The sequence below is a fragment of the Enterobacter cloacae complex sp. ECNIH7 genome (assembly GCF_002208095.1).
GTDB classification, from domain to species: Bacteria; Pseudomonadota; Gammaproteobacteria; order Enterobacterales; family Enterobacteriaceae; genus Enterobacter; species Enterobacter cloacae_M.
Genome location: NZ_CP017990.1, coordinates 401,525 through 1,324,270, shown reverse-complemented (window position 1 = coordinate 1,324,270; position 922,746 = coordinate 401,525). Strand labels below are relative to the sequence as shown.

Sequence of the window (922,746 nt, the reverse complement as noted above, 5' to 3'; positions counted from 1 at the left end):
AGCGGATGGTGAGGGGCAAATTATAACGATAGCTAAAGTATCCGAGCGCCATGCCCATCAGGGCGTACATCGACCAGCCCGTCAGGCCGTAGTGGAACAGCGTCCAGACCATCGCCTGGCGCGCGGCCTCCATCGTCTGCCCTGCCCCTTCCGGCGGCTGCATATACTGCGTAACCGGTTCCGCCACGGAGAAGAACATCAGGTCGATGCCGATGCCCGCGGCAAACAGCATCGCGGCCCAGCTCAGCAGGCTGAACTCGGGCTTGGACTGCTCAGGCCCGAGCTTCACCGAGCCGAAGCGCGAGCAGGCAATGCAGACCACGAACACGATATAGAGCGTCGCGGCCAGCAGATAGTACCAGCCGAAGGTCTTCGACACCCAGTTCAGGGTGCGCCCAATCCACTCGGCAGAAAAATCACGAAAGAAGATGGTCGTCAGGGAAAACAACAAAATCAGCCCGGCGGAAGTATAAAAAACGACCGGGTTGATTTTGTCTTTTTCTCTGTCTTGTGAAAGGTCTGTCATCCAGTATCCCCACTGTTTTTGTAACTATTGAAATCCAAATCCGCAACAATTAAGACACATTTTATATTGAACGTCCAATCAAAAACCGCTTTAATGTATTACCAACGCTGATGAATGGAGTGGCAAAAATGCCCAAAGTGGGGATGCAGCCGATCCGGCGCAGGCAGCTTATCGACGCCACGCTGGAAGCAATAAATGAAGTGGGAATGCATGACGCGACGATCGCGCAGATCGCCCGTCGGGCGGGCGTTTCCACGGGGATCATCAGTCACTACTTCAAAGACAAAAACGGTCTGCTGGAAGCGACCATGCGCGACATCACCGGCCAGCTGCGCGACGCGGTTTTGAGCCGCTTACGCGCCCTGCCGGACGGCAGCGCGGAGCAGCGCCTGCAGGCGATTGTCGGCGGCAATTTTGATGAAACCCAGACCAGCGGCGCGGCAATGAAGGCCTGGCTGGCCTTCTGGGCGAGCAGCATGCACCAGCCGATGCTCTACCGCCTGCAGCAGGTGAGCAGCCGTCGCTTGTTGTCAAACCTGGTGTACGAGTTCCGCCGTGAGCTGCCGCGCGAGCAGGCCGAAGAGGCGGGCTACGGCCTGGCGGCGCTGATCGACGGGCTGTGGCTACGCGCCGCGCTGAGCGGCAAGCCGCTGGATAAGATCCTGGCGCAGTCGCTCACCAGCCACTTCATCAGCCAGCATTTACCGACCGAATAACCGAGGAGAATTTATGTCCCGAATGGCAGAACAGCAGCTTTATATCAATGGTGGTTATACCTCCGCCACCAGCGGTCGCACCTTCGAGACCATCAACCCGGCCAACGGTGAAGTTCTGGCGAGCGTACAGGCCGCCGGGAGAGAAGACGTCGATCGCGCCGTGGAAAGCGCAAAACGCGGGCAAAAAATCTGGGCGGCGATGACCGCCATGGAGCGCTCGCGCGTTCTGCGTCGCGCCGTCGATATCCTGCGCGAGCGCAACGATGAGCTGGCGAAGCTGGAAACCCTCGATACCGGTAAAGCGTATTCCGAAACCTCAACCGTCGATATCGTCACCGGCGCGGACGTGCTGGAGTACTACGCGGGGCTGATCCCGGCGCTGGAAGGCAGCCAGATCCCGCTGCGTGAGACCTCGTTCGTCTACACCCGCCGCGAGCCGCTGGGCGTAGTGGCGGGTATCGGCGCGTGGAACTACCCGATCCAGATCGCCCTGTGGAAATCCGCCCCGGCGCTGGCGGCGGGCAACGCAATGATCTTCAAGCCGAGCGAAGTGACGCCGCTCACCGCCCTGAAGCTCGCAGAAATCTACACCGAAGCGGGCGTTCCGGACGGCGTGTTTAACGTCCTGCCGGGCGTGGGCGCGGAGACCGGCCAGTACCTGACCGAGCATCCGGGCATCGCGAAAGTCTCCTTCACCGGCGGCGTCGCCAGCGGCAAAAAGGTGATGGCCAACTCGGCGGCCTCGTCCCTGAAAGAGGTGACGATGGAGCTGGGCGGTAAATCCCCGCTGATTATTTTCGACGACGCCGATCTGGATCTCGCGGCAGACATCGCCATGATGGCGAACTTCTTCAGCTCCGGCCAGGTGTGCACCAACGGCACCCGCGTGTTCGTGCCCGCGAAATTCAAGGTCGCGTTTGAGCAGAAAATCGTCGAGCGCGTGGGCCGCATCCGCGCGGGCGATCTGTTCGACGAACGCACCAACTTCGGCCCGATGGTCAGCTTCCCGCACCGCGACAGCGTGCTGCGCTACATCGCCAAAGGCAAAGAGGAAGGCGCGCGCGTGCTGTGCGGCGGCGACGTGCTGAAGGGCGAAGGCTTCGACAACGGCGCGTGGGTCGCCCCGACCGTGTTCACCGACTGCACCGACGAGATGACCATCGTGCGCGAAGAGATATTCGGCCCGGTGATGTCCATCCTCACCTATGAAAGCGAAGAAGAAGCGATCCGCCGCGCCAACGACACCGACTACGGTCTGGCGGCGGGCATCGTCACTGCCGACCTGAACCGCGCGCACGGCGCCATTCATCAGCTCGAAGCGGGCATCTGCTGGATCAACACCTGGGGTGAATCCGCCGCAGAAATGCCGGTCGGCGGCTACAAACACTCCGGCATTGGCCGCGAGAACGGCGTGATGACGCTGCAGAGCTACACCCAGGTGAAGTCCATCCAGGTTGAGATGGGTAAATTCCAGTCCATATTTTAACCGGGAGGTTTATTTGCAATTTGACTACATCATTATCGGGGCCGGCTCTGCCGGCAACGTGCTGGCAACGCGACTGACTGAAGATCCGAACACCACCGTCCTGCTGCTTGAAGCGGGCGGGCCGGACTACCGCTTTGACTTCCGCACCCAAATGCCCGCCGCGCTGGCGTTTCCGCTGCAGGGCAAGCGCTACAACTGGGCGTATGAAACCGAGCCAGAGCCTTACATGAACAACCGCCGCATGGAGTGCGGACGCGGTAAAGGGCTGGGAGGCTCGTCGCTGATCAACGGCATGTGCTACATCCGCGGTAACGCGATGGATCTCGACAACTGGGCCAAAGAATCTGGCCTTGAGCACTGGAGCTACCTCAACTGCCTGCCCTACTACCGCAAGGCAGAGACGCGCGACGTGGGGCCGAACGACTATCACGGCGGCGACGGTCCGGTGAGCGTCACCACCTCGAAACCGGGCGTGAACCCGCTGTTTGAGGCGATGGTGGAGGCGGGCGTGCAGGCGGGCTACCCGCGCACCGACGATCTCAACGGCTATCAGCAGGAAGGCTTCGGCCCGATGGACCGCACGGTCACGCCGCAGGGCCGACGCGCCAGCACCGCGCGCGGCTATCTGGACCAGGCTAAAAAGCGCCCGAACCTGACCATCCGCACTCACGCCATGACCGATCATATTATTTTTGACGGCAAGCGCGCGGTGGGCGTCGAGTGGCTGGAGGGAGAAAGCACTATCCCGTCCAGAGCGACGGCGAATAAAGAGGTGCTGCTGTGCGCAGGTGCCATTGCCTCCCCGCAGATCCTCCAGCGCTCCGGCGTGGGCAGCGCGGAGCTGCTGAAGCAGTTCGATATTCCGCTGGTGCACGACCTGCCCGGCGTGGGCGAAAACCTGCAGGATCACCTAGAGATGTACCTCCAGTACGAATGCACAGAGCCGGTCTCCCTCTACCCTGCCCTGCAGTGGTGGAACCAGCCGAAGATTGGCGCCGAGTGGCTGTTTGGCGGCACCGGCGTGGGCGCGAGCAACCACTTCGAAGCGGGCGGTTTTATCCGCAGCCGTGAAGAGTTCGAATGGCCCAACATTCAGTACCACTTCCTGCCGGTAGCGATTAACTACAACGGCTCGAACGCGGTTAAAGAGCACGGCTTCCAGTGCCACGTTGGCTCCATGCGCTCCCCGAGCCGCGGCCACGTGCGCATCAAGTCCCGCGATCCGCACCAGCATCCGGCGATCCTGTTCAACTATATGTCTCACGAGCAGGACTGGCAGGAGTTCCGCGACGCTATCCGCATCACCCGCGAGATCATGCACCAGCCCGCGCTGGACAAATATCGCGGTCGCGAAATCAGCCCGGGTATCGAATGCCAGACCGACGAGCAGCTCGACGAGTTCGTGCGTAACCACGCCGAAACCGCCTTCCACCCGTGCGGCACCTGCAAAATGGGCTATGACGAGATGGCGGTGGTCGACGGCGAAGGCCGCGTTCACGGGCTGGAAGGGCTGCGCGTGGTGGATGCGTCGATCATGCCGCAGATCATCACCGGCAACCTGAACGCGACCACTATTATGATTGGCGAAAAAATTGCCGACGCAATCCGCGGGCGCGAGCCGCTGGCGAAGAGCACGGCGGCGTATTATGTGGCGAACGGGGCGCCGGTTCGTCAGGCACGACAGAAAGTCTAAAATCCTGCCCTCTCCTTAAAAGGAGAGGGTTTTCAATACTTCCCTTCATTACGATAATATTTTTTCGCCAGCTATAAGAAATAAATATTAGCCTGCAATTATTTTGTTTATTTAAAAGTCGATTGACACTGTTCCCGCAACTCAACTATGTTTAATCAAATGTCGCTCCACCTGAAATATACAATATATTCAAACCTGAAATTAAAGATATTCTTATTATTCTTTAATTTGTCCCTGCCTTTATTTTTGCATCACACAACAGTGAGATAAGATCATGAATAATAGTGCAAACAAAGTTGTTGTTATCACTGGTGCCAGCAGCGGTATTGGTGAGGCCATTGCCCTTCATCTGGCAAATAAACCTTTTTCTCTGGTGCTGGTTGCCCGTCGTCTGGAGAGAATTAACGCCCTGGTGGATCGCATTATTCAGCAGGGCGGCCAGGCGATTGCCGTGAAGGCAGACGTGACCCGACAGGAGGAGGTTCAGCGCGCGATTGACGCTGCCGTTGCCGCATACCAGCGCGTCGACGTACTGATCAACAACGCGGGCTTTATGGCGATTGCCCCCCTCAGCGAGCTGAAAACCGACGAGTGGGACCGGATGATCGATACCAATGTCAAAGGCGTGCTGTACGGTATCGCAGCGGCATTCCCGGTATTCCAGCGCCAGGGGAGCGGACACTTTATTAACGTGGCCTCCGTGGCGGGTATCAAGGTCCTTGCCCCCGGCGGCGTGGTGTACAGCGCCACGAAATTCGCCGTCCGCGCCCTGAGTGAAGGCTTACGTCAGGAGGCAGGTAAAACCATCCGCACGACGCTTATTTCACCCGGTGCCGTCGAAAGCGAGCTGCAGTTTGGCAGCTCTGATGCCCCGAGCAAACAGTTCCTGCATGAATTTTATAAGCAGGCTATTCCGGCAGAGTCGATTGCCAGAGCCGTATTATTTGCTATCGAACAGCCTGGCGACGTTGATGTAAATGAAATAATTGTCCGTCCTACGCAGGAAGAATTTTAGCATGAGTTAAATAACGCTGAATGAGGTGTCATTATGATTAAATCATTAACGTCCATATCAGATTTAAATATGCGATCGGGTGCCGACATTCTCCTTGAAGTGCTGGAGAGTGAAGGTGTGGAATATATTTTTGGCAACCCCGGCACCACCGAACTCCCGCTCATTGATGCCCTTCTTCGCCATGAAAATATTCACTATATTCTGGCACTCCAGGAGAGCAGCGTGGTCGCCATTGCCGACGGCTACGCGAAAGCCTCCGGCAAGACCGGTTTTATCAATTTGCATACCGCCAGCGGTCTTGGGCACGGCATGGGGAATCTCATTAATTCGCGGATCATGAAAACGCCGCTGGTTGTCACCGTCGGGCAGCAGGATACCCGGCACTACGTGCGCGACCCGCTCCTGTACGATGACATTGTCTCCATTGGCTCGCCGGTGGTGAAATGGGCGCAGGAGGTCACCAGCGCCGATCAGCTCCCGGTTCTTGTGCGCCGGGCCTTTCACGCCGCCAGCTACCCCCCCGCGGGTCCGGTGCTGCTATCCCTGCCAATGAACGTGATGGAAGAGCTCAGCGACGCCGGGATACAAACGGCCTCTAAAGTGAACTACCACACCGTGGCGGGCTCGCTGGACGAACTGGCGCAGGCGCTCAGCGAAGTTACCCCCGGCAGGATCATGATTGTGGCGGGGGATGAAGTTCACTCCAGCGGCTCGACGCAGGAGATTGTCCAGCTTGCTGAAGCGCTAGGCGCCCACGTCTACGGCTCCTCCTGGCCGTTGAATTTGCCCTTCCCCACGCAGCACGCGCTCTGGCGAGGCAATATGCCCACCACCGCAAATGAAATCGCCAGCGTCGTTAATGCCTACGATGCGGTGTTTATCATCGGCGGCAGAAGCCTGATTACCATTTTGTATAGCGAGGGCGAGGCCATTCCGGAAACCTGCGCGGTGTATCAGCTCTCGGCGGATATGAACGAACTTGGCCGCACCTACGCCACCCGCCTCTCGGTGATGGGGGATATAAAACTCTCCCTGAAGGAACTGCTGCCGAAGCTTGAGCAGCGCCGGGTGGCAAGCAAATTGACGCATCAGCGGCTGCTCAAAGCGGCACGCGCTGAACGTGAAAAAGAGTGGCAACTGCAGGAAGAGCGTCTGGCAGCCGAGCGGCTGCGCCCGGCGATTTCGCCGATGGTCGCGGCCTACGAGGTGATAAAGTCCGTTCCGCCGGGCACCACGATTGTCGACGAGGCGATAGCAACGGCCAGACACGTTCGCCGGTTTATCTCCGACCAGCAGCACCCGCGCTACTACTTTATGCGCGGCGGCGGTCTGGGCTGGGGAATGCCTGCAGCAGTAGGGCACTCGCTGGGGCTGGGACGCGAGCCGGTAGTGTGTCTGGTTGGCGACGGCGCCTCCCTGTACTCGCCGCAGGCGCTCTGGACGGCGGCGCACGAAAATCTGCCCGTCACCTTTATCGTGATGAATAACCTGGAGTACAACATCCTGAAAAACTTCATGAAAGGACAGCCGGGCTACAGTTCGACAAAGCTGGGTCGCTTTATCGGGATGGATCTGATTAACCCGCGAATTGATTTCCAGTCGCTGGGCGCCGCGATGGGTATCCGCTGCTGCCGGGTGACCCAGGCCGAGGATATCGCCACGGCGGTGACGCAGGGGCTACAGTCCGGAAAAACGAATTTGATCGAAATTGCCATTTCCGCAGATTGATCGACCATTTCAGATGTACCCTACATAAAACACTTATAACCGAAACGCCTCAAGCCGCTTAATCTGCCGCCCTTCCCCGTCAAAATTCTCCGCCGCCAGCCAGGCGCGCAGCTCGGCGTCTCTTTGCGGCCACTCGCCGTCAATAATAGAAAGCATATCGCTGTCGCGGTTGCGCCCTTTGCGCACCAGCTTCTGGCGCAGGCGTCCTTCCCAGACAAACCCCAGCCGCTCCGCCGCGCTGCGCGACGCAATGTTCATGGAATCGCACTTCCACTCGACGCGCCGGTAGCCGTGCTCAAACGCATTTTTCAGCAGCAGCCACACCGTTTCGGTGCCCATCCGGGTTCCTTTCATCCTGCGCGACCAGGTCACGTGACCAATTTCCACCGACCCCAGCAGCCGCTCGTTAGCCATATAGCTCACCAGCCCCACCGCGCGTTCGGTGCGTAAATCAATGACGGCAAACGGCACCAGCTCATCGTCCATCACCTTGGCCACGATCCAGTGGGCGGTGGCTTCCACGCTCGCTGGCTGCGTGCTGGCAAGCCACGTCCAGTCGCTGTCGTCGCCCAGCGCGTAGGCCTCATAGAGATCGGCCGCGTGGCGATCGGCATCCAGCGGCTCCAGGCGGCAATACTGGCCGAACAGCGGCGTGCGGGTTAATACGCGCGCGCCTCTCCAGTCCGGAACGATATCGTTAACGGTTTGACCATGTTGATTGATTTCGGGCACGGCGGTGACTCCCTGAAAGGTAAGGAGTTTGTTATAGCAGGTTAAAAAGCGGGCGAAAAGCAGCGTATTTTAATAGCCCGAGCGCATGCGATATTCCCGCAAGATATAAGCAAAGCTGAATTTCGACTTTGCGGAATGTCAGAGTCGACCTAACGTAGCGGAGCATAAAACAATCACAATATATTCTTCTCAGGGATCGCTATGACGAAAAAACTGTTGCCGTTACTGGTGCTGGCTGCGCTCTCAGGCGCTGTCCACGCCGCTACTCCGCCCAACACGCTGGTTGTCGCCCAGGGGCTGGATGACATCGTGAGCCTCGACCCGGCCGAAGCCAACGAGCTTTCCAGCATCCAGACCGTTCCGAGCCTGTATCAGCGTCTGGTACAGCCGGACCGCGATAACCCGGAAAAAATCACCCCGATTCTGGCAGAAAGCTGGGAAGCGGACGCGGCAGCAAAAACGCTGACGATCAAACTTAAGCCCGATGCCAGATTCGCCTCCGGCAACCCGCTGCGCCCGGAAGACGTGATTTTCTCTTACACCCGCGCCGTGACGCTGAACAAATCCCCGGCCTTTATTCTGAACGTGCTGGGCTGGGACGCGAGCAACATCGCCAGCCAGCTGAAAAAGGTGGACGATCATACCCTCCAGCTTCACTGGATGGCGGACGTTAGCCCGTCGGTGGCGCTGAATATTCTCTCCACGCCGATCGCCTCCATCGTCGATGAAAAGCAGGTTGCGGCGAACGTGAAGGATAACGACTTCGGTAACGCGTGGCTGAAAATGCACTCCGCGGGCAGCGGCGCGTTCAAAATGCGCGTCTATCAGCCGCATCAGGCCATCGTGCTGGAAGCTAACGAATCGGCACCCGGCGGCGCGCCGAAGCTCAAAAGCATCATCATTAAAAACGTCCCCGATCCGGCCTCACGCCGCCTGCTGATCCAGCAGGGTGATGCGGACGTGGCGCGCGATCTCGGAGCAGATCAGATAAGCGCCCTGGACGGCAAGCCGGGCGTGAAGGTGCTGAGCATCCCGTCTGCGGAGCAGAATTACCTGGTGTTTAACACCGGCAACAGCGCCAATCCGCTGCTGAACAACCCGGCGTTCTGGGAAGCGTCGCGCTGGCTGGTCGACTATGAAGGCATCACCAAAAATCTGCTGAAAGGCCAGTACTTTGTTCATCAGAGCTTCCTGCCGGTCGGCCTGCCGGCCGCGCTGGAAGACAACCCGTTTAAGTTTGACCCGGCAAAAGCGAAAGCCATTCTCGCCAAAGCGGGTATTAAAGACGCGCACTTCACGCTGGACGTGGAGAACAAGCCGCCGTTTATCACCATCGCCCAGTCGATGCAGGCGAGCTTTGCTCAGGGTGGCGTGAAGGTCGATTTGCTGCCTGCCGCCGGGAGCCAGGTCTATGCCCGCGTGCGCGCGAAGCAGCATCAGGCGGCGATTCGTCTGTGGATCCCGGACTACTTCGACGCGCACTCTAACGCCAGCGCCTTCGCGTGGAACGACGGTAAATCCAGCACCGTGGCCGGGCTGAACGGCTGGAAAATCCCGGAGCTGAACAAAGCCACGCTGGCGGCGGTAGCCGAGCCGGATCCGGCGAAGCGTCTGGATCTTTACAAGAAGATGCAGGAGCAGCTGCAGCAGAATTCGCCGTACGTATTTGTCGATCAGGGTAAAACCCAGATCGTGGTGCGCGATAACGTGAAGGGGTATCAGCAGGGGCTGAACGCGGATATGGTCTGGTACGACCGCGTCACGAAGTAGCCCTTCTCCTTCTCCCGTGGGATAGGGTTGGGGTGAGGGCAACATCGCGCAACAGAGCCGCCTGTTTCCCCTCACCCCGCCCTCTCCCAAGGGAGAGGGGGCCGTCCGTGCTTATTTTCAGTTTTTGTAGGCCGGGTAAGGCGAAGCCGCCACCCGGCATGAAGAGATTTCCCATGCCACATCTTTCCACCCGCGTGCTTCAGGGTCTGCTGACCCTGCTGCTCACGCTCTTCGGGCTGCTGCTCGTCACGTTTGCGCTCTCAGCGTTTTCACCTGTCGATCGCGTGCTGCAGATCGTCGGCGATCACGCCAGCCAGTCAACCTACGATCAGGTTCGCCACCAGCTTGGGCTGGATCGTCCCCTGCCCGTGCAGTTCTGGCACTACCTGCAAAACCTTGCCCACGGTGATTTAGGCACCGCCAGCGCCACCGGGCAGCCGGTGCTGCAGGACCTGCTGCACGCGTTCCCCGCCACGCTGGAGCTGGCCACGCTGGCGTTAATCATCGGCGCCGTGCTCGGCGTGATTGCCGGAGTGCTGTGCGCCCGCTACGCCGGTTCGCCGCTCGATCTCGCCATCAGAACCCTCACCCTGCTCGGCAACTCGGTACCGATTTTCTGGCTCGGCCTGCTGATGCTGGCCCTGTTCTACGCGAAGCTGCAGTGGAGCGCGGGTCCCGGCAGGCTGGACGATATCTGGCAGTTCACCGTCGAGCCGCGTACCGGCTTTGCGCTGGTGGATACCTGGCTTTCCGGCGACCGCGAGGCGTTCCGCAACGCCCTCAGCCACCTGGTGCTGCCGGTGCTGCTGCTGGCCTATTACTCGCTGGCGAGCATCACGCGTCTGACGCGTTCCGCCTGCCTGAGCGAAATGAACAAAGAGTACATCCTGCTTGCCCGCGCCAAGGGCGCCGGGGAGATGACCATTCTGCTGCGCCACGTGCTGCCGAACATTCGCGGTACCCTGCTGACGGTAATCGCCCTCGCCTACACCAGCATGCTGGAAGGCGCGGTATTAACCGAAACCGTCTTCTCCTGGCCGGGGATCGGGCGCTACCTCACCACCGCCCTGTTCGCCGGAGACACCACCGCCGTCATGGGCGGCACGCTGCTGATTGGCGTCTGCTTTGTACTCATTAATAACCTTACCGACCTGCTCGTGCGGGCGATCGATCCCAGGGTGCGCTGATGCCGTTTTATCTTTTCTTACGCCGCCTGCGCCGCTCCCCTGCTGCGTTTTGCGGGCTGGCTGCCATCACGCTGCTGGTGGTTATCGCCCTGTTCGCGCCGTGGCTCGCGCCGCTTGACCCGAACTGGCAGGACGCCGCCGCGCGCCTGCAGGCACCGAACGGCCAGCACTGGCTGGGCACCGACAGCTACGGGCGCGACCTGCTTTCGCGCCTGATTTACGGTACCCGCCCGGCGCTCGGGCTGGTGGCGTTAGTCACCGTAATCACCCTGCCCGCCGGGCTGCTGGTGGGAATTTTGTCCGGCTACTACGGCGGCTGGCTGGAGCGCATCCTGATGCGTTTTACCGACGTGGTAATGTCGATGCCGCGTCTGATCCTCGCCTTCGCGTTTGTGGCGATGCTTGGCCCGGGGCTGGTCAACGGCGCGCTGGCGCTGGCCTTAACCACCTGGCCCGCCTACGCGCGGCAGGCGCGGAGCGAGATCCAGCGTCTGCGCCACAGCGACTACCTCGCCGCCGCCGAGATGATGGGCATTCGCGGCCCGCGCCTGCTGGTCGGCCATATTCTGCCCCTGTGCCTGCCGTCCGCGATTGTGCGGCTGGCGCTGGATCTTGCGGGAATTATTCTGGCGGCCGCCGGGCTGGGCTTCCTCGGTCTTGGCGCGCGTCCGCCGATGGCTGAATGGGGCGCGATGATTGCCGACGGTATGCAGGTGATTTTCGACCAGTGGTGGATAGCCGCCATTCCGGGCGGGGCGATTCTGTTTGCCAGCCTGGCCTTTAACCTGCTGGGCGACGGCCTGCGCGACGTACTGGAGCCGCAGCATGACTGAACAACGCGTCATCGTCGATGCGCTGAATATCGACTACCCCGCCGCGCGCGTGGTCAACAACCTCAGCTTCACGCTGGGCAACGAGCGGCTGGCGCTGGTGGGGGAATCCGGCTCGGGCAAATCAATGTCCGCCCGCGCCCTGATGGGGCTGGTGCGTAAGCCCGGCATCGTGAGCGCGAACCGGCTTAACGTGCTCGGCAACGACCTGCTGACCCTGAGCACCCGCCGCTGGCAGGCGCTGCGCGGCAACGGGATTGCGATGGTCCTGCAGGACCCACGCTACGCGCTGAATCCGGCGCAAAACGTCGCCGCTCAGCTCGATGAAGCGCTGACCCTGCACCAGCGCCTGCCCCGCGCCGAGCGCAGGGCGCGCATTCACGACGTCATCCGCGCCGTCGGGCTCAACGAACATGTCCTCACGCGCTACCCCGGCGAACTCTCCGGGGGCATGGGCCAGCGGGTGATGATTGCGATTGCTCTGATCAACAACCCGCAGGTGCTGATTGCCGACGAACCCACCTCCGCGCTGGACGCCCGCCTGCGCAATCAGATCCTCGAACTGCTGGTGCAGCAGAGCGAAGAGCGCCAGATGGCGATGCTGCTCATCAGCCACGATCTGCCGCTGGTGGCGGAGCACTGTGACCGCGTGCTGGTGATGTATCAGGGCGAAAAGGTCGATGAGATGGCGGCGAACAGGCTTCCGCAGGCGACGCACCCGTATACGCGTACCCTGTGGACCTGCCGTCCGAACGCCAACACCTTCGGCCAGATGCTGCCGACGCTGGACCGCTCGCAGCCGTGGAAGGAGGCCGATAATGGCGCTCGTTGAGGTTAACGATCTCCAGGTGAGATTCGGGGAGAAAACGGCAGTGTCCGCCGCCAGCTTTGGCATCGAGAAAGGTGAAACCTTCAGCCTGATCGGCGAATCCGGCTGCGGGAAATCGACTATTCTGCGCGTGCTGGCGGGATTGCAGCGCGAGTGGAACGGCCGCATTTCGATCCTGGGAGACGCGCTACGGCCAGGGCGCCGTTTTGAAGGCGAGCTTCGCCGCAACGTGCAGATGGTGTTTCAGGATCCGTGGGCGTCGCTGCACCCAAACCACACCGTTGCGCGCACCCTGTCGGAACCGTTAAGCATCCACGGCGAAACGCAGATTGCGGAGAAAGTGGCGGATGCGCTGCAGCAGGTGGGGCTTTTCGCCGATGCGGGCAGGCGTTATCCGCACCAGCTTTCAGGCGGCCAGCGCCAGCGCGTGGCGATTGCACGTGCGCTGCTGCTGCGCCCGCAGCTTCTGCTGCTGGACGAGCCGACTTCGGCGCTGGATATGTCCGTGCAGGCGGAAATTTTGAACCTGCTCAACCGCCTGAAGGCCGAGCACGGCATGACCTACCTGCTGGTGAGCCACGATGCGGACGTGATTGCGCATATGTCCGACCGGGCGGCGTTTATGGCGCACGGGGAGATCCAGAGGGTGTTTGACCGCGAGGCGATGTTACGGGGTGAGCACAGGATGGGGTAAGTGCGCCCGGCGGTGCCCGGTGGCGCTGCGCTTACCGGGCCTACGTTTCGTGCCGCGTAGATATGTTTCGTATATGCCCGGCGGCGAGCGCCGCGCGGGTTTTGCAAGCCGGGTAAGCGTCGCCGCCACCCGGCAAAACGTTACTTAAGCAGCTTCACCGTGGCGTCGATGTCGATCTCATCTTCGGTGAAGATCAGCGTCGTATTCTGGAAGGTGGTGATCGCCAGCTTCTTCACCGTGCGCATTTCGCCCGGCTTTTTCTCGGATTTCGGCTTGATGCTGTTCATCAGCAGCCCAACCGACAGCACCGCGTTCTCTTTGTCGATTTTTGTATCAGCCGGCTCTTCTTCGTTAAACACCACGAAGGATTTGATCGAGGAGAGCTTCACGCGCTCGCCAGCAATAAAGAGATGTTTGCTTTCGGGGATCACCTTCACCGCGTAGGCGGAAAGGCCTTTGTTGTTGGTAGTCGGCTCGAAGGTCACCGCGGCATCTTTCTTAATCAGATCGGGGTTCGCGACCTTAATCACATGAAAATAGCGGTTGTCGCCGTTTTCATCTTTGATAAATCCAAAGCCTTTATCTTTAAACCACGTTGTGATTGTACCGTTCATCGCTGTTACCGCCTGTCAGATCGTAATGACTAAAGTTTTGCAGCGCGCAGTGTAATGCACAATGACGGAGGAGACAAAAAAAAGCCCCTGCACGGGTGCAGGGGAAAACTCATGTCAGAGCTTATTAGAATTTAATTAAACACCATCCCACCATCGATGAGCAGAGACTGGCCGGTCATGTAGTCGGAATCCGGTCCTGCCAGGTATGAAACGCAGGCGGCAACATCTTCCGGCTCGGACAGGCGGCCAAGCGTAATGCGTTTGGCAAAGGTTTCGGTCCCGTAGCCGAGCGGTTTACCCGCCGCCTCGGAGACCTGACGGTCGATTTCCGCCCACATCGGCGTTTTGACGATGCCAGGGCAGTAGGCGTTAACGGTGATCCCCAGCGGCGCGAGATCCCGTGCCGCGGTCTGGGTTAAGCCGCGCACCGCGAACTTGCTGGAACTGTAGACCGCCAGTTCAGGGTTGCCGGTGTGGCCCGCCTGGGAGCAGGCGTTGATGATCTTGCCGCCGTGCCCCTCTTTGCGGAAGGCGTCAATCGCGGCCTGGATCCCCCAGATCACCCCTTTCACGTTGATGTTGTAAACCTTGTCGACAATGTCCGGCGTGATGGATTCGATGGGGGTAGACGGCGCAATCCCGGCGTTATTCACGATAACGTTAAAACCGCCCAGCGCGGTGCGCGCTTTCTCCACCGCCGCAAACACCTGTTCGCGGTCAGAGACATCGACCTTCACGGCGACGGCGTTGCCGCCGTTACGGATGATTTCATCGGCGACGGCTCTTGCCGTCTCAACGTTATAGTCGGCGATGGCGACGGCAAAACCGTCTTTCACCAGGCGAAGCGCGATCGCTTTACCAATCCCCTGGCCTGAGCCGGTTACGAGAGCAACTTTTTGCATTTCTCTGTCCTTATCGTGAGTCACAAAATCTGGCTGAGATGGAGCTGGCCCATCAGCAGCGGGTTATCGCTGTAGTCGACGGGAATGGCCACCACGGCCGGGCCATCCACATCCATCGCCGCACGCAGCGTCGGCTCAAGCGCCTCGGCACTCTCCACGGCAAAGCCTTTCGCACCGAAGGCGTCGGCATAGACTTTGAAATCGACCGGGCCGAACTCGACGCCGGAAAGACGCTGGTATTTTTTCTCTTCCTGAATGGCAACCATGTTGTAGCCGTTATCCACCCAGATGATGTGCAGCACGTTAGCGTTGAGGCGCACTGCGGTTTCCAGCTCCATGCTTGACTGCAGGAAGCCGCCGTCGCCGGAGACTGAAACCACCTTGCGGCCCGGGTTCACCAGCCACGCGCCAATCGCCCACGGCAGAGCAACGCCCATGGTCTGCTGACCGTTGGAGATCATCACCTGACGCGCCCTGAAGCTGTAGAGGTAGCGGGCGATCCAGATGTGGAAGCTGCCCATATCCACGGTAAGCGTCACGTCGTTATTCACGATGTCCTGCATGGCGCGCACGATGCGCAGCGGGTGCAGGGCAAACTGGTTGAGCGAGGCGCCGCGGCGGTCGAGCAGATCGCGCTGATGCTGGCGATCGACCAGAATTTCGGAGGCCCGATGGCTCAGCTCGAGCTTACGATCGATGCGGTTAGCGAGCAGGTTCAGCGTTTCGGCGATGTCCCCCACCAGCTCCAGATCCGGCACGTAGTTCCGCTCTTCATAGGCAGGCAGCACATCGATGTGCACCAGCGTCGCGTCGCCGCTGTTCCACATGGACGGCTCGTACTCCACCGGGCTGTAGCCGATGCAGATAATCAGGTCCGCCAGATGCAGCAGCCGGTCGCCCGCCTGGTTATTGAACAGGCCGACGCGGCCGGCGAAGCGGGTGAAGTGTTCCTGGTTTACCGCCCCGGCGGCCTGATAGGTGCTGGTCACCGGAATGCGGCTTTTTTCCAGCAGCTTGCGCAGCGCGGCGCTGTTTGCGGGCTGGCTGGCCATCAGGCCGAGTAAAATGACCGGATTTTTGGCGTTTTCGATAAGCTTCGCCACGTCGTTAATCGCTGACTCCGGTGCCGGGCCCATCAGCGCCGGGCCGCTGGCGGGTAAAATGGCCCCCGTCGCGGGCTGGTCGACGATATCCTGCGGCAGGCTGACGAACGCGCCCCCCGGCCTGCCGTGCTCGGCGGCGCGAAACGCGTTGGAAACCACCTCGGCAATCGCGTCCGGTGAACTGACCTCCACGGCGTATTTGGTGACCGGGCTGAACATGGCGACGGTGTCCATGCTCTGGTGAACCAGTTTGGCTTTATCCGCCCGCTTCACCGCCCCGCCCAGCGCCACCACCGGGTCGCCTTCGCTGTTGGCGGTGGCAATGCCGGTGATCAGGTTGGAGCAGCCCGGCCCGGAGGTGACCAGCGCCACCCCGGCCTTGCCGGTCAGCCGCCCTACCGCCGCCGCCATAAACGCCGCGTTCGCTTCGTGGCGCACCGGAATAATCTCGATGGAGGAGTCCAGCAGGGAGTCAAAGACCTTGTCGATTTTCGCACCCGGGATCCCGAACACCTGCTTCACGCCCTGCGCTTCCAGCTGGCCGACAACCATATCGGCGCCGTGCGCCCACTGACGTGACTGTTTCTCACTGTTCACGGTAGTTCTCCTGTTAGTTTTCGACGGAACGGATCGCTGCATCAAGATTGCTGGGGTGAAGGTTGGCCTGTAAGAACGCGCTGTCGGCGGGCAGGTCAATCATCAGCTTGTGAATTTCGCCGAAGGTGAGCACGCCGCTCTCCAGCTGATAGTCGAGCAGATGGCCCCCGCCCTGACGGTCGTCGGTGATGAAATGCTCGTGATAGCCGGCCACGTTAATGCCCTGCATGTGCTGCGGCGTGCGGAACCCGACCAGCACCCCTTCGCGCTGGTTAAAGCGGAACACCGGCTGGTCGTCCAGCACGTCGGTCATCGCGCGGTACGGCGGCTTCTGGCGCGGTACGGTGCGGGTGTGGGCGTGGCGGAAGTTGCCGTCGATGCGCAGCGCGCAGAACAGGTTGTCGGAGGGGATCTGCTGGTCGATGACGTCGTGGATCTGCTGACGGCTGACCGGCGCATCGAAGGTTTTACGGTACTGCGGCTGGAACCAGGTCATCACCGCGAACGGCGTTTTCTGCTCCGGCTTCGCGGCCCGGGCGCTGCCGTCGGCGCGCAGCTGGTACACCTGGCTGCTGAAGGCAATCATTTCACCGTCCAGCTCGTTGAAGGTGCCCAGACCAAAATCACCGTGTGCCAGCAGATCGGCGATGGTGGTCTCTCCTTCGTACACGCCGCTTAGCAGGGCGCTCATTAGCGATGTCTGGTAGATCACGCTGTCAGGATGCTGGGCGGAGAACCCGCGCAGGGTCTCGCACAGGCTGGCCTCACAGTCGCAGGCAGATGAATGCATCATCGTGCTCGTCCTCTTCAACTTTATTTAGAAAGGTTAAATAAATGTTGACCCGATTCAGCAGAGAGTTCCAATATAGAAACCATGCTGGTTTGAGACGTTTTAGATATGGAACTTCGTTATCTGCGGTATTTTGTCGCGGTTGCACGCGAGCGACACTTCACCAGGGCGGCCGAAGCGCTGGGTATTTCACAGCCTCCACTGAGTCAGCAGATCAAACGGCTCGAAGAGGAAGTCGGCACGCCGCTGTTCAGACGCCTGACGCGGGGCGTGGAGCTGACCGAGGCGGGAGAAGCCTTCTACGAGGACGCCTGCAAGATCCTGGCTCTGAGCGACGCCGCGCTGGAAAAAGCCCGCGGCATCGCGCGCGGGCTGAACGGCAACCTGTCGATTGGCATTACCAGCTCCGACGCTTTTCATCCCAAAATTTTCGCGCTGATCCGCCAGTTTCAGGTGCAGAACATGGCGGTGCAGGTTCATCAGGTGGAAGCCAATATGTCGTCGCTGACGACGATGCTGGCGGAGGGTGAACTGGATATCGCCTTCGTGCGCCTGCCGTGCGAGAGCAGCAAGGCGTTCGAGTTAAAAATCCTCGACCGGGAGCCGATGGTGGTGGCGCTGCATCGCGAGCATCCGCTGGCGGCGTGTGATTCGCTGGCGTTAGAGCAGCTTCGGGATACGCCGGTGGTGCTGTTCCCGCAGGAGGTCGCGCCGGGGCTGTACGAACGGGTTCACGGCTGCTGCGAACGGGCCGGGATTGACGTGCAGCACGCGCTGCAGTCGTCTCAGCTTTCCTCCTCCCTGAGCATGGTTTCCGCTGGCGGCGGGTTCGCGCTGGTGCCCAAATCCATGGCGGCCATTTCACCGCCGAATGTCACCTATCACTCGCTGAGCTCGCCGGAGCTTTATACCGATATCGCGCTCTGCTGGCGGCGTTTTGAACGTTCGCGAACGGTGAAGCGGTTTTTGACGATGATGAGCGAGGGATAGCAGTTGTGCCCAGTGGGATTGGTTGGTGGTTTTTGTCGGCCGGGTAAGGCGAGGCCGCCACCCGGCAATACCCTTCTGGAAGCCGCCTCGCAAACCTGCAAGCAACCTGATGTAATTCAGGGGTATCCCTTTTCATCCCTTCTTCGCGGTCGTAAAGTGCCTGCGTTGCGGCACATCCGTAACCGGGCGTAGGAACCCGTTTAACATGACTCGGCAATTATTTTTGTCGCGACAGCGCTCATCCCGTTAAAATACGGTCGCGCTGGCGGAGCAACCGAAAGGTTGGCCGTTATGTCATGTGCGGTATTCCTACCTCCGTCAGCGCTACCACCCATGAGCGTAGGAACTTATGTGGTGGTCTGGAGTATGTTTAAAAAGGAAAATCACATGACAACTATCCCTTCCCTGTCTTACGCGCTTTCTGAGGAAAGTGCTGTTCATCACCTTATTCACCTGCAACTTCCCGATTCTGCTGATCTCTTTGAGTTGGCTGACGCCTGCACTGCGTATGTTAGCGTGCTGGTGGACACTGACAATACGGTGACGTTTGCCACACTCTGCAAGCGATTGCTGGCTGCGCTTAAGCGGCTGCGTGAGTGCTGTGACTTGGAGCTTCCGTCGTATCTGGTTGAACAGTTGATCGCAGGGGAAAAGATTACCTCCTGTGTGCCGGACTGCTGGCAAGAGACGACGCTACAGGTGGACTATGCCGTAGCGTTAACGCTGGCGGTAATGGGCGGGACATTGCCTGCGAGCGTGGCGAAAGAACTCACCGGGCTACTGCATGATATGGTCTGGCTGTTGGCAGAGTTTGTGAAGGAGCCTTATATCCAGGCACACTGAGGCGGGTGATGGGAGGCCGGAGTTCTGCTGGGTAAGAAGCGGGATTTCGGCCTTACGCTAACGTTGAATGTCTGCAAAGATCGATAAGCAGACATGAAGCATCCAAAGAAAAAATACTTTAAACTTATGATTAAGTTGAGAGCATCAGTTCAATCCTGATAATGTATTTTTACACACAAAAAAAACATTCGATTTAATAAGCTTTTAATCATTCACCCACAAGACTTAAGATATTTGCCTTACCATATAATCATATTTGTCTTGCAAGTGAGACTCTTTAAACGTTCCTTTTATCGCCTGTCTTAAAAACACTTCTAAATCTTTAGTATTTAAGATTAGAATCAAACCACTTTTATTTCTATTGGCAATATTAGAAATATGTCTGAAATATTGTGATTTTAGCTCATCACCTCTGTAAACAATAATACCAAAATGTCCGAATGTATCATTCAAGTAATATCCCAGCTGATGAAAATCATCCGCGCTCAAATCAGTGTAATTTTTACACTCCCAGACAATCTGAGTTGCTCCATATTTGGCCCTAATTACTTCCCAAAAGCCATCCGATGCTCTATTTGAAGCTACCCAGTCTCTAACGGAGGTGTTATCGTGAGAACGAGCCTGAGGTTGAACATTGGTCAATGTTCTGAAGAAACACAAACGAATAACATTGCCTACAATATCTTCAAAATCTTTGGCCGACTCCTTTCCTGTTGGCAAGGCCTTCAGCTTATCCAATGTATCTTCTAAGGCCATTTTATACTCATCAAGTTTAAAACTATCTGGTAAATCTTCTAATACACCTTCGTTTCTTAATGTTGTTTGTTCTTTCAAATCATTTAACAAAACAGCCCTTAAATTTAAAGCCTGATGATAAGTTGGATGGATGTAAAAGGTAGATGAGTGTTCAAAGGAAGGTTTTGAATTAGAGTCTTTACCCGAATCTTTATATTCAATTGTATTTTTACGCCTAATACCTAAAAAACCAATACCATAAAGTAATTCTATGAACCTAAATGGGGTCGAAAAGTCGTAGAACCATGATTTACAATATTTAGAAATAGCATCATTAACTAAAAGTTTCTGAATAAAATCCTCTATGGCGACCAATGTAAACTCATTGCCAAGACCAAAGAAATACTCTATTACCAAACTAATATTTGGATAATTCTCAGCATATTCATCGCCTAAATCCTTAAGTCGGCTGGTACTATATCTTTTCGCAGCATAGACCAAATCATCTTCAGTGATTGTTTTATTATTACGGCTTATTGCTGAATCAATTGAATAACTTGTAAGCATTAATACATCTCTAGGACGATGCTGACAGATCTGCATAACCCGCTCTATACTTTTGTCTTTATCACCATCAAAAAAATGTCCCCACGCTTCCCCTCCTAATTTAGGTTTGGCTGTGAAAGGTCTCACAAGTCTTCTCTCAACAAGTTCTGTAAGCTTTTCAGTTGTCCACTCAAGAAAAACAACTGATGTTTCTAATCTTGAAAATTCGTTATCACGTGCACGAATGCGATCGTAAATATTCTCTCTAATGAACACATATGGCTTAACATAAGGCGTAGATGCTATTAACCTAACTGTGGCATGCATCAAAGCCATTAGACATATTATAGCTGAGTCCGAACCATCCCATGATTCATCAAGTCTATCAATCAAAAGAATAAAATTATGATTAGCATTAAGTTCTAAACTATTAACTTCTTGGATTAATTTTTTACTCCTATTTATTTGTCGCAACCATAGTTTTTCATTTTCTTTAGTGTAGGCCTCAAAAATTTCCTCAACTAAATTTAGTACTCGCTGGTCAAAGTCACAATCCTCAATAAGACTTCTTTCTTTTCGTATAGACTCAGGGGCCTTAGAGAAATCGAATCCTAATTTTTCATTCCATGCTTTTATTACTTCATCAATTAATGCTCTTTCCATTGAATGCATCAATGATTTGAACGGCCGTTGGCGAGTATCAAGGAACTCTTCATGTTGTAAAGGCAGTCTTAGCAAATCAAAAATTTGAGGAACTATGGTAATAGATTTAGATATCCGCCTCTCAACTTCAATTGTAATTGCCGTTTTACCTGCACCACGTCTTCCAATAAAAAAACAACTAGTATTATCTACGTTTAATGCAGCTAGTGTCGCGGGAGTTGATACAAAAAGCTCCGTTGATTTCCTAATAATGTCATACTCGGCAAAGGACTGGCCAAGCTGTACCCTCTGTAAAGCATCTTTAGGTAATTGAACATTTCCCACAAGCCACCCTCCGTAACATTATTATGCTCTGAAATAGTTCGTTTCAATCATAGACGGCAAAGTTTCTTATAGCATTTCTCACTGATTCTTATGAAACTATTTTTAGATTCTCTAATCTTATATTTAACAAACCACACCTAACCAACTGATATTGTTGACTAATTTAACTGCATTACTTAAAGATACATCTCCGTTAAACTCATCTCAACATTGAACTTTAATCAGTTATGAGCCAATAGGATCATGACGTGCTCTCTTTCGAACTTTTTTATCAATGTCTGCTCCTGGCACAAAACAGACATTCATACTCACATCTATCCCCCCACCGCCACGCTCGCCGACAGCCCCGCAAAAAGCTCAACGCCCTCCGGCAACCTGTCGATATGAATGCGCACCGGTACGCGCTGCGCCAGCCGCACCCAGCTGAAGGTGGGCTCGACGTCGGGCAGACCCAGCCCGCCCGTCTCGTCATTGCTGTCCCCGATCCCATGCCCGATGCTCTCCACGTGACCAGTGATGACCGGCTCGTATCCCATCAGCACAACCTGCGCGGCATCCCCGACGCGAATATGGCGCAGCTTGGTCTCCTCAAAGTACCCCACCACCCAGAAGCTGTGCGCATCGACGATGGCGACCTTCGTCTCCCCCGCCGTCGCGTAGTCTCCGGGGCGAAGCCGCAGGTGGGTGACGTACCCCGACACCGGCGCGCGCACGGTGGCGTGCGCCAGATTCAGCTCTGCCAGATCCAGCTCGGCCAGCGCGCCGTGATAATTGGCCGCCGCGACGTTCGCCGCGCTGCCGGTTTGCTGTAAATCCTCGCTGGAGATGGCGTTTTTAATCAGCGTACGGCGATGGGCCGCGTCCTGGCGCATCAGCATCTCATGGCGTTTCGACTCGACGTCCGCCTGCGCGCTGACCACCGCCAGCTTAAGCCAGCGCGGATCGATGACGTAAAGCACATCGCCCCGGTTCACCCACTGGTTGTCCCGCACGGCCACGCTGATGACCGGCCCGGAGACGTCCGGCGCAATCTGCACCACGTCCGCCCGCACGCGGCCGTCCCGGGTCCACGGCGTTTGTGCGTAGTGTTTCCACATCATAAAGGCCAGAAGCGTGGCCGCCGCGACGACGCTCAACGTCAGCGCATAGCGAGCCAGTAAAGAGAGCAGTGATTTCATGACAATAACCCCAACGCGGTCAGGCCCTGCATCAGCAGGAAAAAGGTGACAATCCAGGTTGAAACATCCATCAGCGGGCGAAACGGCAAGCGCCGGTAGAGCCTGCTGAGAGAGAAAAGCGCGACGAGGCCCAGCGTGCAGACCAGCGCCGCGAGGGCGACCGTCAGCAGCCCCGGAATAAAAACCCCGCCGAGATTGAGATCGTTAACCATGGTCTGGCCCCCGTAATGCACAGTGCAGATCCACCAGCCTGAAGACAAACTGGCGCGAGTGTTCATCTGCCTCAGGCAGATGGCGCTCGATAAGGGCGGCAATGCGTTCGCGCAAGGCGTTGCGGTCCGCGGCGTTTAACCGATGAAAAAGCGCGTCAACCTCCCTGCCGGACGGTGTGCTACTGCGGCGTAAATGCATGACCGACAGCCCCAGACGCAGCGCGTGCAGCAGCCGATCGAGCGCCTGCTCCGGCGCGCGCGCGCTGCGCTGCAGGCGCGGCAGCAACAGGGCGGTCCGGTCCATCATCAGGTTGATCCACTGCGTTTCATCAACCCGCAGCGTGCCCTTCACGCTGCGGCGAATGTCGCGCTGGCAGAGGTTCAGCAGACGCGTGATGGCGCCATCCGCCTGCACGGTTTGCAGCAGGCTCATGCTGATGACGGCAAAGCCGGTCGCGGCAAAGAGCGCGATGGCGGTGTTGACCGCAACGGCGAAGTCTCCGCTGTAGTGCGCCCCCAGCTCGCACAGAATGGGCAGCGTCAGGGTGATCCCCATCGCCATAAACGTGGTGGGCGGGCGCGCCTGAAGCGACCCGGCCAGCAGATACGCCGGGGCAAGCACCGCCACCAGCACCGGGAAATTGCTTACCAGCGGGAGCAGCGCAAAGCTGTAGAACAGGCTAATGACCACGCCCCAGAACGAGCCAATGATGTATTTCACGATGTGCGGCGCCGGGGTATCGAAGCTGCCAAACAGCGTGCAGCAGACCCCCAGAATAGACACCGCCGTGCCGCCATCCGACCACGCCGAGAAGATCCAGACCAGACAGCCGCTCAGGATGATGGCGAAAGCCCCCATCGCCGTGCGGGCGGCGGTAAGAGGATCGCGGTGGAAAACGTAGCCTTTCGCCGCGCGGGTTCGCATCTCCCCAAATACGGGTTTTGCACGGTGGATGGCCCCGGAAAGACGTTTGCACTGCTGCAGAAGCGCGACCGCCTCCGAGAGGTAGCGGATAAAGCTGACCTGCAGCGCGTCGTCAAACGTCTGCGCCTGCGCGGCATACCGATCGATGAGAAGCACACAGCGGAGCCGCAGCGACTCTGCCGTACTGCTGGTACCAGCGCCTTCAGCGGCCAGCCAGGCCTGAACGTCGCCCAGCAATGCCAGCACGTCGGCGGGCAGGGTTTCGATCGCTGGCAGGCGATCGTGCAGTTCACAGTTGACGATAACCAGCCGCGCCAGCCGGTCGTGGATCGCTTTTCTGGCCTGCCGCACCGGAGCTGAAAGGGCAAAATCATAGGGAATATGGTGGCTGATGCCCTGCAGGAACTGCAGCGCCAGGGCCAGATGCAGGGGGCCGGAAGCCGCGTCGGGTTTGCCCGCTAAGGTGTCCGCCACCCGCCCGCGCGCGGCCTCTAGCGTCTGGGATAGCTTAGCGTTGAACTGGCCTGATACGCGCGCGGGCAGCACGTAGCGGTGGATCAGCGCCGCGCAGAAAATCCCAATGGCGATCTCCTGCACGCGGACAATGGCGACGTTAAAGATGCCGCCGGGATCGGACACCGCAGGAAAACCAATCAGGCTCGCGGTGTAGCCCGCCAGCACAAAGGCGTAAGCCCGGGGCGTGCGTTCCAGCAGGGAGAGCCACAGGCAGAATACGATCCAGCCCGTCAGCACCACGCTGCACAGGACTGGCGTATTCGCGAAGGCAGGCACAATCACAACGGTCGCGCTGGCACCCGCCACGGTACCGGCCAGCCGGTAGAGGCTTCTGCTCAGCGATGCCCCGACCGACGTCTGCGACACGATGTAAACCGTAATAATGGCCCACGAGGGGCGCTCAAGACCGATCGACAGCGCGAGGTAATAAGCCAGCATCGCCGCGGCAAAACTCTTCGCGGAATAGATCAGCGCGCCCGCATCGTTTCGCAGCGCGGCGGGGATGTGCACGTGAAGTGAGAAGATTTTATTCATGCCGGGATTATTACCGGCTTGCAGACCCGCTTAAATACTCTATTCTGTCAAAAAATACCTAAATGTTGCCATAATCGTGAAGCCTCAACCTGCTACTACGCTGTATGACCCCGACTCTACCGCCAGCCCGGCGGTGGCGCGTCATCTGGACTTCATGGACTACGCCGCGGAAGTGCCGGTGCATACCCACCGCAAGGGGCAGCTGATTATTGCCCGATACGGCGCGGTTAGCTGTTACGCGGAGAATGACATCTGGATCGTGCCGCCGGACTGCGCCGTCTGGATCCCCGGCGGGATCCCGCACAGCGCCAAAGCGACCTGGAACGCGCATCTCAACTATCTGTTTATTGAGCCCGGCGCGGCGGCGCTGCCGGAAAAATGCTGCACGCTGGCGATCTCGCCGCTGATTAAGGAGCTGGTCGAACGTCTGACGCGCGAAAGCGTGGATTATCCCGCCGACGGGCACGTCGCGAGGCTGACCCGGGTCACGCTGGACGAGCTCGCCAGCATGCCGCAGCAGAGGCTAAGCCTGCCGGTCTCAACCAATCCGAAAATTCGCGCCATGGCGGACGCGCTGGTCAGCCGCCCTGAGGACAGAAGCACCCTGAAGGAGTGGGCGAAACGGCTCGCCCTCAGCGAGCGCTCGTTTGCCCGCCTGATGCAGCGCGAAACCGGGCTGAGCTTCGGGCGATGGCGCCAGCAGCTGCATTTGATTATTGCCCTGCGGGAGCTGGCAAGCGGCGTGCCCGTCCAGAACGTGGCAGCAACGCTCGGGTATGAATCCGTGAATGCGTTTATCACTATGTTCCGAAAAGCGATGGGCAGCACGCCCGCCCACTACTTTGCCGAACGGAAAAACAGCGGCCGTTAGCCCGGCCCCTCGCTCCCCGCCGCCAGCAGCGGTACCACCACGTCGCTGATGGGCACCGCAATCCCGTGCTTGCGGCCGTAGCGCTGGATCACGCCGTTGCGGATATCCCACTCCATCGGGCGATCGGCCTGACGGTCGGCCAGGATCGAGGTACCCAGGTCCTCAGGAGCACGCTGGAAGTTCGCCAGGATCTCCTGCGCTACGTCATCGTCCAGCTTCGCCCCTTCGGCGCGGGCAACGGCAAGCCCCTCGCGCAGGTAGGCCAGCGCAAGCTCGCTGATATCCTCGCGCCTGAACATCCCGGCGCGGCGGTTGGAAAGCACCATCAGCCCGGCGACCGCGTTTTGCAGAAGCTTGCGCCAGGCGACGGTGGCGAAATCTGCCGAGAGCTCAACCGCGCAGCGCGTACCGCGAAGCGCCTCCACCACCCGCTGCGCCTGGGGCACGTCCGGCAGCGTCAGGCGCGGCTTCGCCCGCAGCCACACGGAGGCATCCGGCTCGCGCTGGGCCGGGAACCACACCACCGATGGCAGCACCGTCGCGCCGTTTACCCACGGCTCAAGCTGGGCTTTTTGCTCCACGCCGTTTTGCAGCGCGCAGACCACGGTGTTTTCATCGCACAGGGCCCGCAGCCACCCGGCGCTGTCGGCATTTTGCGTCGTTTTTACCGCCACAAAAACGAGATCGACGGGGCGCGTGATGACGGCCGGATCGGTTAATACCGGACCGGGCACCACCGTTTCCCCCTCGTCATGGCGCAGGCGTAATTCCGGATGCGCGGTGCGCCCGCACAGCAGCGGCGTGCGCCCGGCGTCATGCAGCACCGCTGCGATGGTGGTCCCAATTGCGCCAGGCCCAATCAGCGCAATCACTGGATTGTCAGACATGGTTAACTCCCCTTTTCGCTAAGCCTGCTAACAGTTATACCATCCTGAAAAGTGAGCGCCACGTCGTTGTCTATACTCAACACACAACAGACAACGGAGTGCGCCATGCCTTTACCCGATTTCAAGTCCTCTGAACCCTTCACCCTCGGCATCGAACTCGAACTGCAGGTGGTTAACCCGCCGGGCTACGATCTGAGCCAGGACTCCTCCGCGCTTATCGCCGCCGTCAAAGACGACATCAAAGGCGGCGAGGTCAAACACGACATCACCGAAAGCATGCTCGAAATCGCCACCGGCGTATGCCAGAACATCGACCAGGCGGCGGCGCAGTTCTCGGTGATGCAGCAGAGCATCCTGCGCGCGGCGGCGGAGCAGCATATCCAGATCTGCGGCGGCGGGACGCACCCGTTCCAGAAGTGGCAGCGTCAGGAGGTGTGCGACGACGAGCGCTATAACGTCACGCTGGAGCGCTTTGGCTACCTGATTTTGCAGGCGACGGTATTCGGCCAGCACGTGCACGTCGGCTGCCGGACCGGGGACGACGCAATTTACCTGCTGCACGGCCTGTCGCGCTTCGTGCCGCACTTTATCGCCCTGGCGGCCGCCTCGCCGTATATGCAGGGCACGGACACGAAGTTCTCCTCGTCGCGGCTCAACATCTTCTCGGGATTTCCGGATAACGGCCAGATGCCGTGGGTCAACAGCTGGCAAGAGTTCGAGGGGCTGTTCCGCCGCCTGAGTTCCACCAGCATGATCGACAGCATTAAGGATCTGCACTGGGACATCCGCCCCAGCCCGCACTTCGGCACCGTCGAGGTGCGAGTGATGGATACGCCGCTGACGCTCGGCCACGCGATTAACATCGCCGGGCTTATCCAGGCGACCTCGCACTGGCTGCTGACCGCGCGGCCCTATAAGCATCAGGAAAAAGATTTTCTGCTGTACCGCTTTAACCGTTTTCAGGCCTGTCGCTACGGGCTGGAGGGGATCCTGACGGACGTGCACACCGGCGAGCACAAAACCGTGGCGGAAGACATTGCGTGGCTGCTGGAGCAGGTTGCGCCGTCGGCCGAGAAGCTCGGCGCAACGAGCGCAATCAATGAAATTGCCCTGCTGTTAAAGCAGGGCAAGAGCGAGGCGCAGCGCATGCGGGAGTTTATCGCCGACGGTGGCTCGCTGATTTCTCTGGTTCAGAAGCACTGCGAGCTGTGGGCGACGAGTCCGTAAGTCCGTGGCCCCACTCGCGCAGGCGCTGGAACAGCACGAACAGCGCGGGGATAAACACAATCCCCACCACGGTCGCCACCAGCATGCCGCTGAACACCGTGGTGCCGATGATGCGGCGGCTCTGGGCACCCGCCCCGGTCGCCAGCATCATGGGCAATACGCCGATAATGAACGACACGGCGGTCATCATCACCGCGCGGAAGCGGCGCGATGCCCCTTCCCGCGCGGCATCGACAATCGCCATTCCGTCCATGCGCCGCGCGCGGGCGAACTCCACGATCAGGATCGCGTTCTTGGCGGCAAGGGCTATCAACAGCACCAGACCAATCTGCACGTACACGTCGTTGGCGTAGCCCGCCAACCACAGCCAGACCAGCGCCCCGCCGATGGCGAAAAGCACCGAGAGCATCACGCTCGCCGGGAGCGTCCAGCTCTCGTACTGGGCAACGAGGAACAGCCACGCCATCACCACCGCCGCCAGCACGATCCACATCGCCTGATTGCCGGTCTGCTGCTCCTGATACGACATGCCGCTCCAGGCATAGTCGTACCCGGCTGGCAAGTTTTCCGCCAGAATCTCGCCCATCGCCGCCATCGCGGTGCTGCTGCTCACTCCTTCCGCCGCCGAACCGCTCACCGACACGGACGGGAACTGGTTGTACTGCTGCAGGAACGGCGCGCCGACGGTCGGCGTAATGGTGACGAGGTTGCTCAGGCGCACCCGCTCGCCGCTGTTGCTGCGCACGAACAGCTCGCCGATCTGCTCGGCGCGCTCGCGCCACTGCATCTCGTTCTGCATCACTACGTGGTAGACGCGGTTGTTGACGCTGAAATCCCCGGCGCGCGTGCCGCCAAAGGCGGTTTGCAGGCTGCTGAAGATGCGCGACACCGGCACGTCGAGGCGCGCGGCGCGCTCGCGGTCAACGGTCAGCGTCAGCTGCGGCACGTTGCTGCTCCAGGTGGTGAACACGCGACTCAGCTGCGGATGCTGGCTGGCTTTCGCCAGCACTTCACGCGTCACGCGCTCCAGCTCTGCCGGGCTCTGCCCCGCCTGCGCCTGTATGCGCAGGTCGAAGCCGGAGGCGTTGCCCAGCCCCGGCAGCGTCGGCGGCGCGAAGGTCATGATGGTCGCTTCCGGCAGGGCCAGCAGCTGGCGCTGCAGGGTACCCATCACCTCATCCAGCGGCGGACGCTCGCTCCAGTCTTTGAGCATGATGGAGATAAACCCGCCGTTGGAGGCGCTGGTGCCGTTGAGAATGTTAAATCCGGAGACCTGAATCACGTCTTCAACCGCCGGATTTTTAGCGATGAGTTCGCGTGCCGTGTTCATCACCGCTTCGGTGCGCTCCAGCGAGGCCGCCTCCGGCAGCTGAACGCTGGCAAAGAAGTAGCCCTGATCCTCCTGCGGCAGGAAGCTTTTAGGCATCGACGTAAAGCTGAACGCCACCACGACCGCCGCGCCTGCGGTGGCCAGCAGCGCCAGCCACGGGCGAAGGTTGAAGATAGTCACGATGCGGGTGTAGACGCCACGCGTGGCCTCCAGCCCCCGGTTGAACCCACGGAAAATCGCCGCGGGCTGCGCCGGGCGCGGACGCAGCAGCATCGCGCACAGGGCGGGCGTCAGGGTCAGCGCCACCAGGCTTGAGAGCGTCACGGCCGTCGAGAGCGTCACCGCAAACTGGCGGTACAGCTCGCCGACGATCCCCGGCAGGAGCGCTACCGGCACAAACACCGCCAGCAGCACCAGCGTCGTGGCGATGACCGGCCCGGCGATCTGGCGCAGCGCCAGCGCGGTCGCCGCCGTGCGGCTCTGCCCTTCCGCCATCAGCGTTTCGACGCTCTCCACCACCACGATGGCGTCATCCACCACCATGGTCAGCGCCAGAATAATGGCAAACAGGCTGAGGGTGTTGGCGGAGTAGCCGAGCGTGTAGAGCACAGCGAAGGTGCCCACCAGCGATACCGGAATGGCGAGCGCGACAATCAGCGTCGCGCGCCAGCTTTGCAGGAACAGGGAAACGACCACCACAACCGCCAGTAGGGTGAGCGCCAGCGAGACGCCGATCTCTTTAATCGTGGCCGCAACAAATGAGGTGGTGTCGAATTTCACCTCGTAGACCAGGTCGTCCGGGAAGCGCGTCGAGAGGCGTTCCAGCTCCGCGCGCACCGCGTCGGCCACGCGCAGGGCGTTGGCGGACGGCGTCGGGTAGATGCCGAGATAGGCGGAGTCGTGCCCGTTCAGCTGCGCGCCGGAGCTGTAGCTTCGCGAGCCGAGCTCGATGGTTGCGACGTCCTTCAGACGCACCAGCTGGCCCATCTCGCCCGCGCGGATGATGATATCGGCAAAGTCTTCGGCCTGGCTTAAGCGTCCCAGCCCGTTGATGGTCAGAGTCTGCTGCTGGCCGTTAAACACCGGCGGCGTGCCGACCTGGCCTGCCGCCCCCTGCACGTTCTGCTCGCGCAGCGCCTGCGCCACGTCGTCGGTAGTGACGTTCAGGGCGTTCATGCGGTCCGGACGCAGCCAGATGCGCATACTGTAGTCGCGCGCGCCAAACATCTGCACCTGCCCTACGCCCGGCAGGCGGGACAGCGCCTCGCGCACCTGGGTGCTGGCGTAGTTGCTGACGAACAGCGGCGTATGGATGTTGTTCGGTGAGTAAAGACTTACCCCCATCATCAGGTTGGTGGCGCGCTTGCGCACCTGCACGCCGTTTTGCTGCGCTTCGGTCGGGAGCTGCGCCACGGCCTGCGCCACGCGGTTTTGCACGTCGATGGCGGCGAGGTCCGGATCGGTGCCCGCCGCAAAGGTAATGTTCAGGCTGTACGAGCCTTCGTCCGAGCTGGTGGACTCCATGTAGAGCATGTGATCCACGCCGTTCAGCTGGGTCTCCAGCGGCGTGGCGATAGCCTCCGCCACGTCAGCCGAGCTGGCGCCCGGCCAGCTGGCAGACACATTCACCACCGGCGGCGCGATCTGCGGGTACTGCTCCACCGGGATAATCCTCAGCGCAATGGCCCCCACCAGGGAGATGACCAGCGCAATCACCATCGCGAAGCGCGGGCGTTTGATGAAAAACGTCAGCATGATGGCTCCTTAATTCAGTATCTGGACGGCAGCGCCTGGCTGCACGCGCTGCGCGCCGTCAGTAATCGCTCGCTCACCGGACTTCACGCCGGAGGTGATCCGGAACTGCTGGCCGATCTGTCCGGCGATCTTCAGCGGCCGCATTTCGGCTTTTCCGTCGGCGTTAACCACCCAGGCAAAGAACCCGTCGCCGTTCTGCTGGACCGCCGCCGCGGGTAGGGTCAGAACCGACAGCTCGCTGGCCGGGCGCAGCGTCACGTTCACGCTGCCGCCGGGCAACAGCTGATGGCGCGGGTTGGCAAACTCGGCGCGCAGCATCACGCTGGCGGTGCGCGGATCGATGCGGTTGTCCACTGAGGTGAGCTCGCCGCTGACGCGCTGGCCGTTGCTGTCAATGAACGCCTGCCAGGCCTGCTTCATGGCGCTGATATCCGCATGCTGTCCGGCTTTGGTGGCAAATGCGCCCTCTTCCAGAGCAAAGGCGATGCGAATGGGATCGAGCTGCACCACCTCCACCAGCACGCCGCTGGCAGGGTTGACCAGGCTGCCGACGTGGAACCGGCTGTGCCCCACGCGACCGTCGATCGGCGAGGTGATGCGGGTGTAGTTCAGAGTGACATTACGGGTTTCGAGCCGGGCTTTTGCCTGCTCCAGCGCGGCGCTCGCCACGTCCCGCTGCATGCGGGCGTTGTCCACGTCGTGACGGCTGATGGCGTTGCTGCTGCCCAGGCTTTCAAAGCGGGAAAGCTGCTGCTGCGCCTGGCGCAGCGTGGCTTCGGCGCTTCTTACCTCGGCCTGCGCCAGGCGCAGGGCGGCGCGCGGCTCGGCGTCGTCCAGCTCGAACAGCAGGTCGCCTTTTTTCACGTACTGCCCGTCGCGGAAGTGGATTTTGGCGATCGCGCCTTCGGTACGCGCGCGCAGCTCAACGGTGTGGATGGCTTCGATGCGGCCAGGGATCTGGCGCTCGGCGGCGTGGGCGGTCTGCTCCACGGTGGCGACGCGAACGGGGATGGCGGCGGCGAATACGGGTTGCAGGGTGCAGGCGAGAAGTGCGAACAGGAGTGGGAGTTTCATGGGAGTACCTCAGCGTTGTTTCTCCCCTCACCCGGCCCTCTCCCACAGGGAGAGGGAGGTCAGAGTCCCCTCTCCCTGTGGGAGAGGGTTAGGGTGAGGGCAAAAGGTTATGCAGCCTGACGGAACCTGCGGGTCAGTCGCTTCTCGACTTCGACGACGAAGAACATTACGCCCGCCACCGCCAGAGTCACAAACCAGTAGCGCAGCGGCAGGGCTTCGGTGCCGAACAACATCTGCATAAACGGCAGGTAGATAATCGCCGCCTGGAGCAGGAACAGCACGCCCGTCACCAGCCAGATCCCTTTGTTCGCCAGCAGGCCGCGGTTCAGGGAGAACCCTTCGGTGTTGCGGCAGTTAATCATGTACACCCACTGGGCGCAGACCAGCATCTGCAGCAGCACGGTGCGGATGAACTCCGCGCTGTGGCCGCGCGGGGCCAGCCAGGCTTCCAGCGCAAAGGCGGCGATGGCAATCATGGTGCCGACGAAGGCCACGCGCCACACGGCGTAGGCGTCCATCACGTGCTGCCCGGTCTGACGCGGCGGACGGCGCATGATGTTGCGCTCCGCGGCCTCAAAGGCCAGGCCGAAGGAGAGCGTGGCGGAGGTGGCCATGTTCATCCACAGAATCAGCACCGGCGTCAGCGGAATGATGTTCCCCGCCAGCAGCGCAATCACAATCAGCAGACCCTGCGCGAGGTTGGTCGGCATGATGAACAGGATGGTCTTCTTCAGGTTGTCGTAAACGCGACGCCCCTCTTTCACCGCGCTGGCGATGGTGGCGAAGTTATCGTCCGTCAGGACCATGTCCGCCGCCTCTTTGGTCACTTCCGTGCCCTTGATGCCCATCGCGATGCCGACGTCAGCCTGACGCAGCGCCGGGGCATCGTTCACGCCGTCACCGGTCATGCCGACGATTTCGCCCTTGTCCTGCAGCGCTTTCACCAGGCGCAGCTTATGCTCCGGGCTGGTACGGGCGAAGATGTCATACTTCACCGCCGCTTCCGCCAGCGCGGCGTCGTCCATTTTCTCCAGCTCGTAGCCGGTGACCGCCTGCTCGCTGTTGGTGATCCCCAGCATCTGGCCGATGCTCATCGCCGTCTGCGGGTGATCCCCGGTGATCATCTTCACGCGGATCCCCGCCTGCTGGCAGGCGTTAATCGCATCAATGGCTTCCGGACGCGGCGGATCCATCATCCCGGCGATACCGAGGAAGATCAGGCCGTGGCTCAGGTCGTCGTGCGTCAGTTCCTGCTCACCGTTCGCCGGCTTGAACGCCGCGGCGACCATGCGCAGCCCCTGACGCGCATAGCGCTCCATCTCGCTTTCCCAGTACGCGCGGTTGAAGGCTTCCACGCCGTTGCGGGTCTGCTGCTCGGTGCACAGGGAGAAAATCACGTCCGGCGCGCCGGTGATCAGGATCTGCTCCTCACCGCCAATCTGATAGTGGGTGCTCATGTACTTATACTGCGAGTCGAACGGGATCTTGTTAACCAGCGTGGTCATGACCGGCTCAAGGCTGGCCTTCGCCGCCAGCACCTTCAGCGCGCCCTCGGTCGGACCACCGGTGATGCCCCACAGGCCGCGCTCGTCCTGAATCAGCTGGCTGTCGTTACACAGGTCGATGGTGCGCAGGTACTGCTCCAGCACGGTGCCCGGCTGGATGTGGACCGGCTCGTCGCTGCCTTCCAGGTAGATATTGCCTACCGGCTCGTAGCTGTTGCCGTCCACGCGGTAGCAGGCGTCAGCGGTGATAATGGCTTTGACCGTCATCTCGTTCATGGTCAGGGTGCCGGTTTTATCCGAGCAGACCACGGTCATCGCGCCCAGGGTTTCAACCGTCGGCAGCTTGCGGATAATTGCCCGCTTGCGCGCCATCGCCTGCACGCCCAGGGAGAGGATGATGGAGATAATCGCCGGCAGGCCTTCCGGCACGGAGGCCACCGCCAGGCTAATCAGGGAGAGCAGCAGCTCGCCCATCGGGATCTCGCGGAACGCCAGGCTGAAGACAAACAGCGCGGCCATCATCGCCAGGATAATGGCGAAGATCGCTTTACCCAGCTTGTCCATCTGCACCAGCAGCGGCGTGCGGTGCTTTTCGATGCCCGCCATCATCTGGTTGATATGGCCAAGCTCCGTATCCTTACCGGTCGCGGTGACCACGCCTACGCCGCCGCCCGCGCTTACGGTCGTCCCGGAGAAGACCATATTGGTCCGATCGCCCAGCGGCAGTTCACCGCTCAGCGGATTAACGTGTTTATCCACCACGGTGGATTCACCGGTCAGAATCGCCTCTTCCACGCGTAAATTATGCGCTTCGATTAAACGCATATCCGCCGGAATACGATCTCCCGCGCGTAATACAATAATATCGCCCGGGACTATTTCAGTTGTGGGTATCGTTTCGTGGTTGCCGTTACGAATAACGCGCGCCTCGCTGGAGAGCATATTGCGAATACTCTTCAGGGATTTTTCCGCGTTGCTTTCCTGGATATGACCAATTAAAGCATTGATTACCGCCACGCCCAGAATAACCAGCGTATCAACCCAGTGGCCCATGATTGCCGTTAATACGGCGGCGGCCAGCAGGACATAAATCAGGACATCATTAAAATGGGCCAAAAAACGCAGCCAGGCAGGCTTGCCTTTTTTCTCCGGCAGCGCATTGGGGCCATGTTTTTGCAGACGCGCCTGCGCCTCTGCACGGTCCAGACCGCTGGCCTGGCTCTTCATGTGAGCAAGCACCTGCTCTGTGGTCTGCTGATATGCCAGCCCGCCGGAAGGCGGCACGTTTGGGGATAATTTTTTCTCGGTCATCGTATTTTTCCTTCAATATCCGGTGAAAAGAAGCCTGAATTCCTTTCGGGCATAAATAAATTCATTTTAAAGTCTTGCGGGTAAAATTGATCTACCGCAATATAATGACTTCTCGGTTATTCAAAACTGCTTAAAACTATTTTGATGAGCCAATTTTTACAAAATATTTCTAAACCAAATCTAAACGAGGAGGATCCATGTTTGGTATTTATCGCGGGCGTCGCCTGGCGTTATACATTATCGCAGCCATTGTTATTGCCACGTTAATTGGTTATAGCACTTATACATTTGTAAAATTATTTTCTTAACGCAGACATTTATTGACACAACACGATATTAATTTAATTGCCTGCAGAATATTATTTTATTTCTACGATTAACGCGCAGATAACGGTGTTTATTTTTCCGAAATCGGATGGGCGGGTTTATATTGCTTTACGTTCCGGGATGCCGGACAATGACATTTTTAACTGACGATTAACATTACGATGAAACACCCGTTAGAATCGCTGCTTACGGCAGGCGGCATTTTATTGCTGGCCCTGCTCTCCTGCCTGCTGTTACCCGCGCCGTCGCTGGGTCTGGTGCTGGCGCAGAAGCTGGTTCAGACCTTTCATATGGTCGATCTGAACCAGCTTTACACCATTCTGTTCTGCGTGTGGTTTTTACTGCTGGGTGCCATCGAATTCTTCGTCCTGCGTTTCGTCTGGCGCCGCTGGTTTTCACTGGCGTCGTAAGCCAATAAAAAAGCCGGGTGGCGACTTCGCCTGACCCGGCTTGTTTTGGTTTGCGTTCAATGCGTCCGACTGTGGTTCTCCTTGCGGTACGCACCAGGCGGCTGGTTGAACGTGCGGGTGAAGATACGGGTAAACGTCTGCTGCGAGTCAAACCCGTAACGCAGGCAGATGTCGTACACCCGGGCGTCGGATTCACGCAGATCGCGCGCCGCCAGCAGCAGCTTGCGTTCACGGATATAACGCCCCAGACTCTCCCCTTTGTACTGCATAAACAGCCGCTGCAGGTGCCACTTCGAGTAACCCGCGTGGCGGGCAATCTCTTCTATACGTAATGGCTGGTGCAGATTGTCGTCGATCCATTCGACGATAGTGTCGATGACTTGAGCGGAAATGGTCATGCTGCTGTCCCCCTCTGCTTCTCGCTTAAACATTATTCCCACCACGCGCGAAAGGTTTGCGTGGCGTCATTCACCCGGACGGGCTCGCCCAGCGCCGGCGTCAGTAGCCGATAATTTTTATCCTTGCTGGCTTTAGCCAGCTGGATCAGCGGATCGTTCCACGTATGTTTCGCCAGCACGAAGCGTCCGTTATGCCCGGGCACCACGGCTTTCGCGTTCAGATCCACCGAGGCCTGCGCCGTTTCCTCCGGGAGCATGTGGATGTACTTCCAGTCCTGGTCGTACTGGCCGTTTTCCATGATGGCGACATCCACGCCATCAAACTGCTCGCCGATGGCCTTAAAGTGCGGGCCGTAGCCGGAATCCCCGCTGTAATAAACCTTCTGCTCTGGCGTGACGAACATAAAGCTGCCCCACAGGGTTCGATCGCGCTTGATGCCGCGCCCGGAGAAGTGGCGCGCCGGCAGAACGTGCACCGTCAGTTCATCGCTGATGCGTACCGACTGGTTCCAGTCGCGCTCGGCAATAATCTCAGGCTTCATCCTCCAGTAGCGAAGATGGGATCCCACGCCCAGCGGCGTCACCACGCGCTTCACCTTCGGCAGTAGCGCCCTGATGGTGGCGTAATCCAGATGATCGTAGTGATCGTGCGAGATAATCAGCAGGTCGATTTCCGGCATGCTTTCAGCGCGCCACGGATACTCCCCGGCAAAGGCTTTATTCAGAAACGAGAACGGCGCGGCATAGTTGCTGAGCACCGGGTCAATCAGGATGCGTTTGCCCGCGAGCTGCAGGTACCAGGAGGAGTGACCAAGCCACACCAGGGTGTCCTGCTCCAGCGGCAGGCTCGCAAGATCGGTTTTCACCAGCGGCAGCGGCTGGGCCGGGCGCGCGTTTTCGGTTTTTTTGGTCAGAAAATCCCACGTCGCGACCAGCATGTTTTTGTCGCCGTTATAGCCCGGCGTTGGCAGCGTATTGTGGAATTTCCCGTCGCGATACTGGGGAGAGGCCTCCACTTCAGTGAGCTGCTCACCCTGCGGCGGCTGGCCGAATCCGGCATTCAGTACAAACGGTAAACTCGCAGCTGAAGCAATAATCATGATTAACACCACGCAGATGAAGAGAGGTTTGTTCATATCCAGACCCGAAAACGCGCCCCATCCGATAGTTTGCGCGGGGTAAACTTGATTATGAGTGAGTAAGCACTCATTATAGATATGATGATAAAGTCGTCAAGACGTTTTCGATCTTTGACATTCCGCGTTGCAGCGTGTCAAAGCACGTGTTTCAATCAGGGTTTTTATAATTGACAGGGGGAAAAATTTAGTGGCACGTCCGAAGAGTGAAGATAAAAAACAGGCCTTACTGGAAGCCGCAACGGTGGCGTTCGCACAGTCAGGTATTGCCGCCTCAACGTCGTTAATCGCCCGTAACGCGGGCGTCGCCGAAGGGACCCTCGCTACTTTCCCACTAAAGACGATCTGCTGAATGCCCTCTATCTGCACCTGAAGCAGGATCTCTGCCAGGCCATGCTGGCAAACCTCGATCGCACCATCACGCTGCCCAAAGAACATACCCGCAATATCTGGAACAGCTACGTGGACTGGGGTATTCGTAACCCCGTTTCTCATGCGGCGATCCGCCAGATCGGCGTCAGTGAAAAGCTGAGCGCCGAAACGGAACAGGCGGTGAAAGAGATGTTCCCGGAACTCCATGAGCTGTGCCGCCGCTCGGTGCGTCAGGTGTTTATGTCAGATGAATTTAAAACGTTTGGCGATGCGCTTTTCCTATCGCTGGCCGAATCTACGATGGAATTTGCCACTCGCGACCCTTCCCGTGCCGTTGATTTTAAAGCGCTCGGCTTTGAGGTGATGTGGCGCGGGCTTGCCCAGGAAGAGAACGATGGACAGTAAAGCATTGCAGGAGCATGCAAAACGCGTGGCGCTGGAGCTGCCGTTCACCGAACACTGCTGGCCGTTCGGCCCCGAGTACGACGTGTTTAAGGTGGGCGGGAAAATTTTTATGCTGATGGCCACCGTACGTGGACGACCGCACGTCAGCCTCAAGTCAGACCCAGAAAAATCCTTGTTAAATCAGCAAATTTATCGCGGCGTTGAGCCGGGCTATCACCTCAATAAAAAACACTGGATTTCGCTTTACGGCACTGACGACATCACACCTGAACTGGTCGCCGACCTGATAGCGGATTCGTGGAATCTGGTGGTCGATAAGCTGCCGAAAAAAGACCAGAAGTGGATCCGGCCGGTCTGATTGTTCGTCTGAGACGAACAGATTAAGCGCTCGAATTGCACTTATCTTTTTCCGCGTCCCGCTGTAATCTGCTTTCCTTTCGCGCCCGCGAGCGGGCGAATTTCATCACCAGGAGTTGTTATGGATATCATTTCTGTCGCCCTGAAACGCCACTCTACCAAGGCGTTCGACCCAGCCAAAAAACTGACCGCAGAAGAAGCGGAGAAAATCAAAACCCTGCTGCAGTACAGCCCGTCCAGCACCAACTCCCAGCCGTGGCACTTCATTGTAGCCAGCACCGAGGAAGGAAAAGCGCGCGTGGCAAAATCCGCCGCGGGCACCTATGTGTTCAACGAACGTAAAATGCTGGATGCTTCCCACGTGGTAGTGTTCTGCGCGAAAACCGCGCTGGATGACGCCTGGCTGGAGCGCGTCGTGGATCAGGAAGAGGCCGATGGCCGTTTCAACACGCCGGAAGCCAAAGCCGCAAACCACAAGGGCCGCACCTATTTCGCCGACATGCACCGCGTGGATCTGAAAGATGACGACCAGTGGATGGCGAAGCAGGTTTACCTGAACGTCGGTAATTTCCTGCTGGGCGTAGGCGCGATGGGTCTGGACGCGGTACCGATTGAAGGTTTCGACGCCGCCATTCTCGACGAAGAATTTGGCCTGAAAGAGAAAGGCTTTACCAGCCTGGTGGTGGTACCGGTTGGCCACCACAGCGTGGAAGATTTCAACGCCACGCTGCCGAAGTCTCGCCTGCCGCTGAGCACGATTGTAACCGAGTGCTGAACAAAACGGGCCGCGCAATGCGGCCCGTTACGCTTTACTGATGACTAACCTGCGATGTGGATGGACATCGCGATCGTATCCCCAGGCAAACGCAATCCAGCGCTCTTCCAGCTCGGCGTATGAACTCACCGGTGTTAAGTGCCACTCTTCGCCTACCGTACCGTCCGCCACGCTTATCTGATAATTCATACTGAACGCCCAGTCGATCATACGTAACCAAAACCGCTGCCCGTCTCCGGTTTGCTCGCTGTCAGAAACCACAATGTCGTATTCGCTTAGCACCCACTGGAAGAAGGATTGTGGTAAACCACTGATGACACGCTGATGAACCGCGCGTGGCGTACGCCAGACCATAACCTGTGTCGCAGCCCCGTGGGGAAAAGTAATTTCTTTATGAAACGTCAACTTAACGGCATACGCCGTATAAGGTTTTCCGTCGTCGGTAGTCACGAGACGATATTCATCGCCATAAAGCGATTTTAACAGGCGATATCCCACAGGCAGCATAAATCCGGGCAGGTGAAAATCCACCGTGCCTCGCGCAAGAAACGCTTCAGTATGTTCGACGTTTCGGGAGATAAGGCCTAATTTTTGGCTGAAATCTGCGGAATCAATCATCAGTGGCGACATGGTGGTTTCTCATGGCGTGAGTATAGACGACTTAACACCCCATCGAAATGATGTCGATTCATTCGAGGGGTTTACGTTAAACCCCAACTTACACCTGTTTCATCCATTCAGCAGACTCGGCTCTTACTCCCTGAAAGCACCTCGCAAAACTTATTTCCCCTGCTCCGCCAGCCATTCCATCGCCCTCTCTCCGGCTTCATCCACCGGCAGATACACCAGCAGTCGCGAGCCGTTTCGCGGCGCAGAGTACCAGTACATCTGCTGAAGCGTAAAATCCCCCAGCTCGGGATGAGTAAACAGTTTGAGCTGGTTCTCCACGCCGCGCACGTCGTTGCGCTGGTGCCACAGGGTTTTGAACTCTTCGGACACCGCAAAGAAGCGCGCCAGTTTGGCCTCCCACAGCGGGTCGCCCCGGTGTTCGGCCATCGCCGCGCGGAAATAGGAGACGAATATCGGCAGCACATCGTCGCGTCTGCCGAGACGCGCGCGCCACGCCGGGTGGGTGAGAAACAGGTAAATACAGTTACGGTCTTCCGGCGGGATTTCATTGAAATCGACGCCCATCAGGTGCCCGAAGCTGTCGTTCCACGCCACGATGTCGAAATTGGGCTTCTGGATGCTGGCGGGTTTCGGCAGCAGGGTGTCGAGCAGGCGGCGTGTGCCCTCGCTGATGCCCTCGCAGCAGACCGCCTGCGGCGCTTCGCCCGGCGGTAACCCCGCTAACAGAAACAGGTGTCGGGCCTCAGTCGGGGTACACTGCAGCGCTTTTGCCACAGCGGCCATCACCGCGCTGGACGGATTGACGTCCCTGCCCTGCTCCAGCCAGGTGTACCAGGTCACGCCCACGTCAGCGAGCATCGCCACCTCTTCCCGGCGCAGACCCGGCGTGCGGCGACGACCGCTGCGCGGCAGGCCGAGACGCTGCGGATCGAGGCTTTCGCGTCGCGCGCGTAAAAATGCCCCCAGCTGTTTTCGGGTGTCATCCTGAAGTGAGACGACGGGTTCAGACATCAAGGCCATAAATCCCCCTGCATGGTAGTGCCAGTACCAGTATAAGCAAGAACTGGTACCCGTTTATCAGATGGTTGATGCTACGACCATCTGTTGAATGACGCAATGGAGTTACCATGAATACGTCAGTTGTTTCACCGGGCCGCGCTGGCCTGATATTGCTGCTAACCGGCCAGATGCTGCCGATGATTGATACCTCAATCACCAACGTCGCGCTGGACGCCATCACCCATTCGCTGAACGCCACCGCCACCGAGCTGGAGCTGATTGTCGCCCTCTACGGCGTGGCCTTCGCCGTCTGCCTCGCGCTCGGCAGCAAGCTGGGGGACAACTTTGGCCGTCGGCGTCTGTTCATGTGGGGCGTCGCGAGCTTTGGCCTGGCCTCGCTGCTCTGCGGGATGGCGGGGAACATGGAACAGCTGCTGGCCGCGCGCATCGTTCAGGGGGCGGGAGCCGCACTGATCGTGCCGCAAATTCTTGCCACGCTGCACGTGACGCTGAAAGGTACGGCGCACGCTAAGGCCATCAGCCTGTTTGGCGGCATCGGCGGGATTGCGTTTATCGTCGGCCAGATGGGCGGCGGCTGGCTGGTGTCGGCGGATATCGCCGGGCTGGGCTGGCGTAACGCCTTCTTTATCAACGTGCCGATCTGTCTGGTGGTGCTGGCGCTGAGTCGCCATTTCGTACCCGAAACCCGTCGCGAGACGCCGTCACGCATCGACTGGACCGGAACCGTGCTGCTGGCGATCATTCTTTGCTGCCTGCTGTTCCCGATGGCGCTCGGCCCACAGTGGCATTGGTCGTGGCCGCTGAAGGTTATGCTTCTCGCCATTATTCCGCTGGGCTGGCTGACGGCGCTGAATGCGCGCAAAAAGGAGCGTGAGAATGCCCACCCGCTGATCCCGCCGCGCCTGCTGCAGCTTCGCAGCGTTCGCTTTGGCATTCTGATTGCGATGCTCTTTTTCAGCGTCTGGTCCGGGTTTATGTTCTGTATGGCGCTGACCATGCAAACCGGTCTGGGGATGGCACCGTGGCAGTCCGGAAACAGTTTTATCGCGCTGGGCGTTACCTACTTTATTTCGGCGTGGTTCGCGCCGCGACTGATTGCTCGCTACAGCACCAGTACCATTCTGCTGACCGGTCTGGCGATCCAGATTGCCGGCCTGCTGGCGTTGATCGCCACGTTCCGCGTCTGGGGAATGGAGAATACCGCCCTGACGCTGGCGCCCGCGACCGGGCTGGTCGGCTACGGGCAGGCGCTGATCGTGAACAGCTTCTACCGCATCGGGATGCGCGATATTCAGCCTGACGACGCGGGGGCCGCGAGCGCCATTCTCAGCACGCTGCAGCAGGCCGCGCTGGGGCTTGGCCCGGCCATTTTCGGCGCGATTTTGCTGCACGCGCTGCAGAACCATCACGGGGATTACACCCAGGCGGTGAACGTCTTCCTGATGGTGGAAACGGCGATGATGGTGGTGCTTGCCCTGGCGACGCTGCGCATCCGCCATCGCCTGTGCCTGCCGGTGGTAAAGGTCTGCCAGGCCACCAAATAAGCCCGTGAATTTGCATAATAGATCCGCAGCCGCCATTATGGGGCTGCATCAATACAGGAGACGTTATGCAGGAATTAATTGCTCAGGTTGAAGAGTTAGGCATTGAAATTAATCACACCACCTCTTTAGTGATTATCTTTGGTATTATTTTTCTTACCGCCATCATCGTTCATTTTATTCTGCACAAAGTGGTGCTTCGCGCGTTCGAAAAACGCGCGCAGGCCAGCAGCCATTTGTGGCTGCAGATCATTACCCAGAATAAATTATTTCACCGTCTGGCCTTCACCCTTCAGGGGATAATCGTCAACGTTCAGGCGGTACTGTGGCTGCAAAAAGGCAGCGAAGCGGCGGAAATTCTCACAACTTGCGCAAAGCTGTGGGTCATGGTGTATGCCCTGCTCTCCTTCTTCTCGCTGCTGGACGTGATTTTTAATCTGTCGCAGAAAATGGCCACCGCATCACAGCTGCCGCTGAAGGGGATCTTCCAGGGCATCAAGCTGGTGAGCGCCATCCTGGTGGGAATACTGATTATCTCTCTGCTGATCGGCCAGTCCCCGGCGATTCTGATCAGCGGTCTGGGCGCCATGGCCGCCGTTCTGATGCTGGTGTTTAAAGACCCGATACTCGGACTTGTGGCGGGGATTCAGCTTTCCGCCAACGATATGCTCAAGCTCGGCGACTGGCTGGAGATGCCGAAATACGGTGCCAACGGCACGGTGACGGACATCGGTCTGACCACCGTTAAAGTACGCAACTTCGATAATACGATTACAACCATTCCGACGTGGGCCCTGGTCTCCGACGCCTTTATCAACTGGAGCGGCATGTCGGCCTCCGGCGGGCGACGCATTAAGCGCAGCCTGAATATTGATACCACCAGCATTCATTTTCTCGACGAGCAGGAACAGCAGAAACTCATTCAGGCGAAGCTGCTGAAGCCCTATCTGGCCGCGCGACATGAGGAAATTAGTCTGTGGAATCAGAAGAACGGTGAAGGGGAGTCGGTATTAAACCTGCGTAAGATGACCAATATTGGTACCTTCCGCGCCTACCTGAATGAATATCTGCGCAACCACCCGCGCATTCGCAAAGATATGACGCTGATGGTGCGCCAGCTAGCGCCTGATGCGAATGGTTTGCCGATTGAAATATACGCCTTCACCAACACGGTGGTTTGGGCAGAATATGAGGAGATTCAGGCCGACATCTTCGACCATATTTTCGCGGTGGTGGATGAATTTGGGCTGCGTATTCACCAGTCCCCGACCGGAAACGATATTCGCTCGTTGACCCTACAGCATCGGTAAGGTGGGTTGCCGGGCGTGAAGGCAGGTGCAGTCTGGTGCCCTCACCCCGGCCCTCTCCCACAGGGAGAGGGAGAAAACCGCGCTACTTTTTGCGGGAAAGCTTAAACGCCACAAACAGGAAGATAACCCACACCGGCAGCAGCATCGCCGAAAGGCGCATCTCATCCATGGTGCACATCAGCACCAGAATCAGCCCCAGGAAAGCGATACAGATATAGTTCCCCGCCGGATAGAGCAGCGCTTTGAACTGCGTATCGCGTCCCTTGCGGCGCATCGCGGCGCGAAAGCGCAGGTGCGCCAGGCAAATCATGATCCAGTTCAGCAGCAGCGTAGCGACAACCAGCGCCATCAGCAGGCCAAAGGCCTCTTTCGGCAGCAGATAGTTAATCAGCACCACCAGCGAGGTGATAGCACCAGAAAGGAACAAGGAATTCACCGGCACGCCGCGACGGCTGACGCGGGTGAGGAACTTCGGCGCGTTGCCCTGTACGGAGAGGCCGAACAGCATGCGGCTGTTGGAGTAAACGCCGCTGTTATAGACCGAAAGCGATGCAACCAGAATGACGAAGTTCAGCGCCGAGGCCACCACGTTGCTGTTCAGATCGTGGAAAATCATCACGAACGGGCTGCTGTCGGACTTCACTTCCACCCACGGATAGAGCGCCAGCAGCACCACCAGCGAGCCGATGTAGAACAGCAGAATACGGTATACCACCTGGTTGACCGCTTTTGGAATGCTTTTATGCGGGTCGCGCGCTTCCGCGGCGGTAATGCCAATCAGCTCTAGTCCACCGAAGGAGAACATGATCACTGCCAGGGAGAGAATCAGCCCTTTCCAGCCGGTGGCGAGGAAGCCGCCGTGCTGCCACAGGTTGTCGATCGTGGCGCGCTCGCCGCCGTGGCCGGAGAACAGCAGCCACAGGCCAAAGCCGATCATCCCGATAATCGCCAGCACCTTGATCAGCGCAAACCAGAACTCGGTTTCGCCATACAGGCGCACGTTGACGAGGTTAACGGCGTTAATAATGATGAAGAAGGCCGCCGCCCAGATCCACGTCGGGACGTCCGGCAGCCAGTACTGCATGTAAATGCCTGCGGCGGTCAGCTCCGCCATCCCCACCAGCACGAACATCACCCAGTAGTTCCAGCCGGAGAGGAAGCCTGCAAACGGGCCCCAGTATTTATAAGCAAAGTGCGCGAAGGAGCCTGAAACCGGCTCTTCAACAACCATCTCGCCAAGCTGGCGCATGATCAGGAAGGCGATAATCCCGGCGATACCGTAACCCAGCAGCACCGCCGGACCAGCCATCTGAATAGCGGGGCCGATGCCGAGAAACAGCCCGGTACCGATCGCGCCGCCAAGGGCAATTAACTGAATATGTCGATTTTGCAAACCACGTTGCAGCGTCGGATTCTGATCCGACGAGGCTTCAGCGCTACCATGGCCTGAAGCGGATGACGCGTCTTTCACGTCCTACCCCTGTCTCATTTTTAGAAGGGGCACGTTTTAACACTTCATGCTGGAGGTAGCAAGGGATTGGGGCATCCCTGCCCCGGATAACGAGATGGAACGCTTAAAACGCGTAGCCAACCGAGACCTTAAAGGTGCGCGGTTCGCCCTGCGTAATATAGGTACCGGAATCGTCCACGCTGGCCCAGTAGTTTTCATTGGTGACGTTGTCGATGCCCGCGCGAACCGTCATCTGGTTTTCATTGCGGTTCACCGCGAAGCGATAGCGCACTCCCAGATCCAGCGTGGTGTAGCTGTCCAGCTTTTTGGTGTTTGCCAGGTCAGCGTACTGCGCGCCGGAATGGTTCACGCGGGCGGTGGCGGTCAGGCCGTCAACCGGCTTGATATCGTACTCTGCACCCAGCACGGCGTAAAAGTTCGGAATCCCGATCGCATCGTTACCCTGATTCACGCCATTTTTGGTTTTGGTCAGCTCGGCCTGCAGCCAGGTGGCGCTGGCGTTCAGGCGCATCCCCAGCGCGGGCTCACCGAAGACGTTCAGCTCCACGCCACGGTTTCGCTGCTCGGCATCCAGGCCGTAATGGCCGCTGTCGTCGAGGATCGCCGACGGCATTTTGATCTCAAACAGCGCAAGCGATCCGCCCACGCGGCCGAAGTCCGCCTTCACGCCCACTTCGTTCTGCTTAGAGTGAACGATACCGGTGCTCTGGCCGTAGTTGGTGGCGGTGTTAGGTGCAGTTTTGCCCGGCTGCAGCGCTTCGGTGTGGTTTGCATAGAGGGAAATCTCCTCCCACGGCTTGTAGACCACGCCGTAGGTGGGCATCCAGCGGCTGCCGTCGAAGCCGTCCGCCGCGTTTTCCGCACCGGTAACTTTGTTATATCCGCGAACGACTACTTTCTGATGGCGGGCGCCTGCGGTGAACAGCAGCTTGTCGTCCAGCACGCCCAGCGTATCGCTAAGCAGCCAGCCCTGGGTACGCGTGCGCCCGCTGGTCAGCGGATCGCTGTACTTCCCGCCAGAGCCGTTCAGGTTGGTGCTGTCCGGCATATCGACGCCGGTGTTGTGGTAGATGTTGGTGGTCGGATTATCCTTCGCCGCCGACATTTTCCACGCGATTTTTTCGTTTTTGGTCATCGCCGAATAGCCAACGTTGACCTTGTGCGAGACGAAGCCCGTAGTGAAGTTACCGCGAACGCCCGCCATGCCGCTGACGGAATCACTGATGCGGTTGGTATCAAGACGGCTGACCGTTGCCTTGCCGCTTTTATCCACCAGCTTCGGCGCGCTGTAGATGCCTTCCTCGTGCGCGTGCTGCGCGCCAAGACCGGTATAGGCCGTCCAGCCGTCGGTGATGTCGTACTCGCTGCGCCACATCCCAAATTCGTTTTCGATATTGCTGTAGGCCCACTTCTGCGAGAAGTTACGATCGTTTTTCGGCGGCTCGGGAACGAAATCCACCGCGGAAATATTGACGCTGGTCGGGCTGCCGTGGAAGGTTTTCTTCTGATAGCCCAGATCCAGCGAGGTGCGGAAGCGGTCGCCAGCGTAATCCAGGCCCGTAGAGAGCAGCGTGGTGCGGCGGCGGTCATTCGGTATGCCGGTTTCCCCTTCGCGATGAACCAGGTTCACCCGCGCGCCGAACTGGTCGCTGTCGCCGTAGCGACGGCCCGCATCAAGCGTAGTTCCAATCTGGGAATCCGAGGTGTAGTCTACGCCGACTTTGGCCTGCGGGAGTTCGCCCGCGTGTTTTGGCTCAAGGTTGATCATCCCGCCCACGCCGGAGCTTGCCGCGCCGTTCATCAGCGAGTTGGCCCCTTTGAAGATCTCGATGCGGTCAACCATCTGGGTATCCACCACCTGGCGCGGCAGCACGCCGGACAGACCGCCAAATGTCATGTCGTCGCCGTCGAACTTCAGGCCGCGGATGCGGTAGGTCTCCGCGCTGTTGCCGAACCCCTGAACGAACTGCACCCCCGCGTCGTTCGCGACGACATCGGCAATGGTTTTCGCCTGCTGATCTTCCACCAGCTTCGAGGTGTAGCTGATGATGTTGAACGGCACGTCCATGGCGTTCTGCTGGCCCAGCATCCCCATGCGCCCGCCGTTCGCCACCTGCCCGTCAAGAAAGGCAGGTACCAGCTGGTCGCCACCGGGTTTGAAATCGCTGGCAGGTTTAGCCTGGACAACGAGGGTGTCCTCTTTTTGATCGTCCGCCGCAATGGCGGAATGTGTCGCCGCGCCAACGGCGAGCGCCAGCAGCGTTTTGTGCATGATGGTGTTGTTCATCGTTAACTCATTTTAAAGTGCGCGCAAAAATGACCCGTTGTCGGGCCTTAGAATATGTTGAATGCAATGCAAATGAGAACTATACGCATTATCCATGCATTAGCAAGTGTAACCGCGTTCATGAGGAGATTTGGCGAGATAAGAGGGGGAACGGCCACCCCGCTTCGGGGGTGGCTGCAATGACGTTATTTTTTCTTGTAGATATTGGCCGTACCGTGAATTTTATTGTTGGTGTTCCCTGACGTGAGCACCAGGACATCGGCGCCTTGCTTATCGGCTTTCTCGATCAGTTCTTTTTTGGCGTCATCGATAGAGACTTCACCTGAGGTGTTTACCGTACCGATTTTCTGATACTGCGACTCAACTTTCTTAAACTCCTCCTTCGTCAGAAGCTCAGCAGCGAAGGCATGAGTCGTAAAGAAAAACGCAGTTCCCAACAAAACAGCAATCGTCTTTTTCATAACCTTTTTTCCTTGAGATTAATCAGCAACTACGAAAAAACTCACGCAGTGTGGTGAGGTTTTATGAGCATGGTAGAGAATCTCAGGAATTGCCATGCGTTCGGGAAAAATCTTTTATAACAACCCGTTGCATGAAATTACTAACGAATATTAAGAATATTCGAATACCCGCGCGGTGCCAGCAATATCAACGCGTACCGCCGTGCCCGGGTTCCATCCTGGCTGGCTTACGGTCTTCAGAATCACCGGCTGCTGCTGTCCGGCCAATCCCAGGGTGAGCGTCGACAGCTGGCCGGTGAAGTCCACGTCGAGAATCGAGATCGGACTTTCATGCGCTGCACATGCCGTCACGCGTAATTGTTCAGGGCGCATCATTACCCTGCCCTGTCCTGTCGCATGCGCGTTGTCCGTCGGCACTTCACCCAGCGCGCACACGGCATACCCGGCAGCGAGCTGAGCAGGCAGGATCACGGCATCGCCAAGAAACAGCGCCGTCTCTTCGTCAACGGGACGGGTGTAAACGTCATAAGGCGTACCGACCTGCGTGAAGCGCCCGGAGCGCATGACGGCAACCTGCGTGGCAAAGGACAACGCTTCGTTCTGATCGTGGGTGACCAGAATCGAGGCCACGCCCGCTTCGGCCAGCAGATCGGCCGTTGCCTTACGCGTCGTGGCGCGCAGGCCGGTATCCAGAGCCGAGAACGGTTCATCCAGCAGCATCAGTGAAGGCCGCTGGGCCAGCGCACGGGCAAGGGCCACGCGCTGCTGCTGTCCGCCGGAAATCTCGTGGGGCCAGTGCGTTGCGAGCTGCCTGTCCAGAGAAACCATCTCCATCAGCGCCTCAACGCGCTGGCGTTTCTCGTGGCGGGTGCCGTCCAGCCCCCAGGCGATGTTGTCTGCCACATTGAGGTGCGGGAACAGCGCACCCTCCTGAGGCACAAAACCAATCCGGCGCAGGTGGGCGGGAACAAAACTGTTTTCATCGAACAGCGTTCTCCCCTGCATGACAATGCGCCCGGTGTCAGGCGTTTCGAACCCGGCAAGAATACGCAGCAGCGTGGTTTTCCCCGACCCGGACGGCCCGACAATCGCCGTCCTGCTCCCCGGCGCCACGCTCAGGTTTAAGCTCTCGAGCACCTGCACATCAGAAAACGATTTAGAAATGGCGGTTAATTCAAGCATGTCATAGCCCTGCAATTTTTTTCGACTGCATATAGAGAATGGCGGTCAGCGGGAGTGAAATCAGGATCATCAGCATCGCGTAAGGCGCGGCGGCAACATAGTCAATTTCACTGGTCAGCGCCCAGAATCCGGTGGAGAGCGTGCGCGTGCCCAGCGGAGAGAGCAGCAGCGTGGCGGTCAACTCGTTGCTGACGCCGAGGAAAACCAGCGCGGCACCCGCCGCCGCGCCCGGCGCGGCCAGCCGCATCGTGACGCTCCAGAGCGCCTTCGCGGGCGTGCAGCCCAGGCTGCGCGCCACGTTTTCCAGCTCAACCGGCGCCTGCGCAATCCCCGCCCGCAGGTTGATGAGCGCGCGGGGCATAAACATCAGCAGGTAGGCAAGGAACAGGGTAATTTCCGTCTGGTAAATGGGACGGGCGTAATGAATGGTGACGGTGACCAGCGCCAGCGCCGTGACGATGCCCGGCAGCGAGCTGGTGATATAGATGCACCCTTCAAGCATCCGGAAGATGCGATGCGGATAGCGGATACCCAGCCACGCGATGGGGATCACGCACGCGGTCGTCAGAAGCGCACCGCCCACGCCGAGCATCAGCGTCTGGCGCAGGGAGTGCCAGAGATCGGCACTCATCCAGTTTTGCACGCCGCCGAGCCAAATCCAGCGACACAGGACAACTAGCGGCACGCCCAGCGCCAGAACGATCAGCACGATGAAAAACAGCTGGCCCAGCGCTGCGGCCGCAGGCTTCAGCGGCCAGCGTTTCTGCTCGCGCGCGGCCCCGGCGCCAATGCGCGCGTAGCGTGCTTTTCCGCGCGTCACGCCCTCCAGCATTAATATAGCCAGACAGCACAAGGCCAGCACGCCCGCCAGCATGTTCGCCGCCGGGCCGCTGAAGGTAGACTGGAACTGGTCATAAATTGCCGTGGTGAAGGTATCAAAGCGGATCATCACGTACAGGCCATATTCCGCCAGCAGGTGCAGCGCCACCAGCAGCGCGCCGCCGCAGATAGCCAGCTTGAGCTGGGGCAGCACCACGCGGAAAAAGACCCGCCACGGCGGCGTACCCAGCGAAGCGGCGACATCTTCAAGCGTCGGATCAAGGCGACGCAGCACCGCCGCAACCGGCATATAGATAAACGGATAGTAGGCAAGTACGGAGAGGAACACGCCCGCGGAAAGCCCGTGCATGGACGGGACAGCGCTCACCCAGGCATAGCTTTGCACAAACGCGGGGATCGCCAGCGGGGCGACCGCCAGTGCGGACCAGATCCCTCTCCCGGCAAGCTGCGTGCGCTCCGTGAGCCAGGCGATTGCCACGCCCGTCACGATACACAGCGGAACCGCTAAAGCCGTCAGCCACAGCGTGTTGCTGAGCAGCTCAGCAACACGCGGGCGAAACACCAGCGCCTTAATGGTTTCCCAGCCGGTCTCAATGCCAATGGCAATGATAAAACCCAGAGGCAGAAGCGCCATTAATGAAAACAACACAGCTAACGCCACCATCGGCAGTGCAGGACGCCTGCGGGCAGGCTCCTGCACTCTGTTTTTTCCGATGTCGAGACTCAGACCAGACATAAGACGTTCACTTTACTCTCAGGATCACAGCAGGCCGGCTTGCGTCATCAGCTCGATAACTTTTTTACTGTTAAGCGTTGAAGGTTCAACTTTCGGTGCATCAAGATCTTTTAGCGGGACCAGTTTCGGGTTCGAGGCCGCGTTCACGCCCACCGCATACTCAAAGGCGTTGTTGGTACGCAGGCTTTCCTGACCTTCTTTACCGGTAATGTATTTGATGAAGGCCTGCGCCTGCGCTTTATGCTTGCTGGATGCCAGCACGCCGCCGCCGGAGAGGCTCACAAACGCGCCCGGATCCTGGTGTTTGAAGTAGTAGAGCTGGGTATTTTTGCTGTTTTCACCGGTTTTGGACTGATCGACAAAACGGTAGTAGTGATAAATCACGCCGCCATCAATCTGACCGGCATTGACCGCTTTCATCACGGTGCTGTTGCCTTTATAGGCAACGAAATTGGCTTTCATCGCCTTGAGCCATTCCAGCGTGGCCTTCTCGCCTTTCAGCGCCAGCATCGCGCTCACGATGGCCTGGAAATCCGCGCCTGACGGTGATGCCGCCCAGCGGCCTTTCCACTCGGGCTTTGCCAGATCCATCAGCGATTCAGGCAGCTGCTGTTCGTTCAGTTTTTCCGGGTTATACACAAACACCGTGCTGCGGGCCGCGATGCCAATCCAGCGGCCGTGCGCCGGACGATATTCTGCCGGTACCTGCTTCAGGGTGTCTGCATCCAGCGGCGCAAACAGGTTGGCGTTATCCACCAGCACCATTGAAGGCGAGTTCTCCGTCAGGAACACGTCTGCCGGTGACGCGCTGCCTTCCTGAACCAGCTGGTTACCCAGCTCGCTGTCATCGCCATTACGCAGAGTGACTTTAATGCCGGTTTCTTTAGTAAAACCGTCCACCCACGACTTCACCAGGTTTTCGTGCTGCGCGTTATAAACAACGATACCTTCGCTGTTATCGGCCGCAACCGATTGTGTAAAAAGGAAAAGTGATGAAGACAACAAGGCAAGCGAGAAGCAGGACAGCAGGCGAGAATTCATGAACATATCCTTAATAGACCAACGGGATTAACGACTCATAGCTTTGTGGGACAGGATTAAAGCATACAACAACGCTAATGATAATTAGTATCAATCCAGTTTACGCGTAAAAGTGTAAAATTTCTTTTTAGAAGATTTTAGAATGATAAAAATCCAAATTTTAATGAGAGATAATTTTTAGATTAAGAAAACCTTAAGCCTGCTTAAAATGAAATTGATTAGCCTTCTATTCATTATGACGCGAAGGTAAATCTGTTATTCATGCGCCCGGAAGATATAAAAGCCCCGATTTTGCGGGGCTTTTTATGCTTATCCGGAGGTCGCTAAATTTATAAGGCGACTAATTTAAAAAGCATCACATAACCGCATGAGGGGCATACATCGGATAGGTGAAGAACAATAAATGCACGCAGTTCAGCCCAAAATGGAATAACGTCGCAACCCAAAGCCTGCCGCTCCACATCCACGCCAGGCCGTAAATAATGCCGGAGAGGCTGGCAAAAATAATCAGTAGTAAACCGCCGCTATAATGCATCAGTCCAAAGATGACTGAGGCAATCAACAGCGCGACAACAGGATGAATAATCCGGGACAAGCGTTGCTGCAGGTAGCCTCTGAACAAGGCTTCCTCAGCCAAAGAGACGAAAAAAATATTCGCAAGGGCAAATTGAGCGAACCATTCTGGCGCATGCGGCTCAATTCTAAGTCCACCCAACGCAACAGCCAGAAGTAACAGCGCGGGTATCGCAAGAACCAATATTCCCCAGCCGACCTTGCCCGCTTTATAGAGGGGTTTTGCTACGAATAACGTTGGCATGCACGTAATTAAAAAGAACGGCACCACTGCCTTGTCCATATTAAAGTACATACTGAACGGTATGCTTTGCGGACCTACGACGACAGCATCCAGCACTTTGAGGTTATGAAAACCCGGGATCACATGCAAAACCAGGGCAACGGCGATGGCCACGCACAGGCCTTCGACCAGATATGTATATTTATTATTTTTATTACGTAGCCATTCAACAGCAAACCAGCCAACGACGATTGATGCAATAACCAGCAGCGCCGGGGCGTAAAGAATACTCTGTTTCCAGCCGAGAAATGCCGTTAATCCCAGAATCAGGTAAGCCAGGCTTTTATTAAGGGAGAGTGCGGCAAGCGAAGTTGCGAGTAGATACCACATAAATGTCCTTCTTGACCGGTAAATTTTAGGGGCGATGTCCCAAATATGTCCCACAACGAAAATCAGGAGGATGTGAAGGAGGCGTAACTCTATGAAATGAAATGGCACGCCCTGTAGGATTCGAACCTACGACCTACGGCTTAGAAGGCCGTTGCTCTATCCAACTGAGCTAAGGGCGCACTGATATGCGTGTACTTCGCGGTGATGAAACGCGAAGAATTATACGGTCAATGGCAGGTGAGTCAATGCCTTTTCCGTTTTCCACGGCAATTACCGCTAGCCGATTGTAAATACGGCTATTTTCTCAACATTTCGTCCTGTTTCACAGTAAAATTTAGCGCTGCGAAAAGGCTTAGTTGCATTTAAGTAACGCCTGCTGTTTTCCTGAACGTCAGCTCGTCACACTAGAGTCAGGTATCCCGGCCGCCTGGAGGCTGGCAGACAACAGGACAATGGAGTGACAGCGCAAAACCTGATCGATACGCCCCCCCGGTTACAGTACATTTCTCAGGACATCGTCGGCATTAAGCTTGAGCCCATCGTCGCCCTTTCCTCCTTGCGCCTGGTTGGCGTGGAGGTACTTAGCGTTCTGTCCGACACGCGGCACAGCGAGGACTTTTTTTGCGAACGGTCCGCAGACTGGTCGATAGCGCTGCTTGAAGCGCAGCTTGGCGCGTTAAAAAATGCGCCGCACGGTCATAATCTTTTTATTAATCTGCCGATAACCGTCCTGACAGAGCCCGCGTCATTTCAGCGACTTATCCGGTTGCCAGGCGTGCCGCTCAATATTGAGATTGTCGACCTCGCATCCTTTTTAGCGCTGACCCTCGTCGAGAAGCAGCATGTCGTTCAAAATTTGCGGCAACTTAGCAGACAGGGACACGCAATCTGGCTTGATGACGTGGATGACGTCACCGTGCAGTCGTTTTTATCCTGCCGACTCCCGTTAAGCGGCATCAAAATAGATAAGGAAGCATTCTGGCGTTTACGCGACACCCCTGCGCTGAGGCAACTGGTTTCCCTTTGCTTTCAGCTTGCCGGGAAAGTGCTTATTGAAGGTATTGAGACTGAACGCGATCGTACCTGGGCACTGCAGGCAGGCGCAGACCTCGGCCAGGGATATTACTGGCCGTCCTGGACATGGCCGGAGGATTAAAAAGCCATTTCCAGGAGGGAGACCATGCGAATGACAGTGCGCCGTTACCGGCGGCGGCGTACAGGAAGTGATGCACTGGGATTTACGCGCTCACCTTTTACTCCCCCCTTTTTCGACCGGCTCGAATTTTTGAGCCAGTCTATCGGCCAGCCCCGCAAAACCGACGCCCCGTTTATCCTTCTGGTGACGGAGGATCACTACCTGCGCACCGGTTTTCTCAACGCCCAGTTTCCCCTGAGCAGCTGCTGCGACTACGCCACGCTGGACGACGCCCTTATCGCTCAAACGCAGTGGCCTTCAGCCCGCCTGGTCGTGGATATTGAAAGCCGGTCCACGGGGCTTCTGGAGAAACTGGATCAGTTGAGACGGCATAGCCTGTTTCCTCCGTTCCTGACGCCCTGGCTGCTGGTCCGGGCCGATAATTACGATACCCGCCTCTTCTGCAAAGCGGCGGGTCCCTTTCATGTGCTCGAACGTCAGCTGAGCGCCGCTGCGCTCCAGCACAGCCTGTTGGATACCCTACCTCCGCTGGGTACCGAGAAAGACTGGTTCTCGCGCAACGAATGGCCTATCCTGCAGGAGCTTTCCCGGGGCAGGACATTGCGTCAAATTGCCCTTATGCAGAATCGCCCCTATAGCCGCATTATCTATCGTCTCAGCTGCATCCTCCTAAAGCTGGGGCTAAGCCATCGCCAGGAATTGCTCCATCTTCTTAATAACCTCTCAGACTGCACGTTTTCACTTACCTCCTAACCCCTTATTTCCTAAAGCGGTTTAAGAATTTACTTACCACCTGCGTTGCGAAAATGTTAATTTTTAACAATAAAATCGAATTTATAACTATTCCTAATTTATGGGCGCGAACCTTGTGAAATGCCACAAATTAGCGGAACGGCAGCACTTTCCTCCATCCGTTAAGCGAATGCAGAAGGCGTTAACAAGATGATAATGATGTAAAAACAAGCAGCTTAACGACAACTGCCAGGAGTAAAAAGCGAAGCGGATAGCATGTTCTCCTGTGCACCAGACGCCGTTAGCCGGATCGGCGCAAGCACTTTCAGATGAAGGTCAGTCGGCCTGCGAGGGCAATTTTTAACCTCACGTTTGCGGGTTCGTCCCTTTTGAAGAGGCGTGTTTTTGTTAACAATTGATCAACATACAGCGATATCTGTTATTTTTTGTTATTACATAAAGATGAAAATATGCGGTAAATGGGATAACAGGACATTTCCGCTATTTTTAAAAAAATAGCGATTCATATCCAGAAGATAATACAAACCAATACCCTCATATTAATTTACAGGGTTTTCGGAAAAAACTTACCCTGTATAATAAGATGCGTATCAAATCTGAATAAGAAAAACCTTTTTGCCAACACCAGCCTAATGAGATGACCGCGCTGAGGCATAGTTCTTTTCATTACGTAAACAAGGATGCTTTCGCTCTTCCCAGGGAAATACTACGGTACAGGGATCTGCACATTATATCCTTCCGGCATTTCGAGAGTTTTACCAAACTCTGTATAACGCTTTTAACAATCTGAGGCATTAAAAATGAAACCGGCATCCGTTATCATTATGGACGAACATCCTATCGTCAGAATGTCGATAGAGGTCCTGCTACAGAAAAATAAGAATATCGCAGTCAAGCTCAAGTCTGGCGATAGCCATGAAGTCCTTGACTGTATCCGCAATCACCCTATCGATCTGGTGATCCTTGACATTGAACTCACGGGCACGGATGCCTTCTCTTTACTTAAGAGAATCAGAAACTTAAACAAAAACATTAAGGTTCTGTTCCTCTCGTCTAAATCAGAGTTATTTTACGCGGGTCGCGCCATTCGCGCCGGGGCAAATGGCTTCGTCAGTAAACGAAAAGATTTGGGTGAGATCTACAACGCCGTAGAAATGATCCTTATGGGCTATTCCTTTTTCCCGTCGGAAACCCTGAACTTTATAAACCACCTGGGTTCAGGGAAAGGGATGGCAGTCGATATGCCATTATCGAATCGCGAGGTCACGGTATTACGGTATCTGGCGAATGGATTATCCAACAAGGAAATTGCTGAACAGCTACTATTAAGCAACAAGACCATTAGCGCGCACAAATCCAATATTTATTCCAAGCTGGGTGTGCAAAGCATCGTAGAATTAATTGATTACGCCAAAGCCCACGAACTGCTATAACCTGAATTCACTCCCTGCAGCTTATCTGAGCTGCAGGGAGTGCGGTCAGTGCTAATTATAATTAATCATGAAGGTGGCATCCGCATCAGCCCGTCCGGGCTGAGGGTTATCGGCAGTGGCAATATAATTGGCATAAAACGACAGCGTCGCATTTCCCTGTGCGTCAACCGAAACCGGCTGGCTGGCCTGCTGAAGCGCCAGGCGAGTTTTATCCGCATCCCTGATCTCAACGGCGACATGGCTTGCAGTACTGGCGTCATTCAGCGCCAGCAAGCCGCTATTGCTCCCATCAGCTTTACCTGAAAACGTAATGGACGCCGCGCCCGGCGGGCAGCCGGTCAGCTTCAGCGTAAACGGCATAGGCTGCGTGCGGCTCCCGGTGGTGCTGAGCTGTTTCGTGGGCCAGGTGCCCAGCGGGACGGCCTTGTCGCTGTCGCTGCCCTCGGCAACGCAGGTAAAATCGACGATATTGCCGTAGAGCCGAATGTTAATTTCGCCCAACGCGGTGTCCGCCTGAGCCTGGGTGCAAAGCGCAAAGAGCGCTACGGTGATAAAACGGATCCCGTTTCGCATATCGGCTCCTTAGTCGTAATCCACGCGCAGGTATCCGCGCGAGGTGAAGCGCCCTTCCGCTGGTTTATTGCCCGTCACGCTCACCGGCCAGACCCGGATCCCCACCTGAGCCTGCGCGCTGTCGTCGAGACGGAACGGAATTTTGCTTGTCAGGTTGTTGGGCGTCAGCGGCGCCCCGCTCTCGTTGGCGATGATGAACCCCACGTCCGGGTTATCCGACACCAGCACATTATCAGAGACTTTTTCCGCCTCGACGCGCATCGTCAGCATGGCGTTCGCCTCCACGTTGGTGCATTTGATCGCAATGGTTTTGCTTTGCGATGAGACCCCCTCCGGTTTGTTACCTACACCCGCCTTGCTGAACAGGGAGGCGCCAATGTCGCCGAAATCAAACTCCACAACGTTACCGGCATTGATGGCGCAGCTTTGCGGCACCTGGATGGTACCGCTGTAGCTGATGGTATAGACCGGCGTGGTGAGCGGATCGGAAGAGGTAGTGGTGACGTAAACGCGGAACATGGTGGCGCGCGGGATCACGACCATGTTAATAAAACGCCGGGTCACCTTAAAACGGAAGACCAGGCTGGAGTCCTGCACGCCAAACGGTTTGTTTTTGGAGACGTTAGGATGGCTCCCCATCTGGATATAGTTTTTTGGCGGATAAAATACGCCAGCAAAGCTGTCCGTAATTTTCATCGCCCCGTCCAGATAGTCGTTAAGCTTCAGATATTGATAGCCATCGCTCGTTCCCGTTACCGGATAATCGGTCACATAGCTGCGCTTGGTGGTATTCCCGGTCGTGCCCTTTGGGCAGACGGCATTTACCCCTACCCACTGCGATTTCTCGCTGAGCGTCACGACCTGCCCAATCTGGTTATTCGAGCTGTTGAATTTATCCGTCAGGTCGTAATGCACCTCCGTCGGCACGCCTTTTTCATTGACGCACACGGTGGCTAACGCGTTTGTCGCGGGCAGTAACGCCAGAAGCGACAAGGCAAAGAGTTGGGTTTTATTCACAGCGAATCCCCTTCAGTGTGATCGCCTGTTGCAGGCTCTTTTCAGGCAAGCTGTAAGGCGCGCGACACTGGGACTGCGCCCCGTCGCCCCACTGGATCAGCAGTTCGCCCTCCAGCGGCAGCCCGCTCAGGTAAATTTGCCCGTCATCCCCCACCATGCTGGTCACGCCGCTTTTGGTTTCGCGTACCACCGCGCCGAACGGCACCGGCTGGTTGCCGCGCGTTACCGTCAGCAGGGCGCGCACGCCAATGCGGGTATCAAAGCTGGCGCGTACCAGCGCGCCTTTGGTCGGCACCACGCTGCTCACGTTGTTTTCGATATCGGTGTTGTTGCTCATGGTGTTGGTATCCAGCGCCACGCGGTTGTAACGATAGACGGTGGCATACGGCATCACCGCGTAGCCTCGCCAGTCGGTTTTCACGCCGGTCTGGTTTTCAATACTGACGCCCGATGCCCCCGGCGCTTTGATCAGCACGTTGGTGTCGCCCAGCGGCTGGCTGAAGGTCACGCCGTCGGCGTGGCCGACCACCCCACCGGAGAGCTGCCAGTTGAGATCGTGCTGATCGCGGGAATAGTTGTAGCCCACGCCCAGCGTGCCGTAGGTCGCCTGCCAGTTGGCGCTGGCGCTTCCGCTTGAGCCGTTGGTGCTGGCGTGTCCCTGAGTCACGCTGTAGTTCAGGTTGCGGTCCTCCAGCAGCGTTCCGCTGACGCCGGTTTGCCAGCTTGTGTCGCCATCGCTGTTTCGACTGGCGGATGCCGTAGCGTAGGCGCGATCAATCGCGCTCTCCCGGCGATAGCCCTGGCGGGTAAAGAGGCTGAACGGCACGGAGACGTTAAACGACGCGATCCGATCGGTACCGTCTATCCCCACGGATTTGTTCCACGACCACGAGACGGAGTAGTTGATCCCCTTCACGCCGCCCGCGTAGCCCAGCTGGTACCAGAGGTTCGTCTCGTCTGTTCCCCAGTAGGTCTGCTCGCTGCCGGAGATATAGACCGAGCCGTAGTCCCCGAGAGACTGAGAAACGTTGAGCTGGAAACGGCCTTTTTTATTCCACGTCAGGTTGTGATAGCTCTGCACGTCCGGCACATCGTTATCGTTCTGGCTATCGGCATACTGATAGCCCTCCATTGAGCGCCAGGCGACATCGTCGAGGGTGTAAAACCCTTTTGTGGAGTAACGGTAGCCCAGCAGCTGGAAGTTGGTGCCGAAGCCGTTAAGGGATTTCGCGTAGAGGAAGCGCAGAGACTGGCCTTCATGCTTGCTGTCGTCCGCGAGCTGGCTGCGGGCGTGGGTGATATCGAGCGAGACCGCGCCCCAGTCGCCCAGGTTTTTTCCGGCCCCTACGGCCACCGCGGTATAGCGTGACGCCAGCTGCGTACCGCCGTAGAGCGTGTAACCGTTGGCAAGACCGGTAATCAGGGTGCCCTGAGTGAAGAACGGCGTATCCTGATCGCTGTTACCGCTGCGGTAATCCCCGGCAACGAGATCATACTTCCAGCGCCCTTCACGCTGCAGTAGCGGGACGGTGGAGTACGGCACGGTATAGCGCTGCTGGGTACCGTCTTTCTCTTCGACCGTGACTTCCAGGTCACCGCTTGAGGAGGTCGGGTTAAGATCGGTAATCGCAAATGCGCCCGGCTGCACATAGCTTTGATAGATAACGTAGCCGTTCTGGCGAACCACTACTTTGGCGGGCGTACGGGCGATCCCGCGCACGGTCGGCGCGTAGCCCTGCAGGCTGTCCGGGTACATGCTGTCAGACGAGAAGAGCCGCCCGCCGCGGAACCCCATGCTGTCGAAGACGTCATTCCCGGTATTGCTGTCGCCCAGCACCAGTTCGCTTTTAAGCGGGATGACGGTGCGCTGTGCCCAGGTGCCAATATTTTGCCACTCGCTGTGCCGCTGCCCGTTATTCTGCGTGTACCGCCATGCGCCGTTGTTACGTAAACGCCAGGCGCCATAGTTCAGCCCGCTCTGCAGGTTCAGATAATAGCTGTCGTCTTCGCTTCCCCGGTTACCGGTGAAGCTGTAGTTCACCAGCGCGGCGGGAATGCCTTCATCCCACTGTTCAGGCGGAATGTAGCCCCGGGCGCTGTTTTGCAACGCCACCTGCGGCAGGCTGACGTCCAGACGCTGAGAGGCAAAGTTGAATACCGTTTCGCTGCCGGGTATGGCCGTGGTCAACGGAACGCAGGTATCGCCCTGCACCTTAGCCAGCTCGGGAAACGCCGCGACGTTGACGCCAAAGCGATCCAGCATCGCGCGCGTAATGCACGCCGACAAACCGCCCGCCACCGGCGGCGTGTTCTCGGCCTGCTCAAAACGCACGTCCTGGGTACCGATAAACTCATCGTTACGCCAGATATCCACGCGATAAACGCCGGGTGCCTGCTGGTGTCCTTGTTCAAAACGCGACAAATCCGCCACGCTGGCGGTGTCGTCCGACAAGAAGGCCGGGTTGAAATAACTTTCGCTCCAGCCAGCCTGCGGCCAGAGCGCAGCCATCAGCGCCAGCGCAACCGGGCAGTAACGTCCCTGGTGGTTTTTCATCGCCCTGACTCTACTCACAGGTTGACGCTACGCGCCGGGGTGATGGCACCGTAGTCATTCACGCTCTGCCAGGAAAGCGTGCCGCTGGCACCGGCTGGCAGCACCTGCTGTGCCGAGCTTTTCGGCGCAACCATCAGGTTTTCCAGCGTCTGCCCGCCCATCTTCAGATTGACGAGGGTGATGTAATACGGGGATGCGTTGCTGACCTTGAGATGGCTGCCCGCGCGCTCAAACCGCAGCTGGGAAAGCGCCTCTTCCGGCTGCATCGCCAGGTTGTTCGGGCGCACAAACAGCTTGATGCGTGAGAGGATCGCCAGCTGCAGCACGTTATTGTTTTCCGTTTTCGCTTTGTTCACCGACGGGATCGCCTTCACGTTCATGTAAAAGAGCGATTCACGATCGGCTGGCAGCGCTGGCCCGGCGTAAATAATACGCAGCGTGTTTTCACTGTTCGGCTCGCTGACAAACAGGGGGGGAGTGACGGCAAAGGTTTTTTCTTTTTGCCCGCTCGCATTTTCGATCCACGCGTTAATTAAATAGCGTTCCTGTTTGTTGCTGTTGGTGATCGCCAGCGACGTTTGCTTCGCCTCTGCGGGATAAATAACGCGCGTGGCCCCCAGCGCAATACCGCCGGAAGCATTTGCGCAGGCAGAAACCATCATCAAAATAAACGATAAAAAAAGTCCTGGTTTAATTAGGGTATTCATCACAACCGTACCTTTAATAATGTGTTCGCAGGTGTTATGGATAAATCAACGTAAACCAGACATCCGACTGAATTTTGCCTGGCTCGAGGTGTTCGGAAATAGCCCGATAGCGGGCGCTAAAATGGAACGCGAGCTCGCGGGTATCGATCGGCAGCCAGCTGACGGCCGTGGCGTTTGGGATAATCTGACGCTGCTGTTCGTCAAAGAGCGCCAGCCCCACGCCGCTGCTGACAGGCGTTTCCCCCGGCCGCGATGTCGCCAGAAAGACCTGCGGATCTTCTGCGGGCGTCACGCCCTGAAACTGGATCCCCACGGTGCGCGAAACATCAACGCTGCAGTCCAGCAGCCGCACGGTAAAAGGCACGTTAACCGTGGAAAAACTGCCCACACCGGAAAATGAATTGGTTCGGTACTGCCCCATGTCGATGCGCATATTCTGGCTGTCGGGCGCCACGGCACAGCCGCCGTTCACCAGTTCACCCCGGAGATGAACCTTGCCACCTTCGATCACCACGGTATGCGCCGATGCCGGGCAAGCCATCGCAAGGGTTAACAGCAGTAGTGTTCCAGTCCTTGTCATCCTTCGTTCCTGGCATTAGCGTATGACGGGCCTCGTCCCTGAGGCCTGAACATCCCTGTGCGGAGGAATTACTCGTATTTCATTACGAAGGTGGCGTCAGCGTTCGCCTGGCCTGGCTCAGTGGTGGCAGCCGTTGATTTGTAACGCGCGGTGAACTTCAGGGTGTTCGTCCCTTCGATCAGCGTCTGCGCAGCAGAGAAGGTCGCGCCGTCTGGGGTCAGAACGCTGGATTTGCTGTCGAGGATCTCGATACCCACGCCTTTCGCGGTGTTGTCGTTGTTACCGGAGGTCACGGCCAGCAGGGTTTTGTCGGTTGGGTCGATCTGACCGGTGAACGCAACAGCGGCAGTTTTGGCAACCAGCGGATCGCAATCATTCAGTTCAATGTTGAATGGAATATTAGAGGTGGTGTCGCCCACTTTGGTAAATTTCGCGGTACGATACTGACCCAGATTAACGGTCTGCTCGGAAGAATCAGTATTTACTGAACAAGCCGCGTTAACCAGCTCACCTTTAAAATGTACGGTACCGCCATTAACGGAAACCGGCGCAGCAGGATCTGCTGCATTTGCGGCACCTGCAACCAGGGCCAAAGTAGCAATAACAGTAGAAGCAATGTTGCTGAGTTTCATGTCTATTCCTTTAAAATGTAAATAACCCTTCCCGCGAATAATCGGGAATAAGAAATACGTTCAATTGATTAATTGAAAGCTTATTTCGGAGGAGACAAAGTAGCTCAGGACGCGTTTTTTAAATATGTCAAAACTCTGCCATTTCGCCAGGTCACATCCTAATACCGCCTAAGAAATTGACCATCCCCTAAGAAGGGTTTTTGCGTCTCACTGATAAAAACGCGTAAAGGGTGACTGACAGCGACGCTCGCTTCTGACAAAATACACGCCATCCCCCCTTTCAAACGTTACAGACGGAATCTTCTCTCTGATGGCAGCAAAGATTATTGACGGTAAAACGATTGCGCAGCAGGTGCGCTCTGAGGTCGCGGAAAAAGTGAAGGCGCGTAAAGCTGCCGGAAAACGCGCCCCCGGGCTGGCCGTTGTGCTGGTTGGCAGCAACCCGGCATCGCAAATTTATGTCGGCAGCAAGCGCAAAGCGTGTGAAGAGGTGGGCTTCGTCTCCCGCTCTTACGATTTGCCGGAAACCACCAGCGAAGCAGAACTGCTGGAACTTATTGACACCCTGAATGCCGATAAAGAGATCGACGGTATTCTGGTTCAGCTGCCGCTGCCTGCAGGCATCGACAACGTGAAGGTGCTGGAGCGTATTGCACCGGATAAAGACGTGGACGGTTTCCATCCGTACAACGTTGGCCGTCTGTGCCAGCGCGCGCCGCGCCTGCGCCCGTGTACGCCGCGCGGCATTGTGACGCTGCTGGAGCGCTATAACATCGACACCTACGGTCTGAACGCCGTGGTTATCGGTGCCTCCAACATCGTGGGCCGCCCGATGAGCATGGAGCTGCTGCTGGCGGGCTGCACCACCACCGTGACCCACCGCTTCACCAAAAACCTGCGCCACCACGTTGAGAACGCCGATCTGCTGATCGTCGCGGTCGGCAAGCCGGGCTTTATTCCGGGCGAGTGGATCAAAGAGGGCGCGATTGTCGTGGACGTTGGGATTAACCGTCTGGAAAACGGCAAAGTGGTCGGCGACGTAGTGTACGAAGACGCCGCGGCTCGCGCCTCTTACATTACCCCAGTACCGGGCGGCGTTGGCCCGATGACCGTAGCAACGCTGATTCAGAACACGCTGCAGGCGTGCGAAGAATATCACGACGTAGAGGACGCGTAAGATGGCGACTTTTTCATTAGGTAAACACCCGCACGTTGAGCTGTGCGATCTGCTGAAGCTGGAAGGCTGGAGCGAAAGCGGCGCGCAGGCGAAAATCGTTATCGCCGACGGGCGGGTTTTAGTCGACGGCGTGGTAGAAACGCGCAAGCGCTGCAAGATTGTCGCGGGTCAGACCGTGAGCTTTGAAGGACAGAGCGTAACCGTTACGGCCTGAGCCGTCTGATGCCCTCATCCCAACCCTCTCCCACAGGGAGAGGGAATATTAAATCCCCTCACACCCATCGCGGTTATTTATCGATCAACTTCAAATAATCACTATTTCATCTGTTGAAATATGAAAATTCTGTTGCGCGTTTTTCACTCTTTGCCCACGATAAGTAGAACGTTCTACTAAAACGTTATACTTACAATAACAGCGCCAAAAAAGCGCTACTCGGGGGAAATCAGCATGAGTCTGATATCAGGGTTTGTTAAATCGCTGTCTAAGTTATCGATGATTGGTCGCGCCTTAATGCTGCCAATTTCACTGCTTCCCGCTGCGGGCCTGCTGCTGGCCTTCGGCGATAAGTTCCATCTGCCGCTGATGATGAACGCGGGCGGGGTTATCTTTGATAACCTGCCGATGCTGTTTGCCATTGGCTCCGCCGTGGGTCTGGCGTCAGAATCCGGCATCGCCGCGCTGTCTGCGGCGGTGTCGGTGTTTGTCACGAATATCACCATCAGCACCGTGCTGAGCATCACGCCGGAAATGGCCTCCCAGGGCGGGAAATACGCCATGGTCGTCGGCATCCCGACGCTGCAGATGGGCGTCTTCGGCGGCCTGATCTGCGGTATTCTCGCGGCCTGGTGCTATAACCGCTTCCACACCATGCAGCTGCCGGAGTTCCTGGGCTTTTTCTCCGGCAAGCGCTTCGTGGCCATTGCAACGGCGTTTCTGTCGTTCCTGATGGGGCTGCTGCTACCGTACGTGTGGCAGCATATCCAGGCCGGTATCGACGCGCTCTCCGTGGTGGTTAACGGCGATAATCAGGCGGCATCGACCTTTATCTTCGGTCTGGTTGAGCGCGCGCTGATCCCGCTCGGCCTGCACCACATCTGGTATCCGTCCTTCTGGTATTCGTTCGGGGATTACACCACCCAGGCAGGACAGGTGATCCACGGCGACCAGACCATCTGGTTCAAGATGCTGGAAGAAGGAGTGAAATCCTTCAGCAGCGACACCTACCAGAATGCCGGTAAATTCATGCAGGGCGAATTCCCGCTGATGCTGTTCGCGCTGCCCGCCGCGTGCCTGGCGATGTATCACGAAGCCCATACGAAGAATAAGAAAATCGCCGCCGGTATTCTGTTCTCTGCGGCGCTGACCTGCTTCCTGACGGGGATCACCGAACCGGTCGAGTTTACCTTTATCTTCGTGGCGCCGATCCTGTACGTCTTTAACGCCATCATGGCGGGCCTGGCCTACATGACCATGTATCTGCTGCATGCGCATATCGCCAAGTCGTTCTCCGCAGGTTTTATCGACTATCTGTCATTCGGGATCCTGCCGTCCTTTAACGGTTATCAGACCAACTTCCTGAATGCCATCATCATCGGTATTCCAATGGGCCTGATTTATTACTTCACGTTCCGCTTTGTGATCCGTCGTTTCGACGTGAAAACGCCGGGCCGCACTGAAGTGACCGCCAACGCGGATGATAAGTCTGATTCAGAACTCGCGACCGAGATCATTACCCTGCTGGGCGGGGCGCATAACATCGACTCCGTCGGCTCGTGTATCACCCGCCTGCGCCTGGAAGTCGCAAAAAGCGAGGTGGTAGACAGAGACGGCCTGAACGGACTCGGCGCGCGCGGCGTGGTCTTCGTCGGCGACAACGGTATTCAGGTGATTTTCGGTGCCAGAGCACAGTTTATCGCCCAGACCATGTCCACCATGATCGGCAAATAATAAGATGCCTGAACGACGCGTCTCCTGTAGTCTGGGAGACGCATTGTCGTATCTGACTGATAATCGGTGAATTTCAGGGAGCGGTTTTGAAGAAAGTCAGCATTATTGATGTCGCAAAGCACGCGGGCGTGTCGGTCTCAACCGTCTCGCTGGTTTTGCGCCAGAAAGGGAAAATCTCAGAGGCAACGATCGAGAAGGTCAACGCTGCCATCAATACGCTGGGCTATGTTCATAACGTTGCCGCTGCCAATCTCCGCGCCAATACGTCCAATCTGATTGGCCTGATCCTCCGTGACTTTAGCGACAGTTTCTCCATCAAGGTGATGGCGAGCATCGTCCAGGATCTTGAAAAACAGGGGTATATGGTTTTTCTCGGCCAGCCCCAGAACGACCATGACCATCTTGAGCGCTGCCTGCTGTCGTTTAAGCAGCAGGGCGTCGCCGGGGTTATCTATCTGGCCTCCGATACCCGCAAGTCTACCCTGCCGGAGCAGATTCGCCGCTGCCCGCTGCCGCTGGTGGTGGTCTCGCAGTCGCTGCTGGATGAAAAATGCAATCTGGTGATGCGCGATAACCGTCAGGCGGCAAATCTGGCGGTGCGTTATCTTATCGAGCGCGGCCATCGCAATATCGCCTACATTGGCGGACGTGAAGGCTGCCTTATTCGCGAACAGCGCCTGCTCGGTTTTCGCAGCGCGATGACGCAGAACGGGCTGGTCTGGCGCGATGAATATTCTCCGGCCTGCAGCGATGACACCCTGGCTGCGGGTTTCGCCACCCGCCAGCTGCTGGAAAAAAACAACACCATCACCGCCCTCCTCTGCCACTCTCCGGATGCCATGATCGGCTCCATCTCCGGTATTCATCAGGTCGGACGAACGGTGGGTAAAGATGTGTTTCTGACGCAGCAGGTCGCGCTGGTCGGTTTCGAAGATATGCTCCACGTTAACCTCACCTCGCCGTCATTCACCTATGTGTCGTCCGCCAGCGAAGAGACCGGGCGTCAGGCTGCCGGGCTGATTATTCGCACGCTGAAGGAGCCGACGCTGCAAACCCAGCGCATTACGCTTTCCGGGCAGCTTATCGCACGCGAGTCGGCGTAAAAATAAGAATTTGACGCGGATCTGCCGGCGCGGGATTGCTGCTATATTTCCATGATTTGCCATGGATAATCGCAATGCCTACCGTTATTACTCACGCTGCTGTTCCGCTTTGTCTGGGCTTAGGCCTCGGAACCAAAGTGATTCCTCCCCGCCTGCTGTTTGCCGGGATTGTCCTCGCTATGCTGCCGGATGCCGACGTGCTGGCGTTCAAGTTCGGCGTCGCGTACGGCAATGTTTTCGGCCATCGCGGCTTTACCCACTCCCTGCTGTTCGCCTTTGTGGTGCCGATACTCTGCGTGCTGATTGGCCGACGATGGTTCCGGGCCAGCCTGGCGCGGTGCTGGCTGTTTTTAACCGTGTCTTTGCTGTCGCACAGCCTGCTGGATTCGATTACCACGGGCGGGAAAGGCGTCGGCTGGCTGTGGCCGTGGTCAGATGAACGCTTCTTTGCGCCGTGGCAGGTCATTAAGGTCGCGCCGTTTGCGCTGTCGCGCTACACCACGCCGTACGGGCATCAGGTGATCGTGTCAGAACTGCTGTGGGTGTGGCTGCCGGGAGTCGTGCTGATGGGGTTGCTGTGGTGGAGGAAACGTGCGCGCTGATGCCCTCACCCCGGCCCTCTCCCACGGGGAGAGGGAGAAAACCTAATAATCCCCTCTCCAGCGGGGAGAGGGAGAAAACCTAATAATTCCCTCTCCAGCGGGGAGAGGGAGAAAACCTAACAATTCCCTCTCCCTGCGGGAGAGGGTTAGGGTGAGGGGAAAATTACTTACGACGCCAGGTCGTTCCCTGCGGGCCATCTTCCAGAATGATGCCCATCTCGGTCAGACGGTTGCGCGCCGCATCTGCCGCCGCCCAGTCTTTTGCCTGACGCGCTTCCAGACGCGCTTTGATCAACGCTTCAATTTCCGCCACTTCACCGTCGTCCGCCTGCGCACCGCTCTGCAGGAACGCGTCCGGATCCTGCTCCAGCAGGCCGAGCACGGAGGAGAGCTTACGCAGATGGGATGCCAGCGCATTCGCCGCGGCCATATCTTCTGACTTCAGGCGGTTTACTTCGCGCGCCATGTCGAACAGCACGGAGTACGCTTCCGGGGTGTTGAAGTCGTCGTTCATCACCTCAACAAAGCGGGCTTCGAACGCTTCGCCGCCAGCAGCAGGAACAGACCTGTCGGTACCGCGCAGCGCGGTATACAGACGCTCCAGCGCCGAGCGCGCCTGTTTCAGGTTCTCTTCGCTGTAGTTCAGCTGGCTGCGATAGTGGCCGGACATCAGGAAGTAGCGCACGGTTTCCGCGTCGTAATATTTCAGCACGTCGCGCACGGTGAAGAAGTTACCCAGCGATTTAGACATTTTCTCGCGGTCAACCATTACCATCCCGGAGTGCATCCAGTAGTTAACGTACTCGCCGCCGTGGGCGCAGGTGGACTGCGCGATTTCATTTTCATGGTGCGGGAACATCAGATCCGAACCGCCGCCGTGAATGTCGAAGTGCTTGCCCAGCTGCTTGCAGTTCATCGCGGAACATTCAATGTGCCAGCCCGGACGGCCTTCGCCCCACGGGGATGGCCAGCTTGGCTCGCCCTCTTTGGACATTTTCCACAGTACGAAGTCCATCGGGTTACGCTTCACGTCAACTACGTCAACGCGCGCCCCGGCCTGCAGCTGCTCCAGATCCTGACGGGAAAGCGCACCGTAGGTTGGGTCCGTCGGCACGGAGAACATCACGTCACCGTTGTCCGCAACGTACGCGTGGCCGCGTGCGATCAGCTTTTCGGTGATCTCAATAATTTCGTGAATGTGGTGGGTCGCGCGCGGCTCGCTGTCCGGGCGCTGAATATTCAGGGCGTCAAAATCTTTATGCATCTCGACGATCATGCGATCGACCAGCGCAACGAAGCTTTCGCCGTTTTCATTTGCGCGCTTGATGATTTTGTCGTCGATGTCGGTGATATTACGCACGTATTTCAGGGTATAGCCCAGAAAACGCAGGTAGCGTGACACCACGTCAAAAGCGACAAAGGTACGGCCATGGCCAATGTGACAGAGATCGTAAACCGTAATACCACACACGTACATGCCGACTTCCCCGGCATGGATAGGTTTAAATTCCTCTTTCTGGCGCGTCATTGTATTAAAGATTTTTAACATCGAAGATTCCATGTAAACACGTGTGTGGTTGAAAACAGGCTATTCTACCCGTAATTCAAACCCGAAGCAGCACACAATGCAAGGTGATCGCATCCTGTGGTTATGCTATAACAAGCCCCTATAGATGACCCGAACGCGGGTCGACGTACCACAATAACGGAACAGGATGCAAAAATGGTTACTTTCCACACTAATCATGGCGATATCGTAATCAAAACCTTTGATGACAAAGCGCCTGAAACAGTTAAAAACTTCCTGGACTACTGCCGCGAAGGTTTCTACAACAACACCATTTTCCACCGCGTGATCAACGGCTTTATGATCCAGGGCGGCGGTTTTGAACCTGGCATGAACCAGAAAGAGACCAAAGAAGCGATCAAAAACGAAGCGAACAACGGTCTGAAAAACACCCGCGGTACGCTGGCAATGGCCCGTACTCAGGCTCCGCACTCTGCCACCGCGCAGTTCTTCATCAACGTGGCCGACAACGACTTCCTGAACTTCTCCGGCGAAAGCCTGCAGGGTTGGGGCTACTGCGTATTCGCAGAAGTGGTTGAAGGTATGGACGTGGTTGACAAGATCAAAGCCGTCGCTACTGGCCGCAGCGGTATGCACCAGGACGTTCCTAAAGAAGACGTTGTGATTACAAGCGTGACCGTCAGCGAGTAATTCGTGGCGACACTCTTTATTGCGGATCTGCATCTGCAAACAGAAGAACCGGCGATAACCGCCGGTTTTCTGCGTTTTTTACGCGGTGAAGCGAAAAGCGCCGATGCGCTGTACATCCTGGGCGACCTCTTTGAAGCCTGGATTGGCGACGACGACCCTAACCCGCTGCACCGTGAAATGGCAGCCGCCATTCACGCCCTCGTGGATTCCGGCGTTCCCTGCTACTTCATTCACGGCAACCGTGATTTCCTGATCGGCAAGCGCTACGCCCGCGAAAGCGGCATGACGCTGCTGCCGGAAGAGCAGGTGCTCGATCTCTATGGCCGCGGGGTCCTGATCATGCACGGCGACACGCTCTGCACCGACGATACTGGCTACCTGGCGTTTCGCGCCAAAGTCCACACCCCGTGGATCCAAAAGGTGTTCCTTGCGCTGCCGCTGTTTATCCGCAACCGCATCGCCGCCAGAATGCGCGCGGGCAGTAAAGCCGCCAACAGCAGCAAATCCATGACCATCATGGACGTGAACCCGCAGGCCGTGGTGAGCGTAATGGAAAAGCATGGCGTTCAGTGGTTGATCCACGGTCATACGCACCGTCCTGACGTCCATTCCCTTATCGCCAACGGCGAAGCGGCCCATCGCGTGGTGTTGGGTGCCTGGCACACCGAAGGCTCCATGGTCAAAGTCACGCCAGAGGGCGTGGAGCTGATCGCGTTTCCGTTCTAACCCCTCACACTATCATTCTATTTTTTTGAACAATATCGGCAAATTGTTTCGATTTTAATCAGCCCGTGGTCGGCTTATTATTTATCACATCAGGGCAACACGCCCTATCCCAGATAAAATACTTAAGGAATACGACCATGAAATCCATCAAAACTTTCGTTGCAGTTGCCGCTCTTTCCCTGGTTTCTTTCGGTTCTTTCGCTCAAAGCGTGAGCGCAACCGCCTCTACCCTTGACCGCGCAGAAGCGAAAATTGCCGCGCAGGCCGCCGAGCAGAATGCCTCTTATAAAATCACGAGCGCGAAGGTCAACAACCGCGTGTACATGACCGCAGAACTGACTAAATAAAAACCCTGATTGCCGTGCCGCCAGCTACGACGTGCGACAGCGACAATACGATGAGGAAGGAACAGAGAATGAAAAACATCAGCATCGTAAGTACCCTGCTGCTGGCAGTCGTGGTGTCCACAGGCGCACAGGCCGCGGAGAATCGCTTCTCCGTGCCAAAATCAGGCTCGAATGCCGACACCAGCATGGTAAATCATATCGATGTCAGCCGCGCGTTCGACAACGAGAACCTGTCCGCAGGGGATCTTCAGTAACATCACATAAAAGACCGCCATCGTGCGGTCTTTTTTGTTATCGCTTTCTCGCCATAACTGCTCACCTTTTAACCGCGCAACCGTTTTCCTTGCCCGTATAACATGCTATTCTCTGTGCCCTCGAAAGCAGTGTGTTTCGCACCACAGGAGTTTTAAGACGCATGTCTTCCCGCAATAATCCGGCGCGTGTCGCCATCGTGATGGGGTCCAAAAGCGACTGGGCTACCATGCAGTTCGCCGCCGAAATCTTTGAAATCCTGAATGTTCCGCACCACGTTGAAGTGGTCTCCGCGCACCGCACACCGGACAAACTGTTCAGCTTCGCCGAAAGCGCCGAAGAGAACGGTTATGAGGTGATCGTTGCCGGTGCGGGCGGCGCAGCACATCTGCCAGGCATGATTGCCGCCAAAACCCTGGTGCCGGTACTAGGCGTTCCGGTCCAAAGCGCCGCGTTAAGCGGTGTGGATAGCCTCTACTCCATCGTCCAGATGCCGCGCGGTATTCCTGTCGGCACGCTGGCGATTGGTAAAGCGGGTGCTGCCAATGCCGCCCTGCTGGCGGTGCAAATTCTTGCGACGCACGATAAAGCATTACACCAGCGTCTGGCGGAGTGGCGTAAAGCCCAGACCGACGAGGTGCTGGACAATCCGGACCCGCGGGGTGCGGCATGAAGCAGGTTTGCGTCCTCGGTAACGGCCAGCTAGGCCGCATGCTGCGTCAGGCCGGTGAGCCGCTGGGTATTGCCGTCTGGCCCGTCGGGCTGGACGCCGAACCGGAAGCCGTACCGTTCCACCAGAGCGTGATCACCGCCGAGATCGAACGCTGGCCGGAAACGGCTCTGACCCGCGAGCTGGCGCGTCATAACGCCTTCGTTAACCGCGACGTATTCCCGATCATCGCCGACCGTCTGACGCAAAAGCAGCTGTTCGACAAGCTCGGTCTGCCGACCGCGCCGTGGCAGCTCCTGTCCGATAAAAGCGAGTGGAATGACGTTTTCGCGATGCTGGGCGAGCTGGCAATCGTGAAGCGCCGCGTGGGCGGTTACGACGGCCGCGGCCAGTGGCGCCTGCGTGCAGATGAAACGGCAGAACTGCCGGACGACTGCTACGGCGAGTGCATCGTTGAGCAGGGCATCAACTTTAGCGGTGAAGTGTCGCTGGTTGGCGCGCGCGGGCACAACGGGCATACCGTCTTTTATCCGCTGACGCATAACCTGCATCAGGACGGCATTCTGCGCACCAGCGTCGCCTTCCCGCACGCCAATGCTGACCAGCAGGCGCAGGCGGAAGATATGCTCTCTGCCATCATGCACGAACTCGGGTATGTGGGCGTCATGGCGATGGAGTGCTTTATCACCCCGTCCGGTCTGCTGATCAACGAACTTGCGCCGCGCGTGCACAACAGCGGGCACTGGACGCAAAACGGCGCGTCCATCAGCCAGTTCGAGCTGCACCTGCGCGCGATCGTCGACCTGCCGCTGCCGCAGCCGGTGGTGAACTGCCCGTCGGTGATGATCAACCTGATCGGCACCGATCTGAACTACGACTGGCTGAAGCTGCCGCTCGTGCATCTGCACTGGTATGACAAAGAGGTCCGCGCGGGTCGTAAGGTCGGTCACCTGAACCTGAACGACAGCGACACGGGCCGCCTGAGCGCCACCCTGGAAGCCATGATCCCGCTCCTGCCTCCGGAATATGCGAGCGGTATTGTCTGGGCACAGTCAAAGCTCAAGTAAGACATCTGCGCCGGGGAGTTGACCTTCCCCTTCCCCGGCGTACAATCCCCGCCCATTGCTGCTGAGTTTTCTTCTGGAATAACCATGAACGATGGAACGGACTATCGCGCGATCCTCGCGTCTGATACCCCTTTAATCGACGTTCGCGCGCCGATCGAATTTGCCCAGGGCGCGATGCCTGCGGCGATCAACCTGCCCTTAATGAACGACGACGAGCGCGCCGCCGTCGGCACCTGCTATAAGCGCCAGGGCCCCGAAGCCGCGCTGGCGCTCGGCCATCAGCTGGTGAGCGGCGAGACGCGTGAGGCACGCATCAACGCCTGGCGGGAAGCAAGCCTTGCCCATCCTGAGGGCTTTCTCTGCTGCGCGCGCGGCGGCCAGCGCTCGCATATCTCTCAGGCCTGGCTGAAAGAGGCGGGCGTCGACTACCCGCTGATCCGCGGCGGCTATAAGGCCCTGCGTCAGACGGCAATTCAGGTGACCATCGAGCAGTCACAAAAGCCGATGGTGCTTATTGGCGGCTGCACCGGAAACGGTAAAACCCTGCTGGTGAAGCAGCACGCTCAGGGTATCGATCTGGAAGGGCTGGCGCACCATCGCGGTTCGTCGTTTGGCCGCACGCTCACGCCGCAGCTTTCCCAGGCGAGCTTTGAAAATCACCTTGCGGCTGAGCTCCTGAAAAAAGACGCCGCGCGCTGGGTGCTGGAAGATGAAGGCCGGATGATTGGCTCCAACCATCTGCCGGAGTGCCTGCGCGACCGCATGGTTGAAGCCCCTATCGTTGTCGTCGAAGACCCGTTTAACGTCCGTCTTGAGCGCCTGCGCGAAGAGTATTTCGACCACATGTGGGCGGACTTTTCTGCCGCCTACGGCGAGGAAGCAGGCTGGAGGGAGTACAGCGAGTACCTGCACCACGGCCTGTTCGCCATTCGCCGCCGTCTGGGGCTGCAGCGGTATGCAGAATTCACCGCGCTGTTAGATTCCGCGCTGCTGGAACAGCAACGCTCCGGCAGCACAGAGGCGCACTTCAGCTGGCTTGCGCCGCTGCTGAAGGACTATTACGACCCGATGTACGGCTATCAGCTGGAGAAAAAAGCGGAGAAGATTGTCTATCGCGGGACGTACGAAGAGATTGCTGAGTGGCTTGATCGCTAAAATAAAGTCGGATGGCGAGGTAAAAGCAAAACGGCAACCAGGGTTGCCGTTTTTAATGTTTGTTCCCTCTCCCGTGGGAGAGGGTCAGGGTGAGGGCATCATGCCGCACCCTACAAAACGACTTAGAAGTCGTAACGCAGACGCACCAGGTTCATGTCGCCCAGATTGTCGGTGCTGGAGGTGAACACGTGTTCGTAATCCACGCGGAAGCCGTAATCCAGCTGGAAGCTGATACCCACGCCGTTGTCGATGCGCTGGTAGTTACGGCCGTTCACGTACTCAATACGGTCACCCATGAAGTAAGGCTGGATGGATTTAACCGCGTACTGACCGACTGGGAACTTGTAGCCCGCAAAGTATTCAATACCCCATGCATCACCGGCGAAGTAGTCGTTAACAGACACTTTTTTGGTGGTCAGGAAGTTCTGATACCAGCCGCCGCCAGCGGAGAAGGTCCAGTTGTCCGGCGTCCAGCTCAGCGCGGTACCGAGGATGTTCTGGTCGTAGGTTTTGCTGTCGCCGTTGTCCGGGTTACGCATGTCCGCGCGGGTGTAGTTCCACGCCGCGCCCCAGGTCAGGTCGGTGGTCAGGTGGTAATCCAGACCCAGCGAGCCGCCGCCTTTACGCTTGTAGCGCAGGCCGTTGCCCGGCAGGTATTCGCTGTCTTCAAACAGGTAGGATGCATAAATATCGGCATCACCCACGGTTTTCTTATATTTCAGCATCTGGCGTGAACGGTAAGAACCGTCGTAATCGCCGTTGATACCGTTACCCGGAGCCTGGCCGATCATGTCGTAGTCCCAGATATCGGTTTTCGCGCCCACCACATCATAGTAAACGCTGTTCTGTTGACCGAAGGTCAGCGTACCCCAGGTGTCGCTCTTCAGACCGGTGTAGAGCATACGACGCGTGGTGTCGTGTGCGCCGTCGGCGTAGTGGTGATCCCAGTTAAACTGCGCAGGAATATTGACACCCAGCTCGTAGTAGCTGATCCAGCTGATGTCATCAAACAGGTAGTAATCTGCAGCGAAACGGAAGCGGGTGCCGCCGTCAAAGCCGTTACGCTTGTAGCTGTTTTTACCGTCGTCGCCGGTCATGTTCTGGAACTGAGGACGGATACTGCCGCCAACGGTGAAGTTCAGGCGGCTCAGCGGGTTACCCGCCTGAGGATCCTGCTTAAGAACGGTGATTTCCGCCTGAGAAGCGAAGGTAGTCAATGCCACTGCCGCGCCGATCGTTGCCGCCAGCGCTGATTTTTTTATAGTCATTATTTTTCCTTAATAGACACGCTGCTAAATATTTAGCGAGTGAATATTAACTGGAAATAATCAGGCTGTGGGGTCGGGTTTTTAATGTTTTGTGCTACTAAATGAGTGGGTATTGTCACTTTGTGCTATTCAAACATTACGCGCCGGTATTAAATCCCGGCGCGCAACTATCACTCTTCTAAATCAACTCGTAAACTGCCGGAACAGGGCTTTGCCCTTTAGCAGCCGCGTGCCGAGCCAGCCGCCGCAGAGGGAAAGCAGCGCAGCGCCGCACAGAGGCAGGGTCAACCAGAGACGCCAGTCAGGCTCCCACGGGAAGTCGAAGACCTTTGTCTGCAGCACCGCCAGCGCCGTTTCCGCGCCAATGGCCGCTACCAGACCCGCCACCAGCCCCAGCAGCGCAAACTCGCTCCAGAGCGTCATTCGCAGCAGCCGCTTACCGGCCCCTAGCGTGCGGTAGACAACCAGCTCCTGATGGCGCTGGCGCATGCCCACCTGTACCTGAGCCAGCAGCAACAGCACGCCGCAGATCGTCACCAGCACCACCATGACCTCCAGCGCGCGGCTCACCTGCTCCAGCACCTGCCCTACCTGCTTCAGGATCGCCCCGATATCCAGCAGGCTGACCGTTGGAAACTCCCGGTTGAGCTGGGTCAGCATGCCGTTGCCGTTTTCCCAGCGGAAGCTGGTCAGCCAGCTCTGCGGCTGCCCGTCCAGCGCGCCCGGCGGGAAGATAAAGAAGAAGTTTGGCCGCAGGCTTTCCCAGTCCACTTTACGCAGGCTGGTGACTTTCGCGGTAAAATCCTGGGTATCGCCGGTAAAGGTGACGCTGTCCCCGAGCTTCACGTTCAGCCGCGTCGCCAGCCCCTCTTCCATCGAGACTTCCCCCGCTTTCGGCGGCCAGGTGCCGGCGGTTATCGGGTTATGGTCAGGGCGTTTCTCCTGCCAGGTAAGGTTCAGCTCGCGGTTCAGCGACTCGTCCTTATTCCCCTCCGTTGGCTGACCGTTGATCTGCGTCAGACGCGCGCGCACGATGGGATAGAACGACTCAGGGATAATGTGATGCTCCGACAGGAAGCCCTTCAGCGGCGTGACCTGCTCAGGGGCAATGTTGATCAGGAAATAGTTCGGGCTTTCCGGGGGAAGCTGCTGCTGCCAGCGATCCAGCAGATCGCCGCGCAGCACTAACAGCAGCGCCAGCAGCATAAACGACAGCGAAAACGCCGACAGCTGGCTGAGCGTTGACCACGGCTGATGCAGCAGGCGGTTGACCGCCAGGCGCACGGGCAGGGATTTCACCGTGAGCCGCTTCAGGACGTTGAGCAGTATCCAGCCCAGCACGCCGCACAGCAGCGCCAGCACAACCGCCCCGGCCAGTACCGCCCACAGCAGCGTGCTGCCCCCCATCAGCCACGCCAGCAGCCCCACCGCCACGGCAATAATGACCGGAAGGTAGAACTTCAGCGGCCAGACGTTCGCCACAACATCGTTGCGAAGCACGCGCAGCGGCTGCGTCGCGAGCAGCAGGCGGTAGGGGCGTAACCCCACCAGCAGAGAAATCACCGTCATTGCGCCCATCGCCCACAGCCACGGCCAGAGGCTGGCCGGCGGCAAGGCGGCCGGGAGCACCGGCTTCAGCATCACCATCAGCAGTTTTTCAAACAGCAGCCCCATTATTCCGCCGGTCAGCGCAGACAGAATCAGCAGCATCAGCCACTGGCCGACAATCAGCTTGCGCAGCTGCGCCCTGCCCGCCCCCAGGGTTTTGAGGATCGCCACCAGGTCGTAACGGCTGCGGCAGTAATGCCCCATCGCCACGGCAACCGCCGCCACCGCCAGCAGCAGGGTCAACAGTGCCGAAAGCAGCAGGAACTGCTGAGAACGCTCAAGAGATTTACCGAGCGCCCCTTCGTCCTGCTCCAGCCCGTACCAGCGGTGCTCTGGTTTGAGCTGCGGCAGAAGCCATTTTTCGTACGCGTCAAGCTGGGCAGGCGTGCCGCCAAACTTATAGCGCCAGGTGACGCGGCTGCCCGGCTGAACAGCATGGGTTGCCGCAACATCCGCGGTGTTCATCAGCAGGCGCGGCGCAAGCTGGAAGGGGTTAAAGCCGGAATCAGGCTCCTGCACCACTTCCCCGGCGATTTTCAGCGTGGCGTCACCGACGTCGATACTGTCGCCGGGTTTCAGGTTCAGAAGCGCCATCAGACGTGATGCCAGCAGCACCGTGCCGGGCTTGGGCTTCAGCCCGGGCGGGCTGGTCTGCAGTTCGCCGTACATCGGGTAGATATCATCGACGGCTTTAACGCTGGCGAGCTGCGGCGTGTCGCCCGCAAAGGTCATGGTCTGGAAGCTTATCTGCTCCCCCACCTTCAGCCCTTCTTTACGCGCCTCTGCAATCCAGCCCGACGGCACCGGGCGGGAGCTTTGCAGCGCCCGGTCCCCCGCCATAAACTCCCGACTCTGCTGGCTGAGCCCTTTTTCCATGCGGTCGCTGACGCTGCCGAGCGCCAGCACGCAGGCCACCGCCAGGCTTAGCGCCAGCCAGACAATCAGCAGCGAGGGCGAGCGCCACTCGCGCCAGAACCAGCGGGTAATCATGCCTCCTCCTGAAGAATACCGTTCACCAGCCGCAGGCGTCGGTCGCAGCGGGCGGCGAGCTGAGGATCGTGGGTCACGAGGATCAGCGTGGTGCCGTGCTCGCGGTTGAGCGAAAACAGCAGGTCGGCAATCCGGTCTCCGGTTTTACGGTCAAGGTTACCGGTGGGCTCATCGGCAAACAGGACTTCGGGACGACCGTTAAACGCCCGCGCCAGCGCCACGCGCTGCTGCTCGCCGCCGGAAAGCTGTGCGGGAAGATGGTCGAGACGCTTGCCCAGACCGAGCTGCTCCAGCAGCGCCTTCGCGTGCGCCCGGCTTTCTCGGCTGTTTTCACCGCGAAGCAGCGCCGGGAGTTCGACGTTTTCCAGCGCGTTCAGGGTTGGGATCAGCATAAAGGACTGAAAGACAAAACCAACGTGACGCGCGCGCAGCGCGGCCCGCGCCTCTTCATCAAGCTGATGCAGCGGTTGCCCGACAAGATGGACCTCGCCGCTGCTGCCGTCGTCCAGACCGGCCAAAATCGCCAGCAGCGTGGACTTGCCGGAGCCGGATTCGCCAATGAGCGCGATGGTTTCAGCGCGTTTGACAACGAGTTCAACTCCAGTAAGGATGGAAAGCTCGTGTTCCCCCTGACCGACGGACTTCTTAAGATGATGAACTTCAACACTGTTTTCCGCTGGCATTTGCCCTTCCTGTTTTTGATTCTGATGACCTTCCGCGCGGCGGCAGCGGACACGTTACTGGTTCTCGGCGACAGCCTGAGCGCAGGCTATCGCATGGCGGCCAGCGCGGCCTGGCCCGCGCTGCTCAACGACAAATGGCAGAGCAAGACGTCGGTAATCAACGCCAGCATCAGCGGCGATACCTCGCAGCAGGGCCTGTCGCGCCTGCCTGCGCTGCTCAAACAGCATCAGCCTCGCTGGGTGCTGGTGGAGCTTGGCGGTAACGATGGATTGCGCGGTTTTCAGCCTCAGCAAACCGAGCAAACGCTGCGCACCATTTTACAGGACATTAAGGCGGCAAACGCCCAGCCGCTGCTGATGCAAATTCGCCTGCCCGCCAACTACGGTCGTCGGTATAATGAGGCCTTTAGCGCGATCTACCCTAAGCTTGCCAAAGAGTTTGATATTCCGCTGCTGCCATTTTTCATGGAAGAGGTGTATCTCAAACCCCAGTGGATGCAAGACGACGGGATCCACCCCAATCGCGATGCTCAGCCGTTTATTGCCGACTGGATGGCAACGCGGCTGGCTCCTTTAGTTAAACATGACTCCTGATTAAGCGGAGATCCTGACAGGTAAAGTTATGCAAAAATCGGTCTTAATTACAGGATGTTCCAGTGGAATCGGCCTGGAAAGCGCGCTCGAACTGAAGCGCCAGGGGTTTCGGGTGCTGGCGGCCTGTCGCAAACCCGACGATGTCGAACGCATGAACGGGCTGGGCTTTACCGGCGTGCTGCTGGATATGGACTCGCCGGAGAGCGTTGAACGCGCCGCCGATGAAGTGATCGCGCTGACCGACAATCGTCTGTACGGGCTCTTTAACAATGCCGGCTACGGCGTGTATGGTCCGCTGGATACGCTTTCCCGCGAAACGCTGGAGAAACAGTTTTCGACCAACTTCTTCGGCGTGCATCAGCTCACCATGCGTCTGCTCCCCGCGATGCTGCCGCACGGTGAAGGGCGCATCGTGATGACATCGTCAGTGATGGGGCTGATTTCAACCCCCGGCCGCGGCGCCTACGCCGCCAGCAAATATGCGCTGGAGGCCTGGTCCGACGCCCTGCGCATGGAGCTGCGCCACAGCGGCATCAAGGTTAGCCTGATTGAACCCGGCCCGATCCGCACCCGCTTTACCGAAAACGTGAACCAGACCCAGGCAGATAAGCCAGTCGAAAACCCCGGCATCGCCGCACGTTTTACCCTCGGGCCAGAGGCGGTGGTGGCCAAAGTGCGCCATGCTTTTGAGAGTGAACATCCCAAAATGCGCTATCCGGTAACGCTGGTCACCCACGCCGTAGGCTGGTTAAAGCGCCTGCTGCCGGGCCGGATGATGGACAAAATTTTGCACGGTTGAGTTGAAGCGACGACGCTCATCCCCATGTAAAGAACAAACCGACAAAAGAGAAAGCCGCATGTCCGTACAGAATATCGTCAATATTACAGAAGCTAACCTGCAACAGACCCTTGAACAGTCGATGACCAAACCGGTCCTGTTCTACTTCTGGTCTGAACGCAGCCAACACTGCCTGCAGCTGACGTCGGTGCTGGAAAGCCTTGCTGCCCAGTACAACGGTCAGTTCATTCTCGCCAAGCTGGACTGTGACGCCGAGCCGATGGTGGCGTCTCAGTTTGGTCTGCGCGCCATTCCTACCGTCTATCTGTTCCAGAACGGTCAGCCCGTTGATGGCTTCCAGGGGCCACAGCCGGAAGAGGCGATTCGCGCCCTGCTGGATAAAGTGCTGCCGCGCGAAGAAGAGCTGAAAGCGCAGGAAGGCATGGCGCTGATGCAGGAAGGTAAATACGACGAGGCGCTGCCGCTGCTCAAAGAGGCGTGGCAGCTGTCGAATCAGAATAGCCAGATCGGCCTGCTGCTTGCGGAAACGCAGATCGCTCTGCACCGTTCAGAAGACGCGGAAGCCGTACTCAAAACGGTTCCGCTGCAGGATCAGGACACCCGCTATCAGGGTCTGGTCGCACAAATTGAGCTGCTGAAACAGGCCGCGGACACCCCGGAAATTCAGCAGCTGCAGCAGCAGGTTGCCGACAACCCGGCCGACGCTGCGCTGGCAAGCCAGCTGGCGCTGCAGCTGCACCAGGTGGGGCGTAACGAAGAGGCGCTGGAGCTGCTGTTCAGCCACCTGCAAAAAGACCTGGCAGCCGCAGACGGTCAGGCGCGTAAGATGTTCCAGGAAATTCTGGCCGCGCTGGGCACCGGAGACGCGCTGGCGTCGAAGTATCGTCGTCAGCTGTACGCGTTGCTGTACTAACAAAAAAATGCCCGGTGGCGCTAACGCTTACCGGGCCTACAAAACAGGCTTAACCCGTTTTCTTTAATTGCGTCACCACTAGCTGGTGACGCGCGTTGTAGAACTTCCGATAGGTCAGGTAGCAGGCAATGATGGTTGACAGGCTTGCCGTGGAAAGCAGCATAAACGTCACCATGATCTGATACTTAATCGCTTTTACCGGATCGATACCGGCAAAAATCAGCCCCGACATCATGCCCGGCAGGCTCACCAGCCCCACCGTTTTGGCTGAATCGACCGTTGGGATCAGCGATGAGCGAATGCTCTCACGAATCAGCCGCGCCGAGGCCACTTTAGGCGTCGCTCCCAGGCTTAACTTCTCCTGAAGCTGCTGCTGTTCACTGCTGAATCGCTGGCCGAGATTGTTATAACACAGCCCAACGGCCACCATGGCGTTCCCCGCGATCATCCCTGAGATAGGGATAACCTGCATCGGCGTAAAGGCAATCGAGCCGGAGAGCACCAGCACCGCCAGCGTGAGCGCCGTCCCGGTGGTAATGGCGATAAACGACGAGATAAACGCCTTATCAATGTATTTACTGCGTTTTTTCGCATTCCACGCCGCGTTAAAACAGATAAAGAGCACCATCAGCAGCGTCAGCACAGCGTGGTTGACGTTAAATATATACTTCAGCACATAGCCGACGATAATGAGCTGAACCACCGCGCGGCAGATACTCCACACAATATCTTTTTCCAGCCCCAGCTTTTCCCGGTAGCTGACCACAATCGCAATCAGCACCAGCACCATCGAAAAGGCCAGCGATTCGTTGGTAATGTTGTGTTCACCCACGGTTTGCCTCCTGCATTTTCCCGCCGTGCGGCTGGAGCGTAATCACGTCATCCGCATGGGTTATTTCATTAGCGTCGTGCGTCACCCACAGCACGGCAATGTTCTGCTCCCGGGCGTAACGATGAATAATCTCGTTAACGTTGCGCTTGTTGACGTCATCGAGCGCGCTGGTGATTTCGTCCAGCAACAACACCTTCGGTAAAAACTGCAGGTTGCGGATCAGCGAGACGCGCTGCTTTTCTCCGCCCGACAGCGCAGCGATGGATTTGGTTAACGTCTCCTGCGCCAGACCAAAGCGGGCCAGATCGCTGATAAACTTTTCCGGCTCCGGCGTTTTATTGCGGATTTGCCACGGGAAAATCAGGTTGTCATAAACCGTATCGCCAAAAAGCGCGGGGGTTTGCACGCAGTAGGAGACCTGCTGGCGATAGTTTTCCGGGGACAGTGTTGCGATATCCTGTCCTTCAAACAGAAGGGTGCCCTCCGTCGGGCTGAGGAGTGAGGCCACAATTTTCAGCAGCGTGCTTTTACCGCAGCCTGAGGGGCCCGTGATTAATTTAAACTCGCCCGGCGACAGGCTAAACCTGACGTGCTGAAGAATAATGTTTTCTCCGGCACGAAATCCAATATCCCTGAGATGTAATAGTTCTTTTTTATCGTTCATTACGCTTCCGTTAACCGCTTCGTGTAATAACCGCCTGTAGCATAATCCTTTCGTGCGCACAGAGCGAATAGCCTCACGCTAAAGCAAGTGTTAAACTTTTTGTTTGTCATTTGTCTCCACCATCACTACAGGAAGTAAGCAGCATGGCACATATCTTTTATGAGTTTCCTTCCCTGAAGCCTGGTGTTCCTGATGTCGAAACATTAATGGAAGTCATCAAATCTTCGGAACTCACGCGTTTTGTCATTGGTGCAGAGGTGGTGGATTTTGTTAAGAAGGCGCTCATCGTGAACACCACGATTGGCAGTTTCAAAAATTGCTATTTCGCCTTCGGCAACGGGACACACTTCCTGGAATTTGACGGCAAGGGAAAATCAAAACGTTTCAATGAAGTACCCGACTGGTTCGTCTCTCCGGCTGAATTTTCTCGTACCCAGTGGCTTATCAACCACGATCTTGCGGATGTAAAGGCCACCCAATTCATTGACGTGCTGATGTCCTACCCGCTGAAAGAGCGCCGCGCGCACTGTAATTTGTTATTCGGACTGGAGCTGGAAAAGGTGAATGCAGTTCCGGCCGCAGCGTCAGCCGTAGGGAAAATCGGCAATAAAAACGGCAAAACGACCAAACCGCGCGTGACCGATCTGGGATCGTTTGAATTGTTCAGCCAGTTCTTTGCGCGCATGAAAACCGCCGTGCTGGCCGATGAGTTCCCTACTCTGCAGGTCCTGACGGGCATGGATAACCTGACAAAAGCGCCGCATAATTTAAAGCAGGGTATCAGGACGTGGTTCAAAGCCATCGCGGGCGACCTTCCTCCCAATAACAAACGCGTAGAAGCGGGGAATGCCGTTCTGTTCTGCGCCCCTATCCGCGAACAGATCCAGCGTATCGAAGCGCTGGGGCTGGAGAAGTACTACCAGGGATTATCGAAAGCCATTGCCGAAGCGGGTGATGGATTCATCTCTGACTTTACCTATACTTACGAGCAATAAACACACACTTTCACTCGTCACAGCATGCAAAACAGGAGGTTTTTATGCTTATCGTTGTTCCTGTCCTTATTTTCGTTGCGCTGGTTATCGTGGGCGCAGGCGTCAAAATTGTCCCTCAGGGTTATCAGTGGACCGTCGAGCGTTTCGGTCGCTACACCAATACCCTCCAGCCGGGCTTAAGCCTGATTGTTCCGTTCATGGACCGGATTGGTCGCAAGATCAACATGATGGAACAGGTACTGGACATTCCTTCTCAGGAGATCATCTCCAAGGATAACGCCAACGTCACCATCGACGCCGTCTGCTTTATTCAGGTGATTGATGCGCCGAAAGCGGCCTATGAGGTCAGCAACCTTGAGCTGGCGATCGTCAACCTGACGATGACCAACATCCGTACCGTGCTCGGCTCGATGGAGCTGGACGAGATGCTTTCCCAGCGCGACAGCATCAATACCCGCCTGCTGCACATTGTCGATGAGGCAACCAACCCGTGGGGGATCAAAGTCACCCGTATTGAGATCCGCGACGTGCGTCCGCCGGCTGAGCTGATCGCCTCCATGAACGCCCAGATGAAGGCCGAGCGAACCAAGCGCGCCTACATTCTGGAAGCCGAAGGGGTGCGTCAGGCGGAGATCCTCAAAGCGGAAGGTGAAAAACAGTCGCAGATCCTGAAAGCGGAAGGCGATCGTCAGTCCGCGTTTTTACAGGCAGAAGCGCGTGAACGTTCGGCAGAAGCGGAAGCCCGCGCCACTCAGATGGTGTCCGAGGCAATCGCCGCCGGTGATATCCAGGCCGTGAACTACTTTGTCGCGCAAAAATATACCGATGCGCTAAAACAGATTGGCACCGCGAACAACAGCAAAGTGGTGATGATGCCGCTGGAGGCCAGCAGCCTGATGGGCTCTATCGCCGGTATTGCCGAACTGATTAAAGACAGCGGAAACGAGCGTAAAAAATGATTGAGCTGATCGCTGCACATCCTCATGCCTTCTGGCTAAGCCTCGGCGGCTTATTGCTGGCGGCGGAGATGCTGGGCGGCAACGGCTACCTGCTCTGGAGCGGTGTTGCCGCCGTCATGACGGGCCTTCTGGTCTGGATCCTTCCGCTGGACTGGGCGTGGCAGGGTGCGCTATTTGCCGTGCTGACGCTGGTGGCCGCGTGGCTGTGGTGGCGCTGGCTAAACCGGCGGGTTAACGAGCAAAAACCGCTGGACGCGCACCTCAACCAGCGCGGACAGCAGATTGTCGGCAAGCGTTTTACGCTCGACACCGCGCTGGTAAACGGGCGCGGGCATATGCGCGTGGGCGACAGCTCGTGGCCGGTAGTCGCCGACGACGACCTCAGCGCCGGCACGCGGGTTGAGGTCATTGCTGTGGAAGGCATTACCCTGCGGGTGAAAGCCTGCTAAGCAGAAGCCTTACGATGACAGCAGCCGGCAAGATTGTCGATAATCGGGCAGTCGGCGCTGTCATCCCCCGGACAGGATTCCGCGAGCTGTAGCAGTTGTTCGCGCATCGCCTGCAGCTCGAGAATATGGCGTTCGATCTCTGCCACTTTTTCCAGCGTGCGTTTTTTCACGTCGGCGCTGTGACGCTTCGGATCGTTAAACAGGTTTACCAGCTCGCCGCACTCTTCCAGATTAAAACCGACCTGTCTTGCCTGGCGCAGCAGCGTCAGTTCATCCAGATGCAGCTGCGTGTAGCTGCGGTAGCCGTTTTCGCTGCGCAGCGGTGGCGTCACCAGCCCCTTCTCTTCATAAAAGCGGATTGCCTTGCTGGTTAAGCCGGTTTTTTTTGCCACGTCACTGATATTCACATTTCCCCCTTGACCTTCCCCTTGATGGTGGGATTCTGACAGGCGCAGCCCCGTAAGGTACTGCGCCGAATCAGTATTTTACAGACTTAACTAACCCGCAAATCCCCCGCTTTGCCTCCAGAGTGTGGACACAATGTGGACATTCCGCTGAGAGGATTATAGCTCACAGCGTCCAGCAAATAGTCTGGTGCGAAGTGTGCGTAAACCATCGTTTGCGAAATATCCGCATGGCCCAAGATTCGCTGTAAGGCAATGATGTTGCCCCCCTTCATCATGAAGTGCGTTGCGAACGTGTGCCGCAAAGCGTGAGCCGCCTGTCCATCTGGCAGGTTAGGTTTTGCTTCTTTCATCCTCAAGCGGAACGTCTTGTAACTCACCCGGAAAAGTCGCCCTGATTCCCTGTGTTTGATTATCCTGGCGATATCATCCGATATCGGAACAACGCGCCTTTCACCGTTCTTTGTCAGGGTAAACATAACCCTGTTACCGACAATATTTTCCGCTTTCAGATTGTATGCCTCCCCCCACCTCGCACCGGTAGCCAGCAGTAAAATCGCAATGCGGTAGTAATCACCAGAACATAACGACAAGAGCCGATCAACTTCGGTCTGGGTCAGGTATGACATTTCGGTTTTGGGTTCTTTCAACGCTGCAACCGACGTCACGGGGTTTTCTCCGTGGAACTCGTCGATCTCCGCCATTGACTTGAAAATCCCACTCAAGGCGAAAAGGTCGTGATTTATCGTTGAAGCCTTAATCCCCTGCCCCAGTCGGTATGCCCGGTAATCAATAATGCATCGTGCATCAAGCTGGTAAAGCATAGGGTCGCCCATATCCTGACAAATACAATTAACCGCACTTAGTCTGCGGTTCGCATAGTTTTTGTTTCGTCCAATCAGCTGCCACCAAAGCGCAATAAATTCACTCAGCTTTCGTTTATCAGCCGGTTTATTCAGATAATCATGATTCTGAAATTTGGCGATGATACTGCGCTCAAATGCGTGCGCTTCTGCCTTTCTGTCAAACTTCCGCCGAATGCGTTTTCCATCACGCCCGCGCGGCCTTACATCCACTTCATAGCGACCATCTTCGAGTTTCTTAACGGACATAAGAAGACCCTCCGATCGTCAGTTCACTATCTTGGTAACAAATAGTGAAAATGTAATGTTTATATATCGTTAGCCAATCTGTTTCCCGGAGGGGTCTGATTGTGTTGTTTCTTGCCCATAGTGTGCGAGAGCCGGTGCGATCTGGCCCCGGCTTGGGTCGATCCGGTCATACATAAACCAGTCTTGATACTTGTTAAATCGCGGATGTCCAAAGAGCTTGATAGCTGACTCAAGAGTCATTTTGGTCGTGTCGCGCTCATACCCGCCATAAGTTGAATAACTCAACCCTGTTAAATCAGTAAGTTGGCGTTTAGTAAGGCGTTCAGATTCCCTGATCAGGCTTAATTTCTCACCTTGTGTCATTGACATAATGCTTGGATCTCGTCATATTACCCGACAACGGTCATTTGGTACTTAACAAAGCACAATGACCACCTTTAGGCAAAGAGGCTACATTAGCCTCAAGATGCCTCAACGTTGGAGTCTAACAAATGACACAATCACGAGAAATCGAATTAAACGCGGGATCTCAACATTCACGCCAATTTCCGCTAGACAATGCCCGCATTGCCCGCACTTGCAAAATGACCACCGCGCAGGCTGAAAGCATCCGAGATATGAATACCGAAGAACTGCAAAAACAGATTTTCGTTACACCGGCTGAGTTCGCTTATCTGACCGGGCGCACACTCAAATCAGTTCGCAACCTGATGGATCGCGCGCAGCTTCCAGTTCATCGCGAAGGTATGCCAGGTTCAAAGCGCCCAAAACGTTTCATCATGCTGCAAGAATATTGGGATGCTGTTGCACATTGCCGCGCTCTGATCACCCCAGAAGAAAGGCATTACATCGACAGACTGATGCACGACAAAGCCACTTATCGACGCACAACCGGAAACAAACACAATGTGTTGAAGCGTAATAGCCGCAATACACTTTCGCATGGCCGGGCATAGGGAAAAGCAGACATGAAAAAGCGCTATTCACAAAATGGGTCACATGCTGGAAGCATTCCGGGTTTGGTTCAGGTAAGCAAAAACGTTTATGTCTTTAACGGCTTCACTATCCGCAAATCACCGCGCAATGCTTTTAACAGAAGTAATTCTTATTTGATAAATAAGCGGGATGATAACGGCGGTATTGATAATTATTATGGGCGTGACTTTGCCTTAGCTGAAGCAATGCGAACAATTGAAAGGTTGAATGGTGGAGGAAGTTATGAAAATTGAAATGATTATCGGACTTTCTATCTTTGCTGTTGTTGCATTGTATTTAATTCAATTTTTAATCCGCCTGCGGAGTAAAAAAGTAAAGCAGCAAAGAACTAAGGCGCTTGCTGAATATAAAGCCCGCCGTGAAGAAGTTGAACTAAAAGCCCGTAGGCAACTGTAGCAGGTACACGATATGAACGATAACGCCCCATCACTTGCCAGCCTGTTAAAGCATGGTTGCCAGGTAACGCACTACCGTAATACTCGCGGGTGGATTGAATGCCCGGACGGCCGTTTCTTTAAGCCGGAGCCGAACAAGGTACGTTTTATTAAAGGCATGAATAAGCCTTTTGTTTATACGAAAAAGATAAATAAAGGGCTATTGGCAACTCTGATAAGAGCGATAAAGAAACTCTTGTAACATCTTTGGGAGGTGCTTGCATGTTTACTGAAGAGAAAACATCGTGGGAGCGGGAAATGCTAATCCGCGAATCAATTGAAAGCGCAGAAAAAGGTTTTACCGTTCAGCTTAAAAATGGTTCGCGTATTTATATAACACCGGACAGCCCGATAATTGATTTGATTGTCTATGGCCTTGAAAAGGCAATCAGGGGAAATCATGAGCGTGCACGTATGACGTTCATTGATTTTCTTTATTACTGGCATGAAAGGTTATTCAGACAGATAAAAAGAAAACCTCGCACCACTCATTAATTAACCTGCATCAAAAAACATCGGCATTTTTTGCCGGGGCTTCGTTTTGCCTTTTTCAGGAGGTCGGTATGTCGGTCAAGTCAATAAAGCTGGATAGCGGAATAAGCGATCCAGAGTTTGTGGCAATAAGCGCCAGTGCCCGTAAGGGTGAGCGCGCTCACCTTCTTGGAATGCTGCGTATTTGCATGGGCCAGCTGAAAAAGGAAAACGCCACCTCAGAAGAGATTTTTTCATCAGTCGAGCGGTGGATCTGCAACCGCGAATTAGCCATCAATGAGGACAAAAATCAATGAACCACGTCATGTTAGATATCCGCGCTCTGGGTAAATCAACGGATGCTCCAATATTCGCCATTGAGTGCGTTTTCTTCGAACCTTCAACAGGTCAGATTGGCCCACAGTTTTATCGCGCCATTGATATCACCACGGTGGGCGGTATTTATCCTGAAGCGGTTTTACAGCTTATGAAAGGTGATTCTGAACAGCGTGCCGAGGTTATCAACGCAACCTGTAGCGCGATTGATGCCCTGTCCGGCGCTTGCAGTTTTATTAAGAAAGTCGCATCGAAACACGAAAAGCTCCTTTGTTGGTCGGCGGACAGTTCGCTGGATGTAGCAACGCTTGCACATGCTCTTTCACGTTATGGGCTGGAACCGATCTTGCCATCTTTTGAATTCCGCCACCTCTCAACACTAATCCACATCGCAGGCGTAACAGGGTATGCCCCGCATCCGCGCCGCTCTACTGCAACCTACATGCTGACCGATGCCGTTTATCGTGCTGAGCAGGTTTGCGAGATCTGGCAGCGGCTGACCAGCCCACTTATCGAATCGTTGTGAGGTTGAGAATGATTAAATCACCTCTTAAATGGGCTGGCGGCAAGACGCGTGTTATGCCGCAGCTGCTCAAGCATTTGCCGAAAGCTGATTGCCTGATTGAGCCGTTTGTTGGAAGTGGGACTGTGTTTATGAACACGGAATACCGCCGCTATGTGCTTTGCGATAGCAATCTGAATCTGATCAACTTTTTCCGTCAACTAACAGGCCGTCTGGAAGATACGATTGCCGGTTGCCGCTGGCTTTTCAAAGACGGAAATAATGCTGATGAATATTACAAGCGACGCGCAGAGTTTAATTCACTGACTCAAAAAGCGGACTCAGATCCAGACGCGGCGCTGCTTCTTGCTTCCTATTTCCTGTACCTGAACCGCCATGGGTATAACGGGCTATACCGCGTTAATCAGAAAGGTGAATTTAATGTTCCTTTCGGCAAGTATGCCGAGCCTTACTTCCCTGAAGAGGAAATGCGCCTTTTTGCTGAGAAGGCAAACGACACAAAAGCGATCTTTATCCATGGGGATTTTCGTCAAACCATCCCTGACGTTATGCAGCTCGCCTACGATGCAGTGATTTACTGTGACCCGCCTTATCTTCCGGTTAGCGACACTGCCAATTTCACTGCCTACGGCAAGCCTTTCACGCAGGACGACCACACGGATCTTGTCAACACGCTGCTGGCTGCACATAACCAGCATGGTGTGCGTTCGGTGATTTCAAACAGCGACACCCCCGAAACACGCGATATCTATTCCGCCTTTGCTCTTCACTCCTTTCGCGTACGCCGTTCTGTCAGCGCAAAAAGCCGTGACATGACCGGTGAGGTGATCGGTGCACTCCGCATATCTCGCAAATCTAAAGAGGTGGCGTGATGGTTATTGATTCCATTCTGTGCCAGTTGGTCAGCCACGATGAAGACGGTATTCCGGGTCTGAATATGCTTGTCACAACCTCGGACGAGGTTGAAATAGTTTGGTTTTGCCCTGCCGAAAAAGTGGGACTGAAAGGTTTGTGGGTGCATTGGCATCAGATGGCTTTTTCCGGGTTTGATGATGGGGTGCCGTTCTGATGGCCGCTATCGCTTACTACAACGAGATCGATCCCTTCGCCGCGCAATGGCTGCGTAACCTGATCGACGCTGGGCACATCGCCCCGGGCGTCGTTGACACTCGCTCAATTGAGGAAGTAACAGCAAATGACCTTAAAGGATTCAAGCAATGCCACTTCTTTGCCGGGATCGGCGTCTGGTCTTACGCCCTGCGCCGTGCCGGATGGCCCGATGATCGCCCCGTCTGGACAGGTTCATGCCCCTGCCAGCCTTTCAGCGCCTGCGGAAAGCGCCAGGGAAAAGACGATGAGCGCCACCTCTTCCCCACATGGTTTCGTCTTATATCGGAGTGCCGCCCTGACGTTATCTTTGGCGAACAGGTTGCGAGCAAAGACGGCCTCGGTTGGCTCGACGATGTACGCGATCACCTGGAAAGAGCGGAATACGCCTTCGCAGGTTTCGATCTCTGCGCTGCGGGCTTCGGTGCCCCGCACATCCGCCAGCGCCTCTTCTGGGTGGCCGACGCCGACAGCGAATTCATGGAAACACCCATCGAATGCGGGCAGGGAGGGAGGATTGAACTTGCAGACAGCGGCAGTCTTATCGGGGTGGACTACGCCAAGTGCGAGCGACGGAACACGGGGCGGAATCGGGATTACTCCGGGTATGTCCGGCAGCAGTCTGGCGCAATTAGTGAAGCTGGCCGGTTGGCCGACACCAACAGCAACGGACGGGAAAGGCGGCTATCAGGGTGGGAGAGTTCGAAACGGGAAGTTATCAACGGATCGGCTGGATGTGAAAGCGCAGCTCGTGGAACCAATGCGGTTAACGGTTTCTGGGGATCTGCTGACTGGCTCTTCTGCCGCGATGGAAAGTGGAGGCCAGTTAAACCCGGAATTAGCCCTTTGGTTGATGGGGTTGCCGGACGAGTGGGCCAGCTGCGCGCCTACGGTAATGCCATCGTTGCGCCGGTCGCGGAAGCGTTCATAGCTGCATATCTGGATTGTTCGCAATGACCACAGCAACCCGTGGCCGTCGCGCCCCTTCTCCACCTCCACCGTATCCGGGTAGTACTGACAATGCTATCCCTTACGCTTATGGCGGGAACAAACCATACCAGCCGATTGGCGTTGATGTAGCGCCGGGGCTGGATGGTTTCGACTATCTCACGCCGGACGGCACCCGCAAGCATATTGCGTTCAGTGAACTGGTAGCGGAGGACGAAAAGCCGGAACGCAGCAAGCTGCTGCGCCGCCGTCTGGCTTCTCTTCCACAGTATGTCCGCCGTCACTTTGCCGCGAAGCTTGATGCGCTGGACGCGAAAGACCGCAAAGCGGCAGACCACTGGCTGCTTAACACCTTTGAGCGCCACGTATTAACGCGTATTGATGGCGTGAACAGTATTTACCAGCCTGACACTGTGATGCCCGGCATTCTGCTGCCAATCCGCGATCAGCTTTTCCGTATGCTCTGGGCAGGGAAAAAAGAGTTAAAAAGACTGGCTTATACGCTTGCCGATATCTTTACGAGCGAGTTTATACGCGAGTCCGATCACCAGTTGGCGCGCACCGGCGATCCTGAGTTCGCGGCGATTTCTGGTTATGGCCGTATTGCGTCGCTGGCGGTGCATCTGAAAACGCCGATCCCCGGCTGGACAGCGTATTGCAATGAAGAACTGGAAGCGGAGGACGCATTACGCGCGGTACTTCGTCTTGAGTCACCGCAGTGGTGGTTAAACCGTTTGCGCCGTATCCATGCCCGCTGGCGTGAGCATTTGATGATCGCGGCGGGATACGTTCAGAAAAAATCCTCTCCATACAGCAGCGCCCCGTGCCTTACCGAATGGCTGGCCCAGAAAAAGGCTAACCGTGAATACCTTAAGGCTATGGAACTGGAAGACCAGGACACGGGCGAGCGCATTTCTCTGATCGATAAAGTCGCCGGCAGTGTTGCCAATCCCGCCAACCGTCGCCGCGAACTCATGACGAGAATGCGAGGATTTGAAGAGCTGGCAAAGCTGGAAGGGCTGGCCGGTGACTTCTACACGTTGACAGCACCTTCACGCTATCACGCTATGCAGCATAACGGGCACCGTAATAATAAATACTGTGGCGCGTCACCGCGCGAGACGCAGCAATACCTTTGCAAGGTCTGGGCGAGAACCCGCGCCGCGTGGAAGAGAAAAGGGATCCGTGTTTTTGGCTTCCGCGTGGTTGAACCGCACCATGATGCAACGCCGCACTGGCACTTACTTCTTTTTATGCGCCCGGAAAAGGTCGAACAGGCGCGCGATATCTTCCGTAAATATGCCCTGAGGGAAGACGGCAACGAGCCAGGAGCATGGGAGCACCGCCTTGAATTTAAGCCGATTGAGGACGCTTTAGGCAGCGCAACCGGCTACATAGCGAAATACATTTCGAAGAATATCGACGGCTTCGCACTGGATGGCGAAAGGGACGACGAAACCGGTGAAGATCTGAAAGAAATGTCACTCCGCGTTAGCGCGTGGGCGTCGCGCTGGTCTATTCGCCAGTTTCAGCAGATCGGCGGTGCACCGGTCACGGTCTATCGTGAACTTCGCCGCCTGGGTAATCGCGAACTGGTGTTACACCCTGAACTGGAAACTGCGCGTCAGGCCGCTGATGCAGGCGAGTGGGATAACTACGTATTAGCCCAGGGTGGCCCGTTGGTAGAGCGCGATAAGCTGCGCATTCGCCTGAACTATGAAACCACCGAAAACGGCAACGCCTACGGCGATGACGTCCAGCGCATCACCGGTATCTATTGCCCGATAACGGGCAATGACTCTTTGATCTTCACCCGCACCGCTCAATACAACATCGTGCCGAAGCGCCGGAGCGCTGACGGTGTGGCCGTTGACGTTGGTTTTTCAGGCGGCAGCGCCGCCCCTCGGAGTTCTGTCAATAACTGTACGCGGGATCCCGCGGCAGGTGCTGACGGTGTTGAACATGCCGCCAGCGAAGCTACAGGCCAGTCGGAAATGACTGTGCCAGCTGAGGGCGCGACGGTGAATTTTGATGCGCTTTCACGGCAGGAAAAGCGAGAACTGGCGCAGCGGCTTAGTGACGATGTGCGAAGTAAGCGTAAAAAAACGGCCACCGGACGGGAAGACGGGGCCGGGCTATCCGTGAAAGAGCAGCAGATTAGTGAACTGCTGGCGCTGCGTGGGATTGATGCCAGCGCCGGAATGGTCAGATCGATGATGGCCGGTGCGTCAGTGGCGTGCGGTGATCTTGTTATGACCTTGCAGGACGGGCGTTTGGTATCGCGCAACCGTGCCGCGTCCGGGCTGGATAAGCTGCCGTCGCAGGTGATGGCGGCGAAGAAAAAGACAAGCGACCTCGTGAACCGGATGAAGACCGCATTTTCGGGGCGGAAGTAAGACGCTGATCAGCATGGTCGGCTTTGACAGTGTGGTACCGCAATACCGCGATGGCCGGAATGGTCAGCTTTGACGGTGTGGTACCGGATTCCGGCAAATACCGTCATTTCCGGCAGTGTTGGCCATACATCGAGTACCGTCATTTTTAACAGTGCTGCAGGTTGTTAAAAATGACGGTGCCAGCTGGGGACAAAAGAGAATGAGCTATCTGGGAAGTAAAGCGGCAAGTGGGGTTTATCAGAAGATTATTGCTGAAATGCCACCGCATGATACCTACATTGAAACGCACCTGGGCAGTGGCGCGGTAATGTTTCACAAGCCACTTGCAGCCAGGACGATTGGAATTGATGTTGATGAAAATGCTTTTAAATTAACGCGCGAGCGCTGGTCAGATATGGGGCAAACACCGCCTAAGTTGCATCTGTATCACGGTGATGCTGTAGGCTTTCTGGAAAGAGAAAGCTTTACTCGACATGGCCGCGTGCTGGTTTATTCCGATCCTCCATATCTGCTTGAAACCCGCACCAGTCGCGCCCGCTACCGCCATGAATATACGGTTGCCGATCATGAGCGGCTATTGTCCTGCTTGGCCAGCCTGCCGAAAAACGTTTCCGTTATTCTGTCCGGCTACCCATCGCAGCTTTATGACGAACGGTTAACAGGCTGGCGCAGCAAAGAATTTCAGGCCATGACGCGCGGCGGCGTGCGAACAGAAAAAATCTGGATGAATTACCCGGAAGGGCGCGCGTATACCCACACGTTTGCCGGGAAAGACTACAACGATCGGCACCGTATTAAGCGCAAAGTTGAGCGCTGGCGCGCAAAATATGCGGCCCTTCCTCCTGCTGAAAGGCTGGCGATCATGGTGGCGCTCAACGAGGTAGACGCGGGGCAGTAAAAAAGCCGCCTGGCTGGCGGCTTCTTCAATAACGATAGTTACTTATTCTTCTTAAGCGGTTTGGCTTTCCACCGCTTAACCAACCATTCAAATTCTTGATAGGTCGTCTCTGACTTGATGTGCTCCCTGATGGCTTTGATCAGGGGTTCGGCAATATCGTAGGTCTCTATCACGGTGGTATACGATGTTCGTTTGATCATCTGCTCGTTATAAATCCCCTCGCGGATGCTCACGGCAACCCTTTCGTAAAAGTTCAGGATGTACTGAAATTTGCGACGCTCAATCATTTCTTCTTCGGTGATCGCTTTGCCTTCGCATGGAAAGACGTAAGCACGGAACGATTTTCCTGAACGATGAACTTGCTTAAGGACATGCAGGGACTCTATGTACTGCGTATCCTGGCGACTTTCGAATAGAAAGTTAGCCGTTTGAGTTTTCTTTGCGGTGCGGACGTTATAGATGATTGTCCAGATGGCAACGACAACGCCGAGAAGCACAATGGCGTTACTGATAATTTGCAGGGTATTGGCGTCTAATGTCATGTTTTTTATCCATAAAAAAGGCGGGGTAAGTTCCCCGCCTCGTAGAGGTTAGATTCAGCTTAAAAGCCGTCGAACTCATCAAACATTTTTCTCATAATAACCCCCTTTGAAAGCATTTCGTAGTTCACTGATTGGTGAAGGTTCACTTATTAGTGAAGTAATACGACAAAATTACCCTAAAGGTAATCGGTAGTCAAATTGATGGGCCTTTTGGAGCTGCACAATAGTGCACAAATTTGCACAATTTTTTTGATGCTGTTTATGCCCTTTCCGCCCTGTGGTGGCGCGGTCTGACCCCGGATCGGCAAATGCACAAAAAACGAAGCAAATATCGCGCGCAGGTGACGGGGGAACAGCCCACGCGACAGGGGGCAGTGAGGGGGTGCCTTTAAATGCCATTCTTCGGCCTTTTCCGCCTTCTTCGCGCGCTTTCTCGCTTCCGGATGTGATGAGGAGTCGATTGCAGTTTGCGCCTGCCAGAATGGCGCTCATGCGCTCTGAGTGAGGGGGCGTTAAAGGTCGTACCGGGTGGTGATCGGGTGGTGGCCGGTCATGCGAAGATTGAAAATTACTGAAGGATAACCGCCGCAGGATGTGCGGCGGGTGGTGTGGATCACTCGTCTTTGAGCAGAGCGTAGGGATTAAAGCGGATCACTTCCTGACCTAGCCAGTCATTGACGCCCTTCATGGCTTCCATCACGGGCAACATTTCGTTGATGGCGAAGACGCGCGCGGCCTTCTCAACATCACCCAGCGAGCCGTTGCCTTCCGGCATTGCGCCCATCAGTTGCGGCGGGATGCGGTGAGCGTCGCGTAAATCGTTGCGCGTTGCTGATTTGATGTTAAGAAACTCATCCTTTGCCGATATCTGGCTGAACGGCAACAGTTGCACGCCGTCTTTGCCGCCGCCCGGCGCGTGGATCAACACGTTTTTGAAGGAGCCTTTCCCTCTGGCCTGTGACAGCGTCTTTTGCACCACCTTTATGCTTTCCTGATCTACCTTCTCCGACCCGACATAGAGAATGCATCCGGCATGGGATCCGTTGTCATAGTAGAGTTTGCGGAACTTATCGGCGGAATGTGACAGGCTGGCGGACAGTAGCGCCCCCATGTATTCCGGCATACCGTAGATTTCCTGATGAATATCCGGGTTCATGATGTGGCAGACCTGACCCGGCTTAAACTCGTATTCATCTTTCCACTGCCGGATAAACCAGTACGTATCAAGATCGCTACCCCGTCGCGTGTTCAGCGCCGGAACATGCTGGAGTTTGAGCGGGGCACCCAAAAGGTTAGAGCGGCGTTCAAGATAGGCATTACCAAAGACAAACCAGTCCAGTGCAAAGGCAGAGAAGGCCTGACGTGACAGTAAGGGGTGAGGGATATAGCACCCGGTCAGCACATTGCGCTTGAAGTAAAGCGCCGACTGATGCAGCGGGGATTGTGCGAACGCACGGGTTAACCCCTTCCAGTCTATTGGCGTTTCGTAGTACCGGCCGTTATCGACGCAGCACATGCTGTCAAGCAGGTCATAGCCGTCCGTTACCGAATAGGGACCGTCAAACGTGAAGGCGCTGAGCGCCGGATCGCTTCTGAGAGCGTCAGAGATATCAGGCTGTCCGGCACTGCCACTGCTGGCAGCGTGATTGTTTTTGTAGGTGCGCTTCTTCATCAGAACTCCATAGCAAACCCGCCGCTGCCACTCTCCTGGCCCAGCGGTTCGTTAATAATCGCGAGCATATTCGCCCAGGCTAAATCCCCGTGGCTGACGCCGCGCGAGCGGTCAGTGTCATAGGTGATGAATCCGCCTGGCGTCTTTACCTTGCGAACAGAGTTAAAGGCGTTGATCAGGGCGCGCTCGCTGCGGTCATACTCCCATCGCCCGGCGCGGATCAGCTGTAGCATTTTCAGCACCAGGGCGCGCTTTGACGTCATTGACATGGTGTAGGGCATTGCCATCGGGAAGAACTTCTTCACTATCTGATAAACGGCTTCACCATTACCGCCCGTCACGTCGATGCCGACATGCTGCACGTTGTATTTGAAGGTGAAGTTTTCGATAACTTTCGCCTGCTCTTCAAACTCAAGGCCGCGTACCTGTTCCGTCTCCACCGTGCGGAATTTACCACCCGGCACCAGTGGCGGAACCACAACGCAAATCGCGCCGCTGTCACCGTTTCCGCTGCTGCCGTTGGCGTCATAGCCTATCCAGACCGGGCGATTACCCATCGGCCTGGACGCAAAAGGCTTCCAGTCCGGCCATTCGTCATAACCATCTGCCCCGCAGCCAATCAGTGCGTTAAGGTTGAAAGCTGACTCGCCATCGCGAACGAACTCGCACATGTACAGGTTGCGGAATTCATCCTCGCTGTTTTCATCCTGAATCTCTTCAAGGTCGGTATATTCCCAGCCGTGGTCTATCACATCCTTCAGGGTGACAATCTGACGCCAGGTTTTATCTGGGCATAACAGCCCGCTGTTCAGCGTTTTCCAGCCCACATCAAATGCTTTGCGCTGTGCCTTGGGGCGTTTCTCATTCCAGCGATCGCCCGTCCAGAACGGGTAAGCCTCATGGGTTTCACCTGACGGCGTGGAAAAGTAGGTACGCGTCAGCCCCTTCAGCGTTGCCATTGCACCCGCAACCTTTCGCAGGTTGGTGAAGTTGCTGACCCAGAAGAATTCATCGAACTTCAGGTTGCCCGTATATGACTGTGCCGTCGCTGCGGACGTGCCGAGGAAATGCAGCTCTGCGCCGTTACTCAGTACGATTTTGTCGCCGCCCTTAAGCTCAACGTCTACTTCTTCCGCTACCTTCTGAATGAACCCTCTGAACTGGTGAGCCTGTCGGCGGGATGCGGACAGAAATATCTGGTTGCGCTGGTACGGATATTTCACATCATCTCGCAGCGCATCCAACAACGCCTCGCGTGCAAAGTACCAGGTTGCGCCAATCTGGCGGGACTTCAGTATCATGCGGTTTCGGTGGTGGCGTTGCTCATACCAGCCGCGTTGATGCCATGAAAGGGAATCAAGTATTTTCTCCCGCAGCGCGACGATCTGTTCTTCGGTGAAGTGGTTTTTCAGCTTGCGCTTGCGCGGCTTTTTGCCCGCGCCAGCCCCTGCCGGTTGTCCATCAGACAGCTTTTTCAGTTGCCGGGTCAGCAGATCAATCTCCTTGAAGTCTCCCCCGGTCTTGTCTTTCTTGTCCGTAAGCTGGATGAGGCGGGCATCCATAGACTGGCTGACGCGCTGGACGGGCGGCGTTTCATCCCATTCATCGCGTTTCTTCCAGGCGTAAATTGTGTTCTGATTAATCCCCATCAGGCGCGCGATCTCCGCTGGCGGATAGCCCTGCCAGTAAAGTTGTTTTGCCCTCTGACGTACAAAAGCGTCCTGTATCATCTGCCCTCCACCGTTTATGGAGTGAAGATTACCCCGCGCGCGATCCCGCTATCGCCCCCTTTGTGGTCTGGCCTTCCTCCGACAACAAAACCTCGTTGAGACAGCAAGTTACGCTCTGCCATCATGGCCGTACAGAAACCACTCAACAGGATTATCGACATGGCTAGCGCAGCTAAACCAGCCCGTAAGAAATTCCGCGTTGCTGTCTCTGGTGCCACCGTTGACGGGCGTGAAATTCGCCCTGAGCACCTTCGTGATGCAGCAGCAAACTACAGCCCGGACGTGTACGGCGCACGCGTCAACGTGGAGCACTACCTTTCGCCATTCCCCGGCAGTGATTTCGGCGCGATGGGTGATGTGACGGCGCTGAGTGCTGAAGATATCAGCGAAGGCCCGCTCGCCGGACGCACCGCGCTTTACGCCGAAATTGAACCTTCTGAGCGCATGAAGAAGCTGACGGAGGAAGGCAAGAAAATTTATTCCAGTATTGAACTGCACCCGCAGTTTGCGCTTAACGGCAAGGCGTATGTCATGGGGCTGGCGATGACCGATACCCCGGCGAGTCTTGGCACCGAGCGGCTGAAGTTTGCCGCGCAGCAGCGTCAGCAGGTTATGTCCTTCAACAATCAGCAGGGTGAAGCCCCGCTGTTCACCGATGCCATTGAGGCCGAAATTATCGAACTGGCTGAGCAACGCAGCGATGAAGGTAAGCAGTGGTTCGGGCGCGTCATGGGGATCATCGGTAAAGGCCGGAAAGCTGACGGTGAACAGTTCAGCCAGGTGCGTGACGCCGTGGAGAACGTCGCCCAATCCCATGCCGATCTGCTGGACAGCTTCAACGACCTGAGCCGCGCCCGCGAACAGGACAGCCAGGCAATCCAGAAGCTGACCTCCGACCTTGCCGCGCTGACCAGCAAGCTGGGAAACACTGACGCCAATTTCAGCCAGCGGGAACCCGCAAACGGCGGCGCAAACGCGCAGCTTGCTGATTACTGATATCCACAACGAGAGCAAAGAATATGGAAAACACTACCCGCCAGCTGTTTGATCGGTACGTAGCCCAGCAAGCACAGCTAAACGGCGTTTCAACCTCCGCTATCGCAGCAAAATTTGCTGTAGATCCGACGCGCCAGCAGCGTATGGAACAGGCTGCACAGCAAAATGATTCTTTCCTGAGCAAAATTAACGTGTTCCCCGTCAACCAGCAGATCGGCCAGAAAGTCCTGATCGGCAGTAAAGGCCCGATGGCTGGTGTAAACAACGGCGTCACCAGCCGTCGCAACCCTGGCTCAAATCAATCAATGGAGCCGTTCGACTACATGTGCCGCAAGGTCAACTATGACTACGGCATCAGCTATGAACAGCTTGATGCTTGGGCGCATATGCCGGAGTTCCAGCCGCTGATCAGCAAGGCAATGGCCCGCCAGATGTCGCTTGACCGCATCATGATTGGCTTTAACGGTGTGAAGTACAGCGATCCGTCTGACCGCGCCGCTAATCCACTGTTGCAGGACTGTGGCATTGGCTGGCTGGAGAAAATCCGTAAGGAGGCACCGCACCGAGTCATTTCTAATGTGACGATCACCTCGCGTGATGAAGATAACAAGATTGTCGCAAAAGGTACTTACGGCAACCTTGGTGCTGCGGTGTACGACGCTAAAAACAGCCTGATGGATGAGTGGCACAAGCATAACCCGGATAACGTGGTAATTCTGGCGGGTGACCTGCTGACGACGAGCAATTTTTCGGCCATCAACGCCTTAAGCCAGACCAACCCGAATACCGAAATGTTGGCCGGTCAGCTGATTGTTGCGCAGGAGCGCGTAGGCAACATGCCGACCTTTATCGCGCCTTACTTCCCTGTAACTGGCGTACTGATCACGCCGTTCAAAAACCTGTCGGTGTACTACCAGCGCGGCGGTCTGCGCCGGACGATCAAAGAAGAGCCGGAATACAACCGTGTCGCAACGTATCAGTCTTCAAACGATGACTTCGTCATTGAAGACTACGGCAATGTTGCGTTCATTGACGGCATTCAGTTCGCCCAGGCCGAACAGGCTGGCGAGTGACAGACGCGGCGGGGGAATTCCCCCGCCATTACGGGGAGAAGTGACGATGTTAACACCGGCACAACGACATTTTCAGAGGGTCATGGCAGAACGCCGGGGCCAGGCGGATGAAGAATCCGATATCCAGCGCACTGCGCATGAGCAAATTCTGCATCGCCTGCGTATGGACTTGTCCCGCCTTAGCGGCGTGCAGTCCGAAGAAACCAAAGCCGAAATGAAAAAATCCATGCTGCCTGAATACGAGGGATGGATTGAAGGCACGCTCGACGGCGACAGCGGGCGGCAGGATGAAGTCATTACCCGGTTGATGGTCTGGGCGATTGACTGCCGTGATTATGTGCTTGTGATGAAGCTGGGGCGCTATGTGGTGCGCCACGGGCTGACGCTGCCGGATAACTTCAACCGCACGGCAGCAACATTCCTGACCGAAGAAATGAGCAAACCACTGTTGACGCTCGCGGCTGCTGATGCTGACGCTGATTTATCGTCCGGTATCGCTGTGCTTGACGAAGTGGCGGACATTGTCGCCGACAGTGATATGCCGGATGTGGTGCGCGCCAAGTTGTGCAAGGCCCGTGCGCTTGCCCGCCGTGGTGCGACTGATATCACGACCAAAGCGGAAGCGCTGGCGCTGTTCCGTGAGGCGCTGACGCGCAACCCCAACGCCGGGGTAAAAAAAGAGATTGCCACGCTTGCCCGCGAAGTTAAGAAGCTGTCTGCGGATAGCGGCACGGGGGAAGGCGACGCGGCCAGCACCGACAAAACTGACGGTACTGCAGAGCCTGTTCCGGAAAAGAGCACTACCGCCAGCGCAGCAGGTAAAACGGCGACGCGTAAAACCACGACTAAAACGGCAACAGGCAAAGCGACAAAGCGCAAGCCTGCCAACCAGAAAAAGAATTAACGACTTCGGCCCCGTCCGACAGGCGGCGCGGGTGGATATCTGCCCTTTTACGGTCTTTTAACCACCCGCCCACCGCCTGATTTATGGGAGATAAGTGCATGAGCAGCCTTGTGGCAAATAAGCGCGTGTTGCCTGCCGACAGCGATACCCCCGATGTTGATGATGGTGATACCACCGTCAGCGCCGGGGACTTCTGGCCGGTGATAAAACTGGCCGATCTCCGTCTGGCCGCACGCATTACAGGTGGTATCACCACGTCCAGGCTGATGCACGTCACCACGGAAGCGGTAGCCCATGTCACCGCGCAGTTGCTGGGCTGGCGCGCCGGTCAGGTCAGCGCAGGCTTTCACACGCTGGAAGATGTGCCTTCAGCCCTGCCGTCAGGTGATATGGAAAAGCTGGTTATCAACGGTGAAAACGTGAAGGTGTACCGCTTCCGCCGTGCAGTCTATTCGATTGCCAGGGCGCTGGTACTTGAAGGCTATCGCGACGTTGATACCACGGCGAAAGGCGACAAAGACGCCGCCGCGCTTGACCTGCAACGGGATGATCTCTGGCGGGATGCCCGCTGGAGTATCGCCGACATTCGCGACACGCCGCGCCTCTATGCGGAGCTTTGCTGATGAAAGTGAAGGCATTGCTGGGGGATACGGTGGATTTGCTTTGCTGGCGTCACTACGGCACCACGCAGGGCGTGACCGAAAAAGTGTTATCTGCCAATCCAGGACTGAGCCAGCAGGTTTTTCTTGATGCCGGTCAGGAGATTGAACTGCCGGAAATCGCGCGTAAAGCGACACAGGAGATGGTGCAGCTATGGGATTAAGTTTCTTTCAGCGCCTTAATGACTGGCTGACATTCATGATGTCAGCGATGGTCACGAGTATTGGCGTAATGACACTGAGCGAAAAGATTGCGCTGGCCGGTCTTCTCGTCGGGATGGTTTTTGGTGCCCGTGGATGGCTCTATCGCGCCCGCATCGAACGGGGGCAGAAGCGTCGCAACGAGCTGATTAACCAGATTCTGGAACAGGCAGAACACAGGCAAATGAGTGAGTCAGAGCGCCGGGCGCTTGACCTTCTGCAACAGAATGAGCCGGAAGATGAAACAGCTTATTAAAAAATGCTCCATTGCGGCCATTGTTGCGCTGGGTATCACGCTGAGTCCGGGCGTGTTGCGCACCACGCCGGAAGGCCAGCAGAAGATTGCAGGCTGGGAAGACTGCCGGAATACACCCTACTACTGCACGGCTGGCGTGCTGACGGTTGGAATTGGTTCGACGGGGCGCGTTGAGAAGCGGGAGTACAGCGACAGCGAGATCGCCGGCCGCTGGATTAACGATATGCGGCACGCTGAGAATTGTATTAACCAGAATTTTGAAGGCGGGCATATGCCGCAGTACGCCTTTGAGGCCATGACGGATGCCGCTCTTAATGTGGGGTGTACTGGCCTGATGTGGTTCACGGACAGCCAGAAGCGAAAGCAGCGCACGACCATCTGGAAGAAGGCGCAGGCGCATGAATGGCAGGCGATGTGTAACCGGCTGACAGACTTTGTAAACAGCGGCGGTAAGCGCAGCCAGGGGCTGGTTAACCGGAGAGCGGATTTTAAGGCGTGGTGCCTGCGGGACGTGGAGGCTGATAAATGAAGATTACAGCCATTTTATGCGCATTGCTGGCGCTGGCCTCTGGTGGCCTGCTCTGGCAGACACATCAACGCGGAAAAGACTCCGCTCGCAATGAAGCGCTTTCCCGCGAGGTGAAAAGTAATGGTGAGGTGCTGGATGAGCTGCGGGCACTGACTGCTGACGCACGCGAAGTGCTTGCACAATTGCGGGCAAACGAGCAGCAAAGAAACGCCGAGGGAGAAAAGCGACGTGAAAACATGCGCGATGCCATCAAAGACGATACGTGTGCCAATACTGTTGTGCCTGCTTCTGTCAGTAACGGCCTGCAACACCGCGCCGCCTCAGCCACAAATGAAAATCGTGTACGAACCGGTGCCGGAAAGCCTGACGGCAGCAACGCCAGCGCCGGGACTGACCGCCCCGGTAACTTGGGGCGCGATAGCTATCTGGAGTGATCGTCTGCGCGATGCGCTGGATACCTGCAACGCCGATAAGGCGGCGATAGCCGATCTCGACCTGCGCCGCCTGAAAAGACTGACTGACCACGCGAGGGCAACACAATGACCTTATTCGACTATCTGAGTGCTCACCCGTACTGGACGCTTATCTATCTGTTGATCATCGCGGCTGCGATTGAACGTTCTGGACGCTGAGAAGGTATCACCATGCTGAAAGCTGATTCACTGCGCGATGCCCTGACCCACGCAAACAAATGGTGCAGGGCAAATCCTGAGGCCTTCACCGTTTTTGTGGAAGAAGGGAATATCGAGACGACCGGCGAAACGCCGTCGTTTATGTACCGCTATACCCTGGTGCTGTTTGTGATGAACTTTGCCGGTGATATTGATGATTTCACGCTGCCGTTAATGGCATGGCTCTGGCACAACCAGCCCAATCTACTGCTGAACCCGGAGAAGAACCGGGACGTTAAATTTACGACCCTTATCAACAACGACGATACCGCCGACATTCTGTTTGAAATGCCGCTGTGCGAGCGCGTGAAGGTCACTCTGGATGCGAATGGCATTCCCCGGGCGGAGCATTTACCGGAACCTAAACCGCGCATCCCGTCAGCAGACGGCGACTGGAGCACCATCTTTGAGGATGTGACGTGGGAGGCTGACGCGCATGAGTAACGATCTCTTCCGTGAACTGGATCAGGTATTCAGCGACATACTCGCGGGCACCTCGCCGGGCGGACGTGTTCGCACCGCCCGCGCTGTTGGCCAGGCGCTGCGTAAGAGCCAGCAACGGCGAATAAAAGCGCAGCAAAACCCGGAAGGTTCGCCGTATCCCGCCCGCCGCCGCAGGGTGCTGCGTTCTCAGCAGGGTATTGTGTTTGTCTGGCAGGGTGAGATCCGTCGCCTGAAAAACTGGCACGGTGGCCGGGGGAAATACGGACGCACCATTACCGGCTTTGACGAAGAGCGCAACGATATTCGCACGTTTTACCGCAGCGATATTGAGCGTTACATCGAGATCAATACGCGCTCACTGCGCCGCAGCACTGCGAAGAAGGTGCCGATGTTTCAGCGGTTGCGCAGTTATCGCTTTCTCAAAATGCGCGCTGATGCTGGCGGTACTTCCGTGGGTTATGACGGCGTGGCCGCACGCATTGCGCGTGTACACCAGTACGGTCAGCGCGATCAGGTCGGGCCGGGTGCTTTTGCTAAATATCCGGTACGTGAGCTTCTGGGCTTTACCGCTGGCGATGAGCAGATGATTACGGAACAGGTGGTTAACAGCCTGGGGAGTGCCGCACGATGAGCGCTGAACTGATCCGCCTGCTGGAAAATATCCTGCGCGTCGGCGTCGTTATTGCCGTTGATGAAGAGAGCTGGCGCGTGCGTGTGCAAAGCGGCGAACTTCAGACTGACTGGCTGCGCTGGAACACCACGCGCGCCGGGGCATTCAGTATCTGGGTGCCGCCTTCAGTCGGTGAACAGGTCTGGCTGGGCTGTATCGGTGGCAACCCTGAAACAGCGGTCATTATTGGCAGTCTGTACAGCAGCGATCACCCTGCGCAGGGCAGCAGTCTGAAAGAGATTGTGCTGACAGCGCCGGACGGTGCCTCTTTTCGCTATGACGCAGAGGCCAGCGCGCTGGAAGCGCAGGGCATGAAAACAGCACATATCAAAGCCTCTGCCAGCGTCACGCTTGAAACTCCAGTGGTGGAATGCACCGACCATCTGAAAGCGCGGACGTTCGAACTGACGGAAGGCGGCGCGATGAAGGGCAATGTTACCCATTCTGGCGGCTCGCTTTCATCTAACGGGGTAACGGTTCATTCGCACGTGCATGGTGGTGTGCAGGGTGGAAGCAGCAACACAGGGGGGCCGAAATGACAGTCCGCTATACCGGCATGAACCCGGACGGAACGGGCCAGCTAACAGACACCGATCAGCTGTGGAATTCAGTGCGCGACATACTGACCACGCCGCTGGCAAGCCGGGTGATGCGGCGGGATTATGGCAGCATGATCCCCGACCTGTTGGATGAACCACAGAACGAAGTGACGCGCCTGCAATGTATGAGTGCGGCGGTGATCGCCCTGACGATGTGGGAGCCGCGTATTGCCCTGAACAGCATCAATATCAGTTATTCAAAAGATGGCGCTGTCACCGCTGAACTGGTCGGGATTATCACCGAAACCATGCAGGCGGCAGGCAGTTCGTTGACGCTGAGGAGTGGCAGCAATGGCAACAGTTGATTTATCGCAGCTACCGCAGCCGCAAATTATCGAAGTGCTGGACTTTGAAGTTATTCTCAGCGAGGTCAAAGCCGTCATGCTGGCGGCATTCCCGCAGGAACAGCAGGCTTCTGTTGCCGCCGCGCTGGAGCTGGAATCCGAACCGCTGAACGTGATCGCCCAGGTGGTTGCCTACCGTGAAATGATGCTCAGGCAGCGGATTAATGACGGTGCGGCGGCGTGCATGTTGAGCCATGCCGTATCGTCTGATCTTGATAATCTCGCGGGCAACCTGAACACCGAACGTCTGATTATCACCCCGGAGACGGCAACCACTGACGCGGTAACGGAAAGTGATACCGCACTGCGTTTGCGGGCGCAGGCTGCGTTTGAAGGGCTGAGCGTGGCGGGACCAACCGGCGCATATGAATATTTTGCTAAAAGTGCCAGCGGAAAAGTGGCGGATGCCAAAGCGATTAGTCCGTCACCCGCCGTGGTGGTGGTCTCTGTGCTGTCCACCGAAGGCGACGGCACCGCCAGCGCGGAACTGCTGGCGACGGTGGATAAGGCGCTGTCAGCTGACGACAAACGCCCCGTTGCCGATCGTCTGACCGTTCAGGCGGCAGAAATCGTGAACTATCAGATCAATGCGCTGCTGTATTTCTACCCCGGCCCGGAGTCCGAACCGATCCATACCGCCGCGCAGGATGCGCTTAAGTCCTGGCTTAATCAACAGGGCAAGATTGGTCGTGACGTTGCCCGCTCTGCCATTATGGCGGCGCTGCATGTTCAGGGCGTGCAGAGGGTGGAGCTGCTAGAGCCTGCCAGCGATATTGTGATCGCTGATACGCAGGCCGCGCGGTGTGAATCCTTCACGATCGAGACCGGGGGCACCGATGAATAACAACATGCTGCCGCCTTCTGCAAGCGGCTTTATGCGCAATACAGAGAAGGTGACGGGGCGGCTTACCGATATTCCTGTTGACCTGCGCAAGCTGTGGAACCCGGACGAATGCCCCGCTGATCTTCTGCCTTATCTCGCCTGGGCGTTATCAGTTGATCGCTGGGATAAGAACTGGTCAGAACAGACCAAACGGCAGGTAATTAAAGCCTCCTGGCTGGTTCACCGTCAGAAGGGCACTATTTCCGCTTTGCGCCGCGTCGTTGAACCGTTCGGCTTTCTGCTGCGGGTGATCGAGTGGTGGCAGAGCGGCGAAGAGCCGGGAACCTTCAAGCTTGAAATCGGTATTCAGGAGCAGGGGATTACGGAGGAAACCTATCTTGAGCTTGAGCGCCTTATTGACGATGCAAAGCCGAGAAGTCGTCACCTGACTGGCCTGTCCCTTTCGCTTCAGTCGCAGGGGGATATCGAAGTCGGGGCGGGATGTTATATCGGCGATACGCTGACCGTTTACCCTTATTTTCCTGAAACCATATCCGTGGGCGGTGGTGACTACACCGGCGCGGTGGTCCATTTAATTGATACCGTGGAGATCGCAAGTGGCGACTAAATATTTTGCCCTGTTAACCAATATCGGGGCAGCAAAACTGGCAAACGCCACGGCATTGGGTGTGAAGGTTGAGATCACCCAGATGGCCGTAGGTGATGGCAATGGTGCGCTACCGACACCTAACCCGGCACAAACCGCGCTGACGCATGAGCTGCGCCGCGCGCAACTTAACATGCTGACTATCGACCCGGTAAATACCAATCAGATCATTGCGGAACAGGTCATACCGGAAGACGTGGGCGGATGGTGGATCCGAGAAATCGGCCTGTTTGATAAAGACGGCGATATGATTGCGATTGCTAACTGTGCAGAGACCTACAAGCCGCAGTTACAGGAAGGCAGCGGGCGCGTGCAGGTTATCCGTGTGATCCTGATAGTCAGCAGCACTGAAGCGGTTACGCTAAAAATCGATCCGTCCGTGGTGCTGGCAACCCGTCAGTATGTCGATCAGATAGCTACAGGGATGCTTAAAAAATCCGAGAATGGTGCTGATATTCCTGATAAGACGAAGTTTTTACAGAATGTTGGGCTTTTCAATATCGTTAACCCAACAAGCCCAAATCAGACCGTGGTTTATACCCCGGATATGACGAAATGCCTGGTCATCCGTGAAGACGGATCATGGGGCGCAAGGGTGGTCAATAATGGCCAGGTGATAGCGCTGAAAGTGAATGAAGGTGGGACTGGGGCAATTACAGCAGAAGACGCAAGAAAAAATCTTGGTCTTGATATCCTGCTGAACGGTAAGCAGCCGCTGAACGAAGTGCTAACAGCCTTTGCCGGACTGGTGATGCAGCAGAACACCCTGCCTTATTTCACTGGAGATAAACAGGCGGCAGTGACCGCTATCAGTGAGTTTATGCGCGTGATGCTGGGGAAAGGAGATGCCAGCAGTGTTGCCGCTTATCTTGGGATGGGAAGTGGTGCGCCGGTTATTGGCTCTCCTTTCGCATGGCCTCTGGCGCAGATGCCGAGTGACGTGTTTGACGACATGAAAAACATGGTTTTTCTGAAAGTGAATGGCGCGCCATTTGATAAGAATAAATACAGCAAGTTAGGTGTTACATACCCGTCTGGCGTGTTGCCGGATATGCGCGGCGAATTCATGCGGGGTTATGACGACGGGCGAGGTATTAATCCATCTCAGGCGCTGCTCGGATGGGCGGCTGATGAATTCAAAACGCATGGTCATCCATTCATGGGGTCGGGCGGCGCAACTGGAAATAATACTGTGTTTGGCGTGGAGACGGGCATCAGGGGGATTTATACCAACGGAATTAACCAACCTGATGGGACTGTGGCACCTGCGTTTCAGAACCCGGGCGGTTCAGAGACAAGACCACGTAGTCTGGCATTTAATTTCATCGTGAGGGCGGCGTAATGACAAAAGCAACACTGAACAAAAATGGGATTGCCATAAAAGCCGGTAATGTCACTGTGTTTAACTACGATGGTCACACGCGCGAATATCTTTCTTCATCTGTTGAATATCTGCCAGTTGGTGTTGGTATTCCCGCCCACTCATGCTCTGACGCACCAGGTGATATCAGGAGTGGTTTCGCAGTTTGCCGGACAGCCGATTTGACCGCATGGGAATATGTTTCTGATCATCGTGGCGAAACGGTATACAGCACTGAAACAGGAGAATCGGTGATCATTTCTTTGCCTGGCGATTATCCCGATGGCACCACCACGCTGGCACCTGCAACGCCTTATGATACGTGGAACGGTAGCGAGTGGGTGACGGATAACGAAGCGCAGCACAAGGCAGACGTGGAGGCAGCGGAGCAACAGAAAGCTGCGTTACTTGCAGAGGCACAAACGACGATCAGCCTGTGGCAGACGGAATTACAGTTAGGCATCATCAGCGATGAAGACAAAGCCAGTCTGATAGCCTGGATGAAATACATCAAGGCAGTGCAGGCTGTTGATACATCGAAAGCGCCGGATATAACCTGGCCGGATAAGCCGGAATAAGTTTTCATTCCGGCACGCACTGCCGACTCTAACCGTGCTGGCCATGTGTATCGAGTGCAGTCATTTTTAACGGTGCTGCAGCACTGTCAGTTATGGCGGTGTATTCCGGAAGGTGAAGCGGGCAAATGCCCGCTTTAGTTTTATGTGGATGCCGTCAGAACAGGCCTGACAGCGTACTGCTGGCAGAGTTGTAGGCGGACGTGGCTTTATCCTTCAAGCCAGAAAGTAAATCGCCAACAGACGACGCTTGCAGGCGCTCGCGTAAATCTTCATCACAGCGCTGAAAGCTGATCGAGAACTCTATTTTTTTCGCCTTCCCGTAGCGGTCAAATTCTGTATGCGTGGCCTGTAGCCCGGTCAGCACATACATCCCGTAAATCTGCCCTGCGCCGCTGATTAAAGGCCACGGACGCCCGGTGTATGCCTGTGTTGCCAGAACGGTAAGAGACACGTCGCCGCCCGTAATTTCAGGGTAAAGCACGCCATCCAGGTTAATCTGCGTTTCCCCCGCGCCGATGTACTGCCATTTTGCCGATCGGTTAATGCGATCATTCTTCACATGACGCCAGTTCAGCGAGTGGCGCAGCTGCTGGTAAGGCAGTGTCTTCAGTTCAAAAACGAACATCCCGTATATCATCATCATAATTTTGCCTCCCCTTAATCTCTGTCTTTGAAACTGCCGCGATTGAGCCGTTCACGGCGGGCCAGTTCGGCACTTACTTGATCGGCGACAATCCGGCCAATTTCGCGCGCGTCCTGCCGGTCAACGCCGTGCAGGTGTACGTGGATTTCCCCCGTAAAGCCGCCAGCGGCAACCGGTATATTGCTGGCGCTGCGGCTGACTGGCGGGAGTTCAGCCTGTTTAACGGGAAGTGATGCCGCGACCACTGCGGGACGTTCACTTAATCGGCCTGCCGTAGTGGTACTGGCAAGCTGCGACTCCTTCCATTCACCACGAACGGCCAGCGCACGCGGCAGGTTTTTAAACACGATATCGCCGGGGCCGATCTTCTTCATGTTATCGGCTGTCGCTTTAGTGTTGCTGTCGATATTCTGCAACCGGCGCATAGTGCCGTTATCGCCGGTCAGCGGCGGTGTATATCCGGGGGGCATTGGTGGCCCAACAAACGGATTATTCCCTTTATCGTTTTTACCTGCGGAGATGGGAGACCAGTTCCATCCTTTTTGCACCATTTTTTTCTGTTGCGGATCCCACTCCCACATAACAGGGTCTTTTTTAAGGCTTTCAGCTTTCAGGCGTGCGGCTTCCAGACCAGAAGGGATAAGGTCGAGTTTTTCCAGAACCCAGCCAATGCCTTCCATCAGGGTTGTCAGCGGTAGCAGCAATAACTGAAGAGCGCCACCCAGGACTTTACCGAACGTTTCCCCAGCTGAAGCACATTTATCAAGGGATTCGCGGCTGCTTTCCACAGGCGATAAGAGTTTTACAAACCAGTCCCAGACTTCACCAACGACTTTGGCTATTGCTGAGAAGGCCAGCGTCAGGGGGAAAAAGGCATCACGGAAAGGAGCCAGTTGCTGCATAACTCCGCTGAAAAAACCGGTGAAAAAGGCTTTTATCGGTTCCCAGAACCTCCAGATTAGCAATCCGGCAGCGATAAACGCAGCGACAACCAAGCCGATAGGACTTAACAACAGGGATATTGCCGTACCCAGCACAGAGATTGAGGTTGTGATAATGCTCCATATTGTCGTAAAACCAGTCAGGCGAAGAGCGAGCATTCCAATGTTTTTGAACAGAGATCCTAATGCTGCCCCTGGTGCAAGAAATGCACCCAGAAGACCAGCGCGAATACCGGGCGTGATGAGTGATATGCCTCGCAGCTTAGTGAGCATTGATGTGAGAACTGGCCCCCACCCACGCACGCTAGCCATCGCCGGGCCTGAAGCTGTTCCTAGCGTTCGGATGGCGGATATTGTTCCGGTTGCGCCCCCTGTCAGCAGGGTAAAACCTAACTGGAGTTTAGCCAGTGGCCCCATCAGCAGACCGATAACCAGCGATGTGCCGCCAATGGCGGCGGTCAGTGCCAGAACGCTGCCACCGACAACCAGCAGGGATTGGGCGAGCTTCGGATTTTCCTTCGCCCACTGTGTCATATTCCCCACAACGTTGCTAAGCCCTTGTGTCAGGCCGCGAAGCTGATTGTTGACGAGATCGTTAATCTGGATGCGGAAGCCTTCCCAGGCGCTGTCCAGATTTTTAAGATCGCCGTCAAGGTTATCCGCCATTATTTTGGCGGCTTTCTGTGCCTCGCCTTTGGCATTTTTCAGTTCACCCAGCAGCTTCTGAAGTTCGCCACTACCTGCCGACATAACCAGAGCCTGGAATGATTTTGACGCTTCTTCACCGGCAATGTCTTTGAAGAAAGAGAGCTTATCGGTGTCGCCGTATTTGCTGATCTTTTTATAGAGGTCTGTGAGAACTACTTCAGCAGGGCGCATTTTCCCCGTTGCATCAGCGACCTGTACGCCCAATTCTTTAAGGGCATCTTTCGCCCTGCCGGTTGGCGCGGCAAGACGGGAAAATGTAGCCTGTAAACCAGTACCGGCGATACTCCCGCGCAGACCCACGTTCGCCATCACGCCGATCATGGCCGTTGTCTGTTCGACGCTGACGCCAAGGTTGGAAAGACCAGTACCGGCGTACTTCATTGCTTCACCGATATTTTGCAGATCGGTGTTGGTACGGGTGAACGCGCCAGTTAATACGTCACTGACGCGATCCATTTCTTTGGGATCCAGGCGGAACTGAGACAGGATATTTGAGCTGATATCGGCGCTTTCACCTAAATCCATACCACCGGCCAGCGCCATATTGAGTACGCCAGGCAGTGCTGCCTGGATGGCCTGCGGTGTGAAACCGGCCATAGCAAGGAATGCCTGACCGCTGGCGGCGTCAGTCGTGGTGAACTGCGTTTCAGCACCCAGCTTTTTGGCCTGATCGCGGAGTGCCGAAAAGTCTGCTGAGTTTTTATCTATGCGGGTCAGCGCCTGCACGCGGGACATTTCCCGGTCAAACCCAACAGCGGGGGATAAGAAGCGTCCCGCTGCGTAACCGGCAGCAGTGGCCCCGGCAACGGCCATCGTGCCACCGCCGCGAAGTTTGCCCGCTGTTTGCTGCATCTGGTCGTAGCGCGCCCGTGCCTGCGTGACAGCCGCAAGCTTTCGCCGTTCCCGCTCAAGCGTCTGGTTGTACTGCTCGGTGCGGCGTATGGCGCTCTGGATGGTGCGATCGCTGCCGACCAGCGAAACGCCGTGGCTGCGTAGTGCCTGTGAGGCTGCGCGCAGCTTAACCATTTCCTGCGTGCGGGCAGAGTTAAGGCGCTCCAGTTTTGCGGCCAGCGCTGCCATATGTGCTTTTTGCTTGTCTGTAAGCTGTGTACCTTCCCGCTGCGCCTGATTCAGACCTTCGAGCGTCCGGCTGGCGTCGTCAATTTTGCGGGAGGTCTTTTGTACGCTGTCGCGCAGACGGTTGAATGTGCGGGACTGGCTGTCCAGATCTTTAATGCTGGACTGCGTTTTTTTGAGGGATTCAGACAAACCGCCCGCACTCTGGCGGGCGGCATTGACCGGGCGGGTAAGTTTATCGATCGCGCTGAACGCGACGCGGATATTAAGGCTTTTCACTGTCACTGGCTCCACTTCGGACAGCCGCCCGCTCACGCCAGGCTATGACTTCGCCCAGTTCCATCGTGAAGATTTCAGAGGGCGGCCAGTTGAAAACAACCGCGATATCAGCAACCAGATCGTCGATCAGGTCGAACCGCAGGAGTGTTACTGATTCTCCGTCTCCGCCTCGCTCGACGCTCCAGACCCCGCAGGTGTCAAAAAAGGGACGAGCGCTTCAGACAGGCTGACAAAATCGCGGGTATCCATTTCGTTGATTTCGGTCTGCTTGAGGCGCGGTGACGTTACACGGGTCAGCAGTACCGCCACCGAATCCACATCCATATTCATCACGTTGACCAGCTTCAGACCACGCAGGGAGCCAGCCTGTTTGATTTCATCCGTGATCGCTACCTGAGTAATTTTTTCATCGCCGCGAATAACGGGTTTTGCAAGCGTAATCGCGTTATCGTTTTTTTTGCTCATTGTTGAATGCTCCGGGCGGCACGGCTGTGCCGCCACTTATCAGGTTAATCAGTTACCCATTCCCAGCGCAGACGTGATGCGATCAGGGTAGATATTCTTGCCGTCTTTCTTGTAGATGAAGTTCAGCAGATCAAACTCAAACAGCGGCTTATCGTCGATGGTGAGCTTGTAATAGGTGTTCTTCATCGTGTAACTGACGGAGGTGTCTTCTCCCTGCTTGCTTTCGCCGCCGTCCATTTCGGTGATCCGGCCGCGCAGTTCGACCTCTACCAGCAGGCTTTCGCCATCGGTGTAATACTCACCGGCGAAGCGGAAGCGGGTTTCGTCGATATCGCCGCAGTAGTTCAGCAAAAGCGACTGAACCAGACCGCCAACCACCATCGTGGTATCCAGTGCGCCACTGTCCAGGCCGAGATCCACCGCAGCGGAGCCAATCATCCCGCCGCCCTGAAAATCTTCAGTCTTACGGGTCAGCTTTGGCAGCGTCACGGAAGAGACTTTGCCGATGCAGTTGCTGCCGTTCACAAAGCAGGTGAACAGGCGCAGTTTGTGAGGAACCGCCATTTATGCACCTCCCAGGGAAGAAAACGCCGATTCGAAATACTCGTCCGTGAAGGTCTGGTAGAGCGTCAGATCTTCCATTGGCGGAACCGGTGTATATTTATAGCGAATACGTACCTGCCCCTGACGGAGACCGGTTGTCGGGTTATCCAGGATATCAAACCAGCATTCAGCACCAATTAGCCGCCCCTGCGTCACCAGTGAATTGAGTTTGCCGCTGATACCGCTGACCACGTCCTTAACGTTGGCAGGGCTTAGCGGTTCGTCCACTGATTCAAATTGCGCCTCAGCGATACTGTCAGCCAGAATCTGTGCCGTTCGGGTATAAACCTCAAAGATATAATCTTTGGTGTCCGTAACGCGGTTGCCCCAGAACCGGAAACCGTTACGCTTGATGAGCGTCGTGATCTCCTTGTTGTTCAGTTCGTTCGCGTCGCTGTCTTCGGCCTGAAGCGACCAGAAAACATCCTGAGAAATACCCAGCACGTTCTTGACCGCCACGTTGGAAAGCGATTTATGCCAGCCCTGATTGTTGTCAATCAGCGCACGCAGGCCGCAGGCATACGCCGGGGCCGGGAAGGTTTCGTTTTCTCCTGTCAGCGGGTTGTAGGCGATGAAGTCAGGCCAGATGAGCATTAGCTCGCGATAGGCGAAGGTCGCACGATATGCGGTGGCTTCAGCCATCGTTTTGCATCCATAGCAGCTGGCGTAGACGAATGCGCGCAGGTTCTGTGCAATGACGCACAGCGCGGAGGTCACTTCTTCCGTGTCGTAGCCCGGCACGGCCAGAATGCGCGGACGATAACCCACCTTCTGTTCGGCAGTTAGAAACGCGTACATGCCGGTATAGCTACCGTCTTCTGCTGTGCCCCCCATAATGAGCTGCGACTGCGTTTTAGCGCCTTCCTCTTCCTTGGCTGCGGCCACGCGCACAACGATAACCTTCGGGCTGGTCTGGTCAGCGATGGCTTTAAGAGTTTTGTACAGGGAGCCGGTTTTACCCGCCTTACCCAGCACGTTGTTAACCCGCGTCAGTAACACGGGGGTATTCAGGGGAAAGGTTTCCGCGTCGGCATCATCCGCCACGGCAACTACCCCAATGACACTGGATTCAATGTCATTGATGGCCGTTACCAGGTCGGTATTCTCCCGGACGCGTACACCGTGGAAACGTGTCTCTGACATGTTAGCCACCATTACGTTATTGAGTTCGCAGTGATAATCCCTCATGTCTGAACGCCACTCACGCTATTGCGGGTCTGGCCGGACGGCGACAACAAAAACCGATTTGGTCTCTCCCGCGCGCGTGGGATCCTTCGCCGGAAGAAGGGGGAAAGCATGGCATTTACAGACCTGACCAAATCACTTAACGACGCCGTAAGCAGTTATAACGATTCACTGACAGAGGCGGTAAAAAGTCCGGGATTCAGCATTACGATGGGCGGCAAGGTGCTGACGCAGCTTGATGATCGGATCATGTCGTTGTCACTGACGGACAACAGGGGTTTTGATGCCGATCAGTTGTCAATATCCATTGATGACAGTGACGGTATGGTTGCCCTGCCGCCGCGCGGGGCTGAGCTTGCCGTATCAATTGGCTGGCTGGGTGAACCGCTGATTTACAAGGGGCTGTACACGGTTGACGAGGTTTCCCACGAAGGCCCGGCAGATACCATTGGCGTTACTGCCCGCAGCGCTGATTTTCGTGAAGAGTTCAACGTAAAGCGCGAAGTCTCATGGCATGACGTGACCGTTGAGCGCGTTGTGTCAGCCCTTGCGCACCGCTACGGACTGAAGGCGCAGATCAGTGAAATGCTCATGGATATTGAGATTGATCACGCCGACCAGACGCAGGAAAGCGATATGTCATTCCTTACCCGCATGGCGGAAATGCTGGGCGCAATTGCCACCGTCAAGAACGGCAGTCTGCTGTTTATCCTGCCGGGTGGTGGTGTTACCGCTGACGGGAAGGCGTTACCTTCTGCCAGCATTGACCGCACGAGCGGCGACCGGCACCGCTTTCGTATTGCCGATCGGGATGCGTATACCGGCGTCAGGGCTTACTGGCTGGATCTGAATTTTGGCAAAAAGAAAAAGGTCAGCGTTAAGCGCCGCAAGCCTGCAAAGCCAAAAAAAGAGAAGAGCAACAGTCGTGAAGGCGATTACATGGAGGGCGCAGACGGTAACGTCTATGTACTGCGCAAAACCTACCAGAATGAAGATGCTGCGAAACGTGCGGCGGCGGCAAAGTGGCAACAGCTTCAGCGTGGCGCAGCAGAGTTTTCAATCACCCTGGCGCGTGGCCGCGCTGAGCTTTACCCCGAAATGCACGTGACGGTTAGCGGCTTTAAGGATGAAATAGATAATCAGGACTGGATCATTGCGCGTGCTGAGCACGTTATAGACGACAGCGGTTTTACCACCCGGCTGGAGCTGGAAGCAAAAATACCTGACTGGATAGCGGAAACTGAATAAAATGAAATGGAGTTCAACTCCCACAGGGGAGCCATCATTATGTTTAGATGTCCATTCTGCGGCGCTATGGCCCGCACCCGTACCAGCCGTAAAATAACTGATATGACAATCCGGCAATATCACCAGTGTCAGAATCTGGAATGTAGCCGGTCATTCACCACGCTTAACAGCGTGGAAAGGGAAGTAACAAAACGTGCAGGTACAGCACCGTTACCGCCTGATTTCATCCCACGCGATGCCTTCCCGGCGTCCCATTATGGAAGGGATCAATTAAGCCTTTCTCTGTGATAAAAGCCCCGTTAATTCGGGGCTTTTTTGATTTAACGCTTAGAAAATAGTAATAATAAAAATGCATCAGTGATTGCAAAACAATTCTAATGGTAGGGAAAGCATGAATAAATTACTCACAGCTATACTCATTTGCTCTGGTCTTTTGGTGTCTGGGTCGGCATTAGCCGCAAGTCTAAAGGGAGATTATCCCGCTTGTACTTCTGAAGATGAATTCAACAGGCTCCAGTCAATAATTCAACACAAAGATAAAGAGTCTTTGGAGGAAATTTTCAAAACGTCATGCTTGATGCCAAAGAAGGGACTGAGTGTCGATAAGGTAGTATCTATGGGTTGGACTAGCGGGATCGCTCACGTAAAAGTTTATGTCAAAGGCAACCTTTATGACCTTTGGACAAACACAGAAAATCTATCGGCAGATTAATCTAGCTCTAACAAAAATAAGCCCCGCTCTTAGCGGGGCTTTGTCTTTGTAATGTGGACACTTTTGTCGAAGTGTGGACGCTATGTGGACGCTGATTTTAAAAATCCCTTTCAATCAGCAATTTAAAAGCTTGACCTTCCCCTTGATGGAAGGTTTAACCTTCATAACAGTTAGCGAAAAGCGTTACTCCGGTCAACTACTGACCAGTTCATTATACGGGAGTTTTGTTATGTCTCACACTATCGACCTGACGCTGGACGGCCTCTCATGCGGCCACTGCGTCAAACGCGTTAAAGAAAGCCTGGAACAGCGCCCTGACGTTGAAAGCGCTGACGTGACTATCGATCATGCCGCCGTAACAGGCAGCGCCAGCGCGGATGCGCTGATTGATACCATCAAGCAGGCCGGTTACGGGGCGGAGTTAAGCCACCCAAAGGCTAAACCGCTGGCAGAGTCATCATCCCCGTCGGAAGCGCTGACAGCGGCCACTCCTGAGCTTCCGGCTGCTGATGATATTGACGACAGCCAACAGCTGCTGATCAACGGCATGAGCTGCGCCAGCTGCGTCTCCCGGGTACAAAACGCCTTGCAGGCCGTACCGGGCGTCGCGCAGGCACGGGTAAACCTCGCGGAGCGCACTGCGCTGGTGATGGGCAGCGCCTCCGCCGCAGATTTAGTGCAGGCCGTTGAAAAAGCGGGCTACGGCGCGGAGGCCATCGAAGATGATGCCGAACGCCGCGAGCGCCAGCAGGAAACGGCTATCGCCACCATGAAGCGCTTCCGCTGGCAGGCGATTGTCGCCCTGCTGGTGGGTATTCCGGTGATGGTGTGGGGCATGATGGGTGACAACATGATGGTCACCGACGACAACCGCACGCTGTGGCTGGTGATTGGCCTGATTACCCTTGCGGTGATGGTGTTTGCAGGCGGGCATTTTTACACTAGCGCCTGGAAGAGCCTGAAAAACCGCACCGCGACGATGGATACGCTGGTGGCGCTCGGTACCGGCGCGGCGTGGCTCTATTCGATGAGCGTGAACGTCTGGCCCCAGTGGTTCCCGATGGAGGCGCGCCATCTCTACTATGAAGCGAGCGCGATGATTATCGGCCTGATTAACCTGGGCCATATGCTGGAAGCCCGCGCCCGTCAGCGCTCCTCGAAAGCGCTGGAAAGATTGCTTGATTTAACCCCGCCGACGGCCCGCGTGGTCACGGACGAGGGGGAGAAAAGCGTCCCGCTGGCGGAAGTTCAGCCCGGCATGACGCTGCGCCTGACGACGGGCGATCGCGTTCCCGTTGACGGCAAGATAACCCAGGGCGAAGCCTGGCTGGATGAAGCGATGCTGACCGGCGAGCCCATTCCCCAGCAGAAAACAGACGGCGACGCCGTTCATGCGGGTACGGTGGTGCAGGACGGCAGCGTGCTGTTTACCGCCAGCGCCGTCGGCAGCCACACGACGCTGTCGCGTATTATCCGCATGGTGCGTCAGGCCCAGAGCAGCAAGCCGGAAATTGGCCAGCTTGCAGACAAAATCTCGGCCATTTTTGTGCCGGTGGTGGTCGGCATTGCCCTGCTGAGCGCGGCGATCTGGTATTTCTTCGGCCCGGCACCGCAGATTGTTTACACCCTGGTGATCGCCACCACGGTGCTGATCATCGCCTGTCCTTGCGCCCTTGGCCTGGCGACGCCGATGTCGATTATCTCCGGCGTAGGCCGCGCGGCCGAATTTGGCGTACTGGTGCGGGACGCGGACGCGCTGCAGCGGGCCAGCACCCTCGACACGCTGGTGTTTGATAAAACCGGCACGCTGACCGAAGGCAAACCGCAGGTGGTGGCCGTCACTACCGCAGGCATCGCGCAAGAGGAGGCGCTGCGTCTCGCCGCCGCGCTGGAGCAAGGCTCCAGCCATCCGCTGGCGCGCGCCATTCTCGATAAAGCGAATGCTTCTGCCCTGCCGCAGGTCAGCAATTTCCGCACCCTGCGCGGGCTCGGCGTCAGCGGTGAAGCAGAAGGCCACGCGCTGCTGCTGGGTAACCAGGCATTGCTCAATGAAAACGGTATTGATACCGCCGAGCTGGAAAGCGAGCTGAAGGCGCAGGCGTCTCGGGGCGCCACGCCGGTTCTGCTGGCGATAGATGGCAAAGCCGCCGCGCTGCTGGCCGTGCGCGATCCGCTTCGCCAGGACAGCGTGGACGCCCTGCAGCGTCTGCACCGTGCGGGCTATCGTCTGGTGATGCTGACCGGGGACAATCCGACAACGGCCAACGCCATCGCGAAAGAAGCCGGAATTGATGAGGTCATTGCAGGCGTGCTGCCGGACGGTAAAGCGGACGCCATCAAGAAGCTGCAAAGCCAGGGTCGTCAGGTGGCGATGGTCGGCGACGGCATCAACGATGCCCCGGCGCTGGCCCAGGCGGACGTGGGGATTGCCATGGGCGGCGGGAGCGATGTCGCCATCGAAACCGCTGCAATTACGCTGATGCGCCACAGCCTGATGGGCGTTGCCGACGCGCTGGCCATTTCAAAAGCCACGCTGCGCAACATGAAGCAGAACTTACTGGGAGCGTTCGTCTATAACACCCTCGGTATCCCAATCGCGGCCGGGATTTTATGGCCGCTGACCGGCACGCTGCTTAACCCGGTGGTCGCGGGTGCGGCGATGGCGCTTTCCTCCATTACCGTGGTGAGCAACGCCAACCGCCTGCTGCGCTTTAAACCGAAGGATTGAACCTTGTACCCGTACGCGCTAGCATGAACCTTTCCATTCATGGAGCGCGTATGGGTCTGTTTAATCGTATAAAAGCATCGTTTCGCGCCCTCTTTCCTCGCCGTTACGCCTGGCCCGGTCTGGATATCTCTCTCCCCGGCGGGCAGCACCTGCATCTGGTCGGCAGCATCCATATGGGTACACAGGATATGTCTCCCCTGCCACCCGGGCTGATTAAACTGCTGAAACGCGCCGACGCGCTGGTCGTTGAGGCGGACATTTCAGGCCAGGAGTCGCCGTTTGCCGGGCTGGAAAGCGATCTTAGCCTGGCGGAACGTCTGGATGATGCCCGGCTTGCCGAACTGACGCGCGTCGCGGATGAAACCGGCGTGTCGCTCTCCATGATTGACACCCTGCCGCTCTGGCAAATTGCGATGGTGCTGCAGGCCACGCAGGCGCAGCGTCTGGGACTGCGCGGTGACTACGGCATTGATTATCAGCTGCTGAACGCGGCAAGGGCGCGCAGCCTGCCCGTCATCGAGCTGGAAGGGACGGACAGCCAGATTGCGCTTCTGCGGCAGCTTCCCGACGACGGCCTGATGCTGCTGGATGATACGTTGACCCACTGGCACACCAACGCGCGCCTGCTGCAGACCATGATTGGCTGGTGGCTGGACGCGCCGCCTGAGGACGGCAAGCTGGCGTTACCGTCGACGTTCAGCGAATCGCTGTATGATGTGCTGATGAACGCGCGCAACAAAGCCTGGCGGCAGACGCTGCACGCTTTGCCCGCGGGGCATTACGTGGTGGCGGTTGGGGCGTTACATTTGTACGGAGAAGGGAATTTGCCGTCACTGTTGAAATAAAAAAATGGCCAATATTTCTATTGGCCCGTCAAAGAGGAATTTCATCGTTTTTATTATGCCGAAGGAGACCTTCGGTTGAGCCGATTGTCGCTCAAAGTGACCATCACTGCCAATACTATTGCGCAAGATGGTGCTATTTTTTAGACAAACGTCAGGCGTATGCTGTGGGCATGATTTGTCTGTCGTAAGAAGGATAGCTATGACTCCCGCCGTTAAATTACTCGAAAAAAACAACATTTCTTTCCGGATCCACACATACGATCACGATCCGAATGAGACTAACTTTGGTGATGAAGTGGTGCGCAAGCTGGGGCTGAATGCTGACCAGGTTTATAAAACGCTGCTGGTGGCGGTGAATGGCGATATGAAACACCTCGCCGTCGCGGTTACTCCGGTGGCGGGACAGCTGGATCTGAAGAAAGTCGCCAAAGCCCTTGGGGCGAAGAAGGTGGATATGGCGGATCCGATGGTGGCGCAGCGCACTACAGGCTATCTGGTGGGCGGGATCAGTCCGCTCGGGCAGAAAAAACGCCTGCCGACGCTGATCGATGCCCCTTCACAGGAGTTTGACACCATCTTTATATCCGGCGGCAAACGCGGGCTGGATATCGAGCTGGCGGCGGGCGACCTGGCGAAAATGCTGGACGCGAAGTTTGCGGATATTGCGCGGCGGGATTGAGAAAATTGCCCGGTAGCGGCTGCGAGGTAAAAGCAAAACGGTAACAGGCGTTACCGTTTTTTGTGTTCGCACCCTCTCCCGGTTGGAGAGGGTTGGGGTGAGGGCATCAGGCCGCACACCACTACTGCCAGCTCACCTCACCTTTCGGCTCGTAGGCATTCACGTCAATCGGCGAATTCTGCTCGATAAACTGCTTCAGCACTTCCGCATCAATAAAGCCGGTATTCACGTATCCCGGTTTGTTATCAATGTGCGGATAGCCGTCGCCGCCGGTGGCGTTAAAGCTTAACGTCGCCAGACGGTACGTTTTAGCCGGGTCAACCGGTTCGCCTTTGATCTTCAGGTCGTTAAGCTTTCCGTCTTTCGCCACAAAGCTGACGTTGGCAAACTGCGGATAGGCCCCGGAATCCGGCTTCATCTGCGCCACGGCGGTCAGGTAGTCAATCACCTCTTTCCCGCTCATGTCCGCATAGACCACCACGTTGCCGAACGGCTGCACCTTCAGGACGTCTTTATAGGTAATGTTTCCGCCCTCGATGGAATCACGAATACCGCCGCCGCTCATCACGCCGAAGTCAGCGCCGGTACGCGCCATTTGCGCCGCCAGCACCAGGTGCCCCATGTTGGTCTGCACGAAGCGAACTTTACTGCGGTCCCCCTCCAGACGACCGTTCAGCGTGCCGATTTTCACGTCCAGCTGCGCCTTGCCTTTGTTCTGGAACGGCGTCAGCAGGGAGAGCATCTGCTGGTTTTCAGCGATCTCTGGCGTGTAGTGTACGCGCTCACTTTTCCCGTCCGGGTAGGTGACTTTCTTCTTCAGGTTGACCGGGATGAGCTGATAATGAACCAGCTTCATTTCGCCGTTACGGAACTCGAAATCCGCCCGGCCGACGTATTTGCCCCACTCGTGCGCCTGAACAATCCAGATACCGTTCTGACGGTCCGGCGCGCACGGCGTGCCCGGCACGTAGTCCACCTGCTTTTTGTTCTCCGAGGCCATGCACACCGGATCCTGTGAGTGACCGCCCACAATCATTGCCAGCGAGCCCGCGGGCAGGCTGCGCGCCATTTCCACGTCGCCGGGCGCGTTAGAGCCGTGCTCGCCGTTGTCGTAGTGCCCCATATGCGTGGTGGCGATAATCACGTCCGGCTTTTCGTTTTGCTGCAGCTCCTGGATTACCAGCTTCGCTTCGTCTGCCGGTTTGCGGAATTCGATATCGGTAAAGAACTCGGGGTTGCCAATTTTCGCCGTATCGTCGGTGGTTAAACCAATGACCGCAATTTTCAGATCCTGGCGCTTAAACAGCGCCCACGGCTTAAACAGGCGTTCGCCGGTGCTTTTCTGGTAAATATTAGCGGAGAGGAAGGGGAATTTGGCCCATTTTTCCTGCTGACGCAGCACGGTCAGCGGATTATCGAATTCGTGGTTACCCACGGCCATCGCGTCGTAGCCAATCAGGTTCATGCCGCGAAAATCAGGTTCCGCGTCCTGTAAATCGGATTCCGGCACGCCGGTATTGATATCGCCTCCCGACAGCAGCAGCACGCTGCCGCCCTGGGCCGCCACCTCTTTACGAATGCCGTCCACCAGCGTTTTTTGTGCCGACAGTCCATATTCGCCGTATTCGCTGCGCCAGAAATGACCGTGGTGATCGTTGGTATGCAGAATGGTGATTTTATAGGTTTTGTCTTTTTCATACGCCTGCGCGGGCAGGCTTACCAGGCCCCATGCGGCGATGAGCGCCAGCGCGACGCCCCGCTTCATTAACTTCATCTTCTCTCTCCCTGACCAATAGACAAAGGCAAAAATTACAGTGACTAACAAGAATAGACAAATAAGTTTTCAGAATTGCGACTTTCTTCAAATGTCCCGGGCGGGTATGTTAGTCGGATAATAATTACACCCTGCATCTCTAATAACTAAAGACGTGGTACTTCTCTCTATGGCAATCAGTGAATCAACCCAGCCCGTTTCGGGCGCGCCGGCGTCGCGCACCTCCTTTAAAGTCTTAGGCGCAATCAGTCTCTCGCACCTGCTCAACGATATGATCCAGTCGTTGATTCTGGCCATTTATCCGCTGCTGCAGTCCGAGTTCTCACTCACCTTCGTGCAGATCGGGATGATCACCCTGACCTTCCAGCTGGCTTCCTCACTGCTGCAGCCGGTGGTCGGCTACTGGACGGATAAATATCCGATGCCGTGGTCGCTGCCGATAGGCATGTGCTTCACCCTAAGCGGGCTGGTGCTGCTGGCCATGGCGGGCAGCTTTGAAGCCGTGCTGATTGCCGCCGCGCTGGTGGGTACCGGCTCGTCCGTTTTCCATCCGGAGTCTTCCCGCGTGGCGCGCATGGCCTCCGGGGGACGTCACGGCCTGGCGCAGTCGCTGTTCCAGGTAGGCGGTAACTTCGGTAGCTCTCTGGGCCCGCTGCTGGCCGCGGTGATTATTGCCCCTTATGGTAAAGGCAACGTGGCCTGGTTTGTGCTGGCCGCGCTGCTGGCGATCATCGTGCTGGCGCAGATCAGCCGCTGGTATGCCGCTCAGCATCGCGTGAATAAAGGTAAACCAAAAGCGAAGGTTATCAATCCCCTGCCGCGCAACAAGGTTATCCTGGCGGTTTCCGTGCTGCTGGTACTGATTTTCTCGAAATACTTCTATATGGCGAGCATCAGCAGCTATTACACCTTTTATCTGATGCAAAAATTCGGATTATCGGTACAGAATGCGCAGATCCACCTGTTTGCCTTCCTGTTCGCCGTCGCGGCCGGTACGGTTATTGGCGGGCCTGTGGGGGATAAGATTGGGCGCAAATATGTCATTTGGGGCTCTATCCTCGGCGTGGCGCCGTTTACCCTTATTTTGCCGTATGCGAGCCTTGAATGGACGGGGATTTTAACCGTGATCATTGGTTTTATCCTCGCATCCGCCTTTTCCGCCATTCTGGTCTATGCCCAGGAGCTGCTGCCTGGCCGTATCGGTATGGTTTCCGGGCTCTTTTTCGGTTTCGCCTTCGGCATGGGTGGGCTTGGCGCGGCGGTGTTGGGGATGGTGGCGGATCACACCAGCATCTTCCTGGTTTATAAAATCTGCGCTTTCCTGCCGCTTCTTGGGATGTTGACTATATTCCTGCCTGATAACCGTCATAAAGCCTGAATTACGGGTAGCTAAAGTTTTACTTTGGCTACCTGATACCCTGATGCCATAAGGGTTTCTTCTTCATCCCCTCGCTTAATTTATCAAAACGCGCTTTTTTACGTGCATATTGCTGTTTTATTCAAACTTCAACAATAATTCATAAACATAAGGGTAAAAATTGTCATAAACTATTACTCGGTTTTTTGGTTTTCGCCAAAAAGGAACACCCACAACGAAAGGAGACGGAATGCACCACGCCACACCGCTTATCACCACCATTGTTGGTGGACTTGTGCTCGCTTTTATCCTCGGCATGATTGCCAATAAGCTGCGTATTTCTCCTCTTGTCGGCTATCTGTTAGCGGGTGTACTGGCGGGACCGTTTACGCCAGGCTTCGTGGCGGATACCAAGCTGGCTCCTGAGCTGGCGGAATTGGGCGTGATTCTGCTGATGTTTGGCGTCGGCCTGCATTTTTCCCTGAAGGATTTGATGGCGGTAAAGTCGATCGCCATACCGGGAGCGATCGCCCAGATTGGGGTGGCGACGCTGCTGGGGATGGCGCTTTCGGCGGTGCTGGGCTGGTCGTTAATGACCGGTATCGTATTTGGGCTGTGTCTCTCAACCGCCAGCACCGTGGTGCTGCTGCGCGCGCTTGAGGAGAGACAGCTCATAGACAGCCAGCGCGGGCAAATCGCGATAGGCTGGCTGATTGTGGAAGACCTGGTCATGGTCCTGACGCTGGTGCTGCTGCCAGCCGTCGCCGGGATGATGGAAAAAGACAACGTCGGCCTGACCTCGCTGGCGCTGGATATGAGTATCACCATCGGTAAGGTGGTGGCGTTTATCGCCATCATGATGCTGGTGGGACGCCGTCTGGTGCCGTGGATCATGTCCCGCAGCGCGGCAACCGGCTCACGCGAGCTGTTTACCCTCTCCGTGCTGGCGCTGGCGCTGGGTATCGCTTTTGGTGCCGTAGAGCTGTTTGATGTCTCCTTTGCCCTGGGCGCGTTCTTCGCCGGGATGGTGCTGAACGAGTCCGAGCTGAGCCACCGTGCGGCGCACGACACTCTGCCGCTGCGCGATGCCTTCGCCGTGCTGTTCTTCGTCTCCGTCGGGATGCTGTTTGACCCGATGGTCCTGATTCACCAGCCGCTGGCCGTGCTGGGCACGCTGGCGATCATCATCTTTGGTAAGTCGCTCGCCGCCTTCTTCCTGGTGAGAATGTTCGGCCACTCCCCTCGTACGGCGTTGACCATCGCCGCCAGCCTGGCGCAGATCGGTGAGTTCGCCTTTATTCTGGCCGGTCTGGGCATGGCCCTGAACCTGCTGCCGCAGGCGGGGCAAAACCTGGTGCTGGCGGGGGCGATCCTGTCGATTATGCTGAACCCGGTGCTGTTTGCCCTGCTGGAAAAATACCTCGATAAAACCGAAACGCTGGAAGAACAGACGCTCGAAGAGGCCATCGAAGAAGAGAAGCAGATCCCTGTGGATATTTGCAACCACGCCCTGCTGGTCGGCTTTGGCCGCGTGGGCAGCCTGCTCGGTGAGAAACTAATGGCGCAGGGCATTCCGCTGGTGGTGATTGAGACCTCACGCACCCGCGTCGACGAGCTGCGCGAGCGCGGTATTCGTGCGGTGCTGGGCAATGCAGCAAACGAAGAGATCATGAATCTGGCGCATCTGGACTGCGCGCGCTGGCTGCTGCTGACCATACCTAACGGCTATGAAGCGGGCGAGATTGTGGCTTCCGCGCGCGCGAAGTGCCCAACGATTGAGATTATCGCCCGGGCGCACTATGACGACGAGGTGGAGTACATTACCGAGCGCGGGGCAGATAAGGTGGTGATGGGCGAGCGCGAGATTGCCAACACCATGCTGACGCTGCTGGAGAAACCGCCGGTTGAAGAGGCTGTGACGGGGTAAGTTGGTGCGGCCTGATGCCCTCACCCTGACCCTCTCCCACGGGGAGAGGGAACAAACACTAAAAACGGCAACCACAGGTTGCCGTTTTGCTTTTACCTTGTGCGGCCTGATGCCCTCACCCAGGCACTCTCCCTCGGGGAGAGGGAACAAACACTAAAAACGGCAACCAGGGTTACCGTTTTGCTTTTATCTGTCCCAGTAGGCCTCTTCGAGGCTGTCTTCTCTTTCAGGCAGACCGCGCGTTAAGCGTGGGGAGTGCTGGTTCAGCACCTGATAGCTCACGCGGTTGGCATATTTACACACCTGCGCCAGCGAGGAATAGGTCAGCCAGCTGAACTTGTGCTTGCTGGAGTTCGGCACGTTGGTTTTGTGGTAGGCGTTCGCGGTGATGTCGTGCAGCAGCGCGGCCAGCGCGCCGTCGCCCGCACCGTTGGTGTTCATGATCTTCTCCGGCCCGCCCATGTATGGCGCGATATGAGAGTAGATACGCAGCGGATTCAGGCAATCTTTGTAGCGCATGCCGCGGCTGAACTCGTACTGGTTGAACTCGGCAATCGCACCGGGCAGCAGCGGGTGCTGGGTTTTGCGCTTGCTCTCTTCTTCCGTGAAGCCCGCCATGTACAGCCCAACCGGGCCGGCGGTGCAGAGCACCAGATCAACCCAGTCCAGCGCTTTGTCAGACGCCAGCAGCGGATCGCTTTCGCCGGTCAGCGCTTCGGCCTCTTCTTCGTTCATCGCCAGAATCGAGACGTGCTCTTTCAGGAACGCCTGCCACCACTCCGGGTTATCGGCGATAACAAATTTCGTGCCCAGCGTCAGAACGACAGGCACGTTGTATTTCTTCGCGTACTCGATCGCCTTCATGGTCGCTTCCGGCATCGGCTCGCCCGGCTTACAGCGCACCAGGTAGGAGGTCAGCACCAGCGCCGAGGCGCCCGCAATCACCTCTTCCGGAATACTCTCGGCGCGCAGCTTGTTCATATGACCCGGGCTGATGGCAAAAGTACGCTCGCCGGAATCGCTAATCAGCGTAAAGCAGCGGCCAATAGGCCCGTCGACGCCCTGAAGGTAGTTCAGATCGGTACGGCTGGAGGTGTTGCAGAGATAGCGGTAGGCATAGCCGCCGATTTCGATATTGCTGCACATCACGCCCAGCAGCACCGAGCGGTCGTCTGCCAGCACGGAGTAGTTGTGCATGGTATTGCCGATGGTGCCACCGGCGAACTGATGGGTAATCAGGTTTTCGCGCACCAGCTCCTGGTACAGCGCTTCGGCAACGTCGTCCTCAATCACCAGCGAGTGACCGGCGCTCAGACCGTAACGGGCGACAAACGCATCATCCACTTTCGCTTCAATGTCCACCAGCGTCTGATCGATACCGACGACCCATGCCGCGCTGGTTTCGTTTTCAGGCTGGATTTGCTGCAGGAGCGGATCGCGGGCATCGACGGGGAAGTAGTGTTTGGATTTGCGTTTACCGGGAAATTTCATGGTCTGAACTGTACGAAGAATATGGGCCGGGAATGGTAGCACAAACCCGGCCCGGAGTGCGATCAGCGGCTGTTCGTTACCAGCGAGACCATCATGTCGATATGCTCGGGCGAGTCGTTAAGCGCCGGAATGTACTCGTACTTTTCGCCGCCAGCCTCAAGGAAAAATTCCCGGTTTTGCACCGCGATCTCCTCCAGCGTTTCCAGACAGTCGGCCGAGAAGCCCGGCGACATCACCTGAATGTGCTTCACGCCCTTCTCACCCAGCATTTTGAGAGTTTCATCGGTATAAGGCGTCAGCCACGGCTCGCGGCCGAAACGCGACTGGAAGGTCATCATCACCTTCTCCGGCGGCAGGCCAAGGGCGGAGACCAGCTCGCGCGTGGTATCGCGGCAGCGCTGCGGATAATCATCCCCTTCATTGGCGAAACGCTGCGGGATCCCGTGATAGGAAAGGAGCAGCAGATCCGGCTCGCCGTGCTTTTCAAACGACGCGCGCACGCTGTTGGCGAGCGCCTTGATGTAGAGATCGTTATCCGCATAGTCGCGAATAAAGGTCACGCCCGGAATGCGGCGGCGGGTCGCCAGAATGCGGGCCAGCTCGTCCCAGACGGCGGCCACCGTCGAGCAGGAGTATTGCGGGTAGAGCGCCAGCACGACGATATGGTCCACGCCCTGCGCCAGCAGTGATTCCACCGCGCTTTGCAGGGACGGTTTTCCGTAGCTCATGCCGAGCGCGACGGGCATATCCGGCAGGCGGGCGGCCAGCGCTTTTTCCTGGCGACGGCTGTAAACCATCAGCGGCGAGCCCTCTTCCATCCAGACGGACTGATAGAGTTTGGCGACGCGCGGAGAACGAATCGGCAGAATGACGCCACGCAGCAGTGGCCACCACAGCAGTCGCGGGAAATCCACGACGCGCGTGTCGCTTAAAAATTGTCGCAGGTAGCGTTTTACCGCGTCTGATGTAGGTGCTTCTGGAGTGCCCAGATTGGCAAGCAGGATGCCGGTTTTCGCCTGACTCATTCACGCCTCTTAACCATTTGATAGGTTGTCAATTGTAGCGGAAATGCGTTTAAACGAAACCCATTGCTGTAATAGGTAAGATGAGAATATTTCTCACCCGGGAGCCCGGGTGAGAGGCGCGCGATTAGCCGAGGATTTTTTCCAGCTCTGCACGTACGTCAGCCACGGCTTTGGTGCCGTCAACTTTGGCGTATTTGGTGTTACCCGCCTGCGCTTCTTTGGTGTAGTAGCCGATCAGCGGCGCGGTCATCTGATGGTATTCCACCAGGCGTTTACGCACGGTCTCTTCCTGATCGTCTTTACGGGTGGTCAGCTCTTCGCCGGTCACGTCGTCTTTGCCTTCAACCTTAGGTGGGTTGAATTTGATGTGGTAAACGCGGCCAGAAGCAGCGTGTACGCGACGGCCAACGATACGGTCAACGATCAGCTCGTCCGGCACGTCGAACTCCAGAACGTAGTCCACGTTGATGCCCGCTTCTTTCATGGCGTCAGCCTGAGGAATGGTGCGCGGGAAGCCGTCCAGAAGGAAACCGTTACGGCAATCTTCCTGAGCAATGCGCTCTTTGACCAGAGCAATAACCAGCTCGTCGGTCACCAGCTTGCCTGCGTCCATGATGTCTTTCGCTTGTTTACCCAGCTCGGAGCCAGATTTTACAGCGGCGCGCAGCATGTCACCGGTGGAGATTTGCGGAATACCGTATTTCTCCATGATGAACTGAGCCTGAGTTCCTTTACCCGCGCCCGGAGCGCCAAGCAGAATAATACGCATTGCGAAAATCCCCTCAAAAGTCGTTTCAATTTTTCAAAAGCGCTAAACAATACCACCAGAACGGGCATCGCTCAAGGAAGGCGGGAAGGCTGAAACGGTTAACGAGGGGAGATTATTTGGGTTAGTGTGGTCTGGTGCCCTCACCCCGGCCCTCTCCCACGGGAGAGGGAGAAGGCCAGGGGAGGCGTGCTCAATTACGCCAGCAGCAGCGCATTCACACGTTTAATGAACAGGTTAGGATCTTCCAGCGTGCCGCGCTCGGCCAGCAGGGACTGATCCAGCAGCAGTTCAACCCACTCGGCAAAGCGGGCGTCGTCCTGGGTATCCGCCGCGCGTTTCACCAGAGGATGATCCGGATTAAGCTCAAAGATATATTTCACTTCCGGTACCGCCTGGCCCGCCGCAGCGAACAGCTTCGCCATCTGAGTACTCATTTCGTCGGCATCGGTGGTGACAATCGCCGGAGTGTCGGTCAGACGGTGCGTGAAGCGCACCTCTTTCACGCGCTCGCCCAGCAGGGTTTTCACGCGCTCAACGAACGGCTCCAGCGCCTTCTCGGCTTCTTTCGCGCTTTCGTCCACTTCATCCGCCAGCTTGTCGATGGATTCGTCGGCTTTGGCTACGGACTGGAACGCCTTACCGTCGAACTCGGTCAGGTAGTTCATCATCCACTCATCGATGCGGTCAGAAAGCAGCAGCACTTCGATGCCTTTCTTACGCAGCAGCTCCAGGTGCGGGCTGCTCTTCGCCGCCGCGTAGCTGTCGGCGGTGATGTAGTAGATCTTCTCCTGCCCTTCTTTCATGCGGGAGACGTACTCTTCCAGCGACACGGTCTGCGCGGAGGAGTCGGTGTGCGTAGAGGCGAAGCGCAGCAGTTTGGCGATGGTTTCAACGTTCGCGGTGTCTTCTGCCGGGCCTTCTTTCAGCACCAGGCCGAACTGTTTCCAGAAGGTCTGATATTTTTCAGCATCGTCTTTCGCCAGTTTTTCCAGCATCTGCAGCGCACGTTTGGTCAGGGCGTTGCGCAGGTTACGGGTGACGGTGCTGTCCTGCAGAATTTCACGCGAAACGTTCAGCGGCAGATCGTTGGAATCTATCAGACCGCGCACAAAGCGCAGGTAGTTCGGCATGAACTGCTCGGCGTCGTCCATGATGAACACGCGCTGCACGTACAGCTTCAGGCCGTGCTTGTGATCGCGGTTCCACATGTCCCACGGTGCCTGTGCCGGAATGTACAGCAGGCTGGTGTACTCCTGCTTACCTTCCACGCGGTTGTGGCTCCAGGTCAGCGGGTCGGTAAAGTCGTGGGCGATGTGCTTGTAGAATTCGTTGTACTCGTCGTCTTTAATTTCAGACTTGTTGCGCGTCCACAGCGCCTGCGCCTTGTTGATCTTCTCCCAGGAAACCACGGTTTCACCGTCTTTCTCTTCCTGTTTTTCAATCTCAACCGGCAGCGCGATGTGATCGGAGTATTTGCTGATGATGGAGCGCACGCGCCAGTCATTCAGGAAATCGTCTTCCCCTTCGCGCAGGTGCAGGGTGATTTCGGTCCCGCGATCCGCTTTGGTGATGTCATCAACGGTGTACTCGCCTTCCCCTTTGGATTCCCACAGCACGCCGTTCTCGGCGCTGTCGCCTGCCGCACGGGTGCGCACGGTAACTTTGTCGGCCACGATAAACGCCGAATAGAAACCGACGCCGAACTGGCCAATGAGCTGGCTGTCTTTCGCCTGGTCAGAGCCCATGGACTCGAGGAACGCTTTGGTGCCGGATTTGGCGATGGTGCCGAGGTGGTCGATCACCTCGTCGCGGTTCATCCCGATGCCGTTATCGGCGATGGTCAGGGTGCGGTTCTCTTTATTGAACGAGACGCGCACGCGCAGCTCGCCGTCGCCTTCGTACAGGTCCGGGTTAGACAGCGCGCGGAAGCGCAGCTTGTCCGCCGCGTCCGAGGCGTTGGAAATCAGCTCACGCAGGAAAATTTCTTTGTTGGAATACAGGGAATGGATCATCAGGTGCAGAAGCTGTTTTACTTCTGACTGGAAACCACGGGTTTCTTGTCCTTTCATCTATGTCGACCTCAACAATGCCATTTAATGGGGTTTTAAAACGTTGAGTGAGAGATGGGGATAAGGGGGGAAATTTTCAAGCGGAGGCCGCGCGCGCAGCCTCCGTTTGGTCAGAAAATAATCTTGTGACGTCCGGCCAGAGAGTGCGACAGCGTGGTGCCGTCGACCATTTCCAGCTCGCCGCCCACCGGCACGCCGTGGGCGATGCGGCTGGCGTCAACGCCGTACTGCGAGCACAGTTCGGCGATGTAGTTGGCGGTTGCCTCCCCTTCCACCGTTGGGTTGGTGGCGAGGATCACCTCTTTGATGGTTTCGGACTCAAGACGCTGTTCAAGGCGATCAAGACCGATATCATCCGGGCCAATACCGTCCAGCGGGGAGAGATGCCCCATCAGCACGAAGTAGCGGCCGGAAAACTGCCCGGTTTGTTCGATGGCGTAGATGTCCGCCGGACTCTCCACCACGCAAATCTGACCGTTTTCCTGACGACGCGGGTTCGTACAGATGTTACACACCTCCTGCTCGGTAAAAGTGCGGCAATCCGCACAGTGACCAATTTCTGACATGGCGCGGGTTAAAGCCTGCGCCAGGCGCATCCCGCCGCTGCGGTCGCGCTGCAATAGCGTAAACGCCATGCGCTGCGCCGACTTCGGGCCAACGCCCGGCAGGCAGCGCAGTGCTTCCATTAACTGCGTGAGCAGCGGACTGGTTTGCATCAGAATGGCATCTTGAAGCCAGGCGGCAGCTGCATACCGCTGGAAACAGAGGCCATTTTCTCTTTCTGAGTTTCGTCGATACGGCGAGCGGCATCGTTAAACGCGGCTGCAACCAGATCTTCAAGCATCTCTTTGTCGTCTTCGAGCAGGCTCGGGTCGATTTCCACGCGACGGCAGTTGTGCGCACCGTTGATGGTCACTTTGACCAGCCCGGCACCGGACTCACCCGTGACTTCCAGCTGAGCGATCTCTTCCTGCATCTTCTGCATTTTTTCCTGCATCTGCTGAGCCTGCTTCATCAGGCCACCCAGACCGCCTTTTCCACCAAACATAGGCTTCTCTCTTCTTTCACGTTTAAGGATTACAACCGTAAGTCAGACTCACGATCAAATGGGGCGGATACTCTCTTCATCCAGATCGGCGTCGAAGAACCGGCGCAGGGTCTGAATGTTGTTATCCGCAATAATCGCCTCGCGCGCCTGCGCGAGCTTTTCTTCATAAATGGCCTGGCGCCACTCAAGCGGCGTTTTCACTGCCGGATTATCATCTTCAATGATAGTCAATTCAACCGGTGCGCCCTGTAATGCGGTGAGCGCCTCCGCCAGCGCCTTTTGCGCGCCAGGGGAATTGAGGTGCCGCTGACCCGGACGCAGGTGCAAACGCACCTGATTGCCGTCCTGCTCTTTCCAGGCATTCAGCGCGACCTGCTCGACCAGCTTCGGCAGCTGGAGTTTGCTGACCTCGGCGGCCCAGGCGTCGCGCGCAATGGACTCTTCGGCAAGCTTCGCGGAAAGCTCCGGCGTTTTCTCATGCTCCAGCGCCTTTTTCAGCGCTTTCGGCGTGGCGACCTCTTCCTTCACCGTTTCAGTGATGGTGGTTGCCTTCCAGCGGTAAGCCTCTTCTTTCACCGGGGCTTTCTGCTCGAGCGCAGACGGTGCAGGACGCGACTGTACGCGCTCCGTTACCGAGGCCAGACGTTCAAGCGCGGCGTTGTTCACCGGCCGCGCTCTTCCTGGCGCTGCCGGTTCACTCTTTTTTGGTTTGGTTACTCCCTGCGCACGCTGCAGCTGGCTGCGTGCGGCAAGCACCGAACTGGTGGCATCCGACAGCGGAACGTTCTGCTGTGGCGGCGGCGTCGGCTGCGGCGGCACCTGCTGCGGCGACATCACCGCCGTAGGGGCGACCGGCGCGAAAGACTGCCGCGGCGCTTCCGGCTCCGGCAATGGCATGCGCGGATGGAATGCCAGCGCGCGCAGCAGCGTCATTTCAACGCCCATCCGTGGATCCGGCGCGAACGGTAATTCTTTGCGGCCTATCAGCAGCGTCTGGTAATACAGCTGCACGTCGGCAGGCGGCACGGTGCGGGCAAGCTCACGCATCCGCTGTTCAATAGCGGCCATATCCGCACCGATGGCGGACGGAGAAAGCTGCAGCATCGCCACGCGGTGCAGCAGGCTGAGCATCTCAACCAGCAGCCCTTCCCATTCGATACCCCGGGCAGCGGCGGCATTCACCTGCGACATCACGCGTTCGCCGTTGGCGGCGATCATCGCTTCGATAAGCGACAACGCCTGATCGTCATCCAGCGTGCCGAGCATGGTGCTGACCGCCTCGGTGGAGAGCTTGCCGTCACCGCTGGCAATCGCCTGGTCGGTCAGGCTGAGCGCATCACGCAGGCTGCCGTCCGCCGCGCGGGCCAGCAGCTGCAGGGCGCGCGGTTCGTGGACAATTTTTTCTTCATCAAGAATGTGCTCAAGCTGCGCGCGGATCTGCTCAACGTCCAGCGCCTTCAGGTGGAACTGCAGGCAGCGCGACAGGATGGTGACAGGCAGCTTTTGCGGATCGGTGGTCGCCAGCAGGAACTTCACGTGCGCGGGCGGCTCTTCCAGCGTTTTCAGCAGGGCGTTAAAGCTGTGGCGCGACAGCATGTGCACTTCATCGATCAGGTAGACCTTGAAGCGGCCGCGCGCCGGGGCGTACTGCACGTTATCGAGCAGATCGCGGGTATCTTCCACTTTGGTGCGCGAGGCGGCGTCGATCTCGATCAGATCGACAAAACGCCCCTGCTCGATCTCGCGGCAGTTATCACATACGCCGCACGGCGTGGCGGTGATCCCGGTTTCGCAGTTGAGACCTTTTGCCAGCAAACGGGCAATAGAGGTCTTACCTACGCCGCGGGTGCCGGAGAAAAGATAGGCGTGATGGATGCGACCTAGCGACAAGCCGTTCGCCAGGGCCGTCAGCACATGTTCCTGACCGACAACGTCAGCAAAGGTTTGTGGTCGCCATTTACGGGCTAACACCTGATAACTCATGGGCAGGCTCTGCAACGCTGGAAGGTGAATTTATGGAGGGGAATGCTATCACAACCTCACCCATTGAGCGAGGTTGTGAAAACCGGGATTAATGACCCGGGAAAGGCACCAGGCTGTAGCTGGTGATGCCCTGTTTTTCCAGGCGCTGTTCACCGCCGAGATCGAACAGGTTGATGATGAATGCCGCGTCGGTCACTTCCCCACCCAGACGACGAATCAGCTTCACGGTCGCTTCAATGGTACCGCCGGTTGCCAGCAGATCGTCGACCACAAGCACCTTGTCGCCAGGCTTGATCGCATCAACGTGGATCTCCAGCTGATCGGTGCCGTACTCCAGTTCATAGCTCTCAGCAATGGTTTCACGCGGCAGTTTGCGCGGCTTACGCACCGGCACAAAACCCACGCCCATCGCCAGCGCAACCGGTGCGCCAAACAGGAAGCCACGGGCTTCGGTACCTACTACTTTGGTGATCCCGGCGTTTTTATAACGCTCGACCAGCAGTTCAATGCTGAGCGCGTACGCTTTCGGGTCTTCCAGCAAGCTGGTGACATCACGGAAAAGAATGCCAGGCTTTGGATAGTCCTGGATGCTTTTGATGCTGTTTTTCAGATATTCAAGCTGCTGTGCAGTTGCGGTCATCGGTTTTGCCTAAATGAAACAGTGTTACTCACAGCGCGCAACGAGTCGGCCAAGGCAACAATTGTTTAACCTTTGACCAGGCGCACCTGTGCTCGAAAACGGTCGAATTTACTGGCTGTGCGCAATAATTGCAACAGTCATGATAAGGCTTCAGTGCTTTTGTTGCTTTTCATCAACCACGGGGATCCGCCACATGAAGATAAGCAGGCAGGAGAGGATCGCCAGCAGAAGAATACGTACCCACATCATTTTCACCAGCCATAATGAAATAGCGAAGGTGATGAGGATCACCGCGATCGCGCGCGGCTTCGCGCCGGGCGGCATGGCCCGGTGTTTTTGCCAGTGCCGTAGATAGCCGCCAAACCATGAGCGATAGAGCAGCCAGTGGTGAAAACGCGGCGACGAGCGGGCGAAGCACCAGGCAGCCAGCAGGATAAACGGCGTGGTCGGCAGCAAGGGTAAAAACACGCCCAGCGTGCCAAGCACTACCGCGAGCCAGCCAATGATGATTAAAATAATACGCTTCATAATGCGAATCGTTATCAAACTGAACGGCTACTTTACCACTGGAGAGCGCCTTGAAAACAGCACTGCTTCTTGAGAGGCTGCAAAATCAGCTCGTTGCTCTGCGGGAGCAGGCTACACCGTTGATGGGGCACGCCACGCTGAAACCGCGCTTTGACCGGCAGCTTTTTCGTACCCGCAGCACCGTCATTCAGGATTATCTGGCAGAAGCGCAGACCAACCTCGACGAGCTTCGCCATGCGGTTGAGAGTGAACAGCAGGAACAGGTGGCGTGGCTTGCGGAGCATCTCACAGAGCAGATCACCGCTCTGCATCGCGAAATCGCCGCCTGGCCGCTGCGCGCCTGGGACAGCGCCTCGCCGGGGCTCGGTAAATGGCAGCGCAAGCGGCTGGAGAACCAGGAGTTTGAGCGCCGGCTGTTTGAGATGAAGCGCGAGCGCGAAACGCGCCTGAACAACAGCGAAACGCTGGAAGAGCAGCAGCTATTGATGCGCGAGATTAGCGCACTGGAAGGACGCATCGTTCGCTGCCGTCAGGCGCTGGATGAAATTGAGCGCGTGATTGAACGCCTGACCCGTTAACAGGAGCCACATCTATGTCACTGGAAAATGCACCCGATGAGGTCAAGCTGGCCGTCGATTTAATTATGCTGCTGGAGAATCATGAGATCCCCGCCGAAACGGTACTTAAGGCGCTGGAGATTGTACGGCGGGATTTTGAAGGTAAATTACCCTCACCCCGGCCCTCTCCCTGAGGGAGAGGGGGAAAATCGTTCCCTCGCCCCTGAGGGCAGAGGGAAAATAGATTATGCAGGCGTAGGATCATCACCCTTAATGTCGCGCTTCACTTCCGTATGCTCATCACCTTTCTCGTTACGCAGGTGAACCTCAAGCTGGTTGAAGGCGATATTAATATCGTTTTCACGACACAGACGATCGATAGAGCGGTTAAGTTCATCCACCGTATAGCTGCGGTCGCGCAGCTCGCGCACGTATAAACGCAGCTCGTGATCCAGCGTGCTCGGCCCAAAGGTGGTGAAGAAGACCGCCGGAGCCGGATCGTGCATCACTTTCGGATGTTCTGACGCCGCCTTCAGCAGCACCTCTTTCACCTTCTCCAGATCCGATCCATAGGCTACGCCCAGGCGGATCACCACGCGCGTCACCGTATCGGAGAGCGACCAGTTGATCAGGCGCTCGGTCACGAACGCTTTGTTCGGGATGATCACCTCTTTGCGATCGAAGTCGGTGATGGTGGTGGCGCGAATACGGATCTTGCTGACCGTTCCCGAGAACGTGCCGATGGTGACGGTATCGCCGATTCGTACCGGACGTTCGAACAGGATGATCAGGCCGGACACGAAGTTACCGAAGATCTCCTGCAGGCCAAAACCAAGACCGACCGAGAGGGCCGCCGCCAGCCACTGCAGTTTATCCCACGAGACGCCAAGCGAGCCAAAGACCGTCATCGCCCCGACAATAATGATCACGTAGTTGAGGATCGTGGTAATGGCGTAGGACGCCCCCTGGCGAAGATTCAGACGTGACAGGAGCAGAACTTCGAGCAGGCCTGGCAGGTTGCGGATCAGCGCCCAGGCTACCACCGACGACACCAGCGCAAACAGCAGGCTGCCCATGGTCACGCTTTTCATGACCGCCGCGCCCGCTTCGGTACCGTTGTATTGCCAGAGGGTAATACTGTCGAGATAGGCGAAAACGGTAATAAGATCGGACCAGATAGCCCAGAACACCACCGCAAACAGGGCGATCATCACCAGCATGGTGATGCGCAGCGTCTGCTGGTTAACCTGCTCCAGCGCGATGGTCGGCTCTTCCTGCGGCTCCGCGCCTTCGGCCCCTTCTTTCACCTGATGCTGACGACGCGCGATAGCACGGCGATAGGCGATACGGCGAGCCGCCACGCTCAGGCCGCGCAGCACGGTCTGATAGAGCAGGTTCCAGACGATCACCAGATAGACCGTTTCAATCCAGCGCCCGGACAGGCGCAGCGTGGTATAGAAGTAGCCCGTTGCCGTCAGCACCATCAGCGCCAGCGGAATGATCGCCAGCACCGTTACGGTGGCCAGGCGAATATTGTGGGACTCTTTATCACGCCAGCTGTCGCGGCACATCGGCCACATCAGGATCGCAATCAGCAGCAGGTTCAGCAGGATGACCAGCTGGCCCAGCACGTCATCCATCAGGTGCAGCGGAGAAAGCTCAGAGACAACCGACCAGAAGTGCAGCGGCAGGAGCGCCAGGCTAATGCGCACAATCTGACGACGCCAGTGGCTGGTCAGCTGCGCTGGCATGTTGAAATGACGCACCGCCACGCCGTCTTTTTCCAGCACCTTCCAGCACACGCCAAACACCAGCCAGAACAGCGCCAGCTTTTTACTGAACGCCCACAGCAGATCGCTGACGTTGAGCTGCATGGTGAGCAGAATCAGGCCCACAGCCAGAATAATCAGGCACACCGGCAGAGCGCGGATGAGATCGATGAGAATCGCTTTTGGCGTATGGAGCTGGCTATCGTTGCGCAGCTGCCCCACTTCGGAGGCCAGCTTCGCCTGGTATTTTTTCAGCCAGCCCAGACGCCAGCGGATCAGGCCGGCAATCAGCAGCAGCGGTAAACCGGCCAGGAAAGCAATCATGACCGCAGGCCAGGCTTTCTCCCAGTTTACGGTGATCTTCATGCTCTTAATCTGCGTTTTCAGCGTCTCCGGGAAGGATTTGACCCAGTCCCAGTCCATCGGTTTATTGCTGTTCACCCAGAAAATCTGCTGGGTCAGGATCTCCTGCAGACTTTTCGAGACGCTCACCAGCTGCTGCTGGTTGATTTGCAGGTTAATGGCCATCATCAGCTGGTTGCCCAGCTGTTTGTTGAGCTGGTCCAGCAGCTCGCGACGCATATCGACGACCTGGAGCAGCGCGTCGTGCACTTCCGGGTTCACGTCGCTGGAATGCCCCTCTTCAATTTTGGCGACAAAGGCATCACTCTGGAAAAGGGCATCGCGCTGCTGGTTGACGTCAAACTGTTCCAGACGTAAATCCGCAATGCGGTTGGTCATGTCTTCCAGCTCATCGGCGGACGGGAGCGTCTGCTGCTGCTGGTAGAGAATACGCGACAGCAGGAGGCTGCCCTTCAGGACCGCAATCTGCTCTTTGATGTTGCGCTCAGCCTGCAGCGCGCGATCCAGCCAGTTCTTCACTTTGATATTTTGCTGAACCAGCGAGTTGCCGTTTTCCGTCGCCAGTATCAGGCGCTGGCTAAGCTGGTGGTTGGCCTCGAGCTCCTGTTTCACCAGCGGATTCGCCTGAATGCGGGCGGTTTCGTCAGGCGATACGGCCTCCTGGGCGGTTTTTTCCGTCAGGGTCAGGCGTTTGCTGTTTACCGCCTCCTGCAACAGCTGAAGCTGGTGTTCCAGGCGATTAATGTTCGCGGTGACGTAATCACGCTGTTTCTGAAGCGTGTCCTGCAGCACCGTATTACCTTCCAGGCTTTTACGCTGCTGTTCGATTTGCGCATTGAGCAAGGTCTGCTGAACCAGCAGCAGGCTTTGCTGCGTCGGGCGCAGCGTACCTTCGCCTACCGTCGTGCCGTTCAGACGGTTGCGGATCTGCTGCAGCTGCTGAGACGCGGCGTACATCGCGTTTTGCACGCGCTCGGGCTGGGTCTGCAGAGAGACAAGCTGGCTGTTATATGTTGCGAGATCCGACTGCGCGGTTTGCAGGTCGTCGAGCAGTTGTGCGACGCGGGACTCCAGCTGACGTAAGGAGAGCGTCGAGAGCGTCTTGCGCGTCTCGTCGTCGTTATCCACATCGCTGAGAGCATTCAGCGCTTCGGTGGCCTTACGCATGTTTTCAGGGGCCTGCGCCACCTTCTGGCGAAGCTGGACGGTTTCCGCTTTGATGCGTTCAATTTTATCCAGCGTTTCCAGCGTTTCCGTCAGATCCTGCTGGACGAGTTTCTCCTGAGGGGAGAGATCTTTTTGTTTGTTCAGCGTGTCGAGCTGCGACTGAACATCGCCGCGCGAGGGAATATCGTTGCTGTTATCGGCGCGGGCCCAGGTCAGCGGCGCCGTAGCGAAGAAAAACAGCATCGCAAAAAGCAATGCAAAAACAGGATGTTGCGAGCGATTGATGGGCAGCATAGTTGTGAATGATGTCAGAAGATGACCGAAAATAGTCCGGCGTGAAGAATATCACGCTCGCTGAAAGCAGAATAGCGCGAACGTTATCCTCTGAGATAAATCCTGGAAAGGGATCAGGCCGTTAGCGAAGGCGCGTCGCTGCGCAGCGTGGGGCAGAGCTGTAGCATTTCCAGTAAAATCGCCACGTAGCTGCGGGCTTCCTCTTTGAGGTCAAAGGATTGCGGCGCGAAAAGCCAGTTTTCCATCAGACCGGAAATGTAGCTGCGCATCAGGATTGCCGCCCGTCGGGTCAAGAGATTGGCCGGTAACAGTTTTGCCTGCATACAGAGGTTAAGATTCTGTTCAATACGATCATAGCTCTCCAGGCTAAGGCTGCGTTGCGCCTGCTGCACCACCGCCATCTCGCCCACAAACTCGCATTTATGAAAAATAATCTCCATCATTAATCTGCGACGTTCTTCAACTACCGTTGCTTCAAGGATATATACTAATATTTCTCTCAATACTGAGAGTGGATCGTCAGGGAATTTTGCCCGATACTCACTCTCGAGATCGCTAATGCTGGACTCTGAAAGCTCCCAGATTTCACTGAACAGATCTGACTTATCTTTAAAATGCCAGTAAATCGCTCCTCGCGTCACACCGGCAGCCTGAGCAATCTGCGCCAGCGAGGTGGATGAAACACCCTGCTGCGAGAACAAACGTATTGCCACATCCAGAATGTGTTGTCGGGTTTCCAGCGCTTGTTGTTTAGTTTTTCGTGCCATAGGTGGGTGAATTTACAGGAGTCAGATTTACATACATTTGTGAATGTATGTACCATAGCATGACGATAATATAAACGCAGCAATGGGTTTTTAGACTCAGGACCCTTGATCAATTTGAAATCGGACACTCGAGGTTTACATATGAACAAAAACAGAGGGTTAACGCCTCTGGCGGTCGTTCTGATGCTCTCAGGCAGCTTAGCGCTAACAGGATGTGACGACAAACCAGCTCAACAAGGAGCTCAGCAGGCGCCAGAAGTAGGCGTCGTGACGCTCAAATCTGAACCTCTACAAATCACCACCGAATTACCAGGCCGTACCAATGCTTACCGCATTGCGGAAGTGCGTCCTCAGGTTAGCGGCATTATCCTGAAGCGTAACTTCACCGAAGGCGGTGATGTGAAGGCCGGTGAGTCTCTGTATCAGATTGATCCAGCAACCTATCAGGCCTCTTATGAAAGTGCGAAAGGCGACCTGGCGAAAGCACAAGCCGCGGCCAAAATTGCTCAGCTGACGTTGAACCGCTACCAAAAGCTGCTCGGTACTAAGTACATCAGCCAACAGGATTACGATACCGCCCTGGCGGATGCACAGCAGGCTAACGCAGCCGTGGTGGCAGCCAAAGCGGCCGTCGAAACCGCGCGCATTAACCTGGCCTATACCAAAGTGACCTCCCCCATCAGCGGTCGTATTGGTAAATCTTCCGTCACGGAAGGGGCACTGGTGCAAAACGGGCAAACTACTGCGCTGGCGACCGTACAGCAGCTCGATCCGATCTACGTTGACGTGACGCAGTCCAGCAACGATTTCCTGCGCCTGAAACAGGAGCTGGCTAACGGCACCTTGAAACAGGAAAACGGCAAAGCCAAAGTGGAGCTGATTACCAACGACGGTATTAAGTTCCCGCAGGAAGGTACCCTGGAATTCTCTGACGTGACGGTCGACCAGACTACCGGTTCCATCACCTTACGTGCGATTTTCCCGAACCCTGACAAAAATCTGCTGCCAGGTATGTTCGTTCGCGCGCGTCTGGAAGAAGGAACGAATCCAACCGCACTTCTGGTTCCACAGCAGGGTGTCACCCGTACGCCACGCGGCGATGCGAGCGCGCTGGTTGTTGGGGCTGACGACAAAGTCGAAACGCGCAATATCACCGCCACCCAGGCGATTGGCGATAAATGGCTGGTGACGGAAGGTCTGAAAGATGGCGATCGCGTGATTGTTACTGGTTTGCAAAAAGTTCGTCCTGGCGCGCAGGTTAAAGCACAGGAAGTGAAATCTGACGATAAACAACAAGCTTCGGCCGCTGGCCGGTCAGAACAAACCAAGTCTTAACTTAAACAGGAGCCGTTAAGACATGCCTAATTTCTTTATCGATCGCCCCATATTTGCGTGGGTGATCGCCATTATCATCATGCTGGCCGGGGGACTTGCGATCCTGAAGCTGCCTGTCGCGCAATATCCAACGATTGCGCCACCGGCGGTGACAATTTCCGCAACCTACCCGGGGGCTGATGCGAAAACGGTGCAGGACACCGTTACCCAGGTTATCGAACAGAACATGAACGGTATCGATAACCTGATGTACATGTCCTCAAACAGTGACTCCACCGGTACGGTTCAGATCACCCTGACCTTCCAGTCAGGTACGGATGCTGACATTGCGCAGGTTCAGGTGCAGAACAAACTGCAGCTGGCGATGCCTTTACTGCCGCAGGAAGTACAACAGCAAGGTGTGAGCGTCGAGAAATCGTCCAGTAGCTTCCTGATGGTTGTCGGCGTTATCAACACCAACGGCACCATGACGCAGGAAGATATTTCTGACTACGTGGGCGCCAACATGAAGGACGCCATCAGCCGTACTTCCGGTGTGGGTGACGTGCAGCTGTTCGGTTCCCAGTACGCGATGCGTATCTGGATGGATCCGAACAAGCTGAACAACTTCCAGCTGACCCCGGTTGACGTGATCAGCGCGATTAAAGCGCAGAACGCCCAGGTGGCGGCCGGTCAGTTAGGCGGTACACCGCCGGTGAAAGGCCAGCAGCTTAACGCCTCGATCATCGCGCAGACCCGTCTGACCTCAGCCGATGAGTTCAGCAAAATTCTGCTGAAAGTGAATCAGGACGGTTCGCAGGTTCGCCTGCGTGACGTGGCAAAAGTTGAGCTGGGCGGTGAGAACTACGACATCATCGCGAAGTACAACGGCAAGCCGGCTTCCGGTCTGGGTATCAAACTGGCGACAGGCGCTAACGCCCTGGACACCGCCACGGCGATCCGCGCAGAGCTGAAGAGAATGGAACCGTTCTTCCCGTCAGGTCTGAAAATCGTTTACCCGTACGACACCACGCCGTTCGTCAAAATCTCGATTCATGAAGTGGTTAAGACGCTGATCGAAGCCATCATCCTGGTATTCCTGGTGATGTACCTGTTCCTGCAAAACTTCCGCGCGACGCTTATCCCAACGATTGCCGTGCCGGTTGTTCTGCTCGGGACCTTTGCGATCCTGTCGATATTTGGCTACTCGATAAACACCCTGACGATGTTCGGGATGGTGCTCGCCATCGGCCTGCTGGTGGATGACGCCATCGTCGTGGTCGAGAACGTCGAGCGTGTGATGGCAGAGGAAGGTCTGCCGCCGAAGGAAGCTACCCGTAAATCCATGGGTCAGATCCAGGGCGCGCTGGTCGGTATCGCGATGGTGCTGTCTGCGGTATTTATCCCGATGGCCTTCTTCGGAGGCTCTACCGGTGCGATTTACCGTCAGTTCTCCATTACCATCGTTTCCGCGATGGCCCTGTCGGTACTGGTGGCGTTGATCCTGACGCCAGCCCTGTGTGCCACCATGCTGAAGCCGATTCAGAAAGGCGGTCACGGCGAGCATAAAGGCTTCTTCGGCTGGTTTAACCGCATGTTTGACAAGAGCACGCACCACTACACCGACAGCGTGGGCAACATCCTGCGCAGCACCGGTCGTTACCTGCTGCTCTATATCATCATCGTGGTGGGCATGGCCTACCTGTTTGTTCGTCTGCCAAGCTCCTTCCTGCCGGACGAAGATCAGGGCGTGTTCCTGAGTATGGCTCAGCTTCCGGCGGGTGCGTCGCAAGAGCGTACCCAGAAAGTGCTGGATGAGATGACCGATTACTACCTCACCAAAGAGAAAGCCAACGTTGAATCCGTGTTTGCGGTTAACGGCTTTGGCTTTGCGGGTCGCGGTCAGAACACCGGTATTGCCTTCGTCTCTCTGAAGGACTGGTCTGAACGTCCGGGCAAAGAGAACAAGGTTGAAGCCATCACCGGCCGTGCAATGGGCACCTTCTCGCAGATTAAAGATGCGATGGTATTCGCCTTTAACCTGCCAGCGATTGTTGAACTGGGTACCGCAACCGGCTTCGACTTCCAGCTGATCGACCAGGGCGGTCTGGGTCACGAAAAACTGACGCAGGCGCGTAACCAGCTGTTTGGTGAAGTCGCTAAACACCCTGACCTGCTGGTCGGCGTGCGTCCAAACGGCTTGGAAGATACGCCACAGTACAAAATCGATATCGATCAGGAGAAAGCCCAGGCGCTGGGCGTATCCATCAGTGATATCAATACCACGCTGGGCGCAGCCTGGGGCGGTAGCTACGTTAACGACTTCATCGACCGCGGTCGTGTGAAGAAAGTGTACGTGATGTCCGAGGCGCAGTACCGTATGCTGCCGAACGATATTAACAACTGGTACGTTCGCGGCAGCAATGGTCAGATGGTACCGTTCTCGGCGTTCTCAACCTCACGCTGGGAATACGGTTCACCGCGTCTGGAACGCTATAACGGTCTGCCATCGATGGAGATCCTGGGTCAGGCTGCTCCGGGCCGAAGCACCGGTGAAGCCATGAACCTCATGGAAGAGCTGGCAAGCAAGCTGCCTGCGGGTATCGGCTACGACTGGACCGGTATGTCCTATCAGGAACGTCTGTCCGGTAACCAGGCCCCTGCCCTGTACGCCATTTCACTGATTGTGGTCTTCCTGTGTCTGGCGGCACTGTACGAGAGCTGGTCGATTCCGTTCTCCGTTATGCTGGTAGTTCCACTCGGGGTTATCGGTGCGCTGCTTGCGGCAACGTTCCGTGGACTGACCAACGACGTGTACTTCCAGGTAGGCCTGCTGACAACCATTGGCTTGTCGGCGAAGAACGCGATACTTATCGTTGAATTCGCCAAAGATCTGATGGAGAAAGAAGGCAAAGGTCTTATTGAGGCGACGCTTGAGGCGGTTCGTATGCGTCTGCGCCCAATCCTGATGACGTCGCTGGCGTTTATCCTCGGCGTACTGCCGCTGGTTATCAGCTCCGGTGCGGGTTCCGGCGCGCAGAATGCGGTAGGTACAGGCGTTATGGGTGGGATGATCACCGCGACCGTACTGGCTATCTTCTTCGTACCGGTGTTCTTCGTGGTGGTTCGCCGCCGCTTCAGCCGTAAAAATGAAGATATTGAGCACAGTCATTCGGTAGAACCTCACTGATACCGGTTCCACATGATAAAAAGGCCGCATTAGCGGCCTTTTTCATTTTCAGAAAAAATCATAAATTACGCTTATTGTGGCTCTATTTATTTTCTGCCATCTTAAATAGACATATCATAATTAACTGATACCTTAATCGGTGAATTCAGGATTTTTTTAATTTCATTTCCCCGCTTAAAGTATTAGGAATATTCCTAATAAGAAGTTCTTACAAAGATAAGTCTGAATCTGAACTTTTCTCATCATTTTTGCTAAGCCGATGAAACGTAAGGAAGCGATAAAAGCCCGTCGTTAATTTGGATAAAAACGTTGAGTCCAGGGTGACCATTTGCGTACACGCTCCCAGCCTGCGGATTTTATTTGTAATTTTTCGTAATAGCGCGGTGAAATCCAGGAAGGAGTGGCTTATAGTTAGGTTATCAGGAACACAGCACTCATGTAGCTAAGTCAGTTGTATCCATCCCGACAATGATGTTCGGTGAGTAAGAAATCACTCAGAAGGGGATGCGCTATGGACGAGTACTCGCCAAAAAGGCATGATATCGCGCAGTTGAAATTTCTCTGCGAATCCTTGTACCATGACTGCCTTGCCAATCTTGATGAAAGCAACCATGGCTGGGTAAACGACCCAACGTCTGCCATCAATTTACAGTTGAATGAGCTGATAGAGCATATCGCAACCTTCGCACTTAATTATAAAATTAAGTACAATGAAGATAATAAGCTCATTGAGCAAATTGATGAATACCTGGACGACACCTTTATGTTGTTCAGCAGTTACGGCATTAACGCTCAGGATTTGCAAAAATGGCGTAAATCGGGAAATCGGCTATTCCGCTGTTTCGTCAACGTGAGCAGAGCTAACCCGGTGAGTCTTTCCTGTTAAAATTATTACAATTACTAAGGTGAATTTATGTCTGATAAACCACTCACAAAAATCGATTATTTGATGCGCTTACGACGTTGTCAGTCAATTGACACGCTCGAGCGCGTCATTGAAAAGAATAAATACGAGCTTTCTGATAATGAACTGGCGGTATTTTATTCAGCCGCTGACCATCGTCTTGCTGAACTGACAATGAATAAGCTGTATGACAAAATCCCTACTTCTGTGTGGAAATTTGTCCGTTAATCTTTGAAGGGTGTCTGTAGAGTTCTACGCCTCGTTCTGAGTATTTACCTGTCCCGTTATGCTCCCTGTGCGTAAGCCAGGTCTCCGTATAAAACGTGTTCATCAGCAGCAATGTTGTGACGACAGTCACAACGGCTTTTCGGGAACGTTCCCCTTCTGGCCTGTTCCGATTACCCTGCGGTAATAACATCCAGAGAGGTTTCCAATGAGCTTAGAAAAACAGAAAATGATTGCCGGTGAACATTACCGCCCCGGCGATGAGACGTTACGGGCTGACCGACTGCGGGCCCGCCATCTGGTTTACCGCTATAACCACACCGCGCCTGATGAAAAAACAGAACGACAGAACATTCTGGCGGAACTTCTGGGACAAAGCGCAGGAGCTTATATTGAGCCGAGCTTCCGCTGCGACTACGGATATAACATTTATCTGGGCAAAAACTTTTATGCAAACTTCGACTGCGTGATGCTGGATGTCTGCCCTGTTCATATTGGCGATAACTGCATGCTCGCGCCGGGTGTTCATATTTATACGGCTACCCATCCCCTGGACGCGGAAGAACGAAACAGCGGCGTGGAATTTGGAAAACCTGTCAATATTGGCAATAACGTCTGGATTGGTGGCCGGGCGGTCATTAACCCCGGCGTCACCATTGGTGATAATGTGGTGGTGGCCTCCGGCGCCGTCGTGACGAAAGACGTCCCGGCTAACGTCGTCGTTGGCGGCAACCCGGCAAAAATCATCAAAACGCTGTGAGGTTGCGGGGAGTCAACTGTTATAGTCTTTTAGCACCAGACTGTTACTTTTTTCAGCCTGATGGCTCCCCTAAAATTGGCAGACACCCTGTATTGTCAACTCTCATGAAGGCAAAAAATGACCGAGATACAGCGCCTGCTTACCGCCACCATCGACGATCTCAACCTCCGCGAAAAGCGCGACAATCGCCCGCGCTTTAGCATTAGCTTTATTCGCAAACATCCTGGACTGTTTGTCGCCATGTATGCCGCGTGGCTGGCGACGCTGATTGTGATGCTGAAGTCCGAAACGCTGGTGGACTCCGTCTGGCTGCTGGTTGTACTGTTTGTCGTCTTTAACGCCTTTTTCTTTTTCGACGTGAATCCGCGCTACCGTTACGAAGATATCGACGTGCTCGATTTTCGGGTCTGCTATAACGGCGAATGGTACAACACGCGTTACGTGCCAGAAGAGCTGATCGAAAACATTATGCACTCTCCGGCGGTTGAAGCCGGGCAAAAAGAGAAGCTGCAGAAAATGGTCTCCACCAAAGGCCAGCTCTCTTTCTATGATGTTTTTACCCTTTCCCGCCCTGCTGCTGCGTAATTAACGCCTGCAGGCGTCGGATCCCCGGCGTAAACTGAGAAGCAGAGGTATTGCCGTAACCTAAAACCAGACCGGTTTGCCCCTGCTTCACCTCCAGGTAGTACCCGCTCAGCGCAGCGGGTGCCAGCTGAAACGCCCTCGCCTGCTCCACCAGCCTCTGGTCGTCAATACCGTCTATCGCCAGCGTCAGATGCATTCCACCTTCGCCAGCCAGAATGCGGTGCGGAGAATAAAGCTCTGCGCACAGCACCTCACGCAGCTGGCGGTAGCGCTTACGGTAGAGCCGACGCATGGCGGCAAGATGACGGGCGTAATGACCTTCTTCAATAAACAGCGCCAGGGTACGCTGCTCTGCACGATGCCCCCCGCGCAACAGCGAGCCGATGGCCGGGCGAGCCGCTTTCGCCAGCGCTGGCGGTAACACCATGAACCCCATTCTGAGCGATGGAAAAAGCGTTTTACTGAACGTACCCAGATACACAACGGGCGCATTATTGACCATTCCCAGCATCGCCGGTACGGGCTCACCGGCATAGCGGAACTCGCTGTCGTAATCGTCTTCAATGATCCACGCGTTGTGCTGCCGGGCCAGCTCCAGCAGCGCCAGCCGCCGCCGCGCGCTGAGCACGCTCCCGCAAGGGAACTGATGCGAAGGTGAGGTAAAAATCAGTGAAGGAGCGGGCGCATCCAGCCCTTCCCAGCACATTCCCTCGTCATCTACCGGTATTCCCGTCATTGCCAGGCCGGTTTTAACAAACGCACTCTTTGCCCCGCTATAGCCGGGGTTTTCTACCCAGGCGACATCGCCAGGCTCGCTTAACAGCATTGTGCAGAGATTGACGCCCTCAAGCGCTCCTTCGGTTATCACTATCTGGCTGGCGTCGCAGTCGATACCGCGAGACAGGGCGAGATGCCGGGCAATCGCGGCCCGCAGCGACGGCTCGCCGGCCGGGTCGCCATAGCCTAACAGGGCACTCCCCTCCTCGCGCAGGACGCGATCGTACAATCGCCGCCACAGCGGCAAGGGGAAATAGTTAATAGCAGGCGTTCCCGGCGTAAACGCCATCACCGGGGTGTCGCGCGGCACGGGCGCGGACAGCAGGGCGACCCGTTTTGTCAGCCTGACGTCAGGATCCGGCAATGCCCGGGCAATCGTACGATGAGCGAATTGCCCCACCCGCGTACCCTGACGGTTACGCAGCAAATAGCCTTCGAGCGCGAGCTGGTCCAGCGCCGCATTGACGGTGTTTAGGGAAACCGAGATCTGCTGCGCCAGCGTTCGCGAACCGGGCAGCTGGCTGCCGGACCGAAGCCTTCCGCCCAGTATGGCCTCCCGCAAAGCGAGATAGAGCGCGCGCTGGAGCGTCTCTTGCCCACGCTTTTTCAGCGCAGCATGGAGCAAAGCGTAAAGCTCATCACCCGGTATATTCATCTTCCCTCCTTGTGGTACCAGAAAAACATAGCCTGGTGGTTCTTTTTAAGGAACCAGCAATTCACTAATCTGGAGATCTTTTCAACGTCACAGAAATAAAGATGAATACATTCAATGCGTTTGGGCAGCCCGTAGGTGAAGCCCTTATCGACTGGCAGCCTCGTCAGCACCCGTCCCGGGTGGTCCTTCAGGGTCACTATTGTCGGCTTGAGCCGCTGCGCGTGGAGCATGCCCACGCGTTGTTCTCCGCCTATTCCCTGGCCGAAGATACCCGCAGCTGGACGTGGCTGCTGCGTGAACCCGATGCCACCGCAGAGGAGTTTGCCGAATGGGTGGCGAGCGTAAGTGAGTTATCCGATCCCATCCACTTTACCGTTATGGATAACCGGACCCAGTCTCCTGTCGGTACGCTTTCCCTGATGCGGATCGATCCTAAAAACGGGGTCGTGGAAGTGGGGCACGTTCACTTCTCTCCTCTGTTAAGCCGCACGCCAGGGTCGACAGAAGCGCAGTATCTGCTGATGCGGTACGTGTTCGATACCCTGGGGTACCGGCGCTATGAGTGGAAGTGCAATAGCCTGAACGAGCCTTCCCGCAAAGCGGCGCTGCGTCTGGGCTTTCAGTTTGAGGGGCGCTTTCGTCAGGCGCTGGTCATAAAAGGCCGTAACCGGGATACCGACTGGTTTTCGATTCTCGACAAAGAGTGGCCAGCGCTGGCTAACGCCTTTGAAAGCTGGCTTGCCACCGACAATTTTACTGCCGATGGCAAACAGAAAAGATCCCTGGAAAGCTGGCGAGAAACGCGCGTTTAGCGTCTTTTTTTACGTCCCTGAACCGCCTTAAAGCGCGGATTAGATTTGCAAATCACGTATAAGCGTCCCTTGCGTTTGACTATCTGGCAATCCGGGTGACGCTGCTTTGCACTGCGTAATGAGTTAAGTACCTGCATGGTTAGCCCCGCTTCGCATTGAGAAAACCGCCAAAACGCTTGCGGAAGCGCGCTGCGCTGCCGTCCGTGGAGAACGTTTTCTGCTTACCGGTATAAAACGGGTGCGATTTTGAAGAAACCTCGATGGTGATGTACGGATACGTTTCACCGTCGAGTTCAATTTCGCGGTCGGTTTTAATGGTTGAGCCGACTTTAAAGTATTCATTAGCGCTAGTATCGTGGAATACCACGGTGCGATAGGCTGGGTGGATATCGGGTTTCATCGTAAATCCTTTATGTTTTGTTATAACATAACAAAATAATATCCAGGCGAGGTTGAAAAAACAACCCCTCTCTTCTGACGATAATTTCTCGTTTGCCTGAGATAAAATGAAAACCATGTCAACCTCGTGCTATAACTATATCATTTCGCGGTAAAATCTTTCTCTTCAGGCAGGGAACTCAATGCCCAGGAACGGGTATACGAGGAAGGACACGACAGCATGAAAACCCGACATCTGGTCAGTCTGGTGACTGGCGTACTTATCTTTTCTGTGCTGGTCCCCATCTGCCTGAGCATCTGGCTGGCCCATCGCCAGGCGGAAGATAAATTCGCCGATGCGCTGGATAACTATGCCTCACGCGTGCTGGTACGTACCGACAGGGTTGTGGATCAGGCAAAAGAAGCACTCGATCACCTGCAGGCCTTTGAGGGAGTGCCGTGTAGCCCCTTGCAATTGCGGGAAATGCGCCGGGTCGCTTTCTCGTGGCGATATGTCCAGGAAGTGATTTATATCGACAACCTTCGACCGCTCTGCTCCTCCCTGGAGCAAACCAGCCATGCGGCCCCTTTCCCCCCTCCGATGCGTATTACCGAAGATGGTTACAGCGCGTGGCTGACCACGCAAAACGATCTTGGGTTTAACCGCTACATGACGGTGCTGGGAAAAGGCCACTACCTTGTCATGATCGATCCTGCCTCGCTGGTGGACGTGATCCCTTTCGGCGAGATAGCGATTGATGCCGCCCTGGTAGGAAGCACAACGCACCGCATATTCGCCAGCAGCAGTAAGCTTGATTCTCACATCCGCGACATGGTTCAGGAGCGGGGTGTGAAAAGCGTGCAGTACAACGGTTCAATGTACGTCATGAAGTCTGTACCTGAGCTTGGATTTACCGTCGTCGCATGGGCAACGCTCAAACCGCTCGCTGAAACCTGGCACCGGCAGCTTCTTTTCTGGTTACCGTTCGGCATGTTGATAAGCCTGCTCGCCGCACTGTTTGTCCTGCGGATCCTGCGGCGTATCCAGTCGCCGCGCAATCGCCTGCTGGATGCCATTCACAGCCGGGATTTTGTGGTTAACTATCAGCCCATCGTGGCACTCTGTAGCGGAAAAATCGTGGGCGCAGAAGCGCTGACGCGCTGGCCCCAGCCGGACGGAAGTAGCCTCTCGCCGGATATTTTTGTCCCCCTTGCCGAGCAAACGGGGCTTATTTCGCAGCTGACGCAGCTCGTCATCGAAAAGGTGTTTGAAGATATGGGCCACTGGCTACAACGCTATCCGGATCAGCATATCTCCATTAACCTCGCCCCTGCCGATTTAACCTCCGGCATCCTGCCGCCTCTGCTGAGTCAGCTCCTGAATAAGTGGCAAATCCATCCCCGACAAATCGCCCTTGAGCTCACCGAGCGCGGCTTTGCCGATCCCAAAATTAGCGCACCGGCTATCGCCGCATTCCGTCGTTCGGGCCACCCTGTCTATATTGATGATTTTGGCACGGGCTATTCCAGCCTGAGCTATCTGCAGGATCTGGACGTCGACACGCTAAAAATTGATAAATCGTTCGTGGATGCATTGGAGTATAAAAACGTGACGCCGCACATCATTGAAATAGCGAAGTCGCTGAAGCTGGCGATGGTAGCGGAGGGCGTCGAAACCGCAGGACAGCTCGCCTGGCTACACCGCCACGGCGTGCAGTACGGTCAGGGATGGTTTTACAGTAAAGCGCTGCCAAAGACGGAATTTATTCTTTGGGCGGAAAATAACCTCGGCATGCATTCTACTTAAGATAGGATTTCATCACCCGCAACACCACGCCAAGATCGGCTTCACGCTGCGCTTCTTCAGGCTCTTTCACCACATGATCGGTTAAATGCCCTTCGATCACCTGCATCATCATGCCATTGACCGCCCCGCGGATCGCCGCCAGCTGCTGTAACACCTCGGCGCATTCGTGATCGCTGTTGAGCATTTTTTCCAGCGCGGTGCTCTGCCCCTGAATTTTCTTCAGGCGAGTCAGTAACATCTTCTTGTCGCGAACGGTATGTGACATCTCTGTATTCCTTATTTTTTGGCTTTTAAAGCATATCACGCTCTACTCCCCCTGAGTATTTTTCTACTGGGGGGTAGTATTGAGCTACTGGGGGGGAGTAGTATCTCCGCACGCTTTCCACTCCGGAATTTCCCATGACCGATTTTGCTTCACTTCTTCAGCAGGGCAATGCCTGGCTGTTTGTTCCCAGCGCTATCCTGCTCGGTGCGCTACATGGCCTGGAACCGGGCCATTCAAAAACAATGATGGCCGCCTTTATTGTTGCCATCCGCGGCACGCTGAAACAGGCGGTGTTGCTCGGCCTGGCGGCCACGCTCTCCCATACGGCGGTGGTCTGGCTCGTTGCGATGGCGGGATTATGGTTTGGTCGTGGCTGGGATGCGCACACGTCCGAACCCTGGTTCCAGCTGTTCTCCGGAGTGCTGATCGTTGCAATCGCCCTGTGGATGGCGTGGCGAACCTGGAAAGAAAGCCAGCCGCACGATCATCATCATCACGATCATGATCACCACCACCATGACCATGACCATAACCATGACCATGACCATGACCACCATCATGATCATCATCCTCACCATGAACACTCGCTGGTTGAAGAAGAGTGGCAGGACGCCCACCAGCGCGCTCACGCGCAGGATATTAACCGGCGCTTCAGCGGTCAAAATGTCACCACCGGACAGATCGTGATGTTTGGCCTGACCGGCGGGCTTATCCCCTGTCCGGCGTCCATCACCGTGCTACTGATCTGCCTGCAGCTGAAGCATTTCGCCCTCGGCGCGACGCTGGTGTTCAGCTTCAGTATTGGTCTGGCGTTAACGCTGGTCGCTTCCGGCGCGATTGCCGCCTTAAGCCTCAAGCACGCGACCAAACGCTGGCCCGGGTTTAGCGAATTCTCCCGTAAAGCGCCGTGGATCTCCGCTGCGCTGATTACCGTAGTAGGGATTTACATGAGCCTGCATGGCCTGAGCGGCATTCTGGCGTAAGACTGCGGCCACGCTCTGTGGCCGCATCTTCATGGTCAGTTAAGGGTTCTGCTGCCAGCTGAAGGTATAGCGAAGCTGACGTGTCTGCAGGATGAATTCCGGCGATACGCTGGGGCTCCAGGAGTCGTCGCCGCCCACGCCCATATGGAACGCATCGAGGTTGAGCCAGCATCCCGGCTCTTCCCGCAGCAGATGATGATGGGTGGTCTCACGCAGCTGCTGCTGGCCGTAGCGGCTCACCGAGAAATGGAACCGGCCGTTCAGCTGATGCGTTCCCACCACAAGCTCCCGGGTATCGCAGCGCAAACCATTTTCCGTCGGGAATATATACGGCGTGTGCATGTCTGCAAGAGGTAATGTCCAGCGACCCTGCTGCGCCGCCAGCTTTCTGTCCGGGTAGTTTTCATGCGGCCCCAGACCCAGCCAGTGAACGTTTTCCGGCGTTTCGGCAAGATGAACGCTCAGGCCAACGCGCGCGGGTTCAGGAATATCAGACGCAACATCAATCTGAATATCGCCATGCAGAACGCCCCTATCGTCCACCCGCCAGACTTTACGACTCAGGAACAGCGCCTTGCCGCGATACTCAAGCGCGTGCTGGGTTGTGACCACCACCTCGCCTGCGTGCTGCTCAGCCTCACAGTGCAGCACGCGCGGGGTGAGATCGTACATGCCCGCCGCTTTCCAGCGTTCAACCCAGGCGTTCGGATCGATCTGCGTCGCTTCACTCACGCCAATGTCGTTATCCAGCGGCGCGCGGCTGACGTTGTCCGTCAGAGGTGAAAGGAGCGTTTCAACGCCGTTTCGCCACCACTGGGACAGGTTTCCGGTTGCGCGATCGAACTGCCAGCGCTGTTGACGATGGGCGATCTCCAGGATGCGATCGGTTTGCGTTAACACTGGAGGCTCGCCCGCCGGGACTGGCGGAGCAATAAAGAGCGGAGCCGGAAGCGGCCACTGCTCCCACGCGCAGCGATGGTCTGCCGGCGCCCACGGCGTTGCCCGCGGCTGGCGTACCTCAACGTTCAGCCAGATCTCACCCGGCCCGGCGTTCAGCGCCGGCAGGTCAATCTCCAGACGCTGGGTGCCTTCAGGCGCCATCGAGAGCGTCACCTCGCCCGCGGCCAGCACGTCCCCGTCCCGGGCAACCGTCCAGTTCAGCACTTCGTTATCGGTGTGGCGGAACAGGTAGCCGCTTTGCACCTCAATCACCAGCGGAGAGGTGCTGACCCGCGTAAAGGTAAAGAACTGCTGCGCGCGCTGCGCCTCGTACAGCGCCGGGTGCGGCGTGCGATCGGGGAACACCAGCCCGTTAAGACAGAACTGCCGATCGTTCGGCTTATCGCCGAAGTCTCCGCCGTAGGCCCAGAACGCGTCGCCCTTTTCGTCCCGTTTCGTCAGGGCCTGATCGACCCAGTCCCAGACAAACCCGCCCTGCAGGCGAGGATGGCTGCGAAACGCTTCCCAGTATTTCGCAAACCCGCCGAAGCTATTTCCCATCGCGTGGGCGTATTCACAGAGGATCAGCGGGCGCGTTTCGTCCGGCATGCCGATCCATTTCTTGATTGACCATTTAGGCACAGCCGGGAAGGGCTGATCCCGATCGACCCGGGCGTACATCGGACAGACAATATCGGTCGCCGCCGTGTTCGCGCCGCCGCCTTCATACTGCACCGGGCGCGTAGGATCGGTGGTTTTCAGCCAGCGGTACAGCGCATCGTGGTTCGCGCCGTGGCCCGACTCATTGCCCAGAGACCAGATGATAACCGAAGGATGATTACGATCGCGCTGCACCATGCGGGTCACCCGCTCGCTCATGGCGGGCAGCCAGCGCGGATCGTCAGCAAGGCGGCTCATCGGCACCATGCCGTGCGTTTCGATATTGGCTTCGTCAACGACGTACAGCCCGTAGCGGTCGCAAAGCCGGTACCACATGGGATGGTTCGGGTAGTGCGAGCAGCGCACGGCGTTGAAGTTGTGCTGCTTCATGATTTCGATATCGCGGCGCATGGTCGCTTCGTCCATCACCTGGCCGTTTTCCGGGTGATGTTCGTGCCGGTTAACCCCGCGGATCAGCAGCGGTTTACCGTTAAGCTTCAGCAGGCCATTGCTAATCTCAACGCGGCGGAAGCCCACGTCGCACGCCTCAACCTCCAGCACCTCACCCTGCGGGTTAAGAAGCGCAATCGTCAGGCGATACAGTTCTGGCGTTTCAGCGCTCCAGAGCGCGGGCTGGTCAACGGGGATCGCCGCCGTTAAGCGCTCTGCCCAGCTGCCGCGCTCGTCGACGATGGCCGATCCTGGACGCCGGGAAACGCTGGCGCATTTTTCACCCGTGCGCCACAGGGTCATGACCACCTCGCCGTCCGCAAAGCCAGCGCCTGCCAGCGCGACATCCACCTTCAGCACCGCGCGGTCCAGCTCCGCATTCAGGTCCGTCACCACGTGATAATCGGCAATCTGCGTCTCCGGTTTATGCAGCAAGGTCACATCGCGGAAGATGCCGCTCATGCGCCACATGTCCTGATCTTCCAGATAGCTGCCGTCGCACCAGCGCAATACCATGACCGCCAGGCGGTTCTGCCCGGGGCGTAATGCCGCCGAGAGGTCAAATTCAGCGGGCAATCGGCTGTCCTGGGAATAGCCCATCCACTGACCGTTGCACCACAGATGGAACGCCGAGTTCACGCCGTCGAAGATGATGCGGGTCTGCCCGCTCTGAAGCCAGGCATTATCCACCTCAAATGTGAGCGAGTAACAACCGGTCGGGTTTTCCTGCGGCACGAAAGGCGGGTTAACGGGAATGGGATAGGTGACATTGGTATAGATGGGCGTGTCGAACCCCTGCATCTGCCAGTTAGACGGCACGGGCATCGCAACGGCATCTGCGCAATCTTCGGTCACCCATTCCTGAGGAACCCGCTCCGGCGCAGAAAAATAGCTAAACCGCCATAGCCCGTTGAGAGAGTGCCTGCTGGCGGATCCAGCGTCCTCTCTGGCAGAGGGCTCATTGCGCCAGCTGTGCAACGGCGCGTGTGCGGCCAGACGATTCCACTGGGTGACGCCAGGATTTTCCCAGTCCCGACGGGCCAGAATGGCGCTGAGGGTCAGCGGTGAAGTGGTGGACATAATAACCTCTTTGCGAAGCGCTCACAATTTTGGTTAACATGCCCTGGTACCAGGCAACGGTAAAGCGTTCAATCGCGGGGTAGCGAGTCCGATCACAAAGTTTTATTTGCGGGCAATCTGCTCGGCAAGGAGTGCAAGGCTTCTGAGCTGCTGCGCCAGATCCTCGCGTTCAGCCTGCTTAGGGTTGCGCCGCGCGCTGGAATGACGGGTAACCAGCGTCACCGGCAGCTGAACCTGCCGGCACGCTTCGCCCCCGGAAGGTGCCAGCAGCCACTCCACGCTGCGTTCGCCCGCCTCGCGAAACGCCTGACGAATGGTCGTCAGCGGCGGGGAGAACCAGGCGCTGTCGGCCGTATCGTCAAACCCAACAACCGAAAGCTGGCCAGGGATCGCGATACCTTTTTCCGCGCAGGCGCGCATCACCCCGAGCGCCATCTGATCGTTCGCCACCAGAATCGCATCCGGTAATGCCGCCGCAGCCAGCAGCACATGTCCCTTCTCATAACCGCTGGCCGCGCTCCAGTCACCGTAGGCCACAGCCGCCGCGTTAAGACCCGCCTGCGCCAGCGTCGCTTTCCAGCCCGCCAGGCGCGCCCGCGCAGAGACCGAGCTTTCCGGCCCGCTCAGCAGGGCAATGCGCTGGTGCCCCAGCGAAAGCAGATGCTCAACGCCCAGACGCGCCCCCTGCTCCGCGTTAAACACGAGGCTGTTTACCCGCGCTGAGGGCGCCACATCGAGGAACAGCACCGGGACGGGTGACGCCAGCGCCCTGAGTTCTTCAGCGTGCGGATCGTCAAGCGGCACATTCACCAGCAGCGCGTCCACCCGCTGTGCCAGCAGCGTCTGAAGCGCGGCCTGACACTGCCGGGGTTGCTCCACCATGGAAATCAGGACGCTCGCCCCCTGTTCCGCCGCACGCGATTTGACCGCCGACACAATTTGCGAAGGCGCGTGCAGGGCCAGGTCGGTGGTGATGAGGCCCAGCGTACGGGTGCGTTTCCCCGCCAGCTGCTGCGCCCGAAGGTTAGGAACGTAGTGCAGCTCCGCCATCGCCTGCTGCACCTTTTCTCGCGTGCGGGCAGACACATGTTCCGCGTCGTTAATGACGCGGGAAACGGTCTGATAAGAAACCCCCGCAAGGAGGGCGACATCATAGAGAGTGATTGCTTTCATGCTTTCTGGCATCGCGCTTTTCGAAGCGTCTATTCTGGCACAGCGACGCCGTTAAAACATGTGAGCGCTTCGCAAAATTAAACAACCCGCTCCGGCTGCGGTATTTCCGCAATGCGTGGCTTCTGGCGGAACCAGGGCAGACAGAGCTGGATAAGCGAGCCAATGGTCAGGGCATACAGTACGGTTCCCACCCCAAACGTGCCGCCAAGCACGCACCCAATCAGCAGAACGGACACCTCAATTGAGGTACGCACGCTGCGAATGGACCACCCCAGCCGGGCGTGAATGCCTGTCATCAGGCCGTCGCGCGGGCCAGGCCCGAAACCGGCCCCGATGTACATGCTGGTCGCAATCGCGTTCATCACGATGCCCGACACCAGGAAAGCGATTCGAACGGCTAGCGAATCCAGTTCCGGGATAAGCGCCATGCTGGCGTCCGCCGCCAGACCGATACAAATCACGTTGCTGATCGTGCCAAGGCCCGGCATCTGGCGCAGCGGGATCCACAGCAGCAGCACCGCAGCGCCGGTCACAATGATTACCGTCCCGATAGTCATCCCCAGCTGCATCCCCACCCCGAGGTGAAACACATCCCAGGGATCGACACCCAAATCGGAACGAATAAACATCGCGGTGGAAAGGCCATACAGTCCTAAACCGACATAGAGTTGTAGCAGACGACGTACCATTTTTATCTTCTCCAGTGAACCAGGCTTTCATCCTGACCTAAAATGGCACTATGATTAATGTCCAGTTTTCAAATAGTGGACTGCATATGTCATCACGTCGTTTCGGAAGTCAGTCTCTGGTACGCCTTTTAGGCCACTGGCAGCAAGCCTCATCCCGCACCCCGCTCTGGCGACAGCTGGCCGACGCGCTGCGTTTGTTAATCCTCGATGGACGTCTGGCTTTGAATACGCGTCTACCGGGCGAGCGTGAGCTGGCCTCCGCGCTGGACGTGAGCCGAACCACCGTCAGCAGCGCCCTCGCCCACCTGCGTGAAGAAGGGTACCTTGAAAGCCGCCACGGCAGCGGGTCACGGGTCATTCTCCCTGACACGCGCGCCGTTCCTACCCTTTCAGCGGCGAGCGCCGCACTGGATCTCTCCACTGCCGCCCTGAATGCCGGGCCGGAGATCCATCAGGCTTATACCCATGCGCTCACGGCCATTACCCCGCATCTCTCGCTGACGGGCTACGATCAGCTTGGGCTGCCGACGCTGCGGGAGGCCATCGCTGCGCGCTACACCGCGCGGGGTCTTCCCACCCGCGCAGATGAAGTGATGGTGGTCAATGGTGCCGTCAGCGGCTTTGCGCTGGTACTGCGGATGATGACCGGGCCGGGGGACCGCGTCGTGGTCGATCATCCCACCTATCCGCTGGCGATTGCCGCCATTCAGGGGGCGCAATGTCGGCCAGTCGGGGTGTCGCTGCCGGAAACCGGCTGGGATACGGATGGCTTTGCCGCAACGCTTGCCCAGACGGCGCCGCGCCTGGCCTACCTGATGCCAGATTTTCATAATCCGACCGGGCGCTGTATGGATATCGCCACCCGTCAGGCCATCACGGATATTGCAGCCCAAACCCGCACGGCGCTGGTGGTGGATGAAACGATGGTGGATCTCTGGTTTGATGCGCCTCCCCCGCCGCCGCTGGCCGCCTTTAACCCGCAGGCCACCGTCATCACCTTAGGCTCTGCCGGTAAAAGCTTCTGGGGCGGGCTGCGTCTCGGCTGGATCCGCGCCTCATCGCGCATCATCGCCACGCTTGCCCAGACGCGGGATACCCTGGATTTAGGCTCGCCGCTGCTGGAACAGCTGGCAATGCAGTGGCTCATTAACAACAGCGAGACGTTTCTGCCCGCCCGTCGGAAGATGCTGGCAGAACGGCGCGATCGCTGTGGTGAGCTGCTGCGTGAACATTTCCCGGAGTGGAAATTCCACGAGGCGGAAGGCGGGCTCTCTTACTGGATAGAGCTCCCGGGCATGCTGGCGACACAGCTTGCCGCACGGGCAGAAATAATCGGGATTAACCTGGGAACCGGGACGCGATTTGGTTTATCAGGGGCGTTTGACCGCTATTTACGTATGCCCTTCTCGCTGGAATCGACAGAGCTTGAGCAGGCGTTACTGAGGATCAAACCGTTATGGCTCGCCCTGAATAAAAACGTGCCATCGTTAAAACGCAGCGTGATCTAATATTAAAATATTTGAAGCAGATCATAAAATAAAAACTGCTGACTGTAACATATGCAGTCAGCAGTTTTCACTGGTCAGGGTTTAATGCTGAGGTGGAATAGGAAAGCCTTTTAGTGAAATAACGAAGTTATCACCGTCTTTCTTTATTTTTGCACCCGTATCACACCAGTCAGACGCAATACGAAAGAACTCATCGCTTCCAACATTCCAGCCAAGACGTACATGCTTCACGTAGCCTGAACGCAACATATCGCAGGCCTCGTTGTAGTCACTGGCGGTTGACAGTTGTTGTTTCATTTTCTCTTCTTCAGAAGTTTACGTAGAGCCTTGATTTCTTTAGGAGTAAAAGGAGAAACACTCTCTTCTTCCGTATGCTGATTATCAATATCCTCTTCCGATACTCCCGCCTCTTCTACTGCTTCGAACGCCAGCAGCAGCAGTTTCTCTGTCGTCACGCTTAAATTCTCGTTATTGACTTCCGCATAGTGGCGAAGTCTTTCTTTTAGCGCGTCATCAATCTTAACGTTTAATACCGCTGTAGCCATGTTTGTCACTTCCCTTCGGAATAAGTACTTTATTTAATACACGAACTTAACAATGTTATCCAGATATATATTTTTTTGAGTTATGGAAGAAAATAACCGTCCGATTATAAAATGACAGTCTATTATTACAGGTTTATGACAATAATATTTCATTGCAATGAAATATATATTACACAATATAGACGTAGTTTTATTGTGGAGAAATGATGTAAGGGAGAGGTGAAGCAGAAGAATCTTATGAGGCCATAAATGGGTGGGGGCCCTGCCAGCTACATCCCGGCACACACGTCGTCTGCCCTGGCTGCTTCCTTCCGGACCTGACCTGGTGAACAGAGTAGCGTTGCGGGAGAACCAACAGAGCCCCCATTGAGAGCGTTGATAACCAACGCGCTGGCGCATTATCCCTGTGCTAAGACCCAATTGCAAGCGACCAGAAACCGGATGCTGGTTTCTTGCGCAAACAGGCGCAGCAATCATGAAGATCTTCGTTTACCATAGCTTTCCAGACACTCCCTACAGGTAAAGGTATGGACGAACACGACTCCTTTCCACAGCGCGTATGGCAAATCGTGGCCTCAATCCCGGAAGGCTACGTCACCACCTATGGTGATGTCGCGCGTCTGGCCGGTTCCCCGCGCGCGGCGCGACAGGTTGGCGGCGTCCTGAAACGGCTGCCGGAAGGCAGTACGCTGCCCTGGCATCGGGTGGTGAATCGTCATGGCGCCATTTCGCTCACCGGGCCGGATCTTCAGCGTCAGCGTCAGGCGTTACTTTCAGAAGGGGTGCAGGTGTCAGGGTCGGGTCAGATCGATTTGCAGAAGTTTCGCTGGGTGTATTGACCCCTCTCCCGGAGGAGAGGGGAAATGCAGAAATTACATCTGAGTCGGTGGGGTTGGCAGGGACGGCTGATTGGTCTGCGGTGCGACCGGCACTTCGGTCTGCTGTACCGGCACCAGGTTCAGGTCGATTTTTGTCCCACCGTTGTTGATCGCTTCCTGGACCGTATCGGTGATAAACACCAGCTTGCCGTTGATGGTTACCGCTGCGCTCAGCAGGATACGGGCGTTAGGCTGCACGTCCGACGGGTTATACGGCAACACGAAGCTAAACGGCGCCTGCTTGCCTTCAGTACGAACGGCACGCTGGGCCACCACTTTCGACGGTGCGTCGGCCAGAGAAGCATCAGACAGCGTTACGGTTAATACCGCATCCGGCGGCAGCGCAACTTTCTGTTTAATCCAGATGGTACCGGAAACATTAGGCTGCTGAATGGATTGCTGTGAAAGGGTATTAATCCCGTTCGGGTCGGCTGCTGGTACCGGCACCTGGGCACTCTTACCGGCACAGGCGGACAACGCCACCGCAATAGCTACACCACTTAGCATGGGCACGAGTTTCATTGAAGTCTCCTTATCAATGCACCAGCGGGATCGATCCCATCCGATGTCGTTTCAATCACATAACGTATCCAAGTGTGGCACAGATCACCGATTTATGCCTGAAAACGTGCCGATATTCAGATTATTCTACCCATCGGACCACTTTCATTTCTGCGTTATACTCTGCCTATCTTTCGCTACGGCGTTTATTGAGGACAACTATGAGTCAGGCACTGAACAATCTGCTGACATTACTGAATCTGGAAAAAATTGAGGAAGGACTCTTTCGCGGACAGAGCGAAGATCTCGGCTTACGCCAGGTCTTCGGGGGGCAAGTCGTTGGACAGGCACTGTACGCAGCAAAGGAGACTGTCCCGGCAGACCGTCTGGTGCATTCATTCCACAGCTACTTCTTACGCCCTGGCGATAGCGCAAAACCGATTGTGTATGACGTTGAAGTCCTGCGAGACGGCAACAGCTTCAGCGCACGCCGCGTAGCGGCCATTCAGAGCGGCAAGCCGATCTTTTACATGACCGCCTCTTTCCAGGCGCCGGAACCCGGCTACGAACATCAAAAGGTGATGCCCCCGGCTCCGTCACCCGACTCTTTAAAGTCAGAGACGGATATCGCCCGCGCGCTGGCGCATCTGCTTCCGCCGCAGGTCAAAGAGAAGTTTCTCTGCGATAAGCCGCTGGAGATCCGCCCGGTTGAGTTCCACAACCCGATGAAAGGCCATACCGCCGAGCCGAAGCGCCAGGTCTGGATCCGGGCTAACGGGACCGTGCCGGAAGATTTCCGCGTGCATCAGTATCTGCTGGGCTATGCGTCAGATTTCAACTTCCTGCCGGTGGCGCTGCAGCCGCACGGCGTTGGTTTCCTGGAAAAAGGGATGCAGGTTGCGACGATCGATCACTCCATGTGGTTCCACCGTCCGTTCAACATGAATGAGTGGCTGCTTTACAGCGTGGAGAGTACGTCAGCGTCGAGCGCGCGTGGGTTTGTGCGTGGGGAGTTTTATACTCAGGACGGCGTGCTGGTCGCGTCTACGGTGCAGGAAGGGGTAATGCGTAATCGCGGGTGATTGTGTACAGCCTGATGTCCTCACCCTGACCCTCTCCCATGGGGAGAGGGAATAAACATTAAAAACGGCAACCGAAGTTGCCGTTTTGCTGTTTATCAGGCGTTATACGCATTCTCGCCGTGGCTGTTGACGTCCAGACCTTCGCGTTCCTGCTCTTCCGGTACGCGCAGACCCACCGTCATATCCGCCAGCTTATAGCCAATGAAAGCGACAACGGCAGACCAGACAACGGTGATTGCAATACTTTCCAGCTGCACCAGCACCTGATGAACCATGGTCACGCCTTCTGCGTAGCCCACGCCACCGAGCGATTTCGCGGCGAAGATACCGGTCATGATACAACCCACGATACCGCACACGCCGTGAACACCAAACACATCGCATGGGTCGTCAACGCGCAGCACACGTTTCAGTGCGGTCACGCCCCACAGACCCGCCAGACCGGACACCAGGCCGACCAGCAGCGCGCCACCCACGCCGACATAACCACACGCTGGCGTAATGCCAACCAGACCGGCAATGGCACCCGAACAGGCACCCAGCAGAGACGGTTTACCGCGTACCGCCCACTCGCCAAACACCCAGGAGAGGATTGCACCGGCCGTGGCCACAACGGTGTTCACGAAGGCCAGCGCGGCGATTTCGTTTGCTGCACTTGCCGAGCCGGCGTTGAAGCCAAACCAGCCAAAGTAGAGGATAGCCGTACCGGTAAACACCATCGGCAGGTTGTGCGGTTTGAACGCTTCTTTACCGAAGCCCACGCGTTTGCCAATCAGGTAGGCGCCCACCAGGCCCGCGACCGCGGCGTTGATGTGTACAACGGTACCGCCCGCGAAGTCCAGCGCGCCGTGCGTTGCCAGCAGACCGCCACCCCAGACCATGTGCGCAATCGGCACATAGGATAGCGTCATCCAGACCACCACGAAGATCAGCACGGCAGAGAAACGAATACGCTCGGCGAGCGCGCCCACAATCAGCCCGACGGTAATACAGGCGAAGGAGCCCTGGAACGCAACGTGGATGTACTGATAGAAGCTGCCCATCAGCGCGGTCAGCTCAATATTTTTCAGCATCACCCAGTCGAAGTTACCAAAGAACGCGTTGCCCGTGCCGAACGCCAGCGAGTAACCGTAAACCACCCACAGCACGCAGACCAGTGCGAACGTCACGGCAACCTGCGTCAGCATGGAGAGAACGTTTTTGCCACGGATCAGGCCGCCGTAGAACAGCGCAATGCCCGGAATTGACATGAACAGCACCAGCGCGGTGCTGATCATCATAAAGGCGTTATCGGCTTTGTCGACCACCGCTGGGGTAGCAGCCAGCGCCAGGCCCGGCAGCAGCGCCAGCGAACCCAGACCCGTTTTGAGTGTTGCTATCTTCATTTTCTCGATCCCTATCACTGTGTGCCAGGAGTTACTTACAGAGCCGCTTCGTCAGATTCGCCGGTACGGATGCGAATGACGCGCTGCAGTTCGGCAACGAAAATTTTGCCGTCGCCAATTTTTCCGGTATAGGCCGCTTTGCTAATGACATCAATGACTTCATCAAGCTGATCGTCAGCAATCGCGACATCAATTTTTACTTTTGGCAGAAAGTTAACGCTGTATTCCGCCCCGCGATAAAGCTCGGCATGCCCCTTCTGACGACCAAAGCCTTTCACTTCGGTGACAGTCAGTCCCTGAATACCCATTGAAGACAACGCTTCACGCACGTCTTCGAGTTTGAATGGTTTGATTACAACCGTAACCAGCTTCATAGATCCCCTCCAGTCAGAATTCGGTAATGGCCGCAGCTAACGCAGAAGGTATTGCAAGGGGTGTGCCAGAAATGAAAACCAGGGGGAAAAGCGGCATAACGAGCGTTGCACGGTTCTGGTTAACGAACCGGTGAAAAAAAACGCACCATGCCGGTGCAGGGTGCGTTTCCGTTTTGCACCAACAGGAATGACTGTTAGCGCGTCGCCTCATTTTGGTGCATCAGGCGCTAAGCGACTCTTCATCGCGCACGCTGGCCGCCAGCTCTTCGCCCGCCAGCTGCAGCTGGTACATCTGCCAGTAGCGCCCTTTTGCTTCCAGCAGTTCACGGTGGGTACCGCGTTCAACGGCCTGTCCGCGATGCAGCACCAGAATGGTATCGGCATCGACGATGGTGGAAAGACGGTGGGCAATCACCACCAGCGTCGTATGGTCGCGTACGGCGGCCAGCGCCTGCTGGATGGCCTGCTCGGTGCCGGAGTCAATACTGGCAGTGGCTTCATCCAGAATCAGGATCTGCGGGGTTTCAATCAGCACCCGCGCCAGCGCCAGAAGTTGCTTTTGCCCGACGGAGAGATTGTTCCCTTGCTCGCCCAGTTTGGTATTGATCCCATCGCTAAACCCGCGCGCCAGCTCTGCCAGCTGCACTTTTTCCAGCACGTCCCAGACCTGCTCCTGGGAGTAGTCTCGGCCAAGGGTCACGTTCGCGTAGAAAGTATCGGCCAGCACGACCGGATCCTGCTGCACCATCGCGACGCCTTTACGCAACACGGTGTGGCTGAGAGACGCGAGCGGGCGCCCGTCGAGGCGGATTTCGCCGTGCGTGACCGGGTAATAGCCCATCAACAGGCTGGCGAGCGTGCTCTTACCGCTGCCGGTATGCCCCACCAGCGCCACGAAACCGCGCGACGGAACGTCAAGCGTGATGTCCTGCAGCACCAGCCGGTCTTCGCGATAGGCAAACGAGACGTTATCAAAGGCGATAGTCCCGCTTTGCAGAGGACGCTCGTCATTGCCGTAGGCCTGGCGCGGCCTGTCCATCAGCTCAAACACGCGCTCACCGGCGACCACCGCCTGCTGCAGCATCGATTGCTGGGTGGTGAGCTCTATCAGCGGCTCGTTGAGGCGTCCCAGATAGCTAATAAAAGCGTACAGCACGCCCACCTCAATAGTACCGTTTGAGCTCAGGCCAAAGAGCATCAGCAACCCACACAGCACCAGCGCTGAGAACAGGCTCAACAGCGGTCGCAGCAGGAAACCGTCCAGGCGCAGCGTCTGCATACGCGCCATATAGTGTGAACGGCTGGCTTCGCCCATGCGCTCGCCAAAGCGCGCCTGCTGGCGGAACTGCTGGATGACGCTCATGCCGTTAATCACTTCGTTGAAGCCATCATTGATGTCGGCCAGATAGGCGCGAACCCGACGCACAATCGGCGTGCTGTAACGCTGATAAATCACCATGACAATCAGCACCGCCGGGAAGATGGTGATCGCCACCAGCGCCATGCGCCAGTCGAGGCTGAACATCGCCACCAGCATCGCGCCAATCAGCGCCGCGCTGCGTAATACCGTCGCGACCACGGTGACGTACAGATCGCGGATCACCTCGGTATCGTTGGTCACGCGCGAGATCACCTGCCCGACCGGCTGGATATCAAACTCGCTGAGCGGCTGGCGAAGCGCCGCGTCCATCACATCCGTACGCAGTTGCTGAACAACGCCCACGGCAGCACGGTTAAACAGCAGCGACTGAGCATAGTGCAGCCCTGCCGCCGCCAGCTGAAGGCCAACGTAGGCCACGCCTAACCCCGCCACCAGCCCCAGGGGCAGATAGCTTTTGGCGACCATATTGTCGATGAAGTAGCTAATGAGCAAAGGACCGCTCACTTCAGCAATCGCCGCAATCCAGAGTAAAAGCACGGCAACGGAGAGCGGTTTACGCCACGGCGAGCCGTAGGCCAGCAGACGTTTGAGCGTCGGCCACATCGTTCCGAGCTTACGCATTGGCGGCCTCCTCATCTTCTTCCGGCGCATCGTCCAGCGCCGCCTCAAGCTGTTGATAGCGGTACATATCGCGATACCAGCCCGGCTGCTCGGCAAGCGTTTCATGCTGCCCGCGCTGGGCAATGTGCCCGTGCTGCAAGACCAGAATTTCGCTGGCTTCGGTTAGCGCAGACAAACGGTGGGCGCTGATAATGACCGTGCGTCCGTCGCCCCACTGGCGCAGGTTATGCAGAATTTGATGCTCGGTACGGCCGTCCACGGCGGAAAGTGCATCATCCAGAATCAGGATTTCAGCATTCAGCAGCAGCGCGCGGGCAATGGAGATACGCTGTTTTTGCCCGCCGGACAGCATGACGCCGCGTTCCCCGACTTCCGTCTCGTACCCCTGCGGCAGACGCAAAATATCATCATGAACGCTGGCCAGACGCGCCACGTGTTCAATCTCTTCCTGCGTCGCCCCAGGGCGGCCAAGGGCGATGTTGTTCGCCACGGTGTCCGAAAATAAAAACGGCGTCTGGCTGACGACCGCCAGGCGACCGCGCCACTCGTCCAGCAGCAGTCTGGTCAGGGGAATATCGTGGAAGCGGATATCGCCCTCGGTGACGTCAAAGTGGCGCTGAAGCAGAGAGAGCACGGTACTTTTGCCGGATCCCGTCGGGCCGCAGATGCCCAACATTTGCCCTGGCTGTAGGGTAAAGCTGACGTTCTCCAGCACCGGATGCTCCGTATGCGGATAGACAAACTTGCGGACGTCGACTGTCATGACGCCGCGCCCTTCCGGTAGGGCTTCGCTACCGTCGATGACCACCGGCGCTTCGGCCAGCATGGCGCGAATGCGGCTGTAGGCGGCGCTGCCGCGCTCCACGATGTTAAACATCCAGGCCAGCGCCAGCATCGGCCAGATCATGAGACCCAGATACATCGCAAAGCTGGTCAATTGCCCCAGGGTAAGCGTGCCCTGCACCACCATCCAGCTTCCGCCGCCAATGGCCAGCATATTTGCCATGCCGATTGCGATATAAATCGTCGGGTCAAAACGGGCGTCGATACGCGCGACGCGCATGTTTTTCGCCCCCGTGTCTGCCGCATCGGCGGCAAACAGCGCCGACTGCCGGTCTTCCAGGCCAAACGCTTTGATCATGCGGATGCTGGTCATGCTCTCCTGGGTGCGATCGTTCAGAGATGAAAACGCCGCCTGCGCCAGCTTGAAGCGCTCGTGCAGCTGTTCGCCATAGCGATTGATCGCCAGCGCCATGATCGGCATCGGCAGCAGGGCGAGAAGGGTCAGCTGCCAGCTGATCTGCGTGGACATCACGATCAGCACCGCGCAGCCCATCACCAGCGAGTCCACCAGCGTCAGCACCCCTTCCCCGGCGGCAAAGACCACGCGATCGACGTCGTTCGTCGCGCGGGCGATGAGATCCCCGGTGCGATGACGCAGATAAAATTCGGGATGCTGTCGGCTCAGCTGGCGGTAAAAATCTTCACGCAGCTCAACGGCCAGCTGATAGGACGCACCAAACAGCAGCACGCGCCAGACGTAGCGCAGCAGATAAACAATGACCGCCGTCAGCACCAGCGTGCCGACCCACATCAACACCCGTGCGGTGGTGTAATGCTGTTCGGTGACGCCATCCACGACGTATCCCACCACTTTCGGCGGGATCAGCTGCAGGATGGCAATAATAATAAGCAGGGCGACTGCACCGAGGTAGCGTTGCCACTCCCGACGAAAGTACCAGCTTAATTGGGCAAATAATCGCACGCGGTTTGTTCCTGAAGGTATTTTACGAAGTTATTCAATGGGTAATGCTGTGGTGTATTTAATCTGTTCCATGGCGAAGCTTGAGGTGACGTCCGACAAACCCGGTACGCTGTTCACCAGCCGCTTGTAGAAATCATCATAGCGCTTCATGTCGGCCACCTGGACGCGCATCAGGTAATCATACTCTCCGGCCATACGCCAGAAACCGAGCACCTCGGGCATCTCAGACACCTGAGTAACGAAGCGGCAATACCACTCGCTGCTGTGATGCTGGGTTTTTATCAGCACAAATGCCGTCAACCCAAGCCCCAGCTTTTCGGGATCTAACAACGCGACGCGCCCCAGAAGAATGCCGTCATCTTCCAGCTTCTTAAGGCGCTTCCAGCACGGAGTGGTGGTCAGATTAACGGCATCTGCCAGCGCCTGCAAAGAGAGGGTACAGTCATTTTGCAGCAATGAAAGGAGCTTGCGGTCAATTTTATCTAGCATACCCACCTCACAGAGAAAATTTTTCTCTCTTCATTCTATTTTAAAGGCCAGATAGCAACAATTTTTTCTGTGCTTTTCGCTATCCTAGGCACAAAATGACAAACGGATAACGATGATGAATAGCACCTGGGTTAAACATGCGATCAGCGAAATCAATGCCGACTATCAGCGCTCGGCGGATACGCACCTGATTCGCCTTTCCCTGCCGGGATTTGACGGCATTCAGCTCTATCTGAAAGATGAAAGCACTCATCCCACCGGCAGCCTGAAGCATCGCCTGGCGCGCTCGCTGTTTTTATACGGTTTATGTAACGGCTGGATTAAAGAAGGCACCACTATTATTGAATCTTCGTCCGGTTCAACGGCGGTGTCCGAAGCCTATTTCGCCCGCCTGCTGGGCCTGCCGTTTATCGCGGTGATGCCGTCCTGCACCGCAAAACGCAAAATCGAACAGATCGAATTTTACGGCGGACGCTGCCACTTTGTGGAAAGCGCCTGCGAAATCTACGCCGCCTCCGAAATGCTGGCCCGCGAGCTGAACGGCCACTATATGGACCAGTTCACCTTCGCCGAGCGCGCGACGGACTGGCGCGGGAATAACAACATTGCCGACAGTATCTTCCGCCAGATGACCCACGAACCGCATCCGGTTCCGTCCTACATTGTCATGAGCGCCGGTACCGGCGGCACGTCAGCCACGATCGGACGCTACATCCGCTGTCAGGGCTACGATACCCAGCTGATGGTGGTTGACCCGCAGAACTCCGTGTTCCTCGACTACTGGCAAAACCGCGATGCTGGCCTGCGCAGCCCGGTAGGCAGCAAAATTGAAGGCATTGGCCGTCCGCGCGTCGAGCCCTCTTTCATCCCCGACGTCGTGGATGAGATGATGCGCGTGCCGGATGCCGCGAGCGTGGCAACGGCGCACTGGCTGGAAACGCAGCTGGGCCGCAAAGTGGGCGCATCGACGGGCACCAATATGTGGGGCGCACTGCAGCTTGCCGCACGTATGCGCGAAGAGGGCCGCACCGGTTCCATCGTCACGCTGTTGTGCGACAGCGGCGAGCGTTATCTCGAGACCTACTACAACGCAGAGTGGGTGCAGGCCAACATCGGCGATATCGCCCCGTGGAAAGCGCAGATTGCAGACCTGGTGAAATAAAAAAAGCCAGACCGAAGTCTGGCTTGCTGGGAGGGTCTCACTATTCGGGGGAATACGGGAGATTGTTGTTGTCCAGCCAATGCGTCAAAAAATGGGACACTGCTTCATTGCGGCAGTGGCCAATAACCGGCAGATGGGGAAGTTCTGCTTTCAGCTGCGCCATCGCATTCCCCATGATCAGACCGCGACCTACGCTACCGAGCATTTCGCGGTCGTTCATCGCGTCACCAAACGCCATACACTCCTGCAGCGTTAAGCCAAGGTGGTCGCTCAGCACCGCCAGAGCGGAGCCTTTGTTACAGCCCACCGGCAGCACTTCCAGACAATCCACCGCCGAGAAGGTCAGGTGCGCCCGATCGCCCAGCGCCTCATTCAGCTGAATCCGTAAGCGGCACAGATCGTCATGATCGCCGCAGAAACAGATCTTGGTTACCGCATGGGCGGGGATCCGACGCAGATCGATGAGCTGGTATTTAAAGCCGCTGTAAACATGCGCGTGCAATAATTCCGGGATTTCGCTTCCGGTAAACCAGCCGCGATCGTTAAAGACGTGGACGCTGGCCTGCGTGTCCCAGGTGCTGTGCAGCACGATATCCGCGACTTCCGGGTTGAGATCCTGCCGGTGCAGCACATCCCCTTCTACGGAGTGAATTCGCGTCCCGTTGCCGGTGATCAGAAAAGCGTCGAGGGAAAACGCGCCCAGCAAATGGCGCATCTCCAGCACATGACGCCCGGTGGCAAACGTCAGGGTGACATCACGCTCGCGCAGGCGCTTCAGCGTGTTCAGGGTTTTTTCCCCTAAACGGTGATCCGGCATTAACAGCGTACCGTCCATATCAAATGCAGCGAGCCGAGCCATGATTACTCCCGAAATGTGATGCGGTTAACTTGTGCAACAGTATCGTGTGAGATATACGGAAGTAATAGTGAATAGATGAAAATTATTGTTCCGGGTTTTTTATGCGCCAGCTCAATCGACTCAACCAGTATCACCGCCTCTGGCAGCCTTCTCAGGGTGCAACGCAACAGGTCACCATCAGCGAGCTGGCCGCCCGCTGTTTTTGTAGCGAGCGGCATGTCCGAACCCTGCTGCGCCAGGCCCAGGAGGCGGGCTGGCTCAGCTGGCGAGCGCAGTCTGGCCGCGGTAAGCGCGGTGAGCTAACGTTCCATGTCGCCCCGGAGTCACTGCGCAATGCAATGATGGAGGAGGCGCTGAAAAGCGGGCAGCAGCATAACGCGCTGGAACTGGCCCAGCTTGCCCCTGAAGCGCTGCGGTCATTACTTCATCCTTTTTTGGGCGGGCAGTGGCAAAACGACACGCCGACGCTGCGCATCCCCTACTATCGCTCTCTGGAGCCGCTTCAGCCGGGTTTTTTACCGGGCCGGGCAGAGCAGCATCTGGCGGGACAGGTGTTTTCAGGCCTGACGCGTTTTAACGGTAACAGCAGTGAACCCGCGGGCGATATGGCGCATCACTGGGATGTCTCTGCTGACGGCCTGCGTTGGCATTTCTACATTCGCTCCACCCTGCACTGGCATAACGGCGATAAAATAGAAACGGCACAACTCCAGCGAAGTCTGACAGCGCTGTTGACGCTTCCTGCCCTGCGCACTCTGTTTCAGAGCGTCTTATGTATTGAAACAACGCATCCTCAGTGTCTGACGTTTACGCTGCATCAACCGGACTACTGGCTGCCGCACAGGCTGGCAACCTACTGTAGCCGTCTGGCGCATCCCGACCATCCTGCGGTTGGCAGTGGCCCCTTTCGGCTGGCCGCTTTTGAGCCCGACCTGGTTCGTCTGGAAAGCCATGAGCAGTATCACCTGAGCCATCCGCTGCTCAAAGCCATCGAATACTGGATCACTCCCCAGCTTTTTGATTACAGCCTGGGCACCAGCTGTCGTCACCCGGTGCAAATCGCGATCGGCGAGGCCGACGAGCTGGAAAGTCTGCGGCTGGTAAGCAGCAGCACCAGCCTGGGGTTCTGCTACCTCACGCTAAAACAGAGCGCCCGCCTGAGTGAGATTCAGGCAAAGCGGCTTATCAATATCATTCATCTCTCCAGGCTTCTTCACACACTTCCGCTAAACGAAGGGCTTATCACGCCCACTCAGGAACTGCTTCCCGGGTGGACCATCCCCGATTGGCCTGATTTATCGGACGTAACCCTCCCTGAAGCGTTGACGCTGGTTTACCATCTCCCTGTTGAGCTTCACACCATGGCCAGCCAGTTGAAGGCATACCTGGCGCTGCAGGGGTGTGAACTGACCGTCATCTTTCACGACGCCAAGACGTGGGACGGATGCCTGGAGCTTGCCGATGCAGACATTATGATGGGGGACAGGCTGATTGGCGAAGCGCCGGAATATACGCTTGAACAGTGGCTGCGCTGCGATGCCCTCTGGCCGCACGTTCTTAGCGCTCCGGCTTACGCTCATCTGCAAGCCACGCTGGATGCGGTACAGACACAGGCCGAGGCTCGGGATAGACACGCGGGGCTGCAAGCCATCTTCAACCGGCTAATGGAGAGTGCGGTGCTGACGCCACTCTTTAATTATCAATACCAAATCAGTGCTCCGCCTGGCGTGAATGGTATACGCCTCAACACCCGCGGCTGGTTTGACTTTACCGAAGCCTGGCTGCCCGCTCCCAAATCGTGAAGAAGCTGGTCGCCGTCGTGGTCAGACGGTAACATAACGTTTTTACCGTAACAGTCGAGATGATTTATGAAACGTGCCGTCGTCGTGTTCAGCGGAGGACAAGACTCTACTACCTGCCTGGTCCAGGCCCTTCATCAGTACGATGAAGTTCACTGTGTCACTTTCGATTATGGTCAGCGTCATCGCGCTGAAATCGACGTTGCTCGTGAACTAGCCCTGAAACTGGGCGCACGCGCGCACAAGGTGCTGGACGTTACGCTGTTAAATGAACTGGCCGTGAGCAGCCTCACTCGCGACAGTATTCCTGTGCCAGACTATGAACCCGATGCCAGCGGCATTCCGAATACCTTCGTGCCGGGCCGTAATATCCTCTTCCTGACCCTGACGGCGATCTACGCCTATCAGGTAAAGGCCGAAGCGGTGATCACAGGCGTGTGCGAGACCGACTTCTCCGGCTACCCGGACTGCCGTGATGAGTTCGTGAAAGCGTTAAACCACGCCGTTAATCTGGGGATGGCGAAAGAGACGCGCTTTGAAACTCCGCTCATGTGGCTGGATAAAGCCGAAACCTGGGCGCTGGCGGACTACTGGGGCAAGCTGGACCTTGTTCGCAGCGAAACGCTCACCTGCTATAACGGTATCAAAGGCGACGGTTGCGGCCAGTGTGCGGCCTGTAATCTGCGCGCTAACGGGCTGAACCACTATCTTGCCGATAAATCCGGCGTGATGGCCGCGATGCAGAAAAAAACCGGACTTAAATAGGGCTACTTGACCGTGCTGTCGAACAGTTTCACACCGGCAGCACGGGTGACTTTCATCAGCGTTGTCAGCGTTGGGTTTCCGTTGTCTGATAGGGTTCGGTATAGCTGCTGACGGGACAGACCTGCTTTGGCAGCGATTTCACCTATGCCGCCGCGGGATTCGATAACACGTCTTAACGCGATTAAATATGCAGGGATCCCCTGCTCTTCGTAAATCTCATCCAACGCAACCTGCAGATATAGCTGGGCACAGGAAGGGTCTTCACGAAGCATTTTTACGACGGCGTCATCATGGCTGATGGAACTAGAAAATTTTCGTTGGGTCTTGCTCATCCGGTTTATCCTTTTGATGATCTTTCCAGTAATCTATTGCCAGTTTCACATCAGTCTTTTGACTCTTTTTGTCACCGCCGATCAGCAACAACAGGATCTTCCGATGTTGTACCGCAGAAGGATCCGAAACGCTAACTCCGGATCCTTTCGCTTCATCTTCGTTACCCACTCCTCAAACGGTACTTTTCCGTCACGGGTTCGGTAGCGTTCAACGACATAGTCCCTGTCCATTATTCTATCCCTGAAAAATCCTTTTGTCTTTTATAAAAGACAAACTTTCTAAGCGATCATCAACTCCAGTTTTTCCCGCAATTCCCCTTCCAGCGGCAGCGCTTTCTGCGTTTTCAGATCGATACAGACGAACGTGATCAACGCATCTGCGACCATCTGCCCTTCTGGATCGAGCGTCACCACCTGGCTTAAGACCCCGCTTTTGCCATTGATCTGCTGCACCTGGCTGGTGACCGTGAGCACGTCACCCAGCACGGCCGGACGGCGGTAGTTGATGTTGATATTGACGACCACAAACGCGATGTTGTGCGCGGTCAGCCACTGAAAGCTTTCGCTATTTTCCAGCCCGTCCCAGCGCGCTTCTTCAAGAAACTCAAGATAGCGGGCATTGTTCACATGCTGATAAACGTCGAGATGAAAACCGCGTACTTTGATTTTTGTCTGCATAGCGCAATAGCCTTTACTGTTATTGTAGGAAGAGAGGTCATAACTGGTATGACCTCTTTATCCTGGCAAAATTTTGCCGCAGTGCAAGAAATTGCGTAATTACAACGTCAGGTGTGAGAGGTTGCGCTCAACCAGCGCGCTGCCCATGCCCGGCACCTGCCTGAGATCGTCGACCGTTTTGAAAGGACCATACTCTTCGCGGTAGCTGACGATGGCCTGCGCTTTTTTCAGGCCCACGCCATTCATCGCGCGGGCGAGATCTTCCGCTGAGGCTGAATTGATACTGACCCGCGTACCGTCATCATCCGCATTTTTACCAGCGTCTGTCGCTTTGGTTTGCCCTTGCACCGGCGCTGCCGCGTCGGACTTGCTCTGGGTAGCTTGTGTTTTGGCGGCGGGGGCCGACGCCATCGCACCCGCACTCATCCCGGTGGTGGCAATAGCCAGCGTAATTAACAGTGCTTTGATTCCACATTTCATGCTGTTATCTCCTTGTTTGTTGACAGCCACGTCACGATAGCCGCCAGTTAAAACCGGCACAAACAGCAGATTGCAGAAATGGAAAAGGCCGCGAAAGCGGCCTTTAGTTTTTGCAGAGCGTTACGAAAATCTGCGAGCAGACACGTAATTACTGCTGCTGAGTCATCACATCACCCAGCTTGATTTTGGCTTCTTTACGCAGGTTGCTCATCATGGCTTCGAAGGCAATCTGAGCATTGTTCTGGGTAATCCCCTGAACCATCGCTTTCTTCTGCGCTTCTGGCAGGGTACCGGCTTTCACTTCATCCAGCGCCAGCAGAACGACGTTACCCTGTGCATCGGTGGTGGTGCCGAAGCTTGGCTTGTCCTTGGCAGGCAGCGTGAGACCAAACGCGGCCTGGCTGATTGGGTCCTGGCCGGTACGGCTCAGCGTTTTCGCTTCACCGAAGCTCAGGCCAGCCGCTTTCAGCGCGTCTTCTTTACCCGCTTTCAGATCGGACAGAATCTTCTCAGCATCCAGTTTCGCCTGCTGTTCCGCTTTGTTGTGCTTAACCTGAGCGATAACCTGATCCTTCACTTCCGCCAGCGGTTTGACCGCTTCCGGCTTGTGTTCGCTGACGCGCAACACAAACGCACGATCGCCGTCGACGGTAATGATGTCAGAGTTACTGCCCGGCGTGCCGTTCTCACCTACCAGACCACCGTTGAAGATAGCATCAGAAACCGGTTTGAAGTTCAGCTCTTCCGGCAGGTTGTCACGACCAAACCAGCCCGTTTCAACCGCCTTCACACCCGCCGCCTGCTCTGCTCCTGCCAGAGATTCGTTGTCGTTGCTGGCAGCATCGCTCACCTTCTGCTGCAGCGCGTAATAGGCATCCAGCGCTTTTTCCTGTTTCACTTTCGCCGCGATATCATCGCGAACGTCAGCCAGCGGCTTGGTTTTCGCCGCAGTGATGTCGTCCAGACGCACGACCAGGAAACCAACGGAAGACTTAATAACGCCTGAAAGCTGACCTTTCTCTTTCAGACCGGCATTTTTCAGCTCGTCAGGGGTGGTCGCTTCTTCCAGCCAGCCCATATCACCGCCGTTTTTCGCAGAGATAATGTCGGTGGATTTCGCTTTAGCAACGGTCGCGAAATCAGCGCCTTTGTTCAGCTCATCCAGCGCCGCTTTAGCATCGGCCTCAGTTTTCGTCTGAATCACGCTGTAGCGGTTACGCTGCGGCTGAGTGAACTGATCCTGATGCTGATCGTAGTAAGACTGGATTTCAGCATCAGACGCGGTTTCCTGCAGCGCGGCCGCATCCAGCTTGATATAGCTCACGCGGAACTGCTCTGGAGAAACAAAGGAGTTCTTGTTCTGCTCGTAGTAAGCGTTAACGTCAGCATCGCTCACCTGCTGTTTCGCCGCCAGGGCGTTCACATCAATGGTCGCTTCGCGTACAACACGCTGCTGCGCCACCAGCGCGGCCAGTTCGTCCGTTTCACCTTTGAGCATGAAATCGGTGCCCACAACGGCATTGATAAGCTGCTGGGTGGTCAGCTGGTTACGCAGCGCCTGAGCGTACTGGTCGGCCGTCATCCCCATCTGATTGACGATGCTGTTGTAACGCGCGTTGTCGAATTTACCGTTAGCCTGGAAGGCTTGCGTGGAGAAGATGGCTTTTTTCACCTGCTCATCGCTGATGCCAAGGCCCAGTTTTTTGGCATACTGATCAAGCAGCGCTTCGTCGATAAGACGGTTCAGTGTCTGTTGGCGCAGGGTCTTCATGTACCCTTCGTTCGCCGCCAGTTCAGAGAATTGGTCGCCCAGCTGTTGCTGCATACGGTTACGTTCACCGGCAAAAGCATTCTCGAACTGACCACGGCTGATTTCCTGGCCATTCACTTTTGCGGCGTAGTTTGCGCCACCGCCAATAAGGTAACTGCTCACGCCGGTCAATATGAACGACACGATAATGATACCGAAAATAATCTTGAGCACGAGACTGTTAGCAGCCGTGCGTAAGCTGTCCATCATGGTGTAACAACACTCCGCTGTAGGTGACTGGTTACCTGACGCTGACGGAAAATCCTGCCCGTCGCGCGTGAAGGCGTATTGTGACAAGAAAACGGGGCGATTGTCAGCCCACAACTCGCATAAACTCGCACAAATCAGGTCTGGACAAACAAAAAAGGCACATCAAATGATGCGCCCTTGTACTTTCCGGCTTCCCTGAAACGGGAAAGCAATCAGTTTACTGCGTCTTTCAGCGCTTTACCTGCACGGAAACCCGGCACTTTAGCAGCAGCAATGGTGATCTCTTTACCGGTCTGAGGGTTGCGGCCAGTACGGGCAGCACGCTCTTTAACAGCAAAAGTACCGAAACCTACCAGTGCAACGTCGTCCCCAGCCTGCAGAGATTCAGTAACAGAAGCAATTAAAGCATCTAACGCACGTCCAGCTGCAGCTTTAGAAATATCAGCACCCGCAGCAATTTTGTCAATCAGTTGAGATTTATTCACTGTTCTCTTCCTCTCTTTATAATTTATATCGCGCCTGAATCCTTCACAACGCGACCGCGCAGCAGTTATATCAGGCCTGCCATGACCTTACAACACCCGTTGTTGATGGCTGACCTAATCAGCAATCTAAATTAGCTATACAAAAAAAGGCTGGCAAGTGCGAAATGACTTACCAGCCTTGTTTTTATTGACGCTCTTTGCGCGAGGTCACTATTTTGCGGTTACAACCTGCATTCCGGAGGGTTCATTCTGCAATGCGAGACTGAGAACTTCCTCAATTCGCTTCACAGGATGGATCTGCAGGTCGGCAATCACGTTGTCCGGAATCTCTTCCAGATCGCGTTTGTTTTCGTAAGGGATCAATACGGTTTTGATCCCACCGCGGTGTGCCGCCAGCAGTTTTTCTTTTAAACCACCAATCGGCAGAACCTGACCACGCAGCGTGATTTCACCGGTCATTGCCACATCGGCACGCACCGGGTTCCCTGTCAGGCAGGAAACCAGAGCGGTACACATGGCAATACCCGCGCTTGGACCGTCTTTCGGCGTCGCCCCTTCCGGAACGTGCACGTGGATGTCGCGTTTTTCGTAGAAATCCGCGTTGATACCCAGTTTCTCCGCGCGCGCGCGCACCACGGTCAGCGCCGCCTGGATGGATTCCTGCATCACTTCACCCAGCGAGCCGGTGTAGGTCAGTTTGCCTTTACCCGGTACACAGGCGGTTTCGATGGTCAGCAGATCGCCGCCCACTTCCGTCCATGCCAGGCCAGTTACCTGACCAACGCGGTTTTCGTTGTCCGCGCGACCGTAGTCGAAGCGCTGGACGCCGAGATAGGCATGCAGATTGTCGCCGTTAATCACAATGTGTTTCAGGCTCTTATCCAGCAGCAGCTGTTTCACCGCTTTACGACACAGTTTAGAGATTTCACGCTCAAGGCTACGCACCCCCGCTTCACGGGTGTAGTAGCGAATAATGCCGATAATCGCGCTGTCCTCGACGGTCAGCTCGTTGGATTTCAGCGCGTTACGCTCAATCTGTTTCGGCAGCAGGTGCTGCTTAGCGATGTTCAGCTTCTCATCTTCGGTATAACCGGAGAGACGAATCACTTCCATACGGTCCAGCAGCGGGGCCGGAATGTTCATGGAGTTGGAGGTCGCCACGAACATCACATCGCTCAGGTCGTAGTCCACTTCCAGGTAGTGATCGCTGAACGCCACGTTCTGTTCTGGATCAAGCACTTCCAGCAGTGCAGACGCAGGGTCACCGCGCATGTCCGACGACATCTTGTCGATCTCATCGAGCAGGAACAGCGGGTTTTTAACCCCCACTTTCGCCATCTTCTGGATCAGTTTACCCGGCATAGAACCGATGTAGGTACGGCGGTGACCGCGGATTTCCGCTTCATCGCGTACGCCACCCAGCGCCATACGGATATACTTACGTCCGGTCGCTTTGGCGATGGACTGACCCAGAGAGGTTTTACCCACCCCCGGCGGTCCTACCAGGCACAGAATTGGACCTTTGATTTTGTTTACACGGCTTTGTACCGCGAGGTACTCAAGAATGCGGTCTTTCACGCGTTCCAGGCCGTAGTGGTCGGTATCCAGGATTTCCTGCGCCTGACGCAGGTCTTTTTTGACCTTGCTGCGGGCGTTCCACGGAACCTGCACCATCCACTCAATGTAGCCGCGTACAACGGTCGCTTCAGCCGACATTGGAGACATCATTTTCAGCTTCTGCAGTTCTGCTTCGGCCTTCTCTTTCGCCTCTTTCGGCATCTTCGCCGCGTCGATCTTACGCTTCAGGGCTTCGTTTTCGTCCGGCGCGTCGTCCATCTCGCCCAGTTCTTTCTGAATGGCCTTCATTTGCTCATTCAGATAGTACTCACGCTGAGATTTCTCCATCTGCTTTTTCACGCGGTTGCGAATGCGCTTCTCAACCTGCAGCAGATCGATTTCAGACTCCATCATCGCCATCAGGTATTCCAGACGCTCGTTAACGTCGGACATTTCCAGCACGGACTGCTTGTCAGCCAGCTTCAGCGGCATATGGGCAGCGATGGTGTCCGCCAGGCGCGCAGGATCGTCGATGCTGTTCAGCGACGTCAGCACTTCTGGTGGGATTTTCTTGTTCAGCTTGATGTAGCCTTCAAACTGGCTAATCGCGGTGCGAACCAGTACTTCCTGCTCGCGCTCATCAAGCTCAGGCGAATCAAGGTACTCTGCCTTGGCAGAGAAGTGTTCGCCGTCGTCTGACAGAGTGGTAATACGCGCACGCTGCAGGCCTTCTACCAGCACCTTCACGGTGCCGTCAGGCAGCTTCAGCATCTGCAAAATAGAGGCCACGGTCCCGACGGTGAAAAGATCGTTTACACCCGGCTCATCCGTTGATGCTTCTTTCTGCGCCACCAGCATGATTTTTTTATCATGATCCATGGCGGCTTCAAGGCAACGGATAGATTTTTCCCGCCCTACAAATAAGGGTATGACCATGTGCGGATAAACCACCACATCGCGCAACGGCAATACGGGGATTTCAATGCGTTCAGAACGCTCAGGATTCATAGAGCTCTCTCTTAGTTAGTGTCCGCCAGGTAAGCTGGTCATGTCACTGTGCTTCACATAACCATTAACATGTATCCAGTATATGGGGATGTTTCCCACACATTCAACGCTATGAATACGGAAAAAGTAAAGGGGAGATAAAATCCCCCCTTTTTGATTAACTGCTTGTATGGTTTGGTGAATTATTCGCCAGATGCCTGCTGCGCTTCCGGTTTGCCGTAAATCAGCAGCGGCTTGGTTTGACCGCTAATAACGGACTCGTCAATCACCACTTTCTCAACATCTTCCATCGACGGCAGATCGTACATGGTGTCGAGCAGTGCTGCTTCAACAATTGAACGCAGACCACGAGCACCGGTTTTACGGACCATCGCTTTCTTGGCAATAGCATCCAGCGCTTCGTCGCGGAATTCCAGGTCAACGCCTTCCAGATTGAACAGCGCCTGATACTGCTTGGTCAGCGCATTTTTCGGTTCTTTCAGGATCTGGATCAGCGCGTCTTCACTCAGCTCATTCAGCGTTGCCACTACCGGCAGACGGCCGATGAATTCAGGGATCAGACCGAATTTGATCAGATCTTCCGGTTCAACCTGAGACAGCAGTTCGCCTTCGTTTGGTTTTTCGGATGTCGATTTCACCGTAGCGCCAAAACCAATGCCGGAGCCGGTTTCAACACGGTGGGAGATGACTTTGTCCAGACCAGCAAACGCGCCACCACAGATGAACAGGATCTTGGAGGTATCAACCTGCAGGAACTCCTGCTGCGGATGTTTACGACCACCCTGCGGCGGAACGGCGGCAACCGTACCTTCGATCAGCTTCAGCAGTGCCTGCTGTACGCCTTCACCCGATACGTCACGGGTAATGGACGGGTTGTCTGATTTACGGGAGATCTTGTCGATCTCATCGATGTAAACAATCCCGCGCTGGGCTTTCTGCACGTCGTAATCGCACTTCTGCAGCAGTTTCTGAATGATGTTTTCGACGTCCTCACCCACATAACCGGCCTCGGTCAGGGTGGTGGCATCCGCCATCGTGAACGGAACATCAAGCAGGCGCGCCAGGGTTTCAGCCAGCAGCGTTTTACCGGAACCGGTTGGGCCGATCAGCAGAATGTTACTTTTACCCAGTTCTACGCCATTGCTGGTGTCACCGTTACGCAGACGTTTGTAGTGGTTATAGACCGCTACCGCCAGCACTTTCTTGGCCTGCTCCTGTCCGATGACGTAGTCGTCAAGGTGATGACGAATTTCATGCGGCGTTGGCAGCGCGCTGCGCTCACGGTGCGGTGCGACTTCTTTAATCTCTTCGCGAATGATGTCGTTACATAAATCGACACATTCGTCGCAGATATACACGGACGGCCCGGCAATCAGTTTACGCACTTCATGCTGGCTTTTGCCGCAAAAAGAGCAGTACAGCAGTTTGCCCGAACCATCTTTGCGTTTATCTGTCATGAGTCCAAACCTCTTTTTAAGTTCTTTGTGCCGCACATGACGACGCAAATGCCATTCTAAGACGCAAGCTGCAATCAGCAGCGTGCCGCCCTACCTTAGTATAGCGGCACACTCGCGTCGCGGGCATCAATTACGATGGGTCAACACGGAGTCGACTAAGCCGTACTCAACTGCCTCTGGAGCAGAGAGGAAGCGATCGCGCTCGGTATCGCGCTCGATCTGCTCGAGTGGTTGACCCGTATGCTGCGCCATAAGTTCATTCATGCGCGCTTTTACTTTCAGAATTTCACGGGCGTGGATTTCGATATCCGTCGCCTGCCCCTGGTAACCGCCCAGTGGCTGGTGAATCATCACGCGGGAATTTGGCAAGCAGAAACGCTTACCTTTCGCCCCTGCTGTTAACAGGAACGCGCCCATAGATGCAGCCTGACCCATACAGATAGTGCTTACATCAGGCTTGATGAATTGCATGGTGTCATAAATGGACATTCCTGCTGTAATCACGCCACCCGGGGAGTTAATGTACAGGTAAATGTCTTTTTCCGGGTTTTCCGCTTCCAGAAACAGCATCTGCGCCACGATCAGGTTAGCCATGTGGTCTTCCACCTGGCCGGTCAGAAAGATAACGCGTTCCTTGAGCAGACGGGAATAGATATCAAAAGAACGCTCACCACGTGAGGTCTGTTCAATAACCATTGGCACCAGAGCCATATGGGGTGCAAAGTTATCTCGTTCGCCACTGTATGACATTTCCGTCTCCTGGATCAAAATTGAAAACACCTGCTGTACTGATTGTAACCTTACGGACGGATTATCAGCCAGTCTCATTCATCATGATTACGTACTTATGGGGTTCACAGTGCCCTATTTCAAGCATAACAACCTTTTGTTGTTACGCTAACACCGAAAGGGCGTTTTAGCACTCTTCCTGGGCTATCGCTGCGATAAAAAAAACCCGCTGCCGCAAGGCAACGGGTTTTCTGTTCAAACTTTAAACCGTTGGGGCGAAATTACGCCTGCTGGTTCATCAGTTCGTTGAAAGAGGTCGCTTTTTCGGTCACTTTCGCTTTCGCCAGTACCGCTTCAACAGCCTGCTCTTCCAGGGCAACGTTGCGCATGTTGTCCATCAGCTCTTTGTTCTTACCGTAGAACTCGATCACTTCTGATGGATCTTCGTATGCAGAAGCCATCTCTTCGATCAGGCCTTTCACGCGCTCTTCGTCAGCTTTCAGCTCGTGGGTACGAATCACTTCGCCCAGCAGCAGGCCAACAACAACGCGGCGTTTCGCTTGCTCTTCGAACAGCTCGCGTGGCAGTTCCATCGCTTGCTGCTGGTTGCCACCGAAACGCTGTGCAGCCTGACGGCGCAGAACGTCGATTTCGCTGTCGATCAGGGCAGCAGGAACGTCGATTTCGTTGGCTTTCACCAGACCTTCGATCGCCTGAGATTTCACACGGTTACGTACAGCGCCGTTCAGTTCGCGTTCCATGTTCTTACGCACTTCGGTACGCAGACCCGCTACGGAACCATCTTCCACGCCGAAACGCTTGATGAATTCTTCAGTCAGTTCTGGCAGTTCGCGCTCTTCAACTTTCTTCAGGTTGATAGCGAACTTCGCTGCTTTCCCTTTCAGGTTTTCAGCGTGGTACTCTTCCGGGAAGGTCACGTCGATAGTGAACTCTTCGCCAGCCTTGTGGCCTTTGATACCGTCTTCAAAGCCTGGGATCATACGACCCTGGCCCATAGCCAGTACGAAGTCAGACGCTTTACCGCCTTCGAACTCTTCGCCGTCTACAGAACCGGTGAAGTCGATGGTGACACGGTCTTCAGCGTCAACAGCGCCTTCTTTCTCTTTCCAGTTCGCCTGCTGCTTGCGCAGGGTATCCAGCATGCCGTCAACGTCTTCGTCAGTCACGGAAACAACTGGTTTTTCAACTTCGATAGATTCCAGACCTTTCAGCTCAACTTCCGGGTACACTTCGAACTCTACGGAGTAGGTGAAGTCTTCGCCCAGTTTGTATTCGCCTGGAACGTAGTTCGGCGCGCCGGCCGGATTGATTTTTTCTTTGATGATCGCATCAATAAAGTTACGGCTCATCAGTTCACCCAGCACATCCTGACGCACGGAAGCGCCATAACGCTGAGCAACAACATTCATTGGTACTTTGCCCTTGCGGAAGCCGTCAATACGTACTTTTTTTGCTACGTTGACCAGCTCGCTTTTCACAGCAGTTTCGATGCTGTCAGCAGCGATAGTAATCGTTACACGGCGGCCAAGGCCTTGAGTGGTTTCAACTGAAACTTGCATCTTGTTACCTCAAAAAAATCACAGTGCTCGGTCAACTCTGAATCTGTCTGTTATACCGGGATGCTCTCTTACTGCAGATTCACATTCCCTGTCGCCAGAATCATCCCGAAGACATTCAATAAGACGCGGCATTATAGCGGCATCACTTAGGTGAGTCGAGAACGGTTGGGGCATGTTGCTGCGGCTTTTTTCACACTTTAAGGCTATTTTTAGCCTTAAAATCGCACCATCCGCTCAAAACTCAAACAAAACAAAACGGCCCGGAGGCCGTTTTGAGGAAATCTGTAAGCAACATACTGGAAAAGCTCCAGCCGTTGCAAATCCGATTTATCAGGCGATAGTGCCTGCACCGCGACAGGGCGGCGATGCGAAAACCGTATCCTGCAGGCCTTCCCATTCCTTAATGGTGTAGGTGTGCAGTGCCAGCGCATGCACGGTCGTGGAGAGTTCTTCCGTCAAGGTGCTGTAGATCAAGCGGTGTCGATTCAGGAAACGTTCTCCCGTGAAGCGATCGCTAACCAGAACCACTTTAAAGTGGCTTTCAGAACCTGCCGGCACGTTATGACGATAGCTTTCGTCGACGACTTCGAGGAACACAGGGTTGAACGCTGCCCTTAATTTATCTTCTATATGCTCACGTATCATCATGAAATTACTCCTCCGACAACGCCAGGATGTCACCCATCCCTTTAAATGTTAGCCGCTTTTACCGTTTCCATTACACCTTGACAACAAATATTTAGCTTTCGTCTGATTTTCTCATTCAAACGAATGAAGTTCACTGTGAGACTCATACGTTTTGTCATACACGGATTGGGAAAAAGGGTGATCTGGTCAGTTTTCGGACAAGGCGATGAATTTACATGCGTTGACCACTTCCCCTCGCCGTTGGCGATGTTATGATGGCGGCAATTTTTCTCTTTATATGCTTACGATTCGTTGAGAACCCGAAAATGTTAAAAAAACTCTTCTTTCCGTTGGTAGCCCTTTTTATGCTGGCAGGCTGCGCTACTCCGCCAACCACTATTGATGTCTCACCAAAAATCACCCTGCCTCAGCAGGACCCAAGCCTGATGGGCGTCACCGTGAGCATTAACGGTGCCGATCAGCGTCAGGATCAGGCGCTGGCAAAAGTGACCCGCGATAACCAGCAGGTTACCCTCACCGCGTCCCGCGACCTGCGCTTCCTGCTCCAGGAAGTGCTGGAGAAACAGATGACCGCTCGCGGCTACATGATTGGCCCAAGCGGCGCGGTCGATCTGCAGATCATCGTGAACAACCTGTACGCTGACGTGTCTCAGGGCAACGTGCGCTACAACATCGCGACCAAAGCGGATATCGCCATCATTGCCACCGCGAAGAATGGCAACAAGATGACCAAAAACTACCGCGCCAGCTACTCTGTTGAAGGTGCCTTCCAGGCTTCTAACCAGAACATTGCTAACGCCGTGAACAGCGTGCTGACCGACACCATCGCCGATATGGCGCAGGACACCAGCATTCACGACTTTATCAAGCAGAACGCGCGTTAATCCCGCTCTCTGACCCGGTGCATCACCGGGTCAGTTTTATAAGAACATGTCCAGCCACTACTTACGCATTTTCCAGCAACCGAAATCAGCGATCCTGCTGATCCTCGGCTTCGCCTCGGGTTTACCCCTCGCACTCACTTCCGGCACGCTTCAGGCGTGGATGACGGTCGAGAACATCGATCTTAAAACGATTGGTTTCTTCTCGCTTGTCGGCCAGGCCTATGTCTTTAAGTTCCTGTGGTCTCCGGTCATGGATCGCTATACGCCGCCTTTCCTCGGGCGTCGACGCGGCTGGCTAGTGATGACGCAGATCCTGCTGCTGCTGGCTATTGCGGCGATGGGATTTCTTGAACCCACCACCCAGCTTCGCTGGATGGCCGCGCTTGCGGTGGTGATTGCCTTCTGTTCCGCCTCTCAGGATATCGTGTTCGACGCCTGGAAGACGGACGTGTTACCTGCGGAAGAGCGCGGCGCCGGTGCGGCAATCAGCGTGCTGGGCTATCGCCTCGGGATGCTGGTCTCCGGCGGGCTGGCGCTGTGGCTCGCCGACCGTTACCTCGGCTGGCAGGGCATGTACTGGCTGATGGCTGCTCTGCTGATCCCCTGCATTATCGCGACGCTGTTCGCGCCCGAACCGAGTGACGTCATCCCGGTTCCCCGCTCGCTGGAGCAGGCCGTCGCCGAACCGCTCCGTGACTTCTTTGGCCGCAACAACGCCTGGCTGATCCTGCTGCTTATCGTCCTTTATAAGCTGGGCGATGCCTTTGCCATGAGCCTCACCACCACCTTCCTGATCCGGGGCGTCGGCTTTGACGCTGGTGAAGTCGGCGTGGTGAATAAAACGCTGGGGCTGTTTGCGACCATCGTCGGCGCGCTTTATGGCGGCGTATTGATGCAGCGCCTGACGCTGTTTCGCGCGCTGCTGATTTTCGGCATCCTTCAGGGCGCCTCTAACGCAGGCTACTGGCTGCTGTCGATTACCGACAAACATACGATCAGCATGGCCGCGGCGGTGTTCTTCGAAAACCTCTGCGGCGGCATGGGAACCGCGGCGTTTGTCGCCCTACTGATGACCCTGTGCAACAAGTCGTTTTCCGCTACCCAGTTCGCGCTGCTCTCGGCGCTCTCCGCCGTTGGGCGTGTTTACGTTGGCCCGATTGCCGGTTGGTTCGTGGAAGCCCATGGCTGGCCAACATTTTATCTCTTCTCGGTCGTGGCTGCCGTGCCGGGAATTTTATTGCTGCTGGTCTGCCGTCAGACGCTGGAATATACCCAGCGGACAGAACATTTTATGCCGCGCACCGAATATCGCCGCGCCTATCGTTTTGCGCTACGTTTGTTAATGGCGGGCTGTATCGCTCTGGCGGTCTGGCTTGTGGTACTTATTATCAATGCCAGCACCTCTCTGGTACTCCCTTTCGAAGCCCTTCTGCTGGACGCAGGCGCCCTGCTGGCTATCGCCGGGATCCTGATCGGAGGTCTGCTCGATTTCATGGCGTTGCGTAAAACGCAGATGACCTGAAGAAAAATGCGAAAGGTTATTTCCCGTTGTAATCACTAACTGAAATTATAACGGTGAAATAGCCGCCAACCTCAAAAAAAATATTTGTTGATTTGTGCGGGATAGGATTTGGAAATTATTGGCTCCCACTCCAAAACGCTATTTTTCATTAAACGATTCAGCATACGAGAGTTTGATTTTTCGTTTTTTAGATGTCTTTTTATTGATAATTAATTGTTAATTTTTTGTTTATTTTTAACAATGGTTATACCAATTGCCCCTTTTAGGGTATGCTTGGGGGTCCTTTCGTTATAAAGCCCATGCCGTGCGGCTTCGGTCATAAAAACCGACATAATTTGCAACACTTGTGACACGTGCGGCAGAACCCGGTAACACCTTCCTGACACAGGCCTAATGATGTTTACAGTAATGTAACCTTCCCGTAAAATGCCCGCACACTTTAAACGCCACCAGACTCCGTGGAATTGAGGTCGTTAAATGAGACTCGGGAAATACAATAAAAGTTTGGGATGGTTGTCATTATTCGCGGGCACTGTATTACTCAGTGGCTGCGATTCTGCACTACTAGACCCCAAAGGACAGATTGGACTGGAACAACGTTCACTGATATTGACGGCTTTTGGCCTGATGTTGATTGTGGTTATTCCTGCCATTTTGATGGCTGTTGGTTTCGCCTGGAAGTATCGTGCGAGCAATAAAGATGCGAAGTATAGCCCTAACTGGTCACACTCCAATAAAGTGGAAGCTGTGGTCTGGACGGTTCCTATTCTGATCATCCTGTTCCTTGCCGTACTGACCTGGAAAACCACTCACGCACTTGAGCCAAGCAAACCGCTGGTTCACGATGAGAAACCTATTACCATTGAAGTGGTCTCCATGGACTGGAAATGGTTCTTCATCTATCCAGAGCAGGGCATTGCTACCGTGAATGAAATCGCCTTCCCGGCGAACACTCCGGTTCAGTTCAAAGTGACCTCCAACTCCGTAATGAACTCCTTCTTCATCCCACGTCTGGGTAGCCAGATTTACGCGATGGCCGGTATGCAGACCAACCTGCACCTGATCGCGAATGAAGCAGGCACCTATGATGGTATCTCCGCCAGCTATAGCGGCCCGGGCTTCTCAGGTATGAAGTTCAAAGCTATTGCGACGCCGGACCGTGCCGCTTTCGACCAGTGGGTTGAAAAAGCGAAGCAGTCTCCAAACACCATGTCTGACATGGCGGCGTTCGAAAAAGTGGCTGCACCAAGCGAATACAACAAGGTGGAGTACTTCTCTAATGTGAAACCAGATTTGTTCAAAGACGTTATTGGCAAATTTATGGATCACGGCAAGAGCATGGACATGACCCAGCCTGAAGGCGAGCACAGCGCGCACGAAGGTATGGAAGGCATGGACATGAGCCACGCGGAAACCGCTCACTAAGGGGCCGAGGAAGAAAATGTTCGGAAAATTGACACTGGATGCAGTGCCCTACCATGAACCGATTATCGTGGTTACGGTGGCTGCAATTATCATTGGTGGCGCGGCCTTACTGGCCCTGATCACTTACTTCGGTAAGTGGAGCTACCTGTGGAACGAGTGGCTGACTTCGGTTGACCACAAAAAACTCGGTATCATGTACTGCATCGTCGGTATCGTCATGTTAATTCGTGGCTTTGCGGATGCGATCATGATGCGTAGCCAGCAGGCACTCGCTTCTGCGGGTGAAGCCGGCTTCCTGCCACCGCACCACTACGATCAGATCTTTACCGCCCACGGCGTTATCATGATCTTCTTCGTGGCGATGCCGCTGGTTATCGGTCTGATGAACGTTGTCGTTCCGCTGCAAATCGGCGCGCGCGACGTGGCGTTCCCGTTCCTGAACAACCTGAGCTTCTGGTTCACGGTTGTCGGCGTTATCCTGGTTAACCTGTCACTGGGTGTGGGCGAATTCGCGCAGACCGGCTGGCTGGCTTACCCGCCGCTGTCAGGAATTGAGTACAGTCCAGGCGTTGGCGTCGACTACTGGATTTGGGCGCTTCAGCTCTCCGGTGTCGGTACTACCCTGACCGGTATCAACTTCTTCGTGACCATTATCAAGATGCGTGCCCCTGGCATGACCATGTTCAAGATGCCGGTATTTACCTGGGCATCTCTGTGCGCCAACATCCTGATTATTGCCTCCTTCCCAATTCTGACCGTCACCATCGCGCTGCTGACCCTGGACCGCTACCTGGGCACCCATTTCTTCACGAATGATATGGGTGGCAACATGATGATGTACATCAACCTGATTTGGGCCTGGGGTCACCCGGAAGTGTACATTCTGGTTCTGCCTGTGTTCGGTGTGTTCTCCGAAATCGCGGCAACCTTCTCGCGTAAACGTCTGTTTGGTTACACCTCTCTGGTGTGGGCAACCGTGTGTATTACCGTTCTGTCGTTCATCGTTTGGCTGCACCACTTCTTCACCATGGGTGCGGGCGCGAACGTAAACGCCTTCTTCGGTATTACCACCATGATTATCGCCATCCCTACCGGGGTGAAGATCTTCAACTGGCTGTTCACCATGTACCAGGGCCGCATCGTGTTCCACTCAGCGATGCTGTGGACTATCGGCTTCATCGTGACCTTCTCCGTAGGTGGGATGACCGGCGTACTGCTGGCGGTACCAGGTGCTGACTTCGTTCTGCACAACAGCCTGTTCCTGATTGCGCACTTCCATAACGTTATCATCGGTGGCGTGGTCTTCGGCTGCTTCGCTGGCGTAACCTACTGGTGGCCAAAAGCGTTCGGCTTCACGCTGAACGAAAAATGGGGTAAACGCGCGTTCTGGTTCTGGATCATCGGCTTCTTCGTAGCATTTATGCCGCTGTACGTGCTGGGCTTCATGGGTATGACCCGTCGTCTGAGCCAGCAGATCGATCCGCAGTTCCACCCAATGCTGATGGTTGCAGCGGGCGGCGCCGTGCTGATTGCCTGTGGTATCGCGTCTCAGCTGATTCAGTTCTACGTGTCTATTCGCGACCGCGACCAGAACCGTGACCTGACCGGTGACCCATGGGGTGGCCGTACGCTGGAGTGGGCAACCTCTTCTCCACCTCCTTTCTATAACTTTGCCATCGTGCCGCAGGTTCATGAACGCGACGCATTCTGGGAAATGAAAGAAAAAGGTGAAGCGTACAAGCAACCTGCTCATTACGAAGAGATCCACATGCCGAAAAACAGCGGTGCGGGCATTGTGATTGCCGCCTTCGCAACGGTATTTGGTTTCGCAATGATCTGGCACATCTGGTGGATGGCGATTGTTGGCTTCGCCGGCATCGTAATCAGCTGGATTGTGAAGAGCTTTGACGAGGACGTGGACTACTACGTACCAGTCCGTGAAGTTGAGAAGCTGGAAAACCAGCATTTCGACGAGATTTCTAAAGCGGGGCTGAAAAATGGCAACTGATACTCTGGCGCACTCAACTGCCCACGCGCATGAGCATGCGCACCACGATACAGGACCGACCAAAGTCTTCGGTTTCTGGATCTACCTGATGAGCGACTGCATTCTGTTCTGCTGTCTGTTCGCGACCTATGCCGTTCTGGTGAACGGCACGGCGGGCGGCCCGGCCGGCAAGGACATCTTTGAACTGCCGTTCGTTCTGGTTGAAACCGCACTGCTGTTATTCAGCTCCATCACCTACGGCATGGCGGCTATCGCCATGTACAAAAACAACAAGAGCCAGGTTGTGTCCTGGCTGGCGTTGACCTGGCTGTTTGGTGCTGGATTTATCGGGATGGAAATCTATGAATTCCATCACCTGATCATGGAAGGCTTCGGCCCGGATCGTAGTGGCTTCCTGTCCGCGTTCTTCGCGCTGGTTGGCACCCACGGTCTGCACGTGACCTCCGGTCTGATCTGGATGGCAGTACTGATGTTCCAGATTTCCCGTCGCGGCCTGACCAGTACTAACCGTACCCGTATCCTGTGCCTGAGCCTGTTCTGGCACTTCCTGGACGTGGTGTGGATCTGTGTGTTCTCTGTTGTATATCTGATGGGGGCGATGTAATGAGTCATTCAAACGATCATGGCGCTTCCCACGGTAGCGTAAAAACCTACATGACAGGTTTCATCCTGTCGATCATCCTGACGGTGATCCCGTTCTGGATGGTGATGAGCGGTTCTGCGTCTAAGCCGGTTATTCTGGGTGCAATCCTGGTGACCGCGGTGATTCAGATTCTGGTGCATCTGGTTTGCTTCCTGCACATGAACACCAAGTCCGATGAAGGCTGGAATATGACCGCCTTTATCTTTACCGTGATTATCATCGCTATCCTGGTAGTCGGTTCCATCTGGATTATGTGGAACCTCAACTACAACATGATGGTTCACTAAGAGCGGCGAGTATGTTTAAGCAATACCTGCAAGTAACGAAACCAGGCATCATCTTTGGCAACCTGATCTCCGTGATCGGAGGGTTCCTGCTGGCCTCTAAGGGCAGCATTGATTACACCCTCTTTATCTACACGCTGGTCGGTGTGTCACTGGTTGTTGCGTCCGGTTGTGTATTTAACAACTACATCGACATGGATATCGACAAGAAGATGGAAAGGACCAAAAATCGGGTGCTGGTGAAAGGCCTGATCGCCCCTTCCGTCTCGCTGGTGTACGCCACCTTGCTGGGTATTGCTGGCTTTATGCTGCTGTGGTTTGGTGCTAACCCGCTGGCCTGCTGGCTGGGGGTGATGGGGTTCGTGGTATATGTGGGCGTCTACAGCCTGTATATGAAACGCCACTCCGTCTACGGCACGCTGATTGGTTCTCTCTCCGGCGCTGCGCCGCCGGTGATTGGCTACTGCGCGGTCACGAACGAGTTCGACAGCGGTGCGCTGATCCTGCTGGCTATCTTTAGCCTGTGGCAGATGCCGCACTCCTATGCCATCGCGATTTTCCGCTTTAAGGATTATCAGGCAGCGAACATCCCGGTTCTGCCGGTCGTGAAGGGCATTTCAGTTGCCAAGAACCACATCACGCTGTACATCATCGCCTTTGCCGTGGCAACGCTGATGCTCTCTCTGGGTGGTTACGCCGGATACAAATATCTGGCGGTAGCGGCCGCGGTGAGCGTCTGGTGGCTCGGTATGGCACTGCGCGGTTACAAAGTGGAAGATGACAAAGTCTGGGCGCGCAAGCTGTTTGTGTTCTCGATTGTGGCCATCACCTCGCTGTCCGTGATGATGTCCGTGGACTTCATGGTGCCGGATTCACACAACCTGCTGACTTACGTCTGGTAAGCCAAAAAAGGTGAATAAAGGGGTGCTTCGGCACCCTTTTTTTTATTCACTGAATCTATTAATAACGCATGTAATATTTGTTAAATAACCCTTTATTTACCCCGCCCCTTCCCCGCACTACACTATGGCCTGCTTTTGAACTGAGGTGGTAATGAACGATTATAAAATGACGCCAGGCGAGCTACGCGCGACCTGGGGCTTAGGGACTGTCTTCTCGCTACGGATGCTTGGCATGTTTATGGTCCTGCCTGTTCTGACCACGTACGGTATGGCGCTGCAGGGGGCCAGCGAGGCGCTGATTGGGCTCGCGATCGGCATCTACGGCCTGGCGCAGGCGGTCTTCCAGATCCCCTTTGGCCTGCTCTCCGATCGTGTGGGGCGAAAGCCGCTAATCGTCGGTGGGCTGCTGGTCTTTGTGCTCGGAAGCGTGATTGCCGCCCTCTCCCACTCCATCTGGGGGATTATTCTTGGCCGCGCCCTGCAAGGGTCCGGCGCGATTGCCGCCGCGGTGATGGCGCTGCTGTCCGACTTAACCCGCGAGCAGAACCGCACCAAAGCGATGGCGTTCATCGGCGTGAGCTTTGGCGTGACGTTTGCGATTGCCATGGTGCTGGGCCCCATCATTACGCACACGTTGGGTCTGCACGCCCTGTTCTGGATGATTGCCGTGCTGGCAACCATCGGTATTGCCTTAACCCTGTGGGTCGTGCCGGACAGCAAGAACCACGTTCTGAACCGTGAATCCGGCATGGTAAAAGGCTGCTTCAGCAAAGTGATTGTCGAGCCGCGCCTGCTTAAGCTGAATTTTGGCATTATGTGCCTGCACATCCTGCTGATGTCGACCTTTGTCGCTCTGCCCGGCCAGCTTGCCGCAGCGGGTTTCCCGGCGGCTGAGCACTGGAAAATCTATCTGGTCACGATGCTGATTTCGTTTGTCTCCGTCGTGCCGTTCATCATCTACGCCGAAGTGAAGCGCAAAATGAAGCGCGTCTTCGTGGGCTGCGTGGCGGTCCTGCTGATTGCCGAAATTGTGCTCTGGGGTGCCGGTCCGCACTTCTGGGAACTGATTGCCGGCGTACAGCTGTTCTTCCTGGCCTTTAACCTGATGGAAGCGCTGCTGCCGTCGCTGATCAGCAAAGAGTCCCCCGCCGGATATAAAGGCACCGCGATGGGCATCTACTCCACCAGCCAGTTTCTCGGCGTGGCGATCGGCGGCTCGCTCGGCGGCTGGGTGGACGGCCTGTTTGATTCACAAACCGTGTTCCTCGCCGGTGCGCTATTGGCAACAGTCTGGCTGCTGGTCGCCAGCACCATGAAAGAGCCGCGCTACGTGAGCAGCCTGCGCGTAGAAATCCCGGATAATGTGGAAATCAGCGATGCGCTTAAGCAGCGTCTTGAAGCAAAAGAGGGTGTAACAGAGGTGCTCATTGTCCCGGAAGAGCGCAGCGCTTACGTCAAAATAGACAGTAAAATGACCAACCGCTTCGAAGTCGAGCAGGCGCTCAAAGCGTGAAAAAAAGCCCGGTTAAACCGGGCTTTTTTATATTAATCGCGGAAGTTTTTAAACTGGAACGGTTGCCCCAGATCGCCGCCGCGCACCAGCGCCATTACGGACTGGAGATCATCGCGGGACTTACCGGTCACGCGAATTTCTTCGCCCTGGATCTGCGCCTGCACCTTCAGCTTGCTGTCTTTAATGAGCTTAACGATCTTCTTCTGCACCGCGCTCTCGATGCCCTGCTTCAGCCTGGCTTCCACAAACCAGTTTTTACCGCTGTGCACAAACTCTTCCGGCACGTCCAGAGACGTCCCTTCGATACCGCGTTTTAACAGCTTGGCGCGCAGAATGTCGAGCAGCTGATTCACCTGGAAGTCAGACTCGCTCAGCACCTTAATGGTCTTATTTGCGTCGTTCAGCTCAAACGACGCCTCAACGCCGCGAAAATCGAAACGTGACTCAACTTCGCGGGTTGCGTTCTCAACGCCGTTGCGAACTTCCTGGATATCAACTTCGGAAACAATATCGAAAGATGGCATCTTTTCTTCTCCCTTCACTTTTGTTGCGTTGCATAATACCCGCTACGAGGCATAACTCAACAGAAGCTTAGCTGTATAATTAAGCTGTAACACCTGGCGCAGTTGCAGGTGAGGAGGAACAATGAAAATTACGGTGCTCGGATGCGGAGCGCTTGGTCAGCTGTGGCTGACCGCGCTGTGCAAGCACGGACATGAGGTTCAGGGCTGGCTGCGCGTGCCCCAGCCCTATTGCAGTGTAAACCTGATTGGTGAAGACGGAAGCATCTTTAACGAATCCCTCACCGCGAACGATCCTGACTTCCTGGCGCAAAGCGACCTTTTACTGGTGACGCTCAAAGCGTGGCAGGTCTCAGACGCGGTAAAAACGCTGGCCGCGCAGCTCCCCCCCACTTCGCCCATACTACTGCTGCATAACGGCATGGGGACGCTTGATGAGCTGAAAAACGTCCCGCAGCCCCTGCTGATGGCGACGACCACGCACGCTGCACGTCGCGACGGCAACATCATCGTGCATGTCGCCAGCGGCGTGACGCACATCGGGCCCGCCAGAACTCAGGATGGAGATTACAGCTATCTTGCCGATGTGCTGCAGAAGGTGCTGCCGGACGTCGCCTGGCACAACAACATCCTCCCTCAGCTGTGGCGCAAGCTGGCGGTAAACTGCGTAATCAATCCGCTGACGGCGCTGTGGAACTGCCCGAACGGAGAACTGAAAAATCATCCGCAGGACGTTGCCATGCTGTGTGCGGAAGTCGCGGCGGTCGTTGAGCGGGAAGGCCTGCATACCTCGGCCGACGATTTGCGCTGCTATGTCGAGCAGGTCATTGAGAGCACGGCAGAAAACATCTCCTCGATGCTGCAGGATGTTCGGGCATTACGCCACACGGAGATCGACTACATCACCGGCTATCTGTTACAACGCGCCCGCGCGCACGGTATAGCCGTGCCGGAAAACGCCCGTCTGTATGACCTGGTTAAACGTAAGGAGAGTGAATATGAGCGCGTCAGCACTGATCTGCCTCGCCCCTGGTAGCGAAGAGATTGAAGCGGTCACCACCATTGATTTGATGGTGCGCGGCGGCATTAAGGTCACCACCGCCAGCGTCGCCAGCGACGGTAATCTGGCAATCACCTGCTCGCGCGGGGTGAAAATCCTTGCGGATGCTCCCCTTGTTCAGGTGGCTGACGGCGATTACGACATCATCGTTCTGCCCGGCGGCTTAAAAGGCGCGGAATGTTTTCGCGACAGTCCGCTGCTGGTCGAGACCGTGCGTCAGTTTCATTTATCCGGCCGCATCGTCGCGGCAATCTGTGCCGCCGCCGGAACGGTTCTGATTCCGCACGATATCTTCCCCATCGGCAACATGACCGGTTTCCCGGGGCTCAAGGATACGATCCCGGAAGAGCACTGGGTTGATAAACGCGTCGTCTGGGATCCGCGCGTCAACCTGCTGACCAGCCAGGGGCCAGGCACCGCGATTGATTTTGGCTTAAAGATTATTGACCTGCTGGTCGGGCGCGAGAAAGCGTACGAAGTAGCGTCATCGCTGGTGATGCCGGCGGGAATTTATAATTATTACGAATAGGTGTTCTCCCTCACCCTGTGGGAGAGGGGCGGAGGCAACAGGTCGCCCCCGCCCTGCAATAAACTACGGGCGATACACCTTCACATTCGCAAAGCCCTGCTCGCGCAGATACAGCGCCTGCAGGCGGCTCATCACCCCACGCTCACACCACAGCAGATAGGTTTTGCTCTGGTCGAGGTCGCCAAATTTGGTGCTCAGCTTGTAGAACGGCAGAGAAACCACTTCGACGCCTTCAACCTGCAGCGGCTTGTCATCCTGCTCATCAATGGAGCGAATATCCAGAATTGCATCGTTAGCGCCGAAACCGCTCACGGTTTCAACTTCTACGACTTCCTGCTCGGTCTGCTGGGCAATCTCGCGGATGTCGATGTTGGAGGCTTCCTCCACCACTTTTTCCAGAATGCTGAAATCGAAGTTCTCTTCTTCCGCTTCGATCTTCGCCTTCACCGCCTTCACCGTTGGGCTTTTTGAGATCACGCCGCAGTATTCCGGCATGGTACGGGCAAAATCTTCGGTACCGATTTCGCGCGCCAGATCGATGATGTGCTCTTTGTCGTGGGAGATCAGCGGACGCAGGATCAGCGTATCAGACACGTTGTCGATAAGACGCAGGTTGGTCAGCGTCTGGCTGGATACCTGGCCCAGCGCTTCACCGGTGACCAGCGCCTGCACGCCGTAGCGCTCGGCCACTTTGGACGCCGCACGCACCATCATGCGCTTCAGCACCACGCCCATCTGGCCGTCGTCCACTTTTTCGAGGATTTCGCCGACCACAGGTTCGAAGTTGATCGCCACGAAACGCACGCGGTGGGAGCTGCCGAAGCGGTTCCACAGGTAATGCGCGACCTGACGAACGCCGATTTCGTGCGCCGCGCCGCCCAGGTTGAAGAAGCAGTAGTGCACGCGGCATCCGCGACGCATCAGCATATAGCTGGAAACGCCGGAGTCGAAGCCGCCGGAGATCAGGGACAATACGTCTTCCTGGGTGCCAATCGGGAAGCCGCCGATACCTTCATAGCGCCCTTTCACCAGCAGCAGGCGATCGTTTTCGATCTCCAGGTTCACGGTCACGTCCGGGTTGGTCAGACGAACGCGCGCCGTTTCAACGTGCTGGTTCAAACCGCCGCCGACGTAACGTTCCACTTCAATAGAGCTGAACTCGTGCTTGCCGCGACGCTTCACGCGCACGCAGAAGGTTTTGCCTTCGATCTGATCGCGGTACTGGACCAGCGCTTTCTCGAAGATGTCGTGCATATCGCTGAACGGAACATCTTCCACTTCCAGGATATGGTGGATCCCAGGAATACGGGTCAGCGCGTCGCGAATATCCTGACGTTTGTTTTCGTCTTTCGCACGGACCTCAACGTGGTCCCAGTGGCGCACCACGGCGAGAGTTTCGTCGTAGTGCTTTAATACGTTACGAATGTTCCCAGTGAGAATTTTAATAAAGCGCAAACGCACAGATTGGCTTTTGATGGTGATTTCAGGGAACAATTTAATGATAAACTTCATGGCGGCAATGTTTCTTAGGCAAGCGTATTAAGGCTTGTAATGGAAAAGAGTACAGCAGCCCACACCCGTGGCTGCATCCAGGCGCGCAAGTATACCACCATCGCGCCGCTCCTGTGCACATTGCGCGTTATTTGATAATTGCCCTGAGTCCGTTACCATGTCGGGGCTGAGAATATAAGAGTCAATTCACTATGCCGAAGAAGAACGACGCACCGGCCAGTTTCGAAACTGCGCTGAGTGAACTGGAGCAAATCGTTACCCGTCTTGAGAGCGGCGATCTCCCGCTGGAAGAGGCGCTCAACGAATTCGAGCGTGGCGTGCAGCTGGCGCGCCAGGGGCAGGTCAAACTGCAGCAGGCCGAACAGCGCGTGCAGATCCTGCTTTCCGACAGCGAAGACGCGAAAACCACGCCTTTCACACCGGACGCCGAGTAAATGGATTTTGCCAACGAGCTTCAGGCGCGTGTCGTACGCGCCAACGACGCCCTGCGCCGTTTTATTGCGCCACAGCCTTTTCAGAACACTCCACTGGTTGAAGCCATGCACTATGGCGCACTCTTGGGTGGAAAGCGCCTGCGCCCGTTCCTGGTGTACGCCACAGGCAATATGTTTGGCATCAGCGATAACACGCTGGACGCCCCGGCAGCCGCCGTCGAGTGCATCCACGCCTACTCGCTGATCCACGACGATCTCCCGGCCATGGACGACGACGATTTGCGTCGGGGTCAACCCACCTGCCATATCAAGTTTGGCGAGGCGAATGCCATTCTGGCGGGTGATGCCCTGCAAACGCTGGCATTCTCGATTTTGAGCGATGCGCCGATGGCGGAAGTGGCCGACCGCGACCGCCTGGCGATGATCTCCGAGCTGGCAATGGCCAGCGGCGTGGCCGGCATGTGCGGCGGACAGGCGCTGGATCTGGAAGCGGAAGGACGTCAGGTTAATCTGGAACAGCTGGAGCGTATTCACCGCCATAAAACCGGGGCGTTGATTCGTTCCGCCGTTCGCCTGGGTGCGCTGAGCGCGGGTGAACAAGGGCGCAAAGCCCTGCCGATTCTGGACAGATACGCAGAAAGTATCGGTCTGGCATTCCAGGTTCAGGATGACATTCTGGATGTGGTGGGCGATACTGCAACATTGGGTAAACGTCAGGGTGCGGACCAGCAGCTTGGCAAAAGTACCTACCCCGCCCTGCTGGGCCTTGAGCAAGCCCAACGTAAAGCCCGGGATCTGATTGACGACGCCCGCCAGTCGCTAAATGAACTGGCCGCGCAATCGCTGGATACCTCGGCACTGGAAGCGCTAGCGGACTATATAATCCAGCGTGATAAATAAACTATATATCTCGATGAGCCTTTGATGAGTTTTGATATTGCCAAATACCCGACACTGGCGTTAGTTGACTCCACCCAGGAGCTACGCCTGTTGCCGAAAGAGAGCCTGCCGAAGCTGTGCGACGAGCTGCGTCGCTACCTGCTCGACAGCGTAAGCCGCTCCAGCGGCCATTTCGCCTCCGGGCTTGGCACGGTTGAGCTGACCGTGGCGCTGCACTACGTCTATAACACGCCTTTCGATCAGCTCATCTGGGACGTGGGCCACCAGGCTTATCCGCACAAAATTCTGACCGGACGTCGCGATAAAATTGGCACCATTCGTCAGAAAGGCGGCCTGCACCCGTTCCCGTGGCGCGGTGAGAGCGAGTACGACGTGCTGAGCGTCGGCCACTCTTCCACCTCCATTTCTGCGGGCATCGGGATTGCCGTTGCCGCCGAGAAAGAGAACAAGCAGCGCCGCACCGTCTGCGTGATTGGCGACGGCGCCATCACCGCAGGGATGGCCTTCGAAGCCATGAACCACGCGGGCGACATCAAGCCGGACATGCTGGTTATCCTTAACGATAACGAAATGTCGATTTCCGAGAACGTCGGCGCGCTGAACAACCATCTGGCCCAGCTGCTCTCCGGCAAGCTTTACTCCTCGCTGCGCGAAGGCGGCAAGAAAGTCTTCTCCGGCGTACCGCCGATTAAAGAGCTGCTCAAGCGTACCGAAGAACACATCAAAGGCATGGTCGTGCCGGGCACCCTGTTTGAAGAGCTGGGCTTTAACTATATTGGCCCGGTTGACGGTCACGACGTGCTGGGCCTGGTGACCACGCTCAAGAACATGCGCGACCTGAAAGGCCCGCAGTTCCTGCACATCATGACCAAAAAAGGGCGCGGTTACGAACCGGCGGAAAAAGATCCGATCACCTTCCACGCGGTACCGAAATTTGACCCGTCGAGCGGCTGTCTGCCAAAAAGCAGCGGCGGCATGCCGAGCTATTCAAAAATCTTCGGCGACTGGCTATGCGAAACCGCAGCCAAAGACAACAAGCTGATGGCTGTGACGCCTGCCATGCGTGAAGGCTCCGGCATGGTGGAGTTCTCCAGAAAATACCCTGACCAGTATTTTGACGTTGCCATTGCCGAGCAGCATGCGGTTACGTTTGCAGCGGGCCTGGCCATTGGCGGCTACAAGCCGGTTGTCGCTATCTATTCCACCTTCCTGCAGCGCGCCTACGATCAGGTGATCCACGACGTGGCGATTCAGAAGCTGCCGGTACTGTTTGCTATCGATCGTGCGGGCATCGTCGGTGCCGACGGCCAGACGCACCAGGGCGCGTTTGATCTGTCGTTCCTGCGCTGTATTCCGGATATGGTTGTCATGACGCCAAGTGACGAGAACGAATGTCGTCAGATGCTGTTTACCGGCTACCACTATCAGGATGGCCCAAGCGCCGTTCGCTACCCGCGCGGCAATGCGGTGGGCGTTGAGCTTCAGCCGCTGGAAAAACTGCCGATCGGTAAAGGTCTGGTGAAGCGTCGCGGTGAAAAAGTGGCGATCCTGAACTTCGGCACGCTGATGCCAGAGGCGGCTAAAGCGGCTGAAGCGTTGAATGCCACCCTGGTGGACATGCGCTTTGTGAAGCCGCTCGACGACTCTCTGATCCTGAGTATGGCTGAGACGCATGACGTGCTGGTCACGCTGGAAGAAAACGCCATCATGGGCGGCGCGGGCAGCGGCGTGAACGAGGTACTGATGGCGAACCGTAAAGCCGTGCCGGTGCTGAACCTCGGCCTGCCGGACCATTTCATCCCGCAAGGTACCCAGGACGAAGCCCGCGCGGCGATTGGCCTGGACGCTGCCGGTATCGAAGCTAAAATCCGCGCCTGGCTGGACTGAACCCTCCCCTTTTCCGCTCCTGCTATGCTTAAACGTATTGTTTAAACAGCAGGAGCGGACCGTGCAATACACAACATTAGGAAAAACAGACCTTAAGGTTTCCCGACTTTGTCTGGGATGCATGACCTTTGGCGAGCCCGATCGAGGAAACCACGCCTGGACGCTGCCGGAAGAGAGCAGCCGTCCGATTATCAAACGCGCCATCGAGGGCGGCATTAACTTCTTTGACACCGCCAACAGCTATTCCGACGGCAGCAGCGAGGAGATTGTCGGCCGCGCCCTGCGTGATTTTGCCCGTCGGGAAGACATCGTGGTTGCCACCAAGGTGTACTATCCAGTGGGCGACCTGGCTCAGGGACTTTCTCGCGCGCAGATCCTGCGTTCCATTGATGATAGCCTCAGGCGTCTGAACATGGATTACGTCGACCTGCTGCAAATTCACCGCTGGGATTACAACACGCCCATTGAGGAGACGCTGGAAGCACTCAACGACGTCGTCAAAGCCGGTAAAGCGCGCTATATCGGCGCGTCGTCTATGCATGCCTCACAGTTTGCTCATGCGCTGGATCTGCAGGCGCAGCACGGCTGGGCGCGCTTCGTCACCATGCAGGACCACTACAATCTGATCTATCGTGAAGAAGAACGTGAGATGCTGCCGCTGTGCCATCAGGAGGGCGTGGCGGTGATCCCGTGGAGCCCGCTCGCGCGCGGCCGCCTGACCCGTCCGTGGGGAGAAACCACGGCCCGTCTGGTCTCGGATGAAGTGGGAAAAAATCTCTACGAAGGAACAGAGGCCAGCGATGCCCTGATCGCTGAACGCTTAGCCGGAATTGCCGACGATACCGGTGCAACTCGTGCCCAGATAGCGCTGGCGTGGCTGCTGGGCAAGCGCGGGGTCGCGGCACCGATTATTGGAACATCGCGGGAAGAACAGCTGGATGAGCTGCTGAATGCGGTGGATATCACGCTGACGCCGGAGCAGATTGCCGAGCTGGAGACGCCGTATCAGCAGCATCCGGTGGTGGGGTTTAAGTAAGCTCTTACCATCTAATCCGTAGGCCGGGTAAGGCGAAGCCGCCACCCGGCAATACAGAGCGCACAACATCACGCGAAGTGATCGTACCCTTTCCAGTCCAGCGTAACGGGCGCGCCGTCTTTCACAAACTTCAGCCCTTCGCTCTCCGGCATGATCTGACCGATGCAGGTGAATTTCGCGCCGAGATGCGCTAACGCCACGTCCAGCGTTCCACGGTTGAGCTCAGGCACCGTGAAGCACAACTCATAGTCTTCACCACCGGAGAGCGCCCAGCGCAGGGCCTGCTCAGGCTCCACATGGCGAAGCAACTGCTCAGACAGCGGGAAGAGATCCAGGTCAACGCGCGCACCTACGCCGCTGGCCTTCAGGATATGGCCGAGATCGGAGATCAGCCCGTCAGAGAGATCGATAGCCGAGCTTGCCCGTTCGCGCAGCGCCTGGCCGTGCAAAATACGCGGCGTTGGCCGCAGGTGGCGTTTCACCAGATACGCCGCATCGTCAGCATCTTCAACCGTTAAACGATTTTGAAGGATCGCCAGCCCTGCCGCGCTATCGCCCGGCGTACCGGTCACGTAGATCCAGTCGCCGGGTTTTGCGCCTGAACGCTTCAGCGCGCGGCCAAGCGGCACATAGCCGTGGATCGCCAGCGTCATCGACAGCGGCCCGGCAGTCGTGTCGCCGCCAATCAGCTGCATATCGTAATAGCTAAGCTGCTCAAAAAGCGCATCGCTAAAGGCTTCCAGCCAGGCTTCATCTACCTCTGGCAGCGTCAGAGCCAGCGTTAGCCACGCGGGATCGGCCCCCATCGCCGCCAGATCGCTGACGTTAACCGCAAGAGCTTTATAAGCCAGATCGGCAGGATCGATATCCGGTAAGAAATGACGGCCGCACACCAGAGTGTCGGTGCTGATTGCCAGCGTCTGTTTTTCGGGAATATTGAGAAGTGCACAGTCATCGCCAATGCCGGTTTCAACATCAAGACGAGAGGTTCTGACACGGTCGAAATAACGGGCAATCAGGGAGAATTCGCCGCATGCCATACGTTATGCCTCAGCAAATAAAAGAAAAAACCGGAGCCGCACTGCCCGTCAGGCAATGCAGGACTCCGGTTTGCGGATCACTTTTTGTGGGGACGGATCGCAGGTGCTGCTTTATCAAGTACGCCGTTTACAAACTTGTGGCTGTCTTCAGCGCCGAAGGTTTTCGCCAGCTCGATCGCTTCGTTGATGGCCACTTTATACGGCACATCATCACGTTTAGACAGCTCAAACAGCGCGATACGCAACACTGCTTTTTCCACCTGACCCAGCTCGTCGAGCAGACGGGACAGGTATGGCTTCATCAGGCCATCGAGATACGCGCTATTAGTCGCCACTCCCGACAGCAGTTCACGGAAGTACAGAACGTCAACGTCTTTCACGTCCTGTTCTGACAGGAACTGGTATTCAACATCAGAGATGTCGTTCTGGGACAACTGCCAGGAGTAAAGTGCCTGGACGGCACATTCACGGGCGCGGCGACGAGCAGCAGGTTTCACGGAATTCCCCTTACAAAAAAATCAGGCCTTGATGGCTTTCAATACATTGATCATTTCAAGCGCGGTCAGTGCAGCTTCTGCACCTTTGTTACCGGCTTTGGTGCCAGCACGTTCGATGGCTTGTTCAATACTTTCGGTGGTCAGCACGCCGAACGCGACAGGAATTTCAGCATCCTGCGCAACGTGTGCCAGACCGTTGCTTGCACCGCCCGCAACGTATTCGAAGTGCGCAGTGCCGCCACGAATAACGGTACCCAGCGCAATCACCGCGTCGTATTTACCGGTTTTCGCCAGCGCGCCCGCCGCCAGTGGCAGTTCGTAAGCGCCTGGAACCCAAACAACGGTAATGTTGTCATCTTTAACCTGGCCGATGCGTTTCAGGGCGTCAATCGCACCTTCCAGCAGGCTGTCGTTGATGAAGTTGTTGAAACGCGCAATGGTGATGGCGACGCGAGCGTCCGGGGTAGCTACAGCAGCTTCAATAATGTTCATACTCTTCCTTTACGGGTTCATTTGGCCCCGCAGGGGGGCGGATTTTATCATAATACTTTGCGCACTGCTTCCCTATTTCAGGAGCAATTACGCTGTCGTTAAGTGGAGGCAGACATCCGGGCCTACCGGACGAATCTCGCTAAATTTGAGTTGCGGTGCGTCGGCCAGTTTTTCAAGGCCGGGCAGCACAAACAGGCCGCGCGCGTCGTGACCTAACAGTTTAGGCGCAACGTAAACAATCAGCTCATCCACCAGCCCGGCCTGTAAAAGCGCACCGGCGAGCGTTGGCCCCGCTTCAACCCAGATGCTGTTCACCTGCTGCTTGCCGAGCAGCATCATCAGCACCACCAGATCCAGATGACCGTTATGCTCCGGCACCATAATACTGCGCACGCCTTCCGGCCATTCGCGCGTATCTTCTCTGGTGCGGGCAATCCAGGTTTCACCCGGCTGCTGGACAATACGCTGCTCCGGCGTCACGCGGTTCTGGCTATCAATGATAATACGCAGCGGCTGACGCAGGTTCTCCTGCGGGTACAGCGCCTGAGTATCGGCATTCAGCTCGTCCCAGCGCACGGTCATGGCCGGATCGTCAGCCAGAACGGTTTCACTGCTGGTGAGAATAGCATGGCTTTGCGCGCGCAGACGTTGCACATCGCGCCTTGCCTGCGGCGAGGTGATCCACTGGCTTTCGCCGTTTGCCATCGCCGTACGACCGTCCAGCGAGGCGCCCAGCTTAAGCTGAATATACGGGAACCCCGTGCGCATGCGCTTCAGAAAGCCTTTGTTGATCGCTTCCGCGTCCTGCATCATCAGCCCATGGCTGACGTCAATGCCTTCCTGCTGCAGGCGATACAGACCGCGTCCGGCAACCTGCGGATTCGGGTCCTGCATCGAGGCGACCACGCGTGAAACACCCGCCGCGATCAGCGCTTCACAGCACGGCGGCGTACGCCCGTAATGGCTGCAGGGCTCCAGCGTGACGTAGGCTGTGGCACCGCGCGCCTTCTCACCGGCCATGCGCAACGCATGGACCTCGGCATGCGGCTCGCCGGCACGATAGTGAAATCCCTCCCCTACGATCTCGCCATCTTTAACGATAACGCACCCGACGTTCGGGTTGGGATGGGTAGTAAAACGGCCGCGCTGCGCCAGCTTCATGGCTCGCGCCATGTAGATCTCATCCTGCATGAGCTTAATCCTGTAAGCGGGCGATCTCTTCGCCAAACTCTTTGATGTCTTCGAAGCTGCGGTAGACCGAGGCGAAGCGGATATAGGCGACCTTATCAAGCTTTTTCAGCTGCTCCATCACAAGGTTGCCGATCATTTTGCTCGGCACTTCACGCTCACCCAAACCACGAAGGTAAGATTTTATGTGGTTTAACGCCATCTCAACGTCATCCGCGCTGACAGGGCGTTTTTCCAGGGCCTTCAGCATCCCGCTGCGCAGTTTCTCTTCGTTAAACGGCTCGCGCACGTCGTTGCTTTTTACCACGCGCGGCATTACCAGCTCTGCAACCTCAAAGGTCGTGAAACGCTCGTTGCACACCAGACACTGCCGACGACGGCGTACGGATGACCCTTCGCCCACAAGACGAGAGTCGATGACTTTGGTATCCACAGCGGAGCAGAATGGGCAATGCATACGGTATCCCTGTTATGTGGTTAACTAATTTTCATTTTACCCTGATCTGGCCTGACAACAAAGGAAGAGCTTTTTGAGACAAAGGATCTATGTCTGACACGTTGAGGCTGGCTACCATTAAGGCGATCCGTTATTTCAAGGAAATAAACGCAATGACAAGACGTTACCTGAAGATTTTGCTGGTGGGGAGCCTCTTCACCCTTAGCGCCTGTGCACAGCAAACCGAAGTTCGCCAGATGAAACAAAGCGTCAACACGCTCAATACGGCGATGGACAAACTGAATAAAGAAACGGTGAAGATCACCCAACAAAACGCGCTGAACGCAAAATCCAGCAGCGGGGTGTATCTGCTGCCTGGTGCCAATACGCCTGCGCGGCTCAACAGCCAGATTGGCACGCTTAAAATGTCACTGGTGAACGTTGCGGCGAATGCAGATGGTACTCGCGGAACATTACGGATCCAGGGAGAATCCAACGATCCACTTCCGGCCTTCAGTGGCACCGTCGAGTGGGGCCAGATCCAGGGCACAACCGAGAGCTATCAGGAAGTGAATGTGAAGAACCAGTTGTTCACTGCTCCCGCGAGTATACTGGCGCCCAGCGATGTTGATATCCCGCTTCAGCTGAGTGGACTCACGCCAGATCAATTAGGTTTTATCCGCATCCACGATATCCAGCCCGCCGCGCAGTAACCCCTCCTTCAGCGGAGTGCAATGTCACTCCGCTAACATTTACATTTCGTATGGATTGGCAACATAAATGATTGCCGCTACAATCCCGGCCGTTTAAAGTACGCAAACGTGAACGCAATCGATTACGCGTGTGAGAGATATGTGAAACAACACATATTTTTGTGAGCAGGGATTCCTATAATAGGCACCGCAGAAACACGAAATATTTAGAAACGCAATTCGCGCATTTTTCACTCCCGGAAGGGAATTTCAATCAGTGGCATGATTATGAAAAAAACATTACTTGCAGCCGGCGCTGTGCTGGCACTTTCCTCCTCTTTCACTGTTAACGCAGCGGAAAACGATAAACCACAATATCTCTCCGACTGGTGGCACCAGAGCGTTAACGTCGTGGGCAGCTACCACACCCGTTTCGGACCACAGATCCGCAACGATACCTACCTGGAGTACGAAGCGTTCGCCAAGAAAGACTGGTTTGATTTCTACGGCTATATGGATGCACCGGTATTCTTCGGCGGTAACACCGACGCGAAAGGTATCTGGAACCACGGTTCCCCACTGTTCATGGAAATTGAACCACGCTTCTCTATTGATAAACTGACCGGTACCAGCCTGGCGTTTGGTCCGTTCAAAGAGTGGTACTTCGCGAACAACTACATCTACGACATGGGCCGCAATAAGTCTGGTCGCCAGAGCACCTGGTACATGGGTCTGGGTACGGACATCGATACCGGCCTGCCAATGAGCCTGTCTCTGAACGTGTATGCTAAGTACCAGTGGCAGAACTACGGCGCCGCGAACGAAAACGAGTGGGATGGCTACCGTTTCAAAGTGAAATACTTTGTGCCAATTACCCAGCTGTGGGGCGGTAACCTGAGCTATATCGGCTTCACCAACTTTGATTGGGGTTCAGATCTGGGCGACAACGACTTCCGCGACCTGAACGGTAAGAAAGCGCGCACCAACGACTCCATCGCCTCCAGCCACATCCTGGCGCTGAACTACGATCACTGGCACTACTCTGTTGTTGCGCGTTACTGGCACAACGGTGGTCAGTGGAACGACGACGCGAGCCTGAACTTCGGCAACGGCGACTTCAGCGTTCGCTCTACCGGCTGGGGTGGTTACCTGGTTGTGGGTTATAACTTCTAACCTGTGCGGGACTGTGCGGGCTGCTGCCCTCACCCTGCCCCTCTCCCACAGGGAGAGGGAACAAATACTAAAAACGGCAACATACGTTGCCGTTTTGCTTTTACCTCGCCGCCAGGCTTTTTACTGCTTAACCTTCCGCAAAAAATCCGCCAGAGACCTGTCCGCACTCTCGCTAAACCGCCTCTCCGTCTGCACAATATTGAGACATCGGTCGAGCCGGAAACAGCGATAGTCATCGCGCCGTTCGCACCACGCCGCCAGCAGCCAACGCTCCCCCCAGAAGAACAATCCTAACGGCTGAACCTCACGCTGTGAGAGTTGCCCAACTTCGTCGCGGTAATGCAACGCCAGCACACGCTGAGCGGAAATTGCCTGATGAATCATGTCAAAATCGCTACGGGAGTGGCTTTGCATGCAAAAATCCGGGGCGTAGATCCGCGTCTGCTCCGCCTTTCGACGACTCTCCTCGGGCAGGATAGCCAGCACCTTCTCCTGAGCCGACTCCAGCTCGCGCGACAGCGATTCCCCTCCCCAAGTTTTGAGCAGGCGAATCGCGACGATCAGCGCCTCTGACTCCTTATTTGTCAGCATCAGCGGCGGCAGGTCAAATCCCGACATCAGCCGATATCCGCTCCCCGCCTCACCTTCCACCGGCACGCCGGAAAGCGACAGGTCGCGGATATCGCGGTAGACCGTGCGCTCGGATACGCCAAGCCGGTCCGCCAGATGCGCTGCCGTTGTCAGACGCCTGCCCCGCAGGATCTGCACAATCTGAAACAAACGGTCAGCGCGTCGGGTCATATCTTATTCCGCTCTCAGGCAGGTTGATGGAGGCCGACGCGGTTACCCTCGCTGTCGGTAAACAATGCGATAGTGCCAATGCCATGCGGCAGTTCCAGCGGGCCAAACACGCACTCGCCGCCCGCAGAGGCGATGCGATCGAGCGTGGCCGCCAGATTGTCAGTATGCAGGTAAATAATAGCGCCCTGCAAAGACGGTGTAACGCCGTCAAATTTTGCCAGCGCCCCGCCTGTACCCGGATCCTCATGCGGGAAAACGGCCAGCTCCGCGCAGTCCATTTTCTCGCGACGCAGCGCGAGCTGCATCACCGGCTCATAAAATTTGATGGCGCGATCCATATCCGCGACCGGAATTTCAAACCAGTTAATGACGCTTTTCATACATCCTCCTGACTGTTGTTTGGGTTCAGAAGGAGTCTACGAGAGGGCTCCTGACAGCATACTGTCAGGAGTGTTTGTCAGGAACAGATAAAAAAAATCCCGGTCAACCGACCGGGATTTCGATAACGCGCTAAACGTCGCCTTACGGTAGAATGGACGGCTGATCCGCCCCTTCTTTCTCGACTTTCTGCTGGAGCAGGTGCTCGCGCTTCATGCCGAGTTTCAGTGCCAGAGCGGACGCGACGTAGATAGACGACGCCGTACCGATGGTGACACCGATCAGCATGGTCAGCGAGAAGCCTTCCAGTACCGGACCACCGAAGAGGAACAGCATCAGGATCACCATCAGGGTGGTACCGGATGTGATCAGGGTACGGTGCAGCGTCTGGGTCAACGACACGTTAAAGATTTCGTACGGCGTACCGCGACGGATCTTACGGAAGTTTTCACGGATACGGTCAGATACCACGATACTGTCGTTCAGTGAGTAACCGATAACGGACATCAGGGATGCCACAATCGTCAGGTCAATCTCAATGTGGAACAGCGACAGTATGCCCATGGTGATCACCACGTCGTGCGCCAGAGCGATAACCACACCGGCCGCCAGTCGCCACTCAAAGCGGAAACCGACGTATACCAGAATGGAGATCAGCGCCACCAGCAGCGCCATCGCACCGGTCTGCGCCAGATCAGCACCCACGCTTGGGCCGACGAACTCAATACGCTTGACCGCCGCGTTCTGGCTGGTTGTTTCGTTAATCACGCTAACAACCTTGCTGCCCAGCTCCTGGCTGCCGTTGGCATCGTGCACCGGTGGCATACGCACCATGATGTCACGGCTGCTGCCGAAGTTCTGCAGCAGCGGCTCTTCAAAGCCCGCTTTCTGCAGAGACAGACGCATCTGGTCCATATCGACCGGCTTTTCCAGGGAGATCTCGATGACCGTACCGCCGGTGAAATCCAGACCCCAGTTAAAGCCTTTCACGCTCATAATGCCGATGGACAGAATCAGCAGGAAACCTGAAATGCCGAAGGCCCAGTAGTCCCAGCGCATAAAGTCCCAGACTTTACGGCCGTGGTTCAATTGTTCAACAGTATATTCCTGTGCCACAACGCACTCCTCAGATAGACAGCTTTTTGACGCGCTTGCCGCCGTACAGCAGGTTCACGATGGCACGGGTGCCGACAATAGCGGTAAACATTGACGTTGCGACACCGATACCGGTTGTAATCGCAAAGCCTTTGATCGCACCAGTCCCCACTGCATACAGGATAAGAACCTTAATCAGTGTTGTTACGTTCGCATCGAAGATGGAGCTGAACGCGCCTTTATAGCCTTCGTCAATCGCCTGCTGAATAGAGCGACCGTTACTCAACTCTTCTTTGATACGTTCGTTAATCAGTACGTTGGCGTCGACCGCCACCGCAAGAGTAAGAACGATACCCGCAATCCCAGGCATGGTCAGCGTCGCCCCCGGCAGCAGGGACATAATCCCGATGATCAGCACCAGGTTGGCAATCAGCGCGGAGGTCGCAATCAGACCAAACTTCTTGTAGAAGAAGATCATGAAGAGGATAGAGACCACCAGACCGGCCAGACACGCTTCCAGACCCTGCTGAATGTTTTGCATACCCAGAGTTGGACCAATGGTACGTTCTTCAACAATCTGAATTGGCGCAATCAGCGCACCGGCACGCAGCAGCAGGGAGAGCTGACGCGCTTCGTTCGGGTTGTTGATACCGGTGATACGGAAGCTGTTACCCAGACGAGACTGGATATTGGCGATGTTAATCACCTCTTCCTCTTTCACCAGCACCGCACGACCATTTGCATCTTTCTTACCGCTGTCTTTGTACTCCACGAAAAGGGTCGCCATCGGTTTACCGATGTTGTCCTTGGTGAAGTTAGACATGATGTTACCACCCGCGCTATCCAGCGAGATGTTAACCTGCGGCTGGTTGTATTCGTCCTGGCTCGACGTGGAGTCGGTGATGTGGTCACCGGTCAGAATCACGCGTTTGTACAGCACTACTGGCTGACCTTCGCGGGTCTGTTTTACTTCGGAGTCACCCGGAATACGCCCTGCGGCAGCAGCGGACTGATCGACGTTGGAGTTCACCAGACGGAATTCCAGGGTTGCGGTCGCACCCAGAATCTCTTTCGCACGCGCGGTATCCTGGATACCCGGCAGTTCAACCACGATACGGTCAGCACCCTGACGCTGTACCAGCGGCTCAGCCACGCCCAGCTGGTTTACACGGTTACGCAGAATGTTGATGTTCTGCTGAACGGCATATTCACGCGCTTCTTTCAGACGCGCATCGGTCATCACCGCGCGCAGCTGGTTGCTGCCCTGAGAGGTGATTACCAGGTCACGGTGACGTTGGGTCAGATAATCTACAGCCTGATCGCGCGCCGCGCTGTCGCGGAACGTGATGCTCATGCCGTAGTTATCTTCTTTACGCACGGTGGTATAAGCGATGCCTTTATCACGCAGATCGCTGCGCAGGCTGTCAATATTCTGTTCCTGCAGCTTGCCAAGCGCGGTATCCATATCCACTTCCATCAGGAAGTGAACGCCGCCACGCAGGTCAAGGCCGAGTTTCATTGGCTCTGCTTTCATCGCAGCCAGCCAACGCGGGGTTGCAGGGGCAAGGTTAAGCGCCACGACGTATTTGTCACCCAGCACGCCCATCAGCGCTTCGCGAGCGCGGAGCTGCGTGTCGGTGGTGTCGAAGCGAGCAAGAATTGCACCCTCTTCCAGAGCCACAGACTTAGCGGTAATTTTTTCTTCTTGTAACGTTTTCTGGACCTGGATCAGCGTTTGCTCACTGGCGGCGACACCGCGCGCGCCAGTGATTTGAACAGCCGGATCCTCACCATACAGGTTGGGAAGCGCGTACAGCAGGCCGACGAGAATCACGACGACCAGCATGATGTACTTCCACAAAGGATAACGGTTTAACACGGCAGTTCCCTTTGGGAAAAGTTGGGATTACAGCGCCTTCATGGTGCCTTTCGGCAGAACGGCAGCTACGAAGTCACGTTTGATGACCACTTCAGTGGTGTCGTTCAGGGCGATAGCAATGTAGCCATTTTCAGCCACTTTGGTTACGCGACCCACCAGACCACCGTTAGTCAGTACTTCATCGCCTTTCGCAATGGAGTTCATCAGGTTTTTGTGCTCTTTGGTGCGCTTCTGCTGTGGACGCAGGATCATGAAGTAGAAGATCAGACCGAACACAACCAGCATCAGAATCAGAGACATCGGGCTGCCCTGCGCTGGAGCACCTGTTGCCGCTACCGCATCAGAAATAAAAAAGCTCATTCAAATTCCCTCATTATTAAAATTAATCAACGTTCAACGGTGGAACATCCCGCCCCTGACGTTGGTAGAAATCGGTCACGAAGCTCTCTAATTTACCCTCTTCGATAGCCTTACGTAAACCAGCCATTAAGCGCTGATAATAACGAAGATTATGAATGGTATTGAGACGCGCGCCCAAAATCTCGTTGCAACGATCGAGATGATGCAGATACGCGCGAGAATAATTGCGACAGGTATAGCAATCGCACTCGGAATCGAGCGGGCTGGTGTCACTCTTATGCTTCGCGTTACGGATTTTCACCACGCCATCGGTAACGAACAAATGGCCGTTACGCGCGTTGCGGGTTGGCATGACGCAGTCGAACATATCAATGCCGCGGCGTACGCCTTCAACCAGATCTTCTGGTTTACCCACGCCCATCAGGTATCGTGGTTTATCCGCCGGGATTTGCGGGCAGACATGCTCCAGAATGCGGTGCATGTCTTCCTTCGGCTCACCCACAGCCAAACCGCCGACAGCGTAGCCATCAAAACCTATCTCTACCAGACCTTTAACAGAGATATCGCGTAAATCTTCGTAAACGCTGCCCTGGATAATGCCGAACAGCGCATTTTTGTTCTGCAGGGAGTCAAAACGATCACGGCTACGCTTCGCCCAGCGCAGAGACATCTCCATGGAGCGTTTTGCGTAGTCCCAGTCAGCAGGATACGGCGTACATTCGTCGAAGATCATCACGATGTCAGAGCCGAGATCGTACTGAATCTCCATCGATTTTTCGGGATCGAGGAAAATCGGATCGCCGTTGATCGGGTTACGGAAGTGTACGCCCTGCTCGGTGATCTTGCGGATATCGCCCAGGCTGAAGACCTGGAAGCCGCCGGAGTCGGTCAGGATTGGTCCTTTCCACTGCATGAAATCGTGCAGGTCGCCGTGGAGCTTCATGATCTCCTGACCCGGACGCAGCCACAGGTGGAAGGTGTTGCCGAGGATAATCTGTGCGCCAGTGGCTTCTACTTCTTCCGGCGTCATCCCTTTTACGGTGCCGTACGTGCCCACAGGCATAAACGCGGGGGTTTCCACCACGCCGCGATCAAACACCAGGCGACCGCGACGCGCGCGGCCATCGGTGGTATTGAGTTCAAATTTCATTTTTTCTCCGACGTCAGAAAAACAGTCCAACGTTGTAAAACGGTGCCGCGGACTTATTCCCCGACACGCTCATTCAAAGCCAGCGGATTGTACGTGATAAACATCGCGTCCCCGTAGCTAAAAAAGCGATATTTTTGTTCTACCGCAGACTTGTAGGCCGCCATCGTATGCTGATAACCGGCAAATGCCGACACCAGCATAATCAGCGTTGATTCAGGCAGATGGAAGTTGGTCACCAGCGCGTCAATCACTTTGTACTGATAGCCCGGGTAGATAAAGATCTGCGTATCGCCAAAGAACGGCTCGATAAGATCGCTCTTTGCGGCCTGCGCGGCGCTCTCGAGTGAGCGCACGGACGTTGTACCGACCGCCACGACGCGGCTGCCGCGCGCTTTCGCTGCCAGGACCGCGTCCACCACATCCTGAGGCACTTCAGCATACTCAGAGTGCATGATGTGATCTTCAATGCTGTCCACGCGCACCGGCTGGAAGGTTCCCGCCCCGACGTGCAGCGTCACGAACGCCATCTCCACGCCCTTCGCGCGCAGTTTCTCCAGCAGCGGCTCATCAAAATGCAGGCCCGCGGTCGGCGCAGCGACGGCGCCTGGCTTCTGGCTGTAGACGGTCTGGTACAGCTCGCGGTCGGCCTCTTCGTCCGGACGCTCAATATACGGCGGCAGCGGCATGTGGCCGATGGCGTTCAGGATATCGAGCACCGTGCGCTCGTCGTCGAACGCCACCTCAAACAGCGCATCGTGGCGCGCGGTCATGGTCGCCTTGATACTCTCATCATCGCCCAGCAGCAGTTCAGCGCCCGGCTTCGGCGCCTTAGACGCGCGAATATGTGCCAGAATACGTTTATCATCGAGCATACGTTCGACCAGCACTTCAATCTTGCCGCCGCTGGCTTTACGGCCAAACAGGCGCGCCGGGATCACGCGGGTATTGTTAAAGACCAGCAGATCGCCAGGGTTGAGCTTGTCGAGCAAATCGGTGAAAGTACCGTGCGTCAGATCGCCCGTTGGCCCATCCAGTGACAGTAAGCGACAGCTGCTGCGCTCAGGCATGGGATAGTGAGCAATCAGGGATTCAGGTAGTTCAAAGGAGAAATCGGCGACGCGCATGACGTATACTCGTGACTTAAAAACAGGCGGCATAGTCTAGTGCTCACACCCTTTTGCTGCAACAACTAGCCGCCCCCGGACAAATAAAACGCATGAATTTTCTCGCTCACCTGCATCTCGCTCACCTCGCTGACAGCTCCCTGTCCGGCAATTTGCTGGCCGATTTCGTACGCGGCAACCCCGCTGAGGACTATTCCCCTGAGGTTGTCGACGGGATTTTTATGCACCGCCGCATCGACGTGCTGACGGATAAGCTGCCGGAAGTGACGGAAGCTAAAGCGTGGTTTCGCCCTGAAACGCGCCGCGTTGCGCCGATCACGCTCGACGTGATGTGGGACCACTTTCTGTCGCGCCACTGGGAACAGCTGTCGCCGGAGATGCCCTTGCCGGCGTTTGTGCGCTATGCCCACCAGCAGGTGTCGATCATTCTGCCCGACTCGCCGCCGCGCTTTGTGAATCTGAATAACTATTTATGGTCGGAACGCTGGCTGGAGCGCTATCGCGAGATGGACTTCATTCAGAACGTGTTGAACGGGATGGCGAGCCGCCGACCGCGACTGGATGCGCTGCGGGACTCCTGGTATGACCTGGATGAACATTACGATGCGCTGGAAGCGCGTTTCTGGCAGTTTTACCCGCGCATGATGGCGCAGGCGAAAAACAAACAGCTTTGACAGAATTCGTATTGATAGGTAAAAGCTGGCGGAACGATTGTCACCACCTCTTTGTCTTATCCATGAACACTCTCTATACTGGCTCGCGTTGCGTTCCAAATAACCTTAGTATCTACAGGAGAATCATATGGTTCTGGTAACTCGTCCGGCTCCGGATTTTACAGCTGCAGCAGTTCTGGGCAACGGTGAAATCGTTGAAAACTTCAACTTCAAACAGCACACCAACGGTAAAGCGACCGTTCTGTTCTTCTGGCCAATGGACTTCACTTTCGTTTGCCCGTCTGAGCTGATTGCCTTCGACAAACGTTATGAAGAATTCCAGAAGCGTGGCGTGGAAGTTGTTGGCGTCTCCTTCGACTCTGAATTTGTACACAACGCATGGCGTAACACCCCTGTCGACAAAGGCGGCATCGGTGCGGTGAAATACGCAATGGTTGCGGACATCAAACGCGAAATCCAGCAGGCTTACGGTATCGAACATCCGGACGCTGGCGTTGCGCTGCGCGGTTCCTTCCTGATCGACGCGAACGGCATCGTTCGTCACCAGGTTGTGAACGATCTGCCGCTGGGTCGTAACATCGACGAAATGCTGCGCATGGTTGACGCGCTGCAGTTCCACGAAGAGCACGGCGAAGTGTGCCCGGCTCAGTGGGAGAAAGGTAAAGAAGGCATGAACGCGTCTCCAGACGGCGTGGCTAAATACCTGTCTGAGAACGTATCCAGCCTGTAATCGGCACGGTTTACGAAAAAGGCCCGCTTATGCGGGCCTTTTTTATGCCTTACGCTGCGTCTCTCGCCAGATGCGCCAGGCCATGCCCGCCAGCAGAATCACCCCCGCAATCAGCACGCCCCATACCAGAAGCGTGTTCATCCTGCTCTCCCGCTCGGCCGCAGAGGTAGCGGTCAGACGCTCCTGGCCGCCTAACGCGACATCATCCAGAATGTCGGCCTGCGGCAGGTTCGCCATGTCATAGGTCTTGCGCAGGTCGGCCGGGATCAGCATGCCGGGCTCCACGCTGGCAGGCTTCGCGGCGCCGTTGCCCCAGGCGAGCACGTACGGCGCTTTCCCCTGCGCGTTGAACACCAGGTCATAGCGGTCGCGATGTCCCGTGACGCTCGGCAGGTATTCTGGCAGACGCGCATTCAGCGTCGTGATTTTCACGGCCTGCACCAGGCCCCCGTTAAGCGAAACCGGTGGCGACGTTTTTCCCTCAAGACGGTAAAGGACCTCTTTCTTCAGAGGATGCCATGCGTCTTTTTCCGTACTCCGCCACGCGATCTCCACGGGAAGGACGCCATCGCCATTCAGTGAGATGCTGACAGCCCTCAGCGGCTGCGGGCGCGCCCAGTGCCACTGGGCTTCGCTTGTCGATAGCTGCTCCCCTTCCCCCTCAAGGTCGATAGCTTCCGGGGCTGCCTGCGCTGGTGCGCTGATTGCGTTTACGCCTGTCAAGGTTATCCTCTGGCTCTGCGCATTCAGCACCACCATGAGATAGCGATTCGCATCGGGAGATAAAACCGTATCGGTATCGATCCGATCGAGCTTAAGACGGTCCTGGCCGCTGACGACGTCCAGCAATGGCATATCCTCACGCAGGGTATACCAGCGCTTAAGATCCTCGCTGTAATAGACCGACGCCGTCCCCTGCCACGGCGTCTGCGGAGTATTCCAGAGCAGCTGCAGCTGGGATATGGCGAGCTCCCCCGTCGCATGCTCCGGCAGGGTCAGCAGATAATGTTGCCCGGCTGCGGCGGCTTTTTGCCCCTCCAGCACAATCTCAACGCCGTTTCCGGAACGGAGCAGGATCTTATCGCTGTCACCGGATCCTTGCGAAGCCGCAAGCGGCGAGGCGTCCAGCGGGAAGAGGCGCAGCGGAGTGGATTGCGCTGGCGTCTGCGGACGCGTCGCGCTGACCAGGCTGAAGGGAACCGGCTCGCCCGACTGGTTAAAGACGCGGACATCATGCAGATCCGGCGACGTACTTTGCTCATAGACGGCGAGCGGCAGCAGCACCCGATACCACTGGGAGGGAACAGACGTATCCAGTGAAAGACCAAAGGCATAGTCCCGGGGCGATTCCGTTTGTCCCTCGTCGCAGAACGCCGGGCCGGAAAGCGCCAGCAGCGCGGTACAGGCTACCGCTTTCATCCATTTCATTTTTCATCTCCTGTTTTGGGCGGTAGCGGTGAGAAATACCCCACGATCAGAACCAGAATCGCCACGCCGATAAACGCCACCGCGCGCGACAAACCGCCTCCGCCCGCGCTGTCCACCAGCATCAGTTTAACCATCACCACGCCCAGCAGCGCGGCACCGCAGAGCCACTCCTGCCGGGAAGCCCGACGGGTGGCATGGATCATGACCACCAGCGCGCTCAGCATCCAGAACAGGGCAAAACTGGTCTGGATAAGCCGCGAATCCCACAGCGATGCCATATTCCAGGCCACGTCGCCGTACCAGGCCAGGGCGCGCATCAGCGCGCCGTTCAGCCACCAGAAGCCAAACGCCATCAGCGCAACGGCAGGCCACGGGCGGGCCTGCGAGAGCCACGCCGGGTAGTAGCGATCCCCCGCCCGATAAAAGACGACCAGCCCCAGCAGCGCGAACGCCGCGCCTTCCTCAAGCGGGTTTACCAGCGGCAGCCAGGTCTGACGATAGACCACGCCGTCCTGGAAATTGGTCACCACCAGCAGTACCAGCAGCGCCACGACGGCAGGGATCGGCGCCAGGCAGGCGTAGAGCGCAGGCCACTCCCGGAACGGCCACCCGCGACGCCGTACGGCTGCAGAAAGCGCCATAATCACCCCGCCGCCTGCGGCCATCGCTAATCCGCTGCCCCAGGCCGCCATGCCCCACGGCAACGACCGGGCAAACCAGTAAAGCTCCGCGGCCAGCGCCAGCAAAATCATCCAGAACAGCGACAGATGCAGCCCCATCGCGATGCGCGGCAGGAGTCTTTCACCGTCGCGCCGCAGCAGCATCAGCGCGGCAGGAAGCGCAACGCACCAGGCGAGATTTGACCAGCCGGCGGCAACGATCTGCTGGTGCCAGAGCTGATAACCCACCATCAGCAGCATAACCGGCCACAGCAGCCATTTGCTGGCATCCAGCTCCCGCCACGCCAGGCGAGCAGCCGCCTGCCGCCAGCCCCAGACCGATGCCGCCGTCAGCGCCAGCACGCCCGCCAGAATCGGTAATTCCTTCGTCAGTGCCAGCCGCGATGCACCTAATAGCGCCACGAGCCAGAACAGCAGCCCGCCTGCCAGCAGCGCCCAGCTGACCGGCAGAAAGAGAGTCCGCCACAGCCAGGCCGCAGCCAGCCAGCAAAGACTGAGGATGGTGAAGATCAGCAGCAGGCTCAGGGACGTAACGCCGTTCGTTTGCGCCCACAGCGCGCTGCCGAGCGCCAGCACCAGCAGCGCCGTCCCGCTATAGCTCATGCGACGCTGGTTCTGCTGTACGCCCAGCCAGAGGATACCCAGCCCTTCCAGCGCCCAGGCCATCGCCGTCCAGCGCGCAGACAGCGCCAGCGGAATGGCGAGCGTGGCAAATCCGCCGCCGATTGCCAGCGCCGCCATGACCAGAGGTCGCCCGATAGAGGGATAGCGCCGCAGCGCAAGGAACGCGAGGGTAAGATAAAATGCGCCGTAGCCCAGCGCGCTCAGGGCCGGTCCATATTCCCAGTGCCGGGTCATGCCGTACTGCATCCCGAAACCGATCAGCGGCGGAGCAAACAGCAGCACGCCGTCAATAATTTGCTTCCCTTTCTCCTGCGCCCGCAGCGACAGAACCACGCTCAGGACGCCGAATATCAGCGTATTGGCAATCAGGAACAGCTGGCAGACCCAATAGTCTTCAGGCTGGTAGTCATTCAGCCCCCACAGGCCGCCCACGCCGAACGTAAACAGTAGCCCGAGCAGATTCAGCTCGCGCCAGTGCTGCCAGATGCTGATAGCGAGAATGCCGATGGAAAGCAGGAGATAGAAAGAGAACAGCGCCACAAAGCTGCCGCCCCCGGTAGACAAGAGCAGCGGCGCCAGATACCCACCGAGGCTCGCCAGCATGGCCAGGCTCAGCGCCTTCTGCAGCACCGCCAGCCCGACGCTCGCCGCGCAAATCACCACCAGAAGCGCAAAGGCCAGCGTCATCGGCAGCATTTGCCAGAGCCGAAAGGCACCAAACACCGTCAGGTAGAGCACGCCGGTCGCCCCGCCCTGGAGGATCAGCGCATAGACACGCTGCTTATGCCGCAGCCGCCACCCGACCACCAGCAGGACGATGGCAAACAGCGCCGTTGCCACGAGGCGCAGCTCAAGCGGGAACAGGGAATGTTCCACGGTATAGCGCAGCAGGAATGAAAGACCGAGGAAGAGCAGCAGGATCCCAAGCTTCGCCAGCGGGTTACCCTGCATAAACCAGCGCACCAGCGACGTCAGTATACCGCCAAAGGCAGAAGGCTGTTTTGCCGCAGGCGTCGGGGCCGGAGCGGGTTCTGCCACGGCAGCGGGAGTATCGGAACGCCAGGGGTCGACAGGCGCGGGAGCATCTTCAACCACCGGCGCGGTCACGACCGCCGGAGCGGCAGACTGCACCGGCTCTGGCGCTATCTCATTCGCGCCGCGCTGCTCAAGCGCCTCAATGCGCTGGCGTAGCCGGGCGATCTCCTGTCGAGCCGCCGTACTTCGGTTAAAGCCGATAACCGCAAGCACGGGTGCCACCACCAGCGCAAAAACCAGGAACAAACAGCCAAGGATGTAAAGCTCGTCCATGTTTCCACCTTCACCGTAAACGATCCGTTAAGATTGACACAAATAGTTGCATTTGCGCCATCTTAAAAGGTGGAAACATTAGCAGGTCTTAGCTGCCGAACCAGATCGTCGCGGATACCGCAGGCAGCGCCAGCACGCCGTCCTGTATCGTTGCCTTGCCCTCTTTATTCTTCCACGCCGCCACCTTCAGCAGCGGTGAATCATCCAGCACCACTTCGCAGGCTTCGCCCCGGTTAATGGCCACCAGCACGCGCTGCTGATTGTAGACGCGAGCAAACACCACCACGTTATCGTGGGCGTACACCACCTGACAGCCGCCGTAGCGAAGGGCGAGACTCTGCTTACGCAGCTTCGCCAGCCGCTGATACAGGCTGAACAGCACCTTGTCCTGCTTCTCTGGCTCCCACGGGAAGGTTTTCCGGCAGAACGGATCGTTGTTGCCGTCCAGCCCCACTTCGTCTCCATAATAGATGCACGGCACGCCCGGCCAGGTGAAGAGCCAGGTCACCGCCAGCGGCAGACGCGCCACATCCTTGCCGAGCAGGGATTTAAAGCGGGCGGTATCGTGGCTATCGAGCTGGTTGAACATCCGCAGCTGCTGCTGATGAGACAGACCGGCGCGATAGTTCTCCATCCACGCCATGCAGGTTTCAGCGTCGATATGATTCGGATCGTAGGAGATGTCGGTGTTAGCGAGGAATCCCCACAGCGGGAAGGTAAAGCCGCGATAGTTCATCGCCGCATCTTCCGCATCGTTCTGCAGCCACTGGCGCGCGTCGCCAAAGTGCTCGCCAAAGACGAACGCCTCTGGCTGGGCCGCTTTTGCCGAGCGCGTAATCCCGGCGACGTGCTGAAGGTTATTCCGCGCCCCGCCCGCTTCGCCGAGCATATGCACTACGTCCAGACGCCAGCCGTCCATATTCCACGGCGCCTTCAGCCAGTGACGGACGATGCTGTCTTCACCGCCGTAGATTTCATTCACGAGCGTTGGCGACTGGAAATCCAGCTTCGGCAGGCTGGCGTAACCCAGCCAGTCCAGCGCGCGGCCCTCCTCGTTAAAGCTGTACCAGTCGCGCTGCGGCGACTCCGGGTTATGACATGCCCCGCCCATCGACTGGTTATGACGGTCAAACCAGGCGTGCGAATCTCCGCTGTGGTTGAACACGCCGTCCAGAATCAGGCGCATGCCTTCGTTTTGGGTGTTCTTACGCAGGCGCAGCAGCGCCTCGTCACCGCCAAACTGGGCGTCAACGTGGCGATAATCTTCGGTATCGTATTTGTGCACGCTCGGGGCTTTAAACACCGGGTTGAGATACAGCGCCGTCACGCCGAGCTTTTTCAGGTACGGCAGCTTTTCGCTGATGCCGTCGAGATCGCCGCCGTAAAAAGTGGATCCGCCCGCCTGCGCGGTTAAGGGCTCATCCCACGCTTTCAGGATAATGTCGTGGCCCGCCGCATGGTGGTGATAGATCTTATCCTGGTCGGCAGTGCGTTTTTCGCTGCGCGCAAAACGGTCCGGGAAAATCTGGTAAAACACCTGATCGTTAACCCACTGCGGGCCGTTATCCGGGTAATCGACCGCGAACTGCTCCAGCCGTGCGGGCGGGAAACGGCTAAACCCCTGCGGGGTAAACCACAGCTGGCGGTTATTCCACAGCAGTTTGAAGCTGTAGCGGCGACGCGGCTGCCCGCTGCTCAGGTCGATATTTGCTCGCCACGCCGTTATCCCCGGCAGCGGCTGGCTGCGCAGCCTGTGCATTTTCAACCCGGTCTCTTCGTTATCTATTTCGGCGCGGAGCGTCACGCGTTCAGGCTGATTTTCCCCCGCCAGCCAGAGCGTAATCACAAGGTTGTCTTTGTTTTGCTTAACAAATGGGGCAACCGGAAGGTGCCAGGCGTTTAACATCACGAATCCCCTTTGATGAAATTGACGTCACCTTGCCACAGGGTGGTTAAGGATAGCTCACCATGACGTGATTTATTGGGGGAGGAGGACGGGGGAGGAGGTAATAATGCCCGCACGGACGGCTCCCTCTCCCTTGAGGGAGAGGGCTTGGGTGAGGGGGAAACATGCGGCTATTGGGGTAATTCCGTTCACTTCATGTTCCTTGCTACTCTGTAATGCCATGGCCTGTGAACGTGCCAGGGCGGCTCAGTCGCCACCACCCTGGCGACCCGGGCTCCCGGCGGTAAATCGCCGCTTCGCGGTGCCCTCAGCTTATTCCTTCAGGCTATCGGGTCGGGCATGAGCCTGCACCCATGCATGCCCCGCCCTCTCGGCGCATCCCTGCGCCTCGCCCCGGCCTTACGGAAACGCTTCGGCGATTTACAGCCGGACCAGGGCATCGCTGTAAGCCATTCACTTTCCTGAAACCACATGCATCGCTTCAGGTTAAAAATTGCCTGGCAATCCCCTTCCACGGAACAAGTAATACAAATATTACTGCGCTTCCGCCAGCTGACGGTCGCGGCGGCATTTAAACACCCAGCCCACCAGCAGCAGGACGATCCACGCGCAGCCCACGTACAGGGAAATGCGGGTATCCGGATGGTAGCCAATCAGGGCAATGATAAACACCAGGAAGATCAGCCCGACCACGGTCGTCGCAACGCCGCCCGGTACTTTGAACTTCAGCGCTTTCGCCTCATCCGGCGACAGACGACGACGGAATGCGATCTGCGACAGCAGGATCATAATCCACACCCACACCGTCGCGAAGGTCGCCAGCGATGCGATCACCAGGAAGACGTTCTCCGGCATGATGTAGTTCAGGTAAACCGAGAACAGCAGCGCCACGGTCATCACCACGACGGTCACCCACGGCGTGCCGCGGCGTGAGGTTTTGGCGAACACCTTCGGCGCACTGCCCTGCTCCGCCATGCCGTGCAGCATACGGCCCACGCCAAAGACGTCACTGTTAATCGCGGAGAGCGACGCGGTGAGCACCACAAAGTTCAGAATGCTGGCCGCAAAGGCAATCCCCATATGCTGGAAGGTCAGAACAAACGGGCTACCGTTGGTGCCTACCTGATTCCACGGGTAGATGGACATAATCACGAACAGCGTACCCACGTAGAACACCAGAATACGCATCGGCACCGAGTTGATGGCGCGCGGAATGGACTTCTCCGGATCTTTCGCTTCCCCGGCGCTAATACCGATAATCTCGATACCGCCGTAGGCAAACATCACCATCTGCAGCGACATCACCATGCCGAGCCAGCCGTTGCTGAAGAAGCCCCCGTTGCTCCAGAGGTTATGGATGCCGGTCGGCTGCCCGCCGTTGCCGATTCCCCAGATGATGATGCCGAAACCGGCCACGATCATGATGATAATGGTGGCGACCTTGAAGAAGGAGAACCAGAACTCCAGCTCGCCGAACACCTTCACGCTCATCAGATTAACGGCGCAAATGATCAGCACCACGCTCAGCACCCAAATCCAGTGCGGCACCGCCGGGAACCAGACGCCCATATAGATGCCAAACGCCGTCACGTCGGCAATTGCCACAATCAGGATTTCAAAACAGTAGGTCCAGCCGGTGATAAACCCGGCCAGCGGGCCGAGGTTTTCCTGCGCGTAGCGGGAGAAGGAGCTGGCGGACGGGTTGTGAACCGACATTTCGCCGAGGGCGCGCATGATGATATACGCCGCCACGCCGCCGATAATGTACGCCAGCAGAACGCTGGGACCGGCCATTTTGATGGCATCTGCCGAGCCATAAAAAAGACCGGTGCCGATAGCAGAGCCCAGCGCCATAAAGCGGATGTGGCGCGTGCTCAATCCACGTTTAAGTTTGTTAGTGCTTTCCATTTAAATCTTGCCATTCAACACGAAAAAAACAAAAAACCACGGGGCCTTAAGCCCCGTGGTTAAACAATTTGTTGCCGTTGATTAATGAGCGTTCGATGCGACCTGACGCCCTGCAGCACGGTCCCAGATAATCGCCAGAACCAGTGCAACAACGGTAGGCATCAGCCAGGCCAGCCCCTGCTCGGACAGCGGCAGACGCTGTGTCCATGCCGGCAGTATGTGCGCGAAAGCTGATGCTTTAATCCCGTCAAGGATACCAAAAATCAGGCTGATAAACATGGCTGGCGCAATAATTCGTGAAGAGTTGTTCCACCACGGGCGAGTAAAGCTCAGCACGACCAGCACGATACACGGCGGATAAATCGCCGTCAGCACCGGAATCGAGACCTGAATCAGGTGGCTCAGACCGAGGTTGGACACCGCCATAGAGAAGATGCCGAGGATAAACACCAGGGTGCGGTAAGAGAGCGGCAGATACTGTGCAAAGAACTCTGCGCAGGCGCAGGTCAGGCCAACCGCCGTCACCAGACACGCCAGGAAAATCAGCGCTGCCAGCAGCATACTGCCCGCACCGCCAAAGGTGTGCTGAACGTAGGCGTGCAGGATAGCCGCACCGTTGGCGTTCTGCTCAACCAGCATGGCGCTGTCGGAGCCCAGACGGAACAGCGCCAGATAGAGCAGCGTCAGCCCCACGCCGGCCATCAGGCCAGCCCAGATGGTATAGCGGGTCAGCAGACGCGCTTCGGTCACACCGCGGGAACGCGCGGCGTTAACAATAACGATACCAAACACCATGGCGCCCAGCGTATCCATCGTCAGGTAGCCGTTCACAAAGCCGTTAGAGAACGCGGCGTTTTTATAGGCGTCCATCGCGTCGCTAATCGGGCCCGCTGGCCAGACGATGGCCGCTACCGCCAGAACAATCAGCGCCACAATTTTCAGCGGAGCCAGGAAGTTACCCACGGTATCCAGCAGTTTTCCCGGATAGAGGGAAACCAGAATCACGATCGCGAAGTAGATCAGGCTGTAGATAAACAGCGGCATCGCGCCGTCACCGGTCAGGGGAGCAATACCCACTTCGAAGGAAACGGTTGCCGTACGCGGGGTCGCAAACAGCGGGCCAACGGCGAGATAGCAGACGGTTGCCAGCAGAACGCCCGCCACTTTGCCAATCGGGGTGCTGAGGCTATCCACACCGCCGCCGACTTTCGCCAGCGCAACGACGGTCAGAACCGGCAGACCCACGGCAGTAATCAGGAAACCAAACGCGGCGGTCCAGACGTGTTCACCCGCCTGTAAGCCAACCATTGGAGGGAAAATGATGTTGCCTGCGCCAACGAACAGCGCAAATGTCATAAAGCCCAGCGCGATGATGTCACGCGATTTTAAGTGATGGGTCATAAAACCTTACTGCCTGTGGATGTGGTGTTGAAAACATTGAGATTTTCGATATCCCTGACGGGACGATACAGCCGAAAATTTGCTCAATTTCAGCGGGAAATGCTCCCGTCCTGGCGTGGAGAAGAATAGTTTTTCGATTTACCACGCAAATACAGTCGGTCTGACAGTATCTGGGGCGCAATTTAAACGCTTATAACGTTTAAAGGCAAGGCGGGATCGTAAAACCAGAACAATATGCCAGCATGGAAATACACCTCAGAATAATACGCTATTTATAAGAAAAACCCATGGCTAATCATGCGAACAAAAAACAGTCAGCCGTATAAAATTCATCCGCGTTTCGCTTGACTGCAAAGCAAACGGGCCAGCAGACGCTGACCCGTGGAAAGGTAAAATGACACGCCTGCCGTCAGGCGATCTTTTTGGCAATTAATCGTTCCGGAATAACGAAACTGAAGCGGGTTCCTTTACCCAGCGTACTCTGAATATCGAGACGGCTTTCATGGTGATTCACCGCGTGTTTCACAATTGCCAGCCCCAGACCGCTTCCGCCAGTCTGCCGGGATCGCGCTTTATCCACACGGTAAAAGCGCTCGGTCAGGCGCGGAATATGCTCAGGCGCAATTCCCGGCCCGTTGTCTTCCACGCTAAACTCAGCCCCCGTTGGGGCATGATGCCAGCGCACCACGATATTCGTCCCCTCCGGCGTATGATTTACCGCGTTATACACAAGGTTGGAAATGGCGCTCCGCAGTTCATCTTCGCTGCCCAGCACCTTCAGCGTATTGTCGACCTCAAAGGTCAGGTGATGCTTTTTATGGCTTAACGTCTGCGCTTCACGCTCAACGACCCGCAGCATCATCGGCACATCAATGGTGTCATTTAGCGCGAGCGACGGCGCCGCTTCAATCTTCGAGAGCGTCAGCAGCTGCTTCACCAGCCCTTCCATCCGGTGCGTTTGCTCGCGCATGGTGTGCAGCGCTTTTTCACGCGGCGCGCCTTCAAGCGTTTGCTCCTGCATCATCTCCAGGTAGCCCTGAAGCACGGTCAGCGGGGTACGCAGTTCGTGACTGACGTTGGCGAAGAAGTTGCGACGCGCCCCTTCCAGCTGGTGCATCTGGGTGACATCGCGCGCCACCATCAGCCACTGCTTATCGCTGTAGGGCATCACGCGGATTTCCAGATGGCGACCATTATTGAGCTTCAGATTGTGCGGGCGGGTAAAATCACGCTTTTTCAGATACAGCGTGAACTCGGGATAACGCAGAAGGTTGAGGATATTCTGGCCATTGTCGTCGGGCCAGCGCAGGCCCAGCAGCTGTTGCGCAAGGCCGTTACACCAGAAGATTGTCCCTTCTTCGGTCGTCAGAATAACGGCATCCGGCAGCGACTCTGCACCGCTGCGAAAACGCTTAATCAGGCTTCCCAGCTCGCGGCGACGCTTTTTATTACGCATCTGCATCTGATGCAGACCGTACAGCAGCGGCTCCCAGCTGCCGCTTCCCGGCGGCGGCGTCATGCTTCGATCAACCCACAGCCACCAGGAGAGGCGCAGCAGGTTCCAGAAATGCCAGATCAGCAGCCCGGTGACCGACGCCAGCAGAAACCACGGCAGGTGTCCAAGAAAGGCCCCCAGAAGGAAGGCCGGAATACAGCATAAGATCAGTTCAAAGACGAGCCTTTTCCATGACAGACGTTCCAGCACGCGTCACACTCCTGTCATTGTTCAGAAACGGGTAGAAAAACGATAACCCGTGCCGCGGACCGTCTGCACCATGCGATCGTGGCCGCTCAGTTCCAGTGCTTTTCGCAGGCGGCGAATATGTACGTCAACCGTCCGGTCTTCGACATACACGTTAGTTCCCCAGACGTTATTCAGCAACTGCTCGCGGCTGTAAACGCGTTCCGGGTGGGTCATAAAGAAGTGCAGGAGTTTAAATTCGGTAGGCCCCATGTCGAGGGGATTTTCACCGGTCATTACGCGGTGTGAGGTGGGATCAAGGCTCAGCCCCTGCATTTCGATCACCTCTTCCACCGCCATCGGCGAAATACGGCGCATCACGGCTTTAATGCGGGCAACCAGCTCTTTTGGGGAGAACGGTTTTGTAATGTAATCGTCCGCGCCGGTCTCCAGACCGCGCACGCGATCCTCTTCTTCTCCGCGCGCCGTGAGCATCACAACCGGGATGTCGCGGGTCAGCGCTTCACGCTTCAGGTGTTTGATAAACTGCAGTCCGGAGCCGCCGGGCAACATCCAGTCCAGCAGAATCAGATCGGGCCAGGGTTCATTCAGCTGGTTCACTGCGCTGTCATAATCTTCCGCTTCAACCGGCTGGAAGCCGTTTTGCTCGAGCACGAAGCACACCATTTCACGAATTGGAGCTTCATCTTCTACGACCAGAATACGTCTCGCCATACTTTGCCCTGTCTTATCTTATTTAAGTTACAAGTTTGTAATTCGGCGCCATTATGCGTCAGATTTATGACAGATTTATGAAAAACAGTACCACGATAAGGGGCAAACCGTTGTTTTATTACAGCGGTTATTTTCCCGTCTCTGAACGTTTATAATCCTGCTTTCTCTTTTTTGCCACGGATCAGCTATGCGCATACTTCACACCTCGGACTGGCATCTGGGTCAAAATTTTTACAGCAAAAGCCGTGCGGCTGAACATGAAGCCTTCCTGAACTGGCTGCTGGAAACGGCCCGGACACACGAGGTGGACGCGATTATTGTGGCGGGTGACATCTTTGATACCGGCTCACCCCCCAGTTATGCGCGTGAACTGTACAACCGCTTCGTGGTGAATTTGCAGCAAACCGGCTGTCATCTGGTGATTGTCGCCGGCAACCATGATTCCGTCGCGACGCTCAATGAATCCCGCGACATCCTGGCATTTCTCAATACCACCGTCGTCGCCAGCGCCGGGCACGCCCCGCAGATCCTGAAAAAACGCGACGGCACTCCGGGGGCGGTGCTGTGCCCTATTCCCTTTTTACGTCCGCGCGACATCGTGCAAAGCCAGGCGGGGCTGTCGGGTGCGGAAAAGCAGCAGCATCTATTACAGGCCATAACCGACTATTATTACCAGCAGCACGCCGATGCCTGCGCCCTGCGCGGCGACCAGCCGATTCCGGTGATTGCGACCGGGCATCTCACCACCGTCGGGGCCAGTAAAAGTGACGCGGTACGTGACATCTATATCGGCACGCTGGATGCCTTTCCGGCGCAGAACTTCCCTCCAGCCGACTACATTGCGCTCGGGCACATACACCGGGCTCAGATCGTCGGCGGCAGCGAGCACATCCGCTACTGCGGCTCGCCAATTTCGCTCAGCTTTGACGAAACGGGAAAGGCCAAATCCGTCCATCTGGTGAGCTTCTCCGAAGGAAAACTTCACGCCGTCGAGACGCTGGAGGTGCCCGTCACCCAGCCGCTGTCGGTGCTGAAGGGCGATCTTGACGCCATTACCGCCCAGCTTGAGCAGTGGCGCGGAACAGCGCTTAACCCGCCCGTCTGGCTGGATATCGAAATCACCACCGACGACTACCTGCACGATATGCAGCGAAAAATTCAGGCGCTGACGGAAGATTTACCCGTCGAAGTCTTACTGGTACGCCGCAGCCGCGAGCAGCGCGAGAAAATTCTGTTAAGCGCTCAACGCGAAACGCTCAGTGAACTGCGGGTTGAAGAGGTGTTTGAACGCAGGCTCTCGCAGGAGGAAATTGACGACGCGAAGCGCGCAAGACTCAGCGAACTGTTCAGCCATACCCTGCATGCGCTCAATGATGAGGAAGAAAACGCATGAAAATTTTGAGCCTGCGTCTGAAAAATCTCAACTCCCTCAAGGGCGAGTGGAAAATTGACTTTACTACGGAGCCGTTTGCCAGCAACGGTCTGTTTGCCATCACCGGCGCAACCGGGGCAGGTAAAACCACCCTGCTTGACGCCATCTGTCTGGCGCTTTATCACGAAACGCCACGCCTGCAGAAGGTTTCTCAGGCGCAAAACGACCTGATGACGCGCGACACCGCCGAGTGCCTGGCGGAAGTGGAGTTCGAGGTAAAAGGCACCGCCTATCGCGCATTCTGGAGCCAGAACCGCGCGCGCAACCAGCCGGACGGAAACCTGCAGGCGCCGCGCGTGGAGCTGGCGCGCTGCGAAGATGGCAAAATCCTGGCCGACAAAGTGACGGATAAACTGGAGCAAACCGCCGCGCTCACCGGGCTGGACTATGGCCGCTTCACCCGCTCCATGCTGCTCTCACAGGGGCAGTTTGCCGCCTTCCTTAATGCCAAGCCGAGCGATCGCGCCGAGCTGCTGGAGGAGCTGACCGGCACCGAGATCTATGGCCAGATTTCCGCCATGGTGTTTGAGAAACACAAAGCCGCCCGCAGCGTGCTTGAAAAGTGCGAGGCGCAGGCGGCGGGCGTCGTGCTGTTGAGCGAAGAGCAACAGCAGCAGTTGCAGCAAAGTTTGCAGGCGCTTACTGACGAAGAGAAAACCCTGCTGGTTCAGCAGCAAAGCCAACAGAAAGATTTTCAGTGGCTTACGCGCCATGATGAGCTCGTGCTTGAGCAACAGCGCGTCACCGCGATGCAGCAGCAGGCGCAACAGGCGCTGACGAACGCTGCGCCAGAACTGGCAAAGCTCCAGCTTGCTCTGCCCGCCGCCCAGCTTCGACCGCTTTGGGAGCACCAGCAGGAGCAAACCGCGCGCCTGAGGCAAACCCAGCAGCGAATTATTGAAGTAAATACTCGCTTACAAGCCAAAACCGCACTGCGCGCGCGGATCCGTCATACCGCCCAGCGGAATCATGAGCAGCTTCAGACCGAACTTACGGCGCTGGCGCAGTGGCTGGCGGAGCACGAGCGCTATCGCCTGCTGGGGCAGGAGATTGCCGGCTGGCGCGCCCAGCTCTCGCAGCTTAACCGCGACAAAACGCAGTTAGACTCGCTTGCTGCGCGGATGAGCGAATTACGCAACAGGCTGGCTGCGATGCCGGAAAATGCGCTGACGCTGACGGCGGATGAGGTCAGCGCGGCCATGGAGCAGCAGTCCCGGTCACGCACGCTGCGTCAGCGGCTGACGTCGCTGCATGCCCGCTATCAGCCGCTGCAAAAGCGCCTGCGCCAGAGCGGTGAAAGCGTGCTGAAGGCCCAGGCCGAACAAAACAAACTCAATGAAACGCTGACGCTGCGCCGCCAGCAGTACAAAGAGAAACACCAGCACTATCTGGACCTTAAAGCCCTGTGCGAACGTGAAGCGACGATTAAAGATCTGGAAAGCTATCGTTCCCGGCTTGAGGCAGGCAAACCCTGTCCGCTGTGCGGTTCCAGCGAGCACCCCGCCGTTGCGCAATACCAGTCTCTTGAGCTGACGGATAACCAGCGCCGCCGTGATGACCTGGAAAAAGAGGTCGCCGCGCTTAAAGAGGAAGGGCTGCTGGTGCTGGGGCAGGTAAATGCCCTGACGCAGCAGATCCAGCGCGAGACAGACGAAGCGCAGATGCTCTCTCAGGAAGAGCAAGCACTCACTAAAGAGTGGATGGAAGCCTGCACTTCCCTGAACATCGCGTTGAATATTCAGGAAGATATCTCGCCATGGATGAACGAGCAGGAACAGTACGAGCGCCAGCTCTATCAGCTCAGCCAGCGTCTGACCCTGCAAAACCAGTTAAACGAGCAGGAAGTGCAGGAGCGACAGCATCAGCAGCAGCTGACGGCCGCACTCCAGGCGCTGGAAAACACCCTGCTTTCGCTATCGCTTAACGTACCTGAAGACGGGAATGAAGCCGCCTGGCTGCACGCCCGCGAAGCGGAATTCGCGCAGTGGCAGGAGAAACAAACGCAGCACGGCGCGCTTCTGGAACGCATAAACGTGCTGAAGCCGCTGCTCGACACGCTTCCGGAAACGAACGGCGAAGAAGCCGAACCGGCCATTCCGGACGGCTGGCGCGACGTGCATGACGAATGCGTGTCGCTACAAAGCCAGCTCACCGCACAGCAGCAGCAGGAAAAGCTGGAGCAAGAGCGCCTGCTTCAGTCGCAGGCACAGTTCACCGCGGCGCTCTCAGCGAGCTGCTTTGCCGATCGGGACGCGTTCCTTGCCGCCCTGCTGGATGACGACGCTATTCGTCGCCTCGAACAGCTGAAGCAGTCGCTGGAAAGCCAGATACAGCAGGCCGCGGCCCTTTCCGGCCAGGCTAACCAGCAGCTGCATTCTCATCTGGCGCTGCGGCCGGAAGGGCTCAACGCCGATGCCCCCACGCTGCAAACCCAGCTGCTGCAGCTGGCGCAACGGCTTCGCGAGAACACGACGCATCAGGGCGAGATTCGCCAGCAGCTTAAGCAGGACAGCGATAACCGTCAGCACCAGCTGGCGTTGATGCAGCAAATTGAAGAGGCCGCGCGCGAGGCGGACGACTGGGGTTATCTGAACGCGCTGATCGGCTCCAGCACCGGCGACAAGTTCCGTAAATTCGCACAGGGGCTGACGCTGGATAATCTCGTCTGGCTTGCTAACCAGCAGCTTAACCGTCTGCACGGGCGTTATCTGCTGCAGCGCAAGGCCAGCGACGCGCTGGAGCTGGAAGTGGTCGATACCTGGCAGGCGGATGCGGTTCGCGATACCCGCACGCTCTCCGGCGGTGAGAGCTTCCTGGTCAGCCTGGCGCTGGCGCTGGCCCTTTCCGATCTGGTGAGTCATAAAACGCGGATCGATTCCCTTTTCCTGGATGAAGGGTTCGGCACGCTCGACAGTGAAACGCTCGATACCGCGCTGGATGCGCTCGACGCGCTGAACGCCACCGGGAAAACCATCGGCGTGATCAGCCACGTTGAGGCGATGAAAGAGCGCATTCCGGTGCAGATCAAGGTGAAGAAGATCAACGGGCTGGGGTACAGCAGGCTGGATAAGGTGTTTGCGGTGGAATAAATGGGGATCGGTGCGGTCTGGTGCCCTCACCCTGGCCCTCTCCCACGGGGAGAGGGTACAAACATCAAAAACAGCAACTTTCGTTGCTGTTTTGCTTTTACCTTGCCTCACCCTGGCCCTCTCCCACAGGGAGAGGGAATAAACATTATTTGCTTTTATTCCGGCCACAGCCACGCCGCGCCGCGCACGCCGCTGGAGTCACCGTGGACAGCTTTGCGGATCGGGGTTTCACACTCGCCGCCGAAGACCCACTGTTTGACAAGGTTCGGAACCGTGGCGTACAGCCGGTCAACGTTGCTCATGCCGCCGCCGAGCACAATCACGTCCGGATCGAGAATATTCACCACGTGCGCCAGGGATTTCGCCAGCCGCATTTCGTAGCGGCTAAGGGCCAGCTCGGCGACCGGATCCTGTTCTTCGACCAGACGCATGATTTCGTTGCCCTTTAACGGCTGGCCGCTTAAGCGGTGGTAATCGGTCGCAAAACCGGTGCCGGAGATAAACGTCTCAATACAGCCCTGCTTTCCGCAGTAGCACGGCACTTCAGCGCGATATTTAAGCTCGTCTTCATCCATCCACGGCAGCGGGTTGTGTCCCCACTCGCCTGCCGTGCCGTTGCCGCCGATATGGGCACGCCCGCCGAACGCCACGCCCGCTCCGCAGCCGGTACCAACGATCACTGCAAACACGGTCTGGGCACCGGCCGCCGCGCCGTCGATGGCCTCAGAGACCGCCAGGCAGTTGGCGTCGTTGGCCAGACGCACTTCCCGGTTCAGACGTTGGCTCAAATCTTTGTCAAACGGCTGACCGTTGAGCCAGGTGGAGTTGGCATTTTTAACCACCCCGGTATACGGCGAGATCGACCCCGGGATCCCCATCCCGACGCTGCCGGTTTGCCCTGTCGCCTGCTCTGCCATCTCAACCAGGCTGGCAATCGTCTCGATAGTCTGGTGATAATCATCGCGCGGTGTCGGCAAACGGTGGCGGAACAGCTGCTCCCCCTGTTCGCTCAGCGCGATGACTTCTGTTTTGGTGCCGCCCAAATCGATCCCAATACGCACAAGACTCTCCTCATTATTTTGATTATCAACAGAGTAGAAGCACGCTTCCCGATTAGCAATGCAAGCGATGCGACAATTCGTTATCATGCCCGCTGATTTAACGACAAGGCCGTGGAAATTATCATGCTGTGGTTCAAAAATTTGATGGTTTACCGTCTCAGCCGCGACGTTTCGCTGCGTGCAGAAGAGATGGAAAAACAGTTAGCCGCTTATACCTTTTCCCCTTGCGGTAGCCAGGATATGGCGAAAACCGGCTGGGTTCCGCCAATGGGTTCACAAAGCGATGCACTGACCCACGCCAGCAGCACGGGTCAAATCATCGTCTGCGCCCGTAAAGAAGAGAAAATCCTGCCGACGCCGGTGGTTAAGCAGGCGCTCGAAGCGAAAATTTTCAAGCTGGAAGCCGAACAGGGCCGCAAGCTGAAAAAGACGGAAAAAGATTCGCTGAAAGACGAAGTGCTGCACTCCCTGCTGCCGCGCGCCTTCAGCCGCTTCAGCCAGACCATGATGTGGATCGACACCGTCAACGGGCTGATCATGGTGGACTGCGCCAGCGCCAAGAAAGCAGAAGATACGCTGGCCCTGCTGCGTAAAAGCATCGGATCTTTACCGGTCGTTCCGCTGGCGCTGGAAACGCCGATCGAGCTTACGCTGACCGAATGGGTACGCAGCGGCGCTGCGGCTCAGGGTTTCCAGATCCTTGATGAAGCCGAGTTGAAAGCCCTGCTGGAAGATGGCGGCGTGATCCGCGCGAAGAAGCAGGATCTGGTGAGCGACGAGATCGCTGTACACATCGAAGCGGGTAAAGTGGTCACTAAACTGGCGCTCGACTGGCAGCAGCGCATCCAGTTCGTGATGTGCGACGACGGCTCCGTGAAGCGTCTTAAGTTCTGCGACGAGCTGCGCGATCAGAACGAAGATATCGACAGGGAAGATTACGCCCAGCGCTTTGACGCGGACTTTATCCTGATGACCGGCGAGCTGGCCGCGTTGATTCAGAATCTGGTGGAAGGTCTCGGCGGCGAAGCGCAGAGATAACAGGCAAAACGCAGGCCGGGTAAGCGTTAGCGCCACCCGGCTTATTTTTTATTTCAGGTAGCGGCACAGATAAGAGGTAGGTTCAGCGACCTGCAAATGAAACTCGCTGTGGCCAGGGACGTTGAAAACTTGCCCGGCAGCGTAAACTTTCCATTCCGTTTCACCCGGCAGTAAGACGTTCAGCGCCCCGCTGACGACCGTCATTTCTTCAGCTTCCGCCGTGCCAAAGGTGTATTCCCCTTCCGCCATAACGCCGACACTGGCGCGGCCAGTGCTGCTGCTGGTAAAACCAATGGATTTCACTTTACCGGAAAAGTATTCGTTACTTTGAAGCATGAACTGGCCCTTATATTTTTAGATAAAAATTCACTATAGGGGCCACGCTCATCACCTGTCACGCAAAATCATTACATAAGGAGTTCCGAGGCCAGGCGAGCCATCAGAACGTTGGATAACAGCACGGGAACATCCAGCGCTTTTTGCAGCAGATCACGATGATGCTGATGGAAACCGAGGCAGTCCAGGATCAAGACATCTGCCCCTCTCTCAAGCAGTTCCTTCCCGGCAGCAATGAGCCTGGACTCACTGTCCCAGAACGGATTTGCCAGCGCATACAAGGGCACTTTTTCCAGCACGTGCCACTTTGCCTCCTGGTTATCCATGAGCTCCTCAATAGGCACAATCACCCCCACCTGATGACCATCCACGATGGAGGCCACCAGCGGTGGAATGATCCGCATCGGCTCCAGCAAAATCGCATTACGCGCCGTGAGGCCCTTAATGGGCGCGGTACTCATCAGCAAAATAACGTCATAACCTTGATTATCGAGCACTTCTATTACGCCCTGCAGCGCGCGCTCAATTTTCTGGCGTGAAACATGCGCCAGTTTACCGTCGCTTAATAACGTTGCCAGGGGATCCTCCCCCGCCTCGACAGCGTAGTCTTCCATGACCTCTTCCCGACTCATCTTCCCCAGCAGGCTAAGATGCGTTATCTGTTGTTCAGATACATGCTCGGTTAAGAGCGGTAACACTTCGCTTACAGGGACCACACCAATGGTGAGGATCGCCAACGTTGCCTTCATCTTGATCGCCTTCCATTACTTCAACATCGTGCACACAGGTACAGGCTCACTACGCTGCACAGTTCATTTTTTCAACAAAACAGCACCAAGCGTAGCAGGTGATCCCGACATCGAAATGTAAAGATCGCCTGCCGATACCGGAGTTACTTGTAATAACTAAATATTAACTCCTGCTTAACTTTCCCGATGAGTAAAAAGTGTGATTCAGGCACGATACTGGAACGTTTAGGAAAACATTCAGGTTATGTCGGGATCTTCATAGCGCCGTTTCGCATCCAGCGCTTCCTGTTCAGTCTCGTGTTCACTGATCAGCGAGTCCGGCTTGGGGTGATCGGCACGCAGTTGGTACCAGGTCACGGTATGACCCGTCTGGCCTTTTTCAACGGTAACAACGCGCGCTTCACGCGGATAGGGAGGTCTGGTTGGCATAGCTCATCCTTTTTTTATGTCTGAGCTATAAGTATAGACGCCGGTTAGCTGGCACAAGCCAAACGCAGGGCGGTAATAATCTGAATCACAACGTCTTCGGGAGAGGCCGACGCATCCACTACGTGGTGAGCCGCTTCGCGATATAGCGCATCGCGTTCGGCCAGCACTTCGCTCACCTCTTCGCTGAGCGGCCTGGAGGTCAGCGCGGGGCGTTGCCCCTCTTCCGGAAAGGCTTCCAGCCGTCCTACCAGAGCCGACACCGGCGCGCTGAGATAAATCACAATCCCCTTTTCGCGCATAAAGTGACGATTGCACTCCGCCAGAACGATGCCGCCGCCGGTCGCGATCACGGCAGACGGGGTGGTGACCGCTTTCAGCGCGGCCGTTTCGCGTGCGCGAAAGCTCTCCCATCCCTCTTGCTCAACGATCTCAGCGATGGTTTTTCCGGCCTCGGTTTGCAGCCAGTGGTCGGTATCAACAAACTGGCGATGACACACGCGTGCCAGCTCCAGGCCAACGGTGGTTTTCCCACAGCCGCGGGGGCCAACTAAAAAGATGGGTTGGGTCATGCCAGGTGTTCCCCTTGATGCCGAATGGCTGAAGAGTGTAAAGAAATAATTGCAGAAGATGTTGCGATTACTTTACTGCAAAGCGGTACGGGATGACAACCCTGTGGAGGTCACACTGTACCACAAATTGACAATAATTATCATTACGCTGTACGGCGCTTCACTTCCAGCAGCCATTTATCCAGCTCGGCAGCGAACTGCTGACGGTCGCGCTGGGACAGGCTGTCCGGTCCACCGGTCTGCACGCCGCTGGCCCGCATCGTATCCATAAAATCGCGCATGGTGAGCTTTTCCCGAATGGTCGAAGGCGAGTAACGCTCCCCGCGCGGATTGAGCGCCGCCGCCCCTTTCTCCAGCACTTCGGCAGCCAGCGGAATATCCGCCGTGATCACCAGATCCTCCGCGCTGCACAGGCGAACAATTTCGTTATCCGCCACGTCGAACCCGGCCGGCACGCGCAAGGAGCGGATAAACCGCGAAGGCGGTACGCGAATATTCTGGTTCGCCACCAGCGTCAGCGGCATCTGAACGCGCTCGGCGGCACGAAATAAAATCTCTTTAATCACATTCGGACACGCGTCCGCATCAACCCAAATCGCCATATTGTCTCCCCATAATGACTCTGCCGACTATTGTCGCCTGCATTTCGTTGTTAAGCTATCAATCAGAGAAAACAACGCATAATGACGGAGAATCGTGATGGACAAGAAAATCGGGTTTATCGGCTGCGGTAACATGGGCAAAGCCATCCTGGGCGGTCTGATCGCCAGCGGGCAGGTGCTGCCGGGTCAGATTTGGGTCTATACCCCGTCACCGGACAAAGTCGCCGAGTTGCGCGATCAATACGGGATCAACGCCGCCGAAAGCGCGCAGGAAGTCGCCCAGGTCGCCGATATCGTCTTTGGTGCCGTCAAGCCGAACATCATGATCAAAGTGCTGAGCGATATCACCTCCAGCCTGAATAAAGAGACGCTGGTCGTGTCGATTGCCGCGGGCGTCACGCTCGATCAGCTGGCGCGCGCGCTGGGTCACGATCGTAAAATCGTCCGCGCGATGCCTAACACCCCCTCGCTGGTCAATGCCGGCATGACCTCCGTCACGCCTAACGCGCTGGTGACCACGGAAGAAGTGGCCGACGTGCTGAATATTTTCCGCTGCTTCGGTGAAGCAGAAGTGATTGCCGAATCGATGATCCATCCGGTGGTTGGCGTGAGTGGCTCAGCCCCTGCCTATGTGTTCATGTTTTTAGAAGCGATGGCCGACGCCGCCGTGCTTGGCGGAATGCCGCGCGCGCAGGCGTATAAGTTCGCCGCGCAGGCCGTCATGGGCTCCGCCAAAATGGTGCTGGAAACCGGCAAACATCCGGGTGAACTGAAAGATATGGTCTGCTCCCCGGGGGGTACCACCATCGAAGCGGTGCGGGTGCTGGAAGAGCGCGGGTTCCGCTCGGCCGTCATTGAAGCGATGGCAAAATGCATGGAAAAATCAGAGAAGCTGAGTAAATCCTGATTTCTGACCGGGCGTCAGGCGGCCACTTCGGTGCGGCCGCGCCCGGCATTTTTCGCCCTGTACAGCGCGACGTCGGCCGCCTTCAGCCATTCCCGATAATGTCCAAACTGCGGCCCCCAGGGGGCAACGCCTACGCTTATGCGCAGCGCTTCTTTTGGCGCACACGGTAACGTCAGTTTTTCCAGACGCTCATGCAGCCGTGACATCACGGCGATGGCGCTCTCCGCCGCGGTCTGCGACATGATCACTGCAAACTCATCCCCGCCAAACCGGCCGATCGCATCGCCTGACCGTACCGACCGCTGGAGCTGACGCGTAATAGCAACGATCGCCTCGTCGCCCACGTCGTGCCCCCAGGTGTCGTTGATGTTTTTAAAGTGGTCGATATCAATCAGCAATATCGTGGCGGTGCTGTGGTCGCGCCGACAATGCTCAAATTCATTTCGCAGCAGCATTTCCCAGTGTCGGCGGTTGAAGACCCCGGTCATCCCGTCTCGTGTGCTCATCATTTCCAGCCGCTGCTTATGTTCCGCAAGCCTGACGGCGGTTCGGTGACTGAGCCAGGCAAACAGCATGGGATACAGCACGAGTACGGGTAACGTTAAGCCCCACTCCACAAGGTCGGGGTTGAAGACGGCCACCTTCCCGACGAGTGGCAGCGTCACCAGCGCGGAGAGCAGGGTCAACGCGATCCCCGGGATAAACAGGCGACAGCCCCCGGAGCCCATCATATTCATCCCCACCATCATCACCAGCGCTGCCGTCGGTAACGCATTCATCCCCATCACGCCGATCCAGAGCCCGGCAATAATGGCATCGATTTTAAGATTGAAAATTTCCTGCTGATGGGGTGAAGCGGCGCGGCAGGACAGCTGCCAGGCAAAATGGGGCCAGACGAACGACCACCCCACCAGTAAAAGCCACCAGCCGCCGGGTAAAAAATGGGTGACCAGCATCCCCGCAACGGGGAAAAACATTGCCGCCAGGCCGACGGCGCGCGCCAGCCTGACTCGCCGGGCAAACTGAATGCCGGCGCGGTGAGGGTCATCCTGAGAAAGGGTTAAACTCCACTCTTCCCGAATGCGCTTTTTGTTGTAATACGTTTCATCATTCATCATTTTTGGGAATATTCTGAAACATTTTCCCAAATTATAGAGAGGGGGTCTGCGGGGAAAGTATGAAATTTCGGGTGAGACGCCGGAGCCGCTCACCCGTTTGAACTACACTTTTTTCTTCAGGCACGCGCTCATGAACTTGCTGCGGTCGTCCCCTTTAAGGGACTGTTCGGTTGCTTTCGCATTACACTCGCGCATTTTTTGCTGCTGCGGCGTCAGGCTTTTTTCAGCCGGCTTCGCGGCGCCGTTTTTAAGGCAGTCGCTCATGTATGTCTTGCGAGCATCTCCCTTCAGACTCTGAGACGTCGCCTGTTGATTACAGGTGGTCATACGCTGCTGTTGCGGCGTTAACGTTTTCTCTTCCGCGTTCGCCGATGCGATCAGGAACAGGCCAGAGAGCAGAGTAACCAGTAATGTTGTTTTCATTGCACCATCCTTTTGTGAACATTCCCTGTAAGTCTGGTTCGTGACAGGAAAAAAACCACCCGGCAGATGTGATTTCCGCCGGGATTTTATCATTTAAGACCCAGCGCCGCCTTCATGGTGTAGAACAGATCCGTTTGATCGGTCAGGCCTACCACGTTTGCCGCGTGCGGCCCATAGGCTGCAATGCGCAGCTGGGTGCCGGTGTGCTCCATGGACTCTTCTTCAGAGTTGCCGTAGCTCAACACCATAACGGCGCCATCTTTGGTATTCAGCGCCTGCGTCAGGCCCGGGGCTTTGGTATCTGCCGGAATAATCTGGCTGGCGTGCGCATGGTCCGCGGTGACCACCACCAGGGTGTTGCCGTCTTTTTTCGCGAACTCAAGCGCCTTCTGCACCGCTTCGTCCAGATCGACGGTTTCGCCAATCTGGCCGCACGGATTCGCCGCATGATCCTGCTTATCAATCGACGCGCCTTCCACCTGCAGGAAGAACCCTTTTTCGCTCTTGCTCAGCAGAGAGATAGCTTTATCAGTCATCGCCGCCAGCGTCGGTACGCTGTCCGTGCGTTTCGGGTTAGGCGTACAGGTTACTGCAGGTTTATCGATATTGCCGTGATAAGAGGCTTTTGGTCCTTCCCAGCGCACGGGCATGTTGCCGTCAGAGAATAGCCCCAGCAGCGGCTTGTCCTGGTTCGCCTCGGTGATGGCTGCCAGCGAACTGGCGTCACTCACCAGCTGATAGCCGCGGGCCTGCGCCTGCTCGCGCAGCGTTTTGCCCTGCCACTCGCCCGCCGTTGCGGTTTCTGCAAAGGTTTTCGCGCCGCCGCCCAGGGTCACGTCAGGACGCGCGTTCAGCAGCTGTTCCGTAATCGAGCCTTTGCCGCCTTTTTCCAGCGCGTTCGTCGGGCATTTTTCGCTGGTCACTGACGGGCCGTAGCATTTACGCGAGGTTACATGCGCCACCAGCGCCGCGGGCGTTGCATCCTGAAGTTCAGCGGTGGAGACGTTGCCGGTCGCCAGGCCCGCCGCTTTTGCCATCTCCAGAAGGGTTTGGTGATCTTTTTCGTGAATATCCACACCCAGCGCGCCATTATAGGTTTTCACGCCGGTGGACCACGCCGTAGCAGAGGCCGCCGAGTCCGTGACGTAATCCGGTTTACCGGTTTTTTTATCCAGCGCGTAATGGGTATATTGTCCGGTCAACGGTAATGCGTCGATACCTTTAAAAAAGCCGCCCGCACCCTCGGCATAATTTCGCGCCGCCGTAATTTCGGAATCCCCCATTCCATCGCCAATAAGCAGAATAATATTTTTCGCCGGCTTATCATTCAGCGAAGCGCGAATAGCGGCAGTTTGATCTTCTGATAAACGGCGTGCGCCGCCAGGCTGGGTGATATCCCCTTTTGCCGCGCGATTATCCAGCACGCTGGTTTGGGCAGTATCGGCATAAATGGCAGGGGTAATTAACAGGGGAAGTAATGCGATGAAAAGTGCGCTCTGTTTCAATTTATTTTCTCCATGTACAAATACATAAAAATAAAAACAGAGCGACTATAGGCATCCTGCATGACAATTCTATGACACGTCGTTACGTCCTGTGACGGTTTAGGTGCGCGGATGCCTTAACAGCTTCTTTACGTACTGGTGGAGCATCTCGGCATCCTCAACCGGAACCTGCGATTCAGGCCTGACGCTGTCCAGTGCGCCTTCCACGCTCTCAATCAACGCCTGCTGATCGGTTTTCGCCATTTGTCGCAGCAGCGCGGTGACCACAATTTCCAGCGCTTCGACCTGAGCAACCAGCTCTTTTGACTCCTCTTCCTTTTGTGCCAGTTTGACCAGCAATTCAGCAATGAGATTTTTCATCGTGCCAGTTCCTTTTTCAGTTTTGTCTGAAGTTAGCATTCTGAATCCATAATGCAAAGAGAAGAAATTTATTATGGTATGCAAAAGTGATGCAGGAATAAAAATAAAGAACCACCGCGGTGAGCGAAACGTTTTTCTATAAAAAAACGCCGCATTTTTGTTATATAAAAATGCGGCTACCATAAGAATATATAATACATCAACGAAACGATTATCTCGACGATTTCGCTTCCGCCATTTGTCTGCGGCGACGCAGCGCAATAGCCAGCTGGATAATATTGATTAAAACGACAATCGCCGTGGCGGCAAATACCCAACGAAAACCGGCCATCGCGGAAACGGATGCGCCAATAAGCGGACCGGCAACATTCCCCAGATACATAAATGACTGGTTATATCCAAAGATACGCCCCGTCACCTGGTCGCTGGAATATTTAACCAGCAGGGTCTGTACCGCAGGCAACATGGCGCCATCAGCAAAGCCGAGCAGAAACCGCAATATGCCAAGCTGAAGCGGAGAGGTGACAAACGACATCGCGAAGAAGAGCACCACCGCAAAGATCAGCGTCGCCATCAGGATGCGCGCGGTGCCGATCCTGTCACCCAGTTTTCCCAGACGCGGCGCGGAAATCAGGGCGGATACGCCCGGTACGGCGGCAATCATGCCGCTCAGAAAAGCGATATTTGTGCTATCCGGCTCCATCGACTTGATAAACAGCGCCAGAATCGGACCGACCGAACCGTTACAGAGCTGGATAACCATAGTGGTCACAAACAGGCTGATCATCAGTCCCGGATAGGGCAGCGAGGCGAAGACGGCCTTGCCGCTCAGGCGTTCAGATTTACTGATAACCGGGCGGCCTCCCTCTTTGATAAGAAAGAGCGTGACCAGAAAACTGACCACCAGCAGGATCGCGGTGATGATAAATACCGCGCGCAGCCCGACGTGGTCCGCCAGAAAGCCCCCCAGCAGCGGACCACCGATGACGCCGCTGATCTGCGCCGTGGAGAGCGTGCTCAGCGCCCAGCCGCTACGCTCGCGCGGCACCTGAGAGGCGACCAGCGCCATGGCGTTTGGAATGTACCCGGACGTCAGCCCCATCACCGCACGCAGGAAAAACAGCTGCCAGACGTTGGTGGCGAAGGCCTGGAGCAGAATGGCGATCGCCATCCCGAGCGAGGCGCGCAGCAGCATCAGTTTACGGCCTTTCCGATCCGCCAGGCTGCCCCACATCGGTGACACAATGGCGGACACCAGAAACGTGACGCTGAACGTCAGGCCGGACCACATGGAGAGCGCTTCATGCGAGGTCACCCCCAGCTGCGAGACGTACAGCGGCAGGAACGGCAGGATCTGGCTAATGGCCAGCCCGGTAAAGAAGCAGCCAAACCAGACCGAGATAAGATTAACTTTCCAGGATTCCATAACGAAATAGTCTTCATTTTTAGGCGAATTCGCCGACAGATTAGCAAGTTACGCGTTTTGACGTCGCACCAGAGATGCGGCCCGACTGACTTTGGTGTTTTATCTTCCCAGTCATCATATTTGTGAAACAAGTCACAATTCATCCATTTTCTGGCGGAATATTATGCTTCACCGGCAGAGGCCGAAACCGCGCATTCCCAGATGAAAATGGTTGGCATGCGCCGCGTTATACTCCGGTCCCAGACCGTTTCCGTAGTAGCCGCAGCTTGCCGCAAGCATAGCCTTCAGCCAGGGCTGCGTCGTTGCAGCCTTCCAGCCGTTCAGCACCGTGACGCGTTCCCCGTTCGCCAGACGAAAAGCGGCGATATCCAGCGCCTCCGCCGTGGCATGTTCACTGCGGCGCGCGTCGGGGCGGTGATAAATATTGCGGCAGGCATAGCTGCCGAGGTGGTCGATACGCGCAAGGTCGCTGCCCGTATAGCGCTTTGTCAGCGGTCGGGCCTGCTGGCTGATAAACAGCGCAGAGCTGAGCGCCAGCGGACAGCTGGCAAGAAAGCTCCCGTTCAGGCCGACCGGACCGAAGTCACGCACGCGCACGACGTTGTTAAGCGGACACGCGCCGCCGCTGTCCGCCACCGGCTGGGTGCGGATGAGATCTCTTTGGTTAGCCTGCGCGAGCAGGCTCTCGCACGCCTCGGGGTTTAAGCGCCGAAGCTTATACTGGGTGATTCGGCCCGGCGGGTCGTCCAGCGTCAGCGGCATGAAAGGGTTGTAGTAAGACGGCAACCAGCGGTAACCCACCGTTGCAACGGCCACAATGATGAATACGGTCAGCAGCGTTTTTCCTTTCACTCTCCCCCCTCAACATTCCCCAAAACATTATGGCAGAAGGCCGCGAAACCCGCCGGGCATCGTGGTATGTTATTGGCTTTTCGTCAGACTGGAAGAGAGTGAGATGGCTAAGCAGCGCGTAGGTATTGTCTTTGGGGGAAAATCAGCGGAGCACGAAGTGTCATTGCAATCGGCCAAAAATATCGTTGATGCGATCGATAAAAGCCGTTTCGACGTGGTGCTGCTGGGCATTGATAAACAGGGCCAGTGGCACGTGAACGATGCCAGCCAGTATCTGCTGAATGCTCACGATCCGGCCCATATCGCCCTTAATCCTTCGGAAGTGAGCGTCGCCACCGTACCCGGCGTCGTGAAGGGGCAGCTCATCGACGCCGGCAACGCTCAGGCTCTCGCCCAGATCGACGTTGTCTTCCCTATTGTTCACGGCACCCTGGGCGAAGATGGTTCCCTGCAGGGGATGCTGCGCATGGCCAACCTGCCGTTCGTCGGCTCGGATGTCCTCGGCTCTGCCGCGTGCATGGACAAAGACGTCACCAAACGCCTGCTGCGCGATGCCGGGCTGAATATTGCGCCATTCGTGACCCTCACCCGCGCAAACCGCGACAAGCACAGCTTCGCGCAAATCAGCGGAGAGCTGGGTCTGCCGCTGTTTGTGAAGCCGGCAAACCAGGGCTCCTCCGTAGGCGTCAGCAAAGTCACCAGCGAAGCAGAGTTCACGCAGGCCGTCCGTCTGGCGTTTGAGTTCGACCATAAAGTGGTGGTTGAGCAGGGCATCAAAGGCCGTGAAATTGAGTGCGCCGTGCTGGGCAACGATTTTCCACAGGCGAGCACCTGCGGCGAAGTGGTGTTAAACAGCGACTTCTACTCGTACGACACCAAATACATTGATGACAAAGGCGCGCAGGTTGTCGTTCCTGCGGATATCGATCCGGCGATTAACGATAAGATCCGGGCGATCGCCATTCGCGCTTATCAGACGCTCGGCTGCTGCGGCATGGCGCGCGTGGATGTGTTCCTGACGCCGGAAAACGAAGTGGTGATCAATGAAATCAACACGCTGCCGGGGTTCACTAACATCAGCATGTATCCAAAACTGTGGCAGGCCAGCGGCCTGAGCTACCCGGAACTGATCACCCGCCTGATAGAACTGGCGCTGGAGCGTCACGCCGCCGACAGCGCGCTTAAAAGTTCCGTAAACGGTTAATCGGCGCTCTTCGTCGACTCCGCGTCATCCGCTGTCGTCTCTTCAGGACGACGGCGGATAATCAGCCCCGCCAGCCAGAAACTTATCACCCAGGTCACCAGCCCGACAGCATAGGTTTGCCACCCTTTTGCTTCAAACCCCAACAGGCCCACGACACCGTTAAGAATAAAGATCAGCCCGATGGCAAAGGCGTAGTAGTGCCAGTCACGGCGTAGTTTGGACGTGAGCTTCATAACAACTCCGGCAGGAAAAAAAGACATCCTCTCACAGTTTTACGGCCAGGTCTGTGGCAGATACGGAAATTCTGAAACGCGACGCAATTTCACTTAAGTGATGAAATTGTGATGTGCTGCAGAAATCGACAATCCAGGAGAATTCCGGCGCGTAAATTACCACGATTCTGATATTGACAAATGCGATGACCTGTCAAACTCACCCCGTAAGACGCGTATTAAAACAGAGTGATACCACGGGAGGTCAACATGGCTGACTTTACATTGTCGAAACCGATTTTTGGCGGCAAACCAAAAACCTCCACGGCGGGTAATATTGCTTATGCCCTGTTTGTCCTGTTCTGCTTCTGGGCCGGTTCCCAGCTGCTCAATATGCTGGTCCATGCGCCTGGCGTTTATGAACACCTGATGCAGGTGCAGGATAACGGACGCCCGCGAGTTGAGATTGGGTTTGGCGTCAGCACCCTGTTCGGCCTGATCCCCTTCCTCGCGGGATGTATGATTCTGGGCGTTGTAGCGTTAGTTCTGCGCTTTCGCCGCCGCCGTTAAAGCCCCATACAGCGCGCCCGGCGATCGTCCACGCGTTTTGCGAACCATGCGGTTGTCAGGTTACGCGTGATCTTCGGGCTTTCCAGCTGGATCCCCGGCAGGATCGCCCTCGGTAACGTTTTCCCACTTTTCTGCTCCGCAAGCGCAAACACCTTGTTGTACAGATCCGTTTTCTCAAAGGCCAGGCTATCGCCTTTCTCAAGCTGACGGCGAATGTCGCTGTTGCTCAAGCCAAGCGTTGTCGATAATTTCCGTACTGCCAGCTCGGTGCTTCCCGCCTCGCTGCTGCCGTAAGCGATGAGATCGCCGTCCAGCGCCAGCTTGACGCCGCTTGCGCGGCTGACCGCACTCTGGAATGCCGCATTACGGCTGGCATACCAGCCCGCGTTAAAGTCGGCAAAGCGGTACAGCGGCTCATTGTAGTTCGCCGGATAGTTCAGCAGATGATACGTGCCGAACCACAGTCCGCCGCGCAGGGAGAAGACCTCCTGGCGCACCGTACCGTCGATTTTCCACGGGTAGCCGTCGGTATGCTTCTCCGCGAACGCAATGCTCACCTGCATCGGGCCACCGGTATGTACCGGGTTCAGCGAGCCAAACAGCTTCTGCCCCATCGGGACCATACTGATGAAATCATCAAAGATGGCGCTAAGCTGTTTTTCGGTTTTCACCGCATCCAGCCGTTCGCTGTAGCTTTTGCCGTTCGGCGAGGTGATTTTAAGCGCGGTATGCACCAGGAAAACCGGGATATGCATGGACTCCGCGCGGCGGTCGATCTCTTTCCAGGCAATTTTGTTCAGGCCCGGCACGACCGGGTCTGACTGGTACATCGACTCCTGCTGCGCCACCGCCAGCACCGAGCAGATATTCTCCTCGGTCGGCGCGATCTTTTGGCTTTCAAAGGTTTTTGCCAGCGCATCTGCCCACTCATTGCGATCCTTCACGCTGGCGGGCATTTTCTGCCGCACTACGCTCGCCACATCGACGGGCTTCTCCCCCTTTTTGAGCGGAGCGGCACCTTTTTCGGCACAGCCTGCCAGCACAAGAGCGGCCAGCAAGGACAACGGTAACGCGCGCGGTACGGCAAAAGACATAGCAACTTCCTGTATTAGCTAAATGTGTTGGTGACTTCCTGCAGGTCACGATCGTCCAGCTCACGTTCAAAACTGCGCAGACGTTTGTAGATGGACATCAGTTCTACCAGGGTGGTCCAGGAGCTGATCAGGTACTGGAACGAGCCTCGAACCTGACCGAAAACGTTGGTAATCTGCGTCATCAGACCGAGCGTAATCGTACCCGCAACAATCGACGGGAACAGCAGGAACAAACCGAAAACGTTATCCACCTGCAGATACAAAATACGCGCGATGTTGAAATACATATAGTGGAAGTAGAGTCGGAAGTAGTTACGACGCACGGCGCCAAACAGCTCGCGGACGGTCGGCGGCGAGGCGCGGTTGGCATCATCTTCGCCGTAAACCAGCTCTTTACGATAAGCGGCTTCCACGCGTTGATTTTTAAACTCCAGGCCCGGCAGCTTGATCCCCACTACCGCCAGCAGGCCCGTCCCCATCAGCGACCAGACGATCGCGGCAATCACCAGACCATAAGGAATATGACCGACAATAGGCAGATCCGGCACGTGCGCAGAGAGCGTTACCAGCACGGGCAGGAAGGCGATCAGCGTCATGATGGCGTTGATAAAGCTGACGCCCATGTCTTCAAGGGTGGAGGCAAAACGCATGGTGTCTTCCTGCACGCGCTGCGCGGCGCCTTCGATATGGCGCAGGTGCTGCCAGTGCGCCATGTAATGTTCATTCATCGCGGTACGCCAGCGGAAAACGTAGTGGCTGACGAAGAAGTTGTTCATCACGCCGATGATAACCGCAATCAGGGCGATACCGAGGAAGATCCCGACTTCATGGTAGAACTGGTTGATGGTCACCTTGTGCGGCGAGCTCAGCGCGGTCTGGATCAAATCGTAGAACGGCGCATACCAGGCGTTAACCGCCACGCCCACTTCGACAAGAAACCAGGTGACAAAGATAATCAGCGATGTGCCGAGGATTGACCAGTACTGCCAGCGGTGCGGAGAATACATAAACCAGAACAGCGCAAACAGCCCAACGCACACCATATAGTAGGCGTAAAACAGCAGATAGCTCAGCGACCAGAAGCGCGCCGCGCTAATCGGCACCTCGCCCGTTGCTCCCGTGATACGCGTCAGCCATGCGCCGCCGCCCGCCTGCCAGAAAATGACAGCGATGAGTGCCCAAATAAATGCCGACAGGAAAAAAGGCCCCGGCTTTGGGAAAAAAGACTTAAACATAATGCTTCCTTCTTGTTGTTATGGCTGTTGCTGTGCACAACACGTTACCACACGAAAAACCTGCCCGAGCCAGCCTCCCGGCTCCGGCAAAAAGGTCAGACCCGAGCGTTAATTATTAGTTCGCTTTCCAGTTTTCAAGAATTGTTTCGGTGCGTTTCACCGCGAGAGGATTCGCCGGCGCGATGAAGTTACGCCAGACGTCGTTGTGATGGTTAATCAGGATCTGTGCTTCAGCAGCCGGGCGGTTGGATGTGGTATGGGCATCTTCCGCCACGGTGATGTGATAACCCCGGCTGACGCCGTTCTTGATCGTCGCGTCAACGCAGTAGTCGGTGGCACAGCCGCAGATGACAAACTCGCGAATGCCCTGCTCACGCAGCAACGTCTCTAGCGCGGTGTTATAGAAGGCATCACAGGCGGTTTTAGTGACGTAAAGCGCGTCAGCAGGCTGATGGAGTTCAGGCAGTAGCGCAAACCCTTCGCTTCCCTCTTCCAGGCCCCCGGCCTCGGTATGTTGAATAAAAATCACCTTGTCGGCTGCCTGCGTAAGCTGGTTGATCAGAGAGACACATTTTTCGCGCTGATGACGAGGGGTTTCAAATACCCCGTTCTGCATATCGACAACCATAACCACACGCTTCTCAGACATACCGTTCTCCGTAAGATTGAGTGACACTGGTGCCTATCATAAGCCCGATGTCACAAAATGGGAGATGGCTCGTCAGTAAATTGTTCATATTTACCCATGGTTACGTTTTTCTCGCTATCGTTATGCAATTCGGGGCATTGCGCGGTACCGTTTAGTAGTATAAATACCCATTACTTTCCTCATTCACTTCATGGATGCTTTTCGTTGAAACGTTGTCTGCTCTCTTTTGCCGCGCTGTGTGCGGTGAGCTTTTCTACCGCCCAGGCAGCCCAACCGCTGACGGCGCCCGTTTTAGCTTCAGATATTGCCGATCGCTACGCGAACCTTATCTATTACGGCAGCGGCGCGACCGGTATGGCGATGGTCGTCATCGACGGCAACCAGCGTGTGTTCCGCAGCTTTGGCGAGACGCGCCCAGGAAATAACGTTCACCCGCAGCTGGATTCCGTTATCCGCATCGCGTCCCTAACCAAGCTGATGACCAGCGAAATGCTGGTGAAACTGCTCGACCAGGGCGTGGTGAAGCTCGACGACCCGCTCAGCAAATACGCGCCGCCAGGCGCCCGGGTACCCACGTATCAGGGGACGCCGATCCGGCTTGTGAACCTTGCCACCCACACCAGCGCCCTGCCGCGTGAGCAGCCAGGCGGGGCGGCGCACCGTGACGTATTTGTCTGGCCAACGCGCGACCAGCGCTGGAGCTACCTGAGTACCGCCACGCTGAAGGCAGCGCCGGGTTCGCAGGCCTCTTATTCAAACCTGGCCTTTGACCTGCTGGCGGACGCCCTTTCAACGGCGGCTGGCAAACCCTACACGCAGCTGTTTGAAGAGCAGATAACCCGTCCGCTGGGTATGAAAGACACCACCTTTACCCCGTCCCCGGATCAGTGTCGTCGCCTGATGGTGGCGGAGAAAGGCGCTAGCCCCTGTAATAACACGCTCGCGGCCGTGGGCAGCGGCGGGGTCTATTCCACGCCTGGCGACATGATGCGCTGGATGCAGCAGTTCCTTTCCTCAGATTTCTACGCCCGCAGCAGCCAGGCCGATCGTATGCAGACCCTGATTTATCAGCGCACTCAGCTGCAACGCGTCATCGGGATGGACGTGCCGGGTAAAGCCGATGCGCTCGGCATGGGGTGGGTCTATATGGCACCGAAAAATGGCCGTCCGGGTATTATTCAGAAAACCGGCGGCGGCGGCGGATTCATCACCTATATGGCCATGATCCCGCAGTCAAACGTGGGCGCATTTGTGGTGGTCACCCGCTCCCCGCATACGCGTTTCGTCAATATGAGTGACGGGATTAATAACCTGGTGGCAGAACTGAGCGCCAATAAGGCCCAGGTGCTCACCGCGTCAAACTAATTTTAATATTCCGTGGGCAAGCGGTTGATGCTGACCAGCTTGCCCCGGCTCATATTGATATAGTTTCCCTGCCTCAGGGCGGCAAGCACCTCGGCAACAACGGAGCGTGAAATTCTTGTGCTCTGTTGAATATGATTCATCACACCGATTTTTGAACGCAGCGTTTCATCCCATTCCGCCATATTCAGCAGCATCGAGCGGATCTGGTGATAGGAGTTATTTCCCACCAGCTGCTTATCGCGTTTCTCAAGAATGTAAGTTATCCAGGATAACCAGCAGAAGGCCTCTTTCCAGAGTGAATACTGCTGGATAAGTTGACGGGTGGTTTCCGTGGGCAAATAAAAACCGGTACAGGCCGTTTTAGCAATTACCCTGTATTCGTGAGAGTGATTAATCACCACCGTAGACAGCCCGAATATAAAAGGGGCAGTCGCAATCCCCACCAGCAGTTCATCAGAAGTTCGATAAACCTCAATAACGCCGGTTTGTAATACGATCGTACAAGGCTCATTCCATTCGTCTGACGTAATTAATTGCTGGGGCGCACATGTAAAAGGAGTACTGGCCGCTGTTAAATACTGTTCGAGCCGGCGTAATTCAGAAAGCGGTTTCGCATTAACGTTCATGCAGACCTCAAGTCATCCGTATTTGTCGGTCCAATATTATTTTTATTACTTGTATAAAAAGCGGGGGAGATAACCACTCCCCCCGCTTTTATTCATTTCCAGGTATATTTCACGCCCAGATTTGCGCCCCAGTTCTGATCAACGTCGCCGCCGCCCAGATAAGTGGCATCGGTGTACGCACTGAAGTTCTTCGTGAAGCTGAACTGGGTGCCCAGCCCTACCCGCACAGCGGAGCCTTTCACGCCGTTATCAATGCTGTCACCGTTAATATCGGCATTGTTATCGGCGTCGTCATAGACGTAGGCCAGTTTGAAGTAAGGCGTCAGAGCCTGTTCGCCGCCGTAGTTGAAGGTATAGCCCGTATCAACGCCGAGTTCATAACGCAGGCTATCGTAAGATTGTCCATCAGCGCGCATGTCATTACTCAGACGATAATCATCGCCAGACTGGAACAGGCCAGAGACGGCGGCATATGGCGTAAAGTAGCCAGAGAGGTTTGGCTTCCAGTCATAGCCCAGCTTCAGCCCAAAACCAACAGCATCATTCGTGGTATTGCCGTCAACGTACTGACCGTTGCTCATGTTGGCGGAGAGATCGCTGTTGAAGCGGGTGTAGCTCAGGGAGCTGTCGAGGAACAGATCGTTCATGAACTTCGCTGACGCATAGATCATCGCAGTCTGGCTATCCTGATCGACCTGACCGGTACGATCGCTGGTATCACCCTTCGCGAAACCTGCCGCACCACCGACGATCCACTTCGCGTTATTACCGTCAATCTGGGTGTCCACACCCACCATAATGCCGCTCACGTCCTGATCGTAGCTGATAACGCCATTGTCACCGTCGAAGTTGCCACCGAAGTAGCTCACCCACGCCCCGCCGTTATCCGCCAGGCCGTGACGGCTGTTGGTCAGACGCGTGCCAACGGTATCCTGCTGCAGATTCCAGATATTGGTATTGGCAGATGGGATGCTCAGCGCCATATTGGCAGAGTCGGTCAGCTCTTTCTGCTGAAGGACAACGGCGTCACCCTGCTGCTGCGCCTGATAGGTGTAAGCGCCTAAATCGGCTTTGTTTGCTGCAGTAAAGCTGGCTGTGGTATCCGCATTATTGTCATAGACGCGAATAATCTCTTTGTTTTTGTAATCAGCAACGGAACCGGCACCGGTCGCATCGTCGATGCGCACCTGGTAGTTACCTGCAACGTCACCGTTTACTGACAGATGGCCATTAGAGTTAATCGCCACAACACCGTAGTCGTAATCGGCATTGTACTTATCGTTAGTGATATAGCGTGCGTTGTTCAAATCGCTGTTCAGGACGTAATCACGGCTGGCAACGTTAAGCTCCCCGCCATCGGTCAGTTCCATATTGTGCGTATCAACCTGACCCAGCCCCAGCGCCAGCTCAGCACCGTTATCCACGGTGATGGTGTTGGCATACAGTTGGGCCGTTTCTTCCGTCAGTGCCGCACGGCTATAGCTGTCCAGATACAGACGGTCGGTCGCCACGGCACCGCTGTCTCCAATATTCATTGATGAAGCATTGGTCAGGGTGATGGAGTCCGCCAGCAGGCCAGAGTCTTCGACGTTAACCTGAGACTGGTTGTTTACCATCAGCGTGTCGATATTAGAAAGCTTGCGGGTATCCCACTCAGAGCCGTTATCCAGCGCGATGTTAAACAGCCCGCTCTGATACACCGCTTCACCTGCAACGTGTCCGTTGCTGTCATAAACGGAATCCGGCCAAATGCTGTTAGGGGATAAGCTACTCCAGTCTACGTTGCTGTAGCCCAGGCCATACATCTGCGCTGGGCCGATAGCCTCGACGCTGGACTGTGCTGCACCGACCCATTTGCTGCCGTTGGTCAGGGTGACATCCAGCTTATCGGTGCCATCCCAGCCGTTGGTGGTTGGGTTATAGACACCGTCTGCAGTGGTATCCGTAGCCGGATCGCCGTTCGGATAGAAGTTGTTGTCGAAGGTGCTGGAGAACAGAATATCGCCAGTAACGGTGGAGTGATCGAACGTGGCAGTGGTCTGCATCGCGTTATCAGACGCGCTAGCGGCAACGATCAGCGCCGCATCATCTGCCGCCGTGGCATTCGTTTCACCGTAGTCGCTCGGCTTCGCGGTTTGACCGTAGAACCCGCTGGTTCCCAGATCGCTGTACGCGCCTGAGGTCAGAACAGAGTCTTTCACCACCAGCGTGTCGGTAAATACTTTGCTGCTGTTGGCTACGCCTTCCACACCGTCGTAAGGGGTATTATCCGGCTCCTGATAACCCTGCGTCAGGGTAATACCGGCAATGTGGGAATTATTCTGGATAACAATATCGGACTCCACATCCAGGGTAATCGCATTACCCAGATTATACGTGTCCAGATTGTGTCTTTCCGTATTTTCCCCGTTCACGACGTCATACGCATAATGCTCATAGGTATCGTTAATGGTGGAATTATCTACGGTCAGGCTAAAACGATCGTATTGAGAATGGTTGGTGCCATCGGTATCCAGGCCGTCAGCACACGAGGAGGTCATACACTTAGAGGTAATCATACCATTAATGGTGCTGTTGGAAATGCTTAACGCATTCGCCCGCCCATTGATACCATCATCCAGATAGTATGTTGAAATAACACCATTCACGGTGCTTTTATTAATCACCGGATAAATATCGCCGTCGTGGGTCGCGTCTGAGTAATCCCAGTCGGCATAGCCATAATACCAGGGAGCGGAAGCGGTATTATCGTATCCGAATGTATTATATGTCGTACCGGAAATATCCTTCGCATTGGCCTGAGAAGCGATAGCCAGGGTGCAGGCTAATGCAAGTTGAGATACAACGAGTTTCTTTTTCCATGTTTGCATTGGGTCATCCCTCCTCAGGGACGTAAGCAAGTTTGTCCATCAATGATTTTGCAATGTTTAGTTTAATTGCGGAGGGAATTATGCATTTTCATTTCGAAAAGGTTCAATGAATGTTTCCATTAAGTCCGTATCCAGACTAATAACGCATCAAAACCGAGAAAGCCTCTGTCACTACAGATAAATATTATAAAAACAAAGCATTAAAATAGAGACGAAACAATAATGTACATATAAAAATAAATAATGAATCATTTTCAATGATGTTTTCTGTTTAATATAAAAACAATATGAATAACTTATCTCCATTTCGGCGTTATACTGTCCTGCATTATATATTGATGCCAAAAAACCAGACTCATCGCATTTTACAAAATAAAATGCCCACTTTTACCAAAACACCTGTCTTCACTTTGAGGTACACTAGCCTTCTTTGTTCCACAAACATCAGGCATACCATGACCGATTTAATTGCACGTCCCCGCCGCCTGCGCAAGTCACCTGCACTGCGCGCTATGTTTGAAGAGACAACCCTGACCTTAAACGATCTGGTGTTGCCGATTTTTGTCGAAGAAGAGATCGATGACTACAAAGCCATCGAAGCCATGCCGGGCGTAATGCGCATTCCGGAGAAATATCTGGCGCGTGAGATTGAACGCATCGCCAACGCGGGGATCCGCTCGGTGATGACCTTCGGCATCTCTCACCATACCGATGCCACCGGCAGCGACGCGTGGAAAGAAGATGGCCTCGTCGCCCGCATGTCCCGCATCTGCAAAGAGACCGTGCCGGAAATGGTGGTTATGTCAGACACCTGCTTCTGCGAATATACCTCTCACGGCCACTGCGGCGTGCTGTGCGATCACGGTGTCGATAACGATGCCACCCTGCTGAACCTCGGCAAACAGGCGGTCGTGGCTGCCGCTGCGGGTGCGGACTTCATCGCGCCCTCTGCCGCAATGGACGGACAGGTTCAGGCGATCCGCCAGGCGCTGGACGCGGCGGGCTTTACCGACACCGCCATCATGTCTTACTCCACCAAATTTGCCTCCTCCTTCTACGGCCCGTTCCGTGAAGCTGCGGGCACGGCGCTGAAGGGCGATCGTAAAACCTATCAGATGAACCCGCTTAACCGTCGGGAAGCGATTCGCGAATCCCTGCTCGACGAAGCCCAGGGCGCAGACTGCCTGATGGTGAAACCTGCGGGCGCGTACCTTGATATCCTGCGCGACATCCGCGAGCGCACCGAGTTGCCGCTGGGCGCTTACCAGGTCAGCGGCGAGTACGCGATGATCAAATTCGCCGCGCTGGCCGGTGCGATTGACGAAGAGAAAGTGGTCCTCGAAAGCCTCGGCGCCATCAAACGCGCAGGCGCGGATCTGATCTTCAGCTACTTCGCGCTGGATCTGGCTGAGAAAAAAATCCTCCGCTAATCTTCACCAAACTGCAATACAACCGACATCTGCTCCTTCTACTGTCTTCGCAAGACGGCAGGAGGAGTAACCATGTTTAGCCTCGATAGCGTTCTCGACGATCTTTGGCCTCAGGCGAGGCCCACCCCCTGGCAAAAAAGTCTGTTAAAAAGACTGTTCTACGAAGACGAATTTCAGCAATTTGCCGCAGCACACCGCCATCTGAAAGGACTGGATATGGTGGAGCAAGTTCTGGAACACCTTGATATTCTCTGCACCGTTTCCGCCCGCGATCTTGAACAAATCCCCGAACATGGCCCGCTGGTCATTATTGCCAACCACCCGACGGGCACGCTGGACGGTCTGGCGCTGATGTACGCCGTTTCCCGCGTGAGGCGCGATGTTAAAGTCGTGACCAACCGGATGCTGACCCACCTTGAGCCCCTCAGCTCGCTGTTTATTCCGGTGGATAATATGGGCGGCAGGACAGCGAAATCGTCCCTGGTGCAGATGGAACAGCATCTGCAAAACGCGGGCGTGCTGATCTTCTTCCCGGCCGGAGAAGTTTCCCGCCCCACGCGCAAAGGCATTCGCGACAAAAAGTGGCACTCTGGCTTTATCAAACTCGCCAGCAAGCTGCGCGCCCCGCTGCTGCCGGTGCATATTCAGGCGCATAACAGCGTGCTCTTCTATGCCAGCACGCTGGTCTCCCCGACGCTGTCAATGCTGTTACTCATGCAGCAGATGTTCCGCCGCCGCCACAGCCAGCTGCCGATTAAGATCGGCCAGCAGATTGCCTGGCATCACTGGCACAGCGCCACCCTTTCGTCGCGTGAGATGGCCGAACAGTGCCGTCAGCACGTGATGCGTCTTGGCAAGGGATTGCCTGGCGTCTTTAAAACCCAGTGCGCCATTGCCCGCCCGGAAGACCGCGCCACCCTGAAACGCGCGCTGGCGCAGGCCGAATGTCTGGGCAATACCAGCGACGGTAAAACCATCTATCTTTGGCAGCGCAACGGGCAGGAAGACGCCCCGCTGCTGCGCGAGCTGGGCCGCCTGCGCGAGATTGCCTTTCGCGCGGTCGAGGAAGGGAGCGGCAAACGTCGGGACACCGACAGCTACGACGATGATTATCTGCACCTGATCCTGTGGGATGAGGACGATCTGGAGATCGTCGGGGCGTATCGCTTTATGCCGACGGCCATGCAGATCGAAAAGCGCGGCGTTGAGGGGTTGTACAGCTATAGCCTGTTCCACTACGACGACAAAATGCAGGACGTGCTGGAGCACGGCATTGAGCTGGGGCGCAGCTTTATTCAGCCGCGCTACTGGGGACGCCGCGGCCTGGACTATTTATGGTCCGGCATTGGAGCCTACCTGGCGCGTTATCCGAACTACCGCTACCTGTTTGGCCCGGTCTCGATTTCCGGTGGCTTACCGCCTGCCGCACGGGATCTGCTGGTGGCCTTTTACCGCCTGTGGTTCCCGGCAACGCATCCGCTGGCCGCGTCACGTCAGCCGTATCCCGCATCGCTGCCGGACGTGCTCGCGCAGTTTGGCGGCGTGGATTACGTGGATGACCTGACAAAGCTGAAATCCCTGCTCGGCAATCTGGGCTGCGGCATTCCGCCGCTCTACAAGCAGTATTCCGAGCTGTGTGAACCCGGCGGCGTGCAGTTTATTGATTTTGGCAGCGACCCGGCGTTTAACGACTGCGTCGACGGACTGGTGCTGGTGGATTTGTGTTACCTGAAGGCGAACCGCTATCAGCGGTATATTGAGGCGCATTTAATACCCTCACCCCAGCCCTCTCCCTGAAAGGGAGAGGGTGAAAACCGCACCGGGCAGTCCCCTCGCCCCTTTGGGGAGAGGGTTAGGGTGAGGGGATCAAGGCGCACGATAAAACGGCTTATCCCCCAAAATCGTCGCCCGCTGCATAATCCGGCGCTGCGGCAGATAGTCCGCATTGGCATAGTGCTGCGTTACGCGGTTATCCCAGATCGCCAGGTCGTTCTCCTGCCAGCGCCAGCGGACCTGAAACTCCGGCCTGGTGATATGCGCGAACAGGAATCCCAGCAGCGCCTCACTCTCTTTCTCGGACACGTCCACGATGCGCGTCGTGAACCCTTCATTCACGAACAACGCCTGCTTGCCCGTGACAGGATGGGTCCGCACCACCGGGTGCAGCAGCGGAGGATGCTTCGCAACCGCCTCCTGCCAGCGCTGATGTTCCTCTTCCGTTTTACGGTACTTGTACTCCTGGAACGATTTTTTGAAGTCGTGCTCCGCCCGCAGCCCGCTCAGCAGCGTCCGGAACGGCGCGGAGAGCGCCTCATACGCCGCAATCCCGCTGGTCCACAGCGTATCGCCGCCGGTTTCCGGCAGCAGCTTCGCCGCCAGAATCGCCCCGGCGGGCGGCGTCTCGATAAAGGTCACGTCGGTGTGCCAGTTGTCGTTGTCCGGCGGGTTATCGTTGTGGGTGTCCAGAACGATAATCTCCTCCACGCCTTCCGCATGCGGATAGACGGGGTGGATATGCAGATCGCCAAAGCGCAGGGCCAGCGCGCGCTGCTGCTGCGGGGTGATCGCCTGTTCCCGCAGGAAAACGACCTGATGGCGCAGCACCGCGTGGTACAGCTGCTCGAACTGGTTATCGCTCAGCGGACGGGTCACATCCAGGCCCGACACCTGCGCGCCAATGTACGGCCCCAGCGGGGTAATGGTCAGACGTTCACTCATTGTATTTCTCCATGCCAGGGCGTCAGGCGGCGCTGTAACGCGCGCAGCCCCAGTTCTAATCCGAAGGCGATCGCGGCGATCACCGCGATCCCTGCCAGCACCACGTCAGTCGCCAGGAACTCTCCCGCCGACTGCACCATAAACCCAAGGCCGCGCGTGGCCGCAATCAGCTCTGCCGCCACCAGCGTGGACCAGCCCACGCCGAGGCCGATGCGCAGCCCGGTTAAAATTTCCGGCAGCGCGCCCGGTAAAATCACGAACAGCAGCACCTGCGTGCGGCTAGCTCCCAGCGACTGCGCCGCGCGGATCCGCACCTGCTGGGCGCTCTTCACGCCTTCCAGCGTTGACATTGCAACCGGCGCAAAGATCGCCAGATAGATGAGTAAAACTTTGGGCGTTTCACCTATGCCGAACCAGATAACCACCAGCGGCAGCCAGGCCAGCGGCGGCACCGGACGGTAAAGCTCAATCAGCGGGTCGAGTATGCCGCGCACCGTCGTGCTCAGCCCCATCGCAATGCCCACGGGAATGCCGATGATGACGGCAGCCAGAAGCGCCACCAGAATACGCGCCAGACTTGCACCTAAGTGCTGCCAGAGAGTGGCATCCATAAAGCCCTGCGGCCCGGCGATGGTAATGAGTTTGGCCAGCACCTGGCCCGGCGGCGGCAGAAACAGCGGGCTGACCCACTGCTGGGCAGCAACCGCCCACCACACCGCCAGCAGCACCAGCAGCGTACCGACGCTCAACGTGATTTGGCGCGAGAAAGGCCAGCGCAGCGCCAGACGCGTGCGGCGCGTTTTTTCACTGAAGACGATGCTCATGAGAAAGCCTCCCGTTGTTCAAACACGCGGCTTAAGACGTATTCACGCTGTTCGATAAACAGCGGATCGGATTTGATGCTGCGCACGGGTTCTCCCGCGACGAAGCGGCGGGCGAAATCCAGCGGCAAGCGCTCCAGCACGCGGCCCGGCCCCGGCGAGAGCAGCACCAGCTCCGTCGCCATAAACACCGCCTCTTCGATATCGTGGGTAATCAACAGCACCTGCTTGCCCGTCTCGTGCCACAGGCGCAGCAGCAGGGTTTGCATCTGCTCGCGGGTGAAGGCATCCAGCGCCCCGAACGGCTCGTCCAGCAGCAACAGCTGCGGATTCGCGGCCAGCGCGCGGGCAATACCCACGCGCTGCCGCTGGCCGCCGGAAAGCTGCCAGATAAAGCGTTTTTCCGCCCCTTCCAGCCCCACTTTTTTCAGCATCGTCCGTGCCGTTTTCAGCCGCTGTTCGCGATTGACGCCCGCAAGCTGTAGCCCAAACGCCACGTTTTCCTGCACGTTGCGCCAGGGAAGCAATCCTTCGTTCTGGAAGACCACGCCGCGCTCGGCGCCCGGGCCTTCCACCTTTTTGCCTTCCAGTTGGATGCAGCCATGCTGATAAGGGACAAACCCGGCGATCAGATTCAGCAGCGTGGTTTTTCCGCACCCGGACGGGCCCAGCACCACCAGCAGCTCACCGCTGTCCAGCGTCAGGTTGATGTCCTCCAGCGCGGGCTTACCGCCGTAATCGGCGTACAGGTTCGTAATATTCAGCATGGCGGACTCCTTATTTCACAAAACGATCGGTCACGTACTGGCTGTAATCCGTCGCCACCGCTGGCACTTTGCCCTGCTCTTTCAGGAAGGTGGCGGTATCAACAATCGCTTTGTTTACCGGCCCGGTAAGCTGCTGAACCTGCTGCGCGGGGGTCAGATAGGTATTGCCTTTCACCAGCCCCGGCACGTCCGCTTCCGGCACGCCGCTGAGGCGGGAGAGTTTTTCCAGGTTGGCGGGCTGCTTCAGCCATTCATCCGGGTTAGAGATGTACGGCTGCTGGGCATCAATCGCGCTTTTGGCGAAGGCTTTCACCACCTCAGGATGTTTCTCGGCGAAGTCCTTGCGCACGACCCACACGTCGAGGGTTGGCGCGCCCCACTGGCCCACTTTTTCTGAGTCGGTCAGCACGGTGCCGTCTTTTTCCAGTTCGTTCACTGCCGGTGCCCAGACGTAAGCCCCGTCAATATCCCCGCGCTGCCAGGCCGCGATAATCGCCGGCGGCTGCAGGTTGATGATTTGTACCTGACCCGGCTTGATGCCCCAGTGTTTGAGCGCCGCCAGCAGGCTGTAGTGGGTTGTGGAGATAAACGGCACGGCGATGCGTTTGCCGATCAGATCTTCCGGTTTAGTGATGTTTTTCTTCACTACCAGCGCTTCTGAGTTACCGAGCTGCGAGGCGAGCAGGAAAACCTCGATCGGCACCTGCTGGCTGGCCGCCACCGCCAGCGGGCTGGATCCGATATTGCCGATCTGCACGTCGCCGGAGGCTAACGCACGCACCACGGATGCGCCGCTGTCGAACTTGCGCCAGTCGACTTTCGCGCCGCTCTCTTTCGCAAAGGTGTTGTCCGCCTGCGCGACTTTCGCCGGTTCCGCAGAGGTTTGATACGCGACGGTGACGTCCACCGCCTGCACCTGAAATGCCCACAGCGCCAGTGCGCCGAGAAGTGTGATTCGCGATGAAATTGCCATAGTGCCTGCTCCCCTTGTTGTTATGAGGGCAGTATTTCCGGCGCGGGAATTTTGATAAAGGAATAAAAATGAATCGCTCATAACGATTCGTTTTTAGATAAAAAGCGGGAAAGGATAGTTGATTTTGTGCGGTTGTTTTTTTCTCCTCTCCCCTTTGGGAAGAGGGTTAGGGTGAGGGGAACATAAGGCGGTAGTGGTCATTCCGTTCACTTTATGTTCCTTGCTACTCTGTAATGACATGACCTGTGAACGTGCCAGGGTGGCTCAGTCGCCACCACCCTGGCGACCCGGGCTCCCGGCGGTAAATCGCCGCTACGCGGTGCCCTCGGCTTATTCCCTCCGGCTTATCGGGGACGGGCGGAGGTAACGTCCCTGTAAAGCCCGCCCTCTCGGCGCATCCATGCGCCTCGCCCCGGCCTGCAGGAAACGCCTCAGCGATTTACAGCCGGACCAGAGCATCGCTGAAAGCCTTCAATCGTTCTGAAACAACGCATGTTGCTGTTTTTGATGTTTTTTCCCTCTCCCCGTGGGAGAGGGTCAGGGTGAGGGCATCAGGCGCACGAAACCTTAGATGTAGGCCGGGTAAGGCGTAGCCGCCACCCGGCAAAGCACTCAGCGCTGCGCGTTCAGCTCAGCAATATCTTTCGGCGAGGTCCGGCAGCATCCGCCAATCAGCTTAGCCCCGGCAGCAAGCCACTGCGGCAGATACCCCGCCAGCGTCTCGCACGCTTCGCCGTGGTGGTGCCAGGTTTTGGTGACCGCATCATAATGCTCGCCCGAGTTCGGATAGACCACCAGCGGCAGCGACGTCAGGCTTTGCAGATGCTTCAGCGCCGCCGTGGTGTTTTCCAGGGCGATGCAGTTAATGCCCAGCGCGACAATCTGCGGAGAGTTTGCCAGCGCGCTGACCACCTCACGCAGAGGCGTACCGTCGCTCAGGTGTTCGCTGTCCCGCAGGGTAAAGGAGAACCACGCCCGGGCGCGGGGGTGCTCGGCCAGAAGCGCCGCCAGCGCCTTAATCTCGGTAAACGAGGGAAGCGTTTCGCAGGCCAGCAGGTCAGCGCCCGCATCCAGCAGCGCTTCCACGCGCGGGCGATGGAAGGCCGTAAACTCCCCGGCGCTACGCACGTAGTCGCCGCGATACTCTGATCCATCCGCCAGATACGCGCCGTACGGCCCAACGGAGCCCGCCACCAGCAGCGTGCCCGCGTGCGGATTTTCAGCCAGATACGCTTCGCGCGCCTTACGCGCCAGCTCCACGCTTTTGCCGATCAGCGCGCGGGACTGCGCTTCGTCCAGACCGCGCGCCGCAAACCCCGCAGGCGTGGCCTGATAGCTGGCGGTGATCGCCACCTGCGCGCCCGCGCGGTAGTAATCGAGATGCACTTCGCGGATGAGTTCCGGGTTTTCCACCAGCACTTTGGCTGACCAGAGGCTGTCTGCCAGGTTACAGCCGCGCGCTTCCAGCTCCGTCGCCATCGCGCCATCCAGCACCACAAACGGCTGTTTTTCAAGGATGGCGGTAAGCGGGTTATTCTGCGACATGTTCAGGCTCCTGCGATGTCATATTTCGGGTCAGGTAGTACGCACCATAACACAGGGCGACAAACGGAAGCCCGCAATAAAGGGCAATGCGCTGGCTCGGGTCAAACCACAGGCCGACACAGGCCACCACGCAGAGGATAAAACCAAGCACCGGCACCAGCGGATACCACGGCGCACGATACTGCAGCGCAGAGAGCGGCTGACCGGACTGCAGATGACTGCGGCGGAAAACGAAGTGCGACGCGCAGATGCTGATCCACACCGCCACCACCGCAAAGCCAGAAATCGCCGACAGCGCGACAAACACCGTGTCCGGGGCCACGACGCTTGAGAACAGCGCCAGCACGCCGCCGAGCATAGAAACCGAGAGCGCCGTCAGCGGCACGCCGTTTTTGTTCACCCGGGCAAAGCAGCGCGGCAGCGTTTTCTCATTAGAGAGCGACCACAGCATGCGCCCGGAGGCGTACAGCCCGGAGTTCGCTGCCGAGAGGATCGCCGTCAGGATCACAAAGTTAAAAATATCCGCCGCGTAAGGAATACCGACCTTTTCAAACACCAGCACGAACGGGCTCTTTTCCACGCCCGCCTGCTGCATCGGGATCAGCGCCGCCAGCACAAACACGGTGCCGATAAAGAAGATAATCAGGCGCGCAATGGTGGTGCGGATCGCAACCGGAATCACCTTGTGCGGATTTTCCGTTTCCCCCGCCGCGATGCCGATGAGCTCGGTACCGGAGAAGGCAAAGTTCACCGCCACCATGGTCATCAGGATCGGCAGGCCGCCGTGCGGGAACCAGCCCTCGGCGGTGATGTTGCTTAAGCCCGGCGCGGGTGAACCGTCCTGCATAGGGATAAAGCCAAAGACCGCCGCGCCGCCAAGAATAATAAAGGCGATAATGGTGATGACTTTGACCAGGGAGAACCAGAATTCGCCTTCCGCAAAGAAGCGCGTAGAGATGACGTTCAGGCCAAAAATCACCACGCAGAAGACCACGCACCAGGCCCAGACCGGCACCTGGGGGAACCAGTACTGCATGCAGAAGCCCGCGGCGGTAAAGCTGGAGCCGAGCGCCACCGTCCAGGTGAGCCAGTAGAGCCACGCCACGGTGTAGCCCGTCGCCGGGCCAAGATAGCGGGCGGCATAGACGTGGAACGCGCCGGTTTCCGGCATCGCCACGGAAAGCTCGCCCAGACACTGCATCACCAGCCAGACCACCAGCGCGCCTATCAGGTACGCCAGCAGCGTGCCCGCCGCCCCGGTGGTTGAAATGATGTATCCGGTATTGAAGAATAACCCTGTCCCAATCACGCCACCCAGCGAGAGCATAATCAGGTGGCGTGTTTTCATGGTGCGCTTAAGCTGCCCATTTTCTTGTTGTGTTTGCATATTACCTTCTATACGTATGGACATCTAAACATCCAAAGAAGGTGTGTTATACCGCGATTGTTAATAAAAAGCTAGATGACCAGACGCAAACGGGCACGCCTCGCGCTGAGTCTGGGGTGGGTCGTGAGGATCACATAGAGAATCGGACGCCAGGCCATAAGCACCTCCGCAAGCAGATACTTACAGCATGGTGCGGGAAAAGGCGATCTTCGGTCAGTCGAAAGTGGTATCCGCGAAGAGCGGATTCATACCGCAACACTGCCCGCAGGACGGTTAAGGCGCAGCCGCTACCCGGCGCAAGGTTGGTAATTCTCACAATCAGTTCTATAGTCGACACAGTTTCTTAGTAACCAGGACTGACTGATGCGCTTTAACGGACTGACCAAAGGTTTCTTTATCTTTATTCTTGCCCTTGTGACCTGGGCCTTCTTCGACGTGCTGTCGCCCTACTTCTCCGCGATACTCTGGGCCGCCATTCTGACCGTCATCTTCAACCCGGTAAAAAACAGGCTGCGCACCGCGCTGGGCGATCGCAACGGGCTTGCCTCGCTGTTGACCATCGGTATTATCTGCCTGATCGTCTTTATCCCGTTGATGGTGATCCTCTCCTCGCTCGCCATTGAGCTGAACGTGGTTTATACGAAGCTTCAGGAGAACAACACCCAGTTCCCGGAAGTGGTGGCAAGCATCTTCAACCATCTGCCTGACTGGGCCAGCGGCTTCCTGGCGGATCACAACCTGACCAACGCGGCGCAGATCCAGAAAAAACTCTCTGATGTCGCCCTGCAGGGCGGGCAATATCTCGCCGGCAGCGCGTTCCTGATTGGCAAGGGCACGTTTGGCTTTGCGATAAGCTTCGGCATCATGCTTTATCTGCTGTTCTTCCTGCTGAAAGACGGCCCGTATCTGGTGCGCCAGATCCTCGACTCCCTGCCGCTGTCTGATTTCGCCAAGCATCATCTGTTCGCCAAATTCGTCGGCGTGTCGCGTGCCACGGTAAAAGGTACGGCGGCGGTGGCGGTGGTTCAGGGCATCCTCGGCGGGATTGCGTTTGCGATTGCCGGTATTGACGGCAGCGTGCTCTGGGGCGCGCTGATGGCCTTCCTCTCGCTGGTTCCCGCCATCGGCTCGGCGATAGTCTGGGTGCCCGCCGCCATCTTCCTGTTCGCCACCCACCAGCTGTGGCAAGGGCTGTTTATTGTCGGCTTCTTCGTGATTATCGTCGGGCTGGTGGACAATATCCTGCGCCCGCTGCTGGTCGGGAAAGACACCAAAATGCCGGACTACCTGATACTGATCTCCACCCTCGGCGGCATGGAGCTGTACGGCATTAACGGCTTTGTGATTGGGCCGCTCATTGCCGCGCTGTTTATCGCCTGCTGGAACCTCTTCTCAGGGCGCGATCACGAAGGTAACGCCGAAGAGCTGGACCCCGACTTCATCGAAGAAGGAAAAAATCCTCCAGAATTGTGAGGATGTGACGATATAGACCACACCAGGCGGCGATGTGCCGCCTTTTTTTCGCCTTAAATCAGACGTTTTCTATAATTTGAAGAACGCCATCCTACTCATGTCGTAAAAGGATCATCAGGTGCGAATCGCAACGATAACAAACTGGGCCTATGGGGCCACGGTCTGCCTGACCATCGCCTCCGGCATCATCATGCTGATGGCGTCCAGTGCTGATACCCTCGAGCGTCAGGCCGTTGAACAACGGCAGAAATTTGATCAGCTCACGGAAGATATCGAAACCGATATCTGGGCCCAGTCTGATTTAGCACGACTGTACGTCATTAAAAAAGATCCTCAGGTTCTCAAGGAATATAACCAGGCGGAAAACAGCCTGAAGAGCATCGAGCTTCGGCTGGAAAAGTTGCAGGATAACGGCGCATCGGATGAAGAACTGGCCCTGCTGCATGAAGGGATAAAGATCGTCGATGAGCTACAGGACGAGCAGCAAACGGCACTAACGAGCGCGACGCAGGGAGAAGACGCGCAGGCCGTTGCGCTGCTCTACGGTGCGCCCTATGAGCAGGAGCTGGAGCGCGCGCAGAGCCAGCTCGATCACTTCCGCCAGATACTCGACAAACGCGTCATCGCCTCCGTTCAGGATGCGACAAAAAAATCGAAAGCGCTGCGTACGGCCTCTGAGCTGATGGTCGGCCTGACCGCCCTGCTGTTCCTGTTTGTTCTCGGCTTTATATTAAAACGCCGCGTGCTGCGCCCCGTGGTCCGCCTGAGCGACGTGGTGCACCGCCTGGCATCCCAGGATTACGCGGTTGAAACGCCCAATTTCAACCAGATTGATGAGATAGGCGATATGGCCCAGGCCATCCGCATCTTCCGCGAAAACGGCCTGGCGCGACAGCGTCTGGAAAGAGAACGCGATGCCGACTGGGCCATCCGCGAGCTGCTGGCGCGCATGACCCAGCGGCTGCAGGGGTGTGAGAACTTTAACGATGTGATTAACGTGGCGGAACTTTTTGCGCCTAATATTGCGCCGGGGATCGCGGGCCGACTTTACGTCCTTGACCGGGAGCCGTGGCAGATGCGCTGCGTCGCGCAATGGCTTTCACCGGTTGGTGAAGAGACGAGCTTCCACCCTGACGAGTGCTGGGCCGTGCGTCGCGGGCAGAGCCACCCGCCGGTAAACGGTGAGCCGGATATCGCCTGCTATCATCTTCCGGCCCCCCAGGCGGATAGTTCGCTGTGCGTGCCGCTTATCGCCCAGGGCGAGGCCATTGGCCTGCTCTCCTTCCAGAATATTACGGCGGACAACGCCCCATCCCGCGCCTATCTGGAACTGATGGCCGAAGCGCTCGGTCTGGCGCTGGCCAACCAGCGTCTGCGCGACGCGTTGCTGGAAAAAGCCTTGTTCGACCCGCTCACCGGCCTGCGTAATCGTCATCATCTGGAAGATACCCTGCAAACCCAAACGGCACAGGCGTTGCGCACCGGCGAACCGTTAAGCTGCATGATGATCGACATCGATCACTTCAAGAGCATCAACGACCGCTTCGGCCATGAAGCGGGCGATCAGGTGATTAAAAGCGTGGCGTCGATTGTCCAGCGGGCTGCCCATGACAACGGACTCGCATTCCGCTACGGGGGCGAGGAGTTTCTGGTGCTGCTTTCCGGTGCCGATGAAGCAGAGGCGCACGCCTGCGCGCAGACGATTTACACCGGCGTACATGAGCTGTCGATTCGCTACGGTCTGACCGAGATTGGGCCGGTGGACGTGTCGATTGGCATTGCCAGCTACCCGCAACATGCCCAGACTGACAACCTGCTGCGCGCCGCGGATGTGGCCTTGTACCGGGCGAAAGAGCTGGGCCGCGCACGGATTGTGAGCTTTGGGATGCTGGAGGCGGGCTGACGCTTATTCTCGCGCCCTGACTTTCCCCGGTTCAGGCACGCGTGATAGCCCAGAGCACCACAATCCCCAGGGCATTGCTCCGCTTTTCCACATACAGGGTGGTATCGGAATAAACGTTACCCTGCGGGTTACAGATGCGGATCTCCTTCTTTAATTCCGGCTCGTAGACTTCAGCACCCGAGCAGCTGTGGCGGGTACTGGACTCATACCGGTAAGGTTTGCTCCAGGCCGAATAGTCCCCCTCCAGCAGCCAGGCCGCTGTAAAGACCACGAACATGGCACCCGGCAGGCTGCAAATAAAGAAGCCGAGGTAGATTTTCACCGCGTCAGCAAGGCGCTTACCTTTCAGTCTCCCCTTTCTGATGAAATAGACCATCGGCACCAGCGCCAGCAGCAACGCCCCACAGGCAAGGTACTGCTCCCCGCGGATCGAAAGGTATGTCACGCGGTAAATGTTGACTGACCAGACCACAAAACCCGATATCAGTGCTATCCCGCCCGCGATAAGAGGGATCCAAAAGGAAAAATGCGCTTTTTTCATGGTGGACTCGTCCTTCTCATTCTTGCCGGGTCAGAAGGTCAATCATTGCCCGGGTGGCTGCCGACTGACGTCGGTGCGGTGCGAACAGCACGGAGAAAGGTCGCGACCGTCCCCGGAGTTGTGGCAACACCTCAACTAACTGGCCGCGCTGTATTCTGTCCTGGACGATAAATTCATAGCTCTGGCAGATCCCCATCCCCTGCTCCGCGAGCGAAACCACGCCGAGTACATCGTCTGATATTTCGATGGTTGACCCCGGCAACCAGTCAATATCGCGCCCTTCATCCCGAAATACCCAGGGGGCAATGCGACCGGTACGCGGCATGATAAACGGCAGGCACTGATGGCGCAGCAACTCCTCCAGCGTCTGAGGTTTCCCTCTTCGATGCAGGTAGTCCGGGGAGGCGACCAGAAGCAATGCCGCGTCTTCCAGCTTTCGCCCCACAAGCCCACTGTCAGGCAACTGTCCCAGACGGATCGTCAGATCGAACCCCTCCGCGATCAGGTCAACGTTGCGATTGGTAATGTTCAATTCAACCTGAACGCGCGGGTAGTGTTGGGTAAAGCGAGCCAGCAGCGGCGGCAGGCGGTAGTGGGCATAGGTCGTCGGGACACTCATTTTCACGCGACCGGTCAGATCGCCCTCCTGACCGCGTCCATCGCGTTCGGCGTCATCAAGCAGAGAAAACGCGGAGCGCGCCTGCTCAAGATAGACGCGCCCTGCTTCAGTCGGCCCCACCCGGCGGGTCGTGCGCTGTAACAGCTGCCTTCCAAGACGCGCTTCCAGGCGGGTGACCGCGCGACTCAGTACCGAAGGAGTGGTTGAAAGGGCAACCGCTGCGGCAGTAAAAGAGCCATGTTCAACAACAGCAATGAGGACTTCAACGTCTCCGAGGTAATCGAATTTTCGGCTCATTTTGCTCTCTCAGGAACAAATCTTTTTCAATTTGGCTAATTTATCTCCCGTTGGGCGATGAGTAAAGTGGCCTACATTCATCACCTGAACGTGCCACCGGAGACTTTCAATGTTCAACCGCCCCCTTATTCTGCCCGCCATCGCATTGGCGGCATTGTTTACTTTCCCGAGTGTAGTCAACGCGGCGAATAACCCGCCTCTGGAGCGCTGGCGAAGCTACGCCGGCGTGAGCTGGGATGCCGCTCAAGACGGAAAGATACCGGCGACGTTTTCCGGTTCGGTCAATGCCCCTATTGCGGGTATCCACTTTGATGCAATGGACCGGGCCTTTGTCAGCACGCCCCGGCTGGTTTCAGCTGCGGCTCCCGCGACATTAAGCATTCTTGATACCACTGCGCAGTCTGGCCCTGCCCGCCTGACGGCGTTTCCCTCCCGCGAGGGGAATGCGGTAAACACCGATCCCGCTGAGAGCCTGCGCAACGTGCTCGGTTTTTATGTTGACCGTAAAAACGGCTGGCTATGGGCGCTGGACATGGGGTTTGTTGCAGGCGAAACAGAATCCCCCGTGGGGGCGCAGAAACTGCTTGTACTGGATCTCCACTCTGGCCGCACTATCAAACGTATCGCCCTGGATGGCGTAGCGGACCGCAAGGCCAGCTTCCTTAATGATGTGGTGGTCGATGAGAACCGCCGTGTCGCCTATATCTCCGACAGCGGCTCGCGGAGTGCGCCGGAAAACCGTGTGGGCGTGATTGTCGTGGACTTCGCCACCGGTAGGGCACGACGCGTACTCGATCGTCACCCTGCGCTGCAGATTGAACCTGGCGTTAACGTTGTCTCGCACGGGGCTGAAGTATGGCCGGGTAAACCATTGCTGATTGGCATCAATGGCATTGCACTTTCTCCCGATGCGAACACGCTGTACTGGACAGTGACAACCGGCACGCGTGCTTATGCGGTACCGACCGCAATACTCAGACAGCCAGCTTCAACCGATGTGCAAATCGCCGAACAGATCCGCGATCTGGGCAGAGTGGGAGGCAACACCGACGGTATGGTGACAGATGAAAAAGGTAACCTCTACATTACCGATGTCACACGCAATGGTATCGTCAGATACGACCCTAAGACCCTTTCCATGTCGCTGATTGCGGCAAGCGAAGAGGTGCGCTGGCCAGACACGCCGGCAATCCGTCCGAACGGAGACCTTGTATTTACCTCGAGTCGCCTCAGTGACCACTTCGCGGGAGTCGTTAAACCGGGAGAGGAACGCTATGATTTGTGGCGCTTGCGTCTCGATGCTTTACAAAAATAAGGGCAAATAAACCAGGAGCCCAGCATATGGGGGCTCCTGATTTTACACGATCTTATTTCCTTAAAGGCTGAACGTGGTGTCTTCCCCCTGCTCAGGAAGAAGCGGTTAACATTGCGCTCCTGGATATTCCGTGAGCCGCATTTTACTTCACGCTTCACCGAAGTAACGCACGTTTGCACAACGTAGACTGGGCCTTCGTTAATCAGAGGATGATAAAATGAAAACCCAGCAGGTCGATTTTGCTTCTTTATATTTTGGTACACCGGTCGCCATTATCTCCAGCCAAAATCCTGACGGTTCAACCAACCTGAGCCCGGTCTCCTCGTGGTGGATCCTTGATCGGAATATCGTATTCGGGCCTGGCACCTCCGGAAAGTGTTATGAAAATATCATGGGCAACCCCGATATTGTTCTGAACATTCCGGACAGCAGGCTCTGGCCGAATATTGAAGCTATCGCAAATAAAACGGGAAAAGCATCCCCACCGGAATGGAAGAAAAAGATGGGATATGTTTTTGAACCGGATAAGTTTAGCTGCGGAAATTTCCATAAAGAAAAGGCAGTAACGATTAACTCATTGAGAATTAAAGAGTGTCCTGTACAAATAGAGGCTCGGGTTTGCGGTATAGCGCCCCTGACAGGTTCACAGGGGAACCTGGTGTCCGTTGATGCCGCGATAACCTGCGTCCACGTTTCTGAGGCATTATTAATTCGTACTCAGAGAGGGGTGAAATTTAACGTGCAGAAATGGAATCCCCTCTATTACCTGTTTCGCCACTATTTCTCGCTGGGTCACCGGCTCGGTCATAACTTCCGACACGATGAGTAAACCGGCCTTTTTGACAGCGGAAAGGTTTAAACTTTTCGTGAGATTCTTTCTTTACGCCCCTTAGTTCCTATACTCGAGCCATATTCGCCACCGTATTAACACATGTCACGCGCACTACGTTGTGCATGACATGTGAAGATATTTTGTTCCGGAAAAACGTCTATGTCGAAACTGGATTTAAAATCAAAAAAAACCTGGGGCGCGCTGGCAGCGATCGCCGTTGTCGCCGGTACGCTGGCATCTGCTTTTGCATGGACGGCGGGCTGGCTTGGTTCACGCACGGTCAGCCAGGCACTGGTAGGTGAAACACCGAAACCCTTCCCGCCGGGTTTTCGCCGCGCGCATGGAAAAGGCATCTGCTTTACCGGCACCTTTACGCCAAACGGATCGGCGGATTCTCTTTCAACCTCCCGCCTCTTCTCGCAGCAGGAAGTGCCCGTGGTGGGCCGGTTCTCTATTGGTACCGGCGATCCGCATGCCCCGGATAGTACGACCAAAACCCTGAGCATGGCGCTGCTGCTGAAGACAGATGACAAGCAACAATGGCGAATGGCGATGAACAACGAGCCTTTCTTCGCCACCCACAGCCCGGAAGGTTTTCTGGCCTTGCGAAAAGCCACGGCTGTTGATGCGGCCACCGGGAAACCGGATCCGCAGCGTCTCGCAGATTTTTTGAAAGCGTACCCGGAGGCGGAGAAATACCTTAAATGGGCGGCACAAAAACCCGCGCCCGGCAGCTTCGCGGGCGCGACGTTTTACAGCATTAACGCCTTTTATCTTGTGAACACGCAGGGGGATCGTCAAGCCGTTCGCTGGATGATGCGTCCGCACGAGCCTTTCCTTTCTATGAGCGATGAACAACGACAGAAAGCCGATGACAACTTCCTGTTTGAAAACCTGCGTCAGCGTCTGGCGCAGAAGCCACTCTACTGGGATTACGTTTTGCAGCTCGCACAGCCGGGCGATCCGGTGGATGATCCTTCCCAGCCATGGCCGGAGGATCGCAAGCAGATGGTGGCCGGCACGCTGGAAGTGACGCGGGTCGAAGCACAATCCATAGGCGCGTGCCGCGACGTTAACTTTGATCCTTCTGTCGTTCCTGCAGGCGTTGCGGTGTCTGATGATCCCATCTTAAACGCCCGCTCCGCAGCCTACTCCCACTCTTTCAGTCGCCGCGAGCGGGAAATCGGCTACGGCAAGGCCACTGAAGCCGTGCAAAAGCAGGAGGTAAAATGAGCCCGAATAAAAATATACGAGAGCACGCGCCGCAGCATTTCAATATCCTGGCGCGAAGCCTGCACTGGCTGATGGCGGGGATGATCCTGGCGATGCTTTTCATCGGTGCCGCGATGATGACGTCGTTACATCACCGGATTTGGTTAATCGACCTGCACCGGCCGCTGGGTATCGCCATTTTACTGCTGGCAGTGGTGCGTCTGGTCAACCGGCTCCTTAGCCGGACGCCTCCACTACCTGCCGATTTGCCCGTCTGGCAGGTGCTTGCCGCAAAGGCATCACACTGGATGTTGTATGGGTTAATGCTGGCAATGCCACTGCTGGGCTGGGCGCAACTGTCGGCAGCGGGCCTGCCGATTGTGATGTTTGATGGCGTCAACCTGCCGGCGATTGTCCCGACCAGCCCAGCGCTGTATGCCTGGTGTCACGACGCCCATAGCCTTCTGGCAAAGTTGCTTTTTACTGTGGTGCTGGTCCATCTCTCTGCCGCACTCGTTCATGCGTGGATCTACCGGGACGCAGTGTTTTCCAGCATGGCGAAAGGGGGGAAGTCGGCGTCAGCCATCCAGGATGACATGAAGTAAGGCAAGCGATATGGGACACGCACCATCAGAATGGTCGTGTCCTCGCTTATCGTCGTCATCCTGAAACAACGGACACAACCGGGACGCGTATTTAGTCTCCAGATTCGCGCCCCAAAAAGCCACGGACACCCCAAAATTGTCGTGGAAGTTAATATCAATCAATTAAAGCGATTATTTTTTAAACAGAAGAGCATTTGTGCCCACAATTTTAGCTTTTATCAAAAAGTTAAGCGTCGCTCGAGTGTCAAACTCTCTGTCATCCGCAACACATAACCCATTGATTAAAATGCGTTTATCTCAACAAAAACGATAAAACCCCTTACTCCCCAACAAAATATATCAACTCGTGTGATATCTAAATTATAATTCTTATACTTATGTTAAAAAGGTGGAGGTCAAAATGCGATTAACCCTACTGCTGTTATGCTGTCTCGTACAAAGTGTAACCTGGGCTGGCGAACTGCCAAAACCAGTTGGTAAACCCATTTTAACGATTTACGGTAATATAGAAAATACCAATGAAAATGGAAAAGCAGTGTTTGATCTCGCCAGCCTTGAAAAACTGGGTGTGGTCAGTTTTGAGACGACATCTCCTTGGTATAACGGTCGTACGAAGTTTGAGGGTGTTCCCATGAATAAACTCATGGATTATGTGGGTGCGAAGGGAACTAATGTTAATGTTATTGCGCTCAATGATTACTCTACCGTGATCCCTCTCAGCGACTTTAAAAAATACAACGCCATACTTGCCTTAAAGATCAATGGCGAATATATGCGCATTCGCGATAAAGGCCCATCATTCATTGTATACCCCTATGACAGTCTTCCTGAGTTGAATAATCAAATTTATTACTCGCGTTCAGCATGGCAGGTTAGCAAAATGAAGATTGAGTAGTCGTTCAGGAGAACATAATGAACAGGATACTGGTTGGTATCATTTTTTCTCTTTTTATCACGACAGGATATATTGCATTTCTTGTTTACGATCGACAGCAGGAATTGCAAAAACTGACTCAATACACTGAGTCCTGGTCCGTGGCACAACTGGTATCAGAGTATTACCGTTTTGAATCATGGCTTGGTCTATACGCAACCGATACCGATGACGTTACGATAGACCAGGTTCGCATGCGTCTTGAAATTATGCTAAGCCAGAGCGATTTAATGAATGGGGGAGATTTAGGTCGCTATATTGACAGCGATAAAGCGCATCAGGAGCTTGCTTTTCGCTTAGAGAAAATACTGGCCTATCTGGATAGTCATCTTGAAAAAATGAGCCATCCAGAGTTACAGGCATACCTGACAAATATGCACGATCTCGACGCACCGCTGAGCCAACTTTCTGCAACGGCACTAACGAAAGATATTAACACGGTTAATGAATCCAACCATAAAATACAGATTCTTTATTATATTTATTCGGTACTTTCATTATTACTGGTGATATTAAGCTTTATTCTGGGTTTCTTAATGATCTACCAGAATAAAAACATTCTCAAAGCGCACATGCAGGTTAAAAGCCTTGCTGACGAGCTTCAGATATCAAAAGAAACGCTGCAAATTCAGAACTCGAAGCTGGAGTATGATGTTTATCATGACTCCCTCACCGGCATGAAGAACCGCCTTTTCTTCTGGGACGATCTCAACAAAATTACTCTTCAGGCCGATAAAAACCACACCCCTGTCACGGTAATGCTATTTGATTTAGACCGGTTCAAGGAGGTCAACGATACCTATGGCCATGATGCCGGAGATTTGCTGTTGAATCAGGTATCCAGACGCCTCACCTCAATGAGCAGCGCCACTGATACGTTTTACCGTTTGGGCGGAGACGAGTTCGCCCTTTTGTCCAGTGGCCTCACCGAAACAGCAGCCGTTTCGCGCGCCAAAGAGATCAGCGAGCATATCAGCCAGCCCTATACGATTAATAACCAGCTGATAAAAATCGCCACCTGTGTGGGTATTGTTTTATCTGATAATGAAAGGCGCTCTGATTATCTTTATAAATTTGCCGATCTGGCGCTCTACGAAGCCAAAAAAGAGGGTTCACATCAGATAAAAGTCTTCCGTCAGTGGATGCTGCAAAAGTTACAGGAAAGCAGAACCCTTGAACATGATATGGCACTGGCGATCGATAACCATGAATTCGTTGTTTATTACCAGCCTATTGTCGATTCATTCAGCAATGAAATTTACGGCTACGAAGCGCTTATTCGCTGGATACACCCGGTTAAGGGGATACTGTCACCTGATTACTTTATCTCTGTCGCTGAAAAAACGGGGATGATCAATCAGATTGGCAAAAATGTGCTTGAGCTTGCCTGCCGGGAAGCGGTCTCCTGGACGGTTCCGGCAAGGATCTCTGTTAACGTCTCACCCGTTCAGCTGGGCACGAAATCCTTTACGGCGATGGTACAGTCCATCCTGAAGGAGACAGGGCTTCCGGCAAACCGTCTTGAATTAGAGGTTACGGAGTCTTCGCTCTTCAGTGACAGCAATACGCCGATCACTATTCTCAAAAAGCTAAGAACGCTGGGTGTAAAAATTTCAATCGATGATTTCGGGACGGGTTATTCGTCGCTCTCACGGCTGATTGAACTGAATTTTGATAAAATTAAAATCGACAAATCCTTTGTGAACCCGATATCCACGCAGGATGATGCCCTTAATATCGTTAAATTGATAACCGGCATGGCGAAGAGCCTCAATATGAGGGTCATTGCAGAAGGCGTTGAAACCGAAGCGCAGCTTGAACGTCTTCAGGCGCTTGGCTGCGATCTCGTGCAGGGATACCTGTTCGGAAAACCACAGGCTGAGATTGACAGGAAGATTAGATACGGTTGAAATGGTTACGCGGTTGTTTCTGGCCCTAAACCCTTCAGGTGATTGATAATCAAAGGTTAAACAATGAAAAAAACAGCCCCGGAATATACGCCTGTTGATTTATCTCGCTGGGCCAGGAAGGAACATTTTGAAGTATTCCAGTCATTTGCTGAGTGTACAATTAACCAAACGGTTCTGATCGACATCACCGCGCTGCGAAAACATATCAAAGAGGTCGGCTGGAAGTTTTATCCGACGATTATTTCCCTCCTCTCTAAAATCATGAACCGGCATCCTGAATTCCGTATGGCCATGAAGGACAATGAGCTTGTCATATGGAATGAAATTCATCCCAGCTACACCATCTTCCACCCAGAAACGGAAACCTTTTCGTCATTGTGGAGCCACTTCGACGGCAATATTCATCACTTCCAGAACACGTATGCAGAAGATACGGCCCGCTATGGAAATAGTCTTTCATACTGGCCTAAGGAAGAGTCCCGTGAAAACGTCTTTTTCGTCTCGTCTATTCCGTGGGTAACGTTTACGAACTTTACGATGAACATTGCGCACATGAAGAACTTCTTTTCTCCTATGTTCACGTTTGGAAAATACTACGAGCAGGATGGAAAAGTGTTGTTACCTCTCGCGGTGCAGGTCCATCATTCGGTGTGCGATGGTTTCCATGTGGCAAGGATGTTTAATGAGCTGCAGGTGATGTGTGATGGTTTGCCAGCGCTGTCGGAAGAATGTAATGGCTAATGCGCAAAAATTGGGCATACTCTTTATCATAAGTAATATAGTATCAGGGTGATGCTTTTCCATAACTCATCCTTCCGCTCGTCAAGCTAGCAGACAATGCTCCTCTCGTGTCAGCCTTCATTTTTTATGAGGGGTATTTTACCGGTCATTTCCCACCATTTTTTTGCAGTGGTAATCAGTAATCGTAACCGGATATCCATAGCTTTTACCCGCCGCCTTTGGCCTGGATAGCATTTTTACACACTGCTCCAGTGTAAGCTTATGGGAAGAATAATGTTTCCATGTGACAGGCGCTCCCCCTGCCTTGTGTATTAATCCTGTGATTAGATACATTTTTCCTTTCTTAATGCTTCTATATAGATAATATTAATTACTGAAACTTATACTGAGTGAATCAATCCAGCATTAACAATCTTTTGTTGTTTCAGATTCCGAAATATAGTACGTTCTGTCCGACTTGAAAGCCAGACCATCAACATATGACTTACAGCGATATATTCTGTAAGAAATAAATTATGAACGCTTACGCTCTCAATTCCTACAGACTTGATGACAGCCCGGTAATGTCTATGGACTACTTTAGCATCTTTATTGCTGGCCTTAATCCTGGTGACATATGTTTCAACACCCTGTGAAATTAATTCCATACTTCTCTGAGCCGCAGAACTTAATGTGAAATGAACATTATAATTGTAATAGAGTGAGACCTGTGCTGTTCTTTTCATCAAAGAGTGAAGATCTATTTTGGCAGACCAGAAATAATACCTAAACTTTGCTTCTATATCACAATGTGCGTTTGGCAAAAAAAATATAAACTTACACGGCATACATCTGAAATAATGACACAACTGTTGATGCAACTTTCTGTTTTTTATGTATAAATAGCAAATCCCTTCTTCAATGACTTGTTTTTTATTAAATATATCTTCCGGGCGAATGATGTTTGCATTTACCATATAAAAAAGGCTAGCAATACCCAGTGCAAAAAATTGATCATCAGAGATAATATAAACTCTTCGCAAAATAAACATCCTGTTATACGTTCTTCCTGTCACGTCTGTAATAATTATCACCTCTGAATCCGTGAAGATTATCCTAGTATTTTAGCGGGAGATTATGCACTCCACGTAGAATCCCTCTTTCAATCGTAATATAACCACCTGTTTTAAGATCCGATAATATCCGCATTATACTGCTTCGGGACATGCGGGTTTTACAGCGGATATAGTTCTCAGCCGTAATGAGTTCCCTGATTTCACTCGGCTTTGCCATCAATTCAATCAACTGATGGCGGATTGACTCATAACTGTTAGGCGTCGATAGTCTGTAAATGACTTCTGATACAGATGAAATAAGCGCCATTTGATAACGTGCGAACTCTTCCCATAAATTTTGAGTCGATAATAAATTAAACAATGCTTCTTTGGAAACAATCGCAACCTCGGATGCTAATAATAGCTTGATAACATATTCTGTTTCACTGTCTTTAATGAGTGGTATGTAACCTCTTAGTGTCGGCGCATCAAAAATTTCCAGTAATACTCCGTCAGGATACCGATACAACGAAACCGCACCGCTTTTAATGAAATAACATTTTTCGTTATGTTTTTCATTAATAGTAAACCGTGTATTTGCACCATAAATCTCATAATTTAAAAATGGTTCAATTTTTTCCATTATCACTTTAAGATAATGGGTATCAGTGCGGGTTGATTTTTTTTTCATAGTTGCAACCAAAACAAGCCAGTAGGTATAATATATAGCACAGGTTTTGCATTTATCAACTTAATGCTTATGTTTTAAGGTGATGGACTTCAACTGTTCACACCAGCAGTTTACAGACGTTGCATCAAAAAATATAAGATTCATATTTTTATCAAGAATCAGAGGTATACAGGGATAATGCTCAGGTTTCCCCTCATTCAGAAGGGCACTCACTTCACCTTCGGCAAAAATACTCAAATCAAAAAAACGCAAATACCATTTTTTAAAATCCTCAAACGAGTGGAGGACAATAAGCGTCTGTTTTTCCGTTTTTAAGTTAATCACGGTTTGCATAAATCTCCCGTTGAACCTTTTATACGATATCAGATAATGCTTTTAAGCATAGCCTTAAGGCGTAGAAACTCAAATAATTATCGAGTCCAAATTGGGATCTATAGCAAGTAACCTGCCAATAATCAGCAAGTAACCTGCCAATAATCAACTCATTGAAATATAATTTTTTAAACTTCCATTTATAACCATACTGTATTGTCACTTTTTATCAGTCATATAATAACAGCACAAAAATTTATTTTTTGGCTTTATTTAATGAAAGCATAGCAATAGCAGAAGCTGACTAATCATTATTACGGACATGGCTTTATTTTTCATATATTAATTCGTTTCAAGTGAAAAAGTTGGTTCATTGCCACAATTCATGAGGTCACAATGAATCCTAACTTATTTAAATTCTCGGGTACAAAACAAACCACTCGCATTCAGTGAGATAAAAAATGCCTTGCTTCCGGATTAAGATGACTTTGACGTTCCCAGTTCTGCTGTAAAAATTAACAGGGAATGTCTCTCTCACTCAGTCATAACTACATCCGGAAAGCTTTGCGATGAAAAAATTCTGACATGCGGCCAAAACGAATAACTTTCTGCGCCCATTTTGCCGGGCTGAGATACCGTTTCCGGCATGAGTAAAATCCGCCTGCTGGTGTTCCAGAAACCGATCCCCTTCCCAGCCTGACTGCGTCCTTCTGCTTCCCCACAGCCCACCGCCTAAACGTCCGCGCATGATTGATCCTCAGTATGGTGCCGTCGACGTTCACCATGCTGTTCGGGCCACCCGACATGTCGGTCATACGCAGCGCGGACCGGCTATCGGTAACAGGATCTGCCCATGGTAACGAGGCAGAAGAATATCTACGAACATGATCCCCTTCTTTGTTACCTTTGAAGTAAAAAAAAAGAATGAGACTGCCAGAAAGTTCACGCCTTATCAGGGTGCTCGTGTACCGTCAGGAGCGTGAGAGAAGTGCTGGCAGAGCCGGTATACCACTCATTACCGATTTACGCAGCCACAAGGCCGCACATCCGCCTTAAATGCCTGTCGGGATGGTTTAGAGACGGTGGCTACGTCATCTGATTAGGATTGATTGTGGTTCGTGTTGACTGTGCACGCTTTGTACCTGTTAGGGCTTTACAGCGACAGACCGCTACGTGTTTACGTCCCTGAGTAGCCACTGTTAACTATAGCGGCAACTGTTGGTCATAGAATCCCTTAAAAAAGATTGTATCTTGAGAACAAGATTTATCTCAATCCATTGTTTTTTTTAAAGGATTTTGTTGTGTGAGTGCCGATAATAGGAGTCGAACCTACGACCTTCGCATTACGAATGCGACGTTATTATATTTTTACCCCTTTAAAAACCTACTCTTAAAACAAGTAATTCATTATAAAACATTGTGTTATTAAAAACACCTGTTGATAAAAATTGACAGGTGTTGATGTTTATTCCCCCATTTTACTTACACCAGCAGTTACATTATGGTGATGTAACATTTCTCATCTGGAGCCCCAAAATGGCACTTCCAAGACAAAAACTCACCTTCGAGCGCATTCGAAAATTTGCTTTATCTGAAGGAAAAACCCAGGCATTTCTTTGGGATGCGGACGTAACTTCCCTGGCATGTCGGGCAACTCGCGGAACAAAAGCTTTTGTGTTCCAAAGCGTATATGCGGGAAAAACCCTTCGCATGACCATTGGCAACATTAACGATTGGAGGATTGATGATGCCAGGGCCGAAGCCAGGCGGCTGCAAACATTAATCGATACTGGGATAGATCCGCGTATAGCTAAGGCAGAAAAAATTGCTGAAGAGGAATCACAGCAGGCTGAATCTCGTAAAACGAAGGTAACCTTCACAAGCGCTTGGGAAGATTACCTTGAAGAATTGAGAACCGGAATCAGCGCAAAAACTAAACGCCCATATTCTACTCGATACATTGCCGATCACATTAACTTGTCCAGCCGTGGAGGGGTAAGTAAAAAAAGAGGCCGGGGCCCAACCTCGGCTGGACCATTGGCTAGCTTACTCGACCTACCGTTATCGGAACTAACACCAGAGAACATTGCCGCATGGCTAAGTACAGAGAGACAAAATCGGCCTACCGTCACTGCTCATGCCTACCGGCTGTTGCGTGCATTTATCAAATGGGCTAATTACCAGAAAAAATATCAGGGAATAATCCATGGCGATATTGCACAAGATCATAACGTGAGAAAAGTGGTTCCAGTATCAGCGAGTAAAGCGGGAGATTGCTTACAAAAAGAACAGTTAAAAATCTGGTTCAGTGCCGTACGTAGCCTCAATAATCCCATTGCATCGGCCTATCTCCAAGTACTTTTGCTCACCGGTGCACGGCGTGAAGAAATTGCGTCACTTCGGTGGTCTGACGTAGATTTCAAATGGTCAAGCATGAGGATTAAAGACAAGATCGAAGGCGAACGTATCATCCCTCTCACTCCTTATGTTTCTGAGCTGTTAAGTGCGCTAGCGCAATTCCCAAATTCTGACGTAAATAAGGAGGGTTGGGTTTTCAGAAGTAACAGCAAAAGTGGCAAAATTATTGAACCGCGTTCAGGACACAACAGAGCGTTAGCTCGAGCTGAGTTACCACATATCAGCCTTCACGGCTTACGCCGTAGTTTTGGCACTCTTGCTGAATGGGTTGAAGTGCCAACAGGTATTGTTGCTCAAATTATGGGACACAAACCAAGTGCACTGGCGGAAAAACACTACCGCCGTCGTCCGTTAGATCTGTTGCGCAAATGGCATGAAAAAATTGAGAGGTGGATCTTACAGCAAGCAAATATTGTAAAAAAATAACCGTTGATATGCGTTGATTTCATTTAATATCAATAGATTACAGAACAACATCCATCGTTGACATAAGTGTATTTTAAGGTTTAAATTCCATCGTCCACTTTTAAATCAGGAGATAAAGCATTATGTCTAATTCTTTGATGAGTTCTGCGCAAACTAGCTCAAAGGCTCGAATAGTACGGGTCGTGGGTAAGATCAAAGTTGTTCGTTCTAGTAAGCAGCGACAAACCTGTGCTGAGTCCATATTTCAGGAAAGACAGATGAACATCAGGATTCGAGCTGCTCTTGGACACCTCAATGAAAAAAACTCTTTATACAATAAAAACAATCGACATAAAACTTTGGGCGTTTTTTTTGCACGTATCATCTCGCACAAAAATCTGGCCGAAAACTCGCAAGGTAATGCGTCTAAATCAACTAAAAGTACCTCATCCGGCTCAAGCGAAGGTAGTGACCCTGACCCTGAAGCTTATTCAAGCTTGGCTTTTTCGTTTTCTTTTTGGTCCTTTCTTTCCCTTCTAATTTCATTACTTTTTGTATATGCCTGCATCTCAATCATTGAGGTGGTAGCATGAGCATATATGAGCAATCCAGAACATCTTTATCTGAACTTGTTTCCACAAGTGAGTTAGCACATCTATTAAACCTTAAAGCCCAAACAATTCGAAAATGGCTTTGCCAAGACAAGCTGCCTAATGGTTTACCACGCCCAAAGAAAATTAACAGCCGACATTATTGGTTACGCAAAGACATTGATAGGTTCCTATTAACCTTCTCAGTATATTGTAATTAACAGCAGCCTCAAAATCATAACTCCCCAGCTATTCTAAAGAATAGCTGGCTTAATTAACAGAAACAATCCGTCAATAAAAGATACTAAATCACCACCGTTTATCACATTTTACATTAACGAAAGTCAAGGATACATATGAAAAAACGCATCACTTTCAGCGCAAACAAAAAATCAACTATTGATGCAATCGACGACTATAGCAATGCAAAAGGATACTCTAGGTCAGAGGTGATATCATTTTTGTTAAACGCCACAGCCCCAGCATTGAATAAAATAACATCGCAATATCATATAGCTCAAACTTTGGAGTCAACATTAGGCTGTATTTTTGAAGAGAAGGCCCCCTCAATCGCACGGGGTGAGCCAAAATTAACTTACGAAGAGTTTTTTTATTCCGTCTGGAACACTCACATTCGACACCGGAACGAGGTTGTCGATCAAGATTTTTATGCGCACAAAATACCTCATGATAAGATGGGTAAGAGCGAAAAAAAATTAATTCATGAAAAGCTCTCATACATTATAAAAAGTTTCAATGTAAAAAAAGCAATTTTTATTTACACAGATCGGCGCGTGAACCGCAAACATCTCATTGCAGGAGGGTTATCTAATATCATACTGATAAAGGACACAGTCTACGATGGTTGTTTTTTTGATTTGAGCAGCATTGTGATTATGCCAATCTTTGAACTTATTACATTTGGAGTTGAGGCAGTATTGAAAAGAAATAAAACTCCCCCTAAACAATCATGCTATTGCTGGATACCAATTTATTACACAAATGATCTAGCGGTAATGGTTCCGGTAATTGCCGAAGGCGATACACCTCAAAAGGCGATGAAAGGAGGAGATGCCATCATTATTAATCCCTTTAACGGTGAAGTAAACCATACATTCTGATACCAATGTTAAGCATAACCACTTAGTTTACATACATCTCGACAGTATGGAGTTATTGCCTAATAGCTAGATGAGAGCAAAAGATGCCTACTAACAAAACAAAACCAAAGAAAATGCAGGGAAGACCTGAAGGAAGTAAATATTCTTATCTAATTCAGAATGAGAAGGCTAAGCATTACTCTCAATCCAAGGTGGCAAAGATCTTAGGAATAAGCATTTCCACGGTAAAAAGATACTGGGATAATGGTATCTTTGGATGATCATAATTGCAGAGTTACTTTTTAAGTATTTTACTGCACGGGTAATGGGTTGATAACAAGTTTTATTGTTGGAAAGGTATTATAAAGCAATCATTACTACCAACAGTTAATTAACATAACTAATTACAGACATTCAACTATGTCTTATCATATTACTATATACGGCTATCGAAAGCCGTAGGACTAGCTACAGGATCGAAACATGGAATTATATCATGGTTCACATGGTGAGCATGTGCTCGCCTATAAAAAAAATATTGAACGAGTCGTCAATGATGCACTCAGTGAATTCCCCAGAACAATGGCATTACGTGTTGATGTACATTACCCCCCCATTCTAGACAGAGGTGATACTGTTTGCTGTTTTCCTAATCTAGAGCCTGGTGCCATATCCCGTTTCCGTAATGCATTAAATGCCATGTTGGAGGCCAATGAGAGAGCCAGAGCCGCCAACGGTAAAAGAATATATCCAAACCGAGTTCGTCATGTTTGGGTAAGGGAGTTTTCCGAAGAGGGAAAATGTCATTTTCATATTGGTCTTTTTTTTAACAAAGATGCTTATTACCATTTAGGTGATTATGAGGCTGAAAGCAATTTAAGGATGATGATTGTAAGAGCATGGTATAGCGCACTGGGATTGGAACTGGATGATTATCCGGGATTGGCTCACTACCCTGAAAATTGTCGTTATATATTAGACGTCAATGATTTTAACTTTGAAGGAGAATACAATAAATTACTGAATCGTCTTGACTACCTGGCTAAACTTGATACAAAAGTATACGGAGATGGCGACCGTAGCTTCGGCTGCAGTCGCGGGTAATTTATTTTTTTACAGAAATGGCCTTTCTTATGGATGGAAAGGCCAAACCCATCAGTTAAAGATGGTTGTTTTACTATAATCCAACGACCTCATCCCCGATATTAGTCAAAATCATTAATTCTTTAATCTCTCGTTGTGCCAACTGTAATTCAAACTGCTCTTGAATTAACATCCACTTCGACCAACTTCCACCGACTACATGCGATAACCGGAGTGCCATAGCTTTCGTCAGTGAAACTGAACCGTTCAACAATTCAACTATCTCTTGCTCGCGACATCCCATGTAAACCGAAAATTTATTCAGTCCTATATTTGATACCGCTAGTATTTCGGCCAGTTTAATGCCGGGATGATCAGGAAGTAAGGTCATGCCGTATTCATCCTGATAAATTCCATAAATAGAACAGCCAGTTTCTCTCAGTTCTCGTAAATTCTTCCCTGCAAACTTCAGCTCGTGTGAAAGCCCGAGAAACTCACCAGTAAATTCATATTCTGCTTCAGGCCTATGGTGGCATTTGATCAATGCAAATGCCGCCCCTACTTTTTCAACTGTTACAGTACCTTCGGTTTTACGATACATGTCTGGTCGGTTGATCTGCCAGACAAAGTCTGGTCGGTTCAACGGGAGATACCCCATTTTCTGGTATAGCCAAGGGGCGCTGTCAGTGACCAGCATTATCCGTCGCAGGCGTGACATCAATGGATGGGCGTGACAGCATTCAATCAACCAACGACCGAGGCCACTTTTCTGATAGTCGTTCAGCACGTAGACGTCGCACAAATAACCAAAAGTGGCAAAGTCTGTCACCAGACGGGTGAAACCGATCTGTCTTGTGCCATCCAGTAGGCCAAAACAAAGGCTGTTCTGGATAGATACACTGACCGTTTCTATATCAATACCAGGAGCCCAGGACGATTGCGAAAGGTAATCATGAATGGCTTCCAGCTCAAAAAAGCGGGATCGGTTGTGACCGTAAACAGGTCTTTAGTAAAACTGAGATGCGGGTTATCCACTGATTAACTCCTTGTAAACGAATATGTGACGAGACAGGACCGAACGGTATGTTGGGTAACTCTCAGGATGATTTCTCATGTACCGTCATGATGAACACCAATGGGCTCGCTCCTCGGTTTTCATAGCAATGCGCAACGTCTGTTCTCGCGGTTGCCGAACAGTTGGTGTTCACTTGATACAGGTGATCTTGTACACCCAGTGTGAGTGTGCCTTCCTGGACGTAAAACAATTCAAGCGTTCCATCTGTGTGGCCGGGGGAAGCAAACTTTTCCCCCGGTTGCATTTCCCACATCCACATCTCGGTCATATCAGGGCCACCTGATCCTGCAAGCAGTCTGGCTCGTCCGCCTTTTTCGCCTTGCCATAATTCGGGGATTTCCTCTTCAGCGATGAGATGCACCGTTGGTTTCGAACTGACATCCACAAAGTCTGCCACCGAAACCCCCATCGCGACGGCCAGGCGGCACAACAGAGCAATACTGGGATTTGCCCGGCACCCCTCAATTTCAACCAGTGCACCCTTGCTGACGCCCGCCCGGCGGGAGAGTTCATCAAGGGAGATTTTTTTTTGTTTGCGATACAGCTTAATCCGCTGAGATACAGCTTCATTTACTGTGCTGGCAATCGAACCAGCATCGGTCATTAAATTGACTTTTTTAGTCATTGGTCATTATCATGATTTAAATTGGTCATTACAGGATTATTCCGTGTTAACAGTATCTCCGTCAATTGCCCCTGAAATTTATCGTATTGCACCCGGTTTCCGGGCACTCAGTATCTATGTAAACGCTGCGCCGGTGCTGAACCCTGATATTGGTGAAACAGCGCTGAGAGAAGCTTGTGAAGCGGTTCTTGTCGGTGAGCCTGAGTGGGCAGAATCGCATTTAGCTGCATGGGCTGAGATTTTTCAGACGTTTGGCGCTAAGCCTAAACGCACCCCTTGTTCAGCTGATGCGTTACGTAAGCGTGTATTACGTGACGGCGCGATGCCAGCACTTGACCCCATCGTTGATCTCTATAATGCCGTTAGCCTTCGCTACGCCGTGCCGGTGGGGGGCGAGAACATTGCTGCCTATCAGGGGCTACCACGCCTCGTTGTGGCAACAGGCACTGAGCCGTTTGATACGGTAAAAGAGGGTGAAATCGCCGTTGAATATCCTTCGCAAGGTGAAGTTATCTGGCGTGATGATGCCGGTGTGACCTGCCGTCGCTGGAACTGGCGACAAGGAGTCAGAACCCGCTTAGATGTGGAAGCACAGCACATGTGGTTTATTCTGGAGAGTCTGCCGCAAATGCCACTGGAAAAACTTCACGAAGCCGGGAAGATGCTGACCGATGGCCTCGAAGCAATGACGCCAGGTCTGCGGGTTGACGTAACTCTCATTGAAGAGCAACAACCGTAATACCATTGAGGAGAAACACCATGTTCACCGGCTTGTCTGCTTTCCCAATGACCCCTGTTACCGCCAACGGCGTCGATGAAAAGGGATTCAATAATATTTTGGCCCGCCTTACGACGGCACGGGTGGATTCAATGGGTATTCTGGGGTCTACCGGTAGCTACGCCTATCTAACCCCGGAGCAGCGCAAACGTGTCGCGACTCTGGCAAAACAGGTTGCTGGGGATATCCCTGTTATGGTGTGTGTGGGGGCAGTCAGGGAAGGTGCGAATAAGCAGGTCATTTCTTCCCAAGCTGACTCGCTGATTAAAATTTCGCGGATCTGGGCCGATTTTTTTCCCGCAAACACATCGAATCAGCCTATTTAGGCTATTTTTTCCACCATTTCTGGCGTTATTTCCGGTTTTTACTGAGATCTCTCCCACTGACGTATCATTTGGTCCACCCGAAACAGGTTGGCCAGGGTGAATAACATCGCCAGTTGGTTATCGTTTTTCAGCAGCCCCTTGTATCTGGCTTTCACGAAGCCGAACTGCCGCTTGATGATGCGAAACGGGTGCTCCACCTTGGCACGGATGCTGGCTTTCATGTATTCGATGTTGATGGCCGTTTTGTTCTTGCGCGGATGCTGCTTCAAGGTTTTTACCTTGCCGGGACGCTCGGCGATCAGCCAGTCCACATCCACCTCGGCCAGCTCCTCGCGCTGTGGCGCTCCTTGGTAGCCGGCATCGGCTGAGACAAATTGCTCCTCTCCATGAAGCAGATTACCCAGCTGATTGAGGTCATGCTCGTTGGCCGCGGTGGTGACTAGGCTGTGGGTCAGGCCACTCTTGGCATCGACACCAATGTGGGCCTTCATGCCAAAGTGCCACTGATTGCCTTTCTTGGTCTGATGCATCTCCGGATCGCGTTGCTGCTCTTTGTTCTTGGTAGAGCTGGGTGCCTCAATGATGGTGGCATCCACCAAAGTGCCTTAGGTCATCATGACGCCTGCTTCGGCCAGCCAGCGATTGATGGTCTTGAACAATTGACGGGCCAGTTGATGCTGCTCGAGCAGGTGGCGGAAATTCATGATGGTGGTGCGATCCGGCAGGGTGCTATCCAGGGATAATCGGGCAAACAGGCGCATGGAGGCGATTTCGTACAGGGCATCTTCCATGGCACCGTCGCTCAGGTTGTACCAATGCTGCATGCAGTGAATACGCAGCATGGTCTCCAGCGGATAGGGCCGTCGGCCATTGCCCGCCTTGGGATAAAACGGCTCGATGACAGCGGTCATATTCTGCCATGGCAGAATCTGCTCCATGCGGGACAAGAAAATCTCTTTTCTGGTCTGACGGCGCTTAGTGCTGAATTCACTATCGGCGAAGGTGAGTTGATGGCTCATGATGTCCCTCTGGGATGCGCTCCGGATGAATATGATGATCTCATATCAGGAACTTGTTCGCACCTTCCCTAAAGCACTCGTATTGACCGTGGCGGCTACCACATTCTGTCTGATGACCAGCCCGGCGTTCGCGGTTGAGGAAACCACGCCGCAGAATATGACCTGTCAGGAATTTATGGATATGAACCCAAAAAGCATGACCCCGGTGGCCTTCTGGGTAGTGAATCGCAACACCGACTTTAGCGGCGGCGACTATGTTGACTGGCATGAAGTCGAGACCGTTTCGGTACCGAAAATGCTGCAGGAGTGCCACAAGAACCCCGCCGCTAAACTTGGCGATCTCAGCGCGGTCATCAAAAAATAACCCCCCCGGCATCAGGCCGGGGAAACCCGCCGCGCTGCGGCGGGTCCCGCTTTACTCATCGATACCGCATTCGCACGGCAGAAGGCGGCCGATAAGCTTGCGATACAAAAACGCCCCGATAATCGCCCCCACCACCGGCGCCAGCAGCGGCACCAGAAAGTAAGGGATCGCCAGCCCACCGGTAAAGGCGATCGAGCCCCACCCGGCCAGACTGGTAAACAGTTTTGGGCCGAAGTCGCGCGCCGGATTCAGCGCAAAGCCGGTTAGCGGCCCCATCGACGCGCCGATCACGGCGATCAGCAAGCCAATCAGCAACGGCGCCAGCGGCCCGCGCGGAATTCCGTTGCCGTCGTCGGTCAGGGCCATGATCATCGCCATCAGGATTGCCGTGATGGTGGTCTCAACGGCAAACGCTTGTATAAAAGTGATATGTGGATGCGGGTACGTGGAAAAGACCCCGGCCAGGTTAAGGCTGGCGGCAGTGCCGCGCACGATATGCTGACTCTGTTCAAGATCGAGAAACAGCTGGCGATAGAGCCCATACACCAGCGCGGCGGCGCAGAAGGCCCCGGCCGTCTGGGCAACAATAAACGGCAGCACCTTGCGGCGTTCAAAACAGGCGAACAGCCACAGGGCAATGGTCACCGCCGGATTAAGGTGCGCGCCGGAGACACCGGCCGTCAGGTAGATGGCCATGGCGACGCCAAGGCCCCAGATAATACTGATCTCCCACTGACCAAAGCTGGCCCCGGCGACCCGCAGCGCAGCGACGCAGCCCGCGCCGAAGAAAATGAGCAATCCGGTGCCAAGAAACTCGGCCACGCACTGCCCGGTTAAGGTAGAAGTCTGGTTCATTATCGGCATCCTGAAATAGCACGTTAAAGAGAGAGGCTGGCGCGAGCGCCCGTTTAATTCGCCTGACCGGCCAGTAGCAGCCCGGTGGCGACCGCATTGCGCGGCCCTTCTGTTCCCCGAATATTGCCCTGCCCGGCGACTACGCCATAGTGCGACAAGGCTTCCGTGATAAGCTGCGGGATCTCAAAGTCCAGCGATGAGCCGCCCACCAGCACCACAAAGGCGATATCGCGAATGGAACCGCCGGGTGAGACCTGGCGCAGCGCGCGCAGGCAGTTGGTGACAAACACTTTCTCTTTCGCCTGCCGGCGCACGAGACGAATTTTTTCCAGCGGGCTGGCGTTATCGATCGGCACCAGTTCGCCCTCCTTGATGTACACCACTTTGGCGAACACCGCCGGGCTGAGGGCTTCCCGAAAGAACTCCACCGCGCCATTCTCGTGACGAATACTGAACAGGCTTTCCACTTTGGCCAGCGGGTATTTTTTTATCGCTTCCGCCAGCGAAAGATCCTCGAGGCCCAGCTCGGTTTTAATCAACAGGCTGACCATATTCCCCGCCCCGGCGAGATGGACCGCCGTTATCTGCCCCTCCGCGTTGACGATCGCCGCATCCGTCGAGCCGGCGCCGAGATCGAGGATCGCCAGCGGCGCCGCACAGCCGGGAGTGGTTAACGCCCCGGCGATGGCCATGTTGGCCTCCACGCCGCCCACCACCACCTCGGTCTGCAGTCGGGCGCTCAGTTCGCGGGCGATAACCTGCATTTGCAGACGGTCCGCTTTCACCATCGCCGCCATCCCGACGGCATTTTCCATGGCGCACTCGCCGGCCATCCCGCCCTGCACCTTGCGCGGAATAAACGTATCCACCGCCAGCAGATCCTGGATGTATATCGCGCTCATCTCATGGCCGGTCAGGGACGCCATTACCTTGCGCACCCGCTCAAGCATGCCGCCGGCGTGAGTGCCCGGTTCGCCGCGGATGTCGCGTACCGGAGCACAGGCGCTCATCGCCTGCATGATGGCTTCCGCGCCCTCGGCGACATCGGCCTCTCCGCGGCGCTTTTCGCCGCTAATGTAGAGGTTGCCCGCCGGGATCACCCGCGACTGCACGTCCCCCTGCGGGGTCTTGAGCACCACCGCTGAACGGTTGCCAATCAGGGCGCGGGCGATGGGGACGATGGCCTGGGTCTCTTCCGGGCTTAGCCCGAAGAAGGTGGCGATCCCGTAGGGATTCGACAGGATCCGCACCACCTGGCCCGGCGCGGCCACTTCCACCGCCGCCATCACCCCCTCGGGGACCTGCTCCAGGAGCGTCACTTCATCTACCACCGGCAGGGTTTTACGCAGGCGGTTGTTCACCAGCACGCCGTCGTCCTTTTTGAGGATCGCCGCCACCACGTTGATCCCCCGGTCGAGCGCCTCATTGAGCCACCACACGGCGTCAAGGAAATCGACGGCGTCGTCAATCAGTACGATCCACCCCTCGGCATACTGCGCCGCCGGCAGCGTCGCCAGCCGCCCGAGGGCGATAGTCGTCCCCACGCCAACGCCCACCCCGCCCGGCGTCTGCGGGTTATGACCGATCATGGTCGATTCGGTGATAATGGTCTCGGTGATGGTCTCCATCGCCACATCGCCAATCACCGGCGCGGCTTCGTTAAGATAGATGCGAGAGACATCGCTCATCGACCACGGTGTTTTCGCCAGGGCCTGCTCCAGCGCGGCGAGGGTCCCGGCGATATTGTCCCGCGTCCCTTTCATGCCCGTCGTCGCGACGATCCCGCTGGCAACAAACGCCCTCGCCTGCGGGTCGTCGGACGCCAGCGCCACCTCGGTGGTGGCGTTGCCGATATCAATCCCGGCTATTAACGGCATGCTGACCTCCGCTTAGCTTCCTTTACGCAGCTTATGCCGCTGCTGATACACTTCCGCCGACTCCCGGACAAAGGCGGCATTCACTGTCGCATGCCAGGTGTGCTCCAGCTCGTCGGCGATCGCCAGCAGCTCCGCCTGCGAGGAGCGGAACGGGCGCAGCGCGTTATAGATAGCCAGAATGCGCTCGTCAGGAATGGCGATAAGCTCCGCCGCGCGGCGGAAATTGCGCGCCACCGCATGGCGCTGCATCTGCTCAGCAATCTGCGCCTGGTACTCAAGGGTCTGGCGGGAGATCCGCACATCCTGCGGGCCCACCTCGCCAGAGAGCACCTTCTCGAGGGTAATATCGGTCAATGGTTTGCCGGTAGGCGTCAGGATATGCTCCGGGCAGCGGGTGGCTAACGGATAATCCTGCACGCGCATGGTTTTCTCGCTCATGGTCACTCCCTTACTAAGTCGACGTGCAGGGTGACGGGCTCGGCGTCCTGCACCACATGTTTGGTCTCTTTGATATGAAATAGCGCGGCTTTGGCCATAAATTTCGGCCGCACCATCTGATCGTTCACCACCGGCACCGGCGAAGGTGACTCTTTGCGCGCATAGCGCGCGGCGTTTTTGCCAATCTGCCGGTAGGTTTCCAGCGTCAGCAGCGGCGCCTGGGAGAACAGCTCCAGGTTGCTGAGCGGCAGCAGATCGCGCTGATGGATGACCGTGGTCCCCTTCGACTGGATACCGATGCCGATCCCCGAGCCGCTCAGGTTGGCAGCATCCCAGGCCATAAAGGAGACGTCGGACGTGCGCAGAATGCGCACCACCCGGGCGTGAAGCCCCTCTTCTTCCACCCCGGCAATCAGCTCTTTGAGGATCGCGCCATGGGGCATATCGATCAGAGTGTGATGCTGGTGTTTATCGAAGGCAGGGCCGACGCCGATCACCACTTCATCGGCGCGTTCATCGGCAGAAGCTACCCCGCCCTCGCGGGTTTTCAGGGTAAAAGAGGGCTGAATTTGGGTTGTCTGTTGCACAGGAATACCGCCTTATTCAATGGTGTCGGGCTGAACCACGCCCGGAATATTTTTGATCTCCGCCCAGCGTTCGGCAGAGATGCGATAGCCGGTGCCCGGCCCCTGATAGTCATTGATGTCGTTGACCGCACTCACCACCTCGAACTGCCGATCGAGAATGGCCGAGGTCTGCAGGTAATCGCCGGTGACCCGCTGGCGCAGCATATTGAGAATATTGCTGGCGATATCCTCAAAGCCGCTGCGGCTCAGCGCGCCGACAATATCGAGGCCGGTGATGTTGCGCTTCATCATCTCTTCCACCGCACTCAGATCCTCCACCACGTTACGCGGCGGCATCTCGTTGCTACCGTGCGCGTAGGTGGCGGCCTCCACCTCCTCGTCGGCGATTGGCGGCAGCCCCAGCTCGCGGAAAACCGCCTGGATCGCCCGCGCCGCTTTCTGGCGAATGGCAATGGTTTCCGCCTCGGTCACCGGACGCAGGCCGCCGTCAACCATCAGGTCACGCTGCAGGATGTTGTAATCATCAAAATCTTCCGCATCGAAGTTCGAGCCGGCGAACATGTTGTCGTAGTTCGGCACCGCGCTGTAGCCGGAGAAAATAAAGTCGGTGCCCGGCAGCATCTGCATCAGGGTGCGCGCGGTGCGGCGAATATCCGAGTGGGAGAAAGTCTGGTCGTTAGCGGACGCCACTTCGAGGTCGAGCATAGAGGCGATCAGGTTTTCCGCCAGCACCGCCCGAATGCCCGACGGCACAGCGCCGGTCATGCCGATACAGCTCACCGCGCCGTTTTGCAGCCCCTGAACCCCGGCGCCTTTGGTAATGAAGATGCAGCGCGATTCGAGGTAGAGCATCGACTTGCTCTCCGAATAGCCCATCAGCGCTTCGGATCCGGTGCCGGAGGTGTAGCGCATTTTCAACCCGCGGGAGGCGTAGGCCGAGGCGAGGAACGCCTTTGACCACGGAGTATCATCGCCGTCGGTAAATACCGCTTCAGTGCCGTAGACCGACACCGTCTCGGCGTAGCTGGTTAAGCCACGCATGCCCAGCTCCAGCTCGGTGGCCTCTTCCACCGAGCACTGCGTCAACACGCCGGGACGGCCGCACTGCGAACCGACCAACAGCGCCAGGGCGTTAAACGGCGCATAGCGCGCGATACCGACCGTGGTCTCCTGTTCTGAGAAGCCGCGGATCCCGGCCTCGGCGGCGTCAGCGGCAATCTGCACCGGATTATCTTTGAGATTGGTGACGTGGCACTGGTTGGAGGGGGTCCGGCGGGCACGCATCTTCTGCAGCGCCATCATCATCTCCACCACGTTCATCTGCGCCATCACCTCGACCGCTTTGGCCGGCGTGATGGCGGTAGTGATGGCAATGATCTCCTCCCGGCTGACGTGAATATCCACCAGCATGCGGGCTATTTCCACCGCCTCCAGGCGCATTGCCTGCTCTGTGCGCTCAACGTTGATCGCGTAATCGGCGATAAATCGGTCGATCATGTCAAACTGGTCCCGGCGTTTGCCGTCCAGTTCGACGATCAGACCGTTGTCCACTTTTACTGAAGAGACCGGGTCAAAGGGGCTGTCCATGGCGATCAGCCCCTCTTCAGGCCACTCGCCAATCAGCCCGTCCTGATTGACGGGGCGCTGGGCCAGTACTGCAAATCGTTTTGATCTTTTCATTGTTCATCGGCTCAAAAGGTGAAATCCGCAGACGGTAGCGAATACGCCGGGCCAGCGTCGTTGCCGCCCGGCCATTACTGGCAATAGCGGAACTTTAAATGAGCCAGTGGTGAAAAAAATAAATTTAATTTCGTTTCAATTTGGCACACGAAATCTACCGACAGTTTCACTATGAAGCTTTACTCCGGCGGCAAAAATAAAAAATGTGATCGCCCGCAATGATATAAATCAATTAATAAAAAACGCCCTTAATTACGTTTTGCCGACGCTATTTTAACCCTATTGACTAAATCATGGCGGGCGACAAAATAACGCTGACAAAAATAAAGCAAGCCAACCGAATGGTAATAGTTTTTTACTATCGCCCCCTACTGACTATTCGCGCCAGCGTTATCCTGGTGCGGGAGAGAATGATGAACAAGAGCCAACAAGTTCAGACAATCACCCTGGCCGCCGCCCAGCAAATGGCGGCGGCGGTGGAAAAAAAAGCCACTGAGATCAACGTGGCGGTGGTGTTTTCCGTGGTTGACCGCGGAGGCAACACGCTGCTTATCCAGCGGATGGACGAGGCCTTCGTCTCCAGCTGCGATATTTCCCTGAATAAAGCCTGGAGCGCCTGCAGCCTGAAGCAAGGTACCCATGAAATTACGCCAACGGTCCAGCCAGGACAATCTCTGTACGGTCTGCAGCTTACCAACCAACAGCGAATTATTATTTTTGGCGGCGGCCTGCCAGTTATTTTTAATGAGCAGGTAATTGGCGCCGTCGGCGTTAGCGGCGGTACGGTCGAGCAGGATCAATTATTAGCACAGTGCGCCCTGGATTGTTTTTCCGCATTATAACCTGAAGCGAGAAGGTATATTATGAGCTATCGTATGTTTGATTATCTGGTGCCAAACGTTAACTTTTTTGGCCCCAACGCCATTTCCGTAGTCGGCGAACGCTGCCAGCTGCTGGGGGGGAAAAAAGCCCTGCTGGTCACCGACAAAGGCCTGCGGGCAATTAAAGATGGCGCGGTGGACAAAACCCTGCATTATCTGCGGGAGGCCGGGATCGAGGTGGCGATCTTTGACGGCGTCGAGCCGAACCCGAAAGACACCAACGTGCGCGACGGCCTCGCCGTGTTTCGCCGCGAACAGTGCGACATCATCGTCACCGTGGGCGGCGGCAGCCCGCACGATTGCGGCAAAGGCATCGGCATCGCCGCCACCCATGAGGGCGATCTGTACCAGTATGCCGGAATCGAGACCCTGACCAACCCGCTGCCGCCTATCGTCGCGGTCAATACCACCGCCGGCACCGCCAGCGAGGTCACCCGCCACTGCGTCCTGACCAACACCGAAACCAAAGTGAAGTTTGTGATCGTCAGCTGGCGCAACCTGCCGTCGGTCTCTATCAACGATCCGCTGCTGATGATCGGTAAACCGGCCGCCCTGACCGCGGCGACCGGGATGGATGCCCTGACCCACGCCGTAGAGGCCTATATCTCCAAAGACGCTAACCCGGTGACGGACGCCGCCGCCATGCAGGCGATCCGCCTCATCGCCCGCAACCTGCGCCAGGCCGTGGCCCTCGGCAGCAATCTGCAGGCGCGGGAAAACATGGCCTATGCCTCTCTGCTGGCCGGGATGGCTTTCAATAACGCCAACCTCGGCTACGTGCACGCCATGGCGCACCAGCTGGGCGGCCTGTACGACATGCCGCACGGCGTGGCCAACGCTGTCCTGCTGCCGCATGTGGCCCGCTACAACCTGATCGCCAACCCGGAGAAATTCGCCGAGATTGCTGAACTGATGGGCGAAAATATCACCGGACTGTCCACTCTCGACGCGGCGGAAAAAGCCATCGCCGCTATCACGCGTCTGTCGATGGATATCGGTATTCCGCAGCATCTGCGCGATCTGGGAGTAAAAGAGGCCGACTTCCCCTACATGGCTGAGATGGCTCTGAAAGACGGCAATGCGTTCTCGAACCCGCGTAAAGGCAACGAGCAGGAGATTGCCGCGATTTTCCGCCAGGCATTCTGAGTGTTAACGAGGGGACCGTCATGTCGCTTTCACCGCCAGGCGTACGCCTGTTTTACGATCCGCGCGGGCACCATGCCGGCGCCATCAATGAGCTGTGCTGGGGGCTGGAGGAGCAGGGGGTCCCCTGCCAGACCATAACCTATGACGGAGGCGGTGACGCCGCTGCGCTGGGCGCCCTGGCGGCCAGAAGCTCGCCCCTGCGGGTGGGTATCGGGCTCAGCGCGTCCGGCGAGATAGCCCTCACTCATGCCCAGCTGCCGGCGGACGCGCCGCTGGCTACCGGACACGTCACCGATAGCGACGATCATCTGCGTACGCTCGGCGCCAACGCCGGGCAGCTGGTTAAAGTCCTGCCGTTAAGTGAGAGAAACTGAATGTATCGTATCTATACCCGCACCGGGGATAAAGGCACCACCGCCCTGTACGGCGGCAGCCGCATCGAGAAAGACCATATTCGCGTCGAGGCCTACGGCACCGTCGATGAACTGATATCCCAACTGGGCGTCTGCTACGCCACGACCCGCGACGCCGGGCTCCGGGAAAGCCTGCACCATATTCAGCAGACGCTGTTCGTGCTGGGGACTGAACTGGCCAGCGATGCGCGGGGCCTGACCCGCCTGAGCCAGACGGTCGGCGAAGAGGAGATCACCGCCCTGGAGCGGCTTATCGACCGCAATATGGCCGAGAGCGGCCCGTTAAAACAGTTCGTGATCCCGGGGAGGAATCTCGCCTCTGCCCAGCTGCACGTGGCGCGCACCCAGTCCCGTCGGCTCGAACGCCTGCTGACGACCATGGACCGCGCGCATCCGCTGCGCGACGCGCTCAAACGCTACAGCAATCGCCTGTCGGATGCCCTGTTCTCCATGGCGCGTATCGAGGAGACTAGGCCTGATGCTTGCGCTTGAATTGGCTGGCGTCAATATCGTACTGCTTCATTTTGCGCCACAGGGTGGTGCGGCCGATATTGAGCAGCTGCGACATCTCCTGCACCCGCCCGCTGGTCACCCGGGCGGCGTGAATAATAGCTTCCTTTTCGATGGCGCTAAAGGTCAGGCTGGCCGGCAGCAGCGATGACGCGCTATCCCCGCCCGGCCGCTCGGAAAAGAGATATTCCGGCAGATTACTCAGGCGAATGTGGCCGTTGTCGCTGCTGATGGCGATATTCTCAATGACGCTGTTGAGCTCAAAATCATTCCCCGGCCATGAGTAGGCCACCAGCTGCGCCAGCGCGTCATCGTCCACTTTCAGTCGCGAAGAGAAACGCTTCTCCAGGCTCTTCAACCGGTTATGCACCAGCGACGGAATACTGTTGCGTCGGGCGCGCAGCGGCGGGATGACGATCTCAAAGGAGTGCAGCGCATAGTACAGCTGGCGGCTAAAGCGGTTCTGTTCCACCAGATTGGCCAGATCGACGGTGGTGGTGGCAATCACCTTCACATCCACCGGGATCAGGCGCCGGGCGTCGAGGCGGGTGAGCACGCCCTGCTTAATCACCTGCAGCAGGGCCGACTGCAGCTCCGGCGCCAGATACTCGATCTTTTCCAGAAACAGGGTGCCGCCGTTGGCCAGCTCAAGGCGGCTCAGGCGACCATTTTCATCGTCGGTAGGGGCGCTGCCCATAAAGTCCTGGCCCAGCACGCTGTCGGCATATAGCTGGCAGTTGACGGCGATGTAGGGGCCGCCCGCCCGTTCGCTTTCATTGTGGATAGCCTGGCTCAGCAGCTCTTTCCCAACCCCCTCTTCGCCGCACAGCAGCACCGGGAAGCCACCGCGCGCCGCCTGGCGGCCAAAGTGGATCAGGCGTCGGGTTTCCGGATCGTCGGCAGACATCTGCTCAAAGGTGTGGCTCACTTTACCGAGCTGGCTGGTCATCAGCTGCCGCATCTGCTCCACCGGGTGCAGCAGCAGAATAAAACTGTTGCCTTGCGCCTCGACAATCGGTTTTAAGGTGATCACCGCATCGACAAACTGATGCTGACTTTCAAAGGTGACTTCGACGTGATTCAGGCCACGGGCGTGTTTGATGGCGCGGCGCAGCAGCGCCGGGAGGGTCACCAGATCGGCGATATTTTTCCCCTGGCTGGCCTGAGCATCAAGATGCAGCAGTCTCGCCGCCTGAACATTGAGAAACTGCAGCACGCCCTGTTCGTTCCACGCCATCACCCCATCGTCCATGCTCTCCAGCAGGCCGTACATCTGATTGAGGTGACGGTTGGATTCCGCCAGCAGGCTGTCGGTAAGCAGGGAGTTACCCACCTCGCGGGCGATGGCCAGCGTCAGGGAGAGGTCGGCGCTGGACTGGTGCTCGACCAGACAGCAAAGCGAGATAGAGCCGAACAGCCGCCCGTGGTTATCAAACACCGGCGTCGAGCAAAAACTCCATGGCTGTAGCGCCTGCTTAAAATGCCGATCGCCGGCGGTGTTGATCGGCTGGCCCTGCATCGCGGCCAGCGACAGCGCGCAGGTGCCGATAATGCTCTCCGCACAATAGCTGCCGTCGCGAAATCCCAGGGCAGCCAGCTGGGCCAGGGTTTGCGGCTCGCCGCAACGGCTCAGGATGCAGGCAGACTCATCAAGAATAAACAGCGCGCAGGGGCGGCCGTCCATAAACTCCCAGGCGTCTTCCAGAGCCGCCTGGCCGATGGTCAGCAGCGCGGTTTTACGCCGACAGATGGAGTCGAAGGTCAGGCCCTGGGCCTGGTGCGGCGTTTGCCAGGTTTCGCGCTGCATAAACTTGCTGCAGCGGTGCCATGACTGGGCGATGACGGAAGAGACCACCTTCCCGGTTTCCTGAGTCTGAACAGTCATATCCTTTTCCGCGTTGTACCATAGAGAACCCCTCCGGCAGCGACTGCCGGAGGGGAGAAAGAAAAACCGCTGACCTGGGCCAGCGGTTTAGCCACCGCGAATTAACGCGCCAGCCACTGCTGGCCTAACAGATCGGCGGTGAGGATAGCGGCATGGACGCTCTCCGGGGTCACCGCAAACGGCATATTATGGATGGTTTCCCCTTCCGCGCAGGTGGCTTTCGCCACCGCGGCGATTTTCTCGTCGATCCCCTCTTTGACGCCCATCTGCGCGAGCGTCACCGGCAGGCCGACGCGCTGGCAGAAGCCCAGCACCGTTTCAATCTCGTCCATCGGGCTGTTCTGTAGCACCAGCTGCGCCAGGGTACCGAAGGCCACTTTCTCACCGTGATACAGATGGTGGCACTCTTCAAGGATGGTGAAACCGTTGTGAATCGCGTGCGCGCCGGCCAGGCCGCTGCTCTCAAAACCGATACCGCTCAGATAGGTGTTGGCTTCGACAATACGCTCCAGCGCATCGGTCACCACTCCAGCCTGAGCCGCCAGGCGTGCTTTTTCGCCTTCAGCCAGCAGCGTATCATAGCACAGGCGCGCCAGGCTCAAGGCCGCCGCCGTGGACTGCCCGCCCGCCATGCTGGTGGCTCGCGCATCGAAGCAGGCCTTGGCTTCAAACCAGGTGGAGAGCGCATCGCCCATCCCGGCCACCAGCAAGCGTACCGGCGCTTTGGCGATAATCGCCGTGTCCATCACCACCATATCCGGGTTTTTCGGGTAGATCAGATACTCTTCAAACTCGCCCGCCTCGGTGTAGATAACCGACAGCGCGCTGGTCGGCGCATCGGTTGAGGCAATTGTCGGGATCACCACCACCGGCAGCTTCTGGTAATAGCCGATCGCCTTCGCGGTATCGAGGGTTTTCCCGCCGCCGATACCCACCACGCCGCGGCAGCCGTGCTGCTTAAGAATGGCGATCAGGCGGTTGATTTCCGCATGGCTGCACTCGCCGTTAAACCGTTCCGCATGGCAGCTAATATTGTGGCTATGCAGGCCGTTCAATACTTTGTCGCCCGCCAACTTCATCACGAAGTCATCGGCGATAACAAAAAAGCTGTCGGCCAGGTTTTTAGCGTATTCGCCAAACAGCATGGCGGCATCAGGTCCCTGGAGATATTTGGCTGGAGATTGAATAACTTTTAGCATTTCTTTCACCCTCAAATAAGTGCGTATGTTGACACGTGAGCCCAGGCCGTCATGCCGCGGCGCCTGATATCAATGGCGCTTACAGCCACGCTGCCGGAGCGATGCATCCACTGTAGGGCGAGCCGCGGCGAAAAAAATTTTTCCCTTTTTGTTCTGTTCTGAAACAGATAAAAAAATAATGCGTTTCACATTGAAACAATGTGACTGAGAAAGCGATGGGATTGCGATCGCGATCGGATCATTTTGGCAAAAAAGCCGCTATCGTCTCCCCTCTTTAACGCAGAAAATTGCCTCAATGCGGCACAATGGCGAAAAAAATCATCCTTGCCCCATTTCTGATAGCAGAAAAAAACGGACAAATTATTAGCGCTGGCTCGCATTTCTCCTGTTTATCGGCAATTAATGTTCCATAAAGGAACAAAAATTCTTTTCTACGTTCCGTTATGGAATCAATTTTGACGGCATTTTATTTTGCGCCCGCTCAGCCAGAATCACTACATCGCCGGGCTACCCTTATAGACAGGCGACCTCCCCCTACCCTACGGAGCATAAACAATGAAAAAACTGATTAACCGTGTGGAAGATGTACTGAGTGAACAGCTTATCGGCCTGGCGAAGGCGCATCCTGAACTGACGCTGCACCAGGACCCGGTCTATGTCACCCGCGCTGATGCACCGGTCGCCGGCAAAGTGGCGCTGCTCTCCGGCGGCGGCAGCGGACACGAACCGATGCACTGCGGCTACATCGGCCAGGGCATGCTCTCCGGCGCCTGTCCGGGGGAAATTTTCACCTCGCCGACGCCGGACAAAATGTTCGAATGCGCGATGCAGATTGACGGCGGCGAAGGCGTCCTGCTGATTATCAAAAACTATACCGGCGACATCCTGAATTTTGAGACCGCCACCGAGCTGCTGCACGAAAGTGGCGTTAAGGTTACCACCGTCGTGGTGGATGACGACGTGGCGGTAAAAGACAGCCTCTATACCGCCGGACGCCGCGGCGTCGCCAATACCGTGCTGATTGAAAAACTGGTCGGCGCCGCCGCCGAACGCGGCGACTCGCTGGAAGCCTGCGCTGAACTGGGCCGCCGTTTAAATAACCTTGGTCACTCGATTGGCATCGCGCTGGGCGCCTGCACCGTACCGGCCGCCGGACAGCCCTCCTTTACCCTGAAAGATGATGAGATGGAGTTCGGCGTCGGCATCCATGGCGAGCCGGGTATCGACCGCCGCCGCTTCAGCTCGCTCGACCAAACCGTCGATGAGATGTTCGATACCCTGCTGGAAAACGGCGCATACAGCCGCACGCTGCGCCAGTGGGATAACGTCAAGGGAGCGTGGCAGGAAGTGAAACAGAGCAAAACCGCGCTGCAAAACGGCGATCGGGTTATCGCGCTGGTCAATAACCTCGGCGCCACCCCGCTTTCCGAACTGTACGGCGTTTACAACCGCCTTGCCCAGCGCTGCGAAGCGTCCGGCATTGTGATTGAACGCAACCTCATCGGCAGCTACTGCACCTCGCTGGATATGGCGGGTTTCTCCATCACCCTGCTGAAAGCGGATGATGACACGCTGGCGTTATGGGACGCCCCGGTCCATACCCCAGCGCTGAACTGGGGAAAATAAGGAGCACGACATGTCACTGAACAGAACGCAAATCGTCGACTGGCTGTACCGCTGTGGCGACATTTTCACCAAACAGAGCGATTTTCTCACCGGCCTTGATAAAGAGATCGGCGACGCCGACCACGGCCTCAATATGCATCGCGGCTTCAGCAAAGTGGTCGAAAAGCTGCCGTCGATCGCCGATAAAGACATCGGTTTTATTCTCAAGAATACCGGGATGGCGCTGCTTTCCAACGTCGGCGGCGCCAGCGGCCCGCTGTTCGGCACCTTCTTTATCCGCGCCGCCCAGGTCACCCAGGCGCATCAGAGCCTGACCCTCGACGAGCTTTATCAGATGATCCGCGAAGGCGCGGACGGCGTCGTCAACCGTGGTAAAGCGGAGCCGGGCGATAAGACGATGTGCGACGTCTGGCTGCCGGTGGTGGAATCCCTGCGTCATTCCAGCGAGCAACATCTGTCTATCCCTGCCGCGCTGGATGCCGCCTGCGAAGTGGCCGAGCGCGCCGCCCACGCCACCATCACCATGCAGGCGCGTAAAGGCCGCGCCAGCTATCTCGGCGAGCGCAGCATCGGGCATCAGGATCCCGGCGCGACCTCGGTGCTGTTTATGGTTCAGATGCTGGCTGCCGCCGCCAAAGAGTAAGGAAATCGCGATGGTAAACCTGGTTATTGTTTCTCATAGCGCCCGGCTGGGCGAAGGTGTCGGAGAACTGGCCCGGCAGATGTTAATGAACGATGGCTGTAAGCTGGCGATCGCCGCCGGGATCGACGATCCCGACAGCCCGATCGGCACCGATCCGATTAAAGTCATGGAGGCGATCGAATCCGTCGCCGATACCGACCATGTTCTGGTGATGATGGATATCGGCAGCGCCCTGCTCAGCGCCGAAACCGCCCTCGATCTGCTCGATCCGGCGATGGCGGCAAAGGTGCGGCTGTGCGCCGCGCCGCTGGTCGAAGGGACGCTGGCGGCCACCGTCAGCGCCGCCTCCGGCGCCGGGATCGACAAAGTTATCGCCGATGCCATGAACGCCCTGGAAGCCAAGCGGGTTCAGCTGGGTTTACCTTCGCACACGCCTGACGCCGCCGCCCCAACGCTTGCTGACGACGGCGATGCTAAATCGGTTTCAGTCATTATTAACAATCACAACGGCCTGCACGTGCGTCCGGCATCAAAGCTGGTCGCCGCGCTGGCGGGTTTTAACGCCGACCTGGTGCTGGAGAAAAACGGCAAATGCGTCACCCCGGACAGTCTGAATCAAATCGCTCTGCTACAGGTGCGCCGCCACGATAAGCTGCGCCTGCTGGCCCGCGGTCCGGACGCCGATGCGGCGCTGGCGGCGTTTCAGGCGCTGGCCGCCGATAACTTCGGCGAGTCGCCGGAGGCGCAGCCGACAGCGGAACCCGCCATACCTGCGCGTGTTGAAGGCGCCGCGATGCTTTATCCGCAGGCGCCGATCCAACCGGCGCTCCCCGCCGCCGCCGACATCGCCCGCGAGCAGCAGCGCCTGCGCCAGGCGATCGACCAGACGCTGGCCGATCTCAATGCGCTCACCGAGCTGGCGGAACACAAATTTAACGCCGATATCGCGGCGATCTTCGCCGGTCATCACACCTTGCTCGACGATGAAGATCTGTTTGATGCCGCCAACGATCGCCTGCTCACCGAACAGTGCTCGGCGGAATGGGCGTGGCATCAAGTGCTGATGGAGCTCAGCCAGCAGTATCGTCAGCTGGATGACGCCTATCTGCAGGCCCGTTATATCGATGTCGACGATATTCTGCAGCGCACGCTGCGCCATCTGCAGGGTATTAAGGAGACGCTGCCATTCGCCAGTGAGCCGACGATTATTATCGCCGACAATATTTATCCCTCGACTGTACTCCAACTGGATGCCAGCAAGGTCACCGGCCTGTGCCTGCGCGACGGCAGCGAACAGGCCCACGGCGCGATTATCGCCCGCGCGGCGGGGATCGCCTGGCTATGCCAGCAGGGCGAAGCGCTGAATGATATTCAGCCTGGCGAAGCCATCACGCTCGATATGCGTCTGCAACGTCTTATTCGTCGCTAAATCCACTTTGACCGTTACCACTCCGGGGGCCCGCCTCCGGAGGGTGAGTTTTCGCTTACTGATCAGGAACCACTATGTCTCAATTCTTTTTTAACCAGCGCGCCAGCCTCGTTAACGACGTGATCGAGGGAACCATTATTGCCAGCCCGTGGAACAACCTCGCCCGCCTGGAGAGCGACCCGGCGATCCGTGTAGTGGTACGCCGCGATCTGAATAAAAACAACGTGGCGGTGATTTCCGGCGGCGGTTCAGGACACGAACCGGCGCACGTCGGCTTTATTGGTAAAGGCATGCTGACCGCCGCGGTCTGCGGCGATCTGTTCGCCTCGCCGAGCGTCGATGCGGTACTCACCGCGATTCAGGCGGTGACCGGCGAGGCGGGCTGTCTGCTGATCGTTAAAAACTACACCGGCGATCGGCTTAACTTCGGCCTCGCGGCGGAGAAAGCGCGCCGTCTTGGCTATAACGTAGAGATGCTGATCGTCGGCGACGATATTTCGCTGCCGGATAACAAACAGCCGCGCGGTATCGCCGGGACTATTCTTGTGCATAAGGTGGCGGGCTATTTCGCCGAGCGCGGCTTCAACCTCGCCACCGTCCTGCGTGAAGCGCAATACGCCGCCAACCATACCGCCAGCATCGGGGTGGCGCTGGCCAGCTGTCACCTGCCGCAGGAAGCGGAAAGCGCGCCGCGCCATCAGCCCGGCCACGCCGAGCTGGGGATGGGCATCCACGGCGAACCGGGAGCCTCGACGATCGCGACCCATAACAGCGCGGAAATCATGCAGATTATGGTAGAGAAGCTGACCGCCGCCCTACCTGAAACCGGCCGCCTGGCGGTGATGCTCAATAATCTCGGCGGCGTGTCGGTGGCCGAGATGGCGATTCTGACCCGCGAGCTGGCCAACACCCCACTCCATGCGCGCGTTGACTGGTTGATTGGCCCGGCTTCGCTGGTAACGGCGCTGGATATGAAAGGCTTCTCGCTGACCACTATCGTGCTGGAAGAGAGCATTGAAAAGGCGCTGCTGTCGGATGTCGAAACCGCCAGTTGGCAGAAGCCGGTGCAGCCGCGGGCTGTTAATATCATGCCGTCCGCGCTCGCCAGCGCACGCGTCGCCTTTACGCCATCGGCCAACCCGCAGGTGGGCGATTACGTGGCGCAGGTGACCAGCACCCTCTCCGGCCTCGAAACCCATCTCAACGCGCTTGACGCCAAAGTGGGCGACGGCGATACCGGCTCCACTTTCGCCGCTGGCGCGCGTGAGATTGCCGCTCTATTGCAACGCCAGCAACTGCCGCTCAATGATTTACCCACGCTGTTCGCGCTAATTGGCGAACGCCTGACGGTGGTGATGGGCGGCTCCAGCGGCGTATTGATGTCGATTTTCTTCACCGCCGCCGGGCAGAAGCTGGAGCAAGGCGCCAGCATGGCGGAAGCGCTGAACGCCGGTCTGGGGCAGATGAAATTTTACGGCGGCGCCGATGAGGGCGACCGGACGATGATTGACGCTCTACAGCCGGCGCTGGCGGCGCTGCTGGCCGAACCGGATAATCTGCAGGCCGCTTTCGCCGCGGCGCAGGCCGGCGCGGATCGCACCTGCCAGTCGAGCAAAGCCGGCGCCGGACGCGCCTCCTATCTCAATAGCGAGAGCCTGCTCGGCAATATGGACCCCGGCGCCCACGCGGTGGCGATGGTGTTTAAGGCGCTGGCGGAACGCTAAGCCTCACCCGGTGGCGCTGCGCTTACCGGGGCGACATAACACCATTGAAAGGTAGCCCGGAGAAGGCGCAACGCGCCGCCATCCGGGTTTACCACACTGCCGATTATTTGCTATGCCAGTACGCCTGCGAACGCACCAGTTGCTGATCGATACTCGGCTCCTCAAAGCGCGCCAGCAGCGATTTCACCACGCCGCCTTCTCCGGTCAGCCAGATAAAATAATCTTCTGACGGCACCTTGACCTGAGCCAGCCGCTCGGCGACGAACGCCGGGTTGTGGCCTACCACCCATTCGATATTAAAGCCGTCGAGATCCGCCAGATAATCTTTATACGAAGCATCCGCGACGGTGACGATGGCCGTCACCTGCGGCGTCACCGGCAGCTGACGTAATCCCAGCAGGCCAGCGCCGGCATGCCCGACTCGTCACAGACATAAAGCTGCCAGGCGTAATCTTCCGGCACCACCAGCGAGCCGCGCGGCCCGCCGATCACCAGCTTATCGCCGATGTTGGCTTCCAGCGCCCAGCGGCTGGCAATACCGCCATCGTGGATATAAAAATCGTAAGCCAGCTCGTGGCGTTCGGCATCGTACAGCGGCGTGTAGTCGCGGGTCGCCGGGCGCACGCCCTCGCCCCAGTTAATGCCTTCGTCGGTCACTTCCGGCGGCGTAAATACGCTGCCCGCCTGCGGGAAAAACAGTTTGGTGTGGTCGTCAAAACCTTGTGAAACAAAGCCATCCAGCGCCTCGCCCCCCAGCACGATCCGCTGGAACGCCTGGCCGATACGCTCAACGCGCAGCACGGTTAATTCGCGAAAACGTAGTTCGTTACGCACGCGCTGTGGGTAGCGTGAGGTGTTTTTTGTCATTTTTTCGCCTTCGTGAAGATAATACGATATATCTAAATTTATTTTTAAATGATAATGATTGCTAATCAAAAAGATTGCAAGCACTTTTTTGATATAGTCAGCTTGAGATTAAACAGCTATCAGCAATCCATAAAAACCATTAATAATCATCAAATTAAACAAAAATTATTTTATAGACTTGCAAGTCGATAAACTTTAGATATAAATTAGATATATCTAAATAACATCAGGAGACGATGATGCAAAACCATCATGAAGGTTGCTGTAAACATACAGAGCACCAACACGAAGGCTGCTGCAAGGGTGAAGGACATCACCACGAAAGCCGCCACAGTGAGCACCATGCAGGCTGCTGCAAAAGTGAAGAGCATCGCCACGCAGGCTGTCACCAGGAACATCACCACGAACAGGGTGCGGACGCCGCCACGGTCGCGGCGGAGGTGGTGGTCGTCGCCAGTGCATCTCCGTCACTAACAACGAAGTCGCTGCCGACGAACAGAAAAAATTGCGCGAACAGGGCTTAAGGCCTGGAGATCCTGATTGGGAAAAGTGGGGGATCTGTGATTATATCACCAAACCACGTGTACAAGCTGCTATCACAGGCAAAACGCCGAATGAACAACCGATTAAGGGCAATTATAGGTTTACAGACGAGTTCCCAATGTCTGACGGTTTTGAGGAAAATGCCGAGTTTTTCACTCTGACCTACGAAGCTGAGAAGTCGGTTAGCCACAACTTGGCCTTTGTTCGCATTGCGCCGTTGCTATGGCTACGCGCGGGTGCGCGCGGCGAACGTATTGAAAAAATACCTACTAAAGGATGGGAAGTGACCGATGCGTACGGTCTACTGCTAGATGTAGACCAAGCAACCCCATTCATTGAAGCCATTGATACCGTAGCCCACGGGCACGTAAGGGTGAAACCAGCATCGTGACGCCCAACAGGCTCCAGCGGCAGTTCAACCCGGAAGCACCGGATGAGCGTTGGGTAACGGACATCACCTACATCCGGACTCACGAAGGCTGGCTGTATCTGACTGTTGTTGTTGACCTGTTCTCGCGCAAAGTTATTGGCTGGTCAATGCAGCCCCGGATGACAAAGGATATTGTCCTGAATGCACTTCTGATGGCCGTGTGGCGACGTAATCCTCAAAAGCAGGTGCTGGTTCATTCTGATCAAGGCAGTCAGTACACAAGCTATGAGTGGCAGTCGTTCCTGAAATCACACGGGCTGGAGGGCAGTATGAGCCGTCGCGGTAATTGCCATGATAATGCGGTTGCAGAAAGCTTTTTCCAGTTGTTGAAACGCGAACGGATAAAGAAAAAGATCTACGGAACGCGGGAAGAAGCCCGCAGCGATATTTTTGATTACATCGAAATGTTTTATAACAGTAAGCGTCGGCATGGTTCCAGCGATCAGATGTCACCGACAGAATATGAAAACCAGTATTATCAACGGCTCGGAAGTGTCTAAATTATCCGTGGCGATTCAGCCAGCAGTCGCGCAGCTGCCTCAAGCGCAGAGGATTGAAAAAATCTTCAGATATATATCATCACTCTGAACATACGCAATTAACGGCGGAATCTCACGATTCTACCGTTTTTTATTATTTTTCAGAGGAGTAGTGATGAATAATTCTGAAGGTTTGAAGTCGTTTCAGCAATCGCTTGCTGATCTGCCGCAATGGGTATCAGAGCGGCTTCTGCAGCAAATTAACCAGTTAACTAACTACGAGCCAGTGATCGGCATTATGGGTAAAACCGGTGTTGGGAAGAGCAGTCTGTGCAATGCCCTGTTTGCCGGAGATATATCACCGGTCAGCGATGTGGCGGCCTGTACACGTGAGCCACTGCGCTTTCGCCTGCAAGTCGGCGACCGCTATATAACGCTGATGGATCTGCCCGGCGTGGGCGAAAGTGGCGCTCGCGATACCGAGTATGCTGCGCTGTACCGCGAACAGCTTCCTCGCCTCGACCTGGTACTGTGGCTGATTAAGGCCGATGACCGGGCGCTGACGGTGGATGAACATTTTTATCATCAGGTGATTGGAGAGGTATACCGGCATAAGGTGCTGTTTGTTATCAGCCAGTCGGATAAGGCCGAACCTACCAGCGGTGGGGGACAGTTGTCCACGGCGCAGAAGCAGAATATCAGCCGCAAAATCTGCCTGCTGCATGAGCTGTTCCAGCCCGTCCATCCGGTGTGTGCTGTGTCGGTCCGTCTACAATGGGGGCTTAAGGTGATGGCCGAGCGGATGATTAAGTGCCTGCCACGTGAGGCCACCAGCCCGGTGGTGTCGCAACTCCATCCTTCCTTTCGCACGACGGTAGTCCGGGAACAGGCTCGTAGCGATTTTGGTGAAACCGTCGGGGCCGTACTCGATAGCATCAGTGCCTTTCCCCTGATACCCGCCCCGGTGCGGGCCGTCATTCAGGCCGTGCGCACCACGGTGGTGTCAGTGGCCCGCGCCGTCTGGGATTTCTTCTTCTGAGTATTTAACCCATCCCTGTTACTTCCCTGCCCCTGTCGCCGATGCGACGGGGATCCCTTTTATTTGTTTTCCCGTTATGAGGAGTCTGCTTATGACCCGTCTGGCTTCGCGCTTTGGCGCAGCAAACCTTATCCGTCGCGACCGTCCGTTAACCCGTGAAGAGCTGTTTCGCGTAGTGCCCAGTGTATTCAGTGAGGACAAACACGAGTCCCGTAGTGAGCGTTATACCTATATACCCACCATCTCCCTGCTCGACAGCCTACAGCGAGAAGGCTTCCAGCCATTCTTTGCCTGTCAGACCCGAGTGCGTGACCCGGGTCGTCGTGAACATACAAAGCATATGCTGCGTCTGCGGCGTGAGGGGCAGATTACCGGTAAACAGGTACCAGAAATTATCCTGCTCAACTCCCACGATGGCACCAGTTCGTATCAGATGTTGCCGGGACTATTTCGTGCGGTTTGTCAGAACGGGCTCGTCTGCGGTGAGTCGTTTGGCGAGGTGCGGGTGCCACACAAGGGGGACGTGGTGAGTCAGGTGATTGAAGGCGCGTATGAGGTGCTGGGGATTTTTGACCGGGTGGAGGAGAAACAGGATGCCATGCAGTCGTTGCTGTTGCCACCCCCGGCACAGCAGGCACTGGCAAAAGCCGCCCTCACATACCGCTTTGGTGAAGACCACCAGCCGGTGACTGAATCGCAGATCCTCTCTCCTCGCCGCTGGCAGGATGAGAGCAATGACCTGTGGACCACGTACCAGCGTATTCAGGAGAACCTGATTAAGGGCGGGCTCAGTGGCCGTAATGCCAAAGGAGGACGGTCACATACCCGTGCCGTTCGCGGTATCGACGGGGACGTGAAACTTAACCGGGCACTGTGGGTGATGGCGGAAGCCCTGCTCACGCAACTGCAGTGACCGTTTAATGTTGCTGCTTTGTTAATATCGGACACCACCTGTCCGCATCGCACCGTGCTGACGGTCCTCACTCACCGAGGGAAGGCCTGTAACCCCCGCTGCCTCTGGCTTTTGCAGAAATGAAAAATAGTTTCTGTGGTGTCCATACCCTGTCCGACCCCCTCTTTAAAGTAATCACATCATTTTCAGTCAGTTAACTTTCACGGAGAACGTCTCATGACACAGGCAGAACGCCGCCATGACCGGCTGGCTGTCAGGCTGTCACTGATAATCAGCCGTCTGGTGGCAGGGGAAACGCTGAGTGTGCGTAAGCTTGCCGCTGAGTTTGGTGTGTCGGTGTGCACGCTGCGGCGTGATTTTCGTGAGCGGCTGATGTATCTGGACCTGGAGTATCAGTCCGGATATTGCCGCTTACGCACTGCGGGCAGTGAGACGCAGATGGTGCCCGACGTGCTTATCTTTGCCCACCGCAGCGGGATGGCCGGTCTTTTCCCTGGCTTTGACCGTCGTCTGGTAAACGCACTGCTGATGTGCGATGAGTCTCCCTGCGTAATCGCACCCGCCAGTCCGGCTCCTTCGCCATCAGGCGCATTGTCTTTCTGGCGACTGATTCAGGCCATTACCGGGCGCAGGCGGGTGACTCTGATTGCCGAGGGGCAGCGCTGTGAGCGGCTGGCTCCCTGCCGGTTACTCATCCACCAGCAGGCCTGGTATCTGGTGGCAGAGCACGACGGACATATCGCCGTATTCTCCCTGGATGAGATCCATCTGGTTCAGCCCCTGCAGGAGACTTTCCGGCGTAACGACAGTCTGTGTCGTCTTGTTGAAGACCCGGGCTTTATTCAGTCCTTACCCCATTTTCGCTTTATCCAGCAGTCACTGCTTACGTTTGTTCCGGCCGACAGCCCACCAGAATAGCGTAAGCGTTGTTATCAACCCGGCAACAGGGAGGAGCCCTATGCCCGTTATTGCCATTATCGCCATTGTTGTCATCGTCATCATTCTGAACAAAACCGGGGTGTCCGACAGTCTCGCGGCCCTGACCCTTGCCACTGTTGCCGCACTGCTGACGGGAGGTGGCGCAGCCGGTGCTGCCAGTGTCGCGCTGACACCGTTCGTCGGCGTGCCGGTGGGTATTTTCGTGGGCATTTATGTCTTTGCCAAAGTGGTTCGTCTGATTTCAGGAAAAAAATAATGAAACGTAAAACACTGCCTCTGCTGGCGCTGGTTGCCACCACTCTGTTTCTCATCGCATGCGATGACAGAAGTGATGACCTGAAGGCCATCAGTAAATTTAAGGACCTCACCCCACCGCGTTTCAGTGATGTGGTCAGCCACCAGGATGATGTCAGCGAAGAATGGTCACAGGTTGACTACTTATCCGGTCCCACCTTGCAGGTTTTACGTACCCGCCAGTCGCCCGATGGCTGCGAGGATGGCAGTTACTACTACCTCGTGGATATGCAGGAAAAAACCGTCCAGCCACTGATGAATGCGCTGTGTATTGCCGATAACATCAAACTGGAATACCAGGAGGTGACGGACCCGTATACCAAAGAAAAATACTTTGAGTACGCCCATGACGGCAAACTGATGGGGCGACTGCTGATACCCTCAAACCCTGACAATCAGGAATAAAAACAACGATAAAGGAAACAGAAATGACAATACGTTCACTAAGTCGGTTTGTGCTGGTGGGTGTACTGCTCGCGAGCTTTAATGCCTCTGCTATCCCGGGGTTCTGGCAGCAGGGTTACGGTCAGGGCAATACGGAATACAGTGTGACCGAAGCCAGCGGGAAGACGTTTACCATCAACTGCACAGGGAACCCGGACCAGAATGGTTTCTATCAGCATTCAGTCTTTCTTACCCTTGCCGATGACAAGATGGTCAGTTCGCACGATGACGACACTACTATCACCGTAGTGATGGATCACCAGCAGTACATTATTCCGTCCAGCCTGGGCTGGCGTAACGGCGATAACGCCTGGTTTGACTTCATCAGCAATATCTCTGAGGCCGGGCAGTTCGACGTCTACGTCAATGACCACAAAGCAGGGACCTTCACTGCGGACCGGAAGAACGCTGAGAAAGTTCTGTCCACTCTCGGAGACTGCAGCAACGACTGATAGTAGTATCTTCCCCAGCAAATCCACCCCGACAGCTAGCAGGCTGCCGGGGTTTTCTTTTATCAGGAGCCCGAAAATGACCCAATCCGTGTTACTGCCACCGGGGCCTTTCACCCGGAGACAAGCGCAAGCGGTCACTACCACGTACAGCAATATCACACTCGAAGACGACCAGGGCAGTCACTTCCGTCTGGTGGTTCGTGATACTGAAGGCCGGATGGTCTGGCGGGCATGGAACTTTGAGCCGGATGCCGGTGAAGGTCTTAACCGCTATATCCGCACCTCAGGCATCCGTACAGACACGGCCACCCGCTGATCGCGAAGCATTTACCCGCATTCACCTCCCCGAACACACTTTATATCCCCATACGCCAGCCATCGCCGCTGGCGTTTTTATTGACGGAGACATACCCATGACAACACAGACGCAGCACGACCTCGCACCCGCTAACCAACCCGAATTTGAACTGACCGTCACGCCGGTCCCCGATGAACAGCGTATCGATTTCTGGCCACAGTACTTTGGCGCTATCCCGCAGTGGCTACTCCTGGAGCCGCATATCTTCGCCTGGATGGACCGCTTCTGTGAGGGCTACAGCGGTGGTATCTGGTCGTTCTACACCCTCAGCAATGGCGGCGCATTTATGTCCCCCGAGCCTGACAACGATGAGACATGGCGTCTGTTTAACTGCCTGAACGGTAACGATGCCCAAATGAGTGCAGAAGCAGCAGGTATTGCTGTCTGCCTGATTGCGTATAGCCACCATGCCTGCCGTACAGAATGTGACGCGATGACCGCACACTATTACCGCCTGCGGGAGTATGCCATGCAACATCCAGAGGCTCACGCCATTCTGCGTATTATCGACTGACCGAAGGAGCAACAGATGAAACAGCTTTCCTTTTTACCCGGCGAGATGACGCCACAGGACCGGCGTCTCATTCAGCGGGCGCTCAGGGCTCTGGACCGCCACCTGCATGAGCCCGGCGTAGCCTTCACCTCTACCCACGCCGTACGTGAATGGCTGCGACTGCATATGGCCGCGCTTGAGCGGGAAGAGTTCCGGGTGTTGTATCTGGACAACCAGAATCAGTTGATTGCCCATGAAACGCTCTTCACCGGCACGATTAACCGCACCGAGGTGCATCCCCGGGAGGTGGTCAAACGTGCTCTGCACTTCAACGCGGCGGCGGTGATACTCGCGCATAACCATCCTTCCGGCGAGACGACACCTAGCCAGGCCGACAAAACCCTCACGCAGCGACTGGTTCAGGTGCTTCAGCTGGTGGATATCCGTGTCCCTGACCATCTGATTGTCGGTGGCAGGCAAATCTATTCGTTCGCAGAACACGGTCTGCTTTGAGGTATTACATGAAAATTATCAGTAAACGCAGGGCAATGACGATATACCGCCAGCATCCTGAGTCCCGAATCTTTCGCTACTGCACCGGCAAATACCAGTGGCACGGTAGCGTCTGTCATTACACCGGCAGGGACGTTCCGGATATCGCCGGAGTCCTCGCGGTATACGCCGAACGCCGCCAGGACCGCAATGGGCCCTATACCTGCCTGATGAGCATCACCCTGAACTGACAATAGTGGAGAACTGTAATGAGCAACCCTACCAGGGGCCTGCAGCGGGAGATTACACTGCGCCTGGGAGCCCGTCTGGTGCAGGAAGGCAACCGACTGCATTATCTGGCTGACCGGGCCAGCATCACCGGCAAGTTCAGTGACATCGAATGCCGGAAGCTGGATGAAACATTCCCGCACTTTATCCGCCAGATGGAATCGATGCTGACCACCGGTGAACTCAGCCCCCACCATGCCCACTGCGTTACCCTGTACCACAACGATTTAACCTGCGAAGCCGACACCCTTGGCAGTTGCGGCTACGTATACATCGCCATTTACCCCACTCAGCGTTAATTACCTACACGAGAGCAAACATGAAAACTTTACCTGCAACAACTCAGCGGGCGGTGAAGCCCTGCCTGTCACCCGTGGCTGTCTGGCAAATGTTACTGACACGTCTGCTGGAACAGCACTATGGTCTGACAATAAACGACACGCCATTCTGCAATGAGGCTGTGATTAAGGAACACATCGATGCCGGTATCACCCTAGCCGATGCCGTGAATTTTCTGGTAGAAAAATACGAGCTGGTTCGTATCGACAGGAAGGGATTTAGCTGGCAGGAACAGACTCCGTATATTTCCGTAGTAGATATTCTGCGAGCAAGGCGCTCTACCGACTTGCTAAAAACTAACGTGAAATAAACGATTAAATACAGAGCAGACTAAAGGAAAGCAAAATGCTAATCTCACAGACGAAAAAGCTCCTGCTGTAACCTTCCCTCCCCTGCAAAAAACCTGACATTTTCTTTTAGGACCAACAATGGGACCAAAATGAAAATTGAATTGAAGGTTATCAGCTATTAAACAACAAGTTAAACAACCAATTCAGACTCCGCCAGCCCAAAATCCTTTGTTGATGGTCACCAGAGCCTGATACGAAGTCCTGAAAGCCCGCACGGCGCAAGCCCTGCGGGCTTTTTTGTACCTTCAATTTGACCTGGGAGGCTGAGGCCCCCCCCTCAATCCGGCTCGTTTAGGACTGGCGTAAAACCTCAGCGCTCCCCCGCTTTTCCCTTCATATCCGCCACCACCACATTCCCCCCCATATCCATAATTTGACGCAGCGTCGGTACCGGAATTCCCCGGTCAACAATCACCGCATCAAACTCGTTCAGGTGGGCAAAATGGTAGAGCGCCCGGCGCTCAAATTTAGTGTGATCCATCATCAGGATGCGCTGCTTCGCCGAATCAAACATCGCCCGCTTGGTCTCTATGGTCTCCGCCGACTGGTGGAAAACGATCCCATCCATCACCGCCGACATACTGACAAAAAAGACGTCGGCGCGCAGTCCGGCGATTTCCTGACGCGTGGAGTGGCCCATAAACGCGTTGCACCAGTTGTAGTACTGGCCACCCAGGCCGAGCAGGGTAATATCGCGAATATTGCGTAGCTCGTTCATCAACGTGAGTGAATTGGTGATTACCGTCAGCGGCGCTCTGGCGGGCAGAAAGCGCGCTATCTGAAAGACAGTGGTGGAATCATCCAGGAAGATGGCCTGCCCCGGCTCTAGGTAACCTGCCGCCACTTCGGCAATCGCCTGCTTCTCTTCAAGCTGACGGGTGGCGCGGTAAATGTCACTGGATTCCACAAGGCTCGTGGCCGTCGCCGAGACCACGCCGCGAGATTTATGCAATAGCCCGCGCTCCACCAACTCGTCAATATCCCGGTGGGCAGTCATCAGGCTGATATCAAAACGCTCGGTAATGTCCTCAATACGGATTGCACCTTCCGCCATTACCGCTTCAACAATCAGCTGACGGCGCGCCAGTTGACGAGCCTGACGACTGTCGCTGGGAAGGGTATCCGCCATAAACAGATTCAGAGAGGGGTCCTGCGGTGTTTGCGCCATAATCCGTCCATTAAAGAGAGGAATGAGTTCCGATCTTTGTTAATTACACCGTGTTAGCCATAGTTTAGCAACACGGTGTTTAATCCCGGGGTCGGCGTAAACGCCTCGCCCGGGCTACTCTCTTGCGAACTTAGTCTGCAAGCATAAATGGAGAGGTAATTTTCGCCGCGTTTTCTTTGGTGATTAACACGCAGTCAAACAGCTGTTTCTCTGACGACGCGCCGGTTTTGCCGGTCTTAAGGAAGGTGTCCGCCTGCTCAACCGCTTTAGCGGCAAAGGTCGCCACCGGCTGCATCACGGTATAGGCCAGCGTCCCCTCTTTCACTGCATCCACCGCATCCGGGGAGCCGTCGAAGCCGCCAACGGTCACCTGTTTCAGCTTACCCGCCTCTTTCAGCGCCGCAATCGCACCCAGCGCCATCTCATCGTTACCGCTGATCACCCCTTTCACATTCGGGTTAGCCTGCAACAGAGACTGCATCTTGTTATAGCCCTGGGTACGGTCCCAGTTAGCCACTTCACTACCTGTCTTTTTCAGATCCGGGTACTGGCTCAGCACCGTCTCAAAACCGTTGGCGCGGGTGGCGGCGTTATTATCAGACGGTGGCCCCTTCAGCTCAACGTAGTCGCCCGCATCACCCACCTGCTGCACCCATTGCTGTGCGCCAAGCGCCGCGCCCTGGGCGTTGTTGGAAACCAGCTGCGCCTTCGCCAGGCCGCTCTGGTTCAGCTCGGCGTTGATAATAAACACCGGGATATTCGCCGCGATGGCCTTTTTCACCGAGCCAACCGAACCGTCGGCGTTCGCCGGGTCGAGAATAATGGCCTTCGATTTATTGGTGATCGCGGTATCAATCAGCTGGCTTTCGGTATTGGTGTCGCCCTTATGCGCACTCACCTTCGCCGTATAGCCGAGTTTCTCAGCCGTTTTCTGCGCCACCTGGCCTTCCGTCAACCAGTAGGGGTTAGAGGGATCGTTGACGATGATGGTCATCAGCCCGTCAGCCCAGGTTGGTGTGGCGATAGCGGTAAGTGCCACCGTGGCAGCGGCCAGGATAAAACGCTTGCTGTTAAGGTACATAGGTTGTTGCTCCGTTATTTTAGGGGTACAGGTTACGGATTAACGTTGGAACGGAGACGACCTGGCTTCCGCCCAAACAGGGAATAGATTAACGTCGACTCCGTCCGTACTGCAGAGTGTTAAGCAGTACGGCAAGCACGATGACCGCCCCGGTAAAGACGGTCTGCCAGTAAGCAGAAACGCCAATGATCACCAGGCCATCAGAGAGAAAACCGATAACGAACGCGCCCAGCAACGTACCGCGCACGTTGCCGCGCCCACCGGTCAGCGCCGCGCCGCCAATCACGACTGCGGCAATCGCCGTCAGTTCGTAGGTGGTGCCCGCAGTGGGGCCCGCGGAGGTCAGCTGGGATGAGAGCACCAGTCCCGCCATCGCCGCACAGATCCCGGAGAGCACATAGACGCTGATTTTGACGCGCTTCACCGGCACGCCGGAGAGCTCAGCCGCCCGCTCATTCCCGCCGGAGGCATACAGCCAGCGGCCAAAGGCGGTGCGGCTCAACAGATAGCCGCAAATCAGCGCGGTAACGCCCAGAATCAGCACCCCGACCGGGACATTGAAAATGCGGTTGAAGCCCAGCCAGTCAAAACCGGTATTGCCCAGGGCGTCGCTGCCGGAAAGCTTGTTGTAGGTCAGGCCGTTGGTCATCAGCAGCGCGATACCGCGCGCGACATACAGCGAGCCAAGCGTGGCCACAAAGGCAGGAACCCGGCACCAGGCAATCAGCACGCCGTTGACCAGCCCCACCAGCGCACCCACCGCCAGCGTCAGAATCGCCACCACCCAGACCGGCAGATAGAGCACCACGCCCAGCGCTTCCAGATTGATGCCCTGCATCATGTAGCCGGCGCACACCCCGGCAAGCCCGAGGGTTGAACCCACGGAAAGATCGATGCCGCCGTTAAGGATAACCAGCAGCATACCAATAGCCGGTAGGCCAAAGATCGCCACGTGCGAGGCCATCGTCAGGAAGTTCGCGCCGCTGAAGTAGTTCGGCGACATCAGTGAGAACACCGCGATAATCACCAGCAGGGCAAAGAACGCACGCCCCTCAAGCAGAATACGCGCCAGGCTCATGCTCTTAGTGGTGCCAGTACGACTTTTTACGGCCCGGGCTGGCACGGCCAGCTGCTGAGTTCTGTCAGTCATGGTTTTCGCTCCCATTTTCATCGTTATGCCACCAGGGACTCGCCGGAGGCCGCCATGATGCGTTCTTTGGATACAGAAGAGTCAAACACCGCCGAAATGCGGCCTTTGCTCATCACCACAATACGGTGCGCGATGCTCAGGCACTCCCCCACTTCCGAGGTGGAGTAGATCACCGCCAGCCCCTGCCGGGCGTTCTCTGCCAGCAGGCGGAATACTTCAGCCTTAGCGCCGATATCAATGCCGCGGCTCGGCTCATCCAGCAAAATCACCTTCGGATGCGTCGCAAGCATTTTGCCGATCACCACCTTTTGCTGATTGCCGCCGGAGAGCGAACCGATGGCCGCCTCGCCGCCCGCGGTTTTCACCGTCACGTTACGAATGCTCTCGGTAATCAGCGCCTTTTCCTTGCGGGTGGAAAGCGTCAGCCCGCGCACGAAGCGCCCGATGCTGGCGAGGGTCAGGTTTTCACCTACGGTCATGGTTTGCACCAGCCCGTCCCGCTGACGGTCTTCCGGCACCAGCGCCAGGCCGCTGGCAATACGCTCAGCAATGCTCAAACCCGAGACGTCGCTCTCTTCAATATGAATCTCCCCGGACGACTGGCGCAGCCGACCCGCCACACACTCCATTAGTTCAGTACGACCCGCGCCCATCAAACCGTAAATGCAGACGATCTCCCCGGCGCGGACGTCCAGCGACAGGTTATCCACCAGCCGGATACCGGCTTTCCCCTTCACCGTCAGCGATTTCACCGACAGCGCGGTATCACCAAAGTCGTAACCCGACGGCGGCGCGCCGAGGTCAAAGCTTTCCCCCACCATGTTGCGGACAATCCAGTCGAGGTCGATTTCATCGCGGCGGGCGTAGGCGGTCATCACGCCGTCGCGCAGCACCACCGCGCGGTCGGTAATTTCCAGCGCCTCTTCCAGATGGTGGGAGATGTAAACGATAGCTACCCCCTGGCTGGTCAGGTCGCGGATCACCTGGAACAACACCTCTACCTCTGCCGCACTCAGCGCAGAGGTCGGTTCATCCATGATCAGGATCTGCGAATTCACCGACAGCGCACGGGCGATCTCGACGATCTGCTGCTGCCCGAGGCGCAGGTTCTCCACCGGGGTCAGCGGATCGATATCCTCTTCCAGCGACTTCATCAGGTGGCGGGTTACTCGCGTCTCTTCGGCAAAATCGACACCGCTGGAGGTCATGATTTCACGGCCAATAAAGATGTTGTCGCGCACGTTCATGTTCGGCGCGAGGTTCAATTCCTGGTGGATTATCGAGATCCCCTGGTTGCGGGCATCGGTAGCGGAGTTGAACACCTTCACCTCGCCATTCAGCAGGATCTCGCCGCTGCTCGGGGTGATCACACCGGAAAGGATCTTCATCAGGGTCGATTTACCCGCCCCGTTTTCACCAAACAGCGTGGTGACTTCGCCACGGCGAATATCAAAGTTCACCCCCTTCAGCGCATGGGTTGAGCCATACACCTTGCTGACGTTTTTCGCCGACAGGATTATTTCTCCGCGGGTCAACGCTGAATGAAATTCACGCTGCTTCATTTGACCTCCAGGCTGACCGGGGTCACCAGCCAGTTATTAGGGGTGAGTAAGCGGAATACCCCCACGCCTTCGACAAGCTTGCCGGACAGGGCGGTACGGTCGAGCTTGTCGAGCAACGAGGCCTTCAGCGCCTGGTTAATCGCCGAACCCGCGTTCTGATACTCAATCTGGTTGGTGAAGTCACCGAACTGGATCTTGCCGGTCACGTCGCGCAGCTCGGTGCCGGTGAGGACCGGGCCGGTCTGCAGCCGCGCCTTCATCCCTTCCGGCAGACCTTCCACGTGAAGCGCAAAGATGCCCGATTTCCCCTCACCCACCGTGCCGGAGAAGCGAACCGGCAATACCGGCAGCGTGGTGCCGGTGGCGTACTTCTTCACCGCCTCCTGCTGGTTGACCTTCAGCGCGTTGGCAAGCTCAACAGCCTCCACCGCATGAGATTCGACGTAGCTTTTAATCCCTGGGAAGGTTTTCTCACCGTAGGTGCTGGCGGAGAACCCCTGCTCCTGTGCATCCTGCCCGGAACCGATTTTGACCACCTTGGTATCAATGGCCATGGCCGCCACCACTGCCGCTGCGGCCAGGCCACACAGCAGATAACGCCTCATACGGCGGCGGGAATGTAGGGTAGAGAGTGCGGAAACACCGGACATAATGTTGACCTCACAGACAGTTAGCACCGACGCTTTATTGCGTCTTGATGTTATAAATACGATAACTATATGTGATGAGAATTGTTCCTTTGTTGCACTAATGTCAATTTAGTCTTTGGGATTTTGTGTAGAACGCGATCTGGATCTAACATTTCTATACCATAACAATCACACCACAACCCCGCGCCAGAAAACCCCCTTCACGCCACCCATCCTGCGAACCAGGCGACAAAATCGTGATCGTCTTCGCTTTCCGGAATGAAATTTATTCCATTTAAAGAAAAATAATACAGCCACTATGTTAACTCTGTGATAGATGATGTATGACTGTATTTATCAAAACACTTACATCCAATTAACATTTCGGTGATGGGGTTATGAACACATTCACTCTTCTCACGCGAGGCCCACACCCGGCTAACGGAGGCACCCATGGATAACCGCGATATTATTCTCGGTCTGGACTCAGGCACTTCCGTGGTCAAAGCGGTGGCGTTCGATCTGGAAGGCCAGCAGCTCGGATGTGCATCGGCGCGCAACCGCTACTCTCGCAGCGAGGGCCACGGCGCGGCGCTGCAGTCAATGAGCCAGACCTGGCAGGATGCCGTTGCCGCTATTCGTAAGCTCGCCGAGCGCGTCGATAATCTTGCCGCCCGTGTGGTGGCGATTGCCGTCACCGCCCAGGGCGACGGCACCTGGCTGGTCGGGGCCGGGAACCGCCCGGTCTCTGATGCCTGGATCTGGCTCGACGCGCGCGCGGCTCGCACCGTCGAATCGCTCTCCCGCTCGCCCCTGTCGCGGATGCGCTTTGAAGCGACGGGTACCGGTCTGAACACCTGCCAGCAGAGCGCACAGATGGCGCACATGGATCGCTATCACCCGGAATTGCTCAACGGCAGCGAAGTTGCCCTGCACTGCAAAGACTGGCTGTACCTGAATCTGACCGGCGTGCGCGCGACCGACCCTTCGGAAGCCAGCTTTACCTTTGGCAACTTCCGCACCCGGCGCTATGACGACAACGTCATTGCCGCCCTGGGGCTGGAGCACCGCCGCCACCTGCTGCCTGACATCGTCGACGGCGTCGAAACCACGCATCCCCTCACCGCTGAAGCGGCCGCACTGACCGGGCTGAGAGCCGGCACCCCGGTCAGTCTGGGCTACGTCGACATGGTCATGACCGCGCTGGGTGCCGGTGTCCACACCGGCGAGGCCAATACCGCCTGTTCGGTGGTGGGCTCTACGGGTGTGCATCTGCGCGCCGTCCCTACGGAAAGCGTCTGGCTGAACGATGAGCAGACCGGGTACGTCATCCCCCTGCCGTGGCCAGGCTACGTCACCCAGGTGCAGACCAACATGGCCTCGACGCTCAACCTCGACTGGCTGCTGCATGTCGCCAGCGACCTGTTGAACAGCTTCGGCTGCGAGGTCGATCATGCCCGACTGGTGCAGCACATCGACCGCTGGCTCAGCGAGGCCAAACCCGGCGCGCTGCTCTATCACCCCTATATCTCCGAAGCGGGCGAACGCGGGCCGTTCGTCAACGCCGAAGCCCGCGCCAGCTTTGTTGGCCTGAGCTACCGTCATGGCTTTGGCGACATGGTGCGCGCCGTTATTGAAGGGATCGGCTTTGCCGCCCGCGACTGCTATCAGGCGATGGGTGGGGCGATGCCCGCCGAGCTTCGCCTCACCGGCGGAGCCATTCGTTCGCCACAGCTGCGGCAGATCCTCTCTGCCTGCGTCGGCGTACCGGTACGCAGCAACAGCCGCGAGGAGACCGGTGCCGCAGGGGCCGCAATGATGGCGGCCGTCGCCATTGGGGCTTATCCGTCAATGGCCCGCTGTGTGGAAACCTGGGTCAAGCCGTTACTGGATACGCCGGAAGCGCCGCCGCCTGAACTCGTCGCGCGCTACCAGCATCTCTTTGGCACTTACCAGCATCTTCGCAGCGAGCTACCTTCCGTGTGGCACACCTTACACCAGCCTGATGCAGGCCTTTAATTGGGTTAATGGAGTCTGTCATGAGCAAAAAAATCGTGGATCTGTTTATTATCGGCGGCGGCATTAATGGCGCGGGGATCGCTCGCGATGCGACCGGACGCGGTCTGTCGGTGATGATGTGTGAAAAAGACGACCTCGCCGAGGGGACCTCCTCCCGTTCCGGGAAGCTGGTACATGGCGGGTTACGCTATCTCGAGTATTACGAGTTTCGGCTGGTGCGCGAGGCGCTGATTGAGCGTGAAATCCTGCTCAACGCCGCGCCGCATATCATCTGGCCGATGCGCTTCGTGCTGCCGCATAACCCGAGCGATCGCCCGGCGTGGTTTATTCGCCTGGGGCTGTTCCTCTATGACCACCTTGGCGGGCGCAAAAAACTGCCTGGCACCCGTACGCTGGATCTGCTGCGTGATCCGGAAGGCGCGCCGATCCTCGATAGCTTCCATAAAGGCTTTGAGTACTCAGACTGCTGGGTTGACGATGCGCGCCTGGTCACCCTGAATGCCGTGGACGCCGCCGAGCGCGGCGCCACCATTCTGACCCGCACCCGCTGCGTGGCCGCCGAGCGTAAAGCCGGTGCCTGGGAAATTACCCTGCAAAATACGCAGACCGGCGAACAGCACCGGGTACGGGCAAAAGCGCTGGTGAATGCCTCCGGCCCGTGGGTGCTGGACATCATCAATGATGTGACCCGCTCCCACAGCAAACGCAGCGTGCGCCTGGTAAAAGGCTCACACCTGATCGTGCCAAAATTCTGGGAGGGTCAGCAGGCCTACCTGATGCAAAACCACGACAAGCGCGTGATTTTTATCAACCCGTACGAAGGCGATAAAGCGCTTATCGGCACCACGGATATTCCGTGGGAAGGCGATGCCGACTCCGTCGAGGCGGACAACCGCGAGCAACAATATCTGATTGATGCGGTTAACCGCTACTTCAAAGTGAAGCTGACCGCCGCTGACGTGATTACCCGTTTCTCCGGCGTTCGCCCACTGTTTGACGATGGCAAAGGCAACCCGTCGGCGGTCACGCGGGATTACGTGTTTGAGCTGGATGACCAGCAGCAACTTCCGCTGCTGCACGTCTTTGGCGGTAAAATCACCACCTTCCGTAAGCTTGCCGAACACGCGTTACAAAAACTCGGACCGTTCTTCCCGCAAATGGGCGCAGACTGGACGCGCAGCGCCCCGCTGCCTGGTGGTGAAATTCCCGGGGCCGACTTTGAGTCCTATCTGCAAACCCTGAAAGAGCAGTATGCCTGGCTGCCCACGCCGCTGCGCAAACACTACGCCCGGCTGTACGGCGCGCGTCTGCCCCAGGTGCTGGGGGGCGCGAAGCAGGTGGCCGATTTGGGTCGTCATTTTGGCGGCCTGCTGTATGAAGTCGAAGTGCGCTATCTGGTTGAAAAAGAGTGGGCCCAGCAGCCGGAAGACGTACTCTGGCGTCGCACCAAGCATCGCCTGCACCTGAGCGATGCCCAGCAACAGGCGTTCAGCGACTGGTTCACCGACACCTTCACCGTTCAGCCGTGCGCCCAGGCCAGCTAAGGAGACGACGATGGCACTCACCCTTTCGCTCAATACCAATCCGCTGGTGAATCGCTTTGCCGAACCTGAGGAGCTGATTCAGACCATCGCCCAGCGCATTCGCATCCGCGACGTGCAGCTGACGCATGAGTTTATCAATCCGGGCTGGCCGGCAGCGACCATCAACCAGATGACCCGACGAATGAAAAAAGCGCTGCAGGAGACCGGGGTGCGCGTCACCTCCGGGATGACCGGCCCGTACGGTCGCCTTAACCACTTTGGTCATCCGGACGCCAGCGTGCGCCGCTACTATATCGACTGGTTTAAAACCTTTGCCGATATCACCGCCGAACTGGGTGGTGATTCGGTGGGCTCGCAGTTCGCCATTTTTACCCTGCGAGATTATCAGGATCTCGCCCGCCGCGACGCGCTGATAGCTATCGCCATTGAGTGCTGGGCGGAGGTGGCCGAGCACGCGAAGTCAGCCGGGCTGAAGTATCTGTTCTGGGAGCCGATGAGCGTCGGGCGTGAGTTTGGCGAAACCATTCCCGCCTGTCTGGCGCTGCAAAAACGGCTTAGCGCGGAGCCGATGGCGCTGCCGATGTGGATGATGGCAGATATTGACCATGGCGATGTCACCTCCGCCGATCCGCGGGATTATGACCCCTACGCATGGGCCAAAGCGGTGCCCCGCTACTCGCCGATTATTCATATAAAACAGAGCATGGCGGACAAAGGCGGACATCGGCCATTTACATTACCGTATAATACCCACGGTCGGATCCAGCCGGAACCGCTGCTGAGCGCCTTCGCGCGCGGCGGTGCAGAGAACAATGAAATCTGTCTGGAGCTGAGCTTTAAAGAGCGCGAGCCGACCGACAGCCAGGCCGTTGCCGGTATCGCTGAGAGCGTCGCCTTCTGGGCACCGCATATCGACACCGGCGTGCAGGACCTGAACATTTAACGTTGCTGGCTCGGGCCAGATCACAGGAGTGAGATATGTCTTCATTAAAGGTCGCCTTTATTAAAGCCAACTGGCACAGCGATATCGTGTCGCAGGCGCTGGTCGGTTTTCAGCAGGAAATGGAGAGCCAGCACGTCAGCTGCGATGTGCAAAGCTTGGACGTGCCCGGTGCGTTTGAGATGCCCCTGCTGGCCCAGCGTCTGGCAAAAAGTGGCCGCTATGATGCCATCGTCTGCGCCGCGCTGGTGGTTGACGGCGGCATCTACCGCCATGATTTTGTTGCCCAGGCGGTGGTCAGCGGTCTGATGCAGGCCCAACTTGCCACTGAGGTACCGATGTACTCCATTTCGTTGACGCCGCACCACTTCCAGCCGACGGCAGAGCACATTGGTTTCTATACCGATCACTTCGTGAAAAAAGGCCAGGAGGCTGCCCGGGCGGTGGTGCAAATCCATAGCTTGCAGATGCCAAAAGATTAACGCATGAAAAAACCTCTCGTTCCCGACAGCGAGGAGTCGCTCGGCCTGCGTGCCGCCTGGCTCCACTACGTAGGCGGCCTGACCCAGGCCGCCGTCGCCAAACGTCTTGGCCTGCCCTCCGTGAAAACCCACCGCCTGATTGCCCGCGCCGTGGCGGAAGGGGCAGTAAAAGTCACCATCGATGGCGATATTGTTGCCTGCGTGGAGCTGGAGTCGCGCCTCTGCGCGCGCTTCGGCCTGAATTTTTGCCGCGTCACCCCGGACCTTGCCGAAGAGGGACTGCCGTTGCGCGCGCTGGGCCTCGCCGGAGCGGAGTACCTGCGCAACCTGTTGAGCAATAATCCGGATATCACCATCGGCATTGGCCACGGCCGCACGCTTTCCGCCGCCATCCATCAGCTTCCGCACCTTGACGCCTCCCATGCCCGCTTTGTTTCGCTGCTGGGCTGTCTGACACGCAACTACGCGCTGAATCCGCACGATGTCATGCACCGTATTGCCGAAAAAACCGGGGCGCAGGCCTATATGATGCCGGTGCCTTTCTTTGCCAATACCGTGGAAGACCGCGAAGTCCTGCTCTCCCAGCGCGGCGTAAGTGAAGTCTTCAGTATGGCAGCGGGCAGTACGGTAAAACTGGTAGGTATCGGCACCGTCGAACCGGCGGCGCAACTGGTGGAAGCCGGGCTGATTGCGGTGCAGGAGATTAACGACATATCCGCCGCAGGGGCGATAGGTGAGATGCTGGGTCACTTCTTTGACGCTCGTGGGCAGCGCATCACCAACAGCCTGACGGCGAGAACCCTGGCGGTAACCCTTGATGCGCGTCGTCGGGAAAATATCGTCGCGCTGGTGGGCGGTCAGAGTAAAGTGGCGGCAACGAAGGCGGTGCTGGCAAGCGGCCTGCTCAGCGGATTAATTACCGACGAGCAAACCGCGCGGCCCCTACTGGCTGAGGCTTAATACCGTACGAATGTTTCGGGCGCTGGTGGCGATAATATCAATCGCCCCGGTACGCAGTGCGCCCATAATCGCCATCGCCTTGGTGTTCTCCGAGGCAATCGCAATGACGCAGGGGATCTGCCGTAGCTCATCAATGTTCAGGCCAATCACCCGGTTATCCATCACCGTATTCACATGCTCACCGCGGGCGTTGAAGAAGTCATAGCCCGCAATGTCGCCAATCACGCCCTGATGCAGACCAGCATTACTGATCTCCTGCGGGGTAAACCAGCCCAGCTTCACCATGTAGCTATCTTCATTCATATCGCCAATACCCACCAGCGCAATATCCGCTTTCCGCGCCCGATCGAGGGTATCTTTGATGGTACCGTTTTGCAGCAGCAGATCTCTCAGCTGCGGGTTTTCCACGTAGGCTGGTGCGTATAACGACTCGCTGCTGCCACCAAACTTGCGAGCCAGCAAACGGCTAATATGGTCGGCGTTAATCACGTCCCCAGGTCGATGTGTACCGCCAATGCCGCAGATAAAACGGCAGTCACGCGGTGAGATCGCACCCGAGTTTTCGGCCACTGCCGCCACGTTGCGCCCCTGCCCAACCGCCAGCGTCACGTTATCTTTAAGCACGTTATTGAGATAGCTTGAGACCAGCGAGGCCACCTGACGACGCTGCTCACTCTCATCGGCATAGTCAAGGGCGATAAGCGCCCGGCTGACGGGAAAACGTTCGGTCAGTTGCTTTTCCAGTTGGGTGCTGAAGATAGGGTGGTAGCGCACGTTGATTTCAACGATCCCTTCCTCCTTCGCCCGCTTCAGTAGCCGCCCGACCTTGATGCGGGAAAAACCAAACTTATTCGCAATCTCCTCCTGCGTCACTTCATCACAATAGTAAGCAACCGCGATTTCGGTAAGTAACTCGTACTCCTGCGACACAGTGGGTTTATCCATGCGATATGATTCTCCAGAGCTATAGGTTAGTGTCGGTCAGTATATCAGAAACACATTTTTAACCGCGCACACGTGCTGTCAGCGCGAGCGCTTCATCCAGAATAGTGGCTACCGCCTGCGGCTGATGGGAAAAGCGACCAAGGAAAATACCGTCGGCGTCCGGCCACAGTCGAGTGAGCAGACCCGGCCCGGCGCTACCGCCGTAGATAACCCGGCACTGCTGGCCAAAGCGCTGATGCAGCGCATCGCGCAGCGTGCGGCAGACGTAGCGAATAAAGTTATCGCTAGCGGGCTCCGCCGCGCCGATGGCCCACTGCGGCTCCCAGGCAAAAATCAGCGACGCCAGCGGTAGCGGGCGGTGTGCAAGCAACGCCTGCGCCTGCTCCAGAGCAAAGGCAGCCGCTTCGCTGGCGCTCATCCGCTGCTCTTCGCCAATACAGATAACCGGCGTCAGCCCGTTGGCGAAAGCCATGTCAATTTTACGGTTAATCACCGCGACCGTTTCGCCAAAGTGACGACGGCGCTCGGCGTGGCCGATTTCCACGTACCGGCAGCCCATCTCCTGTAGCAGGCTGGCGCTGGTTTCCCCGGTCCAGGCACCGGCAGGCGCTTCGCAGACGTTCTGCGCACCGGTGGCCATGCGGGTATCGGCAAAGGCACACAGCGCAACAGGCAGGGTGGGCATCGCGGGGAAGGTAAACAGCTCAACCGGCGCACGGGCCAGAGCTGGCTGTCGGAGCATAGCTGCCACCGCCTCGCACCATTGCTGCGTTTGCTGATAGCCAAAGTAGGCCTTATGGCTAATACCGACAATCACATTTCCACTCATATTCCCCCCGAATGACCAGCCTGTTTACGACCGCTCTACGGCCATCAAATGAACACTACCAGTTCAATGGTACAAAACAAATGCAGCCCCGACGAAACTGTGAGCTCTCTCATAATTTCGGCAATAGTCATGCATCTTTCCCACTAGGTCCTTTTTTATTCGCCTTCACCAGGCTAATAATAAATGAACATAAGAACATTATGTGATCTTTAGTTCATCACCACAACGCTATGCACTCATCTGCGAGGAAAAACCATGTTAAAAGTTGCTATCGGAGCCGATGATGCGGCTACCACTCTGAAAAATCAGGTGAAAACCTATCTGCAGGAAAAAGGGATCGAGGTCGTGGACTTCAGCCACGACGTTGCCGGCAACGATCAAATGTACCCGGACATCGCCTTTAACCTCGCCTCGTCTATTCGCGAGGGGCAATTTGAACGCGGGATACTGCTGTGCGGCACCGGGATCGGGATGGCGATCGTCGCCAATAAAGTGCCGGGGATCCGCGCTGCCCAGTGTCATGATGTCTACTCCGCCTCCCGCGCCCGCAAGAGCAACAACGCGCAGATAATGACTCTCGGTGCCCGCGTTATCGGCAGCGAGCTGGCATTAACCATCGTCGACAGCTGGCTGGATGCAGAATTTGAAGCGGGCCGTTCGGCGTCAAAAGTTGAGCGTATCGCCTACTACGAAAACAAGGTTCACACCCACAACGCACAGTGATAAGGGTTTGCCGCGATGACTCTGTTAGAGAAACTTAAAGCAGTGACAACGGTGGTGGCGGATAGCGGTGACATGAACGCTATCCGCGAGCATCACCCTGAAGATGCCACCACCAATCCGTCGTTGATTTTGAAAGCAGCAGCGCAGCCGATCTACCAGCCACTGATCGAGCAGGCCGTCTCGCTGGCCCGCCAGCAGGGCGGCTCGCAGGAAACACAGTTGATCAATGCCAGCGATCATCTGGCAGTGAACATCGGCGTGGCACTGCTAAGTCAGGTTCCCGGCAAAGTCTCCACCGAGGTGGATGCCCGTCTCTCCTACGACCGGGGGCTGTGCGTGGCGAAAGCGCGCAAGCTTATTCGCCTGTACGAGCATCAGGGTGTTGACCGTTCCCGCGTGCTGATTAAGCTTGCCTCTACCTGGCAGGGCATCAAGGCGGCGGAAGAGCTGGAGCTCGAGGGGATCCACTGTAACCTGACGCTGCTCTTCTCCTTCGCACAGGCCCGTGCATGCGCCGAAGCGGGCGTGTGGCTGATTTCCCCGTTTGTCGGGCGTATTTACGACTGGTATCGCGACCGCAACCTACTGACCAGCGACGATCCCCAGCAAGACCCGGGAGTGGTCTCTGTCCGTCGGATCTATGACTATTACAAGCAGCATCGTTACCCGACGGTCATTATGGGGGCCAGCTTCCGTAAGGTGGAACAAGTGCTGGCGCTGGCAGGCTGCGACCGTTTAACCATTTCCCCGGTGCTGCTCGACGAGCTGGCAACGCGCGATGGCGAGCTGCCAACGATGCTGAAGCCGCCGGTGATTGCCCAGGAAGCCCCTTCACCGCTCTCGGAGTCGGAGTTTAACTGGCTACATAATCAGGATCCTATGGCGGTGGACAAGCTCGCAGAAGGTATTCGCCTGTTTGCCCAGGATCAGGAGAAGCTGGAGGGGCTGCTGAAGGCGGCGTTTGCCAGAGAGGCGGTTGGGCAGGTGTAACAGTTTTGTCGCCTCGCCCTTCTTCAGGCGTTGGGGAGATGACGGAAGCCCGCACGGCATGAGCCCTGCGGGCTTTTTTGTCTCCTTACTCTACTCAGCCGTTCCTGTCAGACATTCCCGCCGTTATCCCCTTTCAGCTTTTCGCGAACAGGCTAAACACGCCAAGCACTAAAGCACTGTAGAAAATCACCCGGTATACGTTGTCGGAGATTGAAACCCACTTGCGGACAATACCCAGCAGCACCACCACTAACGCCGCGGGATAGATGGCACAGAGGACCGGCACCGCGAACGCAATAAGGGAGTTTAATCCCAGCACGGATATCGCCGCCGAGGCGATAAGGGTACTGGCCACCAGCATGCCGTAGGATAAACCCGTCGCATGGCTAAAATAGCGCGCGGTACCTGTGGTTAGCCCAATCGATGTCACCAGACACGCCAGGGTAATAATTACCGCCAGCAGGTTCCGGCCATATGCGCCAAATACTGTCGCCACATAATGGCTGATGATCTCAAGCCCGTTTGTCGCTGCGGCCACAGGACTATGCGCCCCCATCGACAGATAGCTAATATAAATAAGTATTAATCCCGCTGCGGCAATCCCTGCTGCTGCCGCGGAATATTTCAATATCCCGCGTTGATCTTTAACACCACGCCGCTGGCAGGATGAGAGCAATGATCTGTGGACCACATACCAGCGTATTCAGGAGAACCTGATTAAGGGCGGGCTCAGTGGACGGAGTGCGAAAGGCGGACGAACGCATACCCGTGCCGTGCGCGGTATCGACGGTGATGTGAAGCTTAACCGGGCTCTATGGGTGATGGCGGAAGCGATGCTCTCCGGATTTGAGGCAAACGGATGTTAACTCCGGCTTTATGCGGACACCTCCTGTCCGTTCGCTGATTGATTTCCAGGCAGTTTTTCCTCAAAAAGACTATGAAGCCGCATTCTGATTGCATTCATCCTGCAGAAAAAATACCGCTTCCGCTGTCCGTATCCTGTCCGGCCCTCTCGTTACACTAATCACTTAATTTTCAGTCCATTAACAGGATGGGGAACGCCTCTCATGTCTCAGTCTGAGCGCCGCCATGAGCGCCTTGCGGTCCGCCTGTCGCTGATTATCAGCCGTCTTGTGGCGGGTGAAACGCTGGCCATACAGACACTGGCCGCCGAATTTGGCGTGTCAGTGCGCACATTGCGTCGGGATTTTCGCGAGCGTCTGGCCTATCTCGACCTGGAGTTCCGTAACGGGCAATGTCGTCTGCTATCCGGCAGCCGTCAGAGGGAGCTGACGGTGCAGACCTTCGTCCGTCAGTCCGGTGTGGAGGCGCTTTTTCCGGAGATAGACAACCAGCTGGTCAACTCACTATTGAGTGCCAGCGAATCTCCCTGCCTTATCTGGCACAGCACCAACGCCAGAACACAGGCACGGAGTGAAGTTTTTACGCGACTGATTCGCGCCATCACTGAACACCGTCGGGTTACGTTACTGGCAGAAGGTCATCGTTGCACAGGTCTGGCCCCCTATCGACTGGTGTGCAGCGATGGCTGCTGGTACCTGACCGGTGAACATGAAGGACATATATCGGTTTTCACGCTGGGTGATATTCATACGGTCACATTCAATCCTGCGCTTTTTGTCCCAGAGACACAGCTACGTAATCTGTTGTCACACCCCGATTTTCTTCGGGTTTTACCTCACTTTCAGACTTTCCATTCACTTCTCGTTGTCGGTGACAACGGTTTAGCATGCAACAAAACCAGCTAACTCGAAAAAAATGGCAGAGCATCACTGTAGATAAACGTTGGCGAAAATTACTTACACATGCAGTTACACGCAAAAAATCATGATGTAAACAAAGAGGGAGCCTTTACATAACTTATTGATTTAGATGGTGCCGATAATAGGAGTCGAACCTACGACCTTCGCATTACGAATGCGCTGCTCTACCAACTGAGCTATATCGGCCCTGAGAGGCCGGTTACGAACGTAACCACGGGGCAAAAGGTTAGATCTATCCGGGTGATGCGTCAATGCCCTTTTGAATCAAACGGCTATTTTTGCATCACCCGTGATTATTTACGCACGAATCGTATCGTCGCCGAAGCCGATCCACTTGTACGTGGTCAGCGCTTCCAGCCCCATCGGGCCGCGCGCGTGCAGTTTCTGCGTGCTGACCGCCACCTCTGCGCCGAGGCCGAACTGGCCGCCGTCGGTGAAGCGGGTGGAGGCATTCACATATACCGCTGAAGAATCCACTTCGTTCACGAAGCGATCGGCATTGCGCAGGGTGCGCGTCAGGATCGCGTCAGAATGCTGCGTGCCGTGTTCACGGATGTGCGCAATGGCGTCGTCGAGATCGGCAACGATTTTCACGTTCAGATCCAGGGACAGGAACTCATCGTCGTATTGCTCTGCTTTTACGGGAACAACGTTAGCCGGGCCATCCTCCAGCAGTGCGAGCGCGCTGGCGTCAGCATGCAGCGTCACGCCGCTCTCTGCCATCTGTTTGCTCAGAGCCGGCAGGAAGGTGTTCGCAATATCCTGATGCACCAGCAGCGTTTCTACGGTGTTACAGGTGCTTGGACGCTGGGTTTTCGCGTTAACGATAATCTTCAGCGCCGGTTCAATCTCCGCACTGTCGTCGACAACGATATGACACACGCCGATGCCGCCGGTGATCACCGGAATCGTCGACTGCTCGCGGCACAGCTTGTGCAGGCCCGCGCCGCCGCGTGGGATCAGCATGTCGATGTATTTGTCCATGCGCAGCATTTCGTTCACCAGCGCGCGGTCCGGGCTCTCGATCGCCTGTACGGCACCCGCCGGTAAGCCACACTCTTCCAGCGCCTGCTGAATGACTTTCACCGTCGCGGCGTTGGTGCGCCATGTCTCTTTCCCACCGCGCAGAATAGCGGCGTTACCGGTTTTCAGGCACAGGGACGCAACATCAACCGTCACGTTTGGACGCGCTTCATAAATAACGCCAATAACACCGAGCGGCACGCGGCGGCGCTCAAGGCGTAAACCGCTGTCGAGCAACCCACCGTCGATCACCTGCCCTACCGGATCGGCCAGATTGCAAACCTGACGCACATCGTCGGCGATGCCTTTCAGGCGTGCCGGCGTCAGCGCCAGACGGTCGAGCATCGCTTCGCTCAAGCCGTTACGACGCGCTTCCAGCAGATCCTGCTCGTTGGCGAGCAAAATTTCCTGAGACTGGGATTCCAGATAATCAGCGATTTTTTCCAGCACGCGGTTTTTCTCGCGGCTGGAAAGGAGCGCCAGTTTATAAGAGGCGGCCTTCGCGGCTGCGCCCATTTGTTCCAGCATGTTCTGGCTCCTTAACGAATAATCATGTCATCGCGATGCACGGCAACCGGGCCATATTCATAGCCCAGAATGGCGTCGATCTGCTGCGAGTGGTGACCCGCGATGCGGCGCAGCGCGTCGCTGTTGTAGCGGCTTACGCCGTGGGCGATGTCGCGGCCTTCGAGGTTACGGATACGGATCACTTCACCACGGGAGAAGTTGCCTGTCACGCTTTTAATTCCTTTAGGAAGTAATGAACTTCCTCGTTCCAGAATCGCGGCGGTTGCCCCTTCATCGACGACGAGTTCGCCAGCAGGAGGCGCGCCAAATATCCAGCGCTTGCGGTTTTCCAGCGGGGATTCCTGGGCGTGGAAGCGGGTGCCGACGGAGATACCTTCCATTACGTCGCCAATCACGCCGGGGCGGCTGCCCGCTGCAATGATGGTGTCGATACCGGCGCGGCACGCTACGTCAGCGGCCTGCAGCTTGGTCCCCATACCGCCCGTTCCGAGGCCTGAAACGCTGTCACCGGCGATGGCGCGCAGTGCATCGTCGATGCCTTGAACGTCGGTAATCAGCTCGGCTTCCGGATTCGAGCGCGGGTCGGCGGTGAACAGCCCCTGCTGATCGGTCAGAAGCAGTAATTTATCGGCACCGGCCAGAATCGCGGCCAGCGCCGAGAGGTTATCGTTATCACCCACTTTGATTTCAGCGGTAGCAACGGCATCGTTCTCGTTAATGACCGGAACAATATTGTTGTCCAGCAGCGCGCGCAGGGTATCGCGGGCGTTCAGGAAGCGCTCTCTGTCTTCCATATCCGCACGCGTCAGCAGCATCTGCCCGACGTGAATGCCATAGATGGAGAACAGCTGTTCCCAGAGTTGAATGAGTCGGCTTTGCCCCACGGCGGCCAGCAGCTGTTTGGAGGCGATCGTCGCGGGGAGCTCGGGGTAACCCAGGTGTTCACGCCCGGCGGCAATCGCCCCGGAGGTCACAATCACAATACGATGCCCTGCGGCATGTAGCTGAGCGCACTGACGTACAAGCTCAACAATGTGGGCGCGATTTAGGCGGCGCGATCCGCCTGTTAAAACACTGGTACCGAGTTTTACCACCAGCGTCTGGCTGTCACTCATGATTCTCTGCCGTTCAACGATAAGGGAAAGTAATGTCGAACGAACGTTTTAGCAGGAGTCAGCCCCGTTGCCAACTGCCTTAGCACATCGCGAAACACTTTGTTGCGCGGGATCAGGAAGCGTAGCGGGGGAATTTGACACTTTTATTACCGAAATAATAAATCACAGTTTTTTAAAATTATTCTTAGTTTGTCATAAAAGTTTCATTCCAGAACGATAAAACCCTTCCTGTTTTTTCACGGGACTTAGGCATGAGCTTATCGTCCAGCGAATTTTTTAGCGCGTTTATAAGACAGGATCGAAAATGAAAAAGAGCACTCTGGCATTAATGGTTATGGGCGTAGTGGCTTCTGCATCCGTTCACGCAGCTGAAGTTTATAATAAAAATGGTAATAAGCTGGACGTGTACGGCAAAGTGAAAGCCATGCACTACATCAGCGATGATGCCACCAAAGATGGCGATCAGACTTACGTTCGTTTCGGTTTTAAAGGCGAAACGCAGATTAATGATCAGCTGACGGGCTATGGCCGTTGGGAATCTGAATTTGCAGGTAACAAAGCTGAGAGCGACTCCTCTCAGAAGACGCGTCTGGCGTTTGCTGGTCTTAAGCTGAAAAACTTTGGTTCACTGGATTACGGCCGTAACTTGGGTGCCCTGTATGACGTCGAAGCATGGACCGATATGTTCCCTGAATTCGGCGGTGACTCTTCCGCACAAACAGATAACTTCATGACCAAGCGTGCTACCGGCCTGGCGACCTACCGCAATACCGACTTCTTCGGCGCGGTTGACGGTCTGGACATGACGCTGCAGTACCAGGGCAAAAACGAAAACCGTGACGCCAAGAAACAGAACGGCGACGGTTTTGGTACCTCTCTGACCTATGACTTCGGCGGCAGCGATTTCGCCGTCAGCGGCGCCTACACCAACTCTGACCGTACCAACGCTCAGAACCTGCTGGCGCGTGGCCAGGGCCAGAAAGCAGAAGCCTGGGCAACAGGTCTGAAATATGATGCGAACGATATTTATCTGGCTGCAATGTATTCAGAAACCCGCAATATGACGCCAATTTCCGGTGGGTTTGCAAATAAAGCGCAGAACTTTGAAGTGGTCGCACAATATCAGTTCGACTTCGGTCTGCGCCCGTCCCTGGGATATGTCCAGTCTAAAGGCAAAGATATCGAAGGTATTGGCGACGAAGATCTGGTGAAATATATTGACGTTGGCGCGACCTATTACTTCAACAAAAATATGTCCGCCTTTGTTGATTATAAAATCAACCAGATTGACGACAAAAATAAACTGGGCGTGAGCAGCGATGACATCGTTGCACTGGGTATGACCTACCAGTTCTAAGATTATCCGAATAAGAAAATCCCGGCAGTTGAGCCGGGATTTTTTTTGCCCGGTGGCGCTGCGCTTACCGGGCCTACGGGATAGTGCATTTTGTAGGCCGGGTAAGGCGAAGCCGCCACCCGGCGCTGTGACGCTATCAGGCAGTCAGCTTCACCGCTTCGCTGGAAAAGTCATCTGCGGGTTCGAACTTGAGATCCAGAGTCGCCAGCAGTGCGCTCGCTTTGTCGTGAAACTCTTTCAGGGTGTATTCCAGGCGGTCAATGACTTCCTGATCTTTGATAGTGGTCGCCTGCCAGTTGCCGTCTTTATTAAACAGGCCAAACTGGTAGCTATACGTAAAGCGTTTTTCCTCTGCTTCCATTTCCATCCACCAGCCCCAGAATTCACGTTTTTCGGGTGCAGGCTTCACGTTGACGCATACAGCCAGGCAGTCGAAAAAAAAGCGATTCTCTTCACACTGCTCTTCTCGAATATACGGGCCGAGAGCCATAAACTTCTTAATCAGTCTACTTTTCGGGTGTCCACTCGGTAACGTCATTGCGATCTCCTTTTGTGAAGCCACTGTTTTACCAAACCAGCGAAATTTAGCAATCTATTAACACAATCTCTGAGCGATCCAGCGCGTAATCTCTTTCAGTGATTTGTCGAAATTCTGATAGACCGGGCTGAACGGCACCTCAAGCAATTTGCCATCCGCAGATGACGAAGTGATTAATCGCGACTCTTCTTCCGGGCTGAACGGATCGTTTTTCCAGAACCCTGACAACATCGGCGTTGGGCAGCGACGTCCCAGCAGCCCCTGCGTTTTTAACGAGTAACGATTGAGCTCAACGCGCAGCGCTTCGTCTGATGCATCATGCATGCCAAGGCGGCTGGCCAGCACATCAAGGTACATTTCAGGTACGCTCCCCTGGCGTGCGGGATCGCTGAGCAGAGCGTGTACGACCGGGCCGAGGCAGGCGACGGCTTTCAGACGAGAAGATTCAAGGTAAGCCAGACGCACCGCGACGTTCGCGCCGAAACGGAAGCCGAAAGCCGCCACGCGGGTGTGGTCAACCCACGGAATGTTTTCCAGCGCTTTGAGCGCATGCTGGTGCAGCAGGCTGGAATCCTGAGTCAGTTTCCATTTGGATGAGAAACCAATTGAAGGCATATCAAGCGTCAGCATCGCGATCCCTTTTGGTGCGAAGTAGCGCTCATACAGGCTGTAATAATCAATTTGCAGCGAATCCAGCCCGCCGCACATGAGGACGGTCGGGAACGGGCCGTCGCCTTCCGGCATATGCAGGAACCCGGTGACGGGTGCGCCACCTGGAATGGTGAACTCAAGCTCGCGCATTTGACCCGGCAAACGCTGCGCCGCCTCTTCATAAGCACGGTTCGCCAGCGCCTGGGCCTGCTCTGCCAGCTCATCGCCTTTTAGATGCGGATACGCGGCGATGGCGTAGAGATTGGCCGCATGCAGCCAGTGCTTGCCGCTGCGCGTGGCGTCCTCTTCCTGGCTGGCTTTTTGCTGCCAGAGCATCGCCTGTTTAGACCACTCGTAGATCCAGTTTCCGCCACGGTAGCCCACCACGGTGTCGTAGAGTTCGCTGTCGGTACGTTCGGCTTCACTCATCACGATACGTGCCTGCACATCAAGGATTTCACGGGGGTCAATACCGCGCCAGATCCACATCAGGCGGTTAATCATGCGATACCAGTGAGGCACATTTTTACCGTCTAACGCGGACTGGACGGCAGGCTGGGTACCCGGATTGAAGCGACGCACCAGCGTCGACGTTTCAGGGTGTTTGAAACGGGGTTTGAAGAGAGTCTCGGTGAGATTCGCCTGCGTCATTGCGTTGCCTCCATGAATACGTCATATGAAGACTATTGTAACGCGTGGCAGGCCAAAAAGAACAACGCCCGACATAGTCGGGCGTGTAAAGTTACGTACTGGTATTAACGGCCTGAAATAGGCGGTACGAAGACCACGCCCATATCCCATGGCTGTTCAATCCAGGTGTCCTGCGGGATATCAATCACGTAATCGTCAACCAGCGGGCGGCCAGCAGGTTTCGCGAAGATAGTGACGAAATGTGCTTTCGGATACATTTCGCGGATAGCAACCGCAGTACCGCCGGTATCCACCAGGTCATCAATAACGATGAAACCTTCGCCGTCGCCTTCCGCACGTTTCAGCACGGTCAGCTCACGCTGGTTGTCATGGTCATAGCTGGAGATGCAAACGGTATCGACATGACGAATACCCAGCTCACGTGCCAGCAGCGCCCCCGGTACCAGACCGCCACGGCTGACGGCAATAATGCCTTTCCACTGTTCGGAAGGCATCAGACGCGCAGCCAGTTTGCGTGCGTGAATCTGCAACATGTCCCAGGTGACGACGTATTTTTCGCTCATGTGAAGTGTCCCAGCCTGTTTTTATACGGCTTAAAAAGTGTTCGAGGGGGAAATAGGTTGCGCGAGATTATAGAGATCTGACGCACTAAAAACCAGTGTTTAGCGCCCTCTGCCTGAGTTTTTACATGCTTTATGCTACCAGCCAGCAGAGAAAGTGGTATTCTCAGTTTCATCTCGCAAGCCTGACTTGTGGTAACTATTAACCTGCTAACCCTGTGACCTGCAACCCTGTTTGCAGCGCCTCGACAAGGAGACTTATCGTGTCTGAACTGTCTCAATTATCTCCGCAGCCGCTGTGGGATATTTTTGCGAAAATCTGCTCCATTCCACACCCTTCCTACCATGAAGAACAGCTTGCCGAACATATTATGGGCTGGGCGAAGGAAAAAGGTCTGCATGCTGAACGTGACCAGGTTGGCAACATTCTGATCCGCAAACCTGCTACCGCAGGGATGGAAAACCGCAAACCGGTTGTGCTGCAGGCGCACCTGGACATGGTGCCACAGAAGAACAACGACACCGTTCACGACTTCACCAAAGACCCGATTCAACCGTACATCGACGGCGACTGGGTGAAAGCACGCGGCACCACGCTGGGCGCGGATAACGGCATCGGTATGGCCTCTGCGCTGGCCGTGCTGGCCGACGACAGCGTTGAGCACGGTCCGCTGGAAGTGCTGCTGACCATGACCGAAGAAGCTGGCATGGACGGCGCGTTCGGTCTGCAGGCGAACTGGCTGCAGGCGGACATCCTGATCAACACCGACTCTGAAGAAGAAGGTGAGATCTACATGGGCTGCGCGGGCGGGATTGATTTCATCTCTACCCTGCCGCTGTCGCGCGAAGCGATTCCTGCGGGCTTCCAGACTTTCAAGCTGACGCTGAAAGGGCTGAAAGGCGGCCACTCCGGCGGTGATATTCACCTGGGTCTGGGTAACGCCAACAAGCTGCTGGCGCGCTTCCTGGCAGGCCATGCGGCCGAGCTGGATCTGCGTCTGGTGGACTTCAACGGCGGTACCCTGCGTAACGCGATTCCGCGCGAAGCGTTCGCCACCGTAGCGGTTCCCGCGGCAAAAGCGGACGAGCTGAAAAAACTCTCCAGCGTATACCTGGATATCCTGAAAAACGAACTGTCGGCGAAAGAGAAAAACCTGACCGTAGTGCTGGAATCTGTATCTACAGATAAAGCCGCGCTGACCGCGCAGTCTCGTGACACCTTCGTTCAGCTGCTGAACGCGACGCCAAACGGCGTGATCCGCAACTCTGACGTGGCGAAAGGCGTGGTGGAAACCTCACTGAACGTGGGCGTGGTGACCATGAGCAACGACAGCGCGGAAATCATCTGCCTGATCCGCTCTCTGATCGACAGCGGTAAAGAGTACGTGGTGAGCATGCTGGAATCTCTGGGCACGCTGGCGGGCGCGAAAACGTCTGCAAAAGGCAGCTACCCGGGCTGGCAGCCGGATGCAAGTTCTCCGGTGATGGCGCTGGTGCGTGAAACCTATCAGCGTCTGTTCAACAGCACGCCGAACATTCAGGTGATCCACGCCGGTCTGGAATGTGGCCTGTTCAAGAAACCGTATCCGGACATGGACATGGTGTCCATCGGGCCAACCATTACCGGCCCGCACTCGCCGGATGAGCAGGTTCATATCGAAAGCGTCGGTCACTACTGGACGCTGCTGACTGAGCTGCTGAAAGCGATCCCTGTTAAGTAATACCCTCACCCCAGCCCTCTCCCAAAGGGAGAGGGTGAAAAACGTAGGCCCGGTAAGCATAGCGCACCGGGCTTTTTTACAATCCCAAAACCAGCTGTCGCTCTAACTGCGGATCCAGCAGCGTGACGTGCAATCCCACCAGCCTCACCCCTCGCCCGCCCCGGCGCTCTTCCCATGCCTTTTTCGCCGTCGCAATGAGATCGTCCTTATTCAGACGCGGCCAGACGTGTTCCTGCGTGGTCTGCTGGAAGTCGTTGAATTTTAATTTGATACCCTGACGGGCAATCAGCAGGTCCGGCTTCACCTTGCTTAAGCGTCGTTCCAGCTCCGGGTAAAGCTGTTCCGTGATAATGGTTTCGCATTCGGACCAGTCATGAATATCTTCACTGAGGGTGCGCTCAACGCCGACGGATTTTCGTAGCCGTTCGCTGTTCACATCGCGATCGTCAATCCCCTGGCTACGCTCCCACAGTACGCGGCCAAACTTTCCAAAGCGCTTGAGCAGCATGGCGAGATCGCTTCGCTGCACATCTTCGCAGGTCCGTAGCCCCATGCTTTCCAGCTTTGCGGCGGAGACTTTTCCTACCCCAGGTATTTTGCCAAGCGGCAGCGTTTTCAAAAACGCCGGCACCTCGTCAGGCGTAATGACGTACTGACCGTTGGGCTTATTTAAATCGGAGGCAATTTTGGCAAGGAATTTAACGGGCGCGACGCCCGCCGAAGCCGTCAGATTCAGCTCGTTGAAAATCGTCTGGCGGATCTCCTGCGCCATCAGCGTGGCGGAGCCGTGGCAGTGCACGCTGTCGGTCACATCCAGATAGGCTTCGTCCAGCGACAGCGGCTCTATCAAAGAAGTATAGCGGGAGAAGATTTCCCGAATATGAAGGGAAGCCTCTTTATAGGCTTCAAACCGGCCGGGCAGAAGCGTGAGATGAGGGCAGAGCTTTAAGGCCATCGCCGTCGGCATCGCGCTGCGCACGCCAAATTTGCGCGCAGGATAGTTGGCGGTGCTGATGACACCACGCTGAACGCGGCTGCCGCCAATGGCGATGGGAATATCCCGCAGCGCCGGGTTGTCACGCATCTCCACTGCGGCAAAAAAGCAGTCCATATCGACATGGATTATTTTGCGCATAGTAAGCCCTCACTCATCACTGGATAAGTATACAGTAAACAAATGAGGATTGAGAAGCAGATGTGAGAACGCCGGGTGGCGGCTTTGCCTTACCCGGCCTACAAAAAAATTAAATAATGCGCTGCTGTTCGCGGGCCATCCTTTTCTTCCGCGCATCGCACGGTTCCGGGCAGTCGCAAACCTTTTCCATCCCAATAGAAGAAATACCGCCGCAGCTGCCCTGAATGCTTTTCCGCTTAACGATCCAGCCTAACGACATGCCGAAGATGACAAGCACAAACACCACAAAGGTTGCCAGAAACGTCAGCATCATCAGCCTCCAAAGTCATCGAGCAAGATGTTCTCATCTTCGACACCGAGATCTTTCAGCATCTTAATCACGGCGGCGTTCATCATCGGGGGACCACACATATAGAACTCGCAGTCCTCAGGCGCCGGGTGCTGTTTGAGGTAGTTTTCATACAGCACGTTGTGGATGAACCCCGTATAGCCCGTCCAGTTATCTTCCGGCTGCGGATCGGAAAGCGCCACATGGAAGGTGAAGTTCGGGTTTTCACGCGCCAGCTGTTCAAACTCATCTTCATAGAACATCTCGCGCAGCGAGCGCGCCCCGTACCAGAAGCTGATCTTACGCTGGCTACCCAGCCGCTTGAGCTGGTCAAAGATGTGCGAGCGCATCGGGGCCATACCGGCACCGCCGCCGATAAAGACCATTTCCGCGTCGGTATCTTTCGCGAAGAACTCCCCGAACGGGCCGGAGATCGTCACCTTATCGCCAGGCTTCAGGGACCAGATGTATGACGACATGACGCCCGGCGGTGCATCCGGCACATTCGGTGGCGGCGTGGCGATACGCACGTTGAGCATGATGATGCCCTTCTCTTCCGGGTAGTTGGCCATCGAGTAGGCGCGCAGCGTCGGCTCTTTCACCTCAGATACAAAGCGGAAGAGATTGAATTTGTCCCAGTCGGCGCGGTACTCATGCGGCACGTCAAAGTCCGCATAGGCCACAGCGTGCTCCGGGCACTCAATCTGAATGTATCCTCCGGCGCGGAACGGGACATGCTCACCTTCCGGCACCCGCAGCTTCAGCTCTTTAATAAAGGTGGCTTTGTTATCATTAGAGATAACCTCGCACTCCCATTTTTTGACGCCGAAGATCTCTTCCGGCAGCTCTATCTTCATGTTCTGGCGCACCGCGACCTGGCAGGCCAGACGACAGCCCTCTTTTGCCTCACGCTTTGTGATATGCGCCAGCTCGGTTGGCAGAATATCGCCACCGCCCTCTTTTACCGTCACGCGGCACTGCCCGCAGGAACCGCCGCCGCCGCAGGCTGAGGAGACAAAAATGCCGTTACCGGAGAGCGTGTTGAGCAGCTTGTCTCCCGCCGGCGTGCGGATCTGATTCTGCGGCTCGTCGTTAATATCAATGACCACGTCGCCGGAATTCACCAGCTTCGCGCGCGCCGCCAGAATAAGCCCTGACAGCACCAGTACAATCAGCGTGAACATCACCACGCCAAGGATAATTTCCATCTGTTAGCCCTTATAGCTGCACACCGGAGAAGGACATAAAGCCCAGCGCCATCAGCCCGGTGGTGATAAAGGTGATCCCCAAGCCACGCAGACCCGCTGGCACGTTGGCGTACTTCATTTTCTCGCGGATCCCCGCCATGGTGACAATCGCCAGCATCCAGCCGATGCCGGAACCAAAACCGTACACTACGGATTCGCTGAAGTTGTAATCACGCTGCACCATAAACGAGACGCCGCCAAAGATGGCGCAGTTCACCGCGATCAGCGGCAGGAAGATCCCCAGCGCGTTGTAGAGCGACGGGAAATACTTATCGAGGATCATCTCGAGGATTTGCACCAGCGCCGCGATCACCCCGATAAAGGTGATGAAGTTCAGGAAGCTGAGATCAACTCCTTCCACCAGCGCGCCGTCCCGCAGCACAAAGTTGTACACCAGATTGTTGATCGGTACTGATAAGCCGAGCACCACGGTGACCGCGATACCGAGACCAAATGCCGTCGACACTTTTTTGGAAACCGCAAGGAATGTACACATGCCGAGGAAAAACGCGAGCGCCATGTTTTCAACAAACACCGCACGCACAAACAAACTCAGGTAATGAGCCATTGTCGGTTACTCCTTTTCCTGCTGTTCTGGCTTCAGCGTACGAATCAGCCAGATCAACAAACCGATAATGAAAAATGCGCTAGGAGCCAGCAGGAACAGGCCGTTTGGCAGATACCAGCCGCCGTTCTGCACCGTGTCCAGCACCGTGATGCCAAACAGCTTGCCGCTGCCAATCAGCTCGCGCAGGAACCCAACGGTCAGGAGGATCACGCCGTAGCCAAGGCCGTTGCCGATGCCGTCCATAAAGCTCGCCAGCGGCGGCATTTTCATGGCGTAGGCTTCCGCTCGCCCCATGACGATACAGTTGGTGATGATCAGCCCGACAAACACCGAGAGCTGCTTTGAGGTTTCATAGGCGAAGGCGCGCAGCAGCTGATCGACCACGATCACCAGCGAGGCGATGATCGCCATCTGTACGATGATCCTCACGCTGTTGGGAATGTGGTGGCGGATCATCGAGATAAACATGCTGGAGAATGCCGTGACCAGTGTGACCGCCAGCGTCATCACCACCGCCGTTTCCAGCTTGGTCGTTACCGCCAGAGCGGAACAGACGCCCAGCACCTGGAGCGTGATCGGGTTATTGGCTAACAGTGGGCCAATGAGCACCTTTTTAACTTCTTTCAGTTCACCGGTATCAGCCATTGTTCAGCGCTCCTTCACGTACGTTTTTCAGGAAAGGACCAAAGCCCAGCTCGCCCATCCAGAAATCAAAACTGTGCTGCACGCCTTTTGATGTGAGCGTAGCGCCGGAAAGCCCGTCAACGGCGTAGTCGTCACCGGGACGTGCCGCCCCTTTCATCACCTTCAGCGCAGGCAGACCGTTATCGTCGAGCACTTTCTTGCCGACAAACTGTGCCCGCCAGTTAGGGTTCTCAACTTCGCCACCCAGCCCCGGCGTTTCGCCCTGGTCGTAATACGTAATGCCTTTTACCGTGCGGCCATCGGTATCCAATGCTACAAAGGCATACATCATTGACCACAGGCCGTTACCGTAAACAGGCAGTACCACTTCCTGAATACGTTTTTGGGGGTCGCGAACCAGATAGATTTCGGCCAGGTTGCTGCGACGCTTAATCCCGGCGGGATCTTGCGATGCCTCCAGCGTCAGGCTCATCTGCGGATCTTTAAGCGCCAGCGCCTGGTTGAATTTTGCCGGGTCTTTATCCAGCAGTTCACCCGTTTTTAAATCCACCAGACGCGCCGAAATACGTTCAGCAAAGACGGCCGAAACGTCATCTGCGCTCATTCCTTCCTGCATCAGCCCGGCAACGGCAAGAATGTTGCGCTGTTTATCCAGCGCACGTTGCTCCTGCTGCAGGGGTTTTAACCCCACGGCGGAACCGGCCACGACAATAGAACAGACCAGACAGAGCACCAGCACCACCAGCAGCGTTTTGCTGATGCTGTCGTTATTTTTAACCTCAGCCACGCGCCTTCCTCCGCTTAATGTTGGCCCGCACCACCAGGTAATCGAAGAGCGGCGCAAACAGGTTGGCAAACAGAATGGCCAGCATCATCCCTTCCGGATACGCCGGGTTGACCACGCGGATCAGAACGCACATCGCGCCAATGAGCACGCCATAGCTCCATTTACCTTTATCTGTAAACGAGGCAGAGACGGGGTCCGTCGCCATAAACATCATGCCGAACGCAAAGCCACCCAGCACCAGATGCCAGTACCACGGCATGGAGAACATCGGATTGGTGGTCGAGCCGATTACGTTGAACAGGGTGGCAGTCAGCACCATGCCGATCATCACGCCCGCAACGATCCGCCAGGAGGCCACGCGACCAAAAAGAATGATCGCGCCGCCAAGCAAAATCATCAGCGTAGAGACTTCTCCGATAGAGCCCGGAATATTGCCAATGAAGGCATCAAACCAGGTGACTGGCTGACCCGTTGCGTTGTTAACCAGCGTTTCGCCGCCGTGTGCCGCCCACTGTGAAAGCGGCGTCGCGCCGGAAAAACCGTCTGCCGCCGTCCACACGAGGTCGCCCGAGATTTGCGCCGGATAAGCAAAGAACAGAAACGCGCGTCCCGCCAGCGCCGGGTTGAGGAAGTTCCGCCCGGTGCCGCCGAAGATCTCTTTGGCTATCACCACGCCGAAGCTGATGCCAAGCGCCGCCTGCCAGAGCGGTAGCGTTGGGGGAACAATCAGGGCAAACAGGATAGAGGTAACGAAGAAGCCTTCATTGATCTCATGTTTACGGATAATGGCAAACAGCACTTCCCAAAAGCCGCCCACGACGAATACCGTGATGTAAATCGGCAGGAAGAACACCGCGCCCAGCGTCATCATGCTCAGCCAGCCCGCATCTGCGGCGAAGCTCACCCCTAACGACTGGGCCAGACGGTAGTGCCAGTCGGACTGGATCACCTGCGCCAGCTGCTGTGCATCGTACATGTGGTGCAGCGCCGGAATGGTCTGCAGGCCGACGTTATACATGCCCCAGAACATCGCCGGGAAGACGGCAAACCACACCAGAATCATCATGCGTTTCAGGTCGATGGCATCGCGAACGTGCGCCGCCCCTTTCGTCACCAGGCCCGGCGTGTAGAAAATGGTCGTCGTTGCTTCATATAACGGGTAGTACTTTTTGAGCTTCCCTTCGGTAAAGTGCGGCTCAATTTTTTCAAAGAGGTGTTTTAAGCCCATCGGTTATCCTTCCTGCTCAATGCGGGTTAACACCTCGCGCAATACCGGTCCATATTCGTATTTGCCCGGACAGACATAGGTACAGAGCGCCAGATCTTCTTCGTCAAGCTCCAGACAGCCCAGCGCCTGCGCGCCGTCGGTATCGCCGGCCAGAAGATCGCGCAGCAGCACGGTGGGAAGAATATCCAGCGGCATGACGCGCTCGTAGTTGCCAATCGGGACCATGGCGCGCTCGCCACCGTGCGTGCTGGTTGAGAAGTTAAACAGCTTATTACGCAGGAAGTGGCCCAGCGTGGTTCGGGTGACGGAGTATTTTTCTGCGCCTGGCAGAACCCAGCCAAACAGCTCTTTCTCCCGCCCTTCCTGCACAATGCTGACCTGCAAATGGAAACGTCCCAGGTACGCGTGCGCATTGGCAGCATGGCGACCGCTGAGGACCGATCCGGAAATCAGGCGGTTTTCGCCCTCTTTCGTTTCCCCCACCAGCAGTTCGTTGATGTCAGCGCCCAGCAGCGTCTTCACCAGGCGCGGATTTGCAGCCTGCGGTCCGCCGATGGCGATTATCCGTTCAGCGCAGAGTTCACCCGTAGTAAAGAGCTTACCGATGGCGATGACGTCCTGATAATTAAGGTGCCAGACCTGTTTCGTCAGGCTGACTGGCTCAAGGAAATGGATGTGCGTCCCGGCCAGCCCCGCCGGATGCGGGCCAGAAAATTCATTAAACGTGACCTGCCCCAGCGGATGGCCGCCAGGCTTGCCGCCGCCGGCCTGACAAACGTGCACTTTTCCGGGCGTGAGGCGGGTTAGAATTGTGAGTCCTGCATCAAAAGCTTTTCGCTGCGCCAGGATAACCGGTTCCGGGTCCACGCTGAGCGGGTTGGTGTCGATGGCCGTGACGAAAATCGCGGCCGGTTCCGTGCCCGGAACAGGGGATTTGCTGAAGGGGCGCGTACGAAGCGCGGTCCATAAACCGGACGCCAGGAGCTGATTCTGAACGGCGTCACGGTTCAGCGACGCGAGTTCTGCTATGTCGTAATGGGCAAATTCACGCTTTTCATCGCCCTCAATGCGGATAACCACCGACTGCAGAACGCGCCGTTCGCCACGGTTGATGGCCACAACGGTGCCGCTCGCGGGGGCCGTAAACATCACGCCGGGATTTTTTTTGTCCTCAAAGAGCGCCTGTCCTTTGATAACGCGTTCGCCCTCCTGTACCAGCATTGAAGGACGCATACCCAGGTAGTCTTCGCCCAAAATGGCGACATGACGGACACTTGCGCCTGTCGAAACGTGCTGCGCTGGCACGCCTGCAATCGGCAGATCAAGTCCTTTTTTAATTTTAAACATGTGGTTAGCAGGTTTCCATGAACAACAATCCAGTGGGCGCAAAGTGTAACATTTTCCCCTTCCCGCGGGCAGGGAATCCGCCGTCGCGCGCGCCAAATTGCGAGCTAATGCGCAAAGTTCCTGGAGCCATCGCAATTTTGATGGTTTATAAAGTAAAACTAATTTGTAAACTCACCGCCCGGCTCTTGCGAAAATCTATAGCGGTGCTAATGTGAGCGCTCCTAACAGAATAATCTGATTTCGGGTCTCTTTTGCCGTCCTGGCAAGTTGGTCATGGTTTTATCAAGGAACTAGTAGTATGCGTAAAATCGCATTGTTCATTGCGATGCTTCTGATGCCGTGCATGTCGTTTGCCGGACTGCTCAGCAGTAATAGCTCAACGACGCCGGTCAGCAAGGAATATAAACAGCAGTTAATGGGATCGCCGGTTTATATTCAGATCTTCAAGGAAGAGCGCACTCTCGATCTGTTTGTCAAAATGGGCGAGACATATCAGCTGCTTGATAGTTACAAAATTTGTAACTACTCCGGCGGACTGGGGCCAAAACAGCGTCAGGGCGATTTCAAAAGTCCGGAAGGGTTCTACAACGTTCAGCGCAGCCAGCTCAAGCCTGACAGCCGCTTTTATAAAGCCATCAACATCGGCTTCCCGAATGCCTATGACCGTGCACACGGTTATGAAGGTAAATATCTGATGATCCACGGTGCCTGCGTGTCTATCGGCTGTTATGCGATGACCGACTCCGGCATTGATGAGATTTTCCAGTTCGTGACGGGCGCGCTGGTCTTTGGGCAGCCTAACGTACAGGTCAGCATCTATCCGTTCCGCATGACGGACGCCAACATGGCGCGTCACAAGTACTCATACTACGCGGATTTCTGGAAACAGCTGAAGCCGGGTTACGACTACTTTGAGCAGACCCACAAGCCACCGGTGGTCTCTATCGTCGATGGCCGTTACGTGGTCAGCAAACCGCTGAGCCACGAAGTCGTCCACCCGCAGCTGGCGTCAAATTACACGGTCCCCGAGACAAAATAGCTTCCACTCGCCTGGCATAATCTTTTGCCAGGTTTCGTTGCCCGTCAGCGGCTGCGTTGCGATAACAGTGACCACATCGTTCGGTGTGGTCTCCTTCTGAAAGTCTATCTCCACATCCTGATCGAGCAGCGTCGCAACGCCAAACGGCGCACGGCGGGTGATCCAGAACAGATTCGTCGAGCAGAACGCCATCACATAGCGGCCGTCAGAGAGCAGCATGTTGAACACGCCTTTTTCACGCAGTTCAGACGCCAGCGTCGCGATGTATTTGAATACGGCAGTCATGTTGCCGGGCGTGCGGGGATAGCGCTCCGTCAGCTTGTGCAGCAGCCAGCAGAAGGCTTTTTCGCTGTCCGTTTCGCCGACCGGGCGGAAATTGCCCGTCTCCAGCGACTTATAGCCCGTTAGCTGCCCGTTGTGCGCGTAGGTCCAGTTTCGGCCCCACAGCTCGCGGGTAAACGGATGGGTATTTTCCAGCGCTACTTCGCCACGGTTAGCCTGACGGATGTGGGCGATTACCGAGCGGGACTTGATCGGGTAGTCCTGCACCAGTTTGGCAATAGGTGAGTTAAAGCTGGGCTGTGGATCTTTGAACGTGCGACACCCTTTGCCTTCGTAGAAGGTGATGCCCCAGCCGTCTTTATGCGGCCCGGTTCCTCCACCGCGCTGAACCAGCCCGGTGAAGCTAAAGCAGATATCGGTTGGCACATTGGCGCTCATCCCGAGCAGTTCGCACATAAAATACCTCCACAACAGCGGGGGGCACCGAAGCCCCCCAGCGAAGTCTTACTTAACCATCTCTTTTTCGATCAGCTGAATCAGGATGTGGATCACTTTGATGTGAATTTCCTGAATACGGTCAGCATAACCGAAGTGCGGAACGCGAATTTCGACATCCGCTGTACCGTCCATCTTACCGCCATCTTTACCGGTCAGGGTGATGACCTTCATCCCTTTTTCACGCGCGGCGGCGATCGCTTTGATCACGTTGCCGGAGTTGCCAGAAGTAGAGATCCCCAGCAGCACGTCGCCTTCACGGCCTACGGCTTCAACGTAGCGGGAGAAGATGTGGTCGTAACCGAAGTCGTTGCCTACGCAGGAGATGTGGCTCACGTCGGAAATCGCAATCGCCGGGTAGCCCGGACGGTTTTCGCGATAGCGTCCGGTCAGCTCTTCTGCGAAGTGCATAGCGTCACAGTGGGAACCGCCGTTACCGCAGGAGAGCACTTTGCCACCGGCTTTGAAGCTGTCGGCAAGCAGGACCGCTGCGCGCTGAATAGCGTGAATATTGGCATCATCTTTCAGAAAGTTCGCCAGCGTTTCCGCCGCTTCGTTCAGTTCGTTACGAATAAGATCCTGGTACATGAGGATAATCCTTCAGTATTGATGAAATAACACAGTGGAGTGTACCGGATAGCGGGAAAAGCGAGAAGCTAAAGCCATGCGAAACGTCCGGCGTTTTGATTTTTTGTGCCGGCTAAAACGCGAACAATGTGAACCAGGTTGTAATTATTTTGTAAACACATTGCTAAAGGAAATAACATCAACTACAACCATATCATCACAAGTGGTCAGACCTCCTACAAGCAAGGGAGCTTTTCTTTATGATGATTTTGAGCATTCTCGCAACCGTTGTTCTGCTCGGTGTGTTGTTCTATCACCGCGTGAGTTTATTCCTGAGCAGCCTGATTCTTCTGGCCTGGACGGCTGCGCTTGGCGCCGCAGGCCTCTGGAATATCTGGCTTTTAGTCCCTCTTGCCATCATTCTTCTGCCGTTTAACCTTGCCCCGATGCGTAAATCAATGATCTCTGCGCCGGTGTTCAAAGGCTTCCGCAAAGTGATGCCGCCAATGTCGCGCACCGAGAAAGAAGCGATTGATGCGGGCACCACCTGGTGGGAAGGCGATCTGTTCCAGGGCAACCCGGACTGGAAAAAGCTGCATAACTATCCGCAGCCGCGCCTGACCGCTGAAGAACAGGCCTTTATTGACGGCCCGGTGGAAGAAGCGTGCCGTATGGCCAACGACTTTGCCATCACCCATGAAATGGCCGATCTGCCGCCAGAGCTGTGGGCGTATCTGAAAGAACATCGCTTCTTCGCGATGATCATCAAGAAAGAGTACGGCGGTCTGGAATTCTCCGCTTACGCTCAGGCTCGCGTCCTGCAAAAGCTGGCAGGCGTCTCCGGGATTCTGGCGATTACCGTTGGCGTGCCTAACTCCTTAGGCCCGGGCGAACTGCTGCAGCATTACGGTACCGAAGAGCAGAAAGATCACTACCTGCCGCGTCTGGCACGCGGTCAGGAAATCCCATGCTTCGCGCTGACCAGCCCGGAAGCGGGCTCCGATGCAGGCGCGATCCCGGACACCGGCGTGGTCTGCATGGGCGAGTGGCAGGGCGAGCAGGTGCTGGGCATGCGCCTGACCTGGAACAAGCGTTATATCACCCTGGCGCCAATCGCCACCGTGCTGGGTCTGGCCTTTAAGCTCTCTGACCCGGAAAAACTGCTGGGCGGTGAAGAAGATCTGGGCATTACCTGCGCGCTGATCCCAACTTCTACCCCAGGCGTTGAAATTGGTCGTCGTCACTTCCCGCTGAACGTGCCGTTCCAGAACGGTCCGACCCGCGGTCAGGACATCTTTGTGCCGATTGACTACATCATCGGCGGTCCGAAAATGGCCGGTCAGGGCTGGCGTATGCTGGTGGAATGTCTGTCCGTGGGCCGCGGCATTACCCTGCCGTCGAACTCAACCGGCGGTCTGAAGTCGGTCGCGATGGGGATTGGCGCTTACGCTCATATCCGCCGTCAGTTCAAAATCTCCATCGGCAAGATGGAAGGTATCGAAGAGCCGCTGGCGCGTATCGCGGGCAACGCCTACGTGATGGATGCCGCGGCTTCTCTGATTACCTACGGTATTATGCTGGGCGAAAAACCGGCCGTGCTGTCCGCGATTGTGAAGTATCACTGTACCCACCGCGCGCAGCAGTCGATCATTGACGCGATGGATATCGCGGGCGGTAAAGGCATTATGCTCGGCGAAGGCAACTTCCTGGCGCGCGGCTATCAGGGCGCACCGATTGCCATCACCGTGGAAGGGGCAAACATCCTGACCCGCAGCATGATGATCTTCGGTCAGGGCGCAATCCGCTGCCATCCGTACGTGCTGGAAGAGATGGCTGCCGCGCAGAACAACGACGTGGATGCCTTCGATAAGCTGCTCTTCAAACATATCGGTCACGTGGGCAGCAACAAGGTGCGCAGCTTCTGGCTGGGCCTGACGCGCGGTCTTACCAGCGCGACGCCGACCGGCGATGCGACCAAACGTTACTACCAGCATCTGAACCGTCTTAGCGCCAACCTGGCTCTGCTGTCTGACGTCTCCATGGCGGTGCTGGGCGGTAGCCTGAAGCGTCGCGAGCGTATTTCTGCCCGTCTGGGGGATGTGCTGAGCCAGATCTTCCTGGCCTCTGCGGTCCTGAAGCGTTACGACGATGAAGGCCGTCAGGAAGCGGATCTGCCGCTGGTGCACTGGGGCGTTCAGGATGCGATGTATCAGGCTGAACAGGCGATTGACGACCTGCTGGCGAACTTCCCGAACCGCTTCGTGGCGGGCGCTCTGCGCGCGGTGATCTTCCCGACCGGTCGTCACCATCTGGCGCCGTCCGACAAGCTGGACCACAAGGTGGCGAAGATCCTGCAGGTACCGAGCGCAACCCGCTCCCGTATCGGTCGTGGTCAGTATCTGACGCCGACGCCGCATAACCCGGTGGGTCTGCTGGAAGAGGCGCTGCTGGACGTGATGGCTGCCGATCCGATTCACCAGAAAATCTGTAAACAGCTGGGCAAAAACCTGCCGTTTACCCGTCTGGACGAACTGGCAAAACAGGCGCTGGCCGGCGGCATTATCAATAAAGATGAAGCCGCTCTGCTGGTGAAAGCCGAAGAGAGCCGTCTGCGCAGCATTAACGTGGATGATTTCGAACCGGACGAGCTGGCGACGCAGCCGGTAAAGCTGCCGGAGAAGCACCGCAAGCCTGAAGCGGCGTAACGCGTTTCGCTTATACAAACCCCGCCCCGCGCGGGGTTTTTTATTGCCACATTTTCTCGTAATGACGTGCTAAAGTGTCAAAAAGCGGTCGTTTGAGGAGTCTGTATCGTGCCTGGTTTGAAGATTTCGATTTTGCAGCAACCTTTAGTGTGGATGGATGGCCCCGCCAACCTGCGCCACTTTGATCGTCAACTGGAAGAGATTACCGGGCGTGATGTGATTGTCCTGCCGGAGATGTTCACAACCGGCTTCGCCATGGGAGCGGCACAGCAGTCAATGCCGCAGGATGAGGTGGTCGCCTGGATGCACGCCAAAGCGCAGCAGACCAACGCGCTGATCGCCGGGAGCGCCGCCCTGCAAACGGATCGCGGGCCGGTGAACCGCTTCCTGTTGGTGGAGCCGGAAGGGAAAGTGCATTTTTACGATAAACGCCACCTGTTCCGCATGGCGGATGAGCATCATCACTATGAAGCGGGTCACGAACGCGTGGTGTTCGAGTGGCGCGGCTGGCGTATTTTGCCGCTGGTTTGCTACGACCTGCGCTTCCCGGTGTGGTCGCGCAACCGCAACGATTACGACCTGGCGCTGTATGTTGCCAACTGGCCCGCACCGCGCTCCCTGCACTGGCAGTCGCTGCTGGTGGCGCGCGCGATTGAGAACCAGGCGTACGTGGTGGGCTGCAACCGCGTGGGAACCGACGGCAACGGGCATCACTACCGCGGCGACAGCCGGGTAGTGAATCCGCAGGGCGAGATCATTGCCACCGCCGAGCCGCATCAGGCGACGCGCATTGATGCGGAGCTGTCGCTGACGGCGCTGCAGGAGTATCGCGAGAAGTTTCCGGCGTGGCAGGATGCGGATCCGTTTAGCATTGGGTGAAATGTTCCCCTCACCCCGCCCCTCTCCCTCAAGGGAGAGGGGGGCGTCCGTGCAGGCATTATTTTATGAGGACCCCTCAGCCCCTTTGGGAGAGGAAGGATAAATCATTAACTCACCAGCGCCTGCCCGTCTTTGCGGCTTTCCGTCGCGGCCACGTAGTGGCCTTCCGGCAGGCGGTAAATCACCTGTGCACCGCCGAAGTTGTAATCCTGAAGCGGATCTTCCACCACGATCTGATGCCCCCGCTCGCGCAGCGCGGCGATAGTATTGCGATCGAAGGTCGATTCAACGATCACCTCCCTGCCCTGCACCACGCGCCAGCGCGGGGCATCAATTGCCGCCTGTGGGTTTTGCCCGTGCAGCATAATGCGCAGCGCCATCTGCATGTGCCCCTGCGCCTGCATCGGGCCGCCCATCACGCCGAAGGACATCAGCGGCTGGCCGTTGCCGTCCATCGCAAAGCCCGGAATGATGGTGTGGAACGGTCGCTTGCTGCCCGCCAGCGCGTTCGGGTGCTTTGGATCCAGCACAAAGCCGCAGCCCCGGTTTTGCAGGCTGATCCCCGTATCCGGCACCACAATGCCTGAACCGAAGCCCATGTAGTTGGACTGAATAAACGACACCATCATTCCGCTGGCGTCAGCGGTGCTGATGTAGACCGTGCCGCTCTGCGTCGGGGAACCGTAAATGAAATCAGAGGCGTGCTCGTGATTGATAAGCGCCGCGCGCGACTTCAGATAATGGTCGCTCAGCAGCTCTTTTGCCGCGAACGCCATATGGTCTTCATCCGCCACGTAGCGGTCGAGATCCGCCAGCGCCAGCTTCATCGCCTCAATGGACAGGTGCAGGGACTGCACGGAATCCGGATGATGCTGCTCAATGCCGCACTGCTCCAGAATGCCGAGCGCAATCAGCGTGGCGATCCCCTGGCCATTTGGCGGCAATTCCTGCACCGAACCGCCCGCGAAGTCGCGCGACAGCAGCTCTACCCAGTCCACGCGATGGTTTGCCAGATCTTCAGCCGTCAGGTGTGCGCCGTGTTCTTTGGCGAAAGCGGCAATTTTCTGCGACAGCTCGCCGCGGTAAAAGGCTTCACCGTTGGTGCGAGCAATCAGCTCCAGCGAGTTCGCCTGCGCCGGGTTACGGAAGATTTCCCCCACGCGCGGGGCGCGGCCTTCCGGCGCGAAACAGGCGCTAAAACCCGGCTGATCTTTCAGCTTGCTATAGCCGCGCTGCCAGAGATGGCCAATCAGCGGGGAGACAGGGAAACCGTTGCGCGCGTAGTCAATGGCAGGCTGCGCCAGCGTGGTCAGCGGCAGCGTGCCGAAGCGTTCCGCCAGCGCCACCCAGCCGGATACCGCGCCCGGCACGGTCACCGCGTCCCAGCCAATTTCCGGCACCGCGGTTTTTCCGGCAAACAGATCCGCATGCCAGCTCGCAGGCGAACGACCGGACGCGTTCAGGCCGTGCAGCTTTTCACCGTCCCAGACGATGGCAAAGGCGTCGCTGCCGATCCCGTTGCCGGTCGGCTCAACCACCGTCAGCGCCATCGCGGCGGCAATGGCCGCATCAACGGCGTTGCCGCCCAGCTGCAGCATTTTCATTCCCGCCTGTGCCGCCAGCGGCTGCGACGTGGCGACGGCGTTACGGCCCATCATTGGCGGGCGGCGTGAAGCGTAACCGGACGTAAAATCAAGCGCTTTGGTCATCATGACTCCTTAGTCGTGGCGCGGATCGAGCGCATCGCGCAGCCCGTCGCCGAGTAAATTAAAGCCCTGCACGGCGAGGAAAATCGCCACGCCGGGGAAAACGGACATCCACGGCGCCTGCTCCAGAAACCCTTTCGCGGTGTTGAGCATGGAGCCCCATGACGGATTGGGCGGCTGCTGCCCCAGCCCTAAAAACGACAGGCTGGCTTCGGCGATAATCGCTGAGGCAATCGCCAGCGTGGCCTGCACGAGGATCGGAGACATCACGTTCGGCAGGACGTATTTAATGATGATCCAGCGATCCGGCAGGCCAATCGCCCGCGCCCCGTCGATGTACTCTTCGTTGCGAATGGCGATCACCTGGCCGCGCGTCAGGCGGGCGAAGATCGGCATCGCCGAAAGACCGATGGCAATCATCGCGTTGGTCAGGCTCGGGCCCAAAAATGCCCCCAGCGCGATCGCCATGATCAGGAATGGACAGGCCAGCAGCGCCTCGATAAACCGCGAGATCACTCCGTCCCACATCTTCTGGAAGTAACCCGCCACCAGACCCAGCGGCACGCCGATGACCACCGCGATAACGACCGACATACAGCCCGCCATCAGCGAGGTGCGAGCACCCCAGATTATGCGGGATAAAATGTCGCGCCCCAGCTCGTCGGTGCCGAACCAGTACATCGCCGACGGCGCTTTGCGCACTGCCAGGAAGTTGGCTTTGACCGGGTCGAACGGGGCGATCCACGGCGCCAGCAGCGCCACCAGCACAAAGAATCCCACCACCACCGCGCCAATCACCGCGCTTTTGTTGGCGAGGAATTTCTTCAGCACCCGGTTTTGCGCGCGCGGCAGCGCGGGCGTAACGGTTTGCGTCGTCAGTTCCGCCATGGTTAACCTCGCATTTTCGGGTTGATAAGGACGTAAAGCACGTCGGCCAGCAGGTTCAGCATCAGGAAGCCGATCGCCACGATCAGCACCACGCCCTGTACCACCGCGTAGTCACGGTTAAATACCGAGTCGACGATCATCTTGCCGAAGCCCGGAATGGTGAAGACCTGCTCGGTCAGCACCGCGCCGCCCAGCAGCTCGCCGAACAGCAGCGTAGTGAGGGTGATGACCGGCACCAGCGCGTTGCGAAACGCGTGCTTTAGGATCACCGCCTTCGGCAGCAGCCCTTTCGCCCGCGCGGTGCGGATGTAATCCGCTTTCAGCACGGCAATCATCGAGGCGCGGGTGTGGCGCATCAGCGTCGCCGCGAGGCCGGTTCCGAGCACGGACGCGGGCAGCAGCAGCGTGCGCAGGTTCTGAAGCGGATCTTCACTGAACGGCACGTAGCCGGATGCGGGCAGCCACTGCAGGTTCACCGAAAAGACCAGTATCAGCAGGATCCCCAGCCAGAAGTGCGGGATCGAGATCCCCGAGATCGCCACGAAGTTCGCCCCGTGATCGACCCAGCTGTTTTTGTTCACCGCCGCGAGGATCCCCATGCTGATGCCAAACACCAGCGCGATAATCATCGCCAGCAGGGACAACTCCAGCGTGACCGGCAGCTTGCTGGCGATCAGCTGCGTCACCGGTTCGTGCGTGCGTAAGGAGACGCCCAGATCGCCCTGCAGCGCCCGCGTCAGCCAGTGGAAATACTGCACGGGGATCGGCGCATCGAGGTTCAGCTCCGCACGCAGCTGGGCGATGACCGCCGGGTCGCGCTCCTCCCCGGCCATGGCGATCAGCGGGTCGCCGGGCAGCAGCTTTTGCAGTCCGAACACCATCATGCTCACCAGCAGCAGGGTTGGTATAGCCAGCAGCAGACGTTTGCAAATCAGTTCCAGCATGGGTTCTCCTCAGGACCTTTATTTCGCCAGCGTCAAACCCGCCAGACGCACGATGCCGTCCGGGTACGGCTTAAAGCCCTGCACGCTTTTGTTCAGACCGAAAATGCGCGGCTCGAAGTAGAGGTAGGCAATCGGCATGTCGGTTTGCAGCTGCTTCACCACCTTGTCGTACAGCGGCTGGCGTGCGGCCTGGTCGGTGCTCTGGCGCGCCTGGGTCAGCCACTCATCGACCTGCGCGTTGCTGTAGCGGCCGTCGTTCAGCGTGCCTTTGCTGTGGATAAAGCCGTAGATGCTGCCGTCCGGATCCGGACGACCCGACCAGCCGGAGAAGCTCAGCTGATAGTCGCCGCTCTGCTGTCGATCCAGCAGCGTGGCGAATTCGGTCATCTGCAGGTTCAGGTTAAATCCGGCCTCGGCGACCATCGCCTGCAGCACCTGGCCCACCTGCTGTGAGGTTGGGTTGTTCGGCACCAGCAGGTTGACGGTGAGCGGCGCGGTGACGCCTGCCGCTTTCAGCAGCGCTTTAGCCTTGTCGACGTCACGCGGCGGGACTGGCAGATTGACGTGATACGGGCTGACCGGGGAAAACGCCTGGTTTGCCGGGGTGTAAAGCCCTTCGAAGACCACCTGGTTCAACGCATCGCGGTCGATGGCCTGTGAAAACGCCTCGCGCACGCGGGCGTCCTTGAACGGATCGTTGGCCGGCACCTTGCCGTTGTTGATGTTGAAGGTGATGCCCTGATAGCCAAGGCCCGTCACCTTCGCCAGCGCCAGCTTGCTGTCGGCTTCGACGGTTTTAACGTCGCTTGCGGCGATGCCTTCGGTCAGGTCAAGATCGCCCGCGCGCAGGTTCGCGAGGCGCACGGAGGCATCCGGGATCGGCAGATAGATGATTTTGTCGAAGTGGTAGGCGCCTTTGTTCCAGTAGTTGTCGAAGCGGGTCAGCACGATGCGGTCCTGGGACACGCGGCTGTCAAATTTATACGGGCCGGAGCAGACCGGGTGGGCGGCAAAGTCAGGCTTTTTCGCCGCCTCCGGGGCCATCATCGCGCCCGCGCGGTCGGTGAGCTGCATCAGCAGCGCGGCATCGGGGGTCTTCAGGTGCAGCGCAATCTGCATCGGGCCGGTGACCTCGACCGATTCAACGGAAGAGATCTCGCTTTTACGCAGAGAGCCTTTTAAGGTCAGGGCGCGGTCGAGGTTGTATTTTGCGGCGGCGGCATCGAATTTCTCACCGTCGTGGAAGGTGACGCCTTCGCGCAGATTGAGCGTCAGGGTTTTACCGTCGTCACTCCACGCCCAGTCTTTAGCCAGGCCGGGGACGACCTTCAGATTTTCATCCACGTCCACCAGCCTGTCGCACAGGGAGGCAAAGACGAAGCGGCCATAGTAGGTGCGCGCCAGATGCGGGTCGAGCATGTCCGGGTCAGCGCCCAGGCCGATCCGCAGCACGCTTTCAGAATGGGCGGGCAGCGCCGCGCCAAGCAACATAACACTTCCCAGTACGGTCAAAAGAGAATTACGCATTGTCATTATCATGAGTTCCTTGAAGGAAGGGACGAGTGGGTGGCCGCGTGTTCAAACAGCGCGCGGCGGCGCAGAAAGGCGGCGGATGGCGGTGCGATCTGAATAATGCTGCGATCGCGGTTGATCTCCTGCCAGCGATGACAGGCAACCTGACGTCCACCGTCGAGCACCTGATTGATCGGCTCAACCTGGCGGCATTCATCGGTAACGTACGGGCAGCGGGTGTGGAAACGGCAGCCGGACGGCGGGCTGGCCGGGTTGGGCAGATCCCCCTGCAGCAGCGGCGCGTCGCGTTCAACGCCCGGTTGCATCTGCGGTGCCGAAGCGATCAATGCCTGCGTATAGGGGTGCAGCGGCGCGTCAAAAATCTCGTCGACGGTGGCAAGCTCGACGATTTGCCCGAGATACATGACCGCCACGCGGTCGCTCATATGGCGGATCACCGCCAGGCCGTGGGCGACAATCACCATCGTCAGCCCCAGCTGGTGCTTCAGGCTTTCCAGCAGGTTGACCACCTGCGCCTGAACGGAGACGTCCAGCGCGGACACCGGCTCATCGCCCAGCAGCAGCTTCGGTCCCGAGGCCAGCGCGCGCGCAATGCCGATACGCTGGCGCTGCCCGCCGGAAAACTCGTGCGGATAGCGCCCGGCCCAGGCGGCAGGCAGGCCAACGGTTTTGAGCAGCTCGGCAACGCGGTACTGGCGATCCGCTTTTTTCATGTTCTGATGCAGCCATAGCGGCTCCCCGACGATCTGCTCCACCGTCATGCGCGGGTTGAGCGAGGCGAAGGGATCCTGGAAGATAATCTGCAGCTCGCGCCGGAGCTGGTTCAGGCGGGCACCGGAGGCGTCGGTGATCTCTTCCCCCTGGTAAAACACGCGCCCTTCGCTGGCGGCCAGCAGGCGCAACAGCAGACGACCGAGGGTAGATTTCCCGGAGCCGGACTCGCCGACGATCGCCAGCGTTTCGCCCGGCATCACGGCAAGCGAAACGCGATCGACCGCGGTGACAAACCGTGCCGGGGTAAAGAGTTTTTTGGGGCCGGGGAAAAGTTTGCTGAGGTCACGGGCTTCAAGAATGGGCGTGGTCATGCGATTTCTCCCAGGGCAATGTGCTGTTCGAGCGGCACGCGGAAGCAGGCGACCTGATGGCCCGCGCCGAGCGCGGTGAGCTGCGGTTTTTCAGCATGGCAGCGCGACTGCGCAAACGGACAGCGGGTGGCAAAACGGCAGCCTTTCGGCATGGATTCCGGGAGCGGGACCGATCCGGGAATGGTGGAGAGCTGGCCCTTGCGTGCGCCAAGTGAAGGAATCGAGCCCATCAGGCCGATGGTGTACGGATGCTGCGGGTCGGCAAAGATGGCCTCCACGCTCCCCTGCTCCACCACCTGTCCGGCATACATCACCGCTACCTGCTGGGCGACTTCTGCTACGACGCCTAAATCGTGGGTGATCATCAGCACCGCCGTGCCGGTTTCCTCTTTTAAGGCGTTGAGCAAGGCGAGGATTTGCGCCTGGATGGTGACGTCGAGCGCAGTGGTGGGCTCGTCGGCAATCAGCAGTTTGGGATGGTTAATCAGCGCCATCGCAATCATCACCCGCTGGCGCATGCCGCCGGAAAGCTGGTGGGGATATGCTTTCAGGCGCATCTCTGCCGCCGGGATCTGTACCTTCTCGAGGATCTGCAGCGCGACCTTCATCGCCTCTGCGCGCGAGACGTTCTGGTGCCGCATAACCGCTTCGCTAAGCTGATCCCCCAGCGTAAACGCCGGATTGAGCGAGGTCATCGGCTCCTGGAAAATCATCGCCAGCTCGCTGCCGCGCAGGTCGGCATATTCCCGCGGCGAGAGCTTTCGCAGATCGTGGCGGCGAAACTGCATCTCGCCGCTGACAATCTGCGCGCTGGCGGGCAGTAACCCCATCAGCGCCAGTGAGGTGATACTTTTCCCGCAGCCGGACTCTCCCACCAGCGCCAGCGTTTCGCCCGCCCTGACGGTCAGCGAGATACCATCAAGCACGCTAGCCGGCGAGCCAGCAAACGTAACGTTGAGGTTTTGCACCCGCAATACGGGCGTGGCGTCCTTAAAGGGTATTGTCGTCATGGCGTGAAGTCGTCCTCAAGGTGGATCGCCTGAATCAGGGCGGTTTGCAGGCTGAGCAGGTGTTCGCGCATGGCGGCCGCGGCTTCATTAGGCTGGCGATGGATAATCGCAGACATGATCTTATGGTGGTGGTCGTTATAGCTGTCGACACGTTCGGGCGTGCGGGCTAATTCGCGCAGATGCTGCCAGCCCGGTTCACGCCGAACGGCATCAATGGCATCAAACAGGCCGAGCATCAGACGGTTGCCGGCCGCCTCGGCAATTGCCCGGTGAAAGGCGCTGTCCCAGAGTTCGTTGAGATCGCGGTCATCCGGGCTGACCTTGTCGATGCGTTCCAGCATGCGCTGCATGAGCGCGAGGTTTTCCCTGGTGGCACGCAGTGCCGCAAGCCGGGCTAAGCCGGGTTCGAGCTGTAGACGAGCTTCCATCACTTCCAGAAGGTTGGTCTGCTGAACCAATCCCTGAAGGGCCAGCGGTTCAACAGGTGCCGCCGGGCCAATAAAGGTCCCTTTGCCCTGCTTACGCCAGATGCGGCCCTCTTCTTCCAGCACGTCCAGCGCACGACGCACTTCACGTCGTCCTACGCCGAGAGTGTCCGACAGCTCACGTTCCGTGGGCAGCGGTATGCCTGGTGTTGACTCATGCTGGTTGATAAGCCCGCGCAGCTGCTCAAGCGCGGTGCTGGAATTTGCCAGAAACCGTGACGGTTTTTCCATATTGGTTCGCTCGCTTTCATCATTGCTTTATTTTTATTAACGATAAGTTATTGATATGGAATGAAGCTTATCGTGCTAATGATTAAGCAATAACCAAACCAATACGTAATTGGTTCGGCATATTTTTGGAAAGCAGGAGTTAACCAAATGATTCTGCGTGAATTATTTTTACAGAAAGAAACATCCTGAACGAGGTGCGAGGAGAGGATCGATGGAGAAATGCACAACCATAGTGCAAATAATGCACTACACCCGTGCAATTGTTAATAAATTGCACCATTCATATTAACTTTATGTTAACAATAAGTGAGAGAATGAGATTACAGAAGGCTGAAACGACGAAGGCCTGAATCATTTCTGATTCAGGCCTTCTGAATAGTGGCGGAACGGACGGGACTCGAACCCGCGACCCCCTGCGTGACAGGCAGGTATTCTAACCGACTGAACTACCGCTCCACTGTTCCCGTTTGGGGAACGAGGCGCATATTACGGTGCGCCTCCGATCTCGTCAACGCTTTTTCTCACGTTTTGAATCGTTTGCTGCAAAAATCGCCCAAACGATGATTTTACAGGCATTCAGGCGTTTTTTCAGGCGCGCCACATACAGCTGCCGCCCTTCTTCTGTACCAGATCAAGCCGGGATTCGTGGTTAAGAAGCTCTTCATCACTGGCTAAAACAACCCGCAAGCGACTGGCCTGACGAACAACACGCTGAATGCCCGCTTCGCCTTGCGTCTGCTGGGATTCATTTTCCATACTGAACTTCATTGACGTCTGCCCGCCGGTCATCGTCAGATAGACATCGGCCAGGATCTGGGCATCGAGCAACGCCCCGTGGAGCGTTCGCTTGGTGTTGTCTATCTCGTAGCGCGAGCAGAGTGCATCCAGGCTGTTACGCTTGCCGGGGAACATCTTCCTTGCCAGCGCCAGGCTGTCCGTCACCTTACAGAAGGTGTTCGTCTTCGGAATATCACGATTAAGCTTGCTGAATTCATAATCCATAAAGCCGATATCGAACGATGCGTTATGGATGACAAGCTCGGCGCCCTTGATATATTCCAGGAACTCGTCAGCGACATCCGCAAAAGTCGGCTTATCCAGCAAGAACTCATCGGCAATACCGTGAACGCCGAACGCTTCAGGATCCACCAGCCGATCGGGTTTAAGGTAGACGTGGAAGTTGTTCCCCGTAAGACGACGGTTCACCACTTCAACGGCGCCGATCTCGATGATCTTATGCCCTTCGTAGTGCGCGCCGATCTGGTTCATACCGGTGGTTTCGGTATCGAGGACAATCTGGCGAGTAATTGCAGTGCTCATAGCGGTCATTTATGTCAGACTTATCGTTTAACTGAACGTTTCGAATACAGGAAGTCTACCAGAGATGCGTAAACAGGTAGAAATTTTCACCGATGGATCTTGTCTCGGTAACCCAGGGCCCGGCGGCTACGGCGCGATTATGCGCTATCGCCAGCACGAAAAAACCTTTAGCGAAGGCTATTTTCTGACCACCAACAACCGGATGGAGTTGATGGCGGCCATCGTGGCGCTGGAGGCGTTAAAAGAACATTGTGACGTGGTGTTAAGCACCGACAGTCAGTACGTGCGTCAGGGGATCACCCAGTGGATCCATAACTGGAAAAAACGCGGCTGGAAAACCGCCGATAAGAAGCCGGTCAAGAACGTCGATCTCTGGAAACGTCTTGATGCTGCGCTGGGCCAGCACCAGATTAAGTGGGAGTGGGTTAAAGGCCACGCTGGCCACCCGGAAAACGAACGCTGCGACGAACTGGCGCGCGCTGCGGCATCCAATCCCGCACATGAAGATGCGGGCTATCAGCCCGACGCCTAATCGGTTTTTTTGTACTGCCGCGTGGCGCCGACGGTCTGGCGAATGGGCGTTTTCGACTTGCTCTGCTTCATAGGGTTAAGCGTAAGGGGAATAGTTCGCTTACGCGCAACGATAAACTGCAAACAGCCCAATGCGGGGAGATGGGTGCTCAGTACCACGCCCCCCTGCCGCGCCCAGGGCAGCACCTGAAAACCTCCGTAGCAGAGCACCTCAAAGTTCAGCAGCGAAAGCCAGTCGAGCTGGCGCATCATGGTGAACATCCGGCTGTTGTAAGGTGGAGTCCGGCGCAGCACCGGTACTAGCTTACGCAGGCCCATCAGGCTTAGCGGATTGAATCCGCTAAGTACCAGCCAGCCGTCATCAATCAACACGCGATCGGCTTCGCGAAGCAGACGATGCGGATCGCTGCACCAGGGTAGCGTATGTGCGAGCAAACACGCATCGACGGATTTTTCCGCAAACGGCAGATGCAGCGGGTCTGCCTTCACCTGAACCGGCGATCCGCCGAGAGAGACGTTAACCTGATGCGAGATAGCGCAGCTTTCGGTATTGATTTCCGCGCTGAGATTGCCAATCTTAAGCAGGTGAAAGCCATACATTTTCGTGAGCCAGGGCTTCAGCTGCTGTTCTAACGCTTCGCGATAGTATTCACCCCAGGGCAATTCCGCCCAACGTTCCGGTGCTGCGACAGTCTGAGGTATCCTTGCCGGTTTCATCAAAACACCCGCCACGCTCTAAGAGGTAATGTATGAATCTTATCAGTATTCCAGCGTTTCAGGACAATTACATCTGGGTTTTGGTTGACGACGATCGCCGATGCGTCATTGTCGATCCCGGAGAATCCGCCCCTGTTCTGCACGCCATAAAAGAGAACGGCTGGAAGCCAGAAGCCGTTTTGTTGACGCATCATCATAACGATCACACTGGCGGCGTGCCTGAACTGCGCGCCCATTTTCCGCATCTTGTGGTTTACGGACCGGCAGAAGCACAAGATAAGGGAATCACGCATGTAGTCGAAGAAGGCGAAAATATCCTCATACGCGAGTGGGAGTTTTCCGTATTTGCTACACCGGGTCACACTTTGGGACATCTGTGTTTCTACAGTAAGCCTTATCTTTTTTGCGGCGATACGCTGTTCTCCGGAGGCTGCGGAAGACTGTTTGAAGGTACGCCAGCTCAAATGTATCAGTCTTTACAAAAGATTAACGCGCTACCCGATGAGACGCTCGTTTGTTGCGCCCATGAGTATACATTAGGAAATATGAAGTTTGCCGTGAGCCTCTTACCCGAGGATCGAGCGATTCAGGATTATTATCACAAAGTGAAGGAGTTACGTGCAAAAAACCAAAAAACACTCCCCGTAATTCTGAAAAACGAGCGCCAAATTAATTTATTTTTACGAACAGATGATATTGATTTAATTAATAAAATTAACCAAGAAACAAATTTGCAACAACCAGAACAACGATTTGCATGGTTAAGGTCAAAGAAAGATAACTTCAGATAATTGCGGGTTGCCTTTTCAAAATTTCGCCGTTATCATCGCTCGTCTTTTAAGCAACTATTGACACACACATGAAGGCAAAAGCGATATTACTCGCCTCTGTCCTGCTTGTAGGTTGCCAGTCGCAAAACGGCAGCAACGTACAACAGCACGCACAGAGCCTTTCTGCGGCTGGTCAAGGGGAAGCAGGGAAGTTTGCAAGTTCGGCGCGATGGATGGACGATGGAACATCTTACGCGCAGGATCAAGACTTGTGGACCTCTATTGGCGACGAGCTAAAGATGGGAATTCCGGAAAATCCCCGGATTCGCGAACAGAAACAGAAGTATTTAAGTAATAAGAGCTATCTCCACGATGTAACGTTACGGGCAGAGCCGTATATGTACTGGATAGCCGGGCAAGTTAAGAAACGTAACATGCCTATGGAGCTGGTACTCCTACCCATAGTGGAGAGCGCTTTTGACCCACACGCGACGTCTGGCGCCAATGCCGCAGGCATTTGGCAGATCATTCCGAGCACCGGGCGAAACTATGGTCTGAAACAGACCCGCAACTATGATGCGCGTCGCGATGTTGTCGCTTCAACGACAGCCGCTCTCGACATGATGCAACGTCTGAACAAGATGTTTGACGGCGACTGGCTGTTAACTGTCGCAGCGTATAATAGTGGCGAAGGTCGTGTACTGAAGGCAATGAAAGCGAATAAAGCACGGGGTAAATCCACCGATTTTTGGTCGCTCTCACTGCCACAGGAAACAAAGATTTACGTACCGAAAATGCTGGCATTGAGCGATATTCTCAAGAACAGCAAGCGTTACGGTGTACAACTGCCAACACCAGACGAAAGTCGTGCACTGGCGCGTGTTCGCCTCAGCAATCCGGTTGATATTCAACAGGTTGCTGATATGACGGGTATGTCGGTAAGTAAATTGAAAACCTTTAATGCTGGCGTTAAAGGCTCAACTCTGGGGGCAAGTGGCCCGCAGTATGTAATGGTTCCGCAGAAACATGCCGAGCAGTTACGCGAGTCTTTAGCTTCTGGTGAAATCGCCGCCGTTCAGTCAACGCTGATCGCGGATGCATCATCAGTTAACAGCCGCAGCTATAAGGTTCGTTCAGGTGATACGCTTTCGGGCATTGCGTCACGTCTTGGCGTGAATGCGAAGGATCTGCAGCAGTGGAATAATCTGCGCAGCTCCGGCCTGAAAGTGGGTCAGACTCTGACGGTAGGTGCAGGTAGCAGCGCACAGCGTCTCGCCAGCAACAGCGATAGCATTACCTATCGCGTGCGCAAGGGCGATTCACTGTCCAGTATCGCAAAACGACACGGCGTGAACATCAAGGATGTGATGCGCTGGAACAATGATACTGACAACCTGAAACCAGGCGACCAGTTGACGCTGTTTGTGAAGAACAGCGCGACGCCAGACTCCTGATAACACGATCGAAAGATAAAAAGGCACCGATTCCCCTCGGTGCCTTTTTTGTTTATCCCGCTTTTTGCGCTTCGGCCATGATGGTATCGCTGGTAAACGATCCATCTTCCTGCAGTTCAAAGTACGCTTTTACCTCCGCAGACGCACTCTCCTGATAGAGCCTGATCGCCTGGCTTAATGCTTCCGGGGTGCGCATACGCGCGATCCAGGAGCTGAACTCCAGCGGTAAGCGGTCTGTAATCAACGCGCGCGCGATCAGCCCCGCTTCAGTGATAAGCGACAACCACTCTCCGCTGGCGTAGTTTTGCACATGCGAGGTATCGCGCAGCGCTTCTACCGTCTGCAGCCAGATATTGCGCACCGGGTGTCCGGGAGACATCACATCCATAATGATGAAGGTGCCGCCCGGCTTCAGAACACGTTTGACCTCGCGCAATGCCTGGCCGACATCGTGCCAGTGGTGCGCGGAGTAACGGCTGATAACCACCTCAAACGACTCATCATCGAACGGTAAGGATTCGGCATAGCCCTGTTGCGTATCGATGTTGTCCAGTCCCTTCGCTTTCGCCGCACCGGCAACAACGTCCAGCATCTGGCTGGATAAGTCATACGCGGTAACGTGAGCGACCTGCTGCGCAGCCGTAAAGCTGGCATGCCCTGCCCCGCAGCCTAAATCCAGCACGTGCGCCTGCGGGAACGCCGCCAGACGTTCACCGAGACGCACCAGATCGCGGCCAGAAGCATGCACGGCGCTGCTCAGATAGGCACTTGCCTGAGAACCAAACTGTTTTTCTACATTGTCATGATGGGAGCGTGTTGTTGTCATCGTACTGTCCTTTGTGAGTGAAAAATAAAGGGCAGCACCCGCGCAGGCCTGCCCCACGGCAGACCTGACACACCATTATTTATCAGGTTTGCCGGGACTGAATTCGACTAGTAGAGGGTTATGATCCGAGGCGCGCGTCACCAGAACCGAGGCATCGTGCACGCTCAAACCACGATAGAAGACAAAATCGAGAGGACGACCAAAGGCTTTTTTGCGCTGGTCATCGCTAAAACGAACTTCACGCAGCGACATTTCGCGCGCAAAGCGATACAGCGCATTCATGCGCGGACGGCTCCAGGCATTGAAATCGCCGGCCATAATGACGGGCCCGCTGTGATGGGCAATCTGATCGCCGATCGGAAGTAACTGCTTACTGTAAACATCCACGCCCAGACTGAAATTTACCGCATGGATATTCACAACCATCAGCATTCGGGTATCCGGCAGCGGATAGACCGTCACCAGCGCCGATTTTGCCAGACGCAGGATAGGTTCACGTTCGCGCAGTGGACAGCAATAGACCGGATGTGCTGCTGAAAGCGTCATCACACCTGAGGGGTGTTGCGGCAGGACAAACGCAGGCACCTGGTCGGCGGCAAGATAGTTCGTGGTGGCAAACCGTACAAGCTCAGGAGTAGTTTGCGCCTCCTGAAGCAGAACCAGGTGGGCATCTTTTCCAAAGTTCTTGAGTACCGATAACCATTCGGCACGCTGCTGCTTAAAGATATTCCACACCAGTACACGGATTTTTTCATCGCTGCTTAACGGCGTGCCGGCGGGTAATGCCTGGCTTATGCTCGCAAATGACCCCGGAGGCAAGATCCTCTCCGCGGGCATTCCGGCAACATAACGCATGGCATAGGTATTTTTTCGCACTTTTGGAAACAGCCTCTGTAACATGAACCAGCTCGGAAAACGGACTGGTTCTAATGTTATAGGGACTTTAGGTCACACTTTCAACGCAATTTCTGAGAAACCGCTTTCCAGTTTTGTAAGCAAGCGCTTACTGATGTTAACCCAGCGCGACGCGGGCGGGTTTATCAAGACGTCCGCTCAGACCAATCAACAGGAAAGCGACCAGGACAATCACCGCGCCAATCCATGGCGTCTGGGTTAATCCGAAATGTTCGACGGTTTGCCCACCAATGATGGAGCCCAGCGCGATACCAATATTAAAAGCGGCAATATTCAGGCCGGACGCCACATCCACCGCATTGGGCGTATAAAGCTCGGCTTTTTGTACAACGTAGACCTGAAGCCCGGGCACATTACCAAAGGCAAAGATCCCCATAACCAGCACGGTGACCAGCGCGGCGTAATGTACCGAAGCCGTGAACTGGAAAATCATCAGCAGAACAACCAGGGCAGCGAAGATGAATTTCAGTGCCGGTACTGCACCATGCTTATCCGCAAGCTTGCCGCCCCAGATATTGCCAATGGCAACGGAAATACCGTATCCCAGCAAAATCCAACTCACGGCATTGGGTGAGAAGCCCGCCAGGTCCTGCATCATCGGCGCCAGGAAGGTAAAGGCGGTGAATACGCCACCATAGCCCAGCGCAGTTACCGCGTAAATAATCAGCAAACGCGGATGCGTGAGCACCTTCAGCTGATCGCGCAGGCTGGCGCTTGCCCGGCCTGGAATATTCGACGGTACCAGCAGCAGGCTGGTCACCAGAGCGATGACGCCCAGCAAGGAGACGGCCAGAAACGTTTCACGCCAGCCGAAGTGTTGTCCGATAAACGTTCCCAGAGGTACGCCCGTAACGAGTGCGACGGTCAACCCACCAAACATGATCGCAATAGCTGAAGCCGCTTTCTCTTTGGGCACCAGGCTTGTTGCTATAGTGGAACCAATCGAGAAGAACACGCCGTGTGCAAGGCCGGTCAACAGACGGGCAATCACCAGCGTGGTGTAGTCCGGCGCCTGCCAGGCCAGAACGTTGCCGGCGGTGAACAGCACCATCAGCGCGACTAGCAGCTGCTTACGCGGAAAACGTCCGGTCAGGGCCGTCAGCACTGGCGCACCGACGGCGACGCCCAGGGCGTAGATTGATACCAGCAACCCCGCAGAGGGCAACGAGATCGCAAGCTGGTTAGCAATAGTGGGAACCAGGCCCACGATAACAAATTCGGTCGTGCCAATTGCAAAGGCACTGATCGTCAGGGCAAGTAGCGCCAGTGGCATAAAATACTCCGTATCATCAGGATTAAGATGACAGGCAGTATGCGCCAGTGCTTAAATAACAAAAATGGTCAAAATCTCAATAGAATTTTGCAGGTGGTGCAAAAATGAAAGCAACATCGGAAGAGCTGACAATCTTTGTCGCCGTCGTTGAAAGCGGCAGCTTTAGCCGCGCGGCCGAACAGCTGGGACAGGCTAATTCGGCCATCAGCCGTTCGGTAAAAAAACTGGAGATGAAGCTTGGAGTGAGTCTGCTCAACCGAACGACGCGGCAGCTGAGCCTGACGGAAGAAGGAGAGCGTTACTTCCGCCGCGTGCAGTCGGTATTGCAGGAGATGGCTGCAGCGGAGACGGAGATTATGGAGACCCGCAGCACGCCGCGTGGATTGCTGCGCATTGATGCGGCCACGCCGGTGGTGCTTCACTTTCTGATGCCGCTGATCAAGCCTTTCCGCGAACGCTATCCGGAGATGACGCTTTCTCTGGTCTCCTCAGAGACGTTTATCAACCTCATCGAGCGGAAAGTGGATGTGGCGATCCGGGCGGGAACCCTGACAGATTCAAGTTTGCGTGCCCGCCCTTTGTTTGCCAGCTACCGCAAAATTATCGCATCACCAGAGTATATTGCCGAACATGGTAAACCGGAGACGGTTGAAGAACTGAAGCAGCATCTGTGCCTGGGCTTTACTGAGCCGGTGTCGCTGAACACCTGGCCTGTTGCCTGTCACGATGGTCAACTTTATGAAATTACCTGCGGATTATCGTCTAACAGCGGGGAGACGCTCAAACAGCTGTGCCTGGAAGGGAACGGGATCGCCTGTTTATCAGACTATATGATTGATAAGGAGATAGCGCGGGGTGAACTGGTGGAGCTGATGGCCGACAAACGTCTGCCGGTCGAAATGCCCTTTAGCGCAGTGTATTACAGTGACAGAGCGGTAAGCACGCGCATTCGCGCCTTTATTGACTTCCTGAGTGAACATATAAAAACAGCTCCAGGAGGAGCTGTGTGAGGGTTCAGGTTACAGAGGGTGGGTCAAACTTAATCCCAGTCAGGAGCTAAACCTTCCGGGCTTACCAGGCGATCGTTACACTCCAGTGCTGCGATCGCTTTTTTATCGTCAGCATCCAGATGAAGATTCGCTGCTAACAGGTTGCTGGCCAGGTTTTCACGCTTAGTTGATGATGGGATCACTGCATAACCTTCACCCATTGCCCATGCCAGAATCACCTGCGCAGCAGTGGCGTTTTGTTTCTCTGCGATACGTCTAATCACTTCATCTTTCAGCGCTTTACCGTAGGCCAGCGTCATGTATGAGGTGATGTGGATCCCGTGCTGTTTTGCCCAGTCCACGACTTTGCGGTTTTGCAGGTATGGAGACAGCTCAATCTGGTTGGTCGCAATATTTTCTGCGCCAACAGCGGCAATGGCTTTTACCATCAGCGGAATGGTGAAGTTGGAGATCCCAATTTCGCGGGTTAGGCCCTGCTTTTTCGCTTCCAGCAGCGCCTGCATGAACTCTTCTACTGAGACGGCATCATTCGGTGATGGCCAGTGGATCAGCGTCAGATCTACGTAGTCAGTACGCAGTTTTTTCAGGCTCTCTTTCAGGCTAGGGATCAACTTATCTTTGCTGAGATTCTCAATCCAGATTTTCGTGGTGATATACAGTTCATTACGCGGCACACCACTCTCTTCGAGAGCTTGTCCAACGGCAGCTTCATTTTCATAGATCTGTGCCGTATCAACTGCACGATAACCCAGTTCGAGTGCGGTTTTAACCGATGCGATAACAACGTCGTCTTTCAGGCGGAAAGTGCCCAGACCAAATGCAGGGAGAGTCATACTATTCCTCAATCATTATGTTCGTAAACTGAGGAAGATTATCGCTGGCGTTGTTATAGAGAAAAAGAGCGCAAAACGCAGAGGATTTTTGCTAATTTCGCAATAATTAAACGACAGATAAGAAAAAAGCCCTGAGCGTGAACTCAGGGCTTTTAATAAGTGGCGGAACGGACGGGACTCGAACCCGCGACCCCCTGCGTGACAGGCAGGTATTCTAACCGACTGAACTACCGCTCCACCGAAGACTGCTGTAACCACCGGATTTATGCACCGGCTTACTACTTAATTTGATGCCTGGCAGTTCCCTACTCTCACATGGGGAGACCCCACACTACCATCGGCGCTACGGCGTTTCACTTCTGAGTTCGGCATGGGGTCAGGTGGGACCACCGCGCTAAAGCCGCCAGGCAAATTCTGTTAAATCTGTATCAGGCTGAAATTTGAATGTTCTGTCTCTTCGCCGAAACAGCTTCGGCGTTGTAAGGTTAAGCCTCACGGTTCATTAGTATCGGTTAGCTCAACGCATCGCTGCGCTTACACACCCGACCTATCAACGTCGTCGTCTTCAACGTTCCTTCAGGACCCTTAAAGGGTCAGGGAGAACTCATCTCGGGGCAAGTTTCGTGCTTAGATGCTTTCAGCACTTATCTTTTCCGCATTTAGCTACCGGGCAGTGCCATTGGCATGACAACCCGAACACCAGTGATGCGTCCACTCCGGTCCTCTCGTACTAGGAGCAGCCCCCCTCAATTCTCCAGCGCCCACGGCAGATAGGGACCGAACTGTCTCACGACGTTCTAAACCCAGCTCGCGTACCACTTTAAATGGCGAACAGCCATACCCTTGGGACCTACTTCAGCCCCAGGATGTGATGAGCCGACATCGAGGTGCCAAACACCGCCGTCGATATGAACTCTTGGGCGGTATCAGCCTGTTATCCCCGGAGTACCTTTTATCCGTTGAGCGATGGCCCTTCCATTCAGAACCACCGGATCACTATGACCTGCTTTCGCACCTGCTCGAGCCGTCACTCTCGCAGTCAAGCTAGCTTATGCCATTGCACTAACCTCCTGATGTCCGACCAGGATTAGCTAACCTTCGTGCTCCTCCGTTACTCTTTGGGAGGAGACCGCCCCAGTCAAACTACCCACCAGACACTGTCCGCAACCCGGATTACGGGTCTACGTTAGAACACCAGCCATTAAAGGGTGGTATTTCAAGGACGGCTCCACGCAGACTGGCGTCCACGCTTCAAAGCCTCCCACCTATCCTACACATCAAGGACCAGTGTTCAGTGTCAAGCTATAGTAAAGGTTCACGGGGTCTTTCCGTCTTGCCGCGGGTACACTGCATCTTCACAGCGAGTTCAATTTCACTGAGTCTCGGGTGGAGACAGCCTGGCCATCATTACGCCATTCGTGCAGGTCGGAACTTACCCGACAAGGAATTTCGCTACCTTAGGACCGTTATAGTTACGGCCGCCGTTTACCGGGGCTTCGATCAAGAGCTTCGCGTTGCCGCTAACCCCATCAATTAACCTTCCGGCACCGGGCAGGCGTCACACCGTATACGTCCACTTTCGTGTTTGCACAGTGCTGTGTTTTTAATAAACAGTTGCAGCCAGCTGGTATCTTCGACTGATTTCAGCTCCACCCGCAGGGGCTTCACCTACATATCAGCGTGCCTTCTCCCGAAGTTACGGCACCATTTTGCCTAGTTCCTTCACCCGAGTTCTCTCAAGCGCCTTGGTATTCTCTACCTGACCACCTGTGTCGGTTTGGGGTACGATTTCGTGTTACCTGATGCTTAGAGGCTTTTCCTGGAAGCAGGGCATTTGTTACTTCAGCACCGTAGTGCCTCGTCATCACACCTCAGCGTTAAAAGGTACCGGATTTACCTGGAACCTCCGCCTACATGCTTAAACCGGGACAACCGTCGCCCGGCTAACATAGCCTTCTCCGTCCCCCCTTCGCAGTAACACCAAGTACAGGAATATTAACCTGTTTCCCATCGACTACGCCTTTCGGCCTCGCCTTAGGGGTCGACTCACCCTGCCCCGATTAACGTTGGACAGGAACCCTTGGTCTTCCGGCGAGCGGGCTTTTCACCCGCTTTATCGTTACTTATGTCAGCATTCGCACTTCTGATACCTCCAGCATGCCTCACAGCACACCTTCAACGGCTTACAGAACGCTCCCCTACCCAACAACGCATACGCGTCGCTGCCGCAGCTTCGGTGCATGGTTTAGCCCCGTTACATCTTCCGCGCAGGCCGACTCGACCAGTGAGCTATTACGCTTTCTTTAAATGATGGCTGCTTCTAAGCCAACATCCTGGCTGTCTGTGCCTTCCCACATCGTTTCCCACTTAACCATGACTTTGGGACCTTAGCTGGCGGTCTGGGTTGTTTCCCTCTTCACGACGGACGTTAGCACCCGCCGTGTGTCTCCCGTGATAACATTCTTCGGTATTCGTAGTTTGCATCGGGTTGGTAAGCCGGGATGGCCCCCTAGCCGAAACAGTGCTCTACCCCCGAAGATGAGTTCACGAGGCGCTACCTAAATAGCTTTCGGGGAGAACCAGCTATCTCCCGGTTTGATTGGCCTTTCACCCCCAGCCACAAGTCATCCGCTAATTTTTCAACATTAGTCGGTTCGGTCCTCCAGTTAGTGTTACCCAACCTTCAACCTGCCCATGGCTAGATCACCGGGTTTCGGGTCTATACCCTGCAACTTAACGCCCAGTTAAGACTCGGTTTCCCTTCGGCTCCCCTATACGGTTAACCTTGCTACAGAATATAAGTCGCTGACCCATTATACAAAAGGTACGCAGTCACACCACAAGGGTGCTCCCACTGCTTGTACGTACACGGTTTCAGGTTCTTTTTCACTCCCCTCGCCGGGGTTCTTTTCGCCTTTCCCTCACGGTACTGGTTCACTATCGGTCAGTCAGGAGTATTTAGCCTTGGAGGATGGTCCCCCCATATTCAGACAGGATACCACGTGTCCCGCCCTACTCTTCGAGTTCACAACCTGTGTGCTTTCGTGTACGGGACTGTCACCCTGTACCGTGCGACTTTCCAGACGCTTCCACTAACACACAAGCTGATTCAGACTCTGGGCTGCTCCCCGTTCGCTCGCCGCTACTGGGGGAATCTCGGTTGATTTCTTTTCCTCGGGGTACTTAGATGTTTCAGTTCCCCCGGTTCGCCTCGTTAACCTATGTATTCAGTTAACGATAGTGCAACGAATTGCACTGGGTTTCCCCATTCGGACATCGCCGGGTCAAAGGTTCATATCACCTCGCCGGCGCTTTTCGCAGATTAGCACGTCCTTCATCGCCTCTGACTGCCAGGGCATCCACCGTGTACGCTTAGTCGCTTAACCTCACAACCCGAAGATGTTTCACTTCTGATTGCGAAAATTTGAGAGACTCGAACACACCATTAAGATGTGTCGTTTCAATTTTCAGCTTGATCCAGATTTTTAAAGAGCAAAACTTCGCAGTGCACCTTTTCAGGTTCACTCTGAAGTTTTCTTGGGTTCGCAGTAAAAGATGGTGGAGCTATGCGGGATCGAACCGCAGACCTCCTGCGTGCAAAGCAGGCGCTCTCCCAGCTGAGCTATAGCCCCATCGTTTATAATCTCTGTACCGCTCATCCTTTAAAAGGAGTTTGGTAGGCCTGAGTGGACTTGAACCACCGACCTCACCCTTATCAGGGGTGCGCTCTAACCACCTGAGCTACAAGCCTGCAGAGATTTTTACTGCAGTTTTTCATCAGACAATCTGTGTGAGCACTACAAAGGCAGGTTCTTTAAGGTAAGGAGGTGATCCAACCGCAGGTTCCCCTACGGTTACCTTGTTACGACTTCACCCCAGTCATGAATCACAAAGTGGTAAGCGCCCTCCCGAAGGTTAAGCTACCTACTTCTTTTGCAACCCACTCCCATGGTGTGACGGGCGGTGTGTACAAGGCCCGGGAACGTATTCACCGTAGCATTCTGATCTACGATTACTAGCGATTCCGACTTCATGGAGTCGAGTTGCAGACTCCAATCCGGACTACGACGCACTTTATGAGGTCCGCTTGCTCTCGCGAGGTCGCTTCTCTTTGTATGCGCCATTGTAGCACGTGTGTAGCCCTACTCGTAAGGGCCATGATGACTTGACGTCATCCCCACCTTCCTCCAGTTTATCACTGGCAGTCTCCTTTGAGTTCCCGGCCTAACCGCTGGCAACAAAGGATAAGGGTTGCGCTCGTTGCGGGACTTAACCCAACATTTCACAACACGAGCTGACGACAGCCATGCAGCACCTGTCTCAGAGTTCCCGAAGGCACCAAAGCATCTCTGCTAAGTTCTCTGGATGTCAAGAGTAGGTAAGGTTCTTCGCGTTGCATCGAATTAAACCACATGCTCCACCGCTTGTGCGGGCCCCCGTCAATTCATTTGAGTTTTAACCTTGCGGCCGTACTCCCCAGGCGGTCGACTTAACGCGTTAGCTCCGGAAGCCACGCCTCAAGGGCACAACCTCCAAGTCGACATCGTTTACGGCGTGGACTACCAGGGTATCTAATCCTGTTTGCTCCCCACGCTTTCGCACCTGAGCGTCAGTCTTTGTCCAGGGGGCCGCCTTCGCCACCGGTATTCCTCCAGATCTCTACGCATTTCACCGCTACACCTGGAATTCTACCCCCCTCTACAAGACTCTAGCCTGCCAGTTTCGAATGCAGTTCCCAGGTTGAGCCCGGGGATTTCACATCCGACTTGACAGACCGCCTGCGTGCGCTTTACGCCCAGTAATTCCGATTAACGCTTGCACCCTCCGTATTACCGCGGCTGCTGGCACGGAGTTAGCCGGTGCTTCTTCTGCGGGTAACGTCAATTGCTGAGGTTATTAACCTCAGCACCTTCCTCCCCGCTGAAAGTACTTTACAACCCGAAGGCCTTCTTCATACACGCGGCATGGCTGCATCAGGCTTGCGCCCATTGTGCAATATTCCCCACTGCTGCCTCCCGTAGGAGTCTGGACCGTGTCTCAGTTCCAGTGTGGCTGGTCATCCTCTCAGACCAGCTAGGGATCGTCGCCTAGGTGAGCCGTTACCCCACCTACTAGCTAATCCCATCTGGGCACATCTGATGGCAAGAGGCCCGAAGGTCCCCCTCTTTGGTCTTGCGACGTTATGCGGTATTAGCTACCGTTTCCAGTAGTTATCCCCCTCCATCAGGCAGTTTCCCAGACATTACTCACCCGTCCGCCGCTCGTCACCCGGGAGCAAGCTCCCTGTGCTACCGCTCGACTTGCATGTGTTAGGCCTGCCGCCAGCGTTCAATCTGAGCCATGATCAAACTCTTCAATTTAAGTTTGATGCTCGTGAATTAAACTTCGTAATGAATTACGCATGTTCACTCAGAGACTTGGTATTCATTTATTGTCCGGAGACATTAAGAATCCATGTCACTTTGAGTGCCCACACAGATTGTCTGATAAATTGTTAAAGAGCAGTGCAACGCGGCTTTCGCTCATCGTTGCGAGGTGGCGTATATTACGCTTTCCTCTTTCAGAGTCAACCCGTTATTTCAGGATTTTTTCTCTTCAACCGACCGGGCTGTTTGTGAAGTGATTCACATCCGCCGTGTCGATGGAGGCGCATTATAGGGGGCCGCCGAGGAATGACAAGCGGAAAAATGCATTTTTATTTCAACCGCTCACCTTTTCACCAAAAAGGCTATTTTTGGTGCTTTTTAATCTCTTTTGGCAGGTCGGCCAGGCTATTAATTACCCAATCCGCTGCATTTTCTGCTTCTGGCGTCACTGGCTTGCCGGTGCGTACTAATATTTTGGTTCCTACACCCGCTGCCGCTGCTGCCTGCATATCTTCCAGTTTATCGCCCACCATATAAGAAGCAGACATATCAATGTGCAGGAACTCCTGTGCAGAGATGAACATCCCCGGATGCGGCTTACGGCAGTCACAGGTCTGGCGATACGCTTCTACCGTTCCCTGCGGGTGGTGCGGACAATAGTAGATGCCGTCGAGATCCACGCCTCGGTCGGCCAGCGACCAGTCCATCCATTCCGTCAGCGTTTCGAACTGCGCTTCGGTGAATTTACCGCGTGCAATACCGGACTGGTTCGTTACCACCACCAGCGCATAGCCCATCTCTTTCAGCTGGCGCATGGCATCTATTACGCCCTCGATAAACTCGAACTCATCAATCTCATGGACATAACCGTGATCCACATTAATAGTGCCGTCACGATCGAGAAAAATTGCGGGTACTGATTTTGCCACCGGTTTGCTCCTGAAAAAGGCATGTTCGACTAGTATCTCATGAATCGCAGCGCAATAAAGTGCTCATCGTACAGAGTTGGATTGATTTAGACGTCTGGATGCCTTAACATCCGTTTTGTTTACGGTCATCACCCGTATCTGGCAGAAGAAAATGCCACGGCTAACTTACATACGATAAAAATAATCTAATGATTAAACTTTCCAATATCACCAAAGTGTTCCAGCAGGGGAACCGAACCATTCAGGCACTGAACAACGTCAGCCTGCATGTTCCTGCTGGTCAAATTTATGGCGTCATTGGCGCATCGGGTGCAGGTAAAAGCACGCTGATTCGTTGTGTTAACCTGCTTGAGCGCCCAACCCAGGGCAGCGTAGAAGTTGGCGGCCAGGAACTTACCGCCCTCTCAGAGAAAGAACTCACCAAAGCGCGTCGTCAGATTGGCATGATCTTCCAGCACTTTAACCTGCTGGCTTCCCGCACCGTGTTCGGCAACGTTGCCCTGCCGCTTGAGCTGGATAACACGCCGAAAGAAGAAGTGAAGCGTCGCGTTACCGAGCTGCTCGACCTCGTGGGTCTGGGCGACAAACATGATAGCTACCCGGCAAATCTGTCCGGTGGGCAAAAACAGCGTGTGGCCATTGCCCGCGCGCTGGCAAGCAACCCTAAGGTACTTCTGTGTGATGAAGCCACCAGCGCACTGGATCCGGCAACCACGCGTTCGATTCTGGAACTGCTGAAAGACATTAACCGTCGCCTGGGCCTGACGATCCTCCTTATTACACATGAGATGGACGTGGTGAAACGCATCTGCGACTGCGTGGCGGTCATCAGCAACGGTGAACTGATCGAGCAGGACACGGTAAGTGAAGTGTTTTCGCATCCGAAGACGCCTCTGGCACAGCAGTTCATCCAGTCCACGCTACATCTGGATATTCCGGAAGATTATCTGGAGCGTTTGAAAACCGAACCCGCAGCAGACAGCGTCCCGATGCTGCGCATGGAGTTCACCGGTCAGTCCGTTGACGCTCCCCTGCTTTCCGAAACCGCGCGTCGCTTTAACGTGAACAACAACATCATCAGCGCGCAGATGGATTACGCCGGCGGCGTGAAGTTCGGCATCATGCTGACAGAAATGCACGGCACACAAGAAGAAACCCAGGCCGCGATTGCCTGGCTGCAAGAACACCATGTAAAAGTAGAGGTACTGGGTTATGTCTGAGCCGATGATGTGGCTGCTGGTTCGCGGCGTTTGGGAAACGCTGGCAATGACCTTTGTCTCTGGCTTCTTTGGTTTTGTGATTGGCCTGCCGGTCGGCGTATTGCTGTACGTGACGCGTCCGGGGCAAATCATTGAGAACGCGAAACTGTACCGTACGCTCTCCGCGCTGGTGAATATCTTCCGTTCTATCCCGTTCATTATTCTGCTGGTGTGGATGATTCCATTTACCCGCGTGATCGTCGGAACGTCTATCGGCCTGCAGGCAGCTATCGTTCCGCTGACCGTTGGCGCTGCGCCGTTTATTGCCCGTATGGTGGAAAACGCCCTGCTGGAGATCCCAACCGGTTTGATCGAAGCATCACGCGCGATGGGCGCAACGCCGATGCAGATCGTCCGCAAGGTTCTGCTGCCTGAGGCGCTGCCTGGGCTAGTGAATGCGGCAACTATTACGCTTATCACCCTGGTCGGTTATTCCGCGATGGGCGGTGCCGTTGGTGCCGGCGGTTTAGGTCAAATTGGTTACCAGTACGGCTATATTGGATATAACGCTACCGTGATGAATACCGTTCTGGTATTGCTGGTTGTTCTGGTTTACTTAATCCAGTTCTCTGGCGATCGCATCGTCCGGGCTGTTACGCATAAATAACGTTACACACAACACAAACTCTACGAGTTAAGGATAAAACATGGCGTTTAAATTAAAGACCTTCGCAGCAGTAGGCGCGCTGATCGGCTCTCTGGCACTGGTGGGTTGCGGTCAGGACGAAAAGGATCCAAACCACATTAAAGTGGGCGTTATCGTGGGTGCAGAACAGCAGGTTGCTGAAGTTGCTCAGAAAGTGGCAAAAGAGAAGTATGGCCTGGACGTGGAGCTGGTGACCTTCAACGATTACGTTCTGCCGAACGAAGCGCTGAGCAAAGGCGATATCGACGCGAACGCCTTCCAGCATAAGCCATACCTGGACCAGCAGATCAAAGATCGTGGCTATAAACTGATGGGTGTGGGTAACACCTTCGTTTATCCGATTGCCGGTTACTCTAAGAAAATTAAATCACTGGACGAACTGCAGCCAGGCTCTCAGGTTGCCGTGCCTAACGACCCGACTAACCTTGGTCGTTCCCTGCTGCTGCTGCAGAAAGTGGGCCTGATCAAACTGAAAGACGGTGTTGGCCTGCTGCCAACCGTTCTGGACGTCACCGAAAACCCGAAAAATCTGAAAATTGTTGAACTGGAAGCACCGCAGCTGCCACGTTCCCTGGACGATGCGCAGATTGCCCTGGCCGTTATCAACACCACGTACGCCAGCCAGATTGGCCTGACGCCAGCCAAAGACGGTATCTTCGTTGAAGATAAAGACTCCCCGTACGTTAACCTGATCGTGACTCGCGAAGACAACAAGGACGCGGAAAACGTGAAGAAATTCGTTCAGGCCTATCAGTCAGATGAAGTTTACCAGGAAGCCAACAAAGTGTTTAACGGCGGCGCTGTTAAAGGCTGGTAATCTCACCTCAGTGTAATATCATCAGGACGGGCTTATGCCCGTCTTGTCATTTGTGCAGTCAACTGATTCAATATCTGACGTTTTGATTATCCATTGAGGAAATATTATGCGTGCTTTACCGATCTGTCTTTTAGCACTCATGCTGAGCGGCTGTTCTATGCTAAGCAGATCTCCCGTTGAACCTGTTCAAAGCACGGCAACCCCGCCAAAGACCGAGCCTGCGAAACCGAAAGTGGTTCGCCCTGCGCCGGTTCGTATTATCACGAAAGCGGACGAACTCGTCGGTAAACCGTTCCGTGAACTGGGCGAAGTGAGCGGCGAATCCTGTCAGGCGACCAATCAGGACTCACCACCGAATATTCCGACAGCGCGTAAACGTATGCAGATTAATGCCGCAAAAATGAAAGCCAACGCGGTTCTGCTGCACAGCTGCGAAGTCACCAGCGGCACGCCGGGCTGCTATCGTCAGGCGGTTTGCATCGGTTCTGCGCTGAACATCACGGCGAAATGAGTGCATTTCAGTTCGAGCAGATAGGCGTTATCCACTCTCCTTATAAAGAGAAGTTCGCCGTCCCCCGCCAGCCCGGTCTGGTCACCAGCGGAAGCGGTGAGCTACACCTGATTGCGCCTTACAATCAGGCCGATGCGGTACGCGGGCTCGAGGCTTTCAGCCATTTATGGGTGGTGTTCGTGTTTCACCAGACGATGGAAGGCGGCTGGCGTCCTACCGTGCGTCCTCCTCGTCTTGGCGGAAATGCGAGAATGGGCGTGTTTGCGACTCGCTCGACCTTTCGCCCAAACCCGGTTGGAATGTCGCTGGTTGAACTGAAAGGCATACGCTGCCAGAAAGATCGGGTGATCCTGGAGTTAGGTAGCCTGGACCTGGTAGACGGCACGCCGGTTATCGACATCAAACCCTATTTGCCCTTCGCCGAAGCGCTCCCGGACGCGCGTGCAAGCTATGCTCAGGACGCGCCGCAGGCGGACATGCCTGTTTATTTTACGCCAGAGATAACCGCGCAGCTCGGTCAGCTGGAGAAACGCTATCCTCGCTTACGGGATTTCATCACTGAAGTTCTGGCACAGGACCCGCGTCCGGCCTACCGTAAAGAAGAGGAAGAAGGAAAAACGTACGCCGTCTGGCTGCTTGATTTCAACGTTCGCTGGCGCGTCACCGGGGCAGGTTTTGAAGTGTTTGCCCTTGAACCCAGGTAATTTTGTTCTCCTCTCTTTTGGCATCTTTGCCACACTGGTAAACTAAACCACTTTTTTTGTGTCAGGCTGGTATTTCAGCCTGTTCCAATCGTCGAAATGGAACCGTAACAACATGCGTACTAGCCAATATCTGCTCTCCACTCTGAAGGAGACGCCTGCCGACGCCGAAGTGATCAGCCATCAGCTGATGCTGCGCGCCGGGATGATCCGCAAGCTGGCCTCCGGGTTATATACCTGGCTGCCGACCGGCGTGCGCGTCCTGAAAAAAGTCGAAAACATCGTGCGTGAAGAGATGAACAACGCCGGTGCTATCGAGGTGTCCATGCCTGTGGTTCAGCCCGCTGACCTGTGGCAGGAGAGCGGTCGTTGGGAGCAATATGGTCCTGAACTGCTGCGCTTTGTCGATCGCGGCGAGCGTCCTTTCGTTCTCGGCCCAACGCATGAAGAAGTCATTACCGACCTGATTCGTAACGAGCTGAGCTCTTACAAACAGCTGCCGCTGAACTTCTTCCAGATCCAGACCAAGTTCCGTGACGAAGTTCGCCCACGTTTCGGCGTCATGCGCTCTCGCGAATTCCTGATGAAAGATGCTTACTCTTTCCATACCTCTCAGGAATCACTGCAAGAGACTTACGACGCAATGTACGCGGCGTACAGCAAGATCTTCTCCCGCATGGGTCTGGATTTCCGCGCTGTGCAGGCTGATACCGGCTCCATCGGCGGTAGCGCATCCCATGAGTTCCAGGTACTGGCGCAGAGCGGTGAAGACGATGTGATCTTCTCTGACTCTTCAGACTACGCGGCGAACATCGAATTTGCAGAAGCGCTGGCGCCAAAAGAACCGCGCGGCGCGGCAACGCAAGAGATGACGCTGGTTGATACGCCAAACGCGAAAACCATCGCCGAGCTGGTTGAACAGTTCAGTCTGCCAGTCGAAAAAACCGTGAAAACCCTGCTGGTGAAATCCACCGAAGGTAGCGCTTATCCGCTGGTTGCCCTGCTGGTGCGTGGCGATCATGAGCTGAACGAAGTGAAAGCCGAGAAGCTGCCGCAGGTAGCCAGCCCGCTGACCTTCGCAACGGAAGCGGAAATCCGCGCCGTGGTGAATGCGGGTCCAGGTTCACTGGGTCCAGTCAATCTGCCGGTGCCGGTTGTTATTGACCGCACGGTTGCTGCAATGAGCGACTTCTCTGCAGGTGCGAACATCGACGGTAAACACTACTTCGGCATCAACTGGGATCGCGACGTGACGACGCCAGAAGTGGCTGACATCCGTAACGTGGTTGCAGGCGATCCAAGCCCGGACGGTCAGGGTACCCTGATGATTAAGCGCGGCATCGAAGTCGGTCACATCTTCCAGCTGGGCGATAAATACTCTCGGGCGCTGAACGCCGCTGTTCAGGGTGAAGATGGCCGCAACCAGATCCTGACCATGGGTTGCTACGGTATCGGGGTGACGCGCGTGGTGGCTGCGGCGATTGAGCAGAACTACGACGAACGAGGCATCGTCTGGCCGGACAATATTGCACCGTTCCAGGTGGCCATTCTGCCAATGAACATGCACAAGTCTTACCGCGTGCAGGAGCTGGCCGAGAAGCTGTATGCCGAGCTGCGCGCTCAGGGTATCGAAGTGCTGATGGATGACCGTAAAGAGCGTCCAGGCGTGATGTTTGCCGATATGGAACTGATCGGTATCCCGCACACCGTCGTCATCGGCGACCGTAACCTCGACAGCGATGAGATTGAATACAAATACCGTCGCAGCGGCGAAAAACAGATGATCAAGACCGGCGACATTCTTGATTACCTGGTGAAAGCCATCAAAGGCTAAACAAAAAACCCCGCTCAGGCGGGGTTTTTTAATGACTCAGCGTCAGCTTATTTACTGTTACAGTCTTTACCCGCAACAAACTTCGCGTCTTTATCTGCCACCAGCGTTTTCACCATCTCCCCGCTATCCGGGTTTGGCTCCAGCGTAAAGTGACCGTCAACCGTCAGCAATACCGGCTTGCTGTCATTGCCGCGTGCCACAGCGTAATCACGTTCAAGCTGCGCATTGTTTGCCACGCTGACCTTCCTGCCGGTTGCGCAGTCGGTAAAGATCGCCGCATCCGCCATATAGAAGTACATTCCCCGCATTGCCATCGGCGTGGCAGGCAGAGCCGCTTTTACCGGCGCAAGCGTGTAGTTGAACTGGGATTCAATCGGGTTGCCTTCGCGGTCAAGCATCTCCATCCCCTCACCTTTGGCGCGGAAAAAGGTTTTCTCACCGGTGGTGTCCGTCAGGACCAGCTTCTCGGCCGTACGCGCCCATGTTCCATAAGTTGCAAAAGAAGAAGGCTCTTTTGCGCCCTGATAGCGCTGGTTCATCACCCAGGTGCCGTCTTTTTGCAGGAACAGAGACGTTTCAATGCCTTCGCAGTCCGCGCAAGGCAATACGCCGCGCCAGCTCTGCTGCATTGGTTTTAATTCTTCCGTTTGCGTGGGTTGTAAAACCTGCGTTTCGGAGCGGTTGTTACACCCAAAAAGCGCAAAAAGCGTACTCGCTGCCAGCGCTGACCATAATACTTTTTTCACAATGAATTCCTTATGAAAAGTGTGTTCCCTTTCGTCACTCTGTCGGGCGACGAACTTTACCGCGTAGTGCTTTCACTGTGGATTTTTGGGCCTTCGAGGACAACCGACGCTCTTTCGATGCGCGGGTTGGCCGCGTTGCCCGGCGGCTTTTTTGTACCGTCGTTAACTCTTTGATGACCGCCACCAGCCTGGCTATCGCCGCTTCCCGGTTGAGCTCCTGGCTGCGGTACTCCTGGGCTTTGATCACAATCACGCCATCGCTGGTGATCAGGTGATGGCTGGCGGCAAGCAGGCTTTCTTTATAATACTCTGGCAGGCTTGAGGCCCGAATGTCAAAACGCAAATGGATAGCCGTCGACGCCTTATTGACGTGCTGCCCGCCTGCCCCCTGCGCACGGATGGCGGTGATTTCCAGCTCGTTGTCAGGGATACTGACGTTTCGGGACAAGACGATCATGACGCGGGTTGCCACGCCGTTAAATGAATTTCCAGATTATTCTGAGAATCAGAGAGCCAGATGGCGCCATCCTGAATCGTCGCCTGCAAAACCATGGTCCGGCTGGCAAATTCGCTCAGCTGCGCCAGCTGCTCATCGTCCAGATACCAGACCGTGAGATTTTTAAACTGTCCGGACTTGCTCTTGTTTTGCTGCCACCAGATCTCCGCAGCGCGCTGATTATACGCGAATAAGGCCACTTCAGCGGACTGGGTGCAGGCCTTCTTAATTCTGCGCTCGTCAGGCAGGCCGAGTTCGATCCACAAATCGATACCCAGATGATCGTTGCGCAGCCAGGCTTCAGGCTCGTCTTCTGCGCTTAACCCACGGGTAAACTGCAGACGCTCGTCGGCATACTTAATCCACGCCAACAGGCGCAGCATCATGCGCTCCTGGGTTTCGGAGGGGTGGCGTGCCAGCGTAAGCGACGCGTCAAGGAACTGGTTGCGATCCAGATCGGCCACATTGACCACTGCTTTATAAATTGTCGCTTTCAGCGCCATGAGAGAACTCCATTCGAATCAGGCGCACATTGTAGCGAAAACCGCGGCAAAAGGCTGTTACAGGGTGTTAAATACACCGCTATCAAGGCTCTGATATTGCTTAAATGAGTATGGTATAGTCACCTTGCTAAACCGAGTTTATCTTCGTAGGCTTAATGATATCTCACAGTAAGTCAGTGCGCTGGCGGGAGGGGATGTGAATAATTATTGTGAGTTAATTCGCAAACGGTATGCGGAAATCGCCAGCGGAGATCTGGGGTATGTCCCGGACGCGTTGGGCTGTGTATTGAAGGTGCTTAATGAAGTGGCCTCTGATGAGAGCCTTTCAGAGTCGGTCAGGGAAAAAGCAGCGTATGCTGCGGCGAATTTACTGGTGAGCGATTATGTCGATGAATGATACTTATCAACCCATCAATTGTGATGACTATGACAACCTCGAACTCGCCTGCCAGCATCATTTATTACTGACGCTGGAGCTAAAAGATGGCGAAGTGTTGAAGGCGAAAGCCAGCGATCTGGTTTCACGAAAGAATGTGGAATACCTGATAGTGGAAGACGCCGGTGCGACGCGTGAGCTGCGTCTGGACAAAATAGCCAGCTTCAGCCACCCGCAAATCGGCACCGTCGTGGTGAGCGAATCCTGATGACACTAACGGGCAGCCTGGCTGCCCGTTACGCTTTTTGCCACTCAAAACGGACACCCTCTTCTGACCACCCCTCTTCCGTGATGAAAACCCCTGCCGCAGCGATAAGCGTTTCACCGTAGAACAGTAGCGGCGTGGTGTCGCGCAGCCATGGCGGCACGTTACACTCCTGCCATATTTTCTTCAGCTTCCGTCCCCCGTTGCGCCCGACGATATGCAGCATGCCGCCAGCCTTAAAGCGCACGGTGACAGGTTCTCCGGGCTTCGGCAGCCGCACATGACCAGACGACAGAAGAGAAACGCGTCCTGCCTCACAGGGCAATATCAGGGGCGCGTCAGGAGAAAGCCAGTCGAGCACCACATCGGTCAGCGAGGGCATGGATTTTATCCACCAGAGCTCACCCTTATAGCGTCTAACCTCAAAACCGTTCAGGTGGACGCACGGGGAAGCATCATCCCGCGCCAGAGCGACTTCTTCCCAGATACGGCTCAGCATTGTCCTCGACGGCATCGCGGCGCGATGAAAGGCCAGCCAGCGTCGTAGCAGCGCGGCGCGACGTACCGGACTCATCGCTTTCATCGGTGCGATCGCCAGCGCCCCGTCGGCAGAAATCAGCCCAGCCAGCTCGTCGCTCAACAGCTCATCCAGCAACAACTCCTGTTCGGCGCACAGCATGGCGCTTCTTGCCGTCGCGTCGGCGAAATGCGGCCAGCGCTCGCCCAAAAGCGGGAGGACGCGCAGGCGCAGGAAGTTACGGTCATAGCCGTCATCCTGGTTACTCTCATCTTCGATCCAGTTCAGCTGATGTTTTCGCGCCCAGGCTTCCAGTGAGGCACGCGTCTCGCCAAGCAGCGGACGCAGTAACGTTGTGCCGGCAAATTCAGAACGCGCCGGCATGGCAGAAAGTCCCGCCGGCCCGCTGCCCCGCTTAAGCGCCAGTAGAAAAGTTTCACACTGATCGTCCAGATGCTGAGCCGTGACCAGCGCTTCTCCAGCACGTAATGCCCCGGCAAACGCGGCATAGCGGGCTTTCCGCGCCTGCGCCTCGATGCCCAGCCCTTCCTCCGCAAGCGTCACTCGCTCAACGATGAGCGGGATCGCCCAGGCCGCACATAAGGCTTCGCAGTGCGCCACCCACGCCTCTGCGTGAGGACTTAATCCGTGGTGAATATGCATCGCCCGAAGCTGGACGTCAGGTTCCCGATTGCGCCAAAGCTTAAGGCGATGCAGCAACACGGTAGAATCCAGGCCACCGCTAAACCCCACCAGCAGCTGGCGGTACGGTGAAACGGCTTGTGCGATAGCGGGTAAGGTCATAGGAGATTACACATAAAAAATGCCCGAACTGAGCGGGCATTATCACACAGGACAACCATTACTGCTGATAAAGCTCCAGGGGCAGGCCGTCCGGGTCGTTGAAAAAGGTAAAACGCTTGTCGGTGAACGGATCGACGCGTATCGCTTCGCACGTCACGCCGTGCGCCTCCAGATGTTTTACCGCGCTATCCAGGTCATCGACGCTGAAGGCAAGATGACGCAGTCCACAGGCTTCCGGGCGGGACGGACGCGCAGGCGGAAAAGGAAAAGAGAACAGCTCAATCACATATTGCCCGTTTAACGCCAGGTCGCCCTTCCAGGAGTCACGCTCCTCGCGGTAGGCCTCGCTTATGAGCGTAAAGCCCAGGATGTCGCAGTAGAAGGCCTTACTTTTCGCGTAGTCGGTCGCAATGATCGCAATATGATGAACCTGTTTTAAACCCAGCATAGCTTCTCCTTTTTATGATGCCTGAACGTTACAACCGAAAACCCGCACCTGGCAAGCGGTCACCCTTATTTTAGGACTCGCACCCAGTAAACGCCGTTCTCGTCGCGCTTCGCACCGTGGATATCCGTCTCAAAACCGGGATAGTGCCGCCCAACCGAGCAGAGCATCAGCAGGAAATCGAGCACGGCCCGACTCTCTTCGGTAATCATCTCTCCCGGCATCAGGAGCGGAACGCCCGGCGGGTAAGGCAGGATCATGTTAGCCGATACGCGCCCGACCAGGTTTTCCAGCTCGACGGTTTCGACCTCCCCTTTCACCTGGCGCTGCCATGCTTTGTGCGGGGTAAACTTCATCTCCGGTAAGACATCGAACGCCTGAAGCATCAGACGCGGCAGATCGTGCTGACGGATCAGCCTGTGGATCCCCTGGGCCAGATCCTGAATGCGCATATTTCGATAGAAGTCAGGATCCTCCGCGTAGAGATCCGGCAGCATGTTTTTCACCCGCAGGTTGAGATCGTAGGCGCGCTTAAACTCCATCAGGCCGCGCAGCAACCCCATCGCCCGGGTTTTATCGATACCAATACTGAACAGGAACAGCAGGTTATAGGGGCCGGTTTTCTCCACCACTACGCCACGTTCATCAAGGAATTTCGCGACCAGCGCGGCTGGAATACCTTCATCACTCATCTTGCCCTGCTCATCCATACCCGGCGTCAGGATCGTCACTTTTACCGGGTCGAGGAACATATGGTCGCTATCGGCATCCCGGAAGCCATGCCAGTCTTCGCCGGGCGAGACGGGCCAGCATTCTGCTTCATCAATCTCTTCCGGCTGCCAGATATCAAAGAACCAGCCGTCGGCTTCATCTTTCAGTCGCTGCACCTCTTTGCGGAAATGCAGCGCGCGTTCTACCGAACGGTTGATGAGTCGTTTGCCCGGATTGCCGCGCAGCATCGCTGCGGCCGTTTCTATGGAGGCTACCAGCGGATAGCTCGGTGAGGTGGTGGTATGCATCATAAAGGCTTCGTTGAACGTGTCTTCGTCGTACTCGCCTTTGATGTGAATAAGCGAAGCCTGGGAAAACGCCGCGAGCATTTTATGGGTCGACTGCGTTTCGAAGAACACTTTACCCGGCACGCGTTCACCGCTCATGCCGCTTTTGCCGGCGTAAATAGGATGGAAATTAGTGTATGGTACCCATGCGGAATCGAAGTGGATCGACGGCACGTCCAGCGTCTGTTTGATCCAGTTCGTGTTGTACAGCAGACCGTCGTAGGTGGAGTTGGTGATCACCGCATGGACAGGCCAGCTTGCGCCAGGAATTGCCGCAACCTTACGTTCAATGGCGTCATGGGTGAACTCCCGGCGCGGAATACCGCCAAGAATACCGAGCGCGTTACGCGTGGGCGACAGCCAGAGCGGTACGACGTCGCTCATCATCAGCAGATGTGCCAGCGATTTATGGCAGTTACGGTCAATCAGCAAGGTGCTGCCAGCAGGCGCAGCGTACATCCCGACGATTTTGTTCGAGGTCGAAGTGCCGTTGGTCACCATATAGCTCTGCTCGGCGCCAAAGGTGCGGGCGATATACTCTTCGGCTTCCAGATGCGGGCCGGTGTGATCCAGCAGAGAGCCTAGTTCGGTGACTGAAATCGACACGTCCGCTTTCAGGGTGTTGCCACCGAAGAAATCATAGAACAGGCAGCCCACCGGGCTTTTTTGATAGGCCGTTCCCGCCATATGACCTGGCGTACAGAAGGTATATTTCCCCTCCTTCACGTAGGTGAAGAGCGCGCGAGTAAACGGCGGAGTGATGTTATCGAGATATTCATTCGTGTATTGCTGAATTCGGGTCGCAATGTCTTCCGCCACGCCGAGTGAATATTCAAAGAACCACAGCGCCATACGCATATCATTGGCGCTGACGTCCATGGTTGAGTGGGTATTAATAAAGGCGTACAGCGGGAGATATTCGTTCAGCCTGTTGATATCGCTGCACAGTTCAAGATCATATTCGTCCCAGTCGAAGATCACGCCGCAGATACGCGGGTTATGCTCGATGAACTTCAGCAGATCGGCGCTGTTGTGCGGCCAGATTAGCTGATACCCGCGCGACTGCAGGGCTTGCTCCAGCTCCTTAATCGGCTCATCTTTATAAAAGACGCCGTGTGGCCCCATAACGGCAATGATATTCATGGGCTTCCTCCTTAAAAAACATTAGCTAAGCATAGTCCGGCTAAACCGCAGGTATAAAAAAAGCCGCAACAGTGTGCGGCTTTTCAGATAATTGTGAAGCTTACGCGTAACCGTAGGTCATCAGACGCTGGTAACGACGGTTGAGCAGATCGTCTTTGCTCAGCACGTCCAGGTCTGCCAGGTCAGCCAGCAGCTGCGCTTTCAGGGACGCTGCCATCACTTCCGGCTTACGATGTGCACCACCCAGTGGTTCCGGGATGATGGAGTCGATCAGCTTAAGCTCTTTCAGGCGTGGCGCAATGATGCCCATTGCTTCCGCAGCCAGCGGCGCTTTGTCGGCGCTTTTCCACAGAATGGATGCGCAGCCTTCCGGAGAGATAACGGAATAGGTGCTGTACTGCAGCATATTCACTTTATCGCCCACGCCAATCGCCAGCGCACCGCCGGAACCACCCTCACCGATAACGGTACAGATGACCGGTACCTTCAGACGGGACATCTCGCGCAGGTTGCGCGCGATAGCTTCAGACTGACCGCGCTCTTCCGCGCCCACGCCAGGGTATGCACCCGGGGTGTCGATGAAGGTGATGATTGGCATGTTGAAACGCTCAGCCATCTCCATCAGACGCAGGGCTTTACGGTAGCCTTCTGGTGCTGGCATACCGAAGTTACGACGGATTTTCTCTTTGGTTTCACGACCTTTCTGATGACCAATGATCATCACCGGGCGTCCGTCCAGACGCGCGATACCGCCAACGATAGCTTTATCGTCAGCGTATGCGCGATCGCCTGCCAGTTCGTCAAATTCGTCAAACGCCAGGCGGACATAATCCAGGGTGTACGGACGCTGTGGATGGCGAGCCAGCTGGGCCACCTGCCATGCGCCGAGATCGGCAAAGATTTTGCGCGTCAGCTCTACGCTTTTCTCGCGCAGACGATGCACTTCTTCGTCGATGTTAATATCCAGTTTTTCATCCTGACGGCTTACCGCTGTCAGAGAATCGATTTTCGCTTCCAGCTCAGCAATCGGCTGTTCGAAATCAAGGAAATTCAGACTCATAGTATTCCTGTATTAGTCAAACTCCAGTTCCACCTGCTCCGAACCAATGAGGCCACGGAGATCGTTCAGTAAACGATCGCTCGGAGAGACACGCCACGTTGCACCAAAGCGCAACCGCGCGCGTGCATCCGCCCTCTGATAGTAGAGATGTACTGGAATTGTCCCCGAGCGGTGGGGTTCCAGAGACTGACGGAGTCGGTTTAAAAGCTGGTCATCAATTTGCCTGTCCGTCAGCGAGATAGCAAGCCCGCGAGCATATTTTTCCCGGGCTTCGTCAATGTCCATCACTTCGCGGGCGGTCATTTTAAGCCCCCCACTGAAGTCATCAAAGCTGACCTGTCCGCTGACGATAAGTATGCGGTCTTTTTCCAGCAATTGCTGGTATTTATCCAGCGCGTCGGTGAACAACATCACCTCCAGACGCCCGGAACGGTCATCCAGCGTACAGATGCCGATACGATTGCCGCGCTTGGTGACCATAACCCTTGCGGCAATCACGAGCCCCGCAGCCGTGGTGATTTTACCACGTTCTGTCGGATGCATGTCTTTAAGCCTGTGGCCGCCGACATAGCGCTCAATTTCTTTGATGTACTGGTTGATCGGGTGCCCCGTCAGGTACAAGCCTAACGTCTCACGCTCCCCATCCAGTACTACCTGTTCTGGCCACGGCTGGCAGTTGGAATAAGATTGCTCGATCTGCTCTGGCTCTTCCGCCAGCACCCCGAACATATCCGCCTGACCAATGGCTTCCGCTTTTGCATGCTGATCCGCCGCTTTCAGCGCGTCGCCGAGGGAATTCATCAGCGCGGCGCGATGCGGCCCGAGTCTGTCAAACGCGCCGGACATGATCAGTTTTTCCAGCACGCGACGGTTCAGTTTTTTGGTGTCGGTACGAGCGCAAAGATCGAACAGCTCGCGGAAATACCCGCCGTTGTTACGCGCTTCGATGATCGCCTCGATCGGACCTTCGCCCACGCCTTTGATCGCGCCGATCCCGTAAACGATCTCTCCGTCGTCGTTGACGTGGAAGTGGTAAAGCCCTGAGTTAATATCCGGCGGCAGGATCTTCAGCCCCATGCGCCAGCACTCGTCCACCAGGCCAACCACCTTCTCGGTGTTGTCCATATCGGCCGTCATTACCGCCGCCATAAATTCAGCAGGATAGTGCGCTTTCAGCCACAGCGTTTGATACGACACCAAAGCATAGGCGGCGGAGTGGGATTTGTTAAACCCGTACCCGGCGAATTTCTCCACCAGGTCGAAGATTTTCATCGCCAGCTCGCCGTCAACGCCGTTTTTCTTCGCCCCGTCTTCAAAGATGGAACGCTGCTTAGCCATCTCTTCCGGCTTTTTCTTACCCATCGCACGACGCAGCATGTCCGCGCCGCCGAGCGTATAGCCGGAAAGCACCTGAGCAATCTGCATGACCTGTTCCTGATACAGGATAATGCCGTAGGTGGGCTCCAGCACCGGCTTCAGGCTTTCATGCTGCCACTGAACGTCCGGGTAAGAAATCTCTTCGCGACCGTGCTTACGGTCAATAAAGTTATCTACCATCCCTGACTGCAGCGGGCCCGGACGGAACAGGGCGACCAGTGCGATCATATCTTCGAAGCAGTCGGGCTGCAGACGTTTAATCAGGTCTTTCATGCCGCGGGATTCAAGCTGGAAGACGGCGGTGGTCTCCGAGCGCTGCAGCATATCGAAACTTTTCTTGTCATCCAGCGGGATGGCCGCGATATCCAGCGGCGGTTCGCCGTTCTTCTCGCGGCGGGCGTTAATCATCTCCAGCGCCCAGTTGATGATGGTCAACGTACGCAGGCCCAGGAAGTCGAACTTCACCAGCCCGGCGTATTCCACGTCGTTCTTGTCAAACTGGGTTACCGGGTGTTGGCCCGCTTCGTCACAGTAAAGCGGTGCAAAATCCGTAATTTTAGTTGGGGCGATAACCACGCCCCCCGCATGCTTACCGGCGTTACGCGTGACGCCTTCCAGCTTGCGCGCCATGTCGATCAGCGCTTTGACCTCTTCGTCAGCTTCGTAGATTTCCGGCAGCTGAGGTTCGGCTTCAAACGCTTTTGCCAGCGTCATGCCCGGATCGGGCGGCACCAGCTTAGAAATACGATCGACAAACCCGTACGGGTGGCCCAGCACGCGGCCGACGTCACGGATAACCGCTTTCGCCGCCATCGTACCGAACGTAATAATCTGCGATACCGCATCACGGCCGTACATATCGGCGACATGTTCGATCACCTGGTCGCGTTTCTCCATGCAGAAGTCGACGTCAAAGTCGGGCATGGAAACACGTTCCGGGTTAAGGAAACGTTCGAACAGCAGGTCGAACTCCAGCGGATCGAGGTCGGTAATTTTAAGCGCATAGGCCACAAGCGAGCCTGCACCGGAGCCACGGCCCGGTCCAACCGGCACGCCGTTATCCTTCGACCACTGGATGAACTCCATAACGATCAGGAAGTAGCCCGGGAAGCCCATCTGGTTGATTACCTGGAGTTCAATGTCCAGGCGTTCGTCATATTCAGGGCGACGCTTTTTACGCTCTTCTTCATCCGGGAACAGGAATTCCAGACGCTCTTCCAGGCCTTCTTTTGATTTCGCGACCAGGAAATCTTCCGTGGTCATGTCACCCGTCGGGAACTGCGGCAGGAAGTATTCGCCGAGGCGAACGGTGACGTTGCAGCGCTTGGCAATCTCTACGCTGTTTTCCAGCGCTTCGGGGATATCGGAGAAGAGCTCACACATCTCCTCCTCGCTGCGCATGTACTGTTGCGCGGAGTAATTACGCGGCCGCTTCGGATCGTCGAGCGTGAAGCCGTCGTGGATCGCCACGCGAATCTCATGCGCGTCGAAATCACCCGCCTCAAGGAACCGCACGTCGTTGGTGGCCACCACGGGCAAACCGCGCTCCTCTGCGAGCGCCACCGCGGCATGAAGATAGCTCTCTTCATCCTGACGGCCGGTACGGATCAACTCCAGGTAATAACGATTCGGGAAATATTCTTCATAGAACGAGACGCATTGATCCACCAGCGCGCTATTGCCGCGCAGCAGACATTTGCCGACGTCACCCATACGGCCACCCGAGATCAGCAGCAGCCCTTCGTTCAGTTCAGCCAGCCAGTCACGGTCGATCCACGGCCCCAGCGCGCCATAGCCGCGCTGATAGGCTTTTGAGATCAGCAGCGTAAGGTTTTGATAGCCCGTGTTGTTCATCGCCAGCACGGAGATTTGCGTCATTTCATCGCCGATGAGATCGCTTTGCACGTGAAAATCTGCGCCGACGATGGGCTTCATCCCCGCGCCGTGCGCCGTTCCGTAGAACTTCACCAGGCCACACAGGTTGGTAAAATCGGTGATCGCCAGCGCGGGCATGCCAAGGGAGGCCGCCTTTTTTACCAGCGGCCCGGTCTTCGCCAGCCCATCGATCATGGAGTAGTCGCTATGCACCCGCAGGTGTACGAAACGTGGTTCAGCCATCTTCAGATTCCGCGTTACTTAATTGCTTGCGTATTGATTCAGGACACCCGTCCCAGCGCGCGCTTCACCGGGCCAAAACTGCGCCGGTGATGTTCGGTTGCGCCATGTTCAGCCAGCCTTTCCAGATGGAAAGGTGTGGAATACCCCTTATGCTGGGCGAAACCATACTGAGGATAAGTGAGGTCCAGCGCGGCCATTTCGGCGTCGCGCGTCACTTTGGCAATGATAGAAGCTGCGCTAATTTCTGCGACCCGGCTATCGCCTTTAACGACCGCCATTGATGGCATGGGCAATGCCGGACAGCGGTTGCCGTCAATCAGGACATATTCCGGGGAAATTTTCAGACCTGCTACCGCACGCTGCATCGCCAGCATCGTGGCATGCAAAATATTCAGCTCGTCTATTTCATGCGGTTCAGCGCGGCCCAGGCTCCAGGCCAGCGCCTTCTCCTGAATCTCACTAAACAGCGCCAGACGGCGCTTTTCTGACAATTTTTTAGAGTCGTTCAGCCCGATAATCGGGCGATCCGGATCGAGGATCACCGCGGCGGTCACCACTGCCCCGACCAACGGGCCGCGACCCACTTCGTCCACGCCCGCCACAAGGCGAGTGTGAGGATAAACAAATTCCATCATTTTGCTAGCTCCAGCACCGCATCAGCCGCTTGCTCATCAGCATTACAGCGGATCAGTTGATGCAGTTCGCGGAAGGTATCGTGCATCTGGTGGCTGGTCTTGCCGTTGGCGAGCAGCGGCAGCAGTGCATCGGCAAGCGCCTGCGGCTGGCACTCGTCCTGCAACAGCTCTTTCACCAGCTCGCGCCCGGCAAGCAGGTTTGGCAGGGAGACATAATCCGTTTTAACAAGACGCTTTGCCAGCCAGAAAGTGAACGGCTTCATGCGATAGCCGACCACCATAGGGCATTTCGCCAGCATACATTCCAGCGCCGCCGTACCGGAGGCCAGCAGCGCGGCATCGCTCGCATACATCGCTTCCCGCCCTTTCCCGTCCAGAAGACGGACGTGAAGATCCGGGGCGACTTCCGCTTTGATGCGCTCAAACTGATCGCGGCGTTTGGCATTTACCAGCGGAACAACCACTTCAAGATCCGGATAGGTCTGGCGAAGAATTTGCGCAGTTTTGAGGAAATCAGCGCTCAGCATCTCAACTTCTGCGCCACGGCTACCTGGCAGTAAGGCCAGACAGTGCACATCATGCGGGATGCCCAGCGCGTCGCGCGCCGCGTTTTTATCCGGTTCCAATGGCATCGCATCCGCCATGGTATGACCGATAAAACGGCACGGAACATTAAATCTGTCGTAAAACGCTTTTTCGAAAGGCAGGAAAGCCAGCACCAGGTTGGTGGACCGTCCGATTTTGAAAACGCGTTTCTGTCGCCACGCCCAGACGGACGGACTGACGTAGTGAATCGTTTTGATACCCTGCTTTTTCAGATTCCCTTCGAGGGTAATGTTGAAATCAGGCGCATCGATACCGACAAACACATCGGGTTTGAGTTCGGTAAAACGACGGGTGAGATCGGCGCGGATGTGCAGCAAACGGCGTAGCCGTCCCAGCACCTCAACGATGCCCATCACGGCGAGCTCTTCCATTTCATACCAGGCTTCACAGCCTTCGGCCTGCATTAGCGGACCAGCAACGCCGACAAAGCGAGCATTGGGTACACGCGCCTTAAGCGCGCGGATGAGACCGGCACCAAGAATATCGCCGGAGGTTTCTCCGGCGACCAGGGCTATCGTAAGCGGACGACTGTCGACCATTAACGAATCAGACCCCTTGTTGAACGGTCAAAGAATTCCATGAACGCGTTCACTTCCGGGTGCTTATTCGCCAGCTCGGCAATTTCCGGCTTCGCCTCTTCCAGCGTTTTACCGCTACGGTACAGCAGTTTGTACGCGTTGCGGATCGCAGTAATCGCTTCGCGACTAAAACCACGACGCTTGAGGCCTTCGATGTTCACGCCAAACGGCGTGGCATGGTTGCCCTGCGCAATCACATACGGTGGAACGTCCTGCGCCACACCGGAGCATCCGCCTACCATCACGTGCGCACCAATGATGCAGAACTGATGGACTGCGGTCATGCCGCCAATAATTGCGAAGTCATCAACCGATACGTGTCCTGCCAGCGTTGCGTTGTTGGCAAGAATACAGCGGTCACCCACGGTACAGTCGTGCGCGATATGCGCATTAACCATAAACAGGTTATCGCTGCCCACCTTCGTCAACCCACCACCCTGTACTGTTCCACGATGAATAGTGACGCTTTCGCGAATACGGTTACGATCGCCAATTTCCAGACGGGTCGACTCACCAGCATATTTCAGATCCTGGTTAACTTCGCCGATGGAAGCGAACTGATAGATCTCGTTATTGCAGCCAATGGTCGTGTGACCATTCACGACAACGTGAGATTTCAGTACTGTACCCTCACCAATTTCGACATGGGGTCCAACAATACAAAACGGGCCAATGTGGACGTTAGCGCCAATGATGGCACCGGTTTCCACAATAGCGGTAGGATGAATAAAGGCGGATTTATCAATCACGTATCAGGACTCCCGGCTACGAGCACACATCATCGTCGCTTCGCAAACAACTTTGCCGTCAACCAGCGCTACGCCTTTGAAGCGAGTCAGGCCACGACGCGTTTTTTCAAAAGTGACTTCCATGATCATCTGATCACCAGGCACGACAGGGCGCTTAAAGCGCGCTTCATCAATACCCGCGAAGTAATACAGCTCACCTGGCTCCAGTTTGCCGACGCTTTTAAACGCCAGAATACCGGTAGCCTGAGCCATCGCTTCCAGAATCAACACACCCGGGAAGATAGGCTTACCAGGGAAGTGCCCCTGGAAGAACGGCTCGTTCACGGAAACATTTTTCACTGCGCGCAGAAAACGACCTTCTTCAAAATCCAGCACACGGTCTACCAGCAGAAACGGGTAGCGGTGCGGCAGAAGTTCTAAAATCTCTTCAATATGCAGAGTATGAGTGTCAGTAGTCAAAATACTCTTCCTGTCAAAATGTACTGATAACAATAATAACACGGCCTGCCGGTTTATTAGAAAGCCGACAGGCCGGGAAAAATAGCGTTCAACGGATGACGCTTAATCTTGTTGATCGATCTTACGCTCAAGAGACTTGAGGCGCTTGCTCATATCATCAATGTTCATCACCAGAGCTGCTGTTTTACGCCATACCTTGTTGGGTTGTAGCGGAATACCTGAGGAATACACGCCAGGTTCAGTGATAGGACGCATTACCATGCCCATTCCCGTCACAGTCACCTTGTCGCATATTTCCATATGGCCATTAATCACGCTCGCGCCGCCAATCATGCAATAACGGCCAATTTTCAGGCTGCCTGCCATAATGACGCCACCCGCAACCGCGGTATTGTCGCCAATCACAACGTTATGCGCAATCTGGCACTGGTTATCGATGATAACACCATTGCCAATGATCGTGTCGTCAAGCGCGCCACGGTCAATGGTGGTACAGGCGCCGATCTCTACGCGATCGCCAATAATAACGCGACCAAGCTGCGGGATCTTAACCCAGTTACCGCGATCGTTAGCGTAACCAAAGCCATCAGAACCAATGACGGTGCTGGACTGGACGAGGCAATTTTCGCCAATTTCAACGTCATGATAAACGGACACGTTGGCCCATAAACGGGTCCCGGCGCCGATTTTCGTATTTTTCCCAACGAAGCAGCCCGGGCCAATGACGGCGTTATCGCCCAGTACAACGCCTGATTCGATAACCGCATTCGCGCCAACGGCGACGTTGTTACCCAGCTTAGCCGTCGGATCAATCGCTGCGCTGGCAGCAATGTTCTGGGCCGGCTGCGGCGTGGTATCAAGAATTTGAGCCATGCGTGCATACGTCAGGTAGGGGTTTTTCACTACCAGCGCGCTTACAGTGGCAAATGGAAGATCGTCCTGCGTCAGAACAACAGCTGACGCCTGGCATTGAGCCAGTTGCTCACGGTACTTAGGGCTTACCATGAAGGTAATCGTGCCAGCTTTAGCAGATTGCATGGACGCAACAGCGGTGATGACGAGATCGCCATCACCGTGTAATTCTGCATCCAACTGCTGAGCTAAATCAGCCAGTCGAATTGAAGGCATTACTTATTTAACCTGTTTCAGAACATCAGCGGTGATGTCTTTAACATCTTTGCTGTTGAAAGCGACGGCGTTCGCATCAACAACCAGATCGATGCTCTGATCGGCAGCTACTGCTTTAACAGCAGTCTGAATGCGAGTCACCAGCTTGCCGCGTTCTTCGTTAGAACGACGCTGACGATCCTGCTCGAAAGCCTGAGCTTTCTGGGAGAATGTCTGACGCTGAGCCATTACGTCTTTTTCCAGTTTGCTGCGCTCGCTTGCTTTCATGGTAGAACCATCACGCTGCAGACGCTGCATTTTGGACTGAAGATCGTTTTCCATACCCTGCAGTTCGCTTGCACGGCCTTTGAATTCGTTTTCCAGAGTCGCAGAAACACCCGTTTTCTGTGCAACCTGCTGGAACAAATTACCCATGTTGACGATTGCAATTTTGTCTGCTGCCTGAGCAGAAGTTGCCATCGCTAAACCGAGACCTGCAGCTAATAACCACTTTTTCACAATTAACTCCTTACCATCCCATTGGCACCAGAAGGTACCGTTCTTTGCGTGGCAAGGCGACCGTTTTCCGATCGCCAGTTGTCAGCGCTACACTGCCAACGCATTCCTTTGCTGCGGATTATTACCAGGTTTTACCAATGTTAAACTGGAATTGCTCCGACTTATCTCCATCATATTTCTTAAACGGCTGGGCGTAAGAGAAGACCAACGGCCCCAGCGGTGACATCCATTGTAATGCGATACCGGCAGACATGCGAATATTGCTCGGATCGCTATAATCTGGAACGCCTGCCGCACGCATCTGGGCTGTATTCTGCCAGTTGGTATCCCATACCGTACCGGCATCCCAGAAGAAGGACGTACGGACAGAGTTCGCGTATTTATCACTGATAAACGGCGTTGGTGTGATGAACTCCAGACTGGCCACCGCCATTGCGTTACCGCCCACCGCATCATCAGAGCTACAGACTTCGGAGGAGGAAGACTTATAACAGTTGTCTTTGTCGTTCCCGCCGTAGTAGACCGCTTTCGGACCAATGTTATTGGACTGGAAGCCACGAACGGTGCTGGAACCACCCGCATAGAAGTTTTCGTAGAATGGCATTTCTTTGCCACCCAGACCATCTCCATAGCCCCAACGGGTACGACCCAGGACTACCCACTTATGATCGTCATCAATCGGGAAGTAGGATGCGGTATCCAGCGTGACCTTGTAGAACTCGTTATCGGAACCCGGCACGGTAACTTTACCGTTCAGGTTGACGCGAGAACCTTCCGTTGGGAAGTAACCACGGTCAAGGCGGTTATAGGTCCAGCCGTAGTTAAAGGTGAAGTCATCCGCAGCGAAACCGTTATTATCACTGGACTTACTTGCCGACTGACCAATAGAGTCCAGGTAACGCCACATTGCCACCTGCGGTTGCATGTTGGACAGGTCGTTATGCACGTAGCCCAAGCCTGCACGCAGGGTGTTGTATTCGTTAACCGGGAAGCCAAGCGTACCGTCTACACCGTAACTCTTGTTGGTGTATGAAGACAGATCCGCGTCGTCTGCTTTAAAGTCGTTATAGAAGATACGACCGCCCAGGCTCACACCGTCTACGGTGAAGTATGGGTTCGTCACAGAGAACTCAGAGTAGGTCTGATAGTCGTTTTTGGTGCCGTTAATACCGACAGAGTAACCCGTACCCAGCCAGTTATCCTGCTGCACGCCGACCTGGAAGCTGACGCCGCTTTCAGTACCGTAGCCCACACCGAAGTTAAAGCTACCGGTGTTGCGCTCTTTCACTTTATATACGACATCAACCTGATCCGGGCTGCCCGGTACGCGCTGGGTATCGGTATCCACCGTTTCAAAATAGCCCAGACGGTTCAGACGCTCTTTACCCTGATCAACGAGGTCGCTTCCCAACCATGCGCCTTCCATCTGACGCATTTCGCGACGCAGAACGGAATCTTTGGAGGTGTCGTTACCGACGAAGCGGATCTTACGCACGTAGAAACGGTTGCCCGCATCCACATTCACGTGCAGCTTAACGGTTTTATCCGCGTCATTGATTTCCGGCTGAGTCTGTACGCGCGGATAGGCATAACCATAGCGGCCGAGCAGCTTCTTAATGCTGTCTTCCATTTTGGTTACTTTGGAACCGCTGTACAGATCGCCCGGCTGAATTTTGGTCAGCGATTCGATTTCAGCAGAATGCCCCGCAAGGTTACCACTCACTTCAACACCAGAAAGCTTGTACTGCTCGCCTTCGGTGATGTTAACCGTAATGTAGATGCCCTTTTTGTCCGGAGTCAGACTAACCTGAGTCGAGTCGATGTTGAAACGCGCATAGCCACGATCGAGATAGTAGCTGCGCAGGGTTTCAAGGTCGCCCGCCAGTTTTTGTTTCTGGTATTTGCGATCGCCTACCACGTTCCACCATGGCACTTCATCGCGCAGCTGGAAGGTGGAGATCAGTTCGTCGGTGCTGAACGCGTGGTTGCCGACAATGTTGATCTGCTGGATCTTCGCAGAAACACCTTCCTGGAAGACCAGCTTCAGGTCAACACGGTTACGCGGCAGCGGAGTGACAACCGCTTTCACGCTGGCGCTGTATTTACCGACGCTGTAGTAGAAGTCTTCCAGACCTTTTTCAATGTCTGAAAGGGTTGTGCGGTCCAGGGACTCACCCACACGAACACCGGATGCTTCAAGGTTCTGCTTGAGCATGTCATCTTTCACCGACTTGTTACCGGAGAAAGTGATACTGGCGATCGTCGGACGTTCTTTTACCTGTACCAGCAGCGTATCACCATCGCGCAGGACGCGGACGTCCTCAAAGTTGCCGGTGGCAAACAGAGCACGGATGGTGTTACTGATATCATCATCATTAACCGTATCGCCGGGGCGTACAGGCATACTGAGGAGGGCCGCACCAACGGCGACACGCTGGAGGCCTTCGAAATGAATGTCTTTCACTACGAACCCGTCAGCACCGTATACGGTGGCGCTGCTAAACAGCAGCGACGCTATGAGCAACTTTTTCATCGCCATCGTTATTATGCGTTCTTCCTAACACTCTCTTACAACCGAGAGAAATCATTGAAAAGTGCAAGCCCCATTAACAGCACCAGCAAAATCGAGCCAATGCGATAACTAAAGTCTTGAACTCGCTCGGATACCGGTCCGCCTTTTAGCTTTTCAATTGCCAAAAACAGCAGATGACCCCCGTCTAAAACGGGAAGCGGGAACAGGTTGATTATCCCAAGGTTCACGCTAATGAGCGCGAGGAACATGAGATAGTAAATCACCCCGAATTCCGCTGACATCCCAGCCCCCTGAGCAATCGAAATTGGCCCACTGAGGTTGTTCAGTTTCACATCACCGGTTATCAATTTCCCCAACATGTTGACCGTCAGCTTCATCAGTTGCCATGTTTTATCCGTGGCTTCAAGGATGGCGCTGAACGGCCCATACTGGCGTATTGTCTTGTACTCATCTGGCAGCGGGATCACTTTCGGCACAACGCCTGCGAACCCTTCTGCCTTTTTGCCGACCGACTTCGTATCCGGGATCAGCGTCAGCGAAAGCGGACTGCCCTGCCTTTCAACTTCTAGCGCGAGAGACGTTCCCGGATTATCGCGCACCAGAGTAACAAAGGTCATCCACTCTGTTAATGGTTGACCATCGACTTTAACGATCCTGTCGCCCGCTTGCAAACCCGCTTTGCTCGCCGCCGAATTTGCCTGTACTTCGGCCAATACCGGCTCGATCTGCGCGCCGCGTGGACGAATGCCCAGCGCAGCGACGGGATCTTCTTTGTCTGGCTCGAAACGCCAGTGACGTAAATCGAGTACTTTGTCCTGACGCGTATCTGAACCAAACGGCGATACGCTGATGGTGGTCTGCGGATCGCCAATTTTAGCTACCAGCTGCAGTCGCACGGCATCCCAATCAGGGGTTTCGATGCCATCAATCGCTTTAAGTTCCATCCCGGATGTAATTTGCGCACTCGCCGCGATGGAATTGGGGGCAATTTCACCCACCACCGGACGTACGCCAGGGACGCCGATGATAAACACCAGCCAGTAAGCGAAAATCGCAAAGATGAAGTTGGCTACCGGTCCGGCAGCAATGATGGCGGCGCGTTGTCCAACGGTTTTATTGTTGAATGCGCTGTGTCGCAGCTCAGGAGCGACAGGCTCGACGCGTTCGTCGAGCATTTTGACGTAGCCGCCCAGCGGGATAAGGGCGATGACAAATTCCGTGCCGTGGCGGTCGGTGCGCGTCCAGAGTGATTTCCCAAAGCCGATGGAAAACCGCTCTACGCGCACGCCACAGCGGCGAGCAACCCAGAAATGGCCAAATTCATGCACGGTAATCAGTACACCCAGTGCAACAATGAACGCCGCCAGATTCCAGAGAATGCTCAGCATAAAACCTTCCGTTAAATCGTCCCGAATACCAGTAAAAGCAAACACGCAAACACTGGAACAGCCGCTGTCAGGCTATCAATGCGATCCAGTATACCGCCATGCCCTGGAATCAGGTGTCCACTGTCCTTAATCCCTGCTTCACGCTTAAACATACTTTCGGTTAAATCACCGAGCACGGAGGCAAGCGCAGCAAAAATCGAGCACACCAGCAGTATTGACGGTGCCACTTCAAGATTCGCCCAGACGCCGTAGCCCCAGGAGATGATCGCTGCCGTAAACAGGCCGCCGATGAATCCTTGCCAGGTTTTGCCCGGAGAAACCTTCGGTGCCAGCTTATGTTTGCCAAACAGTTTACCAAACATATAGGCCCCGGAGTCAGCCCCCCAGACCAGAATCATCACATAAAGCAGCCAGATCGCACCGCTGTAGTGGTTTTCGTCGTAGTGCCAGGCTCGCAGCGCAACCATACCCCAGAAAAAAGGAATAATTGTGAGCAAGCCAAAAATCAGTCGCAGCACTTTTGAATTACGCCATAATGCCGCTGAACCCGGATAAAAAAGAACCAGCAACAGCGCGGCAACCCACCAGGCCAACGATATCCACAAGGAACCGGCAACCAGGGGCTGATGAATATCATGGTGATATTCAGGCAACGTAAACAGCATTATGGCCAGGATAAAGCCACAAAGTACCGCAAGCCATACTCGCTGAGTGCGCGAGGTAAAGCCGCTAAACTGTCCCCATTCCCACGCGGCGAGCATGCACACCACCAGCGTGACAATAGCGAATCCCACCGGGGGCAGTAAAAACAGCGCCGCAATGACAATGGGTATTAATACAAAAGCGGAAATCAGGCGATACTTCAGCAAAAGCTACCCCCATCAGGCTTTGTCGCCACCAGGCTCGGTGCCGCCGAAACGACGCTCTCGATTGGCAAAGGCATGCAGCGCACCTTCAAAGTCTTGTTCATCAAAATCGGGCCAAAGAACATCCGTAAAGTAAAGTTCGGCATAGGCAATTTGCCATATCAAAAAGTTACTTATGCGATGTTCCCCCCCTGTCCTAATTACCAAATCCACAGGTGCCTGTTCATTCATGCAGATTTGCTTGCTCAGCGCCTCTTCATCAATTTGGTCGGGCCTCAACAGCCCTTCCTGAACCTGTTCGGCCAGATGCCGAACGCCCTGGATAATATCCCAGCGTCCGCCGTAATTCGCCGCAATATTCAGCGTAAGACCGGTATTATTTTCCGTCAGCGCTTCTGCTTTACGAATCCGTTCCTGCAAACGTGAGTTAAAACGACTGGTATCGCCAATGATGCGCAGGCGAACGTTGTGGCGGTGCAGGCTTTTTACTTCGCTGTCTAGCGCCCACACAAACAATTCCATCAACGCAGTCACTTCCTGCAGAGGTCGATTCCAGTTTTCACTGCTAAAAGCATAGAGCGTTAACGCATCAATGCCGTTGTTGGCGGCAAAAGAAACGGCGCGGCGAACGGATTTCGCCCCCGCTTTATGCCCAAAGGCTCGTATCTTCCCTTGTCTTTTCGCCCAGCGGCCATTGCCATCCATAATGATTGCTACATGACGGCAGCCATGAGCTGGCAAATTTTCGCTTATTGGTTGATTCGCAGACAACATAACGCGTTTTTTGTCCCTGAAAAGGATTTAACGGTACTCAGGAATACTGAAGCCTATACATAAAAAAGCCGTGTCAAACCACGGCTCACCTGACCACATTAAGTCAAATACCTGCGATCAGGTGGCGCAGACTATATCACTGAAGCCCAACGCTAACAAATAGCACGACGACTAGTGCTTGCTTTATCACCAGCTTGCGAGACGTGTCACCTGTTGACGCGCAATATTACGCGCAGCTGCATCCACCGCCAGCACCTCTTCCACGCTTTGTGGTTCGCGCAAATCCATCATCTCCAGCACCGATAAATTTAACGACGCGATATCGGTAAAACGAATTTGCTGATTCAGAAATGCCTCAACGGTAATTTCATTGGCTGCATTAAGTGCCGTCGTCGCCGCCTGCCCCTGGTCAAAGGCATTCATCGCAAGCTTCAGACAAGGATAGCGGTCGTAGTCTGGTTCACTGAACGTCAGGGAACTTAGCTTGCAGAAATCAAGCGGCTTCACGCCGGATTTCACTCGATTTGGCCACGCCATTGAATGGGCAATCGGCGTACGCATGTCCGGCTCGCCCAGCTGTGCCAGCACGCTGCCATCCTGATAACGCACCATCGAGTGAATCACCGATTGCGGGTGAATCAGTACTTCCATCTGTTTCGCTGACGCATTAAACAGCCAGCGTGCTTCAATGTATTCCAGACCTTTGTTCATCATGGTGGCAGAATCAACGGAGATTTTACGCCCCATCGACCAGTTCGGATGACGGCACGCCTGATCCGGCGTCATCGCACGCAGTTCAGACAGTGGCGTTTCACGGAACGGGCCACCAGACCCGGTAAGCAGAATAGACACCACGCCATTCTGCTCCAGGTCAGCGTACCCCAGGTTCTGTTGAAAAGGTTGCGGTAAACTCTGAAAAATCGCGTTGTGCTCGCTGTCGACCGGCAAAAGACGCGCGCCGCGCTGCTTCACCGCATCCATAAACAGGCGTCCGCAGGTGACCAGCGACTCTTTATTGGCCAGCAAAACATCCTTACCGGCATCAATCGCGGCAAGCGTCGGCAGCAGCCCTGCCGCGCCGACAATGGCCGCCATGACCTGATCCACCTCATCCAGCGCCGCCATCTCGCAAGCCGCCTGCTGGCCGCTCAGCACCTCGGTTAGACTGCCCTTTTCACGCAGCTGTGCTTTCAGCAGACGCGCGCTCTCTTCGTCATCCATCACCGCATAGCGGGGTGCAAACTCCAGGCACTGTTCGACCATTCGCTGCACATTCTTACCGGCCACCAGCGCTGTCACGGTGTAAAGTTCAGGATTATGGCGAACGACGTCGAGAGTGCTGCAACCGATAGAGCCGGTTGAGCCGAGGAGTGTTAAATGCTTCATGGGATGCCCGAAAAAAGTTAGACCAGATAAAAGCAAAACGCCGCCAGCAAGACCTGAAGTCCCTCTGAACGGCGTTTATCAGTGTACGACAGAAATCAGAACTGCATCAGTTCCGCTTCTTTTTCTGCCAGCGCCGCATCAATTTTCTTGATGGCCGCGTCGGTCATTTTCTGAATGTCGTCCTGAGAACGACGATCGTCATCTTCGCTGATCTCTTTTTCTTTCAGCAGTGCTTTCACTTTATCGTTCGCGTCGCGACGTACGTTACGCACGGATACACGACCCTGCTCAGCTTCGCCACGAACGACTTTGATCAGATCTTTACGACGCTCTTCCGTCAGCGGAGGCAGTGGAACACGGATGTCTGCGCCCGCAGAGCTTGGGTTCAGTCCGAGGTCAGAGGCCATAATCGCTTTCTCAACGGCCGGGCTCATAGAGCGGTCGAAGACGTTAATTTTCAGCGTACGGGTATCTTCTACCGTCACGCTCGCCAGCTGGCGCAGAGGGGTTGGCGTACCGTAATATTCTACGATGATGCCATCCAGCAGGCTTGGGGAAGCACGGCCAGTACGGATTTTGCTGATTTGGTTTTTGAACGCTTCTACGCATTTGTCCATGCGTACTTCAGCATCTTTTCTGATGTCGTTAATCACGTTACGAATCCTTGAAAACTTGTCTCAGGCAGACTATCCGCCAGCACAGCGCTACAGGTGTGCTAAGTATAGTCGCGTTTAATTCATGACAACGCCAAAGGCGCGCCCGGGTAAGATACCACTACAAAATAAAGCGGAATCTTACCTGTATTTATCGTCAACGGAAATTATTCCGTGATCAAAGTGCCTTCTTTTTCGCCCATGACCACGCGACGCAGTGCGCCAGGCTTGTTCATGTTGAAGACACGGATCGGCAGTTTGTGGTCGCGAGCCAGCGTGAAGGCGGCAAGATCCATCACTTTCAGCTCTTTATCCAGCACTTCGCTGTAGCTCAGCTGATCGTACATGGTGGCAGAAGGATCTTTTGCCGGGTCGGCAGTAAACACGCCGTCTACTTTGGTCGCTTTCAGTACCACATCGGCTTCGATCTCGATACCGCGCAGGCAGGCGGCGGAATCGGTTGTAAAGAACGGGTTACCCGTACCGGCGGAGAGGATCACCACGCGGTTGTTGCGCAGCAGGCTGATGGCTTCTGCCCAGCTGTAATTATCGCATACGCCATTCAGCGGAATCGCGGACATCAGGCGGGCGTTCACATAGGCGCGATGCAGTGCATCACGCATCGCCAGGCCATTCATCACGGTTGCCAGCATACCCATGTGGTCGCCCACAACGCGGTTCATCCCCGCTTTCGCCAGACCAGCACCACGGAAAAGGTTGCCACCGCCAATGACCACGCCAACCTGGATACCCAGTTCGACCAGTTCTTTGATTTCCTGTGCCATGCGATCAAGGATGCTTGCGTCAATACCGAAGCCTTCCGATCCCTGCAGCGCTTCGCCACTCAGCTTAAGCAGAATGCGTTTGTACACGGGTTTTGCATTGGTAGCCATGTTTCTTTCCTGAGACTGTCAACGATTAAGATGGGGGTTAATTCTGGCGACATGATATGCCGCAAATCAGCACAGCGATACTGGAGCCTGTCTGATTTCCTGTGACGGGTGACAAAAAGAAGCCGCCCTCAGGCGGCTCCTTTTCAAACATTAAGACTGCTTGGACATTGCAGCAACTTCTGCTGCGAAGTCAGTCTCAACTTTCTCGATGCCTTCGCCCACTTCGAAGCGGATGAAGCCAGTTACGTCAGCGTTGTGCTCTTTCAGCAGCTGAGCAACAGACTTGCTTGGGTCCATTACGAATGGCTGGCCAGTCAGAGAAACTTCGCCGGTGAATTTCTTCATGCGGCCTTCAACCATTTTCTCTGCGATTTCTTTTGGCTTACCAGACTGCATCGCGATGTCCAGCTGAACCTGGTACTCTTTCTCTACCACTTCAGCAGACACGTCTTCTGGCTTAACGAATTCTGGTTTGCTTGCAGCGATGTGCATTGCCAGCTGTTTAACCAGCTCTTCGTCAGCGCCTTTAGCCGCAACCAGAACACCGATACGTGCACCGTGCTGGTAAGAGCCCAGAACGTCGCCTTCCAGAGAAGATACGCGACGAATGTTGATGTTCTCACCGATTTTAGCAACCAGCGCAACACGTTCTTCTTCGAACTGTGCTTTCAGAACTTCAACGTCAGTGATTTTACCCGCAACAGCTGCGTCCAGAACTTTGTTAGCAAATGCCTGGAAACCGCCATCTTTAGCAACGAAGTCAGTCTGGCAGTTAACTTCCAGAATGATGCCGTAGTTGCCGTCGATCTTAGTGATGATCACGCCGTCAGCAGCAACGTTGCCTGCTTTTTTAGCTGCTTTGATCGCACCGGATTTACGCATGTTTTCGATTGCCAGCTCGATGTCGCCGTTCGCTTCAGTCAGCGCTTTTTTGCAATCCATCATGCCTGCGCCAGTACGCTCGCGCAGCTCTTTTACCAGGGATGCGGTAATTTCAGCCATTCTTAAATCCTCGGGAGATGTGAACTGCCCGGCCGGGGGCCAAACAGTGTAAATTGAAAAAAGGGGCCGGTAATGGGCCCCTATTCATACACGGTACTAATAAGGGGTAAAACCTTATTATTCAGCTTCTACGAAGCTTTCTTCCGCCTGAGAAGCCAGATCCTGGGAACGGCCTTCACGAACGGTAGCAGCTACAGCGCTCAGGTACAGGCTAACAGCACGGATTGCGTCGTCGTTACCCGGGATAACGAAGTCAACACCGTCCGGATCGGAGTTGGTATCAACGATAGCGAATACCGGGATACCCAGGTTGTTAGCTTCTTTGATTGCGATGTGCTCGTGGTCTGCATCGATTACGAACAGCGCGTCTGGCAGGCCGCCCATATCTTTGATACCGCCCAGGCTGTTTTCCAGCTTGTCCAGTTCACGAGTGCGCATCAGCGCTTCTTTCTTAGTCAGCTTGTCGAAAGTACCGTCCTGAGACTGGGTTTCCAGATCTTTCAGGCGTTTGATGGACTGACGAACAGTTTTCCAGTTGGTCAGCATGCCGCCCAACCAGCGATGGTTCACGAAGAACTGGTCGCAGCTGTTAGCAGCATCTTTCACAGCTTCGCTTGCAGCGCGCTTAGTACCAACGAACAGAATCTTACCTTTACGGGAAGAGATCTTGTTCAGCTCAGCCAGGGCTTCGTTGAACATTGGTACAGTTTTCTCAAGGTTGATGATGTGAACTTTGTTACGTGCGCCGAAGATGAAAGGCTTCATTTTCGGGTTCCAGTAACGGGTCTGGTGACCAAAGTGAACACCAGCCTTGAGCATGTCGCGCATGGAAACAGTTGCCATGTTTAAAACCTCTATATTGAAAGTTGGGGTTATGCCTCCACGTATCCCATATTACCGACCCCGAAGGGCACCCCGGAATATGTGCCGATACGTGTGTGTTGTTACACAAAGTGAGATTTGTCGCTTCCGTCCAGCCTGTGTATCTGAGATGGATCGGAAGTCCGGCGCGCTTTATACCACAAAACACGACCAGAAACCAACAGTTGTTGGCGGAGTGTGCTGTTAATGATTCTCAATTTGGCACGGAGCGTGCCTGACTGATACCATTGACGACACTTAGATTAGTATTGTCGAAAAAATCGACACCGATGGACAGATTACATGGCTATCTCTATTAAGACACCTGAAGAAATTGAAAAGATGCGCGTCGCCGGTCGTCTGGCCGCGGAAGTGCTGGAAATGATCGAGCCGTTCGTGAAGCCGGGCGTCAGCACCGGTGAGCTGGACCGTATCTGTAACGACTATATCGTAAACGAGCAGCACGCGGTTTCCGCCTGCCTCGGCTACCACGGTTTTCCGAAATCCGTCTGCATCTCTATTAATGAAGTGGTGTGTCACGGTATTCCGGACGATGAAAAACTGCTGAAAGATGGCGACATCGTCAACATCGACGTAACCGTCATTAAAGACGAATACCACGGTGACACCTCAAAAATGTTCATCGTTGGCAAGCCGACTATTCTTGGCGAGCGTCTGTGTAAAGTGACGCAAGAGAGCCTCTATCTGGCGCTGAAAATGGTTAAACCGGGTATTCGCCTGCGTACCATAGGTGCGGCAATCCAGAAGTTTGTGGAAGCGGAAGGTTTCTCCGTGGTGCGCGAGTACTGCGGTCACGGCATTGGTCGCGTCTTCCATGAAGAACCGCAGGTCCTGCACTATGACGCAGATGACGGCGGCGTGGTGCTGCAAAAAGGCATGACCTTTACCATTGAGCCGATGGTCAACGCGGGTGACTATCGCATCCGTACCATGAAAGACGGCTGGACGGTGAAAACCAAAGACAGAAGCTTGTCTGCGCAGTACGAGCATACTATTGTGGTAACAGACAACGGCTGCGAAATTATGACGTTGCGCAAGGATGACACCATCCCGGCGATACTGACGCACGATGAATGATAAAAAAGCCGGCAAATGCCGGCTTTTTTAATGGCTATAGCTTTTTCTTATGGGTGGCGCACGATGAGTAATCTTTTACCCGAACAGTATGCTAACACAGCACTTCCCACCCTCCCCGACCAGCCCGATAACCCGGGCGTCTGGCCGTCGCACGAGCTGACCTGCGCGCATATTAAAGCCCATATGGATGTTTTCCATCGCTGGCTGGGCAGCGCGTTCGACGCAGGCGTGTCGGCCGAGCAGCTCATTGAAGCGCGCACCGAATTTATCGACCAGCTGCTGCAGCGCCTGTGGATCGATTACGGGTTTGGGCAAATCAGCGACGTTGCGCTGGTTGCCGTCGGGGGCTATGGCCGCGGTGAGCTGCATCCGCTTTCCGATATCGATCTGCTGATCTTAAGCCGCAAAAAGCTGCCGGACGAACAGGCGCAAAAAATTGGCGAACTGCTGACGCTGCTCTGGGACGTAAAGCTGGAAGTCGGCCACAGCGTGCGCACCCTGGAAGAGTGTCTGCTGGAAGGGTTATCGGACCTAACCGTCGCCACCAACCTGATTGAAACCCGCCTGCTGATTGGTGATGTCGCTCTGTTCCTGGAGCTGCAAAAACACATCTTCAGCGACGGCTTCTGGCCGTCAGAAAAGTTCTTCGCCGCGAAGGTCGAGGAGCAAAATCAGCGCCACCAGCGCTACCACGGCACCAGCTATAATCTTGAACCCGATATTAAAAGCAGCCCCGGCGGCCTGCGCGACATCCACACCCTGCAGTGGGTCGCCCGCCGCCATTTTGGCGCCACCTCGATGGACGAGATGGTCGGCTTCGGCTTTTTAACCGAGGCCGAGCGAAACGAGCTGAACGAGTGCCTGCACCTGCTGTGGCGCATCCGGTTTGCCCTGCATCTGGAAGTCACCCGCTACGATAACCGCCTGCTGTTTGACCGCCAGCTCAGCGTGGCGCAGCGCCTGAATTATCAGGGCGAAGGCAACGAGCCGGTTGAGCACATGATGAAGGATTTCTTCCGCGTCACCCGCCGGGTGACCGAGTTGAACCAGATGCTATTGCAGCTGTTCGACGAGGCCATACTGGCCCTGACGGCGGACGAAAAACCGCGCCCGATTGATGACGAATTCCAGCTGCGCGGCACGCTTATCGACCTGCGCGACGAAACGCTGTTCATCCGCGAGCCGGAAGCGATTCTGCGGATGTTCTATACCATGGTGCGCAACAGCACCATCACCGGGATCTACTCCACCACTCTGCGCCATCTGCGCCATGCGCGCCGTCATTTGACGCAGCCGCTGTGCTATATCCCGGAAGCGCGTTCGCTGTTTCTGAGCATGCTCCGCCACCCGGGCGCCGTCAGCCGCGGCCTGCTGCCAATGCACCGCCACAGCGTGCTGTGGGCCTATATGCCGCAGTGGTCGCACATTGTCGGGCAAATGCAGTTCGATCTGTTCCACGCCTACACGGTGGATGAACACACGATCCGCGTGATGCTCAAGCTGGAAAGCTTTGCGAAAGAAGAGACGCGCTCCCGCCACCCGCTCTGCGTGGAGCTGTGGCCGCGCCTGACCCATCCGGAACTGATCCTGATTGCCGCCCTGTTCCACGATATCGCCAAAGGTCGCGGCGGCGACCACTCGGTGCTGGGCGCGCAGGACGTGCTGAAATTTGCCGAACTGCACGGCCTGAACTCGCGTGAAACGCAGCTGGTGGCCTGGCTGGTGCGCCATCACCTGCTGATGTCAGTCACCGCGCAGCGTCGTGACATTCAGGATCCGGAAGTGATCAAGCAGTTCGCTGAAGAGGTTCAGACGGAAAACCGTCTGCGCTATCTGGTCTGCCTGACGGTGGCCGATATCTGCGCCACCAACGAGACCCTGTGGAACAGCTGGAAGCAGAGCCTGCTGCGCGAGCTGTACTTCGCCACCGAAAAACAGCTTCGTCGCGGGATGCAAAACACCCCGGACATGCGCGAACGCGTGCGTCATCACCAGCTCCAGGCGCTGGCGCTGCTGCGGATGGATAATATTGATGAAGAGGCACTGCATCAGATTTGGGCCCGCTGCCGCGCCAACTATTTTGTCCGCCATAGTCCAAACCAGCTTGCGTGGCACGCGCGGCATCTGCTCAAGCACGATCTGTCCCAGCCGATGATCCTGCTGAGCCCGCAGGCCACCCGCGGCGGGACGGAGATTTTCATCTGGAGCCCGGACCGACCTTACCTGTTTGCTGCGGTCTGCGCCGAGCTGGACAGGCGTAACCTGAGCGTTCATGACGCGCAGATTTTCACCACCCGCGACGGCATGGCGATGGACACCTTTATCGTGCTTGAGCCGGACGGCAGCCCGCTCTCGTCGGACAGGCATGAAGGGATACGTTTTGGTCTGGAACAGGCGATTACCCAGCGCAGCTGGCAGCCTCCGCAGCCGCGTCGCCAGCCGGCGAAATTGCGCCACTTTACCGTCGATACCGAGGTCAATTTCCTGCCGACCCACACTGACCGTAAATCGTTCCTGGAGCTGATCGCGCTCGACCAGCCGGGGCTGCTTGCTCGCGTCGGCCAGGTTTTTGCCGATCTGGGAATTTCGCTCCATGGGGCCCGAATTACAACGATTGGCGAGCGAGTAGAAGATTTATTTATAATCGCGACAGCGGACCGGCGTGCCCTTAATAATGACCTGCAGCTTGAAGTGCAACAACGGTTGACAGCAGCCCTCAATCCAAACGATAAAGGGTGATATGTTTTTTAGTGAAATGGAAAGAGTAAACAATGCAGCAGTTACAGAACGTTATTGAGTCCGCTTTTGAGCGTCGCGCCGAGATTACCCCGGCAAATGTGGATACCGTGACCCGTGAAGCGGTAAACCAGGTGATTTCCCTTCTGGATTCCGGCGCGCTGCGCGTGGCAGAAAAAATCGACGGTCAGTGGGTCACTCATCAATGGCTGAAGAAAGCCGTGCTGCTCTCTTTCCGTATCAACGATAACCAGGTTATCGACGGAGCTGAAAGCCGCTACTTCGATAAAGTGCCAATGAAATTCGCTGACTACGACGAAGCGCGTTTCCAGAAAGAAGGCTTCCGCGTGGTACCGCCTGCGGCGGTTCGCCAGGGTGCGTTCATCGCACGTAACACCGTGCTGATGCCATCCTACGTGAATATCGGTGCCTACGTTGACGAAGGCACCATGGTCGACACCTGGGCGACCGTCGGTTCCTGCGCGCAGATCGGTAAAAACGTTCACCTGTCCGGCGGCGTGGGCATCGGTGGTGTTCTGGAGCCACTGCAGGCTAACCCGACCATTATCGAAGACAACTGCTTCATCGGCGCGCGCTCTGAAGTGGTTGAAGGCGTGATCGTTGAAGAAGGCTCCGTGATCTCCATGGGCGTTTACATCGGTCAGAGCACCCGTATTTACGACCGTGAAACCGGCGAAGTTCACTACGGTCGCGTTCCGGCGGGCTCCGTGGTGGTTTCCGGCAACCTGCCGTCAAAAGATGGCAAATACAGCCTGTACTGTGCGGTTATCGTGAAGAAAGTGGATGCGAAAACGCGCGGTAAAGTGGGCATCAACGAATTGCTGCGCACCATCGATTAATCGGGTATAACAAAAAGCGGGGGCAACCCCGCTTTTTTTATATCTGAGGGTGGCGAAAATAGATTTTTTCGTTAATTATTCAAAGGTTATGTTGAGATCAAGGGTACCGCTATGTACGATAATCTGAAAAGTCTGGGCATTACCAATCCTGATGAAATTGATCGTTACAGCCTCCGTCAGGAAGCCAATAACGATATTCTGAAAATCTATTTTCACAAGGACAAAGGAGAGTTTTTCGCCAAAAGCGTGAAGTTTAAATATCCACGCCAGCGTAAGACCGTTGTGGCTGACGGTGTAGGACAGGGCTACAAAGAAGTACAGGAAATCAGCCCTAACCTGCGCTATGTGATCGATGAACTCGATCAGATCTGCCAGCGCGACCGCACCGAAGTCGATCTCAAGCGTAAGATCCTTGACGACCTGCGTCACCTTGAAAGCGTTGTAACAAATAAGATCAGCGAGATTGAAGCGGATCTTGAGAAATTAACGCGGAAATAAAAGCAAAACGGCAATCCTTGATTGCCGTTTTTAGTGTTTGCGCCCTCTCCCCGTTGGAGAGGGATGGGGTAAGTGCACCAGACCGCACTCAGTCATCTCTGTTCGTCCAGCTGAAGCGCCACATAAAGCAGCAGCCTGTCGTCAAAGTTTCCCAGATCCAGCCCCGTCAGCTCTGAAATCCGGTTTAACCGATACTCAAGCGTATTGCGGTGAATAAACAGCGCCTTTGAGGTCGCCAGCGGCTGCACGTTATGGCGGAACCACGCCTGCAGCGTCCGGCGCAGCAGGCCGTTGTTGTCCATGGCTTTCAGACGTGCCAATGGCCGCGCCAGCTCATTGGCCTGCCAGCCCCCGCGCAGGCTGTCGAGCAGCACCGGCAGCATCAGATCCTGATAGAAATAGCTGCGGCTCTCCGGCATCCGCTGCTTGCCCACCATCATGGTGGTGCGCGCGGTACGCCAGGAGCGGGCGATACTGCCCGGCCCGGTAAAGTAGTTGCCCAGCGCAACGCGAAAACGCAGCTGGCCGTTCTCCTCCATTCGGGAGATCAGCTGCTCCACGCGACGACGATGATCGTCGGCATCCCAGCGGCCGAACGCATTGAGCGCGGGTTTGAGGACCACCATTTCCGTCAGAGAAACGATCGCCACCAGGTTATCGCGCTCCGGCGTCGCCAGCGCATTTTGCAGCTGCTGCAGCTCGGCCATCGCGCTGTCCACGCCAAGCTGGCCGCTATCGACCTCGATCACCGCCACCACGCGCGGCTGGTTGAGATCGATCCCCAGACGCTGCGCCCATTCGCTGAGCGCAGGCGTATGCTCTTCCGCCTGAATAAGGTTCATCACCAGCTCTTCACGCAGTCGGCTGTCCTGGGCAAGCAGGTGCATCAGGCGCGACTGCTCCAGCATCATCTCAGCCGTCATACAGACCAGCTCACCGTATTTTCGCAGTGACTCGGGTTCGCCGGTGAGGCCGATTACCCCCACAATTTCGCCTTCAAGACGCAGCGGTAAATTGATGCCCTGACGTACGCCGTGCAGGTGTTTCGCTACCGCATCGTCGATATCCACGACCCGCCCCTGAGAAAGCACCAGCAGCGCACCTTCGTGCAATTCCCCAATACGCTCGCGATCGCCGCTGCCAATAATGCGCCCGCGGGCATCCATTACGTTGATATTGGTATCAATGATGCGCATGGTGCGCGCCACGATATCCTGCGCCATTTTTGTATCAAGATGCCAGCCAGCCATGTAACCCTCCCGTGAGCAGAGCTCAAGCATAGGAAAGTTCAGCGACGGCTGCATTGTGCGAATGCACAAAGAGAGAGGGAGAAGTATGGAGTTGTGGCAAGAATCACAGAAACGAGAAAGCCCCTGCGAACAGGGGCTTCAGAGAATTACTGCATCAGCAGATAAAGAGAGGTATCACCACGCTGAATATTCAGCGCCAGTACGGAAGGCTTGCTCTCAAGAATTTTGCGCAGTTCAGCGATGTTTTTCACCGGCTGCTGGTTAGCGCCCATGATCACATCGCCTTTTTTCAGGCCGATACGGGCTGCCGGTGAATTCGCTTTCACGTTGTTCACCACCACGCCTTTGTCTGCGCCTTTGTTGCTCATCTCAGCACCTTCAATCCCGCTGAAGATGGTGCTGGAATCCACCTGATTCTGGCTGCTCTGCTGCAGCTCCAGGCTCACGTTAACCGGCTTACCGTCGCGCAGCAGGCCGAGGGTCACTTTACTGCCAATCGGCATTGAGCCTACTTCGGCACGCAGGGCGGCAAAGCTGCTGATCGGCTTACCGTTCAGGGAGGTGATCACATCCCCCGCTTTAATGCCCGCTTTCGCCGCGGAGGAATTCGGCATCACCTGGCTGACGAATGCCCCGCGCTGAGCTTCAACTTTCATCGCCTTAGCCAGTTCGGAGTTCAGCTCCGTACCGAGGATACCCAGCTCACCGCGTTTCACCTGACCATACTGCACCATCTGCGAGGTCAGGTTTTTCACCATGTTACTTGGGATAGCAAAACCGATACCGATGTTGCCACCGTCCGGTGCCAGGATAGCGGTGTTGATACCGATCAGCTCACCGTTCAGGTTCACCAGCGCACCGCCGGAGTTACCGCGGTTGATCGCCGCATCCGTCTGGATGAAGTTTTCATAGTTTTCCGCGTTGAGGCCGCTACGACCCAGCGCAGAGACGATACCGGATGTCACGGTTTCACCCAGGCCGAACGGGTTACCGATCGCCACGGTATAGTCGCCCACGCGCAGCGCGTCAGAGTCGGCAATTTTAATCGCCGTCAGGTTTTTCGGATCCTGAATCTGGATCAGCGCAATGTCGGAGCGCGGGTCTTTACCCACCACTTTGGCGTCAAACTTGCGGCCATCGCTCAGCTGAACCTTAATGCTGTTCGCGTTATCGACAACGTGGTTGTTAGTGACGACGTAGCCTTTCGCCGCATCAATAATTACCCCCGAGCCAAGCGCCATGAATTTCTGCTGCTGGCCGCCGCCCTGGCTGTCATCCCCGGCACCGCCGCCCTGACAGAACGGAGAGCTCTGGAATGGCGAACCGTCCTGGCAGAACGGCGAGTTGTCGCCGAAGAACTGCTGGAAGTTACGCGGCATACGCGGCGTATTGACGGTCGTGCTGCCCTCAACGTTAATACTCACCACCGATGGCATCACTTTTTCGAGCATCGGTGCCAGGCTTGGCATCTGCTGCGAGGTTGCTGCCGACGACGCGGTCTCGGCTGCAGTAGCAGTCAGAGGAGACAGCGCTAAACCTAAACTCAGAGCCAGTGCACTCATTGCTAATGTGGTTTTTTTCATGTTTCTCAATCTCGATTTACAGGTAACGCAAAATTGCTGTGTAACTCAGATTCGTTTTATACCGCTTAGTTCCGGCGATAAGTTTATGGAAAAGGTAAAAATTTATTGGCCGTCTTTACAAAACTCCGGAATTATTCCACCGCCATCAGCTTGCGGTATTCATCCCAGGCATACAAATCCGTCATGCCGCTGATATAGTCCTGGATAAGACGGCAGCGATAATAATATTCCATCACCGGCCATTCGGGAGAGTTGCGTTCCAGCTTGCCAATCGCTTCGACATACGCCAGACGATGCCGGGTAGAAAGTTTCTGATAAAGCCGCGATTCGATGGGTATTCTGCGCACGCGCTCGTGTTCCACCAGTTCGCTGAATTCATCGACCGACAGCTGAAGCAACGGGGAATAAATTTCCAGTAACCCACTGATTACCCGATAGCCCTGCAGCTCCAGCTGCTCGACATCCGGATGGCTGAATACATGTCGCATCGCCACATGTTTATAAAGCTCAAGGAGTTGACTGAAACTGCTGTCATCTTCCAGCAGCGCGTGGTTGAATTCCCCGCTGAAAATGAGCGGCAAATTATCAATAAAACGCGACGCCGCATACGGCACCAGTTTATTTAATGTATTGACCCGCAAATACATAAAGAACTGGTCTTCCGTACTGCGGCTTAATGTATTTGAGCGCGATTTTTCCCAGGCATTTTCGACAACCTGCGCAAACAGCGAACCTTTTTCATGGGTGCCCCAGGCCGTATAAAGATGCTGATAAAGCTCCTCGACGCTGAAGATTCTTTTCTCCACGGCATCTTCCAGATCGGCCACGCAATAGGAAATATCATCCGCGGCTTCCATAATCCAGGTCAATGGAAAGCGGCCGTTTGGCGTCAATGAAAGTTCTTTACGTAACCGTTCAATATAGGCCTCTTCGGAAAGGTAATAGCCCGGTTTTTTCATTAAATAGCTGTGGGACGCGGGCGTATCCCCCATCCACCACGCGGGGCGCGTATATTTCAGAATGCAGCCGACCTGTGCCCAGGTCAGGTTCATGCGCATCAGGGAATGAACCAGCCGGATCCCCTGCGCGTTGCCCTCGAAGTGACACAAATCCTGGCGCACTTTGCGGCGCAGATCGTTCAGCCGCTCTTCACCTTCACGCAGGCGTAAATCGCGTACGATGCAGCGGTCATCGCTGAGGGGCTGGCTTACCGCATCCGAAGGATAAAGCCGCTGCTTAAACCAGTCATTGATCGCCGCCTCACCAAAGTGGCCGAAAGGCGGGTTACCGATGTCATGCATCAGGCAGGCCATCTCAACGATGCTCTCGAAGGGCCCCGTCAGCTCGTCCAGACCATAGGCTTCCAGTAAACGCTGCTCTTTGAGACGGCTCAAAATCTCTTTGGCAATGTAGCGCCCTACCTGCTGCACTTCCATCGAGTGGGTTAAGCGCGTGCGCACCGCGGCGTTACGCTCCAGCGGGAACACCTGAGTTTTTTGCTGCAGACGGCGGATAGCAGGCGAGTTAACGATCCGCCCGCGATCGCTCTCGAAGATACGCAGGATCTCATGTTCGCTCTTGTCGCCCTGCGGCGAACGGAAACGTCGGTGCCAGTTAATTTTGGTACGAAAATCGATTGGTGACATGTGCTCCCCCGCGTGAGAATGCGTTTCCCCTTAACCGCATGATAGACTATGCATCTTAACAAGGCACATCGCGAGTAAATCTATGAAAATCGGCATTATTGGTGCAATGGAAGAAGAAGTTACGCTGCTGCGTGACAAAATTGAGAACCGTCAGACCCTCTCTCTGGGAGGTTGTGAGATCTACACCGGCCAGCTGAACGGTGTTGACGTGGCTCTGCTGAAATCAGGCATCGGTAAAGTGGCTGCTGCGCTGGGTGCAACCCTGCTGCTTGAGCGCTGCAAGCCGGACGTGATCGTGAATACCGGCTCTGCGGGCGGCCTGGCGCCGACGCTGAAAGTGGGCGATATCGTTGTCTCCGACGAAGCGCGTTACCACGATGCCGACGTCACCGCGTTCGGTTACGAGTACGGACAGCTCCCGGGCTGCCCTGCTGGTTTTAAAGCTGACGACAAGCTGATTGCGGCGGCAGAGACCTGCATCGCAGAACTCAACCTCAACGCGGTACGCGGTCTGATTGTCAGCGGTGATGCCTTCATCAACGGCTCCGTTGGGCTGGCGAAAATCCGTCATAACTTCCCTCAGGCGGTTGCCGTTGAGATGGAAGCGACCGCGATCGCTCATGTCTGCCATAACTTCAGCGTACCCTTCGTGGTGGTTCGCGCCATCTCTGACGTGGCAGACCAGCAGTCCCACATCAGCTTCGACGAGTTCCTGACCGTTGCGGCAAAACAGTCCACCGTGATGGTGGAGCGCCTGGTGCAGAATCTGGCTCGTGGCTAAACATACCGTCAGGGCGCTGGCCGCCCTGCTTCTTCTCGTACCGCTGTGGCTCTATGCGTTACCGCGCGTGATTACCCTCTCTCCCGCAAATACTGAACTGGCGTTTGCCGCCGGGATCACGCCCGTTGGCGTGAGTAGCTTTTCGGATTACCCACCGCAGGCCGCGGGTATTGAACAGGTGGCAACCTGGCAGGGGATGAACCTTGAGCGCATCGTGGCGCTTAAACCGGATCTCGTGCTGGCCTGGCGCGGCGGCAACGCCGAGCGGCAGGTCAACCAGCTCACCTCGCTTGGCATAAAGGTCATGTGGATTGATGCCGTCAGCATTGAGCAGGTCGCTCAGGCGCTACGCGCCCTGGCCCCCTATAGCCCTACGCCCAAAAAAGCCGAGGCTGCGGCGAAACAGATGCTGAGCGATTATGCCGCGCTGAAATCCCGATACGATACCCCTGTTAAAAAGCGCATCTTCCTGCAGTTTGGCAGCCAGCCGCTGTTTACCACCGGAAAAGGGTCGATTCAGAACCAGGTGCTGGAAGTCTGCGGCGGTGAAAACATCTTTGCTGCCAGCCGGGTACCCTGGCCGCAGGTGAGCCGCGAGCAGGTCCTGGCGCGCCAGCCGCAGGCCATCGTCGTGGTCGGAAATGCGAGCGAGATTCCTAAAATTGAACAATTCTGGCAAAGGCAGCTAAAAATTCCGGTGATCCCGCTCAACAGCGACTGGTTTGAACGCGCCAGCCCGCGTATTATCCTCGCCGCAAAACAGCTCTGTGCCGCGCTGGCAGAGAGTCACTAACATAAGACCCTTTTCGAGGATTTAACGATGCTCGTTTATTGGCTGGATATTCTTGGCACAGCCGTTTTTGCTATCTCCGGCGTTCTGCTCGCTGGAAAACTACGCATGGATCCGTTTGGCGTGCTGGTGCTGGGCGTCGTGACCGCCGTCGGCGGCGGGACTATCCGCGATATGGCGCTGGCAAATGGCCCGGTGTTTTGGGTGAAAGATCCTACCGATCTGGTGGTCGCGATGGTCACCTGCCTGTTAACCATTGTGCTGGTTCGCCAGCCCCGCCGCTTACCCAAGTGGATATTGCCGGTACTGGATGCCGTGGGTCTGGCCGTGTTTGTCGGTATTGGCGTCAACAAGGCGTTTAATGCGGGTACCGGTCCGATGGTGGCGATCTGCATGGGCGTATTAACCGGCGTGGGCGGTGGGATCATTCGCGACATTCTGGCGCGTGAAGTGCCGATGATCCTGCGTACTGAAATTTACGCGACGGCCTGCATTGTGGGCGGGATTGTTCACGCTACCACGTACTACACCTTTGCCCTCCCGCTGGAAAATGCCGCGATGCTGGGGATGGTCGTGACGCTGGTGATACGCTTAGCGGCGATACGCTGGCACCTGAAGCTGCCGACGTTTGCGCTGGATGATAATGGCAGGTAAAAGCAAAACGGTAACCGCAAGGTTACCGTTTTGAGTATTTACGCCCTATCCCTGTGAGAAAGGGACGGAGTAACGGCATCAGCCCGCACTCTCTTAGATGCTGAACGAAGATCCACACCCGCAGGTGCTTGTCGCATTCGGGTTAGTGACCACAAAGCGCGAACCTTCCAGACCCTCGGTGTAATCCACCGAACCACCCACCAGATATTGCAGGCTCATCGGGTCAACCACCAGCGCGACGCCCTGTTTCTCGATAGTCATATCGCCATCGTTAACCTGATCGTCAAAGGTAAAACCATACTGGAAGCCGCTGCAGCCGCCACCGGTAATATAGACACGCAGTTTCAGATCCGGATTGTCTTCGTCGGCAATCAGGACTTTCACTTTGTTGGCTGCTGCTTCGGTAAATTCGAGCGGTACAGCTACTACGTCATCACTCATCTTATGCTCCCATGAATACTGCTATTGGGCAAAATTCACCCAATTCTTTATGTCATTATCTAATACCCTGGTAATTCATTCAAGTATTCTGCGTGGCGGCCCGTTCAGCCTCTTGTTTCGCCAGGGTACGCGCGAGGATGGTGGAGTATAACGGTTTTCCACCCAGGAACTGGGCTAATAGTGTCGCGCCGAGACAGGTAATGATCATTGGCAAAATGAGCTGGTAATTGTCCGTCATCTCCAGCACCAGCACGATCCCGGTCAAGGGAGCACGCAGGGACGCGGCCAGCAGCGCCCCCATTCCGGCCACCGCAAAGGTCCCGGCTTCAAGGTGATAGGCGGGAAAGCCCACTTCAGCCGCCATACCAAATGCGGTCCCGAGCAGCGTACCCAGCGCCAGCATCGGGGCAAAAATCCCCCCGGGCGCGCCGGAAGAGAAGCACAGTACCGTCGTGATAACCCGGGAGATAAACATAAACAGCAGCAGACCCACGCTGAAATTCCCCGCCGCCGCAATGGGAATAAGTCCGAACCCGCCGCCTGCGGCATTCGGCTCGATAAACCCGAGTACGCCACACATGCCGCCCAGCAGACCACCCATCAGCACCCATTTCGTGGTGTTCCCGCCGTGAATGCGCTGGAACATATCCTGAGCGCGCAGGATAAAGGTGTTAAACAGCGGCCCCACCACGCCAAAAATCATGCCGAGGATCAGGTAAAGCCACAGGGTATTGACCGGCGCGTTGGTGAGTTTACCCACCTCAATGACCGCGCCCTCGCCATTAAAGATGCGAAACACGATGCTCGACATAATGACGCCGGTAAACACCGCTTTAATTGAGATCAGGTTGTAGCGGAACTGCGCGCGCATCTCTTCGATAATGAACAAAATGCCCGCCAGCGGCGCATTAAACGCGGCGGAAAGCCCCGCCGCCGCGCCGGTTGCCAGCAGCGTATGGCGCGCTTCGGCGCTTCGCATCCGAAACAGATCGCCCACCATGCGGCCGACGTTCCCCCCCAGCTGTACCGTGGGTCCTTCCCGTCCAAGCACCATTCCCGCGCCCAGAGTCCCCATGCCGCCGATGAACTTAACCGGAATCACCCGCCACCAGCGCACCGGACGCAGCTCCTCGAGCGCGCCCTCAATTTCCGGGATGCCCGATCCCCCCGCCTCCGGCGCGAATTTACGCACCAGAAAATACCCCACCATGGCAAACAGCGCGGACAGCCCGAATGCCCACACCCAGACCAGCCATTCGCTGTCGGCGAAACCGGCCACGGTGCCCACTCGCCAGTTGAGTACGGCATTAACCGCTTTTTCAAACGCCACGCCAACCAGGCCCGCGAGAGTACCCACCACGGCAGCGGCCAGCAGGATCGCCAGCGGCGTTTTATCGCGATTGAGCAGCCGCCGAATGCTGATTCGGTGCTGGGCGCGCGTAAACTGTTGTTCTTCAAAAGACGGAGAATCTGATTTCATGTCCTGTTCTTATTTGTCACACAAAAAGCCGTGAGGATTTTACCAGAGACGGCCCCACCGTCTCCTGAAAATTACTTAACAAATCTTAAAGCATTGCCCGGCTAAAAATTTCATAACCTTCATCGAATCACATAGAATAGTGGGCTTAACCATTTTATTCGAACCAGGAACGACGCCATGAGCAAGTCTGAAAACCTCTACAGTGCAGCCCGCGAGCTTATTCCGGGTGGCGTGAACTCACCTGTGCGCGCCTTCACCGGCGTGGGCGGTACGCCGCTGTTTATCGAACGTGCTGACGGCGCGTATCTGTATGATGTCGATGGCAAAGCCTATATCGATTATGTAGGTTCCTGGGGACCGATGGTGCTAGGGCACAACCACCCTGCCATTCGTAACGCAGTGATTGAAGCCGCCCAGCGCGGCCTGAGCTTCGGTGCGCCAACCGAAATGGAAGTGAAAATGGCGGAGCTGGTGACCGAGCTGGTGCCTACCATGGACATGGTGCGTATGGTGAACTCCGGTACCGAAGCCACCATGAGCGCTATCCGCCTGGCGCGCGGTTTTACCGGTCGCGATAAAATCATCAAGTTTGAAGGCTGCTACCACGGTCATGCGGACTGCCTGCTGGTGAAAGCCGGTTCCGGCGCGCTGACGCTCGGCCAGCCGAACTCGCCTGGCGTACCGGCAGATTTCGCGAAGCACACCCTGACCTGCACCTACAACGATCTTGCTACCGTTCGCGCGGCGTTCGAGCAGTATCCGCAGGAGATCGCCTGCATCATCGTTGAGCCGGTTGCCGGCAACATGAACTGCATCCCACCGCAGGCTGAGTTCCTGCCGGGCCTGCGCGCCCTGTGCGATGAGTTCGGCGCGCTGCTGATCATCGATGAAGTCATGACCGGCTTCCGCGTCGCGCTGGCGGGTGCCCAGTCTTACTACGACGTCGTGCCGGACCTGACCTGCCTCGGCAAAATCATCGGCGGCGGCATGCCGGTCGGCGCTTTCGGTGGTCGTAAGGACGTGATGGAAGCCCTGGCGCCAACCGGTCCGGTTTACCAGGCGGGCACGCTCTCCGGTAACCCCATCGCCATGGCGGCGGGCTTTGCCTGCCTGACCGAAGTGGCACAGCCGGGTATTCACGAAACCCTGACCGACCTGACCACGCAGCTGGCCAACGGTCTGCTGGAAGCCGCAGAAGAGGCCGGTATCCCTCTGGTGGTCAACCACGTGGGCGGCATGTTCGGGATTTTCTTCACCGATGCGAAAACCGTGACCTGCTATCAGGACGTGGTGAAGTGCGACGTTGAACGCTTCAAGCGCTTCTTCCACCTGATGCTGGAAGAAGGCGTGTACCTGGCGCCGTCCGCGTTCGAAGCGGGCTTTATGTCCGTGGCGCACAGCGAAGAAGATATCAATAACACCATCGACGCGGCGCGCAAGGTGTTTGCGAAGCTGTAAGATGTGCGGCTTGATGCCCTCACCCCAACCCTCTCCCACGGGGAGAGGGAGCAAACACAAAAACGGCAATCTAAGGATTGCCGTTTACTTTTATTACCGGCTCTGCTTTCTCAACAGATAAATAAAGTACGGCGCACCGATAAAGGTCGACAGCAGACCCGCCGGGATCTGATACGGGAACAGCACCATTCTTCCGCACCAGTCCGCAAACACCAGCATCATCCCGCCCGTCAGTGCCGACATCACAATATGCGGCATCGTCCGGCGGAACCCCATCATTCTGGCAATGTGCGGGGCCATTAATCCGACAAAACTCAGCGGTCCAATCGTCAGGGTTGCCACAGCCGTCAGGCACGCCGCCAGCAGCAGCAGGGCCACGCGCGCTGGCGTCAGCGCCATTCCCACCGCGCGCGCGGTTTCGCCGCCGAGCGGCAAAATGGTCATCCAGCGGCGGCACAGCGGCACCATCGCCAGCAGCACGAGCATCGAGATCCCGGACCAGACCACCTGGCTGCCGGTGGCGTTGTAGGTTGAGCCGGAAATCCAGGTCAGGATCTTCGCCATACGCGGATCGCCGCTGGCCTGCAGCATCATCAGCAGCATGGTAAACGCGGTGCTGAGCGCCATCCCGGCCAGCAGCATGCGGTGCGGTGAAAATCCGCCGCGACCGGCGGCAATAAGGATAATCATCAGCGTGACTGCCGCACCGATACTGCCGGCAGGCATCAGCCAGCCAAACGCATTCCCCGGCACAAAGAACAGCATCAGCACCACGCCAAAGGCGGCGCCAGAGCTGATCCCGAGCACTTCCGGGCTTGCCATCGGGTTGCCGGTCAGACGCTGAATAATGCACCCCGCCACCGCCAGCATTACCCCTGCGATCAGCGCAGCGAAGATACGCGGCCAGCGCCACTGCACCAGTTCATTGAGTAAATCCCCCGTCGCCCAGTGCCAGCCCACGGCATCGCGTCCAAATGAGAGCGCCGCAAACGAAGCGATAATCAGCACAGCCAGACCGGCAAGGCTAAACCACAGCACCGACCGACGTTCAGCGTAAACTTTATCGCCGGCGTCCATCGCCGGTGCGCTCATGCTGCGCAGGCGCGGGAGCAGCCACAGCAGCAGCGGCGCCCCGATAAGCGCGGTCACCGAGCCGGTGGACACTTCCCTCCAGACCTGCGCCAGCCAGAGAACAAGCTGATCGGAAAGCCAGAGGATCAGGGCCCCAATCAGCGGCGCCAGCATCAGACGCGCCAGCAGGCGACGCGCCCCGAGCATTTTCGCCAGCAGCGGCGCAAACAGGCCGATAAACCCGATGATGCCGACCGCGTTTACCAGCAGGGCGCTTAATACAATCGCCAGCGTCAGCGCCGCCAGACGAGCCAGCGACAGCGCCAGCCCCAGGTTACGCGCCACGCCATCATCCAGCCCCATGAGCGTCAGAGGGCGCAGGAGCAGCAGCGTCAGCACGACGCCGCCAGCCAGCTGTGGCCACAGGTGCAGGACAACGCTCCAGTCGGTTTGGGTGAGCGTGCCGGTACTCCACAGGAACATGCTTTGCAGCCGATCGTGATGGAACAGCACCAGCAGCTGGTTTATCGCCCCGCAGTACAGGCTCACCACCAGCCCGGCCAGAATTAGCGTTACCGGGGAAAGGCGCTTGCCCCAGGCCACGCCAAAGACCAGCGCGCCCACCACGCACGCCCCCGCGAGTGCCGCAAACTGCGAGGTTAACGCTCCCGGCAGCGCCCACAGCGTGGTGATGGTGATCCCAAGCTGCGCGCCGGTCGCGACGCCGAGCGTGGTTGGCTCTGCCAGCGGGTTACGTAAAACCTGCTGGAACAGCACGCCCACCAGCCCTAAGCCGGCCCCGACCAAAAGGGAGATCGCCAGACGCGGCAGCAGGCTGTAGTGGAACAGCATCTGCTGAATATTGTCGATGTCCGGCGAGGCCAGAGCGGCCCCCCACTGCGCGCGTGGTAAGGCCGCGGAGAGGTTGAACCCGGTTAATACCAGCGCAACCAGAAAAAGCAGGGATAACAGCAGCGCCGGGAAGCGGGCGATACGCGTACTCATGCTTTACCTCCCAGGGCGTTATCCAGCACGCGGGCAAAATGCATGGCCGACAGCGTCGCACCGTAGAACCAGACCGCCGGGACGCGCTGGAAGCGCTTCTCGCGTACAAACGGCATCGCCTGCCAGAGCGGGGTCGCCATCAGGGTTTGCATGTCGCGTTCGTTACCGTGGTCGAAACAGAGCACGTCCACATCGCGAAACGCCGCCAGGCGATCGATACCCACGGCGGTACTGCCCCAGAAGGTCATCTCCCCTTCCCAGGCGTTGCGAATGCCGAAGCTGTCCAGCACCTCCTGGAACAGACAGTTTTTACCGAAGACCAGCATATGGCGGGCATCCAGCAGCGTCACCATCAGCAGCGGACGATCGCCCCGGTGAGCAAAGCGCGGCTTCAGCGAGTCTATCAGGGCATCAAACTCGTCGAGATGCTTTTTGGCCTCCTCTTCGCGGTTGAGGAAATGCGCCATCTCGTTAATCGAGTTTTTCGCCACGGCCAGCGGTTTTTTACCGTCGCTGAAAGCAAATCCACGTCCTGGCGCAATGCGCGCCATAGTCTCCTCTGACGGGCCGTAGCCCGCTGACCAGAACAGGAACGAAGGTTTCATCTGGGTGAGCAGCTCAAGGTTTGGCTCCGTTCGCAGACCGACGTCGATTACCGAGTCCGGCAGCTTTGGCTCGTTCACCCAGAGGTTATAGTTAGGAATGTCCGCTACGCCATAGGGCGTAACGCCGAGCGCCATCATCAGTTCGACCGGCAGCCACTCCAGGGCCACAATACGGTGCGGATCGACGGCGGCGGCACGCGCCGTATTCATTTTTAACAGCAGCGGCGAGAGCGCCATCGCCGTCAGCAGGCGACGGCGGCTAATGCGTGTGTTATTCAGCATCAGTAGACAAAGCTCACCGGTGCAGCCCCGGCCGGGTGAGGCAGAATACCCATCGGAATACCGTAAATATGTTCCAGCGTTTCGCTGCGCATCAGCTCGGCCGGTGTCCCCTGGGCAATCATCTCGCCCCCGCGCAGCGCGACGAGGTAGTCACAATAGCGCGCGGCCATGTTGATATCGTGCAGGACCGCAATGACCGTCAGGCCACGCTGCTGGCTCAGGCGATGCACCAGCGCCAGGACGTCGACCTGATGGGCGATATCCAGCGCAGAGGTCGGTTCATCCAGCAGCAGACAGCGGCTGTCCTGCGCCACCAGCATCGCAATCCACGCGCGCTGACGTTCGCCGCCGGACAGGCTATCCACCAGACGGTGCGCCAGCGGTTTTAGCCCGACCAGCGCAATCGCCTCTTCCACCTTCTCTCTGTCGGCGACGCCGAAGCGCCCAAGCGCACCGTGCCACGGATAACGCCCAATCGCCACCAGCTCACGCACCGTCATCCCTTCCGCCTGCGGCAGCTGCTGCGGCAGATAGGCCACTTTGCGGGCAAAGGCTTTACTGTTCCAGCTCTCCAGCGGTTGGTCATCCAGCAGAATATCGCCTTCTGAAGGCGGCTGATGGCGCCCCAGCATCTTGAGCAGCGTGGATTTACCGGAACCGTTGTGACCAATCAGTCCCGTCACTTTACCGGCCGGAAACGTCAGAGAGAGCGGATGCAGCAGCGTGCGCCCGGGTACGCGAAAGGAGAGATGGTTGAGCGTAAAGGTGGTGTCGGGTTGCGTTTGAATATCCTGCATATCAGCCAACTTAAATAAAAAGGGCACGGCGAACCGTGCCCGAAGAGAGATTAGAAGCGGAAGGTCGCGGTGGCAACAACCTGACGTTCAGCACCCCAGAAGCAGCCGTAGGTATTGAAGCAGCTGGCAACGTACTCACGATCGAACAGGTTGTTCACGTGCAGCGCCACGTTTGAGCCAGCCATGCCAACGCGTGCCAGATCGTATCTGACCAGCGCATCAACAACGGTGTAGCTGCCCACCTTGAAGGAGTTCGCCGGATCGCCATAGCTTGAGCCCGTGTAACGCACGCCGGTACCCAGCGTCAGACCAGACAGCGCACCGTCAAACAGGGTGTAATCGCCCCACAACGATGCCATGTGTTTTGGCACCTGAGCAGGCGTGTTGCCTTTGTAGGTGGTGTCCGTGGTGTATTCCGCATCGGTGTAGGTATAAGACCCCACCAGGTTGACGCTCGCAGACAGGGCCGCTTTCGCTTCCAGTTCTACGCCACGCGCGCGGATTTCACCGCCCTGAACCGAGAAGAAGGAGCCCGCCGGGTCCGCCATCAGGTTGTTGGTTTTGGTCAGCTGGTACAACGCACCGGTGACGACGATCGGACGATCGTTCGGCACGTATTTCACGCCCGCTTCGTACTGTTTGCCTTTAGACGGCGAGAACAGCTTGCCCTGGGCATCGGTCTGCGAAGCCGGTTCAAACGATTCGCTGTAGCTAAAGTACGGAGTTACGCCGTTATCAAACAGATAGTTAACGCCACCGCGCCAGGTGAACTGGGTATCATCACGTTTGGAGGTGGTGTTCGTCACGCGGTTGTAGGATTCCTGATCGGCCCAGTCATAACGGCCGCCCAGAGTTACCAGCACTTTATCCCACTGAGCCTGATCCTGAACGTACAGCCCCGTCTGTTTCTGACGGTTGAGGATCTGATATGGACCGGAGGTCGCGGGATCTTTTGAGCCGAAATCAAAATCGCTGTTCACCGGGTTGTAGAGATCCAGCAGCGGAACAGAGTCGTCGTAACCGAACCAGGAGTTGATGTCATTTCGCATGCGCATAAAGTCAACGCCGGTCAGCAGGACGTGGTCCACCTCGCCGGTTGAGAATTTGCTCTGCAGCTGGGTATCAACGGTAAAGTTCTGCAGCTTTTCGTTATCGACAACGTATTTACGCGCCAGATAATGGCCTTTGTCCGATGGCGCTAGCGCGGCACACTGTTTGTTGCCGCTGTTTGCCGGGTCGGTACAGACGCCATAACCGTATACGCTGTTTTGCGAGGTTTTGTTCTCGGCAAAGCGCAGGTTCTGACGCACGGTAAAGGTATCGTTGAACTCGTGGTCGAAGCTGTATCCCACCATTTTCTGGTTACGGGAATAGGTATTGTTCTTCGCGCCTTCGTTGAAGTTCGTCGGCAGACGATCGCCGTTCGGCAGCGGCTCAACCGTTCCCTCTTTTGGCAGCCAGCCGTAGTAGCCCGTTTCAGGCTCGTTCTGGAAGTAGGAGAGGAACGTGAAGGTGGTTTTATCATCCGGACGCCAGGAGAACGATGGCGCGATGGCGTAACGCTGCTCTTCCGCACGCTCCTGCTGGGCGTTATTAGAACGCGCAACGCCCGTTAAGCGATAAGAGTAAACGCCGTCGTCGTCGATCGCATCGCTAAAGTCAAACCCGGTCTGGAACAGGCTATCCGTGCCGACTTTGAACTGGATCTCTTTCAGCGGCTCGGTTGTTGGGCGCTTACTGACCATGTTCAGCAAGCCGCCCGGGCTGCTTTTGCCGTACAGAACGGAAACCGGACCGCGCATGATCTCGGCGCGCTCCAGCATATAAGGATCAATCACCGCGTCGTTATAGAAGTTCCCCTGCATTTTCATGCCGTCGAGGTAGTTATTCTGCGTCTGACCATCGGCCGCGAAGCCGCGAATGATCAAATAGTCATAGGTGTTAGACGCGCCGCGCGTGCCTACCGCAACGCCCGGCGTATAGCTCAGGGCTTCTTTCACCGAGCGCGGCTGATGCAGCGCCATCTCTTCGGCCGTGACCACAGAAATCGACTGCGGAACCTTTTGAATAGGGGTATCCGTTTTGGTTCCGGTCGCGGATTGCCGTGCGGCGATGGTCGCAGCAGGCCCCCAGGCACTTTCCTGTGCCGCAGGTGCTGCGGTTACCGTAATGGTTTCTTCTTTTTTCGGGGTTTCGGCCGCGTGAGCATAAGCAGACATGCCGGCAACCGCTGTGGCGACGACGACCGCGAGCTTACGCAGCGACGTATTCATTGGCTGAGCAGTATTGGAAAGCGCCATGTTGAATCTCTGATGTGAAAGTGAATGATAACGTAAACGAGAATTATTATTATGAGCGCCAGAATAATATGCGAAACGCTGGTTGCATAGCAAGCAGTAAGCGGCCCTATGAGAATTAAGGGTTTAAGAAATCATCAAGAGAAAACGAAGGGTTAATCAGAATTAAAGCGAGGGTTAACGAAATGAGATTTACGGGTAAAAAAAGCCCCCTTCCAGGGAAGAGGGCTTTAAAAGCTTAGTTACCGCCGAACATGTCTTTAATCCAGCCCGCGACACCGTCGCTGTCTTTCTTCTCATTCTGCTGCTGCGGCTGTTGCTGCTGCGGCTGCTGTGGTTGAGAAGACTGGTCGAACGGGTTACCCGTTGGCTGTTCTGGCTGGCTTTGCTGGCACAGCGAGTCCGGGTTTGCGGTCCAGACAGGCAGCGTACGCATTCCACCGCCGCAGACGAAGTTACCGGAGCTGTCCACGCCCATATCAACGATATCTTCCGGCGCGACCAGATTCAGCGGCACAGGAGACTGATTCGCCAGATAGCGCTGGTAAATCGACATCGCCCCGCTCGCGCCGTACAGCTTGGTCGGCTGGTTGTTGTCGCGGCCTACCCAGGTGATCACCACTTCACGGCCATCAATACCGGCAAACCAGGTATCGACGTTGTTGTTGGTGGTCCCGGTTTTACCCGCCAGATGCAGACCCGGATACTTCGCGCCCAGCTGACGGCCGGTACCGCGCTGCACAACCTGCTGCATCGTCCACAGCGTCATATAGGCGGCCTGAGCAGGAACGGCACGCTCCGCCTGTGGGAAGCTCTGATACAGCACGGAGCCATCTTCGGCAATCACTGAGCGCAGGGCAGACAGCGGCGCGCGGTTGCCCCCGCTGGCAATGGTCTGGAACGCCTGCGCCACTTCGATCGGCGTCAGGTTAAGCGCGCCGAGGATCATCGCCGGCACCGGGTGCAGCTGATCTTTCGACACGCCCAGTTTTTGCCAGGTATCGACAATCGCCGGCAGTCCCAGCGACATGCCCAGGTTCACCGTTGGCACGTTCATGGAACGGGTCAACGCATCCACCAGCATCACCTGGCCGCTGAACTGTTTATCATCGTTCTGCGGTGACCAGACCTGGCCGTTAGGCTGGCGCAGGGAGATCGGCGCATCCGCAATCCAGGTATTCAGGCGATACTGATTTGGCTGGCTCAGGGCTGTGAGGTAGGTTGCCGGTTTTGCCAGAGAGCCGATTGAGCGACGCGCCTGCATGGCGCGGTTGTAGCCTGCAAACTGCGGCTCGGCACCGCCCACCATGGCGCGAACTTCACCGGAGTTACGGTCAACCACCACCATCGCGGTTTCCAGATCGCTCAGCTTACGCTGTTTCTTCAGCGCCGGAATGCCCTCAACGGCCGCTTTTTCGGCCGCATCCTGCGCCACGGAGTCAAAGGTGGTGAAGATCTTCACGCCGGAGAGATCTTTGACCTTATCACCGAGCTTGCTTTGCAGCTCCTGACGCACCAGCTGCATAAACGCAGGCTGAGGCGAAATCACGCCACCGCGCGGCTGAACGCCGAGCGGACGCGCGCTCAGCATGTCGTACAGCTCCTGGTCAATCACCTGCTGCTGTTGCAGCAGACGCAGAACGAGGTTACGACGTTCCAGCGCCAGTTTCGGGTTACGCCACGGGTTATAGATGGACGCCCCTTTCACCATGCCCACCAGCAGCGCCTGCTGGTCCAGGCTCAGCTCTTCCACCGGACGGCCAAAGTAGTACAGGCTCGCCAGCGGGAAGCCGCGGATTTCGTTATCGCCGCTCTGACCGAGGTACACCTCGTTCATGTACAGCTCAAGGATACGATCCTTGCTGTAGCGCGCATCCATCAGCACGGCCATGTAGGCTTCGTTCGCTTTACGCCAGTAAGAGCGTTCGCTGGAGAGGAACAGGTTTTTCACCAGCTGCTGGGTCAGCGTACTCGCTCCCTGCACGGTACGACCGGCAGTCAGGTTAGCCAGCACCGCACGACCAATCGAGTAGAGACTAATGCCATCGTGCTCGTAGAAGTGACGGTCTTCGGTTGCCAGCAGGGTATCAACCAGCAGATCCGGGAAGCCGTTACGCGCCACGAACAGGCGCTGCTCGCCGTTTGCTGACGAAAGCATGGTGATCAGACGCGGATCGAGGCGGAAGAAACCGAACTGACGGTTGTTATCCATGTTCTCGATGGTGTCCAGACGATCGCCGTCAAAGGTCAGACGCGCGCGCACCTGCCCCTCTTTGCTGTCCGGGAAATCAAACGGACGACGGATCATCTCAATGCTGTTGGACTGCACGGTAAATTCGCCAGGACGGGTCATTTTAGACACCTGACGATACTGGGTGGCTTCCAGCAGTTTGACCATCTCGTTCTTGGTGATGGACATATCTGGCTCAAGGTTCACCATACGGCCATACACTGCCGCAGGTAGCTGCCAGACTTTACCGTCGATACGGCTGCGGATCTTCTGATCCAGATACACGCCGTAAATCGCCATCAGCACGACAAAAACAATAAATAGCTTCAGCAGCAGCCAGAACCAGCCGCGTTTGCCCCGAGGCTTACGCCCTTTGCCTTTTCCATTACGCGGCATCGGTTCTTCATCCTCATAATCGTCTTCATAGTCATCGTCATAGTCCTCATCTCTGAGGCGACGACGGCTTACCTTTTCTTTCGCCGGACGCGTTGGTTTTCCCTTACGTCCTATTGGCTCGCGGTCATTCCCCGCCATGCTTTTTCTCCGCAACTTTCAGGCGCAAAGGCCAGATTTTCTTTTCTTTCACAGGCCTGTGAAAGAAGAAATCTCTCAAAATTTGTTTTCTCCCTCTCCCCGTGGGAGAGGGCCGGGGTGAGGGCATCAGGCCGCACTCCCCTTTTACGAATATTTCTTCGTTCGCCGCGTCGGCGCCGTATTCGCCGGATCGTCCGGCCAGACATGTTTGGGATATCGCCCCTTCATCTCTTTCTGCACTTCACGGTAGCTTCCCGCCCAGAACGCCCCCAGATCTCGGGTGATTTGTAATGGACGATGCGCAGGCGACAGCAGCTCAAGCACTAACGGCACACGCCCTTCCGCAATGGACGGCGTGGTGGCTTCACCAAACATCTCCTGCATCCGAACCGCCAGCGCCGGCGGATTATCCTCATGATAACGGATGGCAATCCTGCTTCCGGTCGGCACAGTGTAATGCCCTGGCAGTTCACTATCCAGACGTTGACGTAATGACCAGTCCAGTAAATTCTGTAACGCGGTCTTAACATCAAGCGCCTTAAGGGCTCGCAGAGAGTGTACGCCGCTCATTTGCGGCAGTAGCCAGCGCTCAAGTGTAGCGAGCAGCGTCTCGTCATCCACCGCAGGCCAACCGTATTCCGGTAGCCACTTCGCGGCACAGTGCAGACGAATGCGGTACTGCTCCGCTTCCGGCGTCCAGTTCAGGGCGCTCAGCCCTTTTTCCCGAATTCCGTTCAGCATCGCCTGGTGAAGCTCGTCTTCCGACGGCTTCGCCAGCGGCTTCGTTCCTAACGTCAGCTTGCCAATCTGGCTGCGACGAAAGGCCTTCAGCGTGCCCTGGGCGTCATCCCATTCCACGGTGTCAGATTGCTGAAGCAGCTGCGGACAGGCACGCGTCAGGGCGTCAATCTCTACGGCAATCGCCTGCAGGATACGCGCATCCGGAGAATGGCTGCCCTGCAGCAGCAGCGGGGCGATCAGCCATTCGTGACGCGTCAGCGCATCATCGCTGTCCAGCATCGCCCCCATGCCGTTTGCCAGCTGGTAGCGACCGTCCAGCCCGCGCCGACGCGCGATCCTGTCCGGGAAGGCCTGGGCCAGCAGGAAGGCAATCTTATCGCTATCAGGCACTCCTCCCCGGCTATTCAGGCGTTTGCACAACTGCTGCGCACGCTGCTGCCAGTTCCCCTGGCTGCGCGAAAACGCCTGCCCCAGATCGCTGCTGCCACCGCGAGGCGGCTCCTCAAGAATAGCCGCCAGTTTTGCCGCCGTGGCAATTTCATCATCCCCTTGCGCGGCCACCAGCATCGCGGCCAGACGCGGATCGTTGCCCAGCGCCGCCATTTTCTGGCCGCGCGCCGTCAGACGCTCGCCTTCCAGCGCGCCGAGCTGGGTCAGCAGGGTGCGCGCAGCGGTGAGGTTTACGACAGGAGGAGGATTAAGCCAGGTGAGCTGCTCAGGGTTCGGGCAGCCCCACTGGAGCAGATCCATCACCAGACCAGACAAATCGCTTTGTAAAATTTCCGGCGTGCTTTGCTGTGCGGCGCGTTCAGCCTGTTCCGCGCTGGTCAAATGCAGGCATATGCCCGGCTCAAGACGCCCCGCGCGGCCCGCGCGCTGTACCATCGACGCCTGGCTGATGCGCTGCGTCAGGAGTTTAGTCAGCCCGGTACGCGGATCAAAGCTTGCCACCCTCTCCTGCGCGCTATCCACCACCAGGCGAATCCCTTCAATGGTCAAACTGGTTTCAGCAATGTTGGTTGCCAGCACCACCTTGCGCTGCCCCGCCGGGGCCGGAAGGATGGCTTTACGCTGATCCTGTAGCGACAACGCGCCGTAGAGCGGGCAAAGCAGCACGTCGCCGCCTACGCGGGTAGAAAGCTGCTCCTGCACGCGCTGGATTTCGCCCACGCCGGGCAAAAACAGCAGCAGGGAACCGGGCTCCTGGCGCAGCAGCTCAGCGGTGGCAATGGCGACGGCCTCGTCTAAACGCTGATGGGAGGGAAGCGGCTGATAGCGGCGTTCAACCGGAAACGCCCGCCCTTCCGAGCTGATGACCGGCGCATCGGGTAATGCCTGTCGTAGCCGCTCGTTATCCAGCGTGGCCGACATAATAAGCAGCCGGAGATCGTCGCGCAGCCCCTGCTGCACGTCCAGCAACAGCGCGAGGGCCAGATCCGCCTGCAGGCTGCGCTCGTGGAATTCATCGAGGATCACCAGCCCGACGCCGGTCAGCTCAGGATCGTTTTGCAGCATGCGGGTGAGAATACCCTCGGTGACCACTTCAAGACGCGTGGTCGGGCCAACGCAGGTCTCGGCACGCATCCTGTAACCTACCGTTTCACCCGGTTTTTCATTCAGCAGTTCCGCCAGACGCTGCGCCACGTTGCGCGCGGCCAGCCTGCGCGGCTCCAGCAGGATAATTTTCCCGCTGATGTTTCCGTCTTTCAGAATCTGCAGCGGCAGCCAGGTGGACTTGCCCGCGCCCGTAGGAGCATTCAGCAAAACCTGCGGGGCATAGTGTAAGGCAGCGAGAAGCTCAGGAAGAATGACGGCGACCGGCAATGAGGACACTAACAGCTCCAGAGGGTTAACATTAGTCGGCGTACATTGTAGCATCGGCGCATATCATTACCGAGTCCTCCGTATGCCTGAGTCGAAACGGCTGTTTTTTGCCATTGAATTGCCCACCACCATACAGCGTCAAATTGTTCGCTGGCGCGCCGATTGCTTTCCGCCGGAAGCAGGCCGCCCTGTCGCTGCGGCCAACCTGCACCTGACGCTGGCCTTTTTGGGCGACGTCAGTGCCGAAAAACAGCGGGCGTTAGCCGCAATGGCCGGGCGTATTGCCCAGCCGGAATTTACGCTGCACCTCGACGACGCGGGCCAGTGGCCGCGTTCGCGCGTGGTGTGGCTGGGAACGCGCCAGCCGCCGCGCGGATTATTGCAGCTGGCGAATATGCTGCGCGCCCAGGCGGCGCGCAGCGGCTGTTATCAGAGCCCACAGCCGTTTCATCCACATATCACGCTGCTGCGCGATGCCGGTCAGGCCGTTGCCATCCCGCCGCCGGGTTTTCACTGGGCCTTTCCGGTCAACGCATTCGCGCTTTACGAATCCGTCTTTGCACAGGGACGCACCCGCTATACGCCGCTACAGCGCTGGACGCTGGGCAACACCGAAAGGAATTCCGATGAAGTTTAGTCCTCCCCTGCAGCACGCCACGCTTATCCAACGCTACAAACGCTTCCTCGCCGACGTGATTACCCCCGAAGGGGTTCAGCTCACCCTGCACTGCCCCAATACCGGCGCCATGACGGGGTGTGCGACGCCGGGTGACAGAGTCTGGTATTCCACATCAGAAAATAGCAAACGCAAATATGCCCATACCTGGGAAATGACCGAAACGCAAAACGGGGCATTTATTTGCGTCAATACCCAGCGCGCAAATCAGCTGGTTAAGGAAGCGCTGACCCTTGGCACCATTCCCGAACTGGTGGGATATGGCACGCATAAAAGTGAAGTGAAATATGGCGATGAAGGCAGCAGAATTGACTTCATGTTACAGGCGGAAGACAGGCCCGAGTGCTATATTGAAGTAAAATCAGTGACGTTAGCGGAACAGGAAAATGGCTACTTCCCGGATGCGGTAACGCTACGTGGCCAGAAGCATCTGCGAGAGCTAATGAGTGTTGCGGCGGCGGGCAAACGCGCCGTATTGCTGTTTGCGGTGTTGCATTCAGCCATTGAACGTTTCTCCCCTGCCCGCCATATTGATCCTAAATACGCGCAATTGTTGAATGAGGCACAAAAGCAGGGGGTAGAGGTTTTCGCTTATAAAGCGGAACTTTCTGCCGATAATATGACTCTGAGATCGTCTCTTCCCATTGTCTTATAAGGGATTAGACGATTGTCGAATAAGTGTTCTGGCCGCGTGCGCAAATACGCTTTTCCTCACAGGCTTGTCAAGTGTTACGTTTAGATAATTGCCATACGGAAAAGCATCTGCTATTTATAGCGACCTGATTTTTCCCCCAACACGGGGATCGATAGTGCGTGTTAAGGAGAAGCAACATGCAAGAAGGGCAAAACCGTAAAACATCGTCCCTGAGTATTCTCGCCATCGCTGGGGTGGAGCCGTATCAAGAGAAGCCGGGCGAAGAGTATATGAACGAAGCCCAGCTGTCGCACTTCAAGCGTATTCTTGAAGCATGGCGTAATCAACTCAGGGATGAAGTCGATCGCACCGTTACTCATATGCAGGATGAAGCTGCTAACTTCCCGGATCCGGTAGACCGTGCCGCTCAGGAAGAAGAGTTCAGCCTCGAACTGCGTAACCGTGACCGCGAACGCAAACTGATCAAAAAGATCGAGAAAACGCTGAAAAAAGTCGAAGACGAAGATTTTGGCTACTGCGAATCCTGCGGTGTTGAAATCGGTATTCGTCGCCTGGAAGCGCGTCCAACCGCCGATCTGTGCATCGACTGTAAAACGCTGGCCGAAATCCGCGAAAAACAGATGGCCGGTTAATACCAGCGCTGTTTACACACTCCAAAGGCGGGAGTCTCTCCCGCCTTGTTACTGTTGATATGTCTGAATCACACTATATTGGGCGCTTCGCGCCATCTCCTTCCGGTGAATTACACTTCGGCTCATTAATTGCCGCGCTCGGCAGCTACCTGCAGGCTCGCGCCCGCCTGGGAAAATGGCTTGTCCGCATTGAAGATATTGACCCCCCGCGTGAAGTTCCCGGTGCTGCAGAGACGATTCTGCGTCAGCTGGAACATTACGGTCTTCACTGGGATGACGAGGTGCTCTGGCAGTCAAAACGTCACGATGCCTATCGGGAACGTCTGGCCTGGCTTCGCGATCGGGGACTTTCCTATAACTGCACCTGCACCCGCGCGCGTATCCAGAGCGTGGGTGGCGTCTATGACGGCCACTGCCGCATGCTTAATCTTCCCCCGGAAAATGCCGCCGTGCGTATAAAGCAGCGCTCCCCGGTGACGCGCTTTACCGATTTACTCTCCGGTGAGGTTCATGCCGATGAACGCCTGGCGCGTGAGGATTTTATTATTCACCGCCGTGACGGCCTGTTTGCCTATAACCTGGCGGTGGTCGTCGACGATCGTTTTCAGGGCGTGACGGAAATTGTGCGCGGGGCGGATCTGGTCGAACCGACCGTGCGACAAATATCGCTGTATCACCAGTTTGGCTGGACGGCCCCGGACTACATTCATCTGCCGCTGGCGGTCAATGCGCAGGGCTTTAAATTGTCGAAGCAGAACCACGCCCCGGCCCTGCCAGACGGCGATCCGCGCCCTGTTTTGATCGACGCGCTGCGATTTCTCAACCAGAATGTAACCAACGAATGGCAGGATCTGCGTATTGACGAACTGCTGAAAATGGCCGTTGCCAACTGGACGCTCGCGGCAGTGCCAAAAATCCAGCATTCTCAAATGCGTTGCGCTGAGCTATGATTAGCCGCTTTTTTCATAACAAAACACACTACGAGGTGTACCATTTTTACCCGAGTCGCTAATTTTTGCCGTAAAGTGCTAAGCCGCGAAGAGAGCATGGCGAACGATGCTATTGCACAGCCACACATGTCGGTTATTCCGCGTGAGCAGCACACTATTTCCCGCAAAGATATCAGTGAAAATGCCCTCAAGGTGCTCTATCGTCTGAATAAAGCGGGCTACGAGGCCTATCTCGTGGGCGGTGGAGTACGTGATTTACTGCTGGGCAAAAAACCAAAAGATTTCGACGTGACGACCAGCGCCACGCCTGAGCAGGTGCGCAAATTATTCCGCAACTGCCGTCTCGTTGGCCGCCGTTTCCGTCTGGCTCACGTGATGTTTGGGCCGGAAATTATCGAAGTGGCGACCTTCCGCGGCCACCACGAAGCGGGCGCATCCGATCGCACCACGTCACAGCGCGGCCAGAACGGCATGCTGCTGCGTGACAATATCTTCGGCTCTATCGAAGAAGATGCCCAGCGTCGCGACTTCACCATCAACAGCCTTTATTACAGCGTGGCGGATTTCACCGTGCGTGATTACGTCGGCGGCATGCAGGACCTGAAAGAAGGTCTGATCCGTTTGATCGGCACGCCGGAAACGCGCTATCGCGAAGATCCCGTGCGTATGCTGCGCGCCGTGCGTTTCGCCGCCAAGCTCAATATGCGCATCAGCCCGGAAACGGCAGAGCCGATTCCGCGCCTGGCGACGCTGATTAACGACGTGCCGCCTGCTCGCCTGTTTGAAGAGGCGCTGAAGCTGCTGCAGGCTGGACACGGCTTTGAAACCTACAATCTGCTGCGCGAATACAACCTGTTCCAGCCCCTGTTCCCGACCATTACCCGCTACTTCACCGAAAGCGGTGACAGCCCAATGGAGCGGATGATTGCGCAGGTGCTGAAAAATACCGATACCCGTATTCGCAACGACATGCGCGTCAATCCGGCATTCCTGTTTGCGGCGATGTTCTGGTATCCGCTGCTGGAAACGGCCCAGCGAATTACCCAGGAGAGCGGGCTTGCATACTATGATGCCTTCGCGCTGGCCGCAAACGACGTGCTGGACGAAGGGTGCCGTACGCTCGCCATTCCAAAACGCATTACCACGCTGGTGCGCGATATCTGGCAGCTTCAGCTGCGCATGTCCCGTCGTCAGGGCAAACGCGCCTGGAAGCTGATGGAGCATCCAAAATTCCGCGCCGCCTTCGATCTGCTGTCGCTGCGTGCTGAAATTGAACGCAACCAGGAGCTGCAGCGCCTGGCGCAGTGGTGGGCTGAATTCCAGGTTTCCGCACCGCCGGAGCAAAAAGATATGCTAACCGGGCTGGATGAAGAGCCGGAACCGCGTCGCCGCCATCGTCGTCCGCGCAAACGCGCGCCGCGTCGTGAAGGGACAGCATGACCCTTGCGTATATCGCCATCGGCAGCAATTTAGCCTCTCCGCTGGAGCAGGTGAACGCTGCCGTACAGGCGCTGGGGGAGATCCCGCAAAGCAAGATCGTGGCGGTCTCCTCTTTCTACCGCACGCCGCCGCTGGGTCCTCAGGATCAGCCTGATTATCTCAATGCAGCCGTGGTGCTGGAAACCGCTCTGAATGCCGAAACGCTGCTGGATAACACCCAGCGCATCGAGCTGCAGCAGGGCCGCGTACGCAAAGCCGAGCGCTGGGGACCGCGCACGCTGGACCTCGACATTATGCTGTTTGGTCACGAGACCATTAACACTGAACGTCTCACCGTTCCGCATTACGACATGAAAAATCGCGGGTTTATGCTCTGGCCGCTGTTTGAAGTCGCTCCCGATCTCATCTTCCCGGATGGCATCCCACTCAGGACCATTCTGGACAACCTCAACGCGGAAAGACCCGCCCGCTGGTGATCCGGTTCCCCTGCCGATTAACCTCAAAATAATTGTGGCTAATCGGTTACCTAAAATCATTGTTCCCCCGAATGTTACTGTTAGAATGCGCAAAGATTCGCTTTTGGGCTATCAGGAAACAGTATGAAACCAACCACCATCTCCTTACTGCAGAAATGCAAACAGGAAAAAAAACGCTTCGCCACCATCACCGCGTATGACTACAGCTTCGCAAAACTCTTTGCCGAAGAGGGAATCAACGTCATGCTGGTCGGAGATTCGTTAGGGATGACGGTACAAGGACATGATTCCACCCTGCCGGTCACGGTTGAGGATATCGCTTACCATACGCGTGCGGTGCGCCGCGGGGCTCCAGCCTGCCTGCTGCTTTCCGATCTGCCGTTTATGGCCTATGCCACGCCGGAGCAGGCATTCGAAAACGCGGCAGCGGTTATGCGTGCTGGCGCTAACATGGTCAAAATTGAAGGCGGCGCCTGGCTGGTGGATACGGTGAAGATGCTCACCGAGCGCGCCGTGCCGGTGTGCGGCCATTTGGGCTTGACGCCGCAGTCCGTCAACATCTTTGGTGGATATAAGGTGCAGGGCCGCGGTGACGCCGCCCAGACGCTGCTGGATGATGCTCTGGCGCTGGAAGCCGCAGGTGCACAGCTGCTGGTGCTGGAGTGCGTGCCGGTTGAACTGGCGAAGCGTATTACTGAAGCCCTGTCGATTCCGGTGATTGGTATCGGTGCAGGCAACGTGACCGACGGCCAGATCCTGGTGATGCACGACGCCTTTGGCATCACCGGCGGGCATATTCCGAAGTTTGCCAAAAATTTCCTCACCGAAGCGGGCGACATGCGCGCTGCGGTCAGGCAGTATATTGCCGACGTTGAATCCGGTGTTTACCCGGGTGAAGAACACAGTTTCCATTAAGGAGTCTCGTTGTGCTAATCATTGAAACCCTGCCGCTGCTTCGCCAGCATATCCGCCGCGCGCGTCAGGAAGGTAAACGTATCGCACTGGTCCCGACCATGGGCAACCTGCATGACGGCCATATGAAGCTGGTTGACGAAGCAAGAGCCCGTGCAGATATCGTGGTGGTCAGTATCTTCGTTAACCCAATGCAGTTTGACCGCGCCGACGATCTGGCACGCTATCCGCGCACCCTGCAGGAAGATTGCGAGAAGCTCAAAAAACGCCATGCGGATATTGTCTTCTCTCCGGCACCGGCGGATGTCTATCCTCAGGGTACCGATGAGGCCACTTACGTTGACGTACCGGGCATTTCCACCATGCTGGAAGGCGCAAGCCGCCCGGGTCATTTCCGCGGCGTATCGACCATCGTCAGCAAGCTGTTCAACCTGGTGCAGCCGGACGTTGCCTGCTTCGGTGAGAAAGATTTCCAGCAGCTGGCGCTGATCCGCAAGATGGTTGCGGATATGGGTTACGATATCGAGATTGTCGGCGTACCGATTGTACGCGCGAAAGACGGTCTGGCGCTCAGCTCGCGAAATGGCTACCTGACCGCGGACCAGCGTAAAATCGCGCCGGGCTTAAGCAAGGTCATGAACACCATGGCAGAACAGCTGCTGGCGAAAGAGTTAACGGTCGAAGAGATTATTGCTCTGGCTGAACAGGCGCTGAACGATAAAGGCTTCCGCGCTGATGATATTCAAATTCGCGATGCCGACACGCTTCTGGAGCTTACACAGACCAGCAAACGTGCGGTCATTCTGGTGGCGGCATGGCTTGGTCAGGCCCGCCTAATCGACAACAAAGTGGTTGAACTGGCGTAGGTTTCTCTACCCGGAAGATGAAAGGTAAACGTAATGATTCGCAAAATGCTGCAAGGTAAGCTTCACCGTGTGAAAGTCACCCAGGCCGACCTGCACTATGAAGGCTCCTGCGCCATCGACCAGGATTTCCTTGATGCTGCGGGCATCCTTGAAAACGAAGCGATTGATATCTGGAACGTTAACAACGGCAAACGTTTCTCAACCTACGCCATCGCCGCCGAGCGCGGGTCTAAAATCATCTCCGTTAACGGCGCGGCAGCGCACTGCGCGGACGTGGGCGATATTGTGATTATCGCCAGCTTCGTGATGATGTCTGATGAAGAAGCACGCCGCTGGCAGCCGAAAGTTGCCTACTTTGAAGGCGACAACGACATGAAACGTACCGCGAAGGCGATTCCGGTTCAGGTTGCTTAAGCACTATCCCTGCGGCTGATTGCTGATCAGCCGCGACATTGTCTCCAGCGAATCCGTTCTTAAGATGTACAGGCGTTTCAGTAAGAACGGATTATCCCCCGGCTTCACCTTCCCTTTCACCGTCGTCACCGCCAGATGAAAACCGGCGTCATTCGCCGCCTTTATCGCTTTATTGTCGTAGCCGCCAAACGGATAGGAAAGATAGAGCACGCGTGGATTAAACTGGGCCAGCGCGCGACGCGAGCGTTCAAAATCAAACAAAATCACGTGATAGCTGCGGCTCAGTAAAATCGGGTGTTTATACCCATCCACGCGGTGCAGGAAGTGGGTGTGAGACTGAATATCGAACACATCCTGAATCCCCTTAATCTCCTGCACGCTCATAAACTGCAGCGATTTTGGATCCCACTTCTGCGGATGGCCTTTTATGCGGGAAGAGATAACAAACGCGGTAGCCTTGAAGCCGTACTCTTTCAGCACAGGATAGGCATAGCGGCTGACGGATTTCAGGCCATCGTCAAAGGTAATCACCACCGATTTTGCAGGCAGGTTCATTTTGTTACGCACGTACCCTTCAAGCTGGTACATCGTCAGGGTGGTATAACCCTGATCGCGTAGCCAGGCCATCTGGTTGTTGAACGCGCGTACGCTGGTGGTCGTGGATGTATGTCGAAAACGGGTGTTCTCTTCATCACGCAGAATATGATGGTAGGTCAGAACCGGAAGTCCGTTATCTTCCTGCGCGTCCAGGCTGCTGATCCACGCCAGACGATTGCCAATGCGGATCTGGAACCAGGTCTGATTCAGACGGTCCTTCAGTTTATTCAGTATCGGATAGCGCAGATTGGCGCTTAACGTGCCGAAAGGCGCGCTGCCGCTCGACGGCGCGTTATACACCGGCGTGTCTTTCCAGGTAATCAGGTTCTGATTGCTGAGGGGTTTATTGAGATCCCCGAGGCTGTCCTCGACGCGCTGTTTCCCCTGAACCGGCTCCAGGTGTCCCTTGTCGATAAACCCCGTGCCAAAACCAAAGCGAAATTCGTAGTAGTCCGCCGCCGTGGGCACAACGGCCAGGATCTGCCCGGCGCGGACGTTACCGACGTTGATCACGCTGTTCCCCACCTGCGCCCAGATCGCCGCGTCTTCGGTGGTTTGCATGTACTGGGCAGGCAGCGTTTGCTGGCTGAGTAAACTGGCTGAGCTGACGCCGGAAATGAGCATCAATAGCAAGAAAAGAATGCGCGGTAGCATGGTGTCTTAATCGGTGCGGAAAACTGCCGCTATTGTAACAAATGAGACATCAATACCAACGTTTAATTCTTATACAAATCGTGGAGCAGGACGAAGGGAGGATTTTTTTGCTGCTGATGCCACAAGCTGCTGACGCCCGGAACGCCCTGCGCCACGATGGCCTGGCGAAACTCAGCGCTGCTTAAGGAGCCACGCTGCGGATACATTAACGCCAGCAGGGAGAGGTTAATACCCGAGATCACTTCACAGCACGCGTGCTTATGGCTCAGCAACGCGGCTGCGCGGTAAGGCGCCGCGCCCGATTTATCGGTAAGAAAAATCACGCCATCGCCGGTGTCCGTTTCATGCAGGGCATCGCACATCATGCGGCTCAGCATGTTGGTGCTCAACCCGCGCCAGTAGTTTACCGCCCGGCACTGCACCAGCGGGCCAAATCTGGCTTCAAGCTTATCCAGCATTTCCTGCGCCTGTTCATCGTGGCAGGTGATAACCCATCCCAGCATAACTCCCTCCTTAGCAGGCAAGTAGTTTAGCGGAGTGAAGGTTAGCTTACGGTGATAACTGTCAAAGAAAGTGCCCGGCAAACAGAACGTCGCCGGGCAAAAGATTAGCTGCGCAGCCCGCGTCCGCGCTGGATCAGCGACCAGCAGAGCAGGTAGAAGGCGATGATAAACACCACCAGCACCGCCACCGTGGTAAACAGCGGCACATCGGTGATACCGAGGAAGCCAAAGCGGAACCCGCTGATCATGTAAACAATCGGGTTCAGGTGCGACAGCGCCTGCCAGAACGGTGGCAGCAGCGTCAGGGAGTAGAACACCCCGCCGAGATAGGTCAGCGGCGTCAGCACGAAGGTCGGGATCAGGCTGATGTCGTCAAACGTTTTGGCGAACACGGCGTTCAGCAGACCGGCCAGCGAGAACAGGATCGCCGTCAGGAGCAGCGTGAGCGCGACAAACAGCCACGAGTGGACCTGGAACGGCACGAAGAACAGCGAAATCGCCGTGACCAGGATCCCCACGCACAGCCCGCGCGCCACGCCGCCGCCAACATAGCCCGCGATAATGACGTGCGTCGGCACCGGCGCGACCAGCAGCTCTTCAATATTGCGCTGGAACTTGGCGCTGAAGAATGACGACGCCACGTTGGCATAGGCGTTGGTGATCACCGCCATCATGATCAGGCCCGGCACGATAAACTGCATATAGGTAAAGCCGTGCATTTCACCAATCCGGGAACCAATCAGGTTACCGAAGATGATGAAATAAAGCGTCATCGTGATGACCGGCGGCACCAGGGTTTGCACCCAGATACGCATAAAGCGGTTGATCTCTTTCGCCCAGATACTTTTCAGCGCGACCCAGTAAAGATGCGTCATGCCTTGTCTCCTTGTTTGTCATGTACCAGAGAGACAAACAGCTCTTCCAGTCGGTTCGCTTTGTTACGCATACTTAAAACCTGAATCCCCTGCGCGCTCAGCTGTAAGAACACGCTGTTAATCCCCTGCTCGCGCAGCACTTCCACTTCCAGCGTCGAGGTATCCACCAGACGATAGTTGTAACCTTCAAGTTTTGGCAGCGCGCTTTTCGCCGCCAGATCGAGAATGAAGGTTTCGGATTTCAGCTTGGAGAGCAGATTCTTCATCGAGGTGTTTTCCACCAGCTCGCCGTGCTGAATGATGCCGATGTTGCGGCACAGCATTTCAGCCTCTTCCAGATAGTGGGTGGTCAGAATAATGGTGGTGCCTTTGTCGTTGAGATCTTTCAGGAAGCCCCACATGGAACGACGAAGTTCGATATCGACACCCGCAGTCGGCTCATCGAGGATCAGCAGTTTTGGCTCATGCATCAGCGCACGGGCGATCATCAGGCGGCGCTTCATCCCGCCGGACAACATGCGCGCGCGTTCGTTACGCTTTTCCCACAGGTCGAGCTGCTTTAGGTATTTTTCGCTACGCTCGAGGGCCTCTTTACGCTCAACGCCGTAATAGCCCGCCTGGTTAACGACAATTTGCTGCACCGTCTCGAACGGGTTGAAGTTGAACTCCTGCGGAACCAGCCCCAGCTGGCGCTTGGCGTTCACCACATCTTTTTGCAGGTCGTACCCAAAGACGCTCACCCGGCCGGACGTTTTATTGACCAGCGAGCTGATAATCCCAATGGTGGTCGATTTCCCCGCCCCGTTCGGCCCCAGAAGCGCGTAAAAATCACCGGCCTCTACTTTCAGATCTATTCCGCGTAGCGCCTGAACGCCACCCGGATAGGTTTTTTTAAGCTGCTCAAGCTCCAGTGCAATTGCCATGAAATTAACTTACCTTCAGTTCTTACACACGTTGTGTGGTTTCATTAAAAGTCGGGTTACCCTATAGTAGCGCAACGCAATAACTCGGTTACAGGTCGCTAACCTCCATGAACAACATAGATACACTCATCAGCAACAATGCACTATGGTCAAAAATGCTGGTGGAGGAAGACCCCGGATTTTTTGGAAAACTCGCGCAGGCTCAGAACCCACGCTTTCTCTGGATTGGATGTTCCGACAGCCGCGTACCGGCGGAGCGCCTGACCGGCCTTGAACCCGGCGAACTGTTTGTTCACCGCAATGTCGCCAATCTCGTGATTCACACCGATCTCAACTGTCTTTCTGTTGTTCAGTATGCCGTGGACGTTCTGCAAGTCGAGCACATCATCATCTGCGGCCATTATGGCTGCGGCGGCGTGCAGGCGGCGGTTGAAAACACGGAACTGGGGCTCATTGATAACTGGCTATTGCACATCCGCGATATCTGGTTCAAACATAGCTCACTGCTGGGCGAAATGCCGCAGGAACGTCGCATGGATACCCTTTGCGAACTCAACGTGATGGAGCAGGTATATAACCTGGGTCACTCAACGATCATGCAATCAGCGTGGAAACGCGGGCAGAAGGTTTCTATCCACGGCTGGGCGTACGGTATTCACGATGGCCTGCTGCGCAATCTGGAAGTGACCGCCACCAACCGCGAAACGCTGGAGCAGCGTTACCGTTCGGGGATTGCCAACCTTCAGCTTAAGCATGTAAATCATAAATAAAGCCGGGGATTTTCTCCCTCTCCCTTTGGGAGAGGGCCGGGATGAGGGCATTAGCCCGCCATTACTCGTCCAGCAATACCACTTTCCCCACATACGGCAGATGACGATAGCGCTGCGCGTAGTCAATGCCGTAACCGACGACGAATTCGTCCGGAATCGAGAAGCCCACGAACTCTACCGGCACCTGCACTTCACGACGGTCAGGTTTATCCAGCAGCGTACAAATCGCCAGAGATTTTGGTTCACGCAGGCTCAGGATCTCGCGCACTTTTGACAGCGTGTTGCCGGAGTCGATGATGTCCTCAACGATCAACACATCTTTGCCACGAATATCTTCATCCAGATCTTTCAGGATTTTCACATCACGGGTAGTGGACATGCCGCTGCCGTAGCTGGAGGCGGTCATAAAATCGACCTCATGGGGCACATGCACCTCACGACACAGGTCTGCCATGAACATGAAAGAGCCGCGCAACAGACCGACCAGCACCATTTCGCTGCCGCTGTCCTTGTAATGTTCGGTGATTTGATGACCCAGTTCGGCGATACGCGCTTTGATCTCGGCTTCCGGGATCATCACTTCAACAGTATGTTTCATATTACTAACCAAATGATTTTAGTGAAAATCTCTCAATACGGATGAGTTAATATCCAGCACTGATACGCAAGCCAGCCATTATATCAGCAAATGGATAAGCCTGGCGTATGAGTTATAAAAAGCAAATATTGTGATTCCGATCACACTTGTTAATACCTATAATTAGTTGCTAGCAAATTATTAACAAAAACTGACGAGTACACTTTCTATGGCTGAAACAAACTCTAAACAGCCGCGTCTACTGGTGACATTAACAGCCGCATTCGCAGCCTTCTGCGCGCTGTATCTGTTAATCGGTGGCGTCTGGCTGGTCGCTTTAGGCGGCTCCTGGTACTACCCGATTGCGGGTCTAGTTATGGTTGCCGTAACCGTCCTGCTGTTGCGTAGAAAACAATCAGCACTGTGGCTGTATGCCGCCCTCCTCCTTGCCACCATGATCTGGGGCGTCTGGGAAGTCGGTTTTGACTTCTGGGCACTGACGCCGCGCAGCGACATCCTGGTCTTCTTCGGTATCTGGCTGATCCTGCCGTTCGTCTGGCGTCGCCTGATTGTGCCTTCCAGCGGTGCGGTGGCGGGCCTGGTTGTTGCCCTGCTTATTACCGGCGGCATTCTGACCTGGGCCGGCTTTAATGACCCGCAGGAGATCAACGGTACGCTGAACGCAGAATCCACGCCTGCGGCAGCTATCTCCCAGGTCGCTGACGGCGACTGGCCTGCGTATGGTCGTAATCAGGAAGGTCAACGCTACTCTCCGCTGAAGCAGATCAACGCGGACAACGTTAAAAACCTGAAGGAAGCCTGGGTATTCCGTACCGGCGATGTGAAGATGCCGAACGATCCGGGCGAGCTGACCAACGAAGTGACGCCGATTAAAGTCGGCAACATGCTCTACCTGTGTACGGCGCACCAGCGTCTGTTCGCGCTTGACGCGGCCACCGGTAAAGAGAAATGGCACTTCGATCCGCAGCTGAACTCCAACCCGTCCTTCCAGCACGTCACCTGTCGCGGCGTCTCTTACCATGAAGCGCGCGCCGATAATGCCAGCCCGGAAGTCATTGCTGACTGTCCTCGCCGCATCATGCTGCCGGTGAACGATGGCCGTCTGTTCGCCATCAATGCCGAAACGGGCAAGCTGTGCGAAACCTTTGCCAACAAAGGTATCCTGAACCTGCAGACCAACATGCCGGACACCACGCCGGGTCTGTATGAGCCCACCTCGCCGCCAATCATCACCGATAAAACCATCGTGATTGCCGGTTCGGTAACGGATAACTTCTCCACGCGTGAAACCTCCGGCGTTATCCGTGGTTTCGACGTGAACACCGGTAAGCTGCTGTGGGCCTTCGACCCGGGCGCGAAAGATCCCAACGCGATCCCGTCGGACGAGCACACCTTTACCTTTAACTCGCCAAACTCCTGGGCACCGGCGGCGTATGACGCGAAGCTGGACCTGGTCTACCTGCCGATGGGCGTGACCACGCCAGATATCTGGGGCGGTAACCGCACGCCGGAGCAGGAGCGTTATGCGAGCGCTATCGTGGCGCTGAACGCGACCACCGGCAAACTGGCATGGAGCTACCAGACCGTTCACCACGATCTGTGGGATATGGATATGCCGTCCCAGCCGACGCTGGCGGACATTACCGTTAATGGCAAAACCGTTCCGGTGATTTACGCGCCGGCCAAGACGGGCAACATCTTCGTGCTGGATCGCAGCAACGGTAAGCTGGTTGTGCCTGCACCGGAAAAACCGGTTCCGCAGGGCGCGGCAAAAGGCGATTACGTCAGCAAAACCCAGCCGTTCTCTGACCTGAGCTTCCGTCCGAAGAAAGACCTCAGCGGGGCAGACATGTGGGGCGCCACCATGTTTGACCAGCTGGTGTGCCGCGTGATGTTCCACCAGCTGCGCTATGAAGGCATCTTCACGCCGCCGTCTGAGCAGGGCACGCTGGTCTTCCCGGGTAACCTGGGGATGTTCGAGTGGGGCGGGATCTCCGTTGACCCTAACCGTCAGGTAGCGATCGCCAACCCAATGGCGCTGCCGTTCGTTTCCCGTCTGATCCCGCGCGGTCCGGGCAACCCAATAGAGCAGCCGAAAGACGCGAAAGGCAGCGGTACCGAAGCCGGCATTCAGCCGCAGTACGGCGTGCCGTTTGGCGTAACGCTGAACCCGTTCCTGTCTCCGTTTGGTCTGCCGTGTAAACAGCCTGCCTGGGGTTATATCTCCGGCCTGGATCTGAAAACCAACCAGATCGTGTGGAAAAAACGTATTGGTACGCCTCAGGACAGCATGCCGTTCCCGATGCCTGTTCCGGTGCCGTTCAATATGGGTATGCCAATGCTGGGTGGCCCAATTTCCACCGCCGGTAACGTGCTGTTCATCGCGGCAACCGCAGATAACTATCTGCGCGCGTACAACATGACCAACGGTGAAAAACTGTGGCAGGGCCGTCTGCCGGCGGGTGGACAGGCCACGCCGATGACCTATGAAGTGAATGGCAAGCAGTACGTTGTCATCTCTGCCGGCGGTCACGGTTCGTTTGGCACGAAAATGGGCGACTACATCGTCGCATATGCGTTGCCTGACGAAGGCAAATAAAAGCAAAACGGCAACTTCGGTTGCCGTTTTTGTGTTTGTTCCCTCTCCCTGTGGGAGAGGGTCAGGGTGAGGGCATCAGGCCGCACCTGCGAAATCCAGGCCGGGTAAGGTGAAGCCGCCACCCGGCTTTTTTTATACGGTAAAGCCGAGCATCATCCCCGTATCTTCATGCTCCAGCAGGTGGCAGTGCGCCATATAGGCAAACTCCTTCGGCGCCTCGTGGTCAAACTTCACCAGCACCTCGCTGACGCCGCCTTCCACTCTCACCGTATCTTTCCAGCCCGCGCGATGCGCATCCGGCGTTTTACCGTTCTCTGTGAGAATGCGGAACTGTGTGCCGTGGATATGGAACGGATGCAGCATCATGTCCCCTTCGCCTGAAATCACCCAGCGCTCAAGCTGACCTTTTGTCGCAGCAAACATCGGCGTATTCATGTCGAATGCTTTACCGTTGATCATGTTGGCGTTGAGGAAATCAAAGCCATGGTCGCCGTGATTCATATTCCCCATGCCGCCCATTTTGCCGTGGTCCATATTCATGTGGCCCATCATCTGGCCGTGGTGCATCCCCGCCATCGCCTTATCGCCATATTTCGCCATCAGCGCCTGCATGCCCATCATATCGAGCATCGGGTTCATGGAGAGCTGCAGCTTGCGCTGCGTAAGTCCCTCCAGCGACGGGAGGGCTGGCAGGGTGGTTAACGTATCAGGCAGCGTGCCGGAAGCGGACACCAGCAGCGGCTGAATACGCAGCACCGGATGCGGCTTATCAAACGGTGCGACCGCCATCCCCATCTGGCTCACCGGCAGCGTCACGAGGTCAAACGGCTTGCCGTCGCTGATATCCACCAGCACCTCAAAGCGTTCGCCCATGAGCATCGGCAGCTCGCTCACCTTCACCGGCTCCGGCAGCAGCCCGCCGTCGCTGGCTACCACATACAGCGGGCGTTTATCGCTGGCGGCGAAATTCAGCGAGCGCGCGTTACAGCCGTTGAGCAGGCGCAGGCGCAGCCAGCCTTTCGGCGCGGCGTGCTGAGGATAAATGGCGCCGTTGGTCAGCAGCGTGTCGCCAAACCAGCCTACCGCCGCGCTCATCACGTCCAGCTGATAGTCAATTTGCCCGTCAGCGTTGAATTTCTTGTCCTGCACAATCACCGGTACGTCGTCGATGCCCCACTGTTTCGGCAGGCGCAGCAGGCGGCTTTCGTCGTCTTCAATCAGCACCAGCCCCGCCAGCCCCATCGCCACCTGATGGCCCGTTTTGCCATGCTGATGCGGATGGAACCAGCAGGTCGCGGCGCGCTGGTCGGGCGTAAAGGTGACGCTGCGCGTGCCGCCCGCTTTGATGATGCCCTGCGGCCCGCCGTCCACCTCGCCCGGCACTTCCAGCCCGTGCCAGTGCAGCGTCGTCTCTTCGGCGAGCGTGTTGTGGATATCCACCGTCACCGTTTTCCCTTTACGTAGCTGAAGCGCCGGACCGAGCAAATTGCCGTTATAGCCCCACGTCGTGGCGTGGTGCTCGCCGAACGTCGTTTTACCGGCCTGAACCACAAGCTGGATACGGCTGCGGGCGTCAGCGGTCAGTAAGTCAGGAATGGGTAAGGCAGGCCTGTCGGCCGCGAAAACCGCGCGGCTCCAGAGTGGTAATGCGCTGGCAGCCCCCAGCACAGCGGAATATTTTAAAAAATCACGACGTTGCATGTTCATTTCCTTATTTCCAGCAGGCGATCTTTTGAGCATAAACCCTCCCCTTACCGGAAGGTCAAGTAAAGCGGCAATAATAAAGATCGTCGCACCGGCATCAAGTATGCTAACGTTAATTTTCCGTGAAGAAGTGGTAGAAGCAATGAAGACGTTTTTCAGGACAATTTTGTTCGGAAGCCTGATGGCAATGTGTGCGAACAGCTATGCGCTAAGTGAAAATGAAGCGGAAGATATGGCCGATTTAACGGCGGTTTTTGTATTCCTGAAAAATGATTGTGGCTACCAGAATTTACCCAACGGGCAGATTCGCCGCGCGCTGGTCTTTTTTGCCCAGCAAAACCAGTGGGATCTCAGCAACTACGACAGCTTCGACATGAAGGCGCTCGGCGAAGACAGCTACCGTGACCTAAGCGGTATTGGTATTCCCACTGCCAAAAAATGCAAAGCGCTGGCTCGCGACTCACTCAGCCTGCTCGCCTACGTCAAATAACCTTCCCGACGCCCCCTGTTAAACCTATAGCCGTGCAACCACGGTTATAGTTAGCTATCATGTTTCGCTCATTTTTTATGAGCGTAACGGATGTTAACAAAGGAGGAGTCCGCGTATGGCCGACCACACGTTGTGGCATGAAACACTGCATGACCAGTTTGGTCAGTACTTTGCCGTTGATAACGTGCTCTATCATGAGAAAACCGATCACCAGGATCTCATTATCTTCGAAAACGCCGCCTTTGGCCGCGTGATGGCGCTGGACGGCGTGGTGCAAACCACCGAGCGCGACGAGTTCATCTATCATGAGATGATGACCCACGTCCCGCTGCTGGCGCACGGTCACGCGAAGCATGTCCTGATTATCGGCGGCGGCGACGGCGCAATGCTGCGTGAAGTGTCCCGCCATCGTTCCATTGAAACCATCACCATGGTGGAAATCGATGCGGGAGTCGTCTCTTTCTGCCGCCAGTACCTGCCCAACCACAATGCCGGTAGCTATGACGATCCGCGCTTTAGCCTGGTGATTGACGACGGCGTTAACTTTGTTAACCAGACCTCGCAGACCTTTGACGTTATTATCTCCGACTGCACCGACCCTATCGGCCCCGGCGCGTCGCTGTTTACCTCCTCCTTCTACGAAGGCTGCAAGCGCTGCCTGAACCCGGGCGGGATCTTCGTCGCACAAAATGGCGTCTGCTTCCTGCAGCAGGATGAAGCGCTCGACAGCCATCGTAAGCTAAGCACCTATTTCGATGACGTCAGCTTCTATCAGGCGGCCATTCCGACGTACTACGGCGGGATCATGACCTTTGCCTGGGCGACCGATAACGACGTATTACGCCATCTCTCCACCGAAATTATTCAGGCCCGCTTCCATCAGGCCGGTCTTCAGTGCCGATACTACAATCCGGCAATTCATACCGCAGCGTTTGCTCTGCCGCAGTACCTGCAAGACGCATTATCCACTAAGGGGGTGAGCTAATTGAAAAAGCTTAAACTGCATGGCTTTAACAACCTGACGAAAAGCCTGAGTTTTTGTATTTACGATATCTGCTATGCCAAAACAGCGGAAGAACGCGATGGTTACATCGCCTATATCGACGAACTCTACAACGCCAACCGTCTGACCGAGATCCTGTCAGAAACCTGTTCCATTATCGGCGCAAACATCCTGAACATCGCCCGACAGGATTATGAACCTCAGGGCGCCAGCGTGACCATTCTGGTCAGCGAAGAGCCGGTCGACCCGAAGCTTATCGACAAAACGGAACATCCGGGCCCGCTGCCGGAAGTGGTCGTGGCCCACCTGGATAAAAGCCATATCTGCGTGCACACCTACCCGGAGAGTCACCCGGAAGGCGGGCTGTGCACGTTCCGCGCCGATATTGAAGTCTCGACCTGCGGCGTGATTTCACCGCTGAACGCGCTGAACTATTTAATCCACCAGCTGGAATCGGACATCGTCACCATTGATTACCGCGTGCGTGGTTTTACCCGTGACGTCAACGGCATGAAGCACTTCATCGACCACGAGATCAACTCCATCCAGAACTTTATGTCCGAGGACATGAAATCGCTGTACGACATGATGGACGTGAACGTGTATCAGGAAAACATCTTCCATACCAAGATGTTACTTAAGGAATTTGACCTTAAGCACTACATGTTCCACACGAAGCCGGAAGATTTGAGCGAAGAAGAGCGTAAGGCGATTACTGACCTGCTCTGGAAAGAGATGCGCGAGATTTACTACGGCCGCAATATTCCGGCCGTGTAAGAGCAAGCCGGAGCAGGGATGCTCCGGTCTTTTATTTCTGTTTCATAAAGTCGCGGTAGGCATTTACCACCTGAAGGAAATCTTCTACGCCGCACATCGACAGGCTCTCTTCGTCGTAGTAGCTCATCCCCTCTTCCATCTCATCACCTGAAAACTCGAGCTGGTTGGCACGCACCATGACCTCTTCACCGTCCATCCACAGCGTATATTCATGCCCGGCGCGCTGCCAGGATCGTTCACTGCCTTTCACCGTATTTGCCGCCTGTTCAACTTCATCAAGAAGTGCAAGATTTTCTTTCACCTCTTCGTTAAACCAGTGTCCAACGGCTTCGTGGCCCATCGACATACGCACTTTCACCACTCCGGTGATGTCGCGCAGAAATTCGTAATCCATAGTGTTTTCCTCTGCAAAGCCATTACGGTAATTATCGCAGCAGCGAGGAAGAAAAAAAGCGGGAGAAGTGGGAGGAATGAAAATAAAAAGGTGAGAGCAAGACCCTGCGGCCTGATGCCCTCACCCCGTCCCTCTCCCACAGGAGAGGGTGCAAACACTAAAAACCGTCTCGTAGAGACGGTTTTGCTGTTTATACCGCCGTCTGGAAGATAACCCCGTCGGCCTTCTCGGTGTACTGCGAAAGCTGGTCGAAGTTCAGATAGCGATAGGTATCCACCGCCGTCTTATCCACCTGAGCCACAAAGGTCTGGTACTCTTCCGGCGTTGGCAGTTTGCCAATCAGCGCCGCAACCGCCGCCAGCTCCGCAGAGGCCAGGAAGACGTTCGCACCGGTACCTAAACGGTTCGGGAAGTTACGGGTAGAGGTGGAAACCACCGTCGCACCGTCGGCTACGCGCGCCTGGTTGCCCATGCACAGGGAACAGCCAGGGATTTCGATACGCGCACCGCTCTTACCAAACACGCTGTAGTAGCCCTCTTCGGTCAGCTGAGCCGCGTCCATACGGGTTGGCGGCGCCACCCACAGACGAGTTGGCAGCTGGCCTTTGTGGGTATCCAGCAGCTTACCGGCAGCACGGAAGTGACCGATGTTGGTCATACAGGATCCGATGAACACTTCGTCGATCTTCTCGCCCTGAACCTCAGACAGCGGACGCGCGTCGTCAGGATCGTTCGGTGCACACAGGATTGGCTCTTTGATATCCGCCAGATCGATGTCGATCACCGCCGCGTACTCCGCGTCAGCATCGGCTTCCAGCAGCTGCGGATCGGCCAGCCATTTTTCCATGCCCTGGATACGACGCTCCAGCGTACGACGGTCGCCGTAGCCTTCTGCAATCATCCACTTCAGCAGCACGATGTTAGAGTTCAGATACTCAATAATCGGCTCTTTGTTCAGCTTGATGGTACAGCCCGCCGCAGAACGCTCGGCGGAAGCATCGGTCAGCTCGAACGCCTGCTCCACTTTCAGATCCGGCAGACCTTCAATTTCCAGAATGCGGCCAGAGAAGATGTTTTTCTTCCCTTTCTTCTCAACGGTCAGCAGGCCCTGTTTAATCGCATACAGCGGGATCGCGTGAACCAGGTCGCGCAGGGTGATACCCGGCTGCATTTTACCTTTGAAGCGCACCAGCACCGATTCCGGCATATCCAGCGGCATCACGCCCGTCGCAGCAGCAAACGCCACCAGACCGGAGCCCGCCGGGAAGGAGATACCGATTGGGAAACGGGTATGGGAGTCACCGCCGGTACCGACGGTATCCGGCAGCAGCATGCGGTTCAGCCAGGAGTGGATGACGCCGTCACCCGGACGCAGGGAAACGCCGCCGCGGTTCATGATGAAGTCTGGCAGCGTGTGGTGCGTGGTCACGTCAACCGGCTTCGGATAGGCCGCCGTGTGGCAGAAGGACTGCATCACCAGGTCAGAAGAGAAGCCCAGGCACGCCAGGTCTTTCAGTTCGTCACGGGTCATTGGGCCTGTGGTGTCCTGAGAGCCCACGGAGGTCATCTTAGGCTCGCAGTACGCGCCAGGACGAATACCGGCTACGCCGCACGCGCGGCCCACCATTTTCTGTGCCAGAGAATAACCGCGGTTGCTTTCAGCAACGTCTTTCGCCTGACGGAAAACGTCAGAGTGCGGCAGACCCAGCGCTTCGCGCGCTTTGGTAGTCAGGCCACGACCAATGATCAGCGGGATACGGCCACCGGCGCGCACTTCGTCGATCAGCACGTCGGTTTTCAGCTCAAAGCTTGCCAGCAGCTCGTTGGTTTCGTGGTTACGCACTTCGCCTTTGTACGGGTAAACGTCAATCACGTCGCCCATATTCAGGTTAGAAACATCCACTTCGATCGGCAGTGCGCCCGCATCTTCCATGGTGTTGAAGAAGATTGGCGCAATTTTGCCGCCGAGGCACAGGCCGCCGCCGCGCTTGTTTGGCACATGCGGAATGTCGTCGCCCATGAACCACAGCACGGAGTTGGTTGCGGACTTACGGGAAGAACCGGTACCCACAACGTCACCCACATAGGCCAGCGGGAATCCTTTTTTCTGCAGGGCTTCGATCTGTTTGATCGGGCCAACGCTGCCCGGCTGATCCGGCTCAATACCTTCACGGGCGTTTTTCAGCATCGCCAGAGCGTGCAGAGGGATATCCGGGCGAGACCACGCGTCCGGTGCCGGAGAGAGGTCATCGGTGTTGGTTTCACCGGTCACTTTAAAGACGGTAACGGTGATTTTTTCAGCCAGCGCTGGGCGGTTCAGGAACCATTCGGCATCAGCCCAGGACTGCATCACCTGCTTCGCATAGACGTTGCCCGCTTTGGCTTTTTCTTCTACGTCGTAGAAGTTATCGAACATCAGCAGCGTGGAAGAGAGCGCTTTAGCGGCAATCGGTGCCAGCTTGTCGTTATCCAGCGCGTCAATCAGCGGATGAATGTTGTAACCACCCTGCATGGTGCCGAGCAGTTCAATGGCTTTTTCAGGAGTAACCAGTGGGGAGGTGGCTTCGCCTTTGGCGATAGCAGCAAGGAATCCGGCTTTTACGTAGGCAGCTTCATCTACGCCAGGCGGTACGCGGTTGATCAGCAGATCTAACAGGAATTCTTCTTCGCCCTTAGGCGGGTTCTTCAGCAGCTCGACGAGCGCGGCCATTTGGGTTGCATCTAAAGGTTTGGGTACAATTCCCTCGGCGGCACGTTCTGCTACGTGCTTACGGTATTCTTCTAGCACGACGGTTCTCCTCGCTCTCATTGTCATATGCGGCGGGCGTTCTCTTCACGCTCCTGTGAGACAGCAGTTTGTAGGGTAAATGCCCGATACCGCGTCGGGCAGCATAGCAGGATTTCTGCACAGTGTTAATCCGTTTACAAAAAAGCAACATTAAAAAATTTGCTGAATCGTTAAGCATGGTGTAGCGGGGATTCAGGGCATCTTTTTGCGGTATCTTCTGCACCGTGACGCTTCAGTTTTTTCTTCATCAGATATAATTGTGTAATAAATACTCACACTCTTTATCCGGACGTCCCGGACGCTTCCCAATAAAAGTCAAAACAGTAAAAGACGGGTGAATAATACTCACGCCAACCGTAACGCCTCACGGCACAACGCTTGTCTCGTTGGAGTCATTTTATGAAGTTGCCCTTTAAGCCACATCTGCTCGTCCTTGTGTGCAGTGCCGGGCTGTTTGCCGCCTCGGGCGTCATGTTTGTCAAAGGCCGCGCCACGGAGCCCGCTGCGCCAGCCGCCGTCACACAACAACCGGCTCCACCGGCAGCGCCTGCCGCAGCCCAGTCCGCCCCTGCTGTCGCGCCAGCCTACACTGCCGCGCAAATCGATCAGTGGGTCGCCCCTGTTGCGCTCTACCCCGATGCCCTGCTCTCACAAATCCTGATGGCCTCGACCTATCCGGCCAACGTGATCCAGGCGGCGCAGTGGTCGAAAGACAATCCTAAAATGGAAGGGGACGCGGCGATTCAGGCCGTTGCCAGCCAGCCCTGGGATCCCAGCGTAAAATCGCTGGTCGCGTTTCCTCAGCTTATGTCCCTGATGGGTGAAAACCCGCCGTGGGTACAAAATCTGGGTGATGCGTTTCTCGCGCAGCCGAAGGACGTGATGGATTCCGTTCAGCGCCTGCGCGCGCTGGCGCAGAAGACCGGCGCGTTACAATCCACGCCTCAGCAGACGGTCACCACCGTGACAAAACCGGCGCCAGCGAAAACCAGCACCGCCGAAACCACGACCACGACGACGTCCGCGCCTACGGTAATCAAAATTGAATCTGCCGACCCGCAGGTTGTTTACGTCCCGACCTATAACCCCAATACGGTTTACGGGACCTGGCCAAACGCCGCCTATCCGCCCACCTATCTCCCGCCCACGCCCGGGGAGCAGTTTGGCAACAGCTTCGTAAACGGTTTAGGCTTCAGCCTGGGCGTCGCCACAACCTATGCCATCTTCAGCAGCATCGACTGGGATGATGACGATGACTGGGATCATCACCATGACGACTGGGATAATCACGGCGGCTATAACCGCAACGGTGATAACAATATCAATATCAACGTTGAGAACTTCAATAAAATCAGCGGACAGCGCCTGACGGACGCCAACCGCACCTGGCAGCACAACCCGGCCTATCGGGAAGGCGTGCCCTATCCGACTAACCAGCTCAACACTCGCTTCCACACCACCAACACAGCCACAGGGCTCAGTTCAACGCAGCAAAAACCGGTAAATCGCGACAGCCAGCGTCAGGCCGCGCTGAGCCAGATGGAGAAATCCACGGGCAAAACCTTCCCGCAAACGGCGCGCACCGGAACGAAAGACGTGCAGCGTCAGGCCTCAGGTGAACAGCTGAAGCAGATTTCGCAGCGCAACAACTACCGCGGCTACGACACCAAACCGCAGACGGCGAAGCGGAGTACCGCGCAGCAGCGAGAAAACCGCCAGACCACCGCCCAGAGACATGAGAAGCGGGTTTCGCAGCCCGTGCAGCAACGCTCTCTCCAGCAGCGAAACAGTCAGCCCCGGGCCAATGCGCTGAGCGGTAACGACAGCCGCTCCGCGAACTGGCAGGCGCAGCAGCAGCGCGGTGCGCAAAGCAGACAGCTCGCTGCGCGCCAGCAGCAGCCACGTCAGGCGTCCGGTGGACGTGCTGAACGCCGTGAAATTCGACATCGCTAAGGGAACCGACATGAAACGTAAACTACTCAGCGGAATGGTGTTATTTATGCTTTCGGCCCCGGTGATGGCGCAGCAGTCCTTTAGCACCCCCGCTCAGGCAACCGATGCGCTGACCAAAGCCATCAGTGAGCAAAACGAGAGCGCGATGACCGACCTGCTCGGAGAGAACTGGCGCGATTTTCTTCCCCCCGAAGGCGTTGATCCGGATGCTGTCGATCGCTTCCTGCGCGACTGGAACGTCCGTCATACCACGGTTGTCGAGGGAGATACGGCGCACCTGGTTGTCGGAGACAGCGGCTGGCAGCTTCCCATCCCGGTGATCAAAACCTCTGCAGGCTGGCAGTTCGATATCAAAGAAGGGGCTGAAGAGATCCTGACCCGCGAAATCGGGCGTAACGAGCTCGCCGCCATTGAAGCCTTGCATGCCTATGTTGATGCGCAGCAAAGCTATTTTGCGATGAACCAGAAATACGCGCAGAAGATTGTCAGCTCGAAAGGCAAAAAAGACGGTTTGTACTGGCCAGCCTCGCCCGGCGAAGCGCCCAGCCCGCTCGGCCCGGCATTTAGCCCGAAAGAGCCGGGTACCGGCTATCACGGCTATCGCTTCCGCATCCTGCCGGACAATCACGGTTTCGCGATGGTGGCCTGGCCGGTCAGCTACGGTCAGACGGGCGTAATGAGCTTTGTGATAAACCAGGACGACAAGGTGTATCAGTCCGATCTCGGCAGCGATTCAGAGCAGAAAGCCCGGGCGCTAGCCGCCTATAGCCCGGATAAAACCTGGCAGCCTGTGGCCCCCTGAACGCAGCGCATAAAAAAAGCGGCCATTGGCCGCTTTTTTTCATCTGAAGAAACTTATTTCTTCTTCGCTTTCGCGTTTGGCAGGTCGGTGATGCTGCCTTCAAACACTTCTGCCGCCAGGCCCACGGACTCGTGCAGAGTCGGGTGAGCGTGGATGGTCAGCGCGATGTCTTCAGCGTCACAGCCCATTTCGATAGCCAGACCGATTTCACCCAGCAGCTCGCCGCCGTTGGTACCGACAATCGCACCACCGATGACGCGGTGAGTTTCTTTGTCGAAGATCAGTTTGGTCATACCGTCAGCGCAGTCGGAAGCGATAGCACGGCCAGAAGCAGCCCACGGGAAGGTGGCGGTTTCGTAGCTGATGCCTTTCTCTTTCGCTTCTTTCTCAGTCAGACCGACCCATGCAACTTCTGGCTCGGTGTACGCGATAGATGGAATGACTTTCGGATCGAAGTAGTGCTTCATGCCGGCGATAACTTCAGCGGCAACGTGACCTTCGTGAACACCTTTGTGTGCCAGCATTGGCTGACCGACGATATCGCCGATAGCAAAGATGTGCGGCACGTTAGTGCGCAGCTGCTTGTCAACGCGGATAAAGCCACGGTCGTCCACTTCCACGCCAGCTTTGCCCGCGTCGAGGTTTTTACCGTTCGGCACACGGCCGATAGCCACCAGCACGGCGTCGTAACGCTGCGGTTCGGATGGAGCTTTTTTGCCTTCCATGGAAACGTAAATACCGTCTTCTTTCGCTTCAACGGCAGTCACTTTGGTTTCCAGCATCAGGTTGAATTTCTTGCTGATGCGTTTGGTGAAGACTTTAACGATGTCTTTGTCGGCAGCCGGGATAACCTGGTCGAACATTTCAACCACGTCGATCTCTGAACCCAGCGCATGGTACACGGTACCCATTTCCAGACCGATGATACCGCCGCCCATGACCAGCAGACGCTTAGGAACGGTTTTCAGCTCCAGCGCATCGGTGGAATCCCACACGCGTGGATCTTCATGCGGAATGAATGGCAGTTCGATTGGGCGAGAGCCTGCCGCGATGATCGCGTTGTCGAAGTTGATCACGGTTTTGCCGTTTTCGCCTTCCACTTCCAGGGTGTTCGCACCGGTGAATTTACCCAGACCGTTTACCACTTTCACTTTACGGCCTTTGGCCATACCCGCCAGACCGCCGGTCAGCTGAGTGATAACTTTCTCTTTCCAGGTACGAATTTTGTCGATATCGGTTTTCGGCTCGCCGAAGACGATGCCGTGTTCAGCCAGCGCTTTGGCTTCTTCGATAACTTTCGCTACGTGCAGCAGCGCTTTAGAAGGGATACAGCCGACGTTCAGACAAACACCGCCGAGGGTGCTGTAACGTTCTACGATGACGGTTTCCAGACCTAAATCCGCTGCGCGAAATGCTGCGGAGTAACCTGCCGGGCCTGCCCCAAGTACTACGACCTGAGTTTTGATTTCTGTGCTCATCATGACCTCTTAATTTATACCCGTCGTCCACCGGGTCGTTCTATCCGCCCGCAGTTTACAAAATTGTTAACAATTTTGAAACAACAAACGGCTCACGAATTGTCGCTTTCGCCAATAACCTCACAAACACCATGAGATTATCAGAAAAAAGCCGGCCGACTGGCCGGCTTTTCGATTACATCACCAGGCGGCGAATGTCGCTCAGCATGTTGTTGATGATGGTGATGAAGCGCGCACCATCAGCACCGTCGATCACGCGGTGGTCGAAGGACAGAGAGATTGGCATCATCAGACGCGGCACGAACTCTTTGCCGTTCCACACCGGCTCCATCGCGGACTTGGACACACCGAGGATAGCCACTTCCGGCGCGTTAACAATCGGTGCGAAGTGGGTGGTACCCAGGCCGCCGATGCTGGAGATAGTGAAGCAACCGCCCTGCATTTCGCCGGCAGTCAGCTTACCATCACGCGCTTTCTTGGAGATAACGGTCAGTTCACGGGACAGCTCAGTGATGCTCTTCTTGTTCACGTCTTTGAAGACCGGAACAACCAGACCATTTGGCGTATCAACCGCAACACCGATGTTGATGTATTTCTTCAGCGTCAGCTTCTGGCCGTCTTCGGACAGGGAGCTGTTGAAGCGTGGCATCTGCTCAAGGGCAGCAGCAACGGCTTTCATGATGAAGACTACTGGGGTGAATTTCACGTCCAGTTTGCGCTTCTCAGCTTCAGCGTTCTGCTGTTTACGGAACGCTTCCAGATCGGTGATATCGGTTTTGTCGAAGTGCGTAACGTGCGGGATCATCACCCAGTTACGGCTCAGGTTAGCACCAGAGATTTTCTGGATGCGGCCCAGCTCCACTTCTTCGATTTCGCCGAACTTGCTGAAGTCCACTTTCGGCCATGGCAGCATGCCCGGGATACCGCCACCGGCGGCTGCAGCAGGTGCAGCTTCGGCGCGTTTCACCGCGTCTTTCACGTAGGTCTGAACGTCTTCGCGCAGGATACGACCCTTACGGCCAGTCCCTTTCACTTTCGCCAGGTTCACACCGAATTCGCGCGCCAGGCGACGAATCAGCGGCGTCGCGTGTACGTAAGCGTCGTTTTCAGCGAACTCTGATTTTTCTGCTTTTGCAGCAGGGGCAGCGGCTGGTTTAGCAGCCTGAGCCGGTGCAGCAGCAGGGGCTGGAGCAGCCGCGGCAGCCGGAGCTGCGGCAGGCGCAGCGCCTTCCACTTCGAAGACCATGATCAGAGAGCCGGTAGACACTTTGTCGCCGGTGCTGATCTTGATCTCTTTGACGGTACCCGCGAACGGCGCCGGCACTTCCATAGAAGCTTTGTCGCCTTCAACGGTGATCAGTGACTGTTCAGCGGCAACTTTGTCGCCCACTTTCACCATCACTTCGGTCACTTCAACTTCGTCACCGCCGATGTCCGGTACGTTAACGTCTTTCGCGCCGCCAGCAGCTGCTGGTGCAGCAGCCGGAGCCGGAGCAGCGGCCTGCGCAGGCGCGGCAGCGCCTTCTGCACCCGCCACTTCGAAGATCATGATAAGCGACCCGGTAGACACTTTGTCGCCGGTGTTGATCTTGATCTCTTTAACGGTACCCGCGAACGGAGCCGGCACTTCCATAGAGGCTTTGTCGCCTTCTACGGTGATCAGTGACTGCTCAGCCGCAACGGTGTCGCCCACTTTCACCAGAATTTCAGTGACTTCAACTTCGTCACCGCCGATGTCAGGCACGTTCACTTCTTTTGCTGCTGCGGCAGCTGCTGGAGCAGCGGCGGCCGGAGCGGCTTTCTTCTCTTCCTGCGCAGGTGCAGCAGCTGCTGCACCGTCGGCGGAATCGAAAATCATGATCAGTTTGCCGGTCTCGGTTTTATCGCCAACAGAGACTTTGATCTCTTTAACGATGCCAGCCTGAGGAGACGGGACTTCCATAGAGGCTTTGTCGCCTTCTACGGTGATCAGCGACTGTTCAGCTTCAACCTTGTCGCCTACTTTGACCAGGATCTCGGTGATTTCAACTTCATCAGCCCCGATGTCCGGTACATTGATTTCGATAGCCATTATTCTTTTACCTCTTACGCCAGACGCGGGTTAACTTTTTCTGCATCGATGTTGAATTTGGTGATTGCGTCCGCAACCACTTTCTTATCGATTTCGCCACGTTTAGCCAGTTCGCCCAGTGCTGCTACAACCACGTAAGAAGCATCAACTTCGAAGTGGTGACGCAGGTTTTCGCGGCTGTCAGAACGACCGAAGCCGTCAGTACCCAGTACGCGATAATCATCAGCTGGAACGTAAGTACGAACCTGCTCGGCGAACAGTTTCATATAGTCAGTAGACGCCACCGCTGGCGCGTCGTTCATCACCTGAGCGATGTACGGAACGCGTGGAGTTTCCAGTGGGTGCAGCATGTTCCAGCGCTCACAATCCTGGCCATCACGCGCCAGTTCAGTGAAGGAGGTCACAGAGTACACGTCGGAACCCACGCCGTAGTCTTTCGCCAGGATCTGCGCTGCTTCACGAACGTGACGCAGGATAGAGCCGGAGCCCAGCAGCTGAACCTTACCTTTGCTACCTTCGATGGTTTCGAGTTTGTAGATACCTTTACGGATACCTTCCTCGGCACCTGCTGGCATTGCCGGCATGTGGTAGTTTTCGTTCAGGGTGGTGATGTAGTAGTAAATGTTCTCTTGCGCTTCACCGTACATGCGCTGCAGACCGTCATGCATGATGACTGCCACTTCGTACGCGTAAGACGGGTCGTAAGAGATACAGTTAGGGATAGTCAGAGACTGAATGTGGCTGTGGCCATCTTCGTGCTGCAGACCTTCACCGTTCAGAGTCGTACGACCGGAGGTACCGCCTACCAGGAAGCCGCGAGCCTGCTGGTCGCCTGCCTGCCAGCACAGGTCACCGATACGCTGGAACCCGAACATGGAGTAGTAGATGTAGAACGGGATCATCGGCAGGTTGTTGGTGCTGTAAGAGGTCGCAGCAGCCAGCCAGGATGCGCCTGCGCCCAGCTCGTTGATACCTTCCTGCAGGATCTGACCTTTCTCGTCTTCTTTGTAGTATGCAACCTGCTCACGGTCCTGCGGGGTGTACTGCTGGCCGTTCGGGCTGTAGATACCGATCTGACGGAACAGACCTTCCATACCGAAAGTACGCGCTTCGTCGGCGATGATTGGAACCAGACGATCTTTGATCGACTTGTTCTTCAGCATCACGTTCAGGGCACGAACGAAAGCGATAGTGGTAGAGATCTCTTTGTTCTGCTCTTCCAGCAGCTGAGAGAAGTCTTCCAGCGCTGGCAGTTCCAGCTTCTCGGTGAAGTTAGGCTGACGAGCTGGCAGGTAGCCTTTCAGCGCCTGACGACGTTCGTGCAGGTACTTGTGCTCTTCAGAACCTTCCGGGAAGGTGATGTAAGACAGGTTTTCTACCTGCTCATCGGTCACTGGAACGTTGAAACGGTCGCGGATATAACGCACGCCGTCCATGTTCATTTTCTTAACCTGGTGAGCGATGTTTTTACCTTCTGCGGTATCACCCATGCCGTAACCTTTGATGGTATGGGCCAGGATTACAGTCGCTTTACCTTTGGTTTCGCGCGCTTTTTTCAGTGCAGCGTAGACTTTCTTCGGATCGTGACCACCGCGGTTCAGCGCCCAGATCTGCTCATCAGTCCAGTCAGCAACCAGTGCTGCGGTTTCAGGATATTTGCCGAAGAAGTGCTCACGAACGTAGGCACCGTCTTTGGATTTGAAGGTCTGGTAGTCACCGTCAACGGTTTCGTTCATCAGCTGGATCAGTTTACCGCTGGTGTCTTTACGCAGCAGCTCATCCCAACGACCGCCCCACATGACTTTGATCACGTTCCAGCCAGCACCTGCGAAGATGCCTTCCAGTTCGTTGATGATCTTGCCGTTACCGGTTACCGGACCATCCAGACGCTGCAGGTTACAGTTGATGATGAAGCACAGGTTGTCCAGCTTCTCACGGGTAGCGATGGTGATCGCACCTTTGGATTCTGGCTCATCCATTTCGCCGTCGCCCAGGAAGGCGTAAACGGTCTGCTCAGAGGTGTCTTTCAGACCACGGTGTTCCAGGTATTTCAGGAATTTAGCCTGATAGATCGCACCGATTGGGCCCAGCCCCATAGATACGGTCGGGAACTGCCAGAATTCAGGCATCAGTTTAGGGTGCGGGTAAGAAGACAGACCTTTACCGTGAACTTCCTGACGGAAGTTGTTCATCTGCTCTTCAGTCAGACGACCTTCCAGGAATGCACGTGCATAGATGCCCGGAGAGATGTGGCCCTGGAAGTACACCAGATCGCCGCCGTCTTTCTCGTTCGCTGCACGGAAGAAGTGGTTGAAGCACACTTCGTAAACGGTCGCAGAAGACTGGAAGGACGCCATGTGGCCACCCAGTTCCAGGTCTTTCTTGGATGCGCGCAGAACGGTCATGATGGCGTTCCAGCGGATTGCAGAACGGATACGACGTTCCAGATCCAGATTGCCCGGGTATTCCGGTTCGTCTTCGACGGCAATCGTGTTTACGTAGTTGCTAGCCCCTGCACCTGAAGCAACCTTCACGCCGCCTTTGCGGGCTTCAGAAAGCAGCTGATCAATCAGATACTGAGCGCGCTCAACACCTTCTTCACGGATGACCGATTCGATCGCCTGTAGCCAGTCGCGAGTTTCGATCGGATCCACGTCATTTTGGAGACGTTCTGACATGGGGGTATTCCTTATCTATCTAATACGTTGATTTGTCTGGAACCTGTCCCATTGTGCTCTTGGGCAAGAACACAATAAGACAGGTTCTGCGTTTAGTTGCCGCGCTCTAAAAGTACCTGGCGCTTAATCCTTTCGTTGCTGTATGCGGCGTAATGAACGTTCGCGACGCGATTGTTCACGGCTGCGGTCCAGCAAGATTTCCTCAATGAAAGCCAGATGGCGGTGCGACGCTTCGCGCGCCTGCTCCGGTTCCCCGGCCATTATCGCCTCGAATACTCGGGTGCGATGGTTGCTTACCAGTGGGAGCATGTCCCTACGGGCATACAACAATTCAAAATTCTGACGAACGTTCTGGGCCAGCATGGGCTCCATGCAGCGTAGCAGATGGAGGAGCACCACGTTGTGGGCCGCTTCGGTGACGGCAATTTGATACTGGACGACGGCGCTGGACTCGGCGTCTAAGTCGCCGGACTGCTGTGCCCGTTCAATGGCCTGATGCAGTTCGCGGATACGCACGCGATCTTCATCAGTGCTGCGAAGGGCGGCGTAATAGGCCGCAATACCTTCAAGCGCGTGACGGGTCTCAAGCAGGTCAAACTGGGATTCTGGGTGGTCAGAGAGAAGTTCTACCAGCGGATCGCTGAAGCTCTGCCACAGGCTGTTTTGCACAAAGGTTCCGCCGCCCTGGCGACGAAGCAGCAAGCCCTTTGCTTCGAGACGTTGAATCGCCTCACGCAGAGAGGGACGTGAAACGTCGAACTGTTTTGCCAGCTCGCGTTCTGGCGGAAGTTTCTCACCCGGGCGCAGAGTCCCTTCGAGGATTAAAAACTCCAGCTGCTGCTCAATCACATCAGATAGTTTTGGTTGGCGAATTTTGCTGTAGGCCATATTCCCTGTCTTACGCCTTTTTGCCCGGAGTCAATTGGTCTTACCAATTTCTATTTCGTATCGCTAAAGTAACAAAGTATTCACCTTCTGTCCATATTGGTTTTGATTGAAATCAGTAAACCCTGCACATTTTAACAACCTTACAGAAATAACGTTTCAGAAATGTAACTTTGCACAAATGAGTTGATTACTCCCAAAGAGGGAGTTTTAACCATAATGAAACGAGGGTTTTTGCAATCTGAAGCGATTCAACAAGGCAAATAATGAAAATTCGCCCACTTAAGGCGCATTTCTATTCTATAGGTTGGGTGAGGAACAACGAGCGGACCGATTTACAAATGCTTTCTTTTTATTCAAGTCGTCATCACCCCTTCATAAAGCAGGTGCATTCGCAGGCACTTATCACTATTCTGGCGCTTACGGAAGCCATCTCCGCTTTTTTCGGTCTCGTTAACCGTAAAGAAATAAATACAGAATATGGATTTTCATAATTACACACGCACAGCGTGAACATAACAACCACACACGAGGTTTCAAATGGAAGCTCAACAGCACGGCGATCAGCTAAAGCGCGGGCTTAAAAACCGCCATATACAGCTCATCGCACTGGGCGGTGCGATTGGTACCGGCCTGTTTCTGGGCAGCGCATCCGTTATCCAGTCTGCCGGTCCGGGCATTATTTTGGGTTACGCGATTGCGGGTTTCATTGCTTTTCTGATCATGCGCCAGCTGGGTGAAATGGTCGTTGAAGAGCCGGTCGCAGGCTCCTTCAGCCACTTTGCCTATAAATACTGGGGCAGCTTTGCCGGTTTCGCCTCGGGCTGGAACTACTGGGTCCTGTACGTTCTGGTTGCCATGGCCGAGCTTACCGCCGTTGGGAAATACATTCAGTTCTGGTATCCCGAGATCCCAACCTGGGCTTCCGCAGCCGCTTTCTTCGTCATTATTAACGCCATTAACCTGACCAACGTAAAAGTGTTCGGTGAAATGGAGTTCTGGTTTGCCATCATCAAGGTCATTGCCGTAGTGGCGATGATTATCTTCGGCGGCTGGCTGCTGTTCAGCGGCAACGGCGGCCCGCAGGCAACCGTGCGCAACCTCTGGGAACAGGGCGGATTCCTGCCTCACGGTATGACCGGTCTGGTAATGATGATGGCCATCATTATGTTCTCCTTCGGCGGTCTGGAACTCGTGGGCATCACCGCCGCTGAAGCCGACAACCCGGAGCAAAGCATTCCGAAAGCCACTAACCAGGTTATCTACCGCATTCTGATCTTCTACGTGGGCTCGCTGGCCGTGCTGCTCTCCCTGCTGCCGTGGACGCGCGTGACCGCCGACACCAGCCCGTTTGTGCTGATCTTCCACGAGCTGGGCGACACCTTTGTCGCTAACGCTCTGAACATCGTGGTGCTGACCGCAGCGCTCTCCGTTTACAATAGCTGCGTGTACTGCAACAGCCGCATGCTGTTCGGCCTGGCCCAGCAGGGCAACGCGCCAAAAGCGCTGCTCAACGTCGATAAACGCGGCGTGCCGGTAAACACAATTCTGGTTTCGGCGGTTGTGACCGCGCTGTGCGTGCTCATTAACTACATGGCTCCGGAATCGGCGTTTGGCCTGCTGATGGCGCTGGTGGTCTCTGCCCTGGTCATCAACTGGGCCATGATCAGCCTGGCGCACATGAAGTTCCGCCGCGCCAAGCAGCAGCAGGGCGTCACCACGCGCTTCCCTGCCCTGCTCTATCCGCTGGGTAACTGGATCTGCCTGCTGTTTATGGCAGCCGTGCTGGTGATTATGCTGATCACCCCGGGTATGGCGATTTCCGTCTACCTGATCCCGGTCTGGATTGCGATCCTGGGCGTGGGCTATCTGTTCAGTCAGAAAAGCCGTAATGCCATGAAGGCACACTAAGCCTCTCTTCGCGGCACCTGCTTTTGCGGGTGCCGCGCGTTGTTACCTCCCTCACACTTTCATGCCCACAGCGCATTTATCCATATCACCGCCCTGATACTGCAACGCATATATTCCTTTGCCAGCAAATAATTCTCTCCATACCGTAAACCGGAGAGCTGTCGATGGATAACAACACACTGTCAGTAAAAGAAAAGATCGGCTATGGGATGGGCGACGCGGGATGCAATATCATCTTCGGCGCCATCATGCTGTTTGTTAACTATTTTTATACGGATATTTTTGGCCTCGCCCCTGCGCTGGTCGGCGTGCTGCTGCTTTCCGTGCGCGTGATTGACGCCGTAACGGACCCGATCATGGGCGCGATTGCTGACCGTACCCGCAGCAAATATGGCCGGTTTCGTCCATGGCTGCTGTGGATCGCCTTCCCCTACGCGCTGTTCAGCATCCTGATGTTCACCACGCCGGAGTGGAGCTATAACAGCAAAGTTATCTATGCGTTTGTCACCTACTTCCTGCTCTCTTTGACCTATACGGCCATCAACATTCCCTACTGCTCGCTGGGCGGGGTGATCACCAACGATCCAAAAGAGCGCGTGGCCTGCCAGTCGTATCGCTTCGTGCTGGTCGGTATCGCCACACTGCTGCTCTCATTAACGCTGCTGCCGATGGCCGACTGGTTTGGCGGGGATAACAAAGCCAAAGGCTACCAGATGGCGATGACCGTTCTGGCGCTGATTGGGACCTGCATGTTCCTGTTCTGCTTCGCCACCGTGCGCGAGCGCGTGCGTCCGGCGGTACAGACCAACGACGAGCTGAAAAACGATCTGAAAGACGTGTGGAAGAACGACCAGTGGGTACGCATTCTGCTCCTGACCCTGTGCAACGTCTGCCCGGGCTTTATCCGCATGGCGGCCACCATGTATTACGTCACCTGGGTGATGGGCCAGAGCACCCATTTCGCCACGCTGTTTATCAGCCTGGGCGTGGTCGGCATGATGCTCGGCAGCGTGCTGGCAAAAGTGCTGACCGACCGCTGGTGTAAGCTCAAGGTCTTCTTCTGGACCAATATCGTTCTGGCGATTTTCTCAACCGCCTTTTATTTCTTCGACCCGAAAGCCACCGTCACCATCGTGGTGCTCTACTTCCTGCTGAACATCCTGCACCAGATCCCGTCTCCGCTGCACTGGTCGCTGATGGCCGACGTGGACGACTACGGCGAGTGGAAGACCGGTAAGCGCATCACCGGGATCAGCTTCTCCGGCAACATCTTCTTCCTGAAGCTGGGGCTGGCGATTGCCGGGGCGATGGTCGGCTTCCTGCTCTCCTGGTACGGTTATGACGCGGGCGCAAAAGCGCAGAGCGCGAACGCCATTAATGGGATCGTGCTGCTCTTTACCGTCATTCCCGGCATTGGATACTTAATTACCGCGGGCGTGGTGCGCCTGCTGAAAGTGGACCGCGAAACCATGAAGCAGATCCAGTCCGATCTGGAAAAGCGTCGCAATAACTACCGCGAGCTGAACGATTATCAGGAACTCAAAGTCGCTGAGACAAAATAAGGAAAGCCGAATGCAAACCTGGCCAAACCCGTTTATTGAACAACGCGCCGATCCGTACATTTTACGCCACGAGGGGCTGTACTATTTTATCGCCTCCGTGCCGGAGTACGACAGGCTGGCAATCCGCCGCGCAGAGTCTCTTGAAGGCTTACGTAATGCCGAAGAAGTGGTGGTCTGGCGCAAGCCCGACACCGGCCCGATGAGCCAGCTGATCTGGGCGCCGGAACTGCATCACATTGACGGGAAGTGGTACATCTATTTTGCTGCGACGCACACCCAGGCGCTCGACGCGCTCGGGATGTTCCAGCACCGTATGTTCGCCATTGAATGTGCCGACGGCGATCCGCTAGCCGGCACGTGGGTGGAAAAAGGGCAAATCAAAACGCCTTTCGATACCTTCGCTCTGGACGCCACCACCTTTGTTCATCAGGGGAAACGCTGGTATCTGTGGGCGCAAAAAGCGCCGGACATCACCGGAAACTCCAATCTTTATCTCTGTGAAATGGAGAACCCCTGGACGCTGAAAGGCGAGCCGGTGATGCTCAGCAAGCCGGAGTATGACTGGGAGCGTCGCGGGTTTTGGGTCAACGAAGGCCCGGCGGTGCTGGTTCACGGCAATAAGCTGTTTATCAGCTACTCCGCCAGCGCGACCGACGAGAACTACTGCATGGGTCTACTGTGGATAGACCTGAATGCCGATCCGCAAAATCCGGCAAACTGGCACAAATCCCCGCGTCCGGTGTTCGTTACCAGCTATGAAAACCGCCAGTTCGGCCCGGGACACAACAGCTTTACGCAAACGCCGGAAGGAGAAGATGTGCTGGTGTATCACGCGCGGAATTACACCGAAATTGAGGGCGACCCGCTGTACGATCCGAATCGCCATACTCGACTGAAGCTCGTCCGCTGGAATGAAAACGGGATGCCTGATTTCGGCATCCCGCCCGCGGATACGCTTTAGCCTTTGCGGCGCGCTGGCCTACACCAGCGTGCCGTAAATCGTCAGCAGCGCCACGATAATCACCACCACAAACGACGTTTTCTTCGCCATGGAGACAGCGGCCTTCGGCGTTTCAATCTTGTCGGTATGCGGCTCACGCGCCAGCGAGAACTGCGCCAGACGCGTTAGCACCTGGTACTGCGACGTATGGCGATCGGCAAGCGAGGCGAACCATGCGGGCAGCGCTTTTTCACCGTGACCAATTAACGCGTACACCACGCCTACCAGACGCACCGGGAGCCAGTCGATCACGTGCAGGATGGCGTCAATACCGGACTGCAGGCGTTCGTGCGGCGTCAGATAACGGGCGAGCCAGGTCTGCCAGGCGCGCAGAAACGCATATCCCATCAGCAGCACCGGCCCCCACGGACCGCCCACCACGAACCAGAACAGCGGAGCAAGGTAGTAGCGGAAGTTAATCCACAGCAGCGCGTTTTGCAGCTCGCGTAGAAACTCGCGCTCGTCGCAGTCAGGCGGCACGCCGTGGATCATCGTCAGCTCGCTCGCCATGGCACCGCGCGCATGGGCATCGTCACGGGAGGCGGCTTTCAGGTAGGCGTGATAGTGCAAACGCACCTTGCCTGCGCCTATGCACAGCACGCCGAGCAGGATCCACACCACCAGCAGCGGCACGTTGAAAAAGAGTCCGTACAGCGAGCGCAGGAGCAGGAACGTAATGACCATCACCCCTGCCATCATCAGCAGCGTGCGCAGCATGGAAAAATGCTTGATCCGGCGGAATAACACCTCCAGCCGGTGATCCAGATGCCAGTGTTCGCCGAGCTTGAACAGGCGTTCAGCGATGATAACCAGCAGCATGGTAAACAACGTCATGGTATCTCCTTATTCTGACGACGCGGTGAGCATGGCGCGAAACCGGGGCCAGTCAAAGGCCGGGCCGGGATCGGTTTTTCTCTCCGGGGCGATATCACTGTGTCCCGTGATATTGTCGGCGATAGCCGGGTAGAGTACGATAAGCGTGCGGGTCACTGCCGCTAGCCGTTGATACTGTGAATCGGTGTAGGGCGTAGTATCCGTGCCTTCCATTTCGATCCCGATAGAAAAATCGTTGCACCGTTCGCGCCCGTGATACATCGACACGCCGGCATGCCAGGCGCGCTTATCAAAGGGAACATACTGAACCACTTCACCATCGCGACGAATCAGACAGTGAGCCGATACGCGCAGATGTGCAATTTCAGCAAAGAAGGGATGAGCATCGGGATCAATAGTTCCCGTGAATAACGCATCGATCCACGGGCCGCCAAATTCACCCGGCGGGAGACTAATATTATGAACCACCAGCAGTGTGGGCTTTTCATCCTCCGGGCGGCAATCGTGGTGCGGCGAGGGCACACGCCGCGCATCCACCAGCCATCCGTTTTCTAACAACATGCTGGAACTCCTTCTGTATGGTGCAATGACTCGGTTCAGAGTAGCATGTTTCAATATTATGATTCGTTACCAATTTGGAGTTTTATCATGCCGCCTCGCCGCTACAACCCCGACCACCGACGTGAAGCGCTTCTGGAACGTATTAATATGGATATTCCGGCAAGCGTCTCCCATGCTTTGAAAGAAGATCTGGGCGGTGACGTTAACGCTGATAAGGATATTACCGCACAATTGTTGCCAAAAGAGACGCGCTCGCACGCGGTCATTATCACCCGTGAAGACGGCGTTTTTTGCGGCAAGCGTTGGGTTGAAGAGGTCTTTACCCAGCTGGCGGGTGATGATGTGCAGATTATGTGGCACGTTGAAGACGGCGATGCAATTACGGCAAACCAGCCGCTGTTTGAACTGGACGGTCCTTCCCGCGTTTTGCTGACCGGCGAACGTACCGCGCTCAATTTTGTACAAACGCTCTCTGGCGTGGCCAGTGAAGTGCGTCGCTACGTTGACCTGCTGGCCGGTACCCGCACCCAGCTGCTGGATACCCGCAAAACGCTGCCGGGCCTGCGTACCGCGCTGAAGTATGCGGTGCTCTGCGGCGGCGGCGCTAACCATCGCCTGGGCTTATCCGACGCCTTCCTCATTAAAGAGAACCACATTATTGCCTCTGGCTCCGTGCGTCAGGCGGTGGAGAAAGCCTTCTGGCTGCACCCGGATGTGCCTGTCGAGGTAGAAGTCGAAAGCCTGGAAGAGCTGGAACAGGCGATTAAGGCCGGGGCCGATATCATCATGCTCGATAACTTCGAAACAGAGCAGATGCGCGAGGCGGTAAAACTGACTAACGGCCGGGCCCAGCTTGAAGTGTCCGGGAACGTCACTTTCGAAACGATCCGTGAATTCGCCGAAACCGGCGTGGATTACATTTCCGTCGGCGCGCTGACCAAACACGTTCGCGCCCTCGACCTCTCAATGCGCTTCAAATAACGCATTCTCCCCTCTCCACCCGGAGAGGGGAATTTCAGCCCCGCTCGCAGATCTACTGTTCTGCCGTGCAACACTGAAAAAATTCTTGGAAGCCTCCTTCCCGTTCCCTTTTTTGCCTCTCGTTTCTGCTCTTTCCCACTGACAAAGTAGCGGCACTTTGCATAAGGAGCAGATATGGACAGACAACAAGGATTCACACTCATTGAGCTGATGGTTGTCATTGGCATCATTGCGATTCTGAGCGCCATCGGCGTTCCCGCCTATCAGAACTACCTGCGCAAGGCGGCGCTGACCGATATGCTGCAAACCTTCGTTCCCTACCGCACGGCCATCGAGCTTTGCGCGCTGGATCACGGTGGCGTGGAGAGCTGCGACGCCGGCAGTAACGGTATCCCTTCCCCCACCACGACACGCTACGTTTCAGGAATGAGCGTGGCGAAAGGGACCGTGACCTTAACAGGACAGGAGAGTCTTAACGGGCTGACGGTAACCATGACGCCACGGTGGAGCGACGGCAACGGTATGACGGGCTGGACGCGCGACTGCAACATCAGCGCGGACAGCGCCCTGAAACAGGCCTGCGAAGACGTTTTCCGCTTCGACAATAACTGAGGAGCGGATAATGAATACCGATCAACTCGTGGCGCTTTGTCAGCGCCATCACGCTCTGCTGCTCACCAGCGACAGTGACATGGTCAGCATCGCCGTCGTGGGCAGCCCCGCGGCTGAACTCATGGAGGCGCTGCGCTTCGCGACCCAGAAACGGATTGATATTGAGTGCTGGAGCGCTGAGCGTATGGAAAAACACCGGCAGCTAACGTCACAATCGCATCTGCCCGTCGTTTCGCAAACACACTCGACGGTGGATATCCTCAACCACACGCTGCAGCAGGCAATCAGCCAGCGCGCCTCCGACATTCATATCGAACCGATGGAGCACGCATGCCAGATCCGTTTACGCATCGACGGGGTTCTTTGTCCCCAGCCTCCGCTTTCCGCCTCGCAGGCAAGCCTGTTCAGCGCTCGTTTAAAGGTGCTGGGTAATCTGGATATTGCTGAACGTCGTTTACCTCAGGACGGTCAGTTTACGATTGAGCTGGCAAACGCGCCGGTCTCGTTTCGGATCGCAACGCTTCCCTGCAACGGTGGTGAGAAAATTGTGCTGCGTCTGCTGCATCAGGTTCAGCAGGCTCTTGAGCCGAAAGCGCTTGGTATGAGCGCAGAACAACTGGCCTGTTTTAATGAGGTCCTCCACCAGCCGCAGGGGCTGATTCTGGTCACCGGCCCTACCGGCAGCGGCAAAACCGTGACGCTGTACAGCGCGCTGCAGGCGCGTAACACCCCCGACGTCAACATCTGTAGCGTAGAGGATCCCATTGAGATCCCCCTTGCGGGATTAAACCAGACGCAGATTAATCCCCGGGCGGGTTTAACATTCCAGAGCGTGCTGAGGGCGCTACTACGTCAAGATCCAGACATCATTATGGTCGGCGAAATCCGTGACGGCGAAACGGCAGAAATTGCCATTAATGCCGCCCAGACCGGTCATCTGGTACTGTCAACGCTGCACACCAACTCAACGACGGAAACCCTGATTCGCCTGGAGCAGATGGGCGTCGCGCGCTGGATGATATCTTCCGCGCTGTCGATGGTGATTGCCCAGAGACTGGTCCGGCGTTTGTGTCCGCACTGTCGCCGGGAAGCCAGCGAGCATGCTGAATTACCGCACGCCGTATGGTCCAGACCGCTTCCACGCTGGCAGCCCACCGGCTGCGATCGCTGTTATCACGGTTTTTATGGCCGCGTGGCCATTTTTGAAGTGCTGGCGATCGACAATGCCCTGCGTCAGGCCATTGCCAGCGGGGCGGGAATCGAAGTGATAGAGGCGAGTGCCCGGCAGGCGGGAATGATTTCTCTTTTTGAGCACGGCTGCATGGCCGTAGAACAAGGGCTGACCACGATCGAAGAGCTGGTGCGCGTGCTGGGAATGCCGGATGGCTGCTAATCAGCTCTGGCGCTGGCGAGCGCTCACCAAAGAAGGTGAACACCAAAGCGGAACACTCTGGGCCACAGACCGCACTGCCGCCTTCACCAGGCTGATGCGTAGCGATCTCCATCCTCTGGCGCTGACCCGATGCGCTCAGCGACACCGCTGGCAGCCGCATCACTGCTGCGAGATGTTTCGCCAGCTCGCAACGCTTCTGCAGGCGGGGCTGACGTTGTCCCACAGCCTGCAGATGCTGGCAGAGCAACATCCGTTAAAACCGTGGCAGGCGCTGCTGCAAAGCATTGCCGATGAGCTCAGTGAGGGATCCCCCTTTTCAGAGTCGCTAAAAAAGTGGCCAGCGGTGTTTAGCCCACTGCATGTCTCTATGGTGAAAACCGGTGAGCTCACAGGGAAACTGGAGGAGTGCTGCCGTCAGCTCGCGCAGCAGCAAAAAGCGCAGCAGCAGCTCAGAGAGAAGGTGAAAAAGGCCCTGCGCTACCCGGCGATCGTCCTGACGCTGGCCGTACTCGTGGTGCTGGCGATGGTCATTCTGGTCTTGCCCGAGTTTGCCGCGATCTACAAAACGTTTAACACGCCGCTCCCGATGCTGACGCAAATGGTCATGGGGATGGCCGCATTTATCCAGTCCTATGCCCTCGCGTTGTTCGTCGCGTTATTAACGCCCTTAGCCGCCGCCTGGGCACTGCGGCACAATCCTCGCTGGCAGCGCATGCTGATGCACATGCCCGTGATGGGCGCGCTGGCAAAAGGCCAAAAACTGGGGCACATCTTTACCGTGCTGTCACTCACGCAGCAGGCAGGTATCCCCTTTTTACAGGGTCTGGAGAGCGCAGAGGAGACCGTTGAAAGTTGTTACTGGCGGGGGATACTCCACAGCGTTCGGGAGGACATTGAAAAAGGTCTCCCCGTCTGGTCATCCTTTCAGAAAGCGGCCATCTTTACCCCGCTGTGTATTCAGCTTTTACGAACCGGTGAAATGTCAGGTGCGCTGGACATCATGCTGGCAAATCTCGCCCGGCACCACACGGAACAGACCTTTCAACGGGCAGATAATCTGGCGGCACTTCTCGAGCCAATGCTTCTGATTGTGACAGGGGTCATCATCGGCACGCTGGTAGTGGCAATGTATCTGCCGATTTTCCATCTGGGGGATGCGATGAGCGTGGGGTAGTGCTGAACAGCGCTGGCGCACGGTAATGCGCCAGCCGAAGCCATTACAGGCTGTTGAATACGCGGTTTTCCTGTTCCTGAACGCGAATAAACGTCGTACGTTTAGTCAGCTCTTTCAGGCGAGATGCCCCAACGTAGGTGCAGGCCGAGCGCAGGCCGCCGAGGATATCGCGCGCGGTGTATTCAACCGGGCCACGCAGAGGCAGCTTCACGGTTTTACCTTCCGCCGCACGGTATTTTGCCACGCCACCGACGTGACGGGTCATCGCGGATTCAGAGCTCATGCCGTAGAACAGCATAAATTTCTCGCCGTTCTCTTCAACAACGGTACCACCGCTCTCTTCGTGGCCTGCCAGCATACCACCGAGCATCACGAAGTCGGCGCCGCCGCCGAAGGCTTTCGCAACGTCGCCCGGCATGGTACAGCCGCCATCGCTGATGATCTGACCGCCCAGACCGTGCGCCGCATCGGCGCATTCAATGACGGCGGAAAGCTGCGGATAACCGACGCCGGTTTTGACGCGAGTCGTGCACACGGAGCCCGGGCCAATACCCACTTTCACGATATCTGCTCCAGAAAGGATCAGCTCTTCACACATTTCACCGGTCACCACGTTGCCTGCGATGATGGTTTTCGTCGGCCAGGCTTCACGCGCCTTGCTGACGAACTGCACGAAGTGCTCGGAGTAACCGTTCGCAACGTCAATACAAACGAAGTTGAGCGCCGGGTTAGCGTTCAGGATCTGTTTCGTCTTCTCGAAATCCGCATCGGAGGTCCCGGTAGAAACCATCACATGCTTCACCACGTCAGCAGACGCGGACGCAACAAACGCATTCCACTCTTCAGGGCTGTAATGTTTGTGCACGGCGGTAAGAATGTCGAACTGTGCCAGGGCAGTTGCCATCTCAAAGGTTCCAACAGTATCCATGTTGGCGGCGATGATCGGCACGCCAGACCAGGTCTGACCGGAATGCTTAAAGGTGAATTGACGTTCGAGTTCAACGTCTGAGCGACTTTTCAGTGTAGAGCGTTTAGGGCGGATAAGAACGTCTTTGAAACCTAACTTCAGATCTTCTTCGATACGCATGTGCGGATTCCTGGGGTTAGAGGCAAATATGTTAAAAGCACAACTCCAGTGACGTTATCATACGCACTAATACCTGCTCCGCAAGACTGCGAAATTCTCTTTTTTTACGCTACAATCCTATAAATTTACCTGGTAAAAAGCCGGTAAACAGGACCAAACAGTTGCTGGCGCACCTAAGAGTTTTAATCAACTGATTTTAATAATGAATAATTCCCAGGATTTGAATTAATGGGGTATATCGTCGCATTAACCGGCGGCATCGGTAGTGGCAAAAGTACCGTTGCGGACGCGTTCTCTCGTTTGGGTATCACGATTATTGATGCCGATATCATTGCCCGCCAGGTGGTAGAGCCCAATACACCCGCGCTAAAGGTCATCGCAGAACATTTTGGTCAGACAGTCATCAATGCCGATGGCACACTGAATCGCCGTCAGCTTCGCGAATGCATTTTTTCTGATTCTGCGGAAAAAGCCTGGCTTAATGCCCTGCTCCACCCCATCATCCACCAGGAAACTCAGCGTCAGATAGCCGCAGCCCGCTCGCCCTATGTCCTGTGGGTAGTTCCGCTACTGGTTGAAAATCAGCTGCAGAAGAAAGCCGATCGGGTTCTGGTGATAGATGTCGCACCCGAAACGCAAATCCAGAGAACCATGGCGCGCGATCGCGTCTCGCGGGAGCATGCTGAACAAATTCTTGCCGCTCAGGCTACGCGCGCTCAGCGCCTTGCCGTGGCGGATGATGTTATTGATAATAACGGCGCACCAGATGCCATTGCATCGGATGTTGCCCGTCTGCACGCGCAGTATCTGACGTTCGCCGCGCAGGCCGTTGCACAGGAAAAACCATAATGTCGACACACATCCTTTTTGAGCATCCGCTCAACGAAAAAATGCGTACCTGGCTGCGCATCGAATTTCTTATTCAACAACTTTCACAACATCTGCCTGTTAACGATCATGCCACGGCGTTGCACTTCTTCCGCAACGTAGGCGATCTGCTGGATGTGATTGAACGCGGCGATGTCCGCACAGAATTACTCAAAGAGCTGGAGCGCCAGCAGCGTAAATTGCAGGCATGGACAGAGGTCCCCGGCGTAGATCAGAGCCGTATCGACGCGCTCCGCCAGCAGTTGAAAAGCAGTAGCGCCGTCCTGATGGCCGCGCCGCGCGTCGGGCAGTTTTTGCGTGAAGACCGCCTGATTGGCCTGGTGCGCCAGCGTCTGAGCATTCCTGGCGGCTGCTGCAGCTTCGACCTGCCGACGCTGCATATGTGGCTACATATGCCACAGGCGCAGCGTGACGCGCAGGTGAACAGCTGGCTGGCAAGCCTGGAGCCAATGCACCAGACGCTGTCGCTGATCCTCGATCTGATCCGTAACTCTGCTCCGTTCCGCAAGCAAACCAGCCTGAATGGTTTCTTCCAGGATAACGGTGATGATGCCGATCTTCTGCGTCTCAATCTGTCTCTCGGCGAACAACTTTACCCACAGATTTCCGGGCATAAGAGCCGCTTTGCGATTCGCTTTATGCCGCTGGACAGTGAAAATGGCACCGTGCCGGAACGTCTCGATTTTGAACTGGCCTGTTGTTAAGGAGTGCCGATGTCTGATGTCACCACCGTAAGCTGCCCAACCTGTGGCAAAACCGTTGTCTGGGGCGAAGTCAGTCCGTTCCGCCCATTCTGCTGCAAGCGCTGTCAGCTCATTGACCTGGGCGAATGGGCGGCGGAAGAGAAACGCATTCCAAGCGAAGGCGATCTCTCGGACAGCGATGACTGGAGCGAAACCCAGCAGTAATCTGTAAAGCCTGCTGGCGCTTCGCCTGGCAGGCCTACGGTTGTGCGACTAACCGCAGGATCACGGGCTCATTAGCTGGCGGGAATTTTTCGGCATCACTTGCCTTAAGCTCCACCCAGCTCCCCGGCTGGCCCTCTTTTCCCCAGGGTTCACCTTCCCAGTTTTCCACAAGCCAGAACCACAGCGTGATGTGCCTGTCAGGAAACTGGTACTCAAGCTTATCAAACAGCGTTGCGCCAAGCGGCGTGATCCCCACCTCTTCCTGAAGCTCCCGAACCAGCGCCTCTTCCGGCGTTTCACCTGACTCGATTTTACCGCCCGGAAACTCCCACTTGTTCGCCATATGGGCGTCGGCAGCGCGCTGGGTGATAAAGATTTGGTTTTGAGGGTTGCGAATAATCCCGACGGCAATTTGCAGTATTTTCATATTGTCACTTCCATAAAAAAGGCGCAGATTTCTGCGCCTTTTTGTTTTTTTATGAACTTAGCTCAGACGGCCGTGGCACGCCTTGTACTTTTTACCGGAACCACACGGGCACGGATCGTTACGACCCACTTTACGATCGCCGGTCTGCGCGGCGATCGCCGCTGCGGCTTCGCTGTCGTCGGTCTGATGACTCAGCTGCTGCATCTGTGCCAGACGCTCGGCTTCTTCACGACGCTGCTGCTCCATCGCTTCCACTTCTTCCGGCATACGCACCTGAACCTTGCTCAGGGTGCTGATCACTTCGTACTTCAGTGACTCCAGCATAGAGGCAAACATGGAGAAGGATTCACGCTTGTATTCCTGCTTCGGATCTTTCTGCGCATAGCCACGCAGGTGGATACCCTGACGCAGGTAGTCCATCGCCGCCAGGTGCTCTTTCCACAGGGAGTCCAGCGTCTGCAGCATCACGCCTTTTTCGAAGTGACGCATCATTTCAGCGCCAACAACCTCTTCCTTACGCTTGTAGACGTCCAGCGCGGTTTCAAAGATACGTTCACGAAGGGTCTCTTCGTGCAGCTCAGGCTCTTTATCCAGCCACTCTTTGATTGGCAGATCGAGGTCAAAGTCATTTTTCAGACGTTCCTGCAGGCCTTCGATATCCCACATCTCTTCCAGAGACTGCGGTGGAATATGCGCGTCGATGGTGGCTTTAAACACATCTTCACGAATGCTGTTGATGGTTTCGCTCACGTCGGACACGTCCAACAGTTCGTTACGCTGGGTGTAGATCGCGCGACGCTGATCGTTAGCCACATCATCATATTCCAGCAGCTGCTTACGAATATCAAAGTTGCGGCTTTCCACTTTACGCTGTGCGTTAGCGATCGCTTTAGTCACCCACGGGTGCTCGATGGCTTCGCCTGGCTTCATCCCCAGCTTACGCATCATGCCGGACACGCGGTCGGAGGCGAAAATACGCATCAGCGCATCTTCCATAGACAGGTAGAAGCGGGATGAACCGGCATCACCCTGACGACCCGCACGGCCACGCAGCTGGTTATCGATACGACGAGACTCGTGACGCTCTGTACCGATGATGTGCAGACCGCCGGACGCCAGAACGGCGTCATGACGAACCTGCCAGTCGGCTTTGATCTGGGCAATCTGTTCTGGCGTTGGGTTTTCCAGCTCCGCCACTTCAGCCTGCCAGCTACCACCCAGCATAATATCGGTACCACGGCCCGCCATGTTGGTGGCGATGGTTACGGCAGCCGGATAACCCGCCTGCGCAACAATGTCCGCTTCTTTGGCGTGGAATTTGGCGTTCAGAACGTTGTGTTTGATACCCGCTTTAGTCAGCTCGTGAGAAACCACTTCGGATTTCTCGATGGAGATGGTCCCCACCAGAACCGGCTGACCATTCGCAGTACGGTCGCGAATATCTTCGATGATCGCCTGAATTTTTTCCGCTTCGGTCATGTACACCAGGTCCGGCATATCCTTACGGATCATTGGACGGTTGGTTGGAACGACCACGGTATCCAGCTTGTAGATGGAGCTGAATTCAAACGCTTCGGTATCAGCAGTACCGGTCATCCCCGCCAGCTTCTCATACAGACGGAAGTAGTTCTGGAAGGTGATAGATGCCAGCGTCTGGTTTTCATTCTGAATATCCACACCTTCTTTGGCTTCCACAGCCTGGTGCAGACCGTCAGACCAGCGACGTCCCTGCATGGTACGGCCGGTGTGTTCATCGACGATGATCACTTCGCCGTCTTTAACGATGTAATCGACGTCGCGGGTGAACAGCGCGTGGGCGCGCAGTGCAGCGGTCACGTGGTGCATCAGCATGATATTGCTCGGGGAGTACAGGGACTCGCCCTCTTCCATGATGCCTTCAGCCACCAGCAGCTCTTCAATTTTCACCAGACCGCGTTCGGTCAGGTTCACCTGGCGCGCTTTTTCATCAACGGAGAAGTGGCCTTCACCCTGGAAGGTATCCGAGTCCTCTTTCTCCTGACGCAGCAGGTGTGGAATGATTTTGTCGACCTTACGGTACATCTCGGAGCTGTCTTCAGCCGGGCCGGAGATGATCAGCGGAGTACGCGCTTCATCGATCAGGATGGAGTCAACCTCATCCACCAGCGCATAGTGCAGCTTACGCTGTACGCGCTCTTCCGGGCTGAACGCCATGTTGTCACGCAGGTAGTCGAAGCCGTATTCGTTGTTGGTGCCGTAGGTGATGTCCGCGTTATACGCTTCGCGCTTGGCTGGCGCAGGCAGGCCGGACATGTTGATACCGACGGTCATACCGAGGAATTCGAACAGTGGGCGGTTGTTTTCGGCGTCACGCTGCGCCAGATAGTCGTTGACGGTAACGACGTGAACGCCTTTACCGGTCAGCGCGTTCAGGTAAGCCGGCAGCGTTGCGGTCAGGGTTTTACCTTCACCGGTACGCATTTCCGCGATGCAGCGCTCGTTGAGCACCATACCACCCAGCAGCTGGACGTCGAAGTGACGCATGCCGAATACACGCTTACTCGCTTCGCGCACGACAGCAAACGCTTCCGGGATCAGGCTTTCTAAGGTTTCACCTTTTTCCAGACGAGCGCGGAATTCCGCCGTTTTCGCTTTCAGCTCGTCATCAGAGAGCTTCTCCATCGCCGGTTCCATACCGTTGATGACGGCAACAGCTTTGCGCATACGGCGCAGGGTACGATCGTTACGACTACCAAAAACTTTAGTTAACAATTTGATTAGCATAATAAATTCTCAAACGCCCCAGTATGGGCAGATAAATTAAGGTATTGAAAAAGTTAATTTAGCTGAGGCGCTGCGGCCCGGCGCGAATGCCGTGGGCCTGGCTAATCCAGGTTGAAACAGAGAATGAAACAGGTGAAACAAACGCACGCTGCGTTGTCTGACGAACCATGACCGGCGGCTGGCTGTCCTGCGTAAGCAGCGCGTTGAGCGTGTCCAGCAGGGCAAGATGCTGAGCCTGCACCGGCAGCGCCTCTTCCGCAACAGGCATGGCCTGCGGTGCCATCGCGAAGGACAGATGGCGGATAACCGTGCGGATAGCGTGCTGGTGCCAGTAATCGACGGAGAAGTTTGGGCGGCGGTTGGCTTCAAGCCACGCGAGGTTAGTGAAGTTAACCCGCGAGTTGAGATCGTGTTTGGTGGTGGAGGTTTTTGCGGGCGTCGCCGCTTCGGCACTGTTGCTGAGCGCAGGCAAGCCGAAACTCGCCGCGACCATCCCTAATAAGAGATGCGGCCAGAAGTAACGTCTGCCAAATTGTCGCCAGCGCGTCAGTATTCCGCTCACCTGCTCCACCCAATAAGCCAGCCTTGCAGAGGCTGAGTTCAGTTATTCTTTTTAGCGCCCAGATAGTACCACTAAAGCCAATATACATCAGCAGGAATGAGGTGCCGCCGCGGGGAAAAACGGTCAAGAATGCAGCTAACGCACACATTTTCTGCGTAAGACAAACGAGAGATAACGCTGGGGCAAACGAAGAGGGGTAAAAATAAAAACGACTGGTCTCCCTGGTCGGAGAGAGTACCAGGTTAACCAGTCGATTTTTTACGAAACGGCGTGAACCGTTACGCCAGAACCATGTTTGGCGCTTTGAAAGCCAGCGGCAGTTCTGCTTCGTCTTCGAAGGTCACATATTCCCAGGCTTCCTGTTTTGCCAGGACGGCCTGCAACAGTTTGTTGTTCAGCGCATGACCGGATTTGAACGCGGTAAATGCACCAATGATGTTGTGACCACACATGAACAGGTCGCCGATAGCATCCAGCATTTTGTGACGAACGAATTCATCTTCGAAACGCAGGCCGTCTTCGTTCAGTACGCGATAATCGTCAACAACGATGGCACAATCGAAGCTGCCGCCCAGGCACAGGCCGCGGGACTGCAGATATTCGATATCACGCATGAAGCCAAATGTACGGGCTCGGCTTATCTGGCGCATAAACGCATCAGCAGAGAAGTTCATCGCATAGCGTTGGGTGCTGGAATCAATCGCCGGATGGTTAAAGTCGATGGTAAAGTCCAACGAGAAACCATTGTACGGTTTGAATTCAGCCCACTTGTCGCCATCTTCGACGCGAACGGTCTCTTTGATGCGTACAAATTTCTTCGCGCAGTTCAGTTCTTCGATGCCAGCATCCAGCAACAGATAGACGAACGGTGCAGCACTGCCATCCATAATCGGGATTTCTGGCGCATCGACTTCAACAATAATGTTGTCGATACCCAGACCCGCCAGGGCGGCGTTCAGGTGCTCTACGGTAGAAATCCGCACGTCATGCTCGTTCACCAGACAAGTACAGAGCATAGTATCACGCACAGATTTGGCATCGGCCGGAAAATCTACCGGTGGAATCAAGTCGGTGCGACGATAGATGACCCCGGTATTGGCCGGCGCAGGGCGTAACGTCAGCGTGACTTTCTTGCCGGTATGTAAACCGACACCAGTCGCCTGAACGATACGTTTAAGTGTCCTTTGTTTGATCATCGTATAATCTCGCCAAATTAACTATCCAACCGAGAGTGTATATCACTAACGGTGGGCCAGTTTAGCACAAAGAGCGCAAATCCCCAAATTCCAGCCAATTCTTAGTCAGCTTGCTTACGCAGGAACGCCGGGATATCCAGATAATCTGGCTCTTTCGCCGTTTGAGGCGTTGGGTCGTTCACCACTTTCGCGGCCGGTTTCTGCTCCTGAGTCAGAGGAGACATACCGTGCTGCTGGTAACGATCCATTACCGGTTGCTGAGTCTGCTTGTTAGTCACCAGAGTGATTTCTGGGCGCTTGTCCATACCGATACCGGTCGCAACAACGGTAACACGCAGCTCGTCGTTCATTTCAGGGTCAAGAGAAGTACCGATTACCACGGTAGCGTTGTCTGAGGCAAACGCACGGATAGTGTTACCCACGGTTTCGAACTCATCCAGACGCAGGTCAAAGCCAGCGGTAATGTTGACCAGCACGCCGCGCGCACCAGACAGATCGATATCTTCCAGCAGTGGAGAAGAGATAGCCATTTCAGCCGCTTCTTCTGCACGGTCTTCGCCGCTCGCCACGCCAGAGCCCATCATCGCGTAGCCCATTTCGGACATCACGGTGCGAACGTCTGCAAAGTCAACGTTCATCAGGCCAGGACGGGTAATCAGTTCAGCGATACCCTGAACCGCGCCTTTCAGCACGTCGTTTGCTGCACCGAATGCGTCCAGCAGGGAAATACCGCGACCCAGAACTTTCAACAGTTTGTCGTTCGGGATGGTGATCAGCGAGTCCACATGCTTGGACAGCTCGGTGATACCCTGCTCCGCGAAGGCCATACGCTTCTTGCCTTCAAAGTTGAAAGGCTTGGTCACGACAGCAACGGTCAGGATACCTAAATCTTTTGCCACTTCAGCCACAACAGGTGCTGCGCCGGTACCGGTACCGCCACCCATGCCTGCTGCGATGAAGACCATGTCCGCACCTTCCAGCGCAGCGCGCAGCGCTTCACGATCTTCCTCAGCCGCATTGCGACCGACTTCCGGGTTAGCCCCTGCTCCCAGCCCTTTGGTGATACCACCGCCGATCTGGATAGTCTGGCCTACAGCCGTCTTACGCAGTGCCTGCGCATCGGTGTTAACTGCGAAGAATTCAACACCTTCAATGCGTTCACGCACCATATGCTCTACGGCGTTACCGCCGCCGCCACCGACGCCGATGACTTTAATCACCGCGTCGTTGGTCAGTTCCATAGGTTCAAACATAATTTCTCTCTCCGTTGTGCCTGTCGCCCGAGACCGCTAATTCTCTCCGGTCTCTTAAAAAAATTAAAACTCTTTTCGCAACCAGTTGTTCAGTCGTTTGACCCACGACCCCACTGAGACGCGTTTTTCCACTTCTGCTTCACCACTGAGATGAGATTCCTTCCCGTAGTGGAGCAGGCCCACAGCCGTTGAATAATACGGCTCCTGAGCATAATCCGTTAAACCGGTGATATTCAGCGGCGCACCAATACGCACCTGCGTGTGGAATACGCGCTGAGCGCAGGCCGCAAGACCTTCAATTTGCGCTGCACCGCCGGTTAATACAATCCCCGCCGCAAGATGATGTTTAACGCCCTGCTGACGAAGCTGTTCCTGTAACTGTAAAATCTCTTCGTTGACCAGGTTGAGCAGCTCGGTATAGCGCGGCTCAATGACCTCTGCCAAAGTCTGGCGCTGCAGGCTACGCGGTGGACGACCACCGACGCTCGGCACTTCAACGCTCTCATCTTTGCCAACGATAGATCCCAGCGCACAGCCGTGGCGCACTTTAATCGCTTCTGCATCGCTCGGCGGCGTACCAAAAGCGTAAGCAATATCGCTGGTTACAACGTTCCCGGCATAAGGGATCACTTTCGTGTGGCGCAACGCACCGCCGGTATACACGGCGATATCCATTGTACCACCACCAATATCGACCACACAGACACCCAGTTCACGTTCATCTTCGGTCAGTACGGAATAACTTGCCGCCAGACCGGCGAAAATAAGTTGGTCAACTTTCAGGCCACAACGTTCAACGGCTTTTACAATGTTCTTCGCCATATCGTTGTGACATGTGATCAGGTGCACTTTTGCCTGCATACGCACGCCAGAAAGACCGACCGGGTTCTTGATCCCTTCCTGGTAGTCAATCGCATATTCCTGCGGAATGACATGCAGCACGCGATGCTCGTCGCGGACACGCACGGATTTCGCCGTGTGCACGACGTTTTCAACGTCTTCCTGCGTCACTTCTTCTTCGGAAATCGGCACCATACCGATTTCGTTCTGGCAGCTAATATGCTTACCAGAAAGGGCCAGATAGACAGAAGAAATCTGGCAATCTGCCATCAGTTCAGCCTGATCGATGGCGCGCTGAACGCATTTCACCACCGATTCAAGATCGTTTACCCCACCTTTATCCATACCACGGGACGGGCAACTGCCTACGCCAATGATATTGACCATACCGTCGGGCAGAACTTCCCCTACTAAAGCGGCAACCTTCGCGGTGCCAATCTCCAGTCCAACTACCAGTTTTCTGTCCGTCGCCTTGATCATTGTTGTTCTGCCTGTACCTGTGCCTGATTCTGTTGCTGATTAGGTTCCTCGACCGGAGCCGGTACCCAACCGACTGCTGCGCCTGAGTCATAGCGCAAATCAACGTAGCTTATCCGTTTGCCGTCAGTCTGTGCCTGCTGCTGTAAAACCGGGTAAAGTTCGACAAAACGCGCCAGACGCTTCATTGTGTCGCCGCGTCCCAGGTTGAGCTTAATGCCGTTTGTTAACGTCAGCTGCCAGGAACGGCGCGCCGTCATGGCTGCATCTTTTAACGTAAACCTGTCCTTCGCCAGCACCTGACCCATTTCGCGACAACCCTGTAATACTTCGTTTTCGCTACCTTCCGGGCCATACAACATCGGTAAATTTTGCTTGTTGACACGATCGGCCGGGACGCTGAAGGAATTTCCGTCTGCGTCAACCATGTGCTGATCATTCCAACGCGCAATGGGCACATATTCAACCAGATGAATCTTCAATTCATCAGGCCATTGCTTTCTTACGCTCGCCTGTTTTATCCATGGCAGACGTTCTATCTGGCTCTGGATAATATTGACGTCCTGCGTCATAAAGGTGCCAGGTGAGCCCAGTGCCAGTATTGACTGGCGAATATCGTCGTTACGCGTGTAGTGACGCTCACCGGTGACCACCAGCTTAGAAAGCGGCAACCGCTGTGCATCTTCCATCCAGCCCAGGACCATCCAGCCGCTGATAAACACGGTGCACAGCACCCCGAGCAGGAAAATGATGCCTGCAAGACGCGTTCCATTACTGCGGCGTGAAGAGGCGTATTCGTCCTCGTCATCGCGGTTGCGCGTGTTCAATGCAGCCTGAGACATATCAGCCCGCCTGGTCCAGAATGCGTACGACTAACTGCGAGAAACTCATCCCCGCCTGACGCGCGGCCATCGGCACAAGGCTGTGGCTGGTCATTCCCGGAGAGGTATTCGCTTCCAGCAGATAAAATTGTCCATCGCTGTCCTGCATCACGTCGATGCGTCCCCAGCCACGGCAACCCAGAACATGCCAGGCTTTAAGCACCAGGGACTGTAAATCGGCTTCACGCTCAGCTTCAAGACCACAAGGGCAGAAATATTGCGTCTCATCAGAGAGATACTTCGCCTCATAATCATAGAAGGTTCCGGCCGGTTGGATACGGATTGACGGTAAAATTTCTTCGCCAAGCATCGCGACGGTAAATTCCGGCCCGCTGAGCCATTTTTCAATCAGAACTTCTTCATCATGTTGAAATGCCAGCGCTAAAGCGGACGAAAGATCTTCAGCTTTGTCGACTTTGGACATTCCCACGCTGGAGCCTTCCCGGCTGGGCTTTACAATAACCGGTAAGCCTAGCTCAGCAATGCGTGCATTAACGCTATCCGACAGGCCCAATTCAAATTCGCGACGCGTCAGCGCTACCCATGGCGCAACGGATAACCCTGCCCCCTGCCACAGCAGCTTGCTGCGCAGTTTATCCATAGAGATAGCGGAAGCCATCACGCCGCTGCCGGTGTACGGCAGACCGATCAGATCCAGAAGTCCCTGCAGGGTGCCGTCTTCACCGCCGCGACCATGCAAAGCGATAAAGACTTTATCGAAGCCCATGGCTTTTAATTGCGTCACGTCGACCTCTTTTGGATCAACCAGGTGCGCATTGATGCCACCTTCGCGCAGGCCCGCCAGCACAGCCGCGCCGGAATTCAGGGAAACCTCGCGCTCGGCGGAGGTGCCGCCAGACAGGACAGCAATCTTATCAGCCATGATGCTCATCCTCCTGGGTTTGCGGCTTCAGTTTGATTTCAGCTAAGGTACGGGCGATTTTGCCGATATTTCCCGCGCCCTGAATCAGAATCAAATCGTTACCCGTAAGGACCGGTGCCAGAATTTCCGCCATCTGTGCAGGGTCAGAAACCAGAATAGGGTCAACTTTACCGCGTCCACGGATGGTACGACACAGGGAACGGCTGTCAGCACCTGGAATCGGCGTCTCGCCTGCGGCGTACACGTCCAGCATTAACAGGGTGTCTACCTGTGACAGGACGCTGGCGAAATCGTCGTACAGATCGCGCGTACGCGTGAAGCGGTGCGGCTGGAAGATCATCACCAGATTTTTGTCAGGCCAGCCTGCACGCGCGGCTTTAATGGTGGCGTCCACTTCGGTCGGATGGTGGCCGTAGTCGTCCACCAGCATCGCTGTGCCGGCTTTACCGTTAACGGCGTCCAGCGGGAATTCACCGAGGAAGTCGAAACGACGGCCGGTGCCCTGGAAGCTTTCCAGCGCGCGCAGAATCGCATCATCATCAATGCCTTCTTCCGTCGCGACGGCCACTGCCGCTGCGGCATTGAGGGCATTATGGCGCCCTGGCGCATTCAGCGTGACGTGCAGCAGCTCTTTGTCCTGACGCGCCAGAGTGAAATGCCCCTGCGCACCAATCTGTTTGTACTCTTCCACGCGGACGTCAGCGTCTTCGCTGAAGCCGTAAGTGGTGATTTGACGACCCACGCGCGGCAGCAGCTCGCGGATCACCGGATCGTCAACGCACATCACCGCGCGTCCATAGAACGGCAGGTTGTGCAGGAAGTTGATGAAGGTCTGCTTTAAGTTCTCGAAGTCGCCCTGGTAGGTATCCATATGGTCAGCTTCGATGTTAGTGACAATCGCCACCATCGGCTGCAGGTGCAGGAACGACGCGTCGCTCTCATCCGCTTCAGCAATCAGGTAACGGCTGTGGCCCAGACGCGCATGTACGCCCGCTGCTTTGACCAGACCGCCGTTGACGAACGTCGGGTCGAGACCCGCTTCCGCATAAATACTGGAGACCATCGCCGTGGTCGTGGTTTTACCGTGGGTCCCGGCAATGGCGATGCCGTGACGGAAACGCATCAGTTCCGCCAGCATTTCTGCACGGCGGATCACCGGAATGCGCGCTTCGTGCGCGGCAACGATTTCCGGGTTGTCAGAGGAGATAGCGCTTGAGACCACCACCACGCTCGCATCGCGCACGTTTTCCGGGCGATGGTTGAAATAGATAGTCGCCCCAAGCGACGCCAGCTGCTGCGTTACAGGATTTGGCGCCAGGTCAGACCCGCTGATCTGATAGCCTTCGTTAGCTAACACTTCGGCAATACCGCCCATGCCAGCACCACCGATGCCAACAAAGTGAATGTGCCGGACGCGACGCATCTCGGGCACGATTGAACGCAGTTTTGCCAGTTGTTGTGTATTCATTCTCTAAACGCCATCGACTACTTAAAATTCGTGCAGCGCAACACGCGCTGCGAGGGTTAAGCCTGGGCTGCCAGGCTCACTTCTTTTGCCACCCGCTCCGTCGCATCAGGAATAGCGGCCGCGCGCGCGCGTTGCGCCATCTCCAGCAGTGCGTCTCTGTTCCAGCCCGCCAGGGTGGTGGCGACCGCGTCGGCGGTAAATTGTGGCTGCTCAAATATCTTCGCGGCACCGGCTTTCTCAAGCGGCAGCGCATTCCAGTACTGCTGTCTGTCTTTGTGCTGGAACGGCACAAACAGGGCCGGCAGACCCGCGGCGGCGATCTCGCTCACCGTCAGCGCGCCGGAACGACAGACCACGACATCGGCCCAGGCATACGCTGCCGCCATGTCGTCGATAAACTCTGTGACTTTATGCTGCGGCTGGCCTTCGTCTGCGTATGCTTGCTCAACGGTCTGCTGAGCGCCTTTTCCGCTCTGGTGCCAGATCGTCACGGTATCCCCCAGCTTTGCGGCAACCTGCGGCATCGTCTGGTTTAGAATGCGAGCGCCCTGAGAGCCGCCGACGACCAGTACACGAACCGGCCCTTCACGGCCCGTCAGGCGAGCATCCGGCAGCGGCAGCGCCAGCACGTCCACACGCACCGGGTTACCCACCACGTCCGCTTTCGGGAACGCGCCGGGAAACGCCTGCATAACTTTGGTAGCGATTTTCGCCAGCCACTTGTTGGTCAGTCCGGCAATACCGTTCTGTTCATGCAGAACAACGGGAATGCCTAACGACCACGCCGCCAGCCCGCCAGGACCCGAGACATAACCGCCCATGCCCAGCACCACATCTGGCTTAAAGCGCTTCATGATGGTGCGCGCCTGACGCCAGGCGTTAAAAATACGCACCGGTGCCAGCAGCATAGCCTTGAGGCCTTTGCCCCGAAGGCCGGAAATACGAATAAAGTCGATCTCAATACCGTGCTTCGGTACCAGATCGGCTTCCATGCGGTCTGCGGTTCCCAGCCAGCGTACCTGCCAGCCCTGATCCATTAAATGGTGCGCAACCGCCAGTCCCGGGAACACGTGTCCACCGGTACCGCCTGCCATCACCATTAACCGCTTCGGTTGATTCATCGTGAACCTCGTGTAAACGCCTGGGCTTTTTCCAGACGCGTTTCATAATCTATGCGCAACAAAAACATGATGGCCGTCGACATAATCAACAGACTGGAACCACCATAACTGATCAACGGCAACGTCAGACCTTTGGTCGGCAGCATACCTGCTGCGGCCCCGACGTTAACCAATGCCTGGAAGCTAAACCAGATACCAATTGAGCAGGCTAAGAATCCTGAGAAGCGGTGATCGATCTCCAGCGCTTTCCGCCCGATGGACATGGCGCGGAAAGCGACGAAGAATACCATTAATAGCGCTAATACCACACCGATATAACCCAGTTCTTCCGCAATAATGGAGAAGATGAAGTCAGTATGCGCTTCCGGTAAATACTCCAGTTTCTGTACCGAGTTACCCAGCCCCTGTCCCCAGACCTCACCACGACCAAAGGCCATCAGCGACTGCGTCAGCTGATAACCGCTGCCGAACGGATCTTCCCACGGGTTCCAGAACGAGGTTACACGGCGAATACGGTAAGGCTCGGCGAGGATCAGCAGCACAACCGCTGAAATCCCCATCCCGATGATAGCGATGAACTGCCACAGCTTCGCGCCCGCCAGGAACAGCATCGCCAGGGTGGTAACGAACAGCACGACAACGGTACCGAGGTCAGGCTGCGCCAGCAGTAATACCGCCAGCACCAGAATCACGCCCATCGGTTTTAAGAAGCCGCGCAGGTTGTTACGCACTTCATCTACCTTACGCACCAGGTAGTTTGCCAGGTAGCAGAACAGGGAGAGCTTGGTAAATTCCGCAGGCTGAATGCGCAGCGGGCCAAAGGCGATCCAGCGTGATGCGCCGTTAACAGAGCTCCCCACCACCAGCACGATCAGCAGCATAATAATCGAGGCGATCAGCATCGCCGTACTGTGCCGCTGCCAGAACTCCATCGGCAGACGCAAGGTCACCAGCGCCAGGCAGAACGCCAGGATGATGTAAAGACCATCACGCTTGGCAAACAGGAAAGGATCGTTCGCCAGACGCTGCCCGACGGGCATTGAAGCTGACGTGACCATAATGAAGCCGACCGCCGCCAGCCCCATCGTGAGCCAGAACAGCGTGCGATCGTACATGACCAGGCTGTCGTTATCTTTTTGACGAGAGCCCATCACCCAGCCTTTGAGCGCCGCAAACACCCATGCCAGAATCCCAAATCCTGGCAGGCGCGGCATTTTCAGGCGAGGGAGAGATAAACGCATTAGCCTAACTCCTTCGCCAGGCGGGTAAAGACATCACCACGCTGTTCGAAATTCTTGAATTGATCGAGGCTGGCGCAGGCCGGAGAGAGCAGCACCATATCGCCTGGCTTAACGCGAGGGGCAATCAGCCGCATCGCCTGTTCCATGGTTTCGGTTTGCTCGGCAACCTCAGGGCGCAGTTCAGCCAGCTCGCTGCCGTCACGGCCGAAGCAGTACAGGCGGATGTTATCTCCGGCGAGATACGGCTTCAGGGAGGAGAAATCCGCTGATTTACCGTCGCCGCCCAGCAGTAAATGCAGGGTTCCGTCAACGTGCAGGCCGTTCAGCGCGGCCTCGGTGCTGCCCACGTTGGTGGCTTTGGAGTCGTTGATCCAGCGCACGCCGTTGTGCTCCAGCGCCAGCTGGAAACGGTGCGCCAGGCCAGAAAACGTGGTTAACGCTTTCAGGCTGGAGGAGCGCGGCAGCCCTACTGCATCCGCCAGCGCCAGCGCCGCCAGGGCATTGGTATAGTTGTGCTGACCAGAGAGCTTCATCTCTTTCACGTTCAGCACTTTCTCACCTTTCACGCGCAGCCAGGTTTCGCCCAGCTGACGGTTCAGGTGGTAATCGCCCATCGTGATACCGAAGCTAATACAGCGATCGTCTGCGCCACGCACCGGCATGGTTAGCGCGTCATCGGCGTTAACAACGCAGACGTTGGCATTTTCATAAACGCGGAGCTTGGCGGCACGGTACTGCTGCAGACCAAATGGATACCTGTCCATATGATCTTCAGTCACGTTGAGGATCGTCGCGGCAGCCGCGTGCAGGCTGGAGGTGGTTTCAAGCTGGAAGCTGGAAAGTTCCAGTACGTACAGCTCACAGCCTTTATCCAGCAGCATCAGGGCTGGCAGGCCAATATTGCCGCCAACACCGACGTTCTTACCCGCCGCTTTTGCCATCTCGCCGACAAGCGTAGTGACCGTGCTTTTACCATTTGAGCCGGTAATGGCGATAATCGGAGCCTGCGCTTCGCGGCAGAAGAGTTCGATATCGCCGACAATCTCAACGCCCGCATCCGCGGCAGCGCTCAGCGAAGGATGCGCCAGCGCCATACCTGGGCTTGCGACAATCAGATCGGCTGCCAGCAGCCAGTCATCATTCAGACCACCAAGGTGGCGTTCAACCTGTTCCGGCAGTTTGTCCAGACCCGGCGGAGAGACACGCGTATCCATCACGCGTGGCGTCACGCCGCGTGCGAGGAAAAAGTCCACGCAGGAAAGCCCCGTGAGGCCCAACCCGATGATAACGACTTTTTTGCCCTGGTAATCTGCCATGATTAACGTACCTTCAGCGTTGCCAGGCCAATCAGCACCAGCATCAGCGAAATAATCCAGAAGCGCACAATCACGCGCGGCTCCGGCCAGCCTTTCAGTTCATAGTGGTGGTGAATCGGCGCCATACGGAAGATGCGCTGGCCGCGCAGCTTGAAGGACCCGACCTGCAAAATTACCGACAGGGTTTCAACCACAAACACGCCACCCATGATCACCAGCAGGAACTCCTGGCGCAGCAGCACGGCAATAATGCCTAACGCGCCACCCAGCGCCAGTGAACCGACGTCACCCATGAAGACCTGCGCCGGATAGGTGTTGAACCACAGGAAGCCCAGCCCCGCGCCGACAATCGCCGTACAGACGATCACCAGCTCACCCGCGTGGCGCAGATAAGGGATGTGCAGATAATTTGCAAAGTTCATGTTACCGGTCGCCCACGCCACCAGCGCAAAACCGGCGGCCACAAAGACGGTTGGCATAATCGCCAGACCATCCAGGCCGTCGGTCAGGTTAACGGCGTTGCCGGTACCAACAATCACAAAGTAGGCCAGCAGGATGTAGAACAGCCCCAGCTGCGGCATCACGTCCTTAAAGAACGGCACGACCAGCTCGGTGGCTGGCGTGTCTTTGCCTGCCAGATACAGTGCGAAGGCCACGCCCAGCGCGATCACTGACATCCAGAAATACTTCCAGCGCGCGATCAGGCCCTTAGTATCTTTGCGGACGACTTTGCGGTAATCATCAACAAAACCGATGATCCCGTAACCCACCAGTACCGTCAGAACGCACCAGACGTACGGGTTGGAGGGATACGCCCACAGCAGCACGGAAACGACGATGGCGGTCAGGATCATGATCCCGCCCATCGTCGGCGTGCCGCGCTTGCTGAAGTGCGATTCCGGACCGTCGTTACGCACAACCTGGCCGAAAGAGAGTTTTTGCAGACGGGCAATCATGCGCGGGCCCATCCACAACGAGATGAACAGCGCAGTCAGCAGGCTGACGATGGCGCGAAACGTCAGATACGAAAAGACGTTAAAGCCTGAATAATATTTGACCAAATGTTCGGCCAGCCAAACTAACATGTCCCGTTCTCCTGTAATGCGTGCACAACCTCTTCCATGGCGGCACTACGTGAACCTTTCACTAACACAGTCACAATTTGTTTTTCTGTAATCAACGCCTTAAGGCGCGCTATCAACGCGCTTTTATCAGCAAAATGCTCGCCAACGCCGCTGGCATAGCTAATCGACTGGCTCAGTTTTCCTGCGCTCAGCACGCAGTCCAGCCCCGCCGCTTTCGCCGCTTCACCGACCTGGGTATGGCAGGCTTCGCTTTCGTCGCCCAGCTCTGCCATATCGCCCACCACCATGATGCGATAGCCCGGCATTTCAGATAACACCTGCACCGCCGCCGTCATTGAGCCAACGTTCGCGTTGTAGGAGTCATCCAGCAGCAGCTTGTTTTCCGAAAGCTGAATCGGGAACAGACGCCCCGGCACGGCTTTCAGGTTCGCCAGCCCGGTTTTAATCGCTTCATGCGACGCGCCCACCGCCGTCGACAACGCCGCCGCCGCAAGCGCATTGGCGATGTTATGGCGACCCGGCAGCGGCAGCAGCACATCAATGCCTCCCGTTGGGGTGGTGAGGGTGAACTCCGTACCGTGCGACGTCACGTGGATATTGGTCGCGGTAAAATCACTGTTGGCCGCATTCGGCGAGAAGCGCCAGGTTTTACGCGAACCAATGATGCTTTGCCAGTTCAGCCAGTCGTTGTTGTCGGCGTTCAGGATGGCGATACCGTCATCCGGCAGGCCGGTGTAAATCTCACCTTTGGCTTTCGCTACGCCTTCCAGCGAGCCAAAACCTTCCAGATGCGCCGCCGCGAGGTTATTCACCAGCGCGGCTTCCGGGCGAGTCAGGCTCACGGTCCAGGCGATTTCGCCCTGGTGGTTCGCCCCTAACTCGATCACCGCAAATTCGTGTTCTTTAGTCAGACGGAGTAATGTCATCGGCACGCCGATGTCATTATTGAGGTTGCCCGCGGTATAAAGCGTATTCCCGCACTGGCTGAGGATCGCCGCCGTCATCTCTTTCACCGACGTCTTGCCTGATGAACCGGTCAAGGCGACAACGCGAGTAGGGACCTGCTGACGAACCCAGGCGGCCAGCTCACCGAACGCGAGACGCGTATCTTTCACCACAATTTGCGGCAGATCGATATCGAGCCTGCGGCTGACCAGCAGGGCGCCGGCGCCATTCTCTTTGGCCTGTTCTGCAAAATCATGCGCGTCAAAACGCTCGCCTTTCAGCGCCACAAACAGACAGCCTGCGGTGATTTTACGGGTGTCCGTCGTTACGGCATCAATGGTCAGGTCTTGCCCGTAGAGGTCGCCCTGCAGAATAGCAGCGGCCTGGCTTAACGTGATGCTAATCATGCCACGACTCCCAGCAGGCGTGCTGCCGTTACGCGGTCCGAGTAGTCCAGACGGCGATTGCCAACGATCTGATAATCTTCATGGCCTTTGCCCGCCAGCAGAACAACATCATTCTCCTGCGCCTGCATGATGGTGTTGGTCACGGCTTCCGCACGCCCTTCCACCACGCGAGCGCGGCCCGCGTCCAGCATGCCCGCCAGAATGTCATTAATGATGGCGCGCGGCTCTTCGGTACGCGGGTTGTCATCGGTCACAACCGGAATATCTGCAAACTGCTCGGCAATAGCCCCCATCAGCGGGCGTTTGCCTTTATCGCGATCGCCGCCGCAGCCAAACACGCACCAGAGCTTCCCTGTGCAGTGCAGGCGCGCCGCTTCCAGCGCTTTTTCCAGCGCATCAGGCGTGTGGGCATAATCAACCACAACGGTCGGTTTGCCCGGCGCGCTGAACACTTCCATACGGCCGCAAACAGGCTGCAGACGCGCTGAGGTTTTCAGCAGTTCAGCCATCGGATAACCCAGCGCCAGCAACGTTGCCAGCGCCAGCAGCAGGTTGCTGACGTTAAAGGCGCCCATCAGGCGGCTTTCAATTTCACCTTCCCCCCAGGAAGAGGCAAAGCGGATTGTCGCCCCGCTGTCGTGATAATTCACCTCAACCGCCTTCAGCCAGCGGCCGTGGCAGTTCGGATTGATATGGTCTTCCATCGACACTGCAACCGCATCCGGCAGTTTCGCCAGCCAGCGGCGGCCCACTTCGTCGTCGGCGTTGATGATGGCTTGTCCGTAATGGTGAGTAGAGAACAGCAGCCATTTCGCGGCTTCGTAATGCTCCATATCACCGTGATAATCAAGATGATCGCGGCTCAGGTTGGTAAACACGGACGCGGCAAATTTCAGCGCCGCGACGCGGTGCTGAACCAGACCGTGCGAAGAGACTTCCATCGCAGCAAAGGTTGCCCCCTGCCCTGCCAGACCGGCAAGCACATGCTGTACGTCTACCGCCGAGCCGGTGGTGTTTTCCGTCGGGCTCACTTTGCCCAGCAGGCCGTTACCCACGGTACCCATCACCGCACCGGTTTCACCCAGCAGCTGGGCCCACTGCGCCATCAACTGCGTGGTAGTGGTTTTACCGTTGGTACCCGTCACGCCAACCAGGCGCAGCTGGTCGGAAGGTTCGTGATAAAAACGCCCCGCCAGCGCGGAAAGACGCTCGTTTAACTGGCTGAGATAGATGACCGGCACCCCGTGCATTTCACGGATCTCACCGTCGGTTGCCTCATCTTTGGCCTCAGCAATAATGGCAGCCACACCTTGCGCAATCGCCTGCGGGATATAACGACGCCCGTCCGCCTGATGACCGACCACCGCCACAAAAAGATCGCCAGAAGCAGCCACGCGGCTGTCCAGTACCATCTCTCGCAGTGCTCGCTCCGGTGCATTTGGCACCCACGGAGCGAGAAGGTCGCGCAAATTACGATCTGCCACCTGTACCCTCGCCTTGATTAATTACAAATTCACTTTTTTCGCCCGTCGCCAGCGCATCCGGTTCAATGTTCATGGTGCGTAACACGCCGCCCATGATAGCCCCGAACACAGGCGCGGAGACGGCGCCGCCGTAGTATTTACCCGCCTGTGGATCGTTTATCACGACCACCAGCGCAAAACGCGGATTGCTTGCAGGCGCTACGCCTGCGGTATAGGCAATGTATTTATTGATATAGCGGCCGTCCGGCCCTACTTTTTTCGCCGTACCGGTCTTGATGGCGATGCGATAACCTTTGATTGCCGCCTTCACGCCGCCGCCGCCGGGCAGCGCTACGCTTTCCATCATATGAACAACAGTACGGACGGTTGATTCCGGGAAGATACGCTGGCCGGGAACCGGTGGATCAACTTTGGTAATCGACAGCGGACGATAAACGCCATAGCTGCCGATCGTTGCGTAGACTCGCGCTAACTGTAACGGTGTCACCATTAGCCCGTAGCCGAAAGAGAAGGTGGCCCTCTCTATGTCAGACCACCGTTGTTTTTGAGGATATAAGCCACTGCGTTCTCCGACCAACCCCAAATTGGTCGCCTTTCCAAGCCCAAAACGTGAGTAAGTCTCTACTAACGCTGAGGACGGCATCGCTAACGCCAGCTTTGAAACACCGACGTTACTCGACTTCTGTAACACCCCGGTCAGGGTCAATTCGCTGTAGCGCGCCACGTCTTTGATTTCGTGGCCGTTAATTCGGTATGGAATGGTATTCAGTACGGTGTTTTCATTGACGATACCGCGCTGGAGTGCAGTCATGACCACCATCGGCTTAACGGTCGAACCCGGTTCGAATACGTCGGTGATGGTACGGTTACGCATAACATCCTTCTGCGTACCGGTGAGATTGTTAGGGTTGTAGGAAGGGCTATTGGCCATCGCCAGCACTTCACCCGTGTTGACGTCGACTAACACGGCACTGCCCGATTCCGCTTTGTTGAAGGCCACGGCGTTGTTCAGCTCGCGGTAAACCAGCGCCTGTAGCCGCTCATCGATACTCAGCGCAAGGTTGTGTGCGGCCTGGCTGTCCGTAGAGGAAATATCCTCAATCACGCGACCGTAGCGGTCTTTACGCACAATGCGTTCGCCCGGCTGGCCGGTCAGCCATTTATCAAAGCTTTTTTCGACGCCTTCAATCCCCTGGCTATCCACGTTAGTAAAGCCAATGAGGTGAGCAGTCACTTCGCCGGAGGGATAGTAACGACGAGATTCTTCACGCAGATGGATCCCCGGCAGCTTCAATTTTTTGATGTAGTCCGCCATGTCAGGGTTCACCTGACGTGCCAGATAGATAAACCGCCCTCTCGGGTTGGTATTCACGCGTGAAGCTAACTGGTCAAGCGGCATCTTCAGCGCATCCGCAAGCGCCTTCCAGCGGTTATCAAGCGTGATCCCGCCTGCATCATGCAGTTCTTTAGGATCGGCCCAGATCGCCTTCACCGGCACGCTCACCGCCAGCGGGCGACCCGAGCGGTCGGTGATCATCCCGCGGGATGTCGACACTTCCTGGACGCGCAGGGAGCGCATGTCGCCCTGGCGCACCAGCATGTCAGGGGCGATGATTTGCAGCCAGGCCACGCGTCCCAGCAGAAAACCCAGAGCGAGTAAAATGCAGCCGCAAAGCAACGCAAAACGCCAACTGACAAAGTTGGCCTGTTCTTCCTGACGTTTTGGTTTTAGCGTTTTTGCCGCTGCTTTCATGCGTCGCGTTTTCCCTTATTTTTGTACTACGATATTTTCCTGCGAAGGATCAACATGCTGCAGTTGCAGCTTTTCCGTTGCGATCCGTTCAACCCGGCTGTGATCGCCGAGCGCGTTTTCTTCAAGGATCAGATTTCGCCATTCAATATCCAGCGCATCGCGTTCCAGTACCATCTGCTCGCGTTGCGCAGTCAATAAACGTGTATGGTGGGCGGTGGTCACCACCGTAACTGCCGTGACAATGATGCAAATGAACAGACAGAGTGGCAGTTTCCCAAACCGCAAAAGATCGTCGCCGATCACGCCAGGCAAGGCATGGCGCTCGTTGCTTCCTAACGAATCCTTAACTTTGCTTAGGGTCTCTGTCACTCTGCCGATCATGCGTTCGTCCTCTCTGCAACACGCAGCACTGAACTACGGGCGCGTGGATTCTCTGCCACTTCTTCTTCGCCCGGCATCAACTTGCCTAATGCTCGCAACTGACGGCCACCCAGCTTCCTGAGTTGTTCTTCCGTCATCGGCAGCCCCGCTGGCACCTGTGGACCGCGGCTTTGTTCACGCATAAAGCGTTTCACAATACGGTCTTCCAGCGAATGGAAGCTGATGATGGATAACCGCCCACCCGGGGCCAGCACGTCGAGCGAGCTTTTTAGCGCCAGCTCTATTTCCTCCAGTTCACTGTTTACCCAGATGCGAACCGCCTGGAAGGTACGGGTCGCGGGATGTTTGTGCTTATCCTTCACCGGTGTCGCCGCCGCGATCACCTCAGCCAACTCTTTGGTGCGGGTCATTGGCTCAATGCGATTGCGCTCAACGATGGCGCGCGCAATACGTTTGCCAAAGCGCTCTTCGCCAAACGTTTTGATGACCCATGCAATGTCTGCTTCGTCAGCGGTCTGTAACCACTCGGCGGCAGACTGGCCGCGAGTCGGGTCCATACGCATGTCCAGCGGACCATCGCGCATAAAGGAGAAACCGCGTTCAGCATCATCAAGTTGGGGTGAAGAGACGCCAAGATCGAGAAGAATCCCGTCGATCTTGCCCGTCAGGCCGCGCTCAGCCACATAGTCCGCGAGCGCAGAAAAAGGTCCATGCACGATGGAAAAGCGTGGGTCATTGATAGTCTGTGCAACGGCAATTGCCTGCGGATCGCGATCGATTGCCAGCAGACGCCCCTCCTCACCCAGTTGGGAGAGGATCAAACGCGAGTGACCACCGCGACCAAAAGTGCCATCAATGTAGATGCCATCCGGACGAATATTCAGGCCGTTAACGGCCTCGTCCAGTAACACCGTTTTATGTTTATAATTTTCCATCATATTTATAGAGACAAGTCCTGCAGCCGTTCCGATAATGTCGCGGAATCAGACTGCTCAGCGTCGATATCTTCCTTGACCTGTTGATACCAGGTCGTTTCATCCCACAGTTCAAATTTGTTGAACTGCCCGACCAGCATCACTTCTTTGGTCAGACCGGCATGTTGCCGTAACACAGGCGCGATCAGTAATCGCCCTGCGTTATCCATCTGACATTCACTGGCATGTCCCAATAACAACCGCTGCACGCGGCGTTCCTGCGGGTTCATGCTCGACAGTCGCGACAGCTTTTGCTCAATAATTTCCCATTCAGGCAGGGGGTAAAGCAGCAGGCAGGGGGAGTTAATGTCAATGGTGCAAACCATTTGACCCGCAGCGTTCTCAATCAGCTGGTCGCGGTATCGGGTTGGTACCGATAAACGCCCCTTGCTGTCGAGATTGACTAACGTAGCTCCACGGAACATGCCAGTCTCACCCCTCCTCACCACTTTAACCCACAAATTCCCACCTAAAGGAGTTTACGGAGCGAGGGAAAAGCTTGTCAAGCCAGGACTCTCGGCATAAGGACTCGAAAGCCCTCTATTTACAGAGATAAACAGTCCTGGTTAATAACTGCACAACTGGCGAGGCAAAATTAACGTTATGAATATTTGTAAGAAAAAAACCGAATATGCACACTAGCGTTAAGGCTCACTCAATATCATCGCAGATAAATATAAAGTGTCAGTTTGCGACGCGGGCAGCATTTTATGACAGATTCCCAGGGGATGACAGCGCCAGATTCACTCGGGCACCCGGTAAGCGCGGCGGTTGCCACGTAAGCTGGCAAAGGAGGAGGAAAAACGTCTGAATATTCATCGGCCGAAGAGGGTTTGTAACAAATTAATACAAAGATGGCTGTTTAAAATCGCCCGGACGTTCTTTAAAGGGCCAATTTAAAAGCAGGAATGAATTAAGAAAATAGGCGATTAGGATTTCTCAAGAATTATCCTAATTTCTCTCCGGGAATTATGCGCACGAATTATCGCAACAAAATGGGGCAGATTTCGCCGCCCCAGTCATTTCATTTTTGGCGGCTTAAAATTCCGCGATGGTAGAGATTACGTTTGATCCGCGTCAGGCCCGGCTTCGGTTTGCGCGGCTCATCCAGGCTTGCCAGCACAATCTCCAGCACGCGTTCAGCCACATCGCGGTGACGCTGTGCTACCGCCAGCACCGGGCACTGAAGGAAGTCGAGCAGCTCGTTATCCCCGAACGTGGCAATCGCCAGATCGGAGGGCAGTTTACCTTCACGCCGTAATGTTACATCCATGACACCCTGCAACAGCGCAAACGAGGTGGTGAACAGCGCCTGAGGCATTGGGTGCGTTTCCAGCCATTTTTCGAACAGCTGCGCCGCGGCTTCACGCTCGTAGCTATTGGCATAGAGGTAGTGGACCTCGCGCGGATCGTCTTTCCAGGCGGTTCTGAATCCCTGCTCGCGCAGGAAGCTCACGGAAAGCTCGGGCAACGCGCCAAGATACAGCACTGTCTCTGCGGGGAACGTTCTCAGCTCTGCGGCCAGCATTTCTGCATCATCCTGATCCGCACCCACGACGCTGGTGAAATGCTCGCGATCGAGCGCGCGATCCAGCGCAACGATTGGGAACGGGTCGTTCGCCCAGCGCTGGTAGAACGGATGCTCTGGCGGCAAGGAGGTCGACACGATGATTGCATCCACCTGGCGCTGGAGCAGATGCTCAATGCAGCGCATCTCGTTGTCGGGCTGGTCTTCCGAGCAGGCAATCAGCAACTGATAGCCGCGCTGGCGCGCCTGACGTTCAAGATAGTTGGCGATACGGGTATAGCTGGTGTTTTCCAGGTCAGGGATCACCAGACCAATAGAGCGGGTACGCCCGGCACGCAGACCGGCTGCGACAGCATTCGGATGGTAGTTATGCTCACGAACCACCGCCATAACTTTTTCAACGGTCTTGTCGCTGACACGGTACTGCTTTGCTTTACCGTTAATCACATAGCTGGCCGTTGTTCGTGACACGCCGGCTAGCCGGGCGATTTCATCCAGTTTCACAATTGCCCCTTAAAAAAAGAAAAGAGTCCATGGCCCTGTCAAGGTTATGGTTAAATCTTTTAACATCTAAACGCAGAAAAGCCTTCGCGGCAACCGCTTTTATCTGCGTTGTCGGCTGATTACGCAAAAAAAAGCCCGGCTTTGGTGACCGGGCAGAAAGAGGCGAACCTTTTTGACAACTAACGCATGATTTTCTCGCCGCGTGACAGACCCACAACCCCCGATCTCGCGACCTCGACAATTTTTGCGACATCCCGCACGGACGCCAGGAAAGCATCCAGCTTGTCGCTTGTCCCGACCAGCTGAACTGTATAAAGAGAAGGCGTGACGTCGATAATCTGGCCGCGGAAAATATCCGCATTGCGTTTGACTTCATCACGCCCGTAGCCGCTGGCCTGGATTTTCACCAGCATGACCTCACGTTCAACGTAGGCACCCTGCCCCAGCTCGCTCACGCGCAGTACGTCGACCAGCTTATGCAGCTGTTTTTCAATTTGCTCAAGTACTTTGGCATCGCCGACGGTTTGGATCGTCATGCGCGACAGCGTCGGGTCTTCCGTCGGGGCAACGGTCAGGCTTTCAATGTTATAGCCGCGCTGCGCAAAAAGGCCAATGACGCGCGACAGTGCGCCAGACTCGTTTTCCAGTAAAACAGATAATATCCGGCGCATATCAGGTTCTCTCCGTTTTGCTTAACCACATTTCATCCATACCACCACCACGAATATGCATCGGATAAACGTGCTCGGTTCCATCAACAATTACATCCATAAAGACGAGGCGGTTGTTTTTAACGTGCTCAAGCGCCTGTGCGAGCTTCGTTTCCAGCTCGGCCGGATCGGTCACCCGCATGCCTACGTGGCCATATGCTTCAGCAAGACGAACAAAATCCGGCAGCGATTTCATGTAGGACTGGGAGTGGCGGCCAGAGTAGATCATATCCTGCCACTGCTTGACCATACCGAGATACCCGTTATTCAGGTTCAGCACCAGTACCGGCAGTTCATACTGCAGCGCGGTAGACAGCTCCTGAATGTTCATCTGAATACTGCCGTCCCCCGTCACGCAGACGACGGTTTCATTCGGCAGCGCCAGCTTCACGCCCAGCGCGGCAGGCAGACCAAAGCCCATGGTTCCTAAACCACCGGAGTTGATCCAGTGTCGCGGTTTATCAAACGGGTAATACAGGGCGGCAAACATCTGATGCTGCCCCACGTCTGAGGTCACGTACGCTTCACCTTTCGTCAGTCGCCACACCGCTTCGATGACCGCCTGCGGCTTAATGTTTTCGCTTTGCGTGTCATATTTCAGGCACTGACGGGCGCGCCACTGTTCAATCTGCTGCCACCAGTCGCGGATCTCATCCAGCGGCTGGCTCGCTTTCTCTTGGGCCAGCAGATCCAGCATCTGTTCAAGAACCTGACGGGCATCACCGACGATCGGCACATCAGCGGACACCGTTTTTGAAATGGACGTCGGGTCGATATCAATGTGCAGCACAGTGGCGTTCGGACAATACTTCGCCAGGTTGTTGGTGGTGCGATCGTCAAAGCGCACGCCGACGGCAAAGATCACATCGGAATGATGCATTGTCATGTTGGCTTCATAGGTACCGTGCATACCCAGCATCCCCAGCGCCTGACGATGGGTGGCAGGGAACGCCCCCAGCCCCATCAGCGACGACGCAACGGGAAGGTTAAGCTTTTCAATCAGTTCACGAAGCTGGGCTTCACAGGCAGAGTTGATCGCCCCGCCACCGACATAGACCACCGGTTTTTTGGCGGCCAGAAGCGTTTGCAACGCTCGCTTGATCTGACCTTTATGCCCCTGCGTTGTGGGGTTATAAGAGCGCATGCTGACCGATTCCGGCCAGACATAAGGCAGCTTGTTTGCCGGGTTGAGAATATCTTTAGGCAGATCGACCACCACCGGTCCCGGGCGTCCGCTCGCCGCCAGCCAGAAGGCTTTTTTCAGTATGCCGGGAATGTCTTCTGTTTGCTTGACCAGAAAGCTGTGCTTCACAACGGGACGCGAAATCCCGACCATGTCGCACTCCTGAAACGCATCGTAGCCAATCAGTGAGGTTGCCACCTGCCCGGAGAGGATCACCAGCGGAATGGAGTCCATATAGGCCGTCGCAATGCCGGTAATGGCGTTTGTCGCGCCGGGGCCGGACGTGACTAATACCACGCCCACTTCACCCGTCGCACGTGCCAGGCCGTCAGCCATGTGTACCGCCGCCTGCTCGTGACGTACCAGAACATGGTCAATGCCCCCAACCGTATGCAGCGCATCATAAATATCGAGGACCGCACCGCCAGGGTAGCCGAACACTTGCTTTACGCCCTGATCGATCAGCGACCGAACGACCATTTCCGCGCCAGACAACATCTCCATGCTTTGCCTCCAGGCATTTTGTTATAGACGGACTGCCGAATTCATTTCCGCACCGTCTTACGATTGGGATAAACCAATCTTATATTTTGCAGAGTGTTCTTTACCTTAACCGCTCGTTATGAGGCAGGCAATTAGCAAACCCGGTGAGATAAACGCTGCGTAAAGCAGAAAAAGCAGCCGTTATCAGAAGATATGGTTAATTCCTCTGGGAATAGAGGATGGGGTGATAAATCATCGCTGAAAACCGCGACAATGCAGGAAATCATCTATTTTTGCGCGCCGGAGAGCAGTCAGAAAAAAAGATTCACAGAACAAAATAGCAAGCATCCAGAAAAACTCAGGATAAATCACATAAACCAATGCGATTTATCCTGATGCGTTTACCGGCGGCAGATGCCAACCAGCAACTCTTCCATCCACTGATGTCCTTTATCCCGGCCCGCCGCTTCATGCCAGGAAAGATAACAGGTACGGCTATTTAGCTTGAGCGGCAGAGGCAAAATTTGCAGATTTAAAGGGTCAGAAAACTCTTCTGCCAGCCAGCGCGGCGCAATTGCCACCAACTGTGTCTGGGAAACCACGTTTAATACGCTGACCATGGCCATGCCCTGATAAGCCACGCTCGCCTGTTTATCCGCAGTGTCATACCACGGCAGGCTAAAGGAAGCATATCTGTCGAGCGCAACAACGGCGTGCTGCTCGTTATAAACATCGTTTTCTCGCAGCGGAGAATTCAGGCGCGGGTGTTTTTTACTGGCGACCAGAACCATTTCATCTTTAAACAGCGGCACGCAGGAAAATTCCGGACGACGGAACTCTTCATATCCCAGAACGAATTCGATCTCCTGATAGCGTAACTGATGTTCCGTGTTTTGATTCAGAGATGATTTAAAAACAAGATGGATATTTGGTGCGATCTCTTCAACTTTATTATAGATAATTGACGTTAAATAATTATCTAATGGGCTGCAGACACAAAGATGAAATACGCGCTCGCTGCTTAAAGGTTCAAAGCCCGATCCCGGCAGCTCATTTTGGACCAGTTGCAACGCCTGGCGGATGGAGCCGAACAGCTGGAATGCGCGTGCCGTAGGCTGGATCCCCCTCCCGTAGCGAACAAATAATTCGTCGTTAAACATGAGCTTAAGTCTGGCGACGGCATTACTCACCGCAGGTTGTGACATCCCCAACGCTTGAGCCGCGCGGGTGATATTCTGTTCCTGCATAACCGCATCAAACACCGTCAGAAGATTCAGATCCACCGTGCGTAACTGCGGTTTAATCCCATCAGTAGCTTGAGACTGTTTAATATTATTTTCTGGCACTTCTGACTCCACTGTCACGCTACACTCCTTTGCCAACGTACTGTAATAATCTCGAAAAATATGATTTATCATGCTAATACGATCAGCGAAAGAGAATTATTTAAAATTCGGAATATATAAAGACTCTATACTAACGAAAATTAATGAGCAAAAAAGATATGTTTGACTTTAGGATCTGAATGAAACCATAAACCAAACAAATATACAATTGCCATCAGGTTAATGATGACTTAAGCATTATTAAACTGTTATTGCTATCTCCCTACAGTTAGTTAACAACCTGTTATCTCTGTTCGTTTTTTAGCACTCAGAAATAGATTCACTGCATTTATAACTTAATGATATCCAAACTCTTTAAGCACAAAGCATCCTCTTCAAAACATTTCACTCATTTTTAAACAATTATATTCATTTGTTTCTGCAACTCTTTTCTTAAGTCCAAAATTAGACAATTAGTCTGGCAGGGAAAGCTAAAACCAGCACAATTAGCTAAAGTGAATATCCTGTTGATTCCGTCTGTCGGGCCCGTTTTCATCCTCAGGGGTTGACATGAACAGCCGTATCCAGTACCACTAAAAGCATATTGAATTTAACGGAGCACGATTCATGACACGCACCATTCGTTTCACCGGTCTACTACTACTAAACGCATCCACTGTGCGCGGTAGACTGGCGGGCGAAATTCAGCGTTGAATCGTCACCAGTAAGACTAAAAACCCGCGCCACTGCGCGGGTTTTTTTATGCTCGTAGCAAGGCGCCCTAAGACTGACAAGGACCTAACCCATGAGCCAGCAAGTCATTATTTTCGATACTACTTTACGTGACGGTGAACAGGCATTACAGGCAAGCCTGAGTGTAAAAGAGAAACTGCAGATCGCGCTGGCTCTCGAACGTATGGGTGTCGACGTGATGGAGGTCGGTTTCCCTGTCTCTTCCCCGGGTGATTTCGAATCCGTACAGACCATCGCGCGCACCATTAAAAACAGCCGCGTTTGTGCCCTGGCGCGCTGCGTAGAGAAAGACATCGACGTCGCCGCCGAGTCGCTGAAGGTCGCCGAAGCGTTCCGTATCCACACCTTTATTGCCACCTCGCCTATGCACATCGCAACCAAGCTGCGCAGCACGCTGGATGAGGTGATTGAGCGTGCGGTTTACATGGTTAAGCGCGCACGCAACTATACCGATGACGTTGAATTCTCCTGTGAAGATGCGGGCCGTACGCCAATCGAAGACCTGGCACGCGTTGTGGAAGCCGCCATCAACGCGGGTGCGAAAACCATCAACATCCCGGACACCGTCGGCTACACCATGCCGTTTGAGTTCTCCAACATCATCACCGGCCTGTATGACCGCGTGCCGAATATTGATAAAGCAATTATCTCCGTCCACACCCACGATGATTTGGGTCTGGCCGTGGGCAATGCCATCGCCGCGGTACACGCCGGCGCGCGTCAGGTAGAAGGCGCGATGAACGGCATCGGCGAACGCGCGGGCAACTGTTCGCTGGAAGAGGTGATCATGGCGATCAAAGTGCGCAAAGACATTATGGACGTGCACACCCGCATCAATCACAACGAAATCTGGCGCACCAGCCAGACCGTCAGCCAGATTTGCAACATGCCGATTCCGGCTAACAAAGCGATTGTCGGCACCGGTGCCTTCGCGCACTCATCCGGTATTCACCAGGATGGCGTGCTGAAGAATCGTGAAAACTACGAAATCATGACTCCGGAATCCATTGGCCTGAATCAGGTACAGCTGAACCTGACCTCCCGCTCCGGTCGCGCCGCGGTTAAACACCGTATGGAAGAGATGGGTTATAAGGACAGCGATTACAACATGGATCAGCTGTACGACGCGTTCCTGAAGCTGGCCGACAAAAAAGGTCAGGTGTTCGACTATGACCTGGAAGCGCTGGCCTTTATTAACAAGCAGCAGGAAGAGCCGGAGCACTTCCGTCTGGATTACTTCAACGTGCAGTCCGGCTCCAGCGACATCGCAACCGCCTCGGTCAAACTGGCCTGCGGGGATGAAATTAAAGCAGAGGCCGCTAACGGTAACGGCCCTGTCGATGCCATCTACCAGGCGATTAATCGCGTCACCGAGTACGACGTTGAGCTGGTGAAATATGACCTGACGGCCAAGGGCCACGGCAAAGATGCACTGGGTCAGGTCGACATTGTTGTTACCCACAATGGCCGCCGCTTCCACGGCGTGGGCCTGGCGACCGATATCGTTGAATCCTCCGCGAAAGCGATGGTGCATGTTCTGAACAACATCTGGCGCGCCGCCGAAGTCGAAAAAGAGTTGCAACGCAAAGCTCAGAATAAAGAGAACAACAAGGAAACCGTGTAATGTCGAAGAATTACCATATTGCCGTGTTGCCGGGCGACGGTATTGGTCCGGAAGTGATGGCACAGGCGCTGAAAGTACTGGAAGCCGTTCGCGCGCGTTTTGCGATGAAAATCACCACCAGCCACTATGACGTGGGCGGTATTGCGATTGATAACCACGGCACGCCGCTGCCAAAAGCGACCGTAGAAGGCTGCGAAAATGCCGATGCCGTGCTGTTTGGTTCCGTCGGTGGTCCGAAATGGGAACACCTGCCGCCGGCAGAGCAGCCAGAGCGCGGCGCGCTGCTGCCGCTGCGTAAACATTTCAAGCTGTTCAGCAACCTGCGTCCGGCGAAGCTGTATCAGGGTCTGGAAGAGTTCTGCCCGCTGCGCGCGGATATCGCCGCCAACGGTTTCGACATTCTGTGCGTGCGTGAACTGACCGGCGGGATCTACTTCGGTCAGCCAAAAGGCCGCGAAGGCAGCGGACAACACGAGAAAGCGTTCGACACCGAGGTGTATCACCGTTTCGAAATCGAACGTATCGCCCATATCGCGTTCGAGTCGGCGCGCAAACGCCGCCATAAAGTAACCTCCATTGATAAAGCGAACGTGCTGCAGTCCTCCATTTTGTGGCGCGAGATCGTCAGTGAAGTCGCTAAGCAGTACCCGGACGTCGCGCTGTCGCACATGTACATCGACAATGCGACCATGCAGCTGATTAAAGATCCGTCCCAGTTTGACGTGCTGCTGTGCTCCAACCTGTTCGGCGATATTCTCTCTGACGAGTGCGCAATGATCACCGGCTCGATGGGCATGCTGCCCTCCGCAAGCCTGAATGAAGAAGGCTTTGGCCTGTACGAGCCTGCGGGCGGCTCCGCGCCGGATATTGCAGGCAAAAACATTGCCAACCCTATTGCGCAGATCCTCTCCCTGGCCCTGCTGCTGCGCTACAGCCTGGATGCAGGCGATGCAGCAACCGCAATTGAAAACGCCATTAACCGGGCGTTAGAAGAAGGCGTCCGTACCGGCGATTTAGCACGCGGCACGGCGGCAGTCAGTACCGATGAAATGGGCGACATCATTGCCCGCTATGTCGCTGAAGGGGTGTAATCATGGCTAAGACGTTATATGAAAAGTTGTTTGATGCGCACGTTGTTTACGAGGCGCCGAACGAAACCCCGCTGCTGTACATTGACCGTCATCTGGTGCACGAAGTGACCTCTCCTCAGGCCTTTGACGGCCTGCGGGCGCACAAGCGTCCGGTACGTCAGCCGGGTAAAACCTTCGCGACGATGGATCACAACGTATCCACCCAGACCAAAGACATTAATGCCTCGGGTGAGATGGCCCGTATCCAGATGCAGGAGCTGATTAAGAACTGCAAGGAATTTGGCGTTGAGCTGTACGACCTGAACCATCCGTACCAGGGCATTGTCCACGTGATGGGGCCTGAGCAAGGGATCACCCTGCCGGGCATGACGATCGTCTGCGGGGACTCCCATACCGCGACCCACGGCGCGTTTGGCGCTCTGGCATTCGGGATTGGCACGTCCGAGGTGGAACATGTTCTGGCAACGCAGACCCTGAAACAGGGCCGCGCCAAAACCATGAAGATTGAAGTGAAGGGTAAAGCCGCACCGGGTATTACCGCAAAAGACATCGTGCTGGCCATCATCGGTAAAACCGGCAGCGCGGGCGGCACCGGTCATGTTGTTGAATTCTGCGGGGAAGCCATCCAGGCGCTGAGCATGGAGGGGCGCATGACCCTGTGCAATATGGCGATTGAGATGGGCGCAAAAGCCGGTCTGGTCGCGCCGGACGAAACCACCTTCAACTACGTGAAGGGTCGTCTGCACGCGCCGAAAGATCAGGATTTTGACGACGCGGTAGCGTACTGGAAAACCCTGAAAACCGACGATGGCGCAGCCTTTGACACCGTCGTCACGCTGCAGGCAGAAGAGATTGCGCCTCAGGTGACCTGGGGCACCAATCCGGGCCAGGTGATTTCCGTTAACGACAATATCCCTGACCCGGCATCCTTTACCGATCCGGTCGAGCGCGCCAGTGCCGAAAAAGCGCTGGCCTATATGGGACTGAAGCCCGGCGTGCCGTTGACCGATGTCGCCATTGATAAAGTCTTTATCGGTTCCTGCACCAATTCCCGTATCGAGGATTTGCGTGCCGCCGCCGAGATTGCCAAAGGCCGCAAAGTGGCACCGGGCGTGCAGGCGCTGGTGGTACCTGGCTCCGGTCCGGTGAAAGCCCAGGCGGAAGCCGAAGGTCTGGATAAGATCTTTATCGAAGCGGGCTTCGAGTGGCGCCTGCCCGGCTGCTCCATGTGTCTGGCCATGAACAACGATCGCCTGAATCCGGGTGAGCGCTGCGCCTCCACCAGCAACCGAAACTTTGAAGGCCGTCAGGGCCGCGGTGGGCGCACCCATCTGGTCAGCCCGGCAATGGCCGCCGCTGCGGCAGTCACCGGCCATTTCGCCGATATTCGCAGCCTGAAATAAGGAGACAATCATGGCAGAGAAATTTACCCAACATACGGGCCGTGTTGTCCCGCTGGACGCCGCTAACGTCGATACTGACGCTATTATTCCAAAACAGTTTCTGCAGAAAGTAACGCGTACCGGTTTCGGCGCACATCTGTTTAACGACTGGCGTTTCCTGGACGATAAGGGCGAAGTGCCTAATCCGGAATTCGTTCTGAACTTCCCGGAATACAAAGGCGCCTCCATTTTGCTGGCACGCGAAAACTTTGGCTGCGGCTCATCCCGTGAACACGCGCCGTGGGCGCTCACCGACTACGGTTTTAAAGTGGTCATTGCCCCTAGCTTCGCGGATATCTTCTACGGCAATAGCTTCAACAACCAGCTGCTGCCCGTCACGCTGAGCGATGAACAGGTCGATGAGTTGTTCGCGCTGGTTAAGGCGAATCCGGGCATTTCGTTTGAAGTGGATCTGGAAGCCGAAGTGGTGAAAGCCGGGGATAAGACCTACAGCTTCAGCATTGATGCCTTCCGCCGTCACTGCATGCTGAACGGTCTGGACAGCATTGGTTTAACTCTCCAGCACGACGCGGCGATTGCCGCTTACGAAAACAAACAACCTGCATTTATGAAATAATCCTCCGGCCTGCAGTCCATTCTGCAGGCCGCATTTTATCTTGATACCCGACTCCTTCTGTAAATACTTCCCAAACCCAGCCACTAATGACGTTATATTTAATGTCAATTTAATGTTTCCTGCGCAGAATAACCGTTCAATCAGCTGGCAGCGGAAACAATCATGGAAAAGAAAAATGGCAATGAGTCTCATATCCGTTCTCGGGAAATACATAAATGCACATTAGTAAGCGTAATAATAAATAGTTTACTCACCGCCTTTCAGATACTTGCAGGAATATTTTCCGGCTCACAGGGTTTAATTGCTGATGGGATTCATTCTCTTTCCGATTTATCCTCCGACTTTGTCGTTCTGGTTGCGAATAAAAAGAGTCAGAAAGCCTCTGATATCGATCATCATTACGGTCATCTGCGTTTCGAAAACGGTGCAAAGCTCATTATTGGCGCTATTCTGCTGCTTGTGGGGGTCGGGATGCTCTGGTCCGCAGGCAATAAACTGCTTCACCCCGAGACGCATCAGCTGGTGAACGGGGCCGCGTTGTGGGTGGCAATACTGGCGCTGGTGGTGAAGGAAAGCCTGTTCAGATACATGTTTGCCACGGGAAAACGTGTTCAGTCCTCGCTGCTGATAGCCAATGCCTGGCACGCCCGTTCTGACGCAGCGTCGTCAGTGGTTGTCGCCATCGGCATTGCCGGGAATTTAGTGGGTTTTCACGCGATGGACCTCATTGCGGCCCTGATTGTCGGGATTTTCATCGCCCATATGGGTTACAAATTCTCTGCCGATGCCCTGCACGACCTGATGGACCGCTCGCTGGAGCCCGAACTGGAGCACGACATCAAAACGTGTCTTCTCGCAACCGAGGGCGTCACCGGACTCCATGATTTAAAAACCCGCAAGATGGGTGATTTAGCCCTTGTCGATGTTCATCTGGAAGTAAACGGCGAATTAAGCGTAAAAGAAGGACATCAGATTGCCGTTAATGCCAGAAATAACGTGATGCAAAAATTCAATGTGCTGAACGTGATGACGCATATTGATCCTGCCCGCTAATCGAAACGCATAAATACAGTGTGACGCAACCGATCGTTAAGGTTTCGTTAATTAATCTGCGTCACACTGCATCGCATCAGCTCTCTCATTATTGAGGTAAAATGCGATGAAACCAACATTACGCGATACGCTTCCCCATAAAGAAACGCCTTTTCTTCGCATACTGCACATTCTTGTGGCCGTACTGGTCCTGGCCCAGATTATCAATTCTAATTTCACCGAAAGTGAAGCCCTCCACGAATCCGGGCTGAACGGAATTGTCACCTGGATCCATGTTATCTCCGGATTTGGTTTAATTTTTTGTGGCATTGCCATGATGGCATGGATGTTAACCCAGCGCGGATTTAAGTATTACTTCGCCTTGCTGGTGCTGGATTTTCGCGGAATTGTTGACGATATTCGCACCCTCGCGCAGCGTCAGCTTCCTGACGCGCATGCTGGCGGTATGGCGGCAACGGTGCAAGGTCTGGGCGTGCTGGCGCTGCTGGGCGTTGCACTCTGCGGCGCGGCCTGGTACGTGCTGAACGCCACGCTCGGGCCGGTTTCGTCCGTCACGGAATCCGTCCTGGATTTGCATAAATTCCTGACGGTCTTTATTGAGACATATTTCTGGGCACACGGCTTCATGGGCCTCGTTCATATGTACCTGACGCTACGCGCGCAGCGTAAATATCAGTATTCAGAATAAAACGGTTCACAGAGCCCGGCGTTCCCGGGCTCCGTTTCGTTCATCCGATCACACGTCTTTTACGCGGCAGGTCAGCAGAAGCGTCACGACGGATAGCGCCGCAATCATCCAGTAGACAGACGCATGGCCGTAGCTTTGCGCCAGCGCCCCCTGAATCACGCCCGCCAGAATCACCCCGGTTGAAATGCTGTTGGTAAAAAGCGTGGTCGCCGAGCCGGCACGGCCGGGCATGAGATCCTGAAACCAGAGCATGCCGATCCCGGCAACAATCCCAATAAACACGGCGTTAAACAGCTGCAGAGCCAGCAAAGCTTCCCGCGAATGGAAAAGGATCAGCCCCGCGTAGAACAGCACCCCGGCCGCCACGGCGACGATCATCATCCTGCGCTTTCCAAACCGCTTAACGTAGTAACCCGCCAGAATCATTGCCGGGATTTCCAGCCCGGCGGCAGTTCCCATTAAGATCCCCGCGAGCTTGTCCGGCAGGCCCAGATCGCTGCTGATCCACAGCGGCATATCGATGATGTACATGGTGTTGCAGGTCCACATCAGCGTGGAGGCAATAAACAGCATGCGGACGTTTTTGTCCTGCCAGCCGCTCACTTCGGTGACAGGTTTATCCGTCGACTGTTCGACGCGCGCCACGGACGGCAGCGCGAAGGCAATAAGCGCCAGGCTGATGACAAAAATCCCGGCGGCGATGGAAAACATGGTGGTAAAGCCGTAGTTCAACGCCAGCATGAAGGCCAGCGGCGGACCAATGACCCACGCCAGCGAAAGCTGGGCGCGCATCACCGAGCTGAACATCACCACTTCCCGCGCCGAGTTATCCGCATATTCACGGGCCAGCGCGAACAGCTGCGGCATGGCGGTGTTCGCCAGCGATGCCAGCAGCACGCCGCAGGTAATGAGCGTCAGATAATGACGGTTGAAGGCAAAGAGCAGCGCGTTACCCACGGCCATGGCGCAGCAAAAGAGGATCAGCCTGCGGCGATCGCCCTGGCTGTCCGATCGTTTCGCCAGCGCGAGGCTGACCAGGATCCCGGCAATGGCGTTAACGGTGTAAAACAGGCCGACCCAAAACGGCTGCGCCCCCACCTCGCGGCTGAGAAACAGGCTCAGCGTCGGCGCCTGCAGCGCCCCCGCCACGCCCATCATAAAGGCCACCAGCATAAAAGCGGCATACACGCCGTTCAGGCGTCGCCCCATCGTCATCAACCACAGCATGCGCAAGTCCTTGTGAAAGCGAATCGAAATTGGGTGAATAGTAAACGAAAAAAGCCAGCAAAAACATTTTGCTGGCGGGTGATAAGCACCAATACTCAGTCACACATGATCGAGGCGAGTTAGCGGGAAGAGGTCGGGGCTGTAACGTCCCACTGCATCAATTCTTCTAACGTTTTCAGCCGTTGCTCTGCACACCGGCGGGCCAGCCAGGACGCTCCTTTTGTCGCTGAAAAGTACTGCTGATAGAACTGACGTGCGGTAGACCTCTTCATAATTTACCTCCTCGCTTCATCGGGGAGAATTATTGGCCTAATATAGGGAAAAATAAATTGCTGGTTTTTTGTCAGGAGTTCCCCTTTTATGCCTTCCGGTCGTCTGCAACAACAGTTTATCCGCCTCTGGCAGTGCTGCGAGGGGCAATCGCAGGAGACCACGCTCAACGAGCTGGCTGACCTGCTTAGCTGCTCCCGCCGCCATATGCGCACGCTGCTCAACACCATGCAGCAGCAGGGCTGGTTAAGCTGGGAAGCGGAGGCGGGACGCGGCAAACGCTCGCGGCTGACTTTCCTCTATACCGGGCTGGCGCTGCAGCAGCAGCGCGCGGAAGATCTGCTCGAGCAGGATCGCATCGATCAACTGGTCCAACTGGTGGGCGACAAAGCCGCCGTGCGCCAGATGCTGGTTTCCCATCTCGGGCGCAGCTTTCGTCAGGGCCGACACATTCTGCGGGTGCTCTACTACCGTCCGATGAAAAATCTGTTGCCCGGCACGGCCTTACGCCGCTCTGAAACCCACATGGCCCGGCAAATCTTCAGCGGCCTGACGCGGATAAATGAGGAAAACGGGGAACTGGAGGCGGATATCGCGCACCACTGGCAGCAGGTTTCCCCGCTTCACTGGCGCTTTTTTTTACGCCCCGGCATCCATTTTCACCACGGCCGCGAGCTGGAAATGCACGACGTCATCGCCTCTCTGGAACGTGCCCGCAGGCTCCCGCTCTACTCGCATATTTCCCGCGTCCACTCCCCCACGGACTGGACGCTGGATATTGAGCTGTCGCAGCAGGATAAGTGGCTTCCCTGGCTGCTGGGCTATGTGCCGTCGATGATTTTGCCCGGCGAGTGGGAATCAATGAACAACTTTGCCAGCCTGCCGATTGGCACCGGGCCTTACTCCGTGTCCCGCAATAACAGCAACCAGCTGAAAATCCGCGCGTTCGACGACTACTTTGGCTATCGGGCGCTGATCGACGAAGTGAACGTCTGGGTATTGCCGGATCTCAATGAAGACCTGAGCTGCGGGCTGACGCTGGAAGGCCCCACCACGGGAGAAAAAGCCGTGGAGAGTCGCCTGGAGGAGGGATGCTACTATCTCCTGTTTGACCGCCGCACCCACCGTGGGGCAAATCAGGCCGTCCGCAAGTGGATCAGCCACGTTTTGTCCCCTTCCAATCTGATTTACCATGCGGAAGAGCAGTACCAGACATACTGGTTCCCGGCGTACGGCCTGCTTCCGCGCTGGCACCACGCCCGCCCGGTTCACTGCGACAAACCCGCAGGGCTGGAGTCCATCACCCTGACCTACTACCGCGAGCACGTGGAGCATCGTTTTATCGCCAGAATCATGACCCGGCTGCTGGCAGCCGAGGGGGTCAGGTTAGAGGTCAGGGAAGTGGACTATGACGAATGGCATCAGGGGGAGATCGCCAGTGATATCTGGCTCAACAGCGCCAACTTTACCCTGCCGCTCGATTTTTCCCTTTTCTCGCATTTGTATGAAGTCCCGCTGATCCAGCACTGCATCGACCGTGACTGGCAGCAGGACGCCGCCCTGTGGCGCGCGGGCGAAATGAATCTTGCAGCGTGGTGCCAGCAGCTGCTGGCCGAGCAGGCGATCGTACCCTTGATCCACCACTGGCTGATGATCCAGGGCCAGCGCAGCATGCGCGGCCTGCGGATGAACACCCTGGGCTGGTTTGATTTTAAATCCGCCTGGTTTGCGCCGCCGGAGCCATAACGCTTTCGTAATATTCACCAAATCATTACAATAGCGCCGTTCTCAACGGGGTGCTGCATCAAAGATGTGCGCTGAGATAATACCCGTCGAACCTGATCCGGATAACGCCGGCGAAGGGATTTGAGGCTGTCTCTCAAAATCCTTTGCCACTCAACTTTGAGGTGCAAAGTGTTAAAAAAAGTTCTCCCCCTGCTGGCGCTGTTTGCGCTGCCTGCTTTTGCGAAGCCCGTCCTGACGGTCTACACCTATGACTCCTTCTCTGCCGACTGGGGCCCTGGCCCGGTAGTTAAAAAAGCTTTCGAAGCGGACTGTAACTGCGAACTGAAGTTCGTGGCGCTGGAAGATGGCGTATCGCTGCTCAACCGTCTGCGCATGGAAGGGAAAAACAGCAAGGCCGACGTGGTGCTCGGGCTGGATAACAACCTGCTGGAAGCCGCCTCGCAGACCAAACTGTTTGCCAAAAGCGGCGTCGCGGCAGATGCCGTTAACGTGCCGGGCGGCTGGAAAAACGACACCTTTGTGCCGTTCGACTATGGCTACTTTGCTTTTGTTTACGACAAAAATAAGCTGAAAAACCCGCCGAAGAGCCTGAAAGAGCTGGTCGAAAGTGACCAGAAATGGCGCGTGATTTATGAAGATCCGCGCACCAGCACGCCAGGCCTGGGCCTGCTGCTGTGGATGCAAAAGGTTTATGGGGATAAAGCGCCGGAGGCGTGGCAGAAACTGGCCGCCAAAACCGTCACCGTCACCAAAGGCTGGAGCGAAGCCTATGGCCTGTTCCTGAAAGGCGAAAGCGACCTGGTGCTGAGCTACACCACCTCTCCGGCCTACCACATCATCGCCGAGAAGAAAGATAACTATGCTGCCGCTGATTTTGCTGAAGGGCACTATCTGCAGGTGGAAGTCGCCGCGCGTACCGCCGCCAGCAAACAGCCGGAGCTGGCCGAGAAGTTCCTGAAGTTTATGGTCTCACCGGCGTTCCAGAATGCGATTCCCGCAGGCAACTGGATGTATCCGGTTACGAACGTTGCGCTGCCCGCAGGTTTCGAGCAGCTGACCAAACCAAACACCTCGCTGGAGTTTACGCCGCAGCAGGTCGCCGCGCAGCGTGCAGCATGGGTAAGTGAATGGCAACGCGCCGTCAGCCGTTGATTCCCGGCTGGTTACTTCCCGGGCTGCTCGCCGCCACAGTGATGGTGGCGGTCAGCCTGGGGGCTTTTCTTGCACTGTGGTTCAACGCGCCAGAGAGCGACCTGCTCGCCCTCTGGCACGACAGCTACCTCTGGCACGTTATCCGGTTCTCCTTCTGGCAGGCGTCTCTCTCTGCCCTGCTGTCGGCGATCCCGGCTATTTTCCTGGCGCGCGCGCTGTATCGTCGGCGCTTCCCAGGCAGAGAGGCGCTGCTTCGCCTTTGTGCCATGACGCTGATCCTGCCCGTGCTGGTGGCGGTATTTGGGATCCTCAGCGTTTACGGTCGCCAGGGCTGGCTGGCTTCGCTGTTCGGCCAGCTTGGTCTGGAATGGTCATTCTCGCCTTACGGACTGCAGGGCATTCTGCTGGCGCACGTGTTTTTCAATATGCCGATGGCGACGCGCCTCTTTTTGCAGGCGCTGGAAAATATTCCCGGTGAACAGCGCCAGATTGCGGCTCAGCTCGGCATGCGCGGCGTGTCGTTCTTCCGCTTTGTCGAATGGCCGTGGCTGCGCCGCCAGATCCCGCCCGTCGCGGCGTTAATCTTTATGCTCTGCTTTGCCAGCTTTGCCACCGTGCTGTCGCTCGGCGGCGGGCCGCAGGCCACCACTATTGAGCTGGCGATTTACCAGGCGCTGAGTTACGACTACGATCCCGGTCGCGCCGCGCTGCTGGCGATGGTGCAGATGGCGTGCTGCCTTGTGCTGGTCCTGTTGAGCCAGCGGCTGAGTAAAGCCATTCCCGCTGGCAGTAATCAAATAACCGGCTGGCGCGATCCGCAGGACAGCCTGCACAGCCGCGTTACCGATTTTATCCTGATCGCGCTGGCGCTTCTGCTTCTGCTGCCGCCGCTGATGGCCGTTATCGTTGACGGACTGAACCTCAATCTCATCTCCGTCCTGCAACAGCCCGTCCTCTGGCAGGCGACCTGGACCTCGCTGCGTATCGCGCTGGCGGCAGGGTTACTGTGCGTCATGCTGACCATGATGCTGCTGTGGAGCAGCCGCGAACTCTACGCGCGTCAGGCCCGTAAGGCCGGGCAGGTGCTGGAGCTGACGGGCATGCTGATTCTGGCGATGCCGGGCATCGTGCTGGCGACGGGCTTCTTTTTACTGTTTAACAGCACCATCGGCCTGCCGGAAAGCGCCGATGGCATTGTGATTTTTACCAACGCCTTAATGGCCATCCCCTACGCGCTTAAGGTGCTGGAAAACCCGATGCGCGACGTCAACAGCCGCTACGGTTTGCTGTGCCAGTCGCTGGGTATGCAGGGCTGGCAGCGGCTGATGGTGGTCGAACTGCGCGCACTGAAACGTCCGCTGGCGCAGGCGCTGGCGTTTGCCTGCGTATTGTCGATTGGGGATTTTGGCGTGGTGGCTCTCTTTGGCAATGACGATTTCCGCACGCTGCCATACTGGCTCTATCAGCAAATCGGCTCTTACCGCAGCCAGGACGGCGCGGTCACCGCGCTGTTACTGCTGCTGCTGTGCTTTGCCTTATTTACCGTTATCGAAAAACTTCCGGGGCGTGATGTTAAAACTGACTGATGTAACCTGGCTTTACCAGCATCTGCCGATGCGCTTCACGCTCTCCGTGCGCCAGGGGGAGATGATCGCCGTGCTTGGCCCAAGCGGCGCGGGAAAAAGCACGCTGCTTAATCTGATTGCGGGTTTTCTGCAGCCGGCAAGCGGTGCGATCGCCATTAACAATCAAGATCATACCCACACGCCGCCCGCAAAACGTCCGGTCTCAATGCTGTTTCAGGAAAACAACCTGTTTACCCACCTGACGGTGCGGCAAAACATCGCGCTGGGAATGCATCCGGGACTCAGGCTGAACGATGCCCAGCGTCAGAAGCTGGAGATCATTGCCGCCCAGATGGGGATCAACGAGTTCATCGACAGGCTCCCGGGCGAGCTTTCCGGCGGCCAGCGTCAGCGCGTGGCGCTGGCGCGATGTCTGGTCCGCGAGCAGCCGATCCTGCTGCTGGATGAGCCGTTCTCGGCGCTCGATCCCGCGCTGCGCCAGGAGATGCTCGCCCTGGTGCAGGACGTTTGTCAGCGCCAGCAGCTGACGATGCTGATGGTTTCACACAGTATTGAGGATGCTGCCCGCATCGCCCCGCGATCGATAGTGATTGCCGAAGGGCGTATTTTGTGGGATGGAAAAACAGAAGAACTGCTGAGCGGTAAAGCGGGGGCGTCTTCACTGTTGGGCATTCGTGCCGTCTGATGCCCTCTCCCACAGGGAGAGGGAAAAAGTCCTTAACGGCTCACCACTTTCAATAAAATCTCACCGTACACCGGCATCAGCGGGTGGCGAATCAGCGCGACCAGGGCTACCACGGCCACACCCAGCGTCAGCGGGGCCAGCCACAAAAGACGAGTGCGCGGGAGATAGCGCGTCAGACGATCGACGCTGGCTTTCGCGCTGCGCCACAGCCGCCAGCAGAGCCATGCCGCCAGCCACAGCAGCACAGCCGTGCCCAGCAGCAGCCACTTAAACTCACCGCTTTGCATGCCGTCAGGAATATCGATGGCAGCGCCCGCGAGGATCCCCGGCAGGAAGTAGAACGGCGGCCAGAAGACGCAGCCGATAATGTTCGGCACCACGAATTTTGCGACGGGCAGATCCAGCATTCCCGCCACCATCGGCACCAGCGGACGCGTTGGCCCGACAAAGCGGCCGACGAGGATGGTAAACATGCTGTGCTGATGCAGCGCATGCTCGGTTTTATCCAGCAGGGCTTTGTTCTTTTTCATGAACGACCAGCGGTGCAGCGGCTTCTTAAAGCGCCAGCCCAGCCAGAAGGAGATCCAGTCGCCGAGCAGGCAGCCGATTATTCCGGCCAGCCACGCCTGCCAGAAATTAACCTCGCCGCTGCCAATCAGCGCCCCAAGCCCTGCCATCATCACGGTGCCGGGCAGGATCAGCCCAACCAGCGCCAGCGATTCCAGAAACGCCACCAGCGCCACGGCGATGAGCGAGTACATAACGGACTGGGTAATAAAGTGTTCCAGCAATGCCTGCATAACTATTCCGGTCAGAAAACGAATCAGCGATTCTGCTTAGCGCCCCGCACCGCGTCAAGGCAACAATTGTCTGAATAGTTTACAGGTTGCTTTCTGCATTCACCTGTTTGTTTATCTTTTTTTACCGTTTATTCACATCCCGCGCGGAATTCGCTCGGGCTGGCACCGGTGCATTTTTTAAATACCCGGGAGAAATAGAGCTGATCCTCAAAGCCCACGTTACGCCCCACGGTGGCAATCGGCATCCGGGTGGTGCTGAGCAGCAGCTTCGCCTGGCTGATGCGCTGATCCTCGCGCCAGCTCAATACGCTGACGCCCAGCTGCTGGCGGAAAAGATGCGACAGCCGCGACGGCGACAGGCAGACGTGCTGAGCAACGCTGGCGATATCAAACTGGCTATCGGCCAGGTGGTCGCTGATGTACTGGCAGGCGTCGCGCACGCGGTTGTCCAGCGGGGGGTTAAGCGACTCGTTAATCGCCTCCATGCGGCGAAGCAGCAGCTGTTCGAGCAGGTTAATCGCCAGCAGTTCGGCGTAGCGACCACCGGCCTGTCCCGCCTCGATAATCTGCGCAAAAAGCTCGCGAAACTGCGCCAGATGAACCTCATCCGGGCGATAAAAACCGGTGTGCGCAAAAATAGCTGGCCACGAAAGCCACTCCTGCCAGTAGGCGCGCGGACGGAAATAGACCCACTGGTGATACCACTCTTTGGCATCGGGATGACGGCCATAGTGGTGGATTTCCCCCGGCGGGAACAGCAGGATATCGCCGGGGCGGCAGACAAACTGCTGGTCACCGTTCTTGATGATCCCTTCTCCTCGCACGGTCAGATTGAGGATATACCCTTTCATGCCGAGCGGTCGGTCGACGTAAAAGTCGAGGTATCCCTCAGCCTCGATAGGGGTCAGTCCCGCCACAAGGTGCGCGTTAAACGAGTATCCCGGCAGCAGGGGATCGTTTTGCGTTTCGGCCATAGATTCAGTTCTCCCAAGGGTCCTGAAGGAAACCAATTGTCCATATCACTAAAAGCAGCTTTAAAATGGCCCGCGAAAAGATCCAAAAAGCATCACGCCGCTTTTACGTCCGCCATGTTTCAGCCTTTCCCCCTGATTTCTCCGCCAGAGCAGGCAGATAACCAGTAACAAAAGTGTCTATAAGTGCGGCAGAAATGTCCACATTGAATATTTGCACGGCGTCACACTTTCCGTTGTAACAGCAATTTAGTCCATAAGATTAGCGGATCCTGCCTGACGACTTTTTTCCCCAGTCTCTAATGTTCTTCCATACCTGTTTTTTCGATGGAGCAACACCATGGCAATTGCGATTGGCCTCGATTTTGGCAGCGATTCGGTTCGCGCGCTGGCAGTGGACTGTACGTCCGGCCAGGAGATAGCAACCAGCGTTGAGTGGTACCCGCGCTGGCAAGAGGGGCGCTACTGCGATGCGCCTAACAACCAGTTCCGTCACCACCCGCGTGACTATATCGAGTCGATGGAAGCGGCGATCAAAACCGTCCTGGCTGAACTGACCGACGCTCAGCGGGCTGAGATTGTCGGAATCGGCGTCGACAGCACCGGCTCCACGCCGGCCCCTGTTGATGCCGAAGGCCGCGTGCTGGCGCTGCGCCCGGAGTTTGCCGACAACCCGAACGCCATGTTCGTGCTGTGGAAAGACCACACCGCCGTAGAAGAGGCTGAAGCCATTACGCGACTGTGCCATCAGCCGGGCAAGACAGACTACTCGCGCTACATCGGCGGGATTTATTCCAGCGAATGGTTCTGGGCCAAGATCCTTCACGTCACCCGTGCCGACGCAGCCGTTGCGCAGGCTGCGGCGTCATGGGTTGAGCTGTGCGACTGGGTGCCTGCCCTGCTCTCCGGCACCACTCGTCCGCAGGATATCCGCCGCGGCCGCTGCAGCGCCGGGCATAAATCCCTGTGGCACGAAAGCTGGGGCGGTCTGCCTCCGGCCACGTTCTTCGACGAGCTCGATCCGATCATCAACAAGAGCCTGACGTACCCGCTGTTTACCGACACCTTCACCGCTGATATTCCGGTCGGCACCCTCTGCGAAGAGTGGGCGACACGCCTCGGCCTGCCGCAGAACGTGGCCATCTCCGGCGGCGCCTTCGACTGCCATATGGGCGCCGTGGGTGCGGGCGCGCAGCCCAACACCCTGGTGAAAGTTATCGGCACCTCCACCTGCGACATCCTGACGGCGGATAAAGCCACCGTCGGCGACCGCGCGGTGAAAGGCATCTGCGGCCAGGTTGACGGCAGCGTGGTGCCGGACTTTATCGGTCTGGAAGCCGGTCAGTCCGCGTTTGGCGATATCTACGCCTGGTTTGGCCGCGTGCTGGGCTGGCCGCTGGATCGGCTGGCGGCGGCGCATCCTGAACTGAAAACCCAGATAGCCGACAGCAAAAAGCAGCTTCTGCCGCAGCTTACCGACGCCTGGGCCAAAAATCCGTCTCTCGATCACCTCCCGGTGGTGCTGGACTGGTTTAACGGCCGCCGCACGCCGTTTGCCAACCAGCGCCTGAAAGGGGTGATCGCGGATCTCAACCTGGCGACCGACGCGCCCGCGCTGTTCGGCGGTCTGATTGCCGCAACGGCCTTCGGTGCCCGCGCCATTATGGAGTGCTTCACCGGGCAGGGCATCGACGTGAACAACGTGATGGCGCTGGGCGGCATCGCCCGTAAAAACCCGGCGATCATGCAGGCCTGCTGCGACGTGCTGAACCGTCCGCTGCAGATTGTGGCCTCCGATCAGTGCTGCGCGCTGGGCGCGGCGATTTTCGCCGCCGTGGCCGCGGGCGTCCATGCCGACATCCCGACCGCACAGCAGCATATGGCGAGCGCCGTCGAAAACACGCTCCAGCCGCGCACCCAACAGGCACAGCGCTTTGAACAGCTTTATCAGCGCTACCAGCAATGGGCAAAAAGCGCCGAACTTCACTATCTCCCTGTCGCCGCCCCGGCCAAAAGCACCGCGGACACTACGGCAACCCTGACCCATTAAGGACACGATGATGACCATTTTTAATAACTATGAAGTGTGGTTTGTGATTGGCAGCCAGCATCTGTACGGACCGGAAGCGCTGCAGCAGGTGACGAAACACGCGGAGCACGTCGTTAACGCGCTGAATGCGGAAGCTAAACTGCCGTGCAAACTGGTGCTGAAACCGCTGGGCACGACGCCGGATGAAATTACCCACATCTGCCGCGACGCCAACTACGACGATAAATGCGCCGGTCTGGTGGTGTGGCTGCACACCTTCTCACCCGCTAAAATGTGGATTAACGGCCTGTCTATCCTCAACAAGCCGCTGCTGCAGTTCCATACCCAGTTCAACGCCTCCCTGCCGTGGGACAGCATCGACATGGACTTTATGAACCTGAACCAGACCGCGCACGGCGGCCGCGAGTTCGGCTTCATCGGCGCGCGTATGCGCCAGCAGCACGCGGTGGTCACCGGCCACTGGCAGGATGGCAAAGCGCAACAGCGTATCGGCTCCTGGATGCGCCAGGCAGTATCCAAACAGGATACCCGCCATCTGAAAGTGGTGCGTTTCGGCGACAACATGCGTGAAGTGGCGGTCACCGACGGCGACAAAGTGGCCGCGCAGATCAAGTTCGGCTTCTCCGTAAATACCTGGGCCGTGGGCGACCTGGTGCAGGTGGTGAATGAAATCAGCGACGGCGACGTGAGCGCGCTGGTGGACGAGTACGAAAGCAGCTACCGCCTGACGCCTGCGGCACAAATCAACGGCGACAAGCGTCAGAACGTGCTGGACGCGGCGCGCATCGAGCTGGGCATGAAGCGCTTCCTGGAACAGGGCGGCTTCCACGCCTTTACGACGACCTTTGAAGACCTCCACGGCCTGAAACAGCTGCCGGGTCTGGCGGTACAACGTCTGATGCAGCAGGGCTACGGCTTTGCGGGCGAAGGCGACTGGAAAACTGCCGCTCTGCTTCGCATCATGAAGGTGATGTCGACCGGTCTGCAGGGCGGCACCTCCTTTATGGAGGACTACACCTATCACTTCGAAAACGGCAACGACCTGGTGCTCGGCTCGCACATGCTGGAAGTGTGCCCGACGATCGCCGTGGAAGAGAAACCGATCCTCGACGTGCAATACCTCGGCATCGGCGGTAAAGCCGATCCGGCGCGCCTGATCTTCAACACCCGTACGGGCCCGGCCATCAACGCCAGCCTGATCGACCTGGGCGATCGCTTCCGCCTGCTGGTGAACTGCGTCGATGCGGTTGAAACGCCGCACTCTCTGCCTAAACTGCCGGTCGCCAACGCCCTGTGGAAAGCGCAGCCTGATCTGCCAACCGCCTCTGAGGCATGGATCCTGGCCGGCGGCGCGCACCACACGGTGTTCAGCCACGCCCTTGATCTGAACGACATGCGTCAGTTCGCCGAGCTGCACGATATCGAGCTGACCGTGATTGATAACGATACCCGCCTGCCCGCCTTCAAGGACGCACTGCGCTGGAACGAAGTCTATTACGGTTCAAAACGCTAAGTACGGAATGCCCGGTGACGCTACGCTCACCGGGCAGGGAGACAACAATGTTAGACGATCTCAAACGTCAGGTGCTCGAAGCCAACCTGGCGCTGCCGAAACATAATCTGGTCACCCTGACCTGGGGCAACGTCAGCGCCGTTGACCGCGAAAAAGGCGTGTTGGTGATTAAGCCCTCCGGCGTGGATTACACGGTGATGGCCGCAGACGATATGGTCGTTGTCAGCCTCGAGACCGGCGAAGTGGTCGAAGGTAAGAAAAAACCGTCCTCCGATACGCCGACTCACCGCCTGCTGTACCGCTCATTCCCGAGCATCGGCGGCATCGTGCATACCCATTCGCGCCACGCCACCATCTGGGCGCAGGCGGGCCAGTCCATCCCGGCGACCGGCACCACCCACGCGGACTACTTCTACGGTACCATTCCCTGCACGCGTCTGATGACCGATGCGGAGATCGGCGGTGAGTACGAGTGGGAAACGGGGAATGTGATTGTCGAAACCCTCGAAAAACAGGGGATCGACGCGGCGCAGATGCCCGGCGTGCTGGTGCACTCCCACGGCCCGTTTGCCTGGGGTAAAAACGCAGAAGACGCGGTGCATAACGCCATCGTGCTCGAAGAGGTCGCCTATATGGGGATCTTCTGTCGCCAGCTGGCGCCGCAGCTGCCGGATATGCAGCAAACCCTGCTGGATAAGCATTACCTGCGCAAGCACGGCGCGAAGGCCTATTACGGGCAGTAAACTGTATATAAACCCAGCATTAAATTCTTAACCAGGCTATAATCAGGCCTGGTTTTGTTTTCTGGGATAACGGCGTGGCGCAGGCGCAAGAAGGCTTTTTACTAACCCGACACTGGCGGGATACCCCTCAGGGTACCGAGGTCGCGTTCTGGCTGGCAACCGACAGCGGTCCGCTGCACGTTACGCTGCCCCCGCAGGAATCCGTGGCTTTTATTCCTGAAGCCCACGTCGAGAAGGTGAAACAGCTACTGCGCGGCGAAAACGGCTGGCGCATCACTCCGCTTGAGCTGAAAGATTTCCACCGTCAGCCGGTTTACGGCCTCTACTGTCGCGCCCATCGTCAGCTGATGCGCTATGAAAAGCTGCTCCGCGAGGCGGGCGTGACGCTCTACGAGGCGGATATTCGCCCACCGGAACGCTTTCTGATGGAGCGGTTTATTACCGCCCCCGTCTGGGTCGACGGCACCGATCATAGCGGCAGCCTCGTTAACGCGCGCCTGAAGCCGAATCCGCACTACCGCCCGCCGCTGAAGTGGGTCTCCCTGGATATTGAAACCACCCGCCACGGCGAACTGTACTGCATCGGTCTGGAAGGCTGCGGCGATCGGGTTGTCTATATGCTCGGGCCGCCGAATGGCGATGCCTCCGCGCTGGATTTCCGGCTTGAGTACGTCAACAGCCGCCCGCAGCTGCTGGAGAAGCTTAACCAGTGGTTTGCCGACAACGACCCCGACGTCCTGATCGGCTGGAACGTGGTGCAGTTTGACCTGCGCGTGCTGCAAAAGCACGCCGAGCGCTACCGCATCCCGCTGATGCTGGGGCGCGGAAACAGCGAGCTGGAATGGCGCGAACACGGTTTTAAGAACGGCGTTTTCTTCGCGCAGGCTAACGGTCGCCTGATTATCGACGGCATCGAGGCGCTAAAATCCGCCTTCTGGAACTTCTCTTCATTCTCCCTGGAAGCCGTCGCGCAGGAGCTGCTTGGCGAAGGCAAATCCATCGACAACCCCTGGGACAGAATGGACGAAATTGACCGGCGCTTTAACGAAGACAAACCCGCGCTCGCCACCTATAACCTGAAAGACTGCGAGCTGGTCACGCAGATCTTCCACAAAACCGAGATTATGCCGTTCCTGCTGGAGCGCGCGACGGTAAACGGCCTGGCCGTCGACAGACACGGCGGCTCCGTAGCGGCCTTTAGCCACCTCTATTTTCCGCGGATGCATCGGGCAGGATACGTCGCCCCCAACCTCGGGGACGTGCCGCCGCAGGCAAGTCCCGGCGGGTATGTGATGGACTCCCGGCCAGGATTGTATGACTCCGTTCTGGTGCTGGATTACAAAAGCCTCTACCCGTCGATTATCCGCACCTTCCTGATCGACCCCGTCGGGCTGGTGGAAGGCATGGCCCAGCCGGATGATGAGCACAGCACGGAAGGCTTCCTCGGCGCACGCTTTTCGCGGGAAAAACACTGTCTGCCTGAAATCGTGGGAAACATCTGGCACGGCCGCGATGAGGCCAAGCGCCACGGCAACAAGCCCCTTTCTCAGGCGCTAAAAATCATTATGAATGCTTTTTACGGCGTGCTGGGCACCAGCGCCTGCCGCTTCTTTGATCCGCGTCTGGCCTCCTCTATCACCATGCGCGGGCACGAGATCATGCGCCAGACCAAAGCGCTGATTGAGTCCCGGGGCTATGACGTCATCTACGGCGACACGGACTCCACCTTTGTGTGGCTTAAGGGCGCGCACTCTGAAGACGACGCCGCGCAAATCGGCAAAGCGCTGGTCGCCTTCGTGAACGACTGGTGGCAGGAACATTTGCAGAAAGAGCGGTTAACAAGCGCGCTGGAGCTGGAATTTGAAACCCATTTCGCCCGCTTTTTAATGCCCACCATTCGCGGCACCGATCAGGGCAGCAAGAAGCGCTACGCGGGGCTGATTCAGGAAGGCGACGCGCAGCGGATGGTGTTTAAAGGGCTGGAGACGGTACGTACCGACTGGACGCCGCTGGCACAGCAGTTCCAGCAGACGCTCTATCTGCGGGTGTTTCGCAATGAGCCGTATCAGGACTACGTGCGCGAGACGATAGCCAGCCTGATGGCGGGCGAACTTGACGCGCAGCTGGTATACCGCAAGCGCCTGCGCCGCCCGCTGGCGGAGTACCAGCGCAACGTTCCTCCGCACGTACGCGCCGCGCGTCTGGCGGATGAAGAAAACGTCCGCCGTGGCCGCGCGCCGCAATATCAAAACCGGGGAACCATTAAATACGTCTGGACCACTAGCGGCCCGGAACCCGTGGATTATCAGCATTCTCCTCTGGATTACGAACACTATCTGACGCGTCAGCTTCAGCCGGTTGCCGACGGAATTTTGCCCTTCATCGACGATGATTTTGCTACACTAGTGACAGGGCAACTTGGCCTATTTTGACGCGTGACGAAATGGCTGCCATCCAGTACCATAGCGCCCTTTCCATTCCCGGACCCATTTTTCGATGACCGTCTTTTTTGACGGTAGTCGAACTATTGCCTGCAATTAAAGATTAGAGCCGAACAACTATGCCTTTTACACTTGGTCAACGCTGGATCAGCGATACAGAAAGCGAACTTGGATTAGGAACCGTCGTAGCAATCGATACGCGTATGGTTACCCTCCTCTTCCCTGCCACCGGTGAAAACCGTCTGTACGCTCGCAATGACTCCCCTGTAACCCGCGTGATGTTTAATCCGGGTGACACCGTGACCAGCCATGACGGCTGGCAGCTCAAGATTGAAGACGTAAAAGAAGAGAATGGACTGCTCGCCTACATTGGTACTCGTCTTGATACGGATGAAGCCAATGTCGTCCTGCGTGAAGTGCTGCTCGACAGCAAACTGGTGTTCAGTAAGCCGCAGGACCGCCTGTTTGCCGGGCAAATCGACCGTATGGATCGCTTCTCCCTGCGCTATCGCGCGCGTAAGTTCCAGAGTGAACAGTACCGCATGCCGTGGAGCGGCCTGCGCGGCCAGCGCACCAGCCTGATCCCCCACCAGCTGAACATCGCCCACGACGTGGGCCGTCGCCACGCGCCGCGCGTGCTGCTGGCAGATGAAGTGGGCCTGGGTAAAACCATCGAAGCGGGCATGATCCTGCATCAACAGCTGCTTTCCGGCGCTGCAGAACGCGTGCTGATCGTGGTGCCAGAAACTCTGCAGCACCAGTGGCTGGTTGAAATGCTGCGCCGCTTTAACCTGCGTTTTTCCCTGTTCGACGATGAACGCTATGCCGAAGCGCAGCACGACGCCGACAACCCGTTTGAAACCGAACAGCTGGTCATTTGCTCCCTGGACTTCGTGCGCCGCAGCAAGCAGCGTCTTGAGCACCTGTGCGATGCCGAGTGGGACATTATGGTTGTTGACGAAGCGCACCATCTGGTCTGGAGCGAAGACTCGCCGAGCCGCGAATACATGGCTATCGAGCAGCTTGCCGAGCGCGTGCCTGGCGTTCTGCTGCTGACCGCAACGCCGGAGCAGCTTGGTCTGGAAAGCCACTTCGCACGCTTGCGCCTGCTCGATCCAAACCGTTTCCACGACTTTGCGCAGTTCGTGGAAGAACAAAATAACTACCGTCCGGTCGCGGATGCCGTCGCCATGCTGCTGGCGGGCAAGCGTCTTTCTGATGACGAGCTCAACACCCTGAGCGATCTGATTGGCGAGCAGGATATCGAGCCGCTTTTGCAGGCTGCGAACAGCGACAGCGACAACGCGGAATCCGCGCGTAAAGAGCTGATCGACATGCTGATGGACCGCCACGGCACCAGCCGCGTGCTGTTCCGTAACACCCGTAACGGCGTCAAAGGCTTCCCGAAACGCGAGCTGCATACGATTAAACTGCCGCTGCCGACGCAGTATCAGACGGCGATTAAAGTCTCCGGCATTATGGGGGCGCGCAAAACCCAGGAAGAGCGCGCCCGCGACATGCTTTATCCGGAACAAATCTACCAGGAATTTGAAGGCGATACCGGCACCTGGTGGAACTTCGACCCGCGCGTGGAGTGGCTGATGGGCTACCTGACCGCGCACCGCTCCCGGAAAGTGCTGGTGATCTGCGCCAAAGCGGCCACCGCGCTGCAGCTGGAACAGGTTCTGCGCGAGCGTGAAGGCATTCGCGCCGCCGTGTTCCACGAAGGCATGTCCATCGTCGAGCGCGACCGCGCCGCGGCGTGGTTCGGGGAAGAGGACAGCGGCGCACAGGTTCTGCTGTGCTCGGAAATCGGATCTGAAGGCCGTAACTTCCAGTTTGCCAGCAACCTGGTGATGTTCGATCTGCCGTTTAACCCGGATCTGCTGGAGCAGCGTATCGGCCGTCTGGATCGTATCGGTCAGGCGCATGATATTCAGATCCACGTGCCGTATCTGGAAAAAACCGCGCAGTCCGTGCTGGTACGCTGGTTCCACGAAGGTCTGGACGCGTTTGAACATACCTGCCCGACGGGCCGCACCATTTATGATCAAGTGCATGGCGATCTTATCGGCTACCTGGCCGCGCCGGAAAACACCGAGGGCTTTGACGATCTGATTAAATCCTGTCGTGAGAAGCATGACGCGCTGAAAGCTCAGCTGGAGCAGGGCCGCGATCGCCTGCTGGAGATCCACTCTAACGGCGGTGAGAAAGCGCAGGCGCTGGCAGAGAGCATCGAAGAGCAGGATGACGACACCAGCCTCATCAGCTTCTCCATGAACCTGTTCGATATCGTCGGCATCAACCAGGACGATCGCGGCGAGAACCTGATTGTCCTGACCCCGTCCGATCACATGCTGGTTCCGGATTTCCCGGGCCTGCCAGAAGATGGCTGCACCATCACCTTCGAGCGTGATGTGGCGCTGTCCCGTGAAGATGCCCAGTTCATCACCTGGGAACACCCGCTGATCCGCAATGGGCTGGACCTGATTCTCTCCGGCGATACCGGCAGCAGCACTATCTCCCTGTTAAAAAACAAGGCGCTGCCGGTGGGAACGCTGCTGCTGGAGCTGATTTACGTTGTGGAAGCGCAGGCGCCGAAACAGCTGCAGCTCACCCGTTTCCTGCCGCCAACGCCCGTCCGCCTGCTGCTGGACAAAAACGGCACTAACCTGGCAGGACAGGTTGAATTCGAGAGTTTCAACCGACAGCTGAGCGCGGTAAACCGCCATACGGGCAGCAAGCTGGTGAACGCGGTACAGCAGGATGTGCACGCGATTCTGCAACTGGGCGAAACCCAGATTGAAAAAGCGGCCAGAGCGCTGATTGACACCGCGCGCAGTGAAGCCGACGAGAAACTGTCTGCGGAGCTGTCCCGTCTGGAGGCGTTAAAAGCGGTCAACCCGAACATCCGCGACGACGAGCTGGCGGCGATTGAAAGCAACCGTCAGCAGGTGCTGGAAAGCCTGAATCAGGCTGGCTGGCGTCTGGATGCCCTGCGTCTTATCGTTGTGACGCATCAGTAAACGGAGCGCAAGATGGTGATGGAGCCTTACAATCCGCCGCAGGATCCCTGGCTGGTCATTCTGTATCAGGATGAACACATTATGGTGGTCAACAAGCCCAGCGGCCTGTTGTCCGTGCCGGGGCGTCTGGAGGAGCACAAAGACAGCGTGATGACGCGCATTCAGCGCGATTATCCGCAGGCGGAGTCTGTCCATCGCCTGGATATGGCCACCAGCGGCGTAATTGTGGTAGCGCTGAACAAAGCGGCGGAACGCGAGTTAAAGCGCCAGTTCCGCGAGCGCGAGCCGAAAAAGCAGTATGTCGCCCGCGTCTGGGGCCACCCCGCGCAGGCGGAAGGCCTGGTGGATTTACCGCTGATCTGCGACTGGCCGAACCGGCCTAAGCAGAAGGTGTGTTACGAAACCGGCAAGGCCGCGCAGACCGAGTACGAAGTGCTGGAGTACGCGCCGGATAATACCGCGCGCGTCCTGCTTAAGCCGATTACCGGACGTTCGCACCAGCTGCGCGTGCATATGCTCGCCCTGGGTCATCCGATTCTGGGCGACCGCTTCTACGCGCCGCCTGAAGCGCTGGCCTTAGCGCCACGTCTGCAGCTCCATGCGCAGACGCTCACCATCACCCATCCGGCCTTCGGTAACGCGATGACGTTTAAAGCCCCGGTGGACTTCTAAAAAAAAAGCCCGACATCGTCGGGCTTTTTTTATTTGAAACCTTTCTTCTCTTTTATGAGCTCGTACGCCTTCTGGATTTCCTGCGCTTTTTGCTTCGCCATCTCCATCATTTCTGGCGGTAAGCCTTTCGCGACCAGTTTGTCCGGATGGTGTTCACTCATGAGCTTGCGATAGGCACGTTTAATCGTGGTCTGATCGTCAGAGGGCTTAACGCCAAGCACGTTACAGGCGTCTTCCAGCGTCGGACCACGCTGCGCCTGCTGCCAAGCACCGCCGGACGACTGTTGATGATAGCCACCGCCAAACTGCGCCCCGCCCTGCATCATGCGCAGGAACTGGTCGAACTGCATACGGGAGATGCCCAGCTCTTCCGCAATGACGTACAGCACGTCACGTTCGTTAGGGTGAAGTGAGCCGTCTGCGAAGGCCGCCTGGATTTGAATTTCCAGAAACATCCGAATTAAATCAAAACGTCCAAAGCAGATGCTGCGGAACTGACGCATTTTTTCGCGAAGCGGATAATTATCCGACTTACCGATGCGAAACGCATTTTGCGCTGCCAGACGGGAGTCGCCGTGCAGGTTCATGCGATCCATAAAAACGCTGGCAATCTGAATATCGGCTTCTGTGACACGCCCTTTGGATTTGGTTAAATGCCCCATGACCTCAAAGGTGGTGGAGAAAAAGAGTGACTGACGCTCGCGCTGATTGGCAAACCAGGCCATTTTGCGGCTGCGCGCCTTATCAAACATATGGCCGATAATAAGCCCAAGCACAATTCCCCAGAACCCGGCACCCATGATGATGGCGAACGCAACGCCGATTATTTTACCCCAATACTGCATATACTCCCCGGATAGTCATATTCCTGGCCGACGCAACGTCATCATCACTGTGTTCAAGTCACGGTCAATTGAAGGACATCGCCTATAATTTGCTTTATCATACTCGTCATTCGATAGCGAGCCTAACACTCTGGCACGCAAACGGGCAGGATTAACGCTGGTACTGCGCGAATGAGTAAGATAGTCTCTGAGCGTTTGTAAGCCGTAGCCACTGATGACGGAACAATAAAATACAACGTATGAAAAAACGTATCCCCACCCTCCTGGCCACAATGATTGGCTCCGCCCTGTACAGTCAACAGGGGCTGGCGGCCGATCTCGCCTCGCAGTGTATGCTTGGCGTCCCAAGTTATAATCGCCCACTGGTGAGTGGCGATACAAATAGCTTGCCGGTAACCATTACTGCCGACAGTTCGAAAGGGACTTACCCTGACAATGCCACGTTTACGGGCAATGTAGATATTAACCAGGGCAATAGCCGCCTGCAGGCAGACGAAGTGCAGCTGCACCAGAAGCAGCCGGAAGGTGCGGCCGAGCCGGTACGAACGGTGGATGCGCTGGGTAATGTGCACTATGACGACAATCAGGTCATCCTGAAAGGTCCGAAAGCCTGGTCAAATCTGAATACTAAAGATACTAACGTCTGGAAAGGTGATTACCAGATGGTGGGTCGCCAGGGGCGCGGCGACGCTGACCTGATGAAACAGCGCGGTGAAAACCGCTATACGATCCTGGAAAACGGTACGTTCACATCATGTCTGCCGGGTTCAAATACCTGGAGCGTGGTTGGGAGCGAGGTTATCCATGACCGCGAAGAACAGGTCGCAGAGATCTGGAACGCCCGCTTTAAGCTGGGTCCAGTACCCATATTCTACAGCCCTTATCTGCAGCTTCCCGTCGGTGACAAACGTCGCTCCGGTTTCCTGATCCCGAATGCCAAGTACAGCACGTCGAACTACTTTGAGTTCTACCTGCCGTATTACTGGAACATCGCGCCAAACATGGATGCGACGATCACGCCGCACTATATCCACAAGCGCGGCAACATCATGTGGGAGAACGAGTTCCGCTATCTGACCCACGCCGGTGCGGGTCTGATGGAGCTGGATTATCTGCCGTCGGATAAAGTCTTCCAGGACGAGCATCCGACCGAAGGCGATAAACACCGTTGGATGTATTACTGGCAGCATGCCGGGGTAATGGATCAGGTATGGCGCTTTAATGTTGACTACACCAAAGTTAGCGATTCGTCTTATTTTAATGACTTCTCGTCCAAATACGGCTCAAGTACCGATGGCTATGCCACGCAGAAATTCAGCGTAGGCTATGCGGTACAGAACTTTGACGCAACCGTCTCGACCAAGCAATTCCAGGTATTTTCTGACCAGTCCACGCCTACATATGGGGCAGAGCCACAGCTGGACGTTAACTGGTATCAGAATGACGTGGGTCCATTCGACACCCGGGTTTACGCTCAGGCGGTACATTTCGTTAACACGGATTCGGACATGCCTGAAGCGACGCGTGTTCACCTTGAGCCGACGATCAATCTGCCGTGGTCTAACGACTGGGCGAGCCTGAATACCGAAGCCAAGCTGATGGCGACTCACTATCAGCAAAAAAATATCGATAATTACAATGCCAGTAGAAATGCCAACCTTGAGGAGTCGGTCAACCGAACGCTTCCGCAGTTCAAAATGGACGGGAAGCTGATCTTCGAACGTGATATGGCTCTGCTGGCGGATGGTTATACCCAAACGCTTGAACCGCGTATGCAGTATTTGTACGTGCCGTATCGCGACCAGAGCAAAATCCAGAACTACGACTCCTCTTTACTGCAGTCTGACTACAGCGGCCTGTTCCGTGACCGTACTTACGGCGGTCTTGACCGCATCGCGTCTGCTAACCAGTTAACGACCGGCGTCACAACACGTGTTTATGATGATGCTGCCGTGGAACGTTTTAACGTTTCTGTTGGTCAAATCTACTATTTCACCGAGTCACGCACCGGTGATGACAACATTAACTGGGAGAAAGATAACAAAACGGGATCGCTGGTCTGGGCGGGAGATACTTACTGGCGTATGACCGATCGTTGGGGTCTTCGCGGTGGTGTGCAATATGACACTCGCCTCGATAATATTGCCACAAGTAGTGCGGCTATTGAGTACCGTCGCGATGAAGACCGTATGGTGCAGTTGACTTATCGTTACGCCAGCCCGGAATATATTCAGGCAACATTGCCATCATATGCTGGTGCAGAACAGTATAAAGACGGTATCTCGCAGGTGGGTGGCGCAGCGAGTTGGCCAATCGCCGACCGCTGGTCAATCGTAGGCGCATACTACTTCGACACTAACGCCAATAAACCTGCTGACCAGATGGTGGGTCTGCAATATAACTCCTGCTGTTACGCGCTGCGTGTCGGCTACGAACGCAAGCTTAACGGCTGGGATACTCAAAACAATCAGAGCAAATACGATAACGTGATTGGCTTTAACTTCGAGTTACGCGGCCTGAGTTCCAACTACGGTCTGGGTACGCAGAAAATGCTGCGCTCGAATATTCTGCCGTACAGTAGCGCCTTGTAATGTGCTTGATTTGCAACGTAATCCGCTTTGCGGTTAATTGAAATGGAAAAAGTATGAAGAACTGGAAAACGCTGCTGCTCGGTGTCGCTATGGTTGCGAATACCAGCTTCGCGGCCCCCCAGGTTGTTGATAAAGTCGCTGCTGTGGTGAACAACGGCGTCGTGCTTGAAAGTGACGTTGACGGTCTGATGAAATCGGTGAAGCTCAATTCGGGCGAAGCCGGTCAACAGCTTCCGGATGACGCCACGCTGCGCCACCAGATCCTGGAGCGTCTGATCATGGATCAGATCGTTCTGCAGATGGGGCAGAAAATGGGTGTGAAGGTCACTGACGAGCAGCTCGATCAGGCGATCGCTAACATCGCGAAGCAGAACAATATGTCTTTAGACCAGATGCGCAGCCGCCTGGCCTATGACGGCATCAGCTACGCCACCTACCGTAACCAGATCCGTAAAGAGATGCTGATTTCGGAAGTGCGTAACAACGAAGTGCGCCGCCGCGTAACCATCCTGCCTCAGGAAGTCGACGCGCTGGCAAAACAGGTGGGTAACCAGAACGATGCGAGCACAGAGCTGAACCTGAGCCACATTCTGATCCCACTGCCAGAGAACCCAACGTCCGATCAGGCTGCGGAAGCCGAAAGCCAGGCGCGTTCTATTGTTGAACAGGCGCGTAACGGCGGCGACTTTGGCAAGCTGGCAATCACCTACTCCGCTGACCAACAGGCGCTGAAAGGCGGCCAGATGGGCTGGGGCCGTATTCAGGAGCTGCCATCCATCTTTGCCCAGGCGCTGAGCACGGCGAAGAAAGGGGATATCGTCGGTCCTATCCGTTCAGGCGTGGGCTTCCACATTCTGAAGGTGAACGATCTGCGCGGTCAGAGCCAAAATATCTCCGTCACCGAAGTTCACGCTCGCCACATTCTTCTGAAACCGTCACCGATCATGACTGACGATCAGGCGCGTGTGAAGCTGGAACAGATCGCAGCTGACATTAAGAGCGGTAAAACCTCATTTGCGAAAGCAGCAAAAGAGTTCTCTCAGGATCCAGGCTCTGCTAACCAGGGCGGCGACCTGGGCTGGGCGGCTGCGGATATCTACGATCCTGCCTTCCGCGATGCGTTGATGAAGCTGAACAAAGGCCAGATCAGCGCGCCGGTCCACTCTTCATTCGGCTGGCATCTGATCGAGCTGATGGACACCCGTAACGTTGATAAAACGGATGCGGCACAGAAAGACAGAGCCTACCGTATGCTGTTTAACCGTAAGTTCTCTGAAGAAGCAGCAACCTGGATGCAGGAACAACGCGCCAGCGCTTACGTGAAAGTTTTGAGCAACTAATGAAACAGCATCGTGTTGTTATCACGCCCGGCGAACCCGCCGGGATTGGGCCTGACCTCGTTGTCCAGCTCGCCCAGCGCAGCTGGCCGGTAGAACTGGTTGTCTGCGCCGATGCAACACTGTTACAAGACCGGGCAACGCTGCTCGGTCTGCCTTTAACGCTCATCCCTTACGTTGAAGGCCAACAGCCTGCACCCCAGCAAGCCGGTACGCTCACCCTTCTTTCCATTCCCCTTCGTACGCCGGTCATCCCGGGCCAGCTCAGTACGGAAAACGGTCACTATGTCGTTGAAACTCTTGCGCGCGCCTGCGACGGTTGCCTGAAGGGCGAATTTGCCGCTCTGATCACCGGCCCCGTCCACAAAGGCGTCATCAACGAAGCGGGTATACCCTTTACCGGGCATACGGAATTCTTCGAAGAGCGCTCGCACAGCCCGAAAGTGGTGATGATGCTGGCGACGGAGGAGATGCGCGTTGCGCTGGTGACCACCCATCTGCCGATCAAAGCCATTCCTGACGCGATCACCCCTGAACTCCTGCGCGAGATCATCGGGATTTTGCATCACGATCTGCAGACAAAGTTTGGGATCCCGCAACCGCACGTGCTGGTCTGCGGCCTGAATCCGCACGCCGGTGAAGGCGGGCACATGGGCACCGAAGAGATCGACACCATCATTCCGGTACTCAACGAAATGCGGGCGAAGGGGATGAACCTCAGCGGGCCGCTGCCTGCAGATACCCTTTTCCAGCCGAAATACCTGGATAATGCCGACGCCGTGCTCGCGATGTACCACGATCAGGGCCTGCCCGTGCTAAAATACCAGGGCTTTGGCCGCGGGGTGAATATCACCCTCGGTTTACCCTTTATTCGAACGTCCGTTGACCACGGTACTGCGCTGGATCTGGCAGGCCAGGGGAAAGCGGATGTCGGCAGTTTTATTACGGCGCTTAATCTCGCCATCAAAATGATTGTTAATACTCAATGACTAATCGAGTCCATCAGGGCCACTTAGCCCGTAAACGTTTCGGGCAAAACTTCCTTAACGATCAGTTCGTGATCGAAAGCATTGTCTCGGCTATTAATCCGCAAAAGGGTCAGGCGATGGTCGAAATCGGCCCGGGCCTTGCCGCGCTGACCGAGCCGGTAGGCGAACGCCTCGACGAGCTGACCGTCATCGAACTGGACCGCGATCTGGCCGCACGCCTGCAAACGCACCCGTTCCTCGGGCCGAAGCTGACCATCTATCAGCAGGACGCCATGACCATGAACTTTGGCGAGCTGTCCGAAAAAATGGGCCAGCCGCTGCGCGTCTTCGGCAACCTGCCGTACAACATCTCCACGCCGCTCATGTTCCACCTCTTTAGCTATACTGATGCCATTGCCGACATGCACTTCATGTTGCAAAAAGAGGTTGTTAACCGTCTGGTTGCAGGCCCGAACAGTAAAGCGTATGGTCGTTTAAGCGTGATGGCACAGTATTACTGCAACGTGATCCCGGTACTCGAAGTACCGCCGTCAGCGTTCACACCACCACCGAAAGTGGATTCAGCGGTTGTGCGCCTCGTGCCGCACAAGACGAAACCGTATCCGGTTAAAGATCTGCGCGTGCTGAGCCGCATTACTACAGAAGCCTTTAACCAGCGCCGTAAAACGATCCGTAACAGCCTGAGCAATTCGTTTACCGTTGAGGTGTTAGCCGAGCTGGGGATCGACCCGGCAATGCGTGCAGAGAACATTTCCGTAGAGCAGTACTGCAAGCTGGCTAATTACATCAGCGATAATGCGCCGCCGAAGGAGAGTTAAGCCATGATTGATTCGCCCCGCGTATGTGTCCATGTACAAAGCGTCTATGTTGAATCACAGTCCTCACCGGACGAAGAACGTTTTGTTTTCGCTTACACCGTGACCATTCGCAATCTGGGGCGGATGCCCGTGCAGCTGCGCGGGCGCTACTGGCTTATCACTAACGGCAATGGCCGCGAAATTGAAGTTCAGGGCGAAGGTGTGGTTGGTGAACAGCCCCACATCGCTCCTGGCGAAGAGTACCAGTACACCAGCGGCGCGGTGATTGAAACGCCGATGGGTACCATGCAAGGCCATTATGAAATGGTCGACGTCGATGGCAATGATTTCCGCGTTGCCATTCCTGTGTTCCGTCTCGCCGTAACCACACTCATTCATTAATCTAATGTCTACATATCTGATTGGCGACGTTCACGGTTGCTACGATGAACTGATCGCATTGTTAAAACAGGTCGACTTTACGCCAGGACAGGACACGCTCTGGCTGACGGGCGATTTAGTCGCGCGTGGCCCCGGCTCCCTTGAAGTATTACGTTTCGTCAAATCGCTGGGCGACAGCGTCCGCATGGTGCTGGGCAATCACGATCTGCATCTGCTGGCGGTTTTCGCCGGGATCAGCCGCAACAAACCTAAAGATCGCCTCACCCCACTGCTGGATGCGCCGGACGCAGACGATCTGATTAACTGGCTGCGCCGTCAGCCCCTGCTGCAGATCGACGAAGAGAAAAAGCTGGTCATGGCGCATGCCGGGATCACGCCACAATGGGATCTTGAGACGGCGAAAACCTGCGCGCGTGACGTTGAGGCGGTGCTGGCGAGCGACTCGTATCCTTTCTTCCTCGATGCCATGTACGGCGATATGCCGAACCACTGGAGCGAGGATCTCAGCGGTCTGGCCCGTCTGCGCTTTATCACCAACGCGTTCACCCGCATGCGCTTCTGCTTCCCGAACGGACAGCTGGACATGTATTCCAAAGAGACGCCGGAAAGCGCGCCCGCTCCGCTGAAACCGTGGTTTGCCATTCCGGGACCGGTGACCAGCGAGTACAGCGTGGTATTTGGTCACTGGGCTGCGCTGGAAGGAAAAGGAACACCGGAAGGGATTTACGGTCTGGATACCGGATGCTGCTGGGGCGGAGAGTTAACCTGCTTACGCTGGGAAGATAAAGCTTACTTTGTGCAGCCGTCCAACCGACAGCTGGACTTAGGAGAAAGTGAGGCCGTTGCCTCCTGATACGCTATTCCCTCTCCCGGCCGGGAGAGGGAAAATCACTTAACGACGTTCCAGAATCTCGAAGCAGTAGCTGTGGGAGTTCTGTGCATCCGCGTCGTGGAATTCGCTGAATACCGATTCCCACTCGTCCGGATCGTAGTCCGGGAAATGGGTATCCCCTTCCACTTCTGCATCAATGTGGGTCAGATACAGCTTCTGCGCTTTTGGCAGGAACTGCTCGTACACGCGCCCACCGCCAATCACCATGATCTCTTCGGCATTGCCGCATGCAGCAATCGCCTCGTCTACTGATTTTACCCATTCGACGCGATCGTCAGTGCCCGGCTGGCTGCTGATAACGATATTCTTACGACCCGGCAATGGACGACCAATCGACTCCCAGGTCAGGCGGCCCATCACTACCGGCTTGTTTAACGTAGTACGTTTAAACCATGCGAGATCGGCAGGCAGGTTCCACGGCATGGCATTTTCCATACCGATAACGCGGTCCACCGCCAGCGCTGCAATCAGACTGATCATTGAAAATTTCCCGGATGCAAAAAATTGCCGCCACTATACGGAAAGCTTAATCTTTCGTCGACTGGCGGCAGGGTAAAGATAAAGAAATTTTTTAATATTGCTGGCAACTCCACTTCACGCGGAAGGTTTACTCTCGGGCTCGTCAGCCGGATCGCCGGTATGCTTGCCCTCTTCCGTGCCCTGCCAGCCATGGCGCTGGATCAGCGACAGGTGGTTACGGTCCTCGTTAATGATTTCCGTCAGCATCGCGCTGGTGCGTTTGAACACCGCCGCGCGCTCGGTGGCCGTACTGCCGGCCATCGCCGCCATCTCTTCAACCATCCCGGTATTAAAGCGGCGGAACAGGTCTGCACGCTCACGCGCTTCATACGCCCCGAGCCCCAGGTTTTCCAGCGCCACTCGGCCAGACTTCAGCGCACCTTCGAACGTTTCACGTTCAGGCGCCTCTACGCCCGCCTGCCGCAGCCGGATGTAGTGATCCACATCGCGCGCGCGGGAGATAATAGTCAGCGCCGGAAAATGCTCTTTTACCAGTTCCACCATCTGCATGCTGGTTTCCGGATCGTCAATCGCGTTAATCAACACCTCGGCTTTTGCCGCCCCGGCGGATTCCAGCAGATCGACGCGGGTCGCATCCCCGTAAAACACCTTCATGTCAAATTTACGCAGGGTATCGACATGGTCGGGATCGTGATCGAGGATGACCATTTTCACCCCGCTCGACAGCAGTAAACGACCCACGATCTGCCCGTAGCGGCCAAATCCGGCGATGATGACGCGCGGCTGCTCCTCGTCGATCTCGTCGGCCTCGCGCTCCTGCTCGCTGCCCGATTTTTCCAGGCGCGTCAGCACCACCAGCAGCACCGGCGTCGCCGCCATCGACAGTGCCACCGCCAGCGTCAGCGCCTTCGCCCACTCGGGATCGAGCACATTTGCCATCTGCGCGGCGCCAAAGACCACGAACGCAAATTCGCTTCCCTGACCCAGCAGCACGGCGAACCAGCGGCGCTGCCTGCCCGGCACGTTCAGTGGGCGAGCAATCAGCCACAGCATCACCATTTTAATGACCAGGAAGCCGACGAGCAGGATGACGATCCGCAGCGGGTGCGTCACCAGCGTGCCGAAGTCGACGGACATTCCGACGCCGATGAAAAACAGCCCCAGCAGCAGTCCTTTGAACGGCTCGATATCGCTTTCCAGCGCGTGACGGTATTCAGAGCTCGCCAGCAGAACGCCTGCGAGGAACGCCCCCATCGCCATCGACAGCCCGGCTTCCTCCAGCAGCAGACCGAAGCCAAACACCAGGAACAGCGCCACGGCGCTGAACACTTCACGCAGGCCAGAGCGGGCAACAAACCGCAGCAGCGGGCGGGTCACGTAGCGGCCAAGCAGCACCACCAGCGCCAGCGCGCCCGCCACCTTCAGCGCCGACAGCGCGAAAGCGCCCAGCGTGGTAGAGGAACCGCTGGCCGCCAGCAGCGGGATCATCGCCACCAGCGGGATAGCGGCAATGTCCTGGAACAGCAGCACCGAGAACGCGCTGCGTCCCATCTGGGAGACCGTCAGATTTCGCTCGTTCATCGCCTGCATGGCAATCGCCGTCGAGGAGAGCGCCAGCGTCATGCCGATGAGCTCTGCCACTTTCCAGTCCATACCCAACAGGATGCAGAACCCGCCCAGCAGCAGGCCGCAGGCCACCATCTGCAGCGCGCCGCCGCCAAATACCGAGGCGCGAAGCTTCCACAGCCGCTGCGGGTCGAGCTCCAGGCCAATCACAAACAGCATCAGCACCACGCCGATTTCAGCGAAATGGAGAATCGCCTCGGCATCCGTGACCAGCCGAAAGCCCCACGGCCCAATGACGCAGCCCGCAATCAGGTAGCCGAGCACCGAGCCCAGCCCCAGGCGTACCGCCACGGGTACAATCAGCGCCGCCGCGCCGAGGTAAATCAGCGCCTGTATCAGCGTATGGCTATCCATGATGCGTCTCCTGCCACTCAAGTAAGCGTTGTTTATAATGGCGAGCCTGCGCCTGCAGCGTTTCATCGTCGCAAACAAACGTGCAGTGCATCGCAAAAGGCGGGAGCCAGTTCAGACCGCAATAGAGCGCAGTCGCCTGCAGCGGCTGCGCCAGGACGTCAAAACCCGGGAAGGAGCCGATATCAAAATGGCTTTCACCGCCGCCGGTGGTGACCGCCCACATCAGGCTTTTTCCTTTTAGCGCATTGCCGTTGTGTCCGTACGCCCAGCCGTGGGAGAAGACTTTATCAATCCACAGCTTCAGGAGCGGAGGCGTGCTGTACCACTGCATGGGGTGCTGCCAGATAATCAGATCGGCACGGGAGAGCGCCTCCTGTTCGGCGGCGATATCGATATTAAAATCGGGATAAAGTTGATAGAGGGAACGTATCTCTACGTTATCAAGCGTCCTTACCTGCTCAAGCATCCGCTTATTCGCATGCGAGTGCTGCGGATAAGGATGGGCATAAATTATCAGAATCATTGATTAGCCTGTTGTTACTGCTTTCTTTTAACAAAAGAGTGTAGTCAGTAATTCAACAGGCTAATAGTGAATATTATTGACGGGCTTACGTCAGAATTCTGAATTAGTTATCCAGCTCGCCCATGGATTTCACCTGGTCACGGTTGATCTGCTCGGTTTGACCGGTTTCGGCGTTTTTATACGACACCAGACCGGTATCGTCATCTACCTGCGGTTTGCCGTCGGTGACAATGGTTTTGCCATCGGTGGTTTTTACGGCCTGATTAGACGAACAGCCCGCAACGGTGAACATTGTCGTGGCAGCCAGAACGGAAGCGATCAGTAATTTATTTTGCATGGTGTTTTCCCCTGCTCTCAGTTGAATTTCGTTATCGACCTAACCATTTTAGGCTAACTGACTGAATGCGGATGAAAAACCAGAAGGTTCTGAAGATGGGATAATGCCCGGCAACCGAACGGCACCGGGCATTTTTACTTACTTGCTAATCTGCGCGTGCATTTCCTGAACCGAAATCACCTTCTCGGTGGCATCCGCGTTCAGCGCCATGGCCGTCGCGAAACCGCCGTTCAGGGTGGTGTCGTAGTGCACTTTGTACTGCAGCGCGCTGCGGCGAATCAGCTTGGAGTCTTCAATCGCCTGGCGGCCTGCGGTGGTATTGATGATGTAGGTGTATTCGCCATTCTTGATACGGTCCTGAATGTGCGGACGACCTTCATGCACCTTGTTCACCAGACGCGGGTTGATGCCGGCTTCGCCCAGCACAATCGCCGTACCGTGGGTTGCGTCCAGCTCGAAGCCCTGTTTCAGCAGCTTGGCGGCCAGGTCAACCACGCGCTCTTTGTCGCCTTCGCGAACGGAGAGCAGCGCACGGCCTGATTTTCTCATGGTGGAGCTACTGCCCAGCTGCGCCTTCGCGAACGCTTCGGCGAAGGTGCGGCCCACGCCCATCACTTCCCCGGTAGAGCGCATTTCTGGCCCTAACAGCGGGTCAACGCCCGGGAATTTGTTGAACGGCAGCACCACTTCTTTCACCGAGTAGTACGGTGGAATGATCTCTTTGGTCACGCCCTGCTGCGCCAGCGTCTGGCCCGCCATCACGCGCGCCGCCACTTTCGCCAGCGGTACGCCGGTGGCTTTGGAGACGAACGGTACGGTACGTGCCGCACGCGGGTTCACTTCAATCAGGTAGACTTCGTTGTCTTTCACCGCGAACTGGACGTTCATCAGGCCGCGAACCTGCAGCTCGAAGGCCAACTTCTGCACCTGCTGGCGCATCACGTCCTGAATCTCCTGGCTCAGCGTGTACGCCGGCAGAGAACAGGCGGAGTCGCCGGAGTGCACGCCAGCCTGCTCGATGTGCTCCATGATGCCGCCAATCAGCACCATTTCGCCGTCGCAGATGGCGTCCACATCCACTTCTACCGCGTCGTCGAGGAAGCGGTCGAGCAGCACTGGCGCATCGTTAGAGACGCTCACAGCGGTCTGGAAGTAGCGACGCAGGTCGGCTTCGTCATACACGATTTCCATCGCGCGGCCACCCAGCACGTACGAAGGACGCACCACCAGCGGGTAGCCAATTTCTTTCGCCTTCTCAACGGCCTGTTCGATAGCGGTCACGGTGGCGTTCGCCGGCTGTTTCAGCTTCAGACGGTCAACCGCCTGCTGGAAACGCTCGCGGTCTTCCGCACGGTCAATCGCGTCCGGGCTGGTGCCGATAACCGGCACGCCTGCTGCTTCCAGCGCGCGCGCCAGCTTCAGCGGGGTCTGGCCGCCGTACTGCACGATAACGCCTTTTGGCTTCTCGATGCGCACGATTTCCAGCACGTCTTCCAGGGTAACCGGCTCGAAGTAGAGGCGGTCAGAGGTGTCGTAGTCGGTAGAGACGGTTTCCGGGTTACAGTTGACCATGATGGTCTCGTAACCGTCTTCGCGCAGCGCCAGCGAGGCGTGTACGCAGCAGTAGTCGAACTCGATGCCCTGGCCGATACGGTTTGGACCGCCGCCCAGCACCATAATCTTGTCGCGGTCGACGGACGGGTTCGCTTCGCACTCGTCTTCATAGGTGGAGTACATGTAGGCGGTGTCGGTTGAGAACTCTGCCGCACAGGTGTCCACGCGCTTGTAGACCGGGTGCAGGTCATACTGGTCGCGCAGCTTGCGGATTTCCGCTTCACGCACGCCCGCCAGCTTAGCCAGACGCGCGTCGGCGAAGCCTTTACGCTTCAGCACGCGCAGGAAATCAGCGTCCAGGCCGGTGATGCCCAGCTCCGCGACCTGCTCTTCCAGACGCACCAGCTCTTCAATCTGCACCAGGAACCAGCGGTCGATGTTGGTCAGGTTGAACACGCCGTCGACGGACAGGCCCGCACGGAAGGCATCGGCGATGTACCAGATACGCTCTGCGCCAGCGTCTTTCAGCTCGCGGCGAATTTTGGTCAGTGCTTCCGGGTCGTCCAGGCTCACTTTCGGGTCGAAGCCGGTCGCGCCCACTTCGAGGCCGCGCAGCGCTTTCTGCAGGGATTCCTGCTGCGTGCGGCCAATCGCCATCACTTCACCGACAGATTTCATCTGGGTGGTCAGACGGTCGTTCGCGCCTGCGAACTTCTCGAAGTTGAAGCGTGGAATTTTGGTGACAACGTAGTCGATGGACGGCTCGAAGGACGCAGGCGTGCGGCCACCGGTGATGTCGTTCATCAGCTCGTCGAGGGTGTAACCCACCGCCAGCTTCGCCGCCACTTTCGCAATCGGGAAGCCGGTCGCTTTAGAGGCCAGCGCGGAGGAACGGGACACGCGCGGGTTCATTTCGATAACAATCAGACGGCCGGTTTTCGGGTTCACGGAGAACTGCACGTTAGAACCGCCGGTTTCCACGCCGATTTCACGCAGTACCGCCATCGAGGCGTTACGCATGATTTGATACTCTTTGTCGGTCAGGGTCTGGGCTGGCGCAACTGTGATGGAGTCGCCGGTGTGGATACCCATCGCATCGAAGTTTTCGATGGAGCAGACGATGATGCAGTTGTCGTTTTTATCACGCACCACTTCCATCTCGTACTCTTTCCAGCCAATCAGCGATTCATCAATCAGCAGCTCTTTGGTTGGGGAGAGATCCAGACCGCGCTCGCAAATCTCTTCGAACTCTTCGCGGTTGTAGGCGATACCGCCGCCGGTGCCGCCCATGGTGAACGATGGGCGGATGATGCACGGATAGCCCACGTCAGCCGCGACGGCCAGCGCTTCTTCCATATTGTGTGCGATACCGGAACGCGCGGTGTCGAGGCCGATTTTCTTCATCGCCACGTCGAAGCGGCGACGGTCTTCTGCTTTATCAATCGCGTCGGCGGTCGCACCAATCATGGTCACGCCGAACTCTTCCAGCACGCCCTGACGCTCCAGCTCCAGCGCACAGTTCAGCGCCGTCTGGCCGCCCATGGTTGGCAGCACCGCGTCCGGACGCTCTTTCTCGATGATTTTACGCACCACCTCCCAGTGAATCGGCTCGATGTAGGTTGCATCGGCCATTTCCGGGTCGGTCATGATGGTGGCCGGGTTAGAGTTTACCAGGATTACGCGGTAACCCTCTTCGCGCAGGGCTTTACACGCCTGCGCGCCGGAGTAGTCGAATTCGCAGGCCTGGCCGATCACGATCGGGCCAGCGCCAAGGATCAGGATGCTTTTTATGTCTGTACGTTTTGGCATTGTCTTCTCGGCTCCTGATTATTTAGCGGTCTTACGGTATTGCTCGATAAGTTCGATGAAGTGATCGAACAGCGGCGCGGCGTCGTGCGGGCCCGGGCTCGCTTCCGGGTGGCCCTGGAAGCTGAACGCAGGCTTATCGGTGCGATGAATCCCCTGCAGGGTGCCATCGAACAGCGACTTATGGGTCACGCGCAGGTTAGCCGGCATTGAGGCTTCATCGACGGCGAAGCCGTGGTTCTGCGCGGTGATCATCACCGTGTTGTTATCGATATCTTTTACCGGGTGGTTACCACCGTGGTGGCCGAACTTCATCTTAACGGTGTTTGCACCGCTCGCCAGCGCCAGCAGCTGATGGCCGAGGCAGATGCCGAATACCGGGATGTCGGTTTCCAGGAAGGACTTGATGGCGGCGATTGCGTAATCACACGGCGCCGGGTCACCAGGGCCGTTGGACAGGAAAATACCGTCCGGATTCATCTTCAGCACGTCTTCGGCGGACGTTTGTGCCGGCACCACCGTCAGGCGGCAGCCGCGGTCAACCAGCATACGCAGGATGTTGCGCTTGGCGCCGAAATCGTAGGCCACCACGTGGAACGGCAGCTCGCTCTCTTTTTTCGCTTCCGGCAGGTCGCCTTCCAGCGTCCAGCTACCCTGAGTCCAGCTATAGGCTTCAGCAGTAGTCACTTCTTTCGCCAGGTCCATGCCGTTCAGGCCCGGGAAGGCTTTCGCTTTTTCCAGCGCCAGCGTCGCATCGAGGTTATCACCCGCGATGATGCAGCCGTTCTGTGCACCCTTCTCGCGCAGCAGACGCGTTAATTTACGGGTATCGATATCGGCAATCGCCACGATGTTATGGCGCTTCAGGTAAGAAGAGAGGTCTTCGGTATTGCGGAAGTTGCTGGCAATCAGCGGCAGGTCGCGGATGACCAGGCCTTGCGCATGTACCTGAGAGGATTCTTCGTCAGCCGCGTTGGTGCCGACATTGCCGATATGAGGGTAAGTAAGAGTAACGATTTGGCGAGAATAGGAAGGATCAGTGAGGATTTCTTGATAACCGGTCATTGAAGTATTGAAAACGACTTCCCCAACCGCCGAACCCGTTGCCCCTATGGCCCGACCGATAAACTGGGTTCCGTCTTCCAGAACCAATAGCGCTGACTTAATCAAAACACCCTCCAGAGAATATTCACTCACTTTATTTGCATATTAATTCATAACCATGTCATGGATCAATGCAAATGTGTTGCCAGCGGATTTTTGGCAAACGGCGGCATTCTGGAGATTTGGTGGGTAAAAGTCAACTTAAAACGGATATTTTGCTTAGCCTTTTGCAAGCCTGGCGAGCGGAACAGAGCTTAAGCGACAAAAAGATCAGGTAAATCACCGCAGAAAACGCTTGCGCGCCGGGTTTAATAAAAAATGTCGTGTTGGAGCATGAAAAAGTAGACCGGATGGTCAAAATTTACATTTCAGTAACGTTAAAACGCTATAAGAGATATATTTTTAGAACATTAAGCAAAAGTACGCGATGAAACAGATAAAATAAAAGGGCAATAAAATATTGCCCTATGCAATCAAACAATTACGACTGCAATAACCACATCACGATGGGTAATAATGCTTACAAATTGTTGAGATCGAGCACATCTCGCATATCAAAAAGACCATCTTTCTTACTTTTAAGCCACAAAGCGGAACGTACGGCGCCGTTGGCGAACGTCATACGGCTTGAGGCTTTATGCGTAATTTCGACACGTTCGCCAATATCGGCGAACATCGCCGTGTGTTCGCCGACGATGTCGCCCGCGCGCACGGTTGCAAAGCCAATGGTGCCAGGCACGCGTTCGCCGGTGTAACCTTCGCGGGTATAGACCGCGCAGTCTTTTAAATCTTTATCTAGTGCATGCGCAATCGCTTCGCCCATCGCCAGCGCCGTGCCAGATGGCGCATCAACCTTGTAACGGTGGTGAGCTTCTACAATCTCGATATCGGTATAATTGCCCATCACCTTCGCGGCCTTCTCCAGCAGCTTCAGCATGACGTTAACGCCGACGCTGAAGTTTGCGGCGAAGACAATCGCAATCTCTTTGGATGCATCCTGGATAGCCTGCTTGCCCGCATCGTCAAAACCGGTGGTGCCGATCACCATCCCTTTGCCGTGCTGATGGCAAAATGCCAGATGCGCGAGCGTCCCTTCCGGGCGGGTAAAATCGATGAAGACATCGAAATCCTCTTTAACCGCCTCCAGGCTGCTTTGCACGGTAACGCCCGTGTGGCCTGCGCCCGCCAGCTCACCGGCATCGGTCCCCAGAAGCGACGAACCTTCACGCTCCAGTGCCGCGCCAAGCGCGACGCCATCCATCTGAAGTGCCGCCTGAATCAGCTGACGGCCCATACGTCCACCCGCGCCCGCAATGGCGACACGGATCTGTGCATCATGCATAGTTATTCTCTTACGTTAAAATGATGTAAACCGTTTTCAGATTAACCAGCCTTGCTCTCTGCTGCCAACTGAAAACACCGATAATTAGAATTTAACGTGAAACCGACATAAATATCAGTAAAAGACATGACGATCGGCAAAAACCGCAAGACTCTCATCACCCGCACCGGCGGCAGAAAGATGCGTTTTGCCGATCCGATGGGTGCGCAAGAATCTGTCACTCCCGCAGAAAGGAATCGATGATATCGTCGCGTTACTCGAAAGTCTGAACGGGGTGTATACGCCTTACAGGCGGTGGAAATCGTTTTGTCTGGGATGATACGGGCGTAAAAAATGGGAGCCGGAGGCTCCCATTTGGTTCATTGTCTAGCTTTGAGCTGACTTTGTAGTTTATATAACCATCAACAGCTGTAAGGTTATAATGATTTTAAACATATAATGCCGAAGCTCATGCTACTACCAGAATAGAGACCACCATCATTTTTCGAGACTAAGTAGTATTCTGCACCACCATCAGGTGTAGTAGTCCAGGTGTAGGTATTAATTCCCCATACACTTGTGTTCCCCCCGTTCCCCCACTCTGTCCATAGCAATCCATTACCTGCAATACGTGAGGCTGTAGTGGTGGTGTTTACAGCATTTGTCAGTTCATTAGATGAAGGCAGTTTATATCCACCGCCCAGTTCAGAACATGCGCTCACTGCTTGCTGATGGGTACCATTTGCAGGTGTACCTCCTTTAAACCATTTTTCTAACTGGAATTTATACTCATACGGGACTCCACCATTTTTTGGCGTAGCGGTAATCGTCACTTCATCCGAAGTCCCTTCACCCGTAAAGGTCACCGTACCGGTACTGCTCACGGAGACCCAGTCACTGTTATCCGACCAGGTATAATCCGCGTTGTTCGCCGCATCGCCTTTAAGGGCAATCTGGAACGTAGCCCCGTCATAGCCCGATTTCGGGAAGCCGGCGTCGACCGCAAAGTCAGCGCCGTTAACCGCAACTTTGGTGGTGGACGGCATCGGTGCCGGTGGCGGTGTGGTAAAGGTCAGATCCAGACTGCCGCCAGTATCGCTGGCGTTAGATGACGATTTCGCTGTAACGGTGATAATTTCTCCCGTGGTATCCGTCATATTCAGCTTCACCTGGCCATTTGCATCTGTGGCAACGGTTTTGGTCACGGTGGTATCCCCCAGTTTCGCCGCACCGGTGGTGGTAAACACCACGTTCTCATTCGGCACCGGGTTACCCTTCGCATCCTTCACGGTGGCGGTCAGCGCGATAACAGATTCGTTGTCAGCTAACTGCTCCGTCACATCCGATGTCAGCGTGGTGACCGCCGTCGTCACGTCCGCCTTGAAGTTCACCGTGGCGGTCTGGCTGGCCGTACCAAGCGTGGCGGTTACCGTATAGGCGCCAGATTTCTCGCTGGTCAGGTTGGTTTTCGCCAGGCCGTACGCGTCGGTGGTGGCAGAAGCGGTGACGACCGTCGCCCCGGTGGTGACGCTGAACGCAACCACCACACCCGGCACCAGGTTGCCGTTGGCATCGGTGACTTTCGCCTGTACGGCATCCGTCGCCGTGCCGTTCGCCGCCGCGTTGTCGGTGGTGACCGTCAGGTTACCCGTCGCAATGGTCGCCGTACTGCTGTCCGCCACAAAGGTGGTGTCGACAGACTTGCTGTTGCCGTTAACGGTGGCCGTCACCGCGGCAATACCGGACTTGGTGTTCTTCAGCGTCGTTGTTGCCACACCATCGGCATCCGTGGTGGCGGAGGCGGTGGTGATTTTCGCGCTGTTGGTGGCGGTAAAGGTCACCGTCATGTCTTTCAACGGGTTACCTTTGGCGTCCGTGACAATCGCTTTCACCGCGTTGGTGTCGCTGTCATTGGCGATGGCGTTGTCGGTGGTCACCGTCAGGTTGCCGTCGCTGATGGTCGCCGTACTGCTGTCGGCCACAAAGGTGGTGTCCACAGACTTGCTGTTACCGTTGACGGTCGCCGTCACGCTGGTGGTTCCGGCTTTGGTATTGGTCAGCGTCGTCGTTGCCACACCGCTGGCATCCGTGGTGGCGGAGGCGGTGGTGATGGTGGCGCCGTTGGTGGCGGTAAAGGCTACAGTGGCATCTTTCACCAGGTTACCGTTGGCATCCGTCACGATGGCTTTCACCGCGTTGGTGGCCGTGCCGTTGGCTTTCGCATTGTCGGTGGTCACCGTCAGGTTGCCGTCGCTGATGGTCGCGGTACTGCTGTCCGCCACAAAGGTGGTGTCAACCGTCTGGCTGGCACCGTTGACGGTGGCCGTCACTTTGCTCACACCGGATTTGGTGTTGGTCAGCGTGGTGGTGGCGATACCGTCCGCATCGGTGGTGACCGATTCCGTAACGATGGTCGCTCCGTTAGTGGCGGTAAAGGTCACTGCCACACCGGAAACCAGGTTGCCGTTGGCATCGGTGACAATCGCTTTCACCGCGTCGGTGGCGCTGCCGTTGGCTTTCGCGTTATCAGTGGTCACCGTCAGGTTACCGGAACTGATGGTCGCCGTACTGCTGTCGGCCACAAAGGTGGTGTCCACGGTCTGGCTGTTGCCGTTGACGGTGGCCGTCACTTTGCTCACGCCGGATTTGGTGTTGGTCAGCGTCGTGGTTGCCACACCGCTGGCATCCGTGGTCGCGGATGCGGTGGTGACAATGGCGCCGTTGGTGGCGGTAAAGGTCACTGCCACACCGGAAACCAGGTTACCGTTGGCGTCCGTCACGATGGCTTTCACCGCGTCGGTGGCGCTGCCGTTGGCTTTCGCGTTGTCAGTGGTCACCGTCAGGCTGCCGTCGGCAAGCGTTGCCGTACTGCTGTCGGCCACAAAGGTGGTGTCCACAGTCTGGCTGTTGCCGTTGACGGTGGCCGTCACTTTGCTCACGCCGGATTTGGTGTTGGTGAGCGTCGTCGTTGCCACACCGCTGGCATCCGTGGTGGCGGAAGCGGTGGTGATGGTAGCCCCGTTGGTGGCGGTAAAGGTCACCGTCGCGTCTTTCACCAGGTTACCGTTGGCGTCCGTCACGATAGCTTTCACCGCGTCGGTGGCCGTACCGTTGGCTTTCGCGTTGTCAGTGGTCACCGTCAGGCTGCCGTCGGCAAGCGTTGCCGTACTGCTGTCGGCCACAAAGGTGGTGTCCACGGTCTGGCTGGCACCGTTCACGGTTGCCGTCACTTTGCTCACACCGGATTTGGTGTTGGTCAGCGTGGTGGTGGCAATACCGTCCGCATCGGTGGTAGCTGAGGCGGTGGTAATGGTGGCCCCGTTGGTGGCGGTAAAGGTCACTACCGCGTCTTTCACCGGGTTGCCGTTAGCATCGGTGACAATCGCTTTCACCGCATCAGTAGCCGTGCCGTCCGCTTTCGCGTTATCGGTGGTCACCGTCAGGTTACCGGAACTGATGGTCGCCGTACTGCTGTCCGCCACAAAAGTGGTGTCCACAGACTGGCTGTTGCCGTTCACTTTCGCGGTCACCGCAGAAACACCGGCTTTGGTGTTCTTCAGCGTGGTGGTGGCGATACCGTCGGCGTCGGTGGTCGCAGACTCCGTGGTAATCACTGCGCCGTTGGTGGCCGTGAAGGTCACTACCGCGTCTTTCACCGGGTTGCCGTTAGCATCGGTGACAATCGCTTTCACCGCGTTGGTGGCGCTGCCGTTGGCTTTCGCATTATCGGTGGTCACCGTCAGGTTACCGGCGCTGATGGTTGCCGTGCCGCCGTCGGCCACAAAGGTGGTATCGACAGTCTGGCTGTTGCCGTTCACCGTGGCGGTCACTTTCGCCGTGCCGGCCGTGGTGTTGCTGAGCGTGGTGGTGGCGATACCGTCAACGTCCGTGGTGGCGGAGGCGGTAATCACCGTGGCGCCGTTGGTGGCGGTAAAGGTCACCGTCACGTCTTTCACCAGGTTACCTTTCGCGTCAGTGACAATCGCTTTCACCGCGTTGGTGTCGGACCCGTCCGCTTTCGCGCCGTCGGTGGTCACCGTCAGGTTACCGGAACTGATGGTTGCCGTGCTGCTGTCCGCCAGGAAGGTGGTGTCCACCGTCTGGCTGGCACCGTTGACGGTAGCCGTCACTTTGGCAATACCGGATTTGCTGTTGGTCAGCGTGGTGGTGGCGATACCGTCCGTATCCGTGGTCGCGGACGCGGTGGTTACCGTCGCGCCGTTGGTGGCGGTAAAGGTCACTGCCACACCGGAAACCAGGTTACCGTTGGCATCCGTCACAATCGCTTTCACCGCGTCGGTGTCCGAGCCGTCCGCTTTCGCGTTGTCGGTGGTCACCGTCAGGTTACCGTCGCTGATGGTCGCCGTGCTGCTGTCGGCCACAAAGGTGGTGTCTACAGACTGGCTGTTGCCGTTGATGCTGGCGGTGACTTTCGCCACACCGGATTTGGTGTTCGTCAGGGTGGTGGTGGCGATACCGTCCGCATCCGTGGTGGCGGACGCGGTGGTCACCGTCGCACCGTTGGTGGCGGTAAAGGTCACTGCCACGCCGGAAACCAGGTTGCCGTTAACATCGGTGACAATCGCTTTCACCGCGTTGGTGGCCGTGCCGTTGGCTTTCGCGTTATCAGTGGTCACCGTCAGGTTACCGTCACTGATGGTTGCCGTGCCGCTGTCCGCCACAAAGGTGGTGTCCACGGTCTGGCTGGCACCGTTGACGCTGGCCGTCACTTTCGCCACACCGGCTTTGGTGTTGCTCAGCGTGGTGGTGGCGATACCGTTAACGTCCGTGGTGGCAGAGGCCGTGGTGATAGTAGCCCCGTTAGTGGCGGTAAAGGTCACCGTCGCGTCTTTCACCAGGTTGCCTTTCGCGTCGGTGACAATCGCTTTCACCGCGTTGGTGGCCGAGCCGTCCGCTTTCGCGTTATCGGTGGTCACCGTCAGGTTACCGGAACTGATACCCGCCGTGCTGCTGTCGGCCAGGAAGGTGGTGTCTACCGACTGGCTGTTGTCGTTGACCGTGGCGGTCACGCTGGTAATCCCGGATTTGCTGTTGGTCAGCGTCGTCGTTGCCACACCGTCAGCGTCCGTGGTGGCGGAGGCGGTAATCACCGTTGCGCCGTTGGAGGCAGAGAAGCTCACGCTCTGTCCGGCGAGAACGTTGCCGTTCGCATCCGTGACAATCGCTTTCACCGCGTTGGTGGCGCTGCCGTCCGCTTTTGCGTTGTCGGTGGTCACCGTCAGGTTACCGGCAGAAATCGTCGCCGTGCTGTCGTCCGCGACAAAATGCGCGTCCAGCGACTGGCTGCTGCCGCCCGTGGCATTGCTGACGCTGGCGGTTACCGCAGAGATTCCGGCTTTCGTGCTGGTCAGCGTGGTAGTGGCGACCCCGCTCTGGTCGGTGGTGGCCTTCGCGCTGGCAACGTTCGCCTCGTTGGTGGCGCTGAAGCTGACCACCACGCCGGCAAGCGGCAGGCCGTTCGCGTCTTTTACGGTCGCCTTCACCGCGTTGGTGGCGCTGCCGTTGGCTTTCGCGTTATCCGTGGTGAGGACAAAATCGCCCGCACCAATGGTGGCGCTGCTGTCATCCTGGGCGAAGTGGGTGTCGACCGATTTGTCGGTACCGTTCACCGCGGCTTTCACCGGAACCACGCCCGACATGGTGCTGGTCAGGTCGGTGCCTGCGATACCGTTTTCATCCGTGACCGCAGACGCCGTCACCATAGTGGCCCCGCTGACGGTGCTGGAGAAGCTCACCGTGGTGCCCGAAACGGTGTTGCCGTTTTTGTCCGTGACTTTCGCCTGAACGTGGTTGGTGTCGCTGTTGTTCGCTTTACCGTTGTCGCGGGTAACGGTGAGGTTGCCGTCGGCAATCACCGCGCTGCCGCTGTCGGCGACAAAGCTGACAGGGACGCTGCGGGCTGAACCGTTCACCGTGGCGGTCACGTTTGATTTGCCCGCGTGGATGTTAGTCAGGTTGGTTGTCGCCAGACCGTTTGCGTCGGTGACCGCCGAGGCCGTCATCACCCGCGTCTCGTTGTCTGCGGTAAACTCAACTTTCACCCCGGCGACCGCGTGGTGCGCGCTGTCGGTGACTTTCGCCTGCACCGTGTCGGTGGCCTCGCCGTTGGCGGCCGCTCCGTCCACGGTGACAATCAGGTCCCCGTCACTGATGGTCGCATCCGGCTCGCTGACGCGAATTTCCGTGGTTTCACGGTTTGACTTGTTGTGCTGCGGATCGTAGGCCACCGCGCTGATGTGGTACACATTGCTGCCGGTGGTCTGATACGGCGGGAAGGTGATCTCCAGCGTCTGCTTGTTGACGGCGACGGCACTGCCCTTCGCCGCAAGGATTTCGCTGTAGTCCCATTCAATATGATCGACACCGTATTTGGCCTTGACGGTGGCGCTGATGTTACCTTTGTCACTGGCTTTGCCTTCGAGAAGCGCCGGCAGGGTCAGGTGGATCAGATCCTGTTTTTTATACTCAAGGACGATTTCGTTGTTACGATCGACCAGATCAAGACGGCTGCCTGCCAGCGTGCGGCGTGCGGCCACCAGCGAATCGTCGATCTGCTGGTTCCACGGCAGACCGAGCTCGTAGTTAAATTCGAGATTAAAGCTGGTGTCATTCTGCCCGCTCTGCCCCTGGCGGTGGTCAACACCCACCGTCACCAGCGGCACCGGCGTATAGTTCAGACCCAGGGTGACCGCTTTCGGATCGCTGGAACGGTCGTCCTTGCTGAACAGGGCGACCTCATCACCGCGATACTGCTCGTACACCAGTTTGCCGCCGAGCTGCGGATAAGCCGGCAGCCAGCCTTCGGCGCGGATGTCGAAACCGTCAGCCGGGCGTTCATCGTAATCGGCGAAGTCGCGGGACTGGTGCCAGTCCGTCAGGCCGGTGTAGCTGTTGGCGCCGAGTTTCAGGTAATCGGTCCAGGCTTCCAGACCCACGCCCAGGCGGCGGTTATTACCCGTCACGTCGTCATCATAGAAGCTGTTGATGCCGTACATCCAGTTGCCGTGGAAGGTACGGAAACCGAGGCCGGCATTGAGGGTGTTACGGGAATCCTTGTTCCGGTAACCAAGCTGCGTGAACAGCAGGTTATCCTGCTGATCATAGAGCGGCAGCAGGACGTCGAGCGATGAGCCGTCGAGGGTGAAATCATCGTCCAGGTTCAGCTTCGCTTTCGCGGTGCCGAACTGACCGAGCCACTGCTCAACGGTGGAGACCGTCGCACCGGTGGCCATGCTTTTGGCCATCGAGGCTGCCTGATCGGCAGGATGGTCTGAAGAGAGAGTGTTGCCGAGCGAGGAGGCCCGGTTTGCCCAGAAGGCGTCAGCACCCTCAGGGGTATATCCGGCAGTATCTTTTTTGGTGGTGTTATTTACCGGAACATCGATTTCATCACCTTCTCCGAGTTTCTCGAAAGGCTTACTAAAGGTTCTGAAGACGTTAAGTTTTTTCAGCGCATCGACGCTGAGAGAATAACGCGCGGCAACAACGGAGACCGTTTCGCCTTTTTTCAGAATATAAGGTGTGGTGGTTATTTCTGCGAGCGTTTGCGGCTTATTCTGCGCGAGCGCAATAACCGGCACGAAGGTCGGTAAGGCGATGCTGAATAATTGCGAAAACAGGCAAACCGTCGCAGACAGTTTACTGAGTTTAGGATTCATTTTGACCCCGTGGATGATGGCGATTTAACAACTTTTTTTCCTTTAAAAGTGTAAAAACATAAAAACAACCAATAGCCTTTGCTTCAGTCAGAGAACCCCCTGTCCGATATCAAACAGATGAAGCAAAATCCAAAGAGTGATTTTATATGCGCGGAGGATTATGAATTTAACGCATAAAAAGACAAATAAATAAAAGTATCAAACTGGACTTCATAAAAAGCCCAATCAAAACAAAATAATAAAACCAGACCAGCACAAACAAAGGCAATGTCAATCTGGACTTAAAACCGCCTTGATTTATTTTTAAAGGCAGGCGTGATTTATATCTAAAATATAATCATCAGGATATATACATAATATATATAGGATAGTTTATGTGGAGATTGATTGTGTAGGGAGCCGTCATCAGACGCTAATCGTGCTGAATTCATTTGGGGATTTTAAGAAATGGTCTCTGCGATTTTTTGATTTGGGCCTGTTTGCGGAGGGAGAAATTAATGCTTTGTTAAGCGAAGGTAAACCGGATTTGTATTCCTGTATTCCACTGGTACTGGATTGAAATACGAACGCGTTCTGTTTCGATGCCGGCTCCGTTCAGGTCTGGTGTAATAAGCTGAGATCTATATAGATACGTCCAGGCAGCTAAAAGTCTATCCCACCACTCACGCCAAAACAGACGGAGGAAGACAGGCGAACCATCGGCCATGGCACCTGAGCGCAAGCTGAATGGAGTTATTCCATTAGCAAAACGGGGAGCAAGGCTCCCCGTTTTCTCAATCGATTTGCTGGATATCCACTCGCAGTTCTTTCGGGACTTCGAAAACGATGTTCTCTTCACGCCCTTCCAGCGGAATAGCCTCGCCACCGCCCAGCTCCTGCAGACGGGTAATCACGTTTTGCACCAGAATATCCGGCGCGGAAGCGCCAGCGGTGACGCCTACACATTTCGCCTCTTTCACCCACGCTTCCTGAATGTCCGTCGCATCGTCAATCAGAAACGCCGCTTTCCCCATACGCTGCGCCAGTTCGGCCAGACGGTTGGAGTTAGACGAGTTTTTGGAGCCGACCACCAGCACCACATCCGCCTGTTCAGCCAGCGCGCGCACCGCTTCCTGACGGTTAGTGGTCGCGTAGCAGATATCATCCTTACGCGGGCCGACGATTTTCGGGAAGCGCTGACGCAGCGCGTCAATCACGTCTGAGGTATCGTCTACGGAGAGCGTCGTCTGGGTCATAAACGACAGACGGGCCTCATTTTTAACGTTCAGCGTAAAGACATCTTCAGGCGACTCAACCAGATACATCCCCCCTTCCGGGTTGCTGTACTGCCCCATGGTGCCTTCGACTTCCGGATGACCGGCATGGCCAATCAGAATCGACTCTTCACCACGACGGCTGGCGCGCGCCACTTCCATATGCACTTTTGTCACCAGCGGACAGGTGGCATCGAAGACGGTCAGGTCGCGGCTTTTCGCTTCGTTACGTACCGCCTGCGAGACGCCGTGCGCGGAGAAGATCAGGATCGCCCCGTCCGGCACTTCGCTGATCTGCTCGATAAAGATGGCGCCGCGCTCGCGCAGGCTGTCGACCACGTAGCGGTTGTGCACCACTTCGTGACGCACATAAATCGGCGCGCCGTAAATCTCCAGCGCGTTTTCAACAATGCTGATAGCGCGGTCTACACCGGCGCAGAAGCCGCGCGGGTTAGCCAACAGGATCTGCATTTCAGGCCTCCAGTGCAGGATCGATTTCCAGCACTTCAACATCAAAATGAACGGTACGCCCGGCAAGCGGATGGTTGAAGTCAACGGTAATGGAGTCGCCGTTGATTTCGCGGATCACGCCAGGCATTTCGCTGCCGTCCATAGCGGTAAAGAGCATAATCGCGCCAATTTCCGGTTCACCCGCGTCCATAAACTCGCGGCGCGAGAAATACTGGATCAGGTCCGGACTCGGCACGCCAAACGCGGCATCCGGCTCCAGCGAAAAGGCTTTTTTCTCTCCCTCTTTCAGGCCCAGAAGCTGCTGCTCAAGACCTTCAGACAGGGAGGTATCGCCAAGACGAAACAGGGCCGGTTTGCCGTTATTGCGGGTGGATTCGGCCGTGGAGCCGTCATCCAGCTTCAGCGTGAAGTGAACGAGAACCGCGCTGTTGCTCTGTACGGATTTAGACATGCAAATTGCTCGCTTGTTTTGCCCGGTGGCGTTACACCACCGGGCGAGTGTGTTACGCCTGCTCTTTCGCGGCGGGTTTAGGCAGGAAGCCTTCCAGCACGATTAACGCGGCGCCAACGCAAATTGCGGTGTCGGCCAGGTTAAAGGTCGCGAAGTGCCAGTCGCCGACGTAGAAGTCGATCATATCGACCACAAAGCCGTGCCACAGGCGGTCAAACAGGTTGCACAGCGCGCCGCCAATGATCAGCGCGTAGGCGATGTTATTCAGCTTTTGCGTCGCCTTCGAGCGGTACATCAGCACCGCGAGGATCACGCAGATACCGAGAGCGATACCCGCAAAGAACCAGCGCTGCCAGCCACCGCTGTCGGCAAGGAAACTAAACGCTGCGCCGTAGTTACGCGCGTAGTGCAGGTTAAGCGACGGGAACAGCGGAACCGTCTCCCCCAGAGCAAAGTTCTGGAGGATCAGGAACTTGCTGCCCAGATCGATAATCAGCACCACCACAACCAGCCACAGCCAGCGCAGTCCTGTTGAACAGAGAGTTTTACTCATCAGGCAAACTTACGTTTTTCGCCGTCACCGGCGACGTTGCTTACACAGCGTCCGCAGATGTCTGCGTGTTCCGCCACCTGGCCGACATCGGTGGTGTAATGCCAGCAACGCGGGCATTTTTCACCGTCGGCTTTGCTCAGCGCGACTTTCAGTCCTTTGAGCAGCTCGCTCTGCTGAGCATCAGCAGAAGCCTCGGCATAATCCGCAACTTTCGCACCGGAGGTCAACAGGACAAATCGTAATTCATCGCCCAGCGCCGTCAGCTTCGCCGCCAGCTCCGGTTCGGCATACAGCGTAACTGCTGCTTCAAGGGAGCCGCCGACTTTCTTGTCCGCGCGCGCCTGCTCGATCACTTTGTTCACTTCGCCACGCACTTTCAGCAGCTCGTCCCAGAAGGCATCGTTCATTGCTTCGGTGCTGGAGAGATCGAACAGCCCCTCGTACCACTCGCCCGTGAACACATACTTCTCACGGTCGCCCGGCAGGTAGCCCCAGATTTCGTCCGCGGTGAAGGACATGATCGGCGCCATCCAGCGAACCAGCGCTTCTGCGATGTGGAACAGCGCGGTCTGGCAGCTACGACGCGCCACGCTGTCCGCCTTCGCGGTGTACTGGCGGTCTTTGATGATGTCGAGGTAGAACGAGCCCATCTCGATGGAGCAGAAGCGCATCAGGCGCTGCACCACTTCGTGGAAGTCGTAAGACTCATAGGCTTTCAGGATATCTTCCTGCGCCGCTTTCGCGCAGCCTACCGCCCAGCGATCCAGCACCACCATCTCTTCCGGTTTCACCATGTCTTTTGCCGGATCGAACCCGTTCAGGTTCGCCAGCAGGAAGCGCGCGGTGTTACGGATACGACGATAGCTGTCGGCAGCACGCTTCAGGATCTCGTCAGAAACCGCCATTTCGCCGGTGTAATCGGTAGAGGCCACCCACAGACGCAGAATGTCTGCGCCCAGCTTGTTCATCACATCCTGCGGAGAAACGGTGTTACCGATAGATTTGGACATCTTGCGGCCCTGACCATCCACGGTGAAGCCGTGAGTCAGTACCTGACGGTAAGGCGCTTTACCCTTCATGGCGGTGGAGATCATCAGAGATGACATGAACCAGCCGCGGTGTTGGTCCGACCCTTCCAGATACATATCGGCAGCGTGACCGGCAAATTCCGGACGCACGTCAACCACGGAGGAGTGAGTAGACCCGGAGTCGAACCACACGTCCAGGGTATCCGGCACTTTCTCGTAGTTGTCTGCGTCAGCGCCCAGGATGTCGCGGGCGTCGAGATCCCACCACGCCTGAATGCCGTCAACTTCGACGCGCTTCGCCACTTCTTCCATCAGTTCCAGGGTGTTCGGGTGCAGCTCCTGCGTCTCTTTATGTACGAACAGAGACATCGGCACGCCCCAGGTACGCTGACGGGAGATACACCAGTCAGGACGGTTAGCCACCATGGATTCGATACGCGCCTGGCCCCAGTCAGGGATCCACTGCACGCCTTTGATCTCTTTCAGAGACTGCTCGCGCAGTCCTTTCTGATCCATGCTGACGAACCACTGCGGGGTCGCACGGAAGATGATCGGGGTCTTGTGACGCCAGCAGCACGGATAGCTGTGCTGCATTTTTTCAACGTGCAGCAGCGCGCCGCTGGTGCGCAGCATGTCGACGATGATGTCGTTCGCTTTGAAGACGTTGATTCCGTCCAGCGCCGGGTAGGTGCCAGGCAGATAAGATCCGTCCGGGCCAACCGGGTTAGCGATTTCCAGACCGTACTTCAGGCTGATGTTGTAGTCGTCAGGACCGTGGCCACCGGCGGTATGCACCGCACCGGTACCCGCTTCCAGCGTCACGTGGTCGCCCAGGATCGCCGGAACGTCGAAGTCCAGGAACGGGTGTTTGAAGCGCATCAGCTCCAGCGCGTCGCCTTTCACGGTGCCCAGCACGGTGTAGTCGCTGATATGCGCGCGCTTCAGCACGCTCTCAACCAGATCTTTCGCCAGGATAACCGCCTGACCGTCAATCTGAACCAGCGCGTATTCGAACTCACCGGACAGGGAGATCGCGCGGTTGGCTGGCAGGGTCCACGGGGTGGTGGTCCAGATCACCAGAGAGATCGGGCCGTTTACCGAGGAGACGCCAAATTTAGCTTTCACCGCATCCTGATCGACGGCCTGGAACGCCACGTCGATAGATGGAGAGGTTTTGTCGTAATATTCAACTTCCGCTTCTGCCAGCGCAGAACGGCAGTCCACGCACCAGTGCACCGGCTTAGCGCCTTTGTGCAGGTGGCCGTTACCGATGATTTTACCCAGCGCACGGATGATGTTGGCTTCCGTTTTGAAGTCCATGGTCAGGTACGGATGCGACCAGTCGCCCAGCACGCCCAGACGGATGAAGTCAGCGCGCTGACCGTCAACCTGCGTGGCTGCGTATTCGCGGCACTTCGCACGGAACTCGGCGGCGGTGAACTTCTCACCAGGCTTGCCAAACTCTTGCTCCACTTTCAGCTCGATTGGCAGACCGTGGCAGTCCCAGCCTGGAACGTAAGGCGAGTCATATCCCGTGAGGCCTTTGGACTTCACGATAATGTCTTTCAGAATCTTGTTAACCGAGTGACCAATATGAATGCTGCCATTCGCATATGGAGGGCCATCATGCAGAATGAAGGTTTTTTTGCCTTTTTTGGCTGCACGAATGATGCCGTACAGGTCATCATCGGTCCAACGCGCCAGCATTCCCGGTTCGCGCTTGGCGAGATCGCCGCGCATCGGGAACCCTGTTTCCGGCAAATTCAGGGTTGATTTATAGTCACTCATCAGATTCTCGGTTCCGTATTTATCACGTAGGCAGTTAAGCCGGGTTCAAAGCCCAAAAAACTCGCGGGCCGTCAATTCATCTCGCGCAATTTGCGCTTTTAGTTCATCCAGCGAACCAAATCGCTGCTCGTTGCGTATTTTTTTACGCAGTATCACATCTATATGGCGACCATAGAGGTCCATTACAACGTCCAGCAGGTGCACTTCTAACTGTTGACGCACACCGGCGACGGTCGGACGCGTGCCAATGTTGGCGACGCCGTAGAACGGCTTATCGCCCAGTCCTGCTACTTCCACCGCATACACCCCTTTAACCGGGGAAACCTGACGACGCAGCGGTATATTCGCCGTCGGGAAGCCTATCGTGCGGCCCAGCGCATCGCCATGGACCACGCGGCCAGAGATAGTGAACGGATGCCCCAGCAGGGTTTCTGCCGTGTCCAGGTCATCACTAGCCAGCGCCTGACGCACCGCCGTGCTGCTGACGCGTACGCCGCCTTCGCAGAAGGTCATCGCGCTGGTGACGTCAAATCCGTACTCCAGACCAGCCTTCTGTAATAGCAAGAAATCGCCCTGACGACCAGCGCCAAAGCGGAAATCATCACCCACGGCGAGAAACTGTACGCCAAGACGCTTAACCAGCAGGTCGCTGACGAAATTTTGTGCGGTCAGCGCGGCAAAGCGACGATCGAAACGTAAACACAATACATAGTCCACGCCGGACTCCGCCAGATAGCGCAATTTCTCGCGCAGGCGAGTGAGTCGGGCGGGAGATTTATCGCCCGCGAACAGCTCCAGCGGCTGCGGCTCGAAAATCATCACTACAACGGGCAGGCCGCGGGCCTCCCCTTCTTTACGCAATCCCTGTAACAGCGCCTGATGACCACGATGCACGCCGTCGAAATTACCAATAGTCAGCACGCACCCGTGTGGCGCGCTGCTGAGATTATGTATGCCGCGTATCAGCTTCATGTCTGGCTCAAAACAGTGAAAATCGCCAAAGTATACCTTGTACAGCGGTTAAGGTTAACCGGCGATTGTTCGCGCAAAACAGAAAGCCGTAATGATTTCATCAGGCTGACCTTTCGCAGCGAAAAAATCTGCTCCTGAACTGCGATTTTTATGCCGAAAGGCTGTATTCAGGGAAGACAAGCTGGTAGAATCCTGCGCCATCACTACGTAACGTAGCGTCGCTAATTAACGGCGCTTATTTGCACAAATCCATTGACAAAAGAAGGCAAAGAGGGCATATTCCTCGGCCTTTGAATTGTCCACATAGAACATATTTGGGAGTTGGACTTGGCTAATATCAAATCAGCTAAGAAACGTGCCGTTCAGTCTGAAAAGGCTCGTAAGCACAACGCAAGCCGTCGCTCTATGATGCGTACTTTCATCAAGAAAGTATACGCAGCAATCGAAGCAGGCGACAAAGCTGCAGCGCAGAACGCATTTAACGAAATGCAACCAATCGTGGATCGTCAGGCTGCTAAAGGTCTGATCCACAAAAACAAAGCAGCGCGTCATAAAGCAAACCTGACCGCGCAGATCAACAAACTGGCTTAATCGCTACTTGTTGTTGCTTGTTTAAAGAACCCGCTTAACGCGGGTTTTTTTATGCCTTCAGATTGCCGGTGGCGTAAACAGCGCCGAGTAGTCACGATTGCAGATTCGCTGCACCGCCGGGTGCTGAATCATTCTTTCGGCAAATATGGCGTGATACTCCTCCATCACGTTATCCACTCTGCCTATCTCCGTAATCTTATCGTCCGAATAGAGATCGTGCGCGTACAGCGTCGGCGCAACGAAGATCGCATTATGCGCTTCGCCAAAGGCTTTCATCAGCGCCGCATCGTCGAACTCACCGAGGATTTCTACCTTCAGCCCCTGCGAATTAAACCAGTTCAGCAGCTTGCGTCCGAGCATGGAACGTCTTCCCGGCACCAGCAGACGGCGCTCTTCAAGGCACGCGGGGAACGGTTTCTCCGGCGGCGGATTAATGCACCAGAAGCTCACGCCGCATTCGCCAATCTTCACCGAGAACAGCCCTTCCTGCTGGGTGGAGTCAATCGGGCAGTCCGAGATAATCATGTCCAGCTTGTGCTGGCTCAGCTGCTCCAGCAGCATCTCGTGGGTGGATTCAAAGCAGCGCAGGTGGATTTGCTCGTCTTCGACTACCGCCGCATCCAGCACGCCGCTCACCAGCCTCTTGGACAGCGCATCCGCCACGCCCACGTCAAAGAGCAGGTTCGACTCTTTGCGATAGTTGACGATATCCAGCATCTCCTGGCTCAGGGTGAACATTTTGTCCGCGTAGCGGAAAACCAGCTCGCCCAGTTCGCTGGGTTCAATCCCACGCCCCTTTCGCTTGAACAGCTTGCCCTGCAGGCGCTCTTCCAGGGCCTTGATTTGCCCGGTGATGGTTTGCGGAGTCAGGTAGAGCGCCTCTGCCGCCCCCACCACCGAGCCCTGTTTGTAAACGTGCCAGAAGTAGTACAGATGGTTGTAATTTAAATGAGACATCGCGTCTTCTCTCCCTGAGTGTATATCGGAAGGAGGATCGCCTCCTCCCGGTGTTCCGTTATGCCTGTACGGCCTGTCCGGACAACTTCACCTTCAACAAGGTATAACCGATTACCGCGGCCAGTAATGATCCGATGAGAATGCCGAGTTTAGCCCAGACGATAAGCTCAGGCGCATGCGCACCAAACGCAAGGGTCGAGATAAAGATCGACATCGTAAACCCGATTCCGCACAGCACGCCGACGGCCATAATTTGACCAAACGTTGTGCCGTGCGGTAATGACGCCAGCTTCAGCTTCGTCGCCAGCCAGCAGAAGAGGCTAATGCCCAACGGCTTACCAATAAACAGCCCGGCAATGATGCCCAGCGGCAGCACGGACGTCAGCCCGTCCAGCGTCACGCCGCCGAGGGAAACGCCCGCGTTGGCAAACGCAAACAGCGGCAGGATCATAAAGGCAACCCACGGGTGCAGCACATGCTCCAGCTGTTTGGCAGGCGACTTGCCGTCCTGCGGCTTAAGCGGCACGAAGAAGCCCACAATCACGCCTGCCAGCGTGGCGTGCACGCCGGATTTTAGCACCGCCGTCCACAGCACCATCCCCACCAGGATATAGATACCGATGCGGCGAACATTGAAGATGTTCAGCAGCGCCAGCACCGCAATCGCCCCGGCGGCGACGCTCAGGGACAGGATCGACAGATCGCTGGTGTAGAACAGCGCGATAATCACAATGGCGCCCAGGTCATCGATGATCGCCAGCGCCATCAGGAAGATTTTCAGGGCCACCGGCACGCGGCTACCGAGCAAGGCTAAGACACCGAGCGCAAAGGCGATATCCGTCGCGGCCGGGATCGCCCAGCCGTCACGCGCAACAGGATCCTGCCAGGTGAACGCCAGGAAGAGCAACGCCGGAACGACCATTCCGCCGATGGCTGCGATCACAGGAAACGCCGCGCGCTGGCGGCTGGCAAGCGAGCCCAGAACCAGCTCACGCTTAACCTCAAGACCCACCAGCAGGAAGAATACCGCCATTAGCGCATCGTTGATCCACAGCAGCATGTTCTTGTTAATTTCCAGCGCCCCGACCTTCAGCTCAACGGGCGTTTCCAGAAATGCATGGTAGAGATCCTGCGTGATGCCAAGGTTAGCCAGCACCATCGCGGCCGCTGCGGCAATAATCAGGATCACGCCACCGGACGCCTCACTGCTAAAGAAACGGTGTAGTAATTTCATTTAAGTTCTCTCTTTTACAACAATACCTCGATAAAACCATAATACCAAGCCAAATATCTCGGCAAAAACAGATTAATATTGAGTATAGACTCAGTTTAACCGAGCTATACGCGCAAATAAAAAAGCCCGGAATCGCTTCCGGGCTTTTCGAAGATGAAAATCAGCTAACGAATTAGCGGGTCAAATCATCGAAGAATTTTTTGACGCCATCGAAGAAGCTTTTGGAACGCGGGCTGTTTTTCTCACCCGTTGGGCCGCCAAAGCTCTCCTGCAGTTCTTTCAGCAGCTGTTTCTGCTTGTCGTTCAGGCCAACCGGCGTTTCGACGACGACGCGGCACAGCAGGTCGCCCTGGGCGCCACCGCGAACGGATTTAACGCCTTTCCCGCGCATGCGGAACAGCTTGCCGGTCTGGGTTTCCCCAGGCACTTTCAGGTTCACGCGACCGTCCAGCGTAGGCACTTCGATTTCACCGCCGAGTGCCGCCATCGCGAAGTTGATCGGCACTTCGCAGTACAGGTTATTACCTTCACGCTCAAAGATGGCGTGCTGCTTGACCTGAACCTGAACGTACAGATCGCCCGCCGGTGCGCCGTGCTCCCCTGCTTCGCCCTCACCTGCCAGACGGATGCGGTCGCCCGTATCAACGCCAGCCGGGATCTTAACGGACAGTGTTTTGGTTTTCTCAACGCGACCGTGCCCGTGGCATTTGGTGCATGGATCTTTAATCAGCGTGCCGCGACCGTGACAGTGAGGACAGGCCTGCTGTACCGCGAAGAAGCCCTGGCGCATCTGTACCTGACCAGAGCCGTGACAGGTTGGACAGGTCTGTGGCTGCGTACCCGCTTTCGCGCCGCTGCCGTGGCAAACGTCACACTCTTCCAGCGTCGGGATACGGATCTCTTTGGTGACACCGCGAACGGCCTCTTCCAGCGTCAGCTCCATGTTGTAGCGCAGGTCCGCGCCGCGCGTCGCGCGCTGACGACCACGACCGCCGCCGAAGATATCGCCGAACACATCGCCAAAGATATCGCTGAAGTCAGCGCCGCCGCCAAAGCCGCCGCCGCCGAATCCACCGCCGCCCATGCCGCCCTGTTCAAAGGCTGCGTGACCGTACTGGTCATAGGCCGCACGTTTTTGTGCATCGGTCAGGACTTCGTAGGCTTCTTTGATCTCTTTAAATTTGGCTTCAGCCTCTTTGTCACCCTGGTTACGGTCCGGGTGGAATTTCATGGCCAGGCGCTTGTACGCCTTTTTGATTTCACGCTCTTCCGCAGTTTTCGGAACGCCTAAAATCTCGTAATAGTCTTGCTTTGCCATTGGTTTTTTTAAGCCCCTTAACATGCGAGCACGGGCGTGGAGAGTTCTCCTACGCCCGTGCCGATTAATTACCCTGCATCAGGGCGATTATTTTTTATCTTTAACTTCTTCGAACTCAGCGTCGACAACGTCGTCGTCTTTCGCGTTGTTCGCCGAAGCGTCAGCGCCCGCCTGCTGTTGAGCGTGCTGCTGCTGAGCGATTTCCATCAGCTTCTGAGAAGCCTGCGCCAGTTCCTGCATCTTCGCTTCGATGTCCGCTTTATCTTCACCTTTCAGTGAGGATTCCAGCGCGCTCAGTGCAGCTTCGATAGCAGTCTTGTCTTCCGCTGGCAGCTTATCGCCTGCTTCTTCAACCTGCTTACGGGTGCTGTGCAGCAGATGGTCACCCTGGTTGCGGGTCTGAACCAGCTCTTCGAACTTACGGTCGGATTCCGCGTTAGCTTCGGCATCGCGAACCATTTTTTCGATTTCCGCTTCGTTCAGGCCAGAAGATGCCTTGATGGTGATCTTCTGCTCTTTACCGCTGTTTTTGTCTTTCGCAGATACGTGCAGGATACCGTCAGCATCGATGTCGAAGGTCACTTCGATCTGCGGCATGCCGCGCGGTGCCGGATTAATACCGTCCAGGTTGAACTGACCCAGAGATTTGTTATCCGCCGCACGCTTACGCTCACCCTGCAGCACATGGATGGTTACCGCAGACTGGTTGTCTTCAGCGGTAGAGAACACCTGGCTGTGCTTGGTTGGGATGGTGGTGTTTTTGTTGATGAGCGCAGTCATCACACCGCCCATGGTTTCGATACCCAGAGACAGCGGGGTAACGTCCAGCAGCAGTACGTCTTTCACTTCACCGGTCAATACGCCACCCTGAACCGCAGCGCCGATTGCCACCGCTTCGTCCGGGTTAACGTCTTTACGTGGCTCTTTACCAAAGAACTCAGCCACTTTCTTCTGCACCATTGGCATACGGGTCTGGCCACCAACGAGGATAACGTCGTTGATATCAGACACGGACAGGCCAGCGTCCTGCAGAGCAACTTTCAGCGGCTCGATAGAACGGTTCACCAGGTCTTCTACCAGGCTTTCCAGTTTCGCACGGGTCACTTTGATGTTCATGTGTTTAGGACCGGTCGCGTCTGCGGTGATGTACGGCAGGTTCACGTCGGTCTGCTGAGCGGAAGACAGCTCGATCTTCGCTTTCTCAGCGGCTTCTTTCAGGCGCTGCATGGCCAGCGGATCGTTACGCAGGTCAATGCCCTGATCTTTCTTGAACTCGTCAACGAGGTAGTTGATCAGACGGGTATCGAAGTCTTCACCACCCAGGTGGGTATCACCGTTGGTTGCCAGAACTTCGAAGGTTTTTTCGCCGTCAACTTCGTCGATTTCGATAATAGAGATATCGAAGGTACCACCACCCAGGTCGTAAACCGCAATAGTACGGTTGCCAACTTCTTTATCCAGACCGTAAGCCAGTGCAGCAGCGGTTGGTTCGTTGATGATACGTTTTACTTCCAGACCTGCGATACGGCCAGCATCTTTGGTTGCCTGACGCTGAGCATCGTTGAAGTATGCAGGAACGGTGATAACAGCTTCAGTTACCGGCTCACCCAGGTAATCTTCAGCGGTTTTCTTCATTTTTTTCAGCACTTCAGCAGAAATCTGCGGTGGTGCCGTTTTGGTGCCTTTCACATCAAGCCATGCATCGCCGTTATCTGCCGCGATGATTTTGTAAGGCATGATGGAAACGTCACGCTGAACTTCTTCGTCCTGGAAGCGGCGGCCGATCAGGCGTTTAATCGCAAACAGGGTGTTTTGCGGGTTTGTCACTGCCTGACGTTTAGCCGGCTGACCAACCAGAGTTTCACCATCCTGGGTATAAGCAATGATAGAAGGCGTGGTGCGATCGCCCTCGGCGTTCTCCAGCACGCGTGCAGTAGTGCCATCCATAATCGCTACACAAGAGTTGGTAGTACCCAGGTCGATACCAATAATTTTACCCATCTAAACGTCTCCACTAAAAATTCAGTCAACATGTGGTTGTGTACCTGTAATAAGGGCAGAACGTGCTTTTTCAACTGCCCAGATTTGATTTTTTTCAGGTCCACACACTGCGGTTGACTACAAGATGGGGTCGCGACGGCATCCATCAAGGGGCAAGCATAAAAAAAATTTTAATTTCACCCTGATGAGATCATAGACGCCATCGATAGCGCCCATTATGATGCCGCGCCCCGTCAGGGAGTATTGACGCGGGTTTAACCATTTCACCATATTAATGATGATTTTTTTGAGGACTTATGGGCAACACTAAGTTGGCTAATCCGGCTCCGCTGGGCCTGATGGGTTTTGGCATGACCACTATCCTGCTGAACCTGCACAATATCGGGATGTTCCCGATGGATGGCATCATCCTGGCGATGGGTATTTTTTACGGCGGTATCGCGCAAATCTTCGCGGGCCTGCTGGAATATAAGAAAGGCAATACCTTCGGCTTAACCGCCTTCACCTCTTACGGTTCTTTCTGGCTGACCCTGGTTGCCATTCTGCTGCTGCCTAAAATGGGCATGGCAGACGCGGCAAACGCCCACTTCCTGGGCGTTTACCTGGGCCTGTGGGGCGTCTTCACCCTGTTCATGTTCTTCGGTACCCTGAAAGGTAACCGCATGCTGCAGTTCGTTTTCCTGAGCCTGACCGTACTGTTCGCCCTGCTGGCGATCGGTCACCTGGTGGATAACGAAGGCATCGTTCATGTTGCAGGCTGGATTGGTCTGGTTTGCGGCGCAAGCGCTATCTACCTCGCAATGGGTGAAGTGCTGAACGAGCAGTTTGACCGCACCATTCTACCGATTGGTGAAAAACACTGATCCCTCTGTCGTGCCCGCCTCGCGGGCACGACATCCCCCCGCCTGACGAAGCCAAAATCCTAATACCAGCCCCATCAGCGAGAGCGCGAGTACATACCAGGCTGGCGCCATCGGCGACACGCCCATCAGCACCGTCACCGCAATCGGCGTCAGCCCGCCAAAAATGGCATACGACACGTTGTAGGAAAATGAGATCCCGGTGAAGCGTACCTCCGGCGGGAACGCGCGGACCATCACGTACGGTACCGCCCCGACAACGCCCACGCACAGCCCTACCGTGCCGTACAGCAGGAACAGCTGTTCAGGATGGCTGCCCGCCAGATGGTAAAACGCCCAGCTTGATGCGGCCAGTAACAGGCTGCCGACGATAAAGGTAACGCTGGCACCGAAACGATCTGCCGCCAGCCCGGCGGCCAGGCAGCCAAAGCAGAGCATGATTGTCGCGATACTGTTCGCCTGTAGCGTCACGGCAGGAGCGAAACCGTACTGCTTTTGCAGCCACACCGGGGACATCAATATCACCACCACAATGCCCGCCGAGAGCAGCCAGGTGAGCAGCATCGACACCACCACCGCTTTTTTATGGCGTACCACGACCGCCTTCACCGGCAGCTCCTGCGCCAGCGCCTTGCGCTGCTGCATCTCGAGGAAAATCGGCGTCTCCTGCAGCCAGCGGCGCAGGTACATCGCGACCAGACCAAACGCCCCGCCCAGCAGGAACGGAATACGCCAGCCCCAGTCGTGCACGGCCTGCTGGGTCATGCTGGTGTTTACAATTGTCGCGACGACGGAACCAAGCAACATCCCTACCGTTAACCCCGCGGTTAAGGTTCCGCAGGCGATACCAATGCGGCGCGCCGGAACATGCTCCGCGACAAACACCCATGCGCCCGGCACTTCACCGCCAATCGCCGCGCCCTGAAGGACGCGCATCAGCAACAGCAGCAACGGAGCAAGGATGCCCATCGAGGCATAGGTGGGCAGCAGACCAATGGCCAGCGTCGGCACGGCCATCAGCAGAATGCTAAGGGTAAACATCTTCTTGCGCCCGACCAGATCGCCAAAGTGGGCCATGATAATGCCGCCCAGCGGACGCGCCAGATATCCGGCGGCAAAAATGCCGAAGGTTTGCACCTGACGCAGCCATTCCGGGATATCCGCCGGGAAGAAGAGTTCTCCCACCACGGCGGCGAAGAAAACAAAGATGATGAAGTCGTAAAACTCCAGCGCGCCGCCTAAGGCCGCGAGCGTGAGGGTTTTGTAGTCCTGTCGATTCAGAGGTCGGGTGTTATGTGACATAGCGAACCATTTGCGTGTGTTGTGGATTTATTTTTACAGCAATCGTAAAGAAAAAATTACTATACCGTAAAAGCTTTACCACGCTATCGCCGCTTCAGCTAATGCCACATATTGGTTAATTTCAGGAGATTGTTTCGCGGCGTGCGTTTTTCGGGCGAAAAGCTGCTACTACTTTCTCATCGGTTTCCACATAGGGGCCGTCAAGCAGCTGTATACAATACGGTACACTCGCAAAGATGCCGTGAACGAGGATGCTGCCATCTTCCGCCTTCAGCCCTTCCAGCGTCTCTTTAATTGATTTCGGCTGGCCCGGCAGATTAAGTATTAACGCCTGTTTGCGGATCACTCCCACCTGGCGGGAAAGAATGGCCGTCGGAACAAAGTGTAGACTGATCTGGCGCATCTGTTCGCCGAAGCCCGGCATTTCACGATCGGCGATCGCCAGCGTTGCGTCCGGCGTCACGTCGCGGCGCGCGGGGCCGGTTCCGCCCGTCGTCAGAACAAGGTGGCAGCTCATCTCATCCACCAGCTCGCAGAGCGTCTGCTCGATGATCGGCTGTTCGTCAGGGATCAGGCGGGTCTGAATGTCGAAGGGGGTGGTCAGCGCGCTGCCAAGCCACTCTTCCAGAGCAGGGATGCCTTTATCCTGGTAAACGCCGCTGGAGGCGCGGTCAGAAATCGACACTAAGCCGATGCGTAAGGTATTCATATCCATTCCATTCAAAAAGTACTGATTAAAGGGAATGATACACGCAGAGAGGAGATTCAGACAGGGTACGAAAGAAGTCGCGTGACCGGGAACCCGGTCACGCAGAATGATTACAGCAGGTCGCCGATCATTTTTTCCAGTTTGCCCTGGTCAACAGCAAACTTACGGATACCGTCCGCCAGCTTGTCTACAGCCATTGGATCCTGGTTGTGCTGCCACAGGAACTCGGATTCAGTGATGCGCTCTGGGCGTGCTTTCACTTCACCGGTGTAGGACAGCTTACGCTCGATGGTACCTTCGCTTTCTGCCAGCTCTTTCAGCAGCGCAGGGGCGATGGTCAGGCGGTCACAGCCAGCCAGCTCGATGATTTCTCCGACGTTACGGAAGCTTGCGCCCATAACCACTGTCTCATAGCCGTGCTGTTTGTAGTATTCGTAGATTTCAGTAACAGAAACCACGCCTGGATCTTCAGCCGGCGCGTACTCTTTCTTATCGGTGTTGGCTTTGTACCAGTCCAGAATACGGCCCACGAACGGAGAAATCAGGTATACGCCTGCTTCTGCACATGCACGCGCCTGCGCGAAGGAGAACAGCAGGGTCAGGTTACAGTTGATACCGTCTTTTTCCAGCTGCTCTGCCGCGCGGATACCCTGCCAGGTAGAAGCCAGTTTGATCAGGATACGGTCGTTGCTGATGCCAGCGTCGTTGTACATTTTGATCAGGCGTTTCGCTTTCGCGATAGACGCTTCGGTGTCGTAGGAGAGACGTGCATCCACTTCGGTAGAGATACGGCCAGGAACCAGCTTCAGGATTTCCAGACCGATGTTCACTGCCAGCTTGTCGGTGGCATCCACAACCTGCTGCGCGCGATCGTTGCTCTGTGCTTTCGCCCAGGTCACTGCGTCGTCAATCAGTTTGCGATACTCAGGGATCTGTGCGGCGTTAAGGATCAGAGAAGGGTTGGTTGTGGCATCCTGCGGCTGGTACAGCTTCATTGCCGCGATATCTCCGGTGTCAGCTACGACAGTGGTGAACTGACGAAGGGAGGTCAATTTATCCGTCATGATAGTGTTTCTCTTTTAACGTGCCCTGGATAATTCACGCTACCGACAGCATGCCTGCAGCGGAAAAATGACAGGTTTACTTGTTAGGGGGATGTAACCGGTCTGCCCTGATGATAACACGAGTGAGAGGCAGCGCAACCGCAGACAGTGCGCTTAGGTAGAGTATGGTAAACTCGGAAGATTAACAGGCTGCTAAGCAACAGCATGCCCAATCAGTGGTAGCGCTTACATATTCACTTTGGCATCAACAAGAGGGACGTTAATGCCTGATTTCTTTTTCTTTATTAACGAAGTCCTGTGGGGTTCGATAATGATTTACCTGCTTCTGGGAGCAGGTATTTGGTTTACGCTACGCAGTGGGTTTATCCAGTTTCGTTATATTCGCAAGTTTGGCAGAAGTCTGAAAAACAGCGTTACGCCCCAGCCGGGCGGATTAACGTCGTTCCAGGCACTCTGTACCAGCCTGGCGGCACGCCTCGGCAGCGGGAATCTGGCGGGCGTTGCGCTGGCCATCAGCGCCGGTGGGCCAGGTGCGGTCTTCTGGATGTGGGTAACGGCGCTACTCGGGATGGCCACCTCCTTTGCGGAAAGTTCGCTCGCCCAGCTGTATAAAGAGAAAGATAAAAACGGCCAGTTTCGCGGAGGTCCTGCCTGGTACATGGCGCGTGGCTTAGGGATGCGCTGGATGGGCGTTCTGTTCTCGCTTTTTTTACTGCTCGCGTACGGCCTTATTTTTAATACCGTCCAGGCAAATTCTGTCGCCAATGCCCTGCGCTATGCCTTCTCCTGCCCGGAGTGGATCGCCGGTATCGTGTTAGCCCTCGTCGTTTTGCTCACCATTTCAGCCGGTCTCAGGGGCATCGCCCGCCTGATGCAGTGGCTGGTTCCCGTTATGGCGCTGCTTTGGGTTGTCGCGAGCCTGTTCGTCGCCGCACTGCATATCGACCAGGTGCCGGGCGTGATTGCGACCATCGTCAAAAGCGCTTTTGGCTGGCGCGAGGTGGCCTCCGGGGCGCTGGGCTACACCTTCAGCCAGGCGCTGATGGCGGGTTTTCAGCGGGGCATGTTCTCCAATGAAGCCGGAATGGGGTCAACCCCCAACGCGGCCGCTGCCGCCTCTTCCTGGCCGCCACACCCGGCGGCACAGGGCATTGTGCAGATGATTGGCGTCTTTACCGATACCATTATCATCTGCTCCGCCAGCGCCATGATTTTGCTGCTGGCAGGCCCCGTCCCGCATACTTCTGGTACCGCCGGGATACAGCTTCTCCAGCAGGCGCTGGTGAACCTGACCGGCGGCTGGGGAGCAGGATTTGTCTCGCTCGTCCTGGTGCTGTTTGCCTTCAGTTCGATTGTGGTGAATTACCTCTACGCCGAAAATAACCTTATTTTCCTGAAACTCGACTCCCGCGCCGCAATCGGAACCCTGCGTCTCGCGGTCATTCTGATGATCATCGCTGGCTCCTTCCTCAGTATGCCGCTGGTCTGGCAGCTGGCCGATATCATTATGGCGCTGATGGCGATCACGAACCTCACCGCTATCCTGCTGCTCTCACCCGTTGTGACCCTGATTGCCAGAGACTATCTGCGTCAGCGCAAACTCGGCGTTCCGCCGGTATTTGATCCCGCCCGCTATCCCGACGTTAAGGCGCAGCTTGCCCCCGGCACGTGGGATGATTTGCCGCGGCAATAACAGCTATCGATCAATTCAGGGCGATTTTTTGCTAAAGTCGCTCTAAATTTCCTGCAAGGACTGGATATGCTGATTCTGATTTCACCTGCAAAAACGCTCGACTACCAGAGCCAGCTCGCCACCGAGCGCTATACCCAGCCTGAACTGCTGGACTACTCGCAACAGCTGATCCGCGAAGCGCGTAAGCTCTCTGCGCCGCAAATCGCCTCGCTGATGAGCATCAGCGACAAGCTGGCCGATCTTAACGCGACCCGCTTTCACGAGTGGCACCCGGATTTCACCCCGGCGAACGCTCGCCAGGCGATTCTGGCGTTTAAAGGTGATGTCTACACCGGCCTGCAGGCGGAAGATTTTAGCGAAGCCGATTTCGATTTTGCCCAGCAGCATCTGCGCATGCTGTCGGGACTGTACGGCGTACTGCGCCCGCTGGATCTGATGCAGCCGTATCGTCTGGAGATGGGGATTCGCCTGGAAAATGCCAAAGGCAAAGATCTGTACCATTTCTGGGGCGATATCATTACCGACAAGCTTAATGCGGCGCTGCGTGCACAGGGCGATAACGTAGTGATTAACCTGGCGTCCGATGAATATTACAAGTCGGTGAAGCCGAAAAAACTGGATGCCGACATCATCAAGCCGGTATTCCTTGACGAGAAGAACGGCAAGTTCAAAGTGATCAGCTTCTACGCCAAGAAAGCGCGTGGCCTGATGAGCCGCTATATTATCCAGAACCGCCTGACGAAGCCGGAGCAGCTAACCGCCTTCAACAGCGAAGGCTATTTCTTTGACGAAGAAGCGTCAGGGAAAGGCGAGCTGGTGTTTAAGCGCCACGAGCAGTAAAACAAACCCCGCCAGCTGGCGGGGTTTTGCATTAGTGGTGTTTCCAGTCCGGGCCGCGATCGTCGCGGTGGTCATCGTGATGATGGTCATCGTGACGATCGTCGTGTTTACGATGCTCATCATGTGGACGCCAGTGGTTATCACGCCAGTCATAATGCGCCTTCCACCAGTCGTGGTCGCGCCAGCGGCCGCCGTCCCAGTAATGACCGTTGTTATCCTGGTCGCCAATCTGCAGTTTAACCGCCGGTACGAGGGTAATTTCAGATGCCTGAACCGCCATGGGGGCGGCCAGCACCAGTGAAAGCGCGATGAGTGCAGGTTTCAGTGTAGACACAGGTGACTCCTTATTCTTCTTGCCCAACGTGGGCCGATGTAAGGAGATTACGCGAGGGGAACGGGGGATGTTATTCTCTGCAATCCTAAAGGCTAAGTGACCGCATTTATTGGGAATTTCTGCTTTTTTCCTGCTTTTTCTCTCCTTAATTTCTCCATAAAAAAGCCGGGTGGCGGCTTCGCCTTACCCGGCATAGAGATCGGTGTTGCGATTGCCGGGTGGCGCTGCGCTTACCCGGCCTACGATTAGGTCGTCGTGGTCGTTGTAAGCCCGGTAAGGCGTAGCCGCCACCGGGCAACACAATCACGCGCGGGTCATCATCAGCTTACGCAGCGCGGCAAAATCTGCCGGCAGCTCATGTGACAGCAGAGGCAGGTCGGCGCGCTCGGCCAGCTCTTTCGGCAGCGGCAGCGTTTCGCCCAGGATCGCTTCTACGTTCTCTTTGAACTTCGCCGGATGCGCGGTGCCCAGGAACAGGCCATATTCACCCGGGTTAAGCTGGTCGCGCAGCGCGCGGTAGGCAATCGCCGCGTGCGGTTCAGAGGTATACCCCACCGCCTTCAGCTCGCGCATGGTCTCTTTGGTGGTTTCATCCGTCACCGCGGCGTAACCCAGGTCACCCAAACGCCAGATCTTACGGCGGAACAGCTCTTCCACGCGCGGCCAGTTGTTCGGCTGTGACACATCCATCGCGTTGGAGAGCGTCGCCTGCGTAGCGTTCGGCGCCCACTTCCCGTCTTTCAGGAAGCGCGGCACGGTGTCGTTGGCGTTGGTCGCTGCGATAAAGCGTTTCACCGGCAGACCCAGGGATTTCGCCAGTAGACCTGCCGTCAGGTCACCGAAGTTACCGCTCGGCACGGAGATCACCAGCTGGTTGCGCGCTTCCTGCGGCAGCTGCGCCACCGCTTCGAAGTAGTAGCAAATCTGCGCCAGCAGACGGCTGATGTTGATGGAGTTAGCAGAGTTCAGACCCAGAGCCACCTTCAGCTCTTCGTCGTCGAAAGCCTGCTTGACCAGCGCCTGGCAGGCATCGAAATCGCCGTCAATTGCCACGGTTTCAATGTTGCCGCCGAGCGTACAGAACAGTTTTTCCTGCAGCGGGCTGATTTTGCCTTTCGGATAGAGGATCACCACGCGGACGTTTTTCAGGCCGTAGAAGGCATGCGCCACCGCCGCACCAGTATCTCCGGAGGTCGCGGTCAGGATGGTCACCGGTTTGTCGCCGCTGATGTGGGTCAGCATCTGCGCCATAAAGCGGCCGCCGAAGTCTTTAAACGCCAGCGTCGGGCCGTGGAACAGCTCCAGGCAGCCAACGTCAGGCTCAACCTGCTTCACCGGCGCCGGGAAAGCGAACGCCGCACGCACGCGCTCTTCCAGCAGCTCCTGCGGAATTTCGTCGCCGATAAACGCAGACAGAATTTTGGTGCTGCGGGTGACGAAGTCCTGTTTCAACAGCTCGTCGATGTCGGTCAGCTGGAATTCCGGCAGGTCATGCGGGAAGAACAGCCCCTGATTTTTGCCCAGCCCCTGAGTTACCGCCTGCGCGAAGCTGACCTGCTCGTTATGATCTTTAAGGTTATAGAGTTTCATTAATTATCCCAGTACTCGTGCGCCAGCCGTGTCCAGACGGCAAATATGAACAAAGCCTTCCTGATTTTGCAGGTAGTGTTTAGAGAGCCAGTCCGCCACGCGCTGCGCGGTGTCAGGCTTGTCGCACAGGGCGAACAGCGTCGGGCCGGAGCCGGAGATGCCGCACGCCTGCGCGCCGATATCCATGGATGCCTGTCGCGCCTCGTTAAAGCCCGGCAGCAGCTTCGTGCGGTACGGCTCGGCAATGACGTCCTTCATCAGCTTCGCCGCCAGCTGCGGCTGACGGGTGTAGCAGGCGTGGATAAAGCCCGCCAGATGACGCCCGTGGGCGATACAGTCCTGACGACGATACTGCGCGGGCAGGATCGCACGCGCTTCCGCGGTAGAGACCTTAATGCCCGGATAGGCCAGCACCCACAGCCACTCATCAAACCCTGGCACCTGCTGGCTGATGATGCCATTTTCTTCGATCATCAGCTGCATGCCGCCGAGGAAGCACGGCGCCACGTTGTCATAGTGAATGCTGCCGGAGATGCGCCCTTCCAGCTCGCCCATCAACCCCAGCAGGCGGTTGTTGTTTAGCGGCTTGCCGCAGTGCTCGTTCATCGCCACCAGCGCGGCGACCACCGAGCAGGCGCTGGAACCCAGACCCGAGCCAATCGGCATACTTTTTTCCAGCGTCATGGCAACCGGCACGTTTTTACCGATCTCCTGACAGAAGCGTTCCCAGCACTGATAGACGATATTCTCGCGCGGGTCTGACGGCAGTTTGCTGGCGAAGCGGCCCACGTTATTCAGGCTGAAGCTGTCTGCCGCTTCCACCGTGACCGTATCGCCCAGCAGTGAACCATCCACCGGCGTCACCGCCGCGCCCAGCACGTCAAATCCGACGCTCATATTCGCGCTGGAAGCCGGGGCATAAACTTTGACCATGTTAAACTCCTAACTTCCATGACAGGGTACGCAGCAGATCGGCAAACACACCCGCCGCCGTAACATCGTTCCCTGCGCCATAGCCGCGAAGCACCAGCGGCAGTGGCTGATAATAGTGGCTGTAAAACGCGAGGGCGTTTTCGCCGTTTTTGACTTTGTACAGCGGGTCGTTGCCATCCACTTCGGCAATCTTCACCCGGCACACGCCATCTTCTTCAATGTTGCCAACATAGCGCAATACCTTACCTTCATCACGGGCTTTCGCAACGCGAGCGGCAAAAGCGTCGTCAAGCTGCGGCAAATTTGCCATGAATGCAGCGACATCACCGCTGCTGTCAAATTCTGCTGGCAGCACGGGTTCAATCACGATATCGGAAAGCTCAAGCTCACGGCCCGTTTCACGGGCGAGGATCAGCAGCTTGCGCGCCACGTCCATACCGGAGAGATCGTCACGCGGATCCGGCTCGGTATAGCCCAGCTCGCGCGCGGCGCGGGTGGCTTCCGACAGGCTCATCCCCTCATCCAGCTTGCCGAAGATAAACGACAGCGAGCCGGAGAGAATGCCGGAGAAACGCTGCAGTTCGTCGCCGGCGTTCAGCAGGTTCTGCAGGTTCTCGATAACCGGCAGGCCCGCGCCCACGTTGGTGTCGTACAGGAACTTGCGGCGCGACTTGCTCGCCGCCAGACGCAGCTGGTGATAGTAATCCATCGACGAGGTGTTGGCCTTTTTGTTCGGCGTCACCACGTGGAACCCCTCGCGCAGGAAGTCGGCGTACTGATCGGCCACCGTCTGGTTCGAGGTACAGTCGACGATCACCGGGTTAAGCAGATGATACTCTTTCACCAGGCGGATCAGGCGCCCCAGGTTGAACGGCTCTTTCGCCTCGTTCATCTCGGCCTGCCAGTTTTCCAGGTTAAGGCCATGCACATTGGTCAGCAACGCTCTGGAGTTGGCAATCCCACAGACGCGCAGATCGATATGTTTCTTCTTCAGCCACTCCTGCTGACGCTTCACCTGGTCCAGCAGCGCGCCGCCCACCCCGCCGACGCCAATCAGGAACAGTTCGATAACCTGGTCGGTGTTGAACAGCATCTGGTGAACCACGCGTACGCCGGTGGTGGCGTCATCGTTGTCCACAACAACAGAAATTGAACGCTCTGACGAGCCCTGGGCAATCGCCACGATATTGATATTGGCGCGCGCCAGCGCGGCAAAGAACTTGGCGGAGATACCGCGCAGCGTGCGCATGCCGTCGCCGACCACGGAGATAATCGCCAGACGCTCCTGAATGGCGAGCGGCTCCAGCAGCTCTTCTTTCAGCTCCAGGTAGAACTCGTCCTCCAGCGCGCGGCGGGCGCGCAGGCAGTCGGCCTGCGGCACGCAGAAGCTGATACTGTATTCGGAAGAAGACTGGGTAATCAGCACCACCGAGATACCGTTGCGGGACATAGCAGCAAAGACGCGCGCCGCCATGCCGACCATCCCCTTCATCCCCGGACCGGAGACGCTGAACATCGCCATGTTGTTGAGGTTGGAGATGCCTTTGACCGGCAAACCGTCTTCATCGGTACTCGCGCCAATCAGCGTGCCCGGCGCCTGCGGGTTACCGGTGTTTTTAATCAGGCAAGGGATCTGGAACTGGGCAATAGGGGAGATGGTACGCGGGTGAAGCACTTTGGCGCCAAAGTAGGAAAGCTCCATCGCTTCCTGGTACGACATCGACTTCAGCAGCCTGGCGTCCGGTACCTGGCGCGGGTCACAGGTATAAACGCCGTCGACGTCAGTCCAGATTTCACAACAGTCCGCGCGTAAACAGGCGGCCAGCACGGCGGCGGAGTAGTCGGAGCCGTTACGGCCCAGCACCACCAGCTCGCCCTTCTCGTTACCGGCGGTGAAGCCTGCCATCAGGATCATATGGTCAGACGGAATTTTGCTGGCGGCGATACGGCGGGTTGATTCGGCAATATCAACGGTGGATTCGAGGTAGTGGCCCACCGCCAGCAGTTTTTCAACCGGATCGATTACGGTCACGCTATGGCCGCGCGCTTCCAGCACGCCGGCCATGATGGCGATAGAGAGTTTTTCGCCCCGGCAGATCAGCGCCGCGTTGACGCTGTCCGGGCACTGGCCGAGAAGGCTGATGCCGTGCAGGACGTGTTTGATTTGCGCGAACTCCTGCTCAACGAAGGACTTCAGTTGAGCGTGCGGGAAGCCAGGCAGCGCCTCTGCCAGCCCTTGCAGTAAGTCAGCGAAGATACGCTCTGCGTCGCTGATGTTCGGAAGTGCATCCTGGCCACCGATGGTTTTTTCAATCATCGCCACCAGATGGTTCGTGATTTTTGCCGGGGCAGAGAGCACGGTAGCAACCTGCCCCTGCCTGGCGTTGCTTTCCAGGATATCGGCAACACGCAGAAAACGTTCTGCATTTGCCACTGATGTACCGCCGAACTTCAACACTCGCATGGTTCTACCTCGTTTCCTTTAGCCGAAAAAAAAGCCCGCACTGTTCAGGTGCGGGCTTTTTTTTGTTTTTCCTGTACGCGTCAGCCCGCATCGTTACCTGTGGTAATGATGATGGTTGTAGTAATGGTGGTGATGCTGATGCGTTTCATGGATGTTGTGTACTCTGTCATTATTATCTGTCTGTCCTGTATTCTTTTAGGGTTAAAGGATCGGGCACCTTAAGTCAACGAATTTTTAATTTGATCACAATTCGGGAGACTCTCACCTCCCGCTGTTTGCAGATTTATTTTCATCCGATTCGCCCAGATGCAACCCATCAGGACAGACTTATTCTCCATAGTAAAAACTTATGACAGGATTTTACTCCGCTAATTTTTTTTCAATATCGTGCAGCAAACGGTGCAGCATTGCGGTGTCCCGCTGCTCAAGACGGCCCAAACGCTGCTGCAGCCAGTCAGCCATTTTCTGATCGTCCGCTACCCCCAGCTGAGACAAGAGTTGCTCAACGCGAGCGCGCAGCGCAGCCAGCTGATTTTCATTTGCCCCTTCTGCCGGAGGTTGGGGGATTTGTATTAGGGAGGCTAATTGATAGCAGTAAACCATGACCGCCTGGCCTAAATTCAGGGAGGGATAATCGGCGACCATCGGCGCACCGGTAAGAACGTCCGCCAGCTCCAGCTCTTCGTTGGTTAATCCGGAATCTTCGCGACCAAACACCAGCGCGGCCTTCTCCAGCCACTGGCTTTTCTCGCTCAGCATCGGCACCAGCTCCGCTGGCGTGGCATAGTAATGGAACTTCGCACGGCTGCGCGCGGTGGTCGCAACGGTAAACGAAATGTCGTGCAGCGCATCAGCAAGCGTAGCGTAAGTGGTTATATTATCGAGGATATCGCCCGATCCGTGGGCTACCCAACGAGCCGCAGGCTCCAGGTGGGCAGTGCTGTCCACGATACGTAAATCTGTGAACCCCATGGTTTTCATGGCACGCGCGGCAGCGCCTATATTTTCGGCTCTGGCTGGGGCAACCAGTACAATCGACAGATGCATTTATGCTCTCTTTTTAATCAGTTAGCGGGTAAAAATGTGATGCACTTCAACATATTACGCAGCGCGAATTTACAAAATTGCAACACAAATCACCGAAATAGCGTTTCATAACAAATTAAAAACGCTAAACTATTCCTTGTCTGAACAATCAGTTAGAATGTTAACAGAACACCATTATCCCTATGTTTTATAATGATAATAGCAACATGAATACCCTATTCTGATTGGATTCGCTTCGTTTATAAATCAATGTCCGCAACTAGTTGGTTTATTGAAAAATTGTGACAAAGGCTAGCATTCCGCTACGATGATTTCATCAAACTGTTAACGTGCTACAATTGAACTTGATATATGTCAACGAAGCGTAGTTTTATTGGGTGTCTGGTGTCACTTAGCCTGTTATGTTGCTGTTAAAATGGTTAGGATGACAGCCGTTTTTGACACTGTCGGGTCCAAAGGGAAAGTACCCAAGACCAAGCTAATGATGTTGTTGACGTTGATGGAAAGTGCATCAAGAACGCAATTACGTACTTTAGTCACGTTAAGCCGATCATGTTAATTTGCGACATGCATCAGGCAGGTCAGGGACTTTTGTACTTCCTGTTTCGATTTAGTTGGCAATTTAGGTAGCAAACATGCAGACCCCGCACATTCTTATCGTTGAAGACGAGTTGGTAACACGCAACACGTTAAAGAGCATTTTCGAAGCAGAAGGCTACGATGTCTTTGAAGCGACCGATGGCGCAGAGATGCATCAGATCCTTTCTGAAAATGATATCAACCTGGTGATCATGGATATTAACCTGCCGGGCAAAAACGGTCTTCTTCTGGCGCGCGAACTGCGCGAGCAGGCGAACGTCGCGTTAATGTTCCTGACGGGCCGTGATAACGAAGTTGATAAAATTCTTGGCCTGGAAATCGGTGCGGATGACTACATCACCAAGCCGTTCAATCCTCGCGAGTTAACCATTCGTGCACGCAACCTGCTGTCCCGCACCATGAACCTGGGTACGGTCAGCGAAGAGCGTCGTAGCGTAGACAGCTACAAATTCAACGGCTGGGAACTTGATATCAATAGCCGTTCGCTGATTAGCCCGAACGGTGAGCAGTATAAACTGCCGCGCAGTGAATTCCGCGCGATGCTGCACTTCTGCGAAAACCCGGGCAAAATTCAGTCCCGTGCAGAGCTGCTGAAGAAAATGACCGGTCGTGAGCTGAAACCGCACGACCGTACCGTAGACGTGACCATTCGTCGTATTCGTAAGCATTTCGAATCTACGCCAGATACGCCGGAAATCATCGCCACGATCCACGGCGAAGGGTATCGTTTCTGCGGCGATCTGCAGGAATAATCCCGCAGTTAACGCATTAAAAAACGGCGCCTTTGCGCCGTTTTTTTTATTCCCGCCACGGCATAATCGGCACCGCGCTGATTGCGTTTTTCGGCGAGCCTTCCACCACTTTGTCAGAGTAGGCAAGGTACGCCAGGGTGTTGCGTTTGGCATCATAGAAACGCACCACCTGCAGTTTTTTGAATACCAGCGAAGTCCGTTTCTGGAATACAACGTCGCCCTGCGCTTTGCCGTTTTTAATTTTATCGCTCAACTCAACCGGCCCCACCTGCTGACAAGAAATCGCCGCATCGGAAGTATCTTCCGCCAGTCCCAGCCCGCCTTTGATACCGCCCGTTTTCGCGCGGCTGACGTAGCAGGTGACGTTTTTCACGTCCGGATCGTCAAACGCCTCCACCACGATTTTGTGGTCCGGGCCGAACATTTTGAACACGGTATCGACGGAGCCAATCTGCTCTGCCTGCGCCACGCGCCCGACCATCAGCATCAACGCGGTGAAGATCAAAGTCTTGTATTTCATATTGTTACCATTCTTTAAAATTACACTGAGCGATTATTCAACACTTTAGGCAAAAATGTAGCAAGATCACAGGATTAGAATATATCTGCCTGTAATGTGCTCTAAAAAGCATGAATGCGCAAAAAAAACACTGAATGCTAAAACATCAAAAAATGCTATTATCCGCTAACCTGTTATCAGGCACCTGCTGTTTTAAGGATGAGGATAGTATATGGATCAGGCTGGAATTATTCGCGACCTGCTCACCTGGCTGGAAGGTCATCTCGACCAGCCTTTGTCACTGGATAATGTGGCGGCTAAAGCAGGCTATTCCAAGTGGCATCTGCAAAGGATGTTCAAGGATGTCACCGGTCATGCTATCGGGGCCTATATTCGCGCACGTCGTTTATCAAAATCTGCGGTGGCTTTGCGCCTGACCGCGCGGCCGATTCTGGATATTGCTCTGCAATATCGTTTCGATTCGCAGCAGACCTTCACCCGCGCCTTTAAAAAACAGTTCTCGTTGACGCCAGCGCTGTATCGTCGCTCGCCTGACTGGAGCTCGTTTGGCATGCGTCCGCCGCTGCGTCTGGGCGAGTTCGCGATGCCGAAATATGAAATTGTCGCGCTGCCGGAAACCCATCTGATCGGCACGACGCAGAGCTACTCCTGTTCACTGGAGCAGATTTCTGAGTTCCGTCATCAGATGCGCGTCCAGTTCTGGCGCGACTTCCTGAGCCACGCACCGACGATCCCGCCAATCCTGTATGGCCTCAACGAAACGCACCCAAGCCAGGAAAAAGACGACGAGCAGGAGGTGTTCTACACCACCGCGCTGACGCCAGAGATGGCGAATGGGTATATTCAGGGTTCGAAGCCTGTCGTGCTGGAAGGCGGCGAATACGTAATGTTCGCCTATGAAGGGCTGGGAACGGGGGTTCAGGAGTTTATCCTGACCGTTTACGGAACCTGCATGCCGATGCTGAATCTGAATCGCCGTAAAGGTCAGGACATTGAGCGCTACTACCCGGCGCAGGATGCCAAACCGGAAGAAGGCCCAATCAATCTGCGTATGGAATTCTTGATTCCGATCCGTCGTTAACGCTGCAGTTCGTCAAGCGCAGGGGCATCGAGATGCGAAATGTCCCCTGCCATCTCCACGACCCAACCTGACGCCAGCCACGCGCTTTCCTGATAATCAATCCGGGAAATGGAGCAGTTGCGCAGACGCAAACGGCGCTCGGCGTAAGCCGGTAGCCCCAGAATCGTGCTCACCAGGCAACCCAACGCAATCCCGTGACTCACCAGCAGCGGACGGCTTCCCGCCGGCAGCTTCAGGCATTCCGCCAGGGCGGCATGCATGCGTACGCTGAGCTCCTGCATGGATTCGCCTTCAGGAATTCGACCATCTTCGGTACCGTTCACCAGCGTGCGGCGCCAGCCCTCCTCCGCTTCCGTCAGCGTATCGATATGGCGTTTCTCCAGCACGCCCATATCCAGCTCGCGCAGACGCGGCTCCAGCATGACGTCACAGCCGCAGGCATCTGCGATGATGCGCGCCGTCTGCTGTGTGCGACCTAAATCGCTGGTAATCACGTGGGTAATGCCCAGCGTTCTGGCGCGTTCCGCCACCTGCCACGCTTGCTGCACCCCCTTCTCGGTGAGAGGACTGTCTGACTGGCCTTGAATACGTCGCTCGGCGTTCCACTGCGTTTCACCGTGGCGAACAAGGTATACCTGTAACATGCTTTTTTTCCGTTATACTGCGATGAGTTTTTTTTGAATCGAGCTTAATTATGCACCATGTTGTCTCTGCTACCACTAATCCTGCCAAAATTCAGGCAATTCTAAGGGCATTTGACGAGATCTTCGGCGCAGGATCCTGCCATATTGAGGCCATCGGCGTCGAGAGTGGCGTTCCTGAACAGCCGTTTGGCAGCGAGGAAACGCGCGCTGGCGCACGAAATCGCGTGGCAAACGCGAAGGCTGCCGTACCGGATGCTGACTTTTGGGTAGCGATTGAAGCAGGCATCGACGAAGGCGCAACATTTAGCTGGGTTGTCATCGAAAGCCGCGAGCAGCGCGGTGAAGCGCGTTCGGCCACCCTGCCGCTGCCGGAGATCATTCTGGAAAAAGTCCGTGCGGGTGAAGCGCTCGGGCCAGTGATGTCGCAGTATACCGGAATCGATGAGATTGGCCGTAAAGAAGGGGCTATTGGCGTCTTTACCGCTGGCAAGCTGACGCGTTCAGGCGTTTACCACCAGGCCGTGATTCTGGCGTTAAGCCCGTTCCATAACGCGATTTATCGGTAAGTTTGTTGGCCGAATAAAGAAAAGCCGTCATCCGGCATTTTTCAGCAATACCGCTTCCAGCCACTGGCGCAGCTCAACCGGCGCCGACTTCAGGCTGTTCGAGCCGCGGGTGATCGTTGCAATACCCGCGCCAAGCTCATTTTTCAGCTCGCGCTGGCTCATTTCTCCGCGCAGCAACTCTTCAATGATCCGCACGCGCGTGCCCAGCGCCTCACGCTCGTCCGGCGTGAGCATCAGCTGCATCAGGGGTAAATGCAGATCCTGTTCGTAAGACTGACGCAGCAGCTCCACAAAACGAAGCCACTCCAGATGACGTTGTTCGGCCATTGCCGAGGAATACGGGGAATGCTGGGTCATGTTATGCTGCCTCTTGTACTCTTTAGCGAGTACAGCATAACACAACCCACGCCGATCAGTAACGCCTCTGCCACTCGGCATCGCTCATCAGGGTATCTTTCTGCCCCATGAAGTAGCGATAGTAAGCGTCATAGGCCAGCACGTTCTTCACGTAGCCGCGCGTTTCCGAGAACGGGATACTCTCCACAAACGCTACCGCGTCGATGCGTCCGGCGCTGTTGCCGAGCCAGGTGCGCACGCGTCCTGGCCCCGCGTTATACGCCGCCGATGAGAAGATGCGGTTATTGCCGAACTGCTGATACACGTACTGGAGATAGCTGGTACCGATATTGATGTTGGTATCCGGATCCAGAAGCTGCGACGGACTGCTGTACCCCGGAATATTAAACATCTTCACCGTGTGCGTCGCCGTGCCTGGCATAATCTGCATCAGGCCGCTGGCGCCCACCGGGGAACGGACTTTCGGGTTCCAGGCGCTCTCCTGACGGGCAATCGCCATCGCGTAGCTTTGCGGGATATCTTTACCGCTGGTGTAGCGATCGAAAAGATCTTTGTACGCCAGCGGGAAACGCTCTTCCAGATGATCCCAAAGCTTGCCGGCGATCGTCGCCTGCACGCTGAGATCCCACCAGTGATTATCAAACGCATAGCGGGCAAGCTGGGCTTTCTCATCGGTGGTGCGGCTGGTCACCAGATTCGCCCACTCGCTGCGCGCGGTGTTATCCATATTCCAGTACATCAGCTCGCGAACGCGCGCCATTTCTGGCCCCTGCGTCAGCGCCGGGTTCGCGTTGGCAGGCGCTTTATCTATACGGAAGGTGTATTCCTCGCCCAGACGCTGCGCGGCAGCCATTGGGTAAAACCCGCGCTGCTGCATCAGCGTATGGAGGATCTCTTTGGCTTCATCATCACGGCCGCGCTCCATCAGCAGATCGGCCTGCCAGTAGCGCCATTCGTCTTTCTCTTTGGCCTCCATTGGCAAGCGCGCGAGCCATGTATTCAGCCCACGGCGATCGCCCGTGCCCAGCGCCATGCGCACGCGGCGTTCCACCAGCGACGTAGAATTCGAACGCATAATCGCATCGTCACGCCAGCGCGCCTGTTCATCGGTCACATCGGTGCCCATCAGTCGCCACGCCACGATGTCGCGCAGCTCCTGGGTTTGCTCCTCATTGAGCTGCTGCGCCTGCACCAGCTGCGGGATCATCAGCCGCGCGTTTTCCACATCGTCACGCGCCACGCTGGCAAAGGCCACCGCCGCCATCTGGCGGGTAAAATCGGTCGCGCCCGTACTGCGGGCAAAGGTCAGCACGCTGTTGGGATCGTTTGCAAGCCCGATAACCGCCGTGGAGATCGTCTGGTAATCGGACGGCATCTGCCCCGCCAGCGTGGTCACCAGACGCGTGTTACCGGCTTTCATCGCCAGACGAATGCGCTCAAGGTAGGAGAGCGGGTCCTGCTTGCCGGAAGCACGCCACGCGCTAAACAGGGAATCACAGGCGTTCGGCTGGTTTTTTCCGGTCAGCCAGAGCTCTTTCGCTCCTGCCCAGGCCTCTTCCTGCTGGCCGGTCGCCCATTTTGCGTAGTAATAGTTACACTGGGCTTCGGTGGCGTTCGGCTTTTCAGGGCTAAACGCCAGCAGGCCGCGCCAGTCTTCGCGACGCGCCAGCTCGTTAACGAAACGAGACTGGAGATTTCGGGCAGGCGGCAGGGTCGGGTTCGCCTGAATGAAGTTATTCACGGTGACGGTAGGCTGGTTCATCAGGTCGTCCGTGATCTGGCGATACTCCAGATACGGATACAGCGGATAATCCTTTAGCGTCGGCATCAGCGCCTGCACGGTATCCATCTGCTTGTTGTCCCACGCCTGTTTAATCTGGGCGTAGCGGTTACGTTGTTCATCCAGTGAATCGGCATGCACCGCCTGGCTTACCGCCATTACGCATACGCTGGCAGCCAGCAGACGCCAGACCACCCGTTTGGCTTTTTCCACAAGCTCTTCCTCATTGTTTTTTCGTCAATTGCAGCGTCTTGCTACGTCAAAGTCTAATTAACTTATGCTAACCAGGCATCCTTCAACGCGCCACGTCATGGACACTTTTTTACCTTTCTTGCGCGTTTTAACACTCCCGACGTTCCTGGCTGGGATTAGGACGTGAAAAAGGCTACACTTCGAGGCTGAAATTCCTTCTCATTACGATAAAAGAGGCGAAGTCCAACGTGGCTCAATTCGTTTATACCATGCATCGTGTCGGCAAAGTTGTCCCGCCGAAACGTCATATTCTTAAAAATATCTCGCTGAGCTTCTTCCCGGGCGCAAAAATCGGTGTTCTGGGTCTCAACGGTGCCGGTAAGTCCACCCTGCTGCGCATCATGGCCGGCATTGATACAGACATCGAAGGTGAAGCCCGTCCGCAGCCCGGCATCAAGATTGGTTACCTGCCGCAGGAACCTCAGCTGAACCCGGAACACACCGTTCGCGAATCCGTTGAAGAAGCGGTATCCGAAGTGGTTAACGCGCTGAAAGGTCTGGACGAAGTGTATGCCAAATACGCCGAGCCGGATGCGGACTTCGACAAGCTGGCCGCACAGCAGGGCAAGTATGAAGAGATCATCCAGGCGCACGACGGTCACAACCTGAACGTGCAGCTGGAGCGCGCGGCTGATGCCCTGCGTCTGCCGGACTGGGATGCGAAAATCGCTAACCTCTCCGGTGGTGAACGCCGCCGCGTGGCGCTGTGCCGCCTGCTGCTGGAAAAACCAGACATGCTGCTGCTCGACGAACCGACTAACCACCTGGATGCAGAATCCGTGGCGTGGCTGGAGCGCTTCCTGCACGACTTCGAAGGTACCGTTGTGGCGATTACCCACGACCGTTACTTCCTCGACAACGTCGCTGGCTGGATCCTGGAGCTGGACCGCGGTGAAGGTATTCCGTGGGAAGGCAACTACTCTTCCTGGCTGGAGCAGAAAGATCAGCGTCTGGCGCAGGAAGCTTCACAGGAAGCGGCGCGTCGTAAGTCTATCGAGAAAGAGCTGGAGTGGGTTCGTCAGGGCGCGAAAGGCCGCCAGTCTAAGGGCAAAGCCCGTCTGGCACGCTTCGAAGAGCTGAACAACACCGAATACCAGAAACGTAACGAAACCAACGAACTGTTTATTCCACCTGGAGCACGTCTGGGGGATAAAGTGGTTGAAGTTACCAACCTGCGTAAGTCCTACGGCGACCGTGTGCTGATCGACGACCTGACCTTCTCCGTACCGAAAGGCGCTATCGTTGGCATCATCGGTCCGAACGGCGCGGGTAAATCGACCCTGTTCCGCATGATGTCCGGCCAGGAACAGCCTGACAGCGGCTCTATCACCCTGGGTGAGACCGTGAAGCTGGCCTCCGTTGACCAGTTCCGTGACGCGATGGACAACAGCAAAACCGTGTGGGAAGAAGTCTCCGGCGGTCTGGATATCATGCGTATCGGCAACACCGAAATGCCAAGCCGCGCCTATGTTGGCCGCTTTAACTTTAAAGGCACCGACCAGGGCAAACGCGTGGGCGAACTGTCCGGCGGTGAGCGCGGTCGTCTGCACCTGGCGAAGCTGCTGCAGGTGGGCGGTAACGTTCTGCTGCTTGATGAACCAACCAACGACCTGGATATTGAAACCCTGCGCGCGCTGGAAAACGCCCTGCTGGAGTTCCCGGGCTGCGCGATGGTTATCTCGCACGACCGCTGGTTCCTGGACCGTATCGCGACCCACATCCTGGACTACCAGGACGAAGGTAAAGTGGAGTTCTTCGAAGGTAACTTCACCGAATACGAAGAGTACAAGAAACGCACTCTGGGCGCCGACGCGCTGGAGCCGAAGCGTATTAAGTACAAGCGTATCGCGAAATAAAAGCAAAACGGCAACCTCGGTTGCCGTTTTTTATGTTTGTACCCTCTCCCCGTGGGAGAGGGTCAGGGTGAGGGCATCAGGCCGCACAAATTCAGCCACCCACGTAATACCGCTTCACCTCGTCAAACTGCATCGCAAAGTCGATATAGCTCATCAGCGCGGGCGAGTTCAGCTTGCGGCTTGGATACGCCAGCCACAGATCGTTACCTTCAACATTCCACTCCGGCAGCACCTGAACCAGCGCACCTTTTTCAATTTTATCTTCCAGCAGAAATGCGGGTAAGAGCGTGATCCCCGCACCGGCAATCGCACACTCGCGGGCGTATACCAGATTATCGGTCATGTGCGCGTTATCCGGCAGGTAGCGGTAACCCTCGCTCTCGCTTCGCAGAAGCCACTCCGACCACGCCCTGTGCGTAATGCAGCGGTGCTCCACCAGCTGGCGGGGATGCGTCAGCGGCTCGCGACGCGCCAGATAGTCCGGCGAGGCCAGCATGTAGCGCGGGCAGTGCCCGATCATCCGGCCAATCAGGGAGGAGTCCTGCGGCTTACCGGTGCGCAGCGCTACGTCAAAACCGGCCTCGACCAGATCCACCACGTCATCAGAAATCGACACATCCAGCGAAACGTCAGGATAGCGAAGCTGGAACTCGGCGTTCATATGCGCCAGCAGCGTCGCCCCTATCCCCGCCGGACAGGTGATCCGCAGCCGCCCGCTCGGGTTTTCGCGCAGGCGCTGAATGGCGTACTCTGCCCGCTCGCTGGCCGCCAGCATCTCGCGACAGTGCACCAGATAGTGCTCGCCCGCAAACGTGAGGCTAATCCTGCGCGTGGTGCGGTTCAGCAGGCGGATACCCACCTGCTGCTCCAGCTGGCTAATTCGCTGACTAACGCTGGATTTCGGCAGTTCGGCCTTCCGGGCCGCCGCGGTAAAGCTGCCCATCTCCGCCACCAGCGCGAAAAGCGCCATATCCTGCAGCTGTTTAAACATGATTGTTCATCCTGTACGAACGCTGAGTTCTTGATTGTCCATCTTATCACGCAGCTGGCCACTTTATAGACTAGCCTCAACAAAACGCTTTCCATTGAGGAGCACACCATGTCTGTTAAAGCCATTGCCGTTAACCCAGAAAATCCGTCCACCTTCATTGAAATCACCCCGCCAATGCCGCAGCCCGGCGAGCACGATCTGCTGGTGGAGGTGAAGGCCGTCTCCGTTAACCCGGTCGATACCAAAGTCCATGCGGGCATTGCCAGGAACGGGCTGAATGAGCCGCGCATCCTCGGGTGGGATGCCAGCGGGATCGTCAAAGCCGTTGGGGGTGGCGTCACCGGATTCAAACCGGGGGATGAAGTGTGGTACGCGGGCGACATCACCCGCCCGGGCAGCAACACCACGCACCAGCTGATCGACGCGCGCATTGTCGGACACAAGCCTGCCAGCCTCGGCTGGGCCGCGGCTGCCGCGTTGCCACTGACCGCCCTTACAGCCTGGGAAGGATTATTCGAGCGGCTGAACATTCAGGATGCCGGGGCGGATAAAACGCTGCTGATCATTGGCGGCGCGGGCGGAGTGGGATCGCTGGCGATCCCATTTGCGAAGCACAACAGCAAGGTGAAAATCATCGCGACGGCATCAAGAGAAGATTCCGCCCGCTGGTGTCGCGATCGCGGGGCTGACGTTGTCGTCAACTACCGCGACCTGAAAGGGGAGCTGACGAAACAGGGGCTGACCTTTGTGGATTACATTTTCATCCTCAACGACACCGACGGACACTGGGATGCGGTCAGCGACCTGATTGCGCCTCAGGGGCATATCTGCTCCATCGTTGAGAATGAACGTCCGCTGAACCAGGACAAGCTGAAGTCCAAATCCGCCGCCCTGCACTGGGAATTTATGTACACCCGCAGCATGTATCAGACCGCGGATATGGCGCGTCAGGGTGAGATCCTCAATGAGGTGGCAAAGCTGGTGGATAACGGCGTGGTGGAAAGTTCGCTCAGCGAAACGCTGCACGGGCTGAGCGTGGAGAGCATTACCGAGGCGCACCGTAAAGTGCTGGAGGGACATATGCGTGGGAAAGTGGTGGTTGAGTTCTGAATGGCTTGATGCCCTCACCGGCCCTCTCCCACAGGGAGAGGGAGGTTAACGTCCCCTCTCCCTGTGGGAGAGGGTTAGGTGAGGGGTAAGTTTTTACCCCTGCTCCCCCATCATCTCCTTCACCAGCTCGACGCAGCGCAGGAAGCGGGAGTCGTAGTCAGACTCTTCCACATGGACAAACTCAACGTTGTTTTCGTTGAGCATCTCCACCAGCATGGTCTGAAACTCTCGCCTGTCTACGGAGCTGCCGAGGCTGCGCATGCCGTCGGCCACCCACGGGGTGTTGTTCTCCAGCAGTATCACCAGGTCAAAGCGGTATTCGTCAATCAGCGCCTGCACGAACGGGTGCTCGCGCCCTTCGTATTTTTTACAGAACGCCTGCGTGGTCACGAAATCGGTATCGATAAACGCCACCTTGTTGGCGTATTTCACCGCAAAATCAATGTACTGGGCATGACCGAGCGCGATTTTGTCGTAGTCGGAATACTGCAGCGCCATCTCGTCGCCGCCAAGGTGCGAGAAGACATAATCGCGGCCGTACTCCCACGCGCTGGTGGTGTTGAAGATGTTCGCCAGCTTGTTGACCAGCGTTGATTTCCCGCTCGACTCGCCGCCCAGGATCGCGACGGTACGCACGAAGAACGGCTTCACCTCGGTCGGGATGTAATCCCAGTAGCGGAACGGGTTCTCGCGGATCTGCGCTCCGCTGATGTTCATAAAGGTACGTTTCGGGTCGATCAGCACCGTCTCGATACCCAGATGCTCGCGGAACTGCGGCGCGTCGGACTCTTCAGAGGTGTAGATCCAGTTAGGCGTAATGCCCTTCTCTTCCATAAACGCTTTGATGCCGTTGCTCCACACGTCCCAGCCGTGCGGATACGGCTCCATGCCCTCTTCGTTAAAGGCATGAATACGAATATTTTTCTGGTACTTAAATGTCTGGAGCAGCCAGCGCAGGCGGTCCGGCACGGTCGGCTGCTGCGACATGGCGCTGTCTTCAAACAGCTGACGGTCACGGGTTTCGTCGTATCCCATGATGATATGCAGCTCGTCAACCTGGCTACAGGCGCGCTGGATCAGATAGATATGTCCGGTATGCAGGGGGTAAAACTTGCCGAACACCACGCCGATGTTCTTTTGCATACGCGGGAATTCCAGCCCCAGAAAGCGGTGCAGCGCTTCCAGCTTCTGCGCGCTGGGGCTTTTGATTTTGGCGTTCAGCAGCTGGCTCAGGTAGCCTTTGGTCATGCCGCTGGCATCCGCCACCTGCTGCAGCGTGCAGCCCTTCTGGCGGATTGCGGTCTTGATGTAGTCAAATGATGACATAAATTACGGTGCCTCCTGCAAAATCAAATTTACGTAATTATAAGTCGTCAAAGACATTTAACGCATCTGCGAGTTTTTTCACGCCAAATACCTGCATCCCTTCCGGGATCTTTTTCGGCACGTTGGCGGCGGGAACGATCGCCCGGCGGAAACCGTGTTTTGCCGCCTCGGAGATACGCTCCTGGCCGCTGGGTACCGGACGGATTTCCCCGGCGAGGCCCACTTCGCCGAATACCACCAGATCCTGCGGCAGCGGTCTGTCTCGCAGGCTGGAGACCATCGCCAGCAGCAGCGCCAGGTCTGCGCTGGTCTCCGTGACTTTGACGCCGCCGACCACGTTAACGAAGACGTCCTGATCCGCCATCTGCAGCCCGCCGTGACGGTGCAGCACCGCCAACAGGATCGCCAGACGGTTCTGTTCCAGACCGACCGCCACGCGCCGCGGGTTGCCCATCATCGACACGTCCACCAGCGCCTGAATTTCAACAAGCAGCGGGCGCGTTCCTTCCCACAGCACCATCACCGAGCTGCCGGAGGTGATCTCATCGCCGCGGCTCAGGAAGATGGCCGACGGGTTGCTGACTTCGCGCAGCCCCTGTTCGGTCATGGCAAACACGCCCAGTTCGTTCACCGCCCCAAAGCGGTTCTTGTGGCTGCGCAGGGTACGGAAGCGGGAATCCGCGTCGCCGTCGAGCATCACGGAGCAGTCGATACAGTGTTCCAGCACCTTCGGCCCGGCCAGCGAGCCGTCTTTGGTCACGTGGCCGACCATCACAATCGCCACGCCGCGCGTTTTGGCAAAGCGCGTCAGGTAAGCCGCGGTTTCACGCACCTGCGCGACGCTGCCCGGCGAAGACTGAATGTCCGCCATGTGCATCACCTGGATGGAGTCGATCACCATCAGCTTCGGCTGCTCTTCTTCAGCGATCATGCAGATCTGCTCGATGCTGGTTTCGGAGAGCATGTTCAGGTTGCCGGTCGGCAGGCCCAGACGGTGCGCGCGCATCGCCACCTGCTGCAGTGACTCTTCGCCCGTGACGTACAGGGTTTTCATCTGTTCGGCGAGCTTGCAGAGCGTTTGCAGCAGCAGGGTCGATTTACCCGCGCCCGGGTTACCGCCGATCAGGATCGCGCTGCCCGGCACCACGCCGCCGCCGAGCACGCGGTCAAACTCTTTGAACCCGGTGGAGAAGCGCGGCAGCTCTTCGAGGCTGATGTCCGAAAGTTTTTGCACCTTCGCCACGCCCGCGTTACCGGCATAGCCGCTCAGGCGTTCATTGCGCGCCACGCTCGGCGAAGCCGCCACACCACGCACTTCGGTGATGGTGTTCCAGGCATGACAGGCGCTGCATTGCCCCTGCCAGCGCGGATAATCCGCACCACATTCATTACAGACAAATGCGCGTTTTGGAGCTTTCGCCACGGTTTACCTCGTTATTTCTGTGCGGCCTGCGTGCCGGGCGGCGCTTACGCTTACCCGGCCTACAAAGCAGACCGTTATTTCTGATTAATGCTGCCGGAGAGAATGCAGAACACCCCCATCAGGTCAGCGTGACGGATAGTGACTTCCGTCTTTTCATTCACTTTTGGCTTGGCATGGTAGGCAATGCCCAGCCCGGCGGCTTTGATCATCGGCAGGTCGTTCGCGCCGTCCCCGATGGCGACGGTCTGGACGACCGGAATTTCATATTTTTCCGCCAGACGCGTCAGCGTATTGGCTTTGTACTGGGCATCTACGATATCGCCGATCACCTGGCCGGTCAGCTTGCCGTCCATGATCTCCAGCTCATTGGCCACCACGGTGGTCAGATGCAGTTTTTCCCGCAGGTAATCCGCGAAGAAGGTGAAGCCACCGGAGGCAATCGCCACCTTCCAGCCGAGGGACTGTAGCTTCAGCACCAGCTGCGTCAGCCCAGGCATCAGCGGCAGCACGTCGCGCACCTGACGCAGAATGTTGGCATCGGCCCCTTTCAGGGTCGCCACGCGCTGGCGCAGGCTGGCGGTGAAGTCCAGCTCGCCGCGCATCGCACGTTCGGTGACTTCCGCCACCAGCTCGCCGCTGCCCGCCAGCTTCGCAATCTCGTCAATACACTCGATCTGAATGGCGGTTGAGTCCATGTCCATCACCAGCAGGCCCGGGGTTTTCAGATGCGGAATTTTGCCCAGCGGCGCGACGTCCAGCCCCGCGTCATGCGCCAGACGCGTTGCGCGCTGCGTCAGGGAACCCGCCAGGCGAATAACCTGGTAGTCTTCCACGCACCAGGCGGCGACGATGACCATTGCCGCACCGAGCTTGCTTTGATACTGAGTCAGGCGTTGCTTATCCAGACCGCGTCCGTAGAGGAGCCAGCCGCTACGACCGGCGTGGTAATCCAGAGGCATCACCTCATCGCCACTTAAAGAGAGCGGCAATCCTGGCCATAAAGAGACATCCGTTGGCAGGTCACACCAGGTAATGTTCGGCATTAAAGCTCCTGTAATTTCGTTCGCGCCGGAAGGTTGCAGAGGGAAAATAACGCATGAGGCTACCCTGTAACCATCACTTCTGGCAACATTAAGCCGTAAATTTTCAGCAGGTGGAATATGGCTCGCGCAAAACTGAAATTCCGGCTTCATCGCGCCGTGATTGTCCTTTCCTGTCTCGCACTACTAGTGGTGCTGATGCAAGGGGCATCGTGGTTTAGCCAGAACCATCAACGGCAACGCAACCCGCAGTTTGAAGAGCTGGCCCGCACGCTGGCCCGCCAGGTGACGCTCAACGTCGCACCGTCCATGCGTACCGAAACGCCGGACGATAAGCGGATAGGCCAGGTTTTACGCCTGCTCACGGAGAACAGCCGCATTCTTGATGCTGGCGTCTATGATGAGCAAGGCAATCTGATTGCCCGCGCGGGCGAGCACGTCGACGTGCGCGACAGGCTGGCGCTGGACGGGAAAAAAGCCGGGGGCTACTTTAACCAGCAGATTGTCGAACCTATTCAGGGGAAGAATGGCCCGCTGGGCTATCTGCGCCTGACCCTCGATACCCACACCCTGCCTACTGAAGCCAAACAGGTCGATAATACCACCAATATTCTGCGCCTGATGCTGCTGCTTTCACTCGCCATCGGCGTTGTGCTGGCGCGCACCCTGCTTCGCGGCAAGCGCTCGCGCTGGCAGCAATCCCCGTTCCTGCTGACCGCCAGCAAATCCGTCCCCGAAGACGAAGAGAGCGAGAAGAAAGATTAGTGATAAAGTAGGCGAACGATTCGGAAAAGGAACTTTGCCATGACGACGTTACGCCTGCTTGTCTCTGACTCTTACGATCCCTGGTTTAATCTCGCGGTAGAAGAGTGCATCTTCCGCCAGATGCCCGCTACCCAGCGCGTACTGTTTCTGTGGCGTAACGCCGATACGGTGGTCATCGGCCGCGCGCAAAACCCGTGGAAAGAGTGCAACACCCGGCGTATGGAAGAGGACAACGTCCGCCTCGCACGTAGAAGCAGCGGCGGCGGCGCGGTGTTTCACGATCTGGGCAATACCTGCTTTACCTTTATGGCGGGCAAACCGGAATACGATAAAACCATCTCAACGTCCATCGTCCTCAACGCGCTCAATTCACTCGGCGTGACGGCGGAAGCCTCCGGGCGTAACGATCTGGTGGTGAAAACCCCCGAGGGTGACCGGAAGGTCTCCGGCTCCGCCTACCGTGAAACGATGGATCGCGGCTTCCACCACGGCACCCTGTTGCTGAACGCCGATCTGAGCCGTCTGGCGAACTACCTGAATCCGGATAAGAAAAAGCTCCAGGCCAAAGGAATTACCTCCGTACGCGGCCGCGTGGCAAATCTGGTGGAGCTGCTGCCGGGGATCACGCACGAGCAGATTTGCGATGCCATCGGTGACGCGTTCTTTGAACATTACGGCGAGCGCGTTGAAGCAGAAGTCATCTCCCCTGAAAAAATCCCGGACCTGCCCAACTTCGCCGAAACCTTCGCCCGCCAGAGCAGCTGGGAGTGGAACTTCGGTCAGGCTCCTGCGTTTTCCCATCTGCTGGACGAGCGTTTTACCTGGGGCGGCGTGGAGCTGCATTTTGACGTGGAGAAAGGCCATATCACCCGCACGCAGGTGTTTACCGATAGCCTGAACCCGGCACCGTTAGAGGCGCTGGCGGCACGTTTGCAGGGCTGTTTGTACAGGGCAGATATGCTGCAGCAGGAATGCGACGCGTTGATCGGAGATTTCCCGGAGCAGGAAAAAGAGCTGCGGGAGCTGTCGGCGTGGATTGCACAGGCCGTGCGCTAGGTGCGGTCTGGTGCCCTCACCCCGGCCCTCTCCCACAGGGAGAGGGAGGGAAGAGACAGAATTACTCTTTATCGCCCAGCAGAACGGATTCCAGCGCGATTTTGATCATGTCGTTAAAGGTAGTCTGACGCTCGGCAGCAGTGGTCTGCTCGTGGGTACGGATGTGGTCAGACACGGTGCAGATGGTCAGCGCTTTCGCACCAAACTCAGCCGCGACGCCGTAAATACCCGCCGCTTCCATTTCCACGCCCAGAATGCCGTATTTCTCCATCACGTCGAACATCTCGCCGCCGTCCGGGGCATAGAACAGGTCAGCAGAGAAGATGTTACCCACGCGCGCTTCAACGCCCAGCGCTTTTGCTGCGTCAACCGCGTCACGCACCATGCCGAAGTCAGCAATCGCCGCGAAGTCATGGTCTTTGAAACGCATGCGGTTAACTTTGGAATCGGTGCAGGCACCCATACCGATAACGATGTCGCGCAACTTAACGTCCATGCGCACCGCGCCGCAGGAGCCAACGCGGATGATTTTCTTCACGCCGAAGTCGGTGATCAGCTCTTTGGTGTAGATAGAGCAGGATGGGATACCCATACCGTGGCCCATAACGGAGATTTTGCGGCCTTTATAGGTACCGGTGAAGCCCAGCATGCCGCGAACGTTGTTCACTTCACGCACGTCTTCCAGGAAAGTTTCTGCAATGTGCTTCGCGCGCAGCGGGTCGCCCGGCATCAATACGACGTCAGCGAAATCACCCATTTCTGCATTAATGTGAGGAGTTGCCATCTTCAGTTCCTTTTACATTGTTTATTCTTTTCACCCTCTCCCTGTGGGAGAGGGCCGGGGTGAGGGCATCAGACCTCACCCAACATGATTCAGAACATGGCCTTGCCATATTCCATGTCAGACGTACCAAAGTATTTCGCCAGGGTCTGGCCGATGTCCGCAAAGGTTTCACGGTGACCGAGCGAGCCAGGCTTCACTTTCGGGCCGTACACCAGCACCGGAATGTGCTCACGGGTGTGGTCGGTACCGGTCCAGGTTGGGTCACAGCCGTGGTCCGCGGTCAGGATCAGAATGTCATCTTCACCCACCAGCTCCATCAGCTCCGGCAGACGACGGTCGAACAGCTCAAGACCGGCCGCATAGCCTGCGACGTCGCGACGGTGGCCCCAGGAGGAGTCGAAGTCCACGAAGTTGGTGAAGACGATGGTCTTGTCGCCCGCTTCTTTCATCTCTTTGATGGTGGCATCGAACAGCGCGTCCAGACCGGTGGCTTTCACTTTTTTGGTGATGCCGCAGTTGGCGTAGATATCCGCGATTTTACCCACGGAAACCACGTGGCCGTCTTTCTCTTCAACCAGCTTCTGCAGTACGGTCGGTGCCGGTGGCTCAACGGCCAGGTCATGACGGTTACCGGTACGCTGGAAGTTACCCGCTTTGTCGCCGATAAACGGACGCGCGATCACGCGGCCAATGTTGTAGCCGCCTTCGGTCAGCTCTTCACGGGCGATTTCGCACAGCTCATAGAGTTTATCCAGGCCAAACGTCTCTTCGTGGCACGCAATCTGGAACACGGAGTCAGCAGAGGTGTAGAAAATCGGCTTGCCGGTTTTCATGTGCTCTTCGCCGAGCTGATCCAGAATCACGGTACCGGAAGAGTGGCAGTTACCGAGGTAGCCCGGCAGGTTGGCGCGCTTCACTAGCTTATCGAGCAGCTCCTGCGGGAAGCTGTTCTCGTGATCGGAGAAGTAACCCCAGTCGAACAGCACCGGCACACCGGCGATTTCCCAGTGGCCAGACGGGGTGTCTTTACCGGAGGAGAGTTCGTGAGCCCAGCCATAGGCGCCCACGACTTCCGCGTTGCCGTCCATACCGGCTGCGATTTTACCGGTAGAACCTTCATGCGCTTTCACCAGACCGAGGCGGGTCAGGTTAGGTAGAGTCAGAGGGCCTTTACGACCGTTGTCCGCTTCGCCTTTCGCACAGGCTTCCGCGATGTGGCCCATGGTATCGGAACCCACGTCACCAAAACGTTCTGCATCTTCGGTTGCGCCGATGCCGAATGAGTCCAGCACCATAATAAATGCACGTTTCATAATTGTTCTCCGTACGTAGTGCTTCAAAAATTATCGATCAGATCAGTATACCGCTATTCGGTGATACGGCGATAGACAGTCGGTGTGGTTTCCGGCGCTTTATCGTCAAGCGTAATAGCCGCTTTCACCGCTTTAGCCGCTTCCTGCCAGCTGGCTTCGTCTTTGGCGTGGATCACCGCCAGCGGACGTTGACCGTCAACGCTGTCGCCCAGACGGGCCATATCGGTAAAGCCGACGCTGTAATCAATGGTGTCTGACGCCTGACGACGGCCACCGCCCATCGAGACCACCGCCATGCCGAGGGCACGGGTGTCCATCGCAGAGACAAACCCTTCGCTATCGGCATACACCGCTTTGCTGAGCGTCGCGGTTGGCAGGTATTTCGCGTAGTTTTCGACGAAATCGGTCGGGCCCTTCTGGGCTGCAACCATGCGGCCGAAAATGTCCGCCGCTTTGCCGTTATCCAGCACCGCCTGCAGCTTCGCGCGGGCTTCTGCGTCGTCTTTGGCCAGCTTGCCGGAGATTAACATCTCAACGCACAGCGCCATGGTGACGTCGAACAGACGCGGGTTACGGTATTCGCCTGTGAGGAACTGGACGGCTTCACGCACTTCGACGGCGTTACCGGCGCTGGAGGCCAGCACCTGGTTCATGTCAGTGAGCAGCGCGGTGGTGCGCACGCCCGCGCCGTTGGAGACCCCAACGATCGCTTCGGCAAGCGCAGCAGAAAGTTCATAGGTTGGCATAAAGGCGCCGCTGCCGACCTTCACGTCCATCACCAGCGCGTCCAGCCCTTCTGCCAGTTTCTTCGCCAGGATAGAGGCGGTGATCAGCGGGATGGAGTCAACGGTCGCGGTGATGTCGCGGGTCGCGTAGAAACGCTTGTCTGCCGGAGCAAGAGAGCTGGTCTGGCCAATAATCGCCACACCAACGTCTTTAATAATGTCGCGGAAGCGGTTGTCGTCCGGGAAGATATCGAAGCCCGGAATGGCTTCCAGTTTGTCGAGCGTACCGCCGGTGTGGCCCAGGCCGCGCCCGGAGATCATCGGGATGTAACCGCCGCAGGCTGCCACCATGGGGCCGAGCATCAGAGACGTCACGTCACCCACGCCACCGGTGGAGTGTTTATCCACAATCGGGCCGTTAAGGTTGAGGCTTTTCCAGTCCAGAACGGTTCCTGAATCTCGCATCGCCATGGTCAGCGACACGCGCTCAGGCATCGACATATCGTGGAAGAAAATGGTCATCGCCAGAGCCGCAATCTGCCCTTCTGAGACGGTGTTATCACGAATGCCGTTGATAAAGAAGCGGATCTCTTCGTCGCTTAATGCATGACCATCACGTTTTTTACGAATAATTTCTTGTGCGAGAAACACGGTAACCTCCATGCGGAATCGGGGGAGTTGTGGCGGGTGGCGCTACGCTTACCCGCCCTACGATCCTGTCGGCCGGATAAGCGAAGCGTCATCCGGCATTGTCTGGCAATCAGTAGCTGCTTGCGCTCTTACCGTCGCCGTGACCCAGCGCTTTCAGCAGGCTGGCCAGCAGGCTGGACGCACCGAAGCGGTAGTGACGGGAATCGGCCCAGTCGGCGCCAAACAGCTCGTCGGCAATCGCCAGGAACTGCTGCGCGTCTTCAGCGGTACGCACGCCGCCCGCAGGTTTGAAACCAACGGTTTTGGATACGCCCATGTCGCGGATCACTTCCATCATGATGCGCGCGCTTTCCGGGGTCGCATTCACCGGCACTTTACCGGTAGAGGTTTTAATGAAATCCGCACCGGCTTTGATGGAGATTTCAGATGCTTTACGAATCAGCGCCTCTTCTTTCAGCTCGCCGGTTTCGATGATCACTTTAAGCAGCACGTTTGCCGCCGCGCACGCGTCTTTACAGGCTTTCACCAGGTCAAAACCGACCTGCTCGTTGCCGGCGATCAGCGCGCGGTACGGGAACACCACGTCAACTTCGTCTGCGCCGTAAGCAATCGCCGCGCGGGTTTCTGCTAGCGCAATCTCGATATCGTCGTTGCCATGCGGGAAGTTAGTTACGGTTGCAATACGCACGTCCGGCGTGCCCTGCTCTTTCAGCGTCTTACGGGCAATCGGGATAAAGCGCGGGTAGATACAGATGGCTGCGGTGTTACCCACCGGCGTTTTCGCCTGATGGCACAGGGCGATGACTTTTTCATTGGTGTCGTCATCGTTCAGGGTCGTCAGGTCCATCAGCTTCAACGCGCGCAGGCTGCTTGCTGTTAAATCGGTCATAACATTCTCCAACGGCAGTGCCGTATAAATTTTACCTTGCGGGTCTGTGAGTATTCTAACATTCACCCGCATCCACACTTCGACATTCATCACAGTTAATGAAAACTGCATACAAATTTGCATTACTGTAATGAGATCTTCTTCAAACTTTAGTGCGTAAGTTGTCGACTAAAGCAGCGATACCCCCTGTCGGATCAAAAGCCCCGACAGGCTGGCTTCCTACAATCCGTTCATCATCCGCAGAACATTCAAGGAAGCGAATATGCCCCACTCCAGCCCCGACGCCCTGCAACAACGTTGCCAGCACATTGTGACAAGCCCGGTGTTAACCCCGGAACAAAAACGTCATTTTCTGGCGCTGGAAGCGGAGAACAACCTGCCTTACCCGGCACTTCCTGAGGCCGCACGAGCCGCGCTGGACGAGGGGTTTATCTGCGACATGTTCGAAGGCCATGCGCCTTACAAACCCCGTTACGTTCTGCCGGATTACGCAAAATTTCTGGCTAACGGTTCAGAGTGGCTGGAGCTGGAAGGCGCGAAAGATCTCGACGACGCCCTCTCGCTGTTAACCATCCTCTACCATCATGTTCCGTCCGTCACATCGATGCCGGTCTATCTCGGTCAGCTTGATGCGATATTGACGCCATATGTTAGAATTCTAACACAAGAAGAGGTCGATAGCCGAATAAAACGTTTCTGGCGCTATCTCGACCGTACGCTGCCGGATGCGTTTATGCACGCAAACATCGGGCCTGAAGATACGCCCGTCGCGCGCGCCATTCTGCGTGCCGATGCAGAGCTGAAGCAGGTCGCGCCGAACCTGACCTTTATCTACGATCCCGATATCACCCCGGACGACCTGCTGCTTGAGGTGGCAAAAAACATATGTGAATGCAGCAAACCGCATATTTCTAACGGCCCGATGAATGATAAAATTTTCACAAAAGGCCGTTACGGCGTGGTGAGCTGTTACAACTCCCTGCCGCTTGCAGGCGGTGGCAGCACTCTGGTGCGCCTCAACCTCAAAGCCATTGCTGAACGCAGCACATCCATTGAAGACTTCTTCACCCGCACGCTCCCGCACTACTGCCAGCAGCAAATTGCCATCATCGATGCACGTTGCGGTTTCCTGTACGAGCAATCTGGCTTCTTTGAGAATAGCTTCCTGGTCAAAGAGGGGCTGATTGATGCCGATCGGTTTGTGCCCATGTTTGGCATGTACGGCCTGGCGGAAGCGGTGAATACGCTCTGTGAAAAGGAGGGCATTGAAGGCCGTTACGGAAAAGACGAGCAGGCCAACGCGCTGGGCTATCGCATCAGCGAACAGCTTGCGGCGTTCGTTGAAAGCACGCCGGTGAAGCACGGCTGGAAGCATCGCGCGATGCTGCACGCGCAGTCGGGGATCAGCTCCGACTCCGGCACCACGCCGGGCGCGCGCCTGCCCTACGGCGATGAGTCGGATCCTGTCAGCCACCTGCTGGCCGTTGCGCCGCATCACAAACACTATCACTCCGGAATCAGCGATATTCTCACCCTGGAGGAGACGGTCAAACGCAATCCGCAGGCGGTGGTTCAGCTTTGCCTGGGCGCGTTCAGGGCCGGTATGCGTGAATTTACCGCCAACGTAGCGGGTAACGATCTGGTACGCGTGACCGGCTACATGGTTCGCTTGTCGGATCTGGAGAAATACCGGGAAGCCGGATCGCGCACCAATACTACCTGGCTGGGGGAAGAAGCCGCACGCAATACCCGTATTCTGGAACGTCAGCCGCGCGTGGTTAGCCATGAACAGCAGATGCGCTTTAGTTAGTCAGGTTATTCCTTTTTCCTGCGTGGACGGGCCGGGCAGCCGCCTGGCGCTGTTCCTGCAGGGCTGCAACCTGCGCTGCAAAACCTGCCACAACCCGTGGACGATCGGGCGCTGCAACGACTGCGGGGACTGCGTGCCCCACTGCCCGCACGACGCGCTAACCATTCAGGCCGGACGCGTCTGGTGGCAGGAGAGTGACTGCCAGCAGTGCGACACCTGCCTGCACCTGTGCCAGCAGCAGGCAACGCCTATGGCGCACCGCTTCAGCGTGGAAGAGATCCTCACTCATGTCCGCAAATCCTCCCCCTTTATCGAAGGGCTCACCGTGAGCGGTGGTGAAGCCACAACGCAATTGCCGTTTTTGATCGCCCTGTTCACCGCGATCAAAGCCGATCCCGCCCTGCGTCACCTCACCTGCCTGGTAGACAGCAACGGTCTGTTAAGCGAAACCGGCTGGCAAAAGCTGCTGCCGGTACTGGATGGCGCGATGCTGGATCTGAAGGCGTGGGGGAACGAGCATCACCGCTTCCTGACCGGGCGCGAAAACCCGCAGATTAAGCAGAGCATCCGCTGGCTGGCAGATCGTCACCGTTTGACGGAACTCCGCCTGCTGGTGATTCCGGAGCAGTGTGATTATCTGGAACATCTCAAACCGCTAACGACCTTTGTCCACGGACTTGGAAATGTTCCGGTACGAATCAACGCGTTTCATGCGCAGGGCGTTTACGGTGAGGCGGCATCGTGGCGCAGCGCCACGCCCGAGGACGTTGAACCGCTGGCGCTGGCGCTGGAAAAACAGAAGATAACGGTGATCCGTCCGGCGCTTTACCTATAGCGTGATGCCAAATACCGAACGGGTATTTTCCAGCAGCGCATCGGCAATCACCTCTTCAGGCTCTTTTCGCAGTTCACACAGGGTGGTAAATACGCGCGCCGCCTGTTCCGGGCGATTCGGCTGGCCCTGAAAACCATTCAGCGGCATATCCGGCGCATCGGTTTCCAGCAGAAGCGCCGACAGCGGCAGCTGTGCCATCACGTCCCGGGTTTTACTGGCGCGCGGATAGGTGATGGTGCCACCGACGCCGATTTTATAGCCCAGCTCAATAAAACGCTGCGCCTGCTGCAGGCTGCCGGAGAAACCGTGCACGACGCCCCTGCGCGGCAGATCGATGCGTTTCAGGTGCATCGCCAGCTTATCGTGCGTGCGTCTTGAGTGGAGGATCACCGGCAGATCTTGGCGCTTCGCCAGTCTGAGCTGCGCGTCGAGGATCGTCTGCTGGCGCTCAAACTGCGGATCCTCGCGATAAAGATCGAGGCCGATCTCACCGATGGCGACAAGTTTGTCTCCTGCGGTTTGCACGACCTCATCAAGCCTCTCAATGTGCTCATCAAGATGCCGCTCAATCACAATCGGATGCAGGCCGAGCGCGGCATAGAGCGCGGAGTGCCGCGCGGAAAGATCCAGCACCCAGGAAAAATAAGCCGCTTCCACTGAAGGCACAATGATGGCCTGAACGCCTGCCTCGGCCGCTTTCGCAATACTGCGTTCTTCATCCCCCGTAAACGGCGGGAAATCGAAGTGGCAATGGGTATCAATAAAGCGGTACATCACGCCAGATCCTCGTTATCCAGTAAAGCGTCATTCGCCTGCGGAATATCCACCAGCGGCGTCGTCAGGGCGTCGTTGGCGACAATCGCAGGCGGCAAAATAATGCGTTTATGGCGATGAAGCGGCGGTTGCTCCGCCAGCATTTTCCCCACCGTCGCCAGGAAGTAACGCCCGCACAGCCGCCCCGTTTTGTAATCCATGCGCAGCGCAGGGACGCGGCTGCCCAGGGCCATACTCAGCAGCGGCTTAGGCGGATAGATTTCAAAAATACGCAGCTTACCCGGCGGTTTTTCAATGAAGCGCTGCATCGCGCCGTAGGTGGTTTCATGCTGCTTCGCGATGTTCACCAGCGGCTGCAGGCTGCTGTCGCCCAACCAGCGCTCCATCCGTTTAAACCACTGCGGCGTGTAATACATTTGCGACGGTACGGTACGGATCACCACAATGGTTTTCGCCCCGCGCCGGGCGGCTTCCTGCACCGGCACCGCGTCACTGATCCCACCGTCCAGATAGCTAATGCCGTCCAGCAGGGCTCCCGTACGATAAAAGCCGGGGATCGCGCTGGAGGCGCGGATGATGTCCAGCCAGTTCTCCTTCTGAGGAGAAAAATAGCCCGGCGAATAGTCATCGCCCCGGCTGGCGCACATCCAGAACTCTTTGCCGCTATCAAACAGACGGGCAGCGGTATCCATGGCCAGCGGCATCTGGCTGGAGGTCGACTCCAGCAGCCAGTCGAGATCGATCAGGTTGCCGCCGCGCACAAAGCGCACCGGATTAAAAAATTCTTTTGCCGTGGTGTAGCGCATGATGACCTTTCGCGCATAGCCAGGCTGGTTACAGACATAGGCAGAGAGGTTCTGCGCCCCGGCAGAGGTGCCGAAGTAAAGGTCAAACGGGTTGAACTGCGCGCGCATAAATTCATCCAGCACGCCGGCGGTGAAAATGCCGCGCTGTCCTCCACCTTCGCAGACCAGCGCGAGTTGTCCTGCGCGAAACGGCTTTAACGTCAGCGGCGCAATATTGCCGAGCGTAACGGGAATTCGTTGCCCCACCTCTGCTTTCCTGTTTTGATTATTTTATAACACCACAGTAACGCACCCGACCTGTTACGCAAATAAGAAAAAGCCAGTCGCAGTGACTGGCTTTATTTTGTTGAAGGAATATTGCGTTTGCTACGGACGTCTACGACCCGTAAACAGGCTGACCAGGAACAGAATAATACCTACAACGAACACAATCTTAGCTGCCCATGCCGCTGTACCTGCCAGTCCACCAAAGCCCAATGCGGCGGCAATTAACGCGATAACCAGAAATATAATGCCCCAACGAAACATAAGCTTCTCCTTTACCATAGTTAATGTCGGCCGCTAAACGTGAGCGCTCAGGTCACTCACCGGCGTTTTTCCAGAGTCGTTCTTATTTCGCCCGCAGGTTTTAACCAGACGGGCGAATGGTCCAGATTTACTTCGTTTTCAGATCGTTTTTAACGCTTTTCACACCGTCAATCGCTTTCGCGATGGACTCGGCGCGTTCACTTTGCGCCTGCGAATCTACCGTACCGGAAAGCTGAACCACACCATCGGTGGTTTCCACTTTCACCTTACGGGACGGCACGATGTCATCTGCTAAAAGTTTAGCTTTGATTTCGCTGGTAGTAGCGGCATCACCGGCATAACCTTTCACCGACGCGTTTTTACCGTCACGTACGTGCAGCTTATCGCTGACGGACGCAACGCCTTCAACGCCCTTCGCGACTTTCACCGCCTGTTCGGCCTGAGCCTGGCTTTCCACGAAGCCGCTCAGCGTGACCACTTTCTTGTCGGTCTTAACGGAAATATCGGTACTTTTGATGGATTCATCATCCACCAGTGCGGCTTTCACTTTTGCTGTGATTGAGCTGTCGTCCATGAAGTTGCCGACTTTATTCATAGAGCTATCGATTTTTTGCCCTGCGCTATCGGCCGTGGACTGGGCTTTATCCATTGTGCTGCTTTCCGCCAGAGCGGAACCGCTCACCAGAACGCTACCCAGGGTTACAGCCAGCAGAGTTTTCGAAATCTTCAGTCTTGTCATATTCATCGATCTATTCCTGTGTTTACCCGTTATTCGGGCTACATACTTCCTTAGTAGTTTTATATATTGCGAATAAACACACGGGCAAAATGGATAACCTAAAGTCATGCATTGAACAGTTAATTTATCCACGCCCGGTGTTAAACACTGAGTTAAATATAGATCACTCTCACAGAGCCGCTTTCAGAATTGGGTAAAAAACGCGCGAATAGCGTGAAATTGCGTTGAATTAAGAACATTCCGCAAGGGATTAATAAGACAGGAATTAAAGAAGAGCACGGCGGGAGCCGTGCTCTGAGAGGGGATTAGTGCTCGCGGGTTTTACGGAACTGAACGTCAGGGTAACGTTCCTGCGTCAGGTTCAGGTTCACCATAGTTGGCGCGATATAGGTCAGGTTATCGCCGCCATCCAGCGCCAGCTGAATTTCGTTCTTACGCTTAAATTCTTCGAATTTCTTCACGTCAGAACACTCAACCCAGCGCGCGGTCGCGACGTTCACAGACTCGTAAATCGCTTCCACGTTGTACTCGCTCTTCAGACGCGCGACAACCACGTCGAACTGCAGCACGCCGACCGCGCCAACGATCAGGTCGTTGTTCGCGATTGGGCGGAACACCTGCACGGCGCCCTCTTCGGAGAGCTGAACCAGGCCTTTCAGCAGCTGTTTCTGCTTCAGCGGATCGCGTAGACGGATACGACGGAACAGCTCCGGTGCGAAGTTCGGAATACCGGTGAACTTCATCATTTCACCCTGGGTGAACGTATCGCCGATCTGAATAGTGCCGTGGTTGTGCAGACCGATGATGTCGCCCGGATACGCCTCTTCAACGTGCGAACGGTCACCCGCCATAAAGGTCAGCGCGTCGGAGATGACAACGTCTTTCCCGATACGCACCTGGCGCAGCTTCATGCCCTTCTCATACTTACCGGACACCACGCGCATAAAGGCCACGCGGTCGCGGTGTTTCGGGTCCATGTTGGCCTGAATTTTGAACACGAAGCCGGTGAATTTTTCTTCCTGCGCTTCCACTTCACGGGTGTCGGTGTTACGCGGCATCGGGCGCGGCGCCCACTCCACCAGACCGTCGAGCATGTGGTCAACGCCGAAGTTGCCCAGCGCGGTACCGAAGAAGACCGGAGTAATTTCACCGCTCAGGAACAGCTCTTTGTCGAACTCGTGAGAAGCGCCCTTCACCAGCTCCAGCTCGTCGCGCAGCTGCGCGGCCAGCTCTTCCCCGACCGCCGCGTCCAGATCCGGGTTGTCCAGACCTTTAACAATGCGCACTTCCTGAATGGTGTGGCCTTTACCGGTCTGATACAGGTAGGTTTCGTCTTTATAGAGGTGATACACCCCTTTGAACAGCTTGCCGCAGCCAATGGGCCAGGTGATGGGCGCACAGGCGATCTTTAGCTCGTTTTCCACTTCATCCATCAGCTCCATCGGATCGCGGATGTCACGGTCGAGTTTGTTCATGAAGGTGAGGATCGGCGTATCGCGCAGACGGGTGACTTCCATCAGCTTACGGGTACGGTCTTCTACACCTTTCGCGGCGTCGATCACCATCAGACAGCAGTCCACCGCCGTCAGGGTACGGTAGGTATCTTCGGAGAAGTCTTCGTGACCCGGGGTGTCCAGCAGGTTCACCAGGCAGTCGTGATACGGGAACTGCATCACGGAGGTGGTAATCGAAATACCACGCTGCTTTTCCATCTCCATCCAGTCGGATTTTGCATGCTGGCTGGAGCCACGGCCCTTCACGGTACCGGCAGTCTGGATCGCCTGTCCGAACAGCAACACCTTCTCAGTGATGGTCGTTTTACCGGCATCCGGGTGCGAGATAATGGCAAAAGTGCGGCGCTTGGCCACCTCTTGCAGATAAGGAGACAACGTCATAATTAAATCTTCTTTTATAAGCGCGGCAGCACGCCACGCATCATGGAATACAAAATTGCGGCTATTTTACCCATCAATGGGGGGCAGGCAATCATTGTTTACACAGGAGTTGCTCCAGTTCGTTCAACGACGTCACGGTCCAGGTCGGCTCGATGCCTTCAGGCTTCACGCGGCCATGCGCGTTGAGCCAGACGGTCGACAGACCTGACTTCATGCCGCCCAGGATATCTGACTCTGCTGTATCACCCACCATCAGGACGCGATCGCGGTCGGGATTTCCGGCCTGCGCCAGCGCGTAGTCGAAAATTCGCGGATCCGGCTTCGGCACGCCAACCTCTTCCGAGATCACCAGCGCGTCGAAATGATCGCGCAGGCCGGTGCGCTCGAGGCGGATCTGCTGCAGGGCGGTAAAACCGTTGGTGATGATCCCCAGTTTCACCTTGCCTTTCAACGCATTCAGCAGGGAAACCGCACCCGGCAGTGGCGCACAGATATCCGCCATCGCGTTCAGGAAGGCATCATTCAGCGTCCCCGGACTGACCTTTAAGCGTTCCGCCCAGACGTCAAAGCGCTGGTGCTGAAGTTGTAACGCGGTGATGGCACCGTTCTGGTAATCCACCCACAGCGGTTTGTTTACCGCCTGATAGTCCTGAAAATCTTCAGCGGTGAAGGTCACGCTATAGTCGAGAAACATCCGCTGCAGGCCGCCGAACGAATCGAACGTAAACAGCGTTTCGTCGGCATCAAAGAAAATCCAGTCCCATTTCATCGTTACAACCTTATATTCGTTATCCAATCGGCAGAGCCATTATGATGGCGTCTTCACGTCCCTCTGCGGTGGGGTAGTAGTTACGGCGGATTGTCGCCTCGTTAAAGCCTAAGCTTTCATAGAGCGCGATGGCGGCGACATTCGACGCGCGCACCTCCAGCCACAGGGTGAAAACGTCACGGGTTTCGAGCTCGCGAATGAGGTGCTCGAGCAGTTCTCTTCCCAGCCCACGGCGCTGAAACGCGGGATCAACCGCAATATTAAACAGCGTCGCTTCATCAAGAACAACCTGCGTGATCGCGAAGGCGGCCATGGTGCCGTCAACGTCCAGACGGAAGTTCAGATACCGTTCGCCCTGATTGCTGGCGAAGGTTTTTTCGCTCCACGGAAACGCGTGGGCGCGTGTTTCAATCGCAAACGCTGTGGTCAGGTCAGGCGTCGTGAGGGAAGAAATCGTGTTCATATTCGCAGATTTGTTGCCATAGCGCGCTGCGCGCTTTTGGGTTGGCTTTCAGTTCGTCCAGCGCTGGCGTGCAGATCTGGCTCCCCTGTAGGGGGATCTCGTTTGTTTCTCCGATACGCCAGCTGTTACAGCGGCTATCATGAGGAAGCATCGCAACACGCTCTGGCGTCAGCTGTAAAACCTGGTCGGCCGTCATCTTCAGGCTGCGAAGGACATCATCGATCAGGGGTTCATTCAGGGCAGGCAGTTCTTCCGCCACCATCACCAGGCGTACGTGCGCAGGGATGGAAATGGCGATTTCGCCCTGCAACGCCGTCGGGCGACGCAAAGCCCACTGGGTAATGCCCAGCTGCTGCAACTGCCAGTCTCGTCGGGATGTCATAGGGAAAACTCCTGTCTCTCAGGCGCGCAAATATAGCAAATGTGTCGAAAGTGCGCCATCTACCTACTATAATCCCCGCCTGAGTTTATTGAGGAACAATTCATGTCTGCATTTACCCCGGCAAGTGAAGTCTTGCTGCGTCACAGTGATGATTTCGAAGAAAGCCGTATTCTGTTTGCCGGAGATATGCAGGATGACCTGCCTGCGCGTTTCGACTGTGCTGAAAGCCGTGCCCACACCCAATACTACCACCACTGGCAGGTGCTGAGCCGCCAGATGGGCGAGCGCGCGCGCTTTAGCCTGGTGGCGGAGCAGAGCGATATCGCCGACTGCGATACGCTGATCTACTACTGGCCGAAGAACAAGCCGGAAGCCCAGTTCCAGCTGATGAACCTGCTCTCCCTGCTGCCGGTCGGCTGCGATATTTTCATTGTGGGTGAGAACCGCAGCGGCGTGCGAAGCGCTGAACAGATGCTGGAAGGCTACGCGCCGCTGAATAAAGTCGACAGCGCACGCCGCTGTGGTCTGTACCATGGCCGTCTGGAAAAACAGACAACGTTTGATGCACAGGCATACTGGGACGAGTACCAGCTTGACGGCCTGACCATCAAAACGCTGCCGGGCGTGTTCAGCCGCGACGCGCTGGATACGGGCAGCAAGCTGCTACTCTCCACCCTGACGCCGCACACCAAAGGCAAAGTGCTGGACGTGGGCTGCGGCGCGGGCGTGCTCTCTACCGTGCTTGCCAGCCATTCACCCAAAGTGCGCTTAACCCTGTGTGACGTGAGCGCCCCGGCGGTAGAAGCCAGCCGCGCAACGCTTGCCGCAAACGGCATTGAAGGCGAGGTGATTGCCAGCAACGTCTTCTCCGACATCACCGGTCGCTTCGACATGATCATCTCCAACCCGCCGTTCCACGACGGTATGGAAACCAGCCTGGAAGCGGCACAAACGCTGATCCGTGGCGCAGTCCGTCACCTCAACAGCGGCGGTGAGCTGCGTATTGTCGCGAACGCCTTCCTGGCGTATCCGAAAGTGCTGGACGAAACCTTCGGCTTCCACGAAGTGATCGCCCAGACCGGCCGCTTCAAAGTCTACCGCACCGTGATGACGCGTCAGGCCAAAAAGTAATCTCCACTCCAGCAGGCCGGATAAGCGCAAGCGCCATCCGGCTACACATGACATACCCATCGGCCATTTTTGCAGCAATCAAGGCGTAGCGCGCACTTTTCTGTTGACGTAAAGCTGAAAACATCTAGAATGCGCCTCCGTGGTTACGATACTTTTACAGTATCGATGGTATGCGAAGGTGGCGGAATTGGTAGACGCGCTAGCTTCAGGTGTTAGTGTCCTTACGGATGTGGGGGTTCGAGTCCCCCCCCTCGCACCATAAATCACAATGATATTGCTCGCACTGGGCGAAGGTGGCGGAATTGGTAGACGCGCTAGCTTCAGGTGTTAGTGTCCTTACGGATGTGGGGGTTCGAGTCCCCCCCCTCGCACCAACGAGGCGATATCAACAATAGTAAGATGACTGTGCGAAGGTGGCGGAATTGGTAGACGCGCTAGCTTCAGGTGTTAGTGTCCTTAGGATGTGGGGGTTCGAGTCCCCCCCCTCGCACCAATTATCTTACATCCCTTCTGAAGTTCCTCTTGTTTTCCCTGTTATTTCAAACTCATCAGTATCACCAGAATTCCACTGACCAGTGCTACGCATGATGGCAGTAAAACAAAGTGGCGCAGCTGCTTATGCCAGATCATGCCTGACGTGACTAACAGTCCTGACACAATGATCGCTTTCCAGGTATCAAGGGAGAGATCGGCAAACATCAACCCGCCGAGAATGGCTCCCGGTAGCAATACCCCCCAACCACTGCCAAGCGCCCTGTTCAACATGATCTGCCCTCTCACAACGATAATGATAACCAGTATCATATGACACACATTATCATTTGTCAGCTGAATGAATCAAAATCCATCGACCTTTACCTTTCCCGTAATGACAGGAATTGCCTAAGGTGATAAATTGCACACCTGTTAACAACATCTAAAGATTTTCTGATAATTACTCTTTGAGTTTTTTGCATGTTTTATTGCGAAACGGCACCTACTTATTTGTTTTAATTAAATTTTAATAAAAACGCACGACTATGACATCACAATCCTGGCGGTCTTTGGTTCACAGAAAATATCAATTGTCGTTACGTTTATTTTTATTTCTGAACGCAACCTCGGCAGTGTTCTCGGTAACAAATCCGCTCAATTCTGTACGCCTGTTATCTGCCCCACTTATTGCTATTTTCTCCATCAGCACCGGCCTGTTCGTCTGGCACTGGAGAAAGCGCGCGCGGAAGATAAATATTCCCGTTGTTTCAGGGATCTTCGGTATTTTGTGGGCCTGGCAAATTGTGTCTAAATTCGCCTTAATTACCCACGACCAAGCGACATATTTGTTAATCGCCCTATTAACGGTACTTTTTATCGGAACGCTGGCATTCGCCAGTAATATCAAAGCATTTACGCTGCACTCATTGCCCACCTTTATTGCCTGCCTGTGGCTAAGCGATCACGATATATGGCTGAGAATGACCTATTCTTTCGCACTTCCTGTGGTGGCAATTGCTATTCATAACATTTTGCAAACGCGTAACGATCGTTTTGCTCAGGAATTGCTCTCACGCCTGTTGGAAGAGCGAGAAACCCTTACCGATCTCAGCATGATGGACCCGCTTACCGGCCTCTATAATCGTCGCGGTCTGCAAAGCCGTCTGGAGAACCTGCCGACGGTAGAAAATGGCGAGCACTTTGTTCTGCTGATGGATATCGACCACTTTAAAGCCTATAACGATCATTATGGCCATATGATGGGCGACCAGGCGCTTAAGCGCGTCTCTGCGGCAATCCGCGACGCCGTGCGTTCTCGCGATATTGTGGCGCGTTTTGGCGGAGAAGAGTTTATGGTGCTGCTGACCAATATTTCTCTCGAACATGCTCGCCAGACGGCCGAGCGGATCCGTCAGAAAGTCTACGATTTGAAAATCCCGCATCTATTTAACGAGAGTGTCGCGACAAACGTCACCATCAGCATTGGTATTGCCATTTTCGAGGATGAAGACGTGGAAGGCGCGCTGGAAAAAGCGGACAAAGCCCTCTACGAAGCAAAGCATATGGGGCGCAATAACATTCTGTTGAGTGAAGAGCTGCAGACGGCGTAAACATCACGGCGGTGTCACCCGGACAAAAGTCTTGCCATTGGTATGAGCAATAGTTAGGATTGGCAATCATTATCATTTAGATTTCTATCTATACTATGGCTACGCATACCGCACACATCGTCGAACCCCTCCTCTGGCGAGCGCCCCTCACCAGCGGGAATGCTTCGCTTGCGGATGCCATACGGGATAAGATTGCGGAGACGCGTGCCCACCTGCTGGACTTTATCCGGCTTGATGAAGCGCACCCGAACCACGCCATGACGCTCTCAGAGTGGCGTCAACCAACAAAACTGCAGTCGCTGTTGGCCACCTATTCCGACCATATCTATCGCAATCAGCCCACTCTTACGCGGGAAAATAAACCACTGCTCTCTCTTTGGGCGCAGTGGTATATCGGGCTGATGGTGCCTCCCCTCATGCTGGCGCTGTTAACCCAGAAGAGCATGCTGGAACTCTCGCCGGATAATTTCCACGTCGAGTTTCACGAAACCGGGCGCGCAGCCTGTTTCTGGATTGATCTGCACGAAGACCAGAACGCGGAACGCCTGACGGCTCAGGAACGTATGGAGCGGCTTATCACTCAGGCCCTGATCCCGGTGGTGGAAGCGCTTGAAGCGACGGGAGAGATTAACGCGAAGCTTATCTGGAGCAATACGGGCTATTTAATCCACTGGTATTTAACGGAAATGAAGCCTCTGCTTGGTGATGAGAACGTTGATGCCCTGCGTCAGTCCTGTTTCTTTGCAAAACAGCTTTCCGATGGCCGCGACAACCCGTTATTCCGTACCGTCGTGCTCCGTGATGGGCTTCTGGTTCGCCGCACCTGCTGCCAGCGCTACCGCCTGCCGGACGTTAAGCAGTGCGGGGATTGCACGCTGAAGTAGTCGGCCCCGGCCTGATGTCCTCACCCACAGGGACAGGGTACAAACACTAAAAACGGCAACCTGAGTTGCCGTTTTGCTTTTAGCTAAGCCACCTGCTGATTGTCCTCTTCCGCGTTACGCTGTGCCTCTTCCGCTTCCTGCTCCAGCAGCTGTTTCTCGTACACTTTGAAGAACGGGAAGTAGATGATTGCCGATACGCAGGCCAGAACCACAACCAGAATAGCCGCGCGGAAATCCCAGCCCAGAGCCCACGCTGCGCCTATTGGCGCCGGTGCCGTCCAGGGGACCACTGAGATGACGCGGCCAATCAGGTCAAACGTCATCGCCGCCCAGGCCAGCACTGCATTTACCATCGGTGCCAGCAGGAACGGAATAAAGAACACCGGGTTCATCACAATTGGCGTACCGAAAATGACGGGTTCGTTGATGTTAAAGAAGCTGGGTACCACGCTCAAACGCCCGATAGAGCGTAAATGCGCTGAACGGCTACGCAGATAGCAAATCACCAGCCCCATCGTGGCGCCCGACCCGCCAATCACGATAAAGAACGTCCAGAACGCCTCCATAAAAATATGCGGCAGAGGCTGGCTGGCGGCCAGCGCGGTCTGGTTAGCGCCCAGGTTAGTCAGCCAGAACATCTGCAGCATCCCGGAGACGATGGCGGCTCCGTGGATCCCGGCGAACCACAGCAGATGGCCAATCAACACGGCCAGCAGGATCGCAGGCAGGGAATCCGCTGCGGAAACCAGAGGTTTAAAGACCGACATAATGGCCTGCGGGATCAGCATGCCGAACTGCGACTGAATGAGCAGGCTCAGAGGATAAAGCGTCAACACCACTACCAGCACCGGGATGAGCAGATCAAAAGAGTTTTTGATCATCGGAGGCACCTGGTCTGGCAGGCGAATACCGATGTTATGCGCCTTGAGGAAACGCATCATCTCAACGCAGTAGATCGCCACCAGAATCGCAGTAAAAATGCCCGTCCCACCCAGGCTGTCGACTGGCAGCGTGCCTTTGGTTTTCGGTGCCGCGACCAGCAGAAACGCCATCAGCGACAGCATGGCGCACATAAACGGGTCTAACTGGTGCGATTTGACATAGTGTTTGCCAAGGTTGTAGGCAATGGCGGCACAGATATAAATGGACATAATGCCCATCGTCATATCAAACGGCGTCAGGATCTGACCTTCAAACTGCTTCGCCATATCCAGCCAGGCTCGGGCGAAACCCCAGGTAGTATCCGGCGAAAACGGCGGGTATGCGAACACTAACAAAAATGAACCCACAATCATGAATGGCATCGCGGAGATGAACCCATCACGAATGGCCATGACATGACGCTGGGAAGAGATCCTCCCGGCAATCGGGCTGACGTAATTTTCAACAAAACGGAATATCAGGTTAAACGCAGCATGGTTGGCAGACATGGCAGATCTCCTGTCAGACGTTTGTTACGGGCACATTTGCGCCGCACGTTGTTCCATAAATCACCTTCACAACCTTGCTGGCTTGTGGACCAGGGGTACTGCTCAGACGGAATGGTTTCATAATTTGCTCTTATTATTGGGTACAGGGGACGTTACGTACTCAGTATTAATCGACGCATCACGCTCTGCAACCGGTTACTGTAACCGGTTTCCGTGATTGTGAAGAGGATCCAGAAATCAGCCGTTCGGGATATTTGTTACTGAAGAGATATTTACAGAGCATAAATTCTTATGACAGATTACGCAGGATATTTGTCAGGAGGAAACAATGAGTTTGCAGTCTGTACAGCAGTTTTTTGCCGACAACGCGCCGGATATAGACGTCATTGAACTTAGCCAGAGTACCGCTACCGTTGCGTTGGCTGCTGCCGCCCATCGTGTTGAACCGGGACAGATCGCCAAAACCTTGTCATTAAAGGTGAAAAATGAGGTGATTCTGGTGGTAGCGAAAGGCGATGCGCGCCTGGATAACAAAAAGCTGAAAGACACGTTTGGTGCAAAAGCGCGCATGCTCAGCAGTGATGAAGTGGTGACCATCACCGGTCATCCCGTTGGCGGCGTATGCCCGTTCGGCCTGGAAAACCCGCTCGCGGTTTACTGCGACATCTCGTTAAAGCAGTACGCCGAAGTCCTGCCCGCCGCAGGCGCAATTCATAGTGCCGTTCGTATCTCACCTGACAGAATGGCAGAGCTGACGTCCGCAAAATGGATTGATGTTTGCATCTGATTGATGCGCCAGATCCTTTCTGGCGCGCAACAGGCAGGTTATAAAAAGGTCGGCTTGCTGAGTGCCGAACTTCGCGGTTCTCTTGCAGAAAGGTGGGTAATAATATCCGCCGCATCGAGTAGCCCTACGTCAGAGTTTACCCCCAGCTTCACCATCGCATTAAACTTATGCGCCCGGATGGTCTTAATATTGCGTTCAAGCTGTGCCGCTATTTGAGGAATGGAATAGCCGCAAGACATATAACGCAATATTGCCCGTTCCGTTGGGCTTAACATTCTGCTTTGACTCCGGTACCAGTGATTCATCATATTGTCATTGATGCGCAGGGTTTCACTCAGCAATACCATGAGTTCATTCTGCAGGCGCTCAAGCGTCAGCGATTTGCTGACCACACCGTGAAGGCGTGACGGGGAAAGATGACTAATTAATCTTGCTTCCATCTCATCAGCGACCAGGATAATGCGCTGGATATGGCCATGCGTAAACGCAAAATCCCGCAGGTGCGCCAGGCAGCTACGACGCTCTTCTCGCGCATCGGAATATGAATAGATCAGCGAGAAAAAATTGATGTGCTGAAGTGCTTTCTTAAAGCTGTCAAACTCACTAAACAGATGCAGCTGATAATGATTCAGGCCGGGCATCGCAAAAAGATGCTTTAGCCCAACAGCACTCATCGTGCAATTTTCGACGATGGCGATATGTCTTGTTGAATCGGTTTTTTCCATTCCTCGAACTCTCCATAGGCTGACATCAAACTCAGCTCTCGCATTCCCTGTGTACTGTTTATCCAGGCGTACATATCGGCATTACTGCGTAATGACAGCCGTCGCATCGCACTGTTTTTCTGCGCACTGATAGTTTTATTGCTCTTCTTAAGCAATGTGGCGATTTGGTTAATCCCCCATCCTTTACCTAACAGCCGCAATACTTTGCGTTCGGAGTGCGTGAGCGCGATAACCTGTTCGTCTTCTTCCCCCGTACTTTGAGGTTCCGGGGTTAGCAACGCCTGGCTTACCCGCTCTGAGCGTTCGCTACCTGCCCGAATAGCGTTAACCAGCCCTTCAATGGGTTCAATATCAGAAAGCAACGTACTTTCCGGGCGCACAAGTAACTCAACGGCAATAGGGTTAAGCGGCCGCGAAACTAAAAAGATCCAGTGAATGTTCCGGTATTGATTCAATAAACTGAAATACTCTTCGAGCGCGCCCCGAGGATTCCAGTATTCGCCTGAAATATCGGCAATGATGACGTCAGCGCGGCGTAGCTGGAGCAGCGTTAACTCCTGCAATGAGCTGCAACAGGTCAATTCAAAATCGGGGAAATGGCGAGTCATCACGCCCCCTAATCCGTTTTGCATGACCGGTATCCGGCTAATGATAACGCTATGCTTACCGTGCAAAGACAACATAGACCCTCCGTGTCCATTCTTCATGTGATGAGTAACGTTAAAATGCATCAACGTATGAGTATTTTTCGTCCCTGAGTGTAAAGCAGGTTAATACAAGCAGAAGATGAGATGTATTCTTAGTTTAAGAAATGCCTAAACAGCAGTAATATCTCACAAAGCGAAATTAATTTTAATTGCAGTGTCATTAAAATAACTACAATATAAAATTAGAATAACTAAATATAAATAACTTATATTTTAATATTAATAATTCACCAAAATGATGAATTAATCCCAATCCCTTCCGCACTTAAGGGCAGCAACTGTTTGCATAAACCTTGATCTGACCCACAGCAAGAGGCACTGCACTTTGTGCTAAAAATAATCGCTATGGGCCAACCGGCAACTTTCCACCTTCTTCAGGACAATACATGCAGGCAGATCGGTCAACGCAGCGTGCTATCACGCGGCTATGTATTCAGTGCGGTCTTTTTCTGCTCCAGCACGGCGCGGAAAGCGCGCTGGTTGAGGAGCTTTCCACCCGGCTGGGACTGGCGCTGGGTATGGATAGCGTTGAAAGCGCTATTTCATCCAACGCCATCGTGCTGACCACGATCAAAGACGGACAGTGCCTGACCTCCACCCGCAAAAACCATGACCGCGGCATTAACATGCACGTCGTAACCGAAGTGCAGCACATCGTCATCCTTGCTGAACATAAGCTTCTCGATCTTCGTGAGATTGAAAAACGGTTCAGCCAAATTAAGCCATTACGTTATCCGCGCTGGCTTGTCGTGGTGATGGTAGGGCTGTCTTGCGCCTGCTTTTGTAAACTCAATAAAGGCGGCTGGGACGGCGCGATCGTCACCTTTTTTGCCAGCAGTATCGCCATGTATGTTCGCCAGCTGCTGACGCACCGGCAGCTGCATCCGCAAATTAACTTCTGCATTACCGCGTTTGTCGCCACCACGGTTTCCGGCCTGCTGCTGCGCCTGCCGCAGTTTGCCACTACCCCGACGATTGCCATGGCCGCCAGCGTGCTTCTGCTTGTTCCGGGCTTTCCGTTGATCAATGCCGTTGCCGACATGTTTAAAGGACACATCAATACCGGTCTGGCACGCTGGGCTATTGCCAGCCTGCTGACGCTGGCGACCTGCATCGGCGTAGTGATGGCCATGACGCTCTGGGGGTTACGCGGATGGGCGTGATAGATTTTCTGCTGGCGCTGGCACAGGACATGCTTCTGGCCGCCATTCCTGCCGTCGGCTTTGCGATGGTGTTTAACGTTCCGCAACGCGCTCTGCGGTGGTGTGCGCTGCTGGGCGCGATTGGTCATGGCTCGCGAATGGTGATGATGACCGCAGGATTTAACATCGAATGGTCGACATTTATGGCCTCCATGCTGGTTGGCAGTATCGGCATCCAGTGGTCGCGCTGGTATCTGGCGCATCCAAAGGTGTTCACCGTCGCCGCCGTGATCCCGATGTTCCCGGGCATATCTGCGTATACGGCGATGATTTCCGCGGTGAAAATCAGCCATTTTGGCTACACTGAGCCGCAGATGATCCTCCTCCTGAGCAACTTTCTTAAGGCCTCGTCCATCGTCGGCGCGCTTTCTATTGGGCTGTCGATCCCCGGACTGTGGCTGTACCGCAAACGCCCACGCGTTTGATATTTGTGTTATTTCGCTGCCATGGAGATAATCCTTCTGGTCCGTTTGGTGAAAATAAGGAAAGGATGTGGCTAACCCTGGCAGCGAACACCCCGAGCACAGCGAAGAATCCAGCCTGAAAGAGAAAATTTTTCAGAGCGCCATCGCGCTTTTTGCCGAGTATGGATTGAACGGTGCCCGCATGGAGCAGATCGCGGAGAAAGCGGGTACCACCAAACGCATGGTGGTTTACCATTTTAAGAATAAAGAGAATCTCTATCTCCTGGTTCTGGAACACGTTTACACCCAGATTCGCGCCAGTGAAAAAGCGCTAAGCCTGGCGGGAATGCCCCCCGTCGAAGCGCTGGTCAATCTGGTTGAAGCCACCTTTGACTATCATGCCGACCACCCGGACTACATCCGGATTATCTGCATGGAAAACATGCAGCGGGGCCGCTTTATGCAGCAGTCGAGCTATCTTCGCCAGGTCAACCGTAGCGCGCTCGACCTGCTGGAGGGCATCCTGCACCGGGGCAAAGAAAAGCAGCTCTTCAGCCAGACGGTTGACGCGCGCGATCTTCACCGCCTGATAAGCAGCTTCAGCTTTCACTACGTTGCCAACAGTTACACCTTTACGCTGCTGTTTGAAGACGGAGCGGATGAACAGGCTCAGCGCCAGCACTACCGCAAAATGGCCGTTCAGGTGGCGCTCCGCTACACCTGCCCATAAAATTGCTTGCAATTAAATCGCACACTACCTATATTCATCTCATGAACGCGAAAACGAACGACGCAACCGCTGCGCTCAAGCTGGATAACCAGCTCTGCTTTGCCCTTTATTCGGCAAATCTGGCGCTTAACAAGCTGTACCGGCAACTGCTGGCACCGCTGAACCTGACTTACCCGCAATATCTGGTAATGCTGGTGCTGTGGGAGCAGGATGACGTCACGGTGTCGGACATCGGCGAACGCCTGTTTCTGGACTCTGCGACCCTGACGCCGCTTTTGAAGCGGCTGGAAAGTGCCGGGTTAATCAACCGTCATCGTTCACGCAAAGACGAACGCCAGGTCGCCGTCACCCTGAGTGAAGCGGGACGTGAACTGCAGCAGCAGGCATTGGGTATTCCCCATGCGGTGGGTTGCGCGGCGCAGTGTGATACCGACACTTTGCTGGCGCTCAAACAGCAGCTCGAACTTTTGCGACAACAGCTACACCGCGCGTAAAGCTATACTTTATGCGTGATTATCACCCATATATATCGCACGCTATTTAATAGCACACATTAAAGCAAGATGAGGAACCTGCCATGTCTTTAGAAAAAGTTGTTTATACCGCCAAAGCAAAAGCAACCGGTGGCCGTGACGGCCGCGCGACATCTTCCGATGGCGTACTGGACGTAAAACTGGGCGTGCCAAAAGAGATGGGCGGCATGGGCGGAGAAGTAACTAACCCTGAGCAGCTGTTTGCTGCGGGCTACTCTGCCTGCTTCCTGGGCGCGATGAAGTTCGTGGCCGCACGCGACAAATTCACCCTGCCAAAAGATGCCTTTATTGAAGGCGAAGTGGGTATTGGACCGCTGCCAACCGGTTTTGGTATCGAGGCAAAACTGAACATCCACGTTGAGGGTATGGATCCCGCGGAAGCTAAAAAGCTGGTCGATGCGGCGCACATTGTTTGCCCGTACTCTAACGCGACCCGCGGCAACATCGACGTGACCCTGAATATCATCGCGTGATAAATGCCTGATGGTGCTGCGCTTATCAGGTCTATGACTGTAGCCCCGGTAAGCGCAGCGCCACCGGGGAAATCCCCTCCTTCCCTTTCCTCTCTCTGTGCTACCATAAGCCCATATCACGCCCGTAGTAATCAGTAGAGTAAGCGTTATGTCCTCCAGAATTCTGACCACCAGCATTGCTGGCATTGATGCCTTTATGCGCGACCCACGCGGTGTGTTGACCCATGCCGAAGGCGGCACGGTTGCGGTATTTGCCGACAACGCGCCGGCGTTCTACGCAATCACGCCGGAACGCCTGGCGCAGCTTCTGGAGATTGAAGCGCAACTGTCACGCCCGGCGAGCGATATCACGCTGGACAACCAGTTCTTTGATGAACCGGTTAACGTCCCCTTGACCGTTCCGATGGGAAAATTTGCCCTGTACGCGGGCTGGCAGCCGGATGCGGATTTTCAGCGGCAGGCCGCGCTGTGGGGCATTGCGCTAACCCAGCCGGCCACCGCGGAAGAGCTCGCCGCGTTTACCGCCTGGTGGCAGGCGGAAGGGAAAGTCTTCACCCATATTCAATGGCAGCAAAAGCTCGCGCGTCATCTTCAAATTACCCGCGCCGGCAACAACGGCCAGCCCAAACGCGATATCAACGCGTTTTCCGAACCGGATAAACAGATCCCCAGCGGATTCCGAGGTGCGAAATGAAGAACGTCGGCGACCTGATGAAACGTCTGCAAAAAATGATGCCTGCCAACGTGAAGCCCGCGTTTACCACGGGTGAAGAGCTTCTGGCGTGGCAAAAAGAGCAAGGTGAGATCCGCGCCGCCGCGCTCGCCCGGGAAAACCGGGCGATGAAAATGCAGCGCACCTTTAACCGCTCCGGTATACGTCCCCTGCACCAGAACTGCTCGTTCGATAACTATAAAATCGAGACCAGCGGGCAGATGAACGCCCTTGCCGCCGCCCGTCAGTACGTGGATGAATTCGACGGCAATATCGCCAGCTTCATCTTTAGCGGCAAGCCGGGCACCGGAAAAAACCACCTTGCAGCCGCTATCTGCAACGAGCTGCTTCTGCGGGGTAAATCGGTTCTTATCATCACCGTGGCCGATATCATGTCCGCGATGAAAGATACCTTCAGCAACCGCGAAACCAGCGAAGAGCAATTGCTCAACGATCTGAGCAATGTTGATTTACTGGTCATCGACGAGATTGGCGTTCAGACAGAATCCCGCTATGAAAAAGTGATCATCAACCAGATTGTCGACCGCCGCTCCTCGTCCAAGCGCCCCACCGGCATGCTGACGAACCACAATATCGACGAGATGACCCGCTTACTGGGTGAACGCGTCATGGACCGCATGAAGCTGGGTAATAGTCTTTATGTCATCTTCGACTGGGAAAGTTACCGCAGCCGCGTTACCGGCAAAGAGTATTAAGACAGTTCCAGGAATCGCCGCCAGGGCATAGGTATATACTGGAACCCCTTCGGCCCAAAACGGACCTTTTTGAGAGAGCCATGATGAAAAAACAGATTCTAATCAGCACCTTTTTAGGCGCGCTGCTGGTTACCGGCGCAGCGCAAGCGGCGTCCTGGCAGGAGTCCCTGTCAAGCGCGGCAAATGAGCTGACCAAAGAGAGCAGCAGCTCTCAGGGTGGACTCTCCGCCTCTTCCCTCACCAGCCTGCTGGGCAGCAGCTCTCAGAGCCTCAGCGCGGGCACGATGAACAACGCGGCGGGGATTCTGGAATATTGCGCGAAGCAAAAGCTGGCCTCCGTGACCGACGCGCAAAACGTGAAAAACCAGGTGCTGGGTAAACTGGGTCTGGATACTCAGGAGCAAAAAGCGGACACCAACTATATGGACGGCATTCAGGGCCTGCTTAACGCGCAGAACGGACAGCAGCTTAACCTGAGTACCCTCGGCAACTCTTCTCTGGCCAAACAGGTGAAAACCAAAGCCTGCGATCTGGTGCTGAAACAAGGCGTTAATTTCATCTCCTGATCCACCCCATTTTATGCCACAACACGCCGCGTTTAATGCGATAGTCTTGCAACGCGGCGCTAAACGAGCGTTTTTCCTGGTTGCCACCGTCTCAGCGTCCGTTTGTCAGGATGCGACCTTCTTCATAAAAACGATTTTCTAAACCAAATCCTAACAACAGCACACTTTCGTGACACTAAAATTGCAGCTTAACGACATCGCAATTACATTGTATGACCCAAAAAATAAACAGTTAGCCAGCGAAGCACCTGGCGTCATGAGGATATGCTGTTGTCAGAATTCATGTCTCTTATCCTTTTTCTGGCTTCTGTCGGCGTTTACGCCTGGAAAGCCGGCCGTCACACCTGGTGGTTTATCGCCACGCTGGTAGTACTCGGCATTTTTATTATTTTAAACATTACCTTATACGCCAGCGACTATTTTACCGGTGACGGTATTAACGATGCGGTGCTCTACACGCTGACGAACAGCCTGACGGGCGCGGGCGTGGGCAAATACATTCTTCCGGGGCTAGGCCTTATCGTCGCGCTGGTGACGATTTTTGGCGCGCTGGCCTGGGTGCTGCGCCGACGTCGCCATCACCCGCACCATCATGGCTATAGCATGCTGGCGTTGTTCCTGGCGCTGGCCTCCGTCGACGCCAGCCCGGCGTTCCATCAGATCACCGAGCTGGTGAAATCCCAGTCTCGCGACGGCGATCCGGATTTCGCGGCTTACTACAAAGAACCGTCCAAAACGATCGCCAGCCCGAAGCTCAATCTGGTCTACATCTACGGTGAAAGCCTGGAGCGCACGTACTTTGATAACGATGCCTTCCCCAACCTGACGCCGGACCTGGGCGCGCTGAAAAATGAAGGTCTCGATTTCAGCCACACCATGCAGCTGCCCGGCACGGATTATACGATTGCCGGTATGGTTGCCTCCCAGTGCGGTATCCCGCTGTTCGCGCCTTTTGAAGGTAACGCCTCAGCCTCAATGTCGACGTTTTTCCCCCAGAATATTTGCCTCGGCGATATCCTGAAAAACTCCGGCTACGAAAACTATTTTGTGCAGGGGGCAAACCTGCGCTTTGCCGGAAAAGACGTGTTCCTGAAATCCCACGGTTTTGACCACCTGTATGGCTCAGAAGAGTTAAAAACGACGGTTGCCGATCCGAGCTACCGCAACGACTGGGGCTTCTATGACGATACGGTACTCGACGAAACCTGGAAGAAATTCGAGGAGCTTTCCCGCGCGGGCAAGCGTTTCTCCCTCTTTGCGCTGACGGTGGATACCCACCATCCGGACGGGTTCGTCTCGCGCAGCTGCAAACGCAAAAGCTACGACGTGGACGGCAAAAACAACAAGTCCTTCAGCGCCGTCACCTGCAGTCAGGAGCACATTGCCGCGCTGGTCGAGAAAATCAAAGCCTCGCCCTGGTTTAAAAACACCGTCATCGTCGTTTCGTCTGACCATCTGGCGATGAAAAACAGCGCCTGGGATCGGCTCAACAAGCAGGACCGCAGCAACCTGTTCTTTGTCCTGCGCGGCGACCAGCCGCAGCAGGAGGTAATTGCCACCAAACGCAACTCCATGGATAACGGCGCAACCGTGCTGGACATTCTGGGCGGCGACAACTTTATTGGCCTGGGCCGCAGCACGCTGTCGGGACAATCCCTGTCGGAAGTGTTCCTCAACATGAAGGATAAAATCCTCGCCTGGAAGCCAGACATTATCCGCCTGTGGAACTTCCCGAAAGAGATGAAAGACTTCACCGTCGATCGGGATAAAAATACGATTGCCTTCTCGGGCAGCAGCTTCCGTCTGCCGCTGCTGGTGCGCGTGTCGGAGGGGCGCGTCGAGCCGCTGCCGGAAAGCGAATATTCTGCGCCGCTGCGCTATCAGCTGGCCGATTTTGCCCCACGCGATAATTTCGTCTGGGTCGACCGGTGTTACAAAATGGGCCAGCTCTGGTCGCAGCCGCTGGCGCTTTCTACCGACTGGTGCGTCTCTCAGGGCCAGCTTGGCGGGGAGCAAACCGTGCAGCACGTGGATAAAGCCCAGTGGAAAGGCAAAACCGCGTTCAACGATACGGTGATTGATACCGCGCGCTATCAGCACAACATCGACATGCTAAAAGTCAGCGATAATGATATTCGCTACAAAGCGGACAGCTTTATCTTTAACGTGGCCGGCGCGCCCGAGGAAGTGAAGCAGTTTAGCGGCATCTCGCGTCCTGAGTCCTGGGGACGCTGGTCAAACGCGCAGCTGGGCAACGAGGTGAAAATTGAGTACGCCCACCCGCTGCCGGAACAGTTCGACCTGGTGATCACCGCCAGAGCGTATGGCCCTAACGCTAACAAGCCCGTACCCGTGCGCGTGGGCGATCGGGAGCAGACGCTGACGCTCGGGAACGACGTGAGCACGCAGACGCTGCATTTTGAGAATCCTTCGCGCAGCAATACCCTGGTGATCGTGCCGCCGGACCCGCAGTCCACGAACGAGGGAAATATCCTTGGGCACTCACCGCGCGAGCTCGGGATCGGCATGGTTGAAATCAAAATCGTCAGCAAAGCGGGTTAACACGCGTCGCGCCCGGCGTGCTGTCGGGCGCTTATGAAAATAAATAATCCTATATAATGCTTATAAATTAGATAAAAACACTTTATATAAGCCATTTTTATCTATAAATATCCCGCCAAAATACAAATCCATAAAATGTGCGGCTCCTGAAATCACAACGGAGCGTTACGCACTTTTATCATGCTAACCGGCTATAAGTTCGAATCCATCCGGGCACTGCGCAGTGAAAATGTGATTGCCTGGGAGGTATTGTCTACGGCAAAGCCCCACGTCAATCTTGAAGATTACTTTGGCTCGATGCCCGCGACGCAGCGTAAAGCGCACTTCTTTGCGCAGCTTCGTCATGCCATGTTTTGCAAGGATGGTGACAAGTATTATCTCAATGCGACATCGGATTTACTGCTGGAAACGGACTTCCTCGACAGGCTAAAAGAAGAGACACCCTGCCCGGAGAGACTTGCTATCGAGGTCACCGATCTCCATACGATGGTCCAGCTCAAGGATACGCAAAGCCTGGCACTGCGGAAATGCATCGCGACGCTCCATCAGTGGGGGATAGAAGTGTGGGCAGACGATGTCTGCGAAGACCTTCTTCCCGATCTTCTGACCAGCCAGATCCGCTTCTGCGGCATCAAAATTGACAAACATACCTTCTGGAACGGGCGGATCGAGCAGGCAAAGTTTCTGCATCTCACCCGCCAGTGCAAGCGCGTCGCCAGCAAGGTGCTGATCGAAGGCATCGAAACCGCGGGTGATTTCGCGCTGGCCCGCGCCAGCGCGGCCGATTACGGCCAGGGCTATCTGTGGGGTAGAAAATGACCCCTTTCATTCCGAATGCTGGTTATCAGGTTATCGTTCTGAGCGGGAATACGTTTTTATGGCTTGGCCTCACTTCGATGATCTCGACGGCCGTTACCCCTCGCCCGGAGATGTATTGGATCCATGACGTTAATCCTGAAGGGCTTTTGCACCTGCAGGAACGGCTGCTTAATACACACGCTGGAGAGAACTGGCTGGTATTTACGGATGCCGCGCGGGTCTGCGACGTTCACGCCTGCCTGCGCAACGAGCGGGTCCGAGTGGTCGCGGACAACCTCTCGTTTGCGCAGCTAAGCCACTGTTTTAGCGACACGACATTCGCCATCGAAAACGCCGCCACGCTCTCGCATCAGGAGAGGCGGGTTTGCATGTTGCTCCATAAAGGATTTAGTCCGGTTCGCATCGCAAAAATCATGAATAAGTCCCCTAAAACGATCTACACCCACAAGCGTAACGCGATGAACAAATTTTGTTGTCACAGCCTGGCGGAATTCCATCGAAAACTCTGCCTGCTGGACGCTCAGTCATTCGCTTTGTAATTGCACTGTTACTCACGTCAGGAAATAAGATCATGAAAATTATTCCCACCCTTGTAAGTTGTTCCGTTCTCCTGCTTCCTGCTGCTGCGATCGCCGCAGACAGTACCGCAAGCGCGACGATGCACGTATCACTTGAGGTCGTGAAGTCGTGCACCCTTAAAGCCAACGACCTCAACTTCTCGCGTCACGGCTCCGATGAGTCGAGCGAAATCCAGGCCAAAACGCAGGTCGATATCGTCTGTACCAACGGCACGCCTTTCACCCTCACAGCCACCAGCAACGACGGCGAAAACGGTACCTTCTGGCTGAAGCCGGAAAACGGCGAAACGGGCGCGCAGAAGATTGCGTGGAAACTCTTTGCCGACGAAGGCAAACAGACGCAAATCACCGACACGAATGGCCTGGACGATACCGGCAACGGTCCGGAACAGGAGGAAACGCTGTATGGCGTCATTGACGCCGGGGCGCTGACAACCGCCCAGGCAGGTACCTACAGCGACGATATCACGTTAAAACTGGAGTACTGATCGTGCGTCGCTACCTTCCCTGCTTCATTCTGTGGCTCATGATGCTGGCGTTGCTGTCGCGCTACGCGCTGGCCGCCACGCTTCAGGTGGCCCCGGTAACGCTCGACCTGCAGAGCAATCAGCGGGCAGCGGCGGTCTATCTCACTAACAGTGGGAAAGCGGCCATCCATGCGCAGATTCGGGTGTACGAATGGATGCAAAAAAACGGTAAAGATGTTCTGGTGGCCACCGGGGAGGTGGTCAGCAGCCCGGCGATGACATCACTGGCGCCGGGCCAGCAGCAGCTGGTGCGCATTATCGTCATGCAGCCTGGCGTCCGTGCACAGGAGCAAAGTTACCGGCTGGTCATTGACGAGCTGCCGGACGCCACGTCCCGTGCCGCCAATCCCAACGCGGTGCACTTCCTGCTGCGCTACTCGATTCCGGTGTTTATTGCCGGGAACCAGGACGCGCCAGCCAGCCACGATGCACTGAGCTGTGAGCAGGCAGAAATGCCGGCTACCCTCCGCTGTTTTAACGCCGGAAACCGCCACATCCGTCTGAGCCACCTTGAGGCCCTGACGGCCGATGGGCAGGTTGTAGGGTCGATTAAAGGCCTGGCGGGCTATGTGCTCCCGGGACAAACCACCCTTTTACCGCTTAAGCAGGCTTCACGACACGCGCTCAGCACGCTGCGCGTCTACCTCAATGATGACCACCATGCCAGCCAGATACCCCTGCGCCCGCTCGCTTCTCGCGCTCCTGTTTTGGGTACCGCTCATGCTGTCAGCCCGGACTGAACCCGCCGACACCGTGCAATGGCTGGCGATTACCGTGAACCACGCTCCGCGAGGAGAGCTTTGGGCCTGCCGGGTGGTGGATAATGCGCTATGGATAAGCCGCAGCGACATGAAAAAGCTGGGGCTTCACGCCCCGGACGATGGCGCCGGGTGGGTTGAACTGACGTCCCTGCCGGGCCTGAAGGTCAATCTCGACGTGCTGTCCCAGCAGGTGTCGATTACCGCAGAGGCAGAGGCGTTCGAGGGCCAGCAGCATCTGACCGTCGCAAAGCCCACGCCGCTGTTTCGCTATCCTGATGCGCAGCCCGTCAACGCTTACACGCTCGGATACGCGCTCTACGCCAGCGACGCGCAGGGGAAACGCCAGCTTAATGCCCAGACCATACTGACCGCGTCCGGAGGGCTACCCGGAACGTTCAGCAGCAGTTTTTCAAGCCATGCCGGGGAGGAAAACAGCGCCGGTCGACCGACCCACACGCGTCTCGAAACCCGCTGGCAGTGGGATAACACCGACTCGCTGACCACGCTGGCGCTGGGCGATAGCATCACCACCGGCACCCGCTGGAGCCGGCAGGTGCGCTTTGGCGGGCTACACTGGGCGCGTAATTTTGAACTCAATCCCCAGCTCAATACCGAACCGCGCAGCCGCTACAGCGACACCGCCGTACTGCCTTCCACGGTCGATCTGTATATCGACGGTCTTAAGCAGAGCAGCCAGCGCGTCACGCCGGGAGACTTTCTGCTGGATACCCTGCCCTCCTTCACCGGAAGCGGGCAGGCGGAGGTGGTCATTACCGATATCAACGGCCAGCGTCGCGCCGTACAGCTCGATCTCTACGGCGCGCCGGGCATGCTGGCGGAAGGGCTCAGCAGCGGCTCGCTGGACATCGGCTGGATGCGGGAAAACTACGCCCTGCATTCCGACGACTATGCCGCCTCGCCTCTGCTGGACGCGGGCTGGCGCTATGGGGTTAATAATCACCTGACGCTGGCACTGCATACGGAGCAGCAGCGCAGGCTGCGCAACGTAGGTATGGGCACTGACTGGCTGGTCTCTCCCGCCGTAGGGGTGGTCAGCCAGCACATTGCCGTGAGCGACAGCCCTTACGGCCAGGGCGTTCAGTGGGGCCTCGGCTGGCAGTGGAGCGGCAGAGGAACGGGCATTTCAGCCAGCACCGTCCGTACCGGGGCGGATTTCGCCGACAACGCCCGCATGAGCGGTGCTGCGCCCGTCAGACGCAGCGACAGCGTTTGGGTAAGCCACTCCGTCCCCCACTTCGGCACCGTGGGCGCGGGCTGGGTACAGCAAAACATTCAGGGCAGCACACAGCGCTACCTCAACGCCTCCTGGTCGCTGTCGCTGCCGGCACACATCTCCACCACGCTGAGCTATACCCGCTCGTTTACGGATTCATCGAGTCACGTTCAGCTGCTGTTTTCCGTCCCATTGGGTCGCGGGGACACGCTCTCCGTCCAGGCCAGCCGGGATAAACCGCGCATGGATTACCGCCACCAGCCGGACGATGAGGCCGGCGGCTGGTCATGGGAGCTGGGCCATGGCTTTGGCGAACGACGTGAAAGATATGCGGACGTAGGCTATCTGGGCCGGGCGGGCGAATGGCACGTTGGGCTGCAGCAAGGTGCTCACCAGGGCAACCAGTACGCCTCAGCCGAAGGTAGCCTGACGCTGCTGGACGGCAGCCTGCACGCGCTGCGCTATATCCAGCAGGGCATGGCGCTGGTGTCAACGCACGGCATTGGGCACGTACCGGTGATGCTGGAAAACCGCCCGGCCGGTGAAACGGATAAGAACGGTTATCTCCTGCTGACCGACCTGCCGCGTTACCACAATAGCAAAGTCAGCATTAACCCGCTCGATTTGCCTGCCGACGTGATCGCACCCGTCACCGACATGCACGCCAGACCGGGCAACAGCAGCGCGGTAAAAGTCGATTTTAACGTCCATCACGCCGTCACGGTTCAGGCCCGGCTGGTCGACAGCCGCCGCAGGCCGCTCCCGCTGGGCAGCGTCGTGTCAACGCCGCAGGGTGCCACCATCGTAGGACGCGACGGCTTTATCTGGCTTGAAGATCCGCCCCTACCGGGTGAACTGGTGGTGAAGACCGGTGAGGGAGAGTGCCGGGTCACGCTTCCGGCGCCGCGTACCGCGTCATCAATACAGAATATCGGAGAACAACTGTGTCATTAAGGGCGCCATTATTATTGCTGCTCGTCCTGTCCGTGAAGGCGATGGCGGCAGCCTGCTGGATAACCTCCACGCCCGCCATTAACTTTGGCAACGTCGTGGCGGGCAACACAACCTCCGTCAACACCGAGGTCAAATTTAGCTGCCAGGCCGACCAGGTCGACAACGAGGGCAGGATGGAATATATCAACGTCTGCCTGAGCAGCGTTGATGCACCGCCCTTTGAGATGATCTCGCAGGGGGATCAGGAGGGGAAACAGTACACTCTCCTCTTCCGCCTGCTTAACGGCGCAGCGCGCTCTCAGGAGCTGGGGCCTGCCAGCAACGGCAACCTGATCCAGCAGACCCTTGCCGCGAAAAGCAATGCCAACGTCAGCGGTATCTTTCCGCTTATCGCTACCATTCCGGCAGGGCAAAGCCAGCTCCCGGCATACCACTATTACAACTACAACATGAATCTGCGCATCGCCTGGCACAGCGCGGTGCGTCAGGATGCGCTGCAAAACTGCTCGGACGGTTCTGCTGAGGGAGAGCAGGTGCAGGGCGGCACCAGCGCGCAGGCCGAAATCAGCCAGGGATGCTACATCGAGCGCGTGACGCCGCTTAACTTCGGCACCCTGACCAGCACCGCTACCCTGCGCCCGACGCGATCCACCGCCACCGTCACCACGCGCTGTCCGGCCGGAATCGCGTTCACCCTTGCCATGGGCAATGGCAACCATGCCAGCGGTAGTCAGCGGCAGCTCTGTAACAGCGAGGGCCAGTGCCTGCGCTACGGGCTCTGGCAGGATGAGGCGGCCACGCAACGCTGGGGGGATCAAAGCAGCGGTGATGCGCTGCAGGTCACCAACCCTGCAGGCGGCACCCAGAACTACACCGTTTACGGCGAAGTCCCGGCACAGCCGCTAACCGGTACCGGGGAATTTATTGATGACGTGATTATCACGCTGACTTATTAAACCACCCAAAATCCTGTCTGGATCAATGTTATCGGTAACAGTGGCGTTAAAATAGCCAGCAGTGCTGCCCGGAAGGCGTAAGCCTTCTCTTTTTATTCGTTATCTCTGTTTTTATTACAAGAACTTATGAAATACCTGATTGCTGACGCCATCGTCTATAACGACGAGGACGGTTCTGTTTCTCTTATCAATGCGCCGGATGAAGATGCGCAGCTCCTCACCTGTACGGCGAATACCATCCTGAGGCTGCTGGTTCAGCATCATGGGAACGTGGTCGAACGGGAAACCTTTCTTCAGGAAGTCTGGGATCGGCGAGGGCTCCAGGGGTCTAACAACTCCTTAAACCAGTACATCAGCATTCTGCGCAAAATGCTGGCGACTCTGCTTCCCGACGAGCTCTTTATCGTTACCGTACCGAAAACAGGCTTTATGCTCAGCGCAGACGTCATGGTCACCCCGCTTGAGGAGGCCCCACCGACCGCCGAAACGGCGAAACCGGCAAGGCGCGTTCGCCCGGAATGGCTGTTCTGCGGCGCGCTCACGCTGGTCGTCGTTGCGCTATGCCTCTGGATCGCGCTCATCAAGCCAGAAAATTCACAAAGGGAGATCCATCTGCTGACGCATATCGGCACCTGTCCGGTCTACACCTTTACGCCGCTGGCGGACGTTTTTCACGGGAAGGCGATTACGCTCGCGCAAACGCTTCAAAAGGACGGCCATCTTCCGTGCCTGAAAAATTCGATTTTCTACATGCACATTCAGAGAACGCTTTTCTACGGCCACGAAGGGCGGCTGGTGCTCTCCCAGTGTTCCCTCACGCGGGGTAAAGCCAGCGCCTGTCGTACGCTTTACTATTACGAGTGGTGATATGAGACACAAAAAAGTTTGGCTAATCCTGATCCTGAACCTGCTGCTGCTGGGCGCCGCGCTGGCCTGGTACTTCCACACGCCCCCGCTCTCGGTAGCCTGCGATGGAAACCTGACCTTCTCCGACAGGCGCGACAGCCACGATTTCACCTTTGACGGTGAGATCATTATGCGTTTTCATCCCGACAAAACGGGATACATCACGCTAAACGGCAGCGTGGTGAATGCCCCGCGCAGCTGGGAGGTTTCCCGCCAGGAGATGTTTAAATGGCGTCACGTGGAGGGCGAACTGTATGAGATCGCTATTCAAAAAGTGGAGCGTTTTAGCCACGATGCCATGCCGCCAGGAGTCTTTGAAAAGTACGTCGCGGGCCTGACGCTGGGCAATAAAAGGCTCCTGACGATAGAGCGCACGCCGGAAGACGCGCTGGTGATCAGCAATTTTTACTCGCCGGTGTTGATCTGCTCGGAATAATGCCGACGGGTCAGGCTATACTTCCCGCCATGAATATTCGCATTCGCCCCACTACTCCTCACGACATTATCGCCCTGCCCGCCATTGAACGCGCGGCGGGCGAGCGCTTTCGTGAAAGCCCGGATCTCGCCTGGCTTGCCGACGGCGAGGTCATTTCCACTGAGCAGCACCTTGAGTATGTCGAACGTGGGCTAAGCTGGCTGGCGCTGGCGAACGACCAGCCCGTCGGGTTTATCCTTGCCGAGGCCCATCCTTCATCACTGTTTATTGTCGAACTCTCGGTTGATCTGGACTGGCAGGGAAAAGGGATCGGCAGGCAGCTCATCGCCTGCGTGGCAGACCATGCCCGTAAAAGAGGGCTGACAGCGCTGACGTTGACGACGTTCAGGGACGTACCGTGGAATGCGCCGTTCTATGCGCGGCTGGGGTTTGAAAAAATGACGACGCTGACGCCTGAACTGCGTCAGAAAAGGGAAGAAGAGGCAGCGCACGGTTTCGCCTTTGAAACGCGCTGCGCCATGCGCCTGCCTCTGTAATATCGCCCGGTGGCGCTTCGCTTACCGGGCCTACAAAACCCTGAGCCGTAGGCCGGGTAAGGCGCAGCCGCCACCCGGCACAACGCACCGAGTTAGAACGTTTCCCAGTTATCGCCTGAATCGGCCGTCGCGGTTTTACGCGCCATCACCGGCGTGGAAACCGCTTTAGCCGCAGCGAACTCGCGCGCTTTCATCTGCTCCTGCTGAATGCGGAACACCGCCACGGCCTGAGTCAGACGGCTCGCCTGCTCTTCAAGAGCGGCCGCCGCTGCGGCAGATTCCTCAACCAGCGAGGCGTTCTGCTGGGTCACGCGATCCATCTCAGCTACCGCCAGACCCACCTGGTCGATACCGCGGCTCTGCTCGTCAGACGCAGAGGCGATTTCACCCATGATGTCCGTTACGCGGGTCACCGCGTTCACGATCTCACCCATGGTTTCACCGGCGCTTTCTACCAGCGTTGAGCCCACTTCCACGCGGCCCACGGAGTCTTCAATCAGGCTCTTGATCTCGCGAGCCGCCTGGGCGCTGCGCTGGGCCAGGTTACGTACTTCACCTGCCACCACCGCAAAACCACGACCCTGCTCGCCCGCACGCGCCGCTTCTACCGCCGCGTTCAGTGCCAGAATGTTGGTCTGGAAGGCGATGCCGTCGATCACGCTGATAATGTCGGCAATTTTCTGCGAACTGCCCGCGATATCACGCATGGTCTGCACCACGTTATCCACCACTTTGCCGCCTTTCTGCGCGGTTTCAGAGGCGCTCAGCGCAAGATGGCTCGCCTGACGGGCGTTTTCGGCGTTCTGCTTAACGGTCGCCGTCAGCTGCTCCATGCTGGCAGCGGTCTCTTCCAGGGAAGCGGCCTGCTGTTCAGTACGGGAAGAGAGGTCGTTATTGCCCATCGCAATTTCGCTCGCGCCACTGTAGATCGCGTTCGCGCCGTTACGCACGTCGCCAACGGTACGCACCAGCTCACCCTGCATATGGCGCAGCGAGTCGGCCAGTTCACCCATCTCGTTGGTGCCCTGAACCTCAATGCGCTTCACCAGGTCGCCGCTGGCGATATGGCGAATGTTGTCGATCAGACGATTCAGCGGAGAGATCAGCGTCTGCTTGATGTTGAGCCAGACGGCCACGATCACCACCAGCACGGCAATCAGGACGCCGATCAGCACCCAGATAGCCTGGCTGAAGGAGCTGTTGCTGTCTTCGACCGCCGTCTGGTACAGCTTGTCGTTCTGCTGCAGATAGCTCACATACTGCTTCTCAAAACCGTCCTGATAACTCTGGGTCGGCTGGTCGAAGAAGGCGTTGATTTTGCCGGCACCCAGAAGCTGAATCAGCTCCGCCAGCGCGCCGTGGTAAATATCATAGTTGCGCTTGATCTCCATGGCATCCGCATCGCTTTGACGCGGATCGCGCGGCAGGGCTTCGTAGGCAGCCCAGTTTTTTTCCGCCTGTTTCAGAGACGTTGACGCGATTTGCATCAAATCGTTAACGGTCGCACCGCTGCCGATATTGCTCTGATCCATCATGTAGCGGATACCCGCACGGTTCAGGGTATTACGGGTTTGCAGCAACGCGACCCAGCTGGCGTTCAGCGTGGATTGCTGCTGGCGAATGGTTTGCAGGACGGTGAAATTCTCTTTGTCATTCTTAAGGGCATTAAAGAAAAGACCACCGGACGTGAGTTGTAAAAGGCCAAATATCGCTAAAACCAGCATTAAGCTGGTGACAATCTTGATACGGTTTAACATGTTTTCTCTTTCCTCAGACAGATACAGAATTTTCGGCCTGGAAAGGGAAAACTTTACGAAAATCATCCTGGAATTTGTGGTTTTTACACTTCTTCCCGCGCTGCGTTATGCCGGTTTCCGAGTTCAATAAACTCTTCCAGCAGCGCCGTCAGCTGTTTCATCTTCTCCGGCGTGTATTCCGCCTCGATCTGCTGATACGCCTCTTCGACCTGCGCCTGGGCGTGTTCATACAGCGCATTCCCCTCTTTGGTTAGCGACACGTACAGCTTGCGCTGGTCGTTCACCGGCTTTAAGCGCAGCACCAGGCCGTCGCGCTCCATCCGAGTCAGAATGCCGGTCAGGCTCGGGCGCAGGATGCAGGTGCGAAACGCCAGATCGTGAAAATCCATCGACGGATGCTCAGCCAAAACGCGCACAATGCGCCACTGCTGCTCGGTCAGGTTATGGCGCTTCACGATCGGGCGGAAGTACGACATCGCCGCTTCCCGCGCCTGCAGCAGCGCGATGGTTAATGAATCATGCATAGCCTTTCCCCTTAACATCATTAACAAGTAAACAATCACTAAAAGATGTTTTTATAAACAACACGTTTTCCGTCAAAAAGTCTAACAGAAACCCAATAATTTTATTAACTCTATGATTTTACTATAAACAAATCACAGAATGTAAATTTATTGTTATTCCCATCACAAATCTTTCACTTCTGATTGCGAAATAAACAGCAAAAGCATAAAACCAGATCATTAACATATTAATGAAATAACAACCCGGACTGCCGGGGTGAGGAGTATATGAATGAAAGGTACCGTTTTTGCCGTCGCCCTCAACCATCAAAGCCAGCGTGAAGCCTGGCGTGAGGCCTTTGAAAAAGCGCCCTACAACACGCCGCCGAAAACGGCGGTGTGGTTTATCAAGCCGCATAACACGGTGATTCGTGCGGGCGAGCCGATCCCCTTCCCTCACGGGGAAACGGTGCTGAGCGGTGCGACGGTGGCGCTGGTCGTGGGCAAAACCGCCAGCAAGGTGCGCCCGGAGGACGCCGCGGAGTACATCGCGGGATATGCGCTCGCCAACGAGGTGAGCCTGCCGGAAGAGAGCTTCTACCGCCCGGCCATCAAGGCCAAATGCCGGGACGGATTTTGCCCGCTCGGCGAACTTGTCGCCGTTGGTAACGTGGATAACCTGACCATCATCACCGAGATCAACGGCCGCGAAGCGGATCACTGGAGCACGGCCGATCTTCAGCGTAACGCCGCCGAACTGCTGAGCGCCCTGAGCGAGTTCGCCACCCTCAATCCCGGCGATGCGATCCTGCTCGGCACCCCGCAAAGCCGCGTGGAGATCCGCCCGGGCGATCGCGTGCGTATTCTGGCAGAAGGCTTTCCGCCGCTGGAAAACCCGGTGGTGGATGAACACGACGTCGCTATCACGCACAGCACGCCGCCGCACGCCACGCTGTTTGCCCTCGGTCTGAACTATGCCGATCACGCCAGCGAGCTGGACTTTAAGCCGCCGACCGAGCCGCTGGTATTTATCAAAGCGCCAAACACCTTCAACGGCGACGGCCAGACGTCGGTGCGCCCGAACAATATCGAATACATGCATTACGAAGCGGAGCTGGTGGTAGTCATCGGTAAAACCGCGCGTAAGGTCAGCGAAGCCGAGGCGATGGACTATGTTGCGGGCTATACGGTCTGCAACGACTACGCCATCCGCGACTACCTGGAAAACTACTACCGCCCGAACCTGCGGGTAAAAAGCCGCGACGGGCTGACGCCCATTTCCCCCCACATCGTGCCGAAAGCGGCAATTCCCGATCCGCACAACCTCGCCCTGCGCACCTTCGTTAACGGCGAGCTGCGCCAGGAAGGCACCACCGCCGATCTCATTTTCAGCATCCCGTACCTGATCGCGTACCTGAGCGATTTTATGACCCTGCAGCCTGGCGACATGATCGCCACCGGCACGCCGAAGGGGTTGTCCGACGTGGTGCCGGGCGATGAGGTGGTGGTGGAAGTGGAGGGCGTGGGACGCCTGGTGAACCGAATTGTCAGCGAGGAGACTGCAAAATGAAAAAGATTAACCACTGGATCAACGGTAAAAACGTTGCCGGAAGCGAGTACTTCCACACCACCAACCCGGCTTCCGGCGAGGTGCTGGCAGAAGTCGCCTCCGGCGGTGAAGCTGAAATTCACCAGGCCGTCGCCGCCGCCAAAGAGGCGTTCCCGAAATGGGCCAACCTGCCGATGAAGGAACGCGCGCGCCTGATGCGTCGTCTGGGCGACCTGATCGACCAGAACGTGCCCGAGATCGCCGCCATGGAAACCGCCGATACCGGCCTGCCGATCCACCAGACTAAAAACGTGCTGATTCCGCGCGCCTCGCACAACTTCGAGTTCTTCGCCGAGGTGTGCCAGCAGATGAACGGCAAAACCTACCCGGTCGACGACAAGATGCTCAACTACACCCTGGTGCAGCCGGTGGGCGTCTGCGCGCTGGTGTCGCCGTGGAACGTGCCTTTTATGACCGCCACCTGGAAGGTTGCGCCGTGCCTGGCTCTCGGAAACACCGCGGTGCTGAAGATGTCTGAACTCTCCCCGCTGACCGCCGACCGTCTGGGCGAGCTGGCGCTGGAGGCGGGCATTCCGGCGGGCGTGCTCAACGTGGTGCAGGGCTACGGCGCGACGGCGGGCGACGCGCTGGTGCGCCATCACGACGTGCGCGCCGTCTCCTTCACCGGCGGCACCGCCACCGGGCGCAACATCATGAAAAACGCCGGGCTGAAGAAGTACTCCATGGAGCTGGGCGGCAAATCCCCGGTGCTAATTTTTGAAGACGCTGACATCGAGCGCGCGCTGGACGCCGCCCTGTTCACTATCTTCTCGATCAACGGCGAGCGCTGCACCGCGGGCTCGCGCATCTTCATCCAGCAGAGCATCTACCCGGAATTCGTGAAGCGCTTTGCCGAGCGCGCCAACCGCCTGCGCGTAGGCGATCCGACCGATCCGAACACCCAGATCGGCGCGCTCATCAGCCAGCAGCACTGGGAGAAGGTTTCCGGCTACATCCGCCTCGGCATTGAAGAAGGGGCAACCCTGCTGGCAGGCGGCCCGGACAAACCGACCGACCTGCCTGCGCACCTGAAGGGCGGCAACTTCCTGCGACCAACCGTGCTGGCGGACGTCGATAACCGCATGCGCGTGGCGCAGGAAGAAATCTTCGGGCCGGTGGCCTGCCTGCTGCCGTTTAAGGACGAAGCGGAAGGGCTGCGCCTGGCCAACGACGTGGAGTACGGCCTGGCGTCGTACATCTGGACCCAGGACGTCAGCAAGGTACTGCGCCTGGCACGGAATATCGAAGCGGGGATGGTGTTCGTCAACACCCAGAACGTGCGCGACCTGCGCCAGCCGTTTGGCGGCGTGAAGGCCTCCGGCACCGGCCGCGAGGGCGGGGAGTACAGCTTTGAAGTGTTCGCGGAGATGAAGAACGTCTGCATCTCCATGGGCGACCATCCGATTCCAAAGTGGGGGATCTGACCATGGGTAAATTAGCGTTAGCGGCAAAAATCACCCACGTGCCGTCGATGTACCTCTCCGAACTGCCGGGGAAAAACCACGGCTGCCGCCAGTCGGCCATCGACGGGCATAAAGAAATCAGCAAGCGCTGCCGCGAGCTGGGCGTGGACACCATCATCGTGTTCGACACCCACTGGCTGGTGAACAGCGCCTACCACATTAACTGTGCGGACCATTTTTCGGGCGTCTACACCAGCAACGAGCTGCCGCACTTTATCCGCGACATGACCTACGACTACGACGGCAACCCGGAACTCGGCCAGCTGATCGCCGACGAGGCGGTGAAGCTCGGCGTGCGCGCCAAAGCGCACAACATCCCGAGCCTCAAGCTGGAGTACGGCACGCTGGTGCCGATGCGCTACATGAACGCGGATAAACACTTCAAAGTAGTCTCCATCTCGGCGTTCTGCACGGTTCACGACTTCGCCGACAGCCGCAGGCTGGGCGAGGCCATCGTCAGCGCCATTGAGAAATACGATGGCACCGTGGCGGTGCTCGCCAGCGGCTCGCTATCGCACCGCTTTATCGACGACCAGCGCGCGGAGGAAGGGATGAACAGCTACACCCGCGAGTTCGACCGTCAGATGGACGAGCGCGTGGTGAAGCTGTGGCGCGAGGGGCAGTTCAAAGAATTCTGCAGCATGCTGCCGGAGTACGCCGACTACTGCTACGGCGAGGGCAACATGCACGACACGGTGATGCTGCTGGGGATGCTCGGCTGGGACCAGTACGACGGTAAGGTGGAGTTCCTCACCGAGCTGTTCGCCAGCTCCGGCACCGGCCAGGTTAACGCCGTTTTCCCGCTGCCCGCGTAAGGAGTCACCATGCCGCACTTTATTGCTGAATGTACCGACAACATCCGCGAGCAGGCGGACCTGCCGGGGCTGTTCGCCAAAGTCAACGAGGCGCTGGCCGCCACGGGCATCTTCCCCATCGGCGGCATCCGCAGCCGCGCCCACTGGCTGGACACCTGGCAGATGGCCGACGGCAGGCACGACTACGCCTTTGTACATATGACGCTGAAGATTGGCGCCGGGCGCAGCCTGGAGAGCCGGGAAGCCGTGGGGGAGATGCTTTTTGCGCTGATCAAGGCACATTTCGCGGAGCTGATGGCCGACCGCTATCTGGCGCTGTCGTTCGAGCTCGACGAGCTGCACACGACGCTCAATTACAAACAAAACAACATGCACGCGTTGTTTAAGTAATACCGGCACGGCCAGCCCCCTGTCCCTTTGGGAAAGGGTTAGGGTGAGGGGAAATCTATGCGGCCTGATGCCCTCACCCCGACCCTCTCCCACGGGGAGAGGGAGAAAACAAACGTAAAACAGGATATCGCCATGCTCGACAAACACACCCATACCCTGATCGCCCACCGCCTGCATCAGGCGGAACAAACCCGGGAGCAGATCCGCGCGATCTCGCTGGACTACCCGGAGATCACCATTGAAGACGCCTACGCCGTTCAGCGCGAATGGGTCAGCCTGAAAATCGCCGAAGGCCGCGTGCTGAAGGGCCATAAGATCGGCCTGACCTCCAAAGCGATGCAGGCCAGCTCGCAGATTAGCGAGCCGGACTATGGCGCGCTGCTGGACGACATGTTTTTCCACGACGGCAGCGACATCCCGGTCGATCGCTTTATCGTTCCGCGCATCGAAGTGGAGCTGGCCTTCGTGCTGGCGAAACCGCTGCGCGGCCCGAACTGCACGATCTTCGACGTCTACAACGCTACGGACTACGTCATCCCCGCGCTGGAGCTGATCGACGCCCGCTGTCACAACGTTGATCCGGAAACCCAGCGCCCGCGCAAGGTGTTCGACACCATCTCCGATAACGCCGCCAACGCGGGGGTGATCCTCGGCGGCCGCCCGATTAAGCCCGACGAACTGGATCTGCGCTGGATCTCCGCCCTGCTCTACCGCAACGGCGTGATCGAAGAGACAGGCGTCGCCGCAGGCGTGCTTAACCACCCGGCGAACGGCGTGGCGTGGCTGGCGAACAAGCTGGCACCGTACGACGTGCAGCTTGAGCCCGGCCAGATTATTCTCGGCGGCTCCTTTACCCGCCCGGTGTCCGCCAGCAGAGGCGACACCTTCCACGTCGACTACGGCAACATGGGCTCCATCAGCTGCCGCTTTGTTTAGGAGAGGACCATGCAAAACGCATTCAAAGCGGCGCTGCAGGCTGGCCGCCCGCAAATCGGTTTATGGCTGGGGCTCACCAGCAGCTACAGCGCAGAGCTGCTGGCGGGGGCAGGCTTCGACTGGCTGCTGATCGACGGCGAGCACGCGCCGAATAATGTGCAAACCGTCTTAGCCCAGCTGCAGGCCATCGCGCCCTATCCCAGCCAGCCGGTGGTGCGCCCGTCGTGGAACGACCCGGTGCAGATCAAACAGCTGCTGGACGTGGGGGCGCAAACCCTGCTGGTGCCGATGGTGCAAAACGCCGACGAAGCGCGGCAGGCAGTGCGTGCCACCCGCTACCCGCCCGCGGGCGTTCGCGGCGTCGGCAGCGCCCTGGCGCGCGCCTCGCGCTGGAACCGCATTCCCGATTACCTGCAGCAGGCCAACGACGCGATGTGCGTGCTGGTACAGATTGAAACTCGCGAGGCGCTGAAAAACCTGCCGCAGATCCTGGACGTGGAAGGCGTCGACGGCGTGTTTATCGGCCCGGCGGATCTGAGCGCCGACATGGGCTTTGCCGGCAATCCGCAGCACCCGGAGGTGCAGGCCGCCATTGAGCAGGCTATCGCGCAGATCCTCAGCGCGGGCAAAGCGCCCGGCATCCTGATGGCGAACGAGCCGCTGGCGAAACGCTACCTCGAGCTTGGCGCGCTGTTTGTCGCCGTCGGCGTCGACACCACCCTGCTCGCCCGCAGCGCCGAAGCGCTGGCGGCACGTTTTATCGAACAACCGGTTACGTCAGTTAATAACAATAAATCCGTCTACTAAACGTAAGATCTGGAGCGCACCATGACGACCTCTACCCTGCAAACTCATGATAATAAAGCTGTTGAACATCGCGCCATTAACAAGCTGTTCCGACGCCTGATCGTCTTTCTCTTTATCCTGTTTGTCTTTTCGTTTCTCGATCGCATCAACATCGGCTTTGCCGGGCTGACGATGGGCAAAGATCTGGGCCTTACGTCGACCATGTTTGGCCTGGCCGCGACGCTGTTTTACGTCACCTACGTGCTGTGCGGGATCCCGAGCAACATCATGCTGGCGAAGATCGGCGCGCGGCGCTGGATCGCCGGGATCATGGTGGTGTGGGGCATCGCCTCCACATGCACCATGTTCGCCACCACCCCCGAGACTCTCTACGTCCTGCGCATGCTGGTGGGCATTGCCGAAGCGGGCTTCCTGCCGGGGATCCTGGTCTATCTCACCTGGTGGTTCCCGGCCTATCACCGCGCCCGCGCCAACGCGCTGTTTATGATCGCCATGCCGGTGACCATGATGCTCGGCTCGATCCTCTCCGGCTATATTCTGGCGATGGACGGGCTGTGGAACCTGAAGGGCTGGCAGTGGCTGTTCCTGCTCGAGGGGCTGCCGTCGGTGGTGCTCGGCGTGGTGACCTGGTTTTACCTCAACGACACGCCTGATCAGGCCACCTGGCTGGACGACGACGAAAAGCAGGCGCTGAAAACGATGATCGCCCGCGAGCAGGAGGTCGCCGTTGCCCAATCCGTCACGCCGCGCTCGACGCTGCGCGAAGTGCTGACCCCGGCGGTGCTGCTCTACACGCTGGCCTACTTCTGCCTGACCAACACGCTCAGCGCCATCAACATCTGGACGCCGCAGATCCTGCAAAGCTTCAACACGGGGAGCAGCAATATCGTCATCGGCCTGCTGGCGGCGATCCCGCAGTTTTGCACCATTCTCGGGATGATCTGGTGGAGCCGACGCTCCGACAGGCTGAAAGAGCGAAAAAAGCACACCATCCTGCCGTACCTGTTCGCCGCGGCGGGATGGATGCTGGCCTCGGCCACCGATCACAGCCTGATCCAGCTGCTTGGCATCATTATGGCCTCAACCGGATCCTTTACCGCCATGGCCATATTCTGGACCACGCCGGATCGGGTGATTAGCCTGCAGTCCCGCGCGGTGGCGCTGGCGGTGATCAACGCCATCGGCAACGTCGGATCCGCCGTTAGCCCGCTGCTGATCGGCATTCTGCGTGATGCAACCGGCAGCTTCAGCTCCGGGCTGTGGTTCGTGGCCGGGCTGCTGGTGGTCGGCGCGCTGGTGTTGACGCGCATCCCGATGACGCAGCGCGAAAGCCTTGAGCGCGAGCCAGGCATCGCGGCGCAGAAGATCCACTAGGGAGCCGCCATGTGCCAGAGCCCCATTACCAACATCGACATTAGCAAGGAGTACGACGAAAGTCTGGGCACCGACGACGTGCACTACCAGTCGTTCGCGCGCATGGCGGCCTTTTTTGGCCGCGACATGCAGGCGCACCGTCACGACCAGTATTTTCAGATGCACTTTCTCGATACCGGGCAGATTGAACTCCAGCTCGACGATCACCGCTACTCGGTGCAGGCCCCGCTGTTCGTCCTCACGCCGCCGTCGGTACCGCACGCGTTTATCACCGAATCCGACAGCGACGGGCACGTGCTGACGGTGCGCGAGGATCTCATCTGGCCGCTGCTGGAGGTGCTTTACCCCGGCACGCGGGAGGCGTTTGGCCTGCCGGGGATCTGCCTCTCGCTGGCCGACAGGCCGGACGAGCTGGCGGCGCTGAAGCACTACTGGCCACTGATTGCCCGGGAATCCACGGAGCAGCTGCCGGGGCGCGAACATACTCTGGTCCTGCTGGCGCAGGCGGTGTTTACCCTGCTGCTGCGCAACGCGAAGCTCGACGACCACGCTTCGGGCGGCATGCGCGGCGAGCTTAAGCTGTTCCAGCGCTTTACCCAGCTAATAGATGCCCACTACCACCAGCACTGGACGGTGCCGGAATACGCCAGCGAGCTGCACCTGACCGAATCCCGCCTGACCGATATCTGCCGCCGCTTTGCCAACCGCCCGCCGAAGCGGCTGATCTTCGACCGCCAGCTGCGGGAGGCCAGACGCTTGCTGCTCTTCTCCGACAGCGCGGTCAGCGACATTGCCTGGCAGCTGGGGTTTAAGGACCCGGCCTATTTTGCCCGGTTTTTTAACCGCTTAGTGGGGTGCTCGCCGAGCGCGTATCGGGCGCAGAAAGTACCGGTATCGCCTGTTCCCCTCACCCCGGCCCTCTCCCAAAGGGAGAGGGAGTAACCGTACCCTCTCCCTTTGGGAGAGGGTTAGGGTGAGGAAAATCACACTCTGCGATCTCTCGCGAAAAGTACCCGCCGTTGTCCCAATCGTCCCTTCACGTTCCGCCCCTCTCAGGCTTCAATTAAACAACAAAAACAAAACATAAATTTAACAACCCTGTTCCGATACGAGGTCCCTATGAAGCCTGAAGATTTCCGCGCTGATGCCAAACGTCCGTTAACCGGCGAAGAGTATTTGAAAAGCCTGCAGGACGGCCGTGAGATTTACATCTACGGCGAGCGCGTCAAAGACGTCACCACCCATCCGGCGTTTCGCAACGCGGCGGCCTCCATCGCGCAGATGTACGACGCGCTTCACAAGCCGGACATGCAGGATACCCTCTGCTGGGGCACCGACACCGGCAGCGGCGGCTACACCCACAAGTTCTTCCGCGTGGCGAAAAGCGCCGACGACCTGCGCCAGCAGCGCGACGCCATCGCCGAGTGGTCGCGCCTGAGCTACGGCTGGATGGGCCGCACGCCGGACTACAAAGCCGCGTTCGGCTGCGCGCTCGGCGCCAACCCGGCCTTCTACGGCCAGTTCGAACAGAACGCCCGCAGCTGGTACACGCGCATTCAGGAAACCGGCCTGTACTTCAACCACGCCATCGTTAACCCGCCGATCGACCGCCACAAGCCGGCGGACGAGGTGAAAGACGTCTACATCAAGCTGGAGAAAGAGACCGACGCCGGGATCATCGTCAGCGGTGCGAAGGTGGTGGCAACCAACTCGGCGCTGACCCACTACAACATGATCGGCTTCGGCTCCGCGCAGGTGATGGGCGAAAACCCGGACTTCGCGCTGATGTTCGTCGCGCCGATGGATGCCGAAGGCGTGAAGCTGATCTCCCGCGCCTCTTACGAGATGGTGGCTGGCGCAACCGGATCGCCGTACGACTACCCGCTCTCCAGCCGCTTCGACGAGAACGACGCGATCCTGGTGATGGATCACGTGCTGATCCCGTGGGAAAACGTGCTGATCTACCGCGATTTCGACCGCTGCCGTCGCTGGACGATGGAAGGCGGCTTTGCGCGGATGTACCCGCTGCAGGCCTGCGTGCGTCTGGCGGTGAAGCTCGACTTCATCACCGCCCTGCTGAAGAAATCCCTGGAGTGCACCGGTACCCTGGAGTTCCGCGGCGTGCAGGCGGATCTCGGCGAAGTGGTGGCCTGGCGCAACATGTTCTGGGCGCTGAGCGACTCGATGTGCTCCGAAGCTACCCCGTGGGTGAACGGCGCGTATCTGCCGGATCACGCCGCGCTGCAAACCTACCGCGTGATGGCGCCGATGGCCTACGCCAAGATCAAGAACATCATTGAGCGTAACGTGACGTCCGGTCTGATCTACCTGCCGTCCAGCGCCCGGGATCTGAACAACCCGCAGATCGACCAGTATCTGGCGAAATACGTGCGCGGCTCCAACGGTATGGATCACGTCGAACGCATCAAGATTTTGAAGCTGATGTGGGACGCCATCGGCAGCGAGTTTGGCGGTCGTCACGAGCTGTACGAAATCAACTACTCCGGCAGCCAGGATGAGATCCGCCTGCAGTGTCTGCGCCAGGCGCAGAGCTCCGGCAACATGGACAAGATGATGGCGATGGTTGACCGCTGCATGTCCGAGTACGACCAGCACGGCTGGACGGTGCCGCACCTGCACAACAACAGCGATATCAACATGCTCGACAAGCTGCTGAAATAGCGCAGCGGGAGGTTGCAATGCATTCAGATGAACAACGCCTGCGTTTTCGCGACGCAATGAGCAGCCTGTCGGCTGCGGTTAATGTGGTCACTACCGAGGGCGAGGCCGGCCGCTGCGGCATTACCGCCACCGCCGTCTGTTCGGTCACGGACACCCCTCCGTCGGTTATGGTGTGCATCAACGCCAACAGCGCCATGAATCCGGTATTTCAGGGCAACGGCAGGCTGTGCGTTAACGTACTGAACCACGAGCAGGAGATCATGGCTCGCCATTTCGCCGGGATGACCGGTATGACGATGGAGGAGCGCTTTGCCCTCTCCTGCTGGCAGAAAGGGCCGCTGGCGCAGCCGGTGCTCAAGGGCGCGCTCGCCAGCCTTGAAGGCGAGATTAGCCAGGTGCAAACCATCGGCACGCATCTTGTCTACCTTGTTGAAGTTAAGAACATCATTCTGAGTGACGCGGGACACGGTCTGATCTACTTCAAGCGCCGCTTCCACCCGGTCATGCTGGAGGCGGAAGCCGCCGTGTGATCCCCCCTCGCGCTGGCCTTTTTCTTCGGCCAGCGCCGCTTTCTACAAAAACTCCTAAGGTTTCCGCTAAATCACGCCGTTATATAACCATAAGAGAAATTTTCTGTGACTGAATACTGACACCCTTTGTCAGTGCATCCGCATCATTCAGCGCATACCTAAATATACAGGATGACCTTATGGCTAAAACGACGCGGAGCCGCTCGGCTGAACGTCTGGTCGATATTCTGGTTGAGCTACATTTAAACGGTGTGGTAAACCGCAGTGCGCTAATGGAAAAATTTAAAATTACCGAGCGTACCGTCTACCGGGATTTAAATGCCCTATCTCCTATTGTTGAACATACCGGTAACGGGCTATATCGACTGATCCATTCTGCGCAATCGCCCGGCGGACAAGGCTTACATCACACCCTTGCTAACTTCCTGAATGCTGACAGCTTTTTCCCTGAAAGAAATACGGAATTCTGGCAGAAGCTCGAAACGCGCGTTGACGAAAACCATATTCTTATTCTTGGCAATGAGGCAGAACACACGGTAGAACGTGATATTCGCCGTCATTTAACGAAAATCGAGAAATCGATTAAAAACCATAATGTTTGTCAGATCGTTTATAAGGGGAAAACCCGTCTGATTAATCCCTATAAACTCATTAACAAAAAAAATATATGGTATTTACAAGCCACCGAAAATAGCCGCCTGAAATCCTTCTCATTGAGCCAGATTAGCTGGTTTGATATTCAGAAAACGACCTTCACGCCCGAAGAAAATGTCCTTGAGCTGCTGGAGAAAAGCCTCGACCCCTGGGTCTCTGAAAATACTTTCGCAGTGAAAATATTTATCAAAGATAATATTTCACATTACTTCCTGCGCCGCGATCTTCTGCCGGAACAGGAGCTGGTGGAGGAGCAACAGGGCGGCGTCACGCTGCGCTGCCAGGCGGCGCACGAGAACCAGATCCTGCCGCTGCTGTTCTACTGGCTGCCCCACATTCAGATTCTGGAACCGAACTGGCTGAAGGAAAAACTGATTAGAACCCTGGAGAACTATCTGGCCGTGGAGCGTAATCCGAATAATCAAGTGATCTCAATCACATAATTTCGCCCCCTGGCGGCGAGCCGGAACCGCTCGTCGCCCCCTTTGACCGCTCACCCGGCACTTTCAACCACTCATTCATTTACCGTCCTTTACACGCGCGAGGATCTGGCACGATCGCTCCAGCATTAATCAATACCTCCTCACAACGAACCCTGACCCTTTTTTCTTTACATAAAAAACCAGGTCTTACTATGGATACTAAAAAACTACTGAAGCACGTGCCCTGGGCCTTACTCGGGATCCTCGGCGCTTTTTGTCTGGCGGTTGTCGCATTACGCCGGGGCGAACACGTAAGCGCCCTGTGGATCGTGGTCGCGTCGGTTTCCGTCTATCTTGTTGCTTATCGCTACTACAGCTTGTACATCGCGCAGAAGGTCATGAAGCTCGACCCGACGCGCGCCACCCCGGCGGTCATTAACAATGACGGCCTGAACTACGTGCCAACCAACCGCTACGTGCTGTTTGGTCACCACTTTGCCGCTATCGCCGGCGCAGGCCCGCTGGTGGGCCCGGTGCTGGCCGCGCAGATGGGCTACCTTCCGGGAACCCTGTGGCTGCTCGCCGGCGTGGTGCTGGCGGGTGCGGTGCAGGACTTTATGGTGCTGTTTATCTCTTCTCGCCGTAACGGCGCCTCTCTGGGTGAGATGGTCAAAGAAGAGATGGGCCGCGTGCCGGGGACTATCGCCCTGTTCGGCTGCTTCCTGATTATGATCATCATCCTCGCGGTGCTGGCCCTGATCGTGGTGAAAGCGCTGGCCGAAAGCCCGTGGGGTGTCTTCACCGTATGCTCAACCGTGCCGATTGCGCTGTTCATGGGTATCTACATGCGCTTCCTGCGTCCGGGACGCGTGGGCGAAGTGTCGGTGATTGGTATCGTGCTGCTGGTGGCCTCCATCTACTTCGGCGGCGTGATTGCGCACGACCCGTACTGGGGCCCGGCGCTGACCTTCAAGGACACCACCATTACCTTCGCGCTGATTGGCTATGCGTTTATCTCCGCGCTGCTGCCGGTCTGGCTGATTCTGGCCCCGCGTGACTACCTCGCGACCTTCCTGAAAATCGGCGTTATCGTCGGTCTGGCGATCGGCATCCTGGTGATTAACCCGGATCTGAAAATGCCGGCAGTGACCCAGTACATCGACGGTACCGGCCCGCTGTGGAAAGGCGCCCTGTTCCCGTTCCTGTTCATCACCATCGCCTGCGGTGCGGTCTCCGGCTTCCACGCCCTGATTGCCTCCGGTACCACGCCTAAGCTGCTGGCGAACGAGAAAGACGCGCGTCTAATCGGCTACGGCGCAATGCTGATGGAGTCCTTCGTGGCGATCATGGCGCTGGTTGCCGCGTCTATCATCGAACCGGGTCTCTACTTCGCGATGAACACCCCACCGGCGGGCCTCGGCATCACCATGCCAAACCTGCACGAAATGGGCGGCGACAACGCGGCGCTGATTATGGCGCAGCTGAAGGACGCGAGCGCACACGCGGCGGCGACCGTTAGCTCCTGGGGCTTCGTGATTTCGCCAGAGCAAATCATGCAGACGGCGAAGGACATCGGCGAACCGTCCGTGCTGAACCGCGCCGGTGGTGCACCGACGCTGGCGGTGGGTATCGCACACGTGTTCCACAAGGTGCTGCCGTGGGCGGACATGGGCTTCTGGTACCACTTCGGTATTTTGTTCGAAGCGCTTTTCATCCTGACCGCGCTGGACGCCGGTACCCGTGCGGGCCGCTTCATGCTGCAGGACCTGCTCGGTAACTTCGTGCCGTTCCTGAAGAAAACCGACTCTCTGGTAGCGGGCATTCTGGGTACTGCGGGCTGCGTCGGACTGTGGGGCTACCTGCTGTATCAGGGCGTTGTCGACCCGCTCGGCGGCGTGAAGAGCCTGTGGCCGCTGTTCGGTATCTCTAACCAGATGCTCGCAGCCGTTGCTCTGGTGCTGGGTACCGTGGTCCTCGTGAAGATGAAGCGCACCAAATACATCTGGGTAACCGTTGTTCCTGCGCTGTGGCTGCTGCTCTGCACCACCTGGGCGCTTGGCCTGAAGCTCTTCAGCGCCAACCCGCAGCTGGAAGGCTTCTTCTTCATGGCTAACCAGTACAAAGAGAAGATTGCCGCAGGCGGCGCGGACCTGACCGCGCAGCAGATTGCCAACATGAACCATATCGTGGTGAACAACTACACCAACGCGGGTCTGAGCATTCTGTTCCTGGTGGTGGTGTACAGCATCATCTTCTACGGCATCAAAACCTGGCTGAACGTTCGCAACGCCGACGGCCGTACGGATAAAGAAACCCCGTACGTGCCGGTGCCGGAAGGCGGCGTGAAGACCTCTTCACACCATTAATCCGCAATCCCAGCCCTCTCCCTTTGGGAGAGGGCTGGGATGAGGGAAACATAAGCCCAGCGGACTCACATCGCCGGGCTTTTTCTGTCTGGAACCCACAATGTTTGGTAACTTAGGCGAAGCAAAAAAATACCTCGGTCAGGCGGCGAAAATGCTGATTGGCATTCCGGACTATGACAACTACGTTGAGCACATGAAGACCAACCATCCGGATAAGCCGTACATGACCTACACCGAATTCTTCCGCGAGCGTCAGGAAGCGCGCTACGGCGGAAGTGGAGAAGGCGGCGTCCGCTGCTGCTAAAGGAGAGACCATGACCCCGATTGCCGTTACCCTGCTGACCGGTTTTCTCGGCGCCGGTAAAACCACCCTGCTGCGCCACATCCTGAACGAACAGCATGGCTTCAAAATCGCCGTCATCGAAAACGAATTCGGTGAGGTCTCCGTTGACGATCAATTGATCGGCGATCGCGCCACCCAGATCAAAACTCTGACCAACGGCTGCATCTGCTGCACCCGCTCTAACGAATTAGAAGACGCCCTGCTGGACCTGCTTGACAGCCGCGATCGCGGCGAGATCGACTTTGACCGCCTGGTGATCGAATGCACCGGCATGGCCGACCCCGGCCCGATTATTCAGACCTTTTTCTCTCACGAGATCCTCTGCCAGCGCTACCTGCTGGACGGCGTGATTGCCCTCGTCGACGCGGTTCACGCCGACGAGCAGATGAACCAGTTCACCATCGCCCAGTCTCAGGTGGGCTACGCCGACCGCATCCTGCTGACCAAAACCGACGTGGCGGGCGAAAGCGAAAAACTGCGCGAGCGCCTGACGCGTATTAACTCCCGCGCGCCGGTTTACACGGTGACGCACGGCGACATCAATCTGTCTCAGCTGTTCAACACCAACGGCTTTATGCTGGAAGAGAACGTCACCGCGAAACCGCGCTTCCACTTTATGGGAGATAAGCAAAACGACGTTGCGTCGATTGTGGTCGAGCTGGACTACCCGGTGGACATCGGCGAGGTTTCGCGCGTGATGGAAAACCTGCTGCTGTCGTTTGCCGACAAGCTGCTGCGCTACAAAGGGATGCTGTGGATTGACGGCGAGCCGAACCGCCTGCTGTTCCAGGGCGTACAGCGCCTGTACAGCGCCGACTGGGATCGCCCCTGGGGCGAGGAAGCGCCGCGCAGCGTGATGGTGTTTATAGGCATACAGCTTCCGGAAGAAGAAATTCGGGCGGCGTTTGCGGGGCTGAAGAAATAACCGCTATGCATCTCCTCTCCCCTGTGGGGCTGAGGGATCCCCGGTAATTTTTTAACCTGAAGCGATGAATGTTGCTTCAGAAAAATTAATGGCTTACAGCGATGCCCTGGTCCGGCTGTAAATCGCCGAGGCGTTTCCGTAAGGCCGGGGCGAGGCGCAGGGATGCGCCGAGAGGGCGTGGCCTGCAGGGATGCAGGCTCATGCCCGACCCGATAGCCTGAAGGAATAAGCTGAGGACAAAATTGCCGGGAGCAATTTTGGACAGCGCCTGCGCTGGCCCTGAAAGGGTGAGCCCCAGGGATGGGGCGAGCAATCCGCGAAGCGGCGATTTACCGCCGGGAGCCCGGGTCGCCAGGGTGGTGGCGATTGAGCCACCCTGGCACGTTCACAGGTCATGCCGTTACAGAGTAGCAAGGAACATAGAGTGAACGGAATAACCTCCACAGCCGTATGTTCCCCCTCACCCCAGCCCTCTCCCTCAAGGGAGAGGGAGCCGTCTGTGCAGGCATTATCTTGTGGGGATACCCCAGCCTTTAGCAAGAAGGGTAAACTTATTTCACCGCTTCCGGCAGCGTCACAATCCACAGCTCGCTGTCCGACTCCGGCTTTTTCAGCGGCTTCACGCTGAGCGTGGTTTCCACCGGTTTATCATCCAGCGTCAGCTTGCCTTCCGCGTTCACCCGATAATCCTTGAGCTTCTTGCCCTCGACCGGGTTTTGCATCGCCACCTTCACGCCAAAGTCGTTATCGTTCGCCACCGCAAGCGTTTTGCTGTCGATCAGCGCCAGCCCTTCGGCCTTCTCCTGCTGCCAGCCCAGCGCGCGCAGATCGACCACCTGCGTTTTTGCCGCAAGGGTAATGCCGCGCTGCGCCAGGGTTTTCTCATCATCAAACTCCGGGTATTCGCCCGGCTTGTCGAAGGCGGTCAGGTCGCTCGCCTTGCTGAGATCCACCTTGTAGATAAGGTTACGCATGCCGTCGTTTTTATCGCTTCCCTGCTCAATCAGCAGGATGTGCTGGTCATCGAGCGCCACGATGTCGCCGATTTTGGCGTCGCTGTTTTTGCTGTAGGCCGCGCTGTCGATAGGGTAACCGTACATCGCCGTTTTCCCGGTTGCCGGGTCGAAGCTCACCAGACGCGTAAACAGCGCCTGCTTTTTGCTCTTACCGTCGATATCCAGCGTGCTTTGCACGGCGGCGATAATACGCCCGTCCGGCATCCGGGTCAGGCCTTCAAAGCCCCGGTTCGCCTGGCGCCATTTGATAATGTTTGGCAGGCCGCCCGCGATGGATTTCTCCCCTTCCGCCGCCTGCGGCCCGTGGATCGCCAGGATCTTCCCTTTGCCGTCGACGTTAATCAGGAAAGGGCCGTACTCGTCGCACAGCCAGTAGCCGCCTTTCCCGTCCGGCGTGATGCCTTCCGTATCCAGCCCGCGGTTGTCACCCTTGAGCGTCTTTAAGGTATCGCTGAAGGCCACTTCGTTAGTGGAGCCAATCACACCGCTTTGCAGCGGCAGACCGTTAATTTCGCCTTTATCGTCATGCAGCGGACGGGCATCAACCGCCTCCGCTTTGCCGTTCTGGACGCGGATGGTCATCAGCAGCGGCGCGAAATCTGGCGTGACAAATATTTTGGCTTCGTTTTTACCCATTTTTGGCGCATCGGCGTTTGGACCGCGATCGGTCACGGTCGCAAAGGTCAGGGCATCACCCTGCTTGCCCGTAAACAGCAGGCCAGAACCGATTCCCACGGGCAGTCCGTTCGGAAACGCGCTGGCAAACGCGCCGCTGTAGCTCACGTGGGAGCCTTCAGGGAAGCTGACGACATAGCGCTCAGCAGTGGGCTGCGCCGCCAGGCCAGAGAAAGAGAGCGTACAGCCGATTAGAACAGGAATAATTTTTCTTTTCATATTGTTAGCATCCAGTTAGTGAAGCCAACAACGTAAAGAATAAACGTGTCAGAAAAATGACATGGAAGGGAAACCGGCCTGCGCGATTGAACGTATATTCATCGCTCGAAATGTAAGGCTTTGTTGTTTTGTGTGACAGGTGAAATATTTTTGGAAATTATTAGAAACCCAATTAATTCATCTCAAATCACTATCCCCGCCTCGTTCAGTTTATGTTTAGTCAAAAAACTAAACGGTTCCTAAACGCTAAAAACATCCCCTGTTGACACCCCGACAATCAAACATCATTGCAACAACTTCAATAAAAAAGTTAACAATATCAGTATAAAACCGCGATTTATATCACATTTGCAGTCATTAACATCGCTTGTTAAGGTGCGCCCAGATGAATTTAATGACGAGGCAAAAAACATGAAAAAACTGAATTTCCTTCTTCTTTCTGCTCTGGCTGCCGTATCGGGTTCCGCACTGGCGATGGGCGGCACCGTTGAGCAGGGTAAAAACTTTACCAACCTCAATCTGGAAATGGGGAAATCCTCATCCGGTGTTTATCTCGAAAGCAACTGGCTCAAAAACACCGATGACGGTACCCAGACCGGGGGCGTGGGCGCAGGCTACAACCTGGGTCTTGGCCCGGTGATGCTGAATGCGGGTGCAAAAGCCATCTACCTCGGCCCGAAAAAAGGCGATAACGGCGTGGCGTTCCCGATTGGCGGCGGCGTAAACGTTGCCCTGACCGACAGCATCCACGTGTACGGTGAAGGCTATGTCGCACCAGAAGGCCTGAACAACAGCGTGAAAAACTACGTCGAAGCCAACGGCGGCGTAAGCTGGACGCCAATTACGCCAGTGACCCTGAAAGTGGGTTACCGCCACGTGAGCGTGGACGGTAAAGACGGTCGTCCTGGCCACACGCTGATTGACGGCGCATACGTAGGCGGTGGAGTCACCTTCTGATGAAACACCGCATGACCGCGCTTTGCGTTCTGAGCCTCACGCTGATGCTCACCGGCTGCGTCCAGTACAAATGGGTGAAACCGGGCGTCAGCGATGCTGAGATGAATAAAAAGCTCACGGAATGCGAAGCGCAGGCGCTGATCGATCTACCCCCGGATAACGTCGTGACCGGTTCGAGTTCGGAAAAAACGGACAAAAAGAACAAGAAAAAGGATATTTCCACGAGCTACACGGTTGAAGACGCGAATGAATATCGCCGGGATACGCTAGTCGACAGCTGCATGTTCAAAAGCGGCTGGGACAAGATCGAAGTCAAATAATCCCCCTTTTAAAAAAACCTGCCGGATGGCAGGTTTTTTATTATCTCTTACTTACGCACCACCACCAGCTTCTGGTTCACAAACTCTTTGATCCCCAGATCCGACAGCTCGCGTCCGTAGCCGGAGCGCTTCACCCCGCCGAACGGCAGCTCCGGTGCGGTATCGGTGAGCCAGTTGATGTACACCATCCCGGTCTCAATCCGTGACGCCATTTTCTTCGCGCGCTCGATATTATGACTAAATACCGCCCCGCCAAGGCCGTAGTGGGAGTCGTTAGCCAGCGCGACCGCCTCGTCGTCGCTTTTCACGACGTAAATCTGCGCTACCGGGCCGAAGAACTCTTCGAAATACGCCGGGTTATCGCGGGAGATATTCGTCAGGATCGTCGGTTCGAAAAAGCTCCCGTCGCGCTGTACCGGTTTGCCGCCATAGTGCAGCGTCGCACCGTTTTTCACCGCCTCGTTAACCTGTTTGGTCAGCGTTTCCAGCGCATCTTTGGAAGAGAGCGGCCCCAGCGTGGTGCTTTCGTCCAGCGGATCGCCAATCTTCACCTGCTTAAACGCCTCGGTGAATTTGCTCAGGAAGGCATCCGCAATCTTTTCATGCAGGATAAAGCGCTTCGCCGCGGTGCAGACCTGCCCGGCGTTGTTGAGCCGCGCGTTAACGCCAATTTTCACGGCCTTCTCAAGGTCTGAGTCATCCAGCACCACGAACACGTCGTTACCGCCCAGCTCCAGCGTGGATTTCTTGATATGCTTCGCCGCCTGCGTGGCCACCACGCTGCCGGCCTTTTCGGAGCCGGTTAATGCGGCGCCCTGCACGCGATCGTCAGCAATGATATTCGCCACCTGCTCGGACGAAATAAACAGGTTGGTCCACGCCCCTTCCGGTGCGCCCGCCTCGCGCACCAGATGGGCAAAGGTCTCGGCGCAGTGCGGTACGATGCTGGCATGCTTGGCGATGACGGGGTTCCCCGCCGCCAGGTTTGGCGCCAGCACGCGCATCAGCTGGTAGTACGGGAAGTTCCACGGCTCAACGGCCATCAGCACGCCAATCGGGTGATGCTCCACCCAGGCTTCACCGAGCTCAGAGTTGTACTTCACCGGGGCCAGGAACTGCTTCGCGTTGTCGGCGTAGTAGCGCGCGATCTGCGCGCACAGCTTCACCTCGCCGCGGCTCTGTTCGATGAGCTTACCCATCTCCTGGCTGGCGATTTTAGCCAGATCCTCCACGCGCTCGTCGATCAGATCGGCAAGCTTATGCAGCACCGGCAGGCGCTGGCTGATGTCGCCTTTCGCCCAGTCCGAATGATAAAGCGCATCGGCCGCCTTCAGCGCCGCTTCGATATCCGCGTCGGTATGCGAGGGGTATTCTTTGATGAGCTGGTTAGTGGCAGGGTTTACTGTCTGATAAGCCATGTCGAATCTCCTTGTTTTACCGCTTAGGGTATTAAGGGTAGTCAACATGACTGGTCGTGGGCGTAAAGTTGGGTATATCCGGAAGGTTCTTAATGAAGCGCTGCCAGAGGGGTCGCTGACGTGGTATAAAAAATCTTCAGAAGGAGCGCCCATGACCGATACCCGACATATCCGCCAGACTTTTCACCGCACCTCAGGCCTTGAGCTGCGCAGCACGTGGCGGAGCACGCAGGCGTACAAACGCCATAGTCACCCTCAGCTCTCTATCGGCGCGATTATGGAAGGCCAGACCTGCTGCGTGTGCCATGACAGAGAATACATCCTTAGCCCCGGGGACCTCATTGTGATCCCGGCCTGTACGCCGCATAGCTGTAACCCCGTCGCCGGGCAACCGCGCAGCTATCATATGCTCTACATCGACACCGGGCTTCCGCTGGCGCTCCAGGTGATTCGCGACCCTACGCTCTTTAAGCGCTACCTTGATATTGTTGAGACGATGTCGCCTGCGTCCGTGGATACGCTGCTTTCAGCTCTTCCCCGATGCGAGAAAAACGCAGATGCGCTTCGCTCAACCAGCCAGCACGTGCGGCAGGCGTTTCTTGCCGACCTGGCCGCACCGCCTTCCCTCGACGAGCTTGCCCAACGCTTCTCGCTGCGCAAGGAGACGCTGATCCGCACCTTCAGGCAGGACACCGGCCTGACGCCGGGCAGCTTTCTCAACATCTCCCGCGTGGAATTCGCCAAAGCGCGGCTGCGCGCCGGGGATGATATTGCCGACGTTGGCTACCAGAGCGGCTTTGCCGACCAGAGCCATTTTCATAAGACCTTCGTCAGCTATACCGCCGCCACGCCGCGCCAGTACGCGACGGGCCGATCAATATCAGACAATAAATAGGTTCTGCAGCGCCGTAGTCTGACCGCAGATTATTTACTGAGGTCGCTATGGAACTGTTATTCCCTTCCGCTTTTCTCGCCCTGGCGCTGGCGCATTTTGTTGCCCTGCTAAGCCCGGGCCCGGATTTCTTCCTGCTGGTGGGCTACGCCGCGCGCTACCGGCTGCGCGGCAGCGCCGGATTGTGCGTCGGCATCGCCGCGGGCAACGCGCTCTATATTGTTCTGGTGATTATCGGCTGGAGCGCGCTGCGCCAGTTTACGTGGCTGTTTACGCTGATCGAGCTTTGCGGGGCGCTGTACCTGATGTGGATCGGATCGCATCTGATTCGCAGCCGCCAGCAGTCGCTGGCGCTGAATGAAACCCACCAGCGCTTCCCGTCGCTGCAAAAGCAGATCCTGCTGGGGCTCGGTTCGGCGCTGTTAAACCCGAAGAACGCGCTGTTCTATCTGGCGCTGATGACGGCCTTGCTGGGGCCGGACGTAACGCTGCTTCAGCAGGCGACCTGCGGCGTCTGGATGGTGATGGTGGTGCTGGCGTGGGATTTAGCGCTGGTGTCGCTGTTGGGGCTATCGGCGGTACAACAGAAGCTCAGCCGTTCGCTGTGGCTGATTGAGCGCACGGCGGGGGTGGTGCTGATGGGGTTTGGGGGATGGGTGCTGTGGCGGCTGGCTATGGAGTAGTGTTTTGCCCGCATAGAAAACCTATAAAGCCATTATTACCTTACAAAATAAGTGACTTAGTTATTAGTATTTCTTCCCTGAAGTGGCAAGCTAAAGCCACAGCAATCGTTAAGGGAACAACGTGAAAAATTACAAAGTTATTACGCCACTTTTTCCAACCTATGCGCAGATTCAGGCAATGATGAAAGCCGTCTCCGGCTATTCGGTGAATTCTGTACGTAACATGATCAATGCAATTCAGGAACAAACCGGCACGCCGCAAAACCCGGTTGACTGGTCCGAACCTGATATGTGGATCAACGAACGCCTGAAAGGCGAAGATGCTGAGATCGCGCTGCGGATCTGGAATCAGGATAACCACATCCTCAATCCGCGCCATAGTTACGGTAGCTATTTGTTTCTAAACTCTTCGGTCTTCGAACTGATGGAAACGACGCCGAAAGATACCTGGGTACCCACCGAGAGCGGGCAGCAATTTCTGAATAATGATGATGCCACATTACGCACGCTGGACGACAAAGAAGGGTTACTGCAACTTCTTGAACTGCTGGCGGGACGTGAAATGTCCCGTCGTGCTGACTTACTCCCGGAATGGCAGGCTTTTTTACACCAGCATTCAAAGTTCGCTTCTACCAGTTCTATCAAAAGCACGCTCTACTCGCGCCTCTACAACCTGATCGATCGCGATATGGTCGCCCGTGAAGGGATGAGTTACTACATCACCGATAAAGGCCGGGCATGGTTAGCGAATGCGTTACCGGCCCGAAAAGCCGATCCGCGAAAAGAACTTCTGGACGCGGTGAAGCGTTACAACCAACAGCAAAAAGAGCAGCTACGCGAACAGATCAGCACCATGAATCCCTACAAGTTTGAGCATCTGATTGGTCAACTTCTGGAGGCGATGGGTTATGAACAGGTGGAAGTGACCAAAGCGTCAGGCGATAAGGGTGTCGATGTCGTCGGCAGAGTACAGGTGGGCATTACCACCATCACGGAAGTGGTGCAGGTTAAGCGTATGCAGAGCAATATTACCCGCCCTGTTATCGACCAGTTACGTGGCGCGTTGCCTTATCACAGCGCGATCCGGGGCACACTCATCACCACGGGGCGTTTTGCCGGGAATTGTGAAAAAGCGGCTCTGCATCCCGGTGCCGCACCGATTACCTTGATAGATGGTGACCGGCTGTTAGAACTGCTGATTGAGAATAATGTCGGCATTCGACGCAGTAATGCGGTGGAGTTGCTGGATGTGGATTTACAGCTTTTTGATGAACTGGAAGAGGGATTAAAAGGCGAAATTTAACGTCTTAATCGCTACAATAGACGCCAAATTTTTCCTGATTGAGTTCATCATGGCCAAAGCACCAGCAAAAAAAGCCAAAGCAAAGAAAGGCTTTGAAGACACATTATGGGATACCGCGAACCAGCTTCGCGGTAGCGTTGAATCCTCTGAGTACAAGCACGTGGTACTGAGCCTCGTGTTCTTGAAATTTATCAGCGATAAATTCGAGGCCCGTCGTCAAAAAATGAAGGACGAAGGCCAGGGAGACTTCCTGGAAATGGAAGTCTTCTATCAGCAGGACAATATCTTCTACCTGCCGGAAGAGGCGCGCTGGTCGTTCATTAAACAGAACGCCAAGCAGGATAATCTCGCCGTTCTGATTGATACCGCTCTCTCGACCATTGAGAAGCGCAACCCGACGCTGAAAGGCGCGCTGCCGGATAACTACTTCAGCCGTCAGGATCTGGAGACCAAGAAGCTGGCATCGCTGATCGACACTATCGACAACATCGAAACGCTGGCACACGAAACCGACGTTGAAGCGCTGTCGAAAGAAGACCTGGTCGGCCGCGTGTACGAATACTTCCTCGGCAAGTTTGCCGCCACCGAAGGCAAAGGCGGCGGCGAGTTCTATACGCCAAAATGCGTGGTGACGTTGCTGACCGAAATGCTCGAACCGTTCCAGGGCAAAATCTATGACCCATGCTGCGGCTCGGCGGGGATGTTTGTCCAGTCGGTGAAGTTCGTCGAAAGCCACCAGGGTAAAAGCCGCGATATCGCCCTGTACGGTCAGGAGCTGACGGCCACCACCTACAAGCTGGCGAAGATGAACCTCGCGATTCGCGGCCTGTCAGCCAATCTTGGCGAACGTCCTGCGGACACCTTTTTCAACGACCAGCACCCGGATTTAAAAGCCGACTACATTCTGGCCAACCCGCCGTTTAACCTCAAAGACTGGCGTAACGACGCCGAGCTGACCAACGATCCGCGCTTCGCAGGCTACCGCACGCCGCCAACCGGTAACGCCAACTACGGCTGGATTTTGCACATGCTCTCCAAGCTGTCGGCCAACGGTACCGCCGGTTTTGTGCTGGCAAACGGCTCCATGAGCTCCAACACCAGCGGCGAAGGCGAGATCCGCGCGCAGATGGTCGAAAACGATCTGATCGACTGCATGATCGCCCTGCCCGGCCAGCTGTTCTACACCACCCAGATCCCGGTCTGCCTGTGGTTTATGACAAAATCGAAGGCGGACGACCCCGCCAAAGGCTACCGCAACCGTCAGGGTGAAACGCTGTTTATTGATGCGCGTAACCTCGGCACCATGATGAACCGCACCACCAAAGAACTGACGGCGGATGATATCGCCACCATCGCAGATACTTACCATGCGTGGCGCAGTACGCCGGAAGAGCTGGCTGAACGCGTTAAGCGCGGCGACAGCAGGCTGGCGAAATACCAAGACAAGGCTGGGTTCTGCAAAGTCGCCACCATTGAAGAGATCAAGGCTAACGACTATGTGCTGACCCCGGGTCGTTACGTGGGTGCCGTCGAGCAGGAAGATGACGGCGTGGTGTTTGAAACTAAAATGAGAGAGTTGTCGAAGACGTTGTTTGAGCAGATGAAGCAGGCGGAAGAGCTTGATAAAGCGATTCGTAAGAACCTGGAGGCATTAGGTTATGGGCTTTGAGTTTCAGTTATTAGAACATGCAGGAATACAATTAATTGATGGTGACAGAGGTAAAAACTATCCTAAACATAATGATTTTATGGAGAAAGGCCATTGTCTTTTTCTATCGGCTAAAAATGTAACGAAATCTGGTTTTCAGTTTCAAGAAACTGCATTTATAAATGCAATTAAGGATTCTCAATTAAAAGCGGGAAAACTCAGACATGATGACATTGTTCTTACAACCCGTGGTACCGTTGGTAATGTTGCGTATTATGATAGTACAAATCCTTATAAACATATTAGAATAAATTCCGGGATGATTATCATACGAGCTGATGATAAATTATGGAATCCAAAGTTTTTATACCTCATATTAACATCCGTTTTTTTGCAAGAACAAATAGTTAATCTTATTTCTGGTTCAGCTGTACCACAACTACCTGCCAGAGATATTAAAAAATTTATCCTTCCTATTATTAATAAAGACATTCAGAATAAAATTGTTAATACAATATCAGTTTTTAGTGATAAGATTAACATAAATATTGGTATGAGCCGAACACTGGAACAAATGTCCCAAACCCTTTTCAAATCCTGGTTTGTGGATTTCGACCCGGTGATTGATAATGCGCTGGATGCGGGAAATCTCATCCCGGAAGTGCTGCAATCTCGCGCCGAACTGCGTCAAAAAGTACGCAATAGTGCAGACTTCAAACCACTTCCGGCGGATGTTTGTGCACTATTTCCGGCAGAGTTTAAAGAAACCGAGCAGGGTTGCGTACCGAAAGGTTGGCTGCTGGAGTCTGTAGCAAAATCTATAAATATAAATCCCACCGTAAGATTATCAAAAAATATAGTCGCAAAGTATGTTGATATGAAATCCTTACCCACACAAGGATATTCAATATCAGATATTATTGAAAAACCATATTCAGGTGGTGCAAAATTCCAAAAAAACGATACCTTATTCGCTCGAATAACTCCTTGTCTGGAAAATGGTAAAACGGGATTTGTGGATTTTTTAGATGAAAATGAGACTGCGTTTGGTTCCACCGAATTTATAGTGATGCGAGGGACTACGAAAGTACACTATACTTATGTGGCTTGTTTAGCCCGAGAAAATAATTTTAGGTTACACGCAATACAAAATATGGTCGGTTCATCTGGTCGTCAACGGGTGCAGAATAGCTGCTTTGACAGTTTTTTCAGTGCAATACCGACACCTTCCGTAATGAGTTTATTTGCCGGTAAAGTCAGTAGCTTTTTTGATAAAATGAATTGCTGTAATTTGGAAAATAAAGCCCTAACTAACCTCCGCGACACCCTGCTCCCCAAACTCATCTCCGGCGAGCTGTCCCTGGAGGATCTGCCAGATTTAGTAGATCAAACCGAAGCCGCATAACGCATTTTTGCCCCTGTAAAATCAGGGGCTTTCTGTTAAGGTTTTCTTCTGTTACAGGAACCCTTACCAGAAAACCAGCCAGGGCCGGAGCGGGATATGCATCTCTCATTCAGTGAAGCGAAGTTAGAACAGGCAATAATTGAACTGTTACAGGAGCAGGGCTACCAGCACCTGACAGGCGACAATATGCCGCGTTCCAGCCTCGATCAGGTGATAATTGAAGACGATCTCCGCCACTATCTCGCTGCTCGCTATCAGGCCGACGGTATAACGGAAGACGAAATCCAGCGGCTGATTAAACAGTTCACTACCCTGCCCGCTTCCGATCTATACGAAAGCAATAAGATCTTTTGTACCTGGCTGGCCAATGGCTTCCTTTTTAAACGTGACGATCGTCAGCAGAAAGATCTCTATATCGAACTGCTCGATACCCGGCACCTGCCCGCCGCACTGCGTGAGCTATTCGATTGCGGAGAGGTGCCGCTGCAACAGGCTGCTGAAACGCCAGCAAGCTATCTTATCCAGCCGTTGAACCGCATTAGGATCGTTAACCAGCTGACCATCACCGGCAAAGAAAACCAGCCGCGTATTCCGGATGGTATTCTCTATATCAACGGCCTCCCGTTGGTGGTGTTTGAATTTAAAAGTGCCGTACGCGAGCAGGAAGCCAATATTGGCGACGCGTATAAGCAGCTATGCACCCGCTATCGTCGCGACATTCCGCAGCTGTTTGTCTATAACGCGCTGTGCATCATCAGCGATGGCGTGAATAACCGCATGGGCAACCTGTTCGCGCCGTATGAGTATTTCTACTCCTGGCGTAAAGTCACCGGTAATGAAAATCGCGAGCAGGACGGCATCCCTTCCCTGCACTCAATGATTCAGGGGCTTTTTCACCCGGTACGCCTGCTGGATGTGATTAAAAACTTTATCTGCTTCCCGGATAAAGCCAAACACGAAGTGAAAATTTGCTGCCGCTACCCGCAGTACTATGCGGCACGCAAGCTCTACTACAGCATTGAGCGAGCGCGTAAACCTTACGGCAATGGTAAAGGCGGCACCTACTTTGGCGCCACGGGCTGCGGTAAGAGTTACACCATGCAGTTCTTAACCCGCCTGCTGATGAAAAGCGTCGATTTTGCCAGCCCGACCATCGTTCTGATCACTGACCGTACCGATCTGGACGATCAGCTCTCCACGCAGATGTGTAATGCCAAAAATTATATCGGTGACGATACCGTGGAGCCCGTCACCAGCCGCGACGATCTGCGGGAAAAGCTGGCCGGTCGTAACAGCGGCGGCGTCTTCCTGACCACCATCCATAAATTTACTGAAGACACCGAATTGCTCTCCGAGCGAAGCAATGTCATCTGTATCTCTGACGAAGCGCACCGCAGCCAGGTCAATCTGGATCAGAAAGTGATCGTCGATAAAGAGAGCGGCAAGGTACGCAAGACCTGGGGCTTCGCCAAATATCTGCACGACTCGCTGCCAGCAGCCACCTATGTCGGTTTCACCGGCACGCCTGTAGATGCCACGCTGGATGTCTTCGGTGCGGTAGTGGACAGCTACACCATGACCGAATCCGTTCAGGATGAGATCACGGTACGCATCGTCTATGAAGGCCGTGCTGCAAAAGTGATCCTGGATGCCAGCAAGCTGGAAGCGGTAGAAAAATATTACGAAGAGTGCGCTAACGCGGGCACCAATGAGTGGCAAATCGACGAAAGTAAAAAAGCCAGCGCTACCATGAACGCGATCCTCGGTGATGAGGATCGCCTGAAGGCGCTGGCGGAAGATTTTGCCAAACATTATGAAAAGCGCGTCGCTGAAGGCTCGACGGTGAAAGGTAAGGCAATGTTTGTCTGCGCCAGCCGGGACATTGCCTGGGATTTGTATCGTCAGTTAAAAGACTGTCGTCCGGCGTGGTTTGAGGTTAAACAGGCCCCTGAAGGGGTTGTGCTTACCGAGCTGGAGCAGAAAGAGCTGCCGCCGTCCGAAATGGTCAAGATGGTGATGACGCGAGGTAAAGACGATGATGCCAAATTGTACGACCTGCTGGGCGGTAAAGAGTACCGTAAACAGCTCGATAAACAGTTCAAAAACGCAAAGTCGAATTTCAAAATCGCTATTGTGGTCGATATGTGGCTGACAGGTTTCGACGTGCCGGAACTGGACACCATTTACATCGATAAGCCTCTGCAAAAACATAACCTGATCCAGACCATCTCCCGTGTTAACCGCAAGCTGGAAGGGAAAAGCAAAGGCCTGGTGGTGGACTATATCGGCATCAAGCGCCAGATGAACCAGGCACTGGCGATGTATTCCCGCATTGATGCCACCAACTTTGAGGACATTCAGCAGTCGGTCATTGAAGTGAAGAACCATCTCGACCTGCTGTCGCAGGTGTTCCACGATTTCGACAGCCGCGCTTACTTTACGGGAGAGCCTCAGGCTCAGCTTGCGTGTCTGAATCAGGCGGCAGAATTTGTCATGCAAACCCAGAAAATAGAACGTCGCTTTATGGGGCTGGTGAAGCGCCTAAAGGCGGCCTACGATGTCTGCTGCGGCAGCGAGGCGTTATCGCAGGCAGAGCGTGATCATATCCATTTCTATCTTGCCGTGCGTTCCATCGTCTTTAAGCTGACCAAGGGTGATGCTCCTGACGTTACCCAGATGAACGCCCGCGTGCGTGAGATGATTTCTGACGCATTAAAGGCAGATGGCGTGGAAGAGCTATTTTTCCTGGGCGATAAGAAAGCGGAATCGATCGATATTTTCGACGAGGATTATCTGGCGCGTATTAATAAGATCAAGCTGCCCGCAACAAAGATCCAGCTTCTGCAGAAACTGCTGGAGAAAGCCATCAGCGACTTTAAAAAAATTAACCAGCTTCAGGGGATCAACTTCACTCGTCGCTTCCAGTCCATTATGGATAGATATAACGAGCGCCGGGAAGACGACGTGCTGAACGGTGAAGAGTTTGATCACTTCAGTCAGGAAATGACCGATATTATCTATGATATTAAAACCGAAATGGGCACTTATGCAGATTTAGGGATTGATATTGAAGAGAAAGCGTTTTACGACATCCTGGCGCATATGCGAGACAAGTATCAGTTTACCTATGAAGACGACAAGATGCTGGCGCTTGCAAAAGAGATGAAAGCAGTCGTTGATAACACGTCGAAGTATCCAGACTGGAGCAAACGTGATGATATCAAAGCCAAACTAAAAGTTGAGTTGATTCTTTTACTGCATAAACATAAGTTCCCTCCGGTTGCAAATGATGATGTATACATGGGGGTACTTGCTCAAGCCGAAAATTTCAAAAGCAACATTCTTTAGGAAACTAATTTTTCAATAAAGCCATCTCTATCATATAAGAGATGGCTAAAAAAAACTCATCTAAATGTGTTTACCCATTTAATTTTCCTACTTAATCCATCTAAACCCGGATATACGGCACCTTCATGGATACCGTAATGGTACAACTGTTCTTTTAATTTACGCCTTAATCCTGCAGGGATAATAACCTTATAGATTTTTTCAGGATAAAATGGCTTTGTAGGAGTAGAATGAACAGTAAAGAGCCCATTCTGGGCAATAATCCTTTTATTCAGATGAGCAGGCTCAAAAATTATAGCATCGCGGTCAGCAGGTATTTTCAATGGGTCAGAGTCAAACATTACAGGTATGTCGCTCAGAAATTCTATTTCTACTGGACTAACATCATCAATATATAGCCATACTACCGAGTCATTTATGCTAGCATCATCCTCAACAGAAAAATATAAAGCAATCAATGGATTAGTTGTCCAGTCAAGTAACCTTGTCGGTAATCCATGATGTTGAGCCAAGGCTAACCATTCCCATTCATTTCTGGGGGTAAAATCAAGGTAAGGCAATGCTTGTTGCTTAAATTGTTCAAATATAAGCCTTTCAGTAGCTTCCCTGGCAGAATCCTCAATATCAAGTCGACCAATAGATGGTTTCAACTCCCATTTAGCATTTGTCATACCTCTATATACAATATTTTTATCATTAAACTTCTTTCTAAACCCAGAAATAATATCATGATATCTTGTGAAAGAATCACCAGTGACACTTAATACTCGTTCATTAAACTCTTCAATATAATTAGAAAAGCTCAGGTCATAATCGCATTTTTTTACTTCATCAATATTTGATAGCCTACTGAAAAATTTCACATTGCGAGGGGTTTTAAATATATCCAAAATAGCTGAAATATTCTCATTATTTATAATGTTTTTATTCTTTACTCTTGAGAATTTATTACTAGCATCAATAAATGTTATCGGGTCAGTTTTTTCCCTTCCCTTCCTGATAACAAGCAAACAAGTAGGAATATTTGTCCCAAAAAATAAATTTGCAGGCAAACCTATAACGGTATCAATACAATTAAATTCATCAATCAAGATTTTACGCAAATCTTTGTCCCTACCACCACGATGCAATGTTCCATGAGTTAACGCAATAACCATCACACCATCAGAAGATAATGATTCATATCCGCGCCAAAGAAAGGCAAAGTCAGCAGAGCGACTAGAGAATTTCAACCTGGAGGAAATAAAGTCTTTATAACGTTCAGGCTCCCATCGAACATTAAAAGGTGGAACAGAAATGACAACATCAAATTTTTTATTATCTGTGATACTTTCTAATGCATTAGCATTAGTTAATGAGAACCGTGAAAGACGAAGCCCACTAAATAAAATCCTCATTTTTGCATATGCAAATGCTGATTTGTTAATTTCATTTCCACGAACTTCGTCAATAACAAAAGATTTATTATATATATCAAGCAATAACCCTCCCGTACCGCATGCAAAATCACAAACATTAATAGGGTTATTTTGAAATTGTAATGCAATAGAACTAATAAGATTACATATGCAATTTGGCGTGATATATTCTGGCGCGTATTGTGCTGTTCTTTCTGTAACAAACTCAAAAATATATGTTGCAAAATCTACCGATAGCCACTCATTTATTGAGCCAATATCGTTCAAAGTTAATAGCACCCCATTCAATTCATTAAGCGTGTTTTCCTTAATAATCCTGCAAGAGTTGAAAAAACAATCACGTAGATCAGAATGTCGTTCTTCAATATAATAAAATGTATGAATCAATCTGTGAGATAGCTGATATGAATTGCCAATAAATTCAGAGTTAACCAAAGCTGCTAACTGATATTCTGGCTCAATGAAATATTCAAAACCTTCTTCATTCGAAAAACTTTTATCTGAAATTACTTTATATAGAATAAAAGATAAAATTAAATCGCGAGAGTCCAAAGAGTTCACAAAAGGGCGAATTTGACTTTCGATTCGTTCAAAGAAAGAAATTACTTCATGAGAAAATGAAGAGTCTTGCATATTAGCCCTTTTCGTCAACACTGCATTAAAATATGAATTATGTAACAATTTAATAGCTTGATAGATTACTTTACCAAACTGAGAATTACAACTATTATTTACTTTTATTTCAAACAATATATGCTAGCATCCCTGTTAAGAGTCTTACTAAAATTTTTATTTAAATCTTAGGGAAACCAATTAGAATTAATGCGTTAATATTTACCTTAAATACGAATAAGGTTCCGCGAAGCATAATATTCAGTGCGTTTATTAATTTGCCACGTACCGATAATCCCAGTCATCCGTATGAATAATGTTACCGTCACGGTAATGCCAGGCAATCTTTTCATAACGAAGCAGAACAAGCTCAAGATGCCCCTGTTTTTCATGGTAAGTCTCTTTCACGTCATGCATTAATGAAAACAGCGTGACGACTTTTACCGATTCCAGCGTTATCGTGAAATAGATTTCTTCCTGACCGGCATCATTGATTCTGTAAAGGTCGATAGTTGCTTTCCTGAGCGTACCGCCCGTGCTAAGCGCTTTATAGAGATAAACGCTGGAGGCATCAATTTCCTTTTCAATGAGAAAAGGGCGATGCTGGCGTTTGCTCAACACTCTGCCATTATGCAGGTCAGAATTATAGCTTACGTTATGATAGAGCCCTAAAACCTCAATTTGGTTTTCACGGTCTGTAACTTTCACGCTCCCTTTTATAATATTACCCGCATCGTCAGTTAATGACATATATCCCGGAATGGCCATTTAAATATCCTTATCGAATGGAACAGAGTGTTCAACGGTGGCGATCATAACGGCGAGACATTTTTTACCCTTCGGACTGTTAACCTTAAACATCTCCCTGATTGAATCTACATAAAGCTTATTGCTCTCTGCTTCCGTCTCAGGGAAATTAGCAAAAGCGCAGACTTGTTCAATAGTGAGCAACGGTTTATCGTCTTTTAAAATGGCTAAAACGCCTGCAGGATTATGAGGGATAGCTTCAGAAAGCGCTGCTTTTAAGTCTTCAGCCGTACTGGCGTCCACGCCCGGCTCAAGAGCACTCGCGACAGCTAACCATTTCTGGTTTCCTTTGCTAATCTCTGGGATAACATGATTCCACCATTCCGACTCATCGCTATCATTAGCATATAATTGTGCAACAACATGCCAGGCACCTTTCTCGTTTATCATCTGCAAAAGTTGCTCTGGAGTGTGACTTTTGGCAAATAAAGCCAACGGGAAGTACAATAAGAGCACAATGATATATTTCATTATCGCACCACCAGAATTGTGTCACCCGAATCATAAATCATATGGCGCTTGTCCTGACCGTTCATAATGATGCAACCAGCTGATGCTGAGCCTGGCGGTTGACCTTTTTTATCCCCATGAATTTGAAAATGATCTCTACCAAAGGTATTGGTCCCCGCTATAGGTTCAAGAATAATAGCCTCTGCACTTTTATGATTATTCCACCCGGCAATAAAATAAATACCTCTGGGAATGAGGCCTCTGTTTCGTTGACCTTCACACTCTGGCTTATCTTTCGATTCACCCGCTCCGCTGTAGCAGTTAGCGACAAACACACCATTATGACTCAATACCCCTGTTGAAACTTTATACTCCCATGTCATCAATACCGTCTCCTTTCATAAATAGTCTTTTATCTTATGGCTAATGAGAGCGTTAAAATGACTACGACGGTCACAAAAAATTACGTCCGAAAATAAATAAGCACAAAAAATATAGAAAAAATTAATAATAGATGATTTTGATGTATATAATTTTTATATACAAGCCGTGTTTTCAGGCAAAGAATGCGTCTCTCCCCTTACACCAGTTTTGCACTTTTGGTTCACTTCCCTCTATCCTTAACCCATGGAAAAAATAGCTGAACTCAAACGCGCCAAGCTGCTGGCGCTGTCGCTGCTGCTGGTTGCAGTCGCGGCCTTTATCACCACCCTGTTCCTGCCGCAGACCTTCTGGGTGCGCGGCGTAAAGGCCATTGCTGAGGCGGCGATGGTCGGCGCGCTCGCAGACTGGTTTGCCGTGGTTGCGCTGTTCCGCCGGGTGCCCATTCCATTTATCTCGCGCCATACGGCAATTATCCCGCGCAATAAAGACCGGATCGGCGACAATCTCGGCCAGTTTGTGCAGGAGAAGTTTCTTGATACCCAGTCACTGGTCGCATTGATTCGCCGCTATGAACCTGCGCAGATGATCGGCGCCTGGTTCAGCAAGCCCGACAACGCCCAGCGCGTCGGGCTGCATTTGATGCAGGTGATGAGCGGTTTTCTCGAACTCACCGACGACGGACGCATTCAGCGCCTGCTCAAACGGGCGGTGCATAAGGCCATCGACAAGGTTGATTTCACCGAAACCAGCGCAGTGATGCTGGAGAGCATGACCAAAAACAACCGCCACCAGGTGCTGCTGGATGCGATCATCAACCGTCTGATTACCCTGATTCAGCGGGAGAGCACGCGGGACTTTATTGCCGATCAGATTGTCCACTGGCTGAAGACCGAGCATCCGCGCAAAGCGATGGTGCTGCCCACCGAGTGGCTGGGCGATCAGAGTGCGGAGATGGTATCGAACGCGGTCAACACGCTGCTGGACGATATCAGCCACGACCGTACGCACCAGATCCGCCAGGCGTTCGACCGCGCCACGCTGAAGCTTATCGACAACCTGAAAAACGATCCGGAGATGGCGGCGAAAGCCGACAACATCAAGCACTACCTGAAAAACGATGAGGCGTTTAACCGCTATCTGGGAGAGATGTGGGCCGACCTGCGCCAGTGGCTAAAAGCGGATATGCAAAGCGAGGATTCGCGGGTGAAGCAGCGCATCGCCAACGCCGGGCTGTGGTTTGGCGAAACGCTGTCTAACGACGCCAGCCTGCGGGCGTCGCTGAACGAGCATCTGGAGCAGGCCGCGCACCGCCTCGCGCCGGATTTTGCCGCCTTCCTGACGCGCCACATCAGCGACACGGTCAAAAGCTGGGATGCCAAAGACATGTCCCGCCAGATTGAGCTCAATATCGGTAAAGACCTGCAGTTCATCCGCGTCAACGGCACGCTGGTCGGCGGGACGATTGGCCTGATCCTGTTTTTACTCTCGCAGCTGCCTGCCGTGCTGGGACATTAATCTACCTTGGGCGGCGCGATGACGTAGCGCGTCGCTTCGAAGCGATTGAGGATCAGGTGCACCAGGAAGACCATCGTCAGCGTTGCGACCAGCGAAAAGGTGACGGAGGTGATGCGATAGAGATCGCTGAACACCAGGTCAGTGTCCGGGTGCATGTTCTGCCCGAACATAATGCCGATGGTGGTGATGCTGGAAAACCCCACGCCCGCGCCCACCTTTTCCATCACGTGGAGTCGCGCGCCAAACGCCAGCCCGAGGCCGATCAGGGGCATCATCAACAGCATATGGCTGCTGTGATCGTAGAGGATCAGCTGCACCACCAGAATATAGAGGCAGCCCAGCACCACGCCGACCACGCGCCAGATAGAGCTCATCACCGAACCGCGATAGTGCATCGGGAACAGGATCAAAATCCCCGCCATCAGCGCCGAAAGCGAATCGCTTAAGTCGCTAATCTGAAACACCACGAATATCAGCGTCGCGACGGTGCCGGAGAGCAGAGACTCGTGGCGCACGCGGGCATCGTCTTTCTCAATCAGCGGCGGCGGCCTGCGGGGCTCCACGTCCGGCAGGAGATAGTTCATCAGCGCGCTCAGGCACACCGCCATCACGCTCGCTTCGATGTTAGAAAACAGCAGCGTGTGCCAGCTGGTGGTGGGGTAGCTCATAAAGTTGAGCATCACGCTCTGGCACACCACGCCCATTGAGCCAAACAGGAACAGCGGCCCCTTGCTCATAAAGCGAAAGCGCATCACGTACAGGGCAAACACCACCAGCGTCATAATGACCGGCCATTGCGACAGATAGCCGATAATGAAGATCATTTCGACGCAGTTTAGCGCGGCGCTGAAGATAAACTGCTTTGCCACGTGGCGATTAAACACCGGCACCAGCGACAGGAGCATGATCGGATAGACCACGAAAAATACGCCATAGCTGGTGTTGTAGAAGCTGGAGATGCTGAGCGCAATCATCCCGGCGAAGACGATGCGCAGGGTCTGACGAAAGTCGTTTGCCGTATAGACGATGTTGCCGTGCGGGGTAAACACCCGCGCCAGGGTGCTAATAGACATAGTGAAGCAGGCTCACCAGGTGGATCTGCATCCCGGAGAAAAAGCGCGCAAACGGCCCCTCGCTGTTATAGAGCTGCACGGTCGCGCGCGCGCCGGTCGGCAGATGCTTCGGCAGCGCCTCGTCCAGCGCAACGTGAATGCGCATGCGCTGGGCGTCACGCACCCAGCGGTTGGAGGTTTCCGGTTCGGACAGCTGGCCGTTCACGGCCTCCTGACCCGCCAGTATCCCCGCGTCGCTGCTGGTCACGTGGGCGCGGAAAACGTGCCCCGGGAAGGCGTCAAACACCACGGCGGCATCGGTGCCCTGATGGGTGTGACGCAGGCTTTTTTCGCGAAAATCGGCCACGATATCGATCTGGTTGTTCACCAGCGCCAGCGCGGCGGAACCCGAGGAGGCGTAAAAGCCCGGGCTTAACTGCAGGTTACTGACCGTGCCGTCCGCCTGGGCGTAGACCTTCGTCCAGCCGAGGTTAAGCTCTGCCTCATCCAGCGCGTTGCGGTATTTTTGCAGCGTCACGTTGCGATGCTCGTCCCGCTCGCCGCGCTGAATACGCAGGTTATGGATATTGGCCTGGATGGAGCTGACGGACTGCTCGCTGCTCTGCCAGGTGGTGCGAACCTTATCCAGATCCGCCTGCGAGACGTTCTGCAGGGTGCTCAGCTTCTGGTAGCGATCGAGGGTCACTTTGTCGTTACGCGCGGTCAGCACGGCGGTTTTCAGGCTGGCCTGCGCGGCGGCGATCTGCGCATCCAGCTGGTCGTTGGAAAGGCGTGCCTGCTCAAGCGCGATTTGCGCCGCTTCCACTTTATTGCGAAACGGCGTGTCGTCGAGCTCAAACAGCAGATCGCCTTTTTTCACCTGGCTGTTGTTGTGGACATGTACCGCCGCCACGTAGCCGGAGACGCGTGGAGAAACCGGCGTCACCACGCGCATCACGGTGGAGTCCGGCGTCAGCGGGATCCAGATATCCGCGACGATAAAGTAGACAAACATCAGCAGGAAAGAGGCAATACTCACCCTTACCCAACGGGCAAACTTTTGTTCAGGGGTCATTATTTTTCGGTCTTGTTATCTTCTTCGCGGATAGTCCGCAAATTGCAGGCGAATTGATTCAGGGTGGCGCTGAAAATGTCGATATGTTCCGGCGCGATGTTTTGCGATACGCGCGCCTGATAGGTCTCAATCACCTGAGTGAGCCTTTTTAATATGGCTTTTCCCTCAGGCGTCAGCGTCAGAAGCCGGATGCGCTTGTCATAAGGCGATACGGAGCGCAGCAGGTAGCCCTGCTTTTCCAGCTGTACCAGGGTGCGCATCAGCGGCGGCAGTTCAATGCCCTGCACCTCCGCCAGCTCACTCACGGAGACGTTATCCCCGAGCTGATGAAGCTGCATCATCACCGTCCAGCTCGACTGGGTTAACCCGGTATCGAGAATGGCGTCGTCGATTACCGCACGCCACTGGCGCACGATCATCGCCATCCGCATGCCCATCGGCCTGCGGCTAAACAGTTCTTCTTCGCTCATGGGGAAACCTCTCGTCACACGCGGTCACGATAATAGTTATCAGGATAAGTATCAAGAAACGAGAGGCGAAAGAGCAGGAATTGCGAAACGACGTCCCCCTCTCCCCGTGGGAGAGGGCTGGGGTGAGGGCACCAGCCCGCAGCGAAGTTTAGCGGCTAAAAAGTCTCTTAACAGCAGCCCTACCTGAAGCCGTCACCACCACCTCCCTGTACCCCGCCACCCGCTGGATCCACCCTTTGCTTTCCAGATGAATGAGCAGCGCCGCGCCCGCCTCACCGCCCAGATGAAACCGCCGCTCGCTCCAGTCCAGACAGGCGCAGCAGGCTTTGCGGCGCGGGTGAGCGCTTAACGAAACACCAAGCTTCAGAAACTGCTCCCGGCCATACAGCGTGAGCGCTGAACCGTCAGCCTCCAGCCAGCCTTCCGCCTGCATAAAATCGTAGATGTGCACCGCAACCGTTCCGGCAAGATGGTCGTAACAGGTTCGGGCCTCGCGCATGGCCTTCGGCGCGGTCGTTTCCGGCGGGGTAATGCGGCTCCAGGAGAGCCCCATCATCTGCTCCACCAGCTCCGCCACGTCGTGCCCCGCCAGACGATAATAGCGGTGCCGCCCCTGAGACAGGCAGGTAATCAGCTTTCCCTCCACCAGCCGGGCGAGATGCCCGCTGGCGGTCGACGGCGCAACCTCTGCCGCCGCGCTCAGCTCGGTGGCGGTCCACGCCCGCCCGTCCATCAGCGCGCACAGCATCTTTACGCGCGAGGGATCGGCCATTGCGGCAGCCACCGCGGCAATGGCCTGTTCCAGCGCCGCGCCGTTCTCAGGAGGTAGGCTCGTTTTTAACATGTGTTGCCCAGGGTTCGGTGATCTCTGCGGCCAGCTTATCATCATCCGTCAGCAGAATAAGGTGATTCGCGTGGTCGCTGTACTGGGTAAGGATAGACACGCCGCGTGCCGCCAGCACCGCCGCAATTTCACCCAGCTCGCCGGGGCGCTCCTGCCTGAGTTTCCGGATCACCGGCTTACGCAACGCCTGCACGGTAAACCCGGCGTCGAGCAGCACGCGTCGCGCTTTTTCCCCGTCTTCCACCAGAAAATGGGCATCGGTACCAAATACGCCTCCGCCCTCCAGCCCTACGCCGTTGCGCCCCAGCAGCTGTCCAAAGCGCGCCAGCTCGCCGGGCCTGTCGCTAAAAATCACATGAACGTCATACATCCGCGTGCCCTCCGGTTTCGGAACTGTACTCCCGCACCAGCTGCGCCACCCGAATGCGGTAGTACGCGAAAATCGACTCCCGCCCTTCGGCCTGCGCGGCCTGATGGAAGACGTTCTGCTTCCAGCTACGGACGGCCTCCTCATCCCGCCACCAGGAAAGCGACAGGATTTTGCCGTCGGTCGTCAGGCTCTGGAACCGTTCAATATCAATAAAGCCGTCGATGTCCGCCAGCAAAGGTTTGAGTTCGGCAGCGAGCTGAAGATAGCGCGCCTGATGGGCGGGCGCGGCTTTGGCTTCGAAAATGACTGCAATCATGATGGTCTCTCCGTAGTGATGTTGGGGAGAGAATGCAGGGTAGAGAGGAACGATGCTTCGGCAAAGAGCGAAGCGTTGTGCCGGATGGCGCTGCGCTTATCCGGCCTGTGGGATGATGTAGGCCCGGCAAGCGCAGCGCCACCGGGCAGGTTTTAGCTCAGAATCGACTTCGGCTCCATAAATGCCCGAATTCCCCACTCGCCCATCTCGCGCCCCACGCCGGAGTGCTTAAACCCGCCGAACGGCGCTTTCGGCTCATGGGCCAGGGTATTCACCAGCACGCGACCGGAAACAATCTGCTGCGCCACGCGTCGCGCGCGGTTCGCATCGCCGCCCAGCACCATCGCGCTCAATCCGTAATCGGTGTCGTTGGCAATGGCGATAGCCTCCGCCTCGTCACGATAGGGGATCGCGCACAGCACCGGGCCGAAAATCTCGTCACGGGCGACCGTCATCTGGTTGTTCACGTCGGCAAACAGCGTCGGGCGCACAAACCAGCCGTCTCGCGTGCCGTCCGGTCTCCCTTCACCACCCGCCAGCAGACGCGCCCCCTCTTCAATACCTTTGCGGATATAGCCCTGCACCCGCTGCCACTGCTTTTCGCTGACCATCGGGCCGACGTCCGTCGCGCTATCGCGCGGATCGCCCGATTTCACCGCCGCCACGGCCTGCGCCAGCGCGGTTTCGATCTCAGCCTTGCGCGCCTGCGGCACCAGAATGCGCGTTCCGGCCACGCACGCCTGCCCGCTGTTCATAAACCCGGCCTGAATCACCAGCGGGATCGCCTGCGCCAGATCCACATCATCCAGCAGGATCGTCGGCGATTTACCGCCTAACTCCAGAGTCACGCGCTTAAAGCTCTCCGCCGCGTTGCGCAGGATCGCCTTGCCGGTATTCGTCGAGCCGGTAAACGAGATTTTTGCCACGTCCGGATGGCGGCTGATGGTTTCACCGACGGTTTCGCCGCGCCCGGTGACGATGTTAAACACCCCCGGCGGCAGCGCGGCATCGCGCAGCGCTTCGGTGACAATCCGGGTTTGCAGGGCGCTCATTTCGCTCGGCTTGATGACTGCCGTACAGCCCGCCGCCAGCGCGGCCGCCAGCTTGCCGCAGATAAACCCCGCGTCGCTGTTCCACGGCGTGATAAGCCCGGCCACGCCAAGCGGCGTCATCTGCACCGTCGCTGCGCCTGCGGGGATGACGAACTCAAACGCCTCCAGCGCCTCGATGGCCTGAGCAATCACCTCCGCCGGATAGCTGGCCATCCACGCCGAGCGCGAGGCGGGCGCGCCGTACTCTTCAATGACCGCTTCCAGCAGATCGTCGTGACGGGCGGCCACGGCGGCGTGCATGCGTTTTAGCGCCGCGAGGCGTTCCTGCTTTGTGGTCTGCGACCACGCCGGAAACGCAGCTTTCGCCGCCGCAATGGCGCGCTCCGCGTCAACCTGATCCGCCAGACGAACCTGGCCGATGACCTGCGCCTTCGCCGGGTTGTACAAATCAAACCACTCGGTGCCGTGCGGGGTAACAAATTCGCCGTTAATAAAGATCTGTTCGATGGTGTGCATATAAACCTCCTCAGGCTGTGTGAGCACAGTCTGTCACGGCTTCTCTGTTGCGATAATCCACGCTATGCTGCAAGGGTTATTTCGATTTTCAGGATAATCTATGCATCGTTCAGGTCTGACAGAGCTGGAAGTGGTGATGGCGGTCGTGCGGCGCGGCAGCTTTCGCGGCGCGGCGCAGGAGCTCGGCATGTCCGCTACGGCGGTCAGCAACGCCATCGCCGGGCTGGAGAGCCGCCTGGATACTCGCCTCTTTAACCGCACCACCCGCAGCGTGGCGCTCACCGACGCCGGACAGCGCTACGTGGCGCGCGTTGGCCCGGCGCTGCAGGAGATCCGTCTCGCCAGCGAGGAGATCCACAGCGACACCGGGGAACCCGCCGGCACGCTGCGTCTGAACGTGCCGAACCATATCGGCACCCTGTTTCTGGACCAGCTGCTGATCGACTTTATGATCCGCTACCCGAAGATGCGCGTGGAAACCGTCAGCGAAGCGCGCATGATCGACATCGTCGCGGAAGGCTACGACGCGGGGATCCGCCTTGAGGAGTCCGTGCCTCAGGACATGATCGCCGTGCCGCTGACCGGGGAGATCCGCCAGCTGGTCACCGCCACGCCGGACTATTTTGCACGCCACGGCATTCCGCAGACGCCGGACGATCTGCTTTCGCATCAGGGGATTGGCATGCGCATGGCCCACGGCGGGATCTACCGCTGGGAGCTGGCGCGTCGGGGGGAAACGTACGCCCTTGCCGTACCACCGCGCTTTGCGACGTCCGATCTTTTTGCCTCGATCCGCGCCGTAAAGGCGGGATTAGGGGTAGGATTTTTGCCGGAACTGTATATCCGGGAAGAGCTTGAGCGTGGAGAACTGGTGAGCGTTTTAAACGACTGGGCGCAGCCCTTTGCCGGGCTGCGCCTGTATTACCCCGGCCATCGCCACGTTCCGCCGGGACTACGGGCGCTGGTGGCAACGATCCGCGAGCGCGGCATTATTCCAGGTTAGCCTTATTCAGCCCGTAAGCCGCGTCCAGCGAGCCGGGCGCCATGCGGGAGGTGATCCCCAGACGGTTCCAGGCGTTGATCGCCACGATGGCGAAGTTCAGCTCTGAAATCTCCACGTCCGAGAAGTGCTCCGCCACGCTGCGGTACAGCGCGTCGCTTACCCCGTGAACGCCAATCTGGGTCAGCGCCTCGGTGAAGGCCAGCGCGGCTTTCTCGCGGGCGCTGAACAGCGGGGACTCGCGCCAGGCCGCCAGATGATACAGGCGCAGCTCGCGCTCGCCGGCAATTTTGGCCTCTTTCGAGTGCATATCCAGACAGAACGTACAGCCGTTCAGCTGCGACACGCGAATGTCGATCAGGTGCTTCAGCGCCGGGTCGATGGAGGTTTTTGCCACCTCCATGCTCAGGGCAGACAGGGCGTTGGCGAGGGCAGGTGTAACTTTATGGTGGTTAACGCGAGTGCTCATTGTCTTTCCTCTTTTTGTGCGGCATGTGCCGTGCGATGAGGCAAATCTACGCCGTTCATGACATAGTAAAAAGATACAAAAAGCGTGAAATGAGGTAGGACATGAAGCCGGGCTATCACGACATTTATTCCCGCTATCGCGACAACATCACGCGCGGCGTGCTGAAGCCGGGCGATAAGGTGCCTGCCATCCGCGTGCTGGCGGAAGAGCTGAAGGTGGCGCGTAAAACCGTCGAAACGGCGTATGCCATTCTGACGGGGGAAGGGTATCTGGTGAGCCAGGGGGCGCGCGGCACGCGGGTCAACCCGGACCTGCTGTTGCCGGATAAGAGTGCCCCTGCGGAACAGCCCACCGGCACGCTTCCGGCATCGCTCATCAGCCAGCGCGAGCGGGCCGGGTTTCTGCGCCCCGGCATCCCCGCCCTTGACAGCTTTCCGTATAAAAAATGGCTGCTGCTGGCAGGCCAGGCGACGCGCGCCATGCGTCAGGAGGAGATGCTCAACCCGCCGGTGCTGGGCTGGTATCCTCTGCGCCAGGCCATCGCCAGCTATCTCAACATCTCGCGCGGGCTCTCCTGCAGCGCCGAGCAGGTGCTGATCACCAGCGGCTACAGCGGCAGCCTGCGGCTGATCCTCGACACGCTTGCCAGCCGCAGCGACAAGGTGGTGTTTGAAGATCCGGGCTATTTTATGGGCCAGCAGCTGCTCAAGCGGATCGTGCCGCGCCTGCACACGGTACCGGTCGATCGCTGCGGTATCGATACGGAATACCTGCTCCGTCACCATCGCGATGCGCATTTTGCCATCGTCACCCCGTCGCACCAGAGCCCGCTGGCGGTCACCCTCTCCCTGCCGCGCAAGCAGCAGCTGCTGGACTGGGCCAGCCAGAACGAGGCGTGGATTATCGAAGACGATTACGACGGGGAGTTTCACTACACCCGCAAGGTGCTGCCGTCGCTGAAAAGCCTCGATCGGCACGACCGGGTGATTTTTATGGGCACCTTCAGTAAAACCATCATGCCGTCGCTGCGCTTGGGCTACGTGGTGATGCCCGCCAGCACCGTCGGGGCCTTTACCGACTGCGCGGACATTACCACCAGCGGCCAGCCGGTGCTGACGCAAAAGATCCTCACCGCCTTTCTCAACGAAGGGCATTTTTTCCGTCACCTGAAAAAGATGCGCGCGCTGTATCAGACCCGCCGCGACTGGATGATTGCCGCCCTGCGCGAGGTGTATGGCGATCTGTTTTTCACCGAGCAAAATGACGGCGGGATGCATATCGTGGCGTTCCTGACCAGAGGAAGCAGTGACCGGGAAGTGGCACGCTGCTGGCAGGAACAGCAGCTGCAGGTGAATGCGCTTTCGGAGTGGTATCGCGGGTCGGGCAAACGCTACGGGCTGGTGATGGGCTATAACAACGTGCGGTCGTATGAAGAGGCGGTGGAATTGCTGGAAAGGCCGAAGCGGCAGACGCTTGCGCTGCTGAGCTGAACATCGCCGGGTGCGCTGCGCTCGCCCGGCGATGACGTGGCTCATACATCATTCCGCGACAACCCAACGTCCTTAAGCTGCTCGTCGCTCATCCGGCTCAGGATGCGGCGGGTGCGGTTGATGCGATACCAGTTGCGTGTTGTTTTCGCGATCCAGACAAACACAATAAACGGACGTTTTGAACGATTCTCGTAGAATTCCATGATGCTCTCCTCACTGTGTCAGTGGGGTTATCATCCCGGAAATCGGCCTGTGCAATACAGATGCAAAAACACCTTTTGTTTAACATACAGATCCGCTAAAACAGTATCTGCATGCCAATTTTTACGGCAATCTGTACTGGTTTTACAATCTGTATGGTGAAAACAAAGGATACAGCATGACGCGCTACCAACATCTGGCCAATCTTCTGGCGGAACGCATTCAACAAGGGCTGTATCGCAGCGGCGAACGTCTGCCGTCGGTGCGTGCGCTGAGCCAGGAGCACGGCGTGAGCATCAGCACCATACAGCAGGCCTACCAGATCCTCGAAAACCTCCAGCTGATCACCCCTCAGCCGCGCTCCGGCTATTTTGTCTCGCAGCGCAAGGCCCAGCCGCCGGTTCCGGCCATGACGCGACCGGTGCAGCGCCCCGTGGACGTCACCCAGTGGGATGAGGTGATGATGCTGCTGGACGCCCGCGCCGACAAAGAGATGATCTCCTTTGGCGGCGGCTCGCCGGACATTAACCAGCCGAGCCTGAAGCCCCTGTGGCGCGAGATGAGCCGCATAGCGCAGCATAATCCTGCCGAGATGCTGAGCTATGACGTGCTCGACGGCCGCCTGGAGCTGCGCGAGCAGATCGCCCGTCTGATGCTGGACGGTGGCTCCACCGTGGCAGCGAACGAGATTGTCATCACCAACGGCTGCCACGGCGCGCTGTCGATCGCCCTGCTCTCGGTGTGCAAGCCGGGGGATATCGTGGCGGTAGAATCACCGTCGTTTCACGGCACCATGCAGATGCTGCGCGGGTTTGACATCAAGGCGATTGAAATTCCCACCGACTCTGAAACCGGGATCAGCATCGAGGCGCTCGAGCTCGCGCTGGAGCAGTGGCCGATCAAGGCGGTGATCCTGGTACCCAACTGCAACAATCCGCTCGGGTTTATCATGCCGGAAGCGCGGAAAAAGCAGGTCTTAGCCCTGGCGCAGCGGCACGATATCGTGATTGTTGAGGATGACATTTACGGCGAGCTGGCGGCGGAGTACCCGCGCCCGCGCACCATTCATTCGATGGATATCGACGGCCGCGTGATCCTCTGCAGCTCGTTTACCAAAACCGTGGCGCCGGGCCTGCGCGTCGGCTGGATTGTGCCGGGGCGCTATTACGACCGGGTGATGCACATGAAATACGCCGCGGGCGGGTTTAACGTGCCGGGCACGCAGATGGCGGTAGCGGCGTTTATTCGCGACGGCCATTACCATCGCCACGTGCGCCGTATGCGTCAAATTTATCAGCAGAATATGGAAACCTACACCTGCTGGGTGCGGCAGTATTTTCCGGCAGAGATTTGCGTCACGCGCCCTCAGGGAAGCTTCCTGCTGTGGATTGAACTGCCGGAGAAGATCGACATGGTGTGCGTCAGCAAGCAGCTGTGTCGGCTGAAGATCCAGGCCGCGGCCGGGTCGCTGTTTTCCGCCTCCGGGAAGTACCGCAACTGTCTTCGGATCAACGTGGCGCTGCCGCCGACGGAGAAGAATCGCGAGGCGTTGAAGAAGATGGGTGAAGCGATTGTGATTGCGATGGAGGAGGGCTAGCACGGCCTGATGCCCTCACCCCGACCCTCTCCCACAGGGCTGAGGAATCCCCACAAAATAATGCCAGCATGGACGACCCCCTCTCCCTTGAGGGAGAGGGCTGGGGTGAGGGGGAACATACGGCTGTGGAGGTTATTCCGTTCACTTTATGTTCCTTGCTACTCTGTAACGACATGACCGGTGAACGTGCCAGCGATTTACAGCCGGACCAGGGCGTCGCTGTAAGTCTTCAATCTTTCTGAAACAACGTTATTGCTTCTGTTTAATCATTACTGGGGATTTCTCAGCCCACAGAGAGAGGGAGAAAACCGTGCCGCACTACTCGTCGAAGTACCAGTACCCCTGGTTAATCAGCCCGGTAAGCTCTTCAACAAACGCCGGGTTATTCAGCGCATCGCCCAGCTCGGCCTGACCGAGTTCGGTGTAGCGGCACAGCGCATCCGCCGCCTTCGCGTCTACCGTCTCCAGCTGTTCGCTGTTGATAAAGAAGCTGCCGTTAATGTTCAGCACGCGCAGGCCGCTCAGGCGGGACAGCGTTTCGCCGCCCTGCAGCGCGTCCAGCACCTCTTCCGGCGCGTACGGCGGCTCGGCGGCGGCGATATCCAGCTCGTGGCGCGGGGTGGAGACAAAGCTGCCGAACCATTTTGTGAAATCATCCGGCTTGCTAATCATGTCGAACATCATCTGACGAATGCGATCCAGTTCGTACTGCTCCACGCGGCCCGGATGTTCGCGACAGGTCAGATCCGGATCGCTGTAGTGCTCGCCGCCCAGATCGTTTTCCAGCGCGTAATCGGCGAAGCTGCTGATCAGATCGCGACCGTTCGGCCCGCGGAAGCCAACGGAGTAGTTGAGCACCGTTTCATGGGTAAATCCGTCGTGCGGGAATCCAGGCGGGATGTAGAGGATATCGCCCGGGGCCAGATCTTCGTCGATGATCGGCTCGAACGGATCCACATGCAGCAGCGCCGGATGCGGGCAGAACTGACGCATCGGCAGCTTGTCGCCCACGCGCCAGCGGCGGCTACCCATCCCCTGAATGATAAACACGTCGTACTGATCGATATGCGGACCCACGCCGCCGCCCGGCACGGAGAAGGAGATCATCAGGTCGTCCAGACGCCAGTCCGGCAGGACGCGGAACGGACGCACCAGCTCCGCGGCAGGCATATGCCAGTGGTTCACCGCCTGCGCCAGCAGCGACCAGCCGGTTTCACCCAGATCGTCAAAGTGCTCAAACGGACCATTGCTGGCCTGCCATTTGCCGTTGAAATGGCTCACCAGACGGCTATCGACTTCCGGCTCCATCGCCAGCCCTGCCAGCTCGTCCGGGGTAATCGGGTCGACAAAATTCGGGAAGGCATTTTTCAGCACTACGGGTTGTTTTTGCCAGTATTTCTCAAGAAATTCCGGCCAGTTCAGGTTCAGTTGATACGCCATGGGTAGCACCAGTGAGAGGGGAAACAGGCGCGATTATAGGCAAGAAGGCAGAGGGGGAACTTGTCATGGGTCAAACGAGGACGTGTAGGTCGGGTAAGGCGTAGCCGCCACCCGACACGTACACGGCGGTAAAAACTTAGTCCAGCTTCAGCTCGTCATAATGGGTAATCAGTTTACCCACGATGCCGTAGTCCAGCGCTTCTGCCGGAGACATCCAGAAGTTGCGATCGGTGTCTTTTTTCACTTTTTCCAGCGGCTGGCCGGTGGCGTCGGCGATCAGCTTGTTCACGCGATCCAGCATGCGGATGATCTCGCGCGCTTCGATCTCAATATCCGTCGCCTGACCGCGCACGCCGCCGAGCGGCTGGTGGATCATAAAGCGGGTATTTGGCAGCGAGTAGCGGTGCTCTTTCTTCGCCGCCAGGAAGATGGTGATCCCGGCGCTCGCCACCCAGCCGGTGCCGATGACGTGAACTTCCGGGCGGATGAATTTGATGAAGTCGTGGATGGTATCGCCCGCTTCCACGTGGCCGCCCTGGCTGTTGATGTACAGCTTGATCGGATCGTTGCTGACGCTTTGCAGCAGGATCATCTGGGTGATGACCTTCTGCGCCAGCTCCTGGTTAATCTCACCGGAGATCACAATCGAACGAGACTCCAGCAGTTTTTGCTGCAGAGCGCCCGCGCCGTTTGACCCTTCCGCTTTTTCCTTGTCGCTATCTTTCAGTGTGTAGTGCATTGTTATTTCCTCAGCTTGTCGCGCTCAAAACCAGAGTGTAGCCTGTTTTACCGGTGAAAGTCCTCACAGACAAATAACGAGGGAGCTTATGAATATTGCCCATGTCGCACTCTGGACCCGCAGCCTGAACGCGCAGGTTCAGTTCTGGGAAACGGTGTTTGGTGGCCGCAGTAACGAACGCTACGTCAGTAAAAATCGTCCCGGTTTCGAATCACATTTTATTACGCTGGATAACGGGCCGACCATCGAGCTGATGACGCTGCCGGATCTGCCCGACGCCCCTGCGCACCCGGAGTTTATCGGCTGGGCGCATATCGCCATCAACGTCGGCAGCAAAGCGCAGGTCGACAGCATGGCCGGGCGGGCACAGGCAAACGGCACGCTGCTCAGCGCCCCGCGCATGACCGGGGACGGCTTCTATGAAGCGGTAATTGCGGATCCGGACGGCAACCGCATTGAGCTTGTGGGTGCATAAAATCAGCGTTTCGTTCCTTAACCGCCCCGGTCACGGATCGCTATACTTCATCTTCATACGGTTATCATATTGTTAAATGATAATGATAGTTAATGTGTTAAGATGAAAGTCAGCATAAACAGTCCCTTACGTAACCGGCGGGATTGTTTGCATCCTCGACATGTAAATCAGCACCGGGGCGGTGAATGGAACACATTGTGTATGTGGTTGATGACGATGACGCCGTCAGACAGTCCGTGATCGGGCTGCTGGATTCGGCGGACCTGAACGCCGTCGGCTTTTCATCGGCAGAAGCGTTTCTTCAACACCGCTTTGAAGAGCTCCCGTCGTGCGTGGTCCTCGATATGCAAATGCCGGCCATCTCGGGCTTTGAGGTGGCTGATGCCCTTAAGGACAGCGGGCGCGAAATCCCGATTATTTTTCTTACCGGCCACGGCACTATCCCGATGTCGGTGCGCGCCATTAAAGGCGGCGCGTACGAATTTCTCACCAAGCCCGTCGAATCCACCGCGCTTATCGACGCCATCGAGTCCGCGCTTCAGCTGGCGGAACACAACGCCGCGCGCAATAAAGAGCACTACGCCCTGAAGCAGCGCCACATGTCCCTCACCCCGCGCGAGCACGAGGTGCTGACGCTGGCGATAAGCGGCATGCTGAACAAGCAGATTGCCGCCGAGCTGGGCGTCAGCGAGATCACGGTGAAGGTGCACCGTCGCCGCGTGATGGAGAAAATGCAGGTGCGCTCCGTGGCGGAGCTGGTCAGGGCCGTTGAGCGCCTGACCTCAAGCCTGCCTGCGGAGTAACGCTTACCCTTCCTGCGCCGCCAGCGGCAGCGCAAACGCAAACACCGTGCCGTACGGCTCCCGGCGGCGCGCGCTCAGCTTCCCGCAGTGGCGCTCAATGATGCTGGCGCTGATGGTCAGCCCCATCCCCATCCCCTGTGCTTTGGTGGAGTAGAACGAATCAAAAATCTGCTCCAGCCGCTCGGGCTCAATGCCGCTTCCGGTATCGGCGATCTCGACGATCACTTTCCCGTCCGCGTTGGCGGTGCTCAGGCTAATGGTTGTGGCGCGATCCTTCACCTCGGCCATCGCCTCAACCGCATTCATCACCAGATTGAGCAGCACCTGCTGGATCTGCACGCTATCGCCGGTGATAAAGCTGTCCTGCGCCCTTAACAGATAATCAACGCTAATGTGTCTCTGCTCCAGCTCGCTGCGCGAAAGCGTGATGATATGGTGGATCAGGTAGTGCATGTCGATGCGCGAGAAGGTGGGATCCTGCTTGCGCGTCAGGGACTGAATGCTGCGAATGATCTCCCCCGCCCGCGCGCCTTCCGCGGCGATCTCCTCCAGCCCTTCGCGCACTTTATCCAGCCGGGCGGGCTCGCGGTTGAGCCAGCGCAGGCTCGCCCCGGCGTTAGAGACGATCGACATCAGCGGCTGATTGATCTCGTGGGCAATGGAGGAGGTCAGCTGTCCGACGGTGGTGGCCCGGGAGACCCGCGCCAGATCCGCCTGCGCAACCCGCATCGCATCCTCCGCGGCGCGCTGGCTGGTGATATCGGTGATGATGCCGTAATACTCGTTCACCTCGCTGCCCACGCCCACCGGATCGCCAATCCCGAGGATGTAGCGCGTTGAGCCGTCGGTACGCTTAACGCGAAACTCCGCGCGCATGGAGAGCCCGTCGCGCACGCTTTGGGTGACGATGGCGCTGATGCGGGCGTAATCGTCCTCATGAACGAAGGTCAAAAACTCCGCCATGGAGATTGTCTTTTGCCGTTCGGGCAGGCCGAGAATGCGGGCGTACTCTTCCGAGACAAACATCAGATCCTGCTCCAGCTCCCAGCGCCAGCTGCCGGTGTGGCTGATCTGCTCGCCGAGCATCAGCGAGGTCTGGCTGGATCGAAGCTCTTTCTCCACCCGGCGGCGCTGGATGTTCTCCGCCAGCAATTCGGCGTACAGCCGCGCCGTCTCCAGGGATACCGCGGCCTGCGCGCCCAGCAGGCTCACCACGCGCGAGTGCTCGGCGGTGAAGACCTCCGGCATCAGGCGGTTTTCGAGGTAGAGCACGCCTACCAGCCGCGCCTGTTTGAACATCGGGACGCACATGACCGCCGCCCCCGAGGTCACCAGATAAGGGTCCTGGCTGAAGGGATGGAACTCCTCCGGCCTGCCGGTGCGGATCTCCTGCCCGGTGCGGATCACCGCCGCCAGCACCGACAGCGGCAGGTCGGTCGCCGTCGGCACGTCTTTCAGGATCCGCACCCGCACGCCCTCGGTGCTGGTCCAGGCGCTGGCCTCGATCTCCGGAATCAGGCTCTCGCTCACGCGCAGCAGCAGGCCGCGCTGCGCCCCGGCGCGTTCGAGCAGAATAGTCATCAGGTTTTCGATTAAGCGCTCCAGGTTGATTTCTTCCGACAGCGCGCGGGAGGCTTTGATGACGCTCTGGAGATCGCGGATGGTCTCATTCTGGGCGAACGCCACCGTGTCGTAGGCGCTGGCCTGCCCGGAGGCCAGCAGGTGCGGGAAATCCTGCTCCAGCTGGCGCACCTTGGCCTGCGCGCCCGCGCGGCCCCAGGCGGCAATTGCGCCGCGGAAGTGGGCGTCCGAGGCGGTCGGGTAGCCGCAGGCCAGCGCGAACCGGCCCGCCAGCTCGTGGGCCAGAGCGTTGATCGGGTTAAACCCGCCCTCGCGTGAGAGCCGGACCGCCTTCTCATACTGCTCGAGCGCAATGCTGTTCATCCCGTCCAGACGCACGATTTCGGCGTAGATCAGCGCCTCTTTATCCGCGAACGTGCCGGGATTAACGCGCGCCCAGAGGGCGATTTTGTCGTAGTGGGCGTGAATGCTGCGGCGGTGGTTCGCCGAGAAGGTCTCCGGCGTCAGCTGACGGGAGAGCGCCAGCGCGCTGTAGAGATGGTAATCCAGCAGATGGATATGCCCCGGCGCAGACCACGCGTACCAGCCCGCCATCTCGAGATCCGCCTGCGCGTCGGCATATTCGCCGCAGGTAAAGTGCGCCATGCCGCGATACAGCCAGTACCAGAAGAGCATGGTGGAGTTCTTCTCCGGCGCCTGCTCCGGCGACGCGGGAAGCAGCGCCTCCGGCAGCACCTGCGACGCGGTCCAGGTGCCGATGACCGGCGTGCGCAGGAACTCAACGTAGCCGCGCTGGACAATCAGAATGGTCTCCACGTCCTGGAAGTGGGTTTTACGCACGAACGCCAGGCCGCGCTCGATGCTGGTCAACACCCCGTCCAGGTGATCGCCCCGCGAGAGGAAGTTAATCACCTGGTGGCAGGCCGCAAAGCAGGCCATGGTCATATCCCCGTGGGTCACCGCCGAGGTGAAGCAGGCCTTCGCGCACTCGATGGTAAACGATAAAGGCTGGGTCCAGACGCTGAGCTGGTCGAGCGGCAGCAGGGTTTTGGCTTCGAACGCGTCGTAGCCGTGGCGATTCACCAGCTCGCGGGCCAGGGTGCCGTACTGGAACCCGAGGCGATACTCGGCGTAGCGGTGGCCAATCAGCACGCCAAACCAGGCCATCGCCGTGGTGGAGGCGCCGGTAATGCCGTGGTCGAGGGTCAGGTGCATCATGCGGCAGAGCAGCAAAAAGTGCAGGCGCGGGCAGATGAAGCTGGCGCAAATGCTGGCGCTGTAGAGCAGGTTCATCACCGCTTCGGTTTCCGGGTTATCCAACCGCGACAGCTGGGCAAACAGGTTTTGCGGCGCGTCGGCCGTGCGGTTGCAAAACAGCGCCCAGGCCTCGTCGCAGTCGGCATCTTCCGGATAGCGGCTAATCTGAATACCGAAAATCCCCAGCCAGCAGAGCGCCGCCTCCAGCGCCAGACGGCTGTCCGACTGACGAATATACACCTCCACCAGCAGGTTGGCCGCCAGCGCCTTTTCGGTCAGCCCGCCGGGGCAGCCGAGAATGGCGTCACACAGCTTGCGGGTGCGCTCCAGATGCCCCAGCGCAAACTCGCAGCCCGCCTCTTCGATATCGAGCATAAAGTCCGACACCGTCCCGGCGTTGCCCAGCGCTCTGGCGGTCTGGATATAGCCGAGCGCCGAAAGGTAATCTCCCGAACGCTTCGCGCGCCGCGCGGCCAGCAGGCTCAGCTCGCGGAACATCTCCCGCTGCGGGGCGGGCTGGATGCTGTCCAGCGCGGCCGTGACGTGGTGAACGGCACGGAACAGCAGCTCGTTCCCCGCCGCCTGACGCGCGGCGTCGGCCAGCAGGCTGGCGGTGGTCAGGTGAATATGGCTTCTCTCATGCCGATCGAGCAGCGCAAAGGCCGCCTCCTGCACCCGGTCATGGGTGAAGGCGTACTTTTTTTCCGCCAGCACGATGAGCTGGGCCATCACCGCCGGGTGCAGCGCATAGCGCATTTCCGCCATCGACATGCCGACCACGCGGCAGATCATCTCCATCTCGCCCGTGCCGCCGAGGCAGGCGATGCTGCCCAGCAGGCGACGCGTTTCGTCGGGCAGCTCTTCGAGCTGCTCCAGCACCAGGGTGACGACGTTTTCGGTGTAATGCCTGGCGCGGATCGCCTGCAGATCGTAGTGCCACTTGTCCTGATATTTGTTGTGCACTACCAGGCCGTCATCCACGATGCGGCGGAAAAACTCGTGCACAAAGAGCGGGTTGCCGCCCGTCTTCTCGTGGATCAGCGTGGCGAGATCGGTCGTCGCCGCGCTGCGGGTGCGAAATACCGTCGCCAGCCAGCGCGCCACCGCTTTCACGGAAAGCGCCTGCGGGACAATCTCGCTCGCGTTTTGCGCCGCCTCCGGCAGGCCCGCCAGCAGCGCCTGCAGGGCGGCGTCGGACACGGCGCTGATATCCCGGTGGGCCGCGACCACCAGCAGCGGAACAGCGCCGCAGTTCATCAGCAGGTATTTAAGCGTATGCAGGCTGGCGGCGTCGCTCCACTGGAGGTCGTCGAGCACCAGCACCAGCGGGCAGCCCTGCGAGGCAAAGGTTTTTACCAGCGCCAGCACCATATGGCTGAAGCGCGCCCGGGCATCAATGGAAAACGTATCCGCCGAGAAGCGCGGCTTGCTCTCAAGCAGCAGGCCCAGCTCGGGCACCAGGCTGACGGCCAGCGCCTCGTACCCCTCCAGGGCGCGAGACAGGCGGATTTTCCACTTCGCCACCTCCTCTGCGGGCAGCCCCAGCAGGTGCAGCGTCAGGGTGCGGAACGCGGAGCTTAATACGCCGTAGGGCAGCGACGGCGAAAACTGGTCGACTTTGCCCACCGCCAGCAGCACCGTGCGCTGCTGCAGCGTTTTGAGCGCCGTCGCGATGATCGAAGATTTGCCGATCCCCGACGGCCCGCCGATCGTCACCAGCTCCGGCACCAGGCTCTGCCCCACCCGCTCAAACGCCGCAATAACGTCGTTCGCCTGCGGATGCGTCGCGAACAGGGAGTCCGCCAGATGGATCGCCGGGGTGCGGTCCTGCTGGCCGGGGGTAAAGGCGACGATCTCGCCCTCGCAGGTCAGCGTCGCCTGGCAGCGGCGAAGGTCGGCAATCAATCCGTCGACCGTCTGGTAGCGGTTATCGGGGTGCTTTTCCAGCAGCTTCAGGATGATGGTCGACAGCATTCCCGGCACGTCCGGGCGGATCGCGTCCGGGGCCAGCGGCGCCGAGGCAATATGGTAGTGCGCCCAGTTGGTCTGCTCGTCCTCCCCCAGCTCAAACGGCAGGCGTCCGGTCAGGAGTTCATACAGCACCATGCCGAGGCTGTAGAGATCGCTGCGGCCGTCGACGGGGCGCTGGGTGCGGGTGGTGTGCTCCGGCGACATATAGGCGGGCGTACCGCCTGAAACGGCAAGCCGGGTCTGGGTGACGGCATCGGAAAGGCTGCTGGAAAGGCCAAAGCTGCCCAGACGGCAGGTGGCATCGTGATGAACAAAAATACTGCCGGGCTTGATATCGCCGTGGATCAGGTTTTGCAGATGCATCTGGCGCAGGGGAACGCAGATCTGGATCGCCATCTCGAGAAAGCGCGCGATCCCCGAGATCGCTCTGCCCGCGCGCCGCGCCAGCAGCTCAAACGAAAACGGGGCGTACACCAGCGCGAAGCGCCCCCGGTACTGGGTGGACGCAACGGCGCGGATGGCCCAGCTGTCCTGCAGCGCGTCGCGCAGCGCAAACTCGTTTTTAAGCAGCCGGGTGGCCCGCTCTTCCTCTTCGTCGCTCACCGCGGTGGCGATAATAAACGAACCGCCGGAGTGAGGATGTCGCGCGTGCATCCAGGCGATTCCGCCCTCCTGCGCCAGCACGGTAAAAATCACATCCTCTTTAAGGACAAAAACCCGCCCCTGGTAAAGATTCCCCTGGGCGGGCCAGAATGCAGGCTGCTCGTGTTCGTTCATCCGCGATCCTTATTGTCGGCGGGCCAGCTCCCGCTGAATATGATCCAGCAGAATATCGATGTTAATAGGCTTACGCAAAAATGCAGCGGCGCCCAGATTAAGAGCGTACCGCTGCATATTTTCATCAGCATGACCGGAGATAAAGAGCACGGGCGGCGGTGGTACGGCCAGCAGCCGCAGCTTTTCAAACAGCTCCAGGCCGCTCATGCCCCGCAGCTTGATATCGGTGATCACCAGCGCCGCGCCGGACAGGGCGAGAGGATGGCTCAGAAACACCTCTGCCGAATCAAACGTATCGGTTGAATAGCCTTCCGACTCCAGGAGATTACTCAGCCCGCTGCGGACGGATCGTTCGTCATCAATGATGGCAATGCGCCACGGCAGCGTCATGCTGTCTTTCCTCTGGTAAATCATTAAACGTCGCGATCGTCCTTCGCGGGCGCAGGGGGCGCCGTGCCGCTGATTTTCGGTACGCATTCGTGACGAAACCAGGCGAGGGTAAGCGGTTCGCGACTCAGTAAACGCCGTCCCACCGGGATGAGCTGTTCGCCCACCAGCATGCCAAACAGGCCAAGCAGGGCGACAACCGGCGGTGCCGGGGAATGGACGTCGAGCAGAGCGTAAATTACCCCAGCAACCACGCCGCACACCAGCGAAATTATCCATGCCTTCATGAGGACGCTCCCGTCTGCGATTTAGCCTGCGGCACGGTCACCTGAGGAGGGGGCGCGACGTCGCGGGATAACAGATGGCGCGTCGCCTGTTCACCCGCCAGCATCCCGAGCAGGCCAATCAGCGCCAGCGCGGGCGGCGCGGGGGAGCGCACCTTCAGCACGGCATACATCAGGCCAATCAATACGCCTGCGGCAAGGGAAATCAGCCCAATACTCATTGTGAACTCCAGAGAAAGAGGCAGCGGCGAGCCGGATGAGGGACCAGCCCGCCAGCGGAACTTAGCGTGCCGGGACCGGCGCTAAGGTGCGGTGCTCGCTCTTCTGGCGAGACGGCGCTTTGTGCACCATGGTGTAGGCGTAATCCACGCCCATGCCGTACGCGCCGGAGTGCTCACGCACGATATCCATCACCGCGGTGTAGGTCTCTTTACGCGCCCAGTCGCGCTGCCACTCCAGCATCACCTGCTGCCAGGTGACCGGGATCACGCCCGCCTGGATCATGCGCTGCATCGCGTAGTCGTGGGCTTCTTTGGAGGTGCCGCCGGACGCGTCCGCCACCATGTAAATTTCGTAGTCGCCTTCCAGCATCGCGCACAGGGCAAAGCTGTTGTTGCACACTTCGGTCCACAGGCCGGCCACCACCACCTTCTTCTTACCGTTAGCCTTCAGCGCGTCGCGCACCTTCTGGTCGTCCCAGGAGTTCATGGAGGTACGCTCCAGGATGTCCTGGCCCGGGAACACGTCCAGCAGCTCCGGATAGGTGTTCCCGGAGAAGCTTTCGGTCTCAACGGTGGTGATGATGGTTGGGATGTTGAACACTTTGGCCGCTTTCGCCAGCGCCACGGTGTTGTTTTTCAGCACCTGGCGGTCAATAGACTGCACGCCAAACGCCATCTGAGGCTGGTGATCGATAAAGATGATCTGACAGTTCGCAGGGGTTAACACTTCGAGCTTTGAAGAGGTCATAGCATTTTCCAGTGGTTAAGGGTGAAATCGCCGCGAGCGCCGCGACGATAAAATCATCCTCATCCTGCGGTTTTCCGTCCCTGCGCGTAATTATCTCTTCGTATAGTTAACCTTAGGTATAGTTATACTTTGGTATACCTATCCTATTGTATAACTGGATCTTTGCCGAAACCGGTTCCCATAATCCTGACCATTCCCCTCTCAGTCAGGAGCAGTTTATGGTTACCCTCGGTAAAGCCGATCTCATTCTGGTTAACGGCCAGTTTCACACCGTCGATCGCGAGAACCCCGTCGCGGAAGCCGTTGCCGTGCGCGACGGAAAATTTCTGGAAGTGGGTACCGTCGCCGAGGTGATGCAACACCACTGCGAAGGCACCAAAGTGGTCGACTTAAAAGGCCACACCGCCATCCCCGGTCTGAACGACTCGCACCTGCACCTGATCCGCGGCGGGCTGAACTACAACCTCGAGCTGCGCTGGGAAGGCGTGCCGTCGCTGGCCGACGCCCTGCGGATGCTGAAAGAGCAGGCCCTGCGCACGCCGTCGCCCCAGTGGGTGCGCGTGGTGGGCGGCTGGACCGAGTTCCAGTTCGCCGAGCGCCGCATGCCGACACTGGACGAAATTAACGACGCCGCGCCGGACACCCCGGTCTTTATCCTGCACCTGTACGACCGCGCCCTGCTCAACCGCGCCGCGCTGAAGGTGGTCGGCTACACCAGGGACACGCCGAACCCGCCGGGGGGCGAGATCCAGCGCGACGCCAACGGCAACCCGACCGGGATGCTGATCGCCCGTCCGAACGCCATGATCCTCTACGCCACGCTGGCGAAAGGGCCGAAGCTGCCGCTGGAGCAGCAGGTCAACTCCACGCGCCAGTTCATGCGCGAGCTCAACCGCCTGGGGCTGACCAGCGCCATCGACGCGGGCGGCGGCTTCCAGAACTACCCGGAAGATTACGAGGTGATTGCCGAGCTGCACGAGAAAAAGCAGATGACCATCCGCATCGCCTACAACCTGTTTACCCAGCGTCCGGGCCACGAGCTGGAAGATTTTGAAAAATGGACCGACATGCTCACGCCGGGCCAGGGCAGCGACTTCTTCCGCCACAACGGCGCGGGCGAGATGCTGGTCTTCTCCGCCGCCGATTTTGAAGACTTCCTCGAGCCGCGCCCGGACCTCGCGCCGGGCATGGAGGACGAGCTGGAGCGCGTGGTGCGCCACCTGGTAGAGCATCGCTGGCCGTTCCGCCTGCACGCCACCTATAACGAATCCATCAGCCGCATGCTGGACGTCTTCGAGAAGGTGAACCGCGACATTCCGTTCAACGGCCTGCACTGGTTCTTCGACCACGCGGAAACAGTTACCCAGGCCAATATCGACCGCATCAAAGCGCTCGGCGGCGGCATTGCCGTGCAGCACCGCATGGCCTTCCAGGGGGAATACTTTGCCGAGCGCTACGGCATCGAAGCCACCCGCCACACGCCGCCGGTGGCGAAAATGCTCGAGACCGGCGTGCCGGTGGGCTTAGGGACGGATGCCACCCGCGTGGCGAGCTACAACCCGTGGACCGCGCTCTACTGGCTGGTCTCCGGCCGCACCGTCGGCGGGATGCAGATGTACGACCACAGCGCCCGTCTGGACCGCGATACCGCCCTGATGCTCTGGACCCAGGGCAGCGCGTGGTTCTCCAGCGAGCAGAACCAGAAGGGGCAGATCAAGGTCGGCCAGCTCGCCGACCTGGCCGTGCTGAGCAAAGACTACTTCCGCGTGCCGGAAGAGGAGATCAAGGGCATCGAGTCCGTCCTGACGGTGGTCAACGGCGATATCGTTTACGCCGCAGGCAGCTTTGGCCCGCTCGCGCCGCCGGCCATTCCGGTTCTGCCCGAGTGGTCCCCGGTGGTGAAGGTACCGGGCCACTACCGCAGCGCGCCGCCGCAGGCCGCCCGCGTCGGGATGAGCGCCGTTCATCACTGCAGCGGCCCATGCGGGGTTCACAGCCACCAGCATGATTTCGCCCGCACGTCAGAGATGCCGGTGTCCGACGATAACGCTTTCTGGGGGGCGCTGGGCTGCAGCTGCTTTGCATTCTGATGAAAAACACCACTATGCCGCCCCGGATCGACCTGGGGTTGTTCTTCCTGCGCCTGACCGGCAGCCTGCTGCTGCTCTACGTGCACGGCCTGCCGAAGGTGCTGCACTTCAGCGACGAGCTGACGCGCATTGAAGATCCGTTCGGCTTCGGGCCTTACGCCAGCCTGATCCCGGCGATTGTCGCCGAGGTGGTTTGCCCGCTGTTGATCATTGCGGGCGTTTACACCCGCCTGGCGTGCCTGCCGATTATCGCCGTGCTGCTGGTGGCGATGCTGGCGGTCCACCCGAACTGGTCGATTGCCGAAGGGCAGTTTGGCTGGCTGCTGCTGATTATTTTCACCACCCTCGCCCTCACCGGGCCGGGCCAGTGGCGGCTGCAGCGTAAGACAGCGGAGAGGTTCGCATGACCCAGGTTAACGACGTTCGCGACGCACACGTCGAGACGACGCCCGCATCGACGGTTTCGCCCTGGCAGCCGCTGAGCCAGCCGGTGTTCCGCATGCTGTGGATCGCCACGGTGGTCTCTAACGTCGGCTCATGGATGAGCGACGTCGGCATCAACTGGAGCATGCTGACCCTGAGCGCCGATCCTTTAGATATCGCGCTGGTGCAGGCGGCCAGCAGCCTGCCGATGTTCCTCTTCGACCTGCCGTCCGGGGTGATGGCGGACATCGTCGACCGACGTAAATACCTGCTCTTCTCCCAGCTGTGGGTGTTCATCGCCGCCGCCGGGCTGACGGTGCTCTCCTTCACCGGACACGTCACCCCCACCGTTCTGCTGGTGGCGACGTTTCTGCTGAGCGTGGGGGCGGCGATGAGCTCGCCGCCGTTCCAGGCCGTGGTGCCCGATCTGGTGAGCAAGCCCGAGCTGGGCGCCGCCGTGGCGCTGAACTCGCTCGGGGTGAACATCAGCCGGGCGATTGGCCCCGCGCTGGGCGGTTTTCTGCTGTCGCTCGCCGGGCCGTGGATGGTGTTTGCCCTCAACGCGCTCTCCGTGGTCGGCGTGGCGTGGGTGCTGTGGCGCTGGCGTCCGGCACCGTCCATTCAGCACCTGCCGCCGGAGCACTTCTTCTCCGCGGTGCGCTCCGGCATCCGCTACGTGCACGCCGCGCCGGTGCTGCGCAACGTACTGGTGCGCACCGTGGCCTTCTTCGTTTTCGGCAGCGCGGGCTGGGCGCTGCTGCCGCTGGTGGCGCGCCGCGAGCTGGGCTTAGGCCCGGCGGGCTACGGCGTGATGCTGGCGTGCATTGGCCTGGGGGCGATTGCCGGGGCGATCCTTCTGCCGCGCCTGCGCCAGCGGCTCGACGCCGACCGCCTGATGGTAGCCGCCAGCCTGACCTTTGCCCTCACCATGCTGGCGCTGGCGTTCGTGCGCCACGTCTGGCTGCTCAACCTGTTTGAGTTCTTCACCGGCTTCGCGTGGATTGCGGTGCTCTCAACGCTGAACCTCGGCGCGCAGCGCAGCGCCGCCCGCTGGGTGAAGGCCCGCGCGCTGGCGGTCTACCTGACGGTGTTCTTCGGCTCGATGACCGCGGGCAGCGCCATCTGGGGGCAGATCGCCTCCCGCTTCGGCACCCCGACATCGCTGGTGGTCGCCACGCTGGGGATGGTGCTGGCGAGCGCGACGGTGTTCCGCTGGAAGCTGGGGAAAGATCCGGACCTGAACCTCGACCTCAGCGGCCAGCCGCTGGACGGCGTGGAGATTGACCTGCCCAACGAGCGCGGCCCGGTGCTTGTGTCGCACGAGTACATCATCGACCCGCAGAATACGAAGGCCTTCCTGGAGGCGGTTCACGAGCTGCGCCGGGTGCGCCGCCGCGCCGGGGCGATGAGCTGGGCGGTGTACGAGGATATCGAGCGTCCCGGCCTGTTTATCGAGACCTTCCTGATGGGCTCCTGGATTGAGCATCTGCGCCAGCAGGAGCGCCACACCATGAATGACCTCCTGCTGCAGAGCCGCGTTCTGGCTTTTCATCAGGGCACAACATCACCGGCAATTCGCTACCTGGTCGCGCCGGTATAACCATAACCATCACCTGCACAGGAACACACTATGGCAACGTTTAAGGCAAAAGACGGCACGCAGATTTACTACAAGGACGGCGGCGCGGGCAAACCGGTTCTCTTCAGCCACGGCTGGCCGCTGGACGGCGACATGTGGGACAGCCAGCTGAACTACCTGGCGGAGCGCGGCTTCCGCGCCATCGCCTTTGACCGCCGCGGCTTTGGCCGCTCGGATCAGCCGTGGAATGGCTATGACTACGACACCTTTGCGTCCGACATCAACGACCTGAACACCACCCTGGACCTGCAGGACGTGACGCTAGTGGGCTTCTCCATGGGCGGCGGCGATGTGACCCGCTACATCAACAACTACGGCAGCGCGCGCGTGGCCGGTCTGGCGCTGCTGGGCGCGGTAACGCCAATCTTCGGCAAATCCGACTCCTTCCCGCAGGGTGTCGATCAGAACGTGTTCGACGGCATTCGCGACGGGCTGCGTAAAGATCGCGCCCAGTTCATCAGCGACTTCGCGACGCCGTTCTACGGTATCAACGCCGGGCAGACCGTTTCCGCCGGTGCCCTGACCCAGACGCTGAACATCGCCCTGCTGGCGTCCCTGAAGGGCACCATCGACTGCGTGACCGCGTTCGGCGAAACCGACTTCCGCCCGGACATGGCGAAAATCGACGTCCCGACGCTGGTGATCCACGGCAGCAACGACCAGATCGTGCCGTTTGAAAGCACCGGCAAGCTGGCGGCAGAGATGATCAAAAACGCCACGCTGAAGGTGTACGACAACGCGCCGCACGGCTTCGCGCTGACCCACCAGGACCAGCTCAACGAAGATCTGCTGGCGTTTGTGAAGTCGCTGTAATTTCCCGGGGCTGACGCCAGAAGGCGTCAGCCTGAATATGCACTTCCCGGCATACTAAATTTGAGCGTAGAACTCCCTCTCCCTTGTGACTAGTATTCCTTCATTTCAAAGGGAGACTACATAAGATGAATATTCAGCTTCATAAGCGGCTAACCCGAAAGTTTATCATCGCTATTTTAACATCCTCTTCATTTGTCACAGCCTGTACATTTAGCGTTATATGGTTCTATCTTGCGAATATTGACCGGCTTGATATTTTATATGATGCATTAAGCGTGAGTAGCGCAGTAGGAATAATATTTGGGTTTACCCTTGTCTCACTACTTGGCTTCAGCCTTGTCATTTTTATCTCATCTTTCCTTACTTACTTAATTTACACCGCACATGAGAAAGAGTTTGTTAAATACGAAGGTTTAACACATAGCTTTACCTCAGTCTGTTTTGGTAATAGCGTTGTGATGTGCGCTGTACTTATCGGAGCGTTCTGCTTACAATTTTTTCTGGATATAAATGGTTTTATCGTTCTTGCCTTAGCGATAGCCATAATACTGGCCGCATCGTATGGCTTATGCTACAAGCTTATGTTCAACGTTCACTCGTACAAGGATGTTGATGATACGCGTGATGTAAAATATTTGCAGAAAAAGGCCGTCAGGAACTGTCTGCCTCTGTTATTGATTGCACCTGCTTTTACACAAATCTTCCCACTCGTTTTTATCGCGGGTCAGCTAGATTTTAACGAAGAAAGTAATACGTTCTTACAGGTTATCATTTTCCTTGCACTCTCGGTCGCGATGATTATTGTGGGTATTTTCCCAGGAATAATCCTGATAAATGAAAAGAAAAATAAAAGTTTATTGCAAATAATCATTTATACACTAATCATTATTCCCGTCAGCATGCTTGTCCTGACAATGATTTTCCGCCCCACCCCCAATATGATCATTAACATGACCATGAACCTTTCCGGCATAAGCGATTGGCGCACACATCAATATTACATAGATACCCACACTCACCCACCAGCGATGTTTGATGGTTTAACATGGAACACACGTTATTATAAAGATATCCCTTCGAGATTCTTTATCACCGGCGTAAACATTTTCTCGCTTGGAAACATTCAGCTTATTTGCCCTACGCAAATCAATCATGCCAGATCGCTGAGCCTGAAAACTACGCCAGACAACTTTGACGAATATGACCTTCGCATAAAACGATTAAAAAACACCGCTATGAAATGTATCCCGTTTAAGAAGGATGAGATACACCAATGGGATTCTCCTATAGCTGAGCCTGTTTATTTTCAGAAAATTAAATCTCCCGATGAAAGCCTTTTATTAAAGTTGCTTCATGATATCAAGTAACCTTTTAAGAAACGCCCGCAGCGCGGGCGCTACTTAATCAATTCACCGTAAGCCTAGGCTCATGCTTCTGCCCAGGCTCACCACGTTGCACAACGCCGTGCTCGCGCTCCGCCAGCAGCCGACAAATCTCCGCATGCTTCTCCTCGGTAAAGGTAAAGCGCGACATAAACACGATTCGGATCAGCGACCCAATCGCCGGCAGCAGGCAAATCCCGAAGAACAGCCCCGACAGTACGCTCTCGCTCTGGATTTGCGCCTGCGGCACGTAGCCGATCATCGTCAGAAACACGCCGATTAACCCGCCGCCCACCGCCACCGACATCTTGCCGGTAAAGGTCTGCCCGGAGAAGGTGATCGCCGCGCAGCGCTTGTGGGTGTGGTACTCCGCGTACTCGATGGTGTCGGCAATCATCGACGAGGTGAGGATGTTGGTCATCATCACGAACAGCGTGCTCAGCCCGAGCAGAATAAACAGCATCGTCACCTGCTGATAGCCGACAAACCACATCACCACGCGCACCGCCACGTCCAGCCCGCAGAGGATCATAAACAGCTTCCGCTTCTGCATCCGGCGCGTCAGCATTGGGGCGACCAGGCACAGCACCGCCGCGACAATCCCCATCACGCCAATCGCCATCTGCAGGCTGCCGTCACCCAGGTTGTTGATAAAGAAGTAGATATACAGCCCGCCCGCCACGTTGTGGAACACGCAGAAAAAGAACGACAGCAGGACGATAAACAGCGGCTTGTTCTGGCGCAGGTTGTGGAAGGTGTCTCGGATGGTCACCTTTTCCGGGCTCGGCGGCACGCGCTCTTTGATCTGCATAAAGCCGTTGAGCATCAGCGGCAGGCCCACCAGCATCATCACCAGCGCCGCCATAAAGTAGCCTTTATCGTTGCTGTACTGGGCGAAGAACGCCGCCAGCTTCGGGAAGAAGATGTTGGCGCAGGCAATCCCCGCGTTCACCCCGAGCATCGCCGCCGTCACCGCGCGGGTGCTCGGCACCACCCGCGTCGGCAAAACCCGTCTGGCGGAACTACTCGCCACCCAGGATATCCGCCGTGGCGAGGTGGTGATCGTGTTTGATCCGAAAGGCGACGCGGATCTGCTGAAGCGTCTGTGGACTGAAGCGCAGCGCGCCGGACGCGGAGACCGCTTTATTATGTTCCATCTGGCGTATCCGGAGATCTCCGCCCGCTACAACGCCATCGGGCGCTTTGGCCGCATTTCGGAAGTGGCGTCGCGCCTCACCGGACAGCTTTCCGGCGAAGGTAACTCGGCGGCCTTTCGCGAGTTTGCCTGGCGCTTTGTCAACATCATCGCCCGCGCCCTGGTGGCGCTTGGTCAGCGTCCCTACTATCAGTTAATTTCCCGCCACGTCGTCAATATCGATGCCCTGTTTATCGACTATGCCCGCATCGTGCTGCCGCGCCACAACGCGCGGGCATGGGAAGTGGTGGTGCAACTGGCGGAACAGCTTAATGACCGGAATATGCCGCGCCATATGCTGGGCCGCGATCCTCACGTAGTGGCGCTGGAGCAGTACCTCAACGCGGAGAAATTCTACGATCCGATCCTCGAAGGCCTGCTCTCGGCGGTGCGCTATGACAAAACCTACTTCGACAAGATTGTCGCCTCGCTGCTGCCGCTGCTGGAAAAGCTGACCACTGGCACGCTCGCCGCTCTGCTCGCTCCGGACTACCACGATCTGGACGACTCGCGTCCGATCCTCGACTGGCAGCAGGCGATCCGCCAGAAGGCGGTGGTCTATGTCGGGCTGGACGCGCTCTCCGATGCGGTGGTCACTGCCGCCGTCGGCAACTCGATGTTTGCCGATCTGGTGAGCGTCGCCGGGCATCTGTATAAGTTTGGCCTGAATGATGGACTGCCCGGCAATAGCGAAAAACCGTCGCCCATCAACCTGCATTGCGATGAGTTTAATGAACTGATGGGCGAGGAGTTTATCCCGCTGGTCAACAAGGGCGGCGGCGCGGGCATTCAGGTCACCGCCTATACCCAGACGCTAAGTGATATTCAGGCCCGCCTCGGTAGCGCGCCCAAAGCAGGCCAGGTGGTCGGCAATTTCAACAACCTGATTATGCTGCGGGTGCGCGAAACCACCACCGCCGAACTACTGACGAAGCAACTGCCGCAGGTGGAAGTGCGCAGCCGTCAGGTTAGCTCCGGCGTCACCGACACGCCGGGCGGCATCAACAGCTTTACCAGCAATACCCGCGAGCAGGTAACCACCAGTAATGTGCCGCTACTTGATACCGCCGCGCTGATCCAGCTTCCCAAAGGGCAGGCCTTTGCCCTGCTCGAAGGCGGGCAGTTGTGGAAAATTCGTCTGCCGCTGCCCATCGACGACAAACACTGGACGCTGCCGTATTCTATCCAGCAGCTAACAGAATGGATGCAGCCCCGCCAGAACGGAGGGAACGTAGAATGAGCCAGCAACAACCGACACTCCCTTCTCAGCCACCTTCCGGCTTGGTAATTGGATTATTAAGACTTGTAAGTTATGCATTGGTAATTATTATTGAGGGAGTCTTTTTACATCTGTTGCTGACATTATTTCTATATTTTTTATGGCCGCAAGACGATGTTGAGCATATTTCGCGTGCAGTGCTACACGAACAGGCAGCGCTGGAGCAGGATCTACGTAGGCATCCGTTGAAAACTCATATTCTGGGTTTACTACAATATAACCAAATAGTGTTGAGACATACTGAAGAAATAGTACTCAGTCTCTTCAAACAACGTGAACTGACATCTTCACTGAGTCCTGTAATCCGCAGCATAACGTACACTATGTTTTATTCGATGCAAAGTGTTATGATGCAGGTGCTCAGATTGATTATAACTTTTCCACTATTTTTATTTTGTATGACAATGGGAATGATTGAGGGATTGGTTCTGCGAGATCTGCGACGATTTGGTGCGGGTTATGAGTCAACGTTGATTCTTAACCGGCTAACTTCCATAATGGGAAAAACATGTAAGTATATAATTATTATAACTCTCTCAGTTCCAAATGTTTTTCCCTCACTAAAAATAGATTATTTATCATTCCTATCTGCAGGGGTTATGATTTATTATCTTCTTTTGTGTATGAATATCCGAGGAAGGTTATAATCCATTACCCCAACACTTCCTAAAAAACACCTAAAACGAGGCATTAAAATAGCTTTTGTTGAATAATTACATTTTTCAAAAGATCATTATCCACATCAGAAGCATCACCTAAAAGAAATGGGCTGATTGGATTATGTTTTTTCATATTAGCTTTCACTATATTTTCATTAAATGTTGCATAACAATACCTACAACCATGTAAACAAGTATTATACTGTCCGATATCAATGCTTTTGATACATCCACATGCTTCTCGCTGCCCTGAATCTTTTATACCTGAAACATGTAGTCCGAATAACTCCTTCAGCAACCTATCATCAATACATTTACCCTTAACGATTCCAACCTGTTCAAGATCAAGCGATTCCGCACATGTTGATATTTGCATATCGTATTCCCGAGCGACATCTGCAAAAAAAGAGCATAAATCATAAAGTTCCTCATGGAAATGAGTAATATCCCTATATGTAAAATCAGGGATTAGATTGAGGTTTCGCTTTGTTTTTTGATACAAATCTGCGAAACTAATCACTACACGGTCAGTATGACCAACCAGATTAGAGGCTATCTTCTGGAAAAGCCGTTTATGCTCAGAAACTGGCGTTGCACTTGAAATAATTATCGGATCATAGCGCCATATTACTTTATTACGGCCAATTTTCTTGCTAAGCGCTAAAAAAGTTGATATTGCACGATGAGGGTTTAATCCATGAGCATCCAGTATTTTCGGATAACCTGTTATGGTATACTGAAAATAATATTTAAACTCCTTAAGAAGCTCCAGATCAGATAGCATCTTACCGGGGTTTCTCGTCCAGAAAACGATAGCATCGATATCTTCGGGAAGCAAAGATATCCTTTTTACTTGATGGTAGTTATAGGGATTTCGTATCAACAGAAACCCTTCTTTAATTCGATTCATAAACCAGTCATGGTAAAAAGCAGGGATATCTGTTCGTCTACTGGCACTGATTATCATTTCAATTTACCTACAAAATATACAGATTTACGAAAAACTTTAGGACTAATACTTGAGTATATATCATCAGGATAGGAGAAACCACAATGTTCACTATCATAATGATAATCACGATAACCTGCATCTGCTACCGCAGTCATTATTTTAATTATCTTCTCTTTGACGAGAGGTTCATTTCGGTCATTAATTACAATGTATGAACATTCACTTTTATTATTTTTAATGTTTTCAATTAATTTATTAATACCAGACTCATCGAGTTCAGAAACAATATATGATAATGTTGCAATATCGAACCTTTCAGAAATATTAACATCCTCCGTCGTGACATCCACAATATTTCTATAATATTTTCGCTCAAAACCCTGAGGGCTATTTGAAAACATAACTTCTTTAGCTAACTCAGTCCACTCATCGCAACACTCGATCCTAAATGCAGTAATATTTTTGCAGGATAAATCATTACGATGCTTATCAAGCCAACGATGAAAAGCATATGTATCTATTCCTGGACCAGCACCAAAACTTGCGAATACTATTTTTTCTTTATCCTTAAGCTCATCATAAAAACTCATCGCCAAATGATCTAGCGCATTAGAAATCTCAGAAGAATGAACAGGTAAATACCGCGCAATATAGATATACCTTTTATTATCACATTCGTAATTCACATCATTGCCATCAAAATACATATTACTGCTACATTGAAGACAATCATCACCTAAGGAAGCATCACATTTGAGATGTTTGTCCCCTTCAATCCTATCATGACAATTTTTAATTAAACCATCCATAATTTAACCTCGAAGCATTACCATTAGAAAAACAATAATGGAATGTACCGAAATTTTTCGTGTTCTAAATCAATTAACCAATCATTACTAATGACAACTTCCCGCCTCATAATTTTTACAGTTGCCACAATTCCTTTTGACTTAACAAAAACTATCAGCATCAACAATGAGTTTCTGAAAGATATCCCAAGTTAAAGTTTTTATCTTCTTCCGCATTCATGCCTGTGTGGAACCTTGTCTTATGCAGCATCATATACTTCTATCACTGATTCTTCTTAGCTTCGGAGGGCCAGCCTACGCCTCCCCTGAATCCACCCAGCTCGCCCTCGCGCTGAAGCAACTCGACGGCGTAAAAAACTCGCTGGAGCGCGCCCGGAACAGCGCCAGTGCCGACTCACAGTCGCGCTATTTCTTCGACTACTTACAGGCGCAGCAGGATCTCACCACCGTTGAACAAGGCATCCAGCACTACCTTGCCCCGGCAAGAGCGCAGCCGCGCGCCGTTAAACCACTCAGCACCAGCTACCAGCGGGAGAACCCCGATGACTGACTCCCAACTCGCCGCCTTTCAGGCTGCCAGCCTGAGCAAACCGGAGACCGTCAGCCTGCTGGTGCTCGGCCTGTTTACCAGCGTCCTGCTCCTGTGGTGCGCCTGGACGCTAATGGTCGCCTGGCAGGGAGTCTGCCGCCAGCGCCTGAGCTGGCAGAGTTTTGGCGCGGTGGCGGCCCGTTCACTGTTACTGGTACTGGTCAGCTTCTGGCTGGTACTGGGCTGAGGAGGAACCATGCGCTGGCTTCTGTTACTGTTATTCGCTGCATTCAACGCCTTTGCCGACCTGCCGACGATGGAAGATCCGTCGCGCGGTCAGGGCCAGGGCATTATGGAGACGCTGCAAAACTACGGTTTTGACATTGTGGTGCTGCTGGCGCTGGCCATCTGCGCTGTCGGTTTTCTGGTGGTGGCAAACAACTGCATTGCTACCTACTCGGAGATCCAGAGCGGGCGCAAGCAGTGGAAAGATCTGGGCTCTATGGCGGGCGTCGGCAGCATTCTTCTCGTGGTCATCATCTGGTTACTCAACCAGGCCTCGGACGTCCTTTAATATGGCGACCATCCCCTTTCTCCCCGACCGCCTCAACCGCGAGCCCGTGGTCTGGCGCGGCTTGACCACCAGCGAACTGTTTCTGGCGCTGGCTCTCGGTCTTGGCGTCGGCTGCGCGTTCGGCATTGTGCTGGCCCTGATAACCCACTACTGGCCGTTGATCCCCGGTTCAGCGCTGGCAGGTGCGGCATTACTGATTCAGGGCGGTGGGCGGATTCTGGCGCGCGCGAAACGCGGTAAGCCCGATAGCTGGCTACCACAGGCAATCCTTGCCTGGCTGGAGCACCATCATCTTCGCGGTGCGCAACTGGTTCAGCACAGCGCCGTATGGGTAGTGCGCAGGAGTCCGCGATGAGCCGCTTTCGCCATGCGCTGGCCGAGCGCGATAACCATATTCTGACGCTGCGGGCCGTGATTGTCCTGCTGTGCCTGTGTCTGGCGGGCGTTGGTTACGGCTGGTATAGCGCCCCGCAAAAGCTCACCCTCTGGTTCCCGCCAGACCTGCGCAGCGGCAGCACCCGTCCGTGGTGGGAAGTACCGCCCGCCAGCGTTTACGCCTTCACCTTTTATATCTTCCAGCAACTAAACCGCTGGCCGGATAACGGTGAGGAGGACTATTCCCGCAATCTCCGCTCGCTGCGCGCCTACCTGACGCCTGCCTGTTACACCCGGCTGGAGCACGATTTTCAGGTACGGCGCAACAACGGTGAACTGCGCGAGCGGACGCGAGGCGTGTTTGAGCTTCCCGGTCACGGCTACAGCAGCCTGGTGCATGACGGCGATAAACGTCCCTTCCCCCGCGTCGAGACCTTAAGCCGGGATGCCTGGCGGGTGACACTTGATGTAGCGGTTGAGGAGTATTACCAGAACGAGCCGGTGAAAAAAGCGCTGGTGCGCTACCCGTTGCAGGTGGTGCGTTACGCCATTGATGCGGAGAAAAACCCGTGGGGACTGGCGATCGACTGTACCGATGCCGCTCCGCAGCGTCTGGTAGCGGAGGAGAAATGATGAAGCCAGTCCTCTTTGCTTTATTGTTCAGTTTCTCGGCCTTCGCCACGGAGGTGGTGCAGTGGGAAAACATCCCCCTGCCCGTCACGCTGCATGTCGGGAAGGAGCGGATTGTCGATGTGGGGAAAGCGGTGCGTATTGGCTATCCCGCCACGCTGGAAGGTAAAGTACGCCTGCAAAGCGCGAGCGGAAAGGTCTTCCTGCTGGCAAATACGGCGTTCCCGTCCACCCGCATTCAACTACGAGATACCGGCAGCGGCGAGCTGATCCTGCTGGATATTCAGGCCACCCAGGGCACTTCGCCACTTGAACCCGTGCACATTAGCTACGCCCCGCAGACGCCTGCCACAGCAAAAACGTCCGTCCCGGTGACAGCCTCAACCGAGCCCCTGCCCATTCTGCTGGTACGCTATGCCGCACAGAACCTGTATGCGCCGCTGCGCACTGTTGAAGCTCTGCCAGGCGTCACGCCTGCCCCCGTCCGGCTGGCGAAACGCATCACCACCTTATTGCCGCAGCAGCCTGTTACCGCCATCCCGCTGGCGTCATGGCAGGTTAACGCCACCACCGTCACCGCCATCCGCCTGCAAAACCAGAGCGGACAGCGCATCACGCTCGATCAGCGCGAACTTCAGGGGCAGTTCACCGCCGCCGCGTTCCAGCATGACTGGCTCGGCCCACGTGGTCTGGCAGAAGATACCACCGTGGTATACCTGGTGACGGAAGGCCCGGTTTCGCGCGCCCTGCTGCCGGAGCCGAAACCATGATGCCGCGCCAGAGCCTCCTGCTGAAAATCCTGCTACCTGTGATTATGCTGGTAACGGTATGGCTGCTGCTGCGCCCGGCAGGCAAAAGTACGCCGGAGAAATCTCCATCCCGCACAGTGGCAGCGTTAACGCCGCAGGAACTGCGCGATCTGGGCATTGATGGCGACACGCCTGCCGATACCGTCGCCACGCTGGTCGGCCAGATGAAGCAGTACCGCCGCGAACTCCAGTCAATCCAGAGCGATAATGAAAGCCAGCAGGCGCGCGAAAAGCGGCTGAAAGCCCAGCAGGCGACGCTGGTATCGGAGTTACGCGGGGATATGCGCAGGCAGCAGGACCAGATGCGCGACGAGCTCCTGAAAAGCCAGCGGGGATTGCTGGATAAACTCGACCGCCTGATGGCGAAACGCCCCGACGATATCCCGCCCGGTCTGGGGCTCACGCCAGGCGAACTACCTGCCGATGTGCAGCCGGATATCCGCTGGCTGGAGCCGCTGGATGCGCCCCCGCCTGTGGATGAAAAGCTGCTGCGCGTCCCTCTGAAAGCGGCCGACAAACCACCGCCGAAACCTGACGTGAAGGTCTACACCCTGCCGCAAAACGCCACGCTGACCGGATCGGTGGCGATGACGGCGCTGATTGGCCGCGTGCCGCTTAACGGCACCGTCAGTGATCCCTACCCGTTCAAGCTACTGATTGGCGAGGACAACCTCACCGCCAACGGCATCGAACTGCCGGACGTGGCGGGCGCAGTGGTCTCAGGCATCGCCTCCGGAGACTGGACACTCTCCTGCGTGCGTGGGCAAATCACCTCGATGACCTTTGTGTTCCACGACGGCACAATCCGCACCGTCCCGCAGGGCGGCAAATCCGGCAACAAACAGCAGGAGATCGGCTGGCTCTCGGATAACCAGGGGCTGCCGTGTATTCCCGGCGAGCGTAAAAGCAATGCGAAGGAGTACCTGACCTCGCAGTTCCTGCTGGAGGGTTCCGGCGCGGCGGCACAGGCCTTCGCCAATGGGGAAATCACCACCGTGGTGGAGGACGGCAGCATCACCAGCGCGGTGACAGGCAACAACGGCCAGTACGTGCTCGGCCAGGCCATCGGCGGCGGATTAAAAGAGACCGCCGACTGGATGAAACAGCACTACGGCCAGATGTTCGATGCGGTGTATGTGCCGCCGGGCCACAAGGTGGCGGTGCATCTCACCGAACCGCTGGCTATCGACTACGAGCCGGAAGGCCGCAAAGTGAAATACCAGCAGGCCAGCACGCCGGGAGGTCTGGAATGATACGCACCCTGTTCATACTTCTGTTTTTGCTGACCGGATGCAGCACCTCGCAGGATGAACTGATGCCGGTCGACCCCGATGCCAGCATGCTCTCACTGTGGCAGCAGCAAAGCGGCGGCAGCGCGGCTCTGCTGGATGCGCGCGCCCGGTTGCGCCGCCCGCCGGATGGTCCGGTGTCGCAACCCGAAGCGGATACCATCCGTAGCCAGTTTCCGCGACTGCCCAATCCGGATATTGTGTTGTACGTTTTCCCGCACCTTAACGGCAACACCCCGGTGCCAGGTTACAGCACCGTCTTCCCCTTCTATACTCGTCCGCAGTATGCGCTGCCGGGCGAACGCCTGACGCCGCCATGAGTGAACGGCGCGGCCTGGCTGAACAGGCACTGAATGCCAGCTACCGCAAGGGCCCGTCGTTTGTCGACTGGCTGCCATGGGTAGAGTTTTTGCCGGAGTCGCAGATGCTGCTGCTGGAAGATGGCCGCTCGGTGGGAGCAGTGTTCGAACTGACACCTGTTGGCACCGAAGGCCGCTCGACAGCGTTTCTGGAACAGGTGCGGGATACCGTCACTGACGCCTTACAGGATGCCTTTGACGAGCATGAGCGCGCCCCGTGGGTGGTACAGTTTTTCTGTCAGGATGAGGACGACAGCGAGGCATGGCTGGCATCACTTGGTGCTTATGCCGCGCCGGAGATCCGCAACTCCGCCTTTACCCGCGAATGGCTCGTGCAGATGGCAAACCATATGGTGAATCTCACCCGCAATGAGGGGCTGTTTTTCGATAACACCGTCACCCGCACCCGGTGGCGGGCGACGTGGCGGCGCACGCGGATGGTGGTGTACCGCTGGCTTCCTGGACTCTCACCGGATGAACCTTCCCCGGAAGAGACGCTGAACCACATCTGCGAACGGCTCACCGCCGGGCTGAAAGCGGCGGGTATCAGTGCTATCCGCCAGAATGAGCAGGACATTCACCGCTGGCTGGTGCGGTGGTTTAACCCCGCGCCACCCGTTGAAGATAAAAAAGCCTTCTGGCGACAACTGGATTTAACGGACGCAGAATCCCTGCCCGTTATCACCGATTTTGCCGAACGACTGCTGACGAGCGAACCGCGCTCAGATGCGGAGAACGGCGTCTGGTGGCTGGATAACCGCCCGCATAAAGTGGTGGTCGTCGACCGCCTGCGCAAAGCGCCGCCACCCGGCCTGCTGACCGGAGAAACCACGCGTGGCGACGGTATCAACGCCCTGTTTGATCTGCTGCCCTGCGGAACCATCATGAACCTGACGGTGGTGGTGTATCCGCAGGACAAGCTGGAGCAGCACATCAGCCATCTCTCCGACCGGGCGATTGGCGACAACACCGATTCGGAATACACCCGCCGCGACTGCCACGAGGTACGCAGCTACCTGAAAGACGGTCATAAACTCTACCGCAGCACGCTGGCGTTTTACCTGCATGCGCCCGACACCGACGCCCTGTTTCGCCAACAGCGACAGTTGCACAGCCTGTTACTCAACGCCGGGCTGGTGCAGGTGCAGGAGCAACACGAAGTGGCCCCACTCAGCCACTGGCTGCGCTGGCTGCCGATGTGCTTCGATCCCCTGCGTGACCCGCGCGGTCTTTATACCCGGCTCAACTTCGTTCAGCATATCGCCGGGCTGCTGCCGGTGTACGGGCGGGAAACCGGCACCGGGCATCCAGGGATTTGTTACTTCAATCGCGGCGGCACGCCGCTATGCTTCGATCCGCTGAACAAGCTTGACCGTGCGCAGAATGGCCACCTGCTGCTGCTCGGCCCGACCGGAGCGGGCAAATCCGCCACCCTCAACGCCAAAATAGCCCAGTTGATGGCGCTGCACCGTCCGCGCCTGTTTATCATCGAAGCCGGAAACTCATTTGGCCTGATGGCCGACTACGCCGCCGCCCACGGCCTGACGGTGAATAAAATCAGCCTGCGCCCCGGTTCCGGTGTCACCCTGCCTCTGTTTGCCGATGCCTGGAGACTGGTGGAACAGGCGGTCACCGACGCCGAACCGCCGGAAGACGAAGAGAACGACGGTGAAGACCAGCGCGATGTGCTCGGTGAAATGGAGATCACCGCCCGGCTGATGATCACTGGCGGCGAGGCGAAAGAAGATGCTCGTCTTACCCGTCCGGACCGGGCGATGATCCGCCAGGCCATTATCGCTGCCGCGCATACCTGCTACGAGGGTAAACGTCAGACGCTGACGCAGGATATCCGTGATGCGCTGTTTGGCCTTTCAAAAGATGTCAGCCTGCCAGAAGCCCGTCGCCAGCGGGCGTATGAGATGGCGGAATCCATCAACCTGTTCTGCGCCGGGTTTGAAGGCGAGTTGTTTAACCGCGAAGGCACGATGTGGCCGGAGGCGGATATAACCCTCGTGGATCTCGCCACCTTTGCCCGCGAAGGCTACGAAGCCCAGCTTGCCATCAGCTATATCTCACTGATTAACCATATCAACAACCTCGGCGAACGCGACCAGCATCTGGCACGCCCCATTGTTAACATCACCGATGAGGCGCATATCATTACCGTCAATCCGCTGCTGGCGCGCTTTCTGACCAAGGGTTCGAAGATGTGGCGCAAGCTCGGCATCTGGCTGTGGCTCGCTACCCAGAACCTGGCAGATTTTCCCGATGAGGCGAAGAAGCTGCTCAACATGATCGAGTGGTGGGAACTGCTGGTGATGCCTCCCGAGGAGATCGATCAGGTGTGCCGATTTAAGGCACTGACGGAAGAACAGCGCCAACTGCTGCGCTCGGCGGTGAAATCGCCGGGGCAGTATACCGAGGGTGTGGTGCTGTCGCCGCGCGTGGAAGCGCTGTTCCGGGTGGTGCCGCCAGCGCTCTATCTGGCGCTGGCAATGACCGAGAAGCATGAGAAGGCGGAACGAATGCGGATTATGCGGGAGACGGGGTGTAGTGAGTTGGAGGCGGCGGTGATTACAGGCATTAAATTGATTAAACCCAGTATTGATAATTGATTCTCATCCTCATTCTACATCACATATTATCATCGTCATCCATAACTTCTGTTGTATAAGAACAAAACTTCAAATAGATTATGGAATTACGATTACAGAGATAATTCTAAAAAAATTAGTAAGGGAGTGGCATGACTGATCTATATACTAACAGAAATTCGCAACAGGATTTTGTTAAGCATGGATTTACGCATCATATCCAAAACAATATGGATGTATTTATTGCTTCCGCTTTCTTTACCGAATTTGATATAATTGACAATCTCCTAGAAAAAGGATGTCACATTAGGATTGTTGTAAGACTAGGTTTCCCCACATCGCCATTTGCTTTAGAAAAATTACTTTCACATAAAAATATTGAAGCAAGGTTTTTCACCAACAATTCGTTCCATCCTAAACTTTATATTTTTGGAGACAGGACATTATTAGTAGGCTCTGCCAATTTAACTAACGCAGCACTCCTTACGAATCAAGAAATAATGGTTAGCTTGAACTCAGAAGATCATAGATTCGAAGAACTAACAACACTTTTTTCTCATTATTGGGAATCTGCACACGTACTAACCAAGGAAGCAATAAAAGATTATAAAAATGTTTACAACAAACATTCAAAGCTATTATCTCAGATAAAAAAATTCGACGACGAAGTTCTAGATAAAATAGGAGATATAAGCTATTCAAATATCAATCGAGGGAAAAAATATATCTCGCAAAGTTCTATTTTTCTAGAGTCTTATAGAAAATCATATCAAACATCTGTATATGCGTTTAAATGCATAGAAGAAATATACTCATCTTTTGCAAGAAAAGTGGCAGAGGAACAGATTCCTTTAAGACTTGAAATTGATTCATTTTTCAGTTTTGTGCGCGATTATCATGCCACTCAAGAAACCTGGGCAACCCAGCCAATAGGATGGACTGATTTACAACAATCACATCTCCGCACATTAATAGATGAATGGTTATCCACCCCATGGGACCATTTTGAAGAAAGGATTGTACCCATAAACTATCCCCTTATTTACAAAGTATTCAACTCACCACAATCAATTGAACAAAGCAATATAGATGAAATAGTTGAAGCACTATGTGTACTTCACTCTTTTCATGATCGCTTACGATTCTATAAAGGTGGCTTATATACATTAATAGAAGAATTTTCAACAAGCAATGACATTGCACAAATTAAAAAAACAATTATATATTTGCTATATGGAAAAGGAGATATTATTAAAAGGATGTCTGACTGCATCTATAATGAAGAGTATAAGCTTAATGCTTTCGGGCAATCTAATGTTCAAGAGCTGATTGGATGGATAAATAAAGAAAACTTGCCTGTTATCAATGGTCGAACAACTAAGGTACTTCGCTATTTTGGTTTCGATATACGCCAACTTTAACTGCTCAATAATAAACCTACCCTTGTTAAATCATTAGACAAGGGTAGAGGTAGAGCTATAACGAATAACATCTAAAATATTTATTTAAATAAATTTATTATAGAGCTCATTACGCTGTAATGTTGTTTTTAGCATAAGCAATAACATCTGCACGCTTTTGTTCTGATGTTGACCACAGGATTAACATCAGTTCCGCCAAATCATCTTCAACTGTATAGAAATAGCAAGCTGGTACGTTCAATACCTCAGCAAACTTGCAGGCTAAAGAGAAATCAGGCGCATGCGTCCCCCGCTCATACTGATTCATCCTTGGACTGGCAGTAGCTTCGTCGATTCCTGCGAGTATACCTAAACGCTCCTGCGATAAACCCGCCTTAATCCGCGCTTCTTTAAGACGATGCGTCAACATGAGATCCCCCTTCCATTTCCGCTAAACAGGGGAATTTTCAGTGTTGCTTTAATAAATATTACTAAGTTATCCTTAGTATTAATGTTTTAGATCTCCTTTTAACAACTCAATACTACAAATCTAAGGATCACAATTTTTCACCTAATTAACAATTAGTTGAGGTAACCGAAATGGCCAAAAAAGACTGGCACCCCGCCGACATCATCGCCGCCCTGCACAAACGCGGCACCAGTCTGGCGAAACTCTCGCGGGAAGCGGGACTAGCGTCGTCCACGCTGGCGAATGCCCTGAACCGCCCATGGCCGAAAGGCGAGTGGCTGATTGCCATCGCGCTCGACGTACATCCGTCAGCGATCTGGCCGGAGCGTTACCTCAATACGGGAAATAAACGTGAACCCCGAAAACCGCTTCACCTGATGACAACAACAGAAAACTCCGGGACATAACGACCCGCGCTGTGAGTGGCAGGACGCATTAACCAACGATACCTGACAGGAGAGTTGTTTATGCATACCAGACCACGACCATTCCCCCTCATGCTGACGGCAGGAGAGCACCATCTTCCGGTCTTCCGGATGGAAGGCTTTTGTCACGCGTTCAGGATCATTCGCACTGTCTCATCCACAGTGCGCCGCGCCAGCACATCCGGCAAGCGGGGGGACGAACCATGATGACTTACTGCGCGCGCATTGCCGCAATTGGACTGTTCGTCGCCGACGGACTGGCAGACAGAACGCTGATCACTTTCGACAACAACGGGCCGAAAGACTGCCTCGACTACTCCCTGTCGCTGGAGCCCTCATTCCGCGAAGAAACCCTGCTGATACTGCCCGGCGATCGGCTGATGCTGGCTACACACGACTACCTGATTACCGCCGTAGGCAAAGAGTCTCAGCAGTCGCTGTTTGAGCTCGGCCACCTGACCATGGTGTTTAACGGCAGCCTGCATGCCTGTCACGCCAGGGCGATTCATCTCTCCGGCCCGGTTCCGAAGCTCCGCGATTTATACGGCAACCTGCTGATTGAGGAAGGGCGGCCATAAACCCGTCCGGTATCCATCCACAACAATAAAAGAGAAGACATTATGGAACTCGACAGAAGCCTGAAAGCCCGCCACCTGACGATGATTTCCGTGGGTGGCGTGATTGGCGCCGGATTTTTCCTCGGCGCAGGTGCGGCCATCGCCCGTACTGGTCCGTCGGTGGTGCTGGCCTACCTTATCGGCGGCGTCATCACCCTGTTCATTATGCTGCTGCTCGCTGAAATGGCCGTCTCCCGCCCGGTCTCCGGTTCGTTTGAATCCTATGCCCGCACCGCCTTCGGCCCGTGGTGTGGCTTTATTACCGGCTGGACCTACTGGCTGGCCTTCCTGATTGGCCCGGCGTCGGAGGCGATCGCCGCAGGCACCTTCCTCAACCTGTGGTTTCCCGGCGTCCCGGTCTGGCTGTTCTGCCTGGTTATCGCCTCGTCGCTCACCGCTATCAATATGGTCGGCGTCCATTTCTTCGGTGAGGTGGAGTTCTGGCTGAGCCTCGTCAAGGTGGTGGCGCTGCTGGCCTTTATCGTTGCGGGCTGTTACAGCCTCGGGCTGAATGAGACGTCTCCTGCCAGCGTGGCGAACATCACCAGCAATGGCGACTTTTTTGCCGACGGGCTGCCCGGTTTTCTTGGCGCGATGCTGATCGTGATTTTCTCCTTCGGCGGGACGGAGGCAATCGGCACCGCCGCAGGCGAAAGCGAGAACCCGCAGCGCGATATTCCCCGCACCCTGCGCGGCACCGTGGTGCGGATCCTGTTGCTGTATGTCGGCTCGCTGACCGTCCTGTTGCTGGTGATGCCCTGGCAACAGGCTGGCGTCAGCAGCAGCCCGTATGTGGAGGCGTCCGGCATCCTCGGCGGCGATATGGCGCGGCATATCATGAATTTTGTGGTTCTGACCGCCGCGCTCTCCTGCATTGATACCGGGGTTTACGCCACCTCGCGGATGCTGCACGCCATGGCGTCTGACGGCTATTTCCCGGACTGGTTTGCCCGCCTGCACCCAGCGCACAGGACACCGGATAACGCCATTCTCGCCAGCAGTCTGGTGCTGTTCACTGGCGTCATCATCGCCATTCTCTCACCGGATGCGTATGTCATCCTGGCAGGGATTTCCGGCTTCGGCTTCCTGTTCACCTGGCTGATGATTGCCTTAAGCCAGCCGACCTTGCACCGGATCGCCCTGCACGACGGGACGCTGAAATACCGGGCTCCGGCAGCCCGGCACATCCAGCCGCTCACCGTGGGGCTGATTGTGCTGGTGATGGCCGGGCAGTTCTTTGCCGACGGCGGCGGCATCACCCTGGTCACCGTGCTGATCTGGCTGGCACTCGCCAGCGCGTACTACTTCTTTGTCGTCCGTAAAAACAGGAGACTGTCCGATGAAAAAAGTCATGCTGAATGAATTAACCGGCCGCGAAATCCGCGAGCTGTTGCAGTCCGGCCAGGAACTCACCGCCATCGTCAGTTTCGGCAGTTGCGAGAACCATGCCGATCACCTGCCGCTCGGCCCCGATATGTTTGTTCCGGAAACGGTCGCCTGCCGGGTGGCGCAGCGGGTGGACAACACCCTTGTGCTGCCCTGCACGCCGTTCGGCACTTTCGTTCATTACAACGCCCATCCGCTGGCAGTCACCCTGCGTTATGAAACCAATATTGCGCTGGCGGAAGATATCTTCACCAGCCTGCTGCACCACGGCATCCGCCGGATGCTGGTGATCAACGGTCTTGACGGCAATATCCCGGCGATTGAGATCGCCGCCCGCAACGTGAAAGCCCGCCATCCGCAGGCGGCGATCGTGGTGATTCCAGCGTGGTGGGATCTGGTGGGGCATCATCTCGGCAAAGGATTTTTTGACTCATGGGATAACAGCGGACTCGAGCATGGCGGCGAGGGTGAGACGTCGGTCATGATGGCCCTGCTTCCGGAACTGGTGGAACTGAAATATGCGCAGAAACAGATCCCCGCAGAGGTGTTCGCCGATTATGGCGTGAACCGGATCTGGGATATTGGCGAAATCAGCACCACCGGGGCGACCGGCGATCCGCGCTGCGCCTCGGCGGAGAAAGGCGCACGGATCCTCGCCTGCCTGGTGGATGTGCTGTGCGCGTTGCTGGCCAGGCTGAATGCGGCTGGCTGGAAGTATGGCCCGGACCAGTAATCAACGAAGCGTGGCGGTAAAGGCATGAATATCAAAATTTACCGCCACCTTCTCTGCAGGCTCCCGCTCACATACTGCCGCCATAAACCAGGCTGCATAATCTTTACCACCTTCAGCTTTAACGTACCGTGTAACATAACTGGTGGAGAGAAAAAATTGCGCAATCTCCGGCGGCGTCAGGAAAAGAATATTGCTGAAAACCTCCCGCTGACAATCCACCAGATGGTCACAGTCATCCATCAGCTCCAGCGTATTGTCATACTGGATCAGTCGCGGATCGCGGTGATACAGCCAGCTGTCCACCAGCTCCGTCTCAATGAAATCCCGCAACGGACCATACACCACCGGAAAGTCATATTTATAGGCGCAAAACACCCCACCAGGGTTCAGCCAGTCGCGCAGGTTCGCCAGCACCCGCACCCGGTCCATCCAGTAAAAGGAGGTCGCGCTGGTCACCAGGTCAAATCGCCGCCGGGGAAAATAACTTTCCGCCGGCGATACCGAAAACAGCAGATCGGGGTAATTCAGCCGCGCCCGCTCAATCAGGACATCACCATGATCGCAGCCCTCTACATGGTGGAACCATGCTTTCAGCCGCCCGGTTGATACGCCGTTGCCACATCCAATATCCAGCGCAGCGTCATGGGCGGGCACCCGTGCGGCCAGAGAGAAATAAAGCGCTTCCGGGTAGGTAATTTTTCCACGAACAGCATCGTAAGCGTCGGCATTCTTATTAAACTGTTGCACCCCAGTTCTCCTTATTTAACCGTACCCAATCAGAGCCTAAGTTATTTATAGGTCAGCGTAAACGTCGCCGTGGCGTTCGCGGGCCCGGGGGTAATCGTCTGCGCCGTCTGGTAATACCGGGCCTTAAGCTGAACAATCTCGTCACCATACACCGACTGCCAGTAAAACCGCTCCTGACCGTACTGCACAGTGGCATCGTCAGGCCGGTAATGAAGCTGGATCCCCACGCCGGACGCCCCGCCGCTATCAAGCTGCATGACACCTTGCGAACTGGCGGAGGGATCCGCTGCGGCATCAATGCGTACATTAATGCGCGCTCCCACATCGCAGGTCAGGCCGATATCAAAATTCACCCAGTCGGTTGTGGAGCCCACGCCGCTGAATTCGCTTTTTTCATGATCATCCATTGGCACATTGACTGTCGGCGTGGTCACCGTGCAGGATTCAGAAGTAATGGTGTTATTACCATTTAAGGTGACGTTAGCAATATAAAACTGGTTAACCACGGACGCCCGGGCCAGCATACCGGTGTCCAGTGTGCCACCCGTGATATCACCGGTTTTAATCAGTTCAGCTTTAATGCCATCACCATTGATATTGACATAGGTGTTGGCATTGATGGGCAGATCATAGGGCAATACCTTTCCTGATGGCGATGTCATGCGGATCCCTACCCCGGGCACATTCGTATTGTAAACGCCATTCCCCTGTGCGCTGAGCGTCTGCCATTTCGTCAGTTCCTGGCGGAATGTCCAGGCCTCGGTACATCCGGCAATGGTATTGCCGCCGTTATAGGCTCCCGTTGTCGCCGTGGCGATAACGCTACCCACAGGGGCATCGCGCTGGACTGCAATGTTGCCAAAACTGATATAGCCGGGAATTTCCGCCGTCACACCATTCACAAACTGGCAGGAAGCCTGTACAACGAAAGAAAACGACCACAACGCCAGTACTAACCCGACTGATTTCAATAACATTCTCATTCCCTGCACTCCTGTTCTGTTTCCGTTACCGGTGCATTTTCAGCATTCTCCGGCAACCGGTAATGCACCACGCACTGCGGCTTTCCGTTCCAGCTCACCGTAATGTCACCGTCATCCGGCACGCCCGTCAGATACACCTGACCGTCATCGCCAACGATACCGCTGCCGCCTTCCTCCATTTTCGCCTGAGCGCCGAACGGCACCGGCAGCCCACGGTAAAGCAGCGTCATCAGTACGCGCCGTCCGACGCGGGTGTTGAAGTCCGCCATTACCACTGCGCCCTGCGTTGGCGTCACCGTCTGCACGGCGGTGTCGATATCGACTCCATCGCCGAGCGTACTGGTGTCCAGTGCGATGCGGTTTTTCCGGTAAGCGTTGACGTACGGCACGACCGCATAGCCGCGCCAGTCGGTATAGACCCCGGTATTATTCTGCACCTTCGCGTCATCCGCGCCGGGCGCTTTCACGATGGCAAGTGAGTCACCAAGCGGCTGGGAAAGGGTGACGCCATGTGGATGGACGACAATCCCCCCTTTCAGGCCATAGTTCACCTGCTGCATATCGTCGTCATAGTTGTAGCCGCCGGTGATTTCCCCCTGCCCGCCTTTGTAGTCGGCGTTGATATTGCCGGAGCCGCCCACACCGTGGTTGGTGTAGCTCTGCTGGAGGCTGTAGCTGAGGTTGTTATCGGCAAGCGCCGTCCCATTGAGGCCCACCTGCTGGCGGGTGTCGCCGCGCTTCGCGGTGTTGACGCTGTAGCTGGCCCACGCGTTCGGCATAAAGCGGCTGAGAGGTACCTGGATGCTGAACGCCAGCTGCTGGTCGGCAGGCTGGGTGCTGTCCGGGTAATCACTGTAACTGTAGGAAACGCTGTAGCTGATACCGTTGATATTACCATTCCAGCCGGTGCTGAGGGTGCGCTCGTAACCGTCCTCATGCCAGTAATCCTGCTGATAGCCGGAGACAAAGAACGAACCGTAGCTGCCGATACTCTGGGTGAGATCGAGCTGGAGTTTCTGGCGTTTGTTGTACGTCAGCCGCCAGCCGTCGTCGCTGTCTGAGCGTAAATCGTTCGCTTCCTGGAAGGTATAGAACCCTTCCGTGGAATAGCGGTACGCCGCCAGGGTGAAGCTGGTATCGGTGGCCTGAAAATCTTTTGAGTACTGCACCCGGTACGACTGGCCGTCGTGAGTTTCATCGTTATTCAGCGTGGTGTGCGCAGCGGTGATATCCGCGGAGACCGAACCCAGCTCGCCGAGACCAAACCCCAGCCCTGCCGCCCCGGACTGATAGTCCTCCGAGTACAGCGTGCCGCCATAAATCGTGATGGCGTGCGGCAGGCCGTAAATCGCTGTTATCTGGCCAAACTCCGGCTCATCGCTGTCGCTGTTGCCGCTGCGGTATTTCCCGGCGGTGAGGGCATACTTCAGGCGGCCTTCACGCTGCATAATCGGTACCGCAGAGAATGGCTGAATAAAGGTTCGCTCGCTGCCGTCGGTTTCTTTAATCGTTACCTCCAGGTCACCGCTGCCCGATGTCGGGTAGAGATCGCTGATGGCGAAGGCCCCCGGCGCGACGTAGCTCTGATAGATGGTGTAACCGTTCTGCTTAATAGTGACCTGCGCGTTCGACTGGGCAATACCGCGGATGATCGGGGCAAAACCTCGCAGGCTGTCCGGCAGCATATTGTCATCCGACGCCAACTGCGCGCCGCGAAACTGCACGCTGTCGAAGATATCGGAAGGCGTATAGCTGTCGCCGAGCGTGAGCTGCCCCTGCAGGCGCTGGATATCCCGCTGAAGATACGTGTTCACTGAATCCCAGTGGCTGCCGTTATCCTCGTCGTAATTCCAGGTGGAATAGTTGCGCAACCGCCACGCGCCGAGGTTCAGGCCACTCTGCAGGTTGGCGTAGTAGTTATCATCGGAGCCGTTTTCTCCGTCGCGCCAGGTGTTGCTGCCGCTGAGGTTATAGTTCAGCAGCGCGGCAGGTACGCCCTCGTCCCATTCGGACGGATCTACCCAGCCGCGCGCGGTGGCGCTCATCGCCGCCTGCGGGATACTGAGATTCAGTTGCAGTTTACTGAAACGCAGTTCGCCGGAAGCCATCGGAATATAGCGGCCAATATCCTCCAGCGGTTTGTCCGCTGGCAGTGCGGCAAGCGCAGGAAACGCGGCGGTGTTCACGCCCCAGGCTTTCAGCATCGCCGGGGTTAACTGTGCGGTGAGTTTTTTATCTGCCCCGGCAACAAAGGCAATATCCTGCGCCTCGCCCTGCTGCTCGCCGTTGACGTACACCGTCACCCGGTAAGTACCCGGTAGCTGGCCATCGGCTTCGGAAAAGGCGGATAAGTCAACGACCGCCTGGCCCGGGCTGTCCAGCTCCAGCGCGTGGGTATTGAAAGTCTCTCTGGCTTCCGCATTACGCAGGTAACCCAACAGCAGCACCATAATCAGCAGCAGCGCCAGCAGGAAGATCATCAGTCGGGAATTGGGGTTATTCATATTCCCTCCCTCAGAGTTTGCGGCTTTCGGTCTGGCTAACGCCGCCGTAATCACTGATTGCCTGCCAGGTCACCGTGGACGCCGTGACCGATGGCAGCGTGAAGCTGACGCTGCCCTTCGGCGGCACCATATCAGCCTCTTTGATCTCCTGCCCGTCCACCTTCAGGGTGAACAGCGTGATGTAGTAAGGTGTTGGATTGCTGACGGTAAGTCGGTTGCCGCTGTGGGCGATGGACAGGTGGTGGTAAGCGGTCTCCGGCTGCCCTTCCAGCCCCGCCGGGCGGTAAAAGAGTTTCAGGCGGGATTTCTCTACCACCTGCAGAACGTTGTTATGCGGCACGCTGTCATCAGTGGCGGGAATGGACTTCACGTTCAGCCAGAACACCGACTCCCGGTCCTCCGGCAGGCTGCCGCCGGTACGCACAATGCGCAGCATATTCTCCTCACCAGGATTGATGCGAAACAACGGCGGCGTCACGATAAACGGCGTTTTACTTCCTTTCATCCCGCTGTCCACCCAGCTTTGCACCAGCCAGACGCCGGATTTATCGGGGTTACGAATGGAAGCGGAAGTCTCTTTTTTGTCGCCGTTATAAATGATCCGCGTCCCGCCAATGACAATCCCGGCCTGTGCCTGCACGGTAAATACGGCCAGCAATAGCGCCAGCAAAATGTCTGCATACCTGTTCATCTTGTTATCTCCGGACGAAAAATACGCATCCCTGCGAAACGCTCCCTGTTATGCGGCGGCGCATGGGTAGGAGGAGGAGAATGCGCCCCGCGACGGCACAGCGTTATTTGTAAATGATGGTGAACTCAGAGGTACCGTTTGCTGTACCGGTAGTGACCGCCGGGCCTGTGGAGACATAGCGGGCGACAAAGTCGAGCGCGTTTGCGCCTTCTGCGAGGGTGTAGTCGGACGAAGCGGAATGCAGCGGGATGGCCGTGCCGTTTTTATCTGCGATCTGGATCCCGACCCCGGTGGCGATGCCCGTGCCACTGTCCAGCGCCAGCAGGCTCTGGTCATTGCTATCGGATGTCCCGTCAAATTTCACATTTGCACCGGTGACTGTTTCCGGGCAGTCGCTTACGTTGATCGTGAATTGCGTCGGCGCCGCTCTCATCCCCTTAGCCCCGTTAAGAGCCGTCTGGGCGACGTTGCCGAGACTGACCGGTAAATTCTGCGAACCGGTGTCCACAGTGCAGGTCTGGTCAGTAATGCTGCCGGTGAAATGGATGGTGCCATCGGCGGCCATGGCATTAGCCGCCGCCAGCATAAAACACGCGCTTAACATCGTTTTTTTCATGTGTTTCTCCTTGATGAAAGAACATTCGGGACTCGGACCCACATCACTCTGGCGGTGAAAAAACCTGCGGGAGACTTTCCCGTTAGTGCCAGAGTGGTGAGTTCAGGAGAAAATGATGTGGAAGAAGAGAATGAGAAATAAAATGCCATCGGGAAAGGAGCAGAGCTTGCGGAATGGCATAAAACAGTAAGACGGTGAGCAAATGAAAACTGGCAACGTGGACGACTCACGCACGTTGCCAGCAGGGTACCAAAGGTGTGTTAAGCTGCATTAGATCGGAATAGTTATTAAAAAACAGAGCGATAATCCGTTATCAAAAGGGGTCTCAGAAAAATTTTGACACTTTGCTAAATTTTTCTGATACTACTTTACATTCTGGCACTAATTGTGTGGTTTTCTCTCACGTTTCCCCAGACATTCATAAACCTCTGCGTATTTGTCGCCGTATAAATCACCGTATGCCGGATGTTCCGGTGCCCCAGATAATCCTGTATCAGACGGGTGTCGCGCCCCAGATCTGCCAGCGCGTAACCGCAACCGTGCCTCAGCATATGCGGGTAAGCGGAAATGCTGACGCCTGCCAGTTCTCCGTAACGTTTGAGTAGCAATCGAACCTGATGGCGCGACAGCGCACCGCCCTTCTGCGACAGGAACAACCAGTCTGAATCCGCATCCCGCCAGCGACTGCGTACCGCCAGCCAGCGCATCAGTGCAGGCAATTCGGCATCAAACAGCGGATGCTGCGTTGAAAGACTGTTTTTGAGCCGTCGGACATAGACCGAACGCCCTACCAAATCGATATCCGACAGACGCATCCCACACAGTTCACTGACCCGCAGACCATGTAAAAAACACATCTGAATCAGGCAGTAATCCCGCTCAAAATGGATCCCTCTGTCCGCTGCAAGCAGTATCTGCCCCACTTCATGGCGGGTCAGATGTTTTCGTTTTACTGGCATAAGTCTTGCTCCTTAAACACAATAAAAAATGAAGAAAAAAACAGGCCGGAACCACTTTCGTAGCCCGGCCTGAACCACAGAATAACACCAGAAAGCCCGGCAAAGGTTGATGCCAGACTCAACAATTTTCACAGGCTGACTCCAGTTTTCAGCAGTGATCTTATGAGCATTGCGCTACACCCGGCAGAAGAAAACTCTGTTGCCGGAGGCGTTATGCCAGACCGCTTTCCTATTCTGTTGCCACTGATGCTGTGCGCCGCTTTCCCGCTCAGAGCCATTACCACGCCGGAAATTGCCGCCTCCGCCCTGTCGCCGGACTGCGTGAACTACCGGGTTGTCGGCCTGTGCCACTGGCTCTATTGCACGCCGCTCGGCTGTACGGTGCGCACGTCGGTGAAGGTCAGCCATTTCCGCCCGGATCTGGTGGTGTCGGCTTACAGCAACACCGGGCAGAATCCGTGGGCGGAGATGTCGTTACTCAGCCCACCGTTGCCCGGTGTTGCCGAAGGCGGTGGTGATACGAATCCTCGTTCTGCCAGCCAGCACAGCAAGATCCGCTTTAAGAATGCCGATGCCATCGGCTTCCCGGCAGGCGATGAGCTGGCGAAGTTTTTCACCCAGTTTGGCTATATCTGCTCACCTTCATCGCAGCCTTTTCAACCGTACTTTCTGAGTCAACTGGATGCGCTGGCGTGGCGCAGCGGTGTGCCGGAAATGACGTACCCGGAGGCGCTGACGCCGGGCATACGGGAAGTCGGTCAGAATGGCGATATGTGGGGCAATATCTATCCACGCGCCGGAGCCATCAGTCAGACGCACGACTATAAAGCCGCCGCCGTTATCGCTCAGCGCGTGGCCGACCTGGTGACCCGTACCGGGCAGCCGCATATCTATACGCCGCTAACGGCCTCATCGCGCGCCGGATACTGGCCGCCCTCCCCGGTTATCGAAGGCGACAGCGATAACCATCGCTGGCAGATGCTCACCCCGAAAAAATCCGCCGCCTGTTCGGTGTTTCCGGATGGCAGCGCCACCGACACCTACGCCGACAAGCTGGCGGAGGATGGCGCGTACGCCTGGACACTGTGGCGGCCCTATAAATGCTGTCCGCGCCGGGGGCAAACCTTCCTCGGCAGTACGGGTTAACGGAGGCGATGATGAGAGTCCTTTGCCTGGTCTTACTGTTTTTCGCCTGGGTTTGCGTGGCGGCAGACGACTACAGTTTCCGCACGCGAGGCGCGGTTGATGACCTGCTTTATTACCAGATTGGCGGCGGCGAGGCGGTCATGCCTCCCCCCGTGCGCCGTAGCCCCTCGCCGCTTAGCGTGGGCATTGGCTGGAACGCCGATATGATGTGCGGCAATTTCGACATCGACACCACGGTACGCAACCAGCTCAACGGCATCACCGACGGCTTCCAGCAGCTGATGGGCAACGTCATCCAGAGCGCCACCGGCGCGGTTGCCAGCCTGCCCGCGATGATTATCCAGCGCGCCAATCCGCAGCTTTATGATCTGCTAACCAACGGCGTGCTGCAGGGGCGGCTGGATTTTGATAAATCGCTACTGAACTGCCAGAAAATGGCGGAGAAGATGACCGATTTGGCGGCAGACTCCGCCTGGTTTTCCGGAGCCAAAGCGGAGAACTACCAATCCCTCGCCGCCAGCGATAATGACGCCATCCGCACCGACCAGAAAGCGGCAAAAGAGGCAGCCGAAAAGGGTAAACGCTGGGTGGGCGGTGAAAAGCGCGGCGGCAAAGGCCAGCCGCCGATTAAGGTAGTCCATGACGCCACCGCCGCAGGCTGGAATATTCTCAACCAGCAGCCCGCCACCAGCACCACGTCTCTTGCCTCCTCCGAATGCGACGGAGAACTTTGTAGCACCTGGACATCCCCTGAAGAAGTCGCCGGATGGATGACCCGCGTGGTAGGTGAGCAGACCATCAGCGTGGCGCAGGCCACCGACGATCCGGACGCACGTTCCGGCGCGCAAGCGGGGATCGGTCTGCATCCGCTGATCGACGAAGAAAAGGCGAAGATCCTGCCCCTCCTGACAGATCTGGTCAATGGCAGTCAGAAACCCGGTTTCGACAATCTGGCGAAAGCCTCCGGCGGTTCTATGCAACTGACCCGCGGCGTGGTCGAGGCACTGCGCGACGATCCGGATGTTGCCGTCCTCACCGAACGGCTGGCGGGAGAGCTGGCGCTGGCCCGCGTCACCGAGCAGGCGCTGCTGGCCCGGCGCACGCTGCTCGCGGGCATGCGCGAACCGAATATCGCCAACGTCAAAGAAGCGCAGGACAGCTTAGGCAAAACCACCGCCCAACTGGATGAAGAGCTGAGCCAGCTTAAGCTGGAACTCGATTTCCGCCAGGCGCTGACGCGCAATACCACAAGCCTTATCCTGCAACGCAAACAGCAGCGCGACCAGCTTCAGGGGCAGGCGGTGGAAGTGCCGGACGACAGCGACCGCCGTCTGCACAACCTCAATAACCCGCAGCCAGACAGTCCGCGATGACCGCCAACAGCTATTTCGAGTATGTGCTCACCCTGCTCGGCTGGCTGGTGAACAACGGCGTGTGGCAGACGCTGACCGCCACCGGGCTGTTCGCCCTGCCCCTGCTGGCGAAGCTGATTGCCCTGTGGCTGAAGGCGCGCGGCCAGGGGGCTGATGAAGGCAACGTCGCCCGCCTGCTGGTCGTCTGGGTGGAGCACTCGCTCTACAGCGCCCTGCTGGTGATCTTCTTCGCGGGTGTGCCGTTCCTCAATGTCGATATCAATACCCTCACCTACGACAGCCAACGCACGAAGCAGTGCGGCTGGTCGGTGGTACAGCCCGGTGATTCCGGCTATGCGCCGTTGATTAATGAACTCAGCGGCCAGAGCGCCTCGGTGCCGGTGTGGTGGTACTTCACCCACGCGCTGGGCAAGGGCATCACCAGCGCCGCCGTCGCGGTGCTCCCCTGTAAGCCGGACCTTCGTCAGCTGCGCTTTGAAGTACAGCACACCCGGATCGCCGATCCGGCGCTGGCGCAGGAACTACATGATTTCGTTAACGACTGCTACGGGCCGTCGCGGGCAAGGCTCAAGCAGCTGGGCAGCGATATCAGTGAGGAGCAAAGCCGGGAAGTGGACTGGGTGGGATCGGCCTTTTATCTCGCCACGCCGGGCTATTACGACCACGAACACTCCCGTTCGCCACTCACCGCCTGGCCTTATGACGCCAGCCGCGACGACGGTCTGAGCGATACGGGTGGAGGTGGCTATCCTGCGTGTAAGGAGTGGTGGTCCGATGGTGATGCGGGGCTGAAAAACCGGCTACTGAAGCAGGTCGATACCACGCTCTGGCAGCAACTACAAAAACTGGGACAGTCGAAAGAGGAGTATGAAGAGGCGGTACTGCGCTCGCTGGTGAGCCCGCGCAATATGCAGGTGTCGCAGGGAGGTCTGGTGTACAACGGGTTTGGTGGGAGTGCGGGGGATCATTTAAGCCAGACGCAGTTGCTGAGTCGTGTGGGCGGGATCATCGGCGCGGGGCTTTCGAGCTACGCTCTTTTTCCGGCGTTTGATAACGTCCGCCAGGCGCTGCCGATGGTACAGGCTTTCCTTGAAATGGCGCTGGTGATTTGTATTCCGGTGATCCTGCTGTTCTCGGCATGGGATCTTAAAACGGTCATCACACTGAGTTTTGTGCAGTTCGCCCTGTTCTTTCTCACCTTCTGGTGGGAACTGGCTCGCTGGCTGGATAACTGGCTGATGCAGATGATGTACGACAGCGACACCCACTCGTACTTCAATCTCTGGGGCCTGCAAAACACCTCCGACGATCTGATTGTGAATATCATTATGGGCGTGATGTTCCTGGTGTTACCCGCATTCTGGCTGGGGGCGCTGACGTGGGCGGGCGTCAGGATCGGCGCGGCCATCGCTGGTGTGATGGGCAGCGCGGTCGGCGATATCCGTAGCGCTGGTGAACAGGTCGGGAAGATGATCGTAAGTAAAACACGCATTCCCTGAGGATTTCGTACTGGCGGTGTGATGAACGGGGCTTGAGTCACCGGCATTTTGCGAGCATGATCGCAATAACATCAGCCTGTTACCCGGTTCCTTCTTATGATCTCTCCAGAAACGCTGCAATCCGCCATCTCTAACGTCTCTGTCTGGCGTCAGGGTGACGTATGCGCGCCGCATAAACCGCTGCTGCTGTTGTACGTACTGTCGCAGTACAAAGCAGGCCATCCACGCCTGTTTAACTACGGTCTGGAAATCCACGAACCGCTTACTCGCCTGCTGAAAGAGTTTGGTCCCAAGCGACGCACCGATTACCCCAATATGCCGTTCTGGCGGCTGCGAACTGACGGCTTCTGGGAGATCGCTCACGCAGAAGGCTGCAAACCGCGTAAGGGCAATACTCAGCCGACAAAGAAAGAACTGATTGATAACCAGGTGGCGGGCGGCTTCGATGAAGCGGCCTACCAGCAATTGCTGGCACATCCAGAGATGATCGACCAACTGGCTCAGAAGATCCTCACCGATCGCTTCCCGGAAAGTATTCAGCGGATCCTGGCCAACCAACTGGGATTCGATTTTATCGATCGCTCCAAGAACCGCGATCCGCGTTTCAGGGATATCGTTCTTCGCGCTTACCACTCACGGTGCGCGTTCTGTGGTTACGATCTCAGACTCGATGGCGCGCTGGTTGGTATTGAAGCAGCGCATATTCACTGGAAAGCGTACGGTGGCCCGTGCGTGGTGAACAATGGACTGGCGCTCTGTACGTTGCACCACGATGCGTTTGATATGGGAGCATTCGGGCTGGATGAGAGTATGACCATCCACATCTCCGGCGGCGTCAGTCGTAGTCCGGTGGTAGACCATCTGTTCTGGCACCGGGACGGCCAGCAGTTATTCCTTCCTTATGACAAAACGCAGTGGCCTGCTGAACAATATGTTGGCTGGCACCGAAAACAGATTTTCAAAGCCTGAAAATACGCAACGGGCCGTTAAGCCCGTTGTTCGTTACATCACCGCAGTTCTATCACTCTCGCCCGCTCAGCCTGCTTTCGGTAGTGGTCGTATCGCTCCCGGAACCATGCTTGCTGTTCATCACTCATATTGCCGGTCACGGCATCGATATCCACTGGCTGGCCCAGGGCGTGCATACGGGCAAAACTGCGCGCCAGAAAATCAAAATTCTTCAATGCGTTTATATCTTGTCGGTTCATTAGCATATCCCTCCAGTCATTGTGTTTACTGTTCAAGGTCATATGCTTTTCTGATTTCAGTATCCGCCTGAAAAAGATCATTTTTTGAGCGATGCGTGCGCATCAATCTGCCTGCGTTCACATTTCAGGAACGACAAAACTCTTCAGTCCCGGTAATGATTTTCCCCTCCCTTTTATCACCCGCACAGAAAACACTACCGCCAGCCATGCAGTAAGTTCGCCATGTATCCGGAAGGTGCGAACGGCGCAGATGCGCAGGATACCCGTACCATTCCATCCCGCAGGGAAACGCCCTGCGAAGGGTGTTCTCTGCTCATCTACAGGAGAAACACCATGTCGCTTTTCGATAAAAAACCGTCGTTAATGCCGGTGGCTATCGCCCCTGATGTCTGGCAATCCGCTGTGGAATTTCCCGCCGACCCGCAGCAGGTGGAAGAACGGCTGGGCAATCTGTTGCTCGCCGTACTGCTGACCCTGCGCACCGCCGGGGCATCCCGCAAGAAAGTCACCTTTACGATCTACTGCCAGCCGCCGCAGGGCGATATGAAAGTCCCTGTCGCATTACCGCTATCACTCAACTATCACGGCCATTATGTGCAGGTCTCGATGGCTGAACAGGCATAACCTCTCCCCGCCGGAGTCGCTTCCGGACGGAGGCAGCTCCGGCTTCTTCCATGAGGATCGCACAATGGACAGAAGCAACGATATCTACCAGAAAGTCACCGACCAGATTATTGCTGAGCTGGAAAACGGCAATGTGCCGTGGCTCCGCCCGTGGCGCGATGGCGAGCCGCCGTTCCCGATCAATGCGTTATCCGGTCGTCCGTATCACGGCATCAACGTACCGCTGCTGTGGAACAGCGCCGACAAGCAGAGCTTCGCCAGCGACCGCTGGCTGACGTTTCATCAGGTCAGCGCGCTCGGCGGGCAAGTGCGCCGGGGGGAGAAATCCTCTCTGGCGGTGTTATATCTGCCGCGCACACAGGAAGAGATCGATGCACTCGGCCAGCCGTTGCTGGATAAAGACGGCGAGCCGAAGGTGCGGCATTTTGGGATCATTCGTGAATTTCGGCTGTTTAACCTGTCGCAGTGCGACGGCCTGCCGCAGTCGCTGTTCGAGCCGTTTACCCGGCCCGCAGAGCCTGTGGAGATGGCCGAAACCATTGCGAAGAATAGCGGCGTGACGCTGCGCCATCGCCGCCAGTCGAAAGCGTATTACAAACCCGCGACCGACCTGGTGATGATGCCGCACCCGCAACAGTTTGAAAGCAGCGAGGCGTACTACGCCACGCTGCTGCATGAACTGACGCACGCTACCGGACACACTTCACGCCTCAACCGCCCCGGTATTGCCGGAGCGGAACGCACCGAAGCGCTATACGCCGCTGAAGAGTTAGTGGCGGAGATGGGTAGCGCCTTCCTGTGCGCCCATTGCGGCATTCAGGGCAGACTCCAGCACGCCAGCTATATCGGCTACTGGCTGGATATCCTGCGCCAGGACAAGCGGGCAGTGATCCGCGCCAGCGGTATGGCGCGCCACGCCAGTGAATGGCTACTCAACGCGGTACCACAACCCTGTCAGCTTAGCGCCTGACAGCCCACCCGCACGGGGAGTCTTCCCCGCCGGGAAGTTGCTCCCCTTCAATATTCCCCAAAATCATTCGGGTTGCAGGAAGGCGGCGACGCAGCGAATCCCCGGGAGCGTAGACAAACTACGTGACCGGGATGAGCGAGGAAAGCCAACGCACCTGCGGCCTGAAGGATGAAGGGGAATGAGGAACAATGTATGGGACTCGACATCTTCTTTTTCGAACGGGCAAAAAACGCGCCCGATGAAAGCCGGTACGCCAGAGTGGGTTATTTCCGCAAGGTGAACCCGTTACTCAAATGGGTGGATAAACACGTTGGGCTGGTGCGCAACCAGGTGCTGTTAGAAGTCACCAAAGCACATTTGCAGGCGCTTCTGAGCGACCTACAGAGCCTGACGCCGGATAACTGCGGCGCGGTTTATCCCACGATTGACGGCTTTTTCTATGGATATACCGATTATGGAGAACACTACTGGAAAGACGTTCGCGCCGTCACCCACTGGGTGAAAGAGACGCTGGAGACGTTTGATTTTGAGCGAGACAGGCTGATGTTTTATGCCTGGTGGTAAGTGAAACGGAGTGGCCGGTTTTGATCGGCCACTTTTTTTATGCTTCGGAAACACCTCTTGATTAGACACTACACAATTATCAGCATTCATTATCATTTTCGTGATACCTGCGATGAAGCCTCATCTCACTTCCCCTTGATTGATAACTACTATGGGTTAGAATTATGTGTCCCATCAATGGGATAAAACGCCCCGCGAAGTGAATCGCCACGCGTTTAACAGACACCTCAGAGTCATTTAAGATGACTTAAAGAGAGGTGCCCATGAGCGGTAAGCGTTATCCTGAAGAGTTTAAAACTGAAGCAGTCAAACAGGTTGTTGATCGCGGTTATTCTGTTGCCAGCGTTGCAACACGTCTCGATATCACCACCCACAGCCTTTATGCCTGGATAAAGAAGTACGGTCCGGATTCTTCCACTAATAAAGAACAGTCAGATGCTCAGGCCGAGATCCGCCGTCTCCAGAAAGAGCTGAAACGGGTTACCGACGAACGGGACATATTAAAAAAAGCCGCGGCGTACTTCGCAAAGCTGTCCGACTGAGGTACGCCTTTATCCGTGACAACTCCTGTTGCTGGCCTGTTCGCCTGCTCTGTCGGGTGCTGGATGTTCATCCCAGTGGTTTTTACGCCTGGCTTCAGCAGCCGCATTCACAACGCCATCAGGCAGACCTGAGACTGACAGGACAGATTAAACAGTTCTGGCTGGAATCGGGATGCGTCTATGGTTATCGCAAAATCCATCTGGATCTGCGTGACAGCGGGCAACAGTGCGGAGTAAACAGAGTCTGGAGACTGATGAAACGTGTCGGAATAAAGGCTCAGGTCGGATACCGAAGCCCGCGGGCACGTAAAGGCGAGGCCAGTATCGTGTCACCCAACAGGCTCCAGCGACAGTTCAATCCGGATGCTCCTGATGAGCGTTGGGTAACGGACATAACCTACATCAGGACCCACGAAGGCTGGCTGTATCTTGCCGTTGTTGTTGATCTGTTCTCACGCAAAATTATCGGCTGGTCCATGCAATCCCGGATGACAAAGGACATTGTCCTGAACGCACTGCTGATGGCTGTATGGCGGCGTAATCCCGAAAAACAGGTGCTGGTTCATTCGGATCAGGGCAGTCAGTACACAAGCCATGAGTGGCAGTCGTTCCTGAAATCACACGGCCTGGAGGGTAGCATGAGCCGTCGCGGTAACTGCCATGATAATGCGGTTGCAGAAAGTTTTTTCCAGTTGTTGAAACGTGAACGGATAAAGAAAAAGATCTACGGAACGCGGGAAGAAGCCCGCAGTGATATTTTTGATTACATCGAAATGTTTTATAACAGTAAGCGTCGGCATGGTTCTAGCGAACAGATGTCACCGACAGAATATGAAAACCAGTATTATCAACGGCTCGGAAGTGTCTAGATTATCCGTGGCGATTCAAAGAATTCGTCAGGGTAAATTCAAAATCAATGGAGGTTAAGCCTATGGCTTATTTAAATCCACTTTTATTAGGAGGGCATTTCGCCTATGACATACGAGGAAAACCTAAACGACGACGCTAACCAATCTACTGAAACCGATGCTGATATTAAAGCCCGGAAGAAACTAGACGAGGCCATACTCAGTAAATTCAGGAACCTTGACCAGAAAACGCTTAACCGCTGTGGCAAGGTAATTCCTGCAGATACTGAGATGTACCGACTCCAGCCCGGTGAGCATAATGGAAGCAACGTTTTTTTCAATCATAACGGTGCGGATTACCGTTTTAGTCTGACTGACGGTGTACATGGCTCGATGTATTTGGCCTACACCCCAGGAACGTCGTTGAAAGAAGTGTTTCAGAACAAAGTGTCCATGAAAGAATCGGACCTTGAAGATTACTATCTTGGCAAAATAGCAATCTTAAAGGACGTTAACATTCTGCAAGTAAACAAATTGGTCAGTCGTACATCTATAAAAATTCATGATGTCACAACAGATTCTCGTAAAGTCACACAGTTTCTGGCTACCATAGCGCACAACGCAGGATTCGACGGTATGGAGTATACGTCGAACGTAACCGGTGAATCATGTCTGGTGCTTTGGCATATCGACCCATCTGGACAGGGCATGGCCATAACGCTAGAACAGACCCGCCTCAGTGACTTTGAGCATGATGGTAAAGAGGCTGCCGACATCCTTACTTGGGATCTAGGCATATCGGTCGAAGAATAACAAAAGGGGGGGCAAGCACCCCCTTCATTGTTATGCGGCATCTTGCGTACCATAAACGCGGGCAAGCCGATGTAACTCGTCCATCAAGACGTCATCCGGATTCCCTTTAAGAATCTCGATAATATTAAAAGTACGACCTGCTGGCGATAATCCCTTCAGCACAGTATTACGTTCCTCAACAAAGAAAGAATATTGCATCCTGTCACTGAAATTTTTAAGTTGCTTAAGTAAGCCTGACAGACCTTTCAGAACGCCTCGATCCGAGATCCGTTCATCATCAGTAAACTGGAACGCCGGATAAAAGAACTCACCATCAATTTCTACAGCAAGTAATTGGCCACTATCTTTCCAGTTTTTCACCGTGGTTTTTGTACGGCCTAAAACTTCAGCGGCTTTTGCTGAAGAATAGACCCCACCATCCCGCTCTAACCGCGAAAGAAACATGGCCTTGCTATGGACGCGACGAAGGTGCCTTTTCTTTTCCTTCGTCAGGTTATGCTCAGCTCTGCTTGCCAGGTATCCCAAAATGGCATCGACAGCAAAGAGCGCATCTGTTTGAGCCATGCTTTCCTGTCGAACATGAGTATTACCTGCTCTGATGTCATCAGCCAGTTCCTGAACAAAATTCTGGAGTCTGGCAGCAGAAGTCATATTGTCCTGGTAGACAGGTCGCTTTTCTGTAGTCGGATTCATAAAACCCTCCTTTTCGATTTCACGATTAAAACAATACATCAAATCGAAAAGTTGTGCAAGTTTTCACCGCTACAAGACATCATGCATTAACTACATATTTTGTATCGTTTTATTAACCAACATAATATTGGGTAATCTTAAATATTCTCTGCAGACTTAAAAAACCTGCTGTATGGAAAAGACCCAAAGGGAGACACTGCAAAGGAAGGGCGACAAGGGCAAAGGGGCCTGCCCGGAAAGGGGAAATATGCTGAAGTGGCTACAACGACCATCCCAGAGCCAGCCACCGGCGCCAGACGCTGCGCTACCGGAGGGTTGGTTTGCGCCACAATCCGCAGAACGGTTGCTGGCGAAGCCGTTACGTCAGTCCTGTTTGCACCAGTTACGGCAACTGACCCCGCTGCCAGATACCCTGTTTGATAGCTGGATCCTCACGGCGATTCATCGCTTCGCCGCGTTGGTACAACTGCTGCCCGCCTCACAAAGTCATCACCATTCCACTCCCGGTGGGTTGCTGGATCATTCGCTGGAAGTTGCCTGCAATGCCATCCGGTTGCGCCAGGGTTATCTGCTGCCACCGGAAGCGGGTGCGGAAGAACAGGCCCGGCAGGCCAGCGCATGGACGGTCGCGGTGGTCTGCGCGGCATTACTGCACGATACGGGAAAAATCGCCGTGGATATGGAGATTCATCAACGTGATGGCACCCGCTGGCATCCGTGGCAGGGTAATCTGGCACAGCCTTATCGCTGGCAGTACCAGAGCCACGGTCGCGACTATCATCTGCATCCGGCGGCTAGCGCAATGCTGATTAATCAGTTGATACCCTCGCCATTACTGGACTGGCTGGCCGGATATCCCACGGTTTTTGCGTCCCTGATTTATCAGATAACCGGACACTACGAACGGGCTGGCGCGCTGGCGGAACTGGTACAGCAGGCCGATAAAGCCTCTGTCGCCCGATACCTCGGCGGCGATATCAAAACTGCGCTGGCACAAAAGCCCTCTTCCTTTCCCCAGCAGCTTCTTACAGCCTTACGGTCGCTGGTACAGAACGAGTACCGGCTCAATAATCCCGAATGCGGATCAGATGGCTGGTTGACGGAGGATGCGCTGTGGCTTATCAGCAAAACCACCGCCGACCGGGTTCGCGCCTGGCTGCTCCAGCATGGCGTAGCCAGCGTACCGGAAAATAATAACCGCCTGTTTGACGAACTGCTGGCATATCAGCTTATCGTTGCCAATGAGGATAAAGCGATCTGGCGCTGCATTATCCGATCAGATAAGGGCTGGTCGCCCGTTGAACCGCTGACGCTGCTGCGCCTGACGCCGTCTGCAATATGGGAACCAGGCGAACAACGTCCCGCCTGTTTTGTCGGTGATGTGACGCAGGTAAGCGAAGCTGAACCCGTCCCTGAACTTAGCGCTCCCACTCAACCGCTGCCGGAGATAGCAGACGACCCGAGGCTTGGTGACAATAATAATTTCCTGCAGTGGCTGAAGAACCACACCAGTTCTTCAGCCACGGTGAATACCCGGAACGGCAAGGTACATGTGGTGGAAAACCATCTTTTTTTGATTTCGCCGGGGATCTTTAAAACATACGCAGCAGAAACCACAGGCGATAGCGGCGACGGCTGGAAACTGGCACAGCGAATGTTTCAGGAGTCAGGGCTGGCCCTGCGCTGTAATGATGACAGTTTTATCTGGTCCTGCGAGGTTCGGGTTCCACAAAAGAAAAGTAGTCAGTTGAAAGGGTTTCTGATAAAAGATCCGAAGCAGGTGTTGGGGGAGAAAGTGCCGGTGAATAATCCGTGGCTGAAGTTGCTGCGCGAATAGCAATTTATATCAAAATACTCTCTTCCACCGAGCCACAGCGAATGGGCTGTAATACCTAAAGAGCCGCATGATATTCAATAATTGATTTCAATTCTTCAGGCGAAAAAGGCGGATTACGCCGATGCAACATGGCGTGGCAATTAGGGCAGACGGGAATAAGATCTTTTTTGGGATCCAGAGAGTAATTATCTTTGATGTCTGATAGCGGAATCAGGTGGTGTATATGGATAAAACCTTTTGCTATCTCACCATACACCCTCATCATATCAATGCCGCATACTTTGCACAGGCAACCATGCCAGGCTAATGCGGCCTGCCGGGCCTTACGGTCGCGTTCATAGCGGTTAACCGTTACCTGCGTAGCGGCACCTTCAGTAAATACGCTCTGCGGTGGCAGTTCATCAGGAAAAATACTGATGGCGGGCTGCTCGTTACCCAAATTTTTCTCAACGATCTGAAACCCTTGATCGGTAAGCAACTTGACACATTTCGACTTGATACCACCGCTAAAATCTTCAGGGGAAAACTCAACGCCTATCATATTTGAAGCAGCAATACCGACTATAGCTTTCGGTGGATAACTGCGCCCTTCAAAGACCACATCATACAGCCGGGACTCGCTGAACTGGTGGCGTACACCTTCATCATAGGCGCGCATAGCCGCAATAATGCATTCCCTGGAAAGCTGGTCTGGCAGTTTCTTCTTCATTTACAACTCATCATCCCTGAAACGACATATGCTAACTCTTTATTTTATAGCATATTAATTTATCCGGTGATAATCAGCACTCTTCAATCTCGCAGTACCGGGATACGGGCATCAGTGCAGCGGCAGAGTAACGTAGCGGCAGAGAAACCGCGCCTCATGCTGATTGTCCAGCCGTATCTGAAAGATATCGTGTATATCCTGCGCAGATGCATCCTCACGCCACGCCAGAAGGCCCTGCTGGTTCATACGGATAATAATCTGATCGGGCGTTTCGCCCTGATTCAATGCTTCAACTACCTGTTGCAGGGGAAGCGGTAGCGTCTGAGCAGGCCACATCACTTCAACGCTTACGAGCTGGCGGTGTGTCCGGGGTAACATCGGTAGTTTCCTCCATGGCTAGAATTTCGCGGTTAATTAGCCATGAAATAGGGGCATTTTTTGCGGTTACAAGGTTTGCCGAGAGACCTCATTTAAAGGTCGATATATCTCAGGTAGTGAGGTCTCTTCCCAGGCAAATCCAGATAGTCTGCACCAAGCGTCTGAGGATATGTCGATAAAAAGCTTTTTTTTAAACATATAGCCAAAACATGTTTATGCCATCGACACGTTGCGGCGATATGTCGATAAAACACGATTTTTTAAACATGATGCCGTGACATGCTTATAGCATCGACATATGATGTCTATATGTCGATGAAATCGGTTTTTATAAACATATGAACTGGAATCCCGAAGCCCCTTACAATGATCTGCCAAAACTGCCGCCTGATCTGCAGCAGATAGAAACACGCAATGTACTAAAAGCGTGTATAAATGCGCGCGCGGCAATTGCAGAGCTGAAAACGGCGGGTGAGTTGATCCCCGATCAAGGATTGTTGATTAACATTCTCCCGATGCTGGAAGCGAAAGATTCCTCACGCATTGAGAATATCGTAACGACCAGCGATCAGCTCTTTCAGTATGCTGATCGTGCAGACGGAGCAGATCCAGCAACCAAAGAAGCATTGCGCTATCGTACGGCGCTTTATGATGGTTATACCCATCTTGAGACCTATCCACTTTGCACAAACACCGCAATCGCTATCTGTACCAAATTACGCGCAGTTCAGACCGATATAAGAAAAACACCGGGCACGATACTGCGCGATCAGAATAACAGCGTGGTGTATACACCCCCGGTGGGTGAAGATACTATCCGTAACTTATTGACGAACTGGGAGCAGTTCATACATGGCGATGATGATTTAGATCCATTGGTGAAAATGGCTATTGCACACTATCAATTTGAGTGCATCCACCCTTTTCCGGACGGGAATGGACGAACAGGTCGTATCCTGAATATTCTTTACCTGATTCAAAATGAATTACTTTCACTGCCTATCCTGTACCTGTCCCGCTTTATTCTGGAGAGACGTAGTGATTACTACATGCTCTTGCGTAGGGTAACAGAAGAAGGAGACTGGGAATCGTGGATATTATTTATGCTGGAGGCCGTAGAAAACACGTCCCGATGGACGACTGACAAGATTGCGGTTGTTCGGGCATTGATGGCAGAAACGACCGAGTATGTACGTGAGAAGCTACCAAAAATTTATACCTATGAACTCATCCAAGTGCTCTATGCGCAACCGTATTGCCGGATCGATAACCTTGTTGAACGAGGTATCGCTAAACGCCAGACGGCATCAGCGTATCTCAAACAGTTAGTCGAGATAGGCGTGCTGGAAGAAATGAGCGTTGGTCGCGACAAGCTGTATATCAATACCAGGTTGGTGCAGGAATTGAATCAGTAAAGCTTATTGGTTCCACAGTTCACCACTCCTGGTCCCAGCTATCAGACGATTTATGTTCGCCCCTACGGCTTACGGCCTGAAGCTTAAGGTCCAGAGCGGCAAGCAGCTTAAAGAGCGTACCTATGCAGGTCCCCTCAGGATGATTCTCAAACTCTGAAACCGTTGATTGTTTCATTCCTATACTTTCTGCAGTTTCGCGTTGAGTCAGCTTACGTTGCTTGCGAGCATTCCTCACTGCCTGAGCCAGAATTTTGGGTGAAGTTACGTTCATTTTATCCCCCATGACAGATATTCTGAGCATATCCGCTTTAGGGGATATTTTAAATCTATCCTCTATGGAGGATAAAAAATCTAATCCTTGATAGGTGGTAACATTTTTCTTTTGCACAATTTCACTGTCGTACCCACATCTCGCTGAATCAACGCAAAAGACATCGTTAATAGCACTGTGCAGAAAACTGTGATTGACCGCTAGATCCCCTATCGACATGCTCCGGCAATATGATGATAAAATTCATTTTTTAAAATTATGAATGGGATGAAGGAAACGACTTAATAGAAAATAAGTCAGTATTTCTTAGAAGAGGAATTTGTTTCTCACTCATAGCAGATTCTATCTGTCTGTCTTCTTTAGACCGCTTTATGCCAGTTATAGTCATTCTAACCCTGAGAGTTACACTTCTAAGTGATTCAGAGTGTGTGCTTACTGGTTACGAATATTGTGCCAGAATCATGTCACTTGATGATGTTACTTGTCTCAAAAAGTCAGTATTTCATGGCGTTCAACATAAAGTTAAATCTCAATTTACTAAAACATTCTACATTTAAACGTTGACAAAAGTTACAGGTCATAAAGATTCCAAAATGCTTATGTGTTACTATTATACAACGATTTAGGATTTAACACTTACATTGAAATAATGGACTCCAAATGCATCAAATCAAAGAACACTTTCCGAACATAAAGTTTAACATAGCGTCTTCAATCTATTTAATAGGAGTAATTATAGTTACCTTGAATTTCTCCTTCTTTAATAAAGATAGTTTTTTTTCAATCCTTAGCATATTGATATCTATAACTTTCCTTTTTTGCGCTTATCAAAATAAAAAAATGGAAGTTAATAAATTAGTTGGAAACGGCATAATAAAATGGATTTCCACTGTGTGTGTTTTTTCACTTTGCTTATGGTACTCAAAACATAGACTTAACTTTGACTATGATATTGAAGTAGAATATTTAAACTACTCAGTTTATGGCTATGCTTTCGCTATAGCAATTCCTCTATGTTTATTCATTTATGGATTGTGTATATTCATATATATGTATATAGGAAGAGTTACAGCCTACCAATCTTTCTATGCAGCTATCATAGCCATACCTCTTTGCTATCTGCTTAAAAACTATATACACGGCCAACATGGCATTAACTTCGTTCTTACCATGGGGTTAATCCTAATATTACCTTATGGCTTTATGATGTTGTTAAAAAACATCAATAACGCCAATAACAATATCTTTATTATTTTCAAAGAGATGCCCTTTGATATAAAGAAAATGAAATCATTATTAAGTATGTGGTTTAAAAAGGCTCTGACAACCACGAATAACTATATGAAAATCACAGATTTATTATCTATAGCTTCAGCATTGATATATATCGGTTCATTTTCAATTGGAATCATACCTGAACATCAGAGATCATTTCTTTTACTTGATGCTTTCTATAGAACAGACTGCAATGATAAAAAAGATTCATTTTTATATCTCCGTAAATCAAAGAATGAGTGTTATAGAATAACAACTAAGGGACTTGAAGTTAAAAAAATGGAGTCATTTCACTCTTCACATTGAATAAATTAATCTTAGCCATTTTTTTACTGAGTAAAATGCAGACTAGTTATCAATTAGTCTGCATCATTAATAAAGAAATAGTTAGTGCGCAAGGTAGGCTTTGGCAGTAATGCCTCAATCAGATCTAAATTATATTGTTCGAGAACATACGTAACAAAATCGAGGACAGGACCAAATTTTTCTTAAATATAAATTACGCAATATTCAATACCCCTTTCAGAATTTGCAGAAAAGTCTGTCGATTGCCTGATGCAACCAATCTGAAATGACTGACTTCTGATTGCTCGAGATATCTCGATATATAGTAAAACGTCCGAACTTCCACTCCCCACTCATGCAGCTCGTCACACTTTTCAGTTAATTGTCTTAAGTATACGTAACTAACATCGAGTTAATTACCCTCCAAAAATAAATACTCCTGCATTGGGTATGACACACAACAGCGGTTCTCCTACTCCCCCGACTCCACCTCATCCTGCGCCGCCATCAGAACCAACTCTGACTTTGAAATCAGCAGATCTTTCGGCTTCCCTCCTCTCAACCTGCGATTAGCCGAGCCAAACCAGATTGCTAGCCCCCACGGGGTCTTACGTTCTTTGAACAGCGAGAGAATTAGCCTGACAACCTTGAGGGGCCGCATTTTCTCATCCAGAACATAATCCGGGTACAAATCCTCACCATCGACCTTCAGCGAGAATATCTTCCCGGCGGCTTTCCAGCCTTTCGGGCCAGCATCAGGATCGGCGGAACGAAAGCCCGCTTTTGCGGATAATTCAGACGCCGTCAGCCATTCCGAGTCAGCCAGTATTCTGGCTTTCAGTTCCTCTAGCTGCCGGTCATTGCGCTCCTGGAAACTCATATGGTCGAGTGCGCCTCCCGGCGACTTTTTGAAGCCATACGGCACAACATGCCTGAACCGGTTTGCATCCAGATAATCCGCCCACCACTGCATCATCTCCCGACGTTCTTCGAGATGCTGCGCCTTGTGGATATACGCCGCCCGCACGCGCTTGCGCTCCTGATGGCTCATCTGGCGCTCTACCGCGTCGCTTGACCACAGGCCCGACTCCACCAGCGCGCTACAGGCCATAGTGCGAAAACCGTGACCGCAGACGTCTTTCTGGGTGTCGTAGCCCATCACCCGCAGCGCTTTGTTGATGGTGTTTTCGCTCATCGGTTTGCGGTAGTTATGATCGCCGGGGAATACCAGTTCAGTTCCCGGTCGGCAATGCTGCCGCACCTCGTGCAGCAGTTCGATGGCCTGACGTGACAATGGGACCAAGTGTGGGGAGTGCATCTTCGCCCCACGCGCTGAATATTTAACGCCGGGGATCGGCTCACGCTCGGCGGGGATTGTCCACATGGCGTTACGCAGATCAATCTCATCCCAGCGGGCAAAGCGCAGTTCGCTGGAACGGATAAACAGCAGCAGAGCCAGTTTTACCGCCAGTTGAGTCAGTTGACGGCCTTTGTAATCGTCGATTCTTTCCAGGAAATCAGGGATAAGATTCAGATCCAGCGCCGGGTGGTGACGAACTTTGGGCGTAGAGACCGCGCCGGTTAAATCCGATGCGGGGTTATGATCGATAATGCCGTTCTGGACGGCGTAGCGCATCACGCAGGCAGTGCGCTGCTGAAGCCGGGAAGCAACATCCAGCTTGCCCGCTTTCTCCACCTCTTTGATGTGTACCAGCAGGTCTTTAACCTTCATTTTGGTGATGTCACAGCTGCCGTTCGTGGGGAACACATAAAGCTCGAAATAACGCAGCACCCGCTTCTTATGTTCCGACGACCAGTTCACGTTACTGGTGACCCATTCGCGTGCCACAGACTCAAACGTATGTTCTGGCGTTATAGCAAGGCGTTCAGCCTTTCGGTGTGCGCTCGGATCGATGCCGGAAATCAGCAGTAATTGGGCCTCTTCACGCATACGTCTTGCCTGTGCAAGCGTCAAAAGCGGATAAGGGCCTAAAGCGAGCTTTTTCTCTTTGTTTACAAAGCGGTACTTGATGTACCAGCGTTTTGAACCGTTAGGGTTAACCAGCAGGTAAAGTCCATGCGAGTCACTGAGCTTATACGGCTTGCCACAAGGCTTGGCGTGGACTATAGCGCGATCTGTTAGTGCCATTTGGGGGCCTCACTATTATCGAACTACGTCTAAGCCCCCAATTTGGCCCCCAAATCGCGTGGATGTCAATGGATGAAAAACGACCAACACGGAAAGACCACAAAACAAATATGGTTATTGACGAAAAATAAATTATCTTTGAATTACAGATGGATATGGACGAATCTGGACGAAAATGGACACAAAAAAAGCCACCCTTAGGTAGCTAATTATTGCATCACTTGGTGCCGAAGGCCGGACTCGAACCGGCACGTATTTCTACGGTTGATTTTGAATCAACTGCGTCTACCGATTTCGCCACTTCGGCACTGAAGGGGATGCGGAAACGTTGTGGATTATACCTGTCGCGCGCCGCCATGCAAGCGACGACGCGCTAAACCCGCGCTAAGTGCCCAAAAAACCAGCGTCCTTCGTCACTCCAGCTCAGACACCGCCAGTCGAATCACCCCTGCCGCCTTCTGCTCCGGCAGCGCCAGCACCTTCGCCCACATCTCCTGCACCATATTGCAGGAGAGCTTCTCTTTGCCCGCCGCCTTCTCCGGCATCTGCAGCAGCTGGATGTCCTCGCCGTACTTATCGGCAAGCGCCTTCATAATCGGCCGCACGTCCTCGACAGCCGCCTCGCGTTCGGCGGGGGTCACGGTGTGGCGTTTTTTGCCGTAGGCCGCGCGCATCATGTCGGCGTCGGCCTGCATGCGCCGCGCCATCAGGTCTTTATCCAGCATGCGCATCGGGTTCACGCCGCCCTTCACCGTCGGGTAGAGGAAGCGGAAGCAGGCGTCGTCGCTCACCTTCTGGATGGCGGCGGTCTGCTCCATGTTGATGGTCATGTAATTCACCACGTTGGCGTCCGGGGCGTTTTGCAGGCGCGACATCTGCAGATGCAGGATCTGCGGCTGGATGGTGTCGATAATCTGCTGCTCCGGCTCGCCCGCTTTTTGCAGGGCGGCCATCTGGTCGAGGATGCGCTGATGCAGCGCGGGCTCCTGCTCCTTAATCACCTGCCAGGCGGGCATCGCGTTAAGGGCGTTATCCTTCTGCCGTTCCGGGGCGCGCTGCCTGTCGAAAAACACCCAGAACGCCACGGCGGCAGCCGCAATGACGACAATCACAATACGGGTCCACGTTTTATTCATCTCGCATCCTTATCCTTTCGCTATGCCGGTTTACACCGGCACGCCGCTGTGGAAGCGAAACTCGTGGTCCGGTGTCGAGATAAGTGTGGCTTCAATTTCGCCAAAAAGCTGTATGCGCGGTGAGATATCGTCGTCGCTCACCTGCCGGGCCAGCGTCAGGTAGTCCTGATAGTGGCGCGCTTCCGAGCGCAGCAGCGAGAGATAGAACTTCTGCAGGTCGTCGTCGAGGAACGGGGCCAGCGCGGCGAAGCGTTCGCAGGAGCGGGCTTCGATGTAGGCGCCGCAGATGAGCTTGTCGATCAGCGTCAGCGGCTCGTGGGTGCGTACTTCCTTCAGCATCCCTTTGGCGTAGCGGCTGGCGGTGATTTTGACGTACGGAATGTCGCGGGCCAGCATCGCCTCGCGCACCTGCCAGAAGTGATGCAGCTCCTCTTTGATCAGCAGCACCATGCTGTCGATAAGCGCCTGGCCCCACGGGTCGTCGGTTTTGGGCATCACGCTTTTGCCAATCTTCTTGTGCAGGGCGATGAAGTCCGGCTCCGGGCCGTCGCGGAAGGTGAACTGTTCGTAGGGCTTGAGCCAGTCGAGCAGCGCGTCGGCACCGCTTTCGTCGGCGACGTATTTACGCACCAGCAGCAGCGCGGTCTGGGCGGCCTTGAGCTCGCACACCATGTGGTCGGTGAGCAGCAGCGGCAGGTTCGCCGGGTCGCGGGCTTTATCAATCCATGCTTGCGGGGTCGGGCACTGGAGGAAGTTGAGTACGGGGGCGAGTATCTGCGGGTAATCCATGGTTCTGCCTTGAAAAAGCGGTGGCGCGCGCCACCGCCTGAATCACTTAGTGACGCACGCCGTCGTCGTCTTCGTCGACGTAATCTTCGTCGTCGCCTTCTTCGCCGTCTTCACCGTTCGGATCTTCGAAGTAGGTTCCCCAGCCGTCGTATTCCACGTCAAACTTCTCGGCCAGGTTCATCAGCTGTTCTACCTGCGCGTCGATCAGCTCCGCCTTCAGCGCGCCTTCACTCAGGATGTCGCAGCAGATGACGGTGTCGCCCTCTTCCACTTCCAGCTCTTCCGGCTCGGTCACTTCGTAACCCAGCTTGAAGGCTTCCACGGCCATTTTTTCCAGCGCGTCGAAATCATCCGCAGAGAAATGGTGCTCGATGGTGTACAGCGCGTCCGGATCGCTACCGTCTTCCAGCAGCTCTTCAATAATCAGACGCGTCTCTTCGCGTTGCTCTTCCAGTAATTCCGGGTTTGCCATGGCTCAATCCTCTTTAAAGTGCGGCAGATACTTCTATTTTCACACACGGACGGGTTTGCCTCCACCTTTGTTGGAAAGATTTGTGAAACGGGGTTGCAAATGAATAATTACACATATAAAGTGAATTTTAATTCAATAAGTGGCGCTCGCCATGTGAGGATAAAATGTCCGATTTATACAAGAAACACTTTCTGAAATTACTCGACTTTACCCCTGCACAGTTCACTTCTCTGCTGACCCTTGCCGCACAGCTCAAAGCCGATAAGAAAAAGGGCAAGGAAGTACAAAAGCTTACCGGTAAAAACATCGCGCTCATCTTCGAAAAAGACTCGACCCGTACCCGTTGCTCTTTCGAAGTTGCCGCATTTGACCAGGGCGCGCGCGTCACCTATTTAGGGCCGAGCGGCAGCCAGATTGGGCATAAAGAGTCAATTAAGGATACTGCGCGCGTGCTCGGGCGGATGTACGACGGCATTCAGTATCGCGGCCACGGCCAGGAAGTGGTCGAGACGCTGGCGCAGTACGCGGGCGTGCCGGTGTGGAACGGGCTGACCAACGAGTTCCACCCGACGCAGCTGCTGGCGGATCTGCTGACCATGCAGGAGCACCTGCCGGGCAAGGCGTTTAACGAGATGACGCTGGTCTACGCGGGCGATGCGCGCAACAACATGGGCAACTCGATGCTGGAAGCGGCGGCGCTGACCGGGCTGGATCTGCGCCTGGTGGCTCCGAAGGCCTGCTGGCCGGAAGAGAGCCTGGTGGCGGAGTGCAGCGCGCTGGCGGAGAAGCACGGCGGGAAAATCACGCTGACGGAAGACGTGGCGGCGGGCGTGAAGGGCGCGGACTTCATCTATACCGACGTCTGGGTGTCGATGGGCGAAGCCAAAGAGAAGTGGGCGGAGCGGATTGCGCTGCTGCGCGGGTATCAGGTGAACGCGCAGATGATGGCGCTTACCGGCAACCCGAACGTGAAGTTCCTGCACTGTCTGCCGGCGTTCCATGACGACCAGACCACGCTCGGCAAGCAGATGGCGAAGGAGTTCGATCTGCACGGCGGGATGGAGGTGACGGACGAGGTGTTTGAGTCGGCGGCGAGCATCGTGTTTGACCAGGCGGAAAACCGGATGCATACGATTAAGGCAGTGATGGTGGCGACGCTTGGGGAGTGATTGACTCCTCTGCGGTCTGGTGCCCTCACCCCGGCCCTCTCCCACAGGGAGAGGGAGAAAACACTAAAAATGACAACAGCGTTATCGTCAGGCAGAAAAATTCATTTTACTGACGCTTTCTCAGATACGCATTAACCATAATAGGTATTTATCTTTTTATTAACCATTATTTACTGAGTAGATAATGGTTAATATCAGGTCATTATCAATTACAAAACACCTTATATTATCGGCGTAATATTTCCTTATTGCTGCATTTCATTAATAAGGATTGTTTATGTCATGGAATAAACATGAAGCTGTGTCATACGCCCGTAGCCACGCACTAACCCATACTGGACACTATTGCGCTCGAGCAATCGCCGCCGCCATTCGAGCCGGAGGGCTTAAAATCGAAGGGGCAAACGCTAAGGATTTCTGGCGTTCTCTTGAAAAAGCAGGGTTCACAAAAGTCTATGGCACCCCCATAGAGGGGGATATCGCGGTGATTGATGCCTTGCCCGGCCCGAATCAGTACGGGCATGTCTGTATTTATGATGGCGCTGGAACCTGGTATTCAGATTTTAAACAGAGAACACTGTACCCGGGGCCAACCTATCGCCAACTCCAGCCAGCCGTAACCTTATACAGGCATTATTAATATGAATAAGCTCATCTTAATTGTGTTATTCAGCACAGCCGCATTGGGGGCCGAAGATTTTCAGATACCGATGCAGCGCGCCCTTGAATTCAATCGCTGGTACGTCAAACAGGTGAACAACGATCGTTATCCCATCCAAGAGGGAAATGAAATCGATAAGTTCGTTACGGCCAGCACCATGAAAAAATTACGTCATGCAGACGATCCCCGTTATGCCGACGCTGAATTTTACGAGGCTGATTTTTTTATGAAATCGCAGTATATCGGCGAGGACTGGGCTGAGAATGTGGCTATTGATTCGTATGTTTCAGACCCGGTCTGTGTAAACGTGAATATCACGTTTGGCAAAAAGACCCAGCACACAGTCATTGATTGCATGGTTAAAGAAGATGGGGTCTGGAAAATCCAGTCTGTTGCCGCCCGGGATAACAATTGATGCCCCCCGCTAACAATAATGTAGCCGCCTTTGTTGCCGGGTGGCACTGCGCTTACCCGGCCTACACAACCCGTAGGCCCGTGCAAGCGTAGCGCCGCCGGGCAAATCAGGCAGCCCCTCTCCCACGGGCAGAGGGAGAACATCGGCGCCATTTCATTGATTTTTCACCCCGAAAAAGGTACGTTTTCGCCTTAATTCCAGCGTGGACATGCCAGCATTATGCCGATTATTCAGTCTGTTGAACGTGCGTTGCAGATCCTCGACCTGTTCAACGAGCAGGCCACCGAGCTTAAGATCACCGACATCAGCAAACTGATGGGGCTGAGCAAGAGTACCCTACACTCGCTGCTGAAAACCCTCCAGCTTCACGGCTATATCGATCAGAACCCGGAGAACGGTAAGTATCGCCTCGGCATGAAGCTGGTCGAGCGAGGTCATTTTGTCGTGGGCTCCATCGATATTCGGCAGAAGGCAAAAGGCTGGCTGACGGAGCTGTCCCAGCGGACCGGGCAGACCACCCATCTGGGGATCCTGGACGGGCGTGAAGGGGTCTATATTGAGAAAATTGAAGGCAAGCTGGCCGCCATCGCCTATTCGCGCATTGGCCGCCGCCTGCCGGTTCACGCCACCGCAATCGGCAAGGTGCTAATTGCCTGGCTGGGCGAGGCCGAGTTGAACGCCCTGCTGGAGGGCTATCAGTACACCACCTTTACGCCCGCGACCCTCGCCTCTCGCGAAGCCTTAGTGGCCGCCCTGGCGCAGACCCGCGAGCAAGGCTACGCCCTGGACAGCGAAGAGAACGAGCAGGGCGTGCGCTGCGTGGCGGTGCCGGTGTGGAACCATGAGTCCCGCGTGATTGCCGCCCTGAGCCTGTCGACGCTGACCTCCCGCGTGGACGATGCGGAGCTGGCTAATTTCCGCGAGCAGCTTCAGCAGGCCGGGCTCCAGCTGTCACGCGCGCTGGGCTACCCGGCCTGAGCCGTTAGGCCGGCTCGTAGGTGAAATAGTCGAAGTCCGCGTGGCAGCCGTCGCCGCTGATGTCCTCGCAGTGCAGCCCCACAAACGCGCCGGTGAAGAAGCCGCGCCCGCCGATGTAGTCGTCCGACAGCTTCCACGCCTCATACGTCACCGGCACGGCGTGCCACGTCTCGCCGTCGAACGAGTAGCTGTAGCGGTAGACCAGCGTATCCACGTCCACCCGCAGCCAGACGCTCTCCGCGCTCTCCGGCACCGGAATGGGCTGCTCGTGCAGCGGCCATGACGGTACGTTGTGGTCGAGCTGGATAACCTTAATCGTTCTGCCCTGCCCCTCCTCGTAGTCCACAAAGCAGTAGCTCCAGTTTTTGCTGTTGTAGTAGCAGGTCAGCCCCGCGCTCTGCTGGAAGTGGACCGGCGAAAACTGCATCCGCGTTTCTGAACGGAAGGCGAAGTGCTGCCAGCGGCGCGCCACGGTCGACTGGGTAAAGGTCGAGTTGAGCGAGTCGTTGCCGTAGAGCCGTAAATAGCCCGGGCGCGCGGTGAGTGAGCCGAGAGTGTCGTCGAACGGGATGCGCAGGGTTTGCAGTTCCGGGTCGAGCGAACTGGCGTCGAAATCGTCCCGCCAGGTCGTCTGAACGGTAGCGGGCTGCTCGGCCATCTGCGGGCCGGGCACGGTCAGCTGCGCGTGCTTGCCGCCTTCCACGTACGGCCAGCCGTCGCGCCATTCAATGCGGGCGATGCCGGTCTCGCGCCCAAGCGGGCAGTAGCCGCGTCCGCCGGAGGCCAGCAGCGGCACGCCGGGCAGGCGCAGCGGGCGGCTGGTGAGGTAGGCCATGTACCACTCTCCGGTGTGGGTCTGCAGCAGCGAGCCGTGGCCGCTCTTCTGCAGCGGGTTCTCCGGCAGGTGCCAGCTGGTCATCATCGTCACGTCCGGGTGCAGCTCGTACGGCCCGTCGATATTTTTTGAACGCAGCACCACGACGGCGTGCTCGTAGCTGGTGCCGCCCTCGGCGACCATCAGGTAATACCATCCCGCGTGGTGGTACAGGTGCGCGCCTTCGGTGTAGCAGAGCGGCGTGCCGGTAAACAGGGTTTTGCGCTCGCGCGAGAGCGTGCCGGTCAGCGGATCAAACTCCTGCATCACGATGGTGTTGTGTGGGTTGCTGTGGTGGCGCGGCCCCCACGGGCGGTAGATATAGTATTTGCGGCCATCGTCGTCGTGGAACAGGGACGGGTCAAACCCGCCGTTGCCCATCGGGATCGGCTCGCTCCACGGTCCCTCAATGGAGGGCGCGGTGACAAGGAAGTTGCGGCCGTTTTTCCACGGCGAGTCGACAATCTTCACGTCGGTGTAAAGCAGCCAGAATTTACCGTCGGCATAGCTCAGGCACGGCGCCCAGATGCCGCCGGAGTCCGGGTTGCCCTTCATGTCCAGCATCGACACGCGGTCCAGCGGGGTGCTGACCAGCGACCAGTTTTTCAGGTCGCGGGAGTGGTAGATGCGCACGCCCGGGAACCACTCGAAGGTCGAGGTGGCGATGTAGTAGTCCTCGCCCTGGCGGCACAGGGACGGGTCCGGGTTGAAGCCGGTCAGAATTGGGTTATTGATTTCCATATTGCCTCCGGTTAATGGGATGCGGCTGTCGCTGCGTCGGGAATGGCCTCGCCCTGCGCCGCGCGGTGTTTGATCAGCTGCTGGCTGATGGCCTCCACGCGGGCGTCGGTGAGCTTGTAGAACGACAGCATGATGAACATGCCCGCGTAGAGCACCACCGGCACCACGCAGAAAAGAATTTTGATGGTGGTGAGCACCTCGACCGGCTGCACGCTGCTGCTGGCGGAGTAGTTGACGTACGCCAGGATCCAGCCCACCACCGCCCCGCCAATCGCCAGGCCAATCTTCAGGCTGAACAGGTAGGTGGAGAACACCAGCCCGTCGAGGCGGCGACCGCTGCGGCTCTCCTCGTAGTCCACTACGTCAGAGGCCATCAGCCACTGCAGCGGCGTGGTGGTGTTGAAGACGAACAGGAACAGAATGTTGAGGGCAAAAATCAGCGCGATGTGCTCGGCCGGGGTGACGAAAATCAGCAGACTAATCAGAGAGTAGGCGACGATGATCCACTTGAAGGCGGTGACGCGGTCGAAGCGGCCCAGCAGGCGGGAAGAGCAGAGCGAGCCGAACATGGTGGCGAGGCTGCCGTAGAGTAAGAACTGGGTCGCCATCTCCGGGTGATCCATCACGTATTTCACGAAGTAGAGCGTCGCCCCGCCGCGCACCACGTTGGAGCAGGTCGCCATCATCTTGAACGCGCACATGATCCGCCATTGTCCGTTGCCGAGCAGCAGCTTAAGATCTTTCGCCACCGACGAGCCCGGCTGAACCTCAAAGGTGTAGCGCTCTTTAGTCGTGAAGAAGCAGACGTAGAGCAGCACCACGCCGCTCAGCCCCAGCACGCACATGGCGCCGAAGTAGCCCACCTGCTCGTCCCCTTTGCCGATGATGCTCACCAGCGGCAGCGCGATGCCGCTGATGGCGAGCGAGCCCGCCGCAGCCAGGAAGAAGCGCCAGGACTGCAGGGCGTGACGCTCTTTCGGGTCGGCGGTGATGACGCCGGGCATGGCGCAGTAGGGCACGTTAACGAAGGTGTAGACCAGAGTCAGGAGAATGTAGGTCACGCAGGCGTAGATGATTTTGCCCTGCGCGGAGAAATCCGGCGTGTAGAAGGTCAGCACGCAGACGATGCCAAACGGGATGGCACCCCACAGCAGGAACGGGCGGAACTGGCCGTGCCGCGTGCGGGTGCGGTCTACCAGCAGTCCCATCAGCGGGTCGGTGACGGCGTCGAGCACGCGGGAGACCAAAAACAGCGTGCCCATAATGCCCGCCGACAGGCCGAAGACGTCGGTGTAGAAGTAGGCCAGCAGGAACATCGTGGCCTGCCAGACGAAGCCGCAGGCGGTGTCACCCAGCCCGTAGCCAATTTTGTCTTTCATGGTTAATTGCGTCATCAGAATTACACCCTTATGTAGTGTGCTGAATTACAACATCGTGTTAATGGAGTGTAATGAGCTGTTCAATTAACCAGCAATGGTCATATCTTATTTCTGAATTACGTTATTTTGCTTTTGTGACGCCGACGATATATCTCAACCTATTGTTTATATTATTAAATAACAGAAACAGAAAAGCCGTCCGCGGAATATTTCCCGCAGACGGTTTTATCTCTGAAAATAATTAAATGCCGAGCGATTTTTTACCGGCGTTAATTACCTCAATGATTTTATCGGTGTCATAAATACAGCCTTTCCAGGTGCCGCCGCTCACCGACTGCAGTGCAGCCCACAGCCGGGTATCGTCCGGCAAAAAGTCGTGGGCGTGCAGCTCCGGGTGCGTCTGCCGCCGCGCCAGCTCGCGCGCGCCCTCTTCCGGCGTCAGCGGGTTGTCCGCGGTGCCGATAAAGTTCACGCAGCCCGTTAACGTCAGCCGGTCGACGGCTATCTCTATAATGTCATTATCGCGCAGCTTGCCAATCGGCCCGCCCGCCAGCGCCTCCGGCGACACGTGGCCGAAGCAGGCGCCCGTCGACACGCCCGAGAAGCGCGCATCGGTGATTAACGACACCGTCTTGCCCCACGAAATATGCTTCAGCGCGGAGGTGAGCTGATAGGTCTCTTCCATGCCGGTGCCGGACGGCCCGCCGCCGATGACCACCATGATATCGCCCTGCGCAATTTCTTCCCGCTTAATGGCCTTGATTGCCTGCGCTTCCGAGACAAACACCCTCGCCCGGCCGGTGTGGCGGTAAACGCCATCTTCACCGACGACCGACGAGTCGATCGCCGTGGCCTTGATCACCGAGCCTTCCGGCGCGATGTTGCCCGTCGGGAAGCAAACCGTCGAGGTCAGCCCTTTCGCTTTTGCCTTCTCCGGCGGCAGGATCACGTCATCCGGATCCACGCCGTCCTGCTCGCGCAGGCACTGGCGGAAGCGCTTGCGGCGCTCGGACGCCTGCCACCAGTCGAGGTTCTCGCCCACCGTCTGGCCGGTGACGGTCATGGCGTCCAGGTGCAGCAGACCGAGATCGCGCAGGTGGAGCATTACCTCCGGCACGCCGCCCGCAAGGAAGGCGCGAACGGTCGGGTGATAGTCCGGGCCGTTGGGCAGCACGCTCACCAGGCGCGGCACTTTACGGTTGACGCGCGTCCAGTGCTCAACGTCCGGGATCGTGCAGCCCGCCGCGTGGGCGATGGCCGGAATGTGTAGCAGTAAGTTGGTGGAGCCGCCGAACGCCGCGTGGATCACCATCGCGTTTTCGATGGCTTTGTCGGTGAGGATATCGCGCGTGGTGATGCCGCGGTTATCCAGCTCGTTGACCGCGCGCGCCGACTGGCGGGCGATCTCCAGCCACACCGCCTGCCCGGACGGCGCCAGCGCGGAATGCGGCAGCGCCAGGCCCAGCGCCTCCGCGACCACCTGCGAGGTGCCCGCCGTGCCGAGGAACTGACACCCGCCGCCCGGCGAGGCGCAGGCGCGACAGCCCAGCTCGGCGGCCTCCTGCAGGGAGAGTTCGTGATTGGCGAAGCGCGCGCCGATGGTCTGCACCTTGCCCGCGTCTTCCCCCACGGTCGGCGGCAGCGTCGCCCCGCCCGGCACCAGAATGGTCGGCAGGTCGTGCATTGCGGCCAGGGCAATCATGGTGGCGGGCAGCCCTTTATCGCAGGTCGCCACGCCTATTACCGCCCGGCGCGTCGGCAGGGAACGGATCAGGCGGCGAAACACGATCGCCGCGTCGTTGCGGTACGGCAGGGAGTCGAACATGCCGTGCGTGCCCTGAGAACGGCCGTCGCAGGGATCGCTGACGAAGGCCGCAAACGGGATCCCGCCGCTGCGGGTGATCTCCTTCGCCGCCGCCTGCATCTGCATGCCGATCTCCCAGTGGCCGGTGTGGTAGCCCAGCGCGACCGGGCGTCCGTCCCCGGCGCGGATGCCGCCCTGGGTGCCGATGATCAGCACCTCTTTGCCGGTCAGCCTGTTGGCGTCCCAGCCCATCCCGGCGTTCTGCGTCATGCCGAACAGATTGCCGCTGGGGGATTCCATCAGCATCTGCGGGGTCAGCGGCAGCGCGCCCTGCGGCCCCGCCGCGTGGGTGATGACGGCATAAAACGCCTCGTCCTGCGGGGTGAAAATCTTCTCGATGGTCATGGTTATCGTCCGGCTCAGCAGAGCTTGAGCTGTTGTAACAGGGTTTTCAGCTGCGCCTTGCGCGGCTCGTCCAGCGGCGAGGCTGGCGGCAGGACGTGCGTAGAAATCGGACGACCGCAGAGCACGATCGCCTCTTTAATCACGTTCACAAACGGCGTATCCAACTGATACATCTGCGGTATTTGCAGTAAGGTCTGATGATACTCAGCCGCTTTCGCCACGTCTTTATCCCGCCAGGCTTTCAGAAGATTCACCGAAACCTGCGGGGCAAAGTTGCCGCTCGCCGAGATCGCCCCGTCGCCGCCGAGCAGCAGGGTATTAAACAGATGATCGTCGTAGCCGCAGAGCACCGTGAAGTGCGGATGGGCGCCTTTGACGGTATGGATCATGCTGCGCAGGTGGGCGACGGAGTCGATGGTGTCTTTGATACCGATAATATTGTTGCGCGAGTCGGCGAGGGTTTTCACCAGCGCCGGGGTCAGATCCTGCCCGGTCAGCGCCGGGAAGTTATAGAGCATCACCGGCAGCGTGACGCTGTCGGCCACCTGCTCGAAATAGCGGATCAGGTTCGCTTCCGACACTTTCCAGTAGTAGGGGTTAATCACCACGATGCCGTCCGCGCCCGCCTGCTGCGCGTGCTGGCTCAGTTCAATGGTTTCCCGGGCGTTGGTGCCGCCGGTGCCGATCAGGACCGGCACGCGACGATCGACGTGATCGATAGCAAAGCGGGCAATTGCTTTACGCTCTTCGGCGCCGAGCTGGGAGAACTCGCCGCCGCTGCCCAGGAAGAACAGGCCGTCAACGCCTGCTTTGATGAGATCGTCGATCAGCGCGGCGGTGCCCGTCTTATCGAGCTGGCCGTCGGCGGTAAAAATGGTGGAGACAGGGGGAATGATTCCCGTAAACAACGCGGACTGCGGCATGAGATCTCCTTGCTGAATCATTTTGTTCTACATTATAGAACAGCGTTCATTAAATTAACGATCATACTATGACGCAGGAAAAGCGCAGGTAAATGAGAGATGCAGAGGGAGTGCGGGAAGTTTAAGCTGGATCACATATTGCGTGGGTGCGGTCTGGTGCCCTCACCCCGGCCCTCTCCCACGGGGAGAGGGTTAGGGTGAGGGGTCAGGGTTACTCCACCAGCATTTTAACAACCACTTTCCTGACCTTCGCAGGCGCGCCCACCGCGCACAGCGGCTTGTGCACCTCACCCGGCCAGAACACCACAAAATCCCCTTCGCTAAGCATCACGGTTTTCTCCTGCTCGCCTTCCGGCAGGAACGCGATGTCTTTGTCCGCCAGCCAGTCGGTGTCGGGCGTACCGTGCGGCAGGGTGCTGAAGGTCATCCCCTCCTGGCCCTTCATGATTATCTGGATGTCCAGATAGCGCGCGTGGTACTCGGCGCGGCGCTCGGCGAACGGCTGGGTCATGTCTTCCGAGACCAGATAAAAGAGGCTGCTGCCGTTGATGTCGTGCTTGCCGAGCGGCGTGGCGTCGGTGACGTGGGCTTTAACGTGCTCGATGGCCTGACGCAGATCGTCAGGCAGCCAGGAGTGCAGATTGTGGATGTTGCCGATAATCATGTGAAATCCCTCTATGTAAAACAACGTTTCATTTTTATCTCTTATACGAGAGTTAAGGCTGCCATACCAGCGCTTTTTAGACGGGTTTTGCGCGAACGCATGTTTATCGGGAATGGTGTTAATTTGCTGTTAAGCCCTCGCAGGCATTTATGCAGTCATTATGCATATCTTCAGCTCTTCGTTATCACGCCCTTGCGCTAACTCATTGATCGCCAGGCCTTAACAACAAAACTCGCTACCGCTTCACATTTTATCACTTTGATAATTTGCTATTAAATTCAATAAATATTTATTGATTTTCCTTAAGCCAAAAATAGTTAATTAGCAATAATGCATAGTCATTCCATAAAAACTATAAAAACAATTAAAATCAATATCTTAACAAAATATTTCAAAGCATTAAATTCTACAAAACACTAACAACTGAAAATAATGACAACGGATAGTGCTTAGCTATTCATCTCGCCAGAATAATCAATTAATCATTATCTGATGCGAATCATGCAAATGAAAACAAACCGCTTAATATCCATTTTCGCGTGAGCAACATCACAATAAGGATTATTTAACCGCCTAGTATGAATCACGAAATCAATTGAGCTTAGCCGCCATGCAATTAAATACATGACATGGCGCATGCCCTTTTTATTCTGAAAAACAGTTAAAGGAATAATTATGGAAAAGCATTACGTCGGTTCTGAAATTGGTCAATTGCGTAGCGTTATGCTGCACCGTCCTAATTTAAGTCTGAAACGTTTAACGCCATCAAACTGTCAGGAGCTGCTTTTCGATGACGTGCTCTCGGTTGAGCGGGCGGGTGAGGAGCATGACATCTTCGCCAACACGCTGCGCGAGCAGGGTGTGGAAGTCCTGCTGTTGACCGACCTTCTGACGCAATCCCTTGATATTGCAGAAGCGAAAGCCTGGCTGCTGGATACCCAAATCTCCGACTATCGCCTCGGCCCAACCTTTGCCGGCGACGTGCGCGGCTGGCTGGCAGATATGCCGCACCGGGAACTGGCGCGCAGGCTGAGCGGCGGATTAACCTACGGCGAAATTCCGGCGGCGATTAAAAATATGGTAGTGGATACCCACACGGCGAATGATTTTATTATGAAGCCGCTGCCGAACCATTTATTTACCCGCGATACCTCATGCTGGATTTATAACGGCGTCTCCATTAACCCGATGGCCAAACCGGCCCGTCAGCGCGAAACCAATAACCTGCGGGCAATATATCGCTGGCACCCGGCGTTTGCCGACGGCGATTTTATTAAGTATTTCGGCGACGAGAATATTAATTACGACCACGCCACCTTAGAAGGCGGCGATGTATTAGTCATTGGCCGCGGCGCGGTACTGATCGGCATGTCCGAGCGCACGACGCCGCAGGGCGTGGAGTTCCTCGCCAACAGCCTGTTCAAACACCGTCAGGCCGAGCGCGTGATCGCCGTTGAGCTGCCCAAACACCGCTCCTGCATGCACCTCGACACCGTCATGACCCACATAGACGTGGATACCTTCTCCGTCTACCCGGAAGTGGTGCGCAAGGACGCCCAGTGCTGGACGCTCACCCCGGACGGACGCGGCGGCCTGCTGCGCACTCAGGAAACCGACCTGCTGCACGCCATCGAGAAAGCGCTCGGCATTAGCCAGGTGCGCCTGATCACCACCGGCGGCGACGCCTTTGAAGCCGAACGCGAGCAGTGGAACGATGCCAACAACGTGCTGACTATCCGCCCGGGCGTGGTGATCGGCTACGAGCGCAACGTCTGGACCAACGAGAAGTACGACAAAGCGGGCATCACCGTGCTGCCCATCCCTGGCGACGAGCTCGGACGCGGCCGCGGCGGCGCGCGCTGCATGAGCTGCCCGCTGGAACGCGACGGAATTTAAAGGAGCCATCATGGAACGAAAACCCACTCTGGTTGTTGCGCTGGGCGGCAACGCGCTGCTCAAGCGCGGCGAGCCGCTGGAAGCGGATATCCAGCGCCAGAACATCGAGCAGGCCGCGCGCACCATCGCCGGATTAACGGAACAGTGGCGCGTGGTGCTGGTGCACGGCAACGGACCGCAGGTCGGGCTGCTGGCGCTGCAGAACAGCGCCTACGACAAAGTCACGCCCTACCCGCTGGACGTTCTCGGAGCCGAAAGCCAGGGAATGATCGGCTACATGCTCCAGCAGGCGCTGAAAAACAGCCTGCCGCAGCGCGAGGTGAGCGTCCTGCTCACGCAGGTGGAAGTGGACGCCGCCGACCCTGCCTTCAGCAACCCCACCAAGTACATCGGCCCGGTGTACAGCGAAGCCCAGGCAAAAATGCTGGCCGCGGAAAAAGGCTGGGTATTTAAGGCCGACGGCAGCTACTTCCGCCGCGTGGTGCCGTCACCGCAGCCGAAGCGCATCGTCGAGAGCGACGCCATCACGGCGCTGATCCAGCGCGATCACCTGGTGATCTGCAACGGCGGCGGCGGCGTGCCGGTGGTGGAAAGCGCCAACGGCTATCGCGGCATTGAGGCGGTGATCGACAAAGACCTCTCCGCCGCCCTGCTGGCACGCCAGATCGAGGCCGACGCCCTGCTGATCCTGACCGATGCCGACGCGGTGTACCTCGACTGGGGCAAGCCGACCCAGCGCCCGCTGGCGCAGGTGACGCCGGAACTGCTCAGAGGCATGCAGTTCGACGCCGGATCGATGGGGCCGAAAGTGGCCGCCTGCCGCGAGTTCGTCGAGGCCTGCAACGGTATTGCCGGGATCGGCGCGCTGGGCGACGGCGCGGAGATCCTCGCGGGCGAGAAAGGCACGTTGATTCGCAACTGAGTCGTTTTCCCCTCACCCTAACCCTCTCCCTAAGGGAGAGGGGGACGATTACACCCTCTCCCCGTGGGAGAGGGCCGGGGTGAGGGCATCAAACAGCAAATTTTAAAAAGGATTTACCCATGACCATCAATCTGAAAAACCGCAACTTCCTGAAACTGCTGGACTACACCCCGGCGGAGATCCAGTACCTGATCGACCTCGCCATCGAGCTGAAAGCGGCCAAAAAAGCCGGACATGAAAAGCAAACCCTGGTCGGGAAAAACATCGCCCTGATCTTTGAAAAAACCTCCACCCGCACCCGCTGCGCCTTCGAAGTGGGCGCGTTCGACCAGGGTGCGCAGGTCACCTACCTCGGTCCAAGCGGATCGCAGATCGGCCATAAAGAGTCGATGAAGGACACCGCCCGCGTGCTGGGCCGCATGTATGACGGTATCGAATACCGCGGCTACGGCCAGGCCATCGTTGAGGAGCTGGGCGAGTACGCGGGCGTACCGGTGTGGAACGGCCTGACCGACGAGTTTCACCCAACGCAGATCCTCGCCGACCTGATGACCATGCTGGAGCACGCGCCGGGCAAAACCCTGCCGGAGCTGAGCTTTGCCTATCTCGGCGACGCGCGCAACAACATGGGTAACTCGCTGATGGTCGGCGCGGCCAAGATGGGGATGGATATTCGCCTCGTCGCGCCGAAATCCTTCTGGCCGGAAGCCGGGCTGGTTGAGCAGTGCCGCGCCATCGCCAAAGAGACGGGCGCGCGCATAACCCTCACCGACGACGTGGAAGAAGGCGTGCGGGGGACCGATTTCCTCTACACCGACGTGTGGGTCTCCATGGGCGAGCCGAAGGAAGCCTGGGCCGAGCGCGTCAGCCTGATGAAGCCGTATCAAATCAACGCGGACGTGATGAAGGCCACAGGCAACCCGAACGTCAAGTTTATGCACTGCCTGCCGGCGTTCCACAACGAACACACCAAAGTGGGCCGCGAGATCGAGATGGCCTACGGCCTGAAGGGGCTGGAGGTGACGGAAGAGGTCTTCGAATCGCCGAACTCCATCGTCTTCGACGAAGCAGAGAACCGCATGCACACCATTAAAGCGGTCATGGTGGCGACACTCGGCGACTAATCACCGCCCGGCGCGCCGCGGGGTGCGCCGGGTTTAAGGAGAACATCATGGGCAAGTTTAAGTTTCCCTCCGCTTACACCATTCTCTTTTTTCTGATTGCCGTTGTGGCCGTGCTGACGTGGATTGTCCCGGCCGGTCAATACCAGATGGCGATGAACGAAACCCTCGGTAAAGAAGTCCCGATTGCCGGAACGTACGCGCACGTGGCGGCACATCCGCAGGGACTGGTTTCCGTCCTGATGGCGCCCATCGCCGGGCTGTACGATCCGGTCTCCGGCCAGGCCGGGGCGATCGACGTCGCGCTGTTTATCCTGATCATCGGCGGTTTTCTCGGGATCGTCACCAAAACCGGGGCGATTGATGCGGGGATCGAACGCGTCACTACGCGACTACGCGGGCGCGAGGAGTGGATGATCCCGATCCTGATGGCGCTGTTTGCCGCGGGCGGCACGATTTACGGCATGGCCGAAGAGTCGCTGCCGTTCTACACCCTGCTGGTGCCGGTGATGCTGGCCGCCCGGTTCGATCCGGTTGTCGCCGCCTCTACCGTGCTGCTCGGGGCGGGGATCGGCACGCTTGGCTCTACCATTAACCCGTTTGCCACGGTGATCGCCGCCAACGCCGCCGGGATCCCCTTCACTAACGGTATCGCCCTGCGCGTGGCGCTGCTGGTCATCGGCTGGATCATCTGCGTGGCGTGGGTGATGCGTTACGCCCGTAAGGTGCGACAGGATCCGTCGCTGTCGATCGTTGCGGATAAGCAGGAAGAGAACCGCGCCCATTTTCTCGGCGACAAGGGCGAACAGTCGCTGGAATTCACCCTGGTGCGCAAAATCATCCTGGTGATTTTCGCCCTCGCCTTCGCGGTGATGATCTACGGCGTGGCGGTGCTGGGCTGGTGGATGGCAGAGATCTCAGCGGTGTTTCTCGCCAGCGCGATCATCGTCGGCCTGATTGCCCGCATGAGCGAAGAGGAGCTGACGTCGACGTTTATCAACGGCGCGCGAGATTTGCTGGGCGTCGCGCTGATTATCGGCATCGCGCGCGGTATCGTAGTCATCATGGATAAGGGCATGATTACCCACACCATTTTGCACAGCGCGGAAGGGCTGGTCAGCGGGTTGTCCACGGTAGCGTTTATCAACGTGATATACTGGCTGGAGGTCGTGCTGTCGTTTCTTGTGCCTTCTTCATCCGGCCTGGCCGTTCTGACGATGCCGATCATGGCGCCGCTTGCCGATTTCGCTAACGTCAACCGCGACCTGGTGGTGACGGCTTACCAGTCGGCCTCCGGCATCGTTAACCTCGTCACGCCCACTTCTGCCGTCGTGATGGGCGGGCTGGCTATCGCCCGCGTGCCCTACGTGCGTTATCTGAAATGGGTGGCGCCGCTGCTGGGCATTTTAACGGTGGTGATTATGGTGGCGTTAAGTCTGGGTGCCATGTTGTGATTTGCCGGATGGCGCTGCGCTTATCCGGCCTACGGATCGGTGCGGTGCCACCGGTTATTTCAGGAACTGATATGGGAACTATGATGGATTACGAAGAGTACTCTCCCAAAGAGCAACTACAGCTGACGGTCTGCCAGCGCCTGATCGCAGAAAAGAGCTATCTTTCTCAGGAGGAGATCCGCCGGGATTTGCAGGAGCGTGGTTTTGAAACCATCAGCCAGTCCACCGTTTCACGTCTGCTTAAATTGCTCGGCGTCATAAAAATTCGAAATGCCAAAGGGCTTAAGATTTATTCGCTGAATCCCCAGCTGCGCCCTGCCCCCGACGCCGCGCGTACCGTGTCCGAAATGGTGGTCAGCGTCGAGCACAATAGCGAGTTTATCCTTGTTCATACCGTTGCCGGATATGGCCGCGCGGTGGCGCGTATTCTGGATTATCACCAGCTACCGGAAATTTTAGGCGTGGTGGCCGGCAGCAGTATCGTCTGGGTCGCTCCCCGGGTCGTGAAGCGCACCGCACTGGTGCATAAGCAAATTAATTATTTACTCAGAACGCATTAATATTCATAAAGAACCGTTTGCATTGAGTAAAGCGTGCATTAAATCGCTTGATCCGAAAAGCGAGCTGCGTATAATGCCCGACAATTTGCCGGGAGGAAGCATGGTCAAGCGTGTACGACATAACGTCTTACCGCGTCTGAAATCAGACGCTGGCCTGCCGTTTTTCTTCCCGTTGCTAAACCTATTCCCAGAGCCCCTCATTTGAGGGGCTTTTTTTTGCCCGGCGTCAGGAGATAAACATGAATCCGCTTTATCAAAAACACATCATTTCCATAAACGACCTCAGCCGCGAAGAGCTGGAACTGGTTCTGGAAACCGCGGCAAAACTGAAGGCCAATCCTCAACCGGAGCTGCTGAAGCACAAGGTGATTGCGAGCTGCTTCTTCGAAGCCTCGACCCGCACCCGTCTCTCCTTTGAAACCTCCATGCACCGCCTGGGCGCGAGCGTGGTGGGCTTCTCGGACAGCAGCAACACGTCGCTGGGTAAAAAAGGCGAAACCCTGGCGGACACCATTTCAGTGATCAGCACCTACGTCGACGCGATTGTGATGCGTCACCCGCAGGAGGGCGCGGCGCGTCTGGCGACCGAGTTTTCCGGCGGCATTCCGGTGCTGAACGCCGGTGACGGTGCCAACCAGCACCCGACGCAGACCCTGCTGGATCTGTTCACCATTCAGGAGACGCAGGGCAAGCTCGAGAACCTGAACATCGCCATGGTCGGCGACCTGAAGTATGGCCGCACCGTCCACTCCCTGACCCAGGCGCTGGCGAAATTTAACGGCAACCGCTTCTTCTTCATCGCGCCGGACGCGCTGGCGATGCCGCAGTACATTCTCGACATGCTGGATGAGAAAGGCATTCAGTGGAGCCTGCACGCCAGCATCGAAGAGGTGATGAGCCACGTGGATATACTGTACATGACCCGCGTGCAGAAAGAGCGTCTGGATCCGTCCGAATACGCCAACGTGAAGGCACAGTTCGTGCTGCGCGCCAGCGACCTCGAGGGCGCACGCGACAACATGAAGGTCCTGCACCCGCTGCCGCGCATCGATGAGATCACCACAGACGTGGACAAAACGCCGCACGCCTGGTACTTCCAGCAGGCAGGAAACGGCATCTTCGCCCGCCAGGCGTTACTGGCACTGGTTCTGAATCGCGAATTAGCTCTGTAAGGGGAGACGACCATGACGCACGATAACAAACTCCAGGTTGAAGCCATCAAGCGTGGCACCGTGATTGACCACATCCCTGCGCAGGTGGGCTTTAAGCTGCTGACGCTGTTCAAACTGACCGAAACGGACCAGCGCATCACCATCGGCCTGAACCTGCCGTCCGGCGAGATGGGCCGCAAGGACCTGATTAAAATTGAGAACACGTTCCTGACCGACGAGCAGGTCAACCAGCTGTCGCTGTACGCGCCGGACGCCACCGTCAACCGCATCGACGAGTATGAAGTGGTCGGCAAATCCCGCCCGAGCCTGCCGGATCGCATCGAAAGCGTACTGGTCTGCCCGAACAGCAACTGCATCAGTCACGCTGAGCCGGTTTCTTCCAGCTTTGCAGTGAAAAAACGTGCCGATGACATCGCGCTCAAATGCAAATACTGCGAAAAAGAGTTTTCTCATTATGTGGTGCTGGCCAACTAATTGAGGTTGGTAATGAAATCCCGGCTGTTATAATGGCCGGGAACATTCTTAACGCTGTCATTCTGGAGAAAACATGAGCAAAGTACTCGCGACGGAAAATGCACCCGCGGCTATCGGCCCTTACGTTCAGGGTGTTGATCTGGGTAGCATGATCATCACTTCCGGGCAGATCCCGGTGAACCCAAAAACCGGCGCGGTGCCGGAAGACGTCGCGGCACAGGCGCGTCAGTCGCTGGAAAACGTGCAGGCTATCGTTGAATCTGCCGGTCTGAAAGTGGGCGATATCGTGAAAACCACCGTTTTCGTGAAGGATCTGAACGATTTCGCGACCGTTAACGCCACTTACGAAGCGTTCTTCACAGAGCACAACGCCACCTTCCCGGCGCGCTCCTGCGTGGAAGTGGCCCGTCTGCCAAAAGACGTGAAAATTGAAATCGAAGCGATTGCGGTACGTCGCTAATTCGCTTTGGCGATAAAAAAGGCAGCCCGGGCTGCCTTTTTTGTTGCTTGCTACTGATTCCTCGTCGCCCTGAGCAGCGTCTCCAGCGGATAGACCGCCGCAATCACCACCTCGTCCTGAACCTTCGCCGCGTTATCCAGCTCGCTCTGAATCGAGGCTATCTCTTTATCATCCAGCGTGCCCTGGCGCGCCACCAGATCCGTCAGCCTCAGGCCAATGGAGGCCAGCTTATCCACCTCCTGGATCACCGGCTTCATCGCCTTCAGCTGATAGCTGTTTTCGCTTAACGCCAGCGCGTCGCTGGTGTTGCTCTGCCAGCGGTTAAAGACGTGGCGCAGCGCGTTGGCGCTTTCCGCGTCTTCCGCATCGCTCACCAGGCGGTCCGCCCATTTGTTCATCTGGCGCACGGTGGCGCTTTCGGCGTTCAGCGCATCGGCGAAGCGGTTGAGCGGCTCGAACTGATGATAGTTTCCCGCCTGGAACTTCAGGTGCTGGCGGGTGTAATACTGCGCGGGCTCTACCGCCTGAGCGAGGATCTGCAGCGGCAGCGTGTCGGCATTACCGGCAAGGCGCGTGAACTGCACCTGCTGCTGGGTATGCTGCTGCAGCCCGACCGACACCGTCGACCAGCTGTCCATCGCCTGCAGGCGGGTGTACATGTTATCGACGTCGTTGACGTCCTGCGCGGACCACAGCCTCTCCGCCACCGCGAAGGTGCGCGGCCACAGGCGGATATCCAGCACCGGCGCCACCACGTTTTCCGCCCACAGCGCGGCTTCCCCGCCGAGCAGGTTGGCCTGGTTCGCCGCGTCCGGCACGACGGGCGGAATGCCTTTCGGCACCGCGTCCAGACGCGTGCCGCTGATTGGGTAACGCGTATTCCCCACCAGGAAATAGCCGGTGAGCTTGTCGTTATCGACGGAGACCACCGGGCGCGTCTCGCCCATCCACGTATCGACGGTGAAGGTCACCTGGCTGTCATCGCGCCATTCAATATCCTGCACCGCGCGGCGGGATTTCCCGGAAAAATCAATAAATCCGCGCCAGCCTGCGTCCCCTTTCACCAGCGTGAAGCTCCCCTCCACCGGCTTGCCCTTCAGGCGCGGCATGGAAAAGGCCCAGCTCTGGACGCTGTCGGTGTCTGCAATCACGTCCACGCCGTTCAGGCCCTGCGGGACAATTTCGTTGCGGTAGTGATAGGCGGTGGACTGGGGCTGGTCGAGATAGAAACCGGTGGAGAGAATGCCCTTGTAGCCGTTCTGCGCCACCTGCCCCAGCGCGTCCTGGCCCTGCCAGGACTGGATCAGAATGCTTTTCGGCAGGTCGGGATGGTAGATCTCGTCCCAGCCGACCATCTGCCGGTGATGCTTCTCAAGGATCGTCTCCAGTTTACGGTTGAAGTACGCCTGCAGCGCGTGGCTGTCCGCCAGCCTGTTGTCGCGCATGAAATTCTGGATCGCGGCGTTCGCTTTCCACTGGCTGTCGTCGACCTCGTCACCGCCGATATGCAGATACGGATCGGGGAAGATCGCCGCCAGTTCGCTGACCATCGCGTCGGCAAAAGCGTAAGTTGCGTCTTTTGTCGGATCCAGCACCGGCTTCAGCACGCCCCAGTGGCGCTCCATGGCGTACGGCCCCGGCGCGCTCATCAGCTCCGGGTAGGCCACGGCAATCGCCGAGGCGTGGCCCGGCATGTCGATCTCCGGCACCACGCGAATACCGCGCTCGGCGGCGTAACGCACCACCTCGCGCATCTGTTCAGGCGTGTAGTACAGCCCGTCGCTGGCAAGCTGCGTCAGCTTAGGGTAGCGCTTCGAGCTGAAGCGCCAGCCCTGGTCGTCGGTCAGGTGCCAGTGCAGGACGTTGAGCTTTGCCGCGGCCATGCCGTCGATCTGGCGCTTGATATCCGGCAGCGGAATAAAGTGGCGCGCCGAGTCGAGCAGCAGCCCGCGCCACGGGAAGCGCGGCGAATCTTCAATGGTGATCCACGGCAGAGAGGTGTTTTCCGCGCCGTTCTGCATCAGCTGGAGCAGCGTTTCCATGGCGCGCAGCGCGCCGAAGCGGGTGTTGGCGGAGATATCGACGCCGCTGGCGTCCACCGTCAGCCTGTAGCTTTCATCGCTGTCCGGCAGAGGCTGCGGCTTCACCTTTTTGGCAATCGCGATGCGGATGGTCGGTTTGTCTGGCTTTTCAGCCTGCGGCTGCAGCGTCCAGCCGGTTTGCAGGGCCATGCGCTGGCGCAGGCGGCTGACGGCGTCACCGAGATCGTCCCCGCTGACGCTAATGGATACGTTGTTGCTGAGCACCAGCGCGCCCTGGGTCGTCGGGCGTTCGACCTTGGCAGGCCAGGGCATCAAAGGGAGATCGCCTGCCGGGGCGGCAAACGCAGAGGCGCCGAGCATCAGCCCGGCGGTTAAGAGACTGTACCGTAACATGAATGTTCCTTATCTGACGGGCCAAATAAAGGCAAAACATTCTGTTAACATGCGCTCAATTTGTCGTCAAGCGAATGCGCCGACGGAGATCACAGGTTGTTGAATTTGGGAGGAAAGCCAGTCCCCTCTCCCCCAAGGGGCGAGGGTGAAAGGCGGCACCGAGCGGTCCCCTCTCCCTTCCAGGGAGAGGGTTAGGATGAGGGTATGTTTTTACTGCCATCCATACCGACGCGCATAGAATCCTTTCACCATCTGCGTCAGCACCATATAGCCCGCAAGGATTGCCACCAGCCACGGGAAGTAGCTCAGCGGCAGCGCCTGAAGCTGCAGGTAGCCTGCCAGCGGCGAGAACGGCAGCGCGATACCGAGCGCCATCACAATGCCCGTCATCACAATCAGCGGCCATGCGGCACGGCTCTGGATGAACGGAATGCGGCGGGTACGGATCATATGAACAATCAGCGTCTGCGACAGCAGACCTACCACAAACCAGCCGGACTGGAACAGCGTCTGGTGTTCCGGGGTGTTGGCGTGGAACACAAACCACATCAGGCAGAACGTCAGAATGTCGAAGATGGAGCTGATCGGCCCAAAGAACAGCATAAAGCGCCCGAGATCCGCCGGGTTCCAGTGCTGCGGCTTCTGGATCTGCTCGTCGTCGACGTTATCAAACGGGATCGCCACCTGAGACACGTCGTACATCAGATTCTGGATCAGCAGGTGCAGCGGCAGCATCGGCAGGAACGGCAGAAACGCGCTCGCCACCAGCACGCTGAAGACGTTACCGAAGTTGGAGCTGGCGGTCATTTTGATGTACTTGAGCATGTTGGCAAAGGTACGGCGACCTTCGATCACGCCCTCCTCCAGCACCATCAGGCTCTTTTCCAGCAGGATGATATCCGCCGCTTCGCGGGCGATGTCCACCGCGCCATCGACGGAGATACCGATGTCCGCCGCACGCAGCGCGGGCGCGTCGTTGATGCCGTCGCCCATAAAGCCCACCACGTGTCCTTCGCGCTTAAGCAGGGTGACGATGCGCTCTTTGTGCATCGGCGTCAGTCGGGCAAACAGCGTGGTACGATGGGCAAGCTTCGCCAGCTCGTCATCAGAGAGATGTTCAATATCGCTCCCCACGACCACGTCGCCCGCGTCCAGCCCCACTTCATGGCACACTTTAGCCGCCACCAGCTCGCTGTCGCCGGTGAGAATTTTGACGGTAATACCGCTCGCCTTCAGCGCCTTCAGCGCCGGCGCGGTGGTCTCTTTCGGCGGATCGAGGAAGGCGATGTAGCCCTCGAGGATCAGATCGGATTCATCGATACGCTGATAGTCACCCTCGCGCGCGGGCAGGAACTTGCTCGCGACCGCCACCACGCGCAGCCCCTGACGGTTCAGGTTGTCGGTGACGCGCCTGATGCGGCGCAGCATGGTGTCGTCCAGCGGCACGATGTCGCCGTTATAGCGCACCTGCGTCGACACGTTGAGGATCTCCTGCAGCGCCCCTTTGCAGATCAGCTGATGCACGTCCGTCTGCTCGCTCACCACCACCGACATGCGGCGGCGCTCGAAGTCGAACGGGATCTCATCCACCTTCTGCCAGCGGCCGGAGAGCGTGCGGGCGGATTCCTCGTCCACCCCTTCCAGCACCGCGACGTCGAGCAGGTTTTTCAGCCCGGTCTGGTAATGGCTGTTCAGCCACGCGCTGTGCAGGACGCGCTCGCTGGTTTTGCCGGAGATATCGGTGTGGTTCTCCAGCACGATTTTGTCCTGCGTCAGGGTGCCGGTTTTATCGGTGCAGAGGATGTCCATCGCGCCAAAGTTCTGGATGGCGTCGAGGTGTTTAACGATCACTTTCTGTTTAGAGAGCTTCACCGCCCCGCGCGCCAGCGTGGAGGTGACAATCATCGGCAGCATTTCCGGCGTCAGGCCAACGGCCACGGAGAGCGCAAACAGGGCCGCTTCCCACCAGTCGCCTTTGGTGTAGCCGTTGATCAGCAGCACGATCGGCGTCATCACCATCATAAAGCGGATCAGCAGCATGCTGACGCGGCCAATCCCTTTCTGGAAGGCGTTTGGCTCGCTCTCCTGCTCGCTGACGCGCCCGGCAAGCTGTCCAAACCAGGTGTTGCCCCCGGTGGCGGTGACAATCGCCTGCGCGGTGCCGCTAACCACCGTGGTGCCCATAAAGCACAGGGTGTCACACTCGAGCGGGTTCATCTGCTGCGGGTCGCGGCTGCGCGCTACCTTTTCAACGGGCAGGGATTCCCCGGTCAGCGAGGCCTGCGCCACGAACAAATCGCGCGCCTGGATGATGCGTAAATCCGCCGGGATCATGTCCCCCGCGGCCAGCTTCACCAGATCGCCCGGCACCAGCTGGTCGATAGGCAGCTCCACCCAGGCGTTTTCGCCGAGATCGTTAATCACGCGCGAGACGGTCGCGGTGTTGCTGACCATCGCCTTCAGGGCGTCCGCCGCTTTGGTGGAGCGGGCCTCCTGAATAAAGTTCAGCAGCGTGGAGATACCCACCATCAGGGCAATCACCCCTGCGGCAAACAGATCTTCCGTCGCGTAGGAGATGAGGCCGAGCACGGTCAGCAGCAGATTGAACGGGTTGCGGTAGCAGAGCCACAGGTGCACCCACCACGGAGACGGCTTTTGCGCCGGGATCTGGTTATCGCCGTGTACGGCGCGGATTTTTTCCACTTCGGCCGCGTTGAGCCCTTCCGGGTGTCCGCCGAACGCGCGCCAGACTTCGTTTTCATCCATCGCCGCCACGTTCAGGCAGCGTTCGGTCAGGGAGGCGGGGATCGCGGCGCCCGCCATGTTTTTGGCGTTTGGCAGCGGGTCGCGCTGAACAAGACGGTGTGGCAGGTGGCGGCTCAGCAGGGCCTGCAGCTGCCGGGTGATATTTTTAAACATAGTCATTCCTCCGCATCCGCCGGGGCGGATGCAGCAATTCCTTCAGGCGTGGCGAAGCCGTACCTGAGAGGCACTTAATTTTTTAAGCAGGAACGTTTAAGACGTTGCTGCCTCACGCCGGTGAGACAGCAAAAGCTGGCTTACCGGAAAGAACGCATTCTCCCGTTCAGGAGAGGTGTGGGATCGGGATCCATGAAGCCTCCGGTAAGTAAAAAAAACAGGGTGTTGCCGCGCAGTCCAGGGATTTAGGCATACCCTTTATGACGATTCGGGCGGTATTATACCCCCCTGCAAATAAACCAAACGTAAACCAGACTTTGCCCATAGCGAAATCGCGCTATAGCATTAGGCTCAATTCACTACATCGTCGTTGTTACAGGGAATACAACATGCAGAACCGCCTTACGATTAAAGACATCGCGCGTTTAAGCGGCGTGGGGAAATCGACCGTCTCACGCGTGCTGAACAACGAAAGCGGCGTCAGCGAACGCACCCGCGAGCGCGTTGAGGCGGTCATGAATCAGCACGGGTTTTCCCCTTCCCGCTCCGCGCGCGCCATGCGCGGGCAGAGTGACAAAGTGGTCGCCATCATTGTCTCGCGTCTGGACTCTCTGTCTGAAAATCTCGCCGTGCAGACCATGCTGCCCGCCTTCTACGAGCAGGGGTATGATCCGATCATGATGGAGAGTCAGTTTTCTGTGCAGCTGGTTGAAGAGCACCTGGGCATGCTCCAGCGGCGCAACATTGACGGTGTGGTGCTGTTCGGTTTTACCGGCATTAAGGACGAGATGCTAAAACCCTGGCAGCCTTCGCTGGTGCTGCTGGCGCGCGATGCCCACGGGTTTGCCTCCGTCTGCTACGACGACGAGGGCGCGATTATCACCCTGATGCAGCGCCTGTTTGACGAAGGCCATCGCCACATCAGCTTCCTCGGCGTCCCGCACGCGGACGTCACCACCGGCAAGCGTCGGCATGAGGCCTACCTGGCTTTTTGCAAAAAGCACAATCTCTCCGCCGTGGCCTCCCTGCCGGGGCTGGGCATGAAGCAGGGCTACGAGCAGGTCGCCAGCGTTCTGACGCCGCAGACCACGGCGCTGGTGTGTGCCACGGATACCCTGGCGCTGGGTGCGAGCAAATATCTGCAGGAGCAGCGCATCGATAACCTGCAGGTGGCGAGCGTCGGCAGCACGCCGCTGATGAAGTTCCTGCACCCGGAAATTATCACCGTCGATCCGGGCTACGCCGAGTCCGGCAGGCAGGCCGCCGCGCAGCTGATCGAGCAGATAAACGGGCGTTCAGAGCCCCGTCAGATCGTCATTCCCGCTCACCTTTCGTAACCCCTCTAAAACAGATTATTGTGATCTTCGCCTGATTTAGGGAACGTTCCCATTTTCGCCGTCACGCTGAAGGAGTAGGCTTGCGCTCAGGTCATTACACCCCTCACCATCTGTCATGAGGTTTCATGATGAGTAAAGTTAAACAAGCAGATATCGATCGGTTGATCGTCCTGGTCGGTGGCCGCGAAAACATCGCTACCGTCAGCCATTGCATTACCCGCCTGCGCTTCGTGCTGAACGATCCGGCCAAAGCCAACCCGAAGGCCATTGAAGAACTTTCCATGGTCAAAGGCTGCTTCACCAACGCCGGGCAGTTCCAGGTCGTTATTGGTACCGAAGTGGGCGATTACTATCAGGCTCTGCTGGCGACAACCGGGCACTCCTCCGCCGATAAAGAGCAGGCGAAGAAGGCCGCGCGCCAGAATATGAAGTGGCACGAGCAGCTGATTTCCCACTTCGCGGAAATTTTCTTCCCGCTGCTGCCGGCGCTGATCAGCGGGGGCTTAATCTTAGGCTTCCGTAACGTCATCGGCGATGTACCGATGAGCGACGGCAAAACCCTGGCGCAGATGTATCCGGCGCTGAAAACCGTTTACGATTTCCTGTGGCTGATTGGCGAGGCGATCTTCTTCTATCTGCCGGTCGGGATTTGCTGGTCCGCGGTGCGCAAGATGGGCGGCACGCCGATTCTCGGTATCGTGCTGGGCGTCACGCTGGTCTCTCCACAGTTAATGAATGCTTACTTACTTGGTCAGCAGGTGCCTGAGGTGTGGAACTTCGGCCTGTTTACTATCGCCAAAGTGGGCTATCAGGCGCAGGTCATTCCGGCCCTGCTGGCGGGTCTGGCGCTGGGCTTTATTGAAACGCGCCTGAAGCGCATCGTGCCGGATTACCTCTATCTGGTGGTGGTGCCGGTCTGCTCGCTGATCCTGGCGGTGTTCCTGGCGCACGCCTTTATCGGTCCGTTTGGCCGCATGATCGGCGACGGCGTGGCCTTCGCGGTGCGTCACCTGATGACCGGCAGCTTCGCGCCGATTGGAGCCGCACTGTTTGGCTTCCTGTACGCCCCGCTGGTGATCACCGGCGTGCACCAGACCACGCTGGCCATTGATATGCAGATGATCCAGAGCCTCGGCGGCACGCCGGTCTGGCCGATTATCGCCCTGTCTAACATTGCACAGGCGTCGGCGGTTACCGGCATCATCATCGTCAGCCGCAAGCACAACGAGCGTGAGATCTCCGTTCCGGCGGCCATCTCTGCCTACCTCGGCGTCACCGAACCGGCGATGTACGGTATCAACCTGAAGTACCGCTTCCCGATGCTCTGCGCGATGATCGGTTCCGGTCTGGCGGGCCTGGTGTGCGGTCTGAACGGAGTGATGGCGAACGGGATTGGCGTCGGCGGCCTGCCGGGCATTCTCTCCATCCAGCCCGCTTACTGGCAGGTGTTTGCCCTGGCGATGGCCATCGCGATTATCGTCCCAATGGCGCTCACCACCGTGGTTTACCAGCGTAAGTTCCGTCAGGGCTCGCTGCAGATTGTTTAACTTCTTCTTTCGGGGCGCAGTTGCGCCCCTTCGCATTTGCAGGAACGCATTATGAATACCCTTCCTCACTGGTGGCAGAACGGCGTCATCTATCAGATTTACCCAAAGAGTTTCCAGGACACCACCGGCAGCGGCACCGGCGATCTGCGCGGCGTGACGAAGCGTCTGGACTACCTGAAAACCCTCGGCATCGACGCCATCTGGCTGACGCCGTTTTATATCTCCCCGCAGGTGGATAACGGCTACGACGTGGCGAATTACACCGCCATCGACCCGGCCTACGGCACGCTGGATGATTTCGACGAGCTGGTTGCCCGGGCGCACGAGCGCGGCATCCGCATCGTGCTGGACATGGTGTTTAACCACACCTCCACGCAGCACGCCTGGTTCCGCGAGTCGCTGAACAAAGCGAGTCCGTACCGCCAGTTCTACATCTGGCGCGACGGCACGCCGGAGCAGCTTCCCAACAACTGGCGCTCCAAGTTTGGCGGCAACGCCTGGCGCTGGCACGCCGAGAGCGAGCAGTACTATCTGCACCTGTTCGCCCCGGAGCAGGCGGACCTCAACTGGGAAAACCCTGAAGTGCGCGCCGAGCTGAAAAAGGTGTGCGAGTTCTGGGCCGATCGCGGCGTGGACGGCTTGCGTCTCGACGTGATTAACCTGATTTCAAAAGATCAGGATTTCCCGGACGACAACACCGGAGACGGCCGCCGCTTCTATACCGACGGGCCGCGCGTTCACGAATATCTGCAGGAGATGAGCCGGGACGTCTTCACCCCGCGCAACCTGATGACGGTGGGCGAGATGTCCTCGACCTCGCTGGAGAACTGCCAGCAGTACGCCTCGCTCGACGGCAGCGAGCTGTCGATGACCTTTAACTTCCATCACCTGAAGGTGGACTACCCCGGCGGCGAAAAGTGGACGAAGGCAAAGCCGGACTTCGTGGCGCTGAAAACCCTCTTCCGCCACTGGCAGCAGGGCATGCACAACAGGGCCTGGAACGCGCTGTTCTGGTGTAACCACGATCAGCCGCGCATCGTGTCGCGCTTTGGTGACGAAGGAGAATACCGCGTACTGGCCGCGAAGATGCTCGGCATGGTGCTGCACGGCATGCAGGGCACGCCGTATATCTACCAGGGCGAAGAGCTGGGGATGACCAACCCGCACTTCAGCCGCATCACCGATTACCGCGACGTGGAGAGCCTGAACATGTTCGCCGAACTGCGCGCCAACGGCCGCGAGCCGGATGAATTACTGGCGATTCTGGCGAGTAAGTCCCGTGATAACGGACGAACCCCAATGCAGTGGGACGCGTCGCACAATGCGGGCTTTACCGAGGGCGAGCCGTGGATTGGCGTCTGCGATAACTACGAGACGGTGAACGCCCGCGCCGCGCTCGACGACCCGGATTCGGTGTTCTACACCTACCAGTCGCTGATCGGCCTGCGTAAAACCTTGCCTGTGCTGACGTGGGGAGATTATGAGGATCTCCTGCCGGAGCATCCTTACCTCTGGTGTTACCGTCGTCAGTGGCAGGGGCAGACGCTGATGGTAGCGGCGAACCTGAGTCCTAGGCCGCAGGAATGGCAGACAGAGGCTCTCAGCGATAAGTCGCAGGCGCTGATGAGTAACTACCCGGCACCGCAAACGACGTCACTCCGTCCGTTTGAAGCCGTCTGGTGGTTGCAGGAGTAACTTTCCCTGCCGGGTGCGGCTCAGCACCCGGCTTACTTTACTGTTTTTGTTGAATAATTAATCAGATTTTTCTCGCGCGCCTTTACAATCGCTGAAGCGCCCGTCGTTTGTACTCTCGTCTTTTTACTTTGTTCTGCATCAAATAAATCGCAAACATGTTTGATGCAAATCACTATATGTAGCACTTAAAATGCACGCCAACCCAACATCTTGTATTTATCGTCTACTATTCCAACAACAAGACGGCGCTTACGCTGGCCGGAATTGTGGATAACACGAGCTGGGAACGCGGGAAGTCTTTGGCCCGGCGGGGAATACGCCCGGTTATTACTTCTCCACCTCTGTGGATAACCTGTTTTCAAAAAATGGAGTGATCATGACACCGCATGTGATGAAACGTGATGGCTGTAAAGTGCCGTTTAAATCAGAGCGCATCCAGGAAGCCATTCTGCGTGCAGCTAAAGCAGCGGGAGTCGATGACGCAGATTACTGCGCCACCGTCGCAGAAGTCGTTAGCAGCCAGATGAACGAACGCAGCCAGGTCGATATCAACGAGATCCAGACCGCGGTTGAGAACCAGCTGATGGCGGGGCCTTACAAGCAGCTGGCGCGTGCCTACATTGAGTACCGTCACGATCGTGACGTGCAGCGTGAGAAGCGCGGTCGTCTGAACCAGGAGATCCGTGGCCTGGTGGAGCAGACCAACTCCGCCCTGCTCAATGAAAACGCCAACAAAGACAGTAAAGTGATCCCGACCCAGCGCGACCTGCTGGCCGGTATCGTCGCCAAACACTATGCCCGTCAGCACCTGCTGCCGCGCGACGTGGTGTCGGCGCACGAGCGCGGTGAAATTCACTACCACGATCTCGACTATTCGCCGTTCTTCCCGATGTTCAACTGCATGCTGATCGACCTGAAAGGCATGCTGACCCACGGTTTTAAAATGGGTAACGCCGAGATTGAACCGCCTAAATCAATCTCCACGGCCACTGCCGTCACCGCGCAGATTATCGCCCAGGTCGCCAGCCATATTTATGGCGGCACCACGATTAACCGCATTGATGAAGTGCTGGCCCCGTTCGTGACGGCAAGCTTCAACAAGCATCGTAAAACGGCCGAAGAGTGGCAGATCCCGGACGCCGACGGCTACGCGCACTCCCGCACCGAGAAAGAGTGCTACGACGCCTTCCAGTCGCTGGAGTATGAAGTGAACACGCTGCATACCGCCAACGGCCAGACGCCGTTTGTGACCTTCGGGTTTGGTCTGGGCACCAGCTGGGAATCGCGCCTGATCCAGCAGTCCATCCTGCGCAACCGCATTTCCGGCCTCGGCAAGAACCGCAAAACGGCGGTGTTCCCGAAACTGGTATTCGCTATCCGCGACGGCCTGAACCACAAGTTTGGCGATCCGAACTACGACATCAAACAGCTGGCGCTGGAGTGCGCGAGCAAGCGCATGTACCCGGACATCCTGAACTACGATCAGGTCGTGAAAGTGACCGGTTCGTTTAAAACGCCAATGGGCTGCCGCAGCTTCCTCGGCGTGTACGAAGATGAAAACGGCGAGCAGATCCACGACGGGCGCAACAACCTGGGCGTTATAAGCCTGAACCTGCCGCGCATCGCGCTGGAGGCGAAAGGCAATGAAGCGGAATTCTGGACGCTGCTGGACGAGCGTCTGCAGCTGGCGCGTAAGGCGCTGATGACCCGAATCGCGCGCCTTGAAGGGGTCAAAGCCCGCGTCGCGCCGATCCTCTATATGGAAGGGGCCTGCGGCGTACGCCTGAAAGCGGACGATGACGTGTCTGAGATCTTCAAAAACGGTCGCGCGTCGATTTCGCTGGGCTATATCGGTATTCACGAGACCATCAACGCATTGGCTGGCGACACGCATATGTACGACAGCGAGGCCCTGCGTGAGAAAGGCATCGCCATCGTTCAGCGCCTGCGCGACGCGGTTGATCAGTGGAAAGAGGAAACCGGCTACGGGTTTAGCCTCTACAGCACCCCGAGCGAGAACCTGTGCGACCGCTTCTGCCGTCTGGACACCGCCGAGTTCGGGATTGTGGAAGGTGTGACCGACAAAGGGTATTACACCAACAGCTTCCACCTCGACGTGGAGAAAAAGGTGAACCCGTACGACAAGATCGATTTCGAAGCGGCGTATCCACCGATCGCCAGCGGCGGCTTCATCTGCTACGGCGAGTACCCGAACATTCAGCACAACCTGAAGGCGCTGGAAGACGTGTGGGATTACAGCTATCAGCACGTGCCGTATTACGGGACCAACACGCCAATCGACGAGTGCTACGAGTGCGGCTTTACCGGCGAGTTTGAGTGCACCAGCAAAGGCTTTACCTGCCCGAAATGCGGCAACCACGATGCGGCTCGCGTCTCCGTGACCCGTCGCGTGTGCGGCTATCTCGGCAGCCCGGATGCGCGTCCGTTTAACGCCGGGAAGCAGGAAGAGGTGAAGCGTCGCGTGAAGCATTTGGGGAATGGGCAGATCGGGTAAGTTCTGCGCAGGGTCTACCCCTCACCCTACCCCTCTCCCTCAAGGGAGAGGGGACCGATCGAGCACATTGTTATTCTGGCCGCCGGTTTTCTCCCTCTCCCTGTGGGAGAGGGTCGGGGTGAGGGCATCAGCGCGCACAAATTCTCTGGACATTTTCTATGCGATATCATCAATACTACCCCGTCGACATCGTCAACGGCCCCGGCACCCGCTGCACCCTGTTCGTCTCAGGCTGCGTCCACGAATGCCCCGGCTGCTATAACAAAAGCACCTGGCGCCTGAATTCCGGCATGCCGTTCAGCGCCGAAATGGAAGACCGGATCGTCAACGACCTTAACGATACGCGAATTCACCGTCAGGGAATTTCGCTTTCCGGCGGTGATCCGCTGCATCCGCAAAACGTGCCGGATATCCTGAAGCTAGTGAAGCGCATTCGGAGAGAGTGTCCGGGAAAAGATATCTGGGTCTGGACAGGCTACAGGCTGGATGAGCTGAACGCGCAGCAAATGGAAGTAGTGGATCTGATTAACGTCCTGGTCGACGGCAAGTTTGTGCAAGATTTAAAAGACCCGGCGCTCATCTGGCGCGGCAGCAGCAATCAGGTTGTGCACCATTTACGATGATCGCTAAAGCCGTTTGTTTGCATCATGATAAACGGCTGATTTCTCTCGCTTACCGATAGCGATAGCAAATACCGTTACAACGTTGTCCTGAACCTGATAGACCAAACGATAACCCTGCGTTCTGAGTTTTATTTTGTAGCAATCCGGCAGACCATGCAGGCGGGCCGATTCGACCCTGGGGTTCACCAGCACGTCCGCAAGTTTCTTCTTAAACTGGTCTTTTACAGTCTGCCCCAGCTTGCACCACTCCTTTAACGCCATCGGGTCAAATGCCAGTTCATAAGTCATCCAGACTAACCTTGATTCCCTTTTGCGGATTCGCCAGTCGCTCCCGGACCGTCTGTATCAGCGCATCTTCACTGTCGCTAATCGTGACCGTTTTCACCGGCATACGTCCCGTCTCCGCGACGTACTGAAACAGTAATCGCACGGCTTCCGTTGGGGTGATATTGAGTTTTTCCAGCACGGCATAAGCCTCATTTTTGAGTTTGTCATCCAGACGGACGTTCAGCGTGGCCATTATGCCTCCGGTAAAATCGAATGTGTAATGCAGTTTAGCATTACATTCGCATTACATCGAATTCTGGATAACGCCTCTCAAAACCGACTCAAACTCTCCATTGCCACCGCCTTAAATTCGGCAAAGTCACTGCAGCTACAGAGCCGCGACATCGCCCGTTCACGCAGGAAGGTGACGAAGATATCGTAAATCGCCATCGCCTCTTCGTATTCGCTTTTGCTGATGGCGAGCAGGAAGATGACGTGCGCGGTTTCGTCGCCCCACTGTACGCCGTGCGGGGCGAGGACGGTATAGACCACGGTTTTCTGCGCTAAAAGGCCGAGGGAGTGCGGCAGCGCGATGCCGTCGCCGAGCATGGTGCTGACGATGGCTTCACGCTCAACGACCGAATCCAGGAACTCCGCGCCGACAAACCCCTCGCCTTCAAGCTGCGCGCACAGCTCGCGAAACAGCGTTTGCTGGTCAACGGGCTTGTCGATAATGCGGAAATGGGCCGCGTCGAAGTATTTATCCAGCATCCACGGGCGGGTGCGGTCCACCAGCACCAGCTTGCCGATCTGCTCTAACTGGTAATCGGTCGGGAACGGGGCGATCGTCACCACCGGTTTGGACTTTTCGCTGACGCGGGCGGTGGCGATCACAAAGTCTTCGCTAATCGTTTCCGCCAGCTCGTACTCGCGCAGGGTGAGCGTGCGGGCCACCTCAATTTGCGGGTACTTGCGCTGCAGCACCGCTTCAATCATGCGGACCATGGCATTACCTGCGTCGCACACCAGCAGCACGCGCGGCTGACGCTGGTAGCCGATGTTGTAGTGGCGCTCCAGCCCGACGCCGATATGCAGCACCAGGAAGCCGATTTCGTTTTCGCTGATCACATAAGGCGTGTATTTTCCCCAGCTCGACACCGCCGCCAAGGTCATATCCCACGCCATCGGGTAGTGCTGCTTGATGTTATCCAGCAGCGGATTGGGGATCATGATTTGATACCGCACGCGGGTGATCATGGTTTTGATGTGCGTGAGCAGGTCCGCGTGCAGCTGCGCGTCGCTCAGCAGGTTGTAGTTATAGTGGGTGTTGATATAGCGCAGGATGTAGTTGACCAGCGCTTCGTCGTCATCCGCGTTAATTGCGCTCGGGGCAATCTCCTGAATCTGCCGCGCCGCAATGTGCACGCACAGCCAGCTCTCCTCCGAAGGTGAAAGCGCTTTGCCCGCCAGCTGCTGGATAGTGACGGCGATATCCTTCGCCGCCTCGCGCACGTTCTCTTCCACGTCTTCGGCGTGGAATTCCGGCAGCGGATAGCCCTCGCTGATGCGCCGCACCGACACCGCGCAGTACAGGCGCAGGAACAGCTCGCCTTCGTCTGTCAGACGGATGTGATGACGCGTCAGCGCCTCGTGCAGCACGGGCACCATCTGCTCCGCCACGCCTGCATTCAGCGCCACGTCGGTCACCAGCGGGTTCAGGCTGTCCTGCTGCGCAAGCTCCCAGAGCAGATCGGTCAGGCAGGCGCGGGTCGACATCTCGCTGCCAAACAGCTTCATGCCGTGGCGAGGACGCGTTTCCAGCGTCAGGTTATAGCGGTGGAACCACTCGCGGACTTCGGCCATGTCGCTTTGCAGCGTGGCGCGGCTGACGAACCACTCGTCCGCCAGATCCTCCAGCTTAAGAGAAAACGCCGAGGTGAGAAAACGCACCACCAGATAGTGCACGCGCTCCGGCCCGGTCCGGGGAATACGCAGCGCGCGCGGGTGGGATGCCTGCAGCTGCTGGTAGCGCTGGGCATCATCAATTTTGAGCTGATAGCCGTTGCCCCGGCTCAATATAAACTGCGCGCCGTGGCCTGCCAGCAGCGCGTTCAGGGCGGTGATATCGGCACGGACGGTTCGCGTGGAGACCGACAGCCGCTGCGCCAGCTCGTCCTGCGGCAGCGTCTCGTTTTGCAACAGATCGAACAGTTGCGCTAAACGTTGGTTCGGAAATCGCACGGGCTTGTCCTCTTATTACAGCTTAAGGTGAAATGACCATCTGGGATGGGCTGCCGACCGGGGTATAGTCTGGCTCGAAGCTCAATTTCCCGCCCTGCGCCACGCGGAAACGGGTGATGTTGTCGCTGCGCTGGTTCATGACGTACAGCCAGCGCCCCTGCTTATCGAGCGTCAGGGTGCGCGGGTAGTCGCCGCGCGTCCAGACGTCGTCCTGATGCGTCAGCGTTCCCTCCGCTGTTACGGTAAAGTGCCCGATGCTGTTATGCAAACGGTTAGCCACATACAGCTGTTTACCGTCGGCGCTTAATGCGAGCCCGGCAGCAAAGCTGGTGCCTTTGTAGCCTTCCGGCAGGGCTGAAAGCGTTTTGCCCTCTTTTAAGGTGCCGTTGGTGCTCACGGTATAATGGGTGAGCGTAGACGCCTCTTCGTTAATCAGCCACAGGGCATCGCCTTTTGGCGTAAAGACAAAGTGGCGCGGCCCGGCGCCTTTTGAGGAGGCATTGATAAACGGCGGATCGTTCGGCGTCAGCTTTCCTGTTCGATCGTCAAAACGGTACTGGTAGAGGCGATCCAGCCCAAGATCGGTAGAAAAGACGTATTTCCCGCTCGGATCGGCGGCGATCATGTGCGCGTGTGGGCCGTTATGATCGCTGATGGCAAAGCTGCCCTCCGCTGCCGCTTCCGGCTTCGCCGCGCCCGGCTCGCCCTGATCCTGATGCTTATCCGTAGCCTCACCCAGGCTGCCGTCTGCTTTAACGGGCAGCACCGCGATAGATCCGCTGACGTAGTTCGCCACCAGAAGATGGCGACCGTTCGGCGTCAGCGACAGGTAAACCGGCCCCGCGCCGCCGGAGGCCACCTGATTCAGCTCGCTCAGCTGGCCGTTATCCCCCACCCGCAGCGCCTGCACCACGCCCTGCTCCACTTCGCTTGCCAGATACAGCATTTTGCCGTCGTGCGAGACGGCCAGCTGCGCGGCGTTCGGCAGCTTGCTCACCAGCGTTTTATTCGCCAGCGCGCCGCTTTGCGGGTCAACGGTGAAGCGGTACAGCCCTTCGCCGTTGGGGTTGTAGGTGCCCACCCAGGCGTACTGCGTCTGGGCGATAGCGGCGTTGGCGAACATTGAGAGTGAAGCAACAAGCAGGGTACGGGTGTGCATGGTGGCTCCTGTATATATGTGAGTTCTACTTCACCAGCTTCTTCGTCATCGCCAGCAGCGTACGCACATCTTCCGGACGCGTATCACCGCTGGCTTTGTCGATAATCGAGCTGTAGATATGCGGGATGATTTTGCTCACGCCCGCGTCGAGGGCGATCTGCAGGATCTCCTCATAGTTTTCCAGATCGATACCTCCGGTCGGCTCCAGCCAGAAGTCGTGACGGGCGCAGGCTTCCGCCACCGCTTTGTACTCGTCACGGCACTTCAGGCCGCCCATCGGGAAGTATTTGATGGAGCTGCCGCCGAAATCCTTCAGCAGGGCAATCGCGGTTTCAACCGGCACAATGCCGTCCGGAGCGTTGCTGCTCAGCGGTCCGGTGGAGATTTTGACCATCCCGACGGTGCCGGTTGGAGAGACCAGACCGTTGACCACCGACTCATTCTGCCCCAGCAGCGCGCGGCTGGTGGCCACGCCGGTAAAGACCTGGTTAACGTGCTGCGGCTGCACCTGACGGGAGATCTCGCTCACCATCGCCGACTGGTTCGGATCCCCCGCGCCGAGGCCGACGGAGAGCGCGTTATCAATCAGCGCGGCGTATTCGCGCATGTCGGCAACGGCGCTCGCCACGTCCGGGTAATTTTTGGAGAGCACGCCCACCAGCACGTGACCTTCCGCCGCCTCGTAAATGGCGCTGGCGTTGGCTTTCGATCCTGCCAGCACGTTCAGGCAGACGCGGTCACGGTAAAAGTTAGGGGTCAGTTTCATGCTTTTTTCTCCTGTCCTAATACTTCGCTAATGCGGCGGTAGACGATGTTCAGCTGGTCAGCGTTCACGCTGCGCACGTCCGCCTCGATAATCCCTTCATTGGCCTTGTAGCCACGGAAGTAAATGGCGTATTCGCCCTGCTTGAGCTTCGCCACCAGATCGCCCGTGCCGACGCCGGTCGTGGCTTCGTCGAACTTAATCTCGGTACGGGCGATATCGCGACCGGCGCTGTCCCAGACCACGCGAGCGGTCACGCCGTTCAGGGTGTTGAGCGCCTCGATAAACGGCGTCATCTTCGCCACCATCTCGGCCCCGCTCTCTTTGGTCGCGGTAAGGTAGTGTTCGATGGCGCAGGTCAGACCGAGGATCCCCTCTTTACCGACCTTCATCGCGCGGCCAATGCCCGCGGTCTGACGCTTCACCCACTCAACGTACTGGGTTTTGCCGATCACCAGCCCGCTGGTTGGGCCTTCAATCGCCTTCGCGCCGCTGTAGATCACCAGATCGGCGCCGGATCGGTAGTACGCGTGCAAATCTTCTTCCGCCGCCGCATCGACGATCAGCGGGAGATCGTGCTTGCGCGCCACCACCGCCGCCTGCCCGACGCTGAGCATGCTTTTCTGCACGCAGTGGTGAGATTTGATGTAGAGGATCGCCGCCGTGCGCGGGGTGATCGCCGCCGCCAGCTGATCGGCAGAGCATTCGTTGGCGTAGCCCGCCTCCACCAGCTTGCCGCCGCCCAGCGCCACCATGGTGCCCACCGGCGCGCCAAAGTTTACGTTGTGGCCTTTCGGCAGGACGATTTCGTTGTTCTCAATCGGGGTCACGTGCAGGTTTTCCAGCAGCCAGTCGCTGTCTTTGACCAGCACCGCCGCCACCGACTGGGCTATGCCCGCCGACGCGCAGGAAACCACCGTCGCGCCTTCTACATCCAGCAGCTTCGCAATGTATTCCCCGGTTTTATTGACCAGATCCTTCATCTCGAAATAGTGATTCATGCCGTCCATCGCCGCCTGCACCACTTCCGGGCGCGGCGTGGAGACGCCCAGCGCCGTCATGCGGCCGGAGGTATTGATCACCTGCTTTAAGTTGTACTTCTCATAAATCGAAGGCATGTTCCGTGCTCCCTTGTTCGGTCATGTAGCCCTTGCCCGCGCGGATCGCGGCAAGCGGCACCAGAATGTGTTCAGCCTGCAGGCTGTCATTTTCGGCATCCGTCAGCACCGTCGGCTGGCGCTTAAGCGTAAACAGCGTCAGGTCGGCGTCGAGACCCGGCTGAATGCGGCCCTTGCGCACCAGGCGCAGGCCGTCGGCGGCGTTCGCAGTCACGCAGTCAATCACCTGCGGCAGCGACATGCCGATGGCGAGAAACTTCGACATCACGCTTGCCAGCGAGCCCACCGGGCCGTTGATGCGGTTGCGGCAGTAGATGTCCGAGCTGATGGTGTGCGGCAGAATACCCATCGCGATGGCGCGTTTTGCCACCTCAAAGCTAAAGCTCGCCGTGCCGTGACCGACGTCCAGACGCACGCCGCGCTTCAGGGCGGAGGAAATGGAGGCGCGCAGCTCGCCGGACGACGTCAGAATGCGGTTGGGCTTGCCGTTATAGCAGTGGGTGATAATGTCGCCGGAGCTCAGCAGCTCGGCAATCTCGTCGAGGTTCGGCGGGTTGTTGCCAATATGAACCATCAGCGGCAGGTCGCCGTTCTCTTTCTGAATGGCTTTGGCACGCTCCAGCGGCGTGATGCCGTTTTCACCGACCACGCTGCTGCTCATGCGCGCCTTCAGGCCGACGATAAAATCAGGGTGGCGCGTCACCGCCTGCTTCACCGCGTCGGCGTCAATATTGGCCATGTTGGCCAGCTCGTTCTGGGCAATCAGCCCCACGCGGGAGATGTTCAGCAGGGCAAAGACCTCAGTGGAGGCCCTGCGGGTGATGTCATAGAAATCGTCCACGTCGTCGGCCCCGGTACTGCCCGCGTCCACTACGGTGGTGACGCCGGTGGCAATGCCCACGCTGTCCGGCTCGTCGTGGTAAATCGGGGAATTCGGATAGCAGTGTACATGGGAGTCAATCCAGCCTGCGCTGACGAACACGTCACCGTTAAGATCAACCGTCTTGCGAGCGGGAGCGTCAATGTCGCCCGTCGCGGCAATCTTCCCGTCCTGAATGGCGATATCGGTCAGGGTATCGTCGGCGAGGCGCGCACGGCGCAGGAGTAAATCAAACATGAGGATCTCCTGAAAAGGCGGGCGCCGGAGCGCCCGCGGGTATTAAAGGGCGACCGGGAACAGCCAGCCCAGAATCATCGCACCGAGGATAGCGCCACCGGTAATCGGCTTCTGCCAGATGTAGAACAGCAGCGCACCCACCAGCGAGCCGACGCCGATTGGAATGGAGGCGGTCATGGCGCTGAGAATAATCAGCGGCCCGAGGAAGCGGCCGGAGGCGTTGCCCGCGCCCATCATCACGTCTGCGCCGTAGGTGGAGTTGCTCTGGTTGATAGTGAACTTACGCGCCAGGATGATGACGTAGCCAATCGCCAGACCAATCACCAGGCCGGTAATCAGCGCGGCAATGAAGTTGGTCACCGGGAACATGATGCCCGCGCCCAGCAGCAGCGCCGGAACGCCGAGGCCCACGCCGGTCTGGATGGCGCCGCCGATGTCGAGAATACCGACCAGCGACCCTTCGATAATACGGGCGAACAGGAAGCTCGCGCCGAACGCCGCCACCGCGCCGTAGACGCCGGTATCGATCCCCGCTTTCAGCATCGCCACGAAGGCCACTTCGTTAAACGCGCCGATGCCGTAGAGGTAGTACATGTGCGTCCCGGCAAACACGCCGGAGGAGAGCAGGCCAACGAAGATCGGGAACGACCAGTCGGCATACCAAAAACCTTTATTCTGTTCCATTTAGAGGCTCCTGTTATTTACCGCTGAGCGAGTTGTGGATCATGTCGAGCCAGTTCGGCACGGTCAGATGGAAGGATTCGATCATCTTCATGTCGAAGCCGCGGAAGAAGCCGCTCAGCACGAAGAGCAGGACGATCGCCGCCATCATCACTTTGGTGACGTGGTTCCAGCCGCTCTCTTCCACGCCTTTCCCGATCAGGATCCCCAGCACCAGGCCCGGTACGGCGTTGCCCATGATCAGCTGCGCCGCGCCGCCAAAGATGGTGGCCCAGAAGCCCGATTTTTTACCCGCGTCGATGGCCGCCAGCCAGAAGATCACCGGCATGACGGTGTTCACCAGCAGGTTTGCCGCCGGTACCAGCACCTTCACGGCGGTGACCTGAAGCGCAGCGGGCACGGAGGAGGCGGTCAGGTTCAGGAAGGTGACGACGAGCATGCCAATCACGCCGCAGGCAATCGCCATTTTGCGGGGATCGTGCAGCGTTTCGCCGACGTTACGGTTTTTGATCATCAGTGCAGCAGCACCCCAGTTCGGGATGATGCGGTGGTCAACGTCCTGTGTGAAGGCACCTGCGGCCACGGAAGAGGCCCAGGCGTTAAAGAAGAAACCTAACCCAAAGGAGAAGTGGGACGCCGGATCCCCTTCACAGGAGTTCAGTTCCCCCAACGTACGAAACGCGCCCATACCCTGAGTGGTAGGCGCATGAAACATGCGTGCAGCCCCGGCTCCGACACCGACGCCAACCAGGCCGCCAATGATGAGCGATTTTATTAATATAATTAAGAACATCAGTCTGCCCTTTTATGAATAATCAGCGTTGCGTGACGAAATCCACCTGGTCAAGATTGATGGCGGTCACGTTGACGGTCACATCCAGCTCCACGCTGTAGGTGCGTCTTTCCCGGCGCAGAAAGAAGAACAGAAAGGCTTCTTTTCGCACCGCTTCTTGCGCCTGAACGACCTGCACATCCTGTGGCTCAATACGCAGTAAGATATGCGGTGAGGCTTTCATCACCGCGGCCTGAACGTGGTTGAGCGCGTCGGCAAAGGCGCGCGCTTTGGCGTCGCCCTTCCCCTTCACTCTCACCGTGGTTGTGAACTGTTCTTTCATGCTTATGCGCCGTATTTCTTCTGCCACGCCTGCACCAGACGCTCGCCCAGCTCTTCTTTATCCATAAAGCCGAAGCCCAGCACGTTGCAGCCTTCGTTAATGGCGGTCACGCCCTCTTCCACGGAACGCATGCCGTATTTGGCTTTGTAGCCATATTTGGTTTGGGCAGTGATGGCACCCGCGCCGCCGCTGCCGCAGAAGGAGATGCCGAAGGTGGCGTTTTCCGCTTTCATCACGTCGCCGAGCTTCATGTCCGCCGCCATGCCCGGTACGACCACCGCGCGTCCACCTGCTTTTTCCACACCGGCAGCCACTTTCTGACCTTTACCCAGGCGATCGCCAATCACGACTGTAATCTGTTCCATGTGTTGCTCCTTAAAGGTTGTCTTTCGCGACTTCAAAGTGAACGGAGAGCAGCCAGGCTTCTTCATCAGGAAGGTTGCCAAACTGCGCCACCACTTCACGGGCAAGCCGCATTGAATCCGGTGAAATTTCGTCAAACAGCTCTGCTTCAACCTCCGGCAGCGGCTCGCCGGTCACGGACCGGTGCGCCATGGCGCGCACGTGGGAGGTGAGCATCTGCTCCTGTACCGCATTGGGGATGATGTTGTTCCGGGCCAGCAGGGCATAAACCTGCTGCAGCATGGTGTTCGCGAGCTGTTCTGTTTGCTCCGCCTGTTCCCCAACGTCGTTCATTACCGCTCCGTTAATCACTGGTCTTACCCCGTTAATGGCTCTGGAATAAAACTAACGTTGGGGGGGAATTGTTTGTAGCGAGTTGTTTTCCACTTCGAAGTGGAAAGGCGAGCCGCAGCAGTGATCTGTGCCACATAAATGCGGTGAATCTGAATTAATCCCGGTATTTGCGTGATGAATATCACGTATTCCAGCGGCAAAACGCGCGCAAGGGAAACGAAACGTTCAGGCGTGGTGGCGCAAAAATGTGATGGCGATAGGGTTTACTTATTACCGCGTAAAAAAAACGGGAGCCACTGGCCCCCGCTGGTTGTTTGTCAGATGCGCGATCGGTTAACGGTATTTCTTGTGATACGTGTTACGGGTCGTCACAAACTGCTCGGCCGCCGCCTGGGCTTCCTTCACTTTGCCTTCGTTAGCCAGCTTCAGCGCGCCGTCGATCTGGCCGACCAGCACGTCAAAGCCGTGGCGGTAGTCTTTCATCTCTGCGCTGTCTGCCGCTTTGCTTTCCAGCTTCGGAGGCGTCGCTTTTTGTGCGTCCAGCGCCGCTTCACGCATTTTGGTCAGCGCGTCTTTCATTTCAGCCGCATTGTCGGTTTTCTGCACCACCTTCAGGTTTTGACCGAGGATGCCCATGTCGTCTTCAAGATCGGCAGCAAACGCAGAAGAGCCAAGAACCAGCGTTGAAGCCGCGACGATCGCTAACAGATGTTTACGCATTGCTCACTTCCTTTTTTATTATTAAAACGCCTTTACGGATATTACTGACCGGCGATTTTCATTTCCGGCAGAAGTACAGAACCACACTGTATATTGCTACGTGTTTCAATATCGTTACCGACCGTAACGATATTGCGCCACATGTCCTTAAGGTTACCGGCGATGGTAATTTCGCTCACCGGATACTGGATTTCGCCGTTTTCCACCCAGAAGCCCGCCGCGCCGCGCGAGTAGTCTCCGGTGATGCCGCTTACGCCCTGGCCCATCAGCTCGGTGACCACCAGACCGGTGCCCATCTCTTTCAGCATCTGCTCAAAGTTCAGACCCTGTCCGGCAATGCGCCAGTTGTGGATGCCGCCAGCGTGTCCGGTGCTTTTCAGCCCCAGCTTGCGCGCGGAGTAGTTGGTCAGAAGCCACTGGGTCAAAATGCCGTCTTTCACGATGTCACGACGCTCCGTGCGCACGCCTTCGCTGTCGAACGGCGTGGAGGCCAGACCTTTCAGCAGGTGCGGATGCTCTTCGATGGTCAGCCATTCCGGCAGGATCTGCTTGCCCAGCGAGTCGAGCAGGAAGGTCGATTTACGGTAAACCGAGCCGCCTGCGATAGCGCCCACCAGATGGCCAAACAGGCCGGTCGCCACTTCGTTGGCAAAAATGACCGGGGCCTTCATGGTGGAGAGTTTACGCGGCGACAGGCGAGACAGCGTGCGTTCGGCACACTCTTTACCCACCCACTCAGGAGACTGCAAATCCCCCAGCGCGCGGCCAATGGTGTAGGCGTAGTCACGCTCCATGTCACCGTTCTCTTCGGCGATCACGCAGCTGGAGAGCGAATGACGGGTGGAGCAGTAGCCCTGCAGCATGCCGTGGCTGTTGCCGAAGACTTTGATGCCGTAGTGGCTGTTAAAGCTGCCGCCTTCGGTATTGGTGATGCGCTTATCGGCCTGCAGGGAAGCCTGCTCGGCGCGCGCGGCCAGTTCGATCGCTTCGTCCGGGGTCACTTCCGCCGGGTGGAAAAGATCGAGATCCGGCGCGTCAAACGCCAGCAGGTCTTTATCCGCCACGCCTGCGTAAGGATCCGGGGAGGTATAACGGGCGATATCCAGCGCAGCCTGCACCGTGCGGGCAATGGCATCCGGGCTGAGATCGGTGGATGACGCGCTGCCTTTGCGATTCTGGTGATACACCGTGATCCCTAGCGCGCCATCGCTGTTGAATTCTACGTTCTCCACTTCACCATAGCGGGTACTTACGCTGATGCCGGTGGTTTTGCTGACCGCCACTTCGGCGCCATCTGATTTTTCTGAAGCAAGCATCAGCGCGGTGGAGACGGCTTCTTCAAGAATCTTACGCTGCGCTTCAACTTGTGAGGTTACTTTCATCGCAAATGCCATACTGTAAGAGAGAGTTAACTGAAGTCTAACAGAGAACCGTTTTTCAGTGCGCGTCTTAACTGGTAACATTAGCCTCTTTTTTTAAGGAGCCTGACATGACTAAGCAGCCCGAAGACTGGCTCGACGACGTTCCCGGTGATGACATCGAAGACGAAGATGATGAGATCATCTGGGTCAGCAAAAGTGAAATTAAACGTGACGCCGAAGAGTTAAAACAGCTTGGCGCGGAAATGGTAGAACTGGGTAAAAACGCGCTGGACAAGATCCCGCTCGACCAGGATCTGCGCGATGCCATTGAACTGGCACAGAAAATCAAAAAAGAAGGCCGTCGTCGCCAGCTTCAGCTTATCGGGAAAATGCTGCGTCAGCGCGACGTCGATCCGATCCGCCAGGCGCTGGACAAGCTGAAAAACCGCCACAACCAGCAGGTTGCGCTGTTCCATAAGCTGGAGCAGATCCGCGATCGTCTGATTGAACAGGGTGATGACGCCGTGCCGGAAGTGCTGAACCTGTGGCCGGATGCCGACCGCCAGCAGCTGCGTTCCTTGATCCGCAACGCGAAGAAAGAGAAAGAAGGGAATAAGCCGCCGAAGTCTGCGCGCCTGATTTTCCAGTATCTGCGCGAGCTGTCTGAGAACGAAGAGTAATCTCTTCCCCCTCACTCCGGCCCTCTCCCCGGAGGGGCGAGGGAGAAAACACGGGAAAGTAGGCCCGGTAAGCGTAAGCGCCACCGGGCTTTTTTTTACTCTGCGGCTGCCGCTTCCGCTTTCTTCGCCAGACCGTCCAGCAGCTTCTGATGGATCCCACCAAAACCGCCGTTGCTCATCACCAGAATGTGGTCGCCTGGCTGAGCGGCTTTCACAACCATATCCGCGAGCGCATCCACATCCGCACTCCAGTGCGCAGGCTGAATGCAGGCATCGGCCACTTCCGCCACCTGCCACGGAATATGCTGCGGCTGCAGCAGGAAGACCTCATCGGCGCGTCCTAATGACGGCGCGAGATCGTCTTTGCAGATGCCCATCTTCATGGTGTTCGAGCGCGGTTCCAGCACCGCCAGAATGCGGGCCGTCCCGCCGACCTTGCCGCGCAGGGCGGCAAGCGTCGCCAGAATGGCCGTTGGGTGGTGCGCGAAATCGTCATACACGCTAACGCCGTGGGCTTCACCGCGCAGCTCCAGGCGGCGGCGGGCATTGATAAACGAACCCAGCGCATTGGCCGCATCCGCAGGCTGAACGCCCACGTGACGCGCCGCAGCAATGGCCATCAGGCCGTTGTGCATGTTGTGCTCGCCCACCAGGCCCCACTTCACCTCACCCACTTTTTCACCGTCGAGCAGCACTTCCCACTCGGAAGCATCGGCGTTGAGTTTCTTCGCCTGCCAGTGGCCCTGCTCGCCCACCAGCTCCTGTTCGCTCCAGCAGCCCATCGCCATCGTCTGCTTCAGGTTGATGTCGTTCTCCGGCAGGATGATGCGCCCCTGGCCCGGAACAATGCGCACCAGGTGGTGGAACTGTTTCTGGATCGCTTTCAGGTCGTCAAAAATATCCGCGTGGTCAAACTCAAGGTTGTTGAGGATCAGCGTGCGCGGGCAGTAATGCACGAACTTGGAGCGCTTGTCGAAGAACGCGCAGTCGTATTCGTCGGCTTCGATCACAAAGAACGGGCTGTCGCCCAGACGTGCGGAGACGTCGAAATTTCCAGGTACGCCGCCAATCACGAAGCCCGGCTTGTAGCCGCAGGCTTCGAGGATCCAGGTCGCCATCCCTGCGGTCGTGGTTTTGCCATGGGTACCGGCAACGGCAACCACCCAGCGGTCGCGCAGGACGAAGTCATGCAGCCACTGCGGACCGGACATGAACGGAATATTGCGTTCCAGAACCGCCTCGACGCACGGATTGCCGCGGGTCATGGCGTTGCCGATGATCACCAGGTCCGGCTCGGGATCCAGCTGGCTGGCATCGTAGCCCTGAATTAACGAGATGCCCTGTTTCTCCAGAAGTGTGCTCATTGGCGGATACACATTGGCGTCCGAACCCGTCACTTCATGGCCCAGCGAGCGCGCCAGCATTGCCAGTCCGCCCATGAAAGTGCCACAAATCCCCAATATATGAATGCGCATACGTCACTATCCTTCTTCAATGTGGCGCACATTTTACTCACATGTTAGCGGGTGTGAAACGCATTTCAGGAAAATCCGTATCCTGCTGGCGCGATTCACCTCTGCGCTACTATTTGAATATTTGTTAAGATTGTTGGGCTTTAGTCGTTTTAGTGAACATACAATCGCTCTACTCACAAAGATGCAGGGAAAGTGTTATGAAAACGTTAGGTGAATTTATTGTCGAAAAGCAGCACGAGTTCTCTCATGCTACCGGTGAACTCACTGCTTTGCTGTCGGCAATAAAGCTGGGCGCTAAGATCATCCACCGCGATATCAACAAGGCCGGTCTGGTCGATATCCTGGGTGCCAGCGGTGCCGAGAACGTTCAGGGCGAGGTTCAGCAGAAACTCGATCTGTTCGCAAATGAAAAACTGAAAGCTGCACTGCGCGCGCGCGACATCGTTGCGGGTATCGCCTCCGAAGAAGAAGATGAAATTGTTGTTTTCGAAGGGTGTGAACACGCTAAATACGTTGTTCTGATGGATCCGCTCGACGGTTCCTCAAACATCGACGTTAACGTTTCTGTCGGTACCATTTTCTCCATCTACCGCCGCGTCACGCCTGTCGGTACGCCGGTAACCGAAGAAGATTTCCTGCAGCCGGGCATTAACCAGGTTGCTGCCGGTTACGTCGTTTATGGCTCCTCCACCATGCTGGTGTACACCACCGGTTGCGGAGTTCACGCCTTTACGTACGATCCGTCATTGGGCGTTTTCTGCCTGAGCCAGGAACGCATGCGCTTCCCGGAGAAGGGCAACACCTACTCCATCAACGAAGGCAACTACATCCGCTTCCCGAACGGCGTGAAGAAGTACATTAAATTCTGCCAGGAAGAAGATAAAGCGACCCAGCGTCCGTACACGTCGCGCTATATTGGCTCTCTGGTCGCGGATTTCCACCGTAACCTGCTGAAAGGCGGTATCTACCTCTACCCTAGCACCGCCAGCCATCCGGACGGGAAGCTGCGTCTGCTATACGAGTGCAACCCGATGGCGTTCCTCGCCGAACAGGCGGGCGGCAAGGCGAGCGACGGTAAAGAGCGTATTCTGGATATCGTGCCGGAAAGCCTTCACCAGCGCCGTTCATTCTTCGTCGGCAACAACCACATGGTTGAAGACGTTGAACGTTTTATCCGTGAGTACCCGGACGCGTAATGCCTCTCTACAGGGGAGCCGTTCTGGCTCCCCTGGTCATTTATATATTTTACCGTATAAGTGTTTATAAAAAACATGCTTTAATATTCACCACTGCTCCTGCATTATTTCCATAACAGTTTGACAGATATTTCGTGGAGCAGAATCGCAATGAAAAATTATTCCCGTGCTAATACCGGCATTGATTTAAATCTTATCCCTGTATTTATTGAAGTCGTCCGCTGCGGCAGCATGGCAAAAGCCTCTTTGCGTCTGGAGATGTCACGTCCGGCGGTGAGCCTGGCCTTAAAGCGTTTTAATCAACTCTTTGATGAACCGTTATTTTTCCGCAAAGGTTTATACCTTGAACCGACGGAAAAAGCGTTAGCCTTAACCAGTTCGCTGGAAATATTAATGGGTGATATTCACGATAATATTGCGGCAGTTAATTCCGGAAAAAATAAAACCCCGGAACAGAACGTACCGGGGCTGGGTAATATTATGCAGCGGTCTGAGTCGTCACTTTGAATGATGACATGGCTTCCATCAGCTGACGCGACTGCTCCTCAAGGGAGCGGGTCGCGGCGGAGGATTGCTGCACCAGCGCCGTATTCTGCTGCGCGGTTTCGTCCATCTGATTCACCGCAATATTCACCTGCTCAATACCACGGCTCTGCTCCTGAGACGCGGTCGCAATCTCACGCATCAGTTTGGTCATGCGCAGCACTTCTGTTGCGATTTCGTCCATGGTTTCGCCAGCCTGCTGGGCCAGCTCGCTGCCCTCGTTAACGTGGGTCTGCGAATCGCTGATAAGCGATCGGATCTCTTTCGCCGCGTCGGCGCTGCGGCTGGCAAGGTTTCGCACTTCGCCCGCGACGACGGCAAACCCGCGCCCCTGCTCGCCCGCGCGCGCCGCTTCCACGGAGGCGTTAAGCGCCAGGATATTGGTCTGGAAGGCAATACCGTCGATCACGCTCAGGATGTCGGCGATGCGCGCCGAGCTGCCCGAGATATCGCGCATTTTTTCAATTACGTAGCAGACCATTTCGCTGCCGTGATCGGCCGTGTCGGACACCGACTTCGCCAGCTGGTGCGCCTGCTCGGCGTTATCGGCGTTGAGCTTCACCGTCGCGGTGATCTGTTCCATGCTGGCCGCCGTCTGCTCCAGCGACGTGGCGGTGGATTCCGTACGCTCGGCAAGATCGCGGTTCCCCAGCGTCAGCTCGCGGCTGCCGGTGTCAATCTGCGCGCTGGCATCGCGTACCCGCATAACCGAATTCATCAGCGACTGTCGCATCTGCTCTATCACCGCGTTGAGGCGGTTAAATTCCTGGCTCGCGGGGGCATTCAGCGTATGGGTTAAATCCCCCGCCGCCACGTTCTCCAGCTGAGCGATCGAGGCCGAAAGCGGCTTGAGCAGCATATGGCGCAGCGCCAGCCACGCGAGCACGATAATGCCCGCCGTCAGCAGCGCGGCGACGATAATCAGGATCAGGACGCGGGTTTTGCTCGCCTGCACGGCGCTCACTTCCGCCTGACCACGCGCTTCGCTCCATTTCTGAAACGCCTGCATATCGTTATCAAACTGCTTCGCCACCGGAATCAGCGTCTTCTCCAGCAGATCGTAATACCCGTCCGCGCTCTGGTCATTCAGGGTTTTCAGCATCGGGTTGATCCCCTGCTGGCTATAGGTCGCCAGGCTGGCCGCCACTTTATCGAGCAGCTGTTGCCCCTGCTCGTCAGCCACGCCGCCGTCGATCACGCCTTTCAGCGTTTTCTGGGCCAGGGCAACTTCCTGATTGATGTTTTTTACCGCTTTGGCCGCATCGTCCAGCATGCCGATTTCCATCATGCGGACGGCCTGGCCCGCCTCATTGCGCGCGCGCAGGATCAGCGTATAGCCTGAATTAAGCTGCACCATCTGCTCACCCTGAAGGTGATTAATACGCTGCAGTGAAGAAGAACTCTGTGTGAGAGCATAAATGCCAATGCCGCTGACAATCAGCAGCAGAAGGGTCATAACGGCCAGTAAAGAGAGCAAGCCGGTACGAATCGATAGCGTTTTAAGCATGATATTATTTCCGGTAGCGAGATATTTCTGGGCATAAAAAAAGAGTATCGGCCGCTACCGGAAAATGTTTAGACTTTAAGCAAATTCAGCGTGTTATCGCTCTGTTACCGATGTGTTTACGCGGGTAACAGGTGAGCTTTGGCGGTTCTCCCAGAGCACCGTAAGACCGCGCTGCAGGGCAATAAAAATAAACAACAGAATGCCGATGGCGATCTTCGTCCACCAGGAGCTGAGCGTGCCGTCAAAGTTGATATAGGTTTGTATCAGCCCCTGGATAGCCACGCCGAACAGCGTTCCCAGCACGGTACCGACCCCACCGCTCAGCAGCGTGCCGCCGATAACCACAGAAGCAATCGCATCCAGCTCCACGCCCACGCCTGCAAGGGCATAGCCCGCCTGGGTATACACCGAGAAGACGATACCCGCCAGCGTCGCCAGGCCGGTCGAGAGCATATAGATGCGGATGGTGGTACTGCGGGTGGAGATCCCCATCAGGTTTGCCGACGTGGCGCTACCGCCGATGGCGTACACCTGATTGCCAAACCGGGTACGGTGGGCGAGGAAGATGCCAATCACCACCACGCCCAGCATCAGCAGCCCCATCGCGCTCAGGCGGCCGCCGCCGGGAATTTTCCACGCCAGGCTGGAGAGCGTGTCGTACACCGGATGGTTAATCGGAATCGACTCTTCCGAGACCAGATAGCTCACCCCGCGCAGGAAGAACATTCCTGCGAGGGTAATGATAAACGCCGGGATTTTTAACGCGTCGATCAGCAGCCCCATAAAGGCGCCAAACGCGCAGCCCATCGCCAGCACCAGCGGAAACGCCACCAGCGGAGAGATCCCCCAGAAGCCGATCGCCTTCGCGAGGAACACGCCCGTAAACGCGATCACCGACCCGACGGAGAGATCGATCCCGCCGGAGAGGATCACAAAGGTCATGCCGACGGCGATAATGCCTAAAAAGGCGTTATCGGTCAGGATATTGCAAATCACGCGCGTCGACGCAAAACCGGGGAATTGGGTGAGGCAGTAGAGATACCCCAGCACAAACACGCCCAGCGTGATCATCAACGGTAAATTACGTTTTATCATGGCCACGGATCCCCTTAATGATGCTGACAAAGCGCGGCGACTGGACGATCAGCACGCAAAGCACGACCACCGCTTTCACCACCTGGTTGAGTTCCGGCTGGAACCCCGAAAGCAGGATCCCGGTGTTCATTCCCTGAATGATCAGCGCGCCAATCACCGAGAGCAGCAGGTTAAAGCGACCGCCCATCAGCGACCCACCGCCGATCACCACCGCGAGGATCGCGTCCAGCTCCAGCCAGAGCCCCGCGTTGTTGGCATCGGCCCCGCGAATATCCGCCGCGACGATGACCCCGGCGATGGCGGCGCAGACGCCGCTCAGCACGTAGGTCAGCATCACCATCAGGCGGGTGTTGACCCCGGCGTTGCGCGCGGCGCGGATGTTGATCCCGACGGCTTCAATGAACATGCCCAGCGCCGTTTTGCGGGTGAAAAGCCAGAAGACAATGAGCGTGACCAGGGCAACGATCACCGGCGTCGGGAAGAACAGCAGGTTGCCGCTTCCGATCCACGCCAGGCTCGGCGAGTTAAAGGTGACAATCTGTCCGGAGGTAATCAGCTGCGCCACGCCGCGCCCGGCCACCATTAAAATAAGGGTGGCGACAAAGGGCTGAATTTTCAGCACCGCCACCAGAATGCCGTTCCATAATCCGGCCAGCACGCCGGTGCCTAAGGCCGCCAGCAGTACCACCGGCAGGCTGTGTCCGGACACGGTCATGGAGGCTGCCGTGGCCCCGGCGATGGCCATCACCGCGCCGACGGAAAGGTCAATCCCGCCGGTGGCGATGACCAGCGTCATCCCGATGGCCAGCAGCGCCACCGGCGCGGCACGGTTTAGAATGTCTATCGGGCTGCCAAACAGGCGACCATCCTGCACGATAATCTGGAAGAAATGCGGCGCGACCAGGCTATCAACCAGCAGAACAACCAGCAGCGCTGCGATTTGCGGCGTGCCGGTTGGCCAGCTGAATCGGCGCTTTGGCTCACCGGTTTGCGAAAGCGAACGGGGCATCACGATTTACTCCTTATGCCGCGATGGCATTCATGATCGCCGGAACGGACAGCTTATCCAGCGGGATCTCTGCCACCTGTTTGCGATCGCGCATGATGATGACGCGATCGGCATAGCCCACCAGCTCCTCCAGCTCGGACGAAATAACCAGCAGCGCCAGACCGTCCGCGCACAGGGTTTCGATAAGCCGGATAATTTCGGCGTGCGCCCCCACGTCAATGCCGCGGGTTGGTTCATCGAGGATCAGGAACTGGGGTTTGGTCAGCAGCCAGCGAGACAACAGCACCTTCTGCTGGTTGCCGCCGGAGAGGAACTCGATGGGCTGTTCCGCGCTCGGCGTGCGGATACCCAACTGACGGATAAAGCGCTCGGCGATGGCGTTTTGCTCTTTACGGGGGATCGGGCGCAGCCAGCCGCGCTGGGCCTGCAGCGCCAGGATGATATTTTCCCGCACCGAGGCCGCGGCAATAATACCGTCCGTTTTTCGGTCTTCCGGGCAGAAGCCGACGCCCAGGCAGGAGGCCTGATGCGGCGATCGTAAGGTTCGCGGTTTGCCCTTGATCAGCGCGGTGCCGCTGTCGGCCGGCTTGATCCCGAAGATCACCTCGGCGGTTTCGGTTCGTCCGGAGCCTAGCAGGCCCGCCAGCCCGACAATTTCGCCCGGGCGGACTTCCAGATTAAACGGCGATATCACGCCTTTCTTGCCGTAATCGCTGAACGCGGCGACCGGTTTCTCGCTCAGCAGCGTGCGCCCGGCGCGCTGAAGGGCATTGGTTTCCAGCTCGCGGCCCAGCATCATTTTCACCAGTTCGATTTGCGGCAGCTCGCGGGTTTCGCGGCAGCCGACAAAGCTGCCGTTGCGCAGCACCGTGATGCGATCGCTCACCTCATATACCTGATCGAGGAAGTGGGTAACGAAGATCAGGCTGACGCCCTGATCGCGCAGCTGGCGCATCAGGGTAAAAAGCATCTCCACCTCCTGGGTATCGAGGCTGGCGGTGGGTTCGTCGAGGATCAGCACCTTTGCCGAGAGGTCTATCGCGCGACAGATGGCGACGATCTGCTGCATCGCCACGGAAAAGCGGTTCAGCGGCTCGCGGACGTCGAGGGAGAAGCCGTACGATTCCATCAGCTTTGTCGCCCGCGCCTCCATCTCTTTGCGGCGCAGCAGGCCAAAACGTCGCGGCTCACGGCCAATAAACAGATTATCCGCCACCGACATATTCGGCAGCAGGTTTACTTCCTGGTACACCGTCCCGATCCCCAGCTGCTGGGCGTGGGCGGTATTTTTCGGCGAAATGGCGTTGCCTTCCAGCCAGATGGTGCCGCGATCGGCGTGATAAACGCCGGTGAGGGATTTAATCAGCGTCGATTTTCCCGCACCGTTCTCGCCCAGCAGCGCCATGATCTCACCGCGCCGAAGGCTGAAATCAACGTTATCCAGCGCCTTTACGCCGGGGAAGAATTTGCTTAAGCCCTCTGTGCGGAGGATTTCCTGGTGTTGTTCAGTGGTCATGGTTTCCCCCTCACCCTGACCCTCTCCCCGGAGGGGAGAGGGGATTGATCGTGCCAATTGTTAATATCCAGCTCCGCCCTGCCTTTCTCCCTCTCCCCTCCGGGGAGAGGGCTGGGGTGAGGGGCGCGGGTCTTAGTAGCCCATATTTTTCTTCTTCTCTAACTCTTCTTTCGCCGTGTCAGGCAGGTAGAGCGTGGACTTGGTGACCGTCACCTTCTCAGGCATCGTGCCGTCTTTCTTGAATTTCTCCAGCGCGTCGAATGCCGGGCCCGCCATGTTTGGCGTCAGCTCCACGCTGGCGTTGGCTTCGCCGTCGATCATTGCTTTGTAGATGTCCGGCACGCCGTCGATAGAGCCGGTGAGGATATCTTTGCCCGGCTTCAGGCCCGCTTCTTTAATCGCCTGAATCGCACCGATCGCCATGTCATCGTTGTGGGCGTAAACCATGCAGATGTTCTTGCCGTTGTTTTCAGCCTTGATGAAGCTCTCCATGACCTCTTTACCTTTACTGCGCGTAAAGTCGCCGGACTGAGAGCGGATAATCTTGATGTTTGGCGCTTTAGCGATGGCCTCAGCAAAGCCTTTTTTACGGTCGATGGCCACGCTCGCGCCGACGGTGCCCTGCAGCTCAACGACGTTACACGGCTTGCCGTCGACCTGTTTCACCAGCCAGTCGCCAATCAATTGCCCTTCCAGCACGTTGTTGGCGGTCACGGTGGTCATATAGAGGGATTTGTCTTTGACGTCGATGGAACGGTCAAGCAGGAAGACAGGGATCTCAGCGTCTTTCGCTTCCTTCAGGACGGGTTCCCAGCCGGTCGCCACGACGGGTGCAATAAAGATGGCATCCACGCCCTGGGCGATAAAGGAGCGCACGGCTTTGATCTGATTCTCTTGTTTCTGCTGACCATCGGCGATTTTCAGGGTAATGCCGCGTTTCTGAGCCTCGCTTTTGGCAACGTTGGTTTCAGCCGCTCGCCAGCCAGATTCAGAGCCGACCTGCGAAAAACCTACGGTTAAGGGAGCGGCCATCGCCATAGACGACATGGCTGCCGAAACTGCTGTGACAAGAAGTAAGCGCTTCCACATATGAGCGTCCTCGTAGGGGGGGTTTATTGTTGGTTAAAAGATGTTCTGCGAAATGACTATAGCCCATGAAATATGTAACGAATTGCGTTACATCACACTTCAGAAAAGTGAATAAAACGTTAATCACAAGTTTGTAATCGCTTTCATTTCACCATGAAAAATGCGGCTGAGTTTATGGATTTTTCTGTCATGGAAAGGGTCTGAAAAGTGGAGAAAGCGGGGAGAGAAAGCGAAAACAGGCGGAGACATTCAGCGCGAGTTGGCTATAATACCTGCCACTTGTTTACCATCCATTTTAAAGGACACCGACATGAGCTTACTCAACGTCCCAGCGGGTAAAGAACTGCCAGAAGACATCTACGTAGTTATCGAAATCCCGGCTAACGCAGATCCGATCAAATACGAAGTGGACAAAGAGAGCGGCGCCCTGTTCGTAGACCGTTTCATGTCTACCGCGATGTTCTATCCGTGCAACTACGGTTACATCAACCACACTCTGTCTCTGGACGGTGACCCGGTTGACGTGCTGGTCCCAACGCCATACCCACTGGAGCCAGGCTCCGTCATTCGCTGCCGTCCAGTTGGCGTGCTGAAAATGACCGACGAATCCGGTGAAGATGCGAAGCTGGTTGCGGTACCGCACACCAAGCTGAGCAAAGAATACGATCACATCAAAGATGTGAACGACCTGCCAGAACTGCTGAAAGCGCAGATCACTCACTTCTTCGAGCACTACAAAGATCTCGAAAAAGGCAAGTGGGTTAAAGTTGACGGCTGGGACAACGCGGAAGCGGCGAAAGCAGAAATCATCGCCTCTTTCGAACGCGCTGCTAAGAAGTAATTCTTACTGCTGTTAATGAAGGCCCCGCCAGTCGGGGCTTTTTTATGGCTGGAGAGTTTCGCCTGGCGGCGCTACGCTTGCACGGGCCTACAATGAACATGTAGGCCGGGTAAGCGTAGCGCCACCCGGCAAGAGACGCAAAAAAACAACGCCACCTCACGGTGGCGTTGTTTTTTTTTCAGTACTGGTCTCTGTCTAACCAGTTACCGCTTACAATCCGCGTTAACCCTTCGACCGGACGCTGGTAGACGTACATCCACGCACTTCCGTACGGCGTCTGGATCAACTGGCGTGCGTATTCACCGCCCCTGGTGCGCAAGGCATCAAGTTCGGCAAGCGTCGCGTTATCAATACGATAGACTTCACCCTGTACTGTTCCTTCGCCCGGAACCGCGCCTGGATAGTGGCCCAGGCTGTACAACTGGTAGTTCTCGATATTGTAATTCCCCAGCAGCAGGGCATTGGTCATCCAGTGACTGTTGCCTTGCTTGGTTCGTAAACTGCCGTAGACAAATATTCGCATTGCTAAAACTCAAACTGATAGAGCAGATCAAGTGCCTGGTCTACGCCGGACACTGCTTCCAGATATAGCTTGGGCATCAGGCGATAGCGTAACGTGAGAGTTGCCAGTGAGTCAAAGATCCCCACACCATATTTTACCTGCAGACCCGGCAGTACATAGCCGCTGACCACCACCTGCGAGGAGTCACCCACGCCCTGGGTGTCCAGCGCCAGATTGCTTACGCCGAACGTCTCGCCGATTTTACCCACAACCTGCCCACTTTGTGCAACCCCCAGACCCACTAACATCGAGGTCATCGCCGCGCTGTCGCTTTGTCCGCTGTCCAGACCTTGTCCACGCAGCAGATAAGAGAGAGCTTCCTGCTGCGACATCGCCGGGTCAGAGAAGATCTCCGCCTTCGGCTCGTCGGCAGAACCGGTGACGCGAACGCCAGCAATGACGTCGTTTTCCGTCGCTTCCGGGTTACGAATCGCTTCGATGTTCAACAGGGGCTGATCCGGTGGACCGGAGAACAGCAGCTCGCCTTTGCGCACAATCAGATCCTGACCATAGGCGTGGAAACGCCCTTCAGGAATATTGATCTGCCCGTTCAGGCCAAGCCCTTGTTTATCCTGCGCCACTTTCAGATCGCCCGTGAGCCTCGCCTTCAGCCCAAACGCATCCAACCGCACGTTATTCCCCACGTGCACGATAAGGTTGCTATTAATCGGTATGCCCGCGCTCTTCTGTTCTATAGGTCTCAGATTTTCATTGAGCATAACTTCATCACTTGAGACGCCGACCGCGCTTTCCGGCACGTCGTGAACCACGATGCGCGCCCACGGCACGTCGACGCGTCCGTCAAGCGTGAAGAGGCTTGGCGTGGCTTCAAAGACCACATCAGGCGAGACGTCCAGGCGCACCATCGGTGGTACGGTGATGCGCACCTTGCTGCCCTTCGCGGCAATACGGGCGCGCCAGTTGTCGAGCTGGCTCCAGTCCGCGTCGCCGCTCAGGTTGATTTGCCCTTGCTGCGTCAATACCGAGCCGCTCAGCGTCGAGCTCATGCCGTTGAAGTTCATCGCTATCTGGCTGGGCTGCATGTCAAACGGCATGAAGTTGCCGTCGATATCCACGCCGCTGAGCCGCATCTGACCGAACAGCTGCGGGCTTTGCACGTTACCGGCCAGGCGCAGGTTAGCGTTCAGCATACCCTCCGCTTTTTCCCCGCGCGCGAAAATCGGGTTCACCATCGCCAGGTTGAAGTTACGGACGTTGACGTTGCCGCCCAGATTACGCCGTCCCTGCGGATCGGTAATCTGGACCTGCCCGTCCAGCTGACCGTTGTTGGTCAGGCGGATCGTCCACCCCAGCTGTGCGCGATTGTTATGCAGATCGGCACTCAGGTTCAGGGTGTCGAAAGCCACCGGCAGCGGCGCGTCGTTGACCTCCTGCGTCACCTTCACGTTACGCCCTGACAGCGTGACGCTGCCCTGCGGCAGCCCCTCTTTGGTAGTGTCCCAGGCCACATCGGCTTTCCCGCTGAAGACGCCGCTGGCCTGGGTTGTGTCCGGCATAAACGGCTTCAGCATCGCCAGATCGAAGCGGTTGAGGTTGATCTGCGCGCGCCCTTCCGCACCCGCATCGATGGTCTGCGGCACGCACAGCTCCGCATTCGGGTTGGTCCAGCAGTGTGGCCCAATGCTGATCTTCTGCTCGGCATTGCGGTAGTCGAGGGCAATGGATCGCGAGAGCGCCAGCGGCCCGACCGGCGTATTGAAACGGGTGTTATCAAGCAGACCTTTCCAGCGTTCTTCCTTGCGGTCGAAGCTGCCGGTGAGGTGAAGCTGGCCGGAGACCGGCTCGCCCTGCACGCGCAGCTGGAGGTCGTGCTGCTTCTCGTTCCCTTTGGCGTCCAGGGTGACCAGGCTAATGTTCACGTCCGGCTGAGAAATGCGCTCCACGCGCAGGTTCAGGCTACCGCCGATCTGATCGGTGGATTTCACATCCCCTTCCACGCGGACGCGGGCAACGCTCAGCTCCTGCCAGCGCAGGTTATTGGCGATAATGTCCGCCAGCAGCTGCGGTGCCTCCACCGTACCGCGCACTTTCACGAGACCTTTCGCCGTGCCGCCCAGACCCGGCAGGGCGTTGTCGAGATTCGGCGCGTCGATGGTGGCGTCCAGGTTGAGATCCTTCACCCCCAGCTCGCCTTTGATATCCGCCGTGTTGCGGCCCAGCGCCACGTGCAGCCCCGGGATAACCCACTGCAGATAGCTGTTGCCTTTTACCGAGCCTTCAACGTTAACCTTGTTCTGCTTCACGTTCCCGGTGAGCTTGATTTCCGGCACGTCCATCTGCCACGTACCGCCGTACAGGCTGCCGCGGGTTTTAATCAGGCCATCCAGCTTCGACGGCCAGTCCGGCACCTCTTTGGCGGTGTTAATGCCCGTCAGCTTCAGCTCGCCGCGCCAGCTGATCGCCTGCTGCCAGTCAAGCAGCGCGGTCAGCTCGGTTTTACCTTCCAGCGCCGCGACGGTCAGCTTGTCGAGGTTGACCTGCTGTTCGTTGCCCTTCGCATCCAGCGCGATGTTCGCGGGCGGCAAGCCCTGCCCCTTCACCGCGGTGCGGAACGAGAGCGTGTAGTCGGTCATCTTGCCGCTCAGCTTCAGCTTCAGGTCATCGGCCTGGAACTGCTTTTCGCCGGTGAACGGCCAGTAAAGCTGCTTGCTGACAACCTCAAGATTGAGCGGCAGCCCGGCTTCCGCCAGCTGCGTTTGCGCGCGCAGGACCATGTCCACCGGGCCGGAGAGATTCACCCCGACATCCAGCTTATCGCGCAGCGCCCCGCCCACTTTGACCTTCACCTTTTCGCCTTTCAGCGGATCGATGTTGAGGGCACTGTTAAGCGTAATGTCCACCGGCCAGTTGTCGCGCAGCAGGGCATTCCCCGACGCATTCACCGAGCCCTGATTGGTGTCAATATCCAGCGCGTCGAGCTTCATATTGCCGTCAATGCTGCTGACTTTCAGCAGCATGTTATAGACCGTCAGATCGGTATCGCCGGTCAGGCGCAGCTGCTCGCCTTTGAACTCCTCGATGTTGAGATTCAGCGGCAGATGAACGTCGGTCATTTCCGGCAGCACAGGCTTCGAGAAGAGATCTTTCAGCGTTTCGCCCAGCGGCTTTTCTTCCGGCTGCGGGTTCTGGATCTTCGGCTCGACGATCTCTTCCTGCGCCACGTCGGCCACCTTCGGCAGCGCGATCAGCAATCCCTGCAGGGACGTCGGCGTCAGGGTGAGGTTTTTCTCCTGCCAGCGCAGGCCGGAGGTGAAATCCATCACGGACACGGTAGTGTCGTCGATTTTGATATTGACGTTATCGAGCGCGACCCGATAGAGCGCGATCGGGTACGGCGTGGAGAGATTCAGCGGGCCGCTGTCCTCTTCCTCGACTGGCGCAGACTTCGGCATTTTTTTCGAATCTATCGCCACGTTGACGTCTTTTAGCGCCAGATCGTTGACGCAGAGCTTGCTGTCACGCAGGCAGCCCAGCTTCACCGCCAGGTGGAACTCCCCGGCGTTCACCGCCACGCCCGGCTGCTCGTAGCGGATGTTCTTCAGACGCAGATCGCGCCAGCCGCCCGTTACCTGGCCAATCTCCAGCCCCGGCACCCAGCGGTTCGCAGCGTTAAACAGCAGATGCAGCCCGGTCGTCGTTCCCACCAGAAACGCCACCGTACCGAGCAGCAGCACGATAAAAATCAGCACCCCGAGGCTTATTTTCTTCCATAAACTCATAATTCAGGCCCCAGACCGATGTAAAACTGTAATCCGTGTTCATCTTTGTCGCCGACAGGCACGGCGAAGTCGAGCTTGATGGGTCCGACTGGCGACTGCCAGCGTACGCCCACGCCCGCGCCGGTTTTAAAGTCGCTGCGGCGGATATCGTTCACCGCTTCACCGCCGTCAACAAACATGGCGCCCCACCACTTTCCGCTGACGTTGTACTGATACTCAAGCGATCCGGTCGCCAGTTTTGACGCACCGGTCAGTTGGCCCTTTTCGTTCTCAGGTGAGATCGATTTGTACTTATACCCACGAATGCTGCGGTCGCCACCGGCGAAGAAGCGCAGATCCGGCGGAACGCGCTCGAAGTCTCCCGTTTCAATCCAGCCGAGATTGCCGCGCATCACAAAGCGGTGTTTGTCATACAGCGTGCGGATCCAGACGTTTTGCGCCTGCAGGACGGAGAAATCCACGTCGGAGCCCCAGGCGGAGTTGGAATAATCAATAGAGTAGCGCTGTGAGTCGCCCCAGGTCGGCATCAGGCCCCCGCGCGAGCGGGTTCGGCTGATCATTACGCCCGGATAAAGCAGCATGGTGGTATTGGTGACGTTGGCCTGGGTAAAGTGGTCCAGGCTCCAGCGCAGGTTAATGGCGCGCTGCCAGCCGCTGGAGAGATCCCAGAAGCGTGAGACCGCAAGGGTCGTAGAGTCCTGCTTGGTGTCGTTCAAGTCGGTGCGCTTAAAACCGCCCTGCACAAGGTAATATTGCTCAAGCGGATTTTTCAGCAGCGGCATTTTGTAGCTGAAATCCAGCTGCTGCTCGGGCGCAGAGAGGCTCAGGCTGGTGGTCAGGCTGTGACCGTACGAGTTCATCCACGGTTTTTTCCACGAGGTTCTCACGCGTGGTCCAACATCCGTCGAGTAGCCAACACCGGTCTCAATGGTGTTCTCGGTGCGCGGCGAGACAACGCCATGCAGCGGCAACACCTTCGTTTTGCGAGACTTATCAAATTCCGGTGCGACAACCACGGAGTTAAACCAGCCGGTAGCGGAAAGACGACGGTTCAGTTCCGCCAGGTCCCTCGACTGGTAGTAATCCCCTTTTTTGAACGGCACGAGGTTTTGCAGATACTCTTCACGAATTTGCGAACCTTCAAACGTGACATCGCCAAAGCGGTAGCGTTCTCCGCTGTCGTAGTCGATATCCCAGAAGGCCTGACGCCGATCCAGCGCAATCCCCAGCTGGCTTTTATTGAACTGGCTGTCGAAGTAGCCCTTACGCAGGGAAACGTTCGTCAGCTCTTTTTTGAAATGGTCGTAGTCACCGTGGTTAAGCACGGTACCGATTTTCGGCCGCGTGCTGAGCAGGTCCAGGTAATCCCGGTCGGTACGCGCCCCGCCGCGGAGGATGACGTTCGTACCGCCAATCAGTACCGGCTCCCCCGGCGAAACGCGGGCAATAAGGACCTGGCGCCCCTTCTCTGGAGGCGGGCGGAGATCGAAATCAATGGTGGGTTCGTAATACCCCAGCGCTTTCAGCCCTTCACGGATGGCGTCATCCACGCGCGCGCGAAAACGCCGGTCCGGCGTCACCTCATCACTCTGGATGGTCGACAACTGCGCACGCACGTTTTTTTGTAGCGCCCCGGATAACCCCTCAACCTGCAAACGGACATTCGCCGCGCTGGCAATCCCGCTTGTCAGCAACACACTGACTAAACATAACTGGCGGATTTTTGTCACGTTTTCTCCTGAATATCCCTGTTTCCACCCTGGAAGCAAATGAAGTGCCGCTCCGCGGCAAAATACGGCCTGTAGCCAAAAACCCGAATCGCGGGTTGAAAATGGGTGTAACACCCAAATATTTCTTATGATTAAATCTAGACTGATTCAGCGCATTTATTGTGTTCAATTAAACGCTTCGTGACAACCTTAACTGAAACATCGCACCCCGGGAGGCCCCATCGTGAGTTTATTCGACAAAAAGCATCTGGTTTCACAAGCTGATGCATTACCGGGACGCAACACCCCTATGCCTGTGGCGACCTTACACGCCGTCAATAACCATTCCATGACCAACGTGCCGGAGGGAATGGAAATCGCCCTGTTCGCCATGGGCTGTTTCTGGGGCGTTGAGCGCCTCTTCTGGCAGCTGCCCGGCGTTTACAGCACGGCGGCTGGCTATACGGGCGGCTACACGCCGAACCCTACCTATCGCGAAGTCTGCTCCGGCGAAACCGGGCATGCGGAAGCGGTGCGCGTGGTCTATGACCCTGCGGTAATCAGCTATGAACAGCTGCTGCAGGTCTTCTGGGAGAACCACGACCCGGCGCAGGGCATGCGTCAGGGCAACGACCACGGCACACAGTACCGTTCGGCTATTTATCCGCTCACGCCCGAACAGGATGCCGCCGCGCGCGCCAGCCTTGAGCGTTTCCAGCAGGCCATGCGTGAAGCGGGCGATACGCGCGAGGTGACGACCGAAATCACCACCGCGAAACCGTTCTACTATGCCGAGGACGACCACCAGCAGTATCTGCATAAAAACCCGTACGGCTACTGCGGTATTGGGGGCATCGGCGTCTGCCTGCCGCCACAGCTGGCGTAATTATTGGTCCAGCGCCACGCGCGCCGCGTGGCGCGTGGCGTTACTGACCGAACCGTTATCCATTACTTTACCCTGCAACAGCAGGTTAAAGACAGGCGCCTGAGGACGGTTCAGCCGCGTTTGCAGCAGATGAACGGCCTCAATCCCCAGCTCGCGGCAGGGCACCGTGACGCCGGTAACCGGTTTTTCCAGACGGTGCGCTAAATTCCATGCAAAATCGGTCGTGATGAGCGAAATGTCTTCCGGAATGCGTAGCCCGTGTCTCGTTAACGCCCTGATCACCCCTTCCGTCATGCTGGTACTGTTCGGAAAAATCACCTCCGGCCACCGGGAGCGGTCATGCGTCATCAGCCACGCATCCAGCGCCCGCTCGGCCTCGTCTGCCGTAAACCATTCCGTCACGAGCAAATCGTGCTGAGGATCAAAGGCCACGTGAAAATGGCGATACGCCTCTTTAATGCCGTCCAGACGCGCGTACAGCGTATCCCGCCGCAGGCAGGTGAGCGTGAGCACCCGGCGATGCCCCTCCTCAAAAAGGTACTGCATGGCGGTGAAGCCAATTGCCCGGTGGTCGGGTGACACGGCATCCAGCACCCGATCCCGGTCAACGGAATTAATTAAGACGCAGGGCTTATTCAGCGTGCTCGCCAGTTTAAATATGGTGGAATCATCAGTGCCTATAATAATTATCGCGTTGATATTCTTATGGCTGGCCTTTTCCAGAAAGACTTTCACATCGGCGTGCTGCTCTTCTAAACCGCAGCACGTGACCCACACATTATGCCGCGCGCAGGCTTCAGCAATTCCTTTCGTCACTTCCAGATAAAAAATATCTCCGCGTCCCTGAAAGGTTCTCTCCGGTGCAAAAACAGCGATACCGTTAACTAACAGTCTTCCGCTCGCCATAGACTCCAGCACACCGAGCTCCCGCGCGGTGCGAACAATCGCCTCCCTGGCTTTGTCGCTGGTGTAAGACTTGCCGCTTAATACCCGCGAAACCGTGCTGACGGAATAGCCCGTCAGGGCCGCAATTTCCTCCATTTTTAACCTGCCCGGCATAGTGTGACCTCGCTCTCATTCAGTTTTTGCAAATATTTGCAGAAACAGTCCTTTGATTTTAAAACCAAATTTCTGAACGTCTGGAGATTACTTAATCACCTTGCGAGTATTCTCACAAAAACACATTGTCGCTACCGCTCCCCTTTCCTATTTTCCGGTCATCACTCATTTCAACTGAAATTAAGGTGTGACATGGAGAAGGTACGTTTTGGCATTATTGGAATAGGTAATATCGGTACGGTCCACGCGCGTTATTTACTGGCGGGTACAGTCAGCGACGCCTGCCTGGCCGCGGTTTGTGATAATGCGCCGGAAAAGCATCCCGCTATCCGCCAGCTGGTCGGTACCCTCCCATTATTCAGCGACGCGCAGGAGATGCTCCAGAGCGGGCTTATCGACGCGGTGATTGTCGCCACGCCGCACTACGAACATCCGCGCCTGTCGATGCTGGCGATGCGCAACGGCATCCACACCCTGTGTGAAAAACCGGCGGGCGTGTACACCGCCCAGGTACAGGAGATGAATGCCTGCGCCCGGGAGTGCGATGTGGTGTTCGGCATCATGTACAACCAGCGCCCGAATCCGCTCTATCAGAAGGTGAAAGATCTGATCGACAGCGGCGAGCTGGGTGAGATCCGCCGCTCCAACTGGATCATCACCAACTGGTATCGCTCGCAGAGCTACTACAACTCCGGCGGCTGGCGCGCCACCTGGAAAGGAGAAGGCGGCGGCGTGCTGCTCAACCAGGACCCGCACCAGCTCGATCTCTGGCAGTGGCTGGTCGGCATGCCGGTCCGCCTGCGCGCGTTCTGCCAGTTCGGCAAGCATCGCGATATCGAAGTGGAAGACGAGGTTACCGCCTACGCCGAGTATGCCAACGGCGCGACGGGCGTGTTTATCACCACCGTGGCGGAAACGCCGGGAACCAACCGGCTGGAAATCGTCGGCGATCGCGGCAAGGTGGTCGTCGAAGAGGGCAAGCTGCGCTACTGGCGGCTGCGTGAATCAGAAACCGCCTTCAACGCCCGCTGGCAAAACGGTTTTGGTGAACCTGAGTGCTGGGAGGTCACGCTTCCCGTGGCCGCGGAATGCAGCGAACACCACGTCATTACCGCCAACTTCTGTGCCGCCATCCTGCGCGGCGAGCCGCTCATTGCGCCGGGTCTGGAAGGGATCCACGGGCTGACGCTCTCCAACGCAATGCACCTCTCCACCTGGACAGACGACTGGGTCGAACTCCCGCTCAACGAGAAACAGTATCTGCGCCTGCTTCAACAACGCATCAGCACCTCAGTGGCAAAAGAGACAGCCAGCGTCACGCTGGACGCCTCTGGCACCTGGTAACTCCGGAGAAGAAACGATGTTAAATGTCGCTATTGTGGGAACAGGGAATATCTCGCATAACCATATTCAGGGTTATTTGCAGTTTGGCCAGCGCTGCCGGATCGTCGCGCTGGTAGATATCTACCCGGAAAAAGCCCACGAGAAAAAAACGCGCTACGGCCTGACGGACGCCCGCGTGTATGACAGCCACCAGCAGATGCTGGCATCAGAGCCGGATATTGACATCGTCGATGTCTGCACGCCGCCCTACGTCCACGCAGAGATCGGCATTGATGCCCTGAACGCGGGCTGCCACGTGCTGTGCGAAAAACCGATGGCCGCCTCGCTGGAGGAGTGCGACGCGATGATCGCCGCGCAACAGGCCAGCGGCAAAACGCTCGCCATCATTGCACAGAACCGCTTTACCGATGCCTTCTGGCGTCTGAAAGCAGCGCTCGATTCCGGCCTCGCGGGAAAAATCTGTCATGCGCAGGTGGATTCGTTCTGGTGGCGCGGACACTGCTACTACGACCTGTGGTGGCGCGGTACCTGGGAAAAAGAGGGTGGCGGCTGCACCCTTAACCACGCGGTACACCACATCGACGCCATTCAGTGGATGCTCGGCTTCCCGTCCGAAGTGGTGGCGATGATGACCAACGTGGCGCACGACAACGCGGAAGTTGAAGACCTCAGCGCCGCGATCTTCAAATACCCCAGCGGTGCCCTCACCCAGCTAACCGCCTCGGTCGTGCATCACGGCGAAGATCAGAAAATGATCATTCAGGGCGATAAAGCGCGTATCTCCGCGCCGTGGCAGGCTTTTGCCAGCGTCAGCGCCGATAACGGCTTCCCGCAGGAAATCCACGATCAGCAGCGAGAAGCGCAGCTCGACGCGGTGTTTCAGCAGACGCCGAAGCTCGAATGGACGCTGCACGCCGGGCAGATCGACGACCTGCTTTACGCCATCGAGCACGGCACGGCGCCGCTGGTGGATGGCCTGCAGGGCAAACGCTCGCTGGAGCTGATTACCGCGATCTATAAATCCGCCATTACCCGCAGCGTGGTCTCGCTGCCGATTCAGCGCGATGACCCGTTTTACCGCACCGGCGGGACGAACGCCCTCGCCCCTCGTTTTTATGAAAAATCCGCAAGCGTCGCCAACTTCAGCGAAGTGGGCGCGATTCCCCTTGGCAAAGATCTGGACTAAGGAGTGACACCATGAACAAGAATGACGGAATGAACTACGCCCCGGTGGGCAAACCGCAGCCCGTTGTCAGGGAAGGAGAGTTTGTTTTTGCCGCCGCCGCGCTCGACCACGGCCATATCTACGGGATGAGTAACGGCCTGATAGAAGCCGGGGCCACCCTGAAATGGGTGTACGACCCCGATCCGGCCAAAGTGGACAAATTTATCCAGCAGTACCCGCAGGCAAAAGTGGCAGAGTCGCTGGAGGTGATACTCAACGACGACGAGGTGCGCCTGGTTGCGGGTGCGGCCATCCCTTCCGAGCGCTGCGCGCTGGGGCTGAAAATAATGGCCGCAGGCAAGGACTACTTCACGGATAAAGCGCCGCTCACCACCCTTGAACAGCTGGCCGATGCCAAAGCGATGGTGGCAAAAACCGGGCGGAAATACGCGGTGTACTACAGCGAACGTCTGCACGTGGAGAGCGCGGTATTTGTCGGACAGCTGGTGCAGCAGGGGGCCATTGGCCGCGTCGTGCAAACATTGGGGACAGGCCCGCACCGGGAAGGAACCGGTCGCCCGGACTGGTTCTACGATCGACGCTATTTCGGCGGCATTCTGTGCGACATCGGTAGCCACCAGATTGAGCAATTTCTCTTCTACACGGACAACAGTAACGCCACCGTGGTCGCCAGCCAGGCACGCAATTTCAACCATCCGCAGCATCCGGCATTTGAAGATTTTGGCGACGCAACAATCAGGGGCGAAAACGGTGCCAGCGGTTATTTCCGCTGCGACTGGTTTACGCCGGACGGGCTTTCTACGTGGGGCGACGGCCGCCTGACGCTGCTCGGCACCGAAGGCTATATCGAAATCCGCAAATATGTCGATCTCACCCGCGGCGAGCAGGACGTGGTTTATCTCGTCAATAAGGAGGGAGAATTCCGCTATCCGGTCGCCGGGGAGGTCGGGTTCCCGTTCTTTGGCGAACTGATCCTCGACTGTCTGCATCGAACCGAAAACGCCATGACGCAGGCGCACGCTTTCAAAGCGGCGGAGCTCTGCGTGAAGGCTCAGATGCTGGCCAACGCAACGGAATAACGGGAGGCGATAATGACGATCCTGAACACGGCGGTTATCGGTGCCGGAGCAATTCACGGCTGCCACGTGAACGCGTTGCGCCAGATGCCCAACGTCGCGCTGCGCGCGCTGGTAGATATCGACAGTGGCAAAGGGCTGAAGCTGGCGATGGGCTATCAGTGTCACTTCTATCAGGATTACCGGGAAATGCTGCTGGATGATGCCATCGACGTGGTCCACATCTGCACGCCGCATTTTGAGCATAAGAGCATGATCCTGGAGGCGCTCGCTGCCGGGAAGCATGTTTTCTGTGAAAAACCGGTGGGGTTGAATAGCAGCGAGCTCGTGGAGATCACCCTCGCCGCGGAACAGGCGCCGGGTCTGCTCGGCGTGTGCTATCAGAACCGGTTCAACCCCACCAGCCAGGGCATTCTCCAGGCGCTGGACGATGGCGTGCTGGGGAAAATGCTCAGCATCAAGGCGGTGCTGACGTGGTCGCGCTCGGGCGCGTACTACACCGAAAGCCCGTGGCGCGGGCGGCTGGCAACGGAAGGCGGCAGCCTGTTGATCAACCAGGCCATCCATACTCTCGACCTGATGCAGTGGTTCGCCGGCGGCGTGACGCGGGTGAAAGGCGTGGTGGACCGCGGCGAGCTGGCGGACGTGACAGAAGGCGAAGACAGCGCGATGGCGACGCTGCATTTTGCCAACGGCGCGCGCGGCCTGTTTTATGCCAGCAACTGCAATACCGCGGACTCCCCCCTCTGGCTTGAAATCCACTGCGAACGGGGCTCGCTGCTGCTCAGCGACAACGTACTCTGGCGCATCACGCCCGGCGAGCGCCTGAGGCTGGCGAGCGATAACACCCCAGACGGTCTGGTTAAAAGCTACTGGGGGCTGGGGCATGAGCAGGCGATCCGCCGTTTTTATCATGCTATTTCCCATCCCGGAAACGCGAAATACACCGACATCCGCGAAGCCGGAAAATCACTCACCCTTGTGGAGGCTATTTATCGCTCATCTCAGTTAAGACAATGGATAGAAATCAATAAGTAGAACGTAATGTGTCGTCCAGATTTGAATAAAAATACGGCCTGAAAAACAGGTTAATCATTACCCTACACTGGATATTATTATGGTCAAACCTACTGAACGTAGAGTGGGTTACGGCGTGGCGCTGGGCTACGGCGTAACCGATCTGTTTGGCGGAGGGGCGTTCGCCGTTATCGGCACCTGGCTGCTCTTTTTTTACACCACCTATTGCGGGCTCTCGGTTATTGAAGCGGGGTCTATATTCGCTATTGCCCGCGTCATTGATGCGCTATTAAGCCCGATTATGGGCTATATCACGGATAATTTCGGGGATACCTGGCTCGGGCGTAAATTTGGCCGTCGCCGCTTCTTTTTATTACTCAGTTCGCCGCTCATGTTTTTGTATGCCCTGCTATGGCTGACGGACATGGGTTACTGGTACTACCTGGGCACCTACCTCTCTATTGAGCTGCTGTCGGCGATGGTGCTGGTGCCCTGGGAGACCCTGGCGGCGGAGATGACAAACCGCTATGAAGAGCGAAGCCGCCTGTCCGGCGTGCGCATGATCTGCTCCCAGCTGGGCGGTTTTCTTGCGGTTTCCGTTCCGGGCGTGATTATGCATTTCACGGGGAAAGATAATCCGTTTACCTATACCCTCACCGGGCTGATATTTTCCTGCGTGTTCTGCATTGCGGTGTTTATTACCTGGTACACCACCTGGGAAGCGAAGGATGTGCAGCAGGAATCCAGTTTTAAAGTGGACAACCAGCGCAGCGGCGGGCTACTCAATCACCTTAAATATCTGGTGCTGGATCTCTTTTCCTCCTTTCGTATTCGCGCGTTCCGCCTGCATATTATTATTTATATCTTTTCGTTCACGGCGATGGACGTATTTGGGTCGGTCTTCACCTATTATGTCGTGTATTGCCTCAGCCAGGACGCCTCGGCGGTTTCCGGCTGGCTGAGTATTGCAGCCTTTGCCTCAGTACCAGGTACTTATGGATTTATGCTGCTATTGAACCGGCTGAACATCACGCCATCTGCCGCCCTGCGGCTCTCCTACGGCTGTATCTTCCTGGTGCTGGCCTTCCTGTTTACGGTCTACCTCACTAAAACGCAGGTACCGCCCCTGCTGTTCTCCGCGCTCTTTATTCTGCTCGGTGCCGCCCGCTCTGGCCTCTACTATATTCCGTGGAATATCTACAGCTTCATTCCGGATATTGACGAGATAGTGACCCAGCAGCGCCGCGAAGGGATTTTTGCCGGGGTGATGGTTCTGACCCGCAAGAGCACCGTGGCGATTGCCATCATGATTATTGGCCTGGTGCTGCAGGAGTCCGGCTTTGTGAAGGGCAGCGGCGCACAGCCTGAAAGCGCGCTGGGGGCGATTATCGGCCTGATGATCTTCGCGACGGCAGCCCTGCTGGCGGTCAGTTTCTTTACCACCTACAGGTTCAGGCTCACCCGTGAGACGCACAGGCTGCTCCTGAAGGAGATAGCACGTCGTAAGCTAGGTGGTGATTACCTCGACTGCGACGCCAGAACTCGCGTGGTGATTAAGCAGCTCACGGGCTATGAATACGATCAGGTATGGGGAGGCGATGCAACCCGTCGGGCAGTGGGCGATGTCCGCCTGTCTGCCGTGAAATAACGCGATGTACCGGACAGCGCCCGCTGTCCGGTCTGTTTTATGCCAAAAACGTGACCTCTGGCAGATTTACATCTCTTTACGCTATACTACCCGCTGAAATAATCGGCTCAACGCTACGAGCTGATTTTCAATGTGTTTTCACACAAATGGTATCAACTCCCCTTCTGAGGATCTGGCGATAAGCCGGATAAACTATGTTAAACAGTATTTTAGTAATACTTTGTCTGATTGCCGTCAGCGCGTTTTTCTCGATATCTGAGATCTCGCTGGCCGCGTCCCGTAAAATCAAACTGAAGCTGCTTGCCGATGAAGGCAACATCAATGCCACCCGCATCCTGAAAATGCAGGAAAACCCCGGGATGTTCTTCACCGTGGTGCAGATTGGCCTCAACGCGGTCGCCATTCTCGGCGGTATCGTGGGTGATGCGGCGTTTTCCCCGGCGTTTTATAGTCTGTTTGTTAAGTACATGTCCGTTGAACTGGCCGAACAGCTCAGCTTTATCCTCTCCTTCTCGCTGGTAACCGGCCTGTTCATCCTCTTTGCAGACCTGACCCCGAAACGCATCGGTATGATTGCGCCAGAAGCTGTGGCTTTGCGTATCATCAACCCGATGCGCTTCTGTCTGTACGTGTTTCGTCCGCTGGTGTGGTTCTTCAACGGCCTGGCGAACGTGATTTTCCGCATCTTTAAGCTGCCTATGGTGCGTAAAGACGACATCACCTCTGACGACATTTATGCGGTCGTGGAAGCCGGCGCGCTGGCCGGGGTGCTGCGCAAGCAGGAGCACGAGCTGATTGAGAACGTGTTCGAACTGGAATCCCGTACCGTACCGTCTTCCATGACGGGCCGTGAAAGCATTATCTGGTTCGATTTACATGAAGATGAGCAGAGCCTGAAGAACAAAGTGGCGCAGCATCCGCACTCTAAGTTCCTGGTCTGTAATGAAGATATTGACCACATCATCGGTTACGTCGACTCCAAAGACCTGCTGAACCGCGTGCTGGCAAACCAGAGCCTGGCGCTTAACAGCGGCGTGCAGATCCGTAACACCCTGATTGTGCCGGACACCCTGACGCTCTCAGAAGCGCTGGAAAGTTTCAAAACCGCCGGGGAAGACTTCGCGGTTATCATGAACGAATACGCGCTGGTGGTGGGTATTATCACCCTGAACGACGTGATGACCACGCTGATGGGCGACCTGGTTGGCCAGGGGCTGGAAGAGCAGATTGTTCAGCGTGACGATAATTCATGGCTGATTGATGGCGGCACGCCGATTGAAGACGTGATGCGCGTGCTGGATATCGACGAGTTCCCGCAGTCCGGTAACTACGAGACCATTGGCGGCTTTATGATGTTTATGCTGCGTAAGATCCCGAAACGTACCGACTCGGTGAAGTTCTCCGGCTACAAGTTTGAAGTAGTGGATATTGATAACTACCGCATCGACCAGCTGCTGGTGACGCGCATCGACAACAAACCGACCGTACTGGTGCCAAAGCTGCCGGACGCGGAAGAGAAGGTTTCGGCGTAAAATTCTGGCCCCACAAACATCAACGGCTCCCATTGGGAGCCGTTTTTTTAACTACTGCATAGCACGTTGGTTAAGCCATCTCAGTCTGCAGACGCATAACCTGACGGTTGACTTCGGACATCACAGACAGGTGCTGTTTGTCCTTCACTTTTGGGACAAGGATCTTGCCCTTATCAAACTCAAAAGCGCCAACATCCTTGATATACAACCGTCCACGGAACAGGATCTTCACGTACTTCGCCACCTGAAGCGGGTTGTAGCGTTGGAAAATTTTCATTCTTGTATCTCCTGCGAATCATACGCTCTTGCGGTGCCACAATCGGCCCGACTGTCCTGAGCGCAAATTTTAATGCCCAATGACTATAGACCAGAACTACGGTGTTACCCAGTGTGCATAAGTTTATTTACCGTTTGATTACAATTATTCAGAATAATCTTTGCAAAGCGTGACCGGGCGCAGTATAAGCCGTCGTTTTTTCATGGATATGTGCGTTCGCCCGCAAACTGGCATCCGGATTGCGGGAAAACCACATTGATCGCACTTATGATTAAAAGCGCAAGACCAAGTGGTCGGATCACCTGCAAACAATAAGGAAACGCCATGACCCTACGTAATATCCTTGCAGCAGCCTGTCTGCTGCTGCCCCTGTGGGCTTCCGCTCACAACATTGAAAAAGGACAACGTGTACCGCCAGTCGGCATTGCTGACCGGGGAGAATTGATTCTCGACAATGATAAGTTTAGCTACAAACCCTGGAATAGCGCGCAGCTCGCGGGCAAAGTGAGAGTTGTACAACATATTGCCGGTCGTACATCCGCAAAAGAGAAAAATGCCAACCTGGTGGAAGCGATCAAGGCCGCAAAACTCCCTCACGACCGCTACCAGACGACCACCATTGTTAACACCGACGACGCCATTCCGGGCTCCGGAATGTTTGTGCGCTCCAGTCTTGAGAGCAATAAAAAGCTCTACCCGTGGTCGCAGTTTATCGTCGACAGCAACGGCGTAACCCGTAAGGCCTGGCAGCTGGAGGAAGAGAGCTCCGCGATTATCGTGCTGGATAAAGAGGGCCGCGTACAGTGGGCGAAAGACGGCGCGTTAACCCAGGAAGAGGTGCAGCAGGTTGTCGACCTGCTGCATAAGCTGCTGGCTCAGTAGATAGAGACGCGGAAGCCGGGGTTGAGGAAGGATTCACGCGGGGTATAGTCAAGCGGCTTGCCCTGCCAGTCATGAACATGCGCCCCGGCGGCCACGGCAACGGCATGACCTGCCGCGGTATCCCAGACGTTGGTTGGCCCAAAGCGAGGGTAGAGCTGCGCATGGCCTTCCGCCACCAGGCAGAATTTCAGCGATGAGCCAATCGAGGTGGTCTGGTGTTCACCCAGCTGCTGCAGATACTCCTGCAGTTCGCTGTCGCTGTGCGAGCGGCTAATCACCACCAGCGGCGGACGCGCATCGCGCACCTGGATCTGCTTGCGCACGCCGCACTCTTCCTTCCACGCCTTCCCTTCTGCAGCGCTGTACATCACCTTCATTACCGGCGCGTAGACCACGCCCAGCACCGCTTTGCCCTTCTCAATCAGGGCGATATTGACGGTGAATTCACCGTTGCGCTTGATGAACTCTTTTGTCCCGTCCAGCGGATCGACCAGCCAGTAGCGCTGCCAGTGCTGGCGCTCGTCCCAGCTTTGCGGCGCTTCTTCTGACAGAACGGGGATGTCCGGCGTTAAGGCCTGTAACCCTTTCAGGATCACCTTATGCGCCGCGATATCCGCCGCCGTGACCGGAGAGTCGTCGGCTTTGCTGACCACCTCCATAGGTTTACTGCCGTCATATACCTGCATGATAGCATCTCCCGCATCCCGTGCGAGCTGACAAATTTTATCTAGCATTTTCCACCTCTTTGTTAACGCAGTGAGGTTAACTCTTTGTTTTAGTTATATCGTAATGTGAACAATTCCGCTATCTGTGAAGCAATTCCGGTTTCAGGTTACTTTTTTCTGTCAGGATTCACATTTCTGTAAGCAACAAGCTATAGATACATACTCTTTTGTGCTCTGCATCGAAAAAAGGACTCCTCTGATGATTAAGTTTAGTGCAACGCTTCTGGCGACGCTGATTGCAGCGAGCGCGCAGGCGGCGACGGTAGATCTGCGTATTCTGGAAACGACCGATCTGCACAGCAACATGATGGACTTCGACTACTACAAAGATACCCCGACGGAAAAATTCGGCCTGGTACGCACGGCAAGCCTGATCGATGCGGCGCGTGGCGAAGTGAAAAACAGCGTGCTGGTCGACAATGGCGATCTGATTCAGGGCAGTCCGCTCGGGGATTACATGGCGACCAGGGGGCTGAAAAAAGGCGAGATCCATCCTGTTTATAAAGCGATGAACACCCTGGACTATACCGTCGGCAACCTCGGTAACCACGAATTCAACTACGGTCTGACATACCTGCACGATGCGCTCGCCGGTGCGAAATTCCCGTACGTTAACGCCAATATCATCGACGTTAAGACGCAAAAGCCGCTCTTTACCCCTTACCTGATTAAAGAGACCAACGTCGTCGACCAGGACGGTAAAAAACAGACGCTGAAAATCGGCTATATCGGCTTTGTGCCGCCGCAGATCATGACGTGGGATAAAGCCAACCTCGACGGCAAAGTGACCGTTAACGACATCACCGAAACCGCGCGGAAATACGTGCCGGAAATGCGCGAAAAAGGCGCCGATCTGGTAGTCGTTGTCGCCCACTCGGGTCTCTCCGCCGATCCGTATCAGGCCATGGCAGAAAACTCCGTTTACTATCTGAGTGAAGTTCCGGGCGTAGACGCGATCCTGTTCGGCCACGCCCACGCGGTCTTCCCGGGCAAAGATTTCGCCAGCATCAAAGGGGCGGACATTGAGAAAGGGACGCTCAACGGCGTGCCGTCGGTGATGCCGGGCATGTGGGGCGACCATCTTGGCGTGGTGGATCTGGTGCTGAATAACGACGGCGGCAGCTGGAAGGTGACGCAGTCAAAAGCCGAAGCGCGCCCGATTTACGACGCTGCGGCTAAAAAATCTCTGGCGGCGGAAGATAAAAAACTGGTCGACGTGCTAAAACACGATCACGACGCCACGCGCGAATTCGTCAGCAAGCCGATCGGCAAATCCGCCGACAACATGTACAGCTTCCTGGCGCTGGTGCAGGACGACCCGACCGTTCAGGTCGTCAACATGGCGCAGAAAGCCTATGCCGAACACTTTGTGCAGGGCGATCCGGATCTGGCAAAACTGCCGGTTCTGTCAGCCGCTGCGCCATTCAAGGTGGGCGGACGTAAGAACGACCCGGCAAGCTATGTTGAAGTCGAAAAGGGCCAGCTGACCTTCCGTAACGCCGCCGATCTCTACCTCTACCCGAACACGCTGGTGGTGGTAAAAGCGACGGGCCAGGAGGTGAAAGAGTGGCTGGAGTGCTCTGCCGGACAGTTTAACCAGATTGACCCGCACAGCAGTAAGCCGCAGTCGCTGATTAACTGGGACGGCTTCCGTACCTATAACTTCGACGTGATCGACGGCGTGAACTACCAGATTGACGTCACCCAGCCGGCGAAATATGACGGCGAGTGTCAGGCGATCAACCCGCAGGCGGAGCGCATCAAAAACCTGACCTTCAACGGCAAGGCGATTGACCCGAATGCCACCTTCCTGGTCGTGACCAATAACTACCGCGCCTACGGCGGTAAGTTTGCCGGTACGGGAGATAGCCACATCGCCTTTGCCTCGCCGGACGAGAACCGCTCGGTGCTGGCGGCGTGGATCAGCGCGGAGTCGAAGAAGGCGGGCGAAATTCATCCGGCAGTGGACAACAACTGGCGTCTCGCGCCGATCCACAGCGATACGAAACTGGATATCCGCTTCGAAACGTCGCCATCCGATAAGGCAGCCGCGTTTATCAAGGATAAAGCCCAGTATCCGATGAAGAAGGTCGCAACGGATGATATTGGGTTCGCGATTTATCAGGTGGATTTGAGCAAGTAAAAACAAAACGGCGGCATGCGTTGCCGTTTTTCGTGTTTGTTCCCTCTCCCTGTGGGAGAGGGTCAGGGTGAGGGCATCAGGCCGCATATATCCGGCGTTTAAGCCGCACGATCGTCCCGATTCGCCATCACCTTCGGCGTATTCACCTCAATCCAGTCCGCCAGCGCGGCGACCTTCTCGCTCACCTCAATCCCCATCGGCGTCAGACTATACTCTACGTGCGGCGGCACCACCGGATACGACATGCGATCGACAAACCCGTCCAGCTCCAGCGCCTGGAGTGACTGGGACAGCATCTTTTCGCTCACCCCGCCCATTTTACGGCGCAGATCGCTAAAGCGATGCGTTCCCTGGCGCAGAGCCAGCAGAATGAGAACGCCCCAGCGGCTGGTAACGTGTTTGAGCACTTCGCGTGAAGGGCACTGTTCCGCGAAAAGATTGCCATCGCGCACGAGTTCGCTGAGCGTCGGTATCGTTGTTTTCATACTTACCTTTTTGTACGTACTTACTAAAAGTTAGCTATGGTGCTAGTGTGCCACAACACCAGACAAACACGAAGGAGATTCATCATGATCGCGATTACCGGCGCTACCGGCCAGCTTGGCCATCTCGTTATCGAACAGCTGCTGAAAACCGTACCGGCCAGCCAGATTGTGGCCATCGTACGTAACCCGGCGAAAGCGCAGGCCTTAAGCCAGCAGGGAATTGTGGTTCGTCAGGCGGACTACACGGATGAAGCCGCATTCACCGCCGCGCTGAGCGGCGTGGATAAGCTGCTGCTGATCTCTTCCAGCGAAGTCGGCCAGCGCGCGACCCAGCACCAGAACGTCATTAACGCCGCCAAAACGGCTGGTGTGAAATTTATCGCCTACACCAGCCTGCTGCATGCGGACAACTCCCCACTGGGCCTGCACGTTGAACACGTTGCCACTGAAAAAGCGCTGGCGGCATCCGGCATTCCTTATGCCCTGCTGCGCAACGGCTGGTATACCGAAAACTACCTGGCGAGCGCGCCGCCTGCGCTGGAACACGGCGTGTTTATTGGTGCGGCAGGCGAAGGCAAAATTGCCTCTGCCACCCGCGCAGACTATGCCGCGGCGGCAGCCAAAGTGATTGTTGAAGAGGGCCATGAAGGCAAGGTGTATGAACTGGCGGGCGACCACGGCTGGACGCTGAGCGAACTGGCGGCTGAACTCAGCAAACAGAGCGGAAAGCCGGTCAGCTACCAGAATCTCAGTGAAGCGGATTTTGCCGACGCGCTGAAGAGCGTCGGCCTGCCTGCCGGCCTGGCCGATATGCTGGCGGATTCCGATGTCGGGGCCTCCAAAGGCGGACTCTTTGACGACAGCCATACGCTGAGCAAACTGATCGGGCGCGCCACCACGCCGCTGGCGCAGAGCATCAAAGCCATTCTGTAACGGCCTGACCGTTATCTCCCGCGGCCGGGTGATTCCCCTTACCCGGCCCGCTCAAATTTATTAATAATAAAATCAGATATAACAATTAAAAATCCGGGTATTCTTTTTCCGTCGCGTACGTTATCGGCTTTTCAAATCCGGGAATGGTGATGCCATTCATATCAATCTTAATATCTTCCTCATTTATTCCCTGCTGTCCGAACAGATAAATGACATTCAGTTCCCCCTGTGACGCCGCCTGGTCGTACGCTTTAGCCTGACGTCGCACCTGGCGGTTACGCTGCTGATAATCCGCAAACACCGCTTCCCCATAGCGTTTGCGCAACCATTGATGGGTAAGCTTTGGCGAGTAAACCACCCCCGTGGCATTATTACCGCCAAAGCCTTTTGAATTAATAAAGGCGATTTGTCCCTGGTCTTCCTCTAATTTGCAGTCCTGAAGAGGAATGGTTAAGCGCGCGTTGTTCACCTGCGGCGCGATGCGGGACACGCTTTTAATTCCCGGCAAAATACCATAGCGGAAGACGCCGAGGCAGCCGATCAGCTGGTCGCCGCTGGCGGGGCCCAGAGAGTGGCCGAGATACGATTTCACCGCCGTCACCGGCCAGTCGCGAATCGAAAAGGCTTGCGCAACGCGGTCAAAAATATCCGCCTCGGAGACGCAATTCTTCGGCGTGCTTGATCCGTGCGCCTGAATAAACGATCCCTTCTGCACCGTCTCCATCCCGGCCATCGATACCGCAGAGGCTACGGCTTTCGCCATGGTGATGTAGTTCCCCGGCCCCGGCGACGCAATAGAACGTTTATAGCCGTCAGCGTTGATGAAGACATTTCCCACCGAACCGTGGATCTCTGCGCCAAGCTGCAGCGCCAGCTCGTCGTCCATTAACACGACATACTGGCTGGATTCTGCGATAACAAAACCGCAGCTGTTGCCAAACGGGCGGCTGCTGTTGCGCCAGTCGGCCGTTTCCGTTTCATCAATGTGCTTAAGCTTGCTCTCCGTTGCCAGGGCGCCCATGGCATCGAAGCCTTCAATCACTTCTGAGGTAACCGGCGCTTCGGCGCTGCCAACGACGGCTACGCGAATGCGCCCCGCTTTGATATCTTCGACTGCCGCATTCAGGTTATACAGAAACGTGGCGCACGCCCCTAGCGTGGCGCTGGTATGACCGACGCTACCCAGCACATAGGCATTGAGGAAATCGGCGCACATGCTGTTCAGGCCCAGCGGGCACTGTTTGGCGCTGACGCGATGGCCTTTCAGGCGCGACTGCAGCATTCCGCCAAAGCCATAATCGTCGAGCTGCCCCATGATATTGCCCGAATAGACGCCGAGCTGATCCGGCGTGATTTTGGCCTGTATCTCTCGCCACGGGATCCCCAGGGCATTGATGGCGTCTGACGCCCCGACAATCGCCATCTGTAACGCCCGCGGATGGAACTGCGAATTGTAATGGTCGCCCGGACGGAATCCCTGCGGCAACAGCCCTGCAGCCTGAACCTCCGTGCGCAGCAACGCCTCAATTTTGCAGTCCATCTCTCCCTGAACGGTAATACGGACACGCCGATCCGCTAATTCTTCAACGTGCCATCCCGCCGGTAAGGGTTGAGGTAATTGCCTGGCAGATATATTAAAACTGAATCCCTCTTCGCCTGAAGCCATATTCAATTTTGCATGGCTGGCAATAGCATCGACATCAAAATAGTCGCGCGTAATTTTTCTGATAAGGGTTCCCTCAAGCACCTCGTCTTTTATCCTCGCGGCGGCCTGAGCAGGTGTGAATCTTTTACCAGAAATATCGCAATACCCACCTTCATCATATTTAAGCATGCCCATCAGAATGGCTAACGATAATAATGTTTCCTGTCTTTCCTTTTCCGATAATGACTCAATAATCATGCGACGAAATGCATGATGTGAAGAACTACGACCAGCTGGACCATAGCCGCCAAAAGCCGTTATTACGGGTAATTTCACCATAATTCATCCTCTCATGGTCGTGCATTTATTTTATTAAGCAAGTGCGATAATTTCAGATATTAGTTTACAAATCACCGACAAAAGCTAATATGAAAATCCAGCCAAAACGCTGACTTTTTTGGCCACGGCAACGATGAACTACCAAAAATAATAGTCAAAACAGGTATTAATCAAAAATGACAAATACACAAATAGGATTTGTGTTATGTGAACGCATGCTAAGTTCCGGTCTCAGTCTTCCGATTGAAATGTGGAAAGCGGCAGCCAGTAGCTATTTAGCTGAGCAAAAAACAACATCCCACGCAGGCACGCACAAACCGGAGAAGTCACCCTTCAGGCTCTGTCGCCCGGAGAATATTCTGAAGGTGAATACCATTGGCATAAACAGCGAGCCCATCCTGACGCACAGCGGCTTTAGCATTACCGCCGATACCACCCTTGCCGAAGACAGACACTATGACGTTATCTATCTTCCTGCCCTGTGGCGCAATCCTCGCGCAGTGGTCAGACAACAGCCTGAACTTCTGGAATGGCTGACCGAGCAGGCCGCGCGAGGAACCCGCATCGCCGCCGTCGGAACGGGCTGCTGTTTTCTGGCGGAGTCGGGACTGCTCAACGGAAAGCCCGCCACCACCCACTGGCACTACTTCAAACAATTCTCGCACGACTACCCCAGCGTAAAATTACAGACAAAGCATTTTCTCACTCAGGCCGATAATATTTTCTGCGCCGCAAGCGTTAAGGCCCTGTCAGATCTGACGATCCATTTTATAGAAACAATATACGGGAAACGTGTAGCCACACATACTCAACGGACATTTTTCCATGAAATTCGTAGCCAGTTTGAACGTCAATGTTACAGTGAAGAAAACAAACCCCATCCGGATGAGGATATTATTCAAATTCAAATCTGGATAAAAGCCAACTGCGCTTCGGATATATCCATGCAAAGTCTCGCAGATATGGCCGGCATGAGTTTGCGCAACTTTAATCGCCGCTTTAAAAATGCCACCGACATGTCTCCTCTGCAGTATTTATTAACCACCAGAATTGAATCCGCCATGACAATGCTGCAATCCACCAATCTTTCCATTCAGGAGATCGCGAATGCGGTTGGATATCAGGATATTGCGCACTTTAATCGCCAGTTTAAGCATAAAACCACGGTGTCACCGGGGGATTACCGTAAAACCGTCCGGGCAAAGATGTTTAGTGCATAAACGCCGGTCATCTCTGATAATGAAAGGATGACCACGAGGAGGCTCAACGTGCAAGGCGTACCGGAACAGTTTAATGATGAAAGAGACAGCGCGCGCTTTCGCCATCTGGCGCAGCTGCCGGGGCTGGAGCTTTATCACGCGCATATTTCTGACTACGCCTTTGAGCCGCATACCCATGAAGCCTTCGGGATCGGCACGATTGAAACCGGCGCCGAACGCTTTCGCTATCGCGGTACTCAGCATCTCGCGGCGGAAAAGTCCGTCGTCACCATGAACCCGGACGAGATCCATACCGGTGAATCCGCCACCGAAGGCGGCTGGCGCTACCGGATGGTCTATATCGAACCCGACCTGCTGGAAGAGGTGACCGGCCTCCGGCACTGGTGGTTTAGCGATGTCACGCGTCATGACCCGCTTCGCTCGCAGCAAATCGGCAGGCTGATTTACGGCCTGTGGCACACGGACGATCCGCTTGCGCAAAAAGGATTACTGCTGGATCTGATTGAGACCTTCCGGCCGCTGGCCCATCACGCGCCGGTTATTCAGGAGGGCGCGCACCGCTTCGAACGCGTGCGCGAGTATCTGCACGACAACTATATGCGCGCCCTGACGCTGGACGAGCTGGCCAGCGTCGTATCGCTCAGCCCGTACCATTTCCAGCGCCAGTTCAAAGCCCATTTTCACGTTACGCCGCACCAAATGCTGATGGCCATTCGCCTCTGGCGCGCCAAAGCGTTCCTCACCCACGGCATGCCCGCCGCCGAAGTGGCAGCCGCGACCGGACTGACCGACCAGTCTCATTTAACCCGCGCGTTTACCCACCGCTACGGCATTACGCCCGTGCGCTACCAGAAGCAGGTCACCCGGCGCTAATGCGCAACCTCATACAATACGCGCGCATTTTCCCCTCCTACACTGCATGCAGCGTAAATACCTGTGGATGGAAAAATGATTAGTGGAGTGTTGTATGCCCTGCTGGCCGGGATGATGTGGGGACTGATTTTTGTCGGCCCGCTGATCGTGCCCGAGTATCCGGCAATACTGCAGTCGACCGGACGTTATCTGGCGCTGGGGCTGATTGCTCTGCCCCTGGCGTGGCTGGGACGCGCGCGCCTGCGTCAGCTCAGCCGTCAGGACTGGGGCACCGCGCTGGCGCTGACCATGATGGGCAATCTTATCTACTACGTTTGCCTTGCGAGCGCCATTCAGCGTACCGGTGCGCCGGTATCTACCATGATTATCGGCACGCTGCCGGTCGTCATCCCCGTCTTTGCTAACCTGCTCTACAGCCACCGCGATGGCAAACTGGCGTGGTCAAAAATGGCGCCGGCGCTGGTATGCACCGCCGTGGGGCTGGTATGCGTCAATATTGCCGAGCTGCGTCACGGGCAGGCGGATGTTGACCTGTGGCGTTACGGCTCTGGCATTGTGCTGGCGTTCATTTCCGTGGCGTGCTGGGCATGGTATGCCCTGCGCAACGCGCGCTGGCTGCGGGAGAACCCGGACAAGCATCCGATGATGTGGGCGACGGCGCAGGCGCTGGTCACGCTGCCCGTCTCGCTGGTGGGCTATGCCGGGGCGTGCATCTGGTTAGGCCATCAACTGCCAGACTTCGCCCAGCCCTTCGGGCCAAGACCCTGGGTGTTTATCGGCCTGATGGTTGCGATTGCGGTGCTGTGCTCATGGGTGGGCGCGCTGTGCTGGAACATTGCCAGCCAGAAGCTGCCAACGGTGATTTTAGGGCCGCTGATTGTCTTCGAAACCCTGGCCGGACTGCTTTATACCTTCCTGATGCGTCAGAGCGTGCCGCCGCTATTTACGGCCTGCGGGATCGCGCTGCTGGTGGTGGGAGTGGTGATGGCGGTAAGAGCGAAGCCGGAAAAACCGAGGGTCGTTCCGGCGTCGGAGGTGTGATCATTGCCCAGCGGCGCTGCGCTTGCAGGGCCTACAAAATCGTAGGCCCGGTAAGGCGTAACCGCCACCGGGCAAGTCCTTAAAACGTTTCCCAGTTCCCTTCAGACGCCGCCGCTACGGGCTGCGCTTTGGGCACATAGGTTTTCACCGGCGCCGCTTTGACCGCCTGATTGCGGGTGATTTTGAACACCGCCACCGCTTCGTTCAGGCGTGCAGCCTGATCTTCCAGCGCCGCCGCCGCGGCTGCAGACTCCTCTACCAGCGAGGCGTTCTGCTGGGTCACGCGGTCCATCTCGGCTACCGCCTGACCCACCTGATCGATACCGCGGCTCTGCTCGTCAGAGGCCGAGGCAATTTCGCCCATGATGTCGGTGACGCGGGTGACCGCATTAACGATCTCCGCCATCGTCTCCCCGGCTTCGTTAACCAGCTGGGAGCCCGCGTTCACGCGCTCGCCGGAATCATCGATCAGCGCTTTGATCTCTTTCGCCGCCTGGGCGCTGCGCTGGGCGAGAGTGCGTACTTCCCCTGCCACCACCGCAAAACCACGGCCCTGCTCGCCCGCGCGCGCCGCTTCCACCGCCGCGTTCAGCGCCAGAATGTTAGTCTGGAAGGCAATTCCGTCGATCACGTTAGTAATTTGCGCGATTTTACTGGAGCTGGTGGCGATTTCGTCCATTGTACGCACCACGCCTTCCACCACGTTACCGCCCTTCTTCGCCGTTGAGGAGGCGTCCAGCGCCAGACGGGACGCCTGACGCGCGTTATCGGCGTTCTGCTTCACGGTTGCCGTCAGCTGTTCCATGCTGGCTGCCGTCTCTTCCAGAGACGCGGCCTGCTGCTCGGTACGGGAAGAGAGGTCGTTACTGCCCGCAGAGATTTCGCCTGCACCGGTGTAAATCGTATCTGCGCCTTCACGCACCACGCCCACGGTGTTCGCCAGCGAGGTCTGCATCTCCTGAACGTTGCGCGCCAGGATAGCCATTTCGTTCTTACCTTCAGCCTGAATCGGCTGGGTTAAATCCCCTGCCGCAATGGCGCGAATATGGTTAATCACCTCTTCCAGAGGCAGCAGCAGCACGCGGCGCATGGCTACCCAGCTGGAGATAATCACCACAATCACCAGCAGCATAACCGCAGAGAGGATCCACAGGATGCGCTTGTAGTCGCTTTCATTGTCCTGGATACCTTTATCGGTAAGCGTTGCCTGCGCTTCACGCCATTCACGGTAAACCGCCTGCATCGCAGTCTGCTTTTGCTCCGCGTTCTGCTTGAACATGTCTTCCAGATTGCCCTGGCTCAGCAGGACGTTCATTTGCGTCAGCGTTGAGGAGTAAATGCGGTACTGCTCTTCCAGACGCTTGGCCAGGTTCTCGTCCAGGCCCGGCGTATTTGGCAGGGCATAGTATTTATCGTAATGGACCTGCGCATCGGCGAGCAGATTTTTCGCCGTGTTGACCAGCTCATTGAGCTGCCCACCGTTAATCTGAGAGGCCATGCTGCTTTGCAGACGCAGCATCCCGCGGTTCAGCGTCACGCGCGCCTGGTTCAGGCTGATCCACGCATCGGTAAACTCCGCCACGTTCTTGCTGGAGAGCTGCGACACGGTGAAATTGTCTTTATCGTTATTCAGCGCGTTGATAAAGATACCCGCGGAAATCACTTGCATGATGCCGAGCACAAGCAGCACCGAAATCAGAAGGGTAATGACTTTTATACGTTTAAACATGCGTTGCCTTTGTTATATGCAGGTTTGTCTGACGTGGATATATCGGCAGGCGCGGCGGGTTGTTTACTGTTTCTACACCTTTAAAAAGTTTCTAAACCACTTTCCTGAGCCCATTCAGAGAGTTAAACGGGGTATTTTTTTGTGATCTGCATCTCACTTTTCCCCTTCCCTCTAAAGGGTTATAGCGCCGCCATAAAGATGCATTTAATATGCACTTTATATTATTGATGACGAGGTAACTGCTATGGCCTTTCGCGACCAACCACTGGGCGAGCTGGCGCTCTCCATTCCTCGCGCTTCTGCGCTGTTTCGTAAATACGATATGGATTACTGCTGCGGCGGTAAGCAAACCCTGGCGCGTGCGGCCTCACGAAAAGAGCTGGACGTTGAGGTGATTGAATCAGAGCTGGCGCTGCTGGCCCAGCAGCCCGTCGACAAAGACTGGCGAGCCGCCCCACTCGCTGAAATCATCGACCATATCCTCGTGCGTTACCATGACCGTCACCGTGAGCAGCTGCCGGAACTGATCCTGCAGGCAACCAAAGTTGAGCGCGTCCATGCCGACAAACCGTCCGTACCGCGCGGTCTGGCGAAATACCTGACCCTGCTGCACGAAGAGCTTTCCAGCCACATGATGAAAGAAGAGCAGATCCTCTTCCCGATGATTAAGCAGGGAATGGGAAGCCAGGCGATGGGGCCTATCAGCGTGATGGAAAGCGAGCATGATGATGCGGGCGAACTGCTGGAAGTGATCAAACACACCACCCACAACGTCACGCCGCCGCCAGAAGCGTGCACAACGTGGAAAGCGATGTACAACGGCATTAACGAGTTGATTGACGACCTGATGGAACACATCAGTCTTGAGAACAACGTTCTGTTCCCGCGGGCATTAGCGGGGGAATAAAAAAGGCCGCTGCGGCCTGATGCCCTCACCCCGCCCCTCTCCCACGGGGAGAAGGTGCAAAAACTAAAAACGGCAACCGAAGTTGCCGTTTTGCTTTTACCTTACGCCTGCCATACGTTTCTTACCGATAAACACCCAGCCCAGCCCCAGCGCGATAAACCACAGCGGCGTGACGATGAGTGCCTGACGGGTATCATCTTCCAGCGTCAGCAGAACCAGCACGAAGACGAAGAACGCCATGCATACCCAGCACATCAGCTTGCCCAGCGGCATCTTGTAGATCGATTTCTCATGCAGGTGCGGGCGCTGCTTGCGGTATACCAGGTATGAACAGAGGATGATGGTCCAGACGAACATAAACAGGATCGCAGAGACCGTGGTGATCATGGTGAACGCGCCAATCACGCTTGGGTTCACGTAGAGCATCACCACGCCGCCCAGCAGGCACATGCAGGAGAAGGTCAACCCTTTTGCCGGTACCGCGCGCTTCGACAGCTTGGCGAACGCGCTCGGCGCCACGCCTTCCTGTGCCAGGCCAAACAGCATACGGCTGGTGGAGAACACGCCGCTGTTCGCGGAAGACGCCGCAGAGGTCAGCACCACGAAGTTAATCAGGCTCGCGGCGGCAGGCAGGCCTACCAGCACGAACAGCTCAACGAACGGGCTCTTGGTTGGTACCACGGAGCTCCACGGCGTCACGGACATAATAATGATCAGCGCGAAGACGTAGAACATGATGATACGCAGCGGAATAGAGTTTATCGCGCGCGGGAGAGACTTCTCGGGATCTTTGGTCTCCGCTGCCGTCGTGCCCACCAGCTCAATTCCCACGAACGCAAATACCGCGATCTGGAAGCCGGCAAAGAAGCCGCTAATGCCTTTCGGGAACCAGCCGCCGTCATTCCACAGATGGGTAAACGACGCCTGAACGCCCGTTGGCGACTGGAAGTGGGTGAGCACCATCACCAGACCCACGACGATAAGCCCGACAATCGCCACGATTTTGATCATCGCGAACCAGAACTCCATCTCACCGAACATTTTAACGGTGGCGAGGTTCAGGCTCAGCAGCAGAACAATGACCGCCAGCGAGGCGACCCAGTCCGACAGCCCCGGGAACCAGAACTGCGCGTAGGCGGTAATCGCCACGACGTCCGCCATACCGGTGACGACCCAGCAGAACCAGTAGGTCCAGCCGGTGAAATAGCCCGCCCACGGCCCGAGCAGGTCAGAAGCGAAGTCGCTAAAGGATTTGTATTCGAGGTTCGAGAGCAGCAGTTCACCCATTGCACGCATCACGAAGAAGAGCATAAAACCGATGATCATATAAACGAAGATGATCGACGGCCCGGCGAGACTGATGGTTTTGCCTGACCCCATAAACAGCCCGGTACCGATGGCACCCCCAATCGCAATGAGCTGAATATGACGGTTTGTGAGATTGCGCCGTAGCGACTGTTCAGACGTCGCCTCTTCTGTAGCGGCGACTTTGACCTGATCTACCATGTAATTTTCCTGTTTATGCCTGTCTGTGTTGTTAAGGCTCTTCTGGCCTTTAAAAACGTCAAAAAAATGACGGTCCCTTTGTAAGGGTTTATCGATATTAGGTAAGAATCGGCGGGATGAATACTATGATTTAGATATTATGTTAATAATATGTTGAAAGTGAGTGTCATATCACTCATACAGCGCGAAACAGCTCACAAAAATACACGCAACAGTTTCGTTTGCAAGATAAAATGTTGATAGCGCCATAACTATAGGTTTTTGCACTATTTTCCTCTCCCCAACGGGGAGAGGAAATAAGAAAATTCGATTACAGAATTTCCAGCAGCTCGACTTCAAAGACCAGGGTGCTGAATGGCGGAATGGACGCGCCAGCGCCGCGCTCGCCGTAGGCCAGGTTATGCGGGATAGTCAGTTCCCATTTGGAACCCACTGGCATCAGGGTCAGAGCTTCAATCCAGCCAGCGATCACGCCGTTAACCGGGAACTCAGCCGGTTCGCCGCGCGCCACGGAGCTGTCGAACACGGTACCGTCGATCAGTTTACCGGTGTAATGCACGCGAACGTGATCGGTACGCGCCGGGATTGCGCCGTCGCCCTGATTGATCACGCGGAACTGCAGACCAGACTCGGTGCTGTTCACGCCTTCACGCTCACGGTTCTCTTCCAGATATTTCACACCTTCGGCGGCCATCTCTTCAAAGCGTGCGCGACGCACGGCGTCAGCACGCTCGTGGATTTCACGCAGCGCACGGTGCACAACGTCAACCGGAACGGCAGGCTGTTTGCCTTCCAGTGCGTCAGCGATACCCGCCACCAGCGCTTCTGGTAACAGACCTTCCAGGCCGGATTCGCTCAGCTGCTGTCCTACCTGCAAGCCGATACCGTAACTTGCCTGCGCTTCGATAGTGTCAAAAGTCGGGGTGGTCATGGGTTTTCCTTCCATCACATTTAAAGTAGCGGGCAGCATATCAGCCATGCCCTTATGGGTAAAACTTTGTCTGAAGTTAAGGTGACAAACCGCGACGAAACAGAAACAATAGAGATAACCAGGATTAATCCCGAACTGATGTCACGGATGTCGGGTTTACTACGCCGTTCAGGCAGTTAGCAAACTATACTTCGGGGCACAGGATAAAAAATACGCGGAGCAGGAGGAGTGCCATGCCCGGGCGATTTGAACTGAAACCTACCCTGGCGAAAATCTGGCAGGCGCCGGACAATTTTCGCATCATGGACCCGCTGCCTCCTCTGCATCGCAGAGGGATCATCATTGGCGCGCTGATGGTGATCGTGGGCTTCCTGCTTCCTTCCGGGGGCGATGATGTCGATACCGCCCCCGTCACCCGCAATGCCCAACTGGACATTCAGTCGCAGACGCGGCCGCAGCCTGACGCACAGCCGATGCAAACGCAGCTTGTGACCCCGTCTAACGATCCGGGTCAGGTCGCGCCGGTTGAGCCAGAACCCATTCAGGATGAACAGCCGCAGGATCAAGCCGCCGCCCCGTCTCAGCCTCAGACGCAACAGCCTACCGGCATTGAGCAACAGTGGCGTTCCTATCGCGTAGAGCCGGGCAAAACGCTGGCACAGCTGTTCCGCGACCACAACCTGCCGCCAACCGACGTGTATGCTATGGCGAAGGTGGAAGGTGCGGGTAAACCGCTCAGTAATCTGCAGAATGGCCAGATGGTACAGATTCGCCAGAATGCCAGCGGGGTGGTGACAGGGTTAACGATTGATACGGGAAATGGGCAACAGGTACTGTTTACCCGCCAGCCAGACGGCAGTTTCATCAGGGCGCGTTAAGACCCGGATCTGTAAAAAGCAAAACGCCGGCACAAGGCCGGCGTTTCAACGTGAGCAGAGTAAAAAATTACTCAGCTACAACGTTAACAACCAGTTTAGCGAACACTTCGCTGTGAACCTGGAAGTCAACTTCGTGCTCACCAGTGGTACGCAGAACGCCGTTCGGCAGACGAACTTCGCTCTTAGCCACTTTAACGCCTGCTGCAGAAACTGCATCAGCGATATCGCGGGTACCGATGGAACCGAACAGTTTACCTTCGTCGCCTGATTTAGACGCGATGGTAACGGTGCCCAGTGCGTTGATTGCTTCAGCGCGAGCGTTAGCAGCCGCCAGAACGTCAGCCAGTTTGGCTTCCAGTTCAGCGCGACGTGCTTCGAAAAACTCTACGTTTTTCTTGGTAGCTGGAACAGCTTTACCCTGTGGAACCAGGAAGTTACGTGCGTAACCCGCTTTAACGTTAACCTGATCACCCAGGCTGCCCAGGTTTGCTACTTTATCAAGCAGAATAACTTGCATTACCTTATCCTCTTAAAGTCGTATTAATGGACCGTGCCCGATTACTGATGACGATCAGTGTACGGCAGCAGGGACAGGTAGCGAGCGCGTTTGATAGCGCGAGCCAGCTGACGCTGGTATTTTGCACGAGTACCGGTGATACGGCTTGGGACAATCTTACCGCTTTCGGTGATGTAGTTTTTCAGCGTTGCGATATCTTTATAGTCGATCTCTTGAACGCCTTCCGCGGTGAAACGGCAGAACTTGCGACGACGGAAATAACGTGCCATATGGCTAGTCTCCAGAATCTATCAAATCAATCTGCTCGGCATGCAGAACCATTTTGCTCAGGCCGTTCTTTGCCTTGTGGCAAGAGATGAACCCCTGAACGATTACTGCGCTACCGACCGTTAAACTGTGAGTAATGGCCTGGTTTTCGTGTCCGCTAATAATAACGGGCATTTGGCACCACGCCTGCCGGTGAAACCCGGCTTCCTCTTGCACAGAACGATGCTCAAGCACGAACTGGCAATGCGGAATTCCTGATGGACTGACCTTTCGAAGGGGAGCCCTGCATACGATGCCGGACAACGCCAGACGGTTGGTCATCAGAAATTACTCTTCAGAATCCCCAGCATCAGAATCATCTGCGGTTTCGTTTGCGAAATCATCGCGACGCTCACGGCGCTCGTCTTTCGCTTTAACCATCGGAGATGCTTCGGTAACTGCGTTTTTGGTACGCATAACCATGCTGCGGATAACGGCATCGTTGAAGCGGAAGGTAGTTTCCAGCTCATCGATCACTTCCTGCGGCGCTTCAACGTTCATCAGAACGTAGTGTGCTTTGTGCAGTTTGTTGATCGGGTAAGCCAGCTGACGGCGGCCCCAGTCTTCCAGACGGTGGATCGTACCTTCTGCACCAGTGATGGCAGCAGAGTAACGCTCGATCATACCCGGAACCTGTTCGCTCTGGTCAGGATGGACCATAAAAACGATTTCGTAATGACGCATCGAATTGCTCCTTACGGATTATTCAGCCTCCTGTCTGGGTCAGCCGAGGCCCGGGGAGGCAAGGAACGTGTTAAAGGTCGGCTGAAAAATTGACGCGTCATAATACTTGTGCGCCCCTGGAAACTCAAGCTGATTGCACAAATAATTCGCACAAAGCGCGAAGCGGGTCTAAGTGGGTGATTTAAAATTGGTCACACCCGGAAGCGTTGTTTTTTTGAACAACTGCATCAGAAATGGTCACGCATCCCCGCCGGATGAGTGATTACACTTTAATCAGAGATCGCCTGAATTAAAGAAGGAGCATCCCCCCTCTCGCAGCACGTAGTCGTGGAGCGCATATCATGAAAAAAATCGCATTAGCCATAATGGCGGCGCTTTTGCTCAGTGCAAACGCGATGGCAGCCATCAAGATAGACAGCCGACAGGCCAGAAACATGGATGATGTGCAAAGCTTGGGCGTAATTTACATCAATCATAATTTCGCCACGGAAAGTGAAGCAGATCAGGCATTAAACGCAGAAACCGATGCGCAGGGCGCAACCTATTACCACGTGATGTTAACCCGTGAGCCCGGCAGCAACGGCAACATGCACGCCAGTGCAGATATTTACCGATAACGCTTTAACGCTAGCACCAGGAAAGCCAACAACGAGAACATAGCCATAGATGACGTTGCCCCCTGCCCGGGGGCTTTTTTTTGTGAATGGCTCCTGAATACTACCGGTAAAATAGCCCCTCAGAGATCCTCCATAAGCGGGAAGATATGGACATCAAAGTCCTGCGCGTTTACAGGTGCTGGCGGAAAAACGCCACCGTGGCGTCGAGCGCCGTTGGCGTGATGCGGTGGCGGACGCCCGGTTCCCACAGGCAGGTCAGATTACCGTCCAGCCCTTCATTCATTAACGCCTGCTGCAGACGGAAGGTTCCCTCAGGCGGGACCACATCATCCGCGTCACCGTGCCAAAGCAACAGCGGGCGATCGGCCACGCGCGGCAATGCCCGGGTCACTTCCCACTCTGCCAGCGTCGCGGTCATTTCCGTTAAATCCTGAGGGGGAAAAAGGGTCTTCGCCAGCGAAGTAAAGTAGCCCGAACCCATCAGACAGGCGACTGACTTCACTTCAGGATGATGCGTCATAATCCCCAGCGCCGTCATACCGCCCATCGACGCCCCGGCTACCGCCAGACGATTGTCGGCCACCAGCCCTGCCTCATAAAGCGCATCGCGCAGCCCGGAAAACTCGGTCAGACTCCCGTGCAGAATGTGCCAGAACTGCCCCAGCCGCGCCTGTTCATTACCCGTAAAACGTGCGCCGTGGTCGGGTGCATCTGGCATCACCACGCGAAAACCCGCCTGCGCCAGCGCTACCGCAAAATAACTGTAAACCAGCTTCGATGAGGTAAACCCATGATAAAAAACCACAACAGGCAGCGGTTTATCACGTTTACCCGCTGGCATCGCGTGTAAAACTTCATGGTCGCCGAGGTGGCGTATTTCAATTTCAATCATTGTCGACCCTGTGCGAATCTATGATTCATAATGTTGAGAACTGGGTTACGCTTTCGCGTCATTTTCATTCGAAATATACGTCCCAGATAACACTTCGGGAACATTCCCCCAAAACTAAATTCACAAACAACTACACTATGGCTATCAGGAAACGAGATATGGTTATGCGCAGGTTTGCTGCTTTATTGCTGGTCTTTCTGCTGAGTGGCTGTAGCGCGCTGCAGGGAACGCCGCAACCCGCTCCACCGGTCGCCGATCATCCACAGGAGATTCGTCGTAATCAGACGGAAGGATTACAACGAATGGGCACCATCTCCGCGCTGGTCCGCGGCTCTCCGGATGACGCAGAATCGGCAATAAAAGCGCAGGCCGTCGCTGCCAAAGCAGATTATTACGTCATCATTATGATCGACGAAACCATCATAACGGGACAGTGGTATTCACAGGCCATTTTGTACCGTAAATAATGGTTTTCCTTTGAACGAGATTTACACTGCTTTGCGTCCATAGACATTTTCCTGTCCACAATAAACTCCACGCCCGCATCAATGGAAGGGAGTTTATTAGCGAAGGATTGCCCGGCGGATACCGGATATATGTGAAATGGAGCTGACGATGAAACGAACTCTTGCTTTGACCTCACTGTTGCTCTCAGCAGGCCTGCTGAGCACCACCGCGCAGTCAGCAGAATTCGCCAGTGCTGATTGTGTGACTGGCCTGAATGAAATTGGCCAGATCTCCGTGAATAATATCTCGGGGAGCCCGCAAGACGTTGAACGTGTCGTGGCATTAAAGGCCGATGAGCAGGGTGCTTCATGGTATCGCATCATCCAGATGCAGGAAGATAACCATATCGACCACTGGCGGGTACAGGCCATTCTCTACGTGTAAACTCCCTCCCGATAAAAGCCACTTATTTTTAGTGGCTTTTCGTTTTTGCAAATTTTTTATCTTGTATAAAACCAATAAAGAACAATTGAATAACATTTTGTTACATTAAAACAGTAAACGTAACCCCCGCTCTGCCGTTGAAGAACCATAACTTTTCAATGATGAGCAATTTATGATCAACTTTTTTCGCCGTGCGGGCCTGGGGTCGAAACTATCGCTGCTGACTGGCGTCAGTGTCGCCACGCTGTTTCTGCTATTCACTTTTCTGCTCAGCCAAAAAGCCAGCCAGCAGCTTGAAGCCCTTGCGGTCGAAGATCTGCATAATCAGTCCACCGGCATGGTCGACATGGTGCAGATGTTTAATACCAGCCTGAGTGAAGAGGTTGAGAGCTATACCCGTCTGTTTACCACCTTTTTACCGCAGCCCCTGAACATTGATAATTCCCAACCCCAGACGATTAACGGACTTAGCGTTCCGCTTCTGAAAGGCGGAGACACCGGGCTGCATGAAAATAACACCCTTTCGGACGAGTTCCTGAACCGTACGGGAGCCATTTCGACGCTGTTTGTACGCAGCGGTAACGACTTTGTTCGCGTAGCCACTTCCCTGCGCAAAGAGAATGGCGATCGGGCAATGGGTACCGTTCTGGATAACGCCAGCCCGGCCTTTGCCGCCGTCAACAAAGGTGAAGTCTACCGCGGCCTGGCGCTACTGTTTGGCAAACGCTACATCACCCAGTACCAGCCCGTTAAAAACGCCGAAGGGCAGGTCATTGCGATCGTCTTTGTCGGGGTGGAGATCACCCACTCCTGGAACGTCATGCGCGAGAAAATCCTCAACCGCCGCCTGGGCGAGAGCGGTCACTTCTTCGTGCTGGATCGCAGCAACGGCAAAACGCGCGGGCAATACCTGTTCCATGCTGGCGAAGAGGGAAAACTGCCGAAGTGGGACGGCGCGACGCAGCAACAGCTTCTGAGTGACAAACCCGGCACGCTGGAGCGTACAAGCGACGACGGCCGGACGCTGAAAATGGCCTATACCCCGCTGCCGGGCTGGAACTGGACTATCGTGGGCGAAGTGGATAAATCGGTGCTGCTCTCAAGCGTTACCGCCATGCGCGATCGCTTCCTGCTGGCCGGCGTGGTCTTATCCATCCTTTTTGCTGGCCTGTTCGTGGTCATTATTCGCCGCGTGCTGACCCGACCGCTGCGCAGCGTGATCCATCTTGCCAGACAATATGCCGCAGGGGATCTCCGTTCCAGCCTGCCCGTGACGCGTCAGGACGAAGTCGGCCAGCTGATCGATGCTATCAACGGCATCGGCGGCGGCCTGCAAAAAATTGTGCTGCAGGTTCGTGAGGCCGCAGGCGAGATCCATTTGGGCACCAACGCGCTGGCCGCCGACACTGGCGAGATTTCAGAGCAGATCAACAAGCAGGCCAGCAGCGTGGAAGAGACGTCCGCCAGCATGGAGCAGCTGGCCGCCACCGTTCAGCAAAATGCCGCCAACATGGAGCAAACGCAGCAGCTGGTGGGTGAAACCTCGCTCGCGGTTCATCAGGGCGGTGAGACGGTCACCCACGCGGTGTCGACCATGGACGACATTCGCGAAGCGTCAAAACGCATCGAAGACATCACGCGCGTGATCGAATCCATCGCTTTCCAGACCAATATTCTGGCGCTGAATGCGGCAGTGGAAGCCGCCCGCGCAGGCGAGCACGGAAAAGGATTTGCGGTAGTCGCGCAGGAAGTTCGCGCGCTGGCGGGACGCAGCGCTAACGCGGTGAAGGAGATTGAACAGCTGATTGGCGATACGCTCAGAAAAGTGAGTGAGGGTCATGCGCTGTCTGAACAAACACGCCTGGCGATGGACGACATCATCATTCATATCGATAACATCAGCCAGCTGGTCACCGAGATTAACTATGCCTCACGCGAGCAGTCCGCCGGGATCGGCCAGGTGAACCTCGCCATGACCCATATTGGCGAAGCGTCGCATATCAATGCCGATCGCATCTCACGCAGCGAACAAACGGCCCAAACGCTGCGCGAGAAGGGTTCGCACCTGACTCAGCTGGTGAGCCTGTTCCAGCTAAAAGGCTAACCGACTCTGCCCGTCGCACGCAGCAGCAGGTCGCTTTGCACCTGCTCGCTCATCAGCGTGCCGCCACGGGTGTCCAGCATCATGCGGCACCACGCCTGCGCCACCGGGGGCGATGCGTGCCGCAGCATCTGGCTTCCGGCACCCAGCAAGAAAAGCAGCTGCGCGATCTCCCGACCCTGCGCCTCCTGCAGTTTACGCAGTTTTTGCTGAAGCTGTCGCCAGCTGCGGTCGAAGTGTCTGTCCTGCCCTTTCACCTGCGCAAACTCGTCGGCAAGCAGGTCGTGAATACCCGGCTGCTTCGCCAGCACGCGCAGCACGTCCAGACACATGATATTACCTGACCCTTCCCAGATGCTGTTCACCGGCATCTCGCGGTACAGGCGGGGAAGTTCGCTCTCTTCGCAATATCCGATCCCGCCCAGCACCTCCATCGCCTCCGCGACAAACGGGATGCCCGCTTTACAGACGCTAAATTTCGCCGCCGGGGTAAACAGCCGCGCCCAGGCGGCCTCTTGCGGATCGGCACGCTTGTCCCACGCGCGGGCCAGGCGGAACAGCAGCGCCGTTTGCCCCTCCAGCACCAGCGCCATCCGGCTTAATACCTCGCGCATTAAAGGCTGATCGATGAGGTTTTTGCCGAAGGTCTGACGCTGATGGGCATGGTACAGCGCCACCGAGAGCGCCCGACGCATCAGTCCGTGGCTGCCCAGCGCGCAGTCAAATCGCGTCAGACCGCCCATTTTGAGGATCTGCCGTACCCCTTCGCCCTCTTCCCCCAGCAGCCAGCCGGAGGCATCAAGAAACTCCACCTCGCTGCTGGCGTTGGAGCGGTTCCCGAGCTTGTCCTTGAGGCGCTCCAGCCGGACGGCGTTGCGCTGTCCGTCAGGCAAAAAGCGCGGCACAAAAAAGCAGGATAGCCCGCCCTTCGCCTGGGCCAGCACCAGATGCGCATCGCTTTGCGGGACGGAGAAAAACCATTTATGCCCCACCAGCCGGTAGCTGCCGTCGCTGCATTTTTCCGCTTTGGTGGTATTGCTGAGCACGTCCGAGCCGCCCTGCTTTTCCGTCATCCCCATACCGATCAGCAGGCCGCGCTTTTGCGCGCCGGGGGCCAGATGCGGATCGTAGCGATCGCTGAGCAGCGGTGTCAGCCAGTCGTGAAATATTTTGGGGAGCGCCTGCTGCAGCAGCGGCGTGGCGGCGAACGTCATGGTGACAGGGCACAGCGTGCCCGCCTCCACCTGCGCATGCAGCACAAAGCGCGCGGCCCGAGCGACAAACGACCCTTTACGCGCTTCCTCTTCCCACGCCAGGTTATGCACGCGGTTGGCGCAAAGCCCCTGCATCAGTAGATGCCAGGCCGGATGAAAACGCACGTCGTCCAGCCGCTCGCCCGTGGCGTCATAGCGTAACAGCTCGGGCGGATTAACGTTTGCCAGCCTGCCCAGCTCCAGTGACTCCGCCGTACCCAGCTGCTGGCCAATGCTGGCGAGGAGTTCGATATCCCACTCGGCGCCTTCACGCGCGACCGCATCGCGCAGGGCGCAGTCCGAGAGGAAAAGGTTGCTGTTGGAAAGCGGTGCAGATTGATTGAAAACGGTGTGGGTCTGCCAGTGCATGCTGTCTCCCTCCTTCAGTGGCAATGACGATAAGTATGGACAGACCGCGCACGCGCTGCATGGGAGGGGAGTCACACGTTCACGATCCCGCTGATATCATTCGTGAAATAGCTCACAGAACATAAGAATAAACTATTTCATGACTCCGCTTTTGTTGAATAATTTATTCTCACACCCTAAGTGAGGATCGTTATGCAACGGGACGCGCACAAGCGTGCATTAATTGCAGGCTCCATTGGTAACTTTATCGAGTGGTATGAGTTTGCGGTCTACGGTTTTCTGGCGACCGTGATTGCGAAAAACTTCTTCCAGCTTGAAGGAGAGGCGGGGCTGACCAGCCTGATCCTCACCTACGCCTCGTTTGCCATCGCCTTCTTCTTCCGCCCGCTGGGTGCGGTGGTGTTTGGCCGCATCGGCGACCGGATTGGCCGTAAGCCGACGCTAATCATCGTGCTGGTACTGATGACGCTCGCTACCGCCGCCATCGGCATTGTGCCGGTCTACGCCAGCATCGGAATTGCCGCGCCGCTGATTATTACGCTGCTGCGCATCCTGCAGGGGCTGTTCGCGGGCGGCGAGTACGGCGGTGCGGTCTCGCTGATGACGGAGTTCGCCCCGCGCGGCAAGCGTGGGCTCTATGGCGCGTGGCAGTCCTTTACCGTGGCGCTGGGACTGTTAGCGGGCGCTGGCATCGTGGCGCTGCTCTCCGCCCTTCTCACGCCTGAAGCTCTGCACGAGTGGGGCTGGCGCATTCCGTTCTTCCTGGCGCTACCCATGGGCGTTGTGGCGCTGTGGCTTCGCGTCAGCATGGAGGAGACGCCCAGCTTTGTGCAGCAGCAGGATAAACCGGCTGTCGCTCAGGCGGATACTGCCGCTACGCTCCGGGCCATCGTGATGGGGATTGGGCGCGTAATGGTCTGGTCTGCGGCGGGGTACACCTACCTGGTGATTATGCCGACCTATCTTCAGTCGGCGCTGCACACCGGGTTTAACCAGGCGCTGTTGATAGCGGTGATTTCGAATATTGGTTTTGCGCTGACCATCATTCCGTCGGGGATCCTGAGCGACCGGATCGGCCGCCGCACGGTGATGATTATCGCCACCGCGCTGCTGCTGATCCTCGCCCTGCCGCTGCTGAAAATCCTGCAGGCGGAGTCGAGTACGCTGGCGGTGAAGGCTGGTGTGGTACTGATTGCGGGCGGGCTGGTGGGCATGCTGGCGGGGCCGGGCCCGGCGATGCTGTCTGAGATGTTCCCGACGCGCGTGCGCTATACGGGGCTGGGGCTGGCCTACTCGTTGTCGAACGCGATTTTCTCGGGATGCGCAGGGCTAATCATTACCGGGCTGATTAAGCAGACGGGCAACCTGGATATTCCGGCGTATTACGTGATGGCGACGGCGGTAGTGAGTATTTTAGCGCTGATGACGCTGAGGAAGGATGACCATTTGCGGTCGTTAGAGGAGTGAGGTTGTCAACGTCTGGTGCCCTCTCCCACGGGGAGAAGGATAAAACACAAAAGGCCGTCCTGTGGACGGCCTTGCTGTTTATTCTCCGCGCTGACGCACCGCTTCAAACAGGCAGATGCCCGTTGCAACGGAAACGTTCAGGGACGACACGCTGCCCGCCATCGGGATGCTGATCAGCTCGTCGCAGTGCTCGCGGGTCAGACGACGCATGCCTTCGCCTTCCGCCCCCATCACCAGCGCCAGACGGCCGGTCATTTTGCTCTGGTACAGAGTATGATCCGCTTCACCGGCGGTACCGACGATCCAGATGTTCTCTTCCTGCAGCAGACGCATGGTGCGCGCGAGGTTGGTCACGCGGATCAGCGGAACGTTTTCCGCCGCGCCGCAGGCCACCTTCTTCGCCGTCGCGTTCAGCTGCGCGGAGCGATCTTTCGGCACGATCACCGCGTGCACGCCCGCCGCATCGGCGCTGCGCAGACACGCGCCGAGGTTATGCGGATCGGTAACGCCGTCGAGGATCAGGAAGAACAAATTCTCCAGCTCGGCGATCAGATCCGGCAGATCGTTTTCCTGATACTGACGACCCGGCTTCACGCGGGCAATGATCCCCTGGTGGACCGCGCCTTCGCTTTTCTCATCCAGGAACTGGCGGTTCGCCAGCTGAATCACCACGCCCTGCGCTTCCAGCGCGTGGATCAGCGGCATCAGACGCTTATCTTCACGCCCTTTCAGAATAAACACTTCCTGAAAACGCTCCGGTGCGCGCTCGAGAAGGGCCTGCACCGCGTGGATGCCGTAAATCATTTCACTCATTGATGGTTCTCGTAATAAGTATTTCCCCTCCCCCCGTTGGGGAGAGGGTCAGGTTGAGGGGAGAATTTACTCCGCCTGCTTTTTCTTGGCCGCGCGCTTCGCTTTGGTGGCGGCAGCGATTTTCTGCGTTTTCGCGGAAGGCTTTTTCGCTGAGCGGGCTTCTTTCTTCGCCGCCTTCGGCTTCTGTTTCTTCTCGCCGCGGAACGCGCTGTCCGGCTCGAAGTTTACCTTCTTGCCCGCCTGACGACGTTTACCGCCGCCCGGTTTACCGTTACCGGTTTTTTTCGCCCTTTCACGCTCGGTTTTACCGACGTTACGCGGCGCGCGCTCGCTGGAGATCAGGCTGAAGTCGATCTTACGGTCGTCCATATTCACGGCTTCGACCTTCACTTCCACACGGTCGCCCAGACGATACGTCTGGCCGCCAGATTCGCCAATCAGGCGCTGGCCGACCTGGTCGAAGCGGTAGTAGTCGTTATCCAGGCTGGAGACGTGCACCAGACCGTCGATGAACAGCTCGTCCAGACGAACGAAGAAACCAAAGCCGGTCACGCTGGCAATCACGCCTTTGAAGACGTTACCGACCTGATCGAGCATAAAGTCACACTTCAGCCAGTCCGCTACGTCGCGTGTTGCTTCATCGGCACGACGTTCGGCCATGGAGCAGTGCTGACCCAGCTGCAGCATCTCTTCCATCGAATAGTGGTAGCCACCGGTTTCGGTGGTGTTCCCTTTATGGCCCTGCTCCTGCGCCAGCAGATACTTGATCGCACGGTGTAGAGAGAGGTCAGGATAACGACGGATCGGCGAGGTGAAGTGGGCGTAAGACTGCAGCGCCAGGCCGAAGTGTCCGCGGTTTTCCGGATCGTAAATCGCCTGCTTCATGGAGCGCAGCAGCATCGTCTGCAGCATTTCTGCGTCAGGACGATCGCCGATGGACTCCAGCAGCTCGGCGTAATCGCGCGGCTCTGGCTTGTTGCCTCCAGGCAGTTCCAGACCCAGTTCAGCCAGCACGGAGCGGAACGACGTAATGGCTTCCGTGGTCGGCTTATCGTGAATACGGAACAGCGCTGGCTCTTTGGCTTTCTCGACGAAACGTGCCGCCGAGATATTCGCCAGGATCATACACTCTTCGATCAGCTTGTGCGCGTCGTTACGCTGGGTCTGCTCGATACGCTCAATGCGGCGTTCGGCGTTGAAGATGAATTTCGCCTCTTCACTCTCAAACGAGATCCCGCCGCGCTCTTCGCGCGCCTGATCCAGCGTTTTGTAAAGGTTATGCAGCTCTTCGATATGTTTGACCAGCGGCGCGTACTGTTCGCGCAGATCCTGGTCGCCCTGCAGCATATGCCAGACCTTGGTATAGGTCAGACGCGCGTGCGAGCTCATCACCGCTTCGTAGAATTTGTAGCCGGTTAAGCGCCCTTTGGTGGAGATGGTCATCTCGCAAACCATACAGAGGCGGTCAACCTGCGGGTTCAGGGAGCACAGACCGTTAGACAGCACTTCCGGCAGCATCGGCACGACCTGGGACGGGAAGTAGACCGAGGTGCCGCGGCTGCGGGCTTCGTTATCCAGCGGGGTGTGCGGACGGACGTAATAGCTTACGTCAGCGATAGCAACCCACAGACGCCAACCACCGCCGCGTTTTTTCTCACAGTATACGGCGTCATCAAAGTCGCGGGCGTCTTCGCCGTCGATAGTGACCAGCGGCAGATCGCGCAGATCCACGCGGCCCACTTTGGACTCTTCCGGCACTTCTTCGCGCAGGCTTTCGATCTGATCTTCAACCGCTTTCGGCCAGATGTACGGAATTTCATGGGTGCGCAATGCCATATCAACGGCCATCGTGGTGCCCATGTTATCGCCAAGCACTTCGACGATTTTACCTACCGCTTTGGTGCGACGGGTTGGGCGCTGGGTGAGTTCCACCACCACCACAAAGCCCATGCGGGCACCCATCACCTCTTCAGGTGGGATCAGAATGTCGAAGCTCAGACGGCTGTCGTCCGGCACCACGAAGCCCACGCCGGCGTCGGTAAAGTAGCGGCCGACGATCTGGCTGGTTTTTGGCACCAGAACGCGTACCACGCGCGCTTCGCGGCGACCTTTACGGTCAGCGCCCAGCGGCTGCGCCAGGATCTGGTCGCCGTGGATACACATCTTCATCTGCTCAGATGAGAGGTACAGATCGTCTTTACGGCCTTCCACGCGCAGGAAGCCGAAGCCATCGCGGTGACCAATGACGGTCCCTTTCAGCAGATCGAGACGTTCTGGCAGCGCGTAGCACTGGCGGCGGGTAAAGACCAGTTGCCCGTCGCGCTCCATCGCGCGCAGGCGGCGGCGAAGGGCTTCAATTTGCTCTTCACCTTCAATGTTTAATTCAACGGCAAGTTCTTCACGATTGGCGGGTTTTTCGCGTTTTGTTAAGTGTTCAATGATGAACTCGCGGCTAGGAATAGGATTCGCGTATTTTTCGGCTTCGCGTTCCTGGAAAGGATCATGTGACATGTCGGTTCCTCCGTTGTCAGCTCCGGTGGAAATTTTCTTCATTCCACCAGCAATAATTTATAAAGCGGTTGATTCTCTTCAACCAAATCGGCCAGCGTGTAGTTATCCAGTTCCATGAGAAAACTTTGCACGGCCTTTGAAAGCGCCTTTTTCAGGCGGCAAGCGGGCGTGATGTGGCAGAACTCGCTGCTGCAGTTCACCAGAGACAGCGGCTCCAGTTCACGTACCACATCGCCAACACGAATACTCTGTGCCGGTTTACCGAGACGGATCCCACCATTCTTCCCGCGGACGGCAGCAACGTATCCGGCACGACTAAGTTGATTGATTATTTTGACCATATGATTACGGGATACGCCGTAGACCTCTGTGACTTCAGAGATACTGGTCATCTTCCCATCGGGTAACGACGCCATGTAAATCAGCGCACGTAAGCCGTAATCGGTGAAACTTGTTAACTGCACATCAACCTCAGGAAAAAGGGAAAACGCGGTTAAACCGCAGAGATATTCATTAATGATGATAAACCAGCCAGATAGTGAGCGGCTAATTTATTTGACAGACGGGGCGAAAAAGCGGAGATCCAGGAGCGGTCGCCGGATGGCGCTACGCTTATCCGGCCTACGGGTCTCCCCGCAGGCCAGCAGTCACGAAGATTATGCGTCGAACGGGTCGCGCAGGATCATCGTTTCAGTACGATCCGGGCCGGTAGAAATAATATCGATCGGCACTTCGGTCAGTTCTTCAATACGCTTGATGTAATCCAGCGCCGCCTGCGGCAGGCCGCTACGCTCTTTCACACCGAAAGTGGTCTCAGACCAGCCCGGCATGGTTTCGTAGATTGGCTCAATGCCTTCCCAGTCGTCAGCAGCCAGCGGAGTGGTGGTCACTTCGCGGCCATCTGGCATACGGTAGCCTACGCAGATTTTCACTTCTTTCAGGCCGTCCAGTACGTCCAGCTTGGTCAGGCAGAAGCCAGACAGGGAGTTGATCTGCACTGCACGACGCACGGCAACCGCATCCAGCCAGCCGGTACGACGACGACGACCGGTGGTCGCGCCAAACTCGTTACCCTGCTTGCACAGGAACTCGCCGGTTTCATCAAACAGCTCGGTCGGGAATGGACCCGCCCCCACGCGAGTGGAGTACGCTTTGATGATGCCCAGCACGTAATCTACATAACGTGGACCCAGGCCAGAGCCGGTCGCCACGCCACCTGCCGTGGTGTTAGAGGACGTAACGTACGGATAGGTACCGTGGTCGATGTCCAGCAGCGTACCCTGCGCACCTTCGAACATGACGAAATCGCCACGCTTGCGCGCCTGGTCCAGCAGATCGGACACATCAACAACCATACCGGTCAGAATGTCAGCAATCGCCATGACGTCATCCAGCACTTTCTGGTAGTCAACAGCGTCAGCTTTGTAGAAGTTCACCAGCTGGAAGTTGTGATATTCCATCACTTCTTTCAGTTTTTCAGCGAAGGTTGCTTTGTCGAAGAGGTCACCCACGCGCAGACCGCGACGTGCAACTTTATCTTCGTAAGCCGGGCCGATACCACGACCGGTAGTGCCGATCGCTTTCGCGCCGCGCGCTTTCTCACGCGCTACGTCCAGCGCCACGTGATAATCCAGGATCAGCGGGCAGGCTTCGGAGAGCAGCAGACGCTCACGAACAGGGATACCACGGTCTTCCAGACCTTTCATCTCTTTCATCAGCGCAGCAGGAGACAGCACGACGCCGTTACCGATGATGCTGGTGACGTTTTCGCGAAGAATGCCTGATGGAATAAGATGGAGGACGGTTTTTTCACCGTTGATTACGAGAGTATGGCCTGCGTTGTGACCGCCCTGGTAGCGTACAACATATTTAGCCCGTTCAGTCAGAAGATCAACAATCTTCCCTTTACCTTCGTCACCCCATTGGGTGCCCAGTACGACGACGTTGTTACCCATTTTTTTCAAAATCACCGTTTGCTTAAAAATGGATTCTACCATCGCTTTTTCAGATATACAGCACTTTTTGACCTCAAAATACGCCGATTGTGCCTATTTTTTGATCAGCCAATCGTTTTCCTCAACATGTAGTAGATCACGATGCCCGCAACCACAAGACCGCCGCCAAAACGACGCAAAATATTATCCGGCAGCTGGCTCATCGTGGCGATCATTCGGCGCCAGGCGCGCGGATAAAGCATCGGTCCAAGACCTTCCAGCACCAGGACCAGGGCCAGTGCGAGCCAGATCGTTGAATTCATTTTTATTCCTTATAAAAGAAAACCACCGCTCCGTTGAGAGCGGTGGTTTGAATACTCAAACGAGCCTGAGTTTATCGCGTTGCGTTAGTCGGCGTCTTCATATAACGGAAGAAATCGCTGTCCGGGCTGAGCACCATGACATCCTGGTTGCTCTGGAAGCTATTCTCGTAAGCGCGCAGGCTACGGATAAAGGCGTAGAAGTCAGGATCCTGGCTGAAGGCATCAGCAAACAGCTTCGCCGCTTCGGCATCGCCTTCACCGCGCAGGATACGGCCCTGACGCTCAGATTCCGCCAGCGTCTTGGTGACTTCATAGTCTGCTGCTGCACGCAGCTTCTCAGCCTCTTCCTGGCCCTGTGAACGGTGACGACGGGCTACCGCCTCACGCTCGGCGCGCATACGGTTGTAAATCGCCTCGGACACTTCCGCCGGCAGGTTGATCTGCTTGATACGCACGTCAACCACTTCGATACCCAGCGCAGCCATACTGTTCGGGTTGATCACCGGCACTTTACCGTTAGTCTCCGCCTGAACGCGTTCAGCCGCTTTGGCAATCGCATCATCTGCTGCCGGCGTTGAAACTTCATCTTCCGTGCCCGCTGTACCGGAGTTCAGCGCATCGCGAACTTCCAGGGTCAGACGACCACGGGAGTCGGTCACGATGTCTTTCACATCCAGACGACCAATCTCGGAACGCAGACGGTCAGAGAACTTACGTTTAAGCAGCACTTCTGCCTGAGAAACGTCGCCGCCGCCCGTTGCCAGGAAGTAACGGCTGAAATCGCTGATGCGCCATTTGATATAGGAATCAACGATCAGGTCTTTCTTCTCTTTGGTCACGAAACGGTCGGCCTGGTTATCCATGGTCTGGATACGTGCATCCAGCGTTTTCACGGACTGAATGAACGGCACCTTGAAGTGCAGACCCGGCTCGTAAATCACCGGGCGTTTGTCGCCATCACGCACGACGCTGCTGAACTGGAACTTAATCCCACGCTCGCCTTCTTTCACCACAAAAATCGAGGTATAAAGCGCGACCAGTACGATGACGATGATCGCAATAACTGACTTACGCATCCTTATTCCCCCTGACGCTGGTAGTCGTTACGCTGCGCGTTAGCACGGCGTTGGTCCATAATGTCACCATCGTTCGAAGAAGGCGTTGTGTTCGTGCTGGCGCTGCCTGTTGAGGCTGGCGGCAGACGCAGCAGGTTGTTCGCGCCGCTGGTGTCGCCTTTCGCTGCTGGTGCAGAACCGCCTTTCAGCATCTGATCCAGCGGCAGAACCATCAGGTTTCCGCCTTTGTTGTCGTTAACCAACACTTTGCGGGTGTGGCTCAGCACTTTTTCCATGGTCTCGATATAGAGACGCTCACGGGTAATTTCCGGTGCCGCTTTATATTCCGGCAGGATCTTCGCGAAGCGGGCCACTTCACCCTGAGCTTCCAGGATGGTCTGCGTTTTATACGCGCGCGCTTCTTCCAGAATACGCTGCGCCTGACCGTTAGCGCGTGGCTGAACTTCGTTGGTGTACGCTTCTGCTTCACGGATGTACTGCTGTTCGTTTTCACGGGCAGCAATCGCATCGTCAAATGCAGCTTTCACCTCTTCCGGCGGACGCGCAGCCTGGAAGTTGACGTCCAGCAGGGTAATACCCATGTTGTACGGACGAATGGTCTCTTCCAGCTCGCGCTGGGTATCGCTACGAATAACGGTACGACCTTCGGTCAGAATACGGTCCATGGTATATTTACCGATCACACCGCGCAGGGCGCTGTCGGTCGCCTGACGCAGGCTGTCATCGGCGCTGGTCACGCTAAACAGATAACGCTCAGGATCGGTCACGCGGTACTGCACGTTCATCTCAACGCGCACCACGTTTTCGTCAGAAGTCAGCATCACGCCAGAGGCGGCCAGTTCACGGACGGATTCCACGTTTACCGCGGTCACGTCATCAATGAAGGTCGGCTTCCAGTTCAGACCCGGCTCAACCAGATGGCTGAACTTACCGAAACGGGTGACCACGCCGCGTTCTGCTTCTTTAATGGTGTAGAACCCGCTGGCTGCCCAGATGATGACTACCGCAGCGGCCACGATGCCCACTACGCGGCCACCCATTGGCGGGCGCGAACTCTGAGTGGAATTGCCACCCGAGCCAGAACCTTTTCCTCCGCCAAGGCCACCAAGCTTCTTGCTCAGTTTGCGGAAGATATCATCCAGATCCGGCGGCCCCTGCTCGCGACCACCTTTGTTGCCATTTCCCTCAGAGTTGCCGCCAGGTTTGCTGCTTCCCCACGGGTCGCGGTCTTGTCCGTTATTACCGGGCTGATTCCACGCCATGTATATGCTCCATATTTGTTATGCAAGGGCGAATTATTCAGGCATCCCCTTTCTGATCAGACGATATAGTCGACCAGCGCAGGTTCTTGTTTACAGAGGCGACGCCAGTCAACGATCGGCATACGCACCTGCATCCCCACGCTGCCGTCATCCTCCATCCACTCTTTTTCTATCGCCTGAAGCTGATAAAACCGGCTGCGCAGCCTGCCTTCCTGTGGCGGCAGTCGCAGCGTGTGCTGAGCTACCTCACCGGAAAGACGTTCTGTCAAAGCCTGGAAAAGCAGTGGCACACCAATACCGGTCTGGGCAGAAAGCCAGACCCGAATCGGTTTGTTTTCTTCATCTCTGTCGATACGCGGTTCGAAATCGTCCAGCATATCGATCTTGTTCATGACCAACAGCGTTGGGATCTCGTGGGCGTCGATCTCTTCGAGCACCACGTTCACCGCGTCGATGTTCTCCTGCACGCGCACGTCTGCCGCATCAATCACGTGCAGCAGCAGAGTCGCCTGTCGCGTCTCCTGCAGGGTGGCTTTAAACGCCGCCACCAGGTCATGCGGCAGGTGGCGGATAAACCCTACGGTATCCGCCAGCACCGTTTCACCAACGTCTGCAACGTCAATACGGCGCAGCGTAGGGTCCAGGGTCGCAAACAGCTGGTCTGCGGCATAAACCTGGGCCTCGGTTATCTGGTTAAACAGGGTGGATTTACCGGCGTTGGTATAGCCCACCAGCGACACCGTCGGGATGTCGGCTTTGGTTCGCGCCCGACGCCCCTGTTCGCGCTGTTTCTCTACACGTTCCAGACGTGAAAGGATCTGGGTAATTCGGCCACGCAGCAAACGACGGTCGGTTTCGAGCTGGGTTTCACCCGGGCCGCGCAAACCAATCCCGCCTTTTTGTCTTTCAAGGTGTGTCCAGCCACGCACCAGACGCGTTGCCAGATGGCGCAGCTGCGCCAGCTCAACCTGCAGTTTCCCTTCGTGGGTACGTGCACGCTGAGCAAAAATATCTAAAATCAAACCCGTGCGATCGATAACACGGCATTCGCAAAGGGCTTCCAGGTTGCGCTCCTGGGCTGGAGACAGCGCATGATCAAACAACACGACTGACGCGCCGGTTGCTTTTACGGCATCCGCAATTTCGACTGCTTTACCTTCACCAACAAAATACTTTGGGTGCGGCGCTTTACGGCTACCGGTAATCACCTGCATTGCTTCGACACCGGCGGAAGAGACCAGAGATTCAAACTCCTGGAGGTCTTCCATATCTTTGTCTTGCGAAAAATAGATGTGTACCAGCACCGCCTGCTCACCGGCATCATAACGGTCAAACAAGCGTAAACCTCTCTAAAAAGATCAGCGGGGAACGCAGGATCCCTGGCTCCCCGTGTGGATAACAGTGCGAAACCTTATTCGGTTTCGTCGCTGTCCTGCGCCGGCGTTGAAGAACCCTGCGCGTTGCTGCCATGATGGTAGTTACTACCAGTGCCGCCGCCAGCGTTATTGCTGTGATGAGATACCGGACGGGACGGAACAACAGTAGAAATAGCGTGCTTGTAGACCATCTGACTGACCGTGTTTTTCAACAGAATCACAAACTGATCGAAAGACTCAATCTGACCTTGCAGCTTAATACCATTCACCAAATAAATAGAAACTGGAACACGTTCCCGACGCAATGCGTTCAGGAACGGATCTTGTAAAGATTGCCCCTTAGCCATTCTATCTTTTCCTTATATGCTTGTTTTGTACTTAGAACCTTGCGATTCTGAAAAATTGCGCACGATACGTCTCAATTGTACACATTCAGTGAGCGATATCACCAACAACCTCAATCACTTCGTTTAACGCCTGTTGCGGTTTTTCACTGTCTAACCAGTGAACACCCTCCCAACCGCGCAACCAGGTGATCTGGCGCTTCGCTAACTGTCTCGTGGCGCAAACACCTCTATAAACCATTTCATCGTATGAAATCTCACCTTCAAGATACGACCACATCTGGCGGTATCCCACACAACGAATGGAAGGCATGTCCGTATGCAAATCTCCACGGGCAAATAGCGCCCGCACTTCTGCTTCAAAATCTGAAGCTAACATCTGATGAAAACGCTGCTCAATTCGCTGATGGAGCAGTTCACGGCTCGCCGGGGCGATGGCGAACTGATGCACCTGATACGGCAGAGCGTCTCCTGACGTTTGCGTCAGTTCCGTTAAAGTTTTACCCGAAATGAAAAAAACTTCCAGTGCCCGGGAAAGCCTTTGCGGATCATTTGGATGGATCCGTGCTGCTGCAACCGGGTCAATCTCCGCCAGTTGCTGATGCAAAACGTCCCAACCCTGCTCAGCCGCCTGCTGCTCAATTTTCGCTCTTATTTCCGGATCCGCGGATGGCAGAGGTGACAACCCCTCCAGCAACGCCTTGAAATAGAGCATGGTTCCGCCAACCAACAGCGGTATACGTCCCGCCGCCGTTATCTCGGCCATCTCGGCTAAGGCATCCCGACGGAAATCCGCTGCGGAGTACGCCTGAGCCGGGTCGAGAATATCCAGCAAACGGTGCGGTGCCGCACGCAGCTCTTCTGCGTCAGGCTTCGCCGTGCCGATGTCCATCCCTCGGTAGATGAGGGCGGAGTCGACGCTAATCAACTCTACAGGCAAAACTTTACGCAACTCAATGGCTAGCGCCGTTTTGCCGGAGGCCGTTGGGCCCATTAAAAAAATTGCCTTAGGCAGGCTCGCCTTACTTGCGTCAATCATGTTTCAGGGCGTTCATCGCCGTTTGTAAATCAACAGGTTGTAACAACCCACCCGGCGGCGTTTTCACCAGATGCGGACAGAGGCGTTCCACCTCCGCCAGCACGCTAATGGCCTGCGCCATACTCCACGGCGCGTGTTCGCTTGCCAGATGGCGGGCGATCCACTGCGCGGTGTTGGCGGCATCAAACGATGTTTGCTGCGCCAGGTAGCCTATCAGTTCAGGAATCAAGTTTTGTAAATTTTGTTGGCGTAAGGGTAAAGGCACTGCACGAATTGTCACATGTTGTGGTTCGAGCACAGTTTCAATACCCATTTGCGCCAGCTGCGGCTCTGCGCGCTGCAATACCCTTGTTTCATCAGGGGATATTTTCAGCCGAACCGGAATTAAGAGCGGCTGCGCGCAGGCTGCATTTTCGCCTGGCGTAAGCTGCACCTGCTTGAGCCAGCGTTCGGCGACCGGCAGTGCCAGAAGCATCAATTTGCCGTCACGTTCAAGCAGCGCCATATCCGGCGCGATAATTGTCAGCACCCGGCCAAAACTCTGGCTATGCCCGTCCAGAGAAGGCTGAGCGGGCGGAATGTGCTCTTTACGCTCCACGGCTGGCGTCTCCAGCAGCTTGCGGTACAACGTACCCTGCTGCTTCTGATAGCCCGGGTGGGCATTCGGGTAGTTCGCGCCCGTTGGCCGCGGTGCGCCCCCTGCCGGGGAGAAACGCGGGGCCTCCGGTTCACGCGCGACGGCAGGCTCAGCAAAATGATTGCGGCCCGCCGCGACACGGTTTTCCGGCAGCGGACGCGGTGCAGAAGTGTCGTTTTCAAGCGGCAGCGTTGGCGCTGCCTGCTGCTGCAACACGGCGGCCACGCCCTGATAAATGAAGTCGTGAACCAGACGCGACTGGTGGAACCGCACCTCATGCTTGGCTGGATGAACGTTTACATCCACCTGATGGGGATCGATTTCCAGATAAAGGACGAAAGCAGGCTGCTGATCGGCCCCGAGTTTGTCTTCGCAGGCCTGGCGAATCGCGTGATTGATGAGACGGTCGCGCATCATGCGGCCGTTCACGTAGCAATACTGAATTTCAGAGAACGCAGCACTGCTCGCATTTGGATCGGCAACCCAGCCTCGTAAAGCCAGATCGCCGTGCTGCCACTCAATGGCCAGAGCCTGTTCCAGGAACGGCGTACCGCAGATCGCCCCCAAACGACGCTCTTTCTGTCCGCCTTCCGCCACCGCACGGTACTGGCGCATCACCTTGCCGTTATGGCTGAGATTAATGGTGACATCGAAACGGGCCAGCGCAATACGGCGAATGATCTCGTCGATATGGCCGAACTCGGTCTTCTCGGTACGCATAAACTTGCGTCGGGCGGGGGTGTTGTAGAACAGATCCAGGACTTCCAGCGTCGTGCCGACAGGATGCGCCGCGGGTTTAACCGTCACATCCATATCGCGCCCTTCGGCGTAAGCCTGCCAGGCTTCCTGCTGTTCAGCGGTACGGGAGGTCAGCGTTAAGCGCGAAACGGAGCTGATACTGGCCAGCGCTTCGCCGCGAAAACCGAGGCTAATAATCGCTTCCAGATCGTCCAGAGAGGCGATTTTACTGGTAGCGTGACGAGCCAGCGCCAGCGCCAGCTCCTCTTTTTTAATGCCACAGCCGTTGTCGCGAATGCGGATAAGCTTCGCGCCACCGCGTTCGATATCAATATCGATGCGGGTTGCGCCCGCATCGAGGCTGTTTTCCACCAGCTCCTTCACCACCGACGCAGGGCGTTCCACCACCTCACCGGCGGCGATTTGGTTCGCGAGCTGCGGCGGTAGAACCTGAATCGGCATGAATTCTCCTTAGTTGGTCGCGGTCATCTCAACCGGCAGCGCTGCGCTGGCCGTCTGGGCAGAGCCGCTCTGTGGCGCAGCCTGCAGAGGATGCGCCTCAAAATATTTGCGTAAACCGTTATAAATCGCTTCGGCAATTTGCTGCTGATAGCTGTCGCTTCCCAACAGACGCTCTTCACCGTTGTTACTGATAAAGCCCGTCTCCACAAGGATGGACGGGATATCTGGCGAGCGCAGAACGCCGAGGCTGGCATGTTCCGGACGGCGTTTATGCAGCACGCCAACGCTTTGCAGCTGGTTCAATACGTTAGTGGCGACATCATACCCGACGCGCTGAGAATGACCGAACTGTAAATCCAGCACCGCCTGGCTGAGGTAAGGATCGGACTGGCTGTTCGCCAGCACGTCGCCCGCGCCGCCTAACAGTTCAGACTGCTTCTCATGCTCTTCCAGCCAGTTGGCCATTTCGCTGTTAGCGCGACGGTTCGACAGCACCCAAACCGAGGCGCCGGTGGCGCTACGATTCGGTGCGGCGTCCGCATGAATGGAGACCAGGAAGTTCGCGTTTTGCTTACGCGCAACGTCCGAGCGTCCCATTACGGAGATAAAGTAGTCCCCGTCGCGGGTCAACACGCCTTTAAACATAGGGTCGTCATTGAGCAGCGAACGCAGTTTACGCGCGATTGCGATAGTCACGTTTTTTTCTCGCGTGCCGCCAGGGCCAATCGCCCCCGGATCTTCCCCACCGTGACCCGCATCAATGGCGATAATCACTTTGTCACCGCTGACCGTCGCGCGTCGCGCGCTGGCCGCCGGACGCGTCACCGTATTGCTGCTGGTTGCCGCGGTAATGCGATCGTTCTGCGATTTAAACGGATTACGTGCAGGTTCAGAAGGACGCGGCGTATACACCGGTTCTTCCACGCGCTTCGCTACGACCGGCGGCGGTGGAGGCGGCGGCGCGTCGGCATTGATGGTAAACACCACCGTATAGTTCGCCCCGTTTTGCTGCTTCACCGCCTTCGTTTTGCCCTTTTCGGTCAGATCAACCACCAGGCGTAACGACTGGCTATCCTGCGGCGTTCCCGAACGAATACTTTTCACAAGGTTGTTACCGCTGAACCGCAGCGGTAGCCCCTGGATCACGCCTGTTTGTTTGATATCCAGCGCCACGCTGTGGCTGTCTGGCTGTGAAAACGCATATTCAGGATCGCCCATAAAGCTGAACGTGATCCGGGCCTGGCTTTCGCCGTTTGATACCTGAATATCTGAGAGGTTTGCCGCCCCGGCCTGCGCGCACAGCAGCACGGTGGCAGCCAACAACCAACCTTTAACGCGATTTATCATCCCGTCATCCCTACGCTTAACCGGCCAGTCGCGCCAGTAAGGAACTGCCTGATGAGGAAACAGCACTGATGCGTGCCTCACGCCCTTGTGCCTGGTAATCTAAGTGAATTTCGACATCCGGGTCAGGCAGCACACCCGCACCTTGTTGCGGCCACTCCACCAGGCAAATGGCGTCGTTGGCAAAATAATCACGGATCCCCATAAATTCCAGCTCCTCAGGATCCGCAAGGCGGTATAAATCGAAGTGGTACACCATGAGATTTTCAAGGGTGTACGGTTCAACCAGCGTGTAGGTGGGGCTTTTCACATTCCCGTTATGCCCTAACGCCTGCAAAAAACCCCGGCTGAAGGTGGTTTTACCCGCACCTAAATCACCATACAGATAAATGACGGTTGCCCCCTGACAGGCCTGCGCCACGCGCTTGCCGAGTTCTAAAGTGGCTTGTTCATCAGGTAAAGGAATCGCTCGATTAGTCATTTTCTACGTCAATCACATCCGGGTTAACAACACGCCGCAGCGTGCAAAAAAGATCGGTGGCCAGCATGCCGCGTGAACCGTAACGCGCGGCCAGTTTATCCGCCGCGACACCGTGGGCCACGCAGCCCGCGCAGGCTGCATCATAAAGGGGAAGTTTCTGTCCAAGCAATGCGCCAATGATGCCGGAAAGCACATCGCCCATGCCGCCGCTTGCCATGCCCGCATTTCCGGCATCGATAATGCCCTGCGTCTCGTCACTGGCGACAACGGTTCCTGCCCCTTTCAAAACAGCAACACCTCCGTAACGTTTTACCAGACGCTGAGCAGAAAGTAAGCGATCGCTTTCGATTTCTGCCACGCTGCAGTTAAGCAGGCGCGCGGCTTCGCCGGGGTGTGGCGTCAGAATGCGATTGTGACGCTTATCGGGGTTTATTGCCAGAAGGTTAAGCGCGTCGGCATCCCACAGCATCGGTTTACGAAAATTCTCGACCTTTTGAAGGGCCTGTTTACCCCATGCCTGCTGTCCAAGCCCGGGGCCGATCGCCACCACGTCCGCCCATTCCAGGCTTTCTTCAAGCGACTGAGGCGTAAGCTCATGGACCATCAGCTCCGGTCGGGCCGTAACGATCGGCGCTATATTCTCAATGCGAGTGAGTACTCGCACTAATCCGGCACCGCAGCGCAGAGCCGCCTCGCCGGTCATGCGAATCGCACCTGCCGTACCACGATCGCCGCCAATAATCACCAGCCTGCCGTGATCGCCCTTATGGGACGTTGGTCGGCGCGGCGGGAGCCACGCTGCAAGCTGCGACGCATCAAAACGCGCGAGGTACGTTTCCTGCCCGGCCAGCCAGCTCTCCAGCCCCAGCGAATGGTGGTGCAAAACGCCAACGACGTCTCGTGCTTTACCGGTCAGTAGCCCCGGCTTGAGGGCGATGAAGGTTACCGTATGTGCAGCCTGAATGACCGCTCCCGGCGTCGCGCCGGTTTGTGCGATCAGGCCTGAGGGAATATCCAGGGCGACGACCGGCGCGGAGTGTCTGTTAGCGTGTTCAATCAGGGCGGCAATGTTCTCGCGAGGCGCACTGCGTAGCCCGGTACCCAGCAGACCGTCAACAATCAGATCCACCTCTTCCGGCCAGACGATATCAGGCGCATGAATCACACCGCCTGCGTTAAGCCACGCCTCCCGCGCCGCGCTGGCCTCTTCAGGCAGCGGTTTATCACTCTCCAGGGCCAGCAACGTCACGCGGATACCTGCCGCAACCGCGAGACGGGCGACGACGTAGCCGTCGCCGCCGTTATTGCCGTGACCGCACAGAATCAGCCAGCGGGCGGCCTGAGGGTACGCGCTGCGGGCAACATTAAACGCCGCCTCACCCGCGCGCAGCATCAGTTCATAAAGGGTAATCCCGAGGCTGTCTGCGGCCTCTTTTTCGGCGCGCCGGAGGTCATCCGCATGCCAGATGGAATGTGGTATACTTGCGGGGTTTTTCTTCACCGTATGGTCCGTCATGTCACAGCCCCTCGATCTCAATGAATTAGCGCAAAAAATAAAACAGTGGGGTGCTGAGCTTGGCTTCCAGAAGGTGGGTATTACCGATACCGACCTTTCCGCCAGCGAGCCAAAACTGCAGGCCTGGCTGGACAAACAATACCACGGCGAAATGGAGTGGATGGCGCGTCATGGCATGATGCGCGCCCGCCCTCACGAGCTTTTGCCGGGCACATTACGCGTCATCAGCGTGCGCATGAACTATCTGCCCGCCAACGCGGCCTTTGCGCGCACGCTAAAAAATCCCTCTCTGGGTTACGTCAGCCGGTACGCCCTGGGGCGTGATTACCATAAGCTCTTGCGTAACCGTTTAAAAAAACTCGGGGAAACTATTCAGCAGCACTGTGTTTCGCTGAATTTTAGACCCTTTGTCGATTCTGCGCCTATTCTTGAGCGCCCGATCGCCGAAAAAGCCGGGCTTGGCTGGACAGGTAAGCACTCACTTATCCTCAGCCGCGACGCCGGTTCGTTCTTCTTTCTGGGTGAACTGCTGATTGATTTACCGCTGCCGGTAGACGGCCCGGTAGAGGAAGGCTGCGGCCGCTGCGTGGCCTGCATGACCATCTGCCCGACGGGTGCCATCGTCGAGCCTTACACCGTTGATGCGCGCCGCTGCATCTCCTACCTCACTATCGAACTGGAAGGGGCCATTCCAGAGGAATTTCGACCGCTTATCGGCAACCGCATCTACGGCTGCGACGACTGCCAGCTGATCTGCCCGTGGAACCGCTATTCGCAGCTCACGGACGAAGAGGATTTCAGCCCGCGTAAGGCGCTGCATGCGCCGCAGCTCGTTGAGCTGTTCGCCTGGACCGAAGCCTGGTTCCTGAAAGTGACGGAAGGTTCGGCCATTCGCCGTATCGGTCATCTGCGCTGGCTGCGTAATGTTGCCGTCGCGCTGGGTAATGCTCCGTGGAATGAAGCCAATATTCGGGCGCTTGAAAGCCGTAGAGGTGAGCACCCACTTCTTGATGAGCACATAGAATGGGCGATTGCGCAGCAAATAGAGAAGCGTAATGCCTGCGCGATCGAGGTGCAGCTACCGAAGAAACAGCGTCTGGTGCGGGTGATTGAAAAAGGGCTTCCGCGGGATGCCTGAACTATTCACAGCCTGTGAATAAAATTACAAACTCAAGCGCCATCTGGGCTGGAGAAGAGGTCAAGTGATCTCAATAACATTTTGAAATGAAAATTTATTTACTAAATACAGCACGTTACAAAGATATTATTCACCCTGCTAAGCTTTAACCCTGTTACGGTTAAGCGTAGTTTCTGTGGATAACTCTGTTCACAATAGTATTTCAGAGACAATAGAAAACGTCCCCAACGACTCTTTTCGCTGTGGATATTTTAGAGATTAAGAAGAATTTGGAGCGGGAAACGAGACTCGAACTCGCGACCCCGACCTTGGCAAGGTCGTGCTCTACCAACTGAGCTATTCCCGCTTGGGTGGTCCGTGCTTTGGAAGCACTTTCAAATTTTGGAGCGGGAAACGAGACTCGAACTCGCGACCCCGACCTTGGCAAGGTCGTGCTCTACCAACTGAGCTATTCCCGCTTGGGTGGTCCGTGCTTTGGAAGCACTTTCAAATTTTGGAGCGGGAAACGAGACTCGAACTCGCGACCCCGACCTTGGCAAGGTCGTGCTCTACCAACTGAGCTATTCCCGCAAATCTGCACTGCTTTTGTTGCTGTCGTAACGTGTAATTCTCTGTCGTTACGGGAGGCGCATTATACGAGAAATCCTTTTAGCTGCAACCCCCCTTAAAGCGATTTTTTCGAAATTAAGTTCAAATGCTTAATTAATCGGCAAGCTGAACAATTTAACGACAAAAACCCGGCCACGCAAGGCGCCGGATCGCAAAATCACAGCTTAATAAAGTTTTCGCGGTAGTAGGAAAGCTCCGCCACGGACTCACGGATATCGTCCATCGCCTGGTGAGTCCCCTGCTTTTTAAAGCCATCGAGGATTTCAGGCTTCCAGCGACGCGCCAGCTCTTTCAGGGTGCTGACATCCAGATAGCGGTAGTGGAAATATGACTCCAGCTCCGGCATGTACTTAAACAGGAAACGGCGATCCTGGCCGATGCTATTCCCACAGATAGGCGATTTGCCTGCCGGAACCCACTGTTTCAGGAACTCAAGCGTCGCCAGCTCCGCCTCGCGATCGCCGAACGTGCTCGCCTTCACGCGCTCCACCAGGCCACTGCCGGTGTGGGTGCGCACGTTCCATTCATCCATCAAAGCCAGCTGGTCGTCGGACTGGTGCACTGCAATCGTTGGCCCTTCAGCCAGGATATTCAGGTTAGCGTCCGTCACCAGCGTTGCAATTTCAATGATGCGATCGCGCTCGGGATCCAGCCCGGTCATTTCGAGATCGATCCAAATCAGGTTGTTTTCATCCGCGCTCATGTTATTTTCCACCCTTCTCGCATAACCGGCAGTAGCAGGTTAACTAGTATTAATTAGAGTGTATCATAGAGGTTTTGCCCCTTACGGGCGACCAGGAGCCAGCGCGATTGAGTAAAAATAAACTCTCCAAAGGGCAGCAGCGCCGCGTAAACGCCAACCACCAGCGCCGTCTTAAAACCACTTCGGAGAAGCCGGATTATGACGACAACCTGTTTGGTGAAGCGACAGAAGGCGTAGTCATCAGCCGTTTCGGTATGCATGCCGATGTCGAATCCGCCGACGGGGATATCCACCGTTGTAATATCCGTCGCACCATCCGTTCACTGGTTACCGGCGATCGCGTGGTCTGGCGACCGGGTAAAGAGGCGGCGGAAGGCGTTACGGTAAAAGGTATCGTTGAAGCGGTTCATGAGCGCACGTCCGTTTTAACCCGCCCCGATTTCTACGACGGGGTCAAACCCATTGCCGCCAACATTAACCAGATCGTCATTGTTTCGGCGATTTTACCTGAGCTTTCTCTCAACATTATCGACCGATACCTCGTCGCCTGCGAAACGCTGCAGGTTGAACCGGTTATCGTGTTGAACAAAATCGATCTGCTGGATGACGACGGCATGGCCTTCGTGAATGAGCAGATGGATATCTACCGCAAGATTGGTTACCGCGTGCTGATGGTCTCCAGCCACACCAAAGATGGCCTTAAACCGCTGGAAGAGGCGCTGACCGACCGTATCAGCATCTTTGCGGGCCAGTCCGGCGTGGGTAAATCGAGCCTGCTGAACAACCTGCTTGGCCTCCAGCAAGAGATCCTGACCAACGATGTGTCCAACGTCTCTGGCCTGGGCCAGCACACCACCACCGCCTCGCGTCTGTATCATTTCCCGCACGGCGGCGACGTGATCGACTCCCCGGGCGTGCGTGAGTTCGGTTTGTGGCACCTTGAGCCGGAACAAATCTTTAACGGATTTGTCGAATTCCATGATTATTTAGGCGCTTGTAAATACCGCGACTGTAAACACGATAACGACCCTGGCTGCGCTATCCGTGAAGCGGTTGAGAAAGGCGAGATCGCGGAAACCCGCTTCGAGAATTACCACCGTATTCTTGAGAGCATGGAAGACGTAAAAACGCGTAAAAACTTTTCTGATTCTGATAACTGACAACTAAGCTAAGCATCGCTAAAATCGTCCCCTTTTTTCAGGTTCCGGCGGCTTAACGCCGGATCAGGAACGACAAAACAATGGCCTGGAGGCTACCTTGTTAAACGCATTTAAACTTTCGCTTCAATACATTCTGCCAAAACTGTGGCTCACTCGCCTGGCGGGCTGGGGCGCAAGCAAACGCGCGGGCTGGCTGACCAAACTGGTCATCGACCTTTTCGTAAAATATTACAAGGTCGATATGAAAGAGGCGCAAAAGCCGGATACCGCCAGCTACCGCACCTTCAACGAGTTCTTCGTACGCCCATTGCGTGACGAAGTGCGCCCGCTGAACACCGATCCTAACGTCCTGGTGATGCCGGCAGACGGCGTGATCAGCCAGTTGGGTAACATCGAAGACGACAAAATCCTGCAGGCGAAGGGCCATAATTACAGTCTGGAAGCGCTGCTGGCGGGTAACTACCTGATGGCGGATCTGTTCCGTAACGGTACGTTTGCCACCACCTATCTGTCACCGCGCGACTACCATCGCGTGCATATGCCGTGTAACGGTATCCTGCGTGAAATGATTTACGTCCCGGGCGACCTGTTCTCCGTAAACCACCTGACCGCGCAGAACGTGCCGAACCTGTTTGCCCGTAACGAGCGCGTCATCTGTCTGTTCGATACTGAATTTGGCCCTATGGCGCAGATTCTGGTCGGTGCAACCATCGTAGGCAGCATCGAAACCGTCTGGGCCGGCACCATCACCCCACCGCGCGAAGGCGTGATCAAACGCTGGACCTGGCCTGCCGGTGAAGCGGAAGGCTCGGTGGCCCTGCTGAAAGGTCAGGAGATGGGTCGCTTCAAGCTGGGCTCTACCGTAATCAACCTGTTTGCGCCGGGCAAAGTGAAGCTGGCTGAACAGCTCGAAAGCCTGTCGGTCACCAAACTGGGCCAGCCGCTGGCGGTCTCTACTGAAACCTTCGTGACGCCGGATGCAGAACCTGCTCCTCTGTCACAGGAAGAGATTAACGCCGAGCACGACGCCAGCCCGCTGGTTGACGACAAAAAAGACGAAGGCTAACAACAGAAGGATCGCTGACGTGCGCCCGATTATCGTTCTACTGATGGCCTGGTGCCTCAGCATGGGGGCGTACGCAGCGACAGCCCCCGACGCCAAACAGATAACCCAGGAACTGGAGCAGGCAAAAGCGGCCAAACCCGCTCAGCCAGAGACCGTCGAGTCGCTCCAGTCTGCCCTGAATGCGCTTGAAGAGCGGAAAGGCTCTCTTGAGCGCGCTCAGCAGTATCAGCAGGTTATCGACAACTTCCCCAAACTCTCGCAGACGCTGCGCGCGCAGCTCAATAATCTGCGTGACGAACCGCGCGACGTGCCCGCAGGCATGACCTCGGACGCTCTGAACCAGGAGATCCTGCAGGTCAGCAGCCAGCTTCTGGAAAAGAGCCGTCTTGCCCAGCAGGAGCAGGAGCGAGCGCGTGAAATCGCCGACTCCCTCAGCCAGCTTCCGCAACAGCAAACCGATGCCCGCCGCCAGCTTAATGAAGTTGAGCGTCGCGTGGGTACGCAAAGCGGCAATACGCCACAGGCTCAGGCCCAAAATCTGGGCCTGCAGGCAGAATCGGCTCGCCTGAAGGCCCTTGTCGATGAGCTGGAGCTGGCGCAGCTCTCAGCCAATAACCGCCAGGAGCTGTCGCGGATGCGCTCTGAACTCGCTCAGAAGCAGAGCGAGCAGCTGGATGCGTATCTCCAGGCCCTGCGCAATCAGCTCAACAGCCAGCGCCAGCGTGAAGCGGAGCGCGCGTTGGAAAGCACCGAACTGCTGGCGGAAAACAGCGAAAACCTGCCTGCCGGTATCAACGAACAATTCAGGGTCAATCGCGAGCTTTCTGCCGCGCTGAATCAGCAGGCGCAGCGCATGGATCTGGTTGCCTCGCAGCAGCGTCAGGCGACCAATCAAACGTTGCAGGTGCGTCAGGCGCTCAACACCCTGCGCGAGCAGTCCCAGTGGCTCGGGTCATCAAACCTTCTCGGCGAAGCGTTACGCGCCCAGGTCGCGCGCCTGCCGGAAATGCCGAAGCCGCAGCAGCTGGATACCGAGATGGCCCAGCTGCGCGTTCAGCGACTGCACTTTGAAGATCTTCTCAATAAACAGCCGCAAATCCGCCAGATCCGTCAGGCTGACGGCCAGCCCCTGACCAGCGAGCAAAACCGTATTCTGGAAGCCCAGCTGCGTACCCAGCGTGAACTGCTGAACTCTCTGCTCCAGGGCGGAGATACGCTGATTCTGGAGCTGACCAAGCTAAAAGTCTCCAACAGCCAGCTGGAAGATGCGCTGAAAGAGGTGAACGAGGCGACGCACCGTTATCTCTTCTGGACCTCCGACGTGCGTCCGATGACATTCTCGTGGCCGATTGAGATTGTCCAGGACCTGCGCCGCCTGATTTCGCTGGACACCGTCAGCCAGCTGGGACAGGCTAGCGTGATGATGTTTACCAGCAAAGAGACCATTTTCCCGCTGCTCGGGGCGTTGATTCTGGTGGGCTTCAGCATTTACTCGCGCAGACATTTCACCCGCTTCCTGGAGCGTTCCAGCTCCAGGGTCGGGAAAGTCACCCAGGATCACTTCTGGCTGACGTTGCGCACCGTATTCTGGTCGATTCTTGTCGCCTCCCCGCTGCCGGTGCTGTGGATGACGCTGGGGTATGGCCTGCGGGAAGCCTGGCCCTATCCGCTCGCGGTCGCGATTGGCGATGGCGTCACCGCCACGGTGCCGCTGCTGTGGGTGGTCATGATTTGCGCCACCTTCGCGCGCCCCAATGGCCTGTTTATCACCCACTTTGGCTGGCCGCGTAATCGCGTCGCGCGCGCCATGCGTTACTACCTGATGAGCATCGGGCTGATTGTGCCGCTGATTATGGCGCTGATCATGTTTGATAATCTCAATGACCGGGAGTTCTCAGGCTCGCTGGGCCGCCTCTGCTTCATGCTGATTTGTGGGGCGCTGGCCATCGTTACGCTCAGCCTGAAACGCGCTGGCATTCCGCTCTATCTGGATAAATCCGGCAGCGGCGACAACATGTTCAACCGGCTGCTCTGGAACCTGCTGCTTAGCGCACCGTTGGTTGCGATGCTGGCAGCCGCAGTAGGTTATCTGGCGACCTCGAAGGCGCTGCTGGCGCGGCTGGAAACCTCGGTGGCCATCTGGTTCCTGCTTCTGGTGGTGTACCACGTGATCCGCCGCTGGATGTTGATCCAGCGGCGGCGTCTGGCGTTTGACCGTGCCAAGCATCGCCGGGCAGAGATTCTTGCCCAGCGTGCGCGGGGAGAGGAAGAGCCAAACCATGTCAACAGTACGGAAGGCACAACCGAAGCGGACGAGGTCGAACTGGATCTGGATGCCATCAGTACCCAGTCCCTGCGCCTGGTTCGTTCCATACTGATGCTGATTGCCCTCCTCTCGGTCATCTTCCTGTGGTCCGAGATCCACTCCGCATTTGGCTTCCTGGAGAACATCTCTCTGTGGGACGTGACGTCCACGGAGCAGGGCGTTGAAAGCCTGGAGCCGATTACCTTAGGGGCGGTGCTGATTGCCATACTGGTGTTGATTATCACCACGCAGCTGGTGCGCAACTTCCCTGCCTTGCTGGAGCTGGCGCTTCTGCAGCATCTGGATTTAACCCCGGGGACGGGATATGCGATTACGACCATAACTAAATATCTGATCATGCTGTTTGGTGGGCTGGTTGGCTTCTCGATGATCGGTATTGAATGGTCGAAGCTGCAGTGGCTGGTGGCGGCACTCGGTGTTGGGTTAGGTTTTGGGTTACAGGAGATCTTCGCCAACTTCATCTCTGGCCTGATCATTCTGTTCGAAAAACCGATCCGCATTGGCGATACCGTCACGATCCGCGATCTGACCGGCAGCATCACGAAGATCAATACCCGTGCGACGACGATCAGCGACTGGGATCGGAAAGAGATCATCGTGCCAAACAAGGCGTTTATCACCGAGCAGTTCATCAACTGGTCGCTGTCAGACTCCGTTACCCGCGTGGTGCTAACGGTACCTGCCCCGTCAGACGCCAACAGCGAAGAGGTGACCCAGATCCTCTACACCGCCGCTGAGCGCTGCTCGCTGGTGATCGACAACCCGGCGCCGGAAGTATTCCTTGTGGATTTACAGCAGGGGATCCAGATTTTCGAGCTGCGTATTTATGCCGCCGAAATGGGACACCGTATGCCGCTGCGCCATGAGATTCACCAGCTGATTCTGGCGGGCTTCCGCGAGCACGGTATTGATATGCCGTTCCCACCGTTCCAGATGCGTCTGGAAAGCCTGGACGGGCGTAAAACGGGAAGAACGTTAACGTCAGCGACGCGTACGCGTCCGGCGGGAAGTTTGTAAGGTAAGCGGTGCAACCCTCTCCCACGGGAGAGGGTTAACTGTCGTCAGGCGCGATCTACGGTAAACGCAATCACATCGCCAAGCTGCTCTGCGCCCAGGGCCAGCATCACCAGACGGTCAACACCCAGCGCCACGCCGGAGCAATCCGGCAGGCCCGCTTTTAATGCTTCAAGCAAATTCACATCAATAGGCTGCTGCGGCAGGCCGCGCGCGGCGCGCTTGCGGTTATCCTGCTCGAAGCGCTGCTGCTGCTCGCGGGCATCCGTCAGTTCGTGGAAGCCGTTTGCCAGCTCGATGCCTTTGTAATAGACCTCAAAACGCTCTGCGACACGATGATCTTCGGTACTGATCTGCGCCAGCGACGCCTGGCTTGCCGGGAAGTGATAGACAAAGGTCGGACGATCCTTGCCAATCTGTGGTTCTACGCCGAAGGTGAACAGCAGCTGCAGCAGCGTGTCGCGATCCTCTTCGGTATCCGCCACGTTGCTGAGATCCAGTTTTGCCGCCACTTCGCGCAGCTGGGTTTTGTCCGCCGATAGCGGATCGATTTCCAGATGGCGCTGGAAAGCCTGCTGATAGGAGAGCGTTTCGGCTTCCGAGCAGTCCAGCACCTGCTGCAGCAGATCGTCCACCTCATTCATCAGGCGGTACATATCATAATGCGGGCGGTACCACTCCAGCATGGTGAATTCCGGGTTGTGGTGACGCCCCATCTCCTCATTACGGAAGCTGCGGCACAGCTGATACACCGGACCACATCCCGCCGCCAGCAGGCGTTTCATGTGGTATTCCGGGCTGGTCATCAGATACAAATTCATGCCCTGAGAGTGGCCGGGGCCAACAAAACGGGTTTCAAACGGCACCAGATGAATATCCGTTACCGTTGCCTGACTCATGCACGGCGTTTCCACCTCCAGGACTCCGCGGTCGGCAAAGAAACGGCGGATCTCCGCCATAATTGCAGCGCGTTTTAAAAGATTAGGGATGGATGCGCTCGGCTGCCAGGTGGCCGTTTCGCTCATGAGTTGTTCTCCGATTTCAGACAAGGGCACGAAGTCTACTCGTTAGCAGGGGCAGAGACAAATTTTGCGCAGTAAAAAAGCGCATTTCATTTAGGTGAACTTTTTCGTGACGTATTTCATCAATCTTCATGATAAATCGCCGTACAGAACAGCAAAAAAATCGAACACGTCAAATTTCCCTGACATCTACACGGTTATACTGTTTTACCCATAAAGGAGCAGTGGAAACGCTTTCGCAATCGTCCTTTTGGACGGGTGAACTACCTTTAGTTTGTCGCGTTGCGAAATAACAAAAATCTGGAGGAATGTCGTGCAAACTTTTCAAGCCGATCTTGCCGTAATAGGCGCTGGCGGGGCTGGATTACGTGCTGCGATTGCTGCAGCACAAGCTAATCCCAACGCTAAAATCGCATTGATTTCAAAAGTCTATCCAATGCGTAGTCACACAGTGGCAGCAGAAGGAGGGTCCGCCGCCGTTGCGCAGGATCATGACAGCTTTGAATACCATTTCCACGACACGGTTGCAGGGGGCGACTGGCTTTGCGAACAGGATGTCGTTGACTACTTTGTGCATCATTGTCCCACGGAAATGACCCAGCTTGAACAGTGGGGATGTCCGTGGAGCCGCCGTCCGGACGGCAGCGTCAACGTTCGCCGCTTTGGCGGTATGAAGATTGAACGCACCTGGTTCGCCGCCGATAAAACCGGCTTCCACATGCTGCACACCCTGTTCCAGACCTCCCTCCAGTTCCCACAAATTCAGCGCTTCGATGAACATTTCGTCCTCGACATTCTGGTTGATGACGGGCAGGCGCGTGGCCTGGTGGCGATGAACATGATGGAAGGCACGCTCGTCCAGATCCGCGCCAACGCCGTAGTGATGGCGACGGGCGGTGCGGGTCGCGTTTATCGCTACAACACCAACGGCGGCATCGTCACCGGTGACGGCATGGGCATGGCGCTCGGCCACGGCGTACCGCTGCGCGATATGGAGTTCGTGCAGTATCACCCAACCGGTCTGCCGGGCTCCGGCATTCTGATGACGGAAGGCTGCCGCGGTGAAGGCGGTATTCTGGTCAATAAAAACGGCTATCGCTATCTGCAGGATTACGGCATGGGCCCGGAAACCCCGCTCGGCGAGCCGAAGAACAAATACATGGAACTCGGCCCGCGCGACAAAGTCTCTCAGGCCTTCTGGCACGAGTGGCGCAAAGGCAACACCATCTCCACGCCGCGCGGCGATGTGGTCTATCTCGACCTGCGTCACCTTGGCGAGAAGAAACTGCTGGAGCGTCTGCCGTTCATCTGCGAGCTGGCGAAAGCCTACGTCGGCGTCGATCCGGTGAAAGAGCCGATTCCGGTACGCCCAACGGCGCACTACACCATGGGCGGGATCGAAACCGATCAGCAGTGTGAAACCCGTATTAAGGGTCTGTTCGCCGTGGGTGAATGTTCCTCCGTGGGCCTGCACGGCGCCAACCGTCTCGGCTCAAACTCGCTGGCCGAGCTGGTCGTCTTTGGCCGCATGGCGGGCGAGCGCGCGATGGAGCGGGCGGCAACCGCAGGCGAAGCCAACAGTGCCGCGCTGGATGCGCAGGTCGCCGACGTTGAAAAACGTCTGAAAGATCTCGTGAACCAGGAGGGTAACGAGAACTGGTCTAAGATCCGCGACGAGATGGGCCTGTCGATGGAAGAAGGCTGCGGTATTTACCGTACGCCAGAGCTGATGCAAAAAACCGTCGACAAGCTGGCGGAACTGCAGGAGCGCTTCAAGCGCGTGCGCATCACCGATACCTCCAGCGTATTCAACACCGACCTGCTCTACACCATCGAGCTGGGCCACGGCCTGAACGTCGCGGAATGTATGGCGCACTCTGCGCTGGCGCGTAAAGAGTCGCGTGGGGCCCACCAGCGCCTGGACGAAGGCTGTACCGAACGTGACGACGTCAATTTCCTGAAACACACTCTCGCCTGGCGCGATGCAGATGGCACCACACGTCTGGACTACAGCGACGTGAAAATCACTACGCTGCCGCCGGCTAAACGCGTGTACGGTGCAGAAGCAGAAGCCGCCGAGAAGAAGGAGAAGGCGAATGGCTGAGATGCAAAAAATGAAAGTTGAAGTGGTGCGCTACAATCCGGAAGTGGACGCCGCACCGCACAGCGCTTTCTATGAAGTCCCTTATGACGAGCAAACCTCCCTGCTGGATGCGCTCGGCTATATCAAAGACAACCTGGCGCCAGACCTGAGCTACCGCTGGTCCTGCCGCATGGCAATCTGCGGCTCCTGCGGCATGATGGTCAACAAGGTGCCGAAGCTGGCCTGTAAGACCTTCCTGCGCGAGTACACCAAAGGCATTAAGGTCGAAGCGCTGGGCAACTTCCCGATTGAACGCGATCTGGTGGTCGATATGACCCACTTTATCGAAAGCCTGGAAGCCATTAAGCCGTACATCATCGGTAATCCGCGCACGCCGGATCAGGGGCCGAATACCCAGACGCCGGCGCAGATGGCGAAATACCATCAGTTCTCCGGCTGCATCAACTGCGGCCTGTGCTACGCCGCCTGTCCACAGTTTGGCCTGAACAAGGAGTTCATCGGCCCGGCCGCCATTACCCTGGCGCACCGCTATAACGAAGACAGCCGCGACCACGGTAAAAAAGAACGTATGGCGCAGCTTAACAGCCAGAACGGCGTCTGGAGCTGTACCTTTGTGGGTTATTGCTCCGAAGTTTGTCCGAAGCACGTCGACCCGGCCGCCGCAATTCAACAGGGTAAAGTGGAAAGCTCGAAAGACTTTCTTATCGCTACCCTGAAACCACGCTAAGGAGTGCATGATGACGACTAAACGCAAAGCCTATGTGCGGCCTGTGCCGTCCACATGGTGGAAAAACCTGCCGTTTTATCGCTTCTACATGCTGCGTGAAGGCACGGCGGTACCGGCGGTCTGGTTCAGCCTTGAGCTGATGTACGGCGTTTTTGCCCTCAAGCATGGCCCGGAAGCCTGGGCCAGCTTTGTCGGTTTCCTGCAAAACCCGATCGTTGTTGTTCTGAACCTGATCGTGCTCGCGGCCGCGCTGCTTCACACCAAAACCTGGTTTGAGCTGGCGCCAAAAGCGGCGAACATCATCGTAAAAGACGAGAAAATGGGGCCAGAGCCGGTGATTAAAGGGCTCTGGGCAGTGACGATTTTGGTCACTGCTGTCATTCTGTTTGTCGCATTGTTCTGGTAAGGAGACACCTGTGATCAATCCAAATCCAAAACGTTCTGACGAGCCGGTCTTCTGGGGCCTGTTTGGCGCAGGCGGCATGTGGAGTGCCATCATCGCCCCCGTCATCATTCTGCTGGTCGGCATTATGCTGCCGCTGGGGCTGTTCCCGGGCGATGCGCTGAGCTACGAACGCGTACTGGCGTTCGCGAGCAGCTTTATCGGCCGCGCGTTCATCTTCCTGATGATCGTCCTGCCGCTGTGGTGTGGCCTGCACCGTATTCACCATGCGATGCATGACCTGAAAATTCATGTACCGAGCGGGAAATGGGTGTTCTACGGTCTGGCGACCATCCTGACCGTGGTGACGCTGATTGCCGTGGTCACCATCTGACGCTTCTGGCCCGCCATCCGGCGGGCCTTTTATTTCTGCATCTTCCCCACCAGCCACTGGGCAAATTCGCGCATTGCGGGCGTTTCTGACCGTGACTGTAGCCTTGTCAGCCAGTAGCTGCCGAGGTCAATCTGCGTTGCAAACGGCTGTACGATGCGCTCGCTGCTGAGTAAATGGGTAAACATGTCGACAGGCGCAATGGCAATCCCTACGCCTGCCTGCGCAGCTTCCAGCATGGTCACGGACGAATCAAACACCATCACCCGGTGCGTCGGCGAGGGAGAGTGTTCGCCCGCTGCCTGCATCCACGCAGCCCACTCGTCGCGCCGGTAGGAGCGCAGCAGGGTAAACTTCAGGATATCTGCCGGGCTTTTGAGAACTGAGGCAATCTCGGGTGTACAGAGCGGAGACAGCGGCGCAGGGCAAAGGAATTCAGCATCGGTTCCATGCCACGCGCCGCCACCGTAGCGAATAGTGTAATCAAGCCCTTCGGCCGCTGGATCGACGCGATTGTTATGGGTGGAAAGCTGAAGATCAATATGCGGATAGCAGCGGCGAAAGTCCGCGAGCAGCGAGAATAAAACACCCGTGGCAAAAGTCCCTACCACACCTATTTTGAGCTTCTCCTGAGCGCGCTGGCTGGCAAAACGATCCAGCATTCCGGCGATGCGATCGAACGAGTCATTCAGCACCGGCAGCAAATTCTCGCCTTCGGTGGTCAGCATCAGCCCTCGCGAAACGCGGACAAACAGCTGGCAATTAAGGTGCTGTTCCAGCGCCTTGACGTGCTGGCTAATCGCGGAATGGGTGACATTCAGCTCGATAGCGGCATGAGTAAAACTGAGATGCCTGGCGGCTGCTTCAAACGCCCGCAGGGAATTAAGAGGGAGATAGCTGCGCGTCATGGTCTCGTCCGTTAGAAAAATTAACAGCTAATGCTAAATTTAACCGTTTGTCAGCCATAGTCAAATCCAACAGACTACAGCGGTCTGACGGGCCCGGACACTCCCTTGAACTGCTATTACGGAAGATAAATGATGATGACTAAATCCCTTTGCTGCGCCCTGCTGCTCAGCACCTCCTGCTCGGTATTGGCTACCCCGATGTCAGAAAAACAGCTGGCTGAGGTGGTGGAACGGACCGTTACGCCGCTGATGAAAGCGCAGGCCATTCCGGGTATGGCGGTGGCGGTGATTTATGAGGGTCAGCCGCACTACTTCACCTTCGGTAAAGCCGATGTTGCGGCGAACAAACCTGTCACTCCACAAACCTTGTTCGAACTGGGTTCTATAAGTAAAACCTTCACCGGCGTACTCGGTGGCGATGCCATTGCTCGCGGTGAAATATCGCTGGGCGATCCGGTGACAAAATACTGGCCTGAGCTGACAGGCAAGCAGTGGCAGGGGATCCGCATGCTGGATCTGGCAACCTATACCGCAGGAGGTTTGCCGTTACAGGTACCGGATGAGGTCACGGATAACGCCTCTCTGTTGCGCTTTTATCAAAACTGGCAGCCGCAGTGGAAGCCGGGCACCACGCGTCTTTACGCCAATGCCAGCATCGGTCTTTTTGGCGCGCTGGCGGTCAAACCTTCCGGCATGAGCTATGAGCAGGCCATAACGACGCGGGTCTTTAAGCCGCTCAAGCTGGACCATACGTGGATTAACGTTCCGAAAGCGGAAGAGGCGCATTACGCCTGGGGATACCGCGACGGTAAAGCGGTACACGTTTCGCCAGGAATGCTGGACGCTGAAGCCTATGGCGTAAAAACCAACGTGCAGGATATGGCAAGCTGGGTGATGGTCAACATGAAGCCGGACTCCCTTCAGGATAATTCACTCAGGAAAGGCCTTACCCTGGCGCAGTCTCGCTACTGGCGCGTGGGGGCCATGTATCAGGGGTTAGGCTGGGAAATGCTTAACTGGCCGGTCGATGCCAAAACCGTGGTTGAAGGTAGCGACAATAAGGTGGCACTGGCACCGCTGCCTGCGAGAGAAGTGAATCCACCGGCGCCCCCGGTCAACGCATCCTGGGTCCATAAAACAGGCTCTACCGGCGGGTTTGGCAGCTACGTGGCATTTATTCCTGAAAAGCAGCTCGGTATTGTGATGCTGGCAAATAAAAGCTATCCGAACCCGGCACGCGTTGAGGCGGCATACCGTATTTTGAGCGCGCTGTAGTAAACATTGCCGGGTGGCGCTAACGCTTACCCGGCCTACAAAATCCACGGGGTGGCCACCCGGCGAAACACACCGCACAAAAACCACATTTTTCTTGCCGTCATCTACACTTAACAAAAAACAGTAAGGAAACTCCTATGCGCATTCTGCCTGTTATCGCCGCGGTGACAGCCGCGTTTTTAGTGGTTGCCTGCAGTTCCCCTACCCCACCTCCAGGCGTTACCGTCGTCTCGCCTTTTGATGCACAACGCTTCCTTGGAACATGGTATGAAATCGCGCGCCTCGACCATCGGTTTGAGCAGGGCTTAGAGAAGGTCACTGCGAATTACAGCCCGATGGATGATGGCGGTATTCAGGTGATCAACCGGGGCTATAATCCCGATCGGGAGATGTGGCAGCAGTCGATTGGGAAAGCGTACTTCACTGGCGACCCGCGACGGGCAGCGCTCAAAGTCTCTTTCTTCGGCCCGTTTTATGGCGGCTATAATGTGATCGCGCTCGACAGAGAGTACCGTCACGCGCTGGTCTGCGGGCCGGATCGCGACTATCTGTGGATACTTTCCCGCACGCCAACTATTTCGTCAGAAATGAAACAGCAGATGCTGGACGTCGCGACCCGGCAAGGGTTTGATGTGTCAAAACTTATCTGGGTAAAACAACCCCATTAATGGGTACTGAGCTTCAGCCCAACGATCCCGGCCACAATCAAGGCGAGGCTGGCGATACGCGCCAGACTCGCTGACTCTCCCAGCAGCAGAATGCCGGTGATGGCGGCCCCCACCGCACCAATGCCCGTCCAGACGGCATAAGCCGTTCCCACAGGCAGCGAGCGCATTGCCCAGGATAACAGGACAATACTCACGATCATCGCGGTGACGGTTATGACGCTGGGCGTCAGGCGGGTAAATCCGTGGGTGTACTTGAGACCAATTGCCCATACCACTTCGAGCAGGCCAGCAATAAAAAGAATTATCCAGGACATTTCAGGCTCCTTAACTTAATACAAGTTGGGGCCGTCCCCGGTGAAAGAAACGCTTACGGGTCGTCCCGTAAGGCAGAGATTACGCCCCATATTGTGGTTAGCGTGCTATTTTTTTTCAATCATTTTTTGCTGAACACGTTAAGGCAAGAAATAGCCGCAGTATGGCGCGTAGTTCCGGCATTTAGCACTCATCCGACTTCTCTATGATGATGTGCTTTCTGATGGCAGGAAGCCAAACCACTAGCCGACTGCGAATAAAATATGTTCAAAATTCTTTTGATTGACCGTTGTCACTTCACCCGCACAGGGTTTGAAGCATGGCTCAATCATTCCGGTTTGTTCCCGGGACACTACGTTGTGACCGGGTTAAATAATCTGTTCCTTGCCAGGGAGCACATTCTGCAATGGAAACCCACGCTGGTTATCGCCGATCTTTACGGCTTCAGGCAGGATATTCATCATTTTCAGCAGCTCTCGTCGTTGCTGAGTGCCAGTGAACGATTACCGTTTATTTTGCTGCAATCGGGAGAGGACCGCGGCATGACCGACTGGCTCGGACAGTTCCCGGTGTGGTCGTCGCTGTTGAAAAACGCCAGTCTCGAAGAAGTGGCAACGACGATCAACGACGCATTAATCTCACGCGCCAGCGCTGACAGGCCAACGGCGGCGGCCCCCTTGCTGACCCGACAGGAAGAGAAAGTGCTGACATTGTGGATGGACGGTGCGAGCAATCAAAAAATTGCCGCTCACCTGAGTATCAACGGAAAAACAGTGTATACCTATAAACGCAATATCCGCATGAAATTGCATATGGATACGCGTTTTTCTCCGTTCTTATCCCTGCAGGAATCAGAAAGCTGACGGTACGAAACCCGCTGGTCTCGTACCGTATGTTAATTACTGCTGAGCTTTGGTTGCCGCACCAGAGATTGCGCTACCACCTTCAGAAATGTCCTGACCGACGCCACGCGTGGTATTACAGGCTGTTAAGACTGAAGAAAGTACCAGGACTGAAAAGATCGCTGCAATTGTTTTCTTAACCATAATTTCTTCCTTTTATAGCCAAAGTTGTTTTGTGTATAGCAACTTAAGAATAGACAAGATCCCGCCGGTTGACGGAAAAGGAAGCATTTTTAGGAAAATTAGACGAACTTAGCTGGCGGCGTGAGAAATGATATGACCGAGATCCTGGATATCTTGTCCCATCCCACGGGTGGTGTTACAGCCGGAAAGCAATGCGCTGGAAAGCGCTAAAAGAAGCAGAATTTTAACGGTACGTTTCATCATCCCTGCCTGCAAAAATCAGGCGCAGCGGGTGCTGCGCCTTCAATCATGACGTAAATTACTTCACGCGGGATACGTATTCGCCGGAGCGGGTATCCACTTTGATCACTTCGCCAGTCTGTACGAACAGTGGAACTTTAACCACTGCGCCGGTAGACAGTTTGGCTGGTTTACCACCAGTACCTGCGGTATCACCTTTCAGACCTGGATCGGTTTCAACGATTTCCAGTTCAACGAAGTTTGGTGGGGTCACAGCGATAGGCTGACCGTTCCACAGGGTCACGATGCACTCAGCCTGATCCAGCAGCCATTTAGCGCTATCACCTACCGCTTTCTCATCAGCAGACAGCTGTTCGAAAGTGGAGTTGTTCATGAAATGCCAGAACTCACCGTCGTTGTACAGATAGGTCAGGTTCATATCAACAACATCAGCGCCTTCAGCGGAGTCAGTAGACTTGAAGGTTTTCTCAACACGGGTACCGGTCAGCAGACGGCGCAGCTTAACGCGTGCGAATGCCTGGCCTTTACCTGGTTTAACGAATTCGCTGGCTTCAACCGCGTACGGTTCGCCGTCCATCATGATTTTAAGACCAGCACGAAAATCGTTGCTATAGTACGTTGCCATAAGGCCCTCTAAATTTGTTAACTGGTAGCTAAGCCACAAAATGGCGCATATTGTAACCCTAAACACCCCGTCCAGAGAAGATTGGTTATCGCAACTTGCCGATGTAATCACCAGTCCTGATGAATTGCTGCGTCTTTTAGACCTCGATCAGCACCCAGAGTTGCTTGCAGGCCGCGAGGCAAAGCGCCTTTTCACCCTGCGCGTTCCCCGTGCGTTTGTGGCGCGAATGGAGAAAGGCAACCCCGACGATCCACTTTTAAAACAAACGCTTACTTCGCAGGATGAGTTTGTCACCGCGCCGGGATACAGCACCGACCCGCTGGAAGAGCAGAACAGCGTGGTGCCGGGTTTACTGCACAAGTATCTCAACCGCGCCCTGCTGCTGGTAAAAGGCGGTTGCGCGGTAAATTGTCGTTATTGCTTCCGTCGGCACTTCCCCTATGCCGAAAACCAGGGCAATAAACGCAACTGGCAGGTCGCGCTGGACTATATCGCCGCCCATCCTGAGCTGGATGAGATTATTTTTTCCGGCGGTGACCCGCTGATGGCAAAAGATCATGAGCTGGGCTGGCTGCTGACCCAGCTTGAAGCCATTCCGCACATTAAGCGCCTGCGTATTCACAGCCGTTTACCGATTGTCATTCCGGCACGTGTCACTGACGGCCTGGTGTCACGCCTGGAGCAGTCAAGATTGCAGGTGCTGCTGGTGAACCATATCAACCACGCGAACGAAATTGACGATGACTTTCGCGCGGCGATGGCGCGTCTGCGTAAAGCGGGCGTGACGCTGCTGAACCAGAGCGTGCTGCTGCGCGGCGTGAACGACAGCGCCCGCGTGCTGGCTGACCTGAGCAATGCCCTGTTTGATGCGGGCGTGATGCCCTATTACCTGCACGTGCTGGATCGCGTTCAGGGCGCGGCCCATTTCATGGTGACGGATGAAGAAGCCCGGCAGATTATGCGCGAACTGTTAACGCTGGTTTCAGGCTATATGGTGCCGAAGCTGGCACGCGAGATTGGCGGAGAGCCGAGCAAGACGCCGCTGGATTTGCAGCTGCGGCAGTGCTAGTTTCCCCTCACCCTAACCCTCTCCCACAGGGAGAGGGAAAAAGGCCATCAGTTCGGGCACTTGTAGACCTGGCCGTTCATCTGGCTGGCGGTCGGCACGAAGCTGGACAGCATACTCTGCGTTGGGCTGCTCACGCCGTAAATCACGTTACCGCCCATTGCCGCAGCCTGGTTACGCAGGGCATTCGCCGCACCGCGCATCGAGCCACCTTCCTCGCCATGCTGACCTGACATCCAGTTACTTTGCTCACCGGTTGCCGTGCCTAACAGCTGGCATTCACTGCCAGGCTTATCTTCCACAAAGCGAACGCCCTGGCCCGCTGCCGACAGCTCATTGCTGGAGCTACAACCCGCCAGCAGCAATGCTGCCCCTACAATCCCTGCACAGACTTTTACGCGCATGTTATTCCTCGTTTTCAATAAGCTGGACAGTAGTTGTCCGTGTGTAAATCTTATACCTAAAAGATGACCAAAAGAAAAACCCCCGAGCATTTCTGCCCGGGGGTTTTTCACATTCTACGACGTAGAGCGCACGATTACATCATGCCGCCCATACCGCCCATGCCGCCCATGCCAGCAGCACCTAAGTCAGGTGCATCGCCTTTAGGCAGGTCGGTTACCATGCACTCGGTGGTGATCATCAGGCCAGCGACAGATGCCGCGTACTGCAGAGCAGAACGGGTCACTTTCGTTGGGTCCAGGATACCGAAGTCGATCATGTTGCCGTATTCTTCAGTTGCTGCGTTGTAACCGTAGTTACCTTCGCCCGCTTTCACGTTGTTCGCAACCACAGATGGCTCTTCACCGGCGTTAGAAACGATCTGACGCAGAGGGGCTTCCATTGCGCGCAGCGCAACTTTGATACCCACGTTCTGATCTTCGTTCTGTGCGGTCAGGCCTGCCAGTTTAGCGGCAACACGCACCAGCGCAACACCACCACCAGCAACCACGCCTTCTTCTACCGCAGCACGGGTCGCATGCAGGGCATCGTCAACGCGTGCTTTTTTCTCTTTCATTTCAACTTCGGTAGCTGCACCGACTTTGATTACCGCAACGCCGCCAGCCAGTTTCGCTACGCGCTCCTGCAGTTTTTCACGGTCGTAATCGGAAGTCGCTTCTTCGATCTGCTTACGGATCTGACCCACGCGGCCCTGAATAGCGGCTTCTTCACCCACACCGTCGATGATGGTGGTGGTGTCTTTGTTGATCACAACGCGTTTCGCCTGGCCCAGGTCTTCCAGGGTCGCTTTTTCCAGCTCCATACCGATCTCTTCAGAGATCACGGTACCGCCGGTCAGGGTTGCGATATCCTGCAGCATCGCTTTACGGCGATCGCCGAAGCCAGGTGCTTTAACAGCAGCCACTTTCACGATACCGCGCATGGTGTTAACCACCAGGGTCGCCAGCGCTTCGCCTTCAACGTCTTCAGCGATGATAACCAGAGGCTTGCCTGCTTTCGCAACGGCTTCCAGTACTGGCAGCATTTCGCGGATGTTGGAGATTTTCTTGTCAGCCAGCAGGATGAACGGGCTTTCCAGCTCAACAGCTCCCGTTTCTGGCTTGTTGATGAAGTATGGGGACAGGTAACCGCGGTCGAACTGCATACCTTCAACCACGTCCAGTTCGTCTTCCAGACCGGTACCGTCTTCAACGGTGATAACACCTTCTTTACCGACTTTGTCCATCGCTTCAGCGATCAGTTTACCTACGGTTTCGTCGGAGTTAGCGGAGATAGTACCAACCTGAGCAATGGCTTTAGAGTCAGAGCATGGTACGGACAGTGCTTTCAGCTCTTCAACAGCGGAGGCGACAGCTTTGTCGATACCACGTTTCAGATCCATTGGGTTCATGCCCGCAGCAACGGCTTTCAGACCTTCGGTGATGATTGCCTGCGCCAGTACGGTCGCGGTGGTGGTACCGTCACCAGCAGCGTCGTTTGCTTTAGAGGCAACTTCTTTCACCATCTGCGCGCCCATGTTTTCGAACTTGTCTTCCAGCTCAATTTCACGTGCTACAGAAACACCATCTTTGGTGATGGTTGGCGCGCCGAAGGATTTATCCAGCACTACGTTGCGGCCTTTCGGGCCCAGAGTCACTTTAACTGCATCTGCCAGTACGTTTACGCCGCGGAGCATTTTTACACGAGCGTCGTTACCGAATTTTACGTCTTTAGCTGCCATGTTCTTATTTCCTCAAATTCTCGTGCGTAAATTACGCTTCAACAATTGCCAGAATGTCGCTCTCGGACATGATCAACACTTCTTCATTGTCGATCTTCTCGGATTTCACGCCGTAGCCATCGTTGAAAATTACGATGTCACCAACTTTAACGTCCAGTGGCTGCACAGTTCCGTTTTCCAGGATGCGGCCCTTACCGACAGCGATGATTTCGCCACGCGTTGATTTGGCTGCTGCAGAACCGGTCAGAACGATGCCGCCAGCAGACTTGGTTTCAACTTCTTTACGTTTGACGATCACACGATCATGTAACGGACGAATACTCATTGATAGCTCTCCTTTGAGAAAGTCATTATCAGTTATGGATGACGCCGGCCCGCATGCGGTTTTCCGACTAGTGCCCTGAGAGATGGGGATAGCTTTTTCCCCCTTCAAGGGGGAGTCGAAAAAAAAATTTGCGAAAGTGTTACCATCGCCTCTCTTTTGGTACTGGCAGGGCGATGTGAATGAGTGGACTCAAGCAGGAGCTGGGGCTGGCGCAGGGCGTCGGACTGCTCTCAACCTCCTTGTTAGGTACGGGCGTGTTTGCCGTACCCGCACTGGCGGCTCTGGTGGCTGGAAATAATAGCCTGTGGGCGTGGCCGGCGCTGATTGTATTAGTTTTCCCGATAGCCATTGTGTTTGCCATCCTGGGGCGGCATTTCCCCAGCGCGGGCGGCGTGGCGCACTTTGTCGGACTGGCCTTTGGCCCGCGGCTGCAGCGTGTCACCGGCTGGCTGTTTCTCTCCGTCATTCCGGTTGGCCTACCTGCGGCGTTGCATATTGCGACCGGCTTTGGTCAGGCGCTGTTTGGCTGGCATAACGAGCAGTTATTGCTGGCCGAACTGGGTACGCTGGCGATCGTCTGGTGGGTGGGTTCTCGAGGCGCCAGCTCCAGCGCCAACCTGCAGACGCTGGTTGCGGTGCTGATTGTCGCGCTCGTTGTCGCAATCTGGTGGGCGGGCGATATCACAATAAAGGAAATTCCCTTCCCTGCGGTGACCGACGTCGACCATTCCGAGCTTTTCGCCGCGCTCTCCGTCATGTTCTGGTGTTTTGTCGGCCTGGAAGCCTTTGCCCATCTGGCCTCTGAATTTAAGCAGCCTGAACGCGATTTCCCCCGCGCGCTGATGATAGGCCTGCTGCTGGCAGGTACGGTCTATTGGGCATGTACCGTGCTGGTCTTACACTTCCACGCGTTCGGAGCGGATCTCGCCGCCGCGGCATCGCTGCCAGGTATCGTGGTGGAACTGTTCGGCGTGAAGGCGCTATGGATCGCCTGTGTCATCGGCTATCTCGCCTGTTTTGCCAGCCTCAATATTTATATCCAGAGCTTTGCCCGGCTGGTGTGGTCGCAGGCGCTCGACAAACCTGAGAATCGCCTCGCGCGCCTGTCTAAACGCCAGCTTCCGCTGAATGCCCTGAATACCGTACTGGGCTGCTGCGCGGTGAGCACGCTGTGTATTTACGCACTGAAGATTAATCTGGACGCGCTGATCGTCTACGCCAACGGCATTTTCATCATGATCTACCTGCTGTGCATGCTGGCGGGATGTCGTTTGCTGAAAGGTCGCTATAAAGCTCTGGCGGTCGTCGGGGGTTTGCTTTGCCTGCTGTTGCTGGCGATGGTGGGATGGAAGAGTCTGTACGCGATTATCATGCTGGCAGGGCTGTGGATGTTTTTGCCGAAGCGCGGTGCGCTCCCGGAGGCCCGGTAGGCGAAGCGCCACCGGGCAACAAAATCACCGATCGTCTTTATGATCTAAACGGTCGTGCTGTTCATCCTTACGCTGATACTCCCCTTCAAAGGTATCGCCCGGCCCGGTGCTGAACCCGCCGCCCGGCATACGGCTAAAGCGCAGATGCGGCAGCAGCTTCATGGTCAGGTGTTTTTGCACCGGCGGCAGAAGCAGCAGCAGGCCGAGGAAGTCAGTGAAGAACCCCGGCAGGATCAGCAGCAGCCCCGCAATAATCAACGACACGCTTTTGATCATCTCTTCCGCCGGGCTTTCCCCTGCGGCCATCTTCTGCTGCATTATCAGGAAATTTTTGAAACCCTGATTACGCACCAGCGACATGCCGATGACGGAGGTAAAAATCACCAGAATCAGCGTCATCAGGACGCCCAGCACATGGGCAACCTGGATGAAAATGGAAATCTCAATGTAAACATAGAGAAAGAAAGCAATAAACGGTATCCAGCGCACTGGCATCTCCTGTGTGGCAGAGGCCATCGGGCCCCTGTCTGAATGTGTTCGCGACGCGCGTTTGTATGAGATGGTGACGGTTAGCGAAAATTCAATCAGTTTGCACGGATATTTTTTTTGGAAATTTTAAAGCGGTGACCCATTTCACAGATTAATAATTATCATGGAATGGGCTCGATAATAAGTGATCCAGCTTACGGCAATTCGCTATCATCAGCATATGATCTCGAGCATCTGGCTGATTGAGGGAATAATCGTCGGTCAGAAAATATTCAAAACCACATAAATACTGTGTGTTTAGTACAATCCATCGGCAGCTTGAAAAGAAGGTTCACATGTTAAACAACATTCGTATCGAAGAAGACTTGTTGGGTACCAGGGAAGTTCCAGCGGATGCCTACTACGGTGTCCACACTCTGAGAGCGATTGAAAACTTCTACATCAGCAACAGCAAAATCAGCGACATCCCTGAGTTTGTCCGTGGCATGGTGATGGTGAAGAAAGCCGCAGCACTGGCCAACAAAGAGCTGCAAACCATTCCTAAAAGCGCGGCAAATGCGATTATCGCAGCCTGCGATGAAGTGCTGAACAACGGCAAATGCATGGACCAGTTCCCGGTTGACGTCTATCAGGGCGGCGCGGGCACCTCCGTCAACATGAATACCAACGAAGTACTGGCAAACATTGGCCTGGAGCTGATGGGTCACCAGAAAGGTGAATACCAGTACCTGAACCCGAACGATCACGTAAACAAATGCCAGTCTACCAACGACGCCTACCCTACCGGCTTCCGTATCGCGGTGTATGCCTCTGTGGTGAAACTGGTGGATGCGATCAACCAGCTGGGTGATGGCTTCCAGCGTAAAGCGGTTGAGTTCCAGGACATCCTGAAAATGGGTCGTACCCAGCTGCAGGACGCGGTGCCGATGACCCTCGGCCAGGAATTCCACGCGTTTAACGTACTGCTGAACGAAGAGACCAAAAACCTGCTGCGCACCTCCGAGCTGCTGCTGGAAGTGAACCTGGGCGCCACCGCCATCGGTACCCGTCTGAACACCCCGGATGGCTATCAGCAGCTGGCGGTACAGAAGCTGGCTGAAGTCTCTAACCTGCCGGTTGTGCCTGCAGAAGACCTGATTGAAGCCACCTCCGACTGCGGCGCCTACGTCATGGTACACAGCGCCCTGAAACGTCTGGCGGTGAAACTGTCCAAAATCTGTAACGACCTGCGCCTGCTCTCTTCCGGTCCGCGCGCTGGCCTGAATGAAATTAACCTGCCAGAGCTGCAGGCCGGTTCATCCATCATGCCAGCCAAGGTGAACCCGGTGGTGCCAGAAGTGGTGAACCAGGTTTGCTTCAAAGTCATCGGTAACGATACGACCGTGACCATGGCCTCTGAAGCGGGTCAGCTGCAGCTGAACGTGATGGAGCCAGTGATTGGCCAGGCGATGTTTGAATCCATCCACATCCTGACCAACGCCTGCTACAACCTGCTGGAAAAATGCATTAACGGCATCACGGCGAATAAAGAAGTCTGTGAGGGTTATGTCTACAACTCCATCGGGATCGTCACCTACCTCAACCCGTTCATCGGTCACCACAACGGTGACATCGTCGGTAAGATTTGCGCCGAAACCGGTAAGAGCGTACGTGAAGTGGTGCTGGAGCGCGGGCTGTTGACCGAAGCTGAGCTGGACGATATCTTCTCGGCCCAGAACCTGATGCACCCGGCATATAAAGCGAAACGATATACCGATGAAAGCGAACAGTAACCGTTCTGGCTAGGCTTCTTAAGGCACGTCACTTGTGACGTGCCTTTTTTCTTTTTAGGCGTTACCTAAATACAACAATTCAATATCAACTTGTTAATAAGCAAGGCAGGTCCTTATGTTTGGAGCAGAACTCGTCATCGTCTTGTTGGCGATTTATTTGGGAGCAAGACTCGGGGGTATCGGCATCGGTTTTGCCGGCGGTCTCGGGGTGCTCGTTCTTACCCTTATCTTTCAGATTAAACCCGGCGCAATCCCGTTCGACGTTATCGAAATCATCATGGCAGTTATTGCCGCTATCGCCGCCATGCAGGTGGCAGGCGGTATGGACTACCTGGTAAGCCTGGCGGAACGTATGCTGCGCCGCCATCCAAAATACATTACCTTCCTTGCCCCGCTGGTGACCTGGTTTATGACCATTCTCGCCGGTACGGGCCACACCGCCTTCTCTACGCTGCCGGTGATTACCGAAGTGGCGAAAGAGCAGGGTATCCGTCCGTCTCGTCCGCTCTCTATTGCCGTCGTCGCGTCCCAGATTGCGATTACCGCCTCACCGATTTCCGCTGCGGTGGTCTTCTTCGCCGGTATTCTTGAGCCGATGGGCGTGAGCTACCTGACGCTGCTGGCGATCTGTATCCCGGTGACGCTGATCGCGGTGATGATCACTGCCGTGCTGTGTAACTTCCTCGGCGCCGAACTGAAAGACGATCCGGTTTACCAGGAACGCCTTGCCAAGGGTGAAGTGAGACTGCGCGGCAGCCAGGTCTTCGAGCTGAAGCCGCACGCAAAACGTTCCGTGCTGCTGTTTCTGATCGGTATTGTCGCGGTGATGTTCTACGCGACCGCCATCAGCGACACCGTGGGCCTGATCCAGAACCCGGTCCTGCCGCGTAACGAAGCGATTGTGGTGTTTATGCTGACCATCGCGACGCTGATTAGCATCACCTGTAAAATTGATACCAGCGAAGTGCTGAACGCCAGCACCTTCAAATCCGGTATGAGCGCCTGCGTGTGCGTCCTCGGCGTAGCCTGGCTTGGTGATACCTTCGTGAAAGCGCACATCAGTGACATTCAGACCGTAGCAGGCGACCTGCTGCACAACTACCCGTGGCTGCTGGCGGTGGTGCTGTTCTTTGCCGCTACCCTGCTTTACTCCCAGGCGGCGACCACAAAAGCGTTGATGCCTGCGGCACTGATGCTGGGCGTTACGCCACTGACGGCGATTGCCTCTTTCGCGGCGGTTTCCGCCCTGTTCGTTCTGCCAACCTACCCAACCCTGCTGGCGGCGGTGGAGATGGACGACACCGGCTCAACACGTATCGGTAAGTATGTGTTTAACCACGCGTTCCTGATCCCGGGCGTGGTCGCCATTTCACTTTGCGTGATCCTCGGCTTTATCATTGGCGGCGTGGTGCTGTAAACGGTGAGTGGTTGTAAAAATAGTTAAAATCGGGCCGCTCTGCGGCCCGTTTCATTAATGACCAACCGCCTTGCGTGATATAGTGAAGCCTTTCGTGATGAGGAGGTCGACTTGTGAACACGCCTGATGCTGTTGTCGTACTGTGTACCGCCCCTGATGAAGCCTCTGCCCAGGATCTCGCCGCCAAAGTGCTGGCCGAAAAACTGGCAGCCTGCGTGACGCTCCTCCCCGGAGCCACCTCCCTTTATTACTGGGAAGGCAAGCTGGAGCAAGAGTACGAAGTCCAGATGTTGCTCAAAACCAATCTGGCGAATCAGCAGGCTCTCCTGGACTGCCTCAAATCTCATCATCCTTACCAAACTCCGGAACTGCTGGTGCTGCCAGTGGTCCACGGCGATAACGACTATCTCTCATGGCTCAACGCTTCCTTACGCTGATCCTGCTGCTGTGCAGCACGTCAGCTTCTGCCGGGTTGTTTGACGCGCCCGGCCGTTCGAACTTTATTCCTGCCGACCAGGCGTTTGTTTTCGACTTTCAGCAAAACCAGCACGATCTCAATCTTACCTGGCAGGTGAAAGAGGGCTATTACCTCTACCGCAAGCAGGTGAGCATTACCCCTGCTAAGGCAAACGTAGGCGCATTACAGTTGCCCGCAGGCGAGTGGCACGAGGACGAGTTCTACGGCAAGAGTGAAATCTACCGCCAGCGCTTAAGCGTGCCCGTGACGGTGAATCAGGCCGATAAAGGTGCAACGCTGACGGTGACCTACCAGGGGTGCGCGGACGCGGGATTCTGCTATCCGCCGGAAACGAAAGTCGTGCCGCTTAGCGAAGTGAAAGCGACTGCTGCTGTAACGCCGGTCCCCTCGGTTGAGAAAACCAACGACAGCGCTGATCTTCCGTTCTCAGCGTTGTGGGCTTTACTGATTGGTATCGGCATTGCCTTTACGCCGTGCGTGTTGCCGATGTATCCACTCATCTCTGGCATCGTGCTGGGCGGCAAACAGCGTCTTTCTACCGCCCGCGCGCTGCTGCTGGCTTTTATATACGTGCAGGGAATGGCGCTAACCTACACGGCGCTCGGCCTCGTGGTTGCCGCTGCCGGGTTACAGTTCCAGGCCGCACTGCAGCATCCTTACGTCCTTATTGGCCTGTCGGCGGTCTTCATCCTGCTGGCACTGTCGATGTTCGGCCTGTTTACCCTGCAGCTACCGTCGGCTTTGCAGACTCGCTTAACGCTGATGAGCAACCGTCAGCAGGGCGGCTCCGCAGGCGGCGTGTTCGTGATGGGTGCCATTGCTGGGCTGATATGCTCTCCCTGCACCACCGCGCCGCTGAGCGCCATCCTGCTCTATATCGCCCAGAGCGGTAACATGTGGCTCGGCGGCGGAACGTTGTACCTGTATGCCCTGGGCATGGGCCTGCCGCTGATTCTGGTCACGGTTTTCGGTAATCGACTTCTGCCGAAGAGCGGCCCGTGGATGGAGACGGTGAAAACCGCATTTGGCTTTGTCATCCTCGCGCTGCCGGTGTTCCTCCTTGAGCGTATCATCGGCGACGCCTGGGGTTTGCGCCTGTGGGCGATGCTCGGCGTAGCGTTCTTTACATGGGCGTTTATCGTCAGCCTGGAGGCGAAGAAGCCATGGATGCGCCTGGTGCAAATCCTGCTGCTGGCTGCCGCGCTGGTGAGCGTACGCCCTCTGCAGGACTGGGCATTCGGCACACCGGTGGGTCAGATGCAAGCGCATCTGAACTTCACCCAGATTAAAAACGTGGATGAACTTAACAGCGCCCTGGCAGAGGCGAAAGGCAAACCGGTGATGCTCGATCTCTATGCCGACTGGTGTGTCGCCTGCAAAGAGTTTGAAAAATATACTTTTAGCGATCCACAGGTGCAAAGCGCCCTGAAAGAGACCGTTTTGCTCCAGGCTAACGTGACCGCCAATAATGCGCAGGATAAGGCTCTGCTGAAGCAGCTTAACGTACTCGGGCTGCCAACCATCCTGTTCTTCAATCAACAGGGCCATGAGCAGCCTGAGCAGCGTGTAACCGGGTTTATGGATGCTGCTGCATTTAGCGCGCATTTGCGCAATCGCCAACCGTAAACAACACTTTAAACGGGACAAACCGTTGGGAATAGCGGAGGAGATAACCGTGCAACGTGAAGACGTACTGGGACAAGCCCTGCAACTACTTGAGATTCAAGGGATCGCCAGCACCACGCTTGAGATGGTAGCCGACCGTATCGATTATCCTCTGGATGAACTTAAGCGCTTCTGGCCGGATAAAGAGGCGCTACTCTATGATGCCCTGCGCTATCTCAGCCAACAGGTTGATATCTGGCGCAGACAGCTGATGCTGAATGAAGAACTGACTGCGGAGCAAAAGCTGCTGGCGCGCTATACCGCGCTGACGGAATGCGTCAGCAACAACCGCTACCCGGGTTGTCTGTTCATCGCCGCCTGCACTTATTTTCCCGACCCAGGCCATCCTATCCACCAGTTGGCGGAGCAGCAAAAACGAGCGGCGCATGACTTCACCCACGAGCTGCTGACCACGCTGGAAGTCGATGACCCTGCGATGGTGGCTAAACAGATGGAGCTGGTGCTGGAAGGTTGCCTAAGCCGCATGCTGGTGAACCGTAGCCAGGCAGATGTGGATACGGCGCACCGCCTGGCGGAAGATATTCTACGCTTTGCCCAATGCAGAATGGGTGGAGCGCTGACCTAAGCCAGCATGCCCGCCCAGGCGGAGATGAGCAGACACAGCGCCATCAGACGCTGAAACCGCACCATCGCCACGGTGGTGCGAAAAATTCGGTTCACCGCTTTACCCAGCCACGCCCAGCACATCAAGCAGACTATTGAGATCAGCAGAAACCATAGCGCCATTAGCGCAATATCCCGCAATGCATGGTCGCCAGCAGGCGCAAACAGACTAACGACGGCCAGCGCCATCATCCAGGTTTTCGGGTTCACGATCTGCAGCAGCGCCGCCGCCTGAGCGGTAAATTGAGTATGGTTATCAGCGGAGAGACGGGCAGCCGGGGCACGAAACAGCTGCCAGCTCATCCAGCTTAGCCACAGCACGCCTGTCCAGCTCATTATCTGACGTATCAGAGGGTACTGACGCAGCACTTCCCCCGCGCCCGCGCCGGATACCAGCACGATCGCACTGGCCGCGATACACCCGCCCAGAATAGCAGGTACGGTATTTTTTACGCCAAAGTGCTGGCTGTTCGTCAGCACGAGAATATTGGTCGGCCCCGGCGTAATGGAGGCGACAAATGCGAACAACAGAAAGGGTATCAAACTCACAGGTGGCTCCTTTTTATTAGAGCCATGAATGTGCCGTTATTTTTTGGAAACGTCTGGAAGGTTTGTGCACAACCGTCGGTAGTGTGCAGGAGAGATGCGGTAAGCACGCTGAAACCAACGCCCCAGATGGCTTTGATCGGCAAATCCCACTGTGGCAGCCACATCAACGGGCTGGTCACCGCGCGCCAGCAGCTGTCGGGCCTTTGCCAGACGAAGCTGAATAAGCCATGCGTGTGGCGCCAGGTTGAACTCGCGCTTAAAACAGCGCGTCAGGGTAAAGCGATCTGTGCCCGTCTCGCGCGCAAGATCTGACAGCCCCACGTTCTCACCGATATGGGCATAGAGATAGTCGCGCGCACGATGCGCCACGGCAGCGCTTTGTAACTGCGACGGCAGTTTCTTACGCCAGTGGCAGTGGGCGGTGATCCGGGAGAGCAGATTATCCATTGTGCTCTGCTGAACGATTTTCATCTCGTCATTATGCAGGGTAGAGAATGTCTCACCGATAGCGCGCACTAGCTGCGGCTCCCGCGTCAGCGTTTGGGCAAAGTGGAGTGAATAACTCCCTGGAGTAGATTCGTAAAGCCCCTGTAGCGCACGGGTAAGCCAGCGCTCATCAAGATAGAAGGTCAAATAGGTAAAGCCGCCCTCTACAGGCGCATCACCGTCGTGGATCTCGCCAGGCTCGAGGAGAAATGCGTCACCCGGCTGGCTACGATGACGCTCACGGCGGCAGTGAAACTGCTGCGTGCCAGAGAGGGTTATCCCTACCAGATAGCTATCGTGCCAGTGCGGATCAAAGGCATGCCCTTCGAAATGCGCTTTAATCGTCTCAATACCCGTATCTGCATGCTGACGCAGTTCAAGCCAGTCATTTGCCATACTGCCCTCCTCTTGCTATCAGCATTGCCGTATTACACTGGTTCTGTCTGGAAGATTTGTGCATTTTCACGGCGAAAGCGGACAGATTGCCGCAAACTTAAGCAGTTGAACAGCTTTTCCCGAAATAATGTTGACGATCGAGCGTGATTGCGGTTTAATGCGCTCCGTTGCCCGGATAGCTCAGTCGGTAGAGCAGGGGATTGAAAATCCCCGTGTCCTTGGTTCGATTCCGAGTCCGGGCACCAATATTCATAAGGCCTCGCTGCAAAGCGGGGCTTTTTCCTTTTCTGGCTACGGTAGATTTCTGGTCGTTGCAACACGTTATTTGTTTGCTGGATTTCTCGCCATTTTCGCAGATGTTCGTTACTTTTAGACACCTCAACACCCTCTGATGTGCCTTCCCTCACCTCACAGCTACGGTCTTTCTACGGTCCTTTACGGTTCCTTTCTCTAAGATTATTCATAATGAAGCAGAGAATACGGGGGAAATGGGGGATTTCATAATTTACTTTATTTAACAACAGATTACCTGCCATCCCCCCCGGGGGAAGACCGGGGAGACTCCTCTTCAGGCAAGGGGGTGAACTCAGCGCCATCAACTCCCCTTGTCAGTCGGGGGTATCCACCACCTCCTCCACCTGTAATATTCGCATTTAAACCTTTCATTTCTTAACATTGCCTGAATCCCCCGCCCTCCACGTCATCATAGAATAATTTATCAGGGGTGATAGTAATTGAGCGAAACGTATTGGAACTTAGACCTTAGGGTCAAATCTGAGCAAAAAGTGGAAGTAAAAAATGATTCTGACCACTGATGGCCTATTTCAAACATCGCTGAGAGTTAATCAACAAGAAGCAGGCCAAAGGGATGAAAATTGATCCAAATACTGGTGTAGAAAAAAGGTATATTAGGATAGTTTCCTGACGCTCTCGACCGAATATGAATTAAAGGTAACATCATGGATACACACACACCCTACAACTGCAATGACATAGCCAGACTTGCATTGGCTATGCACGGCCACAGCTATTTCTTCTCACTCCGCCGCCATCTCAACATTAACTTTAGCCGGGACTTGAACGGAAGCGGAACACAGGGTTTATTCATCAAAAAACAAAACGTTGATATTGATTTAATTAAGGTAATTTTTGATTATACCGACAACAAAAACGATGATTTCCTCTATGAGGCTGATCTCATCAAAGATCAACGTAAGGACTATGAACCCACAGTTAACAGAGGTAAACACCGGTTCGTTGCCAAACAAATCGAGCTAAATATCGACTGGAACGGTAATGAAATCCAGCAGTGGAGAGCGGATATCGAACGACTAACGAGATCGCACGATAATCTTGAGGACTGGTTAAAAAACGGCTCGGAGATGCTGGTATGTTGCGCCTCTGGATTTTTTTGTCGTCTCCCCACAATCCTTACTTTGAACGACCTTAAGCAGTATGTTGCAATGGGAGTAACTCTAGAAGACCTTAAAACTCGGCTCAAGTGCTCGAAATGTGGTAAACGTGGGTCCAAAGTCACAGTATTTTGATTAATTATCTAAGCAAGACTCGCCATGTCGTCCATAACGACATCGTTAAAAAGAGTGGACTTCAACATGTCAAATTTTAGCAAAGCACGCTCTTTGCCCTTATCACATGTAATTATACCCGACTGAAACACATATTATTTCTGTGAACTCTTCCCCAACGGCAATCTTCCCCTTAAGACCAGAAGCAGACCGTAACGCCTGTTTTTGCTGTATTTCTCGTCTTCATTCATCCCATGTGGCACCAGCATTCCCTTAGCCACACCAGAAAATCAACTCAGCCATTAACAGCGCCGTGCCGGGGATGGGGCAACCCTGACGTTCTTTACACCAGTCACAGGAGGTTATATGTCCACCCCCAAACGCTTCCGTTTTACTAATCAGCTCATTAAATCCCTGCCCCCTAACACATCCGATGCACGCAGTACCGATGCCGAATACAGCGACACTGAGATTTCCGGCCTCAAGTGTCTGGTCAGCAGAAGAGAAGGTCGTAAAAAGTTTTTGCTACGCTACCTTTATCATGGACGAAAACGCGCCATCGCCATTGGTCACTGGCCTGAAGTGGACGTCAATCTTGCTCGTCAGATTGCCATAGAACACAAACGTTCCCTTGCCACCGGCACTGACCCTAAGCAGGAGCGTGAAAACAAGAGAAGGGAGCTGACGTTCGATGAACTCTTTAATCAGCATTATCTGCCATGGGCTAAATCCGCTAAACGCAGTTGGGGAAAGGATGTTCAGCGCTACCGCGATCATATCCGTCCCGCCATTGGTCAGAGGCTGCTGAGCGATATCACACCAGCGAGCATTCTGCGCCTTCAGCAGACGTTAAGTACTTCCCTGTCAGCGGCTACCTGTAACCGTGTCATCGTACTCATTAAAGCCGTCTTTACATGGGCCGGAAGGCAAAGCATGACCTCTGTCCATCCGGCAAGGGTGGTACAGCTACTCAGGGAGAACAACGCCCGACAGCGTTATTTTACCGAGGACGAAATTCGTCGTATTTTTCTCTCCGCCGATAACGATACCAGCCCTGTAGCTGCCCGCTATGTCAAACTGCTGTTATTGACCGGCCTTCGCCGCGATGAGCTGCGTCTGGCAAAGTGGGAGCATGTTGACCCGGTTAAACGCACCCTGTGGCTCCCTGAAACCAAGAATGGCTATGGACGGATTGTTCACCTTAACTCACTGGCGATGGACGTAATCAGAACGCTGCCAACGCAGCGGGGAAATCCGTGGTTGTTTATAGGCAAAAAACCGGGGATGCCGCTGAGTAACCCGGTTAAGGCCTTTCAGCGTATCGTTCGTCGGGCGGGAATTTTCGACAAGGAAGTGTGTATTCATACCTGCCGCCATTCGGTTGCCGCCCTCATCGTGTCCTACGGCGGAACACTGTATGACGTTCAGGCTCAACTGGGGCATCGCAGCAGTCAGTCATCACAACGGTATGCGCATCTTCATCCTCAGCGTTTACAAAACACCAGCCAGCTACTGGCGGAAAGGATAACGGCTCAGCTACCGTCCTTGCGATAAATGAAAAGCAGAGGCAAATGCCCCTGCTTTTTTTTACTGTTCAGCCATCAGTCAGAACGGGATGGCCCCATATTCTTCATCCGGCACCCGGTGATCATCAAATCTGTTATAGAGTTCACGTGCTCGTTCACGCGCGACGTTAACGGGCATACGTGGAAATGTGCCGAGGGGTTCATAATAGCAGGCCCCTTGAAGCGTATAACGAGCCAGGAATTTAATCTTACCGTTGGCAATGACGGCCCGGAGCGCCGGCTCACTGCCATCGAAGATTTCACGAGAAATGTCGTGATACAGGCACTCCGCCAGTGTGTTAACCAGAGCGTAATCATTGAATGAGGTTTTTTCTTCATTTTCGCTGCTGATAGCGTGAGGAAAACCGTCATAGTACTGGTCTGATTCAAAAATCATACATCACCTTCTATTCGTTGTTATTCAGTCAAAATGGTTTTATTCAGGGTTAAAATTCGGTCATCACATTGCATTTCAGAAACGCTTTTTTGACCTGGTAGTAAGACTGCGCCATCGTCTTCAGCGCTCTTTTTTTATAGTGTCCGGCACTTTCGCCAAGCAGATAACCGGAACGCTCTAACGGTCTGGCCACATCAACGGTCTTAAGTCCCTTTTCAGAACAGAGCTTTTCAAACACCGATTCATAAATCAGGAAGTCGCCGGTTTTGTAATGGACGAATCCCCACATATCTCCCGGGCATCGGGCATGTTCGTCACGCAGGGTGATAAAGTGCCTGCTGCTTTTTGTCACCAGCGTCAGCTGAAGCTCCTCCAGCATGTTACGCACCGGGTTATACTGATTCTGGTTATCATCCAGCCAGCGTCGTGCAGCGGATATAACGGATTTAGCCACCGCATCGCTTTCGAAAGGTAAAAGGCCATATTTCAGCGCCTTCTCTCCTGCCAGCCATACCAGCGCAAATCTTTTCAGTCCGCGCCGCTGAACGCGGGTAATATCACGCCCCTCATCCCTCAGGGCCTCTTCCAGTGCGTTACAGCAATCATCTGTCTGTTCCTGGAGCCAGGATGAAAACTCTGCGTAGGTGCGAAGACCGCCAGCCGTATTTTTCCCGGATAACAGTTTGCCGATAAATGCAGGCCCGGCATGACCATAAGCCTCTGCCAGCCCCGTCTTCAGTGCATCTGCACGGGCACGTGTTTCTGATACCGGTTCATCCGGTTTTTGAGCATCCTCAGGCAACAGTTCCATACTGATGGCCCTGTGCTCCTGCCCTCCCTGTAACACGGCTTTCTGTTCAGCCAGCTTTTCGGAGATTGACATCTCACCGGTGGAGAGAATAAACATGCGCCATTTAAACGGCTCATCTGCCGTCAGGCCACGGTTCAGGCGCTCTTTTGCCGTACCTGACGTAATGTTGTAAAGCAGTGAGGAAAGTTGCTTATGATTACTCGCACCCAGTTCATCGACGCAGGCGACCAGACCGGAATAGTCAGCGAGAAGGCGCTCCATCGCGTTAGGCGTGGTATTCCAGCGAATAATATTTACATTCCCCCCACTGCCCGGCTCGCTGCCATCACCATGGACCGATGCAGCCAGCATCAGGAGAAGCGTTTTACCGGTGGTGGATACGCCGTGAAAATGAAACATGCCCACATCCATACCGGCAGGAACCAGAAGCATCGAAGCAAAGGACGCACTCAGCGCAAAGGTCTGCGCCCAGCCATGGACATTTTCCCGGATGAGGTTAATCCACTCCTCCAGAGCCCCACCTTTGTGCAGTCCGGGACGCACGCGGAATCCCGGCAGCAGATAATCAAACCCGGTCAGAGAGGTCACAACGGGCTCATGACCATGTAAAAAGGCCATATCCTCCGAAACGAATCCCATCGCATCTGCCATCAGATAGACAGGCAGCGGTAAACTCCGGCAGCGCTGAAGAAAACGGTCAAAAAGGGCAAACTGCTGTGGAGAGGAGCCAACACAAAATCCACGATCTGCCAGTTTGCCTACTACCTGAGCACCGCTCTGAACAATATCCTCAAAGCGCACCAGGGCCTTAACATACTTACCCAGCCCGTTACCGGTCATCAGGCGAATCCCAAGACTGGACTCCTTATCTTTCCCGCAAAACAGGGCGACAGGCACAACTGGCGTACCGCAAACCAGCACAGGTTTCTGTCCACCGATGTAGAAAAGGCCATCAGCCGTATTCACATAATGCCGTGGCAGCCCATCACTAATACCGAGTGAAGCGATATCATCTTCACCGACTTCAGTCTTTTCAGCACGCCTGATAATTGCCTCCGACATTTTGGTGAAATTTTTATCGCGGTCAGCAAAAACGCGAATACGCTTAATCCCGGAAACCTTAGGAACATTAGTTGTCACTTTTTTATTCATGTGTATTACCATCAAATTACGCCACCGTCAGAAAACGGGTGCATCAGAACCATAGTTAAAAACCATACCGTTGAGTGAAGGTTGTTACCCCATCGCCCGGTTAACGACTTCGTGGTAACGCGCCGGGGAAGCGTGCAAGTAAAGCTCCGTTACTTTGATAGTGCTGTGGCCCAGTAAGTCTTTGACGGTGTGAATGTCGGCCCCGCTCTCAATGAGCTTTGTCGCAAAGGTATGTCGCATCTCATGGATGGTGAACGGTGGAATACCCGCAGCCTCACAAAGCCGTTTTTGCAGGCGACGCGGCTCAGAAACCGGATTATCGGTCCCCTTGCCCGGAAATACCCAGCCTTCATCACCCAGATGCTGACGCTGTTCTGTCAGAAGAACGAAAGCCTTATCACATACCGGTACACGGCGGAGTTTGCCGTTTTTGGTGTGGCGAAGGGTGATAACCTTTCGGCTCCAGTCCACATCCTCAAGGCGAAGATGACGGGTTTCCCCCAGACGCAGTCCCGTCAGGGCAAGGAACATGAGCAGAGCAAGAGCTTCATGATCGGGATTACCATTACGCCAGCGCTCACAGACATCCATCCAGCACTGAAGCTGGGAGTCATCCATGGCGCGTCTATCTGACGTCACTTCAGGCAGCGCTTTGATATAAAGCGCCGGAGAGCGGCTGATATATCCCATGCGGATAGCCCAGGTAAACACCGCTTTAATGAGTGCCAGATGGCGGTTGCGGGTGGCAGGCTTGAGATCGAGATCATGCAGATAGGCCACAATGTCCGCCTCCGTCATATCGGCGATTTTTTTATCGCCAAGACGAGGGAGTAGATACTTGTGAATTTTAGACAGGTCTGTCCTTGCTGAACGCTTAATACCTTTGTTCAGAACCTCTTCAACGTATGTTTTCAGCAGGCCATTAAAGTCCATTTTTTTAATCTTACGGTAATCTTTACCGTGCTTTTTAGCGCTCTCTTTCAGGCCGGTGATAATTTCAGACGCAATTTCACGAGCCTCTGCAACAGACAATTCAGGATATCGTCCAATACGCTTGTAGATATTTTCGCCACAGATACTTTTGCGAACGATAAAAGTGGCTCCATCAGGGCTAGCAGGAGAGGCAATTATCTTTAGCCCCGTCAGTTTACTATCACTGGCTTCGACTGTCCGGCCCTCATGCAATGCACGGGCACAGCTTTCCGCAATCACGGATTTAGTTAATGGCTGATTAGCCTTTTTTGTGGAGGGATATAACTTCATATCGCGTTCATCTCTTCAAAATAATAAGAAACAAATTACAAGAGACGCTGGCCAGCGATGTTCCAATACTATCCATGATTAATTGCTACAGCAAATTGCCACCACAGCATAATATACCGAGAGCAACTACAAAAACCCTCAAACAGCAGAACAAAAAAATTAAATGATAATTAATGCCACAAACAACTTATCCATTAAAATCAGATAGTTAATTTATTTTCCGTATAAATTACCTGAAGTTCGGGGGGGAAACCATTGTGAGATCTTTTTCGCCCTGAAGAACCTTGCCAAAACGGATCGTGTTCGTTTTCCGAAAATAAGGCCTCCAGAATATTCATCTTTTTTACCAGCCCCCGGTAAAAGTCATCCGGCGAATCAATCTCCGTAATGGCAGCAGCATGGAAAATATATTATTTCATGGAATATCAGTAATATATGGAGAAAGCCATGTTTAAACTCACTACCCCCACCAGTCTTCCCCTTCTCAACCTGCCCACCTCCGCGCTGGAAGCCCTCAGAAATGAAATCCTTGGACCTGTCGATGATATCAACCTGTTTACCGCCTTCTGGAACGAAACGGGAACCCTGCTCTGGCATCTCAACCACGATGACACCCTCCCCGAAGACCCGCTGCTGGCAGTCGCACTGGCTAACCCGGAATACGTCACCGCGCTTGATGATGGCTGGTATCTCCTGCTCGGTATCGTCTGCGATAACGGACAGGGTATCTATCTGGTGTTCCCGGACACGACCGTTATCACTCAACTCCGGAACCTGATTGAGGCGCAGAACCATGAGTAAGAAAAAAAACGCTACCGAAGCCGCCGTCACCGAAAGCTATACCGTGTTCTACAGGGGTGAAGCCGAGAAAATCAGCCCCCACAGTAAAGGACTGCTGACGTATGAGCTGGGTAAAGAGGGTGAAACCGGGAGTCTTGCCCTGCGCTTAACCGCCAATGGCGAAGGGGGCCTGTTCTCCCGTGAATGGATAGCGCTTGATGCGATTCACGCCATTCTGGAACAGCAGCCAGACAGCTTTCCATCCCGTGTATTTCGCCCACTGTTTGGTCAGGGCAGCACCAATAACGCAGGTTTTCTTGCTGCTGTGCTCAGAAGTCCGGATATCTGCCTTATCGAAGCGGACAGCAGCAGACTCTTTATGCACCGCTGCTATGCCGACTGGCAGCATCGTATGACGCAGCTTGCTACGCTCAGCCAGGACTAACCCCGCTTTTTCTGTGTTCTGTTAACCAAAAATCAGGAAATTCACTATGTCATCACCCGTAATATTGCAGGGCGGCTATGTGCTGCCGCTCTCCCGGTCGTTCACCCAACTGCTTCTGGGTATCGTTGCGCAAAAACCGCCTCATCGTCACCCCATCACCGGATTAACCATTAACTTCCGTGACCCTGAATACTCACCGGAAAAGGGCGGCTGGCATCCGGTCGAAATACGCCTCATCCCTGCCGGAGAAGACTGGCAGCTCGATTACGTCACCGATTTTCACTATGCAGGGCATCCATGGCCTGAGCTTGAAAAAGATGTCGATGTGAGCTGGACGCAACAATACACGTGGCTTTCCCGTTGTGGCGATATCTCTCATGTCGACGCCCGTGAGTTCTGGTCGCTATGGGAAAGTAACTTTATGGCTTACCACGATATGGGGGTTTTCACGGTCCGTACGTTGTGGGAAAGCTGAGTGTTCACAACGTTTCCCCCGCATCCCCCCTCTCCCCCGTAGTAAGGAACTGAATGTTATGTACCGGCTTCTGCTGCTGAACTTCGTGGATTCATTTATCGATAACTGCATTCTCTCCTGCGTCGATGAACCGGCTTACGGTGGTATCGTGCAGTGCGAACTGCTTTTTGGCCTTGCCGCACACAGCGGTATCTATGTGGGTAACGGCGATATTGTTCATCTTGATGGCGATGGAACCGTTATCAAAAGTAAGGCTAAAGGGTTTCTTGACCGGCTCGATGGCTGGAACTCCGCTATCTCGGTGTATACCGACTGTATGGATTTGACGCCTCAGGGTTGTGCGCAGGCCGCTGAACGGGCAAAGGCGGCAGTGGGTCAGCGCTATCCTTATAGCCTGCTCGACTTTAACTGCCACCGGTTTACTGCCCGCTGCGTTACCGGCGATTCGTGCCCTGATATCTGGCTTGCCAGACACCTCGATTCTTTTCAGAAAGGGGACCGATGGCGCGTATGGCAACGATGAAAGCCAGCCGTTGCAGGCAACGTGTCACCGGACAGGGAGAACGGCTTATCCGGCTGACCATGGCCCTGTTTTACGGTCAGACAATATCTGTTCGCTACATCATCCGGCAGTTTGACGTATCTCCCCGGACCGCAAGACGGGACCTCGCTCAACTGGCCTTTGTGCTGGAATCCGCTGGCCCTCACCGCTGGCGACTGGCTCCCTCGCTGAAACCCTGACTTTTTTCTCTGCCGGACATCTCCTGACCACCCCGTATGGCAGGCTGTCTCCGCTTTTCAATCCATAAGGGAACATGATGAAAATTTTAAAACTGTTAACCGCCACAATTCTGCTTTCCGCCTTCAGCCACAGCGCGTTCGCCGACGAGCAGGCTGACGCTCAGATGATAACCAACTCGACCTTCTGCGCGATGTACTCCACCCGCCTGACCCAGACCAGTGACAGCGGCCTTCAGGTAAAAGGCGTTAATCTCAATGCCCGCTTCAACGGACCGGTATTCAACCGGGTACTTCAGGTGATGAACAAAACCTATGGCAGAACCTGGCTCGAATCAAATGCCCGTAACGGCAGCATGACCGCCATGCAGCTTTCGCAGTCGGAGCTGCTCTATAACCCGGAATATGCCCGGCAGTGCGATGCCTTTGCGGATAAAGTGGAAAAGGAATGGCGCGGAAAGTAATCCCGACGCGTTATACCTCCATCCGGTGAACAGAAACCTGCTTTCGGGCAGGTTTTTTTTTACTTTTTTGTTTTTCAGGCGGACAAACCCTGTCCGGGGGCTTCCTTAAACTGTCAGGTCCAATATCTGCAATGAGGTGAAATATGGCTACCTACCGACACGACCCCGACCTTGAGTTTCTGCGCCACTGCCATCGTGACGATCTGGATTTACTGGTTTCTGTGCTTATCTGCGATCCGAAAGACGGACTGGCACGCATCACGGAAACGCTGACTTACGATCCTCAGTATAAAAAACACAAGCCCAACCACCCGCGCTACTGGGATGCCATTGCCGCCGAAGTTCAGACCTTTGGGGCGAACAGCTTTGCCACGCTGCTCCGCTGGGGGAAAGGGGTGCTGTACCGGGAAATTCTTACCGATGCCTGCGATAAAATGAAGGTGAACTACAACAGCAAATCCAGTGTTGAAACCATTGAAATGAATCTGCTGATGAAGATTCTGGAGAAAAGTCTTGAGAAGATGACGCCCGACCAGCTAAAGACTGTGGCGGAAGAATTGCAGACAGGCTACAGCAATCCCACGCCGGAGCTGCTGACCATGGCAATCCAGGCGGGGATAAAAACATCCGGATTTGCGGCCTATCAGATGGCGCTTGTTGTCACAAATGGCGTAGCAAAAGCCCTGTTAGGCAGAGGGCTGACCGTTGCAGGAAATGCCATGCTGACACGGACTATGGGCGCTTTTGCCGGTCCCGTGGGCTGGGTGCTCAGTTCTCTCTGGCTACTGATAGATTTAGCCGGTCCCGCATACCGGGTGACGCTACCATCCTGCATTTTTATTGCCTACATGCGCCAGAAGCATCTTTATTCACCTGAGAATACTGACGTTTAGCACTTACATTTAAGGTATTCAGACTTTAAAAAACTTCAGAGGGCGGACAAATCCTGTCCGCTACTGCTGGCATTATTTCCCGGCTAAATTCGGAAATGATGTATGACGCTGATAACACAAGAAAACGAACATGACAGACTGGCAACCCGCCTTTCCATCATCCTGAGCCGTTTGTTTCAGGGTGAAAAGCTGCATATCGGGACGCTGGCAGAAGAATTTGGAGTGACGACGCGAACGCTGCGACGGGATTTCAACGTCCGTCTGACGTACCTTGATATTGAACAGAGCAACGGCGTGTATCAGCTTGCCTCACATTACTTTCGTCGCCGCACGGAACGGGATATGAAGATACTGGCGAGGTTGCTGCATCTTGACCGTCTGTTACCCGCGATGGATGCCAAACTGCTGAGCCTGATGCTTGACGGGGAACGTCCCTCGCCATACAGGATTATGCTACCGGAGCCGCGCCAGAAACCCACCCTTTTCGGTGATTTCAGCAGACTGACGCTCGCCATACTTAACCAGACCCAGGTGCGTATCAGAACCGACGAAAACGTCAGCCATACCGTTCATCCCTACCGTCTGCTTTGCAGCCATGCGGAGTGGTTTCTTGCCGGATGTACGTCATCGGGCGTGTTCGTTATTTCCCTGTCCCGAATCAGGCTGGTTGAGGTATTACCGGATACAACGTTTGAGATCGATAACACACTCATTTCGCTGATTGAACAGTCTGACTTTATGGAAGCCTTACCCCACATGAACATTATTCATCAGATAATGCATTACGGGAGTAAACAGACGAATAATCGTAATTAAAATCACAACATATTATTAGTGATGATTAAATCACATTAACATGATAAGTGAGAAAATTATGATTATCGATAAAGAATACGCACTTGTAGATGCAACAGCAAGACTTAACACTGACCTGAGGGATTATGAACATGAAATAAACAACGCCGCCATTATAACATTTGGCAATGACCTCATTGAGGTAATCGTATATCAGTTCAGCTTTATCATCAGCATCAGGGCAGAGGGTGAAAAAATAAAGCACGGCCTTCTTGTTAACTTCGGTAAAAATATAGCAAGACAGGTTTCATCACTTTGTGCATCCGCAATGCGAGTCTACCCGAATGAAAAACACAAACCGAGCCGTCAGCTTTTCCATTGCATAAATTAGTTTGTGCAAAGACTGTACTACCGACACGCTTTAAATTAAAATAGGTCAGCTAATATAACATATGAGGTTTATGATGGCTGGCCAGTATGAAAAAGCAATAACGATAAAACAAGCGATAGATTTGATTAATTTACGCCACTATCTTCTGCCTGCAATTCAGAGGAAGTTCGTCTGGAGCAGCAGTCAAATATGTTTGCTGTTTGATTCCATCATGCGAGACTATCCGATAAACTCTTTCATGATGTGGGATATCCGTAGTGCCAGTATTAAAAATGATTACAAATTCTATGAATTCCTGAAAGAATACTGTCAGCGATTTAATGAAGAAAACCCCTGCGTAGCAACAAATGCTGGATTTCATGATTTCAAGGCGGTGATTGATGGTCAGCAACGTCTCACATCATTATATATTGGATTGTGTGGAACGTATGCGTATAAACAGCCCCGGGTGTGGTGGCCTTCGGCACAGGATGATCGCATCCTGCCGCCAAGAAAGCTTTACGTCGATTTAACAGCGCCACTTAATTCAGACGATGAGCTCATGATGAAGTATAACTTCAGGTTCCTGACCGACAAGCAATACACTGATTCACTTACAGACAACAAACATCACTGGTTCTGCCTGCACGAAATATTCAAATACGAGCAGTATGATTCCCCTGATGATATTTTATTTAACGTTGTCGTACCAGAACTTGAAAAAAGAGATCTCATTTCCAGTGAGTTTTCCAGAAAAACTCTGCTGAGACTTTATACAAAAATAAGAACTGAGAACATCATCCACTACTTCAATGAGAGCAGTCAGGATATTGACCATGTGCTGGATGTTTTCATACGCACGAACAGCGGGGGGACAAAACTTGAGTTCTCCGACTTACTGATGTCAATAGCGGTAGCGCACTGGCAGGGTGATTTCAGAAGAGAACTGGATGAACTGACAAAAAATATTTATCAGAACAACGAAATGGGGTTTTATATTGAAAGAGACTGGTTCTTAAAAACCAGCCTGATGCTTATTGACTCTGACGTCCGGTTCAAAGTAAAAAACTTCACTTCAGAGGAGGTCGGTAAGATACAACAACAATGGTCTGAAATAAAATCCTGTATCAAGGAGACCTTTATTCTTATCAGGCGATTCGGCATCAATCCACAGTCTTTGATATCTAAAAATGCAGTCATTCCTGTGGCCTACTGGCTTTACAAAAAGCAAACCAGTGGACATCCATTATATACAACGATTAACCTCCTGAATAAAAACCACAATGAACGCTCAGTAATTAGCCAGTGGTTTTACATGGTACTTCTGAAAGGGATCTTTGGAAGCCAGGCCGATGCGCTACTCACGAGCATCAGAGATGTAATGAAAAATAGTCTTTCAGATATTCATTTCCCTCTTGAGAAGATTATTGACAGATATAAAGGCTCGAATAAAGACCTCAGATTTGACGACGAATACATCGAAAGCCTTCTCAATATCAGATATGGCGAAGGTCGTTGCCGCGCACTATTGCATCTTCTGTTCCCTGAAATGAATCCAACCGAGGTGTTTCATATTGATCACCTTCACCCAAGAAATCATTTTTCAAAGAAATATCTTGAAAAACTAGATTATATTGCGAATTCACCTGAGAAGCTCAGCTTTTATGAAAATCCGGAATACTGGGACACCATACCGAATCTTCATTTACTGAATCACTCTCAGAATATAAGTAAACAGGATACTTCCCTGAAACAATGGCTATCTCAGCCATCAAACAACTATTCGCCATCAATGCTGTTAGTTTCAGATGAAAATATTGAGTTCAGTCGCTTCCCGGAATTCTACAATGAGCGAAGAAACGCCCTGAAGCAAAGACTACTGAGTCGGGTGTTTCTTACAACAAAAATAGATTCATCACCATCCACAATGGATACGGATGAAGAAATTCTCACTGACTGATCTTAAGCCCCGAAAGTGTTGGGGCCTCAGTATTTATTGTCAGCACAACGTTTCTACTGGCCTGACTGAAAGAGCGTTGGTTACATAACCGGGCAAACGAACACTCAGTACAACGCATGACATGCAAAGCCTGCCAACGGAATGAAATTGCGATAAAATCGGGCCAATAGCAGTACTTAAGAATCATACAACAGGATACAAAATGACAAGCCTTCAGCAGCGTGCAGAGCTACACCGTCAAATCTGGGCCATTGCCAATGATGTCAGAGGCTCCGTAGATGGATGGGATTTTAAACAGTATGTACTCGGTGCACTTTTCTACCGCTTCATCAGTGAGAATTTTTCCAGCTACATGGAAGCAGGGGATGAGAGCATACATTATGCAGCACTTGATGACAGCATCATTACCGATGACATCAAAGACGATGCCATCAGGACTAAAGGCTATTTCATCTACCCGAGCCAGCTGTTCTGCAACGTTGCCGCTAAAGCTAACACCAACGACAGGCTGAATGCTGATTTAAACAGTATCTTCGTCGCTATTGAAAGCTCAGCCTACGGCTACCCGTCGGAGGCCGACATCAAAGGCCTGTTCGCCGATTTCGATACAACCAGCAATCGACTGGGTAACACAGTTAAAGACAAAAACAGCCGTCTTGCCGCCGTTCTGAAAGGCGTTGAAGGGCTTAACCTGGGGAATTTTAACGAGCACCAGATTGACCTGTTTGGTGATGCCTACGAGTTCCTGATTTCTAACTATGCGGCAAATGCCGGTAAGTCTGGAGGGGAGTTCTTCACACCTCAGCACGTCTCTAAGCTGATTGCTCAGCTTGCGATGCACGGTCAGACTCACGTCAACAAAATCTATGACCCTGCCGCAGGTTCTGGCTCACTGCTGCTTCAGGCGAAGAAGCACTTTGATAACCATATCATTGAAGAAGGTTTTTATGGTCAGGAGATAAATCATACAACCTTTAACCTGGCGCGTATGAACATGTTCCTGCACAACATCAACTACGACAAATTTGATATCAGACTGGGAAATACTCTGACTGAGCCTCACTTTGGCGATGAAAAACCGTTTGACGCGATCGTCTCTAACCCGCCGTACTCGGTTAAGTGGATTGGCAGCGATGACCCGACTCTGATTAACGATGAGCGTTTTGCCCCGGCTGGCGTTCTGGCCCCCAAATCAAAAGCTGACTTCGCCTTTGTGCTACATGCACTAAACTACCTGTCAGCTAAAGGGCGTGCAGCAATAGTTTGCTTCCCCGGTATTTTCTACCGTGGCGGAGCAGAGCAGAAAATCCGCCAGTACCTGGTCGACAACAACTATGTTGAAACGGTGATTTCTCTGGCACCAAATCTGTTCTTCGGCACCACCATTGCCGTTAACATACTAGTGTTGTCCAAGCACAAAACCGACACAAGTGTTCAGTTTATTGACGCCAGCGGGTTGTTTAAGAAAGAAACCAATAACAATATCCTGACTGATGGTCATATTGAACAGATTATGCAGGTCTTTGCCAGCAAAACAGACGTTGACCATTTGGCGAAAACCGTACCTCAAGAAACAGTTGCTGCCAATAACTATAACCTGTCAGTGAGCAGCTATGTGGAAGCGAAAGATAACCGCGAAATAATCAATATTGCTGAGCTGAATGCAGAACTGAAAACTACGGTCAGCAAAATCGACCAGTTGCGTAAAGATATTGATGCGATTGTGGCTGAAATTGAAGGCTGCGAGGTGCAGAAATGAGCGAGTTGAGTTATCTGGAAAAATTGCTGGATGGGGTTGAGGTTGAGTGGAGCAACCTGGGAAATCTTTGTGATATATTCACCGGAGGGGAGGCTCCACAAAAACATATCAAGGGAGATACTCCGACAAGTGATTACCAATACCCCATTTATGGCAATGGCGCTGAAATCTATGGTTATGCTGATAGCTACAGGATTGGTCAAGATGCTGTAACCATATCCTCCATTGGTGCCAATACAGGAACCATTTATTTTAGAAAGGCATTCTTTACACCAATAATAAGGCTGAAAGTTGTAATTCCTAAGCATAGTTGGCTTTTACCAAGATATTTATTCCACTATTTGTCATCGCAAACTATTAACAGCAAGAGTAGTAGCGTTCCAAATATGAATGCATCTGATGTAAAAAAACTGAGCATCCCCATCCCTTGCCCTAACAATCCGGAAAAATCTCTTGCCATCCAGTCTGAAATCGTCCGGATTCTGGATAAATTTACTGCACTTACCGCTGAGCTTACCGCTGAGCTTAACATGCGTAAAAAACAGTACAACTACTATCGAGACCAGTTGCTGAGTTTTGATAACGAAGATGTTCCACATTTACCTATGGGGCAAAAGGATATTGGCGAGTTTATCCGGGGTGGTACTTTTCAGAAAAAAGACTTTATGGATGCAGGTGTAGGATGCATACACTATGGTCAAATCTATACGTATTACGGAACATACACAAAAAAAACAAAAACACATATTTCAGCCGCACTTGCAAAAAAATGCAAGAAGGCTCAAAAGGGAAATTTGATTATCGCAACCACCAGTGAGAATGATGAGGATGTATGTAAAGCTGTTGCATGGTTAGGCAGTGATGATATAGCAGTAAGCAGTGATGCCTGTATTTATAAACATAATTTGAACCCTAAGTATGTCTCATATTATTTTCAAACAGAACAATTCCAAAATCAAAAAAGACAGTATATTACTGGCGCAAAAGTTCGGCGTGTAAATGCTGATAATTTATCTAAAATATTAATTCCTGTCCCTTCTATGGCGGTACAGGAACGTATAGTATCCATTCTCGATAAATTTGATACCCTCACTAACTCCATCACCGAAGGTCTCCCGCGTGAAATCGAGTTGCGCCAGAAACAATACGAGTACTACCGTGATTTACTGTTCAGTTTCCCGAAACCAGAAACCGCCAGCAACTAACAGGCATTGATACCGTTAGGGTATGCTTTCACCCGCCTGGTATCAGGCTTTAGGAATACCGGGAGATGCTTCTGATACCCTTCCGGACTTTGCCAGATGACGCACAGGATGCACCATGACACAACAGACACACACCATTGCTGAATCCAATAACTTTATCGTCCTTGATAAATACACCAAAGTTCTGGAGACCGGTGACAGCTACCAGAGCGAATCGGACCTTGAGCGGGAACTGATTCAGGACCTTCTTAATCAGGGTTATGAGTTTATCTCCGTTAAGTCACCGACAGCGATGCTGGCGAATGTGCGGGACCAGCTTCAGCGTCTTAATGGTGTGGTGTTTAACGAAAGTGAATGGCGGCGTTTCGCAGAGCAGTATCTCGACAGCCCCAGTGACAGTAGCCTGGACAAAACCCGTAAAATTCATATCGACTATATCTGTGATTTTACGTTTGATGATGGTCGTCTGGAAAACATCTATCTGATAGATAAAAAGAACCTGCTGCGCAATAAGGTGCAGGTCATTCAGCAGTTTGAACAGACCGGCTCACACGCTAACCGTTATGACGTCACCATTCTGGTTAACGGCCTGCCACTGGTGCAAATCGAACTCAAAAAGCGCGGCGTGGCTATTCGTGAAGCCTTTAACCAGATACACCGTTACAGCAAGGAAAGCTTTAACAGCGACAACTCCCTGTTTAAATACCTGCAACTGTTTGTGATATCTAACGGAACCGATACCCGGTACTTTGCCAGTACCACTAAGCGGGATAAAAACAGCTTTGATTTCACCATGAACTGGGCGAAGTCGGATAACACTCTGATTAAGGACCTGAAGGACTTTACCGCCACTTTCTTCCAGAAGCATACCCTGCTGAATGTTCTGTTTAATTACAGCGTGTTTGACAGCAGCCAGACGCTGCTCGTCATGCGCCCCTATCAGATTGCTGCCACTGAGCGAATCCTCTGGAAAATTAACAGCTCATTTAAAATGAAGAACTGGTCAAAACCCGAAAGCGGCGGGTTTATCTGGCATACCACCGGGTCAGGTAAAACCCTGACCAGCTTTAAGGCCGCACGACTGGCAACCGAGCTGGACTTTATTGATAAAGTCTTCTTCGTGGTCGACAGGAAAGACCTCGATTACCAGACCATGAAGGAGTATCAGCGCTTCTCTCCGGACAGTGTGAATGGTTCGGATAATACAGCAGGCCTCAGAAGAAACCTGGATAAGGACGATAACAAAATCATCGTCACAACCATTCAGAAACTCAATAACCTGATGAAAGCCGAAGCTGACCTGCCCGTCTATCAACAGCAGGTGGTGTTTATCTTTGATGAGTGTCACCGCAGCCAGTTTGGTGAGGCCCAGAAAAACCTCAAAAAGAAATTCAGACGCTTCTATCAGTTTGGTTTTACTGGTACGCCTATTTTCCCGGAAAATGCACTGGGGGCAGAAACCACCGCCAGCGTCTTCGGGCGTGAATTACATTCTTACGTAATTACTGATGCGATTCGTGATGAAAAAGTGCTGAAGTTTAAGGTGGACTATAACGATGTCCGCCCACAGTTTAAGTCTCTTGAAACGGAAACTGATGAGAAAAAACTCAGCGCGGCTGAAAACCACCAGGCATTTTTGCACCCACTACGTATCCAGGAAATAACGCAATACATTATCAATAACTTCCGGCAGAAAACACACCGAACCTTCCCGGGAGCTAAGGGCTTTAACGCCATGTTAGCAGTTAGCAGCGTGGAAGCGGCAAAAGCTTATTACACGACGTTTAAAATGCTACAGGAAGAAGCGGAGAAGAAATCTGGCAGCTATAAACGCCTTCGGGTTGCAACCATCTTCTCCTTTGCTGCAAATGAAGAGCAAAGCGCCATTGGTGATATTACTGACGAAAGCTTTGATACCAGCGCAATGAACAGCAGCGCGAAGGAATTCCTGGATTCAGCCATTGATGACTATAACAACCACTTTAAAACCAATTTCAGTACCGACAGTAACGGCTTCCAGAACTACTACCGCGATTTAGCTCAACGAGTGAAAAATCAGGATATCGACCTTCTCATCGTGGTGGGAATGTTCTTAACCGGCTTTGATGCCCCGACGCTTAACACTCTTTTCGTTGACAAAAACCTCCGTTATCACGGCCTGATGCAGGCATTTTCCCGCACAAACCGTATCTATGATGCCACCAAAACCTTCGGCAATATCGTGACGTTCAGGGACCTGGAGCGTCCGACCATTGATGCCATCACACTTTTTGGCGACAAAAACACCAAGAATGTGGTACTGGAAAAAAGCTACGAAGAGTACATGCAGGGCTTTACCGATGCGGCAACCGGTGAGGCTAAACGAGGTTTTATGGCTGTTGTTTCGGAGCTGGAGCAGCGCTTCCCTGACCCGGCCAGTATCGACAGTGAAAAAGAGAAAAAAGCCTTCGTCAAACTGTTTGGTGAATATCTGCGGGCAGAAAACATCCTGCAAAACTACGATGAATTTGCCACGCTGAAAGCCCTGCAGAAGATTGATATTAGTGACCCGGAAGCGGTAGAAACCTTTAAAGCAGAGCACTATGTGGATGATGAAAAATTTGCTGAATTACAAACCATTCGTCTCCCGGCAGAACGTAAAGTTCAGGACTATCGCTCAGCATACAATGATATCCGGGACTGGCAGCGACGCGAAAAAGCAGCAAACGACAGGGATAAATCAACCACAGACTGGGATGACGTGGTGTTTGAAATTGACCTGCTGAAGTCGCAGGAAATTAACCTGGACTACATCCTTGGTCTGATTTTCGACCACAATCGTCAGAAAAAAGGTAAAGAAGCCCTGACTGAAGAGGTCAGACGCTTAATCCGCTCAAGTCTGGGCAACCGTGCCAAAGAAGGTCTGATTGTTGACTTTATTCAGCAAACTAACCTTGATGACATGCCGGACAAGGCCAGTATCATTGATGCATTCTTTACCTATGCTCAGCGTGAACAGCAACGGGAAGCAGAGGCGTTGATTAAGGAAGAAAACCTCAATGAAGAGGCTGCAAGGCGCTATATCCGCACATCACTAAAACGGGAATATGCTACCGAAAATGGGACGGAGTTAAACGAGACGCTACCAAAGCTCAGTCCGTTGAATCCTCAGTACAAAACGAAAAAGCAGACTGTATTCCAGAAAATTGGGGCGTTTATCGAAAAATTTAAAGGGGTTGGTGGACACCTCTAGTAGCCAGATAAAAGAACAATGCGCCACCGCAATTTATAGGTAAGATTGTATCTTTTAAACTGCGTCAGACCTGTATGATCGATGAAGCGCTGGTTAATGTTAATGCTAACTGGATGAATTTTTAACGCACATTCAAACAATTAGCGTCCAGAACTCACAGAAACCACTGCTTGATTTTGGATGGTAAAGTACTGAATAGATGTATCACAGGAGAATACTTATGAGCGTAACTATAAAAGACGATCGACTCAGGACTATCGCGACCTTTGATGGCAAGACCTTGAAAGATGATCGACTGAGGACCATCGCGACGTTTGATGGTAAAGCCCTGAAAGACGACCGACTCCGCACCATCGCTACCTTTGACGGTAAAACCCTGAAAGACGACCGACTCCGCACCATCGCAACATTTGATGGGAAGACCTTGAAAGACGATCGACTCCGCACCATCGCAACTTTTGATGGTAAAACACTTAAAGACGACCGACTCAGAACCATCGCGACAGTTAATGGTAATGTCAGTATTGTTGTTTTGGCGTTTGCTGCTCGGCTATTTTGAGGTTTAACATTTATGATATTATCTTTTTATTTTTACATCAAAAAAAATACCGAAGCCCATAGTTTATTTAAACGATAGATTTTATTGCAAGACTATCTTCGGCAGATAACTGTCATCTGAGAAAAATTCGTGACCATGATGATAGTTCCGCCCCGACTCATCGGGGCAATGACATTGACATAAATTAAGCTGGCTTGATTGACAATATTTGCTGATATAATGGTGAGCGAGAAGCATAAGGTACTCGGCCTGAAGGGACATATACTGATGCTGGCTCAAGGTGGACATCTTGATCATCAAAAAATATATGAGGATTGAAAGCTTTAAGTATTTTTGTTTTCTCGACCCCACCCAGAAAGAATGCCTCATCAACATTTATCCCCCAAGCTCTTAATGTTTTTATAACTCGTAGCTCGGATGGGCTATTTCTTGCTGTAACAAGAGCAATTCTTATCGGTGAATAATCAACTCTTGCAGGTAATCGGTCTTGTAATCTCGCTATTTTTTTTAGCAGCATTGCATAAGGACCTTCCGCCAAAGGTTCATTTTGCTTGGCATTTTCTTGTGCATGGAAACTGTTAATTCCTTTCGTTTTATAGACAATCTCACTCGACTCATCGAATAAGACAGCATCACCATCAAAGGCAATTCTTACCTGATCTTGCGGATATTTTATAGATTCTTTTGGCGGTTCCTTTAAAATAGCAACTGCACAGGCATTAGAGTCGATAACGCGCTGTGCATCATCAATACTGGTTGTAAGAAAGAGATCCACATTGAAAGCCTCGAGATAGTCAACCACCGTTTCACCACCTGTGAATACTGACCTTGTTATATCTACTCCTTTTTTTCTTATATTGTTCAGTATCATAAGTCCTGTATCAGGACTATTTCTTGACATAACCACTACTTCAACAAGAGGAGATTTATCAGCTTCTTTTTTATACTTATTTAGCCCCAGCAAAGCCTCTACCAAGGGAAATCCAGTTCCAGGAAGCAACTCATCATTCTCATGCAAAAGCATGTAGTCTCTGTATTGCTCAATTGCTTTTTCTGGATTGCTGGAACAGAATTCCTTAAAAAGATTATCTGATTCCTGCATATTGAAAAGTGCTGTTGAACTAATACCAATGACCAGAGTATTAGTCAAATCATAAGCCATAACTATCTCCTAAGACCTTTATTAGTTAACGTTTACAATTGATTAAGAGAAAAAACCTATTCATATTCAATACCCCATTCGTTTATTTTAAGTTTTTTATTTAACGAGAATTGGTTTATCAAATCAATATATTCTTTAAAGTCTGGATTCAATTCAATAAGACGATTAATAGTTTGCCAATCTAAACTTATTTTTTCTTTTGCTTGAAGAAGAATCTGACTTTCAGACGGATTATGTACATCGAGGAGGATAACGCCAATACCATGTGCCGCATTCAGAACAGTTAACTCATCAATACAGTTATTCTCAATGCTTGCAGCTACAAGATAGCCATAGTGAGACCATGATGAGTTAGAAACGGTCTGAAAGTATGCCTCTCTAACGTTCGAAATAACTAAAGATTTTTTTACTTCAAAAGACCAAAGAAAAGCACGTTTACCACCAAGAATTGAAACCGCATCCTTAGTCAAGGACGACCAATTATGACCAATATCCTGGACCCCTATAACATCTGGATGTACCCACTTATTACTCTTGAAGGCTCCCTTTTTGGATTTCTTTTCATCTACACGACGAACAAGCACGTTTAATGAACTCGAAGTATACTCGCTTAGAAGAGGATATAATTCATGCTCAGAATAAAATTCGCCATGGGGATCAGAAACGTCAGCATCATCCGTGACAAAGATATCTTTATTTAATTGTATGCCCTTTGCCTCATCATCTGACCAAAGATACTTTCTAGGTTTTCCTGCCGTCACATTAATATGAGCATTTCTCTTAACCAGCGAAGGTCTTTGGGCGCCTATCTCTGCCGCTACCTGGGAGATTAGGTCTTCAACACTCGAAAGATGTTCTGATGAAGCAAGTTTCTTTTCTGCGTATTCAGGAAAGCTTTCGCAAACTTTGATTGCCAATTGCCTGGCGGTAAACGGAACATTAGGGCTTGCCTTAAGTACGAACAAAGTCATACCAATCAATGTTTTAGTTTTATGACTAACAAGAAAATCTGAGTCAGCTTTTATTTTGTTCACACCCTATCCTTTTGTGCTTCAACGAGACCAAGAGCCTGGAACAACAGAACTCTTCTTTATTCTCTCCAACTATATCAAAATTGCTCCACGTAGTAGTAACCTTAGTTACTGTAATTGCTTTAAGTGAGGTTTACCGTGACTATCTCGAACTTTCAATATGTTCACGATCTAGCCAATGTCATGAAACATCAAGAGCTTTCGAAGAAAACAAACTTATCTTAGTAAACCTTAACCTGAGGACGTCAGATGTTGCAGCTCATAACAACCAGAATCAGCCCAGATATCTCTGAAGAGCTAATTGCTTTAGCTTGCTCATTATGAAGTACTCTCACCTAATGCAATATAGTTGTTAGAACTGGGATACGAAGATGGGCCATCTTAAACCAAGGCAATTTGATGGTAGGATTATGGTAGCTTCGAAACGCCGTATTTAAGCAATACTTAAGTCATGAAGAACCAAACTTAAACATTTTTCTCAAGGTAAACCAGTAAAAAACTGTTAGTGCTGATGGATCGTTTGGTCTTTTTTGAAGGGATTGAAAATCCCCGTGTCCTTGGTTCGATTCCGAGTCCGGGCACCACTATTTAAAGAACCCAGCCTATGGCTGGGTTTTTGCTTTTCTGCGTTTATACATCCCTTCTTTGTATTCCTGTTTCTCTTTGCCGTGGGATCGTGCGGTCTGCGTTGCCGGATGGCGGCTTTGCCTTTTTCGGTCTACTGAGCCCGCAGGCCCGGCAAGCACAGCGCCAACGGACTTTTTTGCGCACAAAGCAAAAAACCCCGCACCTTTCGGTGCGGGGTTCTTCTATTTGATGCCTGGCAGTTCCCTACTCTCGCATGGGGAGACCCCACACTACCATCGGCGCTACGGCGTTTCACTTCTGAGTTCGGCATGGGGTCAGGTGGGACCACCGCGCTAAAGCCGCCAGGCAAATTCTGTTAAATCTGTATCAGGCTGAAATTTGATTGTGTCGTCTCTTCGCCGAAACAGCTTCGGCGTTGTAAGGTTAAGCCTCACGGTTCATTAGTATCGGTTAGCTCAACGCATCGCTGCGCTTACACACCCGACCTATCAACGTCGTCGTCTTCAACGTTCCTTCAGGACCCTTAAAGGGTCAGGGAGAACTCATCTCGGGGCAAGTTTCGTGCTTAGATGCTTTCAGCACTTATCTTTTCCGCATTTAGCTACCGGGCAGTGCCATTGGCATGACAACCCGAACACCAGTGATGCGTCCACTCCGGTCCTCTCGTACTAGGAGCAGCCCCCCTCAATTCTCCAGCGCCCACGGCAGATAGGGACCGAACTGTCTCACGACGTTCTAAACCCAGCTCGCGTACCACTTTAAATGGCGAACAGCCATACCCTTGGGACCTACTTCAGCCCCAGGATGTGATGAGCCGACATCGAGGTGCCAAACACCGCCGTCGATATGAACTCTTGGGCGGTATCAGCCTGTTATCCCCGGAGTACCTTTTATCCGTTGAGCGATGGCCCTTCCATTCAGAACCACCGGATCACTATGACCTGCTTTCGCACCTGCTCGAGCCGTCACTCTCGCAGTCAAGCTAGCTTATGCCATTGCACTAACCTCCTGATGTCCGACCAGGATTAGCTAACCTTCGTGCTCCTCCGTTACTCTTTGGGAGGAGACCGCCCCAGTCAAACTACCCACCAGACACTGTCCGCAACCCGGATCACGGGTCTACGTTAGAACACCAGCCATTAAAGGGTGGTATTTCAAGGACGGCTCCACGCAGACTGGCGTCCACGCTTCAAAGCCTCCCACCTATCCTACACATCAAGGACCAGTGTTCAGTGTCAAGCTATAGTAAAGGTTCACGGGGTCTTTCCGTCTTGCCGCGGGTACACTGCATCTTCACAGCGAGTTCAATTTCACTGAGTCTCGGGTGGAGACAGCCTGGCCATCATTACGCCATTCGTGCAGGTCGGAACTTACCCGACAAGGAATTTCGCTACCTTAGGACCGTTATAGTTACGGCCGCCGTTTACCGGGGCTTCGATCAAGAGCTTCGCGTTGCCGCTAACCCCATCAATTAACCTTCCGGCACCGGGCAGGCGTCACACCGTATACGTCCACTTTCGTGTTTGCACAGTGCTGTGTTTTTAATAAACAGTTGCAGCCAGCTGGTATCTTCGACTGATTTCAGCTCCACCCGCAGGGGCTTCACCTACATATCAGCGTGCCTTCTCCCGAAGTTACGGCACCATTTTGCCTAGTTCCTTCACCCGAGTTCTCTCAAGCGCCTTGGTATTCTCTACCTGACCACCTGTGTCGGTTTGGGGTACGATTTCGTGTTACCTGATGCTTAGAGGCTTTTCCTGGAAGCAGGGCATTTGTTACTTCAGCACCGTAGTGCCTCGTCATCACACCTCAGCGTTAAAAGGTACCGGATTTACCTGGAACCTCCGCCTACATGCTTAAACCGGGACAACCGTCGCCCGGCTAACATAGCCTTCTCCGTCCCCCCTTCGCAGTAACACCAAGTACAGGAATATTAACCTGTTTCCCATCGACTACGCCTTTCGGCCTCGCCTTAGGGGTCGACTCACCCTGCCCCGATTAACGTTGGACAGGAACCCTTGGTCTTCCGGCGAGCGGGCTTTTCACCCGCTTTATCGTTACTTATGTCAGCATTCGCACTTCTGATACCTCCAGCATGCCTCACAGCACACCTTCAACGGCTTACAGAACGCTCCCCTACCCAACAACGCATACGCGTCGCTGCCGCAGCTTCGGTGCATGGTTTAGCCCCGTTACATCTTCCGCGCAGGCCGACTCGACCAGTGAGCTATTACGCTTTCTTTAAATGATGGCTGCTTCTAAGCCAACATCCTGGCTGTCTGTGCCTTCCCACATCGTTTCCCACTTAACCATGACTTTGGGACCTTAGCTGGCGGTCTGGGTTGTTTCCCTCTTCACGACGGACGTTAGCACCCGCCGTGTGTCTCCCGTGATAACATTCTTCGGTATTCGTAGTTTGCATCGGGTTGGTAAGCCGGGATGGCCCCCTAGCCGAAACAGTGCTCTACCCCCGAAGATGAGTTCACGAGGCGCTACCTAAATAGCTTTCGGGGAGAACCAGCTATCTCCCGGTTTGATTGGCCTTTCACCCCCAGCCACAAGTCATCCGCTAATTTTTCAACATTAGTCGGTTCGGTCCTCCAGTTAGTGTTACCCAACCTTCAACCTGCCCATGGCTAGATCACCGGGTTTCGGGTCTATACCCTGCAACTTAACGCCCAGTTAAGACTCGGTTTCCCTTCGGCTCCCCTATACGGTTAACCTTGCTACAGAATATAAGTCGCTGACCCATTATACAAAAGGTACGCAGTCACACCACGAAGGTGCTCCCACTGCTTGTACGTACACGGTTTCAGGTTCTTTTTCACTCCCCTCGCCGGGGTTCTTTTCGCCTTTCCCTCACGGTACTGGTTCACTATCGGTCAGTCAGGAGTATTTAGCCTTGGAGGATGGTCCCCCCATATTCAGACAGGATACCACGTGTCCCGCCCTACTCTTCGAGTTCACAACCTGTGTGCTTTCGTGTACGGGACTGTCACCCTGTACCGTGCGACTTTCCAGACGCTTCCACTAACACACAAGCTGATTCAGACTCTGGGCTGCTCCCCGTTCGCTCGCCGCTACTGGGGGAATCTCGGTTGATTTCTTTTCCTCGGGGTACTTAGATGTTTCAGTTCCCCCGGTTCGCCTCGTTAACCTATGTATTCAGTTAACGATAGTGCAACGAATTGCACTGGGTTTCCCCATTCGGACATCGCCGGGTCAAAGGTTCATATCACCTCGCCGGCGCTTTTCGCAGATTAGCACGTCCTTCATCGCCTCTGACTGCCAGGGCATCCACCGTGTACGCTTAGTCGCTTAACCTCACAACCCGAAGATGTTTCTTTCGATTCATCATCGACTTGCGAAAATTTTAGAGACTCGAACACACCATTAAGATGTGTCGTTTCAATTTTCAGCTTGATCCAGATTTTTAAAGAGCAAATATCTCAAACGTCACCCGAAGATGAGTTTTGAGATATGACGGCAGGTGACTTTCACTCACGAACCAGCAAGTGGCGTCCCCTAGGGGATTCGAACCCCTGTTACCGCCGTGAAAGGGCGGTGTCCTGGGCCTCTAGACGAAGGGGACGTAAAGTCTCAATCGCAAGACGCCTTGCTATTTACTTTTCATCAGACAATCTGTGTGGACACTACAAAGGCAGGTTCTTTAAGGTAAGGAGGTGATCCAACCGCAGGTTCCCCTACGGTTACCTTGTTACGACTTCACCCCAGTCATGAATCACAAAGTGGTAAGCGCCCTCCCGAAGGTTAAGCTACCTACTTCTTTTGCAACCCACTCCCATGGTGTGACGGGCGGTGTGTACAAGGCCCGGGAACGTATTCACCGTAGCATTCTGATCTACGATTACTAGCGATTCCGACTTCATGGAGTCGAGTTGCAGACTCCAATCCGGACTACGACGCACTTTATGAGGTCCGCTTGCTCTCGCGAGGTCGCTTCTCTTTGTATGCGCCATTGTAGCACGTGTGTAGCCCTACTCGTAAGGGCCATGATGACTTGACGTCATCCCCACCTTCCTCCAGTTTATCACTGGCAGTCTCCTTTGAGTTCCCGGCCTAACCGCTGGCAACAAAGGATAAGGGTTGCGCTCGTTGCGGGACTTAACCCAACATTTCACAACACGAGCTGACGACAGCCATGCAGCACCTGTCTCAGAGTTCCCGAAGGCACCAAAGCATCTCTGCTAAGTTCTCTGGATGTCAAGAGTAGGTAAGGTTCTTCGCGTTGCATCGAATTAAACCACATGCTCCACCGCTTGTGCGGGCCCCCGTCAATTCATTTGAGTTTTAACCTTGCGGCCGTACTCCCCAGGCGGTCGACTTAACGCGTTAGCTCCGGAAGCCACGCCTCAAGGGCACAACCTCCAAGTCGACATCGTTTACGGCGTGGACTACCAGGGTATCTAATCCTGTTTGCTCCCCACACTTTCGCACCTGAGCGTCAGTCTTTGTCCAGGGGGCCGCCTTCGCCACCGGTATTCCTCCAGATCTCTACGCATTTCACCGCTACACCTGGAATTCTACCCCCCTCTACAAGACTCTAGCCTGCCAGTTTCGAATGCAGTTCCCAGGTTGAGCCCGGGGATTTCACATCCGACTTGACAGACCGCCTGCGTGCGCTTTACGCCCAGTAATTCCGATTAACGCTTGCACCCTCCGTATTACCGCGGCTGCTGGCACGGAGTTAGCCGGTGCTTCTTCTGCGGGTAACGTCAATTGCTGAGGTTATTAGCCTCAGCACCTTCCTCCCCGCTGAAAGTACTTTACAACCCGAAGGCCTTCTTCATACACGCGGCATGGCTGCATCAGGCTTGCGCCCATTGTGCAATATTCCCCACTGCTGCCTCCCGTAGGAGTCTGGACCGTGTCTCAGTTCCAGTGTGGCTGGTCATCCTCTCAGACCAGCTAGGGATCGTCGCCTAGGTGAGCCATTACCCCACCTACTAGCTAATCCCATCTGGGCACATCTGATGGCAAGAGGCCCGAAGGTCCCCCTCTTTGGTCTTGCGACGTTATGCGGTATTAGCTACCGTTTCCAGTAGTTATCCCCCTCCATCAGGCAGTTTCCCAGACATTACTCACCCGTCCGCCGCTCGTCACCCGGGAGCAAGCTCCCTGTGCTACCGCTCGACTTGCATGTGTTAGGCCTGCCGCCAGCGTTCAATCTGAGCCATGATCAAACTCTTCAATTTAAGTTTGATGCTCGTGAATTAAACTTCGTAATGAATTACGCATGTTCACTCAGAGACTTGGTATTCATTTATTGTCCGGAGACATTAAGAATCCATGTCACTTTGAGTGCCCACACAGATTGTCTGATAAATTGTTAAAGAGCAGTGCAACGCGGCTTTCGCTCATCGTTGCGAGGTGGCGTATATTACGCTTTCCTCTTTCAGAGTCAACCCGTTATTTCAGGATTTTTTCTCTTCAACCGACCGGGCTGTTTGTGAAGTGATTCACATCCACCGTGTCGATGGAGGCGCATTATAGGGAGTTCTCAGCAGGCCGCAACCGCTAAATGACAGAAAAATAACTGACTGCTGCATTCCACAGCAAAACCCCGCCTTATACCCTTTTATGCACAAAGTTATCCACAATCATGAGCGGATCGCGATGCGATCCCACGAATTGAGCGAGAAGATCAACTATACTAGCGGCAAATATTCTCCTCAGTGCAGGCCCACCCTCATGACCACACAAAGCCTCGCCCGCGACTGGCGTCTCCCTACAGCAGGGGTGATGCTGCTGGCACTCCTCTTTGCCGGTTTTACCCTGCATGCGCACTGGAACGCCTTTATCCAGTGGTGCCTCGCCACGCAAATTACGCTGCACCGCTATCTGGTGATGTATCTGCTGCAGCTTAATAACCACCAGTACAGCGGCGGATTATGGCTGTTAACAGGGGCTTTCCTTTATGGTGTCCTTCACGCCATCGGACCCGGACACGGAAAGTTCATCGTGACGACCTATCTGACCACCAATAAGGAAAGCGAGCTGGCCGCCCGGGTCGTCCCCTTCCTGGGTAGCCTGATGCAGGGCGTCAGCGCCATTCTGTTTGTCTTTATTCTGGCGGTGGGGTTTAACCTCGCCTCCGGAGATATCAGTACCAGCCGCTGGTACGTGGAGAAGATAAGCGCAGTGCTTATTGGTGCATTCGGTGCTTTTGTCATTTATCAGGCGCTGAAGAGCCTGCGCCCGCGCAGGATGTCTATCTCCGCCATCAAGCCTCTTCATCAGCACGATGAACACTGTGGCTGCGGCCATCACGGCGTAGGTACAGACCTGACGCAGGGCGACTGGAAAACCCGTCTGGGCGTGATTCTGGCAATTGGCGCACGCCCGTGCAGCGGGGCGATCATGATTCTGATGTTTTCGAATGCGCTGGGCATTGTCACCTGGGGAGTGGCCGCGGTAATGACCATGTCTTTGGGCACCGCACTTTCTATTGTGGGGCTTTCCCTGGCTGTACGTTACGCCCGCGAGCGCACGGTGACCTGGTTCGGAGAAAGCGCATCATTAAGATGGCTGGTGCCAGCAGTCAAAATAGCCGGAGGGATAGTCCTGATCCTGTTTGCGACGGTGCTGTTCCTGACGGTGATCCCCGTCAGCGCCAATGGCGACTACATCGCTGCCGGATGCTAATAAAAGAAAACCCGCCGTTGGCGGGTTCCTTTATTACTCGTTGATGCGTGGATGCTGGTCCACCAGTCGGGAGCGTTTTTTCTGCAGCTCTTCAATCTCTGCGTCAATATCCTCAATCTTCTGCTCTACGTTATCGTAGTGCTCGCGCAGGATCTCTTTCGCTTCCTGGATGTCAGACGCCGCAGGCGTTGCGCCTTTCAGAGGGCGATTCGCCGTCTCCTTCATGGTAAGACCGGTAATCAAACCAATCACCGCAATCACCATCAGGTAATAGGCCGGCATCATCAGGTTCTGCGTGCTCTCGACCAGCGAGGCGGCAAGCGTCGGGGTCAGACCGGCAATCAGCACCGAGATGTTAAAGGCCGCGGCCAGCGCGCTGTAGCGAATATGCGTCGGGAACATCGCGGGTAACGTTGAGGCCATCACCCCGATAAAGCAGTTAAGGATCACCGCCAGCATCAGCAGACCGGCAAAAATCAGCCCCAGCACATCACTGTTAATCAGAATGAATGCCGGAATTGCCAGAGCAAACAGCGCAACGCTTCCCAGAATAATGAACGGTCGACGACCAAAACGGTCACTCAACAGACCCATAATCGGCTGCACAAACAGCATACCCACCATGATGGCGATAATAATCAGCACACCGTGATCTTCCGAGTAGTGCAGGTTATGCGACAGATAGCTCGGCATGTAGGTCAAGAGCATGTAGTAGGTCACGTTGGTCGAAATCACCAGACCAATACAGGTCAGCAGGCTGCGCCAGTGTTTAGTGGCAATCTCTTTGAACGACACCTTCGGACCATCCTGCAGCCCTTCGCGGTCACCCTGCTCAAGTTTATCGACGTGCTGCTGGAAGGCAGGCGTCTCTTCCAGCGCATGACGCAGGTAGAGGCCAATAATCCCCAGCGGCAATGCCAGGAAGAACGGAATACGCCAGCCCCAGTCGAGGAAGTTATCTTCACCCACCACGGTTGAAATCAACACCACGACGCCCGCACCCAGGACAAACCCGGCAATCGAGCCGAAGTCCAGCCAGCTTCCCATAAAACCGCGCTTACGGTCCGGGGAATACTCGGCAACGAAGATCGAGGCACCGGTATATTCACCGCCTACGGAGAAGCCCTGGGCCATCTTACAAATCAGCAGGAGAATGGGTGCCCAAATGCCGATGGTGGCGTAAGACGGTATAAGGCCGATACAGAATGTACTGATCGACATAATGACGATGGTGATGGCCAGGATCTTCTGACGACCATATTTATCGCCGAGCATACCGAAGAACAGACCGCCCAGCGGGCGAATCAGGAAGGGAACGGAGAACGTACCCAGTGCGGCGATCATCTGCAGGCTGGGATCGGCCCCGGGGAAAAACACTTTACCTAACGCATAGGCCACAAAGCCGTAGACACCAAAATCGAACCATTCCATCGCATTACCGAGCGAGGCTGCGGTAATCGCTTTACGCAGCTTTGCGTCATCAATAATGGTGACGTCGCGAAGCGTGATGGGTTTAATCTTTTTCCTTCTCAGCATAGCTATCCTCGTTGACTCGGCCCTGTCTGTTTCACAGTCCAGTTAGTGTTCTGTGAACCATGGGATCCGCTCCATGCGAATCGCCTTATTCAAGCGTAGCAGGTTTACTTACATTGACGTTTTACGTCGATACAACCGAACCTGTTGACGCCTGCCTGGGCAGTTAATGACCTTTTTACCCTACCAGCGTTTATATTTGTGATCAACTTCACATATATTTTCACGTCTCGTCAACTCAGTCCAATTTTTGTCAAGGAGTGCAAATAAGTACTTCCTTACCCCACCTAAAGGACATCCTCCCGCGCGTCATTATTTCTTTCTTAACGGAAAAACAAACCACGTTAATTCACATCAGGTTTACATAAATTTTCATCAACAGGAACCGGCCTCAGGTTTTACATTGAATATGTGATACAGATAACCAAAACAATGTTTTATTTTCATTGAATCAATATTCCAATGATCGCATCATAAATCCGAATTCAGCGTTTTATGTGTTTCAGAAAAAGGTTAATTGAGAGCACGCATTTAATTTTGTTGCAGGGCTTTCGAAAAAACACCGCAAGCAATACGAGCAATCTATTGAATTTATTGACTAATTTCTAACACCTATCACCCGTCCTGCGGGATCCGATGTGAGGTTTGTCTATGAAGATTAAAGCCACGATAGAACGTATACCCGGCGGCATGATGCTGGTTCCGCTGGTGCTGGGCGCCATCCTGAATACTCTTGCTCCCGATACCGGAGCCTATTTCGGTGGTTTCACAAAAGGCATGATAACAGGCACGGTTCCCATTCTTGCCGTCTGGTTTTTTTGTATCGGCGCATCCATTAATTTGCGGGCAACGGGGACAGTATTACGGAAATCCGGCACGCTGGTGATAACCAAAATAGCGGTAGCCTGGGCGGTGGCAATGATATGCGCGATGTTCATTCCGGAGAATGGAATTCAGACCGGGTTCTTTGCGGGTTTATCGGTCCTGGCGATTGTCTCGGCAATGGATATGACCAACGGCGGATTGTACGCCAGCCTGATGAACCAGTACGGAACGAAAGAAGAGTCCGGCGCATTTGTGTTGATGTCTCTGGAGTCCGGCCCATTGATGACGATGCTGATCCTGGGGTCTGCTGGCCTGGCCTCGTTTGAACCGCACCACTTTGTCGGCGCAATCCTGCCCTTCCTGGTCGGTTTCGCCCTTGGCAATCTCGACCGCGATCTGCGTGATTTCTTCAGCAAAGCCACGCCGGTGCTGATTCCGTTCTTCGGTTTCGCACTGGGGAACACCATCAACCTGAAGGTCATTCTCGATACCGGCCTGCTGGGCATTGTGCTGGGTGTCGCCGTGATCGTCATCACCGGTATTCCGCTGATTATTGCCGACCGCGTAATCGGAGGAGGAAACGGCACGGCCGGCGTCGCCGCCTCTTCAGCCGCGGGGGCTGCTGTTGCAAACCCGGTGATTATCGCCCAAATTAACCCGGCCTTCGAACCGGTCGCCGCTTCAGCGACGGCACTGGTTGCCGCGAGCGTAATTGTCACCGCGATTCTGGTCCCCATCATCACGGCGCTGTATGCGAAACGCTACGGGAATATGCAAGAGACCCTGCCTGAACCGAAGCCGATAGAAATGAATCATTAACACACCGCACCATTCCCTCTCCCAACGGGGAGAGGGTGAGGGATTTACCCAAAAATCTCTTCCACCATCCCGTCCACCAGCCGTTTTGCCGAACAGAGCCTCGGCATACCCAGCGCGACAGTCTGCCAGTTTTGCGTCACTGACCAGCTCACCGGATGTTGATCCGCCTGACACCAGTCCCCCAGCCAGCCCAGCATGTCTTTATGATCGATTAAACCCGGAGAGGCCGGCGTTGTCAGCCACTGGTGATAGAAATGGCGGGTCGTGGGGGACGCATTGATGCCCTGTGCCAGATAGTTAGCCGCCATGCTGCGCAGGTTATCCTTAAGCATTGCCGCCACATCTTCATTCGCGAGACGGCATGCGTCACCAAATGCCCCCCAGCGCAGCTCTTCCAGGACGATAAAACAGCGCCCGGCCAGCGACCAGCCATCATAATGCCCGGCCCGCCAGCGGGTAAAAATCTGCTCGCTGTGCTCACCCGCCTGCACCGTCAGCCCGCGCTGGGTTAGCGCCTTCTCTTTATATGCGGCGCGTTGGGTAAAATGAGAGGCGAGTTCAGCGTACTGCTGCATCAGCCCCGGGGAGTGCTGGGCGCGCGGGTGAGTCTGCTGGCGCAAAGCAATCAGTTTCTCTGCCATCAGCGTCAGGGCGAGATGGCCCGGGTCAAGCATGCCGGCCAGTTTTTCCGCCAGCCCCAGGCGCAGCGCTGCATTTTCATTGAGCATACCCGCCATCGCCCAGGGGCGTAGCCGGGTATGCGTCATGATTTCCTGAGTCAAACGCTCACGAAACTGAAGCTGTTGTGGTCCCAGGTGAGGATGGCGCGCCGCGTCCACTCCCTGCACCAGATCGACCATAAATCTTGGATTAATACACTCCAGCGTTCGCCCGGGACCGTCCAGTAGTGGTGTTGTCATGGTTGCTCTGCCGCGAATAGAGTTTGAATATCATCGCGTAACAGTCGGGTATCTTCCTGTATCCACGTCGCAGTCGTAATACTTTGCTTCAACAGCTGGCAGAGCGCTCGGGTTGAATGCTCATTCTGTTGACGTACTGCGAGGCTATCACGCAAGCTTTCCTGTAACCCGGTCAGGCACAGCGAAAATTCTGCAAAGAACGTCGCCATTCCTGCCGTAACAGAGACATCGACCTGCGCGGACAAAGCTTTACGTATTTGTTCACAAAACAGCTCAATATGTTGCTTAAATTTGTCATGCAGCTGCGCAATATCGATAACATAGCGCGTGCGCGTTTCCACATACTCATCCCAGCCCCAGCCCGGATTATTGAGCCAGCGAGAGACCGTTTCTCGCATGCTGCTCCCGCCTGATGGCGGACCTGCCAGGCTGTCATCCTGCGCTATCGCATCGTTAAACAGCGCCCGCGTGTTGAAGTTGAGCTGGTGAGCCTGAAACGCCGGGAAACTGATTCGCGCCCGAAAACCCGCATGGCTCAGATGCTCTTTAATACGCGTTTCGATGGGGCGCATGGCTTCGTTCAGGGAACGCGCCAGCGTAGATTCAAGCTGGTCGAAGCGTAACGCCAGCTCCCGGCAGATTTTCGTCTGTGCATCCAGCATCACCCGTTCGCAGGAGGAGCGGATTTTACTTAGCGCGATCTGCGCCTTCCCTTCATCGTCCAGAACCAGCTGCTTCAGCTCGTGCGGCTCGTCACCGTGAGGGTTCTGCCGATCGATGCCAGCCAAATCAAGAATATACTGAGCGCTGAACACCTCGCCAATCGCCTGGTTAAGCGCGGTTTTTTGCGCTCCCATAAAGTCCGCGGTGGCGTTCAGCGCCTCCTCAACTTCATGTTTCACCTCATCGCTCACCACGCTCTGACGCGTCTGGAGAAGCGCCATATCCTCTTCCAGACGTGCGATATTCAGTTCCAGCGCCTCAAAGGCAACCGTCAGCCCCTGATAGCGGAAGTCGAGGTACTCCCGGGCATTTTGTGCGTAGTTGAGCAGCTTGTGCGAGGCCGAACGCAGCGCGTAAAGCGAGGCATTGGCATAGGCGGCGTAGATCAGCTTGCGTATCGGTTGTTCGAAAAGCGAATCTTCCCAGAGCAAATCGGCAGAATGACGAATATGGTCGATATCGTCCAGGTCCGCCGTACGCCAGCGCCGCCCAAGCGCCGCTTCGGCAAAATCCTGCACCCAGGGTTGCTCCTGATGATCCGGCAGTTGTCCGTGGGTACTCATCTCGTAGCGAGCGCGGTTTGCCAGATAGGCCCACATGGACGAAACGGGGTAGATCTGGCCAGGCGAAATATTGCCTTTCATTAAGGTGCCGGAGATCATCGCCCGGATCTGCTCTTCATCGTCGCTATTGCGATCTTTCTGATCGAATTTATTGACCAGGGCATACAGCGGCACGGATTTTCCCGCCGCAGAAATGGCCTGGCGGACTTCTTCATCAGAGATGGATTTAAGCTGGGTATAATCCATCACGGCCAGCACCGCCGACGCGCGGGACAACTGCTCGCTGAGCATTTTTTGCAGATGCGGCTGTCCGGCCTCATTCGGCCCGGGCGTATCGAGCAGCGTCAGCTGTCCGAGGTGAGCATCCAGACCCGCAAGATGCACGAACTCCACTTCAATCACCGGAATGTGTTCGATGGCGGCATATTCAGAGAAGGGAAACTCCACCCCTAACGCCTGGGAAAGCCTCACCAGGTCATTGAGGCTTTTCAGACAATGAAATATCGGCTGCGCGCCCAGGTGATGCTTCTCAAAAGCCTCTCCTTTTTCAATGCGCTCCAGCAGCGTATTCATGTCTTTATCAATTTCCAGATGCTGAGCGAGCTTTCCGCGATCGTAATCGCATAGCTTTTTCTGGAGCAGTTGGATCAATTCATCAATGGGCGAGGCATGTGAGAAATGCAGCACCGGCTCCTTCTGACCCGGCGTGTGGCGAATCAGAGTAGGAAGCGCCGTCATCGGACGATTGCGGTTCGGCAACACTTCGGTCCCCACAATCGCATTAATGGTGGTCGATTTCCCCGCTTTCATAGTGCCCACAATAGCCAGGACCATTTCCAGCCGGGTTATTTTTCGTAATTCATTATTCAGCATCGCCTGCTGCGCTTCGACACCGCGCGCGCTAAAATGCAAAGGTAAAACGTTGTTCTTTTCACCCGTAATAGCAGCCGCGGTGCTCTCCAGCATCGCAGTCGGCATTGATTTCAACGTATCAAGGTTTTGCAGGGCGAGCTGTAACAAACGCTCAGCTTCCTGGCTTAATTCAAAAATGGTCTGTGTGTGCATGATAAAAGCCTTTCCTTAACGCAAATTTATTACTTTTATTAAGCCACTGGTATTAATTATGTTGTTCAGGCTTATATGATCACGTGTGGAAAACATGTTCGCCGAAATATAACTGATTGATGATAATCAGAAATAATTCGCTATCCTTGCATGGCGTGTATAGCTCCCCTCCTGGCCTGAAGGCCAAAGGAAAAAAGCGTAGCCCAATTTTAAGAAACTTCAGGATATATCATCATTATTTACCCACCTAAAAAGAGAGGTAATACGCCCCTGCCAAAAGATATGGATGGCAGCGAAGTCAGGAGATAAATAACAATGTGTCGCTTCACCTTATCCGAAATGAAGGAGCGTAGCAATTTGCTGCAATAAAATATTCGATATATTTAGCGTCATTTCTTCCCACCGTGTTAATGAGGTAAGCATCGCTTAACTGACTGACAGGAAGTGTCACTCCCGATACGCTTTTTGCATTTTTTTAATTCACAATGTCACCGACAAACGTGTGGATTTGCGCTATACTTGCCGCCTTTTTCGGCACGCTGCCGTCATTTAGCTGGCACTTTCCAGCGCGTTTACACTTTTTGAGGATACCGATATGTCACTCCCACACTGCCCAAAATGCAATTCTGAATACACCTATGAAGATAATGGCATGTTCATCTGCCCGGAATGCGCTCACGAATGGAACGATGCCGAACCATCACACGATGCTGATGCACTTGTCGTAAAAGATGCGAACGGCAATCTGCTGGCGGACGGCGACAGCGTAACCGTGATTAAAGATCTGAAAGTGAAGGGCAGTTCTTCCATGCTGAAGATCGGCACCAAAGTGAAGAATATCCGTCTGGTTGAAGGCGATCATAATATCGACTGCAAAATTGACGGCTTCGGTCCGATGAAGCTGAAATCAGAGTTCGTGAAAAAGAACTGATTTACCCGCCCGGTGGCGCTTCGCTTACCGGGCTTGCGGGAACTACACTTAACGAGCTTTTCTTACGTGAGGTAAAGATTATGCCGTTAAGTCCCTACATCTCGTTCGCCGGCAACTGTGCAGAAGCCACTTCTTTCTACCAGCAAGCCGTCGGCGCAGAGCTTCTCTATAAAATCACCTTCGGCGAAATGCCAAAAAGCGATAACAGCGAAGAAGGCTGTCCGTCCGGTATGCAATTTCCGGATTCGGCTATCGCTCACTCCAACGTCCGCATTGCGGGCAGCGATATCATGATGAGCGACGGGATGCCGCCGGGCAGCAACGCGCAGTACGCGGGCTTCACGCTGGTACTCGATACTCAGGACGTTAATGAAGGCAAGCGCTGGTTCGACAACCTCGCCGCGGGCGGGAATATCGACATGGCCTGGCAGGAAACCTTCTGGGCACACGGTTTCGGTAAAGTCACCGATAAATACGGCGTGCCGTGGATGATTAACGTTGTTAAGCAGCAACAAACGCCTTAGGCCGGATAAGCGCAGCGCAGCAGGCAACAGCGCCCGGTGGCGCTGCGCTGACCGGGCCTACGGTGATTGTCATCAAACTCCCCTCAACTCTTCAAACTCCCGCAACCCAGACTTAACCCAAATGTCACATTGATGCGCCAGCATGAGGCCACATTTATCGTGAGGCCCAGCACATGCAAACCGTCATCCGCGTCGAGAAACTGAGCAAGACCTTCAATCACAACAAGGCTCTGCATGCCGTTGATCTGACCGTCCGGCAGGGCGACATGGTGGCGCTTCTCGGGCCTTCCGGCTCGGGTAAATCCACCCTTCTGCGCCATTTGAGCGGGCTTATCACCGGCGATAAAACGCCGGAAAGCCACGTCGAGCTGCTGGGTAATACCGTGCAGCGCGCGGGGCGTCTCGCCAGCGATATCCGCAAGAGCCGCGCCCGGACGGGCTACATCTTCCAGCAGTTCAACCTGGTGAACCGCCTGACGGTGCTGGAGAACGTGCTGATTGGCGCGCTCGGCAGCACCCCGTTCTGGCGCACCTGTCTGCGCTGGTTCTCCCCTTCGCAGAAGCAGGAAGCCTTACAGGCGCTGACCCGCGTCGGCATGGCGCATTTCGCCCATCAGCGCGTCTCCACCCTGTCCGGTGGACAACAGCAGCGCGTCGCCATTGCCCGCGCCCTGATGCAAAAAGCGCAAATCATTCTCGCAGACGAACCCATTGCCTCGCTGGACCCGGAGTCCGCCCGCATCGTGATGGAAACCCTGCGCGACATTAACCAGAACGACGGTATCACCGTGGTGGTCACGCTGCATCAGGTGGATTACGCCCTGCGCTACTGCGAACGCATTGTCGCCCTGCGTCAGGGACATGTGTTCTTTGATGGCGCGAGCCATCAGTTTGATAACGAACGTTTTGACCATCTCTACCGCAGCATTAACCGCGTCGAAGAGAACGCGCAGGCTGCTTAATTAAACCCGATCCGAGGAAAGTACATGAGCTACAAAGCCGTTGCCGCGCTGGCCTTTACCAGCATGTTCAGCCTCAGCACCCTGTTAAGCCCGGCGTATGCACAAGAGCAGGAAAAAGCGCTGAACTTCGGCATTATTTCGACGGAATCACAGCAGAACCTGAAGCCTCAGTGGGAACCGTTCCTGAAAGATATGGAAACCAGGCTGGGAATCAAAGTGAACGCCTTCTTCGCCCCGGACTACGCGGGCATCATCCAGGGGATGCGCTTTAATAAAGTGGACATCGCCTGGTACGGCAACCTCTCCGCCATGGAAGCGGTGGACCGTGCGAATGGCCAGGTCTTTGCCCAGACCGTCGCGGCAGATGGATCCCCGGGCTACTGGAGCGTGCTGATCGTGAATAAAGACAGCCCGATCAACAACCTCAACGACATGCTCGCCAAACGCAAAGAGCTGACCTTCGGCAACGGCGACCCGAACTCCACCTCCGGCTACCTTGTCCCCGGCTACTACGTCTTCGCCAAAAACAACGCCTCCGCCAGCGACTTCAAACGCACGGTGAACGCCAGCCACGAAACCAACGCTCTGGCCGTGGCCAACAAGCAGGTGGACGTTGCTACCAACAACACCGAGAACCTCGACAAGCTGAAAACTTCCGCGCCGGACAAGCTGAAAGAGATCAAGGTTATCTGGAAATCGCCGCTGATCCCGGGCGACCCGATCGTCTGGCGTAAAAACCTGTCCGAAAACACCAAGGATAAGGTGTACGACTTCTTTATGACCTATGGCAAAACGCCGGAAGAGAAAGCGGTCCTGGCGCGCCTGGGCTGGGCACCGTTCCGCCCGTCAAGCGACCTGCAGCTGGTCCCGATTCGCCAGCTGGCGCTGTTTAAACAGATGCAGGGCGTGAAGGACAACAAGGGGCTGAAGGACGAGGAGAAGACCAGCAAAGTGGCCGCAATTGAGGCACAGCTGGAAGACCTCGATCGCCTGACCGCCGCGCTCGGTGCGATGACGAGCGTGAATAAAGCGGTGCAGTAGTGCCTTTCTCCCTCTCCCCGTGGGAGAGGGCCGGGGTGAGGGCATTAGCGCGCACATTTCCCCCTCACCCTAACCCTCTCCCTCAAGGGAGAGGGGACTAAACCCAAAGGAGCCAACATGCAAACCATCACCCTCCCGCCGCCGAAGCGCAGCTGGTTCTCGCTCATAAGCTGGGCCATCCTGCTGGCGGTGCTGGTTATCTCCTGGAAGGGCGCGGAAATGGATCCGCTGCTGCTCTTCAAGGACGCGGGCAACATGGCGACCTTCGCCGCCGACTTCTTCCCGCCGGACTTCAGCCAGTGGCAGGACTATCTCAGCGAAATGGCGGTCACCCTGCAAATCGCCGTCTGGGGCACCGCCCTTGCCGTCGTTCTCTCTATTCCCTTTGGCCTGATGAGCGCCGAAAACATCGTGCCGTGGTGGATATACCAGCCGATGCGTCGCCTGATGGACGCCTGTCGCGCCATCAATGAAATGGTCTTTGCGATGCTGTTCGTGGTCGCCGTTGGCCTGGGTCCGTTCGCCGGCGTGATGGCACTGTTCATCCACACCACCGGCGTGCTCTCCAAGCTGCTTTCTGAAGCGGTCGAAGCCATTGAGCCCGGCCCGGTGGAAGGCATCCGCGCCACGGGTGCCAATAAAATCGAAGAGATCCTTTACGGCGTCCTGCCGCAGGTTATGCCGCTCCTGATCTCCTACTCCCTGTACCGCTTTGAGTCTAACGTCCGCTCCGCGACGGTGGTCGGTATGGTGGGCGCAGGCGGGATTGGCGTCACCCTGTGGGAAGCG

General features: G+C 55.9%; 850 protein-coding genes, 16 tRNA genes, 6 rRNA genes, 1 other RNA gene, 15 pseudogenes, 1 riboswitch and 2 other annotated features (2 of these 891 only partly in view). Of the genes and pseudogenes, 430 read left to right on the top strand and 458 right to left on the bottom strand.

Going from position 1 to position 922,746, the window contains the following annotated elements; all coding sequences use genetic code 11:
• Positions 1-526, bottom strand: the beginning of a protein-coding gene (gene betT, locus WM95_RS06445; protein ID WP_029741651.1) for a choline BCCT transporter BetT. It extends 1,508 nt beyond the left edge of the window; 526 of the gene's 2,034 nt are visible here — the first part of the coding sequence; the start codon lies at positions 524-526; its stop codon lies off the left edge, out of view.
• A 128-nt stretch (positions 527-654) separates the two neighbouring features.
• On the opposite strand from betT, the gene betI reads away from it, so the two are divergent.
• The 5 genes from betI to WM95_RS06415 all read left to right on the top strand — a co-directional run bounded on the left by betI (position 655) and on the right by WM95_RS06415 (position 7,164).
• Positions 655-1,242 (top strand): transcriptional regulator BetI, encoded by a 588-nt coding sequence (betI, locus tag WM95_RS06435; protein ID WP_023310694.1) that lies wholly within the window; start codon positions 655-657, stop codon positions 1,240-1,242.
• A gap of 13 nt (positions 1,243-1,255) precedes the next feature.
• Entirely contained in the window at positions 1,256-2,728 is a 1,473-nt protein-coding gene (betB, locus tag WM95_RS06430; RefSeq protein WP_063408926.1) for a betaine-aldehyde dehydrogenase, read from the top strand.
• Between the two features lie 13 nt (positions 2,729-2,741).
• A complete protein-coding gene (gene betA, locus WM95_RS06425) occupies positions 2,742-4,421 on the top strand; it encodes a choline dehydrogenase (protein WP_063408927.1) in 1,680 nt (559 codons plus the stop codon).
• 274 nt (positions 4,422-4,695) lie between these two features.
• A complete protein-coding gene (locus tag WM95_RS06420) occupies positions 4,696-5,436 on the top strand; it encodes an SDR family oxidoreductase (RefSeq protein WP_063408928.1) in 741 nt (246 codons plus the stop codon).
• A gap of 33 nt (positions 5,437-5,469) precedes the next feature.
• The gene (locus WM95_RS06415) at positions 5,470-7,164 is read left to right on the top strand and encodes a thiamine pyrophosphate-binding protein (RefSeq protein WP_063408929.1); all 1,695 of its coding nucleotides are present in this window, start codon (positions 5,470-5,472) and stop codon (positions 7,162-7,164) included.
• Between the two features lie 33 nt (positions 7,165-7,197).
• Here WM95_RS06415 and WM95_RS06410 read toward each other — a convergent pair whose 3' ends face one another.
• Entirely contained in the window at positions 7,198-7,896 is a 699-nt protein-coding gene (locus WM95_RS06410; protein WP_023310689.1) for a GNAT family N-acetyltransferase, read from the bottom strand.
• A 201-nt stretch (positions 7,897-8,097) separates the two neighbouring features.
• Here WM95_RS06410 and WM95_RS06405 point away from each other — a divergent pair, with 201 nt between their 5' ends.
• From WM95_RS06405 to WM95_RS06380, 5 genes are all read left to right on the top strand, one after another.
• Positions 8,098-9,666: an ABC transporter substrate-binding protein gene (locus WM95_RS06405; RefSeq protein WP_063408930.1), complete on the top strand. Its 1,569-nt coding sequence runs from the start codon at positions 8,098-8,100 to the stop codon at positions 9,664-9,666.
• Positions 9,667-9,839: 173 nt separating this feature from the next.
• Positions 9,840-10,853: an ABC transporter permease gene (locus WM95_RS06395; RefSeq protein WP_063408931.1), complete on the top strand. Its 1,014-nt coding sequence runs from the start codon at positions 9,840-9,842 to the stop codon at positions 10,851-10,853.
• Positions 10,853-11,686: an ABC transporter permease gene (locus tag WM95_RS06390; RefSeq protein WP_063408932.1), complete on the top strand. Its 834-nt coding sequence runs from the start codon at positions 10,853-10,855 to the stop codon at positions 11,684-11,686. The genes WM95_RS06395 and WM95_RS06390 overlap by 1 nt, the downstream gene beginning before the upstream one ends.
• Positions 11,679-12,515: an ABC transporter ATP-binding protein gene (locus WM95_RS06385; RefSeq protein WP_063408933.1), complete on the top strand. Its 837-nt coding sequence runs from the start codon at positions 11,679-11,681 to the stop codon at positions 12,513-12,515. The genes WM95_RS06390 and WM95_RS06385 overlap by 8 nt, the downstream gene beginning before the upstream one ends.
• Complete coding sequence (locus WM95_RS06380) at positions 12,502-13,206, top strand: ABC transporter ATP-binding protein (protein WP_063408934.1); 705 nt, start codon at positions 12,502-12,504, stop codon at positions 13,204-13,206. The genes WM95_RS06385 and WM95_RS06380 overlap by 14 nt, the downstream gene beginning before the upstream one ends.
• Positions 13,207-13,346: 140 nt before the next feature.
• On the opposite strand, the gene WM95_RS06375 is transcribed toward WM95_RS06380, so the two are convergent.
• From WM95_RS06375 to budA, 4 genes are all read right to left on the bottom strand, one after another.
• Positions 13,347-13,820: a cold-shock protein gene (locus WM95_RS06375; protein ID WP_023310683.1), complete on the bottom strand. Its 474-nt coding sequence runs from the start codon at positions 13,818-13,820 to the stop codon at positions 13,347-13,349.
• A 131-nt stretch (positions 13,821-13,951) separates the two neighbouring features.
• Positions 13,952-14,722, bottom strand: coding sequence for a (S)-acetoin forming diacetyl reductase (locus WM95_RS06370; RefSeq protein ID WP_024906954.1), 771 nt, complete (start codon positions 14,720-14,722; stop codon positions 13,952-13,954).
• 20 nt (positions 14,723-14,742) lie between these two features.
• Positions 14,743-16,464 carry an acetolactate synthase AlsS gene (alsS, locus tag WM95_RS06365; protein WP_373869450.1) on the bottom strand — a complete coding sequence of 574 codons (1,722 nt, stop codon included), beginning with the start codon at positions 16,462-16,464 and terminating at the stop codon, positions 14,743-14,745.
• Complete coding sequence (gene budA / locus WM95_RS06360; RefSeq protein WP_023310680.1) at positions 16,436-17,215, bottom strand: acetolactate decarboxylase; 780 nt, start codon at positions 17,213-17,215, stop codon at positions 16,436-16,438. Before budA ends, alsS begins: the two co-directional genes overlap by 29 nt.
• Before the next feature lie 105 nt (positions 17,216-17,320).
• Here budA and WM95_RS06355 point away from each other — a divergent pair, with 105 nt between their 5' ends.
• Together WM95_RS06355 and WM95_RS06350 are read left to right on the top strand one after the other, a co-directional pair.
• On the top strand, positions 17,321-18,202 hold the full coding sequence (locus WM95_RS06355) for a LysR family transcriptional regulator (RefSeq protein WP_047742596.1): 882 nt from the start codon (positions 17,321-17,323) through the stop codon (positions 18,200-18,202).
• A 387-nt stretch (positions 18,203-18,589) separates the two neighbouring features.
• Positions 18,590-19,045, top strand: a complete 456-nt coding sequence (locus tag WM95_RS06350; protein ID WP_063408937.1) for a hypothetical protein — start codon at positions 18,590-18,592, stop codon at positions 19,043-19,045.
• Positions 19,046-19,270: 225 nt separating this feature from the next.
• Here the strand turns inward: WM95_RS06350 and WM95_RS06345 are convergent, their stop codons facing one another.
• The 4 genes from WM95_RS06345 to WM95_RS06330 form a co-directional block, all read right to left on the bottom strand.
• A complete protein-coding gene (locus tag WM95_RS06345; protein WP_063408938.1) occupies positions 19,271-21,313 on the bottom strand; it encodes a P-loop ATPase, Sll1717 family in 2,043 nt (680 codons plus the stop codon).
• 314 nt (positions 21,314-21,627) lie between these two features.
• Complete coding sequence (locus tag WM95_RS06340) at positions 21,628-22,491, bottom strand: efflux RND transporter periplasmic adaptor subunit (RefSeq protein WP_063408939.1); 864 nt, start codon at positions 22,489-22,491, stop codon at positions 21,628-21,630.
• Entirely contained in the window at positions 22,488-22,703 is a 216-nt protein-coding gene (locus WM95_RS06335) for a DUF1656 domain-containing protein (RefSeq protein ID WP_059446521.1), read from the bottom strand. Before WM95_RS06335 ends, WM95_RS06340 begins: the two co-directional genes overlap by 4 nt.
• Complete coding sequence (locus WM95_RS06330; protein WP_063408940.1) at positions 22,696-24,678, bottom strand: FUSC family protein; 1,983 nt, start codon at positions 24,676-24,678, stop codon at positions 22,696-22,698. The genes WM95_RS06335 and WM95_RS06330 overlap by 8 nt, the downstream gene beginning before the upstream one ends.
• A gap of 76 nt (positions 24,679-24,754) precedes the next feature.
• Here WM95_RS06330 and WM95_RS06325 point away from each other — a divergent pair, with 76 nt between their 5' ends.
• Positions 24,755-25,549, top strand: coding sequence for an AraC family transcriptional regulator (locus tag WM95_RS06325; RefSeq protein ID WP_088544697.1), 795 nt, complete (start codon positions 24,755-24,757; stop codon positions 25,547-25,549).
• Here WM95_RS06325 and WM95_RS06320 read toward each other — a convergent pair.
• Positions 25,546-26,436: an oxidoreductase gene (locus tag WM95_RS06320; RefSeq protein ID WP_063408942.1), complete on the bottom strand. Its 891-nt coding sequence runs from the start codon at positions 26,434-26,436 to the stop codon at positions 25,546-25,548. The genes WM95_RS06325 and WM95_RS06320 overlap by 4 nt on opposite strands.
• 105 nt (positions 26,437-26,541) lie before the next feature.
• Between WM95_RS06320 and WM95_RS06315 the strand changes: the two genes are divergently transcribed.
• On the top strand, positions 26,542-27,663 hold the full coding sequence (locus tag WM95_RS06315) for a YbdK family carboxylate-amine ligase (protein ID WP_029741715.1): 1,122 nt from the start codon (positions 26,542-26,544) through the stop codon (positions 27,661-27,663).
• Here WM95_RS06315 and WM95_RS06310 read toward each other — a convergent pair.
• The 3 genes from WM95_RS06310 to WM95_RS06300 form a co-directional block, all read right to left on the bottom strand.
• Positions 27,593-30,748 carry an efflux RND transporter permease subunit gene (locus WM95_RS06310; protein WP_063408943.1) on the bottom strand — a complete coding sequence of 1,052 codons (3,156 nt, stop codon included), beginning with the start codon at positions 30,746-30,748 and terminating at the stop codon, positions 27,593-27,595. The two genes, WM95_RS06315 and WM95_RS06310, sit on opposite strands and share 71 nt — an antisense overlap.
• Before the next feature lie 9 nt (positions 30,749-30,757).
• Positions 30,758-31,822, bottom strand: coding sequence for an efflux RND transporter periplasmic adaptor subunit (locus WM95_RS06305; protein ID WP_063408944.1), 1,065 nt, complete (start codon positions 31,820-31,822; stop codon positions 30,758-30,760).
• A gap of 107 nt (positions 31,823-31,929) precedes the next feature.
• Positions 31,930-34,638, bottom strand: a complete 2,709-nt coding sequence (locus WM95_RS06300) for a cation-transporting P-type ATPase (protein WP_063408945.1) — start codon at positions 34,636-34,638, stop codon at positions 31,930-31,932.
• A 488-nt stretch (positions 34,639-35,126) separates the two neighbouring features.
• Here WM95_RS06300 and WM95_RS06295 point away from each other — a divergent pair, with 488 nt between their 5' ends.
• Positions 35,127-35,375 carry a DUF1158 domain-containing protein gene (locus WM95_RS06295; protein ID WP_013097677.1) on the top strand — a complete coding sequence of 83 codons (249 nt, stop codon included), beginning with the start codon at positions 35,127-35,129 and terminating at the stop codon, positions 35,373-35,375.
• A 56-nt stretch (positions 35,376-35,431) separates the two neighbouring features.
• Here the strand turns inward: WM95_RS06295 and WM95_RS06290 are convergent, their stop codons facing one another.
• The gene (locus WM95_RS06290) at positions 35,432-35,773 is read right to left on the bottom strand and encodes a RamA family antibiotic efflux transcriptional regulator (RefSeq protein ID WP_047650664.1); all 342 of its coding nucleotides are present in this window, start codon (positions 35,771-35,773) and stop codon (positions 35,432-35,434) included.
• A 32-nt stretch (positions 35,774-35,805) separates the two neighbouring features.
• The gene (locus WM95_RS06285; RefSeq protein ID WP_063408946.1) at positions 35,806-36,909 is read right to left on the bottom strand and encodes an MBL fold metallo-hydrolase; all 1,104 of its coding nucleotides are present in this window, start codon (positions 36,907-36,909) and stop codon (positions 35,806-35,808) included.
• 190 nt (positions 36,910-37,099) lie between these two features.
• On the opposite strand from WM95_RS06285, the pseudogene WM95_RS06280 reads away from it, so the two are divergent.
• The 3 genes and pseudogenes from WM95_RS06280 (at position 37,100) to nfsB (ending at position 38,818) form a co-directional block, all read left to right on the top strand.
• A pseudogene (locus tag WM95_RS06280) lies at positions 37,100-37,686 on the top strand (TetR/AcrR family transcriptional regulator).
• Positions 37,676-38,044 carry an MmcQ/YjbR family DNA-binding protein gene (locus tag WM95_RS06275; RefSeq protein ID WP_023310662.1) on the top strand — a complete coding sequence of 123 codons (369 nt, stop codon included), beginning with the start codon at positions 37,676-37,678 and terminating at the stop codon, positions 38,042-38,044. The pseudogene WM95_RS06280 and the gene WM95_RS06275 overlap by 11 nt, the downstream one beginning before the upstream one ends.
• Before the next feature lie 120 nt (positions 38,045-38,164).
• Positions 38,165-38,818 (top strand): oxygen-insensitive NAD(P)H nitroreductase, encoded by a 654-nt coding sequence (nfsB, locus tag WM95_RS06270; RefSeq protein ID WP_023310661.1) that lies wholly within the window; start codon positions 38,165-38,167, stop codon positions 38,816-38,818.
• Positions 38,819-38,845: 27 nt separating this feature from the next.
• On the opposite strand, the gene WM95_RS06265 is transcribed toward nfsB, so the two are convergent.
• Both WM95_RS06265 and WM95_RS06260 read right to left on the bottom strand, forming a co-directional pair.
• Complete coding sequence (locus WM95_RS06265; protein WP_059446531.1) at positions 38,846-39,448, bottom strand: hypothetical protein; 603 nt, start codon at positions 39,446-39,448, stop codon at positions 38,846-38,848.
• A gap of 150 nt (positions 39,449-39,598) precedes the next feature.
• Positions 39,599-40,468, bottom strand: a complete 870-nt coding sequence (locus WM95_RS06260) for a helix-turn-helix transcriptional regulator (protein WP_063408947.1) — start codon at positions 40,466-40,468, stop codon at positions 39,599-39,601.
• Positions 40,469-40,575: 107 nt separating this feature from the next.
• Between WM95_RS06260 and WM95_RS06255 the strand changes: the two genes are divergently transcribed.
• Positions 40,576-42,012: an MFS transporter gene (locus WM95_RS06255; protein ID WP_063408948.1), complete on the top strand. Its 1,437-nt coding sequence runs from the start codon at positions 40,576-40,578 to the stop codon at positions 42,010-42,012.
• A gap of 65 nt (positions 42,013-42,077) precedes the next feature.
• The gene (locus tag WM95_RS06250; RefSeq protein WP_033144837.1) at positions 42,078-43,319 is read left to right on the top strand and encodes a mechanosensitive ion channel family protein; all 1,242 of its coding nucleotides are present in this window, start codon (positions 42,078-42,080) and stop codon (positions 43,317-43,319) included.
• Between the two features lie 82 nt (positions 43,320-43,401).
• Here the strand turns inward: WM95_RS06250 and pheP are convergent, their stop codons facing one another.
• The 8 genes from pheP to WM95_RS06210 form a co-directional block, all read right to left on the bottom strand.
• A complete protein-coding gene (gene pheP / locus WM95_RS06245; RefSeq protein WP_045400812.1) occupies positions 43,402-44,790 on the bottom strand; it encodes a phenylalanine transporter in 1,389 nt (462 codons plus the stop codon).
• A gap of 103 nt (positions 44,791-44,893) precedes the next feature.
• Positions 44,894-47,077 carry a TonB-dependent receptor gene (locus tag WM95_RS06240; RefSeq protein WP_063409724.1) on the bottom strand — a complete coding sequence of 728 codons (2,184 nt, stop codon included), beginning with the start codon at positions 47,075-47,077 and terminating at the stop codon, positions 44,894-44,896.
• 185 nt (positions 47,078-47,262) lie between these two features.
• Complete coding sequence (yahO, locus tag WM95_RS06235; RefSeq protein WP_025759522.1) at positions 47,263-47,538, bottom strand: DUF1471 family periplasmic protein YahO; 276 nt, start codon at positions 47,536-47,538, stop codon at positions 47,263-47,265.
• A gap of 150 nt (positions 47,539-47,688) precedes the next feature.
• Positions 47,689-48,720, bottom strand: coding sequence for an ABC transporter ATP-binding protein (locus tag WM95_RS06230; protein ID WP_063409725.1), 1,032 nt, complete (start codon positions 48,718-48,720; stop codon positions 47,689-47,691).
• A gap of 1 nt (position 48,721) precedes the next feature.
• Entirely contained in the window at positions 48,722-50,296 is a 1,575-nt protein-coding gene (locus WM95_RS06225) for an ABC transporter permease (protein WP_063409726.1), read from the bottom strand.
• Positions 50,297-50,320: 24 nt separating this feature from the next.
• Positions 50,321-51,337, bottom strand: a complete 1,017-nt coding sequence (locus WM95_RS06220) for an iron ABC transporter substrate-binding protein (protein ID WP_063409727.1) — start codon at positions 51,335-51,337, stop codon at positions 50,321-50,323.
• A 355-nt stretch (positions 51,338-51,692) separates the two neighbouring features.
• Positions 51,693-52,523 (bottom strand): CPBP family intramembrane glutamic endopeptidase, encoded by an 831-nt coding sequence (locus WM95_RS06215; RefSeq protein WP_063409728.1) that lies wholly within the window; start codon positions 52,521-52,523, stop codon positions 51,693-51,695.
• Positions 52,524-52,625: 102 nt separating this feature from the next.
• Positions 52,626-52,702 (bottom strand) — tRNA-Arg (locus tag WM95_RS06210).
• Between the two features lie 278 nt (positions 52,703-52,980).
• On the opposite strand from WM95_RS06210, the gene WM95_RS06205 reads away from it, so the two are divergent.
• From WM95_RS06205 to fimZ, 3 genes are all read left to right on the top strand, one after another.
• Positions 52,981-53,679 carry an EAL domain-containing protein gene (locus tag WM95_RS06205; protein WP_063409729.1) on the top strand — a complete coding sequence of 233 codons (699 nt, stop codon included), beginning with the start codon at positions 52,981-52,983 and terminating at the stop codon, positions 53,677-53,679.
• A gap of 24 nt (positions 53,680-53,703) precedes the next feature.
• Positions 53,704-54,432, top strand: coding sequence for a helix-turn-helix transcriptional regulator (locus WM95_RS06200; protein WP_063409730.1), 729 nt, complete (start codon positions 53,704-53,706; stop codon positions 54,430-54,432).
• 800 nt (positions 54,433-55,232) lie between these two features.
• Positions 55,233-55,865, top strand: coding sequence for a fimbria biosynthesis transcriptional regulator FimZ (gene fimZ / locus WM95_RS06195; protein WP_023310647.1), 633 nt, complete (start codon positions 55,233-55,235; stop codon positions 55,863-55,865).
• Between the two features lie 51 nt (positions 55,866-55,916).
• On the opposite strand, the gene sfmF is transcribed toward fimZ, so the two are convergent.
• The 6 genes from sfmF to fimA form a co-directional block, all read right to left on the bottom strand.
• Positions 55,917-56,438, bottom strand: a complete 522-nt coding sequence (sfmF, locus tag WM95_RS06190) for a fimbria assembly protein (protein WP_023310646.1) — start codon at positions 56,436-56,438, stop codon at positions 55,917-55,919.
• A gap of 9 nt (positions 56,439-56,447) precedes the next feature.
• A complete protein-coding gene (gene fimH / locus WM95_RS06185) occupies positions 56,448-57,455 on the bottom strand; it encodes a type 1 fimbria D-mannose specific adhesin FimH (protein ID WP_088544695.1) in 1,008 nt (335 codons plus the stop codon).
• Positions 57,448-60,009 carry a fimbrial biogenesis usher protein gene (locus WM95_RS06180; RefSeq protein WP_063409731.1) on the bottom strand — a complete coding sequence of 854 codons (2,562 nt, stop codon included), beginning with the start codon at positions 60,007-60,009 and terminating at the stop codon, positions 57,448-57,450. The genes fimH and WM95_RS06180 overlap by 8 nt, the downstream gene beginning before the upstream one ends.
• Positions 60,010-60,023: 14 nt before the next feature.
• Positions 60,024-60,716: a type 1 fimbria chaperone FimC gene (fimC, locus tag WM95_RS06175; protein WP_023310643.1), complete on the bottom strand. Its 693-nt coding sequence runs from the start codon at positions 60,714-60,716 to the stop codon at positions 60,024-60,026.
• 34 nt (positions 60,717-60,750) lie between these two features.
• Positions 60,751-61,296, bottom strand: a complete 546-nt coding sequence (gene fimI, locus WM95_RS06170) for a type 1 fimbrial protein subunit FimI (protein ID WP_023310642.1) — start codon at positions 61,294-61,296, stop codon at positions 60,751-60,753.
• Positions 61,297-61,364: 68 nt separating this feature from the next.
• Positions 61,365-61,928, bottom strand: a complete 564-nt coding sequence (fimA, locus tag WM95_RS06165; protein WP_023310641.1) for a type 1 fimbrial major subunit FimA — start codon at positions 61,926-61,928, stop codon at positions 61,365-61,367.
• Between the two features lie 310 nt (positions 61,929-62,238).
• Here fimA and folD point away from each other — a divergent pair, with 310 nt between their 5' ends.
• The 5 genes from folD (at position 62,239) to WM95_RS06140 (ending at position 66,758) form a co-directional block, all read left to right on the top strand.
• Positions 62,239-63,105, top strand: a complete 867-nt coding sequence (gene folD / locus WM95_RS06160; RefSeq protein ID WP_008499332.1) for a bifunctional methylenetetrahydrofolate dehydrogenase/methenyltetrahydrofolate cyclohydrolase FolD — start codon at positions 62,239-62,241, stop codon at positions 63,103-63,105.
• A gap of 1 nt (position 63,106) precedes the next feature.
• Complete coding sequence (gene ybcJ, locus WM95_RS06155; RefSeq protein WP_045356450.1) at positions 63,107-63,319, top strand: ribosome-associated protein YbcJ; 213 nt, start codon at positions 63,107-63,109, stop codon at positions 63,317-63,319.
• Between the two features lie 234 nt (positions 63,320-63,553).
• Positions 63,554-65,053: a PTS transporter subunit EIIC gene (locus WM95_RS06150; protein ID WP_023310639.1), complete on the top strand. Its 1,500-nt coding sequence runs from the start codon at positions 63,554-63,556 to the stop codon at positions 65,051-65,053.
• A gap of 86 nt (positions 65,054-65,139) precedes the next feature.
• The gene (malI, locus tag WM95_RS06145; protein ID WP_059446541.1) at positions 65,140-66,156 is read left to right on the top strand and encodes a Mal regulon transcriptional regulator MalI; all 1,017 of its coding nucleotides are present in this window, start codon (positions 65,140-65,142) and stop codon (positions 66,154-66,156) included.
• A gap of 74 nt (positions 66,157-66,230) precedes the next feature.
• Positions 66,231-66,758: a metal-dependent hydrolase gene (locus tag WM95_RS06140; protein WP_045400772.1), complete on the top strand. Its 528-nt coding sequence runs from the start codon at positions 66,231-66,233 to the stop codon at positions 66,756-66,758.
• A gap of 163 nt (positions 66,759-66,921) precedes the next feature.
• On the opposite strand, the gene cysS is transcribed toward WM95_RS06140, so the two are convergent.
• Positions 66,922-68,307, bottom strand: a complete 1,386-nt coding sequence (gene cysS / locus WM95_RS06135; protein WP_063409641.1) for a cysteine--tRNA ligase — start codon at positions 68,305-68,307, stop codon at positions 66,922-66,924.
• Between the two features lie 174 nt (positions 68,308-68,481).
• On the opposite strand from cysS, the gene ppiB reads away from it, so the two are divergent.
• From ppiB to mnmH, 7 genes are all read left to right on the top strand, one after another.
• A complete protein-coding gene (ppiB, locus tag WM95_RS06130; protein WP_023310635.1) occupies positions 68,482-68,976 on the top strand; it encodes a peptidylprolyl isomerase B in 495 nt (164 codons plus the stop codon).
• Positions 68,977-68,979: 3 nt separating this feature from the next.
• Positions 68,980-69,702 (top strand): UDP-2,3-diacylglucosamine diphosphatase, encoded by a 723-nt coding sequence (gene lpxH / locus WM95_RS06125; RefSeq protein ID WP_063409640.1) that lies wholly within the window; start codon positions 68,980-68,982, stop codon positions 69,700-69,702.
• Between the two features lie 137 nt (positions 69,703-69,839).
• Positions 69,840-70,049, top strand: coding sequence for a YdgH/BhsA/McbA-like domain containing protein (locus tag WM95_RS06120; protein WP_023310633.1), 210 nt, complete (start codon positions 69,840-69,842; stop codon positions 70,047-70,049).
• 68 nt (positions 70,050-70,117) lie between these two features.
• Complete coding sequence (locus tag WM95_RS06115) at positions 70,118-70,303, top strand: hypothetical protein (RefSeq protein ID WP_029741050.1); 186 nt, start codon at positions 70,118-70,120, stop codon at positions 70,301-70,303.
• A 161-nt stretch (positions 70,304-70,464) separates the two neighbouring features.
• Entirely contained in the window at positions 70,465-70,974 is a 510-nt protein-coding gene (gene purE / locus WM95_RS06105) for a 5-(carboxyamino)imidazole ribonucleotide mutase (RefSeq protein WP_063409639.1), read from the top strand.
• Complete coding sequence (gene purK / locus WM95_RS06100) at positions 70,971-72,038, top strand: 5-(carboxyamino)imidazole ribonucleotide synthase (RefSeq protein ID WP_063409638.1); 1,068 nt, start codon at positions 70,971-70,973, stop codon at positions 72,036-72,038. The genes purE and purK overlap by 4 nt, the downstream gene beginning before the upstream one ends.
• 84 nt (positions 72,039-72,122) lie before the next feature.
• Entirely contained in the window at positions 72,123-73,193 is a 1,071-nt protein-coding gene (mnmH, locus tag WM95_RS06095; RefSeq protein ID WP_063409637.1) for a tRNA 2-selenouridine(34) synthase MnmH, read from the top strand.
• A 122-nt stretch (positions 73,194-73,315) separates the two neighbouring features.
• Here the strand turns inward: mnmH and WM95_RS06090 are convergent, their stop codons facing one another.
• The 3 genes from WM95_RS06090 to ybbA form a co-directional block, all read right to left on the bottom strand.
• A complete protein-coding gene (locus tag WM95_RS06090; protein WP_088544694.1) occupies positions 73,316-74,461 on the bottom strand; it encodes a porin in 1,146 nt (381 codons plus the stop codon).
• A gap of 183 nt (positions 74,462-74,644) precedes the next feature.
• Positions 74,645-77,059, bottom strand: a complete 2,415-nt coding sequence (gene ybbP / locus WM95_RS06085; protein WP_063409635.1) for a putative ABC transporter permease subunit YbbP — start codon at positions 77,057-77,059, stop codon at positions 74,645-74,647.
• The gene (ybbA, locus tag WM95_RS06080; protein ID WP_023617272.1) at positions 77,056-77,742 is read right to left on the bottom strand and encodes a putative ABC transporter ATP-binding protein YbbA; all 687 of its coding nucleotides are present in this window, start codon (positions 77,740-77,742) and stop codon (positions 77,056-77,058) included. Before ybbA ends, ybbP begins: the two co-directional genes overlap by 4 nt.
• Between ybbA and tesA the strand changes: the two genes are divergently transcribed.
• From tesA to WM95_RS06065, 3 genes are read left to right on the top strand one after another with little or no spacing between them, the layout of a single operon-like run.
• Complete coding sequence (gene tesA, locus WM95_RS06075) at positions 77,713-78,336, top strand: multifunctional acyl-CoA thioesterase I/protease I/lysophospholipase L1 (protein ID WP_032661743.1); 624 nt, start codon at positions 77,713-77,715, stop codon at positions 78,334-78,336. The two genes, ybbA and tesA, sit on opposite strands and share 30 nt — an antisense overlap.
• Before the next feature lie 28 nt (positions 78,337-78,364).
• Positions 78,365-79,135: an SDR family oxidoreductase gene (locus WM95_RS06070; protein ID WP_014882827.1), complete on the top strand. Its 771-nt coding sequence runs from the start codon at positions 78,365-78,367 to the stop codon at positions 79,133-79,135.
• Positions 79,136-79,193: 58 nt separating this feature from the next.
• Positions 79,194-80,048 (top strand): co-chaperone YbbN, encoded by an 855-nt coding sequence (locus WM95_RS06065; RefSeq protein WP_063409634.1) that lies wholly within the window; start codon positions 79,194-79,196, stop codon positions 80,046-80,048.
• A gap of 49 nt (positions 80,049-80,097) precedes the next feature.
• Here the strand turns inward: WM95_RS06065 and fetB are convergent, their stop codons facing one another.
• Both fetB and fetA read right to left on the bottom strand, forming a co-directional pair.
• Positions 80,098-80,880 (bottom strand): iron efflux ABC transporter permease subunit FetB, encoded by a 783-nt coding sequence (gene fetB / locus WM95_RS06060; protein ID WP_023310623.1) that lies wholly within the window; start codon positions 80,878-80,880, stop codon positions 80,098-80,100.
• Entirely contained in the window at positions 80,873-81,544 is a 672-nt protein-coding gene (gene fetA / locus WM95_RS06055; protein WP_059446546.1) for an iron efflux ABC transporter ATP-binding subunit FetA, read from the bottom strand. The genes fetB and fetA overlap by 8 nt, the downstream gene beginning before the upstream one ends.
• A gap of 143 nt (positions 81,545-81,687) precedes the next feature.
• On the opposite strand from fetA, the gene WM95_RS06050 reads away from it, so the two are divergent.
• The 3 genes from WM95_RS06050 to WM95_RS06040 are packed head-to-tail and all read left to right on the top strand — an operon-like array spanning position 81,688 to position 83,947.
• Positions 81,688-82,539 carry a hypothetical protein gene (locus WM95_RS06050; RefSeq protein WP_063409633.1) on the top strand — a complete coding sequence of 284 codons (852 nt, stop codon included), beginning with the start codon at positions 81,688-81,690 and terminating at the stop codon, positions 82,537-82,539.
• A gap of 44 nt (positions 82,540-82,583) precedes the next feature.
• A complete protein-coding gene (locus tag WM95_RS06045; protein ID WP_063409632.1) occupies positions 82,584-83,498 on the top strand; it encodes an SPFH domain-containing protein in 915 nt (304 codons plus the stop codon).
• Entirely contained in the window at positions 83,495-83,947 is a 453-nt protein-coding gene (locus WM95_RS06040) for an NfeD family protein (protein ID WP_063409631.1), read from the top strand. The genes WM95_RS06045 and WM95_RS06040 overlap by 4 nt, the downstream gene beginning before the upstream one ends.
• Here the strand turns inward: WM95_RS06040 and cueR are convergent.
• The 3 genes from cueR to WM95_RS06025 all read right to left on the bottom strand — a co-directional run bounded on the left by cueR (position 83,944) and on the right by WM95_RS06025 (position 85,832).
• Positions 83,944-84,354, bottom strand: coding sequence for a Cu(I)-responsive transcriptional regulator (gene cueR, locus WM95_RS06035; protein WP_059446547.1), 411 nt, complete (start codon positions 84,352-84,354; stop codon positions 83,944-83,946). The genes WM95_RS06040 and cueR overlap by 4 nt on opposite strands.
• A gap of 86 nt (positions 84,355-84,440) precedes the next feature.
• A complete protein-coding gene (locus WM95_RS06030) occupies positions 84,441-85,463 on the bottom strand; it encodes a phage integrase (protein ID WP_088544693.1) in 1,023 nt (340 codons plus the stop codon).
• 69 nt (positions 85,464-85,532) lie between these two features.
• Entirely contained in the window at positions 85,533-85,832 is a 300-nt protein-coding gene (locus tag WM95_RS06025) for a helix-turn-helix transcriptional regulator (RefSeq protein WP_088544692.1), read from the bottom strand.
• A gap of 122 nt (positions 85,833-85,954) precedes the next feature.
• Between WM95_RS06025 and WM95_RS06020 the strand changes: the two genes are divergently transcribed.
• The 12 genes from WM95_RS06020 (at position 85,955) to WM95_RS05970 (ending at position 93,572) form a co-directional block, all read left to right on the top strand.
• On the top strand, positions 85,955-86,419 hold the full coding sequence (locus WM95_RS06020) for a hypothetical protein (RefSeq protein ID WP_236901070.1): 465 nt from the start codon (positions 85,955-85,957) through the stop codon (positions 86,417-86,419).
• A 12-nt stretch (positions 86,420-86,431) separates the two neighbouring features.
• Positions 86,432-86,692, top strand: coding sequence for a DUF4761 family protein (locus WM95_RS06015; protein WP_145956707.1), 261 nt, complete (start codon positions 86,432-86,434; stop codon positions 86,690-86,692).
• Positions 86,682-86,855, top strand: a complete 174-nt coding sequence (locus WM95_RS27385) for a hypothetical protein (protein WP_181008671.1) — start codon at positions 86,682-86,684, stop codon at positions 86,853-86,855. The genes WM95_RS06015 and WM95_RS27385 overlap by 11 nt, the downstream gene beginning before the upstream one ends.
• Before the next feature lie 12 nt (positions 86,856-86,867).
• Positions 86,868-87,095, top strand: a complete 228-nt coding sequence (locus WM95_RS06010; RefSeq protein WP_088544691.1) for a phage filamentation protein Fil family protein — start codon at positions 86,868-86,870, stop codon at positions 87,093-87,095.
• A gap of 20 nt (positions 87,096-87,115) precedes the next feature.
• Positions 87,116-87,388, top strand: coding sequence for a hypothetical protein (locus WM95_RS06005; RefSeq protein WP_088544690.1), 273 nt, complete (start codon positions 87,116-87,118; stop codon positions 87,386-87,388).
• Between the two features lie 68 nt (positions 87,389-87,456).
• Positions 87,457-87,681, top strand: coding sequence for a hypothetical protein (locus WM95_RS06000; protein WP_088544689.1), 225 nt, complete (start codon positions 87,457-87,459; stop codon positions 87,679-87,681).
• A complete protein-coding gene (locus WM95_RS05995) occupies positions 87,678-88,226 on the top strand; it encodes a 3'-5' exonuclease (RefSeq protein WP_088544688.1) in 549 nt (182 codons plus the stop codon). The genes WM95_RS06000 and WM95_RS05995 overlap by 4 nt, the downstream gene beginning before the upstream one ends.
• Positions 88,227-88,234: 8 nt before the next feature.
• On the top strand, positions 88,235-89,095 hold the full coding sequence (locus WM95_RS05990; protein WP_088544687.1) for a DNA adenine methylase: 861 nt from the start codon (positions 88,235-88,237) through the stop codon (positions 89,093-89,095).
• Entirely contained in the window at positions 89,095-89,292 is a 198-nt protein-coding gene (locus WM95_RS05985) for a hypothetical protein (RefSeq protein WP_088544686.1), read from the top strand. Before WM95_RS05990 ends, WM95_RS05985 begins: the two co-directional genes overlap by 1 nt.
• Positions 89,292-90,287 (top strand): DNA cytosine methyltransferase, encoded by a 996-nt coding sequence (locus WM95_RS05980; RefSeq protein WP_088544685.1) that lies wholly within the window; start codon positions 89,292-89,294, stop codon positions 90,285-90,287. Before WM95_RS05985 ends, WM95_RS05980 begins: the two co-directional genes overlap by 1 nt.
• A complete protein-coding gene (locus WM95_RS05975) occupies positions 90,284-92,674 on the top strand; it encodes a replication endonuclease (protein ID WP_088544684.1) in 2,391 nt (796 codons plus the stop codon). The genes WM95_RS05980 and WM95_RS05975 overlap by 4 nt, the downstream gene beginning before the upstream one ends.
• A 199-nt stretch (positions 92,675-92,873) precedes the next feature.
• The gene (locus tag WM95_RS05970) at positions 92,874-93,572 is read left to right on the top strand and encodes a DNA methylase (protein ID WP_088544683.1); all 699 of its coding nucleotides are present in this window, start codon (positions 92,874-92,876) and stop codon (positions 93,570-93,572) included.
• A 38-nt stretch (positions 93,573-93,610) separates the two neighbouring features.
• On the opposite strand, the gene WM95_RS05965 is transcribed toward WM95_RS05970, so the two are convergent.
• From WM95_RS05965 to WM95_RS05950, 3 genes are all read right to left on the bottom strand, one after another.
• Entirely contained in the window at positions 93,611-94,114 is a 504-nt protein-coding gene (locus WM95_RS05965; RefSeq protein WP_088544682.1) for a DUF4760 domain-containing protein, read from the bottom strand.
• Between the two features lie 613 nt (positions 94,115-94,727).
• Complete coding sequence (locus tag WM95_RS05955) at positions 94,728-95,786, bottom strand: phage portal protein (RefSeq protein WP_063613516.1); 1,059 nt, start codon at positions 95,784-95,786, stop codon at positions 94,728-94,730.
• On the bottom strand, positions 95,786-97,516 hold the full coding sequence (locus tag WM95_RS05950) for a terminase large subunit domain-containing protein (protein ID WP_088544680.1): 1,731 nt from the start codon (positions 97,514-97,516) through the stop codon (positions 95,786-95,788). The genes WM95_RS05955 and WM95_RS05950 overlap by 1 nt, the downstream gene beginning before the upstream one ends.
• Positions 97,517-97,675: 159 nt before the next feature.
• Between WM95_RS05950 and WM95_RS05945 the strand changes: the two genes are divergently transcribed.
• The 17 genes from WM95_RS05945 to WM95_RS05865 all read left to right on the top strand — a co-directional run bounded on the left by WM95_RS05945 (position 97,676) and on the right by WM95_RS05865 (position 108,290).
• Positions 97,676-98,512 carry a GPO family capsid scaffolding protein gene (locus tag WM95_RS05945; RefSeq protein WP_088544679.1) on the top strand — a complete coding sequence of 279 codons (837 nt, stop codon included), beginning with the start codon at positions 97,676-97,678 and terminating at the stop codon, positions 98,510-98,512.
• Between the two features lie 23 nt (positions 98,513-98,535).
• Positions 98,536-99,585 (top strand): phage major capsid protein, P2 family, encoded by a 1,050-nt coding sequence (locus WM95_RS05940; RefSeq protein ID WP_063144357.1) that lies wholly within the window; start codon positions 98,536-98,538, stop codon positions 99,583-99,585.
• Between the two features lie 46 nt (positions 99,586-99,631).
• Positions 99,632-100,489, top strand: coding sequence for a phage terminase small subunit (gpM, locus tag WM95_RS05935; RefSeq protein ID WP_088544678.1), 858 nt, complete (start codon positions 99,632-99,634; stop codon positions 100,487-100,489).
• 98 nt (positions 100,490-100,587) lie between these two features.
• A complete protein-coding gene (locus WM95_RS05930; RefSeq protein WP_088544677.1) occupies positions 100,588-101,112 on the top strand; it encodes a head completion/stabilization protein in 525 nt (174 codons plus the stop codon).
• Entirely contained in the window at positions 101,112-101,312 is a 201-nt protein-coding gene (locus WM95_RS05925) for a tail protein X (RefSeq protein WP_088544676.1), read from the top strand. Before WM95_RS05930 ends, WM95_RS05925 begins: the two co-directional genes overlap by 1 nt.
• Entirely contained in the window at positions 101,303-101,605 is a 303-nt protein-coding gene (locus WM95_RS05920; protein WP_088544675.1) for a phage tail protein, read from the top strand. The genes WM95_RS05925 and WM95_RS05920 overlap by 10 nt, the downstream gene beginning before the upstream one ends.
• Positions 101,589-102,134, top strand: a complete 546-nt coding sequence (locus WM95_RS05915) for a lysozyme (protein ID WP_088544674.1) — start codon at positions 101,589-101,591, stop codon at positions 102,132-102,134. The genes WM95_RS05920 and WM95_RS05915 overlap by 17 nt, the downstream gene beginning before the upstream one ends.
• Complete coding sequence (locus WM95_RS05910; protein ID WP_088544673.1) at positions 102,131-102,568, top strand: DUF2570 domain-containing protein; 438 nt, start codon at positions 102,131-102,133, stop codon at positions 102,566-102,568. Before WM95_RS05915 ends, WM95_RS05910 begins: the two co-directional genes overlap by 4 nt.
• Positions 102,465-102,677 (top strand): Rz1-like lysis system protein LysC, encoded by a 213-nt coding sequence (gene lysC, locus WM95_RS27820; protein ID WP_088544672.1) that lies wholly within the window; start codon positions 102,465-102,467, stop codon positions 102,675-102,677. Before WM95_RS05910 ends, lysC begins: the two co-directional genes overlap by 104 nt.
• Positions 102,678-102,778: 101 nt before the next feature.
• Positions 102,779-103,249, top strand: a complete 471-nt coding sequence (locus WM95_RS05900; RefSeq protein WP_088544671.1) for a phage tail protein — start codon at positions 102,779-102,781, stop codon at positions 103,247-103,249.
• The gene (locus tag WM95_RS05895; protein WP_088544670.1) at positions 103,242-103,880 is read left to right on the top strand and encodes a phage virion morphogenesis protein; all 639 of its coding nucleotides are present in this window, start codon (positions 103,242-103,244) and stop codon (positions 103,878-103,880) included. Before WM95_RS05900 ends, WM95_RS05895 begins: the two co-directional genes overlap by 8 nt.
• The gene (locus WM95_RS05890) at positions 103,877-104,458 is read left to right on the top strand and encodes a phage baseplate assembly protein V (RefSeq protein WP_088544669.1); all 582 of its coding nucleotides are present in this window, start codon (positions 103,877-103,879) and stop codon (positions 104,456-104,458) included. The genes WM95_RS05895 and WM95_RS05890 overlap by 4 nt, the downstream gene beginning before the upstream one ends.
• Positions 104,455-104,823, top strand: coding sequence for a GPW/gp25 family protein (locus WM95_RS05885; RefSeq protein ID WP_088544668.1), 369 nt, complete (start codon positions 104,455-104,457; stop codon positions 104,821-104,823). Before WM95_RS05890 ends, WM95_RS05885 begins: the two co-directional genes overlap by 4 nt.
• Positions 104,810-105,706 carry a baseplate assembly protein gene (locus tag WM95_RS05880; RefSeq protein ID WP_088544667.1) on the top strand — a complete coding sequence of 299 codons (897 nt, stop codon included), beginning with the start codon at positions 104,810-104,812 and terminating at the stop codon, positions 105,704-105,706. Before WM95_RS05885 ends, WM95_RS05880 begins: the two co-directional genes overlap by 14 nt.
• Positions 105,699-106,313, top strand: coding sequence for a phage tail protein I (locus tag WM95_RS05875; RefSeq protein WP_088544666.1), 615 nt, complete (start codon positions 105,699-105,701; stop codon positions 106,311-106,313). Before WM95_RS05880 ends, WM95_RS05875 begins: the two co-directional genes overlap by 8 nt.
• The gene (locus WM95_RS05870; protein WP_088544665.1) at positions 106,303-107,694 is read left to right on the top strand and encodes a phage tail-collar fiber domain-containing protein; all 1,392 of its coding nucleotides are present in this window, start codon (positions 106,303-106,305) and stop codon (positions 107,692-107,694) included. Before WM95_RS05875 ends, WM95_RS05870 begins: the two co-directional genes overlap by 11 nt.
• Positions 107,694-108,290 carry a tail fiber assembly protein gene (locus WM95_RS05865; protein WP_088544664.1) on the top strand — a complete coding sequence of 199 codons (597 nt, stop codon included), beginning with the start codon at positions 107,694-107,696 and terminating at the stop codon, positions 108,288-108,290. The genes WM95_RS05870 and WM95_RS05865 overlap by 1 nt, the downstream gene beginning before the upstream one ends.
• A gap of 154 nt (positions 108,291-108,444) precedes the next feature.
• Here WM95_RS05865 and WM95_RS05860 read toward each other — a convergent pair whose 3' ends face one another.
• Genes WM95_RS05860 through WM95_RS05835 form a run of 6 tightly spaced genes read right to left on the bottom strand, consistent with a single transcriptional unit; the run spans position 108,445 to position 114,149 of the window.
• The gene (locus WM95_RS05860) at positions 108,445-108,933 is read right to left on the bottom strand and encodes a phage tail protein (protein ID WP_014072465.1); all 489 of its coding nucleotides are present in this window, start codon (positions 108,931-108,933) and stop codon (positions 108,445-108,447) included.
• A 14-nt stretch (positions 108,934-108,947) separates the two neighbouring features.
• The gene (locus WM95_RS05855; protein WP_088545031.1) at positions 108,948-111,938 is read right to left on the bottom strand and encodes a phage tail tape measure protein; all 2,991 of its coding nucleotides are present in this window, start codon (positions 111,936-111,938) and stop codon (positions 108,948-108,950) included.
• Positions 111,925-112,080: a GpE family phage tail protein gene (locus WM95_RS05850; protein WP_088545032.1), complete on the bottom strand. Its 156-nt coding sequence runs from the start codon at positions 112,078-112,080 to the stop codon at positions 111,925-111,927. The genes WM95_RS05855 and WM95_RS05850 overlap by 14 nt, the downstream gene beginning before the upstream one ends.
• 5 nt (positions 112,081-112,085) lie before the next feature.
• Positions 112,086-112,403: a phage tail assembly protein gene (locus tag WM95_RS05845; RefSeq protein WP_063144371.1), complete on the bottom strand. Its 318-nt coding sequence runs from the start codon at positions 112,401-112,403 to the stop codon at positions 112,086-112,088.
• Positions 112,404-112,451: 48 nt separating this feature from the next.
• Positions 112,452-112,967 carry a phage major tail tube protein gene (locus tag WM95_RS05840; RefSeq protein ID WP_006117904.1) on the bottom strand — a complete coding sequence of 172 codons (516 nt, stop codon included), beginning with the start codon at positions 112,965-112,967 and terminating at the stop codon, positions 112,452-112,454.
• Positions 112,968-114,149, bottom strand: a complete 1,182-nt coding sequence (locus WM95_RS05835) for a phage tail sheath subtilisin-like domain-containing protein (RefSeq protein ID WP_088545030.1) — start codon at positions 114,147-114,149, stop codon at positions 112,968-112,970.
• Between the two features lie 153 nt (positions 114,150-114,302).
• Here WM95_RS05835 and WM95_RS05830 point away from each other — a divergent pair, with 153 nt between their 5' ends.
• The 6 genes from WM95_RS05830 to ybaK all read left to right on the top strand — a co-directional run bounded on the left by WM95_RS05830 (position 114,303) and on the right by ybaK (position 120,403).
• Complete coding sequence (locus WM95_RS05830) at positions 114,303-115,439, top strand: phage late control D family protein (RefSeq protein WP_088544663.1); 1,137 nt, start codon at positions 114,303-114,305, stop codon at positions 115,437-115,439.
• A 39-nt stretch (positions 115,440-115,478) separates the two neighbouring features.
• Entirely contained in the window at positions 115,479-115,727 is a 249-nt protein-coding gene (locus WM95_RS05825; RefSeq protein WP_074172047.1) for an ogr/Delta-like zinc finger family protein, read from the top strand.
• A gap of 103 nt (positions 115,728-115,830) precedes the next feature.
• Positions 115,831-116,151 carry a hypothetical protein gene (locus WM95_RS27580; protein WP_236901069.1) on the top strand — a complete coding sequence of 107 codons (321 nt, stop codon included), beginning with the start codon at positions 115,831-115,833 and terminating at the stop codon, positions 116,149-116,151.
• Positions 116,152-116,380: 229 nt separating this feature from the next.
• Positions 116,381-118,879, top strand: coding sequence for a copper-exporting P-type ATPase CopA (gene copA, locus WM95_RS05815; RefSeq protein ID WP_063409630.1), 2,499 nt, complete (start codon positions 116,381-116,383; stop codon positions 118,877-118,879).
• A 50-nt stretch (positions 118,880-118,929) separates the two neighbouring features.
• Positions 118,930-119,724 carry a TraB/GumN family protein gene (locus WM95_RS05810; protein ID WP_063409629.1) on the top strand — a complete coding sequence of 265 codons (795 nt, stop codon included), beginning with the start codon at positions 118,930-118,932 and terminating at the stop codon, positions 119,722-119,724.
• A 199-nt stretch (positions 119,725-119,923) separates the two neighbouring features.
• Positions 119,924-120,403, top strand: coding sequence for a Cys-tRNA(Pro)/Cys-tRNA(Cys) deacylase YbaK (gene ybaK, locus WM95_RS05800; protein WP_023343509.1), 480 nt, complete (start codon positions 119,924-119,926; stop codon positions 120,401-120,403).
• A gap of 121 nt (positions 120,404-120,524) precedes the next feature.
• Here ybaK and ushA read toward each other — a convergent pair whose 3' ends face one another.
• On the bottom strand, positions 120,525-122,177 hold the full coding sequence (gene ushA / locus WM95_RS05795) for a bifunctional UDP-sugar hydrolase/5'-nucleotidase UshA (RefSeq protein ID WP_088544662.1): 1,653 nt from the start codon (positions 122,175-122,177) through the stop codon (positions 120,525-120,527).
• A gap of 169 nt (positions 122,178-122,346) precedes the next feature.
• Between ushA and WM95_RS05790 the strand changes: the two genes are divergently transcribed.
• A complete protein-coding gene (locus tag WM95_RS05790) occupies positions 122,347-123,555 on the top strand; it encodes an MFS transporter (protein ID WP_023310613.1) in 1,209 nt (402 codons plus the stop codon).
• Positions 123,556-123,784: 229 nt separating this feature from the next.
• A complete protein-coding gene (gene ybaL, locus WM95_RS05785) occupies positions 123,785-125,461 on the top strand; it encodes a YbaL family putative K(+) efflux transporter (protein WP_063409371.1) in 1,677 nt (558 codons plus the stop codon).
• A gap of 186 nt (positions 125,462-125,647) precedes the next feature.
• On the opposite strand, the gene WM95_RS05780 is transcribed toward ybaL, so the two are convergent.
• The 9 genes from WM95_RS05780 to WM95_RS05740 form a co-directional block, all read right to left on the bottom strand.
• Positions 125,648-126,952, bottom strand: coding sequence for an inosine/guanosine kinase (locus tag WM95_RS05780; RefSeq protein WP_023310611.1), 1,305 nt, complete (start codon positions 126,950-126,952; stop codon positions 125,648-125,650).
• Between the two features lie 62 nt (positions 126,953-127,014).
• The gene (gene hemH / locus WM95_RS05775; protein WP_063409372.1) at positions 127,015-127,977 is read right to left on the bottom strand and encodes a ferrochelatase; all 963 of its coding nucleotides are present in this window, start codon (positions 127,975-127,977) and stop codon (positions 127,015-127,017) included.
• Positions 127,978-128,101: 124 nt separating this feature from the next.
• Complete coding sequence (gene adk, locus WM95_RS05770) at positions 128,102-128,746, bottom strand: adenylate kinase (RefSeq protein WP_006809841.1); 645 nt, start codon at positions 128,744-128,746, stop codon at positions 128,102-128,104.
• 194 nt (positions 128,747-128,940) lie between these two features.
• Complete coding sequence (gene htpG / locus WM95_RS05765) at positions 128,941-130,815, bottom strand: molecular chaperone HtpG (protein ID WP_023310609.1); 1,875 nt, start codon at positions 130,813-130,815, stop codon at positions 128,941-128,943.
• A gap of 110 nt (positions 130,816-130,925) precedes the next feature.
• On the bottom strand, positions 130,926-131,531 hold the full coding sequence (gene recR, locus WM95_RS05760) for a recombination mediator RecR (RefSeq protein ID WP_023310608.1): 606 nt from the start codon (positions 131,529-131,531) through the stop codon (positions 130,926-130,928).
• On the bottom strand, positions 131,531-131,863 hold the full coding sequence (locus WM95_RS05755; RefSeq protein ID WP_003858972.1) for a YbaB/EbfC family nucleoid-associated protein: 333 nt from the start codon (positions 131,861-131,863) through the stop codon (positions 131,531-131,533). Before WM95_RS05755 ends, recR begins: the two co-directional genes overlap by 1 nt.
• 54 nt (positions 131,864-131,917) lie before the next feature.
• Positions 131,918-133,846: a DNA polymerase III subunit gamma/tau gene (dnaX, locus tag WM95_RS05750; RefSeq protein ID WP_023310607.1), complete on the bottom strand. Its 1,929-nt coding sequence runs from the start codon at positions 133,844-133,846 to the stop codon at positions 131,918-131,920.
• Positions 132,524-132,588 (bottom strand) — a sequence feature (DnaX frameshifting element). It overlaps the preceding gene by 65 nt.
• Before the next feature lie 88 nt (positions 133,847-133,934).
• Entirely contained in the window at positions 133,935-134,486 is a 552-nt protein-coding gene (gene apt, locus WM95_RS05745; RefSeq protein WP_000127359.1) for an adenine phosphoribosyltransferase, read from the bottom strand.
• Positions 134,487-134,636: 150 nt separating this feature from the next.
• The gene (locus tag WM95_RS05740; RefSeq protein ID WP_063409373.1) at positions 134,637-135,014 is read right to left on the bottom strand and encodes a DUF454 family protein; all 378 of its coding nucleotides are present in this window, start codon (positions 135,012-135,014) and stop codon (positions 134,637-134,639) included.
• Positions 135,015-135,064: 50 nt separating this feature from the next.
• Between WM95_RS05740 and priC the strand changes: the two genes are divergently transcribed.
• On the top strand, positions 135,065-135,592 hold the full coding sequence (gene priC, locus WM95_RS05735) for a primosomal replication protein N'' (protein ID WP_063409374.1): 528 nt from the start codon (positions 135,065-135,067) through the stop codon (positions 135,590-135,592).
• A 14-nt stretch (positions 135,593-135,606) separates the two neighbouring features.
• Positions 135,607-135,775 (top strand): annotated as a pseudogene (gene rsmS, locus WM95_RS05730) (pleiotropic regulatory protein RsmS); the annotation flags it as partial.
• 41 nt (positions 135,776-135,816) lie between these two features.
• Here rsmS and mscK read toward each other — a convergent pair.
• Both mscK and acrR read right to left on the bottom strand, forming a co-directional pair.
• Positions 135,817-139,164 (bottom strand): mechanosensitive channel MscK, encoded by a 3,348-nt coding sequence (gene mscK, locus WM95_RS05725; RefSeq protein WP_063409375.1) that lies wholly within the window; start codon positions 139,162-139,164, stop codon positions 135,817-135,819.
• A gap of 113 nt (positions 139,165-139,277) precedes the next feature.
• Positions 139,278-139,931, bottom strand: a complete 654-nt coding sequence (acrR, locus tag WM95_RS05720) for a multidrug efflux transporter transcriptional repressor AcrR (RefSeq protein ID WP_023310602.1) — start codon at positions 139,929-139,931, stop codon at positions 139,278-139,280.
• Between the two features lie 141 nt (positions 139,932-140,072).
• Here acrR and acrA point away from each other — a divergent pair, with 141 nt between their 5' ends.
• The 6 genes from acrA (at position 140,073) to WM95_RS05690 (ending at position 146,909) form a co-directional block, all read left to right on the top strand.
• Positions 140,073-141,266, top strand: coding sequence for a multidrug efflux RND transporter periplasmic adaptor subunit AcrA (gene acrA, locus WM95_RS05715; RefSeq protein WP_063409376.1), 1,194 nt, complete (start codon positions 140,073-140,075; stop codon positions 141,264-141,266).
• A 22-nt stretch (positions 141,267-141,288) separates the two neighbouring features.
• Positions 141,289-144,435, top strand: coding sequence for a multidrug efflux RND transporter permease subunit AcrB (gene acrB, locus WM95_RS05710; RefSeq protein ID WP_045356435.1), 3,147 nt, complete (start codon positions 141,289-141,291; stop codon positions 144,433-144,435).
• Positions 144,436-144,946: 511 nt separating this feature from the next.
• The gene (gene tomB, locus WM95_RS05705) at positions 144,947-145,321 is read left to right on the top strand and encodes an Hha toxicity modulator TomB (protein ID WP_008499288.1); all 375 of its coding nucleotides are present in this window, start codon (positions 144,947-144,949) and stop codon (positions 145,319-145,321) included.
• Positions 145,322-145,348: 27 nt separating this feature from the next.
• A complete protein-coding gene (locus WM95_RS05700) occupies positions 145,349-145,567 on the top strand; it encodes an HHA domain-containing protein (protein ID WP_008499287.1) in 219 nt (72 codons plus the stop codon).
• A 205-nt stretch (positions 145,568-145,772) separates the two neighbouring features.
• Positions 145,773-146,324, top strand: a complete 552-nt coding sequence (maa, locus tag WM95_RS05695) for a maltose O-acetyltransferase (RefSeq protein ID WP_023310599.1) — start codon at positions 145,773-145,775, stop codon at positions 146,322-146,324.
• 117 nt (positions 146,325-146,441) lie between these two features.
• Entirely contained in the window at positions 146,442-146,909 is a 468-nt protein-coding gene (locus WM95_RS05690) for a YlaC family protein (protein ID WP_023310598.1), read from the top strand.
• Here WM95_RS05690 and pdxR (WM95_RS05685) read toward each other — a convergent pair.
• Positions 146,881-148,341: a MocR-like pyridoxine biosynthesis transcription factor PdxR gene (gene pdxR / locus WM95_RS05685; protein ID WP_063409378.1), complete on the bottom strand. Its 1,461-nt coding sequence runs from the start codon at positions 148,339-148,341 to the stop codon at positions 146,881-146,883. The genes WM95_RS05690 and pdxR (WM95_RS05685) overlap by 29 nt on opposite strands.
• A 101-nt stretch (positions 148,342-148,442) precedes the next feature.
• Here pdxR (WM95_RS05685) and WM95_RS05680 point away from each other — a divergent pair, with 101 nt between their 5' ends.
• Positions 148,443-149,153: a GNAT family N-acetyltransferase gene (locus tag WM95_RS05680; protein ID WP_023310596.1), complete on the top strand. Its 711-nt coding sequence runs from the start codon at positions 148,443-148,445 to the stop codon at positions 149,151-149,153.
• On the opposite strand, the gene ykgO is transcribed toward WM95_RS05680, so the two are convergent.
• Positions 149,150-149,290: a type B 50S ribosomal protein L36 gene (ykgO, locus tag WM95_RS05675; protein ID WP_003859006.1), complete on the bottom strand. Its 141-nt coding sequence runs from the start codon at positions 149,288-149,290 to the stop codon at positions 149,150-149,152. The two genes, WM95_RS05680 and ykgO, sit on opposite strands and share 4 nt — an antisense overlap.
• 2 nt (positions 149,291-149,292) lie before the next feature.
• Entirely contained in the window at positions 149,293-149,553 is a 261-nt protein-coding gene (locus WM95_RS05670; RefSeq protein ID WP_010428154.1) for a type B 50S ribosomal protein L31, read from the bottom strand.
• A gap of 219 nt (positions 149,554-149,772) precedes the next feature.
• On the opposite strand from WM95_RS05670, the gene WM95_RS05665 reads away from it, so the two are divergent.
• Complete coding sequence (locus tag WM95_RS05665) at positions 149,773-151,338, top strand: EAL domain-containing protein (RefSeq protein WP_063409380.1); 1,566 nt, start codon at positions 149,773-149,775, stop codon at positions 151,336-151,338.
• On the opposite strand, the gene WM95_RS05660 is transcribed toward WM95_RS05665, so the two are convergent.
• A complete protein-coding gene (locus tag WM95_RS05660) occupies positions 151,331-151,603 on the bottom strand; it encodes a metal-sensing transcriptional repressor (RefSeq protein WP_023310594.1) in 273 nt (90 codons plus the stop codon). The genes WM95_RS05665 and WM95_RS05660 overlap by 8 nt on opposite strands.
• 134 nt (positions 151,604-151,737) lie before the next feature.
• On the opposite strand from WM95_RS05660, the gene WM95_RS05655 reads away from it, so the two are divergent.
• Positions 151,738-152,586 (top strand): nickel/cobalt efflux protein RcnA, encoded by an 849-nt coding sequence (locus WM95_RS05655; RefSeq protein ID WP_063409381.1) that lies wholly within the window; start codon positions 151,738-151,740, stop codon positions 152,584-152,586.
• A 39-nt stretch (positions 152,587-152,625) separates the two neighbouring features.
• Here WM95_RS05655 and WM95_RS05650 read toward each other — a convergent pair whose 3' ends face one another.
• From WM95_RS05650 to yczE, 3 genes are all read right to left on the bottom strand, one after another.
• Positions 152,626-155,715, bottom strand: a complete 3,090-nt coding sequence (locus tag WM95_RS05650) for a beta-galactosidase (RefSeq protein ID WP_088544661.1) — start codon at positions 155,713-155,715, stop codon at positions 152,626-152,628.
• Positions 155,716-155,817: 102 nt separating this feature from the next.
• Positions 155,818-156,888 carry a LacI family DNA-binding transcriptional regulator gene (locus WM95_RS05645; protein ID WP_063409826.1) on the bottom strand — a complete coding sequence of 357 codons (1,071 nt, stop codon included), beginning with the start codon at positions 156,886-156,888 and terminating at the stop codon, positions 155,818-155,820.
• A 77-nt stretch (positions 156,889-156,965) separates the two neighbouring features.
• On the bottom strand, positions 156,966-157,577 hold the full coding sequence (gene yczE, locus WM95_RS05640; RefSeq protein ID WP_063409825.1) for a membrane protein YczE: 612 nt from the start codon (positions 157,575-157,577) through the stop codon (positions 156,966-156,968).
• Between the two features lie 86 nt (positions 157,578-157,663).
• On the opposite strand from yczE, the gene yczR reads away from it, so the two are divergent.
• Positions 157,664-159,085, top strand: coding sequence for a MocR-like transcription factor YczR (gene yczR / locus WM95_RS05635; RefSeq protein ID WP_063409824.1), 1,422 nt, complete (start codon positions 157,664-157,666; stop codon positions 159,083-159,085).
• An 81-nt stretch (positions 159,086-159,166) separates the two neighbouring features.
• Here yczR and WM95_RS05630 read toward each other — a convergent pair whose 3' ends face one another.
• The 3 genes from WM95_RS05630 to ffs all read right to left on the bottom strand — a co-directional run bounded on the left by WM95_RS05630 (position 159,167) and on the right by ffs (position 159,987).
• The gene (locus WM95_RS05630; RefSeq protein ID WP_045356427.1) at positions 159,167-159,382 is read right to left on the bottom strand and encodes a hypothetical protein; all 216 of its coding nucleotides are present in this window, start codon (positions 159,380-159,382) and stop codon (positions 159,167-159,169) included.
• On the bottom strand, positions 159,379-159,630 hold the full coding sequence (locus WM95_RS05625) for a hypothetical protein (protein WP_023310587.1): 252 nt from the start codon (positions 159,628-159,630) through the stop codon (positions 159,379-159,381). Before WM95_RS05625 ends, WM95_RS05630 begins: the two co-directional genes overlap by 4 nt.
• A gap of 260 nt (positions 159,631-159,890) precedes the next feature.
• An RNA gene (gene ffs / locus WM95_RS05620) (signal recognition particle sRNA small type) lies at positions 159,891-159,987 on the bottom strand.
• 170 nt (positions 159,988-160,157) lie between these two features.
• Between ffs and WM95_RS05615 the strand changes: the two genes are divergently transcribed.
• Entirely contained in the window at positions 160,158-160,469 is a 312-nt protein-coding gene (locus WM95_RS05615; protein ID WP_029741631.1) for an MGMT family protein, read from the top strand.
• A gap of 33 nt (positions 160,470-160,502) precedes the next feature.
• On the opposite strand, the gene WM95_RS05610 is transcribed toward WM95_RS05615, so the two are convergent.
• Complete coding sequence (locus WM95_RS05610) at positions 160,503-161,030, bottom strand: YbaY family lipoprotein (RefSeq protein WP_008503301.1); 528 nt, start codon at positions 161,028-161,030, stop codon at positions 160,503-160,505.
• A gap of 200 nt (positions 161,031-161,230) precedes the next feature.
• On the opposite strand from WM95_RS05610, the gene tesB reads away from it, so the two are divergent.
• Positions 161,231-162,091 (top strand): acyl-CoA thioesterase II, encoded by an 861-nt coding sequence (tesB, locus tag WM95_RS05605; protein ID WP_023310585.1) that lies wholly within the window; start codon positions 161,231-161,233, stop codon positions 162,089-162,091.
• A 95-nt stretch (positions 162,092-162,186) separates the two neighbouring features.
• Here the strand turns inward: tesB and amtB are convergent, their stop codons facing one another.
• From amtB to WM95_RS05580, 5 genes are all read right to left on the bottom strand, one after another.
• Complete coding sequence (gene amtB / locus WM95_RS05600; protein ID WP_023310584.1) at positions 162,187-163,476, bottom strand: ammonium transporter AmtB; 1,290 nt, start codon at positions 163,474-163,476, stop codon at positions 162,187-162,189.
• Between the two features lie 35 nt (positions 163,477-163,511).
• Complete coding sequence (gene glnK / locus WM95_RS05595; protein WP_008503304.1) at positions 163,512-163,850, bottom strand: P-II family nitrogen regulator; 339 nt, start codon at positions 163,848-163,850, stop codon at positions 163,512-163,514.
• Positions 163,851-164,070: 220 nt separating this feature from the next.
• The gene (locus tag WM95_RS05590; RefSeq protein WP_039263947.1) at positions 164,071-165,852 is read right to left on the bottom strand and encodes a SmdB family multidrug efflux ABC transporter permease/ATP-binding protein; all 1,782 of its coding nucleotides are present in this window, start codon (positions 165,850-165,852) and stop codon (positions 164,071-164,073) included.
• Positions 165,845-167,617, bottom strand: coding sequence for a SmdA family multidrug ABC transporter permease/ATP-binding protein (locus tag WM95_RS05585; protein ID WP_063409823.1), 1,773 nt, complete (start codon positions 167,615-167,617; stop codon positions 165,845-165,847). Before WM95_RS05585 ends, WM95_RS05590 begins: the two co-directional genes overlap by 8 nt.
• Positions 167,618-167,647: 30 nt before the next feature.
• The gene (locus tag WM95_RS05580) at positions 167,648-168,106 is read right to left on the bottom strand and encodes an Lrp/AsnC family transcriptional regulator (protein ID WP_023310581.1); all 459 of its coding nucleotides are present in this window, start codon (positions 168,104-168,106) and stop codon (positions 167,648-167,650) included.
• A gap of 112 nt (positions 168,107-168,218) precedes the next feature.
• Here WM95_RS05580 and WM95_RS05575 point away from each other — a divergent pair, with 112 nt between their 5' ends.
• Positions 168,219-169,268 (top strand): PLP-dependent cysteine synthase family protein, encoded by a 1,050-nt coding sequence (locus WM95_RS05575; RefSeq protein ID WP_023310580.1) that lies wholly within the window; start codon positions 168,219-168,221, stop codon positions 169,266-169,268.
• Positions 169,269-169,308: 40 nt separating this feature from the next.
• On the opposite strand, the gene cof is transcribed toward WM95_RS05575, so the two are convergent.
• Positions 169,309-170,127 carry an HMP-PP phosphatase gene (cof, locus tag WM95_RS05570; RefSeq protein WP_045400687.1) on the bottom strand — a complete coding sequence of 273 codons (819 nt, stop codon included), beginning with the start codon at positions 170,125-170,127 and terminating at the stop codon, positions 169,309-169,311.
• A 101-nt stretch (positions 170,128-170,228) separates the two neighbouring features.
• On the opposite strand from cof, the gene WM95_RS05565 reads away from it, so the two are divergent.
• Positions 170,229-171,929, top strand: coding sequence for an SgrR family transcriptional regulator (locus tag WM95_RS05565; RefSeq protein ID WP_063408736.1), 1,701 nt, complete (start codon positions 170,229-170,231; stop codon positions 171,927-171,929).
• A gap of 66 nt (positions 171,930-171,995) precedes the next feature.
• The gene (gene queC, locus WM95_RS05560) at positions 171,996-172,691 is read left to right on the top strand and encodes a 7-cyano-7-deazaguanine synthase QueC (RefSeq protein ID WP_023310577.1); all 696 of its coding nucleotides are present in this window, start codon (positions 171,996-171,998) and stop codon (positions 172,689-172,691) included.
• Positions 172,692-172,693: 2 nt separating this feature from the next.
• Here the strand turns inward: queC and WM95_RS05555 are convergent, their stop codons facing one another.
• From WM95_RS05555 to bolA, 10 genes are all read right to left on the bottom strand, one after another.
• Positions 172,694-173,023: an addiction module antidote protein gene (locus WM95_RS05555; RefSeq protein ID WP_045356422.1), complete on the bottom strand. Its 330-nt coding sequence runs from the start codon at positions 173,021-173,023 to the stop codon at positions 172,694-172,696.
• Between the two features lie 279 nt (positions 173,024-173,302).
• Entirely contained in the window at positions 173,303-173,701 is a 399-nt protein-coding gene (locus tag WM95_RS05550) for a YbgC/FadM family acyl-CoA thioesterase (RefSeq protein ID WP_023310574.1), read from the bottom strand.
• Between the two features lie 99 nt (positions 173,702-173,800).
• Complete coding sequence (locus WM95_RS05545; protein WP_063408737.1) at positions 173,801-174,181, bottom strand: helix-hairpin-helix domain-containing protein; 381 nt, start codon at positions 174,179-174,181, stop codon at positions 173,801-173,803.
• 148 nt (positions 174,182-174,329) lie between these two features.
• Positions 174,330-176,201, bottom strand: coding sequence for a peptidylprolyl isomerase (gene ppiD / locus WM95_RS05540; protein ID WP_063408738.1), 1,872 nt, complete (start codon positions 176,199-176,201; stop codon positions 174,330-174,332).
• Positions 176,202-176,413: 212 nt separating this feature from the next.
• Positions 176,414-176,686, bottom strand: coding sequence for a nucleoid-associated protein HU-beta (gene hupB / locus WM95_RS05535; RefSeq protein WP_002444653.1), 273 nt, complete (start codon positions 176,684-176,686; stop codon positions 176,414-176,416).
• A gap of 210 nt (positions 176,687-176,896) precedes the next feature.
• Positions 176,897-179,251, bottom strand: coding sequence for an endopeptidase La (lon, locus tag WM95_RS05530; RefSeq protein WP_023310571.1), 2,355 nt, complete (start codon positions 179,249-179,251; stop codon positions 176,897-176,899).
• Positions 179,252-179,433: 182 nt separating this feature from the next.
• Entirely contained in the window at positions 179,434-180,708 is a 1,275-nt protein-coding gene (clpX, locus tag WM95_RS05525) for an ATP-dependent protease ATP-binding subunit ClpX (protein ID WP_023310570.1), read from the bottom strand.
• Between the two features lie 126 nt (positions 180,709-180,834).
• Complete coding sequence (gene clpP / locus WM95_RS05520; protein ID WP_010428105.1) at positions 180,835-181,458, bottom strand: ATP-dependent Clp endopeptidase proteolytic subunit ClpP; 624 nt, start codon at positions 181,456-181,458, stop codon at positions 180,835-180,837.
• A 260-nt stretch (positions 181,459-181,718) separates the two neighbouring features.
• A complete protein-coding gene (tig, locus tag WM95_RS05515) occupies positions 181,719-183,017 on the bottom strand; it encodes a trigger factor (RefSeq protein WP_023310569.1) in 1,299 nt (432 codons plus the stop codon).
• 330 nt (positions 183,018-183,347) lie between these two features.
• On the bottom strand, positions 183,348-183,665 hold the full coding sequence (gene bolA / locus WM95_RS05505) for a transcriptional regulator BolA (RefSeq protein ID WP_021241655.1): 318 nt from the start codon (positions 183,663-183,665) through the stop codon (positions 183,348-183,350).
• A 305-nt stretch (positions 183,666-183,970) separates the two neighbouring features.
• On the opposite strand from bolA, the gene WM95_RS05500 reads away from it, so the two are divergent.
• The 8 genes from WM95_RS05500 (at position 183,971) to WM95_RS05465 (ending at position 192,846) form a co-directional block, all read left to right on the top strand.
• Entirely contained in the window at positions 183,971-184,549 is a 579-nt protein-coding gene (locus tag WM95_RS05500; RefSeq protein WP_023310568.1) for a lipoprotein, read from the top strand.
• A 46-nt stretch (positions 184,550-184,595) separates the two neighbouring features.
• The gene (gene ampG / locus WM95_RS05495) at positions 184,596-186,071 is read left to right on the top strand and encodes a muropeptide MFS transporter AmpG (protein ID WP_063408739.1); all 1,476 of its coding nucleotides are present in this window, start codon (positions 184,596-184,598) and stop codon (positions 186,069-186,071) included.
• A 477-nt stretch (positions 186,072-186,548) separates the two neighbouring features.
• The gene (gene cyoA / locus WM95_RS05490; RefSeq protein ID WP_014882770.1) at positions 186,549-187,496 is read left to right on the top strand and encodes a cytochrome o ubiquinol oxidase subunit II; all 948 of its coding nucleotides are present in this window, start codon (positions 186,549-186,551) and stop codon (positions 187,494-187,496) included.
• A 16-nt stretch (positions 187,497-187,512) separates the two neighbouring features.
• Positions 187,513-189,504, top strand: coding sequence for a cytochrome o ubiquinol oxidase subunit I (gene cyoB, locus WM95_RS05485; protein ID WP_014168864.1), 1,992 nt, complete (start codon positions 187,513-187,515; stop codon positions 189,502-189,504).
• Positions 189,494-190,108 (top strand): cytochrome o ubiquinol oxidase subunit III, encoded by a 615-nt coding sequence (locus WM95_RS05480; RefSeq protein WP_014168863.1) that lies wholly within the window; start codon positions 189,494-189,496, stop codon positions 190,106-190,108. Before cyoB ends, WM95_RS05480 begins: the two co-directional genes overlap by 11 nt.
• Complete coding sequence (locus tag WM95_RS05475) at positions 190,108-190,434, top strand: cytochrome o ubiquinol oxidase subunit IV (protein ID WP_006176899.1); 327 nt, start codon at positions 190,108-190,110, stop codon at positions 190,432-190,434. The genes WM95_RS05480 and WM95_RS05475 overlap by 1 nt, the downstream gene beginning before the upstream one ends.
• A gap of 11 nt (positions 190,435-190,445) precedes the next feature.
• On the top strand, positions 190,446-191,333 hold the full coding sequence (gene cyoE, locus WM95_RS05470) for a heme o synthase (protein ID WP_013095848.1): 888 nt from the start codon (positions 190,446-190,448) through the stop codon (positions 191,331-191,333).
• A gap of 151 nt (positions 191,334-191,484) precedes the next feature.
• Positions 191,485-192,846 carry an MFS transporter gene (locus WM95_RS05465; RefSeq protein ID WP_063408740.1) on the top strand — a complete coding sequence of 454 codons (1,362 nt, stop codon included), beginning with the start codon at positions 191,485-191,487 and terminating at the stop codon, positions 192,844-192,846.
• 32 nt (positions 192,847-192,878) lie between these two features.
• Here the strand turns inward: WM95_RS05465 and WM95_RS05460 are convergent, their stop codons facing one another.
• Complete coding sequence (locus WM95_RS05460) at positions 192,879-193,370, bottom strand: YajQ family cyclic di-GMP-binding protein (protein ID WP_033144770.1); 492 nt, start codon at positions 193,368-193,370, stop codon at positions 192,879-192,881.
• Between the two features lie 121 nt (positions 193,371-193,491).
• Between WM95_RS05460 and panE the strand changes: the two genes are divergently transcribed.
• Complete coding sequence (gene panE / locus WM95_RS05455; RefSeq protein ID WP_063408741.1) at positions 193,492-194,403, top strand: 2-dehydropantoate 2-reductase; 912 nt, start codon at positions 193,492-193,494, stop codon at positions 194,401-194,403.
• A complete protein-coding gene (yajL, locus tag WM95_RS05450) occupies positions 194,366-194,956 on the top strand; it encodes a protein deglycase YajL (RefSeq protein WP_063408742.1) in 591 nt (196 codons plus the stop codon). Before panE ends, yajL begins: the two co-directional genes overlap by 38 nt.
• A gap of 63 nt (positions 194,957-195,019) precedes the next feature.
• Here yajL and thiI read toward each other — a convergent pair whose 3' ends face one another.
• Positions 195,020-196,468: a tRNA uracil 4-sulfurtransferase ThiI gene (thiI, locus tag WM95_RS05445; protein WP_023310562.1), complete on the bottom strand. Its 1,449-nt coding sequence runs from the start codon at positions 196,466-196,468 to the stop codon at positions 195,020-195,022.
• A 191-nt stretch (positions 196,469-196,659) separates the two neighbouring features.
• Here thiI and xseB point away from each other — a divergent pair, with 191 nt between their 5' ends.
• From xseB to WM95_RS05425, 4 genes are all read left to right on the top strand, one after another.
• Positions 196,660-196,902 (top strand): exodeoxyribonuclease VII small subunit, encoded by a 243-nt coding sequence (gene xseB, locus WM95_RS05440; RefSeq protein WP_008503331.1) that lies wholly within the window; start codon positions 196,660-196,662, stop codon positions 196,900-196,902.
• Positions 196,903-197,802 (top strand): (2E,6E)-farnesyl diphosphate synthase, encoded by a 900-nt coding sequence (gene ispA, locus WM95_RS05435; RefSeq protein WP_008503332.1) that lies wholly within the window; start codon positions 196,903-196,905, stop codon positions 197,800-197,802.
• 24 nt (positions 197,803-197,826) lie between these two features.
• Positions 197,827-199,689 (top strand): 1-deoxy-D-xylulose-5-phosphate synthase, encoded by a 1,863-nt coding sequence (dxs, locus tag WM95_RS05430; RefSeq protein ID WP_063408743.1) that lies wholly within the window; start codon positions 197,827-197,829, stop codon positions 199,687-199,689.
• Positions 199,690-199,750: 61 nt separating this feature from the next.
• Positions 199,751-200,725, top strand: a complete 975-nt coding sequence (locus WM95_RS05425) for an aldo/keto reductase (RefSeq protein WP_063408744.1) — start codon at positions 199,751-199,753, stop codon at positions 200,723-200,725.
• Positions 200,726-200,793: 68 nt separating this feature from the next.
• Here WM95_RS05425 and thiL read toward each other — a convergent pair whose 3' ends face one another.
• The 5 genes from thiL to nrdR form a co-directional block, all read right to left on the bottom strand.
• A complete protein-coding gene (thiL, locus tag WM95_RS05420; protein WP_033144764.1) occupies positions 200,794-201,765 on the bottom strand; it encodes a thiamine-phosphate kinase in 972 nt (323 codons plus the stop codon).
• 77 nt (positions 201,766-201,842) lie between these two features.
• Entirely contained in the window at positions 201,843-202,262 is a 420-nt protein-coding gene (gene nusB, locus WM95_RS05415) for a transcription antitermination factor NusB (protein WP_063408745.1), read from the bottom strand.
• A gap of 21 nt (positions 202,263-202,283) precedes the next feature.
• Positions 202,284-202,754, bottom strand: coding sequence for a 6,7-dimethyl-8-ribityllumazine synthase (ribH, locus tag WM95_RS05410; protein WP_006176874.1), 471 nt, complete (start codon positions 202,752-202,754; stop codon positions 202,284-202,286).
• Between the two features lie 87 nt (positions 202,755-202,841).
• Positions 202,842-203,945, bottom strand: a complete 1,104-nt coding sequence (gene ribD / locus WM95_RS05405) for a bifunctional diaminohydroxyphosphoribosylaminopyrimidine deaminase/5-amino-6-(5-phosphoribosylamino)uracil reductase RibD (RefSeq protein WP_063408746.1) — start codon at positions 203,943-203,945, stop codon at positions 202,842-202,844.
• Positions 203,946-203,949: 4 nt separating this feature from the next.
• Positions 203,950-204,399 carry a transcriptional regulator NrdR gene (gene nrdR / locus WM95_RS05400; protein ID WP_008503337.1) on the bottom strand — a complete coding sequence of 150 codons (450 nt, stop codon included), beginning with the start codon at positions 204,397-204,399 and terminating at the stop codon, positions 203,950-203,952.
• 152 nt (positions 204,400-204,551) lie between these two features.
• Here nrdR and WM95_RS05395 point away from each other — a divergent pair, with 152 nt between their 5' ends.
• Together WM95_RS05395 and WM95_RS05390 are read left to right on the top strand one after the other, a co-directional pair.
• Positions 204,552-205,091 carry a DUF3251 domain-containing protein gene (locus tag WM95_RS05395; RefSeq protein ID WP_088544660.1) on the top strand — a complete coding sequence of 180 codons (540 nt, stop codon included), beginning with the start codon at positions 204,552-204,554 and terminating at the stop codon, positions 205,089-205,091.
• A gap of 267 nt (positions 205,092-205,358) precedes the next feature.
• Positions 205,359-206,243 carry a nucleoside-specific channel-forming protein Tsx gene (locus WM95_RS05390; protein ID WP_025756198.1) on the top strand — a complete coding sequence of 295 codons (885 nt, stop codon included), beginning with the start codon at positions 205,359-205,361 and terminating at the stop codon, positions 206,241-206,243.
• 120 nt (positions 206,244-206,363) lie between these two features.
• Here the strand turns inward: WM95_RS05390 and WM95_RS05385 are convergent, their stop codons facing one another.
• The 7 genes from WM95_RS05385 to queA form a co-directional block, all read right to left on the bottom strand.
• Entirely contained in the window at positions 206,364-207,044 is a 681-nt protein-coding gene (locus WM95_RS05385) for a helix-turn-helix transcriptional regulator (protein WP_045356407.1), read from the bottom strand.
• A gap of 14 nt (positions 207,045-207,058) precedes the next feature.
• Positions 207,059-207,424 carry a VOC family protein gene (locus WM95_RS05380; RefSeq protein ID WP_023310553.1) on the bottom strand — a complete coding sequence of 122 codons (366 nt, stop codon included), beginning with the start codon at positions 207,422-207,424 and terminating at the stop codon, positions 207,059-207,061.
• Positions 207,425-207,566: 142 nt separating this feature from the next.
• Positions 207,567-208,538: a protein translocase subunit SecF gene (secF, locus tag WM95_RS05375; protein ID WP_023310552.1), complete on the bottom strand. Its 972-nt coding sequence runs from the start codon at positions 208,536-208,538 to the stop codon at positions 207,567-207,569.
• A gap of 10 nt (positions 208,539-208,548) precedes the next feature.
• Positions 208,549-210,396 (bottom strand): protein translocase subunit SecD, encoded by a 1,848-nt coding sequence (secD, locus tag WM95_RS05370; protein WP_071789390.1) that lies wholly within the window; start codon positions 210,394-210,396, stop codon positions 208,549-208,551.
• A 27-nt stretch (positions 210,397-210,423) separates the two neighbouring features.
• Positions 210,424-210,756: a preprotein translocase subunit YajC gene (yajC, locus tag WM95_RS05365; protein WP_003859109.1), complete on the bottom strand. Its 333-nt coding sequence runs from the start codon at positions 210,754-210,756 to the stop codon at positions 210,424-210,426.
• A 22-nt stretch (positions 210,757-210,778) separates the two neighbouring features.
• Positions 210,779-211,906: a tRNA guanosine(34) transglycosylase Tgt gene (gene tgt / locus WM95_RS05360; protein ID WP_088544659.1), complete on the bottom strand. Its 1,128-nt coding sequence runs from the start codon at positions 211,904-211,906 to the stop codon at positions 210,779-210,781.
• A gap of 53 nt (positions 211,907-211,959) precedes the next feature.
• Complete coding sequence (queA, locus tag WM95_RS05355) at positions 211,960-213,030, bottom strand: tRNA preQ1(34) S-adenosylmethionine ribosyltransferase-isomerase QueA (RefSeq protein ID WP_063408747.1); 1,071 nt, start codon at positions 213,028-213,030, stop codon at positions 211,960-211,962.
• 92 nt (positions 213,031-213,122) lie between these two features.
• Here queA and acpH point away from each other — a divergent pair, with 92 nt between their 5' ends.
• Both acpH and WM95_RS05345 read left to right on the top strand, forming a co-directional pair.
• Entirely contained in the window at positions 213,123-213,704 is a 582-nt protein-coding gene (acpH, locus tag WM95_RS05350) for an ACP phosphodiesterase (protein ID WP_023310549.1), read from the top strand.
• A gap of 127 nt (positions 213,705-213,831) precedes the next feature.
• Positions 213,832-214,434 (top strand): peroxiredoxin, encoded by a 603-nt coding sequence (locus tag WM95_RS05345; protein WP_014168840.1) that lies wholly within the window; start codon positions 213,832-213,834, stop codon positions 214,432-214,434.
• A gap of 42 nt (positions 214,435-214,476) precedes the next feature.
• Here WM95_RS05345 and WM95_RS05340 read toward each other — a convergent pair whose 3' ends face one another.
• From WM95_RS05340 to phoB, 7 genes are all read right to left on the bottom strand, one after another.
• Positions 214,477-215,862, bottom strand: a complete 1,386-nt coding sequence (locus tag WM95_RS05340) for a DUF3999 domain-containing protein (protein WP_063408748.1) — start codon at positions 215,860-215,862, stop codon at positions 214,477-214,479.
• Positions 215,859-218,474 carry a DUF2339 domain-containing protein gene (locus tag WM95_RS05335; RefSeq protein WP_063408749.1) on the bottom strand — a complete coding sequence of 872 codons (2,616 nt, stop codon included), beginning with the start codon at positions 218,472-218,474 and terminating at the stop codon, positions 215,859-215,861. Before WM95_RS05335 ends, WM95_RS05340 begins: the two co-directional genes overlap by 4 nt.
• Positions 218,475-218,562: 88 nt before the next feature.
• Positions 218,563-220,380: a maltodextrin glucosidase gene (gene malZ, locus WM95_RS05330; protein WP_059446578.1), complete on the bottom strand. Its 1,818-nt coding sequence runs from the start codon at positions 220,378-220,380 to the stop codon at positions 218,563-218,565.
• Positions 220,381-220,914: 534 nt separating this feature from the next.
• A complete protein-coding gene (proY, locus tag WM95_RS05325; RefSeq protein WP_063408750.1) occupies positions 220,915-222,288 on the bottom strand; it encodes a proline-specific permease ProY in 1,374 nt (457 codons plus the stop codon).
• An 81-nt stretch (positions 222,289-222,369) separates the two neighbouring features.
• On the bottom strand, positions 222,370-223,689 hold the full coding sequence (gene brnQ, locus WM95_RS05320) for a branched-chain amino acid transporter carrier protein BrnQ (protein ID WP_023310545.1): 1,320 nt from the start codon (positions 223,687-223,689) through the stop codon (positions 222,370-222,372).
• A 409-nt stretch (positions 223,690-224,098) separates the two neighbouring features.
• Positions 224,099-225,394 carry a phosphate regulon sensor histidine kinase PhoR gene (phoR, locus tag WM95_RS05315; RefSeq protein WP_058841165.1) on the bottom strand — a complete coding sequence of 432 codons (1,296 nt, stop codon included), beginning with the start codon at positions 225,392-225,394 and terminating at the stop codon, positions 224,099-224,101.
• Between the two features lie 21 nt (positions 225,395-225,415).
• On the bottom strand, positions 225,416-226,105 hold the full coding sequence (phoB, locus tag WM95_RS05310) for a phosphate response regulator transcription factor PhoB (RefSeq protein WP_008503265.1): 690 nt from the start codon (positions 226,103-226,105) through the stop codon (positions 225,416-225,418).
• A 187-nt stretch (positions 226,106-226,292) separates the two neighbouring features.
• On the opposite strand from phoB, the gene sbcD reads away from it, so the two are divergent.
• Together sbcD and sbcC are read left to right on the top strand one after the other, a co-directional pair.
• Complete coding sequence (sbcD, locus tag WM95_RS05305) at positions 226,293-227,498, top strand: exonuclease subunit SbcD (protein WP_063408751.1); 1,206 nt, start codon at positions 226,293-226,295, stop codon at positions 227,496-227,498.
• Positions 227,495-230,626, top strand: a complete 3,132-nt coding sequence (gene sbcC / locus WM95_RS05300) for an exonuclease subunit SbcC (RefSeq protein WP_088544658.1) — start codon at positions 227,495-227,497, stop codon at positions 230,624-230,626. Before sbcD ends, sbcC begins: the two co-directional genes overlap by 4 nt.
• Before the next feature lie 155 nt (positions 230,627-230,781).
• Here the strand turns inward: sbcC and mak are convergent, their stop codons facing one another.
• Entirely contained in the window at positions 230,782-231,687 is a 906-nt protein-coding gene (mak, locus tag WM95_RS05295; RefSeq protein WP_023310541.1) for a fructokinase, read from the bottom strand.
• A 123-nt stretch (positions 231,688-231,810) separates the two neighbouring features.
• Here mak and rdgC point away from each other — a divergent pair, with 123 nt between their 5' ends.
• On the top strand, positions 231,811-232,725 hold the full coding sequence (gene rdgC, locus WM95_RS05290; protein ID WP_023310540.1) for a recombination-associated protein RdgC: 915 nt from the start codon (positions 231,811-231,813) through the stop codon (positions 232,723-232,725).
• Positions 232,726-232,773: 48 nt separating this feature from the next.
• On the opposite strand, the gene ppnP is transcribed toward rdgC, so the two are convergent.
• The 5 genes from ppnP to WM95_RS05265 form a co-directional block, all read right to left on the bottom strand.
• Positions 232,774-233,061, bottom strand: a complete 288-nt coding sequence (ppnP, locus tag WM95_RS05285; protein ID WP_008503270.1) for a pyrimidine/purine nucleoside phosphorylase — start codon at positions 233,059-233,061, stop codon at positions 232,774-232,776.
• A 71-nt stretch (positions 233,062-233,132) separates the two neighbouring features.
• The gene (locus tag WM95_RS05280) at positions 233,133-233,810 is read right to left on the bottom strand and encodes an AroM family protein (protein ID WP_059446584.1); all 678 of its coding nucleotides are present in this window, start codon (positions 233,808-233,810) and stop codon (positions 233,133-233,135) included.
• A gap of 237 nt (positions 233,811-234,047) precedes the next feature.
• The gene (gene yaiA, locus WM95_RS05275) at positions 234,048-234,239 is read right to left on the bottom strand and encodes a protein YaiA (protein ID WP_023310538.1); all 192 of its coding nucleotides are present in this window, start codon (positions 234,237-234,239) and stop codon (positions 234,048-234,050) included.
• Between the two features lie 44 nt (positions 234,240-234,283).
• Positions 234,284-234,808: a shikimate kinase AroL gene (aroL, locus tag WM95_RS05270; protein ID WP_029739752.1), complete on the bottom strand. Its 525-nt coding sequence runs from the start codon at positions 234,806-234,808 to the stop codon at positions 234,284-234,286.
• A gap of 143 nt (positions 234,809-234,951) precedes the next feature.
• Positions 234,952-235,410 (bottom strand): YaiI/YqxD family protein, encoded by a 459-nt coding sequence (locus WM95_RS05265; protein ID WP_010428006.1) that lies wholly within the window; start codon positions 235,408-235,410, stop codon positions 234,952-234,954.
• 97 nt (positions 235,411-235,507) lie between these two features.
• Here WM95_RS05265 and proC point away from each other — a divergent pair, with 97 nt between their 5' ends.
• Positions 235,508-236,317 carry a pyrroline-5-carboxylate reductase gene (gene proC / locus WM95_RS05260; protein WP_023310536.1) on the top strand — a complete coding sequence of 270 codons (810 nt, stop codon included), beginning with the start codon at positions 235,508-235,510 and terminating at the stop codon, positions 236,315-236,317.
• A 14-nt stretch (positions 236,318-236,331) separates the two neighbouring features.
• Here the strand turns inward: proC and adrA are convergent, their stop codons facing one another.
• The 6 genes from adrA to WM95_RS05230 all read right to left on the bottom strand — a co-directional run bounded on the left by adrA (position 236,332) and on the right by WM95_RS05230 (position 242,001).
• The gene (gene adrA / locus WM95_RS05255) at positions 236,332-237,435 is read right to left on the bottom strand and encodes a diguanylate cyclase AdrA (protein ID WP_063408754.1); all 1,104 of its coding nucleotides are present in this window, start codon (positions 237,433-237,435) and stop codon (positions 236,332-236,334) included.
• A 102-nt stretch (positions 237,436-237,537) separates the two neighbouring features.
• Positions 237,538-237,858, bottom strand: a complete 321-nt coding sequence (gene psiF / locus WM95_RS05250) for a phosphate starvation-inducible protein PsiF (RefSeq protein WP_023310534.1) — start codon at positions 237,856-237,858, stop codon at positions 237,538-237,540.
• A gap of 89 nt (positions 237,859-237,947) precedes the next feature.
• Positions 237,948-239,363 carry an alkaline phosphatase gene (gene phoA / locus WM95_RS05245; protein ID WP_023310533.1) on the bottom strand — a complete coding sequence of 472 codons (1,416 nt, stop codon included), beginning with the start codon at positions 239,361-239,363 and terminating at the stop codon, positions 237,948-237,950.
• Positions 239,364-239,462: 99 nt separating this feature from the next.
• Positions 239,463-239,723: an anti-adapter protein IraP gene (iraP, locus tag WM95_RS05240; RefSeq protein ID WP_023310532.1), complete on the bottom strand. Its 261-nt coding sequence runs from the start codon at positions 239,721-239,723 to the stop codon at positions 239,463-239,465.
• A 211-nt stretch (positions 239,724-239,934) separates the two neighbouring features.
• Positions 239,935-241,149, bottom strand: coding sequence for a multidrug efflux MFS transporter (locus WM95_RS05235; protein WP_045356391.1), 1,215 nt, complete (start codon positions 241,147-241,149; stop codon positions 239,935-239,937).
• 168 nt (positions 241,150-241,317) lie between these two features.
• Positions 241,318-242,001: an extensin-like domain-containing protein gene (locus WM95_RS05230; RefSeq protein WP_063408755.1), complete on the bottom strand. Its 684-nt coding sequence runs from the start codon at positions 241,999-242,001 to the stop codon at positions 241,318-241,320.
• Positions 242,002-242,104: 103 nt separating this feature from the next.
• Here WM95_RS05230 and ddlA point away from each other — a divergent pair, with 103 nt between their 5' ends.
• Entirely contained in the window at positions 242,105-243,205 is a 1,101-nt protein-coding gene (gene ddlA / locus WM95_RS05225; RefSeq protein WP_029739746.1) for a D-alanine--D-alanine ligase, read from the top strand.
• Here the strand turns inward: ddlA and WM95_RS05220 are convergent.
• Positions 243,202-243,438, bottom strand: coding sequence for a DUF2754 domain-containing protein (locus WM95_RS05220; RefSeq protein WP_063408756.1), 237 nt, complete (start codon positions 243,436-243,438; stop codon positions 243,202-243,204). The two genes, ddlA and WM95_RS05220, sit on opposite strands and share 4 nt — an antisense overlap.
• 249 nt (positions 243,439-243,687) lie before the next feature.
• Between WM95_RS05220 and WM95_RS05215 the strand changes: the two genes are divergently transcribed.
• A complete protein-coding gene (locus WM95_RS05215; RefSeq protein ID WP_008503287.1) occupies positions 243,688-243,987 on the top strand; it encodes a DUF2755 family protein in 300 nt (99 codons plus the stop codon).
• On the opposite strand, the gene WM95_RS05210 is transcribed toward WM95_RS05215, so the two are convergent.
• The 3 genes from WM95_RS05210 to WM95_RS05200 form a co-directional block, all read right to left on the bottom strand.
• Positions 243,984-245,081 carry a DUF1615 domain-containing protein gene (locus WM95_RS05210; protein ID WP_063408757.1) on the bottom strand — a complete coding sequence of 366 codons (1,098 nt, stop codon included), beginning with the start codon at positions 245,079-245,081 and terminating at the stop codon, positions 243,984-243,986. The genes WM95_RS05215 and WM95_RS05210 overlap by 4 nt on opposite strands.
• 14 nt (positions 245,082-245,095) lie before the next feature.
• Entirely contained in the window at positions 245,096-246,316 is a 1,221-nt protein-coding gene (gene sbmA / locus WM95_RS05205) for a peptide antibiotic transporter SbmA (protein WP_023310526.1), read from the bottom strand.
• A gap of 115 nt (positions 246,317-246,431) precedes the next feature.
• On the bottom strand, positions 246,432-246,965 hold the full coding sequence (locus WM95_RS05200) for an isochorismatase family protein (protein WP_063408758.1): 534 nt from the start codon (positions 246,963-246,965) through the stop codon (positions 246,432-246,434).
• Between the two features lie 204 nt (positions 246,966-247,169).
• Here WM95_RS05200 and ampH point away from each other — a divergent pair, with 204 nt between their 5' ends.
• The gene (ampH, locus tag WM95_RS05195) at positions 247,170-248,330 is read left to right on the top strand and encodes a D-alanyl-D-alanine-carboxypeptidase/endopeptidase AmpH (RefSeq protein ID WP_023310524.1); all 1,161 of its coding nucleotides are present in this window, start codon (positions 247,170-247,172) and stop codon (positions 248,328-248,330) included.
• A 2-nt stretch (positions 248,331-248,332) separates the two neighbouring features.
• Here ampH and WM95_RS05190 read toward each other — a convergent pair whose 3' ends face one another.
• Positions 248,333-248,956 carry a helix-turn-helix domain-containing protein gene (locus tag WM95_RS05190; RefSeq protein ID WP_023310523.1) on the bottom strand — a complete coding sequence of 208 codons (624 nt, stop codon included), beginning with the start codon at positions 248,954-248,956 and terminating at the stop codon, positions 248,333-248,335.
• A gap of 92 nt (positions 248,957-249,048) precedes the next feature.
• Positions 249,049-251,826: an autotransporter outer membrane beta-barrel domain-containing protein gene (locus WM95_RS05185; RefSeq protein ID WP_063408759.1), complete on the bottom strand. Its 2,778-nt coding sequence runs from the start codon at positions 251,824-251,826 to the stop codon at positions 249,049-249,051.
• A 455-nt stretch (positions 251,827-252,281) separates the two neighbouring features.
• Between WM95_RS05185 and hemB the strand changes: the two genes are divergently transcribed.
• Complete coding sequence (gene hemB, locus WM95_RS05180; RefSeq protein ID WP_028017695.1) at positions 252,282-253,256, top strand: porphobilinogen synthase; 975 nt, start codon at positions 252,282-252,284, stop codon at positions 253,254-253,256.
• A 72-nt stretch (positions 253,257-253,328) separates the two neighbouring features.
• The gene (locus WM95_RS05175; protein ID WP_063408760.1) at positions 253,329-255,053 is read left to right on the top strand and encodes a lysophospholipid acyltransferase family protein; all 1,725 of its coding nucleotides are present in this window, start codon (positions 253,329-253,331) and stop codon (positions 255,051-255,053) included.
• 69 nt (positions 255,054-255,122) lie between these two features.
• On the opposite strand, the gene tauD is transcribed toward WM95_RS05175, so the two are convergent.
• The 6 genes from tauD to mmuP all read right to left on the bottom strand — a co-directional run bounded on the left by tauD (position 255,123) and on the right by mmuP (position 261,467).
• Entirely contained in the window at positions 255,123-255,974 is an 852-nt protein-coding gene (tauD, locus tag WM95_RS05170) for a taurine dioxygenase (RefSeq protein ID WP_001547743.1), read from the bottom strand.
• Complete coding sequence (gene tauC / locus WM95_RS05165) at positions 255,971-256,798, bottom strand: taurine ABC transporter permease TauC (protein ID WP_088544657.1); 828 nt, start codon at positions 256,796-256,798, stop codon at positions 255,971-255,973. Before tauC ends, tauD begins: the two co-directional genes overlap by 4 nt.
• Positions 256,795-257,562 carry a taurine ABC transporter ATP-binding subunit gene (gene tauB, locus WM95_RS05160; RefSeq protein ID WP_063408762.1) on the bottom strand — a complete coding sequence of 256 codons (768 nt, stop codon included), beginning with the start codon at positions 257,560-257,562 and terminating at the stop codon, positions 256,795-256,797. The genes tauC and tauB overlap by 4 nt, the downstream gene beginning before the upstream one ends.
• Before the next feature lie 10 nt (positions 257,563-257,572).
• Positions 257,573-258,535, bottom strand: coding sequence for a taurine ABC transporter substrate-binding protein (gene tauA / locus WM95_RS05155; RefSeq protein ID WP_063408763.1), 963 nt, complete (start codon positions 258,533-258,535; stop codon positions 257,573-257,575).
• 612 nt (positions 258,536-259,147) lie between these two features.
• On the bottom strand, positions 259,148-260,080 hold the full coding sequence (gene mmuM / locus WM95_RS05150; protein ID WP_063408764.1) for a homocysteine S-methyltransferase: 933 nt from the start codon (positions 260,078-260,080) through the stop codon (positions 259,148-259,150).
• Entirely contained in the window at positions 260,067-261,467 is a 1,401-nt protein-coding gene (gene mmuP / locus WM95_RS05145; RefSeq protein ID WP_063408765.1) for an S-methylmethionine permease, read from the bottom strand. The genes mmuM and mmuP overlap by 14 nt, the downstream gene beginning before the upstream one ends.
• Positions 261,468-261,830: 363 nt before the next feature.
• Here mmuP and WM95_RS05140 point away from each other — a divergent pair, with 363 nt between their 5' ends.
• Positions 261,831-262,940 (top strand): AI-2E family transporter, encoded by a 1,110-nt coding sequence (locus WM95_RS05140; RefSeq protein ID WP_059446603.1) that lies wholly within the window; start codon positions 261,831-261,833, stop codon positions 262,938-262,940.
• 118 nt (positions 262,941-263,058) lie between these two features.
• A complete protein-coding gene (locus tag WM95_RS05135; protein ID WP_063408766.1) occupies positions 263,059-264,843 on the top strand; it encodes a diguanylate cyclase in 1,785 nt (594 codons plus the stop codon).
• Between the two features lie 31 nt (positions 264,844-264,874).
• Here the strand turns inward: WM95_RS05135 and WM95_RS05130 are convergent, their stop codons facing one another.
• Both WM95_RS05130 and WM95_RS05125 read right to left on the bottom strand, forming a co-directional pair.
• Positions 264,875-265,384 carry a hypothetical protein gene (locus tag WM95_RS05130; protein ID WP_063408767.1) on the bottom strand — a complete coding sequence of 170 codons (510 nt, stop codon included), beginning with the start codon at positions 265,382-265,384 and terminating at the stop codon, positions 264,875-264,877.
• 16 nt (positions 265,385-265,400) lie between these two features.
• Positions 265,401-266,300: a LysR family transcriptional regulator gene (locus WM95_RS05125; protein WP_063408768.1), complete on the bottom strand. Its 900-nt coding sequence runs from the start codon at positions 266,298-266,300 to the stop codon at positions 265,401-265,403.
• Positions 266,301-266,409: 109 nt separating this feature from the next.
• On the opposite strand from WM95_RS05125, the gene WM95_RS05120 reads away from it, so the two are divergent.
• From WM95_RS05120 to catA, 7 genes are all read left to right on the top strand, one after another.
• Positions 266,410-267,615, top strand: coding sequence for an L-dopachrome tautomerase-related protein (locus WM95_RS05120; protein ID WP_088544656.1), 1,206 nt, complete (start codon positions 266,410-266,412; stop codon positions 267,613-267,615).
• A 217-nt stretch (positions 267,616-267,832) separates the two neighbouring features.
• Positions 267,833-268,444 carry a flavin reductase family protein gene (locus WM95_RS05115; protein ID WP_063408770.1) on the top strand — a complete coding sequence of 204 codons (612 nt, stop codon included), beginning with the start codon at positions 267,833-267,835 and terminating at the stop codon, positions 268,442-268,444.
• A 162-nt stretch (positions 268,445-268,606) separates the two neighbouring features.
• Positions 268,607-269,680: a catalase family peroxidase gene (locus tag WM95_RS05110; RefSeq protein ID WP_063408771.1), complete on the top strand. Its 1,074-nt coding sequence runs from the start codon at positions 268,607-268,609 to the stop codon at positions 269,678-269,680.
• On the top strand, positions 269,677-270,264 hold the full coding sequence (locus WM95_RS05105) for a cytochrome b (RefSeq protein ID WP_063408772.1): 588 nt from the start codon (positions 269,677-269,679) through the stop codon (positions 270,262-270,264). The genes WM95_RS05110 and WM95_RS05105 overlap by 4 nt, the downstream gene beginning before the upstream one ends.
• A gap of 400 nt (positions 270,265-270,664) precedes the next feature.
• Positions 270,665-271,159, top strand: coding sequence for a molybdopterin-dependent oxidoreductase (locus tag WM95_RS05100; RefSeq protein WP_045356353.1), 495 nt, complete (start codon positions 270,665-270,667; stop codon positions 271,157-271,159).
• Positions 271,160-271,176: 17 nt separating this feature from the next.
• A complete protein-coding gene (locus tag WM95_RS05095) occupies positions 271,177-273,108 on the top strand; it encodes a putative bifunctional diguanylate cyclase/phosphodiesterase (protein WP_088544655.1) in 1,932 nt (643 codons plus the stop codon).
• A 63-nt stretch (positions 273,109-273,171) separates the two neighbouring features.
• Positions 273,172-273,849, top strand: a complete 678-nt coding sequence (catA, locus tag WM95_RS05090) for a type A chloramphenicol O-acetyltransferase (RefSeq protein ID WP_063408774.1) — start codon at positions 273,172-273,174, stop codon at positions 273,847-273,849.
• 138 nt (positions 273,850-273,987) lie between these two features.
• Here catA and WM95_RS27815 read toward each other — a convergent pair whose 3' ends face one another.
• The 5 genes from WM95_RS27815 to WM95_RS27380 form a co-directional block, all read right to left on the bottom strand.
• A complete protein-coding gene (locus WM95_RS27815; RefSeq protein WP_074166117.1) occupies positions 273,988-274,182 on the bottom strand; it encodes a DUF1187 family protein in 195 nt (64 codons plus the stop codon).
• A 47-nt stretch (positions 274,183-274,229) separates the two neighbouring features.
• On the bottom strand, positions 274,230-274,922 hold the full coding sequence (locus WM95_RS05085; RefSeq protein ID WP_127851117.1) for a hypothetical protein: 693 nt from the start codon (positions 274,920-274,922) through the stop codon (positions 274,230-274,232).
• Between the two features lie 22 nt (positions 274,923-274,944).
• Positions 274,945-275,574 carry a helix-turn-helix domain-containing protein gene (locus WM95_RS05080; RefSeq protein WP_063408776.1) on the bottom strand — a complete coding sequence of 210 codons (630 nt, stop codon included), beginning with the start codon at positions 275,572-275,574 and terminating at the stop codon, positions 274,945-274,947.
• Positions 275,575-275,634: 60 nt separating this feature from the next.
• Positions 275,635-275,907, bottom strand: a complete 273-nt coding sequence (locus WM95_RS05075) for a hypothetical protein (protein ID WP_023310510.1) — start codon at positions 275,905-275,907, stop codon at positions 275,635-275,637.
• A gap of 1,290 nt (positions 275,908-277,197) precedes the next feature.
• Positions 277,198-277,274 (bottom strand) — tRNA-Thr (locus tag WM95_RS27380).
• A gap of 73 nt (positions 277,275-277,347) precedes the next feature.
• Here WM95_RS27380 and WM95_RS05070 point away from each other — a divergent pair.
• The 5 genes and pseudogenes from WM95_RS05070 (at position 277,348) to WM95_RS05045 (ending at position 281,503) form a co-directional block, all read left to right on the top strand.
• Positions 277,348-278,747, top strand: a pseudogene (locus WM95_RS05070) (tyrosine-type recombinase/integrase).
• Positions 278,748-278,987: 240 nt separating this feature from the next.
• Positions 278,988-279,302: a hypothetical protein gene (locus WM95_RS27100; protein WP_094320684.1), complete on the top strand. Its 315-nt coding sequence runs from the start codon at positions 278,988-278,990 to the stop codon at positions 279,300-279,302.
• The gene (locus WM95_RS05060) at positions 279,299-279,520 is read left to right on the top strand and encodes a helix-turn-helix domain-containing protein (protein ID WP_003847740.1); all 222 of its coding nucleotides are present in this window, start codon (positions 279,299-279,301) and stop codon (positions 279,518-279,520) included. Before WM95_RS27100 ends, WM95_RS05060 begins: the two co-directional genes overlap by 4 nt.
• A 135-nt stretch (positions 279,521-279,655) precedes the next feature.
• Positions 279,656-280,420 (top strand): hypothetical protein, encoded by a 765-nt coding sequence (locus WM95_RS05055; RefSeq protein WP_006809977.1) that lies wholly within the window; start codon positions 279,656-279,658, stop codon positions 280,418-280,420.
• A gap of 462 nt (positions 280,421-280,882) precedes the next feature.
• On the top strand, positions 280,883-281,503 hold the full coding sequence (locus WM95_RS05045) for an inovirus Gp2 family protein (protein WP_023336807.1): 621 nt from the start codon (positions 280,883-280,885) through the stop codon (positions 281,501-281,503).
• Between the two features lie 568 nt (positions 281,504-282,071).
• On the opposite strand, the pseudogene WM95_RS27375 reads toward WM95_RS05045, so the two are convergent.
• Positions 282,072-282,517, bottom strand: a pseudogene (locus WM95_RS27375) (GNAT family N-acetyltransferase); the annotation flags it as partial.
• Between the two features lie 62 nt (positions 282,518-282,579).
• Positions 282,580-283,182, bottom strand: a complete 603-nt coding sequence (locus WM95_RS05035; protein WP_001581470.1) for a helix-turn-helix domain-containing protein — start codon at positions 283,180-283,182, stop codon at positions 282,580-282,582.
• 43 nt (positions 283,183-283,225) lie between these two features.
• On the opposite strand from WM95_RS05035, the gene WM95_RS05030 reads away from it, so the two are divergent.
• Both WM95_RS05030 and WM95_RS05025 read left to right on the top strand, forming a co-directional pair.
• Positions 283,226-283,921 (top strand): B3/B4 domain-containing protein, encoded by a 696-nt coding sequence (locus WM95_RS05030; protein ID WP_023336806.1) that lies wholly within the window; start codon positions 283,226-283,228, stop codon positions 283,919-283,921.
• Between the two features lie 20 nt (positions 283,922-283,941).
• Positions 283,942-284,187: pseudogene (locus tag WM95_RS05025) on the top strand (dihydrodipicolinate synthase family protein); the annotation flags it as partial.
• Here WM95_RS05025 and WM95_RS27770 read toward each other — a convergent pair.
• Positions 284,089-284,343 carry a hypothetical protein gene (locus WM95_RS27770; RefSeq protein WP_305955147.1) on the bottom strand — a complete coding sequence of 85 codons (255 nt, stop codon included), beginning with the start codon at positions 284,341-284,343 and terminating at the stop codon, positions 284,089-284,091. The pseudogene WM95_RS05025 and the gene WM95_RS27770 overlap by 99 nt on opposite strands.
• Positions 284,325-285,305, bottom strand: a pseudogene (locus WM95_RS05020) (IS5-like element ISKpn26 family transposase). The gene WM95_RS27770 and the pseudogene WM95_RS05020 overlap by 19 nt, the downstream one beginning before the upstream one ends.
• Before the next feature lie 34 nt (positions 285,306-285,339).
• On the opposite strand from WM95_RS05020, the gene hdeB reads away from it, so the two are divergent.
• The gene (gene hdeB / locus WM95_RS05015; protein ID WP_032642469.1) at positions 285,340-285,669 is read left to right on the top strand and encodes an acid-activated periplasmic chaperone HdeB; all 330 of its coding nucleotides are present in this window, start codon (positions 285,340-285,342) and stop codon (positions 285,667-285,669) included.
• Between the two features lie 51 nt (positions 285,670-285,720).
• Here the strand turns inward: hdeB and WM95_RS05010 are convergent, their stop codons facing one another.
• From WM95_RS05010 to WM95_RS04990, 5 genes are read right to left on the bottom strand one after another with little or no spacing between them, the layout of a single operon-like run.
• Positions 285,721-286,524 carry an MIP/aquaporin family protein gene (locus WM95_RS05010; protein WP_032669189.1) on the bottom strand — a complete coding sequence of 268 codons (804 nt, stop codon included), beginning with the start codon at positions 286,522-286,524 and terminating at the stop codon, positions 285,721-285,723.
• Positions 286,525-286,577: 53 nt separating this feature from the next.
• On the bottom strand, positions 286,578-288,401 hold the full coding sequence (locus tag WM95_RS05005) for a diol dehydratase reactivase subunit alpha (RefSeq protein ID WP_002917661.1): 1,824 nt from the start codon (positions 288,399-288,401) through the stop codon (positions 286,578-286,580).
• Positions 288,402-288,413: 12 nt separating this feature from the next.
• Positions 288,414-288,839, bottom strand: a complete 426-nt coding sequence (locus WM95_RS05000) for a glycerol dehydratase small subunit DhaB3 (protein WP_002917670.1) — start codon at positions 288,837-288,839, stop codon at positions 288,414-288,416.
• Between the two features lie 2 nt (positions 288,840-288,841).
• Positions 288,842-289,426, bottom strand: coding sequence for a propanediol/glycerol family dehydratase medium subunit (locus tag WM95_RS04995; protein WP_002917672.1), 585 nt, complete (start codon positions 289,424-289,426; stop codon positions 288,842-288,844).
• Between the two features lie 12 nt (positions 289,427-289,438).
• The gene (locus WM95_RS04990; protein ID WP_002917676.1) at positions 289,439-291,106 is read right to left on the bottom strand and encodes a propanediol/glycerol family dehydratase large subunit; all 1,668 of its coding nucleotides are present in this window, start codon (positions 291,104-291,106) and stop codon (positions 289,439-289,441) included.
• Between the two features lie 413 nt (positions 291,107-291,519).
• On the opposite strand from WM95_RS04990, the gene WM95_RS04985 reads away from it, so the two are divergent.
• From WM95_RS04985 to WM95_RS04970, 4 genes are read left to right on the top strand one after another with little or no spacing between them, the layout of a single operon-like run.
• Positions 291,520-291,948, top strand: a complete 429-nt coding sequence (locus WM95_RS04985) for a GlcG/HbpS family heme-binding protein (RefSeq protein ID WP_088544653.1) — start codon at positions 291,520-291,522, stop codon at positions 291,946-291,948.
• 21 nt (positions 291,949-291,969) lie between these two features.
• Positions 291,970-293,133, top strand: a complete 1,164-nt coding sequence (gene dhaT, locus WM95_RS04980; RefSeq protein ID WP_023336801.1) for a 1,3-propanediol dehydrogenase — start codon at positions 291,970-291,972, stop codon at positions 293,131-293,133.
• Positions 293,134-293,153: 20 nt separating this feature from the next.
• A complete protein-coding gene (locus WM95_RS04975) occupies positions 293,154-293,507 on the top strand; it encodes a glycerol dehydratase reactivase beta/small subunit family protein (RefSeq protein ID WP_002917678.1) in 354 nt (117 codons plus the stop codon).
• Positions 293,508-294,038: a cob(I)yrinic acid a,c-diamide adenosyltransferase gene (locus WM95_RS04970; protein ID WP_088544652.1), complete on the top strand. Its 531-nt coding sequence runs from the start codon at positions 293,508-293,510 to the stop codon at positions 294,036-294,038.
• On the opposite strand, the gene dhaR is transcribed toward WM95_RS04970, so the two are convergent.
• Together dhaR and WM95_RS04960 are read right to left on the bottom strand one after the other, a co-directional pair.
• Complete coding sequence (dhaR, locus tag WM95_RS04965) at positions 294,016-295,941, bottom strand: dihydroxyacetone kinase operon transcriptional regulator DhaR (RefSeq protein ID WP_023336800.1); 1,926 nt, start codon at positions 295,939-295,941, stop codon at positions 294,016-294,018. The two genes, WM95_RS04970 and dhaR, sit on opposite strands and share 23 nt — an antisense overlap.
• A 101-nt stretch (positions 295,942-296,042) precedes the next feature.
• On the bottom strand, positions 296,043-297,140 hold the full coding sequence (locus WM95_RS04960; protein WP_023336799.1) for a glycerol dehydrogenase: 1,098 nt from the start codon (positions 297,138-297,140) through the stop codon (positions 296,043-296,045).
• A 555-nt stretch (positions 297,141-297,695) separates the two neighbouring features.
• On the opposite strand from WM95_RS04960, the gene dhaK reads away from it, so the two are divergent.
• From dhaK to WM95_RS04940, 4 genes are all read left to right on the top strand, one after another.
• Positions 297,696-298,766 carry a dihydroxyacetone kinase subunit DhaK gene (gene dhaK / locus WM95_RS04955; RefSeq protein WP_020077889.1) on the top strand — a complete coding sequence of 357 codons (1,071 nt, stop codon included), beginning with the start codon at positions 297,696-297,698 and terminating at the stop codon, positions 298,764-298,766.
• A gap of 10 nt (positions 298,767-298,776) precedes the next feature.
• On the top strand, positions 298,777-299,409 hold the full coding sequence (gene dhaL, locus WM95_RS04950; protein ID WP_023336798.1) for a dihydroxyacetone kinase subunit DhaL: 633 nt from the start codon (positions 298,777-298,779) through the stop codon (positions 299,407-299,409).
• A 10-nt stretch (positions 299,410-299,419) separates the two neighbouring features.
• On the top strand, positions 299,420-300,838 hold the full coding sequence (dhaM, locus tag WM95_RS04945; RefSeq protein WP_023336797.1) for a dihydroxyacetone kinase phosphoryl donor subunit DhaM: 1,419 nt from the start codon (positions 299,420-299,422) through the stop codon (positions 300,836-300,838).
• Between the two features lie 74 nt (positions 300,839-300,912).
• Positions 300,913-302,562: a glycerone kinase gene (locus tag WM95_RS04940; protein ID WP_007372177.1), complete on the top strand. Its 1,650-nt coding sequence runs from the start codon at positions 300,913-300,915 to the stop codon at positions 302,560-302,562.
• Positions 302,563-302,665: 103 nt separating this feature from the next.
• Here the strand turns inward: WM95_RS04940 and WM95_RS04935 are convergent.
• Positions 302,666-303,429, bottom strand: a pseudogene (locus tag WM95_RS04935) (siderophore-interacting protein).
• A 239-nt stretch (positions 303,430-303,668) separates the two neighbouring features.
• On the opposite strand from WM95_RS04935, the pseudogene WM95_RS27575 reads away from it, so the two are divergent.
• The 15 genes and pseudogenes from WM95_RS27575 to WM95_RS04860 all read left to right on the top strand — a co-directional run.
• Positions 303,669-303,886: pseudogene (locus WM95_RS27575) on the top strand (PadR family transcriptional regulator); the annotation flags it as partial.
• Between the two features lie 48 nt (positions 303,887-303,934).
• Entirely contained in the window at positions 303,935-304,363 is a 429-nt protein-coding gene (locus WM95_RS27570; RefSeq protein ID WP_032638336.1) for a hypothetical protein, read from the top strand.
• A pseudogene (locus WM95_RS04920) lies at positions 304,321-304,902 on the top strand (IS3 family transposase); the annotation flags it as partial. The gene WM95_RS27570 and the pseudogene WM95_RS04920, both read left to right, overlap by 43 nt.
• A 154-nt stretch (positions 304,903-305,056) precedes the next feature.
• Positions 305,057-305,920, top strand: coding sequence for a GTPase family protein (locus WM95_RS04915; protein WP_001065553.1), 864 nt, complete (start codon positions 305,057-305,059; stop codon positions 305,918-305,920).
• Positions 305,921-306,011: 91 nt separating this feature from the next.
• Entirely contained in the window at positions 306,012-306,833 is an 822-nt protein-coding gene (locus WM95_RS04910) for a DUF932 domain-containing protein (RefSeq protein ID WP_057061660.1), read from the top strand.
• Positions 306,834-307,049: 216 nt separating this feature from the next.
• On the top strand, positions 307,050-307,751 hold the full coding sequence (locus WM95_RS04905; RefSeq protein ID WP_088544651.1) for a WYL domain-containing protein: 702 nt from the start codon (positions 307,050-307,052) through the stop codon (positions 307,749-307,751).
• 40 nt (positions 307,752-307,791) lie between these two features.
• Entirely contained in the window at positions 307,792-308,028 is a 237-nt protein-coding gene (gene ypjK / locus WM95_RS04900; RefSeq protein WP_001144031.1) for a protein YpjK, read from the top strand.
• Positions 308,028-308,471, top strand: coding sequence for a YfjS/YafY family lipoprotein (locus WM95_RS04895; protein ID WP_032199444.1), 444 nt, complete (start codon positions 308,028-308,030; stop codon positions 308,469-308,471). Before ypjK ends, WM95_RS04895 begins: the two co-directional genes overlap by 1 nt.
• Before the next feature lie 23 nt (positions 308,472-308,494).
• Complete coding sequence (gene ykfB / locus WM95_RS04890) at positions 308,495-308,962, top strand: protein YkfB (protein ID WP_001581459.1); 468 nt, start codon at positions 308,495-308,497, stop codon at positions 308,960-308,962.
• Positions 308,963-309,038: 76 nt separating this feature from the next.
• A complete protein-coding gene (locus tag WM95_RS04885) occupies positions 309,039-309,278 on the top strand; it encodes a DUF905 domain-containing protein (protein ID WP_000194654.1) in 240 nt (79 codons plus the stop codon).
• A 97-nt stretch (positions 309,279-309,375) separates the two neighbouring features.
• Positions 309,376-309,834, top strand: a complete 459-nt coding sequence (locus WM95_RS04880) for an antirestriction protein (RefSeq protein ID WP_000211838.1) — start codon at positions 309,376-309,378, stop codon at positions 309,832-309,834.
• 15 nt (positions 309,835-309,849) lie between these two features.
• Entirely contained in the window at positions 309,850-310,326 is a 477-nt protein-coding gene (locus tag WM95_RS04875) for a JAB domain-containing protein (protein ID WP_000811693.1), read from the top strand.
• A gap of 8 nt (positions 310,327-310,334) precedes the next feature.
• Positions 310,335-310,556, top strand: a complete 222-nt coding sequence (locus tag WM95_RS04870; protein WP_000691994.1) for a DUF987 domain-containing protein — start codon at positions 310,335-310,337, stop codon at positions 310,554-310,556.
• Positions 310,557-310,574: 18 nt separating this feature from the next.
• Positions 310,575-310,892 (top strand): type IV toxin-antitoxin system antitoxin YafW, encoded by a 318-nt coding sequence (yafW, locus tag WM95_RS04865; RefSeq protein WP_000070396.1) that lies wholly within the window; start codon positions 310,575-310,577, stop codon positions 310,890-310,892.
• Positions 310,893-310,912: 20 nt separating this feature from the next.
• On the top strand, positions 310,913-311,242 hold the full coding sequence (locus WM95_RS04860; protein WP_001581456.1) for a toxin: 330 nt from the start codon (positions 310,913-310,915) through the stop codon (positions 311,240-311,242).
• A gap of 350 nt (positions 311,243-311,592) precedes the next feature.
• Here WM95_RS04860 and WM95_RS04855 read toward each other — a convergent pair whose 3' ends face one another.
• The 5 genes from WM95_RS04855 to WM95_RS04835 form a co-directional block, all read right to left on the bottom strand.
• Positions 311,593-312,450 (bottom strand): DeoR/GlpR family DNA-binding transcription regulator, encoded by an 858-nt coding sequence (locus WM95_RS04855; RefSeq protein ID WP_001581455.1) that lies wholly within the window; start codon positions 312,448-312,450, stop codon positions 311,593-311,595.
• A gap of 130 nt (positions 312,451-312,580) precedes the next feature.
• Positions 312,581-313,531, bottom strand: coding sequence for a D-ribose ABC transporter substrate-binding protein (locus WM95_RS04850; RefSeq protein WP_001581454.1), 951 nt, complete (start codon positions 313,529-313,531; stop codon positions 312,581-312,583).
• An 88-nt stretch (positions 313,532-313,619) separates the two neighbouring features.
• Positions 313,620-314,681: an ABC transporter permease gene (locus WM95_RS04845; RefSeq protein WP_080400206.1), complete on the bottom strand. Its 1,062-nt coding sequence runs from the start codon at positions 314,679-314,681 to the stop codon at positions 313,620-313,622.
• Between the two features lie 23 nt (positions 314,682-314,704).
• Positions 314,705-316,243: a sugar ABC transporter ATP-binding protein gene (locus WM95_RS04840; RefSeq protein WP_001581451.1), complete on the bottom strand. Its 1,539-nt coding sequence runs from the start codon at positions 316,241-316,243 to the stop codon at positions 314,705-314,707.
• Complete coding sequence (locus tag WM95_RS04835; RefSeq protein ID WP_001581450.1) at positions 316,240-316,893, bottom strand: DUF2291 family protein; 654 nt, start codon at positions 316,891-316,893, stop codon at positions 316,240-316,242. Before WM95_RS04835 ends, WM95_RS04840 begins: the two co-directional genes overlap by 4 nt.
• Before the next feature lie 432 nt (positions 316,894-317,325).
• On the opposite strand from WM95_RS04835, the gene WM95_RS04830 reads away from it, so the two are divergent.
• From WM95_RS04830 to WM95_RS04810, 5 genes are read left to right on the top strand one after another with little or no spacing between them, the layout of a single operon-like run.
• Complete coding sequence (locus WM95_RS04830; protein WP_006809990.1) at positions 317,326-318,891, top strand: FGGY-family carbohydrate kinase; 1,566 nt, start codon at positions 317,326-317,328, stop codon at positions 318,889-318,891.
• A gap of 20 nt (positions 318,892-318,911) precedes the next feature.
• Complete coding sequence (locus WM95_RS04825) at positions 318,912-320,435, top strand: glycerol-3-phosphate dehydrogenase (protein ID WP_001581448.1); 1,524 nt, start codon at positions 318,912-318,914, stop codon at positions 320,433-320,435.
• Between the two features lie 10 nt (positions 320,436-320,445).
• Positions 320,446-321,378 (top strand): sugar phosphate isomerase/epimerase family protein, encoded by a 933-nt coding sequence (locus tag WM95_RS04820; protein ID WP_001581447.1) that lies wholly within the window; start codon positions 320,446-320,448, stop codon positions 321,376-321,378.
• 35 nt (positions 321,379-321,413) lie between these two features.
• Positions 321,414-321,857 (top strand): 6,7-dimethyl-8-ribityllumazine synthase, encoded by a 444-nt coding sequence (locus WM95_RS04815; RefSeq protein WP_001581446.1) that lies wholly within the window; start codon positions 321,414-321,416, stop codon positions 321,855-321,857.
• A gap of 3 nt (positions 321,858-321,860) precedes the next feature.
• Entirely contained in the window at positions 321,861-322,817 is a 957-nt protein-coding gene (locus WM95_RS04810; RefSeq protein WP_001581444.1) for a sugar-binding transcriptional regulator, read from the top strand.
• Here the strand turns inward: WM95_RS04810 and WM95_RS04805 are convergent.
• Positions 322,800-323,762, bottom strand: a complete 963-nt coding sequence (locus tag WM95_RS04805; RefSeq protein WP_001581443.1) for a sugar-binding transcriptional regulator — start codon at positions 323,760-323,762, stop codon at positions 322,800-322,802. The genes WM95_RS04810 and WM95_RS04805 overlap by 18 nt on opposite strands.
• 58 nt (positions 323,763-323,820) lie before the next feature.
• Entirely contained in the window at positions 323,821-324,591 is a 771-nt protein-coding gene (locus WM95_RS04800; RefSeq protein ID WP_001581442.1) for a triose-phosphate isomerase family protein, read from the bottom strand.
• A gap of 255 nt (positions 324,592-324,846) precedes the next feature.
• Between WM95_RS04800 and rpiB the strand changes: the two genes are divergently transcribed.
• A complete protein-coding gene (gene rpiB / locus WM95_RS04795; RefSeq protein ID WP_001581441.1) occupies positions 324,847-325,314 on the top strand; it encodes a ribose 5-phosphate isomerase B in 468 nt (155 codons plus the stop codon).
• A 15-nt stretch (positions 325,315-325,329) separates the two neighbouring features.
• The gene (gene tal, locus WM95_RS04790) at positions 325,330-326,304 is read left to right on the top strand and encodes a transaldolase (protein ID WP_001581440.1); all 975 of its coding nucleotides are present in this window, start codon (positions 325,330-325,332) and stop codon (positions 326,302-326,304) included.
• Positions 326,305-326,437: 133 nt separating this feature from the next.
• Here the strand turns inward: tal (WM95_RS04790) and WM95_RS04785 are convergent, their stop codons facing one another.
• Positions 326,438-326,932: a branched-chain amino acid transport system II carrier protein gene (locus tag WM95_RS04785; RefSeq protein ID WP_006809992.1), complete on the bottom strand. Its 495-nt coding sequence runs from the start codon at positions 326,930-326,932 to the stop codon at positions 326,438-326,440.
• 16 nt (positions 326,933-326,948) lie between these two features.
• Here WM95_RS04785 and WM95_RS04780 point away from each other — a divergent pair.
• A pseudogene (locus WM95_RS04780) lies at positions 326,949-327,170 on the top strand (DUF932 domain-containing protein); the annotation flags it as partial.
• Positions 327,171-327,371: 201 nt separating this feature from the next.
• A complete protein-coding gene (locus WM95_RS04775) occupies positions 327,372-328,073 on the top strand; it encodes a WYL domain-containing protein (RefSeq protein WP_001581438.1) in 702 nt (233 codons plus the stop codon).
• Positions 328,074-328,198: 125 nt separating this feature from the next.
• Here WM95_RS04775 and WM95_RS04770 read toward each other — a convergent pair.
• From WM95_RS04770 to proB, 3 genes are all read right to left on the bottom strand, one after another.
• Positions 328,199-328,274: transfer RNA gene (locus tag WM95_RS04770), tRNA-Thr, on the bottom strand.
• Between the two features lie 111 nt (positions 328,275-328,385).
• Positions 328,386-329,639, bottom strand: coding sequence for a glutamate-5-semialdehyde dehydrogenase (gene proA / locus WM95_RS04765; protein WP_063408777.1), 1,254 nt, complete (start codon positions 329,637-329,639; stop codon positions 328,386-328,388).
• Between the two features lie 11 nt (positions 329,640-329,650).
• Positions 329,651-330,754 (bottom strand): glutamate 5-kinase, encoded by a 1,104-nt coding sequence (gene proB / locus WM95_RS04760; protein ID WP_023310508.1) that lies wholly within the window; start codon positions 330,752-330,754, stop codon positions 329,651-329,653.
• A gap of 304 nt (positions 330,755-331,058) precedes the next feature.
• On the opposite strand from proB, the gene phoE reads away from it, so the two are divergent.
• The gene (gene phoE, locus WM95_RS04755) at positions 331,059-332,111 is read left to right on the top strand and encodes a phosphoporin PhoE (RefSeq protein WP_045356222.1); all 1,053 of its coding nucleotides are present in this window, start codon (positions 331,059-331,061) and stop codon (positions 332,109-332,111) included.
• 136 nt (positions 332,112-332,247) lie between these two features.
• Here phoE and crl read toward each other — a convergent pair whose 3' ends face one another.
• The 3 genes from crl to gpt all read right to left on the bottom strand — a co-directional run bounded on the left by crl (position 332,248) and on the right by gpt (position 334,514).
• Positions 332,248-332,649, bottom strand: a complete 402-nt coding sequence (crl, locus tag WM95_RS04750) for a sigma factor-binding protein Crl (RefSeq protein ID WP_008500249.1) — start codon at positions 332,647-332,649, stop codon at positions 332,248-332,250.
• Between the two features lie 57 nt (positions 332,650-332,706).
• Positions 332,707-333,951, bottom strand: a complete 1,245-nt coding sequence (gene frsA, locus WM95_RS04745; protein WP_045356220.1) for an esterase FrsA — start codon at positions 333,949-333,951, stop codon at positions 332,707-332,709.
• Between the two features lie 104 nt (positions 333,952-334,055).
• On the bottom strand, positions 334,056-334,514 hold the full coding sequence (gene gpt / locus WM95_RS04740) for a xanthine phosphoribosyltransferase (RefSeq protein ID WP_010427903.1): 459 nt from the start codon (positions 334,512-334,514) through the stop codon (positions 334,056-334,058).
• A 260-nt stretch (positions 334,515-334,774) separates the two neighbouring features.
• Here gpt and pepD point away from each other — a divergent pair, with 260 nt between their 5' ends.
• Positions 334,775-336,232: a cytosol nonspecific dipeptidase gene (gene pepD, locus WM95_RS04735; RefSeq protein ID WP_045400541.1), complete on the top strand. Its 1,458-nt coding sequence runs from the start codon at positions 334,775-334,777 to the stop codon at positions 336,230-336,232.
• A 76-nt stretch (positions 336,233-336,308) separates the two neighbouring features.
• Here the strand turns inward: pepD and dinB are convergent, their stop codons facing one another.
• The 8 genes from dinB to WM95_RS04695 all read right to left on the bottom strand — a co-directional run bounded on the left by dinB (position 336,309) and on the right by WM95_RS04695 (position 343,517).
• Entirely contained in the window at positions 336,309-337,367 is a 1,059-nt protein-coding gene (gene dinB, locus WM95_RS04730; protein ID WP_023310503.1) for a DNA polymerase IV, read from the bottom strand.
• A 109-nt stretch (positions 337,368-337,476) separates the two neighbouring features.
• The gene (nqrM, locus tag WM95_RS04725) at positions 337,477-337,680 is read right to left on the bottom strand and encodes a (Na+)-NQR maturation NqrM (RefSeq protein WP_023615899.1); all 204 of its coding nucleotides are present in this window, start codon (positions 337,678-337,680) and stop codon (positions 337,477-337,479) included.
• Positions 337,680-338,903, bottom strand: coding sequence for an NADH:ubiquinone reductase (Na(+)-transporting) subunit F (nqrF, locus tag WM95_RS04720; RefSeq protein ID WP_023310501.1), 1,224 nt, complete (start codon positions 338,901-338,903; stop codon positions 337,680-337,682). Before nqrF ends, nqrM begins: the two co-directional genes overlap by 1 nt.
• A gap of 10 nt (positions 338,904-338,913) precedes the next feature.
• Positions 338,914-339,510: an NADH:ubiquinone reductase (Na(+)-transporting) subunit E gene (gene nqrE, locus WM95_RS04715; RefSeq protein ID WP_008500255.1), complete on the bottom strand. Its 597-nt coding sequence runs from the start codon at positions 339,508-339,510 to the stop codon at positions 338,914-338,916.
• Between the two features lie 6 nt (positions 339,511-339,516).
• Complete coding sequence (locus WM95_RS04710) at positions 339,517-340,155, bottom strand: NADH:ubiquinone reductase (Na(+)-transporting) subunit D (protein ID WP_014882676.1); 639 nt, start codon at positions 340,153-340,155, stop codon at positions 339,517-339,519.
• Positions 340,148-340,942, bottom strand: a complete 795-nt coding sequence (locus WM95_RS04705) for a Na(+)-translocating NADH-quinone reductase subunit C (protein ID WP_033144700.1) — start codon at positions 340,940-340,942, stop codon at positions 340,148-340,150. The genes WM95_RS04710 and WM95_RS04705 overlap by 8 nt, the downstream gene beginning before the upstream one ends.
• Positions 340,935-342,170 carry an NADH:ubiquinone reductase (Na(+)-transporting) subunit B gene (locus WM95_RS04700; RefSeq protein ID WP_029739701.1) on the bottom strand — a complete coding sequence of 412 codons (1,236 nt, stop codon included), beginning with the start codon at positions 342,168-342,170 and terminating at the stop codon, positions 340,935-340,937. The genes WM95_RS04705 and WM95_RS04700 overlap by 8 nt, the downstream gene beginning before the upstream one ends.
• 3 nt (positions 342,171-342,173) lie before the next feature.
• On the bottom strand, positions 342,174-343,517 hold the full coding sequence (locus WM95_RS04695) for a Na(+)-translocating NADH-quinone reductase subunit A (protein ID WP_063408778.1): 1,344 nt from the start codon (positions 343,515-343,517) through the stop codon (positions 342,174-342,176).
• Positions 343,518-343,815: 298 nt separating this feature from the next.
• Here WM95_RS04695 and dpaA point away from each other — a divergent pair, with 298 nt between their 5' ends.
• Positions 343,816-344,556 (top strand): peptidoglycan meso-diaminopimelic acid protein amidase, encoded by a 741-nt coding sequence (dpaA, locus tag WM95_RS04690; RefSeq protein ID WP_023310497.1) that lies wholly within the window; start codon positions 343,816-343,818, stop codon positions 344,554-344,556.
• Here the strand turns inward: dpaA and WM95_RS04685 are convergent.
• Both WM95_RS04685 and lpcA read right to left on the bottom strand, forming a co-directional pair.
• Positions 344,527-345,294: a class II glutamine amidotransferase gene (locus tag WM95_RS04685; protein ID WP_063408779.1), complete on the bottom strand. Its 768-nt coding sequence runs from the start codon at positions 345,292-345,294 to the stop codon at positions 344,527-344,529. The two genes, dpaA and WM95_RS04685, sit on opposite strands and share 30 nt — an antisense overlap.
• A gap of 48 nt (positions 345,295-345,342) precedes the next feature.
• A complete protein-coding gene (lpcA, locus tag WM95_RS04680) occupies positions 345,343-345,921 on the bottom strand; it encodes a D-sedoheptulose 7-phosphate isomerase (protein WP_010427884.1) in 579 nt (192 codons plus the stop codon).
• A 239-nt stretch (positions 345,922-346,160) separates the two neighbouring features.
• On the opposite strand from lpcA, the gene fadE reads away from it, so the two are divergent.
• A complete protein-coding gene (fadE, locus tag WM95_RS04675) occupies positions 346,161-348,605 on the top strand; it encodes an acyl-CoA dehydrogenase FadE (protein ID WP_023310495.1) in 2,445 nt (814 codons plus the stop codon).
• 108 nt (positions 348,606-348,713) lie between these two features.
• A complete protein-coding gene (locus WM95_RS04670) occupies positions 348,714-349,484 on the top strand; it encodes an amidohydrolase (protein WP_088544650.1) in 771 nt (256 codons plus the stop codon).
• 107 nt (positions 349,485-349,591) lie between these two features.
• Here the strand turns inward: WM95_RS04670 and WM95_RS04665 are convergent, their stop codons facing one another.
• From WM95_RS04665 to dnaQ, 9 genes are all read right to left on the bottom strand, one after another.
• On the bottom strand, positions 349,592-351,193 hold the full coding sequence (locus WM95_RS04665; RefSeq protein ID WP_088544649.1) for a gamma-glutamyltransferase family protein: 1,602 nt from the start codon (positions 351,191-351,193) through the stop codon (positions 349,592-349,594).
• Between the two features lie 9 nt (positions 351,194-351,202).
• The gene (locus tag WM95_RS04660; protein WP_029739694.1) at positions 351,203-352,078 is read right to left on the bottom strand and encodes an ABC transporter permease; all 876 of its coding nucleotides are present in this window, start codon (positions 352,076-352,078) and stop codon (positions 351,203-351,205) included.
• A gap of 2 nt (positions 352,079-352,080) precedes the next feature.
• The gene (locus WM95_RS04655; RefSeq protein ID WP_023310491.1) at positions 352,081-353,022 is read right to left on the bottom strand and encodes an ABC transporter permease; all 942 of its coding nucleotides are present in this window, start codon (positions 353,020-353,022) and stop codon (positions 352,081-352,083) included.
• 18 nt (positions 353,023-353,040) lie between these two features.
• Complete coding sequence (locus WM95_RS04650) at positions 353,041-354,555, bottom strand: ABC transporter substrate-binding protein (RefSeq protein WP_072254631.1); 1,515 nt, start codon at positions 354,553-354,555, stop codon at positions 353,041-353,043.
• Between the two features lie 2 nt (positions 354,556-354,557).
• Positions 354,558-355,640, bottom strand: coding sequence for an ABC transporter ATP-binding protein (locus tag WM95_RS04645; RefSeq protein ID WP_045356212.1), 1,083 nt, complete (start codon positions 355,638-355,640; stop codon positions 354,558-354,560).
• On the bottom strand, positions 355,637-356,650 hold the full coding sequence (locus WM95_RS04640; RefSeq protein ID WP_023310488.1) for an ABC transporter ATP-binding protein: 1,014 nt from the start codon (positions 356,648-356,650) through the stop codon (positions 355,637-355,639). Before WM95_RS04640 ends, WM95_RS04645 begins: the two co-directional genes overlap by 4 nt.
• Positions 356,647-357,366 (bottom strand): FadR/GntR family transcriptional regulator, encoded by a 720-nt coding sequence (locus tag WM95_RS04635; protein WP_023334601.1) that lies wholly within the window; start codon positions 357,364-357,366, stop codon positions 356,647-356,649. The genes WM95_RS04640 and WM95_RS04635 overlap by 4 nt, the downstream gene beginning before the upstream one ends.
• Positions 357,367-357,745: 379 nt before the next feature.
• Positions 357,746-357,822, bottom strand: a tRNA-Asp gene (locus WM95_RS04630).
• A 132-nt stretch (positions 357,823-357,954) separates the two neighbouring features.
• Positions 357,955-358,686, bottom strand: a complete 732-nt coding sequence (dnaQ, locus tag WM95_RS04625; protein WP_029739690.1) for a DNA polymerase III subunit epsilon — start codon at positions 358,684-358,686, stop codon at positions 357,955-357,957.
• Between the two features lie 64 nt (positions 358,687-358,750).
• On the opposite strand from dnaQ, the gene rnhA reads away from it, so the two are divergent.
• Positions 358,751-359,218 carry a ribonuclease HI gene (rnhA, locus tag WM95_RS04620; protein ID WP_023310485.1) on the top strand — a complete coding sequence of 156 codons (468 nt, stop codon included), beginning with the start codon at positions 358,751-358,753 and terminating at the stop codon, positions 359,216-359,218.
• Here the strand turns inward: rnhA and WM95_RS04615 are convergent.
• The gene (locus tag WM95_RS04615; RefSeq protein WP_063409748.1) at positions 359,215-359,934 is read right to left on the bottom strand and encodes a class I SAM-dependent methyltransferase; all 720 of its coding nucleotides are present in this window, start codon (positions 359,932-359,934) and stop codon (positions 359,215-359,217) included. The two genes, rnhA and WM95_RS04615, sit on opposite strands and share 4 nt — an antisense overlap.
• A gap of 32 nt (positions 359,935-359,966) precedes the next feature.
• Between WM95_RS04615 and gloB the strand changes: the two genes are divergently transcribed.
• Both gloB and mltD read left to right on the top strand, forming a co-directional pair.
• Complete coding sequence (gloB, locus tag WM95_RS04610; protein ID WP_047742764.1) at positions 359,967-360,725, top strand: hydroxyacylglutathione hydrolase; 759 nt, start codon at positions 359,967-359,969, stop codon at positions 360,723-360,725.
• Between the two features lie 68 nt (positions 360,726-360,793).
• Positions 360,794-362,158, top strand: coding sequence for a murein transglycosylase D (mltD, locus tag WM95_RS04605; protein WP_032661729.1), 1,365 nt, complete (start codon positions 360,794-360,796; stop codon positions 362,156-362,158).
• Positions 362,159-362,210: 52 nt separating this feature from the next.
• Here the strand turns inward: mltD and WM95_RS04600 are convergent, their stop codons facing one another.
• The 3 genes from WM95_RS04600 to WM95_RS04590 form a co-directional block, all read right to left on the bottom strand.
• The gene (locus tag WM95_RS04600; protein WP_045400514.1) at positions 362,211-362,984 is read right to left on the bottom strand and encodes a class I SAM-dependent methyltransferase; all 774 of its coding nucleotides are present in this window, start codon (positions 362,982-362,984) and stop codon (positions 362,211-362,213) included.
• A 75-nt stretch (positions 362,985-363,059) separates the two neighbouring features.
• Positions 363,060-363,860, bottom strand: a complete 801-nt coding sequence (locus WM95_RS04595) for an endonuclease/exonuclease/phosphatase family protein (RefSeq protein ID WP_063409751.1) — start codon at positions 363,858-363,860, stop codon at positions 363,060-363,062.
• Positions 363,861-363,996: 136 nt separating this feature from the next.
• The gene (locus WM95_RS04590) at positions 363,997-365,172 is read right to left on the bottom strand and encodes an MFS transporter (RefSeq protein ID WP_063409749.1); all 1,176 of its coding nucleotides are present in this window, start codon (positions 365,170-365,172) and stop codon (positions 363,997-363,999) included.
• 104 nt (positions 365,173-365,276) lie between these two features.
• Here WM95_RS04590 and yafC point away from each other — a divergent pair, with 104 nt between their 5' ends.
• Entirely contained in the window at positions 365,277-366,182 is a 906-nt protein-coding gene (yafC, locus tag WM95_RS04585) for a DNA-binding transcriptional regulator YafC (protein ID WP_029739684.1), read from the top strand.
• A gap of 29 nt (positions 366,183-366,211) precedes the next feature.
• Here yafC and dkgB read toward each other — a convergent pair whose 3' ends face one another.
• The 8 genes from dkgB to gmhB form a co-directional block, all read right to left on the bottom strand.
• Entirely contained in the window at positions 366,212-367,015 is an 804-nt protein-coding gene (gene dkgB, locus WM95_RS04580; protein ID WP_063409750.1) for a 2,5-didehydrogluconate reductase DkgB, read from the bottom strand.
• A 160-nt stretch (positions 367,016-367,175) separates the two neighbouring features.
• Positions 367,176-367,252: transfer RNA gene (locus WM95_RS04575), tRNA-Asp, on the bottom strand.
• A 55-nt stretch (positions 367,253-367,307) separates the two neighbouring features.
• Positions 367,308-367,423: ribosomal RNA gene (rrf, locus tag WM95_RS04570) — 5S ribosomal RNA — on the bottom strand.
• Between the two features lie 73 nt (positions 367,424-367,496).
• A 23S ribosomal RNA gene (locus WM95_RS04565) occupies positions 367,497-370,401 on the bottom strand.
• A 170-nt stretch (positions 370,402-370,571) separates the two neighbouring features.
• A tRNA-Ala gene (locus WM95_RS04560) sits at positions 370,572-370,647 on the bottom strand.
• 42 nt (positions 370,648-370,689) lie between these two features.
• Positions 370,690-370,766 (bottom strand) — tRNA-Ile (locus WM95_RS04555).
• A 69-nt stretch (positions 370,767-370,835) separates the two neighbouring features.
• Positions 370,836-372,375, bottom strand: a 16S ribosomal RNA gene (locus WM95_RS04550).
• Together the 16S, 23S and 5S rRNA genes with 3 tRNA genes alongside form the textbook arrangement of a ribosomal RNA operon.
• A 368-nt stretch (positions 372,376-372,743) precedes the next feature.
• Positions 372,744-373,310 carry a D-glycero-beta-D-manno-heptose 1,7-bisphosphate 7-phosphatase gene (gene gmhB / locus WM95_RS04540; RefSeq protein WP_029741186.1) on the bottom strand — a complete coding sequence of 189 codons (567 nt, stop codon included), beginning with the start codon at positions 373,308-373,310 and terminating at the stop codon, positions 372,744-372,746.
• Positions 373,311-373,498: 188 nt separating this feature from the next.
• Between gmhB and metN the strand changes: the two genes are divergently transcribed.
• The 6 genes from metN to proS all read left to right on the top strand — a co-directional run bounded on the left by metN (position 373,499) and on the right by proS (position 379,078).
• Entirely contained in the window at positions 373,499-374,530 is a 1,032-nt protein-coding gene (gene metN / locus WM95_RS04535; RefSeq protein ID WP_023310475.1) for a methionine ABC transporter ATP-binding protein MetN, read from the top strand.
• Entirely contained in the window at positions 374,523-375,176 is a 654-nt protein-coding gene (locus tag WM95_RS04530; protein WP_003856130.1) for a methionine ABC transporter permease MetI, read from the top strand. Before metN ends, WM95_RS04530 begins: the two co-directional genes overlap by 8 nt.
• Positions 375,177-375,216: 40 nt before the next feature.
• On the top strand, positions 375,217-376,032 hold the full coding sequence (gene metQ / locus WM95_RS04525; RefSeq protein ID WP_063409309.1) for a methionine ABC transporter substrate-binding lipoprotein MetQ: 816 nt from the start codon (positions 375,217-375,219) through the stop codon (positions 376,030-376,032).
• Between the two features lie 106 nt (positions 376,033-376,138).
• On the top strand, positions 376,139-376,543 hold the full coding sequence (rcsF, locus tag WM95_RS04520) for an Rcs stress response system protein RcsF (protein ID WP_008501883.1): 405 nt from the start codon (positions 376,139-376,141) through the stop codon (positions 376,541-376,543).
• Positions 376,540-377,247 (top strand): tRNA (N6-threonylcarbamoyladenosine(37)-N6)-methyltransferase TrmO, encoded by a 708-nt coding sequence (gene tsaA, locus WM95_RS04515; RefSeq protein ID WP_023310474.1) that lies wholly within the window; start codon positions 376,540-376,542, stop codon positions 377,245-377,247. Before rcsF ends, tsaA begins: the two co-directional genes overlap by 4 nt.
• A gap of 112 nt (positions 377,248-377,359) precedes the next feature.
• A complete protein-coding gene (gene proS / locus WM95_RS04510; RefSeq protein ID WP_063409308.1) occupies positions 377,360-379,078 on the top strand; it encodes a proline--tRNA ligase in 1,719 nt (572 codons plus the stop codon).
• Positions 379,079-379,125: 47 nt separating this feature from the next.
• Here the strand turns inward: proS and nlpE are convergent, their stop codons facing one another.
• The 3 genes from nlpE to WM95_RS04495 are packed head-to-tail and all read right to left on the bottom strand — an operon-like array spanning position 379,126 to position 380,823.
• A complete protein-coding gene (gene nlpE / locus WM95_RS04505; protein WP_032660574.1) occupies positions 379,126-379,824 on the bottom strand; it encodes an envelope stress response activation lipoprotein NlpE in 699 nt (232 codons plus the stop codon).
• 34 nt (positions 379,825-379,858) lie between these two features.
• Positions 379,859-380,281 carry an alternative ribosome rescue aminoacyl-tRNA hydrolase ArfB gene (gene arfB, locus WM95_RS04500; protein ID WP_023310471.1) on the bottom strand — a complete coding sequence of 141 codons (423 nt, stop codon included), beginning with the start codon at positions 380,279-380,281 and terminating at the stop codon, positions 379,859-379,861.
• Complete coding sequence (locus WM95_RS04495) at positions 380,278-380,823, bottom strand: YaeQ family protein (RefSeq protein WP_047742776.1); 546 nt, start codon at positions 380,821-380,823, stop codon at positions 380,278-380,280. The genes arfB and WM95_RS04495 overlap by 4 nt, the downstream gene beginning before the upstream one ends.
• Positions 380,824-381,019: 196 nt before the next feature.
• On the opposite strand from WM95_RS04495, the gene WM95_RS04485 reads away from it, so the two are divergent.
• Positions 381,020-381,220 carry a YaeP family protein gene (locus tag WM95_RS04485; RefSeq protein ID WP_008501889.1) on the top strand — a complete coding sequence of 67 codons (201 nt, stop codon included), beginning with the start codon at positions 381,020-381,022 and terminating at the stop codon, positions 381,218-381,220.
• Positions 381,207-381,467: a Rho-binding antiterminator gene (rof, locus tag WM95_RS04480; RefSeq protein WP_008501890.1), complete on the top strand. Its 261-nt coding sequence runs from the start codon at positions 381,207-381,209 to the stop codon at positions 381,465-381,467. Before WM95_RS04485 ends, rof begins: the two co-directional genes overlap by 14 nt.
• Positions 381,468-381,495: 28 nt before the next feature.
• Here rof and tilS read toward each other — a convergent pair whose 3' ends face one another.
• The 20 genes from tilS to rpsB form a co-directional block, all read right to left on the bottom strand.
• Complete coding sequence (gene tilS, locus WM95_RS04475) at positions 381,496-382,785, bottom strand: tRNA lysidine(34) synthetase TilS (protein WP_063409306.1); 1,290 nt, start codon at positions 382,783-382,785, stop codon at positions 381,496-381,498.
• A 58-nt stretch (positions 382,786-382,843) separates the two neighbouring features.
• Positions 382,844-383,233, bottom strand: coding sequence for a VOC family protein (locus WM95_RS04470; protein ID WP_023310468.1), 390 nt, complete (start codon positions 383,231-383,233; stop codon positions 382,844-382,846).
• 65 nt (positions 383,234-383,298) lie between these two features.
• Positions 383,299-385,431, bottom strand: a complete 2,133-nt coding sequence (locus tag WM95_RS04465) for a lysine decarboxylase LdcC (protein ID WP_045401114.1) — start codon at positions 385,429-385,431, stop codon at positions 383,299-383,301.
• 100 nt (positions 385,432-385,531) lie between these two features.
• Positions 385,532-386,491 carry an acetyl-CoA carboxylase carboxyl transferase subunit alpha gene (accA, locus tag WM95_RS04460; protein ID WP_023310466.1) on the bottom strand — a complete coding sequence of 320 codons (960 nt, stop codon included), beginning with the start codon at positions 386,489-386,491 and terminating at the stop codon, positions 385,532-385,534.
• A gap of 12 nt (positions 386,492-386,503) precedes the next feature.
• On the bottom strand, positions 386,504-389,986 hold the full coding sequence (gene dnaE / locus WM95_RS04455) for a DNA polymerase III subunit alpha (protein ID WP_045355195.1): 3,483 nt from the start codon (positions 389,984-389,986) through the stop codon (positions 386,504-386,506).
• A gap of 38 nt (positions 389,987-390,024) precedes the next feature.
• Positions 390,025-390,621 carry a ribonuclease HII gene (gene rnhB / locus WM95_RS04450; RefSeq protein WP_063409305.1) on the bottom strand — a complete coding sequence of 199 codons (597 nt, stop codon included), beginning with the start codon at positions 390,619-390,621 and terminating at the stop codon, positions 390,025-390,027.
• Positions 390,618-391,766, bottom strand: coding sequence for a lipid-A-disaccharide synthase (lpxB, locus tag WM95_RS04445; protein ID WP_059445823.1), 1,149 nt, complete (start codon positions 391,764-391,766; stop codon positions 390,618-390,620). Before lpxB ends, rnhB begins: the two co-directional genes overlap by 4 nt.
• The gene (lpxA, locus tag WM95_RS04440) at positions 391,766-392,554 is read right to left on the bottom strand and encodes an acyl-ACP--UDP-N-acetylglucosamine O-acyltransferase (RefSeq protein ID WP_023310462.1); all 789 of its coding nucleotides are present in this window, start codon (positions 392,552-392,554) and stop codon (positions 391,766-391,768) included. Before lpxA ends, lpxB begins: the two co-directional genes overlap by 1 nt.
• Positions 392,555-392,557: 3 nt before the next feature.
• On the bottom strand, positions 392,558-393,013 hold the full coding sequence (gene fabZ, locus WM95_RS04435; RefSeq protein WP_010426706.1) for a 3-hydroxyacyl-ACP dehydratase FabZ: 456 nt from the start codon (positions 393,011-393,013) through the stop codon (positions 392,558-392,560).
• A 102-nt stretch (positions 393,014-393,115) separates the two neighbouring features.
• Complete coding sequence (gene lpxD, locus WM95_RS04430; protein WP_045355193.1) at positions 393,116-394,141, bottom strand: UDP-3-O-(3-hydroxymyristoyl)glucosamine N-acyltransferase; 1,026 nt, start codon at positions 394,139-394,141, stop codon at positions 393,116-393,118.
• A 3-nt stretch (positions 394,142-394,144) separates the two neighbouring features.
• A complete protein-coding gene (gene skp, locus WM95_RS04425; RefSeq protein WP_023310460.1) occupies positions 394,145-394,639 on the bottom strand; it encodes a molecular chaperone Skp in 495 nt (164 codons plus the stop codon).
• Positions 394,640-394,760: 121 nt separating this feature from the next.
• The gene (bamA, locus tag WM95_RS04420) at positions 394,761-397,178 is read right to left on the bottom strand and encodes an outer membrane protein assembly factor BamA (RefSeq protein WP_023310459.1); all 2,418 of its coding nucleotides are present in this window, start codon (positions 397,176-397,178) and stop codon (positions 394,761-394,763) included.
• Positions 397,179-397,207: 29 nt separating this feature from the next.
• A complete protein-coding gene (gene rseP, locus WM95_RS04415) occupies positions 397,208-398,560 on the bottom strand; it encodes a sigma E protease regulator RseP (RefSeq protein WP_023310458.1) in 1,353 nt (450 codons plus the stop codon).
• Positions 398,561-398,571: 11 nt separating this feature from the next.
• A complete protein-coding gene (cdsA, locus tag WM95_RS04410; RefSeq protein ID WP_023310457.1) occupies positions 398,572-399,429 on the bottom strand; it encodes a phosphatidate cytidylyltransferase in 858 nt (285 codons plus the stop codon).
• Between the two features lie 12 nt (positions 399,430-399,441).
• On the bottom strand, positions 399,442-400,200 hold the full coding sequence (ispU, locus tag WM95_RS04405; RefSeq protein ID WP_024907522.1) for a (2E,6E)-farnesyl-diphosphate-specific ditrans,polycis-undecaprenyl-diphosphate synthase: 759 nt from the start codon (positions 400,198-400,200) through the stop codon (positions 399,442-399,444).
• Positions 400,201-400,386: 186 nt separating this feature from the next.
• Positions 400,387-401,586, bottom strand: coding sequence for a 1-deoxy-D-xylulose-5-phosphate reductoisomerase (gene ispC / locus WM95_RS04400; protein ID WP_059445821.1), 1,200 nt, complete (start codon positions 401,584-401,586; stop codon positions 400,387-400,389).
• A gap of 95 nt (positions 401,587-401,681) precedes the next feature.
• Positions 401,682-402,239: a ribosome recycling factor gene (gene frr, locus WM95_RS04395; RefSeq protein ID WP_003856180.1), complete on the bottom strand. Its 558-nt coding sequence runs from the start codon at positions 402,237-402,239 to the stop codon at positions 401,682-401,684.
• Positions 402,240-402,406: 167 nt separating this feature from the next.
• Positions 402,407-403,132 carry a UMP kinase gene (gene pyrH, locus WM95_RS04390; protein WP_008501910.1) on the bottom strand — a complete coding sequence of 242 codons (726 nt, stop codon included), beginning with the start codon at positions 403,130-403,132 and terminating at the stop codon, positions 402,407-402,409.
• A 150-nt stretch (positions 403,133-403,282) separates the two neighbouring features.
• Positions 403,283-404,134 (bottom strand): translation elongation factor Ts, encoded by an 852-nt coding sequence (tsf, locus tag WM95_RS04385; RefSeq protein ID WP_014882627.1) that lies wholly within the window; start codon positions 404,132-404,134, stop codon positions 403,283-403,285.
• A 117-nt stretch (positions 404,135-404,251) separates the two neighbouring features.
• Complete coding sequence (gene rpsB / locus WM95_RS04380; protein ID WP_003856207.1) at positions 404,252-404,977, bottom strand: 30S ribosomal protein S2; 726 nt, start codon at positions 404,975-404,977, stop codon at positions 404,252-404,254.
• Positions 404,978-405,298: 321 nt separating this feature from the next.
• Here rpsB and map point away from each other — a divergent pair, with 321 nt between their 5' ends.
• The 4 genes from map (at position 405,299) to WM95_RS04360 (ending at position 410,187) form a co-directional block, all read left to right on the top strand.
• Complete coding sequence (gene map / locus WM95_RS04375; RefSeq protein WP_023310454.1) at positions 405,299-406,093, top strand: type I methionyl aminopeptidase; 795 nt, start codon at positions 405,299-405,301, stop codon at positions 406,091-406,093.
• Positions 406,094-406,156: 63 nt separating this feature from the next.
• Positions 406,157-408,832 carry a bifunctional uridylyltransferase/uridylyl-removing protein GlnD gene (glnD, locus tag WM95_RS04370; RefSeq protein WP_029741204.1) on the top strand — a complete coding sequence of 892 codons (2,676 nt, stop codon included), beginning with the start codon at positions 406,157-406,159 and terminating at the stop codon, positions 408,830-408,832.
• Positions 408,833-408,864: 32 nt separating this feature from the next.
• On the top strand, positions 408,865-409,689 hold the full coding sequence (gene dapD, locus WM95_RS04365) for a 2,3,4,5-tetrahydropyridine-2,6-dicarboxylate N-succinyltransferase (RefSeq protein ID WP_008501915.1): 825 nt from the start codon (positions 408,865-408,867) through the stop codon (positions 409,687-409,689).
• Between the two features lie 111 nt (positions 409,690-409,800).
• Positions 409,801-410,187: a DUF3461 family protein gene (locus WM95_RS04360; RefSeq protein WP_014168696.1), complete on the top strand. Its 387-nt coding sequence runs from the start codon at positions 409,801-409,803 to the stop codon at positions 410,185-410,187.
• A 92-nt stretch (positions 410,188-410,279) separates the two neighbouring features.
• On the opposite strand, the gene cdaR is transcribed toward WM95_RS04360, so the two are convergent.
• From cdaR to dgt, 3 genes are all read right to left on the bottom strand, one after another.
• Complete coding sequence (cdaR, locus tag WM95_RS04355) at positions 410,280-411,437, bottom strand: DNA-binding transcriptional regulator CdaR (RefSeq protein WP_023310452.1); 1,158 nt, start codon at positions 411,435-411,437, stop codon at positions 410,280-410,282.
• 146 nt (positions 411,438-411,583) lie between these two features.
• The gene (gene degP / locus WM95_RS04350) at positions 411,584-413,020 is read right to left on the bottom strand and encodes a serine endoprotease DegP (protein WP_063409769.1); all 1,437 of its coding nucleotides are present in this window, start codon (positions 413,018-413,020) and stop codon (positions 411,584-411,586) included.
• Positions 413,021-413,151: 131 nt separating this feature from the next.
• Entirely contained in the window at positions 413,152-414,666 is a 1,515-nt protein-coding gene (gene dgt / locus WM95_RS04340) for a dGTPase (protein WP_063409770.1), read from the bottom strand.
• 82 nt (positions 414,667-414,748) lie between these two features.
• Here dgt and mtnN point away from each other — a divergent pair, with 82 nt between their 5' ends.
• The 3 genes from mtnN to WM95_RS04325 are packed head-to-tail and all read left to right on the top strand — an operon-like array spanning position 414,749 to position 416,891.
• Positions 414,749-415,447, top strand: coding sequence for a 5'-methylthioadenosine/S-adenosylhomocysteine nucleosidase (gene mtnN, locus WM95_RS04335; RefSeq protein WP_014882620.1), 699 nt, complete (start codon positions 414,749-414,751; stop codon positions 415,445-415,447).
• Entirely contained in the window at positions 415,440-416,240 is an 801-nt protein-coding gene (btuF, locus tag WM95_RS04330) for a vitamin B12 ABC transporter substrate-binding protein BtuF (RefSeq protein ID WP_063409771.1), read from the top strand. The genes mtnN and btuF overlap by 8 nt, the downstream gene beginning before the upstream one ends.
• A gap of 27 nt (positions 416,241-416,267) precedes the next feature.
• Complete coding sequence (locus WM95_RS04325; RefSeq protein WP_063409772.1) at positions 416,268-416,891, top strand: TRIC cation channel family protein; 624 nt, start codon at positions 416,268-416,270, stop codon at positions 416,889-416,891.
• 93 nt (positions 416,892-416,984) lie between these two features.
• On the opposite strand, the gene erpA is transcribed toward WM95_RS04325, so the two are convergent.
• Together erpA and clcA are read right to left on the bottom strand one after the other, a co-directional pair.
• On the bottom strand, positions 416,985-417,332 hold the full coding sequence (erpA, locus tag WM95_RS04320; RefSeq protein WP_023310446.1) for an iron-sulfur cluster insertion protein ErpA: 348 nt from the start codon (positions 417,330-417,332) through the stop codon (positions 416,985-416,987).
• 79 nt (positions 417,333-417,411) lie between these two features.
• Complete coding sequence (gene clcA / locus WM95_RS04315) at positions 417,412-418,812, bottom strand: H(+)/Cl(-) exchange transporter ClcA (RefSeq protein ID WP_039260615.1); 1,401 nt, start codon at positions 418,810-418,812, stop codon at positions 417,412-417,414.
• Positions 418,813-418,989: 177 nt separating this feature from the next.
• On the opposite strand from clcA, the gene hemL reads away from it, so the two are divergent.
• Entirely contained in the window at positions 418,990-420,270 is a 1,281-nt protein-coding gene (gene hemL / locus WM95_RS04310) for a glutamate-1-semialdehyde 2,1-aminomutase (RefSeq protein WP_063409773.1), read from the top strand.
• A 93-nt stretch (positions 420,271-420,363) separates the two neighbouring features.
• Here the strand turns inward: hemL and fhuB are convergent, their stop codons facing one another.
• From fhuB to hrpB, 6 genes are all read right to left on the bottom strand, one after another.
• The gene (gene fhuB, locus WM95_RS04305) at positions 420,364-422,346 is read right to left on the bottom strand and encodes a Fe(3+)-hydroxamate ABC transporter permease FhuB (RefSeq protein ID WP_047742785.1); all 1,983 of its coding nucleotides are present in this window, start codon (positions 422,344-422,346) and stop codon (positions 420,364-420,366) included.
• Positions 422,343-423,233 carry a Fe(3+)-hydroxamate ABC transporter substrate-binding protein FhuD gene (gene fhuD, locus WM95_RS04300; RefSeq protein ID WP_088544648.1) on the bottom strand — a complete coding sequence of 297 codons (891 nt, stop codon included), beginning with the start codon at positions 423,231-423,233 and terminating at the stop codon, positions 422,343-422,345. Before fhuD ends, fhuB begins: the two co-directional genes overlap by 4 nt.
• Positions 423,233-424,030, bottom strand: coding sequence for a Fe3+-hydroxamate ABC transporter ATP-binding protein FhuC (gene fhuC / locus WM95_RS04295; RefSeq protein ID WP_023310441.1), 798 nt, complete (start codon positions 424,028-424,030; stop codon positions 423,233-423,235). Before fhuC ends, fhuD begins: the two co-directional genes overlap by 1 nt.
• 50 nt (positions 424,031-424,080) lie before the next feature.
• Positions 424,081-426,330 carry a ferrichrome porin FhuA gene (gene fhuA / locus WM95_RS04290; RefSeq protein ID WP_033144662.1) on the bottom strand — a complete coding sequence of 750 codons (2,250 nt, stop codon included), beginning with the start codon at positions 426,328-426,330 and terminating at the stop codon, positions 424,081-424,083.
• Positions 426,331-426,565: 235 nt separating this feature from the next.
• Positions 426,566-429,091, bottom strand: coding sequence for a bifunctional glycosyl transferase/transpeptidase (mrcB, locus tag WM95_RS04285; RefSeq protein WP_023310439.1), 2,526 nt, complete (start codon positions 429,089-429,091; stop codon positions 426,566-426,568).
• 144 nt (positions 429,092-429,235) lie between these two features.
• Positions 429,236-431,665 (bottom strand): ATP-dependent helicase HrpB, encoded by a 2,430-nt coding sequence (hrpB, locus tag WM95_RS04280; RefSeq protein WP_063409775.1) that lies wholly within the window; start codon positions 431,663-431,665, stop codon positions 429,236-429,238.
• A 73-nt stretch (positions 431,666-431,738) separates the two neighbouring features.
• On the opposite strand from hrpB, the gene thpR reads away from it, so the two are divergent.
• The 9 genes from thpR to panD all read left to right on the top strand — a co-directional run bounded on the left by thpR (position 431,739) and on the right by panD (position 438,677).
• Positions 431,739-432,293 (top strand): RNA 2',3'-cyclic phosphodiesterase, encoded by a 555-nt coding sequence (gene thpR, locus WM95_RS04275; RefSeq protein ID WP_023310437.1) that lies wholly within the window; start codon positions 431,739-431,741, stop codon positions 432,291-432,293.
• Positions 432,283-432,987 carry a DNA/RNA nuclease SfsA gene (gene sfsA, locus WM95_RS04270; RefSeq protein WP_023310436.1) on the top strand — a complete coding sequence of 235 codons (705 nt, stop codon included), beginning with the start codon at positions 432,283-432,285 and terminating at the stop codon, positions 432,985-432,987. The genes thpR and sfsA overlap by 11 nt, the downstream gene beginning before the upstream one ends.
• A 176-nt stretch (positions 432,988-433,163) precedes the next feature.
• A complete protein-coding gene (dksA, locus tag WM95_RS04265; RefSeq protein ID WP_001155232.1) occupies positions 433,164-433,619 on the top strand; it encodes an RNA polymerase-binding protein DksA in 456 nt (151 codons plus the stop codon).
• A gap of 59 nt (positions 433,620-433,678) precedes the next feature.
• Entirely contained in the window at positions 433,679-434,569 is an 891-nt protein-coding gene (gluQRS, locus tag WM95_RS04260) for a tRNA glutamyl-Q(34) synthetase GluQRS (RefSeq protein ID WP_059445812.1), read from the top strand.
• A gap of 42 nt (positions 434,570-434,611) precedes the next feature.
• Complete coding sequence (pcnB, locus tag WM95_RS04255) at positions 434,612-436,009, top strand: polynucleotide adenylyltransferase PcnB (RefSeq protein WP_072162357.1); 1,398 nt, start codon at positions 434,612-434,614, stop codon at positions 436,007-436,009.
• The gene (folK, locus tag WM95_RS04250) at positions 436,006-436,485 is read left to right on the top strand and encodes a 2-amino-4-hydroxy-6-hydroxymethyldihydropteridine diphosphokinase (RefSeq protein ID WP_045355169.1); all 480 of its coding nucleotides are present in this window, start codon (positions 436,006-436,008) and stop codon (positions 436,483-436,485) included. The genes pcnB and folK overlap by 4 nt, the downstream gene beginning before the upstream one ends.
• 123 nt (positions 436,486-436,608) lie before the next feature.
• Positions 436,609-437,400, top strand: coding sequence for a 3-methyl-2-oxobutanoate hydroxymethyltransferase (panB, locus tag WM95_RS04245; RefSeq protein ID WP_023310432.1), 792 nt, complete (start codon positions 436,609-436,611; stop codon positions 437,398-437,400).
• A gap of 11 nt (positions 437,401-437,411) precedes the next feature.
• The gene (panC, locus tag WM95_RS04240; protein ID WP_063409776.1) at positions 437,412-438,263 is read left to right on the top strand and encodes a pantoate--beta-alanine ligase; all 852 of its coding nucleotides are present in this window, start codon (positions 437,412-437,414) and stop codon (positions 438,261-438,263) included.
• Between the two features lie 33 nt (positions 438,264-438,296).
• Positions 438,297-438,677, top strand: coding sequence for an aspartate 1-decarboxylase (panD, locus tag WM95_RS04235; RefSeq protein WP_006810068.1), 381 nt, complete (start codon positions 438,297-438,299; stop codon positions 438,675-438,677).
• A gap of 3 nt (positions 438,678-438,680) precedes the next feature.
• Here panD and WM95_RS04230 read toward each other — a convergent pair whose 3' ends face one another.
• The 4 genes from WM95_RS04230 to WM95_RS04215 form a co-directional block, all read right to left on the bottom strand.
• On the bottom strand, positions 438,681-439,928 hold the full coding sequence (locus tag WM95_RS04230) for a polysaccharide deacetylase family protein (RefSeq protein ID WP_088544647.1): 1,248 nt from the start codon (positions 439,926-439,928) through the stop codon (positions 438,681-438,683).
• A gap of 62 nt (positions 439,929-439,990) precedes the next feature.
• Entirely contained in the window at positions 439,991-440,431 is a 441-nt protein-coding gene (locus WM95_RS04225) for a PTS sugar transporter subunit IIA (RefSeq protein ID WP_023310429.1), read from the bottom strand.
• 104 nt (positions 440,432-440,535) lie between these two features.
• Positions 440,536-441,306, bottom strand: coding sequence for an ABC transporter permease (locus tag WM95_RS04220; protein WP_023310428.1), 771 nt, complete (start codon positions 441,304-441,306; stop codon positions 440,536-440,538).
• Complete coding sequence (locus WM95_RS04215) at positions 441,303-442,229, bottom strand: ABC transporter ATP-binding protein (RefSeq protein ID WP_088544646.1); 927 nt, start codon at positions 442,227-442,229, stop codon at positions 441,303-441,305. The genes WM95_RS04220 and WM95_RS04215 overlap by 4 nt, the downstream gene beginning before the upstream one ends.
• A 107-nt stretch (positions 442,230-442,336) precedes the next feature.
• On the opposite strand from WM95_RS04215, the gene can reads away from it, so the two are divergent.
• The gene (can, locus tag WM95_RS04210; RefSeq protein ID WP_008501947.1) at positions 442,337-442,999 is read left to right on the top strand and encodes a carbonate dehydratase; all 663 of its coding nucleotides are present in this window, start codon (positions 442,337-442,339) and stop codon (positions 442,997-442,999) included.
• Positions 443,000-443,060: 61 nt separating this feature from the next.
• On the opposite strand, the gene hpt is transcribed toward can, so the two are convergent.
• A complete protein-coding gene (hpt, locus tag WM95_RS04205) occupies positions 443,061-443,597 on the bottom strand; it encodes a hypoxanthine phosphoribosyltransferase (RefSeq protein ID WP_063409778.1) in 537 nt (178 codons plus the stop codon).
• A 208-nt stretch (positions 443,598-443,805) separates the two neighbouring features.
• Between hpt and WM95_RS04200 the strand changes: the two genes are divergently transcribed.
• Positions 443,806-446,196, top strand: a complete 2,391-nt coding sequence (locus tag WM95_RS04200) for a glucose/quinate/shikimate family membrane-bound PQQ-dependent dehydrogenase (protein ID WP_063409779.1) — start codon at positions 443,806-443,808, stop codon at positions 446,194-446,196.
• Between the two features lie 132 nt (positions 446,197-446,328).
• Here the strand turns inward: WM95_RS04200 and cueO are convergent, their stop codons facing one another.
• Positions 446,329-447,897 (bottom strand): multicopper oxidase CueO, encoded by a 1,569-nt coding sequence (gene cueO / locus WM95_RS04195; RefSeq protein ID WP_063409780.1) that lies wholly within the window; start codon positions 447,895-447,897, stop codon positions 446,329-446,331.
• Positions 447,898-448,042: 145 nt separating this feature from the next.
• Between cueO and WM95_RS04190 the strand changes: the two genes are divergently transcribed.
• The 3 genes from WM95_RS04190 (at position 448,043) to speD (ending at position 450,170) form a co-directional block, all read left to right on the top strand.
• Positions 448,043-448,390 (top strand): YacC family pilotin-like protein, encoded by a 348-nt coding sequence (locus WM95_RS04190; protein ID WP_014882582.1) that lies wholly within the window; start codon positions 448,043-448,045, stop codon positions 448,388-448,390.
• A gap of 115 nt (positions 448,391-448,505) precedes the next feature.
• Positions 448,506-449,375 (top strand): polyamine aminopropyltransferase, encoded by an 870-nt coding sequence (gene speE / locus WM95_RS04185; RefSeq protein ID WP_023310424.1) that lies wholly within the window; start codon positions 448,506-448,508, stop codon positions 449,373-449,375.
• Complete coding sequence (gene speD / locus WM95_RS04180; protein ID WP_008501953.1) at positions 449,376-450,170, top strand: adenosylmethionine decarboxylase; 795 nt, start codon at positions 449,376-449,378, stop codon at positions 450,168-450,170.
• 31 nt (positions 450,171-450,201) lie between these two features.
• Here the strand turns inward: speD and yacL are convergent, their stop codons facing one another.
• Together yacL and acnB are read right to left on the bottom strand one after the other, a co-directional pair.
• Positions 450,202-450,564, bottom strand: coding sequence for a protein YacL (gene yacL, locus WM95_RS04175; protein WP_023310423.1), 363 nt, complete (start codon positions 450,562-450,564; stop codon positions 450,202-450,204).
• A 190-nt stretch (positions 450,565-450,754) separates the two neighbouring features.
• On the bottom strand, positions 450,755-453,352 hold the full coding sequence (gene acnB, locus WM95_RS04170; protein WP_045355163.1) for a bifunctional aconitate hydratase 2/2-methylisocitrate dehydratase: 2,598 nt from the start codon (positions 453,350-453,352) through the stop codon (positions 450,755-450,757).
• 399 nt (positions 453,353-453,751) lie between these two features.
• Here acnB and WM95_RS04165 point away from each other — a divergent pair, with 399 nt between their 5' ends.
• Both WM95_RS04165 and WM95_RS04160 read left to right on the top strand, forming a co-directional pair.
• Entirely contained in the window at positions 453,752-455,305 is a 1,554-nt protein-coding gene (locus WM95_RS04165; RefSeq protein WP_063409781.1) for a DUF3300 domain-containing protein, read from the top strand.
• A 10-nt stretch (positions 455,306-455,315) separates the two neighbouring features.
• Complete coding sequence (locus WM95_RS04160) at positions 455,316-456,107, top strand: DUF2950 family protein (RefSeq protein ID WP_063409794.1); 792 nt, start codon at positions 455,316-455,318, stop codon at positions 456,105-456,107.
• A gap of 53 nt (positions 456,108-456,160) precedes the next feature.
• On the opposite strand, the gene lpdA is transcribed toward WM95_RS04160, so the two are convergent.
• The 4 genes from lpdA to pdhR all read right to left on the bottom strand — a co-directional run bounded on the left by lpdA (position 456,161) and on the right by pdhR (position 463,222).
• Complete coding sequence (lpdA, locus tag WM95_RS04155) at positions 456,161-457,585, bottom strand: dihydrolipoyl dehydrogenase (protein WP_003856313.1); 1,425 nt, start codon at positions 457,583-457,585, stop codon at positions 456,161-456,163.
• 175 nt (positions 457,586-457,760) lie between these two features.
• Complete coding sequence (gene aceF, locus WM95_RS04150) at positions 457,761-459,656, bottom strand: pyruvate dehydrogenase complex dihydrolipoyllysine-residue acetyltransferase (protein WP_023310419.1); 1,896 nt, start codon at positions 459,654-459,656, stop codon at positions 457,761-457,763.
• Positions 459,657-459,670: 14 nt separating this feature from the next.
• Positions 459,671-462,334: a pyruvate dehydrogenase (acetyl-transferring), homodimeric type gene (gene aceE / locus WM95_RS04145; protein WP_023310418.1), complete on the bottom strand. Its 2,664-nt coding sequence runs from the start codon at positions 462,332-462,334 to the stop codon at positions 459,671-459,673.
• A 123-nt stretch (positions 462,335-462,457) separates the two neighbouring features.
• A complete protein-coding gene (pdhR, locus tag WM95_RS04140) occupies positions 462,458-463,222 on the bottom strand; it encodes a pyruvate dehydrogenase complex transcriptional repressor PdhR (protein ID WP_008501960.1) in 765 nt (254 codons plus the stop codon).
• Between the two features lie 263 nt (positions 463,223-463,485).
• On the opposite strand from pdhR, the gene WM95_RS04135 reads away from it, so the two are divergent.
• The 4 genes from WM95_RS04135 to WM95_RS04120 all read left to right on the top strand — a co-directional run bounded on the left by WM95_RS04135 (position 463,486) and on the right by WM95_RS04120 (position 467,653).
• Positions 463,486-463,713 (top strand): hypothetical protein, encoded by a 228-nt coding sequence (locus WM95_RS04135; protein WP_081247965.1) that lies wholly within the window; start codon positions 463,486-463,488, stop codon positions 463,711-463,713.
• A gap of 46 nt (positions 463,714-463,759) precedes the next feature.
• The gene (gene aroP / locus WM95_RS04130) at positions 463,760-465,130 is read left to right on the top strand and encodes an aromatic amino acid transporter AroP (RefSeq protein ID WP_045355157.1); all 1,371 of its coding nucleotides are present in this window, start codon (positions 463,760-463,762) and stop codon (positions 465,128-465,130) included.
• Positions 465,131-465,294: 164 nt separating this feature from the next.
• Complete coding sequence (locus WM95_RS04125; RefSeq protein WP_047742805.1) at positions 465,295-466,692, top strand: glycoside-pentoside-hexuronide (GPH):cation symporter; 1,398 nt, start codon at positions 465,295-465,297, stop codon at positions 466,690-466,692.
• Positions 466,693-466,702: 10 nt separating this feature from the next.
• Positions 466,703-467,653: a glycoside hydrolase family 43 protein gene (locus WM95_RS04120; RefSeq protein WP_063409782.1), complete on the top strand. Its 951-nt coding sequence runs from the start codon at positions 466,703-466,705 to the stop codon at positions 467,651-467,653.
• An 18-nt stretch (positions 467,654-467,671) separates the two neighbouring features.
• Here the strand turns inward: WM95_RS04120 and ampE are convergent, their stop codons facing one another.
• Entirely contained in the window at positions 467,672-468,526 is an 855-nt protein-coding gene (gene ampE / locus WM95_RS04115; RefSeq protein WP_063409783.1) for a beta-lactamase regulator AmpE, read from the bottom strand.
• Positions 468,527-468,535: 9 nt separating this feature from the next.
• The gene (gene ampD, locus WM95_RS04110) at positions 468,536-469,087 is read right to left on the bottom strand and encodes a 1,6-anhydro-N-acetylmuramyl-L-alanine amidase AmpD (protein ID WP_063409784.1); all 552 of its coding nucleotides are present in this window, start codon (positions 469,085-469,087) and stop codon (positions 468,536-468,538) included.
• 87 nt (positions 469,088-469,174) lie between these two features.
• Here ampD and nadC point away from each other — a divergent pair, with 87 nt between their 5' ends.
• From nadC to hofC, 4 genes are all read left to right on the top strand, one after another.
• Positions 469,175-470,068, top strand: coding sequence for a carboxylating nicotinate-nucleotide diphosphorylase (gene nadC / locus WM95_RS04105; protein WP_063409785.1), 894 nt, complete (start codon positions 469,175-469,177; stop codon positions 470,066-470,068).
• A 174-nt stretch (positions 470,069-470,242) separates the two neighbouring features.
• Positions 470,243-470,680, top strand: coding sequence for a prepilin peptidase-dependent pilin (gene ppdD / locus WM95_RS04100; RefSeq protein ID WP_058840541.1), 438 nt, complete (start codon positions 470,243-470,245; stop codon positions 470,678-470,680).
• Positions 470,681-470,690: 10 nt separating this feature from the next.
• Complete coding sequence (gene gspE / locus WM95_RS04095) at positions 470,691-472,073, top strand: type II secretion system protein GspE (protein ID WP_063409786.1); 1,383 nt, start codon at positions 470,691-470,693, stop codon at positions 472,071-472,073.
• Positions 472,063-473,247, top strand: a complete 1,185-nt coding sequence (gene hofC, locus WM95_RS04090) for a protein transport protein HofC (RefSeq protein WP_063409787.1) — start codon at positions 472,063-472,065, stop codon at positions 473,245-473,247. Before gspE ends, hofC begins: the two co-directional genes overlap by 11 nt.
• Positions 473,248-473,290: 43 nt before the next feature.
• On the opposite strand, the gene WM95_RS04085 is transcribed toward hofC, so the two are convergent.
• Positions 473,291-474,334, bottom strand: coding sequence for a GMP reductase (locus WM95_RS04085; RefSeq protein ID WP_023310407.1), 1,044 nt, complete (start codon positions 474,332-474,334; stop codon positions 473,291-473,293).
• A gap of 228 nt (positions 474,335-474,562) precedes the next feature.
• Between WM95_RS04085 and coaE the strand changes: the two genes are divergently transcribed.
• The 3 genes from coaE to yacG are packed head-to-tail and all read left to right on the top strand — an operon-like array spanning position 474,563 to position 476,130.
• Entirely contained in the window at positions 474,563-475,183 is a 621-nt protein-coding gene (coaE, locus tag WM95_RS04080) for a dephospho-CoA kinase (RefSeq protein WP_047742816.1), read from the top strand.
• Positions 475,183-475,926 (top strand): cell division protein ZapD, encoded by a 744-nt coding sequence (gene zapD, locus WM95_RS04075; RefSeq protein ID WP_023310405.1) that lies wholly within the window; start codon positions 475,183-475,185, stop codon positions 475,924-475,926. The genes coaE and zapD overlap by 1 nt, the downstream gene beginning before the upstream one ends.
• A gap of 9 nt (positions 475,927-475,935) precedes the next feature.
• Positions 475,936-476,130 (top strand): DNA gyrase inhibitor YacG, encoded by a 195-nt coding sequence (yacG, locus tag WM95_RS04070; protein ID WP_023310404.1) that lies wholly within the window; start codon positions 475,936-475,938, stop codon positions 476,128-476,130.
• Between the two features lie 34 nt (positions 476,131-476,164).
• Here yacG and mutT read toward each other — a convergent pair whose 3' ends face one another.
• The 23 genes from mutT to leuO form a co-directional block, all read right to left on the bottom strand.
• A complete protein-coding gene (gene mutT, locus WM95_RS04065) occupies positions 476,165-476,557 on the bottom strand; it encodes an 8-oxo-dGTP diphosphatase MutT (RefSeq protein WP_029741232.1) in 393 nt (130 codons plus the stop codon).
• Between the two features lie 57 nt (positions 476,558-476,614).
• A complete protein-coding gene (gene secA, locus WM95_RS04060) occupies positions 476,615-479,320 on the bottom strand; it encodes a preprotein translocase subunit SecA (RefSeq protein WP_023310402.1) in 2,706 nt (901 codons plus the stop codon).
• Between the two features lie 58 nt (positions 479,321-479,378).
• Positions 479,379-479,882 carry a secA translation cis-regulator SecM gene (secM, locus tag WM95_RS04055; protein ID WP_023310401.1) on the bottom strand — a complete coding sequence of 168 codons (504 nt, stop codon included), beginning with the start codon at positions 479,880-479,882 and terminating at the stop codon, positions 479,379-479,381.
• Between the two features lie 278 nt (positions 479,883-480,160).
• On the bottom strand, positions 480,161-481,078 hold the full coding sequence (gene lpxC, locus WM95_RS04050; RefSeq protein WP_063409789.1) for a UDP-3-O-acyl-N-acetylglucosamine deacetylase: 918 nt from the start codon (positions 481,076-481,078) through the stop codon (positions 480,161-480,163).
• Between the two features lie 101 nt (positions 481,079-481,179).
• Positions 481,180-482,331, bottom strand: a complete 1,152-nt coding sequence (gene ftsZ / locus WM95_RS04045; RefSeq protein WP_008501978.1) for a cell division protein FtsZ — start codon at positions 482,329-482,331, stop codon at positions 481,180-481,182.
• A gap of 63 nt (positions 482,332-482,394) precedes the next feature.
• Entirely contained in the window at positions 482,395-483,651 is a 1,257-nt protein-coding gene (ftsA, locus tag WM95_RS04040) for a cell division protein FtsA (RefSeq protein ID WP_023334508.1), read from the bottom strand.
• Complete coding sequence (gene ftsQ, locus WM95_RS04035; RefSeq protein WP_088544645.1) at positions 483,648-484,490, bottom strand: cell division protein FtsQ; 843 nt, start codon at positions 484,488-484,490, stop codon at positions 483,648-483,650. Before ftsQ ends, ftsA begins: the two co-directional genes overlap by 4 nt.
• A 1-nt stretch (position 484,491) precedes the next feature.
• Positions 484,492-485,412, bottom strand: a complete 921-nt coding sequence (locus WM95_RS04030) for a D-alanine--D-alanine ligase (RefSeq protein WP_063409790.1) — start codon at positions 485,410-485,412, stop codon at positions 484,492-484,494.
• On the bottom strand, positions 485,405-486,880 hold the full coding sequence (gene murC, locus WM95_RS04025) for a UDP-N-acetylmuramate--L-alanine ligase (RefSeq protein ID WP_063409791.1): 1,476 nt from the start codon (positions 486,878-486,880) through the stop codon (positions 485,405-485,407). Before murC ends, WM95_RS04030 begins: the two co-directional genes overlap by 8 nt.
• A gap of 56 nt (positions 486,881-486,936) precedes the next feature.
• On the bottom strand, positions 486,937-488,001 hold the full coding sequence (murG, locus tag WM95_RS04020) for an undecaprenyldiphospho-muramoylpentapeptide beta-N-acetylglucosaminyltransferase (RefSeq protein WP_039260813.1): 1,065 nt from the start codon (positions 487,999-488,001) through the stop codon (positions 486,937-486,939).
• Positions 487,998-489,242: a cell division protein FtsW gene (ftsW, locus tag WM95_RS04015; protein ID WP_023310395.1), complete on the bottom strand. Its 1,245-nt coding sequence runs from the start codon at positions 489,240-489,242 to the stop codon at positions 487,998-488,000. Before ftsW ends, murG begins: the two co-directional genes overlap by 4 nt.
• A complete protein-coding gene (murD, locus tag WM95_RS04010) occupies positions 489,242-490,558 on the bottom strand; it encodes a UDP-N-acetylmuramoyl-L-alanine--D-glutamate ligase (protein WP_063409792.1) in 1,317 nt (438 codons plus the stop codon). Before murD ends, ftsW begins: the two co-directional genes overlap by 1 nt.
• 2 nt (positions 490,559-490,560) lie before the next feature.
• Positions 490,561-491,643 (bottom strand): phospho-N-acetylmuramoyl-pentapeptide-transferase, encoded by a 1,083-nt coding sequence (gene mraY / locus WM95_RS04005; protein ID WP_008501985.1) that lies wholly within the window; start codon positions 491,641-491,643, stop codon positions 490,561-490,563.
• Complete coding sequence (gene murF, locus WM95_RS04000) at positions 491,637-492,995, bottom strand: UDP-N-acetylmuramoyl-tripeptide--D-alanyl-D-alanine ligase (protein ID WP_063409793.1); 1,359 nt, start codon at positions 492,993-492,995, stop codon at positions 491,637-491,639. Before murF ends, mraY begins: the two co-directional genes overlap by 7 nt.
• Positions 492,992-494,479 carry a UDP-N-acetylmuramoyl-L-alanyl-D-glutamate--2,6-diaminopimelate ligase gene (murE, locus tag WM95_RS03995; RefSeq protein ID WP_047742825.1) on the bottom strand — a complete coding sequence of 496 codons (1,488 nt, stop codon included), beginning with the start codon at positions 494,477-494,479 and terminating at the stop codon, positions 492,992-492,994. Before murE ends, murF begins: the two co-directional genes overlap by 4 nt.
• Positions 494,466-496,232 carry a peptidoglycan glycosyltransferase FtsI gene (locus WM95_RS03990; protein WP_088544644.1) on the bottom strand — a complete coding sequence of 589 codons (1,767 nt, stop codon included), beginning with the start codon at positions 496,230-496,232 and terminating at the stop codon, positions 494,466-494,468. Before WM95_RS03990 ends, murE begins: the two co-directional genes overlap by 14 nt.
• A gap of 15 nt (positions 496,233-496,247) precedes the next feature.
• Positions 496,248-496,613: a cell division protein FtsL gene (gene ftsL, locus WM95_RS03985; RefSeq protein ID WP_008501989.1), complete on the bottom strand. Its 366-nt coding sequence runs from the start codon at positions 496,611-496,613 to the stop codon at positions 496,248-496,250.
• A complete protein-coding gene (rsmH, locus tag WM95_RS03980; RefSeq protein ID WP_021240527.1) occupies positions 496,610-497,551 on the bottom strand; it encodes a 16S rRNA (cytosine(1402)-N(4))-methyltransferase RsmH in 942 nt (313 codons plus the stop codon). The genes ftsL and rsmH overlap by 4 nt, the downstream gene beginning before the upstream one ends.
• A 2-nt stretch (positions 497,552-497,553) precedes the next feature.
• Positions 497,554-498,012, bottom strand: coding sequence for a division/cell wall cluster transcriptional repressor MraZ (mraZ, locus tag WM95_RS03975; RefSeq protein ID WP_021240528.1), 459 nt, complete (start codon positions 498,010-498,012; stop codon positions 497,554-497,556).
• A gap of 599 nt (positions 498,013-498,611) precedes the next feature.
• Positions 498,612-499,619, bottom strand: a complete 1,008-nt coding sequence (gene cra / locus WM95_RS03970) for a catabolite repressor/activator (protein ID WP_008501993.1) — start codon at positions 499,617-499,619, stop codon at positions 498,612-498,614.
• 179 nt (positions 499,620-499,798) lie between these two features.
• A complete protein-coding gene (gene ilvN, locus WM95_RS03965; protein WP_023310389.1) occupies positions 499,799-500,290 on the bottom strand; it encodes an acetolactate synthase small subunit in 492 nt (163 codons plus the stop codon).
• Position 500,291: 1 nt separating this feature from the next.
• Positions 500,292-502,016, bottom strand: a complete 1,725-nt coding sequence (gene ilvI / locus WM95_RS03960; protein WP_059445794.1) for an acetolactate synthase 3 large subunit — start codon at positions 502,014-502,016, stop codon at positions 500,292-500,294.
• A gap of 380 nt (positions 502,017-502,396) precedes the next feature.
• Positions 502,397-503,341 carry a transcriptional regulator LeuO gene (gene leuO, locus WM95_RS03955; protein ID WP_029741223.1) on the bottom strand — a complete coding sequence of 315 codons (945 nt, stop codon included), beginning with the start codon at positions 503,339-503,341 and terminating at the stop codon, positions 502,397-502,399.
• 606 nt (positions 503,342-503,947) lie between these two features.
• Here leuO and leuL point away from each other — a divergent pair.
• The 7 genes from leuL to WM95_RS03925 all read left to right on the top strand — a co-directional run bounded on the left by leuL (position 503,948) and on the right by WM95_RS03925 (position 510,548).
• Complete coding sequence (leuL, locus tag WM95_RS27810) at positions 503,948-504,034, top strand: leu operon leader peptide (RefSeq protein WP_071786497.1); 87 nt, start codon at positions 503,948-503,950, stop codon at positions 504,032-504,034.
• A 91-nt stretch (positions 504,035-504,125) separates the two neighbouring features.
• Positions 504,126-505,697 carry a 2-isopropylmalate synthase gene (leuA, locus tag WM95_RS03950; RefSeq protein ID WP_029741222.1) on the top strand — a complete coding sequence of 524 codons (1,572 nt, stop codon included), beginning with the start codon at positions 504,126-504,128 and terminating at the stop codon, positions 505,695-505,697.
• Positions 505,697-506,788, top strand: coding sequence for a 3-isopropylmalate dehydrogenase (gene leuB / locus WM95_RS03945; RefSeq protein ID WP_023310385.1), 1,092 nt, complete (start codon positions 505,697-505,699; stop codon positions 506,786-506,788). Before leuA ends, leuB begins: the two co-directional genes overlap by 1 nt.
• Positions 506,789-506,790: 2 nt before the next feature.
• Positions 506,791-508,191: a 3-isopropylmalate dehydratase large subunit gene (leuC, locus tag WM95_RS03940; RefSeq protein WP_047173696.1), complete on the top strand. Its 1,401-nt coding sequence runs from the start codon at positions 506,791-506,793 to the stop codon at positions 508,189-508,191.
• A gap of 10 nt (positions 508,192-508,201) precedes the next feature.
• Positions 508,202-508,807: a 3-isopropylmalate dehydratase small subunit gene (gene leuD / locus WM95_RS03935; protein ID WP_039260825.1), complete on the top strand. Its 606-nt coding sequence runs from the start codon at positions 508,202-508,204 to the stop codon at positions 508,805-508,807.
• Between the two features lie 162 nt (positions 508,808-508,969).
• The gene (locus WM95_RS03930) at positions 508,970-509,860 is read left to right on the top strand and encodes a cation diffusion facilitator family transporter (protein ID WP_063408276.1); all 891 of its coding nucleotides are present in this window, start codon (positions 508,970-508,972) and stop codon (positions 509,858-509,860) included.
• 106 nt (positions 509,861-509,966) lie between these two features.
• Positions 509,967-510,548, top strand: coding sequence for a cytochrome b/b6 domain-containing protein (locus WM95_RS03925; protein WP_063408275.1), 582 nt, complete (start codon positions 509,967-509,969; stop codon positions 510,546-510,548).
• 48 nt (positions 510,549-510,596) lie between these two features.
• Here WM95_RS03925 and WM95_RS03920 read toward each other — a convergent pair whose 3' ends face one another.
• Positions 510,597-511,775, bottom strand: coding sequence for a sugar efflux transporter (locus WM95_RS03920; RefSeq protein ID WP_063408274.1), 1,179 nt, complete (start codon positions 511,773-511,775; stop codon positions 510,597-510,599).
• Between the two features lie 119 nt (positions 511,776-511,894).
• Positions 511,895-512,047, bottom strand: coding sequence for a glucose uptake inhibitor SgrT (gene sgrT, locus WM95_RS03915; protein WP_023310379.1), 153 nt, complete (start codon positions 512,045-512,047; stop codon positions 511,895-511,897).
• An 88-nt stretch (positions 512,048-512,135) separates the two neighbouring features.
• Between sgrT and sgrR the strand changes: the two genes are divergently transcribed.
• The 4 genes from sgrR to thiQ all read left to right on the top strand — a co-directional run bounded on the left by sgrR (position 512,136) and on the right by thiQ (position 517,214).
• Entirely contained in the window at positions 512,136-513,791 is a 1,656-nt protein-coding gene (gene sgrR, locus WM95_RS03910) for an HTH-type transcriptional regulator SgrR (RefSeq protein ID WP_063408273.1), read from the top strand.
• A gap of 36 nt (positions 513,792-513,827) precedes the next feature.
• Positions 513,828-513,928: riboswitch (TPP riboswitch) on the top strand.
• Between the two features lie 31 nt (positions 513,929-513,959).
• Positions 513,960-514,943: a thiamine ABC transporter substrate binding subunit gene (thiB, locus tag WM95_RS03905; RefSeq protein WP_045355125.1), complete on the top strand. Its 984-nt coding sequence runs from the start codon at positions 513,960-513,962 to the stop codon at positions 514,941-514,943.
• Positions 514,919-516,529, top strand: coding sequence for a thiamine/thiamine pyrophosphate ABC transporter permease ThiP (thiP, locus tag WM95_RS03900; protein WP_063408272.1), 1,611 nt, complete (start codon positions 514,919-514,921; stop codon positions 516,527-516,529). Before thiB ends, thiP begins: the two co-directional genes overlap by 25 nt.
• A complete protein-coding gene (gene thiQ, locus WM95_RS03895) occupies positions 516,513-517,214 on the top strand; it encodes a thiamine ABC transporter ATP-binding protein ThiQ (protein ID WP_063408271.1) in 702 nt (233 codons plus the stop codon). The genes thiP and thiQ overlap by 17 nt, the downstream gene beginning before the upstream one ends.
• A 32-nt stretch (positions 517,215-517,246) precedes the next feature.
• On the opposite strand, the gene WM95_RS03890 is transcribed toward thiQ, so the two are convergent.
• Both WM95_RS03890 and araC read right to left on the bottom strand, forming a co-directional pair.
• Positions 517,247-518,014: a DedA family protein gene (locus WM95_RS03890; protein ID WP_023310374.1), complete on the bottom strand. Its 768-nt coding sequence runs from the start codon at positions 518,012-518,014 to the stop codon at positions 517,247-517,249.
• Between the two features lie 128 nt (positions 518,015-518,142).
• Entirely contained in the window at positions 518,143-518,988 is an 846-nt protein-coding gene (gene araC, locus WM95_RS03885; protein ID WP_023310373.1) for an arabinose operon transcriptional regulator AraC, read from the bottom strand.
• Positions 518,989-519,325: 337 nt separating this feature from the next.
• On the opposite strand from araC, the gene araB reads away from it, so the two are divergent.
• The 6 genes from araB (at position 519,326) to rluA (ending at position 529,430) form a co-directional block, all read left to right on the top strand.
• Entirely contained in the window at positions 519,326-521,035 is a 1,710-nt protein-coding gene (gene araB, locus WM95_RS03880; RefSeq protein WP_063408270.1) for a ribulokinase, read from the top strand.
• A gap of 10 nt (positions 521,036-521,045) precedes the next feature.
• The gene (gene araA, locus WM95_RS03875) at positions 521,046-522,548 is read left to right on the top strand and encodes an L-arabinose isomerase (RefSeq protein WP_023310371.1); all 1,503 of its coding nucleotides are present in this window, start codon (positions 521,046-521,048) and stop codon (positions 522,546-522,548) included.
• A 47-nt stretch (positions 522,549-522,595) separates the two neighbouring features.
• Complete coding sequence (araD, locus tag WM95_RS03870; RefSeq protein ID WP_088544643.1) at positions 522,596-523,291, top strand: L-ribulose-5-phosphate 4-epimerase; 696 nt, start codon at positions 522,596-522,598, stop codon at positions 523,289-523,291.
• A gap of 74 nt (positions 523,292-523,365) precedes the next feature.
• Positions 523,366-525,723: a DNA polymerase II gene (gene polB / locus WM95_RS03865; protein ID WP_063408268.1), complete on the top strand. Its 2,358-nt coding sequence runs from the start codon at positions 523,366-523,368 to the stop codon at positions 525,721-525,723.
• 128 nt (positions 525,724-525,851) lie between these two features.
• On the top strand, positions 525,852-528,758 hold the full coding sequence (rapA, locus tag WM95_RS03860; protein ID WP_088544642.1) for an RNA polymerase-associated protein RapA: 2,907 nt from the start codon (positions 525,852-525,854) through the stop codon (positions 528,756-528,758).
• A 12-nt stretch (positions 528,759-528,770) separates the two neighbouring features.
• A complete protein-coding gene (rluA, locus tag WM95_RS03855; protein ID WP_063408266.1) occupies positions 528,771-529,430 on the top strand; it encodes a bifunctional tRNA pseudouridine(32) synthase/23S rRNA pseudouridine(746) synthase RluA in 660 nt (219 codons plus the stop codon).
• A 29-nt stretch (positions 529,431-529,459) separates the two neighbouring features.
• On the opposite strand, the gene djlA is transcribed toward rluA, so the two are convergent.
• Entirely contained in the window at positions 529,460-530,275 is an 816-nt protein-coding gene (gene djlA / locus WM95_RS03850; RefSeq protein WP_023310366.1) for a co-chaperone DjlA, read from the bottom strand.
• 239 nt (positions 530,276-530,514) lie between these two features.
• On the opposite strand from djlA, the gene lptD reads away from it, so the two are divergent.
• From lptD to apaH, 6 genes are read left to right on the top strand one after another with little or no spacing between them, the layout of a single operon-like run.
• Positions 530,515-532,866, top strand: a complete 2,352-nt coding sequence (gene lptD, locus WM95_RS03845) for an LPS assembly protein LptD (protein WP_045355113.1) — start codon at positions 530,515-530,517, stop codon at positions 532,864-532,866.
• 53 nt (positions 532,867-532,919) lie between these two features.
• A complete protein-coding gene (gene surA / locus WM95_RS03840; protein ID WP_023310364.1) occupies positions 532,920-534,206 on the top strand; it encodes a peptidylprolyl isomerase SurA in 1,287 nt (428 codons plus the stop codon).
• Positions 534,206-535,192 (top strand): 4-hydroxythreonine-4-phosphate dehydrogenase PdxA, encoded by a 987-nt coding sequence (gene pdxA / locus WM95_RS03835; RefSeq protein ID WP_063408265.1) that lies wholly within the window; start codon positions 534,206-534,208, stop codon positions 535,190-535,192. The genes surA and pdxA overlap by 1 nt, the downstream gene beginning before the upstream one ends.
• Positions 535,189-536,010, top strand: coding sequence for a 16S rRNA (adenine(1518)-N(6)/adenine(1519)-N(6))-dimethyltransferase RsmA (gene rsmA / locus WM95_RS03830; protein ID WP_023310362.1), 822 nt, complete (start codon positions 535,189-535,191; stop codon positions 536,008-536,010). The genes pdxA and rsmA overlap by 4 nt, the downstream gene beginning before the upstream one ends.
• Before the next feature lie 3 nt (positions 536,011-536,013).
• Positions 536,014-536,391, top strand: a complete 378-nt coding sequence (gene apaG, locus WM95_RS03825) for a Co2+/Mg2+ efflux protein ApaG (protein WP_023310361.1) — start codon at positions 536,014-536,016, stop codon at positions 536,389-536,391.
• 4 nt (positions 536,392-536,395) lie between these two features.
• The gene (apaH, locus tag WM95_RS03820) at positions 536,396-537,244 is read left to right on the top strand and encodes a bis(5'-nucleosyl)-tetraphosphatase (symmetrical) ApaH (RefSeq protein ID WP_023310360.1); all 849 of its coding nucleotides are present in this window, start codon (positions 536,396-536,398) and stop codon (positions 537,242-537,244) included.
• Between the two features lie 39 nt (positions 537,245-537,283).
• On the opposite strand, the gene folA is transcribed toward apaH, so the two are convergent.
• From folA to WM95_RS27565, 14 genes and pseudogenes are all read right to left on the bottom strand, one after another.
• The gene (folA, locus tag WM95_RS03815; RefSeq protein WP_008502023.1) at positions 537,284-537,763 is read right to left on the bottom strand and encodes a type 3 dihydrofolate reductase; all 480 of its coding nucleotides are present in this window, start codon (positions 537,761-537,763) and stop codon (positions 537,284-537,286) included.
• Between the two features lie 114 nt (positions 537,764-537,877).
• Positions 537,878-539,743, bottom strand: coding sequence for a glutathione-regulated potassium-efflux system protein KefC (gene kefC, locus WM95_RS03805; RefSeq protein WP_063408264.1), 1,866 nt, complete (start codon positions 539,741-539,743; stop codon positions 537,878-537,880).
• Entirely contained in the window at positions 539,736-540,266 is a 531-nt protein-coding gene (gene kefF / locus WM95_RS03800) for a glutathione-regulated potassium-efflux system oxidoreductase KefF (RefSeq protein ID WP_023310358.1), read from the bottom strand. Before kefF ends, kefC begins: the two co-directional genes overlap by 8 nt.
• A 103-nt stretch (positions 540,267-540,369) precedes the next feature.
• Positions 540,370-540,603, bottom strand: coding sequence for a YgdI/YgdR family lipoprotein (locus WM95_RS03795; protein ID WP_023310357.1), 234 nt, complete (start codon positions 540,601-540,603; stop codon positions 540,370-540,372).
• A 138-nt stretch (positions 540,604-540,741) separates the two neighbouring features.
• Positions 540,742-543,966, bottom strand: coding sequence for a carbamoyl-phosphate synthase large subunit (carB, locus tag WM95_RS03790; protein WP_045355111.1), 3,225 nt, complete (start codon positions 543,964-543,966; stop codon positions 540,742-540,744).
• 18 nt (positions 543,967-543,984) lie between these two features.
• Positions 543,985-545,133: a glutamine-hydrolyzing carbamoyl-phosphate synthase small subunit gene (gene carA / locus WM95_RS03785; RefSeq protein ID WP_010427050.1), complete on the bottom strand. Its 1,149-nt coding sequence runs from the start codon at positions 545,131-545,133 to the stop codon at positions 543,985-543,987.
• Between the two features lie 454 nt (positions 545,134-545,587).
• Complete coding sequence (gene dapB, locus WM95_RS03780) at positions 545,588-546,409, bottom strand: 4-hydroxy-tetrahydrodipicolinate reductase (RefSeq protein WP_063408263.1); 822 nt, start codon at positions 546,407-546,409, stop codon at positions 545,588-545,590.
• Positions 546,410-546,825: 416 nt separating this feature from the next.
• Entirely contained in the window at positions 546,826-554,067 is a 7,242-nt protein-coding gene (locus WM95_RS03775) for an Ig-like domain-containing protein (protein WP_088544641.1), read from the bottom strand.
• Positions 554,068-554,840: 773 nt separating this feature from the next.
• The gene (gene ispH / locus WM95_RS03770) at positions 554,841-555,791 is read right to left on the bottom strand and encodes a 4-hydroxy-3-methylbut-2-enyl diphosphate reductase (protein ID WP_063408261.1); all 951 of its coding nucleotides are present in this window, start codon (positions 555,789-555,791) and stop codon (positions 554,841-554,843) included.
• 1 nt (position 555,792) lies between these two features.
• A complete protein-coding gene (gene fkpB, locus WM95_RS03765) occupies positions 555,793-556,242 on the bottom strand; it encodes an FKBP-type peptidyl-prolyl cis-trans isomerase (RefSeq protein WP_003856450.1) in 450 nt (149 codons plus the stop codon).
• A gap of 52 nt (positions 556,243-556,294) precedes the next feature.
• Positions 556,295-556,795: a signal peptidase II gene (gene lspA / locus WM95_RS03760; protein WP_088544640.1), complete on the bottom strand. Its 501-nt coding sequence runs from the start codon at positions 556,793-556,795 to the stop codon at positions 556,295-556,297.
• Positions 556,795-559,611, bottom strand: coding sequence for an isoleucine--tRNA ligase (gene ileS / locus WM95_RS03755; protein ID WP_063408260.1), 2,817 nt, complete (start codon positions 559,609-559,611; stop codon positions 556,795-556,797). The genes lspA and ileS overlap by 1 nt, the downstream gene beginning before the upstream one ends.
• Before the next feature lie 45 nt (positions 559,612-559,656).
• Complete coding sequence (gene ribF, locus WM95_RS03750) at positions 559,657-560,583, bottom strand: bifunctional riboflavin kinase/FAD synthetase (protein ID WP_059445775.1); 927 nt, start codon at positions 560,581-560,583, stop codon at positions 559,657-559,659.
• A gap of 7 nt (positions 560,584-560,590) precedes the next feature.
• Positions 560,591-560,809: pseudogene (locus WM95_RS27565) on the bottom strand (DUF2575 domain-containing protein).
• 101 nt (positions 560,810-560,910) lie between these two features.
• Between WM95_RS27565 and rpsT the strand changes: the two are divergent.
• Positions 560,911-561,174, top strand: a complete 264-nt coding sequence (gene rpsT / locus WM95_RS03740) for a 30S ribosomal protein S20 (RefSeq protein WP_003856458.1) — start codon at positions 560,911-560,913, stop codon at positions 561,172-561,174.
• Positions 561,175-561,231: 57 nt separating this feature from the next.
• On the opposite strand, the gene nhaR is transcribed toward rpsT, so the two are convergent.
• The 4 genes from nhaR to dnaK all read right to left on the bottom strand — a co-directional run bounded on the left by nhaR (position 561,232) and on the right by dnaK (position 566,684).
• On the bottom strand, positions 561,232-562,131 hold the full coding sequence (gene nhaR, locus WM95_RS03735; protein ID WP_032660752.1) for a transcriptional activator NhaR: 900 nt from the start codon (positions 562,129-562,131) through the stop codon (positions 561,232-561,234).
• 58 nt (positions 562,132-562,189) lie between these two features.
• Positions 562,190-563,365 (bottom strand): Na+/H+ antiporter NhaA, encoded by a 1,176-nt coding sequence (gene nhaA / locus WM95_RS03730; RefSeq protein ID WP_023310348.1) that lies wholly within the window; start codon positions 563,363-563,365, stop codon positions 562,190-562,192.
• 172 nt (positions 563,366-563,537) lie between these two features.
• Entirely contained in the window at positions 563,538-564,683 is a 1,146-nt protein-coding gene (gene dnaJ, locus WM95_RS03725) for a molecular chaperone DnaJ (RefSeq protein ID WP_045400956.1), read from the bottom strand.
• 87 nt (positions 564,684-564,770) lie between these two features.
• Positions 564,771-566,684 carry a molecular chaperone DnaK gene (gene dnaK / locus WM95_RS03720; protein WP_008502041.1) on the bottom strand — a complete coding sequence of 638 codons (1,914 nt, stop codon included), beginning with the start codon at positions 566,682-566,684 and terminating at the stop codon, positions 564,771-564,773.
• A 296-nt stretch (positions 566,685-566,980) separates the two neighbouring features.
• Here dnaK and satP point away from each other — a divergent pair, with 296 nt between their 5' ends.
• Positions 566,981-567,547, top strand: coding sequence for an acetate uptake transporter (gene satP / locus WM95_RS03715; protein ID WP_023334461.1), 567 nt, complete (start codon positions 566,981-566,983; stop codon positions 567,545-567,547).
• On the opposite strand, the gene WM95_RS03710 is transcribed toward satP, so the two are convergent.
• The 3 genes from WM95_RS03710 to tal (WM95_RS03700) all read right to left on the bottom strand — a co-directional run bounded on the left by WM95_RS03710 (position 567,524) and on the right by tal (WM95_RS03700) (position 570,619).
• Positions 567,524-568,846, bottom strand: coding sequence for an MFS transporter (locus WM95_RS03710; protein WP_088544639.1), 1,323 nt, complete (start codon positions 568,844-568,846; stop codon positions 567,524-567,526). The two genes, satP and WM95_RS03710, sit on opposite strands and share 24 nt — an antisense overlap.
• Before the next feature lie 121 nt (positions 568,847-568,967).
• A complete protein-coding gene (gene mog / locus WM95_RS03705) occupies positions 568,968-569,555 on the bottom strand; it encodes a molybdopterin adenylyltransferase (protein WP_063408258.1) in 588 nt (195 codons plus the stop codon).
• Between the two features lie 110 nt (positions 569,556-569,665).
• Positions 569,666-570,619, bottom strand: coding sequence for a transaldolase (gene tal / locus WM95_RS03700; protein WP_023310342.1), 954 nt, complete (start codon positions 570,617-570,619; stop codon positions 569,666-569,668).
• 262 nt (positions 570,620-570,881) lie between these two features.
• On the opposite strand from tal (WM95_RS03700), the gene WM95_RS03695 reads away from it, so the two are divergent.
• Both WM95_RS03695 and yaaA read left to right on the top strand, forming a co-directional pair.
• Complete coding sequence (locus tag WM95_RS03695; RefSeq protein WP_063408257.1) at positions 570,882-572,312, top strand: alanine/glycine:cation symporter family protein; 1,431 nt, start codon at positions 570,882-570,884, stop codon at positions 572,310-572,312.
• A 66-nt stretch (positions 572,313-572,378) separates the two neighbouring features.
• Positions 572,379-573,152: a peroxide stress protein YaaA gene (gene yaaA, locus WM95_RS03690; RefSeq protein ID WP_063408256.1), complete on the top strand. Its 774-nt coding sequence runs from the start codon at positions 572,379-572,381 to the stop codon at positions 573,150-573,152.
• Positions 573,153-573,183: 31 nt separating this feature from the next.
• Here the strand turns inward: yaaA and WM95_RS03685 are convergent, their stop codons facing one another.
• The 7 genes from WM95_RS03685 to yjjY all read right to left on the bottom strand — a co-directional run bounded on the left by WM95_RS03685 (position 573,184) and on the right by yjjY (position 580,060).
• The gene (locus WM95_RS03685; RefSeq protein ID WP_023310339.1) at positions 573,184-573,486 is read right to left on the bottom strand and encodes a DUF2502 domain-containing protein; all 303 of its coding nucleotides are present in this window, start codon (positions 573,484-573,486) and stop codon (positions 573,184-573,186) included.
• Between the two features lie 303 nt (positions 573,487-573,789).
• Entirely contained in the window at positions 573,790-575,076 is a 1,287-nt protein-coding gene (gene thrC, locus WM95_RS03680; RefSeq protein ID WP_063408255.1) for a threonine synthase, read from the bottom strand.
• 3 nt (positions 575,077-575,079) lie between these two features.
• Entirely contained in the window at positions 575,080-576,009 is a 930-nt protein-coding gene (thrB, locus tag WM95_RS03675) for a homoserine kinase (RefSeq protein WP_023310337.1), read from the bottom strand.
• 1 nt (position 576,010) lies between these two features.
• Entirely contained in the window at positions 576,011-578,473 is a 2,463-nt protein-coding gene (gene thrA / locus WM95_RS03670; RefSeq protein WP_063408254.1) for a bifunctional aspartate kinase/homoserine dehydrogenase I, read from the bottom strand.
• A gap of 24 nt (positions 578,474-578,497) precedes the next feature.
• Positions 578,498-578,615, bottom strand: a sequence feature (Thr leader region).
• Complete coding sequence (thrL, locus tag WM95_RS03665) at positions 578,554-578,622, bottom strand: thr operon leader peptide (protein WP_015572623.1); 69 nt, start codon at positions 578,620-578,622, stop codon at positions 578,554-578,556. It overlaps the preceding feature by 62 nt.
• A gap of 211 nt (positions 578,623-578,833) precedes the next feature.
• Positions 578,834-579,520 (bottom strand): tRNA/rRNA methyltransferase, encoded by a 687-nt coding sequence (locus WM95_RS03660; protein ID WP_032660775.1) that lies wholly within the window; start codon positions 579,518-579,520, stop codon positions 578,834-578,836.
• 399 nt (positions 579,521-579,919) lie between these two features.
• Positions 579,920-580,060 (bottom strand): protein YjjY, encoded by a 141-nt coding sequence (gene yjjY / locus WM95_RS03655; RefSeq protein WP_085928893.1) that lies wholly within the window; start codon positions 580,058-580,060, stop codon positions 579,920-579,922.
• 95 nt (positions 580,061-580,155) lie between these two features.
• Here yjjY and arcA (WM95_RS03650) point away from each other — a divergent pair, with 95 nt between their 5' ends.
• Positions 580,156-580,872 (top strand): two-component system response regulator ArcA, encoded by a 717-nt coding sequence (gene arcA, locus WM95_RS03650; RefSeq protein WP_003856501.1) that lies wholly within the window; start codon positions 580,156-580,158, stop codon positions 580,870-580,872.
• Positions 580,873-580,918: 46 nt separating this feature from the next.
• Here arcA (WM95_RS03650) and creA read toward each other — a convergent pair whose 3' ends face one another.
• Positions 580,919-581,392, bottom strand: coding sequence for a protein CreA (gene creA, locus WM95_RS03645; protein WP_032660778.1), 474 nt, complete (start codon positions 581,390-581,392; stop codon positions 580,919-580,921).
• A gap of 211 nt (positions 581,393-581,603) precedes the next feature.
• Between creA and robA the strand changes: the two genes are divergently transcribed.
• The gene (gene robA, locus WM95_RS03640; RefSeq protein ID WP_023310333.1) at positions 581,604-582,473 is read left to right on the top strand and encodes an MDR efflux pump AcrAB transcriptional activator RobA; all 870 of its coding nucleotides are present in this window, start codon (positions 581,604-581,606) and stop codon (positions 582,471-582,473) included.
• Here the strand turns inward: robA and gpmB are convergent.
• Positions 582,470-583,117 (bottom strand): 2,3-diphosphoglycerate-dependent phosphoglycerate mutase GpmB, encoded by a 648-nt coding sequence (gene gpmB, locus WM95_RS03635; RefSeq protein WP_023310332.1) that lies wholly within the window; start codon positions 583,115-583,117, stop codon positions 582,470-582,472. The two genes, robA and gpmB, sit on opposite strands and share 4 nt — an antisense overlap.
• 50 nt (positions 583,118-583,167) lie before the next feature.
• Here gpmB and yjjX point away from each other — a divergent pair, with 50 nt between their 5' ends.
• Complete coding sequence (yjjX, locus tag WM95_RS03630; RefSeq protein WP_063408253.1) at positions 583,168-583,683, top strand: inosine/xanthosine triphosphatase; 516 nt, start codon at positions 583,168-583,170, stop codon at positions 583,681-583,683.
• 27 nt (positions 583,684-583,710) lie between these two features.
• Here the strand turns inward: yjjX and trpR are convergent, their stop codons facing one another.
• Together trpR and sltY are read right to left on the bottom strand one after the other, a co-directional pair.
• Entirely contained in the window at positions 583,711-584,040 is a 330-nt protein-coding gene (gene trpR / locus WM95_RS03625) for a trp operon repressor (RefSeq protein WP_023310330.1), read from the bottom strand.
• Positions 584,041-584,095: 55 nt separating this feature from the next.
• Positions 584,096-586,033: a murein transglycosylase gene (sltY, locus tag WM95_RS03620; protein WP_023310329.1), complete on the bottom strand. Its 1,938-nt coding sequence runs from the start codon at positions 586,031-586,033 to the stop codon at positions 584,096-584,098.
• 227 nt (positions 586,034-586,260) lie between these two features.
• Here sltY and ettA point away from each other — a divergent pair, with 227 nt between their 5' ends.
• Positions 586,261-587,928 (top strand): energy-dependent translational throttle protein EttA, encoded by a 1,668-nt coding sequence (gene ettA / locus WM95_RS03610; RefSeq protein ID WP_003856515.1) that lies wholly within the window; start codon positions 586,261-586,263, stop codon positions 587,926-587,928.
• 91 nt (positions 587,929-588,019) lie between these two features.
• Here ettA and WM95_RS03605 read toward each other — a convergent pair whose 3' ends face one another.
• Entirely contained in the window at positions 588,020-588,919 is a 900-nt protein-coding gene (locus tag WM95_RS03605) for a LysR family transcriptional regulator (RefSeq protein WP_063409712.1), read from the bottom strand.
• A 108-nt stretch (positions 588,920-589,027) separates the two neighbouring features.
• On the opposite strand from WM95_RS03605, the gene WM95_RS03600 reads away from it, so the two are divergent.
• The gene (locus WM95_RS03600; RefSeq protein WP_023310327.1) at positions 589,028-590,029 is read left to right on the top strand and encodes a zinc-binding alcohol dehydrogenase family protein; all 1,002 of its coding nucleotides are present in this window, start codon (positions 589,028-589,030) and stop codon (positions 590,027-590,029) included.
• Positions 590,030-590,122: 93 nt separating this feature from the next.
• Here the strand turns inward: WM95_RS03600 and nadR are convergent, their stop codons facing one another.
• From nadR to serB, 3 genes are all read right to left on the bottom strand, one after another.
• Positions 590,123-591,355 (bottom strand): multifunctional transcriptional regulator/nicotinamide-nucleotide adenylyltransferase/ribosylnicotinamide kinase NadR, encoded by a 1,233-nt coding sequence (nadR, locus tag WM95_RS03595; RefSeq protein WP_063409713.1) that lies wholly within the window; start codon positions 591,353-591,355, stop codon positions 590,123-590,125.
• A gap of 37 nt (positions 591,356-591,392) precedes the next feature.
• Positions 591,393-592,778, bottom strand: a complete 1,386-nt coding sequence (gene radA / locus WM95_RS03590) for a DNA repair protein RadA (protein WP_014068810.1) — start codon at positions 592,776-592,778, stop codon at positions 591,393-591,395.
• Between the two features lie 74 nt (positions 592,779-592,852).
• The gene (gene serB / locus WM95_RS03585; RefSeq protein ID WP_023310325.1) at positions 592,853-593,821 is read right to left on the bottom strand and encodes a phosphoserine phosphatase; all 969 of its coding nucleotides are present in this window, start codon (positions 593,819-593,821) and stop codon (positions 592,853-592,855) included.
• Positions 593,822-593,938: 117 nt separating this feature from the next.
• Between serB and WM95_RS03580 the strand changes: the two genes are divergently transcribed.
• Both WM95_RS03580 and lplA read left to right on the top strand, forming a co-directional pair.
• A complete protein-coding gene (locus tag WM95_RS03580) occupies positions 593,939-594,583 on the top strand; it encodes a YtjB family periplasmic protein (protein ID WP_023310324.1) in 645 nt (214 codons plus the stop codon).
• 39 nt (positions 594,584-594,622) lie between these two features.
• Entirely contained in the window at positions 594,623-595,639 is a 1,017-nt protein-coding gene (gene lplA, locus WM95_RS03575) for a lipoate--protein ligase LplA (RefSeq protein WP_063409714.1), read from the top strand.
• Between the two features lie 61 nt (positions 595,640-595,700).
• Here lplA and deoD read toward each other — a convergent pair whose 3' ends face one another.
• The 4 genes from deoD to deoC all read right to left on the bottom strand — a co-directional run bounded on the left by deoD (position 595,701) and on the right by deoC (position 600,001).
• Positions 595,701-596,423, bottom strand: coding sequence for a purine-nucleoside phosphorylase (gene deoD, locus WM95_RS03570; protein ID WP_010427122.1), 723 nt, complete (start codon positions 596,421-596,423; stop codon positions 595,701-595,703).
• 89 nt (positions 596,424-596,512) lie between these two features.
• Complete coding sequence (gene deoB / locus WM95_RS03565; RefSeq protein WP_058840508.1) at positions 596,513-597,736, bottom strand: phosphopentomutase; 1,224 nt, start codon at positions 597,734-597,736, stop codon at positions 596,513-596,515.
• Positions 597,737-597,789: 53 nt separating this feature from the next.
• Entirely contained in the window at positions 597,790-599,112 is a 1,323-nt protein-coding gene (gene deoA / locus WM95_RS03560; protein WP_047060215.1) for a thymidine phosphorylase, read from the bottom strand.
• 109 nt (positions 599,113-599,221) lie between these two features.
• The gene (deoC, locus tag WM95_RS03555; protein WP_023310320.1) at positions 599,222-600,001 is read right to left on the bottom strand and encodes a deoxyribose-phosphate aldolase; all 780 of its coding nucleotides are present in this window, start codon (positions 599,999-600,001) and stop codon (positions 599,222-599,224) included.
• A gap of 262 nt (positions 600,002-600,263) precedes the next feature.
• Between deoC and WM95_RS03550 the strand changes: the two genes are divergently transcribed.
• Positions 600,264-601,811: a YjjI family glycine radical enzyme gene (locus WM95_RS03550; protein WP_063409715.1), complete on the top strand. Its 1,548-nt coding sequence runs from the start codon at positions 600,264-600,266 to the stop codon at positions 601,809-601,811.
• Complete coding sequence (locus WM95_RS03545) at positions 601,786-602,646, top strand: YjjW family glycine radical enzyme activase (protein ID WP_063409716.1); 861 nt, start codon at positions 601,786-601,788, stop codon at positions 602,644-602,646. Before WM95_RS03550 ends, WM95_RS03545 begins: the two co-directional genes overlap by 26 nt.
• On the opposite strand, the gene WM95_RS03540 is transcribed toward WM95_RS03545, so the two are convergent.
• The 8 genes from WM95_RS03540 to WM95_RS03505 all read right to left on the bottom strand — a co-directional run bounded on the left by WM95_RS03540 (position 602,641) and on the right by WM95_RS03505 (position 609,002).
• A complete protein-coding gene (locus WM95_RS03540; RefSeq protein WP_063409717.1) occupies positions 602,641-603,423 on the bottom strand; it encodes a TatD family hydrolase in 783 nt (260 codons plus the stop codon). The genes WM95_RS03545 and WM95_RS03540 overlap by 6 nt on opposite strands.
• A complete protein-coding gene (locus WM95_RS03535; protein WP_023310316.1) occupies positions 603,420-604,472 on the bottom strand; it encodes a patatin-like phospholipase family protein in 1,053 nt (350 codons plus the stop codon). Before WM95_RS03535 ends, WM95_RS03540 begins: the two co-directional genes overlap by 4 nt.
• Before the next feature lie 120 nt (positions 604,473-604,592).
• On the bottom strand, positions 604,593-604,754 hold the full coding sequence (locus WM95_RS03530) for a DUF1328 domain-containing protein (protein WP_003856556.1): 162 nt from the start codon (positions 604,752-604,754) through the stop codon (positions 604,593-604,595).
• Positions 604,755-604,881: 127 nt separating this feature from the next.
• Positions 604,882-605,499, bottom strand: a complete 618-nt coding sequence (gene osmY, locus WM95_RS03525) for a molecular chaperone OsmY (RefSeq protein WP_045355076.1) — start codon at positions 605,497-605,499, stop codon at positions 604,882-604,884.
• 299 nt (positions 605,500-605,798) lie between these two features.
• Entirely contained in the window at positions 605,799-607,388 is a 1,590-nt protein-coding gene (gene prfC / locus WM95_RS03520) for a peptide chain release factor 3 (RefSeq protein WP_063409718.1), read from the bottom strand.
• A gap of 91 nt (positions 607,389-607,479) precedes the next feature.
• The gene (gene yjjG, locus WM95_RS03515; RefSeq protein WP_023310313.1) at positions 607,480-608,157 is read right to left on the bottom strand and encodes a pyrimidine 5'-nucleotidase; all 678 of its coding nucleotides are present in this window, start codon (positions 608,155-608,157) and stop codon (positions 607,480-607,482) included.
• A gap of 19 nt (positions 608,158-608,176) precedes the next feature.
• Complete coding sequence (rimI, locus tag WM95_RS03510; RefSeq protein ID WP_047742882.1) at positions 608,177-608,620, bottom strand: ribosomal protein S18-alanine N-acetyltransferase; 444 nt, start codon at positions 608,618-608,620, stop codon at positions 608,177-608,179.
• Positions 608,589-609,002, bottom strand: coding sequence for a DNA polymerase III subunit psi (locus tag WM95_RS03505; protein WP_063409126.1), 414 nt, complete (start codon positions 609,000-609,002; stop codon positions 608,589-608,591). Before WM95_RS03505 ends, rimI begins: the two co-directional genes overlap by 32 nt.
• A gap of 102 nt (positions 609,003-609,104) precedes the next feature.
• Between WM95_RS03505 and rsmC the strand changes: the two genes are divergently transcribed.
• From rsmC to WM95_RS03485, 4 genes are all read left to right on the top strand, one after another.
• Positions 609,105-610,133, top strand: a complete 1,029-nt coding sequence (rsmC, locus tag WM95_RS03500; protein WP_063409127.1) for a 16S rRNA (guanine(1207)-N(2))-methyltransferase RsmC — start codon at positions 609,105-609,107, stop codon at positions 610,131-610,133.
• A gap of 172 nt (positions 610,134-610,305) precedes the next feature.
• Positions 610,306-610,392, top strand: a tRNA-Leu gene (locus tag WM95_RS03495).
• A gap of 28 nt (positions 610,393-610,420) precedes the next feature.
• Positions 610,421-610,507, top strand: a tRNA-Leu gene (locus WM95_RS03490).
• Positions 610,508-610,540: 33 nt separating this feature from the next.
• A tRNA-Leu gene (locus WM95_RS03485) sits at positions 610,541-610,626 on the top strand.
• Between the two features lie 41 nt (positions 610,627-610,667).
• Here WM95_RS03485 and WM95_RS03480 read toward each other — a convergent pair.
• Complete coding sequence (locus WM95_RS03480; protein WP_032660829.1) at positions 610,668-610,937, bottom strand: DUF1435 domain-containing protein; 270 nt, start codon at positions 610,935-610,937, stop codon at positions 610,668-610,670.
• Between the two features lie 215 nt (positions 610,938-611,152).
• On the opposite strand from WM95_RS03480, the gene WM95_RS03475 reads away from it, so the two are divergent.
• Together WM95_RS03475 and fhuF are read left to right on the top strand one after the other, a co-directional pair.
• On the top strand, positions 611,153-612,217 hold the full coding sequence (locus WM95_RS03475; RefSeq protein WP_063409128.1) for a GGDEF domain-containing protein: 1,065 nt from the start codon (positions 611,153-611,155) through the stop codon (positions 612,215-612,217).
• 95 nt (positions 612,218-612,312) lie between these two features.
• On the top strand, positions 612,313-613,101 hold the full coding sequence (gene fhuF / locus WM95_RS03470; protein ID WP_063409129.1) for a siderophore-iron reductase FhuF: 789 nt from the start codon (positions 612,313-612,315) through the stop codon (positions 613,099-613,101).
• 83 nt (positions 613,102-613,184) lie between these two features.
• Here the strand turns inward: fhuF and WM95_RS03465 are convergent, their stop codons facing one another.
• The gene (locus tag WM95_RS03465; protein ID WP_023310306.1) at positions 613,185-614,531 is read right to left on the bottom strand and encodes a PTS sugar transporter subunit IIC; all 1,347 of its coding nucleotides are present in this window, start codon (positions 614,529-614,531) and stop codon (positions 613,185-613,187) included.
• A gap of 328 nt (positions 614,532-614,859) precedes the next feature.
• Between WM95_RS03465 and WM95_RS03460 the strand changes: the two genes are divergently transcribed.
• Entirely contained in the window at positions 614,860-615,318 is a 459-nt protein-coding gene (locus tag WM95_RS03460) for a YbaK/EbsC family protein (protein WP_063409130.1), read from the top strand.
• Between the two features lie 38 nt (positions 615,319-615,356).
• On the opposite strand, the gene bglJ is transcribed toward WM95_RS03460, so the two are convergent.
• Positions 615,357-615,992, bottom strand: a complete 636-nt coding sequence (bglJ, locus tag WM95_RS03455; protein ID WP_063409131.1) for a DNA-binding transcriptional activator BglJ — start codon at positions 615,990-615,992, stop codon at positions 615,357-615,359.
• The gene (locus WM95_RS03450) at positions 615,989-616,726 is read right to left on the bottom strand and encodes a helix-turn-helix transcriptional regulator (protein ID WP_063409132.1); all 738 of its coding nucleotides are present in this window, start codon (positions 616,724-616,726) and stop codon (positions 615,989-615,991) included. Before WM95_RS03450 ends, bglJ begins: the two co-directional genes overlap by 4 nt.
• Before the next feature lie 410 nt (positions 616,727-617,136).
• Here WM95_RS03450 and WM95_RS03445 point away from each other — a divergent pair, with 410 nt between their 5' ends.
• From WM95_RS03445 to WM95_RS03360, 18 genes are all read left to right on the top strand, one after another.
• The gene (locus WM95_RS03445; RefSeq protein ID WP_023310303.1) at positions 617,137-617,913 is read left to right on the top strand and encodes a threonine/serine ThrE exporter family protein; all 777 of its coding nucleotides are present in this window, start codon (positions 617,137-617,139) and stop codon (positions 617,911-617,913) included.
• On the top strand, positions 617,904-618,377 hold the full coding sequence (locus tag WM95_RS03440) for a threonine/serine exporter (protein ID WP_023310302.1): 474 nt from the start codon (positions 617,904-617,906) through the stop codon (positions 618,375-618,377). Before WM95_RS03445 ends, WM95_RS03440 begins: the two co-directional genes overlap by 10 nt.
• 67 nt (positions 618,378-618,444) lie before the next feature.
• Positions 618,445-619,086, top strand: coding sequence for a TetR family transcriptional regulator (locus WM95_RS03435; protein ID WP_023310301.1), 642 nt, complete (start codon positions 618,445-618,447; stop codon positions 619,084-619,086).
• Between the two features lie 41 nt (positions 619,087-619,127).
• The gene (locus tag WM95_RS03430) at positions 619,128-619,580 is read left to right on the top strand and encodes a MarR family winged helix-turn-helix transcriptional regulator (protein WP_023310300.1); all 453 of its coding nucleotides are present in this window, start codon (positions 619,128-619,130) and stop codon (positions 619,578-619,580) included.
• Between the two features lie 83 nt (positions 619,581-619,663).
• The gene (locus tag WM95_RS03425) at positions 619,664-620,092 is read left to right on the top strand and encodes an organic hydroperoxide resistance protein (RefSeq protein WP_023310299.1); all 429 of its coding nucleotides are present in this window, start codon (positions 619,664-619,666) and stop codon (positions 620,090-620,092) included.
• Between the two features lie 148 nt (positions 620,093-620,240).
• Positions 620,241-620,786, top strand: a complete 546-nt coding sequence (gene dnaT / locus WM95_RS03420) for a primosomal protein DnaT (RefSeq protein WP_023310298.1) — start codon at positions 620,241-620,243, stop codon at positions 620,784-620,786.
• On the top strand, positions 620,783-621,520 hold the full coding sequence (gene dnaC, locus WM95_RS03415) for a DNA replication protein DnaC (RefSeq protein ID WP_023310297.1): 738 nt from the start codon (positions 620,783-620,785) through the stop codon (positions 621,518-621,520). The genes dnaT and dnaC overlap by 4 nt, the downstream gene beginning before the upstream one ends.
• An 83-nt stretch (positions 621,521-621,603) precedes the next feature.
• A complete protein-coding gene (locus tag WM95_RS03410; RefSeq protein WP_072263112.1) occupies positions 621,604-622,086 on the top strand; it encodes a DUF2501 domain-containing protein in 483 nt (160 codons plus the stop codon).
• 270 nt (positions 622,087-622,356) lie between these two features.
• Complete coding sequence (opgB, locus tag WM95_RS03405) at positions 622,357-624,648, top strand: phosphatidylglycerol--membrane-oligosaccharide glycerophosphotransferase (RefSeq protein ID WP_063409143.1); 2,292 nt, start codon at positions 622,357-622,359, stop codon at positions 624,646-624,648.
• A gap of 180 nt (positions 624,649-624,828) precedes the next feature.
• Positions 624,829-625,467: an EAL domain-containing protein gene (locus tag WM95_RS03400; protein ID WP_047742892.1), complete on the top strand. Its 639-nt coding sequence runs from the start codon at positions 624,829-624,831 to the stop codon at positions 625,465-625,467.
• The gene (locus WM95_RS03395) at positions 625,464-626,006 is read left to right on the top strand and encodes a helix-turn-helix transcriptional regulator (protein WP_047173292.1); all 543 of its coding nucleotides are present in this window, start codon (positions 625,464-625,466) and stop codon (positions 626,004-626,006) included. The genes WM95_RS03400 and WM95_RS03395 overlap by 4 nt, the downstream gene beginning before the upstream one ends.
• A gap of 32 nt (positions 626,007-626,038) precedes the next feature.
• Positions 626,039-626,533 (top strand): Csu type fimbrial protein, encoded by a 495-nt coding sequence (locus WM95_RS03390; RefSeq protein WP_063409133.1) that lies wholly within the window; start codon positions 626,039-626,041, stop codon positions 626,531-626,533.
• 2 nt (positions 626,534-626,535) lie between these two features.
• Positions 626,536-627,312, top strand: a complete 777-nt coding sequence (locus tag WM95_RS03385; protein WP_047742894.1) for a fimbrial biogenesis chaperone — start codon at positions 626,536-626,538, stop codon at positions 627,310-627,312.
• Positions 627,233-629,521 (top strand): fimbria/pilus outer membrane usher protein, encoded by a 2,289-nt coding sequence (locus tag WM95_RS03380; protein WP_231106837.1) that lies wholly within the window; start codon positions 627,233-627,235, stop codon positions 629,519-629,521. The genes WM95_RS03385 and WM95_RS03380 overlap by 80 nt, the downstream gene beginning before the upstream one ends.
• Positions 629,512-630,477, top strand: coding sequence for a Csu type fimbrial protein (locus WM95_RS03375; protein WP_045355053.1), 966 nt, complete (start codon positions 629,512-629,514; stop codon positions 630,475-630,477). The genes WM95_RS03380 and WM95_RS03375 overlap by 10 nt, the downstream gene beginning before the upstream one ends.
• A gap of 126 nt (positions 630,478-630,603) precedes the next feature.
• Complete coding sequence (locus WM95_RS03370) at positions 630,604-631,344, top strand: winged helix-turn-helix domain-containing protein (RefSeq protein WP_088544638.1); 741 nt, start codon at positions 630,604-630,606, stop codon at positions 631,342-631,344.
• Position 631,345: 1 nt separating this feature from the next.
• Positions 631,346-631,819, top strand: a complete 474-nt coding sequence (locus WM95_RS03365; RefSeq protein WP_045355049.1) for a hypothetical protein — start codon at positions 631,346-631,348, stop codon at positions 631,817-631,819.
• A gap of 29 nt (positions 631,820-631,848) precedes the next feature.
• Positions 631,849-632,355, top strand: a complete 507-nt coding sequence (locus tag WM95_RS03360) for a GNAT family N-acetyltransferase (protein ID WP_047742901.1) — start codon at positions 631,849-631,851, stop codon at positions 632,353-632,355.
• Between the two features lie 92 nt (positions 632,356-632,447).
• Here WM95_RS03360 and tsr read toward each other — a convergent pair whose 3' ends face one another.
• Together tsr and hpaR are read right to left on the bottom strand one after the other, a co-directional pair.
• A complete protein-coding gene (gene tsr, locus WM95_RS03355) occupies positions 632,448-634,112 on the bottom strand; it encodes a methyl-accepting chemotaxis protein (protein WP_059445828.1) in 1,665 nt (554 codons plus the stop codon).
• An 83-nt stretch (positions 634,113-634,195) separates the two neighbouring features.
• Positions 634,196-634,636 carry a homoprotocatechuate degradation operon regulator HpaR gene (hpaR, locus tag WM95_RS03350; protein WP_063409135.1) on the bottom strand — a complete coding sequence of 147 codons (441 nt, stop codon included), beginning with the start codon at positions 634,634-634,636 and terminating at the stop codon, positions 634,196-634,198.
• Positions 634,637-634,907: 271 nt separating this feature from the next.
• Here hpaR and hpaG point away from each other — a divergent pair, with 271 nt between their 5' ends.
• The 14 genes from hpaG to yjiA all read left to right on the top strand — a co-directional run bounded on the left by hpaG (position 634,908) and on the right by yjiA (position 649,931).
• Positions 634,908-636,185, top strand: a complete 1,278-nt coding sequence (gene hpaG, locus WM95_RS03345; RefSeq protein WP_063409136.1) for a 4-hydroxyphenylacetate degradation bifunctional isomerase/decarboxylase — start codon at positions 634,908-634,910, stop codon at positions 636,183-636,185.
• Complete coding sequence (hpaE, locus tag WM95_RS03340; RefSeq protein WP_045400869.1) at positions 636,182-637,648, top strand: 5-carboxymethyl-2-hydroxymuconate semialdehyde dehydrogenase; 1,467 nt, start codon at positions 636,182-636,184, stop codon at positions 637,646-637,648. The genes hpaG and hpaE overlap by 4 nt, the downstream gene beginning before the upstream one ends.
• Positions 637,649-637,650: 2 nt before the next feature.
• Positions 637,651-638,502 carry a 3,4-dihydroxyphenylacetate 2,3-dioxygenase gene (hpaD, locus tag WM95_RS03335; protein ID WP_063409137.1) on the top strand — a complete coding sequence of 284 codons (852 nt, stop codon included), beginning with the start codon at positions 637,651-637,653 and terminating at the stop codon, positions 638,500-638,502.
• Between the two features lie 9 nt (positions 638,503-638,511).
• A complete protein-coding gene (locus WM95_RS03330; RefSeq protein ID WP_063409138.1) occupies positions 638,512-638,892 on the top strand; it encodes a 5-carboxymethyl-2-hydroxymuconate Delta-isomerase in 381 nt (126 codons plus the stop codon).
• Between the two features lie 132 nt (positions 638,893-639,024).
• Complete coding sequence (hpaH, locus tag WM95_RS03325; protein WP_023310279.1) at positions 639,025-639,828, top strand: 2-oxo-hept-4-ene-1,7-dioate hydratase; 804 nt, start codon at positions 639,025-639,027, stop codon at positions 639,826-639,828.
• 9 nt (positions 639,829-639,837) lie between these two features.
• The gene (gene hpaI, locus WM95_RS03320) at positions 639,838-640,635 is read left to right on the top strand and encodes a 4-hydroxy-2-oxoheptanedioate aldolase (RefSeq protein ID WP_063409139.1); all 798 of its coding nucleotides are present in this window, start codon (positions 639,838-639,840) and stop codon (positions 640,633-640,635) included.
• Between the two features lie 21 nt (positions 640,636-640,656).
• Positions 640,657-642,009, top strand: a complete 1,353-nt coding sequence (hpaX, locus tag WM95_RS03315) for a 4-hydroxyphenylacetate permease (RefSeq protein ID WP_063409140.1) — start codon at positions 640,657-640,659, stop codon at positions 642,007-642,009.
• A 9-nt stretch (positions 642,010-642,018) separates the two neighbouring features.
• Entirely contained in the window at positions 642,019-642,951 is a 933-nt protein-coding gene (gene hpaA, locus WM95_RS03310; protein WP_063409141.1) for a 4-hydroxyphenylacetate catabolism regulatory protein HpaA, read from the top strand.
• Between the two features lie 177 nt (positions 642,952-643,128).
• Positions 643,129-644,691 carry a 4-hydroxyphenylacetate 3-monooxygenase, oxygenase component gene (gene hpaB / locus WM95_RS03305; RefSeq protein WP_023334387.1) on the top strand — a complete coding sequence of 521 codons (1,563 nt, stop codon included), beginning with the start codon at positions 643,129-643,131 and terminating at the stop codon, positions 644,689-644,691.
• 17 nt (positions 644,692-644,708) lie between these two features.
• Entirely contained in the window at positions 644,709-645,221 is a 513-nt protein-coding gene (locus WM95_RS03300) for a 4-hydroxyphenylacetate 3-monooxygenase reductase subunit (protein ID WP_023310274.1), read from the top strand.
• A gap of 179 nt (positions 645,222-645,400) precedes the next feature.
• Complete coding sequence (locus WM95_RS03295; RefSeq protein ID WP_023310273.1) at positions 645,401-646,318, top strand: helix-turn-helix transcriptional regulator; 918 nt, start codon at positions 645,401-645,403, stop codon at positions 646,316-646,318.
• A gap of 191 nt (positions 646,319-646,509) precedes the next feature.
• Positions 646,510-648,663 carry a carbon starvation CstA family protein gene (locus tag WM95_RS03290; RefSeq protein WP_023334384.1) on the top strand — a complete coding sequence of 718 codons (2,154 nt, stop codon included), beginning with the start codon at positions 646,510-646,512 and terminating at the stop codon, positions 648,661-648,663.
• 100 nt (positions 648,664-648,763) lie between these two features.
• Positions 648,764-648,967, top strand: coding sequence for a YbdD/YjiX family protein (locus WM95_RS03285; protein ID WP_003856610.1), 204 nt, complete (start codon positions 648,764-648,766; stop codon positions 648,965-648,967).
• Positions 648,968-648,977: 10 nt separating this feature from the next.
• Positions 648,978-649,931 carry a GTPase gene (gene yjiA / locus WM95_RS03280; RefSeq protein WP_063409142.1) on the top strand — a complete coding sequence of 318 codons (954 nt, stop codon included), beginning with the start codon at positions 648,978-648,980 and terminating at the stop codon, positions 649,929-649,931.
• A 551-nt stretch (positions 649,932-650,482) separates the two neighbouring features.
• On the opposite strand, the gene WM95_RS03270 is transcribed toward yjiA, so the two are convergent.
• Positions 650,483-651,841 carry an esterase-like activity of phytase family protein gene (locus tag WM95_RS03270; RefSeq protein ID WP_063409571.1) on the bottom strand — a complete coding sequence of 453 codons (1,359 nt, stop codon included), beginning with the start codon at positions 651,839-651,841 and terminating at the stop codon, positions 650,483-650,485.
• 411 nt (positions 651,842-652,252) lie between these two features.
• On the opposite strand from WM95_RS03270, the gene WM95_RS03265 reads away from it, so the two are divergent.
• Both WM95_RS03265 and WM95_RS03260 read left to right on the top strand, forming a co-directional pair.
• Positions 652,253-652,798 carry a YfaZ family outer membrane protein gene (locus tag WM95_RS03265; RefSeq protein WP_063409570.1) on the top strand — a complete coding sequence of 182 codons (546 nt, stop codon included), beginning with the start codon at positions 652,253-652,255 and terminating at the stop codon, positions 652,796-652,798.
• Positions 652,798-653,118: a hypothetical protein gene (locus WM95_RS03260; protein ID WP_023310268.1), complete on the top strand. Its 321-nt coding sequence runs from the start codon at positions 652,798-652,800 to the stop codon at positions 653,116-653,118. Before WM95_RS03265 ends, WM95_RS03260 begins: the two co-directional genes overlap by 1 nt.
• Before the next feature lie 47 nt (positions 653,119-653,165).
• Here the strand turns inward: WM95_RS03260 and WM95_RS03255 are convergent, their stop codons facing one another.
• Positions 653,166-654,536, bottom strand: a complete 1,371-nt coding sequence (locus tag WM95_RS03255) for an NAD-dependent succinate-semialdehyde dehydrogenase (protein ID WP_063409569.1) — start codon at positions 654,534-654,536, stop codon at positions 653,166-653,168.
• A 151-nt stretch (positions 654,537-654,687) separates the two neighbouring features.
• On the opposite strand from WM95_RS03255, the gene WM95_RS03250 reads away from it, so the two are divergent.
• The 6 genes from WM95_RS03250 (at position 654,688) to WM95_RS03225 (ending at position 663,815) form a co-directional block, all read left to right on the top strand.
• Positions 654,688-655,431, top strand: coding sequence for a helix-turn-helix domain-containing protein (locus WM95_RS03250; protein WP_063409568.1), 744 nt, complete (start codon positions 654,688-654,690; stop codon positions 655,429-655,431).
• A gap of 47 nt (positions 655,432-655,478) precedes the next feature.
• Positions 655,479-656,111 carry a LysE family translocator gene (locus WM95_RS03245; protein WP_063409567.1) on the top strand — a complete coding sequence of 211 codons (633 nt, stop codon included), beginning with the start codon at positions 655,479-655,481 and terminating at the stop codon, positions 656,109-656,111.
• 121 nt (positions 656,112-656,232) lie between these two features.
• Positions 656,233-657,414: a restriction endonuclease gene (locus tag WM95_RS03240; protein ID WP_059445737.1), complete on the top strand. Its 1,182-nt coding sequence runs from the start codon at positions 656,233-656,235 to the stop codon at positions 657,412-657,414.
• A 49-nt stretch (positions 657,415-657,463) separates the two neighbouring features.
• Positions 657,464-659,083 (top strand): type I restriction-modification system subunit M, encoded by a 1,620-nt coding sequence (locus WM95_RS03235; RefSeq protein WP_059445736.1) that lies wholly within the window; start codon positions 657,464-657,466, stop codon positions 659,081-659,083.
• On the top strand, positions 659,073-660,467 hold the full coding sequence (locus tag WM95_RS03230; protein WP_059445735.1) for a restriction endonuclease subunit S: 1,395 nt from the start codon (positions 659,073-659,075) through the stop codon (positions 660,465-660,467). Before WM95_RS03235 ends, WM95_RS03230 begins: the two co-directional genes overlap by 11 nt.
• 96 nt (positions 660,468-660,563) lie before the next feature.
• A complete protein-coding gene (locus WM95_RS03225; RefSeq protein ID WP_059445734.1) occupies positions 660,564-663,815 on the top strand; it encodes a type I restriction endonuclease subunit R in 3,252 nt (1,083 codons plus the stop codon).
• Positions 663,816-663,871: 56 nt separating this feature from the next.
• On the opposite strand, the gene WM95_RS03220 is transcribed toward WM95_RS03225, so the two are convergent.
• The 4 genes from WM95_RS03220 to WM95_RS03205 form a co-directional block, all read right to left on the bottom strand.
• The gene (locus WM95_RS03220) at positions 663,872-665,983 is read right to left on the bottom strand and encodes an N-6 DNA methylase (protein WP_127881675.1); all 2,112 of its coding nucleotides are present in this window, start codon (positions 665,981-665,983) and stop codon (positions 663,872-663,874) included.
• A 135-nt stretch (positions 665,984-666,118) separates the two neighbouring features.
• Positions 666,119-666,613 (bottom strand): type VI secretion system tube protein TssD, encoded by a 495-nt coding sequence (tssD, locus tag WM95_RS03215; protein WP_059445732.1) that lies wholly within the window; start codon positions 666,611-666,613, stop codon positions 666,119-666,121.
• Positions 666,614-667,123 (bottom strand): hypothetical protein, encoded by a 510-nt coding sequence (locus WM95_RS03210; protein ID WP_023310259.1) that lies wholly within the window; start codon positions 667,121-667,123, stop codon positions 666,614-666,616.
• On the bottom strand, positions 667,123-667,485 hold the full coding sequence (locus tag WM95_RS03205) for a tlde1 domain-containing protein (protein WP_059445731.1): 363 nt from the start codon (positions 667,483-667,485) through the stop codon (positions 667,123-667,125). Before WM95_RS03205 ends, WM95_RS03210 begins: the two co-directional genes overlap by 1 nt.
• A 244-nt stretch (positions 667,486-667,729) precedes the next feature.
• On the opposite strand from WM95_RS03205, the gene WM95_RS03200 reads away from it, so the two are divergent.
• On the top strand, positions 667,730-669,001 hold the full coding sequence (locus WM95_RS03200; RefSeq protein ID WP_047173276.1) for a DUF445 domain-containing protein: 1,272 nt from the start codon (positions 667,730-667,732) through the stop codon (positions 668,999-669,001).
• Here the strand turns inward: WM95_RS03200 and WM95_RS03195 are convergent.
• From WM95_RS03195 to WM95_RS03165, 7 genes are all read right to left on the bottom strand, one after another.
• Entirely contained in the window at positions 668,998-670,074 is a 1,077-nt protein-coding gene (locus WM95_RS03195; RefSeq protein ID WP_023310256.1) for a DUF2955 domain-containing protein, read from the bottom strand. The genes WM95_RS03200 and WM95_RS03195 overlap by 4 nt on opposite strands.
• Positions 670,064-671,131 carry an HlyD family secretion protein gene (locus WM95_RS03190; protein ID WP_088544635.1) on the bottom strand — a complete coding sequence of 356 codons (1,068 nt, stop codon included), beginning with the start codon at positions 671,129-671,131 and terminating at the stop codon, positions 670,064-670,066. The genes WM95_RS03195 and WM95_RS03190 overlap by 11 nt, the downstream gene beginning before the upstream one ends.
• Entirely contained in the window at positions 671,128-671,598 is a 471-nt protein-coding gene (locus WM95_RS03185; RefSeq protein ID WP_063409565.1) for a MarR family winged helix-turn-helix transcriptional regulator, read from the bottom strand. The genes WM95_RS03190 and WM95_RS03185 overlap by 4 nt, the downstream gene beginning before the upstream one ends.
• A 148-nt stretch (positions 671,599-671,746) precedes the next feature.
• A complete protein-coding gene (locus WM95_RS03180) occupies positions 671,747-672,442 on the bottom strand; it encodes an ArsR/SmtB family transcription factor (protein WP_045404530.1) in 696 nt (231 codons plus the stop codon).
• Positions 672,417-672,812: an amino acid-binding protein gene (locus WM95_RS03175; RefSeq protein WP_045404534.1), complete on the bottom strand. Its 396-nt coding sequence runs from the start codon at positions 672,810-672,812 to the stop codon at positions 672,417-672,419. Before WM95_RS03175 ends, WM95_RS03180 begins: the two co-directional genes overlap by 26 nt.
• The gene (locus WM95_RS03170) at positions 672,805-673,128 is read right to left on the bottom strand and encodes an antibiotic biosynthesis monooxygenase family protein (RefSeq protein WP_023310251.1); all 324 of its coding nucleotides are present in this window, start codon (positions 673,126-673,128) and stop codon (positions 672,805-672,807) included. Before WM95_RS03170 ends, WM95_RS03175 begins: the two co-directional genes overlap by 8 nt.
• A 152-nt stretch (positions 673,129-673,280) precedes the next feature.
• Positions 673,281-674,696 (bottom strand): aldehyde dehydrogenase family protein, encoded by a 1,416-nt coding sequence (locus WM95_RS03165; protein WP_063409564.1) that lies wholly within the window; start codon positions 674,694-674,696, stop codon positions 673,281-673,283.
• Positions 674,697-674,796: 100 nt separating this feature from the next.
• Between WM95_RS03165 and WM95_RS03160 the strand changes: the two genes are divergently transcribed.
• A complete protein-coding gene (locus WM95_RS03160; protein ID WP_063409563.1) occupies positions 674,797-675,699 on the top strand; it encodes a LysR family transcriptional regulator in 903 nt (300 codons plus the stop codon).
• On the opposite strand, the gene WM95_RS03155 is transcribed toward WM95_RS03160, so the two are convergent.
• Positions 675,686-676,165 (bottom strand): carboxymuconolactone decarboxylase family protein, encoded by a 480-nt coding sequence (locus tag WM95_RS03155; protein WP_014882392.1) that lies wholly within the window; start codon positions 676,163-676,165, stop codon positions 675,686-675,688. The two genes, WM95_RS03160 and WM95_RS03155, sit on opposite strands and share 14 nt — an antisense overlap.
• A 101-nt stretch (positions 676,166-676,266) precedes the next feature.
• On the opposite strand from WM95_RS03155, the gene pdxR (WM95_RS03150) reads away from it, so the two are divergent.
• Positions 676,267-677,655 carry a MocR-like pyridoxine biosynthesis transcription factor PdxR gene (gene pdxR / locus WM95_RS03150; protein ID WP_063409562.1) on the top strand — a complete coding sequence of 463 codons (1,389 nt, stop codon included), beginning with the start codon at positions 676,267-676,269 and terminating at the stop codon, positions 677,653-677,655.
• A gap of 41 nt (positions 677,656-677,696) precedes the next feature.
• Here pdxR (WM95_RS03150) and WM95_RS03145 read toward each other — a convergent pair whose 3' ends face one another.
• Positions 677,697-677,858 carry a DUF1127 domain-containing protein gene (locus WM95_RS03145; protein ID WP_063409561.1) on the bottom strand — a complete coding sequence of 54 codons (162 nt, stop codon included), beginning with the start codon at positions 677,856-677,858 and terminating at the stop codon, positions 677,697-677,699.
• A 176-nt stretch (positions 677,859-678,034) separates the two neighbouring features.
• Here WM95_RS03145 and WM95_RS03140 point away from each other — a divergent pair, with 176 nt between their 5' ends.
• Entirely contained in the window at positions 678,035-679,453 is a 1,419-nt protein-coding gene (locus WM95_RS03140) for an aminotransferase-like domain-containing protein (RefSeq protein ID WP_063409560.1), read from the top strand.
• 318 nt (positions 679,454-679,771) lie between these two features.
• Here WM95_RS03140 and WM95_RS03135 read toward each other — a convergent pair whose 3' ends face one another.
• Entirely contained in the window at positions 679,772-680,893 is a 1,122-nt protein-coding gene (locus WM95_RS03135) for a ribosomal protein uL16 3-hydroxylase (RefSeq protein WP_088544634.1), read from the bottom strand.
• Between the two features lie 136 nt (positions 680,894-681,029).
• Positions 681,030-681,632 carry an ATP-dependent Clp protease proteolytic subunit gene (locus tag WM95_RS03130; RefSeq protein ID WP_023310243.1) on the bottom strand — a complete coding sequence of 201 codons (603 nt, stop codon included), beginning with the start codon at positions 681,630-681,632 and terminating at the stop codon, positions 681,030-681,032.
• 88 nt (positions 681,633-681,720) lie between these two features.
• Here WM95_RS03130 and WM95_RS03125 point away from each other — a divergent pair, with 88 nt between their 5' ends.
• Both WM95_RS03125 and WM95_RS03120 read left to right on the top strand, forming a co-directional pair.
• The gene (locus WM95_RS03125; RefSeq protein WP_023310242.1) at positions 681,721-682,107 is read left to right on the top strand and encodes a VOC family protein; all 387 of its coding nucleotides are present in this window, start codon (positions 681,721-681,723) and stop codon (positions 682,105-682,107) included.
• Between the two features lie 185 nt (positions 682,108-682,292).
• The gene (locus WM95_RS03120; protein ID WP_063408563.1) at positions 682,293-682,910 is read left to right on the top strand and encodes a response regulator transcription factor; all 618 of its coding nucleotides are present in this window, start codon (positions 682,293-682,295) and stop codon (positions 682,908-682,910) included.
• Between the two features lie 3 nt (positions 682,911-682,913).
• Here WM95_RS03120 and WM95_RS03115 read toward each other — a convergent pair whose 3' ends face one another.
• The 5 genes from WM95_RS03115 to WM95_RS03095 all read right to left on the bottom strand — a co-directional run bounded on the left by WM95_RS03115 (position 682,914) and on the right by WM95_RS03095 (position 690,136).
• The gene (locus WM95_RS03115) at positions 682,914-688,496 is read right to left on the bottom strand and encodes a trifunctional serine/threonine-protein kinase/ATP-binding protein/sensor histidine kinase (protein WP_063408562.1); all 5,583 of its coding nucleotides are present in this window, start codon (positions 688,494-688,496) and stop codon (positions 682,914-682,916) included.
• A gap of 9 nt (positions 688,497-688,505) precedes the next feature.
• Positions 688,506-688,886, bottom strand: a complete 381-nt coding sequence (locus WM95_RS03110) for a response regulator transcription factor (protein WP_023310239.1) — start codon at positions 688,884-688,886, stop codon at positions 688,506-688,508.
• 23 nt (positions 688,887-688,909) lie between these two features.
• On the bottom strand, positions 688,910-689,170 hold the full coding sequence (locus tag WM95_RS03105) for a XapX domain-containing protein (RefSeq protein WP_010427264.1): 261 nt from the start codon (positions 689,168-689,170) through the stop codon (positions 688,910-688,912).
• Entirely contained in the window at positions 689,167-689,388 is a 222-nt protein-coding gene (locus WM95_RS03100) for a DUF1427 family protein (protein WP_063408561.1), read from the bottom strand. Before WM95_RS03100 ends, WM95_RS03105 begins: the two co-directional genes overlap by 4 nt.
• 61 nt (positions 689,389-689,449) lie before the next feature.
• On the bottom strand, positions 689,450-690,136 hold the full coding sequence (locus WM95_RS03095; protein ID WP_008501349.1) for a hydrolase: 687 nt from the start codon (positions 690,134-690,136) through the stop codon (positions 689,450-689,452).
• Between the two features lie 218 nt (positions 690,137-690,354).
• Between WM95_RS03095 and WM95_RS03090 the strand changes: the two genes are divergently transcribed.
• From WM95_RS03090 to WM95_RS27560, 5 genes are all read left to right on the top strand, one after another.
• The gene (locus WM95_RS03090) at positions 690,355-692,226 is read left to right on the top strand and encodes an amidohydrolase (protein WP_063408560.1); all 1,872 of its coding nucleotides are present in this window, start codon (positions 690,355-690,357) and stop codon (positions 692,224-692,226) included.
• Entirely contained in the window at positions 692,226-692,633 is a 408-nt protein-coding gene (locus WM95_RS03085) for a DoxX family protein (protein WP_063408559.1), read from the top strand. Before WM95_RS03090 ends, WM95_RS03085 begins: the two co-directional genes overlap by 1 nt.
• Entirely contained in the window at positions 692,630-694,249 is a 1,620-nt protein-coding gene (locus WM95_RS03080) for an MFS transporter (RefSeq protein WP_088544633.1), read from the top strand. The genes WM95_RS03085 and WM95_RS03080 overlap by 4 nt, the downstream gene beginning before the upstream one ends.
• 30 nt (positions 694,250-694,279) lie before the next feature.
• Positions 694,280-695,101 carry an alpha/beta fold hydrolase gene (locus tag WM95_RS03075; protein WP_063408557.1) on the top strand — a complete coding sequence of 274 codons (822 nt, stop codon included), beginning with the start codon at positions 694,280-694,282 and terminating at the stop codon, positions 695,099-695,101.
• Between the two features lie 125 nt (positions 695,102-695,226).
• Positions 695,227-696,468: a hypothetical protein gene (locus WM95_RS27560; protein WP_063408556.1), complete on the top strand. Its 1,242-nt coding sequence runs from the start codon at positions 695,227-695,229 to the stop codon at positions 696,466-696,468.
• Between the two features lie 37 nt (positions 696,469-696,505).
• Here the strand turns inward: WM95_RS27560 and WM95_RS03065 are convergent.
• Positions 696,506-697,465, bottom strand: a pseudogene (locus tag WM95_RS03065) (MFS transporter); the annotation flags it as partial.
• Between WM95_RS03065 and traD the strand changes: the two are divergent.
• Together traD and WM95_RS03055 are read left to right on the top strand one after the other, a co-directional pair.
• Positions 697,464-698,918, top strand: a pseudogene (gene traD / locus WM95_RS03060) (type IV conjugative transfer system coupling protein TraD); the annotation flags it as partial. The pseudogenes WM95_RS03065 and traD overlap by 2 nt on opposite strands.
• On the top strand, positions 698,915-699,604 hold the full coding sequence (locus tag WM95_RS03055; protein WP_042928498.1) for a DUF4400 domain-containing protein: 690 nt from the start codon (positions 698,915-698,917) through the stop codon (positions 699,602-699,604). The pseudogene traD and the gene WM95_RS03055, both read left to right, overlap by 4 nt.
• Positions 699,605-699,647: 43 nt before the next feature.
• On the opposite strand, the gene WM95_RS03050 is transcribed toward WM95_RS03055, so the two are convergent.
• Complete coding sequence (locus WM95_RS03050) at positions 699,648-700,583, bottom strand: DUF1848 domain-containing protein (RefSeq protein WP_088544632.1); 936 nt, start codon at positions 700,581-700,583, stop codon at positions 699,648-699,650.
• Positions 700,580-701,377 carry a hypothetical protein gene (locus tag WM95_RS03045; RefSeq protein ID WP_103791508.1) on the bottom strand — a complete coding sequence of 266 codons (798 nt, stop codon included), beginning with the start codon at positions 701,375-701,377 and terminating at the stop codon, positions 700,580-700,582. The genes WM95_RS03050 and WM95_RS03045 overlap by 4 nt, the downstream gene beginning before the upstream one ends.
• Positions 701,378-701,618: 241 nt before the next feature.
• Here WM95_RS03045 and WM95_RS03040 point away from each other — a divergent pair, with 241 nt between their 5' ends.
• The 10 genes from WM95_RS03040 to WM95_RS02995 all read left to right on the top strand — a co-directional run bounded on the left by WM95_RS03040 (position 701,619) and on the right by WM95_RS02995 (position 709,957).
• Positions 701,619-701,927: an integrative conjugative element protein, RAQPRD family gene (locus WM95_RS03040; protein WP_063408552.1), complete on the top strand. Its 309-nt coding sequence runs from the start codon at positions 701,619-701,621 to the stop codon at positions 701,925-701,927.
• Positions 701,920-702,153 carry a TIGR03758 family integrating conjugative element protein gene (locus tag WM95_RS03035; protein ID WP_063408551.1) on the top strand — a complete coding sequence of 78 codons (234 nt, stop codon included), beginning with the start codon at positions 701,920-701,922 and terminating at the stop codon, positions 702,151-702,153. The genes WM95_RS03040 and WM95_RS03035 overlap by 8 nt, the downstream gene beginning before the upstream one ends.
• A gap of 9 nt (positions 702,154-702,162) precedes the next feature.
• Entirely contained in the window at positions 702,163-702,480 is a 318-nt protein-coding gene (locus WM95_RS03030) for a TIGR03745 family integrating conjugative element membrane protein (RefSeq protein WP_023212783.1), read from the top strand.
• 1 nt (position 702,481) lies between these two features.
• Complete coding sequence (locus WM95_RS03025; RefSeq protein ID WP_063408550.1) at positions 702,482-702,835, top strand: TIGR03750 family conjugal transfer protein; 354 nt, start codon at positions 702,482-702,484, stop codon at positions 702,833-702,835.
• Positions 702,832-703,488 (top strand): PFL_4703 family integrating conjugative element protein, encoded by a 657-nt coding sequence (locus WM95_RS03020; protein ID WP_063408549.1) that lies wholly within the window; start codon positions 702,832-702,834, stop codon positions 703,486-703,488. The genes WM95_RS03025 and WM95_RS03020 overlap by 4 nt, the downstream gene beginning before the upstream one ends.
• Complete coding sequence (locus WM95_RS03015) at positions 703,488-704,255, top strand: TIGR03749 family integrating conjugative element protein (RefSeq protein ID WP_081247935.1); 768 nt, start codon at positions 703,488-703,490, stop codon at positions 704,253-704,255. The genes WM95_RS03020 and WM95_RS03015 overlap by 1 nt, the downstream gene beginning before the upstream one ends.
• A complete protein-coding gene (locus WM95_RS03010; protein WP_081247934.1) occupies positions 704,252-705,547 on the top strand; it encodes a TIGR03752 family integrating conjugative element protein in 1,296 nt (431 codons plus the stop codon). Before WM95_RS03015 ends, WM95_RS03010 begins: the two co-directional genes overlap by 4 nt.
• Positions 705,544-705,903: a TIGR03751 family conjugal transfer lipoprotein gene (locus tag WM95_RS03005; RefSeq protein WP_063408547.1), complete on the top strand. Its 360-nt coding sequence runs from the start codon at positions 705,544-705,546 to the stop codon at positions 705,901-705,903. The genes WM95_RS03010 and WM95_RS03005 overlap by 4 nt, the downstream gene beginning before the upstream one ends.
• Entirely contained in the window at positions 705,900-708,557 is a 2,658-nt protein-coding gene (locus WM95_RS03000; RefSeq protein WP_063408546.1) for a conjugative transfer ATPase, read from the top strand. Before WM95_RS03005 ends, WM95_RS03000 begins: the two co-directional genes overlap by 4 nt.
• A 131-nt stretch (positions 708,558-708,688) precedes the next feature.
• Complete coding sequence (locus WM95_RS02995; protein WP_063408545.1) at positions 708,689-709,957, top strand: phospholipase D-like domain-containing protein; 1,269 nt, start codon at positions 708,689-708,691, stop codon at positions 709,955-709,957.
• Between the two features lie 109 nt (positions 709,958-710,066).
• Here WM95_RS02995 and WM95_RS02990 read toward each other — a convergent pair whose 3' ends face one another.
• On the bottom strand, positions 710,067-710,366 hold the full coding sequence (locus tag WM95_RS02990; RefSeq protein ID WP_063408544.1) for a helix-turn-helix transcriptional regulator: 300 nt from the start codon (positions 710,364-710,366) through the stop codon (positions 710,067-710,069).
• 170 nt (positions 710,367-710,536) lie between these two features.
• Here WM95_RS02990 and WM95_RS02985 point away from each other — a divergent pair, with 170 nt between their 5' ends.
• The 4 genes from WM95_RS02985 to WM95_RS02970 all read left to right on the top strand — a co-directional run bounded on the left by WM95_RS02985 (position 710,537) and on the right by WM95_RS02970 (position 713,566).
• The gene (locus tag WM95_RS02985; RefSeq protein WP_063408543.1) at positions 710,537-710,812 is read left to right on the top strand and encodes a helix-turn-helix domain-containing protein; all 276 of its coding nucleotides are present in this window, start codon (positions 710,537-710,539) and stop codon (positions 710,810-710,812) included.
• Between the two features lie 221 nt (positions 710,813-711,033).
• The gene (locus tag WM95_RS02980; protein ID WP_063408542.1) at positions 711,034-711,408 is read left to right on the top strand and encodes a PTS glucitol/sorbitol transporter subunit IIA; all 375 of its coding nucleotides are present in this window, start codon (positions 711,034-711,036) and stop codon (positions 711,406-711,408) included.
• A 42-nt stretch (positions 711,409-711,450) separates the two neighbouring features.
• On the top strand, positions 711,451-712,809 hold the full coding sequence (locus WM95_RS02975) for an amino acid permease (RefSeq protein ID WP_063408541.1): 1,359 nt from the start codon (positions 711,451-711,453) through the stop codon (positions 712,807-712,809).
• Entirely contained in the window at positions 712,787-713,566 is a 780-nt protein-coding gene (locus WM95_RS02970; protein WP_063408540.1) for a creatininase family protein, read from the top strand. The genes WM95_RS02975 and WM95_RS02970 overlap by 23 nt, the downstream gene beginning before the upstream one ends.
• On the opposite strand, the gene WM95_RS02965 is transcribed toward WM95_RS02970, so the two are convergent.
• The 6 genes from WM95_RS02965 to WM95_RS02940 form a co-directional block, all read right to left on the bottom strand.
• A complete protein-coding gene (locus WM95_RS02965; protein ID WP_063408539.1) occupies positions 713,567-714,313 on the bottom strand; it encodes a class I SAM-dependent methyltransferase in 747 nt (248 codons plus the stop codon).
• A 41-nt stretch (positions 714,314-714,354) separates the two neighbouring features.
• On the bottom strand, positions 714,355-715,296 hold the full coding sequence (locus WM95_RS02960; protein WP_063408538.1) for a fimbrial protein: 942 nt from the start codon (positions 715,294-715,296) through the stop codon (positions 714,355-714,357).
• Positions 715,293-717,800, bottom strand: a complete 2,508-nt coding sequence (locus tag WM95_RS02955) for a fimbria/pilus outer membrane usher protein (RefSeq protein WP_063408537.1) — start codon at positions 717,798-717,800, stop codon at positions 715,293-715,295. The genes WM95_RS02960 and WM95_RS02955 overlap by 4 nt, the downstream gene beginning before the upstream one ends.
• 10 nt (positions 717,801-717,810) lie before the next feature.
• Positions 717,811-718,491 carry a fimbrial biogenesis chaperone gene (locus tag WM95_RS02950; RefSeq protein ID WP_063408536.1) on the bottom strand — a complete coding sequence of 227 codons (681 nt, stop codon included), beginning with the start codon at positions 718,489-718,491 and terminating at the stop codon, positions 717,811-717,813.
• Positions 718,492-718,594: 103 nt separating this feature from the next.
• A complete protein-coding gene (locus WM95_RS02945; protein WP_063408535.1) occupies positions 718,595-719,107 on the bottom strand; it encodes a fimbrial protein in 513 nt (170 codons plus the stop codon).
• 368 nt (positions 719,108-719,475) lie between these two features.
• Complete coding sequence (locus WM95_RS02940) at positions 719,476-720,066, bottom strand: tyrosine-type DNA invertase (RefSeq protein WP_063408534.1); 591 nt, start codon at positions 720,064-720,066, stop codon at positions 719,476-719,478.
• A gap of 213 nt (positions 720,067-720,279) precedes the next feature.
• On the opposite strand from WM95_RS02940, the gene WM95_RS02935 reads away from it, so the two are divergent.
• The 4 genes from WM95_RS02935 to WM95_RS02920 all read left to right on the top strand — a co-directional run bounded on the left by WM95_RS02935 (position 720,280) and on the right by WM95_RS02920 (position 725,053).
• On the top strand, positions 720,280-721,212 hold the full coding sequence (locus WM95_RS02935) for a TIGR03756 family integrating conjugative element protein (RefSeq protein WP_074166099.1): 933 nt from the start codon (positions 720,280-720,282) through the stop codon (positions 721,210-721,212).
• Between the two features lie 11 nt (positions 721,213-721,223).
• Positions 721,224-722,585 carry an integrating conjugative element protein gene (locus WM95_RS02930; protein ID WP_088544631.1) on the top strand — a complete coding sequence of 454 codons (1,362 nt, stop codon included), beginning with the start codon at positions 721,224-721,226 and terminating at the stop codon, positions 722,583-722,585.
• Positions 722,582-724,084: a conjugal transfer protein TraG N-terminal domain-containing protein gene (locus tag WM95_RS02925; protein ID WP_063408532.1), complete on the top strand. Its 1,503-nt coding sequence runs from the start codon at positions 722,582-722,584 to the stop codon at positions 724,082-724,084. Before WM95_RS02930 ends, WM95_RS02925 begins: the two co-directional genes overlap by 4 nt.
• A gap of 96 nt (positions 724,085-724,180) precedes the next feature.
• The gene (locus WM95_RS02920) at positions 724,181-725,053 is read left to right on the top strand and encodes a phosphorothioated DNA-binding restriction endonuclease (RefSeq protein ID WP_063408531.1); all 873 of its coding nucleotides are present in this window, start codon (positions 724,181-724,183) and stop codon (positions 725,051-725,053) included.
• A 38-nt stretch (positions 725,054-725,091) separates the two neighbouring features.
• Here the strand turns inward: WM95_RS02920 and glgS are convergent, their stop codons facing one another.
• The gene (glgS, locus tag WM95_RS02915) at positions 725,092-725,292 is read right to left on the bottom strand and encodes a cell surface composition regulator GlgS (protein WP_001561269.1); all 201 of its coding nucleotides are present in this window, start codon (positions 725,290-725,292) and stop codon (positions 725,092-725,094) included.
• 333 nt (positions 725,293-725,625) lie between these two features.
• Between glgS and WM95_RS02910 the strand changes: the two genes are divergently transcribed.
• The 5 genes from WM95_RS02910 to WM95_RS02890 all read left to right on the top strand — a co-directional run bounded on the left by WM95_RS02910 (position 725,626) and on the right by WM95_RS02890 (position 729,653).
• Positions 725,626-725,916, top strand: coding sequence for a hypothetical protein (locus WM95_RS02910; protein ID WP_063408530.1), 291 nt, complete (start codon positions 725,626-725,628; stop codon positions 725,914-725,916).
• 64 nt (positions 725,917-725,980) lie between these two features.
• Complete coding sequence (locus WM95_RS02905; protein ID WP_063408529.1) at positions 725,981-726,886, top strand: ArdC family protein; 906 nt, start codon at positions 725,981-725,983, stop codon at positions 726,884-726,886.
• 192 nt (positions 726,887-727,078) lie between these two features.
• Complete coding sequence (locus tag WM95_RS02900) at positions 727,079-727,450, top strand: hypothetical protein (RefSeq protein ID WP_088544630.1); 372 nt, start codon at positions 727,079-727,081, stop codon at positions 727,448-727,450.
• 263 nt (positions 727,451-727,713) lie between these two features.
• Positions 727,714-728,861 (top strand): IS3 family transposase gene (locus WM95_RS02895; RefSeq protein ID WP_085949497.1). Its coding sequence is split into 2 segments (ribosomal slippage): positions 727,714-727,951 and positions 727,951-728,861, totalling 1,149 coding nucleotides; the frame shifts between segments, so codons are not numbered across the junction.
• Between the two features lie 105 nt (positions 728,862-728,966).
• Complete coding sequence (locus WM95_RS02890) at positions 728,967-729,653, top strand: RES family NAD+ phosphorylase (RefSeq protein ID WP_063408527.1); 687 nt, start codon at positions 728,967-728,969, stop codon at positions 729,651-729,653.
• Positions 729,654-729,683: 30 nt separating this feature from the next.
• Here the strand turns inward: WM95_RS02890 and WM95_RS02885 are convergent, their stop codons facing one another.
• The gene (locus WM95_RS02885) at positions 729,684-730,346 is read right to left on the bottom strand and encodes a hypothetical protein (protein ID WP_063408526.1); all 663 of its coding nucleotides are present in this window, start codon (positions 730,344-730,346) and stop codon (positions 729,684-729,686) included.
• Positions 730,347-730,593: 247 nt separating this feature from the next.
• Here WM95_RS02885 and mobH point away from each other — a divergent pair, with 247 nt between their 5' ends.
• A complete protein-coding gene (mobH, locus tag WM95_RS02880; protein ID WP_063408525.1) occupies positions 730,594-732,183 on the top strand; it encodes a MobH family relaxase in 1,590 nt (529 codons plus the stop codon).
• Positions 732,184-732,238: 55 nt separating this feature from the next.
• Here mobH and WM95_RS02875 read toward each other — a convergent pair whose 3' ends face one another.
• Entirely contained in the window at positions 732,239-732,892 is a 654-nt protein-coding gene (locus tag WM95_RS02875; RefSeq protein WP_058656242.1) for an HNH endonuclease, read from the bottom strand.
• 111 nt (positions 732,893-733,003) lie between these two features.
• Positions 733,004-733,270 carry a hypothetical protein gene (locus tag WM95_RS02870; RefSeq protein WP_063408524.1) on the bottom strand — a complete coding sequence of 89 codons (267 nt, stop codon included), beginning with the start codon at positions 733,268-733,270 and terminating at the stop codon, positions 733,004-733,006.
• 338 nt (positions 733,271-733,608) lie between these two features.
• On the opposite strand from WM95_RS02870, the gene fic reads away from it, so the two are divergent.
• Positions 733,609-734,685, top strand: coding sequence for a protein adenylyltransferase Fic (gene fic / locus WM95_RS02865; protein WP_063408523.1), 1,077 nt, complete (start codon positions 733,609-733,611; stop codon positions 734,683-734,685).
• Positions 734,686-734,704: 19 nt separating this feature from the next.
• On the opposite strand, the gene WM95_RS02860 is transcribed toward fic, so the two are convergent.
• Entirely contained in the window at positions 734,705-735,073 is a 369-nt protein-coding gene (locus tag WM95_RS02860) for a helix-turn-helix domain-containing protein (RefSeq protein WP_231106817.1), read from the bottom strand.
• A 543-nt stretch (positions 735,074-735,616) separates the two neighbouring features.
• Between WM95_RS02860 and WM95_RS02855 the strand changes: the two genes are divergently transcribed.
• Complete coding sequence (locus tag WM95_RS02855; RefSeq protein WP_063408522.1) at positions 735,617-736,537, top strand: hypothetical protein; 921 nt, start codon at positions 735,617-735,619, stop codon at positions 736,535-736,537.
• A gap of 880 nt (positions 736,538-737,417) precedes the next feature.
• Here WM95_RS02855 and WM95_RS02850 read toward each other — a convergent pair.
• From WM95_RS02850 to rraB, 5 genes and pseudogenes are all read right to left on the bottom strand, one after another.
• Positions 737,418-738,665: pseudogene (locus tag WM95_RS02850) on the bottom strand (tyrosine-type recombinase/integrase); the annotation flags it as partial.
• A 222-nt stretch (positions 738,666-738,887) separates the two neighbouring features.
• Positions 738,888-738,972 (bottom strand) — tRNA-Leu (locus WM95_RS02845).
• Between the two features lie 106 nt (positions 738,973-739,078).
• Positions 739,079-739,801, bottom strand: a complete 723-nt coding sequence (locus tag WM95_RS02840; protein ID WP_088544629.1) for a topoisomerase II — start codon at positions 739,799-739,801, stop codon at positions 739,079-739,081.
• A 30-nt stretch (positions 739,802-739,831) separates the two neighbouring features.
• Positions 739,832-740,590, bottom strand: coding sequence for a tRNA isopentenyl-2-thiomethyl-A-37 hydroxylase MiaE (gene miaE, locus WM95_RS02835; protein ID WP_063408519.1), 759 nt, complete (start codon positions 740,588-740,590; stop codon positions 739,832-739,834).
• A gap of 46 nt (positions 740,591-740,636) precedes the next feature.
• The gene (gene rraB, locus WM95_RS02830) at positions 740,637-741,062 is read right to left on the bottom strand and encodes a ribonuclease E inhibitor RraB (protein WP_008501374.1); all 426 of its coding nucleotides are present in this window, start codon (positions 741,060-741,062) and stop codon (positions 740,637-740,639) included.
• 99 nt (positions 741,063-741,161) lie between these two features.
• On the opposite strand from rraB, the gene argL reads away from it, so the two are divergent.
• From argL to xynR, 5 genes are all read left to right on the top strand, one after another.
• Positions 741,162-741,257: a putative translational regulatory protein ArgL gene (argL, locus tag WM95_RS27510; protein ID WP_218033866.1), complete on the top strand. Its 96-nt coding sequence runs from the start codon at positions 741,162-741,164 to the stop codon at positions 741,255-741,257.
• On the top strand, positions 741,227-742,231 hold the full coding sequence (argF, locus tag WM95_RS02825) for an ornithine carbamoyltransferase (protein WP_045339574.1): 1,005 nt from the start codon (positions 741,227-741,229) through the stop codon (positions 742,229-742,231). Before argL ends, argF (WM95_RS02825) begins: the two co-directional genes overlap by 31 nt.
• 277 nt (positions 742,232-742,508) lie before the next feature.
• Complete coding sequence (locus tag WM95_RS02820; protein WP_047742969.1) at positions 742,509-742,871, top strand: hypothetical protein; 363 nt, start codon at positions 742,509-742,511, stop codon at positions 742,869-742,871.
• A gap of 1 nt (position 742,872) precedes the next feature.
• Complete coding sequence (locus tag WM95_RS02815) at positions 742,873-743,307, top strand: DUF3828 domain-containing protein (RefSeq protein WP_023310210.1); 435 nt, start codon at positions 742,873-742,875, stop codon at positions 743,305-743,307.
• Between the two features lie 219 nt (positions 743,308-743,526).
• Positions 743,527-744,285: a DNA-binding transcriptional repressor XynR gene (xynR, locus tag WM95_RS02810; RefSeq protein WP_063408518.1), complete on the top strand. Its 759-nt coding sequence runs from the start codon at positions 743,527-743,529 to the stop codon at positions 744,283-744,285.
• 4 nt (positions 744,286-744,289) lie between these two features.
• On the opposite strand, the gene WM95_RS02805 is transcribed toward xynR, so the two are convergent.
• The 5 genes from WM95_RS02805 to WM95_RS02785 form a co-directional block, all read right to left on the bottom strand.
• Positions 744,290-745,900 carry a glycoside hydrolase family 43 protein gene (locus tag WM95_RS02805; protein WP_063408517.1) on the bottom strand — a complete coding sequence of 537 codons (1,611 nt, stop codon included), beginning with the start codon at positions 745,898-745,900 and terminating at the stop codon, positions 744,290-744,292.
• Between the two features lie 11 nt (positions 745,901-745,911).
• A complete protein-coding gene (locus WM95_RS02800) occupies positions 745,912-747,294 on the bottom strand; it encodes an MFS transporter (RefSeq protein ID WP_059445123.1) in 1,383 nt (460 codons plus the stop codon).
• A gap of 226 nt (positions 747,295-747,520) precedes the next feature.
• Entirely contained in the window at positions 747,521-749,488 is a 1,968-nt protein-coding gene (yagF, locus tag WM95_RS02795) for a xylonate dehydratase YagF (protein WP_088544628.1), read from the bottom strand.
• A gap of 14 nt (positions 749,489-749,502) precedes the next feature.
• On the bottom strand, positions 749,503-750,411 hold the full coding sequence (gene yagE, locus WM95_RS02790) for a 2-keto-3-deoxygluconate aldolase (protein ID WP_063409460.1): 909 nt from the start codon (positions 750,409-750,411) through the stop codon (positions 749,503-749,505).
• Positions 750,412-750,622: 211 nt separating this feature from the next.
• Positions 750,623-751,075 (bottom strand): YhcH/YjgK/YiaL family protein, encoded by a 453-nt coding sequence (locus tag WM95_RS02785; protein WP_063409461.1) that lies wholly within the window; start codon positions 751,073-751,075, stop codon positions 750,623-750,625.
• A 675-nt stretch (positions 751,076-751,750) separates the two neighbouring features.
• Between WM95_RS02785 and arcA (WM95_RS02780) the strand changes: the two genes are divergently transcribed.
• The 5 genes from arcA (WM95_RS02780) to WM95_RS02760 all read left to right on the top strand — a co-directional run bounded on the left by arcA (WM95_RS02780) (position 751,751) and on the right by WM95_RS02760 (position 757,028).
• On the top strand, positions 751,751-752,971 hold the full coding sequence (gene arcA / locus WM95_RS02780; protein ID WP_023310203.1) for an arginine deiminase: 1,221 nt from the start codon (positions 751,751-751,753) through the stop codon (positions 752,969-752,971).
• A gap of 10 nt (positions 752,972-752,981) precedes the next feature.
• Positions 752,982-753,893: a carbamate kinase gene (gene arcC / locus WM95_RS02775; protein WP_063409462.1), complete on the top strand. Its 912-nt coding sequence runs from the start codon at positions 752,982-752,984 to the stop codon at positions 753,891-753,893.
• A 119-nt stretch (positions 753,894-754,012) separates the two neighbouring features.
• Positions 754,013-755,017, top strand: coding sequence for an ornithine carbamoyltransferase (gene argF, locus WM95_RS02770; RefSeq protein ID WP_063409463.1), 1,005 nt, complete (start codon positions 754,013-754,015; stop codon positions 755,015-755,017).
• A 47-nt stretch (positions 755,018-755,064) separates the two neighbouring features.
• Complete coding sequence (locus WM95_RS02765; RefSeq protein ID WP_088544627.1) at positions 755,065-756,468, top strand: YfcC family protein; 1,404 nt, start codon at positions 755,065-755,067, stop codon at positions 756,466-756,468.
• A gap of 80 nt (positions 756,469-756,548) precedes the next feature.
• The gene (locus WM95_RS02760; RefSeq protein WP_029739272.1) at positions 756,549-757,028 is read left to right on the top strand and encodes an arginine repressor; all 480 of its coding nucleotides are present in this window, start codon (positions 756,549-756,551) and stop codon (positions 757,026-757,028) included.
• Positions 757,029-757,031: 3 nt separating this feature from the next.
• On the opposite strand, the pseudogene WM95_RS27070 reads toward WM95_RS02760, so the two are convergent.
• Positions 757,032-757,149 (bottom strand): annotated as a pseudogene (locus WM95_RS27070) (hypothetical protein).
• Between WM95_RS27070 and WM95_RS02755 the strand changes: the two are divergent.
• The 4 genes from WM95_RS02755 to ridA all read left to right on the top strand — a co-directional run bounded on the left by WM95_RS02755 (position 757,129) and on the right by ridA (position 759,134).
• Positions 757,129-757,233 (top strand): pyrBI operon leader peptide, encoded by a 105-nt coding sequence (locus WM95_RS02755; RefSeq protein ID WP_022646880.1) that lies wholly within the window; start codon positions 757,129-757,131, stop codon positions 757,231-757,233. The pseudogene WM95_RS27070 and the gene WM95_RS02755 overlap by 21 nt on opposite strands.
• A 34-nt stretch (positions 757,234-757,267) precedes the next feature.
• A complete protein-coding gene (gene pyrB, locus WM95_RS02750; protein WP_023310198.1) occupies positions 757,268-758,200 on the top strand; it encodes an aspartate carbamoyltransferase in 933 nt (310 codons plus the stop codon).
• Between the two features lie 12 nt (positions 758,201-758,212).
• Entirely contained in the window at positions 758,213-758,674 is a 462-nt protein-coding gene (gene pyrI, locus WM95_RS02745; RefSeq protein ID WP_023310197.1) for an aspartate carbamoyltransferase regulatory subunit, read from the top strand.
• 73 nt (positions 758,675-758,747) lie between these two features.
• A complete protein-coding gene (gene ridA / locus WM95_RS02740; RefSeq protein ID WP_008501391.1) occupies positions 758,748-759,134 on the top strand; it encodes a 2-iminobutanoate/2-iminopropanoate deaminase in 387 nt (128 codons plus the stop codon).
• A gap of 50 nt (positions 759,135-759,184) precedes the next feature.
• Here the strand turns inward: ridA and WM95_RS02735 are convergent, their stop codons facing one another.
• Both WM95_RS02735 and mgtA read right to left on the bottom strand, forming a co-directional pair.
• Positions 759,185-761,569, bottom strand: coding sequence for a beta-N-acetylhexosaminidase (locus WM95_RS02735; protein WP_063409465.1), 2,385 nt, complete (start codon positions 761,567-761,569; stop codon positions 759,185-759,187).
• 210 nt (positions 761,570-761,779) lie between these two features.
• Positions 761,780-764,488, bottom strand: a complete 2,709-nt coding sequence (gene mgtA / locus WM95_RS02730; RefSeq protein WP_063409466.1) for a magnesium-translocating P-type ATPase — start codon at positions 764,486-764,488, stop codon at positions 761,780-761,782.
• A 389-nt stretch (positions 764,489-764,877) separates the two neighbouring features.
• On the opposite strand from mgtA, the gene treR reads away from it, so the two are divergent.
• The 5 genes from treR (at position 764,878) to nrdG (ending at position 772,205) form a co-directional block, all read left to right on the top strand.
• A complete protein-coding gene (gene treR / locus WM95_RS02725; protein WP_023310194.1) occupies positions 764,878-765,825 on the top strand; it encodes a trehalose operon repressor TreR in 948 nt (315 codons plus the stop codon).
• A 128-nt stretch (positions 765,826-765,953) separates the two neighbouring features.
• Positions 765,954-767,372: a PTS trehalose transporter subunit IIBC gene (gene treB / locus WM95_RS02720; protein WP_029739268.1), complete on the top strand. Its 1,419-nt coding sequence runs from the start codon at positions 765,954-765,956 to the stop codon at positions 767,370-767,372.
• Between the two features lie 51 nt (positions 767,373-767,423).
• Entirely contained in the window at positions 767,424-769,067 is a 1,644-nt protein-coding gene (treC, locus tag WM95_RS02715) for an alpha,alpha-phosphotrehalase (RefSeq protein WP_063409467.1), read from the top strand.
• A 376-nt stretch (positions 769,068-769,443) separates the two neighbouring features.
• A complete protein-coding gene (nrdD, locus tag WM95_RS02710) occupies positions 769,444-771,582 on the top strand; it encodes an anaerobic ribonucleoside-triphosphate reductase (protein WP_023310191.1) in 2,139 nt (712 codons plus the stop codon).
• 158 nt (positions 771,583-771,740) lie between these two features.
• Complete coding sequence (nrdG, locus tag WM95_RS02705; RefSeq protein WP_063409468.1) at positions 771,741-772,205, top strand: anaerobic ribonucleoside-triphosphate reductase-activating protein; 465 nt, start codon at positions 771,741-771,743, stop codon at positions 772,203-772,205.
• A gap of 3 nt (positions 772,206-772,208) precedes the next feature.
• Here the strand turns inward: nrdG and WM95_RS02700 are convergent, their stop codons facing one another.
• The 14 genes from WM95_RS02700 to pmbA form a co-directional block, all read right to left on the bottom strand.
• Positions 772,209-772,493 carry a type II toxin-antitoxin system RelE family toxin gene (locus WM95_RS02700; protein ID WP_063409469.1) on the bottom strand — a complete coding sequence of 95 codons (285 nt, stop codon included), beginning with the start codon at positions 772,491-772,493 and terminating at the stop codon, positions 772,209-772,211.
• The gene (locus WM95_RS02695) at positions 772,483-772,725 is read right to left on the bottom strand and encodes a type II toxin-antitoxin system RelB/DinJ family antitoxin (RefSeq protein ID WP_008501400.1); all 243 of its coding nucleotides are present in this window, start codon (positions 772,723-772,725) and stop codon (positions 772,483-772,485) included. The genes WM95_RS02700 and WM95_RS02695 overlap by 11 nt, the downstream gene beginning before the upstream one ends.
• Before the next feature lie 77 nt (positions 772,726-772,802).
• A complete protein-coding gene (locus WM95_RS02690; RefSeq protein WP_023310188.1) occupies positions 772,803-774,713 on the bottom strand; it encodes a BglG family transcription antiterminator in 1,911 nt (636 codons plus the stop codon).
• A 22-nt stretch (positions 774,714-774,735) separates the two neighbouring features.
• Positions 774,736-775,872 (bottom strand): lactonase family protein, encoded by a 1,137-nt coding sequence (locus tag WM95_RS02685; protein ID WP_063409470.1) that lies wholly within the window; start codon positions 775,870-775,872, stop codon positions 774,736-774,738.
• A 25-nt stretch (positions 775,873-775,897) separates the two neighbouring features.
• On the bottom strand, positions 775,898-776,638 hold the full coding sequence (gene dagF / locus WM95_RS02680) for a 2-dehydro-3-deoxy-phosphogluconate aldolase (RefSeq protein ID WP_029739262.1): 741 nt from the start codon (positions 776,636-776,638) through the stop codon (positions 775,898-775,900).
• On the bottom strand, positions 776,635-777,753 hold the full coding sequence (locus tag WM95_RS02675) for a DgaE family pyridoxal phosphate-dependent ammonia lyase (RefSeq protein WP_045355654.1): 1,119 nt from the start codon (positions 777,751-777,753) through the stop codon (positions 776,635-776,637). Before WM95_RS02675 ends, dagF begins: the two co-directional genes overlap by 4 nt.
• The gene (locus WM95_RS02670; RefSeq protein WP_088544626.1) at positions 777,737-778,870 is read right to left on the bottom strand and encodes an amidohydrolase/deacetylase family metallohydrolase; all 1,134 of its coding nucleotides are present in this window, start codon (positions 778,868-778,870) and stop codon (positions 777,737-777,739) included. Before WM95_RS02670 ends, WM95_RS02675 begins: the two co-directional genes overlap by 17 nt.
• A 42-nt stretch (positions 778,871-778,912) precedes the next feature.
• Positions 778,913-779,554: a DUF4310 family protein gene (locus tag WM95_RS02665; RefSeq protein ID WP_015572508.1), complete on the bottom strand. Its 642-nt coding sequence runs from the start codon at positions 779,552-779,554 to the stop codon at positions 778,913-778,915.
• A 13-nt stretch (positions 779,555-779,567) separates the two neighbouring features.
• Positions 779,568-780,344 (bottom strand): DUF4311 domain-containing protein, encoded by a 777-nt coding sequence (locus WM95_RS02660; protein WP_023310182.1) that lies wholly within the window; start codon positions 780,342-780,344, stop codon positions 779,568-779,570.
• 22 nt (positions 780,345-780,366) lie between these two features.
• Complete coding sequence (locus WM95_RS02655; protein WP_006810338.1) at positions 780,367-780,666, bottom strand: DUF4312 family protein; 300 nt, start codon at positions 780,664-780,666, stop codon at positions 780,367-780,369.
• 2 nt (positions 780,667-780,668) lie between these two features.
• Positions 780,669-781,031 carry an SFCGS family glycine-rich protein gene (locus tag WM95_RS02650; RefSeq protein ID WP_023293430.1) on the bottom strand — a complete coding sequence of 121 codons (363 nt, stop codon included), beginning with the start codon at positions 781,029-781,031 and terminating at the stop codon, positions 780,669-780,671.
• Positions 781,032-781,041: 10 nt separating this feature from the next.
• Complete coding sequence (locus WM95_RS02645; protein ID WP_025911967.1) at positions 781,042-781,380, bottom strand: glycine dehydrogenase; 339 nt, start codon at positions 781,378-781,380, stop codon at positions 781,042-781,044.
• A 315-nt stretch (positions 781,381-781,695) separates the two neighbouring features.
• Entirely contained in the window at positions 781,696-782,082 is a 387-nt protein-coding gene (gene cybC, locus WM95_RS02640) for a cytochrome b562 (RefSeq protein ID WP_008501412.1), read from the bottom strand.
• 41 nt (positions 782,083-782,123) lie between these two features.
• On the bottom strand, positions 782,124-783,476 hold the full coding sequence (gene pmbA / locus WM95_RS02635; protein ID WP_008501413.1) for a metalloprotease PmbA: 1,353 nt from the start codon (positions 783,474-783,476) through the stop codon (positions 782,124-782,126).
• Between the two features lie 95 nt (positions 783,477-783,571).
• Here pmbA and yjgA point away from each other — a divergent pair, with 95 nt between their 5' ends.
• Positions 783,572-784,123 carry a ribosome biogenesis factor YjgA gene (yjgA, locus tag WM95_RS02630; RefSeq protein WP_008501414.1) on the top strand — a complete coding sequence of 184 codons (552 nt, stop codon included), beginning with the start codon at positions 783,572-783,574 and terminating at the stop codon, positions 784,121-784,123.
• A gap of 95 nt (positions 784,124-784,218) precedes the next feature.
• Here the strand turns inward: yjgA and mpl are convergent, their stop codons facing one another.
• On the bottom strand, positions 784,219-785,598 hold the full coding sequence (gene mpl, locus WM95_RS02625) for a UDP-N-acetylmuramate:L-alanyl-gamma-D-glutamyl-meso-diaminopimelate ligase (RefSeq protein WP_023310179.1): 1,380 nt from the start codon (positions 785,596-785,598) through the stop codon (positions 784,219-784,221).
• A gap of 197 nt (positions 785,599-785,795) precedes the next feature.
• Here mpl and fbp point away from each other — a divergent pair, with 197 nt between their 5' ends.
• Complete coding sequence (gene fbp, locus WM95_RS02620) at positions 785,796-786,794, top strand: class 1 fructose-bisphosphatase (RefSeq protein ID WP_023310178.1); 999 nt, start codon at positions 785,796-785,798, stop codon at positions 786,792-786,794.
• 150 nt (positions 786,795-786,944) lie between these two features.
• The gene (locus tag WM95_RS02615) at positions 786,945-787,301 is read left to right on the top strand and encodes a helix-turn-helix domain-containing protein (RefSeq protein WP_023310177.1); all 357 of its coding nucleotides are present in this window, start codon (positions 786,945-786,947) and stop codon (positions 787,299-787,301) included.
• Here the strand turns inward: WM95_RS02615 and WM95_RS02610 are convergent.
• The 5 genes from WM95_RS02610 to ytfQ form a co-directional block, all read right to left on the bottom strand.
• Entirely contained in the window at positions 787,273-788,844 is a 1,572-nt protein-coding gene (locus WM95_RS02610; protein WP_088544625.1) for a methyl-accepting chemotaxis protein, read from the bottom strand. The two genes, WM95_RS02615 and WM95_RS02610, sit on opposite strands and share 29 nt — an antisense overlap.
• A 93-nt stretch (positions 788,845-788,937) precedes the next feature.
• Positions 788,938-789,939 (bottom strand): galactofuranose ABC transporter, permease protein YjfF, encoded by a 1,002-nt coding sequence (gene yjfF, locus WM95_RS02605; protein ID WP_023310175.1) that lies wholly within the window; start codon positions 789,937-789,939, stop codon positions 788,938-788,940.
• Positions 789,926-790,951: a galactofuranose ABC transporter, ATP-binding protein YtfT gene (gene ytfT, locus WM95_RS02600; RefSeq protein ID WP_088544624.1), complete on the bottom strand. Its 1,026-nt coding sequence runs from the start codon at positions 790,949-790,951 to the stop codon at positions 789,926-789,928. The genes yjfF and ytfT overlap by 14 nt, the downstream gene beginning before the upstream one ends.
• Positions 790,952-790,961: 10 nt before the next feature.
• Positions 790,962-792,464, bottom strand: a complete 1,503-nt coding sequence (gene ytfR / locus WM95_RS02595; RefSeq protein ID WP_063409810.1) for a galactofuranose ABC transporter, ATP-binding protein YtfR — start codon at positions 792,462-792,464, stop codon at positions 790,962-790,964.
• 132 nt (positions 792,465-792,596) lie between these two features.
• Positions 792,597-793,553, bottom strand: coding sequence for a galactofuranose ABC transporter substrate-binding protein YtfQ (gene ytfQ, locus WM95_RS02590; RefSeq protein WP_045402315.1), 957 nt, complete (start codon positions 793,551-793,553; stop codon positions 792,597-792,599).
• Between the two features lie 310 nt (positions 793,554-793,863).
• Here ytfQ and ppa point away from each other — a divergent pair, with 310 nt between their 5' ends.
• A complete protein-coding gene (gene ppa, locus WM95_RS02580; RefSeq protein WP_010427397.1) occupies positions 793,864-794,394 on the top strand; it encodes an inorganic diphosphatase in 531 nt (176 codons plus the stop codon).
• Between the two features lie 178 nt (positions 794,395-794,572).
• Here the strand turns inward: ppa and WM95_RS02575 are convergent, their stop codons facing one another.
• Genes WM95_RS02575 through tamA form a run of 3 tightly spaced genes read right to left on the bottom strand, consistent with a single transcriptional unit; the run spans position 794,573 to position 800,426 of the window.
• Positions 794,573-794,917 carry a gamma-glutamylcyclotransferase family protein gene (locus tag WM95_RS02575; protein ID WP_014830431.1) on the bottom strand — a complete coding sequence of 115 codons (345 nt, stop codon included), beginning with the start codon at positions 794,915-794,917 and terminating at the stop codon, positions 794,573-794,575.
• A gap of 2 nt (positions 794,918-794,919) precedes the next feature.
• Positions 794,920-798,696: an autotransporter assembly complex protein TamB gene (tamB, locus tag WM95_RS02570; RefSeq protein WP_063409276.1), complete on the bottom strand. Its 3,777-nt coding sequence runs from the start codon at positions 798,694-798,696 to the stop codon at positions 794,920-794,922.
• Complete coding sequence (gene tamA / locus WM95_RS02565; RefSeq protein ID WP_047174657.1) at positions 798,693-800,426, bottom strand: autotransporter assembly complex protein TamA; 1,734 nt, start codon at positions 800,424-800,426, stop codon at positions 798,693-798,695. The genes tamB and tamA overlap by 4 nt, the downstream gene beginning before the upstream one ends.
• Positions 800,427-800,649: 223 nt before the next feature.
• Between tamA and msrA the strand changes: the two genes are divergently transcribed.
• Positions 800,650-801,291, top strand: coding sequence for a peptide-methionine (S)-S-oxide reductase MsrA (msrA, locus tag WM95_RS02560; RefSeq protein ID WP_023310171.1), 642 nt, complete (start codon positions 800,650-800,652; stop codon positions 801,289-801,291).
• On the opposite strand, the gene WM95_RS02555 is transcribed toward msrA, so the two are convergent.
• Positions 801,292-802,350 (bottom strand): LacI family DNA-binding transcriptional regulator, encoded by a 1,059-nt coding sequence (locus WM95_RS02555; RefSeq protein WP_059445145.1) that lies wholly within the window; start codon positions 802,348-802,350, stop codon positions 801,292-801,294.
• 192 nt (positions 802,351-802,542) lie between these two features.
• Here WM95_RS02555 and WM95_RS02550 point away from each other — a divergent pair, with 192 nt between their 5' ends.
• The 6 genes from WM95_RS02550 to WM95_RS02525 all read left to right on the top strand — a co-directional run bounded on the left by WM95_RS02550 (position 802,543) and on the right by WM95_RS02525 (position 810,153).
• On the top strand, positions 802,543-803,694 hold the full coding sequence (locus WM95_RS02550) for a Gfo/Idh/MocA family protein (RefSeq protein ID WP_059445146.1): 1,152 nt from the start codon (positions 802,543-802,545) through the stop codon (positions 803,692-803,694).
• A 16-nt stretch (positions 803,695-803,710) separates the two neighbouring features.
• Entirely contained in the window at positions 803,711-804,880 is a 1,170-nt protein-coding gene (locus WM95_RS02545) for a Gfo/Idh/MocA family protein (protein WP_063409277.1), read from the top strand.
• Positions 804,881-804,891: 11 nt separating this feature from the next.
• The gene (locus tag WM95_RS02540; RefSeq protein ID WP_063409278.1) at positions 804,892-805,959 is read left to right on the top strand and encodes a Gfo/Idh/MocA family protein; all 1,068 of its coding nucleotides are present in this window, start codon (positions 804,892-804,894) and stop codon (positions 805,957-805,959) included.
• Between the two features lie 12 nt (positions 805,960-805,971).
• Positions 805,972-806,994, top strand: a complete 1,023-nt coding sequence (locus tag WM95_RS02535; RefSeq protein ID WP_063409279.1) for a Gfo/Idh/MocA family protein — start codon at positions 805,972-805,974, stop codon at positions 806,992-806,994.
• A gap of 79 nt (positions 806,995-807,073) precedes the next feature.
• Positions 807,074-808,621, top strand: a complete 1,548-nt coding sequence (locus WM95_RS02530; RefSeq protein ID WP_063409280.1) for an MFS transporter — start codon at positions 807,074-807,076, stop codon at positions 808,619-808,621.
• A 194-nt stretch (positions 808,622-808,815) separates the two neighbouring features.
• On the top strand, positions 808,816-810,153 hold the full coding sequence (locus WM95_RS02525) for a hemolysin family protein (protein ID WP_023310162.1): 1,338 nt from the start codon (positions 808,816-808,818) through the stop codon (positions 810,151-810,153).
• A gap of 70 nt (positions 810,154-810,223) precedes the next feature.
• Here the strand turns inward: WM95_RS02525 and WM95_RS02520 are convergent, their stop codons facing one another.
• Positions 810,224-810,430 (bottom strand): DUF1107 domain-containing protein, encoded by a 207-nt coding sequence (locus WM95_RS02520; RefSeq protein WP_008501430.1) that lies wholly within the window; start codon positions 810,428-810,430, stop codon positions 810,224-810,226.
• A gap of 324 nt (positions 810,431-810,754) precedes the next feature.
• Here WM95_RS02520 and WM95_RS02515 point away from each other — a divergent pair, with 324 nt between their 5' ends.
• On the top strand, positions 810,755-811,312 hold the full coding sequence (locus WM95_RS02515) for a YtfJ family protein (protein WP_059445151.1): 558 nt from the start codon (positions 810,755-810,757) through the stop codon (positions 811,310-811,312).
• Here the strand turns inward: WM95_RS02515 and cysQ are convergent.
• Positions 811,306-812,046, bottom strand: a complete 741-nt coding sequence (gene cysQ / locus WM95_RS02510) for a 3'(2'),5'-bisphosphate nucleotidase CysQ (RefSeq protein ID WP_063409281.1) — start codon at positions 812,044-812,046, stop codon at positions 811,306-811,308. The two genes, WM95_RS02515 and cysQ, sit on opposite strands and share 7 nt — an antisense overlap.
• 190 nt (positions 812,047-812,236) lie before the next feature.
• Here cysQ and WM95_RS02505 point away from each other — a divergent pair, with 190 nt between their 5' ends.
• A complete protein-coding gene (locus WM95_RS02505; protein WP_047749117.1) occupies positions 812,237-814,180 on the top strand; it encodes a bifunctional 2',3'-cyclic-nucleotide 2'-phosphodiesterase/3'-nucleotidase in 1,944 nt (647 codons plus the stop codon).
• Positions 814,181-814,278: 98 nt separating this feature from the next.
• Here the strand turns inward: WM95_RS02505 and WM95_RS02500 are convergent, their stop codons facing one another.
• Positions 814,279-814,665 carry a winged helix-turn-helix transcriptional regulator gene (locus WM95_RS02500; protein ID WP_063409282.1) on the bottom strand — a complete coding sequence of 129 codons (387 nt, stop codon included), beginning with the start codon at positions 814,663-814,665 and terminating at the stop codon, positions 814,279-814,281.
• A gap of 84 nt (positions 814,666-814,749) precedes the next feature.
• On the opposite strand from WM95_RS02500, the gene WM95_RS02495 reads away from it, so the two are divergent.
• The gene (locus tag WM95_RS02495) at positions 814,750-815,598 is read left to right on the top strand and encodes an SDR family oxidoreductase (protein WP_063409283.1); all 849 of its coding nucleotides are present in this window, start codon (positions 814,750-814,752) and stop codon (positions 815,596-815,598) included.
• A gap of 85 nt (positions 815,599-815,683) precedes the next feature.
• On the opposite strand, the gene WM95_RS02490 is transcribed toward WM95_RS02495, so the two are convergent.
• Positions 815,684-817,345: a beta-ketoacyl synthase gene (locus WM95_RS02490; RefSeq protein ID WP_269467057.1), complete on the bottom strand. Its 1,662-nt coding sequence runs from the start codon at positions 817,343-817,345 to the stop codon at positions 815,684-815,686.
• 413 nt (positions 817,346-817,758) lie between these two features.
• Between WM95_RS02490 and WM95_RS02485 the strand changes: the two genes are divergently transcribed.
• The 3 genes from WM95_RS02485 to WM95_RS02475 all read left to right on the top strand — a co-directional run bounded on the left by WM95_RS02485 (position 817,759) and on the right by WM95_RS02475 (position 820,716).
• A complete protein-coding gene (locus WM95_RS02485) occupies positions 817,759-818,802 on the top strand; it encodes a GlxA family transcriptional regulator (protein WP_231106839.1) in 1,044 nt (347 codons plus the stop codon).
• Between the two features lie 48 nt (positions 818,803-818,850).
• Positions 818,851-819,675: an AraC family transcriptional regulator gene (locus WM95_RS02480; protein ID WP_023310154.1), complete on the top strand. Its 825-nt coding sequence runs from the start codon at positions 818,851-818,853 to the stop codon at positions 819,673-819,675.
• A gap of 75 nt (positions 819,676-819,750) precedes the next feature.
• Complete coding sequence (locus WM95_RS02475; RefSeq protein ID WP_063409285.1) at positions 819,751-820,716, top strand: DMT family transporter; 966 nt, start codon at positions 819,751-819,753, stop codon at positions 820,714-820,716.
• Positions 820,717-820,795: 79 nt separating this feature from the next.
• On the opposite strand, the gene WM95_RS02470 is transcribed toward WM95_RS02475, so the two are convergent.
• On the bottom strand, positions 820,796-822,445 hold the full coding sequence (locus WM95_RS02470; RefSeq protein ID WP_045402276.1) for a methyl-accepting chemotaxis protein: 1,650 nt from the start codon (positions 822,443-822,445) through the stop codon (positions 820,796-820,798).
• Between the two features lie 244 nt (positions 822,446-822,689).
• Here WM95_RS02470 and ytfE point away from each other — a divergent pair, with 244 nt between their 5' ends.
• On the top strand, positions 822,690-823,352 hold the full coding sequence (ytfE, locus tag WM95_RS02465) for an iron-sulfur cluster repair protein YtfE (protein WP_059445156.1): 663 nt from the start codon (positions 822,690-822,692) through the stop codon (positions 823,350-823,352).
• A 96-nt stretch (positions 823,353-823,448) separates the two neighbouring features.
• Here ytfE and cycA read toward each other — a convergent pair whose 3' ends face one another.
• Together cycA and fklB are read right to left on the bottom strand one after the other, a co-directional pair.
• Complete coding sequence (gene cycA, locus WM95_RS02460; protein WP_023310150.1) at positions 823,449-824,858, bottom strand: D-serine/D-alanine/glycine transporter; 1,410 nt, start codon at positions 824,856-824,858, stop codon at positions 823,449-823,451.
• A gap of 310 nt (positions 824,859-825,168) precedes the next feature.
• Complete coding sequence (fklB, locus tag WM95_RS02455; protein ID WP_008502892.1) at positions 825,169-825,789, bottom strand: FKBP-type peptidyl-prolyl cis-trans isomerase; 621 nt, start codon at positions 825,787-825,789, stop codon at positions 825,169-825,171.
• Positions 825,790-826,022: 233 nt separating this feature from the next.
• Between fklB and WM95_RS02450 the strand changes: the two genes are divergently transcribed.
• Positions 826,023-826,667, top strand: a complete 645-nt coding sequence (locus WM95_RS02450) for an OapA family protein (RefSeq protein ID WP_063409286.1) — start codon at positions 826,023-826,025, stop codon at positions 826,665-826,667.
• A gap of 67 nt (positions 826,668-826,734) precedes the next feature.
• Here WM95_RS02450 and rplI read toward each other — a convergent pair whose 3' ends face one another.
• The 4 genes from rplI to rpsF are packed head-to-tail and all read right to left on the bottom strand — an operon-like array spanning position 826,735 to position 828,174.
• Positions 826,735-827,184 (bottom strand): 50S ribosomal protein L9, encoded by a 450-nt coding sequence (gene rplI / locus WM95_RS02445; protein ID WP_023310148.1) that lies wholly within the window; start codon positions 827,182-827,184, stop codon positions 826,735-826,737.
• A gap of 41 nt (positions 827,185-827,225) precedes the next feature.
• Complete coding sequence (gene rpsR / locus WM95_RS02440) at positions 827,226-827,453, bottom strand: 30S ribosomal protein S18 (RefSeq protein WP_000135199.1); 228 nt, start codon at positions 827,451-827,453, stop codon at positions 827,226-827,228.
• A gap of 4 nt (positions 827,454-827,457) precedes the next feature.
• Entirely contained in the window at positions 827,458-827,772 is a 315-nt protein-coding gene (gene priB / locus WM95_RS02435; RefSeq protein ID WP_008502895.1) for a primosomal replication protein N, read from the bottom strand.
• A 6-nt stretch (positions 827,773-827,778) separates the two neighbouring features.
• Positions 827,779-828,174: a 30S ribosomal protein S6 gene (gene rpsF, locus WM95_RS02430; protein WP_014068637.1), complete on the bottom strand. Its 396-nt coding sequence runs from the start codon at positions 828,172-828,174 to the stop codon at positions 827,779-827,781.
• A gap of 341 nt (positions 828,175-828,515) precedes the next feature.
• Here rpsF and yjfY point away from each other — a divergent pair, with 341 nt between their 5' ends.
• Entirely contained in the window at positions 828,516-828,791 is a 276-nt protein-coding gene (yjfY, locus tag WM95_RS02425) for a DUF1471 family protein YjfY (protein ID WP_029740378.1), read from the top strand.
• A gap of 169 nt (positions 828,792-828,960) precedes the next feature.
• On the opposite strand, the gene yjfP is transcribed toward yjfY, so the two are convergent.
• On the bottom strand, positions 828,961-829,683 hold the full coding sequence (yjfP, locus tag WM95_RS02420) for an esterase (protein ID WP_047743022.1): 723 nt from the start codon (positions 829,681-829,683) through the stop codon (positions 828,961-828,963).
• Positions 829,684-829,820: 137 nt separating this feature from the next.
• On the opposite strand from yjfP, the gene bsmA reads away from it, so the two are divergent.
• The 3 genes from bsmA (at position 829,821) to WM95_RS02405 (ending at position 832,678) form a co-directional block, all read left to right on the top strand.
• Complete coding sequence (gene bsmA / locus WM95_RS02415; RefSeq protein WP_029740376.1) at positions 829,821-830,150, top strand: biofilm peroxide resistance protein BsmA; 330 nt, start codon at positions 829,821-829,823, stop codon at positions 830,148-830,150.
• A 136-nt stretch (positions 830,151-830,286) separates the two neighbouring features.
• On the top strand, positions 830,287-830,574 hold the full coding sequence (gene yjfN / locus WM95_RS02410) for a DUF1471 family protease activator YjfN (protein ID WP_032645202.1): 288 nt from the start codon (positions 830,287-830,289) through the stop codon (positions 830,572-830,574).
• Between the two features lie 172 nt (positions 830,575-830,746).
• Positions 830,747-832,678, top strand: a complete 1,932-nt coding sequence (locus WM95_RS02405) for a methyl-accepting chemotaxis protein (protein ID WP_063409287.1) — start codon at positions 830,747-830,749, stop codon at positions 832,676-832,678.
• Here WM95_RS02405 and WM95_RS02400 read toward each other — a convergent pair.
• Complete coding sequence (locus tag WM95_RS02400; protein WP_088544623.1) at positions 832,675-834,297, bottom strand: isovaleryl-CoA dehydrogenase; 1,623 nt, start codon at positions 834,295-834,297, stop codon at positions 832,675-832,677. The genes WM95_RS02405 and WM95_RS02400 overlap by 4 nt on opposite strands.
• A 192-nt stretch (positions 834,298-834,489) precedes the next feature.
• Here WM95_RS02400 and WM95_RS02395 point away from each other — a divergent pair, with 192 nt between their 5' ends.
• The gene (locus WM95_RS02395) at positions 834,490-835,764 is read left to right on the top strand and encodes an MFS transporter (protein ID WP_063409008.1); all 1,275 of its coding nucleotides are present in this window, start codon (positions 834,490-834,492) and stop codon (positions 835,762-835,764) included.
• A 78-nt stretch (positions 835,765-835,842) separates the two neighbouring features.
• Here the strand turns inward: WM95_RS02395 and rlmB are convergent, their stop codons facing one another.
• From rlmB to nnr, 14 genes are all read right to left on the bottom strand, one after another.
• Positions 835,843-836,577: a 23S rRNA (guanosine(2251)-2'-O)-methyltransferase RlmB gene (gene rlmB / locus WM95_RS02390; protein WP_063409009.1), complete on the bottom strand. Its 735-nt coding sequence runs from the start codon at positions 836,575-836,577 to the stop codon at positions 835,843-835,845.
• 66 nt (positions 836,578-836,643) lie between these two features.
• Positions 836,644-839,088, bottom strand: a complete 2,445-nt coding sequence (gene rnr, locus WM95_RS02385) for a ribonuclease R (protein WP_063409010.1) — start codon at positions 839,086-839,088, stop codon at positions 836,644-836,646.
• A gap of 38 nt (positions 839,089-839,126) precedes the next feature.
• Positions 839,127-839,552 (bottom strand): nitric oxide-sensing transcriptional repressor NsrR, encoded by a 426-nt coding sequence (nsrR, locus tag WM95_RS02380; protein ID WP_023310139.1) that lies wholly within the window; start codon positions 839,550-839,552, stop codon positions 839,127-839,129.
• A gap of 192 nt (positions 839,553-839,744) precedes the next feature.
• Positions 839,745-841,043, bottom strand: coding sequence for an adenylosuccinate synthase (locus tag WM95_RS02375; RefSeq protein ID WP_006178975.1), 1,299 nt, complete (start codon positions 841,041-841,043; stop codon positions 839,745-839,747).
• A gap of 104 nt (positions 841,044-841,147) precedes the next feature.
• A complete protein-coding gene (locus WM95_RS02370) occupies positions 841,148-841,345 on the bottom strand; it encodes a DUF2065 domain-containing protein (RefSeq protein WP_003855996.1) in 198 nt (65 codons plus the stop codon).
• 71 nt (positions 841,346-841,416) lie between these two features.
• Entirely contained in the window at positions 841,417-842,421 is a 1,005-nt protein-coding gene (gene hflC / locus WM95_RS02365) for a protease modulator HflC (RefSeq protein WP_029740370.1), read from the bottom strand.
• Between the two features lie 2 nt (positions 842,422-842,423).
• Positions 842,424-843,683, bottom strand: a complete 1,260-nt coding sequence (gene hflK, locus WM95_RS02360) for an FtsH protease activity modulator HflK (protein ID WP_045402256.1) — start codon at positions 843,681-843,683, stop codon at positions 842,424-842,426.
• 56 nt (positions 843,684-843,739) lie between these two features.
• Complete coding sequence (gene hflX / locus WM95_RS02355; protein WP_023310136.1) at positions 843,740-845,020, bottom strand: ribosome rescue GTPase HflX; 1,281 nt, start codon at positions 845,018-845,020, stop codon at positions 843,740-843,742.
• 74 nt (positions 845,021-845,094) lie between these two features.
• Entirely contained in the window at positions 845,095-845,406 is a 312-nt protein-coding gene (gene hfq, locus WM95_RS02350) for an RNA chaperone Hfq (protein WP_008502919.1), read from the bottom strand.
• Between the two features lie 85 nt (positions 845,407-845,491).
• On the bottom strand, positions 845,492-846,442 hold the full coding sequence (gene miaA / locus WM95_RS02345) for a tRNA (adenosine(37)-N6)-dimethylallyltransferase MiaA (RefSeq protein ID WP_023310135.1): 951 nt from the start codon (positions 846,440-846,442) through the stop codon (positions 845,492-845,494).
• Positions 846,435-848,279 (bottom strand): DNA mismatch repair endonuclease MutL, encoded by a 1,845-nt coding sequence (mutL, locus tag WM95_RS02340; RefSeq protein ID WP_063409011.1) that lies wholly within the window; start codon positions 848,277-848,279, stop codon positions 846,435-846,437. The genes miaA and mutL overlap by 8 nt, the downstream gene beginning before the upstream one ends.
• Positions 848,280-848,288: 9 nt before the next feature.
• A complete protein-coding gene (gene amiB / locus WM95_RS02335; RefSeq protein ID WP_063409012.1) occupies positions 848,289-849,626 on the bottom strand; it encodes an N-acetylmuramoyl-L-alanine amidase AmiB in 1,338 nt (445 codons plus the stop codon).
• 16 nt (positions 849,627-849,642) lie between these two features.
• Positions 849,643-850,104 (bottom strand): tRNA (adenosine(37)-N6)-threonylcarbamoyltransferase complex ATPase subunit type 1 TsaE, encoded by a 462-nt coding sequence (gene tsaE, locus WM95_RS02330; protein WP_013095283.1) that lies wholly within the window; start codon positions 850,102-850,104, stop codon positions 849,643-849,645.
• Positions 850,097-851,620 (bottom strand): bifunctional ADP-dependent NAD(P)H-hydrate dehydratase/NAD(P)H-hydrate epimerase, encoded by a 1,524-nt coding sequence (gene nnr / locus WM95_RS02325; protein ID WP_063409013.1) that lies wholly within the window; start codon positions 851,618-851,620, stop codon positions 850,097-850,099. Before nnr ends, tsaE begins: the two co-directional genes overlap by 8 nt.
• On the opposite strand from nnr, the gene queG reads away from it, so the two are divergent.
• Positions 851,619-852,758 (top strand): tRNA epoxyqueuosine(34) reductase QueG, encoded by a 1,140-nt coding sequence (queG, locus tag WM95_RS02320; RefSeq protein ID WP_063409014.1) that lies wholly within the window; start codon positions 851,619-851,621, stop codon positions 852,756-852,758. The two genes, nnr and queG, sit on opposite strands and share 2 nt — an antisense overlap.
• Positions 852,759-853,028: 270 nt before the next feature.
• Here the strand turns inward: queG and WM95_RS02315 are convergent.
• The 4 genes from WM95_RS02315 to orn form a co-directional block, all read right to left on the bottom strand.
• A tRNA-Gly gene (locus WM95_RS02315) sits at positions 853,029-853,104 on the bottom strand.
• 36 nt (positions 853,105-853,140) lie between these two features.
• Positions 853,141-853,216 (bottom strand) — tRNA-Gly (locus tag WM95_RS02310).
• A gap of 36 nt (positions 853,217-853,252) precedes the next feature.
• Positions 853,253-853,328 (bottom strand) — tRNA-Gly (locus tag WM95_RS02305).
• 196 nt (positions 853,329-853,524) lie between these two features.
• A complete protein-coding gene (orn, locus tag WM95_RS02300; RefSeq protein WP_023310130.1) occupies positions 853,525-854,070 on the bottom strand; it encodes an oligoribonuclease in 546 nt (181 codons plus the stop codon).
• 107 nt (positions 854,071-854,177) lie between these two features.
• On the opposite strand from orn, the gene rsgA reads away from it, so the two are divergent.
• The 3 genes from rsgA to mscM all read left to right on the top strand — a co-directional run bounded on the left by rsgA (position 854,178) and on the right by mscM (position 859,639).
• Complete coding sequence (gene rsgA, locus WM95_RS02295) at positions 854,178-855,230, top strand: small ribosomal subunit biogenesis GTPase RsgA (protein WP_059445167.1); 1,053 nt, start codon at positions 854,178-854,180, stop codon at positions 855,228-855,230.
• A 97-nt stretch (positions 855,231-855,327) separates the two neighbouring features.
• Positions 855,328-856,296, top strand: a complete 969-nt coding sequence (gene asd, locus WM95_RS02290; protein ID WP_029739893.1) for an archaetidylserine decarboxylase — start codon at positions 855,328-855,330, stop codon at positions 856,294-856,296.
• Positions 856,297-856,315: 19 nt separating this feature from the next.
• Positions 856,316-859,639 carry a miniconductance mechanosensitive channel MscM gene (mscM, locus tag WM95_RS02285; RefSeq protein WP_088544621.1) on the top strand — a complete coding sequence of 1,108 codons (3,324 nt, stop codon included), beginning with the start codon at positions 856,316-856,318 and terminating at the stop codon, positions 859,637-859,639.
• A gap of 44 nt (positions 859,640-859,683) precedes the next feature.
• Here the strand turns inward: mscM and epmA are convergent, their stop codons facing one another.
• The gene (gene epmA, locus WM95_RS02280; protein ID WP_024907345.1) at positions 859,684-860,661 is read right to left on the bottom strand and encodes an elongation factor P--(R)-beta-lysine ligase; all 978 of its coding nucleotides are present in this window, start codon (positions 860,659-860,661) and stop codon (positions 859,684-859,686) included.
• Between the two features lie 310 nt (positions 860,662-860,971).
• Here epmA and frdA point away from each other — a divergent pair, with 310 nt between their 5' ends.
• Genes frdA through frdD form a run of 4 tightly spaced genes read left to right on the top strand, consistent with a single transcriptional unit; the run spans position 860,972 to position 864,265 of the window.
• A complete protein-coding gene (gene frdA, locus WM95_RS02275) occupies positions 860,972-862,762 on the top strand; it encodes a fumarate reductase (quinol) flavoprotein subunit (RefSeq protein WP_063409016.1) in 1,791 nt (596 codons plus the stop codon).
• Complete coding sequence (locus tag WM95_RS02270) at positions 862,755-863,489, top strand: succinate dehydrogenase/fumarate reductase iron-sulfur subunit (RefSeq protein ID WP_023310124.1); 735 nt, start codon at positions 862,755-862,757, stop codon at positions 863,487-863,489. Before frdA ends, WM95_RS02270 begins: the two co-directional genes overlap by 8 nt.
• Before the next feature lie 10 nt (positions 863,490-863,499).
• The gene (frdC, locus tag WM95_RS02265; RefSeq protein WP_063409017.1) at positions 863,500-863,895 is read left to right on the top strand and encodes a fumarate reductase subunit FrdC; all 396 of its coding nucleotides are present in this window, start codon (positions 863,500-863,502) and stop codon (positions 863,893-863,895) included.
• 10 nt (positions 863,896-863,905) lie between these two features.
• Complete coding sequence (gene frdD / locus WM95_RS02260; protein ID WP_023310122.1) at positions 863,906-864,265, top strand: fumarate reductase subunit FrdD; 360 nt, start codon at positions 863,906-863,908, stop codon at positions 864,263-864,265.
• Between the two features lie 29 nt (positions 864,266-864,294).
• Here the strand turns inward: frdD and ampR are convergent, their stop codons facing one another.
• Complete coding sequence (gene ampR / locus WM95_RS02255; RefSeq protein ID WP_023310121.1) at positions 864,295-865,170, bottom strand: LysR family transcriptional regulator AmpR; 876 nt, start codon at positions 865,168-865,170, stop codon at positions 864,295-864,297.
• A 132-nt stretch (positions 865,171-865,302) separates the two neighbouring features.
• Here ampR and blaACT point away from each other — a divergent pair, with 132 nt between their 5' ends.
• Positions 865,303-866,445: an ACT family cephalosporin-hydrolyzing class C beta-lactamase gene (blaACT, locus tag WM95_RS02250; RefSeq protein WP_032668292.1), complete on the top strand. Its 1,143-nt coding sequence runs from the start codon at positions 865,303-865,305 to the stop codon at positions 866,443-866,445.
• Positions 866,446-866,582: 137 nt separating this feature from the next.
• Complete coding sequence (locus tag WM95_RS02245) at positions 866,583-867,113, top strand: lipocalin family protein (protein ID WP_023310119.1); 531 nt, start codon at positions 866,583-866,585, stop codon at positions 867,111-867,113.
• Here the strand turns inward: WM95_RS02245 and sugE are convergent.
• Positions 867,110-867,427 carry a quaternary ammonium compound efflux SMR transporter SugE gene (sugE, locus tag WM95_RS02240; RefSeq protein ID WP_008502938.1) on the bottom strand — a complete coding sequence of 106 codons (318 nt, stop codon included), beginning with the start codon at positions 867,425-867,427 and terminating at the stop codon, positions 867,110-867,112. The two genes, WM95_RS02245 and sugE, sit on opposite strands and share 4 nt — an antisense overlap.
• A gap of 261 nt (positions 867,428-867,688) precedes the next feature.
• Here sugE and WM95_RS02235 point away from each other — a divergent pair, with 261 nt between their 5' ends.
• A complete protein-coding gene (locus WM95_RS02235) occupies positions 867,689-868,288 on the top strand; it encodes a helix-turn-helix transcriptional regulator (RefSeq protein ID WP_023310118.1) in 600 nt (199 codons plus the stop codon).
• A gap of 36 nt (positions 868,289-868,324) precedes the next feature.
• Here WM95_RS02235 and ecnB read toward each other — a convergent pair whose 3' ends face one another.
• The 3 genes from ecnB to efp form a co-directional block, all read right to left on the bottom strand.
• The gene (ecnB, locus tag WM95_RS02230) at positions 868,325-868,471 is read right to left on the bottom strand and encodes a lipoprotein toxin entericidin B (protein ID WP_003025482.1); all 147 of its coding nucleotides are present in this window, start codon (positions 868,469-868,471) and stop codon (positions 868,325-868,327) included.
• Positions 868,472-868,579: 108 nt separating this feature from the next.
• The gene (locus WM95_RS02225) at positions 868,580-868,711 is read right to left on the bottom strand and encodes an entericidin A/B family lipoprotein (RefSeq protein WP_024907352.1); all 132 of its coding nucleotides are present in this window, start codon (positions 868,709-868,711) and stop codon (positions 868,580-868,582) included.
• A gap of 58 nt (positions 868,712-868,769) precedes the next feature.
• Entirely contained in the window at positions 868,770-869,336 is a 567-nt protein-coding gene (efp, locus tag WM95_RS02220) for an elongation factor P (RefSeq protein WP_008502940.1), read from the bottom strand.
• Between the two features lie 40 nt (positions 869,337-869,376).
• Between efp and epmB the strand changes: the two genes are divergently transcribed.
• Positions 869,377-870,405, top strand: coding sequence for an EF-P beta-lysylation protein EpmB (epmB, locus tag WM95_RS02215; protein ID WP_063409018.1), 1,029 nt, complete (start codon positions 869,377-869,379; stop codon positions 870,403-870,405).
• Positions 870,406-870,452: 47 nt separating this feature from the next.
• Here epmB and WM95_RS02210 read toward each other — a convergent pair whose 3' ends face one another.
• The 3 genes from WM95_RS02210 to WM95_RS02200 form a co-directional block, all read right to left on the bottom strand.
• Positions 870,453-870,806 (bottom strand): DUF4156 domain-containing protein, encoded by a 354-nt coding sequence (locus WM95_RS02210; protein WP_023310115.1) that lies wholly within the window; start codon positions 870,804-870,806, stop codon positions 870,453-870,455.
• Between the two features lie 134 nt (positions 870,807-870,940).
• Positions 870,941-872,584 (bottom strand): chaperonin GroEL, encoded by a 1,644-nt coding sequence (gene groL / locus WM95_RS02205; protein ID WP_023310114.1) that lies wholly within the window; start codon positions 872,582-872,584, stop codon positions 870,941-870,943.
• A gap of 31 nt (positions 872,585-872,615) precedes the next feature.
• Entirely contained in the window at positions 872,616-872,909 is a 294-nt protein-coding gene (locus WM95_RS02200; RefSeq protein ID WP_003855929.1) for a co-chaperone GroES, read from the bottom strand.
• A gap of 179 nt (positions 872,910-873,088) precedes the next feature.
• Between WM95_RS02200 and yjeH the strand changes: the two genes are divergently transcribed.
• A complete protein-coding gene (gene yjeH, locus WM95_RS02195) occupies positions 873,089-874,339 on the top strand; it encodes an L-methionine/branched-chain amino acid transporter (protein WP_063409019.1) in 1,251 nt (416 codons plus the stop codon).
• 24 nt (positions 874,340-874,363) lie between these two features.
• Here yjeH and WM95_RS02190 read toward each other — a convergent pair whose 3' ends face one another.
• Positions 874,364-874,828, bottom strand: a complete 465-nt coding sequence (locus tag WM95_RS02190; RefSeq protein ID WP_063409020.1) for an FxsA family protein — start codon at positions 874,826-874,828, stop codon at positions 874,364-874,366.
• A gap of 335 nt (positions 874,829-875,163) precedes the next feature.
• Between WM95_RS02190 and aspA the strand changes: the two genes are divergently transcribed.
• The 5 genes from aspA to WM95_RS02160 all read left to right on the top strand — a co-directional run bounded on the left by aspA (position 875,164) and on the right by WM95_RS02160 (position 880,746).
• Positions 875,164-876,600 (top strand): aspartate ammonia-lyase, encoded by a 1,437-nt coding sequence (aspA, locus tag WM95_RS02180; RefSeq protein ID WP_003855923.1) that lies wholly within the window; start codon positions 875,164-875,166, stop codon positions 876,598-876,600.
• Positions 876,601-876,715: 115 nt separating this feature from the next.
• Positions 876,716-878,017: an anaerobic C4-dicarboxylate transporter gene (locus WM95_RS02175; RefSeq protein ID WP_023334226.1), complete on the top strand. Its 1,302-nt coding sequence runs from the start codon at positions 876,716-876,718 to the stop codon at positions 878,015-878,017.
• 113 nt (positions 878,018-878,130) lie between these two features.
• Positions 878,131-878,454, top strand: a complete 324-nt coding sequence (gene cutA, locus WM95_RS02170; protein WP_014168278.1) for a divalent cation tolerance protein CutA — start codon at positions 878,131-878,133, stop codon at positions 878,452-878,454.
• A complete protein-coding gene (locus WM95_RS02165; RefSeq protein WP_063409021.1) occupies positions 878,430-880,121 on the top strand; it encodes a protein-disulfide reductase DsbD in 1,692 nt (563 codons plus the stop codon). Before cutA ends, WM95_RS02165 begins: the two co-directional genes overlap by 25 nt.
• 49 nt (positions 880,122-880,170) lie before the next feature.
• Positions 880,171-880,746, top strand: coding sequence for a transcriptional regulator (locus WM95_RS02160; protein ID WP_023310110.1), 576 nt, complete (start codon positions 880,171-880,173; stop codon positions 880,744-880,746).
• Here the strand turns inward: WM95_RS02160 and WM95_RS02155 are convergent.
• Both WM95_RS02155 and WM95_RS02150 read right to left on the bottom strand, forming a co-directional pair.
• A complete protein-coding gene (locus tag WM95_RS02155) occupies positions 880,743-881,333 on the bottom strand; it encodes a LysE family translocator (protein WP_063409022.1) in 591 nt (196 codons plus the stop codon). The genes WM95_RS02160 and WM95_RS02155 overlap by 4 nt on opposite strands.
• A gap of 36 nt (positions 881,334-881,369) precedes the next feature.
• Positions 881,370-882,215: an AraC family transcriptional regulator gene (locus tag WM95_RS02150; protein ID WP_063409023.1), complete on the bottom strand. Its 846-nt coding sequence runs from the start codon at positions 882,213-882,215 to the stop codon at positions 881,370-881,372.
• A gap of 169 nt (positions 882,216-882,384) precedes the next feature.
• Between WM95_RS02150 and WM95_RS02145 the strand changes: the two genes are divergently transcribed.
• The 3 genes from WM95_RS02145 (at position 882,385) to WM95_RS02135 (ending at position 885,295) form a co-directional block, all read left to right on the top strand.
• Positions 882,385-882,460 (top strand) — tRNA-Phe (locus WM95_RS02145).
• Between the two features lie 714 nt (positions 882,461-883,174).
• Positions 883,175-883,762, top strand: coding sequence for a hypothetical protein (locus WM95_RS02140; protein WP_023293471.1), 588 nt, complete (start codon positions 883,175-883,177; stop codon positions 883,760-883,762).
• Positions 883,763-884,107: 345 nt separating this feature from the next.
• A complete protein-coding gene (locus WM95_RS02135) occupies positions 884,108-885,295 on the top strand; it encodes a tyrosine-type recombinase/integrase (RefSeq protein ID WP_047749358.1) in 1,188 nt (395 codons plus the stop codon).
• A gap of 51 nt (positions 885,296-885,346) precedes the next feature.
• Here WM95_RS02135 and WM95_RS02130 read toward each other — a convergent pair whose 3' ends face one another.
• The 3 genes from WM95_RS02130 to WM95_RS02120 form a co-directional block, all read right to left on the bottom strand.
• Complete coding sequence (locus WM95_RS02130; RefSeq protein ID WP_029403623.1) at positions 885,347-885,703, bottom strand: Arm DNA-binding domain-containing protein; 357 nt, start codon at positions 885,701-885,703, stop codon at positions 885,347-885,349.
• Between the two features lie 49 nt (positions 885,704-885,752).
• On the bottom strand, positions 885,753-887,666 hold the full coding sequence (locus WM95_RS02125; RefSeq protein ID WP_047749357.1) for a DUF927 domain-containing protein: 1,914 nt from the start codon (positions 887,664-887,666) through the stop codon (positions 885,753-885,755).
• Between the two features lie 84 nt (positions 887,667-887,750).
• Positions 887,751-888,929, bottom strand: coding sequence for a tyrosine-type recombinase/integrase (locus tag WM95_RS02120; RefSeq protein ID WP_047749356.1), 1,179 nt, complete (start codon positions 888,927-888,929; stop codon positions 887,751-887,753).
• 447 nt (positions 888,930-889,376) lie between these two features.
• Between WM95_RS02120 and WM95_RS02115 the strand changes: the two genes are divergently transcribed.
• The 14 genes from WM95_RS02115 to WM95_RS02050 all read left to right on the top strand — a co-directional run bounded on the left by WM95_RS02115 (position 889,377) and on the right by WM95_RS02050 (position 902,604).
• On the top strand, positions 889,377-889,730 hold the full coding sequence (locus WM95_RS02115; protein WP_029403626.1) for a hypothetical protein: 354 nt from the start codon (positions 889,377-889,379) through the stop codon (positions 889,728-889,730).
• A complete protein-coding gene (locus WM95_RS02110; protein WP_052954245.1) occupies positions 889,723-890,154 on the top strand; it encodes a hypothetical protein in 432 nt (143 codons plus the stop codon). Before WM95_RS02115 ends, WM95_RS02110 begins: the two co-directional genes overlap by 8 nt.
• 46 nt (positions 890,155-890,200) lie before the next feature.
• Entirely contained in the window at positions 890,201-890,629 is a 429-nt protein-coding gene (locus WM95_RS02105) for a DUF2787 family protein (protein WP_000098181.1), read from the top strand.
• 58 nt (positions 890,630-890,687) lie between these two features.
• Positions 890,688-891,152, top strand: coding sequence for a lecithin retinol acyltransferase family protein (locus WM95_RS02100; RefSeq protein WP_023293479.1), 465 nt, complete (start codon positions 890,688-890,690; stop codon positions 891,150-891,152).
• A complete protein-coding gene (locus WM95_RS02095; protein ID WP_023293480.1) occupies positions 891,131-891,370 on the top strand; it encodes a DeoR family transcriptional regulator in 240 nt (79 codons plus the stop codon). The genes WM95_RS02100 and WM95_RS02095 overlap by 22 nt, the downstream gene beginning before the upstream one ends.
• Before the next feature lie 74 nt (positions 891,371-891,444).
• Positions 891,445-891,831, top strand: a complete 387-nt coding sequence (locus WM95_RS02090; protein ID WP_223349776.1) for a hypothetical protein — start codon at positions 891,445-891,447, stop codon at positions 891,829-891,831.
• 143 nt (positions 891,832-891,974) lie between these two features.
• Positions 891,975-892,724: a DUF3944 domain-containing protein gene (locus WM95_RS02085; protein WP_032165641.1), complete on the top strand. Its 750-nt coding sequence runs from the start codon at positions 891,975-891,977 to the stop codon at positions 892,722-892,724.
• Between the two features lie 102 nt (positions 892,725-892,826).
• Positions 892,827-893,540, top strand: coding sequence for a helix-turn-helix transcriptional regulator (locus WM95_RS02080; protein ID WP_032165642.1), 714 nt, complete (start codon positions 892,827-892,829; stop codon positions 893,538-893,540).
• Between the two features lie 58 nt (positions 893,541-893,598).
• Positions 893,599-893,910: a hypothetical protein gene (locus WM95_RS02075; protein WP_000582609.1), complete on the top strand. Its 312-nt coding sequence runs from the start codon at positions 893,599-893,601 to the stop codon at positions 893,908-893,910.
• Positions 893,911-893,980: 70 nt separating this feature from the next.
• A complete protein-coding gene (locus WM95_RS02070) occupies positions 893,981-895,849 on the top strand; it encodes a DUF262 domain-containing protein (protein WP_230677153.1) in 1,869 nt (622 codons plus the stop codon).
• A 202-nt stretch (positions 895,850-896,051) separates the two neighbouring features.
• Positions 896,052-897,608 carry a type I restriction-modification system subunit M gene (locus WM95_RS02065; protein WP_000202811.1) on the top strand — a complete coding sequence of 519 codons (1,557 nt, stop codon included), beginning with the start codon at positions 896,052-896,054 and terminating at the stop codon, positions 897,606-897,608.
• Positions 897,605-898,813 carry a restriction endonuclease subunit S gene (locus WM95_RS02060; protein ID WP_001293047.1) on the top strand — a complete coding sequence of 403 codons (1,209 nt, stop codon included), beginning with the start codon at positions 897,605-897,607 and terminating at the stop codon, positions 898,811-898,813. Before WM95_RS02065 ends, WM95_RS02060 begins: the two co-directional genes overlap by 4 nt.
• A 115-nt stretch (positions 898,814-898,928) precedes the next feature.
• Positions 898,929-902,045: an HsdR family type I site-specific deoxyribonuclease gene (locus tag WM95_RS02055; protein WP_000194034.1), complete on the top strand. Its 3,117-nt coding sequence runs from the start codon at positions 898,929-898,931 to the stop codon at positions 902,043-902,045.
• Between the two features lie 220 nt (positions 902,046-902,265).
• Positions 902,266-902,604 (top strand): 5-fold beta-flower protein, encoded by a 339-nt coding sequence (locus tag WM95_RS02050; protein ID WP_000117288.1) that lies wholly within the window; start codon positions 902,266-902,268, stop codon positions 902,602-902,604.
• A 184-nt stretch (positions 902,605-902,788) separates the two neighbouring features.
• On the opposite strand, the gene WM95_RS02045 is transcribed toward WM95_RS02050, so the two are convergent.
• From WM95_RS02045 to WM95_RS02020, 6 genes are all read right to left on the bottom strand, one after another.
• Positions 902,789-903,766 carry a 5'-nucleotidase gene (locus tag WM95_RS02045; protein WP_021544648.1) on the bottom strand — a complete coding sequence of 326 codons (978 nt, stop codon included), beginning with the start codon at positions 903,764-903,766 and terminating at the stop codon, positions 902,789-902,791.
• Positions 903,767-903,822: 56 nt separating this feature from the next.
• Positions 903,823-904,800: a hypothetical protein gene (locus WM95_RS02040; RefSeq protein ID WP_001033549.1), complete on the bottom strand. Its 978-nt coding sequence runs from the start codon at positions 904,798-904,800 to the stop codon at positions 903,823-903,825.
• 815 nt (positions 904,801-905,615) lie between these two features.
• Positions 905,616-905,731 (bottom strand): 5S ribosomal RNA (rrf, locus tag WM95_RS02035).
• 73 nt (positions 905,732-905,804) lie between these two features.
• Positions 905,805-908,709, bottom strand: a 23S ribosomal RNA gene (locus tag WM95_RS02030).
• A gap of 192 nt (positions 908,710-908,901) precedes the next feature.
• A tRNA-Glu gene (locus tag WM95_RS02025) sits at positions 908,902-908,977 on the bottom strand.
• Between the two features lie 84 nt (positions 908,978-909,061).
• Positions 909,062-910,601, bottom strand: a 16S ribosomal RNA gene (locus WM95_RS02020).
• Positions 910,602-911,097: 496 nt separating this feature from the next.
• Between WM95_RS02020 and WM95_RS02010 the strand changes: the two genes are divergently transcribed.
• The gene (locus WM95_RS02010; protein ID WP_045355284.1) at positions 911,098-912,051 is read left to right on the top strand and encodes a nickel/cobalt transporter; all 954 of its coding nucleotides are present in this window, start codon (positions 911,098-911,100) and stop codon (positions 912,049-912,051) included.
• A 33-nt stretch (positions 912,052-912,084) separates the two neighbouring features.
• Here the strand turns inward: WM95_RS02010 and proP are convergent, their stop codons facing one another.
• Positions 912,085-913,587: a glycine betaine/L-proline transporter ProP gene (proP, locus tag WM95_RS02005; RefSeq protein WP_045355283.1), complete on the bottom strand. Its 1,503-nt coding sequence runs from the start codon at positions 913,585-913,587 to the stop codon at positions 912,085-912,087.
• 648 nt (positions 913,588-914,235) lie between these two features.
• Between proP and kdgT the strand changes: the two genes are divergently transcribed.
• Positions 914,236-915,228, top strand: a complete 993-nt coding sequence (gene kdgT / locus WM95_RS02000; RefSeq protein WP_023310099.1) for a 2-keto-3-deoxygluconate transporter — start codon at positions 914,236-914,238, stop codon at positions 915,226-915,228.
• A gap of 44 nt (positions 915,229-915,272) precedes the next feature.
• Here the strand turns inward: kdgT and WM95_RS01995 are convergent, their stop codons facing one another.
• Together WM95_RS01995 and crfC are read right to left on the bottom strand one after the other, a co-directional pair.
• Positions 915,273-916,148: a diguanylate cyclase regulator RdcB family protein gene (locus WM95_RS01995; protein ID WP_063409757.1), complete on the bottom strand. Its 876-nt coding sequence runs from the start codon at positions 916,146-916,148 to the stop codon at positions 915,273-915,275.
• Positions 916,145-918,499 (bottom strand): clamp-binding protein CrfC, encoded by a 2,355-nt coding sequence (gene crfC, locus WM95_RS01990; RefSeq protein ID WP_063409756.1) that lies wholly within the window; start codon positions 918,497-918,499, stop codon positions 916,145-916,147. The genes WM95_RS01995 and crfC overlap by 4 nt, the downstream gene beginning before the upstream one ends.
• Before the next feature lie 595 nt (positions 918,500-919,094).
• On the opposite strand from crfC, the gene WM95_RS01985 reads away from it, so the two are divergent.
• The 5 genes from WM95_RS01985 to phnE all read left to right on the top strand — a co-directional run.
• A complete protein-coding gene (locus WM95_RS01985; RefSeq protein ID WP_023310096.1) occupies positions 919,095-919,430 on the top strand; it encodes a zinc ribbon domain-containing protein YjdM in 336 nt (111 codons plus the stop codon).
• Between the two features lie 80 nt (positions 919,431-919,510).
• Complete coding sequence (gene yjdN, locus WM95_RS01980) at positions 919,511-919,954, top strand: VOC family metalloprotein YjdN (RefSeq protein WP_063409755.1); 444 nt, start codon at positions 919,511-919,513, stop codon at positions 919,952-919,954.
• 173 nt (positions 919,955-920,127) lie between these two features.
• Complete coding sequence (gene phnC, locus WM95_RS01975; protein ID WP_063409754.1) at positions 920,128-920,916, top strand: phosphonate ABC transporter ATP-binding protein; 789 nt, start codon at positions 920,128-920,130, stop codon at positions 920,914-920,916.
• 24 nt (positions 920,917-920,940) lie between these two features.
• Entirely contained in the window at positions 920,941-921,957 is a 1,017-nt protein-coding gene (gene phnD, locus WM95_RS01970) for a phosphonate ABC transporter substrate-binding protein (protein ID WP_063409753.1), read from the top strand.
• A gap of 117 nt (positions 921,958-922,074) precedes the next feature.
• On the top strand, positions 922,075-922,746 hold the 5' portion of the coding sequence (gene phnE / locus WM95_RS01965; protein ID WP_023310092.1) for a phosphonate ABC transporter, permease protein PhnE. It continues 108 nt past the right edge of the window; 672 of the gene's 780 nt are visible here — the first part of the coding sequence; its start codon is at positions 922,075-922,077; its stop codon lies beyond the right edge, outside the window.

Bases quoted from the DNA above. Each gene is read 5' to 3' on its own strand.
- betI (WP_023310694.1), top strand. From the start codon at position 655: ATGCCCAAAGTGGGGATGCAGCCGATCCGGCGCAGGCAGCTTATCGAC.
- betB (WP_063408926.1), top strand. From the start codon at position 1,256: ATGTCCCGAATGGCAGAACAGCAGCTTTATATCAATGGTGGTTATACC.
- WM95_RS06420 (WP_063408928.1), top strand. From the start codon at position 4,696: ATGAATAATAGTGCAAACAAAGTTGTTGTTATCACTGGTGCCAGCAGC.
- WM95_RS06415 (WP_063408929.1), top strand. From the start codon at position 5,470: ATGATTAAATCATTAACGTCCATATCAGATTTAAATATGCGATCGGGT.
- WM95_RS06405 (WP_063408930.1), top strand. From the start codon at position 8,098: ATGACGAAAAAACTGTTGCCGTTACTGGTGCTGGCTGCGCTCTCAGGC.
- WM95_RS06395 (WP_063408931.1), top strand. From the start codon at position 9,840: ATGCCACATCTTTCCACCCGCGTGCTTCAGGGTCTGCTGACCCTGCTG.
- WM95_RS06390 (WP_063408932.1), top strand. From the start codon at position 10,853: ATGCCGTTTTATCTTTTCTTACGCCGCCTGCGCCGCTCCCCTGCTGCG.
- WM95_RS06385 (WP_063408933.1), top strand. From the start codon at position 11,679: ATGACTGAACAACGCGTCATCGTCGATGCGCTGAATATCGACTACCCC.
- WM95_RS06380 (WP_063408934.1), top strand. From the start codon at position 12,502: ATGGCGCTCGTTGAGGTTAACGATCTCCAGGTGAGATTCGGGGAGAAA.
- WM95_RS06375 (WP_023310683.1), bottom strand. From the start codon at position 13,820: ATGAACGGTACAATCACAACGTGGTTTAAAGATAAAGGCTTTGGATTT.
- WM95_RS06370 (WP_024906954.1), bottom strand. From the start codon at position 14,722: ATGCAAAAAGTTGCTCTCGTAACCGGCTCAGGCCAGGGGATTGGTAAA.
- alsS (WP_373869450.1), bottom strand. From the start codon at position 16,464: ATGCAGCGATCCGTTCCGTCGAAAACTAACAGGAGAACTACCGTGAAC.
- budA (WP_023310680.1), bottom strand. From the start codon at position 17,215: ATGATGCATTCATCTGCCTGCGACTGTGAGGCCAGCCTGTGCGAGACC.
- WM95_RS06355 (WP_047742596.1), top strand. From the start codon at position 17,321: ATGGAACTTCGTTATCTGCGGTATTTTGTCGCGGTTGCACGCGAGCGA.
- WM95_RS06350 (WP_063408937.1), top strand. From the start codon at position 18,590: ATGACAACTATCCCTTCCCTGTCTTACGCGCTTTCTGAGGAAAGTGCT.
- WM95_RS06340 (WP_063408939.1), bottom strand. From the start codon at position 22,491: ATGAAATCACTGCTCTCTTTACTGGCTCGCTATGCGCTGACGTTGAGC.
- WM95_RS06335 (WP_059446521.1), bottom strand. From the start codon at position 22,703: ATGGTTAACGATCTCAATCTCGGCGGGGTTTTTATTCCGGGGCTGCTG.
- WM95_RS06330 (WP_063408940.1), bottom strand. From the start codon at position 24,678: ATGAATAAAATCTTCTCACTTCACGTGCACATCCCCGCCGCGCTGCGA.
- WM95_RS06320 (WP_063408942.1), bottom strand. From the start codon at position 26,436: ATGTCTGACAATCCAGTGATTGCGCTGATTGGGCCTGGCGCAATTGGG.
- WM95_RS06315 (WP_029741715.1), top strand. From the start codon at position 26,542: ATGCCTTTACCCGATTTCAAGTCCTCTGAACCCTTCACCCTCGGCATC.
- WM95_RS06310 (WP_063408943.1), bottom strand. From the start codon at position 30,748: ATGCTGACGTTTTTCATCAAACGCCCGCGCTTCGCGATGGTGATTGCG.
- WM95_RS06305 (WP_063408944.1), bottom strand. From the start codon at position 31,822: ATGAAACTCCCACTCCTGTTCGCACTTCTCGCCTGCACCCTGCAACCC.
- WM95_RS06300 (WP_063408945.1), bottom strand. From the start codon at position 34,638: ATGACCGAGAAAAAATTATCCCCAAACGTGCCGCCTTCCGGCGGGCTG.
- WM95_RS06295 (WP_013097677.1), top strand. From the start codon at position 35,127: ATGAAACACCCGTTAGAATCGCTGCTTACGGCAGGCGGCATTTTATTG.
- WM95_RS06290 (WP_047650664.1), bottom strand. From the start codon at position 35,773: ATGACCATTTCCGCTCAAGTCATCGACACTATCGTCGAATGGATCGAC.
- WM95_RS06285 (WP_063408946.1), bottom strand. From the start codon at position 36,909: ATGAACAAACCTCTCTTCATCTGCGTGGTGTTAATCATGATTATTGCT.
- WM95_RS06275 (WP_023310662.1), top strand. From the start codon at position 37,676: ATGGACAGTAAAGCATTGCAGGAGCATGCAAAACGCGTGGCGCTGGAG.
- nfsB (WP_023310661.1), top strand. From the start codon at position 38,165: ATGGATATCATTTCTGTCGCCCTGAAACGCCACTCTACCAAGGCGTTC.
- WM95_RS06265 (WP_059446531.1), bottom strand. From the start codon at position 39,448: ATGTCGCCACTGATGATTGATTCCGCAGATTTCAGCCAAAAATTAGGC.
- WM95_RS06260 (WP_063408947.1), bottom strand. From the start codon at position 40,468: ATGGCCTTGATGTCTGAACCCGTCGTCTCACTTCAGGATGACACCCGA.
- WM95_RS06255 (WP_063408948.1), top strand. From the start codon at position 40,576: ATGAATACGTCAGTTGTTTCACCGGGCCGCGCTGGCCTGATATTGCTG.
- WM95_RS06250 (WP_033144837.1), top strand. From the start codon at position 42,078: ATGCAGGAATTAATTGCTCAGGTTGAAGAGTTAGGCATTGAAATTAAT.
- WM95_RS06240 (WP_063409724.1), bottom strand. From the start codon at position 47,077: ATGAACAACACCATCATGCACAAAACGCTGCTGGCGCTCGCCGTTGGC.
- yahO (WP_025759522.1), bottom strand. From the start codon at position 47,538: ATGAAAAAGACGATTGCTGTTTTGTTGGGAACTGCGTTTTTCTTTACG.
- WM95_RS06230 (WP_063409725.1), bottom strand. From the start codon at position 48,720: ATGCTTGAATTAACCGCCATTTCTAAATCGTTTTCTGATGTGCAGGTG.
- WM95_RS06225 (WP_063409726.1), bottom strand. From the start codon at position 50,296: ATGTCTGGTCTGAGTCTCGACATCGGAAAAAACAGAGTGCAGGAGCCT.
- WM95_RS06220 (WP_063409727.1), bottom strand. From the start codon at position 51,337: ATGAATTCTCGCCTGCTGTCCTGCTTCTCGCTTGCCTTGTTGTCTTCA.
- WM95_RS06215 (WP_063409728.1), bottom strand. From the start codon at position 52,523: ATGTGGTATCTACTCGCAACTTCGCTTGCCGCACTCTCCCTTAATAAA.
- WM95_RS06200 (WP_063409730.1), top strand. From the start codon at position 53,704: ATGCGAATGACAGTGCGCCGTTACCGGCGGCGGCGTACAGGAAGTGAT.
- fimZ (WP_023310647.1), top strand. From the start codon at position 55,233: ATGAAACCGGCATCCGTTATCATTATGGACGAACATCCTATCGTCAGA.
- sfmF (WP_023310646.1), bottom strand. From the start codon at position 56,438: ATGCGAAACGGGATCCGTTTTATCACCGTAGCGCTCTTTGCGCTTTGC.
- WM95_RS06180 (WP_063409731.1), bottom strand. From the start codon at position 60,009: ATGAAAAACCACCAGGGACGTTACTGCCCGGTTGCGCTGGCGCTGATG.
- fimC (WP_023310643.1), bottom strand. From the start codon at position 60,716: ATGAATACCCTAATTAAACCAGGACTTTTTTTATCGTTTATTTTGATG.
- fimI (WP_023310642.1), bottom strand. From the start codon at position 61,296: ATGACAAGGACTGGAACACTACTGCTGTTAACCCTTGCGATGGCTTGC.
- fimA (WP_023310641.1), bottom strand. From the start codon at position 61,928: ATGAAACTCAGCAACATTGCTTCTACTGTTATTGCTACTTTGGCCCTG.
- folD (WP_008499332.1), top strand. From the start codon at position 62,239: ATGGCAGCAAAGATTATTGACGGTAAAACGATTGCGCAGCAGGTGCGC.
- ybcJ (WP_045356450.1), top strand. From the start codon at position 63,107: ATGGCGACTTTTTCATTAGGTAAACACCCGCACGTTGAGCTGTGCGAT.
- WM95_RS06150 (WP_023310639.1), top strand. From the start codon at position 63,554: ATGAGTCTGATATCAGGGTTTGTTAAATCGCTGTCTAAGTTATCGATG.
- WM95_RS06140 (WP_045400772.1), top strand. From the start codon at position 66,231: ATGCCTACCGTTATTACTCACGCTGCTGTTCCGCTTTGTCTGGGCTTA.
- cysS (WP_063409641.1), bottom strand. From the start codon at position 68,307: ATGTTAAAAATCTTTAATACAATGACGCGCCAGAAAGAGGAATTTAAA.
- ppiB (WP_023310635.1), top strand. From the start codon at position 68,482: ATGGTTACTTTCCACACTAATCATGGCGATATCGTAATCAAAACCTTT.
- WM95_RS06120 (WP_023310633.1), top strand. From the start codon at position 69,840: ATGAAATCCATCAAAACTTTCGTTGCAGTTGCCGCTCTTTCCCTGGTT.
- WM95_RS06115 (WP_029741050.1), top strand. From the start codon at position 70,118: ATGAAAAACATCAGCATCGTAAGTACCCTGCTGCTGGCAGTCGTGGTG.
- purE (WP_063409639.1), top strand. From the start codon at position 70,465: ATGTCTTCCCGCAATAATCCGGCGCGTGTCGCCATCGTGATGGGGTCC.
- purK (WP_063409638.1), top strand. From the start codon at position 70,971: ATGAAGCAGGTTTGCGTCCTCGGTAACGGCCAGCTAGGCCGCATGCTG.
- mnmH (WP_063409637.1), top strand. From the start codon at position 72,123: ATGAACGATGGAACGGACTATCGCGCGATCCTCGCGTCTGATACCCCT.
- WM95_RS06090 (WP_088544694.1), bottom strand. From the start codon at position 74,461: ATGACTATAAAAAAATCAGCGCTGGCGGCAACGATCGGCGCGGCAGTG.
- ybbP (WP_063409635.1), bottom strand. From the start codon at position 77,059: ATGATTACCCGCTGGTTCTGGCGCGAGTGGCGCTCGCCCTCGCTGCTG.
- tesA (WP_032661743.1), top strand. From the start codon at position 77,713: ATGAACTTCAACACTGTTTTCCGCTGGCATTTGCCCTTCCTGTTTTTG.
- ybbA (WP_023617272.1), bottom strand. From the start codon at position 77,742: ATGCCAGCGGAAAACAGTGTTGAAGTTCATCATCTTAAGAAGTCCGTC.
- WM95_RS06070 (WP_014882827.1), top strand. From the start codon at position 78,365: ATGCAAAAATCGGTCTTAATTACAGGATGTTCCAGTGGAATCGGCCTG.
- WM95_RS06065 (WP_063409634.1), top strand. From the start codon at position 79,194: ATGTCCGTACAGAATATCGTCAATATTACAGAAGCTAACCTGCAACAG.
- fetA (WP_059446546.1), bottom strand. From the start codon at position 81,544: ATGAACGATAAAAAAGAACTATTACATCTCAGGGATATTGGATTTCGT.
- WM95_RS06050 (WP_063409633.1), top strand. From the start codon at position 81,688: ATGGCACATATCTTTTATGAGTTTCCTTCCCTGAAGCCTGGTGTTCCT.
- WM95_RS06045 (WP_063409632.1), top strand. From the start codon at position 82,584: ATGCTTATCGTTGTTCCTGTCCTTATTTTCGTTGCGCTGGTTATCGTG.
- WM95_RS06040 (WP_063409631.1), top strand. From the start codon at position 83,495: ATGATTGAGCTGATCGCTGCACATCCTCATGCCTTCTGGCTAAGCCTC.
- WM95_RS06030 (WP_088544693.1), bottom strand. From the start codon at position 85,463: ATGTCCGTTAAGAAACTCGAAGATGGTCGCTATGAAGTGGATGTAAGG.
- WM95_RS06025 (WP_088544692.1), bottom strand. From the start codon at position 85,832: ATGTCAATGACACAAGGTGAGAAATTAAGCCTGATCAGGGAATCTGAA.
- WM95_RS06020 (WP_236901070.1), top strand. From the start codon at position 85,955: ATGACACAATCACGAGAAATCGAATTAAACGCGGGATCTCAACATTCA.
- WM95_RS06015 (WP_145956707.1), top strand. From the start codon at position 86,432: ATGAAAAAGCGCTATTCACAAAATGGGTCACATGCTGGAAGCATTCCG.
- WM95_RS27385 (WP_181008671.1), top strand. From the start codon at position 86,682: ATGAAAATTGAAATGATTATCGGACTTTCTATCTTTGCTGTTGTTGCA.
- WM95_RS06010 (WP_088544691.1), top strand. From the start codon at position 86,868: ATGAACGATAACGCCCCATCACTTGCCAGCCTGTTAAAGCATGGTTGC.
- WM95_RS06005 (WP_088544690.1), top strand. From the start codon at position 87,116: ATGTTTACTGAAGAGAAAACATCGTGGGAGCGGGAAATGCTAATCCGC.
- WM95_RS06000 (WP_088544689.1), top strand. From the start codon at position 87,457: ATGTCGGTCAAGTCAATAAAGCTGGATAGCGGAATAAGCGATCCAGAG.
- WM95_RS05995 (WP_088544688.1), top strand. From the start codon at position 87,678: ATGAACCACGTCATGTTAGATATCCGCGCTCTGGGTAAATCAACGGAT.
- WM95_RS05990 (WP_088544687.1), top strand. From the start codon at position 88,235: ATGATTAAATCACCTCTTAAATGGGCTGGCGGCAAGACGCGTGTTATG.
- WM95_RS05985 (WP_088544686.1), top strand. From the start codon at position 89,095: ATGGTTATTGATTCCATTCTGTGCCAGTTGGTCAGCCACGATGAAGAC.
- WM95_RS05980 (WP_088544685.1), top strand. From the start codon at position 89,292: ATGGCCGCTATCGCTTACTACAACGAGATCGATCCCTTCGCCGCGCAA.
- WM95_RS05975 (WP_088544684.1), top strand. From the start codon at position 90,284: ATGACCACAGCAACCCGTGGCCGTCGCGCCCCTTCTCCACCTCCACCG.
- WM95_RS05970 (WP_088544683.1), top strand. From the start codon at position 92,874: ATGAGCTATCTGGGAAGTAAAGCGGCAAGTGGGGTTTATCAGAAGATT.
- WM95_RS05965 (WP_088544682.1), bottom strand. From the start codon at position 94,114: ATGACATTAGACGCCAATACCCTGCAAATTATCAGTAACGCCATTGTG.
- WM95_RS05955 (WP_063613516.1), bottom strand. From the start codon at position 95,786: ATGAAGAAGCGCACCTACAAAAACAATCACGCTGCCAGCAGTGGCAGT.
- WM95_RS05950 (WP_088544680.1), bottom strand. From the start codon at position 97,516: ATGATACAGGACGCTTTTGTACGTCAGAGGGCAAAACAACTTTACTGG.
- WM95_RS05945 (WP_088544679.1), top strand. From the start codon at position 97,676: ATGGCTAGCGCAGCTAAACCAGCCCGTAAGAAATTCCGCGTTGCTGTC.
- WM95_RS05940 (WP_063144357.1), top strand. From the start codon at position 98,536: ATGGAAAACACTACCCGCCAGCTGTTTGATCGGTACGTAGCCCAGCAA.
- gpM (WP_088544678.1), top strand. From the start codon at position 99,632: ATGTTAACACCGGCACAACGACATTTTCAGAGGGTCATGGCAGAACGC.
- WM95_RS05930 (WP_088544677.1), top strand. From the start codon at position 100,588: ATGAGCAGCCTTGTGGCAAATAAGCGCGTGTTGCCTGCCGACAGCGAT.
- WM95_RS05925 (WP_088544676.1), top strand. From the start codon at position 101,112: ATGAAAGTGAAGGCATTGCTGGGGGATACGGTGGATTTGCTTTGCTGG.
- WM95_RS05920 (WP_088544675.1), top strand. From the start codon at position 101,303: ATGGGATTAAGTTTCTTTCAGCGCCTTAATGACTGGCTGACATTCATG.
- WM95_RS05915 (WP_088544674.1), top strand. From the start codon at position 101,589: ATGAAACAGCTTATTAAAAAATGCTCCATTGCGGCCATTGTTGCGCTG.
- WM95_RS05910 (WP_088544673.1), top strand. From the start codon at position 102,131: ATGAAGATTACAGCCATTTTATGCGCATTGCTGGCGCTGGCCTCTGGT.
- lysC (WP_088544672.1), top strand. From the start codon at position 102,465: ATGAAAATCGTGTACGAACCGGTGCCGGAAAGCCTGACGGCAGCAACG.
- WM95_RS05900 (WP_088544671.1), top strand. From the start codon at position 102,779: ATGCTGAAAGCTGATTCACTGCGCGATGCCCTGACCCACGCAAACAAA.
- WM95_RS05895 (WP_088544670.1), top strand. From the start codon at position 103,242: ATGAGTAACGATCTCTTCCGTGAACTGGATCAGGTATTCAGCGACATA.
- WM95_RS05890 (WP_088544669.1), top strand. From the start codon at position 103,877: ATGAGCGCTGAACTGATCCGCCTGCTGGAAAATATCCTGCGCGTCGGC.
- WM95_RS05885 (WP_088544668.1), top strand. From the start codon at position 104,455: ATGACAGTCCGCTATACCGGCATGAACCCGGACGGAACGGGCCAGCTA.
- WM95_RS05880 (WP_088544667.1), top strand. From the start codon at position 104,810: ATGGCAACAGTTGATTTATCGCAGCTACCGCAGCCGCAAATTATCGAA.
- WM95_RS05875 (WP_088544666.1), top strand. From the start codon at position 105,699: ATGAATAACAACATGCTGCCGCCTTCTGCAAGCGGCTTTATGCGCAAT.
- WM95_RS05865 (WP_088544664.1), top strand. From the start codon at position 107,694: ATGACAAAAGCAACACTGAACAAAAATGGGATTGCCATAAAAGCCGGT.
- WM95_RS05860 (WP_014072465.1), bottom strand. From the start codon at position 108,933: ATGATGATGATATACGGGATGTTCGTTTTTGAACTGAAGACACTGCCT.
- WM95_RS05845 (WP_063144371.1), bottom strand. From the start codon at position 112,403: ATGAGCAAAAAAAACGATAACGCGATTACGCTTGCAAAACCCGTTATT.
- WM95_RS05840 (WP_006117904.1), bottom strand. From the start codon at position 112,967: ATGGCGGTTCCTCACAAACTGCGCCTGTTCACCTGCTTTGTGAACGGC.
- WM95_RS05835 (WP_088545030.1), bottom strand. From the start codon at position 114,149: ATGTCAGAGACACGTTTCCACGGTGTACGCGTCCGGGAGAATACCGAC.
- WM95_RS05830 (WP_088544663.1), top strand. From the start codon at position 114,303: ATGGCATTTACAGACCTGACCAAATCACTTAACGACGCCGTAAGCAGT.
- WM95_RS05825 (WP_074172047.1), top strand. From the start codon at position 115,479: ATGTTTAGATGTCCATTCTGCGGCGCTATGGCCCGCACCCGTACCAGC.
- WM95_RS27580 (WP_236901069.1), top strand. From the start codon at position 115,831: ATGAATAAATTACTCACAGCTATACTCATTTGCTCTGGTCTTTTGGTG.
- copA (WP_063409630.1), top strand. From the start codon at position 116,381: ATGTCTCACACTATCGACCTGACGCTGGACGGCCTCTCATGCGGCCAC.
- WM95_RS05810 (WP_063409629.1), top strand. From the start codon at position 118,930: ATGGGTCTGTTTAATCGTATAAAAGCATCGTTTCGCGCCCTCTTTCCT.
- ybaK (WP_023343509.1), top strand. From the start codon at position 119,924: ATGACTCCCGCCGTTAAATTACTCGAAAAAAACAACATTTCTTTCCGG.
- ushA (WP_088544662.1), bottom strand. From the start codon at position 122,177: ATGAAGTTAATGAAGCGGGGCGTCGCGCTGGCGCTCATCGCCGCATGG.
- WM95_RS05790 (WP_023310613.1), top strand. From the start codon at position 122,347: ATGGCAATCAGTGAATCAACCCAGCCCGTTTCGGGCGCGCCGGCGTCG.
- ybaL (WP_063409371.1), top strand. From the start codon at position 123,785: ATGCACCACGCCACACCGCTTATCACCACCATTGTTGGTGGACTTGTG.
- WM95_RS05780 (WP_023310611.1), bottom strand. From the start codon at position 126,952: ATGAAATTTCCCGGTAAACGCAAATCCAAACACTACTTCCCCGTCGAT.
- hemH (WP_063409372.1), bottom strand. From the start codon at position 127,977: ATGAGTCAGGCGAAAACCGGCATCCTGCTTGCCAATCTGGGCACTCCA.
- adk (WP_006809841.1), bottom strand. From the start codon at position 128,746: ATGCGTATTATTCTGCTTGGCGCTCCGGGCGCGGGTAAAGGAACTCAG.
- htpG (WP_023310609.1), bottom strand. From the start codon at position 130,815: ATGAAAGGACAAGAAACCCGTGGTTTCCAGTCAGAAGTAAAACAGCTT.
- recR (WP_023310608.1), bottom strand. From the start codon at position 131,531: ATGCAAACCAGTCCGCTGCTCACGCAGTTAATGGAAGCACTGCGCTGC.
- WM95_RS05755 (WP_003858972.1), bottom strand. From the start codon at position 131,863: ATGTTTGGTGGAAAAGGCGGTCTGGGTGGCCTGATGAAGCAGGCTCAG.
- dnaX (WP_023310607.1), bottom strand. From the start codon at position 133,846: ATGAGTTATCAGGTGTTAGCCCGTAAATGGCGACCACAAACCTTTGCT.
- apt (WP_000127359.1), bottom strand. From the start codon at position 134,486: ATGACCGCAACTGCACAGCAGCTTGAATATCTGAAAAACAGCATCAAA.
- WM95_RS05740 (WP_063409373.1), bottom strand. From the start codon at position 135,014: ATGAAGCGTATTATTTTAATCATCATTGGCTGGCTCGCGGTAGTGCTT.
- mscK (WP_063409375.1), bottom strand. From the start codon at position 139,164: ATGCTGCCCATCAATCGCTCGCAACATCCTGTTTTTGCATTGCTTTTT.
- acrR (WP_023310602.1), bottom strand. From the start codon at position 139,931: ATGGCACGAAAAACTAAACAACAAGCGCTGGAAACCCGACAACACATT.
- acrA (WP_063409376.1), top strand. From the start codon at position 140,073: ATGAACAAAAACAGAGGGTTAACGCCTCTGGCGGTCGTTCTGATGCTC.
- acrB (WP_045356435.1), top strand. From the start codon at position 141,289: ATGCCTAATTTCTTTATCGATCGCCCCATATTTGCGTGGGTGATCGCC.
- tomB (WP_008499288.1), top strand. From the start codon at position 144,947: ATGGACGAGTACTCGCCAAAAAGGCATGATATCGCGCAGTTGAAATTT.
- WM95_RS05700 (WP_008499287.1), top strand. From the start codon at position 145,349: ATGTCTGATAAACCACTCACAAAAATCGATTATTTGATGCGCTTACGA.
- maa (WP_023310599.1), top strand. From the start codon at position 145,773: ATGAGCTTAGAAAAACAGAAAATGATTGCCGGTGAACATTACCGCCCC.
- WM95_RS05690 (WP_023310598.1), top strand. From the start codon at position 146,442: ATGACCGAGATACAGCGCCTGCTTACCGCCACCATCGACGATCTCAAC.
- pdxR (WP_063409378.1), bottom strand. From the start codon at position 148,341: ATGAATATACCGGGTGATGAGCTTTACGCTTTGCTCCATGCTGCGCTG.
- WM95_RS05680 (WP_023310596.1), top strand. From the start codon at position 148,443: ATGAATACATTCAATGCGTTTGGGCAGCCCGTAGGTGAAGCCCTTATC.
- ykgO (WP_003859006.1), bottom strand. From the start codon at position 149,290: ATGCAGGTACTTAACTCATTACGCAGTGCAAAGCAGCGTCACCCGGAT.
- WM95_RS05670 (WP_010428154.1), bottom strand. From the start codon at position 149,553: ATGAAACCCGATATCCACCCAGCCTATCGCACCGTGGTATTCCACGAT.
- WM95_RS05665 (WP_063409380.1), top strand. From the start codon at position 149,773: ATGAAAACCCGACATCTGGTCAGTCTGGTGACTGGCGTACTTATCTTT.
- WM95_RS05660 (WP_023310594.1), bottom strand. From the start codon at position 151,603: ATGTCACATACCGTTCGCGACAAGAAGATGTTACTGACTCGCCTGAAG.
- WM95_RS05655 (WP_063409381.1), top strand. From the start codon at position 151,738: ATGACCGATTTTGCTTCACTTCTTCAGCAGGGCAATGCCTGGCTGTTT.
- WM95_RS05650 (WP_088544661.1), bottom strand. From the start codon at position 155,715: ATGTCCACCACTTCACCGCTGACCCTCAGCGCCATTCTGGCCCGTCGG.
- WM95_RS05645 (WP_063409826.1), bottom strand. From the start codon at position 156,888: ATGAAAGCAATCACTCTCTATGATGTCGCCCTCCTTGCGGGGGTTTCT.
- yczE (WP_063409825.1), bottom strand. From the start codon at position 157,577: ATGGTACGTCGTCTGCTACAACTCTATGTCGGTTTAGGACTGTATGGC.
- yczR (WP_063409824.1), top strand. From the start codon at position 157,664: ATGTCATCACGTCGTTTCGGAAGTCAGTCTCTGGTACGCCTTTTAGGC.
- WM95_RS05630 (WP_045356427.1), bottom strand. From the start codon at position 159,382: ATGAAACAACAACTGTCAACCGCCAGTGACTACAACGAGGCCTGCGAT.
- WM95_RS05625 (WP_023310587.1), bottom strand. From the start codon at position 159,630: ATGGCTACAGCGGTATTAAACGTTAAGATTGATGACGCGCTAAAAGAA.
- WM95_RS05615 (WP_029741631.1), top strand. From the start codon at position 160,158: ATGGACGAACACGACTCCTTTCCACAGCGCGTATGGCAAATCGTGGCC.
- WM95_RS05610 (WP_008503301.1), bottom strand. From the start codon at position 161,030: ATGAAACTCGTGCCCATGCTAAGTGGTGTAGCTATTGCGGTGGCGTTG.
- tesB (WP_023310585.1), top strand. From the start codon at position 161,231: ATGAGTCAGGCACTGAACAATCTGCTGACATTACTGAATCTGGAAAAA.
- amtB (WP_023310584.1), bottom strand. From the start codon at position 163,476: ATGAAGATAGCAACACTCAAAACGGGTCTGGGTTCGCTGGCGCTGCTG.
- glnK (WP_008503304.1), bottom strand. From the start codon at position 163,850: ATGAAGCTGGTTACGGTTGTAATCAAACCATTCAAACTCGAAGACGTG.
- WM95_RS05590 (WP_039263947.1), bottom strand. From the start codon at position 165,852: ATGCGTAAGCTCGGAACGATGTGGCCGACGCTCAAACGTCTGCTGGCC.
- WM95_RS05580 (WP_023310581.1), bottom strand. From the start codon at position 168,106: ATGCTAGATAAAATTGACCGCAAGCTCCTTTCATTGCTGCAAAATGAC.
- WM95_RS05575 (WP_023310580.1), top strand. From the start codon at position 168,219: ATGATGAATAGCACCTGGGTTAAACATGCGATCAGCGAAATCAATGCC.
- cof (WP_045400687.1), bottom strand. From the start codon at position 170,127: ATGGCTCGGCTCGCTGCATTTGATATGGACGGTACGCTGTTAATGCCG.
- WM95_RS05565 (WP_063408736.1), top strand. From the start codon at position 170,229: ATGCGCCAGCTCAATCGACTCAACCAGTATCACCGCCTCTGGCAGCCT.
- queC (WP_023310577.1), top strand. From the start codon at position 171,996: ATGAAACGTGCCGTCGTCGTGTTCAGCGGAGGACAAGACTCTACTACC.
- WM95_RS05555 (WP_045356422.1), bottom strand. From the start codon at position 173,023: ATGAGCAAGACCCAACGAAAATTTTCTAGTTCCATCAGCCATGATGAC.
- WM95_RS05550 (WP_023310574.1), bottom strand. From the start codon at position 173,701: ATGCAGACAAAAATCAAAGTACGCGGTTTTCATCTCGACGTTTATCAG.
- WM95_RS05545 (WP_063408737.1), bottom strand. From the start codon at position 174,181: ATGAAATGTGGAATCAAAGCACTGTTAATTACGCTGGCTATTGCCACC.
- ppiD (WP_063408738.1), bottom strand. From the start codon at position 176,201: ATGATGGACAGCTTACGCACGGCTGCTAACAGTCTCGTGCTCAAGATT.
- lon (WP_023310571.1), bottom strand. From the start codon at position 179,251: ATGAATCCTGAGCGTTCTGAACGCATTGAAATCCCCGTATTGCCGTTG.
- clpX (WP_023310570.1), bottom strand. From the start codon at position 180,708: ATGACAGATAAACGCAAAGATGGTTCGGGCAAACTGCTGTACTGCTCT.
- clpP (WP_010428105.1), bottom strand. From the start codon at position 181,458: ATGTCATACAGTGGCGAACGAGATAACTTTGCACCCCATATGGCTCTG.
- tig (WP_023310569.1), bottom strand. From the start codon at position 183,017: ATGCAAGTTTCAGTTGAAACCACTCAAGGCCTTGGCCGCCGTGTAACG.
- bolA (WP_021241655.1), bottom strand. From the start codon at position 183,665: ATGATGATACGTGAGCATATAGAAGATAAATTAAGGGCAGCGTTCAAC.
- WM95_RS05500 (WP_023310568.1), top strand. From the start codon at position 183,971: ATGTTAAAAAAACTCTTCTTTCCGTTGGTAGCCCTTTTTATGCTGGCA.
- ampG (WP_063408739.1), top strand. From the start codon at position 184,596: ATGTCCAGCCACTACTTACGCATTTTCCAGCAACCGAAATCAGCGATC.
- cyoA (WP_014882770.1), top strand. From the start codon at position 186,549: ATGAGACTCGGGAAATACAATAAAAGTTTGGGATGGTTGTCATTATTC.
- cyoB (WP_014168864.1), top strand. From the start codon at position 187,513: ATGTTCGGAAAATTGACACTGGATGCAGTGCCCTACCATGAACCGATT.
- WM95_RS05480 (WP_014168863.1), top strand. From the start codon at position 189,494: ATGGCAACTGATACTCTGGCGCACTCAACTGCCCACGCGCATGAGCAT.
- WM95_RS05475 (WP_006176899.1), top strand. From the start codon at position 190,108: ATGAGTCATTCAAACGATCATGGCGCTTCCCACGGTAGCGTAAAAACC.
- cyoE (WP_013095848.1), top strand. From the start codon at position 190,446: ATGTTTAAGCAATACCTGCAAGTAACGAAACCAGGCATCATCTTTGGC.
- WM95_RS05465 (WP_063408740.1), top strand. From the start codon at position 191,485: ATGAACGATTATAAAATGACGCCAGGCGAGCTACGCGCGACCTGGGGC.
- WM95_RS05460 (WP_033144770.1), bottom strand. From the start codon at position 193,370: ATGCCATCTTTCGATATTGTTTCCGAAGTTGATATCCAGGAAGTTCGC.
- panE (WP_063408741.1), top strand. From the start codon at position 193,492: ATGAAAATTACGGTGCTCGGATGCGGAGCGCTTGGTCAGCTGTGGCTG.
- yajL (WP_063408742.1), top strand. From the start codon at position 194,366: ATGAGCGCGTCAGCACTGATCTGCCTCGCCCCTGGTAGCGAAGAGATT.
- thiI (WP_023310562.1), bottom strand. From the start codon at position 196,468: ATGAAGTTTATCATTAAATTGTTCCCTGAAATCACCATCAAAAGCCAA.
- xseB (WP_008503331.1), top strand. From the start codon at position 196,660: ATGCCGAAGAAGAACGACGCACCGGCCAGTTTCGAAACTGCGCTGAGT.
- ispA (WP_008503332.1), top strand. From the start codon at position 196,903: ATGGATTTTGCCAACGAGCTTCAGGCGCGTGTCGTACGCGCCAACGAC.
- dxs (WP_063408743.1), top strand. From the start codon at position 197,827: ATGAGTTTTGATATTGCCAAATACCCGACACTGGCGTTAGTTGACTCC.
- thiL (WP_033144764.1), bottom strand. From the start codon at position 201,765: ATGGCATGCGGCGAATTCTCCCTGATTGCCCGTTATTTCGACCGTGTC.
- ribH (WP_006176874.1), bottom strand. From the start codon at position 202,754: ATGAACATTATTGAAGCTGCTGTAGCTACCCCGGACGCTCGCGTCGCC.
- ribD (WP_063408746.1), bottom strand. From the start codon at position 203,945: ATGCAGGATGAGATCTACATGGCGCGAGCCATGAAGCTGGCGCAGCGC.
- nrdR (WP_008503337.1), bottom strand. From the start codon at position 204,399: ATGCATTGCCCATTCTGCTCCGCTGTGGATACCAAAGTCATCGACTCT.
- WM95_RS05395 (WP_088544660.1), top strand. From the start codon at position 204,552: ATGACAAGACGTTACCTGAAGATTTTGCTGGTGGGGAGCCTCTTCACC.
- WM95_RS05390 (WP_025756198.1), top strand. From the start codon at position 205,359: ATGAAAAAAACATTACTTGCAGCCGGCGCTGTGCTGGCACTTTCCTCC.
- WM95_RS05385 (WP_045356407.1), bottom strand. From the start codon at position 207,044: ATGACCCGACGCGCTGACCGTTTGTTTCAGATTGTGCAGATCCTGCGG.
- WM95_RS05380 (WP_023310553.1), bottom strand. From the start codon at position 207,424: ATGAAAAGCGTCATTAACTGGTTTGAAATTCCGGTCGCGGATATGGAT.
- yajC (WP_003859109.1), bottom strand. From the start codon at position 210,756: ATGAGCTTTTTTATTTCTGATGCGGTAGCGGCAACAGGTGCTCCAGCG.
- tgt (WP_088544659.1), bottom strand. From the start codon at position 211,906: ATGAAATTTGAACTCAATACCACCGATGGCCGCGCGCGTCGCGGTCGC.
- queA (WP_063408747.1), bottom strand. From the start codon at position 213,030: ATGCGCGTCGCCGATTTCTCCTTTGAACTACCTGAATCCCTGATTGCT.
- acpH (WP_023310549.1), top strand. From the start codon at position 213,123: ATGAATTTTCTCGCTCACCTGCATCTCGCTCACCTCGCTGACAGCTCC.
- WM95_RS05345 (WP_014168840.1), top strand. From the start codon at position 213,832: ATGGTTCTGGTAACTCGTCCGGCTCCGGATTTTACAGCTGCAGCAGTT.
- WM95_RS05340 (WP_063408748.1), bottom strand. From the start codon at position 215,862: ATGAAATGGATGAAAGCGGTAGCCTGTACCGCGCTGCTGGCGCTTTCC.
- WM95_RS05335 (WP_063408749.1), bottom strand. From the start codon at position 218,474: ATGGACGAGCTTTACATCCTTGGCTGTTTGTTCCTGGTTTTTGCGCTG.
- malZ (WP_059446578.1), bottom strand. From the start codon at position 220,380: ATGTTAAACGCCTGGCACCTTCCGGTTGCCCCATTTGTTAAGCAAAAC.
- proY (WP_063408750.1), bottom strand. From the start codon at position 222,288: ATGGAAAGCACTAACAAACTTAAACGTGGATTGAGCACGCGCCACATC.
- brnQ (WP_023310545.1), bottom strand. From the start codon at position 223,689: ATGACCCATCACTTAAAATCGCGTGACATCATCGCGCTGGGCTTTATG.
- phoB (WP_008503265.1), bottom strand. From the start codon at position 226,105: ATGGCGAGACGTATTCTGGTCGTAGAAGATGAAGCTCCAATTCGTGAA.
- sbcD (WP_063408751.1), top strand. From the start codon at position 226,293: ATGCGCATACTTCACACCTCGGACTGGCATCTGGGTCAAAATTTTTAC.
- sbcC (WP_088544658.1), top strand. From the start codon at position 227,495: ATGAAAATTTTGAGCCTGCGTCTGAAAAATCTCAACTCCCTCAAGGGC.
- rdgC (WP_023310540.1), top strand. From the start codon at position 231,811: ATGCTGTGGTTCAAAAATTTGATGGTTTACCGTCTCAGCCGCGACGTT.
- ppnP (WP_008503270.1), bottom strand. From the start codon at position 233,061: ATGCTTCAAAGTAACGAATACTTTTCCGGTAAAGTGAAATCCATTGGT.
- WM95_RS05280 (WP_059446584.1), bottom strand. From the start codon at position 233,810: ATGAAGGCAACGTTGGCGATCCTCACCATTGGTGTGGTCCCTGTAAGC.
- yaiA (WP_023310538.1), bottom strand. From the start codon at position 234,239: ATGCCAACCAGACCTCCCTATCCGCGTGAAGCGCGCGTTGTTACCGTT.
- aroL (WP_029739752.1), bottom strand. From the start codon at position 234,808: ATGACCCAACCCATCTTTTTAGTTGGCCCCCGCGGCTGTGGGAAAACC.
- WM95_RS05265 (WP_010428006.1), bottom strand. From the start codon at position 235,410: ATGGCGATTTGGGTTGATGCGGACGCGTGTCCGAATGTGATTAAAGAG.
- proC (WP_023310536.1), top strand. From the start codon at position 235,508: ATGGACAAGAAAATCGGGTTTATCGGCTGCGGTAACATGGGCAAAGCC.
- adrA (WP_063408754.1), bottom strand. From the start codon at position 237,435: ATGATGAATGATGAAACGTATTACAACAAAAAGCGCATTCGGGAAGAG.
- psiF (WP_023310534.1), bottom strand. From the start codon at position 237,858: ATGAAAACAACATTACTGGTTACTCTGCTCTCTGGCCTGTTCCTGATC.
- iraP (WP_023310532.1), bottom strand. From the start codon at position 239,723: ATGAAAAATCTCATTGCTGAATTGCTGGTCAAACTGGCACAAAAGGAA.
- WM95_RS05235 (WP_045356391.1), bottom strand. From the start codon at position 241,149: ATGGAATCCTGGAAAGTTAATCTTATCTCGGTCTGGTTTGGCTGCTTC.
- ddlA (WP_029739746.1), top strand. From the start codon at position 242,105: ATGGCTAAGCAGCGCGTAGGTATTGTCTTTGGGGGAAAATCAGCGGAG.
- WM95_RS05220 (WP_063408756.1), bottom strand. From the start codon at position 243,438: ATGAAGCTCACGTCCAAACTACGCCGTGACTGGCACTACTACGCCTTT.
- WM95_RS05215 (WP_008503287.1), top strand. From the start codon at position 243,688: ATGGCTGACTTTACATTGTCGAAACCGATTTTTGGCGGCAAACCAAAA.
- WM95_RS05210 (WP_063408757.1), bottom strand. From the start codon at position 245,081: ATGTCTTTTGCCGTACCGCGCGCGTTACCGTTGTCCTTGCTGGCCGCT.
- sbmA (WP_023310526.1), bottom strand. From the start codon at position 246,316: ATGTTTAAGTCTTTTTTCCCAAAGCCGGGGCCTTTTTTCCTGTCGGCA.
- WM95_RS05200 (WP_063408758.1), bottom strand. From the start codon at position 246,965: ATGTCTGAGAAGCGTGTGGTTATGGTTGTCGATATGCAGAACGGGGTA.
- WM95_RS05190 (WP_023310523.1), bottom strand. From the start codon at position 248,956: ATGAACGTTAATGCGAAACCGCTTTCTGAATTACGCCGGCTCGAACAG.
- WM95_RS05185 (WP_063408759.1), bottom strand. From the start codon at position 251,826: ATGCAAACATGGAAAAAGAAACTCGTTGTATCTCAACTTGCATTAGCC.
- hemB (WP_028017695.1), top strand. From the start codon at position 252,282: ATGACCGATTTAATTGCACGTCCCCGCCGCCTGCGCAAGTCACCTGCA.
- WM95_RS05175 (WP_063408760.1), top strand. From the start codon at position 253,329: ATGTTTAGCCTCGATAGCGTTCTCGACGATCTTTGGCCTCAGGCGAGG.
- tauD (WP_001547743.1), bottom strand. From the start codon at position 255,974: ATGAGTGAACGTCTGACCATTACCCCGCTGGGGCCGTACATTGGCGCG.
- tauC (WP_088544657.1), bottom strand. From the start codon at position 256,798: ATGAGCATCGTCTTCAGTGAAAAAACGCGCCGCACGCGTCTGGCGCTG.
- tauB (WP_063408762.1), bottom strand. From the start codon at position 257,562: ATGCTGAATATTACGAACCTGTACGCCGATTACGGCGGTAAGCCCGCG.
- tauA (WP_063408763.1), bottom strand. From the start codon at position 258,535: ATGGCAATTTCATCGCGAATCACACTTCTCGGCGCACTGGCGCTGTGG.
- mmuM (WP_063408764.1), bottom strand. From the start codon at position 260,080: ATGTCGCAGAATAACCCGCTTACCGCCATCCTTGAAAAACAGCCGTTT.
- mmuP (WP_063408765.1), bottom strand. From the start codon at position 261,467: ATGCAAACACAACAAGAAAATGGGCAGCTTAAGCGCACCATGAAAACA.
- WM95_RS05140 (WP_059446603.1), top strand. From the start codon at position 261,831: ATGCGCTTTAACGGACTGACCAAAGGTTTCTTTATCTTTATTCTTGCC.
- WM95_RS05130 (WP_063408767.1), bottom strand. From the start codon at position 265,384: ATGAAAAAAGCGCATTTTTCCTTTTGGATCCCTCTTATCGCGGGCGGG.
- WM95_RS05125 (WP_063408768.1), bottom strand. From the start codon at position 266,300: ATGAGCCGAAAATTCGATTACCTCGGAGACGTTGAAGTCCTCATTGCT.
- WM95_RS05120 (WP_088544656.1), top strand. From the start codon at position 266,410: ATGTTCAACCGCCCCCTTATTCTGCCCGCCATCGCATTGGCGGCATTG.
- WM95_RS05115 (WP_063408770.1), top strand. From the start codon at position 267,833: ATGAAAACCCAGCAGGTCGATTTTGCTTCTTTATATTTTGGTACACCG.
- WM95_RS05110 (WP_063408771.1), top strand. From the start codon at position 268,607: ATGTCGAAACTGGATTTAAAATCAAAAAAAACCTGGGGCGCGCTGGCA.
- WM95_RS05105 (WP_063408772.1), top strand. From the start codon at position 269,677: ATGAGCCCGAATAAAAATATACGAGAGCACGCGCCGCAGCATTTCAAT.
- WM95_RS05100 (WP_045356353.1), top strand. From the start codon at position 270,665: ATGCGATTAACCCTACTGCTGTTATGCTGTCTCGTACAAAGTGTAACC.
- WM95_RS05095 (WP_088544655.1), top strand. From the start codon at position 271,177: ATGAACAGGATACTGGTTGGTATCATTTTTTCTCTTTTTATCACGACA.
- catA (WP_063408774.1), top strand. From the start codon at position 273,172: ATGAAAAAAACAGCCCCGGAATATACGCCTGTTGATTTATCTCGCTGG.
- WM95_RS27815 (WP_074166117.1), bottom strand. From the start codon at position 274,182: ATGTATCTAATCACAGGATTAATACACAAGGCAGGGGGAGCGCCTGTC.
- WM95_RS05080 (WP_063408776.1), bottom strand. From the start codon at position 275,574: ATGAAAAAAAAATCAACCCGCACTGATACCCATTATCTTAAAGTGATA.
- WM95_RS05075 (WP_023310510.1), bottom strand. From the start codon at position 275,907: ATGCAAACCGTGATTAACTTAAAAACGGAAAAACAGACGCTTATTGTC.
- WM95_RS27100 (WP_094320684.1), top strand. From the start codon at position 278,988: ATGAACATCAGGATTCGAGCTGCTCTTGGACACCTCAATGAAAAAAAC.
- WM95_RS05060 (WP_003847740.1), top strand. From the start codon at position 279,299: ATGAGCATATATGAGCAATCCAGAACATCTTTATCTGAACTTGTTTCC.
- WM95_RS05055 (WP_006809977.1), top strand. From the start codon at position 279,656: ATGAAAAAACGCATCACTTTCAGCGCAAACAAAAAATCAACTATTGAT.
- WM95_RS05045 (WP_023336807.1), top strand. From the start codon at position 280,883: ATGGAATTATATCATGGTTCACATGGTGAGCATGTGCTCGCCTATAAA.
- WM95_RS05035 (WP_001581470.1), bottom strand. From the start codon at position 283,182: ATGACTAAAAAAGTCAATTTAATGACCGATGCTGGTTCGATTGCCAGC.
- hdeB (WP_032642469.1), top strand. From the start codon at position 285,340: ATGATCTCATATCAGGAACTTGTTCGCACCTTCCCTAAAGCACTCGTA.
- WM95_RS05010 (WP_032669189.1), bottom strand. From the start codon at position 286,524: ATGAACCAGACTTCTACCTTAACCGGGCAGTGCGTGGCCGAGTTTCTT.
- WM95_RS05005 (WP_002917661.1), bottom strand. From the start codon at position 288,401: ATGCCGTTAATAGCCGGGATTGATATCGGCAACGCCACCACCGAGGTG.
- WM95_RS05000 (WP_002917670.1), bottom strand. From the start codon at position 288,839: ATGAGCGAGAAAACCATGCGCGTGCAGGATTATCCGTTAGCCACCCGC.
- WM95_RS04990 (WP_002917676.1), bottom strand. From the start codon at position 291,106: ATGAAAAGATCAAAACGATTTGCAGTACTGGCCCAGCGCCCCGTCAAT.
- WM95_RS04985 (WP_088544653.1), top strand. From the start codon at position 291,520: ATGAACAAGAGCCAACAAGTTCAGACAATCACCCTGGCCGCCGCCCAG.
- dhaT (WP_023336801.1), top strand. From the start codon at position 291,970: ATGAGCTATCGTATGTTTGATTATCTGGTGCCAAACGTTAACTTTTTT.
- WM95_RS04975 (WP_002917678.1), top strand. From the start codon at position 293,154: ATGTCGCTTTCACCGCCAGGCGTACGCCTGTTTTACGATCCGCGCGGG.
- WM95_RS04970 (WP_088544652.1), top strand. From the start codon at position 293,508: ATGTATCGTATCTATACCCGCACCGGGGATAAAGGCACCACCGCCCTG.
- dhaR (WP_023336800.1), bottom strand. From the start codon at position 295,941: ATGACTGTTCAGACTCAGGAAACCGGGAAGGTGGTCTCTTCCGTCATC.
- WM95_RS04960 (WP_023336799.1), bottom strand. From the start codon at position 297,140: ATGCTAAAAGTTATTCAATCTCCAGCCAAATATCTCCAGGGACCTGAT.
- dhaK (WP_020077889.1), top strand. From the start codon at position 297,696: ATGAAAAAACTGATTAACCGTGTGGAAGATGTACTGAGTGAACAGCTT.
- dhaL (WP_023336798.1), top strand. From the start codon at position 298,777: ATGTCACTGAACAGAACGCAAATCGTCGACTGGCTGTACCGCTGTGGC.
- dhaM (WP_023336797.1), top strand. From the start codon at position 299,420: ATGGTAAACCTGGTTATTGTTTCTCATAGCGCCCGGCTGGGCGAAGGT.
- WM95_RS04940 (WP_007372177.1), top strand. From the start codon at position 300,913: ATGTCTCAATTCTTTTTTAACCAGCGCGCCAGCCTCGTTAACGACGTG.
- WM95_RS04915 (WP_001065553.1), top strand. From the start codon at position 305,057: ATGAATAATTCTGAAGGTTTGAAGTCGTTTCAGCAATCGCTTGCTGAT.
- WM95_RS04910 (WP_057061660.1), top strand. From the start codon at position 306,012: ATGACCCGTCTGGCTTCGCGCTTTGGCGCAGCAAACCTTATCCGTCGC.
- WM95_RS04905 (WP_088544651.1), top strand. From the start codon at position 307,050: ATGACACAGGCAGAACGCCGCCATGACCGGCTGGCTGTCAGGCTGTCA.
- ypjK (WP_001144031.1), top strand. From the start codon at position 307,792: ATGCCCGTTATTGCCATTATCGCCATTGTTGTCATCGTCATCATTCTG.
- WM95_RS04895 (WP_032199444.1), top strand. From the start codon at position 308,028: ATGAAACGTAAAACACTGCCTCTGCTGGCGCTGGTTGCCACCACTCTG.
- ykfB (WP_001581459.1), top strand. From the start codon at position 308,495: ATGACAATACGTTCACTAAGTCGGTTTGTGCTGGTGGGTGTACTGCTC.
- WM95_RS04885 (WP_000194654.1), top strand. From the start codon at position 309,039: ATGACCCAATCCGTGTTACTGCCACCGGGGCCTTTCACCCGGAGACAA.
- WM95_RS04880 (WP_000211838.1), top strand. From the start codon at position 309,376: ATGACAACACAGACGCAGCACGACCTCGCACCCGCTAACCAACCCGAA.
- WM95_RS04875 (WP_000811693.1), top strand. From the start codon at position 309,850: ATGAAACAGCTTTCCTTTTTACCCGGCGAGATGACGCCACAGGACCGG.
- WM95_RS04870 (WP_000691994.1), top strand. From the start codon at position 310,335: ATGAAAATTATCAGTAAACGCAGGGCAATGACGATATACCGCCAGCAT.
- yafW (WP_000070396.1), top strand. From the start codon at position 310,575: ATGAGCAACCCTACCAGGGGCCTGCAGCGGGAGATTACACTGCGCCTG.
- WM95_RS04860 (WP_001581456.1), top strand. From the start codon at position 310,913: ATGAAAACTTTACCTGCAACAACTCAGCGGGCGGTGAAGCCCTGCCTG.
- WM95_RS04855 (WP_001581455.1), bottom strand. From the start codon at position 312,450: ATGGCGCAAACACCGCAGGACCCCTCTCTGAATCTGTTTATGGCGGAT.
- WM95_RS04850 (WP_001581454.1), bottom strand. From the start codon at position 313,531: ATGTACCTTAACAGCAAGCGTTTTATCCTGGCCGCTGCCACGGTGGCA.
- WM95_RS04845 (WP_080400206.1), bottom strand. From the start codon at position 314,681: ATGACTGACAGAACTCAGCAGCTGGCCGTGCCAGCCCGGGCCGTAAAA.
- WM95_RS04840 (WP_001581451.1), bottom strand. From the start codon at position 316,243: ATGAAGCAGCGTGAATTTCATTCAGCGTTGACCCGCGGAGAAATAATC.
- WM95_RS04835 (WP_001581450.1), bottom strand. From the start codon at position 316,893: ATGTCCGGTGTTTCCGCACTCTCTACCCTACATTCCCGCCGCCGTATG.
- WM95_RS04830 (WP_006809990.1), top strand. From the start codon at position 317,326: ATGGATAACCGCGATATTATTCTCGGTCTGGACTCAGGCACTTCCGTG.
- WM95_RS04825 (WP_001581448.1), top strand. From the start codon at position 318,912: ATGAGCAAAAAAATCGTGGATCTGTTTATTATCGGCGGCGGCATTAAT.
- WM95_RS04820 (WP_001581447.1), top strand. From the start codon at position 320,446: ATGGCACTCACCCTTTCGCTCAATACCAATCCGCTGGTGAATCGCTTT.
- WM95_RS04815 (WP_001581446.1), top strand. From the start codon at position 321,414: ATGTCTTCATTAAAGGTCGCCTTTATTAAAGCCAACTGGCACAGCGAT.
- WM95_RS04810 (WP_001581444.1), top strand. From the start codon at position 321,861: ATGAAAAAACCTCTCGTTCCCGACAGCGAGGAGTCGCTCGGCCTGCGT.
- WM95_RS04805 (WP_001581443.1), bottom strand. From the start codon at position 323,762: ATGGATAAACCCACTGTGTCGCAGGAGTACGAGTTACTTACCGAAATC.
- WM95_RS04800 (WP_001581442.1), bottom strand. From the start codon at position 324,591: ATGAGTGGAAATGTGATTGTCGGTATTAGCCATAAGGCCTACTTTGGC.
- rpiB (WP_001581441.1), top strand. From the start codon at position 324,847: ATGTTAAAAGTTGCTATCGGAGCCGATGATGCGGCTACCACTCTGAAA.
- tal (WP_001581440.1), top strand. From the start codon at position 325,330: ATGACTCTGTTAGAGAAACTTAAAGCAGTGACAACGGTGGTGGCGGAT.
- WM95_RS04775 (WP_001581438.1), top strand. From the start codon at position 327,372: ATGTCTCAGTCTGAGCGCCGCCATGAGCGCCTTGCGGTCCGCCTGTCG.
- proA (WP_063408777.1), bottom strand. From the start codon at position 329,639: ATGCTGGAACAAATGGGCGCAGCCGCGAAGGCCGCCTCTTATAAACTG.
- proB (WP_023310508.1), bottom strand. From the start codon at position 330,754: ATGAGTGACAGCCAGACGCTGGTGGTAAAACTCGGTACCAGTGTTTTA.
- phoE (WP_045356222.1), top strand. From the start codon at position 331,059: ATGAAAAAGAGCACTCTGGCATTAATGGTTATGGGCGTAGTGGCTTCT.
- crl (WP_008500249.1), bottom strand. From the start codon at position 332,649: ATGACGTTACCGAGTGGACACCCGAAAAGTAGACTGATTAAGAAGTTT.
- frsA (WP_045356220.1), bottom strand. From the start codon at position 333,951: ATGACGCAGGCGAATCTCACCGAGACTCTCTTCAAACCCCGTTTCAAA.
- gpt (WP_010427903.1), bottom strand. From the start codon at position 334,514: ATGAGCGAAAAATACGTCGTCACCTGGGACATGTTGCAGATTCACGCA.
- dinB (WP_023310503.1), bottom strand. From the start codon at position 337,367: ATGCGCAAAATAATCCATGTCGATATGGACTGCTTTTTTGCCGCAGTG.
- nqrM (WP_023615899.1), bottom strand. From the start codon at position 337,680: ATGATGCTGACGTTTCTGGCAACCTTTGTGGTGTTTGTGCTTGTCATC.
- nqrF (WP_023310501.1), bottom strand. From the start codon at position 338,903: ATGGAAATTATCCTTGGCGTGGTGATGTTCACGCTGATTGTACTGGTG.
- nqrE (WP_008500255.1), bottom strand. From the start codon at position 339,510: ATGGCTCATTACCTGAGTTTGTTTGTGCGTGCGGTGTTTGTTGAAAAC.
- WM95_RS04710 (WP_014882676.1), bottom strand. From the start codon at position 340,155: ATGGCTGATACCGGTGAACTGAAAGAAGTTAAAAAGGTGCTCATTGGC.
- WM95_RS04700 (WP_029739701.1), bottom strand. From the start codon at position 342,170: ATGGGCTTAAAACACCTCTTTGAAAAAATTGAGCCGCACTTTACCGAA.
- WM95_RS04695 (WP_063408778.1), bottom strand. From the start codon at position 343,517: ATGTTTAAAATTAAAAAAGGACTTGATCTGCCGATTGCAGGCGTGCCA.
- dpaA (WP_023310497.1), top strand. From the start codon at position 343,816: ATGCGTAAAATCGCATTGTTCATTGCGATGCTTCTGATGCCGTGCATG.
- WM95_RS04685 (WP_063408779.1), bottom strand. From the start codon at position 345,294: ATGTGCGAACTGCTCGGGATGAGCGCCAATGTGCCAACCGATATCTGC.
- lpcA (WP_010427884.1), bottom strand. From the start codon at position 345,921: ATGTACCAGGATCTTATTCGTAACGAACTGAACGAAGCGGCGGAAACG.
- fadE (WP_023310495.1), top strand. From the start codon at position 346,161: ATGATGATTTTGAGCATTCTCGCAACCGTTGTTCTGCTCGGTGTGTTG.
- WM95_RS04665 (WP_088544649.1), bottom strand. From the start codon at position 351,193: ATGACCAAAGCGCTTGATTTTACGTCCGGTTACGCTTCACGCCGCCCG.
- WM95_RS04660 (WP_029739694.1), bottom strand. From the start codon at position 352,078: ATGGCGGAACTGACGACGCAAACCGTTACGCCCGCGCTGCCGCGCGCG.
- WM95_RS04655 (WP_023310491.1), bottom strand. From the start codon at position 353,022: ATGCTGGAACTGATTTGCAAACGTCTGCTGCTGGCTATACCAACCCTG.
- WM95_RS04650 (WP_072254631.1), bottom strand. From the start codon at position 354,555: ATGACAATGCGTAATTCTCTTTTGACCGTACTGGGAAGTGTTATGTTG.
- WM95_RS04645 (WP_045356212.1), bottom strand. From the start codon at position 355,640: ATGACCACGCCCATTCTTGAAGCCCGTGACCTCAGCAAACTTTTCCCC.
- WM95_RS04640 (WP_023310488.1), bottom strand. From the start codon at position 356,650: ATGACGACAATACCCTTTAAGGACGCCACGCCCGTATTGCGGGTGCAA.
- WM95_RS04635 (WP_023334601.1), bottom strand. From the start codon at position 357,366: ATGGAAAAACCGTCACGGTTTCTGGCAAATTCCAGCACCGCGCTTGAG.
- dnaQ (WP_029739690.1), bottom strand. From the start codon at position 358,686: ATGAGCACTGCAATTACTCGCCAGATTGTCCTCGATACCGAAACCACC.
- rnhA (WP_023310485.1), top strand. From the start codon at position 358,751: ATGCGTAAACAGGTAGAAATTTTCACCGATGGATCTTGTCTCGGTAAC.
- WM95_RS04615 (WP_063409748.1), bottom strand. From the start codon at position 359,934: ATGAAACCGGCAAGGATACCTCAGACTGTCGCAGCACCGGAACGTTGG.
- gloB (WP_047742764.1), top strand. From the start codon at position 359,967: ATGAATCTTATCAGTATTCCAGCGTTTCAGGACAATTACATCTGGGTT.
- mltD (WP_032661729.1), top strand. From the start codon at position 360,794: ATGAAGGCAAAAGCGATATTACTCGCCTCTGTCCTGCTTGTAGGTTGC.
- WM95_RS04600 (WP_045400514.1), bottom strand. From the start codon at position 362,984: ATGACAACAACACGCTCCCATCATGACAATGTAGAAAAACAGTTTGGT.
- WM95_RS04590 (WP_063409749.1), bottom strand. From the start codon at position 365,172: ATGCCACTGGCGCTACTTGCCCTGACGATCAGTGCCTTTGCAATTGGC.
- yafC (WP_029739684.1), top strand. From the start codon at position 365,277: ATGAAAGCAACATCGGAAGAGCTGACAATCTTTGTCGCCGTCGTTGAA.
- dkgB (WP_063409750.1), bottom strand. From the start codon at position 367,015: ATGACTCTCCCTGCATTTGGTCTGGGCACTTTCCGCCTGAAAGACGAC.
- metN (WP_023310475.1), top strand. From the start codon at position 373,499: ATGATTAAACTTTCCAATATCACCAAAGTGTTCCAGCAGGGGAACCGA.
- WM95_RS04530 (WP_003856130.1), top strand. From the start codon at position 374,523: ATGTCTGAGCCGATGATGTGGCTGCTGGTTCGCGGCGTTTGGGAAACG.
- metQ (WP_063409309.1), top strand. From the start codon at position 375,217: ATGGCGTTTAAATTAAAGACCTTCGCAGCAGTAGGCGCGCTGATCGGC.
- rcsF (WP_008501883.1), top strand. From the start codon at position 376,139: ATGCGTGCTTTACCGATCTGTCTTTTAGCACTCATGCTGAGCGGCTGT.
- tsaA (WP_023310474.1), top strand. From the start codon at position 376,540: ATGAGTGCATTTCAGTTCGAGCAGATAGGCGTTATCCACTCTCCTTAT.
- proS (WP_063409308.1), top strand. From the start codon at position 377,360: ATGCGTACTAGCCAATATCTGCTCTCCACTCTGAAGGAGACGCCTGCC.
- arfB (WP_023310471.1), bottom strand. From the start codon at position 380,281: ATGATCGTCTTGTCCCGAAACGTCAGTATCCCTGACAACGAGCTGGAA.
- WM95_RS04495 (WP_047742776.1), bottom strand. From the start codon at position 380,823: ATGGCGCTGAAAGCGACAATTTATAAAGCAGTGGTCAATGTGGCCGAT.
- rof (WP_008501890.1), top strand. From the start codon at position 381,207: ATGTCGATGAATGATACTTATCAACCCATCAATTGTGATGACTATGAC.
- tilS (WP_063409306.1), bottom strand. From the start codon at position 382,785: ATGACCTTACCCGCTATCGCACAAGCCGTTTCACCGTACCGCCAGCTG.
- WM95_RS04470 (WP_023310468.1), bottom strand. From the start codon at position 383,233: ATGCTGGGTTTAAAACAGGTTCATCATATTGCGATCATTGCGACCGAC.
- WM95_RS04465 (WP_045401114.1), bottom strand. From the start codon at position 385,431: ATGAATATCATTGCCGTTATGGGGCCACACGGCGTCTTTTATAAAGAT.
- accA (WP_023310466.1), bottom strand. From the start codon at position 386,491: ATGAGTCTGAATTTCCTTGATTTCGAACAGCCGATTGCTGAGCTGGAA.
- dnaE (WP_045355195.1), bottom strand. From the start codon at position 389,986: ATGGCTGAACCACGTTTCGTACACCTGCGGGTGCATAGCGACTACTCC.
- rnhB (WP_063409305.1), bottom strand. From the start codon at position 390,621: ATGATGGAATTTGTTTATCCTCACACTCGCCTTGTGGCGGGCGTGGAC.
- lpxB (WP_059445823.1), bottom strand. From the start codon at position 391,766: ATGGTCGACAGTCGTCCGCTTACGATAGCCCTGGTCGCCGGAGAAACC.
- lpxD (WP_045355193.1), bottom strand. From the start codon at position 394,141: ATGCCTTCAATTCGACTGGCTGATTTAGCTCAGCAGTTGGATGCAGAA.
- bamA (WP_023310459.1), bottom strand. From the start codon at position 397,178: ATGGCGATGAAAAAGTTGCTCATAGCGTCGCTGCTGTTTAGCAGCGCC.
- rseP (WP_023310458.1), bottom strand. From the start codon at position 398,560: ATGCTGAGCATTCTCTGGAATCTGGCGGCGTTCATTGTTGCACTGGGT.
- ispU (WP_024907522.1), bottom strand. From the start codon at position 400,200: ATGTTGTCTGCGAATCAACCAATAAGCGAAAATTTGCCAGCTCATGGC.
- ispC (WP_059445821.1), bottom strand. From the start codon at position 401,586: ATGAAGCATTTAACACTCCTCGGCTCAACCGGCTCTATCGGTTGCAGC.
- pyrH (WP_008501910.1), bottom strand. From the start codon at position 403,132: ATGGCTACCAATGCAAAACCCGTGTACAAACGCATTCTGCTTAAGCTG.
- tsf (WP_014882627.1), bottom strand. From the start codon at position 404,134: ATGGCTGAAATTACCGCATCCCTGGTAAAAGAGCTGCGCGAGCGTACT.
- rpsB (WP_003856207.1), bottom strand. From the start codon at position 404,977: ATGGCAACTGTTTCCATGCGCGACATGCTCAAGGCTGGTGTTCACTTT.
- map (WP_023310454.1), top strand. From the start codon at position 405,299: ATGGCTATCTCTATTAAGACACCTGAAGAAATTGAAAAGATGCGCGTC.
- glnD (WP_029741204.1), top strand. From the start codon at position 406,157: ATGAGTAATCTTTTACCCGAACAGTATGCTAACACAGCACTTCCCACC.
- dapD (WP_008501915.1), top strand. From the start codon at position 408,865: ATGCAGCAGTTACAGAACGTTATTGAGTCCGCTTTTGAGCGTCGCGCC.
- WM95_RS04360 (WP_014168696.1), top strand. From the start codon at position 409,801: ATGTACGATAATCTGAAAAGTCTGGGCATTACCAATCCTGATGAAATT.
- cdaR (WP_023310452.1), bottom strand. From the start codon at position 411,437: ATGGCTGGCTGGCATCTTGATACAAAAATGGCGCAGGATATCGTGGCG.
- degP (WP_063409769.1), bottom strand. From the start codon at position 413,020: ATGAAAAAAACCACATTAGCAATGAGTGCACTGGCTCTGAGTTTAGGT.
- dgt (WP_063409770.1), bottom strand. From the start codon at position 414,666: ATGTCACCAATCGATTTTCGTACCAAAATTAACTGGCACCGACGTTTC.
- mtnN (WP_014882620.1), top strand. From the start codon at position 414,749: ATGAAAATCGGCATTATTGGTGCAATGGAAGAAGAAGTTACGCTGCTG.
- WM95_RS04325 (WP_063409772.1), top strand. From the start codon at position 416,268: ATGCTCGTTTATTGGCTGGATATTCTTGGCACAGCCGTTTTTGCTATC.
- erpA (WP_023310446.1), bottom strand. From the start codon at position 417,332: ATGAGTGATGACGTAGTAGCTGTACCGCTCGAATTTACCGAAGCAGCA.
- clcA (WP_039260615.1), bottom strand. From the start codon at position 418,812: ATGAAATCAGATTCTCCGTCTTTTGAAGAACAACAGTTTACGCGCGCC.
- hemL (WP_063409773.1), top strand. From the start codon at position 418,990: ATGAGCAAGTCTGAAAACCTCTACAGTGCAGCCCGCGAGCTTATTCCG.
- fhuB (WP_047742785.1), bottom strand. From the start codon at position 422,346: ATGAGTACGCGTATCGCCCGCTTCCCGGCGCTGCTGTTATCCCTGCTT.
- fhuD (WP_088544648.1), bottom strand. From the start codon at position 423,233: ATGCTGAATAACACACGCATTAGCCGCCGTCGCCTGCTGACGGCGATG.
- fhuC (WP_023310441.1), bottom strand. From the start codon at position 424,030: ATGCAGGATATTCAAACGCAACCCGACACCACCTTTACGCTCAACCAT.
- fhuA (WP_033144662.1), bottom strand. From the start codon at position 426,330: ATGGCGCTTTCCAATACTGCTCAGCCAATGAATACGTCGCTGCGTAAG.
- mrcB (WP_023310439.1), bottom strand. From the start codon at position 429,091: ATGGCGGGGAATGACCGCGAGCCAATAGGACGTAAGGGAAAACCAACG.
- thpR (WP_023310437.1), top strand. From the start codon at position 431,739: ATGCCTGAGTCGAAACGGCTGTTTTTTGCCATTGAATTGCCCACCACC.
- sfsA (WP_023310436.1), top strand. From the start codon at position 432,283: ATGAAGTTTAGTCCTCCCCTGCAGCACGCCACGCTTATCCAACGCTAC.
- dksA (WP_001155232.1), top strand. From the start codon at position 433,164: ATGCAAGAAGGGCAAAACCGTAAAACATCGTCCCTGAGTATTCTCGCC.
- gluQRS (WP_059445812.1), top strand. From the start codon at position 433,679: ATGTCTGAATCACACTATATTGGGCGCTTCGCGCCATCTCCTTCCGGT.
- folK (WP_045355169.1), top strand. From the start codon at position 436,006: ATGACCCTTGCGTATATCGCCATCGGCAGCAATTTAGCCTCTCCGCTG.
- panB (WP_023310432.1), top strand. From the start codon at position 436,609: ATGAAACCAACCACCATCTCCTTACTGCAGAAATGCAAACAGGAAAAA.
- panD (WP_006810068.1), top strand. From the start codon at position 438,297: ATGATTCGCAAAATGCTGCAAGGTAAGCTTCACCGTGTGAAAGTCACC.
- WM95_RS04230 (WP_088544647.1), bottom strand. From the start codon at position 439,928: ATGCTACCGCGCATTCTTTTCTTGCTATTGATGCTCATTTCCGGCGTC.
- WM95_RS04225 (WP_023310429.1), bottom strand. From the start codon at position 440,431: ATGCTGGGATGGGTTATCACCTGCCACGATGAACAGGCGCAGGAAATG.
- WM95_RS04220 (WP_023310428.1), bottom strand. From the start codon at position 441,306: ATGACGCATCTTTACTGGGTCGCGCTGAAAAGTATCTGGGCGAAAGAG.
- WM95_RS04215 (WP_088544646.1), bottom strand. From the start codon at position 442,229: ATGGCAATTGCACTGGAGCTTGAGCAGCTTAAAAAAACCTATCCGGGT.
- can (WP_008501947.1), top strand. From the start codon at position 442,337: ATGAACAACATAGATACACTCATCAGCAACAATGCACTATGGTCAAAA.
- hpt (WP_063409778.1), bottom strand. From the start codon at position 443,597: ATGAAACATACTGTTGAAGTGATGATCCCGGAAGCCGAGATCAAAGCG.
- WM95_RS04200 (WP_063409779.1), top strand. From the start codon at position 443,806: ATGGCTGAAACAAACTCTAAACAGCCGCGTCTACTGGTGACATTAACA.
- cueO (WP_063409780.1), bottom strand. From the start codon at position 447,897: ATGCAACGTCGTGATTTTTTAAAATATTCCGCTGTGCTGGGGGCTGCC.
- WM95_RS04190 (WP_014882582.1), top strand. From the start codon at position 448,043: ATGAAGACGTTTTTCAGGACAATTTTGTTCGGAAGCCTGATGGCAATG.
- speE (WP_023310424.1), top strand. From the start codon at position 448,506: ATGGCCGACCACACGTTGTGGCATGAAACACTGCATGACCAGTTTGGT.
- yacL (WP_023310423.1), bottom strand. From the start codon at position 450,564: ATGGATTACGAATTTCTGCGCGACATCACCGGAGTGGTGAAAGTGCGT.
- WM95_RS04165 (WP_063409781.1), top strand. From the start codon at position 453,752: ATGAAGTTGCCCTTTAAGCCACATCTGCTCGTCCTTGTGTGCAGTGCC.
- WM95_RS04160 (WP_063409794.1), top strand. From the start codon at position 455,316: ATGAAACGTAAACTACTCAGCGGAATGGTGTTATTTATGCTTTCGGCC.
- lpdA (WP_003856313.1), bottom strand. From the start codon at position 457,585: ATGAGCACAGAAATCAAAACTCAGGTCGTAGTACTTGGGGCAGGCCCG.
- aceF (WP_023310419.1), bottom strand. From the start codon at position 459,656: ATGGCTATCGAAATCAATGTACCGGACATCGGGGCTGATGAAGTTGAA.
- aceE (WP_023310418.1), bottom strand. From the start codon at position 462,334: ATGTCAGAACGTCTCCAAAATGACGTGGATCCGATCGAAACTCGCGAC.
- pdhR (WP_008501960.1), bottom strand. From the start codon at position 463,222: ATGGCCTACAGCAAAATTCGCCAACCAAAACTATCTGATGTGATTGAG.
- WM95_RS04135 (WP_081247965.1), top strand. From the start codon at position 463,486: ATGAAAATTCGCCCACTTAAGGCGCATTTCTATTCTATAGGTTGGGTG.
- aroP (WP_045355157.1), top strand. From the start codon at position 463,760: ATGGAAGCTCAACAGCACGGCGATCAGCTAAAGCGCGGGCTTAAAAAC.
- WM95_RS04125 (WP_047742805.1), top strand. From the start codon at position 465,295: ATGGATAACAACACACTGTCAGTAAAAGAAAAGATCGGCTATGGGATG.
- WM95_RS04120 (WP_063409782.1), top strand. From the start codon at position 466,703: ATGCAAACCTGGCCAAACCCGTTTATTGAACAACGCGCCGATCCGTAC.
- ampE (WP_063409783.1), bottom strand. From the start codon at position 468,526: ATGACGTTGTTTACCATGCTGCTGGTTATCATCGCTGAACGCCTGTTC.
- ampD (WP_063409784.1), bottom strand. From the start codon at position 469,087: ATGTTGTTAGAAAACGGATGGCTGGTGGATGCGCGGCGTGTGCCCTCG.
- nadC (WP_063409785.1), top strand. From the start codon at position 469,175: ATGCCGCCTCGCCGCTACAACCCCGACCACCGACGTGAAGCGCTTCTG.
- ppdD (WP_058840541.1), top strand. From the start codon at position 470,243: ATGGACAGACAACAAGGATTCACACTCATTGAGCTGATGGTTGTCATT.
- gspE (WP_063409786.1), top strand. From the start codon at position 470,691: ATGAATACCGATCAACTCGTGGCGCTTTGTCAGCGCCATCACGCTCTG.
- hofC (WP_063409787.1), top strand. From the start codon at position 472,063: ATGGCTGCTAATCAGCTCTGGCGCTGGCGAGCGCTCACCAAAGAAGGT.
- WM95_RS04085 (WP_023310407.1), bottom strand. From the start codon at position 474,334: ATGCGTATCGAAGAAGATCTGAAGTTAGGTTTCAAAGACGTTCTTATC.
- coaE (WP_047742816.1), top strand. From the start codon at position 474,563: ATGGGGTATATCGTCGCATTAACCGGCGGCATCGGTAGTGGCAAAAGT.
- zapD (WP_023310405.1), top strand. From the start codon at position 475,183: ATGTCGACACACATCCTTTTTGAGCATCCGCTCAACGAAAAAATGCGT.
- yacG (WP_023310404.1), top strand. From the start codon at position 475,936: ATGTCTGATGTCACCACCGTAAGCTGCCCAACCTGTGGCAAAACCGTT.
- mutT (WP_029741232.1), bottom strand. From the start codon at position 476,557: ATGAAAATACTGCAAATTGCCGTCGGGATTATTCGCAACCCTCAAAAC.
- secA (WP_023310402.1), bottom strand. From the start codon at position 479,320: ATGCTAATCAAATTGTTAACTAAAGTTTTTGGTAGTCGTAACGATCGT.
- lpxC (WP_063409789.1), bottom strand. From the start codon at position 481,078: ATGATCAAACAAAGGACACTTAAACGTATCGTTCAGGCGACTGGTGTC.
- ftsZ (WP_008501978.1), bottom strand. From the start codon at position 482,331: ATGTTTGAACCTATGGAACTGACCAACGACGCGGTGATTAAAGTCATC.
- ftsA (WP_023334508.1), bottom strand. From the start codon at position 483,651: ATGATCAAGGCGACGGACAGAAAACTGGTAGTTGGACTGGAGATTGGC.
- ftsQ (WP_088544645.1), bottom strand. From the start codon at position 484,490: ATGTCTCAGGCTGCATTGAACACGCGCAACCGCGATGACGAGGACGAA.
- WM95_RS04030 (WP_063409790.1), bottom strand. From the start codon at position 485,412: ATGGCTGATAAGATTGCTGTCCTGTCTGGCGGCACCTCCGCCGAGCGC.
- murC (WP_063409791.1), bottom strand. From the start codon at position 486,880: ATGAATACACAACAACTGGCAAAACTGCGTTCAATCGTGCCCGAGATG.
- murG (WP_039260813.1), bottom strand. From the start codon at position 488,001: ATGAATCAACCGAAGCGGTTAATGGTGATGGCAGGCGGTACCGGTGGA.
- ftsW (WP_023310395.1), bottom strand. From the start codon at position 489,242: ATGCGTTTATCTCTCCCTCGCCTGAAAATGCCGCGCCTGCCAGGATTT.
- murD (WP_063409792.1), bottom strand. From the start codon at position 490,558: ATGGCAGATTACCAGGGCAAAAAAGTCGTTATCATCGGGTTGGGCCTC.
- mraY (WP_008501985.1), bottom strand. From the start codon at position 491,643: ATGTTAGTTTGGCTGGCCGAACATTTGGTCAAATATTATTCAGGCTTT.
- murF (WP_063409793.1), bottom strand. From the start codon at position 492,995: ATGATTAGCATCACGTTAAGCCAGGCCGCTGCTATTCTGCAGGGCGAC.
- WM95_RS03990 (WP_088544644.1), bottom strand. From the start codon at position 496,232: ATGAAAGCAGCGGCAAAAACGCTAAAACCAAAACGTCAGGAAGAACAG.
- ftsL (WP_008501989.1), bottom strand. From the start codon at position 496,613: ATGATCGGCAGAGTGACAGAGACCCTAAGCAAAGTTAAGGATTCGTTA.
- rsmH (WP_021240527.1), bottom strand. From the start codon at position 497,551: ATGATGGAAAATTATAAACATAAAACGGTGTTACTGGACGAGGCCGTT.
- mraZ (WP_021240528.1), bottom strand. From the start codon at position 498,012: ATGTTCCGTGGAGCTACGTTAGTCAATCTCGACAGCAAGGGGCGTTTA.
- ilvN (WP_023310389.1), bottom strand. From the start codon at position 500,290: ATGCGCCGGATATTATCTGTTTTACTGGAAAACGAGTCTGGCGCACTG.
- ilvI (WP_059445794.1), bottom strand. From the start codon at position 502,016: ATGGAGATGTTGTCTGGCGCGGAAATGGTCGTTCGGTCGCTGATCGAT.
- leuL (WP_071786497.1), top strand. From the start codon at position 503,948: ATGACACGCACCATTCGTTTCACCGGTCTACTACTACTAAACGCATCC.
- leuA (WP_029741222.1), top strand. From the start codon at position 504,126: ATGAGCCAGCAAGTCATTATTTTCGATACTACTTTACGTGACGGTGAA.
- leuB (WP_023310385.1), top strand. From the start codon at position 505,697: ATGTCGAAGAATTACCATATTGCCGTGTTGCCGGGCGACGGTATTGGT.
- leuC (WP_047173696.1), top strand. From the start codon at position 506,791: ATGGCTAAGACGTTATATGAAAAGTTGTTTGATGCGCACGTTGTTTAC.
- leuD (WP_039260825.1), top strand. From the start codon at position 508,202: ATGGCAGAGAAATTTACCCAACATACGGGCCGTGTTGTCCCGCTGGAC.
- WM95_RS03930 (WP_063408276.1), top strand. From the start codon at position 508,970: ATGGAAAAGAAAAATGGCAATGAGTCTCATATCCGTTCTCGGGAAATA.
- WM95_RS03925 (WP_063408275.1), top strand. From the start codon at position 509,967: ATGAAACCAACATTACGCGATACGCTTCCCCATAAAGAAACGCCTTTT.
- WM95_RS03920 (WP_063408274.1), bottom strand. From the start codon at position 511,775: ATGCTGTGGTTGATGACGATGGGGCGACGCCTGAACGGCGTGTATGCC.
- sgrT (WP_023310379.1), bottom strand. From the start codon at position 512,047: ATGAAGAGGTCTACCGCACGTCAGTTCTATCAGCAGTACTTTTCAGCG.
- sgrR (WP_063408273.1), top strand. From the start codon at position 512,136: ATGCCTTCCGGTCGTCTGCAACAACAGTTTATCCGCCTCTGGCAGTGC.
- thiP (WP_063408272.1), top strand. From the start codon at position 514,919: ATGGCAACGCGCCGTCAGCCGTTGATTCCCGGCTGGTTACTTCCCGGG.
- thiQ (WP_063408271.1), top strand. From the start codon at position 516,513: ATGTTAAAACTGACTGATGTAACCTGGCTTTACCAGCATCTGCCGATG.
- WM95_RS03890 (WP_023310374.1), bottom strand. From the start codon at position 518,014: ATGCAGGCATTGCTGGAACACTTTATTACCCAGTCCGTTATGTACTCG.
- araC (WP_023310373.1), bottom strand. From the start codon at position 518,988: ATGGCCGAAACGCAAAACGATCCCCTGCTGCCGGGATACTCGTTTAAC.
- araB (WP_063408270.1), top strand. From the start codon at position 519,326: ATGGCAATTGCGATTGGCCTCGATTTTGGCAGCGATTCGGTTCGCGCG.
- araA (WP_023310371.1), top strand. From the start codon at position 521,046: ATGACCATTTTTAATAACTATGAAGTGTGGTTTGTGATTGGCAGCCAG.
- araD (WP_088544643.1), top strand. From the start codon at position 522,596: ATGTTAGACGATCTCAAACGTCAGGTGCTCGAAGCCAACCTGGCGCTG.
- rapA (WP_088544642.1), top strand. From the start codon at position 525,852: ATGCCTTTTACACTTGGTCAACGCTGGATCAGCGATACAGAAAGCGAA.
- rluA (WP_063408266.1), top strand. From the start codon at position 528,771: ATGGTGATGGAGCCTTACAATCCGCCGCAGGATCCCTGGCTGGTCATT.
- djlA (WP_023310366.1), bottom strand. From the start codon at position 530,275: ATGCAGTATTGGGGTAAAATAATCGGCGTTGCGTTCGCCATCATCATG.
- lptD (WP_045355113.1), top strand. From the start codon at position 530,515: ATGAAAAAACGTATCCCCACCCTCCTGGCCACAATGATTGGCTCCGCC.
- surA (WP_023310364.1), top strand. From the start codon at position 532,920: ATGAAGAACTGGAAAACGCTGCTGCTCGGTGTCGCTATGGTTGCGAAT.
- pdxA (WP_063408265.1), top strand. From the start codon at position 534,206: ATGAAACAGCATCGTGTTGTTATCACGCCCGGCGAACCCGCCGGGATT.
- rsmA (WP_023310362.1), top strand. From the start codon at position 535,189: ATGACTAATCGAGTCCATCAGGGCCACTTAGCCCGTAAACGTTTCGGG.
- apaG (WP_023310361.1), top strand. From the start codon at position 536,014: ATGATTGATTCGCCCCGCGTATGTGTCCATGTACAAAGCGTCTATGTT.
- apaH (WP_023310360.1), top strand. From the start codon at position 536,396: ATGTCTACATATCTGATTGGCGACGTTCACGGTTGCTACGATGAACTG.
- folA (WP_008502023.1), bottom strand. From the start codon at position 537,763: ATGATCAGTCTGATTGCAGCGCTGGCGGTGGACCGCGTTATCGGTATG.
- kefC (WP_063408264.1), bottom strand. From the start codon at position 539,743: ATGGATAGCCATACGCTGATACAGGCGCTGATTTACCTCGGCGCGGCG.
- kefF (WP_023310358.1), bottom strand. From the start codon at position 540,266: ATGATTCTGATAATTTATGCCCATCCTTATCCGCAGCACTCGCATGCG.
- WM95_RS03795 (WP_023310357.1), bottom strand. From the start codon at position 540,603: ATGCAAAATAAATTACTGATCGCTTCCGTTCTGGCTGCCACGACAATG.
- carB (WP_045355111.1), bottom strand. From the start codon at position 543,966: ATGCCAAAACGTACAGACATAAAAAGCATCCTGATCCTTGGCGCTGGC.
- dapB (WP_063408263.1), bottom strand. From the start codon at position 546,409: ATGCATGATGCACAGATCCGTGTCGCCATTGCGGGCGCGGGTGGACGT.
- WM95_RS03775 (WP_088544641.1), bottom strand. From the start codon at position 554,067: ATGAATCCTAAACTCAGTAAACTGTCTGCGACGGTTTGCCTGTTTTCG.
- ispH (WP_063408261.1), bottom strand. From the start codon at position 555,791: ATGCAGATCCTGTTGGCTAACCCGCGCGGCTTCTGCGCCGGTGTAGAC.
- fkpB (WP_003856450.1), bottom strand. From the start codon at position 556,242: ATGTCTAAATCCGTACAGAGCAACAGCGCGGTTCTCGTTCACTTCACG.
- lspA (WP_088544640.1), bottom strand. From the start codon at position 556,795: ATGAGTAAAACTCTCTGTTCAACAGGACTGCGCTGGCTGTGGCTGGTT.
- ileS (WP_063408260.1), bottom strand. From the start codon at position 559,611: ATGAGTGACTATAAATCAACCCTGAATTTGCCGGAAACAGGGTTCCCG.
- ribF (WP_059445775.1), bottom strand. From the start codon at position 560,583: ATGAAGCTGATACGCGGCATACATAATCTCAGCAGCGCGCCACACGGG.
- nhaR (WP_032660752.1), bottom strand. From the start codon at position 562,131: ATGTCTCATTTAAATTACAACCATCTGTACTACTTCTGGCACGTTTAC.
- nhaA (WP_023310348.1), bottom strand. From the start codon at position 563,365: ATGAAATTACTACACCGTTTCTTTAGCAGTGAGGCGTCCGGTGGCGTG.
- dnaJ (WP_045400956.1), bottom strand. From the start codon at position 564,683: ATGGCAAAGCAAGACTATTACGAGATTTTAGGCGTTCCGAAAACTGCG.
- dnaK (WP_008502041.1), bottom strand. From the start codon at position 566,684: ATGGGTAAAATTATTGGTATCGACCTGGGTACTACCAACTCTTGTGTA.
- satP (WP_023334461.1), top strand. From the start codon at position 566,981: ATGGGCAACACTAAGTTGGCTAATCCGGCTCCGCTGGGCCTGATGGGT.
- WM95_RS03710 (WP_088544639.1), bottom strand. From the start codon at position 568,846: ATGTCACATAACACCCGACCTCTGAATCGACAGGACTACAAAACCCTC.
- mog (WP_063408258.1), bottom strand. From the start codon at position 569,555: ATGAATACCTTACGCATCGGCTTAGTGTCGATTTCTGACCGCGCCTCC.
- tal (WP_023310342.1), bottom strand. From the start codon at position 570,619: ATGACGGATAAATTGACCTCCCTTCGTCAGTTCACCACTGTCGTAGCT.
- WM95_RS03695 (WP_063408257.1), top strand. From the start codon at position 570,882: ATGCCTGATTTCTTTTTCTTTATTAACGAAGTCCTGTGGGGTTCGATA.
- yaaA (WP_063408256.1), top strand. From the start codon at position 572,379: ATGCTGATTCTGATTTCACCTGCAAAAACGCTCGACTACCAGAGCCAG.
- thrC (WP_063408255.1), bottom strand. From the start codon at position 575,076: ATGAAACTCTATAACCTTAAAGATCATAACGAGCAGGTCAGCTTCGCG.
- thrB (WP_023310337.1), bottom strand. From the start codon at position 576,009: ATGGTCAAAGTTTATGCCCCGGCTTCCAGCGCGAATATGAGCGTCGGA.
- thrA (WP_063408254.1), bottom strand. From the start codon at position 578,473: ATGCGAGTGTTGAAGTTCGGCGGTACATCAGTGGCAAATGCAGAACGT.
- WM95_RS03660 (WP_032660775.1), bottom strand. From the start codon at position 579,520: ATGCATCTGTCGATTGTACTGGTTGCCCCAGCCAGAGCCGAAAATATA.
- arcA (WP_003856501.1), top strand. From the start codon at position 580,156: ATGCAGACCCCGCACATTCTTATCGTTGAAGACGAGTTGGTAACACGC.
- creA (WP_032660778.1), bottom strand. From the start codon at position 581,392: ATGAAATACAAGACTTTGATCTTCACCGCGTTGATGCTGATGGTCGGG.
- robA (WP_023310333.1), top strand. From the start codon at position 581,604: ATGGATCAGGCTGGAATTATTCGCGACCTGCTCACCTGGCTGGAAGGT.
- gpmB (WP_023310332.1), bottom strand. From the start codon at position 583,117: ATGTTACAGGTATACCTTGTTCGCCACGGTGAAACGCAGTGGAACGCC.
- yjjX (WP_063408253.1), top strand. From the start codon at position 583,168: ATGCACCATGTTGTCTCTGCTACCACTAATCCTGCCAAAATTCAGGCA.
- trpR (WP_023310330.1), bottom strand. From the start codon at position 584,040: ATGACCCAGCATTCCCCGTATTCCTCGGCAATGGCCGAACAACGTCAT.
- WM95_RS03605 (WP_063409712.1), bottom strand. From the start codon at position 588,919: ATGTTTAAACAGCTGCAGGATATGGCGCTTTTCGCGCTGGTGGCGGAG.
- WM95_RS03600 (WP_023310327.1), top strand. From the start codon at position 589,028: ATGTCTGTTAAAGCCATTGCCGTTAACCCAGAAAATCCGTCCACCTTC.
- nadR (WP_063409713.1), bottom strand. From the start codon at position 591,355: ATGTCATCATTTGACTACATCAAGACCGCAATCCGCCAGAAGGGCTGC.
- serB (WP_023310325.1), bottom strand. From the start codon at position 593,821: ATGCCGAACATTACCTGGTGTGACCTGCCAACGGATGTCTCTTTATGG.
- WM95_RS03580 (WP_023310324.1), top strand. From the start codon at position 593,939: ATGGCTCGCGCAAAACTGAAATTCCGGCTTCATCGCGCCGTGATTGTC.
- lplA (WP_063409714.1), top strand. From the start codon at position 594,623: ATGACGACGTTACGCCTGCTTGTCTCTGACTCTTACGATCCCTGGTTT.
- deoD (WP_010427122.1), bottom strand. From the start codon at position 596,423: ATGGCAACTCCTCACATTAATGCAGAAATGGGTGATTTCGCTGACGTC.
- deoB (WP_058840508.1), bottom strand. From the start codon at position 597,736: ATGAAACGTGCATTTATTATGGTGCTGGACTCATTCGGCATCGGCGCA.
- deoC (WP_023310320.1), bottom strand. From the start codon at position 600,001: ATGACCGATTTAACAGCAAGCAGCCTGCGCGCGTTGAAGCTGATGGAC.
- WM95_RS03550 (WP_063409715.1), top strand. From the start codon at position 600,264: ATGCCCCACTCCAGCCCCGACGCCCTGCAACAACGTTGCCAGCACATT.
- WM95_RS03545 (WP_063409716.1), top strand. From the start codon at position 601,786: ATGAACAGCAGATGCGCTTTAGTTAGTCAGGTTATTCCTTTTTCCTGC.
- WM95_RS03530 (WP_003856556.1), bottom strand. From the start codon at position 604,754: ATGTTTCGTTGGGGCATTATATTTCTGGTTATCGCGTTAATTGCCGCC.
- osmY (WP_045355076.1), bottom strand. From the start codon at position 605,499: ATGAATATGACAAGACTGAAGATTTCGAAAACTCTGCTGGCTGTAACC.
- prfC (WP_063409718.1), bottom strand. From the start codon at position 607,388: ATGACGTTGTCTCCTTATCTGCAAGAGGTGGCCAAGCGCCGCACTTTT.
- yjjG (WP_023310313.1), bottom strand. From the start codon at position 608,157: ATGAAATGGGACTGGATTTTCTTTGATGCCGACGAAACGCTGTTTACG.
- rimI (WP_047742882.1), bottom strand. From the start codon at position 608,620: ATGAACACGATTTCTTCCCTCACGACGCCTGACCTGACCACAGCGTTT.
- WM95_RS03505 (WP_063409126.1), bottom strand. From the start codon at position 609,002: ATGACATCCCGACGAGACTGGCAGTTGCAGCAGCTGGGCATTACCCAG.
- rsmC (WP_063409127.1), top strand. From the start codon at position 609,105: ATGTCTGCATTTACCCCGGCAAGTGAAGTCTTGCTGCGTCACAGTGAT.
- WM95_RS03480 (WP_032660829.1), bottom strand. From the start codon at position 610,937: ATGATACTGGTTATCATTATCGTTGTGAGAGGGCAGATCATGTTGAAC.
- WM95_RS03475 (WP_063409128.1), top strand. From the start codon at position 611,153: ATGACATCACAATCCTGGCGGTCTTTGGTTCACAGAAAATATCAATTG.
- fhuF (WP_063409129.1), top strand. From the start codon at position 612,313: ATGGCTACGCATACCGCACACATCGTCGAACCCCTCCTCTGGCGAGCG.
- WM95_RS03465 (WP_023310306.1), bottom strand. From the start codon at position 614,531: ATGTCTGCCAACCATGCTGCGTTTAACCTGATATTCCGTTTTGTTGAA.
- WM95_RS03460 (WP_063409130.1), top strand. From the start codon at position 614,860: ATGAGTTTGCAGTCTGTACAGCAGTTTTTTGCCGACAACGCGCCGGAT.
- bglJ (WP_063409131.1), bottom strand. From the start codon at position 615,992: ATGAGTGCTGTTGGGCTAAAGCATCTTTTTGCGATGCCCGGCCTGAAT.
- WM95_RS03450 (WP_063409132.1), bottom strand. From the start codon at position 616,726: ATGTTGTCTTTGCACGGTAAGCATAGCGTTATCATTAGCCGGATACCG.
- WM95_RS03445 (WP_023310303.1), top strand. From the start codon at position 617,137: ATGCAGGCAGATCGGTCAACGCAGCGTGCTATCACGCGGCTATGTATT.
- WM95_RS03440 (WP_023310302.1), top strand. From the start codon at position 617,904: ATGGGCGTGATAGATTTTCTGCTGGCGCTGGCACAGGACATGCTTCTG.
- WM95_RS03430 (WP_023310300.1), top strand. From the start codon at position 619,128: ATGAACGCGAAAACGAACGACGCAACCGCTGCGCTCAAGCTGGATAAC.
- WM95_RS03425 (WP_023310299.1), top strand. From the start codon at position 619,664: ATGTCTTTAGAAAAAGTTGTTTATACCGCCAAAGCAAAAGCAACCGGT.
- dnaT (WP_023310298.1), top strand. From the start codon at position 620,241: ATGTCCTCCAGAATTCTGACCACCAGCATTGCTGGCATTGATGCCTTT.
- dnaC (WP_023310297.1), top strand. From the start codon at position 620,783: ATGAAGAACGTCGGCGACCTGATGAAACGTCTGCAAAAAATGATGCCT.
- WM95_RS03410 (WP_072263112.1), top strand. From the start codon at position 621,604: ATGAAAAAACAGATTCTAATCAGCACCTTTTTAGGCGCGCTGCTGGTT.
- WM95_RS03400 (WP_047742892.1), top strand. From the start codon at position 624,829: ATGCTAACCGGCTATAAGTTCGAATCCATCCGGGCACTGCGCAGTGAA.
- WM95_RS03395 (WP_047173292.1), top strand. From the start codon at position 625,464: ATGACCCCTTTCATTCCGAATGCTGGTTATCAGGTTATCGTTCTGAGC.
- WM95_RS03390 (WP_063409133.1), top strand. From the start codon at position 626,039: ATGAAAATTATTCCCACCCTTGTAAGTTGTTCCGTTCTCCTGCTTCCT.
- WM95_RS03380 (WP_231106837.1), top strand. From the start codon at position 627,233: ATGCCAGCCAGATACCCCTGCGCCCGCTCGCTTCTCGCGCTCCTGTTT.
- WM95_RS03370 (WP_088544638.1), top strand. From the start codon at position 630,604: ATGAAATACCTGATTGCTGACGCCATCGTCTATAACGACGAGGACGGT.
- WM95_RS03365 (WP_045355049.1), top strand. From the start codon at position 631,346: ATGAGACACAAAAAAGTTTGGCTAATCCTGATCCTGAACCTGCTGCTG.
- WM95_RS03360 (WP_047742901.1), top strand. From the start codon at position 631,849: ATGAATATTCGCATTCGCCCCACTACTCCTCACGACATTATCGCCCTG.
- tsr (WP_059445828.1), bottom strand. From the start codon at position 634,112: ATGTTAAACCGTATCAAGATTGTCACCAGCTTAATGCTGGTTTTAGCG.
- hpaR (WP_063409135.1), bottom strand. From the start codon at position 634,636: ATGCATGATTCATTAACCATCGCGCTGCTGCAGGCGCGGGAAGCGGCG.
- hpaG (WP_063409136.1), top strand. From the start codon at position 634,908: ATGAAAGGTACCGTTTTTGCCGTCGCCCTCAACCATCAAAGCCAGCGT.
- hpaE (WP_045400869.1), top strand. From the start codon at position 636,182: ATGAAAAAGATTAACCACTGGATCAACGGTAAAAACGTTGCCGGAAGC.
- hpaD (WP_063409137.1), top strand. From the start codon at position 637,651: ATGGGTAAATTAGCGTTAGCGGCAAAAATCACCCACGTGCCGTCGATG.
- WM95_RS03330 (WP_063409138.1), top strand. From the start codon at position 638,512: ATGCCGCACTTTATTGCTGAATGTACCGACAACATCCGCGAGCAGGCG.
- hpaH (WP_023310279.1), top strand. From the start codon at position 639,025: ATGCTCGACAAACACACCCATACCCTGATCGCCCACCGCCTGCATCAG.
- hpaI (WP_063409139.1), top strand. From the start codon at position 639,838: ATGCAAAACGCATTCAAAGCGGCGCTGCAGGCTGGCCGCCCGCAAATC.
- hpaX (WP_063409140.1), top strand. From the start codon at position 640,657: ATGACGACCTCTACCCTGCAAACTCATGATAATAAAGCTGTTGAACAT.
- hpaA (WP_063409141.1), top strand. From the start codon at position 642,019: ATGTGCCAGAGCCCCATTACCAACATCGACATTAGCAAGGAGTACGAC.
- hpaB (WP_023334387.1), top strand. From the start codon at position 643,129: ATGAAGCCTGAAGATTTCCGCGCTGATGCCAAACGTCCGTTAACCGGC.
- WM95_RS03300 (WP_023310274.1), top strand. From the start codon at position 644,709: ATGCATTCAGATGAACAACGCCTGCGTTTTCGCGACGCAATGAGCAGC.
- WM95_RS03295 (WP_023310273.1), top strand. From the start codon at position 645,401: ATGGCTAAAACGACGCGGAGCCGCTCGGCTGAACGTCTGGTCGATATT.
- WM95_RS03290 (WP_023334384.1), top strand. From the start codon at position 646,510: ATGGATACTAAAAAACTACTGAAGCACGTGCCCTGGGCCTTACTCGGG.
- WM95_RS03285 (WP_003856610.1), top strand. From the start codon at position 648,764: ATGTTTGGTAACTTAGGCGAAGCAAAAAAATACCTCGGTCAGGCGGCG.
- yjiA (WP_063409142.1), top strand. From the start codon at position 648,978: ATGACCCCGATTGCCGTTACCCTGCTGACCGGTTTTCTCGGCGCCGGT.
- WM95_RS03270 (WP_063409571.1), bottom strand. From the start codon at position 651,841: ATGAAAAGAAAAATTATTCCTGTTCTAATCGGCTGTACGCTCTCTTTC.
- WM95_RS03265 (WP_063409570.1), top strand. From the start codon at position 652,253: ATGAAAAAACTGAATTTCCTTCTTCTTTCTGCTCTGGCTGCCGTATCG.
- WM95_RS03260 (WP_023310268.1), top strand. From the start codon at position 652,798: ATGAAACACCGCATGACCGCGCTTTGCGTTCTGAGCCTCACGCTGATG.
- WM95_RS03255 (WP_063409569.1), bottom strand. From the start codon at position 654,536: ATGGCTTATCAGACAGTAAACCCTGCCACTAACCAGCTCATCAAAGAA.
- WM95_RS03250 (WP_063409568.1), top strand. From the start codon at position 654,688: ATGACCGATACCCGACATATCCGCCAGACTTTTCACCGCACCTCAGGC.
- WM95_RS03245 (WP_063409567.1), top strand. From the start codon at position 655,479: ATGGAACTGTTATTCCCTTCCGCTTTTCTCGCCCTGGCGCTGGCGCAT.
- WM95_RS03235 (WP_059445736.1), top strand. From the start codon at position 657,464: ATGGCCAAAGCACCAGCAAAAAAAGCCAAAGCAAAGAAAGGCTTTGAA.
- WM95_RS03230 (WP_059445735.1), top strand. From the start codon at position 659,073: ATGGGCTTTGAGTTTCAGTTATTAGAACATGCAGGAATACAATTAATT.
- WM95_RS03225 (WP_059445734.1), top strand. From the start codon at position 660,564: ATGCATCTCTCATTCAGTGAAGCGAAGTTAGAACAGGCAATAATTGAA.
- tssD (WP_059445732.1), bottom strand. From the start codon at position 666,613: ATGGCCATTCCGGGATATATGTCATTAACTGACGATGCGGGTAATATT.
- WM95_RS03210 (WP_023310259.1), bottom strand. From the start codon at position 667,123: ATGAAATATATCATTGTGCTCTTATTGTACTTCCCGTTGGCTTTATTT.
- WM95_RS03205 (WP_059445731.1), bottom strand. From the start codon at position 667,485: ATGACATGGGAGTATAAAGTTTCAACAGGGGTATTGAGTCATAATGGT.
- WM95_RS03200 (WP_047173276.1), top strand. From the start codon at position 667,730: ATGGAAAAAATAGCTGAACTCAAACGCGCCAAGCTGCTGGCGCTGTCG.
- WM95_RS03195 (WP_023310256.1), bottom strand. From the start codon at position 670,074: ATGTCTATTAGCACCCTGGCGCGGGTGTTTACCCCGCACGGCAACATC.
- WM95_RS03185 (WP_063409565.1), bottom strand. From the start codon at position 671,598: ATGAGCGAAGAAGAACTGTTTAGCCGCAGGCCGATGGGCATGCGGATG.
- WM95_RS03180 (WP_045404530.1), bottom strand. From the start codon at position 672,442: ATGTTAAAAACGAGCCTACCTCCTGAGAACGGCGCGGCGCTGGAACAG.
- WM95_RS03175 (WP_045404534.1), bottom strand. From the start codon at position 672,812: ATGTATGACGTTCATGTGATTTTTAGCGACAGGCCCGGCGAGCTGGCG.
- WM95_RS03170 (WP_023310251.1), bottom strand. From the start codon at position 673,128: ATGATTGCAGTCATTTTCGAAGCCAAAGCCGCGCCCGCCCATCAGGCG.
- WM95_RS03165 (WP_063409564.1), bottom strand. From the start codon at position 674,696: ATGCACACCATCGAACAGATCTTTATTAACGGCGAATTTGTTACCCCG.
- WM95_RS03160 (WP_063409563.1), top strand. From the start codon at position 674,797: ATGCATCGTTCAGGTCTGACAGAGCTGGAAGTGGTGATGGCGGTCGTG.
- WM95_RS03155 (WP_014882392.1), bottom strand. From the start codon at position 676,165: ATGAGCACTCGCGTTAACCACCATAAAGTTACACCTGCCCTCGCCAAC.
- pdxR (WP_063409562.1), top strand. From the start codon at position 676,267: ATGAAGCCGGGCTATCACGACATTTATTCCCGCTATCGCGACAACATC.
- WM95_RS03145 (WP_063409561.1), bottom strand. From the start codon at position 677,858: ATGGAATTCTACGAGAATCGTTCAAAACGTCCGTTTATTGTGTTTGTC.
- WM95_RS03140 (WP_063409560.1), top strand. From the start codon at position 678,035: ATGACGCGCTACCAACATCTGGCCAATCTTCTGGCGGAACGCATTCAA.
- WM95_RS03135 (WP_088544634.1), bottom strand. From the start codon at position 680,893: ATGGCGTATCAACTGAACCTGAACTGGCCGGAATTTCTTGAGAAATAC.
- WM95_RS03130 (WP_023310243.1), bottom strand. From the start codon at position 681,632: ATGCACTACACACTGAAAGATAGCGACAAGGAAAAAGCGGAAGGGTCA.
- WM95_RS03125 (WP_023310242.1), top strand. From the start codon at position 681,721: ATGAATATTGCCCATGTCGCACTCTGGACCCGCAGCCTGAACGCGCAG.
- WM95_RS03120 (WP_063408563.1), top strand. From the start codon at position 682,293: ATGGAACACATTGTGTATGTGGTTGATGACGATGACGCCGTCAGACAG.
- WM95_RS03115 (WP_063408562.1), bottom strand. From the start codon at position 688,496: ATGAACGAACACGAGCAGCCTGCATTCTGGCCCGCCCAGGGGAATCTT.
- WM95_RS03110 (WP_023310239.1), bottom strand. From the start codon at position 688,886: ATGACGCTGCCGTGGCGCATTGCCATCATTGATGACGAACGATCCGTC.
- WM95_RS03105 (WP_010427264.1), bottom strand. From the start codon at position 689,170: ATGAAGGCATGGATAATTTCGCTGGTGTGCGGCGTGGTTGCTGGGGTA.
- WM95_RS03100 (WP_063408561.1), bottom strand. From the start codon at position 689,388: ATGAGTATTGGGCTGATTTCCCTTGCCGCAGGCGTATTGATTGGCCTG.
- WM95_RS03095 (WP_008501349.1), bottom strand. From the start codon at position 690,136: ATGACCTCTTCAAAGCTCGAAGTGTTAACCCCTGCGAACTGTCAGATC.
- WM95_RS03090 (WP_063408560.1), top strand. From the start codon at position 690,355: ATGGTTACCCTCGGTAAAGCCGATCTCATTCTGGTTAACGGCCAGTTT.
- WM95_RS03085 (WP_063408559.1), top strand. From the start codon at position 692,226: ATGAAAAACACCACTATGCCGCCCCGGATCGACCTGGGGTTGTTCTTC.
- WM95_RS03080 (WP_088544633.1), top strand. From the start codon at position 692,630: ATGACCCAGGTTAACGACGTTCGCGACGCACACGTCGAGACGACGCCC.
- WM95_RS03075 (WP_063408557.1), top strand. From the start codon at position 694,280: ATGGCAACGTTTAAGGCAAAAGACGGCACGCAGATTTACTACAAGGAC.
- WM95_RS27560 (WP_063408556.1), top strand. From the start codon at position 695,227: ATGAATATTCAGCTTCATAAGCGGCTAACCCGAAAGTTTATCATCGCT.
- WM95_RS03055 (WP_042928498.1), top strand. From the start codon at position 698,915: ATGAGCCAGCAACAACCGACACTCCCTTCTCAGCCACCTTCCGGCTTG.
- WM95_RS03050 (WP_088544632.1), bottom strand. From the start codon at position 700,583: ATGATAATCAGTGCCAGTAGACGAACAGATATCCCTGCTTTTTACCAT.
- WM95_RS03045 (WP_103791508.1), bottom strand. From the start codon at position 701,377: ATGGATGGTTTAATTAAAAATTGTCATGATAGGATTGAAGGGGACAAA.
- WM95_RS03040 (WP_063408552.1), top strand. From the start codon at position 701,619: ATGCAGCATCATATACTTCTATCACTGATTCTTCTTAGCTTCGGAGGG.
- WM95_RS03035 (WP_063408551.1), top strand. From the start codon at position 701,920: ATGACTGACTCCCAACTCGCCGCCTTTCAGGCTGCCAGCCTGAGCAAA.
- WM95_RS03030 (WP_023212783.1), top strand. From the start codon at position 702,163: ATGCGCTGGCTTCTGTTACTGTTATTCGCTGCATTCAACGCCTTTGCC.
- WM95_RS03025 (WP_063408550.1), top strand. From the start codon at position 702,482: ATGGCGACCATCCCCTTTCTCCCCGACCGCCTCAACCGCGAGCCCGTG.
- WM95_RS03020 (WP_063408549.1), top strand. From the start codon at position 702,832: ATGAGCCGCTTTCGCCATGCGCTGGCCGAGCGCGATAACCATATTCTG.
- WM95_RS03015 (WP_081247935.1), top strand. From the start codon at position 703,488: ATGAAGCCAGTCCTCTTTGCTTTATTGTTCAGTTTCTCGGCCTTCGCC.
- WM95_RS03010 (WP_081247934.1), top strand. From the start codon at position 704,252: ATGATGCCGCGCCAGAGCCTCCTGCTGAAAATCCTGCTACCTGTGATT.
- WM95_RS03005 (WP_063408547.1), top strand. From the start codon at position 705,544: ATGATACGCACCCTGTTCATACTTCTGTTTTTGCTGACCGGATGCAGC.
- WM95_RS03000 (WP_063408546.1), top strand. From the start codon at position 705,900: ATGAGTGAACGGCGCGGCCTGGCTGAACAGGCACTGAATGCCAGCTAC.
- WM95_RS02995 (WP_063408545.1), top strand. From the start codon at position 708,689: ATGACTGATCTATATACTAACAGAAATTCGCAACAGGATTTTGTTAAG.
- WM95_RS02990 (WP_063408544.1), bottom strand. From the start codon at position 710,366: ATGTTGACGCATCGTCTTAAAGAAGCGCGGATTAAGGCGGGTTTATCG.
- WM95_RS02985 (WP_063408543.1), top strand. From the start codon at position 710,537: ATGGCCAAAAAAGACTGGCACCCCGCCGACATCATCGCCGCCCTGCAC.
- WM95_RS02980 (WP_063408542.1), top strand. From the start codon at position 711,034: ATGATGACTTACTGCGCGCGCATTGCCGCAATTGGACTGTTCGTCGCC.
- WM95_RS02975 (WP_063408541.1), top strand. From the start codon at position 711,451: ATGGAACTCGACAGAAGCCTGAAAGCCCGCCACCTGACGATGATTTCC.
- WM95_RS02970 (WP_063408540.1), top strand. From the start codon at position 712,787: ATGAAAAAAGTCATGCTGAATGAATTAACCGGCCGCGAAATCCGCGAG.
- WM95_RS02960 (WP_063408538.1), bottom strand. From the start codon at position 715,296: ATGAGAATGTTATTGAAATCAGTCGGGTTAGTACTGGCGTTGTGGTCG.
- WM95_RS02955 (WP_063408537.1), bottom strand. From the start codon at position 717,800: ATGAATAACCCCAATTCCCGACTGATGATCTTCCTGCTGGCGCTGCTG.
- WM95_RS02950 (WP_063408536.1), bottom strand. From the start codon at position 718,491: ATGAACAGGTATGCAGACATTTTGCTGGCGCTATTGCTGGCCGTATTT.
- WM95_RS02945 (WP_063408535.1), bottom strand. From the start codon at position 719,107: ATGAAAAAAACGATGTTAAGCGCGTGTTTTATGCTGGCGGCGGCTAAT.
- WM95_RS02940 (WP_063408534.1), bottom strand. From the start codon at position 720,066: ATGCCAGTAAAACGAAAACATCTGACCCGCCATGAAGTGGGGCAGATA.
- WM95_RS02935 (WP_074166099.1), top strand. From the start codon at position 720,280: ATGCCAGACCGCTTTCCTATTCTGTTGCCACTGATGCTGTGCGCCGCT.
- WM95_RS02930 (WP_088544631.1), top strand. From the start codon at position 721,224: ATGAGAGTCCTTTGCCTGGTCTTACTGTTTTTCGCCTGGGTTTGCGTG.
- WM95_RS02925 (WP_063408532.1), top strand. From the start codon at position 722,582: ATGACCGCCAACAGCTATTTCGAGTATGTGCTCACCCTGCTCGGCTGG.
- WM95_RS02920 (WP_063408531.1), top strand. From the start codon at position 724,181: ATGATCTCTCCAGAAACGCTGCAATCCGCCATCTCTAACGTCTCTGTC.
- glgS (WP_001561269.1), bottom strand. From the start codon at position 725,292: ATGAACCGACAAGATATAAACGCATTGAAGAATTTTGATTTTCTGGCG.
- WM95_RS02910 (WP_063408530.1), top strand. From the start codon at position 725,626: ATGTCGCTTTTCGATAAAAAACCGTCGTTAATGCCGGTGGCTATCGCC.
- WM95_RS02905 (WP_063408529.1), top strand. From the start codon at position 725,981: ATGGACAGAAGCAACGATATCTACCAGAAAGTCACCGACCAGATTATT.
- WM95_RS02900 (WP_088544630.1), top strand. From the start codon at position 727,079: ATGGGACTCGACATCTTCTTTTTCGAACGGGCAAAAAACGCGCCCGAT.
- WM95_RS02890 (WP_063408527.1), top strand. From the start codon at position 728,967: ATGACATACGAGGAAAACCTAAACGACGACGCTAACCAATCTACTGAA.
- WM95_RS02885 (WP_063408526.1), bottom strand. From the start codon at position 730,346: ATGAATCCGACTACAGAAAAGCGACCTGTCTACCAGGACAATATGACT.
- mobH (WP_063408525.1), top strand. From the start codon at position 730,594: ATGCTGAAGTGGCTACAACGACCATCCCAGAGCCAGCCACCGGCGCCA.
- WM95_RS02875 (WP_058656242.1), bottom strand. From the start codon at position 732,892: ATGAAGAAGAAACTGCCAGACCAGCTTTCCAGGGAATGCATTATTGCG.
- WM95_RS02870 (WP_063408524.1), bottom strand. From the start codon at position 733,270: ATGTTACCCCGGACACACCGCCAGCTCGTAAGCGTTGAAGTGATGTGG.
- fic (WP_063408523.1), top strand. From the start codon at position 733,609: ATGAACTGGAATCCCGAAGCCCCTTACAATGATCTGCCAAAACTGCCG.
- WM95_RS02855 (WP_063408522.1), top strand. From the start codon at position 735,617: ATGCATCAAATCAAAGAACACTTTCCGAACATAAAGTTTAACATAGCG.
- WM95_RS02840 (WP_088544629.1), bottom strand. From the start codon at position 739,801: ATGAATAAAACGTGGACCCGTATTGTGATTGTCGTCATTGCGGCTGCC.
- miaE (WP_063408519.1), bottom strand. From the start codon at position 740,590: ATGGATTACCCGCAGATACTCGCCCCCGTACTCAACTTCCTCCAGTGC.
- rraB (WP_008501374.1), bottom strand. From the start codon at position 741,062: ATGGCAAACCCGGAATTACTGGAAGAGCAACGCGAAGAGACGCGTCTG.
- argL (WP_218033866.1), top strand. From the start codon at position 741,162: ATGAATAATTACACATATAAAGTGAATTTTAATTCAATAAGTGGCGCT.
- argF (WP_045339574.1), top strand. From the start codon at position 741,227: ATGTCCGATTTATACAAGAAACACTTTCTGAAATTACTCGACTTTACC.
- WM95_RS02820 (WP_047742969.1), top strand. From the start codon at position 742,509: ATGTCATGGAATAAACATGAAGCTGTGTCATACGCCCGTAGCCACGCA.
- WM95_RS02815 (WP_023310210.1), top strand. From the start codon at position 742,873: ATGAATAAGCTCATCTTAATTGTGTTATTCAGCACAGCCGCATTGGGG.
- xynR (WP_063408518.1), top strand. From the start codon at position 743,527: ATGCCGATTATTCAGTCTGTTGAACGTGCGTTGCAGATCCTCGACCTG.
- WM95_RS02805 (WP_063408517.1), bottom strand. From the start codon at position 745,900: ATGGAAATCAATAACCCAATTCTGACCGGCTTCAACCCGGACCCGTCC.
- WM95_RS02800 (WP_059445123.1), bottom strand. From the start codon at position 747,294: ATGACGCAATTAACCATGAAAGACAAAATTGGCTACGGGCTGGGTGAC.
- yagF (WP_088544628.1), bottom strand. From the start codon at position 749,488: ATGACCATCGAGAAGATTTTCACCCCGCAGGACGAGGCGTTTTATGCC.
- yagE (WP_063409460.1), bottom strand. From the start codon at position 750,411: ATGCCGCAGTCCGCGTTGTTTACGGGAATCATTCCCCCTGTCTCCACC.
- WM95_RS02785 (WP_063409461.1), bottom strand. From the start codon at position 751,075: ATGATTATCGGCAACATCCACAATCTGCACTCCTGGCTGCCTGACGAT.
- arcA (WP_023310203.1), top strand. From the start codon at position 751,751: ATGGAAAAGCATTACGTCGGTTCTGAAATTGGTCAATTGCGTAGCGTT.
- arcC (WP_063409462.1), top strand. From the start codon at position 752,982: ATGGAACGAAAACCCACTCTGGTTGTTGCGCTGGGCGGCAACGCGCTG.
- argF (WP_063409463.1), top strand. From the start codon at position 754,013: ATGACCATCAATCTGAAAAACCGCAACTTCCTGAAACTGCTGGACTAC.
- WM95_RS02765 (WP_088544627.1), top strand. From the start codon at position 755,065: ATGGGCAAGTTTAAGTTTCCCTCCGCTTACACCATTCTCTTTTTTCTG.
- WM95_RS02760 (WP_029739272.1), top strand. From the start codon at position 756,549: ATGATGGATTACGAAGAGTACTCTCCCAAAGAGCAACTACAGCTGACG.
- WM95_RS02755 (WP_022646880.1), top strand. From the start codon at position 757,129: ATGGTCAAGCGTGTACGACATAACGTCTTACCGCGTCTGAAATCAGAC.
- pyrB (WP_023310198.1), top strand. From the start codon at position 757,268: ATGAATCCGCTTTATCAAAAACACATCATTTCCATAAACGACCTCAGC.
- pyrI (WP_023310197.1), top strand. From the start codon at position 758,213: ATGACGCACGATAACAAACTCCAGGTTGAAGCCATCAAGCGTGGCACC.
- ridA (WP_008501391.1), top strand. From the start codon at position 758,748: ATGAGCAAAGTACTCGCGACGGAAAATGCACCCGCGGCTATCGGCCCT.
- WM95_RS02735 (WP_063409465.1), bottom strand. From the start codon at position 761,569: ATGTTACGGTACAGTCTCTTAACCGCCGGGCTGATGCTCGGCGCCTCT.
- mgtA (WP_063409466.1), bottom strand. From the start codon at position 764,488: ATGTTTAAAAATATCACCCGGCAGCTGCAGGCCCTGCTGAGCCGCCAC.
- treR (WP_023310194.1), top strand. From the start codon at position 764,878: ATGCAGAACCGCCTTACGATTAAAGACATCGCGCGTTTAAGCGGCGTG.
- treB (WP_029739268.1), top strand. From the start codon at position 765,954: ATGAGTAAAGTTAAACAAGCAGATATCGATCGGTTGATCGTCCTGGTC.
- treC (WP_063409467.1), top strand. From the start codon at position 767,424: ATGAATACCCTTCCTCACTGGTGGCAGAACGGCGTCATCTATCAGATT.
- nrdD (WP_023310191.1), top strand. From the start codon at position 769,444: ATGACACCGCATGTGATGAAACGTGATGGCTGTAAAGTGCCGTTTAAA.
- nrdG (WP_063409468.1), top strand. From the start codon at position 771,741: ATGCGATATCATCAATACTACCCCGTCGACATCGTCAACGGCCCCGGC.
- WM95_RS02700 (WP_063409469.1), bottom strand. From the start codon at position 772,493: ATGACTTATGAACTGGCATTTGACCCGATGGCGTTAAAGGAGTGGTGC.
- WM95_RS02695 (WP_008501400.1), bottom strand. From the start codon at position 772,725: ATGGCCACGCTGAACGTCCGTCTGGATGACAAACTCAAAAATGAGGCT.
- WM95_RS02685 (WP_063409470.1), bottom strand. From the start codon at position 775,872: ATGCACACCCGTACCCTGCTTGTTGCTTCACTCTCAATGTTCGCCAAC.
- dagF (WP_029739262.1), bottom strand. From the start codon at position 776,638: ATGAAACTGACCCCTAACTTTTACCGTGACCGCGTCTGCCTGAACGTG.
- WM95_RS02675 (WP_045355654.1), bottom strand. From the start codon at position 777,753: ATGCCTTCGATTTATGAGAAGTACAACTTAAAGCAGGTGATCAATACC.
- WM95_RS02670 (WP_088544626.1), bottom strand. From the start codon at position 778,870: ATGTTTGATTTACTCCTGCGCCGTGCGCGCCTCGCCGACGATACCCTG.
- WM95_RS02665 (WP_015572508.1), bottom strand. From the start codon at position 779,554: ATGGAACAGAATAAAGGTTTTTGGTATGCCGACTGGTCGTTCCCGATC.
- WM95_RS02660 (WP_023310182.1), bottom strand. From the start codon at position 780,344: ATGTTCTTAATTATATTAATAAAATCGCTCATCATTGGCGGCCTGGTT.
- WM95_RS02655 (WP_006810338.1), bottom strand. From the start codon at position 780,666: ATGAAAGAACAGTTCACAACCACGGTGAGAGTGAAGGGGAAGGGCGAC.
- WM95_RS02650 (WP_023293430.1), bottom strand. From the start codon at position 781,031: ATGGAACAGATTACAGTCGTGATTGGCGATCGCCTGGGTAAAGGTCAG.
- cybC (WP_008501412.1), bottom strand. From the start codon at position 782,082: ATGCGTAAACATCTGTTAGCGATCGTCGCGGCTTCAACGCTGGTTCTT.
- pmbA (WP_008501413.1), bottom strand. From the start codon at position 783,476: ATGGCATTTGCGATGAAAGTAACCTCACAAGTTGAAGCGCAGCGTAAG.
- yjgA (WP_008501414.1), top strand. From the start codon at position 783,572: ATGACTAAGCAGCCCGAAGACTGGCTCGACGACGTTCCCGGTGATGAC.
- mpl (WP_023310179.1), bottom strand. From the start codon at position 785,598: ATGCGCATTCATATATTGGGGATTTGTGGCACTTTCATGGGCGGACTG.
- fbp (WP_023310178.1), top strand. From the start codon at position 785,796: ATGAAAACGTTAGGTGAATTTATTGTCGAAAAGCAGCACGAGTTCTCT.
- WM95_RS02615 (WP_023310177.1), top strand. From the start codon at position 786,945: ATGAAAAATTATTCCCGTGCTAATACCGGCATTGATTTAAATCTTATC.
- WM95_RS02610 (WP_088544625.1), bottom strand. From the start codon at position 788,844: ATGCTTAAAACGCTATCGATTCGTACCGGCTTGCTCTCTTTACTGGCC.
- yjfF (WP_023310175.1), bottom strand. From the start codon at position 789,939: ATGATAAAACGTAATTTACCGTTGATGATCACGCTGGGCGTGTTTGTG.
- ytfR (WP_063409810.1), bottom strand. From the start codon at position 792,464: ATGACCACTGAACAACACCAGGAAATCCTCCGCACAGAGGGCTTAAGC.
- ytfQ (WP_045402315.1), bottom strand. From the start codon at position 793,553: ATGTGGAAGCGCTTACTTCTTGTCACAGCAGTTTCGGCAGCCATGTCG.
- ppa (WP_010427397.1), top strand. From the start codon at position 793,864: ATGAGCTTACTCAACGTCCCAGCGGGTAAAGAACTGCCAGAAGACATC.
- WM95_RS02575 (WP_014830431.1), bottom strand. From the start codon at position 794,917: ATGCGAATATTTGTCTACGGCAGTTTACGAACCAAGCAAGGCAACAGT.
- tamB (WP_063409276.1), bottom strand. From the start codon at position 798,696: ATGAGTTTATGGAAGAAAATAAGCCTCGGGGTGCTGATTTTTATCGTG.
- WM95_RS02555 (WP_059445145.1), bottom strand. From the start codon at position 802,350: ATGCCGGGCAGGTTAAAAATGGAGGAAATTGCGGCCCTGACGGGCTAT.
- WM95_RS02550 (WP_059445146.1), top strand. From the start codon at position 802,543: ATGGAGAAGGTACGTTTTGGCATTATTGGAATAGGTAATATCGGTACG.
- WM95_RS02545 (WP_063409277.1), top strand. From the start codon at position 803,711: ATGTTAAATGTCGCTATTGTGGGAACAGGGAATATCTCGCATAACCAT.
- WM95_RS02540 (WP_063409278.1), top strand. From the start codon at position 804,892: ATGAACAAGAATGACGGAATGAACTACGCCCCGGTGGGCAAACCGCAG.
- WM95_RS02535 (WP_063409279.1), top strand. From the start codon at position 805,972: ATGACGATCCTGAACACGGCGGTTATCGGTGCCGGAGCAATTCACGGC.
- WM95_RS02530 (WP_063409280.1), top strand. From the start codon at position 807,074: ATGGTCAAACCTACTGAACGTAGAGTGGGTTACGGCGTGGCGCTGGGC.
- WM95_RS02525 (WP_023310162.1), top strand. From the start codon at position 808,816: ATGTTAAACAGTATTTTAGTAATACTTTGTCTGATTGCCGTCAGCGCG.
- WM95_RS02520 (WP_008501430.1), bottom strand. From the start codon at position 810,430: ATGAAAATTTTCCAACGCTACAACCCGCTTCAGGTGGCGAAGTACGTG.
- WM95_RS02515 (WP_059445151.1), top strand. From the start codon at position 810,755: ATGACCCTACGTAATATCCTTGCAGCAGCCTGTCTGCTGCTGCCCCTG.
- cysQ (WP_063409281.1), bottom strand. From the start codon at position 812,046: ATGCTAGATAAAATTTGTCAGCTCGCACGGGATGCGGGAGATGCTATC.
- WM95_RS02505 (WP_047749117.1), top strand. From the start codon at position 812,237: ATGATTAAGTTTAGTGCAACGCTTCTGGCGACGCTGATTGCAGCGAGC.
- WM95_RS02500 (WP_063409282.1), bottom strand. From the start codon at position 814,665: ATGAAAACAACGATACCGACGCTCAGCGAACTCGTGCGCGATGGCAAT.
- WM95_RS02495 (WP_063409283.1), top strand. From the start codon at position 814,750: ATGATCGCGATTACCGGCGCTACCGGCCAGCTTGGCCATCTCGTTATC.
- WM95_RS02485 (WP_231106839.1), top strand. From the start codon at position 817,759: ATGACAAATACACAAATAGGATTTGTGTTATGTGAACGCATGCTAAGT.
- WM95_RS02475 (WP_063409285.1), top strand. From the start codon at position 819,751: ATGATTAGTGGAGTGTTGTATGCCCTGCTGGCCGGGATGATGTGGGGA.
- WM95_RS02470 (WP_045402276.1), bottom strand. From the start codon at position 822,445: ATGTTTAAACGTATAAAAGTCATTACCCTTCTGATTTCGGTGCTGCTT.
- ytfE (WP_059445156.1), top strand. From the start codon at position 822,690: ATGGCCTTTCGCGACCAACCACTGGGCGAGCTGGCGCTCTCCATTCCT.
- cycA (WP_023310150.1), bottom strand. From the start codon at position 824,858: ATGGTAGATCAGGTCAAAGTCGCCGCTACAGAAGAGGCGACGTCTGAA.
- fklB (WP_008502892.1), bottom strand. From the start codon at position 825,789: ATGACCACCCCGACTTTTGACACTATCGAAGCGCAGGCAAGTTACGGT.
- WM95_RS02450 (WP_063409286.1), top strand. From the start codon at position 826,023: ATGCCCGGGCGATTTGAACTGAAACCTACCCTGGCGAAAATCTGGCAG.
- rplI (WP_023310148.1), bottom strand. From the start codon at position 827,184: ATGCAAGTTATTCTGCTTGATAAAGTAGCAAACCTGGGCAGCCTGGGT.
- rpsR (WP_000135199.1), bottom strand. From the start codon at position 827,453: ATGGCACGTTATTTCCGTCGTCGCAAGTTCTGCCGTTTCACCGCGGAA.
- priB (WP_008502895.1), bottom strand. From the start codon at position 827,772: ATGACCAACCGTCTGGCGTTGTCCGGCATCGTATGCAGGGCTCCCCTT.
- rpsF (WP_014068637.1), bottom strand. From the start codon at position 828,174: ATGCGTCATTACGAAATCGTTTTTATGGTCCATCCTGACCAGAGCGAA.
- yjfY (WP_029740378.1), top strand. From the start codon at position 828,516: ATGAAAAAAATCGCATTAGCCATAATGGCGGCGCTTTTGCTCAGTGCA.
- yjfP (WP_047743022.1), bottom strand. From the start codon at position 829,683: ATGATTGAAATTGAAATACGCCACCTCGGCGACCATGAAGTTTTACAC.
- bsmA (WP_029740376.1), top strand. From the start codon at position 829,821: ATGGCTATCAGGAAACGAGATATGGTTATGCGCAGGTTTGCTGCTTTA.
- yjfN (WP_032645202.1), top strand. From the start codon at position 830,287: ATGGAGCTGACGATGAAACGAACTCTTGCTTTGACCTCACTGTTGCTC.
- WM95_RS02405 (WP_063409287.1), top strand. From the start codon at position 830,747: ATGATCAACTTTTTTCGCCGTGCGGGCCTGGGGTCGAAACTATCGCTG.
- WM95_RS02400 (WP_088544623.1), bottom strand. From the start codon at position 834,297: ATGCACTGGCAGACCCACACCGTTTTCAATCAATCTGCACCGCTTTCC.
- WM95_RS02395 (WP_063409008.1), top strand. From the start codon at position 834,490: ATGCAACGGGACGCGCACAAGCGTGCATTAATTGCAGGCTCCATTGGT.
- rlmB (WP_063409009.1), bottom strand. From the start codon at position 836,577: ATGAGTGAAATGATTTACGGCATCCACGCGGTGCAGGCCCTTCTCGAG.
- rnr (WP_063409010.1), bottom strand. From the start codon at position 839,088: ATGTCACATGATCCTTTCCAGGAACGCGAAGCCGAAAAATACGCGAAT.
- WM95_RS02375 (WP_006178975.1), bottom strand. From the start codon at position 841,043: ATGGGTAACAACGTCGTCGTACTGGGCACCCAATGGGGTGACGAAGGT.
- WM95_RS02370 (WP_003855996.1), bottom strand. From the start codon at position 841,345: ATGAATTCAACGATCTGGCTCGCACTGGCCCTGGTCCTGGTGCTGGAA.
- hflC (WP_029740370.1), bottom strand. From the start codon at position 842,421: ATGCGTAAGTCAGTTATTGCGATCATCGTCATCGTACTGGTCGCGCTT.
- hflK (WP_045402256.1), bottom strand. From the start codon at position 843,683: ATGGCGTGGAATCAGCCCGGTAATAACGGACAAGACCGCGACCCGTGG.
- hfq (WP_008502919.1), bottom strand. From the start codon at position 845,406: ATGGCTAAGGGGCAATCTTTACAAGATCCGTTCCTGAACGCATTGCGT.
- miaA (WP_023310135.1), bottom strand. From the start codon at position 846,442: ATGATTGACGCAAGTAAGGCGAGCCTGCCTAAGGCAATTTTTTTAATG.
- mutL (WP_063409011.1), bottom strand. From the start codon at position 848,279: ATGCCGATTCAGGTTCTACCGCCGCAGCTCGCGAACCAAATCGCCGCC.
- amiB (WP_063409012.1), bottom strand. From the start codon at position 849,626: ATGATAAATCGCGTTAAAGGTTGGTTGTTGGCTGCCACCGTGCTGCTG.
- tsaE (WP_013095283.1), bottom strand. From the start codon at position 850,104: ATGACTAATCGAGCGATTCCTTTACCTGATGAACAAGCCACTTTAGAA.
- queG (WP_063409014.1), top strand. From the start codon at position 851,619: ATGTCACAGCCCCTCGATCTCAATGAATTAGCGCAAAAAATAAAACAG.
- nnr (WP_063409013.1), bottom strand. From the start codon at position 851,620: ATGACGGACCATACGGTGAAGAAAAACCCCGCAAGTATACCACATTCC.
- orn (WP_023310130.1), bottom strand. From the start codon at position 854,070: ATGAGCGCGGATGAAAACAACCTGATTTGGATCGATCTCGAAATGACC.
- epmA (WP_024907345.1), bottom strand. From the start codon at position 860,661: ATGAGCGAAACGGCCACCTGGCAGCCGAGCGCATCCATCCCTAATCTT.
- WM95_RS02270 (WP_023310124.1), top strand. From the start codon at position 862,755: ATGGCTGAGATGCAAAAAATGAAAGTTGAAGTGGTGCGCTACAATCCG.
- frdC (WP_063409017.1), top strand. From the start codon at position 863,500: ATGACGACTAAACGCAAAGCCTATGTGCGGCCTGTGCCGTCCACATGG.
- ampR (WP_023310121.1), bottom strand. From the start codon at position 865,170: ATGACGCGCAGCTATCTCCCTCTTAATTCCCTGCGGGCGTTTGAAGCA.
- blaACT (WP_032668292.1), top strand. From the start codon at position 865,303: ATGATGACTAAATCCCTTTGCTGCGCCCTGCTGCTCAGCACCTCCTGC.
- WM95_RS02245 (WP_023310119.1), top strand. From the start codon at position 866,583: ATGCGCATTCTGCCTGTTATCGCCGCGGTGACAGCCGCGTTTTTAGTG.
- sugE (WP_008502938.1), bottom strand. From the start codon at position 867,427: ATGTCCTGGATAATTCTTTTTATTGCTGGCCTGCTCGAAGTGGTATGG.
- WM95_RS02235 (WP_023310118.1), top strand. From the start codon at position 867,689: ATGTTCAAAATTCTTTTGATTGACCGTTGTCACTTCACCCGCACAGGG.
- ecnB (WP_003025482.1), bottom strand. From the start codon at position 868,471: ATGGTTAAGAAAACAATTGCAGCGATCTTTTCAGTCCTGGTACTTTCT.
- WM95_RS02225 (WP_024907352.1), bottom strand. From the start codon at position 868,711: ATGAAACGTACCGTTAAAATTCTGCTTCTTTTAGCGCTTTCCAGCGCA.
- efp (WP_008502940.1), bottom strand. From the start codon at position 869,336: ATGGCAACGTACTATAGCAACGATTTTCGTGCTGGTCTTAAAATCATG.
- epmB (WP_063409018.1), top strand. From the start codon at position 869,377: ATGGCGCATATTGTAACCCTAAACACCCCGTCCAGAGAAGATTGGTTA.
- WM95_RS02210 (WP_023310115.1), bottom strand. From the start codon at position 870,806: ATGCGCGTAAAAGTCTGTGCAGGGATTGTAGGGGCAGCATTGCTGCTG.
- groL (WP_023310114.1), bottom strand. From the start codon at position 872,584: ATGGCAGCTAAAGACGTAAAATTCGGTAACGACGCTCGTGTAAAAATG.
- WM95_RS02200 (WP_003855929.1), bottom strand. From the start codon at position 872,909: ATGAGTATTCGTCCGTTACATGATCGTGTGATCGTCAAACGTAAAGAA.
- yjeH (WP_063409019.1), top strand. From the start codon at position 873,089: ATGAGTGGACTCAAGCAGGAGCTGGGGCTGGCGCAGGGCGTCGGACTG.
- aspA (WP_003855923.1), top strand. From the start codon at position 875,164: ATGTTAAACAACATTCGTATCGAAGAAGACTTGTTGGGTACCAGGGAA.
- WM95_RS02175 (WP_023334226.1), top strand. From the start codon at position 876,716: ATGTTTGGAGCAGAACTCGTCATCGTCTTGTTGGCGATTTATTTGGGA.
- WM95_RS02165 (WP_063409021.1), top strand. From the start codon at position 878,430: ATGGCTCAACGCTTCCTTACGCTGATCCTGCTGCTGTGCAGCACGTCA.
- WM95_RS02150 (WP_063409023.1), bottom strand. From the start codon at position 882,215: ATGGCAAATGACTGGCTTGAACTGCGTCAGCATGCAGATACGGGTATT.
- WM95_RS02140 (WP_023293471.1), top strand. From the start codon at position 883,175: ATGGATACACACACACCCTACAACTGCAATGACATAGCCAGACTTGCA.
- WM95_RS02135 (WP_047749358.1), top strand. From the start codon at position 884,108: ATGTCCACCCCCAAACGCTTCCGTTTTACTAATCAGCTCATTAAATCC.
- WM95_RS02130 (WP_029403623.1), bottom strand. From the start codon at position 885,703: ATGATTTTTGAATCAGACCAGTACTATGACGGTTTTCCTCACGCTATC.
- WM95_RS02125 (WP_047749357.1), bottom strand. From the start codon at position 887,666: ATGAATAAAAAAGTGACAACTAATGTTCCTAAGGTTTCCGGGATTAAG.
- WM95_RS02120 (WP_047749356.1), bottom strand. From the start codon at position 888,929: ATGAAGTTATATCCCTCCACAAAAAAGGCTAATCAGCCATTAACTAAA.
- WM95_RS02115 (WP_029403626.1), top strand. From the start codon at position 889,377: ATGTTTAAACTCACTACCCCCACCAGTCTTCCCCTTCTCAACCTGCCC.
- WM95_RS02110 (WP_052954245.1), top strand. From the start codon at position 889,723: ATGAGTAAGAAAAAAAACGCTACCGAAGCCGCCGTCACCGAAAGCTAT.
- WM95_RS02105 (WP_000098181.1), top strand. From the start codon at position 890,201: ATGTCATCACCCGTAATATTGCAGGGCGGCTATGTGCTGCCGCTCTCC.
- WM95_RS02100 (WP_023293479.1), top strand. From the start codon at position 890,688: ATGTACCGGCTTCTGCTGCTGAACTTCGTGGATTCATTTATCGATAAC.
- WM95_RS02095 (WP_023293480.1), top strand. From the start codon at position 891,131: ATGGCGCGTATGGCAACGATGAAAGCCAGCCGTTGCAGGCAACGTGTC.
- WM95_RS02090 (WP_223349776.1), top strand. From the start codon at position 891,445: ATGATGAAAATTTTAAAACTGTTAACCGCCACAATTCTGCTTTCCGCC.
- WM95_RS02085 (WP_032165641.1), top strand. From the start codon at position 891,975: ATGGCTACCTACCGACACGACCCCGACCTTGAGTTTCTGCGCCACTGC.
- WM95_RS02080 (WP_032165642.1), top strand. From the start codon at position 892,827: ATGACGCTGATAACACAAGAAAACGAACATGACAGACTGGCAACCCGC.
- WM95_RS02075 (WP_000582609.1), top strand. From the start codon at position 893,599: ATGATTATCGATAAAGAATACGCACTTGTAGATGCAACAGCAAGACTT.
- WM95_RS02070 (WP_230677153.1), top strand. From the start codon at position 893,981: ATGATGGCTGGCCAGTATGAAAAAGCAATAACGATAAAACAAGCGATA.
- WM95_RS02065 (WP_000202811.1), top strand. From the start codon at position 896,052: ATGACAAGCCTTCAGCAGCGTGCAGAGCTACACCGTCAAATCTGGGCC.
- WM95_RS02060 (WP_001293047.1), top strand. From the start codon at position 897,605: ATGAGCGAGTTGAGTTATCTGGAAAAATTGCTGGATGGGGTTGAGGTT.
- WM95_RS02055 (WP_000194034.1), top strand. From the start codon at position 898,929: ATGACACAACAGACACACACCATTGCTGAATCCAATAACTTTATCGTC.
- WM95_RS02050 (WP_000117288.1), top strand. From the start codon at position 902,266: ATGAGCGTAACTATAAAAGACGATCGACTCAGGACTATCGCGACCTTT.
- WM95_RS02045 (WP_021544648.1), bottom strand. From the start codon at position 903,766: ATGGCTTATGATTTGACTAATACTCTGGTCATTGGTATTAGTTCAACA.
- WM95_RS02010 (WP_045355284.1), top strand. From the start codon at position 911,098: ATGACCACACAAAGCCTCGCCCGCGACTGGCGTCTCCCTACAGCAGGG.
- proP (WP_045355283.1), bottom strand. From the start codon at position 913,587: ATGCTGAGAAGGAAAAAGATTAAACCCATCACGCTTCGCGACGTCACC.
- kdgT (WP_023310099.1), top strand. From the start codon at position 914,236: ATGAAGATTAAAGCCACGATAGAACGTATACCCGGCGGCATGATGCTG.
- WM95_RS01995 (WP_063409757.1), bottom strand. From the start codon at position 916,148: ATGACAACACCACTACTGGACGGTCCCGGGCGAACGCTGGAGTGTATT.
- crfC (WP_063409756.1), bottom strand. From the start codon at position 918,499: ATGCACACACAGACCATTTTTGAATTAAGCCAGGAAGCTGAGCGTTTG.
- WM95_RS01985 (WP_023310096.1), top strand. From the start codon at position 919,095: ATGTCACTCCCACACTGCCCAAAATGCAATTCTGAATACACCTATGAA.
- yjdN (WP_063409755.1), top strand. From the start codon at position 919,511: ATGCCGTTAAGTCCCTACATCTCGTTCGCCGGCAACTGTGCAGAAGCC.
- phnC (WP_063409754.1), top strand. From the start codon at position 920,128: ATGCAAACCGTCATCCGCGTCGAGAAACTGAGCAAGACCTTCAATCAC.
- phnD (WP_063409753.1), top strand. From the start codon at position 920,941: ATGAGCTACAAAGCCGTTGCCGCGCTGGCCTTTACCAGCATGTTCAGC.